Source organism: Streptomyces sp. DSM 120436 (assembly GCF_055778765.1).
Window position 1 is genome coordinate 2,886,797 of record NZ_JBSKBS010000001.1, and the last position, 922,746, is coordinate 3,809,542.

The window sequence follows — 922,746 nt, forward strand, 5'->3', positions numbered from 1 at the left end:
CACCGGCCTGTACGGCGTCCGGCTCGGCGACCGCTTCGACGCCCGCGCCGACAGCAGCGTGCTCAGCCGGCAGGGCGTGGCCAATCTGGTCGGGTCCGTGCAGGGCGCCGGGGACGCCAAGGCCCAGCTCAACGACTTCGTCGACAGCGCCCTGCGCAACATCGGCGGCGGCGGGCCGAACTCCTGGAGCGACGGTTCCGGCGAGACGCCCGTCGGAGGGCTGATCACGGTCGGCGCCCTGGTGGCGGCCGGCGGCGCGGGCGCGTACGCGGTGTCCCGCCACCGCAGGCGCCGCCACGAGGAGGAGCAGACGGCCGAGCTGGAGAAGCTGCGGGTCGTGGTGGACGAGGACATCACCGCGTTCGGCGAGGAACTGGACCGCCTCGACTTCCACCCGGGCGAGCCCGGAGCGGACGACGCGATGCGCACGGACTACGAGCACGCGCTGGACGCCTACGAGAAGTCCAAGGCGTACATGGCGGCGGCCCGCAAACCGGAGGACGTGCGGGCGGTGACCCAGGCCGTGGAGGACGGCCGGTTCGCGCTCGCGTCGCTGGCCGCCCGCCGGGAGGGCAGGCCGGTGCCGGAGCGCCGCCCGCCGTGCTTCTTCGACCCGCGCCACGGCCCCTCCGTCGCCGACGCCCGGTGGACCCCGCCCGGCGGGACGGAGCGTGAGGTGCCGGTGTGCGCGGCCGACCGGGCCCGCCTGGCCGACGGGCGCGATCCCGCGGTCCGCGAGGTCGACACCGAGTACGGCCGCCGTCCCTACTGGGAGGCCGGCCCGGTGTACGGCCCCTGGGCCGGCGGGTACTTCGGCGGCGGCCTGCTGCCCGGCCTGCTGGTCGGCACCATGCTCGGCGGCATGATGGCCGGTCCCGGCTACGCGGCCGGCTACGGCGCCGGGTACGGCGACTTCGGCGGCTACCAGGGCGGCGACGTCTCCGGCGCGGACTTCGACGCCGGTGACTTCGGCGGCGGGTTCGGCGGGGGCGGCGACTTCGGGGGCGGCGGCGACTTCGGCGGAGGCTTCTGACCGACCGTGGCGCGCGACCGGGACACGTACGACCCCGGCGCGCGGAGCCGCGTACCCCCACGCGCCTTCGGGCACATGCCGAGCGCCCGCCCTCCGGTACCGGGGGAGCGGGCGCGCTCGGATGCGGCGGGGCGTCAGGCCTTGCGGATCGCCGAGATGTCGAAGGTCAGCTTGATCTTGTCGGAGACCAGCACGCCACCCGTCTCCAGGGCCGCGTTCCAGGTCAGGTTCCACTCGGAGCGAAGGAGTTCGGCCCTGCCCTCGAAGCCGACGCGCTCGTTGCCGAACGGGTCCTTCGCGGCGCCGTTGAACTCCAGGTCGATGGTGATCGGCCTGGTGGTGCCGAGGATGGTCAGGTCGCCGGTGATGCGGTAGTCGTCGCCGCCCAGGGCCTCCGCCTTGGTGGAGCGGAAGGTCATGTCCGGGAACTCGTCGGTCCTGAAGAAGTCCGAGCTCTTCAGGTGACCGTCGCGGTCGGCGTTGCCCGTGTCGATGCTGTCCATCACCACGTCGATCGAGGCGGTCGACCTGCTCGGGTCCGTGCCGTCGAGGTGCAGCTCGCCGGAGAACTCCGAGAAGTGGCCCTTGACGTTGGTGACCATCGCGTGGCGGGCGACGAAGCCGATCGTGGTGTGCGCGGGGTCGAGCGTGTAGTCGCCGGTCAGCGCTGCCAGGTCCGGGCTCACCGCGGAGCCGGCGGCGTTCTTGTCGTCGTCCTTGCGGCCGAAGAGACCCATGGTGTTCCTCCTGGGGGACGGGGAAGATTCAGTTGAATCTTCAACTAACTTGCACGACCCACCGTAGACCCATTCCCTTCAAGTTTCAACATCTTTCGGGAAGGTGCCGTGATCCGTTCGCCCGGACGAAGGGGGGCCGACCGGACCCGGGCCTGACCTAGTCCGGCAGCCGGCGGGCCGGTGCGCCCTGGGTCGCGCCGCGGGTGTGGACGTACAGCGTGCGCCGGTCGCCCACGTCGATCCGCCGGGGGAGCGGCAGTTCGTGACGCACCGGACGCGCGTGGTCGGCGAGCTGCCGGCGCGGGTCGTACACCTGGTTGAACTTCCACAGCATGCGGGCGAAGTTCGTCTGCCCGTGCGCCAGGTTCCGGGCCAGCACCCGCGCCGCCCCGAACGCCGTGCGCAGCCCCAGGTGCTTGCGGTTGATGACCGCCTGGGTGCGCACCAGCTCCTCGTAGAAGCGGTCCAGCGGCAGCGTGGTGGGCACCACCGCGTGCTGGATGTCGAACAGCCGGTAGTCGCGGGTGGTGAGCCGGCGCGACTCGGTGTGCCAGATCTCCGTGCCCGGGTACGGCGTCATCACCGTGAAGTGCACGATCTCCGGCACGGCCGCCGCGAACTCCCGCACCACCCGGAAGCGTTCCTCGTCCCAGGCCGGGTCCACGATCAGGTTGACGGCGACCTTGATGCCCATCCGCCGGGCCGTCTCCAGCGCCTTCAGGTTCTCGTCCGGGCTGACCCGCTTGCGGTACAGGTCGAGCCCCTCGGCGTCGATCGCCTCCATGCCGAGGAACATGTACCGCAGCCCCAGCCGTGCCCAGCGCTCGAACACCTCCGGATGGCGCAGCAGCACGTCCGAGCGGGTCTCCAGGTAGTACCGCTTGCGGATCCGGCGCCGTTCGACCTCCGCCGCGATGGCGTCGCCGTGCTCGGGCCGGATGAACGCCACGTCGTCGACGATGAACACGTTCGGCTCGCGGATCGCCGCGAGGTCGTCCGCCGCCGCTTCCGGGGACGTCTTGCGGTAGCTGCGGCCGTAGAACGTCCACGCGGAGCAGAACGAGCAGTCCCAGGGGCAGCCCCGGGTGAACTCGACCGACGCGCACGGGTCCAGCTCGCCGATGAAGTAGCGGCGCCGGCCGCGCATCAGGTCACGGGCCGGCAGGGGCGTGTCGATGCCGTGCAGCATCAGCGGGGCGGGTCCGCGCCCCGACGCCGTGACGACACCCGGCACCCCGTCCACCCCGCCGTCCCGCACCGCCTCGAGCAGCGGCCCGACGGCGGGCTCGCCCTCGCCCCGCACCACGGCGTCGACGGCGCCGCCCGCCTGCTCGAGGACCTCCTCGGCGACGAACGAGACGCTGTGACCACCGAGGAACACGAAGCACTCCGGCAGTTCCTCCTTCACCCGCTCGGCCAGCCGGATCGCCTCGGGGACGTTCGCCAGGTAGTTCAGCGAGATGCCGAGCGCCTCCGGACGGAACGACCGCACCTCGTCGCGCAGCCGCCGCACGCTCAGCACCTGGAGATCGACCACCCGGACCTCGTGACCCGCCTCGCGGGCGGCGCCGGCCACCCGTTCCAGGCCCAGGGGTTCGAGCCGCAGGAAGATCTCGGAGTACATCAGGGCGCTGGGGTGGACGAGCAGCAGGCGCATCAGGGGACCTCGTCACGGTGCCGGGGAAGGGGAAGAACATCCCTTTCGTAACCCGGCGCGCCCGGGCGCGTACGGTCCATACGCCCGCATGGCCCATCCGGCGGCACACAGGAGTGGCCCCGCCACGCGGCGGGACCGGCCCCGCGACCGCACGGGTCACGGGCGGCGGCACCCGCGGGCGGGCCCCGCCGGGGCCGCCGGGAACGGGCCGCTGCGCTGGCGCGGCCCCCCGGACCGGGGGTGTCCTGGAGGGCGAGGCCCGCAGCGACAGCGCATGGGAGACCGACTCGTGACCACCACCGGCTCCGATTCCACCTACGACCCCCCGGCGGACCCCGCCGCATCCGCCGCGGCCGCGGCACTCGACCGGACCCCGCCCCGCACCGGCCGGCGCGTCGCCCTCGTCACCGGCGCGTCCTCGGGCATCGGCGCGGCCACCGCCCGCCGCTTCGCCGCCGGCGGATGGCACCTGCTGCTCAGCGGACGCGACCGGCGCCGGCTCGAGGAGACCGCCTCCGGCACGTCCGCGGTCCTGCTGCCCGCCGACCTCGCCGCACCGGACGGGGCGAAGATGCTGGCCGAGGCCGCGCTGCGGGAGGCCGGACGGATCGACCTGCTGATCGCCGGGGCGGGCATCGGCTGGGCGGGCCCCTTCCTGACCATGCCGCACACCGACATCGACCGGGTGCTCTTCCTCGACCTCAACGCCACCCTGCACCTGGTCCGCGAGGTGCTGCCCGCGATGGTGGCGGCCGGGAGCGGCCGGGTGGTGCTCGTCGGGTCGGTGGCCGGCGCGGTGGGCGTCCGCGAGGAGGCGGTGTACTCCGCCGCCAAGGCCGGACTGGCCGCGTTCGCCGAGGCGCTCCGGCAGGAGCTGCGCGGCACCGGCGTCGGCGTCACCCTGGTGGTGCCCGGCCCCGTCGAGACCGGCTTCTTCACCCGCCGAGGCCGCCCCTACCACCGCTCCCACCCGCGCCCCACCTCGCCCGGCCGGGTCGCGGCCGCCGTGTGGGACGCGGTCGGCGAGGCCCGCGACGACACCTACATCCCGTCCTGGCTGACCCTCCCGCCGCGCGTCCGCGCCCTCGCCCCCGGCCTCTACCGCCGGCTCCTCGACCGCTTCGGCTGAGGCCGTGTGCGTCCCCGCCCGCACGGGTAGACCCTCCCGTGTCCCCGGCGCGGGGAGGGCAGGGACGTGACACGGCGACCGCCGACGGGGGACCCGTACGACACCCTGCGCCGGCGCTGGGCCGGCCTCGCGCTCGGCACCGGGTACGACCCGGCCGTCGAGCCGTACGCCTCCCGGCTCGCGGAGACGGGCGAGCGCGCCCGCGCCTTCCGGGCCGCGGCGGACCCCGCGCCCGGCCGGCTCTGGCCCGACCTGCCCTTCGACCCGCCGTCCGGCACCACCGCGACCTGCGCACGCCTGTGGACCATGACCCGGGCCTGGGCACAGCCCGGCACCGGCCTCACCGGCGACCCCGGACTCGCCGAGGACGTCCTGCGCGGCCTCGACCACCTCACCGCCACCGTCTGGCACCCCGGCGTCACCCCCCACGGCAACTGGTGGGAGTGGCGGATCGGCACGCCCCGGCTGCTCACCGACCTCCTCGCCGTCCTCCACGAGCGGGCGGGGCCCGGGCGGACCGCCGCCGTCTGCGCGGCCGTCGACCACTTCGTCCCCGAGTCCGCCCTCACCGCGTACACCGGCCGCTCCACCGGCGCCAACCGCGTCGACCTGTGCCGCGTCGTCGCCCTGCGCGGCGTCCTCGGCCGCGACCCGGAGCGGATCGCCCTCGCCCGGGACGCGCTCTCCCCGGTCTTCCGGCACGTCACCGAGGGGGACGGCCTGTACGCCGACGGCTCGTTCGTGCAGCACGGCCGGGTCGCCTACTCGGGGACGTACGGGCAGGTGCTGCTCGACGGGCTGGGGCGGCTGTTCGCACTGCTCGCCGGGTCGCCCTGGGAGATCACCGACCCGGCCCGGCGGCACGTCCTCGACAGCGTCGAGCACGCCTTCGCCCCGCTGATCCACGACGGACTCGTCATGGACGCCGTCAACGGCCGCGCCGTCAGCCGGGGCCGCCTCACCGGCGACGACGAGCACGTCATGCGCTCCGACCACCACCACGGCGGTCTGCTGGCCGCGTCGGTGGCCCTGCTCGCCGAGGGGGCGGACCGCGCGCGGCGCGAGCGGTGGCACGCGCTGGTGAAGGGCTGGATCGCGCGGGACACCGTCTGCGACCTGCTGACCGCCCCTCAGTTCGACGTGGCCGACCTGGCCCGGCTGCGGGCGATCGCCGAAGGACCCACGGCCCCCGCACCCGCACCCGTCGGGCACCGCCTCTTCGCCGCCATGGACCGCGCCGTCCACCGCCGCCCCCGCTTCACCGCGTGCGTCGCCATGGCGAGCGACCGCATCGCCCACTACGAGTGCGGCAACGGCGAGAACCCGCGCGGCTGGCACACCGGCGCCGGAATGGTGTCCTGGTGGGCGGCCGGCCACGGCGACCAGTACACGGACTGGTTCTGGCCCACCGTCGACCCGTACCGCCTCCCCGGCACCACGGTCTCCGTCCAGCGGCTGCCGGACGGCGCGGGCGGCGAGTGGGGCGAACCCGTGCCGGACGTCCGCTGGGTCGGCGGCGCCACCGACGGCACGTACGCGGTCGTGGGCCAGCACCTCAAGGGCCTCGGCTCCACCCTGGAGGCCCGCAAGGCCTGGTTCTGCCTCGCGGACGCGATCGTCTGCCTGGGCGCCGGCATCACCGGCGCCGACGGCGTGCCCGTCGAGACGGTCGTCGACAACCGCAATCTGGGGGAAGCCGGCACGGCCGCCCTCACCCGCGGCCCCGACTGGGCGCACCTGGAGGGGCACGGCGGCTGGATCGTCCTCGACGGCGAGCTGCGCACCCTGCGCGAGGACCGCACCGGAGCCTGGTCCGACATCAACGCCGACGGCATGCCCGAACGCCGTACCCGCCGCTGGCAGACCCTCTGGCTGGACCACGGCACCGACCCCGCCGGCGCCCGCTACGCCTACGTGCTCCTGCCGGGTGCCGCCCGCGACGAAGTGGCCCGCCGCGCCTCCGGCCGGGGGTGGCTGCGCGTCCTGGCCAACGACGCCTCACGGCAGGCCGTCGGCGTCCCCGCGCCGGGTCTCACCGCCGCCGCCTTCTGGCGTCCCGGAAGCGCGGGAGGGCTCACCGTCTCCCGCCCGGCCGCCGTGCTGCTCCGCCGCCGGGGGCGTACCGCTAGGCTCTGCGTGAGCGACCCGACCCGAACGGGCGAACCGGTGGAGATCGAATGGGATCACCCCGTACGGGAGGTGATCGACGCCCCGGACACCGTGGAGATCCTGGCCACCGGCCCCCGGCTGCGGCTGCGCGTCACTCCGGGGGAGGAAGGCGCGACCCACACGTGTGAGGCGACTCTCAGCCGAAGCCGTTTGTGCGACCCCCACAAGCACGAGGGCCTCTGAGCAGTCGGAACGCCTGCACGGCCCCCTGGTTCTGTTCACTGCTACCAGGAAAACACCCGGGACACTGTGAGGAGTCGACGGCTCGCAATCGGCGGCGGGCTTCGTAAGGTCACTACATGACCGTTTTGGATGAGGCGCCGGGCGAGCCGACCGACGCGCGCGGACGCGTGGCCGAACTGCACGAGATCCGTGCCGGGGCACTGGCCGGGCCGAGCGAGAAGGCGACCCGGGCGCAGCACGCCAAGGGGAAGCTGACTGCGCGGGAGCGCATCGAACTGCTGCTGGACGCGGGGTCGTTCCGTGAGGTGGAGCAGTTGCGCCGGCACCGGGCCTCGGGTTTCGGTCTGGAGGAGAAGAAGCCCTACACCGACGGTGTGATCACCGGCTGGGGGACGGTGGAGGGGCGGACGGTCTTCGTCTACGCCCACGACTTCCGGATCTTCGGCGGTGCGCTGGGGGAGGCGCACGCCACGAAGATCCACAAGATCATGGACATGGCCATCGCGGCCGGTGCGCCGCTGGTGTCGCTGAACGACGGTGCGGGCGCCCGGATCCAGGAGGGTGTGTCCGCGCTGGCCGGGTACGGCGGCATCTTCCAGCGCAACACCAGGGCGTCCGGGGTGATCCCGCAGATCAGCGTGATGCTGGGCCCGTGCGCGGGCGGTGCGGCCTACAGTCCGGCCCTGACGGACTTCGTGTTCATGGTCCGTGAGACCTCGCAGATGTTCATCACCGGCCCGGACGTGGTCAAGGCGGTCACCGGTGAGGAGATCACCCAGAACGGCCTGGGCGGCGCCGACGTGCACGCCGAGACCTCGGGTGTGTGTCACTTCGCCTACGACGACGAGGAGACCTGCATCGCCGAGGTGCGCTACCTGTTGTCGCTGCTGCCGCAGAACAACCGGGAGAACCCGCCGCGGGTGGAGGGTTCCGACGCCGCCGACCGGCGCAGCGAGGTGCTGCTGGACCTGGTGCCGGCGGACGGCAACCGCCCGTACGACATGGCGAAGGTGATCGAGGAGATCGTCGACGACGGCGAGTACCTCGAGGTCCACGAGCGGTGGGCGCGCAACATCATCTGCGCGCTGGCGCGGATGGACGGCCAGGTCGTCGGCATCGTCGCCAACCAGCCCCAGGCCCTGGCGGGAGTGCTGGACATCGAGGCCTCGGAGAAGGCCGCCCGCTTCGTGCAGATGTGCGACGCGTTCAACATCCCGATCCTGACCTTCCTGGACGTGCCCGGCTTCCTGCCGGGTGTGGACCAGGAGCACGGCGGCATCATCCGGCACGGCGCGAAGCTGCTGTACGCATACTGCAACGCCACGGTGCCGCGGATCAGCCTGATCCTGCGCAAGGCCTACGGCGGCGCGTACATCGTCATGGACAGCCAGTCCATCGGCGCCGACCTGACCTATGCCTGGCCGACGAACGAGATCGCGGTGATGGGCGCGGAGGGCGCGGCGAACGTGATCTTCCGCCGGCAGATCGCCGAGGCCGAGGATCCCGAGGCCATGCGGGCGCGCATGGTCAAGGAGTACAAGGCCGAGCTGATGCACCCCTACTACGCGGCCGAGCGCGGGCTGGTCGACGACGTGATCGACCCGGCCGAGACCCGCGAGGTGCTGATCCGTTCGCTGGCGATGCTCCAGACCAAACACGCCGACCTGCCCTCCCGCAAGCACGGCAACCCGCCCCAGTAACTGGGAGAACAGACGATGACGACACCTGACATCCGCGTCGAGAAGGGCCACGCCGAGCCCGAAGAAGTCGCCGCGATCACGGCGATCCTGATGGCCCGCGCGGCGACGCCGCAGACCGCTCCGGCCCACCGGGGCCGCGCCCGGGCCGGCTGGCGCCGCCTGGAACGCGAGAACGGCTTCCGAGCCCCCCACAGCTGGCGCTGACCCCGAAGGGCCCCTCCTGGGAAAGGAGGGGCTTTTCTGCAACCCCTCAGGGGCGCGGGGAACTGCGCGAACGACCACCCACGACCCGGACCGGCGTGCGGCAGGAGGCCGCCCCCATGCGGCGCGCGGGGGTGACAACCCCCTCAGGGGCGCGGGGAACTGCGCGAACGACCACCCACGACCCGGACCGGCGTGCGGCAGGAGGCCGCCCCCATGCGGCGCGCGGGGGTGACAACCCCCTCAGGGGCGCGGGGAACTGCGCGAACGACCACCCACGACCCGCACCCGGCGTCACAACAGAACCGCGCACCCCGCTGCCCGTACCCACAGAAACAGCCCCCGCGGCTGAAAAGCTGCGGGGGCTGTTCTCGCGCGAGGGGCGTCCTCAGCGCAGGCGCGCCATCAACGCATGCTCCACGAGCGTGATGAGCGTCGACTTGGCGTCCGCCCGATGCCGCGCGTCCGTCGTGATGATCGGCGTGTCGGGCCCGATCTGGAGAGCCTCCCGGACCTCGTCCGGGGAGTACGGCTGCTGTCCGTCGAAGCCGTTGAGGGCGATGACGAAGGGCAGGCCGCTGTTCTCGAAGTAGTCGACCGCGGGGAAGCAGTCGGCGAGGCGCCGTGTGTCGACGAGGACGACCGCGCCGATGGCGCCGCGCACCAGGTCGTCCCACATGAACCAGAAGCGGTCCTGGCCGGGCGTACCGAAGAGGTACAGGATCAGGTCCTGGTCCAGGGTGATGCGGCCGAAGTCCATGGCCACCGTGGTGGTGGTCTTGTCCCCGGTGTGGGTGAGGTCGTCGATGCCTGCCGAAGCAGACGTCATGACGGCCTCCGTGCGCAGCGGGTTGATCTCCGAAACGGCCCCGACGAACGTGGTCTTGCCCACGCCGAAGCCACCCGCCACCACGATCTTCGCCGAGGTGGTGGAGCGGGAAGGACCGCCGCTAGAGCTTGCGAAGTCCACTGAGCACCCTTTCGAGCAGTGTCACGTCTGGCTGGCCGCCGGCGCTCTCGTCGCCGCCGGGCTGATGGATGGCGACCAGTCCCGCCTCCGCCAAGTCGGCGACGAGGATCCTGGCCACGCCGAGAGGGATGGTCAGCAGGGCCGAGATCTCGGCCACCGACTTGATTTCCCGGCAGAGGTTGCAGATCCGCTGATGCTCGGGCAACTGGCCCTGCATCTGGTGCGGCTGCGCGGTGGTGTGCACCAGCGCCTCGATGGCGAGCTGGTACCGCGGCCTGGTGCGGCCGCCCGTCATCGCGTACGGGCGCACCAGGGGATTGTTCGCTGCCCCGGAGGGCGCCGGCTCGGGTGCCCGGCGCTGCGGCTGCACGGGCTGGACGCGCGGGCTCTGCGGCTGGTCGTACGGCGAGGGGCCGGGGCCCTGGGGCGCGTACGGCTGCTGAGGCGTGGAGGGGTAACCGTAGCGGTTCTGGGAACCGTCGTTCTGACCCTGGGCAGGGCCGTACGACCAGTTGCCCGCCGATGAACCGTCTGGGGGTGTTGCCACTTTCTCCTCCTCCGACTGTGCCTGGCACCCATCATGGTGGAGCCGCGTCCCGAAACCTTACGGCCCCGGGACGCCATAGCGCACCGTCCGTTTGTCAGTTGAGAAGGCTCCCCTGGAGCTCCGCTCGAAGGTCCGGCGTGAGGACCGTACCCGCTCGGTCGACCAGAAGGGCCATCTCGTAACCGACGAGACCGATGTCCGCCTCGGGATGTGCGAGAACCGCGAGCGACGAACCGTCGGAAATGGACATGATGAAGAGGAATCCCCGCTCCATCTCCACAACCGTCTGGTTCACACTGCCGCCCTCGAAGATCCGAGAGGCGCCGGCCGTGAGAGAGGTCAGACCGGAGGCGACGGCCGCGAGCTGGTCGGCGCGGTCGCGGGGGAAGCCTTCGGACATCGCCAGAAGGAGTCCGTCGGCGGAGACCACCACCGTGTGGGACACCCCGGGGGTGTTGTCCACGAAGTTGGTGATCAACCAGTTCAGGTTCTGTGCCGCCTGGCTCATCGGGCTCACACTAACGCTCCTGGTCGTAGGTGCTGTCAGGACCGAAGCCCTGGCCGTTCGTTTCACTGCCTGCGGTGCGGCCTCTTTGGACACCGCGCCGCAGGTTGCTCAGCCTGCCCCGGACGTCCTCCGGGGCACGGGAGACCTGTGGGCCTCCCTGGGGGGTCGTTTCGGCGGCTCCCTGGACCAGGTTGGCCTTCGGGACCCTCCGTGGCAGGCCGGAGGAGGTCACTCCGCCCGCCTTGGGCTTCCGGAGCTGCGAGGCCTGCTGCCAGCGCTCGTCGTTCGCCGAGCGCCAGTCGCCGTCGCCGTTGCTCTCCGGAGTGGTGGCCGGCGGCTCCTGGTCCCCGCGGCCCGCGCCGTTCGCGGTGGCCCCGCGGCGCGGAAGCCCGGCGTCGGTGAGCTCGTGGGCCTCGGGAGAAGCCGGTACCGGACGGTCGAAGCCTACGCTGTCCGGCTCACGCGCGTCAGCGGCCTGCGAGGATTCCCCCTCCGGGGTCTGTGCAGGGTACTGGTCCTGGTAGCCGTTGTGGTAGCCGTCCTGCTGCGGCCAGTCGTCGTCCTGACGCCGCTCGCCGAAGGCCGGGAAGGATCCCGTGGCGCCCGCGGGCGCCTGGCCGTTCTGGCCCGGCTCGGCGTAGGAGCCGTTCTGGTAGCCGCCGTTCTGCGGGAAACCGGTGTTCTGCGGGTAGCCGTCGCCCTGCGGCAGGGTGCCGTTCGGCGCGTAGTAGCCGTCGCCGTACGTCTGCTGCTGCTGGTCGTCGTAGCCGCCCTGCCGGCCGTCGTCGTACGCCTGCTGGTCGTACCCGCCGCCCTGCTGGTCCTGGTAGCCGTCGTAGCCCTGACCGTTGTCGTAGCCCTGCTGCTGCGCGGCGAACTCGTCCTGGTAGCCGCCCTCGGCGCTCTCCCGGGCGTCCCCGGCGGCCGGCTCGCCCTGCTGCGGCTGCGACTCCAGGGCCGCACGGCGCCCCTCACGCATCAGGGACCGGCCGACCGGGTCCAGCTCGCGGATGTCGTCGGGGACGTCCGCGTAGCGGCTGTCGTCGAAGCCCAGCTCCGCGGCGGTGCGCATCGGCTGGCCGAAGCCCTCACCCGGGACGTTCTGCTCCGGGATGATCTGCGAGACCGTGAACTCGTCCTGGGCCGGCGCCCCCTCGCCGCCACCGCCGTGGGTGATGGCGTCCGGCAGCATGACCAGCGAGGTGGTGCCGGCCTGCTCGCCCGAGGGACGGAGCTGGACGCGGATGCCGTGCCGGTCGGACAGCCGGCCGACCACGAACAGACCCATGCGCTGCGAGATCGCGGCGTCCACGGTCGGCGGGTTGGCCAGCTTGTGGTTGATGTCCGCGAAGTCCTCGGCGGTGAGGCCGATGCCCTTGTCGTGGATCTCGATCATGATGCGGCCGTCGGGCAGACGGGTCGCGGTGACGCGCACCTTCGTCTGCGGCGAGGAGAACGTGGTGGCGTTCTCCAGCAGCTCGGCGAGCAGGTGCACGAGGTCGGTGACCGCGCGGCCGTGGATCTCGGCCTCCGGCACGCCGGACAGCTCGATGCGCTCGTACTGCTCCACCTCGGAGGAGGCGGCGCGCAGCACGTCGACCAGCGGGACCGGCTGGTCCCAGCGGCGGCCCGGCTCCTCGCCGGCGAGGACCAGGAGGTTCTCGCCGTTGCGGCGCATGCGGGTCGCGAGGTGGTCCAGCTTGAAGAGGTTCTCCAGCTGGTCCGGGTCGGCCTCGTTGTTCTCCAGGTCGGTGATCAGGGTCAGCTGGCCCTCGATCAGCGACTGGTTGCGGCGCGACAGGTTGGTGAAGATCGCGTTGATGTTGCCCCGCAGCAGGGCCTGCTCGGCGGCGAGCCGGACGGCCTCGCGGTGGACCTGGTCGAAGGCGCGCGCGACCTCGCCGATCTCGTCCGTGGAGTTGATCGGGATGGGCGTGACGTTGGTGTCCACCCGGCCGGGGTCGGTCCGGGAGAGCTGGTCGACCAGCATCGGCAGGCGCTGCTCGGCGATGCCGAAGGCGGCGTTGCGCAGCTGGCGCATGGACTGGCTCATCTGGCGGGCCACCAGGCCGGCCAGGATGAACGCGGCGAGCAGCGCGAGGACGACGGCGGCGCCGACGACGAGGGCGTTCCGCTGGGCGTCGGAGGCGATCTGCGCGGCCTCGTCCACCGCGGTGTTCGCGAGGTCGGACTCGATCTCGCGGTAGCCGTCGAACTTGAGGGTGTTCATCGCCCACCAGTTCTCGGGCGTGATGCCCTGGGCGGCGAGGTCCTCACGGGCGGACTCGTCCGTGGTGGACAGCCGGCCCAGCTCGGAGATCATCGTCTCCGGCTTGGCGGGCGGCGGGACGTAGTCCGGGTCGGCCTGCGCGGCGTCCTTGGCCATGGCGGCGCCCTCGGCCTGGACGCGCGCGGTGATCTTTTCCAGCTTGGTGTTGTCCGCCTCGGTGCCGCCGCCCTTGTACTCCTCGAGGGCGATGCCCTCGAGGTAGGCGTACGACAGGAAGGCCACGCGCTGGCTGGCGAGCTGGCTGTCGGTCGGGCCCGGCTTCACCAGCAGGTGCATGCCGATGGCGCGCTCCAGCGACAGGGCGGACTTGGTCAGCGAGATCGCGTAGACCGTGCGGCCGTAGCTGGTGATGTTGCCGGCGCCGAGGTTGAGCTCGTTGGCGATCTCCATCAGGGGGTGGGCGACGGCGACGTAGCCCTCCTCCGTCTCCACGCCCTTGAGCTTGGAGGTGTAGGCGGCGGCGCGCAGCGCGGACAGCTTGGGCTCGGCCTCGCGGACGAGCTTCATCCGGCGCTCCAGACCGGGCTTGGCCGGCATGTTCCGCGCGGCCTCGTCGAAGGCGTCGGCGGCCTTGTCGGTCGCCTCGCGCGCCTTGGTGACGTCCGGGTCGCCCTGGCCCTTGCCGGTCAGCAGCGGCACGGCGCTGACGTCGCGCTCGTTGTAGAGGGCGTTGGCGTACGTGAGGGAGGCCCGCACCAGGCGGGCGGTGTTCTCGGCGTCCTGCGCCTCGGTCCACGTGTCGATCGAGCTCTTCACCTGGAAGCCGCCCATGACGAGGCCGACCAGCACGGGTATGAGCAGGATCGCGTTGAGCTTGGTGGTCACGCGCCAGTTCCGCGGGGACGTGCGTCCCCCGCCCTGAGCGGGCGCGGCCTTCGACTCGGGACCGGGCACGGGGGCGGGCGCCGCTGTGCGCGGCGGCGGCGTGAAGTTGCCCCGGGCCGACGGCTCGGGACTGTTCTTGCTTCGCCTCACTCGACCAACAACCTCTCGGCGGTCGGCACCTTCGTCGTGCCGCAGTGTCTCAGAGCCCGGCATGCCATCGACTACTGAGTACGTCTTTGACCCATGGGCGGTTCAGGCATTCCAGCATGCCGACCAGCGCTCATCCAAACATGGAAAGGCGAGGATCCCGAGTGATGTAAGTCCCAGATAAAACGGTCATAAAGAGCGAGCACCGTCAAAAGGCGAGGCCTTCATGCGCACAGCGATATCGCGCGACCGCGTCGCGTGTCGGCCTCACCCGATTCCTCTGCCGAAACGTTATGAACACCGGGGCCGGCCGTGTCCAAGGACACAGCCGACCCCGGTGGAGCTACGACAACTGCAGTATGCCGCCTTCGACTTGGCTCTACCTGAGTCGCGCCATGAGGGCATGTTCGACCAGGGTGATCAGCGCGCTCTTGGCATCCGCGCGGTGGCGGGCGTCCGTCGTGATGATCGGGGCGTCGGACCCGATCTGCAGGGCCTCGCGCACTTCCTCCGGCGTGTACGGCTGCTGTCCGTCGAAGCCGTTGAGGGCGATGACGAAGGGCAGGCCGCTGTTCTCGAAGTAGTCGACCGCGGGGAAGCAGTCGGCGAGGCGCCGTGTGTCGACGAGGACGACCGCGCCGATGGCGCCGCGCACCAGGTCGTCCCACATGAACCAGAAGCGGTCCTGGCCGGGCGTACCGAAGAGGTACAGGATCAGGTCCTGGTCCAGGGTGATGCGGCCGAAGTCCATGGCCACCGTGGTGGTGGTCTTGTCCCCGGTGTGGGTGAGGTCGTCGATGCCTGCCGAAGCAGACGTCATGACGGCCTCCGTGCGCAGCGGGTTGATCTCCGAAACGGCCCCGACGAACGTGGTCTTGCCCACGCCGAAGCCACCCGCCACCACGATCTTCGCCGAGGTGGTCGAACGGCTCTCGGAGACCGTCCCGCCGCTAGAGCTTGCGAAGTCCACTGAGCACCCTTTCGAGCAGTGTCACGTCCGGGGCGCCTGTCGCCTCGTCGCCGCCCGGCTGGTGTACGGCGACGAGTCCCGCCTCCGCCAGGTCCGCCACCAGGATCCGGGCGACGCCCAGCGGCATGTTGAGCAGCGCCGAGACCTCGGCGACCGACTTCACCTCTCGGCACAGGTGGCAGATGCGCTGGTGCTCGGGGAGGAGCCCCATGAGCGCTGCCGGGTCGGCCGTCGTACTGATCAGTGCCTCGATGGCCAGCTGGTAGCGCGGCCTGGTCCGGCCACCGGTCATCGCATAGGGACGGACCAGTGGCTGGTCGCCCTCGTCCTCGTACGGCTCCGCGTACGGATCATGAGAGGCGGTGGGCGGGGTCATGGATCCTCCGGGCGGGACAGCAAGCGGTCGGTCAAGCCGTCGGAAGGGGCCGGTGGGGGGAATTGTGACGGCCGGACGGTTTTTTGGTGAGACGGGTGGTGCCGGGGCCGGTCAGTGGAGCAGACTTCCCTGCAGTTCGGCGCGCAGGTCCGGAGTGAGGACCGCCCCCGCGCGGTCGACCAGGAGCGCCATCTCGTAGCCGACGAGGCCGATGTCGCACTCGGGGTGCGCGAGCACGGCGAGGGACGAGCCGTCGGAGACGGACATCAGGAAGAGGAATCCCCGCTCCATCTCGACGACCGTCTGAGCGACGTTGCCGCCCTCGAAGATCCGTGAGGCGCCGGCCGTCAGGGAGGTCAGCCCCGAGGCGACGGCCGCGAGCTGGTCCGCGCGGTCGCGCGGAAAGCCCTCGGAGAGCGCCAGGAGGAGACCGTCGGCGGACACGACGACGGTGTGGGACACCCCGGGGGTGTTGTCCACGAAGTTGGTGATCAACCAGTTGAGGTTCTGTGCCGCCTGGCTCATCGGGCTCAACTAACGCTCCTGCTGGTGAGTGGGCCGCGGGAAGCTGCCGGTCTGTGCGGACCCGGCCTGACGACCCTGTGCGATACCCCGACGGAGATTGGTCAGCCGGCCGCGCACGTCATCGGGGGCGCGCGAGACCTGAGGACCGCTCTGGTGGGACTGCTGCTGAGCCGTGCCCGGGACGAGGTTCGCCTTGGGCACCCGGCGCGGCAGGCCGGAGGTGGTGACGCCGCCCGCGGCCGGCTTGCGGACGCGTTCGGCCTGCTTGACGAGCTCGTCGTTGGGCGAGCTGCGCCAGGCGGCGTTGGACCGCTGCGAGCCGGTCGGGCTCTGCGGTTGCGGGGACCGCTGCTGGGGCTGCTGCTGCGGCGCCGGGGCGGGGGCGGGGCCGTTGCCCTGCTGCTCCTGCGCACCGCCGTTGCCGCCGCGGAACCAGTTGGTCTCCAGCGTGTCGTACAGCGGCGTACGGCCGTCGCCCGGACCGGTGGCCGGGGGCAGCGCCCACTGGTCGGACGGCTGGCGCTGCTCCTGCTGCGGCTGCGGGGCCTGCGGACGCGGGGCGGCGGAACCGCCGCCGTGCGCGCCGTTCACCCGCGGGCGCTCGAACTGGCCCGTGGCGGACGGGTCGCCGGCGCGGTCGGGCAGGGCGTAGTGGCCGGTCGCGCCGTTGTCCTGGCCCGGGGCCTGGTACTGGCCGGCCGGGCCGTTGTCGTAACCCTGCACGGCGGGGAACTGGCCCGTGGGGGCCGGGTTCTGCGCGCCGGACCGGCCGTCCTGCGGGGCGCCGAAGACGTCGCCGCGGGCGAACTGCCCCGGGGACTGGGAGCCGTTCGCACCGGGCCGGGCGTACTGACCGGTGTCCGGGCCGGGCGCGCCGGGCGCGTTCTGCTGCTGCTCGTCGAACCGCGGGAACTCCGCCGTCGCGCCGGGACCCTGACGGTCGTCGAAGCGCGGCATCGCGGCGGTCCGGGAGACGTCCGGCTCCTCGTGGCCGCGCGGGGCGTCCATCGGGGCGCGCGGCGCCGGCGGCCGGGCGTTGTCGTCGCTCCAGCTCGGCGTGCGCTGCTGCTGGTCGCCGCCGGGCAGTTCCGGACGGGCGCCGTCACGCGGCGGGAGCTGGGGACGGCGGCCGCGCTCGGCGGGGGCGTCGCCCCGCTGCGGCGGCACCTGACCGCGACCGCCGAAGGGGTCCTGGCCCTGGTTCCCGCCCGGCCCCGCGGCCTGCGGGGCGTTCGGGCCCTGCTGCTGCCCGAAGCCGGCGCCCGCCGGAGCGGGGCGGCCCTGCGGGGGAGCGGAGGGAGCGCCCTGGTCGAACAGCGAGGGCGGCTGGTTGCCCGAGGGGCCCTGCGGTCCCCGGCCGGGCAGCGCGGTCCGCGGGCCCTGACCGGCCCCGAGGCGCCCGCCGGGCGCACCCGCGCCGAGCGCACCCCCGCCGGACTGGCCGGCCCCGGCGGAGCGCCGCGCGGCGGCGGCGCCCGCGGCGGCCTGCGCGGCGGCCGGACCACCGGCGCCCACGCCCGGCTGACCGGGCTTGCCCTGCGGCTTCTTGCCGCCCTGGGCGACGTCGACGGGCAGCATGACCAGCGCGGTCGTACCGCCGGAGTCGGACGGGCGGAGCTGGATCCGGATGCCGTGGCGCTGCGACAGGCGGCCGACCACGAACAGACCCATGCGGCGGGAGACGGAGACGTCCACGGTGGGCGGCGAGGCGAGCCGCTCGTTGATCGCCGCGAGGTCCTCGGGGGACAGACCGATGCCGGTGTCGTGGATCTCGATCAGCACCCGGCCGTCGGGCAGGGCGTGACCGGTGACCTTGACCTTGGTCTGCGGGGAGGAGAACGAGGTCGCGTTCTCCAGCAGCTCGGCGAGCAGGTGCACGAGGTCGTTGACGACCCGGCCGGCCACTTCGGTGGTCGGCACCGAGGACAACTCGATGCGCTCGTACTGCTCCACCTCGGAGGCGGCGGCGCGGAGCACGTCGACCAGGGGGACCGGGCGGGTCCACCGGCGGCCGGGCTCCTCACCCGCGAGGACGAGGAGGTTCTCACCGTTACGGCGCATGCGCGTGGCGAGGTGGTCCAGCTTGAACAGCGAGGAGAGCTGGTCCGGGTCGGCCTCGCGGGACTCCAGCTCGGAGATGAGCGAGAGCTGGCGCTGGATCAGACCCTGGGAGCGGCGCGAGAGGTTGGTGAACATCGCGTTGACGTTGCCCCGCAGCAGGGCCTGCTCGGCGGCGAGGCGGACCGCCTCGCGGTGCACGTCGTCGAAGGCCGCGGCCACACGGCCGATCTCGTCCCGGGAGTGCACACCGACCGACTCGACGGTGGTGTCGACGTCCTGCGGGTCCGTCTCGGAGAGCTGCTTGACCAGGTCGGGCAGGCGTTCCTGGGCGACCCTGGTCGCGGTGTCCTCCAGGCGGCGCAGCGACCGGATCATGGACCGGGCCACGACGAAGGCGCCGACCAGGGACACGCCGAGCACGATGAGGATCAGCGCACCGGAGATGATCGCGTCGCGCTCGGTGGCGCTGCGCAGCTCACGGGCCTTCTGTTCCATCTCCTCGAGCAGCGAGTGCTCGATGTTCTTCATCTGCTGGATCTTGGTGGAGCTGTCGTCCAGCCAGTCGCGGTAGGAGCGCGCGCCCACCGACTGCAGACCGAACTCGGAGGCCAGTGCGCGGCCGGCGTACGCGTCGGTCGCCTCGATCGTGGTGTTGCCCTCTTCGATGGGCAGCAGCAGGTCGGCGGCGGCGTCCTCGCCGTAGATGCTCTTGAAGACGCGGAGCTCGGACTTCTGGCTCTCCAGGGACGACTGCGCGTAGAGCCGGTCGTTCTCGGTGAGCTTGCCCTTGGTGGTGTTGCTGGCGGGCAGCGCCGCGGCCAGGACGGCGCGCTGGATCGACGCGTACTCCTTGGCGGAGGAGAAGGACGCCAGGGCACGCGTGCGCTGGATCATGTCGGGGTTGCTGGTCGCCTCCGCCATGTCCTGCGAGAGGTCGATCAGGTTCTCGATCAGGCGGTGGTAGCCCTCGACGGTCTGCGTGGAGTTGTTCTCCTGCTGGAACGCCGTGTTGCGGATCTTGGCGAGCTCGCTCAGGTCGCCGGCGAGCTGGACCAGGTTGTCGCGGACGCCCTTGAGGTTGCCGTCCTTGCTCGCCGCGTCGATCTCCTCGGAGCTGTCGAGGAAGTTCGACATCGCGCGGTCGGTCTTCTCGCGGTAGCCCTTGACCGAGAAGTCCGTGCCCTTGCCGCCGTGCGCCAGCGGACCGGCCGACTGGTCGCGCTCCTCCTGGAGCGCGTGGGCCAGTTCGGTGGCCTGCTTGGTCATGTCCGTCAGCAGCTTCATGTTGTCGAGCTGCTGGATGTCGTCCATCGACTGCTGGATGCGCAGCGCGCCGAGCGAGGTGGCCGCGACCACCGGCAGCGCGAGCAGCGACACCAGGCGGGTCGAGATCCGCCAGTTGCGCAGGGCTATGCGCGAGCCCGGGCCGACCGGACCGGCGGGGGCGACCGGCGGCGTGGTCGGGGGTGTGGACGGCGTGCCCGCACCGGGGCGCTCGCCGCCGTGGTCGCCGGGCGGGGTCGGCCCCTGGCTCTGGGCGTGCTGGGGCGAGGAGCTGACGGCCTTGGGGCCAGTCCCGCCCTGCGGCTCCGGCTCCGCCGAAGCGCTGCCATCCCTCTTGAAACGTCCCTGCACTAGCGTCGCAACCTCTGAACCAGGCGCCCCTCCGCGTGAACGGGGAGGCACGGTGTCGGCGTCCTGGGGGCGCCCTGAATACGCCCCCGTGGTGGTCGTGATGGTCCGGCGCCGGTTCCCCCATCTCGCCGCCGCTCGGCGCGTGGTCGCGCCCCCTGTGCGCCGGCTCGATCCCTGCGGCGGTCCGTGAGATTCCAGCACAGTGCAGGATCTCCAACAAGGCCCGTGGGCCTACCCGTGACATACATGACACCGCGTGTCCAGCGGGTCACCAGTCGTAGAACGAGATCTTGACGATTTCGGGCATACCATCCCGGACCGGCAGGGCCGGACCGGTGTCCCAGTCGGCACGATCAGGAGCGGAATGGTGGCTTCAGGGGCTCAATGTCCGATTCCGGTCGCCGGTGCACGCGTGCGGAATGTCCGAATTGCCATGCACTTCGTGAGCAAACTCACACCCTGATCACGGCTCCCCGCCCCGGGCCGCCGGGAATCGACTGTCTAGCCTGACGCTTTACAAGGACGGCAGAACCGACAACCCGCGCCCGCGTGAGGATCTTCCCGAACCTCCGGGCGCCCGTGCACAGGACAGGGTCAAGTAAACAGTGAAGACGACGACGATGTTCCACAAGATCGCCAACCCGCGGCGCACGACGCTCGCGCACCTCGACGGTGCCGACGAACTGCAGAAGCCGGTGCAGCAGGAGCACCCCGTCGAACTTCCGGCCCAGACGGCCAACCCCAGGCGCACCGTCCTCATGGAGATCCCGGTCGCGGGCGGCGCCGCGAACTGACACCGGTTCGTACGCGCGGCGCCCGGGAAACGCTCACCGCGCGCCGAGCACCCACGAGGGGCGCCCCGCCGCGGGGCGCCCCTCGTCGGTGCGCCGGGGCCGGACCCCTGCGCGTTAGCCTGGAGCGTCAGACTCCAGCCGCTTCAGTCAAGGGGACCAGCATCCCGTGCGCATCGCCAGATTCTCCATCGACGGGAACGTCGCCTTCGGCGCGGTCGAGGGCGAGAAGCAGGACGAGCTCGTCCTGGACATCATCAAGGGCATCCCGTTCGCGGACTTCGAGCTCTCCGGCACCAAGGTCCCGGTGAGCAAGGTCAGGCTGCTGCCCCCGGTGCTCCCCAACAAGGTGGTGGCCTTCGGGCGCAACTACGCGGACCACGCGAAGGAGATGGGCAATGAGGTGCCCGACGCCCCCTTCGCCTTCTTCAAGCCCGCCACCTCGGTCATCGGCCCCGGCGACGAGATCCAGTACCCCTCCTTCTCCCAGGAGGTGCACCACGAGGCCGAGCTCGCCGTGGTCATCGGCCGGCTCTGCCGCGAGGTCCCGCGCGAGCGCGTCAAGGACGTCATCTTCGGCTACACCTGCGCCAACGACGTCACCGCGCGCGACGTCCAGAAGCGCGAGAAGCAGTGGGCGCGGGCCAAGGGCTTCGACACCTCCTGCCCGCTCGGCCCCTGGGTGGAGACGGACCTCGACATCGCCGCCGCGCACGACCTGACGATCCAGCTCACGGTCAACGGAGGCCAGCGCCAGCTCGGCCGCACCAGCGAGATGATCCACTCCATCGAGGACCTGATCGTCAACATCTCCGAGGCCATGACCCTGCTCCCGGGCGACGTCGTCCTCACGGGCACCCCGGCCGGGGTCGGCCCCCTGCACGTCGGCGACGAGGTCGCCGTCACCATCGAAGGCATCGGCACTCTCACCAACAAGGTTGTCAAGCGTGGCTAGCGCATCCGGCTCCTCAGTACGCGTCCGTTTCTGTCCGTCGCCCACCGGTAACCCGCACGTGGGCCTGGTCCGCACCGCCCTGTTCAACTGGGCGTTCGCCAAGCGCCACGGCGGCACCCTGGTCTTCCGCATCGAGGACACCGACGCGGCCCGCGACTCCGAGGAGTCGTACGACCAGCTGCTGGACGCCATGCGCTGGCTGGGCTTCGACTGGGACGAGGGCCCCGAGACCGGCGGCCCGCACGCGCCGTACCGCCAGTCGCAGCGCATGGACGTCTACCGGGACGTCGCGCGCAAGCTGCTCGACGGCGGCCACGCCTACCACTGCTACTGCTCCCAGGAGGAGCTGGACACCCGCCGCGAGGCCGCCCGCGCCGCCGGCAAGCCGTCCGGCTACGACGGCCACTGCCGCGAGCTCACGCCCGCGCAGGTCGAGCAGTACCAGGCCCAGGGCCGCGAGCCGATCGTCCGCTTCCGGATGCCCGACGAGCCGATCACCTTCACCGACCTGGTCCGCGGAGAGATCACCTACCTGCCGGAGAACGTGCCGGACTACGGCATCGTGCGCGCCAACGGCGCCCCGCTGTACACGCTGGTCAACCCGGTCGACGACGCCCTGATGGAGATCACCCACGTGCTGCGCGGCGAGGACCTGCTGTCCTCCACCCCGCGCCAGATCGCGCTGTACAAGGCGCTGATCGAGCTGGGCGTCGCCAAGGAGATCCCCGCCTTCGGCCACCTGCCGTACGTGATGGGCGAGGGCAACAAGAAGCTCTCCAAGCGCGACCCGCAGTCCTCGCTCAACCTCTACCGCGAGCGCGGCTTCCTGCCCGAGGGCCTGCTCAACTACCTGTCGCTGCTCGGCTGGTCGCTCTCCGCCGACCAGGACGTCTTCACGATCGACGAGATGGTCGCCGCCTTCGACGTCACCGACGTCAACCCCAACCCGGCGCGCTTCGACCTCAAGAAGTGCGAGGCGATCAACGCCGACCACATCCGCATGCTCGACGTGAAGGACTTCGCGGAGCGCTGCCGCCCCTGGCTGCGCGCCCCGCACGCCCCCTGGGCGCCGGAGGCCTTCGACGAGGCCAAGTGGCAGGCCGTCGCCCCGCACGCGCAGACCCGCCTCAAGGTCCTCTCCGAGATCACCGACAACGTCGACTTCCTGTTCCTGCCGGAGCCGGTCTTCGACGAGGCGTCCTGGAACAAGGCGATGAAGGAGGGCTCCGACGCCCTGCTGCGCACCGCCCGGGAGAACCTGGAGGCCGCCGACTGGACCTCCGCCGAGTCGCTGAAGGAGGCCGTCCTGGCCGCCGGCGAGGCCCACGGCCTCAAGCTCGGCAAGGCCCAGGCCCCGGTCCGCGTCGCGGTCACCGGCCGCACCGTCGGCCTGCCGCTCTTCGAGTCCCTCGAGGTCCTGGGCAAGGAGAAGTCCCTGGCCCGCATCGACGCGGCCCTGGCGAGGCTCGCCGGCTGACCTCACCCGCCGTGCAGGGGCGGCTCCCGGACACGTCCGGGGGCCGCCCCTCGGCGTTCCCCGGTGCCCCCGCGCGGGGCCCGGTACCGTCGGTGGCATGGACATCCGCGCCGTGGTCTGGGACATCGACGACACGCTGTTCGACTACACCACCGCCGACCGGGAGGGCATGCGCGCCCACCTGGCCGCCGAGGGGCTGCTCGCCGGGTACGGCTCCGTGGCGGAGGCGCTGGCGCGCTGGCGGGAGATCACCGACCTGCAGTGGGCGCGGTTCGCCGCCGGCGAGGTGGACTTCGAGACCCAGCGCCGCGACCGCACCCGGGTCTTCCTGGGCCGCGAGCTGACCGACGCGGAGGCGGACGCCTGGTTCGACCGCTACCTGGTCCACTACGAGTCCGCCTGGAGCCTGTTCCCGGACGTGCTGCCCGTGCTGGACGCCCTCGCCGGCAGCCACCGGCACGCCGTGCTCTCCAACTCCAGCCTGCACGTGCAGGACCGCAAGCTGCGCGTGCTGGGGGTGCACGACCGCTTCGAGGCGATCCTGTGCGCCGCCGAGCTGGGCGTGTCCAAGCCGGACCCCGACGCCTTCCTGGCCGCCTGCCAGGCCCTCGCGCTGCCCCCGGAGCAGGTCGCGTACGTCGGGGACCACCCGGAGATCGACGGCCGGGGCGCCGCCGAGGCCGGGCTGCTCTCGGTGTGGATCGACCGCGCCGACGCCCACGCGACCCTGGAACCGCCGACCGGTCCACGCCGCATCGCGTCCCTCGCCGAACTGCCCTCCCTGCTGCGCGGCGATACTCGTTTTGGAGCCCCGACCTCCTTCGGGTAATGTTCTTCCTGCGCCGCGGGGAGCGGGCCGGAAGGCCGGAGCCCCGAAGCGCAGAACTAGAACGAGATCCCCTCCGGGGCTTGCGTTCCAGTGGCCTATGGTGTAATTGGCAGCACGACTGATTCTGGTTCAGTTAGTCTTGGTTCGAGTCCAGGTAGGCCAGCTCGCAGAGCTCATCTGCACCCGCGGATCACATCCGCAAGCCCCCGTTGTGTAGCGGCCTAGCACGCTGCCCTCTCAAGGCAGTAGCGCCGGTTCGAATCCGGTCGGGGGTACAGATCCTTCCCGCGAGGACAGTCAGGGTAGCTCCCGCTGACCACGCGGTGACAACACCCGGCTGCCTCCGGGTGAGGATCGCTAGGGCCCCCGTTGTGTAGCGGCCTAGCACGCCGCCCTCTCAAGGCGGTAGCGCCGGTTCGAATCCGGTCGGGGGTACTGACTGGTCTAAACCATCATTGGTCTATGGTGTAATTGGCAGCACGACTGATTCTGGTTCAGTTAGTCTTGGTTCGAGTCCAGGTAGACCAGCAGGATCTGCGGAAACGCGTGATCCACGCCCCCGTTGTGTAGCGGCCTAGCACGCCGCCCTCTCAAGGCGGTAGCGCCGGTTCGAATCCGGTCGGGGGTACACCGGCGAAAGCCCTCCACCTCGGTGGAGGGCTTTCGTGCTGTCGGTCACTCGATGCCGTACCGCCGCGCCGACTCCTCCTCCTGCGCCAGCCGGTGCAGGGCGCGCAGCACCGGCTCGAACAGCACCGCCGACGCCACGGCCACCTCCACCTGCTCCTTGAGCGTGTCGTACGTCTCCATGTGGTCGAGCTGCCGGGACGCCACCTGGTGCATCAGCCGGGCGTACGGCGCCATCAGCTCGGCGTCCCACGCGTAACCGAGCCGCCGCAGTGTGGCCACCGCCACCACCAGCGAACGGTGCACGGGGGAGAGGGGGGCCATCTCCCGCGAGGTCTCCCAGCCCAGCGACTCCAGCAGCCGGTCCACCTCCGCGCGGGCCGCCACCACGTCCGGGTCCTCCTCGTCCGGCTCCGGATCCTGCGGCAGCGCCCACAGGGCCGCGCCGAGGCGGATCGTGCGGCCGAGGGACTCGTCGTCGACGTGGCTCAGCACCTCACGGGCCCTGGCCACCGGGACGCCTCCCACCTGGATCAGCGCGCGCACCAACCGCAGCCGGCGCAGGTGCTCCTCGTCGTACTCCGCCGTGGTCGCGTTGACGCGGCGGCCGGGCGGCAGCAGGCCTTCCCGCAGGTAGTACTTGATCGTCGCGGTGGACACACCGCTGCGTTCGCTCAGTTCAGCCAGCCGCACCTCTTGCGCCTTTCATGGGATAGTAGGACTATCCAAGAGTCCCCCGGGGGGACTCGTCCAGCCCACCCTATGGATCCGGAGTGGGGCACGCGGCGCAGGTTCGCGGCCGCCGAGCGCACCACCGCGGCGGCGGAGGGCGGCGCCGTCCTGCTGACGGGCATGCGGATCAACCGCTTCCGGGCGGTGCACCACTGGCTGCCCGTGCTGGTCTCCCTGCCGCGCATGCCGCGCGAACTCGGCAGGCGCCCCGGGAGCGGACTGCTCGGGCACCTCCTCCTCACGGCCTCGCCGCGGACGTACTGCGTCGTCCGGCACGGGGAGTCCAGGGAGAAGCTCCACGCCTGCGCGCACGCCCCGGGCACGGTCCACCACGGCGCGTGGACGTCCCTCGACCGCAGGGAGCGGGAGGGCGAGGCATACGTGGTGCCGCAGGGCAGCCACGAGACGGTCCGCGCCGACATGCCGGCGTTCGGACACGCGGCCTCGTACGGGCGGACGCCGCTGGAGAAGCGCGGCCGGCGCGCCGGGGACCGGTTCGCGTACCGGCCGGAGAGGCCGGCGGCGGACGTGACGAAGAAGACCGCGCCGTCGGCGGTGGCCGACGGCGCGTGAGACGGGGAAGGGCCCGCCGCGGCGTTGGGGCGGACCCGTCCCCCGTGGACGTGGTCGTGGACGGGGGCGCTCAGGAGCGGCGGAGCGCCTCGGAGAGGCGGGCGGCGGCGTCGATGACGGCCTGGGCGTGCATCCGGCCCGGGTGCCGGGTCAGGCGCTCGATGGGGCCGGAGACCGAGACGGCGGCCACCACGCGGTTCGACGGGCCCCGCACCGGGGCCGAGACGGACGCCACACCGGGCTCGCGCTCGCCGATCGACTGCGCCCAGCCGCGGCGCCGCACGCCGGAGAGGGCCGTCGCCGTGAACCGGGCGCCCTGCAGGCCGCGGTGCAGTCGCTCGGGCTCCTCCCAGGCCATGAGGATCTGCGCCGACGAGCCCGCTTTCATGGTGAGCGTGGAGCCCACCGGTACCGTGTCCCGCAGTCCGGACAGACGCTCCGCCGCGGCGACGCAGATGCGCATGTCGCCCTGGCGGCGGTAGAGCTGGGCGCTCTCGCCCGTCACGTCGCGCAGGTGGGTCAGCACCGGGCCCGCGGTGGCGAGCAGCCGGTCCTCGCCCGCGGCCGCGGCCAGTTCGGCCAGGCGCGGGCCGAGGATGAACCGCCCCTGCATGTCACGCGCCACCATGCGGTGGTGCTCCAGCGCCACGGCCAGGCGGTGGGCCGTGGGTCGTGCCAGTCCGGTGGCACCGACCAGTCCCGCGAGGGTGGCCGGGCCGGACTCCAGAGCGCTCAGGACGAGTGCTGCCTTGTCCAGAACGCCGACGCCGCTACTGTTGTCCATGCAACGATACTTGCGTCTCACTCTGTGAAACGCAAGTTCAATTTTCCGTGGAACCCGCCACTCTTGAAGCACGAAGCAACGCGGCCCGTGGATCACCGGGCCTGACGGCGGACGCCCGGTGTCAGGGGCGCGGGCGCCGTCTCACAGATCTCTAGTTGGGCCGGAGAGCGACGTGCCGGCCGGAGGGAAAGCGATGGGTAGGACACTCGCGGAGAAGGTCTGGGACGACCACGTCGTCCGGCGCGCCGAGGGCGAGCCCGACCTCCTCTTCATCGATCTGCACCTGCTGCACGAGGTGACCAGCCCCCAGGCCTTCGACGGCCTCCGCAAGAGCGGCCGCCGGGTGCGCCGTCTCGACCTCACCATCGCGACCGAGGACCACAACACCCCCACCCTCGACATCGACAAGCCCATCGCCGACCCGGTCTCCCGGGTCCAGCTGGAGACGCTGCGCGAGAACTGCGCGGAGTTCGGCGTCCGGCTGCACCCGCTGGGCGACGTCGAGCAGGGCGTGGTGCACGTCGTCGGCCCGCAGCTGGGCCTGACCCAGCCCGGCATGACGGTGGTGTGCGGCGACTCGCACACCTCCACCCACGGCGCCTTCGGCGGACTCGCCTTCGGCATCGGCACCTCCCAGGTGGAGCACGTCCTGGCGACCCAGACGCTGCCGATGACCCGCCCCAGGACCATGGCCATCACGGTCAACGGCGAGCTGCCCGAGGGCGTCACGGCCAAGGACCTGATCCTGGCGATCATCGCGAGGATCGGCACGGGCGGCGGCCAGGGCTACGTCCTGGAGTACCGCGGCGAGGCCATCGAGAAGCTCTCGATGGAGGCCCGGATGACCATCTGCAACATGTCGATCGAGGCCGGCGCCCGCGCGGGCATGATCGCCCCCGACGAGACGACCTTCGCGTACCTCGAGGGCCGTCCGCACGCCCCGAAGGGCGAGGACTGGGACGCGGCCGTCGCCTACTGGAAGACGCTGAGGTCCGACGACGACGCCGAGTTCGACGCCGAGGTCGTCATCGAGGCCTCCGAGCTGTCGCCGTTCGTCACCTGGGGCACCAACCCGGGCCAGGGCGTCCCGCTCTCGGCGTCCGTCCCCGACCCGGCTTCGTACGAGGACGCCTCGGAGCGGCTCGCCGCCGAAAAGGCCCTGGAGTACATGGGGTTGGAGGCCGGACAGCCGCTGCGCTCCATCGAGGTGGACACCGTCTTCGTAGGTTCCTGCACCAACGGCCGCATCGAGGACCTGCGCGCCGCCGCGGACGTCCTCCAGGGCCGCAAAGTCGCCGACGGCGTACGGATGCTGGTCGTCCCCGGTTCCGCGCGGGTGGGTCTGCAGGCCGTCTCCGAGGGCCTCGACGTGATCTTCAAGGAGGCCGGCGCCGAGTGGCGGCACGCGGGCTGCTCGATGTGCCTGGGCATGAACCCCGACCAGCTCGCCCCCGGTGAGCGCTCCGCCTCCACCTCCAACCGCAACTTCGAGGGCCGGCAGGGCAAGGGCGGCCGGACGCACCTGGTGTCCCCGCAGGTCGCCGCGGCCACCGCGGTCCTCGGCCACCTGGCCTCCCCGGCCGACCTCGCCGCCGCCGACGACCGCACGCCCGCTGGAGTCTGATCAGTCATGGAAGCATTCACCACCCACACCGGCCGGGCCGTCCCGCTGCGCCGCAGCAACGTCGACACCGACCAGATCATCCCCGCCCACTGGCTCAAGAAGGTCACGCGGGACGGGTTCGAGGACGGGCTGTTCGAGGCCTGGCGCAAGGACCCCGAGTTCGTGCTCAACCGCCCCGAGCGGCAGGGCGCGACGGTTCTGGTGGCCGGCCCCGACTTCGGCACCGGCTCCTCCCGCGAGCACGCCGTCTGGGCGCTGCAGAACTACGGCTTCAAGGCCGTGATCTCCGCCCGCTTCGCCGACATCTTCCGCGGCAACTCGCTGAAGAACGGCCTGCTGACGGTCGTCCTCGACCAGAAGACCGTCGACCGGCTGTGGGAGCTCACCGAGGCCGACCCCACCGCCGAGATCACCGTCGACCTCGAGGCCCGCGAGGTGCGCGCCGAGGGCGTCACCGCCTCCTTCGAACTGGACGAGAACTCCCGCTGGCGGCTGCTGAACGGCCTCGACGACATCTCCCTCACGCTGCGGAACGAGGCGGACATCGCCGCGTACGAGGCGAAGCGCCCGTCGTTCAAGCCGCGGACGCTCACGGCCTGACCCCCTCGCGCGGTCGAAGTCCTCGGCAGAGGTCGACTTTCGGCCACCGCGACATCCCGCCCGTACCCCCGATCGGACCGATCGGGGGTACGGGCGTCTTCGTACCCGTTCGGCTCCGCGTGCCCTCTTGAGAGCCGCCAACTTGCCACGTTAAGAAGGTGGTTGCCGGGGTACACGTGTCACGTGCCCGTGAGCTCCAGGTGTGTGCGGACGGCCGTCCGGCGCGGCAGTTGCCCCCTGCGCAGGCGACAACTCGCCCCAGATGGCACAATCTGTGCATGGAACACGACGGCCAACTCCAGCTCTATACGGCGGTCGCGGTCCGGCTCAAGGAAGCGCACGCGAGGGTGCGCGCACTGCAAGTCCCGGAGGGCGTACGGATGGCGCTGACCCGGAAGCTGTTGGTCATTACGGCCGCGGCCAAGCACGATCTCGCCGGTGCGGCAAGGCGTCTGGAGCGGTTCATGACGGACCTCGACGCGGGGCGAATCCCCGAAGAGGAACGCTGAGCCAGTCGAGACGGCCGAGTTCGTTGCGGCACAAGGGTGATTAGCCCGTTTCGTGTTTGATTTGCGGTATATATCTGCCTAACGTGCGAAAAAGCTTGAAAACATTCGTTCTGGCGATGTCTCCGAAGGGGAAGACGTGAACAAGGCGCAGCTCGTAGAAGCGATTGCCGACAAGGTGGGCGGCCGCCAGCAGGCCGCCGACGCCGTCGACCACGTACTGGACGCCATCGTCCGCGCGGTCGTCGCGGGGGAGCGGGTCTCGGTCACCGGCTTCGGTTCGTTCGAGAAGGTCGACCGCCCGGCCCGCTACGCCCGCAACCCTCAGACGGGCGAGCGGGTTCGGGTCAAGAAGACCTCCGTCCCGCGCTTCCGTGCCGGTCAGGGCTTCAAGGACCTGGTCAGCGGCTCGAAGAAGCTGCCGCGCGGCGGTGAGGTCGCTGTGAAGAAGGCCCCCAAGGGCAGCCTCAGCGGCGGCGCTTCGGCGACGGTGAAGAAGGCCGCGGCGAAGAAGAGCACCGCCAAGAAGGCCACCGCCAAGAAGACCGCCGCGAAGAAGACCACCGCCGCCAAGAAGGCTCCCGCCAAGACGACGGCGACCAAGACCACGGCGAAGAAGGCCCCCGCCACGTCGACGGCCGCGGCCAAGAGCACCGCCGCGAAGAAGACCGCGGCGCAGAAGGCCCCGGCGAAGAAGGCGACGGCCAAGAAGGCCCCCGCCAAGAAGTCGACCGCGCGCAAGACCACCGCCAAGAAGACCACCGCCCGCAAGAAGTAACGGACGCCCGGTCCCCCCTTCGGGCAAGCGGTACTCACGCGTCGGGCCGGACTCCCCCGGGAGTCCGGCCCGCGGTGTGTCCGAGGCCGCTCACGCGCGCGGTCAGCACGGTCAGCGCGGTCAGAAGGTCTGCAGCGTCACCAGCGTGATCCGCAGGGACGCGCCCTCGCCCTCCGTCTCCAGCCGCACCCGCTGCCCGGGACGCAGCAGCAGCAGGCCGCCCGCGTCGAACGCCGCGGCGTCGAAGGGGACCGGGGTGCCGTCGTCAAGCAGCACCTGACCGCTGCGGCTGTCGGGGTCGTAGGTGTACGCGGTGGCCTGCATGTGCGGCAGCCTACTGCCGTCCGGCGGGCAGCCGCGCGGCGGCCGCGGCCGTGCGGGGACCGACGCCCAGCGCCAGCGCAGCCCGCAGGTCGCCGCCCGTGTCCACGTCCTGCCGCACGGAGTCCACCGCGTCGAGCGTCAGCTCCACCGCGCCGGACGCCCGGTGCAGGGCGCGGGAACCGACGCCGAAGTGCGGACGCAGTTCACGGCCCCGGCTCGCGGCGAGCAGCGTCGTGCCGAGCCCCGCGGAATCCGCGAGAAAGGACCGGGGGAATTCCGCCGCCGCGTCCAGGACCCGGGCCAGTTCCGCCGGGCGCAGCGCCGGCAGGTCCGCGTTCAGGGCCGCCACCGAGGCCGCGCGACGGGCGGCGCCCACCACCGCCGCGGCGTGGGTGAGCGCGGCGTTGAGCCCGGCCCGCGGCAGGTCGGGCACGGTCCCGGCGCCCAGTGCGGCCAGCTCCCGGGCGGCCAGCGCGTCGTCGGTGACGACCACCACATCCCGCACCGCCGGGCAGCCGAGCGCGGCCGCCACCGTGTCCTGGGCGAACGCGAGCGCCAGACCCGGCCGCAGACCGTCGTCCGCGGTGTCCGCGAGCCTGCTCTTGGCCTGCGGCAGGGGCTTCAGGGGTACCACCAAGGTCCACTGCACGAGTGTTGCGTCCCTCTCTTGTCACGGTCATTGTCACCCGGGGCGGCCGACGGCCGGGGGACCGGGCGTACGGTGTTCTCGACAGACCGGCGGCCCGGGGCGACACTTGTGCGGCCCGCCCGGCCTGAGGGGGCCGGGACCTGGGCCTGTCGTCCGTAAGAGGAAGGTGTACTCGTGCCGCGCCGCAGAATCGGCTTCTGGTACCGCTTCGCCGCGGTGCTCTGCAAACCGCCGCTGGTGATACTGCTCAAGCGGGACTGGCGCGGAATGGAGAACATTCCGGCCGAGGGTGGATTCATCACCGCGGTGAACCACAATTCGCACATCGATCCTCTGGCCTACGCGCACTTCCAGTACAACACCGGCCGTGTTCCGCGATTCCTCGCGAAGAGCGGGCTTTTCAGCAAGGGATTCGTCGGCGCCGCGATGCGCGGCACCGGACAGATCCCCGTGTACCGCGAGAGCACGGACGCGCTGAGCGCCTTCCGCGCCGCGATCGACGCCGTCGAGCGCGGCGAGTGCGTCGCCTTCTATCCCGAGGGCACCCTCACCCGGGACCCGGACGGCTGGCCGATGACCGGCAAGACCGGCGCCGCGCGCGTCGCCCTGCAGACCAAGTGCCCGGTGATCCCGGTCGCCCAGTGGGGCGCCAACGAACTGCTGCCGCCGTACGCCAAGAAGCCGCGGCTGTTCCCGCGCAAGACCAGCAGGGTGCTGGCCGGCCCCCCGGTCGACCTCGCGCGCTTCTACGACCGGGAGATGACCCCGGAGCTGCTCAAGGAGGCGACCGAGACGATCATGGCGGCCGTCACCCGTCAGCTCGAGGTGCTGCGCGGCGAGAAGGCCCCCGAGACGCCCTACGACCCGCGCGAGGAGCGGATGGAACAGCGCCGCAGGACACACGCGCAGCGGCGGCGGGACCGGGACGCGCGGCAGGACGGCACACGGGGCGAGCGGGCCGCCGTGCGGGAAGTACGCGAAGAGGGGCTGAGCACGTGAGCAAGTCGGTCAAGGCGGCCGTCTTCGGCACCGGATCGTGGGGGACGGCCTTCGGCATGGTCCTCGCCGACGCGGGCTGCGACGTCGTGCTGTGGGGACGGCGACCCGAACTCGCCGAGGCGGTCAATTCCACCCGCACCAACCCCGACTACCTGCCCGGGGTGGAACTCCCCGAGAACGTGCGGGCCACCTCGGACGCCGCCGAGGCCGCGCGCGGCGCCGACTTCACCGTCCTCGCGGTGCCCTCGCAGACGCTCCGCGGCAACCTCGCCCAGTGGACCGACCTGCTCGCGCCCCGCACGGTGCTGGTCTCCCTGATGAAGGGCGTCGAACTCGGCTCCGCGATGCGGATGAGCGAGGTCATCGACGACGTCGCCAAGGTCGGCCGCGAGCGGATCGCCGTGGTGACCGGCCCCAACCTGGCCCGGGAGATCGCCGCCCGGATGCCGGCCGCCGCCGTGGTCGCCTGCACCGACGAAGAGGTCGCCCGGCGGCTCCAGACCGCCTGCCACACCCCGTACTTCCGGCCGTACACCAACACCGACGTCATCGGCTGCGAACTGGGCGGCGCGGTGAAGAACGTCATCGGTCTGGCCGTCGGCATCGCGGACGGCATGGGCCTCGGCGACAACACCAAGGGCTCGCTCATCACCCGCGGCCTCGCCGAGACCACCCGGCTCGGCGTCGCGCTCGGCGCGGACCCGCTGACCTTCTCCGGACTCGCGGGCCTGGGCGACCTGGTGGCCACCTGCTCCTCGCCGCTGTCCCGCAACCACACCTTCGGCACCAACCTCGGCAAGGGGCTGACCCTGCAGGAGACCATCGCGGTCACCAAGCAGACCGCCGAGGGCGTCAAGTCCTGCGAGTCGGTGCTGGACCTGGCCCGCCGGCACGGCGTCGACATGCCGCTCACCGAGACGGTCGTGGAGATCGTGCACGAGGGCAAGCCCCCTCAGGTGGCTCTCAAGGACCTGATGTCGCGCAGCGCGAAGCCCGAACGACGCTGAGCGACGGCCCCCTCCGTTCGGCCCACGCACGGCGTTGCGGGCGCTGTGTCCCGGCTCCGGCAGCGGGTACGCTCGTCGCGATATGAGCACCGAGAACCTCCCCCAGAGCCCCGACTCGCCGTCGCGCAAGCCGCGTGTGGCCGTCGTGTTCGGCGGGCGCAGCTCCGAGCACGGGATCTCCGTGGTCACCGCCGGCGCCGTCCTCAAGGCCATCGACCGGACCAGGTACGACGTCCTGCCGATCGGCATCACCCAGGACGGCCGGTGGGCGCTCACCGCCGACGACCCGGAACGCATGGCGATCGCCGATCGCCGCACGCCCAGCGTCGACCAGCTGGCCGAGTCCACGGAGGGCGCGGTGGTGCTCCCCGTCGACCCCGCCGACCGCGAAGTCGTGTACAGCGAGCCGGGATCGGTGCCCAAGGCGCTCGGTGAGGTCGACGTGGTCTTCCCGGTGCTGCACGGCCCCTACGGGGAGGACGGCACCCTCCAGGGCCTGCTCGAACTCTCCGGCGTCCCCTACGTGGGCTCCGGTGTGCTGTCCTCGGCCGTCGGCCAGGACAAGGAGTACATGAAGCGGGTGTTCACCTCCTTCGGGCTCACGGTCGGCCCGTACCTGGTGATCCGGCCGCGCGAGTGGGAGCGGGACGAGGCGGCGGCCCGCAGGCGGATCGTGGACTTCGCCGGCGACCACGGCTGGCCGCTGTTCGTGAAACCCGCCCGTGCCGGCTCGTCCATCGGCATCACCAAGGTCGACGACCTCTCCGGCCTGGACGAGGCCGTCGCCGAGGCCCGGCGCCACGACCCGAAGATCCTCGTCGAGGCGGCGCTGCGCGGCCGTGAGATCGAGTGCGGCGTGCTGGAGTTCGCGGACGGGCCGCGCGCCTCGCTGCCGGCCGAGATCCCGCCGCCGGACGCGCACGCGTACTACGACTTCGAGGCGAAGTACATCGACTCCACGCCGGGCATCGTGCCCGCGCCGCTGACCGACGAGGAGACGGCCGAGGTGCGCCGGCTCGCGGTCGAGGCGTTCGACGCGGCCTCCTGCGAGGGGCTGGTCCGGGCGGACTTCTTCCTCACCGAGGACGGCGAGTTCGTGATCAACGAGATCAACACCATGCCCGGCTTCACGCCCATCTCGATGTACCCGCAGATGTGGCAGGCGACCGGCGTGAGCTACCAGGAGCTCGTCGACCTGCTGATCCAGGCGGCGCTGCGCCGGTCCACCGGGCTGCGCTGAGCCGGTTCCGCACGCGGGTCAGGAGGCGATCCCCTCGGGGATCGCCTCCTTCACGGCCGGGGCCAGATCGATCAGCACGCCCGTGCTGTCCCGCCCGTCGGCCACCCTGACCTCGACGTACGCCTCGCGGTTGGCGGTGGTGAAGCGCTGGACGCCGTCCTCCTGCTTCTCCATCAGCCAGTCGACGCCGTTCACACCTCCGGGCACCGCGTCGGCGTCCTGGCCGTTGGCCACCTTGGGATCGGTCATCTTCGGCGGCCGCTCCACACCGCACCGCAGTATGATCGCCACGCCGCCCCAACCCGCGGTCAGTTCGGACGCGGGTTCGGGGTCGTCGCGGCTCTCACCGTCCACCGTCGCCGGCAGGACCTGGTCCAGGTCCTGACACAGCCCGGTGACCTTCGCGTCCGGGCTGGGGACCGCCGCGGACACGTTGTCGCCTGCCGAGGAGCAGCCCGCGACGGTGATCAGCACCGCGAGAGCGGAGCAAACGGCGTGCCGGTGGCGGAAGGAGTTCACCGGCACAGGGTAGACGGGGGCTACAGATGCACCACCGGGCAGGTCAGGGTGCGGGTGATGCCGTCCACCTGCTGGACCTTGGCGACCACCATGCGTCCCAGGTCGTCGACGGTGTCGGCCTGGGCGCGCACGATGACGTCGTACGGACCCGTCACGTCCTCGGCCTGGACGACTCCAGGGATCTTGCCGATCAGATCGGCGACGGTCGACGCCTTGCCGACCTCCGTCTGAATCAGGATGTACGCCTGTACCACGGAACCTCCAGGGCGGCCACGAGGATCATGTGGGGAAAAGGAACGCCACGGTATCGCGTCGCCGCTCGTCGCGGGGAGACCTGCGGGAACCGGGCCGTGCGCGCCGGGGTACGGACACGGCGGACGTTGACGGTCAGTTCGACCGTAGCGAGGACTCGGACGACCCGCGACCGGGCACGGACAGGGATAGAAGGGGCGAAAGGGAAATGAAGGGCACTGTTGGTGAGCTCGGGGAGTTCGGGCTCATCAGGGAGCTCACCTCCCGTCTCACCACCACCCCGGCGGTCCGGGTCGGCCCCGGCGACGACGCCGCCGTGGTCTCCGCGCCCGACCGGCGGGTCGTGGCCAGCACCGACGTCCTGGTGGAGGGCCGCCACTTCCGCCGCGACTGGTCCACGGCCTACGACGTCGGCCGCAAGGCCGCCGCCCAGAACCTCGCCGACATCGCCGCCATGGGCGCCGTGCCGACCGCCCTGCTGCTCGGCCTGGTCGTGCCCGCCGAACTGCCGGTGACCTGGCCCAGCGAACTCATGGACGGGCTGCGCGACGAGTGCCAGGTGGCCGGCGCGGCCGTCGTCGGCGGGGACGTCGTCCGCGGCGACACCATCACGGTGTCCATCACCGCGCTCGGCGACCTGCGCAACCAGGAGCCCGTCACCCGCGGAGGGGCGCAGCCCGGCGACATCGTCGCGGTGACCGGCTGGCTCGGCTGGTCCGCGGCCGGGCACGCGGTGCTCTCCCGCGGCTTCCGCTCCCCGCGCGCCTTCGTCGAGGCGCACCGGCGCCCCGAGCCGCCGTACCACGCGGGCCCGGCCGCCGCCGGTCTCGGCGCGACCGCCATGTGCGACGTCAGTGACGGCCTGATCGCCGACCTCGGGCACATCGCCGAGGCCAGCAAGGTCCGCATCGACGTCCGCTCCGGCGCGATCGACGTCCCCTCGCAGATGCACGACATCGGCCAGGCCGTCGGCGTCGACCCCATGCAGTGGGTGCTGACCGGGGGCGAGGACCACGCGATCGTGGCGACCTTCCCGCCGGACGTGAAGCTGCCCGCCCGCTGGAAGGTCATCGGCGAGGTGCTCCACCCGTCCGCGCTGCCGCAGGTGACGGTGGACGGGGCGCCCTGGACCAGCCAGGGCGGCTGGGACCACTTCGGGGACATCGAGTCATGAGCGCGCCGCCCCGGGTGCTCACGGTGGCCGGCTCCGACTCCGGCGGGGGAGCGGGCGTCCAGGCCGACCTGAAGACGATGCTGGCGCTCGGCGTGCACGGGATGAGCGTGCTCACCGCGGTGACCGCGCAGAACTCCCTGGGCGTGCAGGGCGCCTGGGAACTGCCGGTGGAGGCGGTGCGGGCCCAGTACCGCAGCGTGGTCGACGACATCGGCGTGCAGGCGGTCAAGACCGGCATGCTGTCCTCGGCCGGACTCGTGGAGACCGTCGCCGACCTGCTCGCCGGCACGGACGTGCCGACGGTCGTCGACCCGGTGGGCGTCTCCAAGCACGGCGACGCCCTGCTGGCGGCGTCGGCGCTGGACTCCGTCCGCACGAGGCTGCTGCCGGTGGCGACCGTGGTCACCCCGAACCTGGACGAGGTCACGCAGCTCACCGGCGTGCGGGTGACCTCCGAGCGGGACATGCGGCGGGCCGCCGCGGCCGTACTGGAGTTCGGCCCGCGCTGGGCGGTGATCAAGGGCGGCCACCTCTCCGCCGCCGCCTCGCCGGAGGCCGTCGACCTGCTGACGGACGGCACGGAGGAGCACTGGCTGCGCGCCCCCAGGTACGACAACCGCCACACCCACGGCACAGGCTGCACCCTGGCCTCCGCCATCGCCTCGGAACTCGCCAAGGGCCGTACGGTCCCGGAGGCGGTGACGGCGGCTAAGGCCTACGTCACCGGAGCCCTGGCCTCGGGTTTCGCCCTGGGCGGGGGCATCGGACCCGTGGACCATGGGTGGGAGCTGCGGGGCGGGGAAGAGGGGGCGCGTGGGGCGGGCGCCGGGTGAGGCGTCGGTTCGGTCGCCGGAGCGGGATGTGCGGGGTGCCGGGTTGAGGCGTCGGTTCGGTCGCGGAGCGGGACGTGCGGGGTGCCGGGTTGAGGCGTCGGCCGGGTCGCCGGAGCCGGATGTGCGGGGCGCTCGGTGAGGCGTCGGCTCGGGCTCCGGTGCGGAGCGGCGGGCGTGGGACGCCCGGGCCGTCACCCCGCCGCGCGCAGCAAAAAGCCGGTCCACCCCGAGGTGGACCGGCCCGTTGCGGCGATACCGGCTGTGGCCGCGCGCTCAGCGATTGCGTCAGCGCGAGACCTTGCCGGCCTTGATGCACGAGGTGCAGGCGTTCACGCGCTTCGGCGTCCCGCCGACCACGGTACGCACACGCTGGATGTTCGGGTTCCAGCGGCGGGACGTACGGCGGTGCGAGTGCGAGATGTTGTTGCCGAAGCCCGGCCCCTTGCCGCAGACGTCGCAGTTGGCAGCCACGGGTCACTCCAAAGACTTCAGATGCACTTACGGTTGATCCCGGCAGGCCGGGATCCAGATCCAGAGCTCAAAGAACCCGCGGATCTGAGTGGCGTTGCCAGGGGAGACGCCCGATCGGATCGGGCAACCGGAGCAGCATACAACGGCTGCACCCGTAGGACGAAACTAGCATGCGGGCTCACGGGCCCGCCCGGGCCCTCCTCCGGCGGGCGGGGGGCCCACCGTCTACGCTGCGTGCCACGTCCAGCAGCTCGAGGAGGCGCAGGTGCCGCAGGTGCCGCAGACGTTCGATGCTCTCGCGGTGCGTGCCTGGTGCGGTCTGGCGCTCGACGCGCTCGGACGGGCCCGGGAGGAGATCGACGCCATCAACGTCTATCCCGTGGCGGACGGTGACACCGGCACCAATCTCTATCTGACGCTGGAGTCGGCGGCCACGGCCGTGGAGGCGGTGTTCGCCGGGCACGAGGCCGGTGGCGGAGGCGCTCCCGCCCCCGCCCTGGCCGACGCGGTACGGGCGATGGCGCACGGCGCGCTGATCGGCGCGCGCGGGAACTCCGGGACGATCCTCGCCCAGCTGCTGCGCGGCATGGCCCAGGTGCTGGCCGGTGAGGACGCCCCGGCGCACGCCGGCGGGCGGGACCTCGGTCTCGCCCTGCGGCACGCGGCCGACTCCGCCCGGCAGGCGGTGGCGCGCCCGGTCGAGGGCACGGTCCTCACCGTCGCCTCGGCCGCCGCCGACGCGGCGGGCGGGGCGGCCGACGGCGACTGCGGCGCGGTGGCCCGCGCCGCCTACGAGGGCGCCCGCGCGGCGCTCGCCGAGACCCCGGACCGGCTGGACGTCCTGCGGCGGGCGGGCGTGGTCGACGCGGGCGGACGCGGCCTGGTGGCCGTGCTGGGGGCGCTCGTGGAGACGCTCACGGGGACCGCGCCCCGCGGCGCCGCGGGGCGCGGTCCGGGACCGTACGCGCGCGTGGAGCCCGCCGAGGCGGCGCACCGGGACCCCGCCCCCTGCGCGGACGCCGCCGTATCGGAGCCGGGGGGCCCCGCCTTCGAGGTGATCTACCTGCTGGAGGCCGAGGACGCGGCCGTCGCGCGGCTGCGGAAGCGGCTCGACGCCCTCGGCGACTCCCTCGTCGTGGTCGGCGGCGACGGCCTGTGGAACGTCCACGTGCACGTCGACGACGCCGGCGCCGCCGTGGAGGCGGGCGTCGAGGCCGGACGGCCGTACCGCATCCGGATCACCCACTTCGGCGCCGGGGACGCGCACGTCCCGGGGGCCGGGCGGATGCCCGCCGAGCGCGTCCAGCGGGCCGTGGTGGCGGTGGTGCCCGGCGAGGGCCTGGCGGGCCTCTACACGGAGGCCGGGGCCACGGCCGTCCTCGCCCGGCCCGGCGAACCGCCCGCCAGCGGCGAGCTCGTCCAGGCCGTACGGCGCGCGCACGCGCGCGAGGTGGTGCTGCTGCCCAACGACGCCGAGCTGCGCCACACCGCCGCCGCGGCCGCCGAGCAGGTACGGGCGGAGGGCGTCCGGGTGGCGCTCATCCCCACCCGGTCCGCGGTGCAGGGCATCGCGGCGCTGGCGGTGCACGAGCCGGAGCGCCGCTTCGACGAGGACGTGGTGGCGATGACATCCGCGGCCGGCGCGACCCGCTACGCCGAGGTCACCGTCGCCGAGCGGCAGTCCTGGACCATGGCCGGCATCTGCCAGGCCGGCGACGTCCTCGGCCTGGTCGACGGCGACGTGGTGGTCATCGGCCAGGACCTCACCGCCACCGCCCTGGCCGTCCTGGACCGCATGCTCGCGGCCGGCGGGGAACTGGTCACCCTGGTCCTCGGCGACGGCGCCCCGGAGTCCGTCGCCGAACGCCTCGAGGCCCGGGTCCGCGAGGGCTACCTGGCCGTCGACACGGTCGTCCACCACGGCGGCCGGCAGGGCTCCGTCCTGCTCATCGGCGTCGAGTGACGCGAACGCCCCGGCCCGGCGCGGACCGGCCGGGCGGCCCGCCGTACCCGCTCTGTCAGTGGAGTGGTGTCCAATGGACCCCGTGCCCGCACTGGACGAACCACTGAAGAAAGTGCTCGGCCCCGCCACCGCGAAGGTGATGGCCGAGCACCTCGGCCTGCACACCGTCGGCGACCTGCTGCACCACTACCCGCGCCGGTACGAGGAGCGCGGCCAGCTCACCCACCTCGCCGACCTGCCGATGGACGAGCACGTCACCGTGGTCGCGCAGGTCGCCGACGCCCGGCTGCACACCTTCGCCTCCAGCCGCGCCCCGCGCGGCAAGGGCCAGCGGCTCGAGGTGACGATCACCGACGGCAGCGGCCGGCTGCAACTGGTCTTCTTCGGCGCCGGTGTCCACAAGCCGCACAAGGAACTCCTGCCGGGCACCCGCGCGATGTTCGCCGGCAAGGTCTCCGTCTTCAACCGCCGCCTCCAACTCGCCCACCCGGCCTACGAGTTGCTGCGCGGGGACGCCGAGGAGACGGTGGAGACCTGGGCGGGCGCGCTGATCCCCATCTACCCGGCCACCGCCAAGCTGGAGTCCTGGAAGGTCGCCAAGGCGCTGCAGACCGTGCTGCCCAGCGCCCAGGAGGCCGCCGACCCGCTCCCCGAGCCGCTCCGCGAGGGCCGCGGTCTGGTCCCGCTGCCCGAGGCGCTGCTGAAGATCCACCGTCCGCACACCAAGGCCGACATCGAGGAGGCCCGCGCCCGCCTCAAGTGGGACGAGGCGTTCGTCCTCCAGGTCGCCCTCGCCCGCCGCCGGCACGCCGACGCGCAGCTCCCGGCCGTGCCCCGCCGCCCGAGGCCCGACGGCATCCTCGCCGCCTTCGACGACCGTCTCCCCTTCACCCTCACCGAGGGCCAGCGCAAGGTCTCGCAGGAGATCTTCGCCGACCTCGCCACCGACCACCCCATGCACCGCCTGCTCCAGGGCGAGGTCGGCTCCGGCAAGACCCTGGTCGCCCTGCGCGCCATGCTCGCCGTCGTCGACGCGGGCGGCCAGGCGGCGATGCTCGCGCCCACCGAGGTGCTCGCCCAGCAGCACCACCGCTCGGTCACCGAGATGATGGGGGAACTGGCCAGTTGGGGGCTGTGGCGCGAAGCGCCTCCTCAGGGGGGCGGTGGCGGGCGCCGGGAGGGAGGCATGCTCGGCGGCGCGGACGACGCCACCAAGGTGGTGCTGCTCACCGGCTCCATGGGCGCCGCCGCGCGCCGTCAGGCCCTGCTCGACCTGGCCACCGGCGAGGCCGGCATCGTCATCGGCACGCACGCGCTGATCGAGGACAAGGTCCAGTTCCACGACCTCGGCCTGGTGGTCGTCGACGAGCAGCACCGCTTCGGTGTCGAGCAGCGCGACGCCCTGCGCGGCAAGGGAAAGCAGCCGCCGCACCTGCTCGTCATGACCGCCACCCCCATCCCGCGCACGGTGGCCATGACCGTCTTCGGCGACCTGGAGACCTCCGTCCTGGACCAGCTCCCGGCCGGGCGCTCGCCCATCGCCAGCCATGTCGTCCCGGCCGCCGACAAGCCGCACTTCCTCGCCCGCGCCTGGGAGCGGGTGCGCGAGGAGGTGGAGAAGGGCCACCAGGCGTACGTGGTCTGCCCGCGCATCGGCGACGAGGAGGACGGCGCCAAGGCGAAGAAGAAATCCGCCGAGGACGAGGCGGAGAAGCGGCCCCCGCTCGCCGTCCTCGACACCGCGGAGCAGCTCGCGCGGGGCCCGCTCGCCGGACTGCGCGTGGAGGTCCTGCACGGCAGGATGCAGCCCGACGACAAGGACGCCGTGATGCGCCGGTTCGCCGCCGGCGAGGCCGACGTCCTGGTGGCCACCACCGTCATCGAGGTCGGCGTCAACGTGCCGAACGCCACCGTGATGGTGATCATGGACGCCGACCGCTTCGGCGTCTCCCAGCTGCACCAGCTCCGCGGCCGGGTGGGTCGCGGCTCGGCCCCCGGCCTGTGCCTGCTGGTCACCGAGATGCCCGAGGCGAGCGCCGCCCGCCAGCGGCTGAACGCCGTCGCGTCCACCCTGGACGGCTTCGAGCTCTCCCGCATCGACCTCGAACAGCGCCGCGAGGGCGACGTGCTCGGCCAGGCCCAGTCCGGCACCCGGTCCAGCCTGCGCATGCTCGCCGTCATCGACGACGAGGAGGTCATCGCCGAGGCCCGCGAGGAGGCCGCCCGGGTCGTCGCCGCCGACCCGGACCTGGAGCGCCTGCCCGCCCTGCGCACGGCGCTGGACGCCCTGCTGGACGAGGAGCGGGAGCAGTACCTGGAGAAGGGCTGACAGACTGGGACCGGGCCACCGGCCCCCACGGACCGGCCCGTACGAACGGACCCGCACGAACCGACCCGCACCCACCGACAAGGACCGAGGACATGACCCGCGTGATCGCCGGCGCGGCCGGCGGACGCCGCCTGGCCGTCCCGCCGGGGCAGGGCACCCGCCCCACCTCCGACCGGGCGCGCGAAGGCCTCTTCTCCACCTGGCAGTCGCTGCTCGGCGGCCCCCTCGACGGCGAACGCGTCCTCGACCTGTACGCCGGCTCCGGCGCCGTCGGCCTGGAGGCGCTGTCCCGCGGCGCCGGACACGTCCTGCTGGTCGAGGCCGACGCCCGCGCCGCGCGCACCGTCCGGGAGAACGTGAAGTCGCTCGGACTCCCCGGCGCCGAGGTGAGATCCGGCAAAGCGGAACAGATCGTCCGCGCCGGACCCCCGGAGCAGCCGTACGACGTGGTCTTCCTCGACCCGCCCTACGCCGTCTCCGACGACGATCTCCGGGAGATCCTGCTCACACTCCGTTCCCAGGGGTGGCTCGCCGGCGACGCCGTCGTCACCGTGGAGCGCAGCACCAGAGGCGGAGAATTCGTCTTCCCGCCGGGTTTCGAGGCGATCCGGGCCCGTCGTTACGGCGAGGGAACGTTTTGGTACGGTCGCGCCGCCTCTACGTGCGAAGACGCACGATGACCGGACCGGAGAGCGAGGGATCACCAGTGCGCCGCGCCGTATGTCCCGGGTCGTTCGACCCGATCACCAACGGACACCTCGACATCATCGCCCGGGCCTCCCGGCTGTACGACGAGGTCTACGTCGCGGTGATGATCAACCAGTCCAAGAAGGGCCTGTTCGAGATCGAGGAGCGGATCGACCTGATCCGCCGCGTCACCGCCGAGTACGGCAACGTCCGGGTCGAGGCCTTCCACGGCCTCCTCGTCGACTTCTGCAAGCAGCGCGACATCCCCGCCATCGTCAAGGGCCTGCGCGCGGTCAGCGACTTCGACTACGAGCTGCAGATGGCCCAGATGAACAACGGCCTCTCGGGCGTGGAGACCCTCTTCGTCCCCACCAACCCCACCTACAGCTTCCTGTCCTCCTCACTCGTCAAGGAGGTCGCGGCCTGGGGCGGGGACGTCTCCCACCTAGTGCCCGCCGAGGTCCTGACGGCGCTCACCGAACGCCTGCGCAAGGACTGAACCGGCCCCGGCGGAGGGGGCGTCCGGTGTCCACCGCACGCCCCAGGGCCGTACAGTCGTCCCGTCCGTCTCCAACACAGCTGTAGAGAGTGGCGAGCACACGGTGGACGTGCAGAAGAAGCTGGACGAGATCGTCGCCGCGGTCTCCAGTGCCCGGTCGATGCCCATGTCGGCGTCGTGCGTGGTCAACCGCGCCGAACTGCTCGCCATGCTCGACGAGGTGCGCGCGGCGCTGCCCGACTCCCTCGCCCAGGCGCAGGAGCTGATCGGCGGCCGGGAGCAGATGGTCGAACAGGCCCGCCAGGAGGCCGAGCGGATCATCTCCGAGGCGCACGCCCGGCGCGGCTCGCTGGTCGCCGAGACCGAGATCGCCCGGCGCTCCCAGGCCGAGGCCGACCGGATCCTCGCCGAGGCCCGCCAGGAGGCCGAGGAGATCCGCGCGGAGGCCGACGACTACGTCGACTCCAAGCTCGCCAACTTCGAGGTCGTCCTCACCAAGACCCTCGGCTCCGTCGGCCGCGGCCGCGAGAAGCTGCTCGGCACCGGCCCCGGCCTCGACGAGCAGGGCTACGAGGACGAGGACGCCCCCGAGCGCAGCCCCGACCCGGAGACCCTGCGCCGCAACGCCGACGCCTACGTCGACGTCAAGCTCGGCGCCTTCGAGGCGGTGCTCGCCAAGACGCTGGAGGCGGTCGGCCGCGGGCGGCAGAAGCTGCACGGCCGCATCGCCAGCGACGACCTGGGCGCACTGGCCGACGACACCAGCACCGTCCAGCACTCCAGCGACGCCGACTACCTCGCCGACCTGGCCTCCCTCGCCGAGCAGGACGCCCGGGGCCGCAGGACCGAGCAGCAGCCCTCACAGCAGCCGCCGCAGCCGTACGCCCCGCCGGAGCCCGCCTATCCCCCCGCCTCCGGCTACGTCCCGGCGGGAGGCGCCCCCGCCGAGCAGCAGGCCGACCCGTACGGCGGCTACCAGCAGCAGTACGACGGCGTCCAGGACCCGTACGCCCAGACCGCCGTCGGCTACGGCCAGGCCGACCCGTACGCGGCCTACCAGGGCTACGACGGCGCCCCGCAGGCGTACGACCCGGGCCAGGCCGCCCAGCAGGTGCCGCAGCAGGGCCGGCAGGGGTACGCGCTGGACGAGACGAGCCTGTTCGACACCAGCATGATCACGCCCGAACAGCTCGAGGCGTACCAGCGCGAGCGGGGTCTCTAGGGGCGGATTGGGCCGTGAGCGAAAGGTCCAGTATCCTGGCTCTTCGGTCGCGCGTATGACCGCGATCCACGCTGCCCGGGAACGCACCGTACGGCAGCGACACCCTCTGAGCTCGAAGATCGAAAGCAGGAATGGCTCTGAACGCCCGCCTCGACCACCGCAACCCCCTCGTGTTCGACACGCACGAGCTGGGGCGGCGGCCTGGTGCGCTGCAGCGCCTGACCCGTACGGTCGACGCCCCCAAGGACCTCGGTATCAAGGGAGTCGTCGGAGTGCCGGAAGGCGCCCCGGTGGAGCTCGAACTCCGGCTCGAGTCGGTCATGGAAGGTGTGCTCGTCACAGGCACCGCCCGTGCCGGGGCCGAGGGGGAGTGCGTAAGGTGTCTGGAGCCGCTCGAGCTGGAGCTCGAAGCGGACTTCCAGGAGATGTTCTCGTACCCTGACGCCGACGACCGGGGCCGCGTGACCGCGGAACCGGGCGACGACGCCGAGGACGACGAGGACAGGCTCTTCCTCGAGGACGGCCTGTTCGACCTCGAGCCGGTGCTGCGCGACGCGGTGGTGCTCGCACTGCCGATGCAGCCGGTGTGCCAGGAAGACTGCCCGGGTCTGTGCTCCGAGTGCGGAGCGCGGCTGGCGGACGACCCGGACCACCACCACGACGCCGTCGACATCCGTTGGGCGGCATTGCAGGGACTCGCCGACACCATGAAGGACGGCGAGAAGGACGAGATGAGCGGCTCCGAAACCGGTGCCGACGAGAAGCAGGAGAAGTAGCCGTGGCTGTTCCGAAGCGGAAGATGTCGCGCAGCAACACGCGCCACCGCCGGTCGCAGTGGAAGGCTGCGGTCCCCACCCTGGTGGCGTGCGAGCGCTGCCACGAGCCCAGGCAGCAGCACATCGCGTGCCCGTCCTGCGGCACCTACAACAAGCGCCAGGTCCTCGAGGTCTGAGCGGCTGGTGAGAGGCACTGTGTCCACGCCGAAGAAAAACTCTGCGGACAACCAGGCCTCGTCCCCGACGCTTCTGGAAGGGCGGCTCGGCTACCAGGTCGAGTCCGCCCTTCTGGTGCGTGCGCTGACCCATCGTTCCTACGCCTACGAGAACGGCGGTCTGCCGACGAACGAGCGGCTGGAGTTCCTCGGGGACTCCGTGCTCGGTCTCGTCGTCACCGACACGCTGTACCGCACCCACCCCGACCTGCCCGAGGGCCAGCTGGCCAAGCTGCGGGCCGCGGTGGTCAACTCGCGTGCGCTGGCGGAGGTGGGCCGCGGGCTCGACCTCGGCTCCTTCATCCGGCTCGGCCGGGGTGAAGAGGGAACGGGCGGCCGGGACAAGGCGTCCATCCTCGCCGACACCCTCGAAGCGGTGATCGGCGCGGTCTATCTCGACCAGGGCCTGGAATCGGCGGCGGAGCTGGTGCACCGCCTGTTCGACCCGCTGATCGAGAAGTCCTCGAACCTGGGAGCCGGCCTGGACTGGAAGACCAGTCTCCAGGAGCTCACCGCGACCGAGGGGCTCGGCGTTCCCGAGTACCTGGTCACGGAGACCGGCCCCGACCACGAGAAGACCTTCACTGCTGCCGCCCGCGTCGGAGGCGTCTCGTACGGCACCGGCACCGGCCGCAGCAAGAAGGAGGCGGAGCAGCAGGCCGCCGAGTCCGCGTGGCGGTCCATCAAGGCCGCGGCGGACGAGCGGGCCAGGGCGGCTCAGGAGGCCGAACAGGTCGTCCGGGCCGCCGAGGCCGAAGCCTCCGGCACGAGCGCCGACGCCCCGTCGGCCTCCGCCTGACGCACCACGCGCGACCCGAGCGCCCGTCCCCGCAGCGGGGCGGGCGCTCGGTGCTCGCTCCACCCGTCCTGGGAGGGACACCATGCCCGAGCTGCCCGAGGTCGAGGTCGTACGGCGCGGACTCGAGCGGTGGGTCGCCCACCGGACCGTCGCCGACGCCGAGGTCCTGCACCCGCGCGCGGTGCGCCGTCACCTCGCCGGCGCGGACGACTTCGCGCACCGGCTGAAGGGCCACCGCATCGGCGTCCCGCGCCGCCGAGGCAAGTACCTGTGGCTGCCGCTGGAGGACACGGACCAGTCCGTGCTGGCCCACCTCGGGATGAGCGGCCAGCTGCTGATGCAGCCGCACGCCGCGCCGGACGAGAAGCACCTGCGGATCCGCGTCCGCTTCACCGAGCCGCAGGCCCCGGAGGCCGGACCGGCGGGGGACACCGAGCTGCGCTTCGTCGACCAGCGCACCTTCGGCGGACTGTCGCTGCACGACAACACCCCCGAGGGCCTGCCCGACGTCATCGCGCACATCGCCCGCGACCCGCTCGACCCGCTCTTCGACGAGGAGGCCTTCCACCAGGCCCTGCGCCGCAAGCGGACCACCATCAAGCGGGCGCTCCTCGACCAGTCGCTGATCAGCGGCGTCGGCAACATCTACGCGGACGAGGCGCTGTGGCGCTCCCGCATCCACTACGAGCGCCCCACGGCCGGCTTCACCCGCCCCCGCACCCTGCAACTGCTGGGCCACGTCCGGGACGTGATGAACGCCGCCCTCGCGGCCGGCGGCACCAGCTTCGACAGCCTCTACGTCAACGTCAACGGCGAGTCCGGCTACTTCGACCGGTCCCTGGACGCGTACGGCCGTGAGGGTCTGCCCTGCCGCCGCTGCGGGACGCCGGTGCGCCGGCGGGCGTGGATGAACCGCTCCAGCTACTTCTGCCCGCGCTGTCAGCGGGCGCCGCGCGCCGCGTCGTAACGCACACGGGCCTCGAGGACGGCGTCCATGCGCTCCTCCAGGAGGTGGATGAGGGCCAGCAGGCGCTCGGCGACCTCGCGGCCCAGCGGGGTCAGTTCGTAGTCCACCCGGGGCGGGTTGGTCAGCTGCGCCTCGCGGTGCACGAGCCCGTCGCGCTCCAGCGCGTGCAGCGTCTGCGACAGCATCTTCTCGCTGACGCCGTCGACCCGTCGGCGCAGTTCGTTGAACCGCAGCGAACCCTCGTGCAGCGCCCCCAGCGTCAGCGCCCCCCACCGTCCGGTCACGTGTTCCAGCGTGCCGCGGGACGGGCAGGACCTGGCGAACACGTCGAAGGGGAGGTCCCGGTCCTCCGGGGCCGGCTGCGTGGTCGTCATGAAGTCAGCGTACTTCAGAGCAGCGCTTGCCGATGTGCAGCGCTCACCGCTGGTAAGTGAAGGGGGAGCCGTGCGGATCCGGAAGGCCCGGCCCGCCGAGGCCGGGGAGCTGACCGAGCCGGCGCTCCGGTCCAAGGCGCACCGGGGCTACGGCGAGGCGTCCCTGGCGTCGTGCCGGGAGGGAGCTGACCCGTCCGGCCGTCGGAGGTGGGGAGCGGCGCACCGCGGTGGCCGAGCGGGACGGCCGCCTCCTCGGCTTCACGACCGTGGACGGGCGCCCGCCGGAGGGCGCGGTGGGGGTGATCTCCGTGGACCCGACGGCCTCGGCCAGGGCATCGGCCGCGCCCTGTTCGAGCACGCGCTCGCCGCGGCCCGGGACGCCGGCTTCCGCCGCCTGACGATCGACGCCGACCCGAATGCCGAGCCGTTCTGCCGCGCGATGGGCGCGGTACGCATCGGCGAGACGCCGTCCGGCTCCGTCCCGGGCCGCGTGCTCCCGTTGCTTTCCGTCACCCTGTGAGGGCGGTGCCGCCACGGGCGGACGCCTTCCCGTCGGACATCGGAGAGGAGGAGCCGTGAAGGCACGCACGGACCCGTCCGGCCCGGCGGCGGCATTCGCCGTCGCGGGCCTGTGGGCGGCGGCGATCGCCCTGTGGTTCGCCGTGCGCCCGGAGCGTGGCGGCACGCTGACACTGGCCTGCGCCGTCGTGTCGGTACCGGTGTGGCTGGTGATCGGGGTGCGGCGCCTCAGGGCGAGGCGGGCCGAGGAGGACAGCGGAGAGGGGTGAGCGCCCGCGGGCGGCTCGCCGGCAGAGCTGGTGTCGCGGCCCGGCCGGCGCTCGTGTCCGGCGTGCGTGTGACGGCTCAGTACCCGAAGTTCTGCGTCCACCAAGGCCCGCCCGGGCCCATGTGGACGCCGACGCCCAGGGTCTTGAAGTCGCAGTTCAGGATGTTCGCCTTGTGGCCGGGGCTGTTCATCCAGGCCTCCATGACGGCCTCGGCGTCGCCCTGGCCGCGGGCGATGTTCTCGCCGCCGAGGTTGCTTATGCCGACCGCCTGGGCCCGGTCCCACGGGGTGTCGCCGTCGGGGTCGGTGTGGTCGAAGAAGCCGCGCTTGGCCATGTCGTTGCTGAAGGCCGTCGCCAGTGCGGTCAGCGCGCTGTCCGCGGTGACCGGGCTGCAGCCGGCCTTGGCCCGCTCGGCGTTGACCAGCCGCAGCACCTCGGCGCCGGCCAGCGCCTCGACCGAGACCTGGCCCTGGCTCTCGTCGTCCGCCGTCCGCTCCGGCTCCGGCGTCGCCTCGCGGGCCGGCGCCTGCCTCTCGGTCTTCTCCGGGGCCGCGGCGGACTCCGTCCTCTCCGGGGTCTTCTGCTTCTCGGGCGCCTTCGTCGGCGCGGTCGAGGCGGACGGTGACGCGGACGGCGCCGGGGTCACCGAGCGTCCGCCGTCACGGCTCGCGGGGGCGGACGCGTCGCGGCTCGGCGTCTCGGCGGGGCCGGACGTGCCACCCTGCTCGGTCGGCAGGTTGGTCGCCACACCGGCGTCGGCCTGCACGTTGTCACTGGGGCCGCGGTCGCCGCCGAGCTTGTAGTTCTCCAGGCCCGGCACCGTGCCGGTGGCCACGGCGACCGTGCCGAGGGCCACGGCGGCGGAGACCCCGAGCAGCCCGGTGCGGACCGGCGTCGCGGGCTTCTTCTTGCGCCGGCGTCCGCTCCCGCTTCCGGGCCGGTCGTCCGCGCCGACCGACGAGGTCACGGTGGTGGAGCGGGGGCGCGGCCGGGGCGTCACGTCCCACTCCGGGACCGGGTCACCGGAGAAGGAGTGACCCGTGAAGTCGTGCTCGGCGGTGCGCGGGCCCGGCACGGTGGGGGACGCGAGGGTGTCCGCGGCGTAGTCGTACGCGGCCGGAGCGGGGCCGGGCGCGCTGTCCGGGAAGCCGCCCGAGGCGAAGCCGGTGCGGCCGGGGGGCACCGCGGTGTCGCCCGTCGCGTACAGGTACGCCGCGCTGCGGGCGTACGTCTCCGCGTAGGCCTCCGGGTTCAGGTACGGCGCCGTGCCCATCGCGGGCGGGCCGTCGGGCGCGGCGCCTCGCGGGTCCAGGCCTTCACCGGAGGAGCCGTGGCGGTGGGTGACACCGGCGGTGCGGCTCGTGGCGGCGCGGCCGGCGTCGGAGCGTCGGTGGCGTCCCATGTCCTGGCCTTCCTCGTCCTGGCGGCCGGCGCGTCTCGCGACCAGCCCGAAACTCGACGATCACGAAACTCACACGAACGAGTGAGTTTCATATGAGATTCATGGGTGGGGACGCTACCGCATGGCGCAAGGGGGCGGAGTGCCTGGTGTGACTTTGTCCGGTTAGGTTGCAGGCATGAGCGAGGATGTGCGACTGGTCGCCTGGGTCCGCGGACGCGTCCAGGGCGTGGGCTTCCGCTGGTTCACCCGGGCCAAGGCCCTGGAGATCGGCGGACTGCGGGGCTTCGCCCTGAATCTCGGTGACGGCAGGGTGCAGGTGGTCGCCGAGGGCGCCCGCGACCACTGCGAGCGGCTGCTGGAGTGGCTCCAGATCGGCGACACGCCCGGACGCGTGGACGGAGTGACCGAGATCTGGGACACACCCCGCGGCGGCTACGACGGCTTCGCGATCCGCTGACAGAGCCCGCCCGCCCGCCGTGCCGACGGTCACGCGGCCCTCGTCGTGAGCCGTCCGCGAGTAAAAAAGTCCTGGTGATCGAGGCGAACGGCTTGCCGACGGCCATCGCGCCCGCCAAGATGACCATCACGCCCCGAGGACCCGAGAAGATCGCGCCGCCGCCGCCGTCCGGCCGTACGCGCCCGGTTGTCCCCCGATACGGGGCGTGATCGTGTTGACCCTCAAACTTTTTGGTGAGACGCTGAAAGCCCCGCGCACCTTAGCTGTTTGGCATGGCTGAACGGCAGTACAACTCCAGGCCTGCCAAGCATCGCGGGTGCGAATCCCTCACGACCCACACCGCATCGGTCGGTCACTCATTGTGGAGGACCATCCATCATGGCAAAGGCGCTTCTCGGTTACGTCGGCGGCTCCGACCCTCGACTCCTCGCCGAGATGCGACGGCTCCAGCAGCGCGTCCAGGACCTGGAATCCGAGCTCGTGCGGATCCAGGCCGAGAAGGACGCCCTGAAGGCTGCCGCTTCTCACGACAGGATCATGGAGAGCGTTGACGCACACCAGGCGGAGCCTGCGCTCACCTGATCACTGCACGCTCCTCGCACAGCACCGCAGTGGTCGGGCTTGTCCGTCACCACCGCCAGGCAGTCGGAACTGCAAGGGACGCTCCGGCGTCCCTTCTTTCTTCACCCCTCCGCGCCCCGAGCCCCTGAGCCTGTCTCCATGCGGTGAACCACGCGACCCCCGCGCCGCGCACTCTCTGCCCCGCGCACCCTTTCGCCTTCTCAACGTCTGGCATGCCCTGCCCGTTCACCCGCGAAACCGCGCGTTCATGGAGCAAGACATGCCCGGCGGGTAAAGTCCGGCGGCGTGCACCTCAAGGCCCTGACCCTCCGCGGCTTCAAATCGTTCGCCTCCGCGACCACCCTCCGGTTCGAACCGGGGATCACCTGCGTCGTCGGTCCGAACGGCTCGGGCAAGTCCAACGTGGTGGACGCGCTCAGCTGGGTCATGGGCGAGCAGGGCGCCAAGTCGCTGCGCGGCGGCAAGATGGAGGACGTCATCTTCGCCGGCACCACCGGCCGCCCCCCGCTGGGCCGCGCCGAGGTGTCCCTGACCATCGACAACTCCGACGGTGCCCTCCCCATCGAGTACTCCGAGGTCACCATCACGCGGATCATGTTCCGCAACGGCGGCAGCGAGTACCAGATCAACGGCGACACCTGCCGCCTCCTGGACATCCAGGACCTGCTCTCCGACTCCGGCATCGGCCGCGAGATGCACGTCATCGTCGGTCAGGGCCAGCTCGACTCCGTCCTGCACGCCGACCCGACGGGCCGCCGCGCCTTCATCGAGGAGGCGGCCGGCGTCCTCAAGCACCGCAAGCGCAAGGAGAAGGCGCTGCGCAAGCTGGACGCGATGCAGGCCAACCTCGCGCGCGTGCAGGACCTCACCGACGAACTCCGCCGCCAGCTCAAGCCCCTGGGCCGCCAGGCCGCCGTCGCCCGCAGGGCCGCCGTCATCCAGGCCGACCTGCGCGACGCCCGTCTGCGCCTCCTCGCCGACGACCTCGTGAAGCTGCGTGAGGCGCTCCAGGCCGAGATCGCCGACGAGGCCGCCCTCAAGGAGCGCAAGGAGGCCGCCGAGGCCGAGCTGAGGAAGGCCCTCCAGCGCGAGGCGCTCCTGGAGGACGAGGTGCGCCGCCTCACCCCGCGGCTGCGGGACGCCCAGCAGACCTGGTACGAACTCTCCCAGCTCGCCGAACGGGTGCGCGGCACCGTCTCCCTCGCCGACGCGCGCGTGCAGAGCGCCACCTCCGCGCCCCCCGAGGAGCGGCGCGGCCGGGACCCCGAGGACATGGAGCGCGAGGCCGCCCGCGTCCGCGAGCAGGAGGCCGAACTGGAGGCCGCCCTGGAGGCGGCCGAACGCGCGCTGGACGACACCGTCGCCCACCGCGCCGAACTGGAGCGCGAACTGGCCCAGGAGGAACGCCGGCTGAAGGACGCCGCGCGGGCCATCGCCGACCGGCGCGAAGGACTCGCCCGGCTCAAGGGCCAGGTGGGCGCCGCCCGTTCCCGCGCCGCCGCGGCCCAGGCCGAGATCGAACGGCTCGCCGCCGCCCGCGACGACGCACAGCAGCGCGCCGTGGCGGCCCAGGAGGAGTACGAGGTCCTCCAGGCGGAGGTCGACGGCCTCGACGCGGGCGACGCGGAACTCGCCGAGCGGCACGAGGACGCCAAGCGCCGGCTCGCCGGGGCCGAGGCCGCCCTCACCGCCGCCCGCGAGGCGGTCACCGACGCGGAGCGGAAACGCGCCGCGACCCAGGCACGCCACGAGGCGCTGGCGCTCGGCCTGCGCCGCAAGGACGGCACCGGGGCACTGCTGGGGGCGAAGGACCGCCTGGGCGGACTGCTCGGACCGGCCGCGGAACTGCTGACCGTCGCCCCCGGCCACGAGGCCGCCCTGGCCGCCGCGTTCGGCGCGGCCGCCGACGCCCTGGCGGTCGCCTCCCCGTCCGCGGCGGCCGACGCCATCAGACTGCTGCGCGAGCAGGACGCGGGCCGTGCCGCACTCCTCCTGGCCGGCGCCCCGGAACCCGCGCCCGACGAGCTGGACCCGCTCCCCGTGGGCCGGCACGCCGCCGGCCTGGTCGACGGGCCCGCCGACCTCATGCCCGCCGTGCGGCGCCTGCTGCACGGCATCGTCGTCGTCGGCACCCTCGAGGACGCCGAGGAACTCGTCCACGCCCGGCCCGGCCTCACCGCCGTCACCACCGAGGGTGACCTGCTCGGCGGCCACTTCGCGCACGGCGGTTCGGCCGGCGCCCCCAGCCTGCTGGAGGTGCGGGCGTCCGTCGACGAGGCCGCCGCCGAGCTGGAGGAACTCGCGGTGCGCTGCGAGGAGCTGGCCGAGGCGCAGGAAGCGGCGGCCGCCCGGCGCCGGGAGTGCGCGGCCCTGGTCGAGGAACTGGGGGAGCGGCGCCGGGCCGCCGACCGGGAGAAGTCCGCCGTCGCCCAGCAGCTCGGCCGGCTCGCCGGCCAGGCACGCGGCGCCGCCGGCGAGGCCGAACGCGCCGGGGCCGCCGCCGAACGGGCCCAGGAGGCGCTCGACAAGGCGCTCGCCGACGTGGAGGAACTCGCCGAGCGGCTCGAGGCGGCCGAGGAGACGCCGTTCGAGGAGGAGCCCGACACCTCCGTGCGCGACCGGCTCGCCGCCGACGGGGCCAACGCCCGCCAGACCGAGATGGAGGCCCGCCTCCAGGTCCGTACGCACGAGGAACGGGTCAAGGGGCTGGCCGGCCGGGCCGACTCCCTGGACCGGGCCGCCCGCGCGGAACGCGAGGCACGCGCGCGTGCCGAACAGCGCCGAGCCCGGCTGCGTCACGAGGCGGAGGTCGCCGCCGCCGTCGCCGCGGGCGCCCGCCAGCTCCTCGCGCACGTCGAGGTGTCCCTGGCCCGTGCCGCCGAGGAGCGCACCGCGGCCGAGGCCGCCAAGGCCCGGCGCGAGGAGGAACTCGCCCGCGCCCGCACCGAGGGACGCGATCTCAAGGCGGAACTCGACAAGTTGACGGATTCGGTCCACCGCGGCGAGGTACTCGGCGCCGAGAAAAGGCTGCGGATGGAGCAGCTGGAGGCGAAGGCGCTGGAGGAACTGGGTGTCGAACCGGCCGGGCTGGTCGCGGAGTACGGCCCGCACCAACTCGTGCCGCCCTCGCCCCCCGCCGAGGGCGAGGAGCTGCCGGAGGACCCGGAGCACCCGCGCAACCGGCCCCGCCCCTTCGTCCGGGCCGAGCAGGAGAAACGCCTGAAGGCGGCCGAGCGCGCCTACCAGCGGCTCGGCAAGGTGAACCCGCTCGCCCTGGAGGAGTTCGCGGCGCTGGAGGAACGCCACCAGTTCCTCGGCGAGCAGCTGGAGGACCTGAAGAAGACCCGCGCGGACCTGCTCCAGGTCGTCAAGGAGGTCGACGAACGCGTCGAGCAGGTCTTCACCGAGGCCTACCGGGACACCGCCCGTGAGTTCGAGGGCGTCTTCTCCCGGCTCTTCCCGGGTGGGGAGGGGCGCCTGGTGCTGACCGACCCCGACAACATGCTCACCACGGGCGTGGACGTCGAGGCGCGTCCGCCGGGCAAGAAGGTCAAGCGGCTGTCGCTGCTCTCGGGCGGCGAGCGGTCGCTGACCGCCGTGGCGCTGCTCGTGTCGATCTTCAAGGCGCGGCCCAGCCCGTTCTACGTGATGGACGAGGTCGAGGCCGCGCTCGACGACACCAACCTCCAGCGGCTGATCCGGATCATGCAGGAGCTGCAGGAGGCCTCGCAGCTGATCGTGATCACGCACCAGAAGCGCACCATGGAGGTCGCCGACGCGCTGTACGGCGTCTCCATGCAGGGCGACGGCGTGTCCAAGGTCATCAGCCAGCGTCTGCGCTGAAGCGGCGCAAGATCTTCAAGATGTGAACACCTGCTGGGCTTCGTCCGGGCTCCTGCGTCTCGAAACTCACATCCAAGGACCTATTGACTTCAAGAATTGAAGACATAGTCTCTGCCGTGTTGTTTTTACCTTCATGTGCCTACGGCGGAAAACATGAAGGGCTGACCCCCCATCCGGCGATGTTGCCGGTGGCCCGAGGAGTACACGTGACCAGCACCGCGCAGGCACAAGCGTCAGGAGCCCGGACGGCTCATCCCGAACATCTCGGGCATGTCATCTTCATCGCCGCTGCCGCCGCCATGGGCGGCTTCCTCTTCGGCTACGACAGCTCCGTGATCAACGGCGCCGTCGAGGCCATCCGCGACCGCTACGACATCGGCTCCGCCGCGCTCGCCCAGGTCATCGCCATCGCGCTGATCGGCTGCGCGATCGGCGCCGCCACCGCCGGCCGGATAGCCGACCGCATCGGACGCATCCGGTGCATGCAGATCGCCGCGGTCCTCTTCACGGTCAGCGCCATCGGCTCCGCGCTCCCGTTCTCCCTGTACGACCTCGCCTTCTGGCGCGTGGTCGGCGGCTTCGCCATCGGCATGGCCTCCGTCATCGGCCCCGCCTACATCGCCGAGGTCGCCCCGCCCGCCTACCGCGGCCGTCTCGGCTCCTTCCAGCAGGCCGCGATCGTCATCGGCATCGCCGTCTCCCAGCTGGTCAACTGGGGCATCCTGAACGCCGCGGACGGGGACCAGCGCGGTGAACTGCTGGGCCTGGAGGCCTGGCAGCTCATGCTCGGCGTCATGGTCGTCCCGGCCGTCCTCTACGGCCTGCTCTCCTTCGCCATCCCCGAGTCGCCCCGCTACCTGATCTCCGTCGGCAAGCACGAGCGCGCCCGGCAGATCCTCGCCGAGGTCGAGGGCGGCGAGATCGACCTCGACGCGCGCGTCACCGAGATCGAGACCGGCATGCGGCGCGAGGAGAAGTCCAGCTTCAAGGACCTGCTCGGCGGCACCTTCTTCTTCAAGCCGATCGTCTGGATCGGTATCGGCCTGTCGGTGTTCCAGCAGTTCGTCGGCATCAACGTCGCGTTCTACTACTCGGCCACGCTGTGGCAGTCGGTCGGCGTCGACCCGTCGGACTCGTTCTTCTACTCGTTCACCACCTCGATCATCAACATCGTCGGCACCGTCATTGCGATGATCTTCGTCGACCGCATCGGCCGCCGGCCGCTGGCCGTCATCGGCTCGGTCGGCATGGTGATCGGTCTCGCGCTGGAGGCCTGGGCGTTCTCCTCGGACCTCGTCGACGGGCAGCTGCCCGCCACGCAGGGCTGGGTGGCCCTGATCGCGGCCCACGTCTTCGTCCTCTTCTTCGCCCTGTCATGGGGTGTGGTCGTGTGGGTCATGCTCGGCGAGATGTTCCCGAACCGGATCCGCGCCGCCGCCCTCGGCGTCGCCGCGGCCGCGCAGTGGATCGCCAACTGGGCGATCACCGCGAGCTTCCCGTCGCTGGCGGACTGGAACCTGTCCGTCACCTACGTGATCTACACGGTGTTCGCGGCGCTCTCGATCCCGTTCGTGCTGAAGTTCGTGAAGGAGACGAAGGGCAAGCGGTTGGAGGAGATGGGCTGACGCCCCTCTTCACCCCTTGCGACCCGAGGGGTGGGGGTCTTCTCCCCGCTGCTCCCACCCCTCGTGTGCCGCCCCCCAGCTGCCCCGGTTCGGATTGCTTCCGAGTCGGGGCGGTGGCGTGTCCGTGGCCGGGCGCGGGTTGTGTGGGGCTTGTCGCGCAGGTCCCCGCGCCCCTTCGGGGCGCGTCGGGAGCAGGGGTGTCGGGGGGAGCATGGCCGATACTGGACGGGTTATGGACATCGTCATCCTTGCTGTAGTCATCGCCGTGGTCGTGTTCGGCGCGCTCGGCGGGCTGATCGTCGGGAGCCGGCGCAAGAAGCCGCTGCCCCCGCCGCCGCCCGCCGCGCCCGACATCACCGCCCCGCCGGCCGAGCCGCACGTCGGCGAAGAGGCCGAGACGCCGCGGGAGGAACCGCGGCGCACCATCGAGGAGGTTGATCTTCCGGCGGGCGCCGGTCCCGTCGTCATCGAGGAACCGCCCGCCGCCGAGGCTCCCCGGATCGAGATCCCGGAGCCCACCGCCGGCCGCCTGGTCCGGCTGCGCGCCCGCCTGTCGCGGTCGCAGAACGCCCTGGGCAAGGGCCTGCTCACCCTGCTCTCCCGCGAGCACCTGGACGAGGAGACCTGGGAGGAGATCGAGGACACCCTGCTCACCGCCGACGTCGGCGTCCAGCCCACCCAGGAGCTGGTCGACCGGCTGCGCGAGCGGGTCAAGGTGCTCGGCACCCGTACGCCCGAGGAACTGCGCGGGCTGCTCCGCGAGGAGCTGCTCACGCTGGTCGGTCCGCAGATGGACCGCACCGTGCACACCGAGAACCAGGCCGGCGGCCCCGGCGTCGTGATGGTCGTCGGCGTCAACGGCACCGGCAAGACCACCACCACCGGCAAGCTCGCCCGCGTCCTGGTCGCCGACGGCAACACCGTCGTCCTCGGCGCCGCCGACACCTTCCGGGCCGCCGCCGCCGACCAGCTGCAGACCTGGGGCGAGCGGGTCGGCGCCCACATCGTGCGCGGCCCGGAGGGCGGCGACCCGGCCTCCGTCGCGTTCGACGCGGTCAAGGAGGGCAAGGAGATGGGCGCCGACGCGGTGCTCATCGACACCGCCGGCCGACTGCACACCAAGACGGGCCTCATGGACGAGCTCGGCAAGGTCAAGCGGGTCGTGGAGAAGCAGGCTCCGCTGGACGAGGTGCTGCTGGTGCTCGACGCCACCACCGGCCAGAACGGTCTGGTGCAGGCGCGGGTCTTCGCCGAGGTCGTCGACATCACCGGCATCGTGCTCACCAAGCTCGACGGCACGGCCAAGGGCGGCATCGTCATCTCCGTCCAGCGCGAGCTGGGCGTCCCGGTCAAGCTGATCGGGCTCGGCGAGGGCGCGGACGATCTGGCGCCGTTCGAGCCGGAAGCCTTCGTGGACGCCCTCCTGGGGGAGTGACACCCCCCGGAGACGTCCGGCCCCGTACGCGAGGAAGCGCCCGCCCCCGAAAACGATCGGGGGACGGGCGCTTCGCCGTGCCGGAAGGGGTCAGGCGCCCGACCGGTGCGCCACGTACGCCAGCGTGCCGAGCAGCAGCCGTGCCTCCGGCGGACGGGCGGCACAGTCCAGGGCGGGGGAGCGCAGCCAGCGCACCGGGCCGAGGCCGCCGCGGTCCGACGGCGGCGCCGTGACGTGCGTACCGCGTCCCAGGCCGCGCAGGTCGAGGGCGCCCGGGTCGTCCCAGCCCATGCGGTACAGCAGGTCGGGCAGGGCCTCGGCGGCGCCCGGGGCGACGAAGAACTGGGCCCGCCCGTCCGGGGTGGCGGCGACCGGCCCGACCGGCAGGCCCATCCGCTCCAGCCGCGCCAGGGCGTGACACCCGGCCGGCTCCGCCACCTCGATCACGTCGAACGCCCGGCCGACGGGCAACAGCACCGAGGCGCCCGGGAACTCCGACCAGAGCGCGGTCACCTCGTCCAGCGGCGCACCCGCGCGGATCACCGGGGCGTGCTCCAGGGGGTGGGCGCCCGGCGCCCGGCAGGCCGTGCGACCGCAGGAGCAGGCCCCGGCGACGGCGCGGACGCCGGCCACCACGTCCCAGCCCCACAGCCCCGTGTACTCCGCCACGACCGTGCCGTCCGAGGAGCGGCCGCGCCGCCGTGAGCCGGACCGGATGTCACGGATGCCCCGGCTGATGCCGATCGTGAAGCCCATGCCCCCTCCAACGGGTCCGACGTACCGGTGGTTACGCAACGGACGCGGTGCGTGACTCTCTGTTTCCGAATTCCCGGCGCGCCCCGCGCCAATCAGCGCTTTGGTGTGCATGGGGTGGCGTGGCGGTCGCGGTGCGCCCTCGAGTGCGTCGTTGCATCCGCTCCTGTCCGTCCTGCGCCGAGTCAATCGCGGGACGGCGACGGTGTGTTCATTCGAAGGGGTGGCGAATGGTGGCGATTGTGGTTCCGCCGTGGTGGGGCGGGTGATCATGTGGTTACTGTGTGTGCACGGTTTGGATGGGGCGCATGCACTCGCGGGTATGCCGGAGGCAACTCGACTTGCCGTTCGAGGGGTGGCAACCGCCGGACGGGCGGCCCCGACCACCGGCATTCTGATAGGGCTTGGCGCACTCGGCGACAAGTGGTTTTCAGGGATGGGGGCGTTCCAGTGAGCGGCAACGGCGGTGGCGGGACGAGTTCTGCGGGTGCGGAGAAGCGCCCGAACGAGCTGCTCACCTCGTGGTTCGTCCGCAGCGGCTGGTCCAAGGGCGAGCTGGCCCGCCAAGTGAACCGCAGAGCACGGCAGTTGGGCGCCAACCACATCTCCACCGACACCTCCCGCGTCCGCCGCTGGCTGGACGGGGAGAACCCGCGCGAGCCGATCCCCCGCATCCTGTCCGAGCTGTTCTCCGAACGCTTCGGTGTCGTCGTCTCCGTGGAGGACCTGGGCCTGCGCACCACCCGCCCGGCGCCCTCCTCGACCGGCGTCGACCTTCCCTGGACGGGCCCGCAGACCGTGGCCCTGCTCAGCGAGTTCTCGCGCAGCGACCTCATGCTGGCGCGGCGCGGCTTCCTCGGCAGCTCGCTGGCCCTCTCCGCGGGCCCGTCCCTCATCGAGCCCATGCAGCGCTGGCTCGTCCCCTCCCCGCCCAGCCCGCTGCCCAGGCCCGAACCGGACGTCGCGCCCTCCTCGGCGCGCGCCCGCGGCCGGCTGTCCAAGCCGGAGCTGGACCTGCTGGAGACCACCACCGTGATGTTCCGGCAGTGGGACGCCCAGTGCGGCGGCGGCCTGCGCCGCAAGGCCGTCGTCGGCCAGCTCCACGAGGTCACCGACCTCCTCCAGGAGCCCCAGCCGGAGACCACCGCCAAAAAGCTGTTCAAGGTCGCCGCCGAACTCGCCGAGCTGGCGGGCTGGATGTCGTACGACGTGGGACTGCAGCCCACCGCGCAGAAGTACTTCGTGCTCGCCCTGCACGCCGCCAAGGAGGCCGGCGACCGGCCGCTCGGCTCCTACGTGCTGTCCAACATGAGCCGGCAGATGATCCACCTCGGCCGGCCCGAGGACGCCCTGGAGCTCATCCACCTCGCGCAGTACGGCAGCCGGGACTGCGCGGGCCCCCGCGTCCAGTCGATGCTGTATGCGATGGAGGCCCGCGCCTACGCCAACATGGGGCAGCCCGGCCGCTGCAAGCGCGCCGTCCGCATGGCCGAGGACACCTTCGCCGAGGCCGACGAGTGGGACGAGCCGGACCCCGACTGGATCCGCTTCTTCTCCGAGGCCGAGCTGTACGCGGAGAACAGCCACTCCTTCCGCGACCTCGCCTACGTCGCGGGCCGCAGCCCCACCTACGCCTCGCTCGCCGAGCCGCTGATGAAGCGGGCCGTGGAGCTGTTCGGCCAGGAGGGCGGCGAGCACCAGCGCTCCTACGCCCTCAACCTGATCGGCATGGCCACGGTCCACCTGCTCCAGCGCGAGCCCGAGCAGGGCGCGGTTCTCGCCACCGAGGCCATCAAGGCGGCCAAGAAGGTCCGTTCCGAGCGGGTCAACACGCGTATCCGAAAGACCGTCGACACCGCCGTACGCGACTTCGGGGACCTCGCCGACGTCGTCGAACTCACCGAGCGGCTCGCGATCGAGCTGCCCGAGACCGCCGAAGCGGTCTGACCACCGGAACACCCCTGGACCCCGGCCGCGGCCGGCCCTCCCGAACTGCCCGACTCGGCTCCCCCATGCCAGTCATTTCGGAAGGCCGGCCGCGGCCGGCCGTGTCTCCTCCCGACCACGGCCCACCGCCGCACACCGGAAGACCGCGCCACGACGACGACCGGCGCGCCCCGGATCCGGCGGTTCACCGACCCGTAACACGCCGGGTGCCTTCGTCACGGCGGCGAAACAACGAGGGGCCTCCACCGAAACCGCGCTGCGCCACTCTTCATGGCGCATAACCGGCCCACCCCTCCATCCGCTCAAGGCTTCGCCCGCACTTCGCCCGCACGGGGCCGTACCAACGACGAGGAGACGCCGATGGCACCAGCCATCACCCTGGCAGCAGACGCGCCCACGCTGTCCGCCGCCAACACAGGGTTCATGCTCATCTGTTCCGCCCTGGTGATGCTCATGACCCCCGGTCTGGCCTTCTTCTACGGAGGCATGGTCCGGGTCAAGAGCACGCTGAACATGCTGATGATGAGCTTCATCAGCCTGGGCATCGTCACCGTCCTGTGGGTGCTCTACGGATTCTCCGTCGCGTTCGGCGACGACAAGGGCGGCCTCGTCGGCTGGAACGCCGACTGGGTGGGCCTGAGCGACATCGGCCTGACGGAACTGTGGGGCGCGACCACCGTCCCGCTGTTCGTCTTCGCCGCCTTCCAGCTCATGTTCGCCATCCTCACGCCCGCCCTGATCAGCGGCGCGCTCGCGGACCGCGTGAAGTTCAGCGCCTGGGCCCTGTTCATCACCCTGTGGGTCACCGTCGTCTACTTCCCGGTCGCGCACTGGGTGTGGGGCGAGGGCGGCTGGGCCTTCGACCTCGGCGTCATCGACTTCGCCGGCGGCACCGCGGTGCACATCAACGCCGGTGCGGCCGCCCTCGGCGTCCTCCTCGTCATCGGCAGGCGCATCGGATTCAAGAAGGACCCGATGCGTCCGCACAGCCTCCCGCTGGTCATGCTCGGCGCCGGTCTGCTGTGGTTCGGCTGGTTCGGGTTCAACGCCGGCTCGTGGCTCGGCAACGACGACGGCGTCGGCGCGCTGATGTTCGTCAACACCCAGGTCGCCACGGGCGCCGCGGTCGTCGGCTGGCTCGCCTACGAGAAGATCCGCCACGGCGCGTTCACCACGCTGGGCGCCGCCTCCGGCGCGGTCGCCGGTCTGGTCGCCATCACCCCGGCCGGCGGCGCGGTCTCCCCGCTCGGCGCCATCGCGGTCGGCCTCGTCGCCGGTGTCCTGTGCGCCATGGCCGTCGGCCTCAAGTACAGGTTCGGCTACGACGACTCCCTCGACGTCGTCGGCGTCCACCTCGTCGGCGGCGTCATCGGTTCCCTGCTCGTCGGCTTCCTCGCCACCGGCAAGGGCCAGTCCGACGTCGCGGGTCTCTTCTACGGCGGCGGCCTCGACCAGTTCTGGAAGCAGTGCGCCGGTGTCCTCGGTGTCCTCGCCTACTCCCTGATCGTCTCCGCGGGCCTGGCCCTCCTGATCCACAAGACCCTCGGCATGCGCGTCTCCGAGGACGAGGAGGTGGCCGGCATCGACCAGGCCGAGCACGCCGAGACCGCCTACGACTTCAGCGGCGCCGGCGGGGGCGCGGCCCGCACGGCGGCCGGCACCCCCGTCGCCCCCGCCGAGAGCAAGAAGGTGGACGCATGAAGCTCATCACCGCCGTCGTGAAGCCGCACCGGCTCGACGAGATCAAGGAGGCCCTCCAGGCCTTCGGCGTGCACGGTCTGACCGTCACCGAGGCCAGCGGCTACGGCCGCCAGCGCGGCCACACCGAGGTCTACCGCGGCGCCGAGTACACCGTCGACCTGGTGCCCAAGGTCCGCATCGAGGTCCTGGTCGAGGACGACGACGCCGAACAGCTCGTCGACGTCGTCGTCAAGGCGGCCCGCACCGGCAAGATCGGCGACGGCAAGGTGTGGACGATCCCCGTCGAGACGGCCGTACGGGTCCGGACCGGCGAGCGCGGCCCGGACGCGCTCTGACAGCAGGCCGACAGAACAGGAGACGCCGGGTGACGAGTACGGACACGCACGACCAGGCAGAGGACTCGGGACCCGGCGGCTACGCGGCGGCCCGGCTGCGCCTTCTCACCGAGAGGGCGCGGTCCGGGCCGCCGCGCCGTTCCGCGCTCGCCGGTCTCACCGACGACTGGCTCGCCGGACTCTTCGCGGCCGGCGCCCCCGGAGCGCGCGGGGTGTCCCTGGTCGCCGTCGGCGGCTACGGACGCGCGGAACTCTCCCCGCGCAGCGACCTCGACCTGCTCCTGCTCCACGACGGCAGCGCCCCCGAGGCCGTGTCCGCCCTCGCGGACCGCCTCTGGTACCCGGTCTGGGACCTCGGCCTCGCCCTCGACCACTCCGTCCGCACCCCGGCGGAGGCCCGCAGGACGGCGGGGGAGGACCTCAAGGTCCAGCTCGGGCTGCTGGACGCCCGGCACCTCGCCGGCGACCTCGGCCTCACCACCGCCCTGCGCACCGCCGTCCTCGCCGACTGGCGCAACCACGCCCCCGAGCGGCTGCCCGCCCTGCGGGACCTGTGCGAGGAGCGCGCCGGACGCCAGGGCGAACTGCAGTACCTCCTCGAACCCGACCTCAAGGAGGCCCGCGGCGGGCTGCGCGACGCCACCGCCCTGCGCGCGGTGGCCGCCTCCTGGCTCGCCGACGCCCCCCGCGAAGGACTCGCCGAGGCCCGCCGCCGCCTCCTCGACGTGCGCGACGCCCTGCACCTGACCACCGGACGCGCCACCGACCGCCTCGCCCTCCAGGAACAGGACCAGGTCGCCGCCGAACTCGGCCTGCTCGACGCCGACGCCCTGCTCCGCCAGGTCTACGAGGCCGCCCGGGTCATCGCCTACGCGGGCGACGTCACCTGGCGCGAGGTCGGCCGCGTCCTGCGCTCCCGCTCCGGACGCCCCCGGCTGCGCGCCATGCTGGGAGGCAAGCCCGCGCCCGAGCGGTCCCCGCTCGCCGAAGGGGTGGTGGAACAGGACGGCGAAGTGGTGCTCGCCCGCGCCGCGCGCCCCGACCGCGACCCCGTGCTCCCGCTCCGTGCCGCGGCCGCCGCCGCCCAGGCCGGCCTCCCCCTCAATCTCCACGCCGTACGCCGCATGGCCGCCGGCGCCCGCGCCCTCCCCTCGCCCTGGCCCGCCGAGGCACGCCAGCAGCTCCTCACCCTGCTGGGCTCCGGCCGGCCCACCGTCGAGGTCTGGGAGGCGCTGGAGGCCGAGGGCCTGATCAGCCTGCTGCTCCCCGACTGGGACCGGGTGCGCTGCCGCCCCCAGCGCAACGCCGTCCACCTGTGGACCGTCGACCGGCACCTCGTCGAGACCGCCGTGCGCGCCTCCGCGTTCACCCGCCGGGTCAGCCGCCCCGACCTGCTGCTCGTCGCCGCGCTGCTGCACGACATCGGCAAGGGCTGGCCGGGCGACCACGCGGTGGCCGGCGAGGTCATCGCCCGCGACGTGGCCGCCCGCATCGGCTTCGACACCGACGACGTCACCGTGATCGCCACCCTCGTACGCCACCACCTGCTGCTCGTCGAGACCGCCACCCGGCGTGACCTCGACGACCCCGCCACCGTGCGCTCCGTCGCCGAGGCCGTCGGCTCCCCGGGCACCCTGGAGCTGCTGCACGCCCTCACCGAGGCGGACGCCCTCGCCACCGGACCGGCAGCCTGGTCCTCCTGGCGCGCCTCACTCGTCGCCGACCTGGTCGAACGGGTCTCCGCCGTGCTGGCGGGCCGGACCCCGCCCGACCCGGAGGAGGCCGCGCCCACCGCACAGCACGAGCGGCTCGCCCTGGAGGCCGTCGCCACCGGCGCGCCCGTGCTGTCCCTGAGGGCGCGGGCCGAGCCGCCCGCCGAGCCGTCCGAGGACCCCGAACCGATGGGCGTGGAGCTGATCGTCGCCGTACCCGGCCAGCCGGGCGTGCTGCCCGCGGTGGCCGGCGTGCTCGCCATGCACCGGCTCACCGTGCGCACCGCCGGACTGCGGTCGCTCGGTCTCCCGGACGGCGTCGACGGCTCCGTGCTGCTGCTGGACTGGCGCGTCGCCGCCGAGTACGGCTCGCTGCCGCAGGCCGCCCGGCTCCGTGCCGACCTGGTCCGCGCCCTGGACGGCAGCCTGGACGTCTCCGGCCGCCTCGCCGAACGGGACGCCGCGTACCCGAGGCGCCGCGGGGCGGTCGCACCGCCCCCGCGCGTGACGGTCGCCCCGGCCGCCTCCCGGCACGCCACGGTGATCGAGGTCCGCGCGCAGGACGCCCCCGGGCTGCTGTTCCGCATCGGGCGGGCGCTGGAGGACGCGGCGGTACGGGTGCGGAGTGCGCATGTGAGCACGTTGGGGGCGAACGCGGTGGACGTCTTTTATGTGACGCAGGAGCAGGGTGTGCCTTTGCCGGGTGAAGAGGCGGTGGCTGTGGCACGGAAGCTGGAGGAGGCGCTGCGGGCGTGACCTTCTGGTCACGTCATGCGTTCACGGGAGGTGCTCCTCGCCGACGCGGGGGTTTCCGTCCCTGCCTGCTGACCTCAGCGGGCGGGGGCGATGTGCTTGCCGGGCCGGATACCCTGGAGGGCAGCCCAGTCCGCCCCCGACCTCGAGGACCGACGCCACCGTGTTCGATACCCTCTCCGACCGCCTCAGCGCGACTTTCAAAAACCTCCGCGGCAAAGGCAGGTTGTCCGAGGCGGACATCGACGCCACGGCGCGTGAGATCCGCATCGCCCTCCTGGAAGCGGACGTGGCCCTGCCGGTCGTCCGGGCGTTCATCAAGAACGTCAAGGAGCGTGCGCTCGGCGCCGAGGTCTCCAAGGCGCTCAATCCGGCCCAGCAGATCATCAAGATCGTCAACGACGAGCTCGTCCAGATCCTCGGCGGCGAGACCCGCCGCCTCCGCTTCGCCAAGCAGCCCCCGACCGTGATCATGCTCGCGGGTCTGCAGGGCGCCGGCAAGACCACCCTCGCGGGCAAGCTCGGCAAGTGGCTCAAGGACCAGGGCCACTCCCCGCTGCTGGTCGCCGCCGACCTCCAGCGCCCCAACGCCGTCAACCAGCTCAGCGTGGTCGCCGAGCGGGCCGGCGTCGCCGTCTACGCGCCCGAGCCGGGCAACGGCGTGGGCGACCCGGTGAAGGTCGCCAAGGACTCCCTCGAGCACGCCCGGTCCAAGGTCCACGACATCGTGATCGTGGACACCGCCGGCCGCCTGGGCATCGACCAGGAGATGATGCAGCAGGCCGCGGACATCCGCGACGCGGTCTCGCCCGACGAGATCCTCTTCGTCGTCGACGCGATGATCGGCCAGGACGCGGTCAACACCGCCGAGGCCTTCCGCGACGGCGTCGGCTTCGACGGCGTGGTGCTCTCCAAGCTCGACGGTGACGCGCGCGGTGGCGCCGCCCTGTCGATCCGGCAGGTCACCGGCAAGCCGATCATGTTCGCGTCCAACGGTGAGAAGCTCGACGACTTCGACGCCTTCCACCCGGACCGGATGGCCTCCCGCATCCTCGACATGGGTGACCTGCTCACCCTGATCGAGCAGGCGGAGAAGACGTTCAGCCAGGAAGAGGCCGAGCGGATGGCCTCCAAGCTGGCGTCGAAGAAGGGCCAGGACTTCACCCTGGACGACTTCCTCGCCCAGATGGAGCAGGTCCGCAAGATGGGCTCGATCTCCAAGCTGCTCGGGATGCTCCCGGGCATGGGGCAGATCAAGGACCAGATCAACAACCTCGACGAGCGGGACGTGGACCGCACCGCCGCGATCATCAAGTCGATGACGCCCGGCGAACGCCAGGACCCGGCGATCATCAACGGCTCGCGCCGCGCCCGTATCGCCAAGGGTTCCGGTGTCGAGGTCAGCGCGGTGAAGAACCTGGTCGAGCGGTTCTTCGAGGCGCGGAAGATGATGTCCCGCATGGCCCAGGGCGGCGGCATGCCGGGGATGCCCGGGATGCCGGGCATGGGCGGCGGTCCCGGCCGCGGCAAGAAGAAGCAGAAGCAGGCCAAGGGCAAGCAGCGCTCGGGCAACCCGATGAAGCGCAAGCAGCAGGAGCAGGAGGAGGCCGCGCGGCGCGCCGCGGCGGCCCAGGCCGGCAACGCCTTCGGCCTGCCGCAGCAGGGCGGCAAGGACTTCGAGCTGCCCGACGAGTTCAAGAAGTTCATGGGCTGAGAACCGCGCACGGACGCCGCGGGGGCGCCTCCTCGGACGAGGAAGGCGCCCCCGCGGCGTCCGCGGCCGAGCCGGTCAGGGCACGCGCGCGACGAGGTACCGGAAGACGTTCGGCATCCACACGGTGCCGTCGGCGCGCTGGTAGGGGTGGAGGGCCTCGGTCAGTTCCTTGTCGACCTGCGCCTGGTCGGTGGCGGTGATCGCCGGGTCGAACAGGCCCGTCGACCTCAGGCCCCGTACGGCGCTGTCCGCGTCCGCGTAGCCGAAGGGGCAGGCGACCCGGCCGGAGCCGTCCGGACGCAGGCCCGCGCGCTCGACGACCCGCTCCAGGTCGTCCCGTCCGGCGGGGCGCCAGGCGTCCGCGCCGCGCAGGGGCTCCGCCAGCTTGGCTGCCACCCGCAGCACCGACGCGGTGGCGCAGCGCTCGGGCGGGCCCCAGCCGGCCAGCACCACGGCCGCCCCGCGTCCGGCCAGCGGCAGCGCCTCGGCGAGCAGCTCGCCCAGTCCCTCCGCGTCGCCCGCCAGGCACCCGATCGGTTCGAAGGCGGTCACCACGGTGTACCCGGCGGCGCCGGCGCGGGCCGCCTCGGCGGGGGAGCCCCGCACGATCCGGGTGTCGGTGTGCGCGTGGGCGTCCCGCTCGTCCGGCAGCAGGCGTTCCCGCGCGAGGGCCAGCCGGTCGGACGAGGTGTCCACGCCGGTGATCGCCGCCCCGCGGGAGGCCGCCATCAGCAGGGCCAGTCCGGAGCCGCAGCCGAGGCCCAGCAGCCGGGTCGCCGGACCCACGTCGAGTCGCTCGTACACCGCCTCGTAGAGCGGTACGAGCATCCGCTCCTGTATCTCGGACCAGTCACGCGCGCGTGCCCGCAGGTCCACGCACGGGGACGTCCCCGTGCGTGACGGGTGCTGCCGCACGAGCGTAGGTGTCATAGGTAAGCGCCCCAATCAGCCGAGAAGTTGCCGCGGTCCCCGTTTCCCTGGCCCCCGTGCCGTGCGCCCGCACACCCCCCGTATGCCAGGAAACTCCGCCCTCGGCGTGTCGTCCAGTGGAAGGGGGCGGCCGTTTGGCAGTCGCTCATGCCAGTGGCAAGAGTTCACCTTCCGGTCACCGGGGGCCGTCCGGTCCGCCACGGCGGAGTCGTCCCGCGGAACGCTTCCGGCCAACGGCGACGGGGCGCCGGGGTCCGGGGGGAGGGGCGGTTCGCGGCGCCGGGGGCGGACCCGGTAGGTTCTGCGGTCACGGCGTTCCGGGTGAACCGGACGCCGCCTTCCGCCGCGAGGGCGGCCGAAAGGGCTCTTGCGCGTCCGAGGGGCGCACGCGCACCGGCGCGTGCAGACCGGATGCACGCGGGGGCGTACGTCAGCCTACGCACCACCTTGCGGTGAGCTGCGAGGCTTCTCCGCAGATCAGCGCACCCGTGTTCGTCAGGACGCATCAGTGGCAACTGACGGGTACGTGCAAATTATTTGGGATGCCCCGGAATCGGAACACAGAGGCACCCAGGCTCGTTGTCATTACGTGAGCACGACACAGACACCACCTGTTCTCGCCGCAGAGCTGGCACAGGCGTGGGCCGACATTCAGCGGTACCACCCCGAACTGCCCGATCTCGCCGCGCCCGAGTCCCTGATCGGGGAGTCGTCGTCCGCGTGCGGACACGAACTCTCCTTCGAGCGACTGCTGCACGAGGCAGTCCACGGCATCGCCGCCGCGCGCGGCGTGCGCGACACGTCCCGAGCCGGCCGGTACCACAACCGCAGGTTCCTGGCCATCGCCGAGGAACTGGGGCTGGACCACCCCGAGGAGCCGCACCCGAGCAGCGGCTTCTCGCTGGTCACGCTCACCCCCGAGGCGAAGCGCCGGTACCGCCCGACGACGGAGCGTCTCCAGCGTGCCCTCAAGGCCCACACCGCGGCGACCGCGGGCGACACCGCCCGCAGCTTCCGCGGCCCGGCCGCGCGGCACGGTTCCTCCGGCGGCGGCGTGCGCGTCAAGGCGGTCTGCGACTGCGGCCGCAACGTGCGCGTCGTCCCGTCGGTGCTGGCGCAGGCGCCCATCGTCTGCGGCGGCTGCGGAAAGCCCTTCCGGATCCCGGAAGTCGTCGCGGCGAGCTGAGGCCCCGGCACCTCGTGGGTGCCGGGGCCCGGCTCCGCCGGCCACCGGGCGCACCCGGCGCGGAAGCACCACGCGCCGGGTGCCGCCTCGTCGTGCCCACGCACCCTCACCCCCGGGCCGTCCGGCCCCTCAGGGTGTGGCACAATGGCTAGCTGTACTCGACAGCCGCACAGGACCCCTCTCTCCTCCGGCTGACGCGTCCATCGGGCACTCGGGTACCGCAACCCCACGCGGCTCACTCGCCGTGCCCCACCACGTCAAATCCAGGAGAACCCACTCCCGTGGCAGTCAAGATCAAGCTGAAGCGTCTGGGCAAGATCCGTTCGCCTCACTACCGCATCGTCGTCGCCGACTCCCGTACCCGCCGTGACGGCCGGGCCATCGAGGAGATCGGCAAGTACCACCCGACGTACAACCCGTCGGTGATCGAGGTCGACGCCGAGCGCGTGGCGTACTGGCTCTCCGTCGGCGCCCAGCCGACCGAGCCCGTGCTCGCCATCCTGAAGAAGACCGGCGACTGGCAGAAGTTCAAGGGCGAGCCCGCCCCGGCGCCTCTGCTGCAGCAGCCCGAGAAGCCCGCCCGCCCGTCCTTCGAGGCCATCGGCGGCGAGGACGAGGGCAAGGGTGAGGCCATCACCCAGAAGAAGAAGGCTGAGAAGAAGGACGAGGCCGCCGCCGAGTCCGCGTCGACCGAGGCCTGAGCATGCTCGAGGAGGCTCTCGAGCACCTCGTGAAGGGCATCGTCGACAACCCTGACGATGTGCAGGTCGCCTCGCGCGACCTGCGCCGCGGTCGCGTGCTCGAGGTCCGGGTCCACCCGGACGACCTCGGCAAGGTGATCGGTCGCAACGGCCGCACCGCACGCGCCCTGCGCACCGTCGTGGGCGCCATCGGCGGCCGCGGTGTCCGCGTCGACCTCGTCGACGTGGACCACGTCCGCTGACGCCGCAAGCAGCACCGGCTCGGGCCGGGGAGGGCCACTGGGCCGTCCCCGGCCCGCAGTCGTATGACAGGAGAACGAACACAGTGCAGTTGGTAGTCGCTCGTATCGGCCGCGCCCACGGCATCAAGGGCGAGGTCACCGTCGAGGTCCGCACCGACGAGCCGGAGCTGAGGCTCGGCCCCGGCGCCGTGCTGGCCACCGACCCGGCCTCCGCCGGGCCGCTGACCATCGCGAGCGGCCGGGTGCACAGCGGCCGCCTGCTGCTGCGCTTCGAGGGCGTCCACGACCGCAACGGCGCCGAGGCCCTGCGCAACACCCTCCTCATCGCCGACGTCGACCCCGAGGAACTGCCCGAGGGCGAGGACGAGTACTACGACCACCAGCTGATCGACCTCGACGTCGTCACCGAGGACGGCGAGACGGTCGGCCGGATCACCGAGATCTCCCACCTGCCCACCCAGGACCTCTTCATCGTCGAGCGCCCGGACGGCAGCGAGGTGTTCGTGCCCTTCGTCGAGGAGATCGTCACCGAGATCGACCTGGAGGGGCAGCGCGCGGTCATCGACCCGCCGCCCGGTCTGATCGACGACCGCGCCGAGATCGCCTCGTCCCGGGACGCCGCGGAATCCGGGGACGACGCCTGATGCGGCTCGACGTCGTCACGATCTTCCCCGAGTACCTCGAACCGCTGAACGTCTCCCTCGTCGGCAAGGCGCGCGCCCGCGGACAGCTCGACGTGCACGTCCACGACCTCCGGGACTGGACGTACGACCGGCACAACACCGTCGACGACACCCCGTACGGCGGCGGTCCCGGCATGGTCATGAAGACCGAGCCCTGGGGGGACGCGCTGGACGCGGTGCTGGCGGACGGCTACGAGCGCGGCTCGGGCGAGCCCGTCCTGATCGTCCCCACCCCGAGTGGCCGCCCCTTCACCCAGGAACTCGCCGTCCACCTCTCCGAGCGGCCCTGGCTGATCTTCACCCCGGCCCGCTACGAGGGCATCGACCGCCGCGTCGTCGACGAGTACGCCGCCCGCATGCCGGTGTACGAGGTGTCCATCGGCGACTACGTCCTGGCCGGCGGCGAGGCCGCGGTCCTGGTCGTCACCGAGGCGGTGGCGCGGCTGCTCCCGGGCGTCCTCGGCAACGCCGAGTCGCACCGCGACGACTCCTTCGCCCCCGGCGCCATGGCCAACCTGCTGGAGGGCCCCGTCTACACCAAGCCGCCGTCCTGGCGCGGCCGGGAGATCCCGGACGTGCTGCTCAGCGGCCACCACGGGAAGATCGCCCGCTGGCGGCGCGACGAGGCGCTGCGGCGGACCACCGCCCACCGCCCCGACCTCGTCGAACGCTGCGAACCCGAGGCCTTCGACAAGAAGGACCGGGAGATGCTGTCCATCCTCGGCTGGGAACCAGACCCCGAAGGGGAGCCGTACGGCCGATTTTGGCGCAGGACCGGCGGCGTGGAAGAATAGGCCGCTGTTGTGCGCCGTCCGGCGAGCGCCCCTGCCGCAGGGGGACACGACGCCCGCCCCGCACCGCACAGCCCGATCCCGAACCTAGTTGCCGTTGATGACCTGCGGCATCAGCGAAGAAAGCAGACGACATGTCTCACCTGCTCGACTCCGTCGACTCCGCGTCGCTCCGCAGCGACGTCCCGGACTTCCGCCCCGGCGACACCGTCAACGTCCACGTGCGCGTCATCGAGGGCAACCGCTCCCGTGTGCAGCAGTTCAAGGGTGTGGTGATCCGCCGCCAGGGTTCCGGCGTGCGCGAGACCTTCACGGTCCGCAAGGTCTCCTTCTCCGTCGGCGTCGAGCGCACCTTCCCGGTGCACACCCCGATCGTGGAGAAGATCGAGCTCGTCACCAAGGGTGACGTCCGCCGCGCCAAGCTGTACTACCTCCGTGAGCTCCGCGGCAAGGCCGCGAAGATCAAGGAGAAGCGCGAGAACTGAGCGCTTTACCGGCGTCACATCGCGGCCGGATAGCATCTGGCCCCGATGGACACCGAAGCACAGCCGACGGAGCGCGACCGCTCCCTCCCCCCGGACCCCGAGGACTCCTCGGGCGCCCCGGGGCCGGAGGGGCGGTCGCGTTCCGCGTTGGTGTCGCGCATCACGGACCGGCTGCCCGGCGGGCGGATCACGCTGACCCTGCTGCCCTGCCTGCTGTTCCTGCTGGCGGTCAACACGTTCGTGGCGCGGCCCTTCGAGATCCCGAGCGGATCGATGGAGAAGGGATTGACGGTCGGGGACCGCGTTCTCGTGAACAAGCTGGCGTACCGCTTCGGCGACGGGCCGGACCGCGGCGACGTGATTGTGTTCGACGGCACCGGGTATTTCGGTGACGCCGACTACATCAAACGGGTCGTCGGGGTGGGCGGGGACCGTGTGGTCTGCTGTGACGCGGAGGGGAGGATCCGGGTGAACGGCCGGTCGGTCGACGAGTCGGGCTTCCTGTTCCCCGGTGACAGCCCCTCCACGGTGCGGTTCGACGTCGTCGTGCCCGAGGGGCGGCTGTTCGTCCTCGGCGACCACCGCAGCAACTCCAGTGACTCGCGCGACCGTCTCGGGTCGCCCGGGGGCGGGATGGTGCCGGTCGAGGACGTCATCGGGCGCGCCGAGGGCGTCGTGTGGCCGTTCGGCCGCGCCGGCCTCCTGGAGCCGACGGACGCGTACGCGAGGGTGCCGGCGGGGGAGGCATCCGCGCATGCGGGCGGGGCCGGTGGACCCGGGCGTGCTTCCGGGGCGGGCGGGGCCGGTGCATCCGTGGGCGTGCGGGAGGCGGACGCGGCTTCGTCGGCGGAGGGCGGTCATGGGTAACCGCGGCAAGCCCCGCGGCGTGCCGGCGAGCGCCGCCGAGAACCTGCTGCCCACCGGGGCCCGTCGGGCCGTCACCCCCTCCTCCGGCCGCACCCGCGCCGAGCGGCGCAAGCTCCAGCGCAAGGTCAAGCGCCGCCGCAGGCGCAGCGCCGTCAAGGAGATCCCCCTCCTCATCGGCGTCGCCGTCCTGATCGCGCTGGTGCTGAAGACGTTCCTCGTACAGGCGTTCGTCATCCCGTCCGGTTCCATGGAGCAGACGATCCGGATCGGCGACCGCGTCCTCGTCGACAAGCTCACCCCCTGGTTCGGCTCCAGGCCCGAGCGCGGCGACGTCGTCGTGTTCAAGGACCCCGGCGGCTGGCTCCAGGACGAGCGGACCGCGCCGAAGGCGGAGGACCCGGTCGGCGTCAAGCAGATCAAGGAGGGCCTCACCTTCATCGGTCTGCTGCCGTCGGACAACGAGAAGGACCTGATCAAGCGGGTCGTCGGGGTCGGCGGCGACCGCGTCCAGTGCTGCGACGCCCAGGGCCGCGTCACCGTCAACGGCGTCCCGCTGGACGAGGACTACCTCCACCCCGGCAACGCCCCCTCGCTGACGCCCTTCGACGTCACCGTGCCGGAGGGCCGGCTGTGGGTGATGGGCGACCACCGCGCGAACTCCGCGGACTCCCGTTCCCACCAGGACACCGACTACGGCGGCACCGTGTCCGAGGACGAGGTGGTGGGCCGGGCCGTGGTCATCGCCTGGCCGCTCGGCCACTGGAGCACGCTCGACGAGCCCACGACGTACGCCTCCGTGTCCGACTCGGCGCCGGGGTCGATCGCCGGCGCGCCGACGTCGCATAGGGTTGCCCCGGACGGTCCCGGCCAACGTGAAGAGATGGTCCAGCTCCCGAGCCCTGCGGAACTCCCGCTCGTTATGGGAGTGGTGGGCCTGCGCCGGGCATGGCGCGGGCGGCGGCAGAGAGTGAGGAGTCGGCGTGGGGGATGTGGCGGTAGGCGCACGGTCCGGTCAGGGAGGCGAGGAGCCCCGCGGAGGCTCCGCGGGGCCGGGCGAACCGGGCGCGGGACACGCCGCGTTCTCCGGGAGTGACGAGCGTGCGGTCGAGGACGGCGGAGTGAACGAGGACGGGACGCGGACCGACGGCCAGCAGCCGGACGACTCGGAGCGGGGCCGGCCGAAGAAGCAGCAGCGCTCCTTCTGGAAGGAACTGCCGATCCTCATCGGCATCGCGCTCGTCCTGGCGCTGCTGATCAAGACGTTCCTCGTGCAGGCGTTCTCGATCCCCTCCGACTCGATGCAGAACACCCTCCAGCAGGGTGACCGGGTCCTGGTGGACAAGCTGACCCCGTGGTTCGGCTCCGAGCCCGAGCGCGGCGAGGTCGTCGTCTTCCACGACCCCGACAACTGGCTGGCGGGCGAGCCGACCCCCGACCCCAACGTGCTGCAGGAGGCTCTCAGCTTCATCGGCCTGATGCCGTCCGCGGAGGAGAAGGACCTGATCAAGCGGGTCATCGGCGTCGGCGGCGACACGGTCGAGTGCAAGGGCACCGGCCCGCTGAAGGTCAACGGCAAGGCGCTGAACGAGCCGTACGTGTACCCGGGCAACACCCCGTGCAGCCAGGACGACCAGGGCGGCCAGTTCAAGGTGAAGGTGCCCGAGGGCCACATCTGGGTCATGGGCGACCACCGGCAGAATTCCCGGGACTCCCGCTACAACACGGCCGACAGCAACCAGGGCTTCGTCCCCGTCGACAAGGTCGTCGGCCGCGCCGTGGTCATCGCCTGGCCGATCAACCGCTGGACCAACCTGCCCGTCCCGGACACCTTCGACCAGCCCGGCCTGAACACCCCGGCGCAGAACGCGGCGGCCCTGACGGTCGCGCCGCCCGCGGTCGCGCTGGCCGGCGCGGTGCCGTTCGTGCTGTGGCGGCGCCGTCGCGCCTGACAGGGGGCGCGGGGAGGGCTGACCCGCCCGGGTACCGCCGGGTAGGGTGCCGCCCATGAGCGGTCAGAGCACGACGCGTACGGTCCCGGGCAGCGGCGGCTCCGGCACGGCACGGGTCGGCCGGACCGGGCAGGTGCTGTCCAACGTGGCCGTCGTGCTCGGGCTGGTGCTGTTCCTCGGCGGGTTCGCCTGGGGAGCGGTGGTCTACCGGCCGTACACCGTGCCGACCACCTCGATGGCCCCGACGATCGGCGCCGGCGAGCGGGTGCTGGCGGAGCGCATCGACGGCGGCGAGGTCCGCCGCGGCGACGTCGTCGTGTTCACGGACGCGACCTGGTCGGACGCGCCCATGGTGAAACGGGTCGTCGCCGTCGGCGGCGACACCGTCTCCTGCTGCGAGAACGGCAAGCTCACGGTCAACGGCAAGGAGATCGAAGAGCCGTATCTCCCCGAGGACCCGATGGCGCGGTCCGCCGTCTTCCCCGAGGTGACCGTGCCGAAAGGCCGCCTGTTCCTGCTCGGCGACGAGCGCTCCGGCTCGGTCGACTCCACGGCCCGCCTGACCGACGCCGCCCACGGCACGGTCTCCCGCGACGCCGTCCGGGCCCGGGTGGACGCTGTGGTCTGGCCGATGGACGGCATGCTCGCCAAGCCCACCGGCTTCGAACAGCTCGGCCCCCTCTCCACGTCCGGACCGCTGCCGACCGTGCTCGCCGCGGCGGCCGGTGGCGCGGTGCTGGTGCTCGGGGGCGCCGCCTACGGGCCGCTGGCCAAGCGCGCGGCCGCGTCCCGGGCCCGGAGCGCGGCGGGGAGCACCGGTGGCCGCTGAACCCGCGCCTGCGGCGCCGGACACCTGTGCGGGCGGGTTGCGCAGGGTCGCCCGGGTGGTCCTGCTCGACCCGCGGGACCGCATCCTGCTGCTCCACGGCCACGAACCGGACGACCCCGGCACCGACTGGTGGTTCACCCCCGGCGGCGGCGTGGAGGGCGACGAGACCCGTGAACAGGCCGCCCTCAGGGAACTCGCCGAGGAGACCGGCATCACCGACGTCGACCTCGGTCCCGTGCTGTGGCGACGGCGCTGCTCCTTCCCGTTCGCGGGCCGCCAGTGGGATCAGGACGAGTGGTACTACCTGGCCCGTACGACGCAGACGACGACCGCGGCCACGGCCCTGACCGAGCTGGAGCGGCGCAGTGTCGCGGGAGCGCGCTGGTGGACCTGCCCGGAACTGCTCGACGCCCGTGAGACGGTGTATCCGACCAAGCTCGCCGGGCTGCTGCGGAAGCTGCTCGACGAGGGCCCCCCGGCCGCGCCCGTGACCCTGGACACCGAAATCGTCCGGTGATTCCCGGGACTGGCGCACAATGGTGGGATCGCACGGCTGAAGGGGAACATGCCATGAGCGCCGAGGACCTCGAGAAGTACGAGACCGAGATGGAGCTGAAGCTCTACCGGGAGTACCGCGATGTCGTCGGTCTGTTCAAATACGTGATCGAGACCGAGCGGCGTTTCTACCTCACCAATGACTATGAGATGCAGGTCCACTCGGTCCAGGGCGAGGTGTTCTTCGAGGTCTCCATGGCGGACGCCTGGGTCTGGGACATGTACCGGCCTGCCCGCTTCGTGAAGCAGGTGCGCGTACTCACGTTCAAGGACGTGAACATCGAGGAGCTCAACAAGAGCGACCTGGAGCTGCCGAGCGGGTGATGCCACCCTTGCGGGTGGCGGAGTTGTCCACAGTCGTCCGGTTGTGCACGTGACGCGGCGGGAACCGGCGGGGGTGCGTGACGGTTGGCGCCGGAGGTGGTGCCGGCATGGACGCACGGCAGGACACGGAGCAGGGACGCGGTCGCGGGGTGGCGGCTCAGGCAGAGCCGGGCCGCGGGGGACCGCAGGAACACGGGGGGCGGGCCCGCGGCGCGCTCGGAAGGTACGCGCTCGGGAGGTACGGGGAGACGCTGGCCGCCCGGCGGCTCACCCAGGCCGGGATGACGGTGCTGGCGCGCAACTGGCGCTGCGGCCGGACCGGCGAGATCGACATCGTGGCGCGGGACGGCGACGCCCTGGTCGTCTGCGAGGTGAAGACCCGCCGCACCGCTGCCTTCCAGCACCCCATGGCGGCGATCACTCCGGCCAAGGCGAGCCGGCTGCGCGGCCTGGCGGAACGCTGGCTCCAGGAACACGGGGGAGCACCGCCCGGCGGCGTCCGCATCGACCTGGTCGGCGTGCTGCTCCCGAGGCGCGGCGCCCCCGTCGTCGAGCACGTCAGGGGGGTGGCCTGACATGGGATTCGCCCGTACGTGTTCGGTGACCCTCGTCGGCGTCGAGGGCGTCGTCGTCGAGGTGCAGGCCGATCTGGAGCCGGGAGTCGCCGCGTTCACGCTGGTGGGGCTGCCGGACAAGAGCCTGACGGAGAGCCGGGACCGGGTCAGGGCCGCCGTGGTCAACTCCGGTGGCGAGTGGCCGCAGAAGAAGCTCACCGTGGGCCTGAGCCCGGCGTCGGTGCCGAAGGCCGGCAGCGGCTTCGACCTCGCTGTCGCCTGCTCGGTGCTCGGCGCCGCCGAGCGGATCGACCCCCGGGTCCTCTCCGACATCGTGATGATCGGCGAGCTGGGGCTGGACGGCCGGGTGCGGCCGGTGCGGGGCATCCTCCCGTCGGTGCTGGCCGCGGCGGACGCGGGTTTCGAGCAGGTGGTGGTACCCGAGTGCGCCGCCGCCGAGGCCGCCCTGGTGCCGGGCGTGTCCGTGCTGGGCGTGCGCAGCCTGCGCCAGCTCATCGCGGTCCTCACCGACGAACCGGTGCCCGACGAGGAGCCCTTGGAGCCGGAGCGCCCCGACCCCCTGATGGCAGGGCTGCGCGATCTCGGCAGCGGAGCGGTCACGGCCATGAGCGGCGGCCCGGGCCGGTACGACCAGGGGCACGACCTCGCCGACGTCGTGGGCCAGCACGCGGCGCGCACGGCGGTCGAGGTGGCCGCGGCGGGCGGACATCACCTGTTCCTCGAGGGCCCGCCCGGTGCCGGGAAGACGATGCTCGCGGAGCGGATGCCGTCCGTCCTGCCGCCGCTGGACCGGCAAGCCTCCCTGGAGGTGACGGCGGTGCACTCGGTGGCGGGTCTGCTGCCGCCGGGACGGCCGCTGATCGACACCGCGCCCTACTGCGCGCCGCACCACTCGGCCACCATGCAGGCCCTCGTCGGCGGCGGCCCGGGGACGGCCCGGCCGGGAGCGGTGTCCCTGTCGCACCGAGGCGTGTTGTTCCTCGACGAGACCCCCGAGTTCAGCAGCAAGGCGCTGGACGCCCTGCGCCAGCCGCTGGAGGCGGGGCACGTGGTCATCGCGCGCAGCGCGGGCGTCGTGCGCTTTCCGGCGCGTTTCCTCATGGTGCTCGCGGCCAACCCGTGCCCCTGCGGTCGGTTCTCCCGCACCGACGACCGGTGCGAGTGCCCGCCCTCGGCCATCCGCCGCTACCAGGCCCGGCTCTCCGGACCGCTGCTCGACCGGGTCGACCTGCGGGTCGAGGTCGATGCCGTCACCCGTGGCGCGCTGACGGCGGCGGGCGCCCGGGGCGAGGCCACCGCCGCGGTCGCCGACCGGGTGCGCTCGGCCCGGGACCGCGCCGCCGCGCGGTTCCACGGCACCCCCTGGCGCCTCAACAGCGAGATCCCCGGGCGTGAACTGCGCAGCCGCTGGCAGGCCGCACCGGGAGCCATGGACGAGGCCGAGCGCAGCCTGGAGCGGGGTGTGCTGACCGCGCGGGGGCTCGACCGGGTGCTGCGGGTCGCCTGGACCGTCGCCGACCTGGCCGGCCACGACCGCCCCGACGCCGACGACGTCGCCCTCGCCCTGCAACTGCGCACGGGCGTCCCGCGCGGGGTGCCGATGGCGATCGGGGTGGGGGTGTGAGCCAGGTGAGCGGGCCGTACGGCCCGACCGGGTCGGCCGAGCCGGCCGGATGGACGGGTGCCACGGGGTTCACTGAGCTGACCGGTTCGCTGGGGCCGACCGGGCCGGCCGGGCCGACTGGATCGACGGGACGGGTGGCTCCGGCGGGTCCGTTCCGACGGCTGGGGGTGAACAGTCCGGTCGAAGCCGTCGAAGCCGTCGAAGCCGTCGAAGCCGTCGAAGCCGCCGAATCGCCGGGGTCGACCGGCCAGACCGAACCGATCGAATCCCCGGGGCCGGCTGCCCAGACCGAACCGGCCGGGCCGAGCGGCCCGACCGATCCGGCCGGACCGTTGGGATTGAGCGGACTGAGCGGACTGAGCGGACCGCCGGGTGTCGCCGGGCAGGCGGGGCCGCCGGGCCGGACCGGCTCAGGCTCCCCGTCGGGAGCGACCGGGCAGGAGGGCCCACCGGGAGTGCCCGGATCACCGGTGCCGACCGGACCGGCCGCACCGGGCGGCCCCTTCGGCCGCGTCTTCCTCACCCGCGTCCTCGAACCCGGTGACGAGGCCGGTGGGCGTTGGGTGCGTGAACTCGGTGTGGATGCCGTGGTGCGGCGGCTGAGGCAGGGCGGGGAGCCGCTGCCGGGCATCAGCGCCAAGCGGTGGGCCGGGCTGCTGGCGAGGGCCGAGCGGGCCGACCCGCGCCGGGATCTTGCCGTCGCACGGGACGTCGGCGTGCGGTTCGTGAGTCCCGGGGACGCCGAGTGGCCCGGCCAGCTCGACGACCTCGGGGACGCCCGCCCGCTCGGCCTGTGGGTGCGCGGCAGCGCGGACCTGCGGATGTGGGCGTTGCGATCCGTCGCCCTCGTCGGCGCCCGCGCCTGCACCGAGTACGGCGCGTTCATGGCCTCCACCCTCGCGGCGGGACTCGCGGAGAAGGGCTGGGTCGTCGTCTCCGGCGGTGCCTACGGCATCGACGGCGCCGCTCACCGCGGGGCGCTCGGCGCGGACGGCGCGACCGTCGCCGTGCTCGCCTGCGGGGTGGATCGTCCCTACCCGCGCGGACACGCCGGGCTGATCAACCGTATCGCCGAACAGGGGCTGGTGGTCGGCGAGTTGCCGCCAGGCGAGCATCCGACACCCAGCCGCTTCGTCCTCCGCAACCGCGTGATCGCCGCCCTCACGCGGGGCACGGTCGTCGTGGAGGCAGCCCACCGCAGCGGCTCCCTGGTGACCGTCCGCGCCGCCCGCCGCCTGGGACGCCACACGATGGGGGTGCCGACGCCTCTGCCCGGGGGTGCCGCTCTGGCTCCGATCCGGTTCCGGCTGGCCATCGCCGCCTGACGACCCGGCCGCCGCTACTCTGACGGGGAGTTGGAGCAGCGGCGGCTGCGCCGAAAGGGGGGATGGCATGTCGAGAGACGACATGGACGATCCGAGTTACGCGGTATCAGCAGAGGACCACGGCAGGGACGCCCATCTTCACAACGGGATGCAGATCAACGTCACTGGCGAGGTGCAGGGCAGTGTCTTCCACATTGGTTCACGGGATGTAGGCGTTCATCAGGTCGGCAATCAGAAGCCCGAAGATGACCGCCCCACCCTGGCCGAGCAGCGGCAAAGCTTCTTCTTCGACTTCCTGAAGCACTCGCTCCAGCAGGCCGAGTGGACGTTCCGCCTGAGCGTCTGGTTCATGGCTGGTGGTTCGGCCATCATCTTGACTGCGGCTGTTCTGGGTCTGGTGCACGCCGGGAACCCGGACCTCAGCTATCTGCCGATCGTGACATTCCTGACGGGTGCCTTGATCACGGGTGGGGGTGGCGCGCTGGCGGTGCATGCACGACGTGCCAGGGCTCACGTCACGGAGCAAGCCGACCGGATGGACATCAAGATCGATCTTGACCACAAAATGGAGACCGCCACGGCCTTCATCGACCGCGTCGACGACCCGGCGGTGCGCGATCGGCTCAACTCGGCTGCTGCGATGAAGGCGCTCGACATGCAGTCCAGCCCTGAGGTGATGGTCGACCGCCTCTTGCCTGGGCAAGAGACCCGGCAGCTGGGTGAGACCGAGCCTGGCAGCTCCAACCGGTGACAAGCACGAGGCCACGGGGGGTACCGCCCGTGGCCTCTCGTGTGCCCGCCGGGCCCGGTGCCCCGGGGCGGGGTCTCGTGCGCTCCGAGACCCCACGGAAGCCCGGGACGGCACTACGCGGCCATGGGCGGCTCCTCGTCGTCCTGGCCGTCCGGCTCCTCAGCCCTGCGGGGACGCCGGTCCCCGGTATGTGGCGGGAGAACCTGAGGCGGCTCGTCAGCACCCGCCGGGGACGTCGGCGGCTCCGGCCCGTCCTCGGGTTCGGTCGACTCGACGTTGGCCTTCCACATATCCCGCCAGGCTTTGAGTGCGCGGCCAAACGAGCCGAACACGTCGGGGAGCAGATCAAGGATGCTCTTCACCGTGATGAGCAGCGCAGTGACCACGCCAGCGACGGTGAGAATATCGATGGTGATGCCGGTGCCGTCCACCGATCCTTACCTTCCCTGTCATGGGTCGGATCGGGTGCGCAGGCAGCCTCGATCCGAACCCTTCGGTTCGGGTCGAGACACCTGCGCTGACGTGTACGCAAATGTTCTCGGTCTTGCAGTGGGCCTTACTTGTCGGCCCGGTACAACCAAGTCACATGTCAACTGTCGCTACTCATCGACTCCGTCCAGCTCACGTCAGAACCACGGCGGCTGCGAAGACACCGTGGTCAGCCGTTGGTAGCTGACGAGTAGTCCTGGTTCCCTCAACGACGGGGCGCCCAGGTGCGCGCGGGCAGGAAGGTCCCGCGCAACCAGACTAGCGCACACAGGGATGGCCCGTGCCAAAGCGCAACAATGCCCCGCCCTAGCTGAGTTGGGGTGGGGCTGATGGAAGGTCAGGTCAGCGGCGGGCGGGGGAGCCGTTGCCTTGGCAGCGGTAGCACTCGCAGAGGGGCCACCGCGTGTCGATCAGCGGCACGTTCGGCATCTTGTCGACCGACCACTCCCGGGCGCTGACCTCGCGCATCTCCTTGGTGGCGGCGTCGTACTTGTACACCCGAATGCTTAACCCGGCCATTGGGTTCCCCTCGTCGTCCTGACCAGCAGGTATCGCGGTATCGCACTGTACCGCGATATCACGATGTCGCATAAGACTGCGGTAGCGGGGGTCACCGCGTGATCGTACGGTCGAGGGGTGAGTGTCGATCTTGACCGTTCTCGTCCGGTCTGGCGTCAGGTGGCCGAGGTCATTAGCCAGCGCATCGCCGACGGGACCTACCCGCCGGGCAGCCGCGTGCCGGGCATCGTCGAGCTGAGCGCAGAGTTCGGCATCGCGGCCAGCACCGCCCAGAAGGCCCTCGCGCACCTGCGCGACACCGGCAAGGTCCGGACCGAGCTGGGCCTGGGCACGTTCGTCGCCGACTCGAAGTAGGCCGGCTCAACCTTGGCGTCCGGTTGCGTTTCCCTTCGGTCCGTGCCGGGGGAGCCTATGTGCCATGCAGCTCTTACACATCGAAGTATGGGTTGGCGACGAGTGGCAGCGGGTTGTCCGGCTCGACGGCAAGAAGGACTACAGGCCACCCGAACGCGGAAGCTGGGACGACGACCTGCGAGCTGAACTGGAGGCGTTTCTGAAGGTCAACCCCGAGATGTTCTGGGTGGAGACCACCGCCGCCCCGCACGGTGTGCTGTTCGGTCCCGGCGTGCCTCGTCTGTTCCGGCTGGTTCCAGTTCGTTAGTGCGTCGGAGCCCCGGAGAGCATCGTGGCTTCCGGGGCTCTCGCGTGTTCAGAGCACGCCGAGCGACGTCAGCACCGTTATGCAGAGGATCATGCAGCCGGTGAACGCACCACCGCCGAACAGGACGGCGTCGCTGACCGGCGACCCGGGGGTGTGGCTCAGCAGGCCCGCCACTATCGCGATGATGACGGAGAATAGGGCGCAGGCGATAAGCACGAGCACCTTGACACCGAACGTGAGGTTCAACGGTCCGAGACCTTTCCCATTTGGGTGGTCGGACCGGGTGTCAGACCTCAGCCCGACCACCACGTGACACACGTGTGGTCTAGCTGAGGCCCACCGACGTCTGGGGCTCATGGGGGTTGGCCTGGCCAGAGCCGCCGGGTAGCCGTTCTCCCTTTTATGCATGGCGCCGAAGCGACACGCAGCCGCAATGCGACCACTAACCTGGGACGTCGGACCCAGGCTCGCAGAGTCACCCGTGGTGGGGGCACTGGCCCCCTGAACGAACCCAACTGTACCGGAACCGTGCGGAGTTGGCCGGGGCGCCAGCCCCGAGGCTCGGGACGGTATCTCCGGGGGCCTCGTGCTGGCGGGGACGGCCGGACGCCCCGGGCGGGGGCTCCAGGCCGCCGGAGACCCCACGGGAGGCCGGGACGATATATGCCCGCGCCCGCTGGCCCGGCCGCGCACACGCCGGAGGGGCACCCCGTCACAGGGTGCCCCTCTGTTGGGAACCGTTCACTCAGCTGCGGCCACGTGGGACCACCCAACCACGACGCTCACGGTTGACATAACAAACTCAATAACCTTCATGCCAACCTCCTTGATGCGGTTTGAAATTGTATGCATCACTGCGCTGCTCTTGCGGTAACTGCGAATAACCTTGGACAACTCGTACGTGTGCCAAACGGCCAGGCTGAGATTAACCGCAAGCGTAGTAGCCGGAATCGGACCGGCCGCAGCGACAGCTCAATGAACGCTTCCAGGTTCAAGTATAGCCGAACTGCCTTAACTTGGCTAGCCGTCAGGTCGGCCCCGACGGGCTGGCCGGCCTTACCTCTCGTCATTGGAGTTAATACTTCCCGTTACGGCCGCGGAGCGAGTCACCGACGTCCTTCACCTTGCTCCACACGCAAATTGCGCAGGGCTGAAATCCCGTGCTCTCCTGGTACCAGCCGGGCGGCGCAGCCCCCGGTCAGGCCCCCGCTTCATGCGGCGCGAGCCGAGGTTCCCCGCCGTGTTCGGCACCCCACGCAATGCCGACGACGGGAACCCCATGCCTGCACGTACTTTCAGTCCTGACGCGCTGCGCCAGATCCGGCGCGAGCGTGGCGTTACCCAGGTCGAGCTGGCCGCCGTACTCGGCCGCAGCTTCACCGCTGTGTCGATGTACGAGAACGGCCGATCGACGCCCCCTGTCGAGGTGCTGGCGGCCATCGCCGACGCCCTCAACGCGCCGATGGACGCCTTCGTCACCGGGCAGGCCCGAGAGCTGGTGTCGGCCTGATGGACATCACGAAGGACGCGCGCCCCATGACGGAGTCCGAGCGTAAGCGGCTCCTCCGTCTCCTGTTCGGCAAGCAGCCGCAGAAGTAGTCCCACCCCGAACATGCCTGAGCCCCCGGACGAGGCGACCAACCAACCCGGGGGCTCCAACAAGAAAGCGGTACTGCCATGACCACTGCGACCACGGAAACACGGAATTTGGCCTCTGCGCAATCCGCGCTTGAAGTGCCCGAGCACCACACCGACCGGGCCGCGTACTTCGCTGCCCTCGGCTTCGGCGTGATGCCCATGCCGACCAACCGCAAGACGCCCATTTATGAGAAGTGGCCGGACTTCGCGCTCACGTCCCCTGAAGACGTTGAGACCTACTGGCGCTCTTGGACTCCCTACGGGTGGCAGAACATCGCCCTGACCCTGGACTGCTGGGCCGTCGTGGACGTGGACCCGAAGAACGGCGGTACCGCGTCCCTGGAGAAGCTGACCGCCGAGTACGAGCTTCCGGCGACCCGCACGCACCACACGGCGTCGGGACCGGACAGTCTCCACTTCATTTATCGGGCTGACCCGAGCCGGCCCCTCAAGAGTGCGCCGCTCGACCCGACTCGGTACCCCGGGATCGACATCAAGACCGGCCGGGGCGCGCTGATCGTCGCGCCCGGGTCGATCATCAACGGACGACGTTACGAGGTGGTCAGCGCGGCTGACCCCGTCGTGGCCCCTCCGTGGCTCTCGGAGATCCAGGGGGCCGCCCAGTACCCGGCCACCTCCTCTGTGCGCTCCCGTACCCCGTCCCGGGCCTCCGCTGGCCGCCCCCGCACGGCCACCCTGGCGGAGCTGCGGGCCCTGCCGCCGGACGACCCCGGCCGGGGGAACGGCTGGCTGACCCAGGTCGCCGGACACCTCGCCCGCAAGCACACCGACTACGACGCCTACCTCCGTGAGCTGCGCGAGATCGACAGCGAATCCGAGGTGCCTCACGACAAGGACCGATTCATGAAGACCGCCGACTCGATCTGGGACCGCGAGCAGGCCAAGGAACGGCCGACGGCCGCCGCGTCGAACAAGCCCAAGTCGATCCTGTGGCAGCACGAGCACACCGACCTGGGCAACGGGCGTCGGCTCCGCGACCTTCACGGCGAAGACATGCGCCACGCACCGGGGTGGGGCTGGCTGACCTGGGACGGTCGGCGGTGGGCTCGCGGTGACGGCCAGGCCCGGCGGTTCATGCACAACGTGGCCGACGCGATCTCTGAGGCCATCGAGGCTATGGAAGAGAAGCAGCGCAGCGAGGACCTGCTGAAGTGGTTCGGCCGATCGTGCTCCGGGCCGGGCATCAGCGCAGCGCTCAACGAGGCGTCGGTGATGCTGCCGATCGAGACGGAGATCTCGGACTTCGATGCCGACCCGCACAAGCTGCTCGTCGGTAACGGCGTGGTTGATCTCCGGACGGGCGAGCTGCTGCCGGTCGATCGCAAGTATCTGCTGACACGGGGTACGACCGTCGAGTACGACCCCAACGCCGACTGCCCGATGTGGATGGACTTCCTCGCCTGGGCCTTCCAAGGCGACGTCGAGATGATCGAGTACATCCAGCGCATGTTCGGCATGTGCTTGATCGGCAACAACGCACACCAGGTCGCGTTCTTCCTGTACGGTCCCGGGCGGTCCGGCAAGACCACCCTGACCCGGGTGCTGTCGAGGCTCCTCGGCGACTACGCCACCTCTGCCGATCTCAGCGTCTTCAACGAGTCGAGCAGCGGCCACAACGAGCCCCTGGCCCGGCTGGCGGGTGCCCGGCTGGTCGTGTTTTCGGAGACCCGGCAGGGCCAGCGGATCAATGAGGCGCAGTTCAAAAAGTTCACGGGCGAGGACACCCTGACGGCTTCGTACAAGAACAAGAGCTGGTTCGAGTTCCTGCCCGCGTTCACGCCGGTCATGTTCGGCAACGCTCAGCCGTCCATCGCCTTCGACTCCGGCGTCGAGCGGCGCATGAAGGTCATCCCGATGCGGGCGCAGATCAGCGACGGCCAGAAGAACCCGAAGCTGGTCGAACAGATGATGCTGAACGAGGGTCCCGCCATCATGGCGTGGGCGGTGGAGGGCGCACGGCTGGCAGCCGCCGAGAGCTTCGTCCCGGACCCGCCCCAGGTGGCCCAGGCGGTCAAGGAGTACAAGCGCGAGAACGACCACATCGGTGACTTCATCGAAGAGTGCTTGGTCTTCGCCGGGGGCGCGACCGTGGCCAGCGATGTGGTCTGGGCCCGGTACTCGACCTGGATTCAGGCGGGTGGTGTGGACTTCGTAAAGAAGGCCGACGACCGGGCCGGTAAGAGCCTGCTGGTGAGGATGCTCAAGACGTGGAGCATTGAGAACGGAACACCGATCGAGACCTTCAAGTCGAGCAACGTACGGAAGCTCCGGGGTGTCGCCCTGAACGACTGACGCGAAGCAGCCAAGGGCGCGGGCGGGGCAGTCGACCACCCGCGCCCGACGCATGTTCGGGTACTTGCGTCTCGCGCTAGGTACATAGGTACGCGCTAGGTACGTTCCGGAGCCGCTTAGTGCCAAAAAGGAAGCTAGGGCGATTCGGTCTCGGGTGTACCTGGGGCGTACCTATGTACCTTGTCCGGCGCGCAAGCACGGAACTGGCGGCGCGGGTGGCCCGTCTGGGCATTTCACCGGTCAAGAGGGCTGAGGCCACGGAAGGTACCTCCGAGAGCCTGAGACCCCCAGGCCGGTACTCGGTGCCCGCCCGGCCCCCAGAGGCCGCCCCGTGGGCACGAAGACCCCACGACGATGTATGTGACGGGCAGCAGGTGGCCCCCGGGAGAGCGCCCGGGTCCGGTGAAGGCCGGCGGTCACCTTGCCGCCGACATGAAGCGACCCCCAACCACCGCCGGGAGGCTTGGTTGGGGGTCGCAGTCATGAGGGGGGCGCGTGGCCTCGACCTGAGGAGGAGGCCCGGTCAAGGCGGAGCCAACTTGACCGGGCGCGAACCCCCTTCGAGCGACAGGAGGTGGCCCGCACCATCCTGCACAGAACCCAGGAAACACCCCGAGAAGCGGGCTGTCTATTTGCGATTGAAGCAACCCCGACATGGTATTTCAGAGGTCCATATGTGGGGCTTTTAATTGGGGTATGGACAGGGCCAAGACGAGCCCGGTGTTCTCAGGCCAGAAGCTCAAGGAAGCCCGCACAAAGCGAGGGCTGACGCAGGCGCAGGTGGCCGCCCGTATGGGGCTCAGCGGCTTGTACATCAGCTACTGGGAAAACGACCGGCATGCGCCGAACGGCGTGAACATGGTGCTTCTGTTGAGGGCACTCGGATGTGAATTGGAGGAGGTGACCGAATGAGCCAGCCGGTCATCACCGAGGAGTGGCGCAAGATTCCGGGGTTCAACCCGATCTACGAGGTGTCGAACTTCGGAGAAGTGCGGAGCTGGGGACCGAACGCCCGAGGGCGGACACTCAAGACCCGAAAGGACCGAGACGGATTTCCGACGGTCCGGTTGAAGTGTTGGGACGGAAGGATGCGGGTCCGACGAGTCCATCTGCTGGTGGCCAAGGCGTTTCCGGAGGAGGAATCGTGATGCAGGAAGTGGCAGAGCCGGGCACGTGGCTTGTGGGTCGACTCAACGGCAGGCAGAAGGTCACGCGCGTCGAGCACTGGTCGGTGAACGAACACGGTTCCGCACCGATGACCCTGACCCTGCCGGGGGATGACGCGGTGCTGGTCAAGGGGCGGGAACTGGACGCCGCCAAGGTGGCCGCCATGCGCGAGCTGGCGGAGGTGGCCGATCGCTGCACGACGCCGGAAGCGCTGGCGGACCTCAAGAAGGTGGCCGACTGGGTCGCGAACTGGGAGCCGGGAGACCCGGGGCTGAGCCTGGGGGGTGGCGATGGCGGCTGAGCTGATCCCATTCCAACCCGAACCGGAGAAAGGCCCGGACGCGCTACCAGTAGACCTCACGTACGAAGAGCAAATCGTTCTCGAATTTTGTCGTGAGGGCAAGGGGCGAAATGAAATCGCTAACCTGACTGGTGTTTCAACCTGGATGGTTAGCCAAATCGCCTCGCGGCACGGTCACTACTTCGGCAGGTCGCCGCAGTTGATCGAAGCTCGTGAAGTTCGAGAGACGCAACTCAAGGAGCGAAAGCGACGGCTGGCCGCACAGCTCCTCGATAACGCTGAGCTTTACGCGGACGCGCTGGCGGGGGTCGGCACGCCGAAAGACGGTCAGCTCGTGGCGAAGGCGTTGCGAGACATCCTCGAATCGCACGAGCTGCTGAGCGGCGCGGTGGCCGAGGGTGAATCCGTAGAGGACACAAAGGACTCTCTCATGGACCTGCGCGACACGATGCGCGCGGTCCGCGACGGATTCGAATCAAAGTACGGCGTTCCATTCGACAGCTCCGAGGCTGCCGAAATCATCAAGCAGGAGGCAAACCAAGATGAGCAACCGTGACTTCGGCGAGGTCGTGCAGGGCCCGATGACCCCGGAGGGCCCGAGCGTGGACGAGATCCGCGCCATGCGGAGCCCGACCAGCACCTTCGTCCGGCGGGATCTCCGAGCCCCCATGGGGTCCGCCGTGATCCGGGGCGTGCCTGTGGCCGGGGACGGCTCGATGACCGAGGACCAGGCGGACCAGATCCGCAAGGCCGCCGGGATCGGGCGCGACAACGCGCACGCGGCGCAGGTGGCCAAGTCCTTCAGCGACCGGCGCGACCCGATCACGGGCGCGGTGATCCGGACCTACGAGGACGGCCGGACCGAGAACCTGGACCGCCAGCCGACCAAGCGGGCGCAGCAGCGGCTCCGGATCCCGAACCCCCGGGTCTGGTACGTGGACGGGGACGACGAGCCCGCCGCGTAGCCAGCGACGGGGCGGGACGGGGGTACGGACGGCCTCCCGTCCCGCCCGGGGCCCACGGGCCCGGCCAGCCCACGAGAGATCCAGGGAGATCCGCCGGGAGCCGTAGCCAGATCGGTGCGCGGAACAGGCGTCAGCCCTCCTGATCCGGATGACGCCTCTCGGTCCGCCAGAGATCCGGGCGGATCTTGCCGACCACGCATCGACCGGCCGCCCGATCTTGACGACCCGGCAAGCCGGGTCCGCCCGATCCGCACAGATGGACCCCGGATCTCACCGCCAAGCGAATTCCGGGGTCCACCTTCCAACCCAATGACCTCCGAGGCCACCGGTCCCACTCCAGGAAAGCACGCGGGGCGGGTGGCCGGAAGGGACCACCGATGCCCGCCACCAAGGCGTTCCGGCCGGAATTCAAAACACGCGACGGAAAGCGCGTCAGCTTCGGCGCGAACTACACACACGACACCAAGGCGAAGCGCCGGGCCGGACTCACCAAGGCTGGCCGACCGCGCGTCGAAACGGTCGGCGCGGGCACGGTTGTCCGGCGGCCTCAGCGGTGGCTGCCCTGGGCTGTCTTGGGTGTGAACTCGGTGGCCGCTGGCGGGGCGTACGCGGTCCACGAGCTGGGCCCAGTGCCCGGCGGGCTGGTGGTCGGCGCGGGGCTCTGGGCGGGTTACCGGGTCGTGCGCTGGACGGCGGGGGAGGTGGCCTACTTCGCCACCAAGGCCCGCCAGATCAGGGGCGGTTCGCGCCCGGCTGAGCTGGACGACGCCAGCGCCCTTGGCCTGTTGCCCGGCGTCCGAGTCCCGCGCGACACGGTCAGCCGACCTGAGGCCGGCGGTCACGACTCGTGATTGTGACTGTGACCGTGGCAGCCGCCCAGCCACCCCCTCCCACCGGGGGCGTGCCCGCGCACGGGGGCCGGGCCGGGGGTAGCTGTGACTGCCACAGTCGCAGTCGGCCGTCACGAGCGGTGACAAAAGGCGGCTATCACTTGCCGTGAATGGCGGTGCGGAAAGAGGTGCTGCCGCACCCATGCCGGATGCCTTTTTAGATTCGGCCAAATTTCAGAAATTGTGTTGTGCGCAAATCCCGTGATTTCCTTGAATTCCTGGCAATTCCGCCGGGAATTCGGGAGCGATAATTCGGGAGCGCAAAATGGCCGCCAACAAGACCACCGCCCAGGCCGACGAGCTGAAGCCCTGCGAGTGCGCCGCGTACGACGCCCTGCCCGCCGACCTGACGGACGCGGACCTGGAGAGCGGCGACTTCGAGGTCCTGACGACCGGCTGCACCGCCACCACCAAGCGCCAGTTCGCGCCGGGCCACGACGCCAAGCTGAAGTCGGCCCTGATCAAGTGGGGTGTCCTCGGCCTGGACATTCGCCGCAGCGAGGGCGGGGTGGCCACCAGCGCCAGCGCGACCAAGCACGCCAGCCGGTACGCCTTCGCCCACATGGTCACCGCTGGCGTGAAGCGCGCCGAGGCCAAGGCCGCTGAGAAGGCCCGCCGGGCTCAGGAGCGCGCCACCCGCAAGGCCGCCCCCAAGAAGCCCAAGAAGGTCACCGCCAAGGTCGGCCGCGCCACCTTCACCGGCCGGATGGACGGCGACCACTTCGTCTACGAGGTCAAGGGCAAGGAGCGCCGCACCCTCAAGTTCCAGACCGTCTGACCGACCCGCACCGCCGGGCGGTCGGCTCAGGCCGCCCGGCTCCGAGAGGAGCCCCAGTGTTCAAGATCCATTTTCGCAACGCCGCCGGGCGCATGGTCACCGCCCACTCCTTCGACCGCGCCGAGATCCAGAAGCTCGCCGACAAGGCCCGGCAGGACGTGCCCGACGCCAGCGTCTGCCAGCTCCGGGTGCGTGAGGTGGCCGCCGACGAGATCACCGGCGATTTCATCTGGGCCGACTGCACCGCCGACTTCACTCGTTAAGACGAATGGACCCGGCCGGGGTGGCACCCCCGGCCGGGCCGTAACGCTGAGAACCAAGGAGAGAAACCCAGCGTGAACCAGCAAAGCACGACGGTCACGAGGGCCGCCATCCTGGAGCGCGTCAGCACCGAGGAGCAGACGCACGGCTACGGCCTGGACGTCCAGGACGACGCCTGCCGGGCGTACGTCGAGCGCAAGGGCTGGCGGCTGCATGACGTCTATAAGGACGAGGGCGTCAGCGGCTCGCTGACCAAGCGGCCGGGCTTCGATCGGTTGATGGCCGACGTAAAGGCCGGCTTGGTCGACGTGGTCGTGGTCCACAAGTTCGACCGGGTCGGCCGGACGGGGCGCGCGTTCTGGCGGTGGGTCTGGCAGCTCGAAGACCTCGAAACCGCGATCGTGTCGGTCACCCAGGAAATCGACACCACCACCACGCATGGCAAGTACATGTTGCAGCAGTACGCGGCCCTCGCGGAGATGGAGTACAACCTGATCCGCGAGCGCACCCAGGGCGGTCTCCAGAAGAAGGCCGAGTCGGGCGGGTGGCCCGGCGGTGCGCCCCCGTACGGCTACCGGATCGAGGGCAAGGGCAAGCGCGGGTCGTATCTGGTCATCGACGAGCACGAGGCCACCGTCCTGAAGGCCGCCCGACAGATGGCCGTAGAGGAGGGGATGAACACGCGCGAGATGGCCGCCCGGCTCAACGCGCTCGGAATGGTCACCCGATCGGGTAAGCCTTGGTCGCACTCGAACCTGCGGACCAAGCTCATCAGCGAATCGACGCTCAAGGCGGTCGTGACCTTCCGCAACCCGAAGCGTGCCCACGCTGGCCACGGCGCGGCCCTCAATAAGGACGGCACGGCCAAGCACGGCAAGACCGTGACCATCAAGCTTGACCCGATCTTCACGCCGGAGGAGGCCGCCGACCTCAGCGCGGCCATGGGGCGACTCGGCAACGGCAAGCCCAAGCCGAAGCCCCACGGCTACCCGCTGTCGAAGCGGCTCGTGGGCCACTGCGGCGCGCACTACGTCGGCATGAAGCGCTCAGGGCGTGCGGGTCGGTGGTACCGGTGCACGGGCAAGGCGCAGAAGTACCCGGGCGACCCGATGTGCTCGTGCGACATGGTGGACGCTGACGCAGTCGAGGCCGCCGTGTGGTCGGACGTGGTCAAGCTGCTGGGCGACCCGGACCGACTGAAGGCGATGGCAGCTGAGTGGGTCGGGATGGCGACTGGCGATCAGACCAACCACGCCGACCGGATCGCCGACCTCGACCGCCAGATCGCCGAGCGCGAGCAGGCCCGGATCAAGGTCATGACCGACTACGCCAAGGCAGGGCTTCCGGCAGTCGCTGTCGAGGCGGCCACCCGCGCGCTGACCGATGAGCTGGAACAGTTCCAGGCGATGCGCGACGAGGCCGCCGCGTGGATGGAGGAGACCGAGGCCGCCGAGCAGCGCGCCCGGGACCTCGCGGCCCTGGCCACGGTGGCGCATGAGCGGCTGGCCGACATGGACCCGACCGAGCAGGCCGAAGTGCTGGCACTCCTGGACATCCGGGTCACCATTACGGGCGAGATCCCGAAGCCGCGCCTGGGGTTGGCGTGCTCGATGCGCGATTGGTTCACCACCGCGCAGCGCCTGGTGCCGGACGAGCTGACCGACGAGGCGTGGGCCCGGGTTGAGCCGATCGTCAAGGCGTGGGAGCCGCCGAGCCACAGATGCCGACCGGGCCGCGTGATGCTCGATGCGATGTTCTACAAGGCGCGGACCGGGTGCCTGTGGGAGGAGCTGCCCGAGCGGTTCGGGCTGTGGAAGGGCATCCACTCCCGGTACAAGACGTGGCGCAACTGCGGGGTCTGGGACGAGATCATGGCCGCCCTGCCCGACGAGGGCCAGCCGGTGTGGACGCCGCCGCTGGTCCCGCCGCTGCGGGTGGAAGGCCGTGTGGACCCGCGCGTCTTCACCGGGGCCGAGGAAGAAGGGGTGTCCGCAGAAACAGGGGTCCCGGGCCCGGCCACCAGCGGCCTCTCCGCCGGAGTGCACGAACTGCTCCGGCAGGACGCCGTCCTGGTCACCGACGCCGACGAGATCGTCGAACTGGTCGGCGACATGGGCGAGCTCGCACCGGAGCGCAGGGGACCGGTCCTGCCCCGCGACCTGCTGGACCCGGCGGTCCGCCAGGTCCTCGCCGCGCTGCCGGCCCGCAGGGCGGCCCGTCCGGACGACATCGCCCGCGCGGCGCAGACCACGCCGGACGACGCGATCGCGAAGTTGTACGAGCTCCGAGCACTTGGTTACGTCGAACGACACGGCGACGGCTGGAAGTTGACGCGCCAGGCGATGTCCTCGCTCCGGTCCGGTGCCGATGTCCGTTGACGCAGCGTGTTCGGCCGTCCGGGGGGGACCACGACACGCCGTGGAAAATACGTCGGTTGGGGTATCCGAGTGATCACGCAGAGCGACGGGTGTGCCCCGGCGGGGCGGCCCTCGGAACGTATCTGCGCACGGCTCGGCCCCCGCTCTTCGCACACCGCGACGCCACAGTCACGCTACGCTCACGAGGGCCCAGACACGGACAGGCCAGAACAGACATCGAACAGACAACGCGACCAGGCAGTACCAGCCCACGGCAGAACGGCACTAGGCGACGAATGCCCCAGCACACCTCCGGGTCCGACCGGGCGGCGATCCCCCCAGCCGCCCGCGACGGTGGCAGCGTGCGGCCGCCCGCTCCCTCGACGCTCGACGAGCTGTGGCGGTCGTACAAGGCGACGGGGGACGAACGTTTGCGGGAGCAGCTGATCCTGCACTACTCCCCGCTGGTGAAGTACGTCGCCGGCCGGGTCAGCGTGGGGCTGCCGCCCAACGTCGAGCAGGCGGACTTCGTCTCCTCCGGGGTCTTCGGGCTGATCGACGCGATCGAGAAGTTCGACGTGGACCGCGAGATCAAGTTCGAGACGTACGCGATCACCCGCATCCGCGGCGCGATGATCGACGAACTGCGGGCGCTGGACTGGATCCCCCGCTCGGTACGGCAGAAGGCGCGCAACGTGGAGCGCGCCTACGCCACCCTCGAGGCGCGGCTGCGGCGCACACCGACGGAGAGCGAGGTCGCCGCCGAGATGGGCATCACCGTCGGCGAACTGCACGCGGTGTTCAGCCAGCTCTCGCTCGCGAACGTCGTCGCTCTGGAGGAGCTGCTGCACGTCGGCGGCGACGGCGGCGACCAGCTGAGCTTCATGGACACCCTGGAGGACACCGCCGCCGACAACCCGGTGGAGGTCGCCGAGGACCGGGAGCTGCGCCGCTTCCTGGCGCGGGCCATCAACACCCTGCCCGAGCGGGAGAAGACCGTGGTCACGCTGTACTACTACGAGGGCCTCACGCTGGCCGAGATCGGCAACGTCCTGGGCGTGACCGAGAGCCGGGTCAGCCAGATCCACACCAAGTCCGTGCTCCAGCTGCGCGCCAAGCTGGCGGGTTTCGGCCGCTGAGCCCGGCGGCGGCCACGGTGACCGGCCGGTCCGACCCCTGGCCGCCGTGGGCGGGGCATCCGTAAAGTGGACGACGTGCCAAGGATTCGAGCGGCCTCCGTGGCCGAGCACCGGTCGATGCAGCGAGCCGCCCTGCTGGACGCGGCACGCTCCCTGCTGTCCGAGGGCGGTACGGAGGCGCTGACCTTCCCGGCCCTCGCCGAGCGCACGGGCCTCGCCCGGTCGTCCGTGTACGAGTACTTCCGTTCGCGGGCGGCCGTCGTCGAGGAGCTGTGCGAGGCCGACTTCCCCGTCTGGGCGGCCGAGGTCGAGGCGGCGATGGCGGACGCCGAGGGCCCCGACGGCAAGATCGAGGCGTACGTCCGCAAGCAGCTGGAACTGGTGGGGGACCGCCGGCACCGCGCGGTCGTCGCGATCTCCGCGAGCGAGCTGGACGCCGGCGCCCGCGAGAAGATCCGCGCGGCCCACGGCGGACTCATCGCCATGATCGTCGAGGCGCTCGCCGAGCTGGGACACACCGAGCCGCGCCTCACCGCCATGCTGCTCCAGGGCGTGGTCGACGCCGCCGTGCGCCGCATCGAGCTGGGGGCGGCGGAGCACCCCGACGTGATCGTCCGGGCGGCGGTCTCCATGGCTCTGGGCGGCGTCCGGGGCTGACGTCCGGCGCTCGGATCCCGAAGCCTGCCGGCCCGTCCCGGAGCCCGGAAGCCCTCAGGGCAAGGGCACCCCGAGCACCGGGAGGAGCCGGGACGGACCCCGGTGGAGCAGCCACGGGGGCAGCAAGGAGAGCGGGTCCAGGTAGGTCTCGCCCCGCAGCAGACCCCAGTGCACACACGGGGCCGCGCAGTGGGATCCGCCCGCCTCCACCGTGCCGACCACCTCGCCCGCCCTCACCTCCGCGCCCTGGGGCACCGAGGCGCGTACGGGTTCGTAGGTGGTGCGCAGCGGCGGATCGCCGGTGCCGGCGAGTTCCACCGAGACGACGCCCTTCCCGGCCACCCGGCCCGCGAACGACACCCGGCCGTCCGCCGTCGCCCGTACCGGGGTCCCCGGCGCCGCCGCGAGATCGACGCCCCGGTGCCCGGGCCCGTAGACGGTCGCCGGCGGTTCCCAGCCGCGCAGCACCTGTGGGCGTACCCCCACCGGCCAGGTACGGGCGATGGCCGGAACGGCGTCGTCCGCGGCGCGGCGCGCGCCCGCGCCGGCCGGCGGTGCAGGCGCTGACGCCACGTCCCCCGTCCCCGCCGCGAACAGCCGTGACGCCGGCGGCGCCAGCAGTGCCGCCACGGTCAGGGCCACCACCAGCACCAGCCGTGCACACCGCCTGGCCCAGCCGTCCCGTCCGCTCCAGCCGTCCCGTCCGCTCCGGTCGTCCCGTTCACGCCACCCATGTTCCTTGCTCCATCCCTGTCGTCGCATGGCGGAAGCGTCTCCCGAGGACGTGCTCTCCGCCGGGACCTGTGGACGGCCACCCGGGTTGTGGACAACGGCGTCACCCGGCACCCCGTGGGTCCCGTACACTTCTGGTGGCGACCCGGGCCACCGGGTCGACTTCGCACGCCCCGACATCGGGACCGGTCACGGCCGTGGCCCGGTGTCAGCGCCCCTCGGTCCCTCGTGGCACGGCGCGTCGTGGGCGTCAGGCGCGGGAGCCGTCCGGCACTCGCGGCACAACCGAGCAATTCAAGGAGATACGGCCATGGCCGTCGTCACGATGCGGGAGCTGCTGGAGAGCGGCGTCCACTTCGGTCACCAGACCCGTCGTTGGAACCCGAAGATGAAGCGCTTCATCTTCACCGAGCGCAACGGCATCTACATCATCGACCTGCTCCAGTCGCTGTCGTACATCGACCGCGCCTACGAGTTCGTCAAGGAGACCGTGGCCCACGGCGGCACGGTCATGTTCGTCGGCACGAAGAAGCAGGCGCAGGAGGCCATCGCCGAGCAGGCCACCCGCGTCGGCATGCCCTACGTCAACCAGCGCTGGCTGGGCGGCATGCTCACCAACTTCTCGACCGTCTACAAGCGTCTGCAGCGCCTCAAGGAGCTCGAGCAGATCGACTTCGAGGACGTGGCCGCCTCCGGCCTCACCAAGAAGGAGCTGCTGGTCCTCTCCCGCGAGAAGGCGAAGCTGGAGAAGACCCTCGGCGGTATCCGCGAGATGCAGAAGGTGCCCAGCGCCGTCTGGATCGTGGACACCAAGAAGGAGCACATCGCGGTCGGCGAGGCCCGGAAGCTCAACATCCCGGTCGTCGCCATCCTCGACACCAACTGCGACCCCGACGAGGTCGACTACAAGATCCCGGGCAACGACGACGCGATCCGCTCCGTCACCCTGCTCACCCGCGTGATCGCCGACGCCGTGGCCGAGGGCCTCATCGCCCGCTCCGGCGGCGGCGAGGGCAAGGGCGAGAAGGCCGCCGGTGAGCCGCTGGCCGAGTGGGAGCGCGACCTGCTCGAGGGCGAGAAGAAGGCCGAGGAGGCCGCTCCGGCCGCCGCCGAGGGCGAGAAGCCGGCCGACGAGCCCGCTGCCGAGGCGCCCGCTGCCGAGGCGCCCGCCGCCGAGGCCCCGGCCGAGCAGGCCTGACCGCTCCGTCAGAGCCGATGACGGCGGGAGCGGTGACATGACGTCCGCTCCCGCCGTTCACCCGTAGACCGGCGGTGGCCCGGGACCTGTCCGCGCGGCGGTCCCGCCCCGCCGATCTTCGAACCTCCAGACTTCGAGAAAGATTCACAGACTCATGGCGAACTACACCGCCGCCGACGTCAAGAAGCTCCGGGAGCTCACCGGCGCCGGCATGATGGACTGCAAGAAGGCGCTGGACGAGGCCGACGGCAACGTCGACAAGGCCGTCGAGGCGCTCCGCATCAAGGGCCAGAAGGGCGTCGCCAAGCGCGAGGGCCGCTCCGCCGAGAACGGCGCCGTGGTCTCGATCATCGCCGACGACAACTCCTCCGGCGTCCTCGTCGAGCTGAAGTGCGAGACGGACTTCGTCGCCAAGGGCGAGAAGTTCCAGGCCGTGGCCGCCGCCATCGCCGAGCACGTCGCCAAGACCTCCCCGGCCGACCTCGAGGCCCTGCTCGCCTCCGAGATCGAGGCCGGCAAGACCGTCCAGGCGTTCGTGGACGAGGCCAACGCCAACCTGGGCGAGAAGATCGTCCTGGACCGCTTCGCGCAGTTCGCCGACGGCTACGTGACGGCGTACATGCACCGCACGATGCCCGACCTGCCCCCGCAGATCGGTGTGCTCGTCGAGCTGGACAAGCCGAACGCCGAGGTCGCCAAGGGCGTCGCCCAGCACATCGCCGCCTTCGCGCCGAAGTACCTCTCCAAGGACGACGTCCCGGCCGAGGTCGTCGAGTCCGAGCGCCGCGTCGCCGAGGAGACCACCCGCGCCGAGGGCAAGCCCGAGGCCGCCCTGCCGAAGATCGTCGAGGGTCGCCTCAACGGCTTCTTCAAGGACGCCACGCTGCTCGGCCAGCCCTACGCACTGGACAACAAGAAGTCCGTCCAGAAGGTCCTGGACGAGGCCGGTGTCACCCTGAAGCGCTTCACGCGCATCAAGGTCGGCATCTGAGTCCGCACCGCGACGGGCGCGCGACCCCGATAGGGTCGACAGCAGTCGTTCGGACCCGCGTCCACGCACGCGCGCGTGCCGGGCGACAGCAGATCTGACGAGGAGGCCATTGCCGCATGGGATGCGAACCACCCCACCGGCAATGGCCTTCTTCGTATGTGCAACACGTGAAAGAGGCGGGATTCGACCATGACGACCAAGGCTGAGAAGAGCGACGACGGCAAAGTGCGCGGCCGGTTTCTGCTGAAGCTGTCCGGAGAGGCCTTCTCCGGGGGCGGAGGCCTGGGCGTCGATCCCGACGTGGTGCACGCCATCGCACGCGAGATCGCGGCCGTCGTACGGGACGGGGCGCAGATCGCGATCGTGATCGGCGGCGGCAACTTCTTCCGCGGAGCCGAGCTCCAGGTGCGTGGCATGGACCGCGCCCGCTCCGACTACATGGGCATGCTCGGCACCGTGATGAACTGCCTCGCCCTCCAGGACTTCCTGGAGAAGGAGGGCGTCGACTGCCGCGTGCAGACCGCCATCACCATGGGCCAGGTCGCCGAGCCCTACATCCCGCTGCGCGCCGTGCGCCACCTGGAGAAGGGCCGTGTGGTCATCTTCGGCGCCGGCATGGGCATGCCGTACTTCTCCACCGACACCACCGCCGCCCAGCGCGCCCTCGAGATCGACGCCGAGGCGCTCCTCATGGGCAAGAACGGTGTCGACGGGGTCTACGACTCCGACCCCAAGACCAACCCGGACGCCGTCAAGTTCGACGCCCTCGGTTACGGCGAGGTCATCACCCGGGACCTGAAGGTCGCCGACGCCACGGCCGTCACGCTCTGCCGTGACAACCGCCTGCCGATCGTCGTGTTCGAACTCCTGAAGGAGGGCAACATCGCCCGCGCCGTCAAGGGTGAGAAGATCGGCACGCTGGTGGGCGACCAGGCCGGGCGCAACTGACCGGGGGATGGACAATGTCCTGCCGGTCGTGAACCGTGCAGGAAGAAGACGCGACGCAGCCGGCCGCAGCCCCGACCGAGGACCGCAGCCGGGCCTACTCAAGACACGCAGGAGCAAGTGGTGATCGAAGAGACCCTCCTCGAGGCCGAGGAGAAGATGGAGAAGGCCGTCGTGGTCGCCAAGGAGGACTTCGCCGCGATCCGCACCGGCCGTGCGCACCCGGCGATGTTCAACAAGATCGTGGCCGACTACTACGGCGCGCTGACGCCGATCAACCAGCTGGCCTCTTTCTCCGTGCCCGAGCCGCGCATGGCCGTGGTGACCCCGTTCGACAAGAGCGCGCTGCGCAACATCGAGCAGGCGATCCGTGACTCCGACCTGGGCGTCAACCCGAGCAACGACGGCAACATCATCCGGGTGGTGTTCCCCGAGCTGACCGAGGAGCGCCGGCGCGAGTACATCAAGGTCGCCAAGGGCAAGGGCGAGGACGCGAAGATCTCGATCCGCTCCGTCCGCCGCAAGGCCAAGGAGGCCATCGACAAGCTGATCAAGGACGGCGAGGTCGGCGAGGACGAGGGCCGCCGTGCGGAGAAGGAGCTCGACGACACCACGGCGAAGTACGTCGCCCAGGTGGACGAGCTCCTGAAGCACAAGGAAGCGGAGCTGCTCGAGGTCTGATGAACGACTCTTCCTGGGGGACGCCGCAGACCGGGTACTGGGGGACGTCCGATCACGGACCCGGCCGGGGAGCTGTCCCGGCGGGTCCCGCGTACGATGCGCACAACGCACAGCAGACGCGCCCCATGCCCATCGTGCCCGACGTACCCGAACACGGCGGAGACCAGGATGCGGACCGGGGGGTCGCTCGGCTGAGCGGCCCCCTGTTCCGAGACGAGCCCACGCGGGCCCGCCCCCTGCCGGGGGAGGTGCCGCAGAATCCGGAGCCCATGCGCCACGCCCCGCAGCCGGCCCCCGCACCGCAGAAGAAGAGCGCGGGGCGGGACCTCGGTGCCGCGATAGGCGTCGGCGTCGGACTCGGCGCGGTGATCGTCGCGTCGCTGTTCGTCGTCAAGGCCGCCTTCGTCGGGGTGATCGCCGTCGCCGTCGTGGTGGGTCTGTGGGAGCTGACCACACGGCTGGACGAACGCAAGGGCATCAAGGCGCCCCTCGTCCCGCTGGCGCTGGGCGGCGCGGCCATGGTCGTCGCCGGGTACGTCCGGGGTGCGGAGGGCGCGTGGGTCGCCATGGCGCTCACCACGCTGGCGGTGCTGGTCTGGCGCATGACGGCACCTCCTGAGGGCTACCTCAAGGACGTCACCGCGGGCGTCTTCGCCGCCTTCTACGTGCCGTTCCTGGCGACGTTCGTCGCGATGCTGCTGAAGGCCGAGGACGGTCCGTGGCGCGTGCTGACGTTCCTGGTGCTCACCGTGGTCAGCGACACCGGCGCGTACGCGGTCGGCTGGCGCTTCGGCAAGCGCAAGCTCGCCCCGCGCATCAGTCCCGGCAAGACCCGCGAGGGCTTGTTGGGAGCGGTCGCCTTCTCGATGGTGGCGGGCGCGCTGTGCGTGCAGTTCCTGATCGACGACGGCGTGTGGTGGCAGGGCCTGCTCCTCGGCCTCGCGGTCGCCGTCAGCGCCACGCTGGGCGACCTCGGCGAGTCCATGATCAAGCGGGACCTCGGCATCAAGGACATGGGCACGCTGCTGCCCGGTCACGGCGGCATCATGGACCGCCTGGACTCCCTCCTCCCGACGGCGCCGGTGGTGTGGCTGCTGCTGGCGATCTTCGTGGGCACGGGCTGAGGTCCGCCCCCCCGCACCGCCGCACTGGCCCCCGTCCTCCCGAGGACGGGGGCCGACGCGTGCCGCCGTTCTCCAGGAGCGCGGCCTGGCCGACGCGCCCAGGGTCCAGGTGACCCGCGGCGCACGCTTCGGGCAGGCACCCGTCATGGGCCACGCGCTGCCTGCGGCCACAGGCGGAAGCAGCCGTTCCCCCGCGTGATCGGGTGGCAGAATCCCGGGCATGACGCTGGACCCACTGGTGGGACGCGCTCGTGCGCTGTGGCAGGACCTGGCCGGCGCACCCGTGGAGTCGGACGATCCGCCGCCGGCGTGGTCGTCTCGCCGGCATTGAAACTGTGTCCGCCCTCGTGGTGCGGGATCGTGGTCCTGGACGGAGCGGGGATCACCACGGTGCCGACGGACGAGGCCGCGGTCCCGGCGCGTGATGTCGCCGCCGCGCTGCCTCCGGCGGCTCTGGTCCACGCCGATGCGCTCCGTGCCGCTCCCCGTCGCCGAGGTGCTGGGACCGGCGACTCTCGCCTGTCTGCCGGTCACGGATTTCCGCCCTGCGCCCACGGACCGGGCGGTGACGAAGGTGCCTGCGGGACACCCGGGCCTCCTGGCCCTGCCGGCCGGGGCGGGGCGGGAAGACGCTGGGGAAAGCGGAGTGAGCGAGGTCTCGTCGCCTGCTTTCGCCGTCTTCGAGGGTGACGAGGTCGTGGCCGCGGCGGCGTATCAGACCCGGCCGAGGAGGACAGCGCATCTGTCCGTCCTGACGGCGTCGGGGCATCGCGGACGCGGACTGGCGAAGACGGTGGCCTCTGCGGCGGTCGCGCACGCTCTCGACGCGGACCTCATGCCGCAGTGGAGAGCCCGACGGACGTCGTCCCGACGGGTCGCCCGCTCGCTCGGGTTCCAGGAGATCGGAACTCAGTTGAGTGTTCGGCTCGACGAGGGCGGAGGGGCCGCAGCGGCCACGGTCCGTCCAGGGCTGCCGAGTGGCGACCGGTGACGAGCACCACCGACCGGTGCGGCAGCCGACACCCGCGGGCCACCCCTGTGGATCTGCGACACTGGTAACGCCATGCCTAAGCCCGGAGAACTCACATTCGTAGCGCCGCGCGGAGCCAAGAAGCCGCCGCGGCATCTTGCCGATCTCACGCCTGCCGAGCGCAAGGAGGCGGTCGTCGCGGTCGGTGAGAAGCCGTTCCGTGCCAAGCAGCTCTCGCAGCACTACTTCGCGCGGTACGCGCACGATCCGGAGCAGTGGACCGACATCCCCGCCGGTTCGCGCGGGAAGCTGCGGGAAGCGCTGCTTCCCGAGCTGATGAGCGTCGTGCGGCACCTGTCGACCGACCAGGGGACGACCCGCAAGACGCTGTGGAAGCTGTTCGACGGGACGCTCGTCGAGTCGGTGCTGATGCGGTACCCGGACCGGGTCACCATGTGCATCAGCTCGCAGGCCGGGTGCGGTATGAACTGCCCGTTCTGCGCCACCGGGCAGGCCGGGCTGGACCGGAACCTGTCCACCGCCGAGATCGTGCACCAGATCGTGGACGGGATGCGGGCGCTCCGCGACGGCGAGGTGCCCGGCGGGCCCGCGCGGCTCAGCAACATCGTGTTCATGGGCATGGGCGAGCCCCTCGCCAACTACAAGCGGGTCGTCGGCGCCATCCGCCGGCTCACCGACCCCGAGCCCGACGGGCTCGGTCTGTCGCAGCGCGGGATCACCGTGTCGACGGTGGGCCTCGTGCCGGCCATCCACCGGTTCTCCGACGAGGGCTTCAAGTGCCGGCTCGCCATCTCGCTGCACGCCCCCGACGACGAGCTGCGCGACACCCTCGTCCCCGTGAACACCCGGTGGAAGGTGCGCGAGGTGCTCGACGCCGGGTTCGAGTACGCGGCGAAGTCCGGGCGGCGCCTGTCCATCGAGTACGCGCTGATCCGGGACATCAACGACCAGGCGTGGCGCGGCGACCGGCTGGGGCGGCTGCTCAAGGGGCGCCCCGTGCACGTCAACCTCATCCCGCTCAACCCGACGCCCGGCTCCCGGTGGACCGCGTCGCGGCCCGAGGACGAGAAGGCGTTCGTCGAGGCGATCGCCGCGCACGGTGTGCCGGTCACGATCCGGGACACCCGTGGACAGGAGATCGACGGGGCGTGCGGTCAGCTCGCCGCGACCGAGCGGTAAGGTGACCTCGGTCAGTACATCTGAACAGGCACCATCCGAATAAGCACACCTTCAGTACACCTTCATATTCCGACAGGGGAGCGCCACAGCGCTGAGAGTGCGGCACCGGCCGCAGACCCTCCGAACCTGGCCCAGGTCATTCTGGGTAGGGAGATCGGTCATCACTCGAGCTGTTGCGCCCTGCCCGGGACTCCGCCCAGGAGTCCCGGGCAGGGCCGCGTCTCTTCCTGGTCACTCCAGGAGGGATCAAGTGGACATCACCAAGAAGGTCACGGCCCTGGCGGTCGGTCTGGGGCTCGTCACGCTGTCCGCCTGCGGGTCGTCCGGCGCGGACGACAGCGGCGGCAGCGGCGAGGGCTCCAAGACCGTGACCCTCGTCAGCCACAACTCGTGGGCCGTGTCCGAGGACGTCGTCGCCGCCTTCGAGGAACAGTCGGGCTTCGAGCTCAAGGTCCTCGAGGACGGCGACGCGGGGCAGGCCGTGAACAAGGCGATCCTGACCAAGGACAACCCCCAGGGCGACGTCTTCTTCGGCGTCGACAACACCCTGCTGTCCCGAGCCCTGGACAACGGCCTCTTCCAGTCCTACAAGGCCAAGGGCTCCGACCTGGTCCTGCCCGAGTACCGGGCCGACGAGGACAAGCACCGGGTCACCCCGGTCGACACCGGTGACGTCTGCGTCAACTACGACAAGGCGTGGTTCGAGAAGAAGAAGCTGACCCCGCCGAAGACCTTCGACGACCTGGTCGAGCCGGCCTACAAGGACCTCCTCGTCGTCGAGAACGCCGCCACCTCCTCGCCCGGCCTCGGCTTCCTGCTCGGCACCGTCGCCGAGTACGGCGATGGGGGCTGGGAGGACTACTGGAAGAAGCTCAAGGCCAACGGCGTCAAGGTGGTCGACGGCTGGGAGCACGCCTACAACGAGGAGTTCTCCGGCTCGGCCGGCGGCAAGCAGGCCAAGGCGGACCGGCCGCTCGTCGTGTCGTACGCCTCCTCGCCGCCCGCCGAGGTGATCTACGCCGACCCGCGGCCCGACACCGCCCCCACCGGCGTCGCCGAGGGCACCTGCTTCCGGCAGGTCGAGTACGCGGGGCTGCTGAGCAACGCCGAGAACCCCGAGGGCGGCAAGGCCCTGCTGGACTTCCTGGTCAGCAAGACGTTCCAGGACGACATGCCGCTCAACATGTTCGTCTACCCGGTGCGCGAGGACGCCCAGGTGCCCGAGGAGTTCGTGAAGTTCGGGCCGCAGGCGAAGGAGCCGCGGACCATGGATCCGGCGAAGATCGCCGAGAACCGTGACCAGTGGGTCAAGTCGTGGACCTCGCTCGTACTGAAGTGACCCCGCGCAGGCCGAGGTGGTGGCGCCGGAACGCGGCCCGGCTCGGCCTGATGGCCGTGCCGGCCGTGTTCTTCGCGGTCTTCTTCGCCTACCCGGTCGCCGCGATCGTCGCCCGGGGACTGAAGGCCGACGGCGGCTGGCAGCCCGGGCGGATCGCGGACGTACTGGCCCAGTCCGACATCCGCCAGGTGCTGTGGTTCACCACCTGGCAGGCGCTCGTCTCCACGGCCCTCACCCTGGTGATCGCCCTGCCCGGCGCCTATGTCCTGGCCCGTTTCGACTTCCCCGGCAGACAGGTGCTGCGGGCGGTGGTCACCGTGCCGTTCGTGCTGCCGACGGTCGTCGTCGGCGCGGCGTTCATGGCGCTCGTCGGACGCGGCGGACTGCTGGACGAACTGTGGGGCGTGCGCCTCGACACCACGGTCTGGGCGATCCTCCTCGCCCACGTCTTCTTCAACTACGCCGTGGTCGTCCGCACCGTGGGCGGACTGTGGGCCCAGCTCGACCCGCGTCAGGGGGAGGCCGCGCGGATGCTCGGCGCCTCCCGACTCACCGCCTGGCGCACGGTCACCCTCCCGGCGCTCGCCCCCGCCGTGGCCGCCGCCGGGCTGATGGTCTTCCTCTTCACCTTCACCTCCTTCGGCGTGGTGCAGATCCTCGGCGGTCCCGCCTTCTCCACCCTGGAGGTGGAGATCTACCGGCAGACCGCCGACCTCTTCGACCTGTCGACGGCCGCCGTCCTCACGATGATCCAGTTCGTCGCCGTCGGCGCGATCCTCGCGCTGCACGCCTGGACCGTGCGGCGCCGCGAGACCGCGCTGCGGCTGGTCGACGCCTCGGTGACCGCCCGCCGCCCGCGCGGCGCCGGACAGTGGGCGCTGCTCGGCGGGGTCGTCGCCACGGTCGCCGTGCTGCTCCTGCTGCCGCTCGCCGTTCTGGTCCGGCGTTCCTTCGGCAGCGCCGGCCTCGCCTACTACCGGGCGCTGACCGAGGCGGACGGGGGCGTCTTCCTGGTCGCCCCGATCGAGGCGATCGGCACCTCCCTGCGCTACGCCGTCGCCGCCACCGTGATCGCCGTGGTGATCGGCGGTCTCGCCGCCTTCGCCCTGACCCGGCGGGACGCGGGCCGGCTGGTGCGCGGCTTCGACGCCCTGCTGATGCTGCCGCTCGGCGTGTCCGCGGTGACCGTCGGCTTCGGCTTCCTCATCGCCCTCGACGAACCGCCGCTGGACCTGCGCGCCTCCTGGATCCTGGTGCCGCTCGCGCAGGCGCTGGTCGGCGTCCCCTTCGTCGTACGGACCATGCTGCCGGTGCTGCGGGCCGTCGACGTGCGGCTGCGGGAGGCGGCGGCGGTGCTCGGGGCGTCGCCGTGGCGGGCGTGGCGGGAGGTGGACCTGCCGCTGGTGCGGCGGGCGCTGCTGATCGCCGCCGGGTTCGCCTTCGCGGTGTCGCTGGGGGAGTTCGGGGCGACGGTGTTCATCGCGCGGCCGGACAACCCCACCCTGCCGGTGGCCGTGGCGCGGCTGCTGGGACGGCCCGGGGACCTCAACTACGGGCAGGCGATGGCCCTGTCGACGATTCTGATGGTGGTGTGCGCGGTGGCGCTGCTGGTGCTGGAGCGGCTGCGGACCGACCGGACCGGGGAGTTCTAGATGCTGCTCAGCCTCGAGGCCGCGACCGTCCGTTTCGGCGGGCGGGCCGCGCTGGACGCCGTCGACCTCGACGTCGCCGAGCACGAGATCGTGTGCGTGCTCGGTCCCAGCGGCAGCGGCAAGTCCACGCTGCTGCGCGCGGTCGCCGGACTGCGGTTCCTGGACGCCGGGCGGGTCCTGCTCGACGGGCGGGACCAGTCGGGCGTGCCCGCGCACCGGCGGGGCGTCGGACTGATGTTCCAGGACCATCAGTTGTTCCCGCAGCGGGACGTGGGCGGCAACGTGGCCTTCGGCCTGCGCATGCACGGCGTGCCGCGCGCCGAACAGTCGCGGCGCGTGGGCGAGTTGCTGGAGCTGGTCGGGCTGCCCGGCGCGTCCGGGCGGGCGGTCGCCGCCCTGTCCGGGGGTGAGCAGCAGCGGGTGGCGCTGGCCCGCGCCCTCGCCCCCAGCCCGCGGCTGCTGATGCTCGACGAGCCGCTCGGCCAGCTCGACCGGTCGCTGAGGGAACGGCTCGTGGTCGAACTGCGCGAGCTGTTCGGACGGCTGGGCACCACCGTGCTGGCGGTGACGCACGACCAGGGCGAGGCGTTCGCGCTGGCCGACCGGGTGGTGGTGATGCGCGACGGGCGGATCGCCCAGTCCGGCACGCCTCTCGAGGTGTGGCAGCGGCCCGCCGACGCCTTCGTGGCCCGCTTCCTCGGCTTCGAGAACGTCGTCGAGGCCACCGTGGCCGGCCGGGTCGCCGTCACTCCCTGGGGCAAGGTGCCAGTGCCGCAGGGTGCTCCCGAGGGCACGCGGCCGTTGCTGGTCCGGCCCGCCGGGGTCCGGCTGGCCCCGGCCGGGGCGGGGCTGCGCTGCACGGTGACCGCGCGCACCTTCCGCGGCACCCATGTCGCCGTGCGCCTCCAGCCGGAGGGCGCGCCGGCGCTGGAGGCGGCCTGCGCGCTCCGGGACGCCCCGGACGTCGGGGACGTGACCGGCGTGGAGTTCGACGGCGCGGAAATCACTGTTCTGGGCTGATCGCCGGTGCCTAGGGTGGGCGGCATGACACGACTCGCTCATGAGCGTTACTGCGACGAGATCGCCCACCAGGTAGGGCGGTTGAGGGCGGTGGTGACGTCGGGGACGGACCTGTCCCGCACGGTGCCGACCACGCCCGACTGGTCACTGGAACAGCTCGTACGGCACGTCGGCGGCGCCCTGCGCTGGGTGGCCCTGATGGTGCGGACCGGGGCCGAGAAGGAGACCCCGGAGGAGGACGTGCCGGACTTCGAGGGGCCCGAGGCCCACGGTGACGCCGCCGCGCTGGACGCCTGGCTGGCCCGAAGCGGCGACCTGGTGGTCACCGCGCTGCGGGAGGCCGGGCCGGACGCGCGGGTGTGGAGCTGGGCGGGGACCGACAACGCCGGCTTCTGGGCCCGCCGCATGACCCACGAGGTGACCGTGCACCGCGCGGACGCCACGCTCGCCGCCGGACTGCCCTACGAGGTCGCGCCCGAGGTGGCCGCCGACGCGGTCGACGAGTGGCTGGAGATCGTGGAGTGGGCGCAGCGCACGCTGCCCGACGACGAGGTGCACGGGCTGCGCGGGCCCCTGCGCACGATCCACCTGCACGCCACCGACACCGCGTCCGAGGTGAACGCGGAGTGGCTGGTGCGGCTGGACGAGGAGGGGGTGTCCTGGCGACGCGGTCACGAGAAGGCCACGGTCGCGCTGCGCGGGCCGCTCGCCCGGGTGCTGCTCGCCTTCTACCGCCGCATCCCGCTGGACGACCCGCGTATCGAGGTGCTCGGCGAGCGGGCGGTGCTCGACGACTGGCTGGAACGGGCCACGTTCGGCTGACCGGTCCGCCGACGACGAGCGGCCCGCCCCTGGTTCGGGGGCGGGCCGCGGGCGTTTCCGGGAGGCGTCAGCGCCGGCTGTTCGCCCCGCGGCGGCGCATGCCGAAGAAGATCGCGCCGCCACCGACGGCGACCAGGGCGGCCGCGACGCCGGCGATCAGTCCGGTGTTGGAGCTGGCGCCGGTCTCGGCGAGGTTGGACTCACCGGCCGGGGACGGGGCGTTGTCCGACGTGTCCGCCGGGGGAGCGGCGCTCTCGCTCCCGCCCTCCGACGGGGCCGGGCTCGGCTCCTCGTTCTCCTCGGCCGGGGCCGAGGTCTCCTCCGACGGCGTGGGCTCGGGGGACGGGGTCTCCTCCTCGTCCTCCTTGCACGGCGTCGACGGCGTGGTCAGGTTCGGCTTGATGTCCTCGTCCACGTACGGATCGGCCTTGACGTGGATGCGGTAGACGGCGTTGGGCTTCCAGTCCTCCTCGAAGGTGATGGTCGTGCCCTCCTTGGACCCCTTGACCACCTGCTCGCCGACCTTCTTGATGTCGGCGCCGTTGTTCTGCAGGAACACCGTGACGGTGGCGGGGACGCCGGCCGGGTCGACGTCGGTGACGGTGATGACGCCCTTCTCACCGTCGCACTTCGCCTCGGCCGAGAACTCGTTGATGTTGCACGCCGCGGCGTTGCCGGCGGCTCCGAGCGCGAGCGCGGCGGACGCGGAGACGACACCGAGGGCGCGCACGGAGCGGGTCACGGTACGGCGTGATACGGACAGAACTGCCACGTTTGTCCTTTACATGAAGCGCAAATGCGGGGGGTTGAGGGAGAGTTGACAGGAACTCAGCACTCCCATGAGGCTCCCAGGTCTATAAGCGCCGCATAAGTAGTGTCAACGCATATGCCTACCGGGGGACCGGGCTTTGCCTATTTGTTAACCGCCCGGACGTTTACGCGCCCGAAGGACCGCATCGATCCGGCCGTCACGGCCGGGAACGGCCACCAACCGTACGCAGAAGGCAAGGTGACGGTGCATCCGGTCAAGAAGCGCGCCACCGGCCCACGTCGGGCACGCGGAAAAGCGGCAGGGGCGGGGCGCTCCGGCGAGCACCCTGCCCCTGTCATGTCCGGTGCGGCCGCCGGCCGTCAGCCCTCCACGGCCGCCGGGTCCATCCAGACGACCTCCCAGGTGTGGCCGTCGAGGTCGTCGAAGGAGCGGCCGTACATGAAGCCGAGGTCCTGGGTCTCGCCGGCCAGGGACCCGCCCGCCGCCAGGGCCTTCTCCACCAGCTCGTCGACCTTCTCCCGGCTCTCGGCGCTCAGCGCCAGCAGCACCTCGCTGTTCTTTCGGGCGTCCACGATCTCCTTCTTCGTGAACTGCGCGTACTTCTCCTTCGTCAGCAGCATCGCGATGATCGTGTCGCTGATCATGACGGAACCGGTGGACTCGTCGCTGAACTGCTCGTTGAGGGAGTAGCCGAGCGCCGTGTAGAACTTCTTCGAGGCGTCGATGTCCTCGACGGGCAGGTTCACGAAGATCATCTGCTGGTACATGACGGGGTCTCTCCCTGTTCGTCGTTGCCGTTCGTGGGGGTAGACCGGAGGCCCGCGCGGAACTCATCGCGTCCGGGGAAGGTCTTTTCGACTTTCTTCGCCCGGCCTCCTCGTCCGGCCTTCTCCGCTCAGCCGCCCAGCGGCCACGCCGACAGCTCGGCCACCGCCACGGTGAGCGGCCCGAACAGGGCGAACAGCGCACCCGCGCGCAGGACGGCGGCCCGGCGCAGCGTCCCCGCGGGCGCCCCCATCCGCCGCAGCGAGGCGGTGGTGTCCGCGTGCGTCTGTTTCGCCTCGACGGCCGCCGTGAGCAGCGTCGCCACCGTGCAGCCGGCCACCAGCAGCACGCCCAGCACCACGAGCGGACCGGCCGACGGGTCGTCCCGGTCGTGCAGCGACGCCATCGCGTACGCGGCCGACACCACCGCGCAGACCACCCCCAGCGGGCGGCCGATGCGCGTCGCCTCCGTCATCAGCACCCGCCCGGCCAGCAGCCGCAGCGCGCCCGGCCGCACCGCCTGGAGCAGCCGCCCGCACAGATGGGTGAGCCCGGGGCCGACGAGGGCCAGACCGAGGGAGGTCAGGACCAGACCGAGGAACGCGGCCGGACCTCCCTCGGAGCCGGTACGGCTCATGAGCGCCTCCACCGCCACCCCCACCGCGAGCACCGCGACGCCCCACGGCACCCCCGAGGGAGCCGCGGTCGGCACGGCGGGCGGGACGACGGCGCCGGCGGTCTCCGCGCCGGACGCCCCGGCCGACCCTGTCCGAGTGTCCTCCTGCTCCTGGCCGGGCGCTTCCGCGGCCGTGCGCCGCCCGTGCGCGGCGGCGCCCAGCTGCCGGCCGAACCGCCCGTAGGCGCCGAAGGACTCCAGCACCGGAGTGCGCCGGTACGCGCCGAACCGGCCGTACGACCGTGCCGCCCGGCCCGCGCCCGTGACCGGCTCGCGCGGCCGCAGCTTCACCGCCACCGCCGCCGACGCGCCGAGCGGCGCCAGGGCCAGCAGGGTCAGCGCGGCCGGCAGCGGCAGGGGACGTCCGGCGGCCAGGAACTCCCTCGCGCCCCCGCCCAGGGGCGTGCCGGTCAGGTCGCCGCGCAGCTGGAGGAAGACGAGCAGCGCCAGCACGGAACCCAGGACGCAGGACACGGCCGTGGTCGCCGCGGAGATCGCCATCAGCTTGACCGGACCGAGCCCGACCGCCGAGAGCCCGGGCCGGGGCCGGGTCGCCGGGTCGGTGCGGGCGACCGCGACCGCGAGGTGGACCGTGGCCGCCAGCGGCGCCGCGCACCAGGCCAGGCGGAGCGCGGAGGCGGCGGGGTCGGGATGGCTCAGCGCGTGGCCGAGGGCGCTCAGCAGCAGGAAGCCCGTGCCGGCCGAGGCGCCGGCGACGAGGAGCCGACGGACCTGGACGGCGGGCTGGGCCCCGAGGCTCAGACGGAGAGCGAGCACGCCGCCCGGCCTTCCGACTCGGCCGGTCCGGAGACCGGGGGGAGGTGCACGGTCCGCACGCGCCGTCCGTCGAGCAGCGACACCGTGCGGTCGGCGAGGGCGGCGGTCTGCGCGTCGTGCGTGGCGAGGACCACCGTGATGCCGTGCGAGCGGGCCGCGGTGGTGAGGGTGCGCAGCACGTGGGCGCGGTCGACGCGGTGCAGCGGGGCGGTCGGCTCGTCGGCGAACAGCACCGAGGGCGCCGGGGCCAGCGCACGGGCGATGCACACCCGCTGGCGCTCCGCGTGCGTCAGCTCCACGGGGTTCCTGCGCGCCCGGTCGCCGACGTCGAGGCGCTCCAGCCACTCCAGGGCGGCGGCCTTGGCGCGGCGCCGGCCGGTGCCGCGCAGCATGAGGGGCAGCGCGGCGTTCTCCCAGACGTTCAGCTCCGGCACCAGCACCGGGGCCGGGTCGATCCAGCCGAACCGGTCGCGGCGCAGCCGCTCCCGGGCCGCCGGGCCCATGGTGTGCACGGGCACGCTGTTGAACCAGACCTCGCCGTCGTGCGCGGGCGCCAGGCCGGACAGACAGCGCAGCAGGGTCGACTTGCCGCTGCCGCGCGGGCCTGAGACAGCGAGGATCTCGCCCTCCCGGACGCCGAGCGAGACCCCGCTCAGGCCGGGTGAGCCGTCGTCGTGCCGGAAGCGCAGGGCACGTGTCCAGAGCACGTCGTTGTCCGGTGGGGCCACCATGGCGTACACCTCGGTTCGGATCGGAAATGCCGTGCGTTCGTCGGGTAATTCCCCCGTCCGGGGGAACGAAGGGCGGGCCGATCGGTCACTGGGCACGCTAGGCAGGCGGTGGCGGGCGGCAGGACAGCACGCGGCCCCGGACCGCCGTTTCTCACTCGAACGGGCGGCATCGGGGCCGGTGTTGATCATTCAAAGAGAAGATCGGTACCTCGGACGGCCTACAGCTTCGTCCACGCCTCCGTGAGGGTCGCGCGCAGGATCTGCTCGATCTCGTCGAAGGTCTCCTGGTTCGAGATCAGCGGCGGCGCGAGCTGGACGACCGGGTCGCCGCGGTCGTCGGCACGGCAGTACAGGCCGTTCTCGAACAGCTTCCCGGACAGGAAGCCGTACAGCACGCGCTCGGTCTCGTCGGCGTCGAAGGACTCCTTGGTCGCCTTGTCCTTGACCAGCTCGATGCCGTAGAAGAAGCCGTTGCCGCGGACGTCGCCGACGATCGGCAGGTCGTGCAGCTTCTCCAGGGTGGAGCGGAACGCGCCCTCGTTGTCGAGCACGTGCTGGTTGAGGCCCTCGCGCTCGAACAGGTCGAGGTTGGCGAGGCCGACCGCCGCCGACACCGGGTGGCCGCCGAAGGTGTAGCCGTGCAGGAAGGTGTTGTCGCCCTGGTAGAACGGCTCGGCGAGCCGGTCGGAGACGATGCACGCGCCGATGGGGGAGTAGCCCGAGGTCATGCCCTTGGCGCAGGTGATCATGTCCGGTACGTAGCCGAACTTGTCACAGGCGAAGGTGGTGCCGAGGCGGCCGAAGGCGCAGATGACCTCGTCGGAGACGAGCAGCACGTCGTACCGGTCGCAGATCTCGCGCACCCGCCGGAAGTAGCCGGGCGGGGGCGGGAAGCAGCCGCCCGCGTTCTGCACGGGCTCCAGGAACACCGCGGCGACCGTGTCCGGGCCCTCGAAGAGGATCTGCTGCTCGATCTGGTCGGCGGCCCAGCGGCCGAACGCCTCCGGGTCGTCGCCGTGGACCGGCGCCCGGTAGATGTTGGTGTTCGGTACCTTGTGCGCGCCCGGGACCAGCGGCTCGAAGGGGGCCTTGAGGGCCGGCAGGCCGGTGATGGACAGGGCGCCCTGCGGGGTGCCGTGGTAGGCGACCGCGCGGGAGATGACCTTGTACTTGGTCGGCTTGCCGGTCAGCTTGAAGTACTGCTTGGCGAGCTTCCAGGCGGTCTCCACCGCCTCGCCGCCGCCGGTGGTGAAGAAGACCTTGTTCAGGTCGCCGGGGGCCTCGTGCGCGAGCCGCTCCGCGAGTTCCACGGCCTTGGGGTGGGCGTAGGACCACACCGGGAAGAACGCCAGTTCCCGCGCCTGCTTGGCGGCGGTCTCGGCCAGCTCCTGCCGACCGTGCCCGGCCTGCACCACGAACAGGCCCGCGAGGCCGTCGAGGTAGCGCTTGCCCTTGTCGTCGTAGATGTGGGTGCCCTCACCGCGGACGATGGTGGGGACGGGAGCGTTCTCGTACGACGACATGCGGGTGAAGTGCATCCACAGGTGGTCGTACGCGGACCTGCCGAGGTCCTTGGGGGTGTCGGTGCTCACGATTATCGGGTTCCCCACATGTAGGTCTGCTTCTTGAGCTTGAGGTAGACGAAACTCTCGGTGGAGCGCACACCGGGCACGGCCCGGATGCGTTTGTTGATGACCTCCAGCAGGTGGTCGTCGTCCTCGCAGACGATCTCGACCATCAGGTCGAAGGAGCCGGCGGTCATCACCACGTACTCGCACTCGGTCATCGCGGCCAGCGCGTCGGCGACGGCCTCCACGTCCCCCTCGACGGTGACGCCGACCATCGCCTGCCGGCGGAAGCCCACGGTGAGCGGGTCCGTGACGGCGACGATCTGCATCACGCCCTGGTCGAGCAGCTTCTGCACGCGCTGGCGCACCGCAGCCTCCGACAGGCCGACGGCCTTGCCGATCGCGGCGTACGGCCGGCGGCCGTCCTCCTGGAGCTGCTCGATGATGGCGAGGGAGACGGCGTCCAACTGGGGTCCGCCGCCGTGTCTGGACTCGCGGGAGTCCTTGGGGTCTGCGCTTCGACTGGCCACGGGATCACTGTGCACGACGTATCGGCAGTTTCGCAAGGCTCGATCGATGAAATCCGTTGTTGATGAAGCCCATGGGTGCGGATTTCGCAGATGCGGGGGGAGCGGGGGTGTTGAAAACGTCAGCGGTCCGTCTAGGGTGGGTGTCTCAGAGGTTGGACACCTCGACCCGTACACACCCGACACCTCGGGCACCACACACCCGACACCTCGGGGACCCACGAGGAACACCAGGAGGGCCTGCAGTGAGCACCGAGCTGCGTCGTCTGCGCAACTACATCGGCGGTGAGTTCCGGGACGCCGCCGACGGACGGACCACCGAGGTGGTCAACCCCGCGACCGGCGAGGCGTACGCGACCGCTCCGCTGTCCGGTCCCGCGGACGTGGACGCCGCGATGGCGGCCGCGGCCGCTGCCTTCCCCGGCTGGCGCGACACCACCCCGGCCGAGCGGCAGCGGGCGCTGCTGAAGATCGCGGACGCCTTCGAGGAGCGCGCCGAGGAACTCATCGCCGCCGAGGTGGAGAACACGGGCAAGCCCGTCGGGCTGACCCGCACCGAGGAGATCCCGCCGATGGTGGACCAGATCCGCTTCTTCGCGGGCGCGGCGCGGATGCTGGAGGGCAAGGGCGCCGGCGAGTACATGGAGGGCCTGACCTCCTTCGTGCGCCGCGAGCCGGTCGGCGTCTGCGCCCAGGTGGCGCCGTGGAACTACCCGATGATGATGGCCGTGTGGAAGTTCGCCCCGGCGATCGCCGCGGGCAACACGGTCGTCCTCAAGCCGTCGGACACCACCCCGGCCTCCACCGTCCTCATCGCCGAGATCCTCGGCTCGATCCTCCCCAAGGGCGTCTTCAACGTCGTCTGCGGCGACCGCGACACCGGCCGTCTGATGGTCGAGCACCCCACCCCGGCGATGGCCTCCATCACCGGCTCGGTGCGCGCGGGCATGGCGGTCGCCGAGTCCGCCTCCAAGGACCTCAAGCGGGTCCACCTGGAGCTGGGCGGCAAGGCCCCGGTCGTGGTCTTCGGCGACGTCGACATCGCCAAGGCCGTCGAGGGCATCTCCGAGGCCGGCTACTTCAACGCCGGGCAGGACTGCACGGCCGCCACGCGCGTGCTGGTGCACGAGTCCGTCCACGACGAGTTCGTCCAGGCGCTGGCCAAGGCCGCCGCCGACATCAAGACGGGCATGCCCGACGACGAGGACGTCCTCTACGGGCCGCTCAACAACCCGAACCAGCTCCAGCAGGTGGAGGGCTTCATCGAACGGCTGCCCGCCCACGCGCGCGTGGAGGCCGGCGGCAAGCGGGTCGGCGACCGGGGTTACTTCTACGCGCCGACCGTCGTCTCGGGCCTCAGGCAGGACGACGAGATCATCCAGAAGGAGGTCTTCGGGCCGGTCATCACCGTCCAGTCCTTCACGGACGAGGACCAGGCCGTCGAGTACGCCAACGGCGTGGAGTACGCGCTGGCCTCGTCGGTGTGGACCAGGGACCACGCCCGCGCGATGCGGATGTCCAAGAAGCTGGACTTCGGCTGCGTGTGGATCAACACGCACATCCCGCTGGTCGCCGAGATGCCGCACGGCGGCTTCAAGAAGTCGGGTTACGGCAAGGACCTGTCGGCCTACGGCTTCGACGACTACACGCGGATCAAGCACGTGATGACCTCGCTGGACGGCTGACGCACGGGGCGTCCGGCCCCGGACGGCGCACCGCACCGTCCGGGGCCGACGTGTGTCCGCACGACGTCCGACCGCACTTTTGAACATGTTCAACTCCGGGCGTGCGCTTCCGCCGTGAGCGACAGGGCCGCCCTGCTCAAGGGTGCTCGCGTCTGGCTGGTGTTCTTCGTCGTCCGCCTGGTGCTCAGCGGCGTCACGGCCTTCCCGCTGGTGCACGAACTGCGCTGGACCGAGGAGGTGTTGCGGTCGCTCGGCGCTTCGGAGCACCTCCCCGGCCTCATGGAGTGGATCGAGCGCGTACGGGACGGACTCGACGCCGCCGACGCCGACCACCCCTTCCTGCTCTACGGCACCGACTGGCCGGCCTTCGCCCACCTCGTGGTCGCGGTCGCCTTCCTCGGCCCCTACCGCGACCCCTACGCAACATCTGGGTCGTGGAGTTCGGCCTGATCGCCTGCGCAGGCGTCATCCCGCTCGCCCTGGTCTGCGGGCCGGTCCGCGGCATCCCCTTCTGGTGGAGCGTCGGTCGACATGGCGTTCGGCGTGTTCGACGCGATCCCGCTGTACGTGGTCCGGAACAGGACCAAGCGGCTCGAGGCGCTCACGGCGGACCCCGCTCCCGGGGTGTCCGCCGCTCCCGCCCGATAGGTTGGGGCCATGAAGCGTGAACAGGTGGGCGGGGCCGTCACATGGGGGCTCCTGGGCGCTTGGGCCGTGCACGATCTCGAGGAACTGGCCACCGTGCCGGGATGGTTGCGGAAGAACGTGCCCGAGCTGCGGCGGCGGTTCCCGCAGGTGCCGGAGGCGGTGTGGCGGCGGGCCGGGACCATGGGGGCGGCCGAATTCACCGCGGCGGTCGGCGTGATGGGAGCCGTCGTCGGAGCCGCGTCGGCCGCCGGACGGCTGAGCGGAGGGCGATCCGGCTTCTACCAGACCGCGCTGACCGGCTTCGGACTGCACGGGGTGATGCACATGGCACAGGCCGCGGCGGTACGCGGCTACACCCCCGGCTCCCTGACCTCGCCGCTGGTCGTCCTGCCGTTCACGCTGTGGGCGCGCGGCCGGCTGCGCCGGGCGGGCGTGCTGCGTCCCGCACGTCCCCGTGACGCGGTGACCGGCCTGGCGGCCGCGGGGGCGGCCACGGTCGCGTCGCACGTGGTGGCGCGCCGGCTGCTCGGAGCGGCGCGCCGCCGGTCGTCATGACGTGACGCGGCCGCGCAGCGCGCACAGGACGTCGACGCGGTTGGTGGTGATCGAGTCCACCCCCGCGGCCAGCAGGCGGCGCATGGAGCGACGGGTGTCCGGGGTCCACACGGACAGCAGGCAGCCGTCACGGTGGACGCGCTCCGCGAGCGCCCGGTCCACCACGCTGAAGCGGTAGTTGAGCCAGCGCGGCCGGACCGCCTCCAGGAGGCCGGCGCGCACCGGGGCGTGGGAGGTGTGGGTGAGCGCGATCTCCGCGGCCGGGTCCACCGTCCGCACGGCGAGCATGGTGGGGGCGCCCGCGCAGTAATAGACGCGGTCCTGGGCGCCCTGCTCCCGGACGACGTCCACGATCCGGCGCACGGCGCGCACGCCCGGGCCGCCGGGCAGGTCGATCATCACCCGGCTGCCCTCGGTCGCCGCCAGCGCGTCGGCGAGGGCGGGCACCCCGCCGTCCGTGACCTCGCGCACCTCGCTCCAGGTGAGGGACGCCAGCGGGCGGTCGTGGTGCCACAGGCGTGCGAGCGTCGCGTCGTGCAGCAGCACCGGGACGCCGTCTCGGGTGAGCCGTACGTCGGTCTCGACCGCGTCCGCGCCCCGCCGGATCGCGGAGCGCAGGGAGGCCAGGGTGTTCTCGCGGACGCGGTACGGGTCTCCGCGGTGGGCCACGGCGGTCACGTGCTGCATGGGGGCCCCTTCGCGGGTGGTCAGGAGGCGAGCCAGGAGGCGGTGTACGTGTCGATCTCCGCCGCCAGCCGCGCCTTGCCGGCCGGGTCCAGGAACGACGCCTCGACCGCGTTCTTCGCCAGGTCCGCCAGGCCCCGCTCGTCGAGGTCCAGCAGCCGGGCGGCGACCGCGTACTCGGTGGCGAGGTCGGTGCCGAACATCGGCGGGTCGTCGGAGTTGACCGTCACCAGCACGCCCGCCCGGGTGAACTCCTTGATCGGGTGCTCGTCCAGGGTGGCGACCGCGCGGGTGGCGATGTTGGAGGTCGGGCACACCTCCAGCGGGATGCGCCGCTCGGCGAGGTGCCGCAGCAGCTCCGGGTCCCGCGCGGCGCTGGTGCCGTGGCCGATGCGCTCGGCGCCCAGCTCGTTCAGCGCGTCCCAGATCGTCTCCGGGCCGGTGGTCTCGCCCGCGTGCGGCACCGAGCGCAGCCCGGCGGCGACGGCCCGGTCGAAATACGGCTTGAACTGCGGGCGCGGCACGCCGATCTCGGGGCCGCCCAGGCCGAAGGAGACCAGGCCCTCCGGGCGCAGCCGGTCGTCGGTGGCGAGCCGCGTCGTCTCCTCGGCGGCCTCCAGGCCGGCCTCGCCCGGGATGTCGAAGCACCAGCGCAGCACGGTGCCCAGCTCGCCCTCGGCCGCCTTGCGGGCGTCCTCGATCGCGTCCATGAAGGCGCGCTCGTCGATCCCGCGGCGGGTGGAGGAGAACGGGGTGATGGTCAGCTCGGCGTACCGCACCTGCTGCCGGGCCAGCTCACGGGCCACCTCGTAGGTCAGCAGCCGCACGTCCTCGGGGGTGCGGATCAGGTCGACGACGGACAGGTACACCTCGATGAAGTGCGCGAAGTCCGTGAAGGTGAAGTAGTCGGCCAGGGCCTCGGGGTCGGTGGGGACCTTGGAGTCGGGGTGGCGGGCGGCCAGTTCCGAGACGATGCGGGGGGAGGCGGAGCCGACGTGGTGCACGTGCAGTTCGGCCTTGGGCAGCCCGGCGATGAAGGCGCGCAGGTCACGGACCTGTCCGGCGGTGGCCGCGGGGTCGTGGCGGTCGGTCAAGGTTCCTCCCCGGGAACGGCGTCCCGGGCCGGGTCGCGGCGGGACGCGGGTGATCGGCTGATCGACGGTGCGGGGATCATCGTAGGCCGGGCGCACGCGGGACGGGCGCGGGCCGTACCATGACGGTTCGTCCGAGGAAGGGGTCGCAGCGCATGTCCGACGACGCACCGGCGCCGGGGGCCCGGGACCGCACGGGGGACGCAACGCCTCCGGCGGGTCCGTCCGCCCCTGAGGTGTGGCCGGCGCCGGCCGACGGCGGGGCGCCGCACGTGGCCCCCCAGGACGGCTCGCTGGTGGACGCGCGGACCACGGAGACGGGGCGTGCGGCGCCGGGCGCGCGGGACGCCGGGACGCCCGCGTCCGATCCCTGGGCGCTGCCCGGGGGCCGTGCGGCGGCCTCCGGCGGTCCGGGCGAGACCGTGGTGGCGGGAGGGACCCCGCCGTGGCCGGCGCCCACCGTGCACGACCGGGCGGCGTCCGGCGCGTCCTCGGTGCACGCCCAGGAGACGGTGACGTCCTTCCCGACGGCCTCGAACCCGGCCCCGCCCGCGCCCGCGTTCACGCCCGCGTCCGCGCCTTACGGGAGTCCGTGGGCAGGCCCTTCGGCAGCGACCGCGCCCGTGCCGCAGGCCGCCGGCCCGGCCGCGCCCCCGGCCGCCGGCGCGGCCGTCCCGCCGCCGCCCATCGGTCCGGAAGGGCCGGGGCAGCTCCCCTACGGCTATCCGCACGCGGGGTACGCCGGTGCGCCCGCCCAAGGACACCCCGGCTGGACCGGGGCGCCACCCCTGCCGAGCAACGGCATGGGCGTCTCCTCCCTGGTCCTCGGGATCATCGCGGCGGCCGGGTTCTGCTTCTGGCCGGTGGCCGTCGTGCTGGGCGTCCTTGCGGTGATCTTCGGCGCGATCGGCCGCGGCAAGGCGAGCCGCGGCGAGGCCACGAACGCGGGGCAGGCCCTGGCGGGCATCATCTGCGGAGCCGTCGGCAGCGTGCTGGCTCTCATCCTGGGTGTCGTCGTCCTGGTCACCTGAGCCCGACGGCCCGACGGCCGGGGCTCGCGCCTGCGGCGCCGACGGGGCTGACCCCGGACGCGTCCCGTCGGGAGGCGGCCCGGGACGCACCGTCGGAAGGGCGGGGCGCCCCCGGTGCGTGGCCGCCGCGCTCACCAGGGCGCCGCCCGCGGCCGGCACCGAGGCCCCCCACCTCTTTGGGCTGCCGCCGGCGCCGGCGCGCACCGGGGGGGCGACGGACCCCCCGCCCCTACTCCGCGGCCTCCGCTCCCCCCGCGGCCCACGCCGCCTCCCTCAACCGCCTGCGTGCCTCCATCAGCGCGAAGCCCAGCAGATTGGGGCCGCGCCAGCGGGTCGGGTCGTGGGCCGCCTCGTCGCCGGCCGCGAGGCCCATGCCCCACACACGATCAACGGGGCTGGCCTCGACCAGAATCCGCTCGCCCGTGCCCAGCAGGAAAGACCGCAGCCCCTCATGAGCCGCGAACTTGTGCACGCTGCCCTCCACCACGATCCCGAACCGCTCCCGCCGCCAGGTCTCCTCGTCGAAGCCGCGGACCAGGCGGCCCGCCTTCTTCGCCAGGGAGGGATGCGCGGCGGCCAGCACGCGCCGCTCGCCCTCGGCGTCGCCGAAGAGGCGTGCCTTGGCCGCCATCATCCAGTGCTCGGCGGTCGCGTACTCCACGCCGTCGACGGTGAACGGCGCCGGCCACCACTGGCTCAGGCAACTCGCCCCGATACGGCCGTCGGGCAGCGGCCGGTGCCCCCAGAAGTGCAGGTACTTCACCCGCTCCCCGGCCCGCACCGCCTCGATCAGCGCCTCCCTGGAAGCCACCGCTCGTACGGTTCCGCCCAAGGCCGTCACCCCCCGATGTCGATCTGTGCCGGAGCAGTCTCGCAGGCGCCACTGACACTCCGTCCTGCCTTTTCCGTTGCCACTCGACACCTGGTCGACAGATTCCGTCGCGTAACCAAATGGCAACAACGGAATCACTTGTTGGAGCGTCTCTGCTCTGTCAGGATCGGCACTCACATCGAGCTGGAGCCACGCCGCCCCCCTCGGGGGAGACGGAGGAGAGCGACATGCACAACCCCGGCAGCACCACGCAGGAACGATTCCCGGCCCGTGAACGGTTCGCGGACGGCGCGCAGTTCATCGCCGGCCGGCTCGCCGAGGGCACCTCGGGACGGACCCACTCCGTGGTCGACCCGGCCACCGGCGCGGAGGTGTACGCCTACGGCCTCGCCGGGCCCGACGACGTCGACGCGGCCGTCGCCGCCGCCCGGGAGGCGTTCCCCGGCTGGGCCGGCGCCACCCCCGGCGAGCGCTCCGACGCCCTGCACCGGTTCGCCGCCGCGGTCGCCGAGCGGGCGGAGGACCTCGCCCGCGCCGAGTCGCTGCAGTGCGGCAAGCCGCTGAAGCTGAGCCGTGAGTTCGACGTGCCGGGCACGATCGACAACATCGCCTTCTTCGCCGGCGCCGCCCGCCACCTCGCGGGGCAGTCGGCCGGCGAGTACTCCGGCGACCACACCTCCTACGTCCGCCGCGAACCCGTCGGCGTCGTGGGATCCGTCGCCCCCTGGAACTACCCGCTGCAGATGGCCGCGTGGAAGATCCTCCCGGCGATCGCCGCGGGCAACACCGTCGTCCTGAAGCCCGCCGAGCTCACCCCGCTGACCTCGCTGCTGTTCGCGCAGGCCGCGACCGACGCCGGCATCCCGGACGGCGTGATCAACATCGTCACCGGCACCGGCAGGGAGGCCGGCGAGCACCTGGTCGGCCACCCCGACGTGGCCATGACCTCCTTCACCGGCTCCACCGCCGTCGGCAAGCGGGTCGCCGAGATCGCCACCGCCACCGTCAAGCGCCTCCACCTGGAGCTGGGCGGCAAGGCGCCCTTCGTGGTCTTCGACGACGCCGACCTCGACGCGGCCGTCCACGGCGCCGTCGCGGGCGCGCTCATCAACACCGGCCAGGACTGCACCGCCGCCACGCGCGCGTACGTGCAGCGCCCGCTGTACGACGCCTTCGTGGAGCGCACCGCCGCGCTGATGGAGACCGTCCGGCTGGGCGACCCCTTCGCCCCCGGCACCGACCTCGGCCCGCTGGTCTCCCACGCCCAGCGCGACCGGGTGGCCGGTTTCGTCGACCGCGCGCGTGCCTACGCACGCGTGGTGACCGGCGGGGAGGCACCCCTGGGCGAGCTGGCCGGCGGCGCGTACTATCGCCCCACGCTGATCGCCGGCGCCGCGCAGGACAGCGAGGTCGTGCAGTCGGAGATCTTCGGACCGGTGCTGGTCGTCCTGCCCTTCGACACCGACGACGAGGGCATCGCGCTCGCCAACGACACCCCGTACGGGCTCGCCGCCTCCGCCTGGAGCCGCGACGTGTACCGCACGGGCCGGGCCACCCGCGAGATCAAGGCGGGGTGCGTGTGGATCAACGACCACATCCCGATCGTCAGCGAGATGCCGCACGGCGGCCACCGGGCGTCCGGCTTCGGCAAGGACATGTCCGCGTACTCCTTCGAGGAGTACACCCAGATCAAGCACGTCATGTTCGACAACACGGCGGTGGTCCGCAAGGACTGGCACCGCACCGTCTTCGGGGACCGATAGCAGCCAGGCCGCCCGACCCGCGGCCACTTCCCGAAAGGGCACCACGCGCATGGAGCAGTACGAGCCCGACCGCCTCTCGCCGGTCCAGCAGGCCGCGATACGGCGCAGTCTCCGCAACGGCAGGGCTGCCCTCACCCGCCGTTCCCTGCTGCGCGCCTCGGCGGGCGGCGCGCTCGCGGCCGGCGGCCTGAGCGCCTGCGGCATCCCTCCGGCGGGAAACACCGCGGGCGGCGTCTCCGCGGAGGACCACTCGGCGAAGGAGAGGACCGTGACCTTCTCCAACTGGACCGAGTACATGGACACCGACGACAGCGGGCGCAGGCACCCCACGCTGGAGGCGTTCACGAAGCGCACCGGCATCAAGGTCACGTACACCGAGGACATCAACGACAACACCGAGTTCTTCGGCAAGATCAAGCCGCAGCTCGCCGCGGGCCAGGACACCGGCCGCGACATCATCGTCCTCACCGACTGGCTGGCCGCCCGCCTGATCCGCCTCGGCTGGGTGCAGAAGCTCGACGCGTCGAACCTCCCGCACGCCTTCGCCAACCTGGCCCCGTCGTACCGGACCCCCGACTGGGACCCGGGCCGCGCCTACTCGTACCCCTGGCAGGGCATCGCGACCGTCATCGCGTACAACAGGAAGGCGCTCGACGGCGTCGAGGTGAAGACCCTCTCCGACCTGCTGGACAACCCGAAGCTCAAGGGCCGGGTCGGGCTGCTCACCGAGATGCGCGACACCATGGGCATGGCGCTGCTGGACATGGACAAGGACCCGCGGTCCTTCGGCGCCGACGACTACGACGCGGCCCTCGCCCGGCTGCAGAAGGCCGTCGACAAGGGGCAGATCCGCCGCTTCACCGGCAACGACTACACCTCGGACCTCACCAAGGGCGACCTCGCCGCGTGCGTCGCGTGGGCCGGCGACGTCGTCCAGCTCCAGGCGGACAACCCGGACATCGGCTTCGTCATCCCGGACAGCGGCTACATGCTCTCCAGCGACAACATGCTGATCCCCGGCAAGGCCCGGCACAAGACGAACGCCGAGCGCCTGATCGACTACTACTTCGAGCCGCGGCCGGCCGCCCAGCTCGCCGCCTACATCAACTTCGTCTGTCCGGTCGACGGGGTGAAGGAGGAGCTCGCGAAGCTCGACGAGGACGCGGCGAACAACCCGCTGATCCTCCCCGACAGCGCCATGCAGGCCAAGTCCCGTGCCTTCCGCTCGCTGAGCTCCGAGGAAGAGACGGCGTTCGAAGGCAAGTTCGCGAAGCTCACGGGGGCGTGACGAGATGAAGACCACCGAAGCGACCACCCCGGCCGGCGGCGGTGACGTCCGCCTCACCGGGATCAGCAAGACCTACGGCGACTTCACGGCCGTGCACCCGCTCGACCTGACCGTCCCGGAGGGCTCCTTCTTCGCCCTGCTCGGCGCGTCCGGCTGCGGCAAGACCACCACCCTGCGCATGATCGCCGGCCTGGAGGAGCCCACCGCGGGCACCGTCCACCTCGGCGACCAGGACGTCACCGCGCTGCCGCCGTACAAGCGGCCGGTGAACACGGTCTTCCAGTCCTACGCCCTCTTCCCGCACCTCGACATCTACGAGAACGTCGCCTTCGGCCTGCGCCGGCGCGGCATCAGAAGCGTGAAGAAGCAGGTCGAGGAGATGCTGGAGCTGGTCCAGCTCGGCGAGCAGGCGCGCAGGAAGCCGCACCAGCTCTCCGGCGGCCAGCAGCAGCGCGTCGCGGTCGCCCGCGCGCTGATCAACCACCCCAGGGTGCTCCTCCTCGACGAGCCGCTCGGCGCCCTCGACCTGAAGCTGCGCCGCCAGATGCAGCTGGAGCTCAAGCGCATCCAGACCGAGGTCGGCATCACCTTCGTGCACGTCACCCACGACCAGGAGGAGGCCATGACCATGGCCGACCGCGTCGCGGTGATGAACGCCGGCCGGGTCGAGCAGCTCGGCGCCCCCGCCGACCTGTACGAGAACCCGCGTACCACCTTCGTCGCCAACTTCCTCGGCACGTCGAACTTCATCGAGGCCGAGGTGGACTCCGCGTCCGGCGACGACATCGTGCTCAAGGCGGGCGGCGGCAAGCTGCTGCTGCGCCGGGCCCGCACCAGCGCGCCCACCACCACGGGCGGCAGGATCCTCGCCGGGGTGCGCCCGGAGAAGATCTCCCTCACGCACGCCGACGACGCCGGCGGGATACCCGAGGGCCGCAACCGCATCACCGGCCGGATCACCGAGTCCAGCTTCATCGGCGTCTCCACGCAGTTCGTCGTCGACAGCCCGGTCTGCTCCGACGTCGAGGTCTACGTGCAGAACGTCGACCGGGACCCGCGGCTCGCGCCCGGCGCCGAGGTCGTCCTGCACTGGAACCCGGCGCACACCTTCGGCCTGGACGCCGCCCAGTCCCCGCTTGCCGGGACGGTGGGCTCCGCGGGCGCCGGGACGGTCGAGGAAGAGGTCGCCTGATGGCCACGGCCACCGAGGCGCCGCCGACGCCGGCGCCCGCCGCCCCCGAGGAGAAACCGCCGCGCAGACGCGGGCGCCGGACGCCGTACCTGCTCCTGCTGCCCGGTCTGCTCTGGCTCGTCGTGTTCTTCGCGCTGCCGGTGATCTACCAGGCCTCCACGTCCGTGCAGACGGGCTCCCTGGAGGAGGGCTACGAGGTCACCTGGCACTTCGCCACCTACTGGGACGCGCTGTCCGAGTACTGGCCGCAGTTCGTCCGCTCGGTGCTCTACGCGGCCTCCGCGACCGTGCTGTGCCTGCTGCTCGGCTACCCGCTGGCGTACCTGATCGCCTTCCGGGCGGGCCGCTGGCGCAACCTGATCATGATCCTGGTGATCGCGCCGTTCTTCACCAGCTTCCTGATCCGCACCCTCGCCTGGAAGACGATCCTCGCCGACGGCGGCCCGGTGGTCGGCGCCCTCGACGCGCTGCACGTCCTGGACGTCACGGCGTTCCTCGGCTGGACCGCCGGCGACCGGGTCCTCGCCACCCCGCTCGCGGTGGTGTGCGGTCTGACGTACAACTTCCTGCCGTTCATGATCCTTCCGCTGTACACCTCGCTGGAGCGGATCGACCCCCGGCTGCACGAGGCGGCCGGCGACCTGTACGCCGAGCCGTCGACCACCTTCCGCAAGGTCACCTTCCCGCTGTCGATGCCGGGCGTGGTCTCCGGCACGCTGCTGACCTTCATCCCGGCCTCCGGCGACTACATCAACGCGGACCTGCTCGGCTCCACCGACACCCGGATGGCCGGCAACGTCATCCAGTCGCAGTTCCTGCGGATCCTGGACTACCCGACGGCCGCGGCGCTCTCGTTCATCCTGATGGCCGCGGTCCTCGCCGTCGTCACGGTCCACATCCGCAAGTCCGGCACGGAGGATCTGGTTTAAATGGCCTTCGTCAAGTGGTTCAGGCGCAACCTGGTCGTCATCGCGGGCCTGCTGACGCTCGCCTATCTCCTGTTGCCGAACGTCGTCGTCACGGTGTTCTCCCTCAACCGGCCGAAGGGGCGCTTCAACTACGAGTGGCAGGAGTTCTCCACCGACGCGTGGCGGGACCCGTGCGGGGTCTCGGGGCTGTGCGAGTCGCTCGGCCTCAGCCTGCAGATCGCCCTCTGGGCCACGCTCGGCGCCACGCTGCTCGGCACGATGATCGCGTTCGCGCTGGTCCGCTACCGCTTCCGCGCCCGCGGCGCGGTCAACTCGCTGATCTTCCTGCCGATGGCGATGCCCGAGGTGGTGATGGCGGCCTCGCTGCTCACCCTGTTCCTCAACATGGGGGCGGAGCTGGGCTTCTGGACGATCCTGATCGCCCACATCATGTTCTGCCTCAGTTTCGTCGTGGTCGCCGTGAAGGCGCGCGTGATGTCGATGGACCCACGTCTGGAACAGGCCGCGCAGGACCTCTACGCCGGCCCGGTGCAGACGTTCCTGCGGGTCACCCTGCCGATCGCCGCCCCCGGCATCGCGGCGGGCGCGCTGCTCGCCTTCGCCCTGTCCTTCGACGACTTCATCATCACCAACTTCAACGCCGGTTCGACCGTCACCTTCCCGATGTTCGTCTGGGGCTCCGCACAGCGCGGCACGCCCGTCCAGATCAACGTCGTCGGCACGGCCATGTTCGTGGCCGCCGTGCTGCTGGTGCTGGTCTCCATGGCGGTCGGCAACCGCCGCAGACGGCAGAAGGCATAGCGACCGGGCACCACAGTCCGCAGTAGGGAGTTGAGATCATGGCCCCGAGCGCCATGAGCCGTTGGACGCAGTCCCTCTCCGAGGCCCGGCCGGTCTCCTACTGGCTGGACGACCCCGGCCGCCCCGGCCCCGAGCCGGCCCTGACCGGCCGCGTCACCTGCGACCTGCTGGTCGTGGGCGGCGGCTACAGCGGACTGTGGACCGCGTTGATCGCCAAGGAGCGCGATCCCTCACGGGACGTGGTGCTGGTGGAGGGCCGCGAGGTGGGCTGGGCCGCCTCCGGCCGCAACGGCGGGTTCTGCGCCGCCTCCCTCACCCACGGACTGGCCAACGGGCTCGCCCGCTGGCCCGACGAGATCCACACCCTGGAGCGGCTGGGCGCCCGCAACCTCGACGCCATCGAGGAGACGGTCGCCCGCCACTCCATCGACTGCGCCTTCGAGCGCACCGGCGAGATCGACGTCGCCACCGAGCCGTACCAGGCGCGGGAACTGCGCGCCTGGTACGACGAGATCAGCGCCCGTGGCCTCGCCGACGGCATCGAGTTCCTGGACGCCGACGCGGTCCGCGAGCAGGTCGACTCGCCCACCTTCGTGGCCGGGCTCCACGACCGCCGGGGCGTCGCCCTGCTCGACCCGGCCCGCCTGGCCTGGGGCCTCAAGCGCGCCTGCCTCGGCCTCGGGGTGCGCGTGTACGAGCACACCCCCGCCCTCACCCTCCGGCAGTACGGCGCCGGCATGTCCGTCCGCACCCCGTACGGCGCGATCCGCGCCCGCCGGGTCGCGCTCGGCACCAACGTCTTCCCCAGCCTGGTGCGCCGGGTCCGCCCCTACACCGTCCCGGTCTACGACTACGCCCTGATGACCGAGCCGCTCACCGACGGGCAGCTCGCCTCCATCGGCTGGCGGAACCGCCAGGGACTCGGCGACAGCGCCAACCGGTTCCACTACTTCCGGCTCTCCGCCGACAACCGGATCCTGTGGGGCGGCTACGACGCGGTCTACCCGTACGGCGGCCGGGTGCGCGCCGAGTACGACGACCGGCCGGAGACGTACGCCAAGCTCGCGGGCCACTTCTTCACCTGCTTCCCGCAGCTCGAGGGGGTGCGCTTCACCCACGCCTGGGGCGGCGCGATCGACACCTGCTCCCGTTTCTCGGCGTTCTTCGGCACCGCCCACGCGGGCCGGGTCGCGTACGCGGCGGGCTACACCGGGCTGGGCGTGGGCGCGACCCGCTTCGGGGCGGAGGTGATGCTGGACCTGCTGGCGGGGGAACGGACCGAGCGCACGGAGCTGGGGATGGTGCGCAGCAAGCCGCTGCCGTTCCCGCCGGAGCCGTTCGCCTGGACCGGCATCGCCCTCACCAAGTGGTCGCTGGCCAGAGCGGACGCCCACGAGGGGCGGCGCAACCTGTGGCTGCGGACGATGGACCGGCTGGGGCTGGGCTTCGACAGCTGAGCGGCGGGTGGATCGCGCCGGGCACGAACGGGGCTTGCGCGAGGGCTTGACAGGGGGATTGGTCTGGACCAAATTGGGCGCGCTCCACCCCTCCAACTCCCCCTGCCCGGAGGCCTTTGTGGACCGCGCCAGACCCCACGCCCGCCGCTCCCTCGCCGCCCTGCTCACCGCCACCGCGCTCGCCGCGGCCGGCGTCACCGCCCTGACGCCGGCCGCCCGCGCGGCCGACGCCGACCTCGCCCGCAACGGCGGCTTCGAGACCGGCCTCGACGGCTGGACCTGCCCGGCCGGCACCACCGTCACCTCACCCGTCCGCACCGGCGCCTCCGCGCTGAAGGCCACTCCGGCAGGCGCCGACAACGCCCGCTGCGCCCAGACGGTCACGGTGAGGCCCGACTCCTCGTACACCCTCTCCGGCCACGTCCGCGGCGCCTACGTGTACCTCGGCGCGAGCGGCACCGGCACCACCGACGTCTCCACCTGGACCCAGTCCGCCCCCGAGTGGCAGAAGCTCACGACCACCTTCCGCACCGGCCCCTCCACCACCCGGGTCACGATCTACACCCACGGCTGGTACGGCACCGGCGCCTACCACGCCGACGACATCACCCTCACCGGTCCCGGCGGCGAGACCGGGCAGCCACCCGCCCCGCCCACCGGCCTCACGGCGTCCGGGGTGACCTCCACCAGCGTCTCCCTGTCCTGGTCACCGGCCGCGGGCGCCACCTCCTACGCCGTCTACCGCGACGGCGCCAAGGTCCGCACCGTCACCGGCACCTCCACGACCGTCACCGGCCTGTCGCCCTCGACGGCGTACTCCTTCCAGGTCGCCGCCCTCAACGACGCGGGGGAGTCGGCCCGTTCGGCGACCGTCACCGCGACGACCACCACGCCCGACTCCGGCGGCGGCGACTCCGGCCTCCCGGACCACGCCCTGGTCGGCTACCTCCACGCGAGCTTCGCCAACGGCTCCGGATACACCCGCCTCGCCGACGTGCCCGACCGCTGGGACGTCATCGACCTGGCCTTCGGCGAGCCCACCTCCGTCACCTCCGGCGACATCCGCTTCGAGCGCTGCCCGGCGGCGGAGTGTCCCGGGGTGGAGAGCGACGCCGAGTTCAAGGCGGCGATCAAGGCCAAGCAGGCGGCGGGCAAGAAGGTGCTGATCTCCATCGGCGGCCAGAACGGCCAGGTCCGGCTGACCACGACCGCCGCCCGCGACACCTTCGTCAGCTCCGTCTCGAAGATCATCGACGAGTACGGACTCGACGGCCTGGACATCGACTTCGAGGGTCACTCCCTCTCCCTGGACACCGGCGACACCGACTTCAGGAACCCGAAGACCCCGGTGATCGTCAACCTGATCTCCGCCCTGAAGACCCTCAAGGCCCGCTACGGCGACGACTTCGTCCTGACCATGGCCCCGGAGACCTTCTTCGTCCAGCTCGGCCACCAGTTCTACGGCAGCGGCCCCTGGGGCGGCCAGGACCCGAGGGCGGGCGCCTACCTCCCCGTCATCCACGCCCTGCGGGACGACCTCACCCTGCTGCACGTCCAGGACTACAACTCCGGCCCGATCATGGGCCTGGACGGCCGGTACCACTCCATGGGCGGCGCAGACTTCCACATTGCCATGACCGACATGCTGCTCACCGGCTTCCCGGTGGCGGGCGACGCGGACGACGTCTTCCCGCCGCTGCGCCCCGACCAGGTCGCCATCGGCATGCCCGCCACGGTCAACGCGGGCAACGGCCACGTGCCCCCGGCCGAGGTCGTCAAGACCCTCGACTGCCTGACGAAAGGCGCCGACTGCGGCTCCTACACCCCCCACGGCACCTGGCCGGCCCTCCGCGGCCTGATGACCTGGTCGATCAACTGGGACCGCTTCGGCGGCTGGGAGTTCCAGCGCACGTTCGACGGTTACTTCGGCTGACCGTCACCCGGCCACCGCGCACCACACCTTCCGCAGAAGCTCACGCCGCTCGGCGCCTTCCGGGGCGCCGAGCAGCGTGGGCGGATGCAGCGAGACGGACCGCACCCGGGCCGACACCGCGCCGTCGAACCGCCGGACGGCGACACTCTGCCGTGCCGTCGAGGCATCGCCGGGGTGGACCAGCACGCAGGTCGGCGGGTCACCCGACGGCTGCCGGGCCAGAGCGTGTGCGTAGAGAGCGGCCTGGTAGAGATCCGACGGGGCGAACTTCCTGTCGTCGTACAGCTTGTACTTGAGGTCCACGGGCAGCCGCAGTGACACCCCGTCGACGGTTCCCGACAGCAGAAGGTCCGGGCGCACCTCTCCGTAGGAACGCCCGGTCCGCTCGTCGAACAGGACTCCCCGGTGCCGTGACTGCTCGCGCACCGCCCATCCGGTGCCTGCGGCCGCCTCCCGCAGCACCCGGGTGCCGAACGCCTCGAACAGGGCGTTCATGTCGATGAGCAGGGCCCGCGAGGCGAGCGGTCCGGCGGCGAAGAGGCCGTCGATACCGCCTCCGGAGAGCAGCAGGGCCGCCCAGCGGTGGGCACTCCGGTAGTGCGCGTTGTGCCGGTGGTGGTCGAGGCTTTCCCACGCGGTGCGGAAATCGCCCAGGGGCGTGGGGGCGATCTGCGCGAACCGGGCGGCGGCGCGGCGCGCCCGGGCACGCACGGCGGACGAGTCGGCGGTGCGTGCGGCGAGGTCGACCGCCGCGGCGCACAGCCGGTTGTCCACGATGTCGGCGTCGTGCTCGTCGAAACGGCAGGCCAGCCGGTCCACCCTGCCGTGGTGGCGCAGCAGCTGCCGGTCGACGAGGAGACGGCCCCGGACGGCCGGGAGGTCGTCCTCGATCGTGACGTAGTCCCGGCGTGCCCCGTGGGCCAGGATGCGCTCGCACTCCTCGGTCACCAACAGCGCCACCAGATCGCGCAGGTGAGGGGCGCCGCCGAGGACGGTGCGTGACGCGTCCAGCGTGCCGTCCCGGCCGGCCGCGTATTCCAGCATGCGCAGTACGTCCAGTTCCGTGCCCAGGTACTTAGGGCGGATCCGGATCTCCAGGGCGTCCAGCCGCAGAACCCCCACGCAGGCGCCCGCGGTCACCTCCAGACGCTCGCCCGCCAGTTCCCGGATGTGCACCCGGGCCGAGAGCTGATCGTTCTCGCACCGCGCGCGGTCGGCCGGTCCGAGGCGCATCCCCGACACGATCCGCGTCTGGTGTTCGCGCAGCTCCAACGTCCGCACCGGTCTACTCCGCCGCTCCGTCCATGACCTGGAACTCGCTGTAGAGGGCTTTGACCAGTCCCTCGTCGCTGAGCTCCCGCACCGTGTGCGCCACGGGGTCGACCAGCCCTTCACCGAGGAAGGACGCGAGCAGGGAGTAGTCGTCGAACGCGTACTCCTGGAGCAGCGGCAGGATCTCGTCACGGACGATCGCGGCCAGAGCGGACACCGAGTCGACCGGGGCGCCGTTCGGGAGGAAGAACGCCTGTCCGATCTGCTTCTCGCGGTCGAGGTGGGTGCGTACCCGTTGATTCAGTCCGTCGAGCAGGTCGGCCAGATGGAGCTGTTCCACGTGACAGCCCTGCAGAGGACCGGAGTCGGGCAGTTGCTCCAGGAAGGCGAAGCGACGGCGCACGGCCGCGTCCAGCATCCGGATGGAGCGGTCGGCGGTGTTCATGGTGCCGACGAGACACAGGTTCTCCGGCACGGAGAAGTGCTCCTGGCTGAGCGGCAGCAGCACCCGGTGGCCGCGTTTGTCCTTCTCCAGCAGCGTGATCAGTTCACCGAAGATCTTCGGCAGGTTCCCGCGGTTGAGTTCGTCGACGATCACCAGGTAGGGATGCTCGGGGTCGGCTGCCGCTGCCTGGCACACCCGCTTGAAGACCCCGTCGACCAGGTCCAGGACGAGACCGTCCCTGCCCGTACCGCCCTTCACCGGGCGGAAGCCTTCGACGAAGTCCTCGTAGCCGTAGCTCGGGTGGAAGGTGACCGTGGTCAGCCGCCCGGACTCCGTCAGGGCGTCGAGCGTCCGCCGGAACGGCGCGGTGCCCGGTTCGGCATAGGGGTCCACGTCCGGCAGGTCGGCCGACAGTTCCCCGAGCCAGCGCACCGCGAAGCGCAGAGCGGTGTACGTCTTGCCGGTGCCCGGAGGGCCGTACAGCACCGCCTGGCCCCGCCGGTCGAGCGCATCCGCGAGGGTGGACAGCGCACCGTCGAGGGGTTGGGCGGCAGCGGTGTCGGCAGGGTCCGGCACCGCATCGTCATCGAGGGCCGGCGGTGCGGACTTCGCGCGCCGGATCCTGTTCCACAGGGAGGCGGGCACGTCCTTGACGGTGACGGTCGCCCACGACCGCTCCGGTTCCTCCAGCCGCCCCGCGTGGCTCTCCTCCCACTCCACCTGCACGGTGTGCCGGAACTCCGCACGGTCCTCACGCCACACGTAGCCGTCCCCGACGATCCGGCCCACGCCCAGAACCTCGCTGGTGCCCCTGTTCGCGACGACGAGGTCACCCGGCCGCAGACTCAGCAGCTTCCACAACTCGTCGGCCTTGCTCGCGATCCTGGACCCGTTGCCGTGGTACTTCTCCGCGTACGCGGAGCTGAAGGCCGCCTGGAACTCGTCCTTGTCCGCGTACGACCGCAGGTCCGCCACGTCGTCCCAGCCGACCGCGACATAGCCGCCCGCACGGCACTCGCCCCACACCGAGCCGTCCCCGCCCGGGGCGACCTTCACGATCTGCCGGGTCCGGAACGGATCGGCCCACCAGTACAGGAAGAGCACGACCAGGTCGTACGACCAGCCGCGGAAGCGTTCGTCGGCGTCGATGACCTCCTTGAGCCGCGCCAGCATGGCGAACCGCTCCAGTTTGGGCGCAGGTTCCCCCGTCAGCCGTTGCAGGAAGTGGCGGACGACGTCGTTGCCGTACACCGGCAGCGAGACGTCCGGCGCGTAGATCCGCAGGGTTTTGGCGACCAGGGAGGGTCCCGAGCGGATCGCGTCGATGGTGTCGATGTCGGCGATCCGGCCCTCACGTGCGGCGGTCACCGCGGCGATGATCCCCGCCCGCACTTCCCGCCAGGCCTCCTGCTCGTCGGCGTAGCGCGCGTCGTGCCACCAGGAACCGTCCCGGCTGCGCCGGTAGATGAGGTGCTTGGCCGAGGAGCCGCCCGCGATGGTGCCCAACGCCTTGGTGCCGAACTCAAGGAGGTAGCAGTAGGGGCGGGTGCGGGCGCTGTCGCCCTGGCCCAGGGCGTAGCGCTCCAGCGGCAGGGTGGGCCAGTCCTCCCAGGGGAACTCCTCGTTCACCTGCCGCGCCGCGGCCTTCATGGCGTCCAGTTCCCCGGCGCGGCCGTCACGGTCGAAGGCCGCGACCGCCTCGTCCAAGGGCCAGGGGCGCATGGTGGCGGCCTGGCGCGGTGAGAGGGGGCGCAGGACGCAACTGCAGACGCTGACGAGCGGCTGGCCGTTTCCGCCGAGCAGCTTGACGGACCGGGCGAAGTCGGCACGGCCGTCGAGGTCGTGGGACGGCGCGGAGTCGATCAGCCGACGCCACAGCAGCCGCTCAGGGTCGGGGAAGCGGGAGAGCCGGTGGCCGTCGGTGAGGTGCCCGCACCCGGGATCGTGGTGGATCTTGCGGCCGTACTGGGGGAGGATCACTTCCCCGGGTGACCGGGTGAGGGCGTAGTCGCGGTTCTCGAAGGTGACCGTCACCTGCTCGTGCTCATCCGTCATGACGTCCTCCCCTGGTCCCGGTGGCCCCCGCGGCCGGTCACTCCTCGTGCTGTCGTGCTCCCCGACCGTATCGCGCGACGGCCACGGACAGGGCCTGGAGGAGGATCATCGACAGACACCAGCTCCCCACCACGTCCAGCGGCCAGTGGTAGCCCCGGCGCACCAGGCCGTACGAAGCGCCCAGGATCAGGACGCCGCACAGCGCGACCAGCCCTCGCCGTACGGCCGGTGAGCCGAGGAGGGGGAGGAGCAGCAGGGTCGCCGCGCCGTAGGCGACGACGGCCGTGGCGGTGTGGCCGGAGGGGTAGTAGCCGGTCGCCGGGGGGACGGCGGGGGTGCCGGGGCGGTCGGTCCAGGCCTTCAGCGGGGCGACCAGGACGGGCACCAGGATCATGGCCGCCGCCCCGGCGGCGGGCGGGAGCCACCAGCGGTCCCTGCCGGTGGCGCGCAGCCGCCACGCCGTCACGGCCAGGGCGAGCGCCAGGACGGGCACGGCGACCTCGACGTTGCCGAGGTCGGCGAGGAGTTCGGAGGCCCGGTCGGGACGGAGCAGCGCGTCGCTCAGGCGCTCGTCGAGGTCCAGCAGCGGACCGTCGGCGAGGACCTGCCAGGTGATCAGCAGGAAGAGGACGAGCGGCGGGACCAGCGGCAGCATGCGGGACAGCTTCCCAGGCGGGAGGGTGCGGGCGCACCGGAGGGCCGGCGCAAAGGGGGGGTGTGCGCCGGCCCTCCGGGGAACGGCTTGCCGTGTCCGGTGCCCGGACGGCCGTCCGGACCGGAACGTCGCGCGCCCCGGGGGGTCTGGGGCGGGCGACCGTCCGATCGTGAGGAGACCCGGGGCCCGCGGGCCCCGGTGTGTGCGCGAGGGCACGACCAGGTCGAAGCTGGGGAGGCCTCGGCCCGAGCCGCCCACAGTCCCCTGTGGGCGGGGTGTATCTCTCATCCGGGGAGAAACCTACGGCAGGGGGTGGCCCGGCGACAGGGCCCACGGGCTCCTGTCATCCACCCCGCACACGTTCTTCACACGCTCTGCCGCCGTCCGGATCCGGACGGCGGGGGCGGCGGGCCCGGGCGGCCCACCTGCCCCGCCGTCCGGGTCAGACGCGGGCGAGGGCCTGCTCGATGATGTCGAGGCCCTCGTTCAGCAGGTCCTCGCCGATGACCAGCGGCGGCAGGAAGCGCAGCACGTTGCCGTAGGTGCCGCAGGTCAGGACCAGCAGGCCCTCCTGGTGGCAGGCCTTCGCCAGCGCGGCCGTCGCCTCCGGGGCCGGCTCCTTGGTGGCGCGGTCCTTGACCAGTTCGACGGCGATCATCGCGCCGCGGCCCCGGACGTCGCCGATGACGTCGAACTTCTCCGCCATGGCGGTCAGGCGGCCCTTCATGACCTCCTCGATCCGCTTGGCCCTGGCGTTGAGGTCCAGCTCCTTCATCGTCTCGATGGCGCCGAGCGCACCCGCGCAGGCCACCGGGTTCCCGCCGTAGGTGCCGCCCAGGCCGCCGGAGTGCGCGGCGTCCATGATCTCCGCGCGGCCGGTGACCGCGGCCAGCGGCAGACCGCCCGCGATGCCCTTGGCCGTGGTGATCAGGTCCGGGACGATGCCCTCGTCCTCGCAGGCGAACCACTGGCCGGTGCGGCAGAAGCCCGACTGGATCTCGTCGGCGACGAAGACGATGCCGTTGTCCTTCGCGAACGCGCTGATCGCCGGCAGGAAGCCCTTGGCGGGCTCGATGAAGCCGCCCTCGCCGAGCACCGGCTCGATGATGATCGCCGCGATGTTCTCCGCGCCGACCTGCTTGGACATCTGGTCGACGGCCTGGGCGGCGGCCTCCGGGCCCGCGTTCTCCGGGCCGGTCGGCCAGCGGTAGCCGTAGGCGACCGGCACGCGGTACACCTCGGGCGCGAACGGGCCGAAGCCGTGCTTGTACGGCATGTTCTTCGCGGTCAGCGCCATGGTCAGGTTGGTGCGGCCGTGGTAGCCGTGGTCGAAGACGACGACCGCCTGCCGCTTCGTGTACGCGCGGGCGATCTTCACGGCGTTCTCGACGGCCTCGGCGCCGCTGTTGAACAGCGCGGACTTCTTCGCGTGGTCGCCCGGAGTCAGCTCGGCGAGCGCCTCGGCCACGGCCACGTAGCCCTCGTACGGCGTCACCATGAAACAGGTGTGGGTGAAGTCGGCCAGCTGGGCGGAGGCGCGGCGGACGACGGCCTCGGCGGACGCGCCGACGGAGGTCACGGCGATGCCGGAGCCGAAGTCGATCAGACGGTTGCCGTCGACGTCCTCGATGATGCCGCCGCCGGCGCGCGTGGTGAACACGGGCAGCACGGAGCCCACGCCCTGCGCGACCGCGGCGGTACGGCGGGCCTGCAGCTCCTGCGACTTCGGGCCGGGGATGGCGGTGACGACGCGGCGCTCCTGCGGAAGTGCGGTCATGCGGGGCTCCTGGGGGTGTGACGGACGCTCGTGGCTTCTTTTCCCGCAGGCTAGGACGGGGGGAGAAGACCGGGCATGCTCCATGTGGGCGTTGTCCGGGGGTCCGGGTTGTCCGTGATGGACATACCCGCCGGGGACCGGCCGTGCCGACGCGGCGCGGCGGGGCGGTCCGGCCGAACCCGGACCCCGGCCGTGCCGTCGGTGGACGGCGCCTGTCGGGGCGTTAGATTGACGTGTCTGTAGGCGGACGAGGCGGCTGCTCAGGGGGCAGGGGCGATGGACAGCGAGGGTACCCAGGACGCGCGGGGCACGCAGGCCGGTTCCGTGCCGCGCCCGGCGGGACCACCTCAGGTACCGGCGGCGCCACCGCGCCCCGCGCACGCGCCGGGCGCGGGGCCGCCCCCGGACGGCTCCGCGTTCCTCGCCTGGCTGCGCACCGCGCGCCCGGAGACGCCTCCCGGCGTCTGGCGGTTCGGCCACCGGCCCCGCCCCGAGGAGGAGCCGGAGATCGTCCCCGGCCGCCAGCTGTTCAGCGGCGCGCTGATCGCGTTCCTCGTCGGCTGGCTGATCTGGTCGCTGCTGTGGAACGGCTACCTCGGCGGCTGGTGGCTGCTGCCGCTGTACGCGATGGTCCCCGACTCCTGGGCCGAGCCGCACAGCTTCGCCGCCGTCGTGGTCGTCTACGCCTACTACGTGCTCATCGCCGGGATCATCATGGTCGGCGTGGGCCGGCTCGGCCGCTGGGGCGAGATCTGGCGCCGCTACGGCCCGCCCGCCTGGCGCCGCGCCGGCGGACGGGCCGAGCCCCCGCCCGCCCCCGAGGAGGACCCGGCCGCCTGGCCCGCGCTGCGCGCCGCCGGGGCCGTCGACGCCGCCGAGCGGCTCGCCTCCGACGCCCGCGCCGGGCTGATGCGGGACGTCGACCACGCCCGCATCGCCCGCGCCTGGCAGGGCGTGCGCTCCGGCCGGCACAGCCTCGCCGCCTTCACCGGGGCCGTGCTGAAGGACGGCGCCGCCGCCTGCCCGCACCCGTCCGGCGTCCGCGACCTGTCCGTCCGGCAGGCCCGCCACGACCTGCTCACCGGCCAGGTGCGGCTCGGCACCACCGCCGACGACCCGCGCAACCCCTACGCCTACCGCGGCGCCGGCCTGGCCCTCGGCCCGGACCTGCTGGGGACCTCGATGCTCGCGGTCGGGCCGGCCGGCTCCGGCAAGACCGGCGGCGTGGTCCGGCCGGTCGCCGAGTCGCTGTGCCTCCAGGCGCTGGCCGGACGGACCGCCGTGGTGGTGGTCGGCGCGGCCGGCGCGGGCCTCGGCCCGTCCGACGCCTACGACGTCGTCGTCCGCATCGGCAGCCCCGACTCCGTCCACGACCTCGACCTGTACGGCGGCACCACCGATCCCGACGAGGCGGCGGCCGTGCTCGCCGAGGCGCTGGTCGGCGACCTCGCGGACCCGCACCCGGGCAGCGACACCCGCCGCTCCACCACCGTCCTCGCCCAGCTCCTCGGGCCGTTCCGCGCGGTGCACGGCCGCTTCCCGTCGGTGCCGGAGCTGCGGCAGCTGCTCGACGGCGCCCCCGGCCCCCTGGCCGCCCTGCGCCAGGGCCTCCAGGACGCGGGCCAGGAGTCGCTGCTGCGTGAACTCGACGCCCGTGAACGGCAGATGGGTCACCCCGGTGACGTGGGCGGGATCCTCGCCGACCGGGTGGCGTTGCTGGACCGGCCCGCCTTCGCCGGCTTCTTCGACACCTCGGGGCAGTCCCGGCCGTTCTCCCTCAAGGCGCTCGACCACCCCGTCCGGGTGCGCGTGGACCTGCCCGAGCGGGGCCACGCCGACGCCTCGCGGATGCTGGCGCGGCTGGTCCTCGCCCAGTTCACGGCGAGCGTCACGGTGCGCGAGGACCGCTCCCTGTTCGCCTGCCTGGTGCTGGACGACGCCACCGGCGTGATCACCCCCGAGTCCGTGCGCGGCATCCAGCGGCTGCGGTCGGCCAACGCCGGCGTGCTGCTCACCCTGCGCACCCTGGACGACGTGCCCCGTCCGCTGCGCGGCCCGCTGCTCGGCGCGACCGGCTGCCGCATGGCGCTGTCCGGCGTGACCCCGTGGGACGGGCAGGACTTCGCCGAGGTGTGGGGCAAGGAGTGGACCGAGGCGCGGGACGTCACCGACCGGCAGATCATCGCCGACAGCCCGATGGGCAAGGCGGTGCACGCGCTGCGGCGGGCGATCACCGGCAAGGCGCCCACCGCGCGGGCGGTCACCGTGCGCCAGGTCGAACGCGAGCGCTGGTCGGCGTCCGAGCTGGCGCACGCGGTGCCCGCGGGACACGCGGTGCTGTCGCTGACGAACGTGAAGGGGGAGCACGCGCCTCCGCTGCTGGTGGACCTGCGGGAGTGAGCGCTCCCGGCCGCCGGGGACCGTACGGTGAGGCAGAATCGACACAGGTCGTTCATACGAGACGGCCAAATGATCACCGTTCTTGCACACCCGATCACCGATCCGAAGGCTCACCGCCCCGATGCCCCCGACGCTCGCCTCGCTCGTCCACCACTCCGCGCTCAAGTTGGCCGTGCGCGCGGGGGAGGACCGCCTCGACGCGCCCGTCCGCTGGGCGCACGCCAGCGAGCTCGCCGACCCGGTGCCGTACATGGAGGGCGGCGAGCTGCTCCTGATCACCGCGCTGAAACTCGACGCGGAGGACCGGGACGCGATGCGCCGCTATGTGAAGCGGCTGGCCGGGGCGGGCGTGGTCGGACTCGGCTTCGCCGTCGGCGTGCACTACGACGACATCCCCGAGGCGCTGGTCGAGGCCGCGAAGGAAGAAGGGCTGCCGCTGCTGGAGGTGCCGCGCCGCACCCCGTTCCTGGCGATCAGCAAGGCCGTGTCCGCCGCGATCGCCGCCGAACAGTACCGCGCGGTCACCGCCGGCTTCGCCGCCCAGCGGGAACTCACCCGGCACACCCTCACCGACGGCCCCGAGGGCCTGCTCGCGGCGCTCGCCGCCCAGGTCGACGGGTGGGCCGCCCTGTACGACGCCTCCGGCGCGGTCGTCGCCGCGGCGCCGGACTGGGCGGGCCGGCGCGCCGCCCGGCTGACCGCGGAGGTCACGCGGCTGCGCGAACGGCCCGCCCCCGCCTCGTCGGTGGTCGCGGGACCGGAGAACGAGGACCGGGTCGAGCTGCACTCCCTCGGCACCGGACGCCGCCCCCGCGCCGCGCTCGCCGTCGGCACCGCGTCCGCCCCCGGCACCGCCGAGCGCTACGCCGTGCACTCCGCCGTCGCGCTGCTCACCCTCACCACCGAACGCTCCCGCTCCCTGCACGCGGCCGAACAGCGCATCGGCGCGGCCGTGCTGCGCATGCTGCTCGCCGGGGAGCCGGACCACGCCCGCGCGGTCGCCGGGGACCTGTACGGCGGCCTGCTCGACGCGCCGTTCCGGATCATCGTCGCCGAGACCGGCGCCGCCCCCGCCGCCCGTGCGCAGGGCGACGCGGGCACCGACGCCCTCGGGGCGCTCGCCGAGGTCGCCGAGTCCGCCGCAGCGCGCTCCGGCGAGGCGGTCCTCGTGGTGCCGGAGGGGGACCGGCTGGTCGTGCTGGCCGCCGACGGCGGCACCGTGGTCGGCGCCTGCTGCGACCACGCCGCCGCGCGGGAGGCGGCCCGCAGGACGAACGACGACGACCTGGTCGTCGGCCTGTCCGCACCGGCCGGCCCGATCGCCGCGTCCGCCGCCTACAAGCAGGCGGAGCAGGCGCTGTCCGTGGCCCGGCGACGGGGCCGGGTGCTGGTGGAGCACGAGCAGATGGCCGCCGGCTCCGTGCTGCCGCTGCTCGCCGACGACGCGGTGAAGGCGTTCGCCGACGGGCTGCTGCGGGCGCTGCGCGACCACGACGCGACCGGCCGCGGCGACCTCGTCGCCTCCCTGCGCGCCTGGCTCTCCCGGCACGGCCAGTGGGACGCGGCCGCCGCCGACCTCGGCGTCCACCGCCACACCCTGCGCTACCGCATGCGCCGCGTCGAGGAGATCCTCGGCCGTTCCCTGGACGACCCGGACGTCCGCATGGAGCTGTGGCTCGCGCTGAAGGCGACGGCCGCGGACACCGCCTGAGCCGCGGGGCCTGCCCGGCGGGTGCTGCCGAGGACGCGGCGTCGTCGGCCGCCGCCTCCGCTCCCGGCTTCGCCTCGGCAGGGGGGTCTTCATCGCGTCGGGTGCCTTCTCCGCCTCGCGGCTGGGCGCGCCGGGTCTCGCTCACTTGTACGGCGAAGCCCTGCCATGCCCTCGCTCCCGGCTCCGCTCGGCTGGGGGACCCTCATCGCGTCGGGTGGCTCTTTCCGTTTCGCGGCCGGATGCGCCGGACCCGGCTCGCCTGCCGGACGAGGTGCTGTCGGCGTCCCGGCTCCCGGCTTCGCCTCGGCAGGGGGGGCTTCATCGCGTCGGGTGCCTTCTCCGCCTCGCGGCCGGGCGCGCCGGGTCTCGCTCACTTGTACGGCGAAGCCCTGCCATGCCCTCGCTCCCGGCTCCGCTCGGCTGGGGGACCCTCATCGCGTCGGGTGCCTCTTTCCGTTTCGCGGCCGGATGCGCCGGACCCGGCTCGCCTGCCGGGCGAGGTGCTGTCGGCGTCCCGGCTCCCGGCTTCGCCTCGGCAGGGGGGTCTTCATCGCGTCGGGTGCCTTCTCCGTCTCGCGGCCGGGCGCGCCGGGTCTCGCTCACTTGTACGGCGAAGCCCTGCCATGCCCTCGCTCCCGGCTCCGCTCGGCTGGGGGACCCTCATCGCGTCGGGTGGCTCTTTCCGTTTCGCGGCCGGATGCGCCGGACCCGGCTCGCCTGCCGGGCGAGGTGCTGTCGGCGTCCCCGCTCCCGGCTTCGCCGGACCGGGGGCACCTCACGTCGAGTGCCTCCGCCTCGCGGCCGGACGCACCGGATCCCGCTCGCCTGCCCGGCGAGGCGCCGCCGACGTCCTCCGGCTCGATCCGCCGGACATCCCCTGACGTCCGGCCCCGCCCGAACTGCCAAAGTGGCACGGAGTTCCGGGGCAGTACTCCGCGCCGGACAAACGCCGGGCCGTCGCGCCGCACCTACCGTGGAGCCCGACAACCCACGTACACCTCCTCCGCGGAAGGGCCGGGACCTCATATGACTTCCACCCACGCCTTCTGGCTCGCCGGCCGCCGGGCCACCGGCGAGACCGCCTTCGACGTCACCTCCCCCTGGGACGGCCGGGTCGTCGGCGCCGTGAGCGTGCCGACCGACGCCCAGGTCGAGGAGGCCGTGGCCGCCGCGTACGCCGTGCGGGACGAGTTCGCCGCCACCCCCGCCCACGTCCGGGCCGCCGCCCTGGACCACGTCAGCCGCCGGCTGGCCGAGCGCACCGAGGAGATCGCCGAGCTGATCTCCGCCGAGAACGGCAAGCCGATGAAGTGGGCCCGCGGCGAGGTCGGCCGGGCCGTGTCCGTGTTCCGCTTCGCCTCCGAGGAGGCCCGCCGCTTCAACGGCGGCGAGGCCCAGCGGCTCGACACCGACGCGGGCGGCCAGGGCAGGCTCGCCCTCACCCGCCGGTTCCCGAAGGGCGTCGTCCTCGGCATCGCGCCGTTCAACTTCCCGCTGAACCTGTGCGCCCACAAGGTGGCCCCGGCGATCGCCGCCGGCGCGCCCATCGTGCTGAAGCCGGCGCCGGCCACCCCGCTGTCCGCGCTGGTCCTCGGTGAGCTGCTGGCCGAGACCGAGCTGCCCGCCGGCTCCTGGAGCGTCCTGCCGGTGCCCAACGACCGCATGCCCGCCCTGGTCCGGGACGAGCGGCTGCCGGTCATCTCCTTCACCGGCTCCGAGAAGGTCGGCTACGCGATCATGGACTCGGTGCCGCGCAAGCACTGCACCCTGGAGCTGGGCGGCAACGGCGCGGCCGTCGTCCTCGCCGACTTCGCGAGCGACGAGGACCTGGACTGGGCCGCGAGCCGCATCGCCACCTTCTCCAACTACCAGGGCGGCCAGTCCTGCATCTCCGTGCAGCGCGTCATCGCCGACGCCTCGGTGTACGACCGGCTGCTGCCGCGCATCGTCGCCGCCGTGGAGGCCCAGGTCACCGGTGACCCGAGCGACGACGCCACCGACGTCGGCCCGCTGATCAGCGAGGACGCCGCCCAGCGCGTCGAGGCGTGGGTGCGGGAGGCCGTCGAGGCCGGCGCCGCCCTCCTCACCGGTGGCAAGCGCGACGGCGCCGCGTACGCGCCGACCGTGCTCACCGACGTGCCGGCCGACGTGACGCTCTCCTGCGAGGAGGTCTTCGGGCCGGTGCTGACGGTGCGGAAGGTGAACGGCGAGGAGGAGGCGTTCGCCGCCGTCAACGACTCCAAGTACGGCCTCCAGGCAGGCGTGTTCACCCACGACCTGCAGGTGGCCTTCCGCGCCCACCGCGCACTGGAGGTCGGCGGCGTGGTCGTCGGCGACGTGCCCTCCTACCGCGCCGACCAGATGCCGTACGGCGGCGCCAAGCAGTCCGGTGTGGGGCGTGAGGGCGTGCGGTTCGCGATGGAGGACTACACCTACGAGCGGGTGATGGTCCTCACCGGTCTCGCCCTCTGACGGGACCTGCGGAGACCCACGGAAAGGGCCCGGCACCGACGGCGTTCGGTGCCGGGCCCTTCCCCGTTCTCACGCTCAGGCCGTGAAGTCCGCCCGCGCCACCCGCAGCGCCCCGCGCACCCGCAGCCGTACGTCCCGCACCCCGCCGGGCGCCCCGGTGACGGGCGCGGTCAGCGTGACGTACGCGTACGGGTCCGCCGTGGGCGCCTCCGGGGACAGGGAGGCCAGCACCGGACCGCCGTCGAGGGCGACCTCGACCGTGCCCGTGCCGGACACCTCCACGGACACCTCCCGCACCCCGGTCCCGAAGTCGCAGCGCCGGTAGAGGAGTTCGCCGTCCTTGCCGCCGAGCGGGGTCACCGCGTCGCCCGCCTCCTTCGTCCGGTCGACGATCTCGGTGCCGTTCTGCTCGTCGAAGCCGGCCGCCTCCAGGCCGCGTTCGACGACCGGGCGCGGACCGCCCGGCTCGCCCTCCAGCGTGACCGTGGTGCGCAGCCGCACGTCCTCGCTGGACGCGCCGGCCAGCAGTTCGTACGCCCCCGGCTCCACGCGCCACCGGCCGGCCGCCACGTCCCAGAAGGCGAACGCGGACAGCGGCAGGTCGAAGGAGAGGCGGGTGCTCTCCCCGGGCGCCAGCGTCACCCGGCGGTGGCCGAGCAGTTCGCGGCGCGGACGCGGCACCGAGGGGTCCGGGGCCCGCCCGTAGAGCTGGGCCACCTCGTCGGCCGTCACCGCGCCGGTGTTGGCGACCGAGAACGCGACCCGCACCCCGGATTCGGTCACGGCCGCCGTCAGCTCCCCGTAGGAGAAGGACGCGTAGGACAGGCCGTGGCCGAAGGGGAACAGCGGGGCGCCCTCGAAGTAGAGGTAGGTCTGGCGCCCGCCGATGATGTCGTAGTCGAGGAGGTCCGGCAGGTCGGCGTCGTCGGCGTACCAGGTCTGCGGCAGCCGCCCGGCGGGGGAGACGTCCCCGGCGAGCACCCGGGCCAGGGCCGTGCCGGCCGCCTGGCCGCCGTGCGCGGTCCACAGCACCGCCGGGAGGTCCGCCGGGTCCACCGCGTAGGGGTAGGCGGACACCAGGGTCAGCACCGTGCGCGGATTGGCGGTCCGGGCGGCGCGCAGCAGCCGCTCCTGCTGGGCGGGCAGGCGCAGGGTGGTGCGGTCCTCCGTCTCCCGCCCGTTGATGTGCGGGTCGTTGCCGGCGACCACCACGACCACGTCGGCCCCGGCGGCGACGCGGGCCACGGCGTCCTCCCCGCGCTCGGTGACGACCAGCTCGAACACCTCCGGCTCGCCCTCGGCCGCCCGCACCCCGTCCGGGGTGACCCGCACGGGGTGCCCGGTCCCCAGGTGGCGCAGCAGGTGGCCGTCGCCGTGCGGCTCCAGCCGGAACGTCTCCTGCACGATCCAGCCGCCCGGCTGGTCGGCGGAGGCGCGCAGGTGTCCGTCGTCGGCGACCGAGAGGTACCGGCCGTCCGGGGCGCGCAGCGTGAGCACGCCGTCGCCCCAGTCCACGAGGGCGAGTTCGGTGCCGTCCGGTGCGGCGGTGAGCGGCGGCAGGTCGGTGCGGCCCGCGAGCAGCGCCGGGTCGAGGGCGCCCTCGGCGCCGCGCGCCGTCTCCGGGGCGTCGGGCGCGGGCGGCACGTACAGGAAGGCGCCGGAGGAGGTGCGCAGCAGGACGCGGTCCACCCCCTCGGCGAACTCCACGCGGTCGGCGCCGAACCGTTCGTACAGGCCCTCCAGCGGGGTGGAGCGGTGGATCAGGCCGCCGCTGTACCAGTCGAGCTTGCACTCGTCGGCGAGCAGCCCGGTCACCGCGATCCGGAGGCCGGGGGCGAGCGGCAGCAGACCGTCGTTCCTCAGCAGCACGACCGCCTGCTCGGCGGCCTCCTGGGCGAGCGCCCGGTGCTCGGGGGTGTCGAAGGCCCGCTCGCCGGCGTACGGGTCCCGGTCCGGGTCGAACTCGCCGAGCCGGAACCGCACCGACAACTGCCGCCGGACCGCCGTGTCGATGTCCTCCTCGGTCACCAGGCCCTGTTCCAGCGCTCCCTTGAGCCGGGCGACGATCTTCGTGCTGTCGGTGCCGTGGTCGGTGAAGCTGTCGACGCCCGCGCGCAGCGCCGCCGCCGTGGCCTCCTCGTGCGTGTCGAAGTAGTGCTCGGAGTCGACCAGGTTGGACGGTGCGCCCGCGTCGGAGCAGACCAGCAGCTCCTCCCCGGTCCAGGTGCGCAACTGTTCGCGCAGGTAGGGCGACACGTGGTTGGGGCGGCCGTTGACCAGGTTGTACGCCGGCATCACCCCGGCCACCGCGCCCGCCTCCACGGTGGCGCGGAAGGCCCGCAGGTCGTACTCGTGCAGCACGCGCGGCCGTACCGAGCTGGACGCGGTGTCCCGGCGCGTCTCGTTGTTGTGCGCCAGCCAGTGCTTCAGGACGGGCGCGGTGCGCCAGTACACCGGGTGGTCGCCGCGCAGGCCGCGGGTGTAGGCGGTGGCGATCGCCGAGGTGAGCCGCGGGTCCTCGGAGTAGCCCTCCTCGTTGCGGCCCCACAGCGGGTGGCGCAGCAGGTTGACGGTGGGCGACCAGACGTTCAGGCCGACCCGCTCGTCCCGGGCGCGCATCGCGCGGGCCTCCCGGGAGACCGCCTCGCCCACCCGGCGCACCAGGTCCTCGTTCCAGGTCGCGCCCAGCCCCACGGCCTGCGGGAAGACGGTCGCCGGGCCCATCCAGGCGACCCCGTGCAGGGCCTCCTGGCCGGTGCGGAACGCGGCGACGCCCAGCCGCTCGACGGCCGGCCCGAACTGGTGCAGGAAACCGATCCTCTCGTCCGGAGTGAGCCGCGACAGCAGGTCGTCGATGCGCTCGGCGAACGGCAGGTCCGGGTCGCGGAACGGCGGCGTGGGCGGGGTGGGTGCGGTCACGTGGGGATCCCCTCGGGATGGAGCGCTGCGCTTTCGAAGCGCTTCGATGCTCGGTGTGGCCGTGTCAGGTGTCAAGGGATCCGCGCGCGGAGACCCCTGCGTCGTTCTGCCGTGCGGTGCCCTTGCTCTCCTGACTCCCCTCCCAAGTGATCGCACATCTGTCTCAGGAATTATCGGATCGGCTCTTGTGCGCCTCTGGGTGTTCCCCTAACCTCGCAGCACATCGAAGCGCTTCGACAGCGAGGCCGCCGTGAGGGCGTGCATCTCCCGCCGGACGACCGCTTCCGATCGGCCAGTTCCACCGAAGACACCACAGCCGACGGCCACCTGCCGGGTGTCCTGGTGCGCCACGAAGGGTTGACGCAATGACGCCGAACGCCGCTTCCTCCTCCGGGCCGAGCCGGAGAAGCTTCCTCGCCTCCACGGCGGCCGCCACCGCGGCGGTGGCCGCGGGGACGCCGCTGCTGGCCGCCTGCGGCGGCGGGGGCCAGGAGGGCCGCAAGGAGGGCACCACCTCGGGCAAGGAGGCCGCGAAGATCCTCCCGGCGTTCGTGGCGTCGAACGTCGTCACCCCGGACATCCCGGCGAAGAACGGGTCGGCGGCCGGCTTCACCAAGGCGATACCCACCGCGCGGCTGAAGACCTCGGTGCCGAAGAAGCTGGGCAGCGGCGGCGGGCTGACCGTCATGTCGCCGTTCTGGGGCACCCCGCCGAAGGGCGACAACCCGTACTACACCGCGATGAACCAGGCCGCCGGCGTCGACGTCACCTGGCAGAACCAGGACGGTGTCACCTACGACCAGAAGCTCGGCGCGGTGCTCGCCTCCAGCGAGATCCCGGACGTGGTCGTCGTCCCCGGCTGGAACCTGATGGGCCGCATCCCCAGCGCGATCAACGCCAAGTTCGCCGACCTCGGCCCCTACCTCTCCGGCGACAAGGTGAAGGACTACCCGAACCTCGCCGCCGTCCCCACCGAGGCCTGGCAGCGCGGCATCTTCGGCGGCCGGTTGCGCGGCGTCCCGATGCCCGCCTCGTACGTCACCGACATCGCGCCGCTGTACCGCAAGGACCTGTTCGCGAAGCAGGGCTACAGCGTCCCGGGCGACCCCGACGAGTTCCTGGCGTGGGCGAAGGAGGCCACCGACGCCAAGTCCAAGCTGTGGGCCTGCGACGACATGAAGTGGACGGCGTTCAACGTCTTCGGCGTCCTCTCCGGCAGTGACAAGGCGCTCTGGTGGAACCTGGAGGGCGACAAGCTGGTCAACCGCATCGAGACCGAGCAGTACCTCGAGGCGCTGGAGTGGACCCGCAAGCTGTACGCCGCCGGAGTCGTCCACCCCGACGCGGTGCAGGGCAAGGCCGGCGGCGACGCGGGCAACCGGTTCACCGCCGGCGAGGTGCTGGTCTACAACCAGAACATCTCCGACTGGTGGGGCAAGACCGCCGAACAGCACACGCAGAACGCCGACTTCGAAATGGAGGCGTTCGACTACTTCGGCCCCGACGGAGGCGATCCCACCCTGTGGGCGGTCCAGCCGGCCAACATCTTCACCTTCGTCTCCGGGAAGGCGTCCGAGCAGCAGATCAAGGACTTCCTCGCGCTCTGCAACTTCTGCGCCGCGCCGTACGGCACCAAGGAGTTCATGCTCACCGCCTACGGCGTCGAGGGCACCGACTACACGATCGAGAAGGGCCTGCCGGTCAAGACGCAGCAGGGCGTCAACGAGGTCAACGGCGCCTACGACTACACCGGCAACCCGGCCCCGTACATCGCCTACCCCGACCTGCCCGAGGTCACCAAGGGGATGGTCGAGTGGCAGCAGCGCATGGGGGCCTTCACCAAGAAGTCGTCGTTCTTCGGGCTCACCGTCACCGAGCCCACCCGCTGGTCCAATCTCGCCGACGACTTCGAGCAGCTCGAGGACGACGTGGTGCGCGGCCGCAAGAAGATCAGCGACGTGCAGCAGGCCGTGTCCGACTGGCGGAGCAGGGGCGGCGACGGACTGCGCGACTGGTACCGCAAGCTGCTCGACGACAACGGCTCGGCCGACTGACCCGGACCTGAGGCAAGGAGACGGCCGTGTCACACAGCACGGTGCCCCGGGGGACCACCGAGGCGCAGACACCCCAGCAGGACGCCGGTGAGGCGGCCGGGCCCCTCGAGGGCCCGGCCCCGGCCCGGCGGGGCGGGCGCGGGCCCGGGAAGAAGAACTCCGGCAGGCTGGGGTTCCGGCTCAGGTGGCGGCGTGACCGCACGCTGATCCTGATGACCGTCCCCGCCCTGCTGCTGGTCCTGGTCTTCAACTACGTGCCGATCCTCGGCAACGTGGTCGCGTTCCAGGACTACGACCCCTATCTCAGCGAGAACGGCTTCGTCGCCATCTTCGAGAGCCCGTGGATCGGCCTCGAGCAGTTCGAGCGGATCTTCGCCGACTCCGCCTTCTGGCACGCGGTGCGGAACACCTTCGTGCTGTTCTTCCTCCAGCTGGTGCTCTACTTCCCGATCCCGATCCTGCTCGCGCTGCTCATCAACAGCGTGGTGCGGCCCCGGGTGCGGGCGGTCGCCCAGGCGATCATGTACCTGCCGCACTTCTTCTCCTGGGTGCTCGTCGTCACCGTCTTCATGCAGATCTTCGGCGGCGCCGGCATCATCGCGCAGACCCTCCGCCGCCACGGCTACGAGGGCTTCGACCTGATGACGAACCCGGAGATCTTCAAGTACCTGGTGACGGCCGAGACCATCTGGAAGGACGCCGGCTGGGGCATCATCGTCTTCCTCGCCGCCCTCTCCTCCGTCTCCAACGACCTGTACGAGGCCGCCGCCATGGACGGCGCCGGACGCTGGCGCCGCATGTGGCACGTCACCCTCCCCGCGCTGCGCCCGGTGATCGCCCTGCTGCTGGTGCTGCGCGTCGGTGACGCCCTCACCGTCGGCTTCGAGCAACTGCTGCTGCAGAGACAGGCGGTGGGCGTCGACGCCTCCGAGGTCCTCGACACCTACGTGTGGTGGAACGGCATCCGCAACCAGGACTTCAGCTACGCCGCCGCGGCGGGACTCATCAAGGGCGTGGTGGGCCTGGGCCTGGTCCTCACCGCCAACAAAGTGGCCCACCTCATGGGCGAGCAGGGGGTGTACAAGAAATGACCGCCGTCCTCGGCACCCGCCCGGACCCCGGGAAGACCCGAGTGAAGAAGCCCGGCCGCTGGTCCGCGCCGCCCCGCCCGGTGTGGGAGGAGGAGCCGTCCCGCGCCGGACAGGCCGGCAAGGGCCTCGCCCTCGGTCTCGCCTGTTTGGCCATCCTCTTCCCGCTGTGGATCGTGATCGTCACCAGTCTGCAGACCAAGAAGACCATCGACGAGGCCGGCGGCCTGGTGGTGATCCCCAAGGGCATCACCTTCGTCGCCTACCAGGAGCTGCTCGGCGGCGGACAGGTGCAGCGCGCCGCCCTGGTCAGCGTCGGCGTCACCGTCGTCGGCACCCTGTTCAGCATGGCCGTGTCGGTGCTCTGCGCCTACGGCCTCTCCCGCAGCGGCTCGCTGGGCCACCGCTGGATCCTGATGACCCTGCTCGCCACCATGTTCTTCGGCGCCGGGCTCATCCCGACCTACCTGCTGGTGCAGGCGCTCGGACTCACCGACACCTATCTGGCGCTGATCCTGCCGAGCGCGGTGAGCGTGTTCAACATCCTGGTGCTGCGCGCGTTCTTCATGAACATCTCGCAGGAGCTCGTCGACAGCGCCCGCATCGACGGGGCAGGGGAGTGGCGGATCCTGTTCCGCATCGTGATGCCGCTGTCCCGCGCGGTCATCGCCGTGATCTCCCTGTTCTACGCGGTGGGGTACTGGAGCGCCTGGTTCAACGCCTCCATCTACCTCACCGACCAGGACATGATGCCGCTGCAGAACGTCATGATCCAACTGGTGCAGAAGCAGGAGCGGCCCGTGGGACTGGCCGCGCAGATCAACACGGGGCAACTGTCCCCGCTGGCCATCCAGATGGCCGTGATGGTGCTGGCCCTGCTGCCGGTGGCCGTGCTCTCGCCCTTCGTCCAGAAGCACTTCAAGAAGGGGATGCTCACCGGGGCGGTCAAGGGATGACCCCCTGAGCGGGACGCCCGGTGCCACCGGGCGTCCCGCGCCCGCGCAGCCTCTCCGACCACCCCTTGTCCCGAGGACCTGACATGTTCGTGCCCTCCGTCCGCCGGTGTGCGGCGTCCGCCGCCCGAACCCGGGGGACCGTCTGATGCCCCGCCTGGACGACGTCACCCGCGGCCGCATCCTCTACGGCGGCGACTGGAACCCCGAGCAGTGGCCCGAGGAGACCTGGGAGGAGGACGTCCGCCTGATGCGCGAGGCCGGGGTCAACTCCGTGACCCTCGGCGTCTTCTCCTGGTCCCGGATCGAACCCCGGCCGGGCGAGCGGGACTTCGGCTGGCTGGACCGGCTGATGGACCTGGCCCACGACAACGGCATCGGCGTCGTCCTCGCCACCCCCACCGCCTCACCGCCGCCGTGGATGGGCCGGCTGCACCCGGACACGCTGCCCGTCGACGCCGACGGCCACACCGAACTGTGGGGAGGCCGCCAGCACTTCTCGCACTCCAGCGCCACCTACCGGCGCCTGGCCGCCGCGATCACCGAGGACCTGGCCGCCCGCTACGCCGCCCACCCGGCCCTCACCCTCTGGCACATCAACAACGAGTACTGCACCTTCGACCACGGCGACGAGGCCGCCGCCCGCTTCCGCACCTGGCTGCGCCGCCGCCACGGCACCCTCGACGCCCTCAACACCGCCTGGGGCACCGCCTTCTGGAGCCAGGGCTACGGCGACTGGGCGGAGGTGCTGCCGCCCCGGCGCACCCACTACCTGAAGAACCCCGCGCAGGTGCTGGACTTCCGGCGCTTCACCTCCGACATGCTCCTGGAGTGCTTCACCGCCGAGCGCGACATCGTCCGCCGGCACACCCCGCACCTCCCGGTCACCACCAACTTCATGCCGCTGTGGTCCGGGCAGGACGCCTGGCGCTGGGCCGAGGAGGAGGACGTCGTCTCCGTCGACCTCTACCCCGACCCGGACGACCCCTGCGGCGCGCAGCACGGCGCCCTCGTGCAGGACATGACCCGCGCGCAGGCGCGCGGCCCGTGGATGCTCATGGAACAGGCGGCCGGCGCGGTCAACTGGCGGCCGGTGAACCGCCCCAAGCCGCGCGGCCTGAACCGCCTGTGGTCGCTGCAGGCCGTGGCGCGCGGCGCGGACGCCGTCTGCTACTTCCAGTGGCGGCAGTCCCGGCAGGGCGCCGAGAAGTTCCACTCCGGCATGCTCGGCCACGCCGGCCCGGAAGGCCGCGCCCACCAGGAAGTACGCCGGCTCGGCGCGGACCTGGCACGCATCGCCCCGCACGTGAGCGGCGGCGCGGTCACCGCCGACGTCGCCGTGCTGCACGACTGGCACGCCTGGTGGGCGAGCGACCAGGAGGCCCGCCCGTCCCGCGCCGCCGGCCACGCCGAGATCCTCGGCGCCTGGCACCGCGCGCTGTGGCGGGCCCACGTCACCACCGACGTCGCCCACCCCGAGCACGACCTCACCGGCTACCGGATGGTCGTCGCCCCCCAGCTGCACCTCCTCACCGACCGGGCCGCCGACAACCTCGTGGCGTACGTGCGCGGCGGCGGCACCCTGGTCTGCGGCTTCCTCACCGGCGTCGTGGACCAGGACGACCGGGTGCGGCCCGGCGGCATGGACGAGCGGCTGCGCGCCCTCTTCGGCATCCGCACCCTGCACGAGTGGTGGCCGCTGGAGCCGGGCGCGACCGTGGAGGCGGAGGGCGGCCTGCGCGGCACCCTGTGGTCCGAGGAACTGGAACCCGACGGCACCGCCGACGAGACGGTGGCCTACCGGGGCGGCGAACTGGACGGACTGCCCGCCGTGCTGCGCAAGGGCCGCGCCTGGTACGTCTCCACCCTCCCCGAACCGGACGCCCTGCGGGACCTGCTCGCCCGCGTCGCCGCCGGGGCGGGGGCGCGGCCGGTGCTGGACGGGCTCCCGGACGAGGTCGAGGCGGTGCGCCGGGGCGGGCTGCTGTTCCTGCTGCACCACGGCCGCGGCGAGGTCGCCGTGGACGTCCCCGGCACCCACCGCGACCTGCTCACCGGCGCCACCGTCACCGGGCGGGTCACCCTCGGCCGCTACGGCGTGGCGGTGCTGGCGCCATGACCGCCGGACCCGTGCACGGCACCTGGGAGCCCCGGCCGGCCGGCCGCTGGGAGGACGCCTTCCTGTGCGGCAACGGCCGGCACGGCGCCCTCGTCCTCGGCGACCCGGACGACGACCGGACCGTCGTCACCCACCACACCCTCGTCCGGCCCGACGGCGACGAGGGCGGCCGGCACCGGCTGCCGCCCCTGCTGGCCGACGCGCTCCCCGCCCTCCAGGACCGGCTGCTGTCCGGCGACCTCACCGCCGCCGAGGACTTCACCGACGGACGCCCGCTCCAGTGGGTGCGGCCCTTCCACCCCGCCTTCCAGGTCCGCCTGCGCCACCACGACGGCGACGCCGGCCCGACCGGCTACCGCCGCGAGGTCGACTTCACCACCGGCGAGGCCACCGCCCGCCACGACGGCCGCACCAGCCGCGTCTTCGTCTCCCGCGCCGACGACGTGATCGTCCAGCACGTCACCGGCCGCGACCTCACCTTCCACCTCTCCCTGGACCACCGCCTGCCGAACGCGCCCGCCGGACTGCGCGTCGGACACGGCGCCGTCCTCACCCCGGAGGGCGCCCTGCTCGGCCTGCGCGCCCGCTATCCCGGCAGCGACCTCGCGTACACCGGCGTGACCGTGGCCGCCGTCACCGGCGGGCGGACCGAACTCGCCCCGCCCGGCGTGCGCGTCACCGGCGCCCGCGCGGTGCTGCTGCTCACCCGGGTGCGGCGGCACACCGGCGAGGCGGACGTGGCCGCCGAGGGCCGCGCCCTGCACGGCCTGCTCACCCCGGACGAGCCGACGTACGACAGGCTCCTCGACCGGCATCTCGCCCTGCACCGCACCGCCTACCAGCGCGTCACCCTCGACCTGGACGCCGACCCGGCCGAACGGGCGCTGCCCGGTTCCGCGTTGCTCGCCCGGCCGCGCAGCCCCGCCCTGCTGGAGCGGCTGTTCGCCGCCGGCCGCTATCACTTGCTGTCGTCCAGTGGCCTGTTCCCGCCCCGGCTCACCGGGCTGTGGACCGGCGACTGGGACACCGCCTGGTCGGGCGCCTTCACCCTGGACGCCAACCTCAACCTCCAGACCGCGTCCGCCGCCGCGGCCGCCCTCCCGGAAGTCACCGAGGCCCTGGCGGCCTTCGTCCAGGCCCAGTTGCCCCACTGGCGGGACAACGCCCGCGCGGTCTTCGGCGCCCGGGGCGTGGTCGCGCCCGCGCACACCGACGGGGAGTCCGGGCACAGCTACCACTTCAGCCGCGAGTACCCCCTGCACCTGTGGACCGCGGGCGCCGACTGGCTGCTCACACCGCTCGTCGACCACGACGAGACCCGCGGCGCCCACGACCCGCGCACCGCCGCCGCGCTCGCCGAAGTCGCGGACTTCTACGAGGATTTCCTCACCCGTACCGCCCCCGACGGCTCGCTGGCCGTCGTCCCCTCCTACTCGCCCGAGAACCGTCCCGCCAACGGCGGCTGGGGCGCGCTGAACGCGGCCATGGACCTCTCCGCCGCCCGGCACGCCCTGCACACCGCCGCCGCGTACCACCCGGACCGCGCCGACCGGCTGCGCGCCCTCGCCGACCGGCTGCCCCCGCACCGCGTCAACGCCGACAAGGCGCTCGCCGAATGGGCCTGGCCCGGCCTGGACGACACCTACGACCACCGCCACCTCAGCCACCTCTACGGTGTCTGGCCCCTGGGGGAGATCACCCCCTACGACACCCCGGACCTGGCCGCCGCCGCCCACCGCGCCCTGGAACTGCGCGGCCCCGAGAACGACTCCGCGCACGGCCACCTGCACCACGCCCTGGTCGCCGCGCGGCTCCGGGACGGCGCACGGGTCGCCGAGGCGCTCGGCCGCGTGCTCGACGGCGACTTCTTCCACGACTCCCTGATGAGCGCCCACTACCCGCACCGGGACGTCTACAACGCCGACGCCGCCCACACCCTGCCCGCCGTGCTGATCGAGGCCCTCGTGCAGTCCACCCCCGACCGGCTGGTGCTGCTGCCCGCGCCGCTCCCGGCGCTGCCGAGCGGGCGGCTGACCGGGATCCGCACCCGCTTCGGCGCCGCACTCGACCTCACCTGGACGCCGGACGGCGGCACCGCCGTCCTCCGGCCCGCCCGCACCCACCGCATCACCCTGTGGACCTCCGCCGGCGCCGAGCCGCTCGACCTGGCCGCCGGCGAGGAGCGCGTCGTCCCGCTGCCGGCGGCGACGGCGATGACCAGGCACCTCCCCCCACCCATGGAAGGAACACCATGGCACCGAAAACCCTGCGCGGGATCGTCCGGGCGCTGATCGCCCCCACCCTCGCCCTCGGCGTGACGGCCGGACCGGCCTCCGCGCCCGCGCACGCCGCCGTCTGGAACTCCTGCGCCCAGTGGGGCAACACCACCCTGGACGGCTACATCCTCTACAACAACATCTGGGGATCCGGCGCCGGTTCGCAGTGCGTCTGGGCCAACTCCGGCACCAACTGGGGCGTCTGGGCGGACCACCCGAACACCGGCGGCATCAAGTCCTACCCGAACGCCAAGAAGGTGATCGACAAGCGGATCTCCTCGCTGCGTTCGCTCACCAGCAGCTACCGGGTCACCGTCCCGCCGACGGGCGCGTACAACACCTCGTACGACATCTGGGACACGGACTACGACTACGAGATCATGCTCTGGGTCAACCACAACGGGGCCGTCGGTCCGCTCGGGACCGCGCAGGGCACCGTGAGCCTCGGCGGCCACACCTGGAACGTGTACAAGGGGAACAACGGCGCCAACGAGGTCTTCTCGTTCCTGCGCACCTCGGACTCCACCGCCGGCACCGTCGACATCCTCCCCGTCCTGAAGTGGATCAAGGACACCAAGGGCTGGATGGGCGACGAGACCATCGGCGACGTGCAGTTCGGCTACGAGATCACCTCGTCCGCCGGCGGCCTCGACTTCCGCACCGACAGCCTGACCGTCTCCGGCGGCTGACCGCCGCGCGTCCCTGTGCCGTCCGTCCCCGTGCGGACGGCACGGGGCAGGTCAGCGCACCGGCGCGGGACCCGAGCTCGCCCGGACCGTCAGCTCGGGCGGCAGCAGCACGACCTCGTCGCCGCCCCGCCCGTCGAGCTTCGCGACCAGTTGCTCCACGGCGTGCCGGCCCATCTCCTGCGCGGGGAGGGACACCGACGTCAGCCGCACCGACGCCTGCACGGCGACCTGCTCCGGGCAGACCGCGACCACCGAGACGTCCTCCGGCACCGCCCGGCCCTGCTGCCGCAGCAGGGCGAGCAGCGGCTCGACCGCCGCCTCGTTCTGCACCACGAAGCCCGTGGTGCCGGGGCGTTCGTCGAGGATCCGGGCGACCGTCACGGCCGTCGCGTCGTACCCGCCCTCGCAGGGACGGTGCAGCAGCCGCAGTCCCGTCTCCCGGGCACGGGTGCGCAGCCCGTCCAGGGTGCGCTCGGCGAAGCCGGTGTGCCGTTCGTAGACCGCCGGGGCCTCGCCGATGACGGCGAGGTCCCGGTGTCCCAGCCCGGCCAGGTGCTCCACGCACAGCGCGCCGGTGGCCCTGAAGTCGAGGTCCACGCAGGTCAGTCCGGTGGTGTCGGCGGGCAGCCCGATCAGCACGGCCGGCTGGGCGGACTCCCGCAGCAGGGGCAGGCGTTCGTCCTCCAGTTCGACGTCCATGAGGATCATGCCGTCGGCGAGACCGCTGCCGGCGACCCGGCGGACCGCGTCCGGGCCCTCCTCGCCGGTGAGCAGCAGCACGTCGTACCCGTGGGTGCGGGCGGTGGTGGCGACCGCTATGGCGATCTCCATCATCACCGGCACGTACATGTCGGTCCGCAGCGGGACCATCAGCGCGATGATGTTGGACCTGCTGCTGGCCAGGGCGCGGGCGCCGGCGTTGGGGTGGTAGCCGAGCTCGCGGATGGAGCGCTCGACGCGCTGCCGGGTGGTCGCGGAGATCGACCGCTTGCCGCTGAGGACGTAGCTCACCGTGCTCGCCGAGACTCCGGCGTGCTGGGCGACCTCGGCGAGGGTGACCATCCGGCATCTCCCAGGGATGTGAAGCGCTTCGACTGTGCGCGGAAACGGTAAAGCAGCTTATGAGAAACGGCTCGACCCTAGCTCTCACAGGGGTGTGGTGTCCAGACAGTCGAAGCGCTTCGACAGGAGAGTCCTCCCCTGCCCCGACTGTGCGCGGATCGGCCGGACAGCGGCACGCAGGGTGGTGGGGTCGCTACATATCGGGTACATACGATCGAGTAGCACCCGTCCGTACCGCCATGACTCCATCCTATTCGCGGCGAGGTGAGCCTCATGTCCGCAGTACCCGAGACACCCGCGGCCCCGTCCCGGCCGGCCGTCACCGAACGTGAGGCCCGACAGGTCGCCGAGGCGGCGCGGGAGCAGGACTGGCGCAAGCCCAGCTTCGCCAAGGAACTGTTCCTCGGCCGCTTCCGCCTCGACCTCATCCACCCCCACCCGCTCCCCGCCGACGAGGACGTCCGGCGCGGCGAGGAGTTCCTCGCCGCGCTGCGCGACTTCTGCGAGACGAAGGTCGACGGCGCCGCCATCGAGCGAGAGGCGCGCATCCCCGACGAGGTGATCAACGGGCTCAAGGAGCTCGGCGCCCTCGGCATGAAGATCGACACCAAGTACGGCGGCCTCGGCCTCACCCAGGTGTACTACAACAAGGCCCTGGCCCTGGTCGGCTCCGTCAGCCCCGCCGTCGGCGCGCTGCTCTCCGCGCACCAGTCGATCGGCGTCCCCCAGCCGTTGAAGATCTTCGGCACGCGCGAGCAGAAGGAGACGTTCCTGCCGCGCTGCGCCCGCACGGACATCTCCGCCTTCCTGCTCACCGAGCCCGACGTCGGCTCCGACCCGGCCCGCCTCGCCACCACCGCCGTGCCCGAGGACGGGGGCGCCTCCCGCTCGAGCGAAGCCGAGGGTGAGGGACACTACGTGCTGGACGGCGTGAAGCTGTGGACCACCAACGGCGTGGTCGCCGACCTCCTCGTCGTCATGGCGCGCGTGCCGAGGTCCGAGGGCCACCGCGGCGGCATCACCGCCTTCGTCGTGGAGGCGGACTCCGAGGGCGTCACCGTGGAGAACCGCAACGCCTTCATGGGCCTGCGCGGCCTGGAGAACGGCGTCACCCGCTTCCACCGGGTCCGCGTCCCCGCGTCCCACCGCATCGGCGAGGAGGGCCAGGGCCTGAGGATCGCCCTGACCACCCTCAACACCGGACGGCTCTCCCTGCCCGCGATGTGCGTCGGCGCCGGCAAGTGGTGCCTGAAGATCGCCCGCGAGTGGTCCGCCGAACGCGAGCAGTGGGGCAAGCCGGTCGCCCACCACGAGGCCGTCGGTTCCAAGATCGCGTTCATCGCGGCGACCACCTTCGCCCTGGAGGCCGTGGTCGACCTCTCCTCGCAGATGGCCGACGAGGACCGCAACGACATCCGCATCGAGGCCGCCCTCGCCAAGCTCTACGGCTCCGAGACGGCCTGGCTGATGGCCGACGAACTGGTCCAGATCCGCGGCGGGCGCGGCTTCGAGACCGCCGACTCGCTGCGCGCCCGCGGCGAACGGGCGGTCCCGGCCGAGCAGATGCTGCGCGACCTGCGCATCAACCGGATCTTCGAGGGCTCGACCGAGATCATGCACCTGCTGATCGCGCGCGAGGCCGTGGACGCCCACCTGTCCGTCGCCGGCGACCTCATCGACCCCGACAAGACCCTCGGCGACAAGGCGCGGGCGGGCGTCAACGCGGGTGCCTTCTACGCCAGGTGGCTGCCGAGACTGGTCGCCGGACCCGGACAGCTCCCGGGCGCGTACGGCGACTTCAAGCACGGCATCGACCTCTCCCCGCACCTGCGCTACGTCGAGCGCGCCTCCCGCAGGCTGGCCCGCTCCACCTTCTACGCCATGTCCCGCTGGCAAGGGCGGATGGAGACCAAGCAGGGCTTCCTCGGCCGGATCGTCGACATCGGCGCCGAACTGTTCGCGATGAGCGCCGCGTGCGTCCGCGCGGAGCTCCTGCGCGCCCGCGGCGAGCACGGCCGCGAGGCCTACCAGCTCGCCGACGCCTTCTGCCGCCAGGCGCGGCTGCGCGTCGAGGAACTGTTCGGCCGGCTCTGGAGCAACACCGACGACCTCGACCGCAAGGTGGTGAGGAACGTCCTCGGCGGCTCCTACACATGGCTGGAGGAGGGCGTGATCGACCCCTCCGACGACGGGCCGTGGATCGCGGACGCCGCCCCCGGCGCCTCCACCCGGGAGAACGTGCGCCGGCCGGTCCGCTGACCCGGCCCCGGGGAGCGGACCGGCCACGGCGCACGGCCCCTCCGTCCGCTCCCCGCACGCGGCGCACACGCCCCCGGGGTACCGGGGCGGGGGCCCGACGTCCCCCGCGACCGGACACAATGGGGGCCATGACCGACGCTCCAGCTCCCCTCGCCGACCCGCACCTGCTGTACGACCCCGTCGCGGGAGACGGCCCGAAGGACGTGGTGATCCTCGGCTCCACCGGGTCGATCGGCACCCAGGCCATCGACCTCGTGCTGCGCAACCCCGACCGTTTCCGGGTCACCGGCCTGTCCGCCCACGGCGGCCGGGTCGCCCTCCTCGCCGAGCAGGCGCACCGCCTGCGGGTCCGCACGGTCGCCGTCGCCCGCGAGGACGTCGTGCCGGAGCTGCGCGAGGCGCTGTCCGCGCGGTACGGCACGGGGGAGCCGCTGCCGGAGATCCTCGCCGGACCCGACGCGGCCGGCCAGGTCGCCGCCTCCGACTGCCACACCGTCCTGAACGGCATCACCGGCTCCATCGGGCTCGCCCCGACCCTCGCCGCGCTGGAGGCCGGCCGCACCCTCGCGCTCGCCAACAAGGAGTCGCTGATCGTCGGCGGCCCGCTGGTGAGGGCGCTGGCCAAGCCCGGCCAGATCATCCCGGTGGACTCCGAGCACGCCGCGCTGTTCCAGGCGCTGGCCGCCGGCACCCGTGCCGACGTCCGCAAGCTGGTCGTCACCGCCTCCGGCGGCCCCTTCCGCGGCCGCACCCGGCAGGAGCTGGCGGCGGTCACCGTCGAGGACGCCCTCGCGCACCCCACCTGGGCCATGGGCCCGGTGATCACGATCAACTCCGCGACCCTCGTCAACAAGGGCCTGGAGGTCATCGAGGCGCACCTGCTCTACGACATTCCCTTCGACCGCATCGAGGTCGTCGTGCACCCCCAGTCGTATGTCCACTCGATGGTCGAGTTCACGGACGGATCGACACTGGCCCAGGCGACGCCCCCGGACATGCGGGGCCCCATCGCCATCGGCCTCGGCTGGCCCGAACGGGTCCCCGACGCCGCCCCGGTCTTCGACTGGAGCAAGGCGTCCACCTGGGAGTTCTTCCCCCTCGACGACGAGGCCTTCCCCGCGGTGAACCTCGCCCGGCGCGTCGGCGAACTCGCGGGAACCGCCCCGGCGGTGTTCAATGCCGCGAACGAGGAGTGCGTCGAGGCCTTCCGCACCGGTGCGCTGCCGTTCCTCGGCATCATCGACACGGTCACCCGGGTGGTCGAGGAGCACGGAACGCCCGCCGCGGGAACCTCCCTGACCGTGTCGGACGTCCTCGAAGCGGAGACCTGGGCCCGGGCGCGGGCCCGTGAACTGACAGCCCGGACGGCGAGCACGGAGGCGCGTGCATGACGACCCTGATGTTCATCCTCGGCATAGTCGTCTTCGCGGCCGGCCTGCTGTTCTCCATCGCCTGGCACGAGCTCGGACACCTGTCCACGGCCAAGATGTTCGGCATCCGCGTGCCGCAGTACATGGTCGGATTCGGCCCCACCCTGTGGTCGCGGCAGAAGGGCGAGACCGAGTACGGCGTCAAGGCGATCCCGTTCGGCGGCTACATCCGGATGATCGGCATGTTCCCGCCGGGCCCCGACGGCCGGCTGGAGGCCCGCTCCACCTCCCCGTGGCGCGGCATGATCGAGGACGCCCGCTCCGCGGCCTTCGAGGAACTGCGGCCCGGCGACGAGAAGCGCCTGTTCTACACGCGCAAGCCCTGGAAACGGGTCGTCGTCATGTTCGCCGGCCCGTTCATGAACCTGATCCTCGCGGTCGTGCTGTTCCTCACCGTGCTGATGGGCTTCGGCATCCAGCAGCAGACCACCACCGTCAGTTCGGTCTCCCGGTGCGTGATCTCGCAGAGCGAGAACCGCGACGACTGCGAGAGGTCCGACCCGCAGTCCCCGGCCGCCGCGGCCGGCATGAAGGCCAAGGACAGGATCGTCTCCTTCGACGGAGTGCGGACCGACGACTGGGGCACCCTGTCCGACCTCATCCGGGACAGCGCCGGCAAGAGCGTGCCGATCGTCGTCGAACGCGACGGCGAGGAAGTGACGCTGCGGGCCACCATCGCCACCAACATGGTCGCCAAGAAGGACGGCAACGGCGCCTACGTCGAAGGCGAGTACGTCAAGGCCGGCTTCCTCGGCTTCAGCGCCGCCACCGGGGTCGTCAAACAGGACTTCGGCGAGTCCGTGACCTGGATGACCGACCGGGTCGGCGACGCGGTCGACTCCCTCGCCGCCCTGCCCTCGAAGGTCCCCGCCCTGTGGGACGCGGCCTTCGGCGACGGACCGCGCGAACCCGACTCCCCGATGGGCGTCGTCGGCGCCGCCCGCGTCGGCGGGGAGATCGCCACGCTGGACATCCCCGCCTCGCAGCAGCTCGCGATGTTCGTGATGCTCCTCGCGGGCTTCAACCTCTCCCTGTTCCTGTTCAACATGCTCCCGCTGCTGCCGCTCGACGGCGGACACATCGCGGGCGCGCTGTGGGAGTCGCTGCGCCGCAACCTCGCCCGGGTGCTGCGCCGCCCCGACCCGGGCCCCTTCGACGTGGCGAAGCTGATGCCCGTCGCCTACGTGGTGGCGGGGATCTTCGTCTGCTTCACGATCCTCGTCCTGATCGCGGACGTGGTGAACCCGGTGCGCATCTCCTGACCGTTCCGCACCACGCCACCCGCCGTTCACGACGGCCCGCGGCCCCGGGGCCACGGGCCGTCGCCCTTCGGGCGGGTTCACGGACGCGATGTGCTCGAGCATCGGCCGTTGCCGTAATCTCGGAGCCCGGAGCCCGCTGCTCACGGGGAGCCGGACCTTGATCCACGACTTGGGGTTGCACAGCAGATGACTGCGATTTCTCTCGGCATGCCGTCCGTCCCGACCACGCTCGCCGTGCGGCGGAAGAGCCGGCAGATCCAGGTCGGGTCGGTGGCGGTGGGCGGGAACGCGCCGGTGTCGGTGCAGTCGATGACCACCACGCGCACGTCGGACATCGGCGCCACGCTGCAGCAGATCGCGGAGCTGACCGCGTCGGGCTGCCAGATCGTGCGGGTGGCCTGCCCGACGCAGGACGACGCGGACGCGCTGCCGGTGATCGCGCGGAAGTCGCAGATCCCGGTGATCGCCGACATCCACTTCCAGCCGAAGTACGTGTTCGCCGCGATCGAGGCGGGCTGCGCGGCGGTGCGGGTGAACCCGGGCAACATCAAGAAGTTCGACGACCAGGTCAAGGAGATCGCCAGGGCGGCGAAGGACCACGGCACGCCGATCCGGATCGGGGTGAACGCGGGGTCGCTGGACCGGCGGCTGCTGCAGAAGTACGGCAGGGCCACCCCGGAGGCGCTGGCGGAGTCGGCGCTGTGGGAGGCGTCGCTGTTCGAGGAGCACGGCTTCCGCGACATCAAGATCTCGGTCAAGCACAACGACCCGGTGGTGATGGTCGAGGCCTACCGGCAGCTCGCCGAGCAGTGCGACTATCCGCTGCACCTGGGGGTGACCGAGGCCGGTCCGGCCTTCCAGGGCACGATCAAGTCGGCCGTGGCGTTCGGTGCGCTGCTGTCGCAGGGCATCGGCGACACCATCCGGGTGTCGTTGTCGGCGCCGCCGGTGGAGGAGATCAAGGTCGGCATCCAGATCCTGGAGTCGCTGAATCTGCGGCAGCGTGGGCTGGAGATCGTGTCGTGTCCGTCGTGCGGGCGGGCGCAGGTGGATGTGTACAAGCTGGCGGAGGAGGTCACCGCGGGGCTGACGGGCATGGAGGTGCCGTTGCGGGTCGCGGTGATGGGCTGTGTGGTGAACGGTCCCGGTGAGGCGCGTGAGGCGGACCTGGGTGTGGCCTCGGGCAACGGCAAGGGGCAGATCTTCGTGAAGGGCGAGGTCATCAAGACCGTGCCGGAGTCGAAGATCGTGGAGACGCTGATCGAGGAGGCGATGAAGATCGCCGAACAGATGGAGAAGGACGGTGTGGCCTCCGGCGAGCCGCAGGTCGCGGTGGCCGGCTGACCGGACCCTCACGGCACCCGCGGGAACCGGGGGCGGCAGCCCCCGGCATCCGCGGGTACAGTGCGGAAATCAGGCAGAACCCTTTTGTGTGAGGCCCCGCACGTGTTGACGCAGACCACTTCCCGGGTCCTCGAACCGGACGACCTGGACGCCGCACTCGCCGTGCTCGACCGCGACCCGGTCGCGAACGCCTTCGTGACCGCGCGCGTGCGGATCGCCGGCCTCGACCCCTGGCGGCTCGGCGGCGAGATGTGGGGCTGGTACGAGGACGGCATCCTGACGTCGATGTGCTACGCGGGCGCCAACCTCGTCCCCATCTGCGCCACCCCCCGCGCCGTCCGCGCCTTCGCCGACCGCGCCCGCCGCGCAGGCCGCCGCTGCTCCTCGATCGTCGGCCCGGCCGAACCCACCGCCGCCCTCTGGCGGCTGCTCGAACCCCAGTGGGGCCCCGCCCGCGAGGTCCGCGCCCGCCAGCCGCTGCTGGTCGCCGACCGCATGCCCGACACCGTGAAGCCCGACCCGTACGTCCGCCGCGTCCGCAAGGACGAACTGGAGACGATCATGCCGGCGTGCGTGGCGATGTTCACCGAGGAGGTCGGCGTCTCCCCGCTGGCCGGCGACGGCGGCCTGCTCTACCAGGCCCGGGTCGCCGAACTGGTCGGCTCCGGCCGCTCCTTCGCCCGCTTCGACGCCGACGGCAACGTCGTCTTCAAGGCGGAGATCGGCGCCGCCACCGACCGCGCCTGCCAGATCCAGGGCGTCTGGGTCGCCCCCGAGCACCGCGGGACGGGCATCGCCGCCCCCGGCATGGCCGCCGTCCTGCGCTACGCCCTCGCCGACGTCGCCCCCGTGGTGAGCCTCTACGTCAACGACTTCAACACGCCCGCCCGCCGCACGTACGCCACAGTGGGCTTCCGCGAGATCGGCGCCTTCATGAGCGTGCTGTTCTGACGGGCGCGTCCCTGTAGTCTCCCCGGCATGCTGCGCTTTCCCGGTCATGGCCGCCCCGAGCCCGACGACATCGTGATCGGCCCCCTCGACCTCCCCGGCCACGTCGACGAGGCGCTCGCCGTCCAGGCGGTGGCGTTCGGGCTCGGCCCCGACGAGGTGGCCGTACGCCGGCAGATCGTGCTGCGCCACATGACCTTCCCCGGCGCCCGGGCCTACGGCGCCACCGTCGGGGGGCGTCTGGTCGGTTTCGTCTACGGCATGCCGAACCAGCGCAGCCACTGGTGGTCCACCGTCGTCGAGCCGTACCTGCGCGCCCGGGGCCACGACGACTGGCTCGACGACTCCTTCGTCATCACCGAGCTGCACGTCCACCCCCGGCACCAGAAGCACGGCATCGGCCGCGCCCTGATCACCACGATCACCGACGGCGCCGAACAGCCCCGCTCGCTCCTGTCCGCGCTCGACCTCGACAGCCCCGCCCGCCACCTGTACCGCTCGCTGGGCTACCAGGACCTCGCCCGGCAGGTCCACTTCCCCAGCGCCCCCACCCCGTACGCCGTCATGGGCGCCCCGCTGCCGCTGCCGCGCGCCTAACCGATTTCCGCCGCCCCGTCCCGCCCGGCTAACCTCCTGTCATCACCTTCCCCCACTCTCGGCCGGGTTCGAGCGGGGGGACCCCCAGCAGCAGGAGTACGAGAATCATGGCGAACGCACCGGTCCAGCGCATGTCCCAGTTGATGGCGAAGACGTTGCGCGACGACCCGGCCGACGCCGAGGTCCTCAGCCACAAGCTGCTGGTCCGCGCGGGCTACGTACGCCGCACCGCCGCCGGCATCTGGACGTGGCTGCCCCTCGGCAAGAAGGTGCTCGCCAACGTCGAGCGGGTCGTGCGCGAGGAGATGGACGCCATCGGCGCCCAGGAAGTGCTGCTCCCCGCCCTGCTGCCGCGCGAGCCCTACGACGCCACCGGCCGCTGGGACGAGTACGGCGCCGAGCTGTTCCGCCTCCAGGACCGCAAGGGCGGCGACTACCTCCTCGGACCCACGCACGAGGAGATCTTCACGCTGATGGTGAAGGACCAGGCGTCCTCCTACAAGGACCTGCCGGTGATCCTCTACCAGATCCAGACGAAGTTCCGCGACGAGGCCCGCCCCCGCGCCGGCATCCTGCGCGGCCGCGAGTTCCTGATGAAGGACTCCTACTCCTTCGACCTGGAGGACGAGGGCCTGGCCCGGTCGTACGCCCTGCACCGCCAGGCGTACCAGAGGATCTTCGAGCGCCTCGGCCTCGACTACCGCATCTGCGAGGCGACCGCCGGCGCCATGGGCGGCTCCAAGTCCGAGGAGTTCCTCGCGCCCGCCGAGGCCGGTGAGGACACCTTCGCCGACTGCCCCCACTGCGACTTCGCCGCGAACACCGAGGCCGTCTCGTACGAGCTGAAGCCGGTGGACGCGGCCGGGGCGCCGGCCGCCGAGGACATCCCCACGCCCGGCACCCCCACCATCGAGACCCTCGCCGCCCAGCTCGGCGTGCCCGCCTCGGCCACGCTGAAGAACCTGCTGGTCAAGGTCGACGGCGAGATCGTCGCCGTGGGCGTGCCCGGTGACCGCGAGGTCGACATGGGCAAGGTCGAGGCGCACTTCGCCCCGGCCGAGGTCGAGATGGTCACCGAGGCCGACTTCATCGCCCGCCCCGACCTGGTGCGCGGCTACGTCGGCCCGCAGGGCCTGGACAAGGTGACCTACATCGCCGACCCGCGCGTCGCGCCCGGCACCGCCTGGATCACGGGCGCCAACAAGGCCGACACCCACGCGAAGAACGTCGTCGCCGGACGGGACTTCGAGGTCGACGCGTACGTGGACGTGGTCGTCGTCGAGGAGGGCGACCCCTGCCCCAAGTGCGGCACCGGGCTGAAGCTCGACCGCGCCATCGAGATCGGCCACATCTTCCAGCTGGGCCGCAAGTACGCCGACGCCCTCAAGCTCGACGTCCTCGGCCAGAACGGCAAGCCGGTCCGCGTCACCATGGGGTCCTACGGCGTCGGCGTCTCCCGCGCGGTGGCGGCCCTCGCCGAGCAGACAGCCGACGACAAGGGCCTGTGCTGGCCGAAGGAGATCGCCCCGGCCGACGTCCACGTGGTCGCCGCCGGCAAGGCGTTGCAGACCGAGCTGGCGCTCGAGGTCTCCGAGAAGCTGTCCGCCGCGGGCGTCCGCGTCCTGGTCGACGACCGCGCGGGGGTCTCCCCGGGCGTGAAGTTCACCGACTCGGAGCTGATCGGCGTCCCGCAGATCCTGGTGGCGGGCCGCCGCTCCGCCGACCGCGTGCTGGAACTGAAGGACCGCCGCACCGGCGAACGCGAGGAACTGACGGTCGACGAGGCGATCGCCCGCCTGACCGCCCGCTAGACACACTTCCAGGGCCCGGGGTCGTCCCGGCCGCGGACGCGCTCGCCGTCCGCGGCCGGGACGACTCGTTCCACGGCGGCGTGGCGCCGCCGGTCCTCAGCGGGCCTCCGCCGTGAGCGGGCGGGACGCCCACTCGCCGCGGGGCGCCACGGCACCCGGCGCCGCGTCACCCCAGCGCGCCCGCGACGGCAGGCACGCGCCCGCCCGCGGTCCGGACTCCGGCGGCTTCACGGGCCGTGCCCCAGCCGCGCGCCGTCATCACGTCCGGCGTCCGGAACCGACGGATGGGGGGCCGGCCGGACACCCCCGCCCCCGCGCGTCGCTTCCGCCGCGTCCCGCCCGGTCGGCCCGGCGGCGCCTCCCGAACCGCCGCACTCGACGACGCCATCGCGACGGCGGGGCGCCCCGCCGGGGCATCGGACTCCCGCCCCGGAGCAGGAAGCGTCCCGAGAGGCTGCTCCCAGCGAGCCTCCACCCGGCTCCGCAGTCGGTCACGCCCCGCCAGGGCAAGGGCTGACTGCATACGGACCGCGCGCCCGCGACGCGGGGTGCGGGACAGCGTCCAGTCGCGCCGCACCGAACGACGGGCCGTCAGCGGTGTCGGCCGCCCCGGGTCCCGTGCGGCTTTCCCGGTCGGCCGAGCCCGCAGGGCGACGGCTGGGTGCGACGCGGGCGTGCCCCGGGAAGCCAGGGCGTGGAAGAACGCCTGGCCGCGCCGCCCCGACGGCGCCCCGCCATCGCCGTCGGCCGCCCCGGCGTCCCGCGGACGCGTCACGCCCTACAACCAACTCGCGAACTCCAGCAGCAGTTCCGCGTCCCGCTCGCGTCCCACCCGGCGGGCGCGGACGCCCGACTCGACCGCTCGGAACAGGGTCCAGCCGCGGAGACGGTCGCGGTCGACCTCCAGGGACTCCGCGAGGCGGCGTACGCGGCGGCGGGTCGTCGTCGCGCCCGAGGGCTGGGCGATCAGGTCCTCCACGCGGTCGCGGACCAGCCGCGCCAGGTCGAAGGCGTGCTCGCCGACCACCGGGTCGGGGCCCACCGCGAGCCACGGCATCCGGTCTCCGGCGAGCACCTTGCTCTGCCGGAACGTGCCGTGCAGCAGGCGGTGTTCCGGCGGTGAGGCCAGCAGTTCCTCGCGGGCCGACAGCGCCGCGTCCACCAGTGGGGCCACCTCCGGAGCGGCGTCCGCGCCGGCCCGCATCGCCTTCGCCTGCCGGCCGGTGCGCTCGGCCACGGTCTCGAACACGTGGTCCTCCGGCGGGTCGACCCACAGCCTGCGCAGGGTGCCCGCCGCCTCCAGCAGCGCCTTCGCCTCCGGGAGCGTCCGCACGGAGACGTCCGGGTGCAGCCGCTCCAGGAGCAGCACCCCTTCGACGCCCCCGGACGGTGGCTCCAGCAACTGCACCGCACCCAGGCCGCCCCAGTGGGCCAGCGCGACGCGCTCGCTCTCCGGGCGTGCCCGGGGCGGCGCCAGCTTCAGCACGGCGGGCGTGCCGTCGGCCGTGCGGACGAGCACCACCAGGCTGCTGCGCCCGCCCGGAAGCTGCACCCGCTCCACCGTCAACTCGCGCCGTCCGACGGCCTCACGCGCCAGTCGGGGCAGCTCCTCCAGCCAGTCGTCACCCTCGGGCGCCGTCTCACCGAGCGCCCTCACCAGACGCCGCGGCGGTTCGAATGCCATGCGCGAGTCGTTCCCTTCCTGCTGTCACACGGTGCCGGTGCCCCCCGTCATGTCATGGCGTCGGCGCCGGGCCGCCCGAAGCCGTACCGCTCCGCTCGGCGAGCCCAGGGAAGGCTACGCTCTCCCCGCTCCAGCGCGCGGACCGCACCGCCGCCTCCCGCATCGCCTCGGCCGCCGACCTGCGCCGTTCGCCGCCGCTCGACCGCACCAGGTCGGCGTAGACGCCCGCCACGCGGTTCTCCAGCTCCGCCGCCAGCCGCACCGCGGCGGCCGCGTCCGGCACCGGGAACGGCAGCGCGTACCCCGCCGCGGCGGCCACCGGCGTACCCCCGGCGTCCTTCACGGCGCGCACCAGCGCGTCCCTGCGGGCCCGGTGCGCGTCGTACGCCGTCCGTGCCTCCGTGCGCCGCCGCTCGCCGATCCGCCCGCCGACCACGCCGTAGCCGTACACCGCCGCGTGCTCCGCGGCCAGCGCGGCCTGCAGCGCCCGCACCTCCTCGACCTGCGCGTCACTCACCGTCGGGCCTCCGTCAGCAGGTACACGTGCGCCGCCCCGGACGCCGACACCGAGGCCAGCAGGCGGGCCAGCTCGGCCGGCGCGGTCAGCAGCTCCTCGGTCCGGCGGTCGGCGATCTCCCGTTCCGCGGCGGCGAGCTGGGCGAGCGCGTCCTTCTCGTCCGCGGGCACCCCGGCCGGTGACGGAGCCGACGTCGGCGCGGCAGCCGCGGTCGCCCCGGCCGAGGGAGCGGACGACGGCGAGGGCGAGCCCGCCGCGCCCGCCTCGAACGCCTCCGCGTGCCGCACCACGTCCGCCCGCAGCGGCCGCAGACGCTCCGCCAGCTTCGGATGCGCGGCGGCGACCGCGTCGTACCGCGCGGCCAGCGCCCGGCTGTCCCGGGCCGCGCGCGCCCGGGTCCGCTCGGCGGCCGAGGGCCGCGCGGCGGCGCCGCCCGGGTCGCCGGAACCGGTGGAACAGCCCGCCACCAGCAGGGCCGTCGGCGCGGCGGCGAGCAGACTCCTTCTGGGCGGCCCCGAGCGGGCGCGCGGGGACAGGGGGAACGACACGACAGGCGTCCTCGGGGGCTCGTGACGAACGGGGCGGGAACAGGAGAGCGGGCGGGGCCCGCGATCACGGTACCCGCAGGCCCGTCCGGCGCCGGTCAGCGGCACCCTCGGCGACCGGGTGGCCAAGGGTGGACGGCAACACCCCTTGCGACCGGATACCCTTTGTGCAGACACGCGCACCGTCCCACAACAGCACACGCGGCCGAGGAGTCACCCGGATGAGCACCACCCAGAGCGAGAGGCTTCGAGAACTTCTGGAACCGCTCGTCAGCTCCCAGGGCCTGGATCTCGAAGAGATCGCCGTCGACGCGGTCGGCCGCAAGCGTGTGCTGCGCGTCGTCGTCGACTCCGACACCGGGGCCGACCTCGACCGGATCGCCGATGTGAGCCGCGCGCTCTCGGCGAAGCTCGACGAGACCGACGCGATGGGCAGCGCGGAGTACACCCTCGAGGTCGGCACCCCCGGTGCGGAGCGCCTGCTGACCGAGCACCGTCACTTCGTGCGCGCCACCGGCCGCCTGGTGCGGTTCCAGCTCGCCGAGGGCGGCGAGCTGGTCGCCCGCATCCTCGCGGCCGACGACGAGGGCCTCGACCTCGAGGTGCCCGGGGTCAAGGGCCGCAAGGCCACCGCGCGCCGACTCGCCTTCGACGACATCGCCAGGGCGCGCGTCCAGGTCGAGTTCAACCGCAAGGACGACGCGTCCGACAAGAACGACAAGAAGGAAGAGGAGGCGTAGCCGTGGACATCGACATGAGCGCCCTGCGGGGCTTGGTACGGGAGAAGGAGATCTCCTTCGACCTGCTGGTCGAGGCGATCGAGTCGGCCCTCCTCATCGCCTACCACCGCACCGAGGGAAGCCGCCGGCGCGCGCGCGTGGAGCTCGACCGGAAGACCGGACACGTGACCGTGTGGGCGAAGGAGGACCCCGACGACCTCGAGGAGGGCCAGGAGCCCCGCGAGTTCGACGACACCCCGTCCGGTTTCGGCCGCATCGCCGCCACCACGGCCAAGCAGGTCATCCTGCAGCGCCTGCGCGACGCCGAGGACGACGCCACGCTCGGCGAGTACGCCGGCCGTGAGGGCGACATCGTCACCGGCGTGGTCCAGCAGGGCCGCGACCCGAAGAACGTGCTGGTGGACATCGGCAAGCTGGAGGCCATCCTGCCGGTGCAGGAGCAGGTCCCCGGCGAGTCCTACCCGCACGGCACGCGCCTGCGGTCGTACGTCGTCCGGGTGGCCAAGGGGGTGCGCGGTCCGTCCGTCACCCTTTCGCGCACGCATCCCAGTCTGGTGAAGAAGCTGTTCGCCCTCGAGGTGCCGGAGATCGCCGACGGCTCCGTGGAGATCGCCGCGATCGCCCGTGAGGCGGGTCACCGCACCAAGATCGCCGTGCGCTCCACCCGCTCCGGACTGAACGCCAAGGGCGCCTGCATCGGCCCCATGGGCGGTCGTGTGCGCAACGTCATGGCGGAGCTGAACGGCGAGAAGATCGACATCGTCGACTGGTCCGACGACCCGGCCGAGATGGTGGCGAACGCCCTGTCCCCGGCCCGCGTCTCCAAGGTGGACGTCGTCGACCTGGCCGCCCGGTCCGCCCGGGTCACCGTGCCGGACTACCAGCTCTCGCTGGCCATCGGCAAGGAGGGGCAGAACGCCCGTCTGGCCGCCCGGCTGACCGGCTGGAGGATCGACATCCGGCCGGACACGGAACAGACCGGGGAATAGATCCAGGCCGCGATGGGCTGAGATCACGACAGCTTTGCTCGTGGCGGTGTTCGATTCTTGCCCCGGAGGGGTGAGGTCGGTCCGGGGAGGTAGACTAGGGAGTGTCTGGCCGGACACAGGCTGGCGTGTGCCCCGAGCGCATGTGCGTGGGGTGCCGCGAGCGAGCGGTCAAGGGCGAGCTGCTGCGGATCGTGGTGATCGAGGACGTGTGCGTCCCGGATCCACGCGGTACGCTGCCCGGCCGGGGTGCGTATGTGCATCCCGTACCGGTCTGTCTCGACCAGGCGGTGCGCCGCAGGGCGTTCCCGCGGGCGTTCCGCGTCCCGGGACCGCTCGACGTAAAGGCGTTGCGCCACTACGTCGAGCAGGCACAGAGTTGCCGATCAGCGGCTGACACGTCCGCTGGACAGGCGACACGGTAAGAACTCGCCGTACGGAAACCCCCGTGCGGCCTGGTACCTCGCGAGTCGAAAGCAGGTCGAGATTGCGATGAGCACTCGATGAGTACGCGATGAGTACGCCCATGAACTAGCGACGGTCCGGACGCAACCCGGACCTCAAAGGAGCGAAGTGGCTAAGGTCCGGGTCTACGAACTCGCCAAGGAGTTCGGTGTGGAGAGCAAGGTCGTCATGGCCAAGCTCCAGGAACTCGGTGAATTCGTCCGTTCGGCGTCTTCGACGATCGAAGCGCCCGTAGTACGCAAGCTGACAGACGCCTTCCAGCAGGGCGGGGGCAACGGCAGGTCCGCCGCGAAGCCCGGCGCCCCGAAGAAGGCCGCCCCGAAGCCCGCGCCGTCCCCGGCGCAGGCCGGAGGCTCCTCCCGCGCCGCTGGAGCGGCGGGGGACCGTCCGGCCGCCCCGAAGCCGTCGGCCGCCCCCAAGCCCGCCGCGGCCCAGCCGCCGGCGGCTCCGTCGGCGCCCGCGCCGGCTCCCGGTCCGCGTCCGACCCCGGGCCCGCGCCCCGCGCCGCGTCCGGCTCCGGCCGCTCCGGAGTTCCAGGCCCCGCCCGCGGCGTCCCCGGCTCAGTCCGGTCCGAAGCCCGGCGCGCGTCCCGGCGCTCCCAAGCCCGGCGGCCGTCCCGCCGGTCAGGGTCAGGGCGGCCAGGGCCGTCCGGCCGGCCAGGGCCAGCGTCCCGGCGGCGGTGCTCCTCGTCCGGGCGCCCGTCCGGCAGGTCCGCGCCCCGGCAACAACCCGTTCACCTCCGGTGGCTCCACCGGCATGGCCCGTCCGCAGGCTCCGCGCCCGCAGGGTCAGCGTCCCGGTCCCGGCGCCCCCGGCGCGGGTCCCCGTCCCCAGGCCCCCGGCCAGGGCGGCGGTCCGCGTCCGCAGGCTCCGGGCGGTCCGCGTCCCACCCCGGGCTCGATGCCGCGTCCGCAGGGCGGTCCCCGTCCCGGCGGCGGCCCCGCGGGTCCGCGTCCGAACCCCGGCATGATGCCGCAGCGTCCCGCTGCCGGCCCGCGTCCCGGCCCCGGCGGCCGTGGTCCGGGCGGTGCGGGCCGTCCCGGCGGTGCCGGTCGTCCCGGCGGCGGTGGCGGCTTCGCCGGCCGTCCCGGCGGCGGTGGCGGTGCCGGTCGTCCCGGCGGCGGTGGCGGCTTCGCCGGCCGTCCCGGCGGTGGCGGCGGCTTCGCCGGCGGCGGTGGCCGTCCTGGCTTCGGCGGCCGTCCCGGCGGTCCCGGTGGCCGCGGTGGCACGCAGGGCGCCTTCGGCCGTCCCGGCGGTCCCGCGCGTCGCGGCCGCAAGTCGAAGCGGCAGAGGCGCCAGGAGTACGAGGCCATGCAGGCCCCGTCGGTCGGCGGCGTGATGCTGCCCCGCGGCAACGGCGAGGCCATTCGCCTGTCGCGCGGTGCGTCGCTCACCGACTTCGCGGAGAAGATCAACGCCAACCCGGCGTCGCTCGTCGCGGTCATGATGAACCTGGGCGAGATGGTCACCGCGACCCAGTCCGTCTCCGACGAGACGCTCCAGCTCCTCGCGGACGAGATGAACTACACCGTTCAGATCGTCAGCCCGGAGGAGGAGGACCGCGAGCTGCTCGAGTCCTTCGACCTGGAGTTCGGCGAGGACGAGGGCGACGAGGAGGACCTGGTGGTCCGTCCGCCGGTCGTCACCGTCATGGGTCACGTCGACCACGGCAAGACCCGCCTCCTCGACGCCATCCGCAAGACGAACGTCATCGCGGGCGAGGCCGGCGGCATCACCCAGCACATCGGTGCCTACCAGGTCGCGACCGAGGTCAACGAAGAAGAGCGCAAGATCACCTTCATCGACACCCCGGGTCACGAGGCGTTCACCGCCATGCGTGCCCGTGGTGCGCGCTCGACCGACATCGCGATCCTGGTCGTCGCGGCCAACGACGGCGTCATGCCGCAGACGGTCGAGGCGCTCAACCACGCGAAGGCGGCCGACGTGCCGATCGTCGTCGCGGTCAACAAGATCGACGTCGAGGGCGCGGACCCGACCAAGGTGCGCGGTCAGCTGACCGAGTACGGCCTGGTGGCCGAGGAGTACGGCGGCGACACCATGTTCGTCGACATCTCCGCCAAGCAGGGTCTGCACATCGACAGCCTCCTCGAGGCCGTCGTCCTCACCGCGGACGCCTCGCTCGACCTGCGGGCCAACCCGAAGCAGGACGCGCAGGGCATCTCGATCGAGTCCCGGCTCGACCGCGGCCGCGGCGCCGTGGCGACCGTCCTCGTCCAGCGAGGCACCCTGCGGGTCGGCGACACGATGGTGGTGGGCGACGCCTACGGCCGCGTGCGCGCCATGCTCGACGACAACGGCAACAACGTCGCCGAGGCCGGACCCTCGACGCCGGTCCAGGTCCTGGGCCTGACCAACGTCCCGGGTGCGGGCGACAACTTCATCGTGGTGGACGAGGACCGTACGGCCCGTCAGATCGCGGAGAAGCGCGCCGCCCGTGAGCGCAACGCCGCGTTCGCCAAGCGCACGCGCCGCGTGTCGCTGGAGGACCTGGACAAGGTGCTCAAGGCCGGCGAGGTCCAGCAGCTGAACCTGATCATCAAGGGTGACGCCTCCGGTTCGGTCGAGGCCCTCGAGTCCTCGCTGCTCCAGCTGGACGTCGGCGAAGAGGTCGACATCCGCGTCCTGCACCGCGGCGTCGGTGCGGTCACGGAGTCCGACATCGACCTGGCGATGGGCTCGGACGCCATCGTGATCGGCTTCAACGTCCGCGCGGCGGGCCGCGCGGCGCAGATGGCCGAGCGCGAGGGCGTGGACGTCCGGTACTACTCGGTCATCTACCAGGCGATCGAGGAGATCGAGGCGGCCCTCAAGGGCATGCTCAAGCCGGAGTACGAGGAGGTCGAGCTCGGCACGGCGGAGATCCGCGAGGTCTTCAAGTCGTCCAAGCTGGGCAACATCGCGGGTGTCATCATCCGCTCCGGCGAGGTCAAGCGGAACACCAAGGCGCGCCTCATCCGCGACGGCAAGGTGGTCGCGGAGAACCTCAACATCGAGGGTCTGCGTCGCTTCAAGGACGACGTCACCGAGATCCGCGAAGGCTTCGAGGGCGGTATCAACCTCGGAAACTTCAACGACATCAAGGTCGACGACGTCATCGCGACGTACGAGATGCGCGAGAAGCCGCGCGTCTGACCGCGGCAGCACGCGATCGGGGCCGGTCGGCGGGAGCGAATTTCCGTCGATCGGCCCCGGCCGTTGCGTGTACGGTTCCCGTACCGGCGCCGCTGCGGCGCCCTTTCCCGGGGTACCGGCTCCGTCCGGACCGGGGAGGCCCCTGATCCCGAGCCGGCGGGTCATCCGGATGCACACATGTATGTGGGGACTCTGTCCTTCGACCTGCTCCTCGGCGACGTCCACTCGCTCAAGGAGAAGCGCTCCGTCGTCCGCCCGATCGTCGCCGAACTGCAGCGGAAGTACGCGGTCAGCGCGGCGGAGACCGGGAACCAGAACCTGCACCGCAGGGCCGAGATCGGCCTCGCGGTGGTCTCCGGGGAATGGAGCCACCTCACCGACGTCCTCGACCGCTGCGAGCGGCTGGTCGCCGGGCGGCCCGAGGTGGAACTGCTCTCGGTTCGACGCAGGCTCCACAGCGACGAAGACTGAAGCAAGACGTTAAGCACTTAAGGAGACGGACCAGTGGCCGACAACGCGCGTGCCAAGAGGCTGGCGGACCTCATCCGAGAGGTGGTGGCCCAGAAGCTGCAGCGCGGGATCAAGGACCCGCGGCTCGGCTCGCACGTCACCATCACGGACACCCGGGTCACCGGTGACCTCAGGGAGGCGACCGTCTTCTACACGGTGTACGGGGACGACGAGGAGCGGAAGGCGGCCGCGGCCGGCCTGGAGTCCGCCAAGGGCGTGCTGCGCTCCGAGGTGGGCCGGGCGGCGGGCGTGAAGTTCACCCCGACCCTCACCTTCGTCATGGACGCCCTGCCGGACACCGCGCGCACCATCGAGGACCTCCTCGACAAGGCGCGCCAGTCCGACGCCAAGGTGCGCGAGGCGTCCGCGGGCGCCACGTACGCCGGCGAGGCCGACCCGTACCGCAAGCCGGAAGACGACGAGACGGACGACACCGCCGAATGACCCAGAAGCACACCACGCCCGACGGCCTTGTCATCGTCGACAAGCCGTCGGGCTTCACTTCGCACGACGTGGTCGCCAAGATGCGCGGCATCGCCCGCACCCGCCGGGTGGGCCACGCCGGCACGCTCGACCCGATGGCGACGGGCGTGCTCGTCCTCGGCATGGAGCGGGCGACCAAGCTCCTCGGCCACCTGGCGCTGACCGAGAAGGAGTACCTCGGCACGGTCCGGCTCGGCCAGACCACCGTCACCGACGACGCCGAGGGGGAGATCACCGCCTCCGCCGACGCCTCGAAGGTGACCCGCGAGGCCGTCGACGCGGGGGTCGCCGCCCTGACCGGCGACCTCATGCAGGTGCCGTCCAAGGTCAGCGCCATCAAGATCAACGGAGTGCGCTCCTACAAGCGCGCGCGGGAGGGCGAGGACTTCGACATCCCCGCCCGGCCGGTCACCGTCTCGTCGTTCTCCGTGTACGACGTCCGCGAGGCCGTCGCCGAGGACGGCACGCCGGTGCTGGACCTGGTGGTCTCGGTCGTCTGCTCCTCCGGCACGTACATCCGCGCCCTCGCCCGCGACCTGGGCGCGGGACTGGGCGTGGGCGGCCACCTGACCGCGCTGCGGCGCACCCGCGTCGGCCCGTACCGCCTGGACGCGGCGAAGACCCTGGACGAGCTCCAGGAGAAGCTGACGGTCATGCCGGTCGCCGAGGCCGCGGCGGCCGCGTTCCCCCGCTGGGACGTCGACGAACGCCGCGCCAAGCTGCTGACGAACGGCGTCCGCCTGGAGATGCCGGAGGAGTACGCCGGCAAGGGCGCGGTGGCGGTCTTCGGCCCCGGGGAGCGGTTCCTGGCGCTCGTGGAGGAACAGCGGGGGAAGGCCAAGAGCCTGGCGGTCTTCGCCGCGTGAGGACGGCCCCTCCGGGGGCCGCTTCCGTCGGGGCCGCCCGTGGAGCGGCGCGACACGGGGACGGGCGTGGCGCCGCTCCACGGTCCCCCTCGGTTCCCCCATCCCCAGGGTCTGTCCGGCCACCCCGTTCTGTTCACCCGCACGTGCGGGCGCTCGGAGTGAAGCGGGGGAGTGGAAGGGGGCGCGTTCGCCGGCCGGTCTGTGCCGCTGATCATCGGGCCCTAAGGTCGCGGGCAAGGCACCAGGTACGGCACGGCAGGAGGCTCCATGATGCCGTCGCGCGACGCCCCGACGTACGCCCTCGAGCGGTTCCGGGCCGCCGCGGACCCCGGGCTGGTCGCGCTCCACGACCTGGCCGGCCGCCCGCGCGGCACCGGTTTCGTGGCCGACCGGCACGGCACCGTGATCACCGGCCACGAGGCCGTCGACGGTCTGCCCCGCCTCGTGCTGTACGGCGCGGAGGGCCGCCACAGCATCGTGACCGCCGACGCCGTCACGCCGTTGCCCGCCCTCGGCCTGGCCCTGGTGCGCGCGGGCGACCTCGGCGTCGCCCCCCTGCCGGTCACCTCGCGGAACACCGTGGAGACCGGCGCGTACGTGCGGATCCCCGCCGGGGGCTGGCGCGAGGCGCGGGTGCTCGGGACGACCACCGTCACGTACACCGCCACCGACCGCGCCCACCGCGTGCCCGGCGCCCTGGAGCTGGCCGTCGGCACCGCCGGGCGGGACGCGCTGCGGCTCGGCGGCGGCGCGGCGGGCGGCCCCGTGCTCGACCCCGCCACCGGCACCGTCGTCGGCGTGCTCGGCACCGCGCTGCGCACCGCCGCCTCCGACGTCGGCTTCGCCGTCCCCCTGCGCCCCACGGTCCCCGCCCTCGCCGGGCTGCTCATGGAGAACGCGGCCACGGTCCCCGCGTACGGGAGCGACCTCAACCTCGCCGGGCTGGTCGGCCTCACCGCCGCCTCGGCGGCCCGCCACGGCCCGCAGGCGGCCGTCGAGCCCGTCGAACGGCCCGCCGTGCGCACGGAGCTTCACGCCTTCGAGCGGGGCGACGCCGCCGTGCTGGGCCTCGTCGGACCGCCCGGGAGCGGCCGCAGCACCGAACTCGCCGCCCTCGCCCGCCGCCGTCACCGCGAGGGCCTGCCCACGCTGTGGCTGCGCGGGGCCGACCTGCGTGAGGACGACACCTCGGTCGCCGACGCCGCCCGCCGCGCCCTGGAGCGGGCCGCGGCCGACGTGACCGTCCGTATGCCGTTCCTGCCGCAGGACCTCGGCGACCTCGCGCCCGAGCGCCTCGCGCTGCTCGCCCACACCGCCGGCCGCCCCCTGCTGCTCCTCCTCGACGACCCCGAGCAGATGGCGCCCGGCCTGTACCGGCGGCGCGTCGCGTGGACCGAGGAGACCACGCACTGGCTGCGCGCCACGGGCACCCGCCTGGTGGTGGCCTGCGGCGCCGAGCACTGGGAGGAGGCCGGCTTCCCGCCCGGCCCGCCGCACCACGGCGGCACGGGCCCCGAGGGGCTCCCGCCGTGCCTGGTCCTCGGCGACCTCACCGCCGACGAGGCCCGCGAGGCCCGCGCCCGGTACGGCATCCCCGAGGGCGCCGTCGGTGAGGCCGACGCGGCCCACCCGCTGACCCTGCGGCTGCTCGCCGACGTCCGGTCGGACGTCGCCGCGGCGGCACCCGACGGTCCCGTCGACCGCGACGACGTGCTCGCCGCCCACCTGGACCTCACGTGCCTGCGGATCGCCCAGCGCCTCGCCGGAGGGCTCGGCGCCCGCGGCACCGCCGTACGCCGTCTGGCCGCCAGGGCCGCGGGGAAGGCGCACGAGGCGGCCCGGCGCTGCCTCGGCACGGAGGACGGGGCACTGGACCGCGCGTCGTTCGAGGAACTGTTCCCCGAGGCGGGGACCGGGTTCGCCACCGCCTCCGGCCGGCACGGCGGCGCGGCGCCCGGATGGGCGGACGCCGTGCTCGCCGAAGGGCTCCTCGTCCCGGCCGGGGACGGCTACCGGTTCGGGCACGAGGAGCTCGCCGACTGGCTCCAGGGTGCCCACCTCGACCTGGACGGCGCCCTGCACACCCTGGTGCACGCCCCCGCCGACGGCACCGGGCCCGTGCCCCGCCACCGCATCGGCCCCGTCGCCGAGGCCCTGCTGTGCCTCGCCCGCAGGCACGGCCCCGCCCGGCTCTCGTCCCGCCTGGCCGACCTCACCCACGCCCTGGACGCCGACCCCGGATCCTGGTGGGCCTCCCGCCTCCTCACCGGCGTCCTCACCCGCGTCCCGGACGCCGGCCCGTACGCGGGCGTGCTGCGCCTGCTCGCCGACCGCGTCGTCGCCTGGCGGGAGCAGCGAAGGACCGTCCCGCCCGAGCTGGGCCCCGCCTTCTGGACGAGGCTGCGGCTGCCCGTGGACGCGCGGTGCGCCCTGCTGCGCCGCCTGGTGCCGGCCGACGGGCCCCCGTGCGAGAGCGGCCCCCGCTTCCTCGACGCCGTCGCCGGCCTGCTCACCGCCGAGCCCGCGACCGTACTGCCGTACCTGATCCGCTGGTTCGACGACGAGCGGCCGCTGCCGGCCACCCCGCACGCCACCGTGGCGACCGCCGCGCAGGCCCTGCTGCACACACACCGTCACGCCGCGCCCGACGCGCTGACCGAGGCGCTGGCCGACAGCCCGCACCGGCGGGCCGACGAACTGCTCGCCGTGCTGGCCGAGGAGGAGCCCGGCGTGATGTGCCGGGCCGTCGACCGCTGGGCGGAGGACCCGCGCCCCGCCCGCCGGGCCGCGGCCGTCACCCACGGTCTGCGGGTCGCGCCGTACGCCCGCGACCTCGGCGACCGCACGCTGCTGCGGTACGCCGCCCTCGCGGTCCTCGTGCGCACCGCCGACCGCGCGCTGCACGGTGGCGCCCTCGCCCTGCTGGTCCGCGACCCGGACAGCAGGGGCCGCCATCTCGCCCGCGCCCTGGAGCGGTTCGCGGAGGGCGACCCGCGCTTCCCGCCGAGCGCGCTCACCGACGCCCTGACGACCCACACCGAGCCCGTGCTCGACGCCTTCCGCACGCGACTCATGGAGGGCACGGACGCGGACGACACCTTCCGCGCCCTCGCCGACGCCACCACGCCCGCCCTCGCGCGGCCGGTCGCCGCCCTCGTACGGGAGGCCGCGGCCCTGCGGCCGGAACTGACCGGCTGCGTCGCCGGGTACGCCGACCGCCGCCTCGACCTCGGCCCCGCCGCCCGCGCCGTGCTGCGCCTGCTCCTCACCGAGCTGCTCGACGGCGGCCCGCGCCCCCTGCGGCTGGCCCTCGCCGGCGTCCTCGCCGCGCCCACCACCTCCGCCTCCCGTCCCCTGCGCCGCGCCCTGCTCGACACGCTGCTCGCCCGGGAGACCGACCCCGGCGTGCTGGACGCGGTGCTGTGCGCCGCCGCCCGGAACACCGGGCCGGAGCTGCGGGTGCTCGTCCACCGCACGGGACTGCTCCTCGTCCGCACGGACGAGGGCGCCGCCCGCCTCGACCGCACCCTCGCCGACCTGGCCCGTCACGTGCCGGGTCTCGCGGCGGCCGTGGCCGGCTGGCTCGCGGACGCCCCGCACGTCTGGGGGCCGCTCGTCGGACCCGCCACCCGGGAGGTGATCGACGAGCTGACCGGCGCGACCGCCCCCGTCTGACACCACCCGGCGCGTGCACGTCGTCACACAGCCCCCATGCCGATGCGAGCCGGGGCACCCGGCATGGCACCCTTAGAGCTGCGCAGAGAAGTCCACGGACTCGGGTTCGTCCGACAAGGTTTCGACAAGGAGCAGTCACAGTGCAGCGCTGGCGCGGCTTGGAGGACATCCCCCACGACTGGGGGCGCAGCGTCGTCACCATCGGCTCCTACGACGGAGTGCACCGCGGGCACCAGCTGATCATCCGGCACGCCGTGGACCGCGCCCGCGCGCTCGGCGTCCCCGCGGTCGTCGTCACCTTCGACCCGCACCCCAGCGAGGTGGTCCGCCCCGGCAGCCACCCGCCGCTGCTCGCCCCGCACCACCGGCGCGCGGAACTCATGGCCGAGCTGGGCGTGGACGCGGTGCTGGTCCTGCCCTTCACCACCGAGTTCTCGAAGCTGTCGCCGGCCGAGTTCGTGGTCAAGGTGCTGGTCGACAAGCTGCACGCCAAGGCGGTCGTCGAGGGCCCCAACTTCCGCTTCGGCCACAGGGCCGCGGGCACCGTGGGGTTCCTCGCCGAGCAGGGCACGGTGTACGACTTCGAGGTCGAGGTCGTCGACCTGTACGTGACCGGTGAGGCGGGCGGCGGCGAGCCGTTCTCCTCCACGCTCACCCGCCGGCTGGTCGCCGAGGGCGACGTCGAGGGCGCCGCCGAGATCCTCGGCCGCCCGCACCGCGTCGAGGGCGTCGTCGTGCGCGGCGCCCAGCGCGGCCGCGACCTCGGCTTCCCCACGGCCAACGTCGAGACGCTCCCGCACACCGCGGTCCCCGCCGACGGGGTGTACGCGGGCTGGCTGCACGCGCAGGGCGAGGCGATGCCGGCGGCGATCTCCGTCGGCACCAACCCGCAGTTCGACGGCACCGAGCGGACCGTGGAGGCGTACGCCATCGACCGCGTCGGCCTCGACCTGTACGGGTTGCACGTCGCCGTGGACTTCCTGGCGTTCGTGCGCGGCCAGGCCAAGTTCGACACACTGGACGATCTGCTCGCGCAGATGGGGCGGGACGTCGAGCGGTGCAAGGAACTCGTCGCGGCCGCCGAGCGGGAGACGGGCGCTTGAGCGGTCGCTGAGCGGGGTCAGGGCGCGTGGGGGTCCGCTGAGCGGGACCAGGGCGCGTGGGGATTCGCCGAGCGGGAGACGGGCGCTTGAGCGGTCGCTGAGCGGGGTCAGGGCGCGTGGGGGTTCGCTGAGCGGGACCAGGGCGTTTGGCGAGCCGCTGAGGGGGATCAGGGCGCCGGGGGAGTCGCTGGGCGAGGTCAGGGCGCCCGGGGAGCCATCGGGGGGTGGCACGGCGTCCGAGCGGTCGCTCTCCGGTCAGCGTGCCGCCGCCCAGTGGCACGCCACTTGAGCCGTGCTGTCGCCGGTCAGGATCCCCGGATCCCGCGTCCGGCACGCCTGCGACACTCCCGCCCGCTCCGCCTCCCCGCTCGCCAGGACCGGGCAGCGGGGGTGGAAACGGCAGCCGGACGGGATCCGGGACGGGTCCGGGGGCTCACCGGTGAGGACCACGGGGTCGCCGGGCGCCTCGGGAAGCACCGACAGCAGAGCCCGCGTGTAAGGGTGCCGGGGCGCGGTCAGCACCTGCTCCACCGGGCCGGTCTCCACGATCCGGCCCAGATACATCACCGCCACCCGGTCGGCGATGTTCCAGGCCAGCCCCAGATCGTGCGTGACGACCAGCGCGGACAGCCCCAGGTCGTCGCGCAGCCGCAGCAGCAGCGCGAGGATCTCGCCGCGCACGGAGGCGTCGAGGGAGGCCACGGGCTCGTCGGCGACGAGGAGTTCGGGCTCCAGCACCAGCGCGCCCGCGATCACCACCCGCTGGCGCTGACCGCCGGACAGCTCGTGCGGACGGCGCAGGAAGAAGCGTTCCGGCGGGCGCAGTCCGGCCCGGGACAGCGCCCCGGCCACGGCCGCCCGCTCGTCACCGCCGTGACCGTGGATGCGCAGCCCCTCGGCCACCGCGTCGTACACGGTGTGCCGCGGGTTGAGCGAGCCGCTCGGGTCCTGCAGCACCAGCTGCACGCGCTTGCGGTACGCCTTCAGCCGGCGGCCGGAGTACTCCAGCGGCCGCCCGTCGAAGGTGACGCTCCCGGCGGTGGGCGCGACCAGGCCCAGCAGGGCGCGGGCCAGCGTGGTCTTCCCGCACCCGGACTCACCGACCAGGGCGACGATCTCACCGGGCCGGATGTCGAGATCGACCCCGTCCACGGCCCGGGCGTCGGGGGTGCCGTGCCGACCGGGGAAGGCGACGTGCACGCGGTGCGTGCTGAGCAGCGCGTTCCGTGTGCCGGGGGAGGGGGAGGGGGAGACGGTCATGGGGTGTGGGGCCTCGCTTCCTGACCGGGGTGCACGGCGTCACCGGTGCCGGGCCGTACCGCGCCTTCACGTGGCTTCGCGGCCTCCGCCTCTCCACCGCCGTCCCGCCCGACCCGTACGCAAGCCGCCCGCCACCCCGGGCCCGCCGCGCGCAACGGCTGGTCCTCGACCGCGCAGGAGTCCAGCGCCACCGGACAGCGAGGATGGAACGTGCAGCCACCCGGCAGCGCCGACGGGTCCGGCGGGTCGCCGGGCAGGCCGCGCGGTGCGAAGCGGGAGGACGGGTCGCCGATGCGCGGGAAGGCGGCCGACAGGGCGCGGGCGTACGGGTGCCGGGCGGCCTCGTGGACCTGGCCGGCGGGCCCCTCCTCGACCACCCGCCCCGCGTACATCACCGCGAGCCGGTCGCAGGTGCCGGCGAGCACCGCCAGGTCGTGACTGATCATCATCAGCCCCACGCCCTGGTCCGCGACCAGCCGTTCGATCAGCCGCAGGATCTGCGCCTGGATCATCACGTCCAGCGCGGTGGTCGGCTCGTCCGCGATGATCAGCCGCGGGTCGCAGGCCAGTGCCATCGCGATCATCACCCGCTGCCGCTGGCCGCCGGACAGCTCGTGCGGGAAGGCCGCCGCACGGGACGCCGGAAGACCGACCTGTTCCAGCAGCTCCCCGGCCCGTCTCCGGGCCGCGCCCGCCGTCGCCCGGCCGTGCAGCAGGACCGGCTCGGCGATCTGGTCGCCGATGCGGTGCACGGGGTTGAGGGAGTGCATCGCCCCCTGGAAGACGATCGAGGCACCGGCCCAGCGCACGGCCCGGACCCGGCCCCAGTTCATGGCCCGCACGTCCTCGCCGTCCAGCAGGATCTCCCCGGTGACCCGGGTGCCCGCCGGAAGCAGCCGCAGCAGCGCCAGCGCGAGCGTGGACTTCCCGCAGCCCGACTCGCCGGCGAGGCCGAGCTTGCGCCCGGCGTCCAGCCGCAGGTCCACCCCGCGCACGGCCTCGATGCCGCCCGCGTACGTCACCGTCAGGTCCCTGACCTCGAGCAGACTCACCGCGACACCCCCAGCCTGGGGTCGAGCACCTGCTCCACGGCCCGCCCGCACAACGTGAACGCCAGCGCCACCACGGCGATGGCCACACCCGGCGGTACCAGGTACCACCAGTGGCCGGAGCTCACCGCTCCCGCCTCCCGCGCGTCCTGCAGCAGCGCGCCCCACGACACGACCGACGGATCACCGAGGCCGAGGAAGGCGAGCGTCGCCTCGGCGAGGATCGCGGTGGAGATGATCAGGGTCGTCTGCGCCAGCACCAGCGGCATCACATGGGGCAGCACGTGCCGGGACATGATGTGCCGGTGGCCGCCGCCCAGCGCCCGTGCCCGCTCGATGTACGGCCGGGTCTCCACCGCCAGGGTCTGCGCGCGCACCAGCCGCGCGGTGGTCGGCCAGGTGGTCACGCCGATCGCCACCACGACGGTCAGCAGCGACCGCGGCATCACCGTGGCCAGTGCGATCGCCAGCACCAGCGTCGGCATCACCAGGAACCAGTCGGTGATCCGCATCATCACCGTGGCGTACCAGCCCTTGAAGTGCCCCGACGTCACTCCGATCAGGGTCCCGATCGTCACCGACAGCACCGCGGCGAGCAGCCCGACCAGCAGCGACACCCGCGAGCCCTGGATCACCAGGCCGAGCAGGTCCCGCCCGAACCGGTCGGTGCCGAAGGGGAACGCGGTGCTCGGACCCTCCAGCGGGCCGCCGGGCGCGTCGGTCACGTCGTCCACGTCGGAACCGACCAGCAGCGGGGCGCCCAGCGCCGGCAGCGCGAACAGCAGCAGGGCGCCCAGGCCGAACAGCCCGGCCCGGTGCGTGCGGTACTGCCGCCAGAAGCGCGCGGCCGAGTCCCGGCGCCGCCGCCGGGCGAGTGAGCGCGGCCGGGCCGTGAGAGCCCCCTGTGCCCGTTCCTTCGTCGTCCCGTTCTCGGTCGTCATCGGCCCACCCGGGGGTCGAGCAGCGGATAGATCAGATCGGCCAGGGTGTTCATCACGATCACCGCGGCGGCGAACACGAGGAACAGCCCCTGCACCAGCGGCAGATCGGGCACGCTGAGCGCCTGGTAGAACAGCCCGCCGAGGCCCGGCCAGGAGAACACCGTCTCCACCAGGATCACCCCGGCCACCGTGCGGCCCAGGTTGATGAAGATCAGCGTCACGGTCGGCAGCAGGGCGTTCGGCACCGCGTGGCGCCGCCGTACGAGGTCGTCGCGCAGCCCCTTGGCGCGGGCGGTGGTCAGATAGTCGCCGCCCATCTCGTCCAGCAGCGCCGACCGGGTCACCAGCAGCGTCTGCCCGTACTCGACCGCCACCAGCGTCACCACCGGCAGGACCAGGTGGTGGGCCACGTCCAGGACGTGGGCGAAGCCCTCCTCGCCGCCCGACTCCATGCCTCCGGTGGGAAACAGCCCCGGCAGCGGCCCGGCCCCCACCGACAGCGTGACGATCAGCAGCAGCCCCAGCCAGAACGACGGGACCGAGTAAAGAACCAGCGCGAGACCGGTGTTGAGCCGGTCGCCGAGCCGCCCGTGCCGCCACGCCGACCGCGTCCCCAGGAAGACGCCCAGCAGGGTGTACAGCACGAAGGCCGTGCCGGTGAGCAACAGGGTGGGGGGCAGCGCCTCGGTGATCTTGTCGGTCACCGGGGCGTTGAACTGGTACGAGGTGCCCAGGTCGCCGGTGAGGGCCTTGCCGCAGTAATCGGTGAACTGCTGCCACAACGGCAGGTCGAGACCGAACTGCTCACGGTAGTGGGCCAGTTGTTCGGCCGACACCTGTCGCCCGCCGGTCATGGACTTCACCGGGTCGCCGGGGATCAGCCGGAACAGGAAGAAGCCGGTGACGAGCACGGCGAGCAAGGACACGGCCGCGCCCGCCAGCTTGCCGGCCCCGTAGCGCAGATACGCGGTGGTGGTGCGGGTCCGCGGCGCTCGGGGCTCCGCCGGCCCGTCCGCACTCGCCTTCCCGACCGGTGCGGACGCCGCGCCGGCGGTCATCGGCGCCCCCGCCCGCCACGCACGCTACTCGCGCTCATCGGCCGTCGCCCGGCGCCGCATCGCCAGGAACACGCCCACACCGGCGAGGACGGCGACACCGGCCGCGATCCCGACGACCACCCCGGTCGACGACGAGTCGCCGGAGGAGCCGCCGGAGTCCGCCGGCACCGCCGACCACCAGCTCCAGTAGCCGTCCTGGCCGTAGATGTTGCCCGCCTTCGCCGGCATGGTGGTGATCGACTCGATCTGGTCCGTGCGGTACGCCTCCACCGCGTTCGGGTAGGCCATGACGTTCATGTATCCGAGGTCGTACAGCCGCGACTGCATTTGCTTGACGAGGGCGGCCCGCCTGTCCGGGTCGTACTCGGCGAGCTGCCGCGCGTAGAGCTCGTCGTACTTCTTGTCGCAGATGAAGTTGTCGGTCGCGCCGGTGTCCTCCGGTGTGGCCGGCAGCGCGGCGCAGGTGTGGATCGACAGCACGAAGTCCGGGTCGGGGTTGACCGACCAGCCGTCGAAGGCGAGGTCGTACTCACCGGCCAGCCAGGGATCGGTCACGTTGTCCAGGCAGGTGAGGGTGACCCCGATGCCGAGCTCCCCCCACCACTCCTGGAGGTACTTGCCGATCGCCTTGTCGTTCGGGTCGGTGGCGTGGCACAGCACGCGGTAGGTGACCGGCCTGCCGTCCTTGCCGACGCGCCTGCCGTCCGCGTTCTTCCTCAGACCGGCCCGGTCGAGCATCCGGGCGGCCTCCGCCGGGTCGTACGTCAGCTCCTGGCCGGGCGACGGTTCCCAGAAGTACTGCGGGAAACGCGGCGGGATGTAGCCCGCGCCCTCCACGGCGTGCCCCTGGAAGACCTTGTCGATGACGGCCTTGCGGTCCACCGCCTTGAACAGCGCGTGGCGCACCCGCTGGTCGAGCAGCGAGGGGTGGCCGTCGCCCATCGTCTCGCCGTTCTTCGCCCTGGCGCCCGGGTTGACGGCCAGCGCGTAGAAGCGGCGGCCCGGGGCGTCGTTGACGTGAATGTTCTCCTCGCCCTTGAGCGCGGCGGCCTGGGCGGGCGTCAGCGAGGGCGAGCCGGCGACGAACGACACCTCGCCCTTGCGCAGCGCCGACACCGCGGCGTCCTGGTCCTTGTAGTAGCGGAAGACCAGCTCGTCGAACTTCGGCGCACCGCGCCAGAAGTCCTTGTCGGCCTTCAGCCGTACGTAGCGGTCGGGCTTGTAGTCGGTGAGGACGAACGGCCCGTTGCCGACGACCGGGAAGTCCTTGTCGTTGTTGAACGTCGAGAAGTCGTCGACCTTCTCCCACACGTGCTTGGGCACGATCGGCACGTCCAGCGCCACCATCGTGGCCTGCGGCTTCTTCAGCTCGATGACCAGCTCGGTCGGGCTCGGCGCGGTGACCTTCTCGAAGTTGCCGACGAAGCTGCCGTTGGCGGTGGCCGCGCCCGCGTCGGACATCATCGTGTTGAACGTCCACGCCGCGTCCTCGGCGGTGGCCGGCTCGCCGTCCGACCACGTGGAGTCGGAGCGGATCGTGTACGTCCAGGTCAGCTTGTCCGGGGAGGACTCCCACTTGGTGGCCAGGCCCGGGACGACGCGGTTGTCCTCGGGGTCGTAGTTGGTGAGGTACTCGTAGGTGAGGCGGTGGATGCTCGTGCTGAGCAGCCGGACCGCGAGGAAGGGGCTGAGCGAGTCGACGCTCTGCGCCACCGCGACCGTCAGCACCTTCTCGCCGTCGCCGTCGGCCGCTCGGGCCTGCTGGGGGGCGGGGGCGAGGGGCGTGGCGAGCCCGGCGCTGAGCGCGAGTCCCGCGGCGCCGGCCGCCACGACGAGCCGGATCCGGCCAGGGGTGCGGTGGTGACCGCCGTACTGATCGTTCGTGTCCATGGGCGCAGACCTCGTGTCGTCGATCGCACGGGTGGGACGGGTCGATCAGATGAGTGATGAGTGTGTCTATCAGCGGCACCTGCGGCCGTCAACGGCGCGCACACCCCATGTGGCCTGCGGAAACGTTCAGTTGACGCAGCGTTTGCATCCCATTGGTCGAGACCACTGACGCGCTGCTGGTCGGCGGCTGACGGTGCGGAGACGCGAAAGCGGCCCCTCGCGGAGGGGCCGCTTTCGCTCATGGACGCGGTGGTCCGGGTCGCGGGTCCGGGTCGCGGGTCCGGGTCGCGGGTCCGGTCGCGCCCTACTGCTGCGCCGGTCCGGGATGTCCCGGCTGCCCCGGCTGCGGGGGATACGGCTGCGGCGGGTAGGGATGGCCGGGCTGGGCCTGCTGACCCGGCTGCGCCGGGGGCTGACCCGGGTGGGCGGGCGGCCGGCCGGGCTGGGCCTGGGGCTGGCCCGGGTGGGCGTAGGGCTGGCCCGGGTGAGGCTGCGGGGGCTGCTGCGGGTACTGGGGCTGCTGCGGGTACGCGCCCGGCTGGCCGGGGACGGCGGCCTGCCCCGGCCCGTACGGCCCCGGGGCGGGCTGTCCGGGCACGGGCTGACCTGGAACCGGCTGTCCGGGCACGGGCTGACCGGGCGTGGGCTGGCCCGGGATCGGCTGGCCCGGCAGGGGCGGCGCGGCGACCGGCGGCGGGTTGCCGTCGGACGTCCACAGCCCGTGCGACTGCTGGTGCCGGACGAAGTCCTCCGCGACCATCGCCGCGAGGTTGAAGTACGCCTCCCGCACCTTCGGCCGCATCATGTCGAGGTCGACCTCGGCTCCGGCGGCCAGGTGCTCGTCGAACGGCACGACGACGACACCCCGGCAGCGCGTCTCGAAGTGCGACACGATGTCCTCGACCTTGATCATCTTGCCGGTCTCGCGGACGCCGGAGATGACGGTGAGGGACCGGGACACGAGGTCCGCGTATCCGTGCGCCGACAGCCAGTCCAGCGTCGTGCTGGCACTGCTCGCACCGTCCACGGACGGCGTGGAGATGATGATGAGCTGGTCGGCGAGGTCCAGCACCCCGCGCATGGCGGAGTACAGCAGACCGGTGCCCGAGTCGGTGAGGATGATCGGGTACTGCTTGCCGAGCACGTCGATCGCGCGCCGGTAGTCCTCGTCGTTGAACGTCGTGGACACGGCCGGGTCGACGTCGTTGGCGATGATCTCCAGACCGGAGGACGCCTGCGACGTGAACCGCCGGATGTCCATGTAGGAGTTGAGGTACGGGATCGCCTGCACGAGGTCACGGATGGTGGCCCCGGTCTCGCGCCGCACGCGGCGGCCGAGCGTACCGGCGTCCGGGTTGGCGTCGATCGCCAGGATCTTGTCCTGCCGCTCGCTGGCGAGCGTGGAGCCGAGGGCGGTGGTGGTGGTCGTCTTGCCGACGCCGCCCTTGAGGCTGATGACGGCGATGCGGTAGCAGGACAGCACCGGCGTGCGGATCAGCTCCAGCTTCCGCTGCCGCTCGGCCTCCTCCTTCTTCCCGCCCAGCTTGAACCGCGACCCGCCGGACGCGGGACGGCTGCTCTTCGCCTTCTGCTTCTTGCTGTTGAGCAGCCGGTCCGACGACAGCTCGACGGCCGCCGTGTAACCGAGCGGCGCGGCACCCGGGTTGACCGGCTGCCGCTGGTCGTGCTGCACGGGCTGCGGCCAGGCGGTACCGCTGCGCGGGTCGACGGGCTGTTGCGGGGGCTGGGCCTGCGGCGGGACGCCAGGGTGCGGCTGCTGAGGCTGCTGGTGCGGCGGCTGCGGCTGCGCGGGCGGGGTGGGCTGCTGGTGCTGCGGCTGCTGGGGGAAGCCGTAACCGCCCGGCTGGGCCGGGGGAACGGGCCCGCCCGGCGCACCGGCACCGGGCTGCGGGAACCCGTACCCGGCGGGCTGGCCGGGCGCGCCTGGTTGCGGCTGGGCGGGGGGCTGGGGGAAGCCGTATCCGGGCTGCTGGGCGGGCGCGCCCGGCTGGGGCGCGGGCTGTGCTTCGGGCTGGGGCTGTGCGGGGGGCTGCGTGGGTGTGGCGGGCGGGAAGCCGTATCCGGCCGGGGGCGCGGGCGGGGTCGGAGCCTGCGGCGGCTGCTGCACAGCGGGCGTCGGCGGGGCGGCCGGTGCCGGGGGCTCAGCCTGCCGCTGACCCGGCGCGGGGGGCTGGGGGAAGCCGTATCCGGGCTGCTGGGCGGGTGCGCCCGGCTGGGGCGCGGGCTGTGCTTCGGGCTGGGGCTGTGCGGGGGGCTGCGTGGGTGTGGCGGGCGGGAAGCCGTATCCGGCCGGGGGCGCGGGCGGGGTCGGAGCCTGCGGCGGCTGCTGAGCCGCCACTACCGGCTGCGCCGGGGGAGCCGGCGGGGGGTTCCAGGCGGCCGGCGCCGGCTGGGGGGCCTGCGGCTGGAACGGGGTCTGCGGAGCGGGCGCGCCACCCTGCGGAGCCTGCGGCTGCGGCGGCTGCACGGACCAGTCGCCGCCCGACGGCGGAGCGATCGGACGGGCAGGCGGAGCCGGAGGCGCCTGAGGCGCGTCGACCGGCCCCGGAACGGCGTCCTCGGGCTCGCCGCCCTGGTCGGCGGAGTCGGCGGGAACCGCGTCCTCCGGCTCGGCGCCGGCAGGCTCGTCGTCGTCCGACTCCGCCGCGTCGTCGGACGACACGGCGTCCTCGGGCTGGTCCTCGCCCCTGGCCGCCGACGGGACATCACCCGCCACGTCAGCCACCGAGGCCGCGTCCGACTCGGCGGACTCGTCCTCTTCCGCGACGGCGGCAGCGCTCTCGGCGTCCTCGTCGTTGCGCTCCTCCACGTCGGGGGGACCGAAGGAGTCGGCGTCGAGACCGTCTTCGTCGCCGGCATCGGCGTCGACCTCGTCGACACCCCTGCCGTCGTTCTCCTCTGGTGAAGCGCCGGCAGAGCCTTCCTCCGACACAACCGGCTCAACCGAAGTCTCGGAGCCGGAGCCGGCCTCCTCCTTCTCCGCCTCGGCGGCCGCGTCGCGCTCGGCGATCTCCCGCTGCAGCGCGGCGGCGGAGAAACGGATCGTGGCGCCGCTCTCGATGTCGCCCTTGTCGGTCCCGTCCGACGGCTCCACGTACGGCGACGGCCGCTGCCCGACCGGCATGGCCGGCACGGCAGTCGGAGACGGAGACGCGTCCGTCGGGGCCGAGTCGGACTCAGACTCCTGCTCCGGCTCCTTCTTCCCCTGCGCGTCCGGCTCCGGCTGCTGCGGCTCGAACCCGCTCCCCACCGGCAGCCGGGGCACGGCGACGGGCCCGCCGGAGGGCGGCGGGGGAGGCGTGAACGGAGCGCCCGGCGCGGGCGCTGGCGGCGTGAACGGGGCGCCCGGAGCGGGCGCGGGCGGAGTGAAAGGCGCCCCCGGCGCCGGAGGGGTCGGCAGGGCGGACGGCCCGGAGGCCCCCACGGCGTGCGGCGGCGGGGTCAGCCCCGGCAGCGGCGGAACGGGCCCACCGGAAGCACCCGTCGGCGAGGAGGACGTACCGGACCCACCGGACGCCGAGGAAGAACCCCCCGAAGCCCTCGAAGTCCCCGCGGCTCCCGTAGCTTCCGAACTCCCCGAATCCGGGGAAGAGCCGGACGAGTTGCCGGAACCAGAAGGGGAGGAACCGGCCGACGAGGACGCCCCCGAGGCGTTCTGCGTGTACCAGGCCGGCGGCGCGTAGTCGATGGTGAACTCGCCCGTCGTCTCGACGGCGGACTCCGCGTCGGGCTGGTCATCGCCGGGGGTCGCCCAGTCTCCCGTGCGTACCGTCCCGATCGCTGCTCACAGTTCCTCCTGGTTGGTCGAGCACCCTCGTGCCGTGCTGGGGGCGACCATCTGCCCTCCCCGTCAGGACGCCCGTACCCGTACGACGGGTTCTGGCGTCACACCGATACCAGCCTAATCACCACGACCGTCACCCCGGGAGGCCCGCCCACGGCCGGGCACGGGGCCGCCTCGTGACGCCCACCGGGATCGCGGTTCCGACTCCCCACGCACCGGACGAAAACGCGCCGGTCGTAACGAACTTCCGCAACGCGTCCCGGCGACGGACAAAGCACTGACCACTCACCGAGCACCCCCGCCGCGGCCGGCCGGCCGGCCGATCGACTCGGCGTCAGTCCATCCGGCGCGGTGTGCCCAGCAACCCCACTTCCGCGTCGGTCGGTTGCGTCGTCACGTACTGCCGGTCGCGGTCGGAGCACCACAGGGTGACACCGTCGGGGAGGGTCGGCAGGGTACCGACGTCGGCCCGGGGCAATCCCGTCGTGCGGCCCAGTTCGGCGGCCTCGTCCGGTGATATCCGCTGGACGCCCACCAGTCGTGCCTGCCGCACCAGCCGGGGCGCGACGGGGCTGAGGTAGGGCAGCAGGGTCAGCACCGACTGCCAGGGGCCGGACACCACGCGTCCCCGCGGAGGCCGCATGCCGCAGTCCCGCACCACCAGCACCGGGGTGCCGGCCGCGGCGCCCTGCGGCGGCACACGCCCCACGTCGTACACCGACAACCCGTTCTGGCCGCCGCCCATGGCGTGCACCATCTGCGCCCAGGCCTGCGGCCGGCCAGTCTCCACGGCCACCCGGGCGCCAGTCGCCGCGGCCCGCAACGCGAGCACCTGAGCCGTCCACAGGCCGCCGATGAGCACGACGTCGTACGGCGTGGGCCGGTTCAGCCCCAGGACGGCGGGCTGCCCCTGGACGTCCACCCCGATGACGACGCCGTCGTCCCCGATGGGCAGCGCCAGGGTGTCCAGGTCGTCCACGGACAGGGTGTGCCGGCCGTGACGAGGACCGAACAGGCCGAAGCCGGAGCGCAGCGCGTCACGCGCGCGTCGCCCGGCCGCGTCCGGGGACCGTCCGACCCCCGCCTCCCCGCCCGTACGCGGCGGCATGCCGTACACGCCGGAACCGCCGGCGGTCTGTGTCGTCACGGCCGTCACCGGGCACCCCCGAGGGGCAGAGTGGCGAGCACGCCCGGCAACTGCTCCCGGTCGAGCCGGGCCAGCGCCGCGCCCGCGTCCCGCGCGGCAGCCTCCAACGCACGCCGTGCCCCGGTCAGTTCCTCGGCGCTGCGTCCGGTCACCCGCAGATGACCGCTCAGCGACATCTCCCGCCGGTCTCCGGGAGCGAGGGTGAGACTGATGGTGGTGGCGAGCGCGCGCACCCCCGTCACCCGCGCGACGAACTGGTGCAACGACGTACCGTGAGCGCCGCCCAGGGAGGGCCACGTGCGGATCCAGTACGTGGTGTGCCGGCGGTTGTCGCAGCGCCAGCTGCGGCTGGACTCCTCGGTACGCCGCTCCTGCCGGTCCGCCCGGCCCGCCTCGGCCGTCACCAAGGGGTTGGCACAGGCGGAGGTGGCGATGGCGGAGATCAGCTCCTCCTCGTCGAGCACCGTCGCACGGAACCCGGCGCCGGTCAGCCGGCTGGCGAGATGGTTGGCGACGCGCACGACGCACTTCTGCGCGCCGAGCAGACCGCCGCCCCGGGCGGCCACGGCCTCCGGGCACAGCTCGGGGTCCAGTTTCAGCGCGATCCAGGTGATGCGCACCGCGGGAGCGCCGGTCTGCTCCTGCAGCGGCGCGTAGTTGGTGACGGCCACCGACTGGGACGGCAGGTGCAGCGCGGGCGCGGGCTGGGTGTGCAGCACCACCTGCGCCGACTCCAGGCGGATGCCGTCCACCTCGAGCGCGTCACGCACCAGGGCCAGCGGCAACGGCCGCAGGCTCCGCTCGGCCCGCAGCGCCGTGGCGTCGGCCTCGACCTGCACCACGGCGGTGACGAAGGTGCCGTCCCCGACGAGTCCGACGGGCCGTCTCTCCCGGCTGCCGTACGTGTAGGTGCGCAGGCTCGGGTCGCACTCCACGGCCGGGGTCAGCCCCGGCTCCGTGCCGGGCGGCACCACCAGCCTCGCTGCGCTCTTCCGCCGGGAGCGCAGCCCGTGCGCCGTGACGATCCATTCGGGCAGCGAACGGCCGCGGCGGCGGACGAAGGCCAGGAGCACCAGGACCACGGCGACGGCGACGGCAGACACCAGCGTCACCGGACCGAGCGCCCACCCCGTGAGGAGGCCTGCGGCCGCGAGCTCCAGCAGCACGAGTCGTTGCAGCCGAAACGAACCGGGCCGGCCCCCGCGCACTGTGAGGTGGAAGCCGTCACGCGCGGACGCCGGTCGTGCCGCTCCCTCCGTGGGTCCCGCGGAGCCGCGCGCCCGGACCCGGCCGCGGCTTGCCGCCCGTGTCCCGGAAGCCATCACTCCATCCCCCGTTCTCTCACCGCTCGCTGGAATTCCAGCACCGCCTCGGTCACTTGAGGGCCCAGGCACCCTACCCGCTCCTCAAATCGTCCCGCGCACCAGGCATAGTAGGGGGCCGGTCCGACAGCGGCGGGCGGGGGACAGCGGCCCCGGCCCGCCTGGGTAGAACTCGGGCGGAACACGGGGAGAGACACGCATCCATGGCATCTCGGCGGGATCAGCTCAACGCCTACACCTTCGCGAAGCGCCGCTTGCTCGCGGCCTTCGTCCAGTCGGCTCCCCCGGGTTCGGAAGAGGGAGCGCCGCGCCCGCTGCGGGGCGTCGTGCCCGGGCTCGTCATCGGGGTGATCGTCATGGCCGTGTTCGGCGCCTGGGGCATGTTCAAGCCCACAGCGCCCAAGGGCTGGGACGTCCCGAACGAGAAGGTGATCATCGCCAGCAAGTCGACCACCCGGTACGTCGTTCTGAAGACCGGTGACGAGGTCCAGCTGCACCCGGTGCTCAACATGGCTTCCGCCAAGCTTCTCCTGGCACCCGGCAAGGGTGACGTCGTCACCGTCAGCGAGTCGCTCCTCGACAGCGGGAAGATTCCGCACGGACCCACCATCGGCATCCCGTACGCCCCTGACCGCCTGCCCTCCGAAAAGGAGGCGGGCGCCGCGAAGCGATGGGTCGTCTGCGAACGCCCGAGCGCGGGTGGTCGGTCCGTCCAGAAGGCCGCGCTGGTCCTCGCCGACCGGGAGAAGCGACTGACCGAGGGCAGGCAGCGGCTGAGAGACGGACAGCTGCTCTACGTGGCCGACCCCGATGGCCACCGCTTCGTCGTGGACGCGGGCGGCACGGCGTACCGTGTCGACGCGGTGGACACCGGCGACGAGCTGGAACTGCTGCTCCGCACGGTCGTCGGCTCCGGCCGCGAGCCCCAGCGGGTCTCCCGGGAATGGCTCGCGACGCTGCACCAGGGCGACCCGGTCACCTTTCCGGAGATCGAGGGGGTCCCCGGCGATCCCGCCGACGCCCCCGGCCAGCTCGACGCGTCCGCGAACCGGGTCGGCACCGTGCTCAAGGCGTTCGACAACGACAAGGAGCAGTACTACGTCGTGCTGCCTGGCCGGATCGCTCCGGTCTCGGCCTTCGTCGCGCAGCTGCTGTTGTTCAGCAAGGACCTGGCGCAGGTCGGACAGGCCGGGCAGGCGCTGGAGACGAGCCCCGGGGCGATCGTTCCCGGCCGGCCCTTCGGCACCGAGCACGACTGGCCCACCGGCGCTCCCCGCCCGGTCAACGAGGCGTCGGACACCGAGGGCAGCCGCAACACAGTCTGCAACGTTCTGCGGGGTGTCGGCGACAAGGGCGCCACCAAGCTCAGCACCTGGGCGGGCACCGGCTTCCCCGCCGACCTCCCCACCGGCTCCTCCAGTGCCTACGTGACCCCGGGTTCGGGCCAGCTCTACCGCCAGTTCCAGGGCAGGGAGACGACGGCGGGCCCCGTCTTCCTGGTGACCGACACCGGCCTGCGTCACGTGCTGCAGTCCAACGCGGACAGCGCCACCGACGACGCCGGCATCGGTATGTCGGCCGAGGAGCGCAAGCAGCTGGAGCAGGAGGCCCAGCAGGCCCAGACCCGCCTCGGCTACGCCGACGTGGCCCCCGCGCCGATCCCCGCAGCCTGGTCTGCGTTCCTCCCCACCGGCCCCCGCCTGTCCACGGCAGCGGCACGCCAGCCGCAGGGCTCGTAGGGAGGGACACGGCCATGCGAGACACACGCACGCATCTCCTCCGGACGGCGGCCGCCGCGACTGTCCTGCTGACGGGCCTCGCGACTCCCCTGCTCCTCGTGTCACCGTCCGCCGCGGACGACTTCTCCGGTCAGTGCGAGTACCCCAACGCCCGCTACCCCGGCCGCCCCTGGTCCCTCCAGCGCGTCCAGCTCGACGAGCTGTGGAGCCAGTCCAGGGGCAAGGACGTCCGGGTCGCCGTCATCGACACCGGTGTGGACGTGAGGCACCCGCAGCTGAAGGACGCGGTGGACGCCGAGAACGGCCGCAACCTCCTGCCCAAGGATCTCGAGGACGAGAACGGCGACCCCGTCGAGCGCGGCAGTGAGAAGGGCATCACCGACACCGTCGGCCACGGCACGAAGGTCGCCGGCATCATCGCCGCCCGCCCCGCGTCCGGGACCGGTTTCGTCGGCCTGGCCCCCGAAGCGACCATCATCCCGATCGCGCAGAACGACGCCGAAGGCCACGGTGACACCAGTACCCTCGCCGCGGCGATCCGTCACGCCGTCGACGCGAACGCGGACGTCATCAACATCTCCCAGGACACCGCGGACGCCGCCGAGCCGTCCGCGGACCTGGAAGCAGCCGTGAACGAGGCACTGGAGCACGAGATCGTCGTCGTCGCGTCGGCGGGCAACGACGGAGCCGGAGGCAACGTCAAGAAGACCTACCCGGCTTCCTACGAAGGCGTCCTCGCCGTCGCCGCCTCCGACCGCAACAACGAACGTGCGCCCTTCTCGCAGTCCGGGGACTTCGTCGACGTGGCCGCCCCGGGCGTCGACATGATCTCCACCGTCCCGCGCGGAGGCCACTGCTCGGACAACGGCACCAGCTTCTCGGCACCGTACGTCTCCGCTGTCGCGGCGCTCATCAAAGCCAAGCACCCCGACTGGACACGACGTCAGATCGTCGCCCAGATCGAGCACACCGCGGAACGCACCATCGCCGGCCGGGACCGCCTGGTCGGCTGGGGAGTGGTGGATCCCGTCCGCGCGCTGACCGAGGACGACCGGCCGATCGAGTCGCCTCGCCCCAAGGAGGGCCTGGCCAGGGCCGAGGCCCCGGCCGCCGCCCCACTGCCGCTCGGTGAGACCGCCGACGAACGCAACGCCCGCCTCGCGACCTACGCGACCGTCGGGGCGGCGGTCCTGGTCGCGGTTCTCGGCGGGACCGCGGTCGCGATCCGGGACGCACGCGGACGCGCTCGCGGGAGAGAAGGCAGCGAGGAACGCGTCGTGTCGTGACGAGGGCTTCGGACGCGCGCCGGACATCATGGCCTGTCGGCGGCTCCGCCGGGTGAGGGGGCGAAAGTCGGCCAGTTGCCGGTGAGTTCGCAGGTATGTCAGTTGGGCTGTCGGTGCCGCTCACTAGGGTGGTCCGAAGTGGTCGGGATCGTCTCAACGGTGTGTTCGCCGAGAACGGGTGCAGGACCGACCGCGCAACGGGGAGAACGGGGAGGAGAGCAGTGGGGCTTCCTGACGAGACGGGCAGGGGCACTGCGGACATGCGTCGCGGCGTGATGGCGCTGTCCACGTTCAAGAAGCGCGTGGACGACCTGCTGGCGGCCTTCGAGAGCTCGCCGGGCGGTCCGTCGAGGGTCGGATCCCACAGCTTGCCGGCCGACGCCTTCGGCAGCGGCGCCTTCCCGGAGGGCAAGCTGCTGCACCTGGAGTACGAGCGGGTGCACGAGCGGATCACCGCGCTCTCCAAGCAGCTCGGACTGCAACTGGAGGCCATGCGCATCGCCGTGCACGGTGTGGACGTCACCTTCGACAACCTCGAAGAGGAACAGCGCCGGCGGTTCCACGAGATCCGGCTGGAGGCCAACCAGACGCGTGAGGAGATGCTGGGCCAGCGGGTCGAGCGAGGCAACCGGGCCGACCACACCGACGCGGGGTACTGATGAGCGGACACGAGAAGAAGCCGGACCCCTTCCTGGAGGAGCGCCAGGAGGCCCGGCAGCAGAACGGCGTCCTCGACGCTGTCACGGACATGACGCGGCTCTCCGCTCCCTTCGGGCCCTTCCACCACCGCGGCCTCCACTTCGGCTCCACCAACTTCGAGGGCTACGACCTCAACGACATGGTCGACATCGTCGAGTCGGCCAGCCCTGAACTCCTGGAATCGGCGGCCGAGGCGCTCGTCAAGGCCCGTGACGCCATCAGGGAAGCGGCAGGGGAACTCGAGAAGGACATGCGGGGCGTCGACTGGAAGGGCGAGTCCAGGACCGCCTTCACCCAGTGGGCCGACAGTCTCGTCAGGACAGCCGAGGGCATCGCCGACTACGCCGACATCGTCGGCACCCAGGTGATGGCGGCAAGCTCCGGCCTCGCCTCGGTCCGCAAGTCCATGCCCCCGCGCGACACCCGCACCGCCCGCAAGACGGTCGACGACATCCCCGAGGCCGCACAGGTCGACAGCAACGCCGAGTACACGGCGGCCCTCAAGGCGGAGAAGGACCGCCAAGAAGCCATCAACCAGATGTACCGCCTGGCGTCGTACTACACGGTGTCGGCGGGGACGATGCAGTCGGCGGAGGAGCCGGTGTTTCCGGAGATGCCGGATGTGGGGGTGCCCGCGCTGACGACCGCGTCCGACCCCGCTCCGCGGGACGATGCGCAGCCACCGCCCTCGGCTCTGGCCGACGCGCGTACGTCACCTGCGGAATCACGCTTCGTCTCAGCGGGACGACCGCATGCGGACCAGCCGCCGCTTCTCGAGAAGGGCAGGCACCCCGACCTGCTGCCGAAGCAGCCCGTGGGCACCGAGATCAACAGTGTCGGCACATTGCCTCCCCAGGAGGCCGTGAAACCAGCCACCACCCCACCGGCAACAGGCGGTTCCACGGGCCAGCAGGCAGGGCCTCTTCCTTTTGCCTCGGGTACGGTTCCACCCGCTTCTCTCTCAGGGGCCGGGCGCATGGGCCGCCCCGGCAGCACGCCTTTCCCCCATACCCCTCCTCCGGCGCAGGGGAGAGCTGCAGGGGCCACGGGAAACGGGCCGGCAGCTCGTACGGGATCTGCGCCCCTGGCGCAGGGAGCACGTGGCGTCACACCTGGACCGGTGGACGGCCGTGCGACGGGCCCTCTGGGGCAGGTGTGGCGCGGCCCCCTGGGGCAGGTGTGGCGCGGCCCCCTGGGGCAGGCAGGAATGCCCGGGGCCGACCCTGCGGCCCGGGGCGTCGTCGGCGGGGTGCCCAGGCCCGCGGGCCCGGTGCCGGGACACGTGAGTGGTGTTCCCCGCAGCCCTTCAGGTGCGACGGGAGCGGCACGGTCCGGGCACGGTGGTTCCGGGAACAGCAGCGACGGCGTTGTCGGTGGCCGGCCTGTCACGGGTGCCACACCTGTTCACAACGGCTCTAAGGTGCCACGCGGCACGGTCATCGGCGGAGGCGGCGACCCCGGGGCACGCCCGACGGGGAAGGGCACCGGCCAGCGCGGGGTGATCGGGGCTCCTCCTTCGGCATCGAGCACGACGTCGGCGGCCCGTCTTCCCGGCGCCGGCGGGGTCGTGGGTGCGTCCGATGGGAGAGGTCCCAGTGGACAAAGAGACGGTGGCCGCCGTGATGCCTCCGGAGCACAAGGCGGAGTTGCAGGAAACCGCAACTCCGTCGAGAGCCGCTCGCGCCGCGACGAGCGTCGCCGCGACGCATCGTCGACTGACTGACCAGGCAGAAAAGGGACGGACTGGAGCATGGTGGTGCACAGGATCGGCCGACGCGTCAGGTGGAACGCGCCCTTCAGAACCATGAGACGGGGCGCGACTGTCTGCTCGGTGATCGGAGCTGTTGCCGTCCTGTCGGTAGGTCTGAGCTCCGGCGCGGTGGCTTCGGACACTCAGTCACAGCAGTGGTACCTGTCGGCGATGAAGACCGACGAGATGTGGAAAGTGAGCACGGGCGAGGGCGTCAGGGTCGCCGTGATCGACACGGGAGTCAATCCGGACACGCCTTCGCTCCGAGGTCAGATCGTCACCGACGAGAAATCCGCAAGCCTCACGTACAAGGCGACGGAGGATTACAAGGGTCACGGGACGACCATGGCCGAACTGATCGTCGGAACTGGTGCCGACGGCGGTTTGAAAGGGCTGGCGCCGGGGGCGAAGGTTGTGCCTTACCGGATCTCCATGGAAGGCCTGGGAGGCGCTGAGGCGAAGAAGGCTCCTGACCTGGCGGACGTCATCAGGGCAGTAGCCGACAGCGACGTGAAAATCATCAGCATGTCCTTCGGTAACGACCGGGAAAACGAGGAAGAACTCGAAGCGATCAAATACGCCCATGCCAGAGGCAAGCTCATGTTCGCCGCTACGGGCAACGACGCTGACCAGAACAGTCGTATCGGGTACCCGGCGGCCTATCCCTACGTGGTGGGCGTTGCCGCATCGGACGAGTCCGGAAAGGTGGCAAAGTTCTCCGAGCACGGCAACTACGTCGACCTGGCGGCTCCGGGGCTGAACATGCCGGGCTGGTGCGACAACTCGTTCCGCGCCTATTGCGACAAGGGTGGCACGAGCGCGGCCACTGCCGTCACCTCCGCCTCCGCCGCCCTGATCTGGTCCGCCCACCCGGACTGGACCGCGAACCAGGTCCTCAACAGCCTCGTCGAAACGGCCGGCCGCGACTGGGCCAGAGACGACCCGAGCACGTACCTCGGCTACGGCCTGGTCCGCCCCCGCAAGGTGCTGGAGAACAAGACCTTCGACCCGGGCCCGGCGGACACCGACCCCCTCGCCCGGGAGAACGTCGTGGGCCTCCTGGATGAGTCGGGCAAGCCGGTGACCGCCTCCCCGGCTCCCTCGAAGGGCACGGCCGTACCGGACCCCGGCACCGGGGGCGACGAGACGTCGGCAGTCGCCTCCGACGAGGACTTCTCCGGCAACACCACTCTCTGGGTAGCTCTCGGAGCCGCAGCGGCGTCCGTGGCGGTCGGTGCGGGCGTTTTCACCGTGATCCGCTCACGGCGGGGCGCGTAAGGAGACGCACGGAGCAGCAAGCCGCCTCCCGGAGGCACGCCCGCCACCCACACCACCACACGGTGCCGCTTCACACCACACCACCGATCTCACGGAAGGAACCGCAGCCATGGCTGAAGGCCGTAAGTTCTACGAGGCCCAGGTACAGACGCTCCAGACGAACGTCATCGACCGGTACGACTCCATCCGGCAGTCCCTGGCCCGCCTCCAGGGCACGATCGACATGATCGAGAAGCAATGGACGGGCCAGGGCGCCATCGCGTTCGACAAGAAGCAGACGGAGATCAACGGCCACATGGCCGCGATCGGCCGGATGCTCGACGAGTTCCTCGAGGGCATCGACCTGAACAAGCGGGACAAGCGGAACCTCGAGAGCCAGATCGAGGCCGACATCACCAAGATCTCGGTGGAGGACCTGGGCGGCAAGAGCTCGGCGCTGAGCAGCTACTGAGGCAAGCCACCCACCACCGTCCGGTTTCGACGAAACGAGGTACACATGTCCGGCGCTCACTACGACGAACTCGCCGTTACCTTCGGCACCATGGACGCGCTCGCCACCGAGCTCGGCGACCAGGCCAGGAAGCTCGAGGAGGACCTCGAGGCACTCAAGAAAGCGGTGCTCGACGCCGCCGCGGGCTGGGGCGGCGAGGCGTACGAGGAGTTCACCAAGAAGACCAAGGAGTGGGACCGCCACGCCAGCGGCATCCACCAGGCCCTGGTCAGCATCGCCCAGCGGGTCGGCACCGCTGGCGGTGACTACCGCGGCGGCGACCTGAAGGGCGCCAGCTACTTCCTGTAGACCGGCGGCAGGAATCGGGCGCACGGCACGGCGCTCGCAAGCAAACGACCAGGGTGGACACGCGCGGGAGGTGTCCACCCTGTCGTGTCTCACCGCACTTGGCCTGCGAGGGCTACGGTGAGCTCCTTCCCCTCATGCCGGGCAACCGAGCTTCTTCTTGTACGCTTCGAAGTAGGGCGGTCCGAGTTTTTCCAACAGGGACTGGGACTTTTCGTTCCAGCGGATGTCCTTTACGGCTACGGTCACGGAATCACCCTTTTCGCTTACTCCCGGGCATGGAATAACCGTTACAACACCGAAATTCCACGAGGCGTATTTACCTCCCGCGAAGTAACGCGTTCCCTTCCTCTCGGAAAGGTCGAAGTAATCGCGTAGCGTGTACCCGCTCTCATTCCAGTCGGCATCGCTGACCACGGAATCGTTTCCGTCGACGTATATGTGGCAGAACTGGCCTTCTTCTAGGGTGAAGTGGCCGGTGTCCTGTTTCATTTCGTCGCCGTCGTGGAGGAGCGTCTCAAGGATTTCCTTGTCTGCGGGGATGCCGCAAATGTTGTCCGGTACCTCATAGGAGAGGCCTTCCTCAGTGGAGCTGCAGGCGGAAAGCGAAAGGATGCACAGCAGAGCTACGGTGAGTGCTCTGTTCGAGGAGCGGGTCACTCGGTTATTCATTCTCACGTGCCATCTCCTGATGAATTCCATTGGGCGCCGTCGGAGTGACTTACGCCGGCTGTCGTTCGAACGGCACGGTCGATGGCGTCCATCGTGCTCTGATCAAACTCTCGATGGTTTCTAAAGAAGCTGGTCACGGCTAGAGACGAGGCTTGCGCTGCTGCTTTCCGTCCGTCTGAGTACTCGTTTCCTGCGGCGCGTTCAGCCTCGCCCGTGGTGTCTTCCTCGACGCTCTTCACAACACTCTCGGTAACATCCTCGACAAGCCAGTTGACCGGCTCCACCGCAACGGAAAAGGGAGCCGGAATCGCGCCCGTCCCCAATCCGATGAACCGCCCCACCCACTTCGCGTTGTCCGCGACCGCCTCGTTGTATTCCGCGTTCGAAGCCGTGTGATAGTCGTAGATCGCATCGGCCCGCGAGTTGCTCATGATGCCCGCGATGGCGGCACCCGGCGCGACCAGATCGCCGACGCGAGAGGCGTCCTCCGCGGTGAGGCCCTTCCCCTCCGTACCGAGAAAATCGTGGACCACAGCCGTGGTGTAGGCCTGCTGCGCGGCGGTGATGGCGCTGTAGGCGTCCGGATCCTGCCCGACGAGTCCGAGGAACTTCTGCGCATCCCCATAACCGAGGCTCGCCGGCGCACCGTTGACCGGAAATACCTTGCTGTCGGTGCTCTCCAGGTACATCGACCGCTGGAAGTCGCCCATGTAGTCGGCCGCGATGTTGCCCAGGCTGTCCCGCAGTGCGTACAGCGGCCCGGTCTCCTCGTCCTTCAAGTTCCCGTTCATGTTGTGCGTCAGCAGATCCGGGTTCTGGGCGAACTTCTCCACGATGTCGTGGACCAGTTTCGCCTGTGCCTCGCTGTGCTTGACCGACGGGTCGACCGCGTCGCTGTCGTAGGGGCGTCCCGTCGCGGCAGCCTCGAGAGCATGGCCCAGGGCGTTCGGGCCGTGCTGGAGAGCCTTGGCCGACGCCTCGGAGTCATGCAGGACGTTGGCCGTGTTCCTGTCGATCGTCCACTCGAAGTCCTTGTCGGTGAAGAGATCGAGGTAGGAATTGAAATCCGTCCTGCCCCCGGACTTGATCGTGCCGTCCTCGTTGTACACCGTCGGCTTCTCCGTGAAGAACTGCTCGGCCGCTTCCGGGCTGTGGCCCAGCGCCTGCAGAACACTGTTCAGCGGATCGTTGCCACTGCCGAGCTTCCCGGACGGATTGAACCCGTAGCGGTCGTCGCTGCCGGCGGGTCTGTTGGAGAGGAAGCGCTGCGGATCCTCCTGGTGCAACTGGGTGACGTGCTCCGCGATGGGCGTCAGGAACGCGGGATCGTAGTTGCCGTAACGGAGCAGGCCGCCCAGGACCTGGTATCCGTACGGTTTGCTCCACATGCCGCGCTCCCACTCGATCTCCTGGGTGCCCAGCTTGCGGAACTCCGCGCCCCACCACGAGGGAAGGTGCTGCCGGTCGCCACGGACACTCTGCGGGGTGTAGGGATCGGTGGCGTTGGCCAGAGCGTGGCCCATGTGTTTCTGCAGGTCCTGCACCGCGGCCAGACGGGTCTCGGAGGCATCCCGGCCGGTGCCGTCCGACGACAGGGCGGCATAGAACTCGAGCGTCTGTCGCGGCCCGCCCAGACCCTCGAAGAACTCCGTCGCGAACTCTCCGTCCTTCTCCCGGCCGTTGTGGCGCAGCAGCCTGTTCAGCTCCGCGAGCTCGCGGTCGGACATGTCCTCGCGCTTCTTGGCGAGTTCGAGTGCGCGCTCGACCTGGGCGTCGTCGAGGGAGCCGTACTTCGCGTGGCCGGCGTTGTACAGGTCGCCGCCGTGCGCCCGCTTCAGTGCCAGTTTGGCGGAGACGTCGATGTCGTGCGCGTGGGAGACCTTCCGCGTGATGGAGTCGGCGTAGTACTGCCGCTCCTCCTTCGTGTCGTCCTTGCCGTCCTTGCCGGTTTTGGAGTCGGCGCCTGCCACGGGCCGGACGCCCACGCTCACCGTTCCGTCCCCGTTGTCCTGAACGGTGTAACCCTTCTCCTTGGCCTCCGCGGTGAGTGTGCGCACGCCCTTCTGCAGGCTCACCAGTTCGCGGTGGGCGTCCTCCAGGACCTGGAAGATGCTGTTGGCCTCCGTGTGGAGGTCCGCGAACTCCTTTACGGTCTTGTCCACGAACTTCCGTGTGACGCCGGCGTTCACGCCCTCCCAGCGAGCTCGGTCGGACTTCTTCTTGAGCCCGTCACGGGCATCGGCCTCGAGCTGCTTCAGGTTGGTGACCGCTTTCTTCCAGTCGGACACCGCGGTGCCCAGCTTGCCGAGGTCGACCTGCATCAGATCACCGTAGGTGATGGACATACCCGCCCTCCCCCGTGCTACTTGAAGTACTTCTCGAGCTCCGAGACGGGCATCCCGGTCCCGTCGCGCCGCATGATGGACGCGGCGATCTCGGCATCGTCGTTGGCGTGCAGCTTCTTGCTGAAGTCCAGGTGGTTGGAGATGTGCGCACAAGCCTGACGGACCGCTTTCACCTGACTCTCCCAGACGGACAGGGTCGTCATGAGTGCATCGCCCATGGTGAAGCCGGATCCGGACAGCGCCGTCGCCGCCTGGTGGGTGGAACCGGCATGATCGGAATTCATGCTGGCACCCGCGATGTCCACCTTCTTCACGAGATCACCGTGCAGGACGAAGGCGTCGTGGCCCACGGCGCCGAGGTCATCCTGACGTGCCACCAGATCGGGCTTGCCGCCACCGGGCCCTTGGTCGGGCGCCCGGTTCACCTGCATCTGCGCCGGCTGCCGGTCGACAGCCTGAGCCTTCAGCTGCTCCCACTCGTCCCATGCCATGGATCCGCCCCTTCTCGGCGTCAGCCGAACTCAACCGCGCTGCGTGCCTGTTCCGCGAAGCCCTCGCCGGAGTCCTCACCGGACACCGCACCCGCGCCCGCGCCCGCCATCAGAACCTCTCCTCCGCCACCAGTCCCGTCTGCACCAGCGGCCGTCCCCGCCGCCGGGAGACGAACACGCCCCGCCCCGCGGGCATCGGCCGCGGACGGACCCCGCCCAGCACGTCCCCCTCGGACGGGTCGCCCGACAATACGACGCCCTGGGCCCCCAGTTCCTTGACGCGCTGCATGAACGTCTCGTACGAGGCACGGCTCGCGCCGGCCGTGGACCGCGCGATGACGAAGCGCACGCCCACGTCCCGGGCGAACGGCAGCAACTCGGTGAGACCGCTGAGCGGATTGCCGCTCGACGTGGCGACGAGGTCGTAGTCGTCGATGACCACGTACACCGTCGGGCCCCGCCACCAGGACCGGTCCCGCAGCTGCTGAGGGGTGACGTCGGCGGTCGGGGTGCGCCGCTTCATCAGGTCGGCCAGAGCCACCATGTGATGGCCCATGGCGTTGGACATCGGGATGTACTCGGCGAGGTGGGAGTCCGGGGTGACGCCCAGCAGCGAGCGCCGGTTGTCCACGACGAACAGCTTGCACTCGTCGCCGGGGTAGCGCGTCGTCAGCTGCCTGATCAGCAGGCGGAGCAGGTTCGACTTGCCCGACTCGCTCTCTCCGAAGACCAGGAAGAACGGATCCTGGTCGAAGTCGACGAAAACGGGCTCGAGGTTGTCCTCGTCGAGCGCGAAGGCGACACCGCGCTGCGGGAAACGGTCTCCCGGAGGCAGATGGCCGGCGGGCAGTTCACGCGGCAGCAGACGCACCTCGGGCGCGCCCGGCGCCTGCCAGTGCCGGGACACCTCCGCCGCCAGCGCGGCCGTGGCGTCCGCCAGGTCCGTGTCGGACGTCAGGCCGTCGATGCGCGGCACAGCCGCCATGAAGTGCAACTTCTGCGGCGACAGACCGCGTCCGGGCACGCCGGTGGGGACGTTCGCCGCCACCTTGCGGTCCAGTTCGGAGTCCATGGTGTCGCCGAGGCGCAGCTCGAGCCGGTTCAGCAGGTTGTCCTTGAGGGCGGACCGGACTTCCATGGAACGGGAGGCCGAGAGGATCAGGTGGACGCCGTAGCCGAGACCGCGGGCGGCGATGTCGAGGATCACCTGATCGAGTGCTTCATAGTCGGCGCGGAAGTTCCCCCAGCCGTCGATGACCAGGAAGACGTCACCCCAGGGCTGGTCGGTCACCGGAATGTCGCCGCGGGCGCGCCGGGCCCGGAACTCGGCGATGGAGGGGATGCCCGCGGCGCGGAAGTACTCCTCGCGGCGGTTCAGAACGCCGTACACCTCCGCCACGGTGCGTCGCACCTGCTCCGGATTCAGCCGGGAGGCGACACCGCCGACGTGCGGTAGCCCGGCCACCGCGGACATGCCGCCGCCGCCGAAGTCCAGCCCGTAGAACTGCACCTCGTGCGGGGCGTGGGTCAGGGCGAAGGAGCAGATCAGCGAACGCAGCAGGGTCGACTTGCCGGACTGTGGACCGCCGAGGAGCTGCAGGTGGCCGGCCGCGCCCGAGAAGTCCACCCACAGCGGGTCACGACGCTGCTCGTACGGTTTGTCGACGAGGCCGACCGGGGCCACCAGGCGTCCGGCCCCCTCGTAGCCGGGCTGGGTGAGGCCCCGCCCCTCCACCGCTGCGAGGCCGGGCAGCAGCCCGTCCAGTGACGGCGGGCTGTCCAGCGGCGGCAGCCACACCTGGTGGGCCGCCGGGCCCTGCGCCTCCAGCCGGCGCACGACGACGTCCAGCACGGTGTCCGCCAGCGCGTCGTCCGTCTCGCCGGCGCCGTCCGCCGCGTCGGTCCGTTGCCGCGGCACCGGTACGTACCGCACCGGCACCTCCGCGGCCGTGAACAGCACCGGACGCCGGTCCACCGGCAGCGGCCCGTCCGCCGACGCGTCCCGCCGCCCTCCGGGGCGGTAGACGCCCGAGACGTACGCCGCCTTGAAACGCACCATCTCGTCCGTGCCGAACTTCAGGATTCCCGACCCCGGCACGTTCGGCAGTTCGTACGCGTCCGGCACGCCCAAGGCCGCACGCGACTCGGCGGCGGAGAAGGTGCGCAGACCGATGCGGTACGACAGGTAGGTCTCCAGACCGCGCAGCCGTCCCTCCTCCAGCCGCTGCGAGGCCAGCAGCAGGTGCACCCCCAGCGACCGGCCGATGCGGCCGATCTGTACGAACATGTCGATGAAGTCCGGCTTCGCGCTGAGCAGTTCGCTGAACTCGTCGATGACCAGGAGCAGGGACGGGATGGGCTGGAGCGGTGCGCCCGCCGCCCGGGCCTTCTCGTAGTCGTGGATGTTGGCGTAGTTGCCCGCGTCGCGGAGCATCTCCTGGCGGCGGTTCAGCTCGCCGCGGATGGAGTCGGCCATGCGGTCGACCAGGGTCAGGTCGTCCGCCAGGTTGGTGATCACGGCCGCCACGTGCGGCATCCGCGCCATCCCGGCGAAGGTGGCGCCACCCTTGAAGTCCGCCAGGACGAAATTCAGCGTCTCCGAGGAGTGGGTCACCGCCAGACCCAGCACCAGCGTGCGCAGCAGCTCCGACTTGCCGGAACCGGTGGCACCGACGCACAGACCGTGCGGGCCCATGCCCTCCTGGGCCGCCTCCTTGATGTCCAGCATCACCGGGCGGCCGTCCTCGCCGACGCCGATCGGCACCCGCAGCCGTTCCGCCTGCGACCGCGGTCGCCACGTGCGCCGGGTGTCCACGGAGGCGGCGTCTCCCAGATTCAGCAGATCTGTGAACTCCAGGTTCGCCAGCAGGGGTTCGTCGTCGTCACCGCCGGACGCCACCCGCAGCGGAGCCAGTTGCCGGGCCAGCGCCTCCGCGGACGCGTACGACAGGGCGTCGGGCTTCCCCTCGTAGACCGCGCCGTGCGCCGACTCCAGGTACAGCGTGTGCGACCGCACGATCACGGAGAGGTCGCCGTGGGCGCCCGTCGGCTCCCCCTCGGTCACCTCGACGACCGTCACGCCCTGGAGGCCCTCGGGGTTCGCCAGCAGGGACGTCGGCGGCAGGGACACCCCGTCGAGCACGACGACGACGTGCGGAGTGTCGGGCAGGGGCGCGGCGTTCGGGTGGAAGCGGGGGCGTCCGGTCAGACGAGGGGCCAGCAGGTCCTCGAGCTCGAGCGGATCGCCGCTGATCAGACGGCGAGACCCGGCGCCGTCCGTGAGGCTGGAAAGCTGCACGTGCGGCAGCCACTTGGCCCATTCCCAGTGCGGCAGAGCCGCACGGCCCGCCGCGACCGCGACGACCAGGTCCTCGGGGGAGTGCAGGGAGGCCAGCGAACCGGTCAGGGCCCGGGCGCAGGACCGTACGGATTCCGCGTCACCACCGAGCACGACGTGGGAGAAGGCGCGCAGGGAGACCGCCATCGGCAGATCGTCCAGGGTGCCGTGCATCGCGACGAACCGCTGCATCGCACCCGCCGTGAGCGGCTCCAGCTGATCGACCGGGCCCGTCTCGGGAGCGACCAGCGGGGTGGCCAGGGGCTGCGGGCCCAGACCGATGCGCACCTGGGCGAAGTCCTCGTCGCCCGGCCGTCGTTCCCACACCCGGCTGCCCTCGGCGACCAGCGCCCACAGCTGCTCGGGTGAGGGGTGGAGGTAGTACTGGGCGTCCCGCTGCGCCCGCGCCGTCTCCTGAGTGGTCCGGCGGATCCGCGACAGGTAACCGAGGTAGTCACGGCGTAGATCGGCGAGCTGGTCCTGGGATCCGCGACGGAACCGGATCACCATGGCGACCGACATGGCGATCGTCGACGCGATCATCACCATGCCCATGATGCGCATGAACGGCTGCCCGCTGGTGAAGAAGAAGACGACCGAACCGCCCATGCCGAGGGTCGGCAGCAGCTGCATCAGTACGCTTTCCCTGTGCCCCCGCGGCAGTTCGGGCGGCGGCTGCACGACGACCTCGCCCGTCGGCACCTCCGGCGGCAGCGCCCGAGGCGGACGCTTCACGACGATCTGGCTCACTGCGCACCAATTCCCTTGCCGGCCCGCCGGGTTCGTCGTCCGCCTCCCCGTGTCAGGCGGACGAGGGCCGCCGCGTGATCCTACTGAGCACACCGTGCGGAAGTGAGCGGTAGGGTGCCGGAGGTTCGCGTGAGCACACGCCGCCCCGGAAGGGCGCACAGCGTTCCACGCGACGCGGACGCTCGTACGGCGAACCCGGCGGAAGCGCCCCCCGCCCGCCCCGTCCCGCGTCGGGCGGCGAGGAGGAGACGCGGAACCGTCACACCAGCGGACACAGCATCACCGAGGGGGAGCAGAAGGTGAGCACGACGGCCTCCACAGCGGCCACCGGCACCGGGGAACCGGGCCGGGGGGTCCTTCCCGGGACGGTGACGGGACTCGGTTTCTGCCGGGTCACCATCGTCGCCCCCGACAGCCGGGTCGATGTGGCGCTCCCCGACGACGTACCGGTCGCCGACCTCAACCCGGAGATCCTCCGGCTCTCCCGGCAGACCCCGGCCGAGGGCGCTCCGGTCGGCTACCACCTCGTGCGCCGCGACGGCACCGTCCTCGACAGCTCCCGCTCCTTCGCGGCGCAGCGCATTCTCGACGGCGAACTACTCACCCTGCGTCCCTTCTCCGAATCGCTGCCGCCGGCCGTCGTCGACGACGTCTCCGAAGCGGTCGCCTCCGCGGTGTCCCGGGACCGCTCCCTGTGGGACGGCGACCTCACGCGGGTCGCGGGTCTGACCGGCGGCGGCGTGCTTCCCGCCCTGCTGGCGTTCGTCTCCTGGACCGCCGACCCGCGGCACGACATGCACAGCCTGCCCGGCGTCCTCGCGGGTGTCGCCGGTCTCCTGCTCGTCGTCCTCGGCTGCGTCCGTGCCCGCGTCTACGACGACCGGACCGGGGCCGTCGCGCTGGGCCTCGGAGCGCTGCCCAACGTGGGTGTGGCGGGCTCCGGTCTGCTGACGCTCTCCGATGGGCAGGGCGTCGGGAAACTGCAGTTCCTGCTCGCCTGCGCGGCCGTTCTGGTGGCCTCGGTGGTCCTCACCCTGTGCTCCCCGCGCGGCGACGGCCCGTTCGTCGCCTTCGCGGTCGCCTCGGGCCTCGGACTGCTCGCCTCCTTCGCGGCGCTGCTGAGGAACTGGACTCCGGCCGAGACCGCCGCCCTGTGCGCTCCGGTCGCCATCGGCGCCCTCGCCTTCCTGCCGGGCATCTCCCTGCGCTTCGCCCGGCTGCCCATCGGCTTCGAGATGCCGGACACCACCCCGCGCAGCGTGTACGGCGCCGACCCCGAACCCCATGAGGCGGTGGACGCCGAGCGCATCCGGGCCCAGGCCCGGCGCGGCCACGAACTCCTCGTCGGCCTGGTCGGCGGCTGTTCACTGACGGCGGCGGGCGCGGCCCTGGTACTCGGCTTCTCCGGCGGCCTCTGGGCACAGATGCTCGCCTTCGCCACGGGCGTGGCTCTGCTGATGCGCGCGCAGCTGTTCCGCTACACCGCGCAGGTCGCCACGGTCCTCGCCGCGGGGCTCGCCTCCCTGGTCGCGCTCGGTCTCGGCCTGGCGCTCGACCCGCCGGGCGGCCTGGTCCGCGACGCGCTGGCGGGGGACCGCGCCGGCCTCGACCTCCGCACGGTCTGGCTGGTCGCGGGCATCGCCGCGGCGGCCGCGCTGATCACCACCATCGGCCTGAAGGCCTCGCGCAGCGGACTCACCCCGTTCTGGGGCCGCTTCCTGGAGATCGCGGAAGGCTTCGTGCTGCTGACGCTGGTGCCTCTGGCGCTGGCCGTCTTCGATGTCTACACCACGGTGCGGTCCTTGACCGGATGACACGGCGCGGCGCCCGACGGACCTCCCGCCGGGCGCCGCGCCCTCGAACGACCGCGCCTACGCGTCGCCCTCCGCCGGCTCCAGGTCGAACTCCCCGTCGCGCGCGCCCAGCACGAACGCGCGCCACTCCGCCTCCGTGTACCGCAGCACGGTGTCCGGGTCGAGGGAGGACCGCATGGCCACGGCGCCGCCGGGCAGGTACGCGATCTCCACCCGCTCCTCGTGCTCCTCCGTGCCCGGCGCGCCGTGCCACTCGACACCGGAGATGTCGAGGGCGTAGAGCTCGTTCTTCTCCCGCTCCTTGCGTGCCTTGATCTCCTCAGCCGTCTCCGCCATGCCCCAGCGACCCCTTCCCGACGTACGATCGATCCGAGCGCTCACCCTAGTGGCCCGCCCCGTCCCTCCTCGCGGGTTCGACGGACCGGGGGAAAGACGCCCGCCACCACCTGCTACTCTGGGCGATGGCCGTTTGTGTACGCACCCCCGGAGCCGTCCGCTCTGGAGGCCGCGCCCAGCGGATCCCCGCCTTCCGAGTCGTGGAAGACCCCCCGAGACGCAGACCGGGGGCACTCGGTGGCCACTCACAGATCATGAGGAGTACGCGTGTCGCTCGACGCCGCAGTGAAGAAGCAGATCATCTCCGAGTTCGGCACCAAGGAGGGTGACACCGGCTCCCCCGAGGTCCAGGTCGCTCTGCTGTCCCGTCGGATCTCCGACCTGACGGAGCACCTGAAGACCCACAAGCACGACCACCACTCCCGCCGTGGCCTGCTGATCCTCGTCGGTCAGCGCCGTCGGCTGCTGCAGTACCTCGCCAAGAAGGACATCCAGCGCTTCCGTGCGCTGGTCGAGCGCCTCGGCATCCGCCGCGGTGCGGCGGGCGCCAAGTAAGACGCCGTGGAGGGAGCGGTTCCCTGGGACAAGGGGGCCGCTCCCTTTGCTGTACGTGCGGAGTGTCACCCCGCCTTTGTAGTGTGGTAGCACGACGCAGGAACTACGACTCAGTGTGATGACCCGCGCCGCATCGGGTATGCGATCCACGGACATCACACCGGACGTCACCCGACGTCCCCCGTACGAGGGGAAGCGCACCTCGCCGCCGCCGGTCCTCGGTAGTGGCCCCCGGGAGAGTGAACCCCGGGTGCTTCGATCGAAGACCGGCCCGCACCAGTGGAGCGCTTCTCCGCCCCGTCCCCTCGCCACACGGGCGAGCGGGACGAAAGACGACAAGTAACGGAGAACATGCTGGTGGAGAACGAGACCCACTACGCCGAGGCCGTCATCGACAACGGCTCCTTCGGCACCCGCACCATCCGCTTCGAGACGGGCCGCCTCGCCAAGCAGGCCGCCGGCTCCGCCGTGGCGTACCTGGACGACGACACCATGGTGCTGTCGGCCACCACCGCTTCCAAGAACCCCAAGGACCAGCTCGACTTCTTCCCCCTCACGGTGGACGTCGAGGAGCGGATGTACGCGGCCGGGAAGATCCCCGGCTCGTTCTTCCGCCGTGAGGGCCGTCCCTCCGAGGACGCCATCCTCACCTGCCGCCTGATCGACCGCCCGCTGCGCCCGTCCTTCAAGAAGGGCCTGCGCAACGAGATCCAGGTCGTCGCCACCATCATGGCGCTCAACCCCGACCACCTGTACGACGTCGTGGCGATCAACGCCGCCTCCGCGTCCACGCAGCTGGCCGGCCTGCCCTTCTCCGGCCCGATCGGCGGCGTCCGCGTCGCGCTGATCCGCGGCCAGTGGGTCGCCTTCCCGACGCACACCGAGCTCGAGGACGCCGTCTTCGACATGGTCGTCGCGGGCCGCACCCTGGAGGACGGCGACGTCGCGATCATGATGGTCGAGGCCGAGGCCACCGAGAAGACGATCAAGCTCGTCGAGGGCGGCGCCGAGGCGCCGACCGAGGAGGTCGTCGCCGCCGGTCTGGACGCCGCGAAGCCCTTCATCAAGGTGCTCTGCAAGGCCCAGGCCGACCTCGCCGCGAAGGCCGCCAAGCCGACCGGCGAGTTCCCGATCTTCCTGGACTACCAGGACGACGTCCTCGAGGCGCTGACCGCCGCCGTCAAGCCCGAGCTGGCCCAGGCGCTCACCATCGCGGGCAAGCAGGAGCGCGAGGCCGAGCTGGACCGCGTCAAGCAGCTCGCCGCCGAGAAGCTCCTGCCGGAGTTCGAGGGCCGCGAGAAGGAGATCTCCGCCGCGTACCGCGCGCTGACCAAGTCCCTGGTCCGCGAGCGCGTCATCAAGGAGAAGAAGCGCATCGACGGCCGGGGTCTCACCGACATCCGCACCCTGGCCGCCGAGGTCGAGGCCATCCCGCGCGTGCACGGCTCCGCGCTGTTCGAGCGCGGTGAGACCCAGATCCTGGGCGTCACCACGCTGAACATGCTGCGCATGGAGCAGCAGCTGGACACCCTCTCCCCGGTGACCCGCAAGCGCTACATGCACAACTACAACTTCCCGCCGTACTCCGTCGGCGAGACCGGCCGCGTGGGCTCCCCCAAGCGCCGCGAGATCGGCCACGGCGCCCTCGCCGAGCGCGCCATCGTGCCCGTGCTGCCGACGCGCGAGGAGTTCCCCTACGCGATCCGCCAGGTGTCCGAGGCCCTCGGCTCCAACGGCTCGACGTCCATGGGTTCCGTCTGCGCCTCCACCATGTCGCTGCTGAACGCCGGTGTGCCGCTGAAGGCCCCCGTCGCCGGTATCGCCATGGGCCTGATCTCCCAGGAGATCGAGGGCGAGACGCACTACGTCACCCTCACCGACATCCTCGGTGCGGAGGACGCCTTCGGCGACATGGACTTCAAGGTCGCCGGCACCAAGGAGTTCGTGACCGCCCTCCAGCTCGACACCAAGCTGGACGGCATCCCGGCCTCCGTCCTGGCCGCCGCCCTCAAGCAGGCCCGTGACGCCCGCCTCCACATCCTCGACGTGATGATGGAAGCGATCGACACGCCGGACGAGATGTCCCCGAACGCGCCGCGGATCATCACCGTGAAGATCCCGGTCGACAAGATCGGCGAGGTCATCGGCCCCAAGGGCAAGATGATCAACCAGATCCAGGAGGACACCGGCGCCGAGATCACCATCGAGGACGACGGCACCATCTACATCGGCGCCGCCGACGGCCCGGCCGCCGAGGCCGCCCGCGCCACGATCAACGGCATCGCCAACCCGACGATGCCCGAGGTCGGCGAGCGCTACCTGGGCACGGTCGTGAAGACCACCACCTTCGGCGCGTTCGTCTCCCTGCTGCCCGGCAAGGACGGCCTGCTGCACATCTCGCAGATCCGCAAGCTGGCCGGCGGCAAGCGCGTGGAGAACGTCGAGGACGTCCTCGGCGTGGGCCACAAGGTCCAGGTCGAGATCGCCGAGATCGACTCCCGCGGCAAGCTCTCCCTGATCCCCGTGATCGAGGGCGAGGCCGACAGCGACTCCGCCGCGGGCGCTTCCGACAACGACAAGAAGGACGACGCCGACAAGTGACGTCCCGTAGCGCCAAGGCGACGGCCCGCACCTCCTCGGAGGCGCGGGCCGTCGCCCGTACCCAAACCCTCATCAAGGGCGAGAACGGCATCGGCACGGTCCGCAGGACCACCCTCCCGGGCGGACTGCGCATCGTCACCGAGACCCTGCCCTCGGTCCGCTCGGCGACCTTCGGCATCTGGGCCCACGTAGGCTCCCGCGACGAGACGCCGGCCCTCAACGGAGCCACCCACTACCTGGAGCACCTGCTCTTCAAGGGCACGGCCACCCGCTCCGCGCTGGACATCTCCGCCGCCATCGACGCCGTCGGCGGCGAGATGAACGCGTTCACGGCCAAGGAGTACACGTGCTACTACGCGCGCGTGCTCGACACCGACCTGCCGCTCGCCATCGACGTGGTGTGCGACATGCTGACGGGCTCGGTGATCCGCGAGGAGGACGTCGACGTCGAGCGCGGCGCCATCCTCGAAGAGATCGCCATGACCGAGGACGACCCGGGCGACTGCGTGCACGACCTGTTCGCGCACACGATGTTCGGCGACAACCCGCTCGGCCGCCCCGTCCTCGGCACGGTCGACACGGTCAACGCCCTCACCGCCGACCGCATCCGCCGCTTCTACAAGAAGCACTACGACCCCACGCACCTGGTGGTCGCCTGCGCGGGCAACGTCGACCACGACAAGGTCGTCCGCCAGGTCCGCGCCGCCTTCGAGAAGGCCGGCGCGCTCAAGGACCCGGCCGCGCAGCCGATCGCCCCGCGCGGCGGCTGGCGCACCCTGCGCACCGCCGGGCGCGTCGAGCTGCTCGACCGCAGGACGGAGCAGGCGCACATCGTGCTCGGCATGCCGGGCCTCGCCCGCACCGACGAGCGGCGCTGGGCGCTCGGCGTGCTGAACACCGCCCTCGGCGGCGGCATGTCCTCCCGGCTGTTCCAGGAGGTCCGCGAGAAGCGCGGCCTGGCCTACAGCGTGTACTCGTACACCTCCGGCTTCGCCGACTGCGGCCTGTTCGGCGTGTACGCGGGCTGCAGGCCCTCCCAGGTGCACGACGTGCTGAAGATCTGCCGTGACGAACTCGACCACGTCGCCGAGCACGGCCTGCCCGACGACGAGATCGAGCGCGCCGTCGGCCAGCTCAGGGGCTCCACCGTCCTCGGCCTCGAGGACACCGGCGCGCTGATGAACCGTATCGGCAAGAGCGAGCTGTGCTGGGGCGAGCAGATGTCGGTCGACGACATGCTGGCCCGGATAGCCTCGGTCACCCCGGACGACGTGCGCTCGGTCGCCCGGGACATCCTGGGACGGCGGCCCTCCCTGTCGGTCATCGGCCCGCTGAAGGACAAGCAGGCGGCCCGGCTGGCCGAGGCCGTCGCCTGACCCACCCCGGCACCACACCCGGTAAGGAAGCAACAGACATGAGCAAGCTGCGCGTGGCGGTCCTCGGCGCCAAGGGCCGGATCGGCTCCGAGGCGGTACGGGCGGTCGAGGCCGCCGAGGACATGGAACTGGTCGCCGCCCTCGGCCGGGGCGACAAGCTGGAGACCCTCGCCGAGACCGGCGCCCAGGTCGCCGTCGAGCTGACCACCCCCGCCTCGGTCATGGGCAACCTCGACTTCTGCGTGCGCCACGGCATCCACGCGGTGGTCGGCACCACCGGCTGGACCGACGACCGCCTCGCGCAGCTGAAGGGCTGGCTCGACCAGTCCCCGGGGACGGGCGTGCTCATCGCCCCGAACTTCTCCATCGGCGCCGTGCTGACCATGAAGTTCGCCCAGATCGCCGCCCCGTACTTCGAGTCCGTCGAGGTCGTGGAGCTGCACCACCCCCACAAGGTGGACGCCCCCAGCGGCACCGCCACGCGCACCGCCCAGCTCATCGCCGAGGCCCGCCGCCAGGCCGGCAGCGCCCCCGCCCCGGACGCCACGGCCACCGCCCTCGACGGCGCCCGCGGCGCCGACGTCGACGGGGTCCCGGTGCACGCGGTCCGGCTGCGCGGCCTCCTCGCCCACCAGGAGGTCCTGCTGGGCGCCGAGGGCGAGACCCTCACCGTCCGCCACGACTCCCTGCACCACAGCAGCTTCATGCCGGGCATCCTGCTCGGCGTCCGCCGCGTGGTCAGCACTCCCGGCCTCACCTTCGGCCTGGAACACTTCCTCGACCTGAACTGAGCCGGTCCCACCCTCATGCGCGCGAAGATCTCCTACGCCCTCACGGCCGCCGTCCTGGTCGTCTACTTCGTCCTGGTCGGCAGCCGTGGCGTGCTGCTCATCGAGGCCGGCACGCTCCTCACGGTCACCTTCGGGGTGGCCGTGCTGATCCTGCCGGTCATCGGCGTGTGGTTCCTCTGGAAGAACACCCAGTTCGTCCGGGACGCCAACCGGCTCGCCGCCGAGCTGGACGCCGAGGGCGGCCTGCCCGTCGACACCCTCAGGCGGCTGCCCAGCGGCCGTATCGACCGGGAGTCCGCCGACGAGGTCTTCGCGCTCCGCAAGGCCGAGACGGAGGACGCGCCCGACGACTGGCGCAGCTGGTTCCGGCTCGCCGTGGCCTACCACGACGCCCGGGACACCCCGCGCGCCCGCAGGGCGATGCAGCGGGCCATCGCCCTGCGCAAGACCGCCTCCTGAGCGCGCGGGCAGGCGTCAGGAGCGCCCGTACTCGTCCGCCCACGCCTCGACCCTGTCGGCCGCGCGGTCGAAGGCCAGCGGGTCGCGCCCCAGGAAGTCCGCGTTGTGCGAGGTGAGCAGCGGCGCCGGCGTCTCCCGCGAGCGGCCCCGCTGGTTCACGACCAGCGCCTGCCCCTGCACGGTCCGGGGCAGCCCCAGCCAGCGCACCGGCTGCTGCACCGTGCGCACCGAGACGACCTGGTCCCAGGCGGTCGTCCGGGTGCTGACGAACGCCACGTGACGCAGCCCGCGGGCGCTCACCCACACGCCCATGCGCAGCAGCCGCAGCGCGGCCGCCACGAGGACCAGCGCGAACGCGAACACGGTGGCGGCCGACGCGGGCGTGGCCGTCGCCGCGATGATCACGGCGGCGAACAGCACGAACGAGGCGAGCAGCAGCAGGACCGCCCCCGCTCCCACCCGCCAGGGGCCGGGCCGGTAGGGACGCCGCCAGCGGTCCCGGTCGTCGTACGGCAGCGCGACGTCGTCCGCCGTGTCGAAGGCGCGATCGGCCGTCAGGAAGGGCAGGGGCACGGTGGTCCTCACTCGATCCATGCAGGGGCTGTGCCCGGTGAGGCTATCGATCTGTGTCACCGGTCACCACCCTCGGGGGTCCGTACGGCGCCCCCGCAGCGCCGTAGAGTGGGCGCCGCCCCGAGAAGTGATGGAAGGACCTCCCGCACCGTGACCGACACCCCTGCCGACGACCTCAAGCCCACCTTCCGCAGCGATGTGACCGTCGAGCTGGTGAAGCACACCGCGTCCGACGCCGACGTGCTGTTCGCCGCCCGCGTCTCGACCGTCGGCGAGCAGTCCCTGGACGAGCTGCGGAAGGACCCCGAGCGGTCCAAGGGCCTGATCAACTACCTGATGCGGGACCGGCACGGCAGCCCCTTCGAGCACAACTCCATGACCTTCTTCATCAGCGCCCCGATCTTCGTCTTCCGCGAGTTCATGCGGCACCGGGTCGGCTGGTGCCTGCCGGGGGATGCCAGGATCCGTGTCGGTACCGGCAGGAACGGCAAGACCAAGCGCATCGCGGACATTCATCGGGACTGGAAGATCGGTGTGCCCGACTCGATGGGACGCACGCGCAGACTCAAGTCCTGCCAGAACCTCCTGGCCGACACCATCAACCTGGAGACCGGGCTGGCGGAGAAGGCGCGCATGGTCGACGTCTTCGAGTCCGGCGTGAAGCCGATCCTCAAGGTCTCGACAACCAACGGCAAGGTTCTGCGCTGCACCGCGGACCACCGTGTGTGGACGACGGAAGGCTGGGTCCGCGCCGGTGACCTGAGTGCCGGAGACCGGGTCGGGCGACTCGGCCGGGTGGGGGTCGGCGAGCGGGCCGGGATCCCGAAGCGCCTGCGCGAGGGGATCCAGATCTGGACCACCGAGCAGCGAGCCGACCTCATCGCGCCCATGGACCTCTGCTACCTCTGCGAGGAGAAGTTCGAGGCGAAGGACCTGGAGCTGGACCACGTCATTCCCGTGGACGCCGACCTGACCAAGTCGCTCGACGTCTCCAACTTGCGACCGGCCTGCAAGTCGTGTCACCAGCGGAAGACCAACGGCGAAGGCGTGCCGGTCGGAGCGCGCCGCCGCGCCCTCCGGAACGGTGTGCGCTGGGAGGCAGTCGTCTCCGTCGTCCCCGACGGGGAGGAGATGACCTACGACATCTCCATGCCGCCGCCGCACCACAACTTCATCGCGGACGGCTTCGTCGTGCACAATTCGTACAACGAGGAGTCGGGGCGCTACCGCGAGCTCCAGCCGGTCTTCTACGTCCCCGGCGAGGACCGCAAGCTGGTCCAGCAGGGCCGCCCCGGCAAGTACGAGTTCGTCGACGGCACCCCCGAGCAGTACGAGGCCGCCACCGAGGCCATGGCGGAGTCCTACCGGCAGTCGTACGCCGCCTACCAGGAGATGCTGGCGGCCGGTGTCGCCCGCGAGGTCGCCCGTGCCACCCTCCCGGTCGGGCTCTTCTCCTCGATGTACGCCACGTGCAACGCTCGCTCGCTGATGCACTTCCTCGGTCTGCGCACCCAGCACGAGCAGGCGAGGGTCCCCTCCTTCCCGCAGCGGGAGATCGAGATGGTCGGCGAGAAGATGGAGGCGGAGTGGGCCCGGCTCATGCCGCTCACGTACGCCGCGTTCAACGCCAACGGCCGCGTGGCCCCGTAAGGGCCCGGTTTCCGTCCGCGAGTACACATGTACGGGTCAGCCGCGCGAGGTGTCCGTATTGCGGCATTTCGCGAAGTTCATCTAGCCTGATCGAACGGGCCCGGCACTGCCTGAACCCCCGAGCAGGCAGTGCCGGGCCCCCCTTCGCACCCCCCTGTCGCCTCCCCCCGAGGGAAGACCCCGGCCTGAGCAACGAGTAGCGTGTAACCCATGGCTCCGACCTCGACTCCGCAGACCCCCTTCGGGCGGGTCCTCACCGCCATGGTCACGCCCTTCACGGCGGACGGCGCACTCGACCTCGACGGCGCACAGCGGCTCGCCACCCACCTGGTGGACGCAGGCAACGACGGCCTGATCGTCAACGGCACCACCGGCGAGTCCCCCACCACCAGCGACGCGGAGAAAGCGGATCTCGTACGGGCCATCGTGGCGGCGGTCGGCGACCGCGCCCACGTCGTGGCCGGTGTCGGCACCAACGACACCCACCACAGCATGGAGCTGGCCCGCGCCGCGGAGCGCGCCGGCGCCCACGGCCTGCTCGTCGTCACGCCGTACTACAACAAGCCCCCGCAGGAGGGCCTGTACCGGCACTTCACGGCCGTCGCCGACGCCGCCGAGCTGCCCGTCATGCTCTACGACATCCCGGGCCGCAGCGGCGTGCCGATCAGCACCGAGACGATCGTCCGCCTCGCCGAGCACCCCCGCATCGTCGCCAACAAGGACGCCAAGGGCGACCTCGGCCGAGCCGGCTGGGCCATCGCCCGCTCGGGACTCGCCTGGTACTCCGGCGACGACATGCTCAACCTGCCGCTGCTCTCCATCGGCGCGGTCGGCTTCGTCTCCGTCGTCGGCCACCTCGTCACCCCCGAGCTGCGCGCCCTGGTCGAGGCGTACACCTCCGGTGACGTCCAGAAGGCCACCGAGATCCACCAGAAGCTGCTCCCCGTCTACACGGGCATGTTCCGCACCCAGGGCGTCATGACCACCAAGGCGGCGCTCGCGCTCAAGGGCCTCCCCGCGGGACCCCTGCGCGCCCCCATGGCCGAGTGCACGCCCGAGGAGATCGAACAGCTCAAGATCGATCTTGCCGCGGGCGGGGTACAACTCCAGTAATCAGACTTCGCGCGCCCCGGGCGCGCAGACGGACTCCACAACTGCATACGCGGGCCACCGGAGCCCGCACCCCTTCACGACAACTGCTGTTGCACGAACGTCACGCGCGCCACGTGCCCGACCGGTACGTGGCGCGCGTGGTGAGGAGAGTCTTTTGAGTCATCCGCACCCTGAACTCGGCCCGCCCCCGCCGCTGCCCGAAGGCGGCCTGCGGGTCACCCCGCTCGGTGGCCTCGGCGAGATCGGCCGCAACATGACGGTCTTCGAGTACGGAGGCCGCCTGCTGATCGTCGACTGCGGAGTGCTCTTCCCCGAGGAGGAGCAGCCCGGAATCGACCTGATCCTGCCCGACTTCTCGTCCATCCGGGACCGCCTCGACGACATCGAGGGCATCGTCCTCACCCACGGCCACGAGGACCACATCGGCGGCGTCCCCTACCTCCTGCGCGAGAAGCCGGACATCCCGCTGATCGGCTCCAAGCTCACCCTCGCCCTCATCGAGGCCAAGCTCCAGGAGCACCGCATCCGCCCGTACACCCTGCAGGTCGCGGAGGGGCAGCGCGAGCGCATCGGTCCCTTCGACTGCGAATTCGTGGCGGTCAACCACTCCATCCCGGACGCGCTCGCCGTGGCCATCCGCACGCCCGCCGGCATGGCGGTGCACACGGGCGACTTCAAGATGGACCAGCTCCCGCTGGACCGCCGCCTCACCGACCTGCACGCGTTCGCCCGGCTCAGCGAGGAGGGCATCGACCTCCTCCTCTCCGACTCGACGAACGCCGAGGTCCCGGGCTTCGTCCCGCCCGAGCGCGACATCTCCGGCGTGCTGCGCCAGGTCTTCGCCGGCGCCCGCAAGCGGATCATCGTGGCCAGCTTCGCCAGCCACGTCCACCGCATCCAGCAGATCCTGGACGCGGCCCACGAGTACGGCCGCAGGGTCGCCTTCGTCGGCCGCTCCATGGTGCGCAACATGGGCATCGCCCGCGACCTCGGCTACCTCAAGGTCCCGCCGGGCCTGGTCGTGGACGTCAAGACGCTCGACGACCTCCCCGACAGCGAGGTGGTCCTGGTCTGCACGGGCTCCCAGGGCGAGCCGATGGCCGCGCTGTCCCGCATGGCCAACCGCGACCATCAGATCCGGATCGTCGAGGGCGACACGGTGATCCTGGCGTCGTCGCTGATCCCCGGCAACGAGAACGCGGTCTACCGCGTGATCAACGGACTGACCCGCTGGGGCGCCAACGTCGTCCACAAGGGCAACGCCAAGGTGCACGTCTCCGGGCACGCCTCGGCGGGCGAGCTGCTGTACTTCTACAACATCTGCCGTCCGAAGAACCTGATGCCGGTCCACGGCGAGTGGCGCCACCTGCGCGCCAACGCCGAACTGGGCGCCCTCACCGGCGTCCCGCACGACCGCATCGTGATCGCCGAGGACGGCGTGGTCGTCGACCTCGTCCAGGGCAAGGCCAAGATCTCCGGCAAGGTCCAGGCGGGCTACGTCTACGTCGACGGCCTCTCCGTCGGCGACGTCGGCGAGCCGGCCCTGAAGGACCGCAAGATCCTCGGCGACGAGGGCATCATCTCGGTCTTCGTGGTCATGGACTCCTCCACCGGCAAGATCACCGGGGGTCCCCACATCCAGGCCCGCGGCTCCGGCATCGAGGACTCCGCGTTCGGCGACGTGACCCCACGGATCACCGAGGTGCTCGAGCGCTCGGCCCAGGACGGGGTCGTCGAACCCCACCAGATGCAGCAGCTCATCCGCCGCACGCTGGGCAAGTGGGTCTCCGACACCTACCGGCGCCGGCCGATGATCCTGCCCGTGGTGGTCGAGGTCTGACGGTCCGTCGGACACCGCGCGCGAGCGAACCGGCAGCGGGGCGCCCCGATTTGCATCGGGGCGCCCCGCTCCAGTACGTTTACAGCTCCTCCCGGACGGGCACCCGACGACTTCACGAGTCGGACGCCAGTGCCCGGTGAGGGTGGGAAAACCGGCTCAGAACCTCTGATAAAGTCGGAACCGCCGGAAAGGAAAGCGCGAAAGCGTCGACCTGGAAAGCACCGAGGAAATCGGATCGGAAAGATCTGATAGAGTCGGAGACATCGAAGGGAAGCGCCCGGAGGAAAGCCCGAGAGGGTGAGTACGAAGGAAGCGTCCGTTCCTTGAGAACTCAACAGCGTGCCAAAAGTCAACGCCAGATATGTTGATACCCCGTCCGTCCGGTCCTGCCGGATGGTCGAGGTTCCTTTGAAGAAAACACAGCGAGGACGCTGTGAATGTCGGGACCATTCCTCCCGATGTTCCGCTCTCGTGATGTGTGCACCCGATCACGGGTAAACATTCACGGAGAGTTTGATCCTGGCTCAGGACGAACGCTGGCGGCGTGCTTAACACATGCAAGTCGAACGATGAACCTCCTTCGGGAGGGGATTAGTGGCGAACGGGTGAGTAACACGTGGGCAATCTGCCCTGCACTCTGGGACAAGCCCTGGAAACGGGGTCTAATACCGGATACTGATCATCTTGGGCATCCTTGGTGATCGAAAGCTCCGGCGGTGCAGGATGAGCCCGCGGCCTATCAGCTTGTTGGTGAGGTAATGGCTCACCAAGGCGACGACGGGTAGCCGGCCTGAGAGGGCGACCGGCCACACTGGGACTGAGACACGGCCCAGACTCCTACGGGAGGCAGCAGTGGGGAATATTGCACAATGGGCGCAAGCCTGATGCAGCGACGCCGCGTGAGGGATGACGGCCTTCGGGTTGTAAACCTCTTTCAGCAGGGAAGAAGCGAAAGTGACGGTACCTGCAGAAGAAGCGCCGGCTAACTACGTGCCAGCAGCCGCGGTAATACGTAGGGCGCGAGCGTTGTCCGGAATTATTGGGCGTAAAGAGCTCGTAGGCGGCTTGTCACGTCGGTTGTGAAAGCCCGGGGCTTAACCCCGGGTCTGCAGTCGATACGGGCAGGCTAGAGTTCGGTAGGGGAGATCGGAATTCCTGGTGTAGCGGTGAAATGCGCAGATATCAGGAGGAACACCGGTGGCGAAGGCGGATCTCTGGGCCGATACTGACGCTGAGGAGCGAAAGCGTGGGGAGCGAACAGGATTAGATACCCTGGTAGTCCACGCCGTAAACGGTGGGCACTAGGTGTGGGCGACATTCCACGTCGTCCGTGCCGCAGCTAACGCATTAAGTGCCCCGCCTGGGGAGTACGGCCGCAAGGCTAAAACTCAAAGGAATTGACGGGGGCCCGCACAAGCGGCGGAGCATGTGGCTTAATTCGACGCAACGCGAAGAACCTTACCAAGGCTTGACATACACCGGAAAGCATCAGAGATGGTGCCCCCCTTGTGGTCGGTGTACAGGTGGTGCATGGCTGTCGTCAGCTCGTGTCGTGAGATGTTGGGTTAAGTCCCGCAACGAGCGCAACCCTTGTCCCGTGTTGCCAGCAGGCCCTTGTGGTGCTGGGGACTCACGGGAGACCGCCGGGGTCAACTCGGAGGAAGGTGGGGACGACGTCAAGTCATCATGCCCCTTATGTCTTGGGCTGCACACGTGCTACAATGGCCGGTACAATGAGCTGCGATACCGCGAGGTGGAGCGAATCTCAAAAAGCCGGTCTCAGTTCGGATTGGGGTCTGCAACTCGACCCCATGAAGTCGGAGTCGCTAGTAATCGCAGATCAGCATTGCTGCGGTGAATACGTTCCCGGGCCTTGTACACACCGCCCGTCACGTCACGAAAGTCGGTAACACCCGAAGCCGGTGGCCCAACCCCCTTGTGGGGAGGGAGCTGTCGAAGGTGGGACTGGCGATTGGGACGAAGTCGTAACAAGGTAGCCGTACCGGAAGGTGCGGCTGGATCACCTCCTTTCTAAGGAGCACTTCTCACTCGGACTTGTCCGGGTCAGAGGCCAGCATGCGGGCGAACGTCTCGCACTGGTTGCTCATGGGTGGAACGTTGACTACTCGGCACGGTCCAGGACGGACCAGGCGCTAGTACTGCCCCTTTCGGGGGCGTGGAACGCTGATCTGGTCGGCTGGCTGTGTCGGGCACGCTGTTGGGTGTCTGAGGGTGCGGCCGTTGGTCGTCTCTCGGTTGCCGGCCCCAGTGCACTCGAGTGTCATGCTCGGGGTGATGGGTGGTTGGTCGTTGTTTGAGAACTGCACAGTGGACGCGAGCATCTGTGGCCAAGTTTTTAAGGGCGCACGGTGGATGCCTTGGCACCAGGAACCGATGAAGGACGTGGGAGGCCACGATAGGCCCCGGGGAGTCGTCAACCAGGCTTTGATCCGGGGGTGTCCGAATGGGGAAACCCGGCAGTCGTCATGGGCTGTCACCCGCTGCTGAACACATAGGCAGTGTGGAGGGAACGCGGGGAAGTGAAACATCTCAGTACCCGCAGGAAGAGAAAACAACCGTGATTCCGGGAGTAGTGGCGAGCGAAACCGGATGAGGCCAAACCTACGACGTGTGAGACCCGGCAGGGGTTGCGTCGTGGGGGTTGTGGGATCTCTCTTTCATGGTCTGCCGGCCATGAGACGAGTCAGAAACCGTTGATGTAGGCGAAGGACATGCGAAAGGTCCGGCGTAGAGGGTAAGACCCCCGTAGTCGAAACGTCAGCGGCTCGTTTGAGAGACACCCAAGTAGCACGGGGCCCGAGAAATCCCGTGTGAATCTGGCGGGACCACCCGCTAAGCCTAAATATTCCCTGGTGACCGATAGCGGATAGTACCGTGAGGGAATGGTGAAAAGTACCCCGGGAGGGGAGTGAAATAGTACCTGAAACCGTGTGCCTACAAGCCGTGGGAGCGTCGGAGCGAGGCTTGCCTTGCTCTCGTGACTGCGTGCCTTTTGAAGAATGAGCCTGCGAGTTTGCGGTGTGTTGCGAGGTTAACCCGGGTGGGGAAGCCGTAGCGAAAGCGAGTCCGAACAGGGCGCTGTAGTAGCACGCTCAAGACCCGAAGCGGAGTGATCTAGCCATGGGCAGGTTGAAGCGGAGGTAAGACTTCGTGGAGGACCGAACCCACCAGGGTTGAAAACCTGGGGGATGACCTGTGGTTAGGGGTGAAAGGCCAATCAAACTCCGTGATAGCTGGTTCTCCCCGAAATGCATTTAGGTGCAGCGTCGTGTGTTTCTTGCCGGAGGTAGAGCACTGGATAGGCGATGGGCCCTACCGGGTTACTGACCTTAGCCAAACTCCGAATGCCGGTAAGTGAGAGCGCGGCAGTGAGACTGTGGGGGATAAGCTCCATGGTCGAGAGGGAAACAGCCCAGAGCATCGACTAAGGCCCCTAAGCGTACGCTAAGTGGGAAAGGATGTGGAGTCGCAGAGACAACCAGGAGGTTGGCTTAGAAGCAGCCACCCTTGAAAGAGTGCGTAATAGCTCACTGGTCTAGTGATTCCGCGCCGACAATGTAGCGGGGCTCAAGCGTACCGCCGAAGTCGTGTCAATCCAGCAGATAGCCCCAACGGGTGCTGGGTTGGGTAGGGGAGCGTCGTCTGCCGGGTGAAGCAGCCGCGTAAGCGAGTTGTGGACGGTTGACGAGTGAGAATGCAGGCATGAGTAGCGATTCACACGTGAGAAACGTGTGCGCCGATTGACTAAGGGTTCCTGGGTCAAGCTGATCTGCCCAGGGTAAGTCGGGACCTAAGGCGAGGCCGACAGGCGTAGTCGATGGATAACCGGTTGATATTCCGGTACCCGCTGTGGAGCGTCAAACATCGAATCCAGTGATGCTAAGCCCGTGAAGCCGCCGGCTGAGTCTTCGGACGAGGTCGGAGTGGTGGAGCCGGTGACCCGAGCTGGTAGTAGGTGAGTGATGGGGTGACGCAGGAAGGTAGTCCATCCCGGGCGGTGGTTGTCCCGGGGTAAGGGTGTAGCCCGAGTGGTAGGTAAATCCGCCACTCATCAGGGGTGAGACCTGATGCCGAGCCGATTGTGGTGAAGTGGATGATCCTATGCTGTCGAGAAAAGCCTCTAGCGAGTTTCATGGCGGCCCGTACCCTAAACCGACTCAGGTGGTCAGGTAGAGAATACCGAGGCGTTCGGGTGAACTATGGTTAAGGAACTCGGCAAAATGCCCCCGTAACTTCGGGAGAAGGGGGGCCACGCCTGGTGAGGGGCTTTACGCTCTGAGCTGGGGGTGGCCGCAGAGACCAGCGAGAAGCGACTGTTTACTAAAAACACAGGTCCGTGCGAAGCCGTAAGGCGATGTATACGGACTGACGCCTGCCCGGTGCTGGAACGTTAAGGGGACCGGTTAGCTCACTTTCGGGTGGGCGAAGCTGAGAACTTAAGCGCCAGTAAACGGCGGTGGTAACTATAACCATCCTAAGGTAGCGAAATTCCTTGTCGGGTAAGTTCCGACCTGCACGAATGGCGTAACGACTTCTCGACTGTCTCAACCATAGGCCCGGTGAAATTGCACTACGAGTAAAGATGCTCGTTTCGCGCAGCAGGACGGAAAGACCCCGGGACCTTTACTACAGTTTGATATTGGTGTTCGGTTCGGCTTGTGTAGGATAGCTGGGAGACTGTGAAGCCTGGACGCCAGTTCGGGTGGAGTCGTCGTTGAAATACCAGTCTGGTCGTGCTGGATGTCTAACCTGGGTCCGTGATCCGGATCAGGGACAGTGTCTGATGGGTAGTTTAACTGGGGCGGTTGCCTCCTAAAGGGTAACGGAGGCGCCCAAAGGTTCCCTCAGCCTGGTTGGCAATCAGGTGTTGAGTGTAAGTGCACAAGGGAGCTTGACTGTGAGACCGACGGGTCGAGCAGGGACGAAAGTCGGGACTAGTGATCCGGCGGTGGCTTGTGGAAGCGCCGTCGCTCAACGGATAAAAGGTACCCCGGGGATAACAGGCTGATCTTCCCCAAGAGTCCATATCGACGGGATGGTTTGGCACCTCGATGTCGGCTCGTCGCATCCTGGGGCTGGAGTCGGTCCCAAGGGTTGGGCTGTTCGCCCATTAAAGCGGTACGCGAGCTGGGTTTAGAACGTCGTGAGACAGTTCGGTCCCTATCCGCTGTGCGCGTAGGAGTCTTGAGAAGGGCTGTCCCTAGTACGAGAGGACCGGGACGGACGAACCTCTGGTGTGCCAGTTGTTCTGCCAAGGGCATGGCTGGTTGGCTACGTTCGGGAGGGATAACCGCTGAAAGCATCTAAGCGGGAAGCCTGCTTCGAGATGAGGACTCCCACCCACTTGATGGGGTAAGGCTCCCAGTAGACGACTGGGTTGATAGGCCGGATATGGAAGCACGGTAACGTGTGGAGTTGACCGGTACTAATAGGCCGAGGGCTTGTCCTCAGTTGCTCGCGTCCACTGTGTTGGTTCTGAAACCATGAACAACCCCATGCCATGGTCACGGCATGCGGCCGGTTGTCAGTTTCATAGTGTTTCGGTGGTCATAGCGTAGGGGAAACGCCCGGTTACATTCCGAACCCGGAAGCTAAGCCTTACAGCGCCGATGGTACTGCAGGGGGGACCCTGTGGGAGAGTAGGACGCCGCCGAACAATTCTTATAAGGGTTGGTCCCCGAACTTCGGTTCGGGGACCAACCCTTTTTTGCTGTCCGTCACTTGACGTTCACGTTGCTTGTCGAGCATCGCCGGCATGGGAACTGCTGCACTGCTCAGGGCGGCCGGCGTCGGAGCCGGTGACGAGGTCGTCGTACCGGCCTTCGGTAACGTGGAGGTCGCGCAGGCCGTGACGCTCGCGGGAGCGTTTCCGGTGTTCGCCGACATAGATCCGGCGACGTACTGCCTGAACCCGGATGCGGTCGAGGCGGTGCTGACTTCGCGGACCGCGGCGGTGGTGGTCGTCCACCGTTTCGGACGGCCCGCCGACATGGGACAACTGCACGCGCTCGGACAGCGACGCGGGCTCCTGGTGCTGGAGCACACGGAGTTGGACGGGTCGTCCCACGACGAGACGGCGCGGCGGCGGGAGCGGGCCGCGTATCTGGACGCGCGACTGCGGGGGGTGCGGACGCCGGAGGGAGGCGCCGGCCACAGCTATCACCAGTACGTCGTGCGGGTGCCCGGGAACGGTCGGCCCGACCGGGATGCCTTCGCACGTGCCGTGCGGGCGAAGGGAGTTGCCTGCCGGATACCCGTGCGGACACCCGTGCACCGGCTTCCCGACTTCCGGCGTTCCGTGTCGCTGCCGGAGACCGAGCGGGCCGCCGACGAGACGCTCGCTCTGCCGGTCGACGCCTCCCTGACCAAGCGGGACATGCACCGGACGGCGTCTGTGTGCAACGCGCTGGGAGGACTGCTCGCGCCTGCTCTCTGAGCATGGTTGGGAGCACGGCTCCCTTCGGGGTATGATCTATTCCGTTGCCGCGAGGGAAACCGAAGCGACGACAGGCCCCTATAGCTCAGTCGGCAGAGCGTCTCCATGGTAAGGAGAAGGTCAACGGTTCGATTCCGTTTGGGGGCTCAGCGAAAAGGCCCCGCCCCATTGGGCGGGGCCTTTCTCATGCCCTGGGGCGCGGTGGGTGTCAGTCCTGCTGGAGGCCCGGCACGCGCATCGCGAGGATCGCCATGTCGTCGGACGGCGCGTCCGAGGCGAAGCGTTCCACCGCGCGCATGATGCGGGCCGCGACCGCGCCGGCCGTCAGGCCCGTACACGTGGTCAGCACCTCGGCCAGGCCGTCGTCGCCGAGCATCCTGGAGCCCTCGCGGCGCTCGGTGACGCCGTCGGTGACGCACAGCAGGACGTCGCCGGGGTCGAGCGTCACCGTTTCCTCGTACAGCTCCAGGTCCTCCAGGACGCCGAGGAGCGGTTGCGGCTCGGCCGCCGGTTCGACCGTGCCGTCCTGGCGGAGGCGGAGCGGCAGGGGGTGGCCGGCGCAGACCACCTTCAGTTCCGCGCTGCCGTCCTCCTGCGGGCGCATCTCGCCGTACAGGAGCGTGAGGAAGCGGCTGCGCTCGCCCTCGTCGAGGATCGCGGAGTTCAGGCGCTCCAGGACCGACGGGCCGCTGAGGCCCTCCCGGGCCAGCAGGCGCAGCGCGTGCCGGGCGAGGCCGGTGACGGCCGCCGCGTTCGGGCCCGTGCCGCAGACGTCGCCGATGGCGAAGCCGTAGGCGCCGTCGCTGATCGGGAAGAGGTCGTAGAAGTCACCGCCGACCTCGTTGCCCTCGCCGGCCGCGCGGTAGATGACCTCGACCTCGACGCCGTCGATCTGCGGCAGCTCCGGTGGCAGGAGGCTGCGCTGGAGCGACTGGCTGATGGCCGTGCGCTCCGAGTAGAGACGGGCGTTGTCCAGGGCCAGGGCGGCCCGGCGGGACAGGTCCTCGGCGAGCTCCAGGATCTCCTGACGGAAGTGCTCGTCGGTGGGCTTGCCGAGCGTCAGCATGCCGATGACGCGGTTGCGGGCCACCAGCGGGAGGACCACCGTCTCGCCGCCGACCGCGGCGGCCGTGGCGAGGGTCGGGCCGATGCCGGTGGTGACGTGCCGGGTCGGGCCGCCGCTCAGGCCGAGGCTGCGCATGGACGTGCGCAGGGCCGCCTGGTGGGCGACCTCCGCGGGCGCGGACCAGACGCGGGCGCCGGGGGTGGGCACCGGGTCCGGCGGGGGGATCTTCGACAGCAGCGACTTGATGCCGTCGATGAGCTCCTCGTCCTCGTGCAGCACGTAGGACAGGTCCGGCTCGGAGGACTGGTCGGCGATCGTGTAGACCGCGCACCAGGTGGCGAGCGTGGGGACCGTCATCTGGGCCATGAGGGCCAGGGTCTGGTCCCGGTCGAGGGTGCCGGCCAGCAGGTCGGAGGCCTCGACGAGGAAGCTGAGGGAGCCGCGGCGCAGCCGTTCCAGTTCGCCCAGGCGCGCGGACTCCACGGCCAGGGCGATGCGGTCCGCGGCGAACTGAAGGCGCAGCGCCTCCTCGTTGGAGTACCGGCCGGGAGCTTCGGCGGCGACGCCGAGGGAGCCGGTGAGGCGGCCCTCGACCTTGAGGGGCACGGTGACGACCGAGCGCATGCCGGTGCCGTTGAGGAGGGGAACCGCGCCCGGGACGGCCGTGAGGTCCTCGTGGACGGCCGGCATGCGGGCGGAGCCGTAGCGGCCGGGGCCGCCCTCGACGGGGACGCGCGCGAAGCGCTGGCGGGCCGAGGGCAGGCCGGTGGAGGCGCGGACCTCCAGCTCCGTCTCGTCGTCGGTGGCGAGCAGCAGGAAGGCGGAGTCGCCGTCGAGCATGTCGCGGGCGCGCTCCACCGTGCGCTGCAGCAGGCTGTCGAGGTCGTCCGGGGCGGGGGAGCCGATGAAGACCTCGAACGGGTCGGTGCTCTGGCCCTCGGAGCCGCCCGGGGTGTCCGTGGCGGGAACGCGGAGCGGGGTCTGCAGAACCGCCCGTTCGTGGTCGCGCACCAGGAGACAGACGGTTGACGGCTCGCCGTCGGTGTCCCGGACGCGCAGGTGGGAGGCGTACACGGGGATGACGCGGCCGTGGGCGCCCCGGATGCCGTAGCTGCCCTCCCAGCGGGAGAGCCGGAGGGCGTCGGCGATGCCGGTGCCGGTGCCGGGGGTGTGCGGCCAGGCGGCGAGGTCGGTGAGGGGCTTGCCGGTGACCTGCTCCGCGGTGTAGCCGAACAGTTCCTCCGCGTCCTCGTTCCAGGCGGTGATGGAGCCGGCGCGGTCGACCTGGACGACGGCGACGCGGACCCGGGTGTCGGCGAGCGGCAGCAGGTGGGCGGGCAGGGCGGGGCCGGCGGCGCGGGTGCCGACCGGGCGGTCGGGGAGGTCGAGCCGGAACCAGACGGTCTTGTGGGTGGGCGTGTAGTCGACGCCCCAGTGGCCGGCCAGGGCGGCGCAGAGCTGGAGGCCGCGTCCGCCCTCGCGGTCGGGGCTGCCCATGTCGATCGGGGAGCCCTGGAGGGGGATCTCACGCTCGGGATACCGGTCGGCCACCTCGATCCGCACGCTGTCGTCGCTGCGCAGGCAGAGCAGGTCGGCGGAGGTTCCGGCGTGCACCACGGCGTTGGTGACCAGCTCACTGGTGAGCACCACGGCGTCGTCGACGATGTCGCCGAATCCCCAGCCCTGGAGGGTGTCGCGGACGAAGGAACGGGCGCTCGCGACGGATCGTCCGACGGGCTCGAAGCTGGCGGCCGCGCGCGCGGTGATCACAGAACTCCTCGACCGGTTCTCGACGGGCATGGTTCCCTGGCCGGCCGGCTCGTGCCGCTGGTGCGGCAGACCGTCCGCCGGCCGTGGGTCCGGGGGCTGTTCCCCGGGGATCAGTCCGGTGGTCATGGTGTGCGGCCGCCCCTCCGATGCCCGCTCGTCTTCGTGCCACCGCCCAGGCCGGACGCGCCGGCGTGGCTGGACAGCCGCATGCAAGGTTACTTACCTTCGCGGTCCGGGCGGATGCCGGTCTGCGGTGTTTCCGTCCGAGGTGTTCGCCGTCCGGCGGGTGTGCGGACGATGTGCGAAGCTGCCGAACTGTTATGGCCTGGTTCCGCGGGAGTGAAACACTGGGCAGGCTAGTAGGGAAGGTCCGGGGAGGCAGTGTGGCGTCGGAGCCGGGTGGGCAGCAGCACCCTGGCGGCGCCCCGGGACGTCGGACAGGGCATCCCGGTCCGACGGGAACAGCGATTCCGACAGGAAAAGCAGCAAGGAACGACGGGAGCACCCTGGGCGGTGCGACCGGGCACAGCGGTAATGGTCGACCCCTGCGGGAGGGACACAGTGGAGTCTGGCGCAGCGACGCGGAGCACGAAGACGACGCGCGCGGAAGGCGGACAGTCCCTGAGCAAGGCGGGGAAGGCCCGGGGCGGCACCGTGACGGTGGAGGCGGCGGCCATGAACCGTCTGCTGGGCGCCCTGGTGGCGATGCGGGACGGCAACTTCCGCAAGCGCCTCACGGTGACCGGCGACGGCGTGATGGCGGAGATCGCGGCGGTCTTCAACGAGGTCGCCGACCGCAATCTGCACCTCACGGGCGAGCTGGCGCGGGTGCGCCGCATGGTGGGACGTGAGGGAAAGCTCACGGAGCGGCTGGAGACGGGGCCCTCGGAGGGCTCCTGGGCGGCCGCGATCGACCACTCCAACGCCCTGGTGGACGACCTCGTACGGCCGGTCTCCGAGGTCAGCCGGGTGCTGTCGGCGGTGGCGGAGGGTGATCTGTCGCCGCGGATGGAGCTGCGGACGCAGGGGCCGGAGGGGACCGGGCATCCGCTGCGGGGCGAGTTCCTGAAGGTCGCGCGGACCGTGAACAACCTGGTCGACCAGTTGTCGACGTTCACCGACGAGGTCACGCGCGTGGCCAGCGAGGTGGGCACCGAGGGCAAGCTGGGCGGTCAGGCCCAGGTGCGGGGCATGTCCGGGTCCTGGAAGGACCTGACGGACTCCGTGAACACGATGGCGGAGCGGCTGACGGCCCAGGTGCGCGACATCGCGCTGGTGACGACGGCGGTGGCGCGCGGCGACCTGTCCCGCAAGGTCACCGTGCACGTCGAGGGGGAGATGCTGGAGCTGAAGAACACCGTCAACACGATGGTGGACCAGCTCTCCGCGTTCTCCTCCGAGGTGACCCGCGTCGCGCGCGAGGTGGGCACCGAGGGCGCCCTGGGCGGCCAGGCGCAGGTGCCGGGCGTGGACGGCGTGTGGAAGGAGCTCACCGACTCCGTCAACACCATGGCCGGCAATCTCACCGCGCAGGTGCGCGGGATCGCCGAGGTGACGACGGCGGTCGCCAACGGCGACCTGTCGCGCAAGGTGACGGTGCCGGCGCGTGGCGAGGTGGCGCAGCTCGCCGAGACGATCAACCAGATGACCGAGACGCTGCGGATCTTCGCGGACGAGGTCACACGGGTCGCCAACGAGGTCGGCGCCGAGGGGCGCCTGGGCGGTCAGGCGAACGTGCCGGGCGCGGCGGGGACGTGGAAGGACCTGACGGACTCCGTCAACACGGTCTTCCGGAACCTCACCACTCAGGTGAGGGACATCGCGGCGGTCACCACGGCGGTGGCCAACGGTGACCTGTCGCAGAAGGTCACCGTGGACGTGGCCGGCGAGATGCTGGAGCTGAAGAACACCGTCAACACGATGGTCGACCAGCTCTCGGCGTTCGGCGCCGAGGTCACGCGGGTGGCGCGGGAGATCGGCGTCGAGGGCGAGCTGGGCGGTCAGGCGCAGGTGCCGGGCGCGGCGGGGACGTGGAAGGACCTGACGGACTCCGTCAACACGGCGTTCCGCAACCTCACCGGACAGGTGAGGAACATCGCCCAGGTGACGACGGCGGTGGCCAACGGTGACCTGTCGCAGAAGGTCACCGTGGACGTCTCCGGCGAGATGCTCCAGCTGAAGAACACCGTGAACACGATGGTGGACCAGCTGTCGAGCTTCGCCGACCAGGTCACGCGGATGGCCCGGGACGTGGGCACCGAGGGACGGCTGGGCGGCCAGGCGCAGGTGCCCGGGGTGTCCGGCACCTGGAAGGAGCTCACCGACTCCGTCAACTCGATGGCCGGCAACCTCACCTCCCAGGTGCGGAACATCGCCCAGGTCACCACGGCCGTGGCGCGCGGTGACCTGTCGCAGAAGATCGACGTCGACGCGCGCGGGGAGATCCTCGAGCTGAAGAACACCATCAACACGATGGTGGACCAGCTGTCGTCGTTCGCCGACCAGGTGACCCGGGTGGCCCGTGAGGTGGGCACCGAGGGACGGCTCGGCGGCCAGGCACAGGTGCCCGGCGTGGCCGGCGTGTGGCGGGACCTGACGGACTCCGTGAACGGCATGGCGTCCAACCTGACCGGCCAGGTGCGCAACATCGCGCAGGTGGCGACGGCGGTGGCGCGCGGTGACCTGTCGCAGAAGATCACCGTCGACGCGCGCGGGGAGATCCTCGAGCTGAAGAACACGCTGAACACGATGGTGGACCAGCTGTCGTCGTTCGCGGAGGAGGTCACCCGGGTGGCCCGTGAGGTGGGCACCGAGGGCATCCTGGGAGGCCAGGCCGAGGTGCAGGGCGTCTCCGGCACCTGGAAGGACCTCACGCAGTCCGTGAACGGCATGGCGAACAACCTGACCCTTCAGGTGCGGAACATCGCCGAGGTCACCACGGCGGTCGCCAAGGGCGACCTGTCCAAGAAGATCACCGTCGACGCCAAGGGCGAGATCCTGGCGCTGGTGACCACCGTCAACACGATGGTGGACCAGCTGTCGTCGTTCGCGGAGCAGGTGACCCGGGTGGCCCGTGAGGTGGGCACCGAGGGCATCCTGGGCGGCCAGGCGCACGTGCCGGGTGTCACGGGCATCTGGAAGGACCTGAGCGACAACGTCAACCTGATGGCGAAGAACCTCACCACCCAGGTGCGGAACATCTCCCAGGTGTCCGCGGCCGTCGCCAACGGCGACCTGACACGGCAGGTCAGCATCGAGGCGCGTGGTGAGGTGGCACAGCTCGCGGACACCATCAACACGATGGTGAAGACGCTGAGCGCGTTCGCCGAGCAGGTCACGAAGGTGGCCCGCGAGGTGGGCACGGACGGCATCCTCGGCGGTCAGGCGCACGTGCCGGGTGTGGCGGGCACGTGGAAGGACCTCACCGAGTCGGTGAACCAGATGGCGTCGAACCTGACCGGTCAGGTGCGGAACATCGCCATGGTCACCACGGCCATCGCCAAGGGCGACCTCACCAAGAAGATCGACATCGACGCGCGCGGGGAGATCCTCGAGCTGAAGACGACCATCAACACGATGGTCGACCAGCTGTCGTCGTTCGCCGAGGAGGTCACGCGCGTGGCCCGCGAGGTGGGCACCGAGGGCCAGCTGGGCGGCCAGGCGCGGGTGCGGGACGTGGACGGCACCTGGCGGGACCTGACGGAGTCGGTGAACGAGATGGCCGGGAACCTCACCCGGCAGGTGCGCGCCATCGCGCGCGTGGCGACCGCGGTGACCCGCGGCGACCTGAACCTGAAGATCGACGTGGACGCGTCCGGGGAGATCCAGGAGCTCCAGGACTACATCAACAAGATGATCGCCAACCTGCGCGACACCACGATCGCCAACAAGGAGCAGGACTGGCTGAAGGGCAATCTCGCCAGGATCTCCGCGCTGATGCAGGGCCGGCGCGACCTGGAGGACGTGGCCTCGCTGATCATGAGCGAGCTGACGCCGGTGGTGTCCGCGCAGCACGGCGCGTTCTTCCTCGCCATGCCGCTGGTGGACGGCGAGGACCTGGCCGCGGCGGACGACGACCAGTTCGAGCTGCGGATGCTCGGGTCGTACGGCTACTCGATGGGGTCCATGCCGACGTCGTTCCAGCCCGGTGAGGGGCTGATCGGCACGGCCGCGATGGAGAAGCGCACGATCCTGGTGGACAAGGCGCCCAGCGGTTACCTGAAGATCTCCTCGGGGCTCGGGGAGGCGCCGCCGGCCCAGGTGATCGTGCTGCCGGTGGTGTTCGAGGGGAAGGTGCTCGGCGTCGTCGAGCTGGCGTCGTTCACACCGTTCACGGCGATCCAGAAGGACTTCCTCAACCAGATCGCCGAGATGATCGCGACCAGCGTCAACACCATCTCGGTCAACACCAAGACCGAGCGGCTGCTGCGGCAGTCCCAGGAGCTGACCGAGCAACTGCGGGAGCGGTCGGCGGAGTTGGAGCAGCGGCAGAAGGCGCTCCAGGCGTCCAACGCCGAACTGGAGGAGAAGGCCGAGCTGCTGGCCCGGCAGAACCGCGACATCGAGGTGAAGAACACCGAGATCGAGGAGGCGCGGCAGGTCCTGGAGGAGCGCGCCGAGCAGCTCGCGGTGTCCATGCGCTACAAGAGCGAGTTCCTGGCGAACATGTCGCACGAGCTGCGCACGCCGCTCAACTCCCTGCTGATCCTCGCCAAGTTGCTCGCGGACAACGCGGAGGGCAACCTCTCCCCGAAGCAGGTGGAGTTCGCCGAGACCATCCACGGCGCCGGGTCCGACCTGCTGCAGCTCATCAACGACATCCTCGACCTGTCGAAGGTCGAGGCGGGCAAGATGGACGTCTCCCCGACGCGCATCGCGCTGGTGCAGCTCGTGGACTACGTGGAGGCCACGTTCCGGCCGCTGACCGCGGAGAAGGGCCTGGACCTGTCCGTGCGGGTCTCGCCGGAGCTGCCGGCCACCCTGCACACCGACGAGCAGCGGCTGCTGCAGGTGCTGCGGAACCTGCTGTCCAACGCGGTGAAGTTCACCGACTCCGGATCGGTCGAGCTGGTCATGCGGCCCGCCCGGGACGACGTCCCGCAGGCCATCCGGGAGCAGCTCCTGGAGGCCGGTTCGCTGACCGATCCGGACGCGGACCTGATCGCGTTCTCGGTGAGCGACACGGGCATCGGCATCGCGGCCAGCAAGATGCGGGTGATCTTCGAGGCGTTCAAGCAGGCCGACGGCACCACCAGCCGCAAGTACGGCGGCACGGGCCTGGGGCTGTCCATCTCGCGGGAGATCGCGCAGTTGCTCGGCGGTGAGATCCACGCGCAGAGCGAGCCGGGCCGCGGCTCGACGTTCACCCTGTACCTGCCGCTGCATCCGAGCGAGCTGCCGCCCAACGGCTACCAGCAGCCGCCCATGCCGGCGCTGGAGGCGGGGGACCTGGTGGCGTCGGCCGAGCTGACCGCGCCGGAGGCCGAGACTCCGGCGGAGGTGACCTCGTACCGGGAGACGCAGAGCGGGCCGGCGGCGCTGTTCCGGCGCCGGCGTCGGGTCTCGCTCCCGCAGGACCAGCGGGACCAGCGGCCCTCCGCGGAGCTGGAGGAGTGGCCGGCCGTGGAGCAGGAGCCGCAGGCGGCACGGACCCCGCGCCGGGGCATCCGCTTCGGCGGGCAGAAGGTGCTGATCGTCGACGACGACATCCGCAACGTCTTCGCGCTGACCAGCGTCCTGGAGCAGCACGGCCTGTCCGTGCTGTACGCGGAGAACGGCCGCGAGGGCATCGAGGTGCTGGAGCAGCACGAGGACGTGGCGGTCGTGCTGATGGACATCATGATGCCCGAGATGGACGGGTACGCGACGACCACGGCGATCCGGCGGATGCCGCAGTTCGCCGGACTCCCGATCATCGCGCTCACCGCGAAGGCGATGAAGGGCGACCGGGAGAAGGCCATCGAGTCGGGCGCCTCCGACTACGTGACCAAGCCGGTCGACCCCGATCACCTGCTGACGGTGATGGAGCAGTGGATGAGGGGGGAGTGAGACCGGCGGCCGCGGGGCGTGCGAAAGTGGGGAGAAGCCGCGGGGACCGCGTGGGACGGTCGACGTGTCGTGCGCGAAGTCGTGTGGAAGTGCGGTCTCGGGGAACCTTCTGGTCTCGCGCGGCGTTTCCGCTACGTGCACAGTGACATCGCGGTGACAGGGTGTGGCGACAGGCGGGGTGCGGCTACGATGACCGGCACAAGGACGGGCGGCGCAAGGGAGTCGTCCCCTGGGACGGCACCCACCGGTGCTGTGTCAGGTCCTGCGGACAGGGAGGGCCCCAAGCCGGGGCGAGGAGGGCGGGCCATGGTGCAGAAGGCCAAGATCCTCCTGGTCGATGACCGGCCGGAGAATCTGCTGGCGCTGGAGGCGATCCTCTCGGCGCTCGATCAGACGCTGGTGCGGGCATCGTCCGGGGAGGAAGCGCTCAAAGCACTGCTCACGGACGATTTCGCGGTCATCCTGCTGGACGTCCAGATGCCGGGCATGGACGGTTTCGAGACCGCCGCCCACATCAAGCGGCGGGAGCGGACCCGGGACATCCCGATCATCTTCCTCACCGCGATCAACCACGGCCCGCACCACACGTTCCGGGGGTACGCGGCGGGCGCGGTGGACTACATCTCCAAGCCGTTCGACCCGTGGGTGCTGCGCGCGAAGGTCTCGGTCTTCGTCGAGCTGTACATGAAGAACTGCCAGCTGCGGGAGCAGGCGTCGCTGCTGCGGCTCCAGCTCGAGGGCAGCGAGAAGGACACGGGGGAGCCGAAGGAGGCCGCAGGACTGCTCGCCGAGCTGTCGGCGCGGCTCGCCGCCGTCGAGGAGCAGGCCGAGGCGCTCACCAAGCAGCTGAACGACGAGTCGACCGACGCGGCCGCGGTCGCCACGGCGGCCCATCTGGAGCGTAAGCTCACGGGATTGCGGCGGGCGCTGGACGCCCTCGATCCCGGGGCCGGGACCGCGTCGTCGGTGTCCTCGCAGAACTGACCGCGTCCGCTCGGTCCTTGCCCGCCCCCGAGGGCCGTCCCGGCCCTGAGGGGGCGTCAACTCCGAGCCGCGAGGGCACCGTGCGTCAGTTTCACGCCCCGAAGCGGGCGACACGAACGGGTGAAGCACCCGCCACGCGTGTCACGTGCCGTCTCCCCCGGTAACCTCACACCATGGCCTCACGTCCCTCCGCAGCCAAGAAGCCGCCCGCGAAGAAGGCGGCCGCTTCCGCGAAGGCCCCGGCGAAGAAGGCCGCCGTCAAGAAAGCCCCGGCGAAGAAGACGCCCGCCAGGAAGGCGCCCGCCAGGAAGGCTCCGGCGAAGAAGCCCGCCCCCGCCCCGAATCCGACCAGCACCGTCTACCGGCTCGTCCGCGCCCTGTGGCTGGGTCTCGCGCACGCCGTCGGCGCGGTGTTCCGCGGCATAGGGCAGGGTGCCAGGAACCTCGACCCGGCCCATCGCAAGGACGGTCTCGCGCTGTTGCTGCTCGGCATCGCGCTGATCGTCGCCGCCGGCACCTGGGCCGACCTCCAGGGGCCCGTCGGCGACCTGGTGGAGATCCTGGTCACCGGCGCGTTCGGACGGCTCGACCTGCTGGTGCCGATCCTCGTCGCTGTCGTCGCCGTACGGTTCATCCGGCACCCGGAGAAGCCCGAGGCCAACGGGCGGATCGTCATCGGTCTGTCCGCGCTCGTCATCGGCGTCCTGGGACAGATCCACATCGCCTGCGGCTCGCCCGCGCGCGCCGACGGCACGCAGGCCATAAGGGACGCCGGCGGCCTCATCGGCTGGGGCGCGGCCGCGCCGCTGTCGTCCACCATGACCGACGTCCTGGCCGTGCCCCTGCTGGTGCTGCTCACGGTCTTCGGCCTGCTGGTGGTCACGGCCACCCCGGTGAACGCGATCCCGCAGCGGCTGCGCCAGCTCGGCGTGCGGCTCGGCCTGGTGCAGGAGCCGGAGCCGGTGGAGTTCGGCGAGGACGACGAGCGCTACGAGGAGCAGTGGCGCGAGGCGCTGCCGCAGAGCCGCCGCAGGCGCCGTCCGGCGCCCCAGGAGTACGACCCCGGGCACGCGGAGGAGGAGGCGCTGTCCCGGCACCGGCGCCGCCCCCGCCGGTCCGCGGTGCCGCAGCCCGACGCCGACCGGCCCACGGACGCCGTGGACGTGGCCGCCGCCGCGGCTGCCGCGCTCGACGGCGCCGTGCTGCACGGCATGCCGCCCTCGCCGGTCGTCGCCGACCTCACCCAGGGCGTCAGCACCGGCGACGACTACGAGCCGACCACACCGACGCCGGTCCCGGCCGCCCGCCCGCAGCAGGACACGCCCGGGAAGGGCAAGCCGCGGCGGACCGCGCCCGCCGAGGACGAGGGGACCGGGCAGCGGGAGCGGCCGCCCGCGGGCGTGCTCGACATGACCAAGGCGCCGCCGCGCGAACCCCGCGACCTGCCGGCGCGCGCCGAGCAGTTGCAGCTCTCCGGCGACATCACCTACTCCCTGCCCTCCCTCGACCTGCTGCACCGGGGCGGGCCGGGCAAGGCGCGCAGCGCCGCCAACGACGCCGTGGTGGAGGCGCTGCGGAAGGTGTTCACCGAGTTCAAGGTGGACGCCGACGTCACCGGCTTCACCCGCGGCCCGACGGTCACCCGGTACGTCGTCGAACTCGGCCCGGCCGTCAAGGTCGAGCGGGTCACCGCCCTCACCAAGAACATCGCGTACGCCGTCGCCAGCCCGGACGTGCGGATCATCAGCCCGATCCCCGGCAAGTCCGCGGTCGGCATCGAGATCCCCAACACCGACCGGGAGATGGTGAACCTCGGCGACGTGCTGCGGCTCGCGGAGTCCGCCGAGGACGACGACCCGATGCTGGTCGCCTTCGGCAAGGACGTCGAGGGCGGGTACGTCATGGACTCGCTGGCGAAGATGCCGCACATGCTGGTCGCCGGCGCCACCGGCTCCGGCAAGTCGTCCTGCATCAACTGTCTGATCACCTCGATCATGATGCGGGCGACCCCGGAGGACGTCCGGATGATCCTGGTCGACCCCAAGCGCGTCGAGCTGACCGCGTACGAGGGCATCCCGCACCTGATCACGCCGATCATCACCAACCCCAAGCGGGCGGCCGAGGCGCTGCAGTGGGTCGTGCGCGAGATGGACCTGCGCTACGACGACCTGGCCGCCTACGGCTTCCGGCACATCGACGACTTCAACCGCGCGGTGCGCGAGGGCAGGGTCGAGCCGCCCGAGGGCAGCGAGCGCGAGCTGCAGCCGTACCCGTACCTGCTGGTGATCGTGGACGAGCTGGCCGACCTGATGATGGTCGCCCCGCGCGACGTCGAGGACGCCATCGTGCGCATCACCCAGCTCGCGCGCGCCGCCGGCATCCACCTGGTGCTGGCCACCCAGCGGCCCTCGGTCGACGTCGTCACCGGCCTGATCAAGGCGAACGTGCCGTCCCGGCTGGCGTTCGCCACCTCCTCGCTCGCCGACTCGCGGGTCATCCTCGACCAGGCCGGTGCGGAGAAGCTGATCGGCAAGGGCGACGGGCTGTTCCTGCCCATGGGCGCGAACAAACCCGTCCGCATGCAGGGTGCGTTCGTGACCGAGGAGGAGGTCGCGGCCGTCGTCCGGCACTGCAAGGAGCAGATGGCGCCCGTCTTCCGGGACGACGTCGTCGTCGGCACCAAGCAGAAGAAGGAGATCGACGAGGACATCGGCGACGACCTCGACCTGCTGTGCCAGGCCGCCGAGCTGGTCGTCTCCACCCAGTTCGGGTCGACGTCGATGCTCCAGCGCAAGCTGCGCGTCGGCTTCGCCAAGGCCGGCCGGCTGATGGACCTCATGGAGTCCCGGAACATCGTCGGACCGAGCGAGGGTTCGAAGGCGCGTGACGTTCTCGTGAAACCCGAGGAGCTGGACGGCGTGCTCGCGCTGATCCGCGGGGAGTCTGAAGGGTAAGCGGCGGGAACACGGTCGTCATGCCGGGTCGTCCGGCCGGGCGATCGTGACCCTTCCGTAAGCGATCACCGAGCAACCGTCTCCCGTCGGCACACGTCAAGTTGAACGAAGTGTCGGACAGCAGGCCGACCATCGGAATGTCGGGCCATTCCGATGGCGTACATATATGAACGCCCGGTTGCCCCACCCCGTCGTACCCCACCTAGACTGAACCTCCAGCACAGGCGGCTACACGCTCGAAAGGCGCCCCCGTGTCCATCGGCAACTCCCCTGAAGACGAGCGTCCGTTCGAAGACGTTTCCGAGGAAGACCGCCCTTCCGTCTCGGTCGGCCGTGCGCTGCGGCAGGCGCGCGTCGCCGCCGGGCTCACCGTCGACGACGTCAGTACCGCCACCCGCGTCCGGATCGCCATCGTCCACGCCATCGAGCGCGACGACTTCGCGCCCTGCGGCGGCGACGTGTACGCACGCGGGCACATCCGCACGCTGGCCAAGGCCGTGCGGCTCGACCCCGCCCCGCTGCTCGCCCAGTACGAGGCCGAGCACGGCGGCGGCCGCCCGGCCCCCACCCCGGCCGCGCCCCTCTTCGAGGCGGAACGTATCCGTCCGGAGCGGCGCGGGCCCAACTGGACCGCCGCCATGGTCGCCGCGATCGTGGTCGTGATCGGCTTCGTCGGCTTCACGATGGTCACCGGCGACGACGGTGACCAGGCGAACGTCGCCGGTGACACCGAGCCCGCCGCGTCGCCCGCGCCCAGCGCCACCACCGGGACCGCGAAGCCCGTCGTGCCCGCGCCGGAGCCGTCGGACAGCGCCATCGCCGCCGCGCCGCAGGACAAGGTGACCGTCAAGGTCGTCGCCGCCGACGGGCCGAGCTGGATCTCCGCCAAGGACCACAACGGCAAGGTGCTCTTCGCGGAGCTGCTCAAGGAGGGCGAGGACAAGACCTTCCAGGACAGCTCCCGGATCGACCTGGTCCTCGGTGACGCCGGCGCCCTCGACCTGTTCGTGAACGGCGAGAAGATCGAGGACGACTGGCAGCCGGGCGCGGTGGAGCGCCTCACCTACACCAAGGGCGACCCGCAGGCCGGATGACCGGCGTCCGAAGTCGCGATCAGCACGGGGTCGGCCGGGTCCGGCCAACCCCGTCGACATGGGGCGTCGCCGGGACGAAGTAGTCTTGAGCCCATGCCTGAACGCCGTACCGTCGCACTGGTCACCCTTGGCTGCGCCCGTAACGAGGTGGACTCGGAGGAGCTCGCAGGCCGTTTGGAGGCGGACGGCTGGCAGCTCGTGGAGGACGCCGAGGACGCGGACGTCGCCGTCGTCAACACCTGTGGCTTCGTCGAGGCCGCCAAGAAGGACTCCGTCGACGCCCTCCTCGAGGCCAACGACCTCAAGGGACACGGGAGAACCCAGGCCGTCGTCGCCGTGGGCTGCATGGCCGAGCGGTACGGCAAGGAGCTCGCCGACGCCCTCCCCGAGGCCGACGGCGTGCTCGGCTTCGACGACTACGCGGACATCTCCGACCGTCTGCAGACCATTCTGAACGGCGGCATCCACGCCTCTCACACCCCGCGCGACCGGCGCAAGCTGCTGCCCGTCAGCCCGGTCGAGCGGCAGGAGTCGGCCGCCGCCGTCGCGCTGCCCGGGCACGGCCCGGTCGACCTGCCCGACGGCCTCGCCCCGGCCTCGGGCCCCCGCGCGCCCCTGCGCCGCCGTCTGGACGGCTCCCCGGTCGCGTCCGTGAAGCTGGCCTCCGGCTGCGACCGGCGCTGCTCCTTCTGCGCCATTCCGTCCTTCCGCGGCTCCTTCATCTCCCGCCGCCCCAGTGACGTCCTCAACGAGACGCGGTGGCTGGCCGAGCAGGGCGTGAAGGAGATCATGCTGGTCTCCGAGAACAACACCTCCTACGGCAAGGACCTCGGCGACATCCGCCTGCTGGAGTCCCTGCTGCCCGAACTCGCCGAGGTCGACGGCCTGGAGCGGGTGCGCGTCAGCTACCTCCAGCCGGCCGAGATGCGGCCCGGCCTGATCGACGTGCTGACCTCCACCCCGAAGGTCGCCCCCTACTTCGACCTGTCCTTCCAGCACTCCGCGCCGGACGTGCTGCGCGCCATGCGCCGCTTCGGCGACACCGACCGCTTCCTGGAGCTGCTCGACACCATCCGGGGCAAGGCGCCCCAGGCCGGCGTGCGCTCCAACTTCATCGTCGGCTTCCCGGGCGAGTCCGCGTCCGACCTCGCCGAGCTGGAGCGGTTCCTGAACCACGCCCGGCTCGACGCCATCGGTGTGTTCGGCTACTCCGACGAGGAGGGCACCGAGGCGGCCGGCTACGACGGCAAGCTGGACGAGGACGTGGTCGCCGAGCGCCTGGCCCGCGTCTCCCGGCTGGCCGAGGAACTCGTCTCGCAGCGCGCCGAGGAGCGGGTCGGCGAGACCGTGCACGTCCTGGTGGAGTCCGTCGACGAGGAGGGCGTGTACGGCCGTGCCGCGCACCAGGCCCCCGAAACGGACGGCCAGGTGCTGCTCACGAGCGGCGAGGGACTGAGTGTCGGCCGTATGGTCGAGGCGAAGGTGGTCGGCACGGAGGGTGTCGACCTGGTGGCCGAGCCGCTCTTCGAGGGCTCGCCCGCGCGCATCGAGGAGGCGGGCAGATGACGGGTGTCCCGGCATCGGCGGCAGGTGGCCCCTCCGGCGCGAGGAGATCGGAGGGCCCCGCGTCCGGGGGCCTGACACCGGCGTCCGGCCGCACGCTCGCGCGGGAGGCCAGGGACACGGCTCCGGACGCCTCCGGGAACGGACCGGCACGGGGGGACGCGTCGACTCCGGCGGACGCCCGGGCGCACGCCGAAGCGGCGGCCCCGTCCGCCTCGACGGGCCCCGAGGACGCCGGGAGCGCCGGGACCACCGAGGCGCAGGGCGCCACGCGGGCCCCGCGCGGCGGCAAGATCGCCGCGGCGGCCGTCGACCAGGCCAGCGTCTGGAACATCGCCAACCTGCTGACCATGCTCCGGCTGCTGCTGGTGCCGGCGTTCGTCATGCTGATGCTCGCCGACGGCGGCTACGACCCCGCGTGGCGCTCGCTGGCATGGGCGGCCTTCGCCGTCGCCATGATCACCGACCTGTTCGACGGACATCTGGCGCGCACGTACAACCTGGTCACCGACTTCGGGAAGATCGCCGACCCCATCGCCGACAAGGCCATCATGGGCGCGGCGCTGATCTGCCTGTCCGCGCTGGGCGACCTGCCGTGGTGGGTCACGGGCGTGATCCTCGGCCGGGAACTCGGGATCACCCTGCTGCGTTTCCTGGTCATCCGTTACGGGGTCATCCCGGCCAGCCGGGGCGGCAAGCTCAAGACCCTCACCCAGGGCGTGGCCGTGGGCATGTACGTGCTCGCGCTGACCGGGTGGCTGGCGACGCTGCGCTGGTGGGTGATGGCCGCGGCGGTGGTGCTGACCGTGGCGACCGGACTCGACTATGTGAAACAGGCCATTGTGCTCCGCAGGCGGGGAATCGCCGAGCGCAAGGCGGCATTGGAGGAGACGGAAGCGTGAGTTCAACGGCCACCGAGGTGGTGCGACTACTCACCGTGAACGGCGGGACGCTCGCGGTCGCCGAGTCGCTGACCGGTGGCCTGGTGGCGGCGGAGATCACCTCCGTCCCCGGGGCGTCCAAGGTCTTCAGAGGCTCGGTGACGGCCTACGCCACCGACCTCAAGCACCGGCTGCTGGGCGTGGACCACACTCTGCTGGCCCAGCGCGGAGCGGTGGATCCGCAGGTGGCGGCCCAGATGGCGGCCGGCGTGCGCACCGCGCTCGGCGCCGACTGGGGCATCGCCACCACCGGGGTGGCAGGCCCCGACCCCCAGGACGGGCAGGCCGTCGGCACGGTCTACGTGGCCGTCGAGGGTCCCTCCGCGGGGAGCGCCGGTTCCGTCATTGGCGGAAAAGTGCGCCATCTGCGGTTGAACGGCGACCGCGCGGAAATTCGTATGGAGAGTGTACGGAGCGTACTCGCACTGCTCCTCGCGGAGCTTGCGGACGAACAGACCGGGAATGAGCGGGCACAGGATACGGAACGGAACGGGGGGTTTTGATGTTTGCAGCCCAGAGTGAACACGACATCGCTCCCCGCACGGCCGCGGCGCGAGGCGGTACGGTGGGGCGAGAAGGATGCGGCTACGCGGTCCGAGGAGGGAGCCACCGATGATTCTGCTCCGTCGCCTGCTGGGTGACGTGCTGCGTCGGCAGCGCCAGCGCCAGGGCCGTACTCTGCGCGAAGTCTCCTCGTCCGCCCGAGTTTCGCTCGGCTATCTCTCCGAGGTGGAGCGGGGGCAGAAGGAGGCTTCCTCCGAGCTGCTCTCCGCGATCTGCGACGCGTTGGACGTACGGATGTCCGAGCTCATGCGGGAAGTGAGCGACGAACTCGCTCTCGCCGAGCTGGCCCAGTCTGCTGCAGCGACCCCCAGCGAGCCCGTGCCCACGTCGGTTCGGCCGATGCTGGGTTCCGTGTCGGTGACCGGTGTGCCACCGGAACGGGTGACCATCAAGGCGCCTGCCGAGGCGGTGGACGTCGTCGCCGCCTGAGCCCGGTGTCCGACGCCCTGCGCGGTGTGAAGGCGTGAGATGCCCCGGTGGGGGCTCCCCGGAGGAATCCGGAGGAGTGCCGCCGGGGTTTTCGCATGCCTGAGGGTTCTCGCGGGCGTCGCCGTCCTGCGTTTGCCGGTGCGGCGACGGGCCGTCATCGTGGAGACGGAGACGGGGGACCAGCCACGGAGGTGCGGATGTACGTCGTGAAGAGCCCGTTGTCCGACGAGAACCTGAAGATCGTCTCGGAGGCACTGCAGGGCGCCCTGGTCGATCTGGTCGACCTCTCCCTGGTGGCCAAGCAGATCCACTGGAACGTGGTCGGACCGCGTTTCCGCTCCGTCCATCTCCAGCTCGACGAGGTCGTGACCACCGCGCGCGGTCACTCCGACACGGTGGCCGAGCGCGCCGCGGCACTGGGCGTGTCGCCCGACGGGCGGGCCGCGACGGTGGCCGTCGGCAGCGGGATCGGCGTCACGCCCGAGGGGTGGGTCGACGACGCGGCGGCGGTGAGCGCGCTGGTGGACGCGCTGGGGGCGGTGATCGCCCGCATGCGGGAGCGGATCGCGGCGACCGAGGAGCCCGACCCGGTGAGCCAGGACATCTTCATCACCGTCACCGCGGACCTCGAGAAGCACCACTGGATGTTCCAGGCCGCGAACGGGTGACACGGCCGTGGACGCCGGCACGGCCCCCGCGCGGCCGGCCGGGCGAGGGGTGTGCCGGTGTGCCGCCGTGGGTTTCACGGTGCTGTGGTGGTGGGCGGCGGCGCGGTTGCTGCTCGCGTCCGACGCCGGCGCCCTGGAAGGGGCGGTCGCGGCCGGCGGGTGGGGGCTGAGCGTGCTACCGGTGCACTGCCTGCCCAGGGCGCGTGCGGAAGGCGCGCTCGCCCCGGGGCGGTGGCGGCGGGCCTGGGGCGCGGGACGCTCCCGGGGCTCGTGACGCGTGTGTGGCTGTGTCGGTCACCTGGCAGGGCCTCGATGGCCTCGGGCGCGGGGCGGAGCCCTGGGCCCCGGCAAGCGGGGCGTGCGCAGGCCCTTGGGCGAGGGGGTGACGCCTGTGGGGTCGCGTCGGCCGGCGGGCGGGGCTCCGGCGGATGGCTTCGGGGAGCGGGGGCGCCGCCTGTGGAGTCGCCCCGGTCAGCGGGCGGGGCTCCGGCGGGCGCCTCGGGGCGCGGGGGCAGGGGCCGGTCCCGGCTGACAGGTGGGACACCAGTACGTGGGGCGTTCCCGTGAGCCGTCGCCCTGCTCGGCCACGCGGACCGGGGTGCCGCAGCGCAGACAGGGGCGGCGGGCGCGGCCGTACACGTAGAGGTCCTGGCCGCGCCAGCCCGTGGTGTTGCGGACGGGGCGGTCGCGGTTGAACTCCAGCAGCTTCCTGGCCAGTTCCGGGAGGCTCGCCATCCGGTCGGCGGGCAGCTCCCCCACGGGGAGCCAGGGGGTGACGTTGAGCAGGAAGCACAGCTCGCTCTTGAACACGTTGCCGATGCCCGCGAGGTTCCGCTGGTCCAGCAGGGCCTCGCCGAGCTCGCGGCCGGGGTCCTTCCCGAGGTTGGCGAGCGCGAGGTCGGGATCCCAGTCGGGGCCCAGCAGATCGGGGCCGAGGTGGCCGACCGCCCGTTCTTCCTCGTCCTCGGTGCGGATCAGTTCCAGCACCGGGAGCCGGTAGCCGACGGCCGTGCGTTCGGCGTTGGCGAGGACGGCGCGGATCTGGTGCGCCGGGCCGCCGTTCCAGCGCTGTCCGGGCGCGTAGATCCGCCAGGAGCCGTCCATCCGCAGATGCGAGTGCAGCGTCAGACCGCCCTCGATCCGGGTCAGCAGGTGCTTGCCGCGTGCGGTGACGTCCAGCACCGAGCGGCCGGTGAGGTCGGACGTGGCGAACCGGGGCACGCGCAGGTCGCTGCGGACCAGGACTCTGCCCGCGAGGGCGTCGTGCAGCCGTCGCGCGGCCTGCCGGACCGTGTCTCCTTCAGGCATGCGTCCAAGGGTGTCACGTCCGGGCAGGCCGCGGTCAGGCGCGCAGGCGCAGCCCCCTGGGTGTGGCCACGAAGCCCGCGGTCTCCAGCAGGGCGCCCAGCGGGGAGGTCAGGGCGGGGGTGCCGTTGACGCGCTCCACGGTGACCGTGCCGAGGGAGCCCGCGCGGGCGGCGTTCGCGAGCGCCTCGGCGGCGACCGGCAGCCGCGGGTCGTCGGCCGGGCCGGCGCCGGGATCGGCGGGCCAGGCCAGCAGGGTCTTGCCGCCGCGCTCCATGTAGAGCGTCAGCTCGCCGTCCACCAGCACCACCAGGGAGCCCGCCTTGCGGCCCGGCTTGTGGCCGGCGCCGTCCGGCGGCTCCGGCCAGCCCAGGGCCGCCCCGTAGGCGTTGGCCGGGTCGGCGGCGGCGAGCACGACGGCACGGGAGGCGCGGCCCGGTCCCGTACGGCGGCCGGCGAACGGGTCGTGCGAGGGGCCGCCGCTCTGCCAGGGCTGCCGGGAGCCCTGTGCGGCGAGGTCGCGCGGCGAGACGTACTCACCGGGCCGCGGGGGCGGGTACGGCGCGTCGCTCCGGCTCGGCGCGAGCCCGTGGGGGTCGGACCCCGCGCCGAACGGAGCGGGCGCGTCCAGGGTCGTGCGCCCCTCGTCGCGCTCCCGGGCGTCGGCCGCCGCGCGCAGGCGGTCCACGGCGCCGTCCATCGCGAACTGGGCGGCGCCGAGGCCCTCCACGACGTAGCCGCGCCGGGCCTGGCCGGTCTCCTCGAAGGCGGAGAGCACCCGGTACACCGCCGAGAAGCCGCCCTCGACGCCCTCGGCGGCGACGGCGCCACGGGTCACCACGCCGTGCCGGTCCAGCAGCGTGCGCGCCAGCGCGTGGGCGCGGACCGTGGTGTCGCCCTCCCGGTCGGGCAGCAGGGACCAGCGGCCTGCGACGGTGGGCGGGCCCGTGCGGGAGGCGCTGCGGGCGGCCGCCGTGAGGGAGCCGTAGCGTCCGCGCGGCACCGCGCGCTTGGCGCGGTGGGCGGTGGACCCCGCGGTGCGGCCGGAGCCGAGCAGGGCGCGCAGGGGATTCAGCGTGTCGTTGGTCAGCCGCCCGGACCAGGCGAGGTCCCACAGGGCGTCGGCCAGCTGCACGTCGCTCGCCTCGGGGTGCGTGGTGGCGCGGACCTGGTCGGCGATCTGCCGGAAGAAGAGGCCGTAGCCGCCGGACAGGGCGGCGAGGACGGACTCGTGCAGCGCGGTCGTCTCCAGCGGGTGCGGGGGAGGGAGCAGGAGCGGGGCCGCGTCCGCCAGGTACAGGGAGACCCAGCCGTCCTTGCCCGGCAGCGAACCGGCGCCGGCCCAGATCACCTCTCCGGCCGCGGTGAGCTCGTCGAGCATGGCCGGGGTGTAGTGCGCCACCCGGGACGGCAGGACCAGCTTCTCCAGGGCGGAGGCGGGCACGGACGCGCCCTGCACCTGCTCGACGGCCCGCAGGAGCCCGTCGACGCCGCGCAGGGAGTGGCCCTTGCCGATGTGCTGCCACTGGGGGAGGAACTGGGCCAGCGCGGCGGGCGGCACCGGCTCCAGCTCGTGCCGCAGCGCGGCCAGGGAGCGGCGGCGCAGCCGGCGCAGCACGGCCGCGTCGCACCACTCCTGTCCGATCCCGGCCGGGTGGAACTCGCCCTGGACGACCCGGCCGGACGCCGCGAGCCGCTGCAGCGCGCCCTCGGTGACGGCCACGCCCAGTCCGAGGCGGGCCGCCGCCGTGGCCGACGTGAAGGGGCCGTGGGTGCGCGCGTACCGCGCGAGGAGGTCGCCCAGGGGGTCCTTGACGGGTTCGGTGAACGCCTCGGGCACGCCGACCGGCAGCGCCGTGCCCAGCGCGTCGCGCAGCCGGCCCGCGTCCTCGACGGCCGCCCAGTGGTCCTCACCCGCGACGCGCACCCGGATGGCGCGTCTCGCGGAGGCCAGCTCCTGCGCCCACGACGGCTCGGCGCCCCGCTCGGCCAGCTCGGCGTCGGTCAGCGGGCCGAGCAGGCGCAGCAGGTCGGCGACGCTCTCCGCGTCCTTCGCGCGCCGGTCCTCGGTGAGCCACTGCAGCTCGCGCTCCAGCTCGGTGAGCACCTCGGCGTCCAGCAGCTCGCGCAGCTCCGCACGGCCGAGCAGCTCCGCGAGCAGCCGGGAGTCCAGCGACAGGGCGGCGGCCCGGCGCTCGGCGAGCGGGGAGTCGCCCTCGTAGAGGAACTGGGCGACGTACCCGAACAGCAGGGAGCGGGCGAAGGGGGACGGCTCCGGGGTGGTGACCTCGACCAGCCGCACCTTGCGGGACTCCAGGTCGCCCATCAGCTCGACCAGACCGGGGACGTCGAACACGTCCTGGAGGCATTCCCGGACCGCTTCGAGGACGATTGGGAACGAGCCGAACTCGCCGGCCACCTGGAGCAACTGGGAGGCGCGCTGGCGCTGCTGCCACAGCGGGGTGCGCCGGCCCGGGCTGCGGCGCGGCAGCAGCAGCGCGCGGGCGGCGCACTCGCGGAACCGGGAGGCGAACAGGGCCGAACCGCCGACCTGGTCGGTGACGACCTGGTCGACCTCACCCTTGTCGAAGACGACGTCGGCGGCGCCCACGGGGGCCTGGTCCGCGTCGTACGAGGCGCCGGCCGTCGACGGCTCCTGGTCGAGCAGGTCCAGGCCCATCAGGTCGGCGTCCGGGAGACGCAGCACGATGCCGTCGTCGGCGTGCATCACCTGGGCGTCCATGCCGTACCGCTCGGAGAGGCGGGCGCCGAGCGCGAGCGCCCACGGGGCGTGCACCTGGGCGCCGAACGGGGAGTGCACGACGACGCGCCAGTCGCCCAGTTCGTCGCGGAAGCGCTCGACCACGATGGTGCGGTCGTCCGGGACGTGGCCGCACGCCTCGCGCTGCTCCGCCAGGTACGACAGCACGTTGTCCGCGGCCCAGGCGTCCAGCCCCGCCGCCAGCAGCCGCAGCCGGGCGTCCTCGTCGGACAGCGAGCCCACCTCGCGCAGGAACGCGCCCAGCGCGCGGCCCAGCTCCAGCGGCCGGCCCAGCTGGTCGCCCTTCCAGAACGGCAGCCGGCCCGGCACACCCGGCGCGGGGGAGACCAGGACGCGGTCGCGGGTGATGTCCTCGATGCGCCACGAACTGGTGCCGAGCGTGAACACGTCGCCCACGCGCGATTCGTAGACCATCTCCTCGTCCAGCTCGCCGACCCGGCCCCCGCCCTTCTTGGGGTCGGCGCCCGCCAGGAACACGCCGAACAGGCCGCGGTCGGGAATCGTGCCGCCCGAGGTGACGGCCAGCCGCTGGGCGCCCGGGCGGCCGGTGATCTCGCCGGTGATCCGGTCCCACACCAGGCGCGGGCGCAGCTCCGCGAAGGCGTCCGACGGGTAGCGTCCGGCGAGCATGTCCAGCACGGACGTGAACGCGGACTCCGGCAGCGAGGCGAACGGGGCCGCCCGGCGGACCACCGCCAGCAGGTCGTCGAACTGCCAGGTGTCCATCGCCGTCATCGCCACGAGCTGCTGCGCCAGGACGTCCAGCGGATTCGACGGGACGCGCAGGGACTCGATCGCACCCGCGCGCATCCGCTCCGTGACCACGGCGGCCTGCACCAGGTCCCCCCGGTACTTCGGGAACACCACGCCCGTGGACACCGCGCCCACCTGGTGGCCCGCACGGCCCACGCGCTGGAGTCCGGACGCCACCGACGGCGGCGACTCGACCTGCACCACCAGGTCGACGGCGCCCATGTCGATGCCCAGCTCCAGGCTGGACGTGGCGACCACCGCGGGCAGCCGGCCCGCCTTCAGGTCCTCCTCCACCTGGGCGCGCTGCTCCTTGGACACCGAGCCGTGGTGCGCCCGCGCGATGACCGCCGGCGCGCCCTGGGCGGCTCCGGAACCGCCCATCAGCTCGGCGGGGGAGTGGTGCTCGGACGGCGGCTCGCCGGTGGCCCGCTCGTACGCGATCTCGTTGAGCCGGTTGCACAGGCGCTCGGCGAGCCGGCGGGAGTTCGCGAACACGATGGTCGAGCGGTGCGACTGCACCAGGTCGGTGATCCGCTCCTCGACATGCGGCCAGATCGACGGCCGCTCCGCGCCCTCCGAACTCTCCGGGACCGGGGAGCCGCCCAGCTCGCCCAGGTCCTCGACCGGCACCACCACGGACAGGTCGAACTCCTTGCCCGACTCCGGCTGCACGATCTCCGTCCTGCGGCGCGGGGACAGGAAGCGGGCCACCTCGTCCACCGGGCGCACCGTCGCCGACAGGCCGATGCGGCGGGCCGGCCGCGGCAGCAGCTCGTCCAGCCGCTCCAGGGACAGCGCCAGGTGCGCGCCGCGCTTGGTGCCCGCGACCGCGTGCACCTCGTCGAGGATCACCGTCTCCACGCCCGCGAGCGCGTCGCGCGTGGCGGACGTCAGCATCAGGAACAGCGACTCGGGCGTGGTGATCAGGATGTCCGGCGGCCGCGTGGCGAGGGAACGGCGCTCGGCGGGCGGGGTGTCGCCCGAACGGATGCCGACCCTCACCTCCGGCTCCGGCATCCCCAGACGCACGGCCTCCTGCCGGATGCCGGTCAGGGGGCTGCGCAGATTGCGCTCGACGTCGACGGCGAGCGCCTTGAGCGGGGAGACGTACAGCACCCGGCAGCGCTTCCTGGGGTCGGCCGGCGGGGGCGTCGAGGCGAGCTGGTCCAGGGCGGCGAGGAACGCGGCCAGCGTCTTGCCGGAGCCCGTGGGGGCCACCACCAGCACGTCCGAGCCCGCGCCGATGGCCGCCCAGGCGCCGGCCTGGGCGGCGGTGGGAGCGGAGAAGGCCCCCGTGAACCAGCCACGGGTCGCGGGGGAGAAGCCGTCCAGGGCTCGGCGCGGATCGCTGACCATGCGTCCATCGTGCACCCGGCCACTGACAACCGGGCCGGTCCGGGGCGCCGGACGGGCCGCGTGACAATGACGGTATGGCGGAATCGCGCGGGGAACGGGCGCGGCACTGGCGGTACGAGGAACTGCCCGGTGTCGACCTGCTGCGTGCCCGCTACATCCGCAAGTCGTTCGTCCGGCACACCCACGAACACTTCGTGATCGCCGCCATCGCCGACGGCGTCGAGGTCTTCCACCACGGCAACGGCGACCAGTACGCGGGCGCCGGCGCCCTCGCCCTGGTCAACCCCGACACGCCTCACACCGGCCGGGCGGGCGTCCCCGAGGGCTGGCGGTACGGGGCCGTCTACCCCTCGCCGGACGTGGTGGCCGCGATCGCCGCCGAGACCACCACCCTGCGCGGCACCCCGGGTTTCGTCACACCGGTCCTCGAGGACCCGTACACGGTCCGGCTCGTCCACGGTGTGCTGCGGGCCACCGACGAGGGCAACGCGCTCGCCGCCGACACCCTGCTGCGGGTCGTGGTGACCCGGCTGCTGCGGCTGAACGGCGGCACGCTGCCCCGGCGTGAGGTCCGCACGGCCGGCGCCCGGACCGCGGCACGCGCGCGTGCCGTGCTCGAGGAGCGCATGGCCGCCCCGCCCACTCTGGAGCAGCTCGCCGCCGACCTCGGCACCAGCCCGTTCGCCCTGCTGCGCGCCTTCCGCGACTCCTACGGCATGCCCCCGCACACCTGGCTCACCGACGCGCGCGTACGGAGGGCCCGGCGGCTGCTGGACGCCGGGACGACACCGTCCGAGGCGGCCGTCACCGTGGGCTTCACCGACCAGCCGCACCTCAACCGGCACTTCGGCCGCATCGTCGGCGTCCCGCCGGGCGCCTACCAGCGCGAGCGCAAGAACGTACAAGACGCGCGCGGCGGCCTTTCCGTAGCGTCCGGGGCGTGGCAGCGGAACGGACAGCACAGCACACGGACATACGGTCCGACATCGGAGGCGACGCACCCCCTGAGGCGGGAGGCAGCGCACTCCCCGAGGGGGGAGACAAGCCGGACGGCGCCGTCGTGCGGGACGCCCTCGGTGTCGGGGTCGCCGTCGGACTCTCCGGGTTCGCCTTCGGCGTGACCGCGGCGGGCAGCGGGCTCAGCCTGCTCCAGACCTGCGCGCTCAGCCTGCTGGTGTTCACCGGCGCCTCCCAGTTCGCCCTGGTGGGAGCGCTGGCAGCGGGCGGCGGAGCCGTCACGGCCGCCGCCGGCGCGTTCTTCCTGGGCGTGCGCAACGCCTTCTACGGGCTGCGGCTGTCGCAACTGCTGGCGCTGCCCCGCGCGGTGCGGCCGTTCGCCGCGCAGTGGGTGATCGACGAGACCGCCGCCGTCTCGCTGGCCCAGCCCACCCGGCGCAGCGCCCGCATCGGCTTCCTGGTCACCGGGCTCAGCCTCTACGTCCTGTGGAACCTCACGACACTGCTCGGCGCGCTGGGCGCGGACGCCATCGGGGACACCGACGCGTGGGGCCTGGACGCGGCCGGACCCGCCGTCTTCCTGGCGTTGCTCGCGCCCATGCTGCGGACCGGCGCCGAGCGGGCCGTCGCCGCGCTCGCCGTGCTGCTGGGGCTCGGCCTGCTGCCCGTCCTGCCCGCCGGCGTCCCGGTCCTGGTGGCCGCGCTCGCGGCACCGGTCGTCCTGTGGGCGCACGGCCGCAGGGACGCGTCGCGCGACCGCGTGAGGGAGGGGGAGCGGTGAACATCTGGCTCGCGATCGGCCTGACCGTCGTCGGCTGCTACGCCGTGAAGCTCGCCGGACTGCTGGTGCCCGCCGGGGCCCTCGAACGGCCCCTCGTGCGCCGGCTCGCCGCGCTGCTGCCCGTCGCCCTGCTCGCCGCCCTCACGGCCCAGCAGGCCTTCGCGGACGGGCGTGCCCTGGTGCTGGACGCGCGGGCCGCCGGTCTGGCGGCTGCCGCCGTGGCGCTCCTGCTGCGCGCGCCGTTCCTGCTCGTGGTGGCGGCGGCCGTGCTCGTGACGGCGGGGGTGCGGGCCCTGGGCGGGTGAGACAGGGCTCCTCTCGTGGTGGGCTGCCGTATGCCTCAGGCCAAAGGGCGGCCGTACGCGGCCAGGGTGCGCAGTGCCTCGATCGTCGCGATGGGGCGGGACTCCGCGAGGGCGCCCGGGGTGGGTTCGGGAGCGCCCGGGTACCGGCGGACGGGCCAGCCTCCGTCGTCCTGCTGCCCGGCCGCGAGACAGTCCAGGGAACGATCCATCTCCGCGTCGGTGAACCACGCGCGCGCCAGTGAGTCCGGCGTCCGCGCGAAGTCGTGCGGGAAGCGGCGGTCGCCCGGGGGGCGGCCGGGGCCGTCCGGGTCGAGCACCACCAGCCGCTCCCGGCGCACCAGGCGGCCCAGCCGCTCGGCGGCGGCCTCCGCGCGGGCGCGGTCCGGGGCGTGGTCGAGGAAGAGCACGGCGGCCTCCACCTCGTCGGAGCGTGCCGTCTCCAGCGACTCCACGGCCTGCTCGCAGAAGTGGGTCGCGCGGAACAGCCACGGGTGCCACACCTCGTTGCGGTGCAGCAGCCCCACCACCGGCGCGGTGGCCGACAGCGAGCCGGGAGCGGCGGCCGGATCGCCGCCGCTCCCGGCCGGACGCACGCACGGGAGCGCGCCTTCCGCCGTCGAGACGGACGTCAGACAGCGGCACACCTCCTCCGCGCGGCGCGCGTCGCAGCGTCCCACCGCGTCGAGCACGTGCAGCGCGCGTGCGGTGTGGGCGGGCAGGCTGGCCGGTCCGCGCAGGGCGGGCTCCAGCGCGTGACCGTAGCCGCCGTCGTCGTTCCGGTACGCCTCCAGCGCCGTCTCCACGGGGCCCGCGGCACCGTCGCGGAAGTGGTGGGCGAACAGGCGTTGCTCCAGTACGCGCGCGGTGAGCCACACGAAGCGCTCCGCGTGCGTGAGCGTGCCCTGTGAAGGGGACGGTCGGGTGAGCGGTACGGCTGCGGTGTCGGCCATGGCACCGACCGTAGGGGCACCACGCAGCCCCGCGGGGCCCGTGGGCCGGTGACACCCCCGCAGGCGGGATACTGGGAGGCATGCGGTTGACGGTTTTCTGGGAGCGCATGACGGAGTACTTCGGCGGGGGCTACGCCGACACCTTCGCGCGCGACCATGTCATGTCCGAACTCGGCGGACGGACCGTCCACGAGGCGCTGGCGGCCGGCTGGGACGCCAAGGACGTCTGGCAGGTGGTCTGCTCCGTGATGGACGTCCCCCGGGAACTGCGCTGATCGTCACATAGGTCCCACGGGAGCGGACAGGTGTCGTCGCCGTGGGTGAAACTTGGGCCGTGGCAGCCACCGACGAGACCGGGCCCGCGGGCCAGAGCACCACCGTGCCCGGCGCGCCCCCGCCCGCCGACCCGCCGGTGGACCCCGCACTCCAGCCCGCCCGCATGCCGCGGTGGCTGCCGCGCGCCATGGTGCTCGCGCTCGCCCTGGTCGCCGTGTTCCAGCTCGGCAGCTGGGCCTTCCACCAGCTCACCGGGCTGCTCATCAACATCCTGATCGCGTTCTTCCTGGCGCTCGCCGTGGAACCCGCGGTGAGCTGGATGGCCGCGCGCGGTGTGCGGCGGGGCCTCGGCACCTTCCTCGTCTTCCTGGGCGTCCTGGTCGTGGGGGCGGGGTTCGTCACGCTGCTCGGCTCGATGCTCGCGGAGCAGATCATCACGATCGTCGAGGACTTCCCGCAGTACCTCGACTCGGTGATCAACTGGATCAACGCCCACTTCCACACCGAACTGCGGCGCGTAGACATCCAGGAGAACCTGCTGCGGTCCGACTGGCTGCGCACCTACGTGCAGAACAGCGCCACCGGCGTGCTGGACGTGTCCGCCCAGGTGCTCGGCGGGCTCTTCCGGCTGCTGACCATCGGCCTGTTCTCGTTCTACTTCGCCGCCGACGGGCCCCGGCTGCGCCGCACCATCTGCTCCGTCCTGCCGCCGGCCCGGCAGACCGAGGTGCTGCGCGCCTGGGAGATCGCCGTGAACAAGACGGGCGGCTACCTCTACTCGCGCGGCCTGATGGCCCTCGTCTCGGGCCTCGCGCACTACGTCCTGCTCGAGTTCCTCGACGTGCCCTACGCCCCCGTGCTGGCCGTGTGGGTGGGACTGGTGTCGCAGTTCATCCCCACCATCGGCACGTATCTGGCCGGCGCGCTGCCCATGCTGATCGCCTTCGCGGTCGCGCCCTGGTACGCGGTGTGGGTGCTGGTGTTCGTGGTGGTCTACCAGCAGTTCGAGAACTACGTGCTGCAGCCCAAGCTGACCGCCCGGACCGTCGACATCCACCCGGCGGTCGCCTTCGGCTCCGTCATCGCGGGCACCGCCCTGCTCGGCGCCGTCGGCGCCCTGATCGCCATCCCCGCCGTCGCCACGCTCCAGGCGTTCCTCGGCGCGTACGTGAAGCGGTACGACGTCACCGACGACCCGAGGGTCCTCGGCCACCGCGGCTCCGGCGGCCCGGGCGCCCTCGGCCGCCGCGTCCGGGGCCTGTGGGCACAGCGGGGCCCGGAACCGGCCGGTGCCGGGCCGAGCGCTGCCGGGACGGCCGGTACGGGCGCGCCCGGCTCCGGGACGGCCGGTACGGGGAACGGCGGGGCGGCCGGGGCGTGAGGGCCCGGGGCTTCTGATACCGCGGGGCGGGTCCCGGCGCCGAGGGGGCCCGGGAGGCTCGGGGGTCCGGTGGTCCGGCTTGACACAAAAATCGAACGTCTATTCTTATGGGGGAGCCGGCGAGGCTCAACTCCGGGCGTTCTGTCCCAGTCGGGGCGGATGCGTACCCGGGTTATCCACAGGCCGGACGTGCGTCGGGGCGCGTTGTCAGTGGCAGGCGTTAGCGTCTTTGACGTGAAGCGATCGACTCAAGCAAACCGGGTGGAACCCATGGCAGGAACCGACCGCGAGAAGGCGCTCGACGCCGCGCTCGCACAGATTGAACGGCAATTCGGCAAGGGCGCGGTCATGCGCATGGGTGACCGGACGAAGGAGCCCATCGAGGTCATCCCGACCGGGTCGACCGCGCTCGACGTGGCCCTCGGCGTCGGCGGCCTGCCGCGCGGCCGTGTGGTGGAGATCTACGGACCGGAGTCCTCCGGCAAGACGACCCTGACCCTGCACGCGGTGGCGAACGCGCAGAAGGCGGGCGGCCAGGTCGCGTTCGTGGACGCGGAGCACGCCCTCGACCCCGAGTACGCGAAGAAGCTCGGCGTCGACATCGACAACCTCATCCTGTCCCAGCCGGACAACGGCGAGCAGGCCCTGGAGATCGTGGACATGCTGGTCCGCTCCGGAGCCCTCGACCTCATCGTCATCGACTCCGTCGCGGCGCTCGTCCCCCGCGCGGAGATCGAGGGCGAGATGGGCGACAGCCACGTGGGTCTGCAGGCCCGTCTGATGAGCCAGGCCCTGCGGAAGATCACCAGCGCGCTCAACCAGTCCAAGACCACCGCGATCTTCATCAACCAGCTCCGCGAGAAGATCGGAGTGATGTTCGGCTCCCCGGAGACCACGACCGGTGGCCGAGCGCTGAAGTTCTACGCCTCCGTGCGTATCGACATCCGCCGCATCGAGACCCTCAAGGACGGCACCGAGGCGGTCGGCAACCGCACCCGCTGCAAGGTCGTCAAGAACAAGGTCGCGCCGCCCTTCAAGCAGGCCGAGTTCGACATCCTCTACGGCCAGGGCATCAGCCGCGAGGGCGGTCTGATCGACATGGGCGTGGAGCACGGCTTCGTCCGCAAGGCCGGCGCCTGGTACACGTACGAGGGCGACCAGCTCGGCCAGGGCAAGGAGAACGCCCGCAACTTCCTGAAGGACAACCCCGACCTCGCCAACGAGATCGAAAAGAAGATCAAGGAGAAGCTGGGCGTGGGCGTCCGGCCCGAGGAGACCCCCGCCGAGGCGGGCGCGGACGCCGCGGGCGCCGCTCCGGCCGAGCCCGCAGCGGTACCGGCCCCGGCGGCCAAGGGCTCCAAGTCCAAGGCCGCGGCGGCCAAGAGCTGACCCGTGACCCGACGAACCGACTGGGCCGAGTACGAGTACGACGCCCCCGGTGTCCCACGGGGGAGGGACACCGTGGGCGGCGAGGACCCGGCCGCCGGCGGTGACACGGCGTACGACGACGGCGCGGACCCCGGCCGCCCGGACGCGGGCGGTGGCGGCGGCCGGCGACGCGGCGGTCGTACGGCACGGACGGGTGGCTCGCGTGACGGCGGGCCGCACGGTGCACGCGGGCGCCGACGCCGCTCCTTCGGCGAGGCGGCCGCGGCGGACGGAGGCGCCTCCGCATCGGTGAGGGCAGAGCGGGAGGAACCTCCGGGGGACCCGGTGGAGCGGGCGCGGGCGATCTGCCTGCGGCTGCTCACCGGGACCCCGCGCACCCGCAAGCAGCTCGCCGACGCCCTCCGCAAGCGGGAGATCCCCGACGAGGCCGCCGAGGAGGTGCTGTCCCGGTTCGAGGAGGTCGGACTGATCAACGACAGCGCCTTCGCGGACGCCTGGGTGGAGTCCCGGCACCACGGCCGCGGGCTGGCCCGGCGCGCCCTCGCGCGTGAGCTGCGCACCAAGGGCGTGGACGCCACGCTGATCGACGAGGCCGTCTCCCGGCTCGACTCCGAGCAGGAGGAGGAGACCGCCCGCGAACTGGTCGCGCGCAAGCTGCGCGCCACCCGCGGACTCGACCGCGACAAGCGGATACGCCGCCTCGCCGGCATGCTCGCCCGCAAGGGTTACCCGGAGGGCCTCGCCCTGCGCGTGGTCCGCCAGGCGCTGGAGGAGGAGGGCGAGGACACCGACTTCCTCGGTGACGAGGGGTACTGAGCGGGCAGTCGGAGTCGGGTGCTCCGCCTGCACGCCTGCACGCCTGCACGCCTGCACGCCTTCACGCCTTCACGGCTGCCGGTGTCACCGGTAGTCCCGCCGCCCACCAGGCCTGGAAGCCGGCGAGCAGACCGGTGGCCCGGCGCGGTCCCGGCCGGTGGAGTGGCCCCGCCGCCAGGCTGGAAGCGCACCTCTCGTCGCACGGCATGATGACGCGCAGGTCGTGGCTGATGGCCTCGGGGAGGTGCTGGCTGCCCCCGTGGGTCCAGTCGCGGCAGACGCACCCCGGTACGCGGCGGCCCGCGCGGCGGGGACGAGCCGGGGCGCTCGGCAGGCGTCGTCGCCACGCGGGAACGCCCGGCTTGGCGGGTGCTCTCCGCTCAGCACGCTCTCGGCCTCACCGCACGCCGCCGTTCAACGGCACGGGATTCAGCCGCACCGCGTCCAGCGACCCCTGCTCCCCGCTCTCCGACCTCAGAGCGCTCCGACGCGTCGGGGCGCTCACGCCCAGGCCAGGGCCCGCCCCCAGCGGACGCCCCGTCTCACCGAGACCCCGCCCCCGCGTCCTCCCTGGCCTTCGCCCCCGAACCGGCCTTCGCCCCCGAACCACCAGAGTTCCCCGCATCCCTCGACTCCGCCGACTCCGCCGGGACCACCGGTCCGCCAAGGGCCGCCTCCGCCGCCGCGTACATGTCCGCCGGGCGGACCCCGCTCAGCGCCGTGACGAGGTGTCCGTCGGGGCGGACGAGCAGTACCGTGTGGGCCGCCGCGCCCGGATAGCTCTCGGCGACCAGCAGTTCCGCGCGGTGCGGCAGCGCGGAGACGGCGGCCGCCAGCCGCGGCATGATCCCGGCGGACACCCAGTGCCGGCGTTCCCACACCCCGGTGCCCGGCGCGACCAGCACCACCAGCAGGGCACCCCGCCCGAGCCGGTCCCGCAGCCGGACGAAGGTGCCGTCCTCGGCGGTGACGACCACGTCCGTGACCGCCGCCCCCGGCGCCGTGCCGACCGGAGCCTCGCCCTCCAGGCGGCCGGGCGCGAGCGGTGAGTCGGCGTACGTGCCGGGCGCGCCCAGGGCGCCCCGCCCGAGGTGACCGTCCATCAGGAGCGTGTCGAGGCCGCGCGAGGAGCCGGGGACGTAGGCGCGCAGCCCTCCGCCGCCGCGCAGCAGCGGCAGTGCCTGGTCGGCGGCGCGCAGCCGGGAGGCGACGATGGCGCGGCGCTCGGCCTGGTAGCTGTCGAGCAGTGCGTCGTGCGGGCCGTGGTGCCAGGCCAGGGCCAGTTTCCAGGCGAGGTTGTCGGCGTCGCGCAACCCCTCGTCCAGCCCGTGCGTGCCCAGCGCGCCGAGCAGGCGCGCCGCGTCCCCGGCGAGGAAGACGCGGTCGGCCCGCCAGCGCCGGGCCAGCCGGTGGTGGACGGTGTGCACCCCGGTGTCGAGGAGTTCGTACGGCGGCACCGAGCCGCCGTTCCAGCCGGCCAGGGTCTCCCGGATGCGGGTGAGCAGCATCTCGGGAGTGACCAGGTCCTTGCCGGGCGGCAGCAGCCAGTCCAGCCGCCACACCCCGTCCGGCAGCGGGCGGGCGGTGATCTCGCCGGCGGAGGGACCGGACGTGCGCCACGGCGGCGAGCGGTGCAGCAGCGCCTCGTCCTGCCAGGGGAGTTCGGTGCGCAGGGCGGCGACGGCGTGACGTTCGACCGCGGTGCGGCCGGGGAAGCGGATGTCCTGGAGTTTGCGCACGGTGGAGCGCGGGCCGTCGCAACCGACCAGGTAACTGCCGCGCCACCAGGTGCCGGAGGAGCCCCGGGTGTGGGCGGTGACGCCGGAGCGTTCCTGCTCCATGGCGTCCAGCCGGCTGTCGGCGGCGATCTTGACGAGCCGTTCGTTCTCCAGTGCCGCGCGCAGCGCGCCGGTCAGGACGTGCTGGGCGATGTGCAGGGGTGCGGTCTCGGCGTCCTGGAAGGCGACCTCGCCCGTCACCTGCTTGCGCCGCATCGACCGCCATCCGGCCCAGCGGAAGCCCGCGTGGTCGAGGGACAGACCGGTCAGCCGCTCCATCAGCGCGGCGGTGTCCTCGCGCAGCACGACGGTGCGGGCGGGACGGGCTTCGTCCTTGCCCGGCCCCTCGTCGAGGACCACGCACGGCACGTCCTGACGCGCCAGCGCCAGCGCCAGCGTGAGCCCGACGGGCCCCGCTCCGACGACGATCACCGGGTCCACGGCGCGGCGCCCCCTGCTCGGAGTGACGTCGGGGAGGACGTGGGGGAACAGGAGGATGGAGCAGGGTGCACGATCACAGAACGTATGCAACCTATTGCCGGTGCTTGCGTCAAGTGACCGAAGGGCGGTGGCGATCATGAGCCGCTGCGGGAGCGGTCCCGGCACATGACAGTTCCTCACGCGAGCCCGGGGCGCACCGCTCACCCGTCACGGTGAGGACGCCCGGTCACCGGCATGACTGTGGCCCGCCGTTCCCGGCGGGCCACGGTCATGTCACGGGCGGACGCGCGTCAGACGCCGTCGGTCTTGTGCGGACCGCCGACCTCGGCCGCGTTGATGTCGTCCACGTCGTCGGCGCCGAGCACCGCACCCGTGCCGCGCTTGCTGCGGCGCAGCCGCGCCTCGAGCCAGGAGGCGAAGGAGGTGAGGACGAAGTTGAGCGCGATGAAGAGCACGGCGACCACGGTGAAGCTGGCGATCACGTTGGCGCCGTAGTAGCCGCTCATCGTGTTGGCCGAGGCGAGGAGCTCGGGGAAGGTGAGGACGGCGCCGCCCAGGGCGGTGTCCTTCACGATGACGACGAGCTGGCTGACGATGGCCGGGAGCATCGCGGTGACCGCCTGCGGCAGCAGGACCAGCCGCATGAGCTGGTTCTTGCGCAGCCCGATCGCCATCGCGGCCTCGGACTGGCCCTTGGGCAGGGACAGGATGCCGGCGCGCACGATCTCCGCGAGGACGGAGGCGTTGTAGAGGACCAGACCCGTGACGACCGCGTACAGCGGGCGGTCGTCGGAACTGACGTCGGTGTACTCGGCGAACAGCGCCAGGCCGAAGATCATCAGGACCAGCACGGGGATGGCGCGGAAGAACTCCACCACGACACCGGCGGGGATCCGGACCCAGGCGTGGTCGGACAGGCGGGCGATGCCGAGGACCGCGCCGAGCGGCAGGGCGACGATCACCGCGAGGACGGCGGCCTTCAGCGTGTTCTGCAGACCCGGCCAGATGTACGTGGTCCAGGCCTCGGTGCCGGTGAAGAACGGCTTCCACAGGGCCCACTCGAGCTGGCCCTTGTCGTTGAGGGTGCTGAACACCCACCAGAGGAGGGCGGCGAGAGCGACCAGGAACACCGCCGTGAAGACGATGTTCCGCCGCTTGGCGCGGGGGCCCTGGGCGTCGTAGAGAACGGAGCTCATCGCTTCACCGCCACCTTCTTGCCCACCCAGCCGAGGAACAGGCCGGTCGGCAGCGTCAGAACCACGAAACCGAACGCGATGACCGCGGAGATCAGCAGCAGCTGCGCCTCGTTCTCGATCATCTCCTTCATCAGCAGCGCCGCCTCGGCGACGCCGATGGCGGCGGCCACCGTGGTGTTCTTGATGAGGGCGATGAGGACGTTCGCGAGCGGGCCGACGGACGAACGGAACGCCTGGGGCAGCACCACGAGGCCCAGCACCTGGTTGAAGCTGAGGCCGAGCGCGCGGGCGGCCTCGGCCTGGCCGACCGGCACGGTGTTGATGCCGGAGCGCAGCGCCTCGCACACGAAGGCCGAGGTGTACAGGATCAGACCGAGGACGGCGAGCCGGAAGTTGATCGTTTCGAAGTCGTCCGCGCCGAGCGTGACGCCCAGGGTCTGGTTCAGGCCGAGCGACGTGAACAGGATGATGACCGTCAGCGGGATGTTCCGCACGATGTTCACGTACGCGGTCCCGAAGCCGCGCATCAGCGGCACCGGGCCGACGCGCATGGCGGCCAGCAGGGTGCCCCAGATCAGGGAGCCGACGGCGGAGAGCACAGCGAGCTGCACCGTCGTCCAGAAGGCCCCCAGCAGGTCGTAATCTTCAAGAAAGTCGAACACGATCTCCCGCGCTTCCGCGTGTAGGGATGCATGCCCCGGCGCGCCGCCCCGCATCGGGGGCGGCGCACTCCGTCAGGCGTTGCCTCAGCTCTTGATGTCGCCGATCTTCGGCGCGGGCTCGTTCTTGTAGTTGGCCGGGCCGAAGTTCTCCTTCACGGCCGTCTCCCAGCTACCGTCGGAGACCATCTCCTCAAGGGCCTTGTTGATCTTGTCCTTGAGGTCGCTGCCCTTCTTGACGCCGATGCCGTAGTTCTCGTTCGTCAGCTTGAAGCCGCCGAGCTTGAACTTGCCCTTGAACTGGTCCTGGGCGGCGTAGCCGGCGAGGATCGAGTCGTCCGTGGTCAGCGCGTCCACGGCGCCGTTCTGCAGACCGGGCAGGCACGCCGAGTACGTCGGGTACGGCTGGAGCTGGGCCTTGGGCGCCAGCTTCTCCTTGATGTTCTGCGCCGAGGTGGAGCCGGTGACGGAGCAGAGCTTGGCGTTGTTCAGGTCCTCGGGCGACTTGATCTTGTCGTCGTCGGCACGGAGCAGCACGTCCTGGTGGGCGAGCAGGTACGGGCCGGCGAAGTCGACCTTCTCCTGGCGCTCAGGGGTGATCGAGTAGGTGGCGGCGATGAAGTCGACGTCGCCGCGCTGCAGCATGGTCTCGCGGTCGGCGCTCTTCGACTCCTTCCACTCGATCTGGTCCTCCTCGTAACCGAGCTTCTCCGCGACGTAGGTGGCGACGTCCACGTCGAAGCCCGCGTAGCCCTGCGGGGTCTTCTGGCCGAGGCCCGGCTGGTCGAACTTGATGCCGATCGTGATCTTGTCCTTGCCGCCGTCCGAGGACGACGACCCGCCGTCCCCGTCGCCGCCGCACGCGGTGGCGGTCAGGGCGAGGGCGAACACGGTGGCCGAGGCGGCGGTGACCTTGCGGAGCTTCATGGTGCACATCCTTTGACTGGTGAAGTGATGCGGCCCGGTCGATGTCCGGTGACGCAGGTCGGCAGGGGCGCGGCGGTGTGCCTCAGTGGTGCAGGATCTTCGACAGGAAGTCCTTGGCGCGGTCGCTGCGCGGGTTGCTGAAGAACTGGTCCGGCGTCGCCTGCTCGACGATGCGGCCGTCCGCCATGAACACCACACGGTTCGCGGCCGAACGCGCGAAGCCCATCTCGTGGGTGACGACGATCATGGTCATGCCGTCACGGGCGAGCTGCTGCATGACCTCGAGAACCTCGTTGATCATCTCGGGGTCGAGAGCCGACGTCGGCTCGTCGAAGAGCATGACCTTGGGTTCCATCGCCAGGGCCCGCGCGATGGCGACGCGCTGCTGCTGACCACCGGAGAGCTGTGCGGGGTACTTCTCGGCCTGCGCGCCCACGCCGACCCGGTCGAGGAGGGCACGCGCCCGCTCCTCGGCCTCCTTCTTGTCCTTCTTCCGGACCTTGACCTGGCCGAGCGTCACGTTCTCGAGCACGGTCTTGTGCGCGAAGAGGTTGAAGGACTGGAAGACCATCCCCACGTCGGCACGGAGCCGCGCCAGCGCCTTGCCCTCGTCGGGCAGGGGCTTGCCGTCGATCGTGATCGAGCCGGAGTCGATCGTCTCCAGACGGTTGATGGTGCGGCACAGGGTGGACTTCCCGGACCCGGAGGGTCCGATGACCACGACGACTTCGCCGCGGGCGACCGTGAGGTCGATGTCCTGGAGAACGTGCAACGCGCCGAAGTGCTTGTTGACGCTCTTCAGGACGACCAGATCGCCGGTCGCGGCCACATCTTCCTTGGCCACCGATACTTCGGTCATCGCTTTCGGGCTCCGTCCTCCTCGGGTTTCGGAGGACAGTAGTAACCCTTCAGACCTGCGTCATTACATCTGAGGGGAATCTGAGCATCACGATCCGATAGCAATCGGGCACCTGTCGTAGCACTTGTGAGCAGGGGCGCGTTCCGGCCGCACAACGGTACCGAAGCGCAACCGGAACCCTCTTGACGTGGTCGTCCCTCATCGGCGTGACTGCAAGGTGCACCCCGTGTGCGCACGTGCAGGAGAACACCCGCGGACGTACGGCCGATGAACCGAAGGAGGCCCTGGTGAGACTGCTGCTCGTCGAGGACGACAACCACGTCGCCGCGGCCCTGTCGGCCGTCCTGGCCCGTCACGGCTTCGACGTCACCCACGCGCGCAGCGGCGAGGAGGCTCTGCAAGCGCTCGTCCCCGAGAGCGACGGCTTCGGCGTCGTCCTGCTCGACCTGGGCCTGCCCGACCAGGACGGATACGAAGTGTGCGGCAAGATACGCAAGCGCACCGGCACCCCCGTGATCATGGTCACCGCGCGCTCCGACGTGCGCTCCCGCATCCACGGCCTCAACCTCGGCGCCGACGACTACGTGGTGAAGCCGTACGACACCGGGGAGCTGCTCGCCCGGATCCACGCCGTCAGCCGCCGCACCGTCCACGAGGAGCCCACCGGCTCGGCCGAGACCGAACTGCTCCTCGGCCCGGTGCGCATCGAGCTGCCCACCCGGCAGGTCAGCGTCAACGGCACGCCCGTCCAGCTCACCCGGAAGGAGTTCGACCTGCTCGCGCTGCTGGCCCAGCGTCCGGGGGTGGTCTTCCGCCGCGAGCAGATCATCAGCGAGGTGTGGCGCACCAGCTGGGAGGGGACCGGCCGCACCCTGGAGGTGCACGTGGCCTCCCTGCGTGCCAAGCTCCGCATGCCCGCCCTGATCGAGACCGTGCGCGGCGTCGGCTACCGGCTCGTCGCGCCCACGGCGTAGCGGGGCCGGGTGCACCCACGTCTGCTGCCGCTGCTCATCGTCCTGATGGCGGCCGTCCTGCTCGCCCTCGGCGTGCCGCTCGCGGTGAGCCTCGCCGGCGCCCAGCAGCAGAAGGTCGTCGTCGACCGGATCGACGACACCGCCCGCTTCGCGGCCCTCGCCCAGTTCGTCACCGAGCCCGCCGACACGTCCGGCGGCGACGTCAACGAGCGCCGCGAGACCCTCAGCAGCGAACTGCGCAGCTATCACAAGGTCTACGGCATCCGAGCCGGCGTCTTCTACCGCAACGACGCCCCCATGGCGCACGCCCCGAAGGACTTCTTCCTGCCCCGCACCGGCGAGGTGCGGGACGCCTTCAAGGAGGCGCTGCTCAGCCGCCGCAGCCACGACCCCGAGCAGGTGTGGCCCTGGCAGCGGAGCAGCCTCGTGGTCGCCTCGCCGGTCATCCGGGACGGCGATGTCGTCGCGGTCGTGGTCACCGACTCGCCCACCGGGCAGATGCGGTCCCGCATCCTCCACGGCTGGCTGGTCATCGCCGCGGGCGAGGCGGCCGCGATGCTGCTGGCCGTCGGCGCGGCGCTCCGGCTCACCGGCTGGGTGCTGCGGCCGGTGCGCGTCCTCGACGCCACCACCCACGACATCGCCACCGGCCGCCTGAAGTCCCGCGTCGCGGTGGCCGGCGGCCCCCCCGAGCTGCGCCGGCTCGCGCGCTCCTTCAACGAGATGGCGGACAACGTCGAGAACGTGCTGGAACAGCAGCGCGCCTTCGTCGCCGACGCCTCCCACCAGTTGCGCAACCCGCTGTCCGCGCTGCTGCTGCGCATCGAACTGCTCGCCCTGGAACTGCCCGAGGGCAACGAGGAGATCGCCTCCGTGCAGGCCGAGGGCAAACGGCTGGCGCAGGTCCTGGACGACCTGCTCGACCTGGCCCTCGCCGAGCACAGCGAGCCCGCCCTGCAGATCGTCGACATCGGCGCCGTGGCCGCCGAGCGGGTCGCCGCCTGGTCGCCGTCCGCCGACGCCAAGGACGTGACGCTGACCGGCGTCTGCCCGCCGACCACCGCGTGGGCGGACCCGGTGGCGCTGTCCAGCGCGCTGGACGCGGTCATCGACAACGCCGTGAAGTTCACCCCGGCGGGCGAGACGGTCGAGGTGACCGTCGCCCCCGACGGCGACACGGCGACCGTCGTCGTCACCGACAACGGCCCCGGACTGACCGACGAGGAGCTGACCCGCATCGGCGACCGCTTCTGGCGCAGCGGGCGGCACCAGAACATCAAGGGCTCGGGCCTCGGCCTGTCCATCTCCCGAGCCCTGCTCGCCGCGGGCGGCGGCTCCCTCTCCTACGAGCCGCACGAGCCGCACGGGCTGCGGGTGACCGTGACCGTGCCGCGCAACGCCCCCGCGGGGGAGGCGGCCGGTCAGGGCTTGACGGACCGGTAGTACCGGCGGGCGCCCTCGTGCAGCCGCAGCGGATCGGTGTAGATGGCGGTGCGCACGTCGACGAGCTGCGCGGAGTGCACGTGGGCGCCTATGCCGTCGCGGCTCTTCAGCACGATCCGGGTCAGCCACTCGGTGAGCCGGGGGTCCGCGTCCGCGTGGGTGATCAGCAGGTTGGAGACCGCCATGGTCGGCACGGTCGAGCCGAGCTGACTGCCCGGGTAGGCCGACTCCGGCATGTTGGTCGCGCGGTAGTGGCGGGTGGCGCCCCCCTGGTCGTGCAGCTTCGCGACGAGGGCGGCGTCGATCGGCACGAACCGCAGCGCGGACTTCTCGGCGTACGTCTTCAGACCGTCCGTGGGCAGCCCGCCCGACCAGAAGAAGGCGTCCAGGCCGTGTCCCAGGCGTCCGGGCCCGGTGTCGATGCCGTCCGCGGACGGCACGATGTCCCGTTCCGGGTCGATGCCGGCCGCCCGCAGCAGCCGGTTGGCGATGAGCCGCACCCCCGACTTCGGCGGCCCTATGGCGACCCGCTTGCCCCGCAGGTCGGCGATGGTGCGGATGCCCGAGCCGGGCGCGACGGCGAGCTGCACGTAGTCGTCGTACAGGCGCGCCACCCCACGCAGCCGGCCGCCGCCGGTGCGGTCCTCCTGCCGGTACGTCTCCACGGCGTCGGCCGCCGCGAAGGCGAAGTCGGCCTGCCCGGTGGCGACCCGGCGGACGTTCTCCCAGGAGCCGTCGCTGGTCTCCAGCCGCACCTTCAGACCGGGCATGTCCTTGCCGAGCGCGGTGCGCAGCAGCTCGCCGTACTTCTGGTAGACGCCGGCACGGGTGCCCGTGCTCATCGTGATCGTCCCGCCGGGCGGCTCCTCACGCCAGGGCGCCAGCCACCACAGCAGCAGCCCGAGCACCACCAGACCGGCGGCCGTGCCCCGCAGGGCCCGCCGCCTGCCGATGGGGGACAGCACGTGGGACATGGCCGCGATCCTGCCAGCCCGCCGGCCCGCTGACCAGGGCGGGACGCACAGGACCGCCCGGCGATGTCCGGGCCGGCCGTTGCCGTCCCCGCCGTGGAGCCGTTCCGTGCCGACCCGGTCCGCGTGTTCCACCGTGCCTTCGGCCCGGGTGTCCGCGGCGCCCCGACCGGGATCCCGCCGGACCTCGCCGCCCACCGCGGCGGCCGATCGCTCGCGGAGGAGGTGAGGGAGGCGGCCGAGGCGTCGGGCACGGGCCCCTCGGCCGGCTCGCCCGCGAACCGGCCGACGTGGTCCGCGTCGCCGACGGCACCGCCCTGGCCCCCGGCACCGGCCTCGACACGGCGATCGCGCAGATCCACCGCTCAGGCGGCACGGTCCCCGAGGGCGACCGCTCCCAGGCCCCGGACGTGGGGCGGTGCCGCGACGGCGGGGGCGGGCGGGCCGCCCGCAGGGCCCGCGGACCGTGGAGTGGGGAAAGCCCGGGCCGAGTTGGAGCGGTCGCTGTAGCTTCTGCCGATGACGTCCGCCACCGGCTCCTCGCCGACGCCGTCCGCCGCCGAGTGCCTCGCGCTCACCCGGCGGTTGCGGCGCGGAGGCGCCGTCGTGCTCTCCCCGTTCGCCCTGGCCTGGGCTTTTGCGGGCCCTCCGCGACCGGCTCGGCGACCGACGCCGTGCCGCTGTCCATCGAGGTGGTGGCGCTCGGGATCACAGCCGTCGCGCTGTACCCGGGCCTCCGCAAGGACGCCCGGCCCCCGCCCCGGACGGTGGGCCTGCCGGAGAACTGGGCCCGCGGGGTGGGCGTCGTGAACGCCCTCGAGCTGTCGGCCGTCGTCGCCGTCGGCGCCGCGGCCCACGCCTGTGGACGCCCGGTCTTCGCCCCGGTCGGCATCGCGCTCGTCGTGGGGCTGTGCTTCTTCCCGCTCGCCCGGCTGTACGACCAGTGGCAGTACCGGTGGACGGGCGCGCTGATGACGGCGGTGGCGGCCGTCGGCGCCGCGCTGGTCCTGACCGGCCCGCCGACCGGGACCGTACGGCTCGCGGCCGGCCCGGCGTGCGCGGCGGTCCTCTGGGTTTCCGCCTGTCACCCGGCCGTACGCGGCTGAGCCACCCGGCGGTACGCGGCCGAGGGGGAACGCGGGGCGGAGCCGCTCCGGGAAACGCCTACCCTTGTTGCCATGACCAGCAGCAGTGACCGGAGCCCCGCCGTGGACGTTCTCTCGACCAGGACCTACGAGATTCGCACCTACGGGTGTCAGATGAACGTCCACGACTCCGAGCGCCTCGCCGGGCTGCTGGAGGACGCCGGGTACGTCCGCGCCCCCGAGGGCTCCGACGGCGAGGCCGACGTCGTCGTGTTCAACACCTGCGCCGTGCGCGAGAACGCCGACAACAAGCTGTACGGCAACCTGGGCCACCTCGCGCCGAAGAAGGCGAGCCGCCCCGGCATGCAGATCGCGGTCGGCGGCTGCCTCGCGCAGAAGGACCGGGACACCATCGTCAAGCGCGCACCCTGGGTGGACGTCGTCTTCGGCACGCACAACATCGGCAAGCTGCCGGTGCTGCTGGAGCGCGCCCGCGTCCAGGAGGAGGCGCAGGTGGAGATCGCCGAGTCGCTGGAGGCGTTCCCGTCCACGCTGCCCACCCGGCGTGAGAGCGCCTACGCCGCCTGGGTGTCGATCTCCGTCGGCTGCAACAACACCTGCACCTTCTGCATCGTCCCCGCCCTGCGCGGCAAGGAGAAGGACCGCCGCCCCGGCGACATCCTCGCCGAGATCGAGGCCCTGGTCGCCGAGGGCGTCTCGGAGATCACCCTGCTCGGCCAGAACGTCAACGCCTACGGCTCCGACATCGGCGACCGCGAGGCGTTCAGCAAGCTGCTGCGCGCCTGCGGGAAGATCGACGGCCTGGAGCGGGTCCGCTTCACCTCCCCGCACCCCCGCGACTTCACCGACGACGTCATCGCCGCCATGGCCGAGACGCCGAACGTGATGCCGCAGCTCCACATGCCGCTGCAGTCCGGCTCCGACCCGGTCCTCAAGGCGATGCGCCGCTCCTACCGGCAGGAGCGCTTCCTCGGGATCATCGAGAAGGTCCGCGCCGCCATCCCGCACGCGGCGATCAGCACCGACATCATCGTGGGCTTCCCCGGCGAGACCGAGGAGGACTTCCAGCAGACCCTGCACGTGGTCCGTGAGGCCCGCTTCGCCCAGGCGTTCACCTTCCAGTACTCCAAGCGGCCCGGCACCCCGGCCGCCGAGATGGACGGGCAGATCCCCAAGCAGGTCGTCCAGGAGCGCTACGAGCGTCTCGTCGCCCTCCAGGAGGAGATCTCCTGGGAGGAGAACAAGAAGCAGGTCGGCCGCACCCTGGAGCTGATGGTCGCCGAGGGCGAGGGCCGCAAGGACGACACCACCCACCGCCTCTCCGGCCGCGCCCCCGACAACCGCCTGGTGCACTTCACCAAGCCCGGCCAGGAGGTCCGCCCCGGCGACGTGGTCACCGTCGAGGTCACCTACGCGGCCCCGCACCACCTCCTCGCCGAGGGCCCCGTCCTCGACGTGCGCCGCACCCGCGCGGGCGACGCCTGGGAGAAGCGCAGGACGGAGAAGGCGGCCAAGCCCGCGGGGGTGCTGCTCGGCCTGCCCACGGTGGGCGTGCCCGAGCCGCTGCCGGTGGCCAGCGGCGGCTGCGCCGTCGACTGAACCCGTCCGCGTGCCGCGGGGCCCGCCCCCGCGGCACCGCCCGGCGGGGCGGGTCCGGAGGGCCGCAGTAGGCTGCTGATCATGCTTGTCGCCGCCGCAGTCTGCCCCTGCCCGCCGCTGCTGGTGCCGGAGGTCGCCGCCGGCGCCGCACCGGAGCTGGACGCCGCGCGCGCCGCCTGCACGGACGCGCTCGGCGTGCTCGCCGCCGCCCGCCCCGACCTCCTCGTGGTCGTGGGCCCGGACGACGGCGCCGGGACACGCGCTTACCCGGCGGGCACCCCCGGCTCCTTCCGCCGCTTCGGCGTCGGTCTGGACGTGCGGCTGGGCGAGGGTGACGGCGCGGCCGACGGGGAACTGCCGTACGGGCTCGCCGTGGGCGCCTGGCTGCTGGGGCGGACCGGATGGGCGGGCGCCCCCGTCGAGGGGCGGGGCGTGGGAGAGTCCCTCACGCCCGACGCGTGTGCCGAGGAAGGGCGGCGGCTGGCCGGCCGGGCGGAGCGGGTGGCCCTGCTCGTGATGGGGGACGCCAGCGCCTGCCGCACCGTGAAGGCGCCCGGCTACCTGGACGAGCGTGCGGAGCCCTTCGACGCGGAGATCGCCCGTGCGCTCGGCTCGGCCGACGCGGCAGCCCTGCGCGCGCTGGACGCCGGGCTGGCGCACGAGCTGAAGGTGTCCGGCCGGGCGCCCTGGCAGGTGCTGGCCGGTGCGGCCGACGGCAACGCCGGGCTGTCGGGCGCGCTGCTCCACGAGGACGCCCCGTACGGCGTGGGCTACGTGGTCGCCACTTGGTCGTAGACCCGCGTGCGGAACGGCGGACGGCCGGGGCGATCCGCCCCGGCCGTCCGCCGTTCGCGCCGCTCAGGAGGCGGGCGGCGGTCCGGCCGGCGGCGGCGTGCCGCCGCCCGCCTCCGGACCGGGGTCGTTCTTGTGGGTGAAGCGGTCCACGGCCTCCTTGGCCCTGCCCGTGCCCGACTGGATCCGGTCGCTGTACTTGCCCTTGGTCCGCCGGTCGACGGTCTGCGCAGCCTTCTCCAGGCCGTGCTGGATCTTGTCCTCGTGCTGCTGCGCGAGGCCGGAGACCTTGCCCTTGGCGGGGCCGATCTTGGCCTTCAGATTGTCCAGGAGACCCATGATGTACCTTCCCTCGCGGCACGCTACGTGCGGGCGCCCTCGCCGGCTTCGCTGTCGGCGGCCTTGCCGGACTGCTGCTTCGGGATCTCGACGTTCTCCGTGACGGTGACCTCGTCGGACCCCTTCGCCGGGGACGACTCCGAGGACGGCCCCGGGGAGGGCTCCGTCACCGCGGACCCGGAGGTCTCCGGTGCGCCGTCGGCCGCGGCCTCCGGCCGCGCCGTGGCCGCCGTGTCGTCCGTGCCGGTCCCGGCCTCCTCCCCGTCGGTCCGGGCCTCGGCCGCCGCTGTCTCTCCCGTGGTCTTCGACCTCCGAAAAAGTCGTGCAAAAACACCCATATCCACTCCATACGTTACTCGTGCGGGCGAAATTCCGCGTAGCCCGGTGTGTCCGTCCGTGTGAGCCGGGCGAGCGCCACCGCGATCCGGCGGCAGGAACCTCGAACGGGCAACGACCCGGTGGCCCCCACGTCACGTAACCCGATCGAGAGCGGCCCCGGAGGTTTGGGAGACTGGATCGGTGAGCAGCGCACCCCTCGCCCCCCGCGTCATCGCCGTCGTCGGACCCACGGCGGCCGGAAAGTCCGATCTGGGCGTCTTCCTGGCCCAGCGGCTCGGCGGCGAGGTCGTCAACGCCGACTCCATGCAGCTCTACCGGGGGATGGACATCGGCACCGCCAAGCTGACGCCCGAGGAGCGCGGCGGCGTCCCGCACCACCTCCTCGACGTCTGGGACGTCACCGAGGCCGCCTCCGTCGCCGAGTACCAGCGGATGGCCCGGGAGCGGATCGACGCGCTGCTCGCCGCCGGACGCTGGCCGATCCTGGTCGGCGGCTCCGGCCTGTACGTCCGCGGGGCCGTCGACAACCTGGAGTTCCCCGGCACCGACCCCGATGCCCGGGCGCGCCTGGAGGAGGAGCTGGCCCTGCGCGGCCCCGGAGCGCTGCACGCCCGGCTCGCCGCGGCCGACCCGGAGGCAGCCCGGGCGATCCTGCCGAGCAACGGCCGCCGCATCGTCCGCGCGCTGGAGGTCATCGAGATCACGGGGCGGCCCTTCACCGCCAACCTCCCCGGCCACGACTCGGTCTACGACACGCTCCAGATCGGCGTCGACGTGGCCCGCCCCGAACTCGACGAGCGCATCGCCCGCAGGGTCGACCGGATGTGGGAGGCCGGGCTCGTCGAAGAAGTGCGCGCACTCGAGGCGCAGGGGTTGCGCGAGGGGCGTACGGCGTCGCGCGCCCTCGGCTACCAGCAGGTGCTCGCCGCACTTGCCGGCGAGTGCACCCTGGAGGAGGCGCGTACCGAGACCGTCCGTGTCACCAAGCGCTTCGCGCGCCGTCAGGATTCATGGTTCAGGCGCGATCCGCGGGTGCACTGGTTGAGTGGGGCCGCGGCGGACCGCGGGGAACTTCCGCGGCTCGCGATGTCGTTGGTCGAACGACCGGTTACAGCCTGATCACGTCCTGGCATCGGGACGCCCAGGCCGTCATCCGGGCCTGTGACGCCGTGCCATCATCAAGCTTCGATCGACCAGTGAAGTCCTAAGTTGGGAGGGCGCGTGGCGATGGAGGCCGGCCCTCGCGACACCGCACACAGCACCGAGCGGCATCTCACCACCGAGCGGGATGCCACGGAGCCGGAGACCGATCGTCTCAGCCCCGACGGGCCCGAGGAGACGCAGGGCGGTGTGACCGACGACGGCCCCGAGCCGGAGGAGATGTTCACCGGCGGGGACGAGGTCGAGGTCGAGCTGCGCCCGCAGCGTCGGCTGCGTGTCTGGCAGCTCGCCCCGATCGTCGGACTCGGCGCGCTCGGCTCGCTGATGTTCGCCTTCCCGCTGGCCTTCGACTTCGGCGACAGCGGCGCGGTGATCGCCATGCTGGGCCTGCTGATCTGCTCCTGCGCGGCCGGCTGGGGCATGGTGGCGGCCCGCAAGGTCGGCTACACCTGGCCGGGCCTGTCCGCCTGCGGCTCGGACCGCAAGTCCGACTGGCGGGTCGTGGCCGCCTACGCCGTGATGGTCGCGGCGGCGGTCGCCCTCGCGGTGTGGCGCGTGGCCCGCCTGCGCTGAGCCCCCGTGGCTGCGCGGCCTGTCTTCACCGGCCCGTCCGTTCCCGTGGCCCGCTCGTGCCGCCCCCGCGCCCCCGCGAGCCGCTCGTGTCGGCGCCCGTGCCCCGGGTCCCGCCGGCTCCCGCCGCCGCGCCCGACCCGCCCGCGCCGGCCGTGCGATCCCGCGACGCCGTCCCCCGATCCGTTGTCCACAGGCCGCGACCCCGCCCCACCCGCACCCCGTAGGATCGAAGAATGAGCACGCGGATCGCCTTCCTCAAAGGGCACGGCACGGAGAACGACTTCGTGATCGTCCCGGACCCGGAGAACGCCGTCGACCTGTCGCCGGCGGCCGTCGCCGCCCTGTGCGACCGGCGCGCGGGCATCGGAGGCGACGGGCTGCTGCACGTGGTGCGGTCCGCGGCCCACCCCGAGGCGCGGTCCATGGCGGACGAGGCCGAGTGGTTCATGGACTACCGCAACGGCGACGGCTCCGTCGCGGAGATGTGCGGCAACGGCGTCCGCGTCTTCGCCCGCTACCTCCAGCACGCCGGACACGTCGGTGAGGGCGACCTCGCGATCGCCACGCGCGGCGGCGTGAAGACCGTGCACATCGCCAAGGACGGCGACATCACCGTCGGCATGGGCCACGCGGTCCTCCCCGACGGTGACGTCACCGTGCACGTCGGCGCGCGCGGCTGGCCCGCGCGCAACGTCAACATGGGCAACCCGCACGCCGTGGCCTTCGTCGACGACCTGGCCGACGCGGGCGACCTGTTCACCGCCCCCTCCTTCGCCCCGGCCGCCGCCTACCCGGACGGCGTGAACGTGGAGTTCGTCGTCGACCGGGGCCCCCGGCACGTCGCGATGCGCGTGCACGAGCGCGGGGTCGGCGAGACCCGGTCCTGCGGCACCGGGGCGTGCGCCGTCGCCGTGGCCGCCGCGCGTCGCGCCGGTGTGGACCCGCACGACACCGGCCTGCCGGTGACGTACACCGTGGACCTCCCCGGCGGCACCCTCGTGATCACCGAACAGCCCGACGGCCAGATCGAGATGACCGGTCCCGCGGTCATCGTCGCCGAAGGCGCGATCGAGACCGAGTGGCTTGAGAACGCCCTTCACTGAACGATGCGCTGTACGATCTTCCGCCCTCCGGCCCACCCCGCCGTCGATCCGCAGGACAGAGCGGGTGCGGGGCTTCGAGATCGTGGCGCTCCGCCCACCCGATGGCGTGAAAACGACCGTGAACGGCCCGTCGCTCTTTGGAGTGATCCGTTTCACGGTCGGCCGGAGGCGGCCGGTCCGACCCCGTGCGGCTGGATAGCATCAAGCACCGGCCCGGACGGGGGATCAACGCCGTCCCCCAGGCCCACGTCCGCCCTGGGGCGCCGTCCGCCGGACCCACGCAGCCGGAGGTGCTCATGAACGCGGAGGCCGCGAAACCTGCGACCCCGGGCCCGCTCGCACCGGGTCACGTCACACCGGCCGGGACGCGCCGCAAGTCCCGCCCCCGGCTCGACCTGCGCCGGCTGGGCCGCGCCGCCCTGCTGGGGTCGTCCTCCGCCCGCGACCGGCTGCCCGACGCCATCGGCCACGTCGTCGAGGCCCACCGGGCCCACCACCCCGACGCCGACCTCGAACCGCTGCGCCGCGCCTATCTCCTGGCGGAGTCCTCGCACCGCGGGCAGATGCGCAAGAGCGGCGAGCCGTACATCACCCACCCGCTCGCCGTCACCCTCATCCTCGCCGAACTGGGCGCCGAGACGACGACGTTGACCGCCTCGCTGCTGCACGACACCGTCGAGGACACCGACGTCACGCTCGACCAGGTGGGCAAGGAGTTCGGCGAGGAGGTGCGCTATCTCGTCGACGGCGTCACGAAGCTGGAGAAGGTCGACTACGGCGCCGCCGCCGAGCCCGAGACCTTCCGCAAGATGCTCGTCGCCACCGGCAACGACGTCCGCGTGATGTCGATCAAACTCGCCGACCGGCTGCACAACATGCGCACCCTCGGCGTGATGCGCCCCGCCAAGCAGGAACGCATCGCCAAGGTGACACGTGACGTGCTCATCCCGCTCGCCGAACGGCTCGGCGTCCAGGCGCTCAAGACGGAACTGGAGGACCTCGTCTTCGCCATCCTCCACCCCGAGGAGTACAAGCGGACACGCGAGTTGATCCTCCGCAACGCCGCCCGCGAGGACGACCCCCTCGCCGACGTCGCCGACGACGTCCGCAAGGTGCTCCGGGAGGCCGACATCCCGGCCGAGGTCCTCATCCGCCCACGGCACTTCGTCTCCGTGCACCGCGTGTCCCGCAAGCGCGGCCCGCTGCGCGGCGCCGATTTCGGCCGGCTGCTGGTGCTGGTGAACGAGGACGCCGACTGCTACGCCGTGCTGGGCGAGCTGCACACCTGTATGACGCCGGTGGTCTCGGAGTTCAAGGACTTCATCGCCGTCCCCAAGTTCAACCTGTACCAGTCGCTGCACACCGCGGTGGCCGGCGAGGACGGGCAGGTCGTCGAGGTCCTCATCCGCACCCACCAGATGCACAAGGTCGCCGAGGCGGGCGTCGTCGCGCTCGGCAACCCCTACGCCGCCCCGCCGGAGGAGCAGTCCGCCGGCGACGGCGAACGCGTCGACCCCACCCGTCCCGGCTGGCTCTCCCGGCTGCTCGAATGGCAGCAGGCCGCGTCCGACCCCGACACCTTCTGGTCCACCCTCCGCGAGGACCTCGCCCAGGACCGGGAGATCACCGTCTTCCGCCCCGACGGCGGCACCCTGGGCCTGCCCGAGGGCGCGACCTGCGTGGACGCCGCCTACGCGCAGTACGGCGAGGACGCGCACGCCTGCATCGGCGCCCGGGTCAACGGACGGCTGGCCACGTTGAGCACGGTCCTCAAGGACGGGGACACCGTCCAGCTCCTCATGGACCAGGACGCGGCCTCCGCGCCGTCCCGGGAGTGGCTGGAGCACGCGACCACCCCGGCGGCCCGCATCGCCATCCAGCGGTGGCTCGCCGCCCACCCCGCCCCGGAGGACGGCACGTCCGCGACGGACGCCCGGACCCCGGCGGACGACATCGAGGCCGCCCGCCCGCCCGAGCCGGACGCCCCGCGGGCCCGCCGGCCGTCCGGCGCCGAGGACACGGACTCCGGGCGCCCCGCCGCCGCCCAGGTGCTGGTCGACCGGGACGGCGCGACCGTACGGCTGGCCGGCTGCTGCACGCCCGTGCCGCCCGACGAGGTCACCGGCTTCGCGGTGCGCGGGGGAGCGGTCACCGTGCACCGGACGGAGTGCCCGGCGGTGGCGCGGATGAGGGGCGCGGGCCGCACGGAGGTCGGCGTGCGCTGGGGCGAGGGCGCCGAGTGCCGGGTCACACTGGTGGCGGAGTCGTTCGTCCGGCCGCATCTGCTCGCGGACCTCACCGAGGCGATGGCCACGGAGGGCGCCGAGATCGTCTCCGCGACCGTCGAACCGCCGGACCGGCAGCAGGTGCGCCACACCTACACCGTGCAGCTCCCCGACGCCGCCCGGCTGCCCTCCCTGATGCGCGCCATGCGCAACGTGGCGGGCGTGTACGACGTGAGCCGGGCGCAGCCGCAGGCGCCGGGCGTCTGAGCCGCCTCTGTTCCGCCGCCCCGGTGACGGCGCCCGGCACACAGACCCTTGCGGTGTGATTACCCGATCGGGTGGGTCGGGAGCGCGCCGCCGCAGCCGCGCCCGCGCACGCTGATAGCCGTGAGGCATGCTCCCCACCTCCCACCACCCCGCCCTGTTCACCTCCCACCACCCCGCCCTGCCCGCTTCCCGCCACCCCGCCCCGCGCGCCTCCCGACACCCGGCACCCCGCGCCCATCGCCGCCGGCGCACCGTCCAGGCCCTGCTCGCCTCCGCGATCGGCGTCTGCCTGGCCGCCGCGAGCGCCCCCGCCGAACCGCTCGGCATCGGCGACCCCCTCTTCCCGCACCTCGGCAACCCCGGCTACGACGTCCAGGCGTACGACCTGGGCCTCACCTATCCCGGCCGCAACGACCGGCCGCTCGAGGCCGTCACCACCCTCGACGCCCGGATCACCGCCGACCTCGGCCGGCTCAACCTGGACTTCGCCCACGGCACGGTCCGCTCGGTCGAGGTCGACGGCGAGCCGGCCGCCTTCACCGGCGTGGGCGAGGACCTGGTGATCACCCCCGACGACGACCTCGACCGGGGCGAGTCGGTGCGCATCACCGTCCGGCACACCAGCGATCCCAGGCCCGGGGACCGCGAGGGCGGCTGGGTGCGCACCGCCGACGGACTCGCCCTGGCCAACCAGGCCGACGCCGCCCACCTGGTGTTCCCGTGCAACGACCACCCGTCGGACAAGGCGATGTTCACCTTCCGGATCACCGTCCCGGACGGGTACACCGCCGTCGCCAACGGTCTGCCCACCGCCGTCGACCGCACCCCCGGGGCCACCACCTGGAGCTACCGGACCCGCCACCCCATGGCCACCGAACTCGCCCAGGTGTCCGTCGGCCGCTCCACCGTGCTGCACCGCACCGGACCGCACGACCTGCCGCTGCGGGACGTCGTCCCCACCGAGCACCGCGCGGCCCTCGAACCGTGGCTGGCGAAAACCCCGGGTCAGATCTCCTGGATGGAGAAGCGGGTCGGCCGCTACCCCTTCGCCACCTACGGCCTGCTGCTCGCCGAGGCCTCCACCGGCTTCGCCCTGGAGACCCAGACGCTCTCCCTCTTCGAGCGCGACCTGTTCACCGACCCCGCCCTGCCCGCCTGGTACGTCGAGTCGATCATGGTGCACGAGCTGGCCCACCAGTGGTTCGGCGACAGCGTCAGCCCTCGCACCTGGGCCGACCTGTGGCTCAACGAGGGGCACGCCACCTGGTACGAGGCGCTGTACGCCGAGGAGCGCGGCGGCAGGTCCCTGCAGGCCCGGATGCGGACCGCGTACGAGTCCTCCGACGCCTGGCGTGCCGCGGGAGGACCGCCCGCCACGCCGAAACCGCCCGAGCCGGGCCGGAAGACCGGCATCTTCCGTCCGGGCGTCTACGGCGGCGCAGCGCTGGTGCTGTACGCCCTGCGCCAGGAGATCGGCCCGGAGGCGTTCGACCGGCTGCAGCGCGCCTGGGTCGTCCGGCACCGCGACGGCAACGCCTCGTCCGCCGACTTCGTCCGGCTGGCCTCCGAGACCGCCGGCCGCGACCTCACCGGCTTCCTGCACGCCTGGCTCCACGACGAGAAGACCCCGCCGATGCCGGGTCACCCGGACTGGCGGTCCTCCGTCCGGGCCGCGACGGACGCGCCCGGCTCCGGCCCGCGCGAGCACCGGCACGGGCACCTGCCCGGCCCGCACGGGCATCGGCCGGACGCGGACGGGGAATAACACGGTGACGAGACGGGGCGTACCGTGCGACGATCGTCGGGTCCGCGCGACAGGGGAAACGGGAATCTCCCGGGGTACCCGGACGTTGTGGACAGTGACGGAAGGCCGTCCGGCCGACTCCGTCGCCGCAGACGGCAACCCAACGACGTAAGGACCCAATGACCTCCTCTTCTTCCCCTTCCCCGGACACCAAGCGCTTCGCGCACAGCCATCCCGAGGGTCTTCGGGCCGATGCCCTGATGGAAGAGGACGTCGCCTGGAGCCTCGAGATCGACGGAGAGCGGGACGGCGACCAGTTCGACCGCTCCGAGCGCGCGGCCCTGCGCCGCGTGGCGGGCCTCTCCACCGAGCTCGAGGACGTCACCGAGGTCGAGTACCGGCAGCTCCGCCTCGAGCGGGTCGTGCTCGTCGGGGTGTGGACCTCGGGCACCGCGCAGGACGCCGAGAACTCCCTCGCGGAGCTCGCCGCCCTCGCGGAGACGGCGGGCGCTCTCGTCCTCGACGGCGTGATCCAGCGCCGGGACAAGCCGGACGCGGCCACCTACATCGGCTCCGGCAAGGCCGAGGAGCTGCGCGACATCGTGCTCGAGTCGGGCGCGGACACCGTCATCTGCGACGGTGAGCTCAGCCCGGGCCAGCTCATCCACCTCGAGGACGTCGTCAAGGTCAAGGTCATCGACCGTACGGCCCTGATCCTCGACATCTTCGCCCAGCACGCCAAGTCCCGAGAGGGCAAGGCGCAGGTCGCGCTCGCGCAGATGCAGTACATGCTGCCGCGGCTGCGCGGCTGGGGTCAGTCGCTGTCCCGGCAGATGGGCGGCGGCAAGGGCGGCGGCCTCGCCACCCGTGGTCCCGGTGAGACCAAGATCGAGACGGACCGGCGCCGGATCCGCGAGAAGATGGCGAAGATGCGCCGGGAGATCGCGGAGATGAAGACCGGCCGCGAGCTCAAGCGCCAGGAGCGCAAGCGCCACAAGGTGCCGTCCGTCGCCATCGCGGGCTACACCAACGCGGGCAAGTCCTCGCTGCTCAACCGCCTCACCGGGGCGGGCGTGCTGGTGGAGAACGCCCTGTTCGCCACCCTCGACCCGACCGTGCGCCGGGCCGAGACCCCGAGCGGCCGGCTGTACACGCTGGCCGACACCGTCGGCTTCGTCCGGCACCTGCCGCACCACCTGGTCGAGGCGTTCCGCTCCACCATGGAGGAGGTCGGCGACTCCGACCTGATCCTCCACGTGGTGGACGGCTCGCACCCGAACCCGGAGGAGCAGCTCGCCGCCGTGCGCGAGGTGATCCGGGACGTCGGCGCCACCGGCGTGCCCGAGATCGTCGTGATCAACAAGGCGGACGCGGCGGACCCGCTGACGCTCCAGCGGCTGCTGCGGGTGGAGAAGCGCTCCATCGCCGTGTCGGCCCGCACCGGCCGGGGCATCCCGGAGCTGCTCGCCCTGATCGACAGCGAGCTGCCCCGCCCGTCGGTGGAGATCGAGGCGCTCGTGCCGTACACCCAGGGCAAGCTGGTCGCCCGCGCGCACGACGAGGGCGAGGTGATCTCCGAGGAGCACACCCCGGAGGGCACGCTGCTCAAGGTGCGGGTGCACGAGGAGCTGGCGGCGGAGTTCGCGCCGTACGTTCCCACCCCGGCCGGCTGACCCGGACCGCGGACACGGACGAGGGCCCGCCCCCTGCCACACCGGCAGGGGGCGGGCCCTCGTCCTGCGCGGCTCAGCGGCCGCCGTAGGTCTCGCTCATGTTCCGGTACAGCGCCTCGGCGTCCGCGCCGAGACGCGGGCCCGCGAGCCAGGTGTGGTCCAGCGGGCCGATCGAGGTGTCGGACACCAGCACCGTCCTGCCGTCGGCCACCCGGAACCAGCCTCCGTCGGAGGAGCCGGCGGTCATCGTGCAGCCGATGCGGTACATGTCCGGCAGGTCCGGGACCGCCGTCCGCCCCGGGTGCGCGGCGCCACCCGGGGCGGATCGTCCGGTCACCGGCCGGCGAACTTCTCACTGACCGCGTCGTAGACGCCCTTGGCCTCCTCGCCGAGCCGCGGTCCGGCCAGCCAGCCGGTCGTCACCGGGCCGATGGAGGTGTTGGAGACCAGCGTCGGCTCACCGTCCTCACCGGTCGCGATCCAGCCTCCGCCGGAGGAGCCGGCGGTCATGCTGCACCCGATGCGGTACATCGTCGGATCGGACGCGCCGAGCGACAGCCGGCCCGGCTCGTCCACGCACGAGTACATCGTCTGCCCGTCGTACGGCGGCGCTGCCGGGTAGCCGATCGCCGTCATCTCCTCGATCTTCGGCACTGCGGGCGCGTCGAAGTCCACCGGCAGGGCCGAACCGACCGTCTCCTCCAGCGACTTGCCGTCGCCGCCCTTCTCCGGCGTCACATGGATGACCGCGAAGTCGTACGAGGCGCCGTCACCGCCCGTCGCGCCGCCCTGCTCGATCCACTGGTCCGAGGTCTGCGCCCAGTCGCCCCACCAGACGCCGTACGGAGCGACCTCCTCCTTGGAGGCGCCCTCGATCTCCTTCGCCGACAGGCCCGAGTCGTTGTACGACGGCACGAAGGCGATGTTGCGGTACCAGCCGCCCTTCTTGCCCGCGTGCACGCAGTGGCCCGCCGTCCACACCATGTTGGACTTGCCGGGGTTGGCCGGGTCCTGCACCACCGTCGCGGAGCAGACCATCGTGCCCTCGGGGGAGTCGAAGAAGACCTTGCCCGCGGTGGGCGCGTTCTCGTGGTACGACGGCGGCACGGCCTTCGCCTGCACCGGCTCCGGCGTCGGGTCGGTCACGCCCTGGTCGCCGGAGACGTCGTTCTCGTCGACCTCGGGCTGGTCGGGCTCGTCGGCGTCCCGCATGCGGTCCGGGTTCCACAGGTCCTCGATGATCGGGTTGACGAAGTCCTGCGCCTCACGCAGCCACTTGTCCTTGTCCCAGTCCTTCCAGGCCCCGTCCCGCCATGTGTCGAGGTCGATCCCGTGCTCCTTGAGCCGGTCCGTGATGTCGTCCGGGATCTTGAACTTGCCGTCGTCGGCGGCGGCCGTCGCGGAGGGGTCCGCGCTCGCGTCGGTGTCGCCCGACTGGCATGCGGTGGCGGTCAGGGCGAGCGCGGAGGCGAGGGCAACCGCCGCCAGCACGGGGGAGGTTCCGCGCGACGGCCTCCTCGCGCGGCGGGCGGTGGACGACGGCCGTATGGATCGCATGATCTGGACTCCCCCTGGAATGAACGATGGTGGTGCCGCGCCCGTCTTCACATCCGACCCGGACGAGTCGCACTGCTGCTCCGACGGCTTGGGATGACGGCACCACACCCTAGGCGTTCGCCGCGGGAGCCGTCCGACGGAACGGCAACGGTTCGGCTACAAGGCGTCTGACCTGGCCGTCGTGGGTGGATCTCGCGGTGTGGGGGCGTGGGGGCTCGGTGGCGGTCGCAGTCCTTCCGGGCGCCGCGCGCCGGGACGGTGCTTCGGGCGCCGGGACGGTGCTTCGGGTGCGGGGCGGTGCTGCGGAGGCGGGGGCCGGTCACCTCCGCCGCCTTCGGTGTGCGCGCATCTTTGTCAGTGAAGGGCCGTAGGGTGGTCGGGCTATGACGAAGCCCTCACTCCCCGAACTCCTGCATGCTGCCGTCACTGCCGTCGGCGGTACGGAGCGCCCCGGTCAGGTGGCCATGGCCGAAGCCGTCGCCGAGGCGATCGACGACGGCGCCCATCTGCTGGTCCAGGCCGGCACCGGTACCGGCAAGTCCCTGGGCTACCTGGTGCCCGCGCTCGCGCACGGGGAGCGGGTCGTCGTGGCGACGGCCACCCTGGCGCTCCAGCGGCAGCTGGTGGAGCGGGACCTGCCGCGCACGGTGGAGGCGCTGCATCCCCTGCTGCGCCGCCGCCCGGAGTTCGCCATGCTCAAGGGCCGGTCGAACTACCTGTGCCTGCACCGGCTGCACGAGGGCGTGCCGCAGGACGAGGAGGAGGGCCTCTTCGACCAGTTCGAGGCGGCCGCGCCCACCAGCAAGCTGGGCCAGGACCTGCTCCGGCTGCGTGACTGGTCGGACGAGACGGAGAGCGGCGACCGGGACGACCTCACGCCGGGCGTGTCCGACCGGGCCTGGTCCCAGGTGTCGGTGTCCTCGCGGGAGTGCCTGGGCGCCACGAAGTGCGCGTACGGCGCGGAGTGCTTCGCCGAGGCGGCCCGCGAGCGCGCCAAGCTCGCCGAGGTGATCGTCACCAACCACGCGCTGCTCGCCATCGACGCCATCGAGGGCGCGCCGGTGCTGCCGCAGCACGAGGTGCTGATCGTGGACGAGGCGCACGAGCTGGTCTCCCGGGTGACCGGGGTGGCCACCGGCGAGCTCACCCCGGGGCAGGTGAACCGCGCGGTGCGGCGCGCGGCGAAGCTGGTGAACGAGAAGGCGGCCGACCAGCTGCAGACCGCCGCCGAGGGCTTCGAACGGCTGATGGAACTGGCCCTGCCCGGCCGGCTGGAGGAGATCCCGGAGGACCTCGGCTACGCCCTGATGGCGCTGCGCGACGCGTGCCGCACGGTGATCTCCGCGATCGGCTCCACCCGCGACAAGTCCGTCCAGGACGAGGACGCGGTCCGCAAGCAGGCGCTGGCCTCGGTGGAGAGCGTCCACGACGTGGCGGAGCGGATCACCAACGGCTCCGAGTGGGACGTCGTCTGGTACGAGCGGCACGACCGCTTCGGGGCGTCGCTGCGGGTCGCGCCCATGTCGGTCTCCGGGCTGCTGCGCGAGAAGCTGTTCACCGACCGCTCCGTCGTGCTGACGTCCGCGACGCTGAAGCTGGGCGGCGACTTCAACGGCGTGGGGGCGTCGCTGGGGCTCGGTCCCGAGGGCGCCGAGGGGGACGACCTCCCGCAGTGGAAGGGCGTGGACGTCGGCTCGCCGTTCGACTACCCCAGACAGGGCATCCTGTACGTCGCCAAGCACCTGGCCCGCCCGGCCAGGGACGGGGACCGCGCGGACATGCTGGACGAGCTCACGGAGCTGGTCCAGGCGGCGGGCGGGCGCACGCTGGGGCTGTTCTCGTCGATGCGGGCGGCCCAGCTCGCGGCGGAGGAGCTGCGGGCGCGGATCCCGGAGTTCCCGATCCTCCTCCAGGGTGAGGAGACGCTCGGCGAACTGATCAAGAACTTCGCCGCGGACGCGCGGACGTGCCTCTTCGGCACGCTGTCGCTGTGGCAGGGCGTGGACGTCCCGGGACCCAGCTGCCAGCTGGTGGTCATGGACAAGATCCCCTTCCCGCGTCCGGACGACCCCCTGATGAGCGCCCGCCAGAAGGCCGTGGAGGAGGCGGGCGGCAACGGCTTCATGGCGGTCGCCGCGACGCACGCGGCGCTGCTGATGGCCCAGGGCGCGGGTCGCCTGGTCCGCGCCTCGGGCGACCGGGGCGTGGTCGCGGTCCTCGACCCACGCCTGGCCACGGCGCGCTACGGCAGCTATCTGAAGGCCTCGATGCCGGACTTCTGGTACACGACCGACCGCAACCAGGTCAGGAAGTCGCTCGCGGCGATCGACGCGGCGGCGGGGTAGGGCGGGGGCGGAGGGACCCGCTGCCCCTTCGAGGCGGCTCGGACTCACGTCCTCTGGCGGGCGGGAGCACGGCCACGGGGCCGCTGTGAGTCGCGCCCTCCCGGCAGCAGGGGCGGGGCCCGCCGCCGGACGGGTGACGGCCTCCCGGATTTCCGCGGGGAGCGCTCGGCCGCGGGGGAGGCCCGCTTCAGCGGGCCTGCGGACTCGGCCAGCCTCTCCGGCAGGTCACAGGGGCTCTGGCCGCGTTCCGCCGCCGGGTGACGGGGCCGTGAGCGGGGGTGTCCGACGTACTCGTGTCCGTGCGTGCTGGGCAGCCGCAGGCCGCCCCGGTGACGGCCTTCGGCATGAGGCCGCGAAGGGGCGTCCCCGTCACCGGACAGACGCCACCGATGGCCGTGTCCGTCGCGCCGGGTGCCGTCGTGGAACAGGGACGGCCGACGGTCACCGATGCTGGTGGTGGGGTCGCCCGAGACCGTGGCCCGCCGCGCGGCGCACGCGCCCCGGCCCGGCGGTCCGGGCGGCCGGGTGTTCGAGCACCGCTGGCAGAGGCCGGGCCTCGGGGGCCACAGGTGCTGGCGCGGAGCGGAAGGCCGGCGCACGGTCACCGACGCCGGGCGGTGAATGTCCGAGGCCGTGGCCTGGTGCGCAGAGTCTTCCTCGCGCGGGCGCGGCGCACGCGTCCCGGTCCGATGGCCGGCGGCCGGGTGGTCGAGCGCCGACCGCGGTATCCGGGCTTCAAGACGGCGGCCGGCGTCCGGGGCGCGTCGACCGCACCGCCGAAGCCCCCCGCGGGCGCGACGCACGGACCCCGGCCCGGTGGCCGGGGTGTCCTGGGGCAGGACACAGCGTCCCGGTCAGTGCCGTGAGCGGCCCCCGGGTGCCGCGGCGACGGCGTCGCCCGCTTCGAGTCCCCAGGGCGCCGCGCACGGCCTCCGCGGGCAACACAGGACCCCGGAACCGGCGCAGGGGTCCCGGGGTCCGGTCAGGGAGTGGAGCAGGCCGGGGAGCGGCCCGGCGTCCCGTCGGGGTCAGACGCGGCGGAGGACGGCCACCACCTTGCCGAGGATCGTCGCGTCGTCGCCGGGGATCGGTTCGTAGGCCGCGTTGTGCGGGAGCAGCCACACATGGCCGTCCTCCCGCTTGAACCGCTTCACGGTCGCCTCGCCGTCGAGCATCGCCGCCACGATGTCGCCGTTCTCGGCGACCGGCTGGCGGCGGACCGTGACCCAGTCGCCGTCGCAGATCGCGGCCTCGATCATGGAGTCACCCACGACCTTCAGCACGAACAGCTCACCGTCGCCGACGAGCTGCCGGGGCAGAGGGAAGACGTCCTCGACGGATTCCTCCGCGAGGATCGGGCCACCGGCGGCGATCCGGCCGATCAGCGGCACGTAGGACGCGGCGGGCTTGCCGGCGGTGTCCGTCGGCTGCACGGACGCGGCCTGGTCGGACCCCCGCACCTCGTACGCGCGCGGGCGGTGCGGGTCACGGCGCAGGAAACCCTTGCGCTCCAGCGCCATGAGCTGGTGCGCGACGGAGGAGGTGCTGGACAGCCCGACCGCCTGGCCGATCTCACGCATCGACGGCGGGTAGCCGCGGCGCTGCACCGAGTCCCTGATGACCTCGATGACCCGGCGCTGGCGGTCGGTGAGTCCGGAGCTGTCCGCCCGGATGCCGGGGGGTCGGCCCGGCAGGGAGCGCTTGTGCGCCTCGGGATTCGTGGCTTCGTTCATCGCGTGCACCGGCTCGATGCTGCCCTGGGAGCGGTCCTGGGCGGTGATGGCGGCACTGTCTGCGGTGGTGGTCACGTCGGCCCCTCTCGATGGTCTCCCTGCAGCACAACGGTAGATGCTTTCGAAAGGTTGCGCCAAACACACGTTCGAGTGAAAAAAAGCGAATTGCGGTACGTGTTCTTTCGCCGAGGTGTATTGGCCGCCATGCTTCCCGCCGGACAAACGGGCCATTTGTTGTACTCTCACCGCCGAGGTCTCCGCCGGGGCGGCGGCCTCGCGGCGCGCGGACTCAGTCTGCCATCGTGGGCTCCCGCGCGCGTGAAGCGGCCCCGCTCTCTTCCGGAACGGCACGCCCCCTCCCCGTCTCCGGCACGCCTTCTCCCCAACGGGCAGAGCCCTCAGGGGGCGCGGCGGGCAGACCTCCGGGCTCCGGCGGGCAGACCTCCGGGCCCGTCTTCCCGCTCCGTCGAGCGCGACACGCGCGCGGGCCTGAATGTATGAGCCAATCCCCACATCTAGTGGTTGGATTCCGGCAGCAGCCCAGAAGTTGTGGTCCCCCCGGTCTGAGAGGGCTCCGTGATCGCCTATGCTGGTGCTGCTTCGTGAGGCCCCTGAGGCCTGGCGAGGCCGTTGAGTCTGCTGTGAGGAGGGTTGGGATCCATGCACTGCCCCTTCTGCAGGCACCCCGACAGCCGTGTCGTCGACAGCCGTACGACCGACGACGGCACGTCGATCCGCAGGCGCCGTCAGTGCCCGGACTGCTCCCGTCGTTTCACGACCGTGGAGACGTGTTCGCTCATGGTGGTCAAGCGGTCGGGAGTCACCGAGCCGTTCAGCCGCACCAAGATCATCAACGGTGTGCGCAAGGCGTGCCAGGGGCGGCCCGTCACCGAGGACGCCCTCGCCCAGCTCGGCCAGCGGGTCGAGGAGGCGGTGCGGGCCACCGGGAGCGCCGAGCTGACCACCCACGACGTGGGGCTGGCCATACTCGGCCCGCTGCAGGAACTCGACCTCGTCGCCTACCTGCGGTTCGCGTCCGTGTACCGGGCGTTCGACTCGCTGGAGGACTTCGAGACCGCGATCGCGGAACTCAGGCGGGCGGAGCGGCCCGGCGCGGACGACGGGGACGGCGACGAGGCCGCTCCGGGGAGCCGGGAAGACGACAGCGGGCAGGAGGGGGCCGCCCAGGTCCCCGCGCCCGCTCCCGCCGCCGGCTGAGCAGCGGTCCGGCCCCGGACGCGAGGGTCCGGGGACCGGTTCGGCCGGCGGCGACGAGCAGACCCGTTGCGGGCAGGCGAGTGGGTGCCCGCAGCATCAGACAGAACACCGTGCCACGGGAACATCGGGGCACTTCAGGGCGTTTTCGCCCGTATCAGGGAGGCGGCATGACAGAGACGGCGAGCGGTCCGGCACGTAGTTCCCGAGCCAAGGCGAGCAAGGCCGGCAAGGGACTGCGCGTCGAGCGCATTCACACCACCCCGGGGGTCCACCCGTACGACGAGGTGGCCTGGGAGCGCCGTGACGTCGTCATGACCAACTGGCGCGACGGCTCGGTCAACTTCGAGCAGCGCGGCGTGGAGTTCCCCGACTTCTGGTCGGTGAACGCGGTCAACATCGTCACCAGCAAGTACTTCCGCGGTGCCGTCGGCACCCCGCAGCGCGAGACCAGCCTCAAGCAGCTGATCGACCGCATCGTGAAGACGTACCGGAAGGCCGGCGAGGACAACAAGTACTTCGCCTCGCCCGCCGACGCCGAGATCTTCGAGCACGAGCTGGCCTACGCCCTCCTGCACCAGATCTTCAGCTTCAACAGCCCCGTGTGGTTCAACGTGGGCACGCCCCAGCCGCAGCAGGTCAGCGCCTGCTTCATCCTGTCCGTCGACGACTCCATGGAGTCGATCCTCGACTGGTACAAGGAAGAGGGCATGATCTTCAAGGGCGGCTCCGGCGCCGGCCTGAACCTCTCCCGCATCCGCTCCTCCAAGGAACTGCTCTCCTCCGGCGGCAACGCCTCAGGACCGGTCTCCTTCATGCGCGGCGCCGACGCCTCCGCCGGCACCATCAAGTCCGGCGGCGCCACCCGCCGCGCCGCCAAGATGGTCGTCCTCGACGTGGACCACCCCGACATCGAGGACTTCATCGAGACCAAGGTCAAGGAGGAGGAGAAGATCCGCGTCCTGCGCGACGCGGGCTTCGACATGGACCTGGGCGGCGACGACATCGCGTCCGTCCAGTACCAGAACGCCAACAACTCCGTGCGCGTCAACGACGAGTTCATGGAGGCCGTCGAGAAGGGCGGCAAGTTCGGCCTGCGTGCCCGCATGACCGGTGAGGTCATCGAGGAGGTCGACGCCAAGGCGCTCTTCCGCAAGATCGCCGAGGCCGCCTGGGCCTGCGCCGACCCGGGCATCCAGTACGACGGCGTCATCAACCACTGGCACACCTGCCCCGAGTCCGGCCGGATCACCGCGTCGAACCCGTGCAGCGAGTACATGCACCTGGACAACACGTCCTGCAACCTGGCCTCGCTGAACCTGATGAAGTTCCTCAAGGACGACGGCAAGGGCGCCCAGTCGTTCGAGACCGAGCGTTTCCAGAAGGTCGTCGAGCTGGTCATCACCGCGATGGACATCTCGATCTGCTTCGCGGACTTCCCGACCCAGAAGATCGGTGAGAACACCCGCGCCTTCCGGCAGCTGGGCATCGGCTACGCCAACCTCGGCGCCCTGCTGATGGCCACCGGTCACGCCTACGACTCCGACGGCGGCCGTGCCCTGGCCGGTGCCATCACCTCCCTGATGACCGGCACCGCCTACCGCCGCTCCGCCGAGCTGGCCGCGATCGTCGGCCCGTACGACGGTTACGCCCGCAACGCCGACGCCCACAAGCGCGTCATGAAGCAGCACGCCGACGCCAACGGCACCGCCGTGCGCATGGACGACCTGGACACCCCGGTGTGGGCCGCCGCCACCGAGGCCTGGCAGGACGTGCTGCGCCTCGGCGAGACGAACGGCTTCCGCAACGCCCAGGCGTCCGTGCTCGCCCCGACCGGCACCATCGGCCTGGCGATGTCCTGCGACACCACCGGTGTCGAGCCCGACCTCGCCCTGGTCAAGTTCAAGAAGCTGGTCGGCGGCGGCTCGATGCAGATCGTCAACGGCACCGTCCCGCAGGCCCTGCGCCGCCTGGGCTACCAGGAGGAGCAGATCGAGGCGATCGTCGCCCACATCGCCGAGCACGGCAACGTGATCGACGCCCCCGGTCTCAAGCAGGAGCACTACGAGGTGTTCGACTGCGCCATGGGCGAGCGCGCCATCTCCCCGATGGGCCACGTCCGCATGATGGCCGCGATCCAGCCCTGGATCTCCGGCGCCATCTCCAAGACGGTCAACATGCCGGAGTCGGCGACCGTCGAGGAGGTCGAGGAGATCTACTTCGAGGCCTGGAAGCTGGGCGTCAAGGCGCTCGCCATCTACCGCGACAACTGCAAGGTCGGCCAGCCGCTCTCCGCCAAGACCAAGGAGAAGGAGAAGGCCGAGGTCACCGAGAAGGCCGAGGAGACGATCCGCGCCGCGGTCGAGAAGGTCGTCGAGTACCGCCCGGTCCGCAAGCGCCTCCCCAAGGGCCGTCCCGGCATCACCACCTCCTTCACGGTGGGCGGCGCCGAGGGGTACATGACCGCCAACTCCTACCCGGACGACGGTCTCGGTGAGGTCTTCCTGAAGATGTCCAAGCAGGGATCGACGCTCGCGGGCATGATGGACGCCTTCTCCATCGCCGTCTCGGTGGGCCTCCAGTACGGCGTGCCGCTGGAGACGTACGTCTCGAAGTTCACCAACATGCGCTTCGAGCCGGCCGGCATGACGGACGACCCGGACGTGCGGATGGCGCAGTCGATCGTCGACTACATCTTCCGCCGTCTGGCGCTGGACTTCCTGCCGTTCGAGACGCGCTCCGCGCTCGGCATCCACTCCGCCGAGGAGCGGCAGCGTCACCTGGAGACCGGTTCGTACGAGCCGGCCGACGAGGACGTCGACGTCGAGGGCCTGGCGCAGTCGGCTCCGCGCGCCCAGGAACTGAAGGCGGTCACCCCGCCGAAGGCCGACACCGAGGCGGCCGAGCCCGCCCCGAAGCAGGCCCACACCAGCGCCGAGCTGGTGGAGATGCAGCTGGGCATCCAGGCCGACGCCCCGCTGTGCTTCTCCTGCGGCACGAAGATGCAGCGGGCCGGCTCCTGCTACATCTGCGAGGGCTGCGGCTCGACCAGCGGCTGCAGCTGACGCCCGCCCTCTCCGGGCGCTGCCCGGGGGTGGGACGGTGAGGGCGGTGGCACCGGGATCCCGGTGCCACCGCCCTCGGGCGTTCCCGGCCGTACCGCCGACGGTCCGCCGGCGTCAGGCCCGGCGGGCCGCGCCCATCTCGCGGGGGAAGTCCACCGGGTCGCCGTCGAAGCCGTGCACGCCCGCCCTGAACTCCCAGCGGCCCGTGTCCTCCCGGACGAACTCCGCGACCGTGGCCGCCGCCGCCCCGGGCACCCTGCCGAAGTCGTCCTCCGCCAGGACGTCGTAGCCCTCGCGGATGCGCAGCCCCGGGTTGCCCACCTCGGAGAACGTCCGCCGCGCCTGGTGCTGCTGGATGACGACCCCGACCACCACGCGCCCGTACCGCGGGTCCAGGCGGTCCAGCTCCAGCGTCATGACCTCGTCGTACCCGAACCCCTTGCCGTCCTGGCTGTCCCGGCTGAGCGTGATGGTGCCGTCGGGGGAGCGGCTGTCGAAGTGCACCACGTAGGCGGGGTCGCCGTGCGGGGCGTTCTCCAGGTAAGGCGCGGCGACGAGATCGAGGTCGGTGGAGGGCTCTCCCGACGGACTCGGATCCCACCGCAGCGCGATCTCGACCTTGCGGATCCCCTTGCTGAGGCCGTTCACCCGTTGTCCCCTTCCTCGTGACCGTCCTGCCGGCGCACCCCAACTGCCGCATGTTCGCGGCAGATTGTCCATCCTGCCATGCCCGCGCTCCCGGGCGCCGGTACGCGGTCCTCCCGAGGAGGACCGGGCGTCGCTCCCTGGCCTTACGATGGCGCGGTGCTGGTCAAGTGGATTCGCTGCACCGTGGTGGACCGTCGGGGGTTCGAGCGGGGGCAGCGGAAGTGGGCGGGGCTTCTGGGGGAGCCGGGGTTTCGCGCGCAGGGCGGAGGGTGGAGCCGGGGGCGCCAGGACGTGGCGCACGTCTTCTCCTTCTGGGAGAGCCGCGCCTTCTACGACTCCTTCATGGCCCGGTCCCACGACCGGCTCGCCGCGTCCCAGGCGGGCACCTTCAAGGACGCCCAGGTCAGGCTGTTCGACCACCGCTTCGACGTGAAGACCGGGTTCGAGCCGCGCTTCACCGACGCCGACCTGATCAGGGTCGCGCTGTGCCGGGTCCACGAGGAACGCGCCGAGCACTTCGTCCTCATGCAGGAGAAGGTGTGGAACCCGGCGATGGCCGGCTCGCCCGGCATGGTGCGGGGGCTGTTCGGCGAGGCGCCGGGCAGTGAGTACCTGGTCCTGTCGATGTGGCGGTCCGCCGCCGAACACGGCAAGTACCGGACCGAGCGCGTGGAGCGGCTGGCGCTGCGGGCCCAGACCGAGGCGGACGTCGCGGCCCTCGCCGGCGACATCGTCGACATGGAGTCCGCCTGGACGGTGTGAGCCGGCGGTGGACGCTCCGGCGGCCCGCGCACGGCGAACTGGGGCGAACTGGTGTGACATACGCCGTACGGGACGCGCGCGAGTGCCCGAAGCGCTCTCACCCGATCTAGGGTTTCGGCATGGCACGACCACGGCGCATCGTCCTTGTCCGGCACGGTGAATCAAGGGGCAATGCTGACGACACCATTTATGAGCGCGAACCCGACCACGCCCTCGGCCTCACGGAGCGGGGCAGGAAGCAGGCGGAGGAGACGGGCGAGCGGCTCCGCGACCTCTTCGGCCGGGAACGGGTCAGCGTCTACGTGTCCCCGTACCGACGGACGCTCGAGACCCTGCACTCCTTCCACCTCGACCCGGACCTGATACGCGTCCGCGAGGAGCCCCGGCTGCGCGAGCAGGACTGGGGCAACTGGCAGGACCGCGAGGACGTGCGCCTGCAGAAGGCCTACCGGGACGCCTACGGCCACTTCTTCTACCGCTTCGCCCAGGGCGAGTCCGGCGCCGACGTCTACGACCGCGTCGGCGGCTTCCTGGAGAGCCTGTTCCGCAGCTTCGAGGCCCCCGACCACCCGCCGAACGTCCTCATCGTCACCCACGGCCTGGCCATGCGGCTGTTCTGCATGCGGTGGTTCCACTGGACCGTGGCGGAGTTCGAGTCGCTGTCCAACCCGGGGAACGCCGAAGTGAGGATGCTCCTCCTGGGCGAGAACGGGAAGTACACCCTCGACCGGCCCTTCGAACGCTGGCGGGACCCGGAGCCCTACCCGATCACGGGACGGACGGAATGTGCTGGAGCCGGCGAGAACAGGATGAGGGAGTCGCGAGGCGATGACCACTGATCATTCCCCGGAGACGCGGCTGGAGCGCGCCCTGGCCAGCCTGCGCGGCCTGTCGGTGGGGGACGCGCTCGGCTCGCAGTTCTTCGTGCCGGTGAACTACCCGCTGCTCAAGCGCCGCGAACTGCCCGAGGGCCCCTGGCAGTGGACCGACGACACCGAGATGGCGTGCTCCGTCGTCACCGTCCTCGCCACGCACCACCGCATCGACCAGGACGCCCTGGCCCACTCCTTCGCCCACCGCCACGACTTCGACCGGGGGTACGGCCCCGCGGTCAACCGGCTGCTGCGGCTCGTCCGCGAAGGCGGTGACTGGCGAGTCCTGGCCGCCGCGCTCTTCAACGGCCAAGGCTCGTGGGGCAACGGCGCCGCGATGCGGATCGCGCCGCTGGGCGCCTGGTACGCCGACGACCCCGAGCAGGCCACGCACCAGGCGGAGATCTCCGCCTACCCCACGCACCAGCACCGGGAGGCCGTGGTCGGCGCCATGGCCGTCGCCGCGGCCGCCGCCCTCGTCGCGGCGCCGGACGGCCCGCCCCGCGCCGAGGACCTGCTCGACGGAGTCATCGCACTGGTGCCCGCGCGGAGCGCGGTCGGCGCGGGACTGCGCCGGGCGCGCGACATGTTCGACTACGGCGACGCGGCCACCGTCGCGGCCGTCCTCGGCTGCGGACGGCGTACGACCGCGCACGACACGGTGCCTTTCGCGCTCTGGTCCGCCGCCCGCTCCCTGGGCGACTACGAGCACGCCTTCTGGACGACCGCGCAGGTGGGCGGGGACGTCGACACCACCTGCGCCATTGTGGGCGGGGTGCTCGCGGCGGGCTCCGCGGGGGCGCCGCCCGAGGAGTGGGCGGAGCGGGTGGAGCCGTTGCCGGAGTGGGTGGCGCGGGCGGTCGAGGTCTGAGGCCTCGGCCTGTGACGTGGCTCGGCTCGCGGGCCTTCTCGCGCTCGCGCTCGCGCCGGAACGGGACGCCGGGCGCTTTCGACCGGTCGGAACTCTCCGTGCATGAGGGGAACTCTGTGTGACCGTTCGCTCGTTGTCGGTGTGTCCGCTGCGGGCGGTGTGAGGTCCGATGGGGGCTGACACGTGTCGATGTGGCGCGGGGACGGGGCGTGAGACGTGGGGAGGTGTGCGGAATGGCCGTGCGGGCGGGTGATCCGGCTGTGTGGACGGGCGTTCTGCTGGTGCTGTGCGCCGTACTGCTCAGGCACGCGGGCCGGCCCGGCGACGCCCGGCCGGCCCCCGTGAAGTCGGCCGGTGCGTCGCCGGGCCGGACGCGTGCGGTGTTCCCCTCAGCCGATGCCCGGTCCCGCCGAACCGGACAGCGCCTCCAGGTCGCTCTTGCGGACCCGGATGACGAGCCAGGCGACGGCCAGGGCCAGCACGGCCATCGCGGCGGCCGGGACGAACGCCGAGGAGATGCCCTGCGCGAGCACCTCGTGCCCCCAGGGAGCCGGAAGCTGCTGGGTCCGGGCGAACTCCGCCTGCTGCTCCGCCGTCCCCTCGGCGAGGAAGGCCGGCACCTGCTGCTTCGCCTCGTCCCGGCTGGCCGTGCCGAACACCGTGGTCAGCAGTGCCAGGCCCACCGATCCGCCCACCTGCTGCGTCGCGTTGAGCAGACCGGAGGCGGCGCCGGCCTCGTGCTGGGCCACTCCGGAGACCGCGGTGAGCGTCAGCGTCACGAAGTTCAGGCCCATGCCGAAGCCGAAGACCAGCATCGGTCCGAGGATGCCGCTGACGTAGGAGCTGTCGGAGTCGATCAGCGTCTGCCAGGCCAGGCCGAGGGCGGCCAGCGCCGAGCCGATGATCATGAACGGCTTGGGTCCGAACACCGGCAGGAACCGCTGCGACACCCCCGCGCCGGCGGCGATCACGACCGTCACGGGCAGGAAGGCGAGACCGGCCTCGATCGGGGTGTAGCCGAGGACGTTCTGCACGAACAGAACGATGTAGAAGAACATGCCGAACATCGCCGCGGCGAGGCTGAGCATGATCACATACGTGCCCGAGCGGTTGCGGTCGGCGAACATCCGCAGCGGGATGATCGGTTCCTTGGCGCGGGACTCGACCAGGGCGAAGCTCGCCAGGAGGATCGCCGAGGCGACGAAGGAGCCGATGGTGAGACTGTCCCGCCAGCCCTCCTCGGCCGCGCGGATGAAGCCGTAGACGAGCGTGGCCATACCGGCCGTCGAGGTCACCGCCCCCGCGATGTCGAAGCGGCCGGTGTGCCGTTCGGACTCGTTGATGTACATCGGCGTGAGGACGGCGATCAGCAGGCCGATGGGGACGTTGACGAAGAGCACCCACCGCCAGTCGAGCCACTCGGTGAGCATGCCGCCCGCGAGCAGCCCGATGGCGCCGCCGCCCGCCGAGACCGCGGCGAAGACGCCGAAGGCGCGGTTGCGTTCGGGGCCCTCCGGGAAGGTGGTGGTGATGAGTGCCAGCGAGGTCGGCGAGGCGATCGCTCCGCCCACGCCTTGCAGGACGCGCGCGGCGAGCAGTTGCCAGGGCTCCTGGGCCAGCCCGCCGAGCAGGGAGGCCGCGGTGAACAGCAGGATGCCGCTCATGAAGACGCGGCGGCGGCCGAGGATGTCGCCCGCCCGGCCGCCGAGGAGCAGCAGCCCGCCGAAGGTCAGGGTGTAGGCGCTGACCACCCACGTCAGATCGGTGGTGCTGAACTGCAGGGCATTCTGGATGTGCGGGAGCGCGATGTTCACAATCGTCGCGTCGAGTACGACCATGAGCTGACAGGCCGCGATGACGGCGAGCGCGACACCGGGACGCCCTTGTCGGCGGGCCGCACCCGGCTGTGGATCCTGGAGCAAAGGAGAGGTGGTCACTATGGGTCCCCCACGAATGAGTTAGTGAACGAGTGCGTTCACTGTTGCGTCAACGGTAGGAGCCCTCGACAGTGAACGCAAGCGTTCACTGAATGGTCGTCGTGTCGGCGTGTCCCCCTTCGGCGCCGCGCGGCGGGTGCTTCATCCCCCCATGCCCGCTTCCTCTGCTCGTTGGAGAGAGTCAGATGGTTACTACGAGCCGGGCGGCCGCCCAGGCTCAGACGGCCGCCTCGCGCCGTCGCGGCGCCGTACTGGAACAGGCGATCCTCGAAGCCGCGCTGGAGCAGCTCAGCACGGTCGGCTGGAACGGCCTGACGATGGAAGGCGTCGCCGCCGGCGCCCAGACCGGGAAGGCCGCCGTCTACCGGCGCTGGCCCTCCAAGGAGGACCTCGTCGCGGACGCCCTGCGCGCCGCGCTGCCCGAGTTCGACGAGACGCCGGACCTGGGAAGCGTGCGCGAGGACCTGCTGGAGCTGTGCCTCAGGGCCCGGGACGCGATGTTCTCCAAACCCGGCTGTGCCCTGCGTGCGGTCATTCACGAGTGCGACAGCACGGAGGCCGAGCACTTCCACGCGGTGATCGTCAACGGCGTCATCGAACCGACCCTCGCGAAGCTCCGCGAGGTGATCGAGCGCGGGATCGAGCGGGGGGAGGTGCGCCCCGACGCGGCCAACGGGTACGTCTTCGACATCATTCCGGCGATGATGATGTACCGCTCGAAGATGTGCGGAAGCGAATGGTCGGACGTCGATCTGGAGCAGATGATCGACCAGTTGATGGTCCCGCTGCTGCGGCCGCGCGCCTCCTGATCACGGGGTGATGACGGCGGTGACCGCAGTCGGGGAACCGGGTGTCGCACGCCGGACCGGGCGGCGTACGCTAAGGGCGCCATGCCGTACGAACCGCCTACTCACACCGTCGAGCGCTCACTCCGCGCCACGACCGGAGCGAAGATCGTTGCAGGCGTCGACGAGGTGGGGCGTGGCGCGTGGGCCGGCCCGGTCACCGTCTGCGCGGCGATCACCGGACTGCGCCGGCCCCCCGGGGGACTCACCGACTCCAAGCTCCTCACCGTCAAGCGCCGCACGGAACTCGCCGAGACGCTGCGGAGCTGGGTCACGTCGTACGCCCTGGGGCACGCGTCGCCCGAGGAGATCGACACCCTGGGGATGACCGCCGCACTCCGGCTGGCGGCCGTCCGCGCCCTGGAGGGCCTGCCCGTCCGGCCCGACGCGGTCATCCTCGACGGCAAGCACGACTATCTGGGCTCGCCCTGGCGGGTCCGGACGGTCATCAAGGGCGACCAGTCCTGCGTGGCCGTGGCGGCGGCGTCGGTCATCGCCAAGGTCCAGCGCGACAAAATGATGGCCGAACTGGGCGCCGACCATGCAGACTTCGGTTTCGCGGACAACGCCGGGTATCCGTCCCCCGTGCACCGGGCCGCGCTGGAGGTCCGGGGACCCACCCCGTACCACCGCCTGTCGTGGGCGTATCTTGATGCGCTGCCCCAGTGGCGGCACCTCAAGAAGGCCCGCACCTGGACGGAGGCGCGCGTCCCGGAGGTCGAGGGCCAACTCGGCTTCGACTTCTGACGCTCGCTCGCACTGATGTGCCACCCGGTGACGCCGGCCGTGCCAACGTTTGATAAAAATCAGCTCATGCCTCTCCCTCCCGAGGAGCCTCAGATTCACGAGAGTGCCCAGGGTCCCCGCGCCACGCCGGCCAGTGGCCGTACCGCGCCGACCCCCCGCCCCGTACCCGGTCCCCGTCCCGCGGCTCCGTCGCGTCCCGGTCGTCCCGGCCCGCCGCGGCCGGCTCCTCCGGCCCAGCGTGCGCCGCGTGACGCGGCCCCCGCCGCCAAACCCGGCCCTTCGGGTCCGTCCGCCGCCAACGGCCCGCAGGTCCAGCTGATCCCGGCATCCGTCGAAGGGGCGCTCGACGCCGCCGAGGAAGCCGTCGACCTGCTTCTGGACTCGGGCCGTGCCCCCGGCGACGTGCTGGTGATCACCACCGGTGACCAGCATCCGTGGGCCACCCACGAACTGTCCTTCGGTGAAGCCGCCTACTGGGCCCAGCACGACTCCGGTGACGACGTCTTCTACACGGACGCCCGGGTGGCGGACCGTGCCAAGGCGCGTCCCGTCGTGGTGGTCGCCGTCAACGGCGGTCCCGAGTCCCTGACCGCCTCCGCACTGAAGACGGCCCACGCCCGGGCCGGCGCGCTGCTGATCGTCTGCGGGGACCCGCAGCGCATCAACTCCGTGCTGGGCGCCGGGGTCTGAGCCGACGCCACGGCGTCGACCGGCACGGCGGACGAGGCCGTCGCACGCACGCGTGAACACCGGCGGTCGCAGTGCCCGCACCGCTGGCCCCTCGGTGCGCCCGGCGACGGATGAGGGCGCACGGCGCGGGGGCGTGGCGCGCGGGTCCTCGGTGTCTGCCGGACGGCCCGCGAGGCATGCGTGGTCCACGGTCGCTCCGTGGCGCCGCACGTCGGAACGTGCCGGTGCCACGGGCACGCACGCCGGACGTGCGGAGCCGGACGTCGGCAGTGCATCCAGGTGACGTCAGCGGGCCGCCGCGCGCCGCAGCACGTCCGACGCCGCCCCGCCCGTGCGGTGGATCCGCGGCGGCGCCTCGGACATGGCGACCGGCTCCGGCTCCGAATGGGCGCTGGGACGGCGGCCGCCGCGCCCTTCCCCCAGCACCTGCCAGCCGTCACGGGTCAGTGTGATGTACGCGCCGCAGCGCAGCCCGTGCAGGGTGCAGGCGTCCCGCAGCCCCCACATCCAGGCCCCGTCCTCCTCCGTCCAGCGGGCGTCGCCCTCACGGCAGTAGAGCAGGACGGCGGTGCGCACCGGGGTGCGGCGCCGCAGGTCGTGCGGGATGACCCTGCGCAGCTGGGCCAGCAGCACGTTGCGGTACATCCAGCCGTCGGCGGCGGAGGAACGCCGGGTGAACGACGCGCTCGCCCGCAGGCGTTCGTCGGCATCGAGCACGGCGACGACCGCGGTCGCCGGGCCGGGACGGTGCCGGGCGTGCAGTCCGCTGACGACCTCGCGCGGACTGCGCAGCAGCGGGATTCCCGCGGCCGCCCACTCCGCGGGTTCGAGCACACGGCGGGCGGATGCGGCGGGCGTCGACAGCGACGCCGCCGAGGACGGAGCGAATCCGAAGGTCACGGTCCTCCCTTCGGCTACGCCCACACTGCGGGCGGGTCGGATTCGGGGAGCGCGCACGCAACAGAGCCTTACCTGGTCGGCGGGCGAGCCGTGCGGGTGCGTCCTTCGATTCTTCCTGTCGAACTTGGATGCGGCAACGAGCAATTGGGACAGGGGGTCGTTATCGGTGGATCCGCGGCTAATATCCCCACCCGCCGAACGGCACCCTCCGGTCAGCCCTGTACGGCCAGTACCAGCGGCAGCACTCCCTGCGCACCCGCCCGCCGCAGCAGCCGTGCCGCGACAGCGAGCGTCCACCCTGTCTCGGTGTAATCGTCCACCAGCAGCACCGGGCCGCCGGTCCGCGCGAGCGCCTCCGCGAGCTCCGCCGGCACGGTCAGCGCGCCGGCGAGGGCCTTGAGCCGCTGGGCGCTGTTGCTGCGGGGGAGCCGATGCTGCTCGCCCGTGCTCTGCACCGTCCCGAGCAGCGGCAGCCGGCCGGTCTCCGCGATGTGCGTCCCGAGCGACTGGACGAGCTGCGGCCGGGTGCGCGAGGCGACGGTGACCACCCCGACCGGCCGGGGCTGGGCGTCGTCCACCCCCGGCGCCCAACCGCCGGGCCCCTTGGCCCAGTCGGCGAGCACGCCCACCGCGGCACGCGCGACGTCGTCGGGCACGGGCCCGTCCGGCGCATGCGGCGCGAGCAGCGGACGCAGCCGGTTGCCCCAGCCGATGTCCGACAGCCGGCCCAACGCCCGACCCTGCGCCGCCTGCTCCCCGGCCGGGATGCGGCCCTTCAGATCCACGCCGATCGCGGGGAGCCCGGTGGGCCACATGCGCCGGGGATCCACCTCGACGCCCGCCCGGCCGAGGTCGGCGCGGGCCGCGTCGAGCGCCACGGCGGAGGCCTCAGCCGTGTAACGGGCGCCCGCGCAGTTGTCGCAGCGGCCGCAGGGCTTGGCGCCCTCGTCGTCCAACTGCCGCTGCAGGAACTCCATCCGGCAGTCCGTCGTCGACACGTAGTCACGCATCGCCTGCTGCTCGGCCGCGCGCTGACGCGCCACCCACGCGTACCGCTCGGCGTCGTACGTCCAGGGTTGTCCGGTCGCGGCCCAGCCGCCCTTGACCCGCTTCACCGCCCCGTCCACGTCGAGCACCTTCAGCATGGTCTCGAGGCGGGAGCGGCGCAGTTCCACGAGCGGTTCGAGCGCGGGAAGGGACAGCGGCCGTTCGGCGCGCGCCAGCACGTCGAGCGTGCGCCGCACGGTCTCCTCCGGGGGGAAGGCGAGGGACGCGAAGTGCTCCCAGATCGCCTCGTCCTCCTTGCCCGGCAGGAGCAGCACTTCCGCGTGCCGGACACCGCGGCCCGCGCGGCCGACCTGCTGGTAGTAGGAGATGGGCGATGACGGAGACCCCAGGTGCACCACGAAGCCCAGGTCGGGCTTGTCGAACCCCATGCCGAGGGCGGAGGTGGCGACGAGGGCCTTCACCTTGTTGGCGAGCAGGTCCTCCTCGGCCTGCTGCCGGTCGGCGTTCTCCGTCCGGCCGGTGTACGAGGCGACCGCATGGCCGCGCCGTCGCAGGAACGCGGCGACCTCCTCGGCCACGGCCACGGTCAGCGTGTAGATGATCCCCGAACCGGGGAGCTGGTCCAGGTGGTCGGCGAGCCAGGCCATGCGGTGCGCCGCGTCCGGCAGGCGCAGCACGTTCAGGCTGAGGCTCTCCCGGTCCAGCGGCCCCCGCAGCACGAGCGCGTCCGAGGAACCACCCGTGCCGAGCTGGTCGGCGACGTCGGCGGTCACCCGGGCGTTGGCCGTGGCGGTGGTGGCGAGGACCGGTACCCCCTCCGGGAGGTCGCTCAGCATCGTGCGCAGCCGGCGGTAGTCCGGGCGGAAGTCATGGCCCCAGTCGGAGATGCAGTGCGCCTCGTCGACCACGAGCAGTCCGGTCGCGGCCGCGAGGCGGGGGAGCACCTGGTCGCGGAAGTCGGGGTTGTTCAGCCGCTCGGGGCTGACGAGCAGCACGTCGACGTCACCGGCGTCGATCTCGGCCCGGATGGCGTCCCACTCCTCGCTGTTGGAGGAGTTGATGGTCCGTGCACGGACCCCGGCCCGGGCCGCGGCCTCGACCTGGTTGCGCATGAGCGCAAGGAGCGGGGAGACGATCACGGTCGGCCCGCTGCCCCGGGCCCGCAGCAGCGCGGTGGCCACGAAGTACACCGCGGACTTGCCCCAGCCCGTGCGCTGGACGACCAGGGCCCGGCGCTTGTCGGCGACCAGCGCCTCGATCGCCCGCCACTGGTCGTCGCGCAGCCGGGCGGTGCCCGTCTCGTCGCCGACGAGACGGGCGAGCACCGCGTCGGCGGCCGTCCGGAGATCCGTGTTGCTCGTGTGCTCCATGGGTCCCATACAACAGGACGGCGCCGACATCGGGCGTGGCCTGTGGACAGAGGACGGCCGGCGGCGACGGCAGTGACATGGACCTGATCCGACTTGTCCACAGGAAAACCGGAATGTCGCAATCTGCGAGAGGGTCTCGGCATGACGAACCACAGCGGGACGACCGGTCCCTCCGAGAACAGCGACATCCCGATCCCGGGCGGACACGGCGAAGCGGAGCCACGGTGGGACGCGGCCCGCACCGGAACACCCGTGCCGGAGAGCGGGACGGACCGCCCCCCGCTCCCGGCGGACCCGTCCTGCACCGCGTACGAGAGCCACGGCGATCCGCAGCAGGTGACCCTGCGCACCCCGGCCGAGCTCGCCGACGCCGTGCCCTACCTGCTCGGGTACCGCCCGGAGGACAGCATCGTGCTCGTGTCCCTGCACGACACGGGCGGACGGGGCAGGTTCGGCGGCCGGGCCCGGCTCGGCATCCCCGCCGACGCGGGCGACTGGCCCTCCGCCGCCCGGCAGCTCGCCCAGGGCCTGGTGGCCGGCTGCGAGCGCCGGGGTGCCCGGCCCGGGCAGATGGTCGTGTTCCTGTGCCAGGAACCGGGACGGGGCGAGACCGGCCGACAGGTCAAGGAGCGCCTCGGACCGCTGGCCCACGCCCTGCGACTGGAGTGCGGAGCCCTCGACGTCCCGGTGGTCGAAGCCCTCTGCGTCTCCGACGGCCGCTTCTGGTCGTACTGCTGCGACGACCGGACCTGCTGCCCTGCCGAGGGAACACCGATGGGTCTGCCCGGCACGTCCGTGCTGGCCGCCGCAGCCGCCTACGCCGGGCTCCAGGTCCGCGGCTCCCTCCGTGAACTGCATGCCCGCCTCCAGCCCTGGCAGACCTCCGCCGCCCACGACCAGTGCCGCGCACTGGACGAAGCCGGGCTGAAGCTGCTGCCCCGGATCGTCGACGAACGGGCACGGAGGGACGTCGCCGACGAGACGATGGAGCTGGCCGGGCGCCTCGTGCGCCGCCTCGCCGACGCCCCGCCCGTCCCCGGCACGCTCCCGGCGGACCTGCGGGACGACGAACTGATCGGGTTCGACGAGGCGGCCACGGTGCTCCTCGGCCTCCAGGACCGCACGACCCGCGACCGCGCCGCCGCGTGGATGGAGGGCGACGAGGCGGACCCCGCGCTGCGCCTGTGGCGGACCCTGGCACGCCGCTGCGTCGGCCCGTACGGCGAGTACGCCGCCGCGCCCCTCACCCTCGCCGGATGGGTCGCCTGGTCCACCGGTGACGAACTGGAAGCCCGGGAGGCGCTCGCCATGGCCCTCGGGGCCGACCCGGACTATCTCTTCGCCCGGCTGCTGCACCAGGCGTGCAACGAAGGGCTCGACCCGGAGTCGATCCGCCGCTGCCTGCGGGGTGAGGGCGAGGGAGGGGGCGAGGCGCGGCCCGTGGACGAGAGCGCGGATCCCCGCTCGGCGGAGGCGGGCGAGGCCTCCGATCAGGACGCGGAGCCCGCCCCTCGAAGGCGCCGGATGCGGACCGCCGGCCGCACGGGCCGGCCGACGCACCGTGGGACCACCGCGGCCGGACGGCTGCCGCGCCCGCGGATGGCGCCCGGCGGGCCCCGCCCCGAAGGCGCCGCGCACCGCGGCGGCCCGGACCCGCGAGGGAGTAGGCGAGGGGTGACCCGCCCCGGCGTGGCCCGCCCCGGCGGCACGAGCCGACGCGGACACCGCCAGGACGGCGCGCACTCCGCGCCACACGCAGGGGATGCGGAGGAGTGACGGGATCCACGTAGAGGGGGTGTCCGGCCGACGGCCGGGCCGGCGAAGGGAGTGTTTATCGTCAGGGAGACGACTATGATCGCCGCATGTCCTACGACCCGTCAGCTTTCCCGCCTTTCGCCGTCACCGTGGACCTGGTCGTGCTCACCGTGCGGCGTCATGCCCTGTGCGCGCTGGCGGTGCGCAGGGGTGAGCCCCCGTTCCAGGGGCGCTGGGCACTCCCCGGCGGCTTCGTCCGGGCCGACGAGGACCTGGCGCAGGCGGCGGCGCGGGAGCTGGCAGAGGAGACGGGGCTGCGGGTGCACGATCCGTCCGTCCCCGCCCAGAACCACGGCGCCCACCTCGAGCAGTTGGCCACGTACGGTGACCCCGAGCGTGACCCCCGCATGCGGGTCGTGAGCGTCGCCCACCTCGCGCTCGCTCCCGACCTGCCGGCGCCACGGGCGGGCGGCGACGCCAGCAACGCGCGCTGGGCCCCGGTGGACGAGCTGCTGCAGCAGGGCGGTTACGGCAGGGAAGGCGAGCCGGTGGCGCCGCTCGCGTTCGACCACGCCCAGATCCTCTGGGACGGGGTGGAGCGTGCCCGATCCAAGATCGAGTACTCGTCGCTCGCGACGGCGTTCTGCCCGCCGGAGTTCACCGTCGGGGAGCTGCGCCGGGTCTACGAGGCGGTCTGGGGCGTGGCGCTCGACCCGCGCAACTTCCACCGCAAGGTGACGGGCACCCCGGGCTTCCTGGTCCCCACCGGCGGCACCACCACCCGGCAGGGCGGCCGACCCGCCCAGCTCTTCCGGGCCGGCGGCGCCACCCTGCTCAACCCGCCCATGCTGCGCCCCGAGGTCTGACCGGGGAGGGACCGGTCACGGGACGCGTGTCCCCGGCCCGTCCCTCCCAGGGGCAACGAGCCCTGTGGTGCCCGAAAAACCCGATATGGCGCGCTATCTTGCATCGGGTGATCCAGGCCATCGGACTGACCAGCATCCCCCGCAAAGAGCACCCGCCCGCCGTCGACGACGTCTCCTTCGAGGCGCACGCGGGCCGCGTCACCGCGTTGCTCGGAGCACCGGGCGCGGGCAAGACGACGGCGTTGAGACTCATGCTCGAGCTCCAACGCGGGCGCGGGATCACCTACTTCAGGGGCCGCCCCCTGCACCGCGTCCCGCACCCCGCCCACGAGGTCGGGGTCCTGCTGGGGGACGTGCCGGGGCACCCCGCCCGTTCGGTCCGCGGACACCTCCGCATGCTCTGCGCGGCCTCGGGCGTTCCGGTCCGTCGCGCCGACGAAGTGCTCGAAGCGGTGGGCCTGGTGAGCCTGCGCGACGAACGGCTCGGCATCCTGTCGCGCGGCATGGACCGCCGCCTGGGGCTGGCCTGCGCCCTCCTGCCGGACCCGCACACGCTCGTGCTCGACGACCCCGCCCGGGGGCTCGCGGTGGGGGAGAAACGCTGGCTGTACGACATGCTGCGGGAACACGCGGCACAGGGCGGGACGGTGCTGTGCAGCACGGCCGACCCCAAGGAGGCGGCGCGGTTCGCCGACCACGTGGTCACGTTGGACGGCGGACGGCTCGTCGCCGACCAGCGGGCCGCCGACTTCGCCCGCACCCGTCTGCGCCCCCGCGTCGCCGTCCGCAGCCCGCACGCGGCCCGTCTGTCCGCGCTGCTCGCACAGCAGGCCCGCTCGACCCGGAAGTCCGTCGAGGTCGTACAGGAGGGCGGCAACCGCCTGTGCGTCTACGGAAGCACCTGCGCCGAGGTGGGGGAGACGGCGTTCCGGCACGGCATCGTCGTGCACCAATTGGCCGACGAGGTCGGCGACATGGGTCCGGGCGCCGGTACGGACACGCACCCCCCGCAGACAGCCGCGCCCGGGACCCCGGCAGCGACCGGCTCCGAGTCCGAACCCGCGGCTCCCGCGCACGAGACCGTCCCCGACCCGTCGGCCCCGCCCGAGCCGCCCCGGGACGCACCCGACGACGACGCCCCCCTGGCAGCACCCCCACCACGCCCCAGCACCCCGCGCCCCACCTCGGTCACCCTCCCGCCCCCCGTCCTCGTCCGACCCGCCCCCACCCCCCTGCGGCCCGTCCGTTACGAGATCCGGCGGGCCACCGGTGTGGCCACGGGCTACGTCGTAGCGGCCTGCGTGCTCGCCGTTTCGGCGCTCACCGCCGTACTGCTGGCCCGTATCGGTCACACCCCGCAGCCGCGGCTGCTGGCCGCCTGGCCCGTGGAGTTGCCGCTGCCGCCCGCCGCGCTCGGGGCGGGGCTGCTCGGAGCGCTGGCGTTCGGCGACGAGTTCCGCCACCCCGCGCTCGCGGCGGACCGCGGCACGGTCCCCCGGAGGCTCGGTCTGCTGACCGCCAAGCTCCTCGTCGCCTCGCTCACCGCGCTGGCGCTGGCCGTGCTGACCGTGGGATGCAACGCCGAACTGCTCTACCTCGTCCACGGAAGCGAACTCGTCGCGGTGCCGGCGGACTGGCCCGCGCTCACCGCCGGGTGGCTCGCCCTGGTCACGGGCTGTGCCTGGGCCGGGGTGCTGGCCGCGGGCGTCTTCCGGTCCGCCACCGCCGGGCTCGCCGCGGTCGTCGCCGTGCCCCTCCTCGTCGTACCCGCCGTGCACAAGGCGACGGGCGGCCCGTCGGTGCGCGGTCCGGAGCCGTTCGCCGGGCGGGTGCGCGACGGACTGCCGCTGCGGTGGCCCTTCGGGGGCGAGCAGCACCTGGAGGCGGTGCTGCGGCTGGTCGCCCAACCGGTGGGCGGGGCCATGGCGTTGTCGGTGCTGGCGCTCCTGTGCGCGTACGCGTTCACCGGGCTGCGCGGCCGAGTCCGATGACGACCGAGTGTGCACGCTTCAGTCTTTTTTTGATCACAACTCCCCCTGAAAAGCTCGCCTCTTTCCGATAAGGCGTCAATTGCGACGGGGTGGGCGATCACCCTTTCGTGTGCTTTTCACCAAAGACCTCAAGGGAGTTGGAGCCGACGCCGACAAAGGATGCGTGAGTACCCTTGCGCACACCATGATGACCGCCGCCCGCTCCGCCGAATCCGGCCTCGCGACCCCGGGCGAACTCGACCGCTACCCCTACGCGGAGGCGCCAGGCGCCGAGCGGGGCCCTGTGTGGGAAGGGGCGGATCCGGAGCTGGGCCGTGCGGTCCGGCGGACCGCGGGCAGCCGCGGACGCGGGCTGCACGGACAGCTCGTCCAGCAGCTGGGACAGATGATCGTTTCCGGTGACCTGGGCGCCGACCGTCCGCTGGTGCCCGAGGAGATCGGTCAGCGTTTCGAGGTGTCCCGCACCGTCGTCCGCGAGTCGCTCCGCGTCCTCGAGGCCAAGGGCCTGGTCAGTGCCCGGCCGAACGTGGGCACGCGGGTGCGCCCGGTCAGCGACTGGAATCTCCTGGATCCGGACATCATCGAGTGGCGGGCCTACGGACCGCAGCGTGACGACCAGCGCCGGGAGCTGAGCGAGCTGCGCTGGACGATCGAGCCGCTCGCCGCGCGTCTGGCGGCCGGGCACGGCCGGGAGGACGTCCAGCAGCGCCTGACCGACATGGTGGAGATCATGGGGCACGCCCTCGGACAGGGCGACGCGCTGACCTTCGCCCGGGCCGACTCCGAGTTCCACTCGCTGCTCATCCAGGTCGCCGGCAACCGCATGCTGGAGCACCTGTCCGGGATCGTGTGCGCCGCGCTCCAGGTGTCCGGCAGCCCGGTCACCGGCTGTGAGCGGCCGACCGAGACCTCGCTGGCCCACCACGCCCGGATCGTCGACGCCCTCGCCGGCGGCGACGGCCCGGCGGCCGAAGCGGCCATGCGGCAGCTTCTCACGGTCCACCCCGAGGTGGAGCGCGTGGTGCCCGCGCCGCGCGAGCACTGACCGCGTCACCCCGGCGGCGCGGCCGGCCTGCCATCCCCCTCCTGTGGCAGCGCCGCGTCCGTGAGCCGCCCCCCGTGGGACCCTGTGGAACCGTCGACGGTTCCGCAGGGTCCGACGGTACGAAGGACTCACCGAGGTTCCCGGAGGAGACGACCTCCTCGCCCCTGGTGCACACTTCTGTCCTCATGTGACAGGTTTTGACTGGTTACGGGGTGTGACTCGGGCCACGTGGAATGGGCGTAACGCTCCTGGGAAGAACGCGATGACCTAAGAGGTGACAGCCGCGGAGGGAATACGGACGCCGTTCACGGCGCTGTGCATCTTCCCGGCCCCCGCCCGCGCCGTCGGCCCATCCCCAAGCCGGCGGTCGGCCCCTGTCCACTGTGGACGGGGCCGGAAGCCGTTTTCCAACGTTCCGAGAGGTTGTTCGTGTCGGCCAGCACATCCCGTACGCTCCCGCCGGAGATCGCCGAGTCCGTCTCTGTCATGGCGCTCATCGAGCGGGGAAAGGCTGAGGGGCAGATCGCCGGCGATGACGTGCGTCGGGCCTTCGAAGCTGACCAGATTCCGGCCACTCAGTGGAAGAACGTACTGCGCAGCCTCAACCAGATCCTCGAGGAAGAGGGTGTGACGCTGATGGTCAGTGCCGCAGAGCCCAAGCGCACCCGCAAGAGCGTCGCAGCGAAGAGCCCCGCCAAGCGCACCGCCACCAAGACCGTGGCGGCCAAGACGGCGACCCCGCGGAAGGCCACCGCCGCCGCGTCCGCGGCCCCGGCCGCCGACGCAGCCGCCGAGGAGGAGGCGGCGCCCGCCAAGAAGGCCGCCGCCAAGAAGACCACCGCCAAGAAGACGGCGGCGAAGAAGACCACGGCCAAGAAGACCGCCGCCAAGAAGACCACGGCCAAGAAGGACGACGCCGAGCTGGTCGACGAGGAGGTCCTCGAGGAGACCAAGGCCGCGGCGGACGAGCCCGAGGGCGCCGAGAACGCCGGCTTCGTGCTCTCCGACGAGGACGAGGATGACGCGCCGGCCCAGCAGGTCGCCGCCGCCGGCGCCACCGCCGACCCGGTCAAGGACTACCTCAAGCAGATCGGCAAGGTCCCCCTGCTCAACGCCGAGCAGGAGGTCGAGCTGGCCAAGCGCATCGAGGCGGGCCTGTTCGCCGAGGACAAGCTGGCGAACTCCGACAAGCTGGCGCCCAAGCTCAAGCGCGAGCTGGAGATCATCGCGGAGGACGGCCGCCGGGCCAAGAACCACCTGCTGGAGGCCAACCTCCGGCTGGTCGTCTCCCTGGCCAAGCGCTACACCGGCCGCGGCATGCTCTTCCTGGACCTCATCCAGGAGGGCAACCTCGGTCTGATCCGCGCGGTCGAGAAGTTCGACTACACCAAGGGCTACAAGTTCTCCACGTACGCCACCTGGTGGATCCGTCAGGCGATCACCCGCGCCATGGCCGACCAGGCCCGCACCATCCGCATCCCGGTGCACATGGTGGAGGTCATCAACAAGCTCGCGCGCGTGCAGCGCCAGATGCTCCAGGACCTGGGCCGCGAGCCCACCCCGGAGGAGCTGGCCAAGGAGCTCGACATGACCCCGGAGAAGGTCATCGAGGTCCAGAAGTACGGCCGCGAGCCCATCTCCCTGCACACCCCGCTGGGCGAGGACGGCGACAGCGAGTTCGGTGACCTCATCGAGGACTCCGAGGCCGTCGTCCCGGCCGACGCCGTCAGCTTCACGCTGCTGCAGGAGCAGCTGCACTCCGTGCTCGACACCCTGTCGGAGCGCGAGGCGGGCGTCGTCTCGATGCGGTTCGGTCTCACCGACGGTCAGCCGAAGACCCTCGACGAGATCGGCAAGGTGTACGGCGTCACGCGTGAGCGCATCCGCCAGATCGAGTCCAAGACCATGTCGAAGCTGCGCCACCCGTCGCGTTCGCAGGTGCTGCGCGACTACCTCGACTAGACCGGTCGCCCCGGCCCGGGGACCCGTCCTGCGCCGCCGTCCGTGAAAGCCCGGCCCCCGCTCCAGGGGGCCGGGCTTTCACGTTGCCGCGCCCGCCGCGCGGGTGCGGGCGCGGAGCGCTTCCCTCACTGTGGGTTGTCAAGGAGCACCCCAGTGTGAGGAGTGTGCATGCGACGTCGACTTGCCAGGGCCCTGGCCCGGCCGCTGGCCCTCGTGGCCGCCGGGACCGTCATACCACTGGCCTCGGCCGCTCCGGGGGCCGCCGGCAGCATCGTCGTCGGTGGTTTCCCCGTCGATGTGTCACAGAGCCCGTACACCGTGGCCCTCTCCAGCCGTGACCGGTTCGGCGGTACGCGGGCGGGGCAGTTCTGCGGGGGTGTGGCGGTCGGCCGGACCACCGTGCTCACCGCCGCCCACTGCATGGACCCGGAGGTGCTCGGCGCCTCGCCGGAGCGGGTGCCCGACCTCAGGGTGATAGCGGGGCGTACCGAGCTGCTCTCGGAGAGCGGCCAGGAGGTCGCCGTACGGAAGGTCTGGGTGAACCCGCACTACGACGGCGTCACCAACTCCGGTGATTTCGCCGTGCTCAGCCTGGCCGAGCCGCTCCCCGCGGCCTCGGTCATAGGCATGGCCGGGGCGGGCGACCCGGCCTATCGTGCGGGCACGGCCGCCACGGTCTACGGCTGGGGGGACACCACGGGCTCCGGCGGCTACACCGGCAGCCTCCACGCGGCGCGGGTGCGGGTGCAGCCCGACGCGCTGTGCGAGAAGGCCTACCCGGGGGGTTCCCACGGCGCCTACCGCGCCGAGACGATGCTGTGCGCGGGTGAGATCGCCGGGGGTCGGGACGCCTGCCAGGGCGACAGCGGGGGGCCGCTGGTCGCCCAGGGGCGGCTCATAGGCCTGGTCTCCTGGGGCGCGGGCTGCGGCTGGGCGGGCAGCCCGGGGGTCTACACCCGCATCTCGGACGTCCTGCGCACACTGGGGTGGCCCGCTGCCTCGCACGGCTGAGACCCCACGGGGCTGAGCCGGGCGGTGAGGGACGCTGTGACGGCTTGAACAGGTCGGGTCCGCCAAAGAACCCCAGGTGGAACCGGTGCGGGGCGTGTGAGCAGCGATTGCGGAGTTCTGAGCTCCACCGTGCTGGTACGGGCCTGACGCACCGGGCGCCCGGAGTCGGAGCCCGAGGGACACGCACCCAAGGGAGGCGCAGCAGTTCCCGGCGTCTTCCGCGGCGCGAGCTGCCGGTCAGGCCCCAGGGGGTGCAGCGCGTCACGGCACCTTACCGCGACGCGCCCTGCCGGCCGGGCCCCGGGCACGGCCGCTCGGGCGTTCTGCTGCGGCGCGACCGCAGGTCAGGTCACCTGAGGGCTCCAGGACGCGCCCCGCCGGCGCCACGGGCGCGCCCGCCCGTCCGAGCCGCCGCACACGCGCCCGTGTCGGGCACCCGCACACGCGCCCGCGTATGACACCCGTACCGGGCCCGCCCAGCGGCCTCGTACCCGTGTACCCGTGTACACGCAGACGGGCGGCGTCCTCCGCGGGGGAGGACGCCGCCCGTTCGCCGGCCTGTGCCGGGCTGGCTGCTCGTCGTCGGACGCGAAGTGTCAGCGCTCCTCGTCAGGAGTGGCCTTCGGAGCGGTCAGCCGCTCCGTCTCGTCCTGTATCTCAGCGGCGATCTTCTTGAGTTCCGGCTCGAACTTGCGACCGTGGTGGGCGCAGAAGAGCAGTTCTCCACCGCTCAGCAGGACGACGCGCAGGTAAGCCTGGGCGCCGCAGCGGTCGCAGCGATCGGCGGCCGTCAGCGGGCTCGCGGGGGTCAGAACAGTAGTCACGTCGCCTCTTCTCTAGCTCGACGAGCTGTCGTACCAGGGTCAACATCCAACCAGCCCCAAAACGTTCCCGCTCGAGGCTTTTCCTCAAAAAAATCTTCGAGGCGGCCGGCTGTTGCCGGTTGGCGGCGAATGTGCCGTAGTGCGTGTCTCTGTGTCGTACGGATTCGCGTGGTATCGGTGGTCGGCCCTCCCGGCTGGGTTGCCGGTTGTTCATGAGGACGTGCCCGGAGCCTAAATGGTTCATGCCTCGATGGGAACGTGATGTGTGCTTCACTCCATCGAAGGATCGAACGCTTATGCGACTCTCGACTAGGCTGGGACCGAGACGAGGGTGGCGTGACAACGGCTCTACCAGGCCTCGGTACCCTCTCACCGGTGACCCAAGCCGCGCCCTTACCCACGAGGGCCCCATCTGAAATTCAGCGAGGAGCGAACCGCGTGACCGCCGAGACGTCCGTGCCGTCGTCCACAGCGCTGCTGGCAGGAGCAGACCGGGACGGTTCCAACTACACCGCGCGGCACCTGCTCGTCCTCGAGGGGCTCGAGGCCGTGCGCAAGCGCCCCGGCATGTACATCGGGTCCACGGACAGCCGTGGCCTGATGCACTGCCTCTGGGAGATCATCGACAACGCCGTGGACGAGGCCCTCGGCGGCTACTGCGACCACATCGAGGTCGTGCTCCACGACGACGGCTCGGTGGAGGTCAAGGACAACGGCCGCGGCATCCCGGTCGACGTCGAGCCCAAGACCGGCCTCTCCGGCGTCGAGGTCGTCATGACCAAGCTGCACGCCGGCGGAAAGTTCGGCGGCGGCTCCTACGCGGCCTCCGGCGGTCTGCACGGCGTCGGCGCCTCCGTGGTCAACGCGCTCTCCGCGCGGCTCGACGTGGAGGTGGACCGCGGGGGCCACACCCACGCGATCAGCTTCCGGCGCGGCGTCCCCGGCGCCTTCTCCGCCCTGGGCCCGGACGCGAAGTTCGAGCCCGGGAGCGGGCTGCGCAAGACCAAGAAGATCCCCAAGACCCGCAGCGGCACCCGGGTGCGCTACTGGGCCGACCGCCAGATCTTCCTCAAGGACGCCAAGCTCGCCCTGGACACCCTGCACCAGCGCGCCCGGCAGACCGCGTTCCTGGTGCCCGGCCTCACCATCGTCGTCCGCGACGAGTACGGGCTCGGCGAGGGCGGCAGCAAGGGCGAGGAATCCTTCCGCTTCGACGGCGGGATCAGCGAGTTCTGTGAGTTCCTGGCCTCCGACAGGCCGGTGTGCGACACCCTCCGCTTCAGCGGCCAGGGCACCTTCAAGGAGACCGTCCCCGTCCTGGACGACCGCGGCCAGATGACGCCCACCGAGGTCACCCGCGAGCTCGGCGTCGACATCGCGCTGCGCTGGGGGACCGGCTACGACACGACGGTGCGGTCGTTCGTCAACATCATCGCCACTCCCAAGGGCGGCACCCACGTCGCGGGCTTCGAGCAGGCCGTCGCCAAGACGATGAACGAGGTCCTGCGGGCCAAGAAGATGCTGCGCGTCGCCGAGGACGACATCGTCAAGGACGACGCCCTGGAGGGCCTGACCGCGGTGGTCACGGTCCGTCTCGCCGAGCCCCAGTTCGAAGGGCAGACCAAGGAGGTGCTCGGCACCTCCGCGGCCCGCCGCATCGTGAACAACGTGGTGGCCAAGGAGCTCAAGGCGTTCCTGACCTCCACCAAGCGGGACGCCGCCCAGCAGGCCCGCGTGGTGATGGAGAAGGCGGTGGCCGCGGCCCGGACCCGGATCGCCGCCCGCCAGCACAAGGACGCGCAGCGCCGCAAGACGGCCCTGGAGTCCTCCACGCTGCCCGCCAAGCTCGCCGACTGCCGCAGCGACGACGTCGACCGCAGCGAGCTGTTCATCGTCGAGGGCGACTCGGCGCTCGGCACGGCGAAGCTCGCCCGGAACTCCGAGTTCCAGGCGCTGCTGCCGATCCGCGGCAAGATCCTCAACGTGCAGAAGTCGTCCGTCACGGACATGCTCAAGAACGCCGAGTGCGGCGCGATCATCCAGGTCATAGGAGCCGGGTCGGGCCGGACCTTCGACATCGACGCGGCGCGCTACGGCAAGATCATCATGATGACCGACGCCGATGTGGACGGCTCCCACATCCGCACGTTGCTCCTGACCCTGTTCCACCGCTACATGAGACCCATGGTCGAGGCCGGCCGGGTCTTCGCCGCGGTGCCGCCGCTGCACCGGATCGAGATCGTCCAGCCCAAGAAGGGCCAGGACAAGTACGTGTACACGTACTCGGACCGGGAGCTGCGGGACAAGCTCATGGAGCTGCAGAGCAAGGGCATCCGGTACAAGGACTCGATCCAGCGCTACAAGGGTCTCGGCGAGATGGACGCCGACCAGCTGGCCGAGACCACGATGGACCCGCGCCACCGCACCCTGCGCCGGATCAACCTCACCGACCTCGAGGCCGCCGAGCAGGTCTTCGACCTCCTCATGGGCAACGACGTCGCCCCGCGCAAGGAGTTCATCTCCAGCTCCGCGGCCACGCTGGACCGCTCCCGCATCGACGCCTAGGAGCACGCGCGCGGAGGGGCGCCGACCGCCGGTGACCATCGGCGGGACGGCGCCCCTCCAGCCGTTCCCACAGGTGCCTGCACGCTCCGGTCACCTGATGGGGTGAAGCGGAACGGGAAGAAGAGCCAGGGAACTTCCCGGTCTGTCCATCCTGGGGCATGCAGCGAAGCAATGCGGGGGACGTGACCTACGACGATCCCTGGTACGACGCCCTGGCCTCGGGCTGGGGCGAAACGGCCGCGGCGACGGCGCTCCCGCCGGCCCGGCCCGAGCCGGACGCCGTCCCCGCGGCGGCCGACATCTACCTCGAGGTGCAGCGCAGCGCGGCCTTCCAGGAAGTACGCCGCCGCTACCGGCGCTTCGTGATCCCCGGGGCGGCCGTCTTCCTCGTCTGGTACGTCGCGTACGTCGTCACCGCCACCACCGTCCCCGGGCTGATGGCGCGCCCCGTCGCGGGCGCGGTGAACGTCGGGATGCTCGCGGGGCTCGGCCAGTTCCTCACCACCTTCCTGCTCACCTGGGCCTACGTCCGCCACGCGCGGCTGCGGCGCGACCGCGCGGCGCTGGAACTGCGCTGGGACACCCAGGAGAGGGCGCGCGGCAGAGACGGGGCGTCATGACGACCGACCACCGGACCACCGCCCTGCTGCTGTTCAGCGCGTTCGTCGCCGTCACGCTGATCATCACCACCTGGGTGAGCCGCCACCGTCAGGGCTCCGCCGAGGAGTTCTACGCGGGCAACCGTCTCTTCTCGCCGATGGAGAACGGTTTTGCCATCGCGGGCGACTACTTGTCGGCCGCCTCCTTCCTCGGCGTCTCCGGACTCATCGCCCTCGTCGGCTACGACGGGATGCTCTACTCGGTGGGCTTCCTCGTGGCCTGGCTGGTCGTGCTGTTCCTGGTCGCCGAACTGGTGCGCAACTGCGGACGGTTCACGCTCGCCGACGTGGTCGCCGCCCGCATGCGGGAGCGGCCGGTGCGCATCGCGGCCGGCGCCTCGTCCGTCGCCGTCTCCGTGCTGTACCTGGTGGCGCAGATGGTCGGCGCGGGCAGCCTCGTCGCGCTGCTGCTCGGCGGCACCGGCGAGGCCGTACGGGCGTGGACGGTGGTCGGCGTCGGCGCGCTCATGGTGATCTACGTGTCGCTCGGCGGCATGCGCGCCACCACGTGGATCCAGATCGTGAAGGCGGTCCTGCTGCTCGGCGGCACCGTCACCCTGACTGTCCTCGTCCTGCTGCGCTTCCACGGGGACGTCGACCGCCTGCTGCACACCGCCGCCGAACGCAGCGGCCACGGCGACGCGTTCCTCGCCCCCGGCCTCGCCCACGGCGGCGACTGGACCGCCCGCTTCGACTTCATCAGCCTCGGACTCGCCCTGGTGCTGGGCACGGCGGGCCTGCCGCACATCCTGTCCCGCTTCTACACCGTCCCCACCGCGCGGGCCGCCCGGCGGTCCGTGGTCTGGGCGATCGGACTCATCGGCGGCTTCTACCTGATGACCATCGTGCTCGGCTTCGGCGCCGCCGCGCTCATCGGACCGGACGCGGTGCGCGCCTCGCACGCGTCGGGCAACACGGCTGTCCCGCTGCTCGCGCTCGACCTCGGCGGCGGCGCCGGAACCACGGGCGGCACGGTCCTCTTCGCGCTCGTCGCCGCGGTCGCCTTCGCCACGATCCTCGCCGTGGTCGCCGGGATCACGCTCGCCTCCTCGGCGTCCGTCGCCCACGACCTGTACGCCTCCCTGCGCCGCCCGGGCGGCGAGCAGCGCAGCGAGGTCGCCGTCGCGCGCGTCGCCGCGGTCGGCATCGGCGTCGTCGCGATCGCCCTGGGCCTGCTGGCCCGCGACCTCAACGTCGCGTTCCTGGTGGGCCTCGCCTTCGCCGTCGCCGCGTCCGCGAACCTGCCCGTGCTGCTCTACTCGCTGTTCTGGCGCGGCTTCACCACCCGCGGCGCCGTGTGGTCCGTCTACGGCGGCCTGATCCCGGCGGTGGTGCTGGTGCTGCTGTCCCCGGTGGTGTCCGGCAGCCCCGACTCCCTCTTCCCCGGCGCCGACTTCCAGCTCTTCCCGCTGCAGAACCCGGGACTGGTCTCCATCCCGCTGGGCTTCCTCGCCGGCTGGCTCGGCACGGTCACCTCCACCGAAACCCCCGACGGGGCCCGCCACGCCGAGACCGAGGTGCGCTCGCTGACAGGCGCGGGCGCGGTCTGACGGACGCCCGGCCGCCCGGAGACGTACGGCGCCGTCATCCGTACGGGAGGGAGGCACGGTTCCCACCCCACCCCCCATGGGCCGTGCCCCAGACGCGGGTCGCCCCCACGTGACGGTGTCCCGGGCGGCCCGCGTCCCCATACCGCAGGGCCGGCGTGGCCCGTCCCGTGCGCGCCAGGAGCCTCAGACAGCGCTGTGCGCCGGAGACACGGCACGGAAGCCGGGCGCCTTGTCGACGCAGGCCGCGCCGATCCGCCCCCCCCGCGGACGTCGTCGTCCACGACCAGCACCTCGATCACCGCGCCTTTCCGGGTCCCGAGGGCAGTGCCGGGGCGCCCGCGGGGGTGGCCGGCGGTTCCGGCTCGGCCAGCGCCTCCGGCAGGACGACGGTGAACTCGGCGCCTCCGCCCGGCGCCTCGCCCACGCGTGCGTCGCCTCCCTGCCGGTGCGCGAGCCGGCGTACCAGCGGCAGCCCGATGCCGCGCTCGCGATGGCCGGACGGCTCCTTGGTGGACCAGCCCTCGGCGAAGACCAGCTCCCGCCGCTCGGGCGGCACGCCGGGGCCGGTGTCCCGCACCACGAGCACCGCCGTACGGCCCTCGGCGCGCAGCTCGACCTCCACGCGCGCGTCGGACGCGCCCGCGACGGCGTCCAGGGCGTTGTCCACCAGGTTCCCCACGACGGTCACCAGCCCGCGCGGGTCGACCAGCCGGTCCGGCAGCCGGGAGCGGTCCGACAGCCGCAGCGCCGCTCCGCGCTCGGCCGCCACCGTCGCCTTGCCCACCAGCAGCGCCGCCAGCAGCGGGTCCCGGATCCTCTCCGTGACCTGCTCCGACGTGGCCCGGTGGTCGCCCACCACGTCGCCGACGAACTCCACCGCGTCCTCGTACATTCCCAGCTCCAGCAGGCCCAGCAGGGTGTGCATGCGGTTCGCGTGCTCGTGGTCCTGGGCGCGCAGCGCGTCGATCAGCCCGCGCGTGGAGTCGAGCTCCCGGCCCAGCCGGTCCAGCTCGGTCCGGTCGCGCAGGGTGGCCACCGCGCCGCCGTCGTCGGTCGGCATACGGTTCGCGACCAGCACCCGCTGCCCGCGGACGGTGAGCAGATCGGTGCCGCTCACCCGCCCCGCCAGCACGTCGGCGGTCCGGCCCGTGCCCAGCGAGGCGTCGGGCGAGCGGCCGACGGCCTCCTCGCCGACGCCCAGCAGCCGCTGCGCCTCGTCGTTCAGCAGCCGGATGCGCCCGTCGCGGTCCAGGGCCACGACGCCCTCCCGGATGCCGTGCAGCATCGCCTCGCGCTCCGCGAGCAGTGCGGCGATGTCGGAGAAGGCCAGGTCACGCGTCTGCCGCTGTACCCGCCGGGAGATCAGCCAGGCCGCCAGCGCACCCACCGCGAGGGCGCCGCCCGCGTACGCGAGGAGCCCAGGAACGGCGTGGACCAGCCGCGCGCGGACGCTGTCGTAGGCGATGCCGACCGAGACCGCGCCGACGACCTGCCCGTCCGCGTCCCGCAACGGGACCTTGCCCCGCGCGGTACGCCCCAGGGTGCCCTCGTCGATCTCCATGACCTCGCGGCCGGCCAGCGCCGCACCGGGGTCGGTCGACACCACTGCGCCGATCCGCTCCGGGTCGGTGTGCGACCAGCGCACGCCCCGCCGGTCCAGCACCACCACGTACTCCGCGCCGGTGGCCCGCCGGATCCGCTCCGCCCCCCGCTGCACCGGCCCGTCGGGCGTGGGCTCCGTGGCGCGCAGGTCCTCGGCCGTCTGCGGCTGCTGCGCCGTGGTCTGCGCGATCGCGAGAGCGCGGCGCATCGCCTGGTCGTCCAGCTGTTCACCGAGCGGCGCGAGGAACAGCCCCGTCGCCAGCACCGCGACGCCGGCGGCGATCGCCACCTGCATCAACAGGACCTGGGAGAACACCCGCCGCGGCAGGCCGAGGCGCGGACGGCGAGCGGAAGCTGTGGGGGGCATGCCCCGACGGTACGCGGGGGAGGCGGGGGTGCCGTAGGGGTGTGACGGGCTTCCCCGCAGTCAGCCGGTCATGACCGCGGGGGTGAGCGCGCGGACGTCCACGACGTCCATCCGCGCGGGTGAGCCCAGCACCGAGCCGCAGCTCTCCGGGCGGGGCGGCAGGGACGTCCCCCGGACGACCTCCACCCGCCAGCGCCGCCCGTCCGCGTGGGCGACGGTCACCTCCCAGCGCGGCGCCGTGCCCTCCGTGCGGACGACGCTCAGCACCTGCGCGGCGTCCTCCCGCAGGGCACGCCGTACGGCCAGCTCGGCCGCCTGACCGGGCCGCTCCCACGCGGAGCCGCCCCGGCACCCCTCGGTCACGATCCGGCCCTCCCGCGCGCCGTGCAGCACCTCCTTGACGGCGTGCGCCTCCGCCCGCCCGTAGGCGTAGCCGTACGGCAGCACGAGCACGGTGGGGGAGAAGCGGTGACCGCCCAGGTGGGTGACCTCCCAGACGCCCTCGACCCCGGAGGAGGCCAGCTCGGCCGCGAGGGGCCTGCCGAGCAGGGCGCAGCAGCGGTCGCGCTTGCCGTTGGTGCAGACGAGGGCGAGGGGGTCGCCGTCGTGCGGGACGCCGCCCAGCACCGTGCCGGAACCGGTGGCGTCACCGCGGCCGAGGGCCGGGAAGTCGAGGTCGAGGAGGCGGGCGGGGTCGGTGGTGGTGGCGGTGTGCAGCCAGACGTTGCCCGGCACGGTGTGGGCCAGGTAGACGCGGCGCGTGGCGGGCATGCGGCTGTCCGCGTGGCGGCCGGGGCGCCTGATGAGGGCGATGCGTACGCCCGTGCCCTTCGCGGCGGTCTCCAGGGCGCGGCCCAGTGCGGGGTCGAGGTGGCTCGACGTGAGCGCCTTGGCGCCCCACGGGCCGGGCTGCTCCAGCAGCAGCCAGGTCCTCGCGGTCGCCGCGGTTCCCGCGACGGGCTCGTCGAGCTCGCGGGAGACGGTGGAGCACGTGCTACTCACACAGGTGAGCCTAACCTGACTTCGGCTTCGGTGCCTTGTCGGCCCGCCGGGCCACCGGCGGGCCGCGTCTCGGGCACGCGTGAGGTGACGTATGCCGAGAACGCGGCCGGGCGCCGATGCTTCGCACGCTCGTCACCCCGGGGGGGCATGTCTGTGCGGCCTGTCCTCCACGGCGGGGCGGGCCTGCCGAGACGCGCTCACGCGTCGCGCGGCGTCGAGCGCCGTGCGGCCTCCGCGGCCCCACGTTCCCCGTGCCTGTGTCACATACCCCGATCGGGTCGCCGTCCGCCGGTCGTCGGGCGGTGGACCGGTTTCAGGGAACCGGCGTGCGGCGTGCGGCACGTGCCGCCTCCCAGGGCGCCGAGCGGCTCTGGCCTGCGGGAAGACGGAGAGGAGGCGCACGGAGGGAAGCGAGGGTCGCGTCATCCGGCGCCTTGCCCGACGTCCGCCCCGCGTATGCCGTTGACGATCGTTCACTTCGGGGCGGTCACGGGTACTCGTATCCTGGACCGTCAGTCGTTCGTCCGTGCGTACGCCGCCAGTGAGCCGGTGTGCGCACAGGTGTGAGAGGGGTCGTGTGTCGGAGCGGAGCAGCGGGCGGCAGATTCCGGTGGTCGTGCTGGCCGGATTCCTCGGCTCGGGCAAGACCACCCTGCTCAACCACCTCCTCCACCGCAGCGGCGGCAGCCGCATCGGCGCGGTCGTGAACGACTTCGGGGCCGTCGAGATCGACGCGATGGCCGTCGCGGGCGCCCTCGGCGACTCCACCGTGTCCCTCGGCAACGGGTGCCTCTGCTGTGCCGTCGACGCCAGTGAACTCGACGAGTACCTCGAGCGGCTCGCCCACCCCTCCACCGGGATCGACGTCATCGTCATCGAGGCGAGCGGCCTGGCCGAACCCCGGGAACTCGTCCGCATGGTGCTCGCCAGCGAACTGCCGGACATCGTCTACGGCGGACTCGTCGAGGTCGTCGACGCCGCCGAGTTCGACGAGACCCGGGCCGCGCACCCCGGCATCGACCGGCACCTGGCGCTCGCCGACCTCGTGGTCGTGAACAAGACCGACCGGGTGGACGACCCGGAGCCCGTGCTGAAGACGGTCAGGTCCCTCGTCGACCGGGCGGCCGTGGTGCCCGCCACGCACGGCCGGATCGACCCCGAATTCCTCTTCGACTGCCGGCCCGCCCGGGAACGCGTCGGGCAGCTGTCCTTCGACGACCTCCACCGCGACGACCCCGGGCCCGAGGACGAGCACGGCCCGCATCCGCACGCCGGGTACGACAGCCTGTCGTTCGTGTCCGGGACCCCGCTCGACCCGCGGCGGCTCATCGCGTTCCTCGACAGCAGGCCGGCCGGTCTGTACCGCATCAAGGGGTACGTCGACTTCGGCCCGTACGACATGCGCAACCGGTACGCCGTGCACGCCGTCGGCCGGTTCCTGCGCTTCCACCCCGAGCCGTGGCCGGCCGACGGCGCCGGGCGGGCGACGCAGCTCGTGCTGATCGGGACCGGCCTCGACACCGGCGCCCTCCGCGCCGAGCTGGAGGGGTGCGTGAGCGACGGCGCCCCGCACACCGACGACGAGGCCGGCATGTGGGGCGTCCTGCGCTACGTCCAGGAGGGCGAGGACCCGGCGGCCTAGACCGGGCCCGCCACCACGGCCACCGTCTTGGCCAGGGACACGCCCGAGCCGTCCCGGCGCGGGTCGATCGGCGGGAGGCTCACCGCCGCGCCGTTCTTCTGCGCCGCGCGTGCCGGGGCCGGGCCCGCCCAGGCCAGGGACAGGCAGTCCTCGCCCTTCAGGAACCGCTGGCAGCGCACGCCGCCGGTGGCCCGGCCCTTGCGCGGGTACTGGTCGAGCGGGGTCAGCTTGGCCGTCGTCTGGACCGAGTCGTCCAGCGTGCCGCGCGAGCCCGCGACCGTGAAGACCACCGCGTCCGCCGCCGGGTCGACCGCCGTGAAGCTGATGACCTTCGCGCCCTCGCCGAGCTTGATGCCCGTCATGCCGCCCGCCGGGCGTCCCTGCGGGCGCACCTGGGCCGCCGGGTAGCGCAGCAACTGCGCGTCGTCGGTGATGAAGACCAGGTCCTCCTCCCCCGTGCGCAGCTCGGTCGCGCCGACGATCCGGTCGCCCTCCTTGAGGGTGATGACCTCGAGCTCCTCCTTGTTGGAGGGGTAGTCGGGCACCACGCGCTTGACCACGCCCTGCTGGGTGCCGAGCGCCAGGCCGGGCGAGGACTCGTCGAGCGTCGTCAGGCACACCACCTGCTCGTCGTCCTCCAGGGACACGAACTCCGCCAGCGGCGCACCGCCCGACAGGTTCGGCGACGGCATCGCCTCGGGCAGCTGGGGCAGGTCGATCACGTTCACCCGGAGCAGCCGGCCGGCCGACGTGACCACGCCGATCTCACCGCGCGCGGTCGCCGGGACCGCCGAGAGGATCAGGTCGTGCTTGACCCGCTTGGCCCCGGAGGTGTCGCCGAACGGCCGGTCGTCGGCGGTGCGCGCCAGCAGCCCCGTGGACGACAGCAGCACCCGGCACGGGGTGTCCGCCACCTGCAGCGGCACCGCGGCCGGGGCGCCGGCCGACTCCAGCAGCAGCGTGCGCCGGTCGTTGCCGAACTTCTTCGCCACCGCGGCCAGTTCCGCCGAGACCAGCTTGCGCAGCTCCGCGTCCGAGTCCAGGATCCGGGTCAGCTCCTCGATCTCCGCGTTCAGCCGGTCCTTCTCGGCCTCCAGCTCGATCCGGTCGTACTTGGTGAGACGGCGCAGCGGGGTGTCCAGGATGTACTGGGTCTGCACGTCGCTCAGCGAGAAGCGCTCGATCAGCCGCTCCCTGGCCTGCGCGGAGTTCTCGCTGGAGCGGATGAGGCGGATGACCTCGTCGATGTCCACCAGGGCCGTGAGCAGGCCCTCGACCAGGTGCAGCCGGTCGCGCCTCTTGCCGCGGCGGAACTCCGAGCGGCGGCGCACCACGGTGAAGCGGTGGTCGAGGTAGACCTCGAGCAGCTCCTTGAGGCCGAGGGTGAGGGGCTGGCCGTCCACCAGCGCCACGTTGTTGATGCCGAAGGACTCCTCCATCGGCGTCAGCTTGTAGAGCTGCTCCAGCACCGCCTCCGGCACGAAGCCGTTCTTGATCTCGATGACCAGGCGCAGGCCGTGCTCGCGGTCGGTGAGGTCCTTGACGTCGGCGATGCCCTGGAGCTTCTTCGAGCCCACCAGGTCCTTGATCTTGGCGATCACCTTCTCCGGGCCGACCGTGAACGGCAGCTCGGTGACGACCAGGCCCTTGCGGCGCGCCGTCACGTCCTCCACGGTCACCGTCGCGCGGATCTTGAACGTGCCGCGCCCGGTCGCGTACGCGTCCCGGACGCCGGAGAGGCCGACGATCCGGCCGCCCGTGGGCAGGTCGGGGCCCGGGACGTGCTTCATCAGGGCGTCGAGGTCGGCGTTCGGGTACCGGATCAGGTGCCGCGCGGCGGCGACGACCTCGCGGAGGTTGTGCGGCGGCATGTTGGTGGCCATGCCGACGGCGATGCCCGAGGCGCCGTTGACCAGGAGGTTGGGGAACGCGGCGGGCAGGGCGACCGGCTCCTGCTCCTGGCCGTCGTAGTTGGGCGCGAAGTCGACCGTGTCCTCGTCGATGGACTCGGTCATCAGACCGGTGGCCTCCGCCATCCGGCACTCGGTGTACCGCATCGCGGCGGGCGGGTCGTCGTTGCCCAGCGAGCCGAAGTTGCCGTGGCCGTCCACCAGGGGCAGGCGCATGGAGAACGGCTGCGCCATGCGGACCAGGGCGTCGTAGATCGACGCGTCGCCGTGCGGGTGCAGCTTGCCCATCACCTCGCCGACCACGCGCGCGCACTTCACGTACCCGCGCTCGGGGCGCAGCCCCATCTCGTTCATCTGGTAGACGATGCGGCGGTGCACCGGCTTGAGACCGTCACGCGCGTCGGGCAGGGCGCGGGAGTAGATGACCGAGTACGCGTACTCGAGGAAGGAGCCCTGCATCTCGTCGACGACGTCGATGTCGAGGATCTTCTCCTCGTACGGGTCGTCGGGCGGCGGGGTCTTCGTGCTGCGGCGGGCCATCGCTGCCGGCTCCTTGCTGAAGCGTGGGACGGGATCTGACGCGGACCATTGTGGACCTTCGCACTGACAGAGAAGGACCAGGACCTGGGTCCTGCCGCCCGGTTCGGCGCGGTACGGCGCGGTACGGCGACGCGAGCAGGCTACGCGGCGCGGTCGCCGCGCACCGCGCGGGGTGGCCCCGCGGTCCGCCGCTCACACGGCCGTGGGCGGCCGGCCGGCCCGCACGGGACCACCGAGGCGCTTCTCCCGGCCGCCCCGGACAGGACGGGTCCCGTCCGAGCACCCTGTACGGCTGAGGACCCCCTCTCGGGCCCGGGCGGGTCCCCGCCCGCGGCTCCGCGCACCCGGAGCCGCCCTCCGCGCGGCCCCCGCGACCGGTACGGGCCCCCCGGCACGCGCCCGGCGTACACACCCTCCGTCCACCGCGCCCCCGCAGCGCACGACCGCGCACCACAGCGCGCCCGAGAGGGCGACCCCGCGCACACCCCGCGTCACGCGCCGTGGGCTTCACCCACTCCCGCACCACCCGTCCCACCAGGTTCTCGCTCTCGGCGTAGCCGCCCGGCCCGGGAACTCCGCCGACCCTCCGCACGCTTGCATACAGTGGCAGGACCGGCAGAAACGGCGGTGTCGACGACGACCGCCTCCGCGATCGAAGGGACGTACATGCCCATGGGTCACACGGCCACAGCCCAGGCAGGCTCCGGGGGCCTGACAGCGACCGAACACCGCCTGGCCAACGGCCTGCGCGTGGTGCTCTCCGAGGACCACCTGACCCCGGTCGCCGCGGTGTGCCTCTGGTACGACGTCGGCTCACGTCACGAGGTCAAGGGCCGCACCGGCCTGGCCCACCTCTTCGAGCACCTGATGTTCCAGGGGTCCGCCCAGGTGAAGGGCAACGGCCACTTCGAACTGGTGCAGGGCGCCGGCGGCTCGCTCAACGGCACGACGAGCTTCGAGCGCACCAACTACTTCGAGACCATGCCCGCCCACCAGCTGGAGCTCGCCCTCTGGCTGGAGGCCGACCGCATGGGCTCCCTGCTGACCGCCCTGGACGAGGAGTCCATGGAGAACCAGCGGGACGTGGTGAAGAACGAGCGCCGTCAGCGGTACGACAACGTCCCCTACGGCACCGCCTTCGAGAAGCTCACCGCCCTCGCCTACCCGGAGGGCCACCCCTACCACCACACTCCGATCGGGTCGATGGCGGACCTGGACGCGGCGACCCTGGAGGACGCCCGCCAGTTCTTCCGCACGTACTACGCGCCGAACAACGCGGTGCTCTCCGTGGTCGGCGACATCGACCCGGAGCAGACGCTCGCCTGGGTCGAGAAGTACTTCGGCTCCATCCCGTCGCACGACGGCAAGCCCGCCCCGCGCGACGGCTCGCTGCCCGACGTCATCGGCGAGGAGCTGCGCGAGGTCGTCGAGGAGGAGGTCCCCGCGCGGGCGCTGATGGCCGCCTACCGGCTCCCGGAGGACGGCACGCGCCTGTGCGACGCGGCTGACCTGGCGCTCACCGTCCTCGGCGGCGGCGAGTCCTCGCGGCTCTACAACCGCCTGGTGCGGCGCGACCGCACGGCCGTGGCCGCCGGGTTCGGCCTGCTGCGGCTGGCCGGGGCGCCGTCCCTGGGCTGGCTGGACGTCAAGACGTCCGGCGACGTCGAGGTGCCCGTCGTCGAGGCCGCCATCGACGAGGAGCTCGCCCGCTTCGCCGAGGAGGGCCCCACCGCCGAGGAGATGGAGCGCGCCCAGGCCCAGCTGGAGCGCGAGTGGCTCGACCGGCTCGGCACGGTCGCCGGCCGCGCCGACGAACTCTGCCGCTACGCCGTGCTGTTCGGCGACCCGCAGCTCGCCCTGACCGCCGTGAGCCGCGTCCTGGAGGTGACGGCCGAGGAGGTCCAGGAGGTCGCCAAGGCCCGCCTGCGGCCCGACAACCGCGCGGTGCTCGTCTACGAGCCCGCCGCCCCGGCGGCCGAGGACGCCGCCGACGAGACCGAGGAAGCCGCAGCCGCAGCCGCAGCCGCAGCCGCAGCCGGCGCCGGCGCCGACGACAACGAGGAGACGGCGAAGTGACCGAGCTCGCCACGATGGAGTTCCACCCCCGGCCGCAGGCGGGCGAGGCCAGGCCCTGGGCCTTCCCGGCCCCCGAGCGCGGCGCCCTCGACAACGGCCTGACCGTGCTGCGCTGCCACCGCCCCGGCCAGCAGGTCGTCGCCGTCGAGGTGGTCCTCGACGCTCCCCTGGACGCGGAGCCGGAGGGCCTCGACGGCGTCGCCACGATCATGGCGCGCGCCTTCTCCGAGGGCACCGACAAGCACACCGCCGAGGAGTTCGCCGCCGAGCTGGAGCGCTGCGGCGCCACCCTGGACGCGCACGCCGACCACCCCGGCGTCCGTCTCAGCCTCGAGGTGCCGGCCTCGCGGCTGGCCAAGGGGCTCGGTCTGGTCGCCGACGCCCTGCGCGCGCCCGCCTTCGCCGACAGCGAGATCGAGCGGCTGGTCCGCAACCGCCTCGACGAGATCCCGCACGAGCTGGCGAGTCCGTCCCGCCGCGCCGCGAAGGAGCTGGCCAAGGAGCTGTTCCCGGCGAGTGCGCGCATGTCGCGCCCGCGCCCGGGCACCGAGGAGACCGTCGCGCGCATCGACTCCGCGGCCGTGCGCGGTTTCTACGAGAAGCACGTCCGCCCGGCCACGGCGACCGTCGTGGTGGTCGGCGACCTCACCGGCGTCGACCTGGACGAGTTGCTCGCCGACACCCTGGGCGCCTGGACGGGCTCGCAGGCCCAGCCGCGGCCGGTGCCGCCGGTGGTCGCGGACGACACCGGCCGCGTGGTCGTCGTGGACCGGCCCGGCGCCGTCCAGACGCAGCTGCTGATCGGCCGTGTCGGCCCGGACCGGCACGACCGGGTGTGGCCCGCGCAGGTGCTCGGCACGTACTGCCTCGGCGGCACCCTCACCTCGCGCCTGGACCGTGTCCTGCGCGAGGAGAAGGGATACACCTACGGCGTCCGGGCGTTCGGCCAGGTGCTGCGGTCGGCCCCGGACGGCACGGGCGCGTCGATGCTGGCCATCAGCGGCTCCGTCGACACCCCCAACACCGGCCCGGCGCTGGACGACCTGTGGACCGTGCTGCGCACGCTGGCCGCCGAGGGCCTCACCGACGAGGAGCGCGACGTCGCCGTGCAGAACCTGGTGGGCGTGGCGCCGCTCAAGTACGAGACCGCCGCGGCCGTCGCGAGCACGCTGGCCGACCAGGTCGAGCAGCACCTGCCGGACCACTACCAGGCCGATCTGTACCGGCAGTTGGCCGCGACCGGCACCGTGGAGGCCACGGCAGCCGTCGTGAACGCCTTCCCGGTGGACCGTCTCGTCACCGTGCTCGTCGGTGACGCGGCGCAGATCAAGGCGCCGGTGGAGGCGCTCGGGATCGGCGAAGTCACCGTCGTGACGGCCGAGTAGGGCGGCCGCCGCACACGCGCGCGTGAAAGGCCCCGGTGACGTCGCCGTCACCGGGGCTCCCATATGCCCGAATTGGGGCGGAGGTTGCCCGTCTGCCCTGTGGGATGCGCTACAAAACCCGGGAATCGTTTGGGGATCGCGCGGTGTCCCGCTTAGCTTCGTGCGGGCTGTTCGTCGGGCAGTGCGCCGCACCCGCGGCACCGGACAGCCATCGCCGAGTCCCCGTACGGCGCGAGCCAGGGGAGCCGGGGACCCACATGAGATCCCTGGGGTGAATCGGACGCCCGCGCGTGTCGCGAGGGGGTCCGTAGGAGACCTTCCTGCTCCGAACCCGTCAGCTAACCCGGTAGGCGAGAGGGAAGGAAAGGACCAGCCTGTACATGGCGTTCACCCGCGCCACCGGGAAGCACCGTCGTCCCAGCCGCGTCCAGCGCGGCTCCGCCCGCGCCGCGGGCGTCGCGGCCCTCGCGGGCACCGGCGTCGTCGGCTCCCTCGCGGCCCCCGCGCTCGCCGCCGGACCGGCCGCGGCACAGACCGGCCTCACCCCCGTCGTCACCCTGGGCGACGTGGTCGCCGACCGTATCGACGCCCAGGCCGCCGCCCAGCACGAGGCCGCCCGCGTGGCGGCCGAGGAGGCCGCGCGCAAGGCCGCCGAGGAGGCGGCGCGCGAGCGGGCGGCCGAAGAGGCGGAGAAGGCCCGCGCCGAGCAGGAGCGCGCCGCCCGCGAGGCCGAGCGCAAGCGGCTCAACACCTTCGTCTCCCCGATCCCCGGCTCGTACGTCTCGACCGCCTACCGGAGCGGCGGCGCCATCTGGTCGTCCGGCAGTCACACCGGGATCGACTTCCACGCCGCGAGCGGCACGCCCGTCCAGTCCGTCGGCGTCGGCACCGTCGTCGAGGCCGGCTGGGGCGGGGCGTACGGCAACCAGGTCGTCATCAAGATGCACGACGGCACGTACACCCAGTACGCGCACCTGTCGTCCATCGCCGTGTCGGTGGGGCAGGAGGTCGCCGCCGGCCAGCAGATCGGTCTCTCCGGCGCCACGGGCAACGTCACCGGCGCCCACCTCCACTTCGAGGCGCGCATGTCCGCCGAGTACGGTTCCGACCTCGACCCGGTCGCCTACCTCCGGTCGCACGGCGTGAACATCTGAGGCGCACCCGTCACGCCCTCGGGCCCCGGCTCTCCGTGAGCCGGGGCTTTTGCCGTTCCGGGACCCATCCGTCCCGGCGCCTCTGTCTGAAAATCACGGAGGAATTCCGGTCCGCCGTCGGAAAACGCCGCCGATTGCAATAGAGTCACGAACGGACGTCAATCGTCGGCGTTCCACGGGAATTGAGCCGGAGGTCGGTCATGCGTATTCCCGCGCACTCGGTGTGCACGGCGATCCGGGACGACATCGTCGCCGGTGTCCACGGGCGCGGGAGCCGGCTCACCGAGGAACTGCTCGCCCGCCGCTACGGGGTCTCCCGCGTCCCCGTCCGCGAGGCCCTGCGCACGCTGGAGGCCGAGGGCTTCGTGGTCACCCGGCGGCACGCGGGCGCGTGCGTGGCGGAGCCCACCGAGCAGGAGGCCGCCGACCTGCTGGAGATGCGCCGGCTGCTGGAGCCCCTCGGCGCCTTGCGGGCGGCCCAGCGGCGTACCGACGCGCATCTGAAGGTGCTGCGCGGCCTGGTCAGGCTGGGGCAGGAACGCGCACGTCAGGGCGGCAGCGACGATCTGAGCTCATTGGGCGGCTGGTTCCACGAGACGCTCGCCCAGGCTTCCGGCAGCCCGGCGCTGACGTCGGTGCTGACCCAGCTCAGACACAAGATCGCCTGGATGTACGCGGTCGACGGGCCGGCCGACCCGGTGGCGTACTGGGCGGAGCACGGCGCGATCGTGGACGCCGTGGCCCGCGGCGACGGCGAGCGGGCGCGGACCCTCACGGGGCTGCACACCGAGCAGGCCGACGCCGGCCACCGGCTCCGGTTCGGCTCCGGCGCCGAGCGGGCCGTCCGCACGGGCCGTGTGAGGAACGCGCAACATCCCGTAAACATGCCGAGCCTGCGCCCTTAACACGGGACCCGTATAAAAAGAGGACGCGAAGGGCGGGGGCTTTTTTCGGCTGCCCGGAAATGGGAAGAGGGAAAGAAAAGGCCCGTCCGGGGTCCGGACGGGCCTTTCCGAGTCGCACGGCCGTCGCGTGCGGAGACATGAATTCAGACGGTCTCGGGGAGTTCCTCGAGGCCCTCGGCGACCAGCTTCGCCAGACGGTCCAGGGCGGCGTCCGCGCCCTCGGCGTCGGAGGCGAGGACGATCTCCTCGCCGCCCTGGGCGCCCAGGCCCAGGACAGCCAGCATCGAGGCCGCGTTGACCGGGGTGCCCCCGGCCTTGGCGATCGTCACCGGGACGCCTGCGGCCGTGGCGGCCCGGACGAAGATGGAGGCGGGGCGGGCGTGGAGACCCTCGGCCCAGCCGACGTTGACGCGGCGCTCAGCCATGTGTTGCTGCCCTTCGCTGTTCACGGTTGTCTAGACCATTCTTCCATAGCGGGGGCGCGAGCCCGGAGCGGCGTCCGGGACGGCCTCCGGCGGCTGCCGGGCCGCGGCCCCGGCCCGGCAGCCGTCCCCCACAGACTGCCTCGCACCGTTGTCGGACGCGAGCCGTACTCTGGGGCCCATGCAGACCTCGTCGGACCGCCACGAGTACCCCGACCACTGGGAGGCCGACGTGGTGCTGCGCGACGGCGGCACCGCGCGCATCCGCCCCATCACCGCCGACGACGCCGAGCGCCTGGTCAGCTTCTACGAGCAGGTCTCCGACGAGTCGAAGTACTACCGCTTCTTCGCGCCCTACCCGCGGCTGTCCGCCAAGGACGTCCACCGCTTCACCCACCACGACTTCGTGGACCGGGTCGGGCTCGCGGCGACCGTCGGCGACGACTTCATCGGCACCGTGCGCTACGACCGCATCGACGCCGGCGGGCGGCCCGCGACCGGCGCGGCCGACGAGGCCGAGGTCGCCTTCCTGGTGCAGGACGCCCACCAGGGCCGGGGCGTCGCCTCCGCCCTCCTTGAGCACATCGCCGCCGTCGCCCGCGAGCGCGGCATCCGCCGGTTCGCCGCCGAGGTGCTGCCCGCCAACACCAAGATGATCAAGGTGTTCACCGACGCCGGGTACACCCAGAAGCGCAGCTTCGAGGACGGCGTGGTGCGCCTGGAGTTCGGCCTCGAACCCACCGACCGCTCCCTGGCCGTGCAGTACGCGCGCGAGCAGCGCGCGGAGGCGCGTTCGGTGCAGCGGCTGCTCGCCCCCGGCGCGGTCGCCGTCATCGGCACCGGTCGCGCACCCGGCGGCGTCGGACGCAGCATCCTCGACAACATCCGCGACGGAGGCTTCACCGGCCGCCTGTACGCCGTGAACGGGGCGCTGCCACAAGGGCGGAAGGAGCTCGACGGCGTCCCCGCCTTCCGCTCGGTGCGCGACATCGACGGGCCCGTGGACCTCGCGGTCGTCGCGGTGCCCGCCGAGCGGGTCCCCGAGGTGGTCGCCGAGTGCGGCGAGCACGACGTCCAGGGCCTCGTCGTGGTCTCCGCCGGCTACGCCGAGTCCGGCCCCGAGGGCAGGGAACGCCAGCGCGCCCTGGTCCGGCAGGCCCGCAGTTACGGCATGCGGATCATCGGACCCAACTCCTTCGGCGTCATCAACACCTCGCCCGAGGTGCGGCTGAACGCCTCGCTCGCCCCCGACATGCCCCGCGCGGGCCGCATCGGCCTGTTCGCCCAGTCCGGCGCCATCGGCGTCGCGCTCCTGTCCCGGCTGCACCGGCGCGGCGGCGGCGTCACCGGCGTCACCGGCCTGTCCACGTTCGTCTCCTCCGGCAACCGGGCGGACGTCTCCGGCAACGACGTCCTGCAGTACTGGTACGAGGACGCCGACACCGACGTCGCCCTGATGTACCTGGAGTCGATCGGCAACCCCCGCAAGTTCACCCGCCTCGCCCGCCGCACCGCCGCGGCGAAACCGCTGGTCGTGGTGCAGGGCGCGCGCCACGGGGCGGGACCGCGCGGGCACGCCGTCCGCGCGACCCGGTTGCCGCACGCCACCGTCTCCGCCCTGCTGCGGCAGGCGGGGGTGATCCGCGTGGACACCATCACCGACCTGGTCGACGCCGGCCTGCTCCTCGCCCGCCAGCCCCTCCCGGCCGGCCCCCGGGTGGCGATCCTCGGCAACTCCGAGTCCCTGGGCCTGCTCACCTACGACGCCTGCCTCGCCGAGGGCCTGCGCCCGCACCCGCCGCAGGACCTCACCACGGCCGCCTCCGCGGCGGACTTCCACGCGGCGCTCTCCCGCGCGCTGGCCGACGACTCCTGCGACGCCGTCGTCGTGACCGCCATCCCGGCGGTGGGCGAGGGCTCGGTCGGCGACGCGGCCCTGGCCGAGGCGCTGCGCTCGGCCGCCGCCGAGCAGCCGACCAAGCCGGTCCTCGTGGTCCACGTCGAGCTGGGCGGCCTCGCGGAGGCCCTGTCGGCCGCGACGAGCACGGCGCCCCAGCCGGCCACCGCCTCCGGCCCGGACCCGGCGGCCGGCGACGCGCGCGCGGGGGAGCGCGCGGAGCCCCGGACGAGGGAGGAGGGCGTCGAGGCGGACGACCGGGGCGCACCCACCCCCGTACCACCCCCCGAAGGCGCCCACCCCATCCCCGCCTACCCCGCCGCCGAGCGTGCCGTACGGGCGCTCGCACAGGCCGTGGCGTACGGACAGTGGCGGCGCGACGCCGCCGACCCCGGCAAGGTGCCCGCCTACGAGGACATCGACGAACGGGGCGCCGCCGCCCTCATCGAGGGGCTGCTCGCCCGCGGGCAGGGCCTCGGCCTCACCACCGAGGCCACCTGCGAACTGCTCGCCGCCTACGGCGTCCACGTGCACCGCGCCCTGCCCGCGCCCACCCCGGACGCCGCCGCCGAGGCCGCCCGCGCCCTCGGCTACCCGGTCGCCCTCAAGGCGACCGCCCCGCACCTCAGGCACCGCGCCGACCTGGGCGGCGTCCGCCTCGACCTGGCCGACGAGGAGCAGCTGCGCCGGGCGTACGCCGAGCTGACCGAGCTGTTCGGCGGCCCGGAGGAGCTGCGCCCGGTGGTGCAGCGCATGGCTCCGCGCGGGGTGGACACGGTGGTCCGCGCGGTGATCGACCCGGCGGCCGGCGCCGTGCTGTCCTTCGGGCTCGCCGGGGCCGCGTCCCAGTTGCTGGGCGACATGGCGCACCGCCTGATCCCGGTGACCGACCGGGACGCCACCTCGCTGGTCCGGTCGATCCGCACCGCCCCGCTGCTGTTCGGCTGGCGCGGGTCCGCGCCCGTCGACACCCCCGCGCTGGAGGAGCTGCTGCTGCGGGTGTCGCGGCTGGTCCACGACCATCCGGAGGTGGTCGCGGTCACCCTGGAGCCGGTCGTGGTCGCCCCGCACGGCGTGAGCGTCCTGAGCGCCTCCGTACGCCTCGCGCCGCCGCCCGCCCGCGACGACCACGGGCCCCGGACCCTCCCCGCGTACTGACCGGGTCGAGCGGTGCCTCGCAGTCGGCGGCCACCCGTAGGATGGGCGACATGGCCAAGACCAGTACGACGACCCAGGGGCTGCGGGCGGCGATCGAACGCAGCGGCTACTACCCGGCTCTCGTGGCCGAGGCGGTGGAGGCCGCCGTGGGCGGCGAGCCCGTCCGGTCGTACCTGGTCCACCAGGAGACGACGTTCGACCAGAACGAGGTGCGGCGGCACGTCACCGTGCTCGTCCTCACCGCCAACCGCTTCATCGTCAGCCACACCGACGAGCAGGCCGCGGACAGCACCTCCCCGACCCCGTACGCCACCACGTCCACCGAGTCGGTCAAGCTCGGCCGGATCTCGTCGATCGTGGTCAGCCGCGTGGTCGCCAACCCGGAGTCGTACACGCCGGGCACCCTGCCGCGCGAGATCGTGCTCACCATCGGCTGGGGCGCCGTCTCCCGCATCGACCTGGAGCCGGCCGCCTGCGGCGACCCCGACTGCGAGGCCGACCACGGCTACACGGGCAACTCGACGGCCGACGACCTGAGCCTGCGCGTCAGCGAGGCCGGCGACGGCCCGGAGACGGTGCGTCAGGCGCTCGCCTTCGCCCAGGCCCTGTCCGAGGCGACGGCGGACCTGCGCTGATGGCTCACCCTCCGCCCGCGGCCCACGACCGGGAGCGCCCGGCGCCCGGCGTCCCGGACTCCCACCCGCAGCCGCTCCCCGTCGGCTCCGCGCCCGTCCCGGCCTACGGCACCGGCTCCCTGGCCGACCTGCTGCCCACCCTCGCCGCCGGACTCGGCGTCCCCGGCATGACCGCGGGCATCGGCGAACTGACCCCCGCCGACCGCAACTGCGTCTTCCTGATCGACGGCCTCGGCTGGGAGCAGCTCAAGGCCCACCCGGAGGAAGCGCCGTTCATGACGTCCCTGCTGGCCGCGTCGCGCGGCGGCACCGGGCGTCCGATCACCGCCGGGTACCCGGCGACCACCGCGACCTCCCTCGCCTCCGTCGGCACCGGCCTGCCCCCGGGCGCCCACGGCCTGCCCGGCTACACCGTGCGCGACCCGGACACCGGCGAGCTGATGAACCAGCTCCGCTGGCAGCCGTGGACCCCGCCGGGCGCCTGGCAGCCGTACCCGACGGTCTTCGAACTGGCGCACCGCGCGGGCGTGCACGCCGCCCAGGTGTCCTCCCCGGCCTTCGCCGACACCCCGCTGACGAAGGTCGCGCTCAGCGGCGGCACCTTCCAGGGACGGCTGTCCGGCGAGGACCGCGTGGACACCGCCGCCGAGCACCTGGCCGCCGCCGACCGCTCGCTGGTCTACACGTACTACGCCGAGGTCGACGGCGCCGGCCACCGCTTCGGCGTCGACTCCGACACCTGGCGCGGCCAGCTCATGTACGTCGACCGCCTGGTGCAGCGCCTCGCCGAGCGACTGCCGCCCCGCAGCGCCCTGTACGTGACCGCCGACCACGGCATGGTCGACATCCCCTTCGACGAGACGCACCGCATCGACTTCGACGAGGACTGGGAACTGAAGGCGGGCGTCGCCCTGCTCGGCGGCGAGGGCCGCGCGCGTCACGTGTACGCGGTGCCCGGCGCCGCCGGTGACGTGCTGGCGTGCTGGCGCGAGGTGCTGGGCGAGCAGTTCTGGGTGGCGTCCCGCGACGAGGCGATCGCCGCGGGCTGGTTCGGGCCGTCGGTCGACGAGCGGGTGTACCACCGGCTCGGCGACGTGATCGCCGCGGCGCGGGACGACGTCCTGCTCGTCGCCTCCGAGCGGGAGCCCAGGGAGTCGGCGATGGTCGGCAACCACGGTTCCATGACCCCTGCCGAGCAGTTGGTCCCCCTGCTCGAAGTACGCTCCTGACGCGCCCCGTTCCCGATCCTCGCCGAAAGGTACCCGACCCTCCATGTCCGAACTGGTGTTCTTCTGCGGAACGATGGACTGCGGGAAGTCGACGCTGGCTCTGCAGATCGAACACAACCGGTCGGCACGCGGCCTGGTCGGCATGATCTTCACCCGCAACGACCGGGCCGGCGAGGGCAAGCTCTCCTCCCGTCTGGGCCTGGTCACCGACGCGGTGGAGGTCGGCGACGGCGCCGACCTGTACGCCCACCTCGTCGACCACCTCTCGCAGGGCCGCCGCGCGGACTACGTGATCGCCGACGAGGCGCAGTTCCTCGCGCCCGAGCAGATCGACCAGCTCGCACACGTGGTCGACGACCTGGACCTCGACGTCTACGCCTTCGGCATCACCACCGACTTCCGTTCCAAGCTGTTCCCCGGCTCCCAGCGCCTGATCGAACTCGCCGACCGCGTCGAGGTGCTCCAGGTGGAGGCCCTGTGCTGGTGCGGCGCCCGCGCCACGCACAACGCCCGCACGGTCGGCGGCGTGATGGTCGTCGAGGGCGCCCAGGTCGTCGTCGGCGACGTCACCGGCTCCGCGGACGAGATCGGCTACGAGGTGCTGTGCCGCCGCCACCACCGCCGTCGGATGACGGCCGCGACGGCGAGGGCGGCGGCGCTGGCGCCGGATGTGCTGCCGGTGTCGTCGGGCTGAGGGCGCGGCGAGGGGCGGCTCAGCCCGCCACCTCCAGCAGCAGGTCGCTCAACTCCTCGGGCATCGTGACCATGCAGTCGTGCCCGGTGGGCAGTTCCCGCACCCGCGACGGCGTCCCGTTGGGCTGGAGCGCCGGCACCGGGCGCCGCACGATGCCCTCCGGGGCCGCGCCCACGCAGTGGATGTGCGTGCGCGGGACCTCACGCAGCGCCGGGTCGTCCAGCCGGGCGGGCTGTTGCAGACAGCGGACCGGGTGGTCGGAGAGCATGCCGCGCAGCCATTCCTGGTCCGCCGGGTCGGTCACGCCGAACAGGCCAAAAGGCGACGGCAGTTCCGGCAGGGGCGGGATGCGCCACGGGCTGTCCGTGGACGCGGCGGCGTCGATCAACCGTTGGGTCACGGGCTGCGCGTCGACCGCGGTCTCGCCGTCCTCCGGCACCATCGCGTCCAGGTACACCAGGTGCGCGATCCGCTCCGGGACCTCGTTCGCCGCCGACGAGATCACCAGGCCCGCGTAGCTGTGGCCGACCAGGATCACGTCGGTCAGGTCCTCGTCCTCGATCAGCCGGACGACGTCCTCGACATGGGTGTCCAGCCCCACCTCGGGGCCGAGCAGGTGCGCCTTGTCGCCGTAGCCGGTCAGCGAGGGGCGGAGCACGCGGTGGCCGGTGGCCTCCAGCAGCGGAACCGTCCGGTCCCAGCACCGGGCGTCGTGCCACGCGCCATGGACAAGCAGATAAGTCGACACAAAGGTGCCTTCCAAGGAGAGGGATGGGGAAAGAAGCGGTTCCTTTCCGTGCCTCGGTACGCTTCGGGAACCGCCCCTTCATCGTGGTTCACCCGCCCGACCTGGGGCAATAAGGCACATTCCGGTAACCCGGTTCCTTGGAGGTAACCATGACCGCAGCCGACGGCCCGTCGTCGATGCCGCACCGGCAGGACCCGTGCCGCACCAGCGACGTCCTCGGCATCGTCGGCGACAAGTGGTCCCTGCTCGTCGTCCGCAACCTCAGCCAGGGGCCACGCCGCTTCACCGAACTCAAGCGCGCCACCACCGGCATCAGCCAGCGCATGCTCACCGTCACCCTGCGCAGCCTGGAACGCGACGGCATCCTGACCCGCACCGTCCACAACGTCATGCCACCGCACGTCAGTTACGCGCTCACGCCTATGGGCATGACCCTGCGCGAGGCCACCGCGCCGTTGCTGGAGTGGTCCCTCAGCAACCTGGACGGCATTCACGCCGCCCGGGAGGCGTACGACTCACGGGCGGAGACGGCCCCGGGCGGGCCCTGACCCACAGGTCGGTGCATGTAGCGGTGTGTGGAGCCTCCGTCCGGCGGACGGAGATCGCCGCCGTGATCGCCCGTAGGTCGGGTCAGTCGGCCTCGGTCATGGTGCTGTCGTCTCCATGGGGCGCCATCGCGGGAGGCAGCGGGAGGCCGTACTTGTCGCACAGGAACCGGGTCTGACAGTAACGCTGAGCCTCGGTGGCCACCCTGCCAAGGACCGCGGAATTCATGCCGGCGCCAATGAGGACACCGACGACCGGCACTACCTTGGCGACATTCTTGACAGGCACCCTCGAGCCGGCCGGGCCCAGCTGTTTCATCAACTTCTCGAGGGCTGCCAGGAGACGGTGGTCGTTGCGGAGCTTCTTCGACCACCTCACACGTCCCTTGACCGCGCTCGCCGCCCGTGCGGTGTCACGCATCGGCTTGGCTTTGGCCGCCTGCGCCATGAAGGACTGCTGTACCAGGTGCTGGATGAACTCCTGCTCCTTGGGGTCCTTGGCGTCATAGCCGTAGGAGTACGCGATGCGCGCCGCTATCGACGTGCTCAGGACCTGGACGACCAGGATGTCCGCCGTCAGCGCGGTGAGGGTACCGGCGACGGGGACCATGGCCAGCAGGCCCATGGCGCCGCCTTCGACCGCTCCGGTGGTCCGCCACTTGAGGGTGTTGCGGGTCAGCAGCCGGTCGCAGACTTTGAGGTCCTGCTGCCGCAGTTCGGTGAAACTGTCGATGTCGAGACCCTGCTTGCGGGCCAGCTCCTCGACGCTCTTCGGGTCGTTGAGATCCATGGCCTTGTCGTTGACCAGCTCGAGCAACGCCGCCGCGCTTGCGAGCGCCGGCCGCAGGGCCGTGTCGGCGACCGCGTCGCCTGCGCGTCGGACCGGTTCCGCGACCGCGTCCGGCACGGCGTCCTTGACCCGTCTCGCGGCGTTCCCCGCGACCTCACCGGTGCGACTGAGCGCGGTGCTCGCCCAGTTCGGCAGTCCACGGCGTTCGTCGCGACGCTGCCAGTGCTCGTTGAGCGCGTCCCACACCTGCCTCTCGTACCCGCTCATCGGGGGTGCACCGTCGACGAGGGGATCGGTGTAAGTGCTCACTGAGATTCTCCGTTCCGGCTGTGATCGCAGGCCCACGGTGGCCTGTGGGCCGACACACGGGCGAAGTACATCGTGCAGTGGTAAGTTCTGAAAAGGCCGAGATGCATGGGAAAGATGCGGAACAGTCTTCCTGAGCCAGGGACGGCGGTTCAGTCGCCGAGGGAGAACGCGAGGCCGCCCGCGCGCAGCTCGTCCTCGGTCTGGGTAAGACCGCCCCGATGGGAAACCTCGACCGTGTAGAACTTCGAGCCCGGCGTGATGTCGGCGACCGTGAACGGGAACTCGCAGCCCAGCTCCTTCTTCTCGCCCAGCCCGAGGCTGCCCACGGCGACGAGGGTTCCGGCGGCATCGGTGACGTTGACCTGGGTGCCGAAGTCGATGTCGGAGTAGCCGCCCGTCCCGGAACACAGTTCCCCGGGATCCAGACCCGCGCCGATCCCGGCGACGGTGAGCGTCCCGTCGGTGCTGAACGGCCCCTCCGCGTCCTCGGCCCGATCGGCGCTCACCGAGGGCGAGGCGGATGCACCGGCTGGGGTCGCGTCGGTCTCGTCGCCACCGGCCAGCGTCACTCCTGCCCAGCACGCCCCCGCCAGGCCGGCGCCGATTCCGGCCCCGATCATGAGGACGGCGCCGCGCGACAGCTCCGACCAGCGGGAGGCGGGCGCCGCCGGCGGGTGGCCGGGCGGAGCGGGGAGCGGTCCGGCAGACGTGTGGACCGGTTCCTCGGCCGTTCCCGGGCCCGTGTCGAAGGCCGTCGCCGGGGGAGGAGTGTGCGGCTGCTGCTCGGAGGAGGACATGGCGGAACATCCCTTCGGAACGAGGGTGCGGAGGAACGGAGGGGTAGCGGGAGCGGGAGGAGGGCGTGAATACGGGGCTCAGTCCCGGCCGCGCCGGTACTCGGCCAGCGCCCCACTCGCCCAGAGGGGCACCAGCCGGGGTATCTCGGCCGCCGGCACCATGCCGCGTACGGAGCGCAGGCCGAGCTTGGCCAGGGAGTCGGCTGCCTCGTTGAGCGGGTTGCCGACGTGCGCCTTCTCGTGGACAAAGGTCAGCCCGGGCGTGTACTCGGCGTACATCTGCAGCTTGACGAGGCTGGGCCGGCGGCCCTGCGAGCGCAGCCCAGTCTCGTAGCCGTCCGGCATCCGGAAGCCGCCGCGCCGCCACTCGAGCAGGAGTTCCAAGGCGTCGAGGTTGTCGACGCGTACCTCGACGGGGTGCCCGGGGTGCGCCGCGAAGATCCGCCTGAGCCCCCAATAGACGGCGCGGAGTTCAGTGACGACGACACGGACGCGGGGCGCGGTGAGGTGATGCGGGTAGGTGTGGGCGCGCAGTCCGGTCTCGCCGGTGGTGGCGAGGTAGCCGGTACCGACCTTGTCGCCCGCGACCGAGGCGTCCGTCGCGAGGACGACCGGTGTCCGGGAGACGGCCTTGACCGCGCCGTCGAAGTGCACTTGCGGTCGGCCCTCGAGGGCGAGGCGGGGTGCGTGGGCGAGCGGGGAACGGCGGCCCATCGACGGACCCTCCTGTTCACGTCGGGTGGGTGGCTCATGAGGTGGAGGAGAGGGGCGGGCGGCCCGTTCTCGACGGGGCCGCCCGCCCCATGTCCGCCGCGTCCCCCCACGAGCGCGGCGGCGTCTGCGGCGGCCGGTCAGCCGGCCTTGGTCCACTCTTGGCAGCCGTTGGTCTCGAAGTACTCGCCCTTGTTGACCGTCACCCGGCCCTGCCCCTGGAGGTTGTCGTTGGCGATGATCGCGCCGAACTCCCCGGAGGCGTCCTTGGTGCGCGCCCAGTAGCAGTTCTCGATGATGCCGCCCTTGTCGGGCCCGGCGGTCTTGTAGGTGCCGGCCTGCATGTCCTCGCCGACGAGGTACTGGCCGTCGCCCTCGACCGTGGTGGCCGCTCCGGGCTTCTTGGCGGGCTTCGGAGTGACCGTGACCTCCTCGGTGACCGTGGCGGCCGGCTCCGGTGCACCGGCCTCGGCGGGCGCGGTCTCGGTGACGGTGACCGCGGGGGCCGGGGCGGCGGAGTCGTCCTCGCCGCCGGACTCCCCGTCGCCGCCGATGCCCGCGCCGATCACGAGGGCGACGAGCGCGGTCGCGCCGTGGGTGAGCCAGGCCTTGCGGCGCGATGCCTTCGGCCTCGCCGGCACGCCCGCCGGAGGCTGCCCGGGGCCCGTCGACGGGGCCGGCACCGGCGGTACGGCGCCCCAGCTCGGCGCGTTCCCGGACCCGGAGGGCTGCGGGGTGCTGGGCGGTGTCGAGGGCGGGTGGTTCATTGCGGTGGTCCTCCGGTTCGGCGTCGTGGCGCTTGCTGGTCACAAGGTGCCCGCCGGTCCGAAGGATCGGTGCAGAGATCACTGATAACCCGTATTATCAGCCGAGTTTCCCCTGAGGATCAGGCCTCGCTGTAGATTGCTGACGTCCACCCCGCTGAAGAGGGGAGGACCACGAGGCGAGGAAGCCGGCCTCAGTGACCCGGGGGAGAGGGGGAGACCGTCCATGACGACGCACACGACCGCACGGACCTCCGCCGCCATCCTGCCCGAAACCCCGGCCTGGCGGATCACCTATGCCGAGATCGCCGCCCTCGCCCAGGTCAAGCGCCCGGTCCCGACCACATGGGCCCGCCGCCACCCCGACTTCCCCGCACCCGTCGCCCATGAGGACGGACGTCCCCTGTTCGACGCCCGCGCGGTCGTCGACTGGCTGGCCTCCACCGGCCGCGGCAACACCGACGCCCGCCGGCTCCGCGCCGAGCTCGCCCTGCACACCCTGGCCGCCTGGCGCACCCCGCTCCTGCCCGCGTCCGTCCTGCTCGGCGCGCTGACCTCCCTGGTCTGCCTGCACCAACAGCTCGACGCTCCCGTCGCCGACGGCCGCCCCTGGCACACGCTCCTGGAACGGGCCGCCGACCTCGACCCCGAGGACCTCTTCCTCCTCTCCGAACTGCGCTCCCTGCCCGACCCCGACCGCACCGGCCCGGCCCTCGCCCACCTCGCCGACGAACTGATCGACGCCGCGTACAACCCCGCCGAGGCCTTCGACTGGATCCTCCAGGCCCGCCACCGCCTCGGCTCCCCCGACCCGGCCGCCGACGGGCCCGCCCCGGCCGTGGTCCGCGCCCTCGCCGCGCTCTCCGGGATCGACACCCTCGACGAGGGAGCGGTGATCGCCGTCCCGCACGCCTGCTGCGGCGACCTTCCGGCGGCCCTCCACGACCGAGCCGCCGAGGACGCCGGTCACGTCTACCTCGCCGCCGACCCCGACCCGGCCCGCGTGCGCCTGGTCCGCCGGCGGATGCTGGTGCGCGGGGTGTACGAGTTCCGGCTCGACGTCGTCGAGGGCGAGGAACTGACCGCCGACGAGTGGGGCTACCCGCACCTCCTCGTCTGCGCCCTGCCCTACGAGGCCGCCGAGACCCGCGACGCCAAGGCGGTCCTCGAGCAGGTCGCCGCCCTCACCGACTACCTCGACACCGGAGCCACCGCCGTCGTCCTCGGCCCCGCCGACGCCCTCACCGGCCCCCTCGCCCGGCACGGCGACGCCGACCGCCTGCGCCGCTCGTTCCTGGAACCCGGTTTACTCAAGGCGGCGATCAGCCTCCCCGACGGCGCCTACGCCTACCGTCCCGGCTACCGCACGGCGGTCTGGGTCCTCGCCCGCGTCCCCGAGGAGCAGCGCACCGGCCGCGTCCTCCTCGCCGACTACTCCGCCCGGCCGCTCACCGAGCCCGTCCTCGACGCGCTCGCCGAGGACATCGCGATCTGGCGTGCCTCCGGCTGGACCCCCGACCCCCGCCACGAACCGCGCCACGCCGCCATCGTCCACGGCACCGACCTGGACGGCAGCCCCGGCGCCCCGTTCACCCCGCAGCACCGCACGCCCGCGTCCCGGCACCTGCGGACGGTGGTGGAACGCCCGGCACTCATCGCGGACCTGGAGCGTCGCCTGGGCGAGCTCCACGAACGGTCGCGCGCCGGCGAACTCCGGCTGCGCGCCCGGGCGGAACTGCGCCCGGAGAACCAGCCGGTACGCCGTACGTCCGTCGGCCGCCTCCTGCGCGCCCGCCGCCTGCGCCGCCGCCCCGGCCACCGCTTCGCCCCCGAACACCTCACCTCCGAGGGCCACTACACGGTCCTCACCCCCGAGGAGATCCTCGGCACCGCCCGCATCGGCGGCCGTCGCATCGACCGGGGCATCCTGCTCACGGCCTACGAGCACGCCCAGTTCACCGAACCCGGGGACCTCGTCGTCACCGCCCACCCGCACTTCGGCGTGTACGTCGACACGGAGGGGCTCTCGCTGGTCGCGGCTCCGGCCCGCATCCTGCGGGTGCACCCCGACGCGGACCCGCCGGTACGACCCCGGGTGCTGGCCGCGCTGCTGCGGGCGGCGGCGGGGGAGCACGCCCGCACCAGCGGAGCCGTGCGCGCCTCCCGCCGCATCGAGGACCTGGTGATCCCCGACCTGAGCGGCGCCGAGGCCGACCTGTACGAGGCCGTCCTCGCCGAGATCGAGAGCCGGGCGGCGTTACTGCGCGAGCAGACGGCCGCGCTCGACGACCTGACCCGCGTGATGGCGGCCGGCATGGCCGACGGCACGCTCACCATCCAGCCACTTCCGCACACCGACGTCCACTGAAGGAGACGGCCCACCCGATGGCTGCAAGTAAAGGCAAGCCCGCCGACCAGGCGGAGCTGTTCAGCGCCTCCACCGCCAAGGAGATCCAGGACATCCTCTGGAAGGCGGCCGACAAGCTCCGCGGGTCCATCGACGCCGCCCAGTACAAGGAGTTCGTCCTCGGCCTGATCTTCCTGAAGTACGTCTCGGACGCCTTCGAGGAGCGCCGCACCGAGCTGGCCAAGGAACTCGCCGAGGACGGCATCTCCGAGGACCAGATCGGCGACTTCCTGGAGGACCGCGACGAGTACACCGGCGCCCACGTCTTCTGGGTCCCGGAGACCGCCCGCTGGTCCTGGATCGCCGCGAACGCCAAGGCGCAGGGGGTGGGCAAGCTCCTGGACGAGGCGATGGACGCGATCATGCGGGAGAACGCCTCCCTGACGGGTGTCCTCCCCAAGATCTTCAACCAGGACCGCGTCGACCAGAAGCGGCTTGCCGAACTCGTCGACCTGATCAGCGACGCGCGGTTCGGCGGCAGCGAGGACCGGCCGGCGCAGGACCTGCTGGGCGAGGTGTACGAGTACTTCCTGGGCAACTTCGCGCGCGCGGAAGGCAAGAGGGGCGGCGAGTTCTACACGCCGAGCTCTGTCGTCCGGCTGATCGTCGAGATCCTGGAGCCGTACGAGGGGCGGGTGTACGACCCGGCGTGCGGCTCGGGCGGCATGTTCGTGCAGGCGAGCAAGTTCATCGAGGCGCACCGGGGGAAGGGCCACAAGGCCGACATCGCGGTGTACGGCCAGGAGCTGAACGAGCGCACCTGGCGCCTGGCCAAGATGAACCTGGCCATCCACGGCATCGACGGCAACCTCGCCGCCCGCTGGGGCGACACCTTCGCCGACGACAAGCACCCGGACCTCAAGGCCGACTTCGTGATGGCCAACCCGCCCTTCAACATCAAGGACTGGGCGAGGGACGAGAGCGACCCGCGCTGGAAGTACGGGGTCCCGCCGAAGAACAACGCCAACTACGCCTGGCTCCAGCACATGATCTCCAAGCTGGGGGAGAGGGGGACGGCGGGCGTCGTTCTGGCGAACGGCTCGATGAGCTCGCAGTCCAGTGGCGAGGGGGAGATCCGGCAGGCGCTGGTGGAGGCCGACCTGGTGGCGTGCATGGTGGCGTTGCCTCCGCAGCTTTTCCGTACGACGGGTATCCCGGCGTGTCTGTGGTTCCTGTCCAAGGACAAGTCGCCGCAGGGCGCACGGCGGTTGGACGACCGGCGGGGCGAAATCCTCTTCATTGACGCCCGGGGAATGGGCGAGATGGTCGACCGCACGGAGCGCATCCTGCCGGAGGCCGACCTCAGGAAGATCGCGGACACCTACCACGCCTGGCGCGGCACGGCGTCGGCGCGCGAGGCAGGGCTGACGTACGAGGACGTATCGGGCTTCTGCTGTTCGGCCGACCTGGAGACAGTGCGGGAACACGTGTACGTGCTGACGCCGGGGCGGTATGTGGGGGCCGTCGCGGCTGAGGAAGAGGACACGGAGGCGATCACCGAGCGGATCAGCAAGCTGACGGAAGAGTTGTACGGGTTGTTCGACAAGTCGGCGGAACTGGAGAAGACGGTGCGCGTGCAGTTGGGGAGGGTCGATGTCTGAGCAATTCACCATTGCGCAACTTGTAGCAAGGGGTGCCCTCAGCTTTGGCGATGGTTACCGCACGAAGAAGTCCGAGCACGGGCGGCCTGGTATTCCCATCTTGCGTGTTGCTGAGGTCGATCATGGTGTCATTCGGCCAGAGTTCACCGACTTCGTCAGTAGCTCGTTTCGTGGTGCGATGGGAAACAAGGTGTCCCGCGCTGGTGATGTCGTTCTCACGACCAAGGGGACAGTGGGGCGAGTCGCTATCATCCCGGATGATGCGCCAGAGTTCGTCTACAGTCCACAGGTCTGTTTTTTTCGCGTCACTGATGGCGGACCTTTGGTGCGTAAGTTCCTTTACTACTGGTTCAAAAGTTCAGAATTCTGGGCCCAGGCGGGGTACAGGAAGAGTCAGACCGACATGGCTGACTACCTAAACATGGCGGACATAAGGTCGCTCGTGATGACTCTGCCGGAGAGGGGGGAGCAGGAGGCGATCACCGAGCTGCTCGGGGCGCTGGACGGCAAGATCGCCGTCAACGAGCGCATCGCGGCAACTGCTGTTGAACTGGCTGACGCGTACTTTCTCGCAACAGCGCGTAGCTTCGACCTTAGCGATGAGACCTTCGGATCCGTTGCTGCGGTTGCTGGCGGAGGAACTCCAAGCACTAAGAAGGAGGGGTACTGGGGTGGGGACATCTGTTGGGCTACGCCCTCTGATGTGACGGCCCTTTCCTCCCTGTATCTTTTCGAAACGAGTCGGAAAATCACTGAGCTCGGTCTCGAAAATTGTGCCTCCCAGCTATACCCTGCCCAATCTATCTTCATGACCTCTCGTGCCACCATCGGTGCCTTCGCGCTGCCTCAAGTTCCTACTGCTGTGAATCAGGGATTCATTGTAGTGCTGCCCCGCAAAGAGGAAATGCGCTGGTGGCTCTTGCATGAAATGCGCTCCCGTGTGGACGAGATGATCAGCTTGGCCAACGGCTCCACGTTCCTGGAGCTCAGCCGCAAGAATTTCAAGGCCATGCGGATCCGGTTGCCCGAAGCATCGGAAGTGGCGAAGTTTGCTCAAGTAGTCGCTCCTCTCCATGCCGATGCTGCGCAGGTAACCAAAGAAAACAAAGCTCTCGCCACCCTCCGTGACACCCTTCTCCCCCAACTCATGTCCGGCCGCCTCCGCCTCAAGGACGCCGAGAAGATCGTCGAGGACGCCACATGACGACACCCCACGACGGAAACGAACCCGACGACAGAACCCACCGCCGCCCCACCGAAGCCGACTGGGAGCTGCTCGCCCTCGACGAGCTGGCCGAGTTGGCCTGGCAGCCGGCCCCCGGTAACGCGTTCGCGCCGGGTTCCGACCACCGCAAGTCCTGGGACGACCTGATCCTCTACCCGGACCTCGAGGAGGCGATCGCGCGCCTGAACCCGGACCTCCCCCCGGACGCCGTCCGCGAGGCCGTGGCGACCGCCGCCACCCCCGGCTCCCAGGACACCTACGAGGAGAACCGGGCCGCCCACCGCCACCTCACCACCGGCATACGCTCCGTCACCTACACCGACTCCCACGGCGCCGAGCACAACCCCACCATCCGCCTCCTCGACCTGGACGACCCGGACGCGAACACCTACCGCGCCCTCAACCAGGTCACCGTGATCGACGGCGACAGGAACCGCCGCTTCGACGTCATCCTGTACGTCAACGGCCTGCCCCTCGCCGCCATCGAGCTGAAGCGGGCCGGCGACGAGGACGCGACGCTCCAGACCGCCCACGCCCAAGTAGCCCGGTACGTGCAGGAGTTCCCGACGGCCTTCCGCTACAACGCGGTCGTCCTGCTCTCCGACGGCATCACGGCGAAGTACGGCACCCCGTTCACCCCGTACGAGCACTTCGCCCCGTGGAACACGGACGAGTTCGGCGCCCGCGTGGACCCGCTGACCGCCGACGGCTTCTCCGAGTCGGGGCAGAACCTGGCGCTGCACGGCCTGTTCACCCAGTCCCGCTTCCTCGAACTGATCCAGTCCTTCATCAACTTCGTCCCGTCGAAGCGGATGAAGCGGATCGCCAAGCCGCACCAGTACCACGCGGTCACCCGCGCCGCCGAAGCCGTCCGCACGGCCTCGGCGAGCGACGGCAAGGCCGGCGTCGTCTGGCACACCCAGGGTTCCGGCAAGTCGGAGGAGATGGTCCTCACCACGACCATGGTGATGCGGGACCCGGCCCTGCTGAACCCCACCGTCGTGGTCGTCACCGACCGCACGGACCTCGACGATCAGCTCTACTCGACGTTCCAGGAGAGCGAGATCCTCCCGGAGACGCCGCAGCAGGTCGTCACCCGTGCCGAACTGCGAGAGGAGCTCGCGGCGAAGAGGACGGGAGGGATCCTCTTCACCACGCTCCAGAAGTTCGGCAAGACGAAGGAGGAGCGGGAGTCGGGCACCGACCACCCGATGCTCTCCGACCGCCGGAACATCGTCGTCATCGTCGACGAGGCCCACCGCAGCCACTACGACGACCTCAACGGCCTCGCCCGCCACCTGCGCGACGCGCTCCCGCACGCCACGCTGCTCGCCTTCACCGGCACCCCGATCTCGGAGGCCGACCGCAACACCCGCGAGGTGTTCGGCGACTACATCGACGTCTACGACCTCAAGCGGGCCGCCGACGACGGTGCGACCGTGAAGGTCTACCACGAGAGCCGCGTGATCCAGCTCGTCCTGGACCACGACGTCGATCCGACCACCATCGACGAGGAGGCCGACCGGATCACCGAGGGCCTCGACGACACCGAGCGCCGCCGCGTCGAACAGGCCGTGGCGACGATGAACGCCATGTACGGCGCGCCGGCCCGCATACGGGACCTCGCGGCCGACCTGGTGGAGCACTGGGAGGCGCGCCGGGAGCGGATGAAGCCGTTCGTCGGCGCCTCCGAGTCGGGCGGGGCGCCCGGCAAGGCGATGGTGGTGTGCGCGACCCGTGAGATCTGCGTCCGCGTCTACGACGCACTGCGCGAGCTGCGCCCCGAGTGGCACAGCGACGAGTTCGAGAAGGGCACGATGAAGATCGTCTTCTCCTCGAACTCCCGCAAGGACTCGGACGAGCTGCTCGCCCACGCGCTGACCGACAGCCGCCGCAAGGCCGTCATCAACCGGGCCAAGGACCCCGACGACGAGCTGGAACTGCTCATCGTCAACAACATGCTGCTGACCGGCTTCGACGCCCCGCCGGTCCACACCATGTACCTGGACCGGCCGCTCAAGGGCGCCAACCTGATGCAGGCCCTGGCCCGCGTCAACCGCCGCTTCCGCGGGAAGAAGGACGGTCTCCTCGTCGGCTACGCCCCGCTGACGGAGAACCTCCAGCGGGCCATCGCCGAGTACACCGAGGCCGACCAGCGCGACCGCACCCTCGGCCAGGACGTCGAGCGCGCACTGGACGAGCTGCGCAACGAGTACGACGTCCTGGCCGACATCCTGCGCGGCTTCGCCTGGGAACCGCTGCTCGACCGGCCCGGTCCCAAGGCGTTCGTCGACGCGGCCTTGCGGAGCGCCGAGTACTTGCTCGACCCCCGCACGCCCGGCAACAACCCGGAGCAGCTCGACGATCCCCGCCAGACGCTGAGCCGCCGCTTCCGCGAGCACGCTTATCGCCTTGAGCGTTTCTGGGCTCTGGCGGGCAGTTCGAAGCATGTCGGGAACCGGTTCACCGACCGGCCGGCGTGGAAGCGTCACATCCAGTTCTTCGTCGAAGTCCGTGCCTACATGGCGAAGCTGGACGCCATGAACCGCGAGGCACGTGGGCTCCCCGTCGCCCGTGATGTCGAGCTGTACCTCGCCCAGCTGACCTCGTCAGTGGTGGAGACGGGCGGAGTGACGGACCTCTTCGCCGAGGCCGGACTGGAGACCGCCGACCTGACCCACCTCAACGACGCGCTGGTCGCCCAGCTCCAGCAGAGCGACACCCCGCACCTGGCGGCCGAGGCACTGCGACGGCTCGTCGAACGGAAGATGCGCGAGGTCACCCGGCACAACATCGTCCGGCAGACGACCTTCTCCGAGCGGCTCCAGGACCTGATGGTGCGCTACATGCGCCAGCAGTACACCAGCGCCGAACTCATCGCCAAATTGGTCGAGATGGCCAAGGACGTCATGGCCGACGCCAAACGGGGCGAGAAGTTCGACCCGCCCCTGAACTGGCGCGAACTCGCCTTCTACGACGCCGTGGCCGACCACGGCACGGCCCGCTCGCTCATGGGCGACGAGGTCCTGGCGGGCATCGCCCGTGAACTGGTCGCCGAGGTCCGCCGCCAGCTCAAGCCCGACTGGATCGCCCGCGAGTCCGTCCGCGCTCGCCTGCGCAGCACCATCAAGCGCCTCCTGGCCCGCAACAACTACCCGCCGGACCAGCAGAAGGAGGCCATCGACCTGGTCCTCCGCCAGATGGAGCACTTCGCCAACGAGTGGTCCACCAAGGGAGAGACCGACAGCTGAGCTGTCCTCACCTACTCATCGGAACTCTGGAGACATACGGGGAGGTAGTTCCTCCCGGAAGGTCAGGTTTATTTCATGGCGGGTAAAGAGATGGAAGACCCGGGGTCGCATTTCTCCACGGTGCTGGTCGCCGCGGCGAAACTTCCGGGCGTGCGTATCAACAGAGAGACGTACCTTCGGAAGGCGCTGGCCCGCCACTGCTCCGAAGAGCAGATCAAGCAAGCGATCGAAGAGACCCCGGCGGCGGCGGGTATCCCCCTCGACATCCTGGAGAAGGCGGCCAACGACTCCATCAAATACGAGACCGCCAAGGTCAGCGCCGCTTCCGCGGCAGCCGGACTGCCCGGCCTGGTCTTCCTTCCCGCCACCGTCCCCGCCGACCTGGCGCAGTACATGGGTCACATGCTGCGCATCTCGCAGAAGCTCGCCTACCTCTACAGTTGGCCCGACCTGTTCTCCGGCGACGACATGGACGACGCGACCGAAGGAGTGCTCACGCTCTTCGTCGGCGTGATGTTCGGCGCCCACACGGCGACCACTGCGATCGGGAAGGTCGCGGAGGAGATGTCGAAGCACGTCGCCAAGAGCCTTCCCAAGAAGGCACTCACGAAGGGGATCATCTACCCCCTGGTGAAGAAGATCGCCGGTCACCTCGGCAAGGAGATGACGAAGCAGACCTTCGCAAGGACGGTCTCCAAGGCGGTCCCCGTCGTCGGCGCCGTCTTTTCCGGCGGGCTCACGTACGCGACCTTCCGCCCCATGGCGAAGAAGCTGAAGAACCACCTCGCCGGGCTGGACATGACGAAACCCACCCTGCGGGTCGAGGACGTCGAGGTCGTGCTGGAGCGCGAGCCCTCCGCCACGGACTACGTTGAACGGCCCGACGGGGACGACCCCGCCTCCAAGTAGAGAGCCCCCTGCTGACGCATCCGGGCCATCGTGAGCCCGGATGCGTCAGTTGCGGTCCAGCCTCAGACGCGCCGTTCCGACGAGGCCAACCCGATGAGGCTTGCCCAAGCCTCACGGGAGACAGTGAGTATGGGGCCGGCGTCAGCCTTCGAGTCACGGACGTGCACAACTGCCGAACCGGCCGCGACCTCTACGCACTGACCGCCCTCGGTTCCGCTGTAGCTGCTCTTGAACCAAGTGAGGCCGGAGTCGATGGTCGAGGACTCAGCGTTGTTCATAGCGTTCCCAGCAACCCTTCGATGAACTTCGTCGACTCTCGCGGACTGAGAGCCTGTGATCGGATAATCCCATAGCGGGCAGCCGCGAGAGCCGTCTGTTCCGGGTCGGTTTCAAGAGAACTGGTCGTGTGCGTCTCTGTGTAGACGAACTTCTTGCCGTCCTTCCTCGTGACGACCGTGAACGGTCCATTCACGCCTGCGTTCTCCTCGCACTCGGTCGGCATGACCTGGATCTCGACGTTCTGCTTCTGACCGGCGAGGAGAATGAGCTCCAACTGTCCCCGCAGCACGTCCGTGCCGCCGTATCGATGACGCAGAACCGCCTCGTTCACTACGAAGCTCAGCAGTGGGGCCGACTTGCGGTCGAAGATGTCCTGCCGGGCCAGCCGAGCAGCCACCCGCTGCTCGACCGTTTCCGAGTCCAGGGGCGGACGCCGCATCGCTAGCAGCGCTCTCATGTACTCCTCGGTCTGGAGCAGCCCGTTGACGACATGGGTGTCGTACATAAGCAGCTCAAGACACTCCTTCTCCAACACCGCCATCCCCTGAAAGAACACCGGATACTGCGCCCGCTCCACCTGTTCCTTCCACAGGCACAGCAACCCGCCCGCCCCCAGCACCTCATCCGCCCGCTCGATCGTCCGGGGCGTCGGAATCCTCCGTCCCTGCTCGAACGACGCGATGGTGGACGCGGAGTACCCGATCCGCCGGCCGAACTCCTCGCGCTCCAGCCCCTCCCGCATCCGCAGCGTCTTCATGGTCTGCCCGAACGCGACCACGACACCCCGCCCGGCCTCGTCCTCCGGCCGCCGCCCGGCCCCGTCGTCGTTCTCCCACCCGTCCCCGAGACTCACGACCGCCGCACCCGCACCGCCGCCGACGCCGCTCTCACGCTCCCGGGGAACCGCCTCGGCCCCGGCCTCCGCACCCGTGCGCTCCGTCATGTCCACCACCGCCTTCTCTCGCTCAACGCCCCCACAAGGGACGCCGTCACGGCGCGCAGCTCCGACACGCGCGTACAACACGGGTACAGCCACCCCCTGTCGCTGCGTCACCATTGGTCACGCTACGCGACCGACGGGACCGTGAGGGGCGTGACGACGAAACCCGTCAATTCCACCGACACCACTCAACCCGCCAACCCCTGTGGCTCCTCGAAGGCACCCTCGCCGCCGGGCCCCACCTTCGAGATGCGTTTCACCTCCACGCCACCCCCGCCGCCCCGCCCTCCCGGAGAGCGCCGCCGGCGTCGAGGAAGTCGGGGAAAGAGGGCGCGGACTGCTGCTCGTGACGCAGCTCGCGACCCGCTGGGGCTGGCGCCCGCGCCCGGACGGTCCGGGCAGGACCGTCCGGGCGGAGTACGAGCACGTACGCGCCGTTCCGCGGGAGGGGAACTGCTACGACCACGACTCCGGTGCGCGTGAACAGGCCGCGTTGGACGACGAGTCGGCCAGGCAAACCGGTGAGACCGGTGAGACCGGAGGGAACGGCAACTGATCACCAAGGCGGGCGAAACGGTGCTGAGCCCGCCTCGAATGATCACTTCCGCACTTTCAACTGCAGTGATAACCACCGTTATCAAAAAGAGGAAGTCGAGTCGCTCCCTCCTGCACCTACGGTTCCGTCCGTCGACAGGCACCTCACTGGTTCGCCCGCCCCGGTGCTTGTCGGTGTTCGCCCTTTTCCTCTCCGCACGGATGTCACGGGAGACACCATGGACGACGCGACGAACCAGACCTCCGACAGCGCACTGCCCCTGCCCGACCTCGTCGAGGCCCGTCTGGCCGGTGACCGCAAGCTGTCCGCCCCGGCGAAGGCCCTCGTCCGCGAGGCGCTCGGCGACCTCGAGGACGCCGAAGGCGGTGCCCGCACCCCCGCCGGCCCCGTCTACCTGGGGAACATCGAGGTCACCGGCTTCCGCGGCGTCGGTGCGAAGGCACGGCTCAAGCTGAAGCCCAAGCCCGGCGTCACCCTCGTCGTCGGCCGCAACGGCTCCGGCAAGTCGAGCATCGCCGAAGCGATCGAAACCCTGTTCACCGGTACCAACGCCCACTGCAGCGGTCGGCACCCCGGTCACGCCGTCCGCTGGCGCAACCTGCACCAGGGCGAACGGACCGTCGTCGAGGCCAAGCTGACCGTCGAGGGTGACCCGTCGCCGAGCACGCTCACCCGTACCTGGACCGGTGACGCCTTCACCGACTCCGAGGCCGTGCTCAGGCGGCCGGGCCACGGCACCGTGCCGCTGCAGCAGGCCGGCTGGGAACAGGCCACCCGCACCCACCGTCCGTTCCTGTCCTACGCCGACCTGGACAACCTGATCAACGGCAAGCCGTCGGAGATGTACGACGACATCGCCGCGATCCTCGGCCTGGACGCCCTCAACGCCGCCGCGCGCCGGCTCACGGCCGCGAAGAAGGAACTCGACGCCGTCGTCAACGCGGAGAAGGACAGGAAGCCGCTCCTGCACGCGGCCCTGGAGGAGGTCGGACACGACGACCGGGCCCTCAAGGCCCTGATGGCGATGGAGGAGAAGGACGGGCCCGATTACGGCGTACTCGACGCGCTGATCGCGGGCGCGCCCACAGCCGACGAGGGCCGACTGCGGGAGGCGCGCCTGGAGGCCGCCGCCGAGACCGACAGCCCTGACCTGGACCGGGTCGGCGCCGCGGTGGACGCGCTGCGGATCGCCGTCGCCGACGTCGACGACCTGAAGGGCACCGCGGCCGCCGACGCCCACAGCAGGGCCGCACTGCTCCGGGCCGCGCTCGACCACAGCGACCGCCACGCCGACGACACGGCCTGCCCGGTCTGCGGCACGGAACAGGCGCTGGACCGGGAGTGGGCCGCGCGGGCCGAGGCGCAGATCGCCGCCCTCCAGCGCGAGGCCGAGGCCGTACGCGAGGCCGGAGCCCGTCTGCGGACCGCGACGCGCGCCCTGCACGACCTGGTCGTCCCGCCGCGGGAGATCCCGGCCGCGCTCGCCGAGCCGTGGAAGGCCTGGAGCGACTGCCGACGGATCACCGACCCCGTCGAACTCGCCGAGCGCGCGCTCAAGGCGGCGGTGACGCTGACGGACGCGTGCGCGATCGTGGCCGGTGCGGCGCGTGAGGAACTGGCGGCCATGGACGAGCGCTGGCACGCCGTCGTCGGCCTGCTCGCCGAGTGGACGAACCTCTCCCGGGAGGCCGAGGCGGCAGGGCCCCGCCGGACGGAGGTCAACGCCGCCCTCAACTGGGTCAAGAAGCTCACGACCGAGATCCGCGACCTGCGCGTCGGCGCCTTCGAAGGCCACACGCAGCGGATCTGGGAAAAGCTGCGCCGGCAGAGCAGCGTCGACCTGACCCGCGTCGGCCTGCACGGCAGCGAGCGGGCCACCGTGCGCAAGCTGGTCATGGACGTCACCGTCGACGACACCGAGGCGTCCGCCCTGGGCGTCATGAGCCAGGGCGAACTGCACTCGCTCGCCCTCTCCTTGTTCCTGCCCCGTGCCGCCACGGCCGACAGCCCCTTCGGTTTCGTCGTCATCGACGACCCCGTGCAGTCGATGGACCCGGCGAAGGTCGACGGCCTGGCCCAGGTGCTCGACGAACTCGGCCGTGACCGGCAGGTCGTCGTCTTCACCCACGACACCCGCCTCCCGCACGCCTTCCGCAGCCAGGGCCTGCCGGTGACCGTGCTCAGGGTGGAGCGGGGCGAGCAGTCCAAGGTGCACGTCACCTGCGACACCGACCCGGTCAAGGAGGCCGTCGACAACGCCATGGCCCTGGCCAGGACCGAGAACTGCTCCGAGACGGCCCTGCGCCACGTCCTGCCGTCCCTGTGCCGGGAAGCCCTGGCGACGGCACTCGTCGAAGCGGCCTGGCTCCGCCGCAACCGCACCGGCCTCCCCGCCGAAGACCTCCAGGCCGCCGTCGACACGACCGAACGGCTCCTCCCGCTCGCGTCGTTCGCCCTCTTCGACGACGGCTCCGTCCATTCCGACGAGGAGGTCAAGGAGAGTCTCCGCTCCTTGTACGGCCGTGAGAGCACGGTGCTGATCCACCAGTGCCAGCAGGGCGCCCACCCCGGCGGATTCCTCCCGCAGGATCCGGTCGCCTTCGTCCGGAAGGTCGAGGACCTCGCCCACAGGATCCGCAAGCCGGAGGTGAACGCCTGATGCCCGCCGTCCCCACCGTCGCGGCACTCCTCGCGACCGCCGACGATCTGCTCACCCGAACTCCGGGCGACGACGACCCGCTGACCCCGGCGGGCCGCGACCGCGGCGCGGCCTACGCCCTCCGCATCGCCCTGGAAGCAGCCGTCGACGCGGCCCTCGCGGCCGAGGCGGCCGAACTCGGCGGACTGCGCAGCATGCGCGCGAAACTGCTCTGCCTGCACCACTACGCCGGTCCCGCCCGGGCCCGCCGCGCCCATGCCCTCTGGAGCCGGCTCAGCGCGGCCTGCAAGTACCACCACGACGAGCTCGGCCCGGCCCACGCCCAGGTACGCACCTGGCGAGCGGCCGTCGGAGCCTTCGTCACGGAACTCACCGCGCCCGGCGCGGCCGTGGAGTTCCCGCAGCAGAGGGGCGACAGCGCGCTGCCCGCGGAGGCGTCAACCCGCTGAGCGAGGCGCATACCACGAGGTCGGTGACCACCGGGCCCGACCCGCTGACACCTCGTACGACGTGATAGTCCTGTGCAGGGGACCGGGCGCGATGCGCCCGGCGCGGTCCAGGGACCGTGAGGGAGGGAACCATGAGCGTGCCCGCGCACGCGCACGTCCACGCGGACGTCATCGCCTTCGAGCAGACGAAGGTGGACTTCGCCTACGACTGCTACGAAGCCCGGCTGGCCCGGATGAGCGGAGAGTCCGTCGCCAAGGCGTCGGCCACGGGCAAGGACGGCATCGCCAACCGGCAGAAGGCCGAGGAACAGGCCGCGGCCTACGGAGGGCTGGGCGGCGAGAGCCTGGTCATCGGCCGCGTCGACATCAGTGACCCGGCCGAAGCCACCGCCACCTGGTACATCGGGCGGCGGGTCGTCTGGGACGACGACCACAACCAGGTGGTGGTCGACTGGACCAACGATCTCGCGAAGAAGTGGTTCGAAGCGTCACCGGAATCGCCCGGCGAGGTGGTGCTGCGACGACGCCTCATCTGCTCGCAGCGGGTCGTCGAGGACTACGTCGACGACATCGTCCCGGCAGCCTCCCCCACGCCCGCTCCGGCAGGCGCCGTCCCCCGGCCGCGCACCGCACCGGAGACGGCCGGGCAGCCGGACGCCCAGGCCGGCAGGACCGGACAGGACAGCCCCGGACGCCCGGCCCCCACCCCCGGTGACATCGCCCGCATCCAGCGCCGCAAGCCCCAGCAGCCCGACGAATTCCTCCTGCGTGACCTCCAGCGCTCGCGCAGCGGCCGCATGCGGGACATCGTCGAAACCATCCGGCGCGACCAGATGGCCCTGGTCACCGGGACGCCCTCCGAGATCCTGGTCGTCCAGGGCGGCCCGGGAACCGGAAAGTCCGCGGTCGGCCTGCACCGTGTGACCTGGCTGGTGAACAACGACCACTTCAAGGCGCGGGACATCCTGGTCATCGGCCCCCACCAGCGCTTCCTCGACTACGTCGGCCAGGTCCTGCCCACCCTCGGCACGCGCGACGTCAACGCCGTACAGCTGTCCCGCCTGTGGGACGGTGACATCCGGGGCACTGACAGCGCACGCACCCGGCTGGTGAAGTCCGACGAGCGGATGGCCGCCGTGCTGCGGCGGCGCGTCGAAGGCGAGTACCGTCCGACGGCCCTGGACGACCTCGTCACGGCTCCCTCCTACGAGGGGGACGAGCCCGCGTTCGTGGTCAGCGTGGGCGGCACGACCCTGAGGGTGGTCCGCTCGGAGATCCTCACCGCCCTGGAGACCGTGCAGCGGGGCGGCGGCTCCTACCGCGAGCGCCGCGACCGGTTCCGCGGCCTGCTCGTCGACGCCCTGCTCCGCGAACTCGTCGCCGTCGCCCCGCGCCGCAGCCGCGACCGCACGATCCGCCGTGACCTGGAACGAAACCGGCGGGTCGAGCGCCTCGTCGAACGCGTCTGGCCCTCCCCGGGCCCGGCGGAGGCTCTTCGCACCCTCTACGACTCGCCCCCACTCCTTCGGGCCTGCGCCGAGGGCATCCTCGACGAGGCCGAGCAGGAAGTCCTGCACCGCCCCCGCGCGGCCAAGGCCGACGAAGAACCGTGGACGCTGGACGACCGGGTCTGCCTCGAGGAACTCCGCCACCTCATCACCGGCGAGACCCCGCGTCACTACGGGCACGTCATCATCGACGAGGCCCAGGACCTGACGCCCATGCAGGCCCGTTCGCTGCGCCGCCGCCTCGCGGTCAACGGTTCCATGACCGTGCTCGGCGATCTGGCCCAGGCCACCGGCCCCCACACCTACACCGACTGGGACCGTCTCGGCACGCTCCTGTCCGATCACGGGGACTGCACGCTGGCCGAGCTGAGCACGAGCTACCGTGTGCCGGCCGAGATCATGGACTTCGCGGCCCCGCTCGCCCGCGCGATCGCACCCGGGCTGCCCTATCCCCAGGCCGTGCGCGACGCCGGGCCCGACGCCGTCCGCGTGGTCGAGACCGGGGCGGACACGCTCGTGGCCGAGACGCTGGCGCACGTCCGCCGCCTGCTCGGCACCACCGACGGCCGCAGCCTGCGCTCCGTGGCGGTCGTCGTCCCCGACGACTCCGCGTGGGCCACCGAGATCGACCGCCGGCTGGCCGAGACGGACGGCATCACCGCCGAGGAACGCCGGGCGGTCTCCGTACTCCCCGCGTCGCAGGCCAAGGGCATGGAGTTCGACCACGTCCTCGTCGTCGAGCCGTCCGCCGTCGCCGGCCGGGATCCGGTCGGGCTGCGCCTGCTCTACATCGCCGTGACCCGGAGCACCCAGAGCCTGACGATCCTGCATTCCGCTGCCCTTCCGTCGGCCCTGACGGGCGCCGACGACCACCGGCCGGCCGGGACCGGAACCCGCCCCGGCACGAGGACGGCAGGGGAGGACCTCCTGCACGTCGGGACCGACCTGCGCGTACGGGTGGTCTCACTCAGCGGTGGCCTGTACCGGGCCGAGCCCGTCGACGTCACCGTGGACCGCCCGCTCTTCCTGGCCGTACGGAACGGTGCCGTGCCGCCCGCCGTCGGGACGGAACTGGACACGTGGGTCCTTCGCCACTCGGGGAACGCCACGTTCCTCACCGCGGACGACTTCGGTCGCCGGCCCGTCTCACCCACCATGCTGGAGCGCTACCTCGACGCGGTGACAGTCGTCGGCGAACTGACGACGGGTGGGGTCCCTGACGACGTCCGCTCCCGCCTCTCGGAGCTCAAGGGCATGGCCAACCGCTGCCTCAAACTCAACCAGCCCGACTGGCTGGACGTGTGGCGTGTCCTCGGTCGCCCCGACAAGCCGGCTCTGAACCGGTTGCTGAACCTCTGCGTGAACACCGGCCACGCGCTGAAGGCGGGCACCTTCACGCCCGAGACGTTCCGGGCGGAGCTGGCGGGGAGCGGCTGGCCGGAGGCCCTCGTCACAGCCGGGGAGACCCTGCGGCAGCGGCTCGCCGTCGAGGAAGCGGAGCCCTCGCCCCGGTCCGAGCCGCAGAGCCCCACCGACACCCCCGAGTCCCCCGAACAGAACGAACGCCCCCGGGGAACCGCGCCGAAGGAGTCCGGAACCATGACCACCACCTCGACGACGGCCTCCTCGGCCACGGCTCTGTCGCAGCACTTGGAGGCGGCCGCCGCGGCCGACCGCGCCTGCAAGACGCACGAAGCCGTGCGGTTCGAACTGATGGCGGCTCTCCTGCGCGCGGACCGGCAGCCCGAGAACTCCTCGTTCGTCGACGTCAGCTGCGTCACCGACGCGGGTCTGAACCTCTACGAGGTCCTCGGCGCCGGCCGGACGACCCACGCCGACCTCCGCGCGGGCGCGGCGCGGCTCCTGGAGGTCGACCACGCCCTGCCGAGCAAGGCCGACCGTCTTTACCTGGTGCTGTCCGAGCCGCCGGCCGAGCCCTGGTCCGCCGACTCCGTCCGTGACGTCTTCACCGTCGAAGTCGTCTGGCGCACACCCGACGGCTGGGAGGGCGCCGACATCGGCAGGGCTCTGGGGGCCGGCTGAGGCGCGTTCAGGGAGCCTGGATGCCGGACCGCGCGCCGGCCGGGTTCAACCCTCCCGCCCGTGCCGCCGCCGCAGCCCCTCCGCCAGCGGGGCCTTGGCGAAGGCGCCCGCCGCCACGCGGGCCGCGACCGTGCGGCGGACGACGCGGTCGGTCAGGGCGGGGGCGTGCCGGGCCAGCGCCATCTCCGCCCGGCCGCGGAGGGTCGTCGCCACGTCGCGCGGGGCCCGGCGGGCGGTGACCGCCGAGACCACCGCGGCCACCACCCCCTCCAGCGGCTCCGGCCGTGACACCCCGTCCAGGGAGAGCCCCGCCTCCCGCGTGCTGTCGTGGATCGGGCTGCGCACCATGCTCGGGTAGACGGTCGTCACGCCCACGTGCGTGCCGACCTCCAGCCGCAGCGTGTCCGCGTAGGCGGCGAGCGCCCGCTTGGACACCCCGTACGCGGCGGCCAGCGGCAGCGGCAGGACCGCCATCCGCGAGGCGATGAACACCACCCGGCCGCGCGCCCGTTCGAGGTGGGGGAGGGCCGCCGCGGTCACGTCCCAGGCGCCCAGCAGGTTGAGGTCGAGCTGGGCGTGGACCTCCGCGGACGGCCGCAGTTCCGCCGGCGCCGGTCCGCCCCGGCCCGCGTTGTTGACCAGCACGTCCACGCCGCCGCCGAGCAGCCGTACCGCCTCCTCGACCCCCTTGGTCACCGACTCGGGGTCGGTCACGTCGCAGCCCACGACCGGCACCGGCGCCGACGCGTCGGCGTGCAGGTCCAGCCCCACCACCCGGGCGCCGAGTGCGGTGAAGCGTGCGCCCAGCGCACGGCCGAACGTCCCCGCGGCGCCGGTCACGATCACCCGCCGTCCGGCGAGCGGCGTCGCCTTCCGCACGCCCTCCAGGTCCCGCGCCACCTGGCGCAGGTACTGGTCCACGTCGATCCGCATGTGCGGCCGCTTGTCGCCCCAGCGTTCCCGCGCCGCGTGCAGCTCCGCCGTGACCGACGTCAGCATCCGGTCCCTCGGCGGCCTGCGCAGCCGCCCGGTCAGGTACGCGGCGAGCAGCCGGCTCTGCGCCTCCACCACCGGCAGCGCGGACCCCGTCGACTGCATCAGGCCCACGAAGGACAGGGCGGCGTCGTCCAGCGGGAACACGTGCCGGTACAGCGGCAGCCGGGCCGGGTCCGGCACCAGCGCCGGGTCGAGGAACGGCACGGTCGCCCGGTACCCGGTGCACCACAGCACATGGTCCACCTCGTCCTCCCGCCCGTCGGTGAAGCGCACCCGGCGCCCCTCGAAGCGTTCGATGCCCGCCCGCACGCCGATCGTCCCGGCCCGCACCAGCGCGGGGACCGTGTCGCTCAGCGTCGGGTGGTCCTGGAGCACGCCCTCGGGGGACGGCGGCAGCGCCGGGCCCTCCGTGCCCCGGGCGGCCAGCCGCAGCATCGTCTGCGAGATCCGCTGGCGCAGCCGCCACGGCAGGACGGCCGCCAGCGCGCCGTTCCACTGGTCGGCCGGGCGGCCGAACAGCGTCTTCGGCAGCACCCACACCCCGCGCCGGGCGGAGAGCAGCACCTCGTCCGCCTGCCCGGCCAGTTCCGTCGCGATGTCCATCGCGCTGTTTCCCGTGCCGACGACCAGCACCCGGCGGCCCGCGAAGGAGGACGGCTCGCGGTAGGAGTGCGCGTGCGAGGTGGTGCCCTCGAACGTGCCGGGGTACGGCGGTTCGGGCAGGCGCGGGGTGTGGTTGTGCCCGTTGGCGACCACGAGATGCGCGACCGTCTCCTCGTACGCGCCCTCGGGGCCGGTCAGTTCGAGCCGCCAGCCGTCCCCGGTGCGCCGGGCGGCGACGAGTTCGGTGCCCGTGCGGAAGTGCCGGGGGACGCCGAAGCGTTCGGCGTAGCTCTGGACGTAGGAGAGGAGTTGGGCGCGGGTCGGGTAGTCCGGCCAGTGCGCGGGCATCGGGTGGTCGCTGAACTCGGTGCGCGGCTTCGACGTGTTGAGCCGCAGCCCCTCGTACGCGGCGGTGTCCGGAGCCAGCCGCCACAACCCGCCCAGCTCCTCGGCGCGTTCGACGCCGAACACCTCGACGCCCGCCTGGAGCAACGCCTTCACGGCCGCGATGCCCGCCATGCCGCCGCCGACGACGGCCACCCGCCCCGGTCCCGCCGTGCCCCGCCCTGCGCCCATCGCGTCCGCGCCCTTCCCCGAGCCGCGCAGCCGCCCCGCGCGGCTGCCCCGTGGAGTTATTCCAACGTGCGACGGATTATTACGTCACTTCCCTCACGGGCGCCAGACCCCGACGGGGCCGCCGCCCGTCCCGGCCCGTACAGGGCGTCGAGGAAGCGGCGCACCCACAGGCGGAACTCGTAGCGCTCCCGCTCCCGTTCGGCGGGGGAGGCGGCGGCCAGCGCCGTGACGTGACCGTGCGCCGCCCACACCAGGCTGCGCACCGTGACGTGCGGCGTGGTCTCCCGCACCGTCCCCGCCTGGGCGGCCTCCAGCAGCGCCCGTTCCACCTCGCCGTACAGCGGCAGCGCGTACGCGCGGTCCAGGCCCGCGCCGCGCGTGGGGTCCAGCCACCGGCGCAGCCACAGGAACGTGGTGTGCGGATGCTCCTCCAGGAAGTCCACGAAGCCGTCCGCGAGCGCCCGCAGCGCCGCCGCCAGCGGCTCCCCGCCGGTCGCCGCGGCCTGCTGGAGGCCGGCCACCAGCGGGGCGAGCGCGGCCCGCTCGGCCGCGTGCACCCGCTCGAAACAGGCGTCGTACAGCGCGTCCTTGGCGGGGAAGTGGTGGTGCAGGCTCGACACGTCGATGCCGACCCGCGCCGCGATGTCGCGCAGCGAGGTCCCCTCGGGACCGCGCGCGGCGAACAGTTCCGTCGCCTCCCGCAGGATCCGTTCGCGGGTGGAGGGACCGTCCCGTTCCGCTCGGCGGGGCCGGCCCGGTCCGCGCCGGGCGGGCCGTCCTGCGGAGGGTGTCTCGCTGCTCTTCCTCATCCGGCACAGTCTGGCTAGGATCCGCAGACCTCGCAATCCAACACCTGAGGGATTCATGAACGCCGTCACAGGATCCGAAGCCCCTCCCCCCGACGACCTCCTCCGCACCGGCGGGGCGGACGCCGGGGACGGCGCGGAGGTGCCCCGTCCCGCGCTCGTGCGCTACGCGCTCGGCTCGGCCGGCATGGGCGTCTACGTCACCGTCCCGGGCCTGCTGCTCCTGTACTTCCTCACCGACACCCTCGGGGTCGCCCCCTGGCTGGCCGGTCTGGCGCTGCTCGTCCCGAAGGCCGTGGACATCGTCCTGCACCCGTTCGTCGGCTCCCTGTCCGACCGCGAACGCGCCCGCCGGGGGAGCAGGCTGCGGCTGCTGACGGCGGGCTGCGCCCTCGCCCCCGCGTTCGTCGCGCTGTTCGCCGTCCCCGGCCCGGTGGCCGACCGGCCGTGGGCCGCCGCCCTCTGGGTCGCCGGCTGGTTCGTCGTCGCCAACGCCCTGTTCGCCGCCTACCAGGTGCCCTACCTCGCCACCCCCACCGACATGGAGACCGGCTACCACGGCCGCACCCGGGTGCTGTCCTTCCGGATGGTGGTCCTCACCGTCGGCATCCTCGTCGGCGGCGCGCTGGCCCCCCTGCTCGCGGGGGAGGGCGACTCCGTCGGGCGGTACGTGGTCATGGCCCTGGCCCTCGGCGCCTTCACCGTCGTCTTCCAGTACGTCGGCGTCGGCGGCGTCCGCGACCTCCTGCCGGCCGCACCGGCGCCCGCCGAGAAGGAGGAGGCCCCGGAGCGGCACGGCCCCGCCCTCGCCCAGGTGCGCGACGTGCTGCGCCGCAACCGCCCCTTCCGCGTGCTGGTCTCCTGCTACCTCCTCGTCTCCACCACGACCCACCTGATCCTCGCCGGACTGCCGTACTACGCCCGGCACGCACTCGACCGCCCCGGCTTCACCACCGTCCTCATGGCCGCGTTCGTCGCCCCCGCCCTCCTCACCACGCCCCTGTGGTTCCGGCTCTCCCGGAGATGGGGCAAACAGCGCTGTCTGCTGCTGTGCCAGGGCTTCTTCGCCGCCGGGGCGCTCGGCCTCGCGGCGGGGAAGGCGGCCGGACCCGTGGTCCCCGTCCTGTGCACGCTCGTCCTCGGCGTGTGCTTCGCCGGCCTCCAGCTCTTCCCGTTCTCCATGGTCCCGGACACCGTCCGCGCGGCCGACGGCGACGAGACCGGACGCACCGGCGCCTACACCGGGGTGTGGACCGCGACGGAGGCGACGGGCGCCGCGGCCGGCCCCTACCTGTACTCGGCGGCCCTCGCCCTCGGCGGCTACGCGGCCGCGCGGGCCGGCGAGGAGGTCACCCAGACGGGCGGCGCGCACACGGCCATCCTGCTCGGCTTCACGCTCCTGCCCGCCCTCCTCATGGCCGCCGCCCTCGTGGTGCAGTCCCGTTACCGCCTCGACGCCCGGTTCACCGGGTCCCGCTGAGGACGCGACGCGTCAACCCGGCTTCCGTATCAACGCGAACCGCGCGCCCTCCGGGTCGGCCACCATGGCGACCCGGCCGTGCTCGGTGTCCCGCGGCCCGTCGAGCACCTGGCCGCCGAGGTGGAGCACCTGGTCCACCGCGTCGTCGGTGTCCGCCACCGCGAAGTACGTCGTCCAGTGCGGTCCCCGGTCCCGGGGCAGCGCCTTGCCCAGACCGTGGACGCCGGTCACCGGGCGGCCGTCCAGACGCAGCGTCATGTGGTCCAGGCCGGCCGGGACGACCGGCTCCTCGTCGTAACCGAACACCGTCTCGTAGAACTTGGCGACGTTCGTCGTCTCGAAGGTCGTCAGCTCGTTCCACGCCGGGGTGCCGGGCCGGCCCCTGACGCCTGAGGCGGCCCCGTCGGCCGCCTGCCAGATGCCGAAGACCGCGCCGCACGGGTCCGAGGCGAGCGCCAGCCGCCCCGCGTCGTCGGCGTCCAGCGGCCCCACGCCGACGGTCCCGCCGCACGAACGCACCACCTCGGCCGTCAGATCCACGTCGTCGGAGGCGAAGTACGGCGTCCACGCCACCGGCAGCCGGCGGTCCGGCGGCAGCACCCCGATCCCGGCCACCGCGTGCCCGTCGAGCACGGCCCGCACGTACGGGCCCCACGGCCGCGGGCCGGGCCGGAACTCCCAGCCGAACAGCGCCCCGTAGAACTGCTCGGTCACGTCCAGTTCGCGCACCATCAGGCTCACCCAGCAGGGTGTGCCGGGCGCGTGCCGGGCGGACCCGTCGCCGTCCGGGCGGGCGTTCCCCCGCGCATCGGTCATCGTCACCCTCTTCTCGGCCGCCCGTACGTCGGCCGTGTCCGCTCGCCCCTGCGGGGCCTCCCGTGCCGGCGCGGCGGATCGTTCCCGCAGCGCGGCCGACACCGTATGTGCCCGATACCGTACGCCCGGTGACCGGATGTGTCCGGCCGAGCAGAGTAGCCGTACCGGGACGAGTCGGCCACCCCGTACGCGAGGATGGTGACCATGAACGCCATCATCTCCGCATCCGAACTCGCCGACGCACTGCGGTCGGACCGCCCGCCGGTCCTGCTCGACGTCCGCTGGCAGCTCAGCACGGCCGCCGCGAAGGGCGAGCCGTTCGACGGCCGGTCCGCCTACGCGGCGGGTCACATCCCCGGCGCCGTCTTCGTCGACCTGGACCGCGAACTGGCGTCCGCGCCGGGCCCGCGGGGACGCCATCCGCTGCCGGACCTCGAGGTGTTCGGCGCCGCGATGCGACGCGCCGGCGTGTCGGCCGGGACGCCCGTGGTGGCGTACGACGGCGGCATCGGCTGGGCGGCGGCCCGCGCCTGGTGGCTGCTGCGCTGGACGGGCCACCCGGACGTGCGGGTCCTGGACGGCGGACTGCCCGCCTGGGAGGGCCCGTTGGAGACGGCGGCGCCGGAGCCGGCCGAGGGCGACTTCGTGCCGGAGCCGGGTGCGAGCGGGGTGCTGGACGCGGACGGCGCGGCGGCGCTGGCCCGTTCGGGGGTGCTGCTGGACGCCCGTGCGGGGGAGCGGTACCGGGGCGAGGTGGAGCCGATCGACCCCGTCGGCGGCCACATCCCGGGCGCGCTGTCCGCGCCGGCCTCCGACACCGTGGACGCGGACGGCCGTTTCCGGCCCGCCGCCGAACTGCGCGCCCGTTTCGGCGCGCTGGGCGTGACGCCGGACGCGCCGGTCGGGGTGTACTGCGGCTCGGGCGTGTCGGCCGCGCACGAGGTGCTGGCACTGGAGCTCGCGGGCATCCCGGCGGCGCTGTACGTCGGCTCCTGGTCGGAGTGGTCGTCGGATCCGGAGCGGCCGGTCGCGGTGGGACCGGATCCCCGGTAGCCGACCCGCGCGCCCCGCCCAGGGGCTCCGCCCCGGACCCCGCTCCTCAAAAACGCCGGAGGGGTCGCATCGCGGGATTGCGCCCCCGGGCCCGTTCCTCAGGTGCCGGAGGGGCTGTTTCCAGCCCGTCCGGCGTTCGAGGACGAGGCCCGCCAGGGCCGACAAGGCGGTGGCCTGCCTCCGGGGAGGTGCAGGGGGCGCCCTCCGCAGAGGTCATGGGCCGGCGAGCCGGCCTACTCCTGCTTCTTGCGCCGCGTGCCGAAGACGATCTCGTCCCAGCTCGGCACCGCCGCGCGACGGCCCGGACGGACGCCGTCCGCCTCGGCCTGACGGTCGGTCGAGCCGATGAGACGGTCCCGGTGGCCGCCCACCGAACGGGGCATCAGCACGTCCGCGTACGCGGAGCCCGCGGACGCGGCGGGAGCCGGCGGCTCCTCCGCCTCGGGCTCGGACTCGGGCTCCTCGGCGGCCGGTTCGGTGCGCTCCGGCACCACCAGATCGCCCCGGAAGCTGGGCACCGCCTCCAGCAGGCTGGTCAGCGAGTCGCGCTCGCCCGAGGCCGTGGCCGCGGTGGACTCCTCGGCCGGCTCGGACGCCTGTGCGGGCAGGCTGGGGCGCTCGCGGTCGGCGGGCCGGTCCAGCGGGCGGTCGCGCGGCAGCCGGGCGATACGCGGCACGAACGGGAAGCTCGGCTCGGGCGCGGCGAGGTCGTCGGACTCGCCGATCAGCGAGCGGGCCTCCTCGTCGACGGCCTGGACCAGCCGCCGGGGCGGGTCGTACGTCCAGCTCGCCGAGTGCGGCTCGCCCGCGACCCGGTAGACCAGCAGGACCTCCCAGGTGCCGTCGTCGCGGCGCCAGGAGTCCCACTGGACGGTGTCCTTCTCCGCGCCGCGCAGCAGCAGCCGCTCCTGCACGGCCTCGCCCAGCGGCGGACCGGAGTTCTCACCGGGGCGGCGGACCGGGGTCTTGCGGGCGCGCTCGGCCATGAAGGCGCGCTCGGCGAGGACGGGACCCTCGAAGCGTCGGACGCGGTCCACGGGGATGCCGGCCATCTGCGCGACCTCTTCCGCGGTCGCGCCTGCTCTTATACGCGCCTGGATGTCGCGGGGGCGGAGGTGGCTCTCCACCTCGATCTCGATCTGGCCGAGGCGGGGACGGTCGCCGCGCACGGCGGCGCGGAGCCGTTCGTCGATCGGAAGCGTGTACTCCGTGCTGTCCGCAGCCTTCAGCACCAGCCGTGTGCCGTCATTCGAGACGGCCACGACACGCAGTTCGGGCATGGGGACCTCCCGGGTGGTGCCTGCCGACGTCACGTGCGTCGCTGCTTCCGCTAGTCGAGTGTGGCCTGCCCGGGTGCAGCCTGCCACAACCTTGCCGAGTTGCCCGGCGTGTCGGGCGCGGGCCCTGGATCGCCGTTATGGCACGGTTACCTATTCGCAACGCTAAGTGACCAAAAGCGTCACCCTGTGCAACTAGCCCCCTCCCGGCGGTCCTCCGAGGATCCGGGCACCCTGACGGGAGTCCGGACCCAGGGCTCGCAACAGTACTCCATTTGGGCCACGTGCGTGGATTGGCACGCCGTCCGAGTTCGCGCAAGGAGCGGGACTTGGCCGTCGTCGCCCCACTCATCCGCCTCCGGACGTGGCGGACTTGTGGGGAACTTCACGCAATCGCCGGAAACGGAGGCAATGTCTACGCGCCCAGGATCCGGCGCAGGTGGTCGTTGCGGAACAGTCGCTGCGGGTCCAGCCGGTCCCGCAGCGCGACGAATTCGCCGAAGCGTGGATACACCCGCGAGAGGTACTCGGCGTCACGCGTGTGGATCTTCCCCCAATGGGGTCGTCCCTCGTGCGCGGTGAAGATGCGCTCGGCGGCGGTGAAGTACCGCTGGTACGGCGTCCCTTTGAACATGTGGACCGCGACGTACGCGCTCTCCCGGCCGGACGCCGTGGACAACGTGATGTCGTCGGCCGGCGCGGTGCGCACCTCGACCGGGAAGCTCACCCGCAGCGGGGACCGGTCCACCATCGCCTTCAGTTCCCGCAGCGTGTCCACGAGCGTCTCGCGCGGGACGGCGTACTCCATCTCCACGAAGCGCACCCGGCGCGGGGAGGTGAACACCTTGTAGGGGATGTCGGTGTACGTCCGCGCGGACAGCGCCCGGCTGGCGACCTGCGCGATGGCCGGAATCGTCACCGGGACGGCGCGGCCCACCCAGTTGGCCACCTGGAAGACGCCGTTGGAGAGGAACTCGTCCTCGAACCAGCCGCGCAGCGGCGGCACCGGGCGCTCGGGGCCCGCGCTGCGGTTGTTCCGCTTGGTGCTGGTGTTGCCGGTGTGCGGGAACCAGTAGAACTCGAAGTGCTCGTTCTCGGCGTGCAGCGCGTCGAACTCGGCGCACACCCGGTCGAACGGCATGGGCTCCTCGCGCGCGGTGAGCAGGAAGAGCGGCTCCACGGCGAAGGTGATCGCGGTGACGATGCCGAGGGCGCCGAGACCGATCCGGGCGGCGGCGAAGACGTCCGGGTTCTCCTTCCGGGAACAGGTGAGCACCGAGCCGTCGGCCGTGACCAGCTCCAGTCCCTCGATCTGGGCCGCGATGGAGGCGGACTCCCGGCCGGTGCCGTGGGTGCCGGTGCCGGCGGCCCCGGAGACCGTCTGCTCCATGATGTCGCCCATGTTGGTCAGGGACAGACCCTCACGCGCGAGCGCCGCGTTGAGCCGCTTCAGCGGGGTGCCCGCCTCGACCGTGACGGTGCCCGCCTCGCGGTCGATCCGCCGGATCCCCGTCAGCAGCCGAGGGCGCACCAGCAGACCGTCGGTGGCGGCTATGGAGGTGAAGGAGTGGCCGGTTCCGACCGCCTTCACCGGCAGCCCGTCCTCGGCGGCCCGGCGCACGGCGGCGACCAGTTCGTCGACGGACGCCGGTGCGACCTCCCGGGCCGGCCGGACGGAGACGGTGCCTCCCCAGTTACGCCACGTGCCGTTCCTCGTGCTCGTCGTGCTGCCCAACGGAGCCTCCGCGACCCGGCGCCGGCCGGAGCCGGCGGTACCCGAGGAAACCGACCGCGACCGCGACGGCCCCGGCGGCCGCCGGGACCCCGTACCCGGCGCGCGCCCCGGCCGCGTCGATCACCCAGCCGCCCGCGGAGGAGCCGAGGGCGACCCCGACCGCGAGCCCGGTGCTCACCCAGGTCATCCCCTCGGTGAGCTGCGCGCGTGGTACGTGCTCTTCGATGAGGGACATGGTCGTGATCATCGTGGGAGCGATGGACAGACCCGCAACGAACAGCGCCACGGCCAGAAACGGCAAGTTCCCGACCAGTAGGAGTGGGATCATACTCACGCCCATGGCGCAAACGCCCAGCAGCCACCGGCGTTCCGGCGCCCCCGCGAAGTGCAGCAGGCCGAACACCAGGCCGGCCACGCAGGAGCCCAGGGCGTACACGGAGAGCACGACGCTGGCCGCGGCCTTCCGGCCCTCCTCCTCGGCGAAGGCCACGGTGACCACGTCCACCGCGCCGAAGATCGTGCCCGTCGCCACGAAGGTCGCCACCAGCACCTGAAGACCCCGCGAACGCAGCGCCGTGCCGCCGCCCTTGCGCTCCCTCGGGTGCGGCTCCGGCTCGGTGGCGCGCTGCGCGGTCAGCCAGAAGACGCCCACCGCCAGGAAGCAGGCCGCCAGCAGCGGGCCCGCCTCCGGGAACCACGCCGTGGACAGGCCGATGGAGACGATCGGGCCGACGATGAAGCACACCTCGTCGATCACCGACTCGAACGAGTAGGCGGTGTGCAGGCTCGGGGTCCCCCGGTACAGCGCCGCCCAGCGCGCCCGGACCATCGCGCCGAGGCTCGGCACGCAGCCGACGCCGACGCACGCGGCGAACAGCGTCCACTCCGGCCAGCCGAAGCGGACGGCGCACAGCAGCACCGCCGCCGCGGACAGCGACAGCAGCGTGGCCGGGCGCAGCACCCGGCGCTGCCCGTACTGGTCCACCAGCCGCGACACCTGAGGGCCCGCCAGCGCGGCGGACAGCGCGATCGTGGCCGAGAGGGCCCCCGCCAGTCCGTACCGGCCGGTCACCTGGGAGATCATCGTGACCACGCCGATGCCCATCATCGACAGCGGCATCCGGCCGAGGAACCCCGCGGCGGAGAAGGCCTTGCTGCCGGGGGCGGCGAACAGGGCGCGGTAGGGGCTGGGCACGGGGTCTCCGGAAGATCAGTAAGGTGCTATCGCAGTCGATACAGATTACCGACGGCGTCACCCGCTCGCGCCGGTGATCCGCGACACCTTCCCGCCACACCCCGGCCCCCGTCCCGGCCGTCCGGCCCGGGTGGGAGGATCGAGACATGTCTGACGTGTTCGATGCCAGTCCCTACGACGCCCTGCTCCTGCTCTCCTTCGGCGGCCCGGAGGGCCCGGACGACGTCGTCCCGTTCCTGGAGAACGTGACGCGCGGGCGGGGCATCCCCAAGGAGCGCCTCAAGGAAGTCGGACGGCACTACTTCCTGTTCGGCGGGGTCAGCCCCATCAACGACCAGAACCGCGCCCTGCTGGACGCGCTGCGCAAGGACTTCGCCGAGCACGGCCTGGACCTGCCGGTCTACTGGGGCAACCGCAACTGGGCGCCCTACCTCACCGACACCCTTCGCGACATGGTCCGCGACGGCCGCCGCCGCATCCTGACCCTCGCCACCAGCGCCTACGCCTCCTACTCCGGCTGCCGCCAGTACCGCGAGAACCTCGCGGACGCGCTCGCCACGCTGGAGGAGGAAGGGCTGGAGCTGCCGAAGATCGACAAGCTGCGGCACTACTTCAACCACCCCGGCTTCGTCGAGCCCATGGTCGACGGCGTCGTCCGGTCCCTCGCCGACCTCCCCGAGGACGTCCGGGACGGGGCGCACATCGCCTTCTGCACCCACTCCATCCCCGACACCGCCGCGGACACCTCCGGCCCCGTCGAGGCCCACGGCGACGGCGGCGCGTACGTCGCGCAGCACCTGGACGTGGCCCGGCTGATCGCCGACGCCGTCCGCGAACGCACCGGTGTGGACCACCCCTGGCAGCTCGTCTACCAGTCCCGCTCCGGCGCCCCGCACATCCCGTGGCTGGAGCCCGACATCTGCGACCACCTCGAGGAGCGGCACGCCGCCGGCGTCCCGGCCGTGGTGATGGCCCCCATCGGCTTCGTCTCCGACCACATGGAGGTCCTGTACGACCTCGACACCGAGGCCACGGCCAAGGCGGACGAGCTGGGCCTGCCGGTGCGCCGCTCGGCGACCGTCGGCGACGACCCGCGGTTCGCCGCCGCCGTCCGCGAGCTGGTGCTGGAGCGCGCGGCCGCCGAGAGCGGGCGGGACGTCACCCGGTGCGCCCTGGGCGCGCTGGGCCCCAGCCACGACCTGTGCCCGGTGGGCTGCTGCCCGGCGCGCGCCCCGCGTCCCGCCGCCGCGGGCGCCGACAGCCCCTACGCCTGAGGAGCCCCGTGACCGACCCCCTGCACACGGAACTGCTGGAACTGGCCCGGGAGGCCGCCCGGCGCGCGGGTGAGCTGCTGCGCGACGGCCGCCCGGCCGACCTCGCGGTCGCCGCCACCAAGTCCAGCGCGGTCGACGTCGTCACCGAGATGGACATCGCTGCGGAGAAGCTGATCACCGGACTGATCGCCGAGCGCCGTCCGGAGGACGGCGTCCTCGGCGAGGAGGGAGCCTCCACCGCCGGCAGCAGCGGCGTCCGCTGGGTCGTCGACCCCCTCGACGGCACGGTGAACTACCTGTACGGCCTGCCCACCTGGGCCGTCTCCGTCGCGGCCGAGCAGGACGGGGTGACCGTGGCCGGCGCGGTGTTCGCCCCGATGCGCGGCGAGGCGTACCACGCGGTGCTGGGCGGCGGGGCGTGGGCCACGGGCGCCTGGGAGGGCGAGCGGCGCCTGGCCTGCCGGCCGTCGCCGCCGCTGGACCAGGCGCTGGTCTCCACCGGCTTCAACTACGTCGCCGACGTCCGCGACCACCAGGCCGAGGTCGCCCGCCGGCTGATCCCGCTGGTCCGGGACATCCGACGCGGCGGCTCGGCGGCGATCGACCTGTGCGACGTGGCGGCCGGGCGCCTCGACGGCTACTACGAGCGGGGCCTGCACCCGTGGGACCTGGCAGCGGGCGCCCTGATAGCCCGGGAGGCCAGCGCCCTCACGGCCGGGCGCCACCCCGACAGCCCTCCCTCGGGTGACCTCGCGGTGGCGGCCTCTCCCGGTGTCCTCGGGCCCCTTCTCCACCTGCTGGAGGAGTTCGGGGCGTGGCACGACTGAGGAGGCGGTCGGCTGCCGCCGCCGGCTGACGGGGGCGGCGCCGCGCACGGCCGTCATCCGGCCGTCATCCGGCCGTCGCCCGGCCGGATGACGGCCCGCCCTGCCGGGCGGCGGCGGGCGGCGGACACCGCCTGCCCACGCCGTCGCGCACGGCGGCGGGAGCACGCGGGCAGGGGGCCGCGCGCGGCCCGTCGTGCGTATCGGCGGTCGGTGCGGGGTCCGGCCTGCGGCGGTCCGACCGCTGCCGGACAGCCGCGCGGCTCACCGTGGGCTGGGGCAGGCGTACCGGCGTGAACGGCGGCGGGCCCGGTGGAGTGATCCACCGGGCCCGCCGGGCGTTTCCGCGTGCGCCGGTCAGACGCTGTTCGCGCCGACTTCCACGCCGTGCTCGGCGGCGAGGCGGCGCAGGTCGTCGAGCTCGCCCTGCTCCACTTCGACGAGGAAGTCGTCACCCTCGTCGCGGGCCCGCGACAGGTCGGACTCGGTCGCCTTTATGCGCTGCAGAAGTCCTGCGGTGAATGCGTCCATGCTGCGCCCCCTCGTCCTGGGTCGGTGGGTCGGTGGCACGGGGTGTGCCGTCGGGAGGGACGATCACGTCCGTGGCGGATGCCCGGCGCCGCTCGGCCGGGCGGAGACGGTACCGGGACATCCACGCCCGCTCTGCGGAAGCGGACCGTGTGCACCGCATGGTGGCGCGGTACGAGCAGAGCGTGATCGCGGGATGTAAACCCGTCCTCCCCAAGCTCCCTCCCGGGGAAACCTGCCCCCGCGAGAAATTCTCGTGTTCCCGCCCCGTTCGCCCGCGCGTTCCCCGGCCCCGGGGCCGCCGACCGCCCCCTCCCCGGCCGCCTTACAGCCGACTTACGGCCGAAAAGTGCAGGATGGAGGCAACACACCCACCCGTACCCCTGCCCGCGTGCGCGCCCACACGGCCGCCGGGCGGGTCATGAGGAAGGACAAGCGACGTGCGCGTACTCGTCGTCGAGGACGAGCAGCTGCTCGCCGATGCGGTGGCCACCGGACTGCGCCGGGAGGCCATGGCCGTCGACGTCGTGTACGACGGTGCGGCCGCCCTGGAGCGCATCGGCGTCAACGACTACGACGTGGTCGTCCTCGACCGCGACCTCCCCCTCGTGCACGGCGACGACGTCTGCCGCAAGATCGTCGAGCTCGGCATGCCCACGCGCGTGCTGATGCTCACGGCGTCCGGCGACGTCAGCGACCGCGTCGAGGGACTCGAGATCGGCGCCGACGACTACCTGCCCAAGCCGTTCGCCTTCAGCGAGCTCATCGCCCGCGTGCGGGCGCTCGGCCGGCGGACCAGCGTGCCCCTGCCGCCCGTCCTGGAGCGGGCCGGGATCAAGCTCGACCCCAACCGCCGCGAGGTCTTCCGCGACGGCAGGGAGGTGCAGCTCGCGCCGAAGGAGTTCGCCGTGCTGGAGGTCCTCATGCGCAGCGAGGGCGCCGTGGTCTCCGCGGAGCAGCTGCTGGAGAAGGCCTGGGACGAGAACACCGACCCGTTCACGAACGTGGTCCGCGTGACCGTCATGACCCTGCGCCGCAAGCTGGGCGAGCCGCCGGTCATCGTGACCGTGCCCGGCTCCGGATACCGGATCTGATCACCGACCATGGCTGCCACACCCGCGCCCCCCACCGCGCCGCCCAAGCCCACCTGGGACCCCCGGTCGCCCACCCCCCTACCGTGGCTGCGTCCCACCATCCGCATACGGCTCACGCTGCTGTACGGCGGCATGTTCCTGATCGCCGGCATCCTGCTGCTGTCGATCATCTACCTGCTCGCCGCGCAGGCCCTGCGCAACGGCAGCCAGCCGCTGTTCAAGATCGTCGACTTCGACGGCCTGAAGGTCTCCAGCAACGACTGTCCGGGCGTCGCCGACGGCAACCTCTCGCTGACCGAGTTCAACGCCGCGATCAGCGAGTGCATCGACCACCAGCGCCAGGTCGCCCTGGACAACCTGCTCAGCCGCTCCCTGCTGGCGCTGCTCGGCCTCGCCGTCACCGCCTTCGCCTTCGGTTACGCCATGGCCGGGCGCGTGCTGTCGCCGCTGGGCCGGATCACCCGCACCGCCCGTGCGGTGGCGGGCTCGGACCTGTCCCGCCGGATCGAGCTGGACGGCCCGGACGACGAGCTGAAGGAGCTGGCCGACACCTTCGACGACATGCTGGAGCGGCTCCAGCGCGCGTTCACCGCCCAGCAGCGCTTCGTGGGGAACGCCTCCCACGAGCTGCGCACCCCGCTGGCGATCAACCGCACGCTGCTCGAGGTGCACCTCTCCGACCCGCAGGCGCCGGTGGAGCTCCAGCAGCTCGGCAAGACCCTGCTGGCCACCAACGAGCGCAGCGAGCAGCTCGTGGAGGGCCTGCTGCTGCTCGCCCGCAGCGACAACCAGATCGTGGAGCGGGGTCCCGTCGACCTCGCCGAGGTGGCCGGGCAGGCCATCGACCAGGTCGCCTCCGAGGCGGAGTCCCGGCACGTGACGATCCGCGGCGAACGCCGTTCCGCCGTGGTCCGGGGCAACGGCGTGCTGCTGGAGCGGATCGCCCTGAACCTGGTGCAGAACGCCGTGCGGTACAACGTCCCGGAGGACGGCTGGGTGGAGGTCACCACGGACGTCCAGCACGGCCAGGCGGTCCTGGTGGTGTCCAACACGGGCCCGGTGGTGCCCGCGTACGAGATCGATAACCTCTTCGAGCCGTTCCGCAGGCTGCGCACCGAGCGGACGGGCAGCGACAAGGGCGTGGGCCTCGGCCTGTCCATCGTGCGGTCGGTCGCCCGGGCGCACGGCGGGCACATCTACGCACAGCCGCGGGAGGGCGGTGGGCTCGTGATGCGCGTCACCCTGCCGATCTGACATCATGCCCCGGTTCCGACGCGTGTTCGCTTTGCGCGGAATTTTCGAGCGGCCCGGCAATCGAATTCGTGTGTGATCGATCACAGGCGCGTCGGCACGGCCCTCTACTCTCCGTGATCATGAACTCCGCCCGAAGGCCGGAAAAGTCCTGGTTTTCAGGGCTCCCGTTCACGGGAAGTACACGGTGAGGCGCCTTTGAAGTGCGGCATCGGGACCGTGTACGGTCCCCATCGCCATCCAAGCCGATCACTCGTGAGGAGTCCGGTTGGGTGTCGATTGAGTAACAGACCTTGATGTGAGGCAAAATCTCCGCCTCAGGTCGGGCACAAGTCCGGCCTCTCACGCGTTACGTGCGCTGGAGACACCGCATACACCCAGAGGGGGAGAGCGACATGGCTACCGACTACGACACTCCACGCAAGACCGACGACGACGTCGACTCGGACAGCCTCGAAGAGCTGAAGGCCCGGCGGAACGACAAGTCGGCCTCGGCCGTGGACGTCGACGAGTTCGAGGCCGCCGAGGGCCTCGAACTGCCCGGTGCGGACCTCTCGAACGAGGAGCTGGCCGTCCGGGTCCTGCCCAAGCAGCAGGACGAGTTCACCTGCATGAGCTGCTTCCTGGTGCACCACCGCAGCCAGCTGGCCCGCGAGAAGAACGGCCAGCCGATCTGCCGCGACTGCGACTGAGGCGGGGTCGGCCGTGACTGGCTCGACCCCACCGCGGAAGCGCCGCTTCTTCTCGAAGGACTCGAAGAACTCGAGGAAAGCGGACCAAGGGCCCTTCGAGGGCCCACAGCACGACACGCGTGACTCCGAGCGAGGCTGGACCGGTTCCGGGGCGGCCTCGCTCGAAGCGCAGTCCGGCCGGGGTGACCTCCCGGCGTCCGTGGAGGTCACCGCGCCCATGGCGCGCAGGCGTACCGCCGTCGTCCGGCAGAAGGCCCGGGAAGGCGTCCGCAAGGGCGGCGTCCGCGCCCGCGCGGGACTGGCGCACCTCGCCGACCGGATCATCGACATCGCTCCGCGTGTGCCCGTACGGGACCTCGCGACCCTGCGGGAGCAGTTCCCCGGGCTCGGACCCGAGGAGCTCGCCGACAAGCTCGTGGCGGGCGCCGCGAAGGCCACCGCGACGGTCGGGGCCGGCGTCGGAGCGGCGGCCATGATGCCCGTCCCGCCCGCGATGCCGGCGGAGCTCGCCGCGGAGATCACCGGCGTCGCCGCGATCGAGCTGAAGCTCATCGCCGAACTGCACAAGGTCTACGGCGTACGGCCGGCCGGCGGCCTCGGCCGGCGCAGCACCGTCTACCTCGACTCCTGGTCCCAGGAGCGCGGCGTCGAGGCGACCAGGCCGTCCACCGTGAGCGCCGCGCTGAACAGCCGCATGAAGCGCGAACTGCGCCAGCGGATCATGAAGCGCACGGTGCGCAATCTGCCGAACCTGATGCCGTTCCTCGTGGGCGCGGCCGTGGGCGCCGTGATGAACCGGCGCGACACCAGGAAGCTCGCCGCCCGCATCCGCGACGACCTGCGCAAGGCCCAGGTGCCCTGGGACGAGCTGCCCGCCCTTCCCGCGCTGGAGCGCCCCCACGACGCCCTGCCCGAGCACGCCCTGGAACAGGGCGGCGACCGCCCCCGGAAGGACGACGGGTCCCGGTAGGGGAGGCGGGCCCCTAAGCGTCCGCCGCGTCCTTCGCCGCCCGGAGCGCCTGCGCCAGCCGCTCGGGCTCACGGGTGGACAGGAAGACGTAGGGAGTGGGGTCCTCCGGGTCCGTGACGTCCACGCGCAGCGCACCCGGGACGTACGCGCGCAGCAGCATGAACGCCCGCGGGTCCGCCTTGTGGCTCCGCCAGGCGCGCGCCTCCTCCGCGTCCAGCGCCTCCGCCTCGCCGAGCGCCGACACCGGGATCCTCGCCTCGCCCGCGACCAGATGGCCGTTCACGACCCGGATCCGCACCGAGCCGTACGCGCTCACCACGACCGCCGCCGCGGCGGTGCCGCCGGCCAGCCCGGCCAGCATCGGCAGGGTGCCGAACGGCAGCATGATCAGCGCGAGGGAGACCCCGGCCAGGGAACACAGGAGCCACCAGGAGCGGGGAGCGGTGAGGCGTTCTTCGTACGGGGCGGCGGAGAGCTGCATGAACCAAGCTTGGCACGCTTCCCGCGGGGGCCCCGCGCCAGGGCGGACGCGTGCTCGGCCACCCCCCGGCGGGCGGGTAAGGTCTGCGGCTGTGAGTGGTCATTCCGCAGCTCTTCAGCCCCCCGCCGGCGCCCTGCCGCCCGCGCGTCACCCCGACGCCCCCGCACCGGGCGAGCTCCTGGGCGCGCACTACGGACAGTGCTTCGGCTGTGGCGACGAACAGCCCCACGGGCTGCACCTCCAGGCGCGCGCCGGCGAAGGCGTGTCGATCACCGCCGAGTTCACCGTGCGGCCCGCACACCAGGGAGCCCCCGGGCTCGCCCACGGCGGGGTGCTGGCCACCGCCCTCGACGAGGCGCTCGGCTCGCTGACCTGGCTGCTCCGCACCATCGCGGTCACCGGCCGGCTGGAGACCGACTTCGTCCAGCCCGTGCCCGTCGGCACCGTGCTCCACCTCCAGGCGGAGGCGACCGCCGTGGCGGGACGGAAGATCTACTGCACCGCCACCGGACGCATCGGCGGCCCCGACGGCCCGGTCGCCGTCCGCGCGGACGCCCTGTTCATCGAGGTCAAGCTGGACCACTTCATCGACCACGGCCGCCAGGAGGAGATCCGGGCCGCGATGGAGGACCCCGACCAGATCCGCCGGACCCGTGCCTTCGAGGTGAACCCGTGAGCGGGCCCGGCCGCGGCGCACTCGAGGTGCTGATCCGGCGCGTCGACCCGGACGTACCGCTTCCGGCGTACGAGCACCCCGGCGACGCGGGGGCCGATCTGCGCACCACCGAGGCCTGTGAACTGGCCCCGGGCGAGCGGGCCGTCCTGCCCACCGGGGTGTCTGTCGCCCTCCCGGAGGGGTACGCGGCCTTCGTGCACCCGCGATCCGGTCTTGCCGCCCGCTGCGGCGTCGCCCTGGTGAATGCCCCGGGGACGATTGATGCCGGGTACCGTGGGGAGATCAAGGTGATCGTGGTGAATCTCGACCCGCGCGAGTCCGTGCGGTTCGAGCGCTTCGACCGGATTGCCCAACTGGTCGTCCAGCAGGTCGAGAGGGTGCGCTTCGTGTCGGTCGCGCAGCTGCCCGGATCGGCCCGGGCCGAGGGGGGCTTCGGATCCACCGGCGGCCATGCCGCGGTGGAAGGCGAGAGCGGCACAAGCGTTCAGGCCGCCGAGGGCGGTACAGCGGGTGGGAATCGATACGCTTCGGTCGTATCCGACCGGGAAGGACAGTGACGTGTTCGGACGTCGCAAGAAGAGGGATGCCGCCGACGGTGCGGCCGGCGAGGCCGAGCAGGTCGTCGACGGTGTCGACGCGGAGGCGGGCGAGGAGAGCGGGCGCGTGAGGCTCGAGCCCGCGCCCCGGCCCGACGGGCCCTGGGACAGCTCCGAGGTCCGCGAGCCCGGCGAGGGCCGGGTCGACCTGGGCGGTCTGTTCGTGCCCGGTGTGGACGGCATGGAGCTGCGCGTGGAGGTCGCGGGCGACGCGATCGTCGCGGCCACCGTCGTGCTGCGGGACAGCGCCATCCAGTTGCAGGCCTTCGCCGCGCCCAAGCGCGAGGGCATCTGGGGCGAGGTCCGCGAGGAGATCGCGGCCGGCATCACCCAGCAGGGCGGCATCATCGACGAGGTCGAGGGCCCGCTCGGCTGGGAGCTGCGCGCCCAGGTGCCGGTGCAGCTGCCGGACGGCACCGGCGGCTTCCAGGTCGTGCGGTTCGTCGGCGTGGACGGCCCCCGCTGGTTCCTGCGCGGAGTGATCTCCGGCCAGGGCGCGGTGCAGCCGGAGGCGGCGGGGCTGCTGGAGCAGATCTTCCGGGACACGGTGGTGGTGCGCGGGGACGGCCCGATGGCCCCGCGCGACCCGATCGTCCTGAAGCTGCCGAACGACGCGCAGATGGTGCCGGAGAACGTGCAGCAGGAGGAGGGGTCCCGGTTCGCGGGCGGCATGAGCCGGCTGCAGCGGGGGCCCGAGATCACCGAAGTGCGCTGAGCGCGCTCTTCCCGGCCCGCGGGGCCGGTCGTCCGCGGCCGGTTCCCGCGGGCCGACGCGCTTCACGGGGCGCCGCCCCGAACCCCGCTCCCCGACCGCCGGACGGGCACGAGGAGCCGGGCGGCACGGAGCGGCACCGGCGCCCGGTTCACGGGGGAGCACCGGCCGGGCGGCCCTCCCGGCCGTGCGTCAGGGTTGCGTCAAGGACGCCCCCCGCACCCTCCCCGGCCTCCCGGTCGCCGCGCACGGCGGCCTAAGGTCGACTCCGCCGGGAGAACGACCGGAAGACACCGGAAGACAATGGGGCCATGGGACGCGGCAGGCTACGCATTCACCTCGGCGCGGCGCCGGGCGTGGGGAAGACCTACGCGATGCTCGCCGAGGCGCACCGCCGCGTCGAACGGGGCACCGACTGCGTCGTCGCCTTCGTGGAGACGCACGGCAGGCCCCGCACCGAGGCCCTGCTGACCGGGCTGGAGCGCGTCCCGTGCAGACGGCTGGAACACGGCGGCACGACCGTGGCCGAGATGGACCTCGACGCCGTCCTCGCCCGCCGCCCCCGGGTCGCCCTGGTCGACGAGCTCGCCCACACCAACGCGCCCGGCTCCCGCAACGCCAAACGCTGGCAGGACGTGGAGGAGCTGCTGGCCGCCGGCATCGACGTGCTGTCCACGGTCGGCATCCAGCACCTGGAGTCGCTGGGCGACACGGTGGAGTCCATCACCGGCGTACGGGAGCGGGCGACCGTGCCGGACGAGGTGGTACGCCGCGCCGACCAGGTCGAGCTGGTCGACATGACGCCCGAGGCGCTGCGCCGCCGCATGGCGCACGGCAACATCCACCAGCCCGACCAGGTCGACGCGGCCCTCTCCAGCTACTTCCGCCCCGGCAACCTCGCCGCCCTGCGCGAACTCGCCCTGCTGTGGGTCGCCGACCGGGTCGACGCCCACCTCCAGCGCTACCGCAGCGAGCACGCCGTCTCGGCGATCTGGGGCTCGCGCGAGCGGATCGTGGTCGGGCTGACCGGCGGGCCCGAGGGTCGCACCCTGATCCGCCGGGCCGCACGGCTCGCGGAGAAGGGCGCGGGCGGGCAGCTGCTCGCCGTGTACATATCCCGCAGCGACGGCCTCACCTCCGCCTCGCCCGGCGAACTGGCCGCCCAGCGCACCCTCGTGGAGGACCTCGGCGGCAGCTTCCACCACGTCGTCGGCGACGACGTACCCGCCGCCCTGCTCGACTTCGCGCGCGGCGCCAACGCCACCCAGATCGTGCTGGGCTCCTCCCGCCGCCGCACCTGGCAGTACGCGTTCGGTCCCGGCGTCGGCGCGACCGTCGCCCGCGACTGCGGACCCGACCTGGACGTCCACATCGTCACCCACGAGGAGGCCGCCAGGGGCCGCGGACTGCCCGTCGCCCGGGGCGCGCCGCTGGGCCGGCTGCGGCTCGCCTGGGGATGGGCGGTCGGCACGGCCGGGCCCGCCGCCCTGGCGGTGCTGCTCAGCGCCGTCGACCCGGGGCTCGCCCTCGACATGCTGATGTTCCTGGCGGTGACGGTGGCCGCGGCGCTCCTGGGCGGGCTGTGGCCGGCCCTCGCCTCGGCGGCCGTGGGCTCCCTGCTGCTCAACTACCTCTACACCCCGCCCCTGTACACCTGGAGCGTCTCCGACCCGCGGAACATCGTCGCCATCGTCGTCTTCGTCGCGGTCGGCACGTCGGTGGCGTCCGTGGTCGACCTCGCGGCCCGGCGCACCCAGCAGGCGGCCCGGCTGCGCGCCGAGTCGGAGATCCTCTCCTTCCTCGCGGGCAACGTGCTGCGCGGCGAGACCGGCCTGGAGGACCTGCTGGAGCGGGTCCGGGAGACCTTCGGCATGGAGTCCGCCGCGCTGCTGGAACGCGCCGGGGACGTCGAGCCGTGGACCTGCGCGGGCCGGGCGGGCCGGGGCCGCCCGGTCGGGCGGCCCGAGGACGCCGACGTCGAGGTGCCCGTCGGGGACCACATGGCGCTGGCGTTGACCGGCCGGGTGCCGCCCGCCGAGGACCGCAGGGTGCTGGCCGCCTTCGCCGCGCAGGCCGCCGTCGTCCTGGACCGCCGCCGGCTGCGCGAACAGGCCGACCGCGCCCTCGCCCTCGCCGAGGGCAACCGCATCCGCACCGCGCTCCTCGCCGCCGTCAGCCACGACCTGCGCACCCCGCTGGCCGGGATCAAGGCGGCCGTCTCCTCGCTGCGCTCCGAGGACGTCGAATGGTCCGACGAGGACCGCGCCGAGCTGCTCGCGGGCATCGAGGACGGCGCGGACCGCCTGGACCACCTCGTGGGCAACCTGCTCGACATGTCCCGCCTGCACACCGGCACGGTCACGCCGCTGATGCGCGGCACCGACCTGGACGAGGTGGTGCCGCGCGCCCTCGGCGGCGTGCCCGAGGACAGCGTCGTCCTGGACGTTCCCGAGACCCTGCCCATGGTCGACGCCGACCCCGGACTGCTGGAGCGGGCGATGGCCAACGTGATCGAGAACGCGGTGAAGTACAGCCCGCCGGGGGAGAAGGTGCTGGTCGCCGCCAGCGCCCTCGCCGACCGGGTCGAGGTGCGGGTCGTCGACCGCGGCCCCGGCGTCCCCGACGAGGCGAAGGGCCGCATCTTCGAACCGTTCCAGCGGCACGGCGACGCCCCGCGCGGCACCGGCGTGGGGCTCGGCCTGGCGGTCGCCCGCGGCTTCACCGAGGCCATGGGCGGCACCCTCGACGCCGACGACACCCCCGGCGGCGGCCTCACCATGACCCTCACCCTGCACGCGGCGGGAACCCGGCCGGCGGACCGGCCGGACGACCGCCCACGCGGTCCCCTGGCCGCGGGGAACGAAAGGCGAGCCTCATGACCCGGGTGCTGGTGGTCGACGACGACCCGGCCATCGTGCGGGCCCTGGTGATCAACCTCCGGGCCCGGGCGTACGAGGTCGACTCCGCCGAGGACGGGGCCGGCGCCCTGCGCGCCGCCGCCCGCCACCCGGACGTCGTCGTCCTCGACCTCGGCCTGCCCGACACGGACGGCGTCGACGTCATCCGGCGGCTGCGTGAGTGGAGCCGGGTGCCGATCCTGGTGCTGTCCGCGCGGCACGCCTCGGCCGAGAAGGTCCAGGCGCTGGACGCCGGGGCCGACGACTACGTCACCAAGCCCTTCGGCATGGACGAACTGCTCGCCCGGCTGCGCGCCGCCGTACGCCGCGCGGAACCGGCCGACGGGGGAGAGGTCGTCGTGGAGACGGAGACGTTCACCGTCGACCTGGCCGCGAAGAAGGTCCACCGCGACGGCGGGGACGTACGGCTCACGCCCACCGAGTGGCATCTGCTGGAGGCGCTGGTGCGGGCCGGGGGCCGGCTGGTGGGCCAGAAGCAGCTGCTGCGGGAGGTGTGGGGGCCGTCGTACGGGACGGAGACCCACTACCTGCGCGTGTACATGGCGCAGCTGCGCCGGAAGCTGGAGGCGGACCCGTCGCGGCCGAGACACCTCATCACCGAGCCGGGGATGGGATACCGCTTCGAGAAGTGAGGGCGGGCCGTCCGGGCCGGGGGAGCAGGGGGTACGTCACCGTCGGTGCACCCCGGTACGCTTCAGACATGAGTGCTGTTCCTCGGTCCGAGAAGCCGGCAGGCCGGTTCCGCCGCATGCTCGACCGGCTCTCGTCCTCGCAGGAGGACCTGGAGTCGGAGGAGCTGCGCGAGGACGCCGCGACGGCCGGGTGCACGCGGATAGGCGACTGCCAGGACCGCGAGATCGTCACGGTTACTGGTACCTTGCGCACGGTCACGCTGCGGCCGCGCGCGGGAGTGCCGGCCCTGGAGGCCGAGCTGTTCGACGGCTCCGCCGCGCTGGACGTGGTGTGGCTCGGCAGGCGCTCCATCGTGGGGATAGAGCCGGGGCGCAAGCTGATCGCATCGGGCCGGATCGCCATGAGCCACGGCCGCCGGGTGCTGTTCAATCCGAAATACGAACTGAGACCCCTCGGACGGGAGTAGCCGGTGACGTCGCTCGACAAGCCGACAACCGAAGAGACCTCCGCGGACACGTCCGCGGACGACGCCCGGGCGGTGACGGAAGCCGCCCTGTTCGAGGCGTTCGGCGGTGTCCGGGGCATGGTCGAGACGGTGCTGCCGGGGCTGCTCTTCGTCAGCATCTACACGGTCAACAAGGACCTGCACATGTCGGCGCTCGCGGCGCTCGGCGTGGCGCTGGTCATGGTCGTGGTCCGGCTGGCCCGCAGGGACACCGTGAAGCACGCGTTCAGCGGCGTCTTCGGCGTGGGCTTCGGCGTGGTCTTCGCGATGATGACCGGCAACGCCAAGGACTTCTACCTGCCGGGCATGCTGTACACGCTGGGCCTGGCCCTGGCGTACATCGTCACGGCCATGGCCGGCGTGCCGCTGATCGGACTGATGCTGGGCCCGGTGTTCCGGGAGAACCTCTCCTGGCGCACCCGCAACCCCGGCCGCAAGAAGGCGTACACCAAGGCCAGCTGGGCCTGGGGCCTGATCCTGCTCGCCAAGTGCGCGATCCTCTTCCCGCTGTACTGGTGGGCGGACACCACCCAGCTCGGCTGGGTGCTGGTGGCGCTGAAGATCCCGCCGTTCCTGCTCGCCGTCTACCTGACCTGGGTGTTCCTGGCGAAGGCCCCGCCGCCGATCGACGTCTTCGCCGAGATGGAGGCGGAGGAGCGCGCGGAGGAGGAGCGGCGGGCCGCCGCCGCGGAGGAGAGCGGGGAGGCGCCGGCCGGCCGGCACCGCCGCCGGTCCTGAGCCTCCCGTACGCGTGAGGGGCGCCCGGAGTCCTCCGGGCGCCCCTCACGCGTACGCGCGTACCGCTACGACTCCTTGCGGACCGAGAGCAGGTCCTCCAGCTGCTCCTCGCGGGCCTGCGCGGCCACGAAGAGCAGCTCGTCGCCGGCCTCCAGGGAGTCCTCGCGGGTCGGGGTCAGCACCCGCGTGCCGCGGATGATGGTGACCAGCGAGGTGTCCTGCGGCCACTCCACGTCCCCGACCCGGGTGCCGGCCAGCGCGGACTCCTCCGGCAGGGTCAGCTCCACCAGGTTGGCGTCGCCGTGGCTGAAGCGCAGCAGCCGGACCAGGTCGCCGACGCTGACCGCCTCCTCCACCAGCGCCGACATCAGACGCGGGGTGGAGACGGCGACGTCCACGCCCCAGGACTCGTTGAACAGCCACTCGTTCTTGGGGTTGTTCACGCGGGCGACGACGCGGGGCACGCCGTACTCGGTCTTGGCGAGCAGCGAGACGACCAGGTTGACCTTGTCGTCGCCGGTCGCGGCGATGACGACGTTGCAGCGCTGGAGCGCCGCCTCGTCCAGGGACGTGATCTCGCAGGCGTCGGCGAGCAGCCACTCCGCCTGCGGGACGCGCTCCACCGAGATGGCGGTCGGCGCCTTGTCGATCAGCAGGACCTCGTGGCCGTTCTCCAGCAGCTCGCCCGCGATCGAGCGGCCGACCGCGCCGGCTCCGGCAATGGCGACCCTCATCAGCGACCGCCCTCCTCGTCGGGTCCCTTGGCGAAGGCCGCCTCGACCCGGTCGATCTCGTCCGTGCGCATCATCACGTGCACCAGGTCCCCCTCCTGCAACACCGTCTGCGAGCTGGGCAGGATGGCCTCCCCGAGCCGGGTGAGGAACGCGACCCGCACGCCCGTCTCGTCCTGGAGCCGGGAGACGCGGTGTCCCACCCACGCCGTGGAGGTGTGCACCTCGGCGAGCTGGACCCCGCCCGTGGGGTCGCGCCAGAGCGGCTCGGCGCCCGAGGGGAGCAGCCGGCGCAGCATCTGGTCGGCCGTCCAGCGGACGGTGGCGACGGTGGGGATGCCCAGGCGCTGGTAGACCTCCGCGCGGCGGGGGTCGTAGATGCGGGCGGCGACGTTCTCGATGCCGAACATCTCGCGGGCCACCCGGGCGGCGATGATGTTGGAGTTGTCGCCGCTGGACACGGCGGCGAAGGCGCCGGCGTCCTCGATGCCGGCCTCGCGCAGGGTGTCCTGGTCGAAGCCGACGCCGGTGACCCGGCGGCCGCCGAACGAGGAGCCCAGCCGGCGGAACGCGGTGGGGTCCTGGTCGATCACGGCGATCGTGTGCCCTTGTTCCTCCAGGGCCTGGGCCAGGGCGGAACCGACCCTTCCACAGCCCATGATGACAATATGCATCGCGTTACACCGCGCTTCCTGCAGGCCGTGCGACCTTCATGACCTTCGTGCTCATGTCTCTCTTTCGGCTCGCCAGGCAACACGTCGCGGCCTGTGTGCGGGCCGCCGGCCACCATCATGCCGGGGGCCGGGGACCCCGAGGCCCCTCGGGGGCGTCCTGCCCGGAGTGACCGACGGTACGCGGGGGCCGGCCGGCCCCCGCGGCAGGGGGCGCACGGCGGCGTGCGGCCGGTGACGGGAACGCGAGCGACGGACGTGCCGCGGGCGCCCGGCCCCTACCGGCGCGTGATGCTGCGCACGCTGGCGGCCGCCAGGACGCCGAGGACGACGAGGCCGGCCGCCGCGCCGATCAGTTCTGCGGTCGTGTGCATGGGACCCTCCACGAGGCGTGTGACAACGGCCGGGCATGTGGTCGTACGGCATGGGACTCCCCCCGCCCGCCCCGTCGCCGCCCCGACGCCCCGCGTTTTCACCCGGAGGGCAGCGGCCGTATGGATGCCGTATGGATGTGGGGTGGTGGGTGCGTCACGCGTCCCGCGACGGCCTACGATCCACACTTGTGTCCAAACTGACCGACGTGCCCAAACGCATTCTCATCGGGCGCGCACTGCGCAGCGACCGGCTGGCGGAGACGCTCCTGCCGAAGCGCGTCGCACTCCCCGTCTTCGCCTCCGACCCGCTCTCCTCCGTGGCGTACGCGCCCGGCGAGGTGCTGCTGGTCCTCTCCATCGCGGGCCTGTCGGCGTACCACTTCAGCCCCTGGATCGCGGTCGCGGTCGTCGTGCTCATGTTCACCGTGGTCGCCTCCTACCGGCAGAACGTGCACGCCTACCCCGGCGGCGGCGGCGACTACGAGGTGGCCACCACCAACCTCGGCCCGCGGGCGGGCCTCACCGTCGGCAGCGCCCTGCTCGTCGACTACGTCCTCACCGTCGCCGTGTCGATCTCCGCCGGCATCGAGAACCTCGGCTCGGCCGTCCCCTTCGTCGTCGAGAACAAGGTGGCCTGCGCGATCGGCGTGATCGTGCTGCTGACGCTGATGAACCTGCGCGGGGTCCGGGAGTCGGGCACACTCTTCGCGATCCCCACCTACGTCTTCGTCGCCGGCGTCTTCCTCATGATCGGGTGGGGCGCCTTCCGCGGGATCGTGCTCGGCGACGACATGCGCGCGCCGACCGCCGACTTCGAGATCAAACCCGAGCACCCCGGCCTGGCCGGCTTCGCCCTCGTCTTCCTCCTGCTGCGCGCCTTCTCCTCCGGCTGCGCCGCGCTCACCGGCGTCGAGGCGATCTCCAACGGCGTACCGGGCTTCCGCAAGCCCAAGTCGCGCAACGCGGCGACCACCCTCGCCCTGATGGGCCTGCTCGCCGTCACCATGTTCTGCGGCATCATCGCGCTGGCCGCCGCCACCGACGTACGGATGGCCGAGAACCCGGGCAAGGACCTCCTGCACAACGGCGTCCCGCTCGGCCCCGACTACATCCAGGACCCGGTGATCTCCCAGGTCGCCGAGGCCGTGTTCGGACACGGCAGCGTCCTGTTCATGATCCTCGCCGCCGCCACCGCGCTGGTGCTGTTCCTCGCCGCGAACACCGCCTACAACGGCTTCCCGCTGCTCGGCTCGATCCTCGCCCAGGACCGCTACCTGCCCCGCCAGCTGCACACCCGCGGCGACCGCCTCGCCTTCTCCAACGGCATCGTGCTGCTCGCGGGCGCCGCCGTGCTGCTGGTGTGGATCTACGGCGCCGACTCGACCCGGCTGATCCAGCTGTACATCGTCGGCGTGTTCATGTCCTTCACCCTCAGCCAGACCGGCATGGTCCGGCACTGGAACCGGCTGCTGGCCACCGAGCGGGACCGGGCCGCACGCCGCCGCATGGTCCGCTCCCGGGCCATCAACGCCTTCGGCGCCTTCTTCACCGGCCTGGTGCTGGTCGTCGTGCTGCTCACCAAGTTCACCCACGGCGCCTGGGTCGCCCTGCTCGGCATGTGCATCTTCTACGCGACCATGACGGCGATCCGCCGCCACTACGACCGGGTCGCCGAGGAGATCGCCGCGCCGGACACCCCGAGCGAGGACACCGTACGGCCGTCCCGCGTCCACTCCGTCGTCCTGATCTCCAAGGTGCACCGCCCCGCCCTGCGCGCCCTGGCCTACGCCGAACTGCTGCGCTCCGACACCCTGGAGGCGCTCAGCGTCAACGTGGACGCCGAGGAGACCAGGGCGCTGCGCGGGGAGTGGGAGCGGCGCGGCATCGACGTCCCCCTGAAGGTGCTCGACTCCCCGTACCGGGAGGTCACCCGTCCGGTGATCGAGTACGTCAAGAGCCTGCGCGCGCAGTCGCCGCGGGACGTGGTGTCCGTGATCATCCCCGAGTACGTGGTCGGCCACTGGTACGAGCAGCTGCTGCACAACCAGAGCGCGCTGCGGCTGAAGGCCCGGCTGCTGTTCACGCCGGGCGTCATGGTCACCTCGGTGCCGTACCAGCTCCGGTCCTCCGAGGCCGCCAAGCAGCGGGCCCGCAGGCGGCAGGACTGGGCCGCGCCCGGCTCGGCGCGCAGGGGACCCGCGGAGCGGGTGAAGGACACCTCGCCGCGCACGTAGACTGGTGGGCTGTTGTCCCGGGCCGCACGGTCCGCCCGCCCGTACCCGATGTTGTGGAGTCACCCCGCCATGCAGGCAGAACCGAGGAAATCGCTGGTGGGGGAGGAGTACGAGGTCGAGATCGGCCCCGTCGCCCACGGTGGCCACTGCATCGCCCGCACCTCCGGGGGGCAGGTCCTCTTCGTCCGGCACGCCCTGCCCGGCGAGCGCGTCGTCGCCCGTGTCACCGAGGGCGAGGAGGGAGCGCGGTTCCTGCGCGCGGACGCGGTGACCGTGCTGGAGGCCTCGAAGGACCGCATCGACGCGCCCTGCCCGTTCGCCGGCCCCGGCCGCTGCGGCGGCTGCGACTGGCAGCACGCCAAGCCGGGCGCCCAGCGGCGGCTCAAGGGCGAGGTCGTCGCCGAGCAGCTCCAGCGGCTGGCCGGGCTGACGCCCGAGGAGGCCGGCTGGGACGGCACGGTGATGCCCGCCGAGGGCGACAAGGTGCCCGCGGGCCAGGTCCCGTCGTGGCGCACGCGCGTGCAGTACGCGGTGACCGCGGACGGCCGCGCGGGACTGCGCCGGCACCGCTCGCACGAGGTCGAGCCGATCGACCGCTGCCTGATCGCCGCGGAGGGCGTCAGCGAACTGGGCATCGAGAAGCGGGACTGGACCGGCATGGACTCGGTCGAGGCGATCGCCGCGACCGGCTCCCAGGACCGCCAGGTCGTGCTGACGCCGAAGCCCGGCGCCCGCCTCCCGCTGGTCGAACTGGACCGCCCCGTCTCGGTGCTGCGCGTCGACGAGCGCAACGGGCAGGTGCACCGGGTGCACGGCCGCCCGTTCGTCCGCGAACGCGCGGACGGCCGCACCCACCGCGTCGGCAACGGCGGTTTCTGGCAGGTCCACCCGAAGGCCGCCGACACCCTCGTCACCGCGGTCATGCAGGGCCTGCTGCCCCGCAAGGGCGACATGGCGCTCGACCTGTACTGCGGCGTCGGCCTGTTCGCGGGCGCGCTGGCCGACCGGGTCGGCGACCAGGGCGCGGTGCTCGGCATCGAGTCCGGCAAGCGCGCGGTGGAGGACGCCCGGCACAACCTCGCGGACTTCCCGCGCGTGCGGATCGAACAGGGCAAGGTCGAGTCGGTCCTGCCCCGCACCGGCATCACCGAGGTCGACCTCGTCGTCCTCGACCCGCCCCGCGCGGGCGCCGGCCGCAGGACGGTCGAGCACCTGTCGTCCCTGGGCGCCCGCCGCATCGCCTACGTGGCCTGCGACCCGGCCGCCCTGGCCCGCGACCTCGCGTACTTCCGGGACGGGGGGTACAGGGTGCGGACGCTGCGGGTGTTCGACCTGTTTCCGATGACGCATCATGTGGAGTGCGTGGCGATTCTGGAGCCGGTGAAGAAAGGCATCTGACCTGCGGGTTCACCGTACTGGGTCGGCTCTCGACGTGTTCTGTCGTGCACCGCAGGGGCGGGGCACACCCGCCCCACCCGGGGTTTTCCGCTGCCGAGACGCGCGAGAGCTGTCGTGGGCCGACTCGCCGAAAATTCTGACGCTCATATGACGCTGGAAATGACGGCAGGCGGGAGGACCGGCGGCTCCGACGCGGGTGCTCTCCCCCACCAGGAGCAGCACCCCTGTATGAGGGATTGAGAGCCCCGACCACGGGCGACTGCTTCTGACTACGTGGGGTGATGCCTGGGACCACTGAGGCTTTTGGCAGGGCACGGGCTTTCGACCGGGTGGTGTTTCACAGGTGCGCTCGGTTACGAGAGGGATGTGGGTGCACGCTCGTCGGACGAGGCCCGGAGAGGAGCGCGGGCGCATGAGTGAGCCCGTGCACGAGGCAGCCGGCGTTCCGCGGCCGCCCATGCAGGTCGAGGCGATCCACTCGGCCCGCGCAGGTCGCGCCGGACCTTGTCGGGCCGACGGGGTGGTGTCCCCGTCTGTCATGCCTGCCGCCCGTCAGCGGGCCACGGGCAGGGTACGCAGGCGTTCCCTGACAGCCGCCAGCACCGCGCTCTGTTGCTGGACCAGGTAGAAGTGACCACCGGGCAGGATCCGCAGGTCGAACCCGGCGGTGGTGTGGTCGGCCCAGCCGTTCATGTCATCGATCTTCACGCGTGGGTCGCTGTCCCCCACGAGGGCGAGGACGGGGCAGGTCAGGCGGGCGGGCGTGGTCCGCAGATAGGTTTCGACGGCCTGGTAGTCGCCGCGGACGGCGGGGAGGATCATACGGAGGATCTCCTCGTCCTCCAGCAGTCCGGAGTCCGTGCCGCTCAGCTCGCGCAGTTCCGCGACCACCCCGTCGTCCGACCGGTTGCGGATGTCGTCCGCGCGGTACAGGTGGGGTGCGCGGCGGCCGGACACGATGAGCGCGGAGACCGGTGTACCCGCGGCCTGGAGGCGGTCCGCGACCTCGAAGGCGACGAGCGATCCCATGCTGTGCCCGAACAGGGCCAGCGGCCGTCCGTCCGCCGTGACGGCCAGCAGGTCCGCGATCCGTTCGGCGAGCACGGTTATGTCGGTGATCACCGGCTCGGAGTGCCGGTCCTGACGGCCCGGGTACTGGACCGACAGGACGTCGACGTCCGGCGAGAGCGCGCGGGCCATGGGGAAGTAGAAGCTGGCCGAGCCGCCGGCGTGCGGGAAGCACACCAGGCGTGCGGTGGCGCCGGGAGCGGGATGGAAGCTCCTGAGCCAGAGATCCTCGGAGGAAGGTGCGGGGGGCATGCGCAGTGGCCTTTCGGAGAGGTGTGGGTTGGCGCCGCGGTGAGGGCGTGCGCATCCGGGCCTTTCACGAACGCTGCCGGTCCGTCGCCCCGGACGGGCCGGCGCGCGTTTCCGCGCGCCGGGTGCGGACCCGGGATCAGCCGGAGACGCGGACCGGCAGCCGCCGGGGGCAGATGATCTGCATCGGGTTCTCGAACTCGACGCCGGCCGCGTGGTCGACGGTGATGCCGTCGAAGCGGTCGAACAGCGCGTTCAGCGCGATGCCGACCTCCAGCCGGGCCAGCGGGGCGCCGAGACAGAAGTGGATGCCCTGCCCGAAAGCGATGTGCCCGCCGGTGTCGCGGTGGATGTCGAACCGGTCCGGGTCCGTGAAGCGCTCGGTGTCCCGGTTGGCGGCGCCGGTCCACAGGGTCACCAGCTCGCCCTTGCCGATCCGCTGTCCTCGGATCTCGGTCTCGGCGGTGGTCACCCGCGCCATCCTGGAGAACGGAGGATACAGGCGCATCAGCTCCTCGACCGCGCCGGGCACCAGCGCCCGGTCGGCGCGGACGGCGGCGAGTTCCTCGGGGTGGCGGTCGAAGGTGAGGACCGCGTTGCCGATCATCGCCATGGAGGCCGCGTGGCCGGCGAACAGCGTGAGGCCGACCAGGCCGAGCAGGTCAACGTCCCGCAGCGGCTCACCGTCGACGACGGCGTGGGCCAGGCCGGTGAGCATGTCGTCGGCCGGGTCCCGCCGGCGCCTGTGGACATGACCGAGGATGTACTCGTTCATCTCCCGGATGGCCGGAGCCACTTCGGACTCCATCACCTTCGGCGGGACGGTCGCCGCGTCGAGGGCGCCCAGCGCGTCCCCCCACGTCCGGTACATCGGCACGTCCTCGGGCGGCAGCCCGAGCATCTCCGCGACCACGATGATCGGCAGGGGATAGGCCACCGCCTCGATCAGGTCGAAGCTGTCCGACCCGTCCAACAGGTCGAGGAGGGACTCGGTGATGCGGGTGATCCGCTCCGAGAGACCCGCCACCGCGCGCGGGGTGAACGACTGGTTGATGGCGCGCCGCAGCCTGCGGTGGTGCGGCGGGTCGTTGGTCACCAGGTTCCCGGTGAGGAACAGGTCGAGGTCGGGTTGCGGCTCGTTGAACAGCCGTACCGTGTCCGACGAGAACGTCTTCGGATCGGTGAGTACGCGGGTGACGTCGGCATGGCGGAACACCTGCCACCCGTACGTGTCGTCGTGGTGGACGGAGTGCTGTCCCTGCATCTGGCGGAACCAGGAGAACAACGCTTCCACGGGCTCGGCCGCGGATCCCCGAACCGGCATGACTACCTCCTGCTTTGTGGTCCGCTGGTTTGTCGTCACAGACCGACGAAGGACCGGTAGACCTTGCGGTCGACCGCCGGCAGGGCCACGCGCGGGCCGCTCCGCGCCTGCGCCGCCGCCCCGGGCGTCGGCGACAGCGTCGGTGAGCCGGCGGCGCGCAGCCCGGACTCGATGGCGCCGTCCATGTAGCCGATCCATCCGAGAGCGAGGTCGTCGGCGCAGAACTTCACCTGCTTGAAGGGCCTGTTGAGCGTCTTGTGCAACCGGGTCAGCTGGTACGGCCGGCGGAACGCGGGCCCACCGCGGGAGAACTCCTCCGCCTCCCAGTCCGACACGGTGTAGTCGCGCAGGGTCGCCGACGGCAGGATCCGCCGCACCGCCGCCTCCACCGCGGCGCGGCTGCTCACGTCCAGGGTGTCGTCCACGCTGAAGGCGACGACGGGGGCGTCGTCGTTCAGCCGTCCGATGATGACGAACGGAGCGGTCTCCGGCGCCTCGGCGATGAACCGGTCGGTGGGCGTGGCCAGGTCCAGGAAGAGCTTGCGCTGGCGCGGCACTCCGTATCCCTGGGCGGTGGCATCCCGGTGGGCCTGCGGCAGCACCGGGCTGAAGGTGATGTCCTTCCACACGTTGACCGGCACGGCCATGATGACCTCGGTCGCGGTGTAGGCGGCCCCCGTCCGGGTCACCACCTTCACCTGTCCGGACCGCTGGGTGACGGAGGAAACCGGGGAGTTGAGCTTCAGGTCCGGCTGTCCGTCCGCCAGGATCGCGGTGGCCAGCGCGATGGTGCCCTGTGCCAGACGGTAGGTGTTGACGCCGGAGAAGCCCGTGTAGTTCCAGCCGGCCAGCGCCCACCACTGGGCGAGCTGCAGCATCGATCCGCGCGAGGTCGGGGACCCGTACAGCCCCGTCGTGCCGGTCATCCGCATCTCGTCCTCCGGCGAATAGGCCAACTGGTTCAGCCGGTCGCGCAGGGAGAATCGGTCCAGCGGAGTGATCAGGTCCTCTCGGGTGAACGGCGCGTACGGCTTGGGGAAGTACTCGGTCGAGCCGTCGAAGAACGGTGTGAACAGCTCTCCCTGCCGGGTGTACGCCGTGACCGGGTCGGTCTCGAGGAACCCGCCCGGGGTCGGCATGAGCACCCGCTCCGGTCCCTGGTCGGCCACAATGGTCAGGCCGTAGCGGGATATCTCACGCCACACGTGCGGCTGCAACGGGTCGACCCAGGCGCCGCCGCGCTCTATCTCCCAGCCGTTGAACGTGTCGGTCCAGGTGCGCCCGCCGATGCGGTCCCGCGCCTCGAGGACAAGGACCTTGCGCCCTTTCTTCCGCGATTCGCGGGCCGCGGTGAGACCGGCGAGACCGGCCCCGACGACGATGGTGTCGTACGCGGTCCGGGTCGTGTGATCCGCCCCTTCGGCGGCTTCGGCCGTGGCGGGCACTCCCGCGCCGAGCGCGGTTCCCGCGATGGCCAGGCCGCTCGTCCTGAGGAGATTCCTCCGCGAGAGGAAGGTGCGGGACGCGGCTCTTTTCGTCATGCCGTGATCGTTGAGCAAGATATTTCCCCCGTAGGCTCTGTTCCGGAACGATGAATCGTTTCTGTGGGCAATCGGGCAGGGCCGGGATCGGACAGTGAGGCCCGTGACGCAATTCCCGGCCCTACTCGCGCGGAATACGGAAAAAGATCAGGCGGACGGCTTGCGGAACTGCTTGATCATCGCCGCGTAGCTGTCCTCGGCGTTGCCGTCGGCAACCGCACGCCGGGCGAGCTCCAGGAAGAACTTCGGCAGTTCGGTGCTGACGCCGAGCGCCTGGCTCTCCTCGAGCAGGTGCTGCATGCCGCCCACGTGGACGTTGAGGGTCGCGTCCGTCGCCGGGAACTTGTCCTCGTCGATCTGCTGCGCGTACGCGGTGACGTAGTCGGCGGTCACGTTGATCGCGGTGGTCGCCATCTCCGCGAACGTGGTGGCCTTGACGTGGGCCGTGCCCAGCAGTGCTGCGGCGTGCAGGAAGCTGTTGAGGACGCCCCACATGATGCTCAGCACCGACATGTCGTAGAGAGCGGACAGGCCGTGGTCCTCGTCGAGGTAGACCGTGCCGGTCTCGCCGAGCGCCTGGAGGGTGGCCTGGTGCTTCTCGAAGGCCGTCTTGGAGCCGGCGTACAGCAGGGTCGCCTCGGCGGTGCCGATGGCCTGCGGCATCGCCAGGATCGCGCCGTCGACGTAGTCGGCGCCGAGCTTGGCCGCCCACTCGGCGGTCTGCCGCGCCTGGGTGGAGCTCGCCGTGGTCAGGTTGACCACGGTCTTGCCGGCCAGGGAGGAACCGACCGGGTCCAGCACTCCGTGCACGGCGTCGTAGTCCGAGACGCAGACGACGACGAGCGGGCTCGCCTCGACGGCGCTCGCGGCCGAGTCGGCGAGGGTGGCGCCGTCGGCGACGAGCCGGTCGGCCTTGCCGGCCGAACGGTTCCAGACGGTGGTCGGGTGGCCCTTGGCCACGAAGGCCGCGGCGAGCGCCTGGCCCATCAGGCCCAGGCCGATGACGGTGACCGGGGATGCGGCAGGGGGAAGGATGGTCACGGGTGTGTCTCCGTAGTTCGGGCGGCGGGCGCCGCGGTGTGTGTTCGGTGGTGCGGGGGAGCCGGCGGCGGGCATGGGACCGTGCGCGGCGGCCCCGTGCCCGCGTCCTCGGCTCAGGCCTGCTCGGCCTCGGCGTCCCACGGGCCGCTGACGCCGAAGGGGTTGTCCACGACGTAGCGCCAGTAACCGTCCTCGCCCTGGCGCAGCACGTCGATGGCCACGCCCTCGAGCTGCTCGGGCTCGCCGTTCTCGTCGAGCGCCTCCATCTGCCACTCGACGACGAGCATCGCGGTGTCGCCCACCACCAGCTGCTGGCGGACGGTCGCCTCCACGGAGGGCTTGCGCTTGGCCAGGAATTCGACCACGTAATCGTGCCGGGCCTGCCCGTAGAGCGGGAATCCGGGCTCCCACACTCCGACCGCGTCGTCGGTGTACATCGCGTTGACCGCCTCCGCGTCGCCGGAGTTGAAGGCTATTCCGAACGCCTCCTGGTGCTTGTCGATGTCGGACACCAGCATGTACTGACTGTCACTCACGACGCTTCTTCTCCATTCATTTCTGCGGCAACAGAACAGATTTGTTGGGGAGTTCTTCGGATTGCCTCGGACGCTATCAGCGGCCGCTCCCCGATCCGGTCTCCTGCCGGTAATCGCGCCCGGACGTGCGGGGGCGTGCCTCGATTACCGGGGAAAGACCGCCCGACGGCGGCCGCCGTCGGGGACGTGCCTCCGCTACGGGCGGGCTGCCGGGCCGACGGCCCGATCCACCGCCTCCTGGATCTCCGGGGAGACCAGCGCCGCCGACGGGTCCAGGAGGAACGCCACGCGCGCGTAGGCGACGAGCAGCCGCCCGTCCCCCGACGCCGCGTCCAGCAGGCGGTCCAGGTAGGCGTACTCGGCCAGTTGGTCCTCGGTCGGCTCACCGCCCACGCCGGGGAAGGCGAGATCGGCGCCGGTCGTCAGCTCCCACACGTGGTCGACGGCCCGGGCCGCGAGGTCCGCGAGGTAGGCCCGCGGGTTCACGGGCGCCGACCGGGAGACGTGGTCGCGCAGGACGGTGGCGCCCAACGCCGACACCGTCATGCCCTGCCCGTAGACCGGGTTGAAACTGCACACGGCGTCACCGATGACGAGCAGCCCGCCGGGGAACGCGTCCATCCGCTCGTAGCGGCGGCGGAGGTTCGCCGGGAACCGGTAGGACAGCGGCTCCCCGAGCGTTTCCTGGTCGTGCACCACATCGTGGATGTCGGGGGCGGCCAGCGACTTCAGGAAGTCGTGGAAGCCGGCAGTGTCGCGGGGCGGGTATTCGCCGGCGATGCCGTAGCCGGTCACGATGGCGCACCCGTCCTCGATCTTGGCGCAGAGAGCACCCCGCGGCACGGCCGCCGAGCCGCCGACGTCGATGGAGACCTCGTCCGGCATCCGGTCCTCGGAGAGCCGGTAGTACTGCGTGGTGTAGCCGACGTTGACGGTGAGCTGTTCCTCCTCGACCGCCGGGTAGCCGAGTTCCGCCAGCCACCCCGGGGTACGGGTGCGCCGCCCGGTCGCGTCGACGACCAGGTCGGCGGTCAGGTCACGGTGGGCGCCGCCCTCCAGGACCCGGACGCCGGCCACGGTGGAGCGGTCGGGCGAGGTCAGCAGCTCCGTGGCCTCGGTGCGCTCCAGGAAGGTCACGTTGGCGAGCGAGCGCACCCGCCGGCGCACCCGTCGCTCCAGGTGCGGTCGGCTGACCGAGAGCAACGGCAGCCCGGAGCGGGGCTTGGGCATGTGGGTGCCGTTGACGACCCACCGGACGTCGGCGGTGCCGTCGCCGACCACCGCGCCGCCCGCGGTCAGTTCCCCGGTGATGCCCGGGAGCAGGTCCTCCAGCGCGAGCAGGCCCGCGGCCAGCAGATTGTGCAGGTGCCCGCCGTGAGGGACGCCCCGCCGGGTCTCGCTGTGCCCCCTGCCGACGTCGTCCCCGGCCAGGTCGTCGCGGTCGATCACCACGACGTCGGCGTAGTGGTCCGCCAGCACGTGCGCGGCCAGCAGGCCCGCCATGCTCGCACCCAGCACGATCACCCGTTTGCGATCAGTGTTCTCCATGGTGGTGTTGTTCACCCTCTCTGTGCGTCCTGAAGGGGCCCGCGGGGCGGGAACCAGCCCGCGCGGACGAAGAAGTCCACGTACTTGTCGAAGAGGGTCCGGTCGACCGGCGGGCAGGTGAGACCGGTGCCGTGCAGGGCCAGCTCGGTCTCCGAGACGTCGATGGGCGGGTAGGTGGTGGTGCCGCGCCCGGCGTTCATGCCCTCGAACGAGTCCAGCAGGGGGACGATGGCGTTCTTCCGGTCCCGGCGGACCCGGGCCGACCAGGTGTCCCAGTCGAGTTCGGGAAGGTCGTAGCCGAAGGAGCGCAGGTGGCGGACGAATTCGGTGAACGACTGGTCCTGCCGGTTGTAGAGGTGGAAGGTCCGGGCGGCGGTGTCCTCCCGCGTCGCGAGGTGGGTGATCGCCGCGCTGACGTAGTCCACCGGCACCATGTGGAGCACCCCGGCGAGGCTGTCGGGGACCGCTCCGCTCTCCAGCAGGCCCTTGAGGCTGAGCCAGACGAAGTCCTTCGTCTGGCAGGCGCCGGTACGGCTGTCGCCGCACACGACGTCCACGCGGTAGACCGAGACGGGCAGTCCGCGGCTCCGTCCGAGCTCGATGACCTGCTCGGCCACCCACTTGCTCTGCAGGTACCCGTTGTGCAGCAGGTGTCCGGGCCCGGTAGGCGCGTCCACGGTGGCCGGTGCCGCGTCGGGGCCGGGGGCGGGGAACACGCCGGTGGTCGAGACGTAGTGCACCGGGACCGTCCGGTGGGCCGCAGCGAGCCGGAGCACCTCGCGGGTGCCGCCCACGTTGCCCGCGGCGAGTTCGTTGTACGGCCGCACCCAGCTGACCGTCGCGCCGGCGTGGTAGACCACGTCGACCCGGTGGGCGAGGTCGTCGAACGCGGCCCCGTCCAGGCCGAGCCGCGGGGCGGTCAGGTCCCCGAGGATGACGGAGATCCGCTCCGGGACGATGTCGTCCCGGACCCGGTACCACTCCAGGTTCTCGTACAGCCGGCGGGTCGCGCCGGCCCGGTCGTCGCCCCGCACCAGGCAGTGCACGGTGGCCGTGGTGGACCGCATCAGATCGCGGAGCAGGAAGGCGCCGAGGAACCCGGTGGCGCCGGTGAGCAGGATCTCGCGGGGATCGTCGGCCACTCGGCTGACCTCACCGGCTGGCCGTACGTCCTCGTCGAGGCGCACCTCCGCGGCGAGGTCGACGCCGGCGGCCGCGGACGCCCCCGCGGTCACGGTCGCGGCGGAGAGCAGGGCGCCCAGGTGCTCCACCAGCTCCGCGGGGGTGGGACGCTCGAAGATCAGCGACGGGGGCAGCTTCAGGCCGGTGGCCTCGGAGAGCCGGTTCCGCAGCTCCACCGAGGTGAGCGAGTCGAACCCGAGGTCGGAGAAGCGCCGGTGGCCGTCGACCGCCCGGGCCGCGGAGTGCCCGAGGACGAGCGCCACCTCGCGGTGGACGAACTCCGCCACGATCTCCCGGCGCCGGGCCGGGGACAGCTCCGCCAGGGCCTCCGGCCGGAGTTCGGGCCCGGCCCCTCCAGGGGCCGCGCCGTCGTCCTGGACCAGGCTGCGCAGCAGCAGCGGCGCCCGCCGGACGTCGGCACGTAGCGCGGTCCGGTCGACCGGGGTGACCACCAGGGTGGGCCGGCCCGCGCTGAGCGCGAGGTCCAGCATCTCGGGCCCGGTCTCCTCGGTGATCGGGAGGAGGCCGGAGCGGGCGATCCGGTCGAGTTCGGCGCGGGTCAGGTGCCCGCTCATGCCGCGCTCCTGCTCCCACAGGCCCCAGGCCAGCGAGGTCGCCGGCAGGCCGAGACCGGACCGGTGGGCGGCCAGCGCGTCGAGGAAGGTGTTGGCGGCGGCGTAGGCGGCCTGGGCGGTGCCGCCGATGACGCCCGCCACGGACGAGAACAGGACAAAGCGGTCCAGGTCGCGGTCGCGGGTGAGTTCGTGCAGGTTCCACGCGGCGTGGACCTTGGGCCGCAGGACGGCGGCCAGCCGGTCCGGGGTCAGGTCCTGGATCAGGCCGTCGTCGAGCACACCGGCGGCGTGGACGACCCCGGTGAGCGGGTGCTCGTCGGCGACGGTGCCGAGCAGCGCGGCCAGCGCGTCCCGGTCGGCGAGGTCGCAGGCGGCCACGCGCACCCGGGCCCCGAGCCCGGTGAGTTCCGCGGCCAGTTCGGCCGCTCCGTCCGCCTCCGGTCCGCGTCGGCCGACCAGGAGCAGCCGGGACACGCCGTGGGCCCGGACCAGGTGCCGGGCGAACAGCCCGCCGAGCGCGCCGGTGCCTCCGGTGATCAGGACGGTGCCGTCGGTACGCCACGGAGCCCCGCGACGAGGTGCTGCGTCAGCTTCGCGCGCGGCTGTGTCCTGCCCGGCTGCGTCCTGCGTGGGCGTGGCGGTCGCGGAGGCGTCGGTTGCGGGTACGTCGGTGACGCCGGGTACGAGCACGCCGCCGGCGCGGACGGCGGCCTGGGGGTGACCCGACGCCAGGACCGCCGGCACGGCTGCCGCCGACCGGGGGTCTTCGTCCATGTCGATCAGGACGATCCGGCCGGGCGCCTCGGACTGCGCTGAGCGCAACAGGCCCCACAGGGGCGCGGCGACGAGGTCCGACACGCCGGTCCCGGCGTCATCCACGGCCACGGCCCCACGAGTGAGGACGACCAGCGGCGTGTCGGCGGCGCGGTCGTCCGCGAGCCACGTCCGCACCAGCGCCAGCACCCGCTGTGCGGCGTCCTGGGCCCGCTGCGGCACATCGCCGCCCGGGCGGAACGCCAGGGGGACGAGAAGGGCGTCGTACGGTGTGCCCGTGCCCAGCGCGGCCAGGGCGTCCGCCACGTCGCCGAAGGGCGTGCCGGCGGCGGGCCACGGCAGGCCCGCCGTCATCGGGGTGTCACTCCCGACCAGGCTCAGTGAGGCCGGCGCCGAAGGGGCGGTCGGGACGGGCGGGTCGAACGGCGTCCAGCCGACGCGGAGGATCGACTCCCGGGCGGTGGGCGGCGCAGGCGGCGCGGTGGCCGGCGCGGGCTCCAGCCAGTACCGCTCCCGCTGGAACGGGTAGGTCGGCAGGTCCACCGTGGACGCGCCGGCTCCGGCGAGGACGGCCCGCCAGTCGACGGATGTCCCGGCGGACCACAGCCCGCCGAGCGCCGTGAGCGCGTCGTGCGCCTCGGTCCCCCCGCCGCGTACCGCGGCCACCGGGGTGATCGGCGTGGCCTCGGCGACCAGTGCGGACAGGACGGTGGCCGGGCCGAGTTCCAGGGTGACGGTGACGTTCTGGTCGGCGAGGGTGCGGACCGCGTCGTGGAAGCGCACCGGCTGCCGCACCTGGTCGACCCAGTACTCCGGAGAACGGAGCTGCTCCTCGGCGGCGAGCCGGCCGGTGAGCGTCGACACGAGCGGAACGGTCGGCGCGTTCAGTGAGACCTTCCGCATCACCTGGCCGAATTCCTCGAGCATCGGGTCCATGAGCGGCGAGTGGAAGGCGTGGCCGACCGTCAGCTCCTTGACGCGGCGCCCCCACGAGCGGACGGTGCGGGTGATCTCCTCGACCGCGTCGCGATCGCCGGACACGACCGTCGCCACCGGTCCGTTGACCGCGGCGATCGTCAGGGCTCCGTCCGCGTGCCCGAGCAGAGGAGTGATCTCGTCCTCGGTGGCCTGCAGGGCGGCCATCGCGCCGCCCTCCGGCAGGGCCTGCATGAGCCGGCCCCGCGCGGCGACCACGGCGGCCGCGTCGGGCAGCGACAGCACCCCGGCCACGTGGGCGGCGGACACTTCGCCGATCGAATGCCCGACCAGGAAGTCCGGGGTGACCCCCCATGCCTCGTACAGCCGGTACAGGGCCACTTCCATCGCGAACAGCGCGGGCTGGGCGTAACCCGTGCCGCTCAGCCGGTCCTCGTCGTCGAGCGCCTCGCGCAGCGGGACGTCCAGGTACGGGTCCAGTTCCGCGCACACCGTGTCGAAGGCCTCGGCGTACACCGGGAACTCCTCGTACAGCCGACTGCCCATGGCCGCCCGTTGGGCCCCCTGGCCGGTGAAAAGGAACCCGATCCTCCCCTTCCCGGGCGGCACTTCGGTGCTGCGGGCGCCGTCCTCGGCCAGCGGGCGGAGCGCCGCGCGCAGCGAGTCCAGGTCCGAACCGACGACCACGGCCCGGTGCGGCAGCGCCGCCCGCGTGGTGGCCGCCGAGTGGACCAGGTCCACGGCGGCCAGGTCGGGATGGTCGGCGAGGAACGCCATCAGGCTGCGCGCCTGGGCGGACAGCGCCGTCCGGCTCCTGGCCGACAGCGGCAGCGGCAGCAGTGCGGGAACCCGCGCCGGGGCGGCGGCGGGCGCCCGCTCCCCGAGTCCGTGTTCCTCGGGCGCCTGTTCCTCGGGCGCCTGCTCGAGGATGAGATGAGCGTTGGTGCCGCTGACACCGAACGCAGACACGGCGGCGCGGCGCGGCCGACCGGTCTCCGGCCACGGGCGGTGCTCGGTGAGCAGCTCGATCGTACCGGTGGACCAGTCGACCAAGGGGGTCGGCTCGTCGACGTGCAGGGTCCGCGGCAAGGCGGCGTGCCGCAGCGCCTGCACCATCTTGATCACACCGCCGACGCCGGCGGCCGCGACCGAGTGCCCGATGTTGGACTTCAAGGACCCCAGGAACAAGGGACGTTCGGGCGTGTGCACACCGCCGTAGGCGGCCAGCAGCGCCTGGGCCTCGATGGGGTCGCCGAGCCGGGTGCCGGTGCCGTGGGCCTCGACGACGTCCACGTCGGAGGCGTCGAGGCGGGCGCCGGTGAGCGCGGTCCGGATGACCCGCTCCTGTGCGGGGCCGCTGGGGGCGGTGAGCCCGTTGGAGGAACCGTCGGAGTTGACCGCCGACGACCGTAGGACGGCCAGCACCCGGTGCCCGTCCCGCACGGCGTCCTCGAGCCGTTCGAGCAGGACCAGGCCGACGCCTTCCGACCAGCTCGTGCCATCGGCGGCGGCGGCGAAGGACTTGCACCGGCCGTCGGGCGCCAGGCCGCGCTGCCGCGAGAAGTCGACGAATCCGCCGGGGGACCCGGAGACCGTCACACCGCCGGCGAGGGCCAGACGGGACTCACCGGTGCGCAGTGACTGCGCGGCGAGGTGCACGGCGACCAGGGACGACGAGCACGCCGTGTCCACGGTCATGGAGGGACCCCCGAAACCGAAGGAGTACGAGAGCCGGCCGGACACGACGCTGCCGAGCTTGCTCGTCAGGAGGTAGCCCTCGAGCTCCCGCGGACCGGCGAGTCCCAGGTAGGACTGTTCCACGGCGCCGACGAAGACGCCGACGTCGGCGCCCCTGAGAGAGGTCGGATCGATCCTCGCGTGCTCGAAGGTCTCCCAGGCGGTCTCCAGGAGCACCCGCTGCTGGGGGTCCATCGCGAGCGCCTCACGGGGCGAGATGCCGAAGAAGTCGGCGTCGAAGTCGGTGGCTCCGTCGAGGAATCCGCCTTCCCGTGTGTAGGTGGTGCCCGGGACGTCCGGGTCCGGGTCGTAGAGCGAGTCGATGTCCCAGCCGCGGTCGGCGGGGAACTCGGTGATGCCGTCCCGGCCTTCGGCGACGAGTTGCCACAGGTCGTCGGCCGAGCGGACGCCGCCGGGGTAGCGGCAGGCCATGCCCACGATCGCGATCGGCTCGGTCCGGCCTGATTCCAGTTCCGCGATGCGTCGGCGGGCCTTCCGCAGGTCTGCGGTGACCCATTTCAGGTAGTCAGCGAGCTTTTTCTCATCCGCCATGAGGGGAGTTACCCGTTCCAGGAGTCGGGAGTCAGTGCTGGGAGCGGCCGAACTCGTTGTCGATGAGGTCGAGGAGTTCGTCGGTCGATGCGAAGGCGAGGGAGTCCGCGGGGTCCTCGTGGGCCACGTCGCCCGGTTGCGTGCCGGTCTCCAGCCACCGCGACAGCAGGGTCTGCAGCCGGACCGTGATCTCGTCCCGGTCGTCGCCGGGGCCGCTGCCGTCCTCGCCCGCGAGCACCTGCTCCAGCGCGTCCAGGGCGGCGATCGCGGTCGACCGCGGCGGCGCCGCCTCGTCGGGGGTGACGAGGGTGAGCAGGAACGCGGCAAGCCGCGAGGGCGTCGGGTGGTCGAACACTGCGGTGGCCGGAAGCCGGGCGCCGGCGGCGGTGTTGAGCCGGTTGCGCATCTCGACGGCGGTGAGCGAGTCGAAGCCGAGCTCCCGGAACGGCCGCTCGGGGTCGACGGCCTCCGGGGCGCTCAGGCCCAGGACCGCGGCCACCCTGTCGCGGACCAGGTCGAGGGCGAACTCCGTGCGCTCGGGAGCGGTCATCCCGGACAGCCGCTGCGCCAACGGCACCTCGGCGTCGGCGTCCTGGTCCGCCGGCCGGCTCCGGGCGGGGACCATGTCCCGCAGCAGCGGGTGGACCCGGTCGAGCCCTCGCAGGACGTCCGGGTCGAAGGCCGTGGCGACCACCGCGGGCCGACCCGAGGAGAGAGCCCTGTCGAGGAGATCCAGGCCCTGCTTCACGCCGGTCGGGACGAAGCCGTCGCGGGCGAACCGGACACGGTCGAGATCGCCCAGGCCCCGGTTGATGCCGCCGTCGACGTCCCACAGTCCCCAGGCGAGCGACGTCGCGGGCAGGCCGAGGGCCCACCGGTGCTGGGCGAGCCCGTCGAGGTAGGCGTTGGCGGCGGCGTAGTTTCCCTGGCCGGGGCCTCCGAAGAGCCCGACGGCCGAGGAGAACAGCACGAACGCCGACAGGTCCGCGTCGCGCGTCAGCTCGTGGAGATGCCGGGCACCGTCGGCCTTGGGGCCGAGCACGGTGTCGAGCTGCCGCGGCGTCATCGCGGTCAGCAGAGCGTTGTCCAGCACTCCCGCCGCGTGCACGACGCCGGTCAGCGGCCGGTCGGTGGGGATGCCGTCCAGCAACGCGGCGAGGGCGTCCCGGTCGGCGAGATCGCAGGCGGCGATCCGTACCGTCGCGCCGAGTCCGGTCAGTTCCGCGTCCAGGGTGTCGGCTCCGGGCGCGTCCGCACCGGTTCGGCCGACCAGCAGGAGGTCCCTGATGCCGTGCTCGGTGACGAGGTGGCGGGCGACGGCGGCGCCCAGGACGCCGGTGCCGCCGGTGACGAGGACCGTGCCGTCCGGGTTCCACACCGGGCCGTCCGCCCCGCGGCGACCGGCCGAGGGGCGGACCCGGCCCAGCCGGGGCACCATGACCTGCCCGGACCGCACGGCGGCCTGCGGCTCGTCGGCCGACAGGTCGGCCCCGAGGGCCGCGGCCACCGGCTCCGCGCCGTCGGCGTCGGTGTCCAGGAGCAGGATCCGGCCGGGCGCTTCCGACTGGGCGGAGCGCACCAGCCCCCAGACGGCCGCGGCGACCGGGTCCGGCAACTCGGTGTCCGCCGTGGCGACGGCTCTCCGGGTGACGAGGACCAGGCGGACGCCGGCGAAACGCTCGTCGGCCAGCCACTCCCGGAGGAGCTCCGCGGTACGCCGGGTCAGCTGGCGCAGCGTGTCGGCCGGCTGCGCCTTCGGGGTGCCCTCCGGATGGACGGCCAGCGGTACCACGAGGGCGTGCACCGCGTTCCCCGCGTCGAGCGCCTGTCCGAAGGCCGTCAGGTCCTCGTACGAGGGGACGCCGTCCGCCGTGCCGGCGAACCGGCCCAGGCGCGCCCAGGCGGTGACGCGGGCGGACGGGCGGACGACGTCCGCGAGCCACTGAACCTGGTGGAGCGCGCCGAGCGGCTCCGGCCCGCCGAATGCCACGCCCGCACCGGCCGCCGCTTCCGCCGAGGGTTCCAGCCAGTACCGCTCGCGCTGGAAGGGGTACGTGGGCAGGGCGACCCTGCGCACCGCGGTGCCGGCGAAGAACGCCTGCCAGTCGACCGGGACGCCCCGGGTGTGCAGGACCGCGAGCGCGCGCATCAGCGTCCGCGGCTCCGGCTGCCGGCGGCGCATGACGGGCACCGCGACCGCGTTTTCCGCACCGGCGGCGGCCATCGCGGAGAGGACCCCGTCCGGACCCAGCTCCAGCAGCGTGGTCACGCCTTCGGCCTCCAGGGTGCGCACCGCGTCGAGGAACCGGACCGGACGGCGGATCTGCTGCACCCAGTACTCGGGCGAGGTCCAGCCGTCACCGGACTCCACCTGGCCGGTCACCGTGGACACGATCCCGAACTTGGGCCGATGGAAGGTGAGTTGTTCGGCGATGCCCCGGAACTCGTCGAGTATCGGATCCATCCGGGGCGAGTGCGAGGCGCGCAGGATCGGCAGCACCTTGACCGACCGGCCGCGCTCCTTCCAGATCGCCGCGACGCCGTGGACGGCGTCCTCGTCGCCGGAGACCACGACCGCCTGCGGGCCATTGACCGTGCCGATCACCGCGCGTCCCTCGGCGTCGAGGGTCTCGCGGACCTCCTCCTCGGTCGCCTCGACTGCGATCATGGCGCCGCCCTCCGGCAGGGACCGCATGAGGCGTCCGCGGGCCGTCACCAGGACGGCGGCGTCGGACAGCGACAGGACGCCCGCGAGGTGGGCGGCGATCAGCTCGCCGGTCGAGTGGCCGACCAGGTGGTCCGGGTGCACGCCCCACGTCTCGAAGAGGCGGAAGAGCGCCACTCCGACGGCGAAGAGGGCGGCGAGGGTGTAGTCGATCTGGTCGAGTTCGTCGCCGGACTCGATCACTTCCCGCAGTGGGCGTGGAAGGTGCTCGTCGAGTGCCGCGCAGACCTCGTCGAAGGCCGCGGCGAAAGGAGGGAAGGTCTCGGCCAGTTCGTGCGCCATGCCCACCCGCTGGGCGCCTCCGCCGGTGAACATGAAGGCGATCCGGCCCTCGTCCTTGACGTCGGTGACGGTGCCCGAGTCCCCGGCGGCCAGGGCGGCGAGCCCTTCGAGCAGCTCGTCCCGGCCGGCCGCGAGGGCCACCGCGCGGTGGCGCATGGCGGTGCGGGTGGTGGCCAGCGAGTAGGACAGGTCGGCGAGGTCGAGTCCGGGGTGTTCGGCGAGCAGTCCGGCGATCCGCCCGGCCTGCGCCGTGAGCGCCTGCGGCGAACGGGCCGAGAGCAGGAACGGCAGGAACGGCGCCGGGGGCGCGGCCGTCGGCGTGGTCGCCGGCTCCCCGGAAGGTTCTCCGTCCGCCGGTTCCGGCGCCTGCTCGACGATGACGTGTGCGTTGGTGCCGCTGAACCCGAAGGCGGAGACCGCGGCCCGGCGCGGCCGGTCCGCTTCCGGCCAGTCCTGTGCCTCGGTGAGCAGGGCCAGCGCGCCGGAGCCCCAGTCGACGTGCGGGGTCGGCTCCTCGGCGTGCAGACTCCTGGGCATCACGCCGTGGCGGATGGCCTGGACGGTCTTGATGATGCCGCCGACGCCCGCGGCCGCCTGGGTGTGGCCGATGTTCGACTTGAGGGATCCCAGCCGCAGCGGCCGGTCCGCAGGCCGCCCCTTGCCGTAGGTGGCGAGCAGGGCGTTCGCCTCGATCGGGTCACCGAGAGGCGTACCGGTGCCGTGCGCCTCGACGAGGTCGACGTCGGCGGCGGTCAGTCCGGCGGAGGCGAGGGCCTGGCGGATCACCCGTTCCTGGGCGGGCCCGTTGGGAGCGCTGAGTCCGTTGCTCGCGCCGTCCTGGTTGGCCGCCGATCCGGTGATCACGGCGAGCACCTCGTGGCCGTTGCGCAGGGCGTCGGACAGCCGCTCCACCAGCAGGATCCCGGCGCCCTCGGCCCATCCGGTGCCGTCGGCGGACGCGGCGAACGACTTGCAGCGCCCGTCGGCCGACAGGCCGCGCAACCGGGAGAACTCCACGAACGCCTGCGGCGTGGACATCACGGTCACCCCGCCGGCGAGGGCCAGGTCGCACTCCCCGCGGCGCAGCGCCGCCGCCGCGAGGTGGACGGCGACCAACGACGAGGAGCAGGCGGTGTCGACGGTGACCGCGGGGCCCTCCAGGCCGAAGACGTACGCCAGCCGGCCCGAGGCGACGCTGCCGGCGCTCCCGCTGTAGAGGTAGCCCTCGAACTCCTCGGGCGGCAGGAAGGGGCGTGATCCGTAGTCGTGGTACATCGACCCGATGAACACGCCGGTCCGGCTGCCCGACACGGCGTCGGCGGGAATGCCGGCGCGCTCGAAGCTCTCCCAGGCCGTCTCCAGCAGCAGGCGCTGCTGGGGATCGGTGGCCAGGGCCTCGCGCGGAGACATGCCGAAGAACTCGGGGTCGAACCGGTCCGCGTCGTGCAGGAATCCGCCCTGGTCCGTGTACGACGTGCCCACGGTGGCGGGGTCGGGGTCGTAGAGCGCCTCGAGCGGCCAGCCGCGGTGCTCGGGGAACGGGCTGACCGCGTCCACGCCGTCGGCGACCATCCGCCACAGACGTTCGGGCGAGTCCGCGCCGCCGGGGTACCGGCACGCCATCCCGATGATCGCGACGGGCTCCCGGTCCCTCTCCTCGATCTCCCGCAGCCGTCTGCGGCTGGCCTGGGCATCGGCGACAGCGCGCTTGAGGTACTGGCGGAGCTGGTTCTCGTCAGTGCTCACGCTCAGCTCCCGGTATCCGGTCGGGAGAGACGCCGGCCGATTCCTCGGTACCGTGCACGGATATTTTCCTTTCCTGGAGAACATCTGATGCGACTCACAACCTCCGCCAGTGTCGTCCAAGGAGTTCCGTGAGCGGTAACTCGGCACTCTTTCCCCCGGGAACGGCCCCCGGTGACCAAGGGCTGACGAGCCGATTAGCGCCTGATTACAGGGCCGTTACGAGACGCCGGTAGGGTTCCGGACACGTAGGCCTCATAGATAGGGAACCCGACGCGAAATGAATCCGGAGATCGAATACCAGGACCTTGCGGAGCCCTATCTCGGGGGTCTGCTCGCCTCTCTCGGACTGGACGTCCACTATTCCAGGGCGGAAAAGGACACTCTTTTCTACCGTGACGGAACGGGGCGTGAGGTCCCGGTGCTCGACCTCGTCGGCGGCTACGGCTCGACGATCGTCGGGCACAGCAATCCCGAGATCGTCGGCTACGCGAGGGAACTGCTGGAGCGGGGCGTGCCGGTGCACTCGCAGTTCTCCCGGCACCCGTACGCCAACGAGCTGGCGCAGCGGATCAACGCGGTGATCCGGCGGGAGTTCGGCACCTCGGAGAGCTACTCGGCGATCTTCGCCAACAGCGGTGCCGAGGCGGTCGAGATCGCGATGAAGCACGCCGAGTTCGACCGGGTCGCGAAGGTGGCGGAACTGGCCGCGGAGATCGACGCACACCTCGAGAAGGCACGTGCGGCGGGCTCCCCGGTGGCCGGCGGCGGGTCCTACGACCGCCTGGCTGCGGCGACGGAGCTGCCGGCCGGATCCGCGCCCGACGAGGTGATCGCCGCGATCCGTGACGTCAACGCCTCACGCGTGACCACCGCGCCGGTGTTCCTGGCGCCGGAGGGCTCCTTCCACGGGAAGCTGGTCGGCAGCGTCCAGCTCACTCACAACCCCGGCTTCCGGACGCCGTTCTCCGCGCTGGCCGCGCAGTGCCGCTTCGTGCCGGTGCACGAGCCGGACGCGGTGGCCAAGACCATCGACTCGGTCCGCACGACGCTGTTCGACCTCCGGACGGCCGACGGCGCCCTGCGCGTCGTCGAACGCGAACTGCCGGTTGTCGCCGCGTTCGTCCTGGAACCGGTCCAGGGCGAGGCGGGGATCCGGGTGTTCGACCGGGAGACCCTGGAGCGCGTCCGGCGGGCCTGCGCGACGGTGGACTGCCCCGTGATCGTGGACGAGGTGCAGAGCGGCATGGGCCGCACCGGGGCCTTCTTCGCCAGCTCGCACGTCGGCCTCCAGGGCGACTACTTCACGCTGGCGAAGAGCCTGGGCGGCGGCGTCGCCAAGGCGGCCGTGACCCTGGTGCGCGGCTCCCGCTACCGCCAGGAGTTCGAACTGGTGCACAGCTCGACCTTCGCCAAGGACGCCTTCTCCACATCGATCGCCGTCAGGACGGTGGAGCTGCTGGAGGCGGACGGCGGCCGGGTCTACCGGCTGGCCGTCGAGCGCGGCAACCGGCTGGCGGACATGCTGCGCAAGCTCCAGGAGGAGTTCGCCACCGTCGTCAAGGACGTCCGCGGCAAGGGTCTGATGATCGGCCTGGAGCTGCACGACCAGTCGGACTCGTCCTCGGAGGTCATCGCCGAACAGGCCCGCGCGGGTCTGCTCGGCTACCTGCTGTCCGGTTACCTGCTGCGCGTGCACGCCCTGCGGATCCTCCCGACGGCCAGTGCCGTGAACACCCTGCGCCTGGAGCCGTCCGTCCACATCACCGACGCCGAGACCGACCGGCTGGAAGCCGGTCTGCGCGGGCTGCTGACCGTGCTCCGCGACCAGGACGGCGCCGCCCTGCTGCCCGCCGGTCCGGTCGCGGGATCCGCCGCCTGAAAAGACCGGCCCCCCGTATTGCGACTGTCCAGGACGACGAAGGAAAGAGCTGTTCAGATGGCGACATGGCATGACGGGCACAAGGACGGTCATGACGAATCGGTGGCGATCGTCGGAATGTCCTGTCGCTTGCCCGGATCAACGGGCACGGCGGAATTCTGGAATCTCCTCAGCGACAGTCGCAATGCGATAACCGAAGTTCCTCTCGACCGTCGGCAGGGGATATCTGATTCGGTCCGGAACGACGGCGGGGCGCGTTTCGGAGCGTTTCTGGAAGGAATCGGGGACTTCGACGCCGCTTTCTTCGGCATTTCCCCCCGGGAAGCCGCGGCAATGGACCCGCAGCAGCGTCTCGTGCTGGAGCTGGCCTGGACGGCGCTGGAGGACGCCGGCATCGTTCCCGCCGGTCTGGCCGGCTCGGCCGCCTCCGTGTTCGTGGGGTCGCTCCGCGACGACTACGCCGGTCTGGTGCTGAGCGGTGGCGACGGCACGATCACCCAGCACACCAACACCGGTGTGCACCGAGGGGTCATCGCCAACCGGGTCTCCTACGCCCTGGACCTGCGCGGCCCCAGCGTGGTGGTGGACACGGCCCAGTCGTCGTCGCTGGTCGCGGTCCATCTGGCCGCGCAGAGCGTGCGGTCGGGCGAGTCGCCGATCGCCATCGCGGCGGGCGTGAACCTCAATCTCCTCGCGGAGGGCGCGCTGGGCGCGCAGCGGTTCGGAGGTCTGTCCCCGGACGGCCGCAGTTACGTGTTCGACGCCCGGGCCAACGGCTACGTCCGCGGCGAGGGCGCGGTGGCCATGGTGCTCAAGCCCCTGTCGGCGGCCCTCGCCGACGGGGACGACGTCTATGCCGTGGTGCGCGGCAGCGCCGTCAACAACGACGGTGCCACCCCCGGTCTGACCGTGCCCAGCCCGCAGGCGCAGGAGCGGGTGATCCGGGCCGCGCTGCGGCGTTCCGGGATCACCGCGGACCAGGTGCAGTACGTCGAGCTCCACGGGACCGGCACCCCGGTCGGCGACCCGGTCGAGGCGGCGGCGCTGGGCGCGGCCTTCGCGGAGCGACGCGCGGACGCGGTCGTCGCGGGGGAGGACCCCTTGTTGGTGGGGTCGGTCAAGACCAACATCGGGCACCTGGAGGGCGCCGCCGGCATCACCGGCATGCTCAAGGCGGTGCTCGGCATCCGGCACCGGCGCCTGCCCGCGAGCCTGGACTTCGCCACTCCCAACCCGGACATCCCGTTCGACGATCTCGGGCTGCGGGTCAACACGGACCTGCGCGACTGGCCGCACCCCGACCGGCCGCTGATCGCCGGCGTCTCGTCCTTCGGGATGGGCGGCACGAACGCCCACGTGATCCTGAGCGAACCGCCGGCCGCCGACCGCCCCGCGGCCGTGCCGCTGCCGGACACCGGGCCCGAGCCGGACACCGGGCCCGAGCCGGACACCGGGCCCGAGCCGGACACCGGGCCCGAGCCGGACACTCGGCCGGTGCCGGTGCCGGTACCCGTCTCGGGCCGGACCCCGGCCGCGCTGCGGGCGCACGCCGCCCTGCTGCGCGACACCGGTCTCCCACCGCAGGACCTCGGCTTCTCCCTGGCGACGACCAGGACGGCGTTCCGGCACCGGGCCGTGGTTCTCGCCTCCGACGCCGACGACCTGCGCAGCGGCCTCGACGCCCTCGCGGAGGACCGGCCCGCGCCGCACGCGATCACGACGCCCCTGCCCGGCGCCGAACCGGCGGACGAGCCGGCCGACGAGCGGACCGCGCTGCTGACCGGGCTCGCGGCGGCGTTCGTCGGCGGCGAGGACGTCGACTGGCTGCCGGCGTTCGCGGACGTCCGGGCCGAGCGGGTCCGGCTGCCGGGCTACCCGTTCCAGCGGGAGCGGTTCTGGACCGGCGAGGCCCTCATCCCCGCACGGGGCGCCGAGGACCTCGGCACGGGCGAGTCCGGCGCGGATCCGGCGGCCCTGGTCACGCACCAGGTGGCGGCGGCCCTCGGCATCGCCGACCCGGGCGACGTGGAACTGGACACCACCTTCCGGGACCTCGGGTTCTCGTCGCTGATGACGGTCGAACTCATCGACAGCCTGACCACCGCCACCGGACGTCCGCTGCCCGGCGGCCTGCTGTTCGACCACCCCACTCCCCGGGACCTGATCGGCTACTTCACCGGAACCGGCCCGGTTCACGCGGAAGGGAGCGCGCACCCGACGGTCCCGGCGGGGCGGCCGGACCGGCGGTCCGGGCGCGCTGGGGACGCGATCGCGATCGTCGGCATGGCCTGCCGCCTCCCGGGCGGCGTCGCCTCCTCCGAGGACCTGTGGCGTGTGGTGGCCGACGAGCAGGACGTGACCGGGGCCTTCCCGACCGATCGCGGATGGCAGCCCGGTGAGGGCTACTCCCGTGTCGGCGGCTTCCTGGGCACCGCCGCCGAGTTCGACGCGGAGTTCTTCGGCATCTCCCCCAGAGAGGCACTGGCCATGGACCCGCAGCAGCGGCTGCTGCTGCAGACCACCTGGGAGGCCCTGGAACGGGCCGGCATCGACCCGAAGTCGCTGCGGGGCAGCCGCACCGGCGTGTTCGTCGGCGGCACCGCATCCGACTACGGCCCGCGGATGCACGAGGCCGACGAGGACGTCAAGGGCTACGTCCTCACCGGGACCACCCCCAGCGTGCTGTCGGGCCGGATCGCCTACCAACTCGGCTTCGTGGGACCGACGCTCACCGTGGACACGGCCTGCTCGTCCTCCCTGGTCGCCCTTCACCTGGCGGTACGCGCCCTGCGCGCCGGCGAGGCGTCCGCGGCGGTCGCCGGCGGGGTGACCGTGATGGCCACTCCGGGCATGTTCGAGGAGTTCTCCCGCCAGCACGGGCTGGCGGCCGACGGGCGGTGCAAGCCGTTCTCGGCGGACGCGGACGGCACCGGCTGGTCCGAGGGTGTCGGAATGCTCGTGCTGGAGCGGCTTTCGGACGCCCGGCGCAGCGGCCACCCGGTCCTCGCGGTGATCCGTGGAACGGCGATCAACTCGGACGGCTCGTCCAACGGGCTGACCGCGCCCAGCGGCCTGTCCCAGCAGCGGCTGATCAGCACCGCGCTGGAGGACGCCGGCCTGACCGGTGCCGACGTCGACCTCCTGGAGGCGCACGGCACCGGCACCTCGCTCGGCGACCCGATCGAGGCCGACGCGATCCTCGCCACCTACGGACAGGACCGCGACGTCCCGCTGTACCTGGGCTCGCTCAAGTCGAACATCGGTCACGCCCAGGCCGCCGCCGGCGTCGCCGGCGTGATCAAAGCCGTCCAGGCCATGCGGCACGAGGTCTTGCCGCGCACCCTGCACGTCGACGTCCCCACCTCCCGGGTCGACTGGGAGTCGGGCCGGGTCGAACTGCTGACGCGGGCCCGCGGCTGGGAGCGCGGGGGCCGGCCGCTGCGCGCCGCCGTGTCCGCCTTCGGCATCAGCGGAACCAACGCCCATGTGGTCCTTGAGGAGGGCGAGCGGACCCCCACGGCGCTGGTGTTCACCGGCCAGGGGGCGCAGCGGCCCGGCATGGGCCGAGAACTGTACGCGCGGTTCCCGGTCTTCGCGCGAGCGCTCGACGAGGTGTGCACAGCGTTTGACCGCCATCTGGACCGGCCGCTGAAGGACCTGATGTTCAGTGACGGCCCCGACGCCGCGACGGAGCTGAACCAGACCCGTTACACCCAGCCGGCGCTGTTCGCCTTCGAGGTGGCGCTGGCCGAACTCGCCGCCGGGCAGGGCCTGGACGCCGACATGCTGGCGGGCCACTCCATCGGCGAGCTCGCCGCCGCCTATGTGGCCGGTGTGTTCTCGCTCGAGGACGCGGCGAAGCTGGTGGCCGCCCGTGGCCGGCTGATGCAGCAGGCCCGTTCCGGCGGCGCGATGATCGCGGTGGAGGCCACCGAGACCGAGGTCGCCGAGACCCTGGCCGACGGGGTCGTGGTGGCCGCGGTGAACGGTCCGGTGTCGGTGGTGCTCGCCGGAGACGCCGAGGCCACCGAGGCCGCCGCGGCCGGCTGGCGCGAACGAGGCCGCAGGGTCACCCGGCTGACGGTCAGCCACGCCTTCCACTCGCCCCACATGGACGACGTGCTCGACGAGTTCCGGGCGGTGGCCGAGACGGTCGGTCACCGGCCGCCGCGGATTCCCGTGATCTCCACCGTGACCGGGCTCCCCCTGCCCGCCGACCCCTCCGGGTACGCCGAGCACTGGGTCACCCAGATCCGCGCCACCGTGCGGTTCCACGACGCGGTGTCGGCCCTGCGCGAGGCCGGCGCCGGCCTGTTCGTCGAGATCGGGCCGTCGGCGGCGCTCACCCCGTTGCTCCGGTCCGCGGGCGTCCGGCGGGCCGTCCCGCTCAGCCGGTCCGCCGGGTCCGAGGCGGACGTCCTCGCGGCCGCTCTGGCCCGGGTCCGGGGCGAGGAGCCCACGCACCCCTTCCGTCGGGACCGCTTCTGGCTGCCGCCGCGCCCCACGCGCGGCGCCTCGGGGCACCTGCTGCTCGACTCGGTCGTGGAACTGGTCGACCGGGACGAGGTGGTGCTCGCGGGCACCGTCTCGGCGGACGACCACCCCTGGCTCGCCGGACACGTCATCGACGGTTCGGTCCTGCTGCCGGGAACGGTGTTGTTGGAGATGGCGCTGTTCGCCGGCGAACGGGTGGGTCTGCCCGAGGTGGCGGACCTGACCCTGGAGAGCCCTCTGCGGCTTCCCACCTCCGGCTCCGTCGAACTCCAGGTCACCGTGCGGGAACGGCAGCTGGCGATCCACTCCCGCCGGGAGGGCGAACAGGACTGGACCCGGCACGCGTCCGGCCTGCTCGGTGACGCCGGCGCGGGGCTGGACTCCGGCGCGGAGGACCGGCTCGACTGGCCGCCCGCCGGCGACCCGGTACCCGTGGAGGACGCCTACGCGCTCCTCGCCGAGCGCGGCTACGACTACCACGGCGTGTTCCGCGGGCTGCGGGCCGTGTACCGCGACGGGGACACGGTGTACGCCGAGGTCGGCGTCCCGGACGGGCACTTCGCCGCGGATCAGGGTTTCCTGCTGCACCCGGCCCTGGCGGACGCGGCGCTGCACCCCATCGTGCTCGGCCTGGTCGACGGAGGGGAGGGGACTCGGCTGCCGTTCGCGTGGAGCGGGGTCCGCCTGCACGCAGGCTCGACCGGCGGGACCGAGTTCCGTGTCCGGATCACCCCGGCCGGAGGCGACACGTACGAGCTGCTGTTCGCCGACCCGACCGGTGCGCCGGTGGCCTCCGTGGACGCGCTGGCACTCCGGGCGTCGGGGGCGGCCACCGACGCCGTCCCGATGTACGAGCTGTCCTGGCGGCCCCGGAGCGCCACGGGTGCGGACGCCGCCGGTGCGCTCCGACCCACCGTCGTCGAGGTCCCCCCGGACGGCGACCCGACGGCCGCGGCCCTCGCCGCGCTGGGGGCGGTCCGTGACTGGTTGGCCGCCGAGCACGACCCGGACGAACGGCTGGTCCTCGTCACCCGGAACGCGGTGTCGGCCGCGCCGGGCGAGGGTGTCGCCGACCCGGCCGCCGGCGCGGTGTGGGGTCTGGTGCGCACCGCCCAGAGCGAGTACCCGGACCAGGTCGTCGTGGTGGACCTCGCCGGGGCGGCCGATTCGGCGGACCTCACCCCGGCGGCGGAGGCGGTCGAAGCGGCCGTGCGGAGCGGGGAGCCGCAACTGGCCCTCCGCGACGGGGCATTGCTGGTACCCCGCATCACCAGGTCCTCCCCGGCCGACGCCACGGGCGCCGAGACCGGACTCGGCTGCAACCCCCGGGGCACGGTCCTCGTCACCGGCGGCACGGGTGGGCTGGGCGCGCTGGTCGCGCGGCACCTCCACCGCCGGCACGGTGTGCGGAACCTGCTCCTCGTCAGCCGCCGCGGCCCAGACGCGCCCGGCGCTGCCGAGCTGACGGCCGAGCTGGAGGGCGCGCGTGTCGTCGCCGTCGATGTGACCGACCGGGCCGCGCTGGCCGGGCTGGTCGACGGCCTGCCGGCGGACGCGCCCCTGACCGCGGTGATCCACGCCGCAGGAGTGCTGGACGACGCCACCATCCCGGCGCTGACCGAGGGCCACGTCCGCACGGTCATGGCCGCCAAGGCGGAGGCCGCCCGGCACCTGCACGAGCTGACCGCGGATCTGGAGTTGGACGCCTTCGTCCTGTTCTCCTCGATCTCCGGCCTGCTCGGCACCGCCGGCCAGGGCAACTACGCGGCCGCGAACACCTACCTGGACGCGTTGGCCGCGCACCGCCGTGCCCTCGGCCTGCCCGGGACGTCCCTGGCGTGGGGGCTGTGGGAAGAGGGCATGGGGCAGTCCCTCGGCGCCGCCGACCTGGACCGCTGGGCGCGTTCCGGCGTGGAGCCGCTGACCGCGGAGCAGGGCCTCGCCCTGTTCGATCGGGCCCTGTCACCGAACGCGGCGGACACCGTCGACGCGGCTGACACGGCACTGCCGGTCCCCGCGGCGCTCCGGCCGTCCCTGCTGCCGGACGCGGACGCCGTGCCGGTCCTGCTCTCCGGTCTGGTCCGGCGCCGCCGGAAGCCGACCGGTCCCGCGCAGGCCGCACACGCCGGGCGGACACTGACGGCGCAGCAGGCAGAGGAACTCGTCCGGGTGACCACGGCCGGGGTGCTGGGGCTCCCCAACCCGGCCGTGCTCGACGCGGGCAAGGCGTTCCGTGAGCAGGGCTTCGACTCGCTGGCCGGCGTCGAACTGCGGAACCGGCTGATCGCGGCCACGGGCCGGCAGCTCCCCGCGACTCTGGTCTTCGACCATCCCACACCGCGGGCCCTGGCCGCCTTCCTCGCCGAGGACGACGACCAGGGCGCGGGCCGGGAGCGGACCGGCACCCCGCGGCGGCGCAGGAACCGGGGCCGGGGCGACGATCCGCTGGCCATCATCGGCATGGCCTGCCGCTACCCCGGTGGTGTCCGCTCGGCCGACGACCTGTGGCAGCTGGTGGTGGAGGGACGCGACGCCATTTCCGAGTTCCCGGACAACCGCGGCTGGGACCTCGACGGGCTCTACCATCCCGACCCGGAACACCTCGGCACCAGTTACACGCGGCACGGGGGGTTCCTGCACGACGCGGACCTGTTCGACGCGGCGTTCTTCGACATGTCGCCGCGGGAGGCGCTCGCCACCGATCCGCAGCAGCGGCTGCTGCTGGAGACGGCGTGGGAGACCTTCGAGGACGCCGGCATCGACCCGTCGGGCCTGCGGGGCAGCCGGACCGGTGTGTTCACCGGCGTGATGTACGACGACTACGCGTCGCGGCTGCCGGCCACCCCGCGCGAGGTGGAGGGCTTCGTGCTGGCCGGCAACACCTCCAGCGTGGTCTCCGGCCGGCTGGCCTACAGTTACGGCCTGGAGGGGCCGGCGATCACCGTGGACACCGCGTGCTCGTCCTCACTGGTCGCGCTGCACCTGGCCGCGAACGCGCTGCGCTCGGGGGAGGTGGATCTCGCCCTGGCCGGCGGTGTCACCGTCATGTCCGGGCCTGGCACATTCGTGGAGTTCTCCCGGCAGAAGGGGCTCTCCGGGGACGGGCGCTGCAAGTCCTTCTCGGCCGACGCCGACGGCACCGGCTGGTCGGAGGGGGTCGGCCTGCTGCTGGTCGAGCGGCTGGAGGATGCCCGCCGGAGGGGACACCGGGTGCTGGCGGTGCTCCGCGGGTCCGCGGTGAACTCCGACGGAGCCTCCAACGGCCTGACCGCCCCGAACGGACCCTCGCAGGAGCGGGTGATCCGCGCCGCGCTCGCCGACGCCGATCTGTCCGGCGGTGACGTCGACCTCGTCGAGGCGCACGGCACCGGCACCCGCCTCGGTGATCCAATCGAGGCGCAGGCTCTGCTGGCGACCTACGGCCAGGACCGCGAGGAGCCCGTGCGGCTGGGCTCACTGAAGTCCAACCTCGGACACGCCCAGGCCGCTGCAGGCGTCGGCGGCGTGATCAAGGTGGTCCAGGCGATGCGGCACGGCATCCAGCCGCGGACGCTGCACCTGGGCGAGCCGTCACCGCACGTGGACTGGTCCGCGGGCGCGATCGAGCTGCTCGGCGAGGAGCGGGAGTGGCCGGACCTCGGCCGCCCGCGCCGGGCCGCGGTCTCCGCGTTCGGCATCAGCGGCACCAACGCTCACGTGATCCTCGAGCAGGCCGGACCCGTCCCGGGCGTGGACCGGGCGGCCGAGCCCCTCACCGGCGAGCCGTCCCGCCCCGGCCGGCCGCCGGTGCCCCTGCTGCTGTCGGCACGGACCGACCAGGCCCTGCGCACCCGCGCCGCGGAGCTGCGCGCCCACCTGGAGCGGAACCCGGACGTCGGCCTCCCGGACGTCGCCGGCACGCTGGCGCTCCGCCGCGCCCAGCTGGACCGGCGCGCCGTCGTCGTCGGCGCCGACCGGGACTCCCTGCTGCGGGGCCTCGACGCCGTCGCGACGGGCGCCGCCGCGACGGGCGTGGTCCAGGGTCACGGAACCGGCCGCGGCGCCACGGCCTTCCTGTTCACCGGCCAGGGCGCGCAGCGGGCCGGGATGGGACGCGAACTGTACGAGCGGTCCGAGGTCTTCCGCGCCGCGCTCGACGAGGTGGCCGCCCACCTCGACCCGGCACTCGACCGGCCGCTGACCGCCGTCCTGTTCGCCGAACCCGACAGCGCCGACGCGGCACTGCTCGACCGGACCGCGTTCACCCAGGCCGCGTTGTTCGCGGTCGAGGTGGCGCTCCACCGGTTCGCCGAGCACCACGGCGTCACCCCCGACTACCTCCTCGGGCACTCGATCGGCGAGGTGGCCGCGGCGCACGTGGCGGGCGTGTTCGACCTGCCCGACGCCTGCCGCCTGGTCGCCGCACGCGGGGCCACCATGCAGTCCGCCCGCGACGACGGGGCGATGGCCGCGCTGGAGGCCTCCGAACAGGAGGTGCGTGACTCCCTGGTGACCGGAGCGGAGATCGCCGGGGTGAACGGCCCCCGGGCCGTGGTGGTGTCCGGGGACGAGGACGCCGTGACCGCGATGGCCGGGCTCTGGTCCGGCCGCGGCCGGCGGACACGGCGGCTCCCGGTCAGCCATGCCTTCCACTCGCCGCACATGGACGAGGTGCTGGGGGACTTCCGCTCCGCGCTGGACACCATCGCCTTCCACGAGCCCCGGATCCCGGTCGTCTCGAACGTCACAGGAGAGCTCGCCACCGTCGGGCAGTTGACGTCGCCGGACTACTGGGTCACCCATGTCCGTCAAGCCGTGCGGTTCCTCGACGGCGTCCGGACCCTACGGGCGCACGGCGTCACCGAGTTCGTCGAGCTCGGCCCGGACGGGGTGCTCACCGCGATGGTCGGGCAGGCGGTCGCGGACGAGGGCGCCGACGTGAACCCCGGCGCCTCGGTGTCGATGCTGCGGTCCGGGCGCGGCGAGGCGGAGACCGCGTTCGCCGCGCTCGGCGCCCTGTACGTGCGGGGCGTGCCCGTCGACTGGTCGGCGGCGCTTCCGGCGACCGGACTTGTGCCGCTGCCGCGCTACCCCTTCCAGCACCGCCGGTACTGGCTGGAGAACCCGTCCGACGCGCACCCGCTGCTGGACACCGTGGTCACCCTCGTCGACGGGGCGACCGTGCTGACCGGCGAGGTCGGGGCGGGCGGCTGGATCGGCGACCACCGGATCCGCGACGAGGTCCTCGTCCCCGGCACGGCGCTGCTCGACATGGCACTGTACGCCGGGTCCCGCGTGGACTGCCCGACGGTCGCGGAACTGACCTTCGTCGCACCGCTGGTGGTGCCCGAGGCGGAGACCGTGGCGGTCCAGGTCCGGGTCGATGCCCCGGGGCCGGACGGCAGCCGCCCGGTGCTGATCCACTCCCGGCCGGGCGCCGGGGCGGACTCGCCGGACGGGTGGACCCGGCACGCCCACGGTGTGCTCGCTTCCGGGCCGCAGGCGGCCCCCCAACCGGCCGCGGCCGAACCGTCCGGTGCCGAGGCGGAGCTGGCCGGCGTGTACGAGCGGCTCGCCGAGCACGGCTACCACTACGGCCCGGCGTTCCAGGGCCTGCGGTCCGCGCGCCACACCGGCGAGGACCGCTTCGTCGAGGTGGAACTCCCACAGCGGTACCGGAGCGAGGCAGGCCGCTACGGCGTGCACCCGGCGCTGCTCGACGCGGTGCTGCATGTGCTGCTCCCCGGTGTCGTGGACCCCGGCGCACCGGCTGTCCTGCCGTTCTCCTGGACCGGGGTGACCCGGTACGCGACCGGTGCTACGGCGCTGAGCGCCCGGGTCACCGTCCGCGGCGGCGCGGCGGTCCTGACGGTCCACGACCGGGAAGGCCGGGCGGTGCTGACGGTGGACGAGCTGGTGCTGCTGCCCGTCGGGCGGAGCAGCGCGCCCGCGGGCATGCACACCGTCGTCTGGCGCGATGCCACCAGCCCCGACGCCGCCCTCGAGCCGGCCGTCATCCACCGCGTGAGGACCCCGGCCGGTCTCCCCGAGCAGGACGTGCCGACGGCGGCGAAGGCGCTGGTGCACTCGGTTCTCGTAGAGCTCCGGGCGGTCCTGGCCGAGGACGACCGGTACCGGCACGCCTTCGTCGTCGAACCGGGCCCGGAGCACGCCGCGGTGCGCGGCCTGGTCCGCAGCGCCCAGGCGGAGAACCCGGGCAGGTTCGTGCTCGTCGAGGCCGGGGCGGACGTCGGGGAGGCCGAACTGGGGGACGCGCTGCGGATCCCCGAACCGGAACTGGCGCTCCGCGACGGCCGGACCCTGGTACCGCGGCTGGCCCGCCCGGCCGGTGTCGCGGCGGCCGCCCCGGACGCCGTTGTCGACCTGGGCGCGGGCCCCGTACTGGTCACCGGTGCGACCGGAACCCTGGGCACCGTGCTGGCCCGGCACCTCGTCGACCGGCACGGGGTGCGGAACCTGGTGCTGGTCAGCCGGCGGGGCGGGACCGCACCGGGTGCGGCCCGTCTGCGGGACGAGCTGACCGCGCTGGGTGCCGAGGTGAGTCTGGTGGCCGCCGACGTGACCGACCGGCAGGCCCTGGAGCGGGTGTTCGCCGCGCACCGGCCGGCCGCGGTGGTGCACACCGCGGGCGTCGTCGCCGACGCCACCCTCACCGGACTGACCACCGAGCAGGTCGACGCGGTGCTGGGCCCGAAGGTGGACGCGGCCTGGCACCTGCACGAACTGGCGGGTGACCGGCCCTTGTTCCTGTACTCGTCGGTCGCCGGGCTGCTCGGCACTCCGGGACAGGCGAACTACGCGGCGGCCAACACCTTCCTGGACGCGCTGGCCGAGCACCGCCGGGCGCTGGGCAGGCCCGCGGTTTCCCTGGCCTGGGGCCTGTGGGCGCAGACCAGCGCCATCTCCGAGCAGTTGACCGACGTCGACCTCCAGCGGCTGGCTCGCGCGGGCCTGCGCCCGTTGGACACCGCGGAGGCGCTGTCCCTGTTCGACGCCTCCCTCGACGTGGTGGCCGGCGACGGCGCCGCGGTGCTCGCCCTGACCAGGTTCGACCGCGCCGCGCTCAGGGGACGGACCGACGTCGCGGGAATGCTGCGGGACCTGTCCGGGCCCCCGCCCGTCGCCGCGGCCGCGGCAGGGGACGGCGCGCCGGGCGGGCCGGGCGCGGACACGCCCGAGGTCGTCGCCGACCTCCCGGACCTCGTCCGTGTCCAGGTCGCCGCGGTGCTGGGCCACGCGGACCCGTCCGAGGTGGAGGAGCACCGCTCGTTCAGCGAGCTCGGGTTCGACTCCCTCACGGCCGTCGAGCTGCGTAACCGGCTCGGCACCGCGCTCGGCCGACGGCTGTCCGCGACCGTGGTGTTCGACCACCCCACCCCGGCCGCGTTGACCGAGCACCTGCTCGGCCTGATCGGGGCCACGGAGCGGCCGGCCGCGTCCGCGACCCGGGACCGTGCGGCGACGGCCGGGGGTCACCACGACGAGCCGATCGCGATCGTCGGCATGGCCTGCCGCTACCCGGGCGGTGTCACCTCGCCGCAGGACCTGTGGCAGTTGGTCGCCGACGGCAGGGACGCCACCTCGGAGTTCCCGGTGAACCGGGGCTGGCCGGCCGATCTCCACCACCCGGATCCGGACCACCCGGGCACCTCCATCACCCGCAGGGGCGGGTTCCTGCACGACGCGGACCGGTTCGACGCCGAGTTCTTCGGGCTGTCGCCGCGGGAAGCGCTCGCCGTCGACCCGCAGCAGCGGCAGCTGCTGGAGACCACCTGGGAGGCGGTGGAGCAGGCCGGTCTCGACCCGCTGGCCCTGCGCGGCAGCCGGACCGGCGTGTTCGTCGGTGTCATGTACAGCGACTACGGCTCCCGGCCGGACCTGCCACCGGAGGGGGTGCAGGGCTACCTGTACAGCGGCAGCGCCGGCAGCATCGCCTCCGGCCGCCTCGCCTACACCTTCGGGTTCGAGGGGCCGACCCTCACCGTGGACACCGCGTGCTCGTCCTCGCTGGTCGCCGTCCACCTGGCCGCGAGCGCGCTGCGCCGCGGCGAGTGCGAGTTCGCGGTCGCGGGAGGCGCGACCGTGATGGCCACGCCGACGCCGTTCGTGGAGTTCTCCCGGCTGCGCGGGCTGTCCGAGGACGGCCGGTGCAAGTCATTCTCCGACGACGCCGATGGCACCGGATGGTCCGAGGGCGCGGGCATGCTCCTGCTGGAGAAGCTGTCGGACGCCCAGAGCAACGGACACCGGGTGCTCGCCGTGCTGCGCGGCTCGGCGGTGAACTCCGACGGCGCCTCGAACGGGCTGACGGCCCCGAACGGGCCCGCCCAGGAGCGGGTGATCCGCGCCGCGCTCGACTCCGCAGACCTGGCCCCGGCCGACGTCGACCTCTTGGAGGCACACGGTACGGGGACCAGGCTGGGCGACCCGATCGAGGCCCGGGCGGTGATCGCCGCCTACGGTCGCGAGCGGGAGCACCCGCTGCTGCTGGGGTCGCTGAAGTCGAACATCGGGCACGCCCAGGCGGCTGCGGGTGTCGGAGGGATCATCAAGGTCGTCCAGGCCATGCGGCACGGGCTCGCCCCGGCCACCCTGCACGTCGGCACCCCGTCCCGGCACGTCGACTGGGCGGAGAGCGGCGTCGAGCTGCTGACGGAGGCCCGCCCGTGGCCGCGGGGCGCACACCCACGCCGGGCCGGCGTCTCCTCCTTCGGGTTCGGAGGAACCAACGCCCACGTGATCATCGAGGAGGCCGAGGCCGTCCCGGCCCGGGCGCCTGAGCGGCCGGCCGGTCCGCCGCCCGTCCCGGTTCCGTGGGTGCTCTCCGCCCGTACCGAGCAGGCCCTGGCGGAGCAGGCGGAGCGGGTCGCGGCGCTCTCCACGGTGGACGAGTCGTTCACCCTGGCGACCCGTGCCGCTCTGCCGTACCGGATGGCGGCGACGAGCCCGGCGGGTCTGCGGAAGGCGGTTGCGGTCCGTGCGGTCGGAGGCCGGCTGGCCTTCGCGTTCACCGGGCAGGGCGCGCAGCGCATCGGCATGGGGCTTGAGCTGGCCGCCGCGCACCCGGTGTTCGCCTCGGCGTTCGACGAGGTCTGCGCGCACTTCGACACCGCCCTGCAGGCGAGGGTCCGGGCGGCGATCGCCGACGGGGACGGCCTGGACGAGACCGGCACGGCACAGCCCGCGCTGTTCGCCGTCGAGGTGGCGCTGTTCCGCCTGGTGGAGTCGTGGGGGATCCGGCCCGACGTGGTCTTCGGCCATTCGGTCGGAGAGCTGGCCGCGGCCCACGTCGCCGGTGTACTGACGCTGCCCGACGCGGCCCGGCTGGTCGCGGCCCGCGGCGCCCTGATGCAGGCACTTCCCCGTGGCGGCGCGATGGTCGCCGTTGAGGCGGCCGCCGCCGAACTGGACGAGCTGGAACTGCCCGCCGCGGTGGCGGTAGCCGCGATCAACGGCCCCACCTCGGTCGTCCTGTCCGGCGCCGAGGAGCCCCTGCTGGCCTTCGTCGAGGAGCACTTCTCCGGCCGGGGCCGGCGCACCAAGCGGCTCACGGTCAGTCACGCCTTCCACTCTCCGCTGATGGAGCCGATGCTGGACGACTTCCGGGCGGTCGCCCGTGAACTCACCTACCGGACCGTGGAGATCCCCGCGCTCTCCACGGTCACCGGCCGGCACGCCGGGGAGTGGACCGACCCGGAGTACTGGGTGGCGCAGGTCCGGGCCACCGTCCGGTTCCACGACGCGGTGCTGGCCGCCCGGGACGAGGGCGTGCGCACCGTACTGGAGGTGGGCCCCGACGCGGTACTGACCGGCATGATCGCCGCCGGCTTCCCCGCCGGGGAGGACGACGGCCCGGTCGCCGTGCCTCTCCGGCGGCACGGCCGGTCCGAGGCGGACTGCGCCGCCGGCGCGCTCGGCACCCTGTTCACCCGGGGCGTCCGGATCGACTGGAGGGCGGTGTTCCCCGGCGCGGAGCCGGTCGACGTGCCCACCTACGCGTTCGGCCGTAGGCGTTTCTGGCTCGCTCCGGCCGGACGGGCCGACGTGACCGGCGCCGGTCTGCGTGCCGCGAGGCACCCATTGCTCGGCGCGGCGGTCGACCTCGCGGCGGAAGGCGGCGTCACCGTGTCGACCGGACGGCTGTCGCTGGCCACGCACCCGTGGCTGGCCGACCACCGGGTGCGGGGCACCGTGGTCGTGCCCGGTACGGCGCTGGTCGAGCTGGCCGCGTCGACGGGCGCGATCGCGGAGTTCACCGTCACCGAACCGGTGGTCGTCCCGGAGACCGGCGCGCTCACCCTTCAGTTGGTGGTCGACGGCACCGCGGTCACGCTGTACTCGCGGAGCGCGGACGCCGGCTCCGACGACCTCCCGTGGACCCGGCACGCGGCCGGGATCCTGCTTCAGGAGGGGCCCGGGCCGGTTCCCGAGGCCGAGCCGTGGCCGGAGGAGCTGACCGAGATCGATCTCACCGGCATGTACCGGCGTGTCGCGGAACACGGCTACGTGTACGGCCCCGTCTTCAGGGGGCTGTGTGCGCTGCACCGGTGCGGCGACGAACTGTTCGCCGAGGTCGAGGTCCCGACGGAGCCGGCGTTCTCGACGGCGGGGTTCACCGTGCACCCGGCACTGCTGGACGCCGTCCTGCACGCGCTGTTGCCCGGCGTCGAGGGCGACGACCGGCCGGCCTCACTGCCCTTCGCCTGGAGCGGGGTGCGGTTCCACGCGCCCGCCCCGACCGCCGGCGGCGCGGTCCTGCGGGCCCGCCTCACTCCCACGGGTCCCGACGCGGTGCGCCTGCTGGTGACCGGCGAGGACGGCCTCGTCGTGGCGGAGGTGGACGCATTGGTGCTGCGCCCGATCCCCGCTCTCCCGTCCGGCGCCGCGGGCGAGAACCTGCTGTACACCCCTGTCTGGCGCGGGCCTGAGGTGTCCGGCGTGCCCTCGGACGGCACCGCCCCCACGGTGGTGCGGGTCGAGACCGGCGCAGGCGACCTGCCGCAGCGGGCCCGGCACGCCGTCCACCACACGCTCGGTGTGCTGCGCGACTGGCTGGACGGCGACGCCGGGGGACGGCTCGCGGTCGTCGTCGGATCCGATCTGGCCCATGCCGGCGTCCGTGGCCTGGTCCTCAGCGCCGCGACCGAACACCCCGGACGGTTCCTGCTGGTGGACCGCCCCGACACGGACGGCTCCGCCGACGTCCGGGATTCCGTCCGGGAACTCCTGGCCTCGGTCGGCGACCTGGACGAGCAGGAGGTGCGGGTCCAGGACGGCGAACTCCTCGTTCCCCGGCTGGTCCCGTACCGGCCAACGGCCGGGACCGGGTCGGACGGCGTGCAGGACGCGGCCGGTGCGGCGGTGCCCTGGAACGAGGGCACCGTGATGATCACCGGAGCGACCGGCGCGCTGGGGACGGAGCTGGCCCGGCACCTGGTGGCACGGCACGGCGCCCGCTCGCTGCTGCTGGTGAGCCGGAGCGGAAAGGCTCCGGACATCGGCGGCACGGACGCCGGCGTCGAGGTCCACGCGGTGGCCTGTGACGTGACCGACCGTGAGGCAGTGGCCGACGTCGTCGCCCGGTACCGGCCCGTCGCCTTCGCGCACGCCGCCGGAACGCTGGCCGACGGCACGCTGGTCGGACTCTCGCCCGACCAGGTCGACGCCGTCCTGCGGCCCAAGATCGACGCGGCGTGGCATCTGCACGAGGCAGCCGGCGACCGACCCCTGGTGCTGTACTCCTCGATCGCCGGGCTGCTCGGCACGGCCGGCCAGGCCAACTACGCGGCAGGGAACACTTTCCTGGACGCCCTGGCCGAGTACCGCACCTCGCTCGGGCTGCCCACCGTCTCGCTGGCTTGGGGGCTGTGGGAGGCCGGAATGGGCGACCGGCTGTCCGAGACGGACCTGAGGCGGATCCACGCGCTCGGGCTGCGCCCGGTGGAGGTGGCGGACGCACTGCGGGCCTTCGACATCGCCACCGCGGGCATCTCCGACCCGGTGACTGCCGACGGCCGTATCCCGGTGTTCGCCGTCACCGGGGTCGACCGGGCCACGCTCGGCGCCGCCCCGAACCCGGCCTCGGTGCTGAGGGGCCTCGCGCCCCGACCGGCCGCCGTGCGCGCCGGCGCGGTTCCGCCGGCGACCCGGACGCGGACCCACGTCGCCTGGGACCAGCCGGGCGCCGTGCTCGACCTCGTCCGCCGCGAGGTCGCCGCCGCGCTGGGACACGACGGGGTGTCGGCCATCGCCTCCGACGTGCTGTTCACCGATCTCGGTCTCGACTCGCTGACGGCGGTGGAGCTGCGCAACCGGCTGACGGCCGTCACCGGGGAACAGCTGCCGGCCACGCTGGTGTTCGACCATCCGACGCCGGCCCAGCTGGCAGACAACCTGCGCACCATCGTGGCGGCCCGGCAGGCCGCTCCGCTTCTCGACCAGTTGGAGACACTGATGCGGCACGGAGGGCTCGCCCCGGACGCGGTGGACCGGATCCGGCAGCTCGTCGGCGGTGCTCCACCGGCCGCCCACGTGCGCGACGAGCAACTCGAGAAGGAACTGTCCGACCTGGAGGACGCCGCGGACGAGGACCTGTTCGCCATGGTTGACGACCTCGAATGAGCCGCCGCCGGTCCCGTGTGACCCGCGGTCGACCACAGGTACAAGCGCAGGCACAGTTACAGGTACAAGAAGGAGAGTGTGACTCATGGACGGCAACGGCGTGACCGGGCTGGTCGAGAAGTACATCGCGATCTGGAACGAGCCCGACGGCCGGCTCCGGCAAGCTCTGGTGGAAGAGGTGTTCACCCCGGACGCGACGTACACCGACCCGAACATCGTCGCTCACGGAACGGCGGCGATCGGGGAGTACATCACCGCCGCACGGCGGAACTTCCCGGGGATGCCCTTCACCCCCGGGACGGTCCTGACCCATCACGACGCCGTGCACTTCTCCTGGCAGGTGGGGCCCCCCGCGAGCTCACCCGTGGTGAGCGGCTTCGACACCGCCACCTTCGAGGGGGGCCGGATCAACCGGCTGTACGGCTTCTTCAACGGCTACTGACCCTTTTGTCCGCCGCGTGGTCGCCGGGAAACGCGTTCGTCCCGACGACCAGCGGCAGGGCCCGCAGCAGACGGGCCCGCTTCGCCGACGCGGCGTCGGGATCGCCGAAGATGTGGTGGAACGTCTGCCAGGTCGAGTCGGCGATGCAGTCCCCGATGGTGACGATCAGGTTGTCGAACAGCCGGGCGACGGCATCGACCGACAACGGCTCCAGCAGGATCCGCGCGCTGTTCAGCCGGCCGAGACCCCACTGCGGGAACCTGCGGTGGAAGTCCTCGTTGGCGCAGGCCACGATCAGCAGCATCCCGGACTGGCTGCCCGCTCCCAGCCTCTCGAAGAAGGCGAGGGTCGCCTCGTCGGCAAGGTGAAGGTCGTCCACCGCGATGACGACCGGGCGTTTCCGGGCGATCGCGTGCACGAGGCTCTCGGCCTCCTGCACCCGGCGTACCGACTCCGGCTGGTCCGGATCGGCCGACTCGACGGGGGTGTCGGGCTCGGCCTCGCGGTGGAGCGACCGCAGCGACCTGACGACGGCGAGCGGATCGATGCCCACCGACCTGCTCACCCGGTACTTCACGATGAACGGAGCGGGCCCGGCGTTCTTCTCGAGCAGGTGACAGAACTCCAGCAGGAGCCGGCTCTTCCCCGTCCCGTGGTCGCCGAGGACGGTGACCAGATGCGGAATGCCGCGCTGCTCGACGCGCTCGAAGGTCCGCCGCAGGATCTCCATCTCATGGTCCCGGTCCATGAACGGCTTGGTGTCGACCGGATACTCCACCGAGGGCGCCTCCGCGACCCAGTAGGGCAGCTTCTGCGCCGCCGGCGCCAGGTACGACACCTGTCCGAGGGTCAGCGACCTGGTGCGGTCCGACACCCAGATCGCGCCGGCCGGTACCTGTGGGAACGTCTCCCAGCACTGGTCGAGCAGGGTGCCGTTGACCGACAGCAGGCTCTTCCGGGGGACCGGGTCGAAGCGCCTCTGGAGATCACCGGTCGCCACCATGGCCCGTATGGTCAGCCCGTGCCGGTTCTCGTCCGACACGTCGAGGCTGTCCCTGAGCAGCAGGGCGAGCTGAGTGGCCCGCGCGGCGCCCTCCGCCGGATCGTCGAGGTCGAAGAGGGCTATCGTCGCGGATCCCACGGAGGCCAGGACCTCGCCGCCGCAGCACTCCACGCCGGTCCTGACCAGGGTGTGGATTCCGTCGAGGAGGTCGTCGACACCGACCGGGTGCGCCGAGGACGCCCCGGATCCGACATGGGCCCGGACGATCATCACCGTCACCTCGCGCCGGTGCGAGCCCGCCGGGGGCGGCACCGGGAGCGTCGACCGGGCCGGCTCGTCCAGCACGTCGTGCTTACGCCCGACCTCGTCCTCGCCGACGGGGGCGTCCGGCGCGAGCGGCACTCCCGCACCGGCCACGACTGCCTGTCCGGTCGCGCCGAACTCCCCGGTCGTCACCTCGGCCCGGGGAAACTCGCCGAGTGTCGGGTCGTGCGTCAGGATGCGCTGTTGCAGGCTCCGCAGCCACGGTCCGGGCTCCAGGCCGAGGCGGTCCACGAGTTCAACGTGCGTACGGTGGTAGACGTTCAGCGCCTCGGTCTGCCGACCGGAACGGTACAGGGCCAGCATCAGCAGCCCACGGGCCCGTTCGCGCAGCGGTTCGGCCTCCACCATCTGCTCGATGCCGCTGGTCACCTCCCCGTGGTGGCCGCAGTCCAGCTTGGCCTCGAAGTACAGTTCCTGCGCGTCGATCCGTCCGTTCTCGACGGCACTCGACTCCGGCCAGACGATCCCGGCTTCCACGAGGTCTGCCAGGACGTCACCTCGCCACAGGTCCAGTGCGTCCCGCAGGACCGCGGCCGCCTCCGCCGGGAGCCCGTTGGCCATTTTCTTGCGGCCGAGTTCCAACTGCCTGCCGAAGACGTGCACGTCGACCAGGTCCTCGTCGATCTGGAGCATGTAGCCGGGAGACCGCGTGATCAACGCCGGATGCGGCCCCCGCGCACGCAGCGACCGCAGGACCGACCGGAGCGACCACACGGAATTCTGCAGGATTTTCCGCGCCGTAATTGGCGGTTCAGTATCAGGCCAAAGTGATTCCATTAATCGGCTGTTCGCGACCGCCTGATTCGGTTCGAGAAGAAGACGGCCGAGCAGCGCACGCTGTTTTACGCCTCCGAGAACCGCCCGTTCACCATCGCAGATCACTTCCAACGGGCCGAGTACGCGAAACTGAATCATGAGTGACCCCCCACCTCTTCATGATCAATGATCTTGCCCGCTCACCGCATCGGAATACCCTGTCCGTATCGGACACATTATGACCCATGGGTAGAACGCTCGGTGGGGAAGAGGCGTTCCGGCCAGGCCGGTGCCGCGCAGATCGACACTCTCGGCCCGAGGGCGCCGGACACCCCACTCCCCGGGACTCACACGGCGAAACCGACCTCGCGTCATGTGCCGCCCTCTCCCGCCGCGCAGCCATCGACTCCACGAGAATGACCGAAATCATCAGCCGTGGTCCCGCGCTTCCGGACGGCAGGAATGCGCGCCGATGACGCTTTCCAAGCGGGCGGTTCGCGTGGAACGTCGTACCGGGGATCTCCGGACCTGGTCCCGGGATTCGGTGCGGCGGGCAGCTCGCTGGTCCGGGCTCGGCCCGTCCGTCGGGGGACGTCGGCACGCCGGCCGCCGGCGGGGCGATGCTGTGCACGCGTGACGTACAGGCACACCGGCCTGACGCTCCGATCTTGAAGGCGGCCACCTGACGCTCACGAAATGGTCTCTGACCTGCATCCTTCACCTCAAGGGGAGGTGTCGGCGCGGTCTCGATGACGCATCATGTGGAGTGCGTGGCGATCCTCGAGCCTGCTGACAAGGGTGCCTGACCTGCGGTTCAGCAGGAGCGGCGGGGGCCTCGACCTGTTTCGCGACATCCAGCAGGCCGAGCCCTTCGGACACCTCTCACCTGTGGGTTCGTGCCGGGTGACGGGTAGGAGCGGCTGCGCGACGCCCGGCCGTCGGGGCTTTTGACGTTCGTATGACGCTCGACTTCCGTCAGCGGGACCGGCGGGAACAGTGTATTGCGATGCCCCGTGGCTGCATTGTCGGGAGCCGCTGACACAGCTCTGCGACGATCACCGTCAGTGATCTCTGCTGTCGGGCACAGCAAAGTCAAGCTGGACGGATTCCGTCTGACGAGTTGGTGCGTGATAGCGGGTGAGGCGTTCTCGCTGGTGGATGGCATGATCTGCTTGTGGCGATCATGGTCAATCGGGTGGTTCTCGCGCATCGGCTGTTCACCGGGATCTCCCTACGTCATCTGGGCTGTCTGGTCGAGGAGTTGGCTCAGCCGTGGCAGGCCGCGGTTGAAGGCCGCCACCACGCAGCGCGAGGCGGGGTGAGGAAACGGGCCGCAGGAGCCGGTGCCCGCCACCAGCTCGTCTTCACCGACCGGCTGGTGGCCACGCTCATCCATCTGCGGCACGATCTGCCGCACTCGGTGCTGGGGCTGCTGTTCGGTGTCGACCGCTCCACCATCACCCGCGCGATCGGGGAGATACGCGCCCTCCTGGCCCAGCGGGGCTGCGCGGTCCCCGACCGGCCCGGTCTGCGGCTACGAACACTGGCGGACGTATTCGCCTATGCCCAAGCCGAAGGGGTCGAGCTGCGCCTGGACGCCACCGAGATTCAGGTCCGCCGGCCCGTGGCCGGCCGCGGGGGACGCCGGGCGTTCGTCTCCGGCAAGAAGAAACAGAACACTATGAAGGCCACCGCCGTCGCCGACCACCAGGGCCGCACGCTGTGGACCGACGCCCTGCGACCGGGCCGCATGCACGACGCGACCGCCGCACGCAACGAGGGCATCGACCTCTGCTTCCAGTACTTCCCCGACGTGGAGGTCCTCCTGGACGACGGTTACCTCGGCCTGCGACGCGATCATCCAGGCCAGGCGATCACACCACCCAGGAAGCCGAACAAGAGCGCACTGCCTGACGTCCACGCACGCTGGGAACGCGACCGCCACTGGCACTCATCCGACCGCATCACCGTCGAACACGCCCTCGCCGACCACAAGCGCTGGAAACAACTCATCCGCTGGACCCACCGACGAGACCGGCTGCCCGACACCTACCGCGCCATCGCCGGCCTCGTCTCCGACCGCACCGCCATCATCTGAACGCAACCCTCGGTTAGGCCTCCGCAGCCTCACCCGCTATCACGCACCAACTCGTAAGCAGGCTCAGACATGTCGGAGTCGATTCAGGCTGGTGGGAGTTCCGGTGGACGAGAGCGTGCTTGCCAAGCCCGGGGACGTGGTCGACCGTGATCGTGAGTGGGGTCTGCTGACCTAGTTCGTCACGGACCCGGATCCGGCGATGCGTCTGGGGGTCGTGTCGGGGCGCAGGCGGCACGGGAAGTCGTATCCCCTGCAGGCGCTGTCGGAGCGGGTCGGAGGTCTGTGCGTCACCGCGGTAAGGGAGGAAGGGCGACTGCCGGTGATCACCCAGCGCCCCTTCTCCTTGACCAGATCGACACTGCGGTGCTGGGTGTAGGGCACATTTGTGGCGAACCCGCCCTTCTCGAGGCACCCGGGGTCGCCCGCGGTGGACGCGATGACGGTGTCCGTCTCGGGCGTCCGGCAACGGAGCCGGGCCGTCAGGCGTCAGGCTCGGAGCAGCGGCTCGTCCGGCGGGCGCGAGCGCCGGCCGGGCAGGCGGTCGCACCGGACCGGGCCTGCCGTTCCGGTGGGACACCTGGCCCCACGCGCCGGCCGGCCACGCCGGCACGGCCTTCGCGGTTGCGTGTGCCGGGCTCCTCAGAGCACTTGCCAGGCCCGGGTCAGCGCCGACGCGGTGAGGACCTGTTCCGGACGCCCCTGCCCGGTGAGGCGGCCGTCCTGGAGCAGGAGGCAGGCGTCCGCCGCGCGCGCCGCCTCGAGGTCATGCGTGGCCTGGACGACCGTCACCCCGTCGGCGACGAGCGCCGTCAGCAGTGCCCCGATCCGCTCCCCCGCCTCCGGGTCCAGGCCGGTGGTCGGCTCGTCGAGGAGCAGCAGGTCCGACTCCTGCGCCAGTCCTTGGGCGATGAGAGCGCGTTGGCGCTGCCCGCCCGAGAGCTCGCCCAGTTGACGTGAGGCGAGGTCGCCGATGCCGAGCCGGTCGAGCGCCGCGTCCACGGTCGCGTGGTCCCGTGCGGTCAGCCGGCGCCACGGGCCGCGCTCGCCCCAGCGCCCCATCTCCACGGTCTGCCGGACGGTGAGCGGCAGGGTGTCGCCGACCGCTCCGCGCTGAGGCACGAAGGCGGGCGGCCGGTCGCCGGTGCGGAGGAGGTCGCCGGACGTCGGCTTGATCACACCGGCGAGCACGCCGAGCAGGGTCGACTTGCCGCTGCCGTTCGGCCCGACGAGCACCGTCGTGGCCGACGCGGGTATCTCGCCCGTGACTTGACGGAGCACCAGGCGTCCTGGATAGCCGGCGCACAGGTCCGAGAAGCGGATGCGGGCGGTTCGGCCGAGGGGCGGGGCGGGGGAGGGGGGCGGTTCATTGAACATGATTTTCATTGTAGTCTCCTGGCCATGGATTGGTTGACGGTCCCGTTCGAGGTGACCTTTGTGCAGCGGGCCCTGTGGGGCGGGACGCTCGTGTCCGCCATCTGCGCGCTGGCGGGCACCTGGGTGGTGCTGAGGGGGATGGCCTTCCTCGGTGACGCCATGTCCCACGGGCTGCTTCCCGGTGTCGCGGCGGCCGCGCTCCTCGGGGGGAATCCGATGGTGGGCGCGGTGGTCAGTGCCGCCGTCATGACGGCCGGCGTCACCGTGCTGGGCCGTATGCCGAAGCTGTCCCAGGACACCGGCATCGGGCTGCTGTTCGTGGGCATGCTCTCGCTCGGTGTGATCATCGTGTCGCGCTCGCAGTCCTTCGCGGTCGACCTGACCGGCTTCCTCTTCGGCGACGTTCTCGCCGTCCGGCAGCAGGACCTCCTCGTGCTCGGGGCGGCGTCGCTCGCGGCGCTGGTGGCGTCGGTGCTGGGCCACCGTGCCTTCCTGGCCCTGGCGTTCGACGAGCGCAAGGCCCACACCCTGGGGCTGCGCCCGCGCCTGGCCCACGCGGTGCTGCTCGGCCTGCTCGGCCTGGCGATCGTCGCCTCGTTCCACATCGTCGGAACGCTGCTGGTCCTCGGGCTGCTCATCGCGCCCCCGGCGGCCGCCCTGCCCTGGGCCCGCTCCGTGCGCGGGGTCATGGCGCTCGCCGCCCTGTTCGGAACCTCGGCCACGTTCGGCGGCCTGCTGCTGTCCTGGCACCTGAGCACCGCGGCCGGCGCGACCGTCGCCGCCCTCGCGGTGAGCCTGTTCTTCCTCTCCCACGTGCTGTCCGGCCTGCGTGACCGCCGTACGCGCCGCGTCCACGCCCCGGCCCCCGTACTCGAAGTCAACTGAAAGAAGCCGGAGACGATCGTCATGACCGTCCGCAGAAACGTCACTCCGTGGGCGTCGGCCGCACTGGTGCTCACCGCGCTGCTCACCGCGAGTTGTGCGGGAGAGAGGAACAACCCCGCACGGCCCGACGCCAGTTCCCCGTCCGCGGTCCCGCACGGGTACGTCGAAGGAGCCCAGGAGGCCGCCGAGCAGCAGTCCCGGCTCCTCCTGAACGACCCCGACAGCGGCGACACCAGGATCCTCGACCTCATCACCGGCGAGGTGCACAGGACGGCCCCGGTGAAGGGCGCCGTCCGGCTGTGGACGGACGGCAGGTTCGGCTACCTCCACACGCCCGGCGGCACGCACGTCCTCGACGGCGGAGCCTGGACGGTGGACCACGGGGACCACGTCCACTACTACAGCGCGGCGCCACGGGACGTGGGGGAGTTTCCCGCGGGCAGCCGGGCCCAGGTGCGCAGCGACGCCGCCGTGACCGCGGTGACCGACGAGGACGGCCGCGCCCTCCTCCACGACCGCGGCGAGCTGGAGAAGGGGCGGATCGCGTCCTCCCGTACGCTGCCGGGCACTTACACCGGTGCCGTCGTCCCGTACGAGGAGCACCTGCTGGCCTTCGCGCACAAGGGCGGCACGACCGGACTCGTCGTCCTCGACCGCGAGGGAGAGCGCGTCGCCTCGCCGGACGTGACGTGCGAGGAGCCCCGGGGAGACGCCGTCACCGGGCGCGGCGTGGTCCTCGGCTGCGCCGACGGCGCCCTGCTCGTCCGGGTACAGGACGGCGCCTTCACCGCCGAGGAGATCCCCTACGGGCGGGACGTGCCGGCGAAGGAGCGGGCCACCGCTTTCCGCCACCGCCCCGGCAGCGACACCCTCACCGCCGCGGCCGAAGACGCCGTCTGGGTCCTCGACGTCACCGAGCGGACCTGGACACGGGTGGACACCGGACCGGTCGTCGCGGCCAACACGGCCGGGGAGGGCTCCCCGTTGCTCGTCCTGGAGACCGACGGCTCGCTGCACGGCTACGACATCGCGACCGGGAAGCGGACCGCGCGGACCGGGCCGCTGCTGACAGGCGGGAAACGGGCCGGCGCCGACGGCAGCGCCCCCGTCATCGAGGTCGACCGCAGCCGCGCCTACGTCAACGACCCGGAGGGCAAGAAGGTGTTCGAGATCGACTACAACGACGGCCTGCGCATCGCGCGCTCCTTCGACCTGGACGTCGAGCCCGTCCTCATGGCGGAGACCGGACGATGAGCCGTACCGAGGCGAAGCAGCGCGCGCGGGTGGGCGTCGCACGCCTGCGCCATCTGATCGCGGGCCTGCTCGCCCTCGTGACAGCCGCGACCGCCACCGCCTGCACCACCACCGGCGGCGACCGTCCCGGCATCGTCGTCACGACCAACATCCTCGGCGACATCACGCGGGAGATCGTCGGCGGCGAGGCCGACGTCACCGTCCTGATGAAGCCCGGCGCCGACCCGCACTCCTTCGGTCTGTCGGCGGTGCAGGCAGCCGAGCTGGAACAGGCCGACCTGGTCGTCCACAACGGCCTGGGCCTGGAGGAGAACGTCCTGCGGCACGTGGACGCCGCCCGTGAGTCCGGGGTCGCGACCTTCGCGGCCGGCGAGGCGGCCGACCCGCTCGCCTTCCACACCGCCGACGACGGCGGCCCCGAGGGCGAGGAAGGGCAGCCCGACCCGCACTTCTGGACCGACCCCGACCGGGTGCGCAAAGTCACCGGCCTGATGGCCGACCAGGTCATCGAGCACGTCGACGGCGTCGACGCCGACACGGTACGCGCCAACGCCGACCGCTACGCGAAGCAGCTCACGGAGCTCACCACCTGGATGGAGAAGTCCTTCGGCCGGATACCCGCCGACCGGCGGGCCCTCGTCACCAACCACCACGTCTTCGGCTACCTCGCCGACCGCTTCGGCTTCGAGGTGATCGGCGCGGTCGTCCCCAGCGGCACCACGTTGGCCTCACCCAGTTCCTCGGACCTGAGCTCCCTCACCGAGGCGATGGAGAGGGCGGGCGTACGCACCGTCTTCGCCGACTCCTCCCAGCCCGGACGGCTCGCCGAGGTGCTGCGAACGGAGATGGGCGGCGGGGTCCGCGTCGTCGGGCTCCACTCGGAGTCCCTGACCGCCGAGGGCGGGGGCGCCGACACCTACCTGCGGATGATGCGCGCCAACACCACCGCCATGGTCACCGGCCTGGCCGGCGACTGACCCTCCGAGCCTCCCGGCACACCGGCCATCGGACGCCGGCACGTCATGCCCCCATGCCGCCACCGCGCGGTGCAGAAAGGAACACGCTGATGAACAAGTCGACACGCGGCAGAGCCCTCACGGGCACGGCACTGGCCCTGGCGGTCTCCACCGTCCTGACCGCCTGCGGCGGAGGGGACTCTTCCGCCGGCGGTGCCAAGTCCGACCGGGCCGCGGACGGAACCGCGAGCGCCACGCCCGCGGCGGCGGTCAAGGATCCGCTGGTCGCCACCTTCGACGGCGGCCTGTACATCCTGGACGGCGAGAGCCTGAAGCTCGCCAGGACCATCGAGCTTCCCGGCTTCAACCGGGTCAACCCCGCGGGCGACGAGGACCACGTCGTCGTCTCCACCGACAGCGGCTTCCGCGTCCTGGACGCCACCGGCCAGGCCTTCACCGACATCGAGTACAAGGGCGCCAAGCCCGGCCACGTGGTCCGTCACGCGGGCAAGACCGTGCTCTTCACCGACGGCACCGGAGAGGTCAACGTCTTCGACCCCGCCGAACTGAGCACCGGCAAGAAGCCCGAAGGACGCACCTACACCTCCGCCGAGCCGCACCACGGCGTCGCCATCGAGCTGGCCGACGGCGAACTCCTGACCACCCTGGGCACCGAGGAGAAGCGCACCGGCGCGCTGGTGCTGGACAGGAACGACAAGGAGATCGCGCGCAACGAGAACTGCCCCGGCGTCCACGGCGAGGCGGCCGCCGAGAACGAAGCCGTCGCCGTCGGCTGCGAGGACGGCATCCTGATCTACAAGGACGGCGAGTTCACCAAGATCGACGCCCCCGACGACTACGGCCGCATCGGCAACCAGGCAGGCAGCGACGCCTCGCCGGTGCTCCTGGGCGACTACAAGACCGACCCCGAGGCCGAGCTGGAGCGTCCCACCCGCGTCTCCCTCATCGACACCGAGAAGAAGAAGCTGCGCCTGGTGGACCTGGGCGCCAGCTACTCCTTCCGCTCGCTGGCCCGTGGCCCGCACGGCGAGGCCCTGGTCCTCGGAACCGACGGCGCCCTCCACGTCATCGACCCGGACAGCGGCAGGACCGAGAAGAAGATCCCCGCCGTGGGCAAGTGGCAGGAGCCGCTGGACTGGCAGCAGGCCCGGCCCACCCTGTTCGTCCGCGACCACACCGCGTACGTCTCCGAGCCCGGCAAGAAGGCCCTGCACGCCATCGACCTGGACACGGGGAAGAAGATCGCCTCCGTCACCCTGCCGGAGAGCACCAACGAACTGTCGGGCGTCGTCCCCGGACACTGACTCCGCGACGTGCCCTCGCCGCCGCGGCCTCGAGGCCGCGGCGGCGAGGGCACGGTGGCGAGGGCGCACCGCTGTCCCGCCGCGGGACGCCTCCCGGGACGCCGTGCTCCGGCTGGATCGATATCTGTGCCCGCGGGCTGAGATTTCACTGGAACGCGCAGACAGGTTTTCTGTCGCAATAAGTGAGGCCGGACTCTTTTTTGCGCGCAGGCCGCTGCGGCGTGCTACTGTCGGTCTCAGTTGCAGTTGTGGTTCCCGAAAACTTCAAGTGCGTCCGGCTCGGCTCCTGTGCCGCTGGAAGCGCTTTTACATATCCGGTCTTTTTCCGGGCGGGGTGATCATCGCGGCGACGCGGGGCCCGTACTGCGCGGACCCCGAGGCACTGCCCCAAAGGAGAAATGACATGGCTGCTGGTACTGTGAAGTGGTTCAACGCGGAAAAGGGCTTCGGCTTCATCGAGCAGGACGGCGGCGGCGCCGACGTGTTCGCCCACTACTCGAACATCGCCGCTCAGGGCTTCCGTGAGCTGCTCGAGGGCCAGAAGGTGACCTTCGACATCGCGCAGGGCCAGAAGGGCCCGACGGCCGAGAACATCGTTCCCGCCTGACGCTGAGGCGCATGTCGTAGCTGGGACCCGCATCCTCTGGGGTGCGGGTCCCAGCTGCTTGTGTTTCCCGTGGCTGTTTTTCCCGCGGACGACAGCCGGGAAACCCGTGAAGCATCCTTCAAGGGTGCGCACGACCCGTCATGACCTCATCGCGGCGGACGCCCGAAAAATGCGTCCGCTGTGCGCCACTCATTTCAGCGCCTGGGCGCGTACGGATTTCCGTCGGACAGATGCGCTGTCGCGTTCCACCGGCCCGTTCTTGCAATTCTCCGTGCTGCTCATCGCTGCGGGAATTCCTTGATATGTGCCGCATCGAGGAAGGTTCCCCATGAACCGCACACGTACGAACGACCGTTTCGCCCGTACCCGTGAGGGCGGCGCCGGCTCCGGAAGGGGTGGCAGCCGATTCGGTCCGTCGGCCCCGAACCGGCCGGGCGGCTCGAGCCGTTCCGGCGGTCACGGACGCCGGCCTGCCGCGATCCAGGGAGAGTTCGCCCTTCCCGAGACGGTCACTCCCGCGCTTCCCGCCGTGGAGGGCTTCGCCGATCTCGACATGCCCGAGGAACTGTCGGCCGCGCTGGGTTCGCACGGAGTGACCGTGCCGTTCCCGATCCAGGCCGCGACCCTGCCGAACTCCCTCGCCGGACGGGACGTCCTGGGCCGCGGCCGCACCGGCTCCGGCAAGACCCTTGCCTTCGGTCTGGCGCTGCTGGCCCGTACGGCCGGGCAGCGCGCCGAGGCCCGGCAGCCGCTGGGACTGGTCCTCGTACCGACGCGTGAGCTGGCGCAGCAGGTCACCGATGCGCTCGCCCCCTACGCCCGCTCCGTGAAGCTGCGGCTGGCCACCGTGGTGGGCGGGATGCCGATCGGCAGGCAGACGAGCGCGCTGCGCGGTGGCGTCGAGATCGTCGTCGCCACACCGGGACGCCTCAAGGACCTCATCGACCGCGGCGGCTGCCGGCTGGACCAGGTGCGCGTCACCGTCCTCGACGAGGCCGACCAGATGGCCGACATGGGCTTCATGCCGCAGGTCACCGCCCTGCTCGACCAGGTCCGCCCCGAGGGCCAGCGCATGCTGTTCTCCGCCACCCTCGACCGCAACGTCGACCTGCTCGTGCGCCGCTACCTCAGCGACCCCGTCGTGCACTCCGTCGACGCCTCGGCCGGCGCGGTCACGACGATGGAGCACCACGTGCTGCACGTCCACGGCGCGGACAAGCACACGGCCACCACCGAGATCGCCGCGCGTGACGGCCGCGTGATCATGTTCCTCGACACCAAGCACGCCGTCGACCGCCTCACCGAGCACCTCCTGAACAGCGGGGTACGGGCCGCCGCCCTGCACGGCGGGAAGTCGCAGCCGCAGCGCACCCGCACCCTGACGCAGTTCAAGACCGGCCACGTCAACGTGCTGGTGGCGACCAACGTCGCGGCGCGCGGCATCCACGTCGACAGCCTCGACCTCGTCGTCAACGTCGATCCGCCCACCGACCACAAGGACTACCTCCACCGCGGCGGCCGCACGGCCCGCGCCGGCGAGTCCGGCAGCGTCGTCACCCTGGTCACCCCGAGCCAGCGCCGCGCGGTGACCCGCATCATGACAGCGGCCGGCATCGTCCCGCAGACCACCCAGGTCCGCGTCGGCGGGGAAGCCCTGCACCGCATCACCGGAGCCCAGACCCCCTCCGGCGTCCCGGTCGTCATCACCGCACCGGTGGCCGAGCGCCCCAAGAGGCGCGGCGCGACCTCACGCGGCCGACGCCGTCCCGCTCCGGCGGCCCGCCGCGCGTCCGTGCGCCGGCCGGCCGTCGGTACGGCGGCGTAGAACCTTCGTGATCGGACAGCCGGCCCATCTCCGCAGGAGGCACCCTTTGACGCTGGTCCAGACGCAGTTCCGCCCGGGGAGCGCCCACCCCGTGCGCGGCACGGTGACCGACACCATGGAGGCGGCCGGGCCGCAGGTCTGGGAGGACATGACCGTGGAGGTGGCACTGTCCGTGATGGCCGCCGCCCGTACGGCTCATCTGGTCGTCTGCGACGACGACGGTCTGTGCACCGGTCTGGTCACCCGGGCCCGGCTCACGGCCGTTCGTGACGGCTCCGGGTACACGGACCGGATCCGTCTGCGTGACATCGCCGACGTCATCGCTCCCTTCGCCTCGCCGCCGACCACGGGGGCCGAGGCCGGGCGCGCGACGCGGCGCCGCCGGCCCGGGGCCCCGCCCGTGGCCGGCGGACAGGGCAACGCTCCGGGCGTCCTCGCCCTCTCCCGCTGAACCGCTTCACGGCGGCCGGCCCCGTCCCTCCTCTCCCTGTGAGGCATCATGCGCTGTGTCATCGCCCGCTTCCCGTTCGACCTGACCAAGAGCGGCGTGCTGGAATCGATGAAGAACATCAAGCCCGAACCGGTCACCGGCGAGTCCGTGATCATCGGACGACGCCACTACCCCGCCAAGCAGGTCGGCGAGGTCGTCACCCGACAGGACCGCCGCGATTTCAGCGTCGGCGAGGTCCTGCGGGCCATGTCCCGGCTCGGCTTCACCTGTCGCACCCTTCCCGAGGCCGCGCCTGCGCACGTGGACGGCCCGTTGCGGCGGGCTTCCGCGATGCTCGGCACCCCCTCGTCCGGCTGACCGACGGGACGAGCGGGAGCCGAACGGAGCGGTGAGGGTCCTGCCGGCACATGCCGGCAGGACCCTCACCGCGTGACGTGCCGCTCCCGGCGCGGCGGCGGGTCGGTGGCCGGAGCGGCTGAAGTCCCCCGCGGTCCCGGCGCTGACGTCCTCGATCGCCCTGCGGTGCATCCCGCCCGTCTCCGGGGCCCCGCGTGGAACCACCCCGGAAAGCCGGACCGGTGGGGCGAGGGGACGGGGCACTGGACGGCGCACGAGGAGGCCGTGGACGCCGGCCACCACGACAAAGGGGGCACGAAAGCTCCGCCGGCGCCACCGGCCCACGGCTCACCCCCCGAAGGCCACCGCTCCCTGTTCCGGCCGCCGGCGTCGTCCGTCGTCCCGGCGCCGCAGGTGCGGGCGCCCCGGACCGCCGGGAAGGAGGGAGCGCACAGGCGGTGGATCACGCCGTCCCCTCTCCGGGTACCGTGAAGGCATGAGCCACCCGCACCCCGAGTTGAAAGCCGCCCCGCCCCTTCCCGAGGGAGGACTGCGGGTCGTCGCCCTGGGAGGCTTGGGCGAGATCGGCCGCAACATGACCGTCTTCGAGCACGCCGGCAAGCTGCTCATCGTCGACTGCGGCGTGCTGTTCCCCGAGGAGACCCAGCCCGGTGTGGATGTGATCCTGCCGGACTTCACCTCGATCCGGGACCGGCTGGACGATGTCGTGGCCGTGGTACTCACCCACGGTCACGAGGACCACATCGGCGGCGTGCCGTACCTGCTGCGCGAGCGGTCCGACATTCCCGTCGTCGGTTCCAAGCTGACGCTGGCGTTCCTGGAGGCCAAGCTCAAGGAACACGGCATCCGGCCGCGCACGGTCCGGGTGCGGGAGGGCGACCGGCGCGGGTTCGGACCGTTCGACTGCGAGTTCGTGGCGGTCAACCACTCCATCCCCGACAGCCTCGCGGTGGCGATCCGCACCCGGGCCGGGATGGTGCTGCACACCGGCGACTTCAAGATGGACCAGTTCCCCCTCGACGACCGGATCACCGATCTGCGCGCCTTCGCCCGCCTGGGCGAGGAGGGCGTGGACCTGTTCCTCACCGACTCCACCAACGCCGAGGTACCCGGCTTCACCACCTCCGAGCGTGAGCTGAACCCGGCGATCGAGCAGGTGATGCGCACCGCGCCGCGCCGGGTCATCGTCTCCAGCTTCGCCAGCCACGTGCACCGCATCCAGCAGGTCCTGGACGCCGCCCACCAGCACGGCCGCAAGGTCGCCTTCGTCGGCCGGTCGATGGTCCGCAACATGGGCATCGCCCGTGACCTGGGCTACCTGAAGGTCCCCTCCGGTCTGGTCGTGAGCACGAAGGAGCTGGAGAAGCTCCCGGACCACAAGGTCACCCTGGTGTGCACCGGCTCCCAGGGCGAACCGATGGCCGCGCTGTCGCGGATGGCCAACCGCGACCACATGATCCGCATCGGCAAGGGCGACACCGTCCTGCTCGCCAGCTCCCTCATCCCCGGCAACGAGAACGCCATCTACCGGGTGATCAACGGACTCACCCGGTGGGGCGCCCACGTGGTCCACAAGGGCAACGCCAAGGTGCACGTCTCCGGGCACGCCAGTGCCGGCGAGCTCGTCTACTGCTACAACATCGTCAAACCCCGCCACGTCATGCCGGTGCACGGCGAATGGCGCCACCTGCGGGCCAACGGCGACCTCGCCGTCCGCACCGGCGTCGACCCCGACCGGGTCGTCATCGCCGAGGACGGCGTCGTCGTCGACCTCGTCGACGGGCGCGCGTCCATCACCGGCAAGGTCCCCGCCGGCAACGTCTACGTGGACGGCATGGAGGTCGGCGGCGCCACCGAAGCGTCCCTCAAGGACCGCCTCACCCTCGCCGAGGAAGGCGTCGTCACGGTGGTGGCGATCGTCGACGCGGACACCGGCGCCCTCACCGAGGCCCCCGACTTCCTGGCCCGCGGCTTCGTCCACGACGACACCACCTTCGAACCGGTCGTCCCCGTCATCGAGAAGACCCTGGCCACCGCGGCCGAGGAAGGCGTCGGGGACGCGCGCCAGCTCGAACAGCTCATCGCCCGTGCCGTGGCGAACTGGGCGTTCCGCACCTACCGTCGCAAGCCCCTCATCATCCCCGTCATCATCGACGCCTGAGCCACGGCCCGGCAGATGTCCGGGGCCGGGCGCCGACGCGTACGAGGCAGGACTCGGCGACGGGCCGCCGTCGATGTCCGGCCTCGTCACCGGCCCGCCCGGACCGGGCCGGCCGGGACCCCCGTCACGGTGTGCGGGCCTGGCGCAGTCAGGGACCGGCGGGCCGCGGCGACGGCCGGACCGGCTCCCGCAGCAACGGTGCGGGTACCGGGCCGTCAGGCCTGCCGGTGTGGGGGTGGGGTGCGCCGGCCCAGGTGAAGGGGCGCATTATCCTGAGATCCGCGACCGGTGGCCCGCGGGTGTGCGTACCCCTGCGAAGGGTGACGGGTGAACCAGGACGTAGGGGTCGGCAGGAGGGGAAGGGTGTCGCGTGGAGCGTTCAGGCCGGTCGGTGAGCAGGCCACAAGCGGAGGCCGGGGGACAGGTGTTCACCGCCGACCCGGAGGTGGGCCGGGACCTCGCCGAGGTGGACTGGGCGGCCACGCCGCTCGGCCCGCCGCAGCAGTGGCCGCAGAGCCTGCGGACGGCCGTCAGCATCCTGCTCTCCTCCCGGTTCCCGATGTGGATGGCCTGGGGCGAGGAGCTGACGTTCTTCTGCAACGCGGCCTACCGGCGGGACACGCTCGGCCGTAAGTACCCGTGGGCGCTGGGCCGGCCCGCGAGTGAGGTGTGGGCGGAGATCTGGGGGGACATCAGCCCGCGCATCGAGACCGTGCTCGGCACCGGGCAGGCCACGTGGGACGAGGGACTGCTCCTGTTCCTGGAGCGCTCCGGCTACACCGAGGAGACGTACCACACGTTCTCCTACAGCCCGCTGCGGGACGACGCCGGCGACGTCGTCGGCATGCTGTGCGTGGTCAGCGAGGACACCGAGCGGGTGATCGGCGAGCGGCGCATGGCCACCCTGCGGGACCTGGGCTCGGACCCCAGTGTGATCCGCACCGAGCAGGAGGTGCTGGCCTTCGCCGACCGGCAGCTCTCCCGCAACCCCAAGGACCTGCCCTTCACCCTGACCTACCTCTTCGACGGCGACGACGCCCGGCTGGCGGGCGCGACCGGCGTCACCCCCGGGCTGCCCGCCGCACCGCGACTCCTCCCCGTGTCCGGCTCCGAGGGCGTGTGGCCGGCGGCGGCGCTGGCCGAGGGCGAGACGCGTCTGGTCCCGCTGACCGGCGCACCGTTCGACGGACTGCCCGGCGGCGGCTGGCCGGAGCCGCCCGAGGAGGCGCTCGTGGTGCCCTTGCTGCAGCAGGGCAGCGCACCCTACGGCTTCTTCGTGGCCGCCCTGAACCGCTACCGCGACCTGGACGACCACTACCGGGGCTTCATCGAACTGGCGGCCGGGCACATCGCCTCCGGCATCGGCAGTGCCCGCAGCTACGAGGCGCAGCAGCGGCGCGCGGAGGAACTGGCGGAACTGGACCGGGCCAAGACCACCTTCTTCTCGAACATCAGCCACGAGCTCCGCACCCCGCTGACCCTGATCATGGGACCGGTCGAGGAACTGCGTACCCGGCTCGCCGACGCGGGTGAGGAGATACGGGCGGAACTCGACGTCATCCACCGCAACGGGCTGCGGCTCGGCAAACTGGTCAACACGCTGCTGGACTTCTCCCGCATCGAGGCCGGCCGGATGCAGGCCCGCTACGAGCCGGTCGCACTGGACACGGTGACGGCGGAACTGGCCAGCGTCTTCCGCTCGGCCATGGAGAGAGCCGGGCTCACCTTCGACGTGGACTGCTCCCCCCTGGACGAACCGGTGTACGTGGACCGCACCCTGTGGGAGAAGGTGGTCCTCAACCTGCTGAGCAACGCGTTGAAGTTCACCTTCGAGGGAACGGTCCGCGTGGCCGTGCGCCGCTCCGGCTCCCATGCCGTGGTCACCGTGGCCGACACCGGGACCGGCGTGCCGGAAGCGGAGATGCCCCGGCTGTTCGAGCGCTTCCACCGCATCGAGAACGCCCGTTCCCGGTCGAACGAGGGGAGCGGCATCGGGCTGGCCCTGGTGCGGGAACTCGTCGGTCTGCACGGCGGCACGATCGACGCCGAGAGCGCCGAGGGGAAGGGCACCACCTTCACCATCCGGCTGCCGTTCGGCACCGCGCACCTGCCCGAGGGCTCCACGGTGGCGGAGCCGGCCGGCGCCAGGGCCCCGGCCACCGCCGACCCCTACGTCCACGAGGCGCACCGCTGGCTTCCGGTGAGCGCGTCGCCCGACGACGACCCGGAAGCGGCGGGAGCCGCCCCGCTCGGGTCGGACGCCGGTCCCGCGCGCAGCGCACGGGTACTGGTGGCCGACGACAACGCCGACATGCGCGAGTACCTCACCCGCATCCTGGCGGCCGCGGGGTACGAGGTCACCGCGGTCGCCGACGGCGTCGCGGCGCTCGACGCCGCCCGCCGGAGCATTCCCGACCTCGTCGTCAGCGACGTGATGATGCCCCGGCTGGACGGACTGGAGCTGGTGACGCGACTGCGCGGCGACACCCGTACGGCCTCCGTGCCCGTCCTGCTGCTGTCGGCCAGGGCCGGGCAGGAGGCGTCGATCGAGGGACTGCAGGCCGGCGCCGACGACTACCTGGTGAAGCCCTTCGCCGCGGCCGAGCTGCTCGCCCGGGTCCGTGCGAACGTCGAACTGGCCCGGCTGCGCAGCCACCACCTGCGCTGGCGGACGGCGCTCATCGACTCGCTCCAGGAGGCGTTCTTCGTCTGCGACGAGTCCGGGGCCGTCGTGGAGATCAACGCGGCTTTCACCGACATCCTCGGCTACGGGCCCGAGGGCCTGCCGTACGCCCCGATCCATCCGTGGTGGCCGGACGAGGACACCGATCCGGGCGCGCACGAGCAGGTCGGCCTCGCCTTCGCCGGCCTGCTGGAGAACCCCCGGGGCTCGTACACCGTCCCGGTCACCCGCCGGGACGGCCGTCGCCTGTGGATCACCGTCACCTACAACAAGGCCGAGGACCCGGACACGGGGCGCCAGGTCACGGTCGGCACCTTCCGCGACGTCACCGCCGAGCACTACGCCATCCAGCGCGAGACGGCGCTCGCGGCGCTGAGCACCTCGCTGTCACGCGCCGCCAGCCTGCCCGAGGCGCTGTCCGGGGCCCTGGACGAGCTGCGGTCGCTGTGGCACGCGCGCGAGGTGGTGGCCGCCGTCTTCGGCGACGACGACACGCCGGAGCTCACGGCCACCGACGCGGAGCTGCGGTGGGAGGACCTGCCGGCCGAGCGCCGGGAACTGCTCGCGGCGCTGCGCCGCGGGTCCCCGCTCACCGTGGTGCCGGAGGACAGCGGCGCGAGTGTCCTGCTGGAACACCCGCGGGGCCCGCTGGCCCTGTGGGTCGATCTGGAGGGACACCGGCCGTTCACCTCCGAGGACCAGCTGCTGCTGTCGCTGCTGGCCGGGCATCTCGCGCAGGGGCTGGTGCGGGCGCATCAGATCGACCAGCAGCGGGAGGCCGCGATCGCGCTCCAGCGCGCCATCCTCGGCCCCGCACAGCTCCCCGACGGCTTCGCCGTGCGGTACGAACCCGCCACCCGCCCGTTGGAGGTGGGCGGCGACTGGTACGACACCGTCGCCCTGCCGGACGGGCGCATCGGCATCGTCGTGGGCGACTGCGTCGGACGTGGCCTGGAGGCGGCCAGCGTCATGGGACAGCTGCGCAGCGCCTGCCGCGCCCTGCTGCTCCAGGACCCCAGCCCCGCCCGGGCGCTCACGGCTCTCGACCAGTTCGCGGCCGGCGTGACCGGCGCGCTGTGCACGACCGTGTTCTGCGGGGTGCTCGACCCCGCCACCGGAGAGCTCACCTACTCCAGCGCCGGGCACCCGCCGGGCATCCTCGTGCACCCCGACGGCACCACCCGGCTGCTGGAGGGGGGGCGTGCGCTGCCCCTGGCCGTACGGCCGGGCCGGCCGCGCCCGGAGGCCGCGTGCTCCCTTCCCGCCCGGGCCACGCTGCTGCTGTACACCGACGGCCTCGTCGAACGCCGGCGGCGTCCGCTCAGCACGGGGATCGAGCAGGCGGGCGACGCCGTGCAGGAGGGCCGCGACATGCCGGTCGAGGACCTCGCCAGCGCCGTGATGTCGAGGCTCGCGCCGACAGGCGGGTACGACGACGACGTGGCGCTGCTGCTGTACCGTCATCCGGCGCCGCTGGAGATCACCTTCCCGGCCGAGTCCGCCCAGCTCGCCCCCGTCCGCAAGGCGCTGCGGAGCTGGCTCGCCCAGTGCGACCTACCGCCGAACACCGTGCAGAACGTGCTCGTCGCCGCCGGTGAGGCCTGCGCGAACGCGATCGAGCACGGCCACCGCAACGCCCCCGGGGAGGACGTGCGGCTGCGCGCCGTGGCGCTGGTGGACACCCTGCGCGTGACGGTCGCCGACAGCGGCCGGTGGAAGGTCCCGCGGCCCGAGATCAACACTCACCGCGGCCGGGGCATCTCCCTGATGCACGCCCTGATGCAGCAGGTCACCGTCTCTCCCGGCCCGTCCGGCACCACCGTCGACATGCAGATGAGGATCGCCTGATGACAACCCCGCTCACGCTCATACCCGGACGGGGTCCCGACGGCACCGTCCGGCTCGCCGTCAGCGGCGAGATCGACATGAGCAACGTCGGTCATCTGGCCGAAGCCCTGGACCGTGACCCGGGCCCCCTCGTCGTGGACCTGACGAAGGTGGAGTATCTCGACAGCGCGGGGCTGAGCGTGCTGTTCGCCCACGCCGAGAGGCTGGAACTGATCGTTCCCCCGTTGCTCGAACCCGTCGTCACCGTCTCGGGCCTCGCCGAACTGGCCACCGTCCACGGCCCCGGAGCCCGGAACGGACCACGGGATTGACCCGACCCGCACGGGGAAACCGCACCATGCCCGTCCTCTCCGCACGCCCGCGCGGCGGTGACGCCCCCCGCCGTACGCGCCACGCCGCGCGGAAGCCGTCCGCACCAGAGCCGCCCGTCCAGGAGTGATGTCTCACGTGAGTGACACCCTCGACACGACCGTCCGATACGCCGGGAAGCGCACAGCCGTCGTCGTCGTCACCGGAGATGTCGATCTGCATACCGCGCCCGTGCTGCGGGCGCAGGCGCTGACCGTCGTGAGCCAGGGCGCTCCGCACCTCGTCCTGGACATGGCCCAGGTGGACTTCGTCGACTCCACCGGCCTGAGCACCCTCATCGTCCTGATGCACGCCACCCAGAGGGCAGGCGGTTCGCTCCGCCTCGCGAGCGTGCCCGACCGCCTCGTGCGCATGGTGAACATGACCGGCATCTCCGAGTTGCTCCCCCTCCACGACACGGTCGCCGACGCGCTGGCCGCCGTCGCCCCCGACGGTGCCGCCGACGGCGCCGGCGCGTCCGGATGACGCCCGTGGCCGTTCCGCCGCGGTGCCGAGGAGGACGGCCCGCCGGTGGGGCGAGGCGATGAGCCGTGAGGTGACCCGTCGTCCCGGCCGCCGTGGTGCGGGCGCGCCTCGCCGGCCGGTCGCGCCCCGCCCCGCCGGGTGCGGTGGCGCCCCGCGCAGCCGGGACGTCACGTCGCACGGTCCCGCCGAAGGCACGGGCCGGAGCCGGGGGGGAACGAGTGCCGGCCCGGTGTACGCGCCGGTGGAGGGGGCGAGATGAGAACTGAACGGGAACCGCGGTTCGAGGAGGGACCGCGCCCGTCACCGGCGGAACGGGACGCGGACGAGGACCTGTCGCTGCTGTTCGGGACGTCGACCGCGCTGTTCGCCTCCATGGCGGGGCCCGCCCATGTGCTGGAGGCCGCGAACCCCGCGTTCTTCGCCGCGATCGGGGGCGGGCGGCGGGAACGCACCGGTGTGCCCCTGGGCGATCTGATGCCCGAGCTGAAGGCCCAGGGCTTCCTCGGGCTGCTCGACCAGGTCTACCGGTCGGGGGAGCGGCACGTCGGCCGCGACACCCGCGTCGTCATCGGCGTCGGCCGCCAGGCCCGTGAGGCGTTCTTCGACTTCACCTACGAGGCCCGCCGCGACACCGGCGGCAACGTCATCGGCGTACGCATGATCGGCGTGGAGACCACCCAGGCCAAACACGCCCGGCGGCTGGCCGCCGAGCAGCGCGCGCTGCTGGAACAGATCGCCCGCCAGGCGCCCCTGCCCGAGGTGCTGGAGGGGATGTGCCGGGTGATCGAGGAACTCTCCCCCGGCGTCATCGTCTCGGTCCTGCTGGCGGACGAGGACGGCCGCCGCCTGCACCACGGCGCCGGACCCAGCCTGCCCGGCTTCTACAAGCGGGCCATCGACGGCATCGCCATCGGCGAGGGCGTCGGCTCGTGCGGAACGGCCGCCCACCGGCGGCAGAAGGTGATCGTCACCGACATCGCCCGCGACCCCCTGTGGAAGGACTTCCGTGACCTGGCCGGCCGGGCCGGACTCGCCGCGTGCTGGTCCACGCCGATCCTCGGTCGTGACGGGCGGGTGCTGGGCACGTTCGCGATGTACCACCGCACACCGTGCGCCCCCCAGGACATCCACCTCGCGCTGGCCCGCCTCTTCGTCGACACCGCCGCCCTCGCCATCGAGCGGCACCACGCCGAGCAGGCCCGGCGGGCGGCCGACGCCCGGGAGAAGGCGGCCCGCGACGACCTCTCCTACCTGCTGGCCGTCAGCACCGCGCTGGCCGGCCCGCTGGACGAGGGGCAGACGCTGCGACGGCTGGCCGCCCTGGCCGTCCCGGTGCTGGCCCCGCTCGCCGCGGTGGACGTCGTGGAGGCGGGACGCGTGCAGCGGGTGGCGGCCGCCGCCACGAACGAGCGCGCCCGTGACCTGCTCGCCTCGCACAGCCCTGCCCGGGACGCCGAGGACGACGCCCTCGCACGGGTCCTGGCCTCGGGCGTCACCGAAGTGGCCCGCCGCGCCCCGGCGGGTCCCGGACTCTGGCAGGAACTGGGCGTCACCGGATACCTCTGCGTGCCTCTGCTGGACCGGGGGCGTCCCTTCGGCGCGCTGAGCCTGTACGCGACGGACGAAGCGTCCCTCGACGGCCACCGGATCGCTCTGGCGGAGGAAGTGGCCCGCCGCGCCGCTTCGGCCGCGCGCAACGCACGCCAGTACGCGCAGCGCGCCGCCCTCGCCCGTGACCTCCAGACCGGCCTGCTGCTGCCGGACCTGCCCGACGTCCCCGGCGCGCAGCTCGCCGCCTTCTACCACCCGGCCGGCCAGGGGCTCGACATCGGGGGCGACTTCTACGACGTCTTCCCCCACGGGGACGGAAGCTGGTCCTTCGTCCTCGGAGACGTCTGCGGGCGCGGTGCCAGGGCCGCCACCACGACGGCCCTGGTCCGGCACACCGCTCGCGCCGTCGCCCCGCTGCTCGACGACCCGGTCGGCGTCGTCAAGGCCGTCGACCGAGCCCTGAACGACCGCAACTCCGAGCAGAACAACGGCTTCGTCACACTGGTCTACGGCCATCTGACCCCGGTCGACGACGGACTCGCCGTCGAACTCGTCAGGGCGGGCCACACCCCGCCCCTCCTGCTGGACGCCGGCCACGCGGTCACCCCGGTCGAGGCCTCCGGCGGCCTGCTCGGCATCGGCATCCCGCCCCTGCTCGACGCCGTCCGTCTCACGCTGCGCCCCACGGAGAGCCTGGTGCTGTACACCGACGGCATCACCGAGTGCCGGGCCGCGGGCGCGGAGCAGTACGGGGACGCGCGACTGGCCGACGCCCTGGCCTCCGCCCCGGTCCGCCCCACCGCGACGGACGTCGTGCGGACCCTGACGGAGGACATCCGCGCCTTCATGGACGGCCACACGGTCGACGACGACCAGGCCGCCCTGGTCGTGACGGCGGAGGGGCCGTCACCGCCTGCGCGCTAGGCGCGGTGGGGTGACGTGCCGCACGGCGACGGACCGGCCGCGCGGGCCCGGCTCGAGCGGCCGCTCCTTCGCCGGGCCGACGGCGACCTCGTGACGGATCGGCGGCGACGAGAGCGCACTGCCCGCGATCGCCACGCTGCTGGAGGCGCTGCCGGAGGGCGTCACGGCCAGGTGCGCCCGGAGGCCGAGGGCACCCGAGGACCGCACCGCTCTGCCGACCGCGGCCGGTGCCGCGGTGACCTGGCACGACCGTGCAGGCGGACCCACGTCTGGAGCGCCTGCGAGAACCACGCGATCCGCAAGGCCCGTGCACGACCGTGCAGGCGGACCCACGTCTGGAGCGCCTGCGAGAACCACGCGATCCGCAAGGCCCGTGTGCACCTCCTCGCCCGTATGACGGTTCCGGAGCCGGCGGCGTCACCCGGGCGGCCCCGCCCGGTCGACACCGGGCGGGGCCGTGAAGAGGCGCGCCCCGGGCGGCCGGCGGTGTGGTCCCGCGGCCGCCGGGGCGCGTCGTGCGACGGCGGTTGTCACCGCACCGCGTAGCCGAAGTACTGGCCATGGGACGGCAGTCCGCCCTGACCCGGCTGGTACGTGGTTGCGGGCCTGCTCGTTCCGCCCGTCACGGCGTTCGGGAACGGCAGGACGTGCACGGCTCCCGTGGCGGGGGGGCCGTAGGGCATGCCGACGTAGAGGTTCCGCGGGGTGAAGTGGATGCTGGTGCCCAGCTTGGCGCCCTCGCTCGGGGGCCCGGGAACACCGTCACCGTCGCCGGCCTCGATCCACAGGTCGTTCGCACCCGCCGAACCCAGCAGCGAGAAGGTGTGGACGGCGCCGGCGTCGGTGACACCCGCGAGGTCCTCGCCGGGGACGCCCACGGCGACCTTCAGCGTCTCGGCCGAACCGACCTGCCGCGGCGCGGTGTTGACCGCGCTCAGGGACGCGCCCGTCCGGTCCCCGGCCTCGATGGTGCCGGACCGGTCGTCGGTCCCGGACCCCTGGTTGAGCGCGTGCATGTACTCCCAGGTGCCGTCGCCCTTCACGTGCATGAGGAGAACATTGCCCGCGCCGGCCAGCTGTTGGCCGCCGCTCTGCGCGGCAAGGCTCTCGCCGGGCGCTCCGACCGCGAGGATCGAGTCGGTGGCCGTGGCCGCGCCGGCCGGGCGGTAGGCGACGAGTGCGAGGGCCTCACCGAACCTGTCACCGGTCTCGGCTCCGCCGCTGATCTTCTCGTTGTCCTGGTCCATGCCCGTGACGACGGTGGGCCGTCCGGCAGAGTCCAGCTTGTGGCTGAACACCGCCAGGTTGCCGGCGTTCGCGTCGCCGCTGATGGCGTCGCCGGGAGCGCCGACGGCGATGAAGTTGGAGTCGCCCGCGACAGCGGTGCCGAAGGCGTCGCCGGCCTCGGACGCGCCGGGGACGCCCGGGCTGTCCTGGTGGAGGTCGACACTGGTGCCGCCGCGCACGTAGAACGCGCCGCCCGCCTCGGCGAGCGAACCGACCGACTCGCCCGGCACGCCGATCAGGATCCACGGCTCACCCGCGGCGGTGGTGCCGGCCTCGAGGGAGGCGCCCATCCGGTCGCCGCTCTCGGGGGTGGCGGCGCCGATGGAGCCGTTGCCCTTGCCCTGCTCGAGGTGGAGGGCGGCCGGACCGCTGCCGAGACCGTTCTTCCCGCCGAACAGGACATCGACGAATCCGGCGTCGACGGCGCTGCCGAGGTTCTCCTCGGACGCGGAGACCACGAGGTCGGTGTAGCCGTCCTCGTTGTAGTCGACGGTCGCGAGGTGGTTGCCGAAGTGGTCCCCGGGCTCGGAACCGCCGGGCACCCAGTCGAGGTCCTGGGTGATCTCGGCGGTGCCCTTGCCGCCGTAGACGACACGGACGAGACCCGCGGTGGTGTCGCCGCCGACGGTGGCCATCGGGTCGCCGACGGCGATGTCCTCGACGGCGTCGCCGTCGAAGTCGACGATGCGGGTGGCACCGGCCTTCTCCTCGACCCAGGAAGCGAGGTCGTCGACGCGTGCGACGACACCCGCGGTGGAGGTCTGGGTCTCGTCGGTGCCGAGGCAACCACCCTGGAAGGACCGGCTGGTGATGCCGACGAGTTCGCCGCCCGAGAGGACCGGGCCGCCGGTGTCTCCCTTGCAGGCGGCGGCGCCGTCCTTGCCGGTGACGTCCGCGGAGGTGGCCGCGGTGGCGTTCACGGTGAAGACGCCGGTGTGCAACTGGTCCGGCACCCACACGGTCTTCGTACGGCCGTACCCGGCGAAGGTCAGTTCCGCACCAGGCGCGGGCGCGGCCGAGGCGAACCGGGCGGGGGTGACATCGGTGACGGGCCGGTTGAGGCGGGCCAGGACCACGTCGCGGTCGGAGCGCGGCACGATCTCGACGACGCGGCGCTCGGCGCCCCGCGTGCCGGAAAGGTCGGCGCGGCCGATCACGGCCGTGGTCGCCCTGGCGGGGACGCCGGCCGGGACGTCGAGCGAGGCGGCTGGATCCTCGGCGAAGCAACTGGCCGCGGTGAGCAGCCATTCGGTGTCGACGAGGACGCCGGAGCACCCTCGGTCGTGGTCGCCGACGACGATCTGAGCCGCGTAGGCGTGGGTGGTGTCCGAGCCGGCGACCGGCGTGCCGCCGGTGACGGCGACGGCGGGCACCGCGCTCAGCGCGAGCGACCCGGCGGCCAGGACGGCGCAGAGCGCGGCCGGCCGGGGACGTCTGATGAACGACATGAAGTGGTTTCCTCCAACAACAAGAATCTGCGGCTCAGTTGGTCACGTGGATCTCGACCAGCACGTGCTCCCGCCCGTCGACGGACTCACCGATGCCCTCCCACGTGTCCGCGGGGATGTCGTACTCGACCTGCTCGTCCTCGACCGTCATCTCCAGATGGGTGTTGGCGGAGTCGTCCGTCTTCACCCCGTGCACCGCGGGCAGTTCGAGCGTCAGAAAACCCTCGTCGGCGGTGACCTCGAAGCAGACGTCCTCGCGGTCACGGGCGAGGAACCGCAGGAGGTCGTACCTGTCGGCGCAGTCGGCGAGCACGATGTGGCCGTCACCGCGCTTGAGCACGATGTCCTGCTCGGCCAGGATCTTGTCGGCGTTCGGGTAGGCGTAATCCTCGACGGCGTAGCCCGGCGCGGCGTCGGCGACGGCCTCGGCCGACGGGCCGGGGGCGGCGCCCGCGGTGCTCTGGGCGAGCACCGCCCACGTCAGGGCGCCGGCGGCGGCGGCCGCGCCCAGGATGCGCACGGCTGTCTTGCGTATGTTCATCACTGTCCTAGAAGGTCGGAGTTTCCTCGGGGCCAGGCCCCTTGTGCAGGTGGGCAGTCGTCGATCACCTCGGTCCGTGCAACAAAGCCGGGAGCCGGGCGGGTGAGCACGATCGCCGCTCAGTCCGTCCGGTCGAACTCCTGTGTGGTGGGACCGTCGGGATCCAACCGGAAGTACAGCGAGTCCTGACCCTTCACGTAGAGCTGGATCCCGCCGGTCATGCCGAGCCCGCCGTTCTCGATGCGCAGGTACACGAAATCGCTCGCCGAGCCCGCATCCTTGTAGTCCCAGCTGCCGTCGAGGTCGACCGGATCCCCGTCCTCGCCGGGCAGCACGCGCGTGGCCGAGAACGTGCCGTCCGCCGAGAGCTCGATCCGCCCGCCGTCCTCGCTCCGGTACACACCGGGCAGCTTCTGCGGGTCGACCGCTTGCGAGCAGCCCGAGACGAGGACGGCGGAGGCGGTGAGCGCGGCGAAGGCCCACCGCCCTCGGGGCCTCGCGCGCCTCACGGGCCCAGCGTGACGTTGAACTCGATCACCTGGTTCTTGGGCGACATCGGTCCCTCGTCGCCGACGACCTTGTCGACGAACGACCCCACGGTGTCGCTCCACCAGTCCGTGTACCCGATGACCGGCGGGTGCGTCGCCGACTCGATGTCCGACTCGTTGTACGCGGTGTAACGCCAGGTCACCGATCCGTCCGGGTTCTCCCTGATGGGGGTCATGCGGACGTTGTGCGAACCGAGGAACGTGTAGGCGAGGTTGCCGGTCAGCCCGGCGGTGGCGAGCGTGCCGTAGTCCACGACGTACTTGCCGGCGCCCTCGAAGCCGCTGAGGCCGTAGTCCCACATGTACGTGCGACCCAGCTCGTAGTCCCCGCCGCGCTGAATCGCCAGGAACTCCGCGAGGACGCGCTGAGTGTGCGAGTGCTCGCGGTACAGACGGGTGAACTCGTCGTTCGGGCCGAAGCACTGCGTCCGGGGGCCCGTTCCGGTCAGCCAGCTCCAGCCCAGCTCCCACGGGTTGGTGCTGTTGCTGTGCTCGATCGGGTCACCGAACGGCGTCAGGCAGCTCTCGGCGCCTTCCGGCAGCCCGGTCTTTCCGTCGATCGGCACCTTCGAGTTGTCGATGGCGTCCTGGACCGCCTGCTGGATCGCGGCCTGGATGACGGCGATCCGCGCCTCGGTGGCGGCCCTGGCCGCCTCGGCGTAGGACCTGCCCGCCGCGAGCTGCGCCTGCCGGGCCTTCGTCGCGGAGGCCTGCGCGTCGGCGGCGAAGGCCGCGGCGGTCGAGGCGGAGCGCACGGCCCGGTGGGCCGCGTCCCTTGCCACACTGCTCGCCTTGCGGGCCGCCGCGGCCGCGTTCGCCGCGGTCTGCGCGGACTTGGCCGCGGCGGCGGCGGAGGCTTCCGCGGCCTCCGCGTTCTTGCGCGCCTCCTCGGCGGAGTCCTTGGCGTCGGCCGCCCAGCGCTTGGCCTTGCCCGCCCAGTCGGTGGCTTCCTCGGCGGCCTCCCGGGCGAGGGCCGCGGCCTCGGATGCGCGCGCGGCGTCCTCGAGCGCGTCCTGCGCGGTCTTGGCGGCTCGCGCGATCGCCGCATGGATCGCGCTGATGTGCGTGGCGTGGTCGTGGTCGATGCGCGCGAACTCGTGCTGCGTGGTCCCGATGAACCGGCGCAGCATGTGCGTGTCGCCTTCGAGGGCGACCTGCGCCGCGGCCCGTACGTACGGACCGCCGGTCGCGAGGAGCCTGGTGGCCGCCACCCGGTCGTCCTCGTACACGGCGGCGGCGCGCTCCACGTGCAGGAAGGTGTGCAGTGCCTCGGCGGAGCCGTCCTCAAGGGCGGCCTCGGCGGCCCGCCGCACGGCGTTGCCGGTGGAGGAGGCCGCCAGGAGCGTGGTGATCTCCACCTCGTTGTCGTCCCTGGCCGCCTCGACCGCCCCCTTCTCCAGGAACGTTCTGATGGTGGCGGTGTCCTCGGTCCGCAGTGCCGCGGCGGCGGCCTCGGCCACGTTCTGTGTGGAGATCGCGGCGATCGCCGCGGCGTTCTCCGCGTTGTCCTGCTCCAGCGCGATGAGCCGGTCCGCCTCGATCCAGCGCAGTACGTCCTCGTCCGAGCCGGCGAGCGCGAACTCGGCGGCCTCGCGGGTCCAGGTGCCGGACCGGTCGAGGAGCCTCACGGCGGCTTCCCGGCCCTTGCTCACGGCCTCCCCGGTCCGGCCGTCGGCGAACGCCGCCTCCATCTCGCCGATCAGCGCGCTGAGTTCCTCGGAGAGCCGTGCCTCCTGCGTCCGTTCCCGGTTGGCGCGTTCCAGCCGGTCAGTCTCCTCATGCCGCTGCTGCCTGGCGACCTCGATCGCTTCCTCGGTCTCCTCGTTCAGCCGTGCGATCTCGGCCTCACGGGCCTCCTTCTCGACCTCCCGCGCCTCGACGACGGCCTCGTACGCCTTGTTCGCGGCTTCCATGGCGGCCTTGGCGGCGGCGGTGGAGCGGTTGGCGTAATCGACGGCCTTGCCGGCGTTCCGGGCGGCCTCCTCGGCGGCGAGGGCCGCCTTCTCCGCGTGGTCCGCGGCGCTGTCGGCGGCGGCTGCCGCGGTACGCGCGGCGGCCGCCGAGCTGCGGGACAGCGCCGTGGCCCGGTTCGCGGCCGCCGTGGCCCGGCCGGCCGCCGCCTCCGCGATGGAGGCCTGGCGCTGTGCTTCGGCGGCCTCGGAGCGTGCGGCGCCGGAGGCCACGGCGGCGTCGGCGGAGGCGCGCGCGGCGGCTGCCGCGTTGAGCGCGGCACCGGCCGCCGCGTTGCCCGCCGACCGCGCCGCGTCGGAGGCGAGGGCCGCGATCCTGGCCTTCGTGGCCACGGAACGCACCCAGTTGACCATGGCTCGCGCGGCCTGTGCGGCCTGGTTGGCAGCCTCGGCCATGTTCGCGTTCTTGGACGCATTGATCGCCGCGCGGTAGGCACGCGACGCGGCGCGTCCCGCGGCGGCGGCCGCCGCCGCGGCCGCGTTCGCGGCCGCCACCGAGCGCCGGGCCGCGGTCTGCGCGGTGCGCGAGGCGGAGACCGCGGTCGACGCCGCGGCTGCGGCACCTCGGGCGGCCTGCGCCGCCTTGTTCGCCGCCCGCGCCGAACGCTTGACGTCCTGTTCGGCGGCCAACGCCTCGGCCTTCGCCTCGAGAGCGGCCGTCTTGGCCTTCTCCGCGGCCTGCACCGCCTGTTCGGACAGCTCGACGGCTTCGTCGGTCTTGCGCTCGGCGAGCTTCCCCTCCGACTCCACGATCTCGACCAGCTGGCGGATCGTCGCGGATTCCTCGTCCCGTGCCCGGGCGATGTACTGCCCTGTCGTCAGGAACCACTGGATCGCCCGCGGCGACCCGTCGTCGAGCGCCCGCGACGCGTACTCCCGCACTTGCGGCGAGGCGTTCACCAGGATGGTGGTCACCTGGACGCGCTGGTCCTCGTGGAGCGCGTCGTACTGTCCGGTGCTGAGGAAGTCCCGCAGCGCGAAGTCCGTTCCGGCTGCCAGTGCCTCGGACGACTCCCGCTTCACGGCCTTTCCGCCGTGCGCGTTGACCGTGGTCACGGCCACTCGGAGGTCCTCGCGCACCGCCGACTGGAAGCCGCCCTGCAGATAGGCCGCGACCGCCGCGTCACCGCCGGACAGCGCCTGACCGATCCCGGCCCGCGTGGCCTTGCCCGCGCTGACGAGGGCCTTGGTGAGGGTGAACCGGTTGTCCTCGGCCGTGGCCGACGGCAGGCGGTCGCTGAGGAACGTGGCCACGTCGTCCTCGTTGCCCACGAGCGCCCCGACCGCGGCCGTCCGCACCGCGCGCCCGCCGGTGCGGTACGCCCGCACGACCTTGGCACGGTCCGTGTCGGGCAGTCCCGCACCGCTGCCGGGCGCGGGCCCGTCCGCCGCGTAGGCGGGACGAGCGCCGAAAGTCCCCCACGGCAGCGCGGTGCCTGCCGCGATCCCTCCGAAAATGGCCAGCGACTGGCGTCTGCTGAATATCCCTCGCGTGTGCGGCATCGAGCCCCCTTCTCGGTCGCGAGGGAGATCCCGCCACCCCCGCGTTCAAGTCCCCTATGGAAACCGGATCTTGAGGAATCGTCCAACGCCGGAAACCGGAAGGAATCGGGGCAACCTTCGAGTATGCGGAGTGATGCACGTCACGGTCGGAAATGGTTGTACGCCTCTGGGTAACGAAGGGCCGAAGCGCGAAATCCGGCTTGAATCTTTCGCCGACGCGGCATGGTCGACCGCGAGCTTTCGCGGCGGGGCGTGCGGCGGTCCGCGGGTCGGGCGCCGCGAGACGTGCTCGTGATGGCCGATTCCCGCGGGGGCGGGGGTGAGGCGCCGTTACCTGTGCCGGGTGGGTGGGCCGGGACGGTGTGGGTGCTGTGCAGGGAGTGGGTTCCTGGGGCCGCTCCACTGTGTCGAAAGTTTCGATTTCGCCTCTCGGGATTGCGTGGACAAGTCTCTGTCTTTGGTTCCCCCCTGGGTGGCGCGCTTCCCGTGTTGCCGATTGACCAGCGATTACCGCTGGATCGGGGTTCTGCTTGTGGCGTCGAAGTTTCCGAAAGGTTGTCGAAACCGTTGACACGGTCATGTCGCTCTACGAACACTGTGGCCACCGCACGACAGCCAACCTCCGTCCCCCGGACGCCACTTGGTCGGGACGGTGGTCGGCCATGCAAGGCCGCGGGCGGCAGCAGCCGCCCGGCCCCCCACCAGCCTTCATCGGGAGGACGCATGAACCAGGACGGCAAGCGGCACGAGGCCCAGCAGAACCCCGCCCCCTTCAGCGGCCTGAGCCGACGCGGCTTCCTCGTCGGCACCGGCGCCGGCGCCGCCGTGCTCGCCACCGGGTCGGGGCTGCTGGCGCCCGGCACCGCCCACGCCGCCACCACCATCACCACCAACCAGACCGGCTACGACGGCATGTACTACTCGTTCTGGACCGACGGCGGCGGCTCCGTCTCCATGACGCTCAACGGCGGCGGCAGCTACAGCACCCGGTGGACCAACTGCGGCAACTTCGTCGCCGGCAAGGGCTGGGGCAACGGCGGACGCAGGACGGTCCGGTACACCGGCTACTTCAACCCGTCGGGCAACGGCTACGGCTGCCTCTACGGCTGGACCTCGAACCCGCTGGTCGAGTACTACATCGTCGACAACTGGGGCAGCTACCGGCCCACCGGCGAGCACCGGGGCACCGTCACCAGCGACGGCGGCACGTACGACATCTACCGGACGACCCGGTACAACGCTCCGTCCGTCGAGGGCACCCGCACCTTCGACCAGTACTGGAGCGTCCGCCGGTCGAAGGTGACCAGCGGCTCCGGCACCATCACCACCGGGAACCACTTCGACGCCTGGGCGCGCGCGGGCCTGAACCTGGGCCAGTTCAGGTACTACATGATCATGGCCACCGAGGGCTACCAGAGCAGCGGAAGCTCCACCATCACGGTCTCCGGCTGATCCCGTAGCCGGAACCGGGGCGGCGGGGCGGGCGACGCGTCCGCCGCCCTTCCGGGCGCCGCACCGGCCCCGTGAGCACACCGCTCACGGGGCCCTTCCGCGGTCACGGGAGGAAGGTCACCTGGGGAGCGCCCGTGCGCGGATGGACGGCGACCTCGGCCGCCACGCCGTAGACCTCGGCCAGCAGGCGGGGCGTCAGGACGTCCGCGGGCGGGCCCGAGGCCGTGACCCGGCCGGCGTGCAGGACGTAGAGGCGGTCGCAGTAGCGGGCGGCGAGGTTGAGGTCGTGCAGGGCGGCCAGGACCGTCGCGGGCAGCCTCCGCAGGGTGCCGAGAAGCTCGAGCTGGTGCCGGACGTCGAGGTGGTTGGTCGGCTCGTCCAGGACCAGCAGCGCGGGCTGCTGGGCGAGGGCGCGGGCGATGAGGACGCGCTGGCGCTCGCCCCCGGAGAGCAGGTCGAAGGGGCGGTGGGCCAGACTCGTGGCGTCGACCGCCTCGAGCGCCGACGCGATCGCACCGGCGTCCTCGGCGGTGTCGCCGTCGAGCAGCCGCTTGTGCGGGGTGCGGCCCATGGCGACGACCTCGCGCACCGAGAGGCCGAACGAGGCGTCCGTCTCCTGCACCACCGCCGCCACCGTCCGGGCCAGTCGCCGCACGGGCAGCGACCAGGCGTCGGCGCCGTCGACGGACACCCGGCCGGCCGCGGGGCGCAGGACGCGGTAGACGGCGCGCAGCAGGCTGGACTTCCCGCTGCCGTTGGGACCGACCAGGCCGATCACCTCGCCGGGGCGGGCGGTCAGGGAGACCTCCTCGACCAGCCGGTGCGCGCCGGCGGTGAGGGTGACCGTGTCGATGACGAGTTCGGTGCCGGTCATGGCGCTCCTCGGCCGGTGCTCCGGCGGGCGTCGCGGCGCATCAGCCACAGGAAGAACGGGCCGCCGCACAGGGCGGTCAGCACGCCGACGGGGATCTCCATGGGCGCCGCGACGACGCGGGCGGCGATGTCCGCCCAGACCAGGAAGACCGCGCCGCCGAGGGCCGCCGTCGGCAGGACGCGCCGGTGGTCGCCGCCGACGGCGATGCGGACGATGTGCGGCACCATCAGGCCGATGAATCCGATCGGACCGCACGCCGCCACCAGGACGCCGGTGACGAGGGAGAGCAGGACGAACAGGCGGGCGCGGAAGCGGGCCACGTCCAGGCCCATCGTGGTCGCGGCCTCCTCACCGGCGAGCAGGAGGTTGAGGTTGCGGGCCTGCACCATGAGGACGGCGACCCCCAGGAGCAGGGCCGCGCCGGGCAGCCGGACCATGTCCCAGGTGACCCCGCCGAGGCCGCCCAGGGTCCAGGCGAGGACCGCGCGGGCCTCGTTGCCCCGGTCGGTGGCGAGCAGCAGCAGGTCCAGCACGGCGGTGAGCATCGCGGCGACGGCCACACCGGACAGCACCAGCCGTGCCGACGTGATGCGGCCGCCGGTGCGGGCGGTGGCGTAGACGAGCGCCAGGGCGCCCAGCGCGCCCGCGAACGCGGCGGCCGGCAGCGACGCCGGCCCGAACAGGGTCACCCCGAACACGATCACCGACACGGCGCCCAGGGACGCCCCCGAGGAGACGCCGAGCAGGTAGGGCTCGGCGAGCGGGTTGCGGATCAGGGCCTGCAGGGCGGTGCCCACGACCGCGAGGCCCGCACCGGCCACGGCTCCGAGGAGCACGCGCGGCGCGCGCACGTCCAGCACGATGGTCTCCCGCGCCCGCGACCAGTCCGGTTCCGTCCAGCCGGCGCCCAGCGCGTGCGTCACGATGCCCCACACCTGGCCGGGCGGCACCCGCACCGACCCGATGGCCAGACCGGCGGTGGCGGAGAGCGCCAGGGCGACGGCCAGGACGACGAGGGTGACGGTGAGGCCGGCCCGCCCGGCCCGCCCGTCGTCCCCGTGCCGTCGTCGCGCGGCCCGCTCGGCGCCGGTCCCGACGGCCGGGGCCGTCACGCGAAGCTCTCGGGGTGGAGGCCGCGGGCCAGGTCCTCCACCGCGTAGGCGGACCGGACGCCCACCAGGGTGGCGGTCAGCGGCAGGACGACGAACCGCTCGTTCCTGATGGCGGGCACGTCCTGGAGAGCGGGCCGGGAGAGCAGGAACTCCTTCTTGCGTTCCACGCTGCCGGCGCCGGCGTAGTCGTAGATCGCGATGACCTCCGGCCTGCGCTCGACGACCTGCTCCCAGGAGACGTCGCCGAAGACGTCGTCGAGGTCGGCGAAGACGTTCTCGCCGCCGGCCAGCCGGATCAGTTCGGTGCCCAGGCTCCTGCCGCCCGCGGTGAAGGCGGTCCGGTCGCCGCTGTCGTAGACGAAGACGGGCACCTTCGGCGCGTCCGCGACCTTTCCGGCGGCCTTCTCGACACGGTCCTCGAGCTCGGCGACCAGCGCGTCGGCCCGCTCCGGGACGCCGAAGATCCGGCCGACGGTGCGGATCTCGTCGTAGGTGTCCCGCATCGTGACCCGCTTCCTGCCGCAGTACTCGCGGTTGAGGTGGGTGTCGACGCCGGCGTCGGCGAACGCCTTGCGGGAACGGCCCTCGTTCTCGGCGAAGGCGCTGCCGTAACCGCCGTAGACGAGGTCCGGACCGGCCTCCAGGACCGTCTCGAACGACGGCTCCTTCCTGGACAGTTCGGGGATCGACGCGTAGTCCTTCCGCAGCTCGGGCAGGACCGGGGAGTCGGGGAAGGCGGTGCCGACCATGCGGTCCCCCAGACCGAGGGCGAGCATCAGTTCCGCCGGGTGCTGGTGGATGGTGACGACGCGCGCGGGCGGCTTCTCGTAGGTGGTCCGCACACCGCAGTTGTCGACGGTGACGGGGAAGCCCTCGGCCGGTGCGGCCGGCGCCTTCGCGTCCTGGGCGGCGCCCGGCGACGCTCCGCAGCCGGCGGTCAGCAGGGCGGCCGCGAGGGCGAGGGCGGCGGCGGCCGACCGCACGGCGGGCCGCCTGCGGGCAGGGGTGGACAGGGCGGGACGGGACGTGCCGTCGTACACGTGAAGCCTCCTGGGGAGTCCGCGCTCCTCGGAACGGGCCCGCGACAGGCCAGTGTCCTGACTCCCGGATCGACGCTTCCCCTGACCTTCCCGCGCGGCGCGCAGTGGCACGTGGAAGGGGTGCACTCCCCGGTCACAGTGGCGGGACCGTGCCGGACTCGCACCGGCTTCCTGTCTCCCGTCGCGGTGTTGATGACCCGTCGATCCTACGAGTCGGCCCCCGCGGGACGAAAGGGCGGGGGCGGGTGTCCGCGTCCGCCCCGGAGCGGCGGCGTCCCGCCCCGCCCGCCGGTGATCTGCGCCCGGCCGGGTGCGGGGCGCTTCCGGAGACGCCGGACCGAGGCGCCCCTCGGCGCGGGACCGGGCGGAGGGGCCATGGACGGCGTGCGCGACCGGGCCGGGGCGCCGGACGGCAGGTGCGGGCGGGGGCCACGGACGGCGGGTGCGGAGGGCGCGCGGTCCGGGGGAGGCGCGGCGCCGGGCTCAGGCGCTGTCGTCCGGGCCCGCGCCCGGCCGGCCGGCGCGGTGGCGGGTGCCGGGGAGCATCTCCTGGACCTTCGCCTTCAGACCCTGCCGCACCATCGAGCCGCGGTCGCTGTCGCCCTTGAGGATCGCGGCGGCCGCCGCCTCGATCTGGTCCAGGGACGCGTGCGGCGGGATCGGCGGCACCGCCGGGTCGGTGCGGAAGTCGATGACGAACGGCCGGTCCGCGGCGAGCGCCCGGTCCCACGCGGCCTCGACCTGCTTCGGCTTCTCCACCCGGACCCCGTCCAGGCCCATGCGCCGGGCGATGTCCGCGTACGGCAGGTCCGGGATGGCCTGCGACTCCTCGAACTGCGGCGCGCCGGACATGGCCCGCATCTCCCAGGTGACCTGGTTGAGGTCGCCGTTGTTCAGCACGGCGACGATCAGCCGGGGATCGGGCCACTCGCGGTAGTACTTCGCCGCCGTGACCATCTCCATCATGCCGTTCATCTGCATGGCCCCGTCCCCGACCAGGGCGATGGCCGGCCGGTCGGGGTGGGCGAACTTCGCGCCGATGCAGTACGGCACACCGGGGCCCATCGTCGCCAGCGTCCCGGACAGCGAGCCGCGCATCCGGCCGCGCAGCCGCAGGTGCCGGGCGTACCAGTTGGCGGCCGAGCCGGAGTCGGCGGCGAGGATCACGTCGTCGGGCAGCCTGCCGTCCAGGGCGTGCACCACGTACTCCGGGTTCACCGGGTCCGCGCTCACGGCGGCGCGCCGCTGCATCACCTCCCACCAGCGGGCGACGTTCTTCTCGACCTGCTCCCGCCAGGCCCGGTCCTCCTTGCGGTGCAGACGCGGCAGCAGCCGCCGCAGGGTCTCGCGGGCGTCGCCGACCAGGTTCACCTCGTTCGGGTAGCGCAGGCCGATCATGTGCGGGTCGATGTCGATCTGCACGGCCCGCGCCTGGTCCAGCTCCGGCAGGAACTGCGTGTACGGGAAGCTGGACCCGATCATCAGCAGCGTGTCGCAGTCCCGCATCAGCTCGTACGAGGGGCGGGTCCCCAGCAGCCCGATGGAGCCGGTGACGTACGGCAGGTCGTCGGGCAGGGCGTCCTTGCCGAGCAGCGCCTTCGCCACCCCGGCGCCCAGCACGTCCGCGAGCCGCTCGACCTCCTCGCGGGCGCCGCGTGCGCCCTGCCCGATCAGCACGGCGACCTTCTCGCCCGCGTTCAGCACGTCGGCGGCCCGCTGGAGGTCCTCGTCGGCGGGGACCGGCGCGTACCGGCCCAGGCCGAGGCTGGAGGGCACCATCTTGAAGGCGTGCGTGGGCGGGCTGTAGTCCATCTCCTGCACGTCGCCCGGCAGGATGACCGCGGTGACCGTGCGCCGGGCGTACGCGGTGCGGAAGGCGCGGTCGATCAGGTTCGGCAACTGCTCGGGGACCGTCGCCGTCTCGCAGAAGTCGGACGCGACGTCCTTGAAGAGCGCGGCGAGGTCCACCTCCTGCTGGTAGGAGCCGCCCATGGCGCTGCGGTTCGTCTGCCCGACCAGCGCGACGACCGGGACGTGGTCCAGCTTGGCGTCGTAGAGGCCGTTCAGCAGGTGGATCGCGCCGGGGCCCGAGGTCGCCGCGCACACGCCGGCCCTGCCGGAGAACTTCGCGTAGCCGACGGCCTGGAAGGCGGACATCTCCTCGTGCCGCGCCTGGACGAACTTCGGCCGGTTGTCGGCGCGGCCCCAGGCGGCCAGCAGTCCGTTGATGCCGTCGCCCGCGTAGCCGAAGACATGGTCGACGTCCCAGTCGCGCAGCCGCTGGAGGATGAAGTCGGACACCTTCGTGCTGGCCATGCGGACTCCGTTTCTGCTCCCGCCGGCGGACGGCCGGTCCCCGGCGCCGGGACAGGGGGGCGCGGCGCGGCCCCGGGCGTGCGGGGCGCGCCACCGCGCGGGTAACCGGGCGGACGGGCGGGAAACGTCGGCCGGGGCGGGCGGGGTGCGTGACCCGGACCGGCGGGGTTACCCGTCCGGCATGACTGACACACGGCCACTCGCACTGATCACCGGCGCGTCCAGCGGCATCGGCCTCGAGCTGGCCGGACAGTTCGCGTCGCACGGCTACGACCTGGTGGTGAACGCCGAGGACGAGGAGCTGCAGGGCGCGGCGGAGAAGCTGGGGGAGTCGGGCGCGCAGGTGCGCGCGGTGCGCGCCGACCTGCGGACCGGCGAGGGACGCTTCCTGCTCCTCGACGCGCTCGACGGCCTGACCGTCGACGTCGCCGTCCTCAACGCCGGGGTCGGCCGGGGCGGCGCCTTCGTGGACACCGACCTCACCGACGACCAGGAGGTCATCGACCTCAACGTCACCGCGACCGTGCGGCTGGCCAAGCCGCTGCTGCGGGCGATGGTGGCGCGCGGCGCGGGACGGCTCGCCTTCACCTCCTCCGTCGCCGCCCAGATGCCCGGCTCCTTCCAGCCGGTCTACAACGCCTCCAAGTCGTTCGTGCAGAGCTTCGCGCAGGCGCTGGCGGAGGAGGTGAAGGACACCGGGGTGACGGTCACCGCCTTCATGCCGGGACCGACGGAGACGGAGTTCTTCGACCGGGCCGGCATGACCGACGACACCCGCATGGGCTCCATGAAGAAGGACCCCCCGGCCCAGGTGGCCGAGCAGGCGTTCGAAGCGATCGTGAAGGGCGAGAGGAAGGCCGTCACCGGGTCGCTGATGACCAAGGCGCAGGGCCTGGCCGGGAAGGTGCTGCCCGACGGCGTGAAGGCGGCGGCCCACCGGCGGCTGGCCGAGCCGGGGACGGGCGACGGCGCGCGGGACTGATCCGGGCGGCCGGGCGTTTCGGCCCGCGCGCACGAGACACCCGGTGAGCGGCAGGCGCACCGAGGCGCAGGCGACGCAAGGAGGAAACCGATGTCGAATCCGCAACAGCCCGAGCTGCGGCGCAGTGAAAAGGGCGGGGGCACGCCGCAGGACAGCGGGGAACGCAAGGCGTCCCAGCCCGGCCGGGGCGACGGCGGGCGCGCCCACGGCACCGACCGCGGGAACAAGGGCGGCGGCCGGGGCGGCGGCACGCCCCCGGAGCAGCAGCCGGACCACCCGGCCTGAGGGGCCGCCCATCGACGGCGGGGGCGCCGCGCGCGAGCGGCGCCCCCGCCGTCGTGCCGGGCGCGGGCGCGCACGGCGCCCGAGTACCGCCGGTTTGCGCCGCCCGTTCCCCAACCGCCCGCCCCCTTCCGTCGGTTAGGCTGACGCGGGGCGTTGCACGGGGGTGGGCGGCACGGTGACGGTGACGGACGGCAAGGTGACCGCCGCGGCGGTGCTGCCCGTGGTGCTGCGCCGCCGCCTCGCGGTCGTCGCCGTGCTCGCCGCGCTGGTGGTCGTCGCGCTCGGGGTCCGGTACGCCGGTGACGACGGACCCGGCCGGACGGACGCGCGGATCGGGGAGGCGGCGTACGGGGTCGGGGCGCCGTGGGGGCACATCGCCTCCGCGACGGACTTCCTCGGCGACCCGGCGGGCGCGCTCCTGCTGCTCACGGCCGGCGTCCTCGGCTGCCTGGGGGCCCGCCGTCCCCGCGCCGCCGTGCTGCTCCTCGCCGGTCCGGGGCTGGCCGTCGGGGTGACGCGGCTGCTCAAGCCACTGGCCGCCCGCACCATCCACGGCGACGAGAACCTGGCCTACCCGAGCGGGCACACCGCCTTCCTCACCGCCCTGGCCCTCACCCTGGCGCTGCTCGCGGCGGGGCGGCACGGGCTCGGGCCGGCGGCCGGCGCCGCCCTCGCGCTGGGCGCCGCCTTCGCCGCCGGAGCCGTCATGGGCTGGGCGCAGGTCGCCACCGGGGCGCACTACGCGACCGACACCGTGGGCGGTTGCTGCACCGCCCTGGCGGTGGTGCCGGCGGCGGCCTGGGGGATCGACCGTACGGCCGACTCCCCGCGCCGCCGCGCGCGGTGACGGCTCGCCTCACGCCCTCGGCCGGAACACCGGCCGTACCGGCCTGCCCCCCAGCCACGGCGTCGGATCACCCGCGTCCAACGCCTTGCGGTAGACCGCGCACGCCTGGCCGACCACGTCCACCGTGCGGTCGATGTCGGACTCCTCCAGCGCGCTGCTCACCACGAACGACGGGGCGAGCACCCCGCCCGTCAGCAGGCGGCGCAGGAACAGCGTCCGGTACTCCTGCGAGGGCCGTCCCCGCGCGTCGAGCGTCGCGAAGACCAGGTTGCTCGCGCGGCCCCGCACGACCACGTGCTCGGCGACGCCCATCGCGGCCGCCGCGTCCCGGACCCCGGCGGCCAGCCGCTCGCCCAGCGCGTGCAGCCGCGCGGTGACGCCCTCCTCCACGTAGGCGGCCTGCACCGCCATCGCCGCCGCCAGGGCGTGCGTCTCCGCGCCGTGCGTGGTGGACAGCAGGAACACCCGGTCGGCGTCGTGGCGCAGCCCGCCCCGCTCCATCAGCGCCCGGCGCCCGGCCAGCGCGGACACCGCGAAGCCGTTGCCCAGCGCCTTGCCGAAGGTGGAGAGGTCGGGGGTCACCCCGTACAGGCCCTGGGCGCCCGCCTCGGACCAGCGGAAGCCGGTGATCATCTCGTCGAAGACCAGCACGCAGCCGTGCCGGTCGGCCAGGTCGCGCAGCCCGGCGAGGTAACCGGGCGGCGGCTCGGTCTGGGCGGCGGGCTCCAGGATCAGGCAGGCGATCTCGCCCGGGTACCGCTCGAACAGCTCCTCCGTGGCGGTCAGGTCGCCGTAGGGGAAGGTGACCGTCAGGTCCATGGTCGCCCGCGGGACGCCCGCCGGCATCGGGGTGGTGCCGATGAACCAGTCGTCGACCGAGAAGAACGGATGGTCGGCGCAGAGCGCCACCCGGGGACGCCCGGTGACGGCGCGCGCCAGCCGGACCGCCGCCGTGGTCGCGTCGGAGCCGTTCTTCGCGAACTTGACCATCTCGGCGGTCGGCACCGTGGCGAGGAACCGCTCCGCCGCCTCCGCCTCCACCACCGACGGGCGCACGAAGTTGCTGCCCCGGTCGAGTTCCCGCCGCACCGCCTCCAGCACCCGCGGATGGGCGTGGCCGAGGCTCACCGACCGCAGCCCCGAGCCGTACTCGATGTAGCGGTTGCCGTCGACGTCCCACACATGGGCGCCGCGCCCGTGACTGATGACCGGCGCCAGGTCCTGCGGGTACTGGTCGTCGCCCTTGGCGTAGGTGTGCGCCCCGCCGGGGACCAGCGCGTGCAGCCGTTCGTTGACCGCCTGCGACAGCGGCAGCCGCGGCTCCTCCCCGCTCATGACGTCCCCGCTCATGACGGCCTCACCGCCGTCCGCCGCTCCTCCAGCGTCCTCAGCGCCTCCGCGAGGCCCGGCGCCTCGCGGTCCCGTTCGGACGTCATGGTGACCGGAAGCGGCCAGGGGACGGCCAGTTCCGGGTCGTCGAAGGCGATCGTCACGTCCTGTGCCGGGTCGTGCGGACGGTCGATCCGGTACGACGTGTCGGCGGTGTCCGTCAGCGCCTGGAAGCCGTGCGCGCAGCCCGCCGGGACGTACAGCGTCGCCTGCGTGTCGCCGGACAGCTCGAACGTGGCCCGGCCCCGGTACGTCGGCGAGCCGGGCCGCAGGTCCACCACCACGTCGAAGATCCGCCCGTGGGAACAGCGCACCAGCTTGGCCTCCCCCTCGCCGGACCGCAGATGCATGCCGCGCACCACGCCCCGCACCGAACGGGAGAGGCTGTCCTGGACGAAGGCGTCCGGGTCGATGCCCACGGAACGCGCCACGTCCGCGTCGAACGTGCGGCAGAAGAAGCCGCGCTCGTCGGTGAACGGCGTCGGCTCGAACAGGAACGCCCCGGCGACCGCCGGGACCTCGGTCACCTTCACGGGTTCTCCTGTCGTGCGGGGGTGGGGGCGGGGGCGGACCTCTGGATCAGGGCGGACAGCGCGGCGAACTGCCGCCGGACCCGCCCGACGAGCACCGGGTTCCGTCCGGCGAGGGTCCGCCGCACCGCCGGCCGGTTCCGCTCCAGCTCCCGGAACTGCTCCAGCAGCCGGCCCGCGTCGATCTCGCGCGCCGCGTGGCAGTACTCGCCCACGCCCATGTCCGCCATCAGCCGGTCGCTCTTCGCCGCGTAGCTCAGGGCGAGCACCGGGGTGCCGACCTTCAGCGCGCAGACCAGGTTGTGGTAGCGGGTCGCCACCACGGTGTCCGCGACCGCCATCTCCTTCATCAGGTCGCCCAGGGACGCCGTCGCGGCGGCGGTGACCAGCGGCGAGTCCACCGCCTCGAGGATCGCCTCGGTCACCGGCCGGTCGACGTCGTCGCCGGTGAGCAGCCGCACCGGCCTGCCCTCGGCGGCCAGGGCGCGCACGAACCGCGTGGTGCCGTCCAGGTAGCGGCGGCGCAGCTCCTCCGCCCGGTCCCGCTCGTCGTTGTTCCCGCCGAAGTCCATGACGCCCACGCACACCGGTCCGGGCGGTCCCGTCGGGTCGCCCGGCGGGGGAGTGGACAGGGCGAACACCAGGTCCGTGTAGACCTCGTCGCCCCGGGTGTCCACGCCCGTCGCCCGCATCGCGTCCCGCGACAGCGTGTCCCGGTACGACCGGTACGCGGCCAGCCGCGCCGCCCACCGGATCAGCGTCCGCACCGCCCGGCTGCCGGTCTCGGACGCCCCGACGCCGACCAGCGCGACCGGGGTGCCGAGCAGCCGCCCGGCCGCGCACACCAGGAACAGCGAGTACGGCATGCCCCACGGCCGCAGCGGCAGCGTGCTCTCCAGGATGCCGGTGCCCGGCACGACCACCACGTCGTGCCGGCGCACCCAGGCCGCGATGCGGAAGGCGTCCACCAGCTTGCCCGCGCCCTTGCCCGCGACGTCCTTCAGCCGCGAGGCGGTGCGGTACTCCCCGCGGTACCAGTGCAGCCGCGCCGCCGGGATCCCGTACCGGGCCGTGACGGTCTCGGGTCCGCCGCACAGGGCGTCCAGGGCCGCGTCCGGGTGTGCGGCGCGGAGGTGGCCCAGCACGGCCTCCAGCGACCCGTCGTTGCCGACGTTCCCGGAGCCGAACAGGCCGAAGATGCCCACACGAGGGGACGTCACGCGCCCCTCCTCTCACGGCCGGCGACCAGGGCGTCGACGGAGACGCCCAGCGCGGCCGGGTCCACCGGGGCCCGGTCCTCGACCCGCTCGCCGGCGCCCGGCCGGACCCGGCCGGCCGCCCACGCGGCCAGGTGCCGGTAGCAGGCGCGCCGGTCGGCGGCGGACAGCGGCGCCCGCCTGACCGCCGAGACGAACCCCCACACGTACTCGGCGAGCAGCCGGGGCGTCGGGTGCAGCGGTCCGGCCCGGCGGGGGTCCAGGTTGACGCAGCGGGCGCGCTTGGAGGGGTTGGCCCGCTCGGCGCGGGTGGGGTGGTCGCGGCGGAAGTACAGCAGCTCCGGCACCTGGTGGAAGGGGCCGTGCAGGGTGATCTCGGCGACGAACGTGCGGTCCGCGTGGTGGTAGCTGTCGTGCGGCTTCACCCGGCGCAGCACGTCGGCCCGCATCACCCCGTAGAAGTCGTCGCCGCCCGGCTCGAACAGCAGGCTGCGGAAGCGCTCCGGCGCGTGCGGCGAGGCGGTGGCGAGCGTGTACGCGTAGGGCACCTTGACCTTGCCGTCGCCGTCGATGACGGCCTGGTCGCTGTGCGCGAGGATCACGTCCGGGCGCTCGTCCAGCGCCTCCACGCAGCGTTTCAGCAGGTCCCGGGCGTACAGGTCGTCGTGCGAGGCCCACTTGAACAGCTCGCCGCGGCACTGGGTGAAGACGTAGTTGTGGTTGGGCGCGGCGCCGATGTTCCGGGGCAGCCGGAGGTACCGGATCCGGGAGTCCTGCGCGGCGTACCGGCGGCAGATGTCCTGGGTGCCGTCGGTCGACGCGTTGTCGGAGATGACCAACTCGAACTCCTCGTACGTCTGGCCGAGCAGGGCCTCCAGCGACTCGGCGAGGTACTCCTCGCCGTTGTACACGGGAAGGCCGATGCTCAGCCGGGGTTGCGCGGTCATGACGTCCTCACTTCACGGATGGGATCTCGGTGGTGCTCGCGCAGGGCGACGCGCAGATGCAGCCACCACGCGGCCGAGCCGCACACGGAGGCGGCGGCGGCGCCCCAGGCGGAACCGACGGTGCCGCCGAGGGCCGCACCGCCGATCCCGAGGCCGACGTAGCAGACGGAGGCGAAGATCTGGCACCGCAGACTGAGCCGGGCCGCGCCGAGCGCGCGCAGCCCGGCGGCCGCTCCGGTGCCGACACCGGCCCCCGCGACACTGAGGGTGGCCGGCACGATGAGTTCCTCGGCGCCGGGCCAGACGTCGCCGAGGACGAGCTCGCCCGCCCGGTCCGGCATCAGCAGCAGCACGCCGCCCCACAGCAGGGCGGCGACCGCCTGACCGCCGCCCAGGAACAGGCAGAACCGGCCCAGCCGGTGCGGGGCCTGCCGCAGCATCCGCGCCGCCTCCGCCACGGTGACCAGCGTCAGCCCCATCAGCACGGCCAGGAACGGACCCTGCAGCAGCTCGGCGCCCCGGACGACGCCGACCGCGCCGACGCCGACGATCGCGCCGAGCCCGTACGCGCGCAGCTGGCTCGCGCCGCTCACGCACGTGTTCTCGACCAGGTACCGGTAGCCCAGGTCACGGTGGTCGCGGACCCACGCCCGGGCCCCGGCCGGCCGGGGCAGGATGCCGGACTGCGCCCAGCCGTACGCCCCCGCCACCGCGGCCGAACCGCCCCAGGCGAGCAGGAACGCGGGCACGGTGCCCACCCGGGCCGCCACGACCATGGCGGGGACCAGCGCCACGCCCCACACCACGTCGTTGACGAACGCCTTCCGGCCGACGCCGGCCGCGAAGAACGAGTACCGCCAGGCGTCCTGCAGCAGCAGGCCGGGCAGCACCACGCCCAGGCAGCCGAACGCGGCCCCCACACCGCCGCCGAGCAGCGGCCACAGCGCCAGGCACGCCGCGCCGACGACCGCGCCGACGCCCAGCGAGGTGCCCGTGGAGCGGGCCACCGCCTGCCGCCAGGACGCCTCGGACACGCCGCTGAACCGCACCACGAGCGGGTCGGTGGCCAGCCCCCGGGAGACGCTGAGCACCACGCCGTAGGTCACCCAGGCCAGGCTGAACACGCCGAACGCGGTCAGTCCCAGCGAGCGCGCCACGTACACGCCCACGACGAAGTTGGACAGGCTGGAGGCCGCCTGGTCGGCCAGCCCCCACGACAGCCGGCCCGCGACGGCCCGCGTGACGGTGCGGGCCGGCCGCTCCGGCGCCGGAGCCGGCGGCGTCCTGTCCCCCTCGGCGGCCACCGGCCTCACGCCTTGACCAGTCCGGCGCCGTGCAGGGCGTCGGCCGCCGCGACGACGGTGTCGAACGGCAGACCGGACCGCTCGGCCACGTCCAGCAGACCGTGCTCGCCGTCGGAGAGGCTGAGCACCCACAGCATCGCCAGCTGGGCCTCCTGCGCGTCGCTGCGGCCGCCGAGCGCCCCGTAGAGCCCGCGCCGGCCCAACTGCGGCTCCCCGTACGGGCTGAGGTTGACGTACCGGCGGTTGCGGTCGAGCACGGCGAACGCCTCCCGGCAGACGGCGAGGGTGTCCTCCATCGCCTCCGGGGACACGAAGTCCAGGTCGTCCGCCGAGGTGTGGTACTCCGGGTAGCCGGCGTACGGGGTCCGGCTGAGGGAGCCCACACCGAGGTCGAAGCCCGGCGAGCAGAACTGCCGCTCGTCGTAGCCGTACGGCGTGAACTCCCGTATCTCGTGCGGCCGTCCGGAGGCCTGAAGCACGTACCGCATCACCCGGTCGATCTCCGCGTCCCCGCGCCTGCTCCGCTTGTACGTCAGCGAGCCCCGGTCGCCCGCGCACGCCAGCACCAGCCCGTGCCTCACCCGCTCCACCCGCCCGGCGTTGCGGGCCAGCCAGGTGATCGCCCCGATGGTGCCGGGCGCGAACAGGAACCGGTACGTGTGGTACGGCGTGCCCCGGGCCAGCGACCGGGCGAGGAACACCGCCACCGCGATGCCGGCCAGGTTGTCGTTGGCCAGCGACGGGTGGCAGACGTGACTGGAGACGATCACCTCGTCCGGCACCTGCCCCGGCACCACGTGCTCGGCGTAGGTGAGGTGCCCGTCCGCGAGGGTGGAGTCGATCCGCACCTCGTACTCGCCGTCCGGCAGCGCGTCCAGGGTCTCCTGCGCCAGGCAGAACCCCCAGTCCGGCTTGTAGTAACTGGTCCGGTACGGCACCCACGTCGGGTGCTCGGGCAGGGTGTGCAGGCGCGGGCGCAGCTCGGACAGCGGCATCCGCGCCGCCACCGGCACGCTGTACCCGAGCACGTGCAGGCTGGAGTCGGCGAGGTCGACGACCCGCCGGCCGGACGGGTCGGCGATCCACGCCTCCCGGACGTTCCACTCCTGCGGCACCGTCCAGTCGAGCACCTGCGTGCCGGTGGGCACCTCGTGCACCTCCAGCGGCAGGTGCTCCCCGACGATGTCCAGGGTGGCGCGCACCCCGTCGCCGGTGATGCTCCGGCACAGCGGGTACAGCCGCTCCACCAGGGCGTGCATCTCCTCGCCCGGCGTGGTCACGACCGCCACCGCAGGGTGTCGTCGACCGCGCCCGCGTCGGACGCCGCGCGCAGCACGGCCAGCCGGGTGAACCGCTGCTCGAAGTCCTCCCGGGTCAGCCCGTGCGCCCGGTAGGCGTCGGCGAGTTCCAGCGCGCCCCGCTTCACCGTCCACTCGCACGTGAAGCCGGGGACCGCCGCGCGGAACCGGGAGAAGTCCACCCGGTAGGAGCGCGGATCGGCCCCCGTCTCCCCGGTGATCACCACCTTGGAGCCGTCCACCGCCTCCGCGACCTGCTGGGCGATCTCCGCGACCGTGACGTTGTTGACCTCGCTGCCGATGTTGAACGCCCGGTCGTGCACCGCCTCCCGCGGCGCCTGGAGGGCGGCCGTGAACGCGCGGGCGATGTCCGCGGCGTGCACCAGCGGGCGCCACGGCGTGCCGTCGGACAGCACCAGCACCTCACCGGACAGCAGGGCGTGGCCCACCAGGTTGTTCAGCACGATGTCGGCGCGCAGCCGCGGCGAGTACCCGAAGGCGGTCGCGTTGCGCATGTACACCGGGCTGAAGTCGTCGTCGGCCAGCTCGTGCAGGTCGTCCTCCACCCGCACCTTGGACTCGGCGTACGGCGTCACCGGGCGCAGCGGGGCGTCCTCGGCCACCAGCTCGTCACCGCCCGCGGCGCCGTAGACCGAGCAGGTCGAGGCGTACAGGAAGCGCCGCACCCCCGCGTCGCGGGCCAGCCTCGCCAGCCGCACGGACGCGTGGTGGTTGATGTCGTAGGTGAGTTCCGGCGCCAGCGCCCCCAGCGGGTCGTTGGACAGGGCGGCCAGGTGGACCACGGCGTCCACCCCGGCCACGTGGTCGGCCGTGACGTCCCGCAGGTCCACCCGCGTCCCCGGCGGGTCCGCGGGCCTCGGCCCCAGCACGCAGTCGGCGAACAGGCCGGCGTCCAGCCCGACGACCTCGTGTCCGGCGGCCGTGAGCACCGGGGCCATCACGGTGCCCAGATAGCCCTGGTGTCCGGTGAGCAGTACGCGCAAGGTTTCAACCCCCCAGGTCGACAGTGAGTTTGGTGACGGCGAACGCCTCGGCGTAGCGCGCGTTGCTTTCGATGCCGCGGATCCGGGCGAGCCCGAGGAAGGCCTCCCGGTCGTACCAGGGCCGGTGCCGCTGCGAGGGGTAGTGCTCCTGCAGCAGCCGCGCCTTGTCCTCGGCCGTCCCGGGCGCCAGCGGCTGGTACACCACCGGACGGCCCAGGTCCCCGTCCCACTTGACGATCTCGTAACCGAGCACGAGATGGTCGCGGAACGCGGTGGTGACCAGCTCGGCCAGGCCGCGGTGGTCCTGGTGCGCGTCCTCGGTGCGCGGCGCCAGCACCAGGTCGGGCTCGGTGCGGGCGCGCAGCTCCTCGACCGCGGCCTTGGCCTGCGCCCAGTGCGCGGGCAGCCGCCCGTCGGGCATCTTGTCCACGGTCAGCCGCAGGTCGGCGCCGGGGCAGAACGCGGCGAGCGCCTCCCGCTCCTCCTGCTCGCGCTCCGTCCCGCCGCCGGACAGCACCAGCGCGTCGACCCGCAGCCCGGGGCGGGCCCGGCACAGGGTCAGCAGGGTGCCGCCGGCGCCGATGGCGATGTCGTCGCAGTGCGCGCCCACCGCGACGACCCGCTCCAGCCGCCCGGTCCCCAGCCGGATCACGCGCTCACCCCCGCCCCCGCGCGCTCCCACACGGCCCACGGCCGGTCCCCCCGGGCATAGGCCTCGTCCAGCGCCGTGCGCTCCTTCACGGTGTCGGTCGGCTGCCAGAAGCCGCGGTGCTGCTGCGCGACGAGCCTTCCCCGCTTGGCCAGTTCGGCACACCCGTCGGCGACGAGATCTCCGTTCTCGGGGATGTGGTCGAAGATCTCCTGGCGCAGCACGAAGTAGCCGCCGTTCTCCCACAGCGGCAGCTCGCTCACCGGGGTGATGCCGCCCACCAGGCCGTCCTGGCCCAGCTCGACGCAGTGGAACGACGACTGCGGCGGCACCACCATCATCGACGCGCCCGCGTCCCGGCGGGAGAAGCGCTCGATCATCTCCGGCAGCGGGGCGTCGGTGAGCACGTCCGCGTAGTTGGCGAGGAACATCTCGTCGCCGTCCAGGTGGTGGCGCACCCGGCGCAGCCGCTCACCGATCGGCGACTCGATGCCGGTCTGCGCGAACGTGATGGTCCAGTCCGCGATGTCGGTGGACAGCAGCTCGGTGCGTCCGCCGCGCAGCACGAAGTCGTTGGACGTGGTCTCCTCGTAGTTGAGGAAGAAGTCCTTGATGTGGTGGGCGCCGTAGCCCAGGCACAGGATGAACTCCTTGTGCCCGAAGTGCGCGTAGTAGCGCATCACGTGCCAGATCAGCGGGCGCGGGCCGACCATCGCCATCGGCTTGGGGACGTCGTCGGACGCCCCGGCGCGCATGCGCAGCCCGTAACCGCCGCAGAACAGTACGACCTTCATCGCTGGACCTCGACAATGCTCAGTTCCGGGATGGGGAAGACCAGCCGGCCGCCCCACTCGTGCACGTACGACAACTGCTCGACCAGTTCGGCGCGCAGGTTCCAGGGCAGCACCAGCACGTAGTCCGGCCGGTCGGCGGCGATCCGCTCCGGCGGCAGGATCGGGACACGCGTGCCCGGGGTGTACCGGCCGTGTTTGTAGGGGTTGCGGTCCACCGTGTACGGCAGCAGGTCGGGCCGGACGCCGCAGTGGTTGAGCAGCGTGTTGCCCTTGCCCGGCGCGCCGTACCCGACGACCGTCTCACCGCGCTCGGCCGCGTCGACGAGGAACCGCAGCAGGTCCCGGCGCACCTTGGCCACCCGGGCGGAGAACTCGGTGTACCCGGACAGTTCCTGCAGCCCGGCGGCCTTCTCCCGGGCCAGCACGTCGGCCACCCGGCGGCTCGGCTCGCCGGCCGCCTCGTCGGGGCGGGCCCACAGCCGCAGCGAACCGCCGTGCGTGGGCAGCAGCTCCACGTCCACCAGCGTCAGCCCGCCGCTGGCCAGCGCCCGGATCGCGGACGCCACCGTGTAGTACTGGAAGTGCTCGTGGTAGATCGTGTCGTACTGGTTCTCCTCGATCAGAGTCAGCAGGTGCTGCACCTCGATCGAGACCCAGCCGTCGTCGGCGACCAGGGCGCGCAGGCCCTTCGTGAAGCCGATGACGTCGGGGATGTGCGCGTACACGTTGTTGGCGACCACCAGGTCGGCCGGGCCGTGCTCGGCGCGCACCGCCGCACCGGTCTCAGGGCTCAGGAACGCGGTGTGCGTGGGCACGCCCGCCTCCCGCGCCGCCGCGCCGACGTTCACCGACGGCTCGACGCCCAGGCAGCGGACGCCCCGGTCGACCACGTGCCGCAGCAGATAGCCGTCGTTGCTCGCCACCTCCACCACGAAGGAGTCCTCGCCGAGCCCCAGCCGCGCGGCCGCGTCCTCCACGAACACCCGCGCGTGCTCCACCCAGGAGGAGGAGTACGAGGAGAAGTACGCGTACTCGCTGAACGTCTCCTCCGGTGTGATCAGCGGCGGGATCTGCGCCAGCCAGCAGTCCGTGCACACCCGCAGGTGCAACGGGTACGTCGGCTCCGGCGCGTCCAGTCGCTCCGCCGCGAGAAAGCTCTCGCACGGCGGGGTCGCCCCCAGGTCGACGACGCTCTCCAGCGCCGTCGCACCGCACAGTCGGCAACGTGTCATCTGCTTCCCCCATCCCGCTCGCGCGGGTCCCCCCGGCGCGAGTCCGTGTGCGTGTCCCCCCGCGACGGACCGGTCCCGCCGCGTCCCGCGATCGCCGCGCGGTACCCCTCCTCCAGGCGCTCCAGCCCGACCTCCGGGCTGAAGCCCCGCTCGTACCGGAGCCGGGCCGCCCGGCCCATGTCCCGGTTGCGCCCGCCCTCCGCGGTGATCCGGCGCAGCGCGGCGGCCAGCGACGCGGCGTCGTCCGGCCGGTGCAGCAGCCCGGTCACCCCGTCCTCGACCAGCTCGGTGAAGGCGCCGTGCCCGGCGGCGACGGCCGGCACCCCCGCCGCCATCGCCTCCACCACGACCAGCCCGAACGCCTCCTTCCACGTCGACGGCGCCACCACGGCCACCGCATCCGCCACGGCCCGCCGGCACCGCACCCGGTCGTACAGGCCGGCGTAACGCACGTCGTCCCGGCCCGCCGCCCAGGCCGCCACCTCCGCCTCCAGCGGGCCGGTGCCGGCGATCACCAGCGGCACCCCCACCCCGCCGGCAGCGGCGAGCTCGTCCCACGCGGCCATCAGCAGCCGGACGCCCTTGACCTCCGCGAGCCGCCCCAGGTACAGCAGGTGCGCGCCCGGACCGGTGCGGCGCACGTCCGTCTCGGGCACGAAGTTGTGCTTCACCACGAGCCGTCCGGCCGGCATCCCGGCGTCCACCAGCACCTCGCGCTGCGCCGCCGAGATGCAGAAGAACCGCTCCACGCCCGACCACCAGCGCCGCCGGTTGACCGACAGGCTCACCGCGAGCGGCACCGTCGCCGCCCGGCTGTTCCGGTAGCAGCCGTGCCGGACGGCGGGCAGCGGCGCCCGGCCCACGCACGCGGTGCACGGCGAGCCGTCCCGGTGCAGGGTGCCCGGCGGGCACACCTGGGTGTAGTTGTGCAGCGTGGCGACGGCCGGCACCCCGGCGTCCGCGCAGGCGGCGATCACCGCGGGCGACAGCAGCGGGAAGACGTTGTGGACGTGCACCACGTCCGGCCGTTCGGCGCGCAGCCGCTGCGCCAGCCGGGTGCGCACCGCCGGGTTCCACGGCACCAGCAGCGGTATCGCGGCCTTGGCGGGCAGCGAGCGGGCGGCGATGTCGTCGCTGCGCCGCTCGAACACCCCGACCCGGTGGCCGCCCTCCCGCAGCAGCGCCACCTCCTGGTCGACGACCTTGTTCTCCCCGCTCGGCTGTGCCGACGCGTAGCGGTTGTGCACCACCATGACGTGCATTCACACCACCTCCTTCCCGGGGACCGGCCGCGCAAGGGGCCGTCGGGCGGGTTCCGGCGCCGGCGGCCCGGACCCGGGCGCCGGCCGGGCCGCGGGGGACACCAGCAGCGAGGCCGCCACCGCCAGGTGCAGCAGGTACGGCGAGGCGTCGCCCAGACCGGCCTCGGTGTACGAGGCGATCCCGCAGTAGGTGATCAGGAACAGCGCGCAGGCCCGCGCCGGCGACGGCGGCCGCAGCAGCGCCACCGTGGCCAGCACCAGCACGAACCCCGCCACCAGCGCCACGCCCAGCAGACCCTGCTCGTGGTAGACCGACAGCCAGCTGTTGTCGATGGGCAGCCCGTCGAACGACTTGTCGCCCAGCCCGACGCCGAACAACCGCTCCGCCCCCGTCCGGGGGGCGTTCAGCAGCGCCTCCCACACCTTGGCCCGGCCGGTGAGGGAGGAGAAGTTCTCCTCGGTCTGCCCGCGCAGGAACCACGCCTGGAGCAGGGACCCGAACGCGACCGCGGCGACGGCGGCGTACAGCACCGCCCAGCCGAACCAGCGGCGGGCGACGGCGCTGGTCAGCATCATCGAGCCGAGCGCCACCGCCAGACCGGCGAGCAGCCCGATGGTGGCCGTCCGGGTGTGCGTCAGGGCGAGCAGCGCCAGCGACGGCACGATCACCAGCGCGGCGCTGCGCCCGTCGGTGCGGCGGCCCAGCACCAGCAGCACGGCGAGCCCCACGACCACCGCCGCGTACTGCCCGATCTGCGGCGGCGTCAGCGGCCACAGCGCCCCCACCAGCCGGCCGCCGTAGAGGTCGGGCAGGGCGGCGCCCGGCGACAGCAGCAGCCCCGCGGCCACCGAGCACAGCACCAGGAAGTACCAGCGGATGTGGAACCGTACGAACGCGGTGGAGCCGTCCCACCAGCGGCTGAGCAGCCACAGCGTGGCGACGAACACCGCGAACCGGCCGCAGCGGAACAGCGCCCCGAAACCGGCGCTCAGGTCCGCGCTGGAGATCAGGCTCGGCACCAGCAGCAGGCTGAGCAGCAGCAGGAACGCGCTGGCCCGCACCCGCAGCCGCAGGTTGAGGGCGAGCGCCAGCACGAACGCGGCCACCAGCGCGCCCATCGTGACCATCTGGATCAGCGACCGGGGCAGCGGCACGATGGTCACGGCCCCGGTGGAGCCGAGGGTGTTGAGGACCAGCAGCCCCCACACCACCCCGACCGTCCTCGGCGTGTGCTCCACCCGCACGTCAACCACCGTCCCCGGCGCGGTAGACGCTCCCCGCGTCCTGCCGGTACGGCGCGCCCCGCCACTCCTCGAAGCCGAGCCTTCCGCTCGGGTCGTGGGCGACGAACGTCCACGGCCCCTCGTAGACGTTGTCCCGCCAGCGGTTGTGCTGCTTCAGCGTGATGGCGTCGGCCACCTTCTCGCCCCTGTACGGCGACCAGTCCGGGTAGGTGCCGTAGTTGGCGAGCACCGCCATGCGGTCGCACCCGGACGTGCAGTCCAGCGCCGCCTTGTCCAGCAGGAACCGGTTGTGGTGGATGTCCACCCGCTGGGTCCGCCACCGGCAGTCGGCGTAGAGCGGCGCGGTGGCGATGCCCGGCCGCGAGCAGCGGTCCACGTCCTCGACGAGCAGCGTGCAGGCGCCCGAGGAGGTGTTGGCGGGGCTGTTGCAGAACCGGTCGGCGTTCTCCCACAGGGTGATCGCGTTCCAGTTGTCCTCGAAGAGGTTCCCGGAGATCTCCAGCTTGTCCGTGCGGGCCTCCACCCGGGGCTCGCCGCCGGACTCCGACACGTAGAGGGTGGCGAACGGGAAGGTGTCGCCGCGCTCCGCGTACCGCCGGCCCTCGACCCGGTTGTTCCGCCGGATCGTGTTGTTCCGGACGACCGCGTTGTAGCTGGTCTCGTACATCAGCGCGGCCCCGTGGTTGTCCTCCAGGACGTTGTCCTCGATCAGGAAGTCGTTGTTGTTGGTGTCCGCCCACAGGCCGGTGCCGCGGTTGCCGTGCACCCAGTTGCCGCGCACGTCCGCACCGTCGACGGCCCAGAACTTCACCCCGCCGGTGCAGCCGCAGCCGGGCCGCCTCCGCTCCCAGTCGTGCCGGTTGTTGTCGGTGATCTCGTTGCCCTCCAGCACCAGGTCGCGCAGCGGGCCCGACCCCTTGTACGCGTTCATGCCGTACTGGCCGTTGCCGCGCAGGCAGGTGCCCCGCACCCGCTGGCCGGACCCGGCCATCAGCCCGGCGCCGGAGTTGAACTGGATCCTGGAGTGCTCGATCACCCAGCCGTCGGCCGAGTCGTGGTTGACCACCCCCTCGTCGTGCGGCGCCACGAACCCCTGCACGGTCAGGTGCCGGAGGGTGACGTCGCGCGCGCCGCCGCCGAAGGCGTACTGGTTCGTCCTTCGGCCGTCGAGCACCGCGCCGGGCGCTCCGAGGTAGGTGTTGCCCTCCTTGGGCTCCACCTGGGCGTACCGTTCGCCGGCCAGCCGGTGCCTGCCCGGCCGCAGCCAGAAGACGGTGCCGGCCGGGTGGGCGTTCGTCTTCGCGGAGAGGTCGCCGGGCACCGCCGGGTCCACGGTCACCGCGCCGGCCGGCGCCTTCGCCGGCCCGGGCCTCGGCCTCTCGCACACCCGGGGCACGGTCCGCGGTGCTCCGGCGGTGTCCTCCGGCTGCGTGCGCGCGTCCGGCCTCGACCGCGCGTCCGGCTTCTTCGCCGTCCCGGCCTGCTGCTCGCAGCCGGCGGTCGCCGCCAGCGCCAGCGCCAGCCCGGCCGCGGACGCCCAGCGCCGCCACCGGTGCACGCTCCCTCCTCCACGCGGACCCATCGCAGCCCCTAGCCGTCGAACCCGAGGACGGTGGTGAACTCGGCCGCCCCGTCGACGGATCCGCTGCCGACCAGCGTGGTGCTCGGCTCCTTGCGCCCGAACCCGGGGGAGTACCAGCCCAGCGGCGGCCCGCTCTCCCCGCGGTGCGCCCGCCAGGTGAGCCCGGACGGCAGGTCGAGCACCGCCGAGCGGGACGCGCCGTCCCGGCTCCAGGTGAGCCGCGCCCGGCTCCCCTCCAGCTCCGCGCCGATCTCCGGACCCAGGTGGAACGCCAGGCGCACCTCCCGGCGGTCGCCGCTCACCGTGTCGACCACCCGCACCTCGCGGCTCTCGTGCGCCACCTCCACCTGCCGCCGGTGGATCAGCGGCCGGTAGCCGTCGTGCTCGGCGCACCAGCGCGCCGCCTCCTCCCCGTCGGCGTCCACCTCCAGCACCCGCGTCGTGGCGTGCCGCGTCCACAGGAACGGGCCGCCGGACACCGACTGGTCCCGGCCGCCCGCCTCGAGCGTGTTGTGGCCGAGCGTGGACCGGAAGTAGCTCCGCCACTCCGGTTGGCCGTGATAGCAGTACGTGCCCGGGTCGGCCAGCACGTCGACCCCGTCGTGCCGGACCTCCACCGACAGCGCGTCGGCGTGCGCGTGCGCGGCGATCGACAGGAAACCGTGCGGCCCGCCGTCGCAGCGGCACCAGATCCCCCCGGGCCCCCGCAGCACGGTGAGCCCCGCGTCCGCGAAGTGCGCCGGCCGGCTCTCCGGACGTGCCACACCGCTCCCGTACGGCTCGATCAGCGAGGCCAGCAGCGGGGTGCGGACGTCGCCGCCCGGCACCTTCGGCCACCAGTCGCGCCGGCCGAACACCGCCTCCCCGGTGGCCAGCAGCGACCCCCAGCGGTCGGTGCCGGGGCCGTCCAGCACCAGTCCGTGCCCGTCGTCCGCGTCTCCCTGGCGGGGCGGGCGCAGCCGGTCGTCGACGACGGCCGCGAGCGCGTCCGTCATCCGCAGCAGCACCAGCCGAACCGTCCGCGGCACGGCCACGCCCGCGGCGTCCGCCTCGGCCAGCGCGGCCAGGCCCAGCTCCAGCACCAGCCCGTGGTATTCGCTCGCCAGCTCCCGGTTGATCCCCGACAGGAAGGTGTTGGCGCGCAGGTGCCGGTCCAGGTCGCGCAGCGCGTCCGCCCGCAGCCGCGGCGAGTACGGGAACCAGCCGAACGCGCAGGAGGCGGCGAGCTGCCCGGCGGCCTCGGCGACCGCGTGGTTGTTCGCCGACGACCCCCGGCTGGGGAACGCCGCCAGCCAGCGCTGGTGGTGCCAGATCTGGTCCAGCGCCACCGGGTTCTCCTCGAACAGCGCGGGCGCGCCCGCCCAGCCGTCCAGCAGCCGGCGGATCCACACCCACGACAGCAGCCGGATGCCCAGCTCGATGCCGCTGACCCAGTGCACGCCCCGCAGCGGCGGGTCGGCCTCCCACCACGACCGCAGATGCGCGGCCACCCGCTCCGCGTACCGGTCGTTCCCGGTGAGCGCGTACGCGGCGGCCAGCACGGTCAGGTACTGGTGCCGGGACGGCTCCCAGATCTGCTTGATGTCGCCGACCGCCTCCTCGTCGCGGTACGGCACGTCGAAGGCGTGCTCCAACGGGGCGCGGCGCCCGGTCCTCGGGTCGTGGTGCCAGTCCGGGTCCGTCATGTCGTCGCGGACCACCCCGAAGAACCCGGCCCGCCCCGTCATCAGCCGGTCGGCCTCGGCGACCAGGCGCTTCACCGCGTCCGGCGCCACCGCGGCGAGCGCGCCCTCCGGCAGCACGGCCGTGAACCGGACGCCCGTCACCGGCGGCCGTGCGGGCGGCTCCGCGCGCCACCGCCGCCGGCGCACCGCGTCGGCCGCCCGGCCGGCGGCCTCCCGCGGCCCCATCCGGGACAGCCGCCGCAGGTACCACCCCGCGCCCATGCTCATCGCGCCCCCGCCAGGGTGACCGGGACGCCGCTCGCCAGCGCGGTGCGCACGGCGAGCGTGGCCGTCGTGGTGGCGGCCAGCGACTCCAGCGGCACCGGCATCGGCCCGCCGGTCCGCACGGCCCTCACGAACGCCGCGAGCTGTGCGTTCTGCCCCTTGTCCCGGGCCTTCGGCAGCCGGGAGCCGACCCACTGCCGGCGCCGGCCGTCGTGCACGGCGGCCCGCACGAAGTCGTCCAGCCGCAGCACTTTGCCGTCGGCGATGAGGTCCAGCGTCTCCTTCGGGAAGGACGCGGGGCCGGAGGTGACGTAGCTGATCGTGGCCGTGGACCCGTCCGGGTAGCGCAGCACGATCTGCAGGTCCTCGCCACCGGCCGGGGCGACCGCGTACACCGACACCGGGTCGGCGCCCAGCAGCCAGCTCGCGGTGTCGACGAAGTGCCCGCCCTCCCCGGCGAACCGCGACCCCTCGGTGTCCTGCCGCAGGTACCAGCTGCCCTGCTCCAGACGGCCCGCGTTGACCAGGTAGCGCAGGCTCGCCGGGCCGGTGCGGGCGCCGAACCGCTCCCGGGCCTCCCGCAGCAGCGGGGCGAACCGGCGGTTGAAGCCCACCTGGATCCGGTCGTTGCCGGACTCCTCGACCGCCGCGAGCACCCCGGCCAGCTCCTCCTCGGTGAGCGCCAGCGGCTTCTCCACGAACACCGCCTTGCCCGCCAGCAGCGCCCGGCGGGTCAGCTCGGCGTGCGAGCTGTGCCGGGTCACCACGAACACCGCGTCCACGGCCGGGTCGCCGAGCACCGCGTCCAGGTCGGTGGTGGCCTTGCCGAAGCCGAACTTCCGCCGCGCGTTGGCCGCGGACAGCGCCGTGGTGGTGACGACCGTGGACAGCTCCACGCCGTCGCGCCGCGCCAGATGCGGCAGCAGCATCGACGAGGCGTAGTTCCCCGCGCCCACGAACGCGAGGCGCACCGGGCCGGGGCGCCGCGCCGGAGCCGGCCGGGCGGTGCGCCGCCGCACCTCGGGCACCGTCACCTCCGGGGCCTCGACGGCGGGCGGGTCCCCGGCCGACGGGTACCGGAACAGCACGGCGACCGCCTTGAGCTCACCCTCCTCGAGCCGCCGGTACGTCTCCACGGCGTCCTCGAAGTCCGCGACGTGCGACACCAGCGGCTCCACGTCGACGCTTCCCCGGGCGATCAGGTCGAGGAAGCACGCCAGGTTGCGCCGCTCGGTCCAGCGGACGTAGCCGATCGGGTAGTCCCGGCCCTGGAGCTCGTACTCCGGGTCGTAGCGGCCGGGCCCGTAGCTGCGGGAGAAGCGGACGTCGAGTTCCTTCTCGTAGTACGCGTTCCACGGCAGGTCGAGGCGGCACTTGCCGATGTCGACCACCCGACCGCGGTCCCGGCACAGCCGCGCGGCCAGCTCGACGGGCTGGTTGCTGCTCCCGCCGGCCGCCAGGTACACCTGGTCCACGCCCGTGCCGCCGGTGAGTTCCGCGACCGCGCTCTCCACGCCCGCGGAGCCCGGGTCGCCGCAGGCCGCCGCGCCCAGCCGCTCGGCCAGCTCGCAGCGGACCGGGTCGGGGTCCACGCCGACCACCCGCACCCCGGAGGCGTGCAGCAACTGCACCACCAGCTGCCCGATCAGTCCCAGCCCGATGACCAGGGCCGTCTCGCCGAGCCGCGACTCGCCCTGCCGCACGCCCTGCAGCGCGATCGACCCGACCGTGCCGAAGGCCGCGTGCCGGGACGCCACCCCGTCCGGCACCGGGACGTAGAGGTTCTTCGGCACCCAGTTCAGCTCGGCGTGCAGCGCGTGCTCGTTGCCCGCGCACGCCACCAGGTCGCCCACCTTCACGTCGTCGATGCCGGCGCCGACCTGCTCCACCACCCCGCACAGCGAATAGCCCAGCGGCGTGTACGAGTCGAGCTTGCCCATCACCTTGCGGTACGTGGCGGGCACCCCGTTGGCGGCGACGCTCTGCACGACCTTCGCCACCTGGTCCGGCCGCGAACGCGCCTTGCCCAGCATCGACATGCCGGCCTCGGACACCTTCATCAGCTCGGTGCCGGTGGAGATCAGCGAGAAGGCGCTGCGCACCAGCACCCCGCCCGGCCCGCAGCCCGGCACCGGCACGTCGAGCAGCGTCAGCTCACCGCTCTTGTAGTTCTGCACTACCTGTTTCACGGAGTTCCTCTTGTCTCTACTGTCTCTACGCCGTCGATGCGGGGGAGTCGTGTCCGGCCCGGGAGGTCGCGTCGCGGTACCAGTGCTCGAGGGTCAGCACGTGCCAGAGGTGCTTGGAGTAGTCCCGCTGCCCGGCGGCGTCCTCGGCGACCATGCGCGCCAGCGCCTCCCGGCGCAGGAAGCCGGAGCGGACCAGCAGGCCGTCGTGCACCACCTCGCGCACCAGCGGTGCGAGGTCCCGGCTCATCCAGGCCCGCAGCGGGGCGCTGAACAGCCCCTTGGGCCGGTACACGATCTCCCGCGGCAGCACCGTCGTGGCCGCCTCCTTGAGCACCGCCTTGCCCTGCCGCCCGGCGATCTTGCGCGCACCCGGCACCGCGAACGCCGCCCTGACCACCTCGACGTCCACGTACGGCACCCGCACCTCGGTCGACGCGGCCATGCTCGACCGGTCGGTGTAGGCGAGGTTGAGGCCCGGCAGGAACATCCGGGCGTCCGCCAGGCACATGCGGTTCACGAAGTCGTCGAGGGTGTTGTCCCGGTAGACGTCCGCGTGCTCGGTCAGCACGTCGTCCACCGCCGGGGCCAGGTCCGGGTCGAGCAGCCCGGTCAGCTCCTCGCGGTCGTACAGGGTGTAACTGCGCCGGAACGCGGTCTCCTCCGGCAGGCCCGCGAAGGACAGGAACCGCTTCGCGAACCGCACCGACCGCAGCCCGCGCCGCCGGGTGGCGACCGGCAGCCGGTCCACGGCGGCGGCCACCCCGCGCCGCACCGGCCCCGGCACCCGCCGGTAGCGCACCGCGATCAGGTTCGCCAGGTGCTTGCGGTACCCGGCGAACAGCTCGTCGGCGCCCATCCCCGACAGCATCACCTTCACCCCGGCCTCCCGGGCGGCCGAGCAGATGAGGAAGGTGTTGATCGCGGCCGGGTCGCCGACCGGCTCGTCCAGGTGGTACGTCATCCGCGGCAGCAGGTCCCGTACGTCCGGCGCGATCTCGATCTCCCGCAGATCGACCCCGAACCGCTCGGCCACCCGCCGGGCGTAGCGCAGGTCGTCCGGCATCGCCTCGAACCGCGCGTCCTGCGCCCGGAACCCGATGGTGTACGCGGGGATGCCGGGCCGGTCGCGGGCCGCGAGCGCGGTCAGATAGCTGGAGTCCAGCCCGCCGGACAGGAACGTCGCCACCGGCACGTCGGACAGCAGGTGGAGCCGCGTCGACTCCTCCACCACCGCCGCCAGGTCCGGCAGCTCACCGGACAGGGCGCGCTCCCGCCCCTCGGCGGCGACCTCCCGCAGATCCCAGAACCGACCGCGCTGCACGGAGCCGTCCGGCCGGCACCGCAGCCAGGTGCCCGGCGGCAGCTTCTCCGCCCCGCGCAGCGCGCACCGCGAGTCCGGCACCCAGTAGTACAGCAGCGAGGCGACCAGCGCCGCCGGGTCCACCTCCAGCGACCCGCCGGCCACCGCCGCCAGCCCCTTCAGCTCCGAGGAGAACACCAGCCCTTCACCCCGCCGCAGCAGGAACAGCGGCTTGACGCCGAGCTGGTCGCGGACCAGCACCAGCTCGCCGGTCCGCTCGTCGAACACGGCGAACGCGAACATGCCGCGCAGCCGGGGCAGACAGTCCGTGCCCCAGCGCCGCCACGCCTCCAGCAGCACCTCGGTGTCCGAGCTGCCCCGGAACCGCACCCCGGCGCCCGCCAGCTCGGCCCGCAGCTCCGGCGCGTTGTACAGCTCGCCGTTGTACGTCAGGGCCAGGCCGTCCGACACCATCGGCTGGGCGCCGGTGCCGGACAGGTCGAGGATGGCCAGCCTGCGGTGCCCGAGGTGCACCTCGCCGTCGCCCAGCGGGTGGGCGTAACTCCCGGACCCGTCCGGGCCGCGGTGGGCGAGGGTCTCGGTGAGCCGGTCGGTGACCGCCTTGCCGTCCGGCCACCGGTACGTGCCTGCGATGCCGCACATGAGCTACCGCCCCTCCTGGTCGCTGTCCGGGACCCGCGCCGCCCACATCGGCAGCCGCTGCGTCCGTCGCGGGCCGTCCCCCGCCGCCCGCACGGCGTGGGGGGCGCTCCCGCTGTCCTGCCGGGCCGGCCGGCCCTCGTCGCGGACGCGCTGCCCCGGGAACGGCCCGTCCCACAGCGTCCCGTCCGTCCGGTCCTGCGGATCGGGGTCGACCAGCACCACACCGGCCACCTCCACGCGCCGGTCCGCGAGCTGCCGCGCCACGGTGTGCAGCCACGCGGTGGTGCCGTGCCCGGCCCGCACCACCAGCACGGCCCGGCCGGCGAGGTCGGCGAGGTCGGACCAGGCCGCGCCGGGCGCCACCGAGGCGACGCCGATCCGGCGCCGGCCGGCCGGCAGGGCCGCGGCCCGTTCCACGCCGACCACCTCCGGGTCGCCCGGCCTCGGCCTGAGGCCGTGCCGGGGGAGGGCGTCGACCACGACCACCGGCCCGTCCTCCGCCAGCGTCCGCGCCAGGCCCAGGGCGAGCACCCCCGCCCCGCGGGCGCAGCCCAGCTCCAGCAGCGCCAGCGGCTCCGCGGCCCCGCGCGCCGTACGGGCCAGCGACGAGGTGACCCGGGCCCGCGCCGCGCGTGCGCGCCGGCGCCGCCACAGGCCCGGCCGCAGCGCCGGCCGGGACAGCTCCGCGGTGACCGAGGCGCCCAGGTGCCGCGCGATGTCCCGGCGCAGCACCGGACGGTCGCCCACCACCGAGGCGACCGCGGCGACCACGAGGCCCAGCACCAGGCCGAGGACCAGCCCGATGCCGCCGTCGGTGGCGACGGCCACGGGCAGCGAGTGCTTCACGGTGTGCGGGGCGTCGACGATCTGCGTGCCCGCGACCAGCCGGGGCGTGCCCACCCGGGCCTCCGCGGCCCGCTGGGAGAACTCGCTGACGCGCGAGCTGAGTTCGGCGCGGCGGGCGAACAGCGACTCCAGGTTCGCCGACTCCTCCGGACTGTCCTCCGGCGGCCCGTCGCCGATCGCCTCGTTCACCTGGTCGAGCTCTTCCTGCATGCGGTCGCGCTGCGCGAGCAGGGTCGAGGCGTCGGCGGTCGCGGCCTGCTTGATCCGCCGCACGTGGTCCGCGACGAACGCCTCGGCCACCGCCTCGGCGCGGGCCACCGCCTCCTCGCCGGTCGCGCCCGTGGCCCTGATCTCCAGCAGGTTGTTGGTCAGGCCGGCGCCCTCGTACTCCTCCATGAAGTCCTCCGGGCTCTCGGAGGACCCGAGCGACTCGAGCGCCGCGTCCGCGATCCGCGTGGTGTGCAGCAGCGCCACGTCGGTGCGGATCAGCGTGCCGGGGTCGTTCGGCTGGTCGTCCTGGTGCGCGACCAGCACCTTGGTCACCGCGGTCGGCGGCGGGGGCAGCACCACCGCCACCGCCACCCCGATCAGCAGCCCCAGCAGCGCCAGGGACCCCCACACGCGGCGGCGTCTGCGCACCGACACCACCAGCGCCTGCAGATCCAGCAGGGGAGCGGCGGCCGCCGGCTCCGTCGTGGCGGTCGTCATCGCGCACCTCCCCGCGCGCCGTCGTCGAGGGCGGGCGCCGGTGCGGCGGTCCCCCGCGGCGGGCCGGCGGGCCGCGCCGGGCGGGTCCGGACCGCGCAGGCCAGGACGACGCCGACGACGTCGTGGCCCGCGTCCGCGCACGCCTCGGCGACACCGGCCAGTTCGGCGGCGGTGCGGGAGCCCGCGCTCAGCACGACCAGGACGCCCGCCGCGTCCCCGCGGTCGGGCACCAGCGGCGCCTCGGCGGAGACCTCCGCCACCCGCAGCAGCGGATCACCGCCGGCCTCCTCGGCCAGCCGCCGTGCCGCCCGCAGCGCGACGCCGTCGTCGTCGGGCACGACCAGCAGCAGCCGCCGCGCGCCCGGCAGCAGGTCGCGGATCCGGCCGCACACCCTCCGGTAGCGGATCCCCAGGCTGGCCTCGTCCCCGGCGGCCGGCGGGACGGGCGTGTTCCAGGGCGTGTCGAGCCCGAGCAGTCGGCGGATCCGGTGCCGCGCGCCGCCGCTCTCCGGCCGGTGCGCGCCCTTGTCCGCGGGCACCTCGACACCGCCCAGCAGGCCGGAGCCGAGCGCGGCGGCGATCTCCGGCTCGGCGCGCGGCCGGCGGTTCACCCGGGCCGCGGTGAGATGCCCGACGACCGTCAGCAGGAAGAACAGCACCGCGCCGCCGGCGATGAGCTGGACCCGGGTCGGCGGGGCCTCGCCGGAGGGCACGGCCGCCGGACCCATGACGACCAGGCGGGAGCCGGCCGCGTCGGAGCCGGTCCGGTCCAGCTTCTCGACCGCCTGCTGCAGCTCGGTGCGCAGCTTCGCCAGCTCGGTGCGGGTCTGCACGCTCTCCACGGTCCGGCCGGGATCGGCGGAGTCGGCCAGCTCGGTGATGCGGCGGCCGGCGGCGAGGACCATCCGCCGCAGCTGGTCGGGACCGGCCGCCGCCGTCGGGTCGGCGGTGTCGTCGACGATCCGGGCGGAGAACGTCACGAACTGCCGCGCCAGTTCGTCGGAGAGCCGCTGGGCCCTCCCGGGGCTCTCGGCGGTGCCCGAGATCCTGATGATGTTGCCGTCGGTGACCTCGGCGCGCACCCGCTCGCGCAGCTCCTCGCCGTCGACCCCGTCCCAGCCGAGCGCCGCGGCCGTACGGTCGGTCACCACCGTGCTGGTGGCGATCTCCGCCTGGGTGAGCAGCACGCGCTCCTCCCAGGCGCCCGGCAGCAGCACCGACGCCGACGTCGTGTACCGCGGCGGGAACACCAGGGAGGCGCCGAGGCCGGCCAGCGCCCCCAGCACGACGAGGACCGTCAGCAGCCTGCCGCGCCCGCGCAGCACCCGCCCGACGGTGACCAGGCGTATTGCGTCATCGCTCAAGGGACGTGCCTCGTTCCCGCCCGTTCCGTGCCGTCGCACCCGCGCCGCCCCGGACGGCGGCCTCGTAGGCGGCCAGCAGCGCCGCCTGCGAATGGCGCCACGCCAGCGGGCCGTTGATCCGTTCCTGCCCGTACTTCCCCATGCGGGAGCGCTGTCCGGGATCGTCCAGCAGCCGGGCGATCAGCGCGGCGAACTCGCCCTCGTCGTCGTCCTTCGCGTACACGGCGGCCTCGCCGGCGGAGACCCGCGCCTCCTTCAGGTCGAAGGAGACGATCGGCCGGCCCATCACCATGTACTCCAGGACCTTGTTCATGGTCGACACGTCGTTGAGCGGATTGCACGGGTCGGGGGAGAGGCACACGTCCGCGGTGGACAGGTAGCGCACCAGGTCGGCGTCCGGCACGCGTCCCGTGAACTCCACCTGCTCCGCGAGCCCCAGCTCCCGGGACAGCTCCACCATCGCGTCGAAGGTGTCGCCGCCGCCGACGAACACCGCGTGCCAGTCGGTGCGGCCCACCTCGTCGCGGAGCCTCGCCAGCGCCCGCAGCGCGTAGTCGACGCCGTCCTGCGGGCCCATCACCCCCAGGTAGCACAGCAGATGGGGTTTGCCGCGCTTCAGCTCCGGCTCCGGGTCCACCGGGTGGAACCGCTCGGTGTCCGGCGCGCTGCGCACCACGAACACGTCCTCGGGCCGCCGTCCGCCCCGGCGCACGGCGACGTCCCGGTAGCTCTCGTTGGTGGCGAGCACCACGTCCGCCGTCCGGTACGTCATCCGCTCCAGCGCGCACACGCCCCGGTGGAGGAGGTCCTCGCCCCGGCCGAACCGGGACAGGTACAGCTCCGGCACCAGGTCGTGCTGGTCGAAGACGAACTTCGCGCCGCGCCGCTTCAGCCACAGCGCGGGCAGGAACAGCAGGTCCGGCGGGTTGCAGGCGTGCACCACGTCGACCGGGCCGACCTTGCGGGCCAGGCGGGCGGTGTGCCACAGCGCCGTGCCGTACTCCCTCAGGTAGCCGGCCGGTCCTCCGGTGGCCGCGCGCAGCGGGTAGCGGTGGATCCGCACCCCGTCGATCACGGCCTCCGGCTCGGTGTCCCGCTTGCCGCCGCGCGGGCAGATGACGTCCACCTCCCAGCCCGCGTCGCGCAGCGTCCGGCACTCCTGCCACACCCGCCGGTCGAACGGCACCGACAGGTTCTCCACCAGGATCAGCGCGCGGCGGCCCCGTGCGCCCTTCGTCTCACCAAGCAAGGCCCACGTACCCGGATTCGGCCCGGCGCGCCTCGGCGTCGGGGAGGCGGACGAGGTCGATGATCACGGGGTCGTCGCCGTGCGGCAGCGCCGACAGCACGGCCGGGTCCTTCGTCCCGACCAGGACGACCTCGGCGTGGTCCAGCACGTCCTCGACGGAGTCGGCGAGCAGCTGCGCCAGGTGCGGCAGCCGGGTCTCGATGTACTCCCGGTTCGCGCCGAGCAGCCGGGACAGGCTGACGTTGGCGTCGTGGATCCGCAGCTCGTACCCCTTGCCGAAGAGCCGCTCCGCCAGTTCGACCAGCGGACTCTCGCGCAGGTCGTCGGTGCCGGGCTTGAACGACAGTCCGAACAGGCCGACCTTGCGCTTCCCGGTGCGCTCCACCAGCTCCACCGCGCGCTGCAGATGCTCCTCGTTCGAGGGCAGCACGTGCGCGAGGATCGGCACCGACACGTCGGCCCGGTGCGCGGCGTGCACCAGGCTGCGCAGGTCCTTGGGCAGACAGGAGCCGCCGAAGGCGAAGCCCGGACGGAGATAGGCGGGGCTGATGTTGAGCTTGCGGTCGGCGAGGAAGACGTCCATCACCTGGTGCGAGTCCACCCCGAGCGCCCGGCACACCGCGCCCAGCTCGTTGGCGAAGCCGATCTTCAGTCCGTGGAAGGCGTTGTCCGCGTACTTGATCGCCTCGGCCGTCGGCACCGGCACCCGGAACACCTCGCCGGGCAGGTCCCCGTACAGCGCCGCGACGACGTCGCCGCTCGCCGTGTCGAGTTCGCCGATGACGGTCTTCGGCGGGTCGAAGAAGTCCCGCACGCTGGTGCCCTCGCGCAGGAACTCCGGGTTGACCGCGACGCCGACGTCGACGCCGGCGGTGCCGCCGACGTGCTTCTCCAGGATCGGCACCAGCAGGCCCAGGCAGGTGCCCGGCAGCATCGTGGAGCGGAACGCCACCGTGTGCCGTCCGCCCCGCTCGGCCAGCGCCGCGCCGATCTCCTCGGTGACCCGTTCCAGGTAGGCCGTGCACAGGCTGCCGTTGGGCTCCGACGGGGTGCCCACGCAGACCAGGGACACCTCGCTGCCCTCGATCGCCTCGCGCACGTCGGTGGTGGCGCGCAGCGCCCCGCCGCCCACCACCTCGGCGACGAGTTCACCGATCCGCTCCTCGACGACGGGCGCCTTGCCGTCGTTGACCAGGTCCACCTTCACCGGGTTGACGTCCACCCCGATGACCTCGTGGCCCATGCCGGCCAGGCACGCGGCCGACACGCAGCCCACGTAGCCGAGCCCGAACACGCTGACTCTCATGACCCGTTCCTCCCCCCGGGCAGGCCCTGCCGGCCTGCGGTCCGCACGCCGGCCGCCCCACGGCCGCCGCGCATCAGTAGGCCCCCTGCCCTTGCACCACGGCACGCAGCGTCTTCCACAAGATCACCGTGTCCAGGGCGAGGGACCAGTCCTCCACGTACCGCAGGTCCAGGCGGACCGCCTCCTCCCACGAAAGGTCGCTGCGTCCGCTGATCTGCCACAGCCCGGTGAGCCCCGGCTTGACCTTCAGCCGGCGCCGGATGTCCGGGCCGTAGGCGGCGCACTCCTCCGGCAGCGGGGGCCGCGGCCCGACCAGCGACATCGACCCGGTGAGCACGTTGAACAACTGCGGCAGCTCGTCGAGCGAGTAGCGGCGCAGCACCGCGCCCACCCGGGTCACCCTCGGGTCCCGGCGCATCTTGAACAGCGGTCCCGCGCCCTCGTTGAGGCCGTCCAGCGCGGCGCGGGCGCGGTCCGCGCCGGGGGCCATGGTGCGGAACTTCCAGATGGTGAACTCGCGGCCGTCCTTGCCGACCCTGCGCTGCCGGTAGAACACCCCGCCCCGGCTGTCCGTCGTCACGAGCAGCGCGACCAGCAGCATCAGCGGCGCGAACGCCACCAGCAGGACCAGCGCGCCCAGCCGGTCGACGACGCCCTTGACCGCGCGGCGGCCGCCGGTGAACGCCGGCATGCTGACCCGCAGCAGCGGTATGCCGAGGACCGCGTCGACGTGCAGCCGGGGCCCGGCCACCTCCATCAGCACCGGGGCGACGACCATCTCGGCGTCGGAACCCTCCAGGTTCCACGACAGCCGCTGCAGCCGGTCCGGCGACCAGTGCGGGTCGGGGGTGACGGCGACGACGCGGTAGCCGTCGCGGCGGACGTGGTCGGCGACGTCCGCCAGCCGTCCCACCACCGGCACCCCGTCCAGCCGGCCGCCGTCGGGTCCGGGGCCGTCCGTCACGCACACGGCGTCCACGCGCCAGCCCAGGTGCGGGTACTTGCGGGTGCGGGCGATCAGGTCGCGCACCGTGGCGGGGCTCCCGGCGGCCAGCACCGGGCGCAGACAGCGGCCCTCCTTGCGCTGCCGGTGCAGCCACAGGCGCAGCAGATAGCGCATCGTCATCGTGACGAGCGCGATCGCGGGAACCGCGACGAAGATCCAGAGTTTGATGTTGCGCGAGGTCAGGGCGATCCCGCCGAGCGCGAGCACGACGGTCGCCACGAAGAGCGAGCGGCCCAGCCGCCGGAACTCCTCGGCTCCCTGCCCGAGCACGGTCGGCGCCCACGACCGGCTCACCGTCAGCGCCCCCAGCACCAGCAGCCAGGTGCCGAAGGCGAGGATGCCCCACTTCTCGTGCCAGTCGGCGGCGTCCCGGACGCCGAAGAAGTTGCCGATCCCCGCGACGACGACGGCGGTGGCCACCGCGTCGCTCGTGATCACGGTACGGCGGTACCGGTGCTCCCAGTCCGTCGTCCCCCGGTGTAACGCCCCGTCCGTCAGCCGACCCCGTTCCGACGGGAACGGGCTGACCAATCCCCCTTGCCGCACAGAACCCCCCAGGTCCCCGGTGATGCGACGTGTGCGCCTGACACTGTTTCCGCCGGGGGGACCCCACCCCCCGAACCGCGCTGTTCCTCGTCGCGGGAGACCCCCGCCTCCCGCGCCGGCACGCCGGCTACGGACGAAGTCGGAACAACGTGAACGACCTGTCGCGGCGGCAGCGGCACGCGGCCGCGCCGTTCATCGAGCCGAGCGGACCTGACCGGTCCCCCGGGTGCGCCCCCGCACCCGACCCCCCCGGGGCTCGGCGGTGTGATCACCCCCACGTCCGGCGCCGTGGGCGAACCCCTCCCGTGGCGTCGGACCTAAAGATCATTTAATCGGTCGCCCCGGGCCCGAACGGCCGAAGCAGGGTCAATCTAGACCATCGGGGCCGGGATGAAGAGAGGGTGTAAGGAAATTGTGTCCGGGCGCCGTGGCCGAATGCGCCGTCCGGAACCCGTCCGCGTAGCTCTCGCACCGGGTCTCAACTCCCGTCGTATGAACGGGCGATGACGCCTACGCCCCGCGCCGGCGCCATCTCGCGACCCGCCCCGCGCCCCCGCCGTCACGACGACGTCCGAGGTCCGGGCACACAAGTCGTACACATGTGCCCCCTGTCGCCGCGGAGCCCCGAGCGCCGCGTGATGACCGGTCCCGGGACTGGAATTCCGCCCCGCCCACCGTCGAATGTTTTCGTGCAGCGTCCACGGATGTCCGAGATCCAACCGCTGAAGCGGCCGTTCCGCCCGAGGGGGCCGGGTGCGATCGCGGTGTCGGTGCCTCCTGCGAGGATGCGGCCGACCGCACACGAGGAGACGGGCATGGGCGCCTGGGGCATCGGACCCTTCGACAGCGACGCGGCGGCGGACTTCGCCGACGGCCTCGACGAGGCCGAGCCCGGACGGCGCGTGGAGATGGTCCGAGAGGTCCTCATCCGGACGATCGACGCCACGGACCGGCTCACGGACGCGGACGAGGCGGTCGCCGCGGCGGCGCTCGTCGCGGCGCAGTGCCCCGGAGGGGAGCCGGTCGACCCGGACGACGGGCCGCAGGAACGCATGCCCGTGTTTCCCCACCGGCTACGGAAGCTCTCCTGCGAAGCCCTGGCCCGCATCACCACCGACCCGTGCGGGCCCGCGCCGAACCGGGTCGACCCGGACGACGCGAAGCAGTGGCAGGCCTCCTCGCGCGCCTCCGCGCGGTGCTCGTCCCGCTGCCGAGGATCCCGCTCTTCGGCGTCGAGCGGTCTGCGTAGGCTCGCGCGATGAGCTGTGACCAGGAGGCGCGGGAGGCCGTGGAGACGGCGGCGCGGCTGGCGAGGACGGAGCGGGTGCGGAGCCTCGAGCCGTTGTTCGGGGAGCTGCCGGGGGTTCTGGGCGCACCGGGCGTCGAGATGCGGGCCTGTCTGCTCCAGGAGCTTGCCCTGACCGGGGCCAGGACCGGGCGGGCACGGCTCGACGCGTATGCGGAGCGACTGTGTGCGTTGGGGCATCCGTTGGGGCGGCTGCCCGGTCAGCGGCTGGACGTCGAGCACCGGTTCATGGTGCGGGCGCGGGGGTTGGGACCCGTCAGGACAGCGCGGCAACTCCGGTCCCGGTTTCCGGAGACGGCTCCGAGCGGCCAGGGCGCCACGGCCGCGCGGTCGGCCGTCGGCGTGCCCGACGACGCCCGGGCCCGGGCGGCCGCGCGGCCGTTCACCGCGGGCGGGTGGGCCCGCACCCCCGAGGTGCGGTTCTTCGCGCTGCCCGCGCCGCTCGACCCCGGCGACTTCGGCATGTCCTTCCTCGAGCGGCTCCCCTTGGACTGCCTGAGGGGCGACGGAACCGGGGTCGCCTGTGCGACGACGGCCGACGACGTGCTCGACGAGCTGTTCCGGGCGGCGTACCACGGGGGGATCGACGGGCACGCCCAAGGCGGCGCCTACGCCCGGCTGTTCGCCTGGGACAGCTTCTACGCCCTCATGGGGATTGCCGTCGACGTGCCCTTCCTGGAGGCGGTGCGTCGTACCGTCGATCACCGCTGGGTGCGCTTCCTCGCCCCCACTCCGTGGTTCCACCACGACACCGCCGACCTGGGACTCGCCGTGCTCGACCCCTCCCGTACCCGCGTCGCGGTGCTCGCGGCGTCCGACAGCGATGTCACGGCGCCGGACGCGTCAGGACGGCCGTGAACCGGTAGCGGGACCCCCGGTACACCGACCGCACCCACTCCACCGGCGTCCCGTTCTCGTCCCGTGAGTGGCGGGACAGCAGCAGCATCGGCAGGCCCACGTCCGTGCCCAGCAGGCCCGCCTCGCGCGGGGTCGCCGGGGAGGTCTCGATGGTCTCGTCGGCCTCCGCCGGACGGACCCCGTACACCTCGGCGAGGGTGGTGTAGAGGGAGGTGCGGCGGGAGAGGTGGCGGCGCAGACCGGGGAAGCGGCGGGCGGGCAGGTGGGTCGCCTCGATCGCCATCGGCTCACCCCCGGCCAGCCGCAGCCGTTCGATGCGCAGCACCCGGTCCTCCGGCTCCACCCCCAGCAGCGCCGCCAGCTCCGCGTCGGCCCGGACGTGGCCGATGTCCAGGACCCGGGAGGCGGGGTTGAGACCCTGCGCCCTCATGTCCTCGGTGTACGAGGTGAGCTGGAGTGCCCGGTACACCTTCGGGCGGGCCACGAACGTGCCCTTGCCCTGGAAGCGGTCGAGCCGTCCCTCGCTGACCAGCTCCAGCAGCGCCTTGCGGACCGTGGTGCGGGACGTGCCGAACTCGACGGCGAGCATCCGCTCGGCCGGCATCGGGGAGCCCGGGGCGCGCTCGTCGGTCATCTGCAGCAGCCGCTGCTTGATGCGGTAGTACTTCGGCACCCGCTGCCGGCGGCCCGGCGCCCCCGTGCCGGGCTGGGCGCTGCTGACGTCCGTGCTCATATCCGCCTTCCGGCTGCGGTGTCCGGCGCGCGGACGGCAGCGGCCGGCCGCGGTGCACGTCGGCGGACCGCCGGGATCGGCGCCGCACGCTCGGCGATCCCGTTATAACGGCGCGCTCTCCCTTTGGTCTAGTCCAACCCTGCGTCCCGCCCCTCTTTGGGCGGACATCTCCGCCCCGTCCGCGGGCCGTTGCCGTTACCCAGCCGTGAGTCGGACAACCCTTGACACGACCATAGGTCTAGGCCAAGCTCCCCTTGCTGGTCTAAACCATTTAGCGGAAGCCGGGTCCCAGCCCGCCGAGCTGTTGCGCCGTTGTCAGGGTCACCGCGAGGGCGTGGGTGTGCAAGGCATTCCTGAGGAGGGGTGGCGCGTGAAGCGCAAGCTGATAGCCGCGATCGGGGTCGCGGGCATGTTGTTCTCGGTCGCCGCGTGCGGGGGCGACGACGGCGGTGACAGCGGCAAGAAGGCCGGCGCGGACGGCTACGCCGGGCAGACGCTCACCGTGTGGGTCATGGACGGCTCCTCACCGGACGAGTGGCAGAAGGACCTCGCCGCCGAGTTCGAGAAGAAGACCAAGGCGAAGATCAAGTTCGAGGTCCAGCAGTGGAACGGCATCCAGCAGAAGCTGACCACCGCCCTCTCCGAGGAGAACCCCCCGGACGTCTTCGAGATCGGCAACACCCAGACCCCCGCCTACGCCAAGACCGGCGGCCTCGCCGACCTCGGCGACCTCAAGGAGGAGATCGGCGCCGACTGGACCGAGTCCCTCAACGAGTCCTCCGTCTACGAGGGCAAGCAGTACGCCGCCCCCTGGTACTTCGCCAACCGCGTCGTCCTCTACAACAAGAAGGTCTGGGCCGACGCCGGCCTCAAGGACACCCCCAAGACCCGCGACGAGTTCTACGCCGCCCTCAAGACCATCGGTGAGAAGACCGACGCCGAGCCGATCTACCTGCCCGGCCAGAACTGGTACCACTTCGTCGGCCTGGTCATCGGCGAGGGCGGCGAACTGGTCAAGAAGGACGGCGACACGTACGTCTCCAACCTCGACGACCCCAAGGTCGCCGCGGCCACCGAGACCTACAAGAAGTTCCAGGCCCTGTCCAAGGCCCCCAAGGACAAGGACGAGGCCACCCCGCAGCAGGGCGAGGTCTTCGCCAAGGGCAACGTCGGCGCCTTCATCGGCATGGGCTGGGAGGCCGGCATCGCGATCGAGGCCAACCCGGCCATCGAGAAGCAGATCGGCTACTTCACCATCCCCGGCGCCACCGCCGACAAGCCCGAGGGCGTCTTCCTCGGCGGCTCCAACCTCGCCGTCGCCGCGGGCAGCCAGAAGCAGGAGCTCGCCAAGGAGTTCCTGAAGCTCGCCCTCTCCGACGAGTACGAGGGCCGGCTCGCCAAGCTCAACGGCGTCATCCCCAACAAGGAGTCGCTGCAGAGCAACCTCAAGGGCAACGCCCCCGCCGAGGCCGCCGCGCCGGCCGCCGCCGTCGGCGGCACCACGCCGCTGATCCCCGAGTGGGCCGCCGTCGAGAACGACCCCAACCCGATCAAGACGTACCTGACCGCCGTCCTGAACGGCAAGTCCCCGGCCGCCGCCGCGAAGCAGGTCGAGGGCGAGTTCAACAAGCGCCTGGCGCAGCAGCAGTAACAGCGCACGCGCTCCGACCGGAGCGGGGACCGGCCGGCCAGGCGGTCCCCGCCCCGTGTTGAGCACGCCGAGAAGAGAGATCGCGAGCATGACCGTGCAGACCGAACGGCCGCCCTCCGGCCCGGTGGACGTCCGCAAGCCGGGTGACACCGCGCCCGGTGCCTCCCGACCGAGAGCCGCGTCGCGGGCCGGCGCGCTCGCTCCGTACCTCCTGCTGCTGCCCGCCTGCGCGGCCACCGTGCTGCTGCTCGGCTGGCCGCTGCTCAAGGACCTGCTGCTGTCGTTCCAGAACCTCAACATGGCGCAGCTGATCCAGCACGTCACCGAGTGGAACGGCATCGACAACTACAAGGAGGTCCTCACCGGGGAGGACTTCTGGCGGGTCACCCTCCGCTCCATCCTGTTCACGGCCGTCAACGTCGCCCTCACCATGCTGCTGGGCGCCCTGGTCGGCCTGCTGCTCGCCCGCCTCGGCAAGCGCATGCGGTTCACCCTGATGATCGGCCTGGTGCTGGCCTGGGCCATGCCCGTGGTGGCCGCCACCACCGTCTACCAGTGGCTGTTCGCGCAGCGCTTCGGCGTCGTCAACTGGGTCCTGGACAAGCTCGGCTGGCACTCCATGGCCGACTACAGCTGGACCAGCAGCCAGATGTCGACGTTCTTCGTCGTCACCCTGCTCATCGTCTGGATGTCCGTGCCGTTCGTCGCGATCAACCTCTACGCGGCGACCACCACCATCCCGAACGAGCTGTACGAGGCCGCCGCGCTCGACGGCGCCGGCGCCTGGCGCAGCTTCACCACCGTCACCCTGCCGTTCCTGCGGCCGTTCCTCTACGCCACGACGTTCCTGGAGATCATCTGGATCTTCAAGGCGTTCGTCCAGGTCTTCACCTTCAACGGCGGCGGCCCCGACCGGCTGACCGAGATCCTGCCCGTCTACGCCTACGTCGAGGGCGTCGGCAACCAGCACTACGGCATGGGCGCGGCGATCGCGGTGCTGACCATCCTGATCATGCTCGGCCTGACCGCGTACTACCTCAGGATCGTGCTCAAGCAAGAGGAGGACGAGCTGTGAAGCGCTCGCTCTTCGGCCGCGTCTGGCCCAACGCCACGGCCCTCGTCGTGTTCACCGTCTGCCTCTTCCCCGTGTACTGGATGTTCGCCACGGCGCTGAAGCCGACCGGCGACATCATCGCGGAGGACCCGGTCTGGTTCCCCACGGACATCACGTTCGAGCACTTCGGCACCGCGACGGACGCCGAGCACTTCTGGACGTTCGTCCGCAACTCGCTCACCGTCACCTGCCTGGCCGTCCTCTTCTCCCTGGTCATCGCGCTGGCCGGCTCCTTCGCCCTGGCCCGCATGCGGTTCAGGGGACGGCGCGGCTTCATCGTGGGCTTCATGCTCGCCCAGATGGCGCCCTGGGAGGTCATGGTCATCGCGATCTACATGATCGTGCGCGACGCCTCCATGCTGAACAGCCTGGTGCCGCTGACCGCGTTCTACATGATGATGATCCTGCCCTTCACCATCCTGACGCTGCGCGGCTTCGTCGCCGCCGTGCCGAAGGAGCTGGAGGAGTCGGCGATGGTCGACGGCTGCACCCGCGCCCAGGCCTTCCGCCGGGTCATCCTGCCGCTGCTCGCGCCGGGGCTGATGTCCACCTCCATGTTCGGCTTCATCACCGCCTGGAACGAGTTCCCGCTCGTCCTGGTGCTCAGCAAGGAGTCCGGCGGCGCGCAGACCCTGCCGCTGTGGCTGTCCAGCTTCCAGACCCAGTTCGGCGACGACTGGGGCGCGACCATGGCCGCCTCCTCCCTCTTCGCCGTCCCGATCCTGATCCTCTTCGTCTTCCTGCAGCGCCGGGCCGTCAGCGGCCTCACCGCGGGCGCCGTGAAGGGATAACGCGACCTGATGACGACCATCACCACCGGCGCCCGCACCCTCACCCGGGACGCGCTCGCCGTGCTGCAGCCGGGATTCACCGGCACCACCGCACCCGACTGGGTCCGGCGCAGACTGGCCGAGGGCCTGGTCTCCGTCGCCCTGTTCGGCCGCAACGTCGCCGACCCCGAGCAGGTCACCGCCCTCACCGCCCAGCTGCGGACCGAACGGGACGACCTGCTGGTGGCCATCGACGAGGAGGCCGGCGACGTCACCCGGCTCGAGGTCCGCACCGGCTCCTCGTTCCCCGGCAACCACGCCCTCGGCGCCGTCGACGACCCCGCCCTCACCCGGCGGGTGGCCCGCGAACTGGGCCGCCGGCTCGCCGCGTGCGGCGTCAACCTCAACTGGGCTCCCTCGGCCGACGTCAACGCCAACCCCGACAACCCGGTGATCGGCGTGCGCTCCTTCGGCCACGAGCCGGCCCTGGTCGCCCGGCACACCGCCGCCTACGTCGAGGGCCTGCAGTCCACCGGCGTCGCCGCCTGCACCAAGCACTTCCCCGGCCACGGCGACACCAGCGTCGACTCCCACCACGCGCTCCCGCGGATCGACCTGGACCCCGCCACGCTGCACGAGCGCGAACTGCGGCCGTTCCGCGCCGCCATCGAGGCCGGCACCCGCGCCGTCATGACCGCCCACATCCGGGTGCCGGTGCTCGACCCCGACCTCCCCGCCACCCTCTCCCCGCGCATCCTCACCGGCCTGCTGCGCGACGAGCTCGGCTACGACGGCCTCATCGTCACCGACGGCATGGAGATGGGCGCCGTCGCCGGCACCTACGGCCTCGAACACGGGGCCGTGCTGGCCATCGCGGCCGGCGCCGACGCGATCTGCGTGGGCGGCGGACTCAGCGACGAGAGCACGGTGCAGCGGCTCCAGGACGCCCTGGTCGCCGCCGTCCGCTCCGGCGAACTGTCCGAGGAGCGGCTCGCCGACGCCGCCGCCCGGGTCAGGTCGCTGGCCGCGTGGACGACCGGCGCACGGCACGCGCCCGACGCCGCCGACGACCCCGCGCCGGAGATCGGCCTGACCGCCGCCCGCCGCGCGGTGACCGTCACCCGCACCGCCGGCTCCGCCCCGGTCACCGCGCCCGTCTACGTCGCCACGTTCAGCCCCGCCCCGAACATCGCGGTGGGCGACGAGACCCCGTGGGGCGTCGGCGCGGAGCTGGAGCGGCTGCTCCCGGGCACCGTCACCGGCCACTTCAGCGGCCCCGACGCCGGCGCCGAGGCGCTCCGCGCGGCGAACGGCCGACGGGTCGTCGCCGTGGTCCGCGACGAGCACCGGCACCCGTGGATGGGCGCGGCCCTGGACACGCTGATCGTCGCCGGGCCGGACACCGTGGTCGTGGAGATGGGCATACCGCAGTCCGCGCCGCGCGGCGCCCTGCACATCGCCACCCACGGGGCGGCCCGTGTCTGCGGGGTGGCCGCGGCGGAGGCGGTCCTGGCGGGCTGAGCGTGCCCGGCCGGCCCCGGCGGGCCTCGTCCTCACACGCCGGACGGGCCGGAAGCAGCCCTCCCGGGCGCTGAACGGCGGACCCGGGGCGGAGCCCGCACGTCAGCGCCTCCGGCGTGTGGGGAGCGGGGTCCGGGGGCGGGGGTCCCGGGGTCGGGACGGGAAGGGGCGGAGGGGGCGGAGGGGGCGGAGGGGGCGAACACCCCGGATCCTCACGGGTACGGCTTCTCGCCCGCGGCGAGCATCGCCACGAACCTCTCGATCCGCGCCGCCCGCGTCCGCGCCCGCTTCGCCTCCTCGATCCGGTGCAGGATCGCGTACCGGTTGCGGCTGTCCAGGGCGTCGAAGAACTCCCGGGCGGAGGCGGGCGCCGCGTCCAGGGCGGCACGCAGGTCGTCAGGCACGGTAGCCGTCCGCTGACTCGCGTACGCGGCCTCCCACCGCCCGTCCGCCCGCGCCTTCTCCACCTCCCGCAGACCGGCCGGCCGCATGCGGCCCTGCTCGATCAGGTCAAGCGCCTTCTGCCGGTTGACGGCGGACCACCTGCTGCGCGGGCGGCGCGGGGTGAAGCGCTGGATCCAGTGCGTCTCGTCCAGGCTCTTCTTGTGCCCGTCGATCCAGCCGAAGCAGAGCGCGGACTCCAGGGCGGTGGCGTAGTCGACGCCGGGGAGCCCCGACCCCTTCCGCGGGATCTTCAGCCACACGCCCCGGGCGTCGCCTTGATGCTCCTCCAGCCACGCCTCCCAGTCCTTTCGGGTCTCGAAACCCAGCACCGGGCCCGTCCCGCCGTCCGTCTCACCAGTCATGCGTCCATGCAAGCGACCTCCGGCGGCAGGGTCAACGTCCGTCCGGCACCGGGCTGTTGCGGAGCGAAGGATGGCGGAGCGTGTCGTTATTGGGCCGAACGGGTGACCATGGGTAAGAATTGGCCGATGCAGACAGCCAGCGCGACAGGGGACGGAGCATGCCGGTGAGCAGCCACGATGTCACCGACGAACAGTGGGAAGGGCTCGCCCAGGTCGTGCCGCTGCGGGGCCGCGACGCGTGGCCGTCCTCGGTCGGCCACCGCGCCAGGCCGGAGGCCCGTACGGAGGCGCGGCGCCGTTTCGTCGTCCTGCGCGTGAACGTCTTCGCGGACGCCCGCGAGGTCGCCGAGACCCTGATGTCCGGCATACCCGTCCTGCTGGACCTGACCAGCGCGGAACCGGACGTCGCCAAGCGCGTCCTCGACTTCAGCACGGGCGTCGTCTTCGGCCTCGCCAGCGGAATGCACCGTGTGGACCGCAACGTCTTCCTCCTCACGCCGGAGGGCATGGAGGTCACGGGGCTGATGGAGGGCATGGGGGCGCCGGGGGCGTAGGAGGGCGCGGGGCGTGCGCCCGGTGCGGGGCGCGTGCGGCGCGAGGGTGCGGGGCGCACGGCGGGCGCGTGCCGTCCGTTCGCGGGAAGGGACCGGTGGCGGAACGGTTCGGCGGGGCGGGAAGCGTTTAGCGTCCGGCGCATGACCCCGCCGTCCCCGCCCCAGCCGGTCGCGACCACACCCCCGCACCCCGCCGAACCGCTCACGCGCGCTCCCGCGGACGCCGGGCGGGCGCGGCGGCCCGGGCTGCCGCGGGTCACCGAGCTGCTGCTCTCCGCCTTCGCCGGGCACCGCGGCACCACGTTCCGCCTGGGCGGCCTCACCCTGTTCGCCGGGTCCAGCGGCAGCGGCAAGACCACCGCGCTGCGCGCGTACGAGGCACTCGCCCGGCTCGGCGGCGGGGCCGAACTGGGCGAGGTGTTCCCGGACCCGTCGGCCTGCGTCCCGGAGCGGGCCCGGCCCGACGCCCAGCGCCGCCGCGGCTTCCGCATCGGCTGCACCGCCGACGGACCCGAGGGGCCGGTCCGCCTGGAGGTCGCCGTCCAGGCGGAACCCGAACTGCGCATCGTGGGGGAGCGGTTGTCCGCGGACGGCCTGGTCCTGCTGGAGACCGCGCTGCGCGACCCCCGCCGGCGCGCCGTGCAGGCCGCCTGGCACACGGCGGGCGCCACCGCCGTCACCCGCGCGCCCCTCCCCGACGACCGCCTCGGCACCGCGCTGCTGCCGCTGCGCGTGGCCGGTACGACCGCCGGCCAGCTCCGGGTGCTGGCCGCGGCCGAGCAGATGCTGGTGGCGCTGCGCTCCGTCTTCCCCTGCGACCCCCGCCCCGAGCGGATGCGCGACCCCGTCCCGGCGGGCACCGGCCGGCTGCTCGGCGGCTGCGACAACCTCCCCGACGTGCTGGGGCGCACCCGCTCCGAATGCACCCGCCGCCACGCGCTCCTCGTGGACGCGGTGCGCGTCGGCTGCGCCGGACCCGTCGCCGACCTCCTCGCCGAGCCGTGCGGCGCCGGCCGCCTGGTGCGCGCCGTGCTGGGCCGGGGCGACGGCGTCCGCACCGAGCTGCGCCGGCTCGGCGACGGCGAACTGCGCTACATCGCCCTCGCGCTGGTGCTGCTCACCGGCCCCGGCGTGCTGGAGGCCGACGTGCCGGGCGAGGTGCCGGCCGCCCTGCAGTGCCTCACCGTCCTCGCCGACAACCTGGACCGGTCGCTCGACCCGGCCCAGCGCGCGGCCCTGCTGGCGCTGGCGGCGCGGATGTGCGAGCGCGGGCACATCCGCCTGGCCGGTGCGCTGAGCGACGCCACCTGGGCCGCCGGGGTGCCCGGGGCGACCGTGGTACACCTGAGGCGTGACTGACCCGCACGACGACGCGGCCCGGCCGCCCGACGACCTGCCCGCGCTCCGGCGCCGCCTCGCCGAATTCGCCGCCGCGCGGGACTGGCGGCCGTACCACACGCCGAAGAACCTGGTCGCCGCGCTGAGCGTGGAGGCGGCCGAACTCCAGGAGATCTTCCAGTGGCTGACGCCGGAGGAGTCGGCCCGTGTGATGGACGACCCGGAGACCGCGCACCGCGTCACCGACGAGGTGGCCGACGTGCTCGCCTACCTCCTGCAGTTCTGCGAGGTCCTCGGCGTCGATCCGCTGGCCGCCCTGGCCGAGAAGATCGACCGGAACGAGCACAGGTTCCCGGCGCCCGGGCCGGAGCGGTCCGGCGCTCCGCCGCGCGCCCAGGAGTGACCCCTTCCGTTGTCACGCTCCGTGTTCGAAAACTCGACCTGATTCGAATTGGTGTCCACAGATTTCGGACTTCCTCTGGCTTTTTGTCTCACAGAGCTTCACTCTGGGTAGTGAACAAGGGAGTTCAGCGGATGCGGACGCGTGGGCAGCGCGTCGGACGGACGGGGGCAGCGCATGGACGCTGTGCGGCTCATCGTGACGAGCAGAAGGGCCCTGGCCGCCGGCGGCGGTGTGCCGGAGCTGCTGACCGAGGTGTGGCAGGCGCAGGCGCTGGCCCAGGCGATAGGGAGCCGCCTGGCCCTCGTCGGACCGCCCCGGCTGCGTGACGAGGCAAGGGGGTTGGCCGATCTTGCCGACCGGGGCTGCGGCGTCCTGGACCCGCCGCCGCTCGACCCCGGCGAACTGCGCGCGGCCCGGCTCACCGAGCTGGGGGACACCCGCCCGTGCCTGACGCACCTCGGCGGCCTGCTCGGCGACGTCGGCATCGCCCTGGTCGGCATCGCCTGCGCCGCCGACGAGGAGGCGACGTACTGGAGCTGTGTCGAGGCCATCGACGCGGCGGACGAGGCGCGGGACCGTGTCCGCGGCATGCTCCGCAAGCTGGCGGAGCGGGAGACGGCGGCACCGCAGCGGGAGGCCGGCTGACACGCGCCCCCACCCACCTCGCCGATCCCACCCCCGCCGTACGGCGGCCTCACCCGGTCGCCGCCGCACCGACCGCCCCGGCGGCCGGCAGCTCCTCACCGCGCCGCACTCCGGCCCGCAAGGGCCCGCCCGGACGCCCAGCGGCTCGTGCGCCCCTCCGCCCCGGCCCCGCCCCGGCGCCGCCCCGCCCCGGCACGGCGGCCGGCGCGGAAGCCGGACGCCCGGCTCCGAACGTGCCGACGATCTTCCCCACCCCCGGTCACGACCGGCCGCACCACCGGTGTGCGGCGAGGCACGCCGAGGGGCCTCGCGCGCCCCCACCCCCGGAAGCGTGCAGGATAAGAGGCATGGATCTTCGCATCTTCACCGAGCCCCAGCAGGGGGCCACCTACGACACCTTGCTCACCGTCGCCAAGGCCACCGAGGACCTCGGCTTCGACGCCTTCTTCCGCTCCGACCACTACCTGAGCATGGGCTCCGCGGACGGCCTGCCCGGTCCCACCGACGCCTGGATCACCCTCGCCGGACTCGCCCGCGAGACCAAGCGCATCCGTCTCGGCACGCTGATGACGGCGGGCACCTTCCGTCTCCCCGGCGTGCTCGCCATCCAGGTCGCCCAGGTCGACCAGATGTCCGGCGGCCGGGTCGAACTGGGCCTCGGCGCGGGCTGGTTCGAGGAGGAGCACAAGGCGTACGGCATCCCCTTCCCCAAGGAGAAGTTCGCCCGCCTCGAGGAGCAGCTCGAGATCGTCACCGGTCTGTGGGCCACCGAGACCGGCAAGACCTTCGACTTCCACGGCACGTACTACGACCTCACCAAGTCGCCCGCGCTGCCCAAGCCCGCCCAGTCCAAGGTGCCCGTGCTGATCGGCGGCCACGGCGCCAAGCGCACCCCGCGCCTCGCGGCCCGCTACGCGGACGAGTTCAACATCCCCTTCGCGTCCGTCGAGGACTCCGCGGCCCAGTTCGACCGCGTCCGGAACGCCGCCCGCGAGGCCGGCCGCGACCCCGGCGACCTCGTCTACTCCAACGCCCTCGTCGTCTGCGTCGGCCGCGACGACCAGGAGGTGGCCCGCCGCGCCGCCGCGATCGGCCGCGAGGTCGACGAGCTCAAGACGAACGGCCTGGCGGGCTCCCCGGCCGAGGTCGTCGACAAGATCGGCCGCTACGCCGAGATCGGCTCCCGCCGCGTCTACCTCCAGGTGCTCGACCTGTCCGACCTGGACCACCTGGAGCTGATCTCCTCCGAGGTCCGGTCCCAGCTCTCCTGACCCGGTCCTGAAGCGGGCCGCCCCACCGGGGGCGGCCCGCTTCCCCACCCGGTACGAAAAATGCGCGGACTCCCGCGAGACCTCCGCTGTACGTTGGGACGACACCGGAATCCGGTGTGTACTCCCAGCTCAGAAGGTGTCTCGAGGTGTGACTCCGTGTTCCTGACGATCAGTACCACCGGCTCCGCGCAGCGCCCGGCGACCGACCTCGGTCACCTGTTGCACAAGCATCCCGAGAAGGCGCAGGCGTTCCCCACGTCGTACGGCACGGCGCACGTCCTCTACCCCGAGGCGGACGACGGACGCTGCACGGCGGCGCTGCTGCTGGAGGTCGACGCGGTGGCACTGGTCCGGCGCGGCAAGGGCAAGGGCCGCGGCGGCGCCCCCGACGCCGCCCTCGCGCAGTACGTCAACGACCGCCCCTACGCGGCCTCCTCGCTGCTCGCCGTCGCCCTCGGCTCGGTCTTCTCCACCGCCATGCGCGGCGTGTGCGCCGCCCGCCCGGAGCTGCCGGGCGCCCCGCTGCCGCTGCGCGTCGAGGTGCCCGCGCTGCCCGCCCGCGGCGGCGCCGACCTGGTCCGCCGCCTCTTCGAGCCGCTCGGCTGGACGGTCACCGCCGAGACCGTGCCGCTGGACACCGCGTTCCCGGAGTGGGGCGACTCGCGCTACCTGCGCCTGACCCTGGAGGCCGCCGCCCTCACCCTCGCCGAGGCCCTGCGCCACCTCTACGTGCTGCTCCCGGTCCTCGACGACGCCAAGCACTACTGGGTCTCCTCCGACGAGGTCGACAAGCTGCTGCGCGCCGGTGACGGCTGGCTGGCCGGCCACCCCGAGCGGGAGCTGATCACCCGCCGCTACCTCTCCCACCGCTGGTCGCTGACCCGGCAGGCGAGGGAGCGCCTGGAGCTGGTCCGGCTGGCCGAGGCGGACGACCGCGAGGTCGAGGACCTCGACAACGCCGTCGAGCCGGAGACCGAGGACGAGGAGAGGCCCACCCCGCTCGCCGTGCGGCGGCGCGAGGCGATCCTCGCCGTGCTGCGCGCGTCCGGCGCGGCCAGGGTGCTCGACCTCGGCTGCGGCCAGGGCCAGTTGGTGCAGGCGCTGCTGAAGGACCCGGCGTTCACCGAGATCGTCGGCGTGGACGTGTCGATGCGGGCGCTCACCCTCGCCTCCCGCCGCCTGAAGCTGGACCGCATGGGCGAGCGGCAGGCGTCCCGCGTCACGCTCCTCCAGGGCTCCCTCGCCTACACCGACAAGCGCCTCAAGGGCTACGACGCGGCCGTGCTCAGCGAGGTGATCGAGCACCTCGACCTGCCCCGGCTGCCCGCCCTGGAGTACGCGGTGTTCGGCGCCGCCCGCCCCCGCACGGTGTGCGTCACCACCCCGAACGTCGAGTACAACGTGCGCTGGGAGAGCCTGCCGGCCGGGCACGTCCGGCACGGCGACCACCGCTTCGAGTGGACCCGCGAGGAGTTTTGCGGCTGGGCCCGGGCCGTCGCCGGACGCCACGGCTACGAGGTGGAGTTCCTGCCCGTCGGGCCGGACGACCCCGAGGTCGGCCCGCCCACCCAGATGGCCGTGTTCCGGCTCGGCACCCCGACGGAGGCGAAGGCCGCATGACCACCACCGACACCACCACCACCACCGCACGGGGCCGCGCCCTGCCGGTCACCGACCTGTCCCTGGTCGTGCTGATCGGCGCCTCCGGCTCGGGCAAGTCCACCTTCGCGCGCCGCCACTTCAAGCCGACGGAGGTCATCTCCTCCGACTTCTGCCGGGGGCTGGTCGCCGACGACGAGAACGACCAGAGCGCCTCCCGCGACGCCTTCGACGTGCTGCACTACATCGCCGGCAAGCGCCTCGCGGCCGGCCGCCGCACCGTCGTCGACGCCACCAGCGTCCAGCAGGACGCCCGGCGCCAGCTCATCGACCTGGCCAAGCGGCACGACGTGCTGCCCATCGCCATCGTCCTGGACGTGCCCGAGGAGGTGTGCGCCGAGCGCAACGCGGCCCGCACCGACCGCGCCGACATGCCCCGCCGGGTCATCCGCCGCCACACCCGCGACCTCCGCCGGAGCCTGCGCCACCTGGAGCGCGAGGGGTTCCGCAAGGTGCACGTGCTGCGCGGCGTGGAGGAGGTCGAGCAGGCCACCGTCGTCACCGAGAAGCGGTTCAACGACCTCACCCACCTCACCGGGCCGTTCGACATCATCGGCGACGTCCACGGCTGCTCCGCCGAGCTGGAGGCGCTGCTCGGCAAGCTGGGCTACGTCGACGGCGTCCACCCGGAGGGCCGCACCGCCGTGTTCGTCGGCGACCTCGTCGACCGCGGCCCCGACAGCCCCGGGGTGCTGCGCCGTGTGATGGCGATGGTGAAGTCGGGCGACGCCCTGTGCGTGCCCGGCAACCACGAGAACAAGTTCAGCCGCCACCTCAAGGGCCGCAACGTCCAGCACACCCACGGACTCGCCGAGACCGTCGAGCAGATGGCGGGCGAGAGCGAGGAGTTCCGCGCCGAGGTGCGGGAGTTCGTCGACGGCCTGGTCAGCCACTACGTCCTCGACGGCGGCCGGCTGGTGGTCTGCCACGCCGGTCTGCCGGAGAAGTACCACGGCCGCACCTCCGGCCGGGTCCGCAGCCACGCCCTGTACGGCGACACCACCGGCGAGACCGACGAGTTCGGGCTGCCCGTGCGCTACCCGTGGGCCGAGGACTACCGCGGCCGGGCCGCCGTCGTCTACGGCCACACGCCCGTCCCCGAGGCGACCTGGCTCAACAACACCATCTGCCTGGACACCGGCGCGGTGTTCGGCGGCAGGCTCACCGCGCTGCGCTGGCCGGAGCGCGAGCTCGTCGACGTGCCCGCCGAGCGGGTCTGGTACGAGCCGGTCCGGCCGCTGCGCACCGAGGCGCCCGGCGGCCACGAGGGGCGCCCGCTGGACCTGGCGGACGTGCACGGCCGGCGGGTCGTGGAGACCCGGCACATGGGCCGGGTGTCGGTGCGCGAGGAGAACGCCGCCGCCGCGCTGGAGGTGATGAGCCGGTTCGCGCTCGACCCGCGGCTGCTGCCGTACCTCCCGCCGACCATGGCGCCCACGGCCACCTCGCAGCTCGACGGCTACCTGGAGCACCCGGTCGAGGCCTTCGCACGCTACGCGCAGGACGGCGTGGCCCGGGTGGTGTGCGAGGAGAAGCACATGGGGTCGCGCGCGGTCGCCCTGGTGTGCCGGGACGCGGACGTGGCGGCCCGGCGGTTCGGCGCCGCCGGGGGTGAGACGGGTTCGCTGTACACCCGTACCGGCCGGCCGTTCTTCGGCGACGCGGCCGTCACCGAGGAGATCCTCGGCCGGCTGCGCACGGCGGTCACCGAGGCCGGGCTGTGGGCGGATCTCGACACCGACTGGCTGCTGCTGGACGCCGAGCTGATGCCGTGGTCGCTGAAGGCGTCCGGGCTGCTGCGCACCCAGTACGCGGCCGTCGGCGCCGCGGCCGGCGCGGTCCTCCCGGCCGCGCTCGCGGCGCTGGAGGGGGCCGCGGCGCGCGGTGTCGACGTGGGGGAGCTGCTGGTCCGCCAGCGCGAGCGCGCCGGTGCGGCGGCCGGCTTCACCGACGCGTACCGCCGCTACTGCTGGGCCACCGACGGGCTGGACGGCGTGCGTCTCGCGCCGTTCCAGGTCCTCGCCGTCCAGGGCCGCAGCCTGGCCGCGCTGCCGCACGACCGGCAGCTCGCCCTGATCGACCGCATGGTCGAGCACGACGCCACGGGCCTGCTGCGGACCACCCGCCGGCTCCACGTCGACACCGGCGACCCCGAGTCGGTGCGGGCCGGTGTGGACTGGTGGCTGGAGATGACCGGGCGCGGCGGCGAGGGCATGGTCGTCAAGCCGGCCGACGCCCTGGTCCGCGACGGCGCCGGACGTCTGGTGCAGCCGGGCATCAAGTGCCGCGGCCGGGAGTACCTGCGGATCATCTACGGTCCCGACTACACCCGCCCGGAGAACCTGGCGAGGCTGCGGTCCCGCTTCCTCGGCCACAAGCAGTCCCTCGCCCTGCGCGAGTACGCCCTCGGCCTGGAGGCCCTGGACCGGCTCGCGGACGGGGAGCCGCTGTGGCGGGTGCACGAGCCGGTGTTCGCGGTGCTCGCCCTGGAGTCGGAGCCGGTCGACCCGCGTCTGTGAGGCGGGCGGGGGCGGAGGCGTGGCCCTCCGCCCCCGCCGCGGTCCCGCGCGCGGCGGACGGGAACCGGCGGGAGCAGGGATGAACCCGGGCCGGGGCGGTCAGGATGGAGGCATGACCTACCACGTCGACTCCGAGGTCGGGCGGCTGCGCCGCGTGATCCTGCACCGGCCCGATCTCGAGCTCAAGAGGCTCACCCCGAGCAACAAGGACGCCCTGCTCTTCGACGACGTGCTCTGGGTGCGCCGGGCGCGCGCGGAGCACGACGGCTTCGCGGACGTGCTGCGCGACCGGGGCGTCGCCGTCCACCTCTTCGGCGACCTGCTCACCGAGACGCTGGAGCTGCCCGAGGCGCGCGCGCTCGTGCTGGACCGGGTCTTCGACGAGAAGGAGTACGGCCCGCTGGCCACCGACCACCTGCGCGCCACGTTCGAGGCGCTGCCCGCGCGGGAGCTGGCCGAGGTGCTGGTCGGCGGGATGACCAAGCGGGAGTTCCTCGACTCCCACCCCGAGCCGGTCTCCGTGCGCTTCCACGTGATGGAGCTGGACGACTTCCTGCTCCGCCCGCTGCCCAACCACCTCTTCACCCGCGACACCTCCGCCTGGATCTACGACGGCGTCGCCATCAACGCCATGCGGTGGCCGGCCCGGCAGCGCGAGGCGGTGCACTTCGAGGCGATCTACCGGCACCACCCGCTGTTCCGGGACGCGCCCTTCTCCCTCTGGTCCGAGGGGCAGGCCGACTACCCGTCCACCATCGAGGGCGGGGACGTGCTGGTGATCGGCAACGGCGCGGTGCTGATCGGGATGAGCGAGCGGACCACCCCGCAGGCCGTGGAGATGCTCGCGCACAAGCTGTTCGCGGCGGGCTCGGCGCGCACCATCGTCGCCCTCGACATGCCGAAGAGACGCGCCCTGATGCACCTCGACACCGTGATGACCATGGTCGACGGCGACACCTTCACCCAGTACGCGGGCCTCGGCATGCTCCGCTCGTACACCATCGAGCCGGGCGTCGACGAGAAGGAACTGAAGGTCACCGACCATCCGCCGGAGCACATGCACCGGGCGATCGCCGCCGCGCTCGGCCTGAGCGAGATCCGGGTGCTCACCGCCACCCAGGACGTGCACGCGGCCGAGCGGGAGCAGTGGGACGACGGCTGCAACGTGCTCGCCGTCGAACCGGGCGTGGTCGTCGCCTACGAGCGGAACGTCACCACAAACACCCACCTGCGGAAACAGGGCATCGAGGTGATAGAGATCCCGGGCAGCGAGCTGGGCCGGGGCCGGGGCGGGCCGCGCTGCATGAGCTGCCCGGTCGAGCGGGACGCCGTATGAGGGGCGCCGCATGAGGGGTGCTGTATAGAATTACGGTGCGTCGTATAGACTTCCATGGTTCGTGTCCCCCAGTTACGGAGCGCCCCATGGCGACAGTCCCGACCCCCCTCGCCGGCCGTCACTTCCTCAAGGAGGTCGACTTCACCGCGGAGGAGTTCTGCGGCCTGCTGGAGCTGGCCGCGGAGCTGAAGGCCGCCAAGCGGGCCGGGACCGAGACGCCGTACCTGCGCGGGAAGAACATCGCGCTGATCTTCGAGAAGACCTCGACCCGCACCCGCTGCGCCTTCGAGGTCGCCGCCGCCGACCAGGGGGCCTCGACGACGTACCTCGACCCCTCCGGCTCGCAGATGGGCCACAAGGAGTCGGTGAGGGACACCGCCCGCGTGCTGGGCCGGATGTACGACGGGATCGAGTACCGGGGCGACAGCCAGGCCAAGGTCGAGGAGCTGGCCGCGTACGCGGGCGTGCCCGTCTACAACGGGCTCACCGACGACTGGCACCCCACCCAGATGCTCGCCGACGTGCTCACCATGACCGAGCACAGCGACAAGCCGCTCACCGGGATCGCCTTCGCCTACCTCGGTGACGCCCGCTTCAACATGGGCAACTCCTACCTGGTCACCGCGGCCCTGCTCGGCATGGACGTGCGGGTCGTCGCCCCCAAGACGTACTGGCCCGCGCAGGAGGTCGTCGACCGCGCCCGCGAGCTGGCCGCCGTCAGCGGGGCCCGGATCACCCTCACCGAGGAGATCGCCGAGGGTGTGGCGGGCGCCGACTTCGTCGCCACCGACGTGTGGGTGTCCATGGGGGAGCCCAAGGAGGTCTGGGGCGAGCGGATCGCCGCCCTCGCGCCGTACGCGGTGACCATGGACGTGCTGCGCGCCACCGGCAACCCGGACGTCGGCTTCCTGCACTGCCTGCCGGCCTTCCACGACCTGGGCACCGCGGTCGGGCGGGACGTGTACGAGGCGCACGGCCTGGAGTCGCTGGAGGTGACCGACGAGGTGTTCGAGTCGGCGCACTCGCTGGTCTTCGACGAGGCCGAGAACCGCATGCACACCATCAAGGCGGTCCTGGTCGCCACCCTCGCCTGAGGGTCCGCGTCAGACCGGGCGCCGCTGCCCGGGCAGCCGGAACCACACCGCCTTGCCGGACTCGGTGGGGCGGTGTCCGCACGACGAGCTGAGCGTGCGGATCAGCAGCAGCCCGCGCCCGTGCTCCTGCCACGGGTCGGGCAGCTCCAGGTCGGGGCGGGTGAGGTCGCCGGGCGGCTCCGGGTCCGCGTCGTGCACCTCCACCTGGAAGCCGCTCGGCAGCATCCGCAGGACCAGCTCGATCGGGGTGGCGCCGGGGGTGTGCTCCACGGCGTTCGCCACCAGCTCCGCCGTCAGCAGCTCCGCCGTGTCGCAGTCGGCGGAGTGCTCCCGCTCGGCCAGCGCGGTGCGCACCAGGGCACGCGCGACGGGCACGGCCGCGGTGGTGTGCGGCAGCGCGAAGCGCCAGGAGGCGGGGGCGGGGGGTTCGTACACAGTGTTTCCGTTCATGGAGCGGGCGCTCCGTGTTCGCGTGCCCATGGTACGGCGCGCCCCGTCCGGCCCCGCCCCCGGGAGGGGGGTGGCGCCGGAGCCCCGCCGGACGCGCCGCCTCGCCCGCCCGTCCGCCCTGCCGCCGACGCGTCGAGGGTCCGTGACGCGCGTGACGGCGTCCGAACGGCGTATCGCGCACTCGTGACGACAGTCACCAAACGGTGATAGCTTCGAGGGGCAGACCTCACTGAGCCGCGCAGTGCCCGCCCGAGGAGGCCGCCCTCATGAGTCCCTTCACCGGCTCCGCCGCCCGCACCGCGCACTGGGAGCACCTGCGCGTCGAGCTCGCCGACGGCGTCGCCCACGTCACCCTCGCCCGCCCCGGCAAGCTGAACGCGCTCACCTTCGGCGCCTACGCCGACCTGCGCGACCTGCTCGCCGAGCTGTCCCGGGAGCGGGCCGTCCGCGCCCTGGTGCTGGGCGGCGAGGGCCGCGGCTTCTGCTCCGGCGGCGACGTCGACGAGATCATCGGCGCGACCCTCTCCATGGACACCGCCCAGCTCCTCGACTTCAACCGGATGACCGGCCAGGTCGTGCGGGCGGTACGGGAGTGCCCGTTCCCGGTGATCGCCGCGGTGCACGGGGTGGCGGCGGGCGCGGGCGCGGTCCTCGCCCTGGCCGCGGACTTCCGGGTGGCCGACCCCACCGCCCGCTTCGCCTTCCTGTTCACCCGGGTCGGCCTGTCCGGCGGCGACATGGGCGCGGCCTACCTGCTGCCCCGGGTCGTCGGCCTGGGCCACGCCACCCGCCTGCTGATGCTGGGCGAGCCGGTGCACGCCCCGGAGGCCGAGCGGATCGGCCTGGTCAGCGCGCTCGCCGAGGAGGGCGGCGCGGACCCGGCGGCCCGCGAGCTGGCCCGCCGCCTCGCCGACGGCCCCGCCCTGGCCCATGCCCGGACCAAAGCCCTGCTCACGGCCGAACTGGACATGCCGCTCGCGGCAGCGGTCGAACTGGACGCGTCCACCCAGGCCCTCCTGATGACCGGCGAGGACTACGCCGAGTTCCACGCGGCCTTCACGCAGAAGCGCCCCCCGAAGTGGCGAGGGAGGTGACCTCGGTGCTGACGACCCCCTCGGGGGCGCGGGGAACCGCGCGAGCGACCACGGCGGCGCCGCACCTGCGCGTGGCCGTCGTGGGCGGAGGCCCCGGAGGCCTCTACGCCGCCGCCCTCCTCAAACGCCTGGACCCGAACCGGGACATCACCGTCTGGGAACGCAACGCCCCGGACGACACCTTCGGCTTCGGAGTGGTCCTCTCCGACGAGACCCTCGGCGGCATCGAACACGCGGACCCGGAGGTCCACTCCGCCCTGCACGCGGAATTCGTCCGCTGGGACGACATCGACATCGTCCACCGGGGCGCCCGCCACACCTCCACAGGACACCGCTTCGCCGCCCTCGGCCGGCACCGCCTGCTGGAGATCCTCCACGACCGCTGCCGCTCCCTCGGCGTCGAACTCCGCTTCCGTGAGGAGGCCCCCGACCCGGCCCGCCTCGCGGAGACCCACGACCTGGTGATCGCCGCCGACGGCGTCCACAGCACCACCCGCACCGCCTTCGCGGACGTCTTCCGCCCCCGCGTCACCGAGCACCGCTGCCGCTACGTCTGGCTGGCCGCCGACGTCCCCTTCGACGCCTTCCGCTTCGAGATCGCCGAGACCGGGCACGGCGTGATGCAGCTCCACGGCTACCCCTTCTCCGCCGACGCCTCCACCGTGATCGTGGAGATGCGCGAAGAGGTGTGGCGGGCCGCCGGGTTCGACGAGGCCGACGAGGCCGAGTCCGTCGGACGCTGCGCCGAGATCTTCGCCGACGCGCTCGGCGGCCGCCCCCTGCGCTCCCACAACTCCGCCTGGACCACCTTCCGCACGGTCGTCAACGAACGCTGGTCGCACGGCAACGTCGTGCTGCTCGGCGACGCCGCCCACACCGCCCACTTCTCCATCGGCTCCGGCACCAAGCTGGCCGTGGAGGACGCGCTCGCCCTCGCCGCCTGCCTGAGCGAGCGGCCCACGCTCACCGACGCCCTCCACGCCTACGAGACGGAACGGCTGCCGGTCGTCGCCTCCACCCAGCGCGCGGCCCGCGCCAGCCTGGAGTGGTTCGAGAACCTCGCCCTCTATCTGCACCAGCCGCCGCGCCAGTTCGCCTTCAACCTGCTCACCCGCAGCCGCCGCGTCACCCACGACAACCTGCGGCTGCGCGACGCCCGGTTCACCGAGGCCGTGGAGCGCGGGTTCGGCTGCCCGCCGGGGACGCCCCCGATGTTCACCCCGTTCCGGCTGCGCGGACTCACCCTGCGCAACCGTGTGGTGGTCTCGCCGATGGACATGTACTCGGCCGTCGACGGCCTGCCCGGCGACTTCCACCTCGTCCACCTCGGCGCCCGCGCGCTGGGCGGCGCGGGACTGGTGATGACCGAGATGGTGTGCGTCAGCCCGGAGGGCCGCATCACCCCCGGCTGCGCCGGCCTGTGGAGCGGACGGCAGGCGGAGGCGTGGCGGCGGATCACCGACTTCGTGCACACCCGCGCGCCCGGCACTGCCGTCGGTGTGCAGCTCGGCCACAGCGGCCGCAAGGGCTCGACCAAGCTGATGTGGGAGGGCATGGACGAGCCGCTGGACGACGGCAACTGGCCCCTCGTCGCCGCCTCCCCGCTGCCGTACAGGCCGGGCAGCCAGACACCCCGCGAACTGTCCCGCGCACAACTGACCGACCTGCGCGAACAGTTCACGTCCGCCGCGGTACGGGCCGCGCGGGCCGGGTTCGACCTGCTCGAACTGCACTGCGCGCACGGCTACCTGCTCTCCGGCTTCCTCTCCCCGCTGACCAACCGGCGCACCGACGCCTACGGCGGCTCCCCGGAGAAGCGGCTGCGCTTCCCGCTGGAGGTGTTCGACGCGGTGCGGGCGGTGTGGCCGGAGGACCGGCCGATGACCGTGCGGATCTCCGCGACCGACTGGGCGGAGGGCGGCACGACGGCACAGGAGGCGGTCGCGATCGCGCGCGCCTTCGCCGAGCACGGGGCCGACGCGATCGACGTGTCCACCGGCCAGGTCGTCGCCGACGAGCAGCCGGAGTTCGGCCGCTCGTACCAGACGCCGTTCGCCGACCGGGTGCGCAACGAGGCCCGCGTCCCGGTGATCGCGGTCGGCGCGATCTCCTCCTGGGACGACGTCAACTCCCTGATCCTCGCCGGACGGACGGACCTGTGCGCGCTGGCCCGCCCGCACCTGTACGACCCGCACTGGACGCTGCACGCGGCGGCCGAGCAGGGCTACGAGGGTCCGGGCGTGGTCTGGCCGCCGCAGTACCGGGCGGGCAGCCGCCCGCCGCGCACCGGCCGCACCGACGCCCCCAAGCCCCGGCTCACCCTCTCCGGCCCGCCGCTCGCGGAGGCCCCGGCGCCCGGAGCGTGACCCAGGGGACGCCTCAGCCCTCCTCGGTGTCCGCCGCGGGGCCGGCGAACCGCGCCCCCGCGTCGCGCAGCCGCTCGTGCAGCGCCCGGAAGACGGACGCCGAGCGGGCGCCGGGCCAGTCCGGGGGGAGCAGGGCGGCGGGCAGGCCCGGGTCGGTGTAGGGGAGGTGGCGCCAGGAGTCCAGGGCGAGGAGGTAGTCGCGGTAGGCCTCCTCGGGCGGGGTGTCCGCGCGCCGTTCCCAGGCGCGCAGGACCGGCGCGTGCCGCGCCAGGAACGCCTCGTGCCGCTCCGCGATCGCCTTCAGGTCCCACCAGCGGGCCACCGCCTCCGCCGTGGGCGCGAACCCGAGGTGCTCGCCGCGGAACAGGTCGACGTACCCGTCGAGCCGCAGGCGTTCCAGGGTGTGCCGGGTCTCCTCGTACAACCGGGCGGGGGCGATCCACACGCCGGGCGCCGCCGTGCCGAAGCCGAGACCGGCCAGCCGGGAGCGCAGCAGGTGCCGCTTCTGCCGCTCCGACTCCGGCACCGAGAACACCGCGAGCACCCAGCCCTCGTCGCCGGGCGGCGCGGTGGCGTAGATGCGGCGGTCGCCGTCCTCCAGCAACTGGCGTGCCTCACGGGACAGTGCGTAGCCGGCCGCGCCCCGGTCGGTGCGGGCCGGGAGCAGCAGTCCGCGGCGCTTGAGCCGGGACACGGAGGAACGCACGGACGGGGCGTCCACGCCGACGGCGGCCAGCAGCCGGATCAGCTCCGCGACGGGCACCGGGCCCGGCACGAAGCGGCCGTAGGCGCCGTAGAGCGTGACGATGAGAGACCGTGGAGCATGCTGGTCGGACACGTTGATCATCTTAGGTCGTGCCCGTGGGCCGGCTTCCCCGGCATCAGCCCCGGTCGTCTCCGGTGCCGGCGCCGGAGCGCAGCCGGAACCGCTGGAGCTTGCCGGTGGCCGTGCGCGGCAGCGCGTCCAGGAAGACGATCTCCCGCGGGCACTTGTAGGGCGCCAGCTCCGACTTCACGAAGGCCCGCAGCGCCTCCGCGTCCCGCTCCGCCCCCTCCTCGAGCACCGCGTACGCCACCACGACCTGGCCGCGCGCCTCGTCGGGACGCCCGACCACGGCCGCCTCCACCACGTCCGGATGGCGCAGCAGGGCGTCCTCGACCTCCGGCCCGGCGATGTTGTACCCGGCCGAGATGATCATGTCGTCGGCGCGGGCCACGTACCGGAAGTAGCCGTCGGGGTCGCGGACGTACGTGTCGCCGGTGACGTTCCAGCCGTCCCGCACGTAGTCCCGCTGGCGCGGGTCGGCCAGGTAGCGGCAGCCGACGGGGCCGCGCACCGCCAGCAGTCCGGGTCGCCCGTCGGGCACCGGGACGCCGTCCGCGTCCTGCACGCGCGCCTGCCAGCCGGGCACCGGGACGCCGGTGGCGCCGGGGCGGGCGGCGTCGTCGGCGGCGGAGATGAAGATGTGCAGCAGTTCGGTGGCGCCGATGCCGTTGATGAGGCGCAGCCCGGTGCGGTCGTGCCAGGCGTGCCAGGTCGCGGCCGGCAGGTTCTCGCCCGCCGAGACGCAGCGGCGCAGGCTGGAGAGGTCGTGCCCGTCCGCCTCGGCCAGCATCGCGCGGTAGGCGGTGGGCGCGGTGAACAGCACCGACACCCGGTGCTCGGCGATCGCCGCCAGCAGCTGTGAGGGGTGGGCCTGTTCGAGCAGCAGCGCGCTCGCGCCCGCGCGCAGCGGGAACACCACCAGGCCGCCCAGGCCGAAGGTGAAGCCCAGCGGGGGACTGCCGGCGAACACGTCGTCGGCGACCGGCTTCAGGACGTGCCGGGAGAAGGTGTCCGCGATCGCCGGCACGTCCCGGTGGACGTGCACGCAGCCCTTGGGCTTGCCGGTGGTGCCGGAGGTGAAGGCGATCAGGGCGACGTCGTCGGCGGCGGTCGGCACGGCGTCGAAGGGGCCGTCGGGCGCCGGGCGGTGCAGCAGGTCGTCGCGCGCGTCGCCGCCGAACGCGGCGATGCGCAGGTCCGGGACCTCCGCCTCGACCAGGTCGTCGAGGGAGCGGACGTCGCACAGGGCGTGCCGCACCCTCGCGAGCGCGCAGACGGTGGCCAGCTCGTGCGGCCGCTGCTGGGCCAGCACGGTGACGGCGACCGCGCCCGCCTTCAGCACCGCCAGCCAGCAGGCGGCCAGCCAGGGCGTGGTGGGCCCGCGCAGCAGCACCCGGTTGCCGGGCACCACCCCGAGGTCCCCGGTGAGCAGATGGGCCAGCCGGTCCACCCGGGCACGCAGCTCCCCGTACGTCCAGACCCCGCCGTCGGGCGTGCGGAACGCCGGGCGGCCGTCGGGGTGGCCGCGCAGCAGCTCGGCGGCGCAGTTCAGCCGCTCGGGGTAGCGCAGCTCCGGCAGGTCGAAGAGGAGCTCGGGCCACTCGTCCGGTGGCGGGAGACGGTCGCGGGCGAAGGTGTCGACGTGCGCGGTGAACCGTGGACCCATGTCGATGCGCCCCCTCGGCGTGGTGGGCTCGCCTCAGGAGCGTATCGCGTTGGTGACGGCAGTCAACGGCCCGCGATAACCTCGGCGGTGGCCCACTGGCGAGGGAAGGGACCGGCGGTGACCGCATTCTCGCTCGAACCGGCACAACTCGCCCGGTGCGCGGAGCTGCGCGCCCTGGCCGCCGAACGGCTCCGCCCGCTCGCCGACCAGGGTGAACCGGGCCGCGTCAACCGCCCCCTCGTCGTCGAGCTGGGCGCTCTCGGCCTGCTGTCCCGGCTGTTCGCCTCCGGCGCGCTGGAGCTGTGCCTGATGCGCGAGTCCCTCGCCCGGGCGTGCACCGAGGCGGAGACCGCCCTCGCCCTCCAGGGCCTCGGCGCCCACCCCGTGCACGCCCACGGCAGCCCCGCACAGCGCGAGCGCTGGATCCCCCGGGTGAGCGAGGGCACGGCGGTCGCGGCCTTCGCCCTGTCCGAACCGGGCGCCGGCTCCGACGCGGCCGCGCTGTCCCTGAGCGCGGAACGCGACGGCCCGCACGGGTGGCGGCTCACCGGCGAGAAGTGCTGGATCTCCAACGCCCCCGACGCCGACCTCTACACCGTCTTCGCCCGCACCACCCCCGGCGCGGGGGCGCGCGGGGTGACCGCCTTCCTGGTGCCCGCCGACCGGCCCGGCCTCACCGGCAGCCGCCTCGACATGATCTCCCCGCACGCCCTCGGCGCCCTGCGCTTCGACGGCGTGCCGGTGACCGCCGCCGACGTCCTCGGCGAGCCCGACGCGGGCTTCCGGGTCGCCATGGACACCCTCAACCTGTTCCGGCCCAGCGTCGGCGCCTTCGCCGTCGGGATGGCGCAGGCCGCCCTGGACGCCACCGTCGCCCACACCGCCCGGCGCGACGCGTTCGGCGGCCGGCTCAAGGACCTCCAGTCCGTCGCCCACCAGGTCGCCGAGATGTCCGTGCGCACGGAGGCGGCCCGCCTGATGGTCTACGCGGCGGCCACCGCGTACGACGAGGGCGCCGCCGACGTGCCCCGGCGCTCCGCGATGGCGAAGCTGCTCGCCACCGAGACCGCCCAGTTCGTCGTCGACACGGCCGTGCAGCTGCACGGCGCGCGCGCCCTGTGCCGGGGCCATCTGCTCGAACACCTCTACCGCGAGGTCCGCGCCCCCCGCATCTACGAGGGGGCGAGCGAGGTCCAGCGCGGCATCATCGCCAAGGAGCTGTACAAGACCCTGGAGGCCCGGTGACCGCCGAGCGCGTCAACCCGCCCGACCTGTCCCCGCCCGCCGGCTTCTCGCACGCCGTCGTCGCCACCGGCTCCCGCGTGGTGTTCCTGGCCGGGCAGACCGCCCTCGACGGCGACGGGAAGGTCGTCGGCGACACCCTGCCCGAGCAGTTCGCACGCGCCCTCGGCAACCTGCTCACCGCGCTCCGCGCCGCCGGCGGCACCCCCGCCGACCTGGCCCGCGTCACCGTCTACGCCACCGACGTCGCCGCCTACCGCGCGCACGCCCGCGAGCTCGGCCGCCTCTGGCGGGACCTGGCGGGCCGCGACTACCCGGCGATGGCGGTCGTGGAGGTGGCCCGGCTGTGGGACGAACGGGCGAGGGTGGAACTCGACGGATTCGCCGTGCTGCCGTGAGCCGCCGGGCGAGGTCGCGCCGTTGCTCCTAGCCTGAGGCGATGCCGGAGATCGAGCTGAGCGCGGGCACCGTCGAGTACGAGGACACGGGCGGCGAGGGGCCGGTGGTCGTGCTGCTGCACGGCCTGCTGCACGACGCCTCCGTCTGGCGTGGCGTCGTCGCCGAACTGCGCACCGACCACCGTCTCGTCGCCCCGACCCTCCCGTACGGGGCGCACCGCAGGCCGATGACCCGACCGCCCACACCGGACCTGGTCAACGAGCTGATCGCCGAGTTCCTCGACCGGCTGGACCTCAGGGACGTCACCCTCGTCGAGAGCGACTGCGGCCGCGCCCAGACGGTCGCCGCCCGGCACCCCGAACGGCTGGCCCGGCTGGTGCTGATCTCCTGCGAGGCCTTCGACAACTACCCGCCGGGCCTGCCCGGCAAGACGATCGCCCTCGCCTGCCGCGTCCCCGGCGGCATCCCGCTCCTGGTCCGCGCCCTGGGCTGGAAACCCCTGCGCCGGCTGCCCGTGGGCTTCGGCGCGCTCACCAGGCGCCCCCTGCCGGACGACCTCGTCCACCGCTGGCTGCGGCCCCTGCGCACGGACCCGGCGATCCGCCGCGAGGTCCGTCACTACCACACGCACGTCCGGCGCACCGAACTCCTCGAAGCCGCCCAGGGCCTGCGGTACTTCGACCGCCCCGCCCTGGTCGTCTGGGCGTCCGAGGACCTGGTGATGCCCCGCGAACACGGCCGCCTCCTGGCCGAACTCCTGCCGCGGGGACGCCTGGTGGAACTGAAGCACACCCGCACCCTGATCGCGCGGGACCGGCCCGGCCGGCTCGCCTCGCTGCTGCGGTGGTTCGTGGCGGAGGGGTGAGCGGGCGGCCCGCCGACTCGCGCCGCCGGGCCGTCGGCCCGGGGCGCCGCCGGCCCCGCGCGACCGCGTGGGACGGCGACCGGGGGCGGTCGGGGAGCAGGTGCGGGCCGCTCGGCGATCGGGCATACGGCGGGGCCGGCCGTGCGGCGGAGTGGGACGACGACCGCCGGGCGGCCGGGGGTGCGGAGGGCCGGCCGCGTGGCGGTGGCCGGGAGACGGCCGGCCGGGCAGGGGAGCCTGGCGGCCCGTGAGGCCGGACGGCACCCCGAGCGGTCGGGCCGGCCGGGGCTCGCGACGACCGCGGTCCGCGTCCAGGCGCGTGGGTGGTGCCGCAGGTGGGGGGGCGGCGGGGTGCGGTCTCCGGCCGGTCGGGCCGGTGGCGCCCCGAGCGGGGTGGGGCCGTGACCGATGCGCCGACCGTCGCTCGCGACGACCGCGGTCCGCGTCCAGGCGCGTGGGTGGTGCCGCAGGCGGGTGGCGGCGGGGTGCGGTCTCCGGCCGGTCGGGCCGGTGGCGCCCCGAGCGGGGCGGGGCCGTGACCGATGCGCCGGCCGGGGCGGTACGCGGCTCCGGCCCCGCGACGTGCGGCTCCGGCCGCGGGCCGTGCTCAGGCCGTGACCGTGAGCCCTTCCGCCGGGAGCCGGCGTGGGGCGACCGCGCGGCCGTCGGGCCGCAGTTCCCCCGTGTCGTCGAAGACGATCGCGCCGTCGCACAGCAGGCTCCACCCCTGTTCGGGGTGGGCGGCCACCACGTGCGGGGCGGGGGAGTCGGGCTGCGGGCAGGACGTCCGGTGGGCACACATGGCGCACCTCCACTTCGGTGGGACGATCCGAACACGTCGTACGCCACGACCATGCGCCGCCCGCACCGCCCGCCGGAACGGCCCCGCGGGGACCGTGACGGTCCGCGGACGATGCCGGGACGGTTCCCCGACGGCCGATGCGGCTCCGCCACCGAAGGGTGACGATGAGTGGCCGCGCCCCCGTGCGGCGGGTACAGCTGGAGGTCCCTCTTCCGCTCACTTCGGAGGTCTCCCCATGCCTGTACGCCCCCTCCTCGGCACGGCGGCCGGCGCCGCGCTGCTGCTGCTCACCGCCGCCGCGGCCCCCTCGGCGACGGCCGCGCCGTCCACCCCCGCGGAGTACGTGACGGTCGACCCGGAGGGCGGGATCGCCGCCGACGGCACCGTCACCCTCACCGGCACCTACCGTTGCGTCGACGGCACCGGCCCGGTCTACGTCAGCTCCTCGGTCAACCAGAGCACGCCCCACGTCAGCTACGGCATCGGCGGCTCCGTCGCGGTGTGCGACGGAGAGGAGCACCGCTGGCAGAACAGCGGCAAGGCCCCGCGGAACGCGCTGACGGCGGGCCCGGCCCGGGTGGAGGCCACGCTGATGGAGCTGCGCGGCAGCGGACTCCTGATCATCCCCGTCCCGCACGCCGTCGGCCGCCACGACGTCACCCTCGTCGAGGGCTGACCACGCGCCCCCGGCGGGCCGCGCCTGCAGGGCCCGGAAGCACCCCCGCCGACGTGCCGCCGGGCGCGACCGCGGCGACCGGGAGGCGGCGGTCATCGTGCGCCCGCGCGGCCGCGGTCCGCTCCGCCCCCTCGTGCCGCTGGGCCTGCGCCCGGCCCGCCGGCCGCTCGCCCGCGAGGTCGCCGGGGTCCTGGACGCCGCCGCCCGGGGCCGCGACGCCCAGGTGCCCTGCCTGACGGTCCCCGCCCCGAGGACCCGCGCCGCGCCGTCCCCGCGCAGCGGCGCCGCTCAGGCCGCCGAGTCCGGCCAGTCCAGCAGCCGGGCCCCGATGACCGCCGTCTGCAGCATGTAACGGTGCGCCGGGTCACCGGGATCGGCGCCGGTGAGCCGGTGGATCCGCTCCAGCCGGTACGTCAGCGCCCGCACGCTCAGCGACAGCCGCCGGGCCGCCTCGGCGGCGACACAGCCCGAGTCGAAGTAGGCGGTGAGCGTGTCCAGCAGCGGCCCGGCCCCGCCGCGCGCCTCGGTCAGCGGGCCCAGCGTGTGGTGCACCAGGTCGGCCATGGCCTGCCGGTCGCGGGCCAGCACCGGGTAGACCAGCAGGTCGGAGGCGCGCAGCACCGGGTCGTCCACGCCCAGCCGCTCGGCGATCTCCAGCGCGTTCAGCGCCTCCTCGTACGACTGCACCACCCCGCCCGGTCCCGGCTGTGGGCGGCCGATGGCCACCTGGCCGCCGTCGGTGGCGGCGTGCGCCTGCTTGGCGAAGTGGGTGAGCACGTCCCGCTGGTGACCGGGCGCGATGCACAGCAGCCGTCCGTCCTTGGTGGTGAGCAGGATGCTGCGGTCACCGAACCGGGTGACCAGGGCACGCTCCACCTGACGGGGGACCGGGTCGCCCTCCTCGTAGGCGACGGGGCCGCGGGCGACGGCGACCGCGTGCTCGTGGGACAGCCGCAGCCCGAACCGCTCGGCGCGCTCGGCCAGCCGGCCCAGGTCGCTGCGGCCGTAGAGCAGGTCGTCGATGAACTCCCGGCGTGCCGCCTCCTCCTGACGGACCGCCAGTCGCTGTGCCCGCTCGTACCCCTCGGCGAACGCGTCCACCACCTGCTGCACGGCCGAGAGCGCGCCGTCGGCCGCGTCCGTGCCGCGGGACGGCCACGCGCCGCGCGCGGCGGCGAGGTGGGCGATGACGAGGGAGCGCAGTCCGAAGCCGGCCTCCGCGGCCTGTTCCCCGAGGGCGCGGCGGGAGGCGAGCTCGTCGCGGGTGAGGCGTCTGCCCGTGGCCGCGACCTCGGCCAGTATCTGGGCGTACCCCTTCAGATACTGCTCCGGAATCTCTCGTTCCGACACGTCGTCCCCTCGAGTCTTGACGTAATCCTGATGCGTCCATGGCAGCTCACCGGCATGCAGACCCTAGTGAACTTTGCCGGAAACCGGCAATGCGCGGTGCGGGCCCGGCCGGGCAGCATGGCTCGCGGGGAGCACTGCGAAGGTTCCGGTGCCGGACACCGGCAGGTGTCCGTGCCGGAACCCGGAGGGGAGCGGTGCTGCCCGACGCCATCGACCGGTGCGTCATCGGCCGGTGCGTCATCGGCCTTTGTGTGAAAAGACGTTGTGCGGAAGGGGGGGGCGGGCATGCACGGCTTCGTGAAGAGCGCCGACGGCCTGGCCGCCCCCCGTCGCACGGGGCCGCTGCACCGCACCGCCCCCGACGAACCCCGGCCGTCCCGGTCCCCGCGCACGCGCGGTGCGGACCGGGGCGGCGCGGCGCGCCCCCACGCGGAAGGCAACCCTCCGCGCCCGGCGCGAAACCGCGCGGACGGCTGACGCCGTCTCCTCCACCGCCTGACGTCACCGCCTCGCCCGCACGCGAGGCCTCCCACCCTTGAGGCGCCCCGCACACGAGGCGCCACACCCTTGAGGCGCCCCGCACACGAGGCGCCGTCACAGATCCGACTTCTGCCCGTAAGTCAGCCCAGAAGGACGTGTCCCATGGATGCCGCCACCGTGGGCATCGCCGTACTCGTCGGCGCCGCCCTGTTGCTCGTGCTCATCGGTCTGCTGCTCGTCACCAAGCTGTTCCGCAAGGTGGAACAGGGCAAGGCGCTGATCGTTTCCAAGCTCCGCAAGGTCGACGTGACCTTCACCGGCTCGGTCGTGCTGCCCGTGCTGCACAAGGCCGAGGTGATGGACATCTCGGTGAAGACCATCGAGATCACCCGGGCCGGAAAGGAAGGACTGATCTGCCGGGACAACATCCGGGCGGACATCCGCATCACGTTCTTCGTCAAGGTCAACAAGACCGTCGAGGACGTCGTCAAGGTCGCCCAGGCCGTCGGCACCGCCCGCGCCAGTGACCGCAACACGCTCCAGGAGCTGTTCCACGCCAAGTTCTCCGAGGCGCTGAAGACCGTCGGCAAGCAGATGGACTTCACCGACCTCTACACCAAGCGCGAGGAACTGCGGTACCGCATCATCGAGGTCATCGGCGTCGACCTGAACGGCTACCACCTCGAGGACGCCGCGATCGACTACCTGGAGCAGACGCCGCTCACCCAGCTCGACCCCGGCAACGTCCTCGACGCGCAGGGCATCCGCAAGATCACCGAGCTGACCGCGGTGGAGCACGTCCGCACCAACGAGGCACAGCGCAACGAGGAGAAGGAGATCACCCGGCAGGACGTCGACGCGCGCGAGGCGATCCTGGAGCTGCAGCGCCGGCAGGCCGACGCGGAGATCAAGCAGAGGCGGGAGATCGAGACCGTGCGCGCCCGCGAGGAGGCGGAGACCGCGCGGGTCGTCGAGGAGGAGCGGCTGCGGGCGCAGAGCGCCTTCCTGCGCACCGAGGAACAGCTCGGCGTGCAGCGGGAGAACCAGGCCCGCGAGGTCGCCGTCGCCGCGAAGAACCGCGAGCGGGTCATCGCCGTGGAGAGCGAGCGCATCGAGAAGGACCGCCTGCTGGAGGTCATCGCCCGGGAGCGGGAGACCGAACTGACCCGGATCGCCGCGGAGAAGGAGGTCGAGGCGGAGAAGCGGGAGATCGCCGAGGTCATCCGCGAGCGCGTGGCGGTGGACCGCACGGTCGCCGAGCAGGAGGAGTCCATCAAGAGGCTGCGGGCCGTCGAGGAGGCGGAGCGGCAGCGTCAGGCCGTGATCATCGCCGCGGAGGCCGAGGCACAGGAGAAGCTGGTCAAGGACATCAAGGCCGCCGAGGCCGCCGAGCAGGCCGCCGCGCACCGCGCCGCCGAGGAACTCACCCTGGCCGAGGCCCGGTTGAAGACGGCTGACCTGGACGCCAAGGCCAAGCTGCGGCTCGCGGAGGGTGTTCAGGCCGAGTCCGCCGCCGAGGGCCTCGCCGCCGTCCAGGTGCGCGACAAGGAGGCCGAGGTCATCGAGAAGGCGGGCCGTGCCGAGGCCGGGGCCACCGAGGCCCGGCTGCGCGCGGAGGCCGAGGGTGCCCGGGCCAAGGCGGTCGCCGAGGCGGAGGCCGTCTCGGGCAGGCTGCGCGCCGAGGCGGCAGGACTCACCGAGAAGGCGGCGGCGATGGCCGCGCTCGACGAGGCGTCCCGCGGTCACGAGGAGTACCGGCTGCGGCTGGAGGCCGAGAAGGACGTCCGGCTCGCCGGTCTGGACGTGCAGCGGCAGGTCGCCGAGGCCCAGGCCACCGTGCTCGCCACCGGCCTGGAGAACGCGGACATCAACATCGTCGGCGGCGACTCGGTCTTCTTCGACCGCCTGGTGTCGTCCATCGCGCTCGGCAAGGGCGTGGACGGCTTCGTCCAGCACTCCGAGACCGCGCAGGCCCTCGCCGGGCCCTGGCTGGACGGCTCCGCGAGCTTCACCGACGACCTGAGCCGGATCCTCGGCTCCGTGACCACCTCCGACGTGCGGAACCTCACGGTGTCCGCCCTGCTGATGAAGCTGATGCAGCAGGGCGGCGAGAACACCGGGCAGTTCAAGCAACTGCTCGACAAGGCGGGTGAGCTGGGCCTGGCGGACACGCCGCTGGCCGTGCTGAACGGCCGCAGCAGGGCCTGACCACCACCCGGCCGGGAGCCGCCGCACAGGGGACGGCGGCTCCCGGCCGGGCCTTCCCGAGAGGCAGCCATGACCACCGGCACCCACGAGCCCACCCACGACGGCGTCCGCCCCGCCCCGGACGCCTCCGGCACGGCGGTCGACGGCGGCGCCTACCAGGTGCTGCGCGACCGCCTCACCGACCGCGCCCGCGAACTCGCCCGCCGCGCCGAGGCGCTGAACCGGCGCCGGGCCGAGGAGTTCGGCGCCCCCGAGCTGCGCCTCACCGGCGCCGAGCGGCTGCGCACCGAGCGCACCGCCGTGCCCCGCGACATCGTCGCCGTCGGTGACGTGCTGCTCCTCGGCTACGAGACCCGGCCCCGCCCGGAGCGGGAGACCACGGTCGGCGACGTCCTCGCGCTCCACGACCGCGGCCTCGGCCGGCTGCCCCAGGACGCCGTGCCCGGCCTGCTCGACGACCCCGCCTTCGTACGGGAGTTCGCGGCCCTGCACCGCTACTACCGGCAGGCCCGCCTGCTGCGGCTGCGCCGCGTCGAGGGCAGGCTGCTCGCCGTCTTCCAGACCGGTGAGAAGGCCGGCGACATCCGCGTCCTGCGCTGGTCGGTGTCCGAGGACGGCCGCGCCGCCTTCCTCGACGCCCGCGGCGACCGCGACCACGCGCGCGTCCCGCCCGCCGACGTGGAGTGGACGCCCGCCACCCGCGAGGACCACGTCCTCGGCCGCCACCCGCACGTCTCCGTGCGGGGCGAGGTCTTCGTCGACACCCTCGGCGGCACCCTCACAATCAAGGCGGAGAACGACACCGGCACCCCCGACGGCATCCACAGCGAGCCCGTCGACGAGCCCCTGCAGTCCCTCGCCGACGCCGACATCGCCCACGCCCGCGTCGGCCCGCTGATCCTGCTGCGGATCCTCCCCTACAAGGAGACCGCCCCCCGCCACCTGGTCTTCCACACCCTCACCCGCACCGTCGTCCGCCTCGACGGCATCGGACAGGGCTGCCGCCGGCTGCCCGAGGACCAGGGCATCGTCTTCCCCGGCGGCTACTGCCTCGCCGCCGGCAGTCACAAGACCTACGACCTCGACACCGATGGCATGGAGTTCGAGCGCGAGGTGCGCTCCCCGTACGGCGAGGACGTGCTCTACGCCTTCCACGCGCCCGCCCGCGGACGCGCCCTGCTGCTCTCCTACAACCAGATCCGCGAGGCCGTCGCCACCCCGATGGCCTGCCACGGCTGGGCGCTCTTCGACGACGGCCGCCTCACCCTGCTGCGTCCCGAGGGCGACGAACCCGCCCGCGTGCACCCGGTGCAGCTGTGGGACACGCCGTACCCGTCGGACGCGCGCGCCGCCGCGCGGCCCGTGGGGGAGGGGCCGCTGGCCCGGGTGGGCAACGCCGACCTGGTGCGCGGCGTCTCCGACTGCCTGTCCCTGGCCCGCGCCGCCGCCGAGACCACCCCCACCGCCGGGATCTACGCGACCCTGGCCGCCGCCTGCGTGCGCGCCCTGGACACCCACCACTGGCTGGGCGATCCCGAGGTCGGCGACCTGCGCACCCCGCTGGAGGAGGTGCGCGCCACCGCCGAGCAGGTGCTCGCCGAGTTCGAGACGGTCACCGACCTCACCCGCCGGGCCGCCGACGCGCTCGACGAGGCGGCCGCGCGGATCGCGTCCGTGGTGCGCCGGCTGCGCGGCGAACAGCCCCGCGAGGCCGCCGTCTGGGTCCGCGGCCTCACCGAACTCCGCCAGGCCCAGGGCCACCTGCTGACCCTGAAGGAGATGCGGTACGCGGACCACGAGCGGATCGACGCGCTGGCCGCCGAGGCCGACGACGACCTCGCCTCCTTCGGGCAGCGCGCCGTCGCCTTCCTGGCCCGCGCGGACGCCTTCGCCGCCCACCACGCCGGCCTGGAGCGGCTGCACGCCGACATCGAGGCGGTCACCACCACCGCCCAGGCCGCCCCGCTCGCCGAACGCCTCGACGAACTCGCCGACGGACTGCGCACCGTGACCGAGGTGGTCGCCGGGCTCGACATCGCCGACGCCACGGTCCGCACCGGCGTCCTGGAGCGCGTCGCCGACGCCCTCGGCGGCGTCAACCGCGCCCGCGCCACGCTCGACGCCCGCCGCCGGAGCCTCCTCGACCGCGAGGCGCGCGCCGGTCTCGCCGCCGAGCTGACCCTGCTCGGGCAGACCGTCACCGGCGCCCTCGCCGCGGCCGGCGACCCCGAGGCCTGCGACGACCAGCTCGCCCGGGTCCTCGCTCAGCTCGAGGAAGTGGAGTCGCGGTTCGCCGAGTTCGACGACGTCCTCGGTGAACTCGCCGACAGGCGGACCGAGATCCACGACGCGTTCGCCGCCCGCAAGCAGAGCCTCACCGACGCCCGCGCCCGCCGCGCCGGACAGCTCGCCTCCGCCGCCGGACGGGTGCTGGAGACGGTCGTCCGCCGCAGCGCCGCGCTCCCCGACGCCGACGCGGTGAGCACCTACTTCGCCTCCGACCCGCTGGTCGCCAAGGTCCGCCGCAGCGCCGACGACCTGCGCGCCCTCGGCGACCGGGTGCGCGCCGAGGAACTCGACGGCAGGCTGCGCTCCGCCCGCGAGGAGGCCGCCCGCGCCCTGCGCGACCGCACCGACCTGTACGCCGACGGCGGCCGCACCCTCCGCCTGGGCGCGCACCGCTTCGCCGTCTCCACCCAGCCCTTCGACCTCACCGTCGTCCCGCACGAGGACGGACTCGCCCTCGCCCTCACCGGCACCGACTACCGCGCCCCCGTCACCGACCCCGCCCTGCTCGCCGCCCGCCCGTTGTGGGACCGGCACCTGCCGTCCGAGTCGCCGCGGGTCAGCCGCGCCGAGCACCTGGCCGCCCGGCTGCTGCACGAGCACGGCCCGGACGCGCTCGCCGGCGCCGACGACCTCGCCGCCCTGGTCCGCACGGCTGCCGAGGAGGCGTACGACGAGGGGTACGAGCGGGGCGTCCACGACCACGACGCCACCGCGCTCCTGACCGCCCTGCTGCCGCTGTACGACGGCGCCGGCGCCCTGCGCCACGCCTCCGCCGTCCGCGCCCACGCCCTGCTGTACTGGGCGCACGGCACCACCGAGCAGGAGCGCGCCGGCCTCACCCGCCGCGCCCGCTCGCTGGCCCGGGTCCGGGACGCCTTCGGAGCCCCGCCCGCGCTGGACGCGCTGCGAGGCGAACTCGCCCGCGCGGTGGGGGAGTGGGACCCGGACGCGCCCGTCCGCCCTCAGGCGTGCGCCGCGTACCTCTTCGACGAACTCACCACCGGGCCCGAGGGGTTCGTGATCAGCGCCCGCGCCCGCACCCTGCTCGACACGTTCCGCCGCACGGTCGCGGGCGAAGCGTACGACGAGGACCTCACCGCCCTCGGCGACCTCGCCGCGCGCCGTCAGCTCGTCGAGGCGTGGCTGACCGCGTACACGCAGGCGACCGGCGAGCAGGGGGACGCCGGGGACCTCGCGGAGGCCGTGGCCGCCGAGGTGTGCCCGGACGTGCCCCGCCACGAGTCGGACGCGCCCCTCACCGTCACCGTCGAGGGCCTGGTCTCCACCCATCCGCGCATCACCGACCGCCGGCTCACCCTCCGCCTGGACGAGTTCCTCGCCCGCACCGACGCGTTCCGGGCGCGTGAGGTGCCGGCCTTCCGCGCCTTCCAGCGGCGCCGCGCGGAGCTCGTCACCGCCGAGCGCGCCCGGCTGCGCCTGGACGACCACCGGCCGCGCGTGACGGCCTCGTTCGTGCGCAACCGGCTGGTCGACGAGGTGTACCTGCCGCTGGTCGGCGACAGCCTCGCCAAGCAGCTCGGCACCACGGGAGAGTCGGCCCGCACCGGCACCGGCGGACTGCTGCTGCTCCTGTCCCCGCCCGGCTACGGCAAGACGACCCTCATGGAGTACGTCGCCCACCGCCTGGGCCTGGTCCTGGTGCGGATCAGCGGCCCGGCGCTCGGCCACGGCGTCACCTCGTTCGATCCGGCCCAGGCGCCGAACGCCACCGCCCGCCAGGAGGTCGAGAAGATCAACTTCGCGCTGGCGGCGGGCAGCAACACCCTGCTGTACCTGGACGACATCCAGCACACCTCGCCCGAGCTGCTGCAGAAGTTCATCCCGCTGTGCGACGCCACCCGCCGGGTGGAGGGCGTGTGGCAGGGCGAGCCGCGCACCTACGACCTGCGCGGCAAGCGGTTCGCGGTGTGCATGGCCGGCAACCCCTACACCGAGTCCGGCGAGGTCTTCCGGGTCCCCGACATGCTGGCCAACCGGGCCGACGTGTGGAACCTCGGTGACGTCCTCACCGGCAAGGAGGACGTCTTCGCGCTCAGCTTCGTGGAGAACGCGCTCACCGCGAACCCGGTGCTCGCGCCGCTGGCCGGACGCGACCGCGCCGACCTGGACCTGCTGATCCGGCTCGCCTCCGACGACCCGACGGCCCGTCCGGACCGCCTGGTCCACCCGTACGCGCCGACCGAACTCGACCGCGTGCTCGCGGTGTTGAGGCATCTGCTCACCGCCCGCCGGACGGTCCTCGCGGTCAACGCGGCGTACATCGCGTCCGCGGCCCGCTCCGACGACGCCCGCACCGAGCCGCCGTTCCTGCTCCAGGGCTCCTACCGCAACATGAACAAGATCGCCCAGCGGATCCAGCCCGTCATGAACGACGCCGAACTGTCCGCCGTCGTCGAGGACCACTACACCGCCGAGGCCCAGACCCTCACCACGGGCGCCGAGGCGAACCTGCTGAAGCTCGCCGAACTGCGCGGCACGCTCACGCGCGAACAGGCCGCCCGCTGGGCGGAGGTGAAGGCGGCCCACGTCCGCACCCTCACCCTGGGCGGCCCCGACGACGACGCCCTCGCCCGCGCGGTGGCCGCCCTCGCCCTGCTCGGCGACCGCATCGCGGCCGTCGAGTCGGCGATCACGCGCGCGGCCGGTCCCCGGCGCCTCCCGGCGGGCCCGCCGCGGCAGGACGCAGACGGCTGAACCGGCCTCGCCGGGAAGCCCGGACGCCGGGCCGCACCCCGTGCGGCCCGGCACGTTTTCGCGTCACGAAATTGACCTGAAAACGGCGGAGTCGAGGTTTGGCCACGCGCGGAGCAGGTTCGGCCACCTCAGTATTCGGATCATTCCGGATGACTTCCCGACCGGTAGTTACCGCACGGTATTCCGCCCTGCTACAACTCCTGTTGCTCCCTCAACTACCGTCGCGAGTTTCGTCGTGAAGGGCGGACACACGTGTCAATGCGTTCACTGGGAACCACGCTCGCCACCCTGATCCTGGGTGCCGCGACCGTCCTCGGCCTGGCCCACCCCGCCGCGGCCGCCGGCCACCACTACGTGGCGCTCGGCGACTCCTACTCCTCCGGGGTGGGCGCCGGGAGCTACACCTCCGAGAGCGGCGACTGCAAGCGCAGCACCGCCGCCTACCCGCAGCTGTGGAGGAACGCCAACGCCCCCGCGTCCTTCAGGTTCGCCGCCTGCTCGGGCGCGACGACGACGAGCGTGGCCTCCACCCAGCTGAGCGCGCTGTCCTCCACGACCACCCTCGTCAGCGTCACCGCCGGCGGCAACGACGTCGGCTTCGCGGACGTCATGCAGACCTGCGTGCTGCAGAGCGAGGCCACCTGCGTCTCCCGGGTCAACACCGCCGTCTCGCAGGTACGGAACACCCTGCCGGGCAAGCTCGACTCGCTGTACTCCGGCATCCGCGCCCGCTCCCCGCAGGCGCACGTGGTCGTCCTCGGCTACCCGCGCTTCTACAAGCTCTCGGGCAGCTGCATCGCCGGACTCAGCGAGACCGAGCGCTCCGCGATCAACAACGCCAGTGACGTGCTCAACGGGGTGATCGCGAAGCGCGCGGCCGACGCCGGGTTCACCTACTCCAGCGTGGTCGACGAGTTCACCGGTCACGAGCTCTGCTCGGGCGACGCCTGGCTGCACAGCGTCACCCTCCCGATCGGCAACTCCTACCACCCGAAGGCCGCCGGCCAGTCGGGCGGCTACCTGCCCGCCTTCCGCTCGGCCGTCTGACCCCGGCCCGCGTCCCCGCGCTCCGGCAGGGCGGCCCGCGCCGCCGGCTCCTGCGGGCGCGGGGACCGACGTCCGCGGCGGCCCCCGGCCCCCGCGCCCGCAGGAACAGGCCGGCCGCCACGCCCCACGGCAGCCTGAGCCCCGCCGCGAGGAGGTCCCGGCGGGACAGCACCTTCGCCGCCGGGCCGGTGTGCGCGCCCGACGGGGCCAGCAGCGCCGCGTCGTCGGCCCAGCGCAGGGCGGGGGCCACGTCGTGCGTGGCCGTCACCACCGTCGTGCCGCTCGCCCGCAGCCGGCCGAGAATGGCCGGCAGCCGCTCCTGCCCGTCCGGGTCGAGGCCCGCCGTCGGCTCGTCCAGGATCAGCACCCGGGGCCGCATGGCGACCGCGCCCGCGATCGCCGTCCGCTTGCGCCGCCCGTACGACAGCAGATGCGTGGGCCGGCCGGCGAGCGCGGAGATGTCCAGCGCCTCCAGCGCCTCCGCCACCCGCGCCCGCACCTCCGTGTCGGACAGGCCCGGGTTCAGCGGTCCGAACGACACGTCCTGCCCCACGGACGCGGCGAACAACTGGTCGTCAGGGTCCTCCACCACCGGCTGCACGGTGGTGCGCAGCGCCGTCAGCCCCTCGCGGTCGTACCGCACCGCACGACCGGCGAGGCACAACTTCCCGCCGCCCGGCCGCAGTCCGCCGCTCAGCAGCCGCATCAGCGTGGTCTTGCCGCTGCCGTTGCGCCCCAGCAGGGCCGGCGCCCGCCCCTCGCCCTGCCGGCGTCCGCGCAGCAGCCCGAAGCAGGGGGCCAGGACGCCCGCGCCGATCGCGGCCTGGAGGGCGAACAGCGCCGCCTCGGTCTCGCCGGACGGCGGTTCGTACAGCGGGGAGAACCACGGTTCGTGGCCGGGGTCGATCTCGGTGACCGCGGTCCCCGCCTCGCCGTCCGCCCCGGCGAACGGTTCCTCCTTGTCGTCCCCGAGCCCGAACACCGGCGGGATCACGGTGAGGGCGGCGACGAGCAGCAGAAGCAGGGAGCTGATCCTCGCCTCGCGGCTCATCGGGCCACCGCCCCGGCGGACCCGGCGCGCTCGCCCCCGGCGACCGAGGTGACCGGCACCCCGAGCCGGGTCAGTTCGCCCCTGCTGGACCGCACCAGCAGCCGCATCACCAGCACGGTCAGCAACCCCTCGCTGACCGCGAGCGGGATCCGCGTGACGGCGGATACGGAACCGAACGCGCCCAGCGCGCCCAGGAACCCGCTGCCCGGGTCCGGGAAGACGAGCCGGTGACAAGCGGTGACGGGCGCGCGGACGGCGCCCGGCGGCGTGTGATCCGGCGCACACCTGTGCGTCCGGAACGTGCCGCGTCCGTGCCCGGAGCGGGGGACTGATCGGACGACTAGGGGGCCGCCGTCCTGGGCAGGGTCTTGCTGCAATTAATATGCAACAACGATTTCCGGGCAACAGGGATGTGAGGTTCGATGACGACCCGACGTATACGGGGAGCCGCCGCCGTGCTGGCGACGGCCGCGGTGGCCACCGCCTGCTCGGCGCCGGGCTCCGGCACCGCGGACGGCGCGGCGGCCGCCGAGTCCGTCGTGATCGGCGTCTCCACCGAGCCGGACACCCTCAGCCCGCTGCTCGGCTACGGCAAGGACGGCAACTCCAAGCTCTTCGACGGGCTCCTCGCCCGCAACGCCGACCTGAGCCTCAAGCCCGCGCTGGCGAAGGCGCTCCCGACGATCACGGACGGCGGCCGCACCTACACCTACACCCTGCGCGAGGGTGTGAAGTTCAGCGACGGCAAGCCGCTCACCGCGCGCGACGTCGTCTTCACGTACCGCACGGTGCTCGACGACGCCACCAACAACACCGCCAAGAGCGAACTCGCGGCCGTCAAGGACGTCCGGGCGGTGGGCGACGACACGGTCGTCTTCACCCTGCACCACCCCTACACGCCGTTCGCGGCCCGCACGGTGCTGCCGATCGTCCCCGAGCACGTCGCCGGGAAGCAGGACCCCAACACCGGCGCCTTCAACACCGAGCCGATCGGCACCGGACCGTACGTCCTCGCCGACTGGCGCAAGGGCGAGAAGCTCACCTTCAAGGCCAACCCGCACTACTGGGGCGGCGCCCCGAAGGTGAAGAAGCTCACCATGGCGATCGTCGGCGACGACGACGTCCGCGCCACCCGGCTCCGCTCCGGCGACCTCGACGGCGCGGTCCTCCCGCCCAACCTCGCCGCCACCTTCAAGAGCGACGACGACAAGAAGACGTACCGGGCCACCTCCTACGACTTCCGCGCCGTCACCCTCCCCACCGGCAACCCCGTCACCGGCGACACCGCGATCCGCCGCGCCCTCGACCTCGCCGTCGACCGGCAGGCCATGGTCGACAAGATCCTCGACGGCGCCGGCCGCCCCGCCTACGGCCCGCTGCCGCTCGACGACCCGTGGTTCGCCGAGGACGTCGAACGGGACCAGGACCTCGCCGAGGCCGGCCGCGTCCTCGACGCCGCCGGCTGGACGAAGGGCGAGGACGGGATCCGCGCCAAGGACGGCCGCCCCGCCCGCTTCACGCTGTACTACCCCTCCGGCGACAAGGTCCGTCAGGACCACGCCCTCGCCTACGCCTCCGACGCCAAGAAGGCCGGCATCGACGTCAAGGTGGAGAGCGCCACCTGGGAGGTCATCGAGCCCCGCATGCACCGGGACGCCGTCCTCGCCGGCTTCGGCAGCACCGGCGACCCCGACTTCGGGCTCTACACGCTCCTGCACTCCTCCCTCGCCGGGGACGGCTTCAACAACATGCCCCACTACGACAACCCCGCCGTCGACCGGGCCCTCGAGACCGGCCGCCGCACCCAGGACCCCGAGGCGCGCAAGGCCGCCTACGAGGACCTCCAGCGCGCCCTCGTCAAGGACCCCGGCTACACCTTCCTCACCCACATCGACCACATGTACGTGCTCGCCGACCGCTGGAAGGGCCTCACCACCCAGACCGAACCGCACGAGCACGGCTTCGCCGCCGGCCCCTGGTGGAACGTCGAGGACTGGCAGCCCGCGGCATGACCCACGCCCCCTGGCGAGCCATGGCACGGCTCACGGCGCGCCGCGCGCTGTACGCCGTGCCGGTGCTCCTCGTCGTCACCTTCGGCGTGTTCGCCGTCGCCGCCGCCTCCCCCTTCGACCCGGTCAAGGGGTACGCGGGCACCGCAGCCCTCGGCGCCGACCAGGAGACCCTGGACCGGCTGCGGGAGAACCTCGGCGTGGACCAGCCGTTCACCGCGCGCTGGTGGGACTGGCTGGCCTCCGCCCTCGGCGGCGACCTCGGCCAGTCCGCGGTGATGCGCCAGCCGGTGGCCGAGGTGATCGGCGAACGCCTGGTCTGGTCGACGCTGCTGTGCGCCGTCGCGTTCGCCGCAGCGGTCCTGCTCGGGACGGTGCTCGGCGTGCTCGCCGCCCGCCGCCCCGGCTCCCTCGTCGACCGCGCGGTCACCTCCGCCGCGTACGTCCTGGAGGCCGCGCCCGTCTTCTGGATCGCGCTCCTCGCCGTGTGGCTGTTCGCCCTCCAGCTCGACGTCCTCCCGGCCGGCGGCCTCACCGACACCGGCAGCGACCGGGTCACCTTCGGCGGGCTGGTCCAGCACCTGGTGCTGCCCGCCGGCGTCCTCGCCGTCTCCCAGCTCCCCTGGTTCACGCTCTACGTCCGCGAGGGCGTCGGCGACGCCCTCGCGGAGGACCCCGTACGCGGGGCCCGGGCCCGCGGCCTGAGCGAACGCACCGTGCTGCTGGGCCACGCCCTGCGCTCCGGACTGCTGCCGGTGCTCACCCTCATCGGCTCCCGGGTGCCGGAACTCATCACCGGGGCGCTGCTGGTGGAGACCGTCTTCAGCTGGCCCGGCATCGCCTCCGCCACGGTGGAGGCGGCCACCGCCGTCGACTTCCCGCTGCTGGCCGCGCTGACCACCCTCGCCACCGCCGCCGTCCTCGCCGGCAACCTGCTCGCCGACCTGCTCTACGGGCTGATCGACCCGAGGGTGAAGCTGGAGGAGATGTGACGCCCAAGGCCGACGCCGCCGCGGCGGCGAACCCCGTCGAGACGGCCGCCGGGAAGACGGCCGCCGAGGAGACGGTCATCGGGAAGACGGTCATCGGGAAGAGGGCCGCCGGGGGACCGGCCGCCTCCGCGTGGCGCGCGCACGGCGCCGCCCGCCGCTCCACGCACGTCCTGCGGCTGCGCGTCTCCGCCGCCCTGGTCGCCGTGACCGTGCTCGCCGTGCTGCTGGTCCCGCCGCTGGCCCAGCTCGACCAGCAGGCCGTCGACCTGGCCGCCAAGCTCGAACCGCCGAGCTGGGCGCACCCGTTCGGCACCGACGACGTGGGCCGCGACCTGCTGCTGCGCTGCGTCTACGGGCTGCGGGTGTCCCTGCTGGTGGGCGTGGTGGCCGCGCTCACCGCCACGGTGATCGGCACCGCCGTGGGGGCCGTTGCCGGCGCCCTCGGCGGCTGGGCCGACCGCCTGGTCATGCGCCTGGTCGACACCCTGTCCTCCGTGCCGCACCTGCTGCTCGGCATCTTCATCGTGGCCATGTTCCGGCCGGGCGTCTGGCCGGTGGTGATCTCCGTCGCCCTCACCCACTGGCTGTCCACCGCGCGCATCGTCCGCGCGGAGGTGCTGTCGCTGCGCTCCCGGCCCTTCATCGACGCGGCCGTCTCCGGCGGGGCGTCCCGGTGGCGGGTGACGGTACGCCACCTGCTGCCGGGTGTGCTGCCGCAGGCCGGCCTCGCCGCCGTCCTGATGGTCCCGCACGCCATGTGGCACGAGTCGGCCCTGTCCTTCCTGGGCCTGGGCCTGCCCACCCACACCGCGAGCCTCGGCACCCTCATCCAGGGCGCCCGCGGCTCCCTGCTCGCCGGGCAGTGGTGGCCCACCCTCTTCCCCGGCCTGTTCCTGATCATCCCCACCCTCGCGGTCGCCGGCCTGGCCGGCGTCTGGCGTGAACGGATCAACCCGCGCCGCCGATCGGAGCTGATGCTGTGACGTCGGAACACGCCGTGACACCGGCGCAGTCCTTGCGGAAGACCGGCCCGTCGGAGGCCGAGGCCGCGTCTGTCCCGTCGGAGGCCGAGGCCGCGTCTGTCCCGTCGGAGGCCGAACCCGCGTCCGCCCTGCCGGCGGCCGCACCCGCTCCCGTCCCGGCGGCCGCACCCGCTGCCGCCCCGTCGGTGGAATCCGCCGCCGCCCCGTCGGCGAAGGAGACGGCCCCCCTCCTCTCCGTCCGCGGCCTCTCCGTCCGCTTCCTGCTGCCCGGCGGGCGCCGCGTCGCCGCCGTGTCCGACGCGTCGTTCGACGTGGCGCCGGGGGAGTGCCTCGCGCTGATCGGGGAGAGCGGCTGCGGCAAGTCCGTGCTGGCGTCCGCCCTGCTCGGCCTGCTCCCGGCCAACGCACGCACCGCCGGCCACGCCCGCCTGGGCGACCTCGACCTGCTCACGGCCGACGAGCGGACCCTCGCCCGCACCGTGCGCGGACGCCGTGTCGGCCTGGTCCCGCAGTCCCCGGCGGCGCACCTCACCCCGGTGCGCACCATCCGCGCGCACATCGAGGAGACGGTCGCCCGCCTCACCGGCGCCCGCGGCCGTGCCGCCCGCCGCGAGGCCGCCGAACGGGCCGCCGAACGCGCCGAGTTCCCCGTGGACCACCTCGACCGCCACCCGCACGAACTCTCCGGCGGCCTGGCCCAGCGCGCCGCGACCGCCCTCGCGCTGATCGGCGAGGCGCCGCTGCTGCTCGCGGACGAGCCGACCACCGGCCTGGACCGCGACCTGGTGGACCGCACGGTCGACGAACTGCGCCGTCACGTGGACGACGGCCACGCCCTGCTGATGATCACCCACGACCTGGCCGCCGCCCAGCGCATCGCCGACCGCGTCGCGGTCATGTACGCGGGCCGCATCGTCGAACTGACCGACGCGGACGCCTTCTTCGGCACCCCGGGCCCCCGCCACCCCTACAGCCGCGGCCTGCTGGAGGCCCTCCCCGAACGGTCCTTCACCCCCATCCCCGGCCTGCCCCCCGAACTGGGCAGCCTCCCCGAGGGCTGCGCCTTCGCCCCCCGCTGCGACCGCGCCACGGACGCCTGCGCGGCCCTCCCGCCCCTCACGGCGCCGGTCGCCTGCCACCACCCGGTGCAGGCCCCCGCCGACGTCGCCGAGGCGGCCCGCACCCCGGAGGACATCCGTGCTTGAACTGCGCGCCGTCACCGCCGGCTACGACCGCCGCGCCCCCGTCGTCCGCGACGCGAACCTCACCGTCGCCCCGGGCGAGGCGGTGGGCCTGCTCGGCCCGAGCGGCTGCGGCAAGTCCACCCTCGCCCGGGTCGCCGCCCTGCTGCACCGCCCGGACGCCGGCCAGGTCGTCCTCGACGGCACCCCCGTCCGCGGCTTCCGGCACCGCGCCCCCCGGGAGCAGCGCACCGCGATCGGCGTGGTGTTCCAGCAGCCCCGCCTCGCCGCCGACCCCCGGCTGCGCCTGGCCGACCTGATCGCGGAACCCCTGCGGGCGACCGGCCGGCGCGCCTCGGCCGCGGACCGCGTGACGGAACTGGCCGGCACCGTGGGCCTCACCCCGGACCTGCTCGGCCGCCGCCCCCACGAGGTCAGCGACGGGCAGCTCCAACGCGCCTGTCTGGCGCGGGCGTTGGCCCTGGAGCCGCGCTGGCTGGTGTGCGACGAGATGACGGCGATGCTCGACGCGTCGACCACGGCCGCGCTGGTGCGCGTCGTCGAGGACTACCGCGCGGCGACGGGCGCGGGACTGCTGTCGGTCGGCCACGACCGCACCCTGCTGAACCGCTGGTGCGACCGTACGGTCCCCTGGGAGGCGGTGGCCGCGGGCTGACGCCCGGACGGCCGAGGCCCGCCTCCCGGGGAGCGGGTCATCACAGCTGGACGTCGCCCACGAGGTCCGCCTCCTCGAACGGGGCGTCCCCGAACTCCTGGTCCCCGAACTCCTCGTCCGCGAGACCACCGCCGAAGGCGCCGGAGAGGATGTCGTTCATCATGTCCTCGAGGCGCAGCTCGGTCGCCCCGGCGGGCGCCTCGGGCTTCTCGCCCTCGCTGACCCGCAGCACCAGCGCCAGCTTCTTGACCTTCGCCTTCTCCGCCAGCTCGGCGAGGTCGACGGACACCTCGGTCAGCTCGCCGTTCTTCAGAGTGAAGTCGGCGCTGACCTTCTTGTTCGGGACGTCCTTGAAGTCCTTGGCGGTGGGCATCTCGTCGCCGCCCGGCAGCTCCTTCTGCAGCGGCCGCAACGCGTCGAACAGCTCGGTCAGCAGGGTGCGGAACGGCGCGGTCGCCGTGATGCGCTCGGTGCCGTCCGGACCGTCGGAGGTGGTGAGGTCGACCTGCTCGGCGACGGCCTTCTTCAGCGCGTCCGTCAGCTTCTTCTGCGTCGTGGCGTCGAGGCTGGGCTCGGCGGAGGGCTCCTCGCCGCCGGGGTCCTGCGCCCCGGACAGGCCGTCCCTGGTCCTTTCGATCTCCTTCTGGGAGAGCTTGATCCACTCGCCGTCGAGGAGCTTCTTGAACGCGCCCGCCCCATCCGGCAGTTCACTGGCCGGCGGCAGCGGGCTGCCCGACAGCTCCGTGAGCGTCGCGGCGTCGACGCGGACGTAGAGGTAGTCGCCGACCAGCCGGTACTCGAGGAGGGCGCCGTCCGGGCCGCTGACCTTCATCGCCATCGCGGTGAAGTCCTTCTCCCCGGACTTCTTGATCGGCTTCTTCGAGTGCACGGAGACGCTGATCCTCGCCTCGGTGAGCAGCTCGACGACCTCGTCGGACATCTCCTCGCCCGGCGCCGACGCCTCGGCGTCCAGCGCCTTCAGGGAGGCGGCGTCGGTGTCGAGGTCCAGTTCGAAGGCGAGCGAACGCCCCTCACCGAGCTGCTCGAAGGCGTTGTCCAGCTTCTGTCCGGCGGACAGGTTCTCCACGGTCCCGCAGGCGGCGGTGCCGGCGAGGACCATGCCGGCGACGGCGGTGGTGGTCAGGGTCTTGCGCAGCGCAAAAATGACGATCTCCTTGTCAAACGACCGGTGCGGTCGTCAAGGGAGACGCCCGACCAGTGGGAACGGTTGTATGACGTAAGTAAGTTCACCGGCGAACAGGCCCCGCGGGCGGGCGCGGACGCGACTCACCGGCCCGCCCGCGGGGAAGAACCCGACCATGTCCACTCACACGACGGCCGCCGGAGTCCAGGTCTGCTCCCTCAAACGGGACACCCCGCAGACGATCCCGGCGAACAGCCCGTACACGGTCATCCGATTCCCGTTCGGGTCCGCCGAGTCCAGCGACCGCTTCGCCATGCACCAGGTGAACCAGCCGGACGGTCACGTCGTCACCGACTGGGACTCCGACCCCCGATCCGGTCTGATATGGCCGAGCGTCGCCGGCTGGGGCACCCTGTACGCGATGATCCAGTGGGAGGCCGGAGGCTACGACGAACTCCGCGACCAGTTCGTCCGCGACCCGCTCGGCCTCACCCCGAACCCCAACGACACCACGGCCACGGAACACCGTCCGCCCAGCCCCGGCATGCAGTGCTGGACCAAGAGCTGGGGCATCTTCGTCGACCCGTCCGTCCCCCTCGCCGTCCGTGCCACCCACGACGACACCGTGGCCCGCGGGATCGTCCTCGCGGAGTTCAAGCTGGTGATCCACGAGGCCGCCTGACCCGCCCCGGCCGAGGGCTTCCCCGGCCGGGGTCATCGCGGGCTGATGCGGACCGTGGCGTACGCGAAACCCTCCCCCTCCCGGGGCGCACGGTTCCAGGACCGCGTGGTCAGGTGCGGCAGGATGCCCTCGGTCAGGGCGTGCCGGGGCAGGGACAGGCCGAACGCGTCCTGCACGGCGGCCAGCAGGCGCCGCTCACGGTCCGCGTCGTCGACACCGAGCAGGACATGCTCCGGATCGAGCGCCCGGGGCACCGGCCCCGAGCGCTCGACGTCCGTGCCGCGCAGCGTGTACGCGTACAACTCCTCGCCCCGCTCGGCGACCGACAGGTGGAACATCACCGGAACGTCGCCGCGACCGCGGCGTACCCACAGCACCACCGCCCGGCCTTCGTGCGAGGCGCCGGCGGCCGGGGAGACGAAGAGGGCCCCCGGCCCCGACACCCGCGGGTCCGTGTCGAAGCCGAACGCCCACCCGGAACCCGCCCGGCCCACCGCCGGCACGGCCCGGTCCTCCCACCGCTCCCAGCCGTCCCGCAGCCTGATCTCGTGGACGGCGTGGGGGAACCACCCGGCGGGACGACCGGGCGGAGCGGTCAGGCCCGCGCCCCCGTCCTGCCCGACCAGGCCGGGCAGCGCCTCCGGCTCCACGCCCTCCACCCACAGGCACCGGTAGGAGCCGTGCGGGACGTTCCCCCACCGGGACTCCGCCAGCCAGCACAATCCCGGCGGGTCCAGGTCCGGCACCGGCTCTGGCACCGGGCCCGTACGGCCGGCCCGGGGCGTGGCCAGCAGCTCCAGCCCCCGCTCCCGCGTCACCACCGGCCCCAGGACCGGGTCGGCCAGCAGACCGAGCGGCACCAGCAGGTCCGGCGCGGGCGGCGACCAGGACGGCAGCGCGGCGCGGACGACCCGCCACGCGGTGTCCGTGTCACCCCATCGCGCCGCCTCCCTCGCCTCGGCGACCGCCTGTCCGAAGGCGCCGTCCGGTGCGTAACGGTGGGAGCCGTCGCGCACCCGGGCGAGGATCTCGTCGGCCGCCGCCCGGACCACGTCGTCGGTCTCGGCGCCCAGCACGAACGGGCGGGCGCGGCCAGGGAAGCGGCCGTCCCGCACATGGGCGAGGGCCATCACGGGCACCAGGTCGTCCACGCACCGTGGATCGGCGACGAGCCCGCCGAAGTACACGTTCCCGTACCCGGCGCCCCGCGCCATCGTGTCGAGCTGTTGCAGCATGCCCCAGGCTCCAGGCCGCCCGTAGCGCCGCGCGACAGTCAGCAGGTCCCGCGCGGCCTCCCACCTCCCGCTCAGCGCCTCCTCCCGCGCCCGCTCGACGTCGGCGTCCAGGGCGCGGGTGGTGTCGTTCACGAAGCCCGGAAGCTGCGCCCGGTCGGCGTGGAAGGACTCGTACCTGCGCTGCATGTAGGCGCGGAACGACGGATAGCGGTCCGGTTGCTCGCCGCTCCACCCCTTGTAGACGTAGAGGGCCCACTCGCCGTCCTCGTCGGTGTCGCCCGGGTCCAGCAGCACGTAGGACATGTCGGAGTCGGTCTCCAGCTGCAGGGCCCGCTCCCACATCCCGGCCGCCAGCACCTCCTGCTGGGTCGACCGCTCGTGCAGGCTGCTCCGGTAGAGCGGCGTCATGTCGAACGGATCCCCGAACCAGCCGATCTCGTGCACCGCCCCCAGCCGGTAGATCGAATCGTCGTCCAGCCGCCAGCCGTTGCTGGCCAGGAGGAACTCCCGGTAGGACGGAGGCAGCCGGGTGCCCAGACGCCGCTCGGCGTCGGCCACCTCCGCCTCGGACGCCGGGGGTTCCTCCAGCCTCAGCTCGGCGAGAGTCCTCTCCCCCTCCGCCAGCTCCACCGCCTCGTCCTCGCTCGGCACCCACTCGTCCCGCCAACGCCGAAGGAACGTCCGCCAGTCGAACCCGTTGTCGCTCACCCGCCGATGGTGACAGCCCCCACTGACACCGCGGTCCCCGAAGTTCCGTCCGGTGGTGACGGACGTGGACGAAAGCCGGACGGCCGGGCGCTCCCCGTGTTCGGCTCGCTTTTCGGATACAGGGTCGTCCACATCCCGTCCGGTCAGGACGGGATCAGTCGAATTGCATGATCTGGCCGGCCCCCGTCTGCGCGTACATGTCGTTGACGATCTTCTGCGCCAGGGCGCGGTGCTCGGACGGCACCTCGACGCGCACCCACAGCAGGTAGGCGTGCTGGGCGCTTCCGTCCTTGTACCGCCAGGCCCAGTGCTGCTTCATGGCCATGCGGTATCGGCCGTCACCGGCCGGGCCGGCCGCGTGGTACGTGGTGTCGTTGTGCTTCTTCCACGGGGTGGTGGCGTTGTCGGGGACGGCGCGCAGGAACGCGGCCGTCTCCTTGTCGCCGCAGTGCGCCCCGCACCACTCGCTCCGGATCTCCAGGCGCAGGTCGGGGAGCAGGCCGGCCTTGACGAGGTCCGGCACCGCCGTGCACGTGTACGCGTTCGGACCGTCGGTGACGCCGCTGTCGTACTGACAGTCCATGTGCTTGGGCGCGCGGAAGGTGAAGGGGACGGAGGACAGCTTCCAGAGGTACGAGCGCTCGTCGTCCCGCCAGGTCGCGCCGTCCACCGAACCGGTGGCCCGCCAGTTGTAGTGCGTGAAGCGGTTGTCCTTGGCGGGCACGGCCGACGGCGGGGTGACGGAGGTGAGCGGCCGGTCGACGGCCGGCAGGGTGGTGCCCCGGGACAGGGGCTCCGGGTCCCCCTCGCGGGGGCGCATCCCGGCGAGGCCGGCCCGGCGGAGCGCCTTCCGGACCAGGACCTGGGCGACCTCGGCCACGCGGTCGGACGAGGCGAACTCCTCGCTGTAGTCGAGCTGGATCAGGGCGTTGCCGACCCGCACGCCGACCCGGGCCGTCCCCGACCTCTCCCCGCGGCCGGAGGAGCCGGCCGAACCGGGCCACACGGACAGGTACGCCTCGTGGCCGAGGCCGCTGAGATCCCGGTGGAAGCCCCTGGCCGACACACCCTCCTCCCCGGCGTTCGGCGCGCCGGCACGGAGCTGTCCGTAGCGGAGATGGGCCACCTCGGTCCCGCTGGCGCTGAAGCCTTTGCCGGCGAGCAGGACCCGGCTGACGCCGATGACCACGTTGCGGCTGAACGGCGCCTGCTCTCCCGCCGAGCACGAAGCGCCGTCGTCGCCGCCCACCCGGGCCGGATCCCGCATCAGCCGGGCCACGTCCGCCGCGTCGAGAAGGGCGCAGGCGGCGGGCAGCGAGCGGACCGGCCACGGCACGCGCTCGCCGACCACCGCACCGGAGCCCACCACCAGTTGCCCGCCCGTGGCCGCGACGACGAGCACCCCGGCCACGGCCCGGCGCGCCCGCCCCGGCGCGGCCCGGGGCCGCGCGACCGCCTCGGCCGGCGCACCGCGGGCGAGACGGTTCCGCAGCTCGACGTGCCGGAACCGGTAGACGCCGCCGGCCTGCCGCAGCACCCCGCGGGCGTGCGCGTCCTCCAGGAAGGGGAGGAGACGCCAGGGAAGCCGGCCGGTGGCCCAGAAGTACAGGCGGGCCAGGATGAACCCGCCCCACGCGGACGAGCCGAAGGCGAACAACAGCCAGAAAACCGGCGTCGCCACGGCCATCAGCACCCAGTCGCGCACGGTGACGACGTCCCTGCCGCCTCCCGAGAACTGCCAGACGAGCAGCATCAAGGGCGGCAGGGGGAGCACGTACCGCACCGGTGTCGCCTCGTTGTCCAGGCGGAACGGGACGAACCAGCCCAGGGCGAGCACGCTGCGCCGGTCCGCCCGCAGCAGGGCGGCCGGGCTGCCGGCCACGGCCGGATCGGCGCTGCGCCACACGTACCTCAGGGCCCGGGGCCCGTACCGCCACACCACCGCGCCGGAGAGCGGGGAGAGGTAGAACAACCACTCCTCCCAGCGGACGATCGCCGCCACCGTGGCGGCGATCGTGAGGAGGGCCAGAGTCGCCCGGATCCGCTCCGGCCACGGCGCGAACGCGCCCCGGACGTCCTCGCGGACGGGCCGGTGCAGCCTGCGCGGAGGCTCCTGCCGCCCGGTGGTGCGAACGGTCACCTCCGCGACGAGCGCCAGCCCGCAGAGCAGCACGTACGCGCCGGGCACGGACAGCAGCGGCAGCCACTGCCGCCACCACGGCAGCCCGGGGGCGAGGACCGCGACCGACAGCGAGCCGACGACGAGCGCCGGCACCAGGACGAGCACGGAGACGAACCGGGGCAGGGTCCGGTCCAGACGCCACCACGCGAGGTCCTGTTCGTTCGCCGCCCGCATCCGGGCGGCGAGGAAACCGATCCAGGCGCGCGCCTGCTGGGGCGACCAGCCGCCGTGCGCCGCCCGGAGGTCGTGCGAGGAGCTGTAGACGGCGTCCAGGAACGCGTCGTACAGATGGCGCTCGATGTCGGCGCGGGACCTGAACGCATCCGGCTCCAGCAGTTCCGAGGGATCGGCGCCGCCGCGGGCGTACGCGACCCGGGCCAGCCCCACCATCAGCGGAACGGACAGCACCCGCCGCAGCCGCCGTACTTCGGGCGGCGCGGCGGAGGAGCCGCCGGCGATCCGCTCCAGGACCGGTGTCCAGCGGGTGGGTCCCTGACCGGGGCTGAGGTACGCCCGCACGGTCGCGTCGCCGAGCGGGCTCAGCCGGATCTCGGTGCGCTCGAAGTCCTGCTGGTCGGGCACGTGCCGGCGGTACTCGGGCTCGCGGCTGGCCAGCACGAAGGGCCGGCGGCCGTGCAGGGTCTCGCCGATCTGACGGAGGGCGGCGGCCCGCCGGTCCCCCGGGAGTTCGTCGAAACCGTCGAGCACCGGCAGGACCCGGCCGGTGAGGAGGAGGTCGAAGGCGACATCCGCCGGGGGCGCTCCGGGCATCGGGGTGCAGGCCTCCGGGTGCGCTTCGGCGAGCTGGTCCGCCATCCAGCGCAACAACCCCTGGTCCGGGTCCCAGGACGCCAGCGACACGACCACCGGCACCGGATCACCGGAGCCGGAGGCCCGGCGCCGCAGCAGGGCGTGGGCCAGACGCAGGACGATCACGGACTTGCCGGCGCCGGCGCCACCGAGGACGACCAGACGGCGGGTGGGGGTCGCGGTGTAGTAGTCGACGATGTCCTGCGGGACGAGGAGCGCCGACGGGGGCTCTCCCTCCGCACCGGCGCCCTCCCGTCCCGCTCCCTCCGCCCACGGCGTCAGGGTCGTCCAGGTCACCTCCAACGGGGAGGGGTCGCTGAGCCGCGTCAGGCGTTCGTCCTCCTCGTAGCGGACGGCCAGGCTCTCCGCGAGCGCCTCGGCGACCCGGTCGAGGGTGCGCCGGGTGCGCCAGGCGGCCCGGCGCCGGAGGGCCCACTTCCGGCGCGCCCGGGACCACACGGAGTGTCCGCCCGCACCCGCGAGGAGCAGCCAGCCGCCCACCACCGGCCCCGGGTCGATCCGCGCGGGAAGCGGGAGTTCGGGGCGGGCGAGGAGCAGGAACACCCCGAGCAGAGCGACGGCGTACGGCAGGACGGCCGCGCCGGGGCCACGACCGGGGCCGGGAGCGCCGGCCCCGCGCCCCGCGTGCAGGTCGCTCTCCCCGTGCAGGGTGACGTTCTCGACGACCTGGGCGAAGACGACGTTGTGCTGGGTGCCTCCGGAGATCTCCTGGTGCAAACCGTCACCGCCGGTCGTCCGGCTCCCCTCACCGCCCGCCACGCCCCCGCTTCCCCTCGGTCAGCCCAGGTTGATCGAACCGTGGACGTCGCGGGTGAAGACGACGTTGTGCTGGGTGCCCCCCGAGATCTCCTGGTGCTGGGCGCCTCCGCCGCCCGACGCGACGGGCAGCTGTTCCGCCTCCCGCCGCCACAGTGCGAGGGCCTCGGCGAACGCCGGGTCCTGGCGGGCGCGCAGGGCGAGGCCCTCGGCCAGCCGGGCGGCGCGCTCCTCGTCGGAGGCGTCCTGGTCCAGGGCCGTGACCAACTCGCCCACCGGCGGCTCGCCGTCGCCCGGCCCGGCGTCGCCCTGCCCCGGGCCGGGCTCCTGGGCGGGGGACCGCTGCACGAGGGAGCGCAGCCGCTCCCACAGGTTCTGCCCCGCGGCCCCGGCGGTTCCGCTCGCCAGGGCCATGAGAAGCTCCGCTGCCACGGGTTCCACGCGTCTCCCCTTTCCCACACCCTCAGGGAGTACGACCTTACGCCCCAACTGGGCCTTTTATCATGTCTGTTGTGCTGGCCGACAGGGGCGCGCCTCGACGTTTGACGCGGTGAGCACCGCCCGGACGGTCTTGCCGCTGGGCGGGTAGGGGACGCAGTCCCAGCGGTCGGCGAGGGCGGTGACGAGGATCAGACCGCGTCCGGTGGTGCTCAGCGGGTCGGGCGCGGCGTCCGCGGGACGGGGGAGTGGTCGGAGGTCCCCGCGGGCGTCGCTGACCTCGACGCGAAGACGGCCGGCGGCCGGGTCCAGGGCGAGCGTCAGCCGGAAGCAGCGCCCCGGCACGCGTCCGTGCAGCACGGCGTTGGCGGCCAGCTCCGCGACGACGAGTTCGGCACGCTCCGTGAGGTCCCGCGAGACGCCCCGGGAACGCAGCTCGGTCACCGCGAGGAGCCGCGCGAGACGGGCGCCGCGCCGTGTGGACGACAGGAGCTGGGTGAAAGTGCTGACGGGCGTGCCGACGTGGGGTGTTGCCTGGTTCATGGCGTCAGCCTGGCGGGAACGGACGGACGGAGGCGAGTGCCGCGCCCCGTACGCGGAGTGAGCGTACGGAGCCGGGGCGCGCGGTCGTCCGCGCACGCGGGCACGGTTGAACCGAACGGGCCGCACCCCGGGGTGGGACACGGCCCGTTGTGCGTCCTTGGCGTCAGGTTGCCGAGGGCCTGGGACCCGTCAGCCCTTGGCCGCGGCCTGCGGTGTGCTCCGGGCTCTGGGCGGGAGCGGGGACGCGGTCCGTGGAGGAGGGGGCGGCGAAGATCTCGTCGAGAGTGGCGGCGTCGATGGCGCGGTCGAACCAGAGATCCAGGAGAGGCACGTCCGCGCAGGTGGTGACGCGCTGTCGGACCTCTTCCGTCAGCGAGAAACCGCGGCGCCCCACCAGACGCAGCAACTGCTCGGCCTTCCCGGCCACGCGTCCTTCCTGACGTCCTTCCTTGAGTCCTTCTTCCTGTCCCGCGAGGCGGGCGTCACCCACGATGGTGCCTCGCCTGGGGGTGAAGAGAGGTTCCATGTCGGGCATGGCGTGAAATTATGCGCGAAGCAGGAACCTTCGGTGGATTATGGAGCGTGACCACCTCTTTGGGGGAGTCTCCTGAGGTTGACGCCGAGGCGTGCGGTCAGGGTGGAGGCGAGTGCCGGGTCTGCTTCACGCGCGCGGGCACGGCAGTCCGGGGGCCGCGCGGTTGGGGGAGCACGTCACCACGGCGAGGGAGAGGTACGAGGGACGTTCGAGGTAGCAGCCGTACGACACGTCCCCGCCCGCGTGCAGACGTTCGACGGCGGAGTCCACCAACCGGGCCAGACGCGCGGTGTCCCGGTCGTGCTCCGCGGCGAACCGCGGAGCGTACTCGGCCAGCCGCTCACCCAGCCAGGCCGCCGCCTCCTTCGCCTCCTCCCAGGTGCCCCGCACCAGCGAGCGCGGCTTGACGAGCCAGTACGCCGTCTCCAGGGGCGGGAGGTCCGACGTCCGGAACTCCGCGGCCACCAGGCGGTAACGCTCGATCAGTTCCGGCCTGCTCCCGGCCGGGGGCGGATCGGGGTGCGGGGGCCGCCGCAGCGCCTCGTCGTCGAAGCGCGCCTTCGGGCCGGTCCAGAGGTAGGCGTGGTGGTGCATGGGCTGTTCCCGCTTCGAGAAGCGCCGGCCGGACGCGGGCGGGCCCGGTCCGGCCGGCGGTGAGGAAGGGAGGGGTGAGAGAGATCAGGCGCCGAGGCCGAAGCGCGCCGGGTCGATACCGGCGGCGTCCAACTCCTCCGTGGTGAACCGCAACGGCTGCGCTTCCGGCCGCTTGCTGTCGCCCAGCGCCCAGGCGTCCTCGCCGATCCGCGCCAGCGTCACGCACCCCTCGGTGCAGGGGCCGCCGCACGCCTTCGTGAAGGAGGCTCCGCTGATGTCGAGCGCGTACAGGTTGGTTCCGTTCTGCATGACTGCACCTTCCAGCTCGTCCGACGCGGCCGGGTCCGGCCGCCGCCGCCCGTGGTGGGCGGCAGTGCACGGGAGGGGAGGCGGCCGCCCAGGTGTTTCCGCAGGTCAGTAACGGAAACGGACGGTTCCTCCCGGCTTTCCGTGACCTCAGGGTGGCGGTCGGACGGGGGCGGGGACGAGTCTGGCACTTCGTACGCTGAGTCAGCGTACGGACACGGAGGGTGGACGGTACGTCTGATGATCCGTCAGGCTGGAGGGGTGCGCGGGCGGCGTGAGGAGCCGCCCTGGAGCGCGGTCCGGAGGCGAGGAAAGGGGCGGCGGATGGACGTGGTCGAGGTCGAAGGGGAGGCGGCCGGGAGCTCCGGCGCGCGGACGGTCGCGGCGGGGGAGTGGGAGCGGGAGCCGCATCCGTCGGACAGCCTGCGGACGTTCGGCGCGTTCGTCCAGGCGCTGCGGGAACACGCCGGGCTCAGCCGGGCCGAGCTGGCCGCCCTCGTTCAGTACTCCAAACACACGGTCGAGTCGGTGGAGTTGGGACGCCGCATGCCGGACGAGGCGTTCGTGGAGCGCGCGGAGGAGGCGCTGGGCAACACGGGCGCGCTGCGGAGGGCCGCACGGCATCTGACGCGGGGGGAGGCGGGGCTGGCGGCGTGGTTCCGGAGGTGGGCTCGGCTGGAGCGGGAGGCGGTGAGCCTGTGTACGTACGAGTGTCGGCTGGTGCCGGGGTTGTTGCAGTCGGAGGCGTATGCGCGGGCGGTGTTCGACAACAGCATTCCGCTGCTGACCGACGAGCAGACGGAGGCGCAGGTCGCGGCCAGGATGAAGCGGCAGGCGATGATGCGGGATCGTCCGACCATGCCGTTTGGCTTCATCGTGGAGGAGTCGGTGTTCCGGCGCGGGCTGGGTGGGGCGCAGGTCCAGGCGAACATGCTGGACCACGTTCTTGAGCTGACCGCGCCGCGCAACGTGACGCTTCAAGTGGTGCCGGTGGAGTTGGAGTTCCACGGGTGCCTGGACGGGCCTATGCGAATTCTGGAAACCCCGGAGGGACGGCGGCTCGGGTACTCCGAGGGGCAGCAGAACGGACGGCTGATCTCCGACGCGAAAGAGATGAGTCTGCTCTGTCGGCGCTATGACACACTGCGCTCGCAGGCCCTCAATCCCAGAGAATCTCGGGACCTGCTGGAGCGACTGCGAGGAGAGCTATGAGCAGCGGTACGTCGGAACTCGCCTGGGTCAAGTCCAGCTACAGCGGCACCCAGGGAGACGACTGTGTGGAGATCGCGACCACCGAACAGGCCGTCCACGTAAGGGACTCCAAGGACGTGACCCGCCCCGCCTTCGCCGTCGGCCGCGAAGGCTGGGGCCAGTTCGTACGGTTCGCGTCGGAGCACTGAGCGACTTGAGGGCGTGCCGTCCGCTGAAGTGACGGACGGCACGCCCTTTCAACCTCCGTACCGAAGCACCGCTACCGGGCGTCGCGCCCCCTCCGGCGTGCGCGCTCGAACTCGGCGACATCCGATGTCCAGGGACCGTACGGTTCGAGTGCGGCGCATCCGCCGCGGACGAAAGCGTTCACCAGGGTCCGGTACGCGCCGAGTCCGTCGACCAGGCTGTATTCGACCCGGAACTCCGGATCCGCCCCGTCCTTCCCCTCGCGCACCGTCGTGATCCGGGCGATGGAGTCCGCGTAGAAGTGGAGCTGGATCCCCTCGCCCCTCTCCTCGTCCTCGATGGCGAACACCTGGTTGTCCGCAGCGGAGCGATCGCCGACGAACTGCCAGAACTCCGCGGAGGCGCCGCGAGGGCCGTCCTTCAGCCACTTCGTCCCGGCCCCTTTCTCGTCGGCGAACGACAGGGCCGTCTTCCTCGCGCTTCCACCGGGACCGGCGTGGTCGTCGGCAGCCTCCGCGTCGTCCTCCTCGGGTGCGTTCCTGGAGCGGTTCGCGGTCTCCGAGCACATCAGGAAGCTCACCGTACGCACCGCGTCGTCGGCGAGCCCGGGGTAGGCACGGCGGACGGCCGCGTCGACCGTCGTCGCCACCCGGTCCCAGGCCTGTTTGTCCGTGGCGCGTTTTCCCCGTCGCGGGTCGACGCCGATCCGCATCCCGGCACACGCCTGCTCCGCGGTGGCGATCACCTTCATCACCTCCGGCAGCAGCGCGGTGTCGACGGCGTCGGGCATCCGTCGGGGAATCGTCGCGCCGTGCGTGTACTGGCCCGTGTACCGCAGAATCGCGGCGTCGAGCGGGCCGAGGACCACTCCGCGCTCGGCGCGACGGCGGTCCGCGTGATGCTCCTGGGCACGTTCTTCGTTCGCTGTCCCGGTCGCCGAGCGCATCGCCGCGCAGACCTGTCCGCGGTCGAGCAGATCGATGTCGGCCCCATGGGCGACGAGCCGGCTCCTGTCCCACCGGATGTGCCGGAAGAGCGCATCGACGTCCGCGGGGGAGGAGAGGAGAACCGGGTCCAGCAGCGCGACGGCGGCGTTCTCGTCGAGCCGGCCCGTGGTCCCGGCGGCGTCGCACAGCGGAAGGACCGCGCTCCACAGCAGCAGGTGTCTGGGCAGGTCCTCCCGGATCACCGCGAGGTGGGCCTCCCCGATGGGGAACGTGAACGTGCGGGGCTGGTGGTTGGCGTCGGCCCCGGCGCCGAGCATCAGCTTCAGTTCGCCGTCCTCGCTGATCACGCTCGGGATCCAGCCGCTACTGCGGGTGAACACGATGTCTCTCACGGGCTCAGGCCTTTCCGGAGCGGCACCGACCGGACGTGGCCGCGCGGGAGCACCGCGAGCACGGCGGGTACCACGGAGAGGTCACGGCCCGCCCCGCACCACCCGTTCACGCCCACTGTGCGCATGCGGCGTCCAGGCGTGCGTCGGTGCGTACCCAGACTTCGCCGTCGGGGGCCCCGGCCGGGGGGTCGACCCGTTCGAGGCCGAGGAACTCGATCAGTTTGAGGAGCTCCGCTCGTTCGGCCTGGTCCTCGTCGAGACCGTGCGAGTCGAAGAAGACGTGGTAACGGTCGCTCGGGTCCACGATCCCCGAGTCTCCCCAGATCCGGGCGACTTCGTCGATCGCTGCTGCCTCCGTCGTGAACATGGCGGCACGGGCGGCGCCGCGCGTCTCCGGTGATGCGTCGAGGTCAGCGAGGTCGGAGAACCACTGGCCGAAGTGGTCGAGGCCGGCGTACCCGTTCTCGAGGAACAGCATGGCGCTCGGAAGGCAGCGATCGCCCCGGTCGACCTTGAGGTACTGCGATCGAGGTCGGTCCGTGTCCTCGAACCGGGCGATCACACCCCGGCCGGGCATGAGCACCAGCCGCTGCCCCGCCGGCTCGTCACCTAGGGTGTAGGCGTCGGAGTTCCGCTCCCGGAAGAACGCGGAGAACGCCGCGTAGGCTTCCTGGGGGTCGTGCACGAGGACCTGTCGGTCGTTGCCGTCACCGGCGGAGAAGACGAACCGCTTGGGTCCGGGGACGTACGGGCGGGCCATGGCTGTCCTTCGTTCATGGGGTGACTCCACCAGCACCTTAAGGTCCTGTCCGGCGGGTCACGTGACGTTCTGACCGACTGCTCGTCGGCGCTGCGAAGGCTGGGGCCAGGCCGTGCGGGTCACGTCGGAACGCTGAGCGACTTGAGGGCGTGCCGCTGAGAGTCTCTCGCTTTCCGCCGGGCCGGTGATTTCACCGGTGCCCCCCGCCCGGCCGCTCGCTTGACTCGGTACGAGCCGGTCCTGCGACGACCGCAGGGATCGACCGGGACCGACCGGGACCGGGAGCGGCTGTGGCGCGCACGCCCGGCACGGTGTGCCGATGTGGTCGACCGGCGTGACCAGAAGGGATATCGCACATGTCTCGTACCAGTGGGCGCCTGCGCTTATGCGGCGCCGCGGCCGTCGGCGTTCTGCTCCTGGGAGCCGCGGGCGTGACGACAGCCCCCGCCTCCGCCGCCACGCCCGTCTACAGCGAGGACTTCTCCGACGGGCTCGGCACTTTCACCGCTTCCGGTTCCGTCCGGACCGGAACGTACGGGGCCCGCCTCAGCGGGTCACTGACCTCGGACCCGTCCATCGTGTCCGCACCCGTCGACCTGACCGGATACGACGACCTGACCCTGTCCTACACCCGGGCGGCGTCGGGGCTGGACCTCGGTGAGACCTTCACCGTGGCCTACTCGGTCGACGGCGGCCCGTTCACCACGCTGGAATCGGCGCGCACCGCCGCGGGCGCGGTGTCGTTCCCCCTGCCGGACTCCGTCGAGAGCGGTGACCTGCGGCTGAGGTTCTCGCTGGACGCGAACAGCCCCCTGGAGACCCTGACCGTCGACGACGTGCTGATCGAGGCCGAAGACGGCGGGGGACCGACCGACCCGCCGACCGGGTCACTGCCCCCGGTGGACGACGTCACCGAGCCCGGTCCGTACGCGGTGACCGTCGACGAGTCCGCCGGTCCCGACGACGACGGCTGGCTGGTGTACCCGGCCGACGCCGGCCGGGACGGCGTGGACCATCCGGTCTTCGTCTGGGGCCCGGGCGCGGGATCCGACCCCGCCGACTACGAGGACATGCTGCGCCTGTGGGCCTCGCACGGCTTCGTCGTCTACAGCGAGGTCTCCTCCAGCAACGGCGCCTACATGGTCGACGCCCTCGACTGGCTGGAGGACCGGAACGCCAGCCCAGCCAGCCCGCTGTACGGAGACCTCGACCTTTCCGAGGTCGCTTTCGGCGGCCACTCCCGCGGGTCCCTCGGCACGTTCGACGTGGCCGACGAGCCGCGGCTGGAGACCACCGTCCACGTGGCCGGCGGCTCGTTCGACGGCAACGGCCCCGACAGCCTCCGCAACCCGGCCCTCTACATCGGCGGTGACGAGGACTTCGCCACCGCGAACATGGAACGCGACTACGCGGGCACCGACGTGCCGGTGTGGTTCACCATCCTCGACGACACCGACCACGTCCTCGCCACCCGCAACGGCCGGCACGTCATCACCGCCTGGCTCCGGTGGCATCTGGCCGACGAGGAGTTCCGCCGCACCCAGGACTTCCTGAGCCCCGGATGCACCTTCTGCGGCCTCGGCGACGTCCGGTACAAGAACTGGTGACACCACGCCCCTCTCACTCCCCGAGCGCGGCGACCGCCTCCTCGTACCCGCCCGTCGGCGGCGCCGCGTCCGGCCCGTACACCAGGTGCAGCACCCCCGTGCCGAACGCCTCCGACGTCAGCAGCCGCAGCGGAACCGACGGCTCGCCCTCGTCGAACAGGCGCATGCCCTTGCGGACGGCGATGGGGTGGACGAGGAGGTGCAGTTCGTCGAGGAGGCCCGCGGCGAGCAGTTGCCGGACGATCGAGACGGAGCCGCTCAGCGCGATGTCCCCGCCCGGCTCGTTCTTCAGCGCGGCGGCGACCTCGGCGACGTCACCCCGCGCCTGCTCGCTGTTGCGCCACTGGAAGTCGAGCGGGCTGCGGGAGAACACGATCTTCCGCATGTCGCCGAGCTGCTGGGCGAAGCCCGCGTCCTCGGCGCCCGCCGCCTCCCGCTCCGGCCAGGCACCGGCGAAGCCGTCGTACGTCACGCGGCCGAAGAGCATGGTGTCCGCGGTGCGCAGACCGGCGTCGACGGCCGCGCCCATCTCGTCGTTGAAGTACGGGAAGTGCCACTGGTCGGGAGCCTCGACGACGCCGTCGAGCGAGATGAACAGGCTGGCGGTGATCTTCCGGGACATGGGGTCCTCCTCGGGTGTCGGTCCGTGTACCGGTTACGACCGTGCCGCCCGCCGGAAGTCATCGGTGGGCGGCACGCGGCGAAGACGTCCGAACGGTGCTGATCAGGAACGGTTCGGGCAGACGGCGTCGCGGCCGGGGTCAGGGCCTGTCGATCAGTTTCCGTATCCCCGGAGGGAGCTCGTCGCCCGAGCAGGCGGCCACGAAGGTGACGTCGTCGGGGCTGTCCCCGACGGCGACGGCCATGCCGGGTGAGACGCCGTCCACCGCGTAGGCGGTCGTCGTCCCGCCGGATCCCTCGGCCTGGTCCTGGTCTCCCGTGTCCTGGCACGGCGGGACGGTGGCGGATCCGAGCTTCTCCCCCACCGTGAACTCCACGTTCGCGAGGTCCCGGTACGTGCGGTCCTGGCAGACGACTCGGTAGGCGCAGGATTCCGCCTGCTCGCCCCCGTCACTGCTGCTCTCCGACGTGCAGGCCGCAGCCAGCGTCGTCATGGCTGCCACGAGGGACACTCGCGTGGTTCGCCCCGGCCGGCTCATCGTGTTCCTCCTGGTAGGTGCTGCGGAGGGCCTGGACCTCTCGCCCGGCCCCCTCCCTCGCCGAGGGTCCCGCCGATCGTCTTGCAGGTGGACGAGTTCGCGCACATGGTGAGGTTCGACGATCCCGGGCCCACGTGCCCCGGGCTGAAAACGTGTCCGGTCTCATGAGTACCGACGGAGCGGATGTCGTGTTCGTTCGAGCAGTTGCCGGCCGGCTTGCTCATGAAGTCGTATTACGACCGTGCCGCCCGCCGGACATCACCGGTGGGCGGCGCGCGGCGAAGACGTCCGCACGGTGTCGTCGCCCGCCGGGCGCCGCCGGCGGTCCGTGACGCTGCCCAGCCAGCCCAGCAGGAACCCGGCCGGGATCGTCACCAGGCCCGGGATCGTCACGTCCCAGAGCCGGAAGTCGTGCCCCGGCATGATCGACTCGGGCGTGCCGGACGCGTACGGCGACAGCGCGAGCGCCGCGACGGTCACCGCCGTGGCCCCCCACAGGCACCACAGCGCGCCGCGGGCGGTGAATCCGGGCCAGTACAGGGCGTACAGCAGGACCGGTGCGAGGGCGGCGCCGCAGAGGGCGAGCCAGAGCGTGGAGACGACGACCAGGTTCCAGTCGGCGCAGACGACGGCCACGGCCGCGGCGGCCAGCCCGGTCAGCGCGGCCGCCCACCGCGACGCGGTGCCGTCCACCCGTTCCTCCCGCCGCCGGCCGGAGGCGGCCAGCACGTCACGGCCCAGGGTGATGCCGGCGGCGAGGGTGACGTCCACGACGGCGGCCAGCGCGGTGAGGAAGAGGACGCAGGCGAGGGCCGCGACGAGGATGCCGCCGCCGTCCAGCGCGCGCCCGAGCAGCAGCGGCGTGAACACCTGCGCCGACGGACCGGCCTCCCGCAGCACCCCGCCGGCCAGCGCCGCGGCGCCGAGACCGACGACGGCGAGAGCCCCGTAGAGCACCACGAGCTCGCCGAGCATCCAGCGGCCGGCCGTCCGCGCCCCGCGCGGGCTCTTCGTCGCGATGGCCCGCATCAGCACGGCGGGCATGGCCAGCGTGGCCATCGTCATGCCGAAGGTCTGCCCGACCCGGTTCACCGCCCCGACCCATCCGTCACCGGTGTAGCCGCCCGGGCGCAGGAACGCCTCGCCCGTCCCCGAACCGAGCGCGGCCGCGTCGAGCAGCCGCCCGAGGTCCCCGCCGAAGCGGTACACGACCAGTGCCGCGGCGACCAGCAGCACGGGCAGCGCGATCACCGACTTGGCGATCATCACCACCCCCGTGCCCCGGATGCCGCCGCTGACGGCCAGCGCGGTCATCACACACCCGATGACGACGATGCAGCCGGTACGGGTGCCGGGCTGCCCGAGCAGGGCGGCGGCCACGTTCCCGACCACCACCAACTGCACCACGAGCAGCGGGAAACAGACGAGCAGCGTCACCACGCCCCACGCCACCCGCACCGCGGACCCGCCGCTGCCGCGCGCGTCCAGCAGGTCCGGCGTGGTCAGCGTGGCGTGCGCGCGGAGCGGTTCGATGACGAGCACGAGGAAGAGGAGGACGCCGACCAGACTGCCCAGCATGACGCCGAGTCCGTCGAACCCGGTCGTGGCGACCATGCCCACCAGCACGGTGACGGTCGCCACGGTGGTGGTGTCGCCGCCCATCGCGATGCCCTGCTGCCAGGACCGCAGCCGCCGGCTGTCGGACCGGACGAGGGCGCGGTCGTCCTCGTCGGCCCCCGTGATCACGCACAGCATCAGGCAGATGACGACGAACACCGAGAACACGGCGAAGACGAGGGAGCGTGAGGAGGAGTCGAGCAACGTGCTCATGACCACCTCCGGTCGTCCCCGCCGTCGGCGACCCGGTCGACCCGCCGCCCGTGCGCGACGACCCCGTGCAGGCCGACGCCGAGCGGCACCAGGGCCAGCACGGCCCCGAGCGTCACGCCCCCGAGGACGCCGGTGCCGTACGGGCCGGGCAGGAACGCACCGCCCGCCACGTACAGCAGCCACACCCCCGCGATCCGGAGCCCGACCCGCAGCCCCGCCCCCAGCCGCGCCTCCTCCACCGGCACCGGCGGCTCCTGCCGCCACGGCTCCGCTCCGTAAGGCTCCAAGACAACTCCGCTCACACAGGTCGACACGGGTGGCCGGGGAGTCAACCAGAGGCAGAAGGGGCGTAGGGGGAGGACTGTTCCCGTGCCCAATCAGGGGCGCTCGGGACGGTGACGGGGCACTGCCGGACGGGTGTCGGTCCAGGATCTGGCGATGCCCCGTCGGCTCGTCCGGCGCCATGGCGCCGGGTGAGCCGTCACGGGCCCTTCCGTGTTCGCCGGGCCCGGGGGAAACCTTCCCGCGCTCGGCCTGATGACTCGTCCGGATTCGCCGCTCATCCATAACTTGCTTTCCCAATAGGTGTGTTGACGTCCCGTCGGGACACCCGGCTCAGTGAGCCGGCGTGGTGTGACAGGGGCCGGCACCCGTTGAGGAGAGGGGACTCACATGCGATTCAGGAGGTCGAGGACCAGCGCGGTCGTGGTTGCCGCGGTGACGGGGAGCGTGGTCCTGTCGGGCTGCGGTGGCGGCAGCGACGCGGAGGCCGGAGGGGACGGCAAGTCGCCGAACGCGAGCAGGAGCGCCGGCGCCCAGGAGCAGGGCACGGCGGAGGTGCGAGCGGCCTACGACAAGACGGCCGAGGCCGAGTCGGCGCGGATGACGATCAGGACGCAGCTCTCGGCGGAGGGCAGGACGGTCACCGCCCAGGGCAAGGGCGTCATCGCTCTCGACGAGGGCGACAGCGTCATGACCGTCACCGCGCAGGACAAGCGCATCGAGCAACGCGTGGTCGACCAGGTCCTCTACCAGAAGGCCCCCGGCCAGGAGGCGCCGGGCGGCAAGCCCTGGATCAAGATCGACCTGGAGAAGGCCGCCGCACAGCAGAACCTGGGCAACCAGCAGATCGGCGACCCGGCCCAGACCGCCGCCTACGCCAAGGCGATCACCGACAAGGACGTCACCAAGGTCGGCACCGAGGAGATCGACGGGACCGACACCACGCACTACAAGGTCTCCGTGGACGTGTCCAAGCTGCCGGGCGGTGCGCAGATGAGCAAGCAGCTCGGCCCGACGCTGCCGATGCAGGTCTGGCTCGACGACGAGGGCCGACTGCGCCGCCAGCAGATCGACATGACCGTCAAGGCCCCGGCCTCCGCCTCGGCCCAGCAGGGCAGCAGCGCGACGGCCCAGCAGCTCAAGATGAAGACGGTGCTGGAGTTCTCGGACTTCGGCACCGAGGTCGACGCCGAGGCCCCGCCGGCCGGCCAGGTGGCCGACATGACCGACGAGGCCCTTCAGGGCGCCCAGCGGCAGAGCTGACCCGACAGGGCCGGCCGGTGCCGGCTGTCTGCCGCGCCCGGACGGCGGGACCCGGAGCCGCCGAGGGGGCGAGGACAGCCGGCGCCGGGGCTTGTGGCGGGGGAGTCCCCGCAGGCCCCTGAGGGGCGGGACCGCGCTCACCGGTGGTGGCAACCGGTGAGCGCGGTCCCGTGACGGCCGACGATCAGGTGAGGCCCGGAGCCGGGGCGGGCGCGGTCGACGGGCGAGGGCCCCACGGGGACTCCCTTGGCAACCCGAACAGGGGATCCGCCCACGGCGCGGTCGTCCAGGCCCAGCAGGCCGGCGCGGCGCGGTCCGGATACCGGGTCTACGACGCTGCCGCGGTCGTGCGGCTGATCCGGATCCGCACCCTGGCGGACGCCGGTGTGCCGCTGGCCCGGGTGCAGGAACTCCTCGACGCCGGCCCGGAGGAGTTCGCCGACGGTGTCCAGGCGATCGACAGGCATCTGCGCGCCGAGATCCGGCGGCTGCACGACACCCGCAAACGGCTCTCCCGGCTCGCCGCCGGAGAGCACCTGGCGCTCCCGCGGAGCGTCGTGGACTACCTCGACCGGCTACGCGGTCTCGGCGTCCGGGAGCGGTACATCGAGATGGAGCGGGACGCCTGGATCATGATCGCCGCGCAGGTGCCGCACCAGATCGACGCCGTGATCGCCAAGAAGCACGAGGAGCTGGACCACCCCGACATGGTGAGGCTCTACAGCCTCCTCAGCGAGGCACGCGACTGGTCGCCCGAGGACCCGCGGGTCGTCGAGGTCGCCGACGTCATGGAGCGCCTGATGCTTCGCGCCGTGGAGGCCGGCGAGACGGGTGACGACAGCTGGGACGACCAGTTCGTCGCCCTGCCGGACTCGACCGCGGTCGAGTTCTCGCCGGGTGCCGCGCGACTGCTGGCGATCCTGGAGGAGCGGGGCTGGGGGGGCTGGACCCGCATCGAGCGAGTGCCCGCCGGCGGACTCGCCACCGGGCTGCCGCCCTCTTGAAAGCAGGCCGTCCGGCCGCGCACTGAAGTGCTCCGGGGCTGGCAAAGGCTCCGATGTGCCCTGAACCGCGGCTCTGTTCACACGTCAGAACCCGTCCTCGTGAACAGAGCCGACTCTCCTTGCCGCCGAGGCCGGACGCGATCGACGCGAGAGCGGCGCCGGAGCGGGCCGCCGCGCCGGTCGCCGGGCCGGCCCGTCCCAGGACCACGGGGAGGCCCCCGTCACGCGGCTGCCCGGATGCGGGAGGCGAGCTGAGGGAAGGCGTCTTCCCCCACGGCGCGTACGGCGGGCCTGATGCCCACGTGTCCGAGGGAGTCGCCCGGATACGATCCCCTCATGACGACCTCGGACACCCCCCAGCCACCGAAGATCACGGAGGAGCACTTCCTCGACACGGGCACCGGAGTCGAGGCGGAGACCGAGGCCGAGGACGCGCCACCGGAGATCGACAGGCCGTGGAACCCGGAGCAGATCCGGGTCAACACCAAGCAGTTCTCGCTGCGCAACGCCCTGGACATGATCGAGGACGGATCGCTGGAGCTGGCCCCGGACTTCCAGCGCGGCCGGGTGTGGAAACCCAGGCAGAAGTCCCGGCTCATCGAGTCCGTGCTCCTGCAGATCCCGCTTCCCGCCTTCTACTTCGCCGAGGACACCGACGGGCTCATGCGCGTGGTCGACGGCCTCCAGCGCCTGTCGACCATCCACGACTTCGTGCGCGGGGGAGAGGAGCGGGGATTTGCGCTCAAGGGACTCGAGTACCTGCAGAGCGCGGTGGAGGGAAAGCGTTTTGAAAACCTCCCCGCTCCGTGGAAGCGGCGCATCTACAACACCCAGATCGTCACCAACGTCATCGACCCGACGACTCCGCCGGACGTCATGTACGACATCTTCAAGCGCATCAACACGGGCGGTACACCCCTGAACGCGCAGGAGATCCGGCACTGCATGAGCAAGGAACGCAGTCGGACCGTCCTGCGGGAGATGACCTCCACGGCGGAGTTCAACGCGGCGACCAACAACATGGGCGGCCACATCCGGATGAACGACCGGGAGATGGCCCTGCGTTTCGCCGCTTTCTGGTTGATGGGTACGGAAGGCTACGCGAAGTACGCCGCGATGGACCCCTTCCTCCAGCGCACCACCACCCTGCTGGACACCGCGAAGGAGGTGACCGACACCGATGTCGCGAACCTCGTGGCGGCCTTCCGCAAAGCCATGCTGAACGCCCGTCTGGTCTTCGGCGACCAGGCCTTCCGCAAGTGGCCGCTCGATTCGTCCGGCCGGAACCCGATCAACCGGGCGCTCTTCGAGGCCTGGTCGATCACCCTGACCATGTACGAGGCCGAAGACCTCGAACGGCGCCGCGAGGCGATCGTGGATGCCGCGCGTGTCCTGATGACGAACGACTACCGTTACCTGGAGGCCATCACCTCCTCCACGGGCGACGTCCGCCGGGTGATGCTCCGGTTCGACGTCACCGCCCAGGTCGCGGAGGCCGGCAGGTGATCACCTCCCTGCGGGTCCGGTACTTCAAACGCTTCGCCGACGCCTCCTTCGCCCTGCGCCCCCTCACCGTGCTCACCGGACTCAACGGAACGGGAAAGAGCACCACGGTCCAGAGCCTGCTGCTGGCCCGCCAGCTCGCGGACGCGCCGGCCGGTCGAGTGATCCAGCTCAACGGCCCCTACGGACTCGCCCTGGGCGAAGCACACGAGGTGCTGCACCCGGACGCCCCCGACTCCACCATCGAGATCGAGATCGCCGGCGACGGCGCCGAGGCACCCGGCGTGCACCGCTTCACCGTCCCGGACGAGCAGGCCCTCTACCTGAGGGTGGCCGAGAACAGCGGGCCCCCGCCCGCGGAACTGTGCGGCAGGGGCAGCGCGTTCACCTATCTGTGCGCCGAGCGCCTCGGCCCCCGCGACCAGCTGGACGTCTCCGCGGAGCATCCCGACCTCCTCGGGGTCGGCGTGCAGGGGGAGTACACCGCGCAGGTACTGGCCCTGCACGAGACCCGGGTGGTGAGTGAGCCCCTGCTGCACCCGACGACCCGGAGCACCCACAACGTCACCACCCTGCGCACGCAGGTGGAGACCTGGGCCTCCGACATCATCCGCCCCATCAAGATCACCGCACAGTGGCCGCCCGGCATCACGGCGAGCACCATCCGCTTCCAGGAACCGGGCCTGCTGAGCGAGCCGATCCGCCCGGCCAACATGGGCTTCGGATTCTCCTACGCCCTGCCCGTGATCGTCGCCGGCCTTCTCACCGGCCCGGGAGATCTGCTGATCGTCGAGAACCCGGAGGCGCACCTCCATCCCGGCGGCCAGTCCAAGCTGGGCCGCTTCCTGGCCCGGGTCGCCGGGGCCGGCGCCCAGGTGATCGTGGAGACGCACAGCGACCACGTCCTCAACGGGGCGCGACTGGCCGTGGCGGAGGAACAGATCCTGCGGCCCGAGGACGTGATCGTGCACTACTTCGGTGAGGAGGAAGCCGGTTCCGCGCCCATCGCGTTCACCGCGAGGGGTGAACTGACCGAGTGGCCGCGAGGCTTCTTCGACCAGATCGAACAGGACTTGGGGAGGCTGGCACGTGCCAGGCGCAGGGGACGGTGAGCCCTACCGGATCGTCGTGGACGAGTCGTCCTTCGACTTCCGGGGACTGACGGAGGAGCGGTTGACGGACCTGCTGGACGACTTCAGCGACACCCTGGAGGAGTTATCCGATCAGCACTCGGTCGCCGTCTCACCGTGGTGGGTGGAGACGGAATGCGCGGACGACCGGAAGCTCTACGACGTCCTGTACGAGGGGGAGACACCGCGCGCCGGACGTGACGCGCGACTGAGAACGGTCCGTCTCATGGACCGCTGCCCCACCTGGGACACGGACCTCCCCGGCCTGCCCGACCGGGTCGAAGTGGCGGGCGCCGCCGCCCACGACCTCGCCTGGTCCCTCTGCTACGCCTGGTGGCGGACGCGGCGGAGGCAGCACGTCGCCTGCCTGGTCTTCCCCGTCCGGGACCGCCGTGGCTGGCTCCCGGTCTCAGCGAGCGACGGGACGACGGACGAGCCGGTGACCGAGGAGGTCTTCCACCTCGTCGAGGCGCCCGCGCTGTCCGAGTTCTGGCGCTCCCTCTTCGAGCGGGAGGACATAGCGGAGCAGGACTTCTTCGACCACGCCCGCCAGAGCTTCCCGGAACTGGTCTTCGCCGACTCCCTCTCCTTCCGCAAGTTCGACGGCTCCTACGCGGAGATGCGCGACTGGGTCGTGCGGCTCCTGGGCGTGGTGCACGACCACTTCGCCGAAGCCCTGGCCCTGCACTCGGGGCAGCCGCACCAGGTCCAGGCCGAACTGGGCCGGTTCGGCCTGGACCTGTCCCCCGAGAGCCCCAGCACCCGCTCCAAGCCGGGAATCATGAAACAGCGCGACGTCGGCCACGAGGGTGAGACCTACCGCTGCGAGTGGCACGGCAAGAAGGAACGGCACCGCAACCGCGTCCACTTCAGTCTCCCCGAACCCCGCCTCGGCGGCCGCGTCCTCATCGGCATCTTCGCGGACCATCTGGACACCTGAGGCGGGCACGGGGAAGCGTGCTCCCGTACGGCGCGTACCCGCGTACCCGCGCCCCGGAGCCTCGTAAAGCACCGTTCGTCACCGCGTCGCATCTGGTCGACGAGGTGTGACGCCCGCCACCGCGGTGGACGTGACTTGTGGACTCCACGGCATCGCGCCGTCTGCGGGGCAGCGGGCACCGGCGGGATGCGTTCTGCCCCGTGTCGGGCGGGATCTGAACGACCGGTGCACGGGTGCCTCCGGTGACACGGGCGCGAAAGGTCTTTCCGGTCATGTCGACCACGTGAAGCGGTGTCACGAGCGGGGCGCGGTAGGGCGAGAGGGCTGGCCGTCATGGTGGTCGTCACGTTGGCCGGAGTGAATCTGGTGGACGCAGAGGTCTAGACCCCATACGTCTTACCTCCTACTGTCGACACCCGTAACACCCTTGAGAGCAGGCTAGTTGGTGGTCCAGACCAAGCGTGGAGATCTCATGGGAAGACGCACGGACGTCATCGCAACGCCAGATCCATGCTTCGCACTCACAAGCATCATGACGGTCGAAGCACTGTCGGCCGTCGCCGGACGTGGCCCCCACCCGTCACCGTCGTCCGCTCGCGAGGAAGCGGTGCTCAGCACCGAAAGGCGATGCGCGGGAAGGTCTGGAGCCGTCGAGGCCGGACGACGACCGGTACGCCGCCGCGGTCACCCCGTGCGGGGCAGCGACCCGAGCCGGGGATTCGTCGGTCCGCGCGGGGGACCGTCCCCGCGGGCCCGGGGAGCACGCCGAAGATGAAGTGTTCCGGGCGGAGACGGCGGGACCACGGTCAGCGGCGCTCGATCGGTGGTGCCGGCGCGGAAAGCGAGCCGGAATCACCCTTCAGCCGCCGTCAACACGTCCGGGCCACTCAGATCGGCGTCTGCTCTGCGCCAGCGGTTCTGGGAATCCCCCCGTCCTCCGTCCTCGAATCCCTGATGACACGCAGAGCCTGACGGCCCCTTTGGTGCTGCAAACCGGCGTCACATCCCGATCTCCTCTCCCCCTTCTCCTAGAGAACGCTACGGGAGCATTCCATGAAGCAATGGCAATTGGCGCGCAGATCATTCCTCGGCGGCCTCGTACTCGCTCCTCTTCTCGCCTCCACCGGCACGGCGACGGCAGCCGCCGAGGCGGACACGGCCCCACCCGGAGTGGTTCCCGCGCTGCAGCGGTGGACCGGGGGGACGGGCGGTCTCACCCTCACCTCGGCAAGCCGGGTCGTCGTCCCCGCGGGCGCCCCGGCCGCCCTGCGGAACCTGGCGGCCCAGGTCGTCGAAGACATGGCCGAGCTGACCTCGCTCCGGCTCACCACGGCGACGGGAGCGGCGAGGCGCGGTGACATAGCCCTGCGCATCGACTCCTCGGCCGACTTCGGTCCGGTGAAGAGCGAGCTGCGGACCGAGGCGTACCGCCTCACCGTGAGCACGACTTCCGTGGAGATCGTCGGCGGCGGCCAGCGGGGCGCCTACTACGGCACCCGTACCCTCCTGCAGGCCCTGCTGGGCTCGGCCGACCGCAGGAGCGTTCCCGTCGGCACCGCGGTCGACCATCCGAACTACGCCGTCCGCGGTTTCATGCTCGATGTCGGGCGACGGTACTTCACGCCCGAGTTCATCAGGTCGTACCTGCGCTGGATGGGCTGGCTGAAGCTCAACACCCTGCAACTGCACCTCAACGACAACGAGATCACCCCACCGAACGGTGACTGGTCGCAGGCCATCTCCGCGTTCCGCCTCAAGAGCACCAACCCGGCCTTCGCGGGACTGGGCGCCGACCAGGGATACACCCGGCAGGACTGGGACTCCTTCGAGGACGTGGCCGCCGCCAACGGCGTGACGATCATCCCCGAGATCGACGCCCCCGCCCACGCGCGCGCCTTCATCGAGTTCAAGCCCGAGATCGGCCTGAACGGCGGGAACTCGGACCATCTGGACCTCAGCAATCCGGCCGCCACCGAGTTCATGAAGAGCCTGTACACCGAGTTCGCTCCGTGGTTCCGCGGACCGACCGTGCACATCGGCGTCGACGAGTACCCGCGAGAACTGAACGCGCAGTACAAGACGTACGTCAACACCATCGCCCCCCACGTGCGCTCCCTGGGCAAGACGGTCAACGCCTGGGGGAGCTTCACCGTCATGTCCGGCGGAGGGGCGGGCTACGACAAGAACATGGTCCTCAACTGCTGGAACCACGGCTGGTACTCGCCCAAGGCGGCCATAGCCGACGCCTACAGAGTCATCAACTCCAACGACGGCCTGCTCTACGTGGTCCCGTTCGCGGATTACTACCACGGACAGGGCCTGGACGGGCAGTACATCTTCACCAGCTGGGAACCGCACGTGTTCGGCGGGAACCAGGACCTCACGCCGCAGGACCCCATGCTCCTCGGCGCCATGCCGGCCGTGTGGAACGACCTCGTCCGCGCCAGTTACACCGAACTCCAGGTCCATGGACTGGTGGAGAAGAGCTTCGCCGCGCTCGCGCAGAAGATGTGGTCCGGCACCCGCGCCGGCACCGACTACAGCAGCTTCCTGAACCGGGTCGGCACCGTCGGCCAGGGCCCCGGAACCGCGTACCTGCCCGACACCCTCGTGAGGCCGAAGCCGACGCCCGGAGACCTCGCCTTCGGACGCGCGGTGTCGGCGTCCTCGTCGGAGGTCCCGTCCCTGGGGCCGTCGAACGCGGTGGACGGCAATCCGGCCACGCGCTGGGCCAGCGCCTACACCGACGACGAGTGGCTGAGCGTCGACCTCGGCAGCCGGCAGTCGTTCTCGCGGGTGAACCTCGACTGGGAGACCGCTCACGGCAGGGACTACGACATCCGGGTGTCCGACGACGGGAGCACCTGGCGGACGGTGGCGCAGCGGCGGGGCCTGGCGCAAAAGGGCGTCGACACGCTCACCTTCGCCGCGGTCACGGCCCGCCACGTCCAGATGAAGGGAATCACCCGGGCCACCGGCTACGGCTACTCCCTCCACTCCTTCGAGGTGCTGAAGTGAGGGCGGGCCCCTGACCGGCCACGGTCGCGCCTGGCGACCCGCCTGCGCTCGGCAGCCCCGGCCCACCGCTAGCGCCGCCGTCTCTTTCGCCGTCCCGCGCGGCCGACCACGTGGTACGGTCGCCAACCGTACCCATCAGGCATCGCACGGTGTACCCAGCTGCCCTGCCAGGTCAGCCACAGGAGTTGACTTGACCTCTCGTAAGGGAACCAGCCTGCATGCCGTCCTCCTCCTGATGGCCGTGTCAACGGGAGCACTCACCGGATGCCAGGTCACGGCTGACGCCGTCTTCACCCCGGACTGCGAGGGCACCGAGAACCGGGTCGACGAGCTGAAGTCCCACGGCATCCTCGAATCCCGGCCGCGAGGGACGGTCGAACCCCGCGGCTTCGAGGGCCTCGATGCCGGCTGCTGGGAAGACAGTGGCGAAGCGCAGCTCTACGCGGAGCACACGTACGTCTTCCCCGGCGACAAAGCCGACGTGACACGGTACTACCGGGCCGCGGCGGAGCGCGAAGGCTGGAGGCCCTCTCCGGCCACCCGGCGATCGTCAAAGGCGGATCAGCCCACGAACCTGTGCTTCACCCGCGGCGAAGCGGACAACGCCGCGATGCTGGACGTCTACTTCTTGACCCAAGAGATCCTCGACGCGGAAGAGAGCGAGGCCGGACCCGAGTTCAACACCGGAGCCGGTTACCGAGTGTCCGTCACCTCCTCGGCCGACGGGTCCGCGGCCAGATGTCCGGATTGAGACAGGTAGGTCCGCCGGGGAGGGTTCGGCACGCGTGGGACGGTCGTGCCAGGCTGTCCCACCGACGTGTGCCCGCACTGTTCAAAAGTCCCAGAGGTGCCGCCGCACCCCTTTTGCTCCGCGTTCACGCAGCTCAGAAGGGGCGTGACGGCGCCTTTTCCGAAGCCTTTCAGATGTCCCGGAAGATCTCGATCTGCGCCCCGATCGAGTTCAGCCGTTCCGCCAGGTCCTCGTACCCCCGGTTGATGACGTACACGTTGCGCAGCACCGACGTGCCCTCCGCCGCCATCATGGCGAGCAGGACGACGACGGCCGGGCGCAGCGCCGGCGGGCACATCATCTCGGCGGCGCGCCAGCGGGTCGGGCCCTCGACCAGGACGCGGTGCGGGTCGAGGAGCTGGAGCCGGCCGCCGAGGCGGTTGAGGTCGGTCAGGTAGATCGCGCGGTTGTCGTAGACCCAGTCGTGGATGAGGGTCTGGCCCTGCGCCACCGCCGCGATCGCCGCGAAGAACGGCACGTTGTCGATGTTCAGGCCCGGGAACGGCATCGGGTGGATCTTGTCGATCGGCGCCTCCAGCTTGGAGGGACGGACCGTCAGGTCCACCAGCCGCGTCCGGCCGTTGTCCGCGAAGTACTCCGGCGTGCGGTCGTGGTCGAGGCCCATCTCCTCCAGGACCGCCAGCTCGATCTCCAGGAACTCGATCGGCACCCGGCGGACCGTCAGCTCCGACTCCGTCACCACCGCGGCGGCCACCAGGCTCATCGCCTCGACCGGGTCCTCGGAGGGGGAGTAGTCCACGTCCACGTCGATGGTGGGCACACCGTGCACGGTGAGCGTCGTCGTGCCGATGCCGTCGACCTTGACGCCCAGCGCCTCCAGGAAGAAGCACAGGTCCTGCACCATGTAGTTGGAGGACGCGTTACGGATGACGGTCGTGCCGTCGTGCCGCGCGGCGGCCAGCAGCGCGTTCTCGGTGACCGTGTCCCCGCGCTCGGTCAGCACGATCGGGCGGTCGGGGGCGACGGTCCGGTCGACCACCGCGTGGTACTGGCCCTCCGTCGCGGCGATGTCCAGGCCGAAGCGGCGCAGCGCGATCATGTGCGGTTCCACGGTGCGCGTGCCGAGGTCGCAGCCGCCGGCGTACGGCAGCATGAAGCGGTCCAGGCGGTGCAGCAGCGGGCCGAGGAACATGATGATGGAGCGGGTGCGGCGGGCCGCGTCCGCGTCGATCGCCGCCAGGTCCAGCTCGGCCGGCGGCACGATCTCCAGGTCGACGCCGTCGTTGATCCAGCGGGTGCGCACGCCGATGGAGTGCAGCACCTCCAGGAGGCGGTACACCTCCTCGATGCGGGCCACGCGGCGCAGCACCGTGCGCCCGCTGTTGAGCAGCGAGGCGCACAGCAGTGCCACGCACGCGTTCTTGCTCGTCTTGACGTCGATGGCGCCGGAGAGCCGGCGGCCGCCCACCACCCGCAGGTGCATCGGGCCGGCGTAGCCCAGGGAGACGATCTCACTGTCCAGTGCCTCGCCGATACGGGCGATCATCTCAAGGCTGATGTTCTGGTTGCCGCGCTCGATCCGGTTGACGGCGCTCTGGCTGGTGCCGAGCGCCTCGGCGAGCTGGGCCTGTGTCCAGCCGCGGTGCTGCCTGGCGTCACGGATGAGCTTGCCGATGCGTACGAGGTAGTCGTCTGCCATGAGGTTGAGGCTATCTCAGATATGAGATGGCACCTCTTGGGGGGGTCCGTTCGGGTGATGGTCGGGTGATGTGATGTCAGTATCCCCTGCTCCGGCGGCTGTGGGTGGTGCGCCGCCATCCGAAAGGTCCGGGCAGATCCATCGATGTCGTACGACGTCCGGTGCTGCTGCGGGTGTGCCGGGGGCCGTTCCTGCCGCCGGTGGTGATGGACCACGACCGCTTGTTGATGTTCAGCCGCACCCCCGGAAGGATCCGGAAACTCTTGCGGAACGTGAGGGGCATCCTCGCCTCCCTGATCGGTCCTGCCGTGACTGACTGCGTCTCAGTCGGATACCCCGGTCCCCGGCGGTGATGGCACCCGGGGCCGGGTTCGTGCGGAGTCGGCGGGGGGGCGGAGGAGGGGAGGGGGGCGGAGGAGGGGAGGGGGGCGGAGGAGGGGAGGGGGTCGTGCGCCCCCGGGAGGGTGGGGTCCGGCGCCCCGAAGCCCCCCTCGATACATTCCTTGACAGGAATATTCTTTTCTGGGAATGATCTCGCCCATGGACGCACTCCTCACCGCACTGGCCGACCCGGTCCGCTGGCGGCTCGTGGGGCTGCTGGCCGAGCGGCCCCGCTCGGTCGGCGTTCTCGCCCAGCTCGCCGAGGCGCGCCAGCCGCAGACGACCAAGCACCTGCAGACCCTTGAGCGCGCCGGCATCGTCACCTCGCAGCGCAGCGGCCAGCGCCGTATCTACGCGCTCCGGTCCGCCCCTTTGCGGGACCTGGCAGGTGCGCTCAGCCGGCTCGCCGACACCGCGGACCAGGAGGGCGGTCCGCGGGCGACCTACGACCGCTACGGACGGAGTCTCCGCGCGGAGCGGCTCGCCGCAGGGGAGCCGGGGTGGGCCGACGGCCGCTCGTTCAGGTTCCACCGGTCGCTGGCGGGGCGCCCCGAGCTGGTCTGGCGCCACCTCACCGAGGCATCCCTGCTCGCCCGCTGGTGGACGCCGGACGACCTTCGCGTCTCCGAGCTCGTCTTCGAGGCGAGGCCGGGTGGACGGGTCGTCCAGGAGTACCGCGATGCCGAGGACTCCGACGGCTCCGACCCGGTCGCCGGTCGCGCGGAGGGAGTCGTCGAGGACGTGCGCCCCGGTGAGCGCCTCGGCTACCGGCTCTCTCCCGTGCTGCCCGACGGGGGCGTCGCCTTCACCGCCCACGTCGACATCGGCCTGAGGCCCACCGGTACGGGCACGGACCTCGACGTCCACTGGCGGATCACGGACAGCGCGATCGCCTCCGCCGACTTCGTCGCAGGCATCGAGATCGGCTTCGGCCAGAGCCTCGACAAGCTCGTGGCGGCCCTCGCCGCAGACCCGCACGACACCGACAGTGCCGACACGAGGAGCACGAGATGACCGACTCGACCGGCCGCAGGGTGACCGCGAACCTGGCCCTCAGCCTCGACGGGCGTTACCACGGTCCCGGTGGGGCCGGCGATTTCAGCGCGTTCGCCCCGTACGTGACCACCGAGGTCGCGCGGAACCACCTCACCCGCATCTGGGAGGGCGCGACGACGGCGCTGCTCGGCAGGGTCAACGCCGAGGGATTCCTGGGGTACTGGCCGTCGGTCGCCGCGGACGGGAACGCCGATCCGCGCGATCGTGGATACGCGAGGTGGCTGGTCGACACCGAGAAGGTGGTCCTCTCGACCACCCTGGCCGAGGCGCCGTGGGAACACGCTCGCGTGGTGAACGCTCCTGCCGCAGACGTCGTCGCCGGCCTCAGGGCCACCGGCGAGGGCGACATCCTCGTCAACAGCAGCGCCAGCGTCATCAAGGCGCTTCTCTCGGCGGATCTGCTGGACCGGCTGTACCTCATGATCTTCCCCGAGATCGTCGGGGGCGGGCAGCGGCTGTTCGAGGACGGCCTGCCGAGCTCGCGGTGGAAGCTCGCCCATCAGGAGACCGGCGATCTGGGCGAGATCGCCGTGGTCTACGACCGGGCGCGCTGATCCGGCCGGTCGGCGCACCCGGCGTGCTCCTTGTCCGGGCGGTCGGGGCGCCGTCCTTGCCGTGGCGCCCTGCGAGCCGCCCCGGTCGGCACGGCCACCGGCCCCGGCGCGATTGGCCCGTACGGCCAGTTCACCGGGACGGAAGGCCCGACGGCGGCGTTCGCCGAGCGAACGCCTCGGTGGGACGGGAGCGGTCACCGGATCCCGGGCATGACCATTCCGTGCCCGTGTACTAGGATTATCTCGACATCGAGATATCTGCCGAGGCGCACCGCGGTCGTCGCGCGACTTAGGCACACCTAACTTAGCCTGACCTCACCGGAACGGCCAAGCCGGCGTGGCGGCACGATTGACGGTGGTACGCGCACATCAATGAAGGAGACTGTCGTGTCGGCGAACAGCTTCGACGCCCGCAGCACGCTGCAGGTGGGCGACGAGTCGTACGAGATCTTCCGGCTGGACAAGGTCGAGGGCTCCGCGCGCCTTCCCTACAGCCTGAAGGTGCTGCTGGAGAACCTCCTCCGCACCGAGGACGGCGCGAACATCACCGCCGACCACATCCGCGCCCTGGGCGGCTGGGACTCCCAGGCGCAGCCGTCGCAGGAGATCCAGTTCACGCCGGCCCGCGTGATCATGCAGGACTTCACCGGCGTGCCCTGTGTCGTCGACCTCGCCACGATGCGCGAGGCCGTGAAGGAGCTCGGCGGCGACCCGGCGAAGATCAACCCGCTGGCCCCGGCCGAGCTGGTCATCGACCACTCCGTGATCGCCGACAAGTTCGGCACCAACGACGCCTTCAAGCAGAACGTCGACCTGGAGTACGGCCGCAACAAGGAGCGCTACCAGTTCCTGCGCTGGGGCCAGACCGCGTTCGACGAGTTCAAGGTCGTCCCGCCCGGCACCGGCATCGTCCACCAGGTGAACATCGAGCACCTGGCCCGCGTCGTCATGACCCGCGACGGCAAGGCGTACCCCGACACCCTGGTCGGCACCGACTCGCACACCACGATGGTCAACGGCCTCGGCGTCCTCGGCTGGGGCGTCGGCGGCATCGAGGCCGAGGCCGCCATGCTCGGCCAGCCGGTCTCCATGCTGATCCCGCGCGTCGTCGGCTTCAAGCTGACCGGCGAGCTCAAGCCCGGCACCACCGCCACCGACCTGGTGCTCACCATCACCGAGATGCTGCGCAAGCACGGCGTCGTCGGCAAGTTCGTCGAGTTCTACGGCGAGGGCGTCGCCGCCACCTCGCTGGCCAACCGCGCCACCATCGGCAACATGTCGCCGGAGTTCGGCTCCACCGCCGCGATCTTCCCGATCGACGACGAGACGCTGAGCTACCTGCGCCTGACCGGCCGCTCCGAGCAGCAGGTCGCCCTGGTCGAGGCCTACGCCAAGGAGCAGGGCCTCTGGCTGGACCCGAAGGCCGAGCCGGACTTCTCCGAGAAGCTCGAGCTGGACCTGTCCACGGTCGTCCCGTCCATCGCCGGCCCGAAGCGCCCGCAGGACCGCATCGAACTGACCCGCGCCGCCGAGCAGTTCAACGCCGACGTGCTCGACTACGTGGCCGCCGGTGTCACCGGCGGCGACGACCGCAAGCCGGGCGTCCCGCAGCAGGAGCAGCCGCACGGTGTCGCCTCCCCGGTCGACGAGGCGAGCGCCGAGTCCTTCCCCGCCAGCGACGCCCCGGCCTACGGCCACGACGACAACGGTGCCGGCGCCCCGCAGCACCCCTCCTCGGCGGCCGGTACCGGCCCGTCCAACCCGGTCGAGGTGACCGCCCCCGACGGCACCACCTACACGCTGGACCACGGCGCGGTGACGGTCGCGGCCATCACCTCCTGCACCAACACCTCCAACCCGTACGTCATGGTCGCCGCCGCGCTGGTGGCCAAGAAGGCGGTGGAGAAGGGCCTGACCCGCAAGCCGTGGGTCAAGACCACCCTCGCCCCGGGCTCCAAGGTCGTCACCGACTACTTCGAGAAGGCGGGCCTCACCCCGTACCTCGACAAGGTCGGCTTCAACCTGGTCGGTTACGGCTGCACCACCTGCATCGGCAACTCCGGCCCGCTGCCGGAGGAGGTCTCCCAGGCCGTCAACGAGCACGACCTGGCCGTCACCTCGGTGCTGTCCGGCAACCGCAACTTCGAGGGCCGGATCAACCCCGACGTCAAGATGAACTACCTGGCCTCCCCGCCGCTGGTGGTCGCCTACGCGATCGCCGGTTCCATGAAGGTGGACATCACCCGCGATGCCCTCGGCCACGACCAGGACGGCAACCCGGTCTTCCTGAAGGACATCTGGCCCTCCGAGGCCGAGGTGAACGACGTCGTGGCGAACGCCATCGGCGAGGACATGTTCTCCAAGTCCTACTCCGACGTCTTCGCCGGCGACGCCCAGTGGCAGGCGCTGCCCGTCCCGACCGGCGACACCTTCGAGTGGGACGCGGAGTCCACCTACGTCCGCAAGCCCCCGTACTTCGAGGGCATGCAGATGGAGCCGGCCCCGGTCGAGGACATCTCCGGCGCCCGCGTGCTGGCCAAGCTGGGCGACTCGGTCACCACCGACCACATCTCCCCGGCCGGCGCCATCAAGGCCGACACCCCGGCCGGCAAGTACCTCACGGAGCACGGCATCGAGCGCCGCGACTTCAACAGCTACGGCTCGCGCCGCGGCAACCACGAGGTCATGATCCGCGGTACGTTCGCCAACATCCGCCTGCGCAACCAGATCGCGCCGGGCACCGAGGGCGGCTACACCCGCGACTTCACGCAGGAGGGCGGCCCGGTCTCCTTCATCTACGACGCCTCGCGGAACTACCAGGCCGCCGGCATCCCGCTGGTCGTCCTGGCCGGCAAGGAGTACGGCTCCGGCTCGTCCCGCGACTGGGCGGCCAAGGGCACCGCGCTCCTCGGCGTCAAGGCCGTCATCGCCGAGTCGTACGAGCGCATCCACCGCTCGAACCTCATCGGCATGGGCGTCCTGCCGCTGCAGTTCCCGGAGGGCCACACCGCCGAGTCCCTCGGCCTGACCGGCGAGGAGACCTTCTCCGTCTCCGGCGTGACCGAGCTGAACAACGGCACCACGCCCCGCACGGTGAAGGTCACCACCGACACCGGTGTCGAGTTCGACGCGGTCGTCCGCATCGACACCCCCGGTGAGGCCGACTACTACCGCAACGGCGGCATCCTGCAGTACGTGCTGCGCAGCCTGATCCGCAAGTAAGGGCCGGGCAGGGCGACCGAGGGCCGCATCCCCGCACGGGGATGCGGCCCTCGGCGTGTGCGGGCCGCGCCGCCGGCGTGCGGCCCGATACGTGCGGTAACCGTTTACAACCCCGCCACCCGGCGATACCGTCGCCCTCACGGACGAGGTGGGAGCGCTCCCATGAGCGTGGCGGACCGGAACCCGTCGCCGGGGCGCCGCCGCCTCGTCCGCCCAGCGTCCTTGTCACCCGTCGACCCCCACCGTCGCGGACGGGAGTGTCATGATCGCGCCAATCGAGCATCGTGCCGGCGCCCGGCCGACGCTGCGTACCGGCAGCAGGGTGCTGTTCCTCGCCCTGGTCTGCCTGCTGGCCGCGGTACCGGCGGCCGGCCTGGCCCTGACCTCGGGCGCCGTCGCCCATGCCCGCCCCGACACGCTGCCGCGCCCCGAACTCCCCGGCCTGCTCTGCCGCGCGGGCACGACGCCCGCCGCCGACACCCCGGGCCGCGCCGGCGGCGTCGTGCGCCCGATGCCCGCGGCCTGCGACCTCCGGGCAGCCGCACTCGCCTCCCGGCCGACCGCCCACGCCGGAACGGCCCTGTCGTGCCGGGCCGGTTGACCTCCGCCCCGGGGCGGTTGGCTTCCGTCCAGGGCCGGTTGGCCTCCGCCCCGGGGCGGTGCGGTCATGTGACCCCTGTATCGGCCGCCACCGGGTGGCAGGGCCGTGCCTCGTCCCAGGTCCCCGTTGCCGGGTGGCAGGGTCGCGCCTCGTCCCAGGTCCCCGTTGCCGGGTGGCAGGGTCGTGCCTCGTCCCAGGTCCCCGCCCCCCGGCGGCGCGCCCGCCCCCCGTCGCCACCCGCGCCCTTACGCCCCCAACACCCCCCGCAGCCATCCCAGTTGCCGCCGCACATGCACCGCGTCCCCGCCCTCGTGCCCGTTGTACGGGTAGGCGTGCAGCACCTTCTCCTCCTGCCCGCCCGTCAGCTCCGCGTAGCGGTTGTACGCCGCGTACGCGCCGCTCGGCGGGCACACCGTGTCGCGGAGGCCCACGCCGAAGTGGGCGGGCGCCTGCGCGCGGCGGGCGAAGGAGACGCCCTCGACGTGGGACAGGGTGCGGTGGGCCGCCTCCTCCGCGCCCCGGTGGACGGCGAGATACGCGCTGATCTCGCCGTACGGCGCCGCGTCCGTGAGGTCCAGCGCGCGGCGGATCCCGCACAGGAAGGGGGCGGTGACCAAGGCCGCCGCGAGGTCCGGGACCAGTCCCGCGACCGCCAGGGCCAGGCCCCCGCCCTGGCTGTTGCCCGCCGCCGCGACCCGGGAGGCGTCCACGCCGGGCAGTGCGCGCACGGCGTCCACCGCGCGGACCGCGTCGGTGATCAGGCGGCGGTAGTGATAGTCGTACGGGTCGAGCAGCCCGCGCACCGCCGGTCCGGGGCCGCCCGGCGCGCCGGTGTGCGGGTCGAGGGTGTCGCCCCCGCAGCCGTACTGGTCGCCCTGCCCGCGGTTGTCCATCAGCAGATGCGCGTACCCGGCGTTCACCCAGGTCAGGCGTTCGTGGGGGAGGCCGCGTCCGCGTCCGTACCCGGCGAACTCCACCACGGCGGGGAGCGGTTCGGCCACCCCCGCGGGGCGGCTGAACCACGCGCGCACCGGGTCACCCGCGAAGCCGCGGAAGGTGACGTCCCAGGTCTCGGTCAGCCGCAGCCCGCCGTCCACGGGGTCGGCGGAGACCAGGACGTCCCCCGCGCCCGACGCCTCCGTCAGCGTGCGCTGCCAGAACGCGTCGAAGTCCGCGGGTTCGGCGACGTCCGGACGGTGGCGCTCCAGTTCAGCCGGGGGCAGGTCGAACGCGGGCACGCGGCACCTCGCAGAGTCGGCCGGACGGCACCCCGATCGTTGCGGGCGCGCCGCAGGAAATTTCGGTGGACGGTAACAGATCTTGACCGGGTTCCACAGCGGTCCGTTCCGGACTTCCGTGCGCCGCGACGCGGGAAAATCCCCCTGTGCGCCATCCATTGACACCACTGACCGTGACTCATAAGTTGCCGCGGAGTTACCGGTAGATGATCGAAAGTTTCGGTTCTGCGTCAGGTACGGGAGGCTCGGCCCATGAGCAGCTCCACCACGTCGGCTCCACCCCCGGGTCTACAAGGCCCGCCGCCGGCGCCCCCGCCCCGCCGCCGCGCCCGGCCGCCCTCGCCCACCGGCTGGCGACGCGCGCTGCGCAAGGACTGGCAGCTCTACTCGCTGGCCGTGCTGCCGCTGCTGTTCTTCCTGGTGTTCCGCTATCTGCCGATGATCGGCAATGTGATCGCGTTCCGCCGGTTCGAGCCGGGCGGGTCGATCCTCGGCGAGTACTGGGTGGGACTGCGGTACGTCGAGATGTTCCTGTCCGACCCGACCTTCTGGCAGGTCTTCCGGAACACCCTGTGGATCGGCGGGCTGACGCTCCTCTTCTGCTTCCCGGTCCCGATCGTGCTCGCCCTGCTGCTCAACGAGGTCCGCCGCAGGTCACTGAAACGATTCGTGCAGTCGGTGTCCTACCTGCCGCACTTCCTGTCCATCGTGATCGTCGCCGGCATCACGATGCAGATGCTCGCCACGGACGGCCCGGTCAACCACGTGCTCGGCTGGTTCGGGCACGACCCGATCCGGTTCATCCAGGAGCCCGACTGGTTCCGCACCGTCTACGTCGGCTCCGAGATCTGGCAGACCGCCGGCTGGGGCACCATCCTCTACCTCGCCGCGCTCACCACCATCGACGAGGACCTGTACGAGGCCGCCCGGATCGACGGCGCGAACCGCTGGCGGCAGATCTGGCACGTCACCCTGCCCGGCATCCGTCCCACCATGATCACGCTGCTGATCCTCAACATCGGCACGTTCCTGGCCGTCGGTTTCGAGAAAGTCCTGTTGCTCTACAACCCGCTGACCTATCCCACCGCCGACGTCATCTCCACCTACCTCTACCGGACCGGTGTGGAGTCCAACAGCTTCAGCTACGCCGCCGCCATCGGCCTGTTCGAGGCGGTCATCGGCCTGGTGCTGATCACCTCGGCCAACCAGCTCTCGCGCCGCACGGTGGGGACGAGCCTGTGGTGAGCACCATCCGCCCCTCCCGGGGCTACCGCGTCTTCCAGGGCGTGAACGGCGTCGTCCTCACCCTGGTCGTGCTGATCACGCTGTACCCGTTCGTCAACATCGTCGCCCGGTCGTTCAGCGGCGAGCGGGAGATCCGCGCCGGTGACGTGACGCTGTGGCCCAAGGGCTTCAACCTCACCACCTACGAGATCGTCTTCTCCGACTCGATGTTCTGGCGGAACTACGGCAACACCGTCCTCTACACGGTCGTCGCCACCGCCGTCGCCATGGTGCTGACCACCTGCTACGCCTACGTCCTGTCCAAGCACCACCTCAAGGGCCGCGGCGCGCTGGTCGGGATCGCCGTGTTCACCATGTTCTTCACCGGCGGCCTCATCCCGAACTACGTCCTGATCACCAGCCTCGGGCTGAAGAACAGCGTGTGGGCCATCGCCCTGCCGAACGCGATCAGTGTCTTCAACCTGCTGGTGATGAAGGCCTTCTTCGAGAGCCTGCCGTCGGAGCTGGAGGAAGCCGCGCAGATCGACGGCCTGAGCACCTACGGCGTCCTGCTGCGGATCGTGCTGCCGCTGTCCAAGGCGGTCGTCGCCACCATGGTGCTCTTCTACTCGGTGTCCTTCTGGAACTCCTGGTTCTCGGCGTTCCTCTACATGGACCGCACCGAGCTGATGCCGGTCACGGTGTATCTGCGCAACCTCCTCGCGGGCGCCACCGGAGGCACCGGCGCCGGCGCCACCACCGAGAACCTCACCCAGGTCAACGCCAACATCCAGGCGGTGACGATCGTGCTCACCTCGCTGCCGATCCTCTGCGTGTACCCGTTCGTGCAGCGCTACTTCGTCTCCGGCGTGATGCTCGGCGCGGTCAAGGGCTGACGACCGCCGGCGCCCCACCCCTCATTCCCCCCATCCCCCCATCCCCCCATTCCCCCACGTCACCCGTCACAGGAGTCCCCGTGAAGAACACCGGACAGCTCTCCCGGCGCCAGATCCTCGCCGCCGCGGGCTTCGTCGGCCTCGCCACGCTCACCGGCTGCGGCAGCGGCGGTGACGGCGAGGACGCCAAGGACCTGTCGAAGAAGCGCACGGGCGCCATGAAGGACTACCGCGCCGGACAGCAGTTCAGGGCCACCGAGCCGCTCACCTTCACCGTCCTGCACAACGACAACCCCGTCTACCCGATGAAGGGGAGCTGGCTGTTCTGGAAGGAGCTCACCCGGCGCACGGGCGTCACCCTGGACGCCACCCCGGTCCCGCTGAGCGACTACGAGAAGAAGCGCAGCCTCCTCATCGGCGCGGACGACGCCCCGCTGCTGATCCCCAAGACCTACCCGGGCGCGGAGACCGCGTTCGTCTCCTCCGGAGCCATCCTGCCGGTCAGCGAGTACGCCGACCTGATGCCCCACTTCCAGGAGAAGGTCAGGAGATGGAACCTCCAGCCGGAGGTCGACTCGCTGCGCCAGTCCGACGGCCGCTCCTACCTGCTCCCCGGACTGCACGAGAAGGTGCGCCAGCAGTACTCGCTGTCCTTCCGCACCGACGTCCTCGCCAGGCACGGACTGGCCCTGCCGGCCACCTGGGACGAGGTGTACACGACCCTCAAGGCGCTCCGTGAGGAGTACCCGGACCGCTACCCGTTCACCGACCGCTGGAGCACCAACACCCCCTTCCCGGCAGGCGCGCTGTTCCAGTACCTCGGCCAGGCGCACGGCGTCCGGGCCGGCTGGTCGTACCTGAACACCACCTGGGACGCCGAGGCGGAGCAGTTCGTCTTCACCGGCGCCACGGACGCCTTCCGCCAGGTCGTGGAGTACCTGCGCACGCTGGTCGCCGAGAAGCTGATGGACCCGGAGAGCTTCACCCAGACCGACGAGGAGGCGGTCGAGAAGCTGCTGGGGGAGAGGGCCTTCGCGATCAGCGCCAACGCGCAGGAACTGGTGCAGAACTACCGCTACAACCTCGAGCGGCAGGTCAAGGGCGCCACCATCGAGATGATCCCGGTGCCGCTCGGCCCGGCGGGCCCGGTGGTCATGGGCGGCGGGCGCCTGGAGAACGGCATGATGATCTCCAGCAAGGCGCTGGAGCGGGACGACTTCGTCGCCCTGATGCAGTTCGTCGACTGGCTCTGGTACTCCGACGCCGGCCAGGAGTTCTGCAAGTGGGGCGTGGAGAACACCACGTTCACCCGCTCCGGCCCCACGGGTTACGAGCTCGAACCCGGCATCTCCCTCATGGGTTCCGACCCGGACGCCCCGAAGGACCTGCAGAAGGACTTCGGCTTCCACAACGGCGTGTTCACCTACGGCGGCAGCTGGGCCCTGGTGTCCTCCTCCTTCGGGCCGGACGAGAAGAAGTTCACCGACGCGATGGCCGCGCGCGAGGAACTGCCCACCGACCCGCCGCACCCGCTGCGCGCCGAGGAGCAGGAGCAGGCCACCCTCTGGGACACCCCGCTGAAGGACCACGTCACCCAGAACGCCCTGCGCTTCGTGCTCGGCAAGCGCCCGCTGTCCGAGTGGGAGGACTACGTCAAGGAGCTCAAGGCCAAGAACATGGACCGGTACATCGAGCTGCACAACCAGGCGTACCAGCGGTTCCAGAAGGAGAACGCGTGATCCGCGTGCCCGCGGAACCGGCCGGCCGGCTGTCCGGCGCCTGGCGCGCCTGCGTCGGCACCGGCCGGCTCGACATCGCCCTGCGCCGTGACTACCAGGACTCCCTCGCCCTGCTCCAGCGCGAGATCGGCTTCCGTCATCTGCGCGGCCACGGCCTGCTCAGCGACGGCATGGGCGTCCACCGCCCCTACGCGTGGCAGGGCGCCCGCCGCACCCACCACTCGTTCACCTACCTCGACCAGGCGCTCGACGCCTGTCTCGCCGCCGGCATCCGCCCGTTCCTCGAACTCGGTTTCATGCCGAGCGAGATGGCCTCGGGGACGCAGACGGTGTTCTGGTGGCGGGGCAACGTCACCCCGCCCGCCGACGAGAAGGAGTGGACCCGCCTGGTGCGCGCGGTCCTCACCCACCTGATCGACCGCTACGGCCTCGACGAGGTGCGCACCTGGCCCGTCGAGGTGTGGAACGAGCCGGACCTGCCGCAGTTCTGGCAGGACGCCGACGAGACGGCCTACCACCGGCTGTACGAGGCGACGGCGCACACCGTGAAGGAGGTGGACGCGGAGCTCGCGGTCGGCGGGCCCGCGCTGTCGCCGGCCGCGGACGGCTGGCTGGAGCGGTTCGCCGAGTTCGCCGAACGCCGTGACGTGCCCGTGGACTTCGTGTCCCGCCACGCCTACGCCTCCGGGCCCGCGCGGCACGTCCCGTTCGGCACGCACCAGACCCTCGCCCCGGCGAGCACCCTGCTCGACCAGTTCGCCCAGCCGCGCAAGGCCCTCGCGGGCACCCGCCTGGCCGGACTGCCGGTGCACATCACCGAGTTCAACTCCTCCTACCGGCCCGACAACCTCATCCACGACACCGCCTTCCACGCCGCCTACCTCGCCCCGGTGGTGGTGGCGGGCGGCGACCACGCCGACTCCTTCTCCTACTGGACGTTCAGCGACGTCTTCGAGGAGACCGGCATCCCCACCGCCCTGTTCCACGGGGGGTTCGGCCTGCTCACCCACCGCCAGATCCGCAAACCCACCTACCACCTGTACGCGTTCATGGCCCGGATGGGGGAGGAGCGGCTCGCGCACGGCGACGGCCACCTGGTGACCCGGCACCCCGACGGACGGATCACCGTCCTCGCCTGGGCCCCCGTCGACCCCACGGGACACACCCCGGGCCCGGACCGGCACACCCTGCGCCTGTCCCTCCCGGTGGGCGGCGAGGGGCGCGGCGAGGTGTTCGCGCGCCGGTCCTCCGTCGACGAGGAGCGCGGCAACGCGTACACCGCCTGGCGGCACATGGGCTCCCCGCGCTCCCCGCGGCCCGGTCAGCTCGACGTGCTGCACGAGGCCGCCGAGCCCGCCCGCGGCCACGGCCGGCTGCCCGTCGAGGACGGCCGGACGGACCTCACCGTCACCCTCGCCCGTCACGAGATCACCCTCGTCGAGCTGACCCGGGTGGACGACGAGGCCCCGCCCTGGTGGGACGAGCGGCGGCTGCTCGGCGGGGAGGCGCCGTGAGCACCGTACGCGCCGACGCCTTCGGCACCGGCCCGCTCTCCCGGGCCGCCGCGCTGATCCACACGCTCGTCACCGTCGAGGCCCTGCTGCTGCTCACCGCGGCGCCGGGCCTCGCCGGCCTCCTCCTGCTCGCTCCCGACCCCGCCAACCTGCCGCTCGCCGCACTCTGTCTGCTGCCCCTCGGCCCGTCCTGTGCCGCGGCCCTCCACGCCCTGCACCACCGCAGCGGCGACCTCACCGAGCTCCGCCCGGCCCGCGCCTTCCTGCGCGGCTGGCGGATCAACGCCGTCCCCGCGCTGAAGTTGTGGACGCCGCTGCTCGGCTGGCTCACGGTCATCGCGTTCACCCTCACCCACTTCCCGGCCACCGGGCTGCCCGGCTGGTGGGCGTTCCTGCTCGCCCTCATCGGCGCCGGAAGCCTGCTGTGGGGCGCCCACGCACTGGTGCTGACCGCCCTGTTCGCCTTCCGCGCCCGCGACACCTCCCGCCTCGCCGCGTACTTCCTGGCGCGGCACCCCCGGGCCACCGCGGGCGCCCTGTCCCTGCTGGTCCTCACGGCCGCCGGCACCGCCCTGCTCACCGAGGCGCTGCCCGCCCTGCTCGCCGCGCCGCTGCTGCTGTCGCTGCTGCGCGGCAGCCGCCCGGTGATCGAGGAGACCCGGGAGCGCTTCACGGCCTGAGACCGCCCGCGCCCTCAGTGGATGGTGCGCCCGTGCGCGTCCGGCACCCCGGACTTGCGCAGGAAGTAGCTGTTGACCTGGTCCCGCCACTCGCGGGCGCAGCGCAGCTGCTCCTCGAACCGCTCGGCCACCCGCGCGTGCCGCTCCGGCTCCACCAGGTCCACGAGGTCCGCCCACACCCGGCGGGCCTCCTCGGCCTCCTCCACGCCTTCGAAGTGGGTGTCGTAGATGTGCTGGATCACCGTCTTCCCGCTGTGCAGCACATGGCCGTACGGCACGTGGTGGAAGAACAGCAGCAGCTCGTCGGGGCAGGTGGCGGGGGACTCGTAGAGCTTCGCCCACGGCTCGGCGTACTGCCCGGCGAAGCCGGTGCCGGTCGCGGTGGAGCGGTCGACGCCGACGCCGTCCCGGTCGGCGAAGTGGTAGGTGCCCCACGGGCTGTACTCGTAGCCGTCCACGCTCGGCCCGTAGTGGTGGCCCGGCTGCACCATGAAGCCCACGCCGAGCGGCGCGGTGTACTTCTCGTACGTCGCCCGGGAGCCGTCCAGGACCGCGTGCAGCCCGTCGGCCAGCCGGTCCGGGGCGCCGGGGTGGGTGAGGGCGATCCACTCGTCGAGGACGGCCCGCGGGTCCGCCGCCGGGTCCCATGCCAGCCGCCCGAAGGTGTACAGGTTGGCCTGGGCGAGCGGGTGCCCGGTCCAGAACCGGTCGTCGCCGGCGTTGGACACCGCGACCAGCCCGTCCGCGAGCCGCCCGGCGGCCACCTCGCCGTCCGGGCGGAACCGCAGCGCCTCGCTCCACATCGGGCCCAGCCAGCACACGTGCCGCTGCTGCCCGGTGTACTCCTGGGTCACCTGGAACTCCACCGCGAGCCGGGTCCCCGGCATCGCGCCGATCAGCGGCGAGACCGGCTCGCGCACCTGGAAGTCCATCGGTCCGTGCTTCACCTGGAGCACCGCGTTGCCCGCGAACTCCCCGTCCAGCGGGGTGAAGTGGTCGTACGCGGCCCGCGCCCGGTCGGTCGAGCGGTCCCGCCAGTCCTGGCGGTGGTCGTAGACGAAGGCCCGCCAGTGCACCGTGCCGCCGTACGGCTCCAGCGCGGCGGCCAGCATGTTCGCCCCGTCGGCGTGCGAGCGGCCGTAGGCGAAGGGGCCGGGCCGGCCCTCGGAGTCGGCCTTGACCACGTACCCGCCGAAGTCCGGGATCGCCTCGTACACCCGGGCGGTCACCTCCGCCCACCAGGCGCGTACGGCCGCGTCCAGCGGGTCGGCGGTGGGGAGCCCGCCCAGCGGCACCGGCGCGGCGAAGCTGACCGACAGGTGCGTGCGGACGCCGTACGGGCGCAGGGCGTCGGCGATCGCGGCCACGTCGCCGATCCGGTCGGTCAGCAGCCGCGCCTCGGTGGCGTGCACGTTGACGTTGTTGACGGCGACGGCGTTGACGCCGCACGCGGCCAGCAGCCTGCCGTACGCCCGCACCCGGCCGAGGTCCCCGCGCGCCTCGCCGTCCGCCCAGAACAGGGAGCCGCCGGCGTAGCCGCGCTCGACCTGCCCCATCACCGGGTGCACGGCCACGTTGTCCCAGTGGTCCAGCATGCGGGTGGCGAGCGCGGGCCGGTGGGCGCGCGGCGGGAGGTCCCCGGCGAAGGCGTCCTCGCCCAGCCGCACGACGTGGAACAGCCCGTACAGCAGACCGCGTCCGCCGGACGCGGTCACCGTCGTGACGCCGTCGGCGCGTTGAAGTGTGCAGCCCTCGTCGGCGGGGTCGTCGCCGGTGAGTTCCAGGACCAGCTCGGCGTCCGTCGCGTCGCCGGTGCGAGTCACCTCGCCGCCGAACCGTGCACAGGCACCGGCGAGTTCCTCGTGCACCGTGTCCGCCAGGGGGTCCGTGACGCCCCGCAGCACCGAACGCCGGGCGCCGACCGCGCGGAACGCGGCGGCGGGCAGCCAGGCGGCGTCGAAGTCCCCCGAGTCCGTCATGGCTCCATTCTGGTGCACCGGGTGCTCCGGAGGTACCCGTGGCCGGCAGGAAACCCAGGGGTGGTCCCAAGGAGAAGGCGGGCCCGGACCAGGTCCGGGCCCGCCGGGTGAGCGGGGGTCAGCTCAGCAGTTCCACCTCCGCCAGCGTCGCCTCACCGGTCAGCACCAGCCGGTGGTGCGCGTACGCCTTCGGCTCGGCGACCGAGAAGACGCGGGTCTGCCGGTCCCAGCGGAAGGACTCGTCCGTCCGCCGGTCCAGGTCCTGCCAGGTCGTCCCGTCCGCGGAGCCCTGCAGCACCCAGCCGGTGGGAGCCTTGGCGGCCTCCGCGGAGGTCAGCGTGTACTGCACCGCCGTGGCGGCCCCCTCCACGGGCAGCTCGACCTCGGTCACCGTGGCGTCCGTCGCCGAGGTGTTGTCGAACAGCGGTCCCTCGCCCTTCAGTGCGTCCGCGCGGGGCGTGGGCACCTCGTCGTCCTGGGTGATCGACACCGGCGCCGCGTTCTCACCGGTGCCCCACGCCGACGGGCGCGGGCCCATGTCGAACTCCAGCACGCCGCCCCTGGCGATCACCGAGTGCGGCAGCGCCGTGGAGTTCCACCGCTTGCCGTTGACCTTCAGGCCCTGCACGTAGACGTTCTTCGCGCTGTTCCTCGGCGCCTTGACGACCAGGTCGCGGCCGTTCTCCAGGTGCACGGTCATCTTCGTGAACAGCGGGGAGCCGATGGCGTACTCGCCGCTGCCCATCACCAGCGGGTAGAAGCCGAGCGAGGAGAACAGGTACCAGGCGGACTGCTCGCCGTTGTCCTCGTCGCCGTGGTAGCCCTGCCCGATCTCACTGCCGGTGTACAGACGGGACAGCACCTCGCGCACGTTCTTCTGGGTCTTCCAGGGCTGCCCGGCCGCGTCGTACATGTACAGGGCGTGGTGGGCCACCTGGTTGGAGTGGCCGTACATGCCCATCCGCACGTCGCGCGCCTCGATCATCTCGTGGATGACGCCGCCGTAGGAGCCCTTGAGGTCCGGGGAGGCCGTCTCGGGCGTGGCGAGGTACTCGTCCAGCTTGCCGGCGAGGCCCGCGCGCCCGCCGTACAGGTTGGCCAGCCCCCGGCTGTCCTGGGCGGCGGTGAACGCGTAGCCCCAGCCGTTGGTCTCCGTGTAGTCGTGGCCCCACACCCGGGGGTCGTACGCGGAGGACTCCACCCGCCAGTCGCCCTCGAGGTCACGGCCCTGGAAGAAGCCGGCCTCGGAGTCGAACAGGTTGACGTAGTCCTGCGCCCGGTCGAGGAAGTACGCGGACTCCTCCTGGTAGCGCTTGTCACCCGTCTTCTCGTACAGCGCCTCGCCCATCCTGGCGATGCCGTAGTCGTTGAGGTAGCCCTCCAGGGCCCAGGACAGACCCTCGTGGGTCTCGGTGCTGGTGTAGCCGAGGAACGGCGAGGTCGCCATGCCCTTGCGGCCCACACCGGACGACGGCGGCACCACGGTGGCGTTCTTCACCGCGGCGTCGTACGCGGCCTTCGCGTCGAAGGTGTCGACGCCCTTGACGTAGGCGTCCGCGAACGCCACGTCCGAGGAGGTGCCGGTCATCAGGTCCGCGTAGCCGGGCGAGGACCAGCGCGAGGTCCAGCCGCCGTCCCTGTAGTGCTGCACGAACCCGTCGACCAGCTCACCGGCCTTGGACGGGGTGAGGAAGGAGTACGCCGGCCAGGTCGTCCGGTAGGTGTCCCAGAAGCCGTTGTTGACGTACACCTTGCCGTCCACGATCTTCGCGCCCGTGCGGGTCGGCGTGTCCTGCTCCGGCATCCTCGAGAACGGCGAGGCGTACTTGTACTCCCCGTCGACCTTCTCGAAGCCCGAGTTCGGGTACAGGTACAGCCGGTAGAGGCTGGAGTAGAGCGTGGTCAGCTGGTCCGGGGTGGCGCCCTCGACCTCGACCTTGCCGAGGATGCGGTCCCACTGGCGCCGGGCGTCCCGCTTGACCTTCTCGAACGAGGTCTTCCGCCCGATCTCCTGGCGCAGGTTGTCCTTCGCCTGGTCGACGCTGATCAGCGAGGTGGCCAGGCGCAGGGTGACCGTGCGGTCCTCGCCCGCGTCGAAGCGCAGGTGGCCGCGCTCGCCCTGGGAGCCGCCGCCGACCGCCTTGCGGTCGAACTCGCCGTAGACGAACATCCGGGTCGCGCCGGTGGACAGGCCGGACTTCACGTCCGAGTAGCCGGTGAAGGAGGAGTTCTCCTCGTCCAGCGTCAGCCCCGCCTGGTCGGTGACGTTGTCGAAGATCACGCTCGCGTCGTCGCCGGGGAAGGTGAAGCGCATCATCGCCGCGTGGTCCGTCGGCGCCATCTCGGCCTTCACGCCGTTCTCGAACCGCACCCCGTAGTAGTACGGCCGGGCGGTCTCGTTCTCGTGCCGGAAGGCCAGTTCGCGCGCCTCCCGGCCGGTCTCCGGGGTGCCCTCCGCGGCCGACGGCATCACCTGGAAGGTCTGCCGGTCGCCCATCCAGGGACTCGGCTCGTGGCTCGCGCTGAACGCCTGGATCGTGGGCAGGTTGTCGTCGTTGTTGTCCGCCGCGTACTCGTAGAGCCACCTGTCCGACCCGGCGTTGGTCACCGGGGTCCAGAAGTTGAAACCGTGCGGCACCGCCGTCGCGGGGAAGGTGTTGCCGCGCGAGAAGCTGCCGCTGGAGTGGGTGCCGCGGGTGGTCACCGCGTAGTCCGACAGATGCGCCTTCGGCGGCTCGGGCCGCACCCGCTTCAGCGCCACGTCGTCCAGCCAGCCGCGGAACTTCGCCGGGCCCTTGGGGGAGTCGTACGCCACCAGGATCCGGTCGACCGTCTTGCCCCTGGCCACCGAGCCGATCCGGGAGACCACGTTGTTCCACTGGTTGACGTACAGCACCTTGGCGTCGCCCTGCCCGCGCGGGGTGAGCGGGAAGCCGTGCTGGTCGGTGGCGCGCAGGTCGCTCAGGTAGGTGCCGTCGGTGAAGGCGAGGTCGACGGCGACGTTCGTGGCGTCGTAGTCGAGGTCGCCGTCCGCCATCGAGGGGAAGACCCGGTAGGACAGCTGGGTGTCCCGCTCGACCCTGACGTCGACGTCGAACACCTTGTTGTACGAGTACGCCCGCCCGTCGGCGAGGTGCCGGCCGGCGTAGCGCAGCGCCCGCAGGCCGGTGAAGCCCGCCCGGGCCTTCGCGGTCGGGGAGCCGGTCGGGCCGTGGTCGACCAGCGACAGCATGTGGCCGGGGACCGGCTCGTCCTCGCCGCCGGCCGCGAACTGCACGTCGGCGAGCTGGACCAGGCCGCCGCTGCCGTTCCTGGTGATCTCCAGCCGGAAGTGCCGGTACGCGCCGACGGCCGACGCGTCCAGCAGGTACGTCTTCGTCTGGAAGCGCTCGTCGAACGTCTCGCCCGAGCGGGTGTCGAGGGTCGTCCAGTTCTCGCCGTCGGCGGAGCCCTTGAGGGTCCAGTCGCGCGGGTCGCGCTCCGCGTGGTCGTTGGCGGAGGTGAGCGCGTAGCGCAGCACCTCGACCGGCGCGTCGAAGTCGAACTCCAGCCAGGCGGTGGGCTCGAAGGCCAGCCACTTGGTGCCGGCCAGGCTGTCGACGAGGTGCTCCTTCACCTCCCGGCCGCTGGTGTTCTCCGCGCTCGCGCGGACGTGCGTGACGTCGTCGGTGATGTTGCCGGGGATGCCGGCGCTGTAGCCGCCGTCGACTCCAAAGGCGCGTGCGCCGCCGCGCGTCGTCTCCACGGTGTTCAGCCAGTCCGGGGCGGGGTCCCCGGACTCGAACGAGGAGGCGAACTCCCGGTCGGTCCTCGGCGGCGCGTCGGGCAGCGCCACGGCGACGCCCTGCGAGCCCGCGGCAAGAGCGAAGGCGGTCGCCGCGACGACCGCCCTTCCCCATCTGTGCCGAACCCTCTGTTGCATGCGCGAGCACCCTCCCTGCGTTGGACAACGTTGTCAATTGCAGTGCGCAAGGACCAGTAGTGGGTCAAGTGACCCATGATGTCAAGGGGGTTGATGGGCGCATTCGCCGACGATGGCGCGGACTTTTCCGTCGTGCAAGGCGCCCGGGGCTCTTGTTTCCGTGAGGTCTCAACTCGGAAAAGACGTACGGGGAACCTTGCATTCGATCTTGCTCCGTCGGCGTGAAGTGGACTATACCTGTCGGCACTCCGGGGCAGTCTTCAGCGCACCCGACCCGTACCAGCCGCACTTCCTGCACGACCCAGCTTGACCCGAACGCGGTGCCGGGAAGGATCCGGTTCACCGCCTGAGTCCTGGAGAAGGCGAGGACTTGAGCATGGGATCCACTTCCGTCGGCAGCAACGGCACCGGTGACACGAGCGGCGTGGGGCGCCGTGACCTGATCAAACGGTCCGCCGCACTCGGCCTGCTGTCCGTCCCCACGATGAGCTTCCTGTCCGCCTGTGCCAGTGGCGGCGGCGGGGAGGGGGACTCCGGTGACAACAAGGGCGAGACGACCGAATCCAATCCCTTCGGCGTCAAGGAAGGCAGCAAACTCGACATCGTCATCTTCAAGGGCGGTTACGGCGACGACTACGCGAAAGCCTGGGAAGCCTCGTTCGAGAAGAAATGGGGAGTGACGTCGGTCCACACCGGCACCCAGGAGATCACGGGCAAGCTCCAGCCCCGCTTCAACGCCGGCAACCCGCCGGACATCGTCGACGACTCCGGCGCCCAGCAGATCCCGATCGACGTGCTGTACAAGAACGGCCAGCTCCTGGACCTCGCCGAGGTGCTGGACGCCCCGTCGGTCGACGACCCCGGCACCAAGGTGCGCGACACCCTCATCCCCGGCACGCTCGACACCGGCATGCAGGAGGGCAAGGTCGTCGCCCTCAACTACATCTACACGGTGTGGGGCCTGTGGTACTCCGGCAAGCTCTTCCAGGAGAAGGGCTGGGAACCGCCGAAGACCTGGGCGGACTTCCTCGCCGTCTGCGCGGACGCCAAGGCACAGGGCATCGGCGGCCTCGCCCACCAGGGCAAGTTCCCGTACTACATCAACGTCGCCATCATGGACCTGATCGCCAAGAAGGGCGGCCTGGACGCCATGAAGGCGATCGACAACCTCGACCCCAAGGCGTTCGTCGGCTCCGACGCCGCCGCGGAGGCCATCGAGGCGATCTACGAGGTCGTGGAGAAGGGCTACTTGATGCCCGGCACCAACGGCCTGACCCACACCGAGTCGCAGACCCGCTGGAACCAGTACAAGGCCGCCTTCATCACCAGCGGCTCCTGGCTCGAGAACGAGCAGCTCAAGACGACACCGGACGACTTCGACATGAAGTTCCTGCCGATGCCGCTGCTGCCCGGCAGCGCCCTGCCGTTCGAGGCGATCCGGGCCGGCTCCGGCGAGCCCTTCATCATCCCGTCCAAGGCCAAGAACCAGCCCGCGGCCAAGGAGTTCATGCGGATGATGCTCTCCCGGGAGTGGTCGACGCTGTTCGCCAAGGAGGCCAACTCGCTGACCATCCTCAAGGACGGCGTCGACCCCGGCGTCGAGCTGCGGCCGGGCACCCAGTCCACGGTCGAGGCGACCAAGGCGGCCGGCGACAACACCTTCCGCTACCTGTACACCGAGTGGTACAGCGAGATGGGCGCCGCCATCGAGAACGCCTCCAACGAGCTGATGGCCCGGCGCATCCAGCCCAAGGAATGGCTCAAGCGGGCCCAGGCCGCGGTCGACAAGCAGGCCAAGGACCCGGCCTCGAAGAAGAACCGCCGCGACTGATCTCGCTCGACCGACGACCGCCGCGGGCCGGGGAGGAATGCCGGTCCGCGGCGGCCACACCCAGGGGCAGGGACGCCATGCGCACAGGGCAGCACCGGTTCGTCGCGGGATTTCTCCTCTTTCCCGTGGCGCTCTATCTGATCTTCGTCATCTGGCCGTACATCCAGACCTTCGGTTATTCGCTGACCGACTGGAAGGGGCAGTCGCAGACCTTCGAGTTCATCGGCCTGGACAACTACACGGCGTTGTTCAAGGACGACATCTTCATGGGTGCCATCTGGCACAACATCCTGTTCCTGGTGTTCATCCCGGTGATCACCATTCTGCTCGCGCTGTTCTTCGCGTTCATGCTGAACGCGGGCGGACGCGGCCGTTCCGGAGGGGTCTCCGGAGTCGCCGGATCGAAGTACTACCGGGTGGTCTATTTCTTCCCGCAGGTGCTGTCGCTGGCGATCCTCGCCGTCCTCTTCGGCGCCGTCTACCGCAGCGACGGCGGCGGTATGCTGAACGGCCTCCTGATCGAACTCGGGCTGGTCGAGGCGAGCAATCCGGTGGAATGGCTCAACGAGCCGAACGTCGTGCTGTGGGCCCTCATGGCGGTCGTCGTCTGGCACGGCGTCGGCTTCTATCTGGTGCTTTTCTCCGCGGCCATGCAGTCCATTCCCAGGGACATCTACGAGGCCGCACTGATCGACGGGGCGAGCCGCACCCAGTCGTTCTTCCGCATCACCCTGCCGCTGCTCTGGGACTCCGTGCAGACCGCCTGGGTCTACCTCGGCATCGCGGCGATGGACATGTTCATCCTGGTCTCCACCATGACCGCCGGCGACTACGGCGGCGGACCCGACCACCACAGCGAGGTCATGTCCACCGTGATGATGCGCAACTTCCTGCTGTACGGCCGCAGCGGCTACGCCTGCGCCATGGGCGTCATCATGCTGCTCCTCACCCTGATCGTGTCCGTGGTCATGCTGCGCGCCACCCGTCGCGAGCGCATCGAGTTCTGAGGGCGGAGCAACGACGATGAGCGCACCCCTGAAGGAAACCGCCCCCGCCGGCGACTCCACCCCGCCCCCGCCCCCGGTGAGCAAGGGCGCCGTCCGCCCCGGCGACCGGCGCGGCGAGGGCGTGGTGCTGAACGTCTTCTCACACGGCTTCCTCGCCGTGTGGGCGGTGCTGATCGTGCTGCCGCTGCTGTGGCTGGTGCTGAGCAGTTTCAAGACCGACGCGCAGATCGGCGCCTCGGCCTTCGGCTGGCCGCGGAACTGGGACCTCGGCGTCTTCTCCCGCGCCTGGGAGAAGGGCATCGGCGACTACTTCACCAGCACCGTGATCGTGCTGGTGATCTCGGTGCCGCTGACCATGCTGTTCGGCTCGATGGCCGCCTACGTGCTGGCCCGCTACGAGTTTTGGGGCAACCGCCTGCTGTACTACTTCTTCGTCGCGGGCGCGATGTTCCCCGTGTTCCTCGCCCTCGTGCCGCTGTTCTTCATGGTCAAGCGGCTCGACATGCTGAACACCTACCACGGCCTGGCCCTGGTGTACGTGGCCTACTCGCTGCCGTTCACGGTGTTCTTCATGCACGCCTTCTTCCGGACCCTGCCGACCGCGGTCTTCGAGGCGGCGATCCTGGACGGCGCCTCGCACACCCGGACGTTCTTCCAGGTCATGCTGCCGATGGCCAAGCCCGGACTGATCAGCGTCGGGATCTTCAACACGCTCGGCCAGTGGAACCAGTACATCCTGCCGACCGTGCTGATGCAGCCGCAGAGCGGTGACGACCCGGAGCGCTACGTGCTCACCCAGGGCCTCATCCAGCTCCAGCAGCAGCAGGGCTACGCCTCCGACCTGCCGGTGCTCTTCGCCGGCGTGACCATCGCGATGGTGCCCATGCTGGTGGTCTACCTGTCCTTCCAGCGGCAGGTGCAGGCCGGCCTCACCTCCGCCACCTTGAAGTAACGCAGCGGAACCCGCCCCTCACACGCCGCTCCCGTCCCAGGGAGCGGCGTGTGCGCGTAGGTCCGTGCGCCCGGAAACGGTTCAACCTCTTGACGGGAGGCGACCCGAACGGCTCAGCTTAGAGTTCACTAGTTGGACATGAACGGGGCCCCGCCGAAGCGGCCCCGCGCGCAGGAGGTCGTCGTGGAGACTCCCGGGTCGCAGTCGTCGCTGCACCGAGCCAACCTGGAGCGGGTCGTCCGGGCAGTACGTCTGGCGGGGTCCCTCACCCAGGCGGAGATCGCGAGGACGACCGGACTGTCCGCGGCCACGGTCTCCAACATCGTCCGGGAGCTCAAGGAGCGCGGCACGGTCGAGGTGACCCCCACGTCGGCGGGGGGACGCCGGGCCCGCAGCGTGTCGCTCAGCGGGGACGCCGGCATCGTCATCGGGGTCGACTTCGGCCACACCCACCTGCGGGTCGCGGTGGGCAACCTCGCTCACCAGGTGCTGGCGGAGGAGTCCGAGCCGCTGGACGTGGACGCCTCCTCCTCCCAGGGCTTCGACCGGGCGGAACAGCTGGTCAACCGGCTGGTCGAGGCCACCGGGGTGGACCGGTCCAAGGTCGCGGGCGTCGGGCTCGGCGTGCCCGGCCCGATCGACGTCGAGTCCGGCACCCTCGGGTCCACCGCGATCCTGCCCGGCTGGACCGGGACCCGTCCCGCCGAGGAGCTGCGGGGGCGGCTCGGCGTGCCGGTGCACGTGGACAACGACGCCAACCTCGGCGCCCTCGGCGAGATGGTCTGGGGCAGCGGCCGGGGCGTGCGCGACCTGGCGTACATCAAGGTCGCCAGCGGTGTCGGCGCCGGCCTGGTGATCAGCGGGAAGATCTACCGCGGCCCGGGCGGCACCGCGGGCGAGATCGGGCACATCACCCTCGACGAGTCCGGCCCGGTCTGCCGCTGCGGCAACCGCGGCTGCCTGGAGACCTTCACGGCCGCGCGCTACGTGCTGCCGCTCCTCCAGCCCAGCCACGGCACGGACTTGACCATGGAGGGCGTCGTACGGCTGGCCCGGGAGGGCGACCCGGGATGCCGACGGGTGATCGCCGACGTGGGCCGTCACATCGGCAGCGGCGTCGCCAATCTGTGCAATCTGCTGAACCCGAGCCGGGTCGTGCTCGGCGGCGATCTGGCCGAGGCCGGCGAGCTGGTCCTGGGCCCCATAAGGGAGTCCGTGGGACGCTACGCCATCCCCAGTGCCGCGCGTCAACTCTCCGTTCTCCCGGGGGCACTCGGGGGCCGCGCGGAGGTGCTGGGCGCCCTCGCCCTGGCACTGAGCGAGATGGGCGATTCGACCCTTCTGGACGGAACTGCGACGGGGACCCTCGCCGCCTCCACCCCTGCCTTCACTTAGAGAACGGATGGCACCGTTGCCATCTCGTTAAGGATTTACTTCTTGACGTCGCACGTGTGGCCGAGTTGACTTCCAGCCACCTCGGCCGCAACGTCGCGGCCTCGTCAGGGAGGTTTGTAGAAGTGAACACGCGTATGCGCCGTGCCGCCTTCGCCATCGCCGCGGGTGCGATGGCCGTCTCGCTCGCCGCCTGTGGCAGCGCCGCGGAGTCCGGCGACAAGAGCGACTCGGGCGAGTCCGCCGCCGCCAAGGGCGACGACATCAAGGTCGGTCTGCTCCTGCCGGAGAACCAGACCGCGCGCTACGAGAAGCTCGACAAGCCCTTGATCGAGAAGAAGGTCAAGGAGCTCACGAACAACAAGGGCGAGGTGGTCTACGCCAACGCCAAGCAGGACGCCAGCCTGCAGAACCAGCAGGTCGACACGATGGTGACCAACAAGGTCGACGTGCTCATCGTGGACGCGGTGGACTCCAAGGCCATCGCCGGCTCCGTGAAGAAGGCCAAGGACGCGGGCATCCCCGTCGTCGCCTACGACCGCCTCGCCGAGGGCCCGATCGACGCCTACACGTCGTTCGACAACGTGACCGTCGGCAAGACGCAGGGTGAGGCCCTGCTCGAGGCGCTGGGCGACAAGGCCAAGGACGGCCAGATCGTCATGATGAACGGCTCCTCCACCGACCCGAACGCCGCCATGTTCAAGGAGGGCGCGCACTCCGTCCTCGACGGCAAGGTCAAGATCGGGCGCGAGTACGACACCAAGGAGTGGAAGCCCGAGAACGCCAACGCCAACATGGAGGGCGCCATCTCCGCCCTCGGCAAGGACAAGATCGTCGGCGTCTACTCCGCCAACGACGGCATGGCGGGCGGCATCATCACCGCCCTCAAGGCCGCGGGCATGAAGAACATCCCGGTCACCGGCCAGGACGCCGAACTCGCGGGCGTGCAGCGCATCGTGACCGGTGAGCAGTACATGAGCGTCTACAAGCCGTACCCGCAGGAGGCGGAGGTCGCCGCGGAGATGGCCGTCGCGCTGGCCCAGGGCAAGTCGCTGGACTCCATCGCCAAGGACAAGGTCGACAGCCCCACCACCAAGGGGATCCCGTCGGTGATCGTCCCGGTCGTCTCGCTGACCCAGGACAACATCAACGACACCGTGATCAAGGACGGCATCTACACCGTCCAGGAGATCTGCACGGGCAAGTACAAGGCCGCCTGCGACAAGATCGGCCTCAAGTAAGCAGTCCCGCCGCCCGTCGGTGAGGGGAGTCCGCAGACCCGGACTCCCCGACGGGACGACTGCCACGCGCTTCCGCCGGCGCCCCGCACACATCAGCCCCGCAAGCTACGCGGGGCGCCGGTCGGAACACCCCCCCAATCCCTTGCACAACCTCCCGCCGGGTCAGGCGGCGAAGGAGATGGTTCACGTGTCCGCTACGCCCGTGCTGGCGTTGCGCGGGGTCTCCAAGCGGTTCGGTGCCGTCCAGGCGCTCACCGACGTCGAGCTTGAGGTCCACGCCGGTGAAGTGGTCGCCCTGGTGGGCGACAACGGCGCCGGAAAATCCACGCTGGTCAAGACGATCGCCGGCGTGCACCCCATCGATGAAGGCGTCATCGAGTGGGACGGCAGGCCCGTGCAGATCAACAAGCCGCACGACGCCCAGAACCTGGGCATCGCGACGGTGTACCAGGACCTCGCGCTGTGCGACAACATCGATGTCGTCGGCAACCTCTACCTGGGCCGGGAGCTGCGCAGGCGCGGCGTCCTGGACGAGGTGGAGATGGAGCGCCGCTCCCGCGAGCTCCTCGACACCCTGTCGATCCGCATCCCCAGCGTCCGCATCCCGATCGCCTCGCTGTCCGGTGGTCAGCGCCAGGTGGTCGCCATCGCCCGGTCCATGCTCGGCGAGCCCAAGCTGGTCATCCTGGACGAGCCCACCGCCGCCCTCGGCGTCGAGCAGACCGCGCAGGTCCTCGACCTGGTCGAGCGGCTGCGCGAGCGCGGCCACGCGGTCATCCTCATCAGCCACAACATGGCGGACGTGAAGGCCGTGGCGGACAAGGTCGCCGTGCTGCGCCTCGGACGCAACAACGGTGTCTTCGAGGTCAAGTCGACCTCGCAGGAAGAAATCATCTCCGCCATCACGGGCGCCACGGACAACGCCGTGACCCGTCGTGCGGCGCGCACCAATGGGGAGATCGCGAAGTGAGCACCGAGAAGACCTCCACCCCCGCCGCCGAGGACCACTCCGTGGCGAACCCCGACGCGCCCGCCAAGGCGGTCACCGCGGTCGACCCCCGGCTGCTGGTGCGCGAACAGGGCCTGGCGGGCTACTGGAACGAGTTCAAGCGGAAGATGAAGGCGGGTGACCTCGGCTCCATCCCCGTGGTGGTCGGCCTGCTGGTCATCTGGGCCATCTTCACCAGCCTGAACGGCAACTTCCTCACCGCCGGCAACTTCTCCGACATGTCCGTCGCCATGGTCGGCACCGGCATGATCGCCGTCGGCATCGTCTTCGTCCTGCTGCTCGGCGAGATCGACCTGTCGGTCGGTTCCGTCAGCGGTGTCGCGGGCGCCACGTTCGCCGTGCTGAACATCACGAACGGCATGAACGAGATCCTGGCCCTGGTGCTGGCGATCCTCACGGGCACCGTCGCCGGTGCGATCCACGGCTTCATCTTCGCCCGGATCGGCGTGCCCGCCTTCGCCGTCACCCTCGCCGGCCTGCTGTTCTGGCAGGGCTTCATGCTCCAGATCCTCGGCTCCAACGGCACCATCAACCTGGACTCCGAGGGCCTGGTCGTCAAGCTGACCAGCTACTACTTCAGCGACGTGGCCGCCGCGTACGGTCTGGCGCTGTTCGCGACCGTGGCGTACTTCCTCGCCGCGTTCTTCGACAGCCGCCGCCGCGAGGCCGCCGGGGTGCCCTCCCGCCCGCTGAACGAGATCATCGTGCGGACGGCGCTGCTCGCGGTCCTGGCCTTCGCCGTCGCGATCGTGTTCAACCAGTACAAGGGCCTGCCGCTGGCCGTGGTGATCTTCCTGGCCTTCCTGGTCCTCACGGACTTCGTGCTGCGCCGCACCTCCTACGGCCGCAAGGTGTTCGCGCTCGGCGGCAGCGTCGAGGCGTCCCGCCGCGCCGGCATCAACGTGGAGCTGATCCGGATCTCGGTCTTCGCGATCGCCGGCACCTTCGCCGCGATGGGCGGTCTGTTCGTCGCCTCGAAGATCGCCTCCGCGAACCAGGGCGCCGGTACCGGTGAGTTCCTGATGAACGTCATCGCCGCGGCGGTGATCGGCGGCACCTCGCTCTTCGGCGGCCGGGGCCGCACGTGGGACGCGCTGCTCGGTGTGATGGTCATCGTGTCCATCCAGTACGGGCTGGCGCTGGAGGGCATCGCCTCCCCGGTGCAGTACATGATCACCGGTGGTGTGCTGCTCGCCACCGTCGTCATCGACGCGGTGACGCGGAAGACGCAGAAGACCGCGGGACGGGCCTAGCCCTGACCTGTCGGCCGCGGACCGGTTCCGGCCGGCCGCGCCCACGCGGCGAAGCCGCGGGCCGACAGAGCCCCGCGCCCCTCTGGGCGTCACCGCTGCCCGGTGCCTTCACGGTGCCGGGCAGCGGTGTTTCGGGGATCAGGCCGTCGTGGCGGCCAGGCTCACGCCCATGGCGATGAACAGCCAGCCCGTGGTCAGGTCCCAGCGGTGGCGGACGGCCGGCCGGGCGAGGAAGGCCCGTGACCGGGCCGCCACGGCGACCACGGCGAACCAGTAGGCGATGCCGATCAGGACGTCCAGGGCGCCGAGGAGGAAGATCTGCCGCGCGGGTGAGCCCGTGCCGTGCACGAACTGCGGCAGGACGCTGAGGAAGAACAGCGCCGCCTTCGGGTTGAGCACGTTGGTGAGGAAGCCCTCCGTGAAGCCCGGCCGTCCGCGGGCCGCTCCGTCCGCGGGCGCCGCCGTCCCGGCGCCGTGTCCGCGGGAGGCCCGCCGGGCCGCCAGGACCGCCCGGACCCCGAGCAGGACCAGATACGCCGCGCCGAGCAGCTTGACGACGCCGTAGACCACGGGGGAGCGGGCGGCGACGAGCGACAGGCCCGCGGCGGCGGCCAGCATGTGCACGCACAGCCCGGTCTGGGCGCCCAGCGCCGCGGCCCGTCCCCGGGCGGGGCTGTCGGCGGCCGAGCGCACCACCACCAGGAAGTCCGGCCCGGGGACCGGGCAGGCCACCACGACGACACCGGGGAACCCCGTCAGGTCGACCGTCATCCGCGCTCCTCGGCCCGTCGGCGGCCCGTCCGCCGCCGGACGGCCCTCCGGTACCCGTGCGGGACGCGGACAGACGGACGGAGCCGGGAGGGCTCGACGCCTCGTTCGCGGGTACTGCCGATCGGGTGACGTACGACGCACCGCCCCGGGAACGATCGGTTGAGCGGAAGATTAGACTCGACCCGCCCGGCAACAGCTCGATCAGCTCTACTGCAAGGAGGCACGGGTGCCGCTGCTGACCCGCATCAGGGGACCGCGCGATCTGGACCGGCTCACCCTGGAGGAGCTCGACCAGCTGGCCGGGGAGATCCGGACCTTCCTCGTCGACGCGGTCTCCAAGACCGGCGGCCATCTCGGCCCCAACCTCGGCGTGGTGGAGCTCACCATCGCCCTGCACCGGGTGTTCGAGTCCCCCAAGGACAAGGTCCTCTGGGACACCGGCCACCAGTCCTACGTGCACAAACTGCTGACCGGCCGGCAGGACTTCTCCAAGCTGAAGATGAAGGGCGGCCTCTCGGGCTACCCCTCGCAGGCCGAGTCCGAGCACGACGTCATCGAGAACAGCCACGCCTCCACCGTCCTCGGCTGGGCCGACGGCATCGCCAAGGCCAACCAGCTCATGAAGCGCGACGACAGCCACGTCGTCGCGGTCATCGGCGACGGCGCCCTCACCGGCGGCATGGCCTGGGAGGCGCTCAACAACATCGCCGACGCCAAGGACCGCCCGCTGGTCATCGTCGTCAACGACAACGAGCGCTCCTACTCGCCCACCATCGGCGGCCTCGCCAACCACCTGGCGACCCTGCGCACCACCGACGGCTACGAGCGCTTCCTGACCCGCACCAAGGACCTCCTGGAGCGCACCCCGGTCGTCGGCCAGGCCCTCTACGACACCCTGCACGGCGCGAAGAAGGGCCTGAAGGACTTCATCGCCCCGCAGGGCATGTTCGAGGACCTCGGCCTGAAGTACGTCGGCCCCATCGACGGCCACGACATCGAGGCCCTGGAGTCCGCGCTGGCCCGCGCCAAGCGGTTCAACGGCCCGGTGATCGTGCACTGCATCACCGAGAAGGGCCGCGGCTACCAGCCCGCCCTCCAGGACGAGGCGGACCGCTTCCACGCCGTCGGCAAGATCCACCCCGACACGGGCCTGCCGATCGCCACCTCGGGCGCCGACTGGACGTCCGTCTTCGGCGAGGAGATGGTCAGGCTCGGCGAGGAGCGCGAGGACGTCGTCGCCATCACCGCCGCCATGCTCCAGCCGGTCGGCCTCGACAAGTTCGCCAAGCGCTTCCCCGACCGGGTCTACGACGTCGGCATCGCCGAGCAGCACGGCGCGGTCTCCGCCGCCGGCCTCGCCCACGCGGGCGTCCACCCCGTCTTCGCCGTGTACGCCACCTTCCTGAACCGCGCCTTCGACCAGGTGCTCATGGACGTGGCCCTGCACCGGTGCGGCGTGACCTTCGTGCTGGACCGGGCCGGCGTCACCGGCACCGACGGCGCCTCCCACAACGGCATGTGGGACATGTCGATCCTCCAGGTCGTGCCCGGGCTCCGGCTCGCCGCCCCGCGCGACGCCGACCAGGTGCGCGCCCAGCTCCGCGAGGCCGTCGCCGTCGAGGACGCCCCCACCGTGGTGCGCTTCTCCAAGGGCGCCGTCGGTCCCGCCGTGCCCGCCGTGGGCCGCGTCGGCGGCATGGACGTGCTGCGCGAGCCCGGCACCGACACCCCCGACGTGCTGCTGGTCTCCGTGGGCGCCCTCGCGCCGATGTGCCTGGAGGCCGCGTCCCTGCTGGACCGGCAGGGCATCTCCACCACCGTCGTCGACCCGCGCTGGGTCAAGCCCGTCGACGAGGCCATGGCCCCGCTCGCCGCGAAGCACCGCGTCGTCGTCACCGTCGAGGACAACTCGCGCGTCGGCGGTGTCGGCTCCGCGATCGCCCAGGCGCTGCGCGACGCCGGGGTGGACATGCCGCTGCGCGACTTCGGCATCCCGCCGCGCTTCCTCGACCACGCCTCGCGCGCCGAGGTGCTCGCCGAGATCGGGCTGACCGCCCCGGACGTCGCCCGCCAGGTCACCGGTCTCGTGGCCAAGCTGGACGGGAGGTACGAGCGCTCCTCCGCGGACGCCGTCGACTCGGTGGAGCCCGCCCGGGACTGACCCGCCGTCCGCGCGCGACCCGCCGTCACGGGGCCGGTCGCGCTCACGTGGTCCGGACGGGCCGCGCGTGCCACTGTGAGGAGTGGCGCGCGCGGCCCGCTCGCGTGAAGGCGCCCGCGTCGGGGCATGCGCGTCACGCCCCCTCTCGATCATGTCGAGGACGACAAGCGTGGGAGGTACCCGTGACCAGCCCCCTCTTCCGGACGAAGAAGGTGGAGGAGTCCATCCGCGACACCGAGGAGCCCGAGCACGCCCTCAGGAAGTCCCTGTCCGCGCTGGATCTCACCGTCTTCGGTGTCGGCGTCATCATCGGCACCGGCATCTTCGTCCTCACCGGTACGGTCGCCAAGGACAACGCCGGGCCGGCCACCGCCCTGGCCTTCGTGGTGGCCGGTGTCGTCTGCGCGCTCGCCGCGCTCTGCTACGCCGAGTTCGCCTCCACCGTCCCCGTGGCGGGCTCCGCGTACACGTTCTCGTACGCCTCCCTGGGCGAGCTGCCGGCCTGGATCATCGGCTGGGACCTGGTCCTGGAGTTCGCGCTCGGCACGGCGGTGGTGGCCGTCGGCTGGTCGGGCTACATCCAGTCGCTCATGGAGAACGCCGGGTGGGAGATGCCCGCGGTGCTCGGCAGCCGCGAGGGCTCCGACGTGTTCGGCTTCGACATCCTCGCCGCCGCCCTGGTGCTGGTGCTCACCGGCATCCTCGTCCTCGGCATGAAGCTGTCCGCCCGGGTCACCTCGGTCGTCGTCGCCATCAAGGTGACCGTCGTGCTGGTCGTGATCATCGCCGGCGCCTTCTTCGTCACCGCCGACAACTACGACCCGTTCATCCCGCCCGCCCAGCCCGTCCCGGCCGGGCAGAGCCTCGACTCCCCGCTGATCCAGCTGATGTTCGGCTGGGCCCCGGCCAACTTCGGCGTGATGGGCATCTTCACCGCCGCCTCGGTGGTCTTCTTCGCCTTCATCGGCTTCGACATCGTCGCCACGGCCGCGGAGGAGACCAAGAACCCGCAGCGCGACATGCCCCGCGGCATCCTCGGCTCGCTGTTCATCTGCACCCTGCTGTACGTCCTGGTGTCGATCGTCGTCACCGGCATGCAGCACTACACCGAACTGTCCGTGGACGCCCCGCTCGCGGACGCGTTCAAGGCCACCGGGCATCCCTGGTTCGCCGGCTTCATCAGCTTCGGGGCCGCCGTCGGCCTGACGACCGTCTGCATGATCCTGCTGCTCGGCCAGACCCGGGTGTTCTTCGCGATGAGCCGCGACGGGCTGCTGCCCCGCTTCTTCTCCCGGGTGCACCCGCGCTTCAAGACCCCGCACCGGCCGACCATCCTGCTCGGCGTCCTCATCGCGGTGCTGGCCGGCTTCACCCCGCTCAACGAACTGGCCGCGCTGGTGAACATCGGCACGCTGTTCGCCTTCGTCATCGTCGCGATCAGCGTGCTCATCCTCCGCCGCACCCGGCCCGACCTGCCCCGCGCCTTCCGCGCCCCGTGGGTGCCGGTGCTGCCGATCGTGTCGGTGGCGGCCTCGCTGTGGCTGATGCTCAACCTGCCCGCCGAGACCTGGGTCCGGTTCGGCGTCTGGATGGCGATCGGCGTCGTCGTGTACTTCCTCTACAGCCGCCGGCACAGCCGGCTGGCGCGCGGGCGGGACGCGGAGCCCGGCGCCGTCGGATCCCCCGGCGGGGGACCCGGCTGACCCGGCCGGTCCGCCCGGCCTCGGAGGCCCGGGGCCCGCACCCGAGCGGTGCGGGCGCCGGGCCCCGGGGCGTCAGGAGGCGAACGCCAGGACGACGTTGTGCCCGCCGAACCCGAACGAGTGGCTGACCGCCACCCGGACGTCCTGGCGGCGCGGCTCCTTGGTGACGCAGTCGATGCCGAAGCCCGCCGCGGGCGCCCGCAGGTTGCCGACCGGCGGCACCGTGCGGTGCTGGAGGGTCAGCACGGTCAGCGCCGCCTCGACGGCGCCCGCCGCCCCCAGGCCGTGCCCCAGCACGCCCTTCGGCGCGGTCACGCTCGGGCGGTGCGGCAGCACCCGGGAGATCAGGGCCGCCTCACCCGCGTCGTTGAGCTGCGTGGAGGTGCCGTGCGCGTTGACGTGGTCGACGTCGCCCGGCACCAGGCCCGCGTCCGCGAGAGCGGCGCGCAGGGCGTCCTCCGCCCCCCGGCCGTCCGGGTCGGGCGCCGTCGGGTGGTGCGCGTCCGAGGCGCTGCCGCAGCCCACGAGCCGGGCCCGCACGGACGCGCCGCGCGCCTTTGCGTCCCGGGTGCGCTCCAGGACGAGGACGCCCGCGCCCTCCGCGAGGACGAACCCGTCCCGGTCCTCGGCGAACGGCCGGGACGCGGTGGCCGGCGCGTCGGTGCGCCCGGACAGCGCGCCCATGCGCCAGAAACCGGCGGCGGCGAGCGGGGAGAGGGCCGCCTCGGTGCCGCCCGCCACGGCGATGTCGCACCGGCCGGCGGCCAGCAGGTCGCGGGCCACGGCCAGGGCGGTGGCGCCGGACGCGCACGCCGTGGCCGGGGCGAGGGCCGGCCCGCGCGCCCCGAGGTCGATGGAGACCTCCCCGGCCGCCATGTTCGGCAGGACCTGCGGGACGGTCAGCGCGGACACCAGACGGGCGTCCCCCCGCTCCAGGCGCCTGCCCTGCTCCTCGCGCACCGCGTCCGCGCCGATGCCGCAGCCGATGACGACGGCGACCCGCCCGGCGTCCCACGTCACCGGGTCCAGGCCGGCGTCGTGGACCGCCTCCCGGGCGGCCAGCACCGCCAGCACGGCGTTGCGCGCCATGCGCCACGAGGCGCGCCCGACGCGCCGGTCCAGCTCCTCGCGGGACAGCGGGACGCGGCAGGAGAAGTCGACGGGCAGACCCGCCAGCGCCGGGTCGCGGGACGCCGTGCCCGCCCCCCGGCACACCGCGTCCCAGGCGGCGCCGGCGCCCTCCCCGGCCGGGGTGACCAGGCCCAGACCCGTGACGGCGACGGTCACGAGGGCCCCACCGGGCGGGCGCCCTCCGCCCGCAGCGCGTCGAGGTGCCGGGCGGCCTCCTCCAGGGTGGCGGTGCGGGAGGCGGCCTCGGTGCTCATCCGCACGCCGAGGCGTTCGTGGAGGACGAGCACCAGCTCGGTCAGGGCGAGCGAGTCCAGGTCGAGCTGCGCGAACGTGCGCCCGGGCTCGATCTCGTCCTCGGGGACGCGGAAGCTGCTGGTCAGGACGGATCGCAGAATGTCGTAGGAGTCCGGCACGGTGAGTCCTAGCTGAGTCGGGACGGGAGGAGTTCCGCGACGCCCTCGTCGAACGAGACGGGCGGCACGAAGCCGAGGTCGCGGCGCGCCGCGGTGAGGTCGAAGTGGTGCGGGTGGCGCAGTTCCTCGACGAGGAACCGGCTCAGGGCGTGCGTGCGGGTGCTGCCGGCCAGCCGCAGCAGGGCGTCGGCCGCCGTCGCCGCACCGGCCGCCAGCGGGGGCGGCACGGCGCACCAGCGGGCGCGGATCCCGGCCGCCCGCAGGAAGTGCCCGGTGATCTCGCGCAGGGTCCGCGGGTCGCCCTGACTGATGAAATAGGCCCGGCCGCCCGCCTCGGGCGACCGCCGCAGCCGGTCCAGGGCGAGCAGGTGGGCGTGGGCGGCGGTACGGACGTGGGTGGTGTCGACGAGGTTGCCGCCCTGCCCCGGCATCGGCAGCAGACCGGCCCGCACGGCGCGCGCGAGGGCGGGCCCGAAGTGCGGGTCGCCCGGCCCCCAGACGATGTGCGGGCGCAGCGACACCGTCGCCAGGCCCGGTCCGTGCGCGGCGAGCACCAGCGCCTCCGCGCGCGCCTTGGTCGCCGGGTAGGGCGCCAGGTGCTGGAGGGCGTACGGCAGGCTCTCGTCGACGCCCTCCAGGCCGCCGGGGCGGAAGACGACACTGGCGGTGGAGGTGAACACCAGCGTGCGCACGCCGTGGGCCCGGCACTGCGCGATCACGTGCCGGGTGCCGAGGACGTTGGTGGTCCAGTACGGCCGGGGCGGGCCGCTGACCCCGGCCAGGGCGGCGTTGTGGACGACGGCGTCCTGGCCGGCGACCGCGCGGGAGACCGCCCCGGCGTCGGCGAGGTCGCCCAGGTGCTGCCGGACGCCCAGCCGCTCCAGTGCGGTGCTGTGCCGCCGGTTCAGGGAGACCACGGTGTCCCCCCGGCCGCGCAGGCGGCGGCAGAGCTCCAGGCCGAGGAAGCCGCTCCCTCCGGTGACGAGGACCTTCACGGCAGCCTCCCGCGCAGCCGCCGGGCGGCCCAGCCGGCCAGCCGGCCCCGGTCGGTCTTGGAGTTGTGCCGGGGGTCGGTGGGGAAGCCGGGGTGCAGCAGGTAGGCGCCCACCCGGTGTCCGTCCGGATGCCCCCGCACGACCTCCCGCACGGCCGCCAGAGCGCCGGCGCGGGCGACGGAGGGCAGCAGCTCCACGCAGAGCACGGGCAGTTCGCGGCGGGCCGTCCCGACACCGACCAGGGCGGTGCGCCGCACGCCCGGCGCGGTGTCCGCCGTCGCCTCCAGGTCCTCGGGGGCGAGCGTGAAGGCCGCGCCCGTGTCCGTGTCCACCCCGGTCACCAGGTGCGCCCTGCGGCCGAGGAACCACAGCCGGCCCTCGTCGTCGATCCGGCCGAGGTCGCCCGTGCGGTGCAGCAGGCCCTCGCCGGTGACGCTCTTGGCGGCGGCGTCGGCGTCCGGGCGCCCGTGGTAGGCGGGGCTGACCACGGGGCCGCCCACCGCGATCTCGCCGGCCCCGGTGGCGTCGGCGTCCAGGATCCGGGCCCGGACGCCCGGCAGCGGGCGGCCCAGGCAGGTGCCGGCGTGCCCGGCGGGCGGGGCGGTGCGGGTGTCGCGCAGCTCGTGGTCGCCGATCGAGGAGACGGGCAGGCACTCCGTCGCGCCGTAGACGCTGAGGATCTCCGCGTCGTCCGGCACCACGGCGCGCAGCGCCTCGGCGAGGCCGACGCGCAGCGGCGCGCCGAAGGACAGCACCTGCCGCACCGAGGGCAGCCGGACGCCGTGGCGGAGGCAGTGCCGCGCGAGCAGGGTGAGCACGGCGGGCGACGCCAGGACGACGGTGGCCCGGTGTTCCAGGACCGGCCCCACCACCTCCCGCGGCCGGGTGCGGGCCGGGGCCAGGTGGTCGACCGCCGGGACGACGGTGACCGGACCCAGCAGCGGACCGAGCAGGGCGATGGGCAGGAAACCGGCGAGGAGGACGTCGTCGGGCCGGGGGGCGATCAGCGCGGTCAGCGCGTCGAGCTGCCCGGCCACCGTGGAGAGCCGGTACTCGGCGCCCTTGGGCCGCCCCGTGGAGCCGGAGGTGAAGGCGATCAGGGCGGTGTCGTCGGCGTCGGGCTCGTGCGGGTCCGGCGGGGTCTCCGGGCCGGCGTCCGGCGCCGTGGTGACCAGCCGCCGCACGCCCGGGACCGGGGCCGGGCCGGTGACCAGGGGGATGCGCACGTGCGGCCGGCCCCAGCGCAGGACGCGGCGTCCGAGGTGGGCCAGGGCCTCGCCGACGAAGACGTCCGGGGCGACGTCCTCCAGGCAGCGGCTCACCTCGGCGCGCGGCTCGATCAGCACCGGCACGGCGCCGAGCACGCCGAGGGCGTAGGTGACGGCCGTCAGGTCGTGGGCGTCGCGCGTCATCACGACGGCCTTGTGGCCGGGCCGCACCCCGGCCTCGTGCAGCGCGCGGGCGATCCGGTGGCAGTCGCGCAGCAGCTCGCCCCGGCCGACCTCGCGGGACGCGCCCCCGCGGCACGTCACCAGCGCGAGGCCGTCGGGCCGTCCGGCCAGCCGGGCGGCGAGCCCGGAAACGGTCGCGGTCATCGTTCCCCCAGGAAGTCGCGGACGAGGCAGGCCAGTTCGGGCGCCGCGTCCTCCATCACGTAGTGGCCGGCCGCCGGGAAGCGGTGGACGGCGGCCCGGGGGAAACGGCGCTCCCACTCGCCCAGCAGGTCCGGGGTGAAGACGGGGTCGCGCATGCCCCAGCCGACGAGCAGCGGCAGCTCGGCCAGCCCCGGTCCGGAAGCGGGCGGTTCGAGGAGCCGCCAGACGGGGTCGTCCGGGTCCCGGGGGATGGCCCGCACGGCGTCGGTCACCGCCCCGCGTTCGGCGCGGCGGGCGTACGGCCTGAGGAGGGCGCGGCGTTCGGCGGGGGGCAGCGGGCGGCGCACCCCGGCGCGCACGGCGGTCCGGGCGAAACCGTTGGTCAGGTGGACCAGGCCGGCGACCGGCCGGTGGTCGCGGATCCAGCGCAGGTAGAACGGCAGCCGGAACCCCTCGGGGAAGGGGAAGGCCACCGTGTTGCAGACGACGAGCCGCTCCACCACGCCCGGGTTGCGCAGCGCCCAGGCCGCGCCGAGCGGACCGCCCCAGTCGTGCAGCACGAACGTCCAGCCCTCCGCGGGCAGGCCGCGGTCGCGCACCAGGTGGCGGTGGAGGGCGTCCAGGCCCTCCAGCTGCGCCTCGTACGGGTCGGGCACCCCGCCCGCCGGGCGCAGGTGCCGGGACATCCCGAACCCCGGCAGGTCGGGCGCCAGGCAGCGGGCGTGCGGGGCCAGCCGGTGCAGCAGCCCGCGCCAGACGTAGCTCCACGACGGGTTGCCGTGCAGGAACAGCACCGGCCGCCCGCCGCCGAGGTCGAGGTAGTGCTGTCCGGTCACCGGCACGCGCCGCCAGTGCCGGGGCGCCGGGTATCCCGGCATCAGCCGCTCCAGCACGTCGGCCGCCGGGGTCCGCCCCGTCCGCACGGTCACCACCGGACCAGGGCCAGGCCGAAGCTGAACCCGCTGGCCAGGCCGATCATCGCCACCAGGTCCCCGCGCTCGATCCGGTCGGCGCGCACCGCCTTCGTCAGCTGCAACGGCAGGGAGGCCGCCGCGCAGTTGCCGTGCTCGGCCACCGCGGGCATGCACCGGTCCTCCGGCAGCCCGAACATCTCGAGGGTCTCCCGGTACTGCGGCATCGCGATCTGGTGGAAGGCGACGAACGCGCAGGACGACACCGCGCCCAGCTCCTTTGCCGCCGTCTCGAGGATGCGCGGCAGCGCGTCCAGGGCGCCCTGCCGCAGGTCGCCGTTGAGCCGCAGCGTGGTGTGGTCGTCGTGCACCGACAGGTGGTGCATGCTGCCCCCGCCGGCCACCGTGCAGGCCTCCCAGGCCGCGGAGTTGCTGACGAACCGCAGCGACAGCACACCGGGGTCGCCGTCGCCCGCCGGTCCCGCGGTGAGGATCATCGCCGCGCCCGCGTCGGAGGCGGTGTAGCCCGGCAGGGCGCGCAGCAGGGTCTGCCGGTCGGGGGCGTGCCAGCGGGTCGCCAGGGTGGCGGGCTCGCCGCAGGCGATCAGCACCGTGCGGTAGCGGCCCGCCTCGATGAACGACGTCGCCACCTCCATCGCGTTGAGGACGCTGTTGCAGGCGTTCTTCACGTCGAACACCGGGCAGGTGGCGCCCAGTTTGGCCGCGACGAGGTGGGAGGTGGCGGGCTCGATCAGGTCCTGCGCGGTGGACGCGAACAGCAGCAGGTCGACGTCGCCCGTCTTCAGTCCCGCCTCGTCGAGCGCCTGGCGGGCGGCGGCCACGGCGAGGTCGGAGGCGTTCTCGCCGTCCTCGTGCACATGGACGCCGCGCACCCCGGTGAGGTCCTCCAGCAGGCCGGGGGGCGGCGCGTAGCCGCCGGTCGCGGCGATCCGGGCACGGATCTCCTCCATGGTCCGGTAACGGGACGGCAGATGGGCGGTGACGGCCGCGATGCGGGCACGCAGGGCTTCGGGCACCGGGTCACCGTAGCGGCGACGACATCACCCGTCAGGCCCAAAAGCCCTCAGGGCACTCATCTTCACCCCAACGAGTGGGCCCCGCTGGCGTTTTCGAACCGGGATGTTCTCTACTCCGCTCACGAAGGTCGGCAACAGGCGTGAGAGGACGGGGACTTGGCGATGCAGCAGTGCGAACGAGCCGTGGCGGTGGTGGGGATCGGCTGCCGGCTTCCGGGAGGCGTCACCGATCTGGACGGGCTGTGGTCCGTGCTGCGCGAGGGGCGGGACATGGTCACCGAGATGCCCGCCGACCGCTTCCCCAGGGACCGGACGGTCGACCCGGGAGCGGTCCGTCCGGGCCGCAGCTACACCGCCGCCGGCGGCTTCCTGCCGGACGTGGCCTCCTTCGACGCCGCCTACTTCGGCATGTCGCCCGCCGAGGCCCGGCACGTCGACCCGCAGCAGCGGCTCCTGCTGGAGATGGCCGCCGAGGCCCTCGACGACGCCGGCGTCCCCGCCGAGTCGCTGGCCGGGTCGGACACCAGCGTGTACGTCGGCGTCTCCGACCCCGCGTACGGCGTCGGCCTGTCGATGACGCCGGACCACACCAGCCCGCACACCATGCCCGGCGCCACCCTGTCCATCACCGCCAACCGCCTGTCGTACGCCTTCGACCTGCGCGGCCCCAGCATGGCCGTCGACACCGCCTGCTCCTCCGCCCTGGTCGCCCTGGACCGCGCCTGCCGCACCCTGCACGAGGGCACCGGACGCGTCGCGCTCGCCGCCGGCGTCAACGTCCTGACCAGCCCCTACTCGTTCGCCGGTTTCTCGTACGCCGGCATGCTGTCCCGGCGCGGGCGGTGCGCGGCCTTCTCCGCCGACGCCGACGGCTTCGTCCGCGCCGAGGGCGGCGCCGTCCTCGTCCTCAAGCGCCTCGCCGACGCGGTCGCGGACGGCGACCGGATCCACGCCGTGCTCGCAGCCACCGGCAACAACACCGACGGCCGCAGCACCGGCATGATCGTGCCCAGCGCCGAGACGCAGGAGGCGCTGCTGCACGCGGTGTACGCACGGGCCGGCGTCGGCCCCGACGACCTGCTGTACGTCGAGGCGCACGGCACCGGCACCCAGGCCGGCGACCCCGCGGAGGCCGAGGCCATCGGCCGCGCCCTCGGCCGGCGGCGCGGCCGCGGCCCGCTGCCGATCGGTTCGGTGAAGTCCAACCTCGGCCACCTGGAGCCCGCCTCCGGCATGGCGGGCCTGCTCAAGGCGATCCTGGTGCTGCGCCACCGGCTCGTCCCGAAGTCCCTGCACGCCCTCCCGCTCAACCCCCGCATCGACTTCGACGGCCTGAACCTCGCCCCCGCCGTCGAGCCCGTCCGCGTACCGGACGACGAGCGGGCGGCCGTCGGCGTGAGCGCCTTCGGCTTCGGCGGGGCCAACGCCCACGCCGTCGTCGTCCCGCCGCCAGCCGCACCGCAGCCGGAGCCCGACGGGCCCGGACGCCCGCTGCCGCTGATGGTGTCCGCGCGCTCCGGCGCCGCGCTCAGGGAACTGGCCGGCCGCATGGCCGAACGGCTGCGGGCCGCGGACCCGGGGGAGTTCTACGACCTGGCCCGCACCAGCACCGTACGGCGCACCGCCCACCCGCACCGCGCCGCCGTCCTGGCCGCCGACCCGGCGGACGCCGCCCGGCAGCTCGACCTCCTGGCGGCCGCGGAACCCGCCCGCGGCGCCGTCGTCCGGATGAGCGAGCGGGAAGGCACCGCGTTCGTCTACTCCGGCAACGCCTCCCAGTGGCCCGGCATGGGCGCCGACCTGCTCGGATCCGAACCGGTCTTCCGCCGGGCCGTCGAGGAGGCCGACGCGGCCCTCGCCCCGCACCTGGCCCGTTCCGTCGCCAAGGAACTGGCCCACCCCTCCCCCCGTGCCTGGCAGCGCACGGAGATCGCCCAGCCCGCCCTGTTCGCCCTGCAGGTGGGGCTCACCGCGCTGCTCGCCTCGTACGGGGTGCGGCCCGGCGCGGTGGCCGGGCACAGCGTCGGCGAGGTCGCCGCCGCCCACGCCGCCGGCATCCTCACTCTGGAGCAGGCCGCGCTGGTGATCGCCGAACGCAGCCGCACCCAGGGCACCACCGCCGGCCGGGGCCGCATGGCCGCCGTCGGCCTGCCCGAGGAACGGGCCCGTGAGGAACTGGCCCGCCACGACGGTTCCCTGGAGATCGCGGGAGTCAACAGCGACCGGGACGTGACCGTGGCCGGAGACGCCGACGCGCTCGCCGCCTGGGGCGCGGAGCTCACCGCCCGCGGCGTGTTCTTCCGCGACCTCGGCCTCGACTACGCCTTCCACAGCCGGGCCATGGACCCCCTCCGCGAGCCGCTGCTCGCCGCGCTGGACGGACTCGCCCCCGCCCCCGCCCGCGTCCCGTTCCTCTCCACCGTCACCGGCACCCTCCTGGACGGGCCCGAACTGGACGCCTGCTACTGGTGGCGCAACGTGCGCGAACCGGTCAGGTTCGCCGAGGCCGCCGCCCGCCTCACCGACGGCCACGCCGGCACCCTCGTGGAGATCGGCCCGCACCCGGTGCTCCGCCCCTACCTGCGCCGCACCGGCGCCACCTGCGTGCCCACCCTGCACCGCGACGGCGACGGCCCCCGCGAGACGGCCGCCGCGGTCGCCGCCGTCCTCGCCGCCGTGCCCGGCGCGGACCTGCGCGCGCACTTCCCCCGCCAGGGCCGCGTCGCCGACCTGCCCGCCTACCCCTGGCAGCGGCAGCGGTACTGGCACGGCACCCCGCAGGGCCTGATCAGCGGCACCAGCGGCAACGGCCTGCTCGACCACCCCCTCGTCGGCGAGCGGATGCCCGCCCCACACCCGGTGTGGCACGGCACCGTCGAACCGCAGCTGGTGCCCTGGCTCGGCGACCACCGGATCGGCGACGACGTCCTCATGCCGGCCGCCGCCTACGTCGACATGGCGCTCAGCGCGGGCCGGCTGGCCCTGGACCGGCCCGTGGAGGTGCGGCACCTGGAGATCGGCCGGCCGCTGTCCGTGCCGTGGCCCGACCCGACCCCGGTCGCCCTCCAGACCGCCGTCACCCCCGACGACGGCGCGCTCACCGTCAGCGTCCGCGAGGAACACCACGGGGAGTGCCGGCCCGTCGTCCGCGCCCAGGTCCGCAGCCTGCTCGGCGCCGCACCGGGTCCGCTCGACGTCGACGCGCTGCGCGCCCGCTGCGCACGCACCCTGGACGGCCCCGAGTTCTACCGCGCCTGCCACGCCATCGGCCTGAACTGCGGCCCCGGCTTCCAGCTCATCGAGCGCGTCGACGCCGGCGACGGCGAGGTCCTCGTCTCCTACCGGCTGCGGCACGACGCCGCCGCCCACACCGCCCACCCGGTCCTGCTCGACGCCCCGCTCCAGGCCACCGTCGCCCTCGCCGGACCGACCGCGGAGTCCGCCGCGTTCCTGCCCACCGTGTTCGGCGCCGTCCGCGTCTGGCGCACCCCCTCGCCCACCGGGATCGTCCACCTGCGCCGGCGCTCCCGCAGCGCCAACGAGATGTGCTGGGACATCACCTACGCCGACCCCGACGGAACCGTCACCGCCGAGATCGACGGCTGCCTCACCCGCCGCGGCCACCTGACCGGGGACACCCCGCTCACCGTCCAGCGCACCGTGCTCCGCGCCGCCCCGCACCCGGGCGCCCCGGCGGACCCCGGCCCGCTGCCCGCCCCCGCCGAACTGGCCCGCGCCGCCGCGCCCCGCCTCACCGCCGCACGGGCCGCCCTGGACGACACCGGCCACCACCGCTTCGTCGCCGCCGCCGCACGCGCCGGCGCCCACTGCTGGGCCGCCGCCCTGCGCGGCCTGCTCACCGACCCCGGCGCCCCCTTCACCGTCGCCGACCTGGTGACGGGCGGCATGCAGCCCCGGCACCGGCGGGCGGCCCGCCTCATGCTGCCGCTGCTGGCCGCGCACGGCCTGGCCCGGCAGGACGGCGACCACTGGTGGCTGACCGGCGCAGGCGAGGCGCCCGGGACCGTGCTGCGGACGCTGGTGGAGGACCACCCCGGCCACGGCGCCGAGACCCTCCTGCTCAACCGGCAACTGCGCCGCCTGCCCGAGGTGGTGCGGGGCGTGACCGACGCGGCCGGCCTCCTGCCGCCCGGCGACAGCACCCTCGACCAGCTCCACGAGACCGGCCCCGCCCACCGCTACACCCACCGGGCCGTGCAGGCGGTGCTCGGCGCCCTCGTCGAACGCTGGCCCGCGGACCGGCCGTTGCGCGTCCTGGAGATCGGCGCCACCACCGGCGCCCTGACCGCCGCGGTCCTGCCCGTGCTCCCCGCCGACCGCACGCGGTACCTCTGCACGGCTCCCGTCGACAGCGGCTTCGCCCGCGCCGAACACCGCTTCGCCCGCTACGACTTCACCGAGTACCGCGCCCTGGACCCGGACAGCGACCTCCTCGCCCAGGGCCTGCCGCGCGGCGGCTTCGACCTCGTCCTCGCGGGCGACGCCCTGCACGCCACCACCGACGTCGCCGCGACCCTGCGCCGGCTGCGCACCGTGCTCACCCCCGGCGGCCACCTGCTGGCCGCCGAACCCCACGACGCCGTGCTCCAGGCGCTGCGGTCCGGCATGCTGAACGACTTCTGGGAGCGCGACGACCGCGCGCTGCGCCCCGCCTGCCGCGTCCTGCCCCGCGACCGGTGGGCGCCGCTGCTGGAGGAGTGCGGCTTCACCGGCGTCGTCCAGCACGGCCCGGAGGACCGCAGCCTGCTCCTCGCCGCCGCACCTCGGGAGCGGGAGGCCGCCGCAGCGGGCGGTGACGGGGCGTCCGGGACGGTGGAGGACGCTTCCGAGGGTGCCGTCGAGGCCCCCCGGACGGCGCAGACCACGGCGCAGGCCGCCACCGAGCCGCCCCGTACGCCCGCGGGCCCCGCCCCCTGGGTGGTCGCCGTCGAGGACGGCACCGAGACGGCGACCGCGCGGGAACTGGCCGCCCTGCTCGACGGGGCCGCCGTCGTCACCGCACCCGACGACCCCGCCGCCTGGCGCGGAACGCTCCCCGCCGGCACCGGCCCGCGCGTCGTCCTGCTGCTCGCGGAGCCCGGCCCTGACGACACCGTCCCGCGGACCGTCCGCCGCGCCGCCCTGCTGCGCTCCCTGGCCGCCGCCTGCGCGTCCGCCGAGGGCCGCACGCAGCCCCAGGTGTGGCTGGTGACGCGGCCCACCGGCCTGTTCCCGGCCCCCGAGCAGCCGGCCCACCCGGGCGACGCGGCCGTCTGGGCGGCCTGCCGCACCCTCGCCAACGAGCGGCCCGACCTGAGCCTGCGGCGTCTGTCCTGCCACCGCACCGGCGACCCCGTCGCCGACGCCCGGCGTCTCGCCGGGGAACTCCTCGCCACCGCCGACGACGACCCGGGCGCCCGCGAGGACGAGGTCGTGCTGACCGGGGGAGGGCGGTTCGTCCCCCGGCAGGTGCAGCACCCGGCGGGCGAGGCCCCGGCCGTCCCGGGCGGCACGCCGTACGTCCTGGAGGTCCGCGACCCCGGCCTGCACCGGCGGCTGGTCTGGCGCGAGACGGAGCTGCCGGTACCGGGACCGGGCGAGGTGACCGTCGAGCTGCGGGCCGTGGCCCTGAACTACCGCGACCCCATGCGCGCCAACGGTCTGCTGCCGCCCGAGGCGGTGGAGGGCAGCCCCCTCGCGAGGGGGCTCGGCACCGACGGTGCGGGCATCGTGCACGCCGTCGGACCCGACGTGCGCGGACTGCGGCCCGGCGACCGGGTCACCGGCCTCATGCCGGCCGCCCTCGCCTCCCACACGACGACCCCCGCGGCCGCCGTCGTCCGCATCCCCGACGCGATGAGCTTCGCGGAGGCCGCCACCTTCCCCGTCGCCTTCCTGACCGTCCACCACACCCTGGTCCACCAGGCCCGTCTCACGGAAGGCGAGACCGTCCTCGTGCACGGCGGGGCCGGGGCGGTCGGCCTCGCCGTCCTCCAGTGCGCCCGCCGGCAGGGCGCCCGCGTCATCGCCACCGCCGGCACGGAGACCAAGCGGGACCTGCTGCGCACGCTCGGCGCCGACCACGTCCTCGACTCCCGCAGCCTGGACTTCGTCCCGAAGGTGCGCGAACTCACCGGCGGGCGGGGCGTGGACGTCGTGGTGAACTCCCTCAGCGGCGAGGCCATCGCCCGCGGCCTCGACCTGCTCCGCCCCAACGGCCGCTTCATCGAGCTCGGCAAGCGGGACATCTTCCGCAACAACCCGCTCACCCTGCGCCCGTTCGACCGCAGCCTCACCTTCATCGGCTTCAACCTCGACGCCGTCATCGACGCCCCGGCCCTGCGCTCCCGGCTCATCGAGGACTTCGGCGCCCTGGTCGACGCCGGCGCCTACCGGCCGCTGCCCCACACGGCCCACCCCGCCGCCCGGGTCGACGAGGCGTTCCACCTCCTCCAGCACTCCCGGCACACCGGGAAGGTCGTGGTCACCTTCGACCCGCTCGACGAACCCGTCCCGGTGGAGCCCGCGCCCGGCGCCCTCCGCCTCGACGGCGACGGCACCTACCTGGTCACCGGCGGCACGGGCGGCTTCGGCGCCGCCACCGCCCGCCGCCTCGCCGACCTGGGCGCCCGGCACCTGGCCCTGGTCTCCCGCCGGGGCCCCGACGCGCCCGAGGCGCCCGCCCTGCTCCGGGACCTCACCGAACGGGGCGTACGGGCCACCGTCCACGCCGCCGACGTCACCGACGAGGCCGCGCTGCGCCGGATCGTCGACGCCGTGGAGGCCGGCGGGCACCCCCTGCGCGGTGTCGTGCACGCGGCCATGCACCTGGACGACGCGGCGCTCGCCGACCTCACCGACGAGCGGTTCGCCGCCGTGCTGGCGCCCAAGGCGGGCGGCGCGGCCCTCCTCGACCGCCTCACCGCGGGCCGCGACCTGGACCTGTTCCTCGCCCACTCGTCCGTGTCCGCCGCCATCGGCAATCCGGGGCAGGCCGCCTACGCGGCGGCCAACGCGTACCTGGAGGCGCTCGCCCGGGCCCGCCGCGCCGCCGGCCGGCCGGGCACGGCCCTGGCCTGGGGGCCGATCGGCGGCACCGGGTACGTCGCGCGCACCGGGATGGAGTCCGCGATGACCGAACGCGGCCTCGAACTCCTCGCCCCCGGCGAGGCCCTGGACACGGCCGGACGCCTGCTGGCCGCCGGGACCGACGTCGCCGGGGTGGGCCGCTACCGCTGGGGAGCCGCACGCCACCTGCTGCCCGCGCTGGCCACCCCCCGGTTCGCCCGGCTGGCCCCGGCCACCGGCGTGGCCTCCCCGGACGCCCGTGACGAACTGCTGCGCACCCTGGCCGGGCTGTCCGCCGAGGAGGCCGTGGAGAAGATCACCGAGACGCTCACCCAGCTCCTCGCGACGGTCCTCCAGACCGACCCGTCGGGCCTGGACGCGGCGCACAACGTCACCGACTACGGTCTGGACTCCCTGCTCGGCATGCAGTTCCTGGTCCAGGCGAGGGACCTGTTCGACGTCCGCCTCGCCCCGGCCGACCTGGCCACCGGCCGCACCCTCGGGCACTTCGCCCGCCTGGTGCACCAGCGCCTCGGCCTCGGGGCCGGCGAGGAGCAGCCGGGGGAGCAGCAGGGGGAGTAGCCGGGAGCGCGGCCGTCCTCGGCGCCCGGCCCGGCGCCGAGGACGGCCGCACCTCTCAGCGGGGCACCGAGCGCGGCCCGGTGACGTCGGCGCCCAGCGCCGTCACCCGGCGGCGCAGCTCACGGTCGGCGGTGACGACGAGGACCGGACGCCCGCCCGCCGCCGCCACGAGGTCCACCATCCGGTCGTCCCCGCTGCCGGGAGCCGGGTCCACCCGCACGCCGGGCACGGACTCCACGCCCCGGGCGGCGCCCTCCACCACGAGGACGATCTCCACCGGGCCCGGGAGACCGGGCAGCCCGTCGGCCGCCAGCCGGTCCCGCAGCCGCTCCGCCGCCCCCCGGCGGTCCCGCCACCACCCGTCGGGCACCGACCCGACGACGTTCGCGGCGTCGACGATCACGAGCGGGGAACCGGCCTCTTTCATAGGGGCAGGGTCCCACGCACGCCCGGGCGGTCCCCCGCGGGGGAGGCCGTACGGCGGGATCCCCGCGCCCGCGGCGCGGACCGCGGTGCGTAAGGTGAACAGGTGAACGGCGACTGGCTTCTCCGCGGCCGCGACGGCCGCCTCACCGTCTATCTGCATTCGGACGACGCCGTCCTGTGCCGCGCGGAACTCGCCCCCGGCGGCCCCTGGGAGCCCTTCCGCCGGGCCGGCGGCGACCTGGGGCTCCGGCAGGGACCCGCGGCCGTGGGACAGGGCGCCGACGGGTACGCCCACCTGGCCGCCTGGCGGCCGGCCGGGCCGGGGGAGTCCCGTCTGGTGCACTCCACCCACTTCCGCCCGCTGCTCGCCCCGCTCGACTGGTCCCCGGTCGGCCATCCCAACGGCCGCGGCGACCGCACGGGCACGCCCGCCGTGGCCGTCGACGACCGCAGGCGCGCGTACGTCTTCGTGCGCAACGCGGGCGGCGGGGTCAGCCTCCTGGTGCAGAAGGAGCGGGGCGGCTGGTACCCGTGGCGGGACCTCAGGGGATCCGGTGTCCAGGACCAGATCGCCGCCGCCGTCCGGGATTCCGGCCTGGTCGAGGTGTACGCGGCCACGCCCGACCGGATCCTGCACTGGCGTCAGGAGGAGCCCGGCAGGACGCCCACGCGGGACGAGACGGCCGAGGCGGCCGCCCGCCCCGGCACCCTGCGCGCGCTGCGCACGTCCGCCGAGCGGACCACCCTCTTCTTCACCGACCAGGACGGCGAGTTGTGCGCCTGGCGCCCCGGCGGCAAGCCGGTGCCGCTGCTCCGGGCGGCGGGTCCCGGCCCGGTCGCGGCCGTGCGCTGCGAGATCGACGGGCACGACTGCACGGTGCTCGCCCAGCGCTCGGCGAGCGGCCGGGTGGCGTTCGCCGCGTACCCCACGGAGCAGGAGCAGGCGGGCGCCTGGTGGACCGAGTCCGGCCCGCCCCTCCCGTCCGGCGCGCTGGTCGGCCTGGCCGTCGACGCCCTCGGCACCCTCGTCGCCGCCGCCCTCGACCCCGCCACCGCCACCCTCCGCGTCACCCGGCGCAAGGAGGAGCCGGGGCTGGCGTTGGAGGGGTGGCGGGAGGTCTGAGCGGGCCGGGGACGAGATGCCGGGGAGGGCCGGCTGGACGGCTTCGTCCCTCCGTGGACGGGCCCGTCCGCCCGTGGACGCCACGCGCCGGAGGTGCGAAGGCGGAGCCGTCGGACGCGGCACGCGCCACCGGTGAACAGCGCACCTATGATGGGCAGGATCCCACGGTTCCGTGTCGGTGATGCGGCGGGCTGCAGGAAGGTTTCACCAGACGATGGGGAAGAGGCCGGCACGTCCCACGGGCACTCCCGTCGAGGGCGGGCGCAAGGACGCGGAGCACCCCGGGCCCGCCGTCGGAGCGGCTCAGGGGAACTGGCTCACCCGGGGCAAGGACGGGAAGCTGACGCTGTACGCGCCGGCCCCGGACGGCCTCGTGCGCTGGTCGGAGAGGACCGTCGGCGGCCCTGACTGGACCGGCCCGCACGTCGTGCCGGTGCCCGGCCTCACGCGTCTCACGGTGCTCCAGGGAGCCGACGCCTACGTGCACTTCCTCGGCCGCAGGGAACGGGCCGGCGCCGACGGCGCACGGAGCGTCGACCTCGTGCACGCCGTGCAGTACCAGACCGGACTCGCCATCACCGACTGGCGCTCCCTCGGCAACCCGCACCCGGAGTCCGTGCCCGTCGAACCGGCCGGGGCCGTGGCACGGGACGGCAGCGTGCACGTCTTCGTCCCCGGCGACCGGGGCGGACTGAAGCTCCGGCGCGAGACGCCGAACGGCACCTGGCGGGCCTGGGAGCACCTGCCCGGCGGCGCGGTCCACGGTCCGCCCGCGGCGATCGCGCTGACCGACGGACGGATCGAGGTGTGCGCCGCCACGGAGACGGGCGTGCTGGTCTGGCGGCAGTCCGGGCCCGGCGGCGACTTCACCGGTCCCCGCGCCTTCTCCCTGCGTCCCGCGCCGGGCACGGTCGCGGCTCTGGAGACGGGCCCCGGCCGTGCCACGTTCTTCTGGACGGACACCGAGACCGACGGCGCCGTGGCCTGGCGGGCCGGCGACTGGCCGGCCGCTCTGGGGGGCACTCCGGCCGAGCGCCCGTACGCGGTGCTCCGCACCTCGCTGGACGGCTACGACTGCACCGTCCTCGCCTACCGCGGCCGTGGCGGGGCGGTCGTGCTCGGCATGGGCGGGACCGAGAACGAGACCGACGGGTTCTGGTGGTACGAGCTGGCCGAGACCTGCCAGGGCGCCCCGGCCCTGGCGCTGGACGGACGGGGCCGTGTGGTGATGGCCCTGATCGACGCCGACGGCAGGCCGCGGGTCGCCCGGCAGGGCGACGGCGACGGCCTCGCGCTCACCCGGTGGACCACGCTCGGGAGCTGAACGGGCGCGCCCCCGCGGCGCCGTGGCGGGTCAGCCGCCCGTGGCGGGCGACTTCTTCGCGGACTCGGGAATGTCCGAGTCGGTGCGCACCGCTTCCCACAACTGGCCGGCCTGGGGCTGAGCGGCCACCACCCGGTTCGGGTCGGCCTTGTCGTACGCCACCGGGAGCATGACCGTCTCCATGGTGGAGGGGTCGACCCCGTTCATGCTGCGCGCGAACTCGGCCAGGGCGGTCAGCGAGGCCAGTTCGGAGTCGGTGGTCAGCGCCGAGGTCAGTGTGTCGGCGATCTCGTACGTCCTGGTGGGGCTGCCGAACAGGTCCTGCCGCTTCACCTCGGACAGCAGGGCGATCATGAACTGCTGCTGAAGACCTATGCGGCCCAGGTCGCTGCCGTCGCCGACGCCGTGCCGGGTGCGCACGAACGCCAGGGACTGGGTGCCGTCCAGCTTGTGGGTGCCGGCGCTCAGGTCCAGGCCGCTGGACTCGTCCTTGATGGGTTCGTCGACGGTCACGGTCACACCGCCGATCGCGTCGACCAGCCCCTTGAAACCGGCGAAGTCGATCTCCATGTAGTGGTCCATGCGGACGCCGGACATCTTCTCGACCGTCTTCACCACGCAGGCCGGGCCGGCCGTGGAGTAGACCGAGTTGAACATGACGCGGTCGGCGGCGGGGAGCACCGAGCCGTCCGGCTTGGCGCATTCCGGGCGCGTGACGAGCGTGTCACGCGGGATGCTCACGGCGACGGCCTCGCGCCGCCCTTCGGGGATGTGCACGACCAGCGCGGTGTCCGACCGGGCCCCCGGCACGCTGCCGGTGCCCAGATCGGCGTTCTTGCCGGCGCGCGAGTCCGAGCCGAGCACCAGCAGGTTCTGCCCGGAGGTCGGCAGCTTCTCCGGACGGTCCTGACCCAGGGCCTCGTCCAGGTCCAGGCCCGTGATGTTGCCGTTCAGGCCGCTGTACAGCCAGTACCCGGTGCCGCCCACCGCGAGCAGCAGCAGCACCAGCGACAGCAGGACGATGCGGCCCCAGCGGCGCCGGGGCCGCCCGGACCCGCGGCGTCCGCCACCGCCCTCCGGCTCGGCATGCCGAGGCTCCGTGGTGGTGCTGTGTGCCATGTGTGCGGTTCCTCTCCTCACGGGCTCCGCGCCGCGGAGCGGCAGGGCCCGGGTGGGGGGAGGACCGGTCCACTGATGCGATCACGTCAGGGGGAGAACTATAAGCAGCGGTTCCCGCTCCACCGCCAGTGGGGGACCAGCGCGTCAGGGCGTCGAGTGCATGGTGCATCAGTCTTGACCACCGTTAAGGGTGGCTTAATATGTGTGAAACCTGTGGCCCGTGTGCAGAAAAGTCCACGAGGCCGGGGGGTGTCGGAGCGGTGCGGCGGAGGTGTCGCCGTGAACCGCGCAACGGGGTGGGCGTCCAGCGCGGACCGTTGAAGTCCGGGGGACGAATTGTCTTGGCAGGAGTACGAGTTGGTGGTCCGACCGCGCCTGAGTGTCGTCGTGCCCTTTCAGGACGTCGAGGCCTATCTGGCCGAATGCCTGGAGTCCATCGCGCGCCAGTCGTTCCGCGACTTCGAGGTCGTCCTCGTCGACGACGGGTCCACGGACGGTTCGGTACGGATAGCCGGCGACTTCTGTGCGGCCGACCCCCGTTTCCGCCTCGTGCGCCAGCACGCCCACGGTCCGGGCCACGCGCGCAACGTGGGCCTGCGCAACACCCACCCCGCGTCGGAGTTCCTGGCCTTCGTGGACGGTGACGACGTCATCCCCGAGTACGCGTACGAGCTCCTGGTGCGCACGCTCGAGGAATCCGAGGCGGATTTCGTCTCGGGCAACGTGCAGATGATGAACTCCACCAAGAAGTGGCAGTCCCCCCTGCACAAGGGCCCGATGCAGAAGAGCCGCCGCGGCACGCACATCACGAGGTTCGACGCGCTGATCTACGACCGCACGGTCTGGAACAAGCTGTTCCGCCGCTCCTTCTGGGACGGCCACGCCATCGAGTTCCCCGAAGGCGTGATGTACGAGGACTCGTGGGTGAACATGTACGCCCACTTCGCCGCCAGGAAGGTCGACGTCATCTCGGACGTCGTCTACTTCTGGCGCCGCCGGGAGGGCGGCGCGGCCCCGTCCATCACGCAGCGGCACTCGGAACTGTCCAACCTGCGCGACCGGGTCGCGGCGGTGCGGTCCGTGAGCCGTTTCCTCGGCGCGCAGGACGCCAAGGCGTACGCGGAGAGCAAGCGGAAGTACGACTTCGCGTGCCTGAAGTCGGACCTCATGCTGCACCTGAAGGTGCTCCCGGACGCCGACGAGGAGTACCGCGACTCGTTCGTGCGGTGGGCCAACGAGTTCCTGGACGAGACCGATCTGACCATCATCGACGAGCTGCCCGCGGACGCCCGGGTCAAGTGGCTGCTGGTGCGCGAGCGGCGCCTGGCCGAGCTCCTCGAGGTCATCGAGTTCGAGCGCCGCGGTGGCCCCATGCCCGTGCAGCGGCGGTTCCGCCGCTACCTGAACTACCCCCACCTCGGCGACCGGGCGGTGGGTCTCGACAAGAAGGCCTACCGGCTGGACAAGGAGTTCTCCCTCCACGGTTCGCTGTCGGACGCCCGGTGGGACGACCGGTCCGACACGCTCGTCCTGGCGGGAACGGCCTACGTCCGGTTCATCAACGTGCACAAGAAGCACATGTCGGTGAAGGCCATCGCCCTGCGGAACAAGAAGCAGGGCCGCATGATGGTCACCCCGGCGAAGACGGTGTACGCGCCGCGCGCCACCGAGGACAGTATGCAGAATCGTTACTGCTACGACTGGGCCGGGTTCGAGTCGCGGATCGACACCACGCGTCTCAAGCGCAAGGGGCAGTGGGTCGAGGGCACCTGGGACGTGGCCGCCGGCGTCCTCAGCCGCGGACTGTTCCGGTACCGGGGCATCGACCGAGGGGGCGCGGGCTCCGCCGCCAACCCGCCCTACCGGTACGTCGACAAGAACACGAGGGTCCTCCCGGTCTTCGTCCAGGGCAAGCTCAAGCTCCGCGTCGAGGTCGTCCGCTGTCGCATCACGCAGCACCGTCTCGTCGGCGACGAGCTGGAGCTGCGCGGCGTCTACCTGGGCCCCAAGGTGCCGGAATGGGGCAAGTTCCGGGTCACCAGCCTGAACGGGGCCGGCCGGCACGACGCACGGGTGCGCTTCACCCCCGGCGGCGACGGATGGTGCACCTTCTCCACCAGGGTCCCGCTCCGCAGCCTCGTCCCGAAGTCCCGCGCGCACGCCGCGACGGACGCGGACGTGCCGCAGTCCTGGGGCATGGGCGGCAACGGATGGAAGACGACCTTCCACGTCGAGGGCCGCAAGATGACCATCTACCCGGTCATGGCGGAGGACGCGACGGACGGGCACTACCGGATGCCCGCGTCGCTCCAGACCGGGGAGGGCGACCGCGAGGTCGTCGTCCACCGCAACGGGTCCGGCTATCTCGTGCTCTTCGAACGCGCCACCCTCCCCCTCGCGACGCGGTGCGCGTGGCACGAGGACGGCTCCCTGGAGATCCGGGGCCGTTACCTGGCCGCCGACGGGCTGACCGAGGAGGAGTACCACGCCGCCCACCTGGTGGTCCGTTCGCGCGCACACGGGGCGGAGCGTGCCGTGCCGCTCAGCTGGGACGGCTACGAGTTCCGCTCCGTGCTGACGCCGGCCGCCATGCGGACCCTGGCAGGGGACATCCCGCTGGCGGCCGGACGGTGGGACTTCTTCCTGCGCCGCCAGGACCTGTCCGCCGTGGCGCGCGAGGACCGCCTCGAGGACCTGATGGTGAAGATCGACCAGGACCTCGTCAGGGCGTTCCCGCAGGAGTACGAGCGGAGCGAACGGCGCTACGAGATGCAGGCCGAGTCCTACGACCGGCTGTCGCTGCTCGTCCATTCGGCCATGCCCGACCACGCCCGCGGTCCCTACCGGCAGAAGCTGCTGCGCACGAAGGCCTACCCCGAGGCCCGCCGGAAGCCGGTGCGCGACGCCGTGCTGTTCGACGCTTTCAAGGGCACCCAGTACTCCGACAGCCCCCGGGCCCTGCACGAGGAGCTCGTGCGCCGCCGTGTCGGCCTCGAGCACCTGTGGGTGGTGCGCGACGACCAGGTGCAGGTGCCGCCCACGGCGACGCCCGTCCGGATGTGGTCGCCACAGTGGTACGAGGCGCTCGCCACCAGCCGGTACGTCGTCGCCAACAACCACCTCCCGGACTGGTTCAAGAAGCGGGACGGCCAGATCGTCGTACAGACCTGGCACGGCACGCCCCTGAAGAAGATCGGCCACGACATCGAGTCGATCCACTTCGCCGACCAGCGCTACCTGGAACGGGTGGAGAAGGAGGTGCAGAACTGGGACATGCTCGTGTCTCCCAACAGCTTCTCCACCCCGATCCTCAGGCGCGCCTTCGGCTTCCCCGGCGAGATGGTGGAGAGCGGCTACCCGCGCAACGACATCCTGCGCCGCCCCGGCACGGAGGCCCAGGAGCAGCAGATACGCCGCAGGATCGGACTGCCGGAGGGCAAGCGGATCGTGCTGTACGCGCCGACCTGGCGCGACGACCAGTTCTACGCGCCCGGCAAGTACAAGCTGGACTTCCGGATCGACCTGGAAGCGGCGCGTGCGCAACTCGGGTCCGACCACGTTCTGATGGTGCGCCGTCACCCCAACGTGGTGGACCCGGTGCCGGGCGCCGGTGACGGATTCGTCTTCGACGTCTCCGACTACCCGGACATGGCCGACCTTTCGCTGATCACCGACGTGATGATCACGGACTACTCCTCCCTGATGTTCGACTACGTCAACACGGGGCGGCCCATCCTCTTCTTCACCTACGACCTGGACCACTACCGCGACACCCTGCGCGGCTTCTACTTCGACTTCGAGACCGACGCCCCCGGCCCCCTCCTCCACACGTCGCAGGAACTGGTGGCGGCCGTCCGCGACATCGACCGCATCCAGGACCTCTACGCCGAGCGGTACGACCGGTTCCAGCGCGATTTCTGCGACCTGGACGACGGTTACGCCGCCGCACGGCTCGCGGACCGCATGCTCGTCGCGGGAGGAGACCTGCGGCAGGAGGCGGCGCGGGCGCCGGCGGTCGGCACCGTCGACGTGCGGCAGGCGGGACGTCCGATGACGCCCGTGCAGGGGAGCAGGTCGCAGTGGTTCACCGGCCGGCACCCGTCCACGGGTCTGGTCGGCGGGGTCCCCTCCCAGCCTTCCGCCGGGCAGCACACCGGGCCCCCGCAGCCGTCCATCCCGCCTGCCGACGACCGGAGCCGTCAAGGCGTGATCGTGTGACGCCGACGGCTCCGCCCGGCGCCGTTCCCGGCGGACCGGGCGGCGGTCGCCGCCGTGCCGTCTCAGCCGGTACGGGTGTCGACCCGGATCACCAGAGCCCGGTGGTCGGAGGCCCCCGTGTCGACCACCCGGCAGCCGGTGCGGGGCAGCCCGGTGAAGAGGTAGTCCAGCTTGTGCCGGGAGTCGTGGGTCGCCCGGGCCGGGCTGTCGTCGCACTCCCGGTGCGCGCCGTACGGACGCTCCGGCCAGACCCAGGAGTCCGGGTTGTGCTTCCCCGGCGGGTCCACATTGAGATCGCCGCCGTACACGGTCCGCCGCTCGGGCACCGCGTCCGCCAGCGCCCTCAGCTGACCGCCGCGGAAGTCCCGTTCCGCCGGCGCCCCGTCGCCGCCGTGCGGGGTGAGATGCGCGGTGCACACCGTGACCTCGTGCGCCGCGACGAACGCGCAGAGGATGCCGCGCTGCACTCCGGTGTCCGGCTGCGGCGCGGGCACCGTGCGCACGTCCGTCAGCGGATACGCCGACACGAGGGCGTACCCCGCGGCTCCTCGGCCGCCCGTCCCGCAGCGGACCGTGGACCGGCGCCCGTCGGACCCGCGCCACGTGTAGGCCCGGAACGCCGTGTGCCAGGACGGCCCGAGGGAGTCGCGCACCGCCTCCACGTCGGCCTCGCAGGTCTCCTGCAGAAGCAGTACCCGGGCCCCGGACTCGGTGACGAGGCGTTCCGTCCGTTCCCGCTTGGCGTCATGGCCGCCCGTGCCGGCGCAGTTCCACTGCCGCACTGCGCACATGTTCCAGGTCGCCACGGTGAGCGTGCCGGTCTCGGCGGGGGAGGGGACCGGTTCCGTCCCGGTCCGCGCGTGTGTCGCCACGGCGAGTCCTGCCAGGGCGAGAACCGGCACCAGGACGGCGAGCAGACGACGTCCCGGCGCGCGGACCGCGGAAACGGGACGTCGGAGCATCCGGCCATCATGACCGATCCGCCCACGACCAGCCAAAAACCCTGAGAGTGAGTCCGTACATGTCCAAGGCACCCACGACCGGGCGGCACCTGCTCAACGGGATCGAAGCCTCGGGGGCGTTCCCCGTGGAGTACCGGTTCGCCCATGCCAAGAACGGCAACAGGCACCTTGTCGTCGTCTTCGCCAACTTCTCCGCGCCCGACGACTACGGGTGGTCCAACGGCGTCTTCGACAACGTCCGCGCCAATGTCCTGTGGATCCGCGACCGGTTCGACGGGATGAACAGCTACTACCTGTGCAAGCAGATGGACTTCTCCCTGGAGCGGTCCGTCGCCACCCTGATCTTCAACGTCATGGAGGCGCTGTCACTGTCCCCGGCCGACGTCACCATGTGGGGCGGCTCCAAGGGCGGCAGCGCCGCCCTGTACTTCGGACTGCGCTACGGCTTCCGGAACATCGTCTCCATCGTGCCCCAGTTCCTCGTCGGCACGTACGTGAGCACCGTGCACCCGAAGGTCGCCGCCTACATGATGGGCGAAGGCGTGCCGCACGAGAACGTCCGCGCACTCGACGCCGTCCTGCCCGACCTGGTGCGGGCGGAGGCCAACCGGGACGCCAACATCTACCTGCTCTCCTCGCCCCAGGACGAGCAGTACCCCGTTCAGGTGGAGCCGTTCCTCGGACTGTTCCGGGACTACGGCAACTTCAACTTCCTGTTCAGCGAGTCCCCGTTCATCACCGATCACACCCAGGTCACCCGGCGCAACGTCCCCGCCCTCATGGGCATCGCCAACCTGCTGGCCGACGGGACACCCCCCCGTCTGGGGTTCGTGCGCAACGGCTACGAGGAGCCGGACCGGGACAGGTCCGCCATCGACGCGTACCTGGCCTCGACGTCCCAGCTGAAGGGGCGGGAGAGCTTTCAGCCGCCCCTGGTCCGTGCCCCCGCCTTCAACGAGGAGGTGCCGGTCTCCGCGGTGCGCCTCTCCGGCGTCGCCCCCGGTGCCGTCCGGGTGAGTCTGTGGGAGAACGGCAAGTTCCTGGCCTCGCCGTCCGTGGCCCCCGACGGCAGCTGGTCGTGGGAGCCGAACCGGCCCTGGAAGAAGGGCAGGCATCTGATCCGCTTGTTCTCCGTGGACGCACAGGGCTTCCACTCCGAGCGGACCGAGGCCTCCTTCGTCGCCGTCGACGCGCCCGTCATGCCGCGGAGCGGCGCACAGCCCGCGGGCGACGCGGCCGCGCCGGTGGTGACGGAACCGGGGGTGCACGAGCAGGTCAGGGACGCCCGCGTGGTGTTCAGGGGGTCCGCGCCGGGCGCGGCGCAGGTCGGCTTCCGCGAGAACGGCGTCGTCCTGGGCGGCGCGGTGGTGGCCCCGGACGGGACGTGGACCTGGGACTCCGGCTGGTCCTGGGGCGAGGGCGCCCACTTCGTCGACGTGTTCGCCGTGACCGCGAGCGGCGCGGAGTCGCCGGCCGCCCCGGTTCCCTTCACGGTCCTCGGGCTCTCGGCCGGCGCGGCCTCCCCCTTCTCCTACGACGGCGCCCGCTGAGGAGCCACGCATGAGGAAGGGGGCCCCCGCCCGCAGGCGGAGACCCCCTTCACCCCTCACCGCCGTGTCACGCCGGAACCGACGCCACCCCCGGCTCCAGGAACCGCTTGCCGTTCACCCGCTCGGAGACGCCCTCGCGGTCCAGGTACGGCGTGACGCCGCCCAGGTGGAAGGGCCAGCCGGCGCCGGTGATCAGGCACAGGTCGATGTCCTGGGCCTCGGCGACGACGCCCTCGTCGAGCATCAGGCCGATCTCCTGGGCCACCGCGTCCAGCACCCGCTCGCGGACCTGCTCCTCGGTGAGGACGGTGTCGCCCTGCTGCAGCAGCGCGGCGACCTCCGGGTCCAGCTCCGGCTTGCCGGAGTCGTAGACGTAGAAGCCGCGCTTGCCGGCTTCCACGACCGCCTTCAGGTTCGGGGAGACCGTGAAGCGGTCCGGGAACGCCTGGTGCAGGGTCTCGGAGACGTGCAGGCCGATGGCCGGGCCGACCAGCTCCAGCAGGACCAGCGGGGACATCGGCAGGCCGAGCGGCTCCACCGCCTTCTCCGCGACCTCGACGGGCGTGCCCTCGTCGATGACGTTCTGGATCTCGCCCATGAAGCGGGTCAGGATGCGGTTCACGACGAACGCCGGGGCGTCCTTCACCAGCACCGCGGTCTTCCGCAGCTTCTTGGCGACGCCGAACGCCGTGGCCAGCGCCGCGTCGTCGGTCTTCTCGCCGCGGACGATCTCAAGGAGCGGCAGGACCGCGACCGGGTTGAAGAAGTGGAAGCCGACGACCCGCTCGGGGTGCTTCAGCTTCGACGCCATCTCGGTCACCGACAGCGACGAGGTGTTGGTCGCGAGGATCGCGTGCGCCGGGGCGACCGCCTCGACCTCCGCGAACACCTGCTGCTTGACGCCCATCTCCTCGAAGACCGCCTCGATGACGAAGTCGGCGTCCGCGAAGCCCTCGGCCTTGTCCAGCACACCGGTGACCAGCGCCTTGAGGCGGTTGGCCTTGTCCTGGTTGATCCGGCCCTTGCCGAGCAGCTTGTCGATCTCGGCGTGGACGTAGCCGACGCCCTTGTCGATGCGCTCCTGGTCGATGTCGGTCAGCACGACCGGCACCTCGAGGCGGCGCAGGAACAGCAGCGCGAGCTGGGAGGCCATCAGACCGGCGCCGACGACGCCGACCTTGGTGACCGGGCGTGCCAGGTTCTTGTCCGGGGCGCCCGCGGGGCGCTTGCCGCGCTTCTGCACCAGGTTGAACGCGTAGATTCCGGCGCGCAGTTCGCCGCCCATGATCAGGTCGGCGAGCGCCTGGTCCTCGGCGTCGTAGCCCTTCTGCAGGTCGCCGTCCTTGGCGGCGGCGATGATGTCCAGGGCGCGGTAGGCGGCCGGGGCCGCGCCGTGCACCTTGGAGTCCGCGGCGGAGCGGCCCTTGGCGACGGCCTGGTCCCAGGCCTCGCCGCGGTCGATCGCCGGGCGCTCGACCGCGATCTCGCCCTTGAGGACGGACGCGGTCCAGATCAGCGACTGCTCCAGGAAGTCCGCGCCCTCGAACAGCGCGTCCGCGATGCCGAGTTCGTAGACCTGCACGCCCTTGAGCTGCTTGTTCTGGTTGAGGCTGTTCTCGATGATGACCGAGACGGCCTTCTCGGCGCCGATCAGGTTCGGCAGCAGGGTGCAGCCGCCCCAGCCGGGCACCAGGCCGAGGAAGACCTCGGGCAGGGAGAACGCGGGCAGCGCCGCGGACACCGTGCGGTAGGTGCAGTGCAGACCGATCTCCACGCCACCGCCCATGGCGGCGCCGTTGTAGTACGCGAAGGTCGGCACGGCCAGCTTCGACAGCCGCTTGAAGACGTCGTGGCCGCCCTTGCCGATGGCCAGCGCGTCCTCGTGGCGCTTCAGCAGCTCGACGCCCTTGAGGTCGGCGCCGACCGCGAAGATGAACGGCTTGCCGGTGACGCCGACGCCGACGATGTCGCCGTCCGCGGCCTCCTTCTCGACCTGGTCGATCGCGGCGTCCAGGTTCGCCAGCGACTGCGGGCCGAGCGTGGTCGGCTTGGTGTGGTCGTGACCGTTGTCCAGCGTGATCAGCGCGAACCGGCCCGCGCCCAGCGGCAGGTCGAAGTGGCGTACGTGCGCGCTGGTGACGACCTCGCCGGGGAACAGCTCGGCCGCACCCTTCAGAAGCTCTGCGGTGGTGCTCACTTGTCCCCCTCGAAGTGCGGGTTCTCCCAGATGACCGTCGCGCCCATGCCGAAGCCGACGCACATGGTGGTCAGGCCGTAGCGGACGTGCGGCTGCTCCTCGAACTGGCGGGCCAGCTGCGTCATCAGCCGGACGCCGGAGGAGGCCAGCGGGTGGCCGAACGCGATGGCGCCGCCGTACTGGTTGACGCGCTCGTCGTCGTCGGCGATGCCGTAGTGGTCCAGGAACGCGAGGACCTGGACGGCGAAGGCCTCGTTGATCTCGAACAGGCCGATGTCGGAGATGGACAGGCCCGCCTGGGCGAGCGCCTTCTCCGTGGCCGGGATCGGGCCGTAGCCCATGACCTCGGGCTCCACGCCGGCGAAGGCGTAGGCGACCAGGCGCATCTTGACCGGCAGGCCGTTCTCGCGGGCGAAGTCCTCGGAGGCGATGACGGAGGCGGTGGCGCCGTCGTTCAGACCGGCCGCGTTGCCGGCGGTGACCCGGCCGTGGACGCGGAACGGCGTCTTGAGGGTCGCCAGGTTCTCCAGCGTGGTGCCCGGACGCATCGGCTCGTCGGCGGTGACCAGGCCCCAGCCGGTCTCGCCGCCCTCGGGGTTGGTGCGGCGCACCGAGACCGGCACCAGGTCGGCCTGGATCTTGCCGTTGGCGTACGCCTTGGCGGCCTTCTCCTGGGAGCGGACCGCGTACTCGTCGGCGCGCACCTTGGTGATCTGCGGGTACCGGTCGTGCAGGTTCTCCGCGGTCATGCCCATGAACAGGGCGGACTCGTCGACCAGCTTCTCGGAGACGAACCGCGGGTTGGGGTCCACGCCCTCGCCCATCGGGTGGCGGCCCATGTGCTCGACACCGCCCGCGATGGCGACGTCGTACGCGCCGAAGGCGACGGAGCCGGCCACCGTGGTGACGGCGGTCAGCGCGCCGGCGCACATGCGGTCGATGGAGTAGCCCGGCACGGACTGCGGCAGGCCGGCGAGGATGCCCGCCGTGCGGCCGATGGTCAGGCCCTGGTCGCCGATCTGCGTGGTCGCGGCGATGGCGACCTCGTCGATCTTCTTCGGGTCGAGGCCCGGGTTGCGGCGCAGCAGCTCCCGGATCGCCTTGACGACCAGGTCGTCGGCGCGGGTCTCGTGGTAGATGCCCTTCGGGCCCGCCTTGCCGAACGGGGTACGGACGCCGTCGACGAAGACGACGTCCCTGACGGTACGAGGCACGATGGCTCTCCTCCAGGTACGGGATGCTGAGCGCTTGCTTACGCCCCATGCTACTTGCGGGTAACGTAACTGCCCACCCCCGTGGGCCGGAGCGGCGAACATCACACGACCGGCCCCGCGGAGGGGGCCGGTCCGGCGTCCCGCGCCGGCCCTACGACCGCCTCAGCCGCGTGCGCAGGCCCCGGCGCAGCCGCGCCCCGGTGCTGACCCGCTGGCCGCGGCCGGAGACCCGGCGGGCCACCGAGGCGGCCCGGTCCTCACGCACCTCCAGCTCACCGGCCTGGTGCGCGAACAGCCCGCCGCCGGTGCTCATGGCGACCTCCGCCGTGTACGTCCCGGGCGGGACGTCGGAGAGGTCGACGCCCTCCTTGTCCAGCGAGGTGAAGAACCCGAACGCGTACGAGCCGAAGTCGCCCGGCGCCAGGTGCGGGCGCACCTGCTCCTCCCGCCTGACCGCCTTCAGGGCGACGGTGTGCGTGGAGTCCGCGCCGCGCAGCGTGAGGTAGTACGTCGAGTGGGTCGCGCGGTCGGCGTTGCGTCCGGGGAGGAAGAAGACGCCGTACACCCGGAGCTTCGGGCCCTCCATCGCGAACCGCTTGAGCACGAACACGGACCCTCCGGGGCCGGCCGCGGTGAGGTCCCGCTTGATCACCCGGACGCTCTTCGCGTCGCCCCGGAGGACCACCTCGCGCCCCCGGGAGGCGGCGCGGCGGTCGATCGCCCGGTACGCGACCAGCGGCACCCTGCGGTCGATGCCCTCGCTCTCGCTGGTCACCCGCGCGAACACGTCGTACACACCGTCGGGCAGCGCGTCGAACAGCTCACGCGCCTCGCAGGTGAAGCCGCCGTCCTTGTAGGACGCGAAGTGCGTGTCGAAGTACTTCAGGTAGAGCTGGTCCACCGGCACGGTCTGCGCGTCCGCCACCCACGCCCGGTCGTCCCGCACCAGCACGAGCTGCTTGGTCTCCCGCGCCCCGGCCTCCTCGCCCTGTTCCGCGGAGACGCCGGGCAGGAAGGCGTGCCCGGACAGCGTGGCCCGCTCGGGGGTGAGCTGCGCGGCGGTCAGCACGCCCGCCGCGGTGTCCCGTGCCCGCAGGTCCGCCAGGTGCTCGGCCGCGGTGGGCTCGTCCACCTCGTTGGAGCCGACCTGCACCTCCCCGAACCGCGGCACCGTCCCCTCGGTCAGCGCGTAGATGACGCTGAGGATCACCGAGAGGCCCTGCCGCGTCACCTCCGCGTGCTTCACCAGGGCGGGGGACTCCACCATGAAGAAGTTGAAGTTGGAGTACTTCCGCAGGGCCGGGAGGAAATGGACGACGTGTTCCTCGTACTGGTAGTCCTTCGTCGAGGAGAACAGGTAGATGTTGCGGTCCAGGTCGGTGGTCTCGGCCAGCAGCTCCGGGAGCACCGAGTCGAGCCGGTCCACGTTCTCCTGCGGCTGGCCCTCGCCGAGGACCCACTCGCCGAGCACGCCGTGCCCCTGGGAGTAGCTGCCGATGAAGTACTGCGGCGTGGAGGCGACGATGTTCCGGTAGCCGTACTTCAGGGCGTAGTAGATGGCGGCGCTGCCGCCCTTCGAGGAACCGGCCAGCACCACCGTCTCACGGGAGAGTCCCAGCTTTTCCCGGTAATGGGTGATCAGTTCCTCGACGGCCTCCGAAACCGAGAAGTCCATCGCCCGCGCCACGTAGTACGACGGGCCCCCGTCGAACCGGTCGCGGATTCTCAGCACGTTGCACTGGACGCCCGAAAGGGCGGCGCCGAATCCGTACTTCGAACCCACGGAGGAAAACACCACGAGCAGGTTGCCGTGGTCGCCCGCAGCGGGCGTGAATTCGTACTCGATTTCCCAGTTGCCGTATTTCTCCACACGTATCTCGGGCGTGCGGATCGTCGCTGTCCTGTAGTTTTCGGACGTGTGGGGGAGTGTGTCCGAATGCTGCGGGTTGACCGGGCGGACCTGGGTGGGTTCCATGAAATGGTGCCCCTTGTTCCTGTCAGAGATTTTCCGTTCGGAGTTCGGGCCGCTCCGCGGGAAACTCCTCCGACATGGTCTACGGGTGTTTTCGCAGGGAGAGCAGCCGGGACGAGGCTAACCCATCCCCCCGCCACGGAGCGAGAGGCGGCCCTGTGCCTCGTCCCGCGTATTCCCGGGCACCCGCGACGCATGCGGACAGCACGCCGGAATCCGGGGCAAGTGCCCCGCGCGACAGCGGACTTCCCCGCGTGTCCGGCGCCGCCCGCCGGCCGGGTCACGGCGGCGCCGCGCGCTCACGCGCGCCAGTAGCCGCGGCCGAGCAGCACCGCCAGCGGCACGATCTCGATACGGCCGAGCAGCATCAGCGCGCCCAGGATCACCTTCGACGCCTGGCCCAGCGGCGCGTACGAGCCGGACGGACCCAGCTCCCCGAAGGCCGGGCCGACGTTGCCGAGGCAGGCCGCGGCGGCTCCCAGCGCGGTGAACACACCGCCGCCGCCCGCGTCCGCCCCGGCGTCCAGGGCCAGGCCGAACGCCCCCAGCACCAGGGTGAGGACGTAGAGGAGCGCGAACAGCAGCACCGAGCGGAGCGCCTGCGCGCCGACCACCCGGCCGCTCACCCGCACCGGCAGGACCGCGTCCGGGTGCACGGCCTGCTCCAGCTCGCGCCGGGTGAAGCGGAAGAGCACGAGATGGCGGACGACCTTGACCGAACCGCTCGCCGACCCGGCACACGCCCCGACGAACATCAGCGCCAGCAGGGTGAGCGTGGCGACCGTGCCCCACTCCGCCCAGTCGGCCGTGGCGAAGCCGGTGGTGGTCATCACCGACACCGCCTGGAACGCCCCGTGCCTCAGGCCGTCGAGTCCGCCCGCCGCACCGGAGGCCCACAGCGCGGCCGCCACGGCGCAGGAACCGGCGACGAGCAGGACGGCGTACAGCCGCAGTTCCTCGTCACGCGCGGCGGCCCGCACCTGGCGCAGCGCGGCGAGACGGTACAGCCGCAGCAGGTTCACCCCCGCCACCGCCATCAGCCCGCACAGCACCCACTGCGTCACCGGCGCGAGACCGCCCGCCGAGTCGTCGTGCGGGGCGAACCCGCCGAGGGACACGGCGGACGTCGCGTAGGAGAACGCGTCGAAGAGGCCCATCCGCCGGTCGAGCCCGGACCACCCCAGGGCGGCCAGCACCAGCACGCCGGCCGCCGTCACCGCCAGGTACACCTTCCACAGCCGCCGGGCCGTGTCCCGCACGGTCGCGCCGAGCGTCTCCATCTCCACGGGCCCCGGCAGCTCGGACCGCAGCAGCTCACGGCCGCCGATGCGCAGCCGCGGCAGCACCGCGAGCGCCAGCACGATGATGCCCGCGCCGCCCAGCCAGTGGGTGAACTGGCGCCAGAACAGCATGTCCGGCCCGAGCGCGTCCAGGTCGTCGACGACGGTCGCGCCCGTCGCGGTGAACCCCGACATCGCCTCGAACCAGGCGTCGACCGGGCGGTCGAGCTGGGGGACGTGACCGAGCAGGAACGGCGCCGCGCCGAACGCGGGCGCGAGCAGCCACACGGCGACGACGACGAGGAACCCCTCCCGCACGCCCAGCGGGGGCCGCGGTCCCGTCAGCCGCTTCAGCGCCAGGCCGGTCAGCGCCACGGCGAGTCCGGGGACGAGGAACGGCCACGGGGGTTCGCCGGTCCCGAGCGCCACGGCCGCCGGCGGCACGAACGCGAGCGCGAACCAGGCGAGGAGGGCGCCGACGACGCCCAGCGTCGTCCGCACGTCGACGCAGGTCCGCCCGCGCGCGAACCACCGGCGACGCTGCGGCAGCGGACGCGGCGGCCTCACAGGTCGTGCTCGATCGCGGGGACGCGGTCGGGCTCGGTGAGGACGACGACCCGGTCCCCGGGCCGCAGTTCGTCCCCGTCGCGGGGGAAGAACACCGTGCCGTCCCGCACGATCGCGCCCACGGCCGCGCCGGGCACGGCGCCGACCGGACCGTACGCGAACCGGCTGCCGGGCCGGACGGTGACGTCCAGCACCTCGAAACGGTCGTCGCCCAGCATCGCCATCTGGCGGGTGCGCTCCCCGAACGTGAAGCGGGCCATCTTCTCGGCGGTCTCGTCGCCCGGGTCGATCGTCACGTCGACGCCGGCCGCCTTGAACACCTCGGCGGCGGCGGGGTCGCCGAGAACCGTCAGGGCCAGCCGCACCCCGTGCAGCTTCACCAGCACCGCCGCGTGCAGATTGCGCGAGTCGTCCTTCGCCGCCAGCACCGCCGCCCCCGCCGTGCCGATGCGCTCGCGGCGCAGGAACGCCGGGTCCAGACCGCTGGTGCGGAACACCCGCGCCCGGTCCAGCGCGGCGGCGGCCTCGCGGGCGCGGGCCGCGTCCGGTTCGACGATCCGCACCATGACGCCCCGGTCGAGCAGCACCCGCGCCACAGCGGTGCCCATGCGCCCCGCGCCGTAGATCACCACGTCGTCGACGGGGGCGGCGCCGGTGACCACCCGGCTCCAGGCGCGGGCCGCCGCGGGGGACGCCATCGCGATGATCCAGTCGTCCTCCCGTACGACCTCGTCCGCGCCCGGCACGGTCCAGTCCCCGTCGCGTACGAGGGCGACCACCCGGGACGCGGCGGGCAGTCCCGCCTCCCGCAGGGGACGTCCGGTGAGCCGCGGGGCCGCCGCCCCGCGGGCGTCGACGCCGATGACGACCACCTCGCCGTGGACGAAGAAGTCCACGTGCCGGGCGCCCGGCACGTGCAGGACGCGTTCGACGGCGTTCGCCGTCTCGAACGCCGTCGAGACGAGGAGGTCCACGTCCAGGTCGCCCGCCCGCCACGCCTCGAGGTAGTCCGTCCCGGTGGCCCGTACGACCGTCCGCGCCGACGACAGCCGGCGGGCGAGCATGGCGGTGACCAGGTTGACCTCGTCCCGCGAGGTGCACGCCATCACCAGGTCGGCGTCGGCGACGCCGCCCTCCAGCAGCGTCTCGCGCCGGGTGCCGCTGCCGTGCACGGTCCGTACGTCGTAGGCGTGCGACACGGCCTCCAGCCGCGCCCGGTCGACGTCGATCACCGTGCACTCGTGCGCCTCGGCGAGCGACTTGACCACCGTCCCGCCCACCTGCCCGGCCCCCACCACGACAACCCGCATGCCGGCATCGTGGCACGGGGGCGGGGTGCTGCCCGGCACCGACGCCGGGCGACACGGGCACGCGAGCGGCCTCACGGGCGACGGCGGGGGCGTGCGCCCGGCACGCGGCCGGGTCCGCGACGCCGGTGCGCGGGGTGGACCGGCCGGAACCGAGGAGGCTCGCCGGGAAGGGCTTCTCACGGCCTTGCCCGACTGCGGGACGCGAGCCGAGCCCGTGCGGGGTGTGTCCGTTCCGCCGCGAGGCCGCCGGGCGCCGCGCCGCCCTCGACGCCCTCGCGGCGCGAGCCGGGAATCCCGCTGGATCCCGGCTTCGTCGATGACGGGGGCCGGGGGAGGGACCGTCGGGACGTGGGGCGGCACAGCCCCCGGAGGCGGGGGTGCGTGAGGGCGGGCGTCTCCTGAGCGAACGGACCGTCAGGGCGTCGGGCGAGGCGCCCCCGCCGACGGGCGGCACGGCTCGTCGACGGGAGACCCTGCCGGCGGACCCGTGGCCGGCCGCGTCCCTCCGGGGCGGTGGTCAGGCCGTGAGCGCCGCCACCAGCACCGGCGTCACCTGCTCCACCTGCCAGGCGCGGGCGCCGTGGGCGGTCAGGGTCGCGGCGACCGTCTCGGCGGTGGCCGGGGCCGGCGGCTCCCAGCAGACCCTGCGGACCGTGTCCGGCGTGATCAGGTTCTCCGCGGGCATGTTCAGCCGCTCCGCGAGGGCGGTCACGCCCGCTCGCGCGGCGGACAGCCGGGCCGCGGCCGCCGGGTCCTTGTCGGCCCAGGCGCGTGGCGGCGGGGGACCGGTCACCGGCTGGCCGGGCTGGGGCAGCCGGTCCTCGCTCAGCGCCTTCGCCCGGTCGACCGCCGCCTGCCACTGTTCGAGCTGGCGGCGGCCCACCCGCTGCCCGAAGCCGTTCAGCGCGGCCAGGGCGTGCGGGTTGGACGGCATGGCGAGGGCGGCCTCGACGATCGCCGCGTCGGACAGCACCTTGCCGGGGGACACGTCACGGCGGCGGGCGATCCGGTCCCGGGTCTGCCACAGCTCCCGTACGACGGCCATCTGCCGCCGGCGGCGGACCTTGTGCATGCCGGAGGTGCGCCGCCACGGGTCCTTGCGCGGCTCGGGCGGCGGCGCCGAGGCGATCGCGTCGAACTCCTGCCGGGCCCAGTCCAGTTTGCCCTGCCGGTCCAGCTCCTTCTCCAGCGCGTCCCGCAGGTCGACCAGCAGCTCGACGTCGAGCGCGGCGTAGCGCAGCCAGGGCTCGGGCAGCGGGCGGGTGGACCAGTCGACGGCGGAGTGGCCCTTCTCCAGCTGGAAGCCGAGCACGTTCTCGACCATCGCGCCGAGCCCGACCCGCGGGAACCCGGCCAGCCGGCCGGCCAGCTCGGTGTCGAAGAGCCGCGTCGGCACCATGCCTATCTCGCGCAGGCAGGGCAGGTCCTGGGTGGCGGCGTGCAGCACCCACTCCACGCCGGACAGCGCCTCGCCGAGGGCGGACAGGTCGGGGCAGGCGACCGGGTCGACCAGCGCGGTGCCGGCGCCTTCGCGCCGGAGCTGGACGAGGTAGGCGCGCTGTCCGTACCGGTAGCCCGAGGCGCGCTCGGCGTCCACGGCGACGGGCCCGCGGCCCGCGGCGAACGCGGCGACCGCCTCGGCGAGGGCGGCCTCGTCGGCGACCACGGCCGGGACGCCCTCGCGGGGCTCCAGCAGGGGGATCGGCGCCTGTGCAGCAGAGGATCCGCCGTCGTCCGGAGGGGCGCCTCCGGTGGTGCGCAGTGAACTGTCTGCTGCGGTGTCGTGGGCGTCGGTCACCTGTCAAGAGTATCCGTACGTGCCGGTCCCCGGTCCGTCCCTCCGCCCGGTGACCCCGCCGACCAGCGAGAACAGGCCGCCGCACGGCCCCGGCGGTCCCCCGCGCGGCGGCGCCCGCCGACGCGGGGGGGGCGTCGACGGGCACGGGAAGGGGGGCGGGGCGGGATGCCGAACGGTGCGGAGGGCGGGGTCAGTGGATGATGCCGGTGCGCAGGGCCACCGCCACCATCCCGGCGCGGTCGCCCGTGCCGAGCTTGCGGGCGATGCGGGCGAGGTGGCTCTTCACCGTGAGGGCGGACAGGCCCATGGAGACGCCGATCGCCTTGTTCGACTGGCCCTCCGCAACCAGCCGCAGCACCTCGACCTCACGGCCGGACAGCTCGCGGTAGCCACCCGGGTGACTCGGGGCACCCGGGGGACGGCGGTGCAGGCGGGCGGCGGCCGCGCCGATGGGAGCGGCGCCGGGTCGGGTGGGGAGCCCGAGGTTGGTCCGCGTGCCGGTGACGACGTAGCCCTTCACTCCGCCCGCCAGCGCGTTGCGCACGGCGCCGATGTCGTCGGCGGCCGAGAGGGCGAGGCCGTTGGGCCAGCCCGCGGCGCGGGTCTCGGAGAGGAGGGTGAGGCCGGAACCGTCCGGCAGGTGGACTTCGGCGACGCAGATGTCGCGGGGGTTGCCGATGCGGGGACGAGCCTCCGCGACGGACGAGGCCTCGATCACATCGCGCACACCGAGCGCCCACAGGTGGCGGGTGACGGTGTTACGGACGCGCGGGTCGGCCACGACCACCATGGCGGTCGGCTTGTTCGGGCGGTAGGCGACCAGGCTTGAGGGCTGCTCGAGGAGAACGGACACCAGGCCTCCTGGGTGCGGGACGGGGGCGGCTCGTGGGAGTGAAGCCGGGACGAACCGTGCTTTCAAGGTCACAGTCGTCTTCGGCACCCAACCTGATGTCCTTTAGGAAATGATCACGATCCGGTGAGTAACAATCCGGGCAATTCGGACGCGCGATCGATCATTCGAAGATCGAACGGTTTCGGTCTGCGTCGCAACACTTCCGAATGTGGCCGTATCGACAAAGAGACGGCCGACGGGGCGTCCGGTGAGCATCCGGGAGACGTCCCACGACGAGTGGCCGAAACCCACCGGTGTCCGACCGGTGTCCCACCGGCGTGCGACCGGTGTCCCACCGGCGTGCGACCAGCTCTCGACCGGACTGCGACCGGCCGGTGAAGCGCTCAGCGTGACTGCGGCCCCCGCCGCTGCGGAAGCGTCACCACCGACGCGTCCCCGGGCGCGGCCGGCGGCAGCCCCGCCACCTGCGCGAGCAGATCGCACCACGCGACCAGATGGGCCGCCGTGTCCGGCACCCCGCCGAGCCCCTCGCGCGGCGTCCAGGAGGCGCGGATCTCGATCTGCGAGGCGGCCGGCCGCTCGGACAGCCCGCCGAAGTAGTGGGAGCTCGCCCGCGTCACCGTCCCGCTGGGCTCGCCGAACGCCAGCCCCCGCGCGGTGAGCGCGCCCGTCAGCCAGGACCAGCACACCTCCGGCAGCAGCGGGTCCGCCGCCATCTCCGGCTCCAGCTCCGCACGGACCAGGGTCACCAGCCGGAACGTGCCCCGCCAGGCCTCGTGCCCGGCCGGGTCGTACAGCAGCACCAGCCGGCCGTCGGCGAGGTCCTCCTCGCCGTCCACGACCGCCGCCTCCAGCGCGTGCGCGTACGGCGCGAGCCGCTTCGGCGCGGGAGTGGGCTCCACCTCGATCTGCGGACGCAGCCGCGCGCCGCGCAGCGCGTCGACAGCGGCCCGGAAGGGCAGCGGGGACGTGCCCCCGGCTCCGGTGTCGCCCCCCTCCTCCTTCGGTTCGTCCATTCCGCCAGCGCCGTCCGACAGTCGTCCCTGAGCCGCACCCATGCGGGGAAGGTTAAGCGGAACGGGCCGTCGGCGCAGGGAGGGACACCCGTGCCGTCCGGGGGTGTCCGGATCGCACCGCACCCCCCGTCGCGCGCCCCCGCTCCCGGTGAGCGCCCCGGCGGCGGCCGGGCGGGCGGCGAGGGTGACTCCCGCCACCCGGGATCCCCGGCGGCCGGGACCGTTCCGGCGACATGCGAGACTGGCCGGTGTGAGCGCCAACGTGAGCCCGACGGGCAGCCAGCCGACTTCGACGTACGACAGTGCCTTCCTCAAGGCGTGCCGGCGTGAGCCGGTGCCGCACACCCCGGTGTGGTTCATGCGGCAGGCCGGGCGCTCCCTGCCGGAGTACCGCAAGGTGCGCGAGGGCATCGGCATGCTCGACTCCTGCATGCGCCCCGACCTGGTCACCGAGATCACGCTCCAGCCGGTGCGCCGCCACCAGGTCGACGCGGCCATCTACTTCAGCGACATCGTCGTGCCCCTCAAGGCCATCGGCATCGACCTCGACATCAAGCCGGGCGTCGGCCCGGTGGTCGAGCAGCCGGTGCGCACCCGCGCCGACCTCGACCGGCTGCGCGACCTGACCCCCGAGGACGTCCCGTACGTCACCGAGGCGATCGGGACGCTGACCCGGGAGCTGGGCACGACCCCGCTGATCGGTTTCGCGGGCGCCCCCTTCACCCTCGCCAGCTACCTCGTCGAGGGCGGCCCGTCCCGCACGTACGAGAACGCCAAGGCGATGATGTACGGCGACCCGGAGCTGTGGGCGGACCTGCTCGACCGGCTCGCGGAGATCACGGCCGCCTTCCTGAAGGTGCAGATCGAGGCCGGCGCCTCGGCCGTCCAGCTCTTCGACTCCTGGGCCGGCGCCCTCGCCCCCGCCGACTACCGCCGCTCGGTGCTGCCCGCGTCGGCGAAGGTGTTCGACGCGGTGGCCCCCTACGAGGTGCCGCGCATCCACTTCGGCGTCGGCACGGGCGAGCTGCTCGGGCTGATGGGCGAGGCCGGCGCGGACGTCGTCGGCGTCGACTGGCGCGTCCCGCTGGACGAGGCCGCCCGCCGCGTCGGCCCCGGCAAGGCGCTCCAGGGCAACCTGGACCCGACCGTGCTGTTCGCCGGCCGCGAGGCCGTCGAGACGAAGGCGCAGGAGGTGCTGGACGCGGCGGCCGGTCTGGAGGGCCACGTCTTCAACCTCGGCCACGGCGTCATGCCGTCCACCGACGCGGACGCCCTGACGCGGCTGGTGGAGTACGTCCACACGGCGACCGCCCGCTGACCGTGTACAGCTGACCGTTTCCAGGCGGCCCACGGGCCGCCGGTGAAGCCGGTGCGGCGCGCCCCCGCGCGCCGCACCGGCTTTTCGCGTTCCTGGGCGCCCTCCTCCACCGCCTTTCCGTCGCCCTCCTCGTCCGTCATCTCGAACAGCGGTCGCTATATCGGTAACGATTGCGCAACTTGCGAAAACTCTGTGTTGCTCAGCTGTCATTTCCGGCGATAGACCTTGCCCTACTTCGCGGATGGCCCATTAGTTTGCGCAAACTAATCAGCTTTTGGATCGCTGACGACAGATCAGGAGCTCCACAATGACGAGGAAGACCCGCAGCGCGACGGCTGCCGCGATCGGCGTGTGTCTCGCACTCGCCGCCGCCGGCTGCGTCGGTGGCGGCGACGACGGCGCAGGCGGCGGCGAGGGAACGGTGACCGTCTGGACGAACGCGATGGAGGGACGCGGCCTGGTCTTCTGGCAGAACGCCGCGAAGGAGTACCAGAAGCTGCACCCCGACGTCACGATCAAGATCCAGTCCGTGCAGAACGAGGACCTCGACGGCAAGCTGCAGAACGCCCTCAACACGGGCTCCGCGCCGGACGTCTTCCTCCAGCGCGGCGGCGGCAAGATGCAGGCCATGGTCGACGCCGGCCAGATCCAGGAGCTGGCGCTCACCGACGCCGACCGGGCCAACGTGGGCGAGGCTGCCCTCGAGGGCTCCTCCATCGACGGCAAGGTCTACGCGATGCCGCTCGACACCCAGCCCGAGGGCATCTACTACAGCAAGGACCTCTTCGAGAAGGCCGGCATCACCGCGCCGCCGACGACGCTGGACGAGCTCAAGGACGCCGTCGCCAAGCTCAAGGCGATCAAGGTCGCCCCCATCGCGGTCGGCGCCAAGGACGCCTGGCCGGCCGCGCACTGGTACTACAACTTCGCCCTGCGGGAGTGCAGCCAGGAGACCATGCAGGAGTCCGCCAAGTCGCTCACCTTCGACGACCCGTGCTGGACCAAGGCCGGCGAGGACCTCGCGGAGCTCCTGGGCACCGACCCCTTCCAGAAGGGCTTCCTCACGGCCACCTCGCAGCAGGGCGCCGGCTCGTCCGCGGGCCTGATGGCCAACCACAAGGCCGGCATGGAGCTCATGGGCAACTGGAACCCCGGGGTCATCGCCGACCTCACACCGGACAAGAAGCCGCTCCCCGACCTCGGCTGGTTCCCCTTCCCCGCCGTCCCCGGCGGCAAGGGCGACCCCACCGCCATCATGGGCGGCGCCGGCGGCTACTCCCTCTCCAAGAACGCGCCGGAGGAGGCCCTCGGCTTCCTCCAGTTCACCGTGACCAAGGAGCAACAGGAGGCCTACGCCGAGGCGTTCGACACCATCCCGGTGAACAAGGAGGCCCAGGGCGTCGTCACCGAGCCGTACAACATCTCGGCGCTCGAGGCCTTCAACAAGGCCGCCTACTCGATGCAGTTCCTCGACACCGTGTACGGCCAGAACGTCGGCAACGCCATGAACATCGCCGTCGTGAACCTGCTGGCCGGCAAGGGCTCCGCCGCCGACGTCGTCAAGGACGTCAAGGCCGCCGCGGAGAAGGGCTGACCGGGCAGACATGAGCGACACCCTGGGCACCGGCGCGGCCGACGGCCGCACGCCGCGGGGCACGCCCGGGGCCGGGGACGCGGCCGCGGCCGTGCCCCCGGCCCCGCCGCGGGCGGCCGCACGCCGTCGGGGCAGGACGCGACTGGAGATCGCCGTCCTGTCCGCACCGGCGGTCATTGTGTTCCTGGCGTTCGTGATCTTCCCGGTCGCGCTCGCCGCGTACTACGGCTTCTACCAGTGGAAGGGCTACGGAGAGCCCACCGACTGGGTCGGCCTGAACAACTACGAGCTGATCCTCACCGACCCCGCGTTCCACGACGTCCTGTGGCACAACGGCCTGATCCTGGTGCTGTCCCTGGTCATCCAGGGGCCGCTGGCGATCGGTCTCGCCCTGCTGCTCAACCAGCGGATCCGCGGCCGTTCGGCGATCCGCGTCCTGGTCTTCGTGCCGTACATCATCTCCGAGGTGATCGTCGGCACCGGCTGGAGCCTGATGCTGCAGAGCGACGGCGCCGTCAACGACCTGCTGCGCGCGATCGGCCTGGGCTCGCTGGAGGCCGACTGGATCTCCGACCCGGACCTGGCCATCTGGACGCTGATGGCCATCATCACGTGGAAGTACCTCGGCTTCGCGGTGATCCTGATGCTCGCCGGCCTGCAGTCGATCCCGGACGAGATCTTCGAGGCCGCGCAGATCGACGGCGCCTCCTACTGGCAGATCCAGCGCCGCATCACCCTGCCGCTGCTGGGACCGACGATCCGCATCTGGGCCTTCCTGTCGATCATCGGCTCGCTGCAACTGTTCGACCTCGTCTACATCATCTGGGGCCAGTACGTCTCGGGCACCGCCGGGACCTCCACCATGGCGATCTACATGCTCGCCCAGGGCCGCAACGCGGGCAACTACGGCTACGGCAGCGCCGTCGCCGTCGTGATGTTCGTGATCTCGCTGGTCGTCGCGCTCATCTACCAGCGCTTCGTCCTGCGCCGCGACCTCAGGGGCGCCGTCACCGAAGGGACCGTGTGATGAGCGCGACGACCACTACCTCCCGGACGTCCGTCACCTCCGGGAAGCCCGCGGGGCGCAGCGGCCGGCAGCAGACCTGGGGCAGCCCGGTCGCCTACTTCGTCGCGCTGCTCTTCGTCGGCGTCTGCGTCGCGCCGGTGCTGTACATCGTGCTCGGCGGCTTCCGCACCAACGCGCAGATCACCACCGAACCGGCCGCACTGCCCGACCCCTGGGTGGCCGGCAACTACCTGGACGTCCTCGAGTCGTCCGTGTTCTGGGGCGAGTTCGCCAACTCCCTGATCGTCGCGCTCGCCAGCACGGCCGGCATCGTCGCGCTCGGGCTGATGGTCAGCTTCGTCATCGCCCGCTACGACTTCCGGTTCAAGGGCGCGATGTACTCCCTGTTCGCGGCGGGCCTGATGTTCCCGATGGTCATCGCGATCACTCCGCTGTACCTGGTGATCAAGGACCTCGGGCTCGTGGACAACCTGCTCGGCGTGATCGTCCCGCAGATCGCCTTCGGCCTGCCGACGACGGTCATCATCCTCGTGCCGTTCCTGCGGGCCATCCCGAACGAGATCGAGGAGGCCGCCGCGCTCGACGGCATGAGCCGGCTCGGGTTCTTCTTCCGCATGGTGGTCCCGCTGTCGCTGCCCGGCGTGGTCACCGTCGGCATTCTCGGCTTCGTCGGCAGCTGGAACAACTACCTGCTGCCCCTGTACGTCCTCAACTCGCAGGCCAACTTCACCCTGCCGCTGGGCGTGCAGGTGTTCTCCTCGCAGTACTCCACGGACACCGCGAAGGTGCTCGCCTTCACCTCGCTCGCCATGCTGCCCGCCCTGGTCTTCTTCTCGGTCTTCGAGAAGCGCATCGTCGGCGGCCTCACCGGCGCGGTGAAGGGCTGACAAGGCAAAGAAGGGACCGCACCCGTGCCCGTCACCTCCCGGCAGACACCGGACCCGGTCGCCGAGCGCCGGGAGGTGACCTGCCCGATGCGCGACGGGACACGGCTGCGGACTCTTCTGCTCCTCCCGCACGGCACCGGCCCCCGGCCGGCCCTGCTCACCCGCCACCCCTACGACGTGACCCGGGAGGAGGACGACGGTTACCTGGACGTCGGACGCCTCGTCGCCGCGGGCTACCTGGTCGCGCTCCAGGACGTGCGGGGCCGCTTCGGCTCCGAGGGCGTCTTCGACCCGTGCGCCCAGGAGGAGGCGGACGGCGCCGACGCCGTGGCCTGGCTCGCCGCGCGCCCGGAGTGCGACGGCACCGTGGGCATGTGGGGCGCGTCCTACGCTTCCGACACCCAGTTCGCCGCGCTGCTCGGCGGCGCCCCGGCGCTGCGGGCGGTCGCCCCGGCCATGACGCCGGCGCTGTCGGCGCTCGACGGGTTCCGCTTCCGCGGCGGGGTGCCGGAGCTCGGCAGCACCCTCGCGTGGACGCACTACGCCATCGCCCCCGACACGATCGCCCGTATCGCCTCCGCCCGCGACCGGGAGGCCGAGCGGCGGCGCTGGGAGGCGACCGAGCGCGCGATCACGACGGGCGAGGCGTACCGCGCCGGGGCCCTGCACACCGGACGGGACGTCGAGGGGATCGTCCGGTGGGGCCTGGACCGGCTGCGGGAGCCGCTGGACTCGGCGCGGCACCGCGAGGGGAAGATCGTCGACCGGATCGACGCGGTCGACGTGCCGGTCCTGCTGACCGGCGGCTGGTTCGACGTGTTCCTCGGGCCGACCCTGGAGCTGTACCGGAGGCTGCGGCGCCGGGCGGAGGACACGGGCGGGCCGGCGCCCCGGCTCGTGGTGGGCCCGTGGACGCACGACGACCTGTCGGGCCGGGCGGCGGGCCTGGAGTCCGGGCCGGAGGCCCCCGCCGACGCCCCCGGCGACGGCGGGGACCTCACCGCGCTGCACCTGCGGTGGTTCGACGCGGTCCTGCGCGGGGGCGCGGCGGAGCTGCCGCCGGTGCGGGTCTTCCTGATGGGCGCCGACCGCTGGGTGGCAGCGACCGAGTTCCCGCCGCGCGACGCGCGGACGCTCGAGCTGTATCTGAACGCCGGGGGCGCCCTCGCGCCCGAACCGGACGGAAGCGGAGGCCGGCGGCTCGTCAGCGATCCGGCGTCCCCGGTGCCGACGTGCGGCGGGGCGGTCCTGCTCTTCGCGCCGTTCGGTGCGGGACCCGCCGGCCAGACGGAGGCCGAGGCACGGCAGGACGTCGTCTCCTGGCGCACCGAGCCGCTGGAGGCGGAGCTCACGGCGATGGGTGCGGTCCACGCCGTCGTCAACCTCCGGACCACGGGTACGGACGCGGACGTGGTGGTCCGGCTGTGCGACGAACACCCCGACGGCACCAGCCGCGTCGTCACCGACGGCGTACAGCGGGGATCGGCGCGGTCCGTCGACCCGGTGACCGGCCTGGGGGAGCGGCGCCCGCTGGAGCCGGGCCGGGTGCATGAGTTCGTCGTGGACCTCTGGTCGACGGCGCACACCTTTCTGCCGGGCCACCGGATACGCGTCGACATCGCACCCAGTTCGTCACCCCGCTGGGACGTCGGTACCAACACCTTCGCTCCGGCAGGGGAGTTCACGCGGCCCGTCGCGGCGGAGCACACGGTCCTCCAGGGCGCCGGCCACCCGAGCCGCCTCGTCCTCCAGGTCGTCGCGACCCCTGGACCGGCCCCCGCGTCACCGGCCTGACGCGGCACCCCCGGCCACGGGCCCGGTCGAGGCGCGGATGACCAGTTCGGTGGCCAGCTCCACACGGGCCGGGGGACGGGTCCCGCCGTCCTCGCCGCGTGAGAGGTCGAGCAGCAGCTTGACCGCCGCGGCGCCCAGTTCGGTGCTGGGCTGACGGACCGTCGTCAGCCCGGGGGTGATGTACTGCGCCTCCGGCAGGTCGTCGAAGCCGATGACGCTGATGTCGTCGGGGACCCGCAGGCCCCGGGCGCCCAGCGCGTCGTAGACGCCGAGCGCCATCGAGTCGGCGCAGGCGAAGACCGCCGTGATCCCCGGGTCGCCGTCGAGCAGGGCGTGGGCGGCGGTCGCCGCCTTGGCGCGGTTCCAGCCGCCGTGGGTCACCGTCACCGTGGCCCGTCCCGCGGTCCCGGTGTCGGCCGCCGCGCGGAAACCGTCGACGCGCGCCCGGCTGAACAGATGGCGGGCGTGCCCGGCGACCACGCCCATCCGCTCGTGGCCCAGGGACAGCAGGTGCTCGGCGGCCATGCGGCCGCCCTCCCAGTTGGCCACACCGACGCTCGTCACTCCCGGCGGCGGTGCGGTCATCGGGTCGATCAGCACCACGGGGACGCCCGCCGCGAAGAGCGCGCCGAACTGCGGCGACGCGGGGTCGACCAGCGTGCCGACCACGCCGAGGGCGCGCCTGCGCAGGACCCGCGACACCCAGTCGCCGTGCGGCTCGGCCAGCGTCAGCACCACGTCGAGCCCCGCCGCGGCCGCCTCCCGGCCGACGCCCGCGATGAGGAGGTTCGCCCACGACCCCTCGAAGTGGGTGACCACCAGGTCGAGGACGTCGGACCGGCCGCTCTCCTCGCGGGCGCCCTCGCCCTTGGCCCCCGCCCGGCGGGTGTAGCCGACGGCCCGCACGGCCTCCATGACCCGTGCGCGGGTCTCCGCCGAGACGTCGGTCCCGCCGCGCAGCACCTTCGACACGGTCGGCACGCTCGTGCCGGCGGTCTTGGCGACCAGGGACAGGGTGGGACGCGTTCCGGCTGGTCGGGGTGGCATGGGGGACAGATTAGCCGAACCGGCGTGGGCGCCCTCCGGACGCGGGCCGCCCCTCACACGGCAGACGTCGGGACGTGCCCGAACCGGTCGGAGGCGGCCGTGCCCTTGGTGGCGCACCCGCCGATGACGCGGCGGTGGAGCCGCAGGCGGCCTTGGTGGACAGGTGGCGCCCGTCCGGTTCGGCGAGCGGGTGGGCGCCCGGGGCGGCGGGATCGCCCAGCCGGAGGGCGAGGGTGCCGGGGCCGGCGACGCGGCCGTCGGTGAGCAGGGGTGACGCGGGCGCCAGATCCGTCGTCCGGACCGTCACGGTGAGGGTCACCGGGCCGGCCGGGACGGAGCGCTGGGCCACGGTCCGGCGCAGCGGTCCGATCCGGGCGGCGACGCGGACCTCGCCCCGTACGAGCGAGCGGACCTCGTCCTCCGCTTCGAACGGCGGGTTGCCGTGGGGAGCCGAGGCCCGCGGACGGTCAAGCGGGTGGCCGTCTACCAGCCGGTCCGGGCCCGCCGGCCGAAGAGCATGCCGCGCGGCTCGGGCGGCGGGGGAGTGCCCGGCTTCAGCGGCCATGCCAGCAGCATGCCGACGACGAAGCCGACGACGTGCGCCGCGTACGCCACCGTGCCCGCGTCCGTGACGCCCTGCCCGGCCGAGTACAGCGCCTGGAGCACGAACCACAGGCCCAGCACGATCCACGCGGGCAGCCGCAGCGGCAGGAAGATCAGGAATGGCACCAGCACCCAGACCCGCGCCCGCGGATAGAGGACCAGGTACGCGCCGAGGACCCCGGCGACCGCCCCGGACGCGCCGATCAGCGGCTCGCCCGAGCCGTTGTTCAGGAGGGCGAAGCCGTACGCGGCCGCGTAGCCGCACAGCAGGTAGAACAGCAGGAAGCGGAGGTGCCCCATGCGGTCCTCGATGTTGTTGCCGAAGATCCACAGGAACAGCATGTTGCCCAGCAGGTGCAGCCAGCCGCCGTGCAGGAACATCGCCGTCAGCACGCTCAGCTCCGGCGACTTCTCGTAGCCGGGCGGCCCGATCACGCACCCCGGACCCTGCGGGCCCACGCCGGTGGAGCCCGTCGGCACGAGCTCCGGCAGCCGGTGGTGGATCAGCTCCCTGGGCACCACCGCCCACCGCTCCAGGAACGCCTGGAGGTGACACAGGTCGGCCAGGCTGCCGCCGCTCCCGGTCAGGGAGCCCACGACACCGGGCGTGAACGCGACGAAGACGACGACATTGGCGACGATCAGCGCGTACGTCACCCAGGGGGTGCGCCGCGCGGGGTTCACGTCATGGACGGGGATGACCACAACCCCCTAGTGCCCGGACGGCCGCCGGTGAATCAACGGTCCCCTGAACGCAGCCCGTCCGCCGTGCACGCGCTGCCCGACGGCGAGGCCGAGCTGACGCTCGTGGTCCGCCTCCCCCGGGAGGCCGTCGCCCGGCTCGGCCAGGAGGCGGGGCGGATCGCCTCGCAGATGCGGCGGGCGGTGACGCTCGACGAGGCGGCCGGCCACCGGCTGCGGTCCGCGCGGGCCGCAGCCGCGCCCGCCCGTCCGGCCGGTGAACAGCCGCCCGTCGTCCCGCCGCCCGCCGCCTCCGCGCCGTCGGCCGGGCCGGTCTCCTCCCTGCCGTCCCGCCCGCCCGGGGAGCAGGCCCGGCAGGCGGTCGGACGGATCAACGGGACGGCGTGACCGGCGGCGGCCGGTGAACAGCCGCCCGTCGCCCGCGGCGCGTGCTCACCCCGCCCCTCGTCCTTCACCGCCCGGCCTTCACCGCCCGGCCTTCGCCGCCGCCTTCCGCGCCGCCACCTGGACCGGGTCCCAGACCGGGGAGAACGGCGGGGCGTAGCCCAGGTCCAGTGCGGCGACCTGGTGGACCGTCATGCCCGCCGTGAGGGCCACCGCCGCGATGTCCACGCGCTTGCCCGCGCCCTCGCGGCCGACGATCTGGACGCCGAGCAGCCGGCCCGTGCCCAGTTCCGCCAGCATCTTCACCGTCATGGGGGAGGCGTTCGGGTAGTAGCCCGCCCGGCTGGTCGACTCGATCGTCACCGTCTCGAAGCGCAGGCCCACGCGGTGGGCGTCCTTCTCCCGCAGCCCGGTGCGCGCGATCTCCAGGTCGCACACCTTGCTGACCGCCGTGCCGACCACCCCCGGGAAGGTGGCGTAGCCGCCGCCGGCGTTCGTGCCGATGATCTGGCCGTGCTTGTTGGCGTGGGTGCCCAGCGGGATGTGCCGCGACTGCCCGGAGACCAGGTCGAGCACCTCCACGCAGTCGCCGCCCGCCCACACGTTCTCCTGCCCGCGCACCCGCATCGACCGGTCGGTGAGCAGCCCGCCGTGCGCGCCGAGGGGCAGCCCGGCGTCGCGCGCGAGGGAGGTCTCGGGGCGTACGCCGATGCCCAGGACGACGACGTCGGCGGGGTACTCGGCGTCCGCGGTGGCCACCGCCCGTACCCGGCCGTCGTCGCCGGTGGGCAGCGCGGTCACCGTGGCGTCGTTGACCATCGTGATGCCCAGGCCGGTCATGGCCTCGTGCACCAGCCGGCCCATGTCGGGGTCGAGCGTCGCCATCGGCTCCCGGCCCCGGTTGACGACCGTCACCTCGTAGCCGCGCTTGATCATGGCCTCGGCCATCTCCACGCCGATGTAGCCCGCCCCCACGACCACCGCGCGGCGCCCACCGGTGCCGGCCAGCGTGTCCAGCAGCGCCTGCCCGTCGTCCAGCGTCTGCACCCCGTGCACCCCGGGCGCGTCGATGCCGGGCAGCTCCGGGCGGACCGGCCGCGCACCGGTCGCGATCACCAGCTTGTCGTACGGCGTCCACGACTCGGCGCCGGACTCCAGGTCGCGGGCGCGCACCCGCCCCCGGTCCAGGTCGATCGCCGTGACCTCGGTGCGCAGCCGCACGTCGATGTCCCGGGCGCGGTGCTCCTCGGGGGTGCGCGCGATCAGCAGGTCCCGGTCCTCGACGTCGCCGCCCACCCAGTAGGGGATGCCGCAGGCGGAGTAGGAGGTGAAGTGGCCGCGTTCGAACGCCACGATCTCCAGCTCGTCCGGGCCCTTCATCCGCCGGGCCCGCGACGCCGCGGACATGCCCGCGGCGTCGCCGCCGATCACGACCAGCCGTTCCCTCGTCCCGTGTGCAGCGCTCTTGTTCATGCCGCCCACGCTACGGGGGAGGGTCCGGGGCGGTCCCTCAGGTGCCGCCGTTCCCGGCGTCCGGGGCGCGCCCCGGGACCGGCGGGGCGACGGGCAGCGAGCCCGGGGCCGGGCCGGCGGCCGCGGGTCCGGGCCGCGGCCGGCGCCGCAGCCGGGGGGCGATCAGCTTGCTCCACACCAGGACGGCCACCGCCGCCGTCGCCGCGAACGGCAGGACCGCGCCCAGCGCCACCAGCAGCCAGCGCAGCATCGTCAGGAAGACGTCCCAGCCGCCCGCGAGCGCGTCCAGGAAGCCGGGTTCGTCGTCCTCCCTCTCCTGCTGCGCGGGGGCCTCGGACAGCGTGAGGGTGATGGTGGCGAGGCTCGTGCGGTCCTTCAGGGACGCCTGCTGGGCGAGCAGCGACTCCAGGTCCGCCTGGCGGCTGCTCAGCTCGCCCTCCAGCGTCACCACGTCGCTGAGCCTGGCCGCCCGGTCCATCAGCTCGCGGATCCGCGCCACGCTGGCCCGCTGCGACCGGATCCGGCTCTCCACGTCCACGACCTGGCCGGTGACGTCCTGCGCCGTCGCGCTGCGCTCGACGAGGGTGCCCGTGCCCTCCAGCTCCGCCAGCACCTCCTCGTACGCGTCGACGGGCACGCGCAGCACCACGCGCGTGCGCTCATGCCCCCGCCCGTCCCGGCGGGTGGTCTCGTCACCGACGTAGCCGCCCGCGTCCGTGGCCGCGGCACGGGCCTCGTCGAGCGCCGTCGGCACGTCCTCGACGCGCACCGTCAGGAAGGCGGTGCGGATGATGTGCTCCGCCGCCACCTGGGGCGCAAAGGCCGCGGAACGGTCCGCCGTGCCGCCCGGCGCGCCCTGCTTCCCGGACTCGGGCCCGGCGGCCGCCCCCTCGTCCGCCGCGGCCCTCCCCCCGCCCTTGCTGTCGGAGACCGCGGAGTCACCGGAAGCGCTGCACCCGGTGACCGCGAGGGCCGCCGCCAGCAGGGCCCCGGCGAGGGCGTGGGCGGATCGTGCGGATCGTCGTGTGCGCATGCGGGCTCCCCCTGGTGTCCTGACGGCTGACATCCCTGAGACGCCGCAAGGGGGGCGGGCGTTCGGGCCGGACGGTCGCGATGGGGTCACGGTAGGGACTCGACGGGGCCACACGGCCCTGGCGGACCGGCGTGCGGCATCTGAGAAGGTGGGGGCATGAACGGAGCACACAGGGGCGGCGGCCGGCACGCCGTCGTCGTCGGAGCGGGCATCGCCGGACTGGCCGCCGCGCACCGGCTGCTGGAGCACGGGGCGCGGGTCACCGTCCTGGAGGCCTCGGAACGGGTCGGCGGCAAGCTGCTGCCCGGCGAGATCGCGGGCGCCCGCGTCGACCTCGGGGCGGAGTCGCTGCTGGCCCGCCGGCCCGAGGCGGTGGGACTCGCCCGCGCCGTGGGGCTGTCCGACCGGCTCCAGCCGCCCGCCACCGCCTCCGCCGCGCTGTGGACCCGCGGCGCCCTGCGCCCCATGCCGAAGGGGCACGTCATGGGCGTCCCCGGCACCGCCGCCGCCCTCACCGGGGTGCTGTCCGACGAGGGCCTCGCCCGGATCGAGCGGGATGCCGACCTGCCGCCCACCGAGGTCGGCGACGACGTGGCGATCGGCGAGTACGTCGCCGAGCGGTTCGGCCGCGAGGTCGTCGACCGGCTCGTCGAGCCGCTGCTCGGCGGGGTGTACGCGGGCGACGCGTACCGCATCTCGATGCGCTCGGCGGTCCCGCAGCTCTTCGAGGCCGCACGCGCGCACGCCACCCTGACCGAAGCGGTCCGCGCCGTGCAGGCGAGGACGGCCGCCGACCGGCCCAGCGGGCCCGTCTTCATGGGCGTCGCGGGCGGCGTGGGCACCCTGCCGCTCGCGGTCGCCGACTCCCTGCGCTCCCGCGGCGCCCGCGTCCTCACCGGCACCCCGGTCACCGCACTGCGCCGCGAACCGGACGCCGGCTGGCGGCTCGTCGCCGGCGGCGAGGTGCTGCACGCCGACGCGGTCGTCGTCGCCGTGCCCGCCCCGGCCGCCGCCGGACTGCTGCGCGCCGAGGCGCCGGGCGCCGCCGCCGAGCTGTCCGCCGTCGAGTACGCCTCGATGGCGCTCATCACCCTCGCCTACCGGCGCGACGAGGCACGGCTGCCCGAGGGCAGCGGGTTCCTGGTGCCGCCCGTGGAGGGCCGCTCCGTCAAGGCGTCCACCTTCGCCTCCCGCAAGTGGGGCTGGATCGCCGAGGAGAACCCGGGCCTGGCCGTCGTCCGCACCTCCGTGGGCCGCCACGGCGAGACGGAGGTCCTGCGCCGCGACGACGACGAGCTGGTGGAGCTCTCCCGGCACGACCTGAAGGCGGCCACCGGCCTGGACGCCGCCCCGGTCGCCGCCCGCGTCACCCGCTGGGACGACGGCCTGCCCCAGTACCCGGTCGGCCACCACGCGCGCGTGGCCCGCGTCCGCGCGCACCTCGCGGGCCTGTCCGGGCTGGCCGTGTGCGGCGCCGCGTACGACGGCGTCGGCGTCCCCGCGTGCATCGCGAGCGCGTACGCCGCCGCCGACCGGGTCCGGGGCGACCTGCGCGGCGAGGGAGAGCTCACCGCGGACCCGGTGCGAAGCCTTCACCGAGGAACAGGAGAATAAGGGACATGAGTGACGACGCCACCACCCCCGCGCCCGAACGGATCCCCAACAAGGGCAAGCTGGCCAAGGACCTGAACGAGGTCATCCGCTACACCCTGTGGTCCGTGTTCAAGCTGAAGGACGTCCTGCCGGAGGACCGCGCCGGCTACGCCGAGGAGGTCCAGGAGCTGTTCGACCAGCTCGCCGCCAAGGACGTCACGATCCGCGGCACCTACGACCTGTCGGGCCTGCGCGCGGACGCCGACCTCATGATCTGGTGGCACGCGGAGACCGCCGACCAGCTCCAGGAGGCCTACAACCTCTTCCGCCGCACCCGCCTCGGCCGCGCGCTCGAGCCGGTCTGGTCGAACATGGCGCTGCACCGCCCCGCCGAGTTCAACCGCTCGCACATCCCGGCGTTCCTCGCCGACGAGACCCCCCGCGACTACGTGAGCGTCTACCCGTTCGTGCGCTCCTACGACTGGTACCTGCTGCCGGACGAGGACCGCCGCCGGATGCTCGCGGACCACGGCAAGATGGCCCGCGGCTACCCGGACGTGCGGGCCAACACGGTCGCCTCGTTCTCCCTCGGCGACTACGAGTGGATCCTCGCCTTCGAGGCCGACGAGCTGCACCGCATCGTCGACCTGATGCGTCACCTGCGCGGCTCCGAGGCCCGCATGCACGTCCGCGAGGAGATCCCGTTCTTCACCGGCCGCCGCAAGGACGTCGCCGACCTGGTCGCCGGCCTGGCCTGACGCCCGCCCGCCTCAGGCCGCGGGCGGCGTCGGCCCGGGCGCCGGGTGCGGTGCGCAGGACGCGCGCCGCCCCGGCACCCGGCCCTCCAGCAGATACGCCGTCAGGTGTTCGTTCACGCAGGTGTTGGCGCCGCCCGCCAGCCCGTGACTGCCGGCGTCCCGCTCCGTCACCAGGGCGGCCCCGGCCAGCCGCCGGTGCAGCTCCAGCGCGCCGTCGTACGGGGTGGCCGCGTCCCGCTCGGCCGCCAGGATCAGCGTCGGCGGCAGCTCTCCCGCCCCGGCACGCACGTCCAGCGGCTGCTGCCGGGGCGCCGGCCAGTAGGCGCAGGGCAGGTTGGTCCACACGTTGTCCCACGTCTCGAACGGCGCCCGCCGCGCGAGCCGGGTGTTGTCCCGGTCCCACACCGCGAAGTCCGTCGGCCAGGGGGCGTCGTTGCACTCCACGGCCAGGTACACCGCGCGCGTGTTCTCCTCCTCGGCCGCCGCCTCCGGATGCTCCTCGGCCTGCTCGGTCAGCGGCCCGGGATCGCCCTTCAGGTACGCCGACAGGGCGTGCGCGCGCTGCGGCCAGTGGTCGTCGTAGTACGCCGCCCCGAGCATGGCGGTGTGCAGCTGTGCCGGCCCGACCTTCCCGCCCGCCGGCTCCCGCGCCAGCCGTTCGCGCACCCGGTCGTAGCTGTCCCGCACCTCCCGCGCGGTGTCGCCCAGCCCGTACACGTCGTGGTGGCGGGCCGCCCAGGCCCGGAAGTCCGCCCAGCGGTCCTCGAACGCGGCCGACTGGGCGAGGTTGTTGCGGTACCAGATCCGCTCCGGCGCCGGGTTCACCGCCGAGTCGAACACCATCCTCCGCACGTGCGAGGGGAACAGCGTCGCGTACAGCGCCCCGATGTACGTGCCGTACGACGAGCCGAGGAACGTCAGCCGGGTCTCGCCCAGCGCGGCGCGCAGCACGTCCAGGTCACGGGCGTTGTTCAGCGAGGTGTAGTGCCGCAGCGCGTCGCCGGACCGCTCGGCGCACCCCCGCGCGTACGCCGCCGCGCGGGCCGCGCGCTCCCGCTTGACCTTTGCCGAGGGGTGCTGGGGCGCCGGCGCGGGACCCTGGTGGAACGTCTCCGGGGCGACGCACGACAGCGGGGCGGAACGGCCCACCCCGCGCGGCGCGTAGCCGACCAGGTCGTAGGCCGCCGCGAGCCGCTTCCAGCCCGGGACCACGCCCGTCATCGGGAAGTACATCCCGCTCGCGCCGGGCCCGCCCGGGTTGTGCACCAGGGAGCCCTGCCGGGGCACCGCGCGCCCGGTCGCCGGGTCCTTCCCGGTGGCCCGGGAGCGGCTGACGGTCAGCCGGATCCGCTCGCCGTCCGGGCGGGCGTAGTCGAGCGGGACGCGCAGCGTGCCGCACTCCACGGTGGGCGGCAGCTCCTGCTCCTTCGCGCACGGGCCGAAGTCGATGCCCTCGGAAGCGGCGCGCGCGGCGGCCGCCGCGGCGCCGCGCGCCTCGGACGCGGACGCCGGGGTCCGGGCGGCGGCCGGCGGGGCGGCGAGGAGCAAGGACCCGGCTGTCACCAGGACGGCGGCGGTTCTCATCGGTGATCCCTTCGGAGCGCTGCGGCGACACAAGGGATGTTTTCCGCCTGTGTGGGGCCGGGCAAGGACCGACCACCTGGTGTCGGCGGCCGGTCCGCCGGCCGGTCACCACCGCGGGCCCGGTTCCCGGTGCGCGAAGGCCGCGCGCACCTGCGGTTCGCCCGCCGCCCGCACCCCGCGCACCGCGACGGAGGTGAGATACGCGCGGTCGTCGTCGGGGTCGCCGGCCGCGGCCCGCCGCGCGGAGGCCAGCAGCCGCTGACCCGCGGGGGACGCCCAGCGCGAGGCGGGGCTCAGCTCGAACCGTGCGATGGCCAGACAGCCCAGCGTGAACACCAGCGGCAACGCGAACCACAGGGCGACCAGCGAGCGCGGCATCTGCGACGGCGTGGGCATGAGCAGTGCGGCGGCGGCCAGCCCGGCCACGGCCGGCACCGCGAGCCGCGTCCGGCGCAGCGCCTCCGCGACGGTCCGCCCGTCGCCCTCCGGCACCGCGAGCCCGGCGCGCACCAGCCGGTCCGCCAGCGCGCGCACCGCCTCCGCGGTCGCCGCCGCCCTCCGCACCGGCGGTAGGGGCGACTGCCCGTCCGGTCCGATCGCCCCTATCACCGTGCGCTCGATGTCGTTCCGCCCGCGCGGGTCGACGACGGTGGCCCAGCCGGTGTGGGCCAGCAGCAGCCGCCGCTGACGGGCCATCGCGACGAGCGTGACGTCGGCGACCCGGGCGGGGCCGCCGGACAGGAACGCCGCCTCGTACAGCGTCAGGCCCCGCCCCTCGCCCTCACCGCCCGCGGCCGCCTCACGCACCGCCGCACGACACAGCCGCAGCCCCGCGACACCGGCGATCGCCCAGGCCAGCAGCAGGAGAGGAACCCAGAACATGGACTGTTTGTAAGGGACACGGTCGCGGAAACACCATGCCTTGTTCACCATCCGGACGCGGCGTCGCGGGCAGGTGACGTTCCGCCTGGCGTGCGCGGGCGCCCCCGGGGGCGTCCCGGAGGGGCCTCAGCGGCGCAGCAGCGCGCGGCGGGTGGCCCGGGCCAGGCGGACCACGGGCCGGTGCGACCGGGGGCGCGGGCCCGACCGGTCGAGCCACCACGCGCGCAGCTCGCGCCGCGCCCGCGCGTCCCCGGGGCGTCCGGCCGACAGCAACTGCTCCACGAAGGCCATCGCGTCGTGCCGGTGGCCGCCCGTCATCGGCCGGGTCCGCGCGTACGCGAGGAAGGCCGGCCGGTAGCCGTCGCCGAGGATCACCGGCAACTCCGGGGCCACCTTCGCGACGACGTCCGCGCGCTTGGCGGCGAGCGCCCGCGCCTGCACCCGCATCCGCGTCCGGTCGAACCCCTCGGGCACCGGCGTCCCCGCGACCAGCGCGGACAGCACCGCCGTCTGCGCGAGCGCCAGCCGCTCCCGCAGGGAGCCGTCCGCGGCCTCCACGGGGGCGGGCTCCCGCGCGCCCGCCGCGGCCGGGGCCTCGGACCGGCCGCGGGCGCCCGCCGCCACCGCCCCGCGGATCGCGTCCAGTTCGCGCTCCAGCTCCGCCGGGGGCGGGAAGTTCTCGTCCCGCTCCAGCAGCACGCCCGGGGGCGGGACGCGGGAGGCGAGGCCGGTGAGGATGTCGAGCACCGGACGCGGCACGGGGTGGGCGTGGCTGTCGTGCCACACGCCGTCCCGCTCGAACCCGCCCGCGACGTGCACGTAGGCGAGGGCCTCCAGGGGCAGGCCGGCGAGGGCCTCGGCCGGGTCCTCGCCGCGGTTGACGTGGTTGGTGTGCAGATTGGCGACGTCGATGAGCAGCCGTACGCCGGTGCGGTCGGCCAGTTCGTACAGGAACTGGCCCTCGGTCAGCTCCTCGCCGGGCCAGGAGAACAGCGCGGCGATGTTCTCCACGGCGAGCGGCACCGGGAGCGCGTCCTGGGCGATGCGGACGTTCTCGCACAGCACCGCGAGGGCGTCGCGGGTGCGCGGCACCGGCAGCAGGTGCCCGGCCTCGACGCCGGGGGACGCGGTCAGCGGACCGCCCGCGCGCACGAACGCGATGTGCTCGGTGACGAGGGGCGAGCCGAGCGCTGCGGCCCGCTCGGCGAGCGCGGTCAGGCGCCCTTCGTCGGGCCGTTCGGCGCCGCCGAGCCCCAGGGAGACGCCGTGCGGCACGACGGTCACGCCGCGTTCGCGCAGCCGCAGCAGCGAGTCGGGCAGGTGTCCGGGGCAGACGTTCTCGGCCACCACCTCGACCCAGTCGATGCCCGGCATGGCCTCCACCGCGTCCGCGATCTCCGGACGCCACCCGATCCCGGTCCCCAGCCGCACCGTCGCCGTCCCCGTCATCCCGTTCCCTCCCGCACCCCGGCGTTCCCGCCCGGCCCCCGGCACGCCCGCACCGGGCGTGCCGGGGATATGACCCGGCGCCCCGCGCGCGAACCGTCCCACGGCCGCCTTCAGAGGAACATTTGAGGTTGGACAGGCCGTCACGACAGGCGCCCGGCCCGTCGTCGGAGGTGTGCGTCCCTCAGCGCACCTGGAAGGCCGTCGACACGCCCGTGATCGACGAGACCTTCCCGCCCAGGCTCTTCGCGTCGCCGTGGTAGACGACGCGGTAGGTGCCCGAGGGGGTGCCCCGGGGGATGTCCCAGGTGATCGTGACCTTGGACGCGGCGATCCCGTCGCGGGCCCAGTGGAAGCGGGTCGCCCAGTCGCCGTCGTCGGCGACGGTGCGCCAGGCCCCGCCGGAGTCCCGCCGCTCGATCCGCAGATACGTGTCACCGCGGTGCAGGTCGTTGCCCGGGTGGGCGCCCGCGAAGACGACCTCGACGCGTTCCCCCGCCCGGTAGTTCTCCCGCGGCCGCACCAGCACGTCGCCGAACGCCCGGAACAGGGGCGGCGCGTCCAGCACCACGCCGGGCTGGAGCGAGAGCACCGTGCCGGACAGGTCCGGCGGCTCGGGGCCGAGCGGCAGGTCCGTGCCGTCGCGCAGGGACACCGCCAGCTCGGCCGCGGTCTGCTGGAGCGCCGGGAGACTGCCAGCGCCCGAAGAGGGTGCTGCCGCCCTCGTAGTGCTGGGCGTCGTACTCCTCCGGCGTGGTCACGTAGTGGACGTACGCGTTGCTGTAACCGGCGACGAGGACGTCGTCGAGGTCCGCGCCGACGATCCCGGCGACCGTGCGCCGCAGTCGCAGGCCCGCGCAGACGGTGACCTCGCCGGGGATGCCGATCAGGTGGAGACCGCCGATGCGCACCAGCATCACCGGCACCCGCTCCTGCACCCACGGGTAGACGCGGTTCATCTCCCCGATCGGCACGAAGACGTCCTTCGGCGCCTGCGCCTGCCTCAGCTCGGGGGACACCGTGTAGACGACCGAGTTGGATATGGCGTCCCAGAACGGGTTCTCGCCCTCCTCGAAGCCGGGGAAGGCCGGGCCGTCCTCCAGGCTGCCCGCCGCCATCGCCGCGCCGACGCACGGTGCGGACGTGCGGTGCGTTTGCCCGTCGCCGGTGAACTCCGGGCGCACGGTGACGTCGGAGAGGTCCACGTACACCATCCGCGAGTCGACCGGCCCGGACAGCCGCGTGCCGGGCTTCTCCGCCTGGGCCGCCGCCGCCTCGTACTGGCGCAGTCCGTTGGCGCGGGTGGCCTCGAAGTCGGCGGGCGTCGTGGGCGGCACCAGGTCCAGGTTGGGCGACATGTCGCCGCTGTTGGTCTGGGCGAACGCGGAGACGAACGCCGGGGAACCGTCGGCCAGGTAGTCGACGCCGTGGACCTCGCGCTCCCAGTGGTGGGCCGCGTAGCCCTTGTTGTCGGCACTGATCAGGCGGTTGTCGCCGGACATGCTGGTGCCGTGCACCGGGAACCAGTTGACCGCCCCGACCGTGCGGCCCCCGCGCTCCACCCGCAGCAGGGTGGTGAGGGTGTCGACGCCGTCCGGGAAGTGGTCCCGGTCGGCCTTGGGGTTGCGGTCGAAGGCGGCCCGCGAGCGGTTGACGCTCGCACCGGTCAACGTGCCGTGGCTGAGGACCAGTTCGGACGGGGCCAGATCGTCGTGCGCGTTGCGCGCCGCCTCGAACAGGCCGTCCGCCACCGCCTCGAAGGTCGCCCGGTGGAAGCCGAACGTCGTGGTGTTGTAGAGGAGGTGGTGCGCGTGGCCGCCGGGCCCCGCGTGGGTGTGGGTGGCGGTGATGAGCACGTTCCGCTCGGTGTACAGACCGCCGTACGCCTGCTTCAGCCGTCGCAGCACCGCCCGGTGCACGCTCTCGAAGATCATCGGGGAGTCGGCGACGATCAGCAGCACGCGGCGCCCGCTCGCCTCCTCGGCCACGACGAACGCCCGTGCCCGCAGGCGGGTGTGCAGCCCCGCCGCCTGCTGGTCGAACCGGCCGTACCCCATCATGCCGACCTCGGCGACCTCGCCGGTGGCGTCGGAGATGCCCCGGCCGACGAGATAACCGCCGTCGCCTTCCGCGGCGGCGGCCGCGGCGGGAGAGGGGACCAGGTGCGCGCCCGCCAGCCCGAGGCCGGTGGCGGCCCCCGCCTTCAGGACGGTCCGGCGGTCGCGCAAGGGAGGACGTTCCGCGGTCATACGCTGCTCCTCAGGCTCGGTCGGCCCCCCGGGCGGGCGGAACATGAACAACCTTCACGTTCCGCGCGCTTCCTTGGTACACCGCCTGCCATGAACACGGCAAGAGGATGTGCGCGGCCGGAGAAGGGTTCGCACGGCGGCCGGCGCCGCGACGGGAGCGGCACGGTGACGCGCACACCGCGGACACGACGGAGCCGGCCCGGCCGGTCCGCAGATCACGGACCCACCGGGCCGGCTCCCGCCGTTTCGGGGGCGGCGTCACCCCTTGCCCTGGAGCGGCTCCCGCTCGCACACGGTCCCCGCGGCCGGCACCGTGCCGTCCAGCAGGTACGCGTCCACGGCCTCGCGCACACAGGTGTTGCCGGAGCCGTACGCGCCGTGGCCCTCGCCCTCGTAGGTGAGTTCCACTCCCACGCCCTCGCCGAGGCGCTCCGCCATCCGCGCGGCGCCCCCGTGAGGCGTGGCCGGGTCGCCGGTGGTGCCGACGAGCAGGACCGGCGGCGCGCCCGGCGCGCTCACGTCCGGGTGCTCGGCCCTGCCCGGCACCGGCCAGCCGGCGCACTGCAGCGCGCCCCACACCAGGGTGTCGCCGAAGAGGGGGGATGCCTCCTCGAACGCGGCGGCCCGTTCCCGCACGTCGTCCACGGTGTAGCGGTCGCTGCGGTCGGCGCAGGTGATGGCGGTCCGGGCGTCCTGCCGGCCGCTGTAGCCGCCGGCGTGCAGGCCGCTGAGCGCGTCCGCGAGGCCGAGCAGGGTCTCGCCCTCGTCGGCGGCGAGCAGGTGCAGCCCCACCTCCAGGGCGGGCCACGCGGTCTCCAGGTGGAGCGCCCGGACGACGGCGTCGATCAGCTGGGAGCCGGTGAGCACCCTGTCCCCGCCGACGGCCAGCGGCTCGTCGTCCAGGGTCTCCTCCAGCCCCATGACGAGCCGCGTGACCTCCTCCGGGCTGTCGCCGAGCGCGCAGCCGGTGTCCACGCACCACCGGGCGAAGTGGTCGAACGCGAGCTGGAACCCGCCCGCCTGCGCGAGCGCGCCCTCCATCCGGTCCAGCGTCGGGTCCACGACGCCGTCCAGGACGGCACGGCCCACGTGCTCAGGGAACAAGTGGGCGTAGACGCCGCCCAGTTCGGTGCCGTAGGAGATCCCGAAGTAGTGCAGCTTCTCGTCACCGAGCAGATGACGCAGCAGGTCCATGTCGCGGGCGGCGTCCTCGGTGCCCACGTGCGGCAGCACGCGGCCCGACTCCCGTGCGCAGGCGTCCGCGTACCGCTGCCGCGCCTGGAGCAGGGCGGTCACCTCGACGTCGCCGTCGTCGGGGGTGTCGTCCTGCTCGGCGCTCGCCTGTGCCGCCTGGGCGTCCAGGCAGGCGACCCCGGCGCTCGCGCCGACCCCGCGCGGGTCGAAGCTCACCAGGTCGTAACGGGAACGGAGGTGTTCGTAGTCGGGGGCGAGGGCGGGCAGGGCGGCCACCCCGGACTCGCCGGGCCCGCCGAAGTTGAACAGCAGCGAGCCGATGCGGTCGGCGGCGTCCGCGCGGGACGCCGCCCTGATCAGGGCGATGTCGACGGTCTCGCCGCCGGGTCTGTCCCAGTCCAGCGGCGCCCGCATGCCGGCGCACTGCCAGCGGGTGCCGTCCGGCAACGGCTCGGGCGCCTCTCCTCCGCCCTGCAGGGGGGACGGTGCGGGGCAGTCCTTCCAGTCGAGGGACTGCGCCCATATCCGTCCGCGGTCGTCCTCCTCGCCGCCTCCGCCCGCGGCCCCGCCCTCACCGGCCGGGCCGCAGGCGGCCAGGGAGGCGGAGAGCAGGACGGCGCCGGACAGCAGGGCAGCGGCTGTCGTACGTCGTATCGGCATGCGCCCAGCCTCCGGCCGCCCAACGGCCGCCGCACGGCCGCGCGTCCATCCGGGGGACGCGTCTCGGGGTCAGCGCAGGGCCGGGTGGTCCGCCACGACGGTGCACGAGCCGGGGGCGATCTCCGTGAAGCCGGCGTCGCGCACCGTGGGCAGGCCGCCGACGGTCAGCGCGGGCCAGTCGGCGGGGTCGGCGGTGCGCACGGCGAGCGGGAAGCCGGCCGCCCGCCAGGCCTCACGGGCCGCGTCCGGCAGTTCCCACCAGGCGAGTTGGGCACCGTGACCGGCCTGGGCCATCGCCTTGCCGGCCGACATCTCCAGGTCCGGGTTCATCCAGAGCGCCGGCACGCCGGGGTCCGCCGGGGGCACCGGATCGGGGTCGTCGAGGTCGGTGCCGGACACCTGGAGCCGGGCCAGGTCCTTGGGCCAGCCGTCCAGCGGCACCGGCGGGAAGACCCGCACCTCGGCCGCCTTCCCGGTCACGGTGATCCCGGGGAGCGCCTCCGCGCGCCGCCACTCCGCGCCGCGCGCCCGCCGCACCACCTTGCGGATCCGGGCGTCCTGCCAGTCGCGCACCGCCTGCGCCCACTCGCCCTCGCCCGCCGACCGCTCGTCGGTCAGCATCGTCAGGACCGCGCGGGCCGCCGTCTCCAGGGCGTCGGTACGGGCGGGCGGCGCGGCCCGCTCGATACGGACCACGAGGGGCAGCACGAACTGCGGGGCCGCGTCACGGTCACCCGGGTCGGGGCGGGAGGGGCTGTCGGGGGCGGGTGTCGTCCGGTCGTCGTTCACCCGGCCAGTGTGCCAAGCGGGACGGGGGCGCTGTCGGGCGGATCCGGGCCGGCCCGGCCGGCCCGGAGGGACATCAAGGGGCGTCGAGCGGGCACCAGGGTGGGGGGAAGGGGCTGATGGCCGATGACTCAGGTGGTGCCGCAGCGTGGCGGGGGAGGTTCCAGCGGTCTCTACGACGTACTGGAGCTGATCCTCGACCGAGGGCTGGTGATCGACGCGTTCGTGCGGGTGTCCCTGGTCGGTATCGAGATACTCAAGATCGACATTCGCATCGTGGTGGCCAGCGTGGACACCTACTTGCGCTTCGCCGAGGCGTGCAACCGGCTCGATCTGGAGTCCGGGCCGCGCAAGCCCGCCGGACTGACCGAACTCCCGGACAAGATGCGCGAGTCGGGCTCCCGGGGAGCGGCCAAGGGGCTGCTGTCCGGTGCCGTGGAGACCATCTCCGAGGCCTTCCAGCAGGCGCGTGAGGAGCCGAGGCGGAAGTAGCGCAGGGCGCACCCCTCACCGGCAGAAGGTCCCGGTCGTCCGCGGGGGCCGCTCCCGCCCTCCCCGCGAGGTCGGTCAGCCGGAGCAGGAGGTGCGTTCCGCCTCCCGCCACTCGCAGACCGGGCACAGCGTGACGCCCTTGTACGTCTCCGGGTACTCCGTCGGCTCCTGGCACTGGACGCACGCCGCGTACGGCGGGCCGTCCGCCTTCGGCGGGCGGCCCGTGCCGACGAGGCAGTAGTCGCGGTCGGTCACGTCGTCGCTCATGCCTCCAGCGTAGGACGTCAGCCGCGGCCGTTCGCGGCGCCGATCAGCTCGGAGACCTTCACGAAGCGGTACCCCTGGCGGCGCAGCTCCGGGACGACCGCCCGCACCGCCTGCTCCGTCGTCGGGGCGGCGCTGCGGGTGCAGTGCAGGACGACCACCGAACCGGGCCGCACCCCGTCCAGCACCTGCCGGGCCACCGCGTCCGCGTCGGTGGCGAAGGCGTCGCCGCCGACGACGTCCCACTGCACGGCCGTGACGCCGGCCGGGGTGAGCGCCTTCAGCGCCCGCCGGTCGTGACAGCCGCCGGGGAAGCGGAAGTACGGCATCGGATCGGGCACGCCCACCGCCCGGAACACCTGGTACGCCCGCTCCACGTCGGCCCGCATCCGCTCCTCCGGCACCGTGGGCAGGCCGTAGCAGTCGCCGGTGAAGGCGTAGTGGCTGTACGAGTGGTTGGCGACCTCGAAGAGCGGGTCCCGGCCGATGGCACGGGCCTGGTCCGGGTACTCCTCGGCCCACCGGCCCGTCATGAACACCGTCGCCGGCACCTCCAGCGCCCGCAGCGTCTCGATCAGCCGCGGATGGTCGAAGCGCTCGCCCGCCGCGGCCCGCGGGCCCTGGTCGGCGGTCATGTCGGCGTCGAAGGTGAGGGCGACGGTCTTCCCGGCGTCCCGGGGGCCGTGCTCGAAGACCGGGGTGAGGCCCGCGGGCCCCGCGGCGAGCGTGGGGGGAGCCGACGGGGCGGCGGGGGAGGGCGCGGGGGCGGGCCGCCGTGCGGCGGGTCCGGCGGTGGCGCCGCAGGCGGTGAGGGCGGCGGCGAGGGCACAGGCGGCGATGACACGACGTGAAAGTGTGATCACCGTATGACAGTAGGGTGGTCCGCGGCGGGGGCCGTCGCGGCTCGGGCGGAGGGGGCGGCGCGCTCACCCGGTCGGCGGGGGCCGCCCCTCCGGAAAGCGGGTTCAGATGTCCCGCCGCTCCAGCGGCTTGGTCGCCGGACCCTGGACGACCTTGCCGTCCGTGTCGAAGCGGGACCCGTGGCACGGGCACTCCCACGCGCGCTCGGCCGCGTTGAAGTCGACCAGGCAGCCCATGTGGGTGCAGCGGGCGGAGACCGCGTGCAGGGCGCCGTCGTCGTCCCGGTAGACCGCCAGCCGGCCGCCCTTCGTGCGCACCACCGCGCCCTCGCCCGGCGGCAGCGCCTCCACCGGCGGCGACGGACGCAGCCGGTCGCCGACGAAGTGCCCCGCGACCTGCGCCTGGTGCTTGAGGAAGGCCGGCGCCTCACGCACGGCGGAGGCCAGGCGCCGCGGGTCGTACAGCCCGGCCCAGGCGCACTCCCCGCCGGTGATCTGCGCGGCGAGCAGCCGGCCCGCCATCATGCCGCCGCTCATGCCCCAGCCGCCGAATCCGGTGGCGACGTACGCGTGCCGGGCGCCCGGGTGCAGCGGTCCGACCAGCGGCACCGTGTCGGTGGGGTCGTTGTCCTGGGTGGCCCAGAAGTGGGTCAGCTCCACGCCGGGGAAGTGCCGGCGGGCCCACTGTGCCAGCCGGTCGAAGCGGGCGCGGGTGTCGCCGGTGCCGGGCGTGAAGTGCTCGCCGGTGACCACCAGCAGCCGACGGGAGGCGTCGTCGCCGTAGGGCGCGGTGCGCACCGAGCGGGTGCCCTCCTCGGGGGTGATGTACATGCCGTCCGGGTCCAGCCCGGCCGGGACCGGGCCGGCGACGACCAGCTCGCGGCGCGGGGAGAGGCGGGTGAACAGCATCGCCCGGTCGAAGAGCGGGTAGTGGGTGGCGACCACGACGTCCCGGGCCGTGACGGAGGCCCCGGTCGCCGTCGACAGCCGGCACGGCTCGCCCTCTTCCAGGCCCAGCACGGTGGTGTCCTCGTACAGGCGGCCGCCGTGCGCCTCGATGTCGTCGGCGAGCGCCAGCAGGTACTTGCGCGGGTGGAACTGCGCCTGGTCCGTCACCTCCACCGCCCCCGCCACCGGGAACGGCAGCCCGGTCTCCGTCACGAAGGACGCGGGCAGGCCCGCCTCCCGCGCGGCCCGCGCCTCCGCGCGCACCTCGTCCACCCGGTCGGCGTCCGTGACGTAGGTGTACGCGCTGCGGCGCTCCCACGCGCAGTCGACGCCGAGCTCCGCCACCACCCCGGCGGTCCGCTCGATGGCCTCCGCCTGCGACCTGGCGTACAGCCGCGCGCCCTCGCCGCCGCGGGTGCGGCGCAGTTTGTCGTAGACGAGCGAGTGCAGCGCGGTGATCTTCGCCGTGGTGTGCCCGGTGACGCCCGCCGCGATCCGGTCGGCCTCCAGCACGGCGACGCTGCGCCCGGCCCGGGCCAGCTCCCACGCCGTGCACAGACCGGCGATGCCGCCGCCGATCACCGCCACGTCCACGTCGAGGTCGTCGTCCGGCGCGGGGCGGCGCTCCCCGCCGGGCGCGGTGTTCAGCCAGTACGAGTCACCCGAGTGCTGCTTCTCCGTCATGCGGGGGCGGGTACCCCGGTGTCGGGGCTTCACGGCGGGCGGGTTCCGCGGTGACCCGGCCGGGCGGTGCGGGCGGGGCGGACGGTGCGGTTGCGGGCGTGGGGGCGAGGACGTAACGTACAACCAAATGGTTGTAGATGGGATCGACGAGGCCGACCGGGCCGTGGACCGGCTGTTCCACGCGCTGGCCGACGCGACGCGTCGCGACATGCTCCGCCGCTGTGTCCGCGGTGAGCTGTCCGTGTCACGGCTGGCCGCCGCGTACCCGATGAGCTTCGCGGCGGTGCAGAAACACGTCACGGTGCTGGAGCGGGCCGGACTGGTCACCAAGGAGCGCCGCGGACGGGAGCGGCTCGTGCGCACCGACGTCGAGGCGGTGGCCCGCGCGCGGCGGGCGCTCGACGCGCTGGAGTCGGCCTGGCGGGCCCGGGTGGACCGGATGTCCGGCCTGCTCTCCGAGGAGGACGGCGCGGACACCGGCCGGCAGCCCGCACCGAGCGACAGGAAAGGAACGGACGGATGACTGTCACCCGTGTCGACAAGGACGTCGACACCCTCACACTCACCCTCGTCGCGGACTTCACCGCACCGGTGGAGCGGGTCTGGCGGCTGTGGGCCGACCCGCGGCTGCTGGAGCGCTGGTGGGGCCCGCCCGGGTACCCGGCGACCGTCGAGGAGCACGACCTCACCCCGGGCGGCGCCGTGACGTACTACATGACCGGACCGGAGGGTGACAAGTTCGGCGGCTGGTGGCGGGTCTCCTCGGTCACGCCGCCGACGGCCCTGGAGTTCACCGACGGCTTCGCCGGCCAGGACGGGCGGCCGGACCCGGAGATGCCGGTCACCACGGTCCGGATGACGCTCACCGGGCGCGAGGGCGGGACGCGGATGGAACTGCGGTCCGTGTTCGACAGCCGGGAGCAGATGGAGCAACTGGCCGAGATGGGCATGGTGGAGGGCATGAGCCAGGCCGTCGGCCAGATGGACGCGCTGCTGGAGGGCTGAACGGCGCAACGGGAGCGCGGGGGCGGGCGTCGCGGTGCCCGCCCCCGCGCTCCCGTGTCAGCGGCGCCAGGGTCCGGTCACGGCGAACGTCGTGCCCGGGTCGTAGACGTTGACGTACATCGTCCGGCCGTCCGGGGAGAACGTGACGCCGGCGAACTCGCCCCACTCCGGGTCCTCTGCCGTGCCCGTGTTCTGGCGGTTGCGGGCCATCGGGTAGACCTCGCCGAGCCGGGTGACGCCGTAGACGTGCTGGGCGCCGCCGCCGTCCTCGCACACCATCAGGCCGCCGCTGGGCGCGAGGCAGATGTTGTCCGGGGACTCGCCCGGCAGCTGGATGTCGGTGTCCGGGCCGAAGACGATCACCAGGGTGAGGCGGCGGCGGTCCGGGTCGTAGCGCCAGATCTGCCCGTAGTGGTCGGCGGCCGAGCCGTCGGCGGCGCGGGCGAAGGACGACACGAAGTAGACGGAACGGCCGCCCCAGTAGCACCCCTCCAGCTTCTGCGCGTGGGTGATGCCCTTCGGACCGAAGTCCTGGAACCGGATGGGGGTCTCGACGGCCAGCGGGTCCGGTACGTCGACCCACTCGATGCCGTCGAAACGGGCGCCGGTCTCCTGGATCGAGGACAGGTCCGGGACCCCCGGCACCCGCATCGCCTGGAGCCTGCCGCCCGCGCGCAGCGAGCCCGTGCCGCCCAGCGGCCTCCTCGGCAGGAAGCGGTAGAACAGCCCGAAGGGGCGCTGGAAGGCGTCCTCCGTCTCGTAGACCACGCCCCGCTGCGGGTCCACCGCGACCGCCTCGTGCTGGAAGCGGCCCATCGCGGTCAGCGGTACGGCGCCGGTGCGGCGGGGGTCGGCGCCGTCGACCTCGAAGATGAAGCCGTGGTCCTCGGCGTAGCCGTTGACGCCGGCCTTGTCCTCGGTCTCCTCGCAGGTCAGCCAGGTGTTCCACGGGGTGGGGCCGCCCGCGCAGTTGACGGCCGTACCGGCGATCGCCACCCGCTCGGAGACCACCCGGCCGCTCCGGTCGAGGGTCAGGGCGGTGCAGCCGCCCTTGGCCTCCGGGTCGTACGTCAGCCCGTCGACCGCCGGGACCGGGACTCTGCCGGTGACGCGGTTCTCGTGGTTGCGGACCAGGTGGGTACGGCCCTGCCGGCCGGCGAAGGCGGCCATGCCGTCGTGGTTGGAGGGGACGGGCCCCTCACCGGAGCTCAGCGGGTCGCCCTCCCGGGAGAGCACCGTGTAGCGGAAGCCCTCGGGCAGGTCGAGCAGTCCGTCGGGGTCGGGGACCAGGTCGCCGTAGCCGGTGTGGCCGAGGTGCTGAGCGGCGGAGGTGCCGGTGAACAGTTCGGACAGGGCGCCGGTGAAGGCGATGCCGACGCCCACGGCACCGGAACGGGCGAGCAACTGGCGTCGGGTTGTTGCCGTGGAGCCGTGGGGGGACCCGTTTTCTGGCATGGGGAAACCTTCCTGCTGGCGGACAGGAACTGTGACCCCGCCGTGTCTATCACCTGCCGCCGATCCCGTGAACCACGCGAGCCGCCCGTGTCCCGCGGGGCGGGCCCGCCCCTGGGGACCCCGCAGTCCGTCCTGGACTCCGGCCCGCTGAGGGACGCCCGGGCGCACTGAGGGACGCTCCGGGCCCGCTGAGGGACGGCCCGGGCCGGCTGAGGGACGCTCCGGGCCCGCTGAGGGACGGCCCGGGCCGGCTGAGGGACGCTCCGGGGTCCTGGGACGCCGGAACGGCCGGGCGCCCGACGCCTCGGTCGTCCGGGTCGGCCCGGACGGGGCCTCACCACCGGAGGGGCCGGTCGCCCCCCCGGACCCCCGGAACTGCCGGAACCCCCGGAACTGCCGGAACCCCCGGAACCCCCGGAACCCCCGGGGCGCCTGGCACCCCGGCCACCGGGCCGATCGGCCACTCGGGTTCCCCGGGCCGCCGGGCCGGCCGGGGACTTGGGGCGGGGCCGCCGGGCCGGCCGGGGGTCCGGGGCTCAAACCGCCGGGCCGGCCGGGGATCCGGGGAGCCCGGGGACTCCGGCGGCTCCGGGGACCCGGTGCCCGGGCCACCGGGCCGGCCGCCCGAGCCGCCGGGTGGGCGGGTGGGCGGGTGCTGGGCACCGCCCGCCCAGGCGCGGCCCCCGCCGCCCGACGGGCACGTCATCGCGTCGTCAGCCGCACCGGCGGCGTGTCCGACGCGCTGTGCCGTTCCGCCCAGTGGTTCAGCGCCGTGCTGCACGCGTGGTCCAGGTGATGGAGGGCCGTGAGGTCGAGTTCGACCGGGCGGTCCTGGGGGAGGGACTCCAGGGTGTCGAGGATCTTGGGGAGGCGCAGGAACGTCGCGTTGCCCGAGAGGCGGACCTGGACGGGGCCCGCACCCTTGTCCGTGACCTCCAGCTTGACCTTCGAGGACTCCCAGGCCGTCTTCACCACCGACAGGGCCAGCCCGATCAGCACGCCCTCGAACATGTTGACCGCGACGATCGACACGGCCGTGACGACCAGGACCAGCGCCTCGCCCCGCTGGCCGCGCCACAGGGCGGCCAGCCCCCGGAAGGGGATCAGCTTCCAGCCCGCGTGGATCAGGATGCCCGCCAGCGCGGGCAGCGGGATCAGGGCGAGCGCGGACGGCAGCAGCGCGGCGAACAGCAGCAGCCACACGCCGTGCAGCACCCGGGACGCCTTGGTCCTCGCACCCGCCTGGACGTTGGCCGAACTGCGCACGATGACCGCGGTCATCGGCAGCGCGCCGAGCAGCCCGCAGACCGTGTTGCCCGCGCCCTGCGCCACCAGCTCCTTGTTGTAGCGGGTGCGCGGTCCGGTGTGCAGCCGGTCCACCGCGGCCGCGCTGAACAGGCTCTCCGCGGAGGCGATGAGGGCGAAGGCGACGATCGTGCCCAGCACGCCCACGTCCGCGAGGACACCGAAGGTGTCCATGCCGGGTGGCTGGACCGACTCGAACAGCCCCCGCACCTCGACCGTGGCGACCGGCATGGCGAACGCCGCCGTGACCGCCGTCGCCAGGAGCACCGCGGCGAGCGCGCCCGGCACGGCCCCGGCCGGTGCCGGAAGCCTCCGCCACAGCACCATCACCGCGACCGTGCCCGCGCCCACCGCCAGCGAGGCGAGCGCCTCCCGGCCGGCGAGCGCGTCCGCGGCGGCCCCGGGCAGTCCGAGGAGCTTGTCGATGCCGCCGGCGGGCGCCTCGAGGCCGGCGGCGGCGTAGAGCTGGCCGGCGATGAGGACCAGGCCGATGCCGGCCAGCATGCCCTCGATCACGGACAACGACATCGCCCGGAACCAGCGGCCGAGCCGCAGCGCCCCCATGGCGAGCTGGAGCAGCCCGGCGGCGAGCACGATGACGCCGAGCGCGGGCAGCCCGTAGGAGTCGACCGCCTGGTAGACCAGCACGGTGAGCCCGGCGGCCGGGCCGGACACCTGGAGGCTGCTGCCCGGCAGCAGGCCGGTCACCAGACCGCCCACGATGCCGGTGACGAGGCCGAGTTCGGCGGGGGCCCCGGAGGCCACGGCGACGCCCACGCACAGCGGGAGGGCGACGAGGAACACGACGAGCGAGGCGGCGACGTCCTGCCGCAGATGGGGGAAGCGGAGCACGCGGGCCCTCACCGGGTCCGGCACGCGCGGACGGCGGCGCGCTCGGTGGCGGCGGAGGACGGTACGGCGACGGGGGAGAGGGTTCCGGCGCGGCGGGCGGACGGTTCAGGGCGCCGGCCGGGCGAGCGGGGGTGGTCGGCGAAAGGGCGGTGCATCTGTTTCCTCCTGGCGCGTGTGGGGACGCGTCGGACTGCACGACGAGGACCGGCCCGCTGATCGTCGGCCCGCGTGGTGACGGACCGTATACGCGGATGCGGTGGAAGGTCGCGGGAGTCGCGGGACGGGGGTGACCGAGGTAAAGCGACGGCAAGGGCCAGGGGTGCGGCCTTCGGTCGCCCGGCCTCGTAACACGCGTACCTGTCAAGGTGGTTCGCACCCGGTGCCGCAGGTCCGCGCATGGTCAACGGTTGGTCAAGAACACGGTAACCCTGCGTGGTCCTTCGCACCCTCTCGCAGGAGGGCCGCGCCGCAGTCAGCCCGAAAAGAACACGTGGGTTGGCGCGATCGCTCCCGTGTCCGCCGATGGCCCGTTCGGGTGTCGGACGTCCGTGCGGCGAGCCGGTGCCGCCCGGGTCAGACGGGGTCCACGGTGTCCGCGAGCCGCTTGGCGTCCCTGGCCAGTGCGGTGAGGCGGGAGATCGCGCGGAAGTACTTCTTGCGGTAGCCGCCCTTCAGCATCTCCTCGCTGAAGAGCCGGTCGAACGGCAGCCCCGACGCGAGCACCGGCACCTCACGGTCGTACAGCCGGTCCGCGAGGACCACGAGCCGCAGGGCGGTCGACTGGTCCGGCACCGGACGCACCCCGGTGAGGCACACCGCGCCGATGCCGTCGGTGAGGGCGCCGTAGCGGCTGGGGTGGACCCGCGCGAGGTGGTCCAGCAGGTCGGGGAAGGCGTCCAGCGACGCCCCCCCGGTGGCGTGCGCCACCCGGGTCACCGTGTCGTCGGAGTACGGCGGCGGCGCCTCGGGCAGCCCCCGGTGCCGGTAGTCCTCGCCGTCGATGCGCAGGGCGCGGAAGTGCGCCGACAGGCCCTGGATCTCGCGCAGGAAGTCCGCCGCGGCGAACCGGCCCTCGCCGAGCTTGCCCGGCAGGGTGTTGGAGGTGGCGGCGAGCGCGACGCCCGCCTCGACCAGCTTGCCGAGCAGGGTGGAGACCAGCACGGTGTCGCCCGGGTCGTCCAGCTCGAACTCGTCGATGCACAGCAGCCGGTGCCCGGAGAGGGTCGTGACGGTCTGCTGGAAGCCCAGCGCGCCCACCAGGTTGGTCAGCTCCACGAACGTGCCGAACGCCTTGAGCTCCGGATCGGCCGGGGTGGCGTGCCACAGCGAGGCCAGCAGGTGCGTCTTGCCGACGCCGTAACCGCCGTCGAGGTAGACGCCGCGCGGCCCGGACGGGGCCTTCTTCGGCGCCTTGCCGAAGCCGAACAGCCGGCGCCGGCCCGAGTCGCCGGCCGGCTTCCCGCCGAGGCCGGCCGCGAAGCCCTCGAGGACGCGCACGGCCTCGGTCTGGCTCGGCTGGTTCGGGTCGGGTATGTACGTGTCGAAGCGGACGGCGTCGAACCGCGGCGGCGGCACCATCTCGGCGACGAGCCGGTCCGCGGGGACGTGCGGCTCGCGGGCGCACAGGGAGAGCGGAGCCACGGAGGCTGCCGGGCCGGGACGGGAGGCTGCGGAGGACGACACGGTCCCCCATCGTACGGGGCGTGGAAGACTGCCTGACATGCGACGCCTGTTCCCCGTGACCGACGAGACCCACACGACCCGCGCGACCCGCGCGACCGACGGGACGGTGGCCGCCGGCGGGGCGGACGGCCGTGAGTGGAGTCTGGCCGAGCTGGCCGCCGCCTACGCCTACCCCGGGCCCGGCCCGGAGGGCCGTGAGCCGTGGCTGCGCGGCAACATGGTCTCCACCCTCGACGGCGCCGCCCAGCACGAGGGCCGCTCGCAGCCCATTTCCTGCCCGGCCGACATGCGGATCTTCGGCGTGCTGCGGGCCCTGGCGGACGTGGTCGTGGTCGGCGCGGAAACGGTTCGGCAGGAGGGGTACCGCCCGGCCCGCGCCCGCGCCGAGTTCGCGGCGGCCCGCGAGGCCGCCGGGCAGGCCCCGGCGCCCGCGATCGCGGTGGTCACGGCGAGCCTGGACCTCGACTTCTCGCTGCCCCTGTTCACCTCCCCGGTCGTGCCCACCCTGGTCCTCACCGGCGCCGGGGCCGACCCGGAGCGCATGGCCGCCGCCGAGGAGGCGGGCGCCCGTGTGGTCCTCGCCGGCGAGGGGACCGGGGTGGACCCGGAGCGGGCCGTGCGGGTCCTCGCCGAGCTGGGGCACACCCGGCTGCTGACCGAGGGCGGTCCCCGGCTGCTGGGCCGGCTGATCGCCGCCGGGGTGCTGGACGAGCTGTGCCTCACCGTCTCGCCGATGCTCACATCCGGTGACGCTCAGCGCATCGCCGGTGGACCCTCGGTGACACTTCCGCGGCGTTACGCGCTGTCGTCGGTGTTGGAGGAGGACGGATTCCTGTTCACGCGTTACCGGCGGGCCTGACCGGGCCCGGCCGCCGGGTGTGGAAGTCCGGAAGGAGGACAAGCGGTACGACGCCGCCGGTCCGGCGATCGGCGGAACGACGCGCCCGTCCCGCACGGTGACGGGCGAGACTGGATCCCGGCCGTACGCGCGCCCGCACGGGGAAGGATGATCCCCGGGGGCCCGGCCCGGCCACGAGCAGAGGGCCCGCGGGTCCTCCGAGGAGTAAGGGGCGCCTGGTGTTCACCAGCGTACTGATGATCGAGAAGGCCCTGACGTCCGCCGACGTGGAGTTCGTCACCACCCTGCACGGCGACGAGCCGGTCGCCTTCCACGTCCTGCTCCAGCCGCGCGGCGAACAGGCCGACCGGCTGCTGAGAGCCATCGACGACGTCGCGCTCGGCGAGCTCGACGAGGCCGTGCGCGAGGGCGAGACCCCCGAGGGCGAGGAGGCCCGCTCCATGGGTGAGCGGGCGCTCGCGGTCTCCCTCCAGGCGCTGCGCGCGACCGGCGACACCGCCGAGGGCCGCCTCGTCACGGACCATCCGCTGGACGCGCTGAAGAAGCTGGTCGAGGAGGTCGGCGCGGACGAGGTGATCGTCCTGACCGACCCGCACTACGTGGAGGAGTTCTTCCACCGCGACTGGGCCTCCCGGGCCCGCCACAAGGTCGGCGTGCCGGTGCTGAAACTCTTCTCCCACAGCAAGGCATAGGCTGGGGCCGCGCTCCTGCGGCTCGGCCCGCGAGGGCGCCAAGACCGTCGTCCCGCTCGTCGCACCACTGGGAGAACACGCATGGCACCCGGCCTTCCCACCGCCATGGACCGACCGCACTTCATCGGCATCGGCGGCGCCGGGATGTCGGGCATCGCCAAGATCCTCGCGCAGCGCGGCGCGCAGGTGGCCGGCAGCGACGCCAAGGACTCGGCGACCGCCGACGCCCTGCGCGGCCTCGGCGTCACCGTGCACATCGGGCACGCCGCCGGGCACCTCGCCGACGACGCCAGCTGCGTCGTGGTCTCCTCCGCGATCCGCGAGGACAACCCCGAGCTGCGGCGCGCCGCCGAGCTGGGCATCCCCGTGGTGCACCGCTCCGACGCCCTCGCCGCCCTGATGGACGGCCTGCGCCCGATCGCGGTGGCCGGCACCCACGGCAAGACCACCACCACCTCCATGCTGGCGGTCGCCCTCACCGAGCTGGGCCGCGAGCCGTCGTACGCCATCGGCGGCGACCTCGACGCCCCCGGCTCCAACGCGCTGCACGGCACGGGCGAGATCTTCGTCGCCGAGGCCGACGAGTCCGACCGCAGCTTCCACCGGTACGCGCCCGAGGTCGCGATCATCCTCAACGTGGAGCTGGACCACCACGCCACCTACGCGTCCATGGAGGAGATCCACGCGTCCTTCGAGACGTTCGTCGGCCGGATCGTGCCCGGCGGCACCCTGGTGATCTCCGCCGACCACGAGGGCGCCCGCGAGCTGACCCGACGGCTGGACGGCTCGGTGCGGACCGTGACGTACGGGGAGTCCGCCGACGCCGACGTGCGCGTGCTGTCGGTCGTCCCGCAGGGGCTGAGGAGCGAGGTGACCGTCGAGCTGGACGGCGCCCCGCTCACCTTCACCGTGTCGGTGCCCGGCAGGCACTACGCGCACAACGCGGTGGCCGCGCTCGCCGCGGGCGTCGCGCTCGGTGTCCCCGCCGCCGAGCTGGCCCCCGCGCTGGCCGCGTACACCGGCGTCAAGCGCCGCCTCCAGCTCAAGGGCGAGGCGGCCGGCGTGCAGGTCGTCGACTCCTACGCGCACCACCCGACCGAGATGACCGCGGACCTGGAGGCGATGCGCGCCGCCGCCGGGGACTCCCGCATCCTCGTCGTCTTCCAGCCCCACCTGTTCTCCCGCACCCGCGAGCTGGGCAAGGAGATGGGCCAGGCCCTCGCCTTGGCCGACGCCTCGCTGGTGCTGGACATCTACCCGGCCCGTGAGGACCCGGTCCCCGGTGTCACCAGCGAACTGATCATCGAGGCGGCCCGGGCGGCCGGCGCGGACGTGACGGCCGTCCACGACGCGGCGGAGGTCCCCGGCGCGGTGGCGGGAATGGCCGGGCCCGGCGATCTCGTTCTCACCATGGGAGCGGGCGACGTCACCGACCTCGGCCCGCGCATCCTGGACCGTCTGTCGAACTAAGGGGCTGGAACCTCATGCCGTACGACGTGGAGAAGCCGGACGAGCAGTGGCGCGCGGAGCTGTCGCCGTCCGAGTACGCCGTTCTGCGCCAGGCGGCGACCGAACCCGCCTTCACCGGTGAGTACACGGACACCAGGACCGAGGGCGTGTACTCCTGCCGCGCCTGCGGCGCGGAGCTGTTCACCTCGGACACGAAGTTCGCGTCGCACTGCGGCTGGCCGTCCTTCTACGACCCGAAGGACACCGACGCCGTGGAGCTGGTCGAGGACCGCTCGCACGGCATGGTGCGCACCGAGGTGCGCTGCGCCCGCTGCGGCTCGCACCTCGGGCACGTCTTCGAGGGCGAGGGCTATCCGACGCCCACGGACCAGCGGTACTGCATCAACAGCATCTCGCTGCGCCTGGAGCCCGCCGAGTCCTGATCCGCCGGCCCGCTCCTCACCACCCGGCAGGCACCGGGTGGCCGGGGAGCGGGGCCGGTGCGGGCCGGCCGCGCGGACCGGGCGGCACGCGCGTTCTCACCGCACCCCCCGCGACGGCAGCCGCACCGTGAACACCGTCGCGCCCGGTCCGCTCGTCAGGTCGATGTCGCCGCCGTGGGCGCGGGCCAGGGAACGGGCGACCGCCAGGCCCAGCCCGCTGCCGCCGCGGTCGCGGGTGCGGGCCTTGTCGACGCGGTAGAAGCGGTCGAAGACCCGCTCCCGGTGGTCCGCCGGGATGCCCGGACCCGCGTCGGCGACGCGCACCAGGGCCGTGTCGCCGGCGGTCGCGACCTCGACGGACACCGGGGTGCCGGGCGGGGTGTGCACGGCGGCGTTGGCGAGCAGGTTGTCCAGCACCTGCCGCACCCGTTGCGGATCGAGGCGGAGGAGCAGGGGGGCGGAGGCGCTCACCGTCACGGTGAGCGGGTGCGTCGGACGGCCCGCCCGGAACGCGTCCGCCGCCTGCTGCACCAGCTCCGTCAGATCCGTGTCGGCCGTCCGCAGCGGCGCCTCGACCTCGGCCGCGTCCAGCCGGGCGAGCAGCAGCAGGTCGTCGAGCAGGTCGCCCATCCGTGCCGCCTCGGCCCGCAGCCGTCCCAGGTGCTTCTCCCGCTCGGCGGGTTCGTTCGCGGCGGCGTACCGGAACAGGTCCGCGTAGCCGCGCACCGACATCAGCGGGGTGCGCAGTTCGTGCGAGGCGTCCGCGACGAACCGGCGCAGCCGCAGCTCCGCCTCCGCGCGGACCGCGAGGGAGTCGTCGATGTGCTCCAGCATCCTGTTGAACGCCGTGCGCAGCTCGGCCACCTCGCGCCCGCCGTCGCGTCCGTCCGCGCGCAGCGGCAGCCGGGCCGCCGACTCGGTCAGGTCGTGCGAGGTGATGCCGTGGGCGGTGTGCGCCATGTCGCTCAGCGGTTTCAGCCCGCGCCGCAGCATCCGCCGTCCGAACACCACCAGCGCCGTCAGCGCCAGCGCGAACACCACCACCTGCACGGTGACCAGCCGTTCGACGGTCTTCTCCACGTCCTCCACCGGAGCGGCGCTCACCAGCACCACCCCCGGCTCCACCTCGCAGCCGCGCAGCCGGTACGTGCCCTCCCCGTCGATCCGCGCGGTGCGCATCAGCTCGGTGTCGGAGTGCGCCATCGCCCGTGCCAGGTCGGCCAGCGGCCGGGTGTCGCCGGGCACGTCGGCGGGCCTGCGCAGCGTGACCCCGCCGCCGCTGACGTCGTACACCGCCGTGTACCAGCCGTAGTACGGCTTGCGCCGCACCGTGCCGTGGGCCGCCGCGTCCTTGGCCTGCACGGTCTGGATGAGCTTCAGCTGTTCGCCGAGCTGCTGTTCGAGGTAGTCCCGCATGTACGCGGTGAGCGCCGTGCCGACGACCGCGAACACCGCCAGCGACAGCACCCCGAGGCCCAGCGCCAGCCGGGTGCCCAGCCGCATCCGCCGGTAGGTGTCCCGCAGCCGCCGGGCCGGCGCCCTCACTCCGCCGCCTGCCGGATCACGTATCCGAAGCCCCGCACGGTCCGGATCAGCGGCGCGCCGGTGGCGTCCAGCTTGCGCCGCAGCCGGCTGACCACCAGCTCCACCACGTTGGACCGGCCGCCGAAGCCGTACTCCCAGACGTGGTCCAGGATCTGCGCCTTCGTCAGCACGGTCGGCGAGCGGCGCATCAGGTAGCGCAGCACCTCGTACTCGGTCGGGGTGAGCGCCAGCAGGTGCTCCCCGCGCCGCACCTCCCGGGTGTCCTCGTCCAGCGTCAGGTCGCCCACCCGCAGCACCGACCGCTGGAAGTCCGGGCCCGCGCTGCGCCGCAGCACCGTCCGCAGCCGCGCCATCAGCTCCTCGACGGCGAACGGCTTGACCAGGTAGTCGTCCCCGCCCCGGGTCAGCCCCGCCACCCGGTCGGCGACCCCGTCCCGCGCGGTGAGGAACACCACCGGCACCATCCGCCCGGAGCGGCGCAGCCCGTCCAGCACCCCGAACCCGTCGACGTCCGGCAGCATCAGGTCCAGCACCACGATGTCCGGGCGGAACGCGTCGGCCCGGCGCAGCGCCTCCTCCCCGGAATGGGCGGTGACCGCCTCCCAGCCCTCGTACCGGGCGACCGTCGCCACCAGGTCGGCTATCGGAGGGTCGTCGTCCACCACGAGCAGTCGCACTCTGTCCACCCGCTCATACTGCGCCACCGCACCCCTCCCGCCCGAGGGCGCTGCGCGACCGGGACCCGATCGACAGCGAACCGACAGGGAACCGACGGCCGGCCGCCGGACGGTCCGGTCGCGGCAGGTGGTTTGCCGCGCCGGGGACTTGGGCAGGCGGCGGCATGGACCCCGGTCGCTCCGCCTCCGGGGTCCCCCGACGTCCGGGCCCCGCCGGCTTCGGCGTCTACACTCGACCGGCGCCCGGCGCGGGCGATCTCGGCCGGCCATCCTCTGCCACCCGAAGGGCGAGCGGCGTCTTGATACGGATCGACTCAGTCACGAAGCGGTACCCGGACGGCACGGTGGCGGTCGACCGGCTGTCGCTGGAGATCCCCGACCGTTCGATCACCGTCCTCGTCGGCCCCTCGGGCTGCGGCAAGACGACCACCCTGCGCATGATCAACCGGATGGTCGAGCCCACCGAGGGCACGATCCTCCTCGACGGCGAGGACATCCGGCGGCAGCCGGTGACCGCCCTGCGCCGCTCCATGGGCTACGTCATCCAGAACGCGGGCCTCTTCCCGCACCGCACCGTCGCCGACAACATCGCGACCGTCCCCCGCCTGCTCGGCTGGGGCAAGCGGCGCGCCCGGGAGAGGGCGGCGGAGCTCATGGAACGGGTGGGCCTGGACGCCTCCCTCGCCCAGCGGTACCCGTACCAGCTCTCCGGCGGCCAGCAGCAGCGCGTCGGCGTGGCGCGGGCGCTCGCCGCGGACCCCCCGGTGCTGCTGATGGACGAGCCGTTCTCGGCCGTCGACCCGGTGGTGCGCAAGGGGCTCCAGGACGAACTGCTGCGCATCCAGGACGAGCTGGGCAAGACCATCGTCTTCGTCACCCACGACATCGACGAGGCGGTCAAGCTGGGCACCATGGTCGCCGTGCTGCGCGAGGGCGGCCGGCTCGCCCAGTACGCCCCGCCCGCCGAGCTGCTGTCCGACCCCGCGGACGCCTTCGTCGAGGACTTCCTCGGCGCCGACCGGGGCATCCGCCGGCTGTCGTTCTTCCCGTCGGACGCGCTGGAACTGACCACCGACGCGGTGGTCCCGGCCGACGCGCCCGCCGAACGCCTCACCGCCACCGGGGCGCCGTACCTGCTGCTGACCGACGCCGGCGGCCGCCCGCTCGGCTGGCGGGAGCGGGGGAGCACCGGCGACCCGGGGCGACTCCTGCCGTACGGACGGCCGTTCGTGCCCGGCACGGACTCGCTGCGGGCCGCGCTCGACTGCGCGGTCCTCTCGCCCACCGGCTGGGCGGTCGCCGTGGACGCGGACGGCCGGGTGACCGGCGTGGTCTCCCAGCAGGCCATCGGCGAGGCGATCCGCGCCGCCCACACCGCGGCCGGCCCGGAACCCGCTCCGGTGCGCGGCGGGGACGGGAAGGCCGCCGGATGAACGGCTTCTTCGACATCCCCAGCGACCTCCAGCACAGTTGGGCCGGCCTGGTCGGGCTGCACCTGCGGGAGGCCCTGCTGCCGGTGGCCGCCGGGCTGCTGCTCGCCCTGCCGCTGGCCCTGCTGTGCGGCCGGTTCCGCCGGTTGTACCCGCCGGTGCTCGGCGTGACGACCGTGCTGTACGCGGTGCCGTCCCTGGCGTTCTTCGTCGTCCTCATCGACTACACCGGCCAGACCGAGCTGACCGTGATGATCCCGCTGGCCCTCTACAGCCTGGTGGTGCTGGTCCCGGCGATCGTCGACGGCGTGCGCGCGGTGCCGGAGGAGACCCTCGCCGCGGCCACCGCCATGGGCTTCGGCCCCGTACGGCGCTATCTGCGGGTGCAGTTGCCGATCGCCGCGCCCGCGATCGTCGCGGGGCTGCGGGTCGCCACCGCGTCCAGCATCTCCCTGGTGAGCGTCGGCGCCCTGATCGGCAACCAGGGCGCCCTCGGCAACCTGATGGCCGCCGCGCAGAAGTACGACCGGCCCGAACTCGCGGTGACGGCCGTGCTGACGACGGCGGCCCTGGCGCTGCTGTGCGACGTCGCGCTGGTCGCCCTGCGCCGGGTGCTGACGCCCTGGATGCCCCCCTCCGGACGGCGGCGGACCGGCGCCCCGCGCGAGGAACTCCTCACGAAGGGCGGCGCCCGGTGAACGTCCTCACCTTCGTCCAGGCGTTCTTCGGCGACGGCGCCCACTGGCACGGCTACGACGGCATCCCCACCCGTTTCCTGGAGCACGTCCGGTACACGCTGCTGGCCCTCGCCGTCGCCGCGGCGGTCGGACTGCCCGCCGGACTGCTGACCGGACACACCGGACGCGGCGGCAACGCGATCGCCTTCGTCGCCAACGCCGCCCGCGCACTGCCCAGTTTCGGCCTGCTGGTGCTGGCCGTGCTGCTCATCGGCTTCGGCCTGCTGCCCGTGATGATCCCGCTGGTCGTGCTCGCCGTGCCGCCGATCCTGGTGACCACGTACGAGGCGGTCCGCACCGTCGACCCGGCCCCGGTGGACGCGGCCCGCGGGATGGGCATGCGCGAGTCGCGGATCCTGTTCCGGGTGGAGGTGCCGGTGGCGCTCCCGCTGATCCTCAGCGGCCTGCGGTCCGCCGCCGTCCAGATCGTGTCCACGGCCACCATCGCCGCGTACGTCAGCCTCGGCGGGCTGGGCCGGTACATCGTCGACGGGCTCTACCAGCGCGACTACGAGAAGGTGACCGGCGGCGCGACGCTGGTGGCGGTCCTCGCCCTCCTCACCCTCGCGCTGTTCCGGGCCGTGGAGCGGCTCGCGGTGTCGCCCGGAGTGCGCCGCCGCTGACATTCGATCAGTTGTACGACAAATGTGACCCTGACGTTCTTGACCGGGCCTGAGACGGCTGGATTGGATCAGTGGATGACTTCCACGGCACAGCGCGGCAGATCGAGGACGAGGCACACCGGGGCGGCGGCGGTCGCGCTCACCGCCGCGGCGGCGCTGCTCACGGGCTGTTCCTCCGGCGACACCGCCGACAACCCGCTCGACGGAGGGAAGGCCGAGGCGGGCACCGTCGTCGTCGGCTCGAACAACTTCGCCGAGAGCACCCTGCTCGCCGACATCTACGGCGAGGCGCTGCGCGCCAAGGGCCTGAAGGTCACCTACAAGCACAACATCGGCAGCCGGGAGACGACCTACGGCCTGATGAAGAACGGCTCGGTGACCGTCCTGCCGGAGTACAACGGCTCCCTCCTCGCCCACCTCGACCCGGAGGCGGAGCAGACCTCCGCCGAGGCGGTCAACGAGGCGGTCAGGGCCGAACTGGACCAGCAGCTCACCCTGCTGGAGTCGTCGCCGGCCGAGAACAAGGACTCGGTCGGCGTCAACGCCGCGACGGCGGAGAAGTACGGCCTCACCGCCGAGTCCACGCTCGCCGACCTCAAGGACATCGCGCCCGAGCTGGCGATCGGCGGCTCGCCCGAGTTCCAGACCCGACAGCAGGGCCTCAAGGGCCTCGAGGCCGTCTACGGGCTGAAGTTCAAGACCTTCAAGGCACTGGACGCGGGCGGCCCGCTGACCCAGGCGGCCCTCACGCAGAACGAGGTGCAGGCGGCGGACGTGTTCACCACGGACCCGACCATCGTGAAGGAGGGGTTCGTCGTCCTGAAGGACCCGGAGAACCTCTTCGGGTTCGCCAACGTCACCCCGCTGGTCCGCAAGGACGGGCTGCCCGAGGAGGGCGTCGAGGCGCTGAACGCGGTCTCCGCGAAGCTGGACACGAGGACGCTGCGCGACCTGGACGCCCAGGTGCAGCTGGAGAAGAAGGATCCGCTGGACGTGGCCAGGGCCTGGCTGAAGTCCGCCGGTCTGGGCTGAGACGCCGCCGCACGGGGTGCGGCGGCCTGACCCGCCGCACCCCGCGGGCTCGTCCACGCTTACCCCGCGACGGCGGTCGCCCGCGCGATCAGCAGGTCGATCAGCGCGATCAGCACGTCCCGCGAGGACTCCCGCTCCCGCGCGTCGCACAGCAGCACCGGCACCCCCGCCGGCAGCGTCAGCGCCTCCCGGATGTCCTCCACCGGGTACGGGTGCTCACCGTGGAAGCCGTTGACGGCCACCACGAACGGGATGCCCCGCCGCTCGAAGAAGTCGATCGCGGCGAAACTCGACTTCGGCCTGCGCACGTCCACCAGGACCACCGCGCCCAGCGCGCCGACGGCCAGGTCGTTCCACATGAACCAGAACCGCTGCTGCCCCGGCGTGCCGAACAGGTACAGCACCAGGTCGTCCGAGACGGTGATCCGGCCGAAGTCCATGGCCACCGTGGTGACACGTTTCTCCTCGACTCCGTCCAGGTCGTCGACGTCCAGGCCCGCCATGGTCAGCGGCTCCTCGGTGCGCAGCGGCCTGATCTCGCTGACCGAGCCGACCATGGTCGTCTTGCCCACGCCGAAACCGCCGGCGATCAGGATCTTGACCGTGTCGGGCGCCCCGCGGTCGGCGGATGCCCGGGCACCGGTGTCAGAGCCGGCCAAGGCCTTCCCTCACTTTCTGCAGCAGGTCCGGATCCGGAGTGGTGACGGAACGCGGCGCACGGACGGTGATCCGGCCCGCCTCCAGCAGGTCGCAGAGCATGATGACGACCACGCTCACCGGCAGGTCGAGCCGCGCGGCGAGCTCGGCGACCGCCGTCGGCCGGGCGCACAGCCGCAGGATCCGGGTGTGCTCGGGCTGCGGCCGGGCGGCCGTCTCGGGCTGCGGGTCCGCCGCCGTCACCGTCGTGATGAGCGTGAAGTCGGCGCGGCTCGGCCGGGTGCGGCCCCCGGTCAGGGTGAACGGCCGTACCAGCCGGCCCGCCGAGTCGCTGCCGCCCACCTCACACGCCTGGGTCGTCGGCGGCACCGCTGGTGTCCCGCGGGGCCGCGCTGAGGTGCTCGCCGATCTTCTTCACCAGCATGTTCATCTGGTACGCGACCACGCCGACGTCCGCCTTCGGGCCGGTCAGCACCACCAGGTGGGCGCCGGGTCCCGCCGAGGTGAGGATCAGGTAGCTGTGCGCCATCTCGATGAGCGCCTGGCGCACCGGGCCGCCGCGGAAGTCCATGCTGACGCCCTTGCTCAGGCTCATCAGACCGGACGCGGTCGCTGCCAGGCGCTCGGCGTCGTCGCGCAGGAAGCCGGTGGACTTGCTGACCACCAGGCCGTCCTCGGAGAGCACCACGGCCTGGTTCACGTCGGCGACCCGTTCCACGAGTCCGGTCAGCAGCTGGTCCAGCTGGGTGTGGGTGGCGGGCAGGGGGCGTGTCATGGCGGTGTTCCTTCGTCGGCGTTCAGCGGTCGGTGTCAGCGGTCGGTGTCGGGTGCCCGGAGGAGGGCGCGGGGACGCGCGGGGGCCCGTCCGGTCCGGTGGGGCCGGCGTCGTCGTCCCCGGGCACGTCCCTCTCCGGCACGTCCCTCTCCGGCACGTCCCCGGCGGCGTCCCGCGCCCGGAGCGTGCCCTGCTGGAAACAGGCCAGGGAGGAGGCGGCCCGCTCGGCGGTGAAGTCGTCGTCGCACGGGTCCGCGGCGGCGGGATCCTCGAGCAGTTCGGCGGCGAGACTGGTCTGCGGCACGCGCCGGGGGAGGGGAGCGAGGCCGCCCTTGCGGGGCGCGGGGTCGTGGGGGCCCGGTCCGGCCCCGGAGCGGTTCCGGGCGGACGCGGCGGGTTCGCGACGCGCATCTCCGGAACCGGAGCCGGCCCGGGGCGCATCGGGGAGGTCCTCCCCGGCTGCCCGGCCGCCCCGAGCGCCCCCGGCGTCCTCCCCCGCGGCCGGGGCGTCCTGCGCCCCCGCGCTCGCGGAGTCCTCCGGCGCGGTCGCCGAAGCCCTGCGCACGGCGCCCGAGCGGTCCCGCGTCGGAAGGGGCCGTGGTGAGACGGCGCCCGTGGGGTCGGTCTCCGTGGCGGACGCCTCCCGCGCCGCGTCCGGCCGCTCGTCGGCGACGACGACCACCTCGTGCGGGAGCAGCACGATCGCCGTCGTCCCGCCGTACGGCGACGGGCGCAGGGTGACCGCGATGCCGTGCCGGTGCGCGAGCTGGGAGATCACGAACATGCCGAGGCGCAGGTCGTCGGCGAGCGCCACCACGTCGAACTGCGGCTCCTCGGCCAACTGGGCGTTGAGGGAGGCGTAGTCCTCCTCCGGCATGCCGAGCCCCCGGTCCTCGACCTCCACGGCGAGGCCCTTCGCGACCATCGCAGCCCGCACCGTGACGGGGCTCGGCGCCGGCGAGTACACCGTGGCGTTGTCGATCAGCTCGGCGAGCAGATGGATCACGTCGGCCACCGCGGGCGGCGCGAGCGCCACCTCCTCGTCGGCGAACACCTCCACCCGCTGGTACTCGGCGACCTCGCCCACCGCACTGCGCAGGATGTCGATCAGCGCGACCGGCTCGCTCCAGCTGCGGCCGGGGCGCTCCCCGCTGACGATGACCAGGTTCTCCTCGTACCGGCGCAACTGGCTGGCGACGGAGTCGAGTTCGTACAGGCCCTTGAGCACCTCGGGGTCGGTGTGCCGGCGCTCCAGCGTGTCCAGCTTGCTGAGCTGGAGGTTGACCAGGTTCTGGCTCTGCCGCGCGATGCCCAGGATGATCTTCTGGAAGCCGCGCCGGGTGTCGGCGAGTTCGACGGTGGTGAGGACCGCCGTGCGCTGCGCGGTGTTGAACGCCTGCGCCACCTGACCGAGTTCGTCGTGCCCGTAGTCGAGGGGCGTGGTCGCCGACTCCGGGTCGACCTTCTCGCCCCGCTCCAGCCGGGCCACCACGTCCGGCAGCCGCTCCTGCGCCAGGCTGAGGGTGGCCAGCCGCAGCCCGCGCAGCCGGCGCGACAACGAGCGGGTGATCCGCCAGGACAGGCCCACGCACAGCAGCAGCGCGAGCAGTCCCGCCGCGCTCAGCGAGGCGGCCGTCACCAGCAGGCCGCGCGCCTCGTCGGCGCTGCGGGTGAGCAGCGCGTCGGTCTGCTGCCGGATCATCTCGCTGTACTGCGGGGCGACCGTGTCCATGGCCTCGTCCCACCGGTCCCGCAGGTCCGGCAGCTCGACCTCGCGCGCCTCCCCCTCGGCAGGGGTGGCCAGCACCTGGTCCTCGACCGCCTCCAGCGCACGCCACTCGGGGCTCTGCAGGATCCGCTCGGTCTGCGTCTTGATGTCGCCGCTCAGCAACGGCACGATCTGGTCGCCGACCAGCCAGCGCCGGGTGTGCACCAGCGCGGCGAACTCCTGCCGGCGCTCGGAGTCCAGGCGGCCGGACGGCCAGGCGAGGGTGAGCAGCGCGTCCTCCCGGGAGACCAGTTCCACCGCGTGCTCCAGCGCCACCAGCGGCTGCGCCCGGGAGGTGAGGTCGCCGTCGTCGACCTGGGACAGTTCCTGGAAGGCGTGGATCTGGTCGTCGATGACCGACGTGTACTGCTCCAGCGCCTCCTCGGCGGTGATGTCGCGGGGGTTGTCGATCTGGTCGCGGTAGTACTCCAGGCTGCCCACCGAGCCGAGCACCGAGTACAGCCGGTCCGAGATGCGCGCCGGCGCCTCGGCGATCGCGTCGGCCTGCCCCATGAGCCGCGCCACGGAACGGTCGGTGGCGCGCCGCTGGGCGATCAGTGCGGACCGTGAACCGTCCGGCCCGGCGAGCCAGTCGGCGGTCAGCGCCCGCTCCCGCTGGAGGTCGAGCGCGGCGTGCGTGCCCATCGCGCCGGTGGACCGGCTCAACTGGGTCTGGGACCGCAGCTCCAGCCCCTCGGAGAACATGCGGATCGTCGTCAGGCCCCACAGCCCGGCGAGCGTGACGCAGGGCACCAGGGCGAGCAGGATCAGCGAGAGGCGTATGGAGCCGAGACGGCGCCGGGCACCTGTCCGTGGAGACATCGTGGTCCTAGAGCGGTCGGGTGGTGGGGACGGTACGCACGGCGGCCGTCAGCGGGTTCCGGCGGCGGCGAACCCGGCGACCGAGTCCGCCTCCGCCTTCGTGACGAACGCCGGCCCGGTGAGGACGGGCGCGACCCCGCCGCCGCTGACGTTGCCGTTGGTCCGGTACAGCCACAGCGCGTCCACGGCGAGGTAACCCTGGAGGTAGGGCTGCTGGTCGACGGCGAACCGCACGTTGCCGCCGCGCACGGCCTCCACCAGTTCCTCGTTCAGGTCGAAGGTGGCGACGTCCGCGTCGCTGTCCGCCTCCGCCGCCGCGTCGACCGCGGTGAGCGCGACGTCGGCCCCGTTGGCGACGACCTGGTCGATGGTGGAGTCCTGGCGCAGCCGGGCGGCGAGGATCCCGGAGACGGCCCGCTCGTCGGTGCCGTCCACGTACAGGTTCTCGGTGGTGCCCCGGAACGTCTTCTTCACGCCGGCGCAGCGGGCCTCCAGACCGACGTTGCCCCGCTCGTGCACGACGCACAGCGCGTGCCGGGCCTTCAGCTCGTTCAGCTTCTCGCCGACGGCCCGGCCGGCCAGGCTCTCGTCCTGGCCGAAGAACGTCAGCAGCCCGGCCTTCTGCCACGCGTCGAGGCCCGAGTTGAGGCCGACCACGGGGATGCCGGCGGCCCGCGCCTCGTTGACCGGGCCCTTCATGGCCTGCGGCTTGGCCAGGGTGAGGGCGATGCCGTCGACGCCGTCCCGGACCGCCTCGCGCACCAGGTCGGCCTGTCCGGCCCCGTCCGGGTCGCTGAGATAGGTCAGTTCGACGCCGTCCCGGGCGGCGGCCGCCTCGGCGCCCCTGCGCACCCGGTCCCAGAACACGTCGCCCTCGCTGCCGTGGGTGACCAGGGCGACCCGCATCCCCCCGGAGCCGCGCGCCGCGTTCGTGTCCCCGCGCCCCTCGTCCCCGCCGGCGGCGGAACAGCCCGCCAGCAGCAGACCGATCGCGGCTGCCAGGACCGCCGTGCGGCGTCTCGGGATACGGCGGGACGGGGGACGAGTGTTCATGGGGAGCGCGGACCTCGCTGTGCGGCAGAGCAAGTGCGGGGGAGAGGCACCGACGGATCCGGGCCACGACGGCGTACGGCCGTCCGGGTGACTCTCGCTGGCCGGAGCCAACCGCGTGGGACCACCGGTCGTCAAGTGAACAGCCACGTGAAGTGAGGCGCCGCTGCCGCATTGTGATGAACCGTGAGGACGAAAGGGGCGGACGCGCACGCTCCGTACGGCCTGCGGGAGCGCGCGTGCGGACACCTGGCGCGCTGTTTCACCGCACGGCGTACGCCCCTTATGTCCCGTCCGTTCAACTGGCCCCGCCCAGGGGGGTGATGAACGCCCGCGCACAGTGAGTTATCGTGTACAGGGCGTTACGACAAACGGCATGACCCGTCGCTTTCCGGCCACAGGAGTGCAGTCGATGGCAAGGCAGGTACGCGCCGAGAAGACCCGCGCGACGATCATCACGGCCGCCGCCGACCTGTTCGACCGGCGGGGCTACGAAGCGACCAGTCTCAGTGACATCGTCGCGCACGCCCGCGTCACCAAAGGGGCCCTCTACTTCCACTTCGCCGCCAAGGAGGACCTCGCCCACGCCATCCTGGAACTGCAGTCCGCGACCTGCCGCCGGCTGGCCCGCGACACCGGAGCGCGCGGCCGCACCTCCCTGGAGGCGCTGATGCGCCTCACCTTCTGCGTGGCCCGGACGTCCGCCGAGGACCCGGTGCTGCGGGCCGGCCTGCGCCTGGCCACCGGCACCACCCGGCCGCGCCCGCCGCTCAGCCACCCCTTCACCGAGTGGCTCGACATCGTCACGGCCCGCCTGGCGGGCGCCGTCGAGGAGTCCGACATCCACCCGGACGCCGACATCGACGTCGTCGCCCACTCCCTGGTCTGCTTCTTCGTCGGCACCCGGGTCGTCGGCCGCGCCCGCGAACCCCTCACCCGGCAGCCCCGCCGCACGGCCGAGATGTGGCAGCTCCTCATCCGCGCCCTGGTCCCCGTGACCCGCCGCGCCCGCTACCTCTCCCTGGCCGTACGGCTGGAACGGGAGACCACGCCGCTGTGACGCACGGCGCGGCCCCGCGGGCTACGGTGACCCCCATGTCCGACACCCCCGCCGCCCCCGTGATCGTCGCCGACGAGCCCGGTACCTTTCCGTACGGCGTGCTGGCCGACCGGCACCCCGCGATCGTCCGCCAGGTCGCCGAGGACACCCCCTACGGCCCGCGGCAGCGCCGCGCGCTCGACGCCCTGCGCACCGACTGCACCGAGGGCGTCGTCACCCCGCTGCCCGGCGACGCCCACGACCACGGCCGCTGGACCGCCTGGGGCATGGACGCCCACGCCGGCCGCTCCTGGCACGAGGTGCCCTGGCTGTGGGCGGAGAGCTGGTTCTACCGCCGACTGCTGCACGCGGTCGACTACTTCACGCCCGGACCCTGGCAGGGCATCGACCCCTTCCGCCCCGCCAAGCTCGCCGAACTTCACGCGCCCGCCACGGACGAGGAGCTCGCCGCGCTCGACGCCCTCGAGGACCGCCCCGAGGACGAACGGGCCCGCGCCCTGCTGCACGGCTCCCTCTGGGGCAACCGCGCCGACCTCGGCTTCCGCATGTCCGCCGAGGGCGCCGAGGAGACCGCCGCCGTCCCCGCCCTCGTGGCCGACGACAGCGAGCGCCTGTGGTCCCTGCTCCACGGCTCCCCGCCCGGCACCCTCTGCCTGGTCGCCGACAACGCCGGCCGCGAACTCGTCCCGGACCTCCTGCTGACCGCCCACCTGCTGGCCCACGGCGGTATCACCCGCGCCGTCCTGCACGTCAAGCCGCACCCGTACTACGTCTCCGACGCCACCACCGCCGACGTCCTCGACGCCGTGCGGCGGCTCACCGCCGCCGAGGGCGCCGCCGGGGCGTACGGGCGCACCCTGCGCGCCGCCCTCACCGACGGGCGGCTCGACCTGCGCGCGCACCCCTTCTCCTGCGCGCCCCTGCCGTACAGCGACATGCCGGACGACCTGCGCGCCGACTTCGCCGGGGCGACCCTCACCGTCCTCAAGGGGGACCTCAACTACCGCCGCCTCGTGGGCGACCGGTACTGGCCCCCGACCACCCCCTTCGCCGACGTCACCGCCTGCTTCCCGGGGCCGGTCGCCGCCCTGCGCACCCTCAAGTCCGACGTGATCACCGGACTGACCCCGCGAACCGAGGCGGCGCTGGACGCGGAGCAAGGCGGGCGCTGGCGCACGAGCGGCACGCACGCCCTGATCCAGGTACGGACCTGACCCCTCAACTCCCGTTTCCGGGGAGGGTTCACGCGAAGGTGTGATCACGCGGCGGCCGGCGGATGCGGCCGGAGCGGCGCGGGTAGCCCCCGGCCATGACGCAGCCCTTCGAACTCCCGCACTTCTACCTGCCGCACCCCGCGCGCCTCAATCCGCACCTGGACCAGGCCCGGGCCCACTCCACGGCCTGGGCGCGCGAGATGGGCATGCTGGAGGGCAGCGGGGTCTGGGAGCAGGCCGACCTCGACGCGCACGACTACGGCCTGCTCTGCGCCTCCACGCACCCCGACTGCGACGGCCCCGCGCTGTCCCTCGTCACCGACTGGTACGTGTGGGTGTTCTTCTTCGACGACCACTTCCTGGAGAAGTACAAGCGCACCCAGGACCGCGCCGGCGGCAAGGCCCACCTGGACCGGCTGCCGCTGTTCATGCCGCTGGAGCCGGGGACGCCCGTGCCCGAGCCGGAGAACCCGGTCGAGGCGGGCCTGGCGGACCTGTGGGCGCGGACCGTGCCGGCGATGTCCGCGGACTGGCGCCGCCGGTTCGCGGTCGCCACCGAGCACCTCCTCAACGAGTCCCTGTGGGAGCTGTCCAACATCAACGAGGGGCGCATCGCCAACCCCGTCGAGTACATCGAGATGCGCCGCAAGGTGGGCGGCGCCCCCTGGTCGGCCGGGCTCGTCGAGTACGCCACCGCCGAGGTGCCGGCCGCCGTCGCCGGGACCCGCCCGCTGCGGGTGCTCATGGAGACGTTCTCCGACGCCGTGCACCTGCGCAACGACCTGTTCTCCTACCAGCGGGAGGTCGAGGACGAGGGCGAGCTCAGCAACGGCGTCCTCGTCCTGGAGACCTTCTTCGGCTGCACCACGCAGGAGGCCGCCGACCTGGTCAACGACGTCCTCACCGCACGGCTGCACCAGTTCGAGCACACCGCGTTCACCGAGGTGCCCGCCGTGGCCCTGGAGAAGGGGCTCACCCCGGCCGAGACCGCCGCCGTCGCCGCGTACGCCAAGGGGCTGCAGGACTGGCAGGCGGGCGGCCACGAATGGCACCTGCGCTCCAGCCGCTACATGAACGACAGCGCCCGGCCGGGCGCCTCCTGGCAGACCCCGACCGGTCCCGGCACGTCCGCCGCCGACGTCGGCGCGCTGCTCGCGAAGGCCGGCGCCGAGCGGCTGCGCCCGTACCGGCACGTGCCGTACCGGAAGGTCGGGCCGTCGATCATCCCTGACATCCGGATGCCGTTCCCGCTGAGCCTCAGTCCGGCCCTGGAAGGGTCCCGACGGCACCTGCTGGAGTGGTCGCACCGCATGGGCATGCTCAGCGAGGGCGTCTGGGACGAGGACAAGCTCGCCAGCTGCGACCTGCCGCTGTGCGCAGCGGGCCTGGACCCGGACGCCACCCAGGAGCAGCTCGACCTCGCCTCCGGCTGGCTGGCCTTCGGCACCTACGGCGACGACTACTACCCGCTGGTCCACGGCCACCGCCGCGACCTGGCCGCCGCCCGGCTGACCACGGCCCGCCTGTCGGCCTGCATGCCGCTGGACGGCGAGGAGGTCCCGCCCCCGGCCAACGCCATGGAGCGGTCCCTGACCGACCTGTGGGCCCGCACCACGGCCGGCATGACGCCCGAGCAGCGCCGCCCCCTGCGGGCGGCCGTGGACACGATGACCGAGTCGTGGGTGTGGGAGCTGTCCAACCAGATCCAGAACCGGGTCCCGGACCCGGTGGACTACCTGGAGATGCGCCGTGCCACCTTCGGCTCCGACCTCACCCTCGGACTGTGCCGCGCCGGACACGGCCCCGCGGTCCCGCCCGAGGTCTACCGCAGCGGCCCCGTCCGCTCCCTGGAGAACGCGGCCATCGACTACGCCTGCCTGCTCAACGACGTGTTCTCGTACCAGAAGGAGATCGAGTTCGAGGGGGAGATGCACAACGCGGTCCTCGTCGTGCAGAACTTCTTCGGCATCGACTACCCGACCGCGCTGTCCGTCGTCGCGGACCTGATGAACCAGCGCATGCGCCAGTTCGAGCACGTCGTGGAGCACGAACTGCCCGTCGTGTACGACGACTTCCGCCTGTCGGAGGAGGCGCGGGCGGTCATGCGGGGCTATGTGACCGACCTGCAGAACTGGATGGCGGGCATCCTCAACTGGCACCGGAACGTGGACCGGTACAAGGACGAGTACCTGTCCGGGCGCGTGCACGGTTTCCTGCCGCACCGGTCCCCGGCGCCACCCGTTCTCGTCTGACGGCCGGCCGCCATGGAACCCGCAGCTCTCCGCCCCCGGCCGATGCCCGGCGCCCCTGCCGGCACGCGGCCGGACCCCGGACCGGTCCGTCCCACCACCGCCGAGGGGCCGCCCTCCGGGCGGTCGCGGGCGCGCCGGGCGGCGGCCGCGCTGCTCGCCGTCGCGGCGGGGCTGGCACTGCTGCTGTCCGGCGTCGGCCTGGGCGTGCTCGGCGCCGCGCTCGCGGGGCCGGGGCGGCCGGCGGGCGCGGCCGCCGCGCCCGCGCCCGTCGCCGCCCGGCTCGGGGTGGAGGTGACCGATGCCGGCGGCCCCGGAGCCCTGGTGGTCGGCGTGCACGTCCCCGGCCCCGGCTTCGCGGCCGGCCTCCGGGAGGGCGACCTGCTGCTCGCCCTCGACACCACCCGTGTCGGCTCGGCCGCGGACCTGGCGCGCGCCGTGGCCGGCACCCGGCCGGGCACGGAGGTCCGCCTGACCGTCCGGCACCGCACGGGCGGGTACGAGCAGCTGACGGCGGTCCCCTGGATCCTCACGTAGCGGCTCCGTGGCACGCCCGGGCCCGCTGCGGACGCGCGGCGTGACGGCGGGGCAGCGGCGCGCGGGGCGCGTGGACGCGGGTGCGTGGCTCGGGGCGCGTGGCGGGGCGCGTGGACGTGCACGCGCGCCGCGGGACGCAGGGTGCGCCGCGGGTCCCATGGCGGGGCGTGGACGCCTCGTGCCGGAGTGCCGGAGTGCCGGAATGCTGGAGTTCCGGAGCGGCGGAGCCGGGGGTTCCGCCCCCGTGGGGGGACATCTCCGGGGCAACCCCGGCAACCGGCTCGCGCCGCACCCGTTCGGCGGGCAGGATGCTGCCCGTAGCCCCGACGTCCGCCCTGGGAGGCACCCCGGATGACCGGCACCGCGCCCGTGCCCTTCACCGCCGACGACTACGAGGCCCGCATGGACCGGGCGGTGCGGCAGGCCGCCGACGCCGGACTCGCCGGGCTGCTCGTCGCACCGGGACCGGACCTGGTGTGGCTCACCGGCTACACACCGCCCGCCGTCACCGAGCGCCTCACCCTGCTGGTCCTGGCCGCCGGCCGGGAACCCGTGCTCGTCGTCCCCACCCTGGAGGCCCCGGACGCCGAGCGGGCCACCGGCGCGCCCGCCCTCACCCTGCGTGACTGGACCGACGGCAAGGACCCCTACGCCCTCACCGCCGCCCTGCTGGACGCCCGGGGGCGGTTCGGCGTCAGCGACAACGCCTGGGCGCTGCACCTGCTGGGGCTGCAGCGGGCGCTCCCCGGCACCTCGTACGTCTCCCTCACCGAGGCGCTGCCGATGCTGCGCGCCGTGAAGGACGCCGCGGAGCTGGAGCGGCTCGCCGCGGCCGGCGCCGCCGCCGACGCCGCGTTCGAGGAGATCAGGACCGTGCGCTTCTCCGGCCGCCGGGAGTCCGAGGTGGCCGCCGACCTCGCCGCCCTGCTGCGCCGGTTCGGCCACTCCCAGGTCGACTTCACCATCGTCGCCTCCGGACCGAACGGCGCGAACCCGCACCACGAGGCGGGTGACCGCCGCATCGAGCGCGGCGACATGGTCGTCCTGGACTTCGGCGGCCTGAAGGACGGCTACGGCTCCGACACCTCCCGCACGGTGCACGTCGGCGAACCGTCCGAGGAGGAGCGCCGGGTGCACGACCTGGTGCGCGAGGCGCAGGAGGCGGGCTTCCGCGCGGTGCGGCCGGGGGCCGCCTGCCAGGACGTCGACCGGGCGGCCCGGGCGGTCATCGCCGACGCCGGGTACGGCGAGTACTTCATCCACCGCACCGGGCACGGCATCGGCGTCACCACGCACGAGCCGCCGTACATGATCGAGGGCGAGGAGCGGCCGCTCGTCCCCGGCATGTGCTTCTCCGTCGAGCCGGGCGTGTACCTGCCGGGGCGGTTCGGGGTGCGGATCGAGGACATCGTGACCGTCACGGAGGACGGCGGGCGGCGGCTGAACGACACCGAGCGGGAACTGGTCATAGTGGACTGAGCGGCCCCGCCGCTGCCTCCCGCCCGCCCCTCTCCGCCTCTCCTTGCCTCTCCCCGCCTCTCCCGAACGGCAATGGCGCGACCATGACCCAGGCACCGACACCCACCGTTGACACCGTCCGCCGACTGGCCCGGTCCCTGCTCGAGGACAGCGGGCAGGGCGCCGGCGCGTCCTCCGCCGCCCCCGACGTGCGGTCGGCCCTCGACGTGCGGCCCGCCGCCGAGGGCGCCGACCCCACCGCCTGGTGGGTCGGCACCCGGTATGTGCTGCGCCTCGCCCCGGACCGCGCGACCGGCACGCGGTGGCGGCGCGAGCTGCGGCTGCGGGAGCTGGTGCGCCCGCACGTCCCGGTCCCGCTGCCCGTCGGGGTCGCGCAGGGCGAGTGGGCGCCCGGACTGCTGTGCACGCTGGACACCCGGCTGCCCGGCGGCACGGCGGAGGGGAACACCGTGTCCGCCGTCGGCGAGACCGACCTGGCGGGCCTGTTCACCGGGTTGCACCAGGTGCCGGTACGGCAGGCCGAGACGCTGGGCGTGCCCCGCGTGCCCCCGCGTTCGCTGGAGACCCTGCGGCGGGCCGCCGGGGAGGCCGTCGCCCTGCTCGACAAGGCGGACGAGTTCGAGGCGGCGAGGCTGCGTCAGTTCACCCGGACGGCGACGGCGCAGCTCGCCGCGCAGGCCGGTTCGGCGGTGCTCGTCCATCACGCCCTCACCGGCGGGAACCTGGTCGTCGGGGCGGACGGCCGGGTGCGGGGGGTGCTCGGCTGGGACGCGGCGGTGGTCGGCGACCCGGCCGAGGACATCGCGGGCCTGGCCCGCGCCGTCGGCGCCCCCGCCGCGGTCCGTGCGGCCACGCTGGCGGGCTACGGCGCCCGCCCCTGCCTGCGCGGCCTGTGGCTGGCCCGCTGCGACTGCGTCGTCCAGCTCGCCGAGGCCCTGGTCCACCACACCACGGCGTCGCTCCCCCTGTACCGCGCCCGCCTCCGCCGGGCCTGGGAGCCGATCATGCTGGAACGCGTCACCGACCTGCGCGACAGCGACGCGGCTCCGTAGGGCACGGCCGCCCCGCAGCCGCGGAACGCGTCCCGGGCGCGGGGCCGGTCGACCCGCCCCGCGCCCGGGACGCGGACGCCTCACTCCTGCAGCAGCACCACCGCCGACTCCCCGGGCAGGCGGAGCAGGCCGTCCGGCCCCGGGGCCTCGACCGGGTCCCACGCCGCCAGGACGCGGGCGTCGCGCGAACCCAGGGGGATGTCGGCCGGGGCGGTGCCGAGGTTCACGGCCACGCGGACGTCGCCGCGGCGGAAGGCGAGCCAGCGGCGGTCCTCGTCGTACGCCACCTTGGTGTCGGCGAGGTCCGGGTCGGTGAGGTCGGGCTGGTCGCGGCGCAGCGCGAGGAGCCGCCGGTACCAGGCCAGCACCCGCGCGTGCGGCTCCCGCTCCGGCTCGGACCAGTCCAGGCAGGAGCGGTCACGGGTGGCCGGGTCCTGCGGGTCCGGGACGTCCTGCTCCGCCCAGCCGTGCGCCGCGAACTCCCGGCGCCGGCCCTCGCTGACCGCCTTCGCCAGCCCCGGGTCGGTGTGGTCGGTGAAGAACTGCCACGGCGTGCCCGCCGCCCACTCCTCGCCCATGAACAGCATCGGGGTGAACGGCGCGGTCAGCGTCAGCGCCGCCGCGCAGGCCAGCAGCCCGGGGGAGACCAGCCCGGCCAGCCGGTCGCCCCGGGCGCGGTTGCCGACCTGGTCGTGCGTCTGGCTGTAGCCGAGCAGGCGGTGCGCGGCCACCCGGGTGCGGTCGAGCGGGCGCCCGTGGCGCCGGCCCCGGAAGCTGGAGTACGTGCCGTCGTGGAAGAAGCCCCCGGTGAGCGTCTTGGCCAGGGCCGCCAGCGGGGCCCGCGCGAAGTCGGCGTAGTAGCCCTGCGACTCGCCCGTCACCGCGGTGTGCAGGGCGTGGTGGAAGTCGTCGTTCCACTGCGCGTGGACACCGAGGCCGCCGCTGTCGCGCGGGGTGATCACCCGCGGGTCGTTGAGGTCGGACTCGGCGATCAGGAACAGCGGCCGGCCGGTGTCGGCGGCCAGGTCGTCCACGGCCTGCGACAGCTCCTCCAGGAAGTGGCGCGCGCGGGTGTCCACCAGCGCGTGCACCGCGTCCAGACGCAACCCGTCGATCCGGTAGTCGCGCAGCCACGCCAGCGCGCTCTCCACGAGGTACGCGCGCACCTCGTCCGAGCCGGGCGCGTCCAGGTTGACCGCCGCGCCCCACGGCGTGTGGTGCGTGTCGGTGAAGTACGGGCCGAACGGCGGCAGGTGGTTCCCCGACGGGCCGAGGTGGTTGTGCACCACGTCCAGGACGACGCCGAGCCCCAGCGCGTGTGCCCGGTCGACGAACCGTTTCAGCCCCTCGGGCCCGCCGTACGGCTCGTGCACGGCCCACAGCGAGACGCCCTCGTACCCCCAGCCGTGCCGGCCCGGGAACGGGCACACCGGCATCAACTCCACGTGGGTGACGCCGAGATCGACGAGGTGGCCGAGCCGTTCGGCGGCGGCGTCGAAGGTGCCCTCGCGGGTGTACGTGCCGACGTGCGTCTCGTAGAGCACCGCGCCGGGCAGCGGACGCCCGCTCCACTCGGCGCGCCACTCGAAACGGTCGTGGTCGACGACGGCGCTGAGCCCGTCGGGCCCGTCCGGCTGACGGCGCGACCGCGGGTCCGGCAGCACCGGGCCGTCGTCCAGCGCGAAGCCGTACCGGGAGCCGTCGTGCGCCTCGGCCTCCCCCCGCCACCACCCCTCCCGCTCGGGATCGTGTTCCAACGCGCGCGTGACGCCGTCGCACCGGAGCGTCACTCGGCCGGCCTGTGGTGCCCACACCTCGAACTGCACGGACGGTTCCCCTTCGTCTGCTCACCGTGATGAAGCGCCTCCATCGTGCGGCATCGGAGATCAATTCGCCGGGGGATCCGCCGTTTTGCGGCGGGTGTCGCCCGAGGCGCGCGTGCCGGGCGGCCGGGGACCGCGTGGGGTGGGGGACGCTCCGGCGCACGGCGGCAGGCGGGGGCGGGCCTTCCGCTCACCGGGTTTCTGGACAGCCCACCTCCCACTGACCGACAATCACCAGCGTGACGTCGTCCTTCGAGTTCTCCACGTACCCCGCGCGGCTCTCCGACGCGGAGCGCGACAAGGCGCTGAGCGTGCTGCGGGACGGTGTCGCCAAGGGCCGCCTGTCCCACGACACGTTCGTCCGGCGCATGGAACTGGCGCTCGTGGCGCGGCGCGCCGAGGAACTCGCCGCGCTCACCGCCGACCTCCCGCGCGAGAGCCGTCTCTCGCGCGTGGTGTTCGGCTCGGTGGAGGCGGTCTCCGGGTTCACCGTCCGGCTGCGCCGGGCCTGGCGGGCCGAGAAGCTGCCCAAGCTGCTGCTGCCGCACCCCGCGCACGGCCACCCGTTGCGGATAGGGCGTGACCCGGCCAACGGGCTGCGGCTCGCCCACGAGACGGTCTCCCGCATGCACGCCGAACTCACCCATCAGGGCGGCCTGTGGGTGCTGCGCGACCTCGGCTCCACCAACGGCACGACGGTGAACGGCCGTCGGGTCATCGGCGCGGCCGTCGTCCGCGAGGGCGACCAGGTGGGCTTCGGCCGGATCACCTACCGGCTCGCCGTCAACTGACCACCCTTCAAGGGGTATCGGCGCCTGACGGTGCTGGCGCGGCCCCGGTTGTCATGTTGACCGTGAGGGAACCTCGCACGCCCCGTGTCTCCGGCACGGCCGGTACGTCCGGTGGAACCGGCTGAGGACGGAAGCACCAGGCCCGGTCGGTCCTCACCGCGGGCCCCCTCGCGGTACGGCGGACACCCGGAGCCTCCCGTTCGGGTGAGCCGGGCTGGGGTCCGGGGCCCGCCGTGCCGATGCACAGGGAATGACGCACATCTCGATGAAGACGGTGGGGACGGGGCTGTCCGCCGCCGCGCTCCTCCTGCTCGCCGGCGCGACACCCCCGGCCCACGCGGGCACCGCTCCGGAGTCCGGGAACTGGCTGATGCTCGGCGTCAGCCACGGGGACGCCCCGGCCGGGGCGGAGGGCGGCACGCTGCTGCGGTGCGACCCGCCCGGTGGCGGCCACCCGCACGCGGAACAGGCCTGCGCGGACCTGACGGCGGCGGACGGCCGCATCACCGCCCTCCCCGCGGAGGACGCCCTCTGCCCGATGATCCACGCCCCGGTCACGGCCCACGCGCAGGGCGTGTGGCGCGGCCGCCCGGTCAGCTGGTCGGAGACCTTCCCGAACACGTGCACGCTGCGTGCCCGCACAGGGGCAGTGTTCGCACTGGACGGGACCTGAGCCGCCTCCCCGCCGTCCGGCGGGCACGCCGCGACACCACGGCGCGCCCGCCGGAGTCGACGCGCCGCCCCGCGGCGCCGCCTGCCCCCCCCGGGGGCGTGACGACCGCCCGCCCCCACCCGGCCGGGACGGGCCCGCAGCGTTCGGAGGCGCCGCCCTGAACCCCCCTCACATCAACCCCGCCCGCGCCTGCCGCGCCGCCGCCACCACCGTGCGGGACTGGTGTTCCACCTGGTGCCGCACCGGGACCCACCGGGCCCGGAAGCGGGTCGCGAAGGCGTCGCTCCAGTGGGCGACCAGGTGGTCCAGGCGGGCCGCCGTCTCGGTGTCGGTGTCGCGCAGAGCGCGTCGCAGCATCGCCGCCGCCCGCAGCGGCACCCGCCGCGCGAAGGCGTCCACGCTGCCGACGTAGGCGCGGGTGCCGTCCGCCGGAGGGGTGCCGACCAGGTCGGCGGCCAGTCCCGGCACCAGTTCCAGCCCCCAGGTGGCCGCCCGCAGCAGCGGGCCCTCGGCCCCGGCGGGCGGCGGCCCGGGCCGTGCGTCCTCCAGCACGTGCCGCACCTCGCTGGCGTCCCGCAGCAGCCGCTGCGCGAGCGCGTGCATCGCGGTGACCGGCGCCGGATGCGGGGCCGGGTCGTCGACCAGGTCGCTCGCCCACATCGGCACCTCGACCACCGCGGTCAGACCGCCGTACCGGTGCGTGCGGTACCAGGTGCTGTGCCGGGCGTCGTCGGTCAGGCTCGGGTAGGCGGGCGCGGCCTCCGGCGCGGGCATCACACGCACCCCGGGTCCCGACGCGGGCCAGCCCGCCGCGTCCGAGGCGCCCGTCTCCACCGGGATGTGCAGCTCGGCCGCCGACTTGGCGAAAGGTTCCGCCAGTCCGGGCACGTCCCGGGTCAACTGCACCCAGCTGCCGCCCAGATCGGTGCCGTGCAGGGACACCTGGAGGAAGGGCCGCAGCTCGTCGATCACCCCGGTCAGCGCCCGCGTCTCCGGAGGCAGCCGGTCGGCGGGCAGCACCGAGGGCGCCCACTCCGGCTGCTCGGGGCCGGCCGGGCGGAAGAAGCCGAGGTGGTAGTCGTACAGGCTGCGCGGCGCCGGCGTGACGTGCAGGCTCGCCCCGTCGGGGTCCGCGCACAGCAGGAAGTGCCAGGAGACGCCGTCCCGCAGCTCCGGCTCGAGCAGGGCGCGCCGGGCCAGCGCCAGCAGCGTCCCGTTGCCCGCGGGCTCGTTGGCGTGGGCGCCCGCCACGACCAGGACGGCGTGCCGGGCGCGCCCGACGGACAGCAGGTGCAGCGGCCGTCCCCCGCGGGACGCCCCCACCTGCCGCAGCGCGCACAGTCCCGGCCACTGGACGGCCAGCGCCCGGGCGGAGCGGACCAGCTCGGCCACCGTCGGATAGCGCGACTCCCGCAGCGGACCCACCCCCCCGTCACCGCCGGCATCCGCACTGCGCAGTACCCCACGGCCGGGTGGTGGTGTCAAGGCAGTGCGGGGGAGCCGCCAGGGGGCGCTCGGAGGCGCGCCACGGCCCTCTTCCCGCACGTCGGCCGCCCCCGCGCCCGCCGCACGTCGCGGGGGTCCGCACCGACCGTGCACCGACCGGGCGCCGGCCCCGCACGGCGCCCCGGAACCGCCCTCAGTCCGGCAACCGCTCCAGCAGAGCCACCGGCAGCGACGCGAACAGCTCCGCCACGGGCACGTCACCGCCGAACTCCCGCCCCGGCTCCCGCACGTCCGCCCACCGCCCCGGCGGCAGCGGCAGCCGGGTGCCGCGCCAGCCGCCCGCCTCCGCGAGGCGCAGGGAGAGGCGGGTCACCGCGGTGATCACCTCGCCCGAGCGGGAGAACGCCAGGCAGTGGTCCGCCGCCGGGCCCTCGGCGGTCAGGGGCGCGTACGACGCCGTCGTGCCGAAGACCTCCGGCCGCCGCGCCCGCAGGGCCAGCGCCGCCCGGGTCACCGCCTCCTTGTCGCCGCCGGCCTCGCCGAACCGCGGGGGGCGCCGGTTGTCCGGGTCCACCAGCGCCCGGTACTCGTGCTCGGTGCCCTGGTAGAGGTCGGGCACGCCCGGCATCGTCAGGTGCACCAGCGCCGCGCCCAGCACGTTCGCCCGGATGTGCGGCTCCAGCGCCTCACGCAGCTCCGCCACCCTCCGGCCGGGCACCCCGCACGGCCCCGCCGTCACGAACCGCGCCACCGCCTCCTCGTACGGCGGCTGCTGCTCGGTCCAGCTCGTGAACAGGCCCGCCTCGCGCACGTGCTTCAGCAGCGCCGCCTGCACCCGCTCCTCGTCGGCGGGACCCAGCCCGAACACCGTCTGCCAGGCCGCCCAGGCGAGCTGCGGGTCGGCCGCGTCCTCCCCGGCGCGGGTCACGTCCGTGAGGACGCCGGCCCAGCGCTCCGGGCACTCGGTGAGCACGTGCAGCGCCGCCCGCACGTCGGCGCTGCGCTTGGCGTCGTGCGTCGACAGCACCGTCCCCGTGGCCGGCCAGTCGCGCTGCACGCGCGCGCAGTACGCGTGGAACCGCTCCGGCGGCACCGCCGGGTCGCCCGGTTCGCCGCCCACCTCCGTCGCCGACAGCAGCGGCACGTAGCGGTAGAACGCCGTGTCCTCCACGGACTTGGCCCGCAGCGCCGACGCCGTCTGCGCGAACCGGGCACGGAACTCCACGTGCGCGGGACCGTCCCCGTGCCGCCCGAGCAGCAGACCGCGCACGACGTCCACCGCGCCCGCCTCCTCCGGGACGGCGAACGCGCGCCGGGCCTGGGCCGCGGCCTCCTCGGTCACCACCGACGCCGCGTCCTCGGGGGAGTAGGGCCGGTACACCTCCAGCCGCACCAGCAGCTCCGTCAGGGCGGTGCGCAGCGCCCAGGGCGCGCGGTCGCGCAGCGCGGTCTCGGGGGCGGTCGCGCACAGCCGGCTCGCCACCCGGGTGAGCCGGTCCAGCTCGGTGGCCAGCTCGTGCGTGAGCACCTGGTACCCGGCCCGCCGCACCGTGGCGTCCCAGTCGCCGCCCCGGTCGGTCCGCGGGGTCGCGAAGGCCCGGTAGCGGTCCAGCAGCGCCCCGGACCCGTCCGGGTCGGCGAACAGCCCGTCGACGTGGCGCAGGGCGTCGTAGCCGGTGGTGCCGGCGACCGGCCAGGAGGCGGGCAGCGCCTCGCCGTCGGCGAGGATCTTCTCCACCACCGTCCAGCGGCCGCCCGTCGCCTCGTGCAGCCTCCGCAGATAGCCGCCGGGGTCGGCGAGCCCGTCCGGGTGGTCGACGCGCAGCCCGTCGACCACGCCCTCGTGGAGCAGCTCGAGGATCTTCGCGTGCGTCGCCTCGAACACCTCGGGGTCCTCCACCCGCACCCCGATCAGCTCGGAGATGCTGAAGAACCTCCGGTAGTTCAGCTCCGTGCGGGCCAGCCGCCACCACACCGGCCGGTACCACTGCGCGTCCAGCAGCTGCGGCAACGGCAGGGAGGCGGTGCCCTCGCGCAGGGGGAAGGCGTGGTCGTAGTAGCGCAGCACGTCCCCGTCGACCTTCAGCCGGCCCGCCTCCTCGCCGAGCGGCCCGCCGAGCACCGGCAGCAGCACCTGCCCGCCCTGCGCCTCCCAGTCGATGTCGAACCAGCGGGCGCGGCGCGAGGACGGCCCGTCGCGCAGCACCTCCCACAGCGCCGGGTTGTGGCGCGGGGACATCGCCATGTGGTTCGGGACGATGTCCACCACCAGCCCCAGGCCGTGCCGCCGCGCGGTGCGGGACAGCTCCCGCAGCCCTTCCTCGCCGCCCAGCTCCTCCCGTACGCGCGCGTGGTCCACCACGTCGTAGCCGTGCCGGGAGCCGGGCACCGCCTCCAGGACGGGCGACAGATGCAGATGGGACACGCCGAGCGAGGCCAGGTACGGCACGGCCTCGGCCGCCGCCGCGAACGGGAAGCCGGGCTGGAGCTGCAGCCGGTAGGTCGCCGTGGGCACCGCCGGGTCAGGACGCTCAGGGGTCATGGCTAGCTACGTACCCGTCTCGCCGCCTTTCGTGCGTCCGCTCGCCCCACCGGGCCACCCGTCGCCCGGACGGGTGAACCCGGGAGGCGCGGTCACGCCGGCCGTTGCAGCACCGTCAGGCTCCGGTCGGCGAGCGTCAGCCGCGCGCCCGCCGACACCTTCGGACCCGTGCCCGGCGGCACGCCGTCCGCGCGGGCGGTGTCCACCACCACCTGCCACTGCGCGCCGTGGTCCACCGGCACCACGAAGTCCAGCGGCTCGGGGGAGGCGTTGAACATCAGCAGGAAGGAGTCGTCGGTGATCCGCTCCCCGCGCTGCCCCGGCTCGGAGATGGCGTTGCCGTTGAGGAACACGGTCAGCGCCGACGCCTGTGCCGACTCCCAGTCCCGCTGGGTCATCTCGCCGCCCTCGGGGGTGAACCAGGCGATGTCGGAGAGGTCGTCGTGGGTGCCCTCCACGGGCCGGCCGTGGAAGAAGCGGCGCCGCCGGAAGACCGGGTGGTCCTTGCGCAGCCACACCATCGCGCGCGTGAACTCCAGCAACTGCCGGCGGAGGTCCCCCTCGTCCCCCTCGGCGTCCTCGTCCGGCCAGTCCACCCAGGCCAGTTCACTGTCCTGGCAGTAGGCGTTGTTGTTGCCGCGCTGGGTGCGGGCCAGCTCGTCGCCGTGGCTGATCATGGGCACGCCCTGGGAGAGCATCAGCGTGGCGATGAAGTTCCGCATCTGCCGGGCCCGCAGCCGCAGCACGTCGGGGTCGTCGGTGTCGCCCTCGGCCCCGCAGTTCCAGGACCGGTTGTGGCTCTCGCCGTCCCGGTTGTCCTCGCCGTTGGCCTCGTTGTGCTTCTCGTTGTACGACACCAGGTCGTGCAGGGTGAAGCCGTCGTGGCAGGTGACGAAGTTGATCGAGGCGAGCGGGCGCCGCCCGTCGTCCTGGTAGAGGTCGGAGGAGCCGGTGAGCCGGGACGCGAACTCCGCGAGCGTGCGTGGCTCGCCCCGCCACAGGTCCCGCACGGTGTCGCGGTACTTGCCGTTCCACTCGGTCCACAGCGGCGGGAAGTTGCCCACCTGGTAGCCGCCCTCGCCGACGTCCCAGGGCTCGGCGATCAGCTTCACCTGGGACACCACCGGGTCCTGCTGCACCAGGTCGAAGAACGACGACAGCCGGTCCACCTCGTGGAACTGCCGGGCCAGGGTGGCCGCGAGGTCGAAGCGGAACCCGTCGACGTGCATCTCGGTGACCCAGTACCGCAGCGAGTCCATGATCATCTGGAGCACGTGGGGGGACCGCATCAGCAGCGAGTTCCCGGTGCCCGTGGTGTCCATGTAGTACCGCGGGTCGTCGGCCAGCCGGTAGTACGAGGGGTTGTCGAGGCCCTTGAAGGACAGCGTGGGGCCCAGGTGGTTGCCCTCGGCGGTGTGGTTGTAGACCACGTCGAGGATCACCTCGATGCCGGCCTCGTGCAGCGCCTTCACCGCCGACTTGAACTCCAGCACCTGCTGGCCCCGGTCGCCCCAGGACGCGTAGGCGTTGTGCGGGGCGAAGAAGCCGATGGTGTTGTAGCCCCAGTAGTTGTTGAGGCCCATGTCGACCAGCCGGTGGTCGTTGACGAACTGGTGCACCGGCATCAGCTCCAGCGCGGTGACGCCCAGTTCGGTCAGGTGCTCGATGATCGCGGGGTGCGCCAGGCCCGCGTAGGTGCCGCGCAGCTCCTCGGGCAGCCCCGGGTGGCGCATGGTGAGGCCCTTGACGTGGGCCTCGTAGATCACCGTGTGGTGGTACTCCGTCCGGGGGCTCCGGTCGTCCCCCCAGTCGAAGTAGGGGTTGACCACGACCGACGTCATCGTGTGCGGCGCCGAGTCCAGGTCGTTGCGCCGTCCGGGGTCGTCGAAGTGGTAGCCGTACACCTCCTCGCCCCACTGGACGGAGCCGCTGATCGCACGCGCGTACGGATCGAGCAGCAGTTTCGCGGAGTTGCAGCGCAGCCCCCGTTCGGGTGCGTACGGCCCGTGCACACGGAAGCCGTACCGCTGCCCGGGCATGACCCCGGGCAGGTACGCGTGCCGCACGAACGCGTCGCTCTCCCGCAGTTCGACCGCGGTCTCGGAGCCGTCGTCGTGCAGCAGACACAGCTCTACTCGGTCCGCGGCCTCCGTGAAGACCGCGAAGTTCGTTCCGGCGCCGTCGTACGTGGCACCGAGCGGATACGCCTCGCCAGGCCAGACCTGCATGGACACGACTCTTTCAGGTGTACGGCGCCGGTGGGGGCGCCTTGGCTCCACGTGTCCCCGTGTCTCCCCGAAAGGGCGGGGCCCACTGAGTACCCATGCCCCCGCCGGACGACCGCGCACCTCGTGAATCCACTATGAACATGATCACTCCCCGCCCCGAGAAGGGCGGAACGGTCGCGTCGTCGCGGGAAGTTGGGAAACGACCCGGTGCATCGGGCTGCATCGCGCACCGCATGCGGAGTACTCTCCTTGATCGTCGGACGGGGAGTGCTCGGGGGATCGGAAGGCGGTGCGCGGGTGGGCTCGGGAGGGCTGGAACTGCCCCCTGGTGACGAGGGTCACGAGAGGAGCGGCTCCACGGACGTCCCGCCCGGTGCGGTGTCCCTGGCACGGCCGATGGACGCGGGTTCGATCGGACCGGAGCTGGACTGGGGCGCGGACGCGTGGCGCGAGGTGCGCACGCGCGCGCAGCGGGCCGGCCGGGCCTACATCTGGCTGAACCTGGTCGAGCAGCGGCTGCGCGCGGTCGTCGCCGCCGTGCTGCGGCCGGTCTACGAGCCCGTGCACGGCGACAACTGGGTGGTCGCCGCCGCCGGGCCCGCCGGACAGGAGTGGGTGCAGCGCGCGGTCGCCGTGCGCGAGGTCAGCCGCCGCAAGGGCTATCTGCTCGATCCGGCCGACGACAACGTGCTGTCGTTCCTCACCCTGCCGCAGCTGCGCGAGCTGATGGTGCAGCACTGGCCGTGCTTCGAGCCGTACCTCGACGACCGCCGGGACGTCGAGCTGGCCCTGGACGAGCTGGAGGTCACCCGCAACGTGGTCTCCCGCAACCGGGCGCTGTCCGAGGCCGTGCTGAACCAGGCGGAGCGGGCCTCCGCGCGGCTGCTGGAGATGCTCGGCGCGGGCGGCGACGTGCCCTCGGCGCGCCGGCTGCCGGTGGACGCGGTCGAGGACCTGGTGGGCGACCGGTACGCGGACGTGGTCGCCGTCCACCCGGACCGGGTGCGGCTGCTGCGCCAGTTCCCGGCCGAGGACATATTCGGCGGGGCCCGCCGCCTCGACGCCCTCGGCATCGGCCTGAACCTGCTCGTGCAGAACTTCTCCGGCCGCCGGCTGGTGCGGCTGGCCGAGTCCGGCTGCCGGGTACGGCTGCTGTTCCTCAACCCGGCCTCCGGAGCGGTCAAGCGGCGCGAGCGCGAACTGGGCATCAAACGGGGCGAGCTGGGCCGGTCCGTGGAGATGAACATCCTCCACATGCGCCGCGTGCGGTCCCGGCTGCGCGACCCGGGCGCCTTCGAGATCCAGGTCTACGACGAGACGCCGCGCTGCACGGCCTACCTGGTGGACGGCGACGGCTCCGACGGCGTCGCCGTGGTGCAGAACCACCTGCGGCGCACCCGCGGCATGGAGGCGCCGGTGCTGGTGCTGCGCAACGGGACGAAGGTGGTCAAGCCGGGCGAGGCCGAGGAGGGCGGTCTCTTCCCCACCTACCGCGAGGAGTTCGAGCAGATGTGGGCGGATTCACGCCCGGTGTCCTGAACGTCCGCACCTGTGGGGACCGGTGCCCCCGCCTCCGGGCCGCCTGGTCCGCCCGGTAAACGGAATGCAATCCTCTGGTTGTCAGTGGCGCGTGCGAGGGTGGAAGCCACTGGGGGAACGCACCGCACAGAAGGGGGACGGCCCATGGGCTGGCACCGGGAGCTGCTGATCGGCTTCGACCTGGAGACGACGGGGACGGACCCGCGCGAGGCGCGGATCGTCACGGGAGCCGTGATCGAGCTCCGGGAGGGGGAGCCGCTGGGGCGCCAGGAGTGGCTGGCCGACCCGGGCGTGCCGATCCCGCAGGACGCGGTCGCGGTCCACGGCATCAGCAGTGAGCGGGCGGCCGCCGAGGGACGCCCCGCCGATCAGGTGGCCGACGCCATCGCCGGCGTCCTCGCCGCCCACTGGAGGACCGGCGTCCCGGTCGTCGCCTACAACGCCTCCTTCGACCTCAGCCTCCTCTCCGCCGAGCTGCGGCGGTACGGACTGCCGTCCCTGCGCGACCGTCTGGGCGGCGCCGACCCGGCTCCGGTCATCGACCCCTACACCATCGACCGTGCCGTCGACCGCTACCGCCGCGGCAAGCGCACCCTCGAAGCGGTCTGCGCGGAGTACGGCGTCCCCCTCGACGCGGCGCACGACGCGACGGCCGACGCCCTCGCCGCCGCCCGGCTGGCCTGCGCGATAGCCGGCCGCCACCCGCAGGTCGCGGCCCTCGCCCCGGCGGAGCTGCACCGCCGGCAGATCGAGTGGTACGCGGCCTGGGCGGCGGACTTCCAGAGCTTCCTGCGCCGCAAGGGCGACCCGGCCGCCCTGGTCGACGGCGTCTGGCCGCTGCGCGAACCGGCGGGCGAGCCCGTCTGACCCGGCTCCCCGGGCCTCGCTCCCCGGGCCCCGCCCCCGGGCCCCGCTCCCCGGGCCTCGCTCCCCGGGCCCCGCCCCCGGGCCCCGCTCCCCGGGCCTCGCTCCCCGGGCCTCGCTCCCCGGGACCGCGGGGACAGCTCAGAACGGGTACCAGCGCACGGTCTCGTCCCCGTCCCGCAAGGACGCCACCCGGCGGCGGAACTCCGCCAGCGCCCTGGGATTGCCCGGGGCGTGCTGGGCGACCCAGGCACAGCTGGCGGTCTCCCGTGCCCCGCGCAGCACCGCACAGCCCTCCCACTCCCGCACGTCCCAGCCGTAGGTCCCGGTGAAGGACGCGTACGCCTCGTCCGGCAGCCCGTAGCGGTCGTGGGCGAGGGCCATCACCACCAGGTCGTGCTCCCGCAGGTCCGACGAGAAGGTCTCCAGGTCGACCAGCACCGGACCGTCGGGCCCGACGTGCACGTTGCGCGGCAGCGCGTCGCCGTGGACGGGCCCGCGCGGCAGCCGGGGCGTCAGCGCGGCGGCGGCCGCCGCGAAGCCGTCGCGCCGCTCGCGCAGATACGCCGCGTCCGCCGGGTCGACGGCGTCGCCCGCGAGCCGCAGCCAGCGTTCCACGCCGTCCAGCAGCGCACGGGGCGGCAGGGCGAACGGGGGAGGGGCCAGCGCGTGCACCTGCCGCAGCAGCACGGCGACGTCCTTCGGCTCGGTGGGCCGCACCGGCTCCGGCAGCCGGTGCCACACGGTCACCGGGTGCCCCTCGACCAGCAGCGCCTCGGACACGGCCGGCCGCACGGCGGGCACCCCCTGCTCCGCCAGCCACCCGGCGACGGCCAGCCCACGGCGGGCCCGCTCCAGCAGTTCGGCGTCCCGGCCCACCTTGACGGCCAGGTCCCCGGCGGCGAACACCGCGTTCTCCCCGAGCGCCAGCAGCCGCGCGTCGGCGCCCCGGGGCAGCACCCCCGCGGTGTCCAGAACCTCCCGCGCCCGCGCCTCGTCCATCGCTTCGCCTCCGTGTCCGTTCCGGCCCCGCCGGGCGCCGCCGTCCCGCCGTTCGCCGGTCAGTCTCGCATTCGCACAGGTCGGGTGGTGCGTGTGGGCCCTCGACGTGCGGTGCCACGTTCACGACCATGGCCGGGCCCCTCACCCCGTGAAGGGGTTGATGCGTGACGTCGGTGACCGAGGCGAGGAGGCCCGGTCCCCGCGCGTCCGGCCCGGGCCGCCCCGTGCGACGCGCCGTCGATCACGGCCCGTGGTTCCTGGTGCCGCCCGCGCTGACCCCGGTCCTGGTGCTCAGCGTCGGCCGCTGCCTCACGGCGTCCTGCCGGCCTTCACCGACGCCCGGTCCCGGCGGGGTGCCCGGGCACGGTGCCCCCGGCGGCGGTGGACGGGCCGGTGAGCGCGGCGTACCGCTCCGGTGCGGGCTGCCCGGACCGGCCGGCACGGCCCACGCGCCGGTCACCCCGGCGGCGAGGGTGATAACGAGTTGCACGAGACGTATCGTCTCGCCTAGGGTCGCCGTATGACCGCTCCCGCGCACATCGCCATGTTCTCCATCGCCGCCCACGGGCACGTGAACCCCAGCCTCGAGGTGATCCGCGAGCTGGTGGCGCGCGGGCACCGGGTGACCTACGCGATCCCGCCGCTCTTCGCCGAGAAGGTCGCCGGGACCGGAGCCGAGCCCAAGCTGTGGAACTCCACCCTGCCCGGCCCCGACGACGACCCCGAGGCCTGGGGCACCACCCTCCTCGACAACGTCGAGCCCTTCCTCGCGGACGCCATGCAGGCGCTCCCGCAGCTCATCGAGGCGTACGAGGACGACATCCCCGACCTCGTGCTGTACGACATCACCGCCTACCCGGCCCGCGTGCTCGCCCACCGCTGGGGCGTGCCCGCCGTCTCCCTCTCGCCGAACCTCGTCGCCTGGGACGGCTACGAGAAGGAGATCGCCGAGCCGCTGTGGGCGGAGCCGAAGAAGACCGAACGCGGCAAGGCGTACTACGCCCGCTTCCGGGCGTGGCTGGAGGAGAACGGGATCACCCTGCACCCGGACGACTTCGGGGGCCGCCCGGACCGCTCCCTCGTGCTCATCCCGAAGGCGCTCCAGCCGCACGCCGACCGGGTCGACGAGCGCGTGTACTCCTTCGTGGGCGCCTGCCAGGGCGACCGGAGCGCCGAGGGCGACTGGCAGCGGCCCGCCGGGGCGGAGAAGGTCGTCCTGGTGTCGCTCGGCTCGTCCTTCACCAAACAGCCCGCCTTCTACCGGGAGTGCGTCGAGGCGTTCGGCCGCCTGCCCGGCTGGCACCTGGTGCTGCAGATCGGCAAGCACGTCGACCCCGCCGAGCTCGGCGACGTACCGCCGAACGTCGAGGTGCGGTCCTGGGTGCCGCAGCTCGCCGTCCTCAAGCAGGCCGACCTGTTCGTCACCCACGCCGGTGCGGGCGGCAGCCAGGAGGGTCTGGCCACCGCGACCCCGATGATCGCCGTGCCGCAGGCCGTGGACCAGTTCGGCAACGCGGACATGCTCCAGGCACTCGGCGTGGCCCGGCACCTGCCCGCCGAGCAGGCGACCGCCGAGGCGCTGCGCACCGCCGCCCTCGCCCTGGTGGACGACCCGGAGGTCGCCCGCCGGCTCAAGAGCGTCCAGGCGGAGATGGCCGAGGAGGGCGGCACCCGCAGGGCCGCCGACCTGATCGAGGCCGAGCTGCCCGGACGCGGCTGACGGCACGGGCTGAGGGCACGGGGCCCGACGGCACGGGGTCCGACGGCACGGGGTCCGACGGCACGGGACGGGCCCGGCGGTGGCAGCCGCCGGGCCCCGGTGCGTGTCCGCGCCGGTCAGACCGGCGCCTTCTCGCCCTCGAGGGCTTCCCGCGTGTGTGGAAGACCGAGTTCACGCAACTGGTCGGCGAACGAGCGGACGACCCGGGCCGGCAACACCTCGACGGCCTCGGGTGCGTGGCGGCACACGGTGGTGAGCCCGATACCGAATCCCGTCGCGAGCCGGGAACGGGGGCACCTTTGGGGGTACCTCCGGCCGGAGGCCGGGGGAGCGTGTCACCACCGCAGATGAGCGAGGGGCGGCAATTCCTGCCGCCCCGTCGGAAGGCGGCGCCACCGTGTGCCCGGTTCGCGGCGTCGAGTCCGCGACAGGCCGGACAGGCAGCGGAGATCCTGACTGGACGGATCACTACCCGATGGGTGGACGAGCACGTGAAGTTCCGGGCGGACAGGCTGATCCGGGTCGGCGACGCGTCTGCCGGGAGCTTCACTTCCTCACGCACCCGGTGGTCCGTCCCGTTCGACCTGAGCCCTGGCAGGTGGCGCAAGCGTGCACCAGGCCTCAGGCCTCAGGCCTCAGACCGCAGGCAGCGAAAGCGTCACCCGTCGCCCCGGCCGAATTCCTCGGCCTCCTCGATCCACGGGAACGGGCGGGCGCCCTCGGGCAGGTTCGGCGTCGGCAGCAGCGGCACATGGACTTCCATAACCATGGCGGGGTCGGAAAGGGATCACTGACACGGTCTCCGCGGCCCAACGACCACTGTTCCCAGGTCCGAGGTGCGTACGGTCACCGGTGAGACTGCAGGAACGCCGTCCCGCCGGTCGGCGTCGGCGAGGTGACAACGGGGTGTTCACCACGGACAGCCCGGCCAGGGCGTTGCCGCGTGCGGCACCGGATCCCGCGTCGTCACGTCACAGCAGCGTCTTCGGGGTGCTCCGGGGCCGGCCCCCGCCGGCCGGGGCGGCGGGGCCCGCCGTGCGCGGGTCCCGGCCGTCGTGCCCGCCCCCACGGGGCACGGCGGCCGCACTACAGTCGGGGCCATGGCGACGAGATACGCGGCACTGCTGCGCGGCATCAACGTGGGCGGCGGCCGGAAGGTCCCGATGGCCGAGCTGCGCGGCCTGCTGGAGAGCCTCGGCCACGAGGACGTGCGCACGTACCTGCAGAGCGGCCAGGCCGCGTTCACCGCGGGGCACGGCGACGAGGACTCGCTGGCCGCCGAGCTGTCCGGGGCGCTCGCCCGGCGGTTCGGCTTCGACGTGGACGTGATCGTGCGCGGCCACGCCTATCTGAAGGGCGTCGTCGAGGCCTGCCCCTTCCCGGCCGGCGAGCTGGAGCCGAAGCAGCTCCACGTCACCTACTTCTCCGCGCCCGTCACCGCCGAGCGGTTCGCGGAGATCGACCGGCAGGCGTACCTCCCGGAGGAGTTCCGCCTGGGAGACCGCGCTCTCTACCTGTACGTCCCCGACGGCCTCGGCCGCTCCGGACTCGCCGACCACCTGTCCAAGCCGCGCCTGAGCAAGGGCGTCGTCGCCACCAGCCGCAACTGGAACACGGTGCGCAAACTGGTGGAGATGACCGAGACCTGAGCCGCCGGCTCAGGCGCCCAGCGCCTGGAGCAGCGGCGTCCGCGCCGCGTCGTAGCGCTCCAGGAGCACCTGGGCGACCTCCGGCGACGGGCCCAGCACGTCCGCCAGGACGTCCGCGCCGGCCGCGCCCCGGGCGATCCGGTCCGGCAGCCGGCCCGGCGCCAGCACGTACGGCGCGACGGCGACGCGGGCGCAGCCGAGTTCCCGCAGCTCCCGCACCGCCTGTTCGGTGCGGGGAAGGGATGCGGAGGCGAACGCAGGCCGCACGGCGCACCAACCGGTGTGCCGCCACTCCCGCGCGACGTCTGCGATCACTGCGATCGCCTCCGGGTCGGAGGACCCCGCCGAGGCCAGCACGACCCCGGTCGAGGACTTGTCGGCGGGCGTCAGACCCGCCTCGTACAGCCGGCGTTCCAGGGCCGCCAGCAGCAGCGGGGACGGGCCCAGCACCTCGGCCTGGCGGATCCGCAGCCGCGGCGGGGCCTCGGCCAGCACCGCGGGGATGTCCGCCTTGGCGTGGAAGGCGCGGGTCAGCAGCAGCGGCAGCGCGACCACGTCACGCACCCCCTCCGCGTCCAGCGACTCGAGCACCGCGCCGACGGACGGCACGTTGAAGTCCAGGAACCCGGTCTCCACCCGCAGGCCGGGCCGCTGGGCGCGCACCCGGCGCACCAGTTCGTGCACGGTCGCGGCGTGCCGGGGGTCGCGGCTGCCGTGGGCGACGACGAGAAGGACGGGACGACGCGGCATCACCCGCACCTCAGCTCTTCACCAGGAGTCCGCGGGTGCGCAGGACCCGTCGTTCGAGGGGGCTGAAGATCAGCAGGTCGATGGCGATGCCGACGGTGAGGATGAGCAGGATCGCCTCGAAGACCATGGCCATGTCGCTGGCGTTGCGGCCGTTCTCCAGGAGCTGTCCGAGGCCGACGCCGAGGTCGGGGAAGGAGGCGATGATCTCGGCGGCCATGAGGGAGCGCCAGGAGAAGGCCCAGCCCTGTTTGAGGCCGGCGACGTAGCCGGGGAGAGCGGCGGGCAGGGTGATGTGCCAGGTGCCCTTGAGGCCGGTGGCGCCGAGGGTGCGGCCGGCGCGCTGGAACAGGGGCGGGACCTGGTCGACGCCGGAGAGCAGTCCGTTGGTGATGGAGGGGACCGCGCCCAGGAGGATGACCGCGTACATCATCTGGTTGTTCAGGCCGAGCCAGATGACGGCGGGCGGGACCCAGGCGACCGAGGGCAGGGACTGCAGACCGGACAGGATCGGGCCGATCGCGGCGCGGATCAGTCTGACGCGGGCGAGGAGGAGGCCGAGGGGGGTGGCGATGAGCAGGGCGAGGCAGAAGCCGAGCAGGCCGCGGGAGACCGAGGTCCAGATGTAGCCGAGGAGTTCGCCCTGCAGCCAGGCCTTCTCCAGCACGTGCCAGACGTCGGCGGGCGCGGGCAGCTTGGTGGGGTCGTCGACGATCCTGAAGGTGATCAGGGACTGCCACACGGTCAGCACGAGCGCGACGGCGACGACCGGGGGGAGGACCTTCTGGGTGAGGGTCTGCCGCAGCGGCTTGCGGGTGGTCTGCACCGTCTCCAGTGCGTCCAGGCCCGCTTCCAGTCCGGCGAGGTCGCCGGTGTCCTTGGGAGTGGTGTCAGTGCTGGCCATGTCGGCGGATCTCCCCACGGAGTTGCTCGGTGATCTCGACGGACAGCTCCGCCACGGCGGCGTCCTCGATGCGGCGCGGGTGCGGGATGTCCACGGTCCACTGCCGGGCGATGCGGCCGGGGCGTGAGGACAGCAGGATCACGCGCTGGGCGAGGCGGACGGCCTCGCGGACGTTGTGGGTGACGAACAGCACCGACAGACCGGTCTCGCGCCAGATGCGGGTGAGTTCGTCGTGCAGGACGTCACGGGTGATGGCGTCGAGCGCGGCGAACGGCTCGTCCATCAGCAGCAGCCGGCTCTCCTGGGCGAGGGCCCGGGCGAGGGCGACGCGCTGGCGCATGCCGCCGGACAGCTCGTGCACCCGCTTGCCGTGGGCGCCCTTGAGGCGGACCAGCTCCAGCAGCCGCTCGGCGCGCTCCCGGCGTTCGTTCTTGGGGGTGCCGCGCAGTTTGAGGGCGAGTTCGACGTTCTTGCCGGCGGTGAGCCAGGGGAACAGGGCGTGTTCCTGGAACATCAGGGCGGGCCGGCCGTCGGTGGTGATGGCTCCGGCGGTGGGCCGGTCGAGGCCGGCGACCAGGTTGAGCAGGGTGGACTTGCCGCAGCCGGAGGCGCCGAGGAGGGTGACGAACTCGCCGGGGGCCACGTCGAGGCTGATGTCGTCCAGCACGAGCTGCTGCCCCGCGGGGCCCGCGAAGGCCTTCGAGACGTGCTCGATACGGGCCGCGTGCGTGGCCGACTGCGTGCCGTCGGCGGCCTTGGCGAGGGTCGTGGCCATGGTCGTCACCTCCTGGGAAGCGTGCGGGATCAGGACTGGACGCCGAGTCCGGCGTCGTCGACGGCGGGCCGGCCGGCCGCCTGGAGGACCTTGCCGAGCAGGGAGAGGTCGTAGATCCCCTTCAGGTCCGGCTGTTCCAGCAGGCCCGCCTCGACGGCGTGGCCCGCCTGCGCCTTGAGGGTGGATGCCAGCGGGTCGTCGAGGAACGTGATCGACTCCCAGGCCGGGTCGAGCACCTCGGCGGGCAGCGGCTTGCCGGTGTCGGCCGCGAGCCGCGCGTTGGCGGCCTCCTTGGCCTCCTCCGGGTGGGCGTTGATCCACCGGTTGGACTCCACGGAGGCCCGCAGCACCGCCTCGACGGCCTTGGGGTGCTGGTCGAGGAACTCCTGGCGGACGACGATGTTCGTGATCACGAACTCGCCGTCCGGCCACAGGGAGGACTCCTCCAGCAGCACCTCGCCGCCCTGCGCCACCAGCCGGGACGCGGTCGGCTCCGGCACCCACGCCCCGTCCACCGAACCGGACCGGAAGGCGTCCGGGGTGACCTTGTTGTCACTGCGGACGACGGTGACGTCGCCCTTGCCGCTCTGCGGGTCGACCTTCCACCCCTGGCGGGCGGCCCAGTGGAGGAACGCCACGTCCTGGGTGTTGCCGAGCTGCGGGGTCGCGATCCGCTTCCCCTCGACGTCCTCGAGGGACTTCACCTTGTCGGGGTTCACGACCAGCTTGACCCCGCCGGACGCCGAACCGCCGACGATCCGCAGGTTCTTGCCGTCCGCCTTGGCATAGCCGTTGACGGCGGGGGAGGGGCCGAGGAAACCGATGTCCAGGGAACCGGAGTTGAGCGCCTCGATCGCCGACGGGCCCGCGTTGAACACCGCGTACGTCGCCTCGGTGCCCCCGAGCTCCTTCTGGAAGAAGCCCTTCTGGGCGCCGACCAGGGCGGTGCCGTGGGTGAGGTTGCCGAAGTAGCCGATGCGGACCGAGTCCAGCCCGTCGGTCTTCTTCGCACCCGCGGCGACCCGCACGGTGTCGTCGTCCTTGGCCTGCGACCCGTAACCGCAGGCGGCCAGGGCGAGCAACGGCAGCATGGCCGTCACCGCGAAGGCGCGGCGCAGGGCGGTCGTGGCAGGCAAGGGGGACGTTCCTCTCGGTGGCGGCCCGGCGGTCACGCGTCTGTCGGTGCGCGGCCGGGCCGTCGGCGTGTTCGGGTCTGCGGGGGCGGACGAAGGGAGGCCGAGGTCAGCGGGCGGTCAGAAGTCCCATCCGTCGTCGTCCGCCGCGTCCTTGACGGGTTCGGGCGTGGCGAAGGACTCGCCGACCATGCCCGCGGTCAGCGTCGTCCCGTCGCCGGGGTCGATCAGGATGAACGATCCGGTGCGGCGGGAGTCGGCGTAGGTGTCGGCGGGCAGCGGTTCGGCGGTGCGGAGGGTGACCCGGCCGATGTCGTTGGCGGTGAGCCGGCCCGGGTGCGGGTGCAGGGACAGGTCGTCCAGCGTCAGCCGGGACGGGATGTCCTTGACGATCGCCTTCACCGTGCGGGTGCCGTGCTTGATCAGCACCCGGTGGCCGACGGTCAGCGGCTCGTCGGCGACGTGGCAGACGGTCGCCTCGAGGTCCTGGGTGGTGGCCGGGGCGTCCTTGCTGGGCACGATCAGGTCGCCGCGGGAGATGTCGATGTCGTCGGCGAGCAGCAGCGTCACCGACTGCGGCGTCCAGGCCGCGTCGACGGGCTCGCCGAGCAGATCGATGCCGGTGACCGTGGTCGAGCGGCCCGACGGGAGCACGGTGATCTCGTCGCCGACGCGGAAGGTGCCGGCGGCGATCTGCCCGGCGTAGCCGCGGTAGTCGGGGTGCTCGGCGCTCCGCGGCCGGATCACGTACTGCACGGGCAGCCGGGCGTGGCAGCGGGTCAGGTCGTGGCTGACCGGCACGGTCTCCAGGTGCTCCAGCACGGTGGGGCCGCCGTACCAGTCCATGTGGGCGGACGGCTCCACCACGTTGTCGCCGACGAGCGCCGAGATCGGGATCGCGGTGACCTCGGGGACGCCCAGCTCGGTGGCGTAGGCGGTGAACTCCTCGGCGATCGCGGCGAACACGGGCTCCCGGTAGTCCACCAGGTCCATCTTGTTCACGGCGAGCACCACGTGCGGCACCCGCAGCAGCGCGGCGATGGCGGCGTGCCGACGGGTCTGCTCGACGACGCCGTTGCGGGCGTCGACCAGGATCACCGTCAGCTCGGCGGTCGAGGCGCCGGTGACCATGTTCCGCGTGTACTGCACGTGGCCGGGGGTGTCGGCGAGGATGAACCGCCGCCGGGGCGTGGCGAAGTAACGGTACGCCACGTCGATCGTGATGCCCTGCTCCCGCTCGGCGCGCAGCCCGTCGGTGAGCAGCGCGAGGTCGGGGGTGTCCTGGCCGCGGCCGGCCGAGGCGCGTTCGACCGCCTCCAACTGGTCGGCGAGCACGGACTTGGAGTCGTGCAGCAGCCGGCCCACCAGGGTGGACTTGCCGTCGTCGACGGAGCCGGCGGTGGCGAACCGCAGCAGGGTGGTGGCCGAGAGCTCCTCGGTCGTGATCGTGCTCATGCTTAGAAGTACCCCTCGCGCTTGCGGTCTTCCATCGCGGCCTCGGACAGCTTGTCGTCGGCGCGGGTGGCGCCGCGCTCGGTGAGCCGGGACGCGGCGATCTCCGTGATCACCTTCTCGATGGTGTCGGCGTCGGAGTCGACCGCGCCGGTGCAGGACATGTCGCCGACGGTGCGGTAGCGCACCAGGCGCTTCTCGACCGTCTCGCCGTCCTTCGGGCCGCCCCACTCGCCCGCGGTGAGCCACATCCCGCCGCGCTTGAACACCTCGCGCTCGTGCGCGTAGTAGATCCGGGGCAGTTCGATGTCCTCGCGGGCGATGTACTGCCACACGTCCAGCTCGGTCCAGTTGGACAGCGGGAACACGCGCACGTGCTCGCCGGGGGCGTGCCGGCCGTTGTACAGGTTCCACAGCTCGGGGCGCTGGCGGCGCGGGTCCCACTGGGAGAACTCGTCGCGCAGCGAGAACACCCGCTCCTTGGCGCGGGCCTTCTCCTCGTCGCGGCGCCCGCCGCCGAACACCGCGTCGAAGCCCTGCTCGCGGATGGTGTCGGTGAGCGGGAGCGTCTGCAGCGGGTTGCGGGTGCCGTCCGGGCGCTCCTTGAGCACGCCCCGGTCGATGTAGTCCTGCACGGAGGCGACGTGCAGCCGCAGCCCGTGCCGGGCGACCGTGCGGTCGCGGTAGTCGAGGACCTCGGGGAAGTTGTGCCCGGTGTCCACGTGCAGCAGCGCGAACGGCACCGGCGCGGGCGCGAACGCCTTCAGCGCCAGGTGCAGCATGACGATGGAGTCCTTGCCGCCGGAGAACAGGATCACCGGCCGCTCGAACTCCCCCGCCACCTCACGGAAGATGTGCACGGCCTCCGACTCGAGGGCGTCCAGGTGCGAGAGGGCGTACGGGTTGCCCGTACCCTCCTCGACAGTGGTGGCGACGGTCGTCATGCCAGTCCCCTTTCGCTGAGCACGGCGTGGACGGCCGCCGCGGACTCCTGCACGGTCTGGTGCTGCGACTCGATGCGCAGATCGGGCTTCTCGGGCTCCTCGTACGGGTCGTCGACGCCGGTGAGCCCGGTCAGCTCACCCGCCGCCTGCTTGGCGTACAGGCCCTTCACGTCACGCACGGAGCACACCTCCACGGGCGTCGCCACGTGCACCTCGACGTACGGCGTGCCGTTCGCCTCGTGGCGGGCCCGGACGGCCTCGCGGCTGTCGGCGTACGGGGCGATCACCGGGACGAGCGCCAGCACGCCGTTGCGGGCGAGCAGTTCGGCGACGAAGCCGATGCGCTGGACGTTGGTGTGCCGGTCCTCGCGGCTGAAGCCGAGGCCCGCCGAGAGGAACTCGCGGATCTCGTCGCCGTCGAGCACCTCGGTGGGCCGGCCCTGTTCGCGCAGCCGGGCGGCGAGTTCGTGGGCGATGGTGGTCTTGCCCGCACTCGGCAGACCCGTGAGCCAGACGGTGGCTCCGGTCGTCACGTGGTTCTCCTGGTTCGTCGAAGGCGCGGTCATGGGGGTCAGCCGTGCAGTCCGCACTCGGTCTTGGCGCGGCCCGCCCAGCGGCCGGCGCGGGCGTCCTCGCCCTCCAGCACGCGGCGGGTGCAGGGGGCGCACCCCACGGAGGCGTAACCGTCCGTCAGCAGCGGGTTGGTGAGGACGCCGTGCTCGGCGACGTAGGCGTCCACGTCCTCCTGGGTCCACTTGGCGATGGGGGAGATCTTCACCTTCCGCCGCTTCTCGTCCCAGCCGACCACGGGGGTGTCCGCCCGGGTCGGGGACTCGTCGCGGCGCAGGCCGGTCGCCCAGGCCAGGTAGTCCTTCAGGCCCTCCTCCAGCGGCCGCACCTTGCGCAGCTTGCAGCACAGGTCGGGGTCGCGGTCGTGGAGCCTCGGGCCGTACTCGGCGTCCTGCTCGGCGACCGTCTGCCGCGGGGTGAGCGTGATGACGTTGACGTCCATCACGGCCTCCACGGCGTCCCGGGTGCCGATGGTCTCGGGGAAGTGGTAGCCGGTGTCGAGGAACACCACGTCCACCCCGGGCAGCGCCCGGGAGGCGAGGTGGGCGACCACCGCGTCCTCCATGGAGGAGGTCACGCAGAAGCGCCTGCCGAAGGTGTCGGCCGCCCAGCGGAGGATGTCCGGCGCGGACGCGTCCTCCAGGTCCCGGCCCGCCTGCTCGGCCAGTTCCCGCAACTCGACGGCGCCGCGCTCGTCCGATACGGCCGTCATGCCGGGTCCCCTCCCGTGTCGGATCGGTCCAGACCCCGGGCCAGCAGCCCGAGGAACGTCAGCCGGAAGGCGCGGTTGCACGCCGCGCACTCCCAGACGCCGTGTCCCTCCTCACTGGGGCGCAGGTCCTCGTCGCCGCAGTACGGGCAGTGGAAGGGCGCCGCACGCTCGCTCACGACAGGGCCTCCTCGGACGCGCGGGTGACCCAGGAGGCGAACCGCTCGCCGTCCTCGCGCTCCGCCCGGAAACGCGTGAGCACCCGCTCCACGTAGTCCGGCAGGTCGTCCGCGGTGACCTTCAGGCCGCGCACCTTGCGGCCGAAGCCGGCCTCCAGGCCGAGCGCGCCGCCGAGGTGCACCTGGTAGCCCTCGACCTGCCGGCCCTCGTCGTCCAGCACGAGCTGGCCCTTGAGACCGATGTCCGCCACCTGGATGCGGGCGCAGGCGTTCGGGCAGCCGTTGAGGTTGATGGTGATCGGCTCGTCGAAGTCCGGCATGCGGCGCTCCAGTTCGTCGATCAGCGAGGCGCCGCGCGCCTTGGTCTCGACGATGGCGAGCTTGCAGAACTCGATGCCGGTGCAGGCCATGGTGCCGCGCCGGAACGGCGAGGGGCGGGCGCTGAGGTCCAGCGCCTCCAGGGACTCGACGAGGGAGTCGACCTGGGCCTCCTCGACGTCGAGGACGATCATCTTCTGTTCGACGGTGGTGCGCACCCGGCCCGAGCCGTGCGCCTCGGCGACGTCCGCGATCTTGGTGAGGGTGGCGCCGTCGACACGGCCGACGCGCGGCGCGAAACCGACGTAGAAGCGGCCGTCCTTCTGGCGGTGCACCCCGATGTGGTCGCGCCAGCGCGACACCGGCTCGGCGGGCGCCGGACCGTCGGTCAGCCTGCGCCCCAGGTACTCGTCCTCCAGCACCTGACGGAACTTCTCCGCGCCCCAGTCGGCGACCAGGAACTTCAGCCGGGCGCGGTTGCGCAGCCGGCGGTAGCCGTGGTCGCGGAAGATGGACAGGACGCCCTCGTAGACGTCGGGCACGTCCTCGATCGGCACCCAGGCGCCGAGCCGCACGCCCAGCTTGGGGTTGGTGGACAGGCCGCCGCCGACCCACAGGTCGAAGCCGGGCCCGTGCTCGGGGTGGCGGACGCCGACGAACGCCACGTCGTTGATCTCGTGCACCACGTCCAGCACCGGCGAGCCGGAGATGGCCGTCTTGAACTTGCGGGGGAGGTTCGAGTACGCCTTGTTGCCCAGGACGCGGCGCTTCATCTCCTCCAGCGCCGGGGTGCCGTCGATGATCTCGTCCTCGGCGATCCCCGCGACGGGGGAGCCGATCATCACGCGGGGCGTGTCGCCGCAGGCGGTGACCGTGGACAGGCCGACGGCCTCGAGACGGTCCCAGATCTCGGGCACGTCCTCGATGCGGATCCAGTGGTACTGGACGTTCTGCCGGTCGGTGATGTCGGCGGTCCCACGGGCGAACTCCTGCGAGATCTCACCGATGACCCGCAACTGCCGCGTGGTCAGCGCGCCGCCGTCGATGCGCACCCGCAGCATGAAGTACGTGTCGTCCAGCTCCTCCGGCTCGAGGACGGCGGTCTTGCCGCCGTCGATGCCGGGCTTGCGCTGGGTGTACAGGCCCCACCACCGCATCCGGCCGCGCAGGTCTGCGGGGTCGATCGAGTCGAAGCCCCGCTTGGAGTAGATCGTCTCAATGCGTGTCCGCACATTGAGACCGTCGTCGTCCTTCTTGACCTGCTCGTTGCCGTTGAGCGGGGTGAAGTGCCCCGCGGCCCACTGTCCCTCTCCGCGGTGACGGCTCGCCTTGCGGCGGGGGGTCGCGGCGGCAGGCTGCTGCGCGGCGGCAGGGTTCTGCGGGGTGGCGGCCATGGTTGATACGTCCTTCGGGACAGCGGTGGATGGTCTCTCGGCGCGGGGCGCCACGCCGGGGGAGCTGCTCTGACCTGCGCTTACGCGCATGCGGGCAGAGGTGTGCGCGTCCTTGCGCAGGAAAAGGGGAGAGAGGGGTGCCGGGTGCTGCTGGGTGTTCTCAGCGCGTCGGACAGATGGCGCTGGACACGCGGCCGAGGTCGACGTGCCGCCGACTCACCAAGGCGATTCCAGTTCCAGGCATGGCGGAAGCCTGGCACGGCGATCTGGAGGCAGTCCACCATTATCCAAAATGTGGACACCCTTGTCTCGTCATGCAAGACAAGGGTGTCCTTGGTCACAAGCGGCGCGAGCGGTCTTGCCGGAACCGCTCAGGCGGGGTAGGCGCCCGGCCACGGGCCCGGCGCGGCCACCTCCGGTTCGTCCTCCACCGTGGTGTCGAACAGCCGGAACCCCCGGCGCAGATAGTTGTCCAGGGCGTGCTCGCCGTCCTTGCTGCACGTGTGCAGCCACACCCGCGCGGTCGGCTTCACCCCCGGCCAACGGTCCGCCAGGTCCCAGGCACGCGCCACGCCGTACGACAGCAGATGACCGCCGATGCGCCGGCCGCGGAAGGCGGGCAGCAGCCCGAAGTAGAGGATCTCCACGACCCCCTCGTCCTGTGCCTCCAGCTCCACGTACCCGGCCGGCGTGCCCCGGTCGTGGGCGACCCACGTCTCCACGCCGGGCCGCTCCAGATGCTCCCGCCACCGCGCGTAGGTCCAGCCCAGCCGGTCGGTCCAGCGGATGTCGCCGCCCACCGACGCGTACAGGAACCGGCTGAACTCGGGGGAGGGCACCTCGGAGCGGACCACCCGCACGTCCCCCTCGGGCACGGCGGCCGGACGGAGATCGGTGGGCGCGGTCTGCTCCAGGGACCAGGTGGTCACGGAGAGGGTCGTCATGGCCGAAAGACAACCATCCGGCGCACACCCGTGTCGAACGCCTGACCAGAGGCCGGACACCCCCCGGCCGTCACCGCTCCAGCGACTCGTCGATCGACGCCAGCGGCAGCGCGAACAGCATCCGCCCCGACTGCGACCACACGTCCCCGGTCGCCTGCCAGTACGACAGGGACGTCGCGGGACCGCTCCAGCAGCGGTACGTCTCGTCCGCCCCGCAGCGCACCGGGCTCGCCCCCTCGGTGTCCTGCCGCCACAGCGTGCCGCGCTCCTCCGGCGTCCCCGTGGCCCGGCTCAGGTACCACTCCGACCGGTGCGCCAGCACCCCGCGCACCCGCGTCAGCTCCGTCTCGTACACCGCGACCGGCTCCGCCTCCAGCAGCCCGGCCCGCTCCGGACGGGTGCCGAACGCGTACCGCCACAGCCGGGTCGGCCCCTCCTCGTCCGCGGGCGCCGCCTCGTGCACCACCAGACTGTCCGGCGCGGTGCTGCGGTCCAGGGCGATCCCGCCCGGCCGCGGCGCGCCGGCGCCGGCCGTCCCGTAGGAGGCGACCGCCGGGAGCACGTACCGGGCGCCCGCCGCCGACCAGCCGCCGGGCACCCGCCCCACGGCGTCCGCGTCCACCGTGGCCCGCTGCACCCGGTCCAGGTCGTACACGTACAGCGCGCCGCCCTCGTCCCGGCCCGCGGTGACGAGCAGCTTGTCCCGGTACCAGACCATGCCGGACACGTCGGAACCCAGCCCGCGGAAGTCCCGGCCCCCGTCCACCGGCACGGCGAGCAGCGCCCAGGTGTAGCGCGGCGCCCGGTCGTCGGCGGCCACGAAGGCGACCCGCGCGAGCCCCTGCCCGTCCGGCGCGCCGGTGCCGCGGGTCCAGCCGGAGAGGACCACCCGGTGCGCGCCCCAGCGGCCGTCCTCGTCGGCGTCCCCGGAGGTGGTGACCGCACCGGGCCGCCAGCCGTCGGTGTCCCGCTCCGGCCAGCAGTACGCCCGGGACGCGGCCGGCTCGACGGGCAGCGCGCGCCGGTCGTCGTCCGTGCACCCCTCGGCGTCCTCCAGCACCCCGTCCGGGTCGGCGAGCACCGCGCCCACCCCCACGGCCGGGCCCATCGACGCGGTGAGACGGTTCAGCTCGGCGCCCGGGACGGCGTGTTCGGTCAGCCGGAGCGGCGCCGTGTCGGCGGTCGCGGTGAGCGGGCGCAGCGCGCCGGGGTCGTCGGCGTCGGTGGCCTGCGAGGTGCTGATCATGGTGGCGGCCGCGGTGAGCGCCAGGGCCGTACCGGTCAGCGCGGCGCGCAGCGCCCTGCCTCTGCGGCGCCGGCGGTGTCTGCCGCGATGCTTCATGACGTCCTCCCGAGCGAGCCAACTGCGTCCGGTGATCCCCGGGTTGACCGTGGAGCAGATGGGACGGCCCGTCCCCGGATGCTACGACAGCCGGCCGCCGGACGGGACGAAGACCCCGCAATTCCCCGCACGGACCGTCCACCCGCACGTACCCACGTACATGTGTACCCCGTCGGCGCGGCGGTTTCCGGCCAGATGCTCAGCCCGGCCCGCGCACCAGTGCCGGGGACGCCGCCGTGCGCGGGAAGAGGTCCCCGGGGTTGTCCGGCAGCACCACCTCCACCTCGGCGGACTCCGTGAACCGGTACGGACGGTGCTCCAGCAGCGCCCCCAGATAGCGCCGTACGCGGGACATCTCCGCCCGCACCGTCACCGTGCGCGCCGGGTCGCCGAACACGTCACGGGCCAGGTCGGCGGCGCTGCGGCCCGCCCGGTGCACCGCCAGCAGATACAGCAACTCGGCGTGGCGCGGACTCAGCTCCCGGCTCCACGAGCCGGCCCCGTCGGACACCCGCACCGCACGGCGGTGCCGCCCGCCCAGGTCCAGCACGATCCGCGCGGCGGGACGCGCCGACGGCTCCTCCGCCGCCCGCACCAGCCAGCCTCCGGCGAGCGGTTCGAGCGAGCACCGCCCCAGCGCCGGCAGCCACCGCTGGCCCGCCGACACCGACTTGGGCAGCGCCAGCCGCTCCGTGTACGGCATCCCGGTCACCGCGGCCGCCCAGCCGTGCCGGTCCACCACCAGCGCCCGCCCGTCGATCCGCGACAGCACCGGCGCCGCCACCGCGCGCAGCCGCTCCAGCGACCGCACGTGCCTCTCCCGCAGCCGCGCCTCGGCCAGCTTCGCCACCGAGTCCACCCAGGCCAGCGTCGCCGGGTGCATCGTCTCCAGCGGCCCGCTCACGTCCACCACGCCGATCAGCCGCCCGTCCCGCGGATCGGTGAGGGGCGCGCCCGCACACGTCCAGGTGGCGTGCGACCGTACGAAGTGCTCGGAGGCGAAGACCTGCACGGGGCGCCGGGTCACCGCGGGCGTCCCCACCCCGTTGGTGCCGACGACGTCCTCACGCCAGTCCGCGCCGACCTCGAAGCCCAGCCCGTCCGCCTTGCGCAGCACCGGCGCGCTGCCCTCCCGCCACAGCACCCGGCCCTCCTCGTCGGCCACCACCATGATGTGGCGGGCGACGTCCGCGACCGACAGCAGCCCCTCGCGCAGCACCGGCAGCACATGGCGCAGCGGCGAGGCCTCCCGGCGCCGCCGCACCTCGTCCATCGGCAGCAGCCCGCTGCGGCAGCCGTGGTCGGGGTCCACGCCGCTGCGCAGCATCCGCTCCCAGGACTGCCCGATCACCGGGCGGGGAGCGACGGGCGCCGGCCGCCCCGACAGCGCGGCGGAACGGACCTCGTCGAGCACCCGCGCCGCGCGCGCTGTGTCCACGGCGGCCAGATGCGACACGTCCATCGGCGAGAGCGCCACCGGACCTCCCGGAAGAAACCTGTGGAACCACACACTGTGGAACCACATACTGCCGTCTGCCCCGGACGAGGACGCTCAGTACCGGTACGGAAACAGCACGTTGCAACCCCCTGCAACCCTGGTAACACGACCGCTCACCGGTGGAGACTCGGGCCACGCCGCCCCGAGCGGCGTGCACGGCTCTTCGGGAGTCCGTGGCGGCGGGGGTGGTGCCGTGTCGGCGCAGCACCACCCCCGTGTCATGACGTCCTCACAGCTCCGGCCGGGCGCGCTCCACGACCGACGCCAGGTCCAGGGTGGACGGCAGCGTGCCGAACGCGGCGCCCGCGTCGCCGCCCAGCCGCCCCGCGCAGAACGCGTCCGCCACCTCCGGCGGCGCGTACCGCACCAGCAGCGACCCCTGCAGCACCAGCGCCAGCCGCTCGGTCAGCCGCCGCGCCCGCCCCTCGACGCCCTCCAGGTCCGCCAGCTCCGTCAGCAGGTCCTTGATCGCCGCGTCCAGCCGGTGGTCCGCCCCGCGCGCCCGCCCGACCTCCCGCAGATACGCGTCCAGCACCCCCGGGCCCCGGCGCAGCGCCCGCAGCACGTCGAGCGCCTGCACGTTGCCCGCGCCCTCCCAGACCGAGTTCAGCGGCGACTCCCGCACCAGCCGGGGCATCCCCGACTCCTCGACGTACCCGTTGCCGCCCAGACACTCCGCCGCCTCCACCGCGAGGGGCGCGCACCGCTTGGTCACCCAGTACTTCGCCGCCGGCACCGCGATCCGCAGCAGCGCCCGCTCCTGCTCGCCGCCGTCGTCGTACGCCGCCGCCAGCCGCAGCGCCAGCGTGGTCGCCGCCTCCGACTCCAGCGCCAGATCGGCCAGCACGTTGCGCATCAGCGGCTTGTCGAGCAGCTTCCCGCCGAACGCCTCCCGGTGCGCGCAGTGGTGCACCGCCTGCGCCACGGCCTGCCGCATCAGCCCCGCCGAGCCCAGCACGCAGTCCAGCCGGGTCGCCGCCACCATCCCCATGACGGTGCGCACCCCGCGCCCCTCCTCGCCGACCCGGCGCGCCCACGTCCCGTCGAACTCGACCTCGGCGGAGGCGTTGGAGCGGTTGCCCAGCTTGTCCTTGAGCCGCTGGATCAGGAACACGTTGCGGCTGCCGTCCTCCAGCACCCGCGGCACCAGGAAGCACGTCAGCCCGCCGGGCGCCTGCGCCAGCACCAGGAAGGCGTCCGACATCGGCGCCGAGCAGAACCACTTGTGCCCCGTCAGCGCGTAAGCGCCGTCCTCGGCGAGCGGCCGCGCGGCCGTCGTGTTCGCCCGTACGTCGCTGCCGCCCTGCTTCTCGGTCATCCCCATCCCGAACAGCACGCCGGGCTTGTGCCCCGGGGCCCGCAGGGCGCGGTCGTAGATCACCGACGTCAGCCGGGGCTCCCACGCGGCGGCCAGCTCCGGGTCGGTGCGCAGCGCGGGCACCGCCGCGTGGGTCATCGACAGCGGGCAGCAGTTGCCCGCCTCCACCTGCGTCCACATCAGGAAGGCCGCCGCCCGCCGCACATGCCCGCCGGGCCGCCCCCAGGCCGCCGTCAGCCCCGCCGAGACGCCCTTGCCGAGCAGCCGGTGCCAGGCCGGGTGGAAGTCGACCTCGTCGATCCGGTGGCCGTAGCGGTCGTGGGTGCGCAGCCGCGGCGGGTTCTCGTTCGCCTGCGCCCCCCACTCCTGCACCTGGGCCGATCCGCACGTGCGCCCCAGCGCCGACAGCTCCGCGAGCCCGGCCTCCCGCGCCTCGGGCGCCAGGTGCCGCTCGACCGCCCCCGCCAGCGCCCGGTCCGAGCCGAACACGTCGTACTGGACGAGCGGCGGGGCCTGGTTGGTCACGGTGTGCGTGGTGCCTGCCATGAGGCGAACCTACCCCGGCCCCCGCCCCGCCTCACGCGAGGACCGGGCCTGTGGGTGAGTGCCGCCGGACGTGGCGGATACCTTTGGTTCGTGCAGCCAGCAAGTGAATCCCCAGACGCGCCCTCCGGTCGGCTCCACCGGGCACGCGCCCTGTACCGGAACGTCTCCAAACGCAGGACGGCCTGGCTGCTGCTCAAGGACACCGTCAACTCGTGCATGGAGTACCGCATCCTGGGCCTGGCGGCCGAGGCGGCGTTCTTCACGCTGCTGTCGGTGCCCCCGCTGCTGCTCAGCCTCATCGGCCTGCTCGGCTACGTCGACGCGTGGACCGGCGCGGACACCATCCAGAGCGTGCAGCGCAACCTCCTGGACGCCTCCCGCACGGTGCTGTCCGACCGGGGCGTGTCGGACATCGCGGAGCCGATCCTGCGGGACGTCACCAAGGGCGGCCGGCCCGACGTGATCTCCCTCGGCTTCCTGATCGCCGTGTGGTCGGGCTCCCGCGCGGTGAACGTCTTCATCGACACCATCACCGTCATGTACGGCCTCGACGGCGTCCGGGGCATCGTCAAGACCCGGCTGCTCGCCTTCCTGCTGTTCATCGTGGCCCTGCTGATCGGCTCGGTCGCGCTGCCGCTGATGGTCGCGGGACCCGACGCGGTGGTGGACGTCGTGCCGTGGTCGACGACGCTCGTGCAGATCCTCTACTGGCCGGTCGTGATCCTGCTGTCCGTCGTCTTCCTGACCACGCTCTACCACGTGTCCGTGCCCGTGCGCTCCCCGTGGATCGAGGACATGCCGGGCGCGCTGGTCGCCCTCGCCATGTGGGTGCTCGGCAGCTTCCTGCTGCGCATCTACCTGACCAGCACCGTCGAGGGCCCCACCATCTACGGCTCCCTCGCGGCGCCCGTGGCCGTGCTGCTGTGGATCGGCGTGTCCGCGTTCGCCGTGCTGGTCGGCGCGGCCGTCAACGCGGCCATCGACCGGGTGTGGCCGACCGCCGCCACCGCCGCGGCCCGCGAGGCCAACGAGCGGCTGCGGCAGGCCCAGGTCGCCGAGTACGTCGCCCGCACCACCGCGTCCGGGGAGGCGGACCCCGACATGCCCTCCGAGTTCCCCGAACGCTGGTCGCGCTTCCTGCCCCCCGAGGACCTCACGGCCCGCCTCCGCGCCCACGCCAAGCCCGCCCACCCCCGCAACGGGAACGGGCCGGGGGAGCACGACGAGCACCACGACTGACACGCCGGGGGCGGACCTGGCGGGACTGGCGGACCCCCGGTCCGCGCGCGGAACCATCGCCGAGCGGCGCGCCCGCACACGCCCGCGTCTACGCTGACCCCATGGACGCACTCACCGGTCTGCTGGAGGGGCCCCGGGCGCGGGGCGCGTTCATGATCCGGGCGTGCTTCGACCCGCCGTGGGCGGTGCGGGTGGAGGACCGCGCCCCACTGACCGTGGTGCTCCCGGTACGCGGCGGCGCCTGGCTGCTGCCCGACCGGGGCGAACGCATCCGGCTGCGCGCCGGGGACCTCGCCATCGCGCGCGGCCCCGACCCCTACACCTGCGCCGACGCCCCCGACACGGCGCCGCAGGCGCTGATCCTGCCCGGCGGCGCGTGCCACCACCCCGACGGACGGCCCCTCAACGGCTCGATGGACCTCGGGGTGCGCACCTGGGGCGACCGCCCGGACGGGGAGACGGTGCTGCTCATCGGCACCTACCGGATGCGCGGCGAGATCGGCGGCCGGCTGCTGGACGCGCTGCCCCCACTGCTCTCCCTCGGCGCCGACGTGTGGCCGTGCCCGCTCACCCCGCTGCTGACGGCGGAGGTCACGCGGGACGCGCCCGGCCAGGAGGTCGTCCTGGACCGGCTGCTCGACCTCCTCGTCATCGCCGCGCTCAGGGCCTGGTTCGCGCGCCCCGAGGCGGAGCCGCCCGCCTGGTACGAGGCCCTGTCCGACCCGGTCGTCGGCCCGGTGCTGCGGCTCGTCCAGGACGACCCGGCCCGCCCCTGGACGGTCGCCGGCCTCGCCGAGAAGGCCGGCGTCTCCCGCGCCGCGCTGGCCCGCCGCTTCACCCGGCTCGTCGGCGAACCCCCGATGACGTACCTCACCGGCTGGCGTCTCGCCCTCGCCGCCGACCGGCTGCGCGACACCGACGACACCCTCGCCGCCATCGCCCGCCAGGTCGGCTACAGCAGCGCCTTCGCCCTGTCCACCGCCTTCAAGCGGGCCTTCGGCGTCAGCCCGCAGGAGTGGCGCGGCAGGGCCGCGGCATAACCTGGCCCTCATGTACAGGGAGCGCGCGTCACGGCTGCCGGGCGCGGCCGTGTGGACCAGCGTCCCGTCGGGCGACGGCGGGCCGGGCCGGGTGCTGCCCGACGGCTGCATGGACCTGCTGTGGCACGACGGCCGCCTGCTGGTGGCCGGCCCCGACACCCGCGCGCACGTCGCCGGCGCCGTGGGCGTCTGGGCCGGCGTCCGTTTCCGCCCCGGCGCCGCACCCGCCCTGCTGGGCGTGCCCGCCCGCGAACTGCGCGACCTCCGCGTGGACCTGGCCGACCTGTGGCCGGCCGCGGAGGTACGGCGCGCGACCGCCCGCGTGCACGCCGCGGATCACCCGGCGCGGGGTCTGGAGGACGTCGCCCTGAGCCTGGCCGCGTCGGCCGGCCCGCCCGACCCGCTGCTGACCCGCCTGGTCGCGGCCCTCGACGCGGGCCGCCCGGTCGCCGCGACGGCCGACGAACTGGGCATCGGGGCACGCCAGTTGCACCGCAGATCACTCACCGCCTTCGGCTACGGCCCCAAGACCCTGGCCCGCATCCTCCGCATGCGCCGCGCACTGGCCCTGGCGCGCGCGGGCGTCCCCTTCGCGCAGACCGCCGCCCGCGCGGGTTACGCCGACCAGCCCCATCTGGCCCGTGAGGTGCGGAGCTTGACGGGGGTGCCGCTGCGGGAGCTGGTGCCCCCCGGCTCGCGCGCGCGAAGCCGGACGGAGCTCTAGCCGCCCGTGGGCAGCGGGGCGAACAGGTCCACTCCGTTGCCGTCCGGGTCGAGGAGGACGGCGTACCGCTGCCCCCACACCGCGTCCCACGGCTTCAGCTCGGCGCGGGCGCCGGCCTCCAGCATGTCGGCGAACAGCGCGTCGACCTCCGCCGGGCTGTCGCACCGCACGGCCAGGGAGGTACGGCCCCCGCCCGACGGCGGCCTCCACTCCGCGTGGAACGACCGGACCGTCTCCTCGGTGTCCAGCATCAGCCTCATCCCGCCCGGCAGTTCCGCCTCCACATGTCCCTGCGTCTCGGCCCCTTCCGGAAACGACAGCCCGAGCCGCCGGTAGAAGGCGACGGAGGCGGCCATGTCCGAGACGACCGTTCCGATGGCATCGAATCGTGCGTTCATGCCGCTCACCGTAGGGAGGCCGGCGCCGGGAGTCTTGAACGAATCGGACACCGGGAGCCCTCGACGCCGTAGACGACGCCTCTGTCCCACGAGTACGCGTACCGGCACCGGCGCATCGGCTCCGAGCCCCTTCCCGGTCCCCTTCCCGAGTCCCTTCCCGCTTCCCGCGGTGAACCGCCGCTGCGCGGTCACCGGAGGGGCGGAACCCCGTGCCCGGGGGCCGCGCACGCACGCGTAGGCTCCCGCGCATGGCCGAACCCGCGCTCCTCGTCTACACCCGCACCACCGACTACCGGCACGACTCCATCCCGGCCGGCATCGCCGCCCTGCGCACCCTCGGCGGCTTCGAGGTCCACGCCCACGAGGACCCGGCGGCCCTGGAGGGGCCGCTCGACCGGTACGCGGCGGTCGTGTTCCTCTCCACCAGCGGCGAGGTGCTCACCCCGGCCGGCCGCGAACGGCTCGCGGCGTACGTCGAGGGCGGCGGAGGGTTCGTCGGCGTGCACGCGGCGGCCTGCACCGAGGACGACTGGCCCTACTACGGCGAACTCCTCGGAGCCCGTTTCGACGGCCATCCCCCGGTCCAGCCAGGCCGCGCCCTCGTCGAGGACCACGGCCACCCGGCGACCCGGCACCTGCCCGCCGTCTGGGAGGTGACCGACGAGTGGTACGACTTCCGCACCAATCCGCGCAACGCCGTGCACGTCCTCCTCTCCGCCGACGAGTCGTCGTACGACGGCGGCACCATGGGGGACGACCACCCCCTGGCCTGGTGCCGTGAACAAGGCGCGGGGCGCGTCTTCTACACCGCCCTCGGTCACCCGGCCGAGGCCTACGACGACCCGCTCTTCCGCGCCCACCTGCACGGCGGGATCACCTGGGCCGCGGGGACCCGCTGACCTCCCGCCACGGCGCCGCACCGCCGAGCAGCACGGCCGCCGGCCGGCCGAACGGCGGCACCGGGGGAGGGGCCGTGCTCGCACGCGGGGGCGAGGGCGCGTCAGCACGCGGGGGCGGAGCCGCGCCTGCACGAGGAGGCGGAGCCGTGCTCGCACGCTCCACCAGCCGGGTCGACAGCTCGGTGCGGGTGCCCTCCGGGCGGTGCCCGTCCCGCATGCGCAGCAGCAGGCGGAGCGCCGTGGCCGCCATCTCGGCGAGCGGCTGGCGGACCGTCGTCAGCGCCGGGGTGAGCCAGCGGGCCTCGGGCAGGTCGTCGAAACCCACCACGCTCATGTCGTCCGGCACCCGCAGGCCGCGCTCCGCCAGCGCCCCGTACACCCCGGGCGCCATCCGGTCGGAGCAGACGAGGACGGCCGTCGGCGGTTGCGGCAGGTCGAGCAGCTCGCGCGTCCGGAGGCGCACGGCGGCCTCGTCGGCGCCGTCCGGGCCGTCGGCGTGGCGCACGTACTCGGGGCGGTGGCGCACCCCGGCCGAGGCGAGCGCCGAACGGTGACCGGCGAGGCGGGCCCGGCCGGGCAGCGTGCGGCCGGGGGGACCGGCGACGACGGCGATGCGCTCGTGGCCCAGCGCCAGCAGGTGCTCGGTCGCCGTCACCCCGCCCTGCCAGTTCGCCCCGCCGACCGAGACCGCGCCGGGCGGCGGTTCGCACGCCGGGTCGATCAGCGCGAAGGGGACGCGGTGCTGCTCCAGCCAGGCGCACTGCGCCGCGCTCGGCTCGGCGAGGTGGAACAGGACGCCCGCCGAACCGCGCAGCGCCAGGCGTTCCAGCCAGGCGCGGCCGGGCCGTTCGGAGCCGGTGCGGGTGCCCGCGGCACGGACGACGATCTCCAGACCGGCGTCGTGCGCGGCCTCCTCCGCACCGTGCAGCACGGCGCCCGAGGCGGAGTCGTCGAGCGCGTTCACCACCAGGTCCACCGGAGGCGCCGCCCCCGCCCCGTCGAACCGGGGGCGGCGGACGTAACCGAGCCGGTCCAGGGTCTCCGTGACGCGTCGGCGGGTCTCGGGGGCGACGTCCTCCCGGCCGTTGACCACCTTCGAGGCGGTGGGCACGGAGACGCCCGCCTCGCGGGCCACCACCGCCAGGGTCGGTCCGGCCGTCGTGCGCGCACGCCCCGTTCGGCCCATCGGGCCCACCCACCTCTCCCACCGGATAGAAAGCGCTTCCTACTGTAAGACCGCGGTCGCGGAGCGGGAAGGACCCTGCCGAGTGCCCGGGGTCGCCCGCCGCTCGGGCAGGAACACGGCTGAGACGTGTGGTGCTCTTGTTGCCACCGGTGAGTTCGGGCCGCGGGTGTCGGACTTCGGTCGGCGGCCGGAAGCGGAGCCTGGAACCGCCGGACCGGCGGCGGCCGAAGCACCGGGCCGCCGACTGCGGCCGAACCGGACGGAGCACGTGCGGGCGAAGGGCGGTGGGCGGCATGACGGCAGAGCGGCGGAACCCGGTGACCACGACGGCGTACGGCGCCGTGCGCGGCCGGTGGGAGCGGGGCGTCGCCGTGTTCCGCGGCATCCACGGACCCCGCGACCGCGAACTGGCCCTGTGGACCCCGCCCGCCGCGAAGCGGTCCGCGCACGAGCCGCCATCGCCCGAGGTCCGCTCGGTCATCCGCCGGCTGCGCCGCGGCGGAGCGCCGCGACGCGCTTGAGGCGTCCCGAGGAAACTCGGCCCTCCGGGGAGGCCCGGCCGCGGGCGGCGGGCGCCGGCCGGGACGCACAGGGCGCGAGCACGTGAGCGGGGCCGGTCCGTCCCGGCCGTCGCCGGGGTGACGGCCCGCCGGCGCCCGCACGAACTTCGTGCGGCGGCCGTCCACGCGGGGGGCGGACCCGGCCTCCCGCCCCGCCCGTGCTCGGACACAACCCCAGCACGACACGGGCAAAGCGGACCTCTCTCCGCTTGATGCGCCACCGGCATGCCGCAGCGCAGCGTGCAGGCGGCCCGGCGCTGCCGGGGCGGTGTCGTCGGGCCGGCGCTGTCGGAAGCGTCTCCGCTACTGCCCCACCCGGCCGTCGACGCACTCGCGGAGCAGGTCGGCGTGGCCGCAGTGACGGGCGTACTCCTCGATCCGGTGCACGAGCAGCTCCCGCACCGCGACCTTCTCCCGCCCGAGGCGCTCGCCGAGGTCCGGATGCGCGTCGAGGGCGGCGTCGGTGGCCGCCTGCTCCCGCTCCAGATCCGCGTACGCGGCGTCGACCACGGCCTGCTCGCCCACGGCCTCGTCGAAGTCCGCGTCCCGCCGGCCGTACAGCTTCGGCAGCGGCTCGCCGTCGCTGACCCAGTTCCGCCAGTCCCGCTCGGCCTCGGCGAGGTGCCGCACCAGTCCGAGCAGCGACATCGTCGACGGCGGCACCGACCGCCGCGCCAGCTGCTCCGGGGTGAGACCCTCGCACTTCATGCGCAGCGTCAGGCGGTAGTCCCGCAGCACCTCCCTGAGCGTCGGCAGCTCACCGTCCGGGCCCGGCCCCTCGTTGTTCCGGGGATCGTCGTCCGGGTCGGCCCACATGTCGGGGTGGACGGTGGCCCGGGTCCATCGCGCGGGTGCGTCGGTCATGCGCCCCATGCTCGACCGCGGCGGCACGGACCCGCCAATGGTTTTCGCCGCCCCGGGGTCAGGATGCGGGCGCGATACGCAGCACAGCCGTCCCGCCCCGCACCTCCACCACCTCAAGGCTCATGACGTCGTTCAGGGTCGCCGCGGGCCCCTCACCGCAGCGGAGCCGGACGCCTCCGCCGCCGTGCGACGTCACGCCGCCGCCCCCGGAACAGCCGGCGATGCTGTAGCCCGACCCGTGGACCGGCGCGACCATCCCGACCTCGTCCCCGGCGACCGCCGTGACCTCGATCGGCCCGAGCCCGTACGTCTCGGGAACCTCCACGACGTCCCCGACGCCGACCGTGATCTCGCACGACCCGTCGGCACAGGGCCCGGTCGGCGAGGGTGAGGGCGGCGGCGTGGGGGGACGCGACGTGGTCACCTTGGTGTCGGCCCCGCTCGTGGACCGGTCCTCACCGCCCTCGCCGCCACCACCGTCACCGTCGCCGGAAGCACACGAGGCGACGGAAAGAAGCACCACGGCAACGGCGGTGACGGCGTTGACGGCAAGGGACATCGCTCTTCTGCGCACCATGCCTGCCATGGAACGTGCGGACGCGCACGAAGTCGCGCACCTTGACCCACTCGCAACATGCCGTTCGATGCACGGAAGGCGCACCGGCGCACGCGTAGGCTGCCGAGGTGCGCACGGTGGAACTTCTGTTGGACGAGGCGGCGGATTCGGCGGTCAGGGAGGCCTGGCGACGACTCGCGGACGCCGGGCTGCCCAGTCAGGCGCGCCACCGCTCACCCACCAACAGCCCCCATCTCACCCTGGCCGCCTGCCCGGAGCTGACGGCTCCCATCCGCTGGGAGCTGGCCGGGGCGGCGGCGGGACTGCCTCTTCCGGTCCGTTTCGAGGGCGTGATCCGCTTCGAGCGCCCCACGTCCGTCCTGGCCTGGTCGCTCGCCCTCGACCCCGCGCTGATCGACCTGCACCGCACGGTGTGGGACGCGGTGACCTCGGAGAACCGGCCCGAGACCCTCAACCCCCTCCACGCACCGGGGAACTGGAGCCCGCACATCACCCTCGGCCGCACCCGCCGCCCCGGCGCCTTCACCAGCCGCCGCATCCCCGAACTCCTTCCGCCCCTCCCGTTGTCGGCCCGCCTCACGACCTTGCGCAGCTTCGACACGGAGACGGGGGCGCTGGAGATCCTGCACCCCCGTCCCTGACCCGTCCCGCCCTCATCGGTACTCACCGGAGGTCGTCCTCGTGACCCTCGCACGCGTACTCGCCGGCACGTCATCGGCCCTGGCGATGCTCACCCTGTCCGGCTGCGGTCTCCTGTGGAGCTGCACCGACACGACGGCGGAGCGGGGAGAGGCGGGGGTGCGGGTGGAGATCGAGGACGAGGACGGGCGGCCCGTCGGCGTCACCGCCGAGGTGCCCGGCTGGCGCAGGGAACCTCACCCGCAGGTGCCGGCGGAAGGCGATCACATCCACTTCGACATCCGCTTCCACGGAGCCGGGGTCCTGGGACGCGAACCCGCGGTCGACGTCTGCGCGGTGGACGAGGAGCGCGCGGTCCTGGGCTGCCAGACGGTCCACTCGGCTCAGACGTCCGGCCCCGAAGGCGCCTACACGGGCGACTCCTACCTCGAGGTCGACCACCCCGAACGGGTCGCCGAGGTGCTGCTGATCCCCAACGACCAGTCCACCCACGACCGCCGGACCTGCGAGGACGACGTCAAGGACGGCGGCGGGGCGCATCCTCCGGAGGCCCCTGGCGTGGGTGAGCGGCTGTAGAAGGCGGTCTCGATCGGCGTTGTGCGGCGGCCGGATGTGGTCAGCGAGGCCCGTTCAGGCGGCTGCTGATGTGTTCGTGCAGTTCGTGCGGCAGGTGGATGGCCCAGCGGTCGGCGGCCTCGGCGGCCAGGTCGCGGCTCCAGCGCCAGCTGTTGCGGGCCGCCGTGCGCACGTCCTGGTCACGGGCGGCGGCCGTGGTGGCGACGTAGCGATGACGGTCTGTGTCGGGCAGGTCCTGTTCGAGCGCGCGGCTGGGGGTGAGCCAGTGGGCCGTGCTGTCACGCAACAGGCGGCAGAGCTGGAGTTGCTGGGGTGCGATGACGGTGTGCAGCAGGGCGTGGGCGCGGGCGATCTCGCCGCGGGCCAGGACGTGGGCGAGCATGAGGGTCCAGTTGGTCAGCTCGTTGGTGAGCTGCTGGGCGGTGGTCACCGGCTCGGGCGGCTGGAAGGCGGCGAGCTGCCGGGCGGCCCGGGTGAGCCGGCCGGTGCGGTCGAGCAGGACGGCGTCGTCGGGGCGGGGCAGGTGCACCATGCCCTGCCAGCTGGGGACTTCGTCGATGCCGGGGCCGGCGGGGGTGAGGTGGAACTCGCCGCGCATCAGGTCGTCGAAGACGACGGCGAGCACGCCGTACATGTTGGTGTAGGAGAGCTGGAGCGGTGCGAGCTGCGCCAGGAAGGCCGGGCCGTCGAAGTCGGCGAGGCGGTCGTCCTGGATGTAGAGGTACGCCTCGATGTCGGAGTGGGCGTCGGCCTCGCCCACGGTCCACGAGCCGTAGAGCAGTACGCCCTCCAGCCGGGTGTCGGCGTGGGCGAGCTGTCGCAGGCGTGCGATGCGGTCGTCCAGGGCGGAACGGGCAGAGTGAACGGACATGGCGTGATCGTGTCTCCTGAGGTGAGCGTGCGGGCACGCTGACGGAGCCCGGCGCCTGCCGGGCGCGTGTCGGTGGACCGTCGCGGTCCGCTCAGGAGAAGTTGCCCATGGACGACATCATAGGGTGGCCCGGCCAAGACCCGCGGCGCGGTCCGGCGTCAGCCGTTCGGCAGCGTCGGGCGCACCTGCCGGAGGAACGTCGCGTTGTCCGGGGTCTCGCGCAGGCGGGTCAGCAGGGTGTCCAGGTCGGTCGCGGAGTCGCGGGAGGTCAGGGCGCGGCGCAGGCCCTGGGTGGCCGTCAGCTCCTCACGGGTGAGGAGCAGTTCCTCGCGGCGGGTTCCGGAGGGGGCGATGTCCACCGCCGGGAACAGGCGCCGTGACGCCGACTCGCGGTTCAGCCGCAGCTCCATGTTGCCCGTGCCCTTGAGCTCCTCGAAGAAGAACTCGTCGGCGCGCGACCCGGTGTCCACCAGCGCGGAGGCGAGGATCGTCAGCGAACCGCCCTCCTCCGTCTGCCGGGCCGCGCCGAAGAACCGCTTCGGCCCGGTCAGCGCGCCCGCGTCCACGCCGCCGCTGAGGGTGCGGCCGCCGGGGCCCGCCGCGTTGTTGTACGCGCGGCACAGCCGGGTCAGCGAGTCCAGCAGGATCACGACGTCCTCGCCGGCCTCCGCGAGCCGCTTGGCCCGCTCCACGACCAGCTCGGCGAGCGCGATGTGCTGCTTGGCGGGCCGGTCGAACGTCGAGGCGTACACCTCGCCGTGCACCGAGCGCCGCATGTCGGTGACCTCCTCGGGGCGTTCGTCGAGCAGCACCACCATCAGCCGGCACTCGGGGTGATTGCCCGCGACGGCCGCCGCGAGCTGCTGGATGAGGACCGTCTTGCCGGTCTTGGGCGGGGCCACGAGCAGTCCGCGCTGCCCCTTGCCCACCGGTGCGAGCAGGTCGACGACGCGGCCGGCGAGCCCGGACGCCCGGTGTTCCAGGCGCAGCCGGCGGTGGGGGTGGACGGGGGTGAGGTCACCGAAGGCGGGGCGGCCCGTGAGCGATCCGGGCGTACGTCCCTCGACGCGGGCGACGTCGGTGAGCGCGCGCCGGTCGCCGAGGACGCCCTCCACCAGGTCGCCCTCGCGCAGACCGTGCCGGCGCACCAGGGCGGGGGAGACGACGGGGTCGGACGAGCCGGCGACCAGGCCGGGGCCGCGCAGGTGCCCCTTCCCGGTCGCGTCGACGTCGAGGACACCGGTGACGGTGACGGACTGCGGCTGCTGCTGCCGTCCGGCGGTCTGACGGGCGGGGCGGTCCAGGGCGGTGGTCATGTGAGTGGTCCTTTCACGGACGGACAGGAGCAGAAAAGAGAAGAAGGGGGAACCGCGGTCTTCGGGAGGGCGTGTGCGCGCCTCACAGCGGTGGGAACCTCACTGCGGTCGCCGTGCGACCGTGGGGAAAGCCGTACGCGGCGGTGCAAGGGCCGATGTGACGGCTGGGAGGTGAGAAGCCGAGGTGAAGAAGGTTTCGGCGGTGAAGACCGGCCCGGCGCCCGACGGGGCGCTGCACGGCACTCATGGCACCGTACCACGGTGCGGGCCCGGGGCAAGGGAGCCCCGCGGGCGCGCTACGCCCCCCGCAGCGTCCGCGCGACCGACGTGATCGTCTCCGGCCCCACCCGGCAGCATCCCCCGATCAGCCGTGCCCCCGACTCCCGCCAGCCCGTCACCCGGGACGCCGAGAACGTGGGCGCGCCGGTCCAGGCGCGGGCCCGCGCGTCCCACCGCTCGCCGCTGTTCGGGTAGACCACCACCGGTCTGCCGGTCACGCGGGCGGCGACGGCGACCGCGTGGTCCGCGTCCTTGGGGGTACAGCAGTTGACGCCGACGGCGATCACCTCGTCCGCCCGCGCGGCGAGCGCGAACGCGTCCTCCAGCGGCTGGCCCGCCCGCGTCCGGCCCCCGGCCGCCGAGTACGACAGCCAGGCGGGCACCCCCAGCCCGCGCACCGCGCGCAGCAGGGCCTGTGCCTCGTCCGTGTCGGGGATCGTCTCCAGGGCGAGGACGTCCGGAGCGGCGGCGGCCAGCACCTCCATCCGCGGCCGGTGGAACCGTTCCAGCTCCGCGACCGACAGCCCGTAGCGGCCCCGGTACTCGGAGCCGTCCGCGAGCATCGCGCCGTACGGGCCGACGGAGGCCGCCACCCACCGCGGCCGGGGCGGGCCCGAGGTGCGCCGGGCCGCCGTACGGGCGCACTCCACGCTCAGCGCCAGCAGCTCCGCCGCCCGGTCCCGGCCGGTCCCGCGGCGCGCGAACCCCTCGAACGTCGCCTGGTAGCTCGCCGTGATCGCCACGTCCGCGCCCGCCTCGAAGTACGCGAGGTGCGCCGCCGTGACCGCCTCCGGGTCCTCCGCGAGCAGCCGCGCCGACCACAGCTCGTCGCTCAGGTCGTGGCCGGCCGCCGCGAGCTGGTTGGACATGCCCCCGTCCAGGACGACCGTGCCGTCCGCCAGGGCCGAGGCGAGGGATCCCGTGGTGCTGCCGCTCATACGGCGACGCTAACCGAGGCGCGCACCGCGTCGCACCGCGCGCGAGGGGTACCCGGGGCGGGAGCGTGCGGTGTCCGGCCGGGGCGCGAGCGATCCTGCTCGCGCCCCGCCGGGCGGCACACGCGGTCCGGTCCCGACCGGGAAGGCGGTGGACATGTGCCGTTGGCTCGCCTATTCGGGCACACCGATCCTGCTCGAGAACCTGCTCTACCGGCCGGTGCACTCCCTGATCGACCAGAGCCTGCACGCCCGGATGGGCGTGGAGACCACCAACGGCGACGGCTTCGGGATCGGCTGGTACGTGCCGGCCAAGGACAGTCCCGCCGTGGTCAGGGACATCGGCCCGGCCTGGAGCGACCGCAACCTGCGGGAGATCGCCGGGCACGTGGTCTCCCCGCTGTTCTTCGCCCACATCCGCGCCTCGACCGGCACGGCGGTGCAGCAGACCAACTGCCATCCGTTCCGGTACGACCGCTGGATGTGGATGCACAACGGGGCGATCGACGGCTTCCCCCTGCTGCGGCGCGACCTCGCGCTGGCCGTCCGCCCGGACCTGTTCCCGTACATCGAGGGGTCCACGGACTCCGAGATGATGTTCTACCTGGCGCTCACCTTCGGCCTGGAGGACGACCCGCGCGGCGCCGTCGCCCGCATGGCCGGCCTGGTGGAGCGCACCGGTCGCGCGCACGGCGTCGAGCACCCCCTGCAGATGACGATCGCGGTGACCGACGGCGAGCGGCTGTGGGCGTTCCGCTACTCCACGCAGCACCAGTCCCGGTCCCTCTTCTACAGCACGCGTGTCGAGACGCTGAAGTCCCTCCACCCCGACGTGGCGTTCCTGCGCGACATCGCGGACGACGCCCGCCTCATCGTCTCCGAGCCCCTCGGCGACCTCCCCGGCGCCTGGAACGCCGTCCCGGAGAGCACGTACGGGGTGGTGCAGCCGGAGGGGGACGAGATGCACGCGTTCGAGCCGGAGCAGCCGGAGTGAGACGGGACCGGGGGCGCGGACGGTTCGGCCGGCGCCGAACGGTCCCGGCCCTGGCGTGGCCCGTATGACCGACGACCACTCCGCCCGCCCCGCGGGGGCCTTCGCCGTGCTGCACCGCCAGGGCCGGCCCCTGCTGCTGCCCAACGCCTGGGACCACGCCTCCGCGGCCCTCCTGCACGCCCACGGTTTCCCCGCCGTCGGCACCACGAGCCTGGGGGTCGCCGCGGCGGCCGGGCTGCCCGACGGGGCCCGGGCCACCCGCGCGGAGACGCTGCGGCTCACGAGCACCCTCGGCGCGCTGCCCGTCCTCCTCTCCGTCGACGCGGAGGACGGCCTCAGCGACGATCCCGGCGAAGTAGCCGATTTCGCGCGGGAGGTACAGGCACGCGGCGCGGTCGGGATCAACCTCGAGGACGGGCTCGGGCCCGTCGGCCGTCACGTGGCGAGGATCAAGGCCGTGCGCGCCGCCGCGCCCGGTCTCTTCGTCAACGCCCGGACGGACACGTACTGGCTCGGCGACGGCGACGGCACCCTGGACCGGGTCCTGGCCTACCGCGACGCCGGTGCGGACGGCGTGTTCGTGCCCGGCCTCACCGACCCCGACGCCCTCGCCGCCCTGGTGCGCGCCCTGGACGGCTGTCCCCTCAACGTCCTCCACGCGCCCGGCGGTCCGTCCCTCGCCCAGCTCGCCGATCTCGGCGTCCACCGCGTCAGCCTCGGCTCGCTGCCGTACCGGCGGGCCCTCGGCGCGGCCCTGGACGCGGCGGTCGCGGTGCGGGAGGGGCGCGCGCCGGGGGAGGGCACGGTGCCGGCCTACCGGGAGGTGCGGCGGCTCGCCGGGTGACGGCGCCCCCGCCGTGGGTCAGTCCGCCGTCCGGCGGGGCCAGTTCCGCAGCGTCAGGTGCAGCGCGTCGATCATCCGGTCCCACGACGCCTCCAGGTCGCGCGGGGCGCCGAACGCGCCGGCGGACTCCAGGGCGCAGTAGCCGTGGAAGGAGCTGCGCAACAGCCGTACCGCGTCGGTGAGATCGGGCTCCTCCAGACCGTACGCGCGGAGCAGGCCGTAGACGACCTCGGCGGTGCGGCGCAGCGCGGGGGAGCCCGTCACCGTGGCCTCGTCCAGACGCATCTGGGCGGCCGCGTACCGTCCGGGGTGGGCGAGGGCGTAGCCGCGGTACGCGCCGGCGAACGCGGCCAGCGCCTCCTTGCCGGTGCGGCCCTCGACCGCCGCCGCGATCCGGTCGGTCAGCTCGCCGCCCGCCAGCAGCGCCATCCGGGTGCGCAGGTCCCGCAGCCCCCGTACGTGCGCGTACAGGCTCGCGTCCTTGACGTCGAAACGCCGGGCCAGCGCGGACAGGGTGACGTTCTCGTAGCCGGCCTCGTCGGCGAGGTCGACGGCCGCCGCGACGAGGCGGTCGGCGGTGAGTCCTGCGCGGGGGATGCGGGCCTCCGGGGGGTCGGGCGGGCTTCGGAACAGGTGAATGTAGCCGACCTGAGCGGGATGTGGCCCGGCTGCGGCCGATCCGTGGTGACGACCGGTCTCCGACGGTCCGCAGCCGTCGTGTCGGCGGCACGCGCCGGTCACCCCGCGGACGCACCCGGTTCACGCGCCCCCCGGATCCTCCACTGCGGCGCAGTACGACGAGGAGGCCAGTCATGGGTCACGGGCACGCACACGGACCGCACCACCATCACCACGACCACGACCACGATCACGGGCACGGCGCGACGGCGCCCCTGCCCGCCGCCTTCGACACCTCCGTGCCCGACGAGGCACTGGACCCCGGGCAGGCGTCCCGCCGCGCCCTGCTGCGCCGGGCCGGCCTGCTGGGCGCGGGCCTCGCCGCGGGCACCGTGCTGTCCGGCAGCACCGCCGCGGCCACGCCCGCCGCACCCACACCCGCGGCGGGCGGCCGCGGAGGCGGCGGCAGAGGCCCGGCCAAGGGCTTCCTGTGGCTCGCGGGCGACCACCACATCCACACCCAGTACAGCAGTGACGGCAAGTACCGCGTCGTCGACCAGGTGCGCCAGGGCGCCCGGCACGGCATGGACTGGCTGGTGATCACCGACCACGGCAGCGCCACGCACGCCAGGATCGGCGTCGAGAAGGTCAACCCGGACATCAGGCAGGCGCGCGCCGCCCACCGGGACACCCTCGTCTTCCAGGGCCTGGAGTGGAACATCCCGGCCGCCGAGCACGGCACCGTCTTCGTCCACCCCGGACGCAACGAGGTCGCCGTGCTCAAGCAGTTCGAGAACGACTACGACGGCAGCGTGAAGGGCGCGGGCGACTCCACCCCCGCCAACGAGGCCCTCGCCGTGGCCGGCCTCCGGTTCCTCGCCGAGCAGGTGCGGCGCCGCAAGGTCGAGGACGTGCTGATGCTCGCCAACCACCCCTCCCGCAAGGGCATCGACTCCCCGCACGAGATCCGCGCCTGGCGCGACGCCACCGGCCGGGACCGGCAGATCGCCGTCGGCTTCGAGGGCGCGCCCGGCCACCAGGCCGCCGGACTGCCCGGCCCGCTCGGCCCGGGCGGCGCACGCGGCATCTACGACGGCAGCCCCGGCCCGAACTCCTTCCCCGGCTACCCGCTGGAGAGCTACCGCACCTGGGGCGGCTTCGACTGGATGACCGCCACCGTCGGCGGCCTGTGGGACAGCCTCCTCGCCGAGGGCCGCCCCTGGTGGATCACCGCGAACTCCGACTCCCACCAGGTGTACGCCGACACCACCGCCCGCGGCACCGGCGACTTCGCCACCGACGGCCGCCACGGCGACCCGGTGTACGCCGGGAAGATCGACACCCGGCAGGGCGACTTCTGGCCCGGCCAGTACAGCCGCACCCACGTCGGCGCCGACGGCTTCTCCTACGCCGCCGTCATGGACGGCATCCGCGCCGGCCGCATCTGGGTCGACCACGGGCAGCTCATCAGCGGCCTCGACGTCCGGGTGTCCGGAGGCGGCCGCTGGGCCACGCTCGGCGGCGCCCTGCACGTCCGCAAGGGGACGAAGGTCACGCTGACCGCCGACGTGGCGCTCGCGGGCGGCCCCAACTGGGCCGGGTTCACGCCCGCGCTGGCCCGCGTCGACGTCATCCAGGGCGACGTCACCGGCCCGGTCTCCGACCGGGACACGTTCACCGCGCCGACGGCGGCCGTCGTCCGGTCGTACGAGATCGGGAAGTCCGCGGGCAGCGTGCGGCTCACCTTCGACCTGGGGCGGGTCGACCGTCCCGTGTACCTGCGGCTGCGCGGCACCGACGGCAACCGGTCCGCCGTCGGCGTCATGGGCGCCAAGGTCGACCCCGCCGGTCCCGCCCTGGACGTCGTGGGCGACGCCGACCCCTGGCGCGACCTGTGGTTCTACTCCAACCCCGTGTGGGTGCTGCCGTCGTGACGGCGTACGCGCTCACCGTCGACGCGGGCGCGCGGGACCTGCGGGCGGCGGACCACCTGCTGCACCGGCTGGCGGACCGGCTCGCCCTGCCCGCGGACACCGTCGGCTGCACCCACCTGGTGCGGGACGGCCGCCCGAGGGTCGTCGTGTCGCTGTCCCTGCCTTCAGCGTCTTCACCGTCCCTGTGGGACAGCGTGCGGGAGCGGCTCGCGGCGGGGGAGTACGGCGCCGTCTCGGCCGGACTGCCGGACCCGTCGGGGCGCGCGGTGCTCTACCCGGGGGTGTCCCGGCTCACGGGCACCCTGACGGTCGGGGAACTGCTGGAGTGCTCCGCGATCGACCGGGTGACGGTGCTGGGCTCGCCCCTGCCGCCGGAGCCGGACGCCCGCATGGTGACCCGCGACCACGTACGGCCGCAGTGGCAGGGCCGTGCGCTGGTCCTCGCGGCCACCCCGGCCCTGGGGGACACCCTGGTGCCCTTCGAGGCGCCGGACCCCACCCCCTGCTGCGCGGACCACTGAGGGCGCCGGGCGTGGGGGCCCGCCGGGCCCCCACGCCTCAGCCGCCCAGCACGTCCCGCACGAACGCGTTGCCGAACGTGCCCTCCGGGTCCAGTTCGCGGACCAGGGAGCGGAAGTCGTGCAGCCGCGGGTAGCGGGCGTGCAGCTCGGCGGGCGGGGTGGTGAACACCTTGCCCCAGTGCGGCCGCGGCCCGAACGGCGCGAGCGCCTCCTCCACCCGCCGCACCACCGGCAGCACCGCCGCCGTGTCCTCGATCCAGGTGAAGTGCACGGCCACCGTGTCCCTGCCGTACGCCGGGCCCAGCCACTGCTCCTCGGCGGCCACCGTGCGCACCTCGCAGGTCTGCAGCACCGGCGCGACCGTCTCCCGCACGCCGTCCAGGGCGCGCAGCACGTCCACGGCGGTCTCCCGGGGCAGCAGGTACTCCGACTGGAGCTCCGCGCCGCTGCTCGGCGTGAACTCCGCCCGGAAGTGCGGCAGCCGCTCGTGCCACGGGCCCGGCGTCCCGAACTGCTCGGTGCAGTTCACCCCGGGCATCCCGGGCACGGGATGCGCCTTCTCCGTCGCGGGCGCCGCCCACGGGAAGTCCGCCCGCGGCCGGTCGGTGCGGTGCTTCACCCACACCTGCCGGAAGCCGGGCTCCCGCCAGTCGGTGAACAGGCTCACGCTGTACGCCGCCGACATCACCGCGTCGAACGTGCCCGGGTCCAGGACGTCGAGCGGCAGCTCGGTGAACACCCGCTGCTCCACCTCGTACGCCGGCTCCAGGTCCAGGGTGAGCGCGGTGACCACGCCGAGCGCCCCCAGCGAGGTGACCGCGCCGCCGAACCGCTCGTCGCCGCGCGCGAGGGTCACCGTCGAGCCGTCCGCCGTGACCAGCTCCACCGCGCGCACGGACGCGGACAGCGGGCCGTTGCCGACGCCCGAGCCGTGCGTGCCGGTGGCGACCGACCCGGCCACCGAGATGTGCGGGAGCGACGCCATGTTCGCCAGCGCCAGCCCGTGCCGGTGCACCTCGCGGGCCAGTTCCGCGTACCGCACCCCGCCGCCGACCCGTACCGTCCGCGCCTCGGCGTCCACCTCGATCAGCGGGGGAAGCGCGGCGAGGGACACGAGGACGCCGTCCTCGCCCGCGTCGGCGATGCGGTTGAAGGAGTGGCCGCTGCCCAGCACCCGCACCCGGGAGCAGCCCGCGACCAGGGCGCGCAGCGCCTCCGGCGTGCGCGGCCGGTGCAGCTCCCCGGCGGCGTAGGTGATGTTGCCCGCCCAGTTGGTCACACGCCCGGTCATCCCTCGTCCTTCCCGCCGGCGGACCCGTGGACGGGCCCCGACGGAACCTACCTCGGCAGTGAACCGCGCCTTGTGGGGGGACCCGCCGCCCCGGACGTCCGACCGGGGGCATACCGTGAGGAGTCGTACGTCGGCACCGGGAGGAGAACACGCGATGGGCAGCCGTACCGCGCTGGTCGAGGATCTGATGGAGCGGTTCCCGCACGTTCCGCGCGAGGCCGTTTTCAAGGAGGACCTGCTGCGCGGCGGTGTGGCCTTCGACGCGTCCGCGCTCAGCGACAACGAGGGCGGCGAGGTCAAACCGAAGTCGTACTTCATCTTCTCCTTCGACCACGGCACCCTGCCGGAGCTGGGCGAGGCCGCGCTGCGCCGCCCGCCGGAGGAGATCATCCTCACCGGAGGACCGTACGACCTGCGCCGCACGGTCGTGTCCGTCCGTGTGAACCCGTCGTCCCCGTACCGGGTCGCCGCCGACGAGCACGGCATGCTCGGCCTCTACCTGGACGGCAGGCGGATCTCCGACGTCGGCGTGCCGCCGATGCCGGAGTACTACCGGCACAAGCTGTCCAACGGGAAGTCCGTGATGGAGGTCGCCCCCACCATCCAGTGGGGCTACCTGATCTACCTGACGGTCTTCCGCGTCTGCCAGTACTTCGGCGCCAAGGAGGAGTGCCAGTACTGCGACATCAATCACAACTGGCGCCAGCACAAGGCGGCCGGCCGGCCCTACACCGGGGTGAAGGACGTCGAGGAGGTCCTCGAGGCCCTGGAGATCATCGACCGGTACGACACGGCGAAGGCGTCCACCGCCTACACCCTCACCGGCGGTGCGATCACCAGGACCGTCTCCGGCCGTGACGAGGCCGACTTCTACGGCCACTACGCCAAGGCCATCGAAGAGCGCTTCCCCGGCCGCTGGATCGGCAAGGTCGTCGCCCAGGCGCTGCCCAAGGACGACGTGCAGCGCTTCAAGGACTACGGGGTGCAGATCTACCACCCGAACTACGAGGTGTGGGACGAGTACCTGTTCAAGATGTACTGCCCCGGCAAGGAGCGGTACGTCGGCCGGGACGAGTGGCACCGGCGGATCCTCGACTCGGCCGAGATCTTCGGCGCGCGCAACGTGATCCCCAACTTCGTGGCGGGCGTGGAGATGGCCGAGCCGTTCGGCTTCAAGACGGTCGACGAGGCCATCGCGTCCACCACCGAGGGCCTGCGCTTCTTCATGTCGAAGGGGATCACACCCCGCTTCACCACCTGGTGCCCGGAGCCGACCACCCCGCTCGGCAAGGCCAACCCGCAGGGCGCGCCGCTGGAGTACCACATCCGCCTCCTCCAGGCGTACCGGCAGACCATGGAGGACTTCGGTCTGTCCTCGCCCCCCGGGTACGGCCCGCCCGGACCCGGCCGCGCGGTGTTCTCCGTCAGCTCCTTCATGGACAGCCTCCCGGCGGAGGAGCCCGTCGAGGCGGTCTGAGCGTCTGCTGCGCACCGAGGCGGTCCGAACGTCCGCGCGTACCGAGGCGGACCAGGCAGGACGGAACAGGAAAGGCCGGAACCGAGACGTTCCGGCCTTTCCTGCGTAAGGTCCCTGAGAGGGGTCCCTGCGGGGGGTCGCGATACCGCCACACAAAGTGAAGACAGCGCTTGTCAGTGGTGTCGGGGACGTGCGAAGCTCTCGTCCACTGCCGCGGGGTTCCCTTCAACTCCACCCGCCGGAACGGCGAGTTGACCTCGCTCGTGGACGCAGGAGTCTCATGCCCGACCTGCCGAGCCCCCAGGACGCCGCCGAGGCGGCCCTGTTCTCCGAATGCTGGGACGCGGTGCTCTCCTACGCCGACCTGTGCGCGGTGGACTCCGACGCCGCCGCGGAACTGGCCCGGGAGGCCTTCGCCGAGGGCATACGGCACCTGCGCGCGGCCGAGTCGGGAAGCGTGCGCGGGACCGGCCGGCGCTCCTCCCGGCTGCCCCGCGTCCCCCTGCTGCTGACCGCCGTGCGGAACACGGCCGCCAGGTGGGAGAAGGAGGGGCAGGGGCACAAGCTCGACCCCGGCCTCCGGCTGTGGCTGCACTCCGAGGAGGCCGCCCGCCACACCGGGCCGCCCCTCGGACGGCCCATCGCCCTGCGGGGGTTGCGCGACCTCCGGCAGGCGGACGCCGAACTGCTGTGGCTGGCCGAGGCGGAGGCACTGCCGCTGCCCCTGGTGGCCCGCCGACTGGGCCTCGACCCGGCCACCGCGGCCGACGAACTCGCCCGTGCCGGCCGCCTGTTCCGGGACCGCTGCCACCGCAACCACCTCGACTCCCCGATGGACGCCGAGTGCCGCAGCTACGCCCGGCTGCTCGACGCCGTCACCCGCTCGCCCGCCGCGGACGCCCCCGAGGACCTGTCCCGGCACCTCGCCACCTGCCGCCGGTGCGCGGAGGCCGCCGCCTGCCTGCGCCCGCACGACGGCGCCCTGCCCGGCGCGCTGGCCGACGGGGTCATCGGCTGGGGCGGCCCCGCCTACCTGGAGCGCCGCCGCCGCGCCGCCGAGGCGCGACTGGGCGCCGGGCACCCGGACGGCGCCGACCCGGACGCCGACGACCCGGACACCGACGGCCCGGCGGACGGGCCCGGCCGCCGGGCGCGGCTCGCCCGGCACGGGCCCATGGCCGCCGCCGCCGTCGTCTCGCTGCTCGCGCTCGCGGTGTCGCTGATGCCCTTCGGAGACGGCGGGGACTCCGGGACCGCCGCCCCCGACAACGACCGCGGGGGGCCGGTGGCCGCGCCCGCGCCGTCACTGCCGCCGGCGGGCACGGCGCCGTCCGGCTCGGCGGCCCCCTCCGTCTCCGCCTCCAGCGCCACTGCCGCACCGAGCAGCGCCCCGCCCTCCCGCACGGCGGACCCGAAGCCCGATCCCGACCCGGAACCACAGGGCACGTCCTCCGGCGCCGCCGCCGCGCCGGGGGACGGCGGCACCTCGCGGCCCGCCTGCCTGGTCGACTACGACGTGCTCGACCAGTGGCCGGAGGGCTACCAGGCGGCCGTCACCGTGACGACCCGGCACGCCCTGGACGACTGGCGGGTCGGCTTCACCCTCCCCGACGGCCAGCGCATCACCCAGATGTGGGACGCCTCGGTCCACCAGGCCGGCACACGGGTGACCGCCACCGCGGCCGACTACAACGCGAGCGTCGCCGCGGGCGGCAGACTCGCCTTCGGCTTCATCGCGGCGAGGCAGGACACGGACGTCCGGGCGTCGGACTTCACGGTCGACGGGAGGGCCTGCGGGGTGGCGTGAGCGGTTGACGTTGTGGCCGGGTGGGGAAGGCAGGGCGGTATCCGGTGGTCCGGACGACCGCATCGACCGTGTCCTTCGAGCCGCCGGCCCGGACGGTGTCCCCCGGCGTGAGGCGGGTGAACGTCTCGCGCCCCTCGACACCGTGGGCGTCGAGGGTGTTCCGGCCCACCGGTGAGGCGATGGCGGGCACCCGGGGGCGCCACCCGAGTGCGCCCGGGTTTGGGCTGTGCGCCAGGCGATACACGTTCCATGACAATTCACGCAAGACGCACCATTGCTGGAGGTAGTAGTGGCTGTTGTGGTCAAGGACATGCTCAGTGCCTACCCCGCCGATCTGGGCGGCGTGGACAGGGAGAAACTGGCGCGCTGTATCGAGGAGTGCCTGGCTTGCGCGCAGGCGTGCACGGCCTGCGCCGACGCGTGCCTGTCGGAGGAGACGGTCGACGAACTGACGAAGTGCATCCGCACCGACGCGGACTGCGCGGACGTCTGTACCGCCACCGCCGCCGTGCTTTCCCGTCATACCGGTTACGACGCGAACGTCACGCGCGCCGTGCTCCAGGCGTGCGCGACGGTGTGCAAGGCCTGCGGCGACGAATGCGAACGCCACGCCGGCATGCACGACCACTGTCGCGTGTGCGCCGAAGCCTGCCGACGCTGCGAGCAGGCCTGCAACGACCTGATCACCTCCCTCGGCTGACTGGCCGGGCGAGTGTGCCCGCAAGGCCGCGAGGGAGAAGGCAGGAAAGCAGGGTGAGGTATGGCCGTGACCTCCTGCGCGGGTTCCGGTCACACCCTTCTCGGACGGCGATCCGTGGTCGGCGACCGGCAGAGGACGACGGCTGCTGTCCGCTCATGTCGGCCGGTGGTCCGCCCTCCGCGTGCCGTCGCGCAAGGGCTGGCCGAGACGTGTCGTGATGAGCTTGCGGACGGCGATCACACCGGCCGCGGCGGCGACGCGCCCCCACGACGGTTCGTCGGCGAGCTTGATCAGTCCGGCAGCGGTGAGGAAGTCGAGCAGCACACCCAGTGACGTGCGGAACCGGCCCACGGCCAGGTGGGCCACGCAGGCGCTGAACAGTCCCAGGACGGTGGTGAGCGCGGCGGCGGTGTGAAGCCAGGGGGTCATCAGGCCACGGTCTTTTCCCTTGCGTCGAGTTCGGCTCTTTCCTGGGCGATCTCCCGGCCCAGGAAGTAGTTGAGCGCGGTACGGATCGCGGCGATCGCCGCAAGCTGCCCGATCTCCGCGAAGCTCGGCGCGACGGCCGTCCGCAGTACGTCACCGGCGAGCTGGAACTCCAGGCCCAGGACGAGGAAGCGTCCGAGGCTGAGGCGGATGCGGTTGAAGCCGGACAGCTTGCGGTCACGCCGTAGTCCGGCCAGGAGGAACTGTGCGAATGCCCAGACGGCTCCCACGAAGATGATCAGTGCGCCGGCGGACTCGACGACTCTGACAAGGAGCCCGATCACGTCGCGCAGCGTCGACTCGGGCAGGAGCTCCATCGACAAGGGCATGATGAGGCCGGTACCCCGTCCTGCGGGCCGACTCGCCTGCCGGGCACGGTTCTCACCCGGTCGCCGCCGGACGGCCGGCCTTCTGGTGCGACTCGCTGGGCGGCGCCTCGGCCCCGCCCTCCGCCTGGACTCCGGCGGCGCGGCGCACGCCGTCGTTCCGGGGCCGTCTGATGCGCGCACAGGGAGATCGCAGCGGTGGGGCCCGCTCGGTATGACGGCAGGTGCGGCGTCACACCGCGGCCCGCTTCGCGCTGCTGGACGGCCGGCTGCGGCACTGGCGGCCGGCGGTGTCCGTTCGTCCGTCGGCGGCTGGTACGGCTGCGGCGGTGGGGCAGCCCTTGCTCGATGCCTGGCCCGCCTCAGACGGCTTCTCCCCGGCCGGTTCGGTGCACCCGCCCGTGCGGACGATGCTCCTGGTCGCTCCTGGTCGGCTCACCTGGTCGGAGACGCGCTCCCGTCGTAGGGGGGAATCTGCGCCTGGATGTTGAAGCCGGCTGTGCCGGCGTTTTCCGCCCCTGACGCCACCACCCCGGGCCGGGCGGCGAACGAGACGACGATCACCGACTGGGACCCCGCCTCGAAACAGCCCCTGTTCAAGACGGCCGCCGCCGCGCTCACTCTGCTCGAGCGAGGCGACGGGCAGCCGTCCCCGGCACCCACCACCACCGCGTCCGCCCCCACGTCCCCCGAGAGGCGCCGGCCACGGCCGGTGGACCGACCTCGCACGTGTCACAGACTCCCGACACCACCTGGGACAGCAGGGAAGGCACCCCGTGAACGGCATCAAGAGCGCCCTGCGCACGCTCCACCACGGCGAACGCGGCCTCATCGGCGACCTCATGACCCTGTCCGAGCGTCACCGCACCGAACACGAGATCCGTCACGTCGCCCTCGACGTCGCCGCCTGGTCCCGGGAGCGCGTTCGACGCCTGACCGATGTCGCCCCCCACTACGGCCTCGACCTCGAGGGCGCCCCCGACCCCCCGTCCGACGGCCCGCTCGCTACCCTCGGGAAGAAGGTGTCCGATCTCGCGGGCCACCACCCCGAGGCAGGCCTGCTCCTCCTGCGGGACCTGGGCGACGTGCACCTGGCCGCGGTCCGCAACTCGCTGCACTGGGAAATGCCGGCCCAGGCCGCACAAGCCTCCAAAGACACCCGGCTCCTCGCCCCCGCGTCCTCCTGCCACCCCGAGACCTTGCGGCAGACGCGCTGGACCAACACCTTGATCAAAAACCTGTCGCCGCAGATCCTCACAGGCCTGTGACCCGTACGAAGCCCCGCTCGGCCATGCCGAGCGAGCCGATCACGATCGGACAGGCACGTCCACGACAGCGCCGAGCACCGATTCCAGCGGCCGGGCCACGGCGGAACCGACGCTCGGATCTCCGAACGGCAGGGTGAACAGTGCCGCGGTGGAGCTGCGGACCCCTTGGTCCCCACGCCTTCCCAGTTGCTCAGCAGCATCGTGGGCGGAAGTACGGCAGTCACGGCCGAGGTCGCGGCAGTCTCCCGTCAGCGGCGCCGCGATCCGGTCCGGCTCCCGTCACGACGCGTGCCGCGTCCACGGGGTGGTCGGTTGGAGCACGGCCTCGGTGAGCGCGCGGGACCTCAGCCGGGTGATCTCCTTGTAGCCGGGATCGGTCACCATGCGAAGGAACGCCTCCCGGCTCGGATAGCGCACGAGGAGCACGGCGTCCCACGCCTGTCCTTGTTCGGCGGCCAGGGGGGTGTCGCCGTCCCCGGCGTAGAGGAGCTCGCCCCCGTACCGTCCCAGGAAGACCGCCGCACGACGTGAGTACTCCTCGTACGACGTGCGTCCGTCAGGTGCGAACCGCAGCAGGTTGAGCATGACGAAAGGCTCCCCGGGCTTCTGGTCACCGAGTTCCCGGAGGACTGCCTCGTGGGGGTCGACAGCCATGAACGTCTCCTTGTCGTCGTGAGGTGAAGGGCGTGGGGGCGTCCGGCGGATGGCTGGCACGAGGGTAGGTGACGACGGACCCATCTGCATACCATCTGGTCGGTATGAGTTGTGCGGCCGGAGGTGGCGGCGGCCCTCGCGGAAGCGGCCGCGGCCGCGGTGGCGGCGGGTGGGCCAGGTCCTGGCCGGCGTGCTCCCGGTGATCGTGGGGCGGTAGAAAGGAGTCGTGCGCGAGAGCGAGGGCCCCGTGAGGGCGATGGACGATGTGGATGCCGTGACCCAAGCGGTGCTGACCGCGTCACGCCTGCTGGTCGCGGTGTCCGCGCGTTCCCTCGCCGAGGTCGAGGAGCGGGTGACGCTGCCGCAGTTCCGGATGCTGGTGGTGCTGGCCACGAGGGGAGCCACCAAGCTCGTCACGCTGGCTGAGCAGCTCCAGGTGGCGCCGTCCACCGCCATGCGCATGGTGGACCGCCTGATCGCGGCCGGTCTGGCGGACCGGCACGCCAATCCTCACAGCCGTCGGGAGACGCTGCTGCAGCTCACCGCCGAGGGGCGGCGCACGGTCGAGAGTGTCACGGCTCGCCGGCGTACCGAGATCGCCGCCATCGTCGAAAGGCTCACCCCGGTGCAGCGGCTGGCCCTGGTCGAAGCGCTCAACGCCTTCAACAAGGCCGGGGCGGAGCCCTTGGCGCCGGTCGTCGAGGACACGCAGGCGCATCCGCTGGGGTGGACAGGTGAACTGCCCGGCGCCCCGTGAGGTGGGCGCGAGGACCGATGCTCGCCGCAGGCAGGCACGTGCTCCCGTTCCCCAGGGGCGCAGGCCGCTTCCGGTGCGTGTCCGCGCGGTCCCGGGCTGCTGAGCGGGTGGGCCGGGAACAGCGCGGCCCGCTTTGAGCGCCGAGCCGGTCCCTCGGACCGCCGCAGCCGTCCCGAGGGCTTCCGCCGCCGGGCCCGATGGAGAATTTCTTTGCTCTGTGCAAGACTACACGGACGGCTGGGCCTGGTGGCCCCGCCTGGAGTGCCGGGAAGTCTGGTCGGCGTCCGTCAAGGCGAACCGTCCGGAGGCCCGGCCATGCCACCGTCCCGTCCCGTGCCGCACGACAAGGCTGCCGACGGCGTCCCGCCCCGTCGGCACGAGCCGTTCCGGACGGGGGGCGCGACAAGACTCCGTGTCCGTTCCGAGACCGGCCACGGTCCCCCGTCCGTGCTGCGCCTGCTCCTCGACGGGGAGCTCGATGCGGACACCGCTGCCACACTGCGGGATGACCTGGCTGTGCTTTCCGCGCGTTCGACGGTCGCTTCGCTGGTCCTCGACCTGTCCGGTGTCACCTTCTGCGACCTGGCGAGCCTGTACGCCCTGCGGGGCATCTGCCGGACCCTGCCGCTGACCGGCGTCGACGTGCGGCTCGTGGAGCCCAGTGCTGCCGTTCGGACCGCTGCGCGAAGGGCGGGACTGGCCACTGATCTGGACCTGGACAGGGGTGAAGAGGAGCCGCCTCCCGCGGCACTGCCGTGAGGCGTCCACGGTCAAGCACCGGGGGCCGCTGAGGAGGACCGGCGGGCAGGCGGCCCCGGCTGCCCGCCACCCGGTCGAAACACGTCGTGGTACGCGCCGCGCGCAGACGTGCGGCATGACCACGACCCGAAAAGCGGCCGAAGCCCCCGCTGCTGTCTCGACCGGGTAGGACCGGCCCGGTGCCATCACTTCATCGACGAAACTTTTGCATAGCCTAAAGCTGATGGAGGGATGTGTGGAGAGAGCAGTCGGGCGTTCCGAGGTCGTGAGGGGGCGAGAGGGCGCCATGACCGTGAACAAGCCGACGTCCGGTGCGGCGGTGCTGGCCTGGATGCCGTGGGCGGCCATGAGCGTCGTAGCGGTCACGGACGTCCTGGCGGGTCCCGACGTCGGTTTCCTGCCGTTGGTCTCGCTGGGACCGGCGTTCGCCAGTCTGGTCGGCGGCTGGCGCCGCACCGCGCTGATCGGGGCGGTGGCCCTCGCCCTGACGGTGGCCCTCGGTCTCTATGACGGCCTGTTCGAGGGGCGCCGGGGACTCACCGCCTGCCTGTCGGTGGCGGGAGTGACCGGCGCCGGCTTGGCCGCCGCGGTGATCAGGGAACGCAGGGAAGCGGAGCTGGCCAGTGTGCGGTCGATCGCCGAGGCCGCCCAGCGGGTGCTGCTCCGCCCGGTGCCGCTGACCGTCGGCCCGCTGCAGATGGCAGTCTCCTACACCTCGGCCATCGCCGAGGCCCGCATCGGTGGAGACCTTTACGAGGTGGTCGCCTCGCCGTACGGCGTCCGCGTGATCGTCGGAGACGTGCAGGGCAAGGGGCTCGCCGCGGTCGAGACGGCCGCGGTGGTGCTCGGCGCGTTCCGTGAGGCCGCCCACGACGAGCCGGACCTGGTCAAGCTGGGTGACCGTCTGGAGCGCAGCCTGTCCCGGGAATTGGAGGGCGAGAAGTTCGTCACCGCCGTCCTGGCGGAGATCGCCGCCGGGGACGAGGTGGCCTTCCTCAATTTCGGACACCTGGCGCCCATGGTCGTACGGGCCGACGGCACGGTCGACCTCCCGGAACCCTCGTCCTACGCGCTGCCGCTGGGCCTGGGGATGTCCGGCACCGACGGGCCGCAGCCGTACCGTGTCGGGTTTTCGCCGGGCGACCAACTGCTGCTGTACACCGACGGCGTCACCGAGACCCGTGACGAGAAGGGTGACTTCTACCCCCTCGCCGACCGGGCGCATCTGCTCGGTGAACCCGACGCACACCGTGCTTTGGAGGCGGTGCGGAAGGACCTGTCGGAGCATGCCGCCGGGCCGCCGCACGACGACGCCGCGATGCTGCTGGTACGCCACCAGGGGGTCTGGCCGCCGGCGGCGAGCTGAGGAAGCCCCTGCAGGAGCACTCGGTGTCGGTCCGGCCAGGACCCGTGTGACTGCCCGCAGCCGCCACCGGGAAACACCGCCCACCGTGCCCCGGGGCCGCTGACGAGCGGTCCGCGCAGACCCTGTTCCCGTAGTGCTGCAGCGACCGGGCACGGAGCGCCGGGTGATGCCCGAGGCCGGGGTCCGGCGTGAGGGCCGACGGTGGGGCGCATGGCGGTAGCGTCAGTTCCGCTTTCTCTCGGGTAGACGTAGGGGATGTTCTTCGACTCCTGGTACGACATGCTGCGCGTGGCGGTCATGGCTGTATGTGCCTATGCGGCACTGATCGCGGTGGTGCGGTTGTCGGGCAAGCGCACGCTGGCGAAGATGAACGCCTTCGACCTGGTGGTCACCGTGGCTTTGGGCTCGACTCTGGCCACCGTCCTCCTCAATCGCAGCGTCTCCCTGGCCGAGGGGGCTTTCGCTCTGGCACTGCTGGTGGTCCTGCAGTTCGTCAACGCCAAGGCCGCGGTGCGCTCTCGTTCCTTCCGGCGCCTGATCAAGGCGGAGCCGACGTTGCTGCTGAGCGACGGCCGCATGCTCAACGAGGTGATGGCCCGGCAACGGGTCACCGAGAGCGAGGTGCGCCAGGCGATCCGCTCCCAAGGGATCGGCGCGGTCGAGGACGTCGCTGCGGTGGTGCTGGAGACTGATGGCAGTTTCAGCGTCCTCAGCCGGTCCCGGACCGGCTCCGGCAGCTCGCTCCAGGACGTCCGCGGACCCGTTCGGAGGTAGCTGAACAGGCCATGCGCATCGGCTCGCACAAGCCGTGCCGGCACGCCCGCAGCCCGGGAAGAGGCCGGGCCAGACCGCTCGGAGAGCTGCCAGCCCGTCAGGGGCGTACCCGGGCCGTCGGCGGCACGCACAGGAACGCGGAAGGCCGGACATGACTCCGTCGCGCTGCGCCCGTTCGGGTCTCGGCACGGCCGGCGGGATACGCCGTGGCCGCGGCGGGGCAGTCGCAGGACCATGCTGAACGTTCTGCTGGCCACAGCCGGTGCCCTGGCCCTGGCGGTGGCCGTGCTCTCCCGGCGCATCGAGCAAGCCCCGCTGAGCGCCCCCCTGCTGGCCCTGGCGACCGGTGTCGCCCTCGGCCCCGTGGGGCTTGACGTCATCGGCCTGCCCACCGTGCTGGAAGGGCACGAGGAACTGCACGAGGCCAGCCGCCTGCTCCTGGCCGTCTCGGTGACGGCCGTGGCCCTGCGGTACCGGTTCCGCGAGGTGCGGACGCGGGTGAAGCCCGTGGCGCTCCTGCTGACCGTCGCGATGGCCGGGACGGCACTGGTGACCACGGCGGTGTCGGCCGCCGCTCTCGGGGCCGGGCTGGGCACGGCGGCGCTGTTGGGTGCGGCCCTGTGCCCCACCGATCCGGTCCTGGCCTCCGGTGTCGTCACCGGCGGGCCCGCCGAGAAGACCGTCACGGCGCGCACCCGGCAACTGCTTTCCCTGGAGTCGGGCGCCAACGACGGCCTCGCCCTGCCTCTGGTGCTCGCCGCGATCGCGATCGCCGGACCCCTGAGCGGTGGCGAGGCAGCGCTGGAGTCCCTCTGGCAGGTCGCGGGCGCCACGCTGCTGGGAGCGGCGATCGGCCGGCTGGGCGGCAAAGCGCTGCGGGGCGCCGAAAAGCACCGCACCATGCAGCCGGGCCCGCTGCTCCTCTACACCCTGATGCTCGCCCTGCTGGTGCTGGGCGTGTCGGGGCTGCTGCGCGTCGACGGCGTCCTGGCCGTCTTCGTCACCGGCCTGGTCTTCAACGCGACCAGCTCGATCGGCGAACGAACGACCGAGAACAAGATCGATGAGGCGATCAACCGGTTCGTCGTCCTGCCGTTGTTCGTGGTGTTCGGCGCCATGATCCCCTGGCGGCAGTGGGGCGACCTGGGATGGTGGCGCGGTCTGCTGCTGGTCCTGGGCGCGTTGGTGCTGCGCCGCCTGCCGGTGGTGCTCGCCCTGAAGCGCCCGCTGTCCCTGACGTGGCGTGATGCGTTCTTCCTGGGCTGGTTCGGGCCCATCGGCGTCTCGGCCCTGTTCTACCTGACGATGGAGGCGCACCGGCTCGGCGCCGATCCTCAGGTGCTGGCCGCCGGGACGCTGGTCATCGCCGCCAGCACCGTGGTGCACGGCGTCACCACCACACCCGGACTGAGGGCGTACCGCACAGCGGGCCGACGGACGAAGGCCTCCGACGGCGGCGCGGCGTGACCCGCCTCCACGGGAGGCACGGCCGCATGCCTCTGGCACGATGTGCGGCCGAGCGCGTGGGCAGGACCGAGGACCGGGTCCCGGCAGCCCCCGGCACTCGGGGGCGACGGACGGTGCGACGGCCGAGAACCCGGAGTCCGCGTGGTCGGACGGGGCGGGAACCCTGCCCCGGCCGTCGGTGGTCACGCTTGCGCCGACGGGACGCGAAAAGGGATGGCGCGCGATCACCGGGGACCCTAGGCTGTGCCGTGTTCGCGAGGCGCTCCACAGGTGGGCGCTGTTCGTTCGAGTCGAGGTTCCTGGGAGGTGTGACCGATGGCTGTCTCTGTGACGGGCCGTGCCCGCATCCAGTCGTTCGTTTCGTCCACCTCCGTGGCCTCCGGCTGACCTCACCTCTTCTCGCGCGTCCTTGAACGCGCGCCGCCGGGGCCGCCCTTCGAAGGGTTTCCCTTGAATCTCCCCTCGCATTCCGCCTCCTCGCACGCCCTCGCTCCCTACGGCTGGGACGAGCAGTGGGAGGACGCCTTCGCCCCGTACGCCGCGCGGGGGCTGGTGCCCGGGCGCGTGGTCCGGGTCGACCGGGGGCTGTGCGACATGGCCACCCCGGACGGCGTGATCCGCGCCGACACCGAGTACGTCGTCCCCCGCGACCCGATGAAGGTCGTCTGCACCGGTGACTGGGCCGCCGTCGACCCCGACGGCGCCCGCCCCCGCTACGTGCGCACGCTGCTGCCGCGCCGTACCGCGTTCGTGCGGTCCACCTCCTCCAAGCGGTCCGAGGGACAGATCCTCGCCGCCAACGTGGACCACGCGGTCGTCGCCGTGTCCCTCGCCGTGGAGCTCGACCTCGCCCGGATCGAGCGGTTCCTCGCGCTGGCGTGGGAGTCCGGTGCGCAGCCGGTCGTGGTGCTCACCAAGGCCGACCTCGTGCCGGACGCGGTGACCCGGTCGCACCTCGTGCAGGACGTGGAGACCAGCGCGCCCGGCGTGCCCGTCCTCACCGTCAGCGCGCAGGACGGCGAGGGGCTCGACGTGCTCTCGGCGGTCGTCTCCGGCGGGACCTCGGTCCTGCTCGGGCAGTCCGGCGCGGGCAAGTCCACCCTGGCCAACGCCCTCCTCGGCGAGGACGTCATGGACGTCCGGGCCACCCGGGACGTCGACGGCAAGGGCCGTCACACCACCACGACCCGCAACCTGCTCCTGCTGCCCGGCGGGGGAGTCCTCATCGACACCCCCGGCCTGCGGGGCGTCGGCCTGTGGGACGCCGGCACCGGGGTCGGTCAGGTGTTCTCCGAGATCCAGGACCTCGCCGAGAACTGCCGGTTCCACGACTGCGCCCACGAGAGCGAGCCCGGCTGCGCCGTCCTCGACGCCATCGAGGCCGGTGAGCTGCCCCGGCGCCGCCTGGACAGCTACCGCAAGCTGCTCCGGGAGAACCAGTACATCGTCGCCAAGACCGACGCCCGCCTCCGCGCGGAGATCCGCAAGGACTGGAAGCGCAAGGGCGCCCTCGGCAGGGCCGCCATGGAGGCCAAGCGGGGGCGGCTGAGGTGACGCCCCCGTCCCGCCGGGTGCTCTCGGAGCCGCCCGGCGGGACGGCTCAGCCCGGATCCCGCAGTTCCAGGACGTACCGGGCCGTCAGCGCCACCGTCCGGTCCCCGTCCTCGGTCAGGGACCTCAGCGTGTCCGTGGCCGCCGGGCCCGGGATCTCGGCGAGGGCCTGCGTCAGGCGGCGGCGCGCGGACGGGTCCGGCGTGCCGTCGGCCAGGCGGTCCGCCAGCGCCGCCACGACGCGGTCCGCCACCGCCGCGTCGCCCGCCAGCGTGCCCAGGGCGTCGGCGGCGTCGATGTCGTTCGCCTCCTCGACGACCATGCCGACCAGTTCCGGCATCGCGTCCGCCACCCCGCGCGCCCCCAGCTCCAGGGCCGCGGTCCGGCGCACGGCCGGGGCCGGGTCGCCGAGGGCGCCCCGCAGCAGCGCCGTCGCCCGCTCGCCCGGGATCTCCGCCAGGCACCGCACCGCCCGCCCGCGCACCTCCGGCAGCGCCGACTCCAGCCCCGCCGCCAGCAGCTCGGGCCCCCGCTCGCCCGCCTGCGCCAACGCCCACCGCAGGGCCCCGGCGACATGCGGGTCCGCCTCGCTCAGCGCCGCCTCCACCAACGCCTCCACCGGCACCGGCACCGTGTCCACCGACGACAGCGCCGCCCGCTGCCGCATCCCGGGGTCCCCGGAGCACAGGTTCCGCAGCAGCGCGACGACCTGGAGGACGTCCTGCCAGTCGGCGGGTTCCGTCGCGTCGATCCGCTGGAGCCGGGTCAGCAGCTCCGCCTCCCGCGCGATCCTCTCCCGCGTCCGCCGGGCCAGGTCCGCGACGAGACCGGACGGCGTGAAGCCGGGGTCGTCCAGGGCGCGGCCCACGTCCCGCAGCGACAGCCCCAGCGACCGCAGGCTCTCCACGTGGAAGATCCGCCGGATGTCCTCCTCCGTGTACGCGCGGTACCCGGCCGCCGTACGGCCCGTCGGCCGCACCAGGCCCAGCGACTCGTAGTGCCGCAGCATCCGGGGGCTGACCCCGGACCGCCGCGCCACCTCACCGATCAGCACCCCTGCCTCACTCCTCCTGCCCGTCCGGTCCCACGGCGTCCTGCCCGTCCGGTCCCACGGCGTCCTGCCCGTCCGGGCCCACGGCGTCCTGCCCGTCCGGGCCCACGGCGTCCGGCCCCAGCGACATCACGCGCTTCGCCTCCTCCACCGCGTACGCGAACCCCGCATCAGGGTCGCGCCGCAACCGCTCCGTGGCGAGCGCGTGCTCCCGCACCCGCGGGTCCGGGTCGGCCGCCGCGGCCCGCACCGGCGCGACGGCCGGCTCGCCGAGAGCGATCAGCGCCCGGCCGAGACTGAGCCGCGTCTCCCGCCCGCCCCGTCCGAGCTGGGAGACCAGCACCTCCGCCAGCTCCGCCGCCTCGCCCTCGGGCGCCAGCAGCACCGCCGTCCGCCAGGCGGTCCGCGCCACCTCGTCGTCCGGGTCGGTCAGCAGCGACCGGGTGATCGCCGGCCACACCCCACGGTCCCCGATCTTGGACAGGGTGTGCAGCGCCTGACTCCGCGCCCGGGCGTGCGGCGACCGCAGCTCGGCCACCAGCCGCGGCACCGTCGACGCCTCCGGGTGCCGGGTGAGCGCCCACGTCAGCATGTCCCGCACGTGGAACACCGGTTCCACCCCGCACCGCTCCACCAGCGGCTCCACGAACTCCGGGTCCGGGTCCGAGCCCGCCGCGAGCGCCGCGCGCAGGCGCACCGGGGAATCGTCGTGCCGCAGTCCCGCGAGCACACGTGATGTTGTCGTCTCCGCCTTGGGCGTGGTCATCGGAGCACCTCCAGGCCCGCCAGTGAAGACCTTCTCACCGTGTCAGGGTCAAGCGCCGCCGCACAGGACCGTCGCACAGGACCGTCGCGCAGGACCGCCGGGGGCCGCCGGGTTCCGTGTCCGATTCCCGCCGGTCAGGCCGTCCCCGCCGGTGGACACTGGACCGTGTGAGGGACGAGGACAGCAGGTACGAGGCGGTGCGCAGCCGGGACGCCCGGTTCGACGGCGCGTTCTTCTTCGCCGTGGAGACCACGGGCATCTACTGCCGGCCCAGCTGCCCCGCGATCACCCCCAAACGCGCCCACGTGCGCTTCTTCCCGACCGCCGCCGCGGCGCAGGGCGCGGGCTTCCGGGCCTGCCGGCGCTGCCGCCCCGACGCCGTGCCCGGCTCCGCCGAGTGGAACGTACGGGCCGACGCCGTGGGCCGCGCCATGCGTCTCATCGCCGACGGCGTGGTCGACCGCGAGGGCGTCGCCGGGCTCGCCGCGCGCCTCGGCTACAGCGCCCGCCAGGTGCAGCGGCAGCTCACCGCGGAACTGGGCGCCGGACCGGTCGCCCTGGCCCGCGCCCAGCGCGCCCACACCGCGCGCGTGCTGCTGCAGACCACCGGGCTGCCGGTCACCGAGATCGCGTTCGCCGCCGGGTTCGCCAGCGTGCGGCAGTTCAACGACACCGTCCGCGCCGTGTACGCCACCACGCCCACCGGGCTGCGCGCCGCGCCCCGCAAGGGGCGGGCCCGCCCCGGCACCCCCACCGCCGGGGTGCCCCTGCGCCTCGCCCACCGGGGCCCCTACCAGGCGCGGCCCGTCTTCGACCTGCTGGAACGGGAGGCCGTCCCCGGCGTCGAGGAGGTGACCGGCGTGCCCGGCGCGCGCACCTACCGGCGCACCCTGCGCCTGCCCTACGGCACCGGCATCGCCGCCGTCGACGAGCGCCCGCACACCGGCACCGGCGCCCGTCCCGGCGGTTGGCTCGACGCCCGCGTCCACCTCACCGACCTCCGCGACCTGACCACCGCCGTGCAGCGGCTGCGCCGGCTGTTCGACCTGGACGCCGACCCCTACGCCGTCGACGAGCGCCTCGGCGCCGACCCCCGGCTCGCCCCACTGGTCGCGGCCCGTCCCGGACTGCGCTCGCCCGGCGCCGCCGACCCCGACGAGGTGGCCGTCCGGGCGCTGGTGGGACGCGACACGGCCGCCGGGCTGGTCCGCCGCTACGGCAAACGGCTCGACGCCCCCTGCGGGAGCCTCACCCACCTGTTCCCCGAGGCCGCCGTCCTCGCCGGCGCCGAACCCGGCGGCCCCCTGGGCGCGCTCACCGCCGCCCTCGCCGACGGCACCGTACGGCTCGGACCCGGCGCCGACCGGGACGCGGCGCGGGACGCCCTCGCCGCCGTACCCGGCCTCGACGACCGTACGATCGCCGCGATCCGCACCCGTGCGCTCGGCGACCCGGACGCGGCCCCGCCCGGCCCCGACGTCCCCGACAACTGGCGCCCCTGGCGCTCGTACGCCCTGAACCACCTGCGAGCCGCAGGGGAGTTGGAGTGACCCTCATGACGACGACGTACTGGACGCACCTGGACAGCCCGCTCGGGCCGCTGCTGCTGACCGCCGCCCCGACCGGCGAGCTGACCTCGCTCACCGTGCCCGGCCAGAAGAAGGCGACCGTGGTGCGGGAGGACTGGACGCACGACCCCGGCCCGTTCCGGGAGGCGGAACGGCAGCTCGCCGCGTACTTCGCGGGCGACCTCAAGGAGTTCCGGCTGCCGACGAGCGCCGTCGGCACCCCCTTCCGGGAGAAGGTGTGGGCCGCCCTGGACGACGTGCCCTACGGCGGGACCGTCACCTACGGGGAGATCGCCGCGCGCATCGGGGCGCCCCGGGCCGCGGTACGGGCCGTCGGGGGCGCGATCGGCGCGAACCCGCTGCTGATCGTCCGCCCCTGCCACCGCGTCATCGGCGCCGACGGCTCCCTCACGGGGTACGCCGGGGGACTGGAGCGCAAGGTGCGGCTGCTCACCCACGAGGGTGCGCTGCCGCGCGCGTGAAACCCTTGAGGGGCCGCTCAGCCCCAGAACACCGCGCCGGTCCACGCCGCCGCGATCAGCTGACAGGTGAACAGCTCCGTCAGCACGCTCCACCCGCCCGACCGCATCACCGTGCGCACCGCCGCCCTGGCCTCCCCGCGGCGGCCGAGGCGCAGCCGCTCGTGGACGTACACCCCGGCGAGGAAGCCGGGGACCGCGCCGATCACCGGCAACAGCACGAAACCGGCGAACGAGCCGCCGCCCGCGTACGCCAGCAGCCGGGCGTCCGCGCCGCCCGCCCGGAGTCTGCGGGGCGGCAGCGCCCAGCGCACCACCTGTGACAGGAGCAGCACCCCGGTCGCCCCCACCAGCACCCACCACGCGACCGCCCGCGGGTCCTTCAGCGCCCACCACAGGACCGCGGCCCACACCAGCCAGGACCCGGGCACCCCTGGCGCCAGCACTCCGCACAGACCGAGCAGGAGCACCAGGCCGGCCAGCAGGAGGTCCCACGCTCCCATCAGTCCAGGGTGCAGGAGGGTGCGGGACGGCGCAGATCGGGAGCGCGGCGGTCTCGCGCGGGGCGGTGATTTTCCCGATGCCCCGTTTTCATCCGGCCCGTCCGGTGGACAATTGGGGGCATGAGTCAGCAGGGGGGAAGGCCCACCGGGCCCACCGGTCCCGATCCCGAGGACGACTGGTGGGGTCAGCTCTACGACGACGCGTCCGACGACACGGGGCCGGCGCCCGCGACCGATTCCCTGGACGACCGTTTCGCCTCGGCGGCGGGCGCGGTGAGCGCGGGCGGGCCGTCCGACGCGGCCCTCCTCCCACCGGTACCGGACCCCCGGGACGTCCCCGGGACCCCGGTGGTCCCGGGCCAGCGACAGACGCCGCCGCGGTCGCCGGAGGCCATGCCCCCCGGGCCCTCCGCCGGTGCATCGCCCCGCGCCCTCTGGGAGCGCCCGCCCCCCACGGACCCGCCTCCGGCGCCCTGCCCACCGAGACGGGACCTCCCGGCCGACGCGCCTTCCGCGCCGGAGCCGCCGTCCGGTCGGGCGTCGGCGTCCGTGCCCCCGGCGTCCCCGTCGGGACCGGGCCTCCCGGCCGACGCGCCCCCTGTGCCGGAGGCGCCGCCCGTGGCGGAACCGCCGTCCGGACCCACGCCCCCGGCGCCCCCACCGAGACGGGACCTCCCGGCCGACGCGCCTCCCGCGCCGGAGCCGCCGTCCGGTCGGGCGTCGGCGTCCGTGCCCCCGGCGTCCCCGTCGGGACCGGACCTCCCGGCCGACGCGCCCCCTGTGCCGGAGGCGCCGCCCGTGGCGGAACCGCCGTCCGGACCCACGCCCCCGGCGCCCCCACCGAGACGGGACCTCCCGGCCGACGCGCCTTCCGCGCCGGAGCCGCCGTCCGGTCGGGCGTCGGCGTCCGTGCCCCCGGCGTCCCCGTCGGGACCGGACCTCCCGGCCGACGCGCCCCCTGTGCCGGAGGCGCCGCCCGTGGCGGAACCGCCGTCCGGACCCACGCCCCCGGCGCCCCCACCGAGACGGGACCTCCCGGCCGACGCGCCTCCCGCGCCGGAGCCGCCGTCCGTGCGGGAAGTGCCGCCCCCAGTCCCCACATCCCCGGCGACCTCCCCTCCGGGACCGGGCCGGCCGGCCGACGCGCCCGCCGCGCCGAACCCGACCTCCGCACCGGGGCCGCCCCAGGGGCCACCCCCCTCCGACGCCGCGCCCACCGCCCCGCCCTCCCCTCCGGCAACCGGCGCTCCCACACCCGTCCCCGCGCTCCCCGACCAGCCGCCGCCCTCCGGCCCCACCGCCGCTCCCGCCTACGGCTCATGGACCCCCGCCGCCCCGGAGGACCGGACCGCCGCGGACAGCCCCGAGCCCCAGCTCGGCCCCCTCCCGCCCCCGCCCCCCTCCCGCGCCTACGTGGGCACCCGTCCGCCCACCTACGACGCGGAACCCACCGCTCTCCCCGCAGCCGACCCCGAGGACCTGGACGCGCTCGTCCCGGACACCGTGCTGGACGGCGCCCGCTACGGCGCCTGCACGCTGCGGGCCGTCTCCGTGCGCGGGGACTCCGCGAGGTACCGGGGCGAGCCCCGGCGCGACGCGCTGCTGACCGCGCGGTTCGGGGCGGGGGAGCGGGCGCTGGTGCTGGTGGCGCTGGCCACCGGTCTGCGGACCGCCCCCGGCGCGCACCGGGCCGCCACCGAGGTCTGCCGCTGGATCGGCGCGGCGGTGGGCCGCAGCCACGAGCGGCTCGCCGACGACATCCGGGCCGCCCGCCGCGCCGACCTCAAGGCCGGCCTGCACCGCCTCACCGACCGCAGTCTCGGCAGGCTGCGCGCCGGTGCGGCCGAGCAGGGCCTCGATCCCGACGACTACGCCGCCACCCTGCGCTGCCTGCTGCTGTCCGCCGACCCCGAGTGCCGCACCCGGGTGTTCTTCGGGGCCGGACCCGGAGGGCTGTTCCGGCTGCGGGACGGCGAGTGGCAGGACATCGAGCCGGAGGTCGCCGAGGGCGAGCCCGTGCGCGGCTTCGGCTCCCCGCCGGACGAGACGCCGGACGGCGACCGCCTCACCATGGACCTCGGCATCCCCACACCCCCGAGCCCGTACGAACCGGCGCCCGAACCGCCCCGCGAGCCCTTCCGCTTCCGTACCTCCGTAGCCCGCCCGGGTGATGTGCTGCTGATGTGCGGCACCGGGTTCGCCGAACCCCTGCGCGGCGAACCCGGGCTCCGCGCGCACCTGGCCGACCGGTGGTCGGATACCGGCCCCCCGGGACTGACGGCGTATCTGGCCGACACCCAGGTCCGGGTGAAGGGGTACGCCGACGACCGCACGGTCGCGGCCGTCTGGGAGGCGTGAGCGCGCCCGGTGTGAATTCATGGAATCCGTCAGGCATCTCCGGCACCCGAGGGGCAGACGGGAATCATGGCCAAACAGAACATCGCGGAACAGTTCGTCGACATCCTCGTCCGCGCGGGGGTCAAACGCCTGTACGGCGTGGTCGGTGACAGCCTCAACCCCGTCGTGGACGCCGTGCGCCGCAACTCCGCCATCGACTGGATCCACGTCCGGCACGAGGAGACCGCCGCCTTCGCGGCCGGCGCCGAGGCGCAGGTGACCGGCCGGCTCACCGCCTGCGCCGGCTCCTGCGGGCCCGGCAACCTGCACCTCATCAACGGGCTGTACGACGCCCACCGCTCCATGGCGCCCGTCCTCGCCCTCGCCTCCCACATCCCGTCCAGCGAGATCGGCCTCGGCTACTTCCAGGAGACCCACCCCGACCGGTTGTTCCAGGAGTGCAGCCACTACTGCGAGCTGATCTCCAGTCCCCGGCAGATGCCCCGGCTGCTGGACACCGCCATCCAGCACGCGGTCGGCCGTTCCGGCGTCAGCGTCGTCTCGCTGCCCGGCGACCTCGCCGACGAGCCCGCCCCCGACCAGGCGCCCGAGACCGCCCTGGTCACCTCCCGGCCCACCGTCCGCCCCGGCGACGACGAGATCGACAAGCTCGTCGACATGATCGACCGCGCCGAGCGGGTCACCCTGTTCTGCGGCGCCGGCACCAAGGGCGCGCACGCCGAGGTGATGGAGTTCGCCGGGAAGATCAAGGCCCCGGTCGGCCATGCCCTGCGCGGCAAGGAATGGATCCAGTACGACAATCCGTACGACGTCGGGATGAGCGGGCTGCTCGGCTACGGCGCCGCGTACGAGGCGACCCACGAGTGCGACCTGCTGATCCTGCTCGGCACCGACTTCCCGTACAACGCCTTCCTGCCCGGCGACGAGGTGAAGATCGTCCAGGTGGACGTGCGGCCCGAGGTCATCGGCCGGCGCTCCAAGCTGGACCTCGCGGTGTGGGGCGACGTGAAGGAGACGCTGCGCTGTCTCACGCCCCGGGTGCGCACCAAGGACAACCGCAAGTTCCTCGACCGCATGCTGAAGAAGCACGCGGAGGCGCTGGAGGGGGTGGTGAAGGCGTACACCCGCAAGGTGGACAAGCACGTGCCGATCCACCCGGAGTACGTGGCGTCCGTGCTGGACGACCTGGCCGACGACGACGCCGTCTTCACCGTCGACACCGGCATGTGCAACGTCTGGGCGGCCCGCTACATCTCGCCCAACGGCCGCCGCAGGATCATCGGTTCGTTCTCCCACGGCTCGATGGCCAACGCGCTGCCGATGGCGATCGGGGCGCAGTTCACCGACCGGGGCCGGCAGGTCGTGTCGATGTCCGGCGACGGCGGATTCGCCATGCTGATGGGCGACTTCCTCACCCTCGTCCAGTACGACCTGCCGGTGAAGGTCGTCCTCTTCAACAACTCCTCGCTGAGCATGGTGGAGTTGGAGATGCTGGTGGCCGGACTCCCGTCGCACGGCACGGCGATGAAGAACCCCGACTTCGCCGCCGTGGCCCGCGCCTGCGGGGCCCACGGGGTGCGGGTGGAGAAGCCGAAGGAGCTCGCGGGCGCGCTGAAGGCCGCGTTCAAGCACAAGGGGCCGGCGCTGGTGGACGTCGTGACCGACCCCAACGCGCTGTCCATCCCGCCGAAGATCAGCAAGGAGATGGTGACCGGGTTCGCGCTGTCCGCGTCCAAGATCGTGCTGGACGGCGGGGTCGGCCGGATGGTGCAGATGGCCCGCTCCAACCTGCGCAACGTACCGCGCCCGTAGCGGTGTTCATCCGCCGCGCGGACGCCGGGCGCGGGCCGGCGTGCCGTACTCGTGATGCGGCAGGCCCGCGACGGCGCCGGTGCGGGACGGGCGGCCCCGGTCGTCGATCCGCACCGTGCCGGTGCGGCCCCGCGAGGACCGGGCCGGCTCCAGGCGTCGGCGGCAGTCGCAGCCCTCGGTGCGGGCGGTGACCGGCAGCACCTCGGGGTCGGCCGCGGACACCCGGTACGGCACCGGACCACCGGGACCGGCGTGCCCGTGTCGTTCCCGGCGACCGCGCGGGGCGACGTCGACGACGTCCCTCCGGCGGCGTTCAAGAGGACCGAGAGGAAGGCGGTCACCCAGCTCCCCTGAGGTTCCTGAACCCCGCGGCCACTGCGGGAAAGCCGGGGTCGTCCTCTCGCCACGGAGGCCGGGAGGACGGCCCCGCACGGTTGTGTGGCCGTTGCACTTCGGCCAACAACGGCTCGTGACCGCTCCGCATGACTGCCGCGTGAACGACCGGGCAAGCATTTTGTGTAGGTGTTCGAGCAGGTGGGGGAAACGGCATCGGCACGCGGGCGGGGGTCATGAGAAGTCAGGCTTCGGCGGATCGGCTGAGGCGCACACTGGGACGTGCGGATCTGCGGGCGGTGGCCGAGTCCCGCCGCGCCCTGCGCGAGCTGTTACGTCACCGGTGCGATCCGGAGCGGTCCGCGGTCGCGGAACTGCTCACCAGCGAACTCGTGACGAACGCCCTCGTCCACACCGACCGCGAGGCGGTCCTCACCGCGGACGTCGGCCCCTGGGGACTCCGCGTGGAGGTGCGGGACTTCACCGCCCGCGAGCCCAGACCGCGCCCGCGGGACGGCAACGACACCACCAACGGACGGGGCCTGGTCCTGGTCGAGTCCCTGGCCGACGCCTGGGGCGTCCGCAGGCACGGGGTGGGCAAGTCCGTCTGGTTCGCGCTCGGACCGAAGCCGGAGGCGGACGCCGACGCGGCGTGAGGGACGCGGTTCCCACCGCGTCCCTCACGCCGCGTCGCGTCGTCGCACGGACGTCAGCCGAACTGCTGCTCCAGATCCTTGAGCTTGCGCTCGAGGCTGTCCAGACGCGGCAGCGCCTGGGTGTCGTCCTCGGCCGTGAGGTCGACGGTCACCGCCTCACCGCCGGAACGGCGGACCGGCTGCAGGGAGGGACGCGGGGCGTGTGCGGGCAGGGCCTCCGGCGCCGCTATGGCAGGCTCCGCGGCGACCACGTCGGAGTCCCGCTCCACCGTGGTCTCCAGTCCGCGCCCGCCCCGGCCGCCGCCGAACCCCCGGTGGCCGCGGCTGATCGCCTTGAGCCGGGCCCGCTCCATGCGCTCCTGCTCCCGCCGGCGCCGCTTCTCCTGGTCCTTGCGCACCTTGTCCTCGCGGACCTCCTCGACCGCCTCCTCGAGGCTGCGCACGCCCTCCAGCAGCATCAGCGACCAGGCGCGGTAGGTCTCCCGGGGCGCGCGCAGCCAGCGGACGATGCGGATCTGCGGCAACGGCCTCGGCACCAGGCCCTGTTCGCGCAGTGCCGCGCGGCGGGTCTGCTTCAGTGCCCGGTCGAAGAGCACCGCGGCGGACAGGGACATGCCCGCGAAGAAGTGCGGGGCGCCCGCGTGGCCGGCGCCGCGCGGCGCGTGGACCCAGTTGAACCAGGCCGCGGCGAAGGCGAACGTCCACACGAGTATGCGTGAGCCGAGGGCCGCGTCCCCGTGGCTGGCCTCGCGCACGGCGAGCACCGAGCAGAACATCGCCGCGCCGTCCAGACCGAAGGGGACGAGGTACTGCCAGCCGCCGGACAGGCCGAGGTTCTGCTCACCGAAGCCGACCAGGCCGTGGAAGGACAGGGCGGCGGCCACCGCCGCGCAGCAGAACAGCAGCACGTAGGAGACGGTGCCGTAGACGGCCTCCTTGCGCCTGCGGCGCTCCTCGCTGCGCTCCCACGAGTCGTCGGCGCTCGTGTCCTTGACCGAGGAGCGCTTGCCGCGCGCCAGCACCGCCACCGCCGCCAGCATGCCCAGGAGCAGCACGGCGCCCGGAAGCAGCCAGTTCAGCGATATGTCGGTCAGTCTCATCTAGGGGTCCCTTGCATTGGGATAGGGCGTAACGCCCGCCATGGTGGCCCAATCCCGGCGTTCCTCAGGGGGTTTCGGGGCAAGAGGCCGCCAATGAAGTGCGAAGGGGGTGCCCTGGGCGGCTCAATGCTCGAACTGCCGCGTGAGGAGCGGGAGTTGAGTTCGAACAAGACTACCCGTACGGATGGTTCCGTGAGGAACTCCCGCGAGCGGTGAGGACATTGTGAAGTGCTCGTGACCTCCGCGGCGCCTCACGACCGCGCCTCGCGGCAGGCGGAACGACGGGGCGGCCGGACGATCTTACGCCGCCGGCCGCCCCGTCCTTCTTGACTCCGTGTCAACCGGTCTGCGCGGCCAGCTCCTTCTCCCGGCCGCGGGTCCGCGCCGGAGCCTGCTCCTTGGCGCAGGTGCGCGGGCAGGTGGCGCAGATGTCCGCCGGGCGCAGGGTGTAGAACATGCAGCAGCTCACCCGGTCCCGGGTGGCGGCGGCCGGCTCCCCGCCGGGGCCGGACGGCCTGCGGAACGCCGCCGCGCCGACGTACGGCTTGGTCGCGCCCGGCAGCAGCAGCTCCAGCTCGCGCATGGCCCGCTCCTCCTCGCCGAGCAGCTGGGCGACGTACCAGAGGCTCTCGACGATCTCGTCGGTCGCCGTGCCCCACAGCGCCCGGCCGCGCCGGCGCATCCGGGGGCCGAACCCGGCCAGCACGGGCTCCAGGTGCTCGGCGACCGCCGCGCGCACCTCCGCCCGCAGCGCCTCCTCGTCGGGCACGACCCGCGCGCCGGGGAGGGCGGCGGCGGGGTCGTCCGGCAGGCAGGCGAAGCCGGCGGGGCGCACGGCCATGCGGCCGACGGCGAGCCCGGCCGCGCCGCGGTCGAACGAGACGTGCGTCACGGGGTAGCGCGGGACCCGGCGGTGCAGGAACCACGGCACGGTGATCAGCAGGCAGGCCGGCCAGGCGTAGCGGTGCAGGCCGAAGCTGGCGATGACGTCCGGACGGGCCCGCATGCCGTAGTCCCGCCGCACCTGGGTGTCGTCCCAGGCGAGGAAGGCCTCGAGGGCGTCCCCGCCTGCGGCGAGGTCGGCGGCGGCGACCCAGCCGCCGCCCCGGGGGGTCGCCTCTTCGGCGCCGAGTTCGGTGACGGCGAAGGCGGGGAAGGCCTCCGCCAGACGGGCGTACGCGTCCGCGACGGCCGAACCGGGCACGGCCATGGGACCACCCCTTCACGTCTCGTGGAGTCGGGCAATAAAAAGGTAAGCCTCACCTTACCCAACATCGCGGAGATGTGAACTGGCGTCCGATGCGCTTAGGGTGCTTGACGCGCAGGTGCCGACCCGCCGTAATACCCCAAGTACCGACACGTCCGCAGGAGGACCTCGTGAAGCAGGACACGCAGGGCTTCGCCGGGACGGCGGGCGAGGCGGCCGGGGCCGCCCGGGCGGCGGGGAGCCGCTACCGGGTGCCCGCCCAGCCGGCCGCCGCGGAGGCGGACCGGCGCCGCGACACCGGGCGCGACCGCTTCCGCGACGACGCGGACGGGTCCGGCGAGGGCTCCGCGCGCGGTGAGCACACGCACGGCGGCCCCGTCCTGCCCCGTCCCCGGCCCGCCGTCCAGCGGTCGTCCGTACGCGGCCAGGTCCTCGCCGCCCTGCGCACCGCGCTCGTCTCCGGCGACCTGCGGCCCGGCGAGGTGTACTCGGCGCCCGTGCTGGCCGAGCGCTTCGGCGTCTCCGCGACGCCTGTCCGCGAGGCCATGCAGCAGCTCGCCCAGGAGGGCGCCGTCGAGGTCGTCCCGAACCGGGGCTTCCGGGTCGTCGAGCGCAGCGCGCGGGAGCTGGCCGAGCTGGCGGAGGTGCGCGCCCTGATCGAGGTGCCGGTGATGCTCCGGCTGGCCCGTACGGTGCCGCCCGGGCGGTGGGCCGGACTGCGCCCGCTCGCCGAGGCCACCGTCCGCGCCGCGTCCGACGGCTGCCGCGCCGCGTACGCCGACGCCGACCGCGCCTTCCACAGTGCGGTGCTGGCCCTGGCCGGGAACGAGCAACTGGTCCGGGTCGCCGAGGAGGTGCACCGCCGCGCGCAGTGGCCGCTGGTGAGCGGCGGCGCCCCCGGCGGCGGCAGCCGCGCCGAGCTGGTCGCGGACGCGCATGAACACACCGCGCTGCTCGACGCGCTGATCGCGGGCGATCTGGACGTGGTGCGGACGCTGGTGGGGGAGCACTTCAGCGGGGCGGGGTAGGAGGGGGCACCCCTCCTGACCTCCCTGAGCCGACCCCCGGTTCACCCGGACGAGGCACCCGTAAGGCCCCTCACGCCGTCGCCGCGTCCGTTTCCGGAGGGGCCAGGCGGTGGGCGAGCCAGGTGGGAACGCCGCCCAGCAGGCGGAACAGGCGGCGGGCCTCCTCGCGCAGCCGAGAGGCCTCCGGCTCGGTCTCCGTGTCCGCGAGCGAGACCAGCGCGGGCGCCGTGCCGACCAGGTAGCCGAGCTCCTCCCGGATCCGCAGCGACTCCGCGAACCCGTGCCGGGCCTCCGTCAGCTCGCCCTCGCGCAGAGCCAGTCCGGCGAGATGCCGCCAGGTGGCGGAGAGCAGCAGCGGGTCGGCGTGGGCGGTGGCGCCCGCGTGGGCGCGCCGGTAGGCGGCGCGGGCCGCCTGCGGGGAGCGGGTGAGGTTCTCCGCGATGAGCCCCCGCCGGAAGTCCAGCAGCGGTCGCCCCGCCGCCCCCGGCGCGATCAGCGCCGCGGCCCGGCCCAGCGCGGCACGCGCCTCGTCGGCCCGGTCCCGGACCTGGAACAGCGTGGCGGCGTAGGCCAAGTACCCGCGTTCACAAGCGGCGGCGCCGCGCTCGTCGTCGGTGTGCGCCAGTGCCTCGGCGGTGCGCAGCGCGTCCTCCGCGTCCTCCCACCCCGTCTCGGTGTACAGGCACCGCTCCACCAGCAGCGAGGCCCGTTGCAGGGCGGCCCGGGGGGTGGCGGGGGCGAGCAGCGCGGCCGCGTCCGCCCAGCAGGCGCGGGAGCGCAGCCGCCACACCGCCGTCTGGAGGGGATCGTCTTCGGCGGTCGTTCCGTCACCGGACATGGCGGTATGCGCCACGTTGCCCTCCCCGAGCACGCCATCGAGCTGTTGAGTGGTGGCCGCATCTCAGCACGAACCACCGGGCCCGGCCAAGAGGGCGGGTGAAGGATTTCACAAAGTCGTGGGGCGCGGGACGGAACCGGGGAGTCCGGGTCGTGGATCAGCTCATCCGCAGGGCCAGGAAGAAGTCCAGCTTGTCCTCCAGGCGCGACAGGTCACGGCCCGTCAGCTGCTCGATGCGGCCGACGCGGTAGCGCAGCGTGTTGACGTGCAGGTGGAGGCGGGCGGCGCAGCGGGTCCAGGAACCGTCGCAGTCGAGGAACGCCTCCAGGGTGGGGATCAGCTCGGCGCGGTGCCGGCGGTCGTACGCGCGCAGCGGGTCCAGCAGCCGGGCGGTGAACGCGCGCCGCACGTCGTCGGGGACGAACGGCAGCAGCAGCACGTGCGAGGCCAGTTCCTGGTGCCCGGCCGCGCAGACCCGGCCGGGGCGCGCCGCGGCCACCCGTCGCGCGTGCCGTGCCTCCTCCAGCGCGCCGCGCAGCCCCTCGGCCGAGTGCACCGCGGCGGACACGCCGACGGTGAGCCGCCCGTCGCCGTCGAGGCCCGCCGTCAGCGGTCCGCGCACGGACTCCAGCAGCGCGTCGGCCGGCACGCCGGGCCCGGCCTCGTCGTGCCCGTCGGTCACCGAGGGCAGCGGGACGAGGGCGATCGCCTCGTCCCCGGCGTGCGCCACCGCGATCCGGTCGGAGGGCTCGGGTCCGGTGGCCGCCGGGTCGACCAGGATCTCCTCGAGCAGCGCCTGGGTGACCGGGCCGCCGTCGCCGCGCCCGTCCTCCCAGTCGATCCGGGCTACCACGACCTGCCAGTGCGGCGCGGTGCCGAGACCGGGCAGCAGCACCGGCGCGGCCACCCGCAGACGCGCGGCGATCTCCGCGGGCGCGGCGCCCGTCCGCGCCAGCTCCAGCACCTCCTGCGCGAGCCGCCGGCGCACCGTGCGCGCCGCGTCCCGCCGGTCCCGCTCGACGGCGATCAGCTGGGTGACGCCCTGCAGCAGGTCCAGCCGCTCCTCGGCCCAGTCCCCGGCGTCCGCCTCGACCACCAGCAGCCAGTCCGTCAGCATCGTCGCGCGCGGGTCGTCCGGCTCCGCCGTGCCGTGCCCGCTGCCCCGCACCGGGAACAGGCTGTACGTCGTCCGGTCCAGCACCACCCGGTGCGGGCCGCGCCGTCCGGTGCGCACGGCCGCCAGGTGCTCCGCCGCGAGCCGCGCGCACGCCTCGGCGTCCAGCGCGGGCGCGTCGTTGCGCGCCCCCGCGGTCTCCTTGGGCGCCGCGATCAGCCGGCCGGTGGGGGAGAGCACCCAGGCCCGCAGGTCCAGGTCGGAGCCGAGCAGGTCGAGCACGACGTCGGGGCCGCCGCCCGCCGGGCCGGAGGTCATCATCCGCCGGTGCCGGTCCACCACGGCCGCCAGGTCCCCGGCCCGCTCCCCGGACACCTGCCGCACGACGTGCTCGGTGACGGTCGCGAACGCCACCGACTCGTGCACGGCGAACAGCGGCAGCCGGTGCCGCGCGCACGCCGCGACCAGGTCGTCCGGGACGTCCCCCAGCTCCGCCTCGCCCGCGGCCAGCGCCGCCACCCCGGCCTGCACCAGGATCCGTACGAACGGCTCGGAGTCGGCGGCGTCGCGGCGCCAGGCCAGACCGGTCAGCACCAGCTCGCCGCCCGACAGGTAACGGCTGGGATCGCGCAGGTCGGTGGTCATCACCCCGCGCACACTGCGGTTCAGCTCGTCCTCCCCGCCGAGCAGCTTCAGGCCCAGCGCGTCGGTGTCCAGCAGTGCGCGCAGCCGCATTCTCGTCGCCGCCGTTCCTTGTCTCGGTACCCGTGGGACGGGTGAGGGGATGGTCGAAGGAGGCCCGTGGGACCGGCCCACCGGCGCGGTCCGCCGGCTCCCGGTCGGCTCCCCCGCTCACGGGAGGAGGACCGGAAGGGTGCCGGAGCTCTTCGTTCATACGAATCTACAAGACGCCTGCGCTGGCCAGCCAACTCCTTCATGGTTTCCGTGACCGACCGGGGCGGAGTGCGCGGCGGTGCACCGGACACGGCGCGCGGGAAGAGCACCTGCACGAGCCCGGCCCGCCGCACACGGATCGGCTCGATCCGCACGCCTCCACGAGACGGGGAGGAGAGCCGGTCATGGACTTCCCCCCGCCCCGCCGACTGGGAGGAGGCGCTCGCCGCGAAGGCCGAGCACCCCACCGCCGTGCCGATCGCGGGCGGCGCCGACGTGAGGGGCGAGACCAACTCCGGCCACCGCCGTCCACCACGCCGTCCGGCCCCCGACCCGCAATCGCCTCGGCGTGACCGCTTTCCGGCCGCTGGGGCGCAGGAGTCGTCCCGCGGCCCCCCGGCGTTCAGTCCCGCCGCAACAGCCGGTCGACCGCCCGCCCGAACATCACGCGCCCGGCCCGCCCCAGCGGCCCATCGCACGCGGCCGGCAGGAAGCGCAGGCGGACGTCCTCCCGCCACACCACCCGGCTCCGCCCGCCAGGGCGCGCGTGGACCTCGATCTCCGCCCAGCCCAGGACGGTCCGCCCGCGCTTCTCCAGCCGGCAGAAGCCGGGGGAGTCGCCCGCCGGGGGCCGCCACACCGTGACCTCCATCGGGTCGTCGAAGCCCAGCGGACCCGCGCCCGTACGGGCGACGAACGCGGTCCCCTCGCCGGTGGGCGGGGGAGTGGTGACGGTGATCCGCGTCAACGGGACCACCTCGCCGTGCCGGGGCCACGCCGTGACCCGCCGCCACGCCACGGCGGGGGGCAGGGACACGGTGCGCCGGAGCTCGAAGATGGCCACGGACCGATCCTAGGAGCCCCCCGCCGTTCCCGCTCTCAGCGATACACCGCCCCCGGCTCCGCTCTCCCCGGGGCCAGGAGCTGCGGCACGGTGACGAAGACGTACCCCCGCTTCTTCAGCGCGTCGATGATGCCCGGCACCGCCGGCACCGTCCCGTCGTACAGGTCGTGCAGCAGGATGATGCCGTCGCGGGAGGACTGGGCCAGGACGCGGCGGGTGATCAGGTCGGAGTCGGTGGTCCGGTAGTCCTTCGCCGTGACGCTCCACAGCACCTCGGAGAGGCCCAGCTCGCGGCTGATCTCGTGCACCGTGTCGTTCGTGCGGCCCTGCGGCGGGCGCATCAGGGTGGGGCGGCGGCCGGCGAGCCGCTCTATCTCGTCGTTGGTGCGTTCCAGCTCCTCGCGTATCTCGTCCGGCTCCAGCTCGGTGAGGATGCGGTGGGTCCACGTGTGGTTGGCCACCTCGTGCCCCTCGTCGGCCATGCGGCGCACCAGCTCCGGGTACCTGTCGATGTGCCGCTTGCCGAGGAGGAAGAAGGTCGCCGGGACCCCCTCCTCCTCGAGGATGCCGAGCAGCCGCGCCGAGTGCTCGCTCGGCGCTGAGTCGAACGTGAGTGCTATGCACTTGGCCCTGCGGCAGTCCACCGTGCCGAACCGCGCCTGCGCGTCGGTCGCGCGGACCGCGCTGGGGGCGGTCGTCTCCACGCGCGTGCACCCGGTCAGCGCCAGCGTCAGCGCGGCCGCCGCGGCCCCGGCCGCAGCCGCGCGGAACGCGGCCCCCGTTGTCTTCGTCTTCTTGGTCGCAGAAGGCATGCGCGGACTGTACACACCGTTTATACACCGGGTGCATAGTCCGCTCGCGCATGCCTCCGTACGGGCCGTCCGGCCCCTGTGAGGGTTGTCACCGGGCAGGCCGGGCAACCGCCCCGCCCCTCCCGCCGTCCGCTGGCCCGAACGGCTGAACCGCGCTCCGTGACCGCCCCCCGCACCCTCCCGCCGCCCGACCCGCACCCCCCTCTCCGACCTGCGCGGACCTCCGCCTCGGTGCACGCTGGTGCAGAGCACCGCATATCCACGCGGAGCGGCACGGGCCGTGGCCCACGGTTTGGAACCGGCACGGGCGCGGCACCCGCTCCCCGCAGTACTCGCCCGACACAGGGACGGAGCCCACTCCCCATGCGCGACCCCGGTGACCACGCCCCGTTCCCCGAGCGCCGCCCCCGCCGGCCCGCGCCGCACGACCGGGCCGTACACCGGGCGCGGAGGGAGGGCGCCGCGATGACGCCGTACGCCGTCGTGATCCCCACCCTGGTGCGGGACACCCTCGCCGACTGCCTCGCCGCGCTGGCCGCCGCGCACGGCCCGCCCCCGGAGCGCGTCGTCCTGGTCGACGACCGTCCCGCGACGCCCGTCCCCGACCCGGCGCCCCTGGAGCACGCGCTGACCGTCCTCGGCGACCTGCGCGCCCGCACCACCGTGCTGCCCGGAGAGGCCCGCGGCCCCGCCGCCGCCCGCAACACCGGACTGCGCGCCGTCACCGAGCCCTGGGTGGTCTTCGTCGACGACGACGTCCAGGTGGGGCCGCACTGGTGCGCCCAGCTCCAGCGGGACCTCGACGAGGCGACGCCCGACACCGCGGGCGTGCCGGGCGTCATCACCGTGCCGCTGCCCGGCGGACGCCGCCCCGCCGACGGGGAACACGGCACCGCGGGACCGGCCCGCGCCCGCTGGATCACCGCCGACACGGCCTACCGCACCGACGCCCTGCGCCGGGCCGGCGGCTTCGACGAACGCTTCCCCCGCGCCCACCGCGAGGACGCCGACCTCGCGCTGCGGCTCCTCGACGCCGGCTGGCGCATCCGCCGGGGCCGCCGCACCACCCTGCACCCCGTGCGCGCCGCCTCCCGCTGGGAGTCGGTCCGCCGGCAGCGCGGCAACGCCGACGACGCCCTGATGCGGCGGCTGCACGGCCCCGACTGGTGGGACAAGGCGGTCGAGCCGCGCGGCCGGATCCGCCGGAACGCCGCGATCACCGCCGCCGGCGCCGCCGCCTGCGCGCTCGCCGCCACCGGACACCACAGGGCCGCCGCGGCCTGCGCGGCCTGCTGGGCGGCCGGCACCGCCGAGTTCGCCCGCGCCCGCATCGTGCCCGGACCGCGCACCCCCGACGAGGTGGCGACCGTGCTCGCCACCAGCCTGGTCATCCCGCCCGCCGCCACCTGGCACCGGCTGGCCGGCGCCTGGCGCCACCGGCGCGCCCCCGCCTGGCGGGAGGCGGCCCGGTGAGCCCCGTGCGGGCGGTGCTGTTCGACCGCGACGGCACCCTGGTCCACGACGTCCCCTACAACGCGGACCCCGACCGCGTGCGCCCCGTCGCAGGGGCGCGCGCGGCGCTCGACGCGCTGCGCGCCCGCGGCATCCGCACCGGGGTCGTCACCAACCAGTCCGGCGTCGCCCGCGGCCTGCTCACCGAGACCGACGTCCGCCGCGTCAACGCGCGCGTCGAGGAACTCCTCGGCCCCTTCGACGTCTGGGCCGTCTGCCCGCACGGCCCCGACGACGGCTGCCCCTGCCGCAAGCCTCGGCCCGGCATGGTCCTGGACGCCGCCGCCCGCCTCGGCGCCGACCCGGCCCACTGTGTCGTCGTCGGCGACATCGGCTCCGACGTCGAGGCCGCCCGCCGGGCCGGCGCGCACGCCGTCCTCGTCCCCACGCCCGTCACCCGCCCCGAGGAGACCGCCGCCGCCCCGCACGTGGCGCGGAGCCTGCCCGCCGCCGTACGGCTGATCCTCGACGGCCCGCCGCGGGAGGCCCCCGGCGGCGCCTCCGCGCCCGGCCCGGACGCCGGGGCCGCACACGAACGGGTGACGTCCGGACGCGCTGGACGTCCGCGGACCGGCCCGGAAGCGGGGCCGCCCCGGACCGGGAGGTACCTGTGAAAGCCCTCGTCACCCGGCTCGACAGCTTCGGCGACGTGCTGCTCGCCGGACCCGCCGTACGGGCCGTCGCCGCCCGCGCCGACCACGTCACCCTCCTGTGCGGACCGCACGGGGTGCCCGCGGCGCGGCTGCTGCCCGGGGTGGACGAGGTGCTCGTCTGGGACGCGCCCTGGACCGGGTTCCAGCCGCCGCCCGTGGACCGCGACGACATCGACCGGCTCGTCGCGTCCGTCGCCGCCGACGCCGCGCTCGTCCTCACCTCGTACCACCAGTCGCCGCTGCCCACCGCGCTGCTGCTGCGACTGGCCGGCGTCCCCTTCATCGCCGCCGACAGCGAGGACTACCCCGGCAGTCTCCTCGACGTGCGCCACCACCGCGCCCCGCACGCCCACGAGGCCGAGGCCGCCCTCGACCTCGCCGAGGCGGCCGGCTTCCCCCGCGTCGACGACGGCCGCCTCCGGGTCCTCCCGCCGCCCGCCGCCGGCGCGCTGACCGGCGACGGCCCGTACGTCGTCGTCCACCCCGGCGCCAGCGTGCCCGCCCGCGCCTGGAGCCCCGGACGCTGCGCCCAGGCGGTGCGGGAGCTGACCGCCGCCGGACGGCGCGTCGTCGTCACCGGCGGCGCGGGCGAGCGCGACCTCACCGCGTACGTCGCCGGCGGCCGGGCCGCCGACCTGGGCGGCCGCACCGACGCCGCGCAGCTCGCCGGGGTGCTCGCCGGGGCCGACTGCGTCGTCGCGGGCAACACCGGCCCCGCCCACCTCGCCGCCGCCGTCGGCACCCCGGTGGTGTCGCTGTTCGCCCCGGTCGTCCCGGCCGAGCGGTGGCGGCCCTACGGCGTGCCCTACCTGCTGCTCGGCGACCAGGACGCCCCGTGCGCCGGAAGCCGCGCCCGGCGCTGCCCCGTACCGGGCCATCCCTGCCTGGACACCGTGACCGCGCTCGACGTCGTCGCCGCGGTCGACAAGCTCGTGGAGGTGGCATGAGGATCCTGCTGTGGCACGTGCACGGGTCGTGGACCACGGCCTTCGTGCAGGGACCGCACACCTACGTCGTCCCCGTCACCCCGGACCGCGGACCCGACGGACTCGGCCGCGCCCGCACCTTCGACTGGCCCGACACGGTCGTCGAGGTGGAGCCGGAACGCCTGGCCGAACAGGACATCGACGTCGTCGTCCTGCAACGCCCGCACGAGATCGGCCTGGTGGACCGGTGGCTGCGGCGCCGCCCGCCACTGGTCTACCTGGAGCACAACGCCCCGCACGGCGACGTCCCCGACACCCGGCACCCCGCGGCGGACATCCCCGGCGCGACCCTCGTGCACGTCACCCACTTCAACCGGCTGATGTGGGACGCCGGTTCCACCCCGACGGCCGTCGTCGAGCACGGCATCGTCGACCCCGGCCCGCTGTGGACGGGGGAGCTGCCGCACGCCGCCGTCGTCGTCAACGAGCCGGTCCGGCGCGGCCGCACGACCGGCACCGACCTGCTGCCGGTGTTCGCCGCCGCCGCGCCGCTCGACGTGTTCGGCATGGGCACCGAGGGACTCGCCGGCCACCTCGGCCTCCCCGCCGAGCGGTGCCGCTCCCACGAACTGACCCAGGCCCGCCTGCACGCCGAGATGGCCCGCCGCCGCGTCTACGTCCACCCGGTGCGCTGGACCTCCCTCGGCCTGTCCCTGCTGGAGGCGATGCACCTCGCCATGCCCGTCGTCGCCCTCGCCACCACCGAGGTCACCGAGGCGGTGCCGCCCGGCGCGGGTGTCGTCTCCAACCGGATCGACGTCCTCACCGACGCCGTACGGGACTTCGTCGCCGACCCACTGAGCGCCCGCCGCGCCGGCGAGGCCGCCCGCGCCGCCGCCCTCGCCCGCCACGGCCTGCCCCGCTTCCTCGACGACTGGGAACGCCTCCTCAAAGAGGTCACCCGATGAGGTCGCGCCGTGTGCTCGTGCTGCGGGCGCTCGGCCTCGGGGACCTGCTGGCCGGGGTGCCCGCGCTGAGAGCGCTGCGGCGGGGGTTCCCGGACCACGAGACGGTACTGGCCGCCCCCGCCGAGCTCGCCCCCGTCGCCGAGGCGACCGGGGCCGTCGACCGGTTGCTGCCCGCCTCCGCGCCCGGCCGGGCCGTCCCCCGCGCGCTCGACTGGACCGGGCCGCCCCCGGACGTCGCCGTCGACCTGCACGGCAACGGCCCGCCCAGCCACCGCCTGCTGCAAGCCCTGCGCCCGCTGCGGCTGTTCGCCTTCGCGCACCCGGACACCCCCGAGATCGAGGGCCCGCCCTGGCACCGGGACGAGCACGAACGGGACCGCTGGTGCCGGCTGCTGAGCGCGTACGGCGTCGACGCCGACCCCGCCGACCTGCTGCTGCCCCGCCCGGGCACCCCCTCGCCCGCCCCCGGCGCGGTCGTCCTGCACCCCGGCGCCGGGGCGCCCGCCCGCTGCTGGCCCGTCGACCGGTACGCCGCCGTCGCCGCCGCCCTGCGCGAGCAGGGCCCGCGGGTCGTGGTCACCGGGGGCGCGGGGGAGCACGACCTCGTCGCCCGGCTCGCCAAGGAGGCCCGGCTGCCCGACACCGACGTGTTCTCCGGCGGCCTGCCCTTCACCCGGCTGTCCGCCCTCGTCGCCGGCGCCCGCGCGGTCGTCAGCGGCGACACCGGCATCGCCCACCTCGCGGTCGCCCACGCCACGCCCACCGTCACCCTGTTCGGCCCGGTCCCGCCGAGCCGCTGGGGCCCGCCCGCACACCCCCGCCACCTCGCCCTGTGGCACGGCCCCGAGGGCGACCCGCACGCCGCGCGCCCCGACCCGGCGCTGCTGCGCATCACCCCCGACGAGGTGCTGGACGCCCTGCGCCGCCTGCCCGCCCCCGAGGAGCCCGCGTCATGACCGGCCGCGTCGGCGTCGTCATCGCCACCCGCGACCGCCGCGAACGGCTCGCGGTCACCCTGCGGCACCTCTCCGGCCTGCCCGAACGGCCGGAGATCCTCGTCGCCGACAACGCCTCCGCCGACGGCACCCGCGCCATGGTCGCCCGCGACTTCCCCCACGTACGGATCCTCGCCCTCGCCCGCAACCACGGCGCCCTCGCCCGCAACCACGGCGTCCGCGCCCTGGACACCCCGTACGTCGCGTTCAGCGACGACGACTCCTGGTGGGCGCCCGGCGCGCTCGCCCGCGCCGCGGACCTGTTCGACGCCCACCCCCGGCTCGGGCTGATCGCCGCCCGCACCCTCGTCGGCCCCGAGAACGCCCCCGACCCGCTCAACGACCTCCTCGCCGCCTCACCGCTCGGCCCCGCCACCGACCTCCCCGGCGTCCAGGTCCTCGGCTTCCTCGCCTGCGCCTCCGTCGTCCGCCGCACCGCCTACCTCGACGCGGGCGGCTTCCACCGGGTGCTGTTCTTCGGCGGCGAGGAGACCTGCCTCGCCTACGACCTCGCCGCCCGCGGCTGGGGCGTCACCCACTGCCCCGACGTCATCGCCCACCACCACCCGGCCACCTCCGGCCGCCCCGGCCGGCCCGCGCAGCAGCGCCGCAACGAGGTGCTCACCGCGTGGCTGCGCCGCCCCGTCCGCCACGCCCTCGCCCGCACCGGCGCCCTCGCCGCCGAGGCCCGCGCCGACACGACGGCCCGGCGCGCCCTGCGCCAGACGCTCACCCGGCTGCCCGCCGCCCTACGCGCCCGCCGCCCGCTGCCCCCGCACGTGGAACGCGCCGCCCGCCTGCTGGAGCTGGAAGGGGCGACCGCATGACCGACCCCCGCACGACCGTCGTCGTCATCACCCACAACCGCCGCCGGGAACTGCTGCGCACCCTCGACCGGCTCGCCGAACTCCCCGAACGGCCCGAGGTGATCGTCACCGACAACGGCTCCACCGACGGCACCGCCGACGCCGTCGCCCGCCACCACCCGGAGGTCCGGCTGCTGCGCCCCGGCCGCAACCTCGGCGCGGTCGGCCGCAACCTGGCGGTCCGCGACGTCACCACGCCCTACGTCGCCTTCTGCGACGACGACTCCTGGTGGGCGCCCGGCTCCCTGACCGGCGCCGCCGACCTGCTCGACCGGCACCCCGCCGTCGTCTCCGTCACCGCCCGGATCGTCGTCGAGCCGCACGGCACCGAGGACCCGATCGTCCGCGAACTGCGGGAGTCCCCCGTGCCGGGGCCGCCGTGGCTGCCCGGCCCGGCGCTCGGCTCCTTCCTCGCCGCCGCGACCGTGCTGCGCACGGACGCCTTCCGGACGGCGGGCGGCTTCCACCCCAAGCTGTGGCTCGGCGGGGAGGAGGAACTGCTCGCCGTCGACCTCGCCGCCGCCGGCTGGTGGCTCGTCTACGCCGACCACCTCACCATCCACCACCAGGCGTCGGAGGCACGGGACGCGACCCTGCGCCGCCGGCACGGCATCCGCAACACCCTGTGGTTCACCTGGCTCCGCCGCCCGGTCGGCCCCGCCCTGCGCCGCACCCTGGACCTGGCCCGCACGGTGCCGCGCGACACGACGTCGCTCCTCGCCTTCACGGAGGCGGCGGCCGCCCTCCCGTGGGTCCTGCGCGAACGCCGCGTCCTCCCCCGGGAGGTCGAGTCCCGCCTCCGCCTCCTGGAGCCGGCCCAACGCGCCTCGAAGGCCCGCCGCTACACCGGCTGACCCGCCCGGCACCCGGCCACCGGGTTCGACCCGCGCCTGCTGTCCCGCCGCACGGCGGACAGGCCGGGCCCGCCCCTCGACGGGGGCGTCGACCGGACACGTCGCAGGGTGTGCTTCGCCTCAGGTCCGCATGCGCGCGGGCGTCCCGCCGCGCCGGCGGTTCCTCACCGCCCGTCCGGCGCCTGCCCGTCGCCCGACCACCGGCACAGCAGCCGGAACGCCGCGAACAGCGTCACCGGCCACACCGCGGCGAACGTCCAGAGCGCCCACGGCGCCGACGTGACGATGCCGGTCACCATCACGGCCACCGACGCCACGAACAGGAGGGCGACCGTCCGTCCGCGCGGGTCGCAGCGGGCCACCCGGCCCAGTGCCCGCTTCAGGTCGGGGCCGCGGCGGACGCGATGGCGCCGCAACAGCCGGTTGAGCCGGCGGTCGCGCCGCAGCGACCGCTCGATCTCGTCGAGGACGTGCTGTTCATGCTCAGGGAGCCGACCGAGGGACACCGTCTCTCCTCCAACGACCGCCGGGGTGGAAGCGACCTCCGGGTGCCCGGCGGACGTCCGCCCTAACCGGCGTCGGCGCGGGATGTCAGCGCCTCCAGCAGACGGTCCGCCCCGTCGGGCCGCCGGCCCTCGCGGAACGCCTCGCGGACCTGCCGCGCGGCCACCCGGCCCGAGGTCAGGCACCAGCCCCACCACCGCTCGAGCCCCCGCTCGTCCACCTGCTCCGCCGCCAGCAGCGCCGGCCACCCGCAGGCCCGCGCCTGCGCCGTCACCTTCGCGCCGCCCGCCACCGGGTCCACCGCGAGCACCGGCGTGCCGGCCCGCAGGGCCAGCACCAGCCCGTGCAGCCGGTCGGTGACGACCAGGTCGAGCCGCGCGAGCACCGACTGCACCTGCGCCGGTGTCGCGCTCAGGTGCCAGTCCCGGGTGTCCAGCCGGGTCTCCAGCTCGAGACGGGCGCAGTCCTTCCCCGCCAGCCAGTGCGTCACCCGCTCGGCGACCTCCCCGTGCCGCCGCTGCGCCCCGTACTCGTGCTGCCCGTGGGTGAGGACCACCCCGACCACCGGTCGCGGCGGCATCGCGGGGGCGCGGGCCGCCAGGTCCTCGGTGGGCTCGCCGCCGGGCGCGTCCCGCGCCAGGATCCGGTGGAAGCCGGTCACCGCGGGTCCCTCGGGGTCGATCACCGACGTCCCGACGGCGATCCGCACGCAGTGCGCGAACCGCCGGTGCAGCTCCTCCACCTGCGTCCCGTGCAGCGGCCCGCACACGAACACGAGGTGCGAGTAGGCGTGGGGCCGCACGTCGTCGAAGTGCAGCGCGTCCGGCCGGAAGCCGGGGCTCCAGACGACGTCGTACGGCGTGCCGGAGCCGCGCAGGACCGTCTCGACCCGGCGCAGGGCCAGCACGTCCCCGGCGGTCGCCTCCCCGTCGCGGAAGCTGAACCACCCGGCCAGCAGGACCCTGCGCGGTCCCGTACGGCGTTCCTGGTGCACGGCGCACCGAGTGCCCCGCCCGGCGGGGGGCAATCGGCGCGCCCGGATCAGCGGCCGGCGATCAGTGTGGGCGGCCGGCGATCAGTCGGCGTCGGGCCGCCGCTCCTCCTGCTGCTGCGGGGCGCCGTCCTGGTGAGGGCCGCCTTCCTGCTGACGGGGACCCGGTCCGTGCGGAGCGTCACCCTGCGGCTGCCCATGACCCTGATCTCGCCCCTGCGGCTGACCGGGCCCGTGCGGTCCCCGGCCACCCTGCGGCTGCCCGGCGTCCTGCCCCTGCCCCTGCCCCTGCGGCAGCCCAGATCCCTGCGGCTGACGGGTCCCGCCCTGCGGCTGGCGCGGGCCCCCCTGCGGGTGACGCGGGCCGCCGGGGCCCTGCTGCTGGCGCGGGCCGGTCTGCGGCTGCCGGGGACGGACGGTGCCCGCCAGCGCCTGGCGGACCTCGAACTGGGTCCGCTCGGCCACCTCGCGGACCTCGGCCACGACGTCACCGCGCTCACGCACGAGGCTGTCGTAGACCGGAAGGCCGTCGGGGGAGGGGGCGGAGGAAGTCATGGGGTCTTTCCTTCGTGGGGGGACGTTTGCCGGGGCCGGAGTCCGGCCCCAGACAGTCAGCGCCGCGGGGTGCCACGGCGTTACACCCCGCCGCGTTTCGTCCGGGAAAGAGAGCGCTGTCCCCGTGCTGTCCCCGTGCTGTCCTGAGCGGGGACAGCGGACGGAACCCGGCCTGCCGCCTCGCTGACGTGAGCGGGCGGGGACCACGGCCGAGGCGGAGCGGATGCCCGGGGTGCCGCACCCGGGGACGGCGTACGACATCCGCTTCGGGACGGTTCGGGGCTGACCCGGAGAAGCCCCGGCGCACACCTACGGCTGTGGGACAGGGGGCGTTGCGGGCTGCTCGTGGAAGCCCGCAACGCCCCCTGGTCGTGCCCTGAGGGGTGCTCAGGAAATCATGGGGCCCGTCCCCGGGCGGAGGCGCGGTACGGCGGCGGGGGAGAGGGAGGAGGGGGCCGGTGCGGTCGCGGCGGCGGCAGCGCGCCCTGGGGCGGACCGCTCGGTGCGGGTGAGCCCTGGCATGGGTCTCCTCCAGTTGCCGGTGGGGGTCGCACGGGGGTGGGGGGCCGGGCATCGGGGGCGGCCCCGATGTGCCCGAGCGATCGGCACGTGTCACACGCTAGGACCGGTCCGGGAGCCGTCCCAATGAGGGAACCCCCTAAGGGAGCCGGGCAGGGAAAACCCTCGGTCGCCGGGCGCGGACCGCCCTGTTTCCGGTCAGCCCGGCCGGCGACGGCCCCCGTCGTGGCCCGGGTCACGAGAGTCCCGCGACCCGGATCACGGGGCGTCGCCTACGGCGTCCGGCGCCCCGCCGCGAGCCGCACGATGTCCACGCGGGAGCGTATGCCGAGCTTGCGGTAGACCCGGGTGAGCGTCGCCTCGACGGTCTTGACGCTGATGAACAGGCGCCCGGCTATCTCCCGGTTGGTCGCCCCCTCCATGACCAGCGCGGCGACCTGACGCTCCATCGAGGCCAGTCCGTCCAGCGCGGCCGGGGTCGCCGCGGGCACCGGGTCCGCCTCCGCCGGTCCCGCCGCCACGGCCTCGTCCACCTGCCGCAGCCACGGCAGCGCGCGGCACCGCCGGAACAACCGGGCCGCCTCGTCGTACCCGGCGGGACCGGGCCCGCGGGAGCGCAGCCGGGCCCGCGCGAAGGCGGCCCGCGCCTCCTCCAGGCCGTGGCCCAGCTTGGCCAGGCGTTCCTGCGCCGACGTCACCTGGGCGACGGCAGCCTGGTGTTCACCGCGCGCCGCGCGCACCAGCGCCTCCGCGCGGTCCAGCACCGCCAGCACGCTCGCCCGGTTCAGCCGCAGCGCGTGCACCCGGGTGGCGTTGATCAGCTCCTGCGCCTCGCCGGGCTCGCCGATCCGCACCAGCGCCTCGGCGAGGTCACCCTGCCAGCGGCCACGTGCCGGGTCGGTGATGCCCATGCCCTGCTCCAGCTCGCGCACCCGGCGCAGCGAGCGCACCGCGGCCTGCGCGTCCCCGGACACGAGCTGCGCGTAGCCGAGGGCCGCCAGGGCCAGGGAGAGGTAGAGCTGGTCACCGTCCACCTCGGCGTGGTCGGCGGACTCGCGCGCCAGGGCCAGCGCCCGGTCCACGTCCCCGCCGGACGCCTCCGCGACGGAGGCGAGCATGGCGGACGCGCTCTCGCCGATGCCGGAGTCCCGGGCCAGCCGCAGGCTCTCCCCGGCCAGGTCGAGGGCGCGCCCGCAGTGCCCGAAGCGCAGCTCGGTGTCGGCGAGCAGCCGGGAGAAGTGCACCTCGCTCTCGACCATGCCGCGCCGCCGCGCCTCCCGCAGCAGCGCGGTGATGGCCGTACGGGCCTCGGGGAGCTGGTCGCTCATCAGCAGCCAGCGGAACCGGGCCATCGCGGCCCCGTTGTGGTGGCTGGCCACGTCGGGGTCCTGGGGCTCCTGGAGCGCGCGCCGGATGGTGGCGGGGGCGTCGGGGTGGCCCATCAGGGTCTCGGTGGACGACTGGAAGGCCAGCGCCATCAGCTCGGTGCGCCGGTCCTCGCCGCGCGCGGCCAGCTCCGCCGCGTGCGCGGCCTCCTGCCGGGACTTCGCGAAGTCGCCGTTGACCACCACCTCCCGCCAGGCGAGCTGGTAGTGGACCAGGGCGAGCAGCCGGGGGTCGTCGCCGGCGTCGGCGAGCACCTGCGGGAACACCGCGTCGACCTCGCCGAGCGCCTGCCCGGCCGCCTCGATGACCACCATCCACGCCCGCACCCGCTCGGCCGGCACCGTCGCCCGGGTCAGCACCTCGCGGGCGATGTCCCGGGCCAGGTCGACCTCGCCGGCGGTGATCGCGTCCTCGGCGGCCTGCAGCCGCCGCTCGTCGGGGGCGGGCGTGCCGTCGGCGGGGGTGTGCCGGGCGGCGAGCAGCCCCAGGGAGGCGGCGACCGACGGCGCCCCGCGGTCGCGGGCCATCGCGGCGGCCCCCGCCAGCCGGGCCGCCACCTCCGGGTCGGGGCCGGTGGCCGCCAGCGCCAGGTGCCGGGCGCGTTCGATCGGGTCGGAGGCCGCCGTGGACAGCGCCGTGTGCGCGGCCCTCCGCTCCCGCGCCGGGGCCTCCGCGTAGAGGGCGGCGGAGATCAGGGGATGCGTGAAGCGCAGCGCCGGGTCCTCGGGATCCGTGATGAGCAGCCCCAGGGAGGCGGCCTGCGCGGTCTCCGCCTCCGCGTTGTCCCGGCCCGCCGCGTGCAGCAGGGCCAGGGTGGGACGGGCGCCGGCGCTGGCCACCAGCAGGGTGCGGCGGGCCTCGTCGGACAGCATCTCCAGACGGCTGAGGACCAGCGCCCGCAGCGAGGTCGGCACCGGCAGCGGCTCGCCGGGCCGGGGCCGGGTGGGGCTCTCCGCGAGGGCGCGGCCGAGCTCCAGCGCGAACAGCGGGTTGCCGCCGCTGGTGCGGTGGATGTCCCGGACGGTGGAGCGGGACAGGCTGGTGTAGCCGCGGTGGTCGAGCAGCGCGGACACCTGGGCGCGGGAGAACGGGCCCAGCCGCACGGCCAGCGTGTCCGGCGGGCAGGCGCGCAGATGACGGTCGTACTCCTCACCCTCGGTGCGCACCGCGCACAGCACGCGCACCGGGCTGTCGCCCAGCCGGCGGGCGGCGAAGCCGAGCAGTTCGGCGCTGGCCGGGTCGAGCCACTGGAGGTCGTCGGCGACCACGAGGACGGGGCCCTCGGCGGACAGCGCCCGCAGCGTGGACAGCACCGCGAGCCGCAGGGCGAGGCCGTCCCGCTGGAGGGTGGACTCGCCGCGCCCGGTGAGCGCCGACTCCAGTGCGGTGCGCTGGGCGGCGGGCAGCCGGGGGGCCACCTCGTCCAGCACCAGCCCGAACAGGTCGGCCAGCGCGAGGAACGGAAGATGGGATTCGGACTCCGTGGCGGAGCAGCGCAGCACCCGGGAGGCCGCCGCCGCGTTTTCCGCCGCCAGTGCCCGCAGCACGGTCGATTTCCCTATTCCGGCGGGCCCGTGGAGCAGCACGCTGCCACCGCGCGCGAGCTGCGCCCTGGCGTCGGCGAACAGCTCGTCCCGGCCGATGACCAGGTCGGGGCGGTACCTGGCAGGCTCCCTGTCGTCCCGTCGCACGGTCACCGCTCCCCTCCGTGTGGCGTGTCCTGGCCAATATTAGGCAACAGGGTCCTCCATTCCGGTGGACGGTGGAGTGAGACAAAGGACAACGTTCCGATCACCTGTGCATCAAAGGTGTACTCGTGCTCATGCCGTCCGTGGGGGGACGCCGCGAATCTACGGCAACCACCGGCCCTGCGGGCGGCGACCACCGCCCCGCCCCGGGTCCGCGCCCCGGCTTCCGCATCGCGGACCGCAGATACGCCTTGACGGTTTCGGCCGTCAGCCCCAGCCGCTCGCCGGCCGCCCCGTTCGTCGCCCCCGCCGCGACGCAGGCCAGGACGTCCACCTCCCGGGGCGCGAGCCGCACCGTCCCGGACGGCGCCCCCCCGCGGTGAGCAGGGCGCACGCCTCCGGCAGCTCCGCCCGCAGTGCGGGGTCGGCGATCCGCGGGGCCGGCGCCCGCAGCGCCGCGTGCGCCTCCCGCACCCGCTCGCGGTGCGCCCCCGCCCCCGGCTCCCGCCCCGCGTCCGTCCCCGGCGCCGGGCCGGCCGCCACCAGCAGCTCCGCCGCCTCCTCCCGCACCAGCAGGGCCTGCTCGACGTCCCGCGCGACCTGCACCGCCTCCCCGAGGGCGCGGTCGTCATGGGGGTCCCCCACGCCCTTTCGGACAGTGGGGGAGGCCGGGCCGCGCGCAGCGCCCCGTACGGCACCGCCCGCACCCGCCGCCGTACGACGACCGGCACGGCCGCCACGGCGCGCAGGCCCCGACGGCGACCGGGGCGTCGTACTCGTGGCTGATCTGCCGGGAGACGGAGCAGTCCGTCACCGCGCACGGCCGGGCGAGCGCCACCGCCTTGCCGCCCGGGCCGTTGCCCGGGGCCACGGCGAGCGAGCTGAGCGCCGGGGTGGCGGTGCCGCTCAGCTCGCTGATCCGCGCCCGCCGGCGCCCCGGCTCCACCAGCCCGCCGAACGCCACCGGCAGCCCCGTCGCACGCCGCAGCCGGGCCAGCGCGCCCCGGATCTCCACCGCCCCGCCCGTCCCCGTCGGGTCTGCCGTCACCTGATCGCCCCTTCACCGCGGCCCCTGTGCGGGCGCACACTCCCGTTCGGGGGTAGTGAGACCTGCATCACGGATTACACGACGGCGGTGAGCCGCCCGGCAAGGTCCGGCACCGAGGAGGACGCATGACGACGGCGACGGAGCAGTTCCGCAGGGCCCGGGACTTCCTGCTGGAACACCGCGAGGACTACACCACCGCCTACCGGGACTTCGCCTGGCCCCGGCCCGACCGGTTCAACTGGGCCCTGGACTGGTTCGACGTGATCGCCGACGGCGACGACCGCACCGCCCTGCACCTGGTCGAGGAGGACGGCCGGGAGACGCGGCTGTCCTTCGCCGACCTGTCCCGCCGTTCCGACCGGGTCGCGAACTGGCTGCGGGAGCGGGGCGTGGCCGCCGGGGACCGGGTGCTGGTGATGCTCGGCAACCAGGCGGAGCTGTGGGAGACCGCCCTGGCCGCGATGAAGCTGCGCGCCGTGGTCATCCCGGCCACCCCGCTGCTCGGCCCCGCCGACCTGCGCGACCGCGTCGACCGCGGCCGCGTCCGCCATGTCGTCGTGCGCTCCGCGGACGCCGCGAAGTTCGACCAGGTGCCCGGCGACTACACCCGCATCGCGGTGGGGGAGGAGCCCGGCGGGAGCTGGCTGCCGTACGCCGACGCGTACGGAGCCGCCGACGGGTTCGCGCCCGACGGGCCGACCCTCGCCGACGCCCCGCTGATGCTCTACTTCACGTCGGGCACCACCGCCCGCCCCAAGCTGGTGGAGCACACCCACACGTCGTACCCGGTCGGACACCTGGCGACCATGTACTGGATCGGCCTGCGCCCCGGCGACGTGCACCTCAACATCTCCTCGCCCGGCTGGGCCAAGCACGCCTGGTCCAACCTGTTCGCCCCGTGGAACGCCGAGGCGACCGTCTTCCTGCACAACTACACCCGCTTCGACGCGCCCCGCCTGCTGGCCGAGATGGACAAGGCGGGCGTCACCACCTTCTGCGCCCCGCCCACCGTGTGGCGCATGCTCATCCAGTCCGACCTGGGCCGGCTGCGCACCCCGCCCCGCGAGGTCGTCGCCGCGGGCGAACCCCTCAATCCGGAGGTCATCGACCAGGTGCGGCGCGTCTGGGGCGTGACCATCCGGGACGGCTTCGGGCAGACCGAGACCGCCGTGCAGGTCTCCAACAGCCCCGGCCAGCTCCTCAAGACCGGCTCCATGGGCCGCCCCAGCCCCGGCTACCGCGTCGAACTCCTCGACCCGGTCTCGGGAGCGCCCGGCGCGACGGAGGGCGAGATCGCGCTCGACCTGTCCGAGCGGCCCGTGGGCCTGATGACGGGCTACCACGGCGACCCGGAGCGCACGGCGGAGGCGATGGCGGGCGGCTACTACCGCACCGGCGACATCGGCGCCCGCGACGAGGACGGCTACATCACCTACGTCGGGCGCGCGGACGACGTGTTCAAGGCGTCCGACTACAAGATCAGCCCGTTCGAGCTGGAGAGCGCGCTGCTGGAGCACGAGGCGGTCGCCGAGGCGGCCGTGGTGCCCGCGCCGGACGAGCTGCGGCTGGCCGTGCCGAAGGCGTACGTCGTGCTCGCGGAGGGCTGGGAGCCCGGCCCCGACACCGCGAAGGTGCTCTTCGAGCACTCCCGGCAGGCGCTGGCCCCCTACAAGCGCGTCCGCCGGCTGGAGTTCGGCGAGCTGCCCAAGACCGTCTCCGGCAAGATCCGCCGCATCGAGCTGCGCGAGGCGACGGCGGCCGGCTCGGACCACGAGTACCGCGAGGAGGACTTCCGGTGACCGCCCTCTCCTACAGTCACGGCGCCGGCGGGACGGCCCTGCTCGGTGACACCGTCGGCGCCGGCCTGGACCGCACGGTCGCCGCCTGGCCCGACCGCGAGGCCCTCGTCGACGTCCCGTCCGGACGGCGCTGGACCTACGCCGAATTCGGCGCGCAGGTCGATCGACTGGCGTCCGCCCTGCTCAACTCCGGGATCGCCAAGGGCGACCGGGTGGGCATCTGGGCGGTCAACTGCCCCGAGTGGGTGTTCGCGCAGTACGCCACCGCCCGCATCGGCGCGATCCTGGTGAACATCAACCCGGCGTACCGCACCCACGAGGTGGAGTACGTCCTCAAGCAGTCCGGCGTCCGGCTGCTCGTCGCCTCCCTCAGCCACAGGACCAGCGACTACCGGGCCATGGCGGAGGAGGTGCGCGGCAGATGCCCCGAGCTGCGGGAGGTCGTGTACATCGGCGACCCCGGCTGGGACGCGCTGACCGCCCGCGCCACCCCGGACCCCGTCTGGCCGGAGCTGTCCTGCGACGACCCCGTCAACATCCAGTACACCTCGGGCACCACCGGCTTCCCCAAGGGCGCCACCCTCTCCCACCACAACATCCTCAACAACGGGTACTTCGTGGGTGAGCTGATCGCCTACAGCGAGCGGGACCGGGTGTGCATCCCGGTGCCCTTTTATCACTGTTTTGGCATGGTAATGGGGTGTTTGGCCGCCACCTCGCACGGCGCCTCCATGGTCATCCCCGCCCCGTCCTTCGACCCGGCGGCCACCCTGCGCGCGGTCCAGCAGGAGCGCTGCACCTCGCTGTACGGCGTGCCGACGATGTTCATCGCCGAGCTGAACCTGCCCGACTTCGCGTCGTACGACCTCACCTCCCTGCGCACCGGCATCATGGCGGGCTCGCCGTGCCCGGTGGAGGTGATGAAGCGGGTGGTCGCCGAGATGCACATGGAGCAGGTCTCCATCTGCTACGGCATGACGGAGACCTCCCCGGTGTCCCTGCAGACGCGCATGGACGACGACCTGGAGCACCGCACCGGCACCGTCGGCCGGGTGCTGCCGCACATCGAGGTGAAGATCGTCGACCCGGCCACCGGCGTCACCGTGCCCCGTGGCGCCTCCGGTGAACTGTGCACCCGCGGCTACAGCGTGATGCTCGGCTACTGGGGCGAGCCGGAGAAGACCGCCGAGGCGATCGACCGGGGCCGCTGGATGCACACCGGCGACCTCGCGGTGATGCGCGACGACGGCTACGTGGAGATCGTCGGCCGCATCAAGGACATGATCATCCGGGGCGGGGAGAACATCTACCCGCGCGAGATCGAGGAGTTCCTCCACGGCCACCCGAAGGTCGCGGACGTCCAGGTCGTCGGCGTCCCGCACGAACGCTACGGCGAGGAGGTCCTCGCCTGCGTCATCCCCCGCGACCCGGCCGACCCGCTCACCCTGGACGAGCTGAAGGCGTACTGCGACGGCCGCCTGGCCCGCTACAAGGTGCCGAGCCGCCTCGAACTCCTGGAGTCCTTCCCGATGACCGTCTCGGGCAAGGTCCGCAAGATCGAACTGCGCGAGCGCTACGCGACGGGCTGAGCCCCGCTCAGCCGGCCGTCCGCCGGAACACCTGCCGGGAGCCGCCCTCCGGACCCGGAGCGGCGGTCTCGGCGGGGATGAAGCCGAGCCGCTCGGTCAGCGTGACAGTCTGCCGAACGACTCGTCACCCTGCGGCAGTTCGAGCCGCATGCACACGCGTGGCCACCGGTCGAGGCCGTGGGCGGCCTCCTCGGTGCGGATGCGGCGCAGGCCCGGGGTGAGGCCGGGCTCGCGCAGGGTGCGGAAGCCGAGGCGGGCGTAGTAGGGGGCGTTCCACGGGACGTCCGTGAAGGTGGTCAGGGTGAGGGCGGTCAGGCCCTCCTCACGGGCCCGGCGGGCGGCGTGGGCGAGCAGTGCGCGGCCCACGCCCCGGCGGGCCGCGTCCGGGTGGACGGACACCTGCTCCACGTGGAGCGCGCCGTCCACCGGCTCGGCGATCAGATACGCGACGGGCCGGCCGTCCCCCTCGCCGGCCGCGACCCAGCAGCGGCCCGCCGTCCGGTAGCGCTCCAGCACGTCCAGGGCGGGCGGTGCGTCGTCGGCGATCTCCGGCATGCCGAGGTCGCGGAACGGCGCGCCGGCCGCCCGTTCGATGTCCTGGAGGGCGGGCAGGTCGCCGGGCGCGGCGGGACGGATGCGCATCCGACGAGTATCGGACGCACCCGGCCCACGCGTCGCCCGGGTTCCAGGGCGCGCCCGCGTCCAGCGTCACGGCCGGGGCGTCCTTCGGAGGGGCGGCGCCCGAGGGGTCGAGGACGAACAGCGGGACGCCCGGGGCGTCGGCGCGGGCGCGGGCCTCCTCGGTGTAGCCGGCGAGGGGAAAGTACGCGACGGTCGAGTCCGCGAGGACGAGCGCGGGGGCGTCGACGTCGCGCTCGGTGTCCCCGGTGCGGTGATCGACCCGTTCCGCGCGGCGCTCAAGGCGTCCGGCGGCATCAGCCGCGCCCTCGCCCGCCACGTCGGGGGAGCGTCCCACGGGGCCGGGGGCCACCGGGTCCCTTCCCGCGGCGCCTCAGTGGCCGCCGCCCCCGCCGCATCCCCCTCCGCCTCCGCAGCCACCCCCGCCTCCGCAGTGGAGGGAGCCCGTGTAGCCGCCCCCGCTGCCGTGGTGGCGCGACGACAGGCGCAGCGGGCGCTTGCGGCGCAGGCGGACCCGTTCGACGAGGCCCGCGCGCAGGGCGAAGCGGGGGACGAGGACGCGCAGGGCCGCCTCGCCGTGCAGGGCGACGGCCAGCAGCTTCGCCTCGTCGGACAGACCGGCCCGGCCCGTGGGGACGGGGTAGGCGGTGCGCAGCACGTGCAGGCGACGGCGGGCCGCCCGTGTCGGACGCAGCAGCGGCAGTCCCAGCAGGCCGTCGTCGGCGAGCCCCACCCGCAGCTCGGCCAGCATCCGGCGGACGTCCGGGTCGCGCGCCACCTCCGGGACGTCGCACGGCTCGTACAGGCGCCGGTACACCGCACCCTCCAGATGGAGGACACGCGACTCGGCCGGGACGCCGTCCTCCGGCAGCGGCGGCAGCGCCCGCCCCGCCTCGTCGTCGACCGCCCTCACCGTCCCCGGCGCGCCCGCCTCGACGGCTCCGCGCAGATGCAGGGCCACGACGGCCACCGTGACGGCGGCGCGCGGACCCCCGGCCAGCAGGGCGATCTCGTGCGGCGTCCCCCGGACGCGTGCGGTGTCGGGCATGGCGGGGCACCCCCTCAGGCGAGGGGCCCGCCGCCCCCGTGCCGGCGGGCCCCGTGTGCGGGGATGGTTCCCGCGCGCGGGGCCCGCCCAAGCCTCGGGGAGCCGTCTTCAGAGGTTCATTTGAGGGTGTCGTAGCCGCTCTACGGACGGTGCCGTACGGGTGCGCTCACGGCTCGTGGTGTTCGGACAGCCCCGGCCAGTCGTCCGGGCCGCCGCCCTGCCATTCGATGACGTCCGTCTCCTCGACGTCGGTGACGTACAGGTCGGCCAGGCGCAGGATCTCGCCCACGTCGTCGGCGTGCGTGGCGATGCCCAGCGTCTCGTCGTCGGAGGTGACCCGCCGGGAGCCGTCCAGGGCCGGCGCGTGGACCACGATGTGCGGATGCTCCGTCGGATGTGCCATGCCCCCAGGCTGCTGCGCACCGGGCGGATCCGCACGCCGGGAGGGGGAGGGCGCGGAGCCGTGGTGGCGACGGCCGCCGCGCCGACTGGACGGTGAAGTGCTGGTGCGCGGATCCCGTCGGGCCGCGCTCTCTCCGCCGCTCCCCGTATGTCGGAAGAACTTTTCCGCCGGCTGGCGAATTGTTCGTGCCGGTGAAGGGCGGCCAAGGGGTCGGTAGGTTGGCCCCGTGCGATTGCGAGTGGAGTTCACGACCGGACCCCCGGCCTCGACGAGGCGCCCGAGCACGCCGTGGTGGCGCGTGAGGTCGTCGAGACGGCCGGCCTGGACGCGGTGGACGTCGGGCCGTTCGGCAACATCGCCGAGGGCGGCGCCGACGCGGTGCCGGCCGCCGTGGACGCCCTGCTGCGCCGCACCCTGACCGCCGGCGCCACCCGCGTCTCGCCGCGGATCAACGTGGTCGGGGAGGAGGGCCGGTGAGCGGGGTCGGCGAGGCCGCCTTCATCGCGGCGGTGAAGCCGCTGGTCGACGCGATGGGCGGGGAGCTGATCCCGCCGGACGAGGCCGGCCCCGACGACGTGGTGCTCTCCTGGGAGGGCGCCGCCGCCGTCGCCGTGCGGCTGCCGCAGCTCGCGGACTCCCTCGACCACATCCTGGCCGCGCTGGAGCGGCGCAAGGGCATGCCGCTGGCGGAGCTGGACCGCAAGGCGAAGCAGGAGATCGTGCGCGGTCTGGAGGCGCGCGGCGCCTTCGCCGTGCGGCACGGCGTGGAGACCGTGGCGAGCGCGCTCGGCGTCAGCCGCTTCACGGTCTACAACTACCTCAACCGGGAGAAGGGCGCCTGAGCCTCGGCGCCCCGGTTCCGGCGCCGCGCTCGAAGAACTCGGCCGCGCCGTGCGCACCGTCTTCGCCTGCGACTGCCCGGCCGGCCCCGCCTGCGCCGGGAGATCCACAGCGGCCTCCAGGTCGTGGAGAACCGGAACTCGGCGAGCACCGTGCTGCACCACGGTGAGGACGGCGCCCTCACCGGCCCGGACGAGGAGCCCGCCGAGACCTCGATGCTCGCCCTCCACCTGCTCCCATCCCACCTCGCCCACGTCAACGCCCTGCTGCTCTGCAGGCCCTGGCCGAGCCCGCCTGGACGAAGAAACTGAGCAACGAGGACCGGCGCGGTCCGACCGCGCTGTCCTGGTCCGAGGCCAACCCCCGCGGCACCTTCCGTCTGAGCAGGGACGAGCGCTTCGGCCTGGGGCTGGTTGCCGCCGTGCCCCGCCCCCGCACATCTGCCGACACCGCTGACCGATCCGGTACGCAGACACGGTGAAGGGCTTCCGGGCTTCATCGACCGAGCGCCCGGTCCCCGAGTCGGCCTCACAGTGATCCTGTCCCTCTGTGACCCATGTCACAGGTGGTTCCTGTCAGTGATCGGGGCGCTGTTCCGCTCAAGTCACCGAGAGGAAGCGAACAGACAGGAGCAGCACATGAAGCACCGCATCGTCGTCCTCGGCGCCGGCTATGCCGGGGCCTACGCGGCCGGGATCCTGGCCCGCCGGCTGTCCCCGGCGGGCGCCGAGATCACCGTGGTCAACGCTGTGCCGGATTTCGTCGAGCGGATGCGGATGCACCAGTTGGCGGCCGGCCACCGGGTCGAGCCCCGGAAGCTCGCCGACGTCTTCGCGGGCACCGGGATCCGGCTGTGCCTGGCCCGGGTCACCGCCGTCGATCCCGAGCACCAGGTCGTCGCCGTGGCCGACGCCGACGGCGGCGGCGAACTCGGTTACGACACGCTTTTCTACGCACTCGGCAGCCACGTCGCCGACCATGGCGTCCCCGGCGTGGCCGAGCACGCCTTCGACGTCGCCGGCCGACCCTCCGCGCTGCGCCTGCGCGAACGCCTGGACAGCCTGGGCAGGCAGGGCGCAGGCGGGAGTGTGCTGGTCGTCGGTGACGGGCTGACCGGCATCGAGACCGCCACCGAGCTCGCCGAAGCCCGGCCCGGCCTGTCGGTGACGCTGATCGCCCGAGGTGAACCGGGCGCTCGGCTTTCCGCCGGAGCCCGCGGTCACCTGCGCCGGGCTTGCGGCCGGCTGGGCATCACCGTCCTGGAGCACACCAGCGTCGAAGCCGTCGAAGCGACGCGGGTGCTGTGTGCCGACGGCACCGCCCTGGCATCCGACGCAACCGTGTGGACGGCTGGGTTCGAGGTCCACCCCATCGCCGCCGTGAGCGGCCTTGAGGTCGCCGAGAACGGTCAGATCGTCGTAGACCGCACCATGCGGTCGGTCTCGCACCCGAACGTCTACGCCGCCGGCGACGCCGTCCGTGCCATCGGTGACAACGGCCGGCCGATGCCGATGTCCTGCGGCTCGGCCGGCCACACCGGCCGGCAGGCGGTCGAAGCGATCGTGGGACGCCTGACCGGCGGCAAGGTCCCCCACACCAAGCTCGTCCACGTGTTCAACCACATCAGCCTCGGGCGGCGGGACGGAATACTGCAGATGGTCGACGATGAAGGGCAGGCGAAGCCGGGGTATGCGGGCGGCCGGAAGGCCGCGCGGATCAAGAGTGCCATCATCAAGGGGTCGCTGTGGGGCACCGCGCACCCCACCTTCGGCCTGCCCAAGCGCAGGCACCGTCTGACTGCCGCGCCTGACGGGTCCGCCGAGAAGGCGGCGGCGTAGCCGCCCGGGGTGGTCCGCGTGGACAGCACCGCCACCGATCGCTTCGACGTCAGTCGGTTCGAGGCCAGCCGGAACCGGCTGGCCTCGCTGGCCTACCGTCTCCTCGGCTCGGCCGCCGACGCCGAAGACTCCGTGCAGGACGCGTTCCTGCACTGGCAGGCCGCCGACCGGCGGCTGATCAGGGCGCCGGAGGCGTGGCTGACCAAGGTCGTCACCAACCTGTGCCTGGACCGGCTCCGCGCGGCACAGGCCCGCCGCGAACGCAGCGTCGGCGCCTGGCTGCCCGAACCGCTCCTCGACGGTGACCCGATGCTCGGCCCCGCCGATACGTTTGAGCAGCGCGAATCGGTCTCCCTCGCCGTGCTGACGCTCATGGAGCGCCTGTCACCCCTCGAGCGGGCCGTCTACGTTCTGCGTGAAGCGTTCTCCTACAGCCACGCCGAGACCGCCGAGATCCTCGACATCACCGAGTCCGCCAGCCAGCAGCACCTCCACCGGGCCCGGCACCGCATCACTGCCGCACGCCGCCGCGGCGGGGAGGTCGACCCGGCATCCGCGCGCCGGATCGTCGAGGAGTTCCTCACCGCCGCCGCCTCGGGCCGCACCGAACGGCTGGTGGCACTGCTCACCGACGACGCGACCGCGATCTCCGACGGCGCAGGCCTGACCGAGAAGCTGCTGCGGTTCGACACCCCGCAGCGCATTGCCGCCATCGCCCGGACCGGCTTCAAACCCACAACCGCGAAACGGCGCTTCGCCGACGGCACTATGACCGCCCACTACGCGCTCGTCAACGGCGCCCCCGCTGTCCTCTTCGTCGTCGGCAGCCCAGTCGTCGGCGCCGTGACGTTCGACATCGCCCACGGCAAGATCGCAACCGTGCGCGGCATCGCCGCCCCCACCCGCCTCATCCGCCTCACCGAGGCCTGGCGGCAGCACGCACCGGACACGCCTCCCGTCGCCCAGTGGTAACGCGCCTGCGTTTCACCGGACGCCCCGCCCCCCCACGCCCGGCCGCACCCGAGCGGGAGGCACCCCGAGCCCGCCGCACCGGGGACCCCGGTGTCCTGAGCGCCGCGAGGGCGCTCGCCGTCAGGCCCGGGCCGCCGCCACCTCCGCGCGGAGCTGCGGCAGCATGTCGTGGTAGACGCCCGGGCACTGCGTCGAGCCGTAGTCCTTGTGGCCGAAGATCTGCGTGGACGCGATGCCGTACCGGTCGCAGGCGTACGCGCACAGGGTCACCAGGACCTCCCACTGCGCCTCGGGCGGCTGTGCGCCCGCGTGGTACGCGCCCTCGCAGGCGATGCCGATGGCCGCGCTGTTCTGTCCGGAGGTGTGGGCGCCGAGCACGAAGGTCCGCCCGCCGGTGAGCGCCGTGAGGCTGCCGGTCCGGCCCTCGGTGATCCAGCCGCCGCGGCTGACCAGGAAGTTGTAGCCGGTGTCCACCCACCCGTTGCCGTCCATGTGCAGGTCCTGCACCCAGTGGGCGTGCGCGTGCGCCTGGGCGCGGGAGTGGTCGGCGGAGTTGTCGGACACGGTGTGGTGGACCACGATCCGGCTGGGCCGGTACTGCAGGACGCTGATGGTCCCTCGCGGGGCCCGGGCGCCCCAGACCTTGGTGCCGTCTATGTCCGGCTGCACGGCGGCGTGGCCGCGCGCGTGCGCGACACCGGGCACGGCGCCGGCGGCGAGTCCGGCCGCGCCGGCGATCAGGAGGCGGCGCCGGAAGAGGTTCCTGGGATGCACGATCACTCCTCGGGAGAGGGCGGGTGGGGGAGCGGAGAGGGGCCGGCGTCCGAGGACGGCCGGCCCCTCCGCGTGGCCGCGCGCGTGCGGACCCGTCAGTCCGTCACGTGTTGTTGGCGAGGGCCAGGAGCCGGTCGCGGGACCCGTTGAACTGGTTGCGGTCCACGTTGCCCGAGATGCCGGAGACCGACCCGGTCGAGGTGTACTGCCACACCGTCCAGGTGGGGAAGCCGACGGGGATGGTCGGTGACGCGGCGGAGGTCCAGTGCGCCACCCACAGCGGGCTCTTGGCCGACATGCCGGTCCAGTTGCCGGTGCAGGTGTTCCACCAGCTCGCCGTCGTGTAGATGACGACGTCCCGGCTCGTGCGCGCCTTGTACGTGGTGTAGAAGTCGTTGATCCACGTGCGCATCTGCGTGGTGGACAGGCCGTAGCACATCGCCCCGTACGGGTTGTGCTCGATGTCCAGCACGCCGGGCAGCGTGAGGTTGTCGCGCGACCAGGCGCCGCCGTTGCTCGCGAAGTAGGCGGCCTGGGTGGCCCCGCTGGAGGTGTTGGGGAGCGCGAAGTGGTAGGCCCCGCGGATCACGCCGGCGCCGTGCGCGGCGGGGTAGTTGGTGTTGAAGCGCGGGTCCTTGTAGGTGGTGCCCTCGGTCGCCTTCATCCAGGCGAACTGGATGCCCGCGTTGCGCACGGAGGTCCAGTTGATGCTTCCCTGCCAGTTCGAGACGTCGATGCCCTGCACGCCGTCGGTGGGCGCCAGCAGCCCTCGCGACGGTTCCTCGGCGGCGGGGACGCCCTCGTGGATGCGGGCGCCGACCCCCATGTACGCCTGGCCGGGCTTGACGGTGAGGGGCTGCGGGTCGGGCTGGGGCGCGGCGTTCGCGCCGACGGCGGACGTGGCCGTGAGCGCCAGTGCGGCGCCGAGGACGCCGAGCGCGGTGGCCGTGCGTCTGCCGAGGCGGGAGAGGTGGGGGAGTACCTGCATGGAGCTTGCCTCCTGGCACATGTGGGGATGAGAAGGAGGTGACGTCGGCCGCTGCCACCTGGGCAGTTCCGTGTTTCTTCGTACTTCTTGACGTGCGCGCGTCATTAGTTACGCACGTAGATTCACAGCGTGTAAAGAGTCTCCCTGCTTCTCTGGTGGTCTGGTCCACTGTAGGAGCGGACTGCCAGGAAAGTTGGGAGCCGAACGGAGGAAACTTTCATCGGATGAAAACAGGAACCGGGTTCCGGTGACCCGGAACCCGGTGGGTGGAGCGTCTTCCGCCGGCCTGCCGGCCTGGTGACCCGTCGGCCCTACAGCCCCAAGGCGGCCGGATCCCCCGCCAGTTCATGGAAGACGTCCTGAGGGTTCGCCACCAGCTTGCGCCGCTCCAGGTCCAGCAGACCGCCCACGGCCGTGATCTCGGCCGCCACCGTGCCGTCCGTCCTGGTGACGGTCTGCTCGATGGTGAAGGTCTTGCCGCCGCCCCAGTGGAAGACGCAGCTCACGTCCACCTCGTCACCGGCGAGCAGCTCCCGCCGGTAGCGGACGGTGGTCTCCAGGGCGACCGGCCCCACGCCGTGCGACTGCAAGCGCGCCTGGGTGATCCCGGCCGCCTGGAGCAGCATCCAGCGCGCGTGCTCCGCGTAGTTCAGGTACACGGCCTGGTTGAGGTGGCCCTGCACGTCGGTCTCGTAACCGCGCACGGTCACGCGGACGGAATACGGCTCGCTCACTGCGTCCCCTTCACGCCTGTCCGGATCGTCGCGACCCACAGATCTTGGCACGGCTCTCAGACGCGGCGCGGAGAGGCCAGGAGGTAGCGCCTCCGCGTCCTGGGCTCCGTGTACTCACCGGCCTGCCAGCCGGCCCCCTCCAGCGTCTCCGCACAGGCCCGCAACGCGGTGGCGTCCGGCGCGTACACGGCGACGGCCTCCGGCTGCGGGGTGTCCCGCACCCGGTAACCGCCCTCGCCGTCCGCCCCGGCCGGCCGGTGCCCGGCCGCCTCCAGCGCGAGCGCGGCGGCCTGCACGAGGTGCGTGCGCTCCCAGCCGCAGGGGCGGTCGGTCGACCCGTCGGAACGGGTCATGCGGCGCAGTTCGAGCATGCCCTGCCAGGCGCTGCGGACCTCCCGCGCGCGGGCGGGCCCTTCGGCCGGGGGTGCGGCCTCGCCGCCGACGCGGGCGGCGAAGACACCCGCGGTGGCGGCGGGCGCCTGGGCCTCGGCCTGCGGCTCGGCCGGCTCGTCCTGTGCCTCGCGTACCCGGTGTCCGGCGGGGGTGAGGAAGTGGTCGTGCGGCGGTCGAGGGTGCCGGAAGGCGAGTCCGCGCTTCACCAGCGCGGTGAGCTGGGCCTCGGTCCCCTTGAGACGCCCGGTCCCGGGATCGGCGGCCTCGATCAGCCGGCGCTGGGCGGCGGTGGGCGGTCGGGTCATCGGCGTCCGGAGGCGTAGGGGAGGAAGACGGCCCAGGGGGAGGGGGCGAAGGTGAGGCGGGGGCCGCCCATGTGTTTGGAGTCGCGGACGTGGATGGTGTCCGGGGTGGCGGCGACCTCCACACAGGCGGGACCGTCGTCCGTGCTGTAGCTGCTCTTGAACCAGGTCAGTTCCGTGCGGGACTGCGCAGTCATGTCTCTCCCAGGATCTTCTCGATGAAAGCCAGTGACTCACGTGGCGGAAGGGCCTGTGCCCGGATGACTCCGTACCGCAGCTCCAGGATCTGAATCTCCTTCCTCTCCGAGATCAGTCGGCTGCTCCGCTGGACCTCGTTGTGCGCCACTGTGCTGCCCTCCTTGAGCCGCAGCAGATGGAACGGTCCACCGAGTCCGGCATTGTCCTCACGGTCCAGAGGAAGGACTTGGATCTCCACATTCCGCCTCTGCCCCACGTCCAACAGCCGTTCGAGCTGTCGGCGCAGCACCATTGTGCCCCCGACCCGTCGCCTCAGCGCCGCCTCATCATGCACGAAGCTGAACGAGGCACCGGGCGGCGTGCCGTCGACGATGCGCTGCCTGGCCAGGCGGGCGGCGACCAGTCGGTCCACCTCGTCCTCGGAGAAGGCCGGCCGCCGGGAGCAGAACACTGCCCGCAGGTACTCCTCCGTCTGCAGCAGGCCGTTGACGACGGAGTTGTCGTAGGCGCAGATCTCGACGGCCTCCGCCTCCAACTTGGCCAGATCCCGCACCTTCTTCGGGAAGCGGGCCTTCTCCACGTCGCTCCTGAGGGCGCTGATGAAGCCGTCGGCCTCAAGAACGCGGTCGACCGCGTCGAGGAACCCCTCCACCGGCGCCCGGCGTCCCCGCTCGACGGAGGAGACCTGCTCCTCGCTGTAGCCGATCTGCGCGCCGAGGCCGGCCTGGGTCAGTCCCGCCCGCTCACGGCACATCTTGATGACGCGGCCGACGGTCCGCAGGACGGCCGCCGACTCCTCGTCCGCCCCGTAAGGTTCCACGCTCATGTCCCCCCACCTCCGTGGGATCAACTCACGGAGGGCGCGGGATGTCACGCGTCGCGACCCGGACAGGCCCGGACAGTTTCCGTACGGCGCGGCCGGGTCCGGCCGCCGGGACTGTTCACGGCGGAGCCGGACGGACACGCTGAGTGACATGGATGCCGAGACCGACCCGGTGGACGAACGCACCGGCCCCGCCCGCCGCTTCCGCATCCGCCTGCCGGCCACGGCCAGGGGCGTGCGGCTGGCCCGGCGCCTCGCGGCGGAGCGACTGGCGGCGTGGGGCTGGCCGTACGACTGCGAGGGCAACCGGACGGCGTCCCTGCTGGTGGCCGAGCTGACGACGAACGCCGTGCGGCACGGGCGGGTGCCGGGCCGTGACGTCGTCCTGCGTCTGACCCTGTACGTGGAGGACGCCACGCTCCGTATCGAGGTGACGGACGCCCGCCCGGACCGCAGCCCCCCGCTCCCCGGCACCCTCGCCCCCGCCGGCCCCGACGAGGAATCGGGCCGGGGCCTCCTCCTGGTCGAGGCCCTGTCCACCCACTGGGGCACGACCGTCGGAGACCCGTACGGCAAGAGGGTGTGGTGCGAAGTCCCTCTGGGGTGACGGGGCCGGCCCCCACAGGGTCACGTGGTGGACAGGGCGTCGGCCTCCGGAGCCTCGTCCGGCAGCGTGAGCACACCCCCGACATGGCTGGCGCGACGGGGCAGTTGACTCAGCAGGGTGATGCGGTCGAGCAGCTCGTAGCCCTCGGCGAGCGCCATCGTCTCCCCACCGTAGGACTCGAGGTTCAACACCACCGCCCGCACCGTTTCGGCCTCTTCCACGAGCATCGGTATCCCGGCGTGGCCGAGAGCACGGGCGGCGCCGGCGCGCTCCGACAGCGTCAGCATCAGCCAGTGGCCGCTGGCCTGGTCGATGACGCCCAGGTCCCTTTCCCTGGCGCACCGCGCCAGTTGGGTGCGCGCGTGGCTCGTGATGCGTTCGAGTGCCTGCAGGTCCTCGAGGGTGACGGCGAAGGCCGGTCCCTGTGCCGGCGCGGTCTCGACGGCGGCGCGGGTGCAGCGGCGGAACATAGGCATGCGATGGAAACCCCTCCCCAGTGGCCTCTACCCCTCTGCTCCGAAGCCGCGATCGGAAACCTGTGATCGTGCAGTTCATGTACCGCTGGGGGAAAGGGAGTTGCCGTCGAGCGTCGGCCTGGGCGCGGGTGAGTGGGTTCGCCGCGACGGAGGCCCGTGACGAGCCGTGCCCACCGGAGGCGTCGGGCTCCCCGGTGGTTTCGGCGGAACCGGGGCGGACGCCGCCGTGGCGCACGCCGTCCTCAGGGGCGCCGGCGGGACCGCGGCGGGACCTTGCCCCACGGCAGGAGGCCCCCGCCGGCGGCGGGGGCCTCGCGATGCGGCTCGGAGGGACGGCCGGTGCCGTCACGTCAGGACAGCGGCGGCTGCCCCCACTGGAAGTAGCCCCAGCCGCTCACGACGGCGATCAGCCACAGCAGCAGCACCGGGGAGACCCGGAGTTCCAGGTACCGGCCCGCCTTGACGTTCAGCCCCGACCGGTCGAGCCGGAAGTCCCAGGCGGGCGTCTGCTCCACGGAGCCGTCGCACACCCCGCACCCGCCGGCGCCCTTCCCGGCCCGCTTCTTCGCGGTCATGTCGCACACCGTCCTTTCGTCGCGTCCCATCCGCACGGTACAACTCTACCTAGGTAGATGACAACCTAGGTAGGTCTGACGCAGACTCCGGTGCCGCATGTTCCGGTAAGTGCAACATAAGTCGTGAACAAGGTAGGTAGAGTTGTGGGTATGAGTGGATTCCGAATGACCAAGCAGACCGAGCTGGTCCTCAGGGAGCTGCTCCGGAACCCGACGCGAGCCCACTACGGGCTGGCAATCGGTCAGGCGGTGGGACTGCAGAGCGGGACCATCCAGCCCATCCTGGCCAGGCTCGAACGAGCGGGGATACTGGAGAGCTTCTGGGAGGACCCTGACGAACACGCCGCCAGCACCCCGCCCCGACCGCGACGCCGCTACTACCGGTTCACCACGGACGGCGCGGAGCAGGCCCGCGTGACCATGGCCATGGCCCTGGCCAAGAGAAAGAGGCCGACGAAGCCCCGCACGGCCTCCGCTCCCCTTCCGGACTGATCGGACTGCACAGTGATGGTCACCGCTCTCGCCGCCGCAGTTCTGTTCGTCTCGGCGGCCCTGCTCCTGTTCCTGGCCCTGCTTCTGGCGGGGCGCGGCAGGAGGTCGACAGCGCAAGCGATCACACTGCTCCCCGGGCCGTTGCACGCACCCCTGGGCCGGGTGGGCAGGTGGCTCGTCTCCCTGTGGGGAGCCGGGCGCAAGGAGGGCCGACGGGAGAAGGGGGCCGCGGCCGCCCGCAGGGACAATCGGGTGGGCCTCCGGTTGCGCTTCATCGGCGCCCTCCTCCCCGCCGATGAGGAATGGCGCCGCGAGGAGATGATGAACCACCGCAACGAGCTGCGGAAGGACGGCGGCCGCCTGCCTCCCTTCCACTACCTGCTCACCCTCGTGGGAGTGTGCAGGATGCGCTGGGAAGCGTGGGCGCATCCCAGGCGGCGGATCGACTGAGGCCGGGCCGCGGCACGAAGGGAAGGCGGCCGTCAGGGCCCCCACGACCGTGGGGGCCCTTCGCGTTGCGGCATCCCCGAAATAATCATGCACATGTCATTCGGCTAACTCCTTTTGGCTAGAGGCATAATGGAACAAGCAGATAGACATAAGCGTTCCGTGCATGGCAGAAACGGTTCCGGGTACGCGCACGACGGAAGGAGCGGCGATGACATCCCTTGTTGACCCCAGCCTCAACAGGCGAAAGCTGCGTATCGCGCTGCGCAGGGCCCGGGAGGGCGCCGGCCTCACGCAGCGGGAGGCCGCCGGGCGTCTTGATTGGTCCCTGTCAAAGTTGGTCCGGGTGGAGAACGGCACGGTGAGCGTCTCCGTGACCGACCTGCGCGCCCTGATCCAGATCTACGGCGTCACCGACCCCGAAGCGGTCGGGGAGCTGGAGGCCGCGGCCCGCGGGAGCAAGGGGCCCAGTTGGTGGTCGAGCTTCCACGACGTCGTCAACCCGCAGTTCGCCCAGTACCTGGGGTACGAGACCGCCGCCGTCAGCCTGACCACGTATCACCCGATCGTGGTGCCGGGTCATCTGCAGACCCGCGGCTACGCGGAGGCGCTCCTGCGCCCCCGCGTTCCCGACACCGACCGGCTCGCGCGCATCGTGGACCTCAGGATGAAGCGCCGGCAGCGGATGTTCGGGGGACAGGGCCCCCGGGAGACGCTGTTCGTCCTGGACGAGGCCGCCGTCCGGCGCCGGATCGGCGGCCCCGCGGTCATGGCGGGGCAGCTCCGGCAGCTGCTGGACCTCGCCGACCGGCCCGGCGTGACCGTCCGCGTCCTGCCCTTCGAGGCGGGCGCCCACTACAGCACCCTCGGCAGTTTCGTCCTGCTCGGCTTCACCGACGACGAGGACCTGTTGTACCTGGAGTACGCCACCGGCAGCATGACCGGGGGCGAGGACCCTGAGCTGCTCGGGCGCTACCACGAGTGTCTGGAGCAGATCTCGCACCTGGCCCTCGGAATCCCGGAGTCGCTCGATCTGATCCGCCGTGTCGAGCGGGATCTGGACAGGGGCTGACCGGTCCGAGGCCCGCGGAACCGACCGCCGGTGGCATGAGCAGGGGGAGGATCGAGGTGACGAGGGCAGTATGGCGGCGTCTGCGGGAACGGATGCTCGTTTCCGGAGGGAGGCAGGACCGTACGGGCTCAGCCGACGAGGAGTCCGCAGAGGAGGCCGGAGGATCGGACCAAGCGGAGGGCCCCGCACGCATGCCCCTCACCTCCATATCCCCGGAACCCGAAGAATTCCCGGAGTCCGAGGAATCCCCGGAGCTCGATGAGCGGATCGTGGGCTGCTTCGCCGTGCTCGTCCTGCTCTTCCTGGCGAGCGCGGCGGTCGTCGTGGCCGCGTTCGTCTACGGGTACTGGCACGTCTCGTGGAAGACGGCCGTCTGGGTCGTGGGCAGCGTCCTGCTCTCCGTCCTTGCCACCGCAGCCGCCTGGCGGGCCGGCAAGGCGTGGCAACGCCGGAGGAACGGCGCTACCGGGGCGACCCCGCCCGTGGAACGTACGAAAGACGATCAGAACTCGGTGGGGAAGCCGTGACGGAGTGACGTCCGCACCACAGACCCGCGCTCACCGAGACGGCGAGGAGCACCCCCACCCAGAGGACCCGCTTCGCCAGTGCGCTCTCCACCAGGAGGGACGCGGCGGCCGCGGTGCTCGTGGCGACCGCTCCGACGGCAAGCAGGAGAACCGCGGGGGTCGCGACGCCGACGGAGCGCGACCGGTTTCTCCCCCCGGGGCGCTGCGCTGCAGACTTCTCGATGTCCATAACAGCCACACACTTCCTGCCGTCCGCCCGTAAAGGTGTCATGTGTTCCCTGGTTCTTCCCGTACCACAGCACGAAGGAAATCTGTCCAGGCCAGGGCGGTGAAACGCAGCACGACCGCGGCGGGTTGCTTCGAGTCGCGTGCGAGGACACCCCCCGCGAGCACGGCCACCTCCACGCACTCCGCCTCGTTGCCGCAGACACTGCTTCTGCGCCATAAGGGTCGCCCCTCATGAACCACCGCAGTCTCCCCCCGATTCCCCGAGCCGCCCAGAACGGTGCCCGTCGAGCGTAGTGGCCGGTGGTGCATCACCGCAGGCGAGTGACGAAATCCCTGGTTGTAGCTTTGCCTGCAGTGCCCGGCCGACCACGAAGAGCCACCTCGAATTCAGGTTAGGGCAAGCTCAGTTAGGCATGCCATAGGGGAACCGGCCCCTTCGGGGTACGCCCGCGCTCCGTGGCGGCTTCCCGCGCCGTCCGTCGCCCCTTCCCGCTCCGGACGGACAGGGATCCGCACCGTCACCTCCCCCGACGGTGCCTGTTCGCTCCGGCCGAGCCACTCCCGCGGGTACGGATGACCGGAGCCGGGCTCGCCGGGCATGGCGACCGGGCCCCGGCGCAGCAGGCCGGCGTCGGTGACCTCGGGGCGTCCTTCGATGGTGACGGTGACGGCGGTGACGGGCTTGTCCCGGCGGCCTTTTCCACCGGTGGAAGCCGTGCTGGGTCCCGTCGAGGTGCACCTCACCGACTGTGAGACCACCGCCGAAGACGTCGTTGACGACCAGGGCCGTGATGGCACAGTGCCCCCAGGCCGGGTCGCCGGGCTGCCAGCCGGCCTGGTCAGCGGGCGAACAGGCGTCGGCGGCCCGACCGGCACGCAGGGCCCTGTCGAGATCGAGCAGGCTCCAGGGGATCATGCCGCCGGTGTCACAGCCACCACTGACATCGACAGTGGTGGGCGGGTTCCGGTGGTCGTGGCTCCGCCACTGACCGACGTCCTGCCGGACTGTCTTCCGGTTGTTCCGTCCAACGCGGTCGCAACGGTCCCCTCGGTCCCCGGGAGTAGGTCCCGCGCCCCAGGCGCGGTGCGGCATCGCCGCCTAAGGTCGAACTTCATGGAACCCACGGAGGCCGCTCGTCGCGGTACGGCGGAGCGCGTGCGCGACGTGATCGAGCGGCTCGGCACCGAGCGGGACGTGTGGCTGTCGACGGCTCACCCTGATCACGGGCCGCACCAGGTGCCGTTGTGGTTCCTGTGGGACGGGCGGGCGGTGTGGATGTGCACCGGCGCCACGTCCGTGACCGTGCGGAACGTCCGCACGGAGCCGCGTGTGCGTCTGGCGCTGCCGGACACCTTCGACGTGGTGCTCCTCCAGGGCGAGGCGGAGTGCTTCCCCGACCGCGAGGTGCCCGACGACGCGGCGGAGGCGTTCGCCGCCAGGTTCGGATGGGATCCGCGCGCGGAGGAGGAGCCCTACCTGTACGTACGCGTGGTTCCGAGGACCGTGCGGGCGTGGCGTGGCGTGCCGGAGCTGAGCGGAAGAGTCGTCATGCGCGACGGAACGTGGCTGGAGTGACCCCCTGGACGGCGGTTCCGCCCCGACGGCCCGCTCGTCGGGTTTCCACCGCTTTCAGGGGATCCGCCCCCGTGCCGCCGGCCTCAGCCCTTACCGCACGGTGAAGCGCCCCGGCCCGTGCAGGCGGCCGATCTCGGTGAGCACGTGGTCCACGTGGAGACGCACCTGCGCGCGCAGTGGCTCGCTCCACCTCTCCTCCGCGTAGGAGGAGGTGAGATAGAGCTCCCTGGCGTGTGCGAGGACGGGGCGCTGTTCGGGCGGCAGCCGGGGGAGCGCCCAGTCGGCGGCGGCGTCCTTCGGCAGGATGCGGCCCGTGGCGAGCGTGGCCCAGACGCGGGCGAGGGTCAGCAGGACGTTCCGGGTGTCGCCGTCCAGGTCGTCGAGCAGGCCGGGGATGCCCGCCACGCTCGCCCGGATCAGGTCGGCGTGCGGGACCGGATCGAGGACCTGTGCCGGGGGCGGGCCGGTGAGGGGGCGGTCGCCGGCCAGCGTCATGGTGACCAGCAGGGCCAGGTCGGGCATCGCCTCCGGCCGGGGCATCTCCCCGGCCTCGTACGTCGCGCGCAGCCACTCGCCGTAGAGGAAGTCGCAGGTCGGCGGGTACCGCCACGGGCGTACCTCGGACTGCACGACGACAGTGAGCTCGACCGGGCGGACGCCGTCCCGCATGCCGGAGATCCGGAGCAGCCCGCTGAGCAGGAGCCGCCGCTCCTCCTCGGCCAGCCGGCGCCGTGAGACGACCAGCACGTCCACGTCACTGGCGGGCTTGAGCCCGCCGAGCACGGACGAGCCGTGCAGGTAGACCCCGAGGGCCTCCTGCCCCGACACCCGCTCGACGAGCTTCACGACTCCTCGTACCTGATCCACCGCACGAGTGTCTCCCGGCGACGGTCAGGTGCGGGAGAACGGCGCCCAGCGGGCGAGCCCGAAGCCGCTGCCCTCGCGGCGGATCTCGAAGGCGCCCCGGCCCGGCAGATGGGCGGGGAACACGAGGGCGTTGTGGTCGGCCGCGTAGGCGAACATCCGCGCGCGGCTGGCGCGGGCGCCCTCCTCGTCCTCCTCGAAGCAGCTGTTCAGGTGCGGCTCGTGGACCTGGATCGCGCCGTGGAGCAGGTCACCGGCGAAGAGCGCCCGGTCGCCCCCGGACTCCAGGTGGACGACCGACGAGCCGGGGGTGTGCCCGGGCGCCGGTGCGAGGCGGAGGCTGCCGTCGATGACGTAGGAGTCCTCCCAGGTCGTGACGAGTCCCGCGTCGATCACCGGCTGGACGCTGTCCTCGAACACGTTCTGGTTGCCCCGCCCGAACTGCGTGCGGTGCAGGTTGTCGGGATGCCAGTACGTCACCTCGGTCGCCGGCATCAGGTACGTCGCGTTCGGGAAGGTGGGCACCCAGTCGCGGCCGTCGAGGCGGGTGTTCCAGCCGACGTGGTCGTCGTGCAGGTGGGTGTTGACGACGAGGTCGACGTCCTCCGGGCGGACACCGGCGGCGGCGAGGTCGGCCAGGTAGTCCGTGTCCAGGTACGACCAGATCGGTTGCAGCGGACGGTACTTGCCGTTGCCCGCACCGGTGTCGATCACGATGACCCTGCCCTCGCTGCGCACCACCCAGGACTGGGTGGCGACGCGGGTCAGGTCGGTGCGGGGATCCCAGTGGTCCGGGTCGAGCAGGGCGGTGTGCCGCTGCCACTCCTCCGGCTTGCTGCCGGGGAAGAACACGTCGGTCGTCATCGGTGAGATGTCGGAGAACTCGATGACCCGGGTGATCTCGACGTCTCCCAGTTTCAGGGTGGTGATGGGCATGGGTCTCCCTCGTGCGGAGCGGGGCAGCGGAACGGCCTCCGCGGCAGGCCGTGCGACCGACTCTGGTCGCCCCGGCCCGGGGCGACCAGTCCCGCTCCTGCCTACCCCTGACAGGTGCAGGCTGCGGGCGTCGCCGCCGCGCATACTGGGCGCATGGACCGCAGATCACCGCTCGGCGCGTTCCTGACGGCGCGGCGGGCGCGGCTGAGCCCCGACGACGTCGGACTGCCCCGGTACGGGGAGCGGCGGCGCGTGCCCGGCCTGCGCCGGGAGGAGGTCGCGCTGCTCGCGGGGGTCAGCGCCGGCTACTACACGCGCCTGGAACAGGGGCAGCAGGTCAACGCCTCACCGGAAGTGCTCGACGCGCTCGCGACCGCCCTGCACCTGACGACGGCCGAACAGGACCACCTGCGCGTCCTGTCGACGAACGGCCACCGGACCCGCCCGGCCGCACCCGGTGCCGAGAAGGTCTCCGCGGACCTGCGCACACTGCTGACCACCATGGCCCACGTGCCCGCCCTCGTCGTCGGCCGCCGCAACGACGTCCTGGCCTGGAACCGCACCGGCCACGCCCTCCTCGCCGCCCACCTGGACTTCACCGCGCCCGACGACCCCGGCACCCGCCCCAACCTGTCCCGCCTGGTCTTCCTGGACGCCCCCACCCGCGCCCTCCACCGCGACTGGCAGGCGAAGGCCCGCGCGGTGGCCGGCAACCTGCGCATCCTCACGGCCCGCAACCCGGGAGACGCGCGCCTCGCCGCCCTGATCGCCGAACTGATCGCAAGAAGCCCGGAGTTCGTCGCGCTCTGGGACGCCCACACCGTCGCCCCCTGCGGCCGCGACGTCCACGCCCTCGCCCACCCGGCCGTCGGCGAACTGACCGTCACCCAGCAGACGTTCGGCGTTCCGACGGAGCCCCACCAGTCCCTGGTCACCTTCACGGCCGAGCCCGGCTCCCCCTCGGCCGCGGCCCTGACGGCCCTCCACCAGGAGGGAGACGGCACATGGCCGGACGAAATGCGTGGACGCGACGAGGACGCCCACGTACCGTGTGCCTCCACGCCCTGAGACGGACGGAAGGAGGCGAGTGCCGTGCGGTTCATACCTTTCCAGCGCTCCCTTCTCCACTGTCCCGGCGTGTCCGACGAGTTCTGACCGGGAGCGCTCACAGCAGCAGCACGCATCCCGGAGGAATCCATGACCGACCTGGTCATCCGCGCGCTCTCCGCGAGCGACGCCCACCTCTTCGACGTTCTCCCCGACCCGCTGGGCGCCCGTGAGGCCCACCGGCGCACCCGGTTCCGCCCCGACTGGAAGCGCGTCGCCCTGCGCGACGGCCAGGTCGTGGCGCGCGGCGCGTGGTGGGGCGGGCCCGACGACCCGGAGCCCGTCACCATCAACTGGTTCGACGTGGCCGAGGGCGAGGAGGAGGCGGGGGCCGCACTCCTGCGCTCCGCTCCCTGGCAGGTCGAACTCGAGATCAACCTGCCCGGTGGCTGGCGGGACGAGCCCGGTCTGCGCCCGGCCGCCGAGGCACGGTTCGCCGCCGCACGCGCCGCCGGACACGCCCTCCTGGTGGAACGCTTCCTGTACCGCTGGACCCCGGAGCGGGGCCTGCCCGAGCGGCCCGGACGCCTGCGCTTCAGCGCCGAACCCGACGACACCGTCTTCTTCGACGCCCTGCGCCGCATCCACTCCGTGACCCTGGACGCCCACGCGCTCAAGGCCGTGGGGGAGGGCGGCCTCGACCAGGCCGCCCGGGAGGAACTCGACTTCTTCCACTGGTGCCCCTCCCCACGCGAGTGGTGGCAGACCGCGTACACGCCGGAAGGCGACCTGGCAGGCATCCACATCCCGGCCCACAACCCCTCCGGACCGACCATCGGCTTCGTCGGAGTCGTCCCGGAGCAGCGGGGGCACGGCTACGCCTACGACCTGCTCGTGGAGTGCACCCGCTTCCTCGTCGAGCAGGGCGCGGAGTTCGTCGGCGCGGCCACGGACCGGGACAACGTCCCCATGGCCGCCGCCTTTGCCAGAGCCGGCTTCCCGGTCGTGCGCGAGCGCATCAACTTCCAGCCGGAGGCGGATCGAAAGGGCTGACCCTCGACCGTGAAAGGGTTCCGGGCGGCCCCCGCGCAGTGAGCGCGGGGGCCGCCCGGAGCGACGCCGAGGGCAAGGAGAGCGAAAGAGCTTGTTCAGAAAGGAGTTGAGAAGGAAGCCCTTTCATGGCCTTGCCGTGGGCAACGCTAGCACTCAGTCCGGGATCAGGTCGCGCAGGTTTTCGAGGGTGACGACCTGGGAGTCCGGGTGCAGCCCCTCGGGACGTTCGAGACCGATGTACGTCACGGGCTCGTCCGGGACCGGCCCGCCGTCCCACAGCTCCACGGCCGTGGCGCGGTCGGACATCAGACCGGTCAGGTACCGCACCGTCAGGTACTCGCGTTCCACGACGGCGCGCACCACCTTGGACACCGACACCTGGTTCTCCTCGACCCGGTTGGCCGAGGAGACGCCCCTCAGGTACAGGTGGAGCCACTTGGCGCGCCACCGCCCGTCGTCCTCCCGCCGGAACACCATCGGCAGGGCCACCCGGCCCGCGCCGCGCAGGTCCGACTTCGTCCGCACCGTGCGCGGCTCGAACGGCCGGCCCTTTTGCTCGCCGTCGCGCAGCATGAAACCGAAGAACGACTCCTCGGCCTCGTCGAAGCCCTCGCCGGCGTAGATGTTGACCTGCGGGACGATGAAGGCGCCGCGCACCCGGTCCAGGGACAGTTCGATGAACTCCGAGGCGCCCTCGGGCGCCTCGGTGACGTCTCCCGAGTGGACGCCCCCGACGGTCTTGAGCGCGGTGTAGGACAGCCAGGAGTCGGTGCTGTAGTCGGGGTGGAGGAGCAGCGCCGAGAGGTCGTAGTCGGTCCGTTCCCCGGTCTCCTTCCAGTACACGAAGAAGCGCAGCCGTTCCCCGCCGACCGCCGAGACCGAGCCCCGCGGCAGTACGCCGAGACCTGCCGCCGCCGCCCTGCCGCTGAGCGGAAGCGCCACGTCGAGGACGTCGGGGTCGAGCAGCAGCCGGCCCGGTGCCGGGAGCCGGCGGCGTACCTCGGCGTCGAGGGCGGCGACGAGGCGGTCGCGGTCGGCCGCGGGCACCGGCCGCCGGGCGTCGGGAGCGGCCCGTCCACGGCCCCGGCGGTTGACGAAGATCCGGGGTTCGCCGGTCTCCCGTTCCCGGTTCTGGAAGTGCTCACGGACCGACAGCACGACCCGGCCGGAGACCCGGGGCGCGACCCGCACCGCGGCGGCCACCACCGCGTCCCTCTCCTCCTGGCCGGAGGCGATGCGCAGCAGGAGGTCCAGGGTGCGGAACAGCTTGCCGGGGGCGGACCGGAGCAGCCGCACCGCACCGGGTACGTCGTACGCGTCGAGCAGTCCCTCGACGCGGCTGTCGAAGGACCGCACCTTCTTCTCCCCGCGGGCGACGGCGAACACCTCGGCCGCGTGCGGCCGGTGCGGGTACTCGTGCGGGTGGAGCCGCTCACCGAGCCGCTTGAAGGACTCGCGGTGCGCGTGCACGTCGGCCAGCTTGGCGGGGTTCGCCGCGACCACGGCGTCGAGGCCCGCGAGCAGGGCGCGGCGGACCGGCCGCGGGAGGGACCGGAACCGGGTCGGCTCCCGCAGGGTCACGTCGCCGCCCGACAGCGCGCAGGCCAGCCGCAGCACATCGGTGACGGTGTCGAGCAGGAGGTCCGCGCCGGCCAGGAGGCGTGCCTCGTTGACGACGGCCCGGTTCTCCCTGACCGGGATCGACTCCGGCTGCGGTCCGAGCGCGCACCGGCGGGCGAGGGTTCTGAGGTCGCTCAGGTGGTCCTCGCCCAGCGGCGTCGCGCTGCCCGCCAGGGCCAGGTACAGATCGGTGAGTTCGTCGTCCAGGTCCCGTCCGAGGTGCAGGACGGTCACCCGGTCGCCCGCCGAGGCGATCAGCTCGTCCTGTGCCGCGAGCAACTGCTCGTACGTGTGCTGGTAGCGGCCGTACGCAGGGAGGCTGAGCAGGTTCAGCGCCCCGTGCGCCAGCTGCGTCAGCACGCTCTCGCGCGACGCGTCGTCCTCGAGCGCCTGCGTCACGCACCGCATCCAGAACTCCTCGGTGTCCGGCACGTTCGCCGGGAAGCCGATGAAGTACGCGTTGTGCCGGACGTGGTCGCCCACCATGTCGCTCACCGCGGGCAGTGTCCGCCGGGCGGTGTGCACGACCGCGGCCTCGGACAGTCCGGACAACCGCTCCAGCAGCTCCGCCGAGAGCTTGAAGCCCACGGACATCAGCGCCGCGTCGAACTGCCGCGCGGCGGCGGCGCCTTCCCCGGCGGAGCCCTTGGGGGCGGGGATGCGGTGGGTGTGCCGGATGACCAGTGATGCGAGACCGTGCGCCATCCGGGGATGATCGCAGGGGTGTGCGAACCGGCGCACGGGAGTTTCCGTACGCACGCGAAACGCCCCGAGTTCGAGAAGGCACGGGAGGGAGGCAGGGGAGCGACGACCCGTTGCCCCTCCCAGACGCGTTGATGCGTGAGGCGCGGCGTGTACAACTGGTACCGCCCGGAGGACTTCCACACACCCGGCGACCGGAGAGGAACACCTGTGCACGATCTCGCGGACTCGGTCGAATCGATGGAACAGCTCGCCGCCGTCTGGCGGACCATGGTGCTCGACCGCGACCCGGACGCGGACGTCCGCGACCTTCCCGGGATCGCCGTCCGCTGGGCCGACTGCCGGTTCGCCTTCTGGAACTGCGTCACCCTGACCGGCGTCGGCACGGGCGCCGGTCTCCTGGAGCGGCGCTTGAAGGAGGCGGCGGAGATCATGCGGGCGAAGAGCCGTCCGGGGTTCCTGTGGGTCTTCGAGGACCTCCTCGACGACGAGGCGCGCGCGGCGCTGGGGACGGCGGCCGAGCGGGCCGGCCTCGCGTACGCCTTCCCCGGCACGGGCATGGCGGGAGACCTGCTGCCCCTCCCCGAACCGGACCACCCCGGCCTGACGTTCGTGCGCGTGACCACCGAGGAGCACCTTCAGGCCTACGCGGACATCAACTCACGCGCCTACGGCTTCCCGCTCGAGGACGGCCGCGACGGCCTCGCCCGCTCCACGCTGTGGAAGGACGGAGTGCACGCCTACCTCGGCGTACGCGACGGCACGCCCGTGGCCTGCGCCGCCACGGTGGAGGCGCGGGGGCGCCTCTTCGTCCTGCTCGTCGCCACCGATCCGCAGTGGCAGCGCCGGGGCTACGGGGAGGCGGTGACGCGCAAGGCCCTGTACGAGGGCGCCCGCGCCACGGGAGCGACCCGCGCCACCCTGCACGCGACCGCCGCCGGCGCGCCCGTGTACCCCCGCATCGGCTTCCGCCCGAACTCCCCGATGCGCTTCTACGCCTTGGCGCCCTGATCCGGCGGGCTCACCACGGTCCCTGGTGCACGGCCTCCGACCGCTGGACGGCGTCCGCCGACCGAGCAGGACCGCCGTGGAGGCTGACGCAAGCCCTCGGCGCCCGGGCGAGCAGCGCCGCCCCGGTGTCCGAGGCCGCCAGGAGGACGCCCGCGCCGCCGGGTCCCGCTTCCCGTGCGCCGTGATCGACGCGGTCGTCCGGCCGGCGGTTCTGGCAGTCCCGCTGCCGGTGGCCCTACTGCCGGTACCCGCTCAGGAAGCGCCCGATGCGGCCGATCGCCGCCTCCAGGTCCTCCGCGTGGGGGAGGGTGAGGATGCGGAAGTGGTCGGGGGAGGGCCAGTTGAAGCCGGTGCCCTGGACGACCTGGATCTTCTCGCGGAGCAGCAGGTCCAGGACGAACCTCTCGTCGTCGTGGATCCTGTGCACCTTCGGGTCCAGCCGCGGGAAGGCGTACAGCGCGCCCTTCGGCTTCACGCAGCTCACGCCCGGGATCTCGTTCAGCCTCTCCCAGGCCACGTCCCGCTGCTCGCGCAGCCTGCCGCCCGGGGCGGTGAGGTCCCGGATGGACTGCCGGCCGCCCAGCGCGGCCTGAATGGCGTACTGCGCGGGCGCGTTGGCGCACAGCCGCATCGACGCCAGCATGGTCAGGCCCTCGAGGTAGTCCTTCGCGTGCTGCCTGGGACCGGTGACCACCAGCCAGCCCGAGCGGAACCCCGCCACCCGGTACGTCTTGGACAGGCCGCAGAACGTCAGCACGACCAGGTCGGGGGCGAGCGCGGCGGCCGAGTGGTGCACGGCGTCGTCGTACAGGATCTGGTCGTAGATCTCGTCGGCGAAGACCATCAGGCCGTGTCGGCGGGCCAGGTCGAGGATGCCCTCGACGACCTCCTTCGGATACACCGCGCCCGTCGGGTTGTTGGGGTTGATGACGACGACGGCCTTGGTGCGGTCGGTGATCTTCGCGGCCATGTCGTCCAGGTCCGGGTACCAGTCGGCCTGCTCGTCGCAGAGGTAGTGCACCGCCTTGCCGCCGGCCAGGGTGGTCACCGCCGTCCACAGCGGGAAGTCCGGCGCGGGGACGAGGATCTCGTCGCCGTCCTCCAGCAGGGCCTGCACCGCCATGGACACCAGCTCGGAGACGCCGTTGCCGAGGAAGACGTCGTCGACGTCGACCTCCAGGCCGAGCGTCTGGTAGCGCTGGGCCACCGCGCGGCGGGCGGAGAGGACGCCGCGCGAGTCGGTGTACCCGTGCGCCCGGGGAAGCATCCGGATCATGTCCTGGAGGATCTCCTCCGGCGCTTCGAAACCGAACAGGGCCGGGTTGCCGGTGTTGAGGCGCAGCACGCTGTGCCCCGCCTCCTCCAGCGCGTCGGCGTGCTCGATCACCGGGCCGCGGATCTCGTAACAGACCTCGCTGAGCTTGCTCGACTGCCGGAACTCCATGCGTCCCTCCGGTTTCTGGTGTTACTTGGTTTTACCAAGTGGCTGCTTGGAAAGTCCAACGACATGTCTAGACTGCGGGGCATGCCACCTCGCCGAAGCTACGACCAGTACTGCTCCGCCGCCCGCGCGCTCGACGTCGTCGGCGACCGCTGGACCCTGCTGATCGTCCGGGAACTGCTGGCCGGCCCGCGCCGCTACACCGACCTGCACGCGGACCTCCCGGGCGTCAGCACGGACGTACTGGCCTCACGGCTGAAGGACATGGAGCGCGACGGCCTCACCACCCGCCGCCGTCTCCCCCCGCCCGGCGCGGCCTACGTCTATGAACTCACCCCGCGTGGACGCGAGTTGCTGCCCGTCCTCCAGGTGCTGGGCGCCTGGGGCCAGGCCGAGCTCGGCGAGCGCCGGCCGACGGACGCGGTACGCGCCCACTGGTTCGCCCTGCCGCTGCTGCGGGCGCTGGAGGGTGAGGGACTGGTCGAAGTACGCCTGGAGGAAGGCCGCTTCCACGTCCACGCCGGCGCGGCCGAGGGCCCCGTCTACGGCGACGGCCCGGCCCCCGCCGACCCCGACGCCGTCCTCACCCTCGACACGCCCACCTGCATCGCCGTCGGCCGAGGTGACCTTCTCCTCGCGGAGGCGATCCGTGCGGGCCGCGTCGAGGTGACGGGGGACGGTCCTCTGGCGAAGCAGCTCCGGGAGGGGTGACGCCGTCCCGGCCGGAAGCAGGACGTCCCGGACTTCGCCGGGCGCCGGGGCCGGGGCCGCGCCGTGCGTCGGATGCCGTCCGCCGACATGGTCAGCCCGATCCCGTTCCTCGCCGTCCCGCTCATCTTCCTCAGCACCGGCGTGCGTTCCGGGGACTACGACGTCTCGAAGCCGTGGCACGCTCACCTGTTCGAGTGGGCCTCGCGGGTGGGCGGCATCGCCACCGCGCTCGCCCTGGGCCTGGGCCGGGTCCCCCTCTTCCTCCCGGACGAGGGGACCCCGTCCACGTGGCCTTCGTGGCCGTCCCCGGACCGGTGGGGTGCTGTGCGCCATCGCCCTGGGGCTGGAGATGCTCCGGCAACGGTGGCAGCCCTCCTGACGACCGCCCCGCGGTGACGGCACGCCCCCTCCGGCGGGGCATGACGAGGTCGCGCGCGGTACGTACGCGGACCACCCCGCAGGGGAGCGGCGGACCGTGCTCCCGGCGTCCGGGCGGGTTCCGCCGTCCTCGCCCGCACGGCGTTCACCGCCGGCGCGGTGCGCCGGACCGACGCCGCACCCGAATCCGCGCACACGGCCCGGACCTGCGGAAGGCCCGCACGAGGCGGGCCTTCCCGGTGAGACGCGGACAGGGGGCGCCTACGCCCCCGGCGGGACATGCCTCGGCCGCCCCGGCCCCCGCGTCAGGCGGTAGCCGAAGGCGCCCGCCAGGGCCGCCAGCGCGCCGCCCGCCGCCGTCCAGATCCAGCGGTCGGACCACCAGCCCGACGTCCAGCCGTCCTCCGGTCCCAGACCGGCCAGCACGGCGGACGGCGAGTCGTCGTCCGCCTCCCCCTCCGGCCGGGAGGCGATGCCCGGCACCAGCGGCTCGGACAGCGCGCCGTCGACCGCCGCCGCGCCGCCCATGTCCTCGGACCCGACGCGCAGTTCGGCGTCGACCGGCTGGCCCAGGTCGTCCGCCGACAGCTTCAGCGCCGTCAGGCGCACGTAGTACGTGCCGGGCAGCGGGTCGTCGGCCCACGGCTCCGACCAGGCGCGGACCGTGCGCAGCACGCAGGCCAGCTCCACGCTCGTCGCGCCCGCCCCGGCGGTGCGGGTCTGCGCGCCGTACTGGCAGGCCTGGCGGCGGCGCAGCCCGTCGTACACGTCGACCTGCCACGTCTGGGCGGCGTGGCTCTCCGGCAGCCTCACCGTCGCCCGGACGGTGGGCCGCTGCCCGGCGTCCGCGGGGAACGACCAGTACAGGTAGTCACCCGTGGAGGCCCGCGCCGTGGCGGTCCGCCCCTGCTCGACCTCCGCGGCGGTGCGGAACGACGTCCCCGCGCGGGTCGGTCCGCCGCCGTCGCCGGAGGCTTCCGGGGACGGCGAGGAGTCGGCCGCGGCGGGCGCGGCGGCCAGGCCCAGCGTCAGCAGGGCGGCACTCAGTACACGTACGGCACGCATCAGTTGCTCCTCCAGACGGCGACCCGCCAGCGGGACAGCCAGCCCCAGACGAGACCGGTGAGGAAGCCGGTCACGACCAGCGCGCCGAGCAGCCACCAGCCCCGGCCCAGGCCGAAGGAGGCGACGTCGCCGGCGTCGTCCGGGCCGTCCACGACGTCGACCGTCAGCTCCAGCGGCAGACCGGGCGTGGTCTTCACCCCGGCGTCCGCCGAGAAGGAGGTGGTCACCCCGAGGCACACCGTCTCCGTCGCCGGCTTGCCGCTGTCGTCGTCCAGCTCCGGCTTGGGGTAGCGCAGCCCCGTGGACACCACGTCCGTACGGCCGTGGCCCGTGGCCTCGCCGCGCACGATCTCCCGGCCGTGCGTGGTGACCGCGCGCATCAGGATCCCGTGGTCGGGGCGCACGGCGCGGTCCGCGGCGACGCTCACCGAGGCGCGCAGCTCCTGCCCGGCGAGCAGCTCCACGCGGTACCAGCGCTGCCGGCCGAACTCCTCGCGGTCGGTGTAGAGACCGGACGTCAGCTCGGGCGCCCGCGCGCACGAGCCGGCGCCCTCGGTGGCGACCGGGGTCACCGTCGGCTCGGCCGCCCGGTCGACCAACTCGTTGACACGGTCGGTCAGTTCGTCCTGGTGCTCGATGGAGGTGTAGGTGCCGCCGGTCGCCTCGGCGATGCAGCTGAGCTGCCGGCTCAGCTCGGCGTTCGGCACCAGGCCCAGCGTGTCGATGGTCAGGCCGATGCCCTTGGCCGCGATCTCGCGGGCCACCTCGCACGGGTCGAGCGGGGCGCAGGTGTCCTCGCCGTCGCTGATCAGCACGATCCGCTTCGAGCCGTCGCCGCCGTCGAGGTCGTCGGCCGCCTTCAGCAGCGCCGGGCCGATCGGGGTCCAGCCGGTCGGGACGAGGGTCGCCACCGCCGTCTTCGCCTCGGTGCGGTCCAGCGGGCCGACCGGGTAGAGCTGCGCGGTGTCCTTGCAGCCCTCCTTGCGGTCGTCACCGGCGTAGTCCGCGCCGAGGGTGCGGATGCCGAGCCGCACCCCCTCCGGCGTCGCGTCCAGCACCTCGTTGAACGCCTGCTTCGCCGCCGCCATCCGGGACTGGCCGTCGATGTCCCTGGCGCGCATCGAGCCGCTGACGTCGAGGACGAGGTCGACCTTGGGCGCGTCGTCGCCCGTGGGTTCATCGGCGGCGGCCCCGGGCGGGAAGGCGATCCCGGCCGTCAGGGCGGCGAGCAGGGCCATCGCGCCTGCGACCGGCCGTGTTCTTCTGATCATCGGCGGATCCTATTGACCGGGAGCACCGCCCTCCAAAACGGGCCGTCACCCGGACCCGAATCGCAGCGGATTGGGCAGTTCCGCCCACTGGTCGCCCGCCGTGCCCGGCGAGAGCCGCATCAGCGTCAGTGCCTTCGCCGGCAGCGGTCCGCCGAGCAGCGCCGCCAGGTCGCCGGTGCGCGGCAGATCCCCCGCGACGTCCTCCAGCGCCGCCCGCAGCGCCTCGCCGGACCCCGCCGTCCCGGCCAGCGCGCCCGCCACCAGCGAGCCGAACAGCTTGCGGCGCAGGGCCCTCACGTCGTCCGTGATCATGCGGTCCGGCACGTCCGGCACCGGGATGCCGCATCGGGCCAGCCGCGCCGGAGAGATCCGCAGATCGGCCAGGTCCCGGTAGACCAGCCGCACCGGCTCCCCGTCCGGCGACAGCACCACGAGCAGGTTCTGCCCGTGCGCCTCCAGCGCCACCCCCAGCTCCAGCAGCCGCAGCCCGGCCGTGAGCGCCAGCCGCGCCAGCCGGGCCAGACGGGCGGGGGAGCGGGGCAGCTCCGTGGCGGCCAGCGCCGCCACCGGCACCACCCGCTCCCCGGGCCCCGCGTACTCCTCCGGCGACTCGCGCAGCAGCGCCGCCAGATCGGGCGAACCGGCCGCCACCGCGCCCAGCGTGCGGGTGATGTGCAGCAGCCCGCCCGTACGCGCCGCCACGGCCTGCCCGAAGTCCGACAGCACCGCCGAGGCGGCGACCGACCCGAGCGAGATGTCCCGCACCGAGGACGTCAACCGGGCGCTCAGCGCCGTCTTGACGTGCGGCCCGTCCGGCAGCGCGAGGGTGCGCAGCGCCATCAGCGGATGCGCCGCCAGCGCCCCCTCACCCGCCCGCTTCAGCACGTGCGCCGCCTGCCACGGGTGCACCGGCACCAGCACCCGGCCCCCCTCCCGCAGCCACCCCGGCCACCCTCCCGACACCAGGCACTCCCCGGCCGGCACCGGCAGCAGCCCCAGCTCCACCACCGGCCGGTGCTCGGGCCCGTACGCGAGCTGTTCGGCCACCGAGAAGCCGGGCCGGGAACGGCAGGCGGGGTGGAAGGGGTGCCCGTCGACCACCCGCTGCTCCCACTCCCAGTCCCGCACCGGCGCCGGACCCCCGACGGCCCGCTGCCCCGCCCGTGACAGGGCCAACGACGCCGTGCTGTGCGCCAGTTCGGCGGCGAACGAGACCGAGTGCGGCACCGCGAGGTCCGTCATCAGCCGCGCCGGGTCGTCGTACGCCCTCCCGTCCAGCCGTACGGCGGTCACGCGGGCGTCCGTCGCGCAGGGGTCCGCGGGCGGCCCCTCCAGGCGCCGCCCGTCCGCCAGCCGCAGGACCACCCCGGAACGACCCTCCGCCCGGCCCGTCACCCACGGCAGCGGGTCGTGCGTCAGCCCGCGCCACAACCGGGTCAGCACCGCCGCGCGGGCACCGGGCAGCGCCCCCGTGTACGCCGGCAGCAGAGCGGGCCGCACGACGGCCAGCTCCTCGGCGATCCCGGCCTCGGCGGTGGGGGGACGCTGCACGGACACGCTCCTCGCATCGGCGGAAAGGCGGGACGTCCGGAGGGACGGTGCCAGACATACTGATCGTCTCCGCCGGACAGACCGTAGGGAACCAGAACGCGTGGACCTCATGCCCCCGCACGCAGACGACGACGCGGCGAGCCGCGCCGACCTGGCCGGCCGTGCCGACGCCCACGCGGCCGTCCCGCTGCTGAACTGCCTCCTGCGCGAAGTGGCCGAGCCCCTGCCCGGGCCCGCCCGCCCGGACGGCCCCCGGACCTACCGCCTGCCCCGCACCCGCCGGCTGCTGCGCGTGCGCGGCGCCCGCCGCCCGACCGCGCCCGAGGTGCACACGGCCGGGGCCTGGCACCGGCTGACCCACACCGGACTGGTCGAACTCGTCACCGAGGAACTGCGCCGGCACACCGGCCGCTCCCCCCGCGAACTGCCCGCCGAGATGCTCGACAGCCGCGACGCGGTCGCCGCGCTGCTCGCCGCCCGCGACCGGGCCGACCCGCCCGACGACCCGTACCTGCGCTCGGAGCAGTCCCTGGTCACCGGCCACACCCACCACCCCGCCCCGAAGGCCCGCGGCGGCGGCCCCGCGGCCGCCTGGCTGCCGTACGCGCCGGAGGCGTACGCCCGCTTCCCGCTGACCCTGCTGGGCGTGCGCGAGGACACCGTGGTGGACGAGGGCGACACCGCCGCCCTGGACCGCCTGGGCGCCGCCCCGCCCGGCTACCGGCTGCTGCCGGCCCACCCCTGGCAGCTCGACCTCGCCGCCGGCGACCTCGCCCCCGCGTTCGCCGACGGCCGCCTGCTCCGGCTCGGGGAGACGCCCTGGCCGGTGTGGCCGACGGCCGCCGTCCGCACCGTCTACGCGCCCGGTGACGACCTCTTCCTCAAGTTCAGCCTCGACGTGCGCATCACCAACGACATCCGCCGGCTGTGGCGCCACGACCTGGCGCGCCTGCGCGCCACCGACACGGCCGCACGGGACGCCTTCGACGGCGGTCCCGCGGGCGGCGCCTGGCTGAGCGACCGGGGGCACCGCACCGCGGACTTCGCCGTCGAGCAACTGGCCGTCGTGGTCCGCGACGGGTTCCGCGGCCACCTGGCGCCGGGCGCCACCCCCTGCCTGGCCGCCGCCCTGGTGGAGGGCTTCGACGGCGATCCGCTCGCCGCCACCGCCCGCCCGGACGCCTGGTGGGAGGCCTACCTATCCCGGGTCGTCCCCCCCGCCCTCGCCGCCTTCCACCGGCACGGCGTGGTCCTGGAGGCGCACCTGCAGAACACGCTGATCGCCGTCGACGGGGACGGCATGCCGGTACAGGCCCTCTACCGCGACGCCGAGGGGGTGAAGCTGCTCCCGTCCCCGCACCGCCCGCACGACGTGCCGACGGTCACCCGGGAGGCCGGGTGGGAACGCCTCGTGTACTGCCTGGTCGTCAACCACCTCATGGAGATCGCCGCCGCCCTCGCCGAGCACCACCCCGACCTCGACCCCTGGCCCGCGGCCCGCCGCGAACTGGCCCGGCACGACCTCCCCGAGATCCCCGCCCTGCTGACCGCGCCCACCCTGCCCGCCAAGACCAACCTCCTCCTGCGCTGGACGGCGGCCGACGGCGCCGCCGCCCGCTACCGCCCGCTGCCCAACCCGCTGTCCGGCCGGTGAGCACGCCCCGAACAGGGGCCGACGAGGGGCGCCGGACGCCCGCGTGCCCTACCCTCGGGACGAGGGCGACCGCCGCCCGATCGTGCCCCGAGGAGGCGGGCCCGTGCATGACGTGCCGTTCTGGCTCTGGATCGCGTTCGGCGTCACCGTGGTGGTGTCCCTCGTGATCGACCTCGTCGCGCACCGCGCGGCCCATGTCATCGGCTTCCGCGAGGCGACCGCCTGGAGCGCCGGGTGGATCGGCCTGGCCATCCTCTTCGGAGGCGTCGTCTTCCTCGTCGTCGGCACCGACGCGGGCGTGGAGTACACCACCGCGTGGCTGCTGGAGAAGAGCCTGTCCGTCGACAACCTCTTCGTCTTCGCGCTGATCTTCGGCTACTTCAAGGTGCCCCGCGCCTACCAGCACCGGGTGCTGTTCCTCGGCGTCCTCGGCGCCCTGGTCTTCCGCGGCCTGTTCCTCGCGGCCGGCGTGGCCGTGGTCAGCCGCTTCACCGCCGTGCTGTTCGTCTTCGCCGCGATCCTCTTCTGGAGCACCTACAAGATCCTCAAGGGTGAGGAGGACAGCTTCGACCCGGGGAAGAGCCTCGCGGTCCGGCTGCTGCGCAAGGTGGTCCCCGTACAGGACGAGTACGCGGGCCCGCACTTCTTCGTCAAGGAGGCGGGCCGGCGGGTGGCGACCCCGCTGCTCGCGGTCGTCGTCGCCATCGAGGCCGCCGACCTCCTCTTCGCCGTCGACAGCGTGCCCGCCGTCCTCGCCGTCAGCGACGACATCTTCATCGTCTACTCCAGCAACGCCTTCGCCATCCTCGGCCTGCGCGCCCTGTACTTCATGCTGGCCGGGCTGCTCGACCGCTTCCACTACCTCAGCGTCGGCCTCGCGGTGATCCTCGGCTTCATCGGCGTCAAGCTCGTCCTCCAGGCGACCCACAAGACCGTCAGCACCACCGTCCCCGAGATCCCGTCCCTGGTCAGCCTCGCCGTCATCGTCGTCGTCCTGGCCGTGTCGATCGGGGTCAGCATGGCGCGGCCCCCGGTGGAGAAGGCCGGCAAGGGGGAGCCGGGGGAGCCCGGACAACGGTCTGACGAGCCCATGTGAAACGGGCCGGTCCACGGAGCGGAGCACACCGTCCCCCCACGTGTCGCGCCCCTTCACCGGCCCGCGGGGCGTCCGTGCCGTCGGCCCGGGGCGCGGGCGTGGCCGCAGGAACCGCTGTCACGCCCGGTCACTATGCTCATTGCGTGCCGGGGCCGGCAGGGAAGGGGCGCACCGTGATCGACGGGCTGAGACAGGTGACCACCACGCGCTATGTCACACCCCTGCGCTCCGGAGGATCCGTCCCCGGGGTCTTCGAGGCCGACGACCTCGGGACGTACGTGGTCAAGTTCACCGGGTCGGCACAGGGCCGCAAGGCGCTGGTCGCCGAGGTGATCGTCGGGGAGCTGGCGCGGGCGCTCGGCCTGCGCTTCCCCGAGCTGGTGCTGGCGCACTTCGATCCGGCGGTCGCCGACGCCGAACCCCACCAGGAGGTGCGCGAACTGCACGCCTCCAGCGCCGGGACCAACCTCGGCATGGACTATCTGCCGGGAGCGCGGGACTTCACCCCCGAGGTCGCGGAGGCCTTCCCGGTCGACCCGCTGGAGGCCGGCCGCATCGTCTGGCTGGACGCCCTCACGGTCAACGTGGACCGGACCGTCCACAGCTCCAACCTGGTGGTGTGGCCGACGCTCGGAGTCGCACCGCCGAGGCTGTGGCTCATCGACCACGGCGCCGCCCTCGTCTTCCACCACCGCTGGGAGGGGTCCGACCCGGCCAAGGCGTACGACTTCCGGCACCACGCCCTCGGCCGGTACGGGCCCGACGTCCGCGCGGCGGACGACGAGCTGGCGCCGAAGGTGACCGAGGACCTGCTGCGGTCCGTCGCGGCCGAGGTCCCCGACGCGTGGCTGGTGAACGACTCCCGGTTCAGCACGCCGGACGAGGTCCGGGAGGCGTACGTGGCGTATCTGCACGCCCGCGCGAGGTCCTCGGCGTCCTGGCTGCCCACCGACTTCCCCTCGGCGCGGGAACTCGACGAGGAGAACGCCCGGCGGGCGGCGCTGACGCAGCGGGGGCGCCCCGACTGGCTGAAGCGCGTTCCCGACCTGCACGGCAAACCGGCGGCGGAACAGGACTGGTCGGTGCACCTGGGGCGACAGCCCTAGCGGTCCGAGCCGGAGACGCGTCGGCAGCGGGCGTCCCGGACGGCTCGCGGGCCGCCCGGGACGTGCCGGCCCGCTTCAGCCCTCGAGCTGCTCGTGCGCCGGCGGGGTGAGGGAGCCGGCGTGGTCCTCGTCGAGGGCGGCCTTCAGCGGCAGGTCGTGCGCCTGCGCGCGGTGCCTGCCCCGTGCGCCGGGGAGGTGCCGGCTCACCCGAGGTGCGCCGGATCGGCCTCCGTGCCGATGTCGTACGGCTGCGCGATGTCACCGCACTCGACCGGTTCCACGCCGGCCGCGTGCTCCCCGAGACAGGCGCGGACCCCTCGGTCGCCGGTGGCGGTCGCGGCGGTCCCGGCCCGGTGCGCGGCGCCGAACCGCACCGGATGGCCGCGTGCGCCGCCGTACGCGGCCGGGACCAGCGAGTGCGGCGACCGGTACGCGCGCCGCACCCGGGTGACCGCCCCCGGGCCGGTCCCCGGCTGGTCCACCAGCAGGACGAGCGCGGCCCGCGCGTCCGTGCCCGCCGGCGAGTCCAGCCCCGCCCGCAAGGAGGCGCCCATGCCCTGCTCCCGGTCCGGGTGGTCCACCGGCGCGCAGCCCGGCAGCGCGACGCGGGCGCGCACCTCCTCGGCGTGCGTCCCGAGCACCACGTGCACGCCCGCGCAGCCGCCCGCGCGGAGCGCCTGCGCCGCGTGCTCCACGAGGAGCCGTCCCCGGTGCGGGAGCAGGGCCTTGGGGCGTCCGCCGCGCCGGCGTCCGCCGCCCGCGGCCAGCAGCAGGCCGGCCACCCGGTCGTCGTCGTCCGTCACGGGTCCTGCACACCCCACGTCCGGCCGCCCGTCCGGGTGTCCTGTGCCGGGGGAGGCCTCGGGCCACGGTGTCACGCTGCGGAACAAACCGATGACGCAGCGGACTGGCGCAAAGGCCCCGAGGTGGCGTTTACTGGCGCGCACCGGTCCGCGGGGGCGCGTCGGGCCGGTCAGGGGAGGCGCGCGACGACCTGCCAGGGGGAGGACTGTGGTGCGAGGCGTGGACCAGAGGTGTGTGCCCGGCAGCCAGGTGGACCCGCGTGTGACGGAGCTGCGCTCCGCCGTGGCCCGCTTACGCCGCCAACTGGCCGCCCACCGTGCTGAGTTCCGGGACCGGACCATCGCGGAGGAGGCGCTCGCCACGCTGGCCGGACTGGCCGCCGCCGACCGTCCCGACATACCGATGCTGCGCCGCTCCCTCCTGCTCGTCGCCGGAGCCATCGGCTCGGTGAGCGCCCTGGGGGACGGCCTGCGTCAACTCCGCGAGGCGGTCGACCTCTTCGGCCCGTCACCCCGCCCCTGACGCACGGGTGTGCGGGGCGTCGGCCCCGCGGGTGATCCTTCCGGTGCGAGCCGGACCTCGGGAGGATGCCCGCCCGCTCGGACGCTTGCGGGTCCTTCGCCTTGACGATGCCCCCCGTCCGGTCCGAGGCGTCTGGCGGCCTCCGGAGCCGGACGTGATGACCGTGGGCGGGCGGGGCGGTCTCAGGCGGCCGGTCCGCCCGGGGCCGTCAGGGCCTCGGAGAGTTCCGCCGCGACCTGCCGCAGCACCGGGACGATCCGCTCCGTCGCCGCATCCGTGACGCGGCCCGCCGGGCCGGAGACGGAGACGGCCGCCGCCGTGGGGGCGTCCGGCACCGGCACCGCCAGGCAGCGCACGCCGATCTCCTGCTCGTTGTCGTCGATGGCGTACCCCTGCCGGCGCACCTCCTCCAGGGCGGCGAGGAAGCCCTCCGGCGTGGTGATGGTCTTCTCCGTGGCCGCCGGCATGCCCGTGCGGCCCAGCAGCGCCCGCACCTCCTCCGGCGGGAACCCGGCCAGCAGCGCCTTGCCCACCCCCGTGGAGTGCGGCAGCACCCGCCGCCCCACCTCGGTGAACATCCGCATCGAGTGCTTCGACGGCACCTGCGCCACGTACACGATCTCGTCCCCGTCCAGCAGGGCCATGTTCGCCGTCTCGCCGGTCTCCTCCACCAGCCGTGCCAGGTACGGCCGCGCCCAGGTGCCCAGCAGCCGGGACGCCGACTCGCCGAGGCGGATCAGGCGCGGGCCGAGCGCGTACCGCCGGTTGGGCTGCTGGCGCACGTAGCCGCAGACGACGAGGGTGCGCATCAGGCGGTGGATCGTCGGCAGCGGCAGACCGCTGCCGGCGGACAGCTCGCTCAGGCCGACCTCGCCGCCCGCGTCCGCCATCCGCTCCAGCAGGTCGAAGGCGCGCTCGAGGGACTGCACGCCGCCACTGGCGGCGGGCCGGGCGGAGCCGGTGGTGCTGGCGCTGGACGTCGGCACGGCGCGTTCCTTTCGGGGCTGGCGGGAGGTCAGAAGCCTACCCGGCGGCCGGTCGACGGCCGTTCGTACGGATCTGCGTCCTGTGGGACGGAGGCGTGATTCCGTTTCGTGGAAGCTTCTGGGCGTGGCGGTCACGCCGCCGGGGCGACGGGAGCACCCTCGACGCCCACACCATCCGGCCCGGCCGCTCCCGGAAGACGGAAGACGGAAGACGGAAGACGGACGACGGCTGGGAGACCCGGCGCCGCCGCGACCATGGCCACGGCCACGACTGGATCACGCACCGCCTCGTCGCCCAGGCCCGGGTTCGCGCCCTGGAGATCGACACGCCTGCCCGAGGGGCGACGCGGCCGGCCGGGCCTCGGTGTCCGCGCGGGACGGCGAGGACGGGGAGGACGGCGACTGGCGGGGGATCCCGCCCCGCACCCGCCTCCGGCCCGACACCGACCACCGGTTCGTCCTGCCGGAACCGGCGGTGGGGACCCACGCGCGCGTGGACGTCCGCCCCGGCGGCGGCATCTCCCGCCCGCGCCTCTTCGGCTCCCTGACGGACCAGGGGACGGCCGCCCCGGAGGCACGGCGGCAGGAGCCCGGGAGCTGGTCCCCGCGAGGGTGCTCGCTCTCCGGGGAGCGAGCACCCTCCGGCAGGGTGCCTCAGGCCCCGTGCCCGCCGTCCACCGTGAACTCCGCGCCGGTCACGTACGCCGCGCCCGCCAGGTGGACGATCGTGCCCGCCACCTCCGCGGCCGTGCCGAACCGGCCCAGCGCGGTGGCTGCCGCCTGGCCGGCCGCGTACGGGCCGTCCGCCGGGTTCATCTCCGTGTCGGTCGGTCCCGGATGGACGATGTTCGCGGTGATCCCACGCTCGCCCAGCTCCCGCGCCAGCGCCTTGGTCAGCCCCACCAGCGCCGCCTTGCTCATGGCGTAGAGCGTGGCGCCGGGGCCGGCCACCCGCTGTGTCAGAGCCGAGCCGACGGTGATGATCCGGCCCCCGCCCGGCATGACGGAGGCCGCCGCGCGCGAGGCGAGGAAGACACCGCGCACGTTCACCGCGAGCACCCGGTCGACGTCGGCGGGGGAGAGGGACTCCAGCGGGCCGAGCAGGCCGACGCCCGCGTTGTTCACCAATACGTCCAGCCGGCCCAGTTCCCGGGCGGCCGCGGTCACCGCCGAGGCGGGCTCCTCCGGGTCGCCGGCGTCCGCGCGGAGGGCCACCGCGCGGCGCCCCAGCGCCTCGACGGCCCGCACGACGTCGTCCGCCGCACCCTTCGCGTTCACGTACGTCACCGCGACGTCCGCGCCCTCCCGGGCGAGCCGCAGCGCCGTCGCCGCGCCGATGCCGCGGCTGCCGCCGGTCACCAGCGCGGTCCGGCCGAGCAGGGTCTTCTCCATGGTCTGAGTGGTCATGCGTCCATCCCAGCGGCCGGGGCGCCGCGGTGCTGGCGGCGATCGGACGTCGACCTGCCGCACCGCCACCCGGTCCGGGCGGCCCGCTCCCGTTCGAGCAGGAGGGCACGGTTCTCCAGAACCGGGAGGGCGTCCCGCCCGGCCGGCGGACCGGCCGCTCCCACGAGTGCACGGTGACCACGTCCGGTTCGCCCGCCGGTTCGCCCGCCGTGTCGTCACCGGTGAGGAGGAGCAGGAGCAGGAAGACCACCGCATCGCCGACCCACCACGCCTCGTCCGACCTGATCGACCACTCCCGCCGACCGCGTCACGGGACGGGGCGGGGGCGGCGGTGACCCGCCGGGCCGGCCGTCCGGCGGGTCACCCGCCCTGCTTCCGGGTCACCTGCCGGGCTTCCCGGCCTCCGCGACGGCGAACAGGGCGACGCCCAGCACCAGCAGGGCGACGCTCGCGTAGATCTCGTGGCCGTCGAGGAACCCGGCCCGCCGCACCAGGCCCCAGTCCCCTCCGGTGAACTCCGTCACCAGACCCGCCACGCCCTGCAGCACGGCCACGAACCCCAGCACTTCCAGCAGTCGTCCCATGTCACCGACTCTGGCGCCACGGACCCCCCACCCACATCGGCCGCGGGGCGAGTCCTTTCCGACCGAGGTGGACGGCCGGAGCCGCCAGGACACCGAAAGTCTGAGGTCACGCGACTTTCGTCGACGATTCCGGCCGCGGGGCGCCGCACCGGGCGCCCACTGCCTAGATTTGTGGCCCGTGACCGATGACAAGGCGGTGAGGGCCGCCCCGGTGTACACCGGACCCCGGTGGTTCTTCCCGTCCGCCCTCATCCACGAGCTCGACCCCGACGCGAACCGCTCCGGCCGCCGGCCCCGGCGCACCGCCCGTGACTGGGTCGTCGACTTCTCCTGCTTCCTGCTCGCCGTCCTGATCGGAGTGCTCGGCGCGGAGGCGCTGCGCGACAACACCGACCTCCCGCACGCCGTCGCCGTCGTCGACCAGCTGCTCGGCGCGCTGTCGTGCGCGGTGGTCTGGCTGCGCCGGCGATGGCCGCTCGGCCTGGCCGCCGCCATGGGGCCGGTCAGCTTCGTCTCCGAGACCTCCGGCGGGGTCGCGGTCATCGCCCTGTTCACCCTCGCCGTGCACCGGCCGTTCCGGTACGTGGCCTGGGTGGCCGGCGCCCAACTGGTGCTCGTGCCGTTGTACTTCTGGTGGCGCCCCGACCCCGATCTGCCGTACGCCGCCGTCGTCGTCCTGTTCGTGGTGCTGACGGTCGCCGTCGTCGGCTGGGGCATGTTCGTCCGGTCCAAGCGGCAGCTCATGCTCAGCCTGCGGGACCGGGCCCGGCGGGCCGAGACGGAGGCGCGGCTGCGGGCCGAACAGGCGCAGCGGCTCGCCCGCGAGGCCATCGCACGGGAGATGCACGACGTGCTCGCGCACCGGCTGACCCTGCTCAGCGTGCACGCGGGCGCCCTGGAGTTCCGGCCCGACGCCCCACGCGACGAGATCGCACGGGCGGCCGGCGTGATCCGGGAGAGCGCCCACGAGGCGCTCCAGGACCTGCGGGAGATCATCGGGGTGCTGCGGGCCGGCGAGAGCGAGGACGCGGGCCGCCCGCAGCCGACGCTCGCGGCGCTCGACACCCTCGTCGCCGAGTCCCGCCGGGCGGGCATGAAGGTCACCCTGGAACAGCGGGTCGGGGACGCGGGCTCCGTCCCCGCCTCCGTCGGCCGCACGGCCTACCGCATCGCCCAGGAGGGCCTGACCAACGCCCGCAAGCACGCCCCCGGCACGGAGATCACCGTGTCCGTCGCCGGCGGCCCGGGGGAGGACCTCACCGTGACCGTGCGCAACCCCGCCCCGGAAGGGGACGTACCGGCCGTGCCCGGTGCCGGACAGGGGCTGATCGGCCTCACCGAACGGGCCACCCTGGCAGGCGGCGCCCTGGAACACGGTCCCACCCCCGACGGAGGCTTCGAGGTGAGGGCGCGGCTGCCGTGGCGATGAACACCCCGGAACCCCGGTGCGCCCCGTCCCCACCCTCGGTGTGTCCCCGCCCCGCCCGGCCGTGATTACGTACCGCCCATGACTGCGATCAGAGTGCTCCTCGTCGACGACGACCCGCTGGTGCGGGCCGGGCTGTCCTTGATGCTGGGCGGCGCCGACGACATCGAGATCGTCGGTGAGGCCGCCGACGGCGGCGAGGTCGAGGCGCTCGTCGACCGCACCCGGCCGGACGTCGTCCTCATGGACATCCGCATGCCGTTGGTCGACGGGCTCAGCGCGACCGAGGCGCTGCGCCGCCGCGAGGACGCCCCGCAGGTCGTCGTGCTCACCACCTTCCACGCCGACGACCAGGTGCTGCGCGCGCTCCGCGCGGGCGCGGCCGGGTTCGTGCTCAAGGACACCCCGCCCGCCGAGATCGTCGCCGCGGTGCGGCGCGTCGCGGCCGGCGACCCGGTGCTGTCGCCCGCGGTCACCCGGCAGCTGATGACCCACGCGGCCGGCGGCGCGGGGGACACCCGGCGCGCCCGCGCCCGTGACCGCGTCGCCGTCCTCAACGACCGCGAACGCGAGGTCGCCGTGGCGGTCGGCCGGGGTCTCGCCAACGCGGAGATCGCCGCCGAGCTGTACATGAGCGTGGCCACCGTCAAGACGCACGTCTCGCGCGTCCTGGCCAAGCTCGACCTCAACAACCGCGTCCAGATCGCGCTGCTCGCCCATGACGCGGGGCTGCTGGAGGGCACTGACAGTCCTTGACGCCCACCGCTTCGAGGACGCCCGCCGTACGACCCCCGTCGTCCGTGCCCGGCCTCGTCACCGCACGGAAGCCGCTGGACGCGCAGCCCTTCAGCCGGCTGCTCGGCGCCCCGCCGTCTTCGGCGACGGCGGGGCGCCCCCGGGGACCGGCCTCCGCCCGGCCACCGGCCGCCCCCTCCGCGCCCGCGCGACCGTCGTCCCCGCGGGCCGACGCCAGGCCGTCACCCGCCGTGACCTCCTCACGGTGACGGAGGACGACGAGGAGACGCTGTGCGCGGCGGCGCGGGGGGACCCGTCCTCCCGGTGGCGGTCCGGGCCCCGTGTCTCACGTGAGCGCCTCCTGGGCGCTGCCCAGCAGTTCCGCCGGACGGACCGGCCGGCGTTCCCGGCGGGACCGCTCGCACGCCTCCGCGATCAGCAGGGCCCGCAGGGCCTCACGGCCGTCGCAGGGGTTGGGGCGCTCGCCCCGCACCACCTCGACGAACGCGGTCAGTTCGGCCTCGTACGCGGGGGCGAACCGCTCCAGGAAGCCGGTCCACGGCTTGTCCGCCGCGGGCGGCCCGGTCGGCTCCGTGGACGCGATGGGCGTACGGTCGTCGAGGCCGACCACGATCTGGTCGCGCTCCCCGGCGAGCTCCATGCGCACGTCGTAGCCGGCGCCGTTCATCCGGGTCCCGGTGACCGTGGCGAGGGTCCCGTCGTCGAGGGTGAGCAGCGCCGCGCCGGTGTCGACGTCCCCGGTCTCGCGGAACACCGGGGGCCCCGCGTCCGACCCGGTGGCGTACACGTCGGCGACCTCCCGGCCGGTCACCCAGCGCAGCATGTCGAAGTCGTGGATGAGCGTGTCCCGGTACAGCCCGCCCGACTGCGCCAGGTGCCCGGCGTCCGGCGGCTGCGCGTCGCTGGTCATCGCCCGCACCGTGTGCAGCCGCCCCAGCCTGCCCGCCCGTACCGCCTCACGGGCGCCCGTGTAGCCCGTGTCGAACCGCCGCTGGAAGCCCATCTGCAGCACCGTCCCGGCGGTCTCCACCTCCGTGATCGCCTGTAACGTGCCGGCGATGTCCAGGGCGATGGGCTTCTCGCAGAACACCGGCAGTCCCGCGCGCGCCGCCCGCGCGATCAGGTCCGCGTGGGCGGAGGTGGCCGCGGTGATCACCACGGCGTCGACCCCCCAGGTGTAGATCTCGTCCACTCCCGGCGCCGCCGTCTCGCCGAGCCGGTGGGCGAGGGCCTGGGCCCGCGCCGGATCGACGTCCGTGAGGATGAGGGAACCCACTTCGCGGTGTCTGCTGAGTGTGTGGGCGTGAATGGTGCCGATACGGCCCGTACCGATGACCCCGATGCGCATGGAAACAAAGTGGGGCTCGCACCGCTCCCTGTCAATGCGCATGTCCGGACAACCGAACTACACGACTTCCCGTCAACAGCCCACGCAGATACGCTCGCTCCGTGCCCAAACCAGAAGTGGACCCGACCGTGCAGCTGGAGCTGAGCGTGGACCGCGGCTCCCCCGTGCCGTTGTACTTCCAGCTGGCCCAGCAGCTGGAGTCCGCCATCGAGCACGGCACCCTGACCCCCGGCAGCCTGCTGGGCAACGAGATCGAGCTGGCCGGGCGCCTCGGCCTGTCCCGCCCGACGGTCCGCCAGGCCATCCAGTCGCTCGTCGACAAGGGCCTGCTGGTGCGCCGCCGCGGCGTCGGCACGCAGGTCGTGCACAGCCAGGTCAAACGCCCGCTGGAGCTGAGCAGCCTCTACGACGACCTGGAGTCCGCCGGCCAGCGCCCCACCACGGCCGTGCTGGTCAACACCATGGTCGCCGCGTCCGCCGAGGTCGCCGCCGCGCTCGGGGTGGCCGAGGGCGGGGAGGTGCACCGCATCGAGCGGCTGCGCTCCGCGCACGGCGAGCCCATCGCGCACCTGTGCAACTACCTTCCGCCCGGCCTGCTCGACCTGGACACCGGCCAGCTCGAGGCCACCGGCCTGTACCGGCTGATGCGGGCCGCCGGGATCACCCTGCACAGCGCCCGCCAGACCATCGGAGCGCGGGCCGCCACCGCCGTCGAGGCCGAGCGGCTGCGCGAACAGCCCGGCGCCCCGCTGCTCACCATGCAGCGGGTCACCTTCGACGACACCGGCCGCGCGGTGGAGTACGGCACGCACACCTACCGGCCCGCGCGGTATTCCTTCGAGTTCCAGCTGCTCGTACGGAACTGACTCGCACGGGACCGGACCGGGCCGCTCGCGCGCATGATCGTCGCATTGTCCGGACAATGTGACGCGGTCCACGGGCGCAGGGTGCGCACACCTGATCCGGTGCGGACGCGAACGGCGGAGAGCCGCCTCCGCCCGCTTCCGGTGACGGGATCCGACGTATCCCGTCACCTGCCCGGTACCGCGATCGGCGGGCCCGTGCGGCAGAATCGCACCCGATGAGCACCTATCGCGACTTCACCGCCCCCATCGGCTCCCGGCGCGCCACCGTCCTCAGAACGGTCGGCACGCGGGAGCGCCGCTCCCACCTGTCGGCGCCCCGGGTCCCGACCGTGGGCATCGACATCGGCGGCACCAAAGTGATGGCGGGCGTCGTGGACGCCGACGGCAACATCCTGGAGAAGCTCCGCACGGAGACCCCGGACAAGTCCAAGAGCCCGAAGGTCGTCGAGGACACCATCGTGGAGCTGGTGCTGGACCTGTCCGACCGGCACGACGTGCACGCCGTCGGCATCGGCGCGGCCGGCTGGGTCGACGCCGACCGCAACCGGGTGCTCTTCGCCCCCCACCTGTCCTGGCGCAACGAACCCCTGCGGGACCGCCTCGCCGGCCGCCTCGCCGTGCCGGTCCTCGTCGACAACGACGCGAACTCCGCGGCCTGGGCCGAGTGGCGCTTCGGCGCCGGACGCGGCGAGGACAACCTCGTCATGATCACCCTCGGCACCGGCATCGGCGGCGCGATCCTCGAGGACGGCCAGGTCAAGCGCGGCAGGTACGGCGTCGCCGGCGAGTTCGGCCACATGCAGGTCGTCCCCGGCGGACACCGCTGCCCCTGCGGCAACCGCGGCTGCTGGGAGCAGTACAGCTCAGGCAACGCGCTGGTGCGCGAGGCGCGCGAGCTGGCCGCCGCCGACTCCCCGGTCGCCTACGGCATCATCGAGCACGTCAAGGGCAACATCGCCGACATCAGCGGCCCGATGATCACCGAGCTGGCCCGTGAGGGCGACGCCATGTGCATCGAGCTGCTCCAGGACATCGGCCAGTGGCTCGGCGTGGGCATCGCCAACCTGGCCGCCGCCCTCGACCCCTCCTGCTTCGTCGTCGGCGGCGGCGTCTCCGCGGCCGACGACCTGCTGATCGGGCCCGCCCGGGACGCCTTCAAGCGGCACCTCACCGGGCGCGGCTACCGCCCGGAGGCCCGCGTCGTGCGCGCCCAGCTCGGCCCCGAGGCCGGCATGGTCGGCGCCGCCGACCTCGCCCGCCTGGTCGCCCGCCGCTTCCGCCGCGCCAAGCGCCGCCGTGTCGAGCGGTACGAGCGCTACGAACGGTTCACGGAGGTCCGCCGCTCCATCTCGGAGGCGCTGTGACGGCCGAGCACCCTCCGCCGAGCGGCGACCCAGGCCGCCCTGACGGGACGGGCGGCCCCGGTGGCGCGGGCCGGGCGCATCCAGGCGAGGACCGCCGGCACATGATCCGCCGCCGCGCCCTCACCCTGCTGATCATCGTCCTGCTCATCGGCATCCCGGCCGGCTACCTGGTGATCTCCGCCAACCAGAGCCGGGCCAGCGGCAAGGACAAGGAGGCGCGGTACTCGGCGACCGGCCTCACCGAGGGCTGGCCGACCAAGCTCCAGCGCCGCATCTACGAAGTGCCGGTGCCGCACCCGGCCTGGTGGGTCGCCTCGTACGAGACGAACAACTGGAAGACCAGCCGCCTGTACGTCGAGTTCGAGACCAGCGACGCGGGCCTGACCGCCTTCCTCACCAGCATGGGCATGTCGGAGAAGGACCTGAAGAAGGACCGCCTGCCCATCGCCGAGCGCGACCGCGACGTCACCGGCTGGACCTTCGAGGGCCCCGGCACCTGGTCCGGCCTGGTGCACAAGCAGAAGAACCCCGCGCCCACGCACGAGGTGGTCGTCAACCACGACAAACCCGGCTATCCCCGCGTGTACGTCGTGGCCCGCACCGTGCCCTGACCCGGCCGCCGGAGCCGATTGTCGGACCCCGCCCGTAGAGTCGGGGACGACTGGTCCGGCAGGCGGGCGGGGAGGTGACAAGGCGTATGGGCGAGGCGACCGTGACGGCGGCGGCCGAGCGGGCCGTGGCGGCCGGAGGGCCCGGCGGACCCGTCCCGTCCCCGCGCCTCCCGGCCGTGTTCCTGCCGGCGCCCCTCCCGCGCGACGGACGGGTCGTCTTCTACGACCCCGAGGGCGGGGGAGCGCCTCCCGAGGGGACTGAGGAGGCTGGAGGGCTTCCCGAGGCGGCGGGATCGTCCTTCGAGGGTGCCGGCGAGGTCCCCGAGGGTGCCGTCGGCGCCCGCCGCACGGGTCTCACCGTCGTCCGCCCGCACGGCGCGGGAGTGCGCCGCCGCAGCGTTCCCGCCCTGTCGCTGCCCGTGGACGAGGCCCTGCCCCTGCTGGTCCGCGCCCGGCACGATCCGGCCGCCCACCCCGCGACCGCCTGCTGGGGCGCCGCCGCCCTGCACGCCCTGCGGCTCACCGCCCGCGGCCGCCTGCTGCCCGGCCTCACCGCGGAGGGGTACGACGCCTGGCGCGCCGGCCCGCTCGAACCGGACGACGTGGCGCACCTGCGCGCGGTGGCCGCCGCCCTCCCCTACGAGGGCCACGCGGTGCCGCTGCCCGGCCCGGGCCCCCTGCGTCTGCCCCAGCCGGAAGCCCTGGTGCGCGCCTTCCTGGACGCGGTCGCCGACACCCTGCCCCGCACGCCCGCCGCGCCCTACGCCTCCGGACCGCCGTTCGCCGCGCGGCGGCCCCAGCGGCTGCCCGACGCCCGCGACTGGGCCGCCGAGGTCGCGGCCGGCATGGACGCCGGCGTGCGGATCTCGCTCCGCCTGGACCTGTCCGCCCACGACCTCTTCGACACCGGGGAGACGGCAGGCGGCGGGGGTGGCGGCGCGCGGGGGGCGGGCGCGGCGATCGTGCAGGTGCACAGCCTCTCCGACCCCACCCTGGTGGCCGACGCGGCGGCCCTCTGGTCGGGCGAGGCCGACCACGGCTTCGGGCCCCGCGCGCGCGTGGACGCCGCCCTCGCGGTGCGCCGCGCCGCCCGCGTCTGGCCCCCGCTGGACCGGCTCGCCGACCAGGACGTCCCGGACGTACTGGCGCTGTCCGAGGACGAGTTGAGCGACCTGCTCGGCGTGGCGGCCACCCGGCTCGCGGCGGCCGGGATCGCCGTGCACTGGCCGCGCGACCTCGCGCAGGACCTCACCGCCACGGCGGTCGTCCGGTCCGCCCCCGGCTCGGCGACCGACGGCACCGGCTTCTTCGAGAGCGAGGACCTGCTGCGGTTCGGCTGGCAGATCGCCCTGGGCGGCGACCCGCTCACCGAGGCCGAGATGGACGCCCTGGCCGAGGCGCACCGCCCCGTGGTCCGGCTGCGCGACCAGTGGGTGCTGGTCGACCCCGCCCTCGTCCGCAAGGCCCGCAAACGGGACCTCGGGCTGCTCGACCCGGTCGACGCGCTGTCCGTCGCCCTCACCGGGGAGGCGGAGGTGGACGGCGAGACGGTGGAGGCGGTGCCCGCCGGGACCCTGGCCGTCCTCCGCGACCGCCTGACCGCGGGCGTGCGGCCCGCCGAGCCCCCGCCCGGCCTCGACGCCACCCTGCGCGACTACCAGCTCCGCGGCCTGGCCTGGCTGGACCTCATGACCTCCCTCGGCCTGGGCGGCTGCCTCGCCGACGACATGGGCCTCGGCAAGACGGTCACCCTCATCGCCCTGCACCTCACAAGGGCCCGCCCCGAACCCACCCTGGTGGTCTGCCCCGCGTCCCTGCTCGGCAACTGGCAGCGGGAGATCACCCGGTTCGCCCCCGGCGTGCCCGTACGCCGCTTCCACGGCGCCGACCGCACCCTGGACGGGACGGGCGGCGGCTTCGTCCTCACCACCTACGGCACCATGCGCTCCGCCGCGCCCACCCTGGCGGAACAGCGGTGGGGCATGGTCGTCGCCGACGAGGCGCAGCACGTCAAGAACCCGCACTCGGCGACCGCCAGGGCCCTGCGCACCATCCCGGCCCCGGCCAGGGTGGCCCTCACCGGCACACCCGTGGAGAACAACCTCTCCGAGCTGTGGGCCCTCCTCGACTGGACCACCCCCGGCCTCCTCGGCCCCCTGAAGTCCTTCCGCGCCCGGCACGCGCGCGCGGTGGAGACCGGCGAGGACGAGCAGGCGGTCGAGCGGCTGGCCCGTCTGGTCCGCCCCTTCCTGCTCCGGCGCAAGAAGTCCGACCCGGGCATCGTCCCCGAGCTGCCGCCCAAGACGGAGACGGACCACCCGGTGCCGCTCACCCGTGAACAGGCCGCGCTGTACGAGGCGGTGGTGCGCGAGTCGATGCTCGCCATCGAGACCGCGCGGGGGATCGGGCGCCGCGGCCTGGTGCTGAAGCTGCTGACCTCGCTCAAGCAGATCTGCGACCACCCCGCGCTGTACCTGAAGGAGGAGCACGCCCCGGCCGGGGACCGCCTCGCCGCCCGCTCCGGCAAACTCGCCCTGCTGGACGAGCTGCTGGACACGGTGCTCGCCGAGGACGGCTCGGCCCTCGTCTTCACCCAGTACGTCGGCATGGCCCGCCTGATCACCCGCCACCTCGCCGAGCGCGCCGTCCCGGTCGACCTGCTGCACGGCGGTACGCCGGTGCCGGAGCGGGAGCGGATGGTGGACCGCTTCCAGAGCGGCGCGGTCCCCGTTCTCGTCCTGTCCCTCAAGGCGGCCGGGACCGGCCTGAACCTCACCCGTGCCGGGCACGTCGTCCACTTCGACCGCTGGTGGAACCCGGCGGTCGAGGAGCAGGCCACCGACCGCGCGTACCGCATCGGGCAGACCCAGCCCGTCCAGGTCCACCGGCTCGTCACCGAAGGCACGGTGGAGGACCGTATCGCCGAGATGCTCCAGTCCAAGCGGGCCCTCGCGGACGCGATCCTCGGCTCGGGCGAGTCCGCGCTCACGGAACTGTCCGACCGTGAGCTGTCCGACCTGGTGTCCCTGCGGAGGACGACATGAGGCCCCGGCCGTCGGAGCAGGTGAGGGAGGCGCTGCGCGCGGCGCGTGAGCGGGGGTCCGGGGGAGCGGAGGCCCCGCCCGAGGAGGCGGGCTCCCCGGAGGAGCACACGGCCGCTCCGGCCGCTTCGGGGGCTCCTGCGGCTCCTGCGGCTCCTGCGAAGAAAGCCGCGCAGGCCGGTCCGCCCGCCCCGGCCGACCGCCCGACCCGCCCGTCCGACGCGGCCCGGGAAGCGCTGCGCCGCACCCTGCGGGCGCGGCGCGAGACCTCCGCGGCGCCGGCCGGCGCGGACGCCGGTGAGCTCCGGGCGACCTCGGACACGGTCGCCGGGGGAGCGGCGAGCGGTGGGCGTCGGCATGCGGAACAGGCGTGCTCCGGGGAGGTCGAAGGGGCGCGGCACGGCGAGAGGGCGCCTGCCGGAACCGGCGACGGGCCGTCGCACGTGAGGAAGGCGCCCTCCGGAGACGCGGTGGGCGAGGCCCCGTCCTCCGCGAGCGAGGTCCAGCCCGCCGGAGGAGAAGCGCCCGGCGCGGCGCGTCCGCGCGGCGCGGAGGAGGGTTCCGCCGACGCGGCGGACACGGCCGCACCGGCGTCGGACGGGACCCCGACGAGTGCGCCGCGCCCCGGCGCGCTGCCCCGTTCCGAGGACGCCACCGGTGACGACGACGCGTCGGCTGCCGTCCCGGGGGACGCGGCCGGCCGTGCCCCCACGCGGGACGCGGCCGGCCCGGCCGGCCGAGCACCGGCCGCCGCCCCGGACGGGCACGAGGCGTCCGCTCCGGACGGGCACGAGGCGTCCGCTCCGACTGACGACACCGAGCCGCGCCCGACCCCCCGTCCTGGGGACATCGCACGGGAGGCGTTGCGCGCCGCCCGTGAGGAGCGGGCGCGGGCCCGCGCCCGCGAGCAGGTGGAGGCGGCCCAGCGCCCCCGCCGCGACCCCGCGCCCCGCGTCCCGCGCACCACCCGGGGCGACCGCGCCGCCGACCGCCGCGCCCGCGAGATCCGGGAGACCTTCGCCGACGCCTTCCGCATGCCCGACACGGCGGACGACGCGACACCCGCCGCCTCCGCCGACGTGGACGCCCGGCCCGGGAGCACCCCGAGGCGCGGCCCCGACACCGAGCGGCCCGCCGCGCCTGCTTCCCCCGAGCCGGCCCCCGCCCCGGACGGAGGACCCGCCGTCCCCGGCGGGGGACCCGCTTCCGCTGTCGATCCGGGACCGGCTCCCGCCACGGGCCAGGGACCGGACGGCGCCGCCGGACGGGCGGCGCCCCCCGCCACCCCGCGCTCCATGGCCGCCCCCGCCCGGGACGGCGACCACCGCCGTACCTTCCCGCCGTTCCCGCCCCGCTCCTCGGGGGGCGACGGCGAGGCGTTCGCCGAGACCTGGTGGGGGAGGGCGTGGGTCACCGCGCTGGAGGACGGCGCGCTGGACCCCGCGCGCCTCGCCCGCGGACGCGGCTACGCCGAGCAGGGCCACGTGGACGCCATCACCGTCACGCCGGGACTGGTCCTGGCGTACGTGCAGGGCAGCCGCCCCAGGCCGTACCGGGTGCAGGTGCGGCTGCGGACGTTCGACGACGCCGGCTGGGAGCGGTTCCTGGACGCCGCCGCGGACCGTCCCGGCCACATCGCGGCCCTGCTGGACAAGGAGATGCCGCAGTCCCTCGCCGACTGCGGCGTCCCCCTGCTGCCCGGCCCGGGTGACCTCGCGCCGCACTGCAGCTGCCCCGACTCGGGTCACCCGTGCAAGCACGCGGCGGCCCTCTGCTACCAGACGGCCCGGCTGCTGGACGCCGACCCGTTCGTGCTGCTCCTCCTGCGCGGGCGCGGCGAGCGCGAGGTGATCGACGCGCTGTCCCGGCTCAGCGCGGCCCGCGCCGCCCGAGCCGCCCAGGGACGGGAACCGGAGCCGCTGCCCGGCATACGCGCCACCGACGCCGTGTCCCGGCGCGGACCCGGACTCCCGCCGCTGCCCGCGCCGTTGCCGCCTCCCCAGCACCCGGAGCAGCCGCCCGCCTACCCGGCGTCCCCGGGCGGCCCGGACCCGTTCGCGCTGGACCAGCTCGCCACCGACGCGGCGGCCCGCGCGCACGCCCTGCTCACCACCGGCCGCGACCCGGTCGGCCCGCTCACCCTGTGGCACGACGCCGTACGCCTGGCCGCCGCCCGCCCCGGCTCGGGGCTGACCGCCGGCACCCGCGCGCTGTACGCGTCCCTCGCGCGGGCGGCCGGCCGCACCCCCGGCGACCTGGCGCGCGCGGTCGCCGCGTGGCGGCAGGGCGGGCCGACCGGACTGGCCGTGCTGGAGGAGCCGTGGGATCCGCCGGCCGGCCGCTTCGACCGCGCCCGCCCGCTGCTGCTCGCCGCGGACCTCCCCGCCTTCCGGCCCTGGCGCAACCGCCTCACCCACCCCCGCGGTCACGTCCAGCTCCGCCTCGGCCGCGACCACCTCTGGTACGCGTACGAGTCCGAGCCGGGCCAGGACGACTGGTGGCCCCGAGGCACCCCCGACCCCGATCCGGTCGGCGCCCTCACCGGCCTGGACACCCTCGGCGACGTCTGACGGCCGCCCGGCCGGGAAGGCCCCCCCCGGCCCCTCCCCGCCCGGCCCTACCCCTCCCCGCTTCCGGACGCCGACGGCACCGGTACGTCCACCTGCCGCAGCTCCGCGAGGAGCACGCTCTGCCCGGCCAGCAGTTCGGTGAGGATCCGCCGGGCCGCGCGGAGCAGTTCGGCGACGTCGCCGCCGGCGAGGGCGTACGTCACGGTGGAGCCCTCCCGTACCGAGACGACGATGCCGGACCGGCGCAGCACCGCCAACTGCTGGGAGAGGCTGGACGGTTCGATGTCGATGTCGGCGAGCAGGTCCCGTACCGGCACCGGCCCGTGCTGCAACAGCTCCAGCACCCGGATGCGCACCGGGTGCCCCAGCATCCGGAAGAACTCTGCCTTGGCCTGGTAGAGGGGGACTTGCATGGGTGCGCGCTCCCTGCCGCGTCGGGGATGTTCTCCGGAACGCGGCGGCGCCCTCCGCGGGCGCCGCCGCACGATGTGCCGTCCTTCGCCTTCGCCGCCGATCCTGCGGGCTCGGCACGGCGCGCGCCCGCGGCTTGGGACCATGTTCATGTGGCGACTTGAAGAAGTCTTCACATCACGGGCGTGCGTCGGCCGGGCCCCGGGGCGGCTCACACTTCCAGTTGTTCCTCGACCCGCTTGAGCTGGTGGCGGGCCATCGCCAGGTTCGAGCGGGACTTGTCCAGGACCAGGTACAGGAACAGGCCGTTGCCGCTGCGGCCGGTGACCAGCCGGATCAGGTGGTACTGGGACTCGAGGGTGATGAGGATGTCCTCGATCTGCCCGGTGAGGCCCAGCAGTTCCATCGTGCGCACCTTGGCGCGGATCACATCGGTGTTGCCGGCCGCCGCGACGGTCAGGTCCAGGTCCTTCCCCCCGCCCAGCGTGCCCAGCGCCATGCCGCTCGAATAGTCGACGACGGCCGCACCCAGGGCCCCCTCGACATTGGTCATGATGTCCTTCAACGACACTTCCACACTCGCCACGGGCGTCTCCCTCTCCAGTCATGTGATGGTCGCGGCGGCCTCCAGGGGAAGCCCTTTCGCCTCGGCCGCGCTGGAACGCTAGGCGGGCGGGACGTGCCGGAGGGCGCGGGGTTCAGGGATGACCCGTAATGACCGAACGCTTGCGCAGGGGAACGATTGTTTGACCACAATCAGTTCGAAAACGCCGAGCGGACGAACGTGACGACGACACACACGATCAGGTGGCGTCCACCGGCTCCGCCGTCACGACGAGGGTGGCGGTGTAGCCGCCGCGCTCGGGCTCGAGGGGCGGGGCGCAGGTGATGAGGGTGAGCACCGGAGGCCCGGTGCGGCGGAAGGCGGACGGCGGCAGCTCGTCCTCGGGCACGGTGGCACGCGCGGTGACGCGGTGGGCGACGGGCTCGTCACCGTTCCTCCGCACCTCGACGGTGTCCCCGGCCCGTACGTCCCTCAGCGCGGCGAACTCGCCCAGGTCACCGGTCCCGCTGTCGAGGTGCCCCACCAGCACGGCCGACCCCTCGGTGCTGCCGGGAGCGGGACCGTAGCGGTACCAGCCGGCCACGGCCGGGTCGTCCGGCACGGTCATGTCCCCGCGCGGGGTCACGCCGACGTCCTCGACCCGGGCGTCGAGCCCGACCCGGGGGATCAGCACGCGTTCGGGCAGAGCCGCCGTCCACGGCCGTCCGTCCGGCCGTGGACGGCGGCGGCGCAGCGCCGGACGGCCTCCCGGTGACGCCCGTCGGCGCCGACGCCGATGCCGATGACGACGGCGCGGCGCCGAAGTCGGCGGGCGGGGCGGCCTGTCCCCGCCCGTGCGCCACCAGCAGCAGCCCGAGGACCACCGCCGTGACGGCGGCCGGAGCAGCGACCGTCACGGCCGGACCCCCGCGCCACCGCGAGGTGTCAGCCACGCTTGCCCGCGAAACGGCGGGCCGCCAGCACACCGGCCACGGCGACCGCACCGCCCGCGGCGGCCCAGCCCGGCGCCCAGTCCGCGGAGTTGGCCGAGACGGCGGTGCCGAGGACCACCGCCGTGACGGCGGCCGGAGCGGCGACCGTCACGGCCGGACCCCCGCGCCACCGCGAGGTGTCAGCCACGCTTGCCCGCGAAACGGCGGGCCGCCAGCACACCGGCCACGGCGACCGCGCCGCCCGCGGCGGCCCAGCCCGGCGCCCAGTCCGCGGAGTTGGCCGAGACGGCGGTGCCGTCACCGCCCGCGTGCACGGCCTTCGGCATGGACTCCATGCCGCTGAACTTCTGCGTGGCCAGGGCGAGGTTCTCGTCCTCGGCGCTGCCCCAGGCGTACACGACGGTGCCGGCGCCCTCCGCCACGTTCACCCCGGCCGGGCCGAGGGCCACGGTGTCCGTGCCGGCGAGCACCACGTCGGCGTTCACCGTGCCCGCGTCGACCACGGCGGTGTCCTCGTCCGGGTTCGTCAGGCCGGTGAAGACGGGTTCGCCGCCGGCGCGCACGTGCACGGCGGGTGCGGCGGCGATGTGCCGGCCCGTCAGCCGGGCCTTGCCCGCGTCGACCGCGGACACGTCGTCGGCGAACGCGGTCAGCCGGGGCGTGCCGTCGGCGGTGAGGGGGGGGGCGGCGATCGTGGCGGTGTCGCCCTCGCCGACCTCGACCTGCTTCTCCAGGGCCGGGGTGCCGTCGGGGCCCTGGCCCGCCTCGAAGATCTGGATGTCGTAGGTGCCGGCGTCGAGGGGCTGCGGCTCGGTCACCGTGCCGGGCTCGAAACCGGAGAGCAGTTCGTCGCCGTTGGCGTACACGTCGACCGTCATCCCGGGGATGCCGTGGACGACGGACACCACCGCCGTGTCCTGAGCGGCGGAGGGGGCCGTCATGGCGGGCGCGGCCCGCCCCCGGGGCCTGGCCGAGGCGGTGAGCGCGCTGGAGGGACTGGCGGTGCGCTGAGAAGCCTGGCGCTCAGGTCCGCCGCCGGACGTCTCCCCGGTGCCGGCGCCCGCGCGGCGGTGTCCGGTGACGTACGCGCTGCTGAGCAGTCGCCGCGGCCCGGTGTGTGGCGGCCGGAGGCGGGCAGGCCGGTCCACGCCGTGCGGTCGCACCGTCCGTGCGCCGTTCGCGGACCGTACCGGTGCGCGGCCGTCCCGCGGTCAGCCGACGAGGACGTGAGGGGAGGACTCCTTCGGCTTCGCGTTCGCCCACCGCATCCGGCGCACGGTGTCAGGGGGAGGGCAGGACCGGACGGTCGCGAGCAGTTCGGCGTCCTTCAGCCCCATCGGCCGTCGGAGTGAAACGGCGGGCTGCACGGCGTCACCGGCGTGTCGCGTGGCATGCATCCCCTGCCGGGCGCCGAAGAAGGGCTCTCCTGCCTGCTCCGCCCGCCGGCGGTGCGCGGTGGGCGGTGACGCCGCGGTGGCCGGACGCCGCACGAGACGCGGACGGCTTCGCCGGAAGGCGACGAAGACAGGGATCCACGCCGCGCCCGGAGACCGAGAAGGAGAGGCCGATCATGGGACATGGCGGAAACATCATCCAGGAACTGACCACGGACCACCGCGAGATGGACTCGCTCTTCGAACAGATCGAGGCGCTGCCCGCGGGTGAACAGCGGCGGCGCGATCTGGCGGACGAATTGACGAGGGAGTTGGTGCGGCACTCGGTGGCGGAAGAGGAACACCTGTATCCGGCGGTGCGCCGTTACGTCGACGGGGGCGACGATCTGGCCGACAAGGAGATCGCCGACCACAGCGAAGTCGAGCGCATGCTCAAGGAACTCGAAGGCTGTGAGCCCGGTGACGGCCGGTTCGACACCCTGATCGCGCAGCTGAAGAGGTCCGTCACCGAACACGTCGACGACGAGGAGAACCGGCTGTTCCCCCTGCTGGCCGACGTCTGTTCCGCCGCCGCCCTGCAGGAGTTGGGCGAGAAGGTGCGGGCGGCCAAGGAGACCGCGCCCACCCGACCGCACCCCGCCGCCCCCGACACACCGCCCGCCAACAAACTCCTCGCCCCGGGCGTCGGCATGGTCGACCGGCTGCGCGACGCGCTCACCGGCCGCGGCCGACAGGGCTGAAGGCCGACCGGACCGCGTCCGCCGTACCTGTCGCACGAGGCGCATGGGGCATGCCGGGAACACGCGCTCGGCTCCTGGCAGCACCACGGAGCAGTACACGGGACACCGAGACGTCGGTCCGCGCAGGTGGAAGACGTCCTTGGCCCGCGGCCCCTTCGTGCTCGCCCGGTCTCCCTGCTTCGGGGGACGGATGTGGCGCGGGAGGCCGAGGAGCGACGGCGCGCTGAAGGAGGGAGGGCGGGGTAAGCGGGCGGCATAGGACAACCAGTGATCACGCTGCGCGGCTCCGGCCGCCGCACCGTCGGAAGGAGCATCACCGTCATGTCCACGCATCACACCACCCCCGCGTCCGGCCGGACCAGGGTCCAGCAGGCCGCGCTCGCCGTCGGAGCGGTATTCCTCCTGGTGGGCGTTCTCGGCTTCATTCCCGGCGTCACGACCGACTACGACACCATGGAGTTCGCCGAGCATCACTCCGAGGCCAAGCTCCTGGGGATTTTCCAGGTGTCGATCCTGCACAACATCGTCCACCTGCTGTTCGGCCTCGCCGGCATCGTCATGGCCCGCGCGGCCTCCACCGCCCGCGCCTTCCTCATCGGCGGCGGTGTGATCTACCTGATCCTGTGGATCTACGGCCTGGTCATCGACCACGACAGCGCGGCGAACTTCGTGCCGGTCAACACGGCGGACAACTGGCTGCACTTCGTCCTGGGCGTCGGCATGATCGCCCTGGGCGTCCTTCTCACCCGCAGGCCCGCGCCGACAGCCCGCTGAAGCACAGCGGCCCGAGCCTGACGACGAGGGGACGCGGACGGTGGCGACACCGTCCCGGCTGGGCGCAGGCGTCTTCGCACCGCGGACGGGCCAGGGCGAGCAGAGCCCGACGTGCCGCGGAGAGACGTCGCCACCGCCCCTGATCTTCTGACGACGCACGGTCGGTCGTCCCGCCAGGAACCGCGGGATGCGGCTGGACGGGTCGGACGAAGCCCCGCCGGGGCCCGGCGGGGCTTCTGCGCACAGGTGCACAGGGGGGTGGCGGAGTGCAGCGGCCGGCGTGGGCGCCGTCGCACTCCGGCACTCCGCGGGCCAGGTCAGTCGTCCCCGGTGGTCCGGCTCACCAGTGCGCCGTACGCCAGCTGCAGCGCGTCCGCGCCCGCCAGTGCCGTGAGCGCGCCCATGGCGGTCCGGGTCGCCCTCGGCCACAGCAACTGGCCGGCGGTCAGGGTGGACACCACCCACACGCTCGTGCAGAACGGGCAGGTCACCAGCTCGCCGACGGCGTCCTTGCCGCCTTCCGGTTCCGCCTCCTCGTGCAGTTCGGCGGGACCCTGCGGGCCGACGTACCGCGTGAAGGGCGCACGCAGCGGACTGGTGACGGACGCCTTGCTCAGCAGCCTGCTGAGCCGGAAGGTGGCGACCGAGGTCAGGACCACGTCCCAGGGCTGGGGCCGGTCGGGCACGGGGGTCCCGCGCAGCCGTACCGCCGTGGCCCATGCCGCCGTGTACGCCCCGAATCCCGCCATGGACGCCAGATAACCGCCCAGCGGGCGGTCGTGCCCCGCGGAGTACCGTCGTCCGGTGCGCCGGGCAAGCCCGCGCAGGCGTGATGCGAGGCGGTTGTCAGCCGTCCTGCCGACCGCGGCGTCGCCTGTGGCGTCAGCCCTGTCGTCGGACGTGCTGGTCAGGGGATCCATGGGTCACACCCTCCTCCGCGGCGCCCGGCGGCCGCTCCGTCTCCCGGTAGTTGTCCGCGTGCTCCGCCCGGCCGTCCCGGCGCAGGCGCATCTCGACATGGCCGTCGGTGATCCGCGTGTCGAAGGCGGGCCGGGGAGCGGCGGCGGGGCCGCGTACGTTCCAGCCGTCGGGGAGACGGAGGACGCCTCCGCGCCAGGGGCACGGGAGACACCCGTCGGCAGTCGTCCCCTCGGACAGCGGTCCGGCGAGGTGGCCGCCCGGCATGCCGCCGGCTCCGACCGCCTCCACTCCCAGCAGGCCGTGGACCGCGCAGGGCCGCGGACAGCCGGCTGCCGATCGGCACCTGCGCCATCAGCGGACGCCCGGGGTGGCCCAGCCGCCTTCCGCGCAGCGCGTCCCGGCCGCGACCGGGCGGCAGGGCACGCACACCCCGGCCGATCGCGTCGATCAACGCGTCGGCCCGGGGGTCTCGTTCCAGGCGGTCCAGCAGCCGCAGGACCCGGCTCCGCCGCATCCGACGGCGTGGCGTCGTGGTCATGAGCAGCCGGGTCCCCGCCTGCGCATGCCGCAAACGGCCGGCCGGCCGGACGAACCCCCGCAACGGCCCCGGGGCAGGAGCAGGCGGGCGAGGACCCGCCGCGGCAGGGCGGCACGGACCGCCTGTTCCTGAGGGACGATCACCGGGGCCGCGGAGCGGGCCGGTGCTGTGAGGGAGGCCGTGCCGGCTGAAGCGCGCGTACTCGGCCTCAGCCAGGCGCAGTGGCGGACCGCGGGGAGAGGCGACGCCGCCTCCTGTCCGTCGCCCAGGAGGCCCGTCGTCCGGAAGCCGGTCGTCAGACGCGACCGGGACCCGATGGAGGGTACCCGGGAGGCACGACGGGGGCTGCTCGTCATCGGTTCGAGGGGAACGAAGGAGGAAACCGTGCGGCGGCCTGACGAGGAACTGCTGGATTTCGACACCGGCGAGCTGGAGGACTGGGACGAGGAGCGCGCACGGGCGGCCCTCGACGGCGAACACGGCACGCTCTACCGCAACCATCTCGACATCGCCCTGCACCTCGACCAGTGGGCGGAGGCCGAAAGCCGGCGCACCGACGCGGACGCGCGCTACAAGGCGGGCTATGCCCAGGCCCTGCGGGACACGGCCGCGTTCCTGCGGCAGACCTACTACCTTCCCTGAGCCGGGCGAGGCGTTCCGTCCGGTCGCCCGGCGCGCCGGCCCTCTTCACGGGCTGGCCGTTCCGTCCGCCCTGCCGGGCGCCGCCGGTTTCCCTCGATCGTTCGCGGGGGACCCGACGCCCGTGGTGGCACACGGAGCGGAGCAGCGGATGCGCCGGCCGACGCGGACGTTCGTCCACCGGCCGTTCCGGCCCGAGGCGGTCCGGACGCTCCTGCCCGGGGACCGGCCGTGGACGCCGTGGACGAGGACGAGGGGCCGCATGCTCGGGGAGACGTCCGTCGAGCACGAGCCGTGGCCGCGGGCCGGCACCGGCGGCGATGTGCCGGAGGAGACGCCGACCGTCGCGGCGGGCCTCCGGGAAACCGCTCTCGGTGAGCCCTTGGCGCACTTCCCGGAAGGAGTCAGGCATGGACGGCTCGGGTCCTCCAGGCCGTGCGTCCCGGAGCGCGCCTCCCCGCCTCCCCCCTGACACCCCTCGCCCGGATTCCGGCGCCGCCAGGCGACGCCCGCGCGTGCGCTTCGACGGCTGGATCGCGGGCATGGGCACCTCCTCCGGCACGCGGATCGTGCTCGGACACTGGCGACGGTCACCCTTCGGAGCGTTCAGTGACGTGATGCTGGAGCGGCCCGACGGGGACAGGCTGCTGCTGGCCCCCACGCCCGCGACAGCGGATTTCATCAGCGGCACCTACGCCTTCGACACGGTCCGCGTCGTCCCGGTCGAGGTGAGCGTCACGGACGACGCCTGGACCGTCACCGCCGGGCCCCTCGACCTGCGTTTCACCACCGGCCGGCGAGGGCTTCCGGGCTTCGCGCTGCGGGCCGTGCCCGGCCCGCTCGCCCGCCGTCCGGCATGGAGCGCGCTGACGGACCGGCCCGCCCGCCTGCTGCTGCCCGGCGTGCGCACCCGCGGCAGCGCCGGCCGGGGCCGCCGGGAGTGGTACGGCGCCCGGGACCTGCTGCCGATCCGTGCCGTGTCGGCGGCCTACGAGGGCGCGGACCTCGGGGCGACGGCACCCGTCGAGCCGCCCGTGCGCTTCGGGTTCGGTTCGGCGCCGAGGAACCCCTCCGTCACCCGGGTCACGACGACGGTCGAACTCGGCCCGGAGTGAGGGCGCCTCGGCGGGGGCCCCGGCCGGAGCCGGCGGAAGGGCGTCCCCCGAGCGGAACCGGAGTGCGGGGGCCCGCCCACGCGCTCGCGCACGGTGCCTTCGACCTCGTGGGCGCACCGCTGCCCCTGCCGCACCCGCGCGGCTTCGAGCGGGTCCTCGGCCCGAAGACCGGCCTGTGGCCGCGGAGGACGACGGGCGGGCCGCTCGCCTCCGCCGGCGTCGCCCAGCCCGCGGCGGCCGGGGACGCGCAGGCGGAGGCCCGCGGACTCACCTCCGACGGCGGCCCGCCGCAGCCCTGTCCCGTGACACGGCCGCTGTCGCGTTCGGCGCATGACCGTCTCGGAACCCCCGCAGACTCATCCCGTACTCCCCTCGGCGATCTCGAGGTCGGCGGACTTGACGACTCCCCGGTACGTCAGCTCTTTCCCATGGCCTTGTGGATGGCGTCCTTCGTACGGTCCACGAGCGCGGCCACCGGGCCGAGGGCCGTGTTGGCGGTGGCCGACTCGACGCCGGGGTGGGGCCGGGTGGGAGCCATCGCCTCGGCGGCCTTGACGGCCTTGGCCATGGCGGCGAGGCCGGTGACATCGGTGCTGCGCCGGATGTGGGCGAACTCGTAGCGTTCCTCGGCCCGCGCGTGCTCCTGGACGTCCTCGCGCAGCCGCATCAGCAGGGGCATGAACTTGGGGTCGTCGGTGTCCATGTCGTCCAGGGCCGCCAGCGTCTCCTTCGCCGACTTCTCCTCCGCCAGGCGGTCCCTGACGACGTGCTCACCACCCTCGACCGCCCTGCGGACGAAGGGGTGGACGACCTGTTCCTCGGCGGTCTCGTGCACGGCCAGCAGGCGCACGAGGCGCCGGAAGGCGTTCCGGCGTTCCTCGCCGCTGGTGGCCTCGACCTCGTCGAAGAGGTTGCGGATGTCACCGTGCTGACGCATCAGCAGAGCCACTACGTCGATGTCGGGCGCCTGGTCGTCGCCGGCCTGAGGTGTCTGCAGCTCGGACATGTGCGGCGTCCTCACTTCTCGCGCTGGGCGGGGTCGGGGTGCTCGCCCTCGGTCTGGAGGCGGTACTCGCGGCCGAACATCTCGTGGTGCTCGTGGATCACCCGGTCGCTCGGCGGGTTCTCCCCGCCGTGGATGCCCTCCTGCATCTTCTCGAACCGCTCGTGCGCCTCGCGGACGTAGCCCGCGCCGAGGGTGGTCAGGTCCATCTGGGTGTCCAACAGCTCCCGGATGTAGGCCTTGTTCGGCTCGAAGGTGAGCACGTTGGGCAGTTCGGGGGCGAGCACCTCGGCCGGTTCGCGGCCGTCGTGGCGGCGCATCAGGTCGCAGGCGATGCGCAGGTGCTCCAGCTCCATGTTCAGGTGCAGCTCCCAGATCGCCTTGACCTTGGGGTCGCTCTCCTGCTCCATGAACGAGTGGTACAGGTAGCACTCGTTGTACTCGTGGTTGACGAGCTGTTCCCACCACGTCTCGCCCGGGTCCACCAGGGACTCGTAGTGGGTGACGTGCTCCTCCTCGATCAGCCCGATCTCCTGGTAGAGCTGACGGGCGATCGGCTCCATGTAGGTGGGGCCGGTGTTCATGTAGAAGTTCATCGTCTGCTGCTCCGCCGACATGATCGTCAGCGCGTGCAGCTTCGACAGCGGGTTCGTCTCGTCCTTGGCGTACGGGTCGCGGACGTTGTCGACCGGGTCGCGGTGGTGGAACCGCGTGGGCCGGCCCGGCATGACCTCGGTCAGGTTGTCGACGATCGACTCCGCCTTGCGGTGCTCGATCATCTCGTACAGGTTCGCGTACCGGTACAGGTGGTCGAAGTCCTCCAGCACACCGAACTGGTAGGCCTGCTGCAGATACGGGTCCGGCTCCATCCGCGCCACCCAGGCGGTCAGGTCCACGGCCACCTGCTCGTACGCGATGGTGGTCTCCAGCACCGAGGAGACACCCGGGAGCAGCCAGTTGACGACCTTCTGCTGCTGCGCCTCGATGTACCGGGTCCGGGCCAGCTGCCGCTTGATCTCGGGATCGCGCGTGTGCCGGGCGAGCTGGTGGCTGAACTGGATCGCCTCCACCTCGATCCCGTTCATCGTGATGATCCGGCACCGGGTGTACGGGTCGCAGTGGTCAGGGTCGATCGGCTCCACGTTCAGCTCACGCCAGCTGCGCAGCTGACGGTCCAGCGGGATGCCCCGCTGCTCGAGCGGATTGAACGTCATGGGGGGTGCCTCCTGAGGACGAGGGAACACGTGCGCCGACGGGTACCCCGCCGCGGACGACGAGCACAGGTCCCCCTGCGGGTCTCCCCGTCATCGTCGGTTTTCAGCCACCGCTCGCGCCCGGAGGACGTGCGATTCCCCTACCGGATCAGCCGGGATGACAGTGTCGGCGCACCATGACGCGACCGGATTCATGCGCCCAGGGGCGATCGTCCGCCGCCGGCCGCTTCCGGCTGTCCTCGCGCATCAAGCGCTCGATGGCGCAGCGGACCGCGCACCCCTTCGCGCCGCAGCCGGCCCCGTGACACCCGAGGGCGGCACCCTTCCAGGATGCCGCCCTTCGACGTGTACGGTCGCGCGGGGCGCGTTCGTGTCAGAGTGATCCGGCCGGCGTCCGCTCCTTCAAGGTGGCGTCCTCGTCCGACGCGCCCCAGCATTCCACCTCGCCGCGCAGGCCCGGCACCTGGTCCTTGCGGAAGACCGGGTCGAGGCCCTGGCGGCGCTGGGCCATGTAGTCGTCGAGGAGGCGGAAGGCGACCGCGCCGAGGGGGATGATCGCGATCAGGTTGACCAGGACCATCGCGCCCATCGTGACGTCCGCGAGACTCCAGACCAGCGGGACGGAGCCGATGGCGCCGAGGACGGCGCAGGCGATGACGATGGCGCGGTACGAGCTCATCACGCTCTTGCTGCGGGTGATGAACTGGATGTTGGACTCGCCGTAGTAGTAGTTACCGATCATGGAGCTGAAGGCGACCATGAAGACCACCAGGGTCAGCAGGTGACCGGCCCAGTCGCCGAGCGCGCTGGTGAAGGCGGCCTGCGTGACGTCCGCGCCGCCGCGCTCACCGAGGGTCGGGTCGGCGGAGAGGATCACGAAGGCGGTCATGCTGCAGATGACCAGGGTGTCGAAGTAGACGCCGAGGGTCTGGACCAGGCCCTGCTTGACCGGGTGCGTGGTCTCCGCGGCCGCGGCAGCGTTCGGGGCGGAACCCATGCCCGCCTCGTTGGAGAACATGCCGCGTCGCACGCCCTGCAGGATCGCCGTGCCCACGGCGCCACCGGCGACCTCGCGGAAGCCGAAAGCCCCGCCGATGATGTCGCCGAGCATGCCCGGCACGTTGCCGAGGTTGAGGAGCACGATGACCAGGCCGACCACCAGGTAGAGCCCGGCCATCACCGGGATGAGGATCTTGGTGACGGCCGTCAGGCGCTTCACGCCGAAGAGCACCGCGAGCGCGAGCAGTACGGCGAGCACGACCCCGAGGACGGGGTTGAACCAGGAGGCGTCCGAGCCGAAGGAGCCCTTGGCGGCCACCGTGATGGTGTTGGACTGCACCGCGGTCAGCACGAACCCGAACGTCAGCGTGATCAGAACGGCGAAGACCACGCCGAGCCAGCGCATTCCGAGCGCCTTCTGCATGTAGTAGGCCGGGCCACCCCGGTACGTACCGGGCTCGGTGTCGCGCACTTTGTACAGCTGGGCCAGGACCGACTCGACGAACGCCGAGGCACCGCCGACCAGGGCCATCATCCACATCCAGAAGACGGCTCCGGGGCCGCCCATGGTGATCGCGGTGGCCACACCGGCGATGTTGCCGGTGCCGATCCGCGCGGCGGCGGAGATGCTGAAGGCGCCGAAGGGGCTGACGCCGGACTGCGGCTTGTCCTTGAAGACCCGGAGCATCTCCGGGATCAGACGGATCTGCACGCCCTTGGAGCGCAGCGTGAACCAGACGCCGGCGACGGCGACCAGCGGAATCAACAGGTATGTCCAGAGGACGTCGTTGAGCTCGACGACCCAGGTTTCCAACGTGCTCATGCGAGTGCTTCCCGGTTCCTCGTGAGTCGGGGAATCGGCCCGGTTTCCGCATGCGCGTACAGGTCGTGCACGGAGCGGACGGTCGGGCCGGGTGGTGCGGAGGCAAACGCTCCGCAAACCCCAGGACTTTAGGCTGGCGCCGCCGCCTCTGCCTATGGTCCTTGAAAGTGCTCTATCTCACATGAGCCCGACACATGCGAGAAGCCACCGGTCGAAGCCCCCGGCAGGGCTGGTCGCCGACGCCTGCCCCGCAGCCGGCTCCCGACGCGGCACGCCCCGCACATCCGGCGCCCGGCCGCGAGGGACGTCGAGGACGGCTGGCCCTGCGCCGGGCCGCCGAACGCTTCCGGTTCTCACCGGCCACGGCTCAACGGTGGGCGAACCGCTACCGCCTGCTCGGCGAGTCGAGCCGCGGGTGCGTCGAAGGAGGTGGCGGCCGTGACCCCGGCCCCCGTTCTGCCGTCCGCCCGGCCCTCCCCGGCGCCGCCCGCCTCGGTACCTGAGCGCTGAGGTCCGCGTTCACGCTGAGTTCCGCCTCCGCGCTGCCCTCCGTCTCCGGCTGAGTTTCTCGCCTCCGCGCTGCGCCCGTCCCCGGGTCGTACTCACTCCCCGAACGGCGTACGCACAACCGTGTGCATGATCGGGCATTCAAGTGAGTTGCCCGGCCTCCGAATGTCATTTTCGGTCAATTCCCATCACGCGTGCCGGACGTGCCCGAATCCTGGGCTTCGGGTGGCCGCGGTGATCGTCATGTCAATCGAAGTCGCCCCTCCTTCAATTCGAAGATCCACCTGCTACGGTCGAGGGGGAAGTGACCCGCCCGCGGAGGCAGGTCAGGCCAAGGGGGGCGTCATGGCTGGCATTCGCGACTTCTTCAACGGGTTAGCCGGATCACCGAAACGCAATGAGAACCGCAGGAAGGTACTGCTGGCCATCGCGATCAAGGCGGACACCCAGGTCGGTATCGCCCGGCGCACCGTGCTTTCCCAGGCAACGGTGTCCACCGCGGTCCGGGAACTGGAAGGGGAAGGCTTGGTGACCGGCGCCCGCACGGACGGGGGGCGAGCCGGCAGGGTGTGCCTCGTACCCACCGACCTGGTCGGCGTGGGGGTGCACGTCGGCTTCAACCACGTCACGGTGGTCGCGCGCCGGCTGGACAAGGATTACGAGGCCGTGTCCGTCCGCGCCAACTCGGAAGGGGTGAGCCGGGGCTGGAACCGCGCCCGCCCCGCCGCCCAGGACCTGATCGGGGAGGCGGTCAGGGACACCGGCTGCACCCTGTCCGATGTCTTCTCGCTCGGCATCGCCGTGCCGCGGATGATCGATCCGCGCACGAACGAGTTCACGCGGCCCGTCCTCCATCCCTGGCGGAACGGTGACGACCCGGCACGGGACCTGGGGGAGTGGCTCGGCGTGCACGCGGTCATCGACAACGACGCGAACCTCGGTGCCCTGGCCGAGCAGACGTACAGCCGGCGGGAACACGCGGAGACCGTCATCTACGTCAAGGTCTCCACCGGCGTCGGAGCCGGAATCATCATCCACAACAACCTCCTTCGCGGACGCGGCGGAATGGCCGGGGAGATCGGCCACCTGACCCTGGAGCCGGACGGTGTGATGTGCCAGTGCGGGGGCCGCGGTTGCCTGGAGACCGTGATCGGCGCGGAAGCACTGGTGCAGCGGGTGCGCCAGGCCCGCACCAGGACGGGCGCCGCGGACTTCGAGCACCTGGAGGACGTGATCCGGGCCGCCCGGGAGCAGGACCCCGTCTGTATGCGCGTGATCAAGGACGCGGGACGCACCCTGGGTTCCTTCCTCGCCCAACTGTGCAGTCTCATCAACCCCGACGTCGTGGTCGTGGGCGGCCAGCTCACGGAGTGCCACCTGCTCCTGGAGGGCTGCAAGGAGTCGCTGCACCGCTTCGCCCTCCCCGGCGCAGTCGCCGAGGATTCCGGCTTCGTCCTGGAACTGAGTGAGTTGGGGACGCGGGCCGAGGCTCAGGGGGCCCTCGTCCTCGGGCTGCGCGGTCAGGAAAGCCCGAAGAGCACGGTGTGACCCGGTCGCGGGCGCTGTGCCGCGGCGATCGAATTCCGTGAGGCGCCTCTGCCGTGCTTGGTCCTTCGGAATGATGGATGCGCGCCAAGCCGGCCGCGATATCGGCTTCAATTGCCGGCGCCGCCGTCATCGAACTGCACGGGGGGCGTGCCGCACACCAGAAACGGGCTGGTGCCCGTGCCGTTCACCGGTCCGAACGGCGAGGGAATACCGCTGGTCAGACAGTGCGCGCACGGCTTGCTGAATCCCGGCTGCGCCTAAAGATCACGTGGCATACTGCGCTCATGTGGACCGGTGGCCGGAAAGGCCACTTCCTCGTGTTTTGTTCTTTCTGGTGAGGTAACCGTGCCCTTGACCCGAGGCGGCTCAATGTTCTATGAGGAATTGTTCGAGCAGTTGTCCGGCTGCGCTGCCGATGGCGGAAGCGGAACGTTCCCGGACGGGCCGCCCCCGGACCAAGACGCCGCCTATGTGTCCCCCTCCCTCGTTGATCTCGGACACGTCCGTGACCTGACGTTGGGCAGTTCCCCGAACGGCAACGCCGACGCCAACGCCCAGTACTACTGGTAGGAGTCGTCGTGGCCGTCCTCCCCGGCACGACCGGCGCCCTCGGCGCGGCCCCCGCGACGGGCCCCAGCGGCACGACCGGCATCACCGGCACCGGCCCGGACACCGGTGAACTCGGCATCCGCCTGCCGGCCGGACCGGCCATCGCGGCGATCCTGCCGCCGGGTCCCCGCCTACCGGCGCCGGCCGCACAGGTCTGGGCCGCCGACCCCCGGCTGTGGTCATGGGGCGCCTGGCACGCCGGTGAGGTTCGCACCGCGGCGACGGAGCGGGCCGGAGTCGTCGCCGTGGGCCAGTGCCTGGCCGGCCCCGCACGGATGGAGGACGACCTGAGGCGTTCCGCGCACGACGGCGACTGGGAGGCACTGACCCGGTGGCCGGGGGCCTACCTGCTGCTGGTGCTGGAACACAGCGGCCGCTTCACCGCCTACACCGACCCAGCCGGTCAGTTCCCGCTCTACTACGCACACCGCAACGGTCGTACCGTCGTTTCCACCCGCGCCACCGCCGTGGCCGCCCTGACGGGACGGGAGTCGGCCCCGGACAACCTGGCGCTCGCGGCGCACATCGTCTGCCCCGCAGTGCCGGAACTCGTCGGAACACGGACCGCCTTCACCGGCGTGCACCGGCTGGGTCCCGGTGAGGCCCTGCACGTCGACTGCGCCACGAACGCCGTCACCCGGTCCTACGCCGCACCCGGCCCCGGCGCCGGCGCCTGCATGGAGGACGCCGCGGCCCGGCTGCGCGACTCCCTGCGGCAGGCCGTCACCCTACGCGTGCACGACGCCCCCCGAGTCACCTGCGACTTCAGCGGCGGTCTGGACTCCACCTCGCTGGCCTTCCTCGCCGCGCAGGCGGCGGAAGAACCACTGGACGCCTTCGTCTATCACCATCCGGGAGTCCCGGCGGGTGACCTGGAACACGCCGTGCAGCACGCCCGCGCATCGGCCGCCGTCCGGTTGCACCTGACCGTGGGCGGCGATACGTCACTGCCGTACGCCGCTCTGAGCGCGCGGGGACGGCCGGACCAGCCCGATCCGTCCACCGCGGTCGTCGCCCGGCTCCGCTGCCGCCTGACGCACATCGCGAGCCGAGGGGGCGGCGTCCACGTGACGGGTGAGGGCGGCGACGCCCTGCTGACCGCCCCGCCCTCACACCTCGGCGAGGTGGCCGCAGGCCGGGCGGTGCGCCGTCTCGCGCACGACGCCCTCGCCTTGGGCAGGCTGCGCCGCGTGGCCCCCGCCGGCGTCGCCCGCCGGGCCGTGCGGCTGGCCCGTACCCCGATCGACCGGGCGCTGCACGACCTGGCCGCACGGCTGGAGCAGCCGCCGGCGCACCCGCCGCAGTGGCTGGACGCCATCGCCTGGTGGCCGCCGCCCGGCCCCGAGGCTTCGTGGCTGACCCCACGAGCCCGCTGTGACCTGGCCGAACTGGCCGTCGAGCGGGCCGGGCAGGCACGGCGCGAAGGGCCGGGGCCGGCTCCCGGCACGCGCGCAGCACTCACCGAACTGCACACCTCGGCCGGCCTGCACAGTCACCTGGTCGACGTGGCCCGGCCGTTCGGGGTGTGGCCGCAAGCACCTTTCCTGGACGGCGCCGTCGTCCGGGCGGCGATGAGCCTGCCGACGCCGGCGAAGGCGGACCCCTTCACCGTCAAACCGCTCCTGAGGGCCGCGCTGGCCGGTGCGGTGCCCGACGCCGTGCTGGACCGGCGTACCAAGGGCGCCTACGCGGCCGAGGACTACCGGGGTGTTCGCCGCGCCGCGGCAGATCTGCGTGCGCGGCTGGCCCGCTCGCCGCTCGCCGACCTGGGCGTCATCGAACCCGCACGCGTCATCGCCGACCTCGACGCCGCCGTGCACGGCTTTGCCGCCCCCTTCTCCGCGCTCAACCGCTTGGTGGGGGTGGACGTCTGGCTGGACGGCCTCGGTACGGCCGGGGAGGCGCCGTGAGCCGGCTGCACGTACCTGACTTCGTGCAGGAGAGCCTGGGCGACCACGGAGACGCTGTGCTGCTGGACACCCGCTCGGGGCACTGCTTCGCCATGAACCCCGTGGCGGGCCTGCTGTGGCAGGAGTGGCGCCGCAGCCGGGACTTCGAGACGGGCGTCCGCGTGACGGCGCACCACTTCCCGGCGCTGAGCAGGGACCTGATCCGTCACGACGCGCGGCAACTGGCCGACGCCCTCCTCGAGCGCGGTCTGCTCACCGCCTGTCCCGCGGGCGGGCAGCCGGACCCACTCCCCGGCGAGAACCCCTCGGCGGCCACCGGGAACGGGCCGGGCGACGGCCCGGGTGCGCCCGGAACCGCTGCCGGCCCGGCACGTCGCGCGCATCCCCTCGCCGACGACGCAAGGAGTGCAGCCGGCACAGCGGAGGTGACCATGGCGGCCGATCCCGGGGCACAGGCGCCCCGTCCGGGCCGCCCCCCTGTCCGCCGCACTCCGCCGCTGGGACTGCTCTGCCTGCTGATCGCCCTGGTGCTGATCCGGCTGCCCTTCCCCGTGCTCCTGCGGGTGGTGCGCTGGACCTCGCACCACTGGTGCCGGCTCGACGCCACCGGGGCCCAGGCCGCGGCGGCTCTGGCAGCGGTACGACAGGCTGCCGCACGCTATCCCGGACGCGCGGCCTGCCTCGAAACCTCCTTGGCCGCGCTCACGCTGCTGGCCCTGCGCAGACGCCGGACGACGTGGTGCATCGGCACGGCCGCCGACCCGTACCGGTTCCACGCCTGGATCGAAACCGAGGCCGGCCCGGTCATGGCCACTGACGAGCAGGGCATCGATGCCTTCCGGCGCATTCTGACGACGTGATTTCTTCGAATCCCGCCCTTTCGGGCCACGGGCGAAGACATTACCGGGCAGTTTCAAGCGCCGTGGCCGAGTCGGCGCGGGAAAGGGCTTCACCCCTCACTCTTTCCGCGCTAACCTGGCAAGGCGAAAGGGCGGCCGCCCTGTCGGCAACCGCCCTTCGCGAGGAACGGACAGGTTCCTCAGACGCGCCCCAACAGCGCGTCAACCGGCGTCGCAGCCCCGTGCACCTGCGCCAGCACAAGCCAGAGCACGAGGACGACGACGATGATGACCATCCGCAGCTGCTCCCGCTGCAGGGAAACCGAGCATCGGGTGGTCATCGTCATCTTGACACCCATGTTTTGCCACCTCCCTTCCACGGATCACCGCCCCCTTTGCGTAATCCAGTGTTCTCTGCGACCCGGTTGAAATCAATCGCCCTTCCTGTGGCGCTGACGTGCTTACAGGGGCCTTACGCCCGCAGGTTATCGATACCGATCATTCAAATCGGAGCAACGCCCGGCGCGACTCCCGCCGGAAACGGAAAAACGAAAGACAAGACGGCCCGCAGTGCGTCCCCCGCCTCGAACGACCCCGCAGAGGGCCGACGGGACACCGGCACGACATGCCCACGCCGCGGCGACACCACGCACGACGGACCCCGGACACACCACAGGTGCCGAATCGAAGACCGAAGGGTCCCTGCTCACCCTCTCGGAGCCCAAAAACAGAGCCGCCCAGTCCGGTCGGCCCCCGCCGAACCCCCTTGAGCGGCCTCCACCCCGAGTCGTGTGATTTCCATCACATCCATAGGGGGGCGTTCATCACCGGGAGCCGCGCCCTACGCACCCGACCCCGGCCCCGTCGAAGGGATCTGGTCACTGCTGCGGCGCGGCTGGCTCTCCAACGTCGCCTCCAGCACCCCTGGACACCTCGTCCAGCGCATCCGACGCGGCCTCCGCCACATCCAGTACCGCAGTGACCTCGTGGAGGGCTGCCTCGCCGAGACCGGACTGACCATCAGGCCCGCCTGAGCAACGGCGCGACATCACGAGTTCAACCTCAGTGACAAAGGCGTTGAACATGGCGGTGGGTGATGAGGCAGGCGGCGAGGCCGAGGAAGGTTTCGTGGATGTCGTCCCGTCGTTCCCAGCGGATGCGCAGGCGGCGGAAGCCGTGCAGCCAGGAGATGGTGCGTTCGGCGACCCAGCGGAAGAGGCCCAGGCCAGAACCGTGCGGCTGGCCGCGTTCCGCAATTACGGGCCGGACACCTCGCTGCCACAGCAGCCGCCGGTACTTGTCGTGGTCGTAGCCGCGGTCCGCGAAGAGCGTGTCCGGCCGTCGCCGTGGCCTGCCGACGAGGCCGGCGACCGGTGGGACCTTGTCCAGCAGGGGCAGGAGCTGGGTGACGTCGTTGCGGTTTCTGCCGGTCAGCGACAGCGCGAGCGGGATTCCCTGCCCGTCGGCGAGGACGTGGTGCTTGCTGCCCGGCCGTGCGCGGCCGACCGGGCTGGGACCGCTTCTGGGCCCCGTCGGGCCGCCCGCACAGGGGAGGAGTCGATCACCGCCCGCGACCAGTCCAGCTGCTTCACCGACCGCAGCTTCTTCAGCAGCGCCAGGTGCAGCTTCTCCCGCACACCGGCCTCGTTCCAGGCCGCCAGGCGCCGCCAGCAGGTCATCCCTGAGCCGAGGCCCAGCTCCTGGGGCAGGTACTCCCACTGGATGCCGGTGTGCAGCACGAACAGGATCCCGCACAGGGCCTGCTGGTCCGGCACCCGTGGCCGTCCCGCCACCAGCTTCGGCCCCGGCTCGGGCAGCAACGGCTCGATGAGCGACCACAGTTCGTCCGGCACGATCCACGGCCGCGACTGACGTCTCCCCACGCCCCGACCCACGAGCGGACAGGTCGATGGTTGCTTGATCAACAACTTCTGTCAGGACCTCTTAACGCCCACTGAGAGCCACCGGTCGGGTCTCGGCGCTGCCCCGGTGCTGACGTAAGCGAGCCGTCGGCCGGATGTCAGTCAGCTGACGGAGGCTGTCGGCACGGTGGCCGAGCCATTCTCGTGGAGACATCGAATCCGCCCGGTACCCGGGCGAGACCATGAGGAGCGGACCATGAACACCATCGCGCAGCACTGGATCAACGGACAGTGGACCGGCTCCGGCTCGGTTCTGGAATCGATCAACCCGGCCGACGGCACCGTCGTCGGCTCGTTCTACGACGGTGGCGAGGCAGAGGCCTCGGCCGCCGTGGACGCCGCCGCCACCGCGTTCGCGACCACCGAATGGGCGCGCACTCCCTCGCTCCGGGCGACCGCGCTCAGCCGGCTGGCCGACGCCCTCGAGGCCCGGGTACCCGAGGTTGCGGCCATGCTGTCCCGGGAGAACGGCAAGCTTCTGGGTGAGACCACGTGGGAGGTCAGCGGTGCAGTCGGGTGGCTGCGGTACGCGGCGGCCTCTGCGCGCACCCAGACCGCCGGGCGCGCCGCCGAGACGGCACCCGGCCAGTACACCCACTCGGTGCCCGAGCCGCTCGGTGTCGCCGGGATCATTTCTCCCTGGAACTCCCCCGTCATGCTGACCGTGCGGGCCCTGGGCCCCGCGCTGGCCGCCGGCTGCACCGCCGTGGTCAAACTTCCGGCTCAGACGGCGCTGACCAATGAGCTGTTCGCGCAGGCCCTTGCCTCGGTCCCGGAGATCCCGGCGGGCGTGGTCAGCGTGTTCACCGAGTCCGGCAACACCGGGGCCCCGTTCCTGGTCTCCTCGGACAAGGTCGACGTGATCAACTACACCGGCAGTACGTCAGTCGGCCGCCACATCGCGGCCGCGGCCGCCCCCACCCTCAAGCGGCTCGGTCTGGAACTGGGCGGCAAGACTCCGCTGGTGATCTTCCCCGACGCCGATCTGGACATGGTGATCCCCACCGTGGTGCAGTCGCTGGTGCTGATGAACGGGCAGTTCTGCTGCACCGGCTCCCGTGTACTGGTTCACCGGGACATCGCCGACCAGGTGCGCACTCGGCTTACCGCCGCGCTCGCGCAGGTGCGGCTCGGGTCGGGCGACGACGAGAAGGCCCAGCTCGGCCCGGTGATCGACCGGGCGTCCGCCCAGCGGGTGGACGCGATCGTCGAGGAAGCCGCCTCGTACGGCACGGTACTCCTGCGCGGCGGTGTGGTCACCGACGGCCCGCTGGCCGCCGGCGCGTTCTACCGGCCGAGCCTGATCGAGGTGGACCGCACCGACGTCCGGATCGTGCAGGAAGAGGTCTTCGGTCCGGTCCAGACGTTCGAGATCTTCGATGACGAGGACGACGCCGTGACCAAGGCGAACGCCACCATCTACGGCCTGGCCGCCTCGGTGTTCAGCTCGGACTCGATGAAGGCCCGCCGGATCGCCCGGCGCATCCGCACCGGCACGGTATGGATCAACACCTGGGGAGCCATCAGCGAGGACTTCGAGGAGGGCGGCGTCAAGGGAAGCGGTTACGGCTACCTGTGCGGCCCGCGAGCGATCGAGGAGTTCCAGGCCCTCAAGGTGTACGTGGAGCAGGACCACACGCAGTCCGCTCACTGATCAGATCATGACCTGGCCCAGCGCCCACCTGGGCGCCGGGCCGTCCTCCTCCCCGCACGGGATGCTGGTCAACAACGCGTGTGCGGGCTTCACCTGGAGCGGCACCATCCGAAGCATGTCAGCGGACGGATACCAGCAGCGGCCGGCGGTGAACCACCTGAGCGCTGTGCTGCTCACCCGGTAACTGCTGCCGCTGTTGCGCGCGGGCAGCCCCTCACGCAGCGCCGACATCGCTTCGGTCGCGCAGGAACCGATGGAATCAAAACGATACGCAGCATGTCGATTTGGAGTGGTCCATGAACGAGGGAATTGTTTCCCATGCCTTCGGTGCCGACGGTCCTGGACTGCCAAGCCCACCGGCGGTGACGGACATCCGGCACACGCTCCGGGAGCAGAGCCGGAACGCGTCCGCGAACGCCGAACCCCGGCTCGGCCCCACCGTTCCGGCCGCCGTCCGGCGTTGGAAGCTGTGGCTCCTCACCGTGTGCGGTATCTACCCCACCATCGTCCTGCTGGGCCTGGCCACGAACCCTGTTCTGGAGGATCTGTACCTGCCGGTGCGACTCGCTGTACTCGTCCCGGCGGCGGCAGCAGCGATGGTCTGGCAGATCAATCCCCGACTGCAGCGGCATTTCGGAGCCTGGCTCACCAGATGACGAGCAGCCCGGCTCCGCCGCGGTGTGCTCCGCGGCGCCCGCACACCACAGACCACTGCGCAGGCTCACGGCGCGAGGCCGCGACGAGACCCACCGCGGCGTCTCCTCACTGGAGCTCTTCTTCGACCTGTGCTTCATCGTGGCCACAGCCCAGGCAGGCGCCCAACTGGTGCACGCCGTAGGCGAGGGACACACGGGCGAGGGGATCCTCACCTCCTTGATGATCCTCTTCGCCATCTGGTGGGCGTGGATGAACTCCACGTGGTTCGCCTCGGCTTACGGCAACGACGACGTGCTGTACCGGATCGTCACGCTGATCCAGACAGCCGGCGTGCTCGTCCTGACGGCAGGCGTCTTCCCACGCGTTCGAGGAACACGCGTACCTGGTCGTCGTCCTGGGCTATGTGATCATGCGGCTCGCCATGACGGCGCAGTGGCTGCGCGTGGCGCGGTCGAGCCAGGGCTCCGAGCGGACGATGGCGCTGCGGTACGCCATCGGGCTGTGCCAGATCCGCCGGCTGGGGCTGCTGGCCCTGCCGGAGGCCGGCCGCCCGTGGGTCTTCCTGGTGATGGCGCCACTGGAGAAGGCCGTACCGCTGTATGCGGAGCGGGCCCACCCCACGCCGTGGCACCCCCACCACATCGCCCGGGCGCCTTCCCGTTCAACCCATTGCGCGAGGACTGCCAGGCCGCGCCAGAACGCCTGCTGCGCCTTGCTCGGGCCCCCCTTCGCCGCACGCGTTGCCGCCGGGGCGCCAGACGGAGCCTCGGCGGGCTTGATGCCCAACCCGGACAGTCGCTCCTGCTGTTCGGTCGACAGCTGCGCCCATGTGCCCGGCTGGGTCTGCCGCTGGAGCCACCGCCCGATGCCGGCGCCGTCCATCAGCACTCTGGGCCGGATTTCGGGAAGGCTGCCGTCGGCGTCGGCCAGGTCGGCGAGGACGCGGTAGTGGCGTTGCCAGTCCAGGACCAGGGGACAATTTCCGGTCTGGGTCGATCGCGGCGAGCTGCTTCGCGTGTTCCGCGGCCCGCCCGGGGCCTTCCCGAGGCCGCCCCTGCCGGAGGTTGGCCAAGTGTTGCCCGATGGGCGCCATCGCTTAGCTCTCGCCCCGTTGCCTCCTGACGCGGTGCGAGGTGCCCTGTAGCCCGCCGGTAGGACCGTAGTGCGGCGAGCTTGGCCTCCCAGGCCTCTTCGCCCGGTTCCCAGGCCATCCCGGCCTCGCGTGCGTCGAGCAGCTCTTTGCGCCGCGGTTCCAGCTCGCCCGCCCGCAGCGCCTTTCCCTGCTGGTGAAGCCACTCCCAAGCGGAGAGGCCTTCGTCGCGCCAACCCCGGTCCCGTGTCGTACGGGACGGCGTAGAGGCTGGTGATCCCGCTCCCGGCTCGCCAGCGCCGCAGGGCTTGTCAGCCCTGCGGCCAGATCCGGGGTCCGGGTCGGTGGACCCGGGTGCGCAGCAAGGCCGCGATGGTCGCTGGGCCGCGCGGGGTGGAGAAGTGGAGCAGGGCGGACTCGGCAGCGGCGTCGGCGTGTTCCTGGTCTTCGCCGTCGTCCTCGCCGCCGGTGCCGACGCCGATGATCCGTCGTCTTCGTCGCGTCGGACGTGGATCGTGCGCTGTCCGCTGGCGTGGGCGCGGGAGGCGAGCTGCTCGACGAGTCTCATCATGACTGCGCAGGCCTCTGGAGGACGGCGATGAGGGGGCGGTAGCCGGCGGGGGCGACCGTGTCGGCCGGTCTTTGCCGGGCGGGAGGAGGACCGGCGTGATGATCCGCGCGCCCTTGGTGCTGTCGTTGCGGTGGGGCTGCAGCGCCCGACGGGTGTTCTGCATGATCTTCGTGCGGGAGCTGCGGGTGTCGGCGAAGCAGAGGGCTTCAGGCTCCGTTTGCCGGTGGGTGCAATACTTCCTGGTCAGGTGCGTGGCTAGTGTTTCGACTGCTTCGCGAGGCAGGACGAGGGACGCGGCGGATGTGGGCGAAGTCAGGGACAGGCACGGGCGTCGGCCCGACCGGGCTGGTCGGCCGGGAGGACGAGCTCGCCGAGCTCGCGGCGTTCCTGGACATGGCCGGGACGGACGGAGCTGTCCTGCTGCTCACCGGTGATCCGGGCGTGGGGAAGACGGCACTCCTGGACGCGACCGCCGAGCTGGCGGTGGCGAAGGGAGTGCGGGTCGTCCGCGGGAGCGGCGTCGAGTACGAGACGGACATCAGCTTCGCGGGGCTCCATCAGCTCGTCGGCTCGCTGCCGGACGAGCTCGGCCGTCTGCCGCGTTCCATGCGGGAGGCCCTCGAGGTCGCCCTCGGTCTCGGCGCTGGTCCCGCGCCGAGCCGGATCGCCGTCCTGAACGCGGCACTGTCCCTGTTCGACGAGGCCGCGAAGGAGCGGCCGTTGCTCCTCGTGGTCGATGACCTTCATGTCGTCGACCAGGCGAGCCGGGCCGCGGTGGGTTTCGTCGCCAGAAGACTGGGGGGCCGCCGCATCGGGCTGCTCGGAGCGCAGCGGGCGGAGTCCGGCGAATCCTTCCGGTCCACCGGTCTGCCGGAGCTCGAGGTCGCGCCGCTGGGTGACGCGGACGCCCTGCGGCTGCTGTCCCGACGCTTTGCTCACCTTCCCCGCCGGGTTCTTTCGACCGTGGCCCACGAGGCGCAGGGAAATCCCCTGGCGCTGCTCGAGTTCGCCGGGTCCACCGGGGTGTCCGGCGACCGACACGGCCAAGGGACGGGGCGGGCGAGCGGCCCGGGGCGGGATGTCCGCGCTCTGTACGGCGCCCGCGTCGGACGACTGCCGCGGGGAACGCGTGAGGTACTGCTGCTCGCGGCTCTTGAGGGCTCCGGCGACATCGGCGTCCTCGAGGCGGCCGGCGGGCCGGGCAGCCTTGAGGAACTCGCTCCCGCGGAGCGTGACCACCTGGTCATGGTCACGGAGAACGGCCGCGCGGTGCGCTTCAGGCATCCGCTGGTCAGGTCCGCGGTGGTCGACGGTTCCACCGGTGAACAGCGGCGCGGCGCCCACCGCCGGCTGGCCGACGCGCTGGCCGACCAGCCCGAGCGGCGCGGTGATCACCTCGCGAGAGCCACGACGGCGCCCGACGAGGCGGTCGCCGCCGTCGTGGAGTCGGCGGCCCGGAGCAGCCTGCGGCGCGGTGACGCTGACGGCGCGATCGCGAGATTGCGGCGCGCGGCCGAGCTGAGCACCGACCGAGCGGACCGCAGGCGCCGCCTGTCGCAGGCCGCCTATGCCGCCGCCTGGGTCACAGGCCATCTGGAGGTCAGCCACGAGATCATGCGCGAGGTCGAGGGCAATCCGGCGGCCCGGTCGCTCTCGGCGGCCGCGACGGCCGGCTTCCTGGTGCTCGTCACGGAAGGCGACGCCGATACGGCCCATGCACTCCTGATGGAGGCGGTCGAGCAGGCCCCGGTGATGTCCGGACCGCCGCATGAGGAGCTGGAGACCGCGCTGTTCACCCTCATCCTCGCCAGCCAGTACTCGGGCCGGCCCGAGCACTGGCAGCCTCTGGTCGACGTGCTCGCCCGGTCCCCCGAGGCGGCGCCCGCCGCCGCGGCGTCGCTGGGGCGCGTCCACCACGACCTCGGCTCCGTCACCGACGGCATGCTGCGCCGCCTGGACGAGGAGATCGCGCGGCTGAGGGACCAGAGTGACGCCGACGTGGTCATCCGCACCGCCCTGACCGCCTCGTACCTCGACCGGCTGCCGGGCTGTCGCGAGGCCGTGTCCCGGGTCATACGCGACGGCGGCGCGGTGGGATCGAGCATGCCGGCCCTGATGTTCGTCGCCCTGGACGACCTGTACGCCGGCCGGTGGCAGGCGTCGGCCGGCGCCGCGGACGAGCTCATCGCACTGTCCGAGGAGACGGGGTACCACCTGTTCGCCCAGGTGGGGCACTACGTCGCTGCGATGGCCGCGGCCCAGCGCGGCGCCCTCGACGCGTGCCGGGAGCACTGCGAGGACATCTGGGGGTGGTCGGGTCCCAGGGGCCTGCAGCGGCTGGAGAACTGCGCCCACCAGGCGGCCGCCCGGGCGGCCCTCGGCGCCGCCGACTTCGAGACGGCGTTCCGGCACGCCACGGCGATCTGCGCCCCGGGTGTGCTGCCGGCGTTCAATCCCGAGGCCGTGTGGTCCGCGCCGGACCTCGTCGAGGCCGCCGTGCGCTCCGGGCGGCACGCGGAGGCGCGGCGGCACGCGGACGCGCTGCGCGACGCCGGTGTCGGTCACCTCTCGTCGCGGTTCGCGCTGAGCGCGGCCACGGTCACGGCGATGACATCGGCTGTCGAGGACATGGTCCGGTGCTTCGAGGAGGCGCTCGGGCTGCCGGGCGTCGAGCAGTGGCCCTTCGAGGTCGGCCGTGCTCATCTGGCGTACGGCGAGAGGCTGCGCCGTCAGGGGCTCAACCGCGAGGCCCGGGGGCAGCTGGCCGCCGCCCGCGGCCGCTTCGAGGAGCTCGGGGCGCGTTCGTGGGAGGCCCGGGCCGCGGCGGAGCTCCGCGCCACCGGGATGACGCGGACCGGCCGGGGCAAGGCCGGCGATGCCCTCACCCCGCAGGAGCTGGAGGTCGCCAGGCTGGCGGCGACGGGGCTGTCGAACCCGCAGATCGCGTCGCGTCTGTTCCTTTCGCCGCGGACCGTGTCGTCGCATCTCTACCGTGTGTTCCCGAAGCTGGGGATCACGTCACGGGCCGGGCTCCGCGACGCTCTGGAGGCGCTGCCTCCCGAGCCTCCGGCCACCGGGCTGTGAGAGCTGCCGTCCGGGTCTCGGCGCTGCCCCGGTGCTGACGTAAGCGAGCCGTCGGCCGGATGTCAGTCAGCTGACGGAGGCTGTCGGCACGGTGGCCGAGCCATTCTCGTGGAGACATCGAATCCGCCCGGTACCCGGGCGAGACCACGAGGAGCAGCTTGGGCACTGGTTCGGGCGAAGCCATCCGGCTGTGGTCGGGACGTGCTGAGGCACCGGGATCGATGGGACGGTTGCGCGATGCCGTCCCGTACGGGGGGCTGACTCCTGAGACCTTTGACCGCAGTGTCCAGTCACGGGCCTGTCGACTGTCGTTGCGGGATGGTTCCTGCTGTCACCGAGCCACAGGGCGTGTCCCCGTAGGGGCTTTGCCGATGATCAGGCGCCATCACAGTTCAGACCGCCCGGGCCAGTGTCGGCTACTCAGCACATGACGACGCGGAAGGTGAACCGCCCTGACGAGTGAAGAGCACAGCTCCTCCTCCGATACGGATCCGCCCGTTCGGCGCGAGGTCCTCCTGGGCGTGGACACGCACGGCGAAGTCCATGTCGCGGCCGTGGTCCCCCCGCTGGGAAAGGTCCTGGGCACCGAGTCCTTCCCAGCGACGGCGGCCGGCTACCGACAACTGCTCGTCTGGGCCCGCACACGGGGTACGGTGCGCCGGGCCGGGGTGGAGGGCACCGGCGCCTTCGGCGCGGGCCTGTCCCGCTACCTGCCGGCTCGGCACGTCCAGGTGCTTGAAGCGAACCGGCCCGACCGGTCGGCCCGCCGTCTGCTCGGCAAGTCGGGCCCGCTCGACGCGCAGGCCGCAGCGCGGGCCGTGCTCAGCGGCCGCGCCCGGGCCAAGTCCGGCGACGGTCCGGTGCACAGCGCCCGGATCCACAAGCTCGCCAAGGACTCCGCGGTCGAGGCCCGCACCCAGGTGATCAACCAGCTCAAAGCCCTCCTGGTCGTCGCCGACCCCGCTCCGCGGGAACGGTTGTCGAGCTTGGGCAATGCCGAGCTGTTCACCCGCCGTGAGATCATCCGATGCCTCAAGCGATACGCGGCCCGCGAGGTCTTCAACCTGGTCAGACCGGCTTTCCGCACCCCTGCGTTACAGGGGCGGCCGTGCCCGTCAGCGTCGGCGGGCACCGCACGCACGATCTCGTGTGTGGCGTGATCATTCCTGTGGTGACCCGGTGTGTGCGCGTGGAGCGTCTGCGTCAGCTGTCGTGGTGGGGTTTTCCCTGCCCGCGCCTTTGGTGTGGGCGTTTTGCTGTGCTGTGCCGCGGGAACCAGGACGATCACCTCCGTCTGCCGTACGGAGTAGTAGGCGTTCATCGACTGGAAGGCATAGACGTGGCAACGGGTACTGTGAAGTGGTTCAACGCGGAGAAGGGCTTCGGCTTCATCGCCCAGGACGGCGGCGGCCCGGATGTCTTCGCGCACTACTCCGCGATCAACTCCACCGGCTTCCGAGAGCTCCAGGAGGGCCAGGCCGTGACCTTCGACGTCACCCAGGGCCAGAAGGGCCCGCAGGCCGAGAACATCAACTTGGCCTGACCTCGCAGACCTGCTCGCGGGATCGTGCGCGCCGCGTCCGGTGGCCGACGCCCACCTGGACGAAGGCGCCTGCTCTCGTGCCGGGCCTTCACAGATCAGGGCCGCGCAGCCATGGCTGCGCGGCCCTGATCTGTGAAGGCCCGGGGCCGCTGCCACTTCGGTTTGAACCTTCCTGACCTCAGTCGCTGCAAGCGTCGTCGGGCACGGGAGCCGCGTGTCTGGCGCGGCTACCGTGCAGCTCGGAGGAGCCGACGTTCAGACGCTCGTCCAGGCATCGAGGAAGGCTTTCCGCCCAGCCGGGTCGTCCGACCTGCGGTCTGCGTGCAGGACGCGCCAGGCGGTGAGCTCGAGATCTCGGAGCCACAGTTCTCCGATGACCTGTGTCTTGAGGTCGGGCAGATGGTCGGACTCGACAAGGGCCTGACCGATCACCTCCCCGGCCGCGAAGCGCTGGGGCGGGGGCATCTCATCGACGGCCGAGAGGATTTGCCGGGCCAGGCCGGTTCCCGCTCCTGCCAGCGAACGCAGCCCCGAATCCTTGATGTTGACGGGCAGCAGGTACGCGGTGCCCGAAGACCTCCACAGGTCCGACCAGAAGCGCTCTCCTGCCGCGGTAGGGGCAGGCAGCGCGGCCAGCAGCCCGAGGAGATGGCCGGTGGCCGCATAGCGATCGGAGTGGGCGGCTGCGACCACTGCGACGCCGGCGACGCCCTCCACATCGAGCTGGCTCGCCTCGAGACGCGGAGCCAGGTCCAGTTGGTGTTCCAGGGTTCGGCTATCACGAGGTCTTCCATGCCCTGACCGTGGCAGCGTTCACCGCGCACTACGCCGCCATCTCCCTCGCCACCTACTGACCGCGCCGGGTTCGGGCTCGCGCCGCTTGTCACACACGTTGCCGCGTGTTGCTCCGGGACGGGCGGGGCGGTCCCTGGGCATCCCCCTGCTTGAAATCCGCCGCAGTCCTGTCTGCAAGTCGGCTGTTTTCCGGGATGCGGCGCTTGGTGGGGCAGGGTAGGGACAGAGGAGCGAGAGAAGGCGAGACAGCGGCCTTCAGTCGACCTGCGATGGTAGGCGCCCCGTGTTCGAGGCGGAAGACATGAGGGAATGGCGGTGGCCAGGACGTGCTCGACCATGAGCGGCAACACACACGTTCAGGGAATCCGAGCACGCCGTGATCGATACCGGAGGGGGCCCTGACAGCTGCCCCGAGAAGCTCTCAGTCCTCGTTCCCGTGCATGTGCTCCGCCCCGCTGCCAATCTTCGGCGCCGTCGACTTCAGCCAGGCCGCATGCTTACTCGGGTACCGGGTCACCGTCTGCGACGCCCGACCCGTCTTCGCGACCGTCGCCCCCTTCCCGTACGCCGACGAAGTCGTCGTGGCGGTTCCGCAGCACCCTCTTCCTGCGCGGTGAAGGCAACCGGCGACGAGACCACCACCCTGGACATCAATCCTGCCGAGCAAGACGTCGGCGATGCGGCGGCCTTCCTCCGGACACCACCGAGTCCCCCTGGGCGGAACCGACGCTCGGACGCCGCAGTGGGCATGGCGTCCTCCTCCGGCGCTGCATGGACAGGCGGCCATGTGCATGACTGTGGGTGTGCGGTCTCGACGGGGAGCTTCCGGGGGTGCTCGCTCGTCCGACGAGTCTGCTTGTTTGTTCACAGGCGGATGACGACCAGCGCGACGAGCGCATGCGAAAGTCGATTGGGTCGATTCCGATCGGTGCCGTACAGTTCACCGTACCGACGCGGGGTGGAGCAGCTCGGTAGCTCGCTGGGCTCATAACCCAGAGGTCGCAGGTTCAAATCCTGTCCCCGCTACTCAAACGTGAAGGCCCGGCATCCACCGGGCCTTCACTGCGTGTGTGCCGGTTCGGACCTGGCTCTCGGCGAACAGGGCACCGCGGTCGCAGAAGGCGTCAACGCGCTGGGCTGCACCGAGGCCGTACGCCGCCTCAGCCACCGTGCTCACGGGATCGTGGGTCTGACACAAGGCGGCAATCTGTTTTGTTGCCGTGCAGGTCGCCGCGCCAGGCCCAGACGAAGGCGAAGTCGGTGGTGATGCCGTACTCCAGGACGTGGGGGCGGCCGTGGAACTCGCGGCTCTCCTTCGACGGGGAGGCGAGGGCGACCGAACCGTCCGGCGCGTACCGCCAGGGCAGGCCGTCCTTCGCCCCGTCACATTCGACGCATGAGCCACACTCGGGCAGGCGCCCGGGGGCGGACGCCGATGTGCACGAGGTGGAACCCGGCGACGAGTCGGTCCTGATGTCCAGCCTCATCACCGGCCCACCGGGTTGGCCCGGGCGGCCTGGTGGCGAGCGCTGCGTCGGGCATCCCGCAGCGCCTCCAGCAGCTGACCTGCCGCCCGAGCAGCAACATGACGGCCACGGGCATCAGAAACGCGGACAGCCCGGTACCGGCCACGAGGAGAGAGAGTCCGCCAGACATGACGCTCATTTGACGCTCCGGCCGCCTCACAGCCCGCGCCCAAGGCACCCCATGTGAACTGCACATTCTCCTCCCGTCCACCCACCTTGTGACGTGTTTCCGATGACGCATCACGTGAAGTGGGTGGCGCTTCTGGAGCCTGCGGACAAGGGCGCCTGACCTCGGGTTCGTGAGCCAGGCGCTTGCAACAATCAGGCGGCGACGAGCTCCTGCTCACGGTCCGGCGTCTTGACCTCGGGCTTCTTGTTCGGCAGCGAGAGCCGGAAGACCTTGCACCACGCGGAGAACACCTGCTTGGGCAGCGGCCCGGTGACGTACTCCAGCTCGTACTTCTCGAACAGCGCGCGCACCTTCACCGCGACCTCGGCGTACCGGTTGCTCGGCAGGTCCGGGAACAGGTGGTGCTCGATCTGGTGCGAGAGGTTGCCGGTCATGAAGTGCATGGCCTTGCTGCCGCTGATGTTCGCCGAGCCCATCATCTGGCGCAGGTACCACTGGCCGCGTGTCTCGCCCTTGATCGACCGGCGCTCGAAGACCTGTACGCCCTCGGGGAAGTGCCCGCACATGATCACGGAGTGGGACCAGATGTTGCGGACCAGGTTCGCGGTGAACGTGGCGGCGAGCGTGGGGAGGAACGACGGGCCCGACAGCAGCGGGTGGATCACGTAGTCCTTGAGCACCTGCTTGCGGATCTTGCGGCCCACGGCCCTGGCCCGCGCGCGGAACTCCGGGTCCTTGCGGCGGCGCTTGCGCAGGTTCTTGCCGAGCTCCAGGTCGTACGCCGCGATGCCGTACTCGAAGAAGCAGGCGTTGATGAAGTTCCACAGCGGCTGGCCGAGGTGGAACGGGTGCCACTTCTGGTCCTCGTCGACGCGCATGATGCCGTAGCCGAGGTCGTTGTCCTTGCCGATCACGTTGGTGTACGTGTGGTGCAGCTCGTTGTGCGAGTGCTTCCACTGGTCGGCCGGCGAGACGTGGTCCCACTCCCAGGTGGTGGAGTGGATCTTCGGGTCCCGCATCCAGTCCCACTGGCCGTGCAGGACGTTGTGGCCGATCTCCATGTTGTCCATGATCTTCGCCACGGACAGCCCGGCGGTGCCGAGCACCCACGCGGGCGGGAAGAGCGAGAACAGCAGCACGCCCCTGCTGACCAGCTCGAGCGTGCGCTGCGCCGAGATGACCTTACGGATGTAGGCGGCGTCCTTCTCGCCGCGGTCGGCGATCACCTCGTCGCGGATCGCGTCCAGCTCGCGTCCCAGTTCCTCGATCTGCTCCGCGGTCAGGTGGGCGGTGGGGTCGATGGCGGTCAAGGTGCTCCTACCGTTCGATGTCACAGGGGCCCGCCGCGGCGGACACACAGGTCTGGATGAGGACGCCCGGCTCGGCCTCGGTGATCTCGCCGGTGCGCAGGTCGCGGACGGCGCCCGCCTTGAGCGGCGTGACGCAGCCGAAGCAGATGCCCATGCGGCACCCGGAGGGCATGAGCACGCCGGCTTCCTCGCCGACGTCCAGCAACGGGGTGGCGCCGTCCGCGTCGACGGTCTTGCCGGTGGTACTGAACGTGACCTCGCCGCCGTCACCGGTGGCGACGACGCTGGGGCGGAAGCGTTCGATGTGCAAGCGCTCTGGGACGCCGTGCTCACTCCAGTGCTTCTCGGCGGCGTCGAGCAGACCCGCGGGCCCGCAGGCCCAGGTCTCGCGCTCGGTCCAGTCGGGCACGAGTTCGTCGAGACGGGCGATGTCGAGCATGCCGTCAGTGTCGGTGTGCACCTCGGTGAGCCGCAGCTTCCCGTCCGTGGCCAGGCCGTGCAGTTCGTCGCGGAAGATCACGTCCTGCGGCCGCGGCGCGCAGTGGACCATGACGACGTCGTCGAGCTCGGTGTCGCGCAGCATGCCCATCACGGGTGTGATGCCGCTGCCGGCCGTCAGGTAGAGCACCTTGGCGGGCTTGGCCCGCGGCAGCACGAAGTCACCGGTCGCCTGGTCGAGCTGGATCAGTGTGCCCGGTTTCGCCCTGTGGACCAGGTGGTTGCTGACCTTGCCGTCCGGGATCGCCTTCACGGTGATCGTGACGCGGCCGTCCTGGCGGTCGGTCGGCGAGGTGATGGAGTAGGCACGCCACAGGCGCACCCCGTCGACGTCCACCCCGATCCGCACGTACTGACCGGCCGTGTGGCCGCGCCAGCCCCGTCCCGGTCTGATCACGACAGTCGCGGCGTCATCCGTCTCGGGGTGCACGGCCTCGATGCGCCCCCGCAGGTCAGCGCCCGCACGCAGCGGGCTGACCAGGTCGAGGTAGTCCGACGGCAGCAGCGGCGTCGTGACCAGCTCCAGCATTTTCCACGCCCTGCTGCGGAGGGCTGCACTACTCATGACTCCAGCTTGCTGCGCCTTGAGGCGTAAAGTCCTGACCGCAGGATGTGAATCTGGTCGGCTGAATTGTTCACAGGGAACAAAAACGTGAGCCATGCAATCCGGAGGGCCAGCGAACTGGCCCTGGATGAGACGACGGTCACCGCACTTCGGGCCGCGCTGAAGACCACCGCCGACGAGGTCGTCCAGGCGATCATCGACGAGGTCCCTCCCTACGCCAACGCCCTTTCGGGCAGCATGGGCGGCACCATCCGCCGAGCCGTCCGCACCGCCCTCGGGCACTACCTGGACCTCGCGAGCGGGAACGCCACGGGCGGCGGCGGCGGTGACGCGGCCTACGAGCTGGGCCGCGGCGAGGTGCGCGACGGCCGTTCGATGGACGCCCTGCTCAGCGCCTACCGCGTCGGCGCCCGCGTGGCCTGGCGATGCCTGGCAGCGGGCGCCGTGTCCGCAGGTCTGCCCGCCGCCGAGGTCGCCAAGTTCGCCGAGCTGACCTTCGCCTACATCGACGAGCTCTCCGCCGCGAGCGCCGCGGGCCACGCCGACGAACTGGTCGCCCGGGGCAGGGCTCACGAGCGCCACCTGGAACACCTGGCCCGCGACCTCCTCGCCGGCGCGAGCCCGGACGTGCTGCTGGCCTCTGCTCAACGTGCCGGATGGCAGCCCCCGGACTCGCTGACGGCGGTCCTGCTGCCCGCCGCCCAGGCCCGGCCTGCCTACCGCGCGCTCGACCCGAGCACCCTCGTCCTCGACGATCTGCCGGACGCCACCGGTGTGCTGCTCGTCCCCGATGCCGACCGATCACATCTCTTGCGGCAGCTGACCGACCGCACCGCAGTGGTCGGCCCGGCCCGGCCATGGGCTCGTGCGTCCGCCTCGTACGCACGAGCCCTACGCGCGCGCTCCCTCTCCTCTGATATCCGCGACACCGAGGACCACCTGCCCGAGCTCGTGCTGAGCGCCGACGTCGACGCGTACGCAGACCTGCGTGCCCGAGCCCTCGCACCGTTGCACACCTTGCCTGTCACGACCGCACGGCGGCTGGAGGAGACGTTGCGGGCGTGGCTGCTGCACCAAGGCAGGCGGGACGAGGTCGCGGCGGCGTTGTTCGTCCATCCCCAGACCGTCCGGTACCGGATGTCGCAGCTGCGGGAGCTGTTTCCGGATCTCGCATCGCCACACCGGGTCCTCGAACTGACGCTGGCTGTCGGTCTTCGGGACAGCTGACGCGTACTTCGACCGTCCACGAACTCCCGGCGGATCCCGGCATCGTGCTCGGTGTCCCAGCCGGGACGGTTCGGGTGAACGACGCGATCAAGGTGCAGCAGGTCGGCTGACAGGGAGCGTTCCACCACGAGTCGCCCACCTGCCGGTCCGTCAGGCCCGCGTCTCGCACGACCAGCCGCACCCGGTCGCGACTGAGCGGGAGTTGGCCGAGGAGGACGCCGGTCGCTTCGAGCAGGGTGTTGGCGAAGGCTGGAGCGACCGGGTTGAAAGGGCGGACTGTCGGCCGTGACGCCCGTTTGGCTCCCGGGGCGCCCACATGCATGGAGAAGGGCCAGGAAATAGGATCTGACCTCGGGCTTTCCGAAGATCGCTCAGGTCGACATCTTTCCGATGATCCACCAGGCCGGCGTGCCGCGATTGAACCGGTCGCGAAGAGCTCCTGAACTGCGGTTGTGGGCGCACAATGTGCGGTGCGGGCGTTCAGTAGGTGGGACCGTAAGGGCTCCAGTGCCCGAGGAAGGGTTTCAGGTCGTCGGCTTGTGGCTTGGGAATGTCGGGCAGCCGGGGCGGTGTGTTCAATGGGTCGAGGCGTTCAACGGTGGCCGCTGCCCAGCTGATCCATTCCTCGGCTTCGGTTCTGGCCTGGCCCGGAGGCATGTCCACTCGCGTGCGTACGGTGCTCACGTATTGGGTCAGTCCGGTGGCGTGGCGCCATGCCGCTTCCTGGGCTTCCAGGTGCTGGACGCGGTACGCCTCCGCGTACCGGATGCGGGCTTGTTCCATGGCGGCTTCCCAGCGGATGCGCTTGTGGCGTGCCGCTTCGGCCTCGTCCTGGCGTCTGCGTTCGGCGGCTTCGCCGCGCAGCGTGACCTCCTGTGCGAGCTCGGCGAGCTGCTGTTCGAGGGCGCGGCCGGGAGCGTCGGTCCATTCGCTCGCCCGGTGTGGCTGGCCGCCGCTGAGGATGATGCGGAGGCGTTCGGACGGGGTGTAGTCGAAGCGGGGGATTCTGACTCAGGAGTGCTTCTTGGCGTCGGCGGGTTCCTTCTCGGTGGCGACGTGCTCGGCCCGGTCCTGCTCCTGGAGGACGACAAACCCCACTGTCTGGCCCTGTGCGGTGATGGTGAAGTGGGGATTTGCCCTGCGGCGGCGATGAGGTGGGGGTGCGAAGCCGGTCTGCCCGGCCGAGCAGGTGTGCCCTTCGGCCTCGGCGGCGGTGATCAGTGCCTGGATGAGCCGGAGAACGCGTCCTTGGACGGGCTTGGTCAGGCCCAGCGGCTGGCGTTCGTTCTGCATGGCCCGCACCACGGTGTGCGGCCGAGTGAGCCGCGAGGGCACGGGGACGGGGTCCAGGACGGCAAGGCGCCAGGCGGGGATGACGACGAGCTTGATCTCGTACCCGTCGCGGCACCGGTTTCCGTACAGCTCCTTCGTCTCCGGAACCCTTCCGGACCTGCGTGCGGCGGCGACGCGGGACGGCCACTTCTCCAAGCCGGGACCGCTGCCGCTCTTGACGATCCTGCCGCCGGCCTCCGCGAGCTCCTGTAACAGCTGCTCCGTGAACGTCACACGAGGATGTGAGGGAGGGCTTGGCTTCCGCTCGGTGGCCGGAGTCTCCTGCGCTCTGGTGGACTTAGGTCGTGGACCGGCGGCCTGGGTCTTCCGCGGGCGTGATCCGCGGGGAGGGTACGTGCCGTGCGCCAGGTAGTGCCGACCGGCGCTTGTCAGGGCGACGCTCCACTGCCCGGTCTTCCGGGAGACCGTCACCAGGCCACGGCTGTGGAGTGCCTGGCGGGTGGTCTTGTAGGAGCTTGTGTTCCATACGCCTGCAGGGCACCCGGCTCCCACCCACTGCAACACCGACAGCTGCCGCTCATTGACCCGCCGTTCCAATGGCCCGCCTTCGACTCGAAGTGACGCACGACGGCGGCATGGTGCCAGTTCCGGTGGTAGGCGACCGGTGCTTCGAGTCAATTCGCTCGAACGAGCGGGCTGACGTGGCCGGAAGCCGGTTGGGCCGAGAACCGTGGGCGGGTGCCTGTCCTACGGCGGGGTCTGACTCCTGAGATCTCTGACCGGGGTGTCCTGATCACACTGTGTCGACCGCCGGCCAGGGGACTGCGCACTGTTGGTCTCGGGCTGATGGACGTGTCTCGATAGGGGCTTGCCGGAAAGGCGTCATCACGATTCTGACCGTCCGCACGGCCCGGTGCCGGCTACGCGATAAGCCGTCGGCCTGAAAGGGAACGAGCATGACCGGCACGTCCACTGCTTCGCGTCCTTGTCGGCGTCGGCCGGCGAGGGAGGTGGTCCTGGGAGTGGACACGCACCGGGATGCCCATGTGGCCGCCGTGCTCTCCCTGGTGGGGGAAGTGATCGGCACCCAGGAGTTCCCGGCCACCGCGGCCGGCTACCGCAACCTGCTGGGGTGGGCCAGGGCGTCGGGTACGGGCGGCGGGCCGGAGTGGAAGGGACCGGTTCCTTCGGGGCGGCCCTGTCCCGCTACCTGCTGGCCCAGGGCGTGGACGTTTTCGATGTGAACCGGTTCGACCGGGCCGACCGCCGACGGCGAGGCAAGTCCGACCCACTCGATGCTGAGAACGCGGCCCGGGCGGTGCTGCGCGGGCGGGCGCGCCCAGGCCAAGACGGGCGACGGGCCGGCGGAGGCCCCGGTCCTGATCCTCGGTCCCTCACTGGGTACCACATGGCACAGGTGGTGAATACCGTCCGTGGGCGTCCAGGCCAGTCCAGAATGAGCACGTAATGCCAGGTCAGGGCATCCTGGTCCGAGGGAGTCGACGCAGTCGGTGACAGGCGTGTGACAGCGGCGTTCGGTAGAAAGCCGCAGGTTTGGCCCGGCGAGGTTTCCGGACAGGTGGGTTGCAGGGTCCGGCATGGGACAGAGCCCGCCGGGCGTCTCGTCGGTATCGGGGCGTCTCCCGCCCGGAAGGACTTCCCCGACCCGCGGTTCTGATCGGTGTCCCGCAGACGTGCGACGTTACCGGACCGGTGGCACGCGCCGGACATCGCCGCATGCCACCGGCCTGTTTTCTCATGACGTCACACCAAAGGGCGTGCCAAGGTAGGTCAGAACAGGTCGAGCTGGGCGGACTCGGCTGCTCCCAGCATGTGGCACTCCCCTGTTTCCCCGTCGACGCGAACGTAGCCCGTGCCGACAGCCAGGTCCCGGAGGTCCCCGGTACGGAGGTAAGCGACCGATTGGCAGTCGAAGTAGAAGGTGCTTCCCACTTGGGCGCGCTCTCCTTCGACGAGCGCAAGGGCCATGCCCTCGTGGCTGACCTTCTCGTCCAGGAACTTCTTGGCCAGCTCGGTCGCCTCTTCTATGTCCAGCATCAATCTGTCCTCAGGAGGGAAAAGTTGCGCCACGGTGAGAGGTCGGCATGCCCTGATTGACCATCCAGGAACACCACGTCTCCCTTGATGTTCACCACGTTGAAGACATGGGCTTGCCTTCCCTTCTGACCCATCACGATACCTCGGGCACCATTTCCCGCCTTCTTGATCTGATTGACGATGCCCGAGAGCGTGGACGCTTTGAACTGGCGTCCGCCGTACAACGCTTCGATGGGTGCTGTGGAGCCCGCCCTGAGACCTCCGGGCGCTGAGGACGGGGATCCCTCGGCCAGCAGGCGGTCGACTGCCACAGCGCAGGCACGGCAGTTCGTGTTGCCGCCTTGAGGGTTCACCAGTGCTTTGAGCTGCTCCGTGATCGGGGTCTTGTAGGGGATGCCTCCGTATCCCCTGGTCACGCCGCCACCTCCGAGGCCGAACCTCAGGTTCCCCACATTGACCGTCGCGGTTTCGGGGGCCACGGCCGTCCGACGCCAGCCGGTCAGTCCGCCGACTCCCACGAGGACGATCTGTTGGGTGAGTTCCTCGGCGGTCTCGGCGTACAGGTCTGCGAGGGCGTCGCAGCCCTGCTGGCGGAGCATGTATTCGGCGCGGTAGAGGCGGTAGGCGGGGCGGACGGGAAGGTACTTGTCGACGAAGGCGCCGGCGCCGCCGTTCTGGCCGGTGAATGCGTCGTACGCGTCTCCGAGGAAGACGAAGGGGGACTTGAAGACGTCGACGAACGCGTCACCGAAGATGCCCGCTGCTTCGCCGAGGCTGTCGACGCGGTCGTTGTTGGGGTCGTCGGGGGTCAGTCCGCTGGGGTCGGTCAGGAGGGTGGGGACGTTGTCGGCGTAGGCGTAGGGCGATATGTGCGGGGTCGTCCGGGCGCGGGTGGCGGGGTCGGGTCGAGTGAAGCGGCCGGTGGTGGTGTTGTACTGGCGGGCGTGGAGGTCGAGGTTGCCTGTGGTGGTTTCGTAGCGGGCGCCGGTGTAGGAGGGAGGGCTCGCGGGGGCGCCGCCGGTGACGGTACCCAGGACCCGGGTACCGAACGGGTCGTAGGCCCAGCGCTGGTAGAGGGTGCCGGCGCTGTTGGTGACGTCGACCGGTGAGCCCTGGGTGTCGTGGTGGTAGTAGAAGAGCGTCCCGGCGCCGGTCTTGACGGACGTGGGCTGGCCGAGCGGGTCGTAGCGGAAGGACTGCTTGATGCTCCAGGCGCTGTCGTATTCGGTGGCCAGGATCGGCAGCGGGGCGTTGGGGTCCCACTGGGTGCGGTGGGTGACCGCGCCGTCCTTGAGGGTGGCGACCTGGTTGCCGCTGGCGTCGTGGTCGTAGGTGTAGGCGGCGCCTGCGACGGTGGCGGCGGAGATCTGCCCGGCCAGGTCGTAGGTGTAGGTGTCGGCGCCCTTCTTGGTCTGGTTGCCCTCGGCGTCGTAGCCGTAGGCGGTGGTCGTGGTGCCGGTGGTGGTGGAGGTGAGCTGGTCGGCCGCGTCGTAGGTGTAACTGGTGGACGTGGTGCCGAGGGCGGAGGTCAGACGGTTGCCGACCTTGTCGTAGGTGTAGGACGTGGCGCGGCTCGTGGCGCAGCCGGCGACCCAGGGCTGGGGGAAGCAGCCGGAGGTGAGGCGGCCTGCGGTGTCGTAGGTGAGGTCGTAGCCGGTCGTGCCGACGTTGGCGCGGGTGATGTCGACGTGGGTGGGCAGGCCCGCGGGGGAGAGGGTGTGCGCGGTCTTGGTGACCGTGGTGCCGGCCTTGGCGGAGGTGACGGCGGTGAGGCGGCCGGCCCGGTCGTAGGTGCGGTCCTCCGTCTCGGTGTTGGGCAGCGCGGACGTGGTGAGGTTGCCGGCCGGGTCCCAGGTGTAGGTGGTGGTCTTGCCGTCGGCCAGCATGGTGGCGGTGCGGCCGTCGTTGTCGTAGGTGTAGGTGATCGTGTTGCCGTCGGAGTACTTGCGGGTGAGCATCTGCCCGGCGGCGTCGTAGGTGTAGGCGAAGCCGCGGGTCTTGGTGAGGTTGCCGACCGCGTCGTAGACGAAGTCCTCGGAAATCTTGGAGTTGGCGCGGGCGGTCAGCTGTCCGGCGTCGTCGTAGCCGAACGTCGCGTCGGGGGTGGAGTCGGAGTAGTCGACCTTGGTGAGCAGGCCGCGCGGGTCGTAGGTGTAGCCGGTGGACCCGCGGGGCGTGGTCTTCTTGGTGAGGTTGCCGGCGGCGTCGTAGGCGTAGGTGGTCTCCCGCTGCAGCGGGTCGGTGACCGAGGTGCGGCGGCGGGCCGCGTCGTAGCCGTACGTGGTGACGTGGCCGTTGGCGTCGGTGCGCTCGGTGACGTTGCCCACTGTGTCGTAGCCGTACGTGGTGACTGCACCGCCCGGAGCGGTGACTTCGGTCAGCCGGTCCAGCTTGTCGTATCCGTAGGCGGTGGCGCGCTTGTCGGCGTCCGTCTGCTTGACGACGTTGTTCACGGCGTCATAGGCGGTGGTGGTCACCCCGCCGAGCGGGTCGGTGACCGTGGTGGGGTTGCCGGCCGGGTCGTAGCCGTAGGTGGTTGTGTACAGGGCCGGGTCTGCGCCGGTGGCGTTGCCGCGGGGGTCGACTGCGGTGGCCTGGCGCCCGTCACCGTCGTAGGTCCAGCTCGACTTGTGGCCGAGCGGGGAGGTGCGGCTGAGCAGGTTGCCGTCGGCGTCGTAGCCGTAGGAGGTGGTTTTGCCCAGCTGATTGGTGCTGCTGGCCAGCCGGTTGTTCTTGTCGTAGACGGAGGTGACCGTCTCGCCTGCGGCGTCGGTGATCTTGGTGACGTTGCCGTTGGCGTCGTAGGTGTAGCTGGTGGTGCGGTCCAGCGGGTCGGTGACCGTGAGGGGCCGGTTGATGGCGTCGTAGGTCGTGGTGGTGGACGCGCCGGTCGGGCCGGTGACCTTGATGGTGTTGCCGGCCGCGTCGTAGGTGTAACTCGTGGTGTGGGCGGCCGGGTCGGCGCCGGTGGCGTTGCCGCGCGGCGAGACGCTGCTCAGCAGGCGTCCCACTTTGTCGTAGGTGTAGGTGGTCTTGCCTCCGGTCGCGTCGGTCTGGGAGGACAGGCGTCCGCTCGCGTCATAGGCGCGGGTGACGGAGTTGCCGGCTGGGTCGGTGGTCCGGGTGAGGTGTCCGGCGTCGTCGTAGGTGAACGTGGTGGTGTCGCCCGCCGGGTTCTTGGCCGACGTCAGTTGCTCGGCCCCGTTGTACTGGTAGGTCGTGGTGCGGCCCAGCGGGTCGGTGGCCGAGCTGAGCAGGCCGCGGCCGTCGTAGGCGTACGTCGTGGTGAAGTCGGCCGGGTCGGCGCCGGTGACGTTGCCGCGCGGGTCCGTCTTCGTGAGGATCCGGCCGGCCTTGTCGTAGGTGAACGTCGTCTTCTCACCCAGCGGCGTGGTGACCGAGGTCCGGTTGCCGGCCGTGTCGTAGCCGTAGGTGGTGACCTTGCCGCGCGGCGTCGTCACGGTTTCCAGCGAGCCGAGCGGGGTGTACGTGTAGCCGGTCTTGCCGCCCAGCGGGTCCGTGGTGGACGTCAGCTGGTTCGATGTGTTGTAGGTGTACGTCGTCTTGTTCTTGCGGCCGTCGGTGTGACTGGTGATGTTGCCCGCGGCGTCGTAGGTCCAGCTCTCCACGTAACCGAGCGCGGAGGGGGCGCTGCGGGTGAGCATCCGCCCGGCGCTGTCGTACGTCATCTCCGTGGTGTTGCCGCGCTGGTCGGTGATGGCGACAGGACGCAGGTGGCGGTCGTAGTCGTAGGTGATGCTCTTGCCGTACGGGTCGATGGTCTCCATCAGGACGTTGCCGGCGTACACGTCGGTCCACACGCCGCCGTCGGGCGCTGTGGTGTGCGACTCGCTCTTGCCGTCCCAGGTGAACGTGGTGGTCTTGTCGTTCTGGTCGGTCTGGGACTTGATGCGGCCCGCGGTGTCGTAGACGTTGGTGACCTTGCCGCCCGCCGGGTCCGTGTAGGAGGACAGTCGCTTGTTCGCGTCGTAGGCGTACGATGACGTCCTGCCGGCCGGGTCGGTCACCGAGGTGAGCAGACCGCCGGTGTAGCCGTACGACACCGACGTGCCGTCCGGCAGAACCACTTTGGACAGCAGCCCGTCGGCACCGGGCGTGAACGTGGTGGTGCGGTCGGCGGCGTCCTTGACGGAGGCGAGCGTGCCGGACGCGTACGTCAGGGTCAGTCCCTTGCCGGCTCTGTCGACCACGGAAGTGAGCTGGCCGCTGCTGTTGAACGTCCGCTTGGTGTGGTCCGGCGTGGTGATCGTGTAGGTGCTCGCGCCCTTGACCAGCTTGGCCGCAGAACCCGCCGGGGCGGTGTATGTGCCGTCACTGTTCTGGGTGAAGACGAACGACGCCCCGTCGTCCGTCCGGTAGGTTACCTTCCCCGTCGCCACGGTCAGCTTGGCATCGAACGGCGTCGCCCAGCCGCGCCCCAGCAGGCCGACGGCGCTCGAGTCGGAGCGGTAGGTGCGCTCCAGGGCCAGAGGCACACCGGGGCTCACCAGGGAGGCGTCGGTGAGCTGTTCGAAGAACATGCCGGTCGCCGTGTTGACCGGGTCGGCGCGGTGCGCCTGTGCGTAGCAAGTACAGATTCCCGCCTGCGCACCGGGGATCACCGGAGTGTAGAACGCCTCCACCAGCGGCGAGGTGGTGCCGCCCGGACTCGACGTCCCGTCGGCGCTGTTGAGGAAGACCCAGGCGTAGTACTCCTTGCCGTCCTCGAGAATTCCGCCCAGCGCGCTGCCGGCCCACCAGAAACACTGGTCCGTGGGATAGGAGTTGCTCGCCCACCAGTCGTAGCACCAGGCCCCGGTGTCCGGGGTGTCACCGCTGGGGTCGTCCGTGGCCTTCTTGATCTCCTGCTGCACGACGGGGTAGCCGCCCTCGTCCAGGACGTACAGCCACATTCCGGTGTACGACGATCCGCGCTTGGGCAGCTTCACCTGCCCGCCGATCGACAGCATGCCGGGGTACGCGGTGGCCCAGGACGACACCCACGTCGGGTTCTCGGCCGCCGCGGCGAGGGGCTGCAGAGCCACCTTCGACTCGGCGGCGGGCCCACGCTCCACGCGGTTCTTGTCCGGCCGGCTGTGGGGCTCGTCCCTGGGCTTCTTCTCCGGCGCGTTCATGTACTCGCGCATCGGCGACCGTTCGTGCCGGTCCTCGTCGACCTGCCTGCGCCGCTCGGCCAGCGTCATGGACTCGGGGGGCTTGGGCAGGTCGGCAGCTGTCCGGACCTGCGCCTGTGCGATGGTCGCGGTGGCTGTGGAGGGCAGACGGTCCCGGGGCAACGCCCAGGAGGGGACGACACCCGCTATCACCAGTAGAGCCAGGGTCAGAAAGGCCGTGACGAGTCTTCGCGCTTGTGTGCGCACAGTGCATCACCTGTGGGTCAGGAGTGAAGAGAGGTCGCGGTGATGCATGATCAGGAGAACCCTCGAACTAACGTGCTGCGGGAATCGGGGCCGAAACGCGACGGGGTCCCCCTCACCCTGGCCATGGGTCTGCTGGCTGAGTGGACGAAGGACTCCGCTTGGCCGCTCGATTTGGCGCGAAGGTGATCCCGAGCGCGAGACGGTGGGGGTAAACGGACCCTCGACGGTGAGTTAAGGGCAGGCAGCGGGCCGGAAACGGAAGAAGGGGCTGCTTGAGCGGGATCTTTCTCCGGCCTCGCGCAGCCGCTACAGGACTTGTGGCCGACCGCTTACCGAACGAGAGTTCGAGGTCGTTCGTTCCGTGGTCGATGAAGGACTGCCGGTAAGGCGGGTCACAGGCTGTCTGTCAATGCCGGTCACGAGTGGGCGAGAAGTCAACTCGTTGTCAGTCCGTCCGGGGCAGGTTGAGTACCGGTTCGGACGAAGCCATCCGGCTGTGCTCGGGTCATGCCGTTGTGCCGGGAGCAGTGGGACGGTGGCGCGGTGCCGTCCCGGGCGGGGGCTGACTCATGAGATCTTTGACCGACGTGTCCAGTCACAGGCGTGTCGACTGTCGTTGCGGGATGGTTTCTGCTGTCACCGAGCCACAGGGCGTGTCCCTATAGGGGCCTTGCCGAGTTTCAGGCGCCATCACGGTTCAGACCGCCCGAGCGGGCCGGTGCCATCCACCCAGCACGTCACCACGTGGGAGGCGAATCATCATGACGACCCGACAGCGCAGCACCTCCTCGAGCACGGACCCTCCCGTTCGTCGAGAGATCGTGCTGGGCGTGGACACGCACGGCGAGGTGCATGTCGCCGCTGTGATCTCCCTGCTCGGGAAAGTCCTGGGAACCGAGTCCTTTCCGGCCACGGCGGCCGGCTATCGACAGTTGCTTGTCTGGGCCCGCAAGCGGGGGACGGTGCGCCGGGCCGGGGTGGAGGGCACCGGCACCTTCGGAGCGGGCCTGTCCCGCTACCTGGTGACCCAGCAGATCCAGGTGTTCGAGGTGAACCGGCCCGATCGGTCGGCCCGCCGGCTGCTCGGCAAGTCGGATCCGCTCGACGCCCAGGCCGCAGCACGAGCCGTGCTCAGCGGTCGCGCCCGAGCCCGGGCGAAATCCGCCGACGGTCCGGTGGACAGCGCCCGGATCTACAAGCTCGCCAAGGACTCCGTGGTCAAGGCCCGCACCCAGGCGATCAACCAGCTCAAGGCCGTCCTGGTCATCGCCGACCCCGCCCTGCGGGAACGCATGTCGAGCCTCGGCAACGCCGAGCTGTTCCGCACCTGCGTGCGCCTCGGCCCACCCGACGGTGGGGGAGACGAGGACGCGGTGACCCAGGCCACCCATATGACGTTACGCATGCTCGCCGAGCGCATCGAACAGCTCACGGCTCAGATCAATGAGCTGAACCAACGCCTGACCCGGCTCGTCGAACGTCACGCCCCACAGCTACTGACACCGGTGGGCATCGGTCCGGACAGCGCCGTCACTCTCCTGATCACCATGGGAGACAATCCCGAGCGGCTGAACACTGAGGCGTCCTTTGCCGCCCTTTGCGGAGTCAGCCCCATCGAGTACTCCTCCGGGCGTCGGAGAACGCGCCGGCTCAACCACGGCGGCGACCGGCAGGCCAACGCGGCCCTGCACCGCATCGTCTTCACCCGGCTGCGCCACGACCCGCGCACCCAGGCGTACCACGAACGCCGCACCCAGGAGGACAAGACCCGACGTGAGATCATCCGATGCCTCAAGCGGTATGCCGCCCGCGAGGTCTTCAACCTGGTCGGACCGGCTTCCCGCACCCCTGCGTTATAGGGGCGTCCGTGAGACGTGAGAGGGTCTGACGCGTGAGTGAGACACCGCCGAACACCCTGCAATACCGCTTTGACGGGCCGGCAGAGGCCCCGGTCCTGATCCTCGGTCCCTCACTGGGTACCACATGGCACATGTGGGACCGGCAGATTCCCGAACTGACGAGGCAGTGGCGGGTGTTCCGGTTCGACCTGCCGGGGCACGGGGGCGCCCCCGCCCACCCCGCGGCCTCCGTCACCGACCTCGCCACCCGGCTGCTCGCCACCCTCGAAGGCCTCGGCGTGCACCGCTTCGGCTACGCCGGCTGCGCCCTCGGCGGCGCCGTGGGCATCGAACTGGCCCTGCGCCACCCGGAGCGCCTCGCGTCGCTCGCGCTGATCGCCGCCTCGCCCCGCTTCGGCACCGCCGACGAGTTCCGCCAGCGCGGCGTGATCGTGCGGACCAACGGCCTCGACCCCATCGCCCGCTCCGCGCCCGAACGCTGGTTCACCGGAGGGTTCGCCGCCGCCCAGCCCGCGATCACCGAGTGGTCCGTGCAGATGGTGCGCACCACCGACCCCGGCTGCTACATCGCCGCCTGCGAGGCGCTCGCCTCCTTCGACGTCCGGGCGGAACTCGGCAGCGTCGGCGTCCCGACCCTCGTACTCGTGGGCTCGGAGGACCAGGTCACCGGGCCCGCCGAGGCCCGCACCCTCGTCGCGGGCATCCCGGACGCCCGGCTCGCCGTCGTGCCCGGCGCCTCCCACCTGGTGCCGGTGGAACAGCCGGCCGCCGTCACCGACCTGCTGGTCCGGCACTTCTCCACCGCCTGGCTGCCGCTCCCCGAGACCGCCACCGGCCAGACCGTGCTGCCCGCCGCCGCGCCCCGGCCGCCCCAGACGCCGGCCGCCGCCCCACCGCAGCCCGCCCCCGTCGCCGAGATCGCCCCGGCCGTCGTGCCCCCGCAGGCGCAGGGCGTCCCGGACCCGTACGACACCGGCATCAAGGTGCGCCGGGACGTGCTGGGCGACGCGCACGTCGACCGGGTCCTGGAGCAGACCGACGCCTTCTCGGAGGACTTCCAGAAGCTCGTCACCCGGTACGCCTGGGGCGAGGTCTGGGACCGTCCAGGACTCGACCGCCGCACCCGCAGTCTGCGTCACCCTCACCGCCCTCGTCGCGGGCGGTCACCTCGACGAACTCGCCGTGCACACCCGTGCCGCCCTGCGCAACGGGCTCACCCCGGACGAGATCAAGGAGGTGCTGCTCCAGGCGGCCGTCTACTGCGGCGTCCCGGCCGCCAGCGGCGCCTTCCGCGTGGCGCAGCAGGTCATCCGCGAGGAGACCACCCCGCCGGAGTGACCCCTGACCGCGCCCCGGCTCCCTGACCCCGGCCCGGCCCCGGTCGCCGATCCCCGGCTTCCGGCCGCAGGCTCTCCGGTTTCCGGTCGCAGGCCCCCGCCCGGTCGCAGGCCCCGGCCCCGGTCGCAGGCCCTCCGCACCCGGCGCGCCGCTCCGTCCCCCGGATGCAGGATGGAGCCATGAAGCTCATCAAGATGTCGCATTCCTGCGTCCGGCTGGAGAAGGACGGACGGGTCCTCGTCATCGACCCCGGAGGGTTCAGCGAGGAGGACGCCGCCGTCGGCGCGGACGCGGTGCTGGTCACCCACGAGCACCCGGACCACTTCGACGAGGGACGGCTGCGGACCGCCATGGAGGCCAACCCGGGGGCCGGGATCTGGACGTTGAAGGCGGTCGCGGACCAGATCTCCGCCGCGTTCCCGGGCCGCGTGCACACCGTCGGCCACGGCGACGCCTTCACCGCCGCCGGCTTCGACGTCCAGGTGCACGGTGAACTGCACGCGGTGATCCATCCGGACATCCCGCGCATCACCAACGTCGGCTACCTCGTCGACGGCGGCAGGCTGTTCCACCCGGGCGACGCGCTCACCGTCCCCGATCACCCGGTCGAGACGCTGATGCTGCCCGTGATGGCACCCTGGAACAAGATCTCCGAGGTGATCGACTACGTCCGTGAGGTGCGCCCGCAGCGCGCCTACGACATCCACGACGCCCTGCTCACCGACCTCGCCCGCCCGATCTACGACCGCCAGATCGGCGCCCTCGGCGGCTCCGAGCACCTGCGGCTGGCCCCCGGGGACGCGGTCCGGCTCTGACCGCGAGGGCGGTCGTCCACAGGCGGCGACCACCGGCCGCGCGTTGTCGGACGCGGCGGGTAGGTTGTGAAGCATGCGCATCGCGACCTGGAACGTGAACTCGATCACCGCCCGCCTGCCGAGGCTCCTGGCCTGGCTGGAGAGCAGCGGCACGGACGTGCTGTGCCTCCAGGAGGCCAAGGTGGCCGAGGACAAGTTCCCCGTGGAGCAGCTGCGCGAGCTGGGCTACGAGTCGGCGGTCCACGCCACCGGCCGGTGGAACGGCGTGGCGGTGCTCTCCCGCGTCGGCCTGGAGGACGTCGTCAAGGGCCTCCCGGGCGACCCGGGGTACGAGGGCTCCGCCGAGCCGCGCGCCGTCTCCGCGACCTGCGGCCCGGTGCGCGTCTGGTCGGTCTACGTGCCGAACGGCCGGGAGGTGGAGCACCCCCACTACGCGTACAAGCTGCGGTGGCTGGAGGCGCTGAAGGCGGCGGTGGCGGGCGACGCGGCGGGCGACCGCCCGTTCGCGGTCCTCGGCGACTACAACATCGCGCCGACCGACGACGACGTCCACGACCGGGCCGCCTTCGAGGGCTCCACCCACGTCACCCCCGCCGAGCGCGCCGCCCTCGCCGCCCTGCGCGAGACCGGACTGACCGACGTGGTCCCGCGCCCCCTCAAGTACGACCACCCGTACACGTACTGGGACTACCGCCAGCTCGCCTTCCCCAAGAACCGGGGGATGCGCATCGACCTGGTGTACGGCAACGAGCCGTTCGCCAAGGCGGTCACGGACTCCTACGTCGACCGTGAGGAGCGCAAGGGCAAGGGCGCCTCGGACCACGCCCCGGTCGTGGTCGACCTGGACGTGTGACGAGGGCCGGCCTGCCGTCGGCGGACCCCGCGCGCCTGTGGTGCGCGGGGCGGTCCGAATGACAGGCTGGCAGTATGAAGATCCCGTTCCTGGGCAAGCGGCGCCGGAGGGACGAACTCCCCGGTCCGGAAGGGCTCGCCGAACTTCTCGCCGAGTGCGCCCTGTTGCGCTCCCAGGCGGACCGGGAGGGGGTCCGGCTGGACGACAGCCCGGCCTCGTTGGAGGCTCTCGACCAGCTGGTCCCGAGATGGCGGGACGACGAGGACGCCTCCGACTGGCTGGGAAACGACGCGGGGTTGTACCTGGGCACCGTGATCGTGCGCACCGTGGCGGGCGCCGCCTGGGACCTCCGCCCCGACGGACAGCCGGTCGTACGGCTCGTCGGCGGACGGGAGTTCGACGTCGTCGACGCGGGACACCGCTGGGCGTCCGACGGCGCGCCCCAACTGTCGCAGCTCTACGCCGAGGTGGCGGAAGGCTGACGTGCGCGCCCCTTCGCGCGCCTCATCACCCGATGTAAATACGGCTTATGTCCGGAAAGTGCGTGTCGCTCCATTCTGGCGATCTTGCCCGGTTATGTTGCGGCGGTTGCCATGACGTACGGAAACCTGTCCGCCCGGACCTCGACTACGATGTTCCCTCCGTCCCGGTGGGGGAGGAGACTTCGCGGCGTAAGCGGGGACGTCGCCGCCGGGAGGGGACCGCCCGCCCAGCCGGGGCGGCGGATCACACAGGCCGGTCCCGTCCGGCGGCAGCCGGAGATCACTGCTCCCGGCGGCAGCGGCCGAACCACGGTCGCCCGCAGGCGAGGAGAAGGTCAGCTGCGCGCCGGACGGGTGGTGCCGCCCGGGCCCCCGCGAGGGCGCCCTCTCGCGCCCGCCTTGAGGCGCGCCCTCCCGCCCGCGCCGGTGCGCCCTCCCGCCCGCGCCGGTGCGCCCTCCCCGCCCCGCCCCGGAGGTGTCCGCCTCGGCCGCCTCCGCGCAAGGCGCTTCGCCCGGCGGGCGTGCGCCCCCCTCCTGAGCGGTCGAGCCCCCATCGAACCCGGAACGGTTCATGGGCGGCCGTTTTACCCTTTCCGGACCCGCCGGACCGAGGGTGTCCGGGTTCCGTCGCTTCGGCCTCTCCCTCTGGCCGGCCCCTCGGCGAGCTCTAGACAGACCGAGTTTGTTTCTTTAAGTCAATCTCAGATTATTGATAGCTGATTGTTGACGATTTATTGTTAAGTTGGAGGGTCATACAAGCCTCTTGACTGTGAATCGTGACGACAGAAGGGTCGCATATCTGTGCGAGAATGTGATCCTGATTCGACCGGATTCCCTGCCGCGTTCGATTCCTTGAGAGTCTGAAGGCCTGAGAGTCTGAGGGCCCGAGGAGGGGACGGGGCGGAAACCTCGAGCCGGCGGTGACGGCGGTGCTCGCCGCGGTCCCGGGACCGCCCCGCTCGTGTGCTGTGCCCGGAAGGGGCAGGGCGCCGTCGGTGGAGCGCTCATGCGCGACGTCGGCCACCGCCCGCACAGAGGTCTGGATGACGGAGTCGGGACCTGTTCCTTCGGGCCTTGGGGTGAAGCGGGACGAAAGGTGTTCGGTAACCGGAGCACTTCATTCTGAATTTCTTTGTTCGGTCCGGTGGCGCGTATTTCCGGGGGCGTGCGGAGATGCGTATTCCGCCGTTTCACTCCTTCGTGCGCACATTCTGTGCCGGTCGGCACCGACGGGTGTCCCAGCGCTCCCACACGCCTGCCGAACGGTCTTCTGCTCGTAGGAATTGAGTCGTACTTTCCTACCGATGACCCGTTCAGCCGGTGGTTCTCGCCGTCGGGAGGGACGTGAATGACGAGCCGCGCAATCGAAGTCGACCTCGAAGACCTGCTCCGCCGGGCGCTGGACGCCCTCGGTGAGGGCTCCCGCTGGACCGTCGAAGCGGACGAGATGTGGTGCCGCCTCACGCCCCCGTCCGCGACGGTGCGCAAGCAGGGCTGGAAGCTGCACGTGTCGGCGACGTCCGTCTCCGCGCCGGCGGTCCTGGAGAAGGCGCTGGACGTGCTGCTGCGGGAGGAGTCGGCGTTCAAGTTCGCCCGGTCCCTGGAGCAGGTGGGCGTACTCAACTCCCGCGCCACGCCCCGGGGGAGCTCGGGGAAGTTCATCACCGTCTACCCGCGTTCCGACACCGACGCGGCCAGGATCGCGCTGGAACTGCACAGAGCCACCCAGGGCCTGGCCGGCCCGCGGATCCTGTCGGACCAGCCCTACGCCGTGAACAGCCTGGTGCACTACCGCTACGGCGCCTTCACCGGCCGGCGCCGGCTCTCCGACGAGGGCCTGCTCGTGTGGTACATCGAGGACCCGGACGGCAACCCCGTCGAGGACGAGCGCACCGGCACGTACTCCCCGCCCCCCTGGGCGGTGAGCCCCTTCCCCGCCCCGGCGCAGCCCTCGCCGAGCCCCCGGAAGGCGCCGGGCGGACCGGTGCTGCTGGGCGGCCGCTTCTCCGTACGGGAGGCGATCCGCCACACCAACAAGGGCGGCGTCTACCGGGGTACGGACGCCACCACGGGCGGACCCGTGGTCATCAAGGAGGCCCGGCCGCACGTGGAGGCCGACGCCACCGGCCGCGACGTGCGCGACTGGCTGCGCGCCGAGGCCCGCACCCTGGAGAAGCTGGCCGGCACGGGGCTCGCGCCCGCATGCCTCGCGATGTTCGAGCACGGCGGACACCTGTTCCTGGCCCAGGAGGAGGTACCGGGCGTTCCGTTGCGGAACTGGGTCGCCGAGCACTTCCGCGACGTCGGCAGCGAGAAGTACCGCACCGACGCCCTGGACCTGACGGAACGCCTGGTGGACCTCCTCGCCGCGGCCCACGAACAGGGCTGCGTCCTGCGTGACTTCACGCCCGGCAACATCATGGTCGGACCGGACGGCGAACTGCGCCTCATCGACCTGGAACTCGCCGTCCCGGAGGGCGACGCCGCCCTCCCGACGACCGTGGGCACCCCCGGCTTCAGCGCCCCCGAGCGGCTGACGGGCGCGCCCGTCGCGCCGAGCGCCGACTACTACAGCCTCGGCGCCACCGTGTGCTTCGTCCTCGCCGGGCGGGTACCGCACCTGCTCCCCGAGGAGCCGGCCGGCCGGGCCCCGCAGCAACGGCTCGCCGCATGGCTGGACGCCTGCGCCGGCACCCTCCGCCTGCCGGACGGCCTGACCGGGATGATCCTCGGGCTGATGAGGGACGACCCCGCCGAACGCTGGGACCCGGCACGGGCGCGCGCCGTCCTGCGCCGGACGCGGCGGACCTCCGCCGTGCGCCCCGTCACCGCCCCGGCGCGTGAGGACGGCGGACACGACGCGACGCAGGCCGTGGTGGCGGGCATCGTGGACCACCTCGTCGACTCCATGACCCCGCAGGACGAGCGGCGCCTGTGGCCCGTGTCCACCCTGGCGGGCGAGACCGACCCCTGCACCGTGCAGCAGGGCGCGGCCGGCGTCCTGGCGGTCCTGACCCGGTACTTCGAGCTCACCGGCGACGAGCGTCTGCCGGAGCTGATCTCCACGGCGGGCCACTGGACGGCGGCCCGCACCGACACCCGCTCCACCCGCCCCGGCCTGCACTTCGGCGGGCGGGGGACCGCCTGGGCGCTGTACGACGCCGCCCGTGCCGTCGACGACCGTGCCCTCATGGACCACGCGCGGGCCCTCGCCCTGGCCCCGCAGGAACCCACGCCCTGCCACGACGTCACCCACGGCACCGCGGGGAGCGGACTGGCCGCCGCACACCTGTGGTACCGCACCGGCGACCCGCGGTTCGCCGAACTCGTGGTCGACGCGGCCGACCGCCTGGTCGCCGCCGCCCGGCGCGACCAGGCCGGCGTCAGCTGGCCGGTCCCCGCGGAGACCCTCTCGGGAGGAGGGGCCTCCGGGGAGGCCGGCGGACGCTACCTCGGCTTCGCGCACGGCACCGCCGGCATAGGAAGCTTCCTCCTCGCCGCCGCGGCCGTCTCGGACCACCGGCCGTACCTGGACCTGGCGGTGGAGGCGGGGGAGGGGCTGGCGGCCGCGGCCCTGGAGGTCGGCGGAGCCGTCCAGTGGCCCACCCAGACCGGTGACGTGCCCACGGCGCCGTACTGGTGCCACGGCTCGGCGGGCATCGGCTCCTTCCTGCTGCGGCTGTGGGAGACCACCGGGGACGACCGCTTCGGCCGGCTCGCCCGAGGGGCCGCCCGCGCGGTGACGGAACGCGCCCCGCGCGCCCCCCTCACCCAATGCCACGGGGTGGCGGGCAACGGCGACTTCCTCCTGGACCTGGCCGCGGCCACGGGGGACCCCGCCCACCGCGCGTCGGCCGAGGACCTGGCCCGCCTCATCGTCTCCGAACGGGCCCACCGCAACGGTCACGTCGTCTTCCCCAACGAGTACGGGGAGGTCTCGACGGGCTGGAGCGACGGCTCCGCGGGAATCCTGGCGTTCCTCCTGCGGACCCGTCACGCCGACTCCCGGCACTGGTTGATCCAACAGCCGGGCTGAGCGGCGGGAATCCCCGCCGCCGACTCTCACACACAGAAGGAGAATGTCATGGAGAACCGCGACCTCGAGCTGCTGGCCGAGCTGCACGCCCTGCCGGAGACCGACCCGGTCGGCGCCGACGGAGCGGCGTTCGCCGCGACCTGCCAGTGCGTCGGCCTGCTGACGCTCCTCAACACCGTCTGCGTCGGCGTCAGCTGCGCCTGACCGATGGTGACAAGCCCTTCGGCTCCGGTGCCGGTCGGGACGACGGCGGCCGTGCCGGGGAGGGCTGAGCGGCGTTCCCCGCCCGCGGGAAACGCTCGGCACCCCCTCGGCGGCATGACCCGGAGCAGGACGAGAAGGGCTCGCGCGTCTCCGGCCGGCGGCCGCCTCAGGCTGCCGTCGGCCGGAGCACACGCCCGGTGGCGGGAAGCCGCGCACCGGACCGCACCCAGGACCCGAGCGGGCCCGCCCGCGAACCGCTGCCCGCCGGCTCCCCGGCCGACGCCCCGCAGACGAGGACCCGACCATGCAGCCGAGCGCCGGTGACGACGCCCCCGCCCGGACATCCGTCCTGACCGCCGCCCCGGAACACCCGGACACCACGGAACCCGCTTCCGAGGAGGTGTACGCCATCAGCGCCCGCGGCCTGGTCAAGAGCTACCCGGGCCCCGACGGCACCACCACGCACGCCGTCCACGGCCTGGACCTGGACGTGCGCCAGGGGGAGACCTTCGCCTTCCTCGGCCCGAACGGGGCGGGGAAGTCCACCACCGTCGCCCTGCTGTGCGCCCTGGCACGCCCCACCGCCGGCCGGGCCACGGTCGCCGGCGCCGACGTGACCGGCCGGCCGGACCGGGTGCGGCAGCAGGTCGGGATGCTCTTCCAGCACAGCGCCCTGGACACGGACCTGACGGCCGAGCAGAACCTCCGCATCCACGCCCGCCTGTACGGGATGAGCCGCCGCGACTCCCGCAGACGCACCGCCGAGACCCTCGAGGCCGTCGGACTGACCGACCGCCGGCGGTCCCCGGTCCGCACCCTGTCGGGCGGCATGCGACGACGTCTGGAACTGGCCCGCGGCCTGCTGCACGCGCCCCGGATCCTGTTCCTCGACGAACCGACCACCGGCCTCGACCCCCACGCCCGCGCCCAGGTCTGGGAGCACCTGCGCGACCTGCGCGACCGGTACGGCACCACCCTCTTCCTCACCACCCACTACCTGGAGGAGGCGGAGAACTGCGACCGGCTCGCCATCATCGACCACGGCCGCCTGGTGGCACAGGGCACGCCCTCCGCGCTGCGGGACGCGATCGGGGAGGACCGGGTGGCGCTGCGCACCGGCGACGACCGGAAGGCGTGCCGCGTCGTGCGCCGGACCGCGCCCCAGGGCGCCGACGTCGCCCTGGACACCGAGGGGATCCGCCTGCGCGTACCCGACGGCAGCTCCTGGATCCCCCGCCTGTGCGCGGCGCTGGAGACCCACGGCATCCCCGTGCACGCCGCCTCCGCGACCCCGCCCACCCTCGACGACGTCTTCTTCCACCACACCGGCCGGAGCATCCACGGCGGACGGCCCGCCACGCCGTCCGCCCCCGCCCCGCCGGGCGGGACCGCGGCGCCCCCGGAGCCCGCCCCCGCCGGACCGGCCGGCGCCACGACGACGGAAGGGCGCCCGTGACCGCATCCGCACCCGCCCCCCGGGCCAGGGGAGTCCCGTACGCACCGGACACCCCCGGCGGTCCCGGCCCGGCGCGGCCGTCCCGTGTGCGCCGTGAGCTGCGCGCGGTCCACGCACTGGTCCACCGCGACCTGCTGCGCCTCTCCTCCCAGCACGTCCACACGGCCCTGATGCTGGTCCAGCCGGTGCTCTACCTCTTCGCCCTCGGAGGCGGGCTGGCCGCCCTCATCCCCGAGTCGACGCTGGGCGTCGGCTACCAGGCCTACCTGTTCCCCGGCATCCTGATGATGACGGTCCAGACGCCGGCCCTCACGGTCGGCATCCGCCTGATCACCGACCGCCAGAGCGGCTACCTGCGCGAACTGCTGATGGCTCCGGTCGGCCGCGCCACGCTCCTGCTGGGAGTCTGCGTCGGCGGCACCGCGGTCGCCGCCGTCCAGGGGGCCGTCCTGCTGGCCCTCGCCGGAACGGTCGGCCTGCCCTACGACCCGGTCCTCCTGGCGCTGCTCCTCGCCTGCATGGTGCTGGCCTCCTTCACCATCACGGCCCTGTCCCTGGCCCTCGCCGTGACCCTGGCCCGCCCCGAGGTGTTCGGCATGCTGCTCGGCCTGGTGATGATGCCGCTGCTGTTCCTCTCCGGGGCCTTCTTCCCGCTGCACGCGCTGCCCGGCTGGGCGCAGGCCCTGGCCTCCGTCAACCCGCTCGCCCACGGCGTGGACCTGCTCCGGCGGAGCATCGCCCTCCGGGTGCCCGAGCACGCGGCGGCGGGCATCGAGTGGTTCGGCCGGCAGCCCTCCCTCCTGCTGGAGGCCGCGGCCCTCCTGACGGTGGGCGCCGTGGCCCTGGCCTGGGCCGCCCACCGCTTCGGCCGCCCGGAGTGACGAGGTCCGGCCTCCGCTCCCGCCTGCCGCGCGGGGACGCGGGCGCCGCACCACGCGGAGGAGGAAGCAGGACATGAACGAGGGCCGGGCCGTGGCCGCCTCGGAGCTCCGGTGGAAGCGCGGCTGCCCTTTCGCCGTGCCGGTCACGCCGCCGGCGTCGCCGGGGGCGGCGGGTGTGCCGGGACCGGAGGCATGGAGGCCGTACACCCGGGTGCCGGCCGCCCCGTACGCCCCCGGCCGTGCGCGGCGCGCCCGTCCGGCCTCCCTGACGCGGGCATGGCAGCCAACTAAGCTGCCCGCACGGCCCTTTACTGGAGGTGCGGATGCGTCGCCCTGTCGCACGGAAGTTCGCGGTCCTCGCGGTCACCGCCGCCGTCGTCTCGGTGGGAGCGGCCGCGCCGCCCCCTCCCCCCGGCGAACGAGCCCCCCACGCCCGCCCGGCCCCCAAGACGCCGGTGGCCGTCGGACACGGCGGCGCCGTCTCCAGCGTCGACGCCGACGCCACCGCCGCCGGCATCGAGATCCTGCGGAAGGGCGGCAACGCCGTCGACGCCGCCGTGGCCACCGCCGCCGCGCTCGGCGTCACCGAGCCCTACTCGGCCGGCATCGGCGGCGGCGGTTACTTCGTCCACTACGACGCCCGGTCGCGCACCGTGCACACCCTCGACGGCCGCGAGACCGCCCCGCTCACCGCCGGCTCCGGCCTCTTCCTGGAGAACGGCGCACCCATCCCGTTCGCCGAGGCGGTCAGCAGCGGACTCGCCGTCGGCACCCCCGGCACCCCCGCCACCTGGCAGCGCGCCCTCGACAGGTGGGGCAGCACAAGCCTCGGCACGGTCCTCAGGCCCGCCGAACGTCTCGCCCGTGACGGCTTCACCGTCGACGAGACGTTCCGCGCGCAGACCGCCGCCAACGAGGTCCGCTTCCGGTACTTCCCCGACACCGCCGAGCTGTTCCTGCCGGGCGGCGAACTCCCCGTCGTCGGCTCCACCTTCAAGAACCCCGACCTGGCCCGCACCTACCGCGAGCTGAGCCGCAAGGGTGCCGGCGCCCTCTACCGGGGCGACATCGCCCGCGACATCGTGAACACGGTCGGCAAGCCGCCCGTGGACCCGGCGTCCGGCTGGAACGCCCGCCCCGGCGACCTGTCCCTGCGCGACCTCGCCGCCTACCGCACGAAGTCCCAGCCGCCGACGAAGACCTCCTACCGCGGCCTCGACGTCTACTCCATGGCGCCGTCGTCCTCCGGCGGCACGACGGTCGGCGAGGCCCTCAACATCCTGGAGCGCACCGACCTGTCGAAGGCGAGCGACGCGCGCTACCTGCACCGCCTCATCGAGGCGAGCCGGATCGCGTTCGCCGACCGGGGCCGCTGGGTCGGCGACCCCGCCTTCGAGGACGTGCCGACCGGGGAACTGCTGTCGCAGCGGTTCGCCGACTCACGCGCCTGCCTGATCAGGGACGACACCGTCCTCACCAGCCCGCTCGCCCCCGGTGACCCCCGCGACCCGAAGCCGTGCGCGAAGGGCGGCACGGCCGCGCCGACGACGTACGAGGGCGAGAGCACCACGCATCTGACCACCGCCGACCGGTGGGGCAACGTCGTCTCCTACACGCTCACCATCGAGCAGACCGGGGGCAGCGGCATCACCGTGCCCGGACGCGGGTTCCTGCTCAACAACGAACTGACGGACTTCTCCTTCGCCCCGGCGAACCCGGCCGTGCACGACCCGAACCTGCCCGGCCCCGGCAAGCGGCCCCGCTCGTCCATGGCGCCGACGATCGTGCTCGACCGGCACGACCGGCCGGTGGTGGCGCTCGGCTCACCCGGCGGCGCGACCATCATCACCACCGTGCTGCAGACCCTCACCGGCTTCCTCGACCGGGGCCTGCCCCTCGTCGACGCGATCGCCGCGCCGCGCGCCAGCCAGCGCAACGCCGCCCGGACCGAACTCGAACCCGGCCTGTACGACAGCGGGCTGAGGCAGCGCCTGGAGGCCATCGGGCACTCCTTCCGGGAGAACCCGGAGATCGGCGCGACCACCGGCGTGCAGCGGCTGCCCGGCGGCGCCTGGCTCGCCGCGGCGGAGAAGACCCGCCGGGGCGGCGGCTCGGCGATGGTCGTCCACCCGAGGCGGTAGCCGCTCACCCGGAGCGGTGGCCGTCCGCCCGGGGCGGTGGTCAGGTCCACCTGGAACAGCGGCCGGTCACAGCCGTCGGCCCGGCACCCCCGCGGGGCGCCGGGCCGAGCCGTGCGAGAGGTCACAGCTCCGGCGTCGGCGTCTCCCGCGTGCGGAACGTCAGGCGCCCGTCCTGCGTGTCCACCGTCACCCGGCCGCCCTCCTTCACCCGGCCGTCCAGCAGCAGCCGGGACAGCTGGTTGTCCACCTCCCGCTGGATGGTGCGGCGCAACGGGCGGGCGCCGTACTCCGGTTCGTAGCCGCGCTCGGCGAGCCAGTCCACGGCCGCGTCGGTGAAGTCGGCGGTGATGCCCTGCCCCTTCAGCAGGCGGCGGGTGCTCTCCAGCAGCAGGTCGGTGATCTGCCGCAGCTCCTCCGCGGTGAGCTGGCGGAACACCACGATCTCGTCGATCCGGTTGAGGAACTCGGGCCGGAAGTGCTCCCGCAGCGGCCGCAGGATCTGCTCCCGCCGCGCCTCCTCGTCGGCCTCCGCGCCGCCCGTCGCGAAGCCCAGGGTGGCGCCGCGCCGGGTGATGGCCTCGGAACCGAGATTGCTGGTCATCACGATGACGCTGTTGGAGAAGTCCACCGTGCGGCCCTGGGAGTCGGTCAGCCGGCCGTCGTCCAGCACCTGCAGCAGGATGTTGAAGACGTCCGGGTGGGCCTTCTCCACCTCGTCGAGCAGCAGCAGCGAGTACGGGTGCCGGCGCACCACCTCGGTGAGCTGCCCGGCCTCCTCGTGGCCCACGTAGCCGGGCGGGGCGCCCACCAGACGGCTCACCGTGTGCCGCTCCTGGTACTCGCTCATGTCGAGCCGCACCATCCGGTCCTCGCTGCCGAACAGCGCCTCGGCGAGCGCCCGCGCCAGCTCCGTCTTGCCGACGCCCGTCGGGCCGAGGAACAGGAAGCTGCCGATCGGCCGGTCCGGACTGGACAGACCCGCGCGGGAGCGCAGCACGGCGTCCGAGACGACCCGTACGGCCTCCTCCTGGCCCACCACCCGCTGGTGCAGGTGCTGCTCCAGGCCCAGCAGGCGGTCCTTCTCCTCCTCGGTGAGCCGACTGACCGGGATGCCCGTCTGCCGGGCCACCACCTCGGCGATCGCCTCGGCGTCCACCCACAGGCTCTGGCCCTCGTCGACCTCGTCGCCGCCGCCGGCCTGCGCGATGTGCTCCTTCAGCTCCGTGATGCGGTCCCGCAGCCGCATGGCCTGCTCGTACTGCTCGTCCGCGACGGCCTGGTCCTTGTCGCAGGTCAGCTGCTCGACCTCACGCTCCATCGCGCGTACGTCGGTGCCCTTGGTGCGCGCCCGCAGCCGCACCCGGGCGCCCGCCTGGTCGATGAGGTCGATCGCCTTGTCCGGCAGCCGCCGGTCGCTGAGATAACGGTCGGACAGCTCCACGGCCGCCACCAGCGCCTCGTCGGTGTAGCGCACCTGGTGGTGCGCCTCGTAGCGGTCGCGCAGGCCGCGCAGGATCTCGACCGCGTCCGAGGGCGTCGGCTCCGGCACCATGATCGGCTGGAAGCGGCGGGCCAGGGCCGCGTCCTTCTCGATCCGCCGGTACTCCTCCAGGGTCGTCGCGCCGACGATGTTCAGCTCACCGCGCGCCAGGGCCGGCTTGAGGATGTTGCCCGCGTCCATGGAGCCGCCCTCGCCGCCTCCTCCCGCGCCGACCACGGTGTGCAGCTCGTCGATGAAGACGATCAGCTGGTCGGAGTGGGCGCGGATCTCGTCGACGAGGGTGTTCATCCGCTCCTCGAAGTCACCCCGGTACCGGGTGCCGGCGACCACGCCGGTCAGGTCCAGGGCGACCACGCGGCGGCCGAGCAGGATGTCGGGCACGTCCCCCTCGGCGATCCGCTCGGCCAGCCCTTCCACCACGGCGGTCTTGCCGACTCCCGCGTCGCCGATCAGCACCGGGTTGTTCTTGCCCCGCCGGGACAGCACCTCGACGGTCTGCTCGATCTCCGTGTCCCGCCCGATCACCGGGTCGATCCGGCCCTCCCGGGCCAGCTCGGTGAGATCACGGCCGTACTTGTCCAGCGTCGGCGTGCCCGTCGCGGGCCGGGGGCGCTCGGTGCGGGGCTGCTGGGCCTCCGGTGCCTCCGGCGGGCCGGACGAGGTGAAACGGGCCGCGTTGAGGATGTGTCCGGCCGCCGAGTCGGGGTTGGCGGCGAGGGCGCTGAGCACGTGCTCCGGGCCGATGTAACCGGCCCCGCTCGCCCGGGCCATCTCGTGCGCGTCCAGCAGCGCCCGTTTGACGGCGGGCGTCAGGGACAGCGAGTTCGGCGGCGGGGCCTCACCGGGAGCGTGCTGCACGGGTCCCGACCGGTCGTCGATCTGGGACGCCAGCGAGTCCGGGTCCGCGCCCGCGCGGCTGAGCAGACTCCGGGTCGGCTCGGCGGAGAGCGCGGCGCGCAGCAGGTGCTGGGTGTCCAGGTCACGGCTGCCGTGCTCGGCCGCGTACTGGGCGGCGCCGCGTACGAGTTCCCGGGCGGGCTGGCTGAGAAGCCTGCCGATGTCGATCTGACGGGGGCGCTGCCCGCCGAAGAAGCGGGCGAGGAATTCTGCGAACGGGTCACCCTCCGGGCCGACGAAACCACTCGTCATCGTCATCCGTTCCTTCGCTGGGTCGACGTGCCGGGGCCGGGTAACCCGGGCGGGGCGCGCTCATGCCCACGATGACACGATCGGTCGGGGCGGGCATGTCCAGGTGTGCGGCACCTGCGCGCGCTCGGAGGGGCGGCGCCCGGCGCGGGCGGCCGTCGCGACGGGGTGCGGTCCTTCCCGGGGCGTTCGTGGCCCGGGGGTCGCCGCTGTCCGGGGGGTTCGGTCCGGGTGCGGTGGGCTCGTCATCCGGGGAGGGGGCCGCCCGTACCGGGGCGTCCGCACCGGGGCGTTCGTGGCCTGGGGGTCGCCGTCGTCCGGCGGGTTCGGCTCGGATGCGGCGGCCCGTCGTCCGGACGGAGGGCGACCCGTCCGGCTCCGTTCCAGTCCGTCGAGCGGTGGCGGGGCGTCTCCCGAGGGTGCGGGCGCCCCTGCCGTGTGAGCCCTTCGCCGCCGGAGGGGCCGGGCGCCGGTGCGGACCGGCGCCCGGCCCGTCTCAGTTCCGCGCCGTCAGCACGCGGGGGCCCGCCTCCGTGACGGCGACCGTGTGCTCGACGTGGGCCGCGCGGCTGCCGTCGGTCGTGCGGAGGGTCCAGCCGTCGGGGTCGGTGCGGTAGGTGTCCCGGCCGCCCGCGATCAGCATCGGCTCGATCGCCAGGACCATGCCGTGCCGCAGCGGCATCCCGCGTCCCGGCCGGCCCTCGTTCGGCACGGGCGGGTCCTCGTGCATGCGCCGGCCGATGCCGTGGCCGCCGAAGTCCTCCATGATCCCGTAGCCCGCACCGCGGCACACCGTGCCGATGGCGTGCGCGATGTCGCCTATGCGGTTGCCGACCACCGCCGCCTCCGTGCCGGCCGCGAGCGCCCGCTCGGCCGTCTCGATCAGCCGGGTGTCCGCCGGACGCGCGGAGCCCACGACGAAACTGATCGCCGAGTCGCCCGCCCAGCCGCCCAGGTGGGCGCCGCAGTCGATGGACACGAGGTCCCCGTCGCGCAGTCGGTAGCCGTCCGGGATGCCGTGCACGATCGCGTCGTTGACCGACGCGCAGATGACGGCGGGGAACGGGGTCGGTGCGAACGAGGGCCGGTATCCCAGGAACGGCGACGTCGCGCCCGCCGCGCTCAGTGCCTCCCTCGCCACCTCGTCCAGCTCCAGCAGGGAAACGCCCACGTCAGCGGCCTTCCGTACGGCCGTCAGCGCATTCGCGACGACCTGGCCGGTCTTGTACATCGCATCGATCGATGCGTCGGTCTTCAGCTCCACCATGCCAATTACTATACCGGTATTAGAATGGGTGTCATGGTGCGCACCCCCTTGACCCCCGAAGAGCGCGAACGCGGCGAGCGGCTCGGCAGGCTGCTGCGCGAGGCGCGCGGCGCCCGCAGCATGACGGACGTCGCCGCGAGCGCCGGCATCTCCCCGGAGACGCTCCGAAAGATCGAGACGGGGCGGGCGCCGACCCCCGCGTTCTTCACCGTGGCCGCGCTGGCCGGGGCGCTCGGGCTGTCGATGGACGAGCTGATCGGGCGCTGCGCACCAGAGGCGCCGGACGTGCCGGACACCCCGGACGCGTCGATCGCCGCCTGAGCGGGGCGGGCCGGGCCGGGGCGGGCCGGCGTCCTGCCTGAGAAGTCGCCGGAGCGGCGCCGTCTCCCGCCGGGTGTTGTCCACGGAGCTGAGCACTCCGAGGTCCGGCGGGAGTCGGCCACGGCTGCGGGGCGACTGCCGGAAGGGCCGGCGGCAGATCATGCGGCAGGGCGTCGTCCGGCCGGCCGACGGGCTCGGGCGCTCCGCCCTCGCGCCGACGGACGGCTCCCGCCGCCGCGAGCCGGCCCCCGCCCCCGTGAGCCGCGGTTCCGCTCGACGCCCGCGTCCGGACGCGCGCCCCGCAGGCCGCCGCCCGCACGGCGGCACCGGACCCGGGACGGCCGCTGCCGCTGACGGCCGCCCGGGCCGTGTCGGCGGAGCGGCACCGGGACGCGCCGCACGCCCCGCACGTCGCGGGACCGGCCGCCTGACCGGGAACCGGCGGCCGGCCGCGCTCACCCACAGGGGTGTCAATCACGATCGACTCCCCGGGCCGCACGACGATGGTCTTGGCAAGGCCGCCCGGGAGGCTTACGTTCGTCCCTCTATGGCCGTTTCCCCGGGCGTAGAGGCGCTGACGTCGCGTCGAAGGAGCAGCAGCTCATGCCCAACGTCGTAACAGCCGCCCTGGTCCAGGCGACCTGGACCGGCGACACCGAGTCCATGCTGGCGAAACACGAGGAGCACGCCCGCGAGGCGGCCCGGCGGGGCGCGAAGGTCATCGGGTTCCAGGAGGTGTTCAACGCCCCTTACTTCTGCCAGGTCCAGGACGCCGAGCACTACCGCTGGGCCGAGGAGGTCCCGGACGGCCCGACCGTCCGCCGGATGCGGGACCTGGCCCGGGAGACCGGCATGGTCGTCGTCGCCCCCGTCTTCGAGGTCGAGCAGTCCGGCCACTACTACAACACCGCCGCCGTGATCGACGCCGACGGCACCTACCTCGGCAAGTACCGCAAACACCACATCCCGCAGGTCGAAGGCTTCTGGGAGAAGTTCTACTTCCGCCCGGGCAACCTCGGCTGGCCCGTCTTCGACACCGCCGTCGGCAAGGTCGGCGTCTACATCTGCTACGACCGCCACTTCCCCGAGGGATGGCGGCAACTCGGCCTCAACGGCGCCCAGTTGGTCTACAACCCGTCGGCCACGCACCGCGGTCTGTCGGCGTACCTGTGGCAGCTGGAACAGCCGGCGGCGGCCGTCGCCAACGAGTACTTCGTCGCCGCCATCAACCGCGTGGGCGTCGAGGAGTACGGCGACAACGACTTCTACGGCACCAGCTACTTCGTCGACCCGCGCGGGCGGTTCGTCGGCGACGTCGCCAGCGGCAGCGAGGAGGAACTGGTGGTCCGGGACCTCGACTTCGGCCTCATCGACGAGGTGCGGCAGCAGTGGGCCTTCTACCGGGACCGCCGCCCCGACGCCTACGAGGGGCTGGTGCGCCCGTGACCGACGACCTGCTCGGCCGCCACCGCTCCGTGCTCCCCGACTGGCTCGCCCTCTACTACGACGAGCCCCTCGAGCTCACCCACGGCGAGGGACGCCACGTCTGGGACGCCCGGGGCAACCGCTACCTGGACTTCTTCGGCGGCATCCTCACCACCATGACCGCCCACGCCCTGCCCGAGGTCACCAAGGCGGTGACCGAACAGGCCGGGCGGATCATCCACTCCTCCACCCTCTACCTCAACCGGCCGATGGTGGACCTCGCCGAACGGATCGCCAGGCTCAGCGGCATCCCCGACGCCCGGGTCTTCTTCACCGCCTCCGGCACCGAGGCCAACGACACCGCCCTGCTGCTCGCCACCGCCCACCGGCGCAGCAACACGGTCCTGGCGATGCGCAACAGCTACCACGGCCGCTCCTTCAGCGCGGTCGGCGTCACCGGCAACCGCGGCTGGTCCCCGACCTCCCTGTCCCCGCTGCAGACGCTGTACGTGCACGGCGGGGTGCGCACCCGGGGCCCGTTCGCCCACCTCGACGACTACGACTTCGTCGCCGCGTGCGTCCACGACCTCAAGGACCTCCTCGGCCACGCCCGCCCGCCCGCCGCGCTGATCGCCGAGCCGATCCAGGGCGTCGGCGGCTTCACCTCACCGCCCGACGGCCTCTACGCGGCGTTCCGCGAGGTGCTGCACGAGCGGGGCGTCCTGTGGATCTCCGACGAGGTGCAGACCGGCTGGGGCCGCACCGGCGAGCACTTCTGGGGCTGGCAGGCGCACGGCCGCGGCGGACCGCCCGACATGCTGACCTTCGCCAAGGGCATCGGCAACGGCATGTCCATCGGCGGGGTCGTGGCCCGTGCCGAGATCATGAACTGCCTGGACGCCCACAGCATCTCCACGTTCGGCGGCACCCAGATCACCATGGCGGCGGGTCTCGCCAACCTCACCTACCTGCTGGAGCACGACCTCCAGGGCAACGCGCGCCGGGTCGGCGGACTGCTCATCGAGCGGCTGCGGGCCGCCGCCGCCCACGTCCCGGCCGTACGAGAAGTGCGCGGACGCGGCCTGATGATCGGCATCGAGCTGACGAAGCCCGGCACCGACGAGGCCGACCCCGACGCCGCGTCCGCCGTTCTGGAGGCGGCCCGCGCCGGCGGCCTGCTCATCGGCAAGGGCGGCGGCCACGACACCAGCGCCCTGCGCATCACCCCGCCGCTGTCCCTGAACGTCGCGGAGGCCGAGGAGGGCGCCGCGATCCTCGAGGACGCCCTGAGGAGCATCCAGTAGCCCGAACCGACACCGACGGCAGCTGCCCCGGCGCGTACCTCGAGACCCGCCTTCCGCAGGTCGAGGGACTCCGGCGGAAGTCCTCCTCCCGCCCCGGCGACAGCGGTCGGCCCGGGGGCGCGGGGCCGTGCCGATCCGCGGCTGCCGCCGCACGAGCGCGACAAGGCACGGAAGACGCGGTCACGACAAGGCACACAAGACCCGCACGGACCACCTCGAGGAGCGACCCGGACATGAGCACCCGCACCGTCATCCGCGGAGGACTCGTCATCACCGCCTCCGACGAGATCCACGCCGACGTTCTGATGGAGGACGGCCGCATCGCCGCCCTCGCCGCCTCCGGCACCCCGGCCGCCGAGGCGTTCACCGCCGAGCGGACCGTCGACGCCACCGGGAAGTACGTCATCCCGGGCGGCGTGGACGCGCACACCCACATGGAGCTGCCGTTCGGCGGCACCTTCGCCTCCGACACCTTCGAGACGGGCACCCGGGCCGCCGCCTGGGGCGGCACCACCACCGTCGTCGACTTCGCCGTGCAGAGCGTCGGGCACGGCCTGCGCGAGGGCCTGGACGCCTGGCACGCCAAGGCGGAGGGCAACTGCGCGATCGACTACGCCTTCCACATGATCGTCTCGGACGTCACCGACGAGACGCTGAAGGAGATGGACCTCCTCGTGGAGGAGGGCGTCACCTCGTTCAAGCAGTTCATGGCCTACCCGGGGGTCTTCTACTCCGACGACGGCCAGATCCTGCGCGCCATGCAGCGCTCCGCCGACAACGGCGGGCTGATCATGATGCACGCCGAGAACGGCATCGCCATCGACGTCCTCGTCGCACAGGCCCTGGCCCGCGGCGAGACCGCCCCCCGCCACCACGGCGAGGTCCGCAAGGCCCTCCTGGAGGCCGAGGCCACCCACCGCGCCGTCCGGCTCGCCCAGGTCGCCGGCGCCCCGCTGTACGTCGTGCACGTCTCCGCCGCCGAGGCCGTCGCCGAACTGGCCCGCGCCCGCGACGACGGGCTGCCCGTCTTCGGGGAGACCTGCCCGCAGTACCTGTTCCTGTCCACCGACAACCTCGCCGAGCCGGACTTCGAGGGCGCCAAGTACGTGTGCAGCACGCCCCTGCGCCCCAGGGAGCACCAGGCGGCGCTCTGGCGGGGCCTGCGCACCGACGACCTCCAGGTGGTCTCCACCGACCACTGCCCCTTCTGCTTCACCGGCCAGAAGGAGCTCGGCCGCGGCGACTTCTCCAGGATCCCCAACGGGCTGCCGGGCGTCGAGAACCGCATGGACCTCCTCCACCAGGCCGTCCTCGACGGGCACCTCACCCGCCGCCGCTGGATCGAGACCGCCTGCGCCGCCCCGGCCCGGATGTTCGGCCTGTATCCGAAGAAGGGCACCGTCGCGCCGGGCGCCGACGCCGACGTCGTGATCTACGACCCGGCGGCCGAGCAGGTCATCTCCGCCGACACCCACCACATGAACGTCGACTACTCGGCGTACGAGGGCAAGCGGGTCACCGGCCGCGTCGAGACCGTGTTCTCGCGCGGAGTCCCCGTCATCACCGACCGGGAGTACACCGGACGCGCCGGACACGGCGTGTACACCCCGCGTTCCACCTGTCAGTACCTCACCTAGGAGCGGAGCGCATGGACTTCGGCCTCGTGCTGCAGACCGACCCGCCGGCCTCGCGGGTGATCAGCCTGATGCGGCGCGCCGAGCGCAACGGGTTCACCCACGGGTGGACCTTCGACTCGGCGGTGCTGTGGCAGGAACCCTTCGTCATCCACAGCCAGATCCTGGCCCGCACCACGACCCTCAGGGTCGGCCCGATGGTCACCAACCCGTCCACCCGCACCTGGGAGGTCACCGCCTCCACCTTCGCCACCCTCAACGACATGTACGGCAACCGCACCGTGTGCGGCATCGGCCGCGGCGACTCCGCGATGCGCGTCGCCGGACGCAGGCCCACCACCCTCGCCCGGCTCGGAGAGGCGGTCGACGCGATCCGCGACCTCGCCGAGGGACGCGAGGCCGAGGTCGACGGACAGCGGCTGCGGCTGCCGTGGGTGCGCGACGGCGAGCTGCCCGTCTGGATGGCCGCCTACGGTCCCAAGGCCCTCGCCCTCACCGGGCGGAAGGCCGACGGCTTCATCCTCCAGCTCGCCGACCCGTTCCTCACCGAGTGGATGGTGAGGGCCGTGCGGAACGCCGCCGCCGAGGCCGGCCGCGACCCCGACGCGCTCACCGTCTGCGTCGCCGCCCCCGCGTACGTCGGCGACGACCTGGCGCACGCCCGCGAGCAGTGCCGCTGGTTCGGCGGGATGGTCGGCAACCACGTCGCCGACCTGGTCGCCCGCTACGGCGAGCACTCCGGCATGGTCCCCGAGGCGCTCACCGACTACATCAAGGGCCGCCACGGCTACGACTACAGCCACCACGGACGGGCCGGGAACCCGTCCACGGACTTCGTCCCCGACGAGATCGTGGACCGCTTCTGCCTGCTCGGCCCGCCCGAGGCGCACATCGAGAAGCTCCGTGCGCTGCGCGATCTGGGCGTCGACCAGTTCGCGGTGTACGACATGCACGACGCGCAGGAGACGACGATCGACGCGTACGGCGCGGAGATCATCCCGGCACTCGGCGGCTGAACCGAACCGGTCAGCGGGCGGTGCCGAAGTCCTGCGTCCAGTAGGTGCCGGACAGGCCGACGCCGATCTCCTCGAACGAGCAGTTGAGGATGTTCGCCTTGTGGCCGGGGCTGGTCATCCAGCCCTGCATCACCTGCTCGGGCGTGGAGTAGCCGTGGGCGACGTTCTCGCCGTACGTGCTCCAGGCGTACCCGGCACGGGTGATGCGCTCACCGGGGTCGGACCCGTCCGAGCCGGTGTGCGACATGGTGCCGGTCGACGCCATGTCCTCGCTGTGCCGCTGTGCGGCCGTGTTCAGGGTGGTATTGGCCGTCACCGGGGAGCAGCCGGCCCGGGAGCGCTCGGCGTTGACCAGCTCCACGACCCGGGCGACGGCGCCGGACGCCGTGGCGGTGGGCTTGGGCGCGGCGGTGGTGGGCGCGGGGACCGTCGTCGAGGGCTTCGGGGCGGCGGTGGTGGGCGCGGGGGCCGGCGTCGAGGGCTTCGGGGCGGCGGTGGTGGGCGCGGGGGCCGGCGTTGACGGCTTCGGGGCGGCCGTGGTGGTGGAGGGTGCCGAGGTGGCCGGCCTGGTGGGCTTCTCCTTCGGCTTCTCCTGCTTCTGCGAGGGCTTGCCGCCGTGGTGTTTGCCGCCGGGGTGCTCGCGGGCGTCCTTCGAGGGGCCGGCGGAGGCGCTGGGGGAGTCCGACGTGACGGGCGTGGGGTCGCCGTGGTGCTTGCCGCTCCAGCGGCCGTACCAGCCGGGCCCGTCCCAGCGGTCCTCGCCGACGGACGGCGCCGAGGCGGCGCGGTCCTCCCGCTGTCCGCCGTCCGGCCAGTCGGTACAGGCCATGGCGACCGAGGGTATGCCTATGACGCCGACGGCGACCGCGGCGACGACCGTCCGCCGGTACTGCTGCTGATGGCGATGCTTTCCCATACGTGACCTCACCCCTGGTGTGCGGAGGCTGGTCATTCTTGGGACGGCCGGGCGCGGAGCGCAAAGGGCTCATGTACTAGCTGGCTTCGTAGCCCCCTGGGGGGCTTGCGACGGGCGAGGGGGCGTGCCGGGCGGTCCGCGAGGGGCCGCCCGGACCGTCTGCCGCCACGTCAGAAAGCGGCACGCGGCGACGAAGCGGGGGCACCCGGATCCCGGCCGGCCCGCCGTCGGTACGGGCCCGGTCCGCTTTCCCGTCAAGACGGACAAGTCACCCATGTCGCCACCGTCGCGTCTACTAAGCGACCCGGTCAGATCGCCCGCCCGCTGTGACGGATGTCACGGGACTGTTGGTTCCGGATCAGCCCTGCGTCTTCTGCAGCGCGGCCACCGCTTCCTTGGCGGCCTTGATCGCGCCCTTGTTGATCTCGTCCGTGTCCGGCGCCTTCTTCGACTCGAAGTCGCTGCCGTTGTACGTGACGATCACCAGCGCGTTGGCGGCCCGCGCCACCACGACGCCCTCACGCGTCTCCTGCCCGTCCTCGGTGGTGAGGTTCACGACCGAGTACGCCGTGTCCCCGACCCCCGGGACGGCGCCCCCGCCGCTCTTCTCCTCCAGCCGCCCGGCGTACGACCGTTCCGCGGCCTCGTCGCTGTCCAGCACCTCGAAGGACACGTCGAGCCAGCGGTACTCGTATTCCTCGAGGGCGTTCCACGAGCAGGTGCGGCGCAGGCCGGAGTCCGTGGACGGTATCTCCTTGCCGGCCGTCTTGGCGCCCGGCACGAGGGACTTGACGGTCTTGGCGGACAGCGCGTCGCACGGTGCGGGCGCCGCGGCGTACGTCTTCACCGCCTGTGTCTCGGACGGGGCGGTGGGGGACGGTGTGGCGGTCTTCCCGGCCGGCTCCTTCTCGGAGGCCTCGGGTGCGGCCAACGGGCCGGAGGACAGCGCCCATCCGGCCGCGGCGAGGACGATCACCGGGGACAGACGGGCGGTCAGGGCGATCGGCAGAGGAAAGGAACGCACGGCGCACTTCTCGTGAGGGACGGTGCGGAGGGGGTCCGCACTGCGGACAGGACGCCAGTGTCACACGCTTCGTCAGGGTGCGGAAGGGTTCACCTCGCTCCGTAGGCGCGTGGTGACGGGGCGGTTCCGTATCGGTGGCCGCTTGCCGCTTTTCCTCTGTGAATAGGGGGATTTGAGCGTCAGGGCGCCCGGGCGGTCCATTCCGGTGCGGTGAACTCCGTCCGCGTCGGGGCCGCCGCCCGGGCTCACGGCCCGCTTCCGCGCCGCGCGTGCGGTCCAGCCCTGCCGGGTGCGAGGCGGCACTCGGCAGGGCGCGGCGTTCACGGCACGCGCGCGGTCCACTCCTCGGTCGCGAACTTCGTCCGCACCAGCTCCTCCGCGCGGGCCGTCTCCTCCGCCGTGACCTCGCCGGTGGTCAGCCCGTAGCGGTTGCGGAAGGAGGCGATCATGTTCTCGATGACCTGCTCCCGCGCGAGGCCCGTCTGCCGGCGGAGCGGGTCGACACGCTTCTTGGCGCTCCCGGTGCCCTTGCCGGACAGCTTCTCCTTGCCGATGCGGAGCACCTCGAGCATCTTGTCGGCGTCGATGTCGTAGGACATCGTCACGTGGTGGAGGACGGCTCCGGGGCCGCCCTCAGGGCCCACCACGCGCTTCTGGGCCGCACCGGCGATCTTGCCGGCCTCGGTGGCGATGTCGTTCAGGGGCTGGTACCAGGCCTTGATGCCCATGTCGCCGAGCGCGCCGAGCACCCAGTCGTCGAGGTAGGCGTAGCTGTCCGCGAAGGAGAGGCCCGAGACCAGGGACTCCGGCACGGACAAGGAGTACGTGATCGTGCTCATGGGCTCCACGAACATGGCCCCACCACCGGAAATACGGCGCACCACGGTCATCCCGTGCTTCGCGGCCCCCTCGGGGTCCACCTCGTTCCGCAGGGACTGGAAACTGCCGATCACCACGGCGGGCGAGGCCCACTCCCATACCCGCAGGGTCGGGGCGCGCCGCCCGGCGGCCACCTCGGCGGTGATCACCTCGTCCAGCGCCATGTGCAGGGCCGGCGCCTGCGGCCCCATGTGCACCAGCTGCCAGTCGTAGTCGCTCCACTCGGTCGCGTGGGCCAGAGCGCGCCGGACGGCGACGCCGACGCCCTCCGCCGTCAGCCCGAACATCACGGTCGACTCCGGCAGCGCCGCCGTGATCCGGGCGGCCAGCCCCGCGGCGTCCGTCGACGAGGGCGCGCCCTCGAGGGCCGCGTTGATCGAGAGGATCGCTTCGTCCGGTTCCAGGAAGAAGTCCCCGGCGACTCGCACGTTGCGCAGGACGCCGTTCTCGACATCCAGATCCACGACGACCAGCTTGCCGCCGGGCACCTTGTACTCGCCATGCACGGCTTCGTTTCCTTCCGGTGCGCTGCACGTGTCCTGAGCCTGCCGCTCCGACATGCGGACAGATGGGGACATCCTTCGGATCGCACCTCAATACTCGCCCGTGGTGAACGGATGCGCAGGACTTCGGCGCGTGCGATGCCGTCCGTCCTGATCCCGGGGGCCGAGGCGTCCTCGGCCCGGCAGGAACTCCTCGACGACGGGCCGTCGGTCCCGTGGGCGGGCTGTCCGTCCGGCCGGCCGGGGCGCCAGGGCCCTCGGCCCGGCCGGGACTTCGGTGCGGTGGAGACCGAACGGGCACGGAAGCTGCCCCTCGGTCTTCCTCGCCAGGCATTTCCTCCCGCGTCACGGGGCCCGATCCTTGGGGGTGAGAACTGTTCAGCGACGACCGGGAAAGAGAGTGACCTGATGTACGCGAGGCTGCCGCGGCAGCAGGGCCCGCTGCCCGGACGGGCGGCAGGGACGAACAGGCGCCCCTCGGACCCGGCTCTCCGGCCCGCCGCCCTCCAGCGCGGCACCGGCAACGAGGCGGCCGCCCACCTGGCCGCCCTGCAGCGCAGCGTCGGCAACGCGGCGGTCGCCCGGGCGCTGAGCCGCACCCCCGTGCAGCGCTACACGGGTCCGGCCGCGGAGCAGGATCTCGCGGACACCGTGTCGTACGACCGGATCTCGCAGAACGGGAGGATCGCCGTCTCCGGCCGTCAGGAGGCCTACGCCGATGCCGCGCTGATCGACGAGGCCAACGGCGCGCTGGCCGCGCTGAACCGGGTCCGCATCCGTCTCGAAGCGGGCCGCGAGGTGAGGATCGCCGACAGGCAGCTGTACCGGGTGCTCCCCGTCTTCGCCACGAGGGAGGCGGCCGAGGAGGCGCGGACGAACCCGGACCACGAGCCCATCGTGGGCGAGGACGCGCAGACCAGGCAGAACAAACTCGCCTCCTACCGGCAGAGCGTGGTCGAGCCGCCGGCCGCTCTCGGCCCCCTGCTCGAGGACGTCACCAGGCTGATGAGCGGGGGCAACCCTGACAGGCGGGGCGTCGAAGGGGTTCACCAGCGGCTGCTCAGGCTCGCGCTGGACGCCCTGGGCGCGGATTGGGCCGCCGCGAACGTCCCGCTGGACCCCTCCCGTGACGCGACCGAGTACCTGAAGGCAGCGGGGAAGGTCATCGGCAGGATCGCCCTGGAGTACGCCGGCTCCCGGGAGCCGGAGAGCGCGATCCAGGACCTCCTCATCACGATGCCCAACGACTGCCAGGCCGGCGCGCAGCGGCTGCTCGGGATCAGAGGGGGCGACCTCCAGCAGGCACGGCCCGCCCCCGCGGTCGGTGAGAACCACTACGTGAACCTGAGCGACATGAACGGCCGGTGGAACAACCACTTCGCCGCGGTGATCATGAGGGACGGGGACGACACCCTCACCTTCGAGACGGCGGCGGACAGCACCAACCCGATCGGCGAGGGGAAATCCCTCGGTTACTTCGCGCTGTACGGCAGGGACGGCACGTCCCAGTCCTTCGACGCGGACCTCCGCCGGCAGAACGCCGGGGGAGGAGGCTGAGCGGCCGTCCCCCCGTAGTCCGGCGCAGGGTCCGCTGCCGTGGCCGGCGGTCGGCGCCTTCGGTCACCGCCCGGGGCCGGCCTCCCGGGTCAAGGGGAGGCGCGGTGGACGCTGACGGCGTAACCGCCGCCTTCGTAGGGATCGGCGTCCCACGTGGCGAAGCGGTCGACGAGCGTGAGGCCGGCCGCGGCGCAGCAGGCGTCGTACTCCGGCAGCGTGAGGGTGGGCGGCACGGGCAGGTGGGCGGCGTCCAGGCCGAAGCCCGCGGCCAGCAGGCCGCCCGGACGCAGGGCCGCGGCCAGCCGGGCGACGACGGTGGCTTCCGTCCCGGGGGTGAGGAGCGGGAGGACGTTGCCGGCGGCGACCACGACGTCGAAGCCCTCGGCGATGCCGAGGGCGGCAGGATCGAACGCGGCGAGATCGGCCTGGAAGAAGGGCAGGTGCGGCGCCTCGGCCCGCGCCACGTCCAGCATCGAGGCGTCCAGGTCGACCCCCACGCAGTCGTACCCGAGCTCGGCCAGCCGGATCATGACCCGGCCGGTGCCGCAGCCCGCGTCCAGCACCCGGGCCCCGGCGGGTGCCAGGGCGGCGCAAAAAGCCGCCTCGCCGTGCACGTCCTTCCCGCTGCGGGCCAACGCCTCGAAGCGGGCGGCGTACGCGCTCCCCGAGGTTCCACCGGTCAGTTCCTGCCAACGACTCATGGGACCGACTATAGGTCGGCCGTGGGGCCGGCCACGGCTCAGCAGCGGGCCGACGGGCCGACAGCACGTTCCGTACCGCCCGCCCTCACGCTCGGGGCCGGCCGCCGGCGGTCGTGCACCGCTCGGCACCGCGTCGAGCGGACGCCCCGGCCCCGCAGCGTCCGCCCCGGCCGCCGGGGCACGGGCGGCCGATGGGCCGGCGGCGCGAGCCAGGACGGAGGCGTACGGCTGCTGGTCGAACCGGCGCGGACCGCGCGTTTGGCTCCCGCCCGTCCCGCCCCGGCCGGCGCGCGCAAGGGTTCCGTGCCCGGCCGCGCCGAGCAGGGGGCGCGCTGCCCCTGGCCCCGGCCACGCGCGTGGCCGGCCGGTGCTCCTCCACGCGATGTGCCGGCACACGGGCGGGGGCCCGGTGTGCCGGCACAGGGGTGTGGCGTGGCGTGACGCCGCCGGGGGACGGGCGGAAGCCGTCCCCCGCCGGCGCGGGCGTCAGACGGCGCCGGCGGCCGGGACCGCGGCGCCCTCGGCGGCCGGCTGCGGGTGCACGCAGTGCCAGCGGTGGCCGTCCGGACCGTCGGAGGCGGGCGGGAACACGGTGGCGCAGGCGTCGTCCGCCTTCCAGCAGCGGGTGCGGAAGGGGCAGCCGGACGGCGGGTTCGTCGCCGAGGGCACCGGGCCGTGCAGCACGATCCGCTCGGGACGCTCCAGCAGGCTGGGCGTGGCCGAGAGCAGGGCCTCGGTGTACGGGTGCCGGGAGTCGCCGGTGACCTGCGCCGAGCGGCCCTCCTCCACCACGCGGCCGAGGTACAGCACCGCGATCCGGTCGGACAGGTAGCGCACGGTCTGCACGTCGTGGGAGATGAAGACCATCGCCAGGCCGAGCCGGTCACGCAGGTCCACCAGGAGGTTGAGGATCTGCGCGCGCACCGACACGTCCAGGGCGCTGGTCGGCTCGTCGGCGACGATCAGCTCCGGCTCCAGCGCCAGCGCGCGGGCGATCGCCACCCGCTGGCGCTGTCCGCCCGACAGCTGGCCGGGCAGCGCGCCCAGGGTGTGCCCGGGCAGGCCCACCAGGTCCAGCAGCTCCTCGACGCGCGCCTCGCGCTCGGCACGGGTGCCGCGGGCGTGGACGTCCAGCGGGTCACGCAGGATGCGGCGGACCGGCAGGCGCGGGTTGAGCGCGGTGGACGGGTCCTGGAAGACCACGCCGACACTGGCCCCGAACTGGCTGCGGCGTTCCGCGGCCGGCATCTCCCACAGGTCCTGGCCCTTGAAGTACACCCGGCCCTCGGTCGGCCGCTGGAGCCCGGTGACCACCCGGGCCAGGGTGGACTTGCCGCAGCCGGACTCGCCGACCAGCCCGAGGATCTCGCCGCGCCGCACCTCCAGGGAGGCGTCGGTCAGGGCGTGCACGGCGTCCCGGCGCAGGATGCCGCCGCTGCGCGCCTTGTGCCGGACGTGGATGCCGTCGAGCCGGACGAGCGGGTCCGTCGTGGTGTTCTTCTCGGTGGCGGTCATCGGGCGCCCTCCAGCGATTTGGCCGACGGGCGCACGGGCGCCGGGTGGTGGCAGGCGAACAGGTGGTCGAGCGAACCGTCGCGGTCGGTGGCGGGCGGCGGCGTGGTGGCGCACAGCTCGGTGGCGGCGGTGCAGCGCGAGGCGAAGCGGCAGCCGGACCCGAAGGACTTGGGCGCGGGCACGACACCGCGGATCTGGTGCAGCCGCTCCGCGCCCGCCTCCAGCGAGACGACGGAGCCCAGCAGACCCCGGCTGTAGTGGTGCGCCGGGTCGGTCAGCAGGGAGCGGGTGTCGCCGGCCTCCGCGACCTGGCCCGCGTACATCACCGCGACCCGGTGGGCGAGGTCGCCGACCAGGGCGAGGTCGTGGGAGACCAGGACCATCGCGAAGCCGAGTTCGTCGCGCAGCCTGACCAGCAGCTCGACGACCTGGGCCTGGACGGTCACGTCGAGCGCGGTGGTCGGCTCGTCGGCGATCAGCAGCCGCGGGCTGCGGGAGAGCGCCATGGCGATGAGCACGCGCTGGCGCTGGCCGCCGGAGAGCTCGTGCGGGTAGCTGCGCAGGGTGCGCTCGGGGGAGAGGCCGACCAGTTCGAGCAGTTCCGCCGGGGTGCGGGTGCCGCCCCGGGAGGTGAGCCGCTTGAGCTGGGTGCCGATCAGCACCGACGGGTTCAGCGACGACATGGCGTCCTGGTAGACCATCGCGATCTCCGGGCCCATCAGCGCCCGGCGTTCCTTCGGCGACAGCTTCAGCAGGTCGCGGCCCCGGTAGAGGATCTCGCCCGACGCCTCGGCGTTGCGGGCCAGCAGGCCCATGATCGCCAGGCTGGTGATCGACTTGCCGCAGCCCGACTCGCCGACCAGTCCCAGGGTCTCGCCCTCGCGGACGGTGAAGGAGATGCCGTCGACGACGCGGGTGTCGCCGTAGCGGTCGGGGAAGCGGATCGACAGGTCGCGCACGACGAGCAGGTCGGGGGCGTCGTCGGGCAGCGGCCGGACGGCCGGCTCGGTGGCCTCGATGCGGCGGGCGAGCTCGGTGAGCGCGGCGTCGGCGGCGACACGGTCCGTGGCGGGCTCGGCGGCGGCGATCTTCTCGACGGTGTCGCCGCCGTCGGCGCGGGCCTTGTCCGGGGAGGCGGCGGCGTCCGTCATGCCTTCCGACAGGACGTTCAGCGCGAGCACCGTGATCAGCAGGCACAGACCCGGGAAGAGGGTGGCCCACCAGCCGCCGGACAGCAGGATCTGCCGGCCGTAGGCCAGCACGCTGCCCCAGCTGGGGTCGGGGTCCTGCACGCCGGCGCCGATGAAGGACAGGCTGGCCTCGAAGATGATCGAGTCGGCCACCATGACGGTCGCGAAGACCAGGACCGGCGCCGCGCAGTTGATGGCGACGTGCCGGGCCACGATGTAGTGGCGGCGGGCGCCGATGACCTGCTCCGCGGCGACGTAGTCCTCGCCGTACTGCTCCAGCACGTTGGCCCGGACCACGCGCGCCAGCGAGGGGGAGTAGACGAAGGCGATGGTGAAGATGATGACCGGGAGACTGGGGCCGAACACGGCGACCAGCACGGCGGCCAGGGCGATCGGCGGGAAGGACATGACGACGTCCAGCGTGCGCATCACCGACTCGTCGGCGAACTTGCGCGAGGTGGCCGCCAGGGCGCCCAGGGTCGAGCCGATGGCCAGCGCGAGGAGGGTCGCGCCGAAGCCGATGACGAGGGAGTAGCGGGCGCCGTGCACCACGCGGGCGAACACGTCGCGGCCGGCCCGGTCGGTGCCGAACCAGTGGTCGGCGCTCGGCGGCTGGGCCGGGACGCCGGTGGCGAGCGGGTCCTGGGTGAGCAGGGGCGCGAAGACCGCGCCCAGGACGACCACCAGCAGGACGCCGAACGCGATGCGCGAGGGGAGGGGCAGGCGACGCAGGCGGGTACCGGGCCGGAGCCGCTCGGCGAGAGAGCGTGGGGCGAACATCACACCGTCCTGATACGCGGGTTGACGAGCAGGTAGAGCAGGTCGACGATGACGTTGACCACGAGGAAGGCGATGGCGATCGTGAGGACGGTGCCCTGGACCAGACCGACGTCGCCTCCGTTGACGCCTTCGAGGATCAGCTTGCCCATGCCGGGCAGGTCGAAGATCGCCTCGATGACGACGGCGCCGCTGAGCATGTAACCGACCTTGACCCCGAGCACGGTCAGCGGGGTGATCAGCGAGTTGCGCAGCACCGACCGGATGATCATGAACGGCGGCAGGCCGCTGCCGCGGGCGGTGCGCACGTAGTCCCGGTCGAGTTCGGCGACCATCGAGGTGCGGATCAGCCGGGCCAGCGAGGAGGCGACCGGCAGGGCGAGGGCCAGGGCGGGCAGCGCGAGGCTCTCCAGCCAGCCGGAGAAGGAGTCGGCCGGGTTGACGTAGCCGCCGGTCGGGAAGACCGGCATGTTCAGCGCGAACTGCTGGATGAGCAGGACACCGAGCCAGAACGAGGGCAGCGCGATGCCGACCATCGACAGCACCCGGAAGACCTGGTCGGGCCAGCGGTCACGGTAGACGGCGCTGAGGACGCCGAAGACCAGGGCCAGCACGATGGCCAGCGTGAGGCCGAGAAGCGTCAGCTGGAGGGTGAGCGGGAACGCGGTGGCGATCCGGTCGGTGACGGGCTGGCTGGGGGCCATGGTGACGCCGAGGTCGCCCTGGAGCAGATCACCGAGGAAGGCGACGTACCGGACGGGCAGCGGGTCGTTGAGGCCGTTCGCCTCGGCGAACGCGGCACGCGCCTCGGGACTCGCACTGTCGCCCAGGGCGTTGTACGCGGGGTCGGCCGGCGAGAACTGCAGGACGACGAAGACCAGCAGGGCGATGCCGAGGATCATCACCGGCATCATCGCGACGCGGCGCAGCGCGAGCCGGAGAAAAGCAACCATCGTGGGTTTCCTAGCGATTGGGGCGGGGGCCGCCGCCCGTCCAGGAGCGGCGGCCCGTCGGCGTGGGCGTGCGGGTCAGGCGCGGCCGACGTCGATGAAGGACAGCCCGGTGGTGGGCAGCGGCTTGAACCCGGTGAGCGCGTCCTCACGCCAGGCGGTGGGCAGCTTGCGGTGCAGGATCGGGTACAGGGCGGCCTCGTCGGCGACCGTGTCGGTGACCTGTCCCCACAGGGCCTTGCGCTTGGCCTCGTCGGGTTCCGAAGCGGCCTTGTCCAGCAGCGACTTGACCTTCTTGTAGGCGGGGGTGCCCGTCCAGCCGTAACGCTTCTCCGGCCAGAAGCCGTAGTAGAACCAGCGCAGCAGCAGGTCCGCGTCGTTGCCGAAGACGGACGGGTCGCCGGGGGCGGCCAGGGCGTCGAAGCCGCCCTGGTCGATCTTGGCGTACTGCGCGGCCGACTGCTGGATGTCGAGCTTGGCGTCGACGCCGACCGCGGCCCAGCTCTCCTTGATCAGCGGCGCGATGTCCTTGATCCAGCCGTTGTCGGTGAGCAGCAGGGTGAAGGAGAGCTTGCGCACGCCCGCCTCGGCGAGCAGCTTCTTGGCCTTGGCCGGGTCGTGGCTGTAGACCGTGGCGGCCTTGTGGTAGTCGGGGTGGGTGGCCGGCACGTACCCGGTGGCGGCCTCGGCGTTGCCCAGCAGGGCGGTGGAGATGATCTTCTCGGTGTCGAGGGCGTAGTGCAGCGCCTGGCGCACCCGCTTGTCGGCGAAGCGCTTGTCCTTGGTGTTGAACATCAGGAACAGCAGGCCGAAGGACTGGACGGACTCCACCTTGTCCTTGCCGGTGATGCCCGCGACGTCGATGTAGGGCACGTCCTCGATCGCCTGCACGCGTCCGGACTTGAGCGCGCTGACCCGGGCCGACGGGTCGGAGATCAGGTGCCAGACCATCTTCTTGGCCTTGGCGGGGTGCGGACCGTTGTACTTGTCGTACGCCTCCATGACGATCTTGTCCTCGCGGACCGCCGACACGAAGCGGTACGGACCCGAGCCGACCGGCTTGGCGTCGAAGGCCTTGGCGTCGGCGCCGGCGATCTTCTTGGGCACGATGCGCACCACGGAGATGCGCGAGGGGAAGAGCGCGAAGGCGTACTTCAGCTTGAACTCGACCGTCGACTGGTCGACGGCCGTCACCCGGTCGATGAAGGGCACGAACTGCGCCATGAGCGAGGCGTTCTTCGGGTCCAGGACGCGCTCGAAGCTGAACACCACGTCGTCGGCGGTCACCGGCGATCCGTCGTGGAAGGTGGCACCCTTGCGGAGGGTGGCCCGGTAGGTGGTCGCGTTGATCTTCTGCGGCATCTCGGTGGCCAGCGTCGGCCGGGCGACGAGCGTGGCCGGGTCGAGGTCCACCAGGCCCTCGAAGATGTGCATGTTGGCGGCGAACGGGGTCGCTCCGGAGGTGATCATGGGGTCGAAGCCGGTGGAGAGCGGGTACGACAGACCGGCTTCGATGGTGTCGGTGCTGCCTCCCGAACCGCCGGAGTCGTCACCGGTGCTGCCGGGTCCGCCGCAGGCGGACAGGCCCGCGGTGATCGCGGTCGCCACACCGAGGGCGCTGGTGTATCTCATGAAGGTGCGGCGGTCGACGCCGGATGCACTGCGCGGGGACAAGGAATCCTCCTGGCGGGGAGTCATGACGGGCGAGGATACGGACTGGCTGGTTCTTCACGAAGGGACTGGCGCGAACGTAACGCTTCGTGAATGCATCAGACGTCTGATGTCTGATGCTTGATAGCGTGGGAACGTAGTCGGGCAAGGGAGAGGGGTCAAGAGGTGGCGGTGGGACAAAGGGCGATTCAGCGGACTGTGTCCGAACCGAGAGCGGTGCGCCAGCCGTTGCGACAGGAGGTGGTGGACGGCATTAAATCGTACATTTTGCGCAACGAGCTACGTCCTGGCGACCCGTTGCCGACCGAGCCCGCGCTGTGCGAGGCCCTCGGGGCCAGCCGCTCCAGTGTGCGGGAGGCCATCAGGATCCTCACCGCCCTCGACATCGTCGAGGTGCGGCACGGTCACGGCACCTATGTGGGCAGGCTGAGCCTGTCCGCCCTGGTGGAGAGCCTCACCTTCCGCGGTCTGCTCAGCCCGGACGACGACTTCCAGGTGATGGACGACCTGATCGAGGTCCGCGAGCTGTTCGAGCGGGGGATGGCGCAACAACTCGTCGAGGCGCTCAGCGAGGAGCAGATCGACCGGCTGGAAGCGCTCGTCGACGACATGCGCCGGGCCGGCGCCGGCGAGGGGCACGGCTTCGTGGAGGCCGACCGCGCCTTCCACACGCTGCTCCTGGCCCCCCTCGGCAACGCCCTCATCGGGCAGCTCTCCACGGCGTTCTGGGACGTCTACGTCATCGTCGCGCCGCACCTGGACGTCTTCACGCACGAACACGAGGCGGCCACCATCGCCAACCACCAGCGGATCGTGGACGCCGTGCGCGACCGCGACCCCGCCGAGTTCGAGGCGGCCCTGAGCGAGCACTACGAGCCGGTCCGGCAGCGCATCGCGGAGGCCCGGGCGCGTCGCTGACCCCGGTCCTTCCACGGCGGAGGCAGCCCCGGCGGCGGGGCTGCCTCCGCCGTGTCGTGCCGGGTCGCCGTCCGTCCGCGGGGGAGCGGGCCCGTACGACGAGGTACTTGACGGTCGCCCGTCACGGTCCTTAGGGTCCCAGGACAGCAGACATCAGACGTCTGCTCTTAGTTCCCGTCACTGCGCTGCGCCGCGCGCACGCCTCACCCACCGGGGCCCCCTCCATGCCACTCACGGACCTGACCCTTGCCGAGTGCCTCGCACTCCGCCCCGACCTCGACGAACCCGCCGACCTCGACGCGTTCTGGGACCGGACCCTGCGGACGGCGCGCGCGGCCGGCGGAACCCCGAGCTTCGTCCGCGAGGACACGGGTCTGACCCAGGTGACCACCTACGACGTGACCGTGCCCGGCTTCGCGGGCGAACCCGTGCGGGGCTGGCTGCACCTGCCGGCCGGGGCCGAGGGCCCGCTCGGCTGCGTCGTGGAGTTCCTCGGCTACGGACGCGGCCGCGGACTGCCGCACGAGCAGCTGATCTGGGCGAACGCCGGCTACGCCCACTTCATCATGGACACCCGCGGCCAGGGCTGGTCCACCGCGGGCGGCGACACCCCCGACACCGTGTCCCTCAACGGCGACGTCCCCGGCTTCCTCACCCGGGGCGTGGACAGCCCGGAGAACCACTACTACCGTCGCGTCTACACCGACGCCGTGCTCTTCACCGAGGCCGCCCGCGCCCACCCGGCCGTCGACCCGGACCGGGTCGTCGTCACCGGGCACAGCCAGGGCGGCGGGATCTCGCTCGCCGTCGCCGGACTCCTCCCCGGCCTGGCGGGCGTCATGCCCGACACCCCGTTCCTGTGCGACATCCGCCGCGGGGCACTCGTCGCCGGCGCGCCGCCCTACACCGAGATCGCGGAGTACCTCAGCCTCCACCGCGACCGCGTCGAGACCGTCTTCACCACCCTGTCCTACGTCGACGCGGCCGTGCTGGCCTCCCGCGCCACCGCCCCGACGCTCTTCTCCATCGCCATGATGGACCCCGTCTGCCCGCCCTCCACCTGCTTCGCCGCCTACCACCGCTACGGCGGCGCCAAGGACCTGCGGGTCTACGAGTTCAACGGGCACGAGGGCGGCGCCGCCCATCACCGGCGCGAACAACTCCTCTGGCTCCGGGACCTGTTCGCCCTACCCCGGCTCGCGGGCCCCGGTATCTCCACCCTGCACGACCCCCAGCTCGCCTGACCCCCTCAGAGAAGAGGCACGTTCATGCAGCGTAGAGTCACCCTCGCCGCCACCACCGCGGGCGCGGCCCTGGCCCTGCTGATCACCGGCGCCCCCGCCGCGCACACCGCCGACGCGCAGGCCGCGGCCTTCGCCCCCGGCACCCTCACCTCGCAGGACATCGCCACCGCCGGCACCGGCTCCCCCTACTACCGCATCCCCGCCCTGACCCGGACCACCAAGGGCACCCTGATCGCGGCCTACGACGCCCGCCCCACCCTCGGCGACCTGCCCAGCAACATCGGCGTGGTGATCCGGCGGAGCACCGACAACGGCGCCACCTGGCAGGCCCAGCAGGTCGTGCGCAAGGAGGCCGCGCCCAAGGGCAACGGCGACCCCAGCCTGCTCGTCGACCGGAAGACCGGGCGGATCTTCGCCTTCTACTCCTCGACCGTGAACCAGGGCTACTTCGGCTCGGCGACCGGCAACGACGAGAACGACCCCGACGTCCAGCAGGTCGACTACAGCTACTCCGACGACGACGGCCTGACCTGGAAGCACGAGCGGATCACCGCCGAGGTCAAGAACCCGGCCTGGGGCGGCATGTTCGCGGCCTCCGGCGAGGGCATCCAGCTCCGCCACGGCCAGTACGCGGGCCGCCTCATCCAGCAGTTCGCCGTCCGCTACAACGGCGGCAACTACGCCCTCAGCGTCTACAGCGACGACCACGGCGCCACCTGGAAGGCGGGCAACCTCGTCGGCCCCGGCGCCGACGAGAACAAGACCGTCGAGCTCTCCGACGGCCGCGTCATGCTCAACAGCCGCGCCGCGCCCTACCGCAAGGTGGCCTACTCCAGCGACGGCGGTGTCACCTACACCCCCTTCCAGCAGGACACCGAGCTGCCCGACCCCGCCAACAACGGCTCCATCATGCGCTTCGCACCGGACGTGCCCGCCAGCCACCCGCGGTCGAAGTGGCTGATGTTCAGCAACACGGCGACCACCAACAGCCGCAGCAACCTCACCGTCCGCCTCTCCTGCGACGACGGGCAGAACTGGCCGGTGCGCAAGACCGTCGAGGCCGGCTCGGCCGCCTACTCCACGCTCACCCCGCTCGGCAGCGGCACCGCGGGCAACGACCGCGTGGGCATGCTCTGGGAGCGCGCCAACTACCGGCACATCACCTACTCGTCCTTCGACCTCCAGTGGCTCGGCGGCGTCTGCGCCCCGGTCACCGTCACCCCGCCCGCCTCCCTGCCGGCCGGGAAGACCACCACCGTCACCGTGCGCGTCGTCAGCCAGAACGACGTCACCCTCCCCGGCGGAAAGGTCTCCCTGACCCTGCCGGCCGGCTGGAGCGCCCCCGAGGTCGACGTGCCCGCCCTCAACCCGGGCCAGGGCGCCAACATGAAGATCCCCGTCACCGTTCCCGCCGGCGCCACCGCCGGCAGCGTGAAGGCCACCGCGAAGTACACCGTCCGCGGCTGGCAGAACTCCTACGGCGACACGACGTTCACCGTCACCGCGCCGTAACACGGCCACGGGCCGCCGGGCGCCGGACACCCCGACGCCCGGCGGCCCGTTCCCACCGTTCCACCACTCGCAAGCCCAGGAGAACACTCATGTCCCCGTCCCAGCCCCTCCGCGGCGTCGTACCGCCCGTCTGCACCCCCCTGGATGCGTCGGGCGAGGTCGACACCGCCTCGCTCGCCCGGCACGTGGAGCATCTCGTCAGCGGGGGAGTGCACGGACTGTTCGCCCTGGGCTCCAGCAGCGAGGTCGCCTTCCTCACCGACCGGCAGCGCGAGACCGCGCTGCGGACCGTCGTCGAGACCGTCGCCGGCCGGGTCCCGGTGCTCGCCGGCGTCATCGACATGACCACGCCCCGCGTCCTCGTCCACGCCGAGGCCGCGCGCGAGGCCGGCGCCGACGCCCTGGTCGCGACCGCGCCCTTCTACGCCCGCACCCACCCGGCGGAGATCGCCCACCACTTCCGCACCCTGCGCGCGAGCGTCGACCTGCCGCTGTACGCCTACGACCTCCCGGTCTCCGTGCACAGCAAGCTCTCCGTCGCCCTGGTCCGCGAACTCGCCGAGGACGGCACGCTGGCCGGTCTGAAGGACAGCAGCGGTGACGAGGGCGGCCTGCGCCGGCTCGTCGTGGAACTCGGTGGACGCCACGGCCGCGCCGACGGCCCCGCCGCCGGCTTCAGCATCCTCACCGGCTCCGAACTCACCGTGGACGCCGCCCTGCTGGCCGGCGCCGACGGTGTCGTGCCGGGCCTGGGCAACGTGGATCCCGCGGGCTACGTGCGCCTCTACGACGCGGTGCGCGCCGGCGACTTCGACACCGCCGTCAAGGAGCAGGAGCGGCTCGTCGAGCTGTTCGGCATGGTCGACGCGGGCCCCGAGAGCGAGATGGGCCGCAACTCCTCCGCCATCGGCGCCTTCAAGCACGCGCTGCGCCTGCTCGGGGTGTTCGCCGAGGGCACCACCGCCGCACCGCAGATCCAGCTGAGCGAGGCATCGGTCGCACAGGTCGAGGAGCGGCTGCGCGGCGCCGGCCTCCTCCCGCCCCGATGACGGCACGGTTCCCGGACGGCGCCCCGGTGATCGGCCTCGACCTGGGCGGCACGAAGATCGCCGCCGCCCTGGTCGCGGCCGACGGCGCCGTCCTGGCCCGGCACACCCTGCCCACCCCGGCGACGGCGGGGGCGGAGGCGGTGCTCGACGCGCTGGCCCAGGAGGTCCGCGCGGTGTGGGCGCCGGGCGCCGCCGCGATCGGCGTCGCCGCCGCCGGAGTCATCGACCCGGTGACCGGAACCGTCACCAGCGCCACCGACACGATCCGCGGCTGGGCCGGCACCGCCCTGGCCTCCGGCCTCGCCGCCCGCACCGGCCTCCCCGTCGCCTGCGACAACGACGTCCGCGCCACGGCGGCGACGGAACTGACCGGCGCCCCCGGCCGGAACGACACGATGGTCTACGCCGCCGTCGGCACCGGAGTGGGCGGCGCCGTCGCCGTGGACGGCCGCATGCTGCACGGGGCGGCCGGCATCGCCGGTCACCTCGGGCACCTGCCCAGCCCCGAGGCCGAGGGACTGCCCTGCACCTGCGGCGCCACCGGGCACCTGGAGGCGATCGCCGCCGGTCCGGCGATCACCGCCCACTACGCACGGATGAGCGGCCTGCCGGCCGACCGTCTGGAGAGCGTGGCCGCCCGTGCGCTCGGGGGCGATCCGCACGCCACGTCCGCCATCGTGCTCGGCGGCCGGGCCGTCGGCCGGGCCCTGGGCGGCCTCGCCAACGCGCTGGGCGCCGACCGCGTGGTCGTCGGCGGCGGGGTGCCCCGGATCGGCGCCCTGTACCTGGACGCCCTGAACACCGCGTTCACGGCCGAGCTGATGGCCCCCCTGCGGGGTCTGCGCCCCGTGCCGCCGCGCGGCGGACCCGACGCCGCGGTCCTCGGCGCCGCCGAGCTGACCCGCACCCTGCCCCTGCACCACCCCCGTACCTCCACCGGAGCCCCGCGATGACCCTGCCCCTGGCCGACGCCCTGAAGGGCCGACTGATCGTGTCCTGCCAGGCCCCGCCCGGCGACCCGATGCGGCACACCGACACCCTGGTCCGCATGACCCTCGCCGCCCGGGCGGGCGGCGCGGCGGCCGTACGGGTCAACGACCCGGAGGTCGTCGCCGCCACCGTCGCGGCCGTGGACCTGCCGGTGATCGGACTGTGGAAGGACGGCGACAGCGGCGTCTTCATCACGCCGACCGTGCGCCACGCGCTCTCCCTCGTGGAGGCCGGGGCCGCCGTCGTCGCCGCCGACGCCACCGCCCGGCCCCGCCCCGACGGCAGCACGTTCGCCGATCTCGTGAAGGCCGTGCACGAGGCGGGCGCCCTCGTCATGGCCGACGTGTCCACCTTCGACGAGGGCCGTGAGGCCGCCGCACAGGGCGCCGACTTCGTGGGGACGACCCTGTCCGGCTACGTGCCCGGTTCGCCCGTCCAGACCGCGCCGGACCTCGCCCTCGTCGCGGACCTGGCCGCCGCGATCACCGTGCCGGTGATCGCCGAGGGCCGCATCGCGACCCCCGGGCAGGCCGCCGCGGCGCTGGCGGCGGGCGCGCACAGCGTCGTCGTGGGCACCGCCATCACCGCGCCGACCGCGCTGACGGCGACGTTCGTGGCCGGTCTGGCGGGCGGGGAGGACGCGGCGAGCTGAAGGGAGGCCGCCGCCCCGGGCGGCAGCCTCCCCCGTACGTCCTACGAGCTGGGCGTTCCGTAGACGCCCAGCTCGTAGAGCGAGTAGCCCCACGTCGTCCTGCGCTCCACACCCTGCATGCGGACGTACCGCACGGCCTCGTCGCCGGGGAGGCGGACGACGTCCGTGCCGCAGGACTCCGGGCGCCGCGTGGACTCGGTCCGCCAGGTCACCCCGTCCACGGAGGTCCGCACGGCGTACTCCGTCGCGCAGGCGCTCTCCCAGGCCAGGGTCACCGCGGCGACCTTCGTCGGCTCGGCCAGCTCGATCTGCACCCAGGCGTCGTCCGCGTAACCGGAGGCCCAGCGGGTGTCCAGCCGCCCGTCGTTGACATGGCGGGCGGCCAGCCGGTCGAGGCCCTGCTCCACGCTGGAGGCGGAGGCCGTCCCCTCGGGGGCCAGGTTCCGCGCGCCGCCCGCGGAGTCCCACAGCCGCAGCCGCAGTTCGGCCTGGGTGAGGAAGGCGTCGAGCACGCCGTCGCCGACCTTGGGCCGGACCCCGCCCCACGCGTTGCGCGGCGGGTCGACCCGTACGGCGCGGGCCCGCTCCTGCAGGCCGGCCGACTCGGCCAGCAGCCGGTCGGAGGTCTCCCGGTCCCCGGCCTGCCGTGCCGCGAGCGCGTCGAGCATCCTGACCGTCGCCGTGCCCCACAGTCCGGTGGCGTCCAGCCAGGGCGCCGCGTCGACGGTGAAGCCCTGCTGCACCGCGCCGGAACGGATGGTGCCCGGCGCCCGTTCGATCGCCGCCGCGTACGGACGCAGCGCCCGGACCGCGCCGGTGCGGTCCCCCTCGTCCCACGCCGTCCAGAACGCCTCCACGCGGCGGGACAGCCCGGGAGCCTGGGGCTGCCACGGGGTGTCGCCGAAGGTCGGGGCCAGGTGCTGCAGGTCGGCGAAGACCAGCAGGGCCTCGGTGGCCGCCCGGTCGCCGCCGGCCAGGTAGGACAGGGCCTGGCGCCAGGTGCGGCCCGCGTCGTACGCGCGGTCGTTCCAGGCGAAGTCCGCGGTGCCGAAGACGGCGACCTTGCTGGCGTACGGCTGGTTCATGGGGTTGGCCACGACGCCGGAGAGGTGGTCGGAGAGGCCCGCCTCCCGCTTGTCGTAGGGCGCGAGCAGCAGACGCCCGCTGGTGTTGCCGAAGTCGTTGACCGGATAGTTGTCCCAGACGAACACCTTGCGGCCGAACACCTCCGAGGCCCGCTCGGCGTCCTCGTTCGTGATCCCGGTGGGCACGACGCCCACTCCGGTCCACATCACCTCGACCGCGGGGTCCAGGGTCTCCCGCAGGGCCCGCTTGTAGGCCGACTCCGCGTGGTTGTAGTACTCGGTGGGCACCATCTGCAGCGGCCACACGCCCTCGTGGGTGTCGACGAAGGTGCGCTGGACGTCGTTGAGCAGGTCGGCCTGCGCCTTCCCGGCGGCCCCGGTGCCGGGCGCGCCGTACGCGGCCCGGTCGGCCTCGCAGTTCCAGCGGCTGTGGTCGATGTCGTCGAGGGGGACGGAGAAGGCGCGGGTGCCCAGGTCGTACAGCGCCCGGAGCTTGTCCTTGAGCGCCTTGCGGTCGGCCGGGTCGGAGTAGCAGATCGACTGGCCGGGGGAGACCGCGAAGGTGAAGCGCACGTGGTTCACCGCGGCCCGGTCCACCAGCTCGCCCAGCTCCGCGAGCTTCTCCGCCGGGTAGGGGTCGCGCCACTTGTCCCGGTGGTAGGGGTCGTCCTTGGGCGCGTAGACGTAGGTGTTGGCCTTGACGTCCCCGTAGAAGTCCATCTGGTCGAGGCGTTCGGCGTGCGTCCAG

Annotated in this window: 729 protein-coding genes, 7 tRNA genes, 3 rRNA genes, 30 pseudogenes and 3 riboswitches (2 of these 772 only partly in view); of the genes and pseudogenes, 451 read left to right on the top strand and 318 right to left on the bottom strand. The window is 72.8% G+C overall.

What is annotated here, in order from left to right; translation table 11 throughout:
* A protein-coding gene (locus tag ACWH4W_RS13170; protein WP_473075928.1) for a hypothetical protein crosses the window boundary here: on the top strand, window positions 1-1,033 show its 3' portion. 305 nt of this gene lie to the left of the window's left edge; only the last 1,033 of its 1,338 coding nucleotides appear in the window; its start codon lies beyond the left edge, outside the window; its stop codon occupies window positions 1,031-1,033.
* A gap of 134 nt (window positions 1,034-1,167) precedes the next feature.
* Here the strand turns inward: ACWH4W_RS13170 and ACWH4W_RS13175 are convergent, their stop codons facing one another.
* Together ACWH4W_RS13175 and hpnR are read right to left on the bottom strand one after the other, a co-directional pair.
* The gene (locus ACWH4W_RS13175) at window positions 1,168-1,770 is read right to left on the bottom strand and encodes a YceI family protein (protein WP_473075929.1); all 603 of its coding nucleotides are present in this window, start codon (window positions 1,768-1,770) and stop codon (window positions 1,168-1,170) included.
* A 157-nt stretch (window positions 1,771-1,927) separates the two neighbouring features.
* Complete coding sequence (gene hpnR, locus ACWH4W_RS13180; protein ID WP_473075930.1) at window positions 1,928-3,427, bottom strand: hopanoid C-3 methylase HpnR; 1,500 nt, start codon at window positions 3,425-3,427, stop codon at window positions 1,928-1,930.
* Window positions 3,428-3,716: 289 nt separating this feature from the next.
* Here hpnR and ACWH4W_RS13185 point away from each other — a divergent pair, with 289 nt between their 5' ends.
* From ACWH4W_RS13185 to ACWH4W_RS13200, 4 genes are all read left to right on the top strand, one after another.
* Complete coding sequence (locus ACWH4W_RS13185; RefSeq protein ID WP_473077488.1) at window positions 3,717-4,556, top strand: SDR family NAD(P)-dependent oxidoreductase; 840 nt, start codon at window positions 3,717-3,719, stop codon at window positions 4,554-4,556.
* A 66-nt stretch (window positions 4,557-4,622) separates the two neighbouring features.
* On the top strand, window positions 4,623-6,908 hold the full coding sequence (locus ACWH4W_RS13190) for a polysaccharide lyase 8 family protein (RefSeq protein WP_473075931.1): 2,286 nt from the start codon (window positions 4,623-4,625) through the stop codon (window positions 6,906-6,908).
* 116 nt (window positions 6,909-7,024) lie between these two features.
* Window positions 7,025-8,608: an acyl-CoA carboxylase subunit beta gene (locus ACWH4W_RS13195; protein ID WP_473075932.1), complete on the top strand. Its 1,584-nt coding sequence runs from the start codon at window positions 7,025-7,027 to the stop codon at window positions 8,606-8,608.
* Between the two features lie 15 nt (window positions 8,609-8,623).
* Window positions 8,624-8,812 carry an acyl-CoA carboxylase subunit epsilon gene (locus tag ACWH4W_RS13200; RefSeq protein ID WP_106412278.1) on the top strand — a complete coding sequence of 63 codons (189 nt, stop codon included), beginning with the start codon at window positions 8,624-8,626 and terminating at the stop codon, window positions 8,810-8,812.
* A gap of 385 nt (window positions 8,813-9,197) precedes the next feature.
* Here ACWH4W_RS13200 and ACWH4W_RS13205 read toward each other — a convergent pair whose 3' ends face one another.
* The 8 genes from ACWH4W_RS13205 to ACWH4W_RS13240 form a co-directional block, all read right to left on the bottom strand.
* A complete protein-coding gene (locus tag ACWH4W_RS13205) occupies window positions 9,198-9,779 on the bottom strand; it encodes a GTP-binding protein (protein ID WP_044384251.1) in 582 nt (193 codons plus the stop codon).
* The gene (locus ACWH4W_RS13210; RefSeq protein WP_473075933.1) at window positions 9,760-10,326 is read right to left on the bottom strand and encodes a DUF742 domain-containing protein; all 567 of its coding nucleotides are present in this window, start codon (window positions 10,324-10,326) and stop codon (window positions 9,760-9,762) included. Before ACWH4W_RS13210 ends, ACWH4W_RS13205 begins: the two co-directional genes overlap by 20 nt.
* A 94-nt stretch (window positions 10,327-10,420) precedes the next feature.
* A complete protein-coding gene (locus ACWH4W_RS13215; RefSeq protein ID WP_033321188.1) occupies window positions 10,421-10,834 on the bottom strand; it encodes a roadblock/LC7 domain-containing protein in 414 nt (137 codons plus the stop codon).
* A gap of 10 nt (window positions 10,835-10,844) precedes the next feature.
* Window positions 10,845-14,099, bottom strand: a complete 3,255-nt coding sequence (locus ACWH4W_RS13220) for a sensor histidine kinase (protein ID WP_473075934.1) — start codon at window positions 14,097-14,099, stop codon at window positions 10,845-10,847.
* Between the two features lie 376 nt (window positions 14,100-14,475).
* Window positions 14,476-15,066 (bottom strand): GTP-binding protein, encoded by a 591-nt coding sequence (locus ACWH4W_RS13225; RefSeq protein WP_473075935.1) that lies wholly within the window; start codon window positions 15,064-15,066, stop codon window positions 14,476-14,478.
* Entirely contained in the window at window positions 15,047-15,442 is a 396-nt protein-coding gene (locus ACWH4W_RS13230) for a DUF742 domain-containing protein (protein ID WP_006130593.1), read from the bottom strand. Before ACWH4W_RS13230 ends, ACWH4W_RS13225 begins: the two co-directional genes overlap by 20 nt.
* A gap of 111 nt (window positions 15,443-15,553) precedes the next feature.
* Window positions 15,554-15,967 (bottom strand): roadblock/LC7 domain-containing protein, encoded by a 414-nt coding sequence (locus ACWH4W_RS13235; RefSeq protein WP_004983056.1) that lies wholly within the window; start codon window positions 15,965-15,967, stop codon window positions 15,554-15,556.
* Between the two features lie 9 nt (window positions 15,968-15,976).
* Window positions 15,977-19,663, bottom strand: coding sequence for a sensor histidine kinase (locus tag ACWH4W_RS13240; protein ID WP_473075936.1), 3,687 nt, complete (start codon window positions 19,661-19,663; stop codon window positions 15,977-15,979).
* Window positions 19,664-20,268: 605 nt separating this feature from the next.
* On the opposite strand from ACWH4W_RS13240, the gene ACWH4W_RS13245 reads away from it, so the two are divergent.
* From ACWH4W_RS13245 to ACWH4W_RS13285, 9 genes are all read left to right on the top strand, one after another.
* Window positions 20,269-20,457 carry a hypothetical protein gene (locus ACWH4W_RS13245; protein WP_473075937.1) on the top strand — a complete coding sequence of 63 codons (189 nt, stop codon included), beginning with the start codon at window positions 20,269-20,271 and terminating at the stop codon, window positions 20,455-20,457.
* 166 nt (window positions 20,458-20,623) lie between these two features.
* On the top strand, window positions 20,624-21,409 hold the full coding sequence (locus ACWH4W_RS13250) for a fumarylacetoacetate hydrolase family protein (RefSeq protein WP_473075938.1): 786 nt from the start codon (window positions 20,624-20,626) through the stop codon (window positions 21,407-21,409).
* On the top strand, window positions 21,402-22,886 hold the full coding sequence (gltX, locus tag ACWH4W_RS13255) for a glutamate--tRNA ligase (RefSeq protein ID WP_473075939.1): 1,485 nt from the start codon (window positions 21,402-21,404) through the stop codon (window positions 22,884-22,886). Before ACWH4W_RS13250 ends, gltX begins: the two co-directional genes overlap by 8 nt.
* Before the next feature lie 97 nt (window positions 22,887-22,983).
* Entirely contained in the window at window positions 22,984-23,715 is a 732-nt protein-coding gene (locus ACWH4W_RS13260; protein WP_473075940.1) for an HAD family hydrolase, read from the top strand.
* A gap of 91 nt (window positions 23,716-23,806) precedes the next feature.
* A tRNA-Gln gene (locus tag ACWH4W_RS13265) sits at window positions 23,807-23,878 on the top strand.
* Window positions 23,879-23,917: 39 nt separating this feature from the next.
* Window positions 23,918-23,990 (top strand) — tRNA-Glu (locus tag ACWH4W_RS13270).
* An 87-nt stretch (window positions 23,991-24,077) separates the two neighbouring features.
* Window positions 24,078-24,150 (top strand) — tRNA-Glu (locus ACWH4W_RS13275).
* 21 nt (window positions 24,151-24,171) lie between these two features.
* Window positions 24,172-24,243, top strand: a tRNA-Gln gene (locus ACWH4W_RS13280).
* A 27-nt stretch (window positions 24,244-24,270) separates the two neighbouring features.
* Window positions 24,271-24,343 (top strand) — tRNA-Glu (locus ACWH4W_RS13285).
* Between the two features lie 47 nt (window positions 24,344-24,390).
* Here the strand turns inward: ACWH4W_RS13285 and ACWH4W_RS13290 are convergent.
* Window positions 24,391-25,035, bottom strand: a complete 645-nt coding sequence (locus ACWH4W_RS13290; protein ID WP_473075941.1) for a MerR family transcriptional regulator — start codon at window positions 25,033-25,035, stop codon at window positions 24,391-24,393.
* 69 nt (window positions 25,036-25,104) lie between these two features.
* Here ACWH4W_RS13290 and ACWH4W_RS13295 point away from each other — a divergent pair, with 69 nt between their 5' ends.
* On the top strand, window positions 25,105-25,647 hold the full coding sequence (locus tag ACWH4W_RS13295) for a monooxygenase family protein (protein ID WP_473075942.1): 543 nt from the start codon (window positions 25,105-25,107) through the stop codon (window positions 25,645-25,647).
* Window positions 25,648-25,717: 70 nt separating this feature from the next.
* On the opposite strand, the gene ndgR is transcribed toward ACWH4W_RS13295, so the two are convergent.
* A complete protein-coding gene (gene ndgR, locus ACWH4W_RS13300) occupies window positions 25,718-26,431 on the bottom strand; it encodes an IclR family transcriptional regulator NdgR (RefSeq protein ID WP_006130487.1) in 714 nt (237 codons plus the stop codon).
* Window positions 26,432-26,624: 193 nt separating this feature from the next.
* Between ndgR and leuC the strand changes: the two genes are divergently transcribed.
* From leuC to ACWH4W_RS13320, 4 genes are all read left to right on the top strand, one after another.
* Window positions 26,625-28,055: a 3-isopropylmalate dehydratase large subunit gene (gene leuC / locus ACWH4W_RS13305; RefSeq protein ID WP_473075943.1), complete on the top strand. Its 1,431-nt coding sequence runs from the start codon at window positions 26,625-26,627 to the stop codon at window positions 28,053-28,055.
* 6 nt (window positions 28,056-28,061) lie between these two features.
* A complete protein-coding gene (leuD, locus tag ACWH4W_RS13310) occupies window positions 28,062-28,655 on the top strand; it encodes a 3-isopropylmalate dehydratase small subunit (protein ID WP_473075944.1) in 594 nt (197 codons plus the stop codon).
* Window positions 28,656-28,933: 278 nt separating this feature from the next.
* A complete protein-coding gene (locus tag ACWH4W_RS13315; protein WP_473075945.1) occupies window positions 28,934-29,164 on the top strand; it encodes an SCO5555 family protein in 231 nt (76 codons plus the stop codon).
* 136 nt (window positions 29,165-29,300) lie between these two features.
* Window positions 29,301-29,939 (top strand): HU family DNA-binding protein, encoded by a 639-nt coding sequence (locus ACWH4W_RS13320; protein ID WP_473075946.1) that lies wholly within the window; start codon window positions 29,301-29,303, stop codon window positions 29,937-29,939.
* Between the two features lie 120 nt (window positions 29,940-30,059).
* Here the strand turns inward: ACWH4W_RS13320 and ACWH4W_RS13325 are convergent, their stop codons facing one another.
* Both ACWH4W_RS13325 and cofC read right to left on the bottom strand, forming a co-directional pair.
* Window positions 30,060-30,263, bottom strand: coding sequence for a hypothetical protein (locus ACWH4W_RS13325; protein WP_473075947.1), 204 nt, complete (start codon window positions 30,261-30,263; stop codon window positions 30,060-30,062).
* Between the two features lie 10 nt (window positions 30,264-30,273).
* Complete coding sequence (cofC, locus tag ACWH4W_RS13330; RefSeq protein ID WP_473075948.1) at window positions 30,274-30,912, bottom strand: 2-phospho-L-lactate guanylyltransferase; 639 nt, start codon at window positions 30,910-30,912, stop codon at window positions 30,274-30,276.
* A 174-nt stretch (window positions 30,913-31,086) separates the two neighbouring features.
* Between cofC and ACWH4W_RS13335 the strand changes: the two genes are divergently transcribed.
* From ACWH4W_RS13335 to ACWH4W_RS13345, 3 genes are all read left to right on the top strand, one after another.
* Window positions 31,087-31,911, top strand: coding sequence for a lysophospholipid acyltransferase family protein (locus ACWH4W_RS13335; RefSeq protein WP_473075949.1), 825 nt, complete (start codon window positions 31,087-31,089; stop codon window positions 31,909-31,911).
* Window positions 31,908-32,918, top strand: coding sequence for an NAD(P)H-dependent glycerol-3-phosphate dehydrogenase (locus ACWH4W_RS13340; protein WP_473075950.1), 1,011 nt, complete (start codon window positions 31,908-31,910; stop codon window positions 32,916-32,918). Before ACWH4W_RS13335 ends, ACWH4W_RS13340 begins: the two co-directional genes overlap by 4 nt.
* An 82-nt stretch (window positions 32,919-33,000) precedes the next feature.
* Window positions 33,001-34,158 carry a D-alanine--D-alanine ligase family protein gene (locus tag ACWH4W_RS13345; protein WP_473075951.1) on the top strand — a complete coding sequence of 386 codons (1,158 nt, stop codon included), beginning with the start codon at window positions 33,001-33,003 and terminating at the stop codon, window positions 34,156-34,158.
* A gap of 18 nt (window positions 34,159-34,176) precedes the next feature.
* Here the strand turns inward: ACWH4W_RS13345 and ACWH4W_RS13350 are convergent, their stop codons facing one another.
* Together ACWH4W_RS13350 and ACWH4W_RS13355 are read right to left on the bottom strand one after the other, a co-directional pair.
* Entirely contained in the window at window positions 34,177-34,677 is a 501-nt protein-coding gene (locus tag ACWH4W_RS13350; protein WP_473075952.1) for a DUF3515 domain-containing protein, read from the bottom strand.
* A 20-nt stretch (window positions 34,678-34,697) separates the two neighbouring features.
* Window positions 34,698-34,931 (bottom strand): Lrp/AsnC family transcriptional regulator, encoded by a 234-nt coding sequence (locus ACWH4W_RS13355; RefSeq protein ID WP_004983019.1) that lies wholly within the window; start codon window positions 34,929-34,931, stop codon window positions 34,698-34,700.
* A gap of 206 nt (window positions 34,932-35,137) precedes the next feature.
* On the opposite strand from ACWH4W_RS13355, the gene ACWH4W_RS13360 reads away from it, so the two are divergent.
* A complete protein-coding gene (locus ACWH4W_RS13360) occupies window positions 35,138-36,103 on the top strand; it encodes a thiamine-phosphate kinase (protein ID WP_473075953.1) in 966 nt (321 codons plus the stop codon).
* Window positions 36,100-36,936, top strand: coding sequence for a bifunctional hydroxymethylpyrimidine kinase/phosphomethylpyrimidine kinase (gene thiD / locus ACWH4W_RS13365; RefSeq protein ID WP_473075954.1), 837 nt, complete (start codon window positions 36,100-36,102; stop codon window positions 36,934-36,936). The genes ACWH4W_RS13360 and thiD overlap by 4 nt, the downstream gene beginning before the upstream one ends.
* Window positions 36,937-37,221: 285 nt before the next feature.
* Here thiD and rpmB read toward each other — a convergent pair whose 3' ends face one another.
* Window positions 37,222-37,407 (bottom strand): 50S ribosomal protein L28, encoded by a 186-nt coding sequence (gene rpmB / locus ACWH4W_RS13370; protein ID WP_003993230.1) that lies wholly within the window; start codon window positions 37,405-37,407, stop codon window positions 37,222-37,224.
* A gap of 265 nt (window positions 37,408-37,672) precedes the next feature.
* Between rpmB and ACWH4W_RS13375 the strand changes: the two genes are divergently transcribed.
* From ACWH4W_RS13375 to mutM, 9 genes are all read left to right on the top strand, one after another.
* Window positions 37,673-39,370 (top strand): DAK2 domain-containing protein, encoded by a 1,698-nt coding sequence (locus ACWH4W_RS13375; RefSeq protein ID WP_473075955.1) that lies wholly within the window; start codon window positions 37,673-37,675, stop codon window positions 39,368-39,370.
* Window positions 39,371-39,443: 73 nt separating this feature from the next.
* Window positions 39,444-41,699: an ATP-dependent DNA helicase RecG gene (gene recG / locus ACWH4W_RS13380; RefSeq protein ID WP_473075956.1), complete on the top strand. Its 2,256-nt coding sequence runs from the start codon at window positions 39,444-39,446 to the stop codon at window positions 41,697-41,699.
* 92 nt (window positions 41,700-41,791) lie between these two features.
* Window positions 41,792-42,379 (top strand): 16S rRNA (guanine(966)-N(2))-methyltransferase RsmD, encoded by a 588-nt coding sequence (rsmD, locus tag ACWH4W_RS13385; RefSeq protein ID WP_473075957.1) that lies wholly within the window; start codon window positions 41,792-41,794, stop codon window positions 42,377-42,379.
* A 26-nt stretch (window positions 42,380-42,405) separates the two neighbouring features.
* Complete coding sequence (coaD, locus tag ACWH4W_RS13390) at window positions 42,406-42,885, top strand: pantetheine-phosphate adenylyltransferase (RefSeq protein ID WP_106412255.1); 480 nt, start codon at window positions 42,406-42,408, stop codon at window positions 42,883-42,885.
* 103 nt (window positions 42,886-42,988) lie between these two features.
* On the top strand, window positions 42,989-44,107 hold the full coding sequence (locus ACWH4W_RS13395) for a DivIVA domain-containing protein (protein WP_473075958.1): 1,119 nt from the start codon (window positions 42,989-42,991) through the stop codon (window positions 44,105-44,107).
* Between the two features lie 131 nt (window positions 44,108-44,238).
* On the top strand, window positions 44,239-44,883 hold the full coding sequence (locus ACWH4W_RS13400) for a YceD family protein (protein WP_473075959.1): 645 nt from the start codon (window positions 44,239-44,241) through the stop codon (window positions 44,881-44,883).
* Window positions 44,884-44,885: 2 nt separating this feature from the next.
* Window positions 44,886-45,059, top strand: coding sequence for a 50S ribosomal protein L32 (gene rpmF / locus ACWH4W_RS13405; protein WP_106412252.1), 174 nt, complete (start codon window positions 44,886-44,888; stop codon window positions 45,057-45,059).
* A 19-nt stretch (window positions 45,060-45,078) separates the two neighbouring features.
* Window positions 45,079-45,897: a ribonuclease III gene (rnc, locus tag ACWH4W_RS13410; RefSeq protein WP_473077489.1), complete on the top strand. Its 819-nt coding sequence runs from the start codon at window positions 45,079-45,081 to the stop codon at window positions 45,895-45,897.
* A gap of 82 nt (window positions 45,898-45,979) precedes the next feature.
* The gene (mutM, locus tag ACWH4W_RS13415) at window positions 45,980-46,864 is read left to right on the top strand and encodes a bifunctional DNA-formamidopyrimidine glycosylase/DNA-(apurinic or apyrimidinic site) lyase (protein WP_473075960.1); all 885 of its coding nucleotides are present in this window, start codon (window positions 45,980-45,982) and stop codon (window positions 46,862-46,864) included.
* Here the strand turns inward: mutM and ACWH4W_RS13420 are convergent.
* Window positions 46,837-47,238: a winged helix-turn-helix transcriptional regulator gene (locus tag ACWH4W_RS13420; protein WP_473075961.1), complete on the bottom strand. Its 402-nt coding sequence runs from the start codon at window positions 47,236-47,238 to the stop codon at window positions 46,837-46,839. The genes mutM and ACWH4W_RS13420 overlap by 28 nt on opposite strands.
* Window positions 47,239-47,308: 70 nt before the next feature.
* On the opposite strand from ACWH4W_RS13420, the pseudogene ACWH4W_RS13425 reads away from it, so the two are divergent.
* Window positions 47,309-47,758, top strand: a pseudogene (locus ACWH4W_RS13425) (GNAT family N-acetyltransferase).
* A gap of 55 nt (window positions 47,759-47,813) precedes the next feature.
* Window positions 47,814-48,026, top strand: a complete 213-nt coding sequence (locus ACWH4W_RS13430) for a hypothetical protein (RefSeq protein ID WP_473075962.1) — start codon at window positions 47,814-47,816, stop codon at window positions 48,024-48,026.
* Window positions 48,027-48,102: 76 nt separating this feature from the next.
* Here the strand turns inward: ACWH4W_RS13430 and ACWH4W_RS13435 are convergent, their stop codons facing one another.
* The gene (locus ACWH4W_RS13435) at window positions 48,103-49,428 is read right to left on the bottom strand and encodes a CAP domain-containing protein (protein WP_473075963.1); all 1,326 of its coding nucleotides are present in this window, start codon (window positions 49,426-49,428) and stop codon (window positions 48,103-48,105) included.
* A 175-nt stretch (window positions 49,429-49,603) separates the two neighbouring features.
* Here ACWH4W_RS13435 and ACWH4W_RS13440 point away from each other — a divergent pair, with 175 nt between their 5' ends.
* The 5 genes from ACWH4W_RS13440 to ftsY all read left to right on the top strand — a co-directional run bounded on the left by ACWH4W_RS13440 (window position 49,604) and on the right by ftsY (window position 57,370).
* Window positions 49,604-49,885 carry an acylphosphatase gene (locus tag ACWH4W_RS13440; RefSeq protein WP_473075964.1) on the top strand — a complete coding sequence of 94 codons (282 nt, stop codon included), beginning with the start codon at window positions 49,604-49,606 and terminating at the stop codon, window positions 49,883-49,885.
* A 378-nt stretch (window positions 49,886-50,263) separates the two neighbouring features.
* Window positions 50,264-50,467, top strand: coding sequence for a hypothetical protein (locus ACWH4W_RS13445; RefSeq protein WP_006130460.1), 204 nt, complete (start codon window positions 50,264-50,266; stop codon window positions 50,465-50,467).
* A 285-nt stretch (window positions 50,468-50,752) separates the two neighbouring features.
* Window positions 50,753-54,310 (top strand): chromosome segregation protein SMC, encoded by a 3,558-nt coding sequence (smc, locus tag ACWH4W_RS13450; RefSeq protein WP_473075965.1) that lies wholly within the window; start codon window positions 50,753-50,755, stop codon window positions 54,308-54,310.
* Between the two features lie 206 nt (window positions 54,311-54,516).
* Window positions 54,517-55,935, top strand: coding sequence for a sugar porter family MFS transporter (locus ACWH4W_RS13455; protein WP_473075966.1), 1,419 nt, complete (start codon window positions 54,517-54,519; stop codon window positions 55,933-55,935).
* Window positions 55,936-56,167: 232 nt separating this feature from the next.
* Window positions 56,168-57,370: a signal recognition particle-docking protein FtsY gene (gene ftsY / locus ACWH4W_RS13460; protein WP_473075967.1), complete on the top strand. Its 1,203-nt coding sequence runs from the start codon at window positions 56,168-56,170 to the stop codon at window positions 57,368-57,370.
* 90 nt (window positions 57,371-57,460) lie between these two features.
* Here ftsY and ACWH4W_RS13465 read toward each other — a convergent pair whose 3' ends face one another.
* A complete protein-coding gene (locus ACWH4W_RS13465; RefSeq protein WP_473075968.1) occupies window positions 57,461-58,126 on the bottom strand; it encodes a bifunctional DNA primase/polymerase in 666 nt (221 codons plus the stop codon).
* Window positions 58,127-58,573: 447 nt separating this feature from the next.
* On the opposite strand from ACWH4W_RS13465, the gene nsdA reads away from it, so the two are divergent.
* From nsdA to ffh, 5 genes are all read left to right on the top strand, one after another.
* Window positions 58,574-60,070, top strand: a complete 1,497-nt coding sequence (nsdA, locus tag ACWH4W_RS13470; RefSeq protein WP_473075969.1) for a transcriptional repressor NsdA — start codon at window positions 58,574-58,576, stop codon at window positions 60,068-60,070.
* Window positions 60,071-60,430: 360 nt separating this feature from the next.
* Window positions 60,431-61,771, top strand: coding sequence for an ammonium transporter (locus ACWH4W_RS13475; protein WP_473075970.1), 1,341 nt, complete (start codon window positions 60,431-60,433; stop codon window positions 61,769-61,771).
* Window positions 61,768-62,106: a P-II family nitrogen regulator gene (locus ACWH4W_RS13480; RefSeq protein ID WP_006130453.1), complete on the top strand. Its 339-nt coding sequence runs from the start codon at window positions 61,768-61,770 to the stop codon at window positions 62,104-62,106. Before ACWH4W_RS13475 ends, ACWH4W_RS13480 begins: the two co-directional genes overlap by 4 nt.
* A 29-nt stretch (window positions 62,107-62,135) precedes the next feature.
* Window positions 62,136-64,574: a [protein-PII] uridylyltransferase gene (locus ACWH4W_RS13485; RefSeq protein ID WP_473075971.1), complete on the top strand. Its 2,439-nt coding sequence runs from the start codon at window positions 62,136-62,138 to the stop codon at window positions 64,572-64,574.
* 160 nt (window positions 64,575-64,734) lie between these two features.
* The gene (gene ffh / locus ACWH4W_RS13490; protein ID WP_473075972.1) at window positions 64,735-66,285 is read left to right on the top strand and encodes a signal recognition particle protein; all 1,551 of its coding nucleotides are present in this window, start codon (window positions 64,735-64,737) and stop codon (window positions 66,283-66,285) included.
* 75 nt (window positions 66,286-66,360) lie between these two features.
* On the opposite strand, the gene ACWH4W_RS13495 is transcribed toward ffh, so the two are convergent.
* Window positions 66,361-67,215 carry a methyltransferase domain-containing protein gene (locus ACWH4W_RS13495; RefSeq protein ID WP_473075973.1) on the bottom strand — a complete coding sequence of 285 codons (855 nt, stop codon included), beginning with the start codon at window positions 67,213-67,215 and terminating at the stop codon, window positions 66,361-66,363.
* A gap of 589 nt (window positions 67,216-67,804) precedes the next feature.
* Here ACWH4W_RS13495 and ACWH4W_RS13500 point away from each other — a divergent pair.
* From ACWH4W_RS13500 to ACWH4W_RS13575, 16 genes and pseudogenes are all read left to right on the top strand, one after another.
* A complete protein-coding gene (locus ACWH4W_RS13500) occupies window positions 67,805-68,401 on the top strand; it encodes a hypothetical protein (protein WP_033275912.1) in 597 nt (198 codons plus the stop codon).
* A 281-nt stretch (window positions 68,402-68,682) separates the two neighbouring features.
* The gene (gene rpsP / locus ACWH4W_RS13505; protein ID WP_473075974.1) at window positions 68,683-69,102 is read left to right on the top strand and encodes a 30S ribosomal protein S16; all 420 of its coding nucleotides are present in this window, start codon (window positions 68,683-68,685) and stop codon (window positions 69,100-69,102) included.
* Window positions 69,103-69,104: 2 nt separating this feature from the next.
* Complete coding sequence (locus tag ACWH4W_RS13510) at window positions 69,105-69,344, top strand: RNA-binding protein (protein WP_005479813.1); 240 nt, start codon at window positions 69,105-69,107, stop codon at window positions 69,342-69,344.
* Window positions 69,345-69,427: 83 nt separating this feature from the next.
* Complete coding sequence (gene rimM / locus ACWH4W_RS13515) at window positions 69,428-69,988, top strand: ribosome maturation factor RimM (RefSeq protein ID WP_473075975.1); 561 nt, start codon at window positions 69,428-69,430, stop codon at window positions 69,986-69,988.
* A complete protein-coding gene (gene trmD, locus ACWH4W_RS13520) occupies window positions 69,988-70,821 on the top strand; it encodes a tRNA (guanosine(37)-N1)-methyltransferase TrmD (RefSeq protein WP_473075976.1) in 834 nt (277 codons plus the stop codon). The genes rimM and trmD overlap by 1 nt, the downstream gene beginning before the upstream one ends.
* A gap of 131 nt (window positions 70,822-70,952) precedes the next feature.
* Entirely contained in the window at window positions 70,953-71,303 is a 351-nt protein-coding gene (gene rplS, locus ACWH4W_RS13525; RefSeq protein ID WP_106412234.1) for a 50S ribosomal protein L19, read from the top strand.
* A 45-nt stretch (window positions 71,304-71,348) separates the two neighbouring features.
* A complete protein-coding gene (gene lepB, locus ACWH4W_RS13530) occupies window positions 71,349-72,170 on the top strand; it encodes a signal peptidase I (protein ID WP_473075977.1) in 822 nt (273 codons plus the stop codon).
* Window positions 72,163-73,263: a signal peptidase I gene (gene lepB, locus ACWH4W_RS13535; protein WP_473075978.1), complete on the top strand. Its 1,101-nt coding sequence runs from the start codon at window positions 72,163-72,165 to the stop codon at window positions 73,261-73,263. Before lepB (ACWH4W_RS13530) ends, lepB (ACWH4W_RS13535) begins: the two co-directional genes overlap by 8 nt.
* On the top strand, window positions 73,160-74,119 hold the full coding sequence (gene lepB, locus ACWH4W_RS13540; protein ID WP_473075979.1) for a signal peptidase I: 960 nt from the start codon (window positions 73,160-73,162) through the stop codon (window positions 74,117-74,119). Before lepB (ACWH4W_RS13535) ends, lepB (ACWH4W_RS13540) begins: the two co-directional genes overlap by 104 nt.
* Window positions 74,120-74,174: 55 nt before the next feature.
* Entirely contained in the window at window positions 74,175-74,948 is a 774-nt protein-coding gene (gene lepB, locus ACWH4W_RS13545; RefSeq protein WP_473075980.1) for a signal peptidase I, read from the top strand.
* The gene (locus ACWH4W_RS13550; protein WP_473075981.1) at window positions 74,938-75,465 is read left to right on the top strand and encodes an NUDIX hydrolase; all 528 of its coding nucleotides are present in this window, start codon (window positions 74,938-74,940) and stop codon (window positions 75,463-75,465) included. Before lepB (ACWH4W_RS13545) ends, ACWH4W_RS13550 begins: the two co-directional genes overlap by 11 nt.
* A 53-nt stretch (window positions 75,466-75,518) precedes the next feature.
* Entirely contained in the window at window positions 75,519-75,827 is a 309-nt protein-coding gene (locus ACWH4W_RS13555; RefSeq protein WP_003993268.1) for a DUF2469 domain-containing protein, read from the top strand.
* Window positions 75,828-75,934: 107 nt separating this feature from the next.
* Window positions 75,935-76,402 (top strand): YraN family protein, encoded by a 468-nt coding sequence (locus tag ACWH4W_RS13560; RefSeq protein ID WP_473075982.1) that lies wholly within the window; start codon window positions 75,935-75,937, stop codon window positions 76,400-76,402.
* Window position 76,403: 1 nt separating this feature from the next.
* Window positions 76,404-78,026: a YifB family Mg chelatase-like AAA ATPase gene (locus ACWH4W_RS13565; protein ID WP_473075983.1), complete on the top strand. Its 1,623-nt coding sequence runs from the start codon at window positions 76,404-76,406 to the stop codon at window positions 78,024-78,026.
* 470 nt (window positions 78,027-78,496) lie between these two features.
* Window positions 78,497-79,306 (top strand): annotated as a pseudogene (locus tag ACWH4W_RS13570) (DNA-processing protein DprA); the annotation flags it as partial.
* 112 nt (window positions 79,307-79,418) lie between these two features.
* Window positions 79,419-80,102, top strand: coding sequence for a TRADD-N-associated membrane domain-containing protein (locus ACWH4W_RS13575; RefSeq protein ID WP_473075984.1), 684 nt, complete (start codon window positions 79,419-79,421; stop codon window positions 80,100-80,102).
* A gap of 113 nt (window positions 80,103-80,215) precedes the next feature.
* Here the strand turns inward: ACWH4W_RS13575 and ACWH4W_RS13580 are convergent, their stop codons facing one another.
* Both ACWH4W_RS13580 and ACWH4W_RS13585 read right to left on the bottom strand, forming a co-directional pair.
* On the bottom strand, window positions 80,216-80,533 hold the full coding sequence (locus ACWH4W_RS13580) for a Sec-independent protein translocase family protein (protein ID WP_473075985.1): 318 nt from the start codon (window positions 80,531-80,533) through the stop codon (window positions 80,216-80,218).
* Window positions 80,534-80,933: 400 nt separating this feature from the next.
* Window positions 80,934-81,110, bottom strand: a complete 177-nt coding sequence (locus tag ACWH4W_RS13585) for a hypothetical protein (protein WP_164284817.1) — start codon at window positions 81,108-81,110, stop codon at window positions 80,934-80,936.
* 117 nt (window positions 81,111-81,227) lie between these two features.
* Between ACWH4W_RS13585 and ACWH4W_RS13590 the strand changes: the two genes are divergently transcribed.
* Together ACWH4W_RS13590 and ACWH4W_RS13595 are read left to right on the top strand one after the other, a co-directional pair.
* Window positions 81,228-81,464, top strand: a complete 237-nt coding sequence (locus ACWH4W_RS13590; protein ID WP_167534486.1) for a GntR family transcriptional regulator — start codon at window positions 81,228-81,230, stop codon at window positions 81,462-81,464.
* A 64-nt stretch (window positions 81,465-81,528) separates the two neighbouring features.
* Window positions 81,529-81,771 (top strand): hypothetical protein, encoded by a 243-nt coding sequence (locus ACWH4W_RS13595; protein ID WP_473075986.1) that lies wholly within the window; start codon window positions 81,529-81,531, stop codon window positions 81,769-81,771.
* A gap of 48 nt (window positions 81,772-81,819) precedes the next feature.
* Here ACWH4W_RS13595 and ACWH4W_RS13600 read toward each other — a convergent pair whose 3' ends face one another.
* Entirely contained in the window at window positions 81,820-82,017 is a 198-nt protein-coding gene (locus tag ACWH4W_RS13600; protein ID WP_473075987.1) for a hypothetical protein, read from the bottom strand.
* A gap of 1,033 nt (window positions 82,018-83,050) precedes the next feature.
* Here ACWH4W_RS13600 and ACWH4W_RS13605 point away from each other — a divergent pair.
* The 14 genes and pseudogenes from ACWH4W_RS13605 to ACWH4W_RS13670 all read left to right on the top strand — a co-directional run bounded on the left by ACWH4W_RS13605 (window position 83,051) and on the right by ACWH4W_RS13670 (window position 94,237).
* On the top strand, window positions 83,051-83,281 hold the full coding sequence (locus ACWH4W_RS13605) for a helix-turn-helix domain-containing protein (protein WP_473075988.1): 231 nt from the start codon (window positions 83,051-83,053) through the stop codon (window positions 83,279-83,281).
* A gap of 167 nt (window positions 83,282-83,448) precedes the next feature.
* Entirely contained in the window at window positions 83,449-85,722 is a 2,274-nt protein-coding gene (locus tag ACWH4W_RS13610) for a phage/plasmid primase, P4 family (RefSeq protein ID WP_473075989.1), read from the top strand.
* 696 nt (window positions 85,723-86,418) lie between these two features.
* Window positions 86,419-86,634 carry a helix-turn-helix transcriptional regulator gene (locus ACWH4W_RS13615; RefSeq protein ID WP_473075990.1) on the top strand — a complete coding sequence of 72 codons (216 nt, stop codon included), beginning with the start codon at window positions 86,419-86,421 and terminating at the stop codon, window positions 86,632-86,634.
* The gene (locus ACWH4W_RS13620; protein ID WP_473075991.1) at window positions 86,631-86,870 is read left to right on the top strand and encodes an NUMOD4 domain-containing protein; all 240 of its coding nucleotides are present in this window, start codon (window positions 86,631-86,633) and stop codon (window positions 86,868-86,870) included. Before ACWH4W_RS13615 ends, ACWH4W_RS13620 begins: the two co-directional genes overlap by 4 nt.
* Window positions 86,867-87,190: a hypothetical protein gene (locus ACWH4W_RS13625; RefSeq protein ID WP_473075992.1), complete on the top strand. Its 324-nt coding sequence runs from the start codon at window positions 86,867-86,869 to the stop codon at window positions 87,188-87,190. The genes ACWH4W_RS13620 and ACWH4W_RS13625 overlap by 4 nt, the downstream gene beginning before the upstream one ends.
* Window positions 87,180-87,746 (top strand): hypothetical protein, encoded by a 567-nt coding sequence (locus ACWH4W_RS13630; protein WP_473075993.1) that lies wholly within the window; start codon window positions 87,180-87,182, stop codon window positions 87,744-87,746. The genes ACWH4W_RS13625 and ACWH4W_RS13630 overlap by 11 nt, the downstream gene beginning before the upstream one ends.
* Window positions 87,733-88,155, top strand: a complete 423-nt coding sequence (locus ACWH4W_RS13635) for a hypothetical protein (protein WP_473075994.1) — start codon at window positions 87,733-87,735, stop codon at window positions 88,153-88,155. The genes ACWH4W_RS13630 and ACWH4W_RS13635 overlap by 14 nt, the downstream gene beginning before the upstream one ends.
* A 377-nt stretch (window positions 88,156-88,532) precedes the next feature.
* Window positions 88,533-89,006 (top strand): hypothetical protein, encoded by a 474-nt coding sequence (locus tag ACWH4W_RS13640; protein ID WP_473075995.1) that lies wholly within the window; start codon window positions 88,533-88,535, stop codon window positions 89,004-89,006.
* 304 nt (window positions 89,007-89,310) lie between these two features.
* Complete coding sequence (locus ACWH4W_RS13645; protein WP_473075996.1) at window positions 89,311-89,823, top strand: hypothetical protein; 513 nt, start codon at window positions 89,311-89,313, stop codon at window positions 89,821-89,823.
* A 56-nt stretch (window positions 89,824-89,879) separates the two neighbouring features.
* Window positions 89,880-90,086 carry a hypothetical protein gene (locus ACWH4W_RS13650; RefSeq protein ID WP_473075997.1) on the top strand — a complete coding sequence of 69 codons (207 nt, stop codon included), beginning with the start codon at window positions 89,880-89,882 and terminating at the stop codon, window positions 90,084-90,086.
* A gap of 72 nt (window positions 90,087-90,158) precedes the next feature.
* A pseudogene (locus ACWH4W_RS13655) lies at window positions 90,159-91,946 on the top strand (recombinase family protein); the annotation flags it as partial.
* Between the two features lie 138 nt (window positions 91,947-92,084).
* A pseudogene (locus ACWH4W_RS13660) lies at window positions 92,085-92,462 on the top strand (DNA-processing protein DprA); the annotation flags it as partial.
* Window positions 92,463-92,737: 275 nt separating this feature from the next.
* The gene (whiG, locus tag ACWH4W_RS13665) at window positions 92,738-93,580 is read left to right on the top strand and encodes an RNA polymerase sigma factor WhiG (RefSeq protein WP_473075998.1); all 843 of its coding nucleotides are present in this window, start codon (window positions 92,738-92,740) and stop codon (window positions 93,578-93,580) included.
* Between the two features lie 99 nt (window positions 93,581-93,679).
* Window positions 93,680-94,237: a TetR/AcrR family transcriptional regulator gene (locus ACWH4W_RS13670; RefSeq protein WP_473077490.1), complete on the top strand. Its 558-nt coding sequence runs from the start codon at window positions 93,680-93,682 to the stop codon at window positions 94,235-94,237.
* A 54-nt stretch (window positions 94,238-94,291) separates the two neighbouring features.
* Here ACWH4W_RS13670 and ACWH4W_RS13675 read toward each other — a convergent pair whose 3' ends face one another.
* The gene (locus tag ACWH4W_RS13675) at window positions 94,292-94,888 is read right to left on the bottom strand and encodes a M23 family metallopeptidase (protein ID WP_473077491.1); all 597 of its coding nucleotides are present in this window, start codon (window positions 94,886-94,888) and stop codon (window positions 94,292-94,294) included.
* A gap of 391 nt (window positions 94,889-95,279) precedes the next feature.
* On the opposite strand from ACWH4W_RS13675, the gene rpsB reads away from it, so the two are divergent.
* From rpsB to ACWH4W_RS13730, 11 genes are all read left to right on the top strand, one after another.
* The gene (rpsB, locus tag ACWH4W_RS13680) at window positions 95,280-96,167 is read left to right on the top strand and encodes a 30S ribosomal protein S2 (RefSeq protein ID WP_473075999.1); all 888 of its coding nucleotides are present in this window, start codon (window positions 95,280-95,282) and stop codon (window positions 96,165-96,167) included.
* A gap of 154 nt (window positions 96,168-96,321) precedes the next feature.
* Window positions 96,322-97,158 carry a translation elongation factor Ts gene (gene tsf, locus ACWH4W_RS13685; RefSeq protein ID WP_473076000.1) on the top strand — a complete coding sequence of 279 codons (837 nt, stop codon included), beginning with the start codon at window positions 96,322-96,324 and terminating at the stop codon, window positions 97,156-97,158.
* A gap of 189 nt (window positions 97,159-97,347) precedes the next feature.
* Entirely contained in the window at window positions 97,348-98,106 is a 759-nt protein-coding gene (pyrH, locus tag ACWH4W_RS13690) for a UMP kinase (protein WP_473076001.1), read from the top strand.
* 120 nt (window positions 98,107-98,226) lie between these two features.
* A complete protein-coding gene (gene frr / locus ACWH4W_RS13695; protein WP_387842199.1) occupies window positions 98,227-98,784 on the top strand; it encodes a ribosome recycling factor in 558 nt (185 codons plus the stop codon).
* Window positions 98,784-99,908 (top strand): phosphatidate cytidylyltransferase, encoded by a 1,125-nt coding sequence (locus ACWH4W_RS13700; RefSeq protein WP_473076002.1) that lies wholly within the window; start codon window positions 98,784-98,786, stop codon window positions 99,906-99,908. Before frr ends, ACWH4W_RS13700 begins: the two co-directional genes overlap by 1 nt.
* Window positions 99,909-100,374: 466 nt before the next feature.
* On the top strand, window positions 100,375-100,899 hold the full coding sequence (locus ACWH4W_RS13705) for a GNAT family N-acetyltransferase (protein ID WP_473076003.1): 525 nt from the start codon (window positions 100,375-100,377) through the stop codon (window positions 100,897-100,899).
* A gap of 72 nt (window positions 100,900-100,971) precedes the next feature.
* Entirely contained in the window at window positions 100,972-102,078 is a 1,107-nt protein-coding gene (gene rlmN / locus ACWH4W_RS13710) for a dual-specificity RNA methyltransferase RlmN (RefSeq protein ID WP_473076004.1), read from the top strand.
* Between the two features lie 64 nt (window positions 102,079-102,142).
* Window positions 102,143-102,248, top strand: a riboswitch (TPP riboswitch).
* Window positions 102,249-102,328: 80 nt separating this feature from the next.
* Entirely contained in the window at window positions 102,329-103,417 is a 1,089-nt protein-coding gene (locus ACWH4W_RS13715; RefSeq protein WP_473076005.1) for a thiamine ABC transporter substrate-binding protein, read from the top strand.
* Entirely contained in the window at window positions 103,393-105,069 is a 1,677-nt protein-coding gene (locus tag ACWH4W_RS13720) for an ABC transporter permease (RefSeq protein ID WP_473076006.1), read from the top strand. The genes ACWH4W_RS13715 and ACWH4W_RS13720 overlap by 25 nt, the downstream gene beginning before the upstream one ends.
* Window positions 105,070-106,089 (top strand): ABC transporter ATP-binding protein, encoded by a 1,020-nt coding sequence (locus tag ACWH4W_RS13725; RefSeq protein ID WP_473076007.1) that lies wholly within the window; start codon window positions 105,070-105,072, stop codon window positions 106,087-106,089.
* Window positions 106,090-106,113: 24 nt separating this feature from the next.
* The gene (locus ACWH4W_RS13730; RefSeq protein ID WP_473076008.1) at window positions 106,114-106,911 is read left to right on the top strand and encodes a maleylpyruvate isomerase family mycothiol-dependent enzyme; all 798 of its coding nucleotides are present in this window, start codon (window positions 106,114-106,116) and stop codon (window positions 106,909-106,911) included.
* A gap of 67 nt (window positions 106,912-106,978) precedes the next feature.
* Here the strand turns inward: ACWH4W_RS13730 and ACWH4W_RS13735 are convergent, their stop codons facing one another.
* From ACWH4W_RS13735 to ACWH4W_RS13760, 6 genes are all read right to left on the bottom strand, one after another.
* Window positions 106,979-107,653, bottom strand: a complete 675-nt coding sequence (locus ACWH4W_RS13735; protein ID WP_473076009.1) for an LAETG motif-containing sortase-dependent surface protein — start codon at window positions 107,651-107,653, stop codon at window positions 106,979-106,981.
* Window positions 107,654-108,042: 389 nt separating this feature from the next.
* The gene (locus tag ACWH4W_RS13740; RefSeq protein WP_473076010.1) at window positions 108,043-108,450 is read right to left on the bottom strand and encodes a VOC family protein; all 408 of its coding nucleotides are present in this window, start codon (window positions 108,448-108,450) and stop codon (window positions 108,043-108,045) included.
* Between the two features lie 128 nt (window positions 108,451-108,578).
* Entirely contained in the window at window positions 108,579-109,901 is a 1,323-nt protein-coding gene (locus ACWH4W_RS13745; RefSeq protein ID WP_473076011.1) for a hypothetical protein, read from the bottom strand.
* Window positions 109,883-110,632 carry an ABC transporter ATP-binding protein gene (locus tag ACWH4W_RS13750; RefSeq protein ID WP_473076012.1) on the bottom strand — a complete coding sequence of 250 codons (750 nt, stop codon included), beginning with the start codon at window positions 110,630-110,632 and terminating at the stop codon, window positions 109,883-109,885. The genes ACWH4W_RS13745 and ACWH4W_RS13750 overlap by 19 nt, the downstream gene beginning before the upstream one ends.
* 218 nt (window positions 110,633-110,850) lie before the next feature.
* On the bottom strand, window positions 110,851-112,224 hold the full coding sequence (locus ACWH4W_RS13755; protein ID WP_473076013.1) for an aspartate aminotransferase family protein: 1,374 nt from the start codon (window positions 112,222-112,224) through the stop codon (window positions 110,851-110,853).
* Between the two features lie 2 nt (window positions 112,225-112,226).
* A complete protein-coding gene (locus ACWH4W_RS13760; RefSeq protein WP_473076014.1) occupies window positions 112,227-112,745 on the bottom strand; it encodes an Lrp/AsnC family transcriptional regulator in 519 nt (172 codons plus the stop codon).
* Window positions 112,746-112,972: 227 nt separating this feature from the next.
* On the opposite strand from ACWH4W_RS13760, the gene ACWH4W_RS13765 reads away from it, so the two are divergent.
* From ACWH4W_RS13765 to ACWH4W_RS13775, 3 genes and pseudogenes are all read left to right on the top strand, one after another.
* Window positions 112,973-114,412, top strand: coding sequence for a gamma-aminobutyraldehyde dehydrogenase (locus ACWH4W_RS13765; protein ID WP_473076015.1), 1,440 nt, complete (start codon window positions 112,973-112,975; stop codon window positions 114,410-114,412).
* 114 nt (window positions 114,413-114,526) lie between these two features.
* A pseudogene (locus ACWH4W_RS13770) lies at window positions 114,527-115,060 on the top strand (hypothetical protein).
* Window positions 115,061-115,069: 9 nt separating this feature from the next.
* A complete protein-coding gene (locus ACWH4W_RS13775) occupies window positions 115,070-115,615 on the top strand; it encodes an HXXEE domain-containing protein (RefSeq protein WP_473076016.1) in 546 nt (181 codons plus the stop codon).
* Here the strand turns inward: ACWH4W_RS13775 and ACWH4W_RS13780 are convergent.
* Both ACWH4W_RS13780 and ACWH4W_RS13785 read right to left on the bottom strand, forming a co-directional pair.
* A complete protein-coding gene (locus ACWH4W_RS13780; protein ID WP_473076017.1) occupies window positions 115,610-116,302 on the bottom strand; it encodes a glycerophosphodiester phosphodiesterase in 693 nt (230 codons plus the stop codon). The two genes, ACWH4W_RS13775 and ACWH4W_RS13780, sit on opposite strands and share 6 nt — an antisense overlap.
* Window positions 116,303-116,322: 20 nt before the next feature.
* On the bottom strand, window positions 116,323-117,489 hold the full coding sequence (locus tag ACWH4W_RS13785; RefSeq protein ID WP_473076018.1) for an adenosine deaminase: 1,167 nt from the start codon (window positions 117,487-117,489) through the stop codon (window positions 116,323-116,325).
* A 56-nt stretch (window positions 117,490-117,545) separates the two neighbouring features.
* On the opposite strand from ACWH4W_RS13785, the gene ACWH4W_RS13790 reads away from it, so the two are divergent.
* The gene (locus tag ACWH4W_RS13790; protein WP_473076019.1) at window positions 117,546-118,421 is read left to right on the top strand and encodes a DUF4190 domain-containing protein; all 876 of its coding nucleotides are present in this window, start codon (window positions 117,546-117,548) and stop codon (window positions 118,419-118,421) included.
* Between the two features lie 229 nt (window positions 118,422-118,650).
* Here the strand turns inward: ACWH4W_RS13790 and ACWH4W_RS13795 are convergent, their stop codons facing one another.
* Window positions 118,651-119,232 carry an NADAR family protein gene (locus ACWH4W_RS13795; RefSeq protein ID WP_473076020.1) on the bottom strand — a complete coding sequence of 194 codons (582 nt, stop codon included), beginning with the start codon at window positions 119,230-119,232 and terminating at the stop codon, window positions 118,651-118,653.
* Between the two features lie 248 nt (window positions 119,233-119,480).
* Here ACWH4W_RS13795 and ACWH4W_RS13800 point away from each other — a divergent pair, with 248 nt between their 5' ends.
* From ACWH4W_RS13800 to ACWH4W_RS13830, 7 genes are all read left to right on the top strand, one after another.
* Window positions 119,481-121,016, top strand: a complete 1,536-nt coding sequence (locus ACWH4W_RS13800) for a gamma-aminobutyraldehyde dehydrogenase (protein WP_473076021.1) — start codon at window positions 119,481-119,483, stop codon at window positions 121,014-121,016.
* 49 nt (window positions 121,017-121,065) lie between these two features.
* Window positions 121,066-122,304, top strand: coding sequence for a polyamine ABC transporter substrate-binding protein (locus ACWH4W_RS13805; protein WP_473076022.1), 1,239 nt, complete (start codon window positions 121,066-121,068; stop codon window positions 122,302-122,304).
* A 4-nt stretch (window positions 122,305-122,308) separates the two neighbouring features.
* Entirely contained in the window at window positions 122,309-123,496 is a 1,188-nt protein-coding gene (locus ACWH4W_RS13810) for an ABC transporter ATP-binding protein (protein ID WP_473076023.1), read from the top strand.
* On the top strand, window positions 123,496-124,425 hold the full coding sequence (locus tag ACWH4W_RS13815) for an ABC transporter permease (RefSeq protein WP_473076024.1): 930 nt from the start codon (window positions 123,496-123,498) through the stop codon (window positions 124,423-124,425). The genes ACWH4W_RS13810 and ACWH4W_RS13815 overlap by 1 nt, the downstream gene beginning before the upstream one ends.
* Window positions 124,426-125,226: an ABC transporter permease gene (locus tag ACWH4W_RS13820; protein ID WP_473076025.1), complete on the top strand. Its 801-nt coding sequence runs from the start codon at window positions 124,426-124,428 to the stop codon at window positions 125,224-125,226.
* Between the two features lie 38 nt (window positions 125,227-125,264).
* Window positions 125,265-126,683 carry an NAD(P)/FAD-dependent oxidoreductase gene (locus ACWH4W_RS13825; protein ID WP_473076026.1) on the top strand — a complete coding sequence of 473 codons (1,419 nt, stop codon included), beginning with the start codon at window positions 125,265-125,267 and terminating at the stop codon, window positions 126,681-126,683.
* 118 nt (window positions 126,684-126,801) lie between these two features.
* Window positions 126,802-128,616 (top strand): chitinase, encoded by a 1,815-nt coding sequence (locus tag ACWH4W_RS13830; RefSeq protein WP_473076027.1) that lies wholly within the window; start codon window positions 126,802-126,804, stop codon window positions 128,614-128,616.
* Between the two features lie 3 nt (window positions 128,617-128,619).
* Here ACWH4W_RS13830 and ACWH4W_RS13835 read toward each other — a convergent pair whose 3' ends face one another.
* The 4 genes from ACWH4W_RS13835 to gabT all read right to left on the bottom strand — a co-directional run bounded on the left by ACWH4W_RS13835 (window position 128,620) and on the right by gabT (window position 134,820).
* On the bottom strand, window positions 128,620-129,897 hold the full coding sequence (locus ACWH4W_RS13835; protein ID WP_473076028.1) for an McrC family protein: 1,278 nt from the start codon (window positions 129,895-129,897) through the stop codon (window positions 128,620-128,622).
* A gap of 4 nt (window positions 129,898-129,901) precedes the next feature.
* Window positions 129,902-132,388, bottom strand: a complete 2,487-nt coding sequence (locus tag ACWH4W_RS13840) for an McrB family protein (RefSeq protein ID WP_473076029.1) — start codon at window positions 132,386-132,388, stop codon at window positions 129,902-129,904.
* 37 nt (window positions 132,389-132,425) lie between these two features.
* On the bottom strand, window positions 132,426-133,043 hold the full coding sequence (locus tag ACWH4W_RS13845) for a phosphatase PAP2 family protein (protein WP_473076030.1): 618 nt from the start codon (window positions 133,041-133,043) through the stop codon (window positions 132,426-132,428).
* Between the two features lie 442 nt (window positions 133,044-133,485).
* Window positions 133,486-134,820, bottom strand: coding sequence for a 4-aminobutyrate--2-oxoglutarate transaminase (gene gabT, locus ACWH4W_RS13850; RefSeq protein WP_473076031.1), 1,335 nt, complete (start codon window positions 134,818-134,820; stop codon window positions 133,486-133,488).
* Between the two features lie 276 nt (window positions 134,821-135,096).
* Here gabT and ACWH4W_RS13855 point away from each other — a divergent pair, with 276 nt between their 5' ends.
* The 3 genes from ACWH4W_RS13855 to ACWH4W_RS13865 all read left to right on the top strand — a co-directional run bounded on the left by ACWH4W_RS13855 (window position 135,097) and on the right by ACWH4W_RS13865 (window position 141,403).
* The gene (locus ACWH4W_RS13855) at window positions 135,097-137,220 is read left to right on the top strand and encodes an ATP-binding protein (RefSeq protein WP_473076032.1); all 2,124 of its coding nucleotides are present in this window, start codon (window positions 135,097-135,099) and stop codon (window positions 137,218-137,220) included.
* A 121-nt stretch (window positions 137,221-137,341) separates the two neighbouring features.
* Window positions 137,342-138,931, top strand: coding sequence for a PucR family transcriptional regulator (locus tag ACWH4W_RS13860; RefSeq protein WP_473076033.1), 1,590 nt, complete (start codon window positions 137,342-137,344; stop codon window positions 138,929-138,931).
* Window positions 138,932-139,957: 1,026 nt separating this feature from the next.
* Window positions 139,958-141,403 carry an aldehyde dehydrogenase family protein gene (locus ACWH4W_RS13865; protein ID WP_473076034.1) on the top strand — a complete coding sequence of 482 codons (1,446 nt, stop codon included), beginning with the start codon at window positions 139,958-139,960 and terminating at the stop codon, window positions 141,401-141,403.
* 75 nt (window positions 141,404-141,478) lie between these two features.
* Here the strand turns inward: ACWH4W_RS13865 and ACWH4W_RS13870 are convergent, their stop codons facing one another.
* Window positions 141,479-144,322, bottom strand: a complete 2,844-nt coding sequence (locus ACWH4W_RS13870; protein WP_473076035.1) for a glycoside hydrolase family 3 C-terminal domain-containing protein — start codon at window positions 144,320-144,322, stop codon at window positions 141,479-141,481.
* 365 nt (window positions 144,323-144,687) lie between these two features.
* Here ACWH4W_RS13870 and ACWH4W_RS13875 point away from each other — a divergent pair, with 365 nt between their 5' ends.
* The 6 genes from ACWH4W_RS13875 to ACWH4W_RS13900 all read left to right on the top strand — a co-directional run bounded on the left by ACWH4W_RS13875 (window position 144,688) and on the right by ACWH4W_RS13900 (window position 153,501).
* On the top strand, window positions 144,688-146,376 hold the full coding sequence (locus ACWH4W_RS13875; protein ID WP_473076036.1) for an extracellular solute-binding protein: 1,689 nt from the start codon (window positions 144,688-144,690) through the stop codon (window positions 146,374-146,376).
* 26 nt (window positions 146,377-146,402) lie between these two features.
* Window positions 146,403-147,467 (top strand): ABC transporter permease, encoded by a 1,065-nt coding sequence (locus ACWH4W_RS13880; protein WP_473076037.1) that lies wholly within the window; start codon window positions 146,403-146,405, stop codon window positions 147,465-147,467.
* Complete coding sequence (locus ACWH4W_RS13885; RefSeq protein WP_290006529.1) at window positions 147,464-148,420, top strand: carbohydrate ABC transporter permease; 957 nt, start codon at window positions 147,464-147,466, stop codon at window positions 148,418-148,420. Before ACWH4W_RS13880 ends, ACWH4W_RS13885 begins: the two co-directional genes overlap by 4 nt.
* A 145-nt stretch (window positions 148,421-148,565) precedes the next feature.
* Window positions 148,566-150,536, top strand: coding sequence for a beta-galactosidase (locus ACWH4W_RS13890; RefSeq protein ID WP_473076038.1), 1,971 nt, complete (start codon window positions 148,566-148,568; stop codon window positions 150,534-150,536).
* Window positions 150,533-152,827: a glycosyl hydrolase family 95 catalytic domain-containing protein gene (locus tag ACWH4W_RS13895; RefSeq protein ID WP_473076039.1), complete on the top strand. Its 2,295-nt coding sequence runs from the start codon at window positions 150,533-150,535 to the stop codon at window positions 152,825-152,827. Before ACWH4W_RS13890 ends, ACWH4W_RS13895 begins: the two co-directional genes overlap by 4 nt.
* A complete protein-coding gene (locus ACWH4W_RS13900) occupies window positions 152,788-153,501 on the top strand; it encodes a glycoside hydrolase family 12 protein (protein ID WP_473076040.1) in 714 nt (237 codons plus the stop codon). The genes ACWH4W_RS13895 and ACWH4W_RS13900 overlap by 40 nt, the downstream gene beginning before the upstream one ends.
* 51 nt (window positions 153,502-153,552) lie before the next feature.
* Here ACWH4W_RS13900 and ACWH4W_RS13905 read toward each other — a convergent pair whose 3' ends face one another.
* A complete protein-coding gene (locus tag ACWH4W_RS13905) occupies window positions 153,553-154,563 on the bottom strand; it encodes a LacI family DNA-binding transcriptional regulator (RefSeq protein WP_473076041.1) in 1,011 nt (336 codons plus the stop codon).
* A gap of 273 nt (window positions 154,564-154,836) precedes the next feature.
* On the opposite strand from ACWH4W_RS13905, the gene ACWH4W_RS13910 reads away from it, so the two are divergent.
* The 7 genes from ACWH4W_RS13910 to ACWH4W_RS13940 all read left to right on the top strand — a co-directional run bounded on the left by ACWH4W_RS13910 (window position 154,837) and on the right by ACWH4W_RS13940 (window position 164,214).
* The gene (locus tag ACWH4W_RS13910) at window positions 154,837-156,822 is read left to right on the top strand and encodes an acyl-CoA dehydrogenase family protein (protein ID WP_473076042.1); all 1,986 of its coding nucleotides are present in this window, start codon (window positions 154,837-154,839) and stop codon (window positions 156,820-156,822) included.
* Window positions 156,823-156,950: 128 nt separating this feature from the next.
* Window positions 156,951-158,213 carry a 1-deoxy-D-xylulose-5-phosphate reductoisomerase gene (gene dxr / locus ACWH4W_RS13915; RefSeq protein ID WP_473076043.1) on the top strand — a complete coding sequence of 421 codons (1,263 nt, stop codon included), beginning with the start codon at window positions 156,951-156,953 and terminating at the stop codon, window positions 158,211-158,213.
* 8 nt (window positions 158,214-158,221) lie between these two features.
* Window positions 158,222-159,514, top strand: a complete 1,293-nt coding sequence (locus ACWH4W_RS13920) for a M50 family metallopeptidase (protein WP_473077492.1) — start codon at window positions 158,222-158,224, stop codon at window positions 159,512-159,514.
* A gap of 186 nt (window positions 159,515-159,700) precedes the next feature.
* Window positions 159,701-160,858 carry a flavodoxin-dependent (E)-4-hydroxy-3-methylbut-2-enyl-diphosphate synthase gene (gene ispG / locus ACWH4W_RS13925; RefSeq protein WP_473076044.1) on the top strand — a complete coding sequence of 386 codons (1,158 nt, stop codon included), beginning with the start codon at window positions 159,701-159,703 and terminating at the stop codon, window positions 160,856-160,858.
* Between the two features lie 102 nt (window positions 160,859-160,960).
* A complete protein-coding gene (locus ACWH4W_RS13930) occupies window positions 160,961-161,809 on the top strand; it encodes a GNAT family N-acetyltransferase (RefSeq protein ID WP_473076045.1) in 849 nt (282 codons plus the stop codon).
* Between the two features lie 27 nt (window positions 161,810-161,836).
* Window positions 161,837-162,403 carry a GNAT family N-acetyltransferase gene (locus tag ACWH4W_RS13935; protein WP_473076046.1) on the top strand — a complete coding sequence of 189 codons (567 nt, stop codon included), beginning with the start codon at window positions 161,837-161,839 and terminating at the stop codon, window positions 162,401-162,403.
* A gap of 107 nt (window positions 162,404-162,510) precedes the next feature.
* A complete protein-coding gene (locus ACWH4W_RS13940) occupies window positions 162,511-164,214 on the top strand; it encodes a proline--tRNA ligase (protein ID WP_473076047.1) in 1,704 nt (567 codons plus the stop codon).
* A gap of 778 nt (window positions 164,215-164,992) precedes the next feature.
* Here ACWH4W_RS13940 and ACWH4W_RS13945 read toward each other — a convergent pair.
* From ACWH4W_RS13945 to ACWH4W_RS13955, 3 genes are read right to left on the bottom strand one after another with little or no spacing between them, the layout of a single operon-like run.
* On the bottom strand, window positions 164,993-165,898 hold the full coding sequence (locus ACWH4W_RS13945; RefSeq protein ID WP_473076048.1) for an aminoglycoside phosphotransferase family protein: 906 nt from the start codon (window positions 165,896-165,898) through the stop codon (window positions 164,993-164,995).
* 52 nt (window positions 165,899-165,950) lie between these two features.
* Window positions 165,951-166,415 carry a ferritin-like domain-containing protein gene (locus ACWH4W_RS13950; RefSeq protein ID WP_473076049.1) on the bottom strand — a complete coding sequence of 155 codons (465 nt, stop codon included), beginning with the start codon at window positions 166,413-166,415 and terminating at the stop codon, window positions 165,951-165,953.
* The gene (locus tag ACWH4W_RS13955; RefSeq protein WP_473076050.1) at window positions 166,412-166,963 is read right to left on the bottom strand and encodes a hypothetical protein; all 552 of its coding nucleotides are present in this window, start codon (window positions 166,961-166,963) and stop codon (window positions 166,412-166,414) included. The genes ACWH4W_RS13950 and ACWH4W_RS13955 overlap by 4 nt, the downstream gene beginning before the upstream one ends.
* A 218-nt stretch (window positions 166,964-167,181) precedes the next feature.
* On the opposite strand from ACWH4W_RS13955, the gene rimP reads away from it, so the two are divergent.
* The 9 genes from rimP to ACWH4W_RS14000 all read left to right on the top strand — a co-directional run bounded on the left by rimP (window position 167,182) and on the right by ACWH4W_RS14000 (window position 178,941).
* Window positions 167,182-167,700: a ribosome maturation factor RimP gene (rimP, locus tag ACWH4W_RS13960; RefSeq protein WP_473076051.1), complete on the top strand. Its 519-nt coding sequence runs from the start codon at window positions 167,182-167,184 to the stop codon at window positions 167,698-167,700.
* A 2-nt stretch (window positions 167,701-167,702) separates the two neighbouring features.
* Window positions 167,703-168,689 (top strand): transcription termination factor NusA, encoded by a 987-nt coding sequence (gene nusA / locus ACWH4W_RS13965; RefSeq protein WP_473076052.1) that lies wholly within the window; start codon window positions 167,703-167,705, stop codon window positions 168,687-168,689.
* Between the two features lie 101 nt (window positions 168,690-168,790).
* On the top strand, window positions 168,791-169,111 hold the full coding sequence (locus tag ACWH4W_RS13970; RefSeq protein ID WP_473076053.1) for a YlxR family protein: 321 nt from the start codon (window positions 168,791-168,793) through the stop codon (window positions 169,109-169,111).
* Window positions 169,112-169,259: 148 nt separating this feature from the next.
* A complete protein-coding gene (gene infB / locus ACWH4W_RS13975; protein ID WP_473076054.1) occupies window positions 169,260-172,304 on the top strand; it encodes a translation initiation factor IF-2 in 3,045 nt (1,014 codons plus the stop codon).
* Window positions 172,305-172,481: 177 nt separating this feature from the next.
* Complete coding sequence (locus tag ACWH4W_RS13980) at window positions 172,482-172,775, top strand: DUF503 domain-containing protein (protein WP_473076055.1); 294 nt, start codon at window positions 172,482-172,484, stop codon at window positions 172,773-172,775.
* A gap of 33 nt (window positions 172,776-172,808) precedes the next feature.
* Window positions 172,809-173,258 (top strand): 30S ribosome-binding factor RbfA, encoded by a 450-nt coding sequence (gene rbfA, locus ACWH4W_RS13985; RefSeq protein WP_473076056.1) that lies wholly within the window; start codon window positions 172,809-172,811, stop codon window positions 173,256-173,258.
* Window positions 173,255-174,163 carry a tRNA pseudouridine(55) synthase TruB gene (gene truB / locus ACWH4W_RS13990; RefSeq protein ID WP_473076057.1) on the top strand — a complete coding sequence of 303 codons (909 nt, stop codon included), beginning with the start codon at window positions 173,255-173,257 and terminating at the stop codon, window positions 174,161-174,163. The genes rbfA and truB overlap by 4 nt, the downstream gene beginning before the upstream one ends.
* 267 nt (window positions 174,164-174,430) lie before the next feature.
* Window positions 174,431-177,838 carry a trypsin-like peptidase domain-containing protein gene (locus tag ACWH4W_RS13995; protein ID WP_473076058.1) on the top strand — a complete coding sequence of 1,136 codons (3,408 nt, stop codon included), beginning with the start codon at window positions 174,431-174,433 and terminating at the stop codon, window positions 177,836-177,838.
* Between the two features lie 140 nt (window positions 177,839-177,978).
* Window positions 177,979-178,941: a bifunctional riboflavin kinase/FAD synthetase gene (locus ACWH4W_RS14000; protein ID WP_473076059.1), complete on the top strand. Its 963-nt coding sequence runs from the start codon at window positions 177,979-177,981 to the stop codon at window positions 178,939-178,941.
* Between the two features lie 255 nt (window positions 178,942-179,196).
* Here ACWH4W_RS14000 and ACWH4W_RS14005 read toward each other — a convergent pair whose 3' ends face one another.
* The 9 genes and pseudogenes from ACWH4W_RS14005 to eccE form a co-directional block, all read right to left on the bottom strand.
* Window positions 179,197-180,201, bottom strand: coding sequence for an ABC transporter ATP-binding protein (locus ACWH4W_RS14005; RefSeq protein WP_473076060.1), 1,005 nt, complete (start codon window positions 180,199-180,201; stop codon window positions 179,197-179,199).
* Window positions 180,198-181,253: an ABC transporter ATP-binding protein gene (locus ACWH4W_RS14010; protein WP_473076061.1), complete on the bottom strand. Its 1,056-nt coding sequence runs from the start codon at window positions 181,251-181,253 to the stop codon at window positions 180,198-180,200. Before ACWH4W_RS14010 ends, ACWH4W_RS14005 begins: the two co-directional genes overlap by 4 nt.
* Entirely contained in the window at window positions 181,250-182,191 is a 942-nt protein-coding gene (locus tag ACWH4W_RS14015; protein WP_473076062.1) for an ABC transporter permease, read from the bottom strand. The genes ACWH4W_RS14010 and ACWH4W_RS14015 overlap by 4 nt, the downstream gene beginning before the upstream one ends.
* Window positions 182,188-183,249 (bottom strand): ABC transporter permease, encoded by a 1,062-nt coding sequence (locus ACWH4W_RS14020; RefSeq protein ID WP_473076063.1) that lies wholly within the window; start codon window positions 183,247-183,249, stop codon window positions 182,188-182,190. Before ACWH4W_RS14020 ends, ACWH4W_RS14015 begins: the two co-directional genes overlap by 4 nt.
* 24 nt (window positions 183,250-183,273) lie before the next feature.
* Window positions 183,274-185,139: an ABC transporter substrate-binding protein gene (locus ACWH4W_RS14025; protein WP_473076064.1), complete on the bottom strand. Its 1,866-nt coding sequence runs from the start codon at window positions 185,137-185,139 to the stop codon at window positions 183,274-183,276.
* 304 nt (window positions 185,140-185,443) lie between these two features.
* Window positions 185,444-188,284 (bottom strand): MinD/ParA family ATP-binding protein, encoded by a 2,841-nt coding sequence (locus tag ACWH4W_RS14030; RefSeq protein ID WP_473076065.1) that lies wholly within the window; start codon window positions 188,282-188,284, stop codon window positions 185,444-185,446.
* Window positions 188,285-188,860: 576 nt separating this feature from the next.
* Window positions 188,861-188,938, bottom strand: a pseudogene (locus ACWH4W_RS14035) (hypothetical protein); the annotation flags it as partial.
* A 340-nt stretch (window positions 188,939-189,278) separates the two neighbouring features.
* Window positions 189,279-190,100: a hypothetical protein gene (locus tag ACWH4W_RS14040; protein WP_473076066.1), complete on the bottom strand. Its 822-nt coding sequence runs from the start codon at window positions 190,098-190,100 to the stop codon at window positions 189,279-189,281.
* Entirely contained in the window at window positions 190,097-191,413 is a 1,317-nt protein-coding gene (gene eccE / locus ACWH4W_RS14045; RefSeq protein ID WP_473076067.1) for a type VII secretion protein EccE, read from the bottom strand. Before eccE ends, ACWH4W_RS14040 begins: the two co-directional genes overlap by 4 nt.
* Window positions 191,414-191,616: 203 nt before the next feature.
* Between eccE and eccB the strand changes: the two genes are divergently transcribed.
* The 7 genes from eccB (at window position 191,617) to ACWH4W_RS14080 (ending at window position 198,964) form a co-directional block, all read left to right on the top strand.
* Complete coding sequence (gene eccB / locus ACWH4W_RS14050; RefSeq protein ID WP_473076068.1) at window positions 191,617-193,152, top strand: type VII secretion protein EccB; 1,536 nt, start codon at window positions 191,617-191,619, stop codon at window positions 193,150-193,152.
* 14 nt (window positions 193,153-193,166) lie between these two features.
* A complete protein-coding gene (mycP, locus tag ACWH4W_RS14055) occupies window positions 193,167-194,438 on the top strand; it encodes a type VII secretion-associated serine protease mycosin (protein WP_473076069.1) in 1,272 nt (423 codons plus the stop codon).
* A 260-nt stretch (window positions 194,439-194,698) separates the two neighbouring features.
* On the top strand, window positions 194,699-195,097 hold the full coding sequence (locus ACWH4W_RS14060) for a hypothetical protein (RefSeq protein WP_473076070.1): 399 nt from the start codon (window positions 194,699-194,701) through the stop codon (window positions 195,095-195,097).
* Window positions 195,097-196,860: a WXG100 family type VII secretion target gene (locus ACWH4W_RS14065; RefSeq protein WP_473076071.1), complete on the top strand. Its 1,764-nt coding sequence runs from the start codon at window positions 195,097-195,099 to the stop codon at window positions 196,858-196,860. Before ACWH4W_RS14060 ends, ACWH4W_RS14065 begins: the two co-directional genes overlap by 1 nt.
* An 81-nt stretch (window positions 196,861-196,941) precedes the next feature.
* The gene (locus ACWH4W_RS14070) at window positions 196,942-198,165 is read left to right on the top strand and encodes a S8 family serine peptidase (RefSeq protein WP_473077493.1); all 1,224 of its coding nucleotides are present in this window, start codon (window positions 196,942-196,944) and stop codon (window positions 198,163-198,165) included.
* Window positions 198,166-198,274: 109 nt separating this feature from the next.
* Entirely contained in the window at window positions 198,275-198,616 is a 342-nt protein-coding gene (locus tag ACWH4W_RS14075; RefSeq protein ID WP_473076072.1) for a WXG100 family type VII secretion target, read from the top strand.
* A 45-nt stretch (window positions 198,617-198,661) separates the two neighbouring features.
* Window positions 198,662-198,964 (top strand): WXG100 family type VII secretion target, encoded by a 303-nt coding sequence (locus ACWH4W_RS14080; RefSeq protein ID WP_473076073.1) that lies wholly within the window; start codon window positions 198,662-198,664, stop codon window positions 198,962-198,964.
* 132 nt (window positions 198,965-199,096) lie between these two features.
* Here ACWH4W_RS14080 and ACWH4W_RS14085 read toward each other — a convergent pair whose 3' ends face one another.
* The 4 genes from ACWH4W_RS14085 to eccCa all read right to left on the bottom strand — a co-directional run bounded on the left by ACWH4W_RS14085 (window position 199,097) and on the right by eccCa (window position 206,556).
* Window positions 199,097-199,621, bottom strand: a complete 525-nt coding sequence (locus ACWH4W_RS14085; protein ID WP_473076074.1) for a hypothetical protein — start codon at window positions 199,619-199,621, stop codon at window positions 199,097-199,099.
* Between the two features lie 14 nt (window positions 199,622-199,635).
* Complete coding sequence (locus ACWH4W_RS14090; RefSeq protein ID WP_473076075.1) at window positions 199,636-201,978, bottom strand: hypothetical protein; 2,343 nt, start codon at window positions 201,976-201,978, stop codon at window positions 199,636-199,638.
* Between the two features lie 17 nt (window positions 201,979-201,995).
* Entirely contained in the window at window positions 201,996-202,469 is a 474-nt protein-coding gene (locus ACWH4W_RS14095) for a hypothetical protein (protein ID WP_473076076.1), read from the bottom strand.
* A 109-nt stretch (window positions 202,470-202,578) separates the two neighbouring features.
* Window positions 202,579-206,556, bottom strand: a complete 3,978-nt coding sequence (eccCa, locus tag ACWH4W_RS14100) for a type VII secretion protein EccCa (RefSeq protein ID WP_473076077.1) — start codon at window positions 206,554-206,556, stop codon at window positions 202,579-202,581.
* A gap of 299 nt (window positions 206,557-206,855) precedes the next feature.
* Here eccCa and eccD point away from each other — a divergent pair, with 299 nt between their 5' ends.
* On the top strand, window positions 206,856-208,370 hold the full coding sequence (gene eccD / locus ACWH4W_RS14105; protein ID WP_473076078.1) for a type VII secretion integral membrane protein EccD: 1,515 nt from the start codon (window positions 206,856-206,858) through the stop codon (window positions 208,368-208,370).
* Between the two features lie 57 nt (window positions 208,371-208,427).
* Here eccD and ACWH4W_RS14110 read toward each other — a convergent pair whose 3' ends face one another.
* Window positions 208,428-208,706, bottom strand: a complete 279-nt coding sequence (locus ACWH4W_RS14110) for a DUF397 domain-containing protein (protein WP_473076079.1) — start codon at window positions 208,704-208,706, stop codon at window positions 208,428-208,430.
* A gap of 267 nt (window positions 208,707-208,973) precedes the next feature.
* Between ACWH4W_RS14110 and rpsO the strand changes: the two genes are divergently transcribed.
* From rpsO to ACWH4W_RS14135, 5 genes are all read left to right on the top strand, one after another.
* On the top strand, window positions 208,974-209,261 hold the full coding sequence (gene rpsO / locus ACWH4W_RS14115; protein ID WP_006130415.1) for a 30S ribosomal protein S15: 288 nt from the start codon (window positions 208,974-208,976) through the stop codon (window positions 209,259-209,261).
* 357 nt (window positions 209,262-209,618) lie between these two features.
* Window positions 209,619-211,862: a polyribonucleotide nucleotidyltransferase gene (locus ACWH4W_RS14120; RefSeq protein ID WP_473077494.1), complete on the top strand. Its 2,244-nt coding sequence runs from the start codon at window positions 209,619-209,621 to the stop codon at window positions 211,860-211,862.
* Window positions 211,859-213,238: a M16 family metallopeptidase gene (locus ACWH4W_RS14125; protein WP_473076080.1), complete on the top strand. Its 1,380-nt coding sequence runs from the start codon at window positions 211,859-211,861 to the stop codon at window positions 213,236-213,238. The genes ACWH4W_RS14120 and ACWH4W_RS14125 overlap by 4 nt, the downstream gene beginning before the upstream one ends.
* A gap of 38 nt (window positions 213,239-213,276) precedes the next feature.
* Complete coding sequence (gene dapB, locus ACWH4W_RS14130; protein ID WP_473076081.1) at window positions 213,277-214,029, top strand: 4-hydroxy-tetrahydrodipicolinate reductase; 753 nt, start codon at window positions 213,277-213,279, stop codon at window positions 214,027-214,029.
* Between the two features lie 15 nt (window positions 214,030-214,044).
* Window positions 214,045-214,488 (top strand): tetratricopeptide repeat protein, encoded by a 444-nt coding sequence (locus ACWH4W_RS14135; protein WP_473076082.1) that lies wholly within the window; start codon window positions 214,045-214,047, stop codon window positions 214,486-214,488.
* A 15-nt stretch (window positions 214,489-214,503) separates the two neighbouring features.
* On the opposite strand, the gene ACWH4W_RS14140 is transcribed toward ACWH4W_RS14135, so the two are convergent.
* Entirely contained in the window at window positions 214,504-215,061 is a 558-nt protein-coding gene (locus ACWH4W_RS14140; protein WP_473077495.1) for a hypothetical protein, read from the bottom strand.
* 150 nt (window positions 215,062-215,211) lie between these two features.
* Here ACWH4W_RS14140 and ACWH4W_RS14145 point away from each other — a divergent pair.
* The 9 genes and pseudogenes from ACWH4W_RS14145 to ACWH4W_RS14185 form a co-directional block, all read left to right on the top strand.
* Window positions 215,212-216,258, top strand: a pseudogene (locus ACWH4W_RS14145) (FAD-dependent thymidylate synthase); the annotation flags it as partial.
* Window positions 216,259-216,267: 9 nt separating this feature from the next.
* Window positions 216,268-216,711: pseudogene (gene thyX, locus ACWH4W_RS14150) on the top strand (FAD-dependent thymidylate synthase); the annotation flags it as partial.
* 210 nt (window positions 216,712-216,921) lie between these two features.
* Window positions 216,922-217,824, top strand: coding sequence for a 4-hydroxy-tetrahydrodipicolinate synthase (gene dapA, locus ACWH4W_RS14155; protein ID WP_473076083.1), 903 nt, complete (start codon window positions 216,922-216,924; stop codon window positions 217,822-217,824).
* A gap of 154 nt (window positions 217,825-217,978) precedes the next feature.
* Complete coding sequence (locus ACWH4W_RS14160; protein ID WP_473076084.1) at window positions 217,979-219,664, top strand: ribonuclease J; 1,686 nt, start codon at window positions 217,979-217,981, stop codon at window positions 219,662-219,664.
* Window positions 219,665-220,165: 501 nt separating this feature from the next.
* A 16S ribosomal RNA gene (locus ACWH4W_RS14165) occupies window positions 220,166-221,695 on the top strand.
* 315 nt (window positions 221,696-222,010) lie between these two features.
* Window positions 222,011-225,134, top strand: a 23S ribosomal RNA gene (locus ACWH4W_RS14170).
* A 90-nt stretch (window positions 225,135-225,224) separates the two neighbouring features.
* Window positions 225,225-225,341 (top strand): 5S ribosomal RNA (gene rrf / locus ACWH4W_RS14175).
* The 16S, 23S and 5S rRNA genes sit together here, the layout of an rRNA operon.
* 114 nt (window positions 225,342-225,455) lie before the next feature.
* Window positions 225,456-226,121 (top strand): DegT/DnrJ/EryC1/StrS family aminotransferase, encoded by a 666-nt coding sequence (locus tag ACWH4W_RS14180; protein ID WP_473077496.1) that lies wholly within the window; start codon window positions 225,456-225,458, stop codon window positions 226,119-226,121.
* A 74-nt stretch (window positions 226,122-226,195) separates the two neighbouring features.
* Window positions 226,196-226,268, top strand: a tRNA-Thr gene (locus tag ACWH4W_RS14185).
* Window positions 226,269-226,329: 61 nt separating this feature from the next.
* Here ACWH4W_RS14185 and ACWH4W_RS14190 read toward each other — a convergent pair.
* Window positions 226,330-229,083, bottom strand: coding sequence for a SpoIIE family protein phosphatase (locus ACWH4W_RS14190; protein ID WP_473076085.1), 2,754 nt, complete (start codon window positions 229,081-229,083; stop codon window positions 226,330-226,332).
* A gap of 435 nt (window positions 229,084-229,518) precedes the next feature.
* Here ACWH4W_RS14190 and ACWH4W_RS14195 point away from each other — a divergent pair, with 435 nt between their 5' ends.
* The 10 genes from ACWH4W_RS14195 (at window position 229,519) to ACWH4W_RS14240 (ending at window position 244,476) form a co-directional block, all read left to right on the top strand.
* Entirely contained in the window at window positions 229,519-235,005 is a 5,487-nt protein-coding gene (locus tag ACWH4W_RS14195) for a HAMP domain-containing protein (RefSeq protein WP_473076086.1), read from the top strand.
* A 306-nt stretch (window positions 235,006-235,311) separates the two neighbouring features.
* A complete protein-coding gene (locus tag ACWH4W_RS14200; RefSeq protein WP_473076087.1) occupies window positions 235,312-235,989 on the top strand; it encodes a response regulator in 678 nt (225 codons plus the stop codon).
* Between the two features lie 173 nt (window positions 235,990-236,162).
* A complete protein-coding gene (locus tag ACWH4W_RS14205) occupies window positions 236,163-238,943 on the top strand; it encodes a DNA translocase FtsK (protein WP_473076088.1) in 2,781 nt (926 codons plus the stop codon).
* 251 nt (window positions 238,944-239,194) lie between these two features.
* A complete protein-coding gene (locus ACWH4W_RS14210; protein WP_473076089.1) occupies window positions 239,195-240,037 on the top strand; it encodes a helix-turn-helix domain-containing protein in 843 nt (280 codons plus the stop codon).
* 93 nt (window positions 240,038-240,130) lie between these two features.
* Window positions 240,131-241,603, top strand: coding sequence for a 30S ribosomal protein S12 methylthiotransferase RimO (gene rimO, locus ACWH4W_RS14215; RefSeq protein ID WP_473076090.1), 1,473 nt, complete (start codon window positions 240,131-240,133; stop codon window positions 241,601-241,603).
* A complete protein-coding gene (gene pgsA / locus ACWH4W_RS14220; protein WP_473076091.1) occupies window positions 241,600-242,502 on the top strand; it encodes a CDP-diacylglycerol--glycerol-3-phosphate 3-phosphatidyltransferase in 903 nt (300 codons plus the stop codon). The genes rimO and pgsA overlap by 4 nt, the downstream gene beginning before the upstream one ends.
* Window positions 242,499-243,044: a CinA family protein gene (locus tag ACWH4W_RS14225; protein ID WP_473076092.1), complete on the top strand. Its 546-nt coding sequence runs from the start codon at window positions 242,499-242,501 to the stop codon at window positions 243,042-243,044. Before pgsA ends, ACWH4W_RS14225 begins: the two co-directional genes overlap by 4 nt.
* A gap of 109 nt (window positions 243,045-243,153) precedes the next feature.
* Window positions 243,154-243,534 carry a helix-turn-helix domain-containing protein gene (locus tag ACWH4W_RS14230; protein ID WP_015657463.1) on the top strand — a complete coding sequence of 127 codons (381 nt, stop codon included), beginning with the start codon at window positions 243,154-243,156 and terminating at the stop codon, window positions 243,532-243,534.
* 197 nt (window positions 243,535-243,731) lie between these two features.
* Window positions 243,732-244,202: a Dps family protein gene (locus tag ACWH4W_RS14235; protein ID WP_473076093.1), complete on the top strand. Its 471-nt coding sequence runs from the start codon at window positions 243,732-243,734 to the stop codon at window positions 244,200-244,202.
* Between the two features lie 67 nt (window positions 244,203-244,269).
* Entirely contained in the window at window positions 244,270-244,476 is a 207-nt protein-coding gene (locus ACWH4W_RS14240; RefSeq protein WP_473076094.1) for a hypothetical protein, read from the top strand.
* Window positions 244,477-244,673: 197 nt separating this feature from the next.
* Here ACWH4W_RS14240 and ACWH4W_RS14245 read toward each other — a convergent pair whose 3' ends face one another.
* Complete coding sequence (locus ACWH4W_RS14245) at window positions 244,674-245,510, bottom strand: Fpg/Nei family DNA glycosylase (RefSeq protein WP_473076095.1); 837 nt, start codon at window positions 245,508-245,510, stop codon at window positions 244,674-244,676.
* A gap of 34 nt (window positions 245,511-245,544) precedes the next feature.
* Window positions 245,545-250,398, bottom strand: a complete 4,854-nt coding sequence (locus ACWH4W_RS14250) for an ATP-dependent helicase (RefSeq protein WP_473076096.1) — start codon at window positions 250,396-250,398, stop codon at window positions 245,545-245,547.
* A gap of 74 nt (window positions 250,399-250,472) precedes the next feature.
* Here ACWH4W_RS14250 and ACWH4W_RS14255 point away from each other — a divergent pair, with 74 nt between their 5' ends.
* Genes ACWH4W_RS14255 through ACWH4W_RS14265 form a run of 3 tightly spaced genes read left to right on the top strand, consistent with a single transcriptional unit; the run spans window position 250,473 to window position 252,441 of the window.
* Window positions 250,473-251,519: an AraC family transcriptional regulator gene (locus tag ACWH4W_RS14255; protein ID WP_473076097.1), complete on the top strand. Its 1,047-nt coding sequence runs from the start codon at window positions 250,473-250,475 to the stop codon at window positions 251,517-251,519.
* Window positions 251,459-252,136, top strand: coding sequence for an AzlC family ABC transporter permease (locus tag ACWH4W_RS14260; RefSeq protein ID WP_473076098.1), 678 nt, complete (start codon window positions 251,459-251,461; stop codon window positions 252,134-252,136). The genes ACWH4W_RS14255 and ACWH4W_RS14260 overlap by 61 nt, the downstream gene beginning before the upstream one ends.
* Complete coding sequence (locus tag ACWH4W_RS14265) at window positions 252,133-252,441, top strand: AzlD domain-containing protein (RefSeq protein ID WP_473076099.1); 309 nt, start codon at window positions 252,133-252,135, stop codon at window positions 252,439-252,441. Before ACWH4W_RS14260 ends, ACWH4W_RS14265 begins: the two co-directional genes overlap by 4 nt.
* Before the next feature lie 35 nt (window positions 252,442-252,476).
* Here ACWH4W_RS14265 and ACWH4W_RS14270 read toward each other — a convergent pair whose 3' ends face one another.
* Entirely contained in the window at window positions 252,477-253,391 is a 915-nt protein-coding gene (locus ACWH4W_RS14270) for a hypothetical protein (protein WP_473076100.1), read from the bottom strand.
* Between the two features lie 80 nt (window positions 253,392-253,471).
* On the opposite strand from ACWH4W_RS14270, the gene ACWH4W_RS14275 reads away from it, so the two are divergent.
* The 4 genes from ACWH4W_RS14275 (at window position 253,472) to recX (ending at window position 257,253) form a co-directional block, all read left to right on the top strand.
* Window positions 253,472-253,666: a DUF3046 domain-containing protein gene (locus ACWH4W_RS14275; protein WP_473076101.1), complete on the top strand. Its 195-nt coding sequence runs from the start codon at window positions 253,472-253,474 to the stop codon at window positions 253,664-253,666.
* A gap of 59 nt (window positions 253,667-253,725) precedes the next feature.
* On the top strand, window positions 253,726-255,048 hold the full coding sequence (locus tag ACWH4W_RS14280) for an AI-2E family transporter (protein ID WP_473076102.1): 1,323 nt from the start codon (window positions 253,726-253,728) through the stop codon (window positions 255,046-255,048).
* A 270-nt stretch (window positions 255,049-255,318) separates the two neighbouring features.
* Window positions 255,319-256,437: a recombinase RecA gene (gene recA / locus ACWH4W_RS14285; RefSeq protein WP_473076103.1), complete on the top strand. Its 1,119-nt coding sequence runs from the start codon at window positions 255,319-255,321 to the stop codon at window positions 256,435-256,437.
* A gap of 3 nt (window positions 256,438-256,440) precedes the next feature.
* A complete protein-coding gene (gene recX, locus ACWH4W_RS14290; protein ID WP_473076104.1) occupies window positions 256,441-257,253 on the top strand; it encodes a recombination regulator RecX in 813 nt (270 codons plus the stop codon).
* 61 nt (window positions 257,254-257,314) lie between these two features.
* Here recX and ACWH4W_RS14295 read toward each other — a convergent pair.
* From ACWH4W_RS14295 to ACWH4W_RS14320, 6 genes and pseudogenes are all read right to left on the bottom strand, one after another.
* A pseudogene (locus ACWH4W_RS14295) lies at window positions 257,315-257,509 on the bottom strand (rhodanese-like domain-containing protein); the annotation flags it as partial.
* Window positions 257,510-257,795: 286 nt separating this feature from the next.
* On the bottom strand, window positions 257,796-259,472 hold the full coding sequence (locus ACWH4W_RS14300) for an FAD-dependent monooxygenase (RefSeq protein ID WP_473076105.1): 1,677 nt from the start codon (window positions 259,470-259,472) through the stop codon (window positions 257,796-257,798).
* Between the two features lie 290 nt (window positions 259,473-259,762).
* Window positions 259,763-260,668 (bottom strand): amino acid ABC transporter permease, encoded by a 906-nt coding sequence (locus ACWH4W_RS14305; protein ID WP_473076106.1) that lies wholly within the window; start codon window positions 260,666-260,668, stop codon window positions 259,763-259,765.
* Window positions 260,665-261,330, bottom strand: a complete 666-nt coding sequence (locus tag ACWH4W_RS14310) for an amino acid ABC transporter permease (RefSeq protein ID WP_167743614.1) — start codon at window positions 261,328-261,330, stop codon at window positions 260,665-260,667. The genes ACWH4W_RS14305 and ACWH4W_RS14310 overlap by 4 nt, the downstream gene beginning before the upstream one ends.
* Window positions 261,331-261,414: 84 nt before the next feature.
* Window positions 261,415-262,254 (bottom strand): glutamate ABC transporter substrate-binding protein, encoded by an 840-nt coding sequence (locus ACWH4W_RS14315; protein ID WP_473076107.1) that lies wholly within the window; start codon window positions 262,252-262,254, stop codon window positions 261,415-261,417.
* Window positions 262,255-262,336: 82 nt separating this feature from the next.
* Window positions 262,337-263,113, bottom strand: a complete 777-nt coding sequence (locus ACWH4W_RS14320) for an amino acid ABC transporter ATP-binding protein (RefSeq protein WP_290011298.1) — start codon at window positions 263,111-263,113, stop codon at window positions 262,337-262,339.
* Window positions 263,114-263,400: 287 nt separating this feature from the next.
* On the opposite strand from ACWH4W_RS14320, the gene ACWH4W_RS14325 reads away from it, so the two are divergent.
* On the top strand, window positions 263,401-264,087 hold the full coding sequence (locus ACWH4W_RS14325; protein WP_473076108.1) for a response regulator transcription factor: 687 nt from the start codon (window positions 263,401-263,403) through the stop codon (window positions 264,085-264,087).
* A gap of 9 nt (window positions 264,088-264,096) precedes the next feature.
* Window positions 264,097-265,530, top strand: coding sequence for a sensor histidine kinase (locus ACWH4W_RS14330; RefSeq protein ID WP_473076109.1), 1,434 nt, complete (start codon window positions 264,097-264,099; stop codon window positions 265,528-265,530).
* Here the strand turns inward: ACWH4W_RS14330 and ACWH4W_RS14335 are convergent.
* On the bottom strand, window positions 265,509-266,504 hold the full coding sequence (locus ACWH4W_RS14335; RefSeq protein ID WP_473076110.1) for a TAXI family TRAP transporter solute-binding subunit: 996 nt from the start codon (window positions 266,502-266,504) through the stop codon (window positions 265,509-265,511). The genes ACWH4W_RS14330 and ACWH4W_RS14335 overlap by 22 nt on opposite strands.
* Before the next feature lie 671 nt (window positions 266,505-267,175).
* Between ACWH4W_RS14335 and ACWH4W_RS14340 the strand changes: the two genes are divergently transcribed.
* The 3 genes from ACWH4W_RS14340 (at window position 267,176) to ACWH4W_RS14350 (ending at window position 270,001) form a co-directional block, all read left to right on the top strand.
* Window positions 267,176-267,607, top strand: a complete 432-nt coding sequence (locus ACWH4W_RS14340; protein WP_473076111.1) for a hypothetical protein — start codon at window positions 267,176-267,178, stop codon at window positions 267,605-267,607.
* Window positions 267,608-267,679: 72 nt separating this feature from the next.
* On the top strand, window positions 267,680-269,206 hold the full coding sequence (gene miaB / locus ACWH4W_RS14345; protein WP_473076112.1) for a tRNA (N6-isopentenyl adenosine(37)-C2)-methylthiotransferase MiaB: 1,527 nt from the start codon (window positions 267,680-267,682) through the stop codon (window positions 269,204-269,206).
* Between the two features lie 81 nt (window positions 269,207-269,287).
* A complete protein-coding gene (locus tag ACWH4W_RS14350; protein ID WP_473076113.1) occupies window positions 269,288-270,001 on the top strand; it encodes a class III extradiol dioxygenase subunit B-like domain-containing protein in 714 nt (237 codons plus the stop codon).
* A gap of 63 nt (window positions 270,002-270,064) precedes the next feature.
* Here ACWH4W_RS14350 and ACWH4W_RS14355 read toward each other — a convergent pair whose 3' ends face one another.
* Window positions 270,065-270,337 carry an antitoxin gene (locus ACWH4W_RS14355; protein ID WP_473076114.1) on the bottom strand — a complete coding sequence of 91 codons (273 nt, stop codon included), beginning with the start codon at window positions 270,335-270,337 and terminating at the stop codon, window positions 270,065-270,067.
* 23 nt (window positions 270,338-270,360) lie between these two features.
* A complete protein-coding gene (locus ACWH4W_RS14360) occupies window positions 270,361-270,675 on the bottom strand; it encodes a hypothetical protein (RefSeq protein WP_473076115.1) in 315 nt (104 codons plus the stop codon).
* Between the two features lie 181 nt (window positions 270,676-270,856).
* Here ACWH4W_RS14360 and miaA point away from each other — a divergent pair, with 181 nt between their 5' ends.
* The 6 genes from miaA (at window position 270,857) to hflX (ending at window position 279,422) form a co-directional block, all read left to right on the top strand.
* Window positions 270,857-271,795, top strand: a complete 939-nt coding sequence (miaA, locus tag ACWH4W_RS14365) for a tRNA (adenosine(37)-N6)-dimethylallyltransferase MiaA (protein ID WP_473076116.1) — start codon at window positions 270,857-270,859, stop codon at window positions 271,793-271,795.
* A gap of 108 nt (window positions 271,796-271,903) precedes the next feature.
* Window positions 271,904-272,410 (top strand): hypothetical protein, encoded by a 507-nt coding sequence (locus tag ACWH4W_RS14370; protein ID WP_473077497.1) that lies wholly within the window; start codon window positions 271,904-271,906, stop codon window positions 272,408-272,410.
* 233 nt (window positions 272,411-272,643) lie between these two features.
* Complete coding sequence (gene dapF, locus ACWH4W_RS14375) at window positions 272,644-273,513, top strand: diaminopimelate epimerase (RefSeq protein ID WP_473076117.1); 870 nt, start codon at window positions 272,644-272,646, stop codon at window positions 273,511-273,513.
* 296 nt (window positions 273,514-273,809) lie between these two features.
* Complete coding sequence (locus ACWH4W_RS14380) at window positions 273,810-276,005, top strand: RelA/SpoT family protein (protein ID WP_473076118.1); 2,196 nt, start codon at window positions 273,810-273,812, stop codon at window positions 276,003-276,005.
* 127 nt (window positions 276,006-276,132) lie between these two features.
* Entirely contained in the window at window positions 276,133-277,770 is a 1,638-nt protein-coding gene (locus ACWH4W_RS14385; protein WP_473076119.1) for a M1 family metallopeptidase, read from the top strand.
* Window positions 277,771-277,928: 158 nt separating this feature from the next.
* Window positions 277,929-279,422, top strand: coding sequence for a GTPase HflX (hflX, locus tag ACWH4W_RS14390; protein WP_473076120.1), 1,494 nt, complete (start codon window positions 277,929-277,931; stop codon window positions 279,420-279,422).
* 73 nt (window positions 279,423-279,495) lie between these two features.
* Here hflX and ACWH4W_RS14395 read toward each other — a convergent pair.
* Both ACWH4W_RS14395 and ACWH4W_RS14400 read right to left on the bottom strand, forming a co-directional pair.
* Window positions 279,496-279,705: pseudogene (locus ACWH4W_RS14395) on the bottom strand (hypothetical protein); the annotation flags it as partial.
* 50 nt (window positions 279,706-279,755) lie between these two features.
* Complete coding sequence (locus tag ACWH4W_RS14400) at window positions 279,756-280,979, bottom strand: trypsin-like serine peptidase (protein ID WP_473076121.1); 1,224 nt, start codon at window positions 280,977-280,979, stop codon at window positions 279,756-279,758.
* Window positions 280,980-281,362: 383 nt separating this feature from the next.
* Here ACWH4W_RS14400 and ACWH4W_RS14405 point away from each other — a divergent pair, with 383 nt between their 5' ends.
* A complete protein-coding gene (locus ACWH4W_RS14405) occupies window positions 281,363-283,324 on the top strand; it encodes an ATP-dependent DNA helicase (RefSeq protein WP_473076122.1) in 1,962 nt (653 codons plus the stop codon).
* A gap of 1,028 nt (window positions 283,325-284,352) precedes the next feature.
* Here the strand turns inward: ACWH4W_RS14405 and lexA are convergent.
* Window positions 284,353-285,132: a transcriptional repressor LexA gene (gene lexA, locus ACWH4W_RS14410; RefSeq protein WP_473076123.1), complete on the bottom strand. Its 780-nt coding sequence runs from the start codon at window positions 285,130-285,132 to the stop codon at window positions 284,353-284,355.
* A gap of 585 nt (window positions 285,133-285,717) precedes the next feature.
* Here lexA and nrdR point away from each other — a divergent pair.
* Together nrdR and ACWH4W_RS14420 are read left to right on the top strand one after the other, a co-directional pair.
* Window positions 285,718-286,275 carry a transcriptional regulator NrdR gene (nrdR, locus tag ACWH4W_RS14415; RefSeq protein ID WP_473076124.1) on the top strand — a complete coding sequence of 186 codons (558 nt, stop codon included), beginning with the start codon at window positions 285,718-285,720 and terminating at the stop codon, window positions 286,273-286,275.
* A gap of 167 nt (window positions 286,276-286,442) precedes the next feature.
* Entirely contained in the window at window positions 286,443-289,337 is a 2,895-nt protein-coding gene (locus ACWH4W_RS14420) for a vitamin B12-dependent ribonucleotide reductase (protein ID WP_473076125.1), read from the top strand.
* A 114-nt stretch (window positions 289,338-289,451) separates the two neighbouring features.
* Here the strand turns inward: ACWH4W_RS14420 and ACWH4W_RS14425 are convergent, their stop codons facing one another.
* A complete protein-coding gene (locus tag ACWH4W_RS14425) occupies window positions 289,452-289,985 on the bottom strand; it encodes a TerD family protein (RefSeq protein WP_473076126.1) in 534 nt (177 codons plus the stop codon).
* Window positions 289,986-290,141: 156 nt separating this feature from the next.
* Here ACWH4W_RS14425 and ACWH4W_RS14430 point away from each other — a divergent pair, with 156 nt between their 5' ends.
* The 3 genes from ACWH4W_RS14430 to ACWH4W_RS14440 all read left to right on the top strand — a co-directional run bounded on the left by ACWH4W_RS14430 (window position 290,142) and on the right by ACWH4W_RS14440 (window position 292,490).
* Window positions 290,142-290,747 carry a YdbC family protein gene (locus ACWH4W_RS14430; RefSeq protein WP_473076127.1) on the top strand — a complete coding sequence of 202 codons (606 nt, stop codon included), beginning with the start codon at window positions 290,142-290,144 and terminating at the stop codon, window positions 290,745-290,747.
* Between the two features lie 119 nt (window positions 290,748-290,866).
* Entirely contained in the window at window positions 290,867-291,586 is a 720-nt protein-coding gene (locus ACWH4W_RS14435) for a histidine phosphatase family protein (RefSeq protein ID WP_473076128.1), read from the top strand.
* On the top strand, window positions 291,576-292,490 hold the full coding sequence (locus tag ACWH4W_RS14440) for an ADP-ribosylglycohydrolase family protein (RefSeq protein ID WP_473076129.1): 915 nt from the start codon (window positions 291,576-291,578) through the stop codon (window positions 292,488-292,490). Before ACWH4W_RS14435 ends, ACWH4W_RS14440 begins: the two co-directional genes overlap by 11 nt.
* 389 nt (window positions 292,491-292,879) lie before the next feature.
* Here the strand turns inward: ACWH4W_RS14440 and ACWH4W_RS14445 are convergent, their stop codons facing one another.
* Window positions 292,880-294,427, bottom strand: a complete 1,548-nt coding sequence (locus ACWH4W_RS14445) for an MFS transporter (protein ID WP_473076130.1) — start codon at window positions 294,425-294,427, stop codon at window positions 292,880-292,882.
* A gap of 185 nt (window positions 294,428-294,612) precedes the next feature.
* On the opposite strand from ACWH4W_RS14445, the gene ACWH4W_RS14450 reads away from it, so the two are divergent.
* From ACWH4W_RS14450 to ACWH4W_RS14460, 3 genes are all read left to right on the top strand, one after another.
* On the top strand, window positions 294,613-295,236 hold the full coding sequence (locus ACWH4W_RS14450) for a TetR/AcrR family transcriptional regulator (RefSeq protein WP_473076131.1): 624 nt from the start codon (window positions 294,613-294,615) through the stop codon (window positions 295,234-295,236).
* An 81-nt stretch (window positions 295,237-295,317) separates the two neighbouring features.
* Window positions 295,318-296,019, top strand: a complete 702-nt coding sequence (locus tag ACWH4W_RS14455; protein ID WP_473076132.1) for a ribonuclease HII — start codon at window positions 295,318-295,320, stop codon at window positions 296,017-296,019.
* 66 nt (window positions 296,020-296,085) lie between these two features.
* Window positions 296,086-296,709, top strand: a complete 624-nt coding sequence (locus tag ACWH4W_RS14460) for a hypothetical protein (protein WP_473076133.1) — start codon at window positions 296,086-296,088, stop codon at window positions 296,707-296,709.
* A gap of 285 nt (window positions 296,710-296,994) precedes the next feature.
* Here ACWH4W_RS14460 and ACWH4W_RS14465 read toward each other — a convergent pair whose 3' ends face one another.
* Window positions 296,995-297,609, bottom strand: coding sequence for a hypothetical protein (locus tag ACWH4W_RS14465; protein WP_473076134.1), 615 nt, complete (start codon window positions 297,607-297,609; stop codon window positions 296,995-296,997).
* 212 nt (window positions 297,610-297,821) lie between these two features.
* Complete coding sequence (locus ACWH4W_RS14470) at window positions 297,822-299,987, bottom strand: RecQ family ATP-dependent DNA helicase (protein WP_473076135.1); 2,166 nt, start codon at window positions 299,985-299,987, stop codon at window positions 297,822-297,824.
* Between the two features lie 141 nt (window positions 299,988-300,128).
* Here ACWH4W_RS14470 and ACWH4W_RS14475 point away from each other — a divergent pair, with 141 nt between their 5' ends.
* The 6 genes from ACWH4W_RS14475 to ACWH4W_RS14500 all read left to right on the top strand — a co-directional run bounded on the left by ACWH4W_RS14475 (window position 300,129) and on the right by ACWH4W_RS14500 (window position 308,617).
* Entirely contained in the window at window positions 300,129-301,763 is a 1,635-nt protein-coding gene (locus ACWH4W_RS14475; protein ID WP_473076136.1) for a DUF4192 domain-containing protein, read from the top strand.
* 86 nt (window positions 301,764-301,849) lie between these two features.
* The gene (locus tag ACWH4W_RS14480; RefSeq protein ID WP_473076137.1) at window positions 301,850-302,608 is read left to right on the top strand and encodes an NUDIX hydrolase; all 759 of its coding nucleotides are present in this window, start codon (window positions 301,850-301,852) and stop codon (window positions 302,606-302,608) included.
* Between the two features lie 107 nt (window positions 302,609-302,715).
* Window positions 302,716-304,599, top strand: coding sequence for an ABC transporter ATP-binding protein (locus ACWH4W_RS14485; protein WP_473076138.1), 1,884 nt, complete (start codon window positions 302,716-302,718; stop codon window positions 304,597-304,599).
* Window positions 304,600-304,762: 163 nt separating this feature from the next.
* Window positions 304,763-305,644, top strand: a complete 882-nt coding sequence (locus tag ACWH4W_RS14490) for a FadR/GntR family transcriptional regulator (protein WP_473076139.1) — start codon at window positions 304,763-304,765, stop codon at window positions 305,642-305,644.
* A 429-nt stretch (window positions 305,645-306,073) separates the two neighbouring features.
* Window positions 306,074-307,606, top strand: coding sequence for an RNA polymerase sigma factor (locus ACWH4W_RS14495; RefSeq protein ID WP_473076140.1), 1,533 nt, complete (start codon window positions 306,074-306,076; stop codon window positions 307,604-307,606).
* Between the two features lie 168 nt (window positions 307,607-307,774).
* Window positions 307,775-308,617, top strand: a complete 843-nt coding sequence (locus ACWH4W_RS14500) for a S1 family peptidase (RefSeq protein ID WP_473076141.1) — start codon at window positions 307,775-307,777, stop codon at window positions 308,615-308,617.
* A gap of 596 nt (window positions 308,618-309,213) precedes the next feature.
* Here the strand turns inward: ACWH4W_RS14500 and ACWH4W_RS14505 are convergent.
* Window positions 309,214-309,441: a DUF7455 domain-containing protein gene (locus tag ACWH4W_RS14505; RefSeq protein WP_048456232.1), complete on the bottom strand. Its 228-nt coding sequence runs from the start codon at window positions 309,439-309,441 to the stop codon at window positions 309,214-309,216.
* A 438-nt stretch (window positions 309,442-309,879) separates the two neighbouring features.
* On the opposite strand from ACWH4W_RS14505, the gene ACWH4W_RS14510 reads away from it, so the two are divergent.
* The 3 genes from ACWH4W_RS14510 (at window position 309,880) to ACWH4W_RS14520 (ending at window position 314,215) form a co-directional block, all read left to right on the top strand.
* The gene (locus ACWH4W_RS14510; protein WP_473076142.1) at window positions 309,880-312,006 is read left to right on the top strand and encodes a DNA gyrase/topoisomerase IV subunit B; all 2,127 of its coding nucleotides are present in this window, start codon (window positions 309,880-309,882) and stop codon (window positions 312,004-312,006) included.
* A gap of 158 nt (window positions 312,007-312,164) precedes the next feature.
* Window positions 312,165-312,626, top strand: a complete 462-nt coding sequence (locus ACWH4W_RS14515) for a DUF485 domain-containing protein (protein ID WP_473076143.1) — start codon at window positions 312,165-312,167, stop codon at window positions 312,624-312,626.
* Window positions 312,623-314,215, top strand: coding sequence for a solute symporter family protein (locus ACWH4W_RS14520; protein WP_473076144.1), 1,593 nt, complete (start codon window positions 312,623-312,625; stop codon window positions 314,213-314,215). Before ACWH4W_RS14515 ends, ACWH4W_RS14520 begins: the two co-directional genes overlap by 4 nt.
* A 34-nt stretch (window positions 314,216-314,249) precedes the next feature.
* Here the strand turns inward: ACWH4W_RS14520 and ACWH4W_RS14525 are convergent.
* The 3 genes and pseudogenes from ACWH4W_RS14525 to ACWH4W_RS14535 form a co-directional block, all read right to left on the bottom strand.
* Window positions 314,250-314,471, bottom strand: a pseudogene (locus ACWH4W_RS14525) (hypothetical protein); the annotation flags it as partial.
* A gap of 39 nt (window positions 314,472-314,510) precedes the next feature.
* Window positions 314,511-316,184 carry a sensor histidine kinase gene (locus tag ACWH4W_RS14530; RefSeq protein WP_473076145.1) on the bottom strand — a complete coding sequence of 558 codons (1,674 nt, stop codon included), beginning with the start codon at window positions 316,182-316,184 and terminating at the stop codon, window positions 314,511-314,513.
* A gap of 60 nt (window positions 316,185-316,244) precedes the next feature.
* Entirely contained in the window at window positions 316,245-317,186 is a 942-nt protein-coding gene (locus ACWH4W_RS14535) for a sucrase ferredoxin (RefSeq protein WP_473076146.1), read from the bottom strand.
* 577 nt (window positions 317,187-317,763) lie between these two features.
* Between ACWH4W_RS14535 and ACWH4W_RS14540 the strand changes: the two genes are divergently transcribed.
* A complete protein-coding gene (locus tag ACWH4W_RS14540) occupies window positions 317,764-318,828 on the top strand; it encodes a CobW family GTP-binding protein (protein WP_473076147.1) in 1,065 nt (354 codons plus the stop codon).
* On the opposite strand, the gene ACWH4W_RS14545 is transcribed toward ACWH4W_RS14540, so the two are convergent.
* Entirely contained in the window at window positions 318,825-321,278 is a 2,454-nt protein-coding gene (locus tag ACWH4W_RS14545) for a DNA gyrase/topoisomerase IV subunit A (RefSeq protein WP_473076148.1), read from the bottom strand. The two genes, ACWH4W_RS14540 and ACWH4W_RS14545, sit on opposite strands and share 4 nt — an antisense overlap.
* A 666-nt stretch (window positions 321,279-321,944) precedes the next feature.
* Between ACWH4W_RS14545 and ACWH4W_RS14550 the strand changes: the two genes are divergently transcribed.
* The 4 genes from ACWH4W_RS14550 to ACWH4W_RS14565 all read left to right on the top strand — a co-directional run bounded on the left by ACWH4W_RS14550 (window position 321,945) and on the right by ACWH4W_RS14565 (window position 326,798).
* A complete protein-coding gene (locus tag ACWH4W_RS14550) occupies window positions 321,945-323,354 on the top strand; it encodes a M16 family metallopeptidase (protein WP_473077498.1) in 1,410 nt (469 codons plus the stop codon).
* A complete protein-coding gene (locus ACWH4W_RS14555; protein WP_473076149.1) occupies window positions 323,351-324,739 on the top strand; it encodes a M16 family metallopeptidase in 1,389 nt (462 codons plus the stop codon). The genes ACWH4W_RS14550 and ACWH4W_RS14555 overlap by 4 nt, the downstream gene beginning before the upstream one ends.
* Before the next feature lie 202 nt (window positions 324,740-324,941).
* Window positions 324,942-325,107: riboswitch (cyclic di-AMP (ydaO/yuaA leader) on the top strand.
* A gap of 12 nt (window positions 325,108-325,119) precedes the next feature.
* A complete protein-coding gene (locus ACWH4W_RS14560) occupies window positions 325,120-325,893 on the top strand; it encodes a M23 family metallopeptidase (protein WP_473076150.1) in 774 nt (257 codons plus the stop codon).
* 200 nt (window positions 325,894-326,093) lie between these two features.
* Window positions 326,094-326,798, top strand: a complete 705-nt coding sequence (locus ACWH4W_RS14565) for a GntR family transcriptional regulator (protein WP_473076151.1) — start codon at window positions 326,094-326,096, stop codon at window positions 326,796-326,798.
* A 143-nt stretch (window positions 326,799-326,941) separates the two neighbouring features.
* Here the strand turns inward: ACWH4W_RS14565 and ACWH4W_RS14570 are convergent, their stop codons facing one another.
* Window positions 326,942-327,223: an HPr family phosphocarrier protein gene (locus ACWH4W_RS14570; protein WP_006136411.1), complete on the bottom strand. Its 282-nt coding sequence runs from the start codon at window positions 327,221-327,223 to the stop codon at window positions 326,942-326,944.
* A 178-nt stretch (window positions 327,224-327,401) separates the two neighbouring features.
* Between ACWH4W_RS14570 and ACWH4W_RS14575 the strand changes: the two genes are divergently transcribed.
* The 4 genes from ACWH4W_RS14575 to ACWH4W_RS14590 are packed head-to-tail and all read left to right on the top strand — an operon-like array spanning window position 327,402 to window position 332,833.
* Window positions 327,402-330,275 carry a bifunctional acetate--CoA ligase family protein/GNAT family N-acetyltransferase gene (locus ACWH4W_RS14575; protein ID WP_473076152.1) on the top strand — a complete coding sequence of 958 codons (2,874 nt, stop codon included), beginning with the start codon at window positions 327,402-327,404 and terminating at the stop codon, window positions 330,273-330,275.
* A 50-nt stretch (window positions 330,276-330,325) separates the two neighbouring features.
* Window positions 330,326-330,910, top strand: coding sequence for a DUF5998 family protein (locus tag ACWH4W_RS14580; protein WP_473076153.1), 585 nt, complete (start codon window positions 330,326-330,328; stop codon window positions 330,908-330,910).
* On the top strand, window positions 330,910-332,139 hold the full coding sequence (locus ACWH4W_RS14585; protein ID WP_473076154.1) for an alkaline phosphatase family protein: 1,230 nt from the start codon (window positions 330,910-330,912) through the stop codon (window positions 332,137-332,139). Before ACWH4W_RS14580 ends, ACWH4W_RS14585 begins: the two co-directional genes overlap by 1 nt.
* A 43-nt stretch (window positions 332,140-332,182) precedes the next feature.
* Window positions 332,183-332,833 carry a thymidine kinase gene (locus ACWH4W_RS14590; RefSeq protein WP_290004163.1) on the top strand — a complete coding sequence of 217 codons (651 nt, stop codon included), beginning with the start codon at window positions 332,183-332,185 and terminating at the stop codon, window positions 332,831-332,833.
* Between the two features lie 19 nt (window positions 332,834-332,852).
* On the opposite strand, the gene ACWH4W_RS14595 is transcribed toward ACWH4W_RS14590, so the two are convergent.
* Entirely contained in the window at window positions 332,853-333,581 is a 729-nt protein-coding gene (locus tag ACWH4W_RS14595) for an alpha/beta fold hydrolase (protein ID WP_290004162.1), read from the bottom strand.
* A gap of 149 nt (window positions 333,582-333,730) precedes the next feature.
* On the opposite strand from ACWH4W_RS14595, the gene ACWH4W_RS14600 reads away from it, so the two are divergent.
* Window positions 333,731-334,129 carry a winged helix-turn-helix transcriptional regulator gene (locus tag ACWH4W_RS14600; RefSeq protein ID WP_290004159.1) on the top strand — a complete coding sequence of 133 codons (399 nt, stop codon included), beginning with the start codon at window positions 333,731-333,733 and terminating at the stop codon, window positions 334,127-334,129.
* Window positions 334,130-334,211: 82 nt separating this feature from the next.
* Here ACWH4W_RS14600 and ACWH4W_RS14605 read toward each other — a convergent pair whose 3' ends face one another.
* From ACWH4W_RS14605 to ACWH4W_RS14620, 4 genes are all read right to left on the bottom strand, one after another.
* A complete protein-coding gene (locus tag ACWH4W_RS14605) occupies window positions 334,212-335,225 on the bottom strand; it encodes an EcsC family protein (RefSeq protein WP_290004158.1) in 1,014 nt (337 codons plus the stop codon).
* Between the two features lie 149 nt (window positions 335,226-335,374).
* A complete protein-coding gene (locus tag ACWH4W_RS14610) occupies window positions 335,375-336,022 on the bottom strand; it encodes a hypothetical protein (protein ID WP_473076155.1) in 648 nt (215 codons plus the stop codon).
* Between the two features lie 78 nt (window positions 336,023-336,100).
* Window positions 336,101-336,736, bottom strand: a complete 636-nt coding sequence (locus tag ACWH4W_RS14615; RefSeq protein WP_473076156.1) for a ribonuclease H family protein — start codon at window positions 336,734-336,736, stop codon at window positions 336,101-336,103.
* A gap of 137 nt (window positions 336,737-336,873) precedes the next feature.
* The gene (locus tag ACWH4W_RS14620) at window positions 336,874-337,500 is read right to left on the bottom strand and encodes a hypothetical protein (RefSeq protein WP_473076157.1); all 627 of its coding nucleotides are present in this window, start codon (window positions 337,498-337,500) and stop codon (window positions 336,874-336,876) included.
* A 223-nt stretch (window positions 337,501-337,723) separates the two neighbouring features.
* Between ACWH4W_RS14620 and ACWH4W_RS14625 the strand changes: the two genes are divergently transcribed.
* The 5 genes from ACWH4W_RS14625 to ACWH4W_RS14645 all read left to right on the top strand — a co-directional run bounded on the left by ACWH4W_RS14625 (window position 337,724) and on the right by ACWH4W_RS14645 (window position 346,890).
* Window positions 337,724-339,865, top strand: a complete 2,142-nt coding sequence (locus ACWH4W_RS14625) for a DNA methyltransferase family protein (protein WP_473076158.1) — start codon at window positions 337,724-337,726, stop codon at window positions 339,863-339,865.
* A gap of 17 nt (window positions 339,866-339,882) precedes the next feature.
* Window positions 339,883-341,505 (top strand): class I SAM-dependent DNA methyltransferase, encoded by a 1,623-nt coding sequence (locus tag ACWH4W_RS14630; RefSeq protein WP_473076159.1) that lies wholly within the window; start codon window positions 339,883-339,885, stop codon window positions 341,503-341,505.
* Window positions 341,498-342,709 (top strand): restriction endonuclease subunit S, encoded by a 1,212-nt coding sequence (locus tag ACWH4W_RS14635; RefSeq protein WP_473076160.1) that lies wholly within the window; start codon window positions 341,498-341,500, stop codon window positions 342,707-342,709. Before ACWH4W_RS14630 ends, ACWH4W_RS14635 begins: the two co-directional genes overlap by 8 nt.
* On the top strand, window positions 342,706-345,981 hold the full coding sequence (locus ACWH4W_RS14640; protein ID WP_473076161.1) for a type I restriction endonuclease subunit R: 3,276 nt from the start codon (window positions 342,706-342,708) through the stop codon (window positions 345,979-345,981). The genes ACWH4W_RS14635 and ACWH4W_RS14640 overlap by 4 nt, the downstream gene beginning before the upstream one ends.
* Before the next feature lie 90 nt (window positions 345,982-346,071).
* Window positions 346,072-346,890 (top strand): hypothetical protein, encoded by an 819-nt coding sequence (locus tag ACWH4W_RS14645; RefSeq protein ID WP_366252312.1) that lies wholly within the window; start codon window positions 346,072-346,074, stop codon window positions 346,888-346,890.
* A 62-nt stretch (window positions 346,891-346,952) separates the two neighbouring features.
* Here the strand turns inward: ACWH4W_RS14645 and ACWH4W_RS14650 are convergent, their stop codons facing one another.
* Window positions 346,953-347,168 carry a DUF397 domain-containing protein gene (locus ACWH4W_RS14650; protein WP_473076162.1) on the bottom strand — a complete coding sequence of 72 codons (216 nt, stop codon included), beginning with the start codon at window positions 347,166-347,168 and terminating at the stop codon, window positions 346,953-346,955.
* Window positions 347,165-348,112: a helix-turn-helix domain-containing protein gene (locus ACWH4W_RS14655; RefSeq protein ID WP_473076163.1), complete on the bottom strand. Its 948-nt coding sequence runs from the start codon at window positions 348,110-348,112 to the stop codon at window positions 347,165-347,167. The genes ACWH4W_RS14650 and ACWH4W_RS14655 overlap by 4 nt, the downstream gene beginning before the upstream one ends.
* Window positions 348,113-348,455: 343 nt before the next feature.
* On the opposite strand from ACWH4W_RS14655, the gene ACWH4W_RS14660 reads away from it, so the two are divergent.
* The 4 genes from ACWH4W_RS14660 (at window position 348,456) to ACWH4W_RS14675 (ending at window position 355,324) form a co-directional block, all read left to right on the top strand.
* Complete coding sequence (locus ACWH4W_RS14660; protein WP_473076164.1) at window positions 348,456-348,665, top strand: hypothetical protein; 210 nt, start codon at window positions 348,456-348,458, stop codon at window positions 348,663-348,665.
* A gap of 217 nt (window positions 348,666-348,882) precedes the next feature.
* The gene (locus ACWH4W_RS14665; protein WP_473076165.1) at window positions 348,883-351,324 is read left to right on the top strand and encodes an AAA family ATPase; all 2,442 of its coding nucleotides are present in this window, start codon (window positions 348,883-348,885) and stop codon (window positions 351,322-351,324) included.
* Window positions 351,324-351,773: a hypothetical protein gene (locus tag ACWH4W_RS14670; RefSeq protein ID WP_473076166.1), complete on the top strand. Its 450-nt coding sequence runs from the start codon at window positions 351,324-351,326 to the stop codon at window positions 351,771-351,773. The genes ACWH4W_RS14665 and ACWH4W_RS14670 overlap by 1 nt, the downstream gene beginning before the upstream one ends.
* 131 nt (window positions 351,774-351,904) lie before the next feature.
* Entirely contained in the window at window positions 351,905-355,324 is a 3,420-nt protein-coding gene (locus ACWH4W_RS14675) for a HelD family protein (RefSeq protein ID WP_473076167.1), read from the top strand.
* Window positions 355,325-355,369: 45 nt separating this feature from the next.
* Here ACWH4W_RS14675 and ACWH4W_RS14680 read toward each other — a convergent pair whose 3' ends face one another.
* Together ACWH4W_RS14680 and ACWH4W_RS14685 are read right to left on the bottom strand one after the other, a co-directional pair.
* Window positions 355,370-357,499, bottom strand: coding sequence for an SDR family NAD(P)-dependent oxidoreductase (locus ACWH4W_RS14680; RefSeq protein WP_473076168.1), 2,130 nt, complete (start codon window positions 357,497-357,499; stop codon window positions 355,370-355,372).
* Between the two features lie 56 nt (window positions 357,500-357,555).
* Window positions 357,556-358,308, bottom strand: a complete 753-nt coding sequence (locus tag ACWH4W_RS14685) for a TetR/AcrR family transcriptional regulator (RefSeq protein WP_473076169.1) — start codon at window positions 358,306-358,308, stop codon at window positions 357,556-357,558.
* A 55-nt stretch (window positions 358,309-358,363) separates the two neighbouring features.
* On the opposite strand from ACWH4W_RS14685, the gene ACWH4W_RS14690 reads away from it, so the two are divergent.
* A complete protein-coding gene (locus ACWH4W_RS14690) occupies window positions 358,364-359,785 on the top strand; it encodes an MFS transporter (protein ID WP_473076170.1) in 1,422 nt (473 codons plus the stop codon).
* A 12-nt stretch (window positions 359,786-359,797) separates the two neighbouring features.
* Here ACWH4W_RS14690 and ACWH4W_RS14695 read toward each other — a convergent pair whose 3' ends face one another.
* Entirely contained in the window at window positions 359,798-360,601 is an 804-nt protein-coding gene (locus ACWH4W_RS14695) for a VOC family protein (RefSeq protein ID WP_473076171.1), read from the bottom strand.
* Window positions 360,602-360,805: 204 nt separating this feature from the next.
* Between ACWH4W_RS14695 and ACWH4W_RS14700 the strand changes: the two genes are divergently transcribed.
* A complete protein-coding gene (locus ACWH4W_RS14700; RefSeq protein WP_473076172.1) occupies window positions 360,806-361,654 on the top strand; it encodes a sulfurtransferase in 849 nt (282 codons plus the stop codon).
* Window positions 361,655-361,887: 233 nt separating this feature from the next.
* Here the strand turns inward: ACWH4W_RS14700 and sepH are convergent, their stop codons facing one another.
* The 3 genes from sepH to ACWH4W_RS14715 form a co-directional block, all read right to left on the bottom strand.
* Window positions 361,888-362,934, bottom strand: coding sequence for a septation protein SepH (gene sepH, locus ACWH4W_RS14705; protein WP_189910661.1), 1,047 nt, complete (start codon window positions 362,932-362,934; stop codon window positions 361,888-361,890).
* A 412-nt stretch (window positions 362,935-363,346) separates the two neighbouring features.
* The gene (locus tag ACWH4W_RS14710) at window positions 363,347-364,666 is read right to left on the bottom strand and encodes a D-arabinono-1,4-lactone oxidase (RefSeq protein WP_473076173.1); all 1,320 of its coding nucleotides are present in this window, start codon (window positions 364,664-364,666) and stop codon (window positions 363,347-363,349) included.
* On the bottom strand, window positions 364,626-365,861 hold the full coding sequence (locus ACWH4W_RS14715; RefSeq protein ID WP_473076174.1) for an MFS transporter: 1,236 nt from the start codon (window positions 365,859-365,861) through the stop codon (window positions 364,626-364,628). Before ACWH4W_RS14715 ends, ACWH4W_RS14710 begins: the two co-directional genes overlap by 41 nt.
* Window positions 365,862-366,007: 146 nt before the next feature.
* On the opposite strand from ACWH4W_RS14715, the gene ACWH4W_RS14720 reads away from it, so the two are divergent.
* Window positions 366,008-367,135: a ferrochelatase gene (locus ACWH4W_RS14720; RefSeq protein ID WP_473076175.1), complete on the top strand. Its 1,128-nt coding sequence runs from the start codon at window positions 366,008-366,010 to the stop codon at window positions 367,133-367,135.
* Between the two features lie 8 nt (window positions 367,136-367,143).
* Complete coding sequence (locus ACWH4W_RS14725; protein WP_473076176.1) at window positions 367,144-367,962, top strand: inositol monophosphatase family protein; 819 nt, start codon at window positions 367,144-367,146, stop codon at window positions 367,960-367,962.
* A 354-nt stretch (window positions 367,963-368,316) separates the two neighbouring features.
* Here ACWH4W_RS14725 and ACWH4W_RS14730 read toward each other — a convergent pair whose 3' ends face one another.
* A complete protein-coding gene (locus tag ACWH4W_RS14730; RefSeq protein WP_198602434.1) occupies window positions 368,317-368,490 on the bottom strand; it encodes a hypothetical protein in 174 nt (57 codons plus the stop codon).
* 437 nt (window positions 368,491-368,927) lie between these two features.
* Between ACWH4W_RS14730 and ACWH4W_RS14735 the strand changes: the two genes are divergently transcribed.
* From ACWH4W_RS14735 to ACWH4W_RS14750, 4 genes are all read left to right on the top strand, one after another.
* The gene (locus tag ACWH4W_RS14735; protein ID WP_010353034.1) at window positions 368,928-369,581 is read left to right on the top strand and encodes a response regulator transcription factor; all 654 of its coding nucleotides are present in this window, start codon (window positions 368,928-368,930) and stop codon (window positions 369,579-369,581) included.
* Window positions 369,582-369,590: 9 nt separating this feature from the next.
* Complete coding sequence (locus ACWH4W_RS14740) at window positions 369,591-370,835, top strand: sensor histidine kinase (protein WP_473076177.1); 1,245 nt, start codon at window positions 369,591-369,593, stop codon at window positions 370,833-370,835.
* Between the two features lie 392 nt (window positions 370,836-371,227).
* Window positions 371,228-371,524: a DUF4193 domain-containing protein gene (locus tag ACWH4W_RS14745; RefSeq protein ID WP_003993510.1), complete on the top strand. Its 297-nt coding sequence runs from the start codon at window positions 371,228-371,230 to the stop codon at window positions 371,522-371,524.
* A gap of 13 nt (window positions 371,525-371,537) precedes the next feature.
* Window positions 371,538-372,494: a hypothetical protein gene (locus ACWH4W_RS14750; RefSeq protein WP_473076178.1), complete on the top strand. Its 957-nt coding sequence runs from the start codon at window positions 371,538-371,540 to the stop codon at window positions 372,492-372,494.
* A 13-nt stretch (window positions 372,495-372,507) separates the two neighbouring features.
* Here ACWH4W_RS14750 and ACWH4W_RS14755 read toward each other — a convergent pair whose 3' ends face one another.
* Window positions 372,508-372,975, bottom strand: coding sequence for a DUF3093 domain-containing protein (locus ACWH4W_RS14755; protein ID WP_473076179.1), 468 nt, complete (start codon window positions 372,973-372,975; stop codon window positions 372,508-372,510).
* Window positions 372,976-373,066: 91 nt separating this feature from the next.
* Here ACWH4W_RS14755 and ACWH4W_RS14760 point away from each other — a divergent pair, with 91 nt between their 5' ends.
* The 7 genes from ACWH4W_RS14760 to ACWH4W_RS14790 all read left to right on the top strand — a co-directional run bounded on the left by ACWH4W_RS14760 (window position 373,067) and on the right by ACWH4W_RS14790 (window position 379,753).
* Complete coding sequence (locus ACWH4W_RS14760; protein ID WP_473076180.1) at window positions 373,067-373,651, top strand: PaaI family thioesterase; 585 nt, start codon at window positions 373,067-373,069, stop codon at window positions 373,649-373,651.
* A complete protein-coding gene (gene dut, locus ACWH4W_RS14765; RefSeq protein ID WP_473076181.1) occupies window positions 373,648-374,208 on the top strand; it encodes a dUTP diphosphatase in 561 nt (186 codons plus the stop codon). The genes ACWH4W_RS14760 and dut overlap by 4 nt, the downstream gene beginning before the upstream one ends.
* Before the next feature lies 1 nt (window position 374,209).
* Window positions 374,210-374,962: a DUF3710 domain-containing protein gene (locus tag ACWH4W_RS14770; RefSeq protein WP_473076182.1), complete on the top strand. Its 753-nt coding sequence runs from the start codon at window positions 374,210-374,212 to the stop codon at window positions 374,960-374,962.
* Between the two features lie 308 nt (window positions 374,963-375,270).
* Window positions 375,271-377,838, top strand: a complete 2,568-nt coding sequence (locus ACWH4W_RS14775) for an ATP-binding protein (RefSeq protein ID WP_473076183.1) — start codon at window positions 375,271-375,273, stop codon at window positions 377,836-377,838.
* Window positions 377,835-378,509, top strand: a complete 675-nt coding sequence (locus ACWH4W_RS14780; protein ID WP_473076184.1) for a response regulator — start codon at window positions 377,835-377,837, stop codon at window positions 378,507-378,509. The genes ACWH4W_RS14775 and ACWH4W_RS14780 overlap by 4 nt, the downstream gene beginning before the upstream one ends.
* 68 nt (window positions 378,510-378,577) lie before the next feature.
* Window positions 378,578-378,976: an OB-fold nucleic acid binding domain-containing protein gene (locus ACWH4W_RS14785; RefSeq protein ID WP_106416217.1), complete on the top strand. Its 399-nt coding sequence runs from the start codon at window positions 378,578-378,580 to the stop codon at window positions 378,974-378,976.
* A 3-nt stretch (window positions 378,977-378,979) separates the two neighbouring features.
* Window positions 378,980-379,753, top strand: coding sequence for a DUF3159 domain-containing protein (locus tag ACWH4W_RS14790; protein WP_473076185.1), 774 nt, complete (start codon window positions 378,980-378,982; stop codon window positions 379,751-379,753).
* A gap of 65 nt (window positions 379,754-379,818) precedes the next feature.
* Here the strand turns inward: ACWH4W_RS14790 and ACWH4W_RS14795 are convergent, their stop codons facing one another.
* Both ACWH4W_RS14795 and ACWH4W_RS14800 read right to left on the bottom strand, forming a co-directional pair.
* Complete coding sequence (locus ACWH4W_RS14795; RefSeq protein WP_473076186.1) at window positions 379,819-380,487, bottom strand: potassium channel family protein; 669 nt, start codon at window positions 380,485-380,487, stop codon at window positions 379,819-379,821.
* Entirely contained in the window at window positions 380,487-381,158 is a 672-nt protein-coding gene (locus ACWH4W_RS14800) for a potassium channel family protein (protein WP_473076187.1), read from the bottom strand. The genes ACWH4W_RS14795 and ACWH4W_RS14800 overlap by 1 nt, the downstream gene beginning before the upstream one ends.
* A 559-nt stretch (window positions 381,159-381,717) precedes the next feature.
* Here ACWH4W_RS14800 and ACWH4W_RS14805 point away from each other — a divergent pair.
* Window positions 381,718-383,763, top strand: coding sequence for an APC family permease (locus tag ACWH4W_RS14805; RefSeq protein WP_473076188.1), 2,046 nt, complete (start codon window positions 381,718-381,720; stop codon window positions 383,761-383,763).
* A gap of 69 nt (window positions 383,764-383,832) precedes the next feature.
* A complete protein-coding gene (locus ACWH4W_RS14810) occupies window positions 383,833-385,161 on the top strand; it encodes a class I SAM-dependent RNA methyltransferase (RefSeq protein ID WP_473076189.1) in 1,329 nt (442 codons plus the stop codon).
* Window positions 385,162-385,713: 552 nt separating this feature from the next.
* Here ACWH4W_RS14810 and ACWH4W_RS14815 read toward each other — a convergent pair.
* From ACWH4W_RS14815 to ACWH4W_RS14850, 8 genes and pseudogenes are all read right to left on the bottom strand, one after another.
* Entirely contained in the window at window positions 385,714-386,481 is a 768-nt protein-coding gene (locus ACWH4W_RS14815) for a thioesterase II family protein (RefSeq protein ID WP_473076190.1), read from the bottom strand.
* Window positions 386,482-386,617: 136 nt separating this feature from the next.
* Complete coding sequence (locus ACWH4W_RS14820) at window positions 386,618-387,802, bottom strand: cytochrome P450 (RefSeq protein ID WP_473076191.1); 1,185 nt, start codon at window positions 387,800-387,802, stop codon at window positions 386,618-386,620.
* A 35-nt stretch (window positions 387,803-387,837) separates the two neighbouring features.
* Complete coding sequence (locus ACWH4W_RS14825; RefSeq protein ID WP_473076192.1) at window positions 387,838-389,343, bottom strand: flavin monoamine oxidase family protein; 1,506 nt, start codon at window positions 389,341-389,343, stop codon at window positions 387,838-387,840.
* Between the two features lie 147 nt (window positions 389,344-389,490).
* On the bottom strand, window positions 389,491-390,330 hold the full coding sequence (locus tag ACWH4W_RS14830) for an NAD(P)-dependent oxidoreductase (RefSeq protein WP_473077499.1): 840 nt from the start codon (window positions 390,328-390,330) through the stop codon (window positions 389,491-389,493).
* A gap of 167 nt (window positions 390,331-390,497) precedes the next feature.
* Window positions 390,498-390,920, bottom strand: a complete 423-nt coding sequence (locus tag ACWH4W_RS14835; protein WP_473076193.1) for a YybH family protein — start codon at window positions 390,918-390,920, stop codon at window positions 390,498-390,500.
* 195 nt (window positions 390,921-391,115) lie between these two features.
* Complete coding sequence (locus ACWH4W_RS14840; RefSeq protein ID WP_473076194.1) at window positions 391,116-392,468, bottom strand: FAD-dependent oxidoreductase; 1,353 nt, start codon at window positions 392,466-392,468, stop codon at window positions 391,116-391,118.
* An 11-nt stretch (window positions 392,469-392,479) separates the two neighbouring features.
* Window positions 392,480-398,191, bottom strand: a pseudogene (locus ACWH4W_RS14845) (thioester reductase domain-containing protein); the annotation flags it as partial.
* A 64-nt stretch (window positions 398,192-398,255) separates the two neighbouring features.
* A pseudogene (locus ACWH4W_RS14850) lies at window positions 398,256-402,953 on the bottom strand (type I polyketide synthase); the annotation flags it as partial.
* Between the two features lie 301 nt (window positions 402,954-403,254).
* Between ACWH4W_RS14850 and ACWH4W_RS14855 the strand changes: the two are divergent.
* The 3 genes from ACWH4W_RS14855 to ACWH4W_RS14865 all read left to right on the top strand — a co-directional run bounded on the left by ACWH4W_RS14855 (window position 403,255) and on the right by ACWH4W_RS14865 (window position 422,413).
* The gene (locus ACWH4W_RS14855; RefSeq protein WP_473076195.1) at window positions 403,255-404,856 is read left to right on the top strand and encodes an aspartate aminotransferase family protein; all 1,602 of its coding nucleotides are present in this window, start codon (window positions 403,255-403,257) and stop codon (window positions 404,854-404,856) included.
* Between the two features lie 57 nt (window positions 404,857-404,913).
* Window positions 404,914-421,971, top strand: a complete 17,058-nt coding sequence (locus tag ACWH4W_RS14860; RefSeq protein ID WP_473076196.1) for an SDR family NAD(P)-dependent oxidoreductase — start codon at window positions 404,914-404,916, stop codon at window positions 421,969-421,971.
* Window positions 421,972-422,056: 85 nt separating this feature from the next.
* Entirely contained in the window at window positions 422,057-422,413 is a 357-nt protein-coding gene (locus ACWH4W_RS14865; protein WP_473076197.1) for a nuclear transport factor 2 family protein, read from the top strand.
* Here the strand turns inward: ACWH4W_RS14865 and ACWH4W_RS14870 are convergent.
* Complete coding sequence (locus ACWH4W_RS14870; protein ID WP_473076198.1) at window positions 422,400-424,397, bottom strand: ATP-binding protein; 1,998 nt, start codon at window positions 424,395-424,397, stop codon at window positions 422,400-422,402. The genes ACWH4W_RS14865 and ACWH4W_RS14870 overlap by 14 nt on opposite strands.
* A gap of 1,282 nt (window positions 424,398-425,679) precedes the next feature.
* On the opposite strand from ACWH4W_RS14870, the gene ACWH4W_RS14875 reads away from it, so the two are divergent.
* Together ACWH4W_RS14875 and ACWH4W_RS14880 are read left to right on the top strand one after the other, a co-directional pair.
* The gene (locus ACWH4W_RS14875; protein ID WP_473077500.1) at window positions 425,680-426,594 is read left to right on the top strand and encodes a transposase family protein; all 915 of its coding nucleotides are present in this window, start codon (window positions 425,680-425,682) and stop codon (window positions 426,592-426,594) included.
* 103 nt (window positions 426,595-426,697) lie between these two features.
* Window positions 426,698-426,919, top strand: a pseudogene (locus ACWH4W_RS14880) (ATP-binding protein); the annotation flags it as partial.
* 314 nt (window positions 426,920-427,233) lie between these two features.
* On the opposite strand, the gene aztA reads toward ACWH4W_RS14880, so the two are convergent.
* Entirely contained in the window at window positions 427,234-427,977 is a 744-nt protein-coding gene (gene aztA / locus ACWH4W_RS14885) for a zinc ABC transporter ATP-binding protein AztA (protein ID WP_473076199.1), read from the bottom strand.
* A gap of 15 nt (window positions 427,978-427,992) precedes the next feature.
* On the opposite strand from aztA, the gene aztB reads away from it, so the two are divergent.
* The 15 genes from aztB to ACWH4W_RS14960 all read left to right on the top strand — a co-directional run bounded on the left by aztB (window position 427,993) and on the right by ACWH4W_RS14960 (window position 446,026).
* The gene (gene aztB, locus ACWH4W_RS14890) at window positions 427,993-428,853 is read left to right on the top strand and encodes a zinc ABC transporter permease AztB (RefSeq protein WP_473076200.1); all 861 of its coding nucleotides are present in this window, start codon (window positions 427,993-427,995) and stop codon (window positions 428,851-428,853) included.
* Between the two features lie 21 nt (window positions 428,854-428,874).
* Window positions 428,875-430,107 carry a hypothetical protein gene (locus tag ACWH4W_RS14895; protein WP_473076201.1) on the top strand — a complete coding sequence of 411 codons (1,233 nt, stop codon included), beginning with the start codon at window positions 428,875-428,877 and terminating at the stop codon, window positions 430,105-430,107.
* Entirely contained in the window at window positions 430,104-431,084 is a 981-nt protein-coding gene (gene aztC / locus ACWH4W_RS14900; RefSeq protein WP_473076202.1) for a zinc ABC transporter substrate-binding protein AztC, read from the top strand. The genes ACWH4W_RS14895 and aztC overlap by 4 nt, the downstream gene beginning before the upstream one ends.
* An 89-nt stretch (window positions 431,085-431,173) precedes the next feature.
* Complete coding sequence (aztD, locus tag ACWH4W_RS14905) at window positions 431,174-432,388, top strand: zinc metallochaperone AztD (RefSeq protein ID WP_473076203.1); 1,215 nt, start codon at window positions 431,174-431,176, stop codon at window positions 432,386-432,388.
* A gap of 403 nt (window positions 432,389-432,791) precedes the next feature.
* Window positions 432,792-432,995 (top strand): cold-shock protein, encoded by a 204-nt coding sequence (locus tag ACWH4W_RS14910; RefSeq protein WP_023586116.1) that lies wholly within the window; start codon window positions 432,792-432,794, stop codon window positions 432,993-432,995.
* 124 nt (window positions 432,996-433,119) lie between these two features.
* Window positions 433,120-433,296 carry a hypothetical protein gene (locus ACWH4W_RS14915; RefSeq protein ID WP_473076204.1) on the top strand — a complete coding sequence of 59 codons (177 nt, stop codon included), beginning with the start codon at window positions 433,120-433,122 and terminating at the stop codon, window positions 433,294-433,296.
* A 27-nt stretch (window positions 433,297-433,323) separates the two neighbouring features.
* Entirely contained in the window at window positions 433,324-434,820 is a 1,497-nt protein-coding gene (locus tag ACWH4W_RS14920; protein ID WP_473076205.1) for a DEAD/DEAH box helicase, read from the top strand.
* A gap of 46 nt (window positions 434,821-434,866) precedes the next feature.
* Window positions 434,867-435,271 (top strand): CBS domain-containing protein, encoded by a 405-nt coding sequence (locus ACWH4W_RS14925; protein ID WP_473076206.1) that lies wholly within the window; start codon window positions 434,867-434,869, stop codon window positions 435,269-435,271.
* Window positions 435,272-435,319: 48 nt separating this feature from the next.
* The gene (locus tag ACWH4W_RS14930) at window positions 435,320-435,628 is read left to right on the top strand and encodes an SCO5918 family protein (RefSeq protein ID WP_473076207.1); all 309 of its coding nucleotides are present in this window, start codon (window positions 435,320-435,322) and stop codon (window positions 435,626-435,628) included.
* Window positions 435,629-436,103: 475 nt separating this feature from the next.
* Window positions 436,104-437,789, top strand: a complete 1,686-nt coding sequence (locus ACWH4W_RS14935; RefSeq protein WP_473076208.1) for a ribonuclease J — start codon at window positions 436,104-436,106, stop codon at window positions 437,787-437,789.
* Window positions 437,790-438,159: 370 nt separating this feature from the next.
* The gene (locus ACWH4W_RS14940) at window positions 438,160-442,320 is read left to right on the top strand and encodes a SpoIIE family protein phosphatase (protein ID WP_473076209.1); all 4,161 of its coding nucleotides are present in this window, start codon (window positions 438,160-438,162) and stop codon (window positions 442,318-442,320) included.
* Window positions 442,320-442,631: an STAS domain-containing protein gene (locus ACWH4W_RS14945; RefSeq protein WP_473076210.1), complete on the top strand. Its 312-nt coding sequence runs from the start codon at window positions 442,320-442,322 to the stop codon at window positions 442,629-442,631. The genes ACWH4W_RS14940 and ACWH4W_RS14945 overlap by 1 nt, the downstream gene beginning before the upstream one ends.
* Window positions 442,632-442,758: 127 nt before the next feature.
* Window positions 442,759-443,154, top strand: coding sequence for an STAS domain-containing protein (locus ACWH4W_RS14950; RefSeq protein WP_473076211.1), 396 nt, complete (start codon window positions 442,759-442,761; stop codon window positions 443,152-443,154).
* A gap of 255 nt (window positions 443,155-443,409) precedes the next feature.
* Window positions 443,410-445,629 carry a GAF domain-containing SpoIIE family protein phosphatase gene (locus ACWH4W_RS14955; RefSeq protein WP_473076212.1) on the top strand — a complete coding sequence of 740 codons (2,220 nt, stop codon included), beginning with the start codon at window positions 443,410-443,412 and terminating at the stop codon, window positions 445,627-445,629.
* A gap of 97 nt (window positions 445,630-445,726) precedes the next feature.
* Window positions 445,727-446,026: an SIP domain-containing protein gene (locus tag ACWH4W_RS14960; protein ID WP_473077501.1), complete on the top strand. Its 300-nt coding sequence runs from the start codon at window positions 445,727-445,729 to the stop codon at window positions 446,024-446,026.
* Between the two features lie 133 nt (window positions 446,027-446,159).
* Here ACWH4W_RS14960 and ACWH4W_RS14965 read toward each other — a convergent pair whose 3' ends face one another.
* The 4 genes from ACWH4W_RS14965 to ACWH4W_RS14980 form a co-directional block, all read right to left on the bottom strand.
* Window positions 446,160-448,364: a S1 family peptidase gene (locus ACWH4W_RS14965; protein WP_473076213.1), complete on the bottom strand. Its 2,205-nt coding sequence runs from the start codon at window positions 448,362-448,364 to the stop codon at window positions 446,160-446,162.
* 34 nt (window positions 448,365-448,398) lie between these two features.
* The gene (locus tag ACWH4W_RS14970; protein ID WP_473076214.1) at window positions 448,399-448,905 is read right to left on the bottom strand and encodes a hypothetical protein; all 507 of its coding nucleotides are present in this window, start codon (window positions 448,903-448,905) and stop codon (window positions 448,399-448,401) included.
* A 119-nt stretch (window positions 448,906-449,024) separates the two neighbouring features.
* Window positions 449,025-449,414, bottom strand: coding sequence for a hypothetical protein (locus ACWH4W_RS14975; protein WP_473076215.1), 390 nt, complete (start codon window positions 449,412-449,414; stop codon window positions 449,025-449,027).
* Window positions 449,411-452,926, bottom strand: coding sequence for an ALF repeat-containing protein (locus ACWH4W_RS14980; protein ID WP_473076216.1), 3,516 nt, complete (start codon window positions 452,924-452,926; stop codon window positions 449,411-449,413). The genes ACWH4W_RS14975 and ACWH4W_RS14980 overlap by 4 nt, the downstream gene beginning before the upstream one ends.
* Window positions 452,927-453,649: 723 nt before the next feature.
* Between ACWH4W_RS14980 and ACWH4W_RS14985 the strand changes: the two genes are divergently transcribed.
* Entirely contained in the window at window positions 453,650-454,378 is a 729-nt protein-coding gene (locus ACWH4W_RS14985) for a glycoside hydrolase family 11 protein (protein ID WP_473076217.1), read from the top strand.
* A 103-nt stretch (window positions 454,379-454,481) separates the two neighbouring features.
* Here the strand turns inward: ACWH4W_RS14985 and ACWH4W_RS14990 are convergent, their stop codons facing one another.
* The 4 genes from ACWH4W_RS14990 to ACWH4W_RS15005 all read right to left on the bottom strand — a co-directional run bounded on the left by ACWH4W_RS14990 (window position 454,482) and on the right by ACWH4W_RS15005 (window position 459,720).
* The gene (locus ACWH4W_RS14990) at window positions 454,482-455,252 is read right to left on the bottom strand and encodes an ABC transporter ATP-binding protein (protein WP_473076218.1); all 771 of its coding nucleotides are present in this window, start codon (window positions 455,250-455,252) and stop codon (window positions 454,482-454,484) included.
* Complete coding sequence (locus ACWH4W_RS14995; protein ID WP_473076219.1) at window positions 455,249-456,364, bottom strand: FecCD family ABC transporter permease; 1,116 nt, start codon at window positions 456,362-456,364, stop codon at window positions 455,249-455,251. Before ACWH4W_RS14995 ends, ACWH4W_RS14990 begins: the two co-directional genes overlap by 4 nt.
* A complete protein-coding gene (locus ACWH4W_RS15000) occupies window positions 456,361-457,404 on the bottom strand; it encodes an ABC transporter substrate-binding protein (protein WP_473076220.1) in 1,044 nt (347 codons plus the stop codon). The genes ACWH4W_RS14995 and ACWH4W_RS15000 overlap by 4 nt, the downstream gene beginning before the upstream one ends.
* A gap of 30 nt (window positions 457,405-457,434) precedes the next feature.
* A riboswitch (cobalamin riboswitch) is annotated at window positions 457,435-457,620 on the bottom strand.
* A gap of 267 nt (window positions 457,621-457,887) precedes the next feature.
* Window positions 457,888-459,720 (bottom strand): thiamine pyrophosphate-requiring protein, encoded by a 1,833-nt coding sequence (locus ACWH4W_RS15005; RefSeq protein WP_473076221.1) that lies wholly within the window; start codon window positions 459,718-459,720, stop codon window positions 457,888-457,890.
* Window positions 459,721-459,901: 181 nt separating this feature from the next.
* Here ACWH4W_RS15005 and ACWH4W_RS15010 point away from each other — a divergent pair, with 181 nt between their 5' ends.
* From ACWH4W_RS15010 to ACWH4W_RS15020, 3 genes are all read left to right on the top strand, one after another.
* A complete protein-coding gene (locus ACWH4W_RS15010; protein ID WP_473076222.1) occupies window positions 459,902-460,702 on the top strand; it encodes an SDR family NAD(P)-dependent oxidoreductase in 801 nt (266 codons plus the stop codon).
* Window positions 460,703-460,792: 90 nt separating this feature from the next.
* Window positions 460,793-460,987, top strand: coding sequence for a hypothetical protein (locus tag ACWH4W_RS15015; protein WP_473076223.1), 195 nt, complete (start codon window positions 460,793-460,795; stop codon window positions 460,985-460,987).
* A 163-nt stretch (window positions 460,988-461,150) separates the two neighbouring features.
* Window positions 461,151-461,834, top strand: a complete 684-nt coding sequence (locus ACWH4W_RS15020; RefSeq protein WP_473076224.1) for a phosphatase PAP2 family protein — start codon at window positions 461,151-461,153, stop codon at window positions 461,832-461,834.
* Window positions 461,835-461,843: 9 nt separating this feature from the next.
* Here ACWH4W_RS15020 and ACWH4W_RS15025 read toward each other — a convergent pair whose 3' ends face one another.
* The 21 genes from ACWH4W_RS15025 to ACWH4W_RS15125 all read right to left on the bottom strand — a co-directional run bounded on the left by ACWH4W_RS15025 (window position 461,844) and on the right by ACWH4W_RS15125 (window position 489,413).
* A complete protein-coding gene (locus tag ACWH4W_RS15025) occupies window positions 461,844-463,169 on the bottom strand; it encodes a glutamate-1-semialdehyde 2,1-aminomutase (RefSeq protein ID WP_473077502.1) in 1,326 nt (441 codons plus the stop codon).
* Window positions 463,170-463,180: 11 nt separating this feature from the next.
* Window positions 463,181-463,756 (bottom strand): dTDP-4-dehydrorhamnose 3,5-epimerase, encoded by a 576-nt coding sequence (gene rfbC, locus ACWH4W_RS15030; RefSeq protein ID WP_473076225.1) that lies wholly within the window; start codon window positions 463,754-463,756, stop codon window positions 463,181-463,183.
* A complete protein-coding gene (locus tag ACWH4W_RS15035; protein WP_473077503.1) occupies window positions 463,753-464,958 on the bottom strand; it encodes a polysaccharide pyruvyl transferase family protein in 1,206 nt (401 codons plus the stop codon). Before ACWH4W_RS15035 ends, rfbC begins: the two co-directional genes overlap by 4 nt.
* Before the next feature lie 11 nt (window positions 464,959-464,969).
* Window positions 464,970-465,917, bottom strand: a complete 948-nt coding sequence (locus ACWH4W_RS15040) for a glycosyltransferase family 2 protein (RefSeq protein WP_473076226.1) — start codon at window positions 465,915-465,917, stop codon at window positions 464,970-464,972.
* A complete protein-coding gene (locus ACWH4W_RS15045) occupies window positions 465,914-467,221 on the bottom strand; it encodes an MATE family efflux transporter (RefSeq protein WP_473076227.1) in 1,308 nt (435 codons plus the stop codon). Before ACWH4W_RS15045 ends, ACWH4W_RS15040 begins: the two co-directional genes overlap by 4 nt.
* A 5-nt stretch (window positions 467,222-467,226) precedes the next feature.
* Window positions 467,227-468,510 carry a DUF4910 domain-containing protein gene (locus tag ACWH4W_RS15050; RefSeq protein ID WP_473076228.1) on the bottom strand — a complete coding sequence of 428 codons (1,284 nt, stop codon included), beginning with the start codon at window positions 468,508-468,510 and terminating at the stop codon, window positions 467,227-467,229.
* Window positions 468,498-469,523 carry an NAD-dependent epimerase/dehydratase family protein gene (locus ACWH4W_RS15055; RefSeq protein ID WP_473076229.1) on the bottom strand — a complete coding sequence of 342 codons (1,026 nt, stop codon included), beginning with the start codon at window positions 469,521-469,523 and terminating at the stop codon, window positions 468,498-468,500. The genes ACWH4W_RS15050 and ACWH4W_RS15055 overlap by 13 nt, the downstream gene beginning before the upstream one ends.
* A 4-nt stretch (window positions 469,524-469,527) precedes the next feature.
* On the bottom strand, window positions 469,528-470,175 hold the full coding sequence (locus ACWH4W_RS15060; RefSeq protein WP_473076230.1) for a PIG-L deacetylase family protein: 648 nt from the start codon (window positions 470,173-470,175) through the stop codon (window positions 469,528-469,530).
* Window positions 470,172-470,966 carry a glycosyltransferase family protein gene (locus ACWH4W_RS15065; protein WP_473076231.1) on the bottom strand — a complete coding sequence of 265 codons (795 nt, stop codon included), beginning with the start codon at window positions 470,964-470,966 and terminating at the stop codon, window positions 470,172-470,174. The genes ACWH4W_RS15060 and ACWH4W_RS15065 overlap by 4 nt, the downstream gene beginning before the upstream one ends.
* Window positions 470,963-472,198 carry a class I SAM-dependent methyltransferase gene (locus ACWH4W_RS15070; protein ID WP_473076232.1) on the bottom strand — a complete coding sequence of 412 codons (1,236 nt, stop codon included), beginning with the start codon at window positions 472,196-472,198 and terminating at the stop codon, window positions 470,963-470,965. Before ACWH4W_RS15070 ends, ACWH4W_RS15065 begins: the two co-directional genes overlap by 4 nt.
* Window positions 472,195-473,460: a glycosyltransferase gene (locus ACWH4W_RS15075; protein ID WP_473076233.1), complete on the bottom strand. Its 1,266-nt coding sequence runs from the start codon at window positions 473,458-473,460 to the stop codon at window positions 472,195-472,197. Before ACWH4W_RS15075 ends, ACWH4W_RS15070 begins: the two co-directional genes overlap by 4 nt.
* Complete coding sequence (locus ACWH4W_RS15080; RefSeq protein ID WP_473076234.1) at window positions 473,461-474,714, bottom strand: O-antigen ligase domain-containing protein; 1,254 nt, start codon at window positions 474,712-474,714, stop codon at window positions 473,461-473,463.
* Window positions 474,707-476,287, bottom strand: a complete 1,581-nt coding sequence (locus ACWH4W_RS15085; RefSeq protein ID WP_473076235.1) for a right-handed parallel beta-helix repeat-containing protein — start codon at window positions 476,285-476,287, stop codon at window positions 474,707-474,709. Before ACWH4W_RS15085 ends, ACWH4W_RS15080 begins: the two co-directional genes overlap by 8 nt.
* An 8-nt stretch (window positions 476,288-476,295) precedes the next feature.
* Window positions 476,296-478,239 (bottom strand): alginate lyase family protein, encoded by a 1,944-nt coding sequence (locus ACWH4W_RS15090; RefSeq protein WP_473076236.1) that lies wholly within the window; start codon window positions 478,237-478,239, stop codon window positions 476,296-476,298.
* Window positions 478,236-480,425 carry a bi-domain-containing oxidoreductase gene (locus tag ACWH4W_RS15095; RefSeq protein WP_473076237.1) on the bottom strand — a complete coding sequence of 730 codons (2,190 nt, stop codon included), beginning with the start codon at window positions 480,423-480,425 and terminating at the stop codon, window positions 478,236-478,238. Before ACWH4W_RS15095 ends, ACWH4W_RS15090 begins: the two co-directional genes overlap by 4 nt.
* 25 nt (window positions 480,426-480,450) lie before the next feature.
* The gene (gene asnB / locus ACWH4W_RS15100) at window positions 480,451-482,388 is read right to left on the bottom strand and encodes an asparagine synthase (glutamine-hydrolyzing) (protein ID WP_473076238.1); all 1,938 of its coding nucleotides are present in this window, start codon (window positions 482,386-482,388) and stop codon (window positions 480,451-480,453) included.
* Between the two features lie 3 nt (window positions 482,389-482,391).
* Window positions 482,392-483,942, bottom strand: coding sequence for a Wzz/FepE/Etk N-terminal domain-containing protein (locus ACWH4W_RS15105; RefSeq protein WP_473076239.1), 1,551 nt, complete (start codon window positions 483,940-483,942; stop codon window positions 482,392-482,394).
* Entirely contained in the window at window positions 483,939-485,306 is a 1,368-nt protein-coding gene (locus ACWH4W_RS15110) for a polysaccharide biosynthesis protein (RefSeq protein WP_473076240.1), read from the bottom strand. Before ACWH4W_RS15110 ends, ACWH4W_RS15105 begins: the two co-directional genes overlap by 4 nt.
* Entirely contained in the window at window positions 485,296-486,555 is a 1,260-nt protein-coding gene (locus ACWH4W_RS15115; protein ID WP_473076241.1) for a glycosyltransferase family 4 protein, read from the bottom strand. Before ACWH4W_RS15115 ends, ACWH4W_RS15110 begins: the two co-directional genes overlap by 11 nt.
* On the bottom strand, window positions 486,545-487,861 hold the full coding sequence (locus ACWH4W_RS15120) for a nucleotide sugar dehydrogenase (RefSeq protein WP_473076242.1): 1,317 nt from the start codon (window positions 487,859-487,861) through the stop codon (window positions 486,545-486,547). The genes ACWH4W_RS15115 and ACWH4W_RS15120 overlap by 11 nt, the downstream gene beginning before the upstream one ends.
* Before the next feature lie 73 nt (window positions 487,862-487,934).
* Complete coding sequence (locus tag ACWH4W_RS15125; protein ID WP_473076243.1) at window positions 487,935-489,413, bottom strand: sugar transferase; 1,479 nt, start codon at window positions 489,411-489,413, stop codon at window positions 487,935-487,937.
* A 785-nt stretch (window positions 489,414-490,198) separates the two neighbouring features.
* Here ACWH4W_RS15125 and ACWH4W_RS15130 point away from each other — a divergent pair.
* Complete coding sequence (locus tag ACWH4W_RS15130; protein ID WP_473076244.1) at window positions 490,199-490,675, top strand: DUF4259 domain-containing protein; 477 nt, start codon at window positions 490,199-490,201, stop codon at window positions 490,673-490,675.
* Complete coding sequence (locus tag ACWH4W_RS15135; protein ID WP_473076245.1) at window positions 490,672-491,577, top strand: DUF6183 family protein; 906 nt, start codon at window positions 490,672-490,674, stop codon at window positions 491,575-491,577. The genes ACWH4W_RS15130 and ACWH4W_RS15135 overlap by 4 nt, the downstream gene beginning before the upstream one ends.
* On the opposite strand, the gene ACWH4W_RS15140 is transcribed toward ACWH4W_RS15135, so the two are convergent.
* A complete protein-coding gene (locus ACWH4W_RS15140) occupies window positions 491,546-492,310 on the bottom strand; it encodes a GntR family transcriptional regulator (RefSeq protein WP_473076246.1) in 765 nt (254 codons plus the stop codon). The genes ACWH4W_RS15135 and ACWH4W_RS15140 overlap by 32 nt on opposite strands.
* Before the next feature lie 370 nt (window positions 492,311-492,680).
* On the opposite strand from ACWH4W_RS15140, the gene ACWH4W_RS15145 reads away from it, so the two are divergent.
* The 4 genes from ACWH4W_RS15145 (at window position 492,681) to ACWH4W_RS15160 (ending at window position 497,366) form a co-directional block, all read left to right on the top strand.
* Window positions 492,681-493,961 (top strand): extracellular solute-binding protein, encoded by a 1,281-nt coding sequence (locus tag ACWH4W_RS15145; RefSeq protein ID WP_473076247.1) that lies wholly within the window; start codon window positions 492,681-492,683, stop codon window positions 493,959-493,961.
* 88 nt (window positions 493,962-494,049) lie between these two features.
* Entirely contained in the window at window positions 494,050-495,036 is a 987-nt protein-coding gene (locus ACWH4W_RS15150; protein WP_473076248.1) for a carbohydrate ABC transporter permease, read from the top strand.
* A complete protein-coding gene (locus tag ACWH4W_RS15155) occupies window positions 495,033-495,866 on the top strand; it encodes a carbohydrate ABC transporter permease (protein WP_473076249.1) in 834 nt (277 codons plus the stop codon). The genes ACWH4W_RS15150 and ACWH4W_RS15155 overlap by 4 nt, the downstream gene beginning before the upstream one ends.
* A 9-nt stretch (window positions 495,867-495,875) precedes the next feature.
* Window positions 495,876-497,366 carry a glycoside hydrolase family 3 protein gene (locus ACWH4W_RS15160; protein WP_473076250.1) on the top strand — a complete coding sequence of 497 codons (1,491 nt, stop codon included), beginning with the start codon at window positions 495,876-495,878 and terminating at the stop codon, window positions 497,364-497,366.
* A 212-nt stretch (window positions 497,367-497,578) separates the two neighbouring features.
* Here ACWH4W_RS15160 and ACWH4W_RS15165 read toward each other — a convergent pair whose 3' ends face one another.
* Window positions 497,579-498,172 carry a YdeI/OmpD-associated family protein gene (locus ACWH4W_RS15165; protein ID WP_473076251.1) on the bottom strand — a complete coding sequence of 198 codons (594 nt, stop codon included), beginning with the start codon at window positions 498,170-498,172 and terminating at the stop codon, window positions 497,579-497,581.
* A gap of 158 nt (window positions 498,173-498,330) precedes the next feature.
* Between ACWH4W_RS15165 and ACWH4W_RS15170 the strand changes: the two genes are divergently transcribed.
* From ACWH4W_RS15170 to argF, 9 genes are all read left to right on the top strand, one after another.
* Window positions 498,331-498,726, top strand: a complete 396-nt coding sequence (locus ACWH4W_RS15170; protein ID WP_473076252.1) for a cell division protein SepF — start codon at window positions 498,331-498,333, stop codon at window positions 498,724-498,726.
* Between the two features lie 141 nt (window positions 498,727-498,867).
* Entirely contained in the window at window positions 498,868-500,085 is a 1,218-nt protein-coding gene (locus ACWH4W_RS15175) for an ATP-binding protein (RefSeq protein WP_473076253.1), read from the top strand.
* Window positions 500,078-500,467 carry a nucleotide pyrophosphohydrolase gene (locus ACWH4W_RS15180; protein ID WP_473076254.1) on the top strand — a complete coding sequence of 130 codons (390 nt, stop codon included), beginning with the start codon at window positions 500,078-500,080 and terminating at the stop codon, window positions 500,465-500,467. Before ACWH4W_RS15175 ends, ACWH4W_RS15180 begins: the two co-directional genes overlap by 8 nt.
* Window positions 500,468-500,641: 174 nt before the next feature.
* The gene (locus ACWH4W_RS15185; RefSeq protein ID WP_473076255.1) at window positions 500,642-501,112 is read left to right on the top strand and encodes a DUF6099 family protein; all 471 of its coding nucleotides are present in this window, start codon (window positions 500,642-500,644) and stop codon (window positions 501,110-501,112) included.
* 347 nt (window positions 501,113-501,459) lie between these two features.
* Window positions 501,460-502,383, top strand: coding sequence for an LLM class F420-dependent oxidoreductase (locus ACWH4W_RS15190; RefSeq protein ID WP_473076256.1), 924 nt, complete (start codon window positions 501,460-501,462; stop codon window positions 502,381-502,383).
* Window positions 502,384-502,539: 156 nt separating this feature from the next.
* On the top strand, window positions 502,540-504,003 hold the full coding sequence (locus ACWH4W_RS15195) for a 3' terminal RNA ribose 2'-O-methyltransferase Hen1 (RefSeq protein ID WP_473076257.1): 1,464 nt from the start codon (window positions 502,540-502,542) through the stop codon (window positions 504,001-504,003).
* Window positions 504,000-506,561: a polynucleotide kinase-phosphatase gene (locus ACWH4W_RS15200; RefSeq protein WP_473076258.1), complete on the top strand. Its 2,562-nt coding sequence runs from the start codon at window positions 504,000-504,002 to the stop codon at window positions 506,559-506,561. Before ACWH4W_RS15195 ends, ACWH4W_RS15200 begins: the two co-directional genes overlap by 4 nt.
* Window positions 506,562-506,673: 112 nt before the next feature.
* Window positions 506,674-507,897, top strand: a complete 1,224-nt coding sequence (locus ACWH4W_RS15205) for an arginine deiminase (protein WP_473076259.1) — start codon at window positions 506,674-506,676, stop codon at window positions 507,895-507,897.
* 86 nt (window positions 507,898-507,983) lie between these two features.
* A complete protein-coding gene (gene argF / locus ACWH4W_RS15210) occupies window positions 507,984-508,991 on the top strand; it encodes an ornithine carbamoyltransferase (protein WP_473076260.1) in 1,008 nt (335 codons plus the stop codon).
* Window positions 508,992-509,000: 9 nt separating this feature from the next.
* Here argF and ACWH4W_RS15215 read toward each other — a convergent pair whose 3' ends face one another.
* Window positions 509,001-509,441: an ATP-binding protein gene (locus tag ACWH4W_RS15215; protein WP_473076261.1), complete on the bottom strand. Its 441-nt coding sequence runs from the start codon at window positions 509,439-509,441 to the stop codon at window positions 509,001-509,003.
* Window positions 509,442-509,707: 266 nt separating this feature from the next.
* On the opposite strand from ACWH4W_RS15215, the gene ACWH4W_RS15220 reads away from it, so the two are divergent.
* Together ACWH4W_RS15220 and ACWH4W_RS15225 are read left to right on the top strand one after the other, a co-directional pair.
* Window positions 509,708-510,535, top strand: coding sequence for an enoyl-CoA hydratase family protein (locus ACWH4W_RS15220; RefSeq protein ID WP_473076262.1), 828 nt, complete (start codon window positions 509,708-509,710; stop codon window positions 510,533-510,535).
* 8 nt (window positions 510,536-510,543) lie between these two features.
* Complete coding sequence (locus tag ACWH4W_RS15225) at window positions 510,544-512,901, top strand: bifunctional salicylyl-CoA 5-hydroxylase/oxidoreductase (protein ID WP_473077504.1); 2,358 nt, start codon at window positions 510,544-510,546, stop codon at window positions 512,899-512,901.
* A gap of 13 nt (window positions 512,902-512,914) precedes the next feature.
* Here ACWH4W_RS15225 and ACWH4W_RS15230 read toward each other — a convergent pair whose 3' ends face one another.
* Window positions 512,915-513,748 (bottom strand): PaaX family transcriptional regulator, encoded by an 834-nt coding sequence (locus ACWH4W_RS15230; protein WP_473076263.1) that lies wholly within the window; start codon window positions 513,746-513,748, stop codon window positions 512,915-512,917.
* A gap of 34 nt (window positions 513,749-513,782) precedes the next feature.
* The gene (locus ACWH4W_RS15235; protein WP_473076264.1) at window positions 513,783-515,393 is read right to left on the bottom strand and encodes an AMP-binding protein; all 1,611 of its coding nucleotides are present in this window, start codon (window positions 515,391-515,393) and stop codon (window positions 513,783-513,785) included.
* 117 nt (window positions 515,394-515,510) lie between these two features.
* On the opposite strand from ACWH4W_RS15235, the gene ACWH4W_RS15240 reads away from it, so the two are divergent.
* Genes ACWH4W_RS15240 through ACWH4W_RS15250 form a run of 3 tightly spaced genes read left to right on the top strand, consistent with a single transcriptional unit; the run spans window position 515,511 to window position 517,899 of the window.
* The gene (locus tag ACWH4W_RS15240) at window positions 515,511-516,638 is read left to right on the top strand and encodes an acyl-CoA dehydrogenase family protein (RefSeq protein WP_473076265.1); all 1,128 of its coding nucleotides are present in this window, start codon (window positions 515,511-515,513) and stop codon (window positions 516,636-516,638) included.
* Window positions 516,635-517,033 carry a RidA family protein gene (locus ACWH4W_RS15245; RefSeq protein ID WP_473076266.1) on the top strand — a complete coding sequence of 133 codons (399 nt, stop codon included), beginning with the start codon at window positions 516,635-516,637 and terminating at the stop codon, window positions 517,031-517,033. Before ACWH4W_RS15240 ends, ACWH4W_RS15245 begins: the two co-directional genes overlap by 4 nt.
* A gap of 41 nt (window positions 517,034-517,074) precedes the next feature.
* The gene (locus ACWH4W_RS15250; RefSeq protein WP_473076267.1) at window positions 517,075-517,899 is read left to right on the top strand and encodes an alpha/beta fold hydrolase; all 825 of its coding nucleotides are present in this window, start codon (window positions 517,075-517,077) and stop codon (window positions 517,897-517,899) included.
* A 607-nt stretch (window positions 517,900-518,506) separates the two neighbouring features.
* On the opposite strand, the gene ACWH4W_RS15255 is transcribed toward ACWH4W_RS15250, so the two are convergent.
* Window positions 518,507-518,701, bottom strand: coding sequence for a DUF5999 family protein (locus ACWH4W_RS15255; protein ID WP_473076268.1), 195 nt, complete (start codon window positions 518,699-518,701; stop codon window positions 518,507-518,509).
* 235 nt (window positions 518,702-518,936) lie between these two features.
* Here ACWH4W_RS15255 and ACWH4W_RS15260 point away from each other — a divergent pair, with 235 nt between their 5' ends.
* Window positions 518,937-519,377 (top strand): DUF6299 family protein, encoded by a 441-nt coding sequence (locus ACWH4W_RS15260; RefSeq protein ID WP_473076269.1) that lies wholly within the window; start codon window positions 518,937-518,939, stop codon window positions 519,375-519,377.
* 288 nt (window positions 519,378-519,665) lie between these two features.
* On the opposite strand, the gene ACWH4W_RS15265 is transcribed toward ACWH4W_RS15260, so the two are convergent.
* Window positions 519,666-520,727, bottom strand: a complete 1,062-nt coding sequence (locus ACWH4W_RS15265) for a PucR family transcriptional regulator (RefSeq protein ID WP_473076270.1) — start codon at window positions 520,725-520,727, stop codon at window positions 519,666-519,668.
* Between the two features lie 642 nt (window positions 520,728-521,369).
* Between ACWH4W_RS15265 and ACWH4W_RS15270 the strand changes: the two genes are divergently transcribed.
* The 3 genes from ACWH4W_RS15270 (at window position 521,370) to ACWH4W_RS15280 (ending at window position 529,466) form a co-directional block, all read left to right on the top strand.
* The gene (locus ACWH4W_RS15270; protein WP_473076271.1) at window positions 521,370-523,415 is read left to right on the top strand and encodes an SPFH domain-containing protein; all 2,046 of its coding nucleotides are present in this window, start codon (window positions 521,370-521,372) and stop codon (window positions 523,413-523,415) included.
* A 69-nt stretch (window positions 523,416-523,484) separates the two neighbouring features.
* The gene (locus ACWH4W_RS15275; protein ID WP_473076272.1) at window positions 523,485-528,419 is read left to right on the top strand and encodes a DNA repair ATPase; all 4,935 of its coding nucleotides are present in this window, start codon (window positions 523,485-523,487) and stop codon (window positions 528,417-528,419) included.
* 258 nt (window positions 528,420-528,677) lie between these two features.
* The gene (locus ACWH4W_RS15280; RefSeq protein WP_473076273.1) at window positions 528,678-529,466 is read left to right on the top strand and encodes an SGNH/GDSL hydrolase family protein; all 789 of its coding nucleotides are present in this window, start codon (window positions 528,678-528,680) and stop codon (window positions 529,464-529,466) included.
* Here ACWH4W_RS15280 and ACWH4W_RS15285 read toward each other — a convergent pair.
* Both ACWH4W_RS15285 and ACWH4W_RS15290 read right to left on the bottom strand, forming a co-directional pair.
* Window positions 529,436-530,517 (bottom strand): annotated as a pseudogene (locus tag ACWH4W_RS15285) (energy-coupling factor ABC transporter substrate-binding protein). The gene ACWH4W_RS15280 and the pseudogene ACWH4W_RS15285 overlap by 31 nt on opposite strands.
* Window positions 530,514-530,741 (bottom strand): annotated as a pseudogene (locus tag ACWH4W_RS15290) (energy-coupling factor ABC transporter permease); the annotation flags it as partial. The pseudogenes ACWH4W_RS15285 and ACWH4W_RS15290, both read right to left, overlap by 4 nt.
* 198 nt (window positions 530,742-530,939) lie before the next feature.
* Here ACWH4W_RS15290 and ACWH4W_RS15295 point away from each other — a divergent pair.
* The 5 genes from ACWH4W_RS15295 (at window position 530,940) to ACWH4W_RS15315 (ending at window position 536,358) form a co-directional block, all read left to right on the top strand.
* Window positions 530,940-532,529, top strand: coding sequence for an ABC transporter substrate-binding protein (locus ACWH4W_RS15295; RefSeq protein WP_473076274.1), 1,590 nt, complete (start codon window positions 530,940-530,942; stop codon window positions 532,527-532,529).
* A gap of 20 nt (window positions 532,530-532,549) precedes the next feature.
* Entirely contained in the window at window positions 532,550-533,518 is a 969-nt protein-coding gene (locus tag ACWH4W_RS15300; protein ID WP_473077505.1) for an ABC transporter permease, read from the top strand.
* Between the two features lie 77 nt (window positions 533,519-533,595).
* Window positions 533,596-534,501: an ABC transporter permease gene (locus ACWH4W_RS15305; RefSeq protein ID WP_473077506.1), complete on the top strand. Its 906-nt coding sequence runs from the start codon at window positions 533,596-533,598 to the stop codon at window positions 534,499-534,501.
* A 185-nt stretch (window positions 534,502-534,686) separates the two neighbouring features.
* Window positions 534,687-535,706 (top strand): ABC transporter ATP-binding protein, encoded by a 1,020-nt coding sequence (locus ACWH4W_RS15310; protein ID WP_473077507.1) that lies wholly within the window; start codon window positions 534,687-534,689, stop codon window positions 535,704-535,706.
* A complete protein-coding gene (locus ACWH4W_RS15315; RefSeq protein WP_473076275.1) occupies window positions 535,699-536,358 on the top strand; it encodes an ABC transporter ATP-binding protein in 660 nt (219 codons plus the stop codon). The genes ACWH4W_RS15310 and ACWH4W_RS15315 overlap by 8 nt, the downstream gene beginning before the upstream one ends.
* A 40-nt stretch (window positions 536,359-536,398) precedes the next feature.
* Here ACWH4W_RS15315 and ACWH4W_RS15320 read toward each other — a convergent pair whose 3' ends face one another.
* A complete protein-coding gene (locus ACWH4W_RS15320) occupies window positions 536,399-537,478 on the bottom strand; it encodes a hypothetical protein (protein ID WP_473076276.1) in 1,080 nt (359 codons plus the stop codon).
* Window positions 537,479-537,677: 199 nt separating this feature from the next.
* Here ACWH4W_RS15320 and ACWH4W_RS15325 point away from each other — a divergent pair, with 199 nt between their 5' ends.
* Entirely contained in the window at window positions 537,678-538,184 is a 507-nt protein-coding gene (locus ACWH4W_RS15325) for a hypothetical protein (protein WP_473076277.1), read from the top strand.
* Between the two features lie 32 nt (window positions 538,185-538,216).
* Here ACWH4W_RS15325 and ACWH4W_RS15330 read toward each other — a convergent pair whose 3' ends face one another.
* The 7 genes from ACWH4W_RS15330 to ACWH4W_RS15360 form a co-directional block, all read right to left on the bottom strand.
* Window positions 538,217-540,127, bottom strand: coding sequence for an SMI1/KNR4 family protein (locus ACWH4W_RS15330; protein ID WP_473076278.1), 1,911 nt, complete (start codon window positions 540,125-540,127; stop codon window positions 538,217-538,219).
* A 154-nt stretch (window positions 540,128-540,281) separates the two neighbouring features.
* A complete protein-coding gene (locus tag ACWH4W_RS15335) occupies window positions 540,282-543,857 on the bottom strand; it encodes an NACHT domain-containing protein (protein WP_473076279.1) in 3,576 nt (1,191 codons plus the stop codon).
* Window positions 543,858-543,917: 60 nt separating this feature from the next.
* Window positions 543,918-544,337 carry a hypothetical protein gene (locus ACWH4W_RS15340; RefSeq protein WP_473076280.1) on the bottom strand — a complete coding sequence of 140 codons (420 nt, stop codon included), beginning with the start codon at window positions 544,335-544,337 and terminating at the stop codon, window positions 543,918-543,920.
* A 60-nt stretch (window positions 544,338-544,397) separates the two neighbouring features.
* A complete protein-coding gene (locus ACWH4W_RS15345; RefSeq protein WP_473076281.1) occupies window positions 544,398-544,877 on the bottom strand; it encodes an ATP-binding protein in 480 nt (159 codons plus the stop codon).
* 163 nt (window positions 544,878-545,040) lie between these two features.
* Window positions 545,041-545,412: an RpnC/YadD family protein gene (locus ACWH4W_RS15350; RefSeq protein WP_473076282.1), complete on the bottom strand. Its 372-nt coding sequence runs from the start codon at window positions 545,410-545,412 to the stop codon at window positions 545,041-545,043.
* A gap of 126 nt (window positions 545,413-545,538) precedes the next feature.
* Window positions 545,539-546,006 carry a hypothetical protein gene (locus ACWH4W_RS15355; protein ID WP_473076283.1) on the bottom strand — a complete coding sequence of 156 codons (468 nt, stop codon included), beginning with the start codon at window positions 546,004-546,006 and terminating at the stop codon, window positions 545,539-545,541.
* An 84-nt stretch (window positions 546,007-546,090) separates the two neighbouring features.
* Entirely contained in the window at window positions 546,091-546,315 is a 225-nt protein-coding gene (locus tag ACWH4W_RS15360) for a DUF397 domain-containing protein (RefSeq protein ID WP_106411957.1), read from the bottom strand.
* A 321-nt stretch (window positions 546,316-546,636) separates the two neighbouring features.
* On the opposite strand from ACWH4W_RS15360, the gene ACWH4W_RS15365 reads away from it, so the two are divergent.
* Window positions 546,637-547,524 carry a helix-turn-helix domain-containing protein gene (locus tag ACWH4W_RS15365; RefSeq protein WP_473076284.1) on the top strand — a complete coding sequence of 296 codons (888 nt, stop codon included), beginning with the start codon at window positions 546,637-546,639 and terminating at the stop codon, window positions 547,522-547,524.
* Window positions 547,521-547,712, top strand: a complete 192-nt coding sequence (locus ACWH4W_RS15370; protein ID WP_473076285.1) for a DUF397 domain-containing protein — start codon at window positions 547,521-547,523, stop codon at window positions 547,710-547,712. Before ACWH4W_RS15365 ends, ACWH4W_RS15370 begins: the two co-directional genes overlap by 4 nt.
* Before the next feature lie 71 nt (window positions 547,713-547,783).
* On the opposite strand, the gene ACWH4W_RS15375 is transcribed toward ACWH4W_RS15370, so the two are convergent.
* Both ACWH4W_RS15375 and ACWH4W_RS15380 read right to left on the bottom strand, forming a co-directional pair.
* On the bottom strand, window positions 547,784-549,049 hold the full coding sequence (locus ACWH4W_RS15375) for a DUF6357 family protein (protein WP_473076286.1): 1,266 nt from the start codon (window positions 549,047-549,049) through the stop codon (window positions 547,784-547,786).
* Between the two features lie 106 nt (window positions 549,050-549,155).
* Window positions 549,156-549,809 carry a hypothetical protein gene (locus ACWH4W_RS15380; protein WP_473076287.1) on the bottom strand — a complete coding sequence of 218 codons (654 nt, stop codon included), beginning with the start codon at window positions 549,807-549,809 and terminating at the stop codon, window positions 549,156-549,158.
* Window positions 549,810-550,240: 431 nt separating this feature from the next.
* On the opposite strand from ACWH4W_RS15380, the gene ACWH4W_RS15385 reads away from it, so the two are divergent.
* On the top strand, window positions 550,241-551,416 hold the full coding sequence (locus ACWH4W_RS15385) for a poly(ethylene terephthalate) hydrolase family protein (protein ID WP_473076288.1): 1,176 nt from the start codon (window positions 550,241-550,243) through the stop codon (window positions 551,414-551,416).
* A gap of 13 nt (window positions 551,417-551,429) precedes the next feature.
* Here ACWH4W_RS15385 and ACWH4W_RS15390 read toward each other — a convergent pair whose 3' ends face one another.
* From ACWH4W_RS15390 to ACWH4W_RS15405, 4 genes are all read right to left on the bottom strand, one after another.
* On the bottom strand, window positions 551,430-552,038 hold the full coding sequence (locus ACWH4W_RS15390) for a dihydrofolate reductase family protein (RefSeq protein WP_473076289.1): 609 nt from the start codon (window positions 552,036-552,038) through the stop codon (window positions 551,430-551,432).
* A gap of 139 nt (window positions 552,039-552,177) precedes the next feature.
* Window positions 552,178-552,531, bottom strand: coding sequence for a DUF6281 family protein (locus tag ACWH4W_RS15395; protein ID WP_473076290.1), 354 nt, complete (start codon window positions 552,529-552,531; stop codon window positions 552,178-552,180).
* A 303-nt stretch (window positions 552,532-552,834) separates the two neighbouring features.
* Complete coding sequence (locus ACWH4W_RS15400; protein WP_473076291.1) at window positions 552,835-554,406, bottom strand: sodium:solute symporter family transporter; 1,572 nt, start codon at window positions 554,404-554,406, stop codon at window positions 552,835-552,837.
* Window positions 554,403-554,693, bottom strand: a complete 291-nt coding sequence (locus ACWH4W_RS15405) for a hypothetical protein (RefSeq protein ID WP_473076292.1) — start codon at window positions 554,691-554,693, stop codon at window positions 554,403-554,405. Before ACWH4W_RS15405 ends, ACWH4W_RS15400 begins: the two co-directional genes overlap by 4 nt.
* Before the next feature lie 385 nt (window positions 554,694-555,078).
* On the opposite strand from ACWH4W_RS15405, the gene ACWH4W_RS15410 reads away from it, so the two are divergent.
* The 7 genes from ACWH4W_RS15410 (at window position 555,079) to ACWH4W_RS15440 (ending at window position 564,297) form a co-directional block, all read left to right on the top strand.
* The gene (locus ACWH4W_RS15410; protein WP_473076293.1) at window positions 555,079-555,951 is read left to right on the top strand and encodes an SCO4651 family lipoprotein; all 873 of its coding nucleotides are present in this window, start codon (window positions 555,079-555,081) and stop codon (window positions 555,949-555,951) included.
* A gap of 170 nt (window positions 555,952-556,121) precedes the next feature.
* Complete coding sequence (locus ACWH4W_RS15415; RefSeq protein ID WP_473076294.1) at window positions 556,122-556,955, top strand: helix-turn-helix domain-containing protein; 834 nt, start codon at window positions 556,122-556,124, stop codon at window positions 556,953-556,955.
* A gap of 336 nt (window positions 556,956-557,291) precedes the next feature.
* Entirely contained in the window at window positions 557,292-558,461 is a 1,170-nt protein-coding gene (locus ACWH4W_RS15420) for a GmrSD restriction endonuclease domain-containing protein (RefSeq protein ID WP_473076295.1), read from the top strand.
* The gene (locus tag ACWH4W_RS15425) at window positions 558,458-559,570 is read left to right on the top strand and encodes an AAA family ATPase (RefSeq protein WP_473076296.1); all 1,113 of its coding nucleotides are present in this window, start codon (window positions 558,458-558,460) and stop codon (window positions 559,568-559,570) included. The genes ACWH4W_RS15420 and ACWH4W_RS15425 overlap by 4 nt, the downstream gene beginning before the upstream one ends.
* Window positions 559,548-560,528 carry a hypothetical protein gene (locus ACWH4W_RS15430; protein WP_473076297.1) on the top strand — a complete coding sequence of 327 codons (981 nt, stop codon included), beginning with the start codon at window positions 559,548-559,550 and terminating at the stop codon, window positions 560,526-560,528. The genes ACWH4W_RS15425 and ACWH4W_RS15430 overlap by 23 nt, the downstream gene beginning before the upstream one ends.
* Window positions 560,529-561,581: 1,053 nt before the next feature.
* Window positions 561,582-563,546, top strand: coding sequence for a family 20 glycosylhydrolase (locus tag ACWH4W_RS15435; RefSeq protein WP_473076298.1), 1,965 nt, complete (start codon window positions 561,582-561,584; stop codon window positions 563,544-563,546).
* Between the two features lie 190 nt (window positions 563,547-563,736).
* Window positions 563,737-564,297 (top strand): hypothetical protein, encoded by a 561-nt coding sequence (locus tag ACWH4W_RS15440; protein ID WP_473076299.1) that lies wholly within the window; start codon window positions 563,737-563,739, stop codon window positions 564,295-564,297.
* A gap of 169 nt (window positions 564,298-564,466) precedes the next feature.
* Here ACWH4W_RS15440 and ACWH4W_RS15445 read toward each other — a convergent pair whose 3' ends face one another.
* Complete coding sequence (locus ACWH4W_RS15445) at window positions 564,467-565,996, bottom strand: helix-turn-helix domain-containing protein (protein ID WP_106411943.1); 1,530 nt, start codon at window positions 565,994-565,996, stop codon at window positions 564,467-564,469.
* Window positions 565,997-566,072: 76 nt separating this feature from the next.
* Window positions 566,073-566,279, bottom strand: coding sequence for a DUF4236 domain-containing protein (locus tag ACWH4W_RS15450; RefSeq protein ID WP_473076300.1), 207 nt, complete (start codon window positions 566,277-566,279; stop codon window positions 566,073-566,075).
* 257 nt (window positions 566,280-566,536) lie between these two features.
* On the opposite strand from ACWH4W_RS15450, the gene ACWH4W_RS15455 reads away from it, so the two are divergent.
* The 4 genes from ACWH4W_RS15455 to ACWH4W_RS15470 all read left to right on the top strand — a co-directional run bounded on the left by ACWH4W_RS15455 (window position 566,537) and on the right by ACWH4W_RS15470 (window position 571,810).
* On the top strand, window positions 566,537-567,391 hold the full coding sequence (locus tag ACWH4W_RS15455; RefSeq protein WP_473076301.1) for a metalloregulator ArsR/SmtB family transcription factor: 855 nt from the start codon (window positions 566,537-566,539) through the stop codon (window positions 567,389-567,391).
* Window positions 567,388-567,987, top strand: coding sequence for a dihydrofolate reductase family protein (locus tag ACWH4W_RS15460; RefSeq protein ID WP_473076302.1), 600 nt, complete (start codon window positions 567,388-567,390; stop codon window positions 567,985-567,987). The genes ACWH4W_RS15455 and ACWH4W_RS15460 overlap by 4 nt, the downstream gene beginning before the upstream one ends.
* A gap of 387 nt (window positions 567,988-568,374) precedes the next feature.
* Complete coding sequence (locus ACWH4W_RS15465) at window positions 568,375-571,209, top strand: aconitate hydratase (RefSeq protein ID WP_473076303.1); 2,835 nt, start codon at window positions 568,375-568,377, stop codon at window positions 571,207-571,209.
* Window positions 571,210-571,471: 262 nt separating this feature from the next.
* Window positions 571,472-571,810, top strand: a complete 339-nt coding sequence (locus ACWH4W_RS15470) for a hypothetical protein (RefSeq protein ID WP_473076304.1) — start codon at window positions 571,472-571,474, stop codon at window positions 571,808-571,810.
* Window positions 571,811-572,055: 245 nt separating this feature from the next.
* On the opposite strand, the gene ACWH4W_RS15475 is transcribed toward ACWH4W_RS15470, so the two are convergent.
* On the bottom strand, window positions 572,056-573,048 hold the full coding sequence (locus tag ACWH4W_RS15475; protein ID WP_473076305.1) for an acetylxylan esterase: 993 nt from the start codon (window positions 573,046-573,048) through the stop codon (window positions 572,056-572,058).
* 252 nt (window positions 573,049-573,300) lie between these two features.
* Here ACWH4W_RS15475 and ACWH4W_RS15480 point away from each other — a divergent pair, with 252 nt between their 5' ends.
* The 5 genes from ACWH4W_RS15480 to ACWH4W_RS15500 all read left to right on the top strand — a co-directional run bounded on the left by ACWH4W_RS15480 (window position 573,301) and on the right by ACWH4W_RS15500 (window position 579,101).
* The gene (locus ACWH4W_RS15480; protein ID WP_473076306.1) at window positions 573,301-574,293 is read left to right on the top strand and encodes an ABC transporter permease; all 993 of its coding nucleotides are present in this window, start codon (window positions 573,301-573,303) and stop codon (window positions 574,291-574,293) included.
* A complete protein-coding gene (locus tag ACWH4W_RS15485) occupies window positions 574,287-575,168 on the top strand; it encodes a carbohydrate ABC transporter permease (protein WP_473076307.1) in 882 nt (293 codons plus the stop codon). Before ACWH4W_RS15480 ends, ACWH4W_RS15485 begins: the two co-directional genes overlap by 7 nt.
* An 80-nt stretch (window positions 575,169-575,248) precedes the next feature.
* On the top strand, window positions 575,249-576,907 hold the full coding sequence (locus ACWH4W_RS15490) for an ABC transporter substrate-binding protein (RefSeq protein WP_473076308.1): 1,659 nt from the start codon (window positions 575,249-575,251) through the stop codon (window positions 576,905-576,907).
* Window positions 576,904-578,421, top strand: coding sequence for a GH39 family glycosyl hydrolase (locus ACWH4W_RS15495; protein WP_473076309.1), 1,518 nt, complete (start codon window positions 576,904-576,906; stop codon window positions 578,419-578,421). Before ACWH4W_RS15490 ends, ACWH4W_RS15495 begins: the two co-directional genes overlap by 4 nt.
* Window positions 578,418-579,101: a hypothetical protein gene (locus ACWH4W_RS15500; protein ID WP_473076310.1), complete on the top strand. Its 684-nt coding sequence runs from the start codon at window positions 578,418-578,420 to the stop codon at window positions 579,099-579,101. Before ACWH4W_RS15495 ends, ACWH4W_RS15500 begins: the two co-directional genes overlap by 4 nt.
* Before the next feature lie 14 nt (window positions 579,102-579,115).
* Here ACWH4W_RS15500 and ACWH4W_RS15505 read toward each other — a convergent pair whose 3' ends face one another.
* Together ACWH4W_RS15505 and ACWH4W_RS15510 are read right to left on the bottom strand one after the other, a co-directional pair.
* Window positions 579,116-581,080, bottom strand: coding sequence for an alpha-glucuronidase (locus ACWH4W_RS15505; protein WP_473076311.1), 1,965 nt, complete (start codon window positions 581,078-581,080; stop codon window positions 579,116-579,118).
* 118 nt (window positions 581,081-581,198) lie between these two features.
* Window positions 581,199-585,002, bottom strand: coding sequence for a GH92 family glycosyl hydrolase (locus tag ACWH4W_RS15510; protein ID WP_473076312.1), 3,804 nt, complete (start codon window positions 585,000-585,002; stop codon window positions 581,199-581,201).
* Between the two features lie 376 nt (window positions 585,003-585,378).
* Between ACWH4W_RS15510 and ngcE the strand changes: the two genes are divergently transcribed.
* The 7 genes from ngcE (at window position 585,379) to ACWH4W_RS15545 (ending at window position 593,687) form a co-directional block, all read left to right on the top strand.
* On the top strand, window positions 585,379-586,833 hold the full coding sequence (gene ngcE / locus ACWH4W_RS15515; protein WP_473076313.1) for an N-acetylglucosamine/diacetylchitobiose ABC transporter substrate-binding protein: 1,455 nt from the start codon (window positions 585,379-585,381) through the stop codon (window positions 586,831-586,833).
* A gap of 77 nt (window positions 586,834-586,910) precedes the next feature.
* Window positions 586,911-587,840 carry a carbohydrate ABC transporter permease gene (locus tag ACWH4W_RS15520; RefSeq protein ID WP_473076314.1) on the top strand — a complete coding sequence of 310 codons (930 nt, stop codon included), beginning with the start codon at window positions 586,911-586,913 and terminating at the stop codon, window positions 587,838-587,840.
* Between the two features lie 16 nt (window positions 587,841-587,856).
* Window positions 587,857-588,792: a carbohydrate ABC transporter permease gene (locus tag ACWH4W_RS15525; RefSeq protein ID WP_473076315.1), complete on the top strand. Its 936-nt coding sequence runs from the start codon at window positions 587,857-587,859 to the stop codon at window positions 588,790-588,792.
* Between the two features lie 183 nt (window positions 588,793-588,975).
* Window positions 588,976-590,187, top strand: a complete 1,212-nt coding sequence (locus tag ACWH4W_RS15530) for an ROK family transcriptional regulator (protein WP_473076316.1) — start codon at window positions 588,976-588,978, stop codon at window positions 590,185-590,187.
* A 134-nt stretch (window positions 590,188-590,321) separates the two neighbouring features.
* Window positions 590,322-591,425, top strand: coding sequence for an ABC transporter substrate-binding protein (locus ACWH4W_RS15535; protein ID WP_473077508.1), 1,104 nt, complete (start codon window positions 590,322-590,324; stop codon window positions 591,423-591,425).
* Window positions 591,426-591,603: 178 nt separating this feature from the next.
* On the top strand, window positions 591,604-592,395 hold the full coding sequence (locus ACWH4W_RS15540; protein WP_473076317.1) for an ATP-binding cassette domain-containing protein: 792 nt from the start codon (window positions 591,604-591,606) through the stop codon (window positions 592,393-592,395).
* A complete protein-coding gene (locus ACWH4W_RS15545) occupies window positions 592,392-593,687 on the top strand; it encodes a sugar ABC transporter permease (RefSeq protein WP_473076318.1) in 1,296 nt (431 codons plus the stop codon). Before ACWH4W_RS15540 ends, ACWH4W_RS15545 begins: the two co-directional genes overlap by 4 nt.
* 138 nt (window positions 593,688-593,825) lie before the next feature.
* Here the strand turns inward: ACWH4W_RS15545 and ACWH4W_RS15550 are convergent, their stop codons facing one another.
* A complete protein-coding gene (locus tag ACWH4W_RS15550) occupies window positions 593,826-594,458 on the bottom strand; it encodes a LysE family translocator (RefSeq protein ID WP_473076319.1) in 633 nt (210 codons plus the stop codon).
* Between the two features lie 226 nt (window positions 594,459-594,684).
* On the opposite strand from ACWH4W_RS15550, the gene dxs reads away from it, so the two are divergent.
* Both dxs and ACWH4W_RS15560 read left to right on the top strand, forming a co-directional pair.
* On the top strand, window positions 594,685-596,619 hold the full coding sequence (gene dxs / locus ACWH4W_RS15555; protein WP_473076320.1) for a 1-deoxy-D-xylulose-5-phosphate synthase: 1,935 nt from the start codon (window positions 594,685-594,687) through the stop codon (window positions 596,617-596,619).
* 182 nt (window positions 596,620-596,801) lie between these two features.
* Entirely contained in the window at window positions 596,802-598,322 is a 1,521-nt protein-coding gene (locus tag ACWH4W_RS15560; RefSeq protein WP_473076321.1) for an amino acid permease, read from the top strand.
* A gap of 72 nt (window positions 598,323-598,394) precedes the next feature.
* Here the strand turns inward: ACWH4W_RS15560 and ACWH4W_RS15565 are convergent, their stop codons facing one another.
* The 6 genes from ACWH4W_RS15565 to ACWH4W_RS15590 are packed head-to-tail and all read right to left on the bottom strand — an operon-like array spanning window position 598,395 to window position 604,404.
* Window positions 598,395-599,609, bottom strand: coding sequence for a beta-ketoacyl-[acyl-carrier-protein] synthase family protein (locus ACWH4W_RS15565; protein WP_473076322.1), 1,215 nt, complete (start codon window positions 599,607-599,609; stop codon window positions 598,395-598,397).
* Entirely contained in the window at window positions 599,606-599,866 is a 261-nt protein-coding gene (locus ACWH4W_RS15570; RefSeq protein WP_473076323.1) for an acyl carrier protein, read from the bottom strand. The genes ACWH4W_RS15565 and ACWH4W_RS15570 overlap by 4 nt, the downstream gene beginning before the upstream one ends.
* An 8-nt stretch (window positions 599,867-599,874) precedes the next feature.
* Entirely contained in the window at window positions 599,875-600,861 is a 987-nt protein-coding gene (locus ACWH4W_RS15575) for an NAD-dependent epimerase/dehydratase family protein (RefSeq protein WP_473076324.1), read from the bottom strand.
* Window positions 600,858-602,456 (bottom strand): AMP-binding protein, encoded by a 1,599-nt coding sequence (locus tag ACWH4W_RS15580; protein WP_473076325.1) that lies wholly within the window; start codon window positions 602,454-602,456, stop codon window positions 600,858-600,860. The genes ACWH4W_RS15575 and ACWH4W_RS15580 overlap by 4 nt, the downstream gene beginning before the upstream one ends.
* Window positions 602,453-603,379, bottom strand: coding sequence for an alpha/beta fold hydrolase (locus ACWH4W_RS15585; protein WP_473076326.1), 927 nt, complete (start codon window positions 603,377-603,379; stop codon window positions 602,453-602,455). The genes ACWH4W_RS15580 and ACWH4W_RS15585 overlap by 4 nt, the downstream gene beginning before the upstream one ends.
* A gap of 2 nt (window positions 603,380-603,381) precedes the next feature.
* Entirely contained in the window at window positions 603,382-604,404 is a 1,023-nt protein-coding gene (locus tag ACWH4W_RS15590) for a 3-oxoacyl-ACP synthase III family protein (RefSeq protein WP_473076327.1), read from the bottom strand.
* A 162-nt stretch (window positions 604,405-604,566) separates the two neighbouring features.
* Between ACWH4W_RS15590 and ACWH4W_RS15595 the strand changes: the two genes are divergently transcribed.
* Entirely contained in the window at window positions 604,567-612,054 is a 7,488-nt protein-coding gene (locus ACWH4W_RS15595) for an SDR family NAD(P)-dependent oxidoreductase (protein WP_473077509.1), read from the top strand.
* Between the two features lie 55 nt (window positions 612,055-612,109).
* Here the strand turns inward: ACWH4W_RS15595 and ACWH4W_RS15600 are convergent, their stop codons facing one another.
* Window positions 612,110-612,481, bottom strand: coding sequence for a PIN domain-containing protein (locus ACWH4W_RS15600; RefSeq protein WP_473076328.1), 372 nt, complete (start codon window positions 612,479-612,481; stop codon window positions 612,110-612,112).
* Window positions 612,482-612,583: 102 nt separating this feature from the next.
* Between ACWH4W_RS15600 and ACWH4W_RS15605 the strand changes: the two genes are divergently transcribed.
* Both ACWH4W_RS15605 and ACWH4W_RS15610 read left to right on the top strand, forming a co-directional pair.
* Window positions 612,584-613,603: a hypothetical protein gene (locus ACWH4W_RS15605; RefSeq protein WP_473076329.1), complete on the top strand. Its 1,020-nt coding sequence runs from the start codon at window positions 612,584-612,586 to the stop codon at window positions 613,601-613,603.
* A 214-nt stretch (window positions 613,604-613,817) separates the two neighbouring features.
* Window positions 613,818-614,927, top strand: a complete 1,110-nt coding sequence (locus ACWH4W_RS15610; RefSeq protein ID WP_473076330.1) for a PLL family lectin — start codon at window positions 613,818-613,820, stop codon at window positions 614,925-614,927.
* A gap of 30 nt (window positions 614,928-614,957) precedes the next feature.
* Here the strand turns inward: ACWH4W_RS15610 and ACWH4W_RS15615 are convergent, their stop codons facing one another.
* A complete protein-coding gene (locus ACWH4W_RS15615) occupies window positions 614,958-616,046 on the bottom strand; it encodes an LCP family protein (protein ID WP_473076331.1) in 1,089 nt (362 codons plus the stop codon).
* A gap of 387 nt (window positions 616,047-616,433) precedes the next feature.
* On the opposite strand from ACWH4W_RS15615, the gene ACWH4W_RS15620 reads away from it, so the two are divergent.
* Window positions 616,434-620,264, top strand: coding sequence for a bifunctional glycosyltransferase/CDP-glycerol:glycerophosphate glycerophosphotransferase (locus ACWH4W_RS15620; RefSeq protein ID WP_473076332.1), 3,831 nt, complete (start codon window positions 616,434-616,436; stop codon window positions 620,262-620,264).
* 62 nt (window positions 620,265-620,326) lie between these two features.
* On the opposite strand, the gene ACWH4W_RS15625 is transcribed toward ACWH4W_RS15620, so the two are convergent.
* Window positions 620,327-621,226, bottom strand: coding sequence for an endonuclease/exonuclease/phosphatase family protein (locus ACWH4W_RS15625; protein ID WP_473076333.1), 900 nt, complete (start codon window positions 621,224-621,226; stop codon window positions 620,327-620,329).
* A gap of 59 nt (window positions 621,227-621,285) precedes the next feature.
* Between ACWH4W_RS15625 and ACWH4W_RS15630 the strand changes: the two genes are divergently transcribed.
* Window positions 621,286-622,776 (top strand): hypothetical protein, encoded by a 1,491-nt coding sequence (locus ACWH4W_RS15630; protein ID WP_473076334.1) that lies wholly within the window; start codon window positions 621,286-621,288, stop codon window positions 622,774-622,776.
* Window positions 622,777-622,843: 67 nt separating this feature from the next.
* Here the strand turns inward: ACWH4W_RS15630 and ACWH4W_RS15635 are convergent, their stop codons facing one another.
* The 8 genes from ACWH4W_RS15635 to ACWH4W_RS15670 all read right to left on the bottom strand — a co-directional run bounded on the left by ACWH4W_RS15635 (window position 622,844) and on the right by ACWH4W_RS15670 (window position 634,983).
* Complete coding sequence (locus ACWH4W_RS15635; RefSeq protein ID WP_473076335.1) at window positions 622,844-624,973, bottom strand: 3-hydroxyacyl-CoA dehydrogenase NAD-binding domain-containing protein; 2,130 nt, start codon at window positions 624,971-624,973, stop codon at window positions 622,844-622,846.
* Entirely contained in the window at window positions 624,970-626,187 is a 1,218-nt protein-coding gene (locus ACWH4W_RS15640) for a thiolase family protein (RefSeq protein ID WP_471588724.1), read from the bottom strand. Before ACWH4W_RS15640 ends, ACWH4W_RS15635 begins: the two co-directional genes overlap by 4 nt.
* A 151-nt stretch (window positions 626,188-626,338) precedes the next feature.
* Window positions 626,339-628,162 carry a hypothetical protein gene (locus ACWH4W_RS15645; protein ID WP_473076336.1) on the bottom strand — a complete coding sequence of 608 codons (1,824 nt, stop codon included), beginning with the start codon at window positions 628,160-628,162 and terminating at the stop codon, window positions 626,339-626,341.
* 296 nt (window positions 628,163-628,458) lie between these two features.
* The gene (locus ACWH4W_RS15650; protein ID WP_473076337.1) at window positions 628,459-629,940 is read right to left on the bottom strand and encodes a TrkH family potassium uptake protein; all 1,482 of its coding nucleotides are present in this window, start codon (window positions 629,938-629,940) and stop codon (window positions 628,459-628,461) included.
* A gap of 62 nt (window positions 629,941-630,002) precedes the next feature.
* Window positions 630,003-631,316 (bottom strand): Trk system potassium transporter TrkA, encoded by a 1,314-nt coding sequence (gene trkA / locus ACWH4W_RS15655; RefSeq protein WP_473076338.1) that lies wholly within the window; start codon window positions 631,314-631,316, stop codon window positions 630,003-630,005.
* A gap of 517 nt (window positions 631,317-631,833) precedes the next feature.
* On the bottom strand, window positions 631,834-633,114 hold the full coding sequence (locus ACWH4W_RS15660) for a ribonuclease D (RefSeq protein ID WP_473076339.1): 1,281 nt from the start codon (window positions 633,112-633,114) through the stop codon (window positions 631,834-631,836).
* 190 nt (window positions 633,115-633,304) lie between these two features.
* Entirely contained in the window at window positions 633,305-633,967 is a 663-nt protein-coding gene (locus tag ACWH4W_RS15665; protein WP_106411910.1) for a helix-turn-helix transcriptional regulator, read from the bottom strand.
* Window positions 633,968-634,350: 383 nt separating this feature from the next.
* Window positions 634,351-634,983 (bottom strand): DUF3000 domain-containing protein, encoded by a 633-nt coding sequence (locus ACWH4W_RS15670; protein ID WP_473076340.1) that lies wholly within the window; start codon window positions 634,981-634,983, stop codon window positions 634,351-634,353.
* A gap of 250 nt (window positions 634,984-635,233) precedes the next feature.
* Between ACWH4W_RS15670 and hemE the strand changes: the two genes are divergently transcribed.
* The 5 genes from hemE (at window position 635,234) to ACWH4W_RS15695 (ending at window position 641,603) form a co-directional block, all read left to right on the top strand.
* Window positions 635,234-636,301: a uroporphyrinogen decarboxylase gene (gene hemE / locus ACWH4W_RS15675; RefSeq protein ID WP_473076341.1), complete on the top strand. Its 1,068-nt coding sequence runs from the start codon at window positions 635,234-635,236 to the stop codon at window positions 636,299-636,301.
* A 307-nt stretch (window positions 636,302-636,608) separates the two neighbouring features.
* Complete coding sequence (locus tag ACWH4W_RS15680) at window positions 636,609-637,895, top strand: ABC transporter substrate-binding protein (RefSeq protein ID WP_473076342.1); 1,287 nt, start codon at window positions 636,609-636,611, stop codon at window positions 637,893-637,895.
* Window positions 637,896-637,905: 10 nt separating this feature from the next.
* Window positions 637,906-638,922 carry a carbohydrate ABC transporter permease gene (locus ACWH4W_RS15685; RefSeq protein ID WP_473076343.1) on the top strand — a complete coding sequence of 339 codons (1,017 nt, stop codon included), beginning with the start codon at window positions 637,906-637,908 and terminating at the stop codon, window positions 638,920-638,922.
* Window positions 638,922-639,809, top strand: a complete 888-nt coding sequence (locus ACWH4W_RS15690) for a carbohydrate ABC transporter permease (RefSeq protein WP_473076344.1) — start codon at window positions 638,922-638,924, stop codon at window positions 639,807-639,809. The genes ACWH4W_RS15685 and ACWH4W_RS15690 overlap by 1 nt, the downstream gene beginning before the upstream one ends.
* A gap of 24 nt (window positions 639,810-639,833) precedes the next feature.
* The gene (locus tag ACWH4W_RS15695; protein WP_473076345.1) at window positions 639,834-641,603 is read left to right on the top strand and encodes a CocE/NonD family hydrolase; all 1,770 of its coding nucleotides are present in this window, start codon (window positions 639,834-639,836) and stop codon (window positions 641,601-641,603) included.
* Here the strand turns inward: ACWH4W_RS15695 and ACWH4W_RS15700 are convergent.
* The 3 genes and pseudogenes from ACWH4W_RS15700 to ACWH4W_RS15710 all read right to left on the bottom strand — a co-directional run bounded on the left by ACWH4W_RS15700 (window position 641,592) and on the right by ACWH4W_RS15710 (window position 643,958).
* Window positions 641,592-642,650, bottom strand: coding sequence for a LacI family DNA-binding transcriptional regulator (locus tag ACWH4W_RS15700; RefSeq protein ID WP_473076346.1), 1,059 nt, complete (start codon window positions 642,648-642,650; stop codon window positions 641,592-641,594). The two genes, ACWH4W_RS15695 and ACWH4W_RS15700, sit on opposite strands and share 12 nt — an antisense overlap.
* Window positions 642,651-642,703: 53 nt before the next feature.
* Window positions 642,704-643,044: pseudogene (locus tag ACWH4W_RS15705) on the bottom strand (glycoside hydrolase family 43 protein); the annotation flags it as partial.
* Between the two features lie 89 nt (window positions 643,045-643,133).
* Window positions 643,134-643,958, bottom strand: a complete 825-nt coding sequence (locus ACWH4W_RS15710) for a rhomboid family intramembrane serine protease (RefSeq protein ID WP_473076347.1) — start codon at window positions 643,956-643,958, stop codon at window positions 643,134-643,136.
* Window positions 643,959-644,021: 63 nt separating this feature from the next.
* Here ACWH4W_RS15710 and ACWH4W_RS15715 point away from each other — a divergent pair, with 63 nt between their 5' ends.
* A complete protein-coding gene (locus ACWH4W_RS15715; protein WP_473076348.1) occupies window positions 644,022-644,342 on the top strand; it encodes a hypothetical protein in 321 nt (106 codons plus the stop codon).
* Between the two features lie 78 nt (window positions 644,343-644,420).
* Here the strand turns inward: ACWH4W_RS15715 and ACWH4W_RS15720 are convergent, their stop codons facing one another.
* Complete coding sequence (locus tag ACWH4W_RS15720) at window positions 644,421-645,812, bottom strand: FAD-dependent oxidoreductase (protein ID WP_473076349.1); 1,392 nt, start codon at window positions 645,810-645,812, stop codon at window positions 644,421-644,423.
* 37 nt (window positions 645,813-645,849) lie between these two features.
* Window positions 645,850-646,845 (bottom strand): DUF4349 domain-containing protein, encoded by a 996-nt coding sequence (locus tag ACWH4W_RS15725; protein WP_473076350.1) that lies wholly within the window; start codon window positions 646,843-646,845, stop codon window positions 645,850-645,852.
* Window positions 646,846-647,001: 156 nt separating this feature from the next.
* Between ACWH4W_RS15725 and hemG the strand changes: the two genes are divergently transcribed.
* Window positions 647,002-648,459 carry a protoporphyrinogen oxidase gene (gene hemG, locus ACWH4W_RS15730; RefSeq protein ID WP_473076351.1) on the top strand — a complete coding sequence of 486 codons (1,458 nt, stop codon included), beginning with the start codon at window positions 647,002-647,004 and terminating at the stop codon, window positions 648,457-648,459.
* 5 nt (window positions 648,460-648,464) lie between these two features.
* Window positions 648,465-649,196, top strand: a complete 732-nt coding sequence (gene hemQ / locus ACWH4W_RS15735) for a hydrogen peroxide-dependent heme synthase (RefSeq protein WP_106411903.1) — start codon at window positions 648,465-648,467, stop codon at window positions 649,194-649,196.
* A 12-nt stretch (window positions 649,197-649,208) separates the two neighbouring features.
* Here the strand turns inward: hemQ and ACWH4W_RS15740 are convergent, their stop codons facing one another.
* The 6 genes and pseudogenes from ACWH4W_RS15740 to ACWH4W_RS15765 form a co-directional block, all read right to left on the bottom strand.
* Complete coding sequence (locus ACWH4W_RS15740; protein WP_473076352.1) at window positions 649,209-650,780, bottom strand: alpha/beta hydrolase; 1,572 nt, start codon at window positions 650,778-650,780, stop codon at window positions 649,209-649,211.
* Between the two features lie 105 nt (window positions 650,781-650,885).
* Window positions 650,886-651,662 carry a TIGR04222 domain-containing membrane protein gene (locus ACWH4W_RS15745; protein ID WP_473076353.1) on the bottom strand — a complete coding sequence of 259 codons (777 nt, stop codon included), beginning with the start codon at window positions 651,660-651,662 and terminating at the stop codon, window positions 650,886-650,888.
* A 126-nt stretch (window positions 651,663-651,788) separates the two neighbouring features.
* Window positions 651,789-653,111 carry an MbnB/TglH/ChrH family RiPP precursor modification enzyme gene (locus ACWH4W_RS15750; RefSeq protein WP_473076354.1) on the bottom strand — a complete coding sequence of 441 codons (1,323 nt, stop codon included), beginning with the start codon at window positions 653,109-653,111 and terminating at the stop codon, window positions 651,789-651,791.
* Window positions 653,112-653,292: 181 nt separating this feature from the next.
* Window positions 653,293-655,357: pseudogene (locus tag ACWH4W_RS15755) on the bottom strand (neutral/alkaline ceramidase).
* A gap of 258 nt (window positions 655,358-655,615) precedes the next feature.
* On the bottom strand, window positions 655,616-657,211 hold the full coding sequence (locus tag ACWH4W_RS15760) for an alpha/beta hydrolase (RefSeq protein WP_473076355.1): 1,596 nt from the start codon (window positions 657,209-657,211) through the stop codon (window positions 655,616-655,618).
* 69 nt (window positions 657,212-657,280) lie between these two features.
* A complete protein-coding gene (locus tag ACWH4W_RS15765) occupies window positions 657,281-658,000 on the bottom strand; it encodes a peptidyl-tRNA hydrolase (RefSeq protein ID WP_473076356.1) in 720 nt (239 codons plus the stop codon).
* A gap of 123 nt (window positions 658,001-658,123) precedes the next feature.
* Between ACWH4W_RS15765 and ACWH4W_RS15770 the strand changes: the two genes are divergently transcribed.
* Window positions 658,124-658,489 carry a gas vesicle structural protein GvpA gene (locus ACWH4W_RS15770; protein ID WP_473076357.1) on the top strand — a complete coding sequence of 122 codons (366 nt, stop codon included), beginning with the start codon at window positions 658,124-658,126 and terminating at the stop codon, window positions 658,487-658,489.
* Between the two features lie 75 nt (window positions 658,490-658,564).
* Here the strand turns inward: ACWH4W_RS15770 and ACWH4W_RS15775 are convergent, their stop codons facing one another.
* The 3 genes from ACWH4W_RS15775 to ACWH4W_RS15785 form a co-directional block, all read right to left on the bottom strand.
* On the bottom strand, window positions 658,565-658,756 hold the full coding sequence (locus tag ACWH4W_RS15775) for a hypothetical protein (RefSeq protein ID WP_473076358.1): 192 nt from the start codon (window positions 658,754-658,756) through the stop codon (window positions 658,565-658,567).
* 17 nt (window positions 658,757-658,773) lie between these two features.
* Complete coding sequence (locus ACWH4W_RS15780) at window positions 658,774-659,616, bottom strand: polysaccharide deacetylase family protein (RefSeq protein WP_473076359.1); 843 nt, start codon at window positions 659,614-659,616, stop codon at window positions 658,774-658,776.
* Window positions 659,617-659,718: 102 nt separating this feature from the next.
* Window positions 659,719-661,245: an FAD-dependent oxidoreductase gene (locus tag ACWH4W_RS15785; RefSeq protein WP_473076360.1), complete on the bottom strand. Its 1,527-nt coding sequence runs from the start codon at window positions 661,243-661,245 to the stop codon at window positions 659,719-659,721.
* A 127-nt stretch (window positions 661,246-661,372) separates the two neighbouring features.
* Between ACWH4W_RS15785 and ACWH4W_RS15790 the strand changes: the two genes are divergently transcribed.
* Together ACWH4W_RS15790 and ACWH4W_RS15795 are read left to right on the top strand one after the other, a co-directional pair.
* Window positions 661,373-661,768 carry an ArsR/SmtB family transcription factor gene (locus ACWH4W_RS15790; RefSeq protein ID WP_473076361.1) on the top strand — a complete coding sequence of 132 codons (396 nt, stop codon included), beginning with the start codon at window positions 661,373-661,375 and terminating at the stop codon, window positions 661,766-661,768.
* Window positions 661,765-662,250, top strand: a complete 486-nt coding sequence (locus tag ACWH4W_RS15795) for an SRPBCC family protein (protein ID WP_473076362.1) — start codon at window positions 661,765-661,767, stop codon at window positions 662,248-662,250. Before ACWH4W_RS15790 ends, ACWH4W_RS15795 begins: the two co-directional genes overlap by 4 nt.
* A 57-nt stretch (window positions 662,251-662,307) precedes the next feature.
* Here the strand turns inward: ACWH4W_RS15795 and ACWH4W_RS15800 are convergent, their stop codons facing one another.
* From ACWH4W_RS15800 to zapE, 3 genes are all read right to left on the bottom strand, one after another.
* On the bottom strand, window positions 662,308-663,705 hold the full coding sequence (locus tag ACWH4W_RS15800) for an alkaline phosphatase PhoX (RefSeq protein WP_473076363.1): 1,398 nt from the start codon (window positions 663,703-663,705) through the stop codon (window positions 662,308-662,310).
* A gap of 702 nt (window positions 663,706-664,407) precedes the next feature.
* On the bottom strand, window positions 664,408-665,862 hold the full coding sequence (locus tag ACWH4W_RS15805) for a SulP family inorganic anion transporter (RefSeq protein WP_473076364.1): 1,455 nt from the start codon (window positions 665,860-665,862) through the stop codon (window positions 664,408-664,410).
* A 573-nt stretch (window positions 665,863-666,435) separates the two neighbouring features.
* Entirely contained in the window at window positions 666,436-667,584 is a 1,149-nt protein-coding gene (zapE, locus tag ACWH4W_RS15810) for a cell division protein ZapE (RefSeq protein WP_473076365.1), read from the bottom strand.
* Here zapE and ACWH4W_RS15815 point away from each other — a divergent pair.
* The 4 genes from ACWH4W_RS15815 to msrB all read left to right on the top strand — a co-directional run bounded on the left by ACWH4W_RS15815 (window position 667,583) and on the right by msrB (window position 670,988).
* Complete coding sequence (locus ACWH4W_RS15815; RefSeq protein WP_473076366.1) at window positions 667,583-668,404, top strand: pyrimidine reductase family protein; 822 nt, start codon at window positions 667,583-667,585, stop codon at window positions 668,402-668,404. The two genes, zapE and ACWH4W_RS15815, sit on opposite strands and share 2 nt — an antisense overlap.
* Window positions 668,405-668,622: 218 nt before the next feature.
* Complete coding sequence (locus ACWH4W_RS15820) at window positions 668,623-669,096, top strand: indole-3-glycerol phosphate synthase (RefSeq protein WP_198602422.1); 474 nt, start codon at window positions 668,623-668,625, stop codon at window positions 669,094-669,096.
* 81 nt (window positions 669,097-669,177) lie between these two features.
* Complete coding sequence (gene murC / locus ACWH4W_RS15825; RefSeq protein ID WP_473076367.1) at window positions 669,178-670,566, top strand: UDP-N-acetylmuramate--L-alanine ligase; 1,389 nt, start codon at window positions 669,178-669,180, stop codon at window positions 670,564-670,566.
* Between the two features lie 14 nt (window positions 670,567-670,580).
* Window positions 670,581-670,988, top strand: coding sequence for a peptide-methionine (R)-S-oxide reductase MsrB (gene msrB / locus ACWH4W_RS15830; RefSeq protein ID WP_473076368.1), 408 nt, complete (start codon window positions 670,581-670,583; stop codon window positions 670,986-670,988).
* 96 nt (window positions 670,989-671,084) lie between these two features.
* Here msrB and ACWH4W_RS15835 read toward each other — a convergent pair whose 3' ends face one another.
* On the bottom strand, window positions 671,085-672,491 hold the full coding sequence (locus ACWH4W_RS15835; protein WP_473077510.1) for a sensor histidine kinase: 1,407 nt from the start codon (window positions 672,489-672,491) through the stop codon (window positions 671,085-671,087).
* Between the two features lie 38 nt (window positions 672,492-672,529).
* On the bottom strand, window positions 672,530-673,219 hold the full coding sequence (locus ACWH4W_RS15840; protein WP_471588701.1) for a response regulator transcription factor: 690 nt from the start codon (window positions 673,217-673,219) through the stop codon (window positions 672,530-672,532).
* A 290-nt stretch (window positions 673,220-673,509) separates the two neighbouring features.
* Between ACWH4W_RS15840 and ACWH4W_RS15845 the strand changes: the two genes are divergently transcribed.
* The 4 genes from ACWH4W_RS15845 to ACWH4W_RS15860 all read left to right on the top strand — a co-directional run bounded on the left by ACWH4W_RS15845 (window position 673,510) and on the right by ACWH4W_RS15860 (window position 677,032).
* Complete coding sequence (locus ACWH4W_RS15845) at window positions 673,510-674,643, top strand: ABC transporter ATP-binding protein (RefSeq protein ID WP_473076369.1); 1,134 nt, start codon at window positions 673,510-673,512, stop codon at window positions 674,641-674,643.
* Entirely contained in the window at window positions 674,640-675,338 is a 699-nt protein-coding gene (locus tag ACWH4W_RS15850) for an ABC transporter permease (RefSeq protein WP_473076370.1), read from the top strand. The genes ACWH4W_RS15845 and ACWH4W_RS15850 overlap by 4 nt, the downstream gene beginning before the upstream one ends.
* On the top strand, window positions 675,335-676,000 hold the full coding sequence (locus ACWH4W_RS15855) for an ABC transporter permease (protein ID WP_473076371.1): 666 nt from the start codon (window positions 675,335-675,337) through the stop codon (window positions 675,998-676,000). Before ACWH4W_RS15850 ends, ACWH4W_RS15855 begins: the two co-directional genes overlap by 4 nt.
* 75 nt (window positions 676,001-676,075) lie before the next feature.
* A complete protein-coding gene (locus ACWH4W_RS15860; protein WP_473076372.1) occupies window positions 676,076-677,032 on the top strand; it encodes an ABC transporter substrate-binding protein in 957 nt (318 codons plus the stop codon).
* A 59-nt stretch (window positions 677,033-677,091) separates the two neighbouring features.
* Here the strand turns inward: ACWH4W_RS15860 and ACWH4W_RS15865 are convergent, their stop codons facing one another.
* The 5 genes from ACWH4W_RS15865 to ACWH4W_RS15885 are packed head-to-tail and all read right to left on the bottom strand — an operon-like array spanning window position 677,092 to window position 682,107.
* Window positions 677,092-677,691, bottom strand: a complete 600-nt coding sequence (locus tag ACWH4W_RS15865; protein WP_473076373.1) for a GTP-binding protein — start codon at window positions 677,689-677,691, stop codon at window positions 677,092-677,094.
* A complete protein-coding gene (locus ACWH4W_RS15870) occupies window positions 677,678-678,031 on the bottom strand; it encodes a DUF742 domain-containing protein (RefSeq protein WP_473076374.1) in 354 nt (117 codons plus the stop codon). The genes ACWH4W_RS15865 and ACWH4W_RS15870 overlap by 14 nt, the downstream gene beginning before the upstream one ends.
* Before the next feature lies 1 nt (window position 678,032).
* Window positions 678,033-678,464: a roadblock/LC7 domain-containing protein gene (locus tag ACWH4W_RS15875; protein WP_106411878.1), complete on the bottom strand. Its 432-nt coding sequence runs from the start codon at window positions 678,462-678,464 to the stop codon at window positions 678,033-678,035.
* Between the two features lie 22 nt (window positions 678,465-678,486).
* Complete coding sequence (locus ACWH4W_RS15880) at window positions 678,487-681,054, bottom strand: sensor histidine kinase (protein WP_473076375.1); 2,568 nt, start codon at window positions 681,052-681,054, stop codon at window positions 678,487-678,489.
* A 48-nt stretch (window positions 681,055-681,102) separates the two neighbouring features.
* Window positions 681,103-682,107 (bottom strand): substrate-binding domain-containing protein, encoded by a 1,005-nt coding sequence (locus ACWH4W_RS15885; protein ID WP_473076376.1) that lies wholly within the window; start codon window positions 682,105-682,107, stop codon window positions 681,103-681,105.
* 409 nt (window positions 682,108-682,516) lie between these two features.
* Here ACWH4W_RS15885 and ACWH4W_RS15890 point away from each other — a divergent pair, with 409 nt between their 5' ends.
* The 6 genes from ACWH4W_RS15890 (at window position 682,517) to ACWH4W_RS15915 (ending at window position 689,695) form a co-directional block, all read left to right on the top strand.
* Window positions 682,517-683,164 carry a ScbR family autoregulator-binding transcription factor gene (locus tag ACWH4W_RS15890; RefSeq protein ID WP_473076377.1) on the top strand — a complete coding sequence of 216 codons (648 nt, stop codon included), beginning with the start codon at window positions 682,517-682,519 and terminating at the stop codon, window positions 683,162-683,164.
* 35 nt (window positions 683,165-683,199) lie between these two features.
* The gene (locus ACWH4W_RS15895; RefSeq protein WP_473076378.1) at window positions 683,200-684,378 is read left to right on the top strand and encodes a damage-control phosphatase ARMT1 family protein; all 1,179 of its coding nucleotides are present in this window, start codon (window positions 683,200-683,202) and stop codon (window positions 684,376-684,378) included.
* A 95-nt stretch (window positions 684,379-684,473) separates the two neighbouring features.
* Window positions 684,474-686,630, top strand: coding sequence for a germacradienol/geosmin synthase Cyc2 (gene cyc2, locus ACWH4W_RS15900; protein WP_473076379.1), 2,157 nt, complete (start codon window positions 684,474-684,476; stop codon window positions 686,628-686,630).
* A gap of 12 nt (window positions 686,631-686,642) precedes the next feature.
* Window positions 686,643-687,164 carry a PDZ domain-containing protein gene (locus ACWH4W_RS15905; protein WP_473076380.1) on the top strand — a complete coding sequence of 174 codons (522 nt, stop codon included), beginning with the start codon at window positions 686,643-686,645 and terminating at the stop codon, window positions 687,162-687,164.
* A gap of 351 nt (window positions 687,165-687,515) precedes the next feature.
* Window positions 687,516-688,643 (top strand): aminopeptidase P family protein, encoded by a 1,128-nt coding sequence (locus ACWH4W_RS15910; RefSeq protein ID WP_473076381.1) that lies wholly within the window; start codon window positions 687,516-687,518, stop codon window positions 688,641-688,643.
* An 83-nt stretch (window positions 688,644-688,726) separates the two neighbouring features.
* Window positions 688,727-689,695, top strand: a complete 969-nt coding sequence (locus tag ACWH4W_RS15915) for an aminoglycoside phosphotransferase family protein (RefSeq protein WP_473076382.1) — start codon at window positions 688,727-688,729, stop codon at window positions 689,693-689,695.
* A gap of 80 nt (window positions 689,696-689,775) precedes the next feature.
* Here ACWH4W_RS15915 and treZ read toward each other — a convergent pair whose 3' ends face one another.
* On the bottom strand, window positions 689,776-691,521 hold the full coding sequence (gene treZ / locus ACWH4W_RS15920; RefSeq protein WP_473076383.1) for a malto-oligosyltrehalose trehalohydrolase: 1,746 nt from the start codon (window positions 691,519-691,521) through the stop codon (window positions 689,776-689,778).
* A 236-nt stretch (window positions 691,522-691,757) separates the two neighbouring features.
* Here treZ and ACWH4W_RS15925 point away from each other — a divergent pair, with 236 nt between their 5' ends.
* Window positions 691,758-692,309: an FHA domain-containing protein gene (locus ACWH4W_RS15925; RefSeq protein ID WP_473076384.1), complete on the top strand. Its 552-nt coding sequence runs from the start codon at window positions 691,758-691,760 to the stop codon at window positions 692,307-692,309.
* Window positions 692,310-692,559: 250 nt separating this feature from the next.
* Complete coding sequence (locus ACWH4W_RS15930; RefSeq protein ID WP_473076385.1) at window positions 692,560-692,982, top strand: SSI family serine proteinase inhibitor; 423 nt, start codon at window positions 692,560-692,562, stop codon at window positions 692,980-692,982.
* A gap of 168 nt (window positions 692,983-693,150) precedes the next feature.
* On the opposite strand, the gene ACWH4W_RS15935 is transcribed toward ACWH4W_RS15930, so the two are convergent.
* From ACWH4W_RS15935 to glgX, 3 genes are all read right to left on the bottom strand, one after another.
* On the bottom strand, window positions 693,151-694,407 hold the full coding sequence (locus tag ACWH4W_RS15935; protein WP_473076386.1) for a M14 family zinc carboxypeptidase: 1,257 nt from the start codon (window positions 694,405-694,407) through the stop codon (window positions 693,151-693,153).
* Window positions 694,408-694,621: 214 nt separating this feature from the next.
* Window positions 694,622-696,970: a malto-oligosyltrehalose synthase gene (gene treY, locus ACWH4W_RS15940; protein WP_473076387.1), complete on the bottom strand. Its 2,349-nt coding sequence runs from the start codon at window positions 696,968-696,970 to the stop codon at window positions 694,622-694,624.
* 92 nt (window positions 696,971-697,062) lie between these two features.
* A complete protein-coding gene (glgX, locus tag ACWH4W_RS15945) occupies window positions 697,063-699,198 on the bottom strand; it encodes a glycogen debranching protein GlgX (RefSeq protein WP_473076388.1) in 2,136 nt (711 codons plus the stop codon).
* A gap of 297 nt (window positions 699,199-699,495) precedes the next feature.
* On the opposite strand from glgX, the gene ACWH4W_RS15950 reads away from it, so the two are divergent.
* Window positions 699,496-700,737: an SAV2148 family HEPN domain-containing protein gene (locus ACWH4W_RS15950; protein ID WP_473076389.1), complete on the top strand. Its 1,242-nt coding sequence runs from the start codon at window positions 699,496-699,498 to the stop codon at window positions 700,735-700,737.
* Between the two features lie 144 nt (window positions 700,738-700,881).
* Window positions 700,882-701,604, top strand: a complete 723-nt coding sequence (locus tag ACWH4W_RS15955; RefSeq protein ID WP_473076390.1) for a 3'-5' exonuclease — start codon at window positions 700,882-700,884, stop codon at window positions 701,602-701,604.
* A 138-nt stretch (window positions 701,605-701,742) separates the two neighbouring features.
* Here ACWH4W_RS15955 and ACWH4W_RS15960 read toward each other — a convergent pair whose 3' ends face one another.
* A complete protein-coding gene (locus ACWH4W_RS15960) occupies window positions 701,743-702,603 on the bottom strand; it encodes a phosphotransferase (protein WP_473076391.1) in 861 nt (286 codons plus the stop codon).
* Window positions 702,604-703,123: 520 nt separating this feature from the next.
* On the opposite strand from ACWH4W_RS15960, the gene mgt reads away from it, so the two are divergent.
* Complete coding sequence (mgt, locus tag ACWH4W_RS15965; RefSeq protein WP_473076392.1) at window positions 703,124-704,323, top strand: macrolide-inactivating glycosyltransferase; 1,200 nt, start codon at window positions 703,124-703,126, stop codon at window positions 704,321-704,323.
* Window positions 704,324-704,529: 206 nt separating this feature from the next.
* On the opposite strand, the pseudogene ACWH4W_RS15970 reads toward mgt, so the two are convergent.
* A pseudogene (locus tag ACWH4W_RS15970) lies at window positions 704,530-704,814 on the bottom strand (hypothetical protein); the annotation flags it as partial.
* Between the two features lie 609 nt (window positions 704,815-705,423).
* On the opposite strand from ACWH4W_RS15970, the gene ACWH4W_RS15975 reads away from it, so the two are divergent.
* Entirely contained in the window at window positions 705,424-705,972 is a 549-nt protein-coding gene (locus ACWH4W_RS15975; protein WP_473076393.1) for a DUF1697 domain-containing protein, read from the top strand.
* Window positions 705,973-705,981: 9 nt separating this feature from the next.
* Here the strand turns inward: ACWH4W_RS15975 and ACWH4W_RS15980 are convergent, their stop codons facing one another.
* The 15 genes from ACWH4W_RS15980 to ACWH4W_RS16050 form a co-directional block, all read right to left on the bottom strand.
* Window positions 705,982-706,722: a sirohydrochlorin chelatase gene (locus ACWH4W_RS15980; RefSeq protein WP_473076394.1), complete on the bottom strand. Its 741-nt coding sequence runs from the start codon at window positions 706,720-706,722 to the stop codon at window positions 705,982-705,984.
* 10 nt (window positions 706,723-706,732) lie between these two features.
* On the bottom strand, window positions 706,733-707,623 hold the full coding sequence (locus ACWH4W_RS15985) for an ABC transporter permease (protein ID WP_473076395.1): 891 nt from the start codon (window positions 707,621-707,623) through the stop codon (window positions 706,733-706,735).
* Window positions 707,610-708,398, bottom strand: a complete 789-nt coding sequence (locus ACWH4W_RS15990; RefSeq protein ID WP_473076396.1) for an ABC transporter ATP-binding protein — start codon at window positions 708,396-708,398, stop codon at window positions 707,610-707,612. The genes ACWH4W_RS15985 and ACWH4W_RS15990 overlap by 14 nt, the downstream gene beginning before the upstream one ends.
* Window positions 708,399-708,427: 29 nt before the next feature.
* The gene (locus ACWH4W_RS15995; RefSeq protein ID WP_473076397.1) at window positions 708,428-709,534 is read right to left on the bottom strand and encodes an ABC transporter substrate-binding protein; all 1,107 of its coding nucleotides are present in this window, start codon (window positions 709,532-709,534) and stop codon (window positions 708,428-708,430) included.
* A gap of 117 nt (window positions 709,535-709,651) precedes the next feature.
* The gene (locus ACWH4W_RS16000) at window positions 709,652-710,986 is read right to left on the bottom strand and encodes a sulfate adenylyltransferase subunit 1 (RefSeq protein WP_473076398.1); all 1,335 of its coding nucleotides are present in this window, start codon (window positions 710,984-710,986) and stop codon (window positions 709,652-709,654) included.
* Window positions 710,987-710,988: 2 nt separating this feature from the next.
* Complete coding sequence (cysD, locus tag ACWH4W_RS16005) at window positions 710,989-711,927, bottom strand: sulfate adenylyltransferase subunit CysD (protein ID WP_473076399.1); 939 nt, start codon at window positions 711,925-711,927, stop codon at window positions 710,989-710,991.
* Complete coding sequence (gene cysC, locus ACWH4W_RS16010; RefSeq protein WP_290007531.1) at window positions 711,924-712,493, bottom strand: adenylyl-sulfate kinase; 570 nt, start codon at window positions 712,491-712,493, stop codon at window positions 711,924-711,926. The genes cysD and cysC overlap by 4 nt, the downstream gene beginning before the upstream one ends.
* A gap of 5 nt (window positions 712,494-712,498) precedes the next feature.
* On the bottom strand, window positions 712,499-713,209 hold the full coding sequence (locus tag ACWH4W_RS16015; RefSeq protein WP_473076400.1) for a phosphoadenylyl-sulfate reductase: 711 nt from the start codon (window positions 713,207-713,209) through the stop codon (window positions 712,499-712,501).
* Window positions 713,206-713,385, bottom strand: a complete 180-nt coding sequence (locus tag ACWH4W_RS16020; protein ID WP_473076401.1) for a hypothetical protein — start codon at window positions 713,383-713,385, stop codon at window positions 713,206-713,208. The genes ACWH4W_RS16015 and ACWH4W_RS16020 overlap by 4 nt, the downstream gene beginning before the upstream one ends.
* Entirely contained in the window at window positions 713,382-715,097 is a 1,716-nt protein-coding gene (locus ACWH4W_RS16025; protein ID WP_473076402.1) for a nitrite/sulfite reductase, read from the bottom strand. Before ACWH4W_RS16025 ends, ACWH4W_RS16020 begins: the two co-directional genes overlap by 4 nt.
* 160 nt (window positions 715,098-715,257) lie before the next feature.
* Window positions 715,258-715,341, bottom strand: a complete 84-nt coding sequence (locus tag ACWH4W_RS16030; protein WP_473077511.1) for a putative leader peptide — start codon at window positions 715,339-715,341, stop codon at window positions 715,258-715,260.
* A gap of 127 nt (window positions 715,342-715,468) precedes the next feature.
* Window positions 715,469-716,041 (bottom strand): GNAT family N-acetyltransferase, encoded by a 573-nt coding sequence (locus ACWH4W_RS16035; RefSeq protein WP_473076403.1) that lies wholly within the window; start codon window positions 716,039-716,041, stop codon window positions 715,469-715,471.
* Window positions 716,042-716,111: 70 nt separating this feature from the next.
* On the bottom strand, window positions 716,112-717,383 hold the full coding sequence (locus ACWH4W_RS16040) for a hypothetical protein (protein WP_473076404.1): 1,272 nt from the start codon (window positions 717,381-717,383) through the stop codon (window positions 716,112-716,114).
* A 199-nt stretch (window positions 717,384-717,582) separates the two neighbouring features.
* Window positions 717,583-718,860, bottom strand: coding sequence for a GAF domain-containing protein (locus ACWH4W_RS16045; RefSeq protein WP_473076405.1), 1,278 nt, complete (start codon window positions 718,858-718,860; stop codon window positions 717,583-717,585).
* 250 nt (window positions 718,861-719,110) lie between these two features.
* A complete protein-coding gene (locus ACWH4W_RS16050) occupies window positions 719,111-720,745 on the bottom strand; it encodes an acyl-CoA dehydrogenase family protein (protein ID WP_473076406.1) in 1,635 nt (544 codons plus the stop codon).
* Between the two features lie 90 nt (window positions 720,746-720,835).
* Between ACWH4W_RS16050 and ACWH4W_RS16055 the strand changes: the two genes are divergently transcribed.
* The 3 genes from ACWH4W_RS16055 to ACWH4W_RS16065 all read left to right on the top strand — a co-directional run bounded on the left by ACWH4W_RS16055 (window position 720,836) and on the right by ACWH4W_RS16065 (window position 723,748).
* The gene (locus ACWH4W_RS16055) at window positions 720,836-721,984 is read left to right on the top strand and encodes a YihY/virulence factor BrkB family protein (protein ID WP_473076407.1); all 1,149 of its coding nucleotides are present in this window, start codon (window positions 720,836-720,838) and stop codon (window positions 721,982-721,984) included.
* A 101-nt stretch (window positions 721,985-722,085) separates the two neighbouring features.
* The gene (locus tag ACWH4W_RS16060) at window positions 722,086-723,024 is read left to right on the top strand and encodes an AraC family transcriptional regulator (protein WP_473076408.1); all 939 of its coding nucleotides are present in this window, start codon (window positions 722,086-722,088) and stop codon (window positions 723,022-723,024) included.
* A gap of 10 nt (window positions 723,025-723,034) precedes the next feature.
* Window positions 723,035-723,748 carry a helix-turn-helix domain-containing protein gene (locus ACWH4W_RS16065; RefSeq protein ID WP_473076409.1) on the top strand — a complete coding sequence of 238 codons (714 nt, stop codon included), beginning with the start codon at window positions 723,035-723,037 and terminating at the stop codon, window positions 723,746-723,748.
* Here ACWH4W_RS16065 and ACWH4W_RS16070 read toward each other — a convergent pair.
* Window positions 723,745-724,146: a VOC family protein gene (locus tag ACWH4W_RS16070; RefSeq protein ID WP_473076410.1), complete on the bottom strand. Its 402-nt coding sequence runs from the start codon at window positions 724,144-724,146 to the stop codon at window positions 723,745-723,747. The genes ACWH4W_RS16065 and ACWH4W_RS16070 overlap by 4 nt on opposite strands.
* A gap of 248 nt (window positions 724,147-724,394) precedes the next feature.
* Between ACWH4W_RS16070 and ACWH4W_RS16075 the strand changes: the two genes are divergently transcribed.
* A complete protein-coding gene (locus ACWH4W_RS16075; protein WP_473076411.1) occupies window positions 724,395-725,045 on the top strand; it encodes a ThuA domain-containing protein in 651 nt (216 codons plus the stop codon).
* Here ACWH4W_RS16075 and ACWH4W_RS16080 read toward each other — a convergent pair.
* The gene (locus ACWH4W_RS16080; protein ID WP_473076412.1) at window positions 725,020-726,231 is read right to left on the bottom strand and encodes a LacI family DNA-binding transcriptional regulator; all 1,212 of its coding nucleotides are present in this window, start codon (window positions 726,229-726,231) and stop codon (window positions 725,020-725,022) included. The two genes, ACWH4W_RS16075 and ACWH4W_RS16080, sit on opposite strands and share 26 nt — an antisense overlap.
* Window positions 726,232-726,524: 293 nt before the next feature.
* On the opposite strand from ACWH4W_RS16080, the gene ACWH4W_RS16085 reads away from it, so the two are divergent.
* The gene (locus tag ACWH4W_RS16085) at window positions 726,525-726,752 is read left to right on the top strand and encodes a hypothetical protein (RefSeq protein WP_473076413.1); all 228 of its coding nucleotides are present in this window, start codon (window positions 726,525-726,527) and stop codon (window positions 726,750-726,752) included.
* A gap of 342 nt (window positions 726,753-727,094) precedes the next feature.
* Here ACWH4W_RS16085 and ACWH4W_RS16090 read toward each other — a convergent pair whose 3' ends face one another.
* A complete protein-coding gene (locus ACWH4W_RS16090) occupies window positions 727,095-727,664 on the bottom strand; it encodes a DinB family protein (RefSeq protein WP_473076414.1) in 570 nt (189 codons plus the stop codon).
* A gap of 49 nt (window positions 727,665-727,713) precedes the next feature.
* Window positions 727,714-728,232 carry a hypothetical protein gene (locus tag ACWH4W_RS16095; protein WP_473076415.1) on the bottom strand — a complete coding sequence of 173 codons (519 nt, stop codon included), beginning with the start codon at window positions 728,230-728,232 and terminating at the stop codon, window positions 727,714-727,716.
* 116 nt (window positions 728,233-728,348) lie between these two features.
* On the opposite strand from ACWH4W_RS16095, the gene ACWH4W_RS16100 reads away from it, so the two are divergent.
* Both ACWH4W_RS16100 and ACWH4W_RS16105 read left to right on the top strand, forming a co-directional pair.
* Window positions 728,349-728,873, top strand: a complete 525-nt coding sequence (locus tag ACWH4W_RS16100; protein ID WP_473076416.1) for a 2'-5' RNA ligase family protein — start codon at window positions 728,349-728,351, stop codon at window positions 728,871-728,873.
* 40 nt (window positions 728,874-728,913) lie between these two features.
* Window positions 728,914-729,447: a hypothetical protein gene (locus tag ACWH4W_RS16105; RefSeq protein ID WP_473076417.1), complete on the top strand. Its 534-nt coding sequence runs from the start codon at window positions 728,914-728,916 to the stop codon at window positions 729,445-729,447.
* A gap of 40 nt (window positions 729,448-729,487) precedes the next feature.
* Here the strand turns inward: ACWH4W_RS16105 and ACWH4W_RS16110 are convergent, their stop codons facing one another.
* The 3 genes from ACWH4W_RS16110 to mmuM all read right to left on the bottom strand — a co-directional run bounded on the left by ACWH4W_RS16110 (window position 729,488) and on the right by mmuM (window position 732,851).
* Entirely contained in the window at window positions 729,488-730,318 is an 831-nt protein-coding gene (locus ACWH4W_RS16110) for a nucleotidyltransferase domain-containing protein (RefSeq protein ID WP_473076418.1), read from the bottom strand.
* A 158-nt stretch (window positions 730,319-730,476) separates the two neighbouring features.
* A complete protein-coding gene (gene rho / locus ACWH4W_RS16115) occupies window positions 730,477-731,634 on the bottom strand; it encodes a transcription termination factor Rho (protein WP_473076419.1) in 1,158 nt (385 codons plus the stop codon).
* A gap of 296 nt (window positions 731,635-731,930) precedes the next feature.
* On the bottom strand, window positions 731,931-732,851 hold the full coding sequence (gene mmuM, locus ACWH4W_RS16120) for a homocysteine S-methyltransferase (RefSeq protein ID WP_473076420.1): 921 nt from the start codon (window positions 732,849-732,851) through the stop codon (window positions 731,931-731,933).
* Between the two features lie 154 nt (window positions 732,852-733,005).
* On the opposite strand from mmuM, the gene ACWH4W_RS16125 reads away from it, so the two are divergent.
* Together ACWH4W_RS16125 and ACWH4W_RS16130 are read left to right on the top strand one after the other, a co-directional pair.
* The gene (locus ACWH4W_RS16125; protein ID WP_473076421.1) at window positions 733,006-733,842 is read left to right on the top strand and encodes a class II glutamine amidotransferase; all 837 of its coding nucleotides are present in this window, start codon (window positions 733,006-733,008) and stop codon (window positions 733,840-733,842) included.
* 64 nt (window positions 733,843-733,906) lie between these two features.
* Window positions 733,907-734,686, top strand: a complete 780-nt coding sequence (locus ACWH4W_RS16130) for an isocitrate lyase/PEP mutase family protein (RefSeq protein ID WP_473076422.1) — start codon at window positions 733,907-733,909, stop codon at window positions 734,684-734,686.
* 18 nt (window positions 734,687-734,704) lie between these two features.
* Here ACWH4W_RS16130 and ACWH4W_RS16135 read toward each other — a convergent pair whose 3' ends face one another.
* Window positions 734,705-735,283: a TetR/AcrR family transcriptional regulator gene (locus ACWH4W_RS16135; RefSeq protein WP_473077512.1), complete on the bottom strand. Its 579-nt coding sequence runs from the start codon at window positions 735,281-735,283 to the stop codon at window positions 734,705-734,707.
* 215 nt (window positions 735,284-735,498) lie between these two features.
* Between ACWH4W_RS16135 and ACWH4W_RS16140 the strand changes: the two genes are divergently transcribed.
* Complete coding sequence (locus tag ACWH4W_RS16140) at window positions 735,499-737,238, top strand: PHP domain-containing protein (protein WP_473076423.1); 1,740 nt, start codon at window positions 735,499-735,501, stop codon at window positions 737,236-737,238.
* Window positions 737,220-737,759, top strand: a complete 540-nt coding sequence (locus ACWH4W_RS16145; RefSeq protein ID WP_473076424.1) for a hypothetical protein — start codon at window positions 737,220-737,222, stop codon at window positions 737,757-737,759. The genes ACWH4W_RS16140 and ACWH4W_RS16145 overlap by 19 nt, the downstream gene beginning before the upstream one ends.
* A gap of 37 nt (window positions 737,760-737,796) precedes the next feature.
* Here the strand turns inward: ACWH4W_RS16145 and ACWH4W_RS16150 are convergent, their stop codons facing one another.
* Entirely contained in the window at window positions 737,797-739,050 is a 1,254-nt protein-coding gene (locus ACWH4W_RS16150; RefSeq protein WP_473076425.1) for an FAD-binding protein, read from the bottom strand.
* 154 nt (window positions 739,051-739,204) lie between these two features.
* Between ACWH4W_RS16150 and ACWH4W_RS16155 the strand changes: the two genes are divergently transcribed.
* From ACWH4W_RS16155 to ACWH4W_RS16165, 3 genes are all read left to right on the top strand, one after another.
* Entirely contained in the window at window positions 739,205-740,527 is a 1,323-nt protein-coding gene (locus ACWH4W_RS16155; RefSeq protein ID WP_473076426.1) for a radical SAM protein, read from the top strand.
* Window positions 740,528-740,807: 280 nt separating this feature from the next.
* A complete protein-coding gene (locus ACWH4W_RS16160; RefSeq protein ID WP_473076427.1) occupies window positions 740,808-742,334 on the top strand; it encodes a cellulose binding domain-containing protein in 1,527 nt (508 codons plus the stop codon).
* A 310-nt stretch (window positions 742,335-742,644) separates the two neighbouring features.
* Window positions 742,645-743,034 carry a four-helix bundle copper-binding protein gene (locus tag ACWH4W_RS16165; protein ID WP_473077513.1) on the top strand — a complete coding sequence of 130 codons (390 nt, stop codon included), beginning with the start codon at window positions 742,645-742,647 and terminating at the stop codon, window positions 743,032-743,034.
* A 153-nt stretch (window positions 743,035-743,187) separates the two neighbouring features.
* Here the strand turns inward: ACWH4W_RS16165 and ACWH4W_RS16170 are convergent, their stop codons facing one another.
* Window positions 743,188-743,463, bottom strand: a complete 276-nt coding sequence (locus ACWH4W_RS16170) for a hypothetical protein (protein WP_473076428.1) — start codon at window positions 743,461-743,463, stop codon at window positions 743,188-743,190.
* On the bottom strand, window positions 743,463-743,849 hold the full coding sequence (locus ACWH4W_RS16175; RefSeq protein ID WP_473076429.1) for a DUF1622 domain-containing protein: 387 nt from the start codon (window positions 743,847-743,849) through the stop codon (window positions 743,463-743,465). The genes ACWH4W_RS16170 and ACWH4W_RS16175 overlap by 1 nt, the downstream gene beginning before the upstream one ends.
* A gap of 508 nt (window positions 743,850-744,357) precedes the next feature.
* Here ACWH4W_RS16175 and ACWH4W_RS16180 point away from each other — a divergent pair.
* Together ACWH4W_RS16180 and ACWH4W_RS16185 are read left to right on the top strand one after the other, a co-directional pair.
* A pseudogene (locus ACWH4W_RS16180) lies at window positions 744,358-744,626 on the top strand (nitrate reductase); the annotation flags it as partial.
* On the top strand, window positions 744,623-745,114 hold the full coding sequence (locus ACWH4W_RS16185) for a hypothetical protein (protein ID WP_473076430.1): 492 nt from the start codon (window positions 744,623-744,625) through the stop codon (window positions 745,112-745,114). The pseudogene ACWH4W_RS16180 and the gene ACWH4W_RS16185, both read left to right, overlap by 4 nt.
* 279 nt (window positions 745,115-745,393) lie before the next feature.
* On the opposite strand, the gene ACWH4W_RS16190 is transcribed toward ACWH4W_RS16185, so the two are convergent.
* Window positions 745,394-745,768: a DUF1330 domain-containing protein gene (locus ACWH4W_RS16190; RefSeq protein WP_473076431.1), complete on the bottom strand. Its 375-nt coding sequence runs from the start codon at window positions 745,766-745,768 to the stop codon at window positions 745,394-745,396.
* Between the two features lie 256 nt (window positions 745,769-746,024).
* On the opposite strand from ACWH4W_RS16190, the gene ACWH4W_RS16195 reads away from it, so the two are divergent.
* From ACWH4W_RS16195 to rsgA, 6 genes are all read left to right on the top strand, one after another.
* Window positions 746,025-746,525 carry a MarR family winged helix-turn-helix transcriptional regulator gene (locus ACWH4W_RS16195; protein WP_365415747.1) on the top strand — a complete coding sequence of 167 codons (501 nt, stop codon included), beginning with the start codon at window positions 746,025-746,027 and terminating at the stop codon, window positions 746,523-746,525.
* A gap of 447 nt (window positions 746,526-746,972) precedes the next feature.
* Window positions 746,973-747,284 carry an STAS domain-containing protein gene (locus ACWH4W_RS16200; protein ID WP_473076432.1) on the top strand — a complete coding sequence of 104 codons (312 nt, stop codon included), beginning with the start codon at window positions 746,973-746,975 and terminating at the stop codon, window positions 747,282-747,284.
* 286 nt (window positions 747,285-747,570) lie between these two features.
* The gene (locus ACWH4W_RS16205; protein ID WP_473076433.1) at window positions 747,571-748,650 is read left to right on the top strand and encodes a PP2C family protein-serine/threonine phosphatase; all 1,080 of its coding nucleotides are present in this window, start codon (window positions 747,571-747,573) and stop codon (window positions 748,648-748,650) included.
* Between the two features lie 255 nt (window positions 748,651-748,905).
* On the top strand, window positions 748,906-749,424 hold the full coding sequence (locus ACWH4W_RS16210) for a DUF421 domain-containing protein (protein WP_473076434.1): 519 nt from the start codon (window positions 748,906-748,908) through the stop codon (window positions 749,422-749,424).
* Window positions 749,425-749,658: 234 nt separating this feature from the next.
* Entirely contained in the window at window positions 749,659-750,891 is a 1,233-nt protein-coding gene (locus ACWH4W_RS16215; RefSeq protein ID WP_473076435.1) for a cation:proton antiporter, read from the top strand.
* 552 nt (window positions 750,892-751,443) lie between these two features.
* On the top strand, window positions 751,444-752,445 hold the full coding sequence (gene rsgA, locus ACWH4W_RS16220) for a ribosome small subunit-dependent GTPase A (protein WP_473077514.1): 1,002 nt from the start codon (window positions 751,444-751,446) through the stop codon (window positions 752,443-752,445).
* A 46-nt stretch (window positions 752,446-752,491) separates the two neighbouring features.
* Here the strand turns inward: rsgA and ACWH4W_RS16225 are convergent, their stop codons facing one another.
* On the bottom strand, window positions 752,492-753,496 hold the full coding sequence (locus ACWH4W_RS16225) for a HEAT repeat domain-containing protein (protein ID WP_473076436.1): 1,005 nt from the start codon (window positions 753,494-753,496) through the stop codon (window positions 752,492-752,494).
* Between the two features lie 7 nt (window positions 753,497-753,503).
* Window positions 753,504-754,259 (bottom strand): HEAT repeat domain-containing protein, encoded by a 756-nt coding sequence (locus tag ACWH4W_RS16230; RefSeq protein WP_473076437.1) that lies wholly within the window; start codon window positions 754,257-754,259, stop codon window positions 753,504-753,506.
* A 167-nt stretch (window positions 754,260-754,426) separates the two neighbouring features.
* Between ACWH4W_RS16230 and ACWH4W_RS16235 the strand changes: the two genes are divergently transcribed.
* The gene (locus ACWH4W_RS16235) at window positions 754,427-755,809 is read left to right on the top strand and encodes an AlkA N-terminal domain-containing protein (RefSeq protein WP_473076438.1); all 1,383 of its coding nucleotides are present in this window, start codon (window positions 754,427-754,429) and stop codon (window positions 755,807-755,809) included.
* Window positions 755,810-755,814: 5 nt separating this feature from the next.
* A complete protein-coding gene (locus ACWH4W_RS16240) occupies window positions 755,815-756,309 on the top strand; it encodes a methylated-DNA--[protein]-cysteine S-methyltransferase (RefSeq protein ID WP_473076439.1) in 495 nt (164 codons plus the stop codon).
* 17 nt (window positions 756,310-756,326) lie between these two features.
* On the opposite strand, the gene ACWH4W_RS16245 is transcribed toward ACWH4W_RS16240, so the two are convergent.
* Entirely contained in the window at window positions 756,327-756,809 is a 483-nt protein-coding gene (locus ACWH4W_RS16245) for a DUF456 domain-containing protein (RefSeq protein WP_473076440.1), read from the bottom strand.
* A 120-nt stretch (window positions 756,810-756,929) separates the two neighbouring features.
* Here ACWH4W_RS16245 and ACWH4W_RS16250 point away from each other — a divergent pair, with 120 nt between their 5' ends.
* On the top strand, window positions 756,930-759,167 hold the full coding sequence (locus tag ACWH4W_RS16250; protein WP_473076441.1) for a protein phosphatase 2C domain-containing protein: 2,238 nt from the start codon (window positions 756,930-756,932) through the stop codon (window positions 759,165-759,167).
* A gap of 66 nt (window positions 759,168-759,233) precedes the next feature.
* On the top strand, window positions 759,234-760,979 hold the full coding sequence (locus ACWH4W_RS16255; RefSeq protein WP_473076442.1) for a pyruvate dehydrogenase: 1,746 nt from the start codon (window positions 759,234-759,236) through the stop codon (window positions 760,977-760,979).
* A 6-nt stretch (window positions 760,980-760,985) separates the two neighbouring features.
* Here the strand turns inward: ACWH4W_RS16255 and ACWH4W_RS16260 are convergent, their stop codons facing one another.
* Entirely contained in the window at window positions 760,986-761,213 is a 228-nt protein-coding gene (locus tag ACWH4W_RS16260) for a hypothetical protein (protein ID WP_473076443.1), read from the bottom strand.
* Between the two features lie 335 nt (window positions 761,214-761,548).
* Here ACWH4W_RS16260 and ACWH4W_RS16265 point away from each other — a divergent pair, with 335 nt between their 5' ends.
* The gene (locus ACWH4W_RS16265) at window positions 761,549-761,968 is read left to right on the top strand and encodes an ATP-binding protein (protein ID WP_473076444.1); all 420 of its coding nucleotides are present in this window, start codon (window positions 761,549-761,551) and stop codon (window positions 761,966-761,968) included.
* Window positions 761,969-762,021: 53 nt separating this feature from the next.
* Here ACWH4W_RS16265 and ACWH4W_RS16270 read toward each other — a convergent pair whose 3' ends face one another.
* Both ACWH4W_RS16270 and ACWH4W_RS16275 read right to left on the bottom strand, forming a co-directional pair.
* On the bottom strand, window positions 762,022-763,068 hold the full coding sequence (locus ACWH4W_RS16270) for a DUF2637 domain-containing protein (RefSeq protein ID WP_473076445.1): 1,047 nt from the start codon (window positions 763,066-763,068) through the stop codon (window positions 762,022-762,024).
* A gap of 337 nt (window positions 763,069-763,405) precedes the next feature.
* Window positions 763,406-764,278, bottom strand: a complete 873-nt coding sequence (locus ACWH4W_RS16275; protein WP_473076446.1) for a (2Fe-2S)-binding protein — start codon at window positions 764,276-764,278, stop codon at window positions 763,406-763,408.
* Between the two features lie 167 nt (window positions 764,279-764,445).
* Between ACWH4W_RS16275 and ACWH4W_RS16280 the strand changes: the two genes are divergently transcribed.
* Window positions 764,446-765,303 carry a GntR family transcriptional regulator gene (locus tag ACWH4W_RS16280; RefSeq protein WP_473076447.1) on the top strand — a complete coding sequence of 286 codons (858 nt, stop codon included), beginning with the start codon at window positions 764,446-764,448 and terminating at the stop codon, window positions 765,301-765,303.
* A gap of 70 nt (window positions 765,304-765,373) precedes the next feature.
* Here the strand turns inward: ACWH4W_RS16280 and ACWH4W_RS16285 are convergent, their stop codons facing one another.
* From ACWH4W_RS16285 to ACWH4W_RS16300, 4 genes are all read right to left on the bottom strand, one after another.
* A complete protein-coding gene (locus ACWH4W_RS16285; RefSeq protein WP_473077515.1) occupies window positions 765,374-766,141 on the bottom strand; it encodes a hypothetical protein in 768 nt (255 codons plus the stop codon).
* Between the two features lie 157 nt (window positions 766,142-766,298).
* Window positions 766,299-767,990 carry a PucR family transcriptional regulator gene (locus ACWH4W_RS16290; protein ID WP_473076448.1) on the bottom strand — a complete coding sequence of 564 codons (1,692 nt, stop codon included), beginning with the start codon at window positions 767,988-767,990 and terminating at the stop codon, window positions 766,299-766,301.
* A 562-nt stretch (window positions 767,991-768,552) separates the two neighbouring features.
* A complete protein-coding gene (locus tag ACWH4W_RS16295; RefSeq protein WP_473076449.1) occupies window positions 768,553-768,993 on the bottom strand; it encodes an SRPBCC family protein in 441 nt (146 codons plus the stop codon).
* Window positions 768,994-769,028: 35 nt separating this feature from the next.
* The gene (locus ACWH4W_RS16300; protein ID WP_473076450.1) at window positions 769,029-769,805 is read right to left on the bottom strand and encodes a polysaccharide deacetylase family protein; all 777 of its coding nucleotides are present in this window, start codon (window positions 769,803-769,805) and stop codon (window positions 769,029-769,031) included.
* 465 nt (window positions 769,806-770,270) lie between these two features.
* Here ACWH4W_RS16300 and ACWH4W_RS16305 point away from each other — a divergent pair, with 465 nt between their 5' ends.
* The 7 genes from ACWH4W_RS16305 to ACWH4W_RS16335 are packed head-to-tail and all read left to right on the top strand — an operon-like array spanning window position 770,271 to window position 776,579.
* Window positions 770,271-771,278, top strand: a complete 1,008-nt coding sequence (locus ACWH4W_RS16305) for a glycosyltransferase family 2 protein (RefSeq protein ID WP_473077516.1) — start codon at window positions 770,271-770,273, stop codon at window positions 771,276-771,278.
* Window positions 771,275-771,931: a D-glycero-alpha-D-manno-heptose-1,7-bisphosphate 7-phosphatase gene (locus ACWH4W_RS16310; protein ID WP_473076451.1), complete on the top strand. Its 657-nt coding sequence runs from the start codon at window positions 771,275-771,277 to the stop codon at window positions 771,929-771,931. The genes ACWH4W_RS16305 and ACWH4W_RS16310 overlap by 4 nt, the downstream gene beginning before the upstream one ends.
* Window positions 771,928-772,917: a glycosyltransferase family 9 protein gene (locus ACWH4W_RS16315; protein WP_473076452.1), complete on the top strand. Its 990-nt coding sequence runs from the start codon at window positions 771,928-771,930 to the stop codon at window positions 772,915-772,917. Before ACWH4W_RS16310 ends, ACWH4W_RS16315 begins: the two co-directional genes overlap by 4 nt.
* Complete coding sequence (locus tag ACWH4W_RS16320) at window positions 772,914-773,864, top strand: glycosyltransferase (protein WP_473076453.1); 951 nt, start codon at window positions 772,914-772,916, stop codon at window positions 773,862-773,864. The genes ACWH4W_RS16315 and ACWH4W_RS16320 overlap by 4 nt, the downstream gene beginning before the upstream one ends.
* Window positions 773,861-774,820 (top strand): glycosyltransferase family 9 protein, encoded by a 960-nt coding sequence (locus ACWH4W_RS16325; RefSeq protein ID WP_473076454.1) that lies wholly within the window; start codon window positions 773,861-773,863, stop codon window positions 774,818-774,820. The genes ACWH4W_RS16320 and ACWH4W_RS16325 overlap by 4 nt, the downstream gene beginning before the upstream one ends.
* Entirely contained in the window at window positions 774,817-775,686 is an 870-nt protein-coding gene (locus tag ACWH4W_RS16330) for a glycosyltransferase family 2 protein (RefSeq protein ID WP_473076455.1), read from the top strand. The genes ACWH4W_RS16325 and ACWH4W_RS16330 overlap by 4 nt, the downstream gene beginning before the upstream one ends.
* Window positions 775,683-776,579: a glycosyltransferase family 2 protein gene (locus ACWH4W_RS16335; protein ID WP_473076456.1), complete on the top strand. Its 897-nt coding sequence runs from the start codon at window positions 775,683-775,685 to the stop codon at window positions 776,577-776,579. Before ACWH4W_RS16330 ends, ACWH4W_RS16335 begins: the two co-directional genes overlap by 4 nt.
* Window positions 776,580-776,743: 164 nt before the next feature.
* Here ACWH4W_RS16335 and ACWH4W_RS16340 read toward each other — a convergent pair whose 3' ends face one another.
* The 5 genes and pseudogenes from ACWH4W_RS16340 to ACWH4W_RS16360 all read right to left on the bottom strand — a co-directional run.
* Window positions 776,744-777,085, bottom strand: coding sequence for a DUF3040 domain-containing protein (locus ACWH4W_RS16340; RefSeq protein WP_473076457.1), 342 nt, complete (start codon window positions 777,083-777,085; stop codon window positions 776,744-776,746).
* 62 nt (window positions 777,086-777,147) lie between these two features.
* Window positions 777,148-778,077: a polysaccharide pyruvyl transferase family protein gene (locus ACWH4W_RS16345; protein WP_473076458.1), complete on the bottom strand. Its 930-nt coding sequence runs from the start codon at window positions 778,075-778,077 to the stop codon at window positions 777,148-777,150.
* Window positions 778,078-778,158: 81 nt separating this feature from the next.
* On the bottom strand, window positions 778,159-778,629 hold the full coding sequence (locus ACWH4W_RS16350; RefSeq protein ID WP_473076459.1) for a hypothetical protein: 471 nt from the start codon (window positions 778,627-778,629) through the stop codon (window positions 778,159-778,161).
* 791 nt (window positions 778,630-779,420) lie between these two features.
* Window positions 779,421-782,231, bottom strand: a complete 2,811-nt coding sequence (locus ACWH4W_RS16355) for an ATP-binding protein (RefSeq protein ID WP_473076460.1) — start codon at window positions 782,229-782,231, stop codon at window positions 779,421-779,423.
* Between the two features lie 164 nt (window positions 782,232-782,395).
* A pseudogene (locus ACWH4W_RS16360) lies at window positions 782,396-783,270 on the bottom strand (helix-turn-helix transcriptional regulator); the annotation flags it as partial.
* 125 nt (window positions 783,271-783,395) lie between these two features.
* Here ACWH4W_RS16360 and ACWH4W_RS16365 point away from each other — a divergent pair.
* Both ACWH4W_RS16365 and ACWH4W_RS16370 read left to right on the top strand, forming a co-directional pair.
* The gene (locus tag ACWH4W_RS16365; RefSeq protein ID WP_473076461.1) at window positions 783,396-785,069 is read left to right on the top strand and encodes an AMP-binding protein; all 1,674 of its coding nucleotides are present in this window, start codon (window positions 783,396-783,398) and stop codon (window positions 785,067-785,069) included.
* Complete coding sequence (locus tag ACWH4W_RS16370; RefSeq protein WP_473076462.1) at window positions 785,066-786,658, top strand: AMP-binding protein; 1,593 nt, start codon at window positions 785,066-785,068, stop codon at window positions 786,656-786,658. The genes ACWH4W_RS16365 and ACWH4W_RS16370 overlap by 4 nt, the downstream gene beginning before the upstream one ends.
* Window positions 786,659-786,665: 7 nt before the next feature.
* Here ACWH4W_RS16370 and ACWH4W_RS16375 read toward each other — a convergent pair.
* The 4 genes and pseudogenes from ACWH4W_RS16375 to ACWH4W_RS16390 all read right to left on the bottom strand — a co-directional run.
* Window positions 786,666-786,752 (bottom strand): annotated as a pseudogene (locus ACWH4W_RS16375) (GNAT family N-acetyltransferase); the annotation flags it as partial.
* A gap of 2 nt (window positions 786,753-786,754) precedes the next feature.
* On the bottom strand, window positions 786,755-787,300 hold the full coding sequence (locus tag ACWH4W_RS16380; RefSeq protein WP_473076463.1) for a GNAT family N-acetyltransferase: 546 nt from the start codon (window positions 787,298-787,300) through the stop codon (window positions 786,755-786,757).
* 370 nt (window positions 787,301-787,670) lie between these two features.
* Window positions 787,671-788,345 carry a TIGR04222 domain-containing membrane protein gene (locus ACWH4W_RS16385; protein WP_473076464.1) on the bottom strand — a complete coding sequence of 225 codons (675 nt, stop codon included), beginning with the start codon at window positions 788,343-788,345 and terminating at the stop codon, window positions 787,671-787,673.
* Window positions 788,346-788,511: 166 nt separating this feature from the next.
* Window positions 788,512-788,748: a hypothetical protein gene (locus ACWH4W_RS16390; protein WP_473076465.1), complete on the bottom strand. Its 237-nt coding sequence runs from the start codon at window positions 788,746-788,748 to the stop codon at window positions 788,512-788,514.
* A gap of 226 nt (window positions 788,749-788,974) precedes the next feature.
* Here ACWH4W_RS16390 and ACWH4W_RS16395 point away from each other — a divergent pair.
* From ACWH4W_RS16395 to ACWH4W_RS16415, 5 genes and pseudogenes are all read left to right on the top strand, one after another.
* Window positions 788,975-789,225: pseudogene (locus ACWH4W_RS16395) on the top strand (hypothetical protein).
* On the top strand, window positions 789,222-789,590 hold the full coding sequence (locus ACWH4W_RS16400) for a helix-turn-helix domain-containing protein (RefSeq protein ID WP_473076466.1): 369 nt from the start codon (window positions 789,222-789,224) through the stop codon (window positions 789,588-789,590). Before ACWH4W_RS16395 ends, ACWH4W_RS16400 begins: the two are co-directional and overlap by 4 nt.
* 123 nt (window positions 789,591-789,713) lie before the next feature.
* Window positions 789,714-789,899: a hypothetical protein gene (locus tag ACWH4W_RS16405; protein ID WP_473076467.1), complete on the top strand. Its 186-nt coding sequence runs from the start codon at window positions 789,714-789,716 to the stop codon at window positions 789,897-789,899.
* Between the two features lie 327 nt (window positions 789,900-790,226).
* A complete protein-coding gene (locus tag ACWH4W_RS16410; protein WP_473077517.1) occupies window positions 790,227-791,426 on the top strand; it encodes an NAD(P)/FAD-dependent oxidoreductase in 1,200 nt (399 codons plus the stop codon).
* 18 nt (window positions 791,427-791,444) lie between these two features.
* Window positions 791,445-792,398 carry a sigma-70 family RNA polymerase sigma factor gene (locus ACWH4W_RS16415; RefSeq protein ID WP_473076468.1) on the top strand — a complete coding sequence of 318 codons (954 nt, stop codon included), beginning with the start codon at window positions 791,445-791,447 and terminating at the stop codon, window positions 792,396-792,398.
* Window positions 792,399-792,518: 120 nt separating this feature from the next.
* Here the strand turns inward: ACWH4W_RS16415 and ACWH4W_RS16420 are convergent, their stop codons facing one another.
* From ACWH4W_RS16420 to ACWH4W_RS16445, 6 genes are all read right to left on the bottom strand, one after another.
* Entirely contained in the window at window positions 792,519-793,172 is a 654-nt protein-coding gene (locus tag ACWH4W_RS16420) for a peptidoglycan recognition protein family protein (RefSeq protein ID WP_473076469.1), read from the bottom strand.
* Between the two features lie 103 nt (window positions 793,173-793,275).
* Window positions 793,276-794,160 carry a lysozyme gene (locus ACWH4W_RS16425; RefSeq protein WP_473076470.1) on the bottom strand — a complete coding sequence of 295 codons (885 nt, stop codon included), beginning with the start codon at window positions 794,158-794,160 and terminating at the stop codon, window positions 793,276-793,278.
* 311 nt (window positions 794,161-794,471) lie between these two features.
* Window positions 794,472-794,894, bottom strand: a complete 423-nt coding sequence (locus ACWH4W_RS16430; RefSeq protein WP_473076471.1) for an acyl-CoA thioesterase — start codon at window positions 794,892-794,894, stop codon at window positions 794,472-794,474.
* A gap of 56 nt (window positions 794,895-794,950) precedes the next feature.
* A complete protein-coding gene (locus tag ACWH4W_RS16435; protein ID WP_473076472.1) occupies window positions 794,951-795,592 on the bottom strand; it encodes a hypothetical protein in 642 nt (213 codons plus the stop codon).
* Window positions 795,589-795,786 (bottom strand): DUF397 domain-containing protein, encoded by a 198-nt coding sequence (locus ACWH4W_RS16440; RefSeq protein WP_473076473.1) that lies wholly within the window; start codon window positions 795,784-795,786, stop codon window positions 795,589-795,591. Before ACWH4W_RS16440 ends, ACWH4W_RS16435 begins: the two co-directional genes overlap by 4 nt.
* Entirely contained in the window at window positions 795,783-796,613 is an 831-nt protein-coding gene (locus ACWH4W_RS16445) for a helix-turn-helix domain-containing protein (RefSeq protein WP_473076474.1), read from the bottom strand. The genes ACWH4W_RS16440 and ACWH4W_RS16445 overlap by 4 nt, the downstream gene beginning before the upstream one ends.
* 148 nt (window positions 796,614-796,761) lie before the next feature.
* On the opposite strand from ACWH4W_RS16445, the gene ACWH4W_RS16450 reads away from it, so the two are divergent.
* A complete protein-coding gene (locus ACWH4W_RS16450) occupies window positions 796,762-797,217 on the top strand; it encodes an ATP-binding protein (RefSeq protein WP_473076475.1) in 456 nt (151 codons plus the stop codon).
* Window positions 797,218-797,237: 20 nt separating this feature from the next.
* Here the strand turns inward: ACWH4W_RS16450 and ACWH4W_RS16455 are convergent, their stop codons facing one another.
* Complete coding sequence (locus ACWH4W_RS16455) at window positions 797,238-797,693, bottom strand: hypothetical protein (RefSeq protein WP_473076476.1); 456 nt, start codon at window positions 797,691-797,693, stop codon at window positions 797,238-797,240.
* A 350-nt stretch (window positions 797,694-798,043) separates the two neighbouring features.
* Window positions 798,044-798,268 (bottom strand): hypothetical protein, encoded by a 225-nt coding sequence (locus ACWH4W_RS16460; protein ID WP_473076477.1) that lies wholly within the window; start codon window positions 798,266-798,268, stop codon window positions 798,044-798,046.
* 150 nt (window positions 798,269-798,418) lie between these two features.
* Between ACWH4W_RS16460 and ACWH4W_RS16465 the strand changes: the two genes are divergently transcribed.
* The 4 genes from ACWH4W_RS16465 (at window position 798,419) to ACWH4W_RS16480 (ending at window position 800,806) form a co-directional block, all read left to right on the top strand.
* On the top strand, window positions 798,419-798,760 hold the full coding sequence (locus ACWH4W_RS16465) for a helix-turn-helix transcriptional regulator (RefSeq protein WP_473076478.1): 342 nt from the start codon (window positions 798,419-798,421) through the stop codon (window positions 798,758-798,760).
* 15 nt (window positions 798,761-798,775) lie between these two features.
* Complete coding sequence (locus ACWH4W_RS16470; RefSeq protein ID WP_473076479.1) at window positions 798,776-799,210, top strand: hypothetical protein; 435 nt, start codon at window positions 798,776-798,778, stop codon at window positions 799,208-799,210.
* Window positions 799,211-799,418: 208 nt separating this feature from the next.
* Window positions 799,419-800,279 carry a helix-turn-helix domain-containing protein gene (locus ACWH4W_RS16475; RefSeq protein ID WP_473076480.1) on the top strand — a complete coding sequence of 287 codons (861 nt, stop codon included), beginning with the start codon at window positions 799,419-799,421 and terminating at the stop codon, window positions 800,277-800,279.
* Window positions 800,280-800,470: 191 nt separating this feature from the next.
* Window positions 800,471-800,806, top strand: coding sequence for a hypothetical protein (locus ACWH4W_RS16480; protein WP_473076481.1), 336 nt, complete (start codon window positions 800,471-800,473; stop codon window positions 800,804-800,806).
* Window positions 800,807-801,073: 267 nt separating this feature from the next.
* On the opposite strand, the gene ACWH4W_RS16485 is transcribed toward ACWH4W_RS16480, so the two are convergent.
* Together ACWH4W_RS16485 and ACWH4W_RS16490 are read right to left on the bottom strand one after the other, a co-directional pair.
* Entirely contained in the window at window positions 801,074-801,343 is a 270-nt protein-coding gene (locus tag ACWH4W_RS16485; protein ID WP_473076482.1) for a DUF397 domain-containing protein, read from the bottom strand.
* 94 nt (window positions 801,344-801,437) lie between these two features.
* Window positions 801,438-802,127 carry a YunG family protein gene (locus tag ACWH4W_RS16490; protein ID WP_473076483.1) on the bottom strand — a complete coding sequence of 230 codons (690 nt, stop codon included), beginning with the start codon at window positions 802,125-802,127 and terminating at the stop codon, window positions 801,438-801,440.
* Between the two features lie 21 nt (window positions 802,128-802,148).
* On the opposite strand from ACWH4W_RS16490, the gene ACWH4W_RS16495 reads away from it, so the two are divergent.
* Window positions 802,149-802,610: a pyridoxamine 5'-phosphate oxidase family protein gene (locus ACWH4W_RS16495; protein WP_473076484.1), complete on the top strand. Its 462-nt coding sequence runs from the start codon at window positions 802,149-802,151 to the stop codon at window positions 802,608-802,610.
* A 90-nt stretch (window positions 802,611-802,700) separates the two neighbouring features.
* Here the strand turns inward: ACWH4W_RS16495 and ACWH4W_RS16500 are convergent, their stop codons facing one another.
* Window positions 802,701-803,477, bottom strand: a complete 777-nt coding sequence (locus tag ACWH4W_RS16500; RefSeq protein ID WP_473076485.1) for an aminoglycoside adenylyltransferase family protein — start codon at window positions 803,475-803,477, stop codon at window positions 802,701-802,703.
* Window positions 803,478-803,501: 24 nt separating this feature from the next.
* On the bottom strand, window positions 803,502-804,410 hold the full coding sequence (locus ACWH4W_RS16505; protein ID WP_473076486.1) for an MBL fold metallo-hydrolase: 909 nt from the start codon (window positions 804,408-804,410) through the stop codon (window positions 803,502-803,504).
* Between the two features lie 153 nt (window positions 804,411-804,563).
* On the opposite strand from ACWH4W_RS16505, the gene ACWH4W_RS16510 reads away from it, so the two are divergent.
* Together ACWH4W_RS16510 and ACWH4W_RS16515 are read left to right on the top strand one after the other, a co-directional pair.
* Window positions 804,564-805,478 carry a helix-turn-helix domain-containing protein gene (locus ACWH4W_RS16510; RefSeq protein ID WP_473076487.1) on the top strand — a complete coding sequence of 305 codons (915 nt, stop codon included), beginning with the start codon at window positions 804,564-804,566 and terminating at the stop codon, window positions 805,476-805,478.
* A gap of 129 nt (window positions 805,479-805,607) precedes the next feature.
* Entirely contained in the window at window positions 805,608-806,510 is a 903-nt protein-coding gene (locus tag ACWH4W_RS16515; protein WP_473076488.1) for a GNAT family N-acetyltransferase, read from the top strand.
* 153 nt (window positions 806,511-806,663) lie between these two features.
* Here the strand turns inward: ACWH4W_RS16515 and ACWH4W_RS16520 are convergent, their stop codons facing one another.
* A complete protein-coding gene (locus ACWH4W_RS16520; protein WP_473076489.1) occupies window positions 806,664-808,835 on the bottom strand; it encodes a TerD family protein in 2,172 nt (723 codons plus the stop codon).
* Window positions 808,836-809,042: 207 nt separating this feature from the next.
* Between ACWH4W_RS16520 and ACWH4W_RS16525 the strand changes: the two genes are divergently transcribed.
* On the top strand, window positions 809,043-809,843 hold the full coding sequence (locus ACWH4W_RS16525; RefSeq protein WP_473076490.1) for a GNAT family N-acetyltransferase: 801 nt from the start codon (window positions 809,043-809,045) through the stop codon (window positions 809,841-809,843).
* 235 nt (window positions 809,844-810,078) lie between these two features.
* Here ACWH4W_RS16525 and ACWH4W_RS16530 read toward each other — a convergent pair whose 3' ends face one another.
* Window positions 810,079-811,287 (bottom strand): pyridoxal phosphate-dependent aminotransferase, encoded by a 1,209-nt coding sequence (locus ACWH4W_RS16530; protein WP_473076491.1) that lies wholly within the window; start codon window positions 811,285-811,287, stop codon window positions 810,079-810,081.
* Between the two features lie 81 nt (window positions 811,288-811,368).
* On the opposite strand from ACWH4W_RS16530, the gene ACWH4W_RS16535 reads away from it, so the two are divergent.
* Window positions 811,369-811,995 carry a winged helix-turn-helix transcriptional regulator gene (locus tag ACWH4W_RS16535; RefSeq protein ID WP_473076492.1) on the top strand — a complete coding sequence of 209 codons (627 nt, stop codon included), beginning with the start codon at window positions 811,369-811,371 and terminating at the stop codon, window positions 811,993-811,995.
* A gap of 639 nt (window positions 811,996-812,634) precedes the next feature.
* Here the strand turns inward: ACWH4W_RS16535 and ACWH4W_RS16540 are convergent.
* From ACWH4W_RS16540 to ACWH4W_RS16550, 3 genes are read right to left on the bottom strand one after another with little or no spacing between them, the layout of a single operon-like run.
* A complete protein-coding gene (locus tag ACWH4W_RS16540) occupies window positions 812,635-813,438 on the bottom strand; it encodes a hypothetical protein (RefSeq protein ID WP_473076493.1) in 804 nt (267 codons plus the stop codon).
* Window positions 813,438-814,709 carry a VWA domain-containing protein gene (locus ACWH4W_RS16545; protein WP_473076494.1) on the bottom strand — a complete coding sequence of 424 codons (1,272 nt, stop codon included), beginning with the start codon at window positions 814,707-814,709 and terminating at the stop codon, window positions 813,438-813,440. The genes ACWH4W_RS16540 and ACWH4W_RS16545 overlap by 1 nt, the downstream gene beginning before the upstream one ends.
* 45 nt (window positions 814,710-814,754) lie before the next feature.
* The gene (locus tag ACWH4W_RS16550; RefSeq protein WP_473076495.1) at window positions 814,755-816,260 is read right to left on the bottom strand and encodes an IucA/IucC family protein; all 1,506 of its coding nucleotides are present in this window, start codon (window positions 816,258-816,260) and stop codon (window positions 814,755-814,757) included.
* 109 nt (window positions 816,261-816,369) lie between these two features.
* Here ACWH4W_RS16550 and ACWH4W_RS16555 point away from each other — a divergent pair, with 109 nt between their 5' ends.
* The 3 genes from ACWH4W_RS16555 (at window position 816,370) to ACWH4W_RS16565 (ending at window position 820,116) form a co-directional block, all read left to right on the top strand.
* Window positions 816,370-817,914: an IucA/IucC family protein gene (locus tag ACWH4W_RS16555; RefSeq protein ID WP_473076496.1), complete on the top strand. Its 1,545-nt coding sequence runs from the start codon at window positions 816,370-816,372 to the stop codon at window positions 817,912-817,914.
* 103 nt (window positions 817,915-818,017) lie between these two features.
* The gene (locus ACWH4W_RS16560; RefSeq protein ID WP_473076497.1) at window positions 818,018-819,010 is read left to right on the top strand and encodes a TerC family protein; all 993 of its coding nucleotides are present in this window, start codon (window positions 818,018-818,020) and stop codon (window positions 819,008-819,010) included.
* A 176-nt stretch (window positions 819,011-819,186) separates the two neighbouring features.
* On the top strand, window positions 819,187-820,116 hold the full coding sequence (locus ACWH4W_RS16565; RefSeq protein WP_473077518.1) for a HipA family kinase: 930 nt from the start codon (window positions 819,187-819,189) through the stop codon (window positions 820,114-820,116).
* A gap of 75 nt (window positions 820,117-820,191) precedes the next feature.
* Here ACWH4W_RS16565 and ACWH4W_RS16570 read toward each other — a convergent pair whose 3' ends face one another.
* Complete coding sequence (locus ACWH4W_RS16570) at window positions 820,192-820,323, bottom strand: hypothetical protein (RefSeq protein ID WP_473076498.1); 132 nt, start codon at window positions 820,321-820,323, stop codon at window positions 820,192-820,194.
* Entirely contained in the window at window positions 820,320-820,919 is a 600-nt protein-coding gene (locus ACWH4W_RS16575; protein ID WP_473076499.1) for a nucleotidyltransferase family protein, read from the bottom strand. Before ACWH4W_RS16575 ends, ACWH4W_RS16570 begins: the two co-directional genes overlap by 4 nt.
* A 220-nt stretch (window positions 820,920-821,139) precedes the next feature.
* On the opposite strand from ACWH4W_RS16575, the gene ACWH4W_RS16580 reads away from it, so the two are divergent.
* A complete protein-coding gene (locus ACWH4W_RS16580) occupies window positions 821,140-821,442 on the top strand; it encodes a DUF5955 family protein (protein ID WP_473076500.1) in 303 nt (100 codons plus the stop codon).
* 182 nt (window positions 821,443-821,624) lie between these two features.
* On the opposite strand, the gene ACWH4W_RS16585 is transcribed toward ACWH4W_RS16580, so the two are convergent.
* Window positions 821,625-822,428, bottom strand: coding sequence for an IclR family transcriptional regulator (locus ACWH4W_RS16585; RefSeq protein ID WP_473076501.1), 804 nt, complete (start codon window positions 822,426-822,428; stop codon window positions 821,625-821,627).
* A gap of 167 nt (window positions 822,429-822,595) precedes the next feature.
* Between ACWH4W_RS16585 and ACWH4W_RS16590 the strand changes: the two are divergent.
* Window positions 822,596-823,023 (top strand): annotated as a pseudogene (locus ACWH4W_RS16590) (allantoicase); the annotation flags it as partial.
* A gap of 59 nt (window positions 823,024-823,082) precedes the next feature.
* On the opposite strand, the gene ACWH4W_RS16595 reads toward ACWH4W_RS16590, so the two are convergent.
* On the bottom strand, window positions 823,083-823,835 hold the full coding sequence (locus ACWH4W_RS16595) for an SDR family NAD(P)-dependent oxidoreductase (protein ID WP_473076502.1): 753 nt from the start codon (window positions 823,833-823,835) through the stop codon (window positions 823,083-823,085).
* 380 nt (window positions 823,836-824,215) lie between these two features.
* On the bottom strand, window positions 824,216-824,419 hold the full coding sequence (locus tag ACWH4W_RS16600; protein ID WP_473076503.1) for a hypothetical protein: 204 nt from the start codon (window positions 824,417-824,419) through the stop codon (window positions 824,216-824,218).
* 178 nt (window positions 824,420-824,597) lie between these two features.
* Between ACWH4W_RS16600 and ACWH4W_RS16605 the strand changes: the two genes are divergently transcribed.
* Both ACWH4W_RS16605 and ACWH4W_RS16610 read left to right on the top strand, forming a co-directional pair.
* Complete coding sequence (locus ACWH4W_RS16605; protein WP_473076504.1) at window positions 824,598-825,848, top strand: sensor histidine kinase; 1,251 nt, start codon at window positions 824,598-824,600, stop codon at window positions 825,846-825,848.
* A 78-nt stretch (window positions 825,849-825,926) separates the two neighbouring features.
* Window positions 825,927-826,601, top strand: coding sequence for a response regulator transcription factor (locus ACWH4W_RS16610; protein WP_473076505.1), 675 nt, complete (start codon window positions 825,927-825,929; stop codon window positions 826,599-826,601).
* Between the two features lie 325 nt (window positions 826,602-826,926).
* Here the strand turns inward: ACWH4W_RS16610 and ACWH4W_RS16615 are convergent, their stop codons facing one another.
* On the bottom strand, window positions 826,927-827,949 hold the full coding sequence (locus ACWH4W_RS16615; protein ID WP_473076506.1) for a Gfo/Idh/MocA family protein: 1,023 nt from the start codon (window positions 827,947-827,949) through the stop codon (window positions 826,927-826,929).
* Between the two features lie 128 nt (window positions 827,950-828,077).
* Here ACWH4W_RS16615 and ACWH4W_RS16620 point away from each other — a divergent pair, with 128 nt between their 5' ends.
* From ACWH4W_RS16620 to ACWH4W_RS16640, 5 genes are all read left to right on the top strand, one after another.
* The gene (locus ACWH4W_RS16620) at window positions 828,078-828,815 is read left to right on the top strand and encodes a GntR family transcriptional regulator (RefSeq protein ID WP_473077519.1); all 738 of its coding nucleotides are present in this window, start codon (window positions 828,078-828,080) and stop codon (window positions 828,813-828,815) included.
* A 215-nt stretch (window positions 828,816-829,030) separates the two neighbouring features.
* Complete coding sequence (locus tag ACWH4W_RS16625; RefSeq protein ID WP_473076507.1) at window positions 829,031-830,179, top strand: ROK family glucokinase; 1,149 nt, start codon at window positions 829,031-829,033, stop codon at window positions 830,177-830,179.
* Window positions 830,176-830,790, top strand: a complete 615-nt coding sequence (locus ACWH4W_RS16630) for a sugar kinase (RefSeq protein ID WP_473076508.1) — start codon at window positions 830,176-830,178, stop codon at window positions 830,788-830,790. Before ACWH4W_RS16625 ends, ACWH4W_RS16630 begins: the two co-directional genes overlap by 4 nt.
* Window positions 830,791-830,876: 86 nt before the next feature.
* Window positions 830,877-833,834, top strand: coding sequence for a DEAD/DEAH box helicase (locus tag ACWH4W_RS16635; RefSeq protein WP_473076509.1), 2,958 nt, complete (start codon window positions 830,877-830,879; stop codon window positions 833,832-833,834).
* A 467-nt stretch (window positions 833,835-834,301) separates the two neighbouring features.
* Complete coding sequence (locus ACWH4W_RS16640; RefSeq protein ID WP_473076510.1) at window positions 834,302-836,401, top strand: SWIM zinc finger family protein; 2,100 nt, start codon at window positions 834,302-834,304, stop codon at window positions 836,399-836,401.
* A gap of 47 nt (window positions 836,402-836,448) precedes the next feature.
* On the opposite strand, the gene ACWH4W_RS16645 is transcribed toward ACWH4W_RS16640, so the two are convergent.
* The 6 genes from ACWH4W_RS16645 to ACWH4W_RS16670 form a co-directional block, all read right to left on the bottom strand.
* Window positions 836,449-836,814 (bottom strand): ArsR/SmtB family transcription factor, encoded by a 366-nt coding sequence (locus ACWH4W_RS16645; protein ID WP_473076511.1) that lies wholly within the window; start codon window positions 836,812-836,814, stop codon window positions 836,449-836,451.
* A gap of 209 nt (window positions 836,815-837,023) precedes the next feature.
* Window positions 837,024-837,398: a roadblock/LC7 domain-containing protein gene (locus ACWH4W_RS16650; protein WP_106411751.1), complete on the bottom strand. Its 375-nt coding sequence runs from the start codon at window positions 837,396-837,398 to the stop codon at window positions 837,024-837,026.
* 217 nt (window positions 837,399-837,615) lie between these two features.
* Window positions 837,616-838,050: a class F sortase gene (locus tag ACWH4W_RS16655; RefSeq protein ID WP_473076512.1), complete on the bottom strand. Its 435-nt coding sequence runs from the start codon at window positions 838,048-838,050 to the stop codon at window positions 837,616-837,618.
* Window positions 838,051-838,301: 251 nt separating this feature from the next.
* On the bottom strand, window positions 838,302-838,496 hold the full coding sequence (locus tag ACWH4W_RS16660) for a hypothetical protein (RefSeq protein ID WP_473076513.1): 195 nt from the start codon (window positions 838,494-838,496) through the stop codon (window positions 838,302-838,304).
* Window positions 838,489-839,250, bottom strand: a complete 762-nt coding sequence (locus ACWH4W_RS16665) for a DUF4397 domain-containing protein (RefSeq protein ID WP_473076514.1) — start codon at window positions 839,248-839,250, stop codon at window positions 838,489-838,491. Before ACWH4W_RS16665 ends, ACWH4W_RS16660 begins: the two co-directional genes overlap by 8 nt.
* A 270-nt stretch (window positions 839,251-839,520) precedes the next feature.
* A complete protein-coding gene (locus tag ACWH4W_RS16670) occupies window positions 839,521-839,646 on the bottom strand; it encodes a hypothetical protein (protein ID WP_473076515.1) in 126 nt (41 codons plus the stop codon).
* Between the two features lie 233 nt (window positions 839,647-839,879).
* Here ACWH4W_RS16670 and ACWH4W_RS16675 point away from each other — a divergent pair, with 233 nt between their 5' ends.
* Complete coding sequence (locus ACWH4W_RS16675; RefSeq protein WP_473076516.1) at window positions 839,880-840,443, top strand: hemerythrin domain-containing protein; 564 nt, start codon at window positions 839,880-839,882, stop codon at window positions 840,441-840,443.
* A 321-nt stretch (window positions 840,444-840,764) separates the two neighbouring features.
* Window positions 840,765-841,217 carry a DUF4383 domain-containing protein gene (locus ACWH4W_RS16680; RefSeq protein WP_473076517.1) on the top strand — a complete coding sequence of 151 codons (453 nt, stop codon included), beginning with the start codon at window positions 840,765-840,767 and terminating at the stop codon, window positions 841,215-841,217.
* A gap of 317 nt (window positions 841,218-841,534) precedes the next feature.
* Here the strand turns inward: ACWH4W_RS16680 and ACWH4W_RS16685 are convergent, their stop codons facing one another.
* Both ACWH4W_RS16685 and ACWH4W_RS16690 read right to left on the bottom strand, forming a co-directional pair.
* Window positions 841,535-841,987 carry a DUF1360 domain-containing protein gene (locus ACWH4W_RS16685; protein WP_473077520.1) on the bottom strand — a complete coding sequence of 151 codons (453 nt, stop codon included), beginning with the start codon at window positions 841,985-841,987 and terminating at the stop codon, window positions 841,535-841,537.
* A 112-nt stretch (window positions 841,988-842,099) separates the two neighbouring features.
* The gene (locus ACWH4W_RS16690) at window positions 842,100-842,402 is read right to left on the bottom strand and encodes a Rieske (2Fe-2S) protein (RefSeq protein ID WP_473076518.1); all 303 of its coding nucleotides are present in this window, start codon (window positions 842,400-842,402) and stop codon (window positions 842,100-842,102) included.
* Window positions 842,403-843,060: 658 nt separating this feature from the next.
* Here ACWH4W_RS16690 and ACWH4W_RS16695 point away from each other — a divergent pair.
* A complete protein-coding gene (locus tag ACWH4W_RS16695; RefSeq protein WP_473076519.1) occupies window positions 843,061-843,318 on the top strand; it encodes a hypothetical protein in 258 nt (85 codons plus the stop codon).
* A 539-nt stretch (window positions 843,319-843,857) separates the two neighbouring features.
* Window positions 843,858-844,430, top strand: a complete 573-nt coding sequence (locus ACWH4W_RS16700; protein WP_473077521.1) for a hypothetical protein — start codon at window positions 843,858-843,860, stop codon at window positions 844,428-844,430.
* A gap of 415 nt (window positions 844,431-844,845) precedes the next feature.
* Here the strand turns inward: ACWH4W_RS16700 and ACWH4W_RS16705 are convergent, their stop codons facing one another.
* From ACWH4W_RS16705 to ACWH4W_RS16715, 3 genes are all read right to left on the bottom strand, one after another.
* A complete protein-coding gene (locus tag ACWH4W_RS16705) occupies window positions 844,846-845,436 on the bottom strand; it encodes a hemerythrin domain-containing protein (RefSeq protein WP_473076520.1) in 591 nt (196 codons plus the stop codon).
* 11 nt (window positions 845,437-845,447) lie between these two features.
* Window positions 845,448-846,647: a hypothetical protein gene (locus tag ACWH4W_RS16710; protein ID WP_473076521.1), complete on the bottom strand. Its 1,200-nt coding sequence runs from the start codon at window positions 846,645-846,647 to the stop codon at window positions 845,448-845,450.
* A 373-nt stretch (window positions 846,648-847,020) separates the two neighbouring features.
* Window positions 847,021-848,469 carry an alanine/glycine:cation symporter family protein gene (locus ACWH4W_RS16715; RefSeq protein WP_473076522.1) on the bottom strand — a complete coding sequence of 483 codons (1,449 nt, stop codon included), beginning with the start codon at window positions 848,467-848,469 and terminating at the stop codon, window positions 847,021-847,023.
* Window positions 848,470-849,321: 852 nt separating this feature from the next.
* Here ACWH4W_RS16715 and ACWH4W_RS16720 point away from each other — a divergent pair.
* The 4 genes from ACWH4W_RS16720 (at window position 849,322) to ACWH4W_RS16735 (ending at window position 853,903) form a co-directional block, all read left to right on the top strand.
* The gene (locus ACWH4W_RS16720) at window positions 849,322-850,524 is read left to right on the top strand and encodes an ROK family transcriptional regulator (RefSeq protein WP_473076523.1); all 1,203 of its coding nucleotides are present in this window, start codon (window positions 849,322-849,324) and stop codon (window positions 850,522-850,524) included.
* Window positions 850,525-850,893: 369 nt separating this feature from the next.
* Window positions 850,894-851,094: a lasso RiPP family leader peptide-containing protein gene (locus ACWH4W_RS16725; protein ID WP_473076524.1), complete on the top strand. Its 201-nt coding sequence runs from the start codon at window positions 850,894-850,896 to the stop codon at window positions 851,092-851,094.
* Window positions 851,095-851,102: 8 nt separating this feature from the next.
* Entirely contained in the window at window positions 851,103-853,043 is a 1,941-nt protein-coding gene (locus ACWH4W_RS16730) for an albusnodin/ikarugamycin family macrolactam cyclase (RefSeq protein ID WP_473076525.1), read from the top strand.
* Window positions 853,040-853,903 carry a lasso peptide biosynthesis B2 protein gene (locus ACWH4W_RS16735; RefSeq protein WP_473076526.1) on the top strand — a complete coding sequence of 288 codons (864 nt, stop codon included), beginning with the start codon at window positions 853,040-853,042 and terminating at the stop codon, window positions 853,901-853,903. The genes ACWH4W_RS16730 and ACWH4W_RS16735 overlap by 4 nt, the downstream gene beginning before the upstream one ends.
* 179 nt (window positions 853,904-854,082) lie before the next feature.
* Here ACWH4W_RS16735 and ACWH4W_RS16740 read toward each other — a convergent pair whose 3' ends face one another.
* Window positions 854,083-854,241: a hypothetical protein gene (locus tag ACWH4W_RS16740; RefSeq protein ID WP_473076527.1), complete on the bottom strand. Its 159-nt coding sequence runs from the start codon at window positions 854,239-854,241 to the stop codon at window positions 854,083-854,085.
* A 480-nt stretch (window positions 854,242-854,721) separates the two neighbouring features.
* On the opposite strand from ACWH4W_RS16740, the pseudogene ACWH4W_RS16745 reads away from it, so the two are divergent.
* Window positions 854,722-854,916: pseudogene (locus tag ACWH4W_RS16745) on the top strand (IS630 family transposase); the annotation flags it as partial.
* 28 nt (window positions 854,917-854,944) lie between these two features.
* Here the strand turns inward: ACWH4W_RS16745 and ACWH4W_RS16750 are convergent.
* A protein-coding gene (locus ACWH4W_RS16750) for an IS5 family transposase (RefSeq protein ID WP_473077522.1) occupies window positions 854,945-855,738 on the bottom strand; the annotation gives its coding sequence in 2 pieces (ribosomal slippage) (window positions 854,945-855,417 and window positions 855,417-855,738; 795 coding nt in all).
* Between the two features lie 262 nt (window positions 855,739-856,000).
* Between ACWH4W_RS16750 and ACWH4W_RS16755 the strand changes: the two genes are divergently transcribed.
* The 4 genes and pseudogenes from ACWH4W_RS16755 to ACWH4W_RS16770 all read left to right on the top strand — a co-directional run.
* Complete coding sequence (locus ACWH4W_RS16755; protein ID WP_473076528.1) at window positions 856,001-857,458, top strand: aldehyde dehydrogenase family protein; 1,458 nt, start codon at window positions 856,001-856,003, stop codon at window positions 857,456-857,458.
* Window positions 857,459-857,465: 7 nt separating this feature from the next.
* Window positions 857,466-857,642, top strand: a complete 177-nt coding sequence (locus ACWH4W_RS16760) for a hypothetical protein (RefSeq protein ID WP_473076529.1) — start codon at window positions 857,466-857,468, stop codon at window positions 857,640-857,642.
* A gap of 112 nt (window positions 857,643-857,754) precedes the next feature.
* Window positions 857,755-858,114 carry a putative antibiotic biosynthesis monooxygenase gene (locus ACWH4W_RS16765; protein WP_473076530.1) on the top strand — a complete coding sequence of 120 codons (360 nt, stop codon included), beginning with the start codon at window positions 857,755-857,757 and terminating at the stop codon, window positions 858,112-858,114.
* Window positions 858,111-858,761: pseudogene (locus ACWH4W_RS16770) on the top strand (low temperature requirement protein A); the annotation flags it as partial. The gene ACWH4W_RS16765 and the pseudogene ACWH4W_RS16770, both read left to right, overlap by 4 nt.
* 2 nt (window positions 858,762-858,763) lie before the next feature.
* On the opposite strand, the pseudogene ACWH4W_RS16775 reads toward ACWH4W_RS16770, so the two are convergent.
* Window positions 858,764-859,984 (bottom strand): annotated as a pseudogene (locus ACWH4W_RS16775) (helicase associated domain-containing protein); the annotation flags it as partial.
* A gap of 92 nt (window positions 859,985-860,076) precedes the next feature.
* On the opposite strand from ACWH4W_RS16775, the gene ACWH4W_RS16780 reads away from it, so the two are divergent.
* The 3 genes from ACWH4W_RS16780 (at window position 860,077) to ACWH4W_RS16790 (ending at window position 864,403) form a co-directional block, all read left to right on the top strand.
* Window positions 860,077-862,860 carry an ATP-binding protein gene (locus ACWH4W_RS16780; protein WP_473076531.1) on the top strand — a complete coding sequence of 928 codons (2,784 nt, stop codon included), beginning with the start codon at window positions 860,077-860,079 and terminating at the stop codon, window positions 862,858-862,860.
* Between the two features lie 521 nt (window positions 862,861-863,381).
* Entirely contained in the window at window positions 863,382-864,020 is a 639-nt protein-coding gene (locus tag ACWH4W_RS16785; protein ID WP_473076532.1) for an IS110 family transposase, read from the top strand.
* A gap of 179 nt (window positions 864,021-864,199) precedes the next feature.
* Window positions 864,200-864,403, top strand: a complete 204-nt coding sequence (locus ACWH4W_RS16790) for a cold-shock protein (RefSeq protein WP_030052720.1) — start codon at window positions 864,200-864,202, stop codon at window positions 864,401-864,403.
* A gap of 255 nt (window positions 864,404-864,658) precedes the next feature.
* Here ACWH4W_RS16790 and ACWH4W_RS16795 read toward each other — a convergent pair whose 3' ends face one another.
* Entirely contained in the window at window positions 864,659-865,120 is a 462-nt protein-coding gene (locus ACWH4W_RS16795; protein ID WP_473076533.1) for a hypothetical protein, read from the bottom strand.
* A gap of 53 nt (window positions 865,121-865,173) precedes the next feature.
* Between ACWH4W_RS16795 and ACWH4W_RS16800 the strand changes: the two are divergent.
* Together ACWH4W_RS16800 and ACWH4W_RS16805 are read left to right on the top strand one after the other, a co-directional pair.
* A pseudogene (locus ACWH4W_RS16800) lies at window positions 865,174-865,257 on the top strand (PAQR family membrane homeostasis protein TrhA); the annotation flags it as partial.
* 893 nt (window positions 865,258-866,150) lie between these two features.
* Window positions 866,151-866,224, top strand: a tRNA-Met gene (locus ACWH4W_RS16805).
* 188 nt (window positions 866,225-866,412) lie between these two features.
* On the opposite strand, the pseudogene ACWH4W_RS16810 reads toward ACWH4W_RS16805, so the two are convergent.
* The 3 genes and pseudogenes from ACWH4W_RS16810 to ACWH4W_RS16820 form a co-directional block, all read right to left on the bottom strand.
* A pseudogene (locus tag ACWH4W_RS16810) lies at window positions 866,413-866,577 on the bottom strand (succinyl-CoA--3-ketoacid-CoA transferase); the annotation flags it as partial.
* Between the two features lie 468 nt (window positions 866,578-867,045).
* Entirely contained in the window at window positions 867,046-868,164 is a 1,119-nt protein-coding gene (locus ACWH4W_RS16815) for a fatty acid desaturase family protein (protein ID WP_473076534.1), read from the bottom strand.
* A 7-nt stretch (window positions 868,165-868,171) separates the two neighbouring features.
* On the bottom strand, window positions 868,172-869,227 hold the full coding sequence (locus tag ACWH4W_RS16820; protein ID WP_473076535.1) for a ferredoxin reductase: 1,056 nt from the start codon (window positions 869,225-869,227) through the stop codon (window positions 868,172-868,174).
* A gap of 87 nt (window positions 869,228-869,314) precedes the next feature.
* Between ACWH4W_RS16820 and ACWH4W_RS16825 the strand changes: the two genes are divergently transcribed.
* Window positions 869,315-870,454: a PucR-like N-terminal domain-containing protein gene (locus tag ACWH4W_RS16825; protein ID WP_473076536.1), complete on the top strand. Its 1,140-nt coding sequence runs from the start codon at window positions 869,315-869,317 to the stop codon at window positions 870,452-870,454.
* Between the two features lie 480 nt (window positions 870,455-870,934).
* On the opposite strand, the gene ACWH4W_RS16830 is transcribed toward ACWH4W_RS16825, so the two are convergent.
* From ACWH4W_RS16830 to ACWH4W_RS16845, 4 genes are all read right to left on the bottom strand, one after another.
* Window positions 870,935-871,237 (bottom strand): hypothetical protein, encoded by a 303-nt coding sequence (locus ACWH4W_RS16830; RefSeq protein WP_473076537.1) that lies wholly within the window; start codon window positions 871,235-871,237, stop codon window positions 870,935-870,937.
* A 228-nt stretch (window positions 871,238-871,465) separates the two neighbouring features.
* A complete protein-coding gene (locus tag ACWH4W_RS16835; protein ID WP_473076538.1) occupies window positions 871,466-872,020 on the bottom strand; it encodes a hypothetical protein in 555 nt (184 codons plus the stop codon).
* Between the two features lie 1,518 nt (window positions 872,021-873,538).
* Window positions 873,539-873,805 (bottom strand): hypothetical protein, encoded by a 267-nt coding sequence (locus tag ACWH4W_RS16840; protein ID WP_473076539.1) that lies wholly within the window; start codon window positions 873,803-873,805, stop codon window positions 873,539-873,541.
* Window positions 873,805-879,009 (bottom strand): DUF6531 domain-containing protein, encoded by a 5,205-nt coding sequence (locus ACWH4W_RS16845; protein ID WP_473077523.1) that lies wholly within the window; start codon window positions 879,007-879,009, stop codon window positions 873,805-873,807. Before ACWH4W_RS16845 ends, ACWH4W_RS16840 begins: the two co-directional genes overlap by 1 nt.
* A 938-nt stretch (window positions 879,010-879,947) precedes the next feature.
* Here ACWH4W_RS16845 and ACWH4W_RS16850 point away from each other — a divergent pair.
* The 10 genes and pseudogenes from ACWH4W_RS16850 (at window position 879,948) to ggt (ending at window position 893,251) form a co-directional block, all read left to right on the top strand.
* Window positions 879,948-881,045, top strand: coding sequence for an IS110 family RNA-guided transposase (locus tag ACWH4W_RS16850; RefSeq protein WP_473076540.1), 1,098 nt, complete (start codon window positions 879,948-879,950; stop codon window positions 881,043-881,045).
* Window positions 881,046-881,077: 32 nt separating this feature from the next.
* Window positions 881,078-882,383: pseudogene (gene pcaDC, locus ACWH4W_RS16855) on the top strand (bifunctional 3-oxoadipate enol-lactonase/4-carboxymuconolactone decarboxylase PcaDC).
* A gap of 179 nt (window positions 882,384-882,562) precedes the next feature.
* Window positions 882,563-883,198, top strand: coding sequence for an MBL fold metallo-hydrolase (locus tag ACWH4W_RS16860; protein ID WP_473076541.1), 636 nt, complete (start codon window positions 882,563-882,565; stop codon window positions 883,196-883,198).
* 73 nt (window positions 883,199-883,271) lie between these two features.
* Complete coding sequence (locus ACWH4W_RS16865) at window positions 883,272-884,051, top strand: exodeoxyribonuclease III (protein ID WP_473076542.1); 780 nt, start codon at window positions 883,272-883,274, stop codon at window positions 884,049-884,051.
* Between the two features lie 74 nt (window positions 884,052-884,125).
* On the top strand, window positions 884,126-884,533 hold the full coding sequence (locus tag ACWH4W_RS16870) for a DUF6278 family protein (RefSeq protein WP_473076543.1): 408 nt from the start codon (window positions 884,126-884,128) through the stop codon (window positions 884,531-884,533).
* Window positions 884,534-885,881: 1,348 nt separating this feature from the next.
* The gene (gene lanL / locus ACWH4W_RS16875; RefSeq protein WP_473076544.1) at window positions 885,882-888,569 is read left to right on the top strand and encodes a class IV lanthionine synthetase LanL; all 2,688 of its coding nucleotides are present in this window, start codon (window positions 885,882-885,884) and stop codon (window positions 888,567-888,569) included.
* Between the two features lie 48 nt (window positions 888,570-888,617).
* Window positions 888,618-888,773, top strand: a complete 156-nt coding sequence (locus tag ACWH4W_RS16880) for a VenA family class IV lanthipeptide (protein ID WP_290006436.1) — start codon at window positions 888,618-888,620, stop codon at window positions 888,771-888,773.
* Between the two features lie 304 nt (window positions 888,774-889,077).
* Window positions 889,078-890,229 carry an ABC transporter ATP-binding protein gene (locus tag ACWH4W_RS16885; RefSeq protein ID WP_473076545.1) on the top strand — a complete coding sequence of 384 codons (1,152 nt, stop codon included), beginning with the start codon at window positions 889,078-889,080 and terminating at the stop codon, window positions 890,227-890,229.
* On the top strand, window positions 890,226-891,110 hold the full coding sequence (locus tag ACWH4W_RS16890; protein ID WP_473076546.1) for an ABC transporter permease: 885 nt from the start codon (window positions 890,226-890,228) through the stop codon (window positions 891,108-891,110). Before ACWH4W_RS16885 ends, ACWH4W_RS16890 begins: the two co-directional genes overlap by 4 nt.
* A gap of 323 nt (window positions 891,111-891,433) precedes the next feature.
* On the top strand, window positions 891,434-893,251 hold the full coding sequence (gene ggt, locus ACWH4W_RS16895) for a gamma-glutamyltransferase (protein WP_473076547.1): 1,818 nt from the start codon (window positions 891,434-891,436) through the stop codon (window positions 893,249-893,251).
* A 121-nt stretch (window positions 893,252-893,372) separates the two neighbouring features.
* Here ggt and ACWH4W_RS16900 read toward each other — a convergent pair whose 3' ends face one another.
* Both ACWH4W_RS16900 and map read right to left on the bottom strand, forming a co-directional pair.
* Entirely contained in the window at window positions 893,373-895,901 is a 2,529-nt protein-coding gene (locus tag ACWH4W_RS16900; protein ID WP_473077524.1) for an ATP-dependent Clp protease ATP-binding subunit, read from the bottom strand.
* Window positions 895,902-896,394: 493 nt separating this feature from the next.
* Window positions 896,395-897,165, bottom strand: coding sequence for a type I methionyl aminopeptidase (gene map, locus ACWH4W_RS16905; protein ID WP_473076548.1), 771 nt, complete (start codon window positions 897,163-897,165; stop codon window positions 896,395-896,397).
* 33 nt (window positions 897,166-897,198) lie between these two features.
* Here map and ACWH4W_RS16910 point away from each other — a divergent pair, with 33 nt between their 5' ends.
* The 5 genes from ACWH4W_RS16910 (at window position 897,199) to ACWH4W_RS16930 (ending at window position 902,865) form a co-directional block, all read left to right on the top strand.
* Window positions 897,199-897,486, top strand: a complete 288-nt coding sequence (locus ACWH4W_RS16910) for a helix-turn-helix domain-containing protein (protein WP_473076549.1) — start codon at window positions 897,199-897,201, stop codon at window positions 897,484-897,486.
* A 603-nt stretch (window positions 897,487-898,089) separates the two neighbouring features.
* Window positions 898,090-898,932: a nitrilase-related carbon-nitrogen hydrolase gene (locus ACWH4W_RS16915; RefSeq protein ID WP_473076550.1), complete on the top strand. Its 843-nt coding sequence runs from the start codon at window positions 898,090-898,092 to the stop codon at window positions 898,930-898,932.
* Window positions 898,929-900,215, top strand: a complete 1,287-nt coding sequence (locus tag ACWH4W_RS16920) for an aspartate aminotransferase family protein (protein ID WP_473076551.1) — start codon at window positions 898,929-898,931, stop codon at window positions 900,213-900,215. Before ACWH4W_RS16915 ends, ACWH4W_RS16920 begins: the two co-directional genes overlap by 4 nt.
* A gap of 233 nt (window positions 900,216-900,448) precedes the next feature.
* Window positions 900,449-901,852: a dihydropyrimidinase gene (gene hydA / locus ACWH4W_RS16925; RefSeq protein ID WP_473076552.1), complete on the top strand. Its 1,404-nt coding sequence runs from the start codon at window positions 900,449-900,451 to the stop codon at window positions 901,850-901,852.
* A gap of 11 nt (window positions 901,853-901,863) precedes the next feature.
* Window positions 901,864-902,865, top strand: coding sequence for a TIGR03842 family LLM class F420-dependent oxidoreductase (locus tag ACWH4W_RS16930; RefSeq protein ID WP_473076553.1), 1,002 nt, complete (start codon window positions 901,864-901,866; stop codon window positions 902,863-902,865).
* Between the two features lie 10 nt (window positions 902,866-902,875).
* Here ACWH4W_RS16930 and ACWH4W_RS16935 read toward each other — a convergent pair whose 3' ends face one another.
* The 3 genes from ACWH4W_RS16935 to ACWH4W_RS16945 form a co-directional block, all read right to left on the bottom strand.
* On the bottom strand, window positions 902,876-903,781 hold the full coding sequence (locus ACWH4W_RS16935) for a CAP domain-containing protein (RefSeq protein WP_473076554.1): 906 nt from the start codon (window positions 903,779-903,781) through the stop codon (window positions 902,876-902,878).
* A 358-nt stretch (window positions 903,782-904,139) separates the two neighbouring features.
* Window positions 904,140-904,805, bottom strand: a complete 666-nt coding sequence (locus ACWH4W_RS16940; RefSeq protein ID WP_473076555.1) for a hypothetical protein — start codon at window positions 904,803-904,805, stop codon at window positions 904,140-904,142.
* Window positions 904,806-905,125: 320 nt separating this feature from the next.
* Window positions 905,126-906,190 carry a lipoate-protein ligase LplAB gene (locus ACWH4W_RS16945; protein ID WP_473076556.1) on the bottom strand — a complete coding sequence of 355 codons (1,065 nt, stop codon included), beginning with the start codon at window positions 906,188-906,190 and terminating at the stop codon, window positions 905,126-905,128.
* Between the two features lie 405 nt (window positions 906,191-906,595).
* On the opposite strand from ACWH4W_RS16945, the gene ACWH4W_RS16950 reads away from it, so the two are divergent.
* Window positions 906,596-907,744 carry a hypothetical protein gene (locus ACWH4W_RS16950; protein ID WP_473076557.1) on the top strand — a complete coding sequence of 383 codons (1,149 nt, stop codon included), beginning with the start codon at window positions 906,596-906,598 and terminating at the stop codon, window positions 907,742-907,744.
* A gap of 89 nt (window positions 907,745-907,833) precedes the next feature.
* On the opposite strand, the gene ACWH4W_RS16955 is transcribed toward ACWH4W_RS16950, so the two are convergent.
* The 5 genes from ACWH4W_RS16955 to ACWH4W_RS16975 form a co-directional block, all read right to left on the bottom strand.
* The gene (locus ACWH4W_RS16955; protein ID WP_473076558.1) at window positions 907,834-908,445 is read right to left on the bottom strand and encodes a class I SAM-dependent methyltransferase; all 612 of its coding nucleotides are present in this window, start codon (window positions 908,443-908,445) and stop codon (window positions 907,834-907,836) included.
* 486 nt (window positions 908,446-908,931) lie between these two features.
* Complete coding sequence (locus tag ACWH4W_RS16960; protein WP_473076559.1) at window positions 908,932-909,960, bottom strand: ABC transporter ATP-binding protein; 1,029 nt, start codon at window positions 909,958-909,960, stop codon at window positions 908,932-908,934.
* Window positions 909,957-911,930 (bottom strand): dipeptide/oligopeptide/nickel ABC transporter permease/ATP-binding protein, encoded by a 1,974-nt coding sequence (locus ACWH4W_RS16965; RefSeq protein WP_473076560.1) that lies wholly within the window; start codon window positions 911,928-911,930, stop codon window positions 909,957-909,959. The genes ACWH4W_RS16960 and ACWH4W_RS16965 overlap by 4 nt, the downstream gene beginning before the upstream one ends.
* Window positions 911,930-912,880: an ABC transporter permease gene (locus tag ACWH4W_RS16970; RefSeq protein ID WP_473076561.1), complete on the bottom strand. Its 951-nt coding sequence runs from the start codon at window positions 912,878-912,880 to the stop codon at window positions 911,930-911,932. Before ACWH4W_RS16970 ends, ACWH4W_RS16965 begins: the two co-directional genes overlap by 1 nt.
* 75 nt (window positions 912,881-912,955) lie before the next feature.
* The gene (locus ACWH4W_RS16975; protein ID WP_473076562.1) at window positions 912,956-914,575 is read right to left on the bottom strand and encodes an ABC transporter substrate-binding protein; all 1,620 of its coding nucleotides are present in this window, start codon (window positions 914,573-914,575) and stop codon (window positions 912,956-912,958) included.
* Between the two features lie 138 nt (window positions 914,576-914,713).
* Here ACWH4W_RS16975 and ACWH4W_RS16980 point away from each other — a divergent pair, with 138 nt between their 5' ends.
* The 6 genes from ACWH4W_RS16980 to ACWH4W_RS17005 all read left to right on the top strand — a co-directional run bounded on the left by ACWH4W_RS16980 (window position 914,714) and on the right by ACWH4W_RS17005 (window position 920,913).
* Window positions 914,714-915,466, top strand: a complete 753-nt coding sequence (locus tag ACWH4W_RS16980) for a FadR/GntR family transcriptional regulator (protein WP_473076563.1) — start codon at window positions 914,714-914,716, stop codon at window positions 915,464-915,466.
* A 224-nt stretch (window positions 915,467-915,690) separates the two neighbouring features.
* Window positions 915,691-916,710, top strand: a complete 1,020-nt coding sequence (locus ACWH4W_RS16985) for an acetylxylan esterase (protein ID WP_473076564.1) — start codon at window positions 915,691-915,693, stop codon at window positions 916,708-916,710.
* A 24-nt stretch (window positions 916,711-916,734) separates the two neighbouring features.
* On the top strand, window positions 916,735-918,222 hold the full coding sequence (locus ACWH4W_RS16990; protein ID WP_473076565.1) for an exo-alpha-sialidase: 1,488 nt from the start codon (window positions 916,735-916,737) through the stop codon (window positions 918,220-918,222).
* An 89-nt stretch (window positions 918,223-918,311) separates the two neighbouring features.
* Entirely contained in the window at window positions 918,312-919,271 is a 960-nt protein-coding gene (locus tag ACWH4W_RS16995; RefSeq protein ID WP_473076566.1) for a dihydrodipicolinate synthase family protein, read from the top strand.
* Window positions 919,268-920,224: an ROK family protein gene (locus ACWH4W_RS17000; protein ID WP_473076567.1), complete on the top strand. Its 957-nt coding sequence runs from the start codon at window positions 919,268-919,270 to the stop codon at window positions 920,222-920,224. Before ACWH4W_RS16995 ends, ACWH4W_RS17000 begins: the two co-directional genes overlap by 4 nt.
* Window positions 920,221-920,913: an N-acetylmannosamine-6-phosphate 2-epimerase gene (locus tag ACWH4W_RS17005; RefSeq protein WP_473076568.1), complete on the top strand. Its 693-nt coding sequence runs from the start codon at window positions 920,221-920,223 to the stop codon at window positions 920,911-920,913. The genes ACWH4W_RS17000 and ACWH4W_RS17005 overlap by 4 nt, the downstream gene beginning before the upstream one ends.
* A 41-nt stretch (window positions 920,914-920,954) precedes the next feature.
* Here ACWH4W_RS17005 and ACWH4W_RS17010 read toward each other — a convergent pair whose 3' ends face one another.
* A protein-coding gene (locus ACWH4W_RS17010; protein WP_473076569.1) for a glycoside hydrolase family 84 protein crosses the window boundary here: on the bottom strand, window positions 920,955-922,746 show its 3' portion. It continues 608 nt past the right edge of the window; the window shows 1,792 of its 2,400 coding nt (coding positions 609-2,400); its start codon lies beyond the right edge, outside the window; it ends in the stop codon at window positions 920,955-920,957.

Bases quoted from the DNA above. Each gene is read 5' to 3' on its own strand.
- ACWH4W_RS14920 (WP_473076205.1), top strand. From the start codon at position 433,324: ATGAACCGCACACGTACGAACGACCGTTTCGCCCGTACCCGTGAGGGC.
- ACWH4W_RS13980 (WP_473076055.1), top strand. From the start codon at position 172,482: ATGTATGTGGGGACTCTGTCCTTCGACCTGCTCCTCGGCGACGTCCAC.
- ACWH4W_RS14190 (WP_473076085.1), bottom strand. From the start codon at position 229,083: ATGACCACCGGACTGATCCCCGGGGAACAGCCCCCGGACCCACGGCCG.
- ACWH4W_RS15445 (WP_106411943.1), bottom strand. From the start codon at position 565,996: ATGGCAGACGACTACCTCGTACGCATCGGCAAGCTCATCCGTGACGCC.
- ggt (WP_473076547.1), top strand. From the start codon at position 891,434: ATGCGTCGCCCTGTCGCACGGAAGTTCGCGGTCCTCGCGGTCACCGCC.
- aztC (WP_473076202.1), top strand. From the start codon at position 430,104: ATGAGCCGTACCGAGGCGAAGCAGCGCGCGCGGGTGGGCGTCGCACGC.
- ACWH4W_RS15815 (WP_473076366.1), top strand. From the start codon at position 667,583: ATGCGACGCCTGTTCCCCGTGACCGACGAGACCCACACGACCCGCGCG.
- rsmD (WP_473075957.1), top strand. From the start codon at position 41,792: ATGACCCGCGTGATCGCCGGCGCGGCCGGCGGACGCCGCCTGGCCGTC.
- ACWH4W_RS13445 (WP_006130460.1), top strand. From the start codon at position 50,264: ATGGCAAAGGCGCTTCTCGGTTACGTCGGCGGCTCCGACCCTCGACTC.
- ACWH4W_RS16900 (WP_473077524.1), bottom strand. From the start codon at position 895,901: ATGACGAGTGGTTTCGTCGGCCCGGAGGGTGACCCGTTCGCAGAATTC.
- ACWH4W_RS14930 (WP_473076207.1), top strand. From the start codon at position 435,320: ATGCGCTGTGTCATCGCCCGCTTCCCGTTCGACCTGACCAAGAGCGGC.
- ACWH4W_RS16830 (WP_473076537.1), bottom strand. From the start codon at position 871,237: ATGGAACAAGCCCGCATCCGGTACGCGGAGGCGTACCGCGTCCAGCAC.
- cysC (WP_290007531.1), bottom strand. From the start codon at position 712,493: ATGACCGCGCCTTCGACGAACCAGGAGAACCACGTGACGACCGGAGCC.
- ACWH4W_RS15345 (WP_473076281.1), bottom strand. From the start codon at position 544,877: ATGAACCAGGCAACACCCCACGTCGGCACGCCCGTCAGCACTTTCACC.
- aztA (WP_473076199.1), bottom strand. From the start codon at position 427,977: ATGAAAATCATGTTCAATGAACCGCCCCCCTCCCCCGCCCCGCCCCTC.
- ACWH4W_RS14460 (WP_473076133.1), top strand. From the start codon at position 296,086: ATGCCTCTCCCTCCCGAGGAGCCTCAGATTCACGAGAGTGCCCAGGGT.
- mgt (WP_473076392.1), top strand. From the start codon at position 703,124: ATGACCGCTCCCGCGCACATCGCCATGTTCTCCATCGCCGCCCACGGG.
- ACWH4W_RS16210 (WP_473076434.1), top strand. From the start codon at position 748,906: ATGTTCTTCGACTCCTGGTACGACATGCTGCGCGTGGCGGTCATGGCT.
- ACWH4W_RS15975 (WP_473076393.1), top strand. From the start codon at position 705,424: ATGGCGACGAGATACGCGGCACTGCTGCGCGGCATCAACGTGGGCGGC.
- ACWH4W_RS13595 (WP_473075986.1), top strand. From the start codon at position 81,529: ATGCAGCTCTTACACATCGAAGTATGGGTTGGCGACGAGTGGCAGCGG.
- ACWH4W_RS16300 (WP_473076450.1), bottom strand. From the start codon at position 769,805: ATGCCTTCTGCGACCAAGAAGACGAAGACAACGGGGGCCGCGTTCCGC.
- ACWH4W_RS16725 (WP_473076524.1), top strand. From the start codon at position 850,894: ATGTTCTATGAGGAATTGTTCGAGCAGTTGTCCGGCTGCGCTGCCGAT.
- ACWH4W_RS16250 (WP_473076441.1), top strand. From the start codon at position 756,930: ATGAGTCAGCAGGGGGGAAGGCCCACCGGGCCCACCGGTCCCGATCCC.
- ACWH4W_RS16970 (WP_473076561.1), bottom strand. From the start codon at position 912,880: ATGGTTGCTTTTCTCCGGCTCGCGCTGCGCCGCGTCGCGATGATGCCG.
- ACWH4W_RS14895 (WP_473076201.1), top strand. From the start codon at position 428,875: ATGACCGTCCGCAGAAACGTCACTCCGTGGGCGTCGGCCGCACTGGTG.
- ACWH4W_RS14740 (WP_473076177.1), top strand. From the start codon at position 369,591: ATGGCTGCCACACCCGCGCCCCCCACCGCGCCGCCCAAGCCCACCTGG.
- ACWH4W_RS15460 (WP_473076302.1), top strand. From the start codon at position 567,388: ATGACCGACTCGACCGGCCGCAGGGTGACCGCGAACCTGGCCCTCAGC.
- ACWH4W_RS16245 (WP_473076440.1), bottom strand. From the start codon at position 756,809: ATGGGAGCGTGGGACCTCCTGCTGGCCGGCCTGGTGCTCCTGCTCGGT.
- ACWH4W_RS13740 (WP_473076010.1), bottom strand. From the start codon at position 108,450: ATGTACCAGCAGATGATCTTCGTGAACCTGCCCGTCGAGGACATCGAC.
- rho (WP_473076419.1), bottom strand. From the start codon at position 731,634: ATGACCACCGCCCTGGACCGCCCCGCCCGTCAGACCGCCGGACGGCAG.
- ACWH4W_RS15185 (WP_473076255.1), top strand. From the start codon at position 500,642: ATGGACGCTGTGCGGCTCATCGTGACGAGCAGAAGGGCCCTGGCCGCC.
- ACWH4W_RS15895 (WP_473076378.1), top strand. From the start codon at position 683,200: ATGTCCGACACCCCCGCCGCCCCCGTGATCGTCGCCGACGAGCCCGGT.
- ACWH4W_RS13495 (WP_473075973.1), bottom strand. From the start codon at position 67,215: ATGACACCTACGCTCGTGCGGCAGCACCCGTCACGCACGGGGACGTCC.
- ACWH4W_RS14440 (WP_473076129.1), top strand. From the start codon at position 291,576: ATGACCACTGATCATTCCCCGGAGACGCGGCTGGAGCGCGCCCTGGCC.
- ACWH4W_RS16335 (WP_473076456.1), top strand. From the start codon at position 775,683: ATGACCGACCCCCGCACGACCGTCGTCGTCATCACCCACAACCGCCGC.
- ACWH4W_RS15255 (WP_473076268.1), bottom strand. From the start codon at position 518,701: ATGTGTGCCCACCGGACGTCCTGCCCGCAGCCCGACTCCCCCGCCCCG.
- ACWH4W_RS13700 (WP_473076002.1), top strand. From the start codon at position 98,784: ATGAACGACTCTTCCTGGGGGACGCCGCAGACCGGGTACTGGGGGACG.
- ACWH4W_RS13750 (WP_473076012.1), bottom strand. From the start codon at position 110,632: ATGGTGGCCCCACCGGACAACGACGTGCTCTGGACACGTGCCCTGCGC.
- ACWH4W_RS16080 (WP_473076412.1), bottom strand. From the start codon at position 726,231: ATGGGCCGAACGGGGCGTGCGCGCACGACGGCCGGACCGACCCTGGCG.
- ACWH4W_RS14350 (WP_473076113.1), top strand. From the start codon at position 269,288: ATGCTTGTCGCCGCCGCAGTCTGCCCCTGCCCGCCGCTGCTGGTGCCG.
- ACWH4W_RS16475 (WP_473076480.1), top strand. From the start codon at position 799,419: ATGACATCCCTTGTTGACCCCAGCCTCAACAGGCGAAAGCTGCGTATC.
- ACWH4W_RS14795 (WP_473076186.1), bottom strand. From the start codon at position 380,487: ATGAGGGTCGCCATTGCCGGAGCCGGCGCGGTCGGCCGCTCGATCGCG.
- ACWH4W_RS13815 (WP_473076024.1), top strand. From the start codon at position 123,496: ATGGCCACGGCCACCGAGGCGCCGCCGACGCCGGCGCCCGCCGCCCCC.
- ACWH4W_RS16140 (WP_473076423.1), top strand. From the start codon at position 735,499: ATGGGTCACGGGCACGCACACGGACCGCACCACCATCACCACGACCAC.
- ACWH4W_RS16740 (WP_473076527.1), bottom strand. From the start codon at position 854,241: ATGGGTGTCAAGATGACGATGACCACCCGATGCTCGGTTTCCCTGCAG.
- dapA (WP_473076083.1), top strand. From the start codon at position 216,922: ATGGCTCCGACCTCGACTCCGCAGACCCCCTTCGGGCGGGTCCTCACC.
- ACWH4W_RS16760 (WP_473076529.1), top strand. From the start codon at position 857,466: ATGACCTGGCCCAGCGCCCACCTGGGCGCCGGGCCGTCCTCCTCCCCG.
- ACWH4W_RS13215 (WP_033321188.1), bottom strand. From the start codon at position 10,834: ATGAGCCAGGCGGCACAGAACCTGAACTGGTTGATCACCAACTTCGTG.
- gabT (WP_473076031.1), bottom strand. From the start codon at position 134,820: ATGACCGCACTTCCGCAGGAGCGCCGCGTCGTCACCGCCATCCCCGGC.
- ACWH4W_RS16410 (WP_473077517.1), top strand. From the start codon at position 790,227: ATGAAGCACCGCATCGTCGTCCTCGGCGCCGGCTATGCCGGGGCCTAC.
- ACWH4W_RS13175 (WP_473075929.1), bottom strand. From the start codon at position 1,770: ATGGGTCTCTTCGGCCGCAAGGACGACGACAAGAACGCCGCCGGCTCC.
- ACWH4W_RS16030 (WP_473077511.1), bottom strand. From the start codon at position 715,341: ATGCCTGGAACTGGAATCGCCTTGGTGAGTCGGCGGCACGTCGACCTC.
- ACWH4W_RS16075 (WP_473076411.1), top strand. From the start codon at position 724,395: ATGGCCGAACCCGCGCTCCTCGTCTACACCCGCACCACCGACTACCGG.
- ACWH4W_RS13200 (WP_106412278.1), top strand. From the start codon at position 8,624: ATGACGACACCTGACATCCGCGTCGAGAAGGGCCACGCCGAGCCCGAA.
- ACWH4W_RS13730 (WP_473076008.1), top strand. From the start codon at position 106,114: ATGACACGACTCGCTCATGAGCGTTACTGCGACGAGATCGCCCACCAG.
- ACWH4W_RS14955 (WP_473076212.1), top strand. From the start codon at position 443,410: ATGAGAACTGAACGGGAACCGCGGTTCGAGGAGGGACCGCGCCCGTCA.
- ACWH4W_RS16555 (WP_473076496.1), top strand. From the start codon at position 816,370: ATGCCCCCGCACGCAGACGACGACGCGGCGAGCCGCGCCGACCTGGCC.
- ACWH4W_RS16820 (WP_473076535.1), bottom strand. From the start codon at position 869,227: ATGAGTAGTGCAGCCCTCCGCAGCAGGGCGTGGAAAATGCTGGAGCTG.
- ACWH4W_RS15130 (WP_473076244.1), top strand. From the start codon at position 490,199: ATGCGGCCGACCGCACACGAGGAGACGGGCATGGGCGCCTGGGGCATC.
- ACWH4W_RS14810 (WP_473076189.1), top strand. From the start codon at position 383,833: ATGCAGGCAGAACCGAGGAAATCGCTGGTGGGGGAGGAGTACGAGGTC.
- ACWH4W_RS15880 (WP_473076375.1), bottom strand. From the start codon at position 681,054: ATGTCTCCACGGACAGGTGCCCGGCGCCGTCTCGGCTCCATACGCCTC.
- ACWH4W_RS16545 (WP_473076494.1), bottom strand. From the start codon at position 814,709: ATGATCAGAAGAACACGGCCGGTCGCAGGCGCGATGGCCCTGCTCGCC.
- ACWH4W_RS16320 (WP_473076453.1), top strand. From the start codon at position 772,914: ATGAGGATCCTGCTGTGGCACGTGCACGGGTCGTGGACCACGGCCTTC.
- ACWH4W_RS13440 (WP_473075964.1), top strand. From the start codon at position 49,604: ATGAGCGAGGATGTGCGACTGGTCGCCTGGGTCCGCGGACGCGTCCAG.
- ACWH4W_RS16165 (WP_473077513.1), top strand. From the start codon at position 742,645: ATGCTCAGTGCCTACCCCGCCGATCTGGGCGGCGTGGACAGGGAGAAA.
- ACWH4W_RS16325 (WP_473076454.1), top strand. From the start codon at position 773,861: ATGAGGTCGCGCCGTGTGCTCGTGCTGCGGGCGCTCGGCCTCGGGGAC.
- ACWH4W_RS17005 (WP_473076568.1), top strand. From the start codon at position 920,221: ATGACCCTGCCCCTGGCCGACGCCCTGAAGGGCCGACTGATCGTGTCC.
- ACWH4W_RS16450 (WP_473076475.1), top strand. From the start codon at position 796,762: ATGGATGCCGAGACCGACCCGGTGGACGAACGCACCGGCCCCGCCCGC.
- ACWH4W_RS15420 (WP_473076295.1), top strand. From the start codon at position 557,292: ATGACGACCTCGGACACCCCCCAGCCACCGAAGATCACGGAGGAGCAC.
- ACWH4W_RS15470 (WP_473076304.1), top strand. From the start codon at position 571,472: ATGATCGCGCCAATCGAGCATCGTGCCGGCGCCCGGCCGACGCTGCGT.
- ACWH4W_RS15725 (WP_473076350.1), bottom strand. From the start codon at position 646,845: ATGCGCACACGACGATCCGCACGATCCGCCCACGCCCTCGCCGGGGCC.
- ACWH4W_RS16160 (WP_473076427.1), top strand. From the start codon at position 740,808: ATGCCCGACCTGCCGAGCCCCCAGGACGCCGCCGAGGCGGCCCTGTTC.
- ACWH4W_RS14550 (WP_473077498.1), top strand. From the start codon at position 321,945: ATGCCCATGGGTCACACGGCCACAGCCCAGGCAGGCTCCGGGGGCCTG.
- map (WP_473076548.1), bottom strand. From the start codon at position 897,165: ATGGTGGAGCTGAAGACCGACGCATCGATCGATGCGATGTACAAGACC.
- ACWH4W_RS16440 (WP_473076473.1), bottom strand. From the start codon at position 795,786: ATGACTGCGCAGTCCCGCACGGAACTGACCTGGTTCAAGAGCAGCTAC.
- ACWH4W_RS15350 (WP_473076282.1), bottom strand. From the start codon at position 545,412: ATGCCCGACATGGAACCTCTCTTCACCCCCAGGCGAGGCACCATCGTG.
- msrB (WP_473076368.1), top strand. From the start codon at position 670,581: ATGCCGTACGACGTGGAGAAGCCGGACGAGCAGTGGCGCGCGGAGCTG.
- leuC (WP_473075943.1), top strand. From the start codon at position 26,625: ATGGGTAGGACACTCGCGGAGAAGGTCTGGGACGACCACGTCGTCCGG.
- ACWH4W_RS13645 (WP_473075996.1), top strand. From the start codon at position 89,311: ATGGCCGCCAACAAGACCACCGCCCAGGCCGACGAGCTGAAGCCCTGC.
- ACWH4W_RS15750 (WP_473076354.1), bottom strand. From the start codon at position 653,111: ATGACGGGGACGGCGACGGTGCGGCTGGGGACCGGGATCGGGTGGCGT.
- sepH (WP_189910661.1), bottom strand. From the start codon at position 362,934: ATGCCCGAACTGCGTGTCGTGGCCGTCTCGAATGACGGCACACGGCTG.
- ACWH4W_RS16870 (WP_473076543.1), top strand. From the start codon at position 884,126: ATGAAGATCCCGTTCCTGGGCAAGCGGCGCCGGAGGGACGAACTCCCC.
- ACWH4W_RS14380 (WP_473076118.1), top strand. From the start codon at position 273,810: ATGAACGCGGAGGCCGCGAAACCTGCGACCCCGGGCCCGCTCGCACCG.
- ACWH4W_RS16050 (WP_473076406.1), bottom strand. From the start codon at position 720,745: ATGGCAGGCACCACGCACACCGTGACCAACCAGGCCCCGCCGCTCGTC.
- ACWH4W_RS14600 (WP_290004159.1), top strand. From the start codon at position 333,731: ATGACCGCAGCCGACGGCCCGTCGTCGATGCCGCACCGGCAGGACCCG.
- ACWH4W_RS15955 (WP_473076390.1), top strand. From the start codon at position 700,882: ATGGGCTGGCACCGGGAGCTGCTGATCGGCTTCGACCTGGAGACGACG.
- ACWH4W_RS14840 (WP_473076194.1), bottom strand. From the start codon at position 392,468: ATGGAGAACACTGATCGCAAACGGGTGATCGTGCTGGGTGCGAGCATG.
- ACWH4W_RS14800 (WP_473076187.1), bottom strand. From the start codon at position 381,158: ATGCATATTGTCATCATGGGCTGTGGAAGGGTCGGTTCCGCCCTGGCC.
- ACWH4W_RS15785 (WP_473076360.1), bottom strand. From the start codon at position 661,245: ATGACGGAGAAGCAGCACTCGGGTGACTCGTACTGGCTGAACACCGCG.
- ACWH4W_RS16190 (WP_473076431.1), bottom strand. From the start codon at position 745,768: ATGGCTGTCGACCCCCACGAGGCAGTCCTCCGGGAACTCGGTGACCAG.
- ACWH4W_RS15680 (WP_473076342.1), top strand. From the start codon at position 636,609: ATGACGAGGAAGACCCGCAGCGCGACGGCTGCCGCGATCGGCGTGTGT.
- ACWH4W_RS14270 (WP_473076100.1), bottom strand. From the start codon at position 253,391: ATGGCCGACACCGCAGCCGTACCGCTCACCCGACCGTCCCCTTCACAG.
- ACWH4W_RS15645 (WP_473076336.1), bottom strand. From the start codon at position 628,162: ATGGAACCCACCCAGGTCCGCCCGGTCAACCCGCAGCATTCGGACACA.
- ACWH4W_RS16445 (WP_473076474.1), bottom strand. From the start codon at position 796,613: ATGAGCGTGGAACCTTACGGGGCGGACGAGGAGTCGGCGGCCGTCCTG.
- ACWH4W_RS16615 (WP_473076506.1), bottom strand. From the start codon at position 827,949: ATGCGCATCGGGGTCATCGGTACGGGCCGTATCGGCACCATTCACGCC.
- rpsB (WP_473075999.1), top strand. From the start codon at position 95,280: ATGGCCGTCGTCACGATGCGGGAGCTGCTGGAGAGCGGCGTCCACTTC.
- ACWH4W_RS14435 (WP_473076128.1), top strand. From the start codon at position 290,867: ATGGCACGACCACGGCGCATCGTCCTTGTCCGGCACGGTGAATCAAGG.
- ACWH4W_RS15140 (WP_473076246.1), bottom strand. From the start codon at position 492,310: ATGAGCACGGACGTCAGCAGCGCCCAGCCCGGCACGGGGGCGCCGGGC.
- ACWH4W_RS16205 (WP_473076433.1), top strand. From the start codon at position 747,571: ATGACCGTGAACAAGCCGACGTCCGGTGCGGCGGTGCTGGCCTGGATG.
- ACWH4W_RS16495 (WP_473076484.1), top strand. From the start codon at position 802,149: ATGGAACCCACGGAGGCCGCTCGTCGCGGTACGGCGGAGCGCGTGCGC.
- ACWH4W_RS16910 (WP_473076549.1), top strand. From the start codon at position 897,199: ATGGTGCGCACCCCCTTGACCCCCGAAGAGCGCGAACGCGGCGAGCGG.
- ACWH4W_RS15250 (WP_473076267.1), top strand. From the start codon at position 517,075: ATGCCGGAGATCGAGCTGAGCGCGGGCACCGTCGAGTACGAGGACACG.
- ACWH4W_RS14075 (WP_473076072.1), top strand. From the start codon at position 198,275: ATGGCTGAAGGCCGTAAGTTCTACGAGGCCCAGGTACAGACGCTCCAG.
- ACWH4W_RS14590 (WP_290004163.1), top strand. From the start codon at position 332,183: ATGTCCGAACTGGTGTTCTTCTGCGGAACGATGGACTGCGGGAAGTCG.
- eccB (WP_473076068.1), top strand. From the start codon at position 191,617: ATGGCATCTCGGCGGGATCAGCTCAACGCCTACACCTTCGCGAAGCGC.
- ACWH4W_RS14070 (WP_473077493.1), top strand. From the start codon at position 196,942: ATGAGACGGGGCGCGACTGTCTGCTCGGTGATCGGAGCTGTTGCCGTC.
- ACWH4W_RS14690 (WP_473076170.1), top strand. From the start codon at position 358,364: ATGAACGCCGTCACAGGATCCGAAGCCCCTCCCCCCGACGACCTCCTC.
- ACWH4W_RS14370 (WP_473077497.1), top strand. From the start codon at position 271,904: ATGGAGGCCGGCCCTCGCGACACCGCACACAGCACCGAGCGGCATCTC.
- ACWH4W_RS14455 (WP_473076132.1), top strand. From the start codon at position 295,318: ATGCCGTACGAACCGCCTACTCACACCGTCGAGCGCTCACTCCGCGCC.
- ACWH4W_RS16460 (WP_473076477.1), bottom strand. From the start codon at position 798,268: ATGACCGCGAAGAAGCGGGCCGGGAAGGGCGCCGGCGGGTGCGGGGTG.
- ACWH4W_RS13260 (WP_473075940.1), top strand. From the start codon at position 22,984: ATGGACATCCGCGCCGTGGTCTGGGACATCGACGACACGCTGTTCGAC.
- ACWH4W_RS15990 (WP_473076396.1), bottom strand. From the start codon at position 708,398: ATGGCCACGACCCTCGCCAAGGCCGCCGACGGCACGCAGTCGGCCACG.
- ACWH4W_RS14520 (WP_473076144.1), top strand. From the start codon at position 312,623: ATGACGACCGACCACCGGACCACCGCCCTGCTGCTGTTCAGCGCGTTC.
- ACWH4W_RS13295 (WP_473075942.1), top strand. From the start codon at position 25,105: ATGGATCCGGAGTGGGGCACGCGGCGCAGGTTCGCGGCCGCCGAGCGC.
- ACWH4W_RS13345 (WP_473075951.1), top strand. From the start codon at position 33,001: ATGAGCACCGAGAACCTCCCCCAGAGCCCCGACTCGCCGTCGCGCAAG.
- ACWH4W_RS14945 (WP_473076210.1), top strand. From the start codon at position 442,320: ATGACAACCCCGCTCACGCTCATACCCGGACGGGGTCCCGACGGCACC.
- ACWH4W_RS16240 (WP_473076439.1), top strand. From the start codon at position 755,815: ATGACGACGACGTACTGGACGCACCTGGACAGCCCGCTCGGGCCGCTG.
- ACWH4W_RS16680 (WP_473076517.1), top strand. From the start codon at position 840,765: ATGTCCACGCATCACACCACCCCCGCGTCCGGCCGGACCAGGGTCCAG.
- ACWH4W_RS15220 (WP_473076262.1), top strand. From the start codon at position 509,708: ATGAGTCCCTTCACCGGCTCCGCCGCCCGCACCGCGCACTGGGAGCAC.
- ACWH4W_RS16675 (WP_473076516.1), top strand. From the start codon at position 839,880: ATGGGACATGGCGGAAACATCATCCAGGAACTGACCACGGACCACCGC.
- ACWH4W_RS14565 (WP_473076151.1), top strand. From the start codon at position 326,094: ATGCGTATTCCCGCGCACTCGGTGTGCACGGCGATCCGGGACGACATC.
- ACWH4W_RS14500 (WP_473076141.1), top strand. From the start codon at position 307,775: ATGCGACGTCGACTTGCCAGGGCCCTGGCCCGGCCGCTGGCCCTCGTG.
- ACWH4W_RS15235 (WP_473076264.1), bottom strand. From the start codon at position 515,393: ATGGGTCCACGGTTCACCGCGCACGTCGACACCTTCGCCCGCGACCGT.
- ACWH4W_RS16670 (WP_473076515.1), bottom strand. From the start codon at position 839,646: ATGGGGCTGAAGGACGCCGAACTGCTCGCGACCGTCCGGTCCTGCCCT.
- glgX (WP_473076388.1), bottom strand. From the start codon at position 699,198: ATGCAGGTCTGGCCTGGCGAGGCGTATCCGCTCGGTGCCACGTACGAC.
- ACWH4W_RS14630 (WP_473076159.1), top strand. From the start codon at position 339,883: ATGGCTGCAAGTAAAGGCAAGCCCGCCGACCAGGCGGAGCTGTTCAGC.
- ACWH4W_RS15120 (WP_473076242.1), bottom strand. From the start codon at position 487,861: ATGAGAGTCAGCGTGTTCGGGCTCGGCTACGTGGGCTGCGTGTCGGCC.
- ACWH4W_RS16955 (WP_473076558.1), bottom strand. From the start codon at position 908,445: ATGAGTCGTTGGCAGGAACTGACCGGTGGAACCTCGGGGAGCGCGTAC.
- ACWH4W_RS14720 (WP_473076175.1), top strand. From the start codon at position 366,008: ATGTCTGACGTGTTCGATGCCAGTCCCTACGACGCCCTGCTCCTGCTC.
- ACWH4W_RS14785 (WP_106416217.1), top strand. From the start codon at position 378,578: ATGAGTGCTGTTCCTCGGTCCGAGAAGCCGGCAGGCCGGTTCCGCCGC.
- cyc2 (WP_473076379.1), top strand. From the start codon at position 684,474: ATGACGCAGCCCTTCGAACTCCCGCACTTCTACCTGCCGCACCCCGCG.
- ACWH4W_RS13465 (WP_473075968.1), bottom strand. From the start codon at position 58,126: ATGGGCTTCACGATCGGCATCAGCCGGGGCATCCGTGACATCCGGTCC.
- ACWH4W_RS14695 (WP_473076171.1), bottom strand. From the start codon at position 360,601: ATGACCGATGCGCGGGGGAACGCCCGCCCGGACGGCGACGGGTCCGCC.
- ACWH4W_RS15875 (WP_106411878.1), bottom strand. From the start codon at position 678,464: ATGACACGCCCCCTGCCCGCCACCCACACCCAGCTGGACCAGCTGCTG.
- ACWH4W_RS13620 (WP_473075991.1), top strand. From the start codon at position 86,631: ATGAGCCAGCCGGTCATCACCGAGGAGTGGCGCAAGATTCCGGGGTTC.
- lepB (WP_473075980.1), top strand. From the start codon at position 74,175: ATGAGCGGTCAGAGCACGACGCGTACGGTCCCGGGCAGCGGCGGCTCC.
- zapE (WP_473076365.1), bottom strand. From the start codon at position 667,584: ATGTCAGGCAGTCTTCCACGCCCCGTACGATGGGGGACCGTGTCGTCC.
- ACWH4W_RS14935 (WP_473076208.1), top strand. From the start codon at position 436,104: ATGAGCCACCCGCACCCCGAGTTGAAAGCCGCCCCGCCCCTTCCCGAG.
- ACWH4W_RS16365 (WP_473076461.1), top strand. From the start codon at position 783,396: ATGACGACGGCGACGGAGCAGTTCCGCAGGGCCCGGGACTTCCTGCTG.
- ACWH4W_RS16635 (WP_473076509.1), top strand. From the start codon at position 830,877: ATGGGCGAGGCGACCGTGACGGCGGCGGCCGAGCGGGCCGTGGCGGCC.
- ACWH4W_RS14250 (WP_473076096.1), bottom strand. From the start codon at position 250,398: ATGGTCAGCGATCCGCGCCGAGCCCTGGACGGCTTCTCCCCCGCGACC.
- ACWH4W_RS16275 (WP_473076446.1), bottom strand. From the start codon at position 764,278: ATGGCCGTGCCCGGTTCGGCCGTCGCGGACGCGTACGCCCGTCTGGCG.
- ACWH4W_RS15510 (WP_473076312.1), bottom strand. From the start codon at position 585,002: ATGCAACAGAGGGTTCGGCACAGATGGGGAAGGGCGGTCGTCGCGGCG.
- ACWH4W_RS15980 (WP_473076394.1), bottom strand. From the start codon at position 706,722: ATGCCGCGTCGTCCCGTCCTTCTCGTCGTCGCCCACGGCAGCCGCGAC.
- ACWH4W_RS14650 (WP_473076162.1), bottom strand. From the start codon at position 347,168: ATGAACAACGCTGAGTCCTCGACCATCGACTCCGGCCTCACTTGGTTC.
- ACWH4W_RS15835 (WP_473077510.1), bottom strand. From the start codon at position 672,491: ATGCGGCTGGGCACCCGGCTGGCGCTGGGCCTCGGGGTGCTGTCGCTG.
- ACWH4W_RS14570 (WP_006136411.1), bottom strand. From the start codon at position 327,223: ATGGCTGAGCGCCGCGTCAACGTCGGCTGGGCCGAGGGTCTCCACGCC.
- ACWH4W_RS16015 (WP_473076400.1), bottom strand. From the start codon at position 713,209: ATGACGGCCGTATCGGACGAGCGCGGCGCCGTCGAGTTGCGGGAACTG.
- ACWH4W_RS15400 (WP_473076291.1), bottom strand. From the start codon at position 554,406: ATGAGCACGTTGCTCGACTCCTCCTCACGCTCCCTCGTCTTCGCCGTG.
- ACWH4W_RS16385 (WP_473076464.1), bottom strand. From the start codon at position 788,345: ATGCCCGACACCGCACGCGTCCGGGGGACGCCGCACGAGATCGCCCTG.
- ACWH4W_RS16350 (WP_473076459.1), bottom strand. From the start codon at position 778,629: ATGACTTCCTCCGCCCCCTCCCCCGACGGCCTTCCGGTCTACGACAGC.
- ACWH4W_RS14685 (WP_473076169.1), bottom strand. From the start codon at position 358,308: ATGAGGAAGAGCAGCGAGACACCCTCCGCAGGACGGCCCGCCCGGCGC.
- ACWH4W_RS16390 (WP_473076465.1), bottom strand. From the start codon at position 788,748: ATGGCACATCCGACGGAGCATCCGCACATCGTGGTCCACGCGCCGGCC.
- ACWH4W_RS13875 (WP_473076036.1), top strand. From the start codon at position 144,688: ATGACGCCGAACGCCGCTTCCTCCTCCGGGCCGAGCCGGAGAAGCTTC.
- ACWH4W_RS16470 (WP_473076479.1), top strand. From the start codon at position 798,776: ATGGTCACCGCTCTCGCCGCCGCAGTTCTGTTCGTCTCGGCGGCCCTG.
- ACWH4W_RS16995 (WP_473076566.1), top strand. From the start codon at position 918,312: ATGTCCCCGTCCCAGCCCCTCCGCGGCGTCGTACCGCCCGTCTGCACC.
- ACWH4W_RS15410 (WP_473076293.1), top strand. From the start codon at position 555,079: ATGCGATTCAGGAGGTCGAGGACCAGCGCGGTCGTGGTTGCCGCGGTG.
- ACWH4W_RS15190 (WP_473076256.1), top strand. From the start codon at position 501,460: ATGGATCTTCGCATCTTCACCGAGCCCCAGCAGGGGGCCACCTACGAC.
- ACWH4W_RS16690 (WP_473076518.1), bottom strand. From the start codon at position 842,402: ATGCCGGGCGGCCACCTCGCCGGACCGCTGTCCGAGGGGACGACTGCC.
- rlmN (WP_473076004.1), top strand. From the start codon at position 100,972: ATGCCTAAGCCCGGAGAACTCACATTCGTAGCGCCGCGCGGAGCCAAG.
- ACWH4W_RS13895 (WP_473076039.1), top strand. From the start codon at position 150,533: ATGACCGCCGGACCCGTGCACGGCACCTGGGAGCCCCGGCCGGCCGGC.
- ACWH4W_RS14980 (WP_473076216.1), bottom strand. From the start codon at position 452,926: ATGCCGCACACGCGAGGGATATTCAGCAGACGCCAGTCGCTGGCCATT.
- ACWH4W_RS13635 (WP_473075994.1), top strand. From the start codon at position 87,733: ATGAGCAACCGTGACTTCGGCGAGGTCGTGCAGGGCCCGATGACCCCG.
- ACWH4W_RS16515 (WP_473076488.1), top strand. From the start codon at position 805,608: ATGACCGACCTGGTCATCCGCGCGCTCTCCGCGAGCGACGCCCACCTC.
- dapB (WP_473076081.1), top strand. From the start codon at position 213,277: ATGAGCAAGCTGCGCGTGGCGGTCCTCGGCGCCAAGGGCCGGATCGGC.
- ACWH4W_RS14575 (WP_473076152.1), top strand. From the start codon at position 327,402: ATGCAGACCTCGTCGGACCGCCACGAGTACCCCGACCACTGGGAGGCC.
- ACWH4W_RS16125 (WP_473076421.1), top strand. From the start codon at position 733,006: ATGTGCCGTTGGCTCGCCTATTCGGGCACACCGATCCTGCTCGAGAAC.
- ACWH4W_RS16110 (WP_473076418.1), bottom strand. From the start codon at position 730,318: ATGTCCGTTCACTCTGCCCGTTCCGCCCTGGACGACCGCATCGCACGC.
- ACWH4W_RS13640 (WP_473075995.1), top strand. From the start codon at position 88,533: ATGCCCGCCACCAAGGCGTTCCGGCCGGAATTCAAAACACGCGACGGA.
- ACWH4W_RS15275 (WP_473076272.1), top strand. From the start codon at position 523,485: ATGACCACCGGCACCCACGAGCCCACCCACGACGGCGTCCGCCCCGCC.
- ACWH4W_RS13865 (WP_473076034.1), top strand. From the start codon at position 139,958: ATGACTTCCACCCACGCCTTCTGGCTCGCCGGCCGCCGGGCCACCGGC.
- ACWH4W_RS16610 (WP_473076505.1), top strand. From the start codon at position 825,927: ATGACTGCGATCAGAGTGCTCCTCGTCGACGACGACCCGCTGGTGCGG.
- ACWH4W_RS14090 (WP_473076075.1), bottom strand. From the start codon at position 201,978: ATGTCCATCACCTACGGTGATCTGATGCAGGTCGACCTCGGCAAGCTG.
- ACWH4W_RS15160 (WP_473076250.1), top strand. From the start codon at position 495,876: ATGACGACCATCACCACCGGCGCCCGCACCCTCACCCGGGACGCGCTC.
- ACWH4W_RS14730 (WP_198602434.1), bottom strand. From the start codon at position 368,490: ATGGACGCATTCACCGCAGGACTTCTGCAGCGCATAAAGGCGACCGAG.
- ACWH4W_RS15260 (WP_473076269.1), top strand. From the start codon at position 518,937: ATGCCTGTACGCCCCCTCCTCGGCACGGCGGCCGGCGCCGCGCTGCTG.
- ACWH4W_RS15610 (WP_473076330.1), top strand. From the start codon at position 613,818: ATGGGGAAGAGGCCGGCACGTCCCACGGGCACTCCCGTCGAGGGCGGG.
- ACWH4W_RS14355 (WP_473076114.1), bottom strand. From the start codon at position 270,337: ATGGGTCTCCTGGACAATCTGAAGGCCAAGATCGGCCCCGCCAAGGGC.
- ACWH4W_RS16935 (WP_473076554.1), bottom strand. From the start codon at position 903,781: ATGGGAAAGCATCGCCATCAGCAGCAGTACCGGCGGACGGTCGTCGCC.
- ACWH4W_RS16095 (WP_473076415.1), bottom strand. From the start codon at position 728,232: ATGGTGCGCAGAAGAGCGATGTCCCTTGCCGTCAACGCCGTCACCGCC.
- ACWH4W_RS16975 (WP_473076562.1), bottom strand. From the start codon at position 914,575: ATGACTCCCCGCCAGGAGGATTCCTTGTCCCCGCGCAGTGCATCCGGC.
- ACWH4W_RS14965 (WP_473076213.1), bottom strand. From the start codon at position 448,364: ATGTCGTTCATCAGACGTCCCCGGCCGGCCGCGCTCTGCGCCGTCCTG.
- ACWH4W_RS14015 (WP_473076062.1), bottom strand. From the start codon at position 182,191: ATGACGACCGAGAACGGGACGACGAAGGAACGGGCACAGGGGGCTCTC.
- ACWH4W_RS15520 (WP_473076314.1), top strand. From the start codon at position 586,911: ATGCGCACAGGGCAGCACCGGTTCGTCGCGGGATTTCTCCTCTTTCCC.
- ACWH4W_RS13315 (WP_473075945.1), top strand. From the start codon at position 28,934: ATGGAACACGACGGCCAACTCCAGCTCTATACGGCGGTCGCGGTCCGG.
- ACWH4W_RS13420 (WP_473075961.1), bottom strand. From the start codon at position 47,238: ATGACGACCACGCAGCCGGCCCCGGAGGACCGGGACCTCCCCTTCGAC.
- ACWH4W_RS13905 (WP_473076041.1), bottom strand. From the start codon at position 154,563: ATGGTCACCCTCGCCGAGGTCGCCCAGCACGCCGGAGTCTCGGCGAGC.
- ACWH4W_RS15800 (WP_473076363.1), bottom strand. From the start codon at position 663,705: ATGCCAGAAAACGGGTCCCCCCACGGCTCCACGGCAACAACCCGACGC.
- ACWH4W_RS13480 (WP_006130453.1), top strand. From the start codon at position 61,768: ATGAAGCTCATCACCGCCGTCGTGAAGCCGCACCGGCTCGACGAGATC.
- ACWH4W_RS16600 (WP_473076503.1), bottom strand. From the start codon at position 824,419: ATGGGACGACTGCTGGAAGTGCTGGGGTTCGTGGCCGTGCTGCAGGGC.
- asnB (WP_473076238.1), bottom strand. From the start codon at position 482,388: ATGTGCGGCATCGCAGGCACGTACCGGTGGCCGGACGGCAAGGCGGTC.
- ACWH4W_RS14855 (WP_473076195.1), top strand. From the start codon at position 403,255: ATGAATCCGGAGATCGAATACCAGGACCTTGCGGAGCCCTATCTCGGG.
- ACWH4W_RS14305 (WP_473076106.1), bottom strand. From the start codon at position 260,668: ATGAGCTCCGTTCTCTACGACGCCCAGGGCCCCCGCGCCAAGCGGCGG.
- ACWH4W_RS14275 (WP_473076101.1), top strand. From the start codon at position 253,472: ATGCGGTTGACGGTTTTCTGGGAGCGCATGACGGAGTACTTCGGCGGG.
- ACWH4W_RS14775 (WP_473076183.1), top strand. From the start codon at position 375,271: ATGGGACGCGGCAGGCTACGCATTCACCTCGGCGCGGCGCCGGGCGTG.
- ACWH4W_RS14360 (WP_473076115.1), bottom strand. From the start codon at position 270,675: ATGGGTGTTTTTGCACGACTTTTTCGGAGGTCGAAGACCACGGGAGAG.
- ACWH4W_RS16215 (WP_473076435.1), top strand. From the start codon at position 749,659: ATGCTGAACGTTCTGCTGGCCACAGCCGGTGCCCTGGCCCTGGCGGTG.
- ACWH4W_RS14680 (WP_473076168.1), bottom strand. From the start codon at position 357,499: ATGGGCGCAGGGCGGGGCACGGCGGGACCGGGGCGGGTGGCCGTCGTC.
- ACWH4W_RS14860 (WP_473076196.1), top strand. From the start codon at position 404,914: ATGGCGACATGGCATGACGGGCACAAGGACGGTCATGACGAATCGGTG.
- ACWH4W_RS14025 (WP_473076064.1), bottom strand. From the start codon at position 185,139: ATGGACACGAACGATCAGTACGGCGGTCACCACCGCACCCCTGGCCGG.
- ACWH4W_RS13725 (WP_473076007.1), top strand. From the start codon at position 105,070: ATGCTGCTCAGCCTCGAGGCCGCGACCGTCCGTTTCGGCGGGCGGGCC.
- ACWH4W_RS13945 (WP_473076048.1), bottom strand. From the start codon at position 165,898: ATGGCATTCGAACCGCCGCGGCGTCTGGTGAGGGCGCTCGGTGAGACG.
- ACWH4W_RS13435 (WP_473075963.1), bottom strand. From the start codon at position 49,428: ATGGGACGCCACCGACGCTCCGACGCCGGCCGCGCCGCCACGAGCCGC.
- ACWH4W_RS15670 (WP_473076340.1), bottom strand. From the start codon at position 634,983: ATGGACGAACCGAAGGAGGAGGGGGGCGACACCGGAGCCGGGGGCACG.
- ACWH4W_RS14080 (WP_473076073.1), top strand. From the start codon at position 198,662: ATGTCCGGCGCTCACTACGACGAACTCGCCGTTACCTTCGGCACCATG.
- ACWH4W_RS15025 (WP_473077502.1), bottom strand. From the start codon at position 463,169: ATGAGCGGGGAGGAGCCGCGGCTGCCGCTGTCGCAGGCGGTCAACGAA.
- dxr (WP_473076043.1), top strand. From the start codon at position 156,951: ATGACCGACGCTCCAGCTCCCCTCGCCGACCCGCACCTGCTGTACGAC.
- ACWH4W_RS14005 (WP_473076060.1), bottom strand. From the start codon at position 180,201: ATGACCGTCTCCCCCTCCCCCTCCCCCGGCACACGGAACGCGCTGCTC.
- ispG (WP_473076044.1), top strand. From the start codon at position 159,701: ATGACTGCGATTTCTCTCGGCATGCCGTCCGTCCCGACCACGCTCGCC.
- ACWH4W_RS13825 (WP_473076026.1), top strand. From the start codon at position 125,265: ATGGCCCCGAGCGCCATGAGCCGTTGGACGCAGTCCCTCTCCGAGGCC.
- ACWH4W_RS13560 (WP_473075982.1), top strand. From the start codon at position 75,935: ATGGACGCACGGCAGGACACGGAGCAGGGACGCGGTCGCGGGGTGGCG.
- ACWH4W_RS15525 (WP_473076315.1), top strand. From the start codon at position 587,857: ATGAGCGCACCCCTGAAGGAAACCGCCCCCGCCGGCGACTCCACCCCG.
- ACWH4W_RS15150 (WP_473076248.1), top strand. From the start codon at position 494,050: ATGACCGTGCAGACCGAACGGCCGCCCTCCGGCCCGGTGGACGTCCGC.
- ACWH4W_RS15360 (WP_106411957.1), bottom strand. From the start codon at position 546,315: ATGCAGAACGGAACCAACCTGTACGCGCTCGACATCAGCGGAGCCTCC.
- ACWH4W_RS16960 (WP_473076559.1), bottom strand. From the start codon at position 909,960: ATGACCGCCACCGAGAAGAACACCACGACGGACCCGCTCGTCCGGCTC.
- ACWH4W_RS15090 (WP_473076236.1), bottom strand. From the start codon at position 478,239: ATGAGCATGGGCGCGGGGTGGTACCTGCGGCGGCTGTCCCGGATGGGG.
- ACWH4W_RS14110 (WP_473076079.1), bottom strand. From the start codon at position 208,706: ATGGCGGAGACGGCTGAGGAGATCAAGGCACGCAAGGAGCGGGAGAAG.
- ACWH4W_RS16435 (WP_473076472.1), bottom strand. From the start codon at position 795,592: ATGACCCGACCGCCCACCGCCGCCCAGCGCCGGCTGATCGAGGCCGCC.
- ACWH4W_RS14865 (WP_473076197.1), top strand. From the start codon at position 422,057: ATGGACGGCAACGGCGTGACCGGGCTGGTCGAGAAGTACATCGCGATC.
- ACWH4W_RS14645 (WP_366252312.1), top strand. From the start codon at position 346,072: ATGGAAGACCCGGGGTCGCATTTCTCCACGGTGCTGGTCGCCGCGGCG.
- ACWH4W_RS13790 (WP_473076019.1), top strand. From the start codon at position 117,546: ATGTCCGACGACGCACCGGCGCCGGGGGCCCGGGACCGCACGGGGGAC.
- ACWH4W_RS15770 (WP_473076357.1), top strand. From the start codon at position 658,124: ATGACTCAGGTGGTGCCGCAGCGTGGCGGGGGAGGTTCCAGCGGTCTC.
- eccE (WP_473076067.1), bottom strand. From the start codon at position 191,413: ATGGCTTCCGGGACACGGGCGGCAAGCCGCGGCCGGGTCCGGGCGCGC.
- ACWH4W_RS15355 (WP_473076283.1), bottom strand. From the start codon at position 546,006: ATGCACCACCACGCCTACCTCTGGACCGGCCCGAAGGCGCGCTTCGAC.
- ACWH4W_RS15295 (WP_473076274.1), top strand. From the start codon at position 530,940: ATGACGACCCGACGTATACGGGGAGCCGCCGCCGTGCTGGCGACGGCC.
- ACWH4W_RS13890 (WP_473076038.1), top strand. From the start codon at position 148,566: ATGCCCCGCCTGGACGACGTCACCCGCGGCCGCATCCTCTACGGCGGC.
- ACWH4W_RS13235 (WP_004983056.1), bottom strand. From the start codon at position 15,967: ATGAGCCAGGCGGCACAGAACCTCAACTGGTTGATCACCAACTTCGTG.
- ACWH4W_RS15070 (WP_473076232.1), bottom strand. From the start codon at position 472,198: ATGACACGTTGCCGACTGTGCGGTGCGACGGCGCTGGAGAGCGTCGTC.
- ACWH4W_RS13800 (WP_473076021.1), top strand. From the start codon at position 119,481: ATGCACAACCCCGGCAGCACCACGCAGGAACGATTCCCGGCCCGTGAA.
- trmD (WP_473075976.1), top strand. From the start codon at position 69,988: ATGCGGCTCGACGTCGTCACGATCTTCCCCGAGTACCTCGAACCGCTG.
- ACWH4W_RS15540 (WP_473076317.1), top strand. From the start codon at position 591,604: ATGGTTCACGTGTCCGCTACGCCCGTGCTGGCGTTGCGCGGGGTCTCC.
- ACWH4W_RS13780 (WP_473076017.1), bottom strand. From the start codon at position 116,302: ATGCAGCACGTGACCGCCGTGGCCCACCGCGGAGACCCGTACCGCGTC.
- ACWH4W_RS14700 (WP_473076172.1), top strand. From the start codon at position 360,806: ATGAACGCCATCATCTCCGCATCCGAACTCGCCGACGCACTGCGGTCG.
- ACWH4W_RS13610 (WP_473075989.1), top strand. From the start codon at position 83,449: ATGACCACTGCGACCACGGAAACACGGAATTTGGCCTCTGCGCAATCC.
- murC (WP_473076367.1), top strand. From the start codon at position 669,178: ATGGCACCCGGCCTTCCCACCGCCATGGACCGACCGCACTTCATCGGC.
- ACWH4W_RS14405 (WP_473076122.1), top strand. From the start codon at position 281,363: ATGACGAAGCCCTCACTCCCCGAACTCCTGCATGCTGCCGTCACTGCC.
- ACWH4W_RS13910 (WP_473076042.1), top strand. From the start codon at position 154,837: ATGTCCGCAGTACCCGAGACACCCGCGGCCCCGTCCCGGCCGGCCGTC.
- recG (WP_473075956.1), top strand. From the start codon at position 39,444: ATGGACCCCGTGCCCGCACTGGACGAACCACTGAAGAAAGTGCTCGGC.
- ACWH4W_RS16530 (WP_473076491.1), bottom strand. From the start codon at position 811,287: ATGGAGTTCCGGCAGTCGAGCAAGCTCAGCGAGGTCTGTTACGAGATC.
- ACWH4W_RS14670 (WP_473076166.1), top strand. From the start codon at position 351,324: ATGCCCGCCGTCCCCACCGTCGCGGCACTCCTCGCGACCGCCGACGAT.
- ACWH4W_RS14205 (WP_473076088.1), top strand. From the start codon at position 236,163: ATGGCCTCACGTCCCTCCGCAGCCAAGAAGCCGCCCGCGAAGAAGGCG.
- pyrH (WP_473076001.1), top strand. From the start codon at position 97,348: ATGACGACCAAGGCTGAGAAGAGCGACGACGGCAAAGTGCGCGGCCGG.
- ACWH4W_RS16070 (WP_473076410.1), bottom strand. From the start codon at position 724,146: ATGAACGCACGATTCGATGCCATCGGAACGGTCGTCTCGGACATGGCC.
- ACWH4W_RS15930 (WP_473076385.1), top strand. From the start codon at position 692,560: ATGACGCACATCTCGATGAAGACGGTGGGGACGGGGCTGTCCGCCGCC.
- ACWH4W_RS15200 (WP_473076258.1), top strand. From the start codon at position 504,000: ATGACCACCACCGACACCACCACCACCACCGCACGGGGCCGCGCCCTG.
- ACWH4W_RS15850 (WP_473076370.1), top strand. From the start codon at position 674,640: ATGAACGGCTTCTTCGACATCCCCAGCGACCTCCAGCACAGTTGGGCC.
- ACWH4W_RS14620 (WP_473076157.1), bottom strand. From the start codon at position 337,500: ATGAACCACCCGCCCTCGACACCGCCCAGCACCCCGCAGCCCTCCGGG.
- dapF (WP_473076117.1), top strand. From the start codon at position 272,644: ATGAGCACGCGGATCGCCTTCCTCAAAGGGCACGGCACGGAGAACGAC.
- ACWH4W_RS16540 (WP_473076493.1), bottom strand. From the start codon at position 813,438: ATGCGTGCCGTACGTGTACTGAGTGCCGCCCTGCTGACGCTGGGCCTG.
- ACWH4W_RS16715 (WP_473076522.1), bottom strand. From the start codon at position 848,469: ATGAGCACGTTGGAAACCTGGGTCGTCGAGCTCAACGACGTCCTCTGG.
- ACWH4W_RS14450 (WP_473076131.1), top strand. From the start codon at position 294,613: ATGGTTACTACGAGCCGGGCGGCCGCCCAGGCTCAGACGGCCGCCTCG.
- ACWH4W_RS16085 (WP_473076413.1), top strand. From the start codon at position 726,525: ATGACGGCAGAGCGGCGGAACCCGGTGACCACGACGGCGTACGGCGCC.
- ACWH4W_RS13810 (WP_473076023.1), top strand. From the start codon at position 122,309: ATGAAGACCACCGAAGCGACCACCCCGGCCGGCGGCGGTGACGTCCGC.
- ACWH4W_RS15740 (WP_473076352.1), bottom strand. From the start codon at position 650,780: ATGAGAACCGCCGCCGTCCTGGTGACAGCCGGGTCCTTGCTCCTCGCC.
- ACWH4W_RS13630 (WP_473075993.1), top strand. From the start codon at position 87,180: ATGGCGGCTGAGCTGATCCCATTCCAACCCGAACCGGAGAAAGGCCCG.
- ACWH4W_RS14875 (WP_473077500.1), top strand. From the start codon at position 425,680: ATGGTCAATCGGGTGGTTCTCGCGCATCGGCTGTTCACCGGGATCTCC.
- ACWH4W_RS14475 (WP_473076136.1), top strand. From the start codon at position 300,129: ATGACGAACCACAGCGGGACGACCGGTCCCTCCGAGAACAGCGACATC.
- ACWH4W_RS13805 (WP_473076022.1), top strand. From the start codon at position 121,066: ATGGAGCAGTACGAGCCCGACCGCCTCTCGCCGGTCCAGCAGGCCGCG.
- ACWH4W_RS16330 (WP_473076455.1), top strand. From the start codon at position 774,817: ATGACCGGCCGCGTCGGCGTCGTCATCGCCACCCGCGACCGCCGCGAA.
- ACWH4W_RS14060 (WP_473076070.1), top strand. From the start codon at position 194,699: ATGCGTCGCGGCGTGATGGCGCTGTCCACGTTCAAGAAGCGCGTGGAC.
- ACWH4W_RS16465 (WP_473076478.1), top strand. From the start codon at position 798,419: ATGAGTGGATTCCGAATGACCAAGCAGACCGAGCTGGTCCTCAGGGAG.
- ACWH4W_RS13475 (WP_473075970.1), top strand. From the start codon at position 60,431: ATGGCACCAGCCATCACCCTGGCAGCAGACGCGCCCACGCTGTCCGCC.
- ACWH4W_RS15775 (WP_473076358.1), bottom strand. From the start codon at position 658,756: ATGAGCGACGACGTGACCGACCGCGACTACTGCCTCGTCGGCACGGGC.
- ACWH4W_RS15720 (WP_473076349.1), bottom strand. From the start codon at position 645,812: ATGAACAAGAGCGCTGCACACGGGACGAGGGAACGGCTGGTCGTGATC.
- ACWH4W_RS15270 (WP_473076271.1), top strand. From the start codon at position 521,370: ATGGATGCCGCCACCGTGGGCATCGCCGTACTCGTCGGCGCCGCCCTG.
- ACWH4W_RS14255 (WP_473076097.1), top strand. From the start codon at position 250,473: ATGGCGGAATCGCGCGGGGAACGGGCGCGGCACTGGCGGTACGAGGAA.
- rimP (WP_473076051.1), top strand. From the start codon at position 167,182: ATGAGCACCACCCAGAGCGAGAGGCTTCGAGAACTTCTGGAACCGCTC.
- ACWH4W_RS13400 (WP_473075959.1), top strand. From the start codon at position 44,239: ATGGCTCTGAACGCCCGCCTCGACCACCGCAACCCCCTCGTGTTCGAC.
- ACWH4W_RS16035 (WP_473076403.1), bottom strand. From the start codon at position 716,041: ATGACGACCCTCTCCGTGACCACCTGGTCCCTGGAGCAGACCGCGCCC.
- ACWH4W_RS16765 (WP_473076530.1), top strand. From the start codon at position 857,755: ATGAACGAGGGAATTGTTTCCCATGCCTTCGGTGCCGACGGTCCTGGA.
- ACWH4W_RS15915 (WP_473076382.1), top strand. From the start codon at position 688,727: ATGACCCAGGCACCGACACCCACCGTTGACACCGTCCGCCGACTGGCC.
- ACWH4W_RS16480 (WP_473076481.1), top strand. From the start codon at position 800,471: ATGCCCCTCACCTCCATATCCCCGGAACCCGAAGAATTCCCGGAGTCC.
- ACWH4W_RS14095 (WP_473076076.1), bottom strand. From the start codon at position 202,469: ATGGCATGGGACGAGTGGGAGCAGCTGAAGGCTCAGGCTGTCGACCGG.
- ACWH4W_RS15370 (WP_473076285.1), top strand. From the start codon at position 547,521: ATGAGCAGCGGTACGTCGGAACTCGCCTGGGTCAAGTCCAGCTACAGC.
- ACWH4W_RS14675 (WP_473076167.1), top strand. From the start codon at position 351,905: ATGAGCGTGCCCGCGCACGCGCACGTCCACGCGGACGTCATCGCCTTC.
- ACWH4W_RS15395 (WP_473076290.1), bottom strand. From the start codon at position 552,531: ATGACGACGCTGGCTGCGGCCTGCACGTCGGAGAGCAGCAGTGACGGG.
- ACWH4W_RS16090 (WP_473076414.1), bottom strand. From the start codon at position 727,664: ATGGGGCGCATGACCGACGCACCCGCGCGATGGACCCGGGCCACCGTC.
- ACWH4W_RS15085 (WP_473076235.1), bottom strand. From the start codon at position 476,287: ATGGGTCCGCGTGGAGGAGGGAGCGTGCACCGGTGGCGGCGCTGGGCG.
- ACWH4W_RS15860 (WP_473076372.1), top strand. From the start codon at position 676,076: ATGACTTCCACGGCACAGCGCGGCAGATCGAGGACGAGGCACACCGGG.
- ACWH4W_RS14030 (WP_473076065.1), bottom strand. From the start codon at position 188,284: ATGCCGGTCGGGCAGCGGCCGTCGCCGTACGTGGAGCCGTCGGACGGG.
- ACWH4W_RS15075 (WP_473076233.1), bottom strand. From the start codon at position 473,460: ATGCACGTCATGGTGGTGCACAACCGCTACGCGTCGGCACAGCCGAGC.
- ACWH4W_RS16850 (WP_473076540.1), top strand. From the start codon at position 879,948: ATGACGACCCGACAGCGCAGCACCTCCTCGAGCACGGACCCTCCCGTT.
- ACWH4W_RS15535 (WP_473077508.1), top strand. From the start codon at position 590,322: ATGCGCCGTGCCGCCTTCGCCATCGCCGCGGGTGCGATGGCCGTCTCG.
- ACWH4W_RS15600 (WP_473076328.1), bottom strand. From the start codon at position 612,481: ATGAAAGAGGCCGGTTCCCCGCTCGTGATCGTCGACGCCGCGAACGTC.
- ACWH4W_RS14665 (WP_473076165.1), top strand. From the start codon at position 348,883: ATGGACGACGCGACGAACCAGACCTCCGACAGCGCACTGCCCCTGCCC.
- ACWH4W_RS14245 (WP_473076095.1), bottom strand. From the start codon at position 245,510: ATGCCTGAAGGAGACACGGTCCGGCAGGCCGCGCGACGGCTGCACGAC.
- ACWH4W_RS14610 (WP_473076155.1), bottom strand. From the start codon at position 336,022: ATGTCCTCCTCCGAGCAGCAGCCGCACACTCCTCCCCCGGCGACGGCC.
- ACWH4W_RS13325 (WP_473075947.1), bottom strand. From the start codon at position 30,263: ATGCAGGCCACCGCGTACACCTACGACCCCGACAGCCGCAGCGGTCAG.
- aztB (WP_473076200.1), top strand. From the start codon at position 427,993: ATGGATTGGTTGACGGTCCCGTTCGAGGTGACCTTTGTGCAGCGGGCC.
- ACWH4W_RS16455 (WP_473076476.1), bottom strand. From the start codon at position 797,693: ATGCCTATGTTCCGCCGCTGCACCCGCGCCGCCGTCGAGACCGCGCCG.
- ACWH4W_RS15205 (WP_473076259.1), top strand. From the start codon at position 506,674: ATGACCTACCACGTCGACTCCGAGGTCGGGCGGCTGCGCCGCGTGATC.
- ACWH4W_RS13885 (WP_290006529.1), top strand. From the start codon at position 147,464: ATGACCGCCGTCCTCGGCACCCGCCCGGACCCCGGGAAGACCCGAGTG.
- ACWH4W_RS15450 (WP_473076300.1), bottom strand. From the start codon at position 566,279: ATGCCCCTCACGTTCCGCAAGAGTTTCCGGATCCTTCCGGGGGTGCGG.
- pgsA (WP_473076091.1), top strand. From the start codon at position 241,600: ATGACGGGTGTCCCGGCATCGGCGGCAGGTGGCCCCTCCGGCGCGAGG.
- ACWH4W_RS14625 (WP_473076158.1), top strand. From the start codon at position 337,724: ATGACGACGCACACGACCGCACGGACCTCCGCCGCCATCCTGCCCGAA.
- ACWH4W_RS14635 (WP_473076160.1), top strand. From the start codon at position 341,498: ATGTCTGAGCAATTCACCATTGCGCAACTTGTAGCAAGGGGTGCCCTC.
- ACWH4W_RS15985 (WP_473076395.1), bottom strand. From the start codon at position 707,623: ATGGCCAGCACTGACACCACTCCCAAGGACACCGGCGACCTCGCCGGA.
- truB (WP_473076057.1), top strand. From the start codon at position 173,255: ATGACCCAGAAGCACACCACGCCCGACGGCCTTGTCATCGTCGACAAG.
- ACWH4W_RS16505 (WP_473076486.1), bottom strand. From the start codon at position 804,410: ATGCCCATCACCACCCTGAAACTGGGAGACGTCGAGATCACCCGGGTC.
- ACWH4W_RS15690 (WP_473076344.1), top strand. From the start codon at position 638,922: ATGAGCGCGACGACCACTACCTCCCGGACGTCCGTCACCTCCGGGAAG.
- ACWH4W_RS16985 (WP_473076564.1), top strand. From the start codon at position 915,691: ATGCCACTCACGGACCTGACCCTTGCCGAGTGCCTCGCACTCCGCCCC.
- hflX (WP_473076120.1), top strand. From the start codon at position 277,929: ATGACCTCCTCTTCTTCCCCTTCCCCGGACACCAAGCGCTTCGCGCAC.
- ACWH4W_RS15795 (WP_473076362.1), top strand. From the start codon at position 661,765: ATGACTGTCACCCGTGTCGACAAGGACGTCGACACCCTCACACTCACC.
- ACWH4W_RS14235 (WP_473076093.1), top strand. From the start codon at position 243,732: ATGTACGTCGTGAAGAGCCCGTTGTCCGACGAGAACCTGAAGATCGTC.
- nrdR (WP_473076124.1), top strand. From the start codon at position 285,718: ATGCACTGCCCCTTCTGCAGGCACCCCGACAGCCGTGTCGTCGACAGC.
- ftsY (WP_473075967.1), top strand. From the start codon at position 56,168: ATGGACATCGTCATCCTTGCTGTAGTCATCGCCGTGGTCGTGTTCGGC.
- ACWH4W_RS14580 (WP_473076153.1), top strand. From the start codon at position 330,326: ATGGCCAAGACCAGTACGACGACCCAGGGGCTGCGGGCGGCGATCGAA.
- ACWH4W_RS15435 (WP_473076298.1), top strand. From the start codon at position 561,582: ATGAAGCAATGGCAATTGGCGCGCAGATCATTCCTCGGCGGCCTCGTA.
- ACWH4W_RS13575 (WP_473075984.1), top strand. From the start codon at position 79,419: ATGTCGAGAGACGACATGGACGATCCGAGTTACGCGGTATCAGCAGAG.
- ACWH4W_RS15505 (WP_473076311.1), bottom strand. From the start codon at position 581,080: ATGACGGACTCGGGGGACTTCGACGCCGCCTGGCTGCCCGCCGCCGCG.
- ACWH4W_RS16885 (WP_473076545.1), top strand. From the start codon at position 889,078: ATGCAGCCGAGCGCCGGTGACGACGCCCCCGCCCGGACATCCGTCCTG.
- ACWH4W_RS13565 (WP_473075983.1), top strand. From the start codon at position 76,404: ATGGGATTCGCCCGTACGTGTTCGGTGACCCTCGTCGGCGTCGAGGGC.
- ACWH4W_RS14640 (WP_473076161.1), top strand. From the start codon at position 342,706: ATGACGACACCCCACGACGGAAACGAACCCGACGACAGAACCCACCGC.
- ACWH4W_RS16425 (WP_473076470.1), bottom strand. From the start codon at position 794,160: ATGCAGGTACTCCCCCACCTCTCCCGCCTCGGCAGACGCACGGCCACC.
- ACWH4W_RS16380 (WP_473076463.1), bottom strand. From the start codon at position 787,300: ATGCGCATCCGTCCCGCCGCGCCCGGCGACCTGCCCGCCCTCCAGGAC.
- ACWH4W_RS15380 (WP_473076287.1), bottom strand. From the start codon at position 549,809: ATGGCCCGCCCGTACGTCCCCGGACCCAAGCGGTTCGTCTTCTCCGCC.
- ACWH4W_RS16780 (WP_473076531.1), top strand. From the start codon at position 860,077: ATGTGGGCGAAGTCAGGGACAGGCACGGGCGTCGGCCCGACCGGGCTG.
- ACWH4W_RS15760 (WP_473076355.1), bottom strand. From the start codon at position 657,211: ATGCCGATACGACGTACGACAGCCGCTGCCCTGCTGTCCGGCGCCGTC.
- ACWH4W_RS14970 (WP_473076214.1), bottom strand. From the start codon at position 448,905: ATGAACATACGCAAGACAGCCGTGCGCATCCTGGGCGCGGCCGCCGCC.
- ACWH4W_RS16520 (WP_473076489.1), bottom strand. From the start codon at position 808,835: ATGGCGCACGGTCTCGCATCACTGGTCATCCGGCACACCCACCGCATC.
- ACWH4W_RS16305 (WP_473077516.1), top strand. From the start codon at position 770,271: ATGACGCCGTACGCCGTCGTGATCCCCACCCTGGTGCGGGACACCCTC.
- ACWH4W_RS15010 (WP_473076222.1), top strand. From the start codon at position 459,902: ATGACTGACACACGGCCACTCGCACTGATCACCGGCGCGTCCAGCGGC.
- ACWH4W_RS14470 (WP_473076135.1), bottom strand. From the start codon at position 299,987: ATGGAGCACACGAGCAACACGGATCTCCGGACGGCCGCCGACGCGGTG.
- mutM (WP_473075960.1), top strand. From the start codon at position 45,980: ATGCCCGAGCTGCCCGAGGTCGAGGTCGTACGGCGCGGACTCGAGCGG.
- ACWH4W_RS15580 (WP_473076325.1), bottom strand. From the start codon at position 602,456: ATGACCGCGACCGTTTCCGGGCTCGCCGCCCGGCTGGCCGGACGGCCC.
- ACWH4W_RS15550 (WP_473076319.1), bottom strand. From the start codon at position 594,458: ATGACGGTCGACCTGACGGGGTTCCCCGGTGTCGTCGTGGTGGCCTGC.
- ACWH4W_RS16195 (WP_365415747.1), top strand. From the start codon at position 746,025: ATGGACGATGTGGATGCCGTGACCCAAGCGGTGCTGACCGCGTCACGC.
- ACWH4W_RS15175 (WP_473076253.1), top strand. From the start codon at position 498,868: ATGACCCCGCCGTCCCCGCCCCAGCCGGTCGCGACCACACCCCCGCAC.
- lepB (WP_473075978.1), top strand. From the start codon at position 72,163: ATGGGTAACCGCGGCAAGCCCCGCGGCGTGCCGGCGAGCGCCGCCGAG.
- lepB (WP_473075977.1), top strand. From the start codon at position 71,349: ATGGACACCGAAGCACAGCCGACGGAGCGCGACCGCTCCCTCCCCCCG.
- ACWH4W_RS16710 (WP_473076521.1), bottom strand. From the start codon at position 846,647: ATGACGTTCAATCCGCTCGAGCAGCGGGGCATCCCGCTGGACCGTCAG.
- ACWH4W_RS14820 (WP_473076191.1), bottom strand. From the start codon at position 387,802: ATGCCGGTTCGGGGATCCGCGGCCGAGCCCGTGGAAGCGTTGTTCTCC.
- mmuM (WP_473076420.1), bottom strand. From the start codon at position 732,851: ATGAGCGGCAGCACCACGGGATCCCTCGCCTCGGCCCTGGCGGACGGC.
- ACWH4W_RS13510 (WP_005479813.1), top strand. From the start codon at position 69,105: ATGCTCGAGGAGGCTCTCGAGCACCTCGTGAAGGGCATCGTCGACAAC.
- ACWH4W_RS16290 (WP_473076448.1), bottom strand. From the start codon at position 767,990: ATGCGGCTGCGCGCACTGCTGGACACCGACGCGCTGGGCCTGAAGCTG.
- ACWH4W_RS16510 (WP_473076487.1), top strand. From the start codon at position 804,564: ATGGACCGCAGATCACCGCTCGGCGCGTTCCTGACGGCGCGGCGGGCG.
- ACWH4W_RS15885 (WP_473076376.1), bottom strand. From the start codon at position 682,107: ATGAACACTCGTCCCCCGTCCCGCCGTATCCCGAGACGCCGCACGGCG.
- ACWH4W_RS15165 (WP_473076251.1), bottom strand. From the start codon at position 498,172: ATGACTGGTGAGACGGACGGCGGGACGGGCCCGGTGCTGGGTTTCGAG.
- rplS (WP_106412234.1), top strand. From the start codon at position 70,953: ATGTCTCACCTGCTCGACTCCGTCGACTCCGCGTCGCTCCGCAGCGAC.
- ACWH4W_RS13195 (WP_473075932.1), top strand. From the start codon at position 7,025: ATGACCGTTTTGGATGAGGCGCCGGGCGAGCCGACCGACGCGCGCGGA.
- ACWH4W_RS15320 (WP_473076276.1), bottom strand. From the start codon at position 537,478: ATGGTCCTCGCCGGCACCGCCGCCTGCGGGACCGTGGAGAACCTGTCC.
- ACWH4W_RS15790 (WP_473076361.1), top strand. From the start codon at position 661,373: ATGGTTGTAGATGGGATCGACGAGGCCGACCGGGCCGTGGACCGGCTG.
- ACWH4W_RS15300 (WP_473077505.1), top strand. From the start codon at position 532,550: ATGGCACGGCTCACGGCGCGCCGCGCGCTGTACGCCGTGCCGGTGCTC.
- ACWH4W_RS14200 (WP_473076087.1), top strand. From the start codon at position 235,312: ATGGTGCAGAAGGCCAAGATCCTCCTGGTCGATGACCGGCCGGAGAAT.
- ACWH4W_RS14420 (WP_473076125.1), top strand. From the start codon at position 286,443: ATGACAGAGACGGCGAGCGGTCCGGCACGTAGTTCCCGAGCCAAGGCG.
- ACWH4W_RS16230 (WP_473076437.1), bottom strand. From the start codon at position 754,259: ATGACCACGCCCAAGGCGGAGACGACAACATCACGTGTGCTCGCGGGA.
- hemQ (WP_106411903.1), top strand. From the start codon at position 648,465: ATGAGTGACGACGCCACCACCCCCGCGCCCGAACGGATCCCCAACAAG.
- ACWH4W_RS13845 (WP_473076030.1), bottom strand. From the start codon at position 133,043: ATGCTGCCGCTGGTCCCGCCGCTCGTCCTCTTCCTGCTGATCACCTGG.
- ACWH4W_RS14830 (WP_473077499.1), bottom strand. From the start codon at position 390,330: ATGGGCCAGGCGCTCGCCGCGGCCTTCGTGGCCAAGGGCCACCCGACC.
- ACWH4W_RS14385 (WP_473076119.1), top strand. From the start codon at position 276,133: ATGCTCCCCACCTCCCACCACCCCGCCCTGTTCACCTCCCACCACCCC.
- tsf (WP_473076000.1), top strand. From the start codon at position 96,322: ATGGCGAACTACACCGCCGCCGACGTCAAGAAGCTCCGGGAGCTCACC.
- ACWH4W_RS13995 (WP_473076058.1), top strand. From the start codon at position 174,431: ATGATGCCGTCGCGCGACGCCCCGACGTACGCCCTCGAGCGGTTCCGG.
- ACWH4W_RS16065 (WP_473076409.1), top strand. From the start codon at position 723,035: ATGTACAGGGAGCGCGCGTCACGGCTGCCGGGCGCGGCCGTGTGGACC.
- ACWH4W_RS14480 (WP_473076137.1), top strand. From the start codon at position 301,850: ATGTCCTACGACCCGTCAGCTTTCCCGCCTTTCGCCGTCACCGTGGAC.
- cysD (WP_473076399.1), bottom strand. From the start codon at position 711,927: ATGACGACCGTCGCCACCACTGTCGAGGAGGGTACGGGCAACCCGTAC.
- ACWH4W_RS14755 (WP_473076179.1), bottom strand. From the start codon at position 372,975: ATGCAGCTCTCCGCCGCCCCGTACGAAGAACGCCTCACCGCTCCCCGC.
- treY (WP_473076387.1), bottom strand. From the start codon at position 696,970: ATGACCCCTGAGCGTCCTGACCCGGCGGTGCCCACGGCGACCTACCGG.
- ACWH4W_RS16175 (WP_473076429.1), bottom strand. From the start codon at position 743,849: ATGCCCTTGTCGATGGAGCTCCTGCCCGAGTCGACGCTGCGCGACGTG.
- ACWH4W_RS16255 (WP_473076442.1), top strand. From the start codon at position 759,234: ATGGCCAAACAGAACATCGCGGAACAGTTCGTCGACATCCTCGTCCGC.
- ACWH4W_RS15910 (WP_473076381.1), top strand. From the start codon at position 687,516: ATGACCGGCACCGCGCCCGTGCCCTTCACCGCCGACGACTACGAGGCC.
- ACWH4W_RS15615 (WP_473076331.1), bottom strand. From the start codon at position 616,046: ATGGCACACAGCACCACCACGGAGCCTCGGCATGCCGAGCCGGAGGGC.
- ACWH4W_RS14585 (WP_473076154.1), top strand. From the start codon at position 330,910: ATGGCTCACCCTCCGCCCGCGGCCCACGACCGGGAGCGCCCGGCGCCC.
- recA (WP_473076103.1), top strand. From the start codon at position 255,319: ATGGCAGGAACCGACCGCGAGAAGGCGCTCGACGCCGCGCTCGCACAG.
- ACWH4W_RS16490 (WP_473076483.1), bottom strand. From the start codon at position 802,127: ATGCCGCACCGCGCCTGGGGCGCGGGACCTACTCCCGGGGACCGAGGG.
- ACWH4W_RS16000 (WP_473076398.1), bottom strand. From the start codon at position 710,986: ATGAGCACGATCACGACCGAGGAGCTCTCGGCCACCACCCTGCTGCGG.
- ACWH4W_RS14780 (WP_473076184.1), top strand. From the start codon at position 377,835: ATGACCCGGGTGCTGGTGGTCGACGACGACCCGGCCATCGTGCGGGCC.
- whiG (WP_473075998.1), top strand. From the start codon at position 92,738: ATGCCCCAGCACACCTCCGGGTCCGACCGGGCGGCGATCCCCCCAGCC.
- ACWH4W_RS15230 (WP_473076263.1), bottom strand. From the start codon at position 513,748: ATGATCAACGTGTCCGACCAGCATGCTCCACGGTCTCTCATCGTCACG.
- ACWH4W_RS16665 (WP_473076514.1), bottom strand. From the start codon at position 839,250: ATGACGGCCCCCTCCGCCGCTCAGGACACGGCGGTGGTGTCCGTCGTC.
- hydA (WP_473076552.1), top strand. From the start codon at position 900,449: ATGAGCACCCGCACCGTCATCCGCGGAGGACTCGTCATCACCGCCTCC.
- ACWH4W_RS16965 (WP_473076560.1), bottom strand. From the start codon at position 911,930: ATGTTCGCCCCACGCTCTCTCGCCGAGCGGCTCCGGCCCGGTACCCGC.
- ACWH4W_RS14910 (WP_023586116.1), top strand. From the start codon at position 432,792: ATGGCTGCTGGTACTGTGAAGTGGTTCAACGCGGAAAAGGGCTTCGGC.
- rimO (WP_473076090.1), top strand. From the start codon at position 240,131: ATGCCTGAACGCCGTACCGTCGCACTGGTCACCCTTGGCTGCGCCCGT.
- ACWH4W_RS15745 (WP_473076353.1), bottom strand. From the start codon at position 651,662: ATGTTCTGGGTTCCTCTCCTGCTGCTGGCCTGGGCGATCGCCGGTGTC.
- ACWH4W_RS13585 (WP_164284817.1), bottom strand. From the start codon at position 81,110: ATGGCCGGGTTAAGCATTCGGGTGTACAAGTACGACGCCGCCACCAAG.
- ACWH4W_RS16150 (WP_473076425.1), bottom strand. From the start codon at position 739,050: ATGACCGGGCGTGTGACCAACTGGGCGGGCAACATCACCTACGCCGCC.
- ACWH4W_RS13840 (WP_473076029.1), bottom strand. From the start codon at position 132,388: ATGACGGATGAGCACGAGCAGGTGACGGTCACCTTCGAGAACCGCGAC.
- ACWH4W_RS16840 (WP_473076539.1), bottom strand. From the start codon at position 873,805: ATGCTGGACATAGAAGAGGCGACCGAGCTGGCCAAGAAGTTCCTGGAC.
- ACWH4W_RS16155 (WP_473076426.1), top strand. From the start codon at position 739,205: ATGGGCAGCCGTACCGCGCTGGTCGAGGATCTGATGGAGCGGTTCCCG.
- ACWH4W_RS16755 (WP_473076528.1), top strand. From the start codon at position 856,001: ATGAACACCATCGCGCAGCACTGGATCAACGGACAGTGGACCGGCTCC.
- ACWH4W_RS16130 (WP_473076422.1), top strand. From the start codon at position 733,907: ATGACCGACGACCACTCCGCCCGCCCCGCGGGGGCCTTCGCCGTGCTG.
- ACWH4W_RS16535 (WP_473076492.1), top strand. From the start codon at position 811,369: ATGCCACCTCGCCGAAGCTACGACCAGTACTGCTCCGCCGCCCGCGCG.
- ACWH4W_RS13900 (WP_473076040.1), top strand. From the start codon at position 152,788: ATGGCACCGAAAACCCTGCGCGGGATCGTCCGGGCGCTGATCGCCCCC.
- ACWH4W_RS16285 (WP_473077515.1), bottom strand. From the start codon at position 766,141: ATGTCCGGTGACGGAACGACCGCCGAAGACGATCCCCTCCAGACGGCG.
- ACWH4W_RS13230 (WP_006130593.1), bottom strand. From the start codon at position 15,442: ATGACCCCGCCCACCGCCTCTCATGATCCGTACGCGGAGCCGTACGAG.
- ACWH4W_RS16485 (WP_473076482.1), bottom strand. From the start codon at position 801,343: ATGCACCACCGGCCACTACGCTCGACGGGCACCGTTCTGGGCGGCTCG.
- ACWH4W_RS14815 (WP_473076190.1), bottom strand. From the start codon at position 386,481: ATGCCCCCCGCACCTTCCTCCGAGGATCTCTGGCTCAGGAGCTTCCAT.
- ACWH4W_RS15625 (WP_473076333.1), bottom strand. From the start codon at position 621,226: ATGCTCCGACGTCCCGTTTCCGCGGTCCGCGCGCCGGGACGTCGTCTG.
- ACWH4W_RS15040 (WP_473076226.1), bottom strand. From the start codon at position 465,917: ATGACCGCGCAACCCCGGCTGAGCATCGGCCTTCCCGTGTACAACGGC.
- ACWH4W_RS14950 (WP_473076211.1), top strand. From the start codon at position 442,759: ATGTCTCACGTGAGTGACACCCTCGACACGACCGTCCGATACGCCGGG.
- ACWH4W_RS16595 (WP_473076502.1), bottom strand. From the start codon at position 823,835: ATGACCACTCAGACCATGGAGAAGACCCTGCTCGGCCGGACCGCGCTG.
- hemG (WP_473076351.1), top strand. From the start codon at position 647,002: ATGAACGGAGCACACAGGGGCGGCGGCCGGCACGCCGTCGTCGTCGGA.
- ACWH4W_RS13775 (WP_473076016.1), top strand. From the start codon at position 115,070: ATGAAGCGTGAACAGGTGGGCGGGGCCGTCACATGGGGGCTCCTGGGC.
- ACWH4W_RS16270 (WP_473076445.1), bottom strand. From the start codon at position 763,068: ATGAGACTGACCGACATATCGCTGAACTGGCTGCTTCCGGGCGCCGTG.
- ACWH4W_RS15905 (WP_473076380.1), top strand. From the start codon at position 686,643: ATGGAACCCGCAGCTCTCCGCCCCCGGCCGATGCCCGGCGCCCCTGCC.
- ACWH4W_RS14335 (WP_473076110.1), bottom strand. From the start codon at position 266,504: ATGTCCCACGTGCTGTCCCCCATCGGCAGGCGGCGGGCCCTGCGGGGC.
- ACWH4W_RS13855 (WP_473076032.1), top strand. From the start codon at position 135,097: ATGGACAGCGAGGGTACCCAGGACGCGCGGGGCACGCAGGCCGGTTCC.
- ACWH4W_RS14825 (WP_473076192.1), bottom strand. From the start codon at position 389,343: ATGACGAAAAGAGCCGCGTCCCGCACCTTCCTCTCGCGGAGGAATCTC.
- ACWH4W_RS16645 (WP_473076511.1), bottom strand. From the start codon at position 836,814: ATGCAAGTCCCCCTCTACCAGGCCAAGGCAGAGTTCTTCCGGATGCTG.
- ACWH4W_RS14320 (WP_290011298.1), bottom strand. From the start codon at position 263,113: ATGACCGAAGTATCGGTGGCCAAGGAAGATGTGGCCGCGACCGGCGAT.
- ACWH4W_RS14615 (WP_473076156.1), bottom strand. From the start codon at position 336,736: ATGGGCCGCCGTTCCCCGCTCGCCCACGCACCCCGCCTCGCCCTCGAG.
- mycP (WP_473076069.1), top strand. From the start codon at position 193,167: ATGCGAGACACACGCACGCATCTCCTCCGGACGGCGGCCGCCGCGACT.
- ACWH4W_RS16950 (WP_473076557.1), top strand. From the start codon at position 906,596: ATGTACGCGAGGCTGCCGCGGCAGCAGGGCCCGCTGCCCGGACGGGCG.
- ACWH4W_RS15630 (WP_473076334.1), top strand. From the start codon at position 621,286: ATGTCCAAGGCACCCACGACCGGGCGGCACCTGCTCAACGGGATCGAA.
- argF (WP_473076260.1), top strand. From the start codon at position 507,984: ATGGCGACAGTCCCGACCCCCCTCGCCGGCCGTCACTTCCTCAAGGAG.
- ACWH4W_RS15960 (WP_473076391.1), bottom strand. From the start codon at position 702,603: ATGGACGAGGCGCGGGCGCGGGAGGTTCTGGACACCGCGGGGGTGCTG.
- lanL (WP_473076544.1), top strand. From the start codon at position 885,882: ATGACGAGCCGCGCAATCGAAGTCGACCTCGAAGACCTGCTCCGCCGG.
- miaB (WP_473076112.1), top strand. From the start codon at position 267,680: ATGACCAGCAGCAGTGACCGGAGCCCCGCCGTGGACGTTCTCTCGACC.
- ACWH4W_RS15170 (WP_473076252.1), top strand. From the start codon at position 498,331: ATGCCGGTGAGCAGCCACGATGTCACCGACGAACAGTGGGAAGGGCTC.
- ACWH4W_RS13935 (WP_473076046.1), top strand. From the start codon at position 161,837: ATGCTGCGCTTTCCCGGTCATGGCCGCCCCGAGCCCGACGACATCGTG.
- ACWH4W_RS14230 (WP_015657463.1), top strand. From the start codon at position 243,154: ATGATTCTGCTCCGTCGCCTGCTGGGTGACGTGCTGCGTCGGCAGCGC.
- ACWH4W_RS13820 (WP_473076025.1), top strand. From the start codon at position 124,426: ATGGCCTTCGTCAAGTGGTTCAGGCGCAACCTGGTCGTCATCGCGGGC.
- ACWH4W_RS14990 (WP_473076218.1), bottom strand. From the start codon at position 455,252: ATGACCGGCACCGAACTCGTCATCGACACGGTCACCCTCACCGCCGGC.
- ACWH4W_RS15325 (WP_473076277.1), top strand. From the start codon at position 537,678: ATGTCCACTCACACGACGGCCGCCGGAGTCCAGGTCTGCTCCCTCAAA.
- ACWH4W_RS13705 (WP_473076003.1), top strand. From the start codon at position 100,375: ATGCGCTCCGTGCCGCTCCCCGTCGCCGAGGTGCTGGGACCGGCGACT.
- ACWH4W_RS15455 (WP_473076301.1), top strand. From the start codon at position 566,537: ATGGACGCACTCCTCACCGCACTGGCCGACCCGGTCCGCTGGCGGCTC.
- ACWH4W_RS13605 (WP_473075988.1), top strand. From the start codon at position 83,051: ATGCCTGCACGTACTTTCAGTCCTGACGCGCTGCGCCAGATCCGGCGC.
- ACWH4W_RS16720 (WP_473076523.1), top strand. From the start codon at position 849,322: ATGGCTGGCATTCGCGACTTCTTCAACGGGTTAGCCGGATCACCGAAA.
- ACWH4W_RS16700 (WP_473077521.1), top strand. From the start codon at position 843,858: ATGGGCACCTCCTCCGGCACGCGGATCGTGCTCGGACACTGGCGACGG.
- ACWH4W_RS15065 (WP_473076231.1), bottom strand. From the start codon at position 470,966: ATGAAGGTCGTACTGTTCTGCGGCGGTTACGGGCTGCGCATGCGCGCC.
- ACWH4W_RS15105 (WP_473076239.1), bottom strand. From the start codon at position 483,942: ATGACGACCGCCACGACGGAGCCGGCGGCCGCCGCTCCCCTGCTGGAT.
- ACWH4W_RS13940 (WP_473076047.1), top strand. From the start codon at position 162,511: ATGGCGAACGCACCGGTCCAGCGCATGTCCCAGTTGATGGCGAAGACG.
- ndgR (WP_006130487.1), bottom strand. From the start codon at position 26,431: ATGGACAACAGTAGCGGCGTCGGCGTTCTGGACAAGGCAGCACTCGTC.
- ACWH4W_RS13920 (WP_473077492.1), top strand. From the start codon at position 158,222: ATGTTCATCCTCGGCATAGTCGTCTTCGCGGCCGGCCTGCTGTTCTCC.
- ACWH4W_RS14655 (WP_473076163.1), bottom strand. From the start codon at position 348,112: ATGACGGAGCGCACGGGTGCGGAGGCCGGGGCCGAGGCGGTTCCCCGG.
- aztD (WP_473076203.1), top strand. From the start codon at position 431,174: ATGAACAAGTCGACACGCGGCAGAGCCCTCACGGGCACGGCACTGGCC.
- ngcE (WP_473076313.1), top strand. From the start codon at position 585,379: ATGGGATCCACTTCCGTCGGCAGCAACGGCACCGGTGACACGAGCGGC.
- ACWH4W_RS16865 (WP_473076542.1), top strand. From the start codon at position 883,272: ATGCGCATCGCGACCTGGAACGTGAACTCGATCACCGCCCGCCTGCCG.
- ACWH4W_RS15005 (WP_473076221.1), bottom strand. From the start codon at position 459,720: ATGGCCAGCACGAAGGTGTCCGACTTCATCCTCCAGCGGCTGCGCGAC.
- ACWH4W_RS15390 (WP_473076289.1), bottom strand. From the start codon at position 552,038: ATGTCCCGGAAGATCACCGCCAGCCTGTTCATCTCGCTCGACGGCGTC.
- ACWH4W_RS16990 (WP_473076565.1), top strand. From the start codon at position 916,735: ATGCAGCGTAGAGTCACCCTCGCCGCCACCACCGCGGGCGCGGCCCTG.
- ACWH4W_RS15280 (WP_473076273.1), top strand. From the start codon at position 528,678: ATGCGTTCACTGGGAACCACGCTCGCCACCCTGATCCTGGGTGCCGCG.
- ACWH4W_RS16860 (WP_473076541.1), top strand. From the start codon at position 882,563: ATGAAGCTCATCAAGATGTCGCATTCCTGCGTCCGGCTGGAGAAGGAC.
- ACWH4W_RS16625 (WP_473076507.1), top strand. From the start codon at position 829,031: ATGAGCACCTATCGCGACTTCACCGCCCCCATCGGCTCCCGGCGCGCC.
- ACWH4W_RS14020 (WP_473076063.1), bottom strand. From the start codon at position 183,249: ATGACCGCCGGCGCGGCGTCCGCACCGGTCGGGAAGGCGAGTGCGGAC.
- ACWH4W_RS14065 (WP_473076071.1), top strand. From the start codon at position 195,097: ATGAGCGGACACGAGAAGAAGCCGGACCCCTTCCTGGAGGAGCGCCAG.
- ACWH4W_RS15215 (WP_473076261.1), bottom strand. From the start codon at position 509,441: ATGAACGGAAACACTGTGTACGAACCCCCCGCCCCCGCCTCCTGGCGC.
- ACWH4W_RS15700 (WP_473076346.1), bottom strand. From the start codon at position 642,650: ATGCCACCCCGACCAGCCGGAACGCGTCCCACCCTGTCCCTGGTCGCC.
- ACWH4W_RS16915 (WP_473076550.1), top strand. From the start codon at position 898,090: ATGCCCAACGTCGTAACAGCCGCCCTGGTCCAGGCGACCTGGACCGGC.
- ACWH4W_RS16025 (WP_473076402.1), bottom strand. From the start codon at position 715,097: ATGGCCGCCACCCCGCAGAACCCTGCCGCCGCGCAGCAGCCTGCCGCC.
- ACWH4W_RS14560 (WP_473076150.1), top strand. From the start codon at position 325,120: ATGGCGTTCACCCGCGCCACCGGGAAGCACCGTCGTCCCAGCCGCGTC.
- ACWH4W_RS14545 (WP_473076148.1), bottom strand. From the start codon at position 321,278: ATGGCCCGCCGCAGCACGAAGACCCCGCCGCCCGACGACCCGTACGAG.
- ACWH4W_RS13860 (WP_473076033.1), top strand. From the start codon at position 137,342: ATGCCCCCGACGCTCGCCTCGCTCGTCCACCACTCCGCGCTCAAGTTG.
- ACWH4W_RS14530 (WP_473076145.1), bottom strand. From the start codon at position 316,184: ATGCCCCCCACAGCTTCCGCTCGCCGTCCGCGCCTCGGCCTGCCGCGG.
- ACWH4W_RS13615 (WP_473075990.1), top strand. From the start codon at position 86,419: ATGGACAGGGCCAAGACGAGCCCGGTGTTCTCAGGCCAGAAGCTCAAG.
- ACWH4W_RS13555 (WP_003993268.1), top strand. From the start codon at position 75,519: ATGAGCGCCGAGGACCTCGAGAAGTACGAGACCGAGATGGAGCTGAAG.
- hpnR (WP_473075930.1), bottom strand. From the start codon at position 3,427: ATGCGCCTGCTGCTCGTCCACCCCAGCGCCCTGATGTACTCCGAGATC.
- ACWH4W_RS17000 (WP_473076567.1), top strand. From the start codon at position 919,268: ATGACGGCACGGTTCCCGGACGGCGCCCCGGTGATCGGCCTCGACCTG.
- ACWH4W_RS16845 (WP_473077523.1), bottom strand. From the start codon at position 879,009: ATGACGCTGGCCGAGCGGCGCAGGCAGGTCGACGAGGACCGGCACGAA.
- ACWH4W_RS15685 (WP_473076343.1), top strand. From the start codon at position 637,906: ATGAGCGACACCCTGGGCACCGGCGCGGCCGACGGCCGCACGCCGCGG.
- ACWH4W_RS16705 (WP_473076520.1), bottom strand. From the start codon at position 845,436: ATGTCCGAGCTGCAGACACCTCAGGCCGGCGACGACCAGGCGCCCGAC.
- ACWH4W_RS13360 (WP_473075953.1), top strand. From the start codon at position 35,138: ATGAAGGGCACTGTTGGTGAGCTCGGGGAGTTCGGGCTCATCAGGGAG.
- ACWH4W_RS15135 (WP_473076245.1), top strand. From the start codon at position 490,672: ATGAGCTGTGACCAGGAGGCGCGGGAGGCCGTGGAGACGGCGGCGCGG.
- trkA (WP_473076338.1), bottom strand. From the start codon at position 631,316: ATGCGGGTTGTCGTGGTGGGGGCCGGGCAGGTGGGCGGGACGGTGGTC.
- ACWH4W_RS14985 (WP_473076217.1), top strand. From the start codon at position 453,650: ATGAACCAGGACGGCAAGCGGCACGAGGCCCAGCAGAACCCCGCCCCC.
- ACWH4W_RS16930 (WP_473076553.1), top strand. From the start codon at position 901,864: ATGGACTTCGGCCTCGTGCTGCAGACCGACCCGCCGGCCTCGCGGGTG.
- ACWH4W_RS16265 (WP_473076444.1), top strand. From the start codon at position 761,549: ATGAGAAGTCAGGCTTCGGCGGATCGGCTGAGGCGCACACTGGGACGT.
- leuD (WP_473075944.1), top strand. From the start codon at position 28,062: ATGGAAGCATTCACCACCCACACCGGCCGGGCCGTCCCGCTGCGCCGC.
- ACWH4W_RS14515 (WP_473076143.1), top strand. From the start codon at position 312,165: ATGCAGCGAAGCAATGCGGGGGACGTGACCTACGACGATCCCTGGTAC.
- ACWH4W_RS15595 (WP_473077509.1), top strand. From the start codon at position 604,567: ATGCAGCAGTGCGAACGAGCCGTGGCGGTGGTGGGGATCGGCTGCCGG.
- ACWH4W_RS16060 (WP_473076408.1), top strand. From the start codon at position 722,086: ATGGACGCACTCACCGGTCTGCTGGAGGGGCCCCGGGCGCGGGGCGCG.
- ACWH4W_RS15890 (WP_473076377.1), top strand. From the start codon at position 682,517: ATGGCAAGGCAGGTACGCGCCGAGAAGACCCGCGCGACGATCATCACG.
- ACWH4W_RS14400 (WP_473076121.1), bottom strand. From the start codon at position 280,979: ATGCGATCCATACGGCCGTCGTCCACCGCCCGCCGCGCGAGGAGGCCG.
- ACWH4W_RS16170 (WP_473076428.1), bottom strand. From the start codon at position 743,463: ATGACCCCCTGGCTTCACACCGCCGCCGCGCTCACCACCGTCCTGGGA.
- ACWH4W_RS15015 (WP_473076223.1), top strand. From the start codon at position 460,793: ATGTCGAATCCGCAACAGCCCGAGCTGCGGCGCAGTGAAAAGGGCGGG.
- ACWH4W_RS14315 (WP_473076107.1), bottom strand. From the start codon at position 262,254: ATGAAGCTCCGCAAGGTCACCGCCGCCTCGGCCACCGTGTTCGCCCTC.
- thiD (WP_473075954.1), top strand. From the start codon at position 36,100: ATGAGCGCGCCGCCCCGGGTGCTCACGGTGGCCGGCTCCGACTCCGGC.
- ACWH4W_RS14135 (WP_473076082.1), top strand. From the start codon at position 214,045: ATGCGCGCGAAGATCTCCTACGCCCTCACGGCCGCCGTCCTGGTCGTC.
- ACWH4W_RS15480 (WP_473076306.1), top strand. From the start codon at position 573,301: ATGAGCAGCTCCACCACGTCGGCTCCACCCCCGGGTCTACAAGGCCCG.
- ACWH4W_RS15365 (WP_473076284.1), top strand. From the start codon at position 546,637: ATGGACGTGGTCGAGGTCGAAGGGGAGGCGGCCGGGAGCTCCGGCGCG.
- ACWH4W_RS16040 (WP_473076404.1), bottom strand. From the start codon at position 717,383: ATGAAGCATCGCGGCAGACACCGCCGGCGCCGCAGAGGCAGGGCGCTG.
- ACWH4W_RS16880 (WP_290006436.1), top strand. From the start codon at position 888,618: ATGGAGAACCGCGACCTCGAGCTGCTGGCCGAGCTGCACGCCCTGCCG.
- ACWH4W_RS14745 (WP_003993510.1), top strand. From the start codon at position 371,228: ATGGCTACCGACTACGACACTCCACGCAAGACCGACGACGACGTCGAC.